The sequence below is a fragment of the Bradyrhizobium vignae genome (assembly GCF_900324035.1).
GTDB lineage: Bacteria > Pseudomonadota > Alphaproteobacteria > Rhizobiales > Xanthobacteraceae > Bradyrhizobium > Bradyrhizobium vignae.
Genome location: NZ_LS398110.1, coordinates 2200749 through 3112670, shown reverse-complemented (window position 1 = coordinate 3112670; position 911922 = coordinate 2200749). Strand labels below are relative to the sequence as shown.

General features: G+C 63.9%; 797 protein-coding genes, 2 tRNA genes, 2 other RNA genes, 27 pseudogenes and 1 riboswitch (2 of these 829 running past the window's edge). Of the genes and pseudogenes, 368 read left to right on the top strand and 460 right to left on the bottom strand.

Annotation, left to right across the window (positions count from 1 at the left end; genetic code table 11):
- Together BRAD3257_RS14935 and BRAD3257_RS14930 are read right to left on the bottom strand one after the other, a co-directional pair.
- On the bottom strand, positions 1-40 hold the start of the coding sequence (locus BRAD3257_RS14935) for a DUF6691 family protein (RefSeq protein ID WP_122402456.1). The gene continues 428 nt to the left of window position 1, outside the view; only the first 40 of its 468 coding nucleotides appear in the window; its start codon is at positions 38-40; its stop codon lies beyond the left edge, outside the window.
- Between the two features lie 5 nt (positions 41-45).
- Positions 46-474, bottom strand: coding sequence for a YeeE/YedE family protein (locus BRAD3257_RS14930; RefSeq protein WP_122402455.1), 429 nt, complete (start codon positions 472-474; stop codon positions 46-48).
- Between the two features lie 189 nt (positions 475-663).
- On the opposite strand from BRAD3257_RS14930, the gene BRAD3257_RS14925 reads away from it, so the two are divergent.
- Positions 664-1833, top strand: a complete 1170-nt coding sequence (locus BRAD3257_RS14925; protein WP_122402454.1) for a GNAT family N-acetyltransferase — start codon at positions 664-666, stop codon at positions 1831-1833.
- A gap of 6 nt (positions 1834-1839) precedes the next feature.
- Here BRAD3257_RS14925 and BRAD3257_RS14920 read toward each other — a convergent pair whose 3' ends face one another.
- Together BRAD3257_RS14920 and BRAD3257_RS14915 are read right to left on the bottom strand one after the other, a co-directional pair.
- Entirely contained in the window at positions 1840-2505 is a 666-nt protein-coding gene (locus BRAD3257_RS14920) for a DsbA family oxidoreductase (RefSeq protein ID WP_122406575.1), read from the bottom strand.
- An 80-nt stretch (positions 2506-2585) separates the two neighbouring features.
- Positions 2586-3407, bottom strand: a complete 822-nt coding sequence (locus BRAD3257_RS14915) for a helix-turn-helix domain-containing protein (protein WP_122402453.1) — start codon at positions 3405-3407, stop codon at positions 2586-2588.
- Between the two features lie 101 nt (positions 3408-3508).
- On the opposite strand from BRAD3257_RS14915, the gene BRAD3257_RS14910 reads away from it, so the two are divergent.
- Positions 3509-3739: a hypothetical protein gene (locus BRAD3257_RS14910; RefSeq protein ID WP_174221571.1), complete on the top strand. Its 231-nt coding sequence runs from the start codon at positions 3509-3511 to the stop codon at positions 3737-3739.
- A 29-nt stretch (positions 3740-3768) separates the two neighbouring features.
- A complete protein-coding gene (locus tag BRAD3257_RS14905) occupies positions 3769-4167 on the top strand; it encodes a hypothetical protein (protein ID WP_122402451.1) in 399 nt (132 codons plus the stop codon).
- Positions 4168-4391: 224 nt separating this feature from the next.
- Here the strand turns inward: BRAD3257_RS14905 and BRAD3257_RS14900 are convergent, their stop codons facing one another.
- Complete coding sequence (locus BRAD3257_RS14900) at positions 4392-4952, bottom strand: SET domain-containing protein (RefSeq protein WP_122406574.1); 561 nt, start codon at positions 4950-4952, stop codon at positions 4392-4394.
- A gap of 164 nt (positions 4953-5116) precedes the next feature.
- Between BRAD3257_RS14900 and BRAD3257_RS14895 the strand changes: the two genes are divergently transcribed.
- Complete coding sequence (locus tag BRAD3257_RS14895; protein ID WP_162500208.1) at positions 5117-5722, top strand: hypothetical protein; 606 nt, start codon at positions 5117-5119, stop codon at positions 5720-5722.
- A 13-nt stretch (positions 5723-5735) separates the two neighbouring features.
- On the opposite strand, the gene BRAD3257_RS14890 is transcribed toward BRAD3257_RS14895, so the two are convergent.
- Positions 5736-6464 (bottom strand): TetR/AcrR family transcriptional regulator, encoded by a 729-nt coding sequence (locus BRAD3257_RS14890; RefSeq protein WP_122402450.1) that lies wholly within the window; start codon positions 6462-6464, stop codon positions 5736-5738.
- Positions 6465-6568: 104 nt separating this feature from the next.
- Here BRAD3257_RS14890 and BRAD3257_RS14885 point away from each other — a divergent pair, with 104 nt between their 5' ends.
- The 6 genes from BRAD3257_RS14885 to BRAD3257_RS14860 all read left to right on the top strand — a co-directional run bounded on the left by BRAD3257_RS14885 (position 6569) and on the right by BRAD3257_RS14860 (position 10901).
- The gene (locus BRAD3257_RS14885) at positions 6569-7966 is read left to right on the top strand and encodes a carotenoid oxygenase family protein (RefSeq protein WP_122402449.1); all 1398 of its coding nucleotides are present in this window, start codon (positions 6569-6571) and stop codon (positions 7964-7966) included.
- A gap of 121 nt (positions 7967-8087) precedes the next feature.
- Positions 8088-8351: a hypothetical protein gene (locus BRAD3257_RS14880; RefSeq protein ID WP_122406572.1), complete on the top strand. Its 264-nt coding sequence runs from the start codon at positions 8088-8090 to the stop codon at positions 8349-8351.
- A 75-nt stretch (positions 8352-8426) separates the two neighbouring features.
- On the top strand, positions 8427-9002 hold the full coding sequence (locus BRAD3257_RS14875; RefSeq protein ID WP_122406571.1) for a hypothetical protein: 576 nt from the start codon (positions 8427-8429) through the stop codon (positions 9000-9002).
- Positions 9003-9014: 12 nt separating this feature from the next.
- Positions 9015-9569 carry an inner membrane-spanning protein YciB gene (locus BRAD3257_RS14870; RefSeq protein WP_122406570.1) on the top strand — a complete coding sequence of 185 codons (555 nt, stop codon included), beginning with the start codon at positions 9015-9017 and terminating at the stop codon, positions 9567-9569.
- Positions 9570-9673: 104 nt separating this feature from the next.
- On the top strand, positions 9674-9970 hold the full coding sequence (locus tag BRAD3257_RS14865) for a hypothetical protein (protein ID WP_122402448.1): 297 nt from the start codon (positions 9674-9676) through the stop codon (positions 9968-9970).
- Between the two features lie 16 nt (positions 9971-9986).
- Complete coding sequence (locus tag BRAD3257_RS14860; protein WP_122406569.1) at positions 9987-10901, top strand: SH3 domain-containing protein; 915 nt, start codon at positions 9987-9989, stop codon at positions 10899-10901.
- Between the two features lie 254 nt (positions 10902-11155).
- On the opposite strand, the gene BRAD3257_RS14855 is transcribed toward BRAD3257_RS14860, so the two are convergent.
- Together BRAD3257_RS14855 and BRAD3257_RS14850 are read right to left on the bottom strand one after the other, a co-directional pair.
- A complete protein-coding gene (locus BRAD3257_RS14855) occupies positions 11156-12811 on the bottom strand; it encodes a fumarate hydratase (RefSeq protein ID WP_122402447.1) in 1656 nt (551 codons plus the stop codon).
- Positions 12812-13232: 421 nt separating this feature from the next.
- Entirely contained in the window at positions 13233-13427 is a 195-nt protein-coding gene (locus BRAD3257_RS14850; RefSeq protein ID WP_244607953.1) for a hypothetical protein, read from the bottom strand.
- Positions 13428-13524: 97 nt separating this feature from the next.
- On the opposite strand from BRAD3257_RS14850, the gene BRAD3257_RS14845 reads away from it, so the two are divergent.
- From BRAD3257_RS14845 to BRAD3257_RS14835, 3 genes are all read left to right on the top strand, one after another.
- Positions 13525-13998, top strand: a complete 474-nt coding sequence (locus tag BRAD3257_RS14845) for a hypothetical protein (protein WP_122402446.1) — start codon at positions 13525-13527, stop codon at positions 13996-13998.
- Positions 13999-14294: 296 nt separating this feature from the next.
- The gene (locus BRAD3257_RS40290; RefSeq protein WP_174221570.1) at positions 14295-14468 is read left to right on the top strand and encodes a hypothetical protein; all 174 of its coding nucleotides are present in this window, start codon (positions 14295-14297) and stop codon (positions 14466-14468) included.
- Positions 14469-14587: 119 nt separating this feature from the next.
- The gene (locus BRAD3257_RS14835) at positions 14588-15262 is read left to right on the top strand and encodes a methyltransferase family protein (protein ID WP_122402444.1); all 675 of its coding nucleotides are present in this window, start codon (positions 14588-14590) and stop codon (positions 15260-15262) included.
- A 28-nt stretch (positions 15263-15290) separates the two neighbouring features.
- On the opposite strand, the gene BRAD3257_RS14830 is transcribed toward BRAD3257_RS14835, so the two are convergent.
- From BRAD3257_RS14830 to flgB, 9 genes are all read right to left on the bottom strand, one after another.
- Positions 15291-15998: a glutathione S-transferase gene (locus tag BRAD3257_RS14830; protein ID WP_122402443.1), complete on the bottom strand. Its 708-nt coding sequence runs from the start codon at positions 15996-15998 to the stop codon at positions 15291-15293.
- Between the two features lie 129 nt (positions 15999-16127).
- Complete coding sequence (locus tag BRAD3257_RS14825) at positions 16128-17129, bottom strand: Tim44 domain-containing protein (protein WP_122402442.1); 1002 nt, start codon at positions 17127-17129, stop codon at positions 16128-16130.
- 332 nt (positions 17130-17461) lie between these two features.
- Positions 17462-20047: a cell cycle histidine kinase CckA gene (gene cckA, locus BRAD3257_RS14820; RefSeq protein WP_122402441.1), complete on the bottom strand. Its 2586-nt coding sequence runs from the start codon at positions 20045-20047 to the stop codon at positions 17462-17464.
- 154 nt (positions 20048-20201) lie between these two features.
- On the bottom strand, positions 20202-21281 hold the full coding sequence (gene flhB / locus BRAD3257_RS14815) for a flagellar biosynthesis protein FlhB (RefSeq protein WP_122402440.1): 1080 nt from the start codon (positions 21279-21281) through the stop codon (positions 20202-20204).
- Between the two features lie 13 nt (positions 21282-21294).
- Positions 21295-22065 (bottom strand): flagellar biosynthetic protein FliR, encoded by a 771-nt coding sequence (fliR, locus tag BRAD3257_RS14810; RefSeq protein WP_122402439.1) that lies wholly within the window; start codon positions 22063-22065, stop codon positions 21295-21297.
- 17 nt (positions 22066-22082) lie between these two features.
- Positions 22083-22346 (bottom strand): flagellar biosynthesis protein FliQ, encoded by a 264-nt coding sequence (gene fliQ / locus BRAD3257_RS14805; RefSeq protein ID WP_060736542.1) that lies wholly within the window; start codon positions 22344-22346, stop codon positions 22083-22085.
- Between the two features lie 168 nt (positions 22347-22514).
- Positions 22515-22823, bottom strand: coding sequence for a flagellar hook-basal body complex protein FliE (gene fliE, locus BRAD3257_RS14800; protein WP_122402438.1), 309 nt, complete (start codon positions 22821-22823; stop codon positions 22515-22517).
- A 17-nt stretch (positions 22824-22840) separates the two neighbouring features.
- The gene (flgC, locus tag BRAD3257_RS14795; RefSeq protein WP_122402437.1) at positions 22841-23266 is read right to left on the bottom strand and encodes a flagellar basal body rod protein FlgC; all 426 of its coding nucleotides are present in this window, start codon (positions 23264-23266) and stop codon (positions 22841-22843) included.
- Between the two features lie 39 nt (positions 23267-23305).
- Positions 23306-23710, bottom strand: coding sequence for a flagellar basal body rod protein FlgB (flgB, locus tag BRAD3257_RS14790; protein WP_122402436.1), 405 nt, complete (start codon positions 23708-23710; stop codon positions 23306-23308).
- A gap of 351 nt (positions 23711-24061) precedes the next feature.
- Between flgB and BRAD3257_RS14785 the strand changes: the two genes are divergently transcribed.
- The 3 genes from BRAD3257_RS14785 to BRAD3257_RS42235 all read left to right on the top strand — a co-directional run bounded on the left by BRAD3257_RS14785 (position 24062) and on the right by BRAD3257_RS42235 (position 26609).
- Positions 24062-25036 (top strand): flagellar biosynthetic protein FliO, encoded by a 975-nt coding sequence (locus BRAD3257_RS14785; protein WP_122402435.1) that lies wholly within the window; start codon positions 24062-24064, stop codon positions 25034-25036.
- Positions 25033-25788 (top strand): flagellar type III secretion system pore protein FliP, encoded by a 756-nt coding sequence (fliP, locus tag BRAD3257_RS14780; protein WP_122402434.1) that lies wholly within the window; start codon positions 25033-25035, stop codon positions 25786-25788. The genes BRAD3257_RS14785 and fliP overlap by 4 nt, the downstream gene beginning before the upstream one ends.
- 170 nt (positions 25789-25958) lie before the next feature.
- A complete protein-coding gene (locus tag BRAD3257_RS42235) occupies positions 25959-26609 on the top strand; it encodes a hypothetical protein (protein ID WP_160118815.1) in 651 nt (216 codons plus the stop codon).
- 21 nt (positions 26610-26630) lie between these two features.
- On the opposite strand, the pseudogene BRAD3257_RS14770 reads toward BRAD3257_RS42235, so the two are convergent.
- The 7 genes and pseudogenes from BRAD3257_RS14770 to fliL all read right to left on the bottom strand — a co-directional run.
- Positions 26631-26864, bottom strand: a pseudogene (locus tag BRAD3257_RS14770) (hypothetical protein); the annotation flags it as partial.
- 81 nt (positions 26865-26945) lie between these two features.
- Positions 26946-30686: a tetratricopeptide repeat protein gene (locus BRAD3257_RS14765; RefSeq protein ID WP_162500574.1), complete on the bottom strand. Its 3741-nt coding sequence runs from the start codon at positions 30684-30686 to the stop codon at positions 26946-26948.
- Between the two features lie 302 nt (positions 30687-30988).
- On the bottom strand, positions 30989-31186 hold the full coding sequence (locus tag BRAD3257_RS14760) for a hypothetical protein (RefSeq protein WP_122402432.1): 198 nt from the start codon (positions 31184-31186) through the stop codon (positions 30989-30991).
- A gap of 602 nt (positions 31187-31788) precedes the next feature.
- The gene (locus BRAD3257_RS14750) at positions 31789-32550 is read right to left on the bottom strand and encodes a MotE family protein (RefSeq protein WP_122402431.1); all 762 of its coding nucleotides are present in this window, start codon (positions 32548-32550) and stop codon (positions 31789-31791) included.
- 9 nt (positions 32551-32559) lie between these two features.
- Positions 32560-33006: a DUF6468 domain-containing protein gene (locus BRAD3257_RS14745; protein WP_122402430.1), complete on the bottom strand. Its 447-nt coding sequence runs from the start codon at positions 33004-33006 to the stop codon at positions 32560-32562.
- Positions 33003-34205, bottom strand: a complete 1203-nt coding sequence (fliM, locus tag BRAD3257_RS14740) for a flagellar motor switch protein FliM (protein ID WP_122402429.1) — start codon at positions 34203-34205, stop codon at positions 33003-33005. The genes BRAD3257_RS14745 and fliM overlap by 4 nt, the downstream gene beginning before the upstream one ends.
- 19 nt (positions 34206-34224) lie before the next feature.
- The gene (fliL, locus tag BRAD3257_RS14735) at positions 34225-34722 is read right to left on the bottom strand and encodes a flagellar basal body-associated protein FliL (RefSeq protein WP_027575958.1); all 498 of its coding nucleotides are present in this window, start codon (positions 34720-34722) and stop codon (positions 34225-34227) included.
- 384 nt (positions 34723-35106) lie between these two features.
- Here fliL and flgF point away from each other — a divergent pair, with 384 nt between their 5' ends.
- The 4 genes from flgF to flgH are packed head-to-tail and all read left to right on the top strand — an operon-like array spanning position 35107 to position 38588.
- The gene (gene flgF / locus BRAD3257_RS14730) at positions 35107-35868 is read left to right on the top strand and encodes a flagellar basal-body rod protein FlgF (protein WP_122402428.1); all 762 of its coding nucleotides are present in this window, start codon (positions 35107-35109) and stop codon (positions 35866-35868) included.
- 16 nt (positions 35869-35884) lie between these two features.
- The gene (gene flgG, locus BRAD3257_RS14725; RefSeq protein ID WP_122402427.1) at positions 35885-36673 is read left to right on the top strand and encodes a flagellar basal-body rod protein FlgG; all 789 of its coding nucleotides are present in this window, start codon (positions 35885-35887) and stop codon (positions 36671-36673) included.
- Positions 36674-36683: 10 nt separating this feature from the next.
- On the top strand, positions 36684-37823 hold the full coding sequence (flgA, locus tag BRAD3257_RS14720; RefSeq protein ID WP_162500206.1) for a flagellar basal body P-ring formation chaperone FlgA: 1140 nt from the start codon (positions 36684-36686) through the stop codon (positions 37821-37823).
- Between the two features lie 3 nt (positions 37824-37826).
- Positions 37827-38588 carry a flagellar basal body L-ring protein FlgH gene (gene flgH, locus BRAD3257_RS14715; protein ID WP_122402426.1) on the top strand — a complete coding sequence of 254 codons (762 nt, stop codon included), beginning with the start codon at positions 37827-37829 and terminating at the stop codon, positions 38586-38588.
- Positions 38589-38856: 268 nt separating this feature from the next.
- Here flgH and BRAD3257_RS14710 read toward each other — a convergent pair whose 3' ends face one another.
- The 3 genes from BRAD3257_RS14710 to BRAD3257_RS14700 all read right to left on the bottom strand — a co-directional run bounded on the left by BRAD3257_RS14710 (position 38857) and on the right by BRAD3257_RS14700 (position 41289).
- Positions 38857-39636, bottom strand: coding sequence for a 2-keto-4-pentenoate hydratase (locus BRAD3257_RS14710; protein WP_122402425.1), 780 nt, complete (start codon positions 39634-39636; stop codon positions 38857-38859).
- 460 nt (positions 39637-40096) lie between these two features.
- Positions 40097-40462 carry an RNA polymerase-binding protein DksA gene (gene dksA / locus BRAD3257_RS14705; protein WP_085966600.1) on the bottom strand — a complete coding sequence of 122 codons (366 nt, stop codon included), beginning with the start codon at positions 40460-40462 and terminating at the stop codon, positions 40097-40099.
- 215 nt (positions 40463-40677) lie between these two features.
- Entirely contained in the window at positions 40678-41289 is a 612-nt protein-coding gene (locus tag BRAD3257_RS14700) for an NAD(P)-dependent oxidoreductase (protein ID WP_122402424.1), read from the bottom strand.
- Between the two features lie 141 nt (positions 41290-41430).
- Here BRAD3257_RS14700 and BRAD3257_RS14695 point away from each other — a divergent pair, with 141 nt between their 5' ends.
- Positions 41431-41802: a winged helix-turn-helix transcriptional regulator gene (locus BRAD3257_RS14695; RefSeq protein ID WP_027552655.1), complete on the top strand. Its 372-nt coding sequence runs from the start codon at positions 41431-41433 to the stop codon at positions 41800-41802.
- Between the two features lie 184 nt (positions 41803-41986).
- Here the strand turns inward: BRAD3257_RS14695 and BRAD3257_RS14690 are convergent, their stop codons facing one another.
- Positions 41987-42400 carry a flagellar assembly protein FliX gene (locus BRAD3257_RS14690; RefSeq protein ID WP_122402423.1) on the bottom strand — a complete coding sequence of 138 codons (414 nt, stop codon included), beginning with the start codon at positions 42398-42400 and terminating at the stop codon, positions 41987-41989.
- A 271-nt stretch (positions 42401-42671) separates the two neighbouring features.
- On the opposite strand from BRAD3257_RS14690, the gene BRAD3257_RS14685 reads away from it, so the two are divergent.
- From BRAD3257_RS14685 to BRAD3257_RS14670, 4 genes are all read left to right on the top strand, one after another.
- Complete coding sequence (locus BRAD3257_RS14685) at positions 42672-43796, top strand: flagellar basal body P-ring protein FlgI (RefSeq protein ID WP_122402422.1); 1125 nt, start codon at positions 42672-42674, stop codon at positions 43794-43796.
- Positions 43796-44167: a flagellar assembly peptidoglycan hydrolase FlgJ gene (gene flgJ / locus BRAD3257_RS14680; protein WP_122402421.1), complete on the top strand. Its 372-nt coding sequence runs from the start codon at positions 43796-43798 to the stop codon at positions 44165-44167. Before BRAD3257_RS14685 ends, flgJ begins: the two co-directional genes overlap by 1 nt.
- 11 nt (positions 44168-44178) lie before the next feature.
- Entirely contained in the window at positions 44179-44676 is a 498-nt protein-coding gene (locus BRAD3257_RS14675; RefSeq protein WP_122402420.1) for a hypothetical protein, read from the top strand.
- 159 nt (positions 44677-44835) lie between these two features.
- Entirely contained in the window at positions 44836-45195 is a 360-nt protein-coding gene (locus tag BRAD3257_RS14670; protein WP_122402419.1) for a hypothetical protein, read from the top strand.
- Positions 45196-45280: 85 nt separating this feature from the next.
- Here BRAD3257_RS14670 and flaF read toward each other — a convergent pair whose 3' ends face one another.
- The 4 genes from flaF to BRAD3257_RS14650 all read right to left on the bottom strand — a co-directional run bounded on the left by flaF (position 45281) and on the right by BRAD3257_RS14650 (position 53250).
- A complete protein-coding gene (gene flaF / locus BRAD3257_RS14665; RefSeq protein WP_122402418.1) occupies positions 45281-45649 on the bottom strand; it encodes a flagellar biosynthesis regulator FlaF in 369 nt (122 codons plus the stop codon).
- A 285-nt stretch (positions 45650-45934) separates the two neighbouring features.
- A complete protein-coding gene (locus tag BRAD3257_RS14660; protein WP_122402417.1) occupies positions 45935-48175 on the bottom strand; it encodes a DUF1522 domain-containing protein in 2241 nt (746 codons plus the stop codon).
- A gap of 219 nt (positions 48176-48394) precedes the next feature.
- Entirely contained in the window at positions 48395-50659 is a 2265-nt protein-coding gene (locus BRAD3257_RS14655) for a DUF1522 domain-containing protein (RefSeq protein ID WP_122402416.1), read from the bottom strand.
- Between the two features lie 320 nt (positions 50660-50979).
- Complete coding sequence (locus BRAD3257_RS14650; protein WP_122402415.1) at positions 50980-53250, bottom strand: DUF1522 domain-containing protein; 2271 nt, start codon at positions 53248-53250, stop codon at positions 50980-50982.
- Positions 53251-53573: 323 nt separating this feature from the next.
- On the opposite strand from BRAD3257_RS14650, the gene flbT reads away from it, so the two are divergent.
- Positions 53574-54014, top strand: a complete 441-nt coding sequence (gene flbT / locus BRAD3257_RS14645; RefSeq protein WP_122402414.1) for a flagellar biosynthesis repressor FlbT — start codon at positions 53574-53576, stop codon at positions 54012-54014.
- Positions 54015-54110: 96 nt separating this feature from the next.
- Here the strand turns inward: flbT and BRAD3257_RS41010 are convergent, their stop codons facing one another.
- The 10 genes and pseudogenes from BRAD3257_RS41010 to BRAD3257_RS14600 all read right to left on the bottom strand — a co-directional run bounded on the left by BRAD3257_RS41010 (position 54111) and on the right by BRAD3257_RS14600 (position 67822).
- Positions 54111-54647 (bottom strand): group II intron maturase-specific domain-containing protein, encoded by a 537-nt coding sequence (locus tag BRAD3257_RS41010; RefSeq protein ID WP_244607952.1) that lies wholly within the window; start codon positions 54645-54647, stop codon positions 54111-54113.
- A gap of 67 nt (positions 54648-54714) precedes the next feature.
- Positions 54715-54828, bottom strand: a pseudogene (locus BRAD3257_RS41935) (hypothetical protein); the annotation flags it as partial.
- 957 nt (positions 54829-55785) lie between these two features.
- On the bottom strand, positions 55786-57285 hold the full coding sequence (locus BRAD3257_RS14635; RefSeq protein WP_122402413.1) for a pyridoxal phosphate-dependent decarboxylase family protein: 1500 nt from the start codon (positions 57283-57285) through the stop codon (positions 55786-55788).
- Positions 57282-58535: an ATP-grasp domain-containing protein gene (locus BRAD3257_RS14630; protein ID WP_122402412.1), complete on the bottom strand. Its 1254-nt coding sequence runs from the start codon at positions 58533-58535 to the stop codon at positions 57282-57284. The genes BRAD3257_RS14635 and BRAD3257_RS14630 overlap by 4 nt, the downstream gene beginning before the upstream one ends.
- Positions 58536-58588: 53 nt before the next feature.
- On the bottom strand, positions 58589-59374 hold the full coding sequence (locus BRAD3257_RS14625; RefSeq protein WP_122402411.1) for a hypothetical protein: 786 nt from the start codon (positions 59372-59374) through the stop codon (positions 58589-58591).
- A gap of 72 nt (positions 59375-59446) precedes the next feature.
- On the bottom strand, positions 59447-61330 hold the full coding sequence (locus tag BRAD3257_RS14620) for a flagellar protein (RefSeq protein WP_122402410.1): 1884 nt from the start codon (positions 61328-61330) through the stop codon (positions 59447-59449).
- Between the two features lie 21 nt (positions 61331-61351).
- Entirely contained in the window at positions 61352-63235 is a 1884-nt protein-coding gene (flgK, locus tag BRAD3257_RS14615; RefSeq protein ID WP_122402409.1) for a flagellar hook-associated protein FlgK, read from the bottom strand.
- Between the two features lie 35 nt (positions 63236-63270).
- On the bottom strand, positions 63271-65523 hold the full coding sequence (locus tag BRAD3257_RS14610; RefSeq protein WP_122402408.1) for a flagellar hook-basal body complex protein: 2253 nt from the start codon (positions 65521-65523) through the stop codon (positions 63271-63273).
- A 228-nt stretch (positions 65524-65751) separates the two neighbouring features.
- Positions 65752-66264: a peptide-methionine (R)-S-oxide reductase MsrB gene (gene msrB / locus BRAD3257_RS14605; protein WP_122402407.1), complete on the bottom strand. Its 513-nt coding sequence runs from the start codon at positions 66262-66264 to the stop codon at positions 65752-65754.
- Between the two features lie 82 nt (positions 66265-66346).
- Positions 66347-67822 carry an NAD(P)/FAD-dependent oxidoreductase gene (locus BRAD3257_RS14600; protein WP_122402406.1) on the bottom strand — a complete coding sequence of 492 codons (1476 nt, stop codon included), beginning with the start codon at positions 67820-67822 and terminating at the stop codon, positions 66347-66349.
- A 224-nt stretch (positions 67823-68046) separates the two neighbouring features.
- Between BRAD3257_RS14600 and BRAD3257_RS14595 the strand changes: the two genes are divergently transcribed.
- From BRAD3257_RS14595 to BRAD3257_RS14585, 3 genes are all read left to right on the top strand, one after another.
- The gene (locus BRAD3257_RS14595; protein WP_122402405.1) at positions 68047-68583 is read left to right on the top strand and encodes a SixA phosphatase family protein; all 537 of its coding nucleotides are present in this window, start codon (positions 68047-68049) and stop codon (positions 68581-68583) included.
- Between the two features lie 55 nt (positions 68584-68638).
- The gene (locus BRAD3257_RS14590; RefSeq protein WP_122402404.1) at positions 68639-69064 is read left to right on the top strand and encodes a universal stress protein; all 426 of its coding nucleotides are present in this window, start codon (positions 68639-68641) and stop codon (positions 69062-69064) included.
- Between the two features lie 621 nt (positions 69065-69685).
- Complete coding sequence (locus BRAD3257_RS14585; protein ID WP_244607951.1) at positions 69686-70690, top strand: IS110 family RNA-guided transposase; 1005 nt, start codon at positions 69686-69688, stop codon at positions 70688-70690.
- 391 nt (positions 70691-71081) lie between these two features.
- Here BRAD3257_RS14585 and BRAD3257_RS14575 read toward each other — a convergent pair whose 3' ends face one another.
- A complete protein-coding gene (locus tag BRAD3257_RS14575; protein ID WP_122402402.1) occupies positions 71082-71318 on the bottom strand; it encodes a DUF1127 domain-containing protein in 237 nt (78 codons plus the stop codon).
- A gap of 186 nt (positions 71319-71504) precedes the next feature.
- Between BRAD3257_RS14575 and BRAD3257_RS14570 the strand changes: the two genes are divergently transcribed.
- Entirely contained in the window at positions 71505-72848 is a 1344-nt protein-coding gene (locus tag BRAD3257_RS14570; RefSeq protein WP_122402401.1) for an aminotransferase-like domain-containing protein, read from the top strand.
- A gap of 8 nt (positions 72849-72856) precedes the next feature.
- Here the strand turns inward: BRAD3257_RS14570 and BRAD3257_RS14565 are convergent, their stop codons facing one another.
- Positions 72857-73447, bottom strand: a complete 591-nt coding sequence (locus BRAD3257_RS14565) for a hypothetical protein (protein WP_407119664.1) — start codon at positions 73445-73447, stop codon at positions 72857-72859.
- Between the two features lie 55 nt (positions 73448-73502).
- Between BRAD3257_RS14565 and BRAD3257_RS14560 the strand changes: the two genes are divergently transcribed.
- A complete protein-coding gene (locus tag BRAD3257_RS14560) occupies positions 73503-73937 on the top strand; it encodes a hypothetical protein (RefSeq protein WP_122406565.1) in 435 nt (144 codons plus the stop codon).
- A 195-nt stretch (positions 73938-74132) separates the two neighbouring features.
- On the opposite strand, the gene BRAD3257_RS14555 is transcribed toward BRAD3257_RS14560, so the two are convergent.
- Positions 74133-76532, bottom strand: a complete 2400-nt coding sequence (locus tag BRAD3257_RS14555; RefSeq protein ID WP_122402400.1) for a bifunctional diguanylate cyclase/phosphodiesterase — start codon at positions 76530-76532, stop codon at positions 74133-74135.
- 271 nt (positions 76533-76803) lie between these two features.
- Between BRAD3257_RS14555 and BRAD3257_RS14550 the strand changes: the two genes are divergently transcribed.
- Positions 76804-78024 carry an MFS transporter gene (locus BRAD3257_RS14550; RefSeq protein WP_122402399.1) on the top strand — a complete coding sequence of 407 codons (1221 nt, stop codon included), beginning with the start codon at positions 76804-76806 and terminating at the stop codon, positions 78022-78024.
- A gap of 57 nt (positions 78025-78081) precedes the next feature.
- On the opposite strand, the gene BRAD3257_RS14545 is transcribed toward BRAD3257_RS14550, so the two are convergent.
- Positions 78082-78588, bottom strand: coding sequence for a YciE/YciF ferroxidase family protein (locus BRAD3257_RS14545; RefSeq protein ID WP_122406564.1), 507 nt, complete (start codon positions 78586-78588; stop codon positions 78082-78084).
- 426 nt (positions 78589-79014) lie between these two features.
- Here BRAD3257_RS14545 and BRAD3257_RS14540 point away from each other — a divergent pair, with 426 nt between their 5' ends.
- Positions 79015-80097 carry a lysylphosphatidylglycerol synthase transmembrane domain-containing protein gene (locus tag BRAD3257_RS14540; protein ID WP_122402398.1) on the top strand — a complete coding sequence of 361 codons (1083 nt, stop codon included), beginning with the start codon at positions 79015-79017 and terminating at the stop codon, positions 80095-80097.
- An 82-nt stretch (positions 80098-80179) separates the two neighbouring features.
- Positions 80180-82129, top strand: coding sequence for an SGNH/GDSL hydrolase family protein (locus tag BRAD3257_RS14535; RefSeq protein WP_122406563.1), 1950 nt, complete (start codon positions 80180-80182; stop codon positions 82127-82129).
- A gap of 46 nt (positions 82130-82175) precedes the next feature.
- On the opposite strand, the gene BRAD3257_RS14530 is transcribed toward BRAD3257_RS14535, so the two are convergent.
- Complete coding sequence (locus BRAD3257_RS14530) at positions 82176-83345, bottom strand: IS481 family transposase (protein ID WP_122402397.1); 1170 nt, start codon at positions 83343-83345, stop codon at positions 82176-82178.
- Between the two features lie 372 nt (positions 83346-83717).
- Between BRAD3257_RS14530 and BRAD3257_RS14525 the strand changes: the two genes are divergently transcribed.
- From BRAD3257_RS14525 to garD, 6 genes are all read left to right on the top strand, one after another.
- Complete coding sequence (locus tag BRAD3257_RS14525; RefSeq protein WP_162500205.1) at positions 83718-85070, top strand: MFS transporter; 1353 nt, start codon at positions 83718-83720, stop codon at positions 85068-85070.
- 122 nt (positions 85071-85192) lie between these two features.
- Positions 85193-86098 (top strand): LysR family transcriptional regulator, encoded by a 906-nt coding sequence (locus BRAD3257_RS14520; RefSeq protein ID WP_122402395.1) that lies wholly within the window; start codon positions 85193-85195, stop codon positions 86096-86098.
- A gap of 124 nt (positions 86099-86222) precedes the next feature.
- On the top strand, positions 86223-87167 hold the full coding sequence (gene kdgD / locus BRAD3257_RS14515; RefSeq protein ID WP_122402394.1) for a 5-dehydro-4-deoxyglucarate dehydratase: 945 nt from the start codon (positions 86223-86225) through the stop codon (positions 87165-87167).
- Between the two features lie 24 nt (positions 87168-87191).
- Entirely contained in the window at positions 87192-88535 is a 1344-nt protein-coding gene (gene gudD / locus BRAD3257_RS14510; RefSeq protein WP_122402393.1) for a glucarate dehydratase, read from the top strand.
- A gap of 18 nt (positions 88536-88553) precedes the next feature.
- Positions 88554-90002 carry an aldehyde dehydrogenase family protein gene (locus BRAD3257_RS14505; protein ID WP_122402392.1) on the top strand — a complete coding sequence of 483 codons (1449 nt, stop codon included), beginning with the start codon at positions 88554-88556 and terminating at the stop codon, positions 90000-90002.
- 95 nt (positions 90003-90097) lie between these two features.
- Positions 90098-91639, top strand: coding sequence for a galactarate dehydratase (gene garD / locus BRAD3257_RS14500; protein ID WP_122402391.1), 1542 nt, complete (start codon positions 90098-90100; stop codon positions 91637-91639).
- Between the two features lie 182 nt (positions 91640-91821).
- On the opposite strand, the gene BRAD3257_RS14490 is transcribed toward garD, so the two are convergent.
- From BRAD3257_RS14490 to BRAD3257_RS14480, 3 genes are all read right to left on the bottom strand, one after another.
- Entirely contained in the window at positions 91822-92175 is a 354-nt protein-coding gene (locus BRAD3257_RS14490; RefSeq protein WP_122406562.1) for a hypothetical protein, read from the bottom strand.
- 297 nt (positions 92176-92472) lie between these two features.
- Positions 92473-93063 (bottom strand): DUF2147 domain-containing protein, encoded by a 591-nt coding sequence (locus BRAD3257_RS14485; protein WP_122402390.1) that lies wholly within the window; start codon positions 93061-93063, stop codon positions 92473-92475.
- A 105-nt stretch (positions 93064-93168) separates the two neighbouring features.
- Positions 93169-94197, bottom strand: a complete 1029-nt coding sequence (locus BRAD3257_RS14480) for an NAD(P)/FAD-dependent oxidoreductase (RefSeq protein WP_122402389.1) — start codon at positions 94195-94197, stop codon at positions 93169-93171.
- Positions 94198-94379: 182 nt separating this feature from the next.
- Between BRAD3257_RS14480 and BRAD3257_RS14475 the strand changes: the two genes are divergently transcribed.
- Positions 94380-94847 (top strand): acyl-CoA thioesterase, encoded by a 468-nt coding sequence (locus tag BRAD3257_RS14475; RefSeq protein ID WP_122402388.1) that lies wholly within the window; start codon positions 94380-94382, stop codon positions 94845-94847.
- A 15-nt stretch (positions 94848-94862) separates the two neighbouring features.
- Here BRAD3257_RS14475 and BRAD3257_RS14470 read toward each other — a convergent pair whose 3' ends face one another.
- Together BRAD3257_RS14470 and BRAD3257_RS14465 are read right to left on the bottom strand one after the other, a co-directional pair.
- Positions 94863-95183 (bottom strand): 2Fe-2S iron-sulfur cluster-binding protein, encoded by a 321-nt coding sequence (locus BRAD3257_RS14470; protein WP_008143731.1) that lies wholly within the window; start codon positions 95181-95183, stop codon positions 94863-94865.
- Between the two features lie 165 nt (positions 95184-95348).
- On the bottom strand, positions 95349-95723 hold the full coding sequence (locus BRAD3257_RS14465; RefSeq protein WP_122402387.1) for an Hpt domain-containing protein: 375 nt from the start codon (positions 95721-95723) through the stop codon (positions 95349-95351).
- 396 nt (positions 95724-96119) lie between these two features.
- On the opposite strand from BRAD3257_RS14465, the gene BRAD3257_RS14460 reads away from it, so the two are divergent.
- The gene (locus BRAD3257_RS14460) at positions 96120-101894 is read left to right on the top strand and encodes an apolipoprotein A-IV repeat region-like domain-containing protein (RefSeq protein WP_122402386.1); all 5775 of its coding nucleotides are present in this window, start codon (positions 96120-96122) and stop codon (positions 101892-101894) included.
- 72 nt (positions 101895-101966) lie between these two features.
- Here the strand turns inward: BRAD3257_RS14460 and BRAD3257_RS14455 are convergent, their stop codons facing one another.
- The 7 genes from BRAD3257_RS14455 to BRAD3257_RS14425 all read right to left on the bottom strand — a co-directional run bounded on the left by BRAD3257_RS14455 (position 101967) and on the right by BRAD3257_RS14425 (position 111018).
- Entirely contained in the window at positions 101967-102620 is a 654-nt protein-coding gene (locus BRAD3257_RS14455; RefSeq protein ID WP_122406561.1) for a response regulator, read from the bottom strand.
- Positions 102617-106162 (bottom strand): hybrid sensor histidine kinase/response regulator, encoded by a 3546-nt coding sequence (locus BRAD3257_RS14450; RefSeq protein ID WP_162500204.1) that lies wholly within the window; start codon positions 106160-106162, stop codon positions 102617-102619. The genes BRAD3257_RS14455 and BRAD3257_RS14450 overlap by 4 nt, the downstream gene beginning before the upstream one ends.
- Before the next feature lie 149 nt (positions 106163-106311).
- A complete protein-coding gene (gene mctP / locus BRAD3257_RS14445) occupies positions 106312-107802 on the bottom strand; it encodes a monocarboxylate uptake permease MctP (protein WP_122402384.1) in 1491 nt (496 codons plus the stop codon).
- A complete protein-coding gene (locus BRAD3257_RS14440; RefSeq protein WP_122406560.1) occupies positions 107792-107968 on the bottom strand; it encodes a DUF3311 domain-containing protein in 177 nt (58 codons plus the stop codon). The genes mctP and BRAD3257_RS14440 overlap by 11 nt, the downstream gene beginning before the upstream one ends.
- A 234-nt stretch (positions 107969-108202) precedes the next feature.
- Positions 108203-109072, bottom strand: coding sequence for an MlaD family protein (locus BRAD3257_RS14435; RefSeq protein ID WP_122402383.1), 870 nt, complete (start codon positions 109070-109072; stop codon positions 108203-108205).
- A 39-nt stretch (positions 109073-109111) separates the two neighbouring features.
- Positions 109112-109882 (bottom strand): ABC transporter ATP-binding protein, encoded by a 771-nt coding sequence (locus BRAD3257_RS14430; RefSeq protein ID WP_162500203.1) that lies wholly within the window; start codon positions 109880-109882, stop codon positions 109112-109114.
- 2 nt (positions 109883-109884) lie between these two features.
- A complete protein-coding gene (locus tag BRAD3257_RS14425; RefSeq protein WP_122402382.1) occupies positions 109885-111018 on the bottom strand; it encodes an MlaE family ABC transporter permease in 1134 nt (377 codons plus the stop codon).
- Between the two features lie 134 nt (positions 111019-111152).
- On the opposite strand from BRAD3257_RS14425, the gene dgcA reads away from it, so the two are divergent.
- Entirely contained in the window at positions 111153-112148 is a 996-nt protein-coding gene (gene dgcA / locus BRAD3257_RS14420) for an N-acetyl-D-Glu racemase DgcA (protein WP_122402381.1), read from the top strand.
- On the opposite strand, the gene BRAD3257_RS14415 is transcribed toward dgcA, so the two are convergent.
- Positions 112118-113314, bottom strand: coding sequence for an MFS transporter (locus tag BRAD3257_RS14415; RefSeq protein ID WP_122402380.1), 1197 nt, complete (start codon positions 113312-113314; stop codon positions 112118-112120). The genes dgcA and BRAD3257_RS14415 overlap by 31 nt on opposite strands.
- Positions 113315-113389: 75 nt before the next feature.
- On the opposite strand from BRAD3257_RS14415, the gene BRAD3257_RS14410 reads away from it, so the two are divergent.
- Positions 113390-114784: a hypothetical protein gene (locus tag BRAD3257_RS14410; protein ID WP_162500202.1), complete on the top strand. Its 1395-nt coding sequence runs from the start codon at positions 113390-113392 to the stop codon at positions 114782-114784.
- A 196-nt stretch (positions 114785-114980) separates the two neighbouring features.
- On the opposite strand, the gene BRAD3257_RS14405 is transcribed toward BRAD3257_RS14410, so the two are convergent.
- A complete protein-coding gene (locus BRAD3257_RS14405; RefSeq protein WP_122402378.1) occupies positions 114981-115340 on the bottom strand; it encodes a hypothetical protein in 360 nt (119 codons plus the stop codon).
- A 293-nt stretch (positions 115341-115633) separates the two neighbouring features.
- Here BRAD3257_RS14405 and BRAD3257_RS14400 point away from each other — a divergent pair, with 293 nt between their 5' ends.
- Positions 115634-117322: a Na/Pi cotransporter family protein gene (locus BRAD3257_RS14400; protein WP_122402377.1), complete on the top strand. Its 1689-nt coding sequence runs from the start codon at positions 115634-115636 to the stop codon at positions 117320-117322.
- Between the two features lie 59 nt (positions 117323-117381).
- On the opposite strand, the gene BRAD3257_RS14395 is transcribed toward BRAD3257_RS14400, so the two are convergent.
- Positions 117382-117822: an RbsD/FucU family protein gene (locus BRAD3257_RS14395; RefSeq protein WP_122402376.1), complete on the bottom strand. Its 441-nt coding sequence runs from the start codon at positions 117820-117822 to the stop codon at positions 117382-117384.
- A gap of 167 nt (positions 117823-117989) precedes the next feature.
- On the opposite strand from BRAD3257_RS14395, the gene BRAD3257_RS14390 reads away from it, so the two are divergent.
- Positions 117990-119792, top strand: a complete 1803-nt coding sequence (locus BRAD3257_RS14390) for a caspase family protein (RefSeq protein WP_162500201.1) — start codon at positions 117990-117992, stop codon at positions 119790-119792.
- A gap of 388 nt (positions 119793-120180) precedes the next feature.
- Here the strand turns inward: BRAD3257_RS14390 and BRAD3257_RS14385 are convergent, their stop codons facing one another.
- From BRAD3257_RS14385 to thiD, 4 genes are all read right to left on the bottom strand, one after another.
- The gene (locus BRAD3257_RS14385; protein ID WP_122402374.1) at positions 120181-121164 is read right to left on the bottom strand and encodes a threonine/serine dehydratase family protein; all 984 of its coding nucleotides are present in this window, start codon (positions 121162-121164) and stop codon (positions 120181-120183) included.
- 158 nt (positions 121165-121322) lie between these two features.
- Positions 121323-122381, bottom strand: a complete 1059-nt coding sequence (locus tag BRAD3257_RS14380) for a glycosyltransferase family 4 protein (protein ID WP_122402373.1) — start codon at positions 122379-122381, stop codon at positions 121323-121325.
- A complete protein-coding gene (locus BRAD3257_RS14375) occupies positions 122381-123193 on the bottom strand; it encodes a UDP-2,3-diacylglucosamine diphosphatase (RefSeq protein ID WP_122402372.1) in 813 nt (270 codons plus the stop codon). Before BRAD3257_RS14375 ends, BRAD3257_RS14380 begins: the two co-directional genes overlap by 1 nt.
- 252 nt (positions 123194-123445) lie before the next feature.
- Positions 123446-124246 (bottom strand): bifunctional hydroxymethylpyrimidine kinase/phosphomethylpyrimidine kinase, encoded by an 801-nt coding sequence (gene thiD, locus BRAD3257_RS14370; RefSeq protein ID WP_122406559.1) that lies wholly within the window; start codon positions 124244-124246, stop codon positions 123446-123448.
- A gap of 341 nt (positions 124247-124587) precedes the next feature.
- Here thiD and BRAD3257_RS14365 point away from each other — a divergent pair, with 341 nt between their 5' ends.
- The 3 genes from BRAD3257_RS14365 (at position 124588) to BRAD3257_RS14360 (ending at position 126996) form a co-directional block, all read left to right on the top strand.
- A complete protein-coding gene (locus BRAD3257_RS14365) occupies positions 124588-126315 on the top strand; it encodes a hybrid sensor histidine kinase/response regulator (RefSeq protein ID WP_244607950.1) in 1728 nt (575 codons plus the stop codon).
- The gene (locus tag BRAD3257_RS41000; RefSeq protein WP_244607949.1) at positions 126294-126530 is read left to right on the top strand and encodes a response regulator; all 237 of its coding nucleotides are present in this window, start codon (positions 126294-126296) and stop codon (positions 126528-126530) included. Before BRAD3257_RS14365 ends, BRAD3257_RS41000 begins: the two co-directional genes overlap by 22 nt.
- A 220-nt stretch (positions 126531-126750) precedes the next feature.
- A complete protein-coding gene (locus tag BRAD3257_RS14360; RefSeq protein ID WP_018642903.1) occupies positions 126751-126996 on the top strand; it encodes an Lrp/AsnC ligand binding domain-containing protein in 246 nt (81 codons plus the stop codon).
- A 319-nt stretch (positions 126997-127315) separates the two neighbouring features.
- Here BRAD3257_RS14360 and BRAD3257_RS14355 read toward each other — a convergent pair whose 3' ends face one another.
- Positions 127316-128242: a c-type cytochrome gene (locus tag BRAD3257_RS14355; RefSeq protein ID WP_122406558.1), complete on the bottom strand. Its 927-nt coding sequence runs from the start codon at positions 128240-128242 to the stop codon at positions 127316-127318.
- A gap of 154 nt (positions 128243-128396) precedes the next feature.
- On the opposite strand from BRAD3257_RS14355, the gene BRAD3257_RS14350 reads away from it, so the two are divergent.
- Entirely contained in the window at positions 128397-128813 is a 417-nt protein-coding gene (locus tag BRAD3257_RS14350; RefSeq protein ID WP_122402371.1) for a CHRD domain-containing protein, read from the top strand.
- A gap of 75 nt (positions 128814-128888) precedes the next feature.
- Here BRAD3257_RS14350 and BRAD3257_RS14345 read toward each other — a convergent pair whose 3' ends face one another.
- From BRAD3257_RS14345 to BRAD3257_RS14305, 9 genes are all read right to left on the bottom strand, one after another.
- On the bottom strand, positions 128889-130172 hold the full coding sequence (locus BRAD3257_RS14345) for a cystathionine gamma-synthase family protein (protein WP_122402370.1): 1284 nt from the start codon (positions 130170-130172) through the stop codon (positions 128889-128891).
- 222 nt (positions 130173-130394) lie between these two features.
- Positions 130395-130841, bottom strand: a complete 447-nt coding sequence (locus tag BRAD3257_RS14340; RefSeq protein ID WP_122402369.1) for a c-type cytochrome — start codon at positions 130839-130841, stop codon at positions 130395-130397.
- Between the two features lie 189 nt (positions 130842-131030).
- Complete coding sequence (locus BRAD3257_RS14335; protein WP_122402368.1) at positions 131031-133340, bottom strand: xanthine dehydrogenase family protein molybdopterin-binding subunit; 2310 nt, start codon at positions 133338-133340, stop codon at positions 131031-131033.
- A gap of 234 nt (positions 133341-133574) precedes the next feature.
- Positions 133575-133850 (bottom strand): hypothetical protein, encoded by a 276-nt coding sequence (locus BRAD3257_RS14330; protein ID WP_122402367.1) that lies wholly within the window; start codon positions 133848-133850, stop codon positions 133575-133577.
- 361 nt (positions 133851-134211) lie between these two features.
- Positions 134212-135738 (bottom strand): murein biosynthesis integral membrane protein MurJ, encoded by a 1527-nt coding sequence (murJ, locus tag BRAD3257_RS14325; protein WP_122402366.1) that lies wholly within the window; start codon positions 135736-135738, stop codon positions 134212-134214.
- 112 nt (positions 135739-135850) lie between these two features.
- Complete coding sequence (locus BRAD3257_RS14320) at positions 135851-137002, bottom strand: DegT/DnrJ/EryC1/StrS family aminotransferase (RefSeq protein WP_162500200.1); 1152 nt, start codon at positions 137000-137002, stop codon at positions 135851-135853.
- A 36-nt stretch (positions 137003-137038) separates the two neighbouring features.
- On the bottom strand, positions 137039-138043 hold the full coding sequence (locus BRAD3257_RS14315; protein ID WP_122402364.1) for a Gfo/Idh/MocA family protein: 1005 nt from the start codon (positions 138041-138043) through the stop codon (positions 137039-137041).
- Between the two features lie 183 nt (positions 138044-138226).
- Positions 138227-139639: a mannose-1-phosphate guanylyltransferase/mannose-6-phosphate isomerase gene (locus BRAD3257_RS14310; protein ID WP_162500199.1), complete on the bottom strand. Its 1413-nt coding sequence runs from the start codon at positions 139637-139639 to the stop codon at positions 138227-138229.
- A gap of 7 nt (positions 139640-139646) precedes the next feature.
- Entirely contained in the window at positions 139647-140636 is a 990-nt protein-coding gene (locus tag BRAD3257_RS14305) for an NAD-dependent epimerase (RefSeq protein ID WP_122402363.1), read from the bottom strand.
- Between the two features lie 206 nt (positions 140637-140842).
- Here BRAD3257_RS14305 and BRAD3257_RS14300 point away from each other — a divergent pair, with 206 nt between their 5' ends.
- Positions 140843-141802, top strand: a complete 960-nt coding sequence (locus tag BRAD3257_RS14300; protein WP_122402362.1) for a lysylphosphatidylglycerol synthase transmembrane domain-containing protein — start codon at positions 140843-140845, stop codon at positions 141800-141802.
- Positions 141799-142818, top strand: a complete 1020-nt coding sequence (locus BRAD3257_RS14295) for an MraY family glycosyltransferase (protein WP_122402361.1) — start codon at positions 141799-141801, stop codon at positions 142816-142818. The genes BRAD3257_RS14300 and BRAD3257_RS14295 overlap by 4 nt, the downstream gene beginning before the upstream one ends.
- On the opposite strand, the gene BRAD3257_RS14290 is transcribed toward BRAD3257_RS14295, so the two are convergent.
- From BRAD3257_RS14290 to rfaD, 5 genes are all read right to left on the bottom strand, one after another.
- Positions 142806-143753 (bottom strand): NAD-dependent epimerase/dehydratase family protein, encoded by a 948-nt coding sequence (locus tag BRAD3257_RS14290; RefSeq protein WP_122402360.1) that lies wholly within the window; start codon positions 143751-143753, stop codon positions 142806-142808. The two genes, BRAD3257_RS14295 and BRAD3257_RS14290, sit on opposite strands and share 13 nt — an antisense overlap.
- Before the next feature lie 49 nt (positions 143754-143802).
- Positions 143803-145713 (bottom strand): SDR family NAD(P)-dependent oxidoreductase, encoded by a 1911-nt coding sequence (locus tag BRAD3257_RS14285; RefSeq protein ID WP_129146168.1) that lies wholly within the window; start codon positions 145711-145713, stop codon positions 143803-143805.
- 84 nt (positions 145714-145797) lie between these two features.
- Positions 145798-147084, bottom strand: a complete 1287-nt coding sequence (locus BRAD3257_RS14280) for an O-antigen ligase family protein (protein WP_122402358.1) — start codon at positions 147082-147084, stop codon at positions 145798-145800.
- The gene (rfaE1, locus tag BRAD3257_RS14275) at positions 147081-148565 is read right to left on the bottom strand and encodes a D-glycero-beta-D-manno-heptose-7-phosphate kinase (RefSeq protein ID WP_122406556.1); all 1485 of its coding nucleotides are present in this window, start codon (positions 148563-148565) and stop codon (positions 147081-147083) included. The genes BRAD3257_RS14280 and rfaE1 overlap by 4 nt, the downstream gene beginning before the upstream one ends.
- A gap of 13 nt (positions 148566-148578) precedes the next feature.
- On the bottom strand, positions 148579-149559 hold the full coding sequence (rfaD, locus tag BRAD3257_RS14270; protein ID WP_122402357.1) for an ADP-glyceromanno-heptose 6-epimerase: 981 nt from the start codon (positions 149557-149559) through the stop codon (positions 148579-148581).
- Positions 149560-149732: 173 nt separating this feature from the next.
- Between rfaD and waaF the strand changes: the two genes are divergently transcribed.
- Entirely contained in the window at positions 149733-150803 is a 1071-nt protein-coding gene (gene waaF / locus BRAD3257_RS14265; protein WP_122402356.1) for a lipopolysaccharide heptosyltransferase II, read from the top strand.
- A gap of 181 nt (positions 150804-150984) precedes the next feature.
- On the opposite strand, the gene BRAD3257_RS14260 is transcribed toward waaF, so the two are convergent.
- Entirely contained in the window at positions 150985-152022 is a 1038-nt protein-coding gene (locus BRAD3257_RS14260; RefSeq protein WP_122402355.1) for a glycosyltransferase family 4 protein, read from the bottom strand.
- A gap of 126 nt (positions 152023-152148) precedes the next feature.
- Here BRAD3257_RS14260 and galE point away from each other — a divergent pair, with 126 nt between their 5' ends.
- The 3 genes from galE (at position 152149) to BRAD3257_RS14245 (ending at position 155822) form a co-directional block, all read left to right on the top strand.
- Positions 152149-153162 carry a UDP-glucose 4-epimerase GalE gene (galE, locus tag BRAD3257_RS14255; protein ID WP_122402354.1) on the top strand — a complete coding sequence of 338 codons (1014 nt, stop codon included), beginning with the start codon at positions 152149-152151 and terminating at the stop codon, positions 153160-153162.
- A 118-nt stretch (positions 153163-153280) separates the two neighbouring features.
- A complete protein-coding gene (locus BRAD3257_RS14250; RefSeq protein ID WP_122402353.1) occupies positions 153281-155083 on the top strand; it encodes an ABC transporter ATP-binding protein in 1803 nt (600 codons plus the stop codon).
- Between the two features lie 37 nt (positions 155084-155120).
- Complete coding sequence (locus tag BRAD3257_RS14245) at positions 155121-155822, top strand: fumarylacetoacetate hydrolase family protein (RefSeq protein ID WP_122402352.1); 702 nt, start codon at positions 155121-155123, stop codon at positions 155820-155822.
- Between the two features lie 63 nt (positions 155823-155885).
- On the opposite strand, the gene BRAD3257_RS14240 is transcribed toward BRAD3257_RS14245, so the two are convergent.
- From BRAD3257_RS14240 to BRAD3257_RS14215, 7 genes are all read right to left on the bottom strand, one after another.
- Positions 155886-157226 (bottom strand): MFS transporter, encoded by a 1341-nt coding sequence (locus BRAD3257_RS14240; RefSeq protein ID WP_122402351.1) that lies wholly within the window; start codon positions 157224-157226, stop codon positions 155886-155888.
- Positions 157227-157391: 165 nt separating this feature from the next.
- Positions 157392-157850, bottom strand: a complete 459-nt coding sequence (locus BRAD3257_RS14235; RefSeq protein ID WP_122402350.1) for a YybH family protein — start codon at positions 157848-157850, stop codon at positions 157392-157394.
- A gap of 10 nt (positions 157851-157860) precedes the next feature.
- Positions 157861-158790 carry an aspartyl/asparaginyl beta-hydroxylase domain-containing protein gene (locus BRAD3257_RS14230; protein ID WP_122402349.1) on the bottom strand — a complete coding sequence of 310 codons (930 nt, stop codon included), beginning with the start codon at positions 158788-158790 and terminating at the stop codon, positions 157861-157863.
- A gap of 131 nt (positions 158791-158921) precedes the next feature.
- Positions 158922-159077 (bottom strand): hypothetical protein, encoded by a 156-nt coding sequence (locus BRAD3257_RS40285; RefSeq protein WP_007612486.1) that lies wholly within the window; start codon positions 159075-159077, stop codon positions 158922-158924.
- Positions 159078-159143: 66 nt separating this feature from the next.
- Positions 159144-159905 (bottom strand): hypothetical protein, encoded by a 762-nt coding sequence (locus BRAD3257_RS14225; protein WP_181956134.1) that lies wholly within the window; start codon positions 159903-159905, stop codon positions 159144-159146.
- Entirely contained in the window at positions 159874-160536 is a 663-nt protein-coding gene (locus BRAD3257_RS14220; RefSeq protein WP_122406555.1) for a nucleotide-binding protein, read from the bottom strand. Before BRAD3257_RS14220 ends, BRAD3257_RS14225 begins: the two co-directional genes overlap by 32 nt.
- A 136-nt stretch (positions 160537-160672) precedes the next feature.
- A complete protein-coding gene (locus tag BRAD3257_RS14215) occupies positions 160673-162133 on the bottom strand; it encodes a flavin-containing monooxygenase (protein ID WP_122402348.1) in 1461 nt (486 codons plus the stop codon).
- Positions 162134-162329: 196 nt separating this feature from the next.
- Here BRAD3257_RS14215 and BRAD3257_RS14210 point away from each other — a divergent pair, with 196 nt between their 5' ends.
- Positions 162330-163499, top strand: coding sequence for an IS481 family transposase (locus BRAD3257_RS14210; RefSeq protein WP_122402347.1), 1170 nt, complete (start codon positions 162330-162332; stop codon positions 163497-163499).
- A gap of 100 nt (positions 163500-163599) precedes the next feature.
- Here BRAD3257_RS14210 and ahcY read toward each other — a convergent pair whose 3' ends face one another.
- The 3 genes from ahcY to BRAD3257_RS14195 all read right to left on the bottom strand — a co-directional run bounded on the left by ahcY (position 163600) and on the right by BRAD3257_RS14195 (position 167756).
- On the bottom strand, positions 163600-165021 hold the full coding sequence (ahcY, locus tag BRAD3257_RS14205) for an adenosylhomocysteinase (protein ID WP_122402346.1): 1422 nt from the start codon (positions 165019-165021) through the stop codon (positions 163600-163602).
- A gap of 122 nt (positions 165022-165143) precedes the next feature.
- Positions 165144-166340 carry a methionine adenosyltransferase gene (metK, locus tag BRAD3257_RS14200; protein WP_122402345.1) on the bottom strand — a complete coding sequence of 399 codons (1197 nt, stop codon included), beginning with the start codon at positions 166338-166340 and terminating at the stop codon, positions 165144-165146.
- Positions 166341-166400: 60 nt separating this feature from the next.
- Positions 166401-167756 carry a hypothetical protein gene (locus BRAD3257_RS14195; protein ID WP_122402344.1) on the bottom strand — a complete coding sequence of 452 codons (1356 nt, stop codon included), beginning with the start codon at positions 167754-167756 and terminating at the stop codon, positions 166401-166403.
- 175 nt (positions 167757-167931) lie between these two features.
- On the opposite strand from BRAD3257_RS14195, the gene BRAD3257_RS14190 reads away from it, so the two are divergent.
- On the top strand, positions 167932-169650 hold the full coding sequence (locus BRAD3257_RS14190; protein ID WP_122402343.1) for a caspase family protein: 1719 nt from the start codon (positions 167932-167934) through the stop codon (positions 169648-169650).
- 166 nt (positions 169651-169816) lie between these two features.
- On the opposite strand, the gene BRAD3257_RS14180 is transcribed toward BRAD3257_RS14190, so the two are convergent.
- The 6 genes from BRAD3257_RS14180 to BRAD3257_RS14150 form a co-directional block, all read right to left on the bottom strand.
- Positions 169817-170935 carry a cobalamin-independent methionine synthase II family protein gene (locus BRAD3257_RS14180; protein ID WP_122402342.1) on the bottom strand — a complete coding sequence of 373 codons (1119 nt, stop codon included), beginning with the start codon at positions 170933-170935 and terminating at the stop codon, positions 169817-169819.
- A 19-nt stretch (positions 170936-170954) separates the two neighbouring features.
- A complete protein-coding gene (locus BRAD3257_RS14175) occupies positions 170955-171671 on the bottom strand; it encodes an ABC transporter ATP-binding protein (protein ID WP_122402341.1) in 717 nt (238 codons plus the stop codon).
- A complete protein-coding gene (locus BRAD3257_RS14170; RefSeq protein WP_122402340.1) occupies positions 171664-172419 on the bottom strand; it encodes an ABC transporter ATP-binding protein in 756 nt (251 codons plus the stop codon). The genes BRAD3257_RS14175 and BRAD3257_RS14170 overlap by 8 nt, the downstream gene beginning before the upstream one ends.
- The gene (locus BRAD3257_RS14165) at positions 172416-173444 is read right to left on the bottom strand and encodes a branched-chain amino acid ABC transporter permease (RefSeq protein ID WP_122402339.1); all 1029 of its coding nucleotides are present in this window, start codon (positions 173442-173444) and stop codon (positions 172416-172418) included. Before BRAD3257_RS14165 ends, BRAD3257_RS14170 begins: the two co-directional genes overlap by 4 nt.
- An 8-nt stretch (positions 173445-173452) precedes the next feature.
- Entirely contained in the window at positions 173453-174322 is an 870-nt protein-coding gene (locus BRAD3257_RS14160; RefSeq protein WP_122402338.1) for a branched-chain amino acid ABC transporter permease, read from the bottom strand.
- A 185-nt stretch (positions 174323-174507) separates the two neighbouring features.
- The gene (locus BRAD3257_RS14150) at positions 174508-175686 is read right to left on the bottom strand and encodes an ABC transporter substrate-binding protein (protein WP_122402337.1); all 1179 of its coding nucleotides are present in this window, start codon (positions 175684-175686) and stop codon (positions 174508-174510) included.
- 560 nt (positions 175687-176246) lie between these two features.
- Between BRAD3257_RS14150 and BRAD3257_RS14145 the strand changes: the two genes are divergently transcribed.
- Positions 176247-176540, top strand: a complete 294-nt coding sequence (locus BRAD3257_RS14145; protein WP_129145983.1) for a hypothetical protein — start codon at positions 176247-176249, stop codon at positions 176538-176540.
- Positions 176541-176652: 112 nt separating this feature from the next.
- Here the strand turns inward: BRAD3257_RS14145 and purU are convergent, their stop codons facing one another.
- Entirely contained in the window at positions 176653-177516 is an 864-nt protein-coding gene (gene purU, locus BRAD3257_RS14140) for a formyltetrahydrofolate deformylase (protein WP_122402335.1), read from the bottom strand.
- A gap of 171 nt (positions 177517-177687) precedes the next feature.
- On the opposite strand from purU, the gene BRAD3257_RS14135 reads away from it, so the two are divergent.
- Positions 177688-178527: a uroporphyrinogen-III synthase gene (locus tag BRAD3257_RS14135; RefSeq protein WP_122402334.1), complete on the top strand. Its 840-nt coding sequence runs from the start codon at positions 177688-177690 to the stop codon at positions 178525-178527.
- 12 nt (positions 178528-178539) lie between these two features.
- Here BRAD3257_RS14135 and BRAD3257_RS14130 read toward each other — a convergent pair whose 3' ends face one another.
- A complete protein-coding gene (locus BRAD3257_RS14130) occupies positions 178540-179220 on the bottom strand; it encodes a redoxin domain-containing protein (protein ID WP_122402333.1) in 681 nt (226 codons plus the stop codon).
- A gap of 21 nt (positions 179221-179241) precedes the next feature.
- Positions 179242-182568 (bottom strand): adenylate/guanylate cyclase domain-containing protein, encoded by a 3327-nt coding sequence (locus tag BRAD3257_RS14125; protein WP_122402332.1) that lies wholly within the window; start codon positions 182566-182568, stop codon positions 179242-179244.
- 292 nt (positions 182569-182860) lie between these two features.
- Here BRAD3257_RS14125 and BRAD3257_RS14115 point away from each other — a divergent pair, with 292 nt between their 5' ends.
- Positions 182861-184123: an MFS transporter gene (locus tag BRAD3257_RS14115; RefSeq protein ID WP_122402331.1), complete on the top strand. Its 1263-nt coding sequence runs from the start codon at positions 182861-182863 to the stop codon at positions 184121-184123.
- Between the two features lie 12 nt (positions 184124-184135).
- Here the strand turns inward: BRAD3257_RS14115 and BRAD3257_RS14110 are convergent, their stop codons facing one another.
- Positions 184136-184810 carry a Crp/Fnr family transcriptional regulator gene (locus tag BRAD3257_RS14110; RefSeq protein WP_122402330.1) on the bottom strand — a complete coding sequence of 225 codons (675 nt, stop codon included), beginning with the start codon at positions 184808-184810 and terminating at the stop codon, positions 184136-184138.
- 314 nt (positions 184811-185124) lie between these two features.
- Between BRAD3257_RS14110 and BRAD3257_RS14105 the strand changes: the two genes are divergently transcribed.
- From BRAD3257_RS14105 to BRAD3257_RS14080, 6 genes are all read left to right on the top strand, one after another.
- Complete coding sequence (locus BRAD3257_RS14105; protein WP_245163316.1) at positions 185125-185967, top strand: ABC transporter ATP-binding protein; 843 nt, start codon at positions 185125-185127, stop codon at positions 185965-185967.
- A complete protein-coding gene (locus tag BRAD3257_RS14100) occupies positions 185964-187895 on the top strand; it encodes a long-chain fatty acid--CoA ligase (protein ID WP_122402329.1) in 1932 nt (643 codons plus the stop codon). The genes BRAD3257_RS14105 and BRAD3257_RS14100 overlap by 4 nt, the downstream gene beginning before the upstream one ends.
- A gap of 223 nt (positions 187896-188118) precedes the next feature.
- Entirely contained in the window at positions 188119-189012 is an 894-nt protein-coding gene (locus BRAD3257_RS14095; RefSeq protein WP_122402328.1) for a branched-chain amino acid ABC transporter permease, read from the top strand.
- Positions 189013-189015: 3 nt separating this feature from the next.
- Entirely contained in the window at positions 189016-190089 is a 1074-nt protein-coding gene (locus BRAD3257_RS14090; protein ID WP_122402327.1) for a branched-chain amino acid ABC transporter permease, read from the top strand.
- Between the two features lie 43 nt (positions 190090-190132).
- A complete protein-coding gene (locus tag BRAD3257_RS14085; RefSeq protein ID WP_122402326.1) occupies positions 190133-191416 on the top strand; it encodes an ABC transporter substrate-binding protein in 1284 nt (427 codons plus the stop codon).
- A 133-nt stretch (positions 191417-191549) separates the two neighbouring features.
- On the top strand, positions 191550-192389 hold the full coding sequence (locus tag BRAD3257_RS14080; protein WP_122402325.1) for an ABC transporter ATP-binding protein: 840 nt from the start codon (positions 191550-191552) through the stop codon (positions 192387-192389).
- A gap of 11 nt (positions 192390-192400) precedes the next feature.
- On the opposite strand, the gene BRAD3257_RS14075 is transcribed toward BRAD3257_RS14080, so the two are convergent.
- The gene (locus BRAD3257_RS14075) at positions 192401-193552 is read right to left on the bottom strand and encodes an AGE family epimerase/isomerase (protein ID WP_122402324.1); all 1152 of its coding nucleotides are present in this window, start codon (positions 193550-193552) and stop codon (positions 192401-192403) included.
- A gap of 86 nt (positions 193553-193638) precedes the next feature.
- On the opposite strand from BRAD3257_RS14075, the gene BRAD3257_RS14070 reads away from it, so the two are divergent.
- Positions 193639-194862, top strand: coding sequence for a phenylacetate--CoA ligase family protein (locus tag BRAD3257_RS14070; RefSeq protein WP_122402323.1), 1224 nt, complete (start codon positions 193639-193641; stop codon positions 194860-194862).
- A gap of 20 nt (positions 194863-194882) precedes the next feature.
- On the opposite strand, the gene BRAD3257_RS14065 is transcribed toward BRAD3257_RS14070, so the two are convergent.
- Both BRAD3257_RS14065 and BRAD3257_RS14060 read right to left on the bottom strand, forming a co-directional pair.
- A protein-coding gene (locus tag BRAD3257_RS14065) for an IS5 family transposase (RefSeq protein WP_407120425.1) occupies positions 194883-195643 on the bottom strand; the annotation gives its coding sequence in 2 pieces (ribosomal slippage) (positions 194883-195307 and positions 195307-195643; 762 coding nt in all).
- A gap of 112 nt (positions 195644-195755) precedes the next feature.
- The gene (locus tag BRAD3257_RS14060) at positions 195756-197105 is read right to left on the bottom strand and encodes an IS701 family transposase (protein WP_122400733.1); all 1350 of its coding nucleotides are present in this window, start codon (positions 197103-197105) and stop codon (positions 195756-195758) included.
- Positions 197106-197334: 229 nt separating this feature from the next.
- Between BRAD3257_RS14060 and BRAD3257_RS40995 the strand changes: the two are divergent.
- The 9 genes and pseudogenes from BRAD3257_RS40995 to BRAD3257_RS14015 form a co-directional block, all read left to right on the top strand.
- A pseudogene (locus BRAD3257_RS40995) lies at positions 197335-197523 on the top strand (transposase); the annotation flags it as partial.
- Positions 197490-198557, top strand: coding sequence for an IS3 family transposase (locus BRAD3257_RS14055; protein ID WP_244607948.1), 1068 nt, complete (start codon positions 197490-197492; stop codon positions 198555-198557). The pseudogene BRAD3257_RS40995 and the gene BRAD3257_RS14055, both read left to right, overlap by 34 nt.
- A pseudogene (locus tag BRAD3257_RS14050) lies at positions 198554-199100 on the top strand (YqaJ viral recombinase family protein); the annotation flags it as partial. The gene BRAD3257_RS14055 and the pseudogene BRAD3257_RS14050, both read left to right, overlap by 4 nt.
- 134 nt (positions 199101-199234) lie before the next feature.
- Positions 199235-200095: a tyrosine-type recombinase/integrase gene (locus BRAD3257_RS14045; protein ID WP_162500198.1), complete on the top strand. Its 861-nt coding sequence runs from the start codon at positions 199235-199237 to the stop codon at positions 200093-200095.
- Positions 200096-200104: 9 nt separating this feature from the next.
- Complete coding sequence (locus tag BRAD3257_RS14040) at positions 200105-201298, top strand: IS91 family transposase (protein ID WP_122402320.1); 1194 nt, start codon at positions 200105-200107, stop codon at positions 201296-201298.
- Positions 201299-201851: 553 nt separating this feature from the next.
- Positions 201852-203384 carry an IS21 family transposase gene (istA, locus tag BRAD3257_RS14030; RefSeq protein ID WP_162500572.1) on the top strand — a complete coding sequence of 511 codons (1533 nt, stop codon included), beginning with the start codon at positions 201852-201854 and terminating at the stop codon, positions 203382-203384.
- Between the two features lie 11 nt (positions 203385-203395).
- Positions 203396-204139, top strand: coding sequence for an IS21-like element helper ATPase IstB (gene istB, locus BRAD3257_RS14025; protein WP_012041725.1), 744 nt, complete (start codon positions 203396-203398; stop codon positions 204137-204139).
- Positions 204140-204391: 252 nt separating this feature from the next.
- A pseudogene (locus tag BRAD3257_RS14020) lies at positions 204392-204685 on the top strand (YqaJ viral recombinase family protein); the annotation flags it as partial.
- Positions 204669-205853: an ERF family protein gene (locus BRAD3257_RS14015; RefSeq protein ID WP_122402317.1), complete on the top strand. Its 1185-nt coding sequence runs from the start codon at positions 204669-204671 to the stop codon at positions 205851-205853. The pseudogene BRAD3257_RS14020 and the gene BRAD3257_RS14015, both read left to right, overlap by 17 nt.
- Before the next feature lie 232 nt (positions 205854-206085).
- Here BRAD3257_RS14015 and fcl (BRAD3257_RS14010) read toward each other — a convergent pair whose 3' ends face one another.
- Positions 206086-207042 (bottom strand): GDP-L-fucose synthase, encoded by a 957-nt coding sequence (gene fcl / locus BRAD3257_RS14010; protein ID WP_122402316.1) that lies wholly within the window; start codon positions 207040-207042, stop codon positions 206086-206088.
- Positions 207023-208093 (bottom strand): GDP-mannose 4,6-dehydratase, encoded by a 1071-nt coding sequence (gene gmd, locus BRAD3257_RS14005; RefSeq protein ID WP_122402315.1) that lies wholly within the window; start codon positions 208091-208093, stop codon positions 207023-207025. The genes fcl (BRAD3257_RS14010) and gmd overlap by 20 nt, the downstream gene beginning before the upstream one ends.
- Positions 208094-208517: 424 nt before the next feature.
- Between gmd and BRAD3257_RS14000 the strand changes: the two genes are divergently transcribed.
- Entirely contained in the window at positions 208518-209054 is a 537-nt protein-coding gene (locus BRAD3257_RS14000) for a D-glycero-alpha-D-manno-heptose-1,7-bisphosphate 7-phosphatase (protein ID WP_122402314.1), read from the top strand.
- Positions 209055-209264: 210 nt separating this feature from the next.
- Here BRAD3257_RS14000 and fcl (BRAD3257_RS13995) read toward each other — a convergent pair whose 3' ends face one another.
- Positions 209265-210215, bottom strand: a complete 951-nt coding sequence (fcl, locus tag BRAD3257_RS13995; RefSeq protein ID WP_122402313.1) for a GDP-L-fucose synthase — start codon at positions 210213-210215, stop codon at positions 209265-209267.
- Between the two features lie 1003 nt (positions 210216-211218).
- Between fcl (BRAD3257_RS13995) and BRAD3257_RS13990 the strand changes: the two genes are divergently transcribed.
- From BRAD3257_RS13990 to BRAD3257_RS13980, 3 genes are all read left to right on the top strand, one after another.
- Positions 211219-212457, top strand: coding sequence for a glycosyltransferase family 4 protein (locus tag BRAD3257_RS13990; protein WP_160118814.1), 1239 nt, complete (start codon positions 211219-211221; stop codon positions 212455-212457).
- A 226-nt stretch (positions 212458-212683) separates the two neighbouring features.
- Positions 212684-213796 (top strand): dTDP-glucose 4,6-dehydratase, encoded by a 1113-nt coding sequence (gene rfbB, locus BRAD3257_RS13985; RefSeq protein WP_122402311.1) that lies wholly within the window; start codon positions 212684-212686, stop codon positions 213794-213796.
- Between the two features lie 97 nt (positions 213797-213893).
- Positions 213894-214697 (top strand): class I SAM-dependent methyltransferase, encoded by an 804-nt coding sequence (locus BRAD3257_RS13980; protein WP_122402310.1) that lies wholly within the window; start codon positions 213894-213896, stop codon positions 214695-214697.
- 26 nt (positions 214698-214723) lie between these two features.
- Here BRAD3257_RS13980 and BRAD3257_RS13975 read toward each other — a convergent pair whose 3' ends face one another.
- From BRAD3257_RS13975 to BRAD3257_RS39290, 9 genes are all read right to left on the bottom strand, one after another.
- Positions 214724-215752 carry a glycosyl transferase gene (locus BRAD3257_RS13975; RefSeq protein ID WP_122402309.1) on the bottom strand — a complete coding sequence of 343 codons (1029 nt, stop codon included), beginning with the start codon at positions 215750-215752 and terminating at the stop codon, positions 214724-214726.
- A 412-nt stretch (positions 215753-216164) separates the two neighbouring features.
- The gene (locus BRAD3257_RS13970) at positions 216165-217292 is read right to left on the bottom strand and encodes a CgeB family protein (RefSeq protein WP_122402308.1); all 1128 of its coding nucleotides are present in this window, start codon (positions 217290-217292) and stop codon (positions 216165-216167) included.
- A gap of 59 nt (positions 217293-217351) precedes the next feature.
- Entirely contained in the window at positions 217352-218350 is a 999-nt protein-coding gene (locus BRAD3257_RS13965) for a class I SAM-dependent methyltransferase (RefSeq protein ID WP_122402307.1), read from the bottom strand.
- 71 nt (positions 218351-218421) lie between these two features.
- A complete protein-coding gene (locus BRAD3257_RS13960) occupies positions 218422-218838 on the bottom strand; it encodes a sugar 3,4-ketoisomerase (RefSeq protein ID WP_122402306.1) in 417 nt (138 codons plus the stop codon).
- A gap of 2 nt (positions 218839-218840) precedes the next feature.
- Positions 218841-220010, bottom strand: coding sequence for a DegT/DnrJ/EryC1/StrS family aminotransferase (locus tag BRAD3257_RS13955; protein ID WP_122402305.1), 1170 nt, complete (start codon positions 220008-220010; stop codon positions 218841-218843).
- Positions 220011-220907 (bottom strand): methyltransferase, TIGR04325 family, encoded by an 897-nt coding sequence (locus BRAD3257_RS13950; protein ID WP_160118813.1) that lies wholly within the window; start codon positions 220905-220907, stop codon positions 220011-220013.
- Positions 220908-220945: 38 nt separating this feature from the next.
- Complete coding sequence (locus tag BRAD3257_RS13945) at positions 220946-221905, bottom strand: hypothetical protein (protein WP_122402303.1); 960 nt, start codon at positions 221903-221905, stop codon at positions 220946-220948.
- Positions 221906-221921: 16 nt separating this feature from the next.
- The gene (gene rfbA, locus BRAD3257_RS13940) at positions 221922-222797 is read right to left on the bottom strand and encodes a glucose-1-phosphate thymidylyltransferase RfbA (protein WP_122402302.1); all 876 of its coding nucleotides are present in this window, start codon (positions 222795-222797) and stop codon (positions 221922-221924) included.
- Positions 222794-223057, bottom strand: coding sequence for a hypothetical protein (locus BRAD3257_RS39290; RefSeq protein ID WP_145987009.1), 264 nt, complete (start codon positions 223055-223057; stop codon positions 222794-222796). The genes rfbA and BRAD3257_RS39290 overlap by 4 nt, the downstream gene beginning before the upstream one ends.
- Here BRAD3257_RS39290 and BRAD3257_RS13935 point away from each other — a divergent pair, their 5' ends adjacent.
- Complete coding sequence (locus BRAD3257_RS13935; protein ID WP_145987008.1) at positions 223058-224134, top strand: CgeB family protein; 1077 nt, start codon at positions 223058-223060, stop codon at positions 224132-224134.
- A 130-nt stretch (positions 224135-224264) separates the two neighbouring features.
- On the opposite strand, the gene BRAD3257_RS13930 is transcribed toward BRAD3257_RS13935, so the two are convergent.
- From BRAD3257_RS13930 to BRAD3257_RS13905, 6 genes are all read right to left on the bottom strand, one after another.
- Positions 224265-225059 carry an ABC transporter permease gene (locus tag BRAD3257_RS13930; protein ID WP_160118812.1) on the bottom strand — a complete coding sequence of 265 codons (795 nt, stop codon included), beginning with the start codon at positions 225057-225059 and terminating at the stop codon, positions 224265-224267.
- Complete coding sequence (locus BRAD3257_RS13925; RefSeq protein ID WP_283809967.1) at positions 225052-226182, bottom strand: ABC transporter ATP-binding protein; 1131 nt, start codon at positions 226180-226182, stop codon at positions 225052-225054. Before BRAD3257_RS13925 ends, BRAD3257_RS13930 begins: the two co-directional genes overlap by 8 nt.
- A 271-nt stretch (positions 226183-226453) precedes the next feature.
- On the bottom strand, positions 226454-227317 hold the full coding sequence (locus BRAD3257_RS13920; protein WP_122402298.1) for an FkbM family methyltransferase: 864 nt from the start codon (positions 227315-227317) through the stop codon (positions 226454-226456).
- Positions 227318-227365: 48 nt separating this feature from the next.
- Entirely contained in the window at positions 227366-228016 is a 651-nt protein-coding gene (locus BRAD3257_RS13915) for a class I SAM-dependent methyltransferase (RefSeq protein ID WP_122402297.1), read from the bottom strand.
- A 278-nt stretch (positions 228017-228294) separates the two neighbouring features.
- Positions 228295-228810 carry a transcription termination/antitermination protein NusG gene (nusG, locus tag BRAD3257_RS13910; protein WP_122402296.1) on the bottom strand — a complete coding sequence of 172 codons (516 nt, stop codon included), beginning with the start codon at positions 228808-228810 and terminating at the stop codon, positions 228295-228297.
- Positions 228807-229409: a winged helix-turn-helix transcriptional regulator gene (locus BRAD3257_RS13905; RefSeq protein ID WP_244607947.1), complete on the bottom strand. Its 603-nt coding sequence runs from the start codon at positions 229407-229409 to the stop codon at positions 228807-228809. Before BRAD3257_RS13905 ends, nusG begins: the two co-directional genes overlap by 4 nt.
- 373 nt (positions 229410-229782) lie before the next feature.
- On the opposite strand from BRAD3257_RS13905, the gene BRAD3257_RS13900 reads away from it, so the two are divergent.
- Entirely contained in the window at positions 229783-231213 is a 1431-nt protein-coding gene (locus tag BRAD3257_RS13900; protein ID WP_145987006.1) for a glycosyltransferase family protein, read from the top strand.
- A gap of 101 nt (positions 231214-231314) precedes the next feature.
- Here BRAD3257_RS13900 and BRAD3257_RS41930 read toward each other — a convergent pair whose 3' ends face one another.
- Together BRAD3257_RS41930 and BRAD3257_RS41925 are read right to left on the bottom strand one after the other, a co-directional pair.
- Positions 231315-233180, bottom strand: a complete 1866-nt coding sequence (locus BRAD3257_RS41930) for a hypothetical protein (protein ID WP_347338427.1) — start codon at positions 233178-233180, stop codon at positions 231315-231317.
- A complete protein-coding gene (locus tag BRAD3257_RS41925; protein WP_347338426.1) occupies positions 233078-234442 on the bottom strand; it encodes a M10 family metallopeptidase in 1365 nt (454 codons plus the stop codon). The genes BRAD3257_RS41930 and BRAD3257_RS41925 overlap by 103 nt, the downstream gene beginning before the upstream one ends.
- Before the next feature lie 202 nt (positions 234443-234644).
- On the opposite strand from BRAD3257_RS41925, the gene BRAD3257_RS13880 reads away from it, so the two are divergent.
- Positions 234645-234947: a hypothetical protein gene (locus BRAD3257_RS13880; protein ID WP_122402293.1), complete on the top strand. Its 303-nt coding sequence runs from the start codon at positions 234645-234647 to the stop codon at positions 234945-234947.
- Between the two features lie 302 nt (positions 234948-235249).
- Here the strand turns inward: BRAD3257_RS13880 and BRAD3257_RS13875 are convergent, their stop codons facing one another.
- Both BRAD3257_RS13875 and BRAD3257_RS13870 read right to left on the bottom strand, forming a co-directional pair.
- Positions 235250-237151 carry a polysaccharide biosynthesis protein gene (locus tag BRAD3257_RS13875; RefSeq protein ID WP_122402292.1) on the bottom strand — a complete coding sequence of 634 codons (1902 nt, stop codon included), beginning with the start codon at positions 237149-237151 and terminating at the stop codon, positions 235250-235252.
- Positions 237152-237583: 432 nt separating this feature from the next.
- A pseudogene (locus tag BRAD3257_RS13870) lies at positions 237584-238193 on the bottom strand (IS5 family transposase).
- Positions 238194-238453: 260 nt separating this feature from the next.
- On the opposite strand from BRAD3257_RS13870, the gene BRAD3257_RS13865 reads away from it, so the two are divergent.
- Complete coding sequence (locus BRAD3257_RS13865; protein ID WP_162500197.1) at positions 238454-239647, top strand: CaiB/BaiF CoA transferase family protein; 1194 nt, start codon at positions 238454-238456, stop codon at positions 239645-239647.
- A 95-nt stretch (positions 239648-239742) separates the two neighbouring features.
- Here the strand turns inward: BRAD3257_RS13865 and BRAD3257_RS13860 are convergent, their stop codons facing one another.
- From BRAD3257_RS13860 to BRAD3257_RS13850, 3 genes are all read right to left on the bottom strand, one after another.
- Positions 239743-241254, bottom strand: coding sequence for a tripartite tricarboxylate transporter permease (locus BRAD3257_RS13860; protein ID WP_122402290.1), 1512 nt, complete (start codon positions 241252-241254; stop codon positions 239743-239745).
- Positions 241255-241267: 13 nt separating this feature from the next.
- Positions 241268-241810 (bottom strand): tripartite tricarboxylate transporter TctB family protein, encoded by a 543-nt coding sequence (locus BRAD3257_RS13855; protein WP_162500196.1) that lies wholly within the window; start codon positions 241808-241810, stop codon positions 241268-241270.
- Between the two features lie 225 nt (positions 241811-242035).
- Positions 242036-243010, bottom strand: a complete 975-nt coding sequence (locus tag BRAD3257_RS13850; protein ID WP_122402288.1) for a tripartite tricarboxylate transporter substrate binding protein — start codon at positions 243008-243010, stop codon at positions 242036-242038.
- Positions 243011-243467: 457 nt separating this feature from the next.
- Here BRAD3257_RS13850 and BRAD3257_RS39705 point away from each other — a divergent pair, with 457 nt between their 5' ends.
- The 3 genes from BRAD3257_RS39705 (at position 243468) to BRAD3257_RS13835 (ending at position 246472) form a co-directional block, all read left to right on the top strand.
- A complete protein-coding gene (locus BRAD3257_RS39705; protein ID WP_160118811.1) occupies positions 243468-243635 on the top strand; it encodes a hypothetical protein in 168 nt (55 codons plus the stop codon).
- Positions 243636-243782: 147 nt separating this feature from the next.
- Positions 243783-244727, top strand: coding sequence for a DUF4357 domain-containing protein (locus BRAD3257_RS13840; RefSeq protein ID WP_122402286.1), 945 nt, complete (start codon positions 243783-243785; stop codon positions 244725-244727).
- 173 nt (positions 244728-244900) lie between these two features.
- Positions 244901-246472, top strand: coding sequence for an AAA family ATPase (locus BRAD3257_RS13835; RefSeq protein WP_244607946.1), 1572 nt, complete (start codon positions 244901-244903; stop codon positions 246470-246472).
- Positions 246473-246693: 221 nt separating this feature from the next.
- Here the strand turns inward: BRAD3257_RS13835 and BRAD3257_RS13830 are convergent, their stop codons facing one another.
- From BRAD3257_RS13830 to BRAD3257_RS13810, 5 genes are all read right to left on the bottom strand, one after another.
- Positions 246694-247845 carry a hypothetical protein gene (locus BRAD3257_RS13830; RefSeq protein ID WP_122402285.1) on the bottom strand — a complete coding sequence of 384 codons (1152 nt, stop codon included), beginning with the start codon at positions 247843-247845 and terminating at the stop codon, positions 246694-246696.
- Positions 247846-248004: 159 nt separating this feature from the next.
- Positions 248005-248646 (bottom strand): hypothetical protein, encoded by a 642-nt coding sequence (locus BRAD3257_RS13825; protein ID WP_122402284.1) that lies wholly within the window; start codon positions 248644-248646, stop codon positions 248005-248007.
- A gap of 498 nt (positions 248647-249144) precedes the next feature.
- Entirely contained in the window at positions 249145-249939 is a 795-nt protein-coding gene (locus BRAD3257_RS13820; RefSeq protein ID WP_122402283.1) for an enoyl-CoA hydratase/isomerase family protein, read from the bottom strand.
- 52 nt (positions 249940-249991) lie between these two features.
- Positions 249992-251191: a pyridoxal-phosphate-dependent aminotransferase family protein gene (locus tag BRAD3257_RS13815; RefSeq protein ID WP_122402282.1), complete on the bottom strand. Its 1200-nt coding sequence runs from the start codon at positions 251189-251191 to the stop codon at positions 249992-249994.
- Between the two features lie 130 nt (positions 251192-251321).
- Positions 251322-252524 (bottom strand): pyridoxal-phosphate-dependent aminotransferase family protein, encoded by a 1203-nt coding sequence (locus BRAD3257_RS13810; protein WP_430648824.1) that lies wholly within the window; start codon positions 252522-252524, stop codon positions 251322-251324.
- Between the two features lie 133 nt (positions 252525-252657).
- On the opposite strand from BRAD3257_RS13810, the gene BRAD3257_RS13805 reads away from it, so the two are divergent.
- The 4 genes and pseudogenes from BRAD3257_RS13805 to BRAD3257_RS13790 all read left to right on the top strand — a co-directional run.
- Entirely contained in the window at positions 252658-253395 is a 738-nt protein-coding gene (locus BRAD3257_RS13805) for a GntR family transcriptional regulator (RefSeq protein WP_162500571.1), read from the top strand.
- Between the two features lie 105 nt (positions 253396-253500).
- Positions 253501-256476 (top strand): FAD-binding and (Fe-S)-binding domain-containing protein, encoded by a 2976-nt coding sequence (locus BRAD3257_RS13800; protein WP_122402279.1) that lies wholly within the window; start codon positions 253501-253503, stop codon positions 256474-256476.
- Entirely contained in the window at positions 256469-256897 is a 429-nt protein-coding gene (locus BRAD3257_RS13795) for a GlcG/HbpS family heme-binding protein (RefSeq protein ID WP_122402278.1), read from the top strand. Before BRAD3257_RS13800 ends, BRAD3257_RS13795 begins: the two co-directional genes overlap by 8 nt.
- Positions 256898-257118: 221 nt before the next feature.
- Positions 257119-257265 (top strand): annotated as a pseudogene (locus tag BRAD3257_RS13790) (helix-turn-helix domain-containing protein); the annotation flags it as partial.
- Positions 257266-257397: 132 nt separating this feature from the next.
- Here BRAD3257_RS13790 and BRAD3257_RS13785 read toward each other — a convergent pair.
- Both BRAD3257_RS13785 and BRAD3257_RS13780 read right to left on the bottom strand, forming a co-directional pair.
- Positions 257398-258180: an enoyl-CoA hydratase/isomerase family protein gene (locus tag BRAD3257_RS13785; protein ID WP_122402277.1), complete on the bottom strand. Its 783-nt coding sequence runs from the start codon at positions 258178-258180 to the stop codon at positions 257398-257400.
- Between the two features lie 130 nt (positions 258181-258310).
- Positions 258311-260398 (bottom strand): molybdopterin oxidoreductase family protein, encoded by a 2088-nt coding sequence (locus tag BRAD3257_RS13780; RefSeq protein WP_122402276.1) that lies wholly within the window; start codon positions 260396-260398, stop codon positions 258311-258313.
- Between the two features lie 232 nt (positions 260399-260630).
- Here BRAD3257_RS13780 and BRAD3257_RS13775 point away from each other — a divergent pair, with 232 nt between their 5' ends.
- From BRAD3257_RS13775 to BRAD3257_RS13760, 4 genes are read left to right on the top strand one after another with little or no spacing between them, the layout of a single operon-like run.
- Positions 260631-261605, top strand: a complete 975-nt coding sequence (locus BRAD3257_RS13775) for a tripartite tricarboxylate transporter substrate binding protein (protein WP_162500195.1) — start codon at positions 260631-260633, stop codon at positions 261603-261605.
- Positions 261606-261618: 13 nt separating this feature from the next.
- Positions 261619-262089 (top strand): (2Fe-2S)-binding protein, encoded by a 471-nt coding sequence (locus BRAD3257_RS13770; protein ID WP_122402274.1) that lies wholly within the window; start codon positions 261619-261621, stop codon positions 262087-262089.
- Positions 262086-264215 (top strand): xanthine dehydrogenase family protein molybdopterin-binding subunit, encoded by a 2130-nt coding sequence (locus BRAD3257_RS13765; protein WP_122402273.1) that lies wholly within the window; start codon positions 262086-262088, stop codon positions 264213-264215. The genes BRAD3257_RS13770 and BRAD3257_RS13765 overlap by 4 nt, the downstream gene beginning before the upstream one ends.
- Entirely contained in the window at positions 264212-264910 is a 699-nt protein-coding gene (locus BRAD3257_RS13760; protein ID WP_122402272.1) for a molybdate ABC transporter substrate-binding protein, read from the top strand. The genes BRAD3257_RS13765 and BRAD3257_RS13760 overlap by 4 nt, the downstream gene beginning before the upstream one ends.
- Before the next feature lie 9 nt (positions 264911-264919).
- Here the strand turns inward: BRAD3257_RS13760 and BRAD3257_RS13755 are convergent, their stop codons facing one another.
- The 4 genes from BRAD3257_RS13755 to BRAD3257_RS13740 all read right to left on the bottom strand — a co-directional run bounded on the left by BRAD3257_RS13755 (position 264920) and on the right by BRAD3257_RS13740 (position 268621).
- A complete protein-coding gene (locus BRAD3257_RS13755; RefSeq protein WP_122402271.1) occupies positions 264920-265726 on the bottom strand; it encodes an SDR family NAD(P)-dependent oxidoreductase in 807 nt (268 codons plus the stop codon).
- A gap of 22 nt (positions 265727-265748) precedes the next feature.
- Positions 265749-267041: a TRAP transporter large permease gene (locus BRAD3257_RS13750; RefSeq protein WP_122402270.1), complete on the bottom strand. Its 1293-nt coding sequence runs from the start codon at positions 267039-267041 to the stop codon at positions 265749-265751.
- Positions 267032-267583 carry a TRAP transporter small permease gene (locus BRAD3257_RS13745; protein WP_122402269.1) on the bottom strand — a complete coding sequence of 184 codons (552 nt, stop codon included), beginning with the start codon at positions 267581-267583 and terminating at the stop codon, positions 267032-267034. Before BRAD3257_RS13745 ends, BRAD3257_RS13750 begins: the two co-directional genes overlap by 10 nt.
- A 66-nt stretch (positions 267584-267649) precedes the next feature.
- The gene (locus BRAD3257_RS13740) at positions 267650-268621 is read right to left on the bottom strand and encodes a TRAP transporter substrate-binding protein (RefSeq protein WP_122402268.1); all 972 of its coding nucleotides are present in this window, start codon (positions 268619-268621) and stop codon (positions 267650-267652) included.
- A gap of 261 nt (positions 268622-268882) precedes the next feature.
- Here BRAD3257_RS13740 and BRAD3257_RS13735 point away from each other — a divergent pair, with 261 nt between their 5' ends.
- Positions 268883-269659: a cyclase family protein gene (locus BRAD3257_RS13735; RefSeq protein ID WP_122406551.1), complete on the top strand. Its 777-nt coding sequence runs from the start codon at positions 268883-268885 to the stop codon at positions 269657-269659.
- A gap of 10 nt (positions 269660-269669) precedes the next feature.
- Here BRAD3257_RS13735 and BRAD3257_RS13730 read toward each other — a convergent pair whose 3' ends face one another.
- Positions 269670-270398 (bottom strand): Crp/Fnr family transcriptional regulator, encoded by a 729-nt coding sequence (locus BRAD3257_RS13730; protein ID WP_122402267.1) that lies wholly within the window; start codon positions 270396-270398, stop codon positions 269670-269672.
- Between the two features lie 525 nt (positions 270399-270923).
- On the opposite strand from BRAD3257_RS13730, the pseudogene BRAD3257_RS13715 reads away from it, so the two are divergent.
- Positions 270924-271148, top strand: a pseudogene (locus BRAD3257_RS13715) (phage holin family protein); the annotation flags it as partial.
- Here BRAD3257_RS13715 and BRAD3257_RS13710 read toward each other — a convergent pair.
- Together BRAD3257_RS13710 and BRAD3257_RS13705 are read right to left on the bottom strand one after the other, a co-directional pair.
- Positions 271137-273830 (bottom strand): bifunctional acetate--CoA ligase family protein/GNAT family N-acetyltransferase, encoded by a 2694-nt coding sequence (locus BRAD3257_RS13710; RefSeq protein ID WP_122402265.1) that lies wholly within the window; start codon positions 273828-273830, stop codon positions 271137-271139. The pseudogene BRAD3257_RS13715 and the gene BRAD3257_RS13710 sit on opposite strands and share 12 nt — an antisense overlap.
- 17 nt (positions 273831-273847) lie before the next feature.
- Positions 273848-274678 (bottom strand): annotated as a pseudogene (locus tag BRAD3257_RS13705) (universal stress protein).
- Between the two features lie 165 nt (positions 274679-274843).
- Here BRAD3257_RS13705 and BRAD3257_RS13700 point away from each other — a divergent pair.
- The 4 genes and pseudogenes from BRAD3257_RS13700 to BRAD3257_RS13685 all read left to right on the top strand — a co-directional run.
- Complete coding sequence (locus tag BRAD3257_RS13700) at positions 274844-275827, top strand: zinc-dependent alcohol dehydrogenase family protein (protein ID WP_122402264.1); 984 nt, start codon at positions 274844-274846, stop codon at positions 275825-275827.
- A 35-nt stretch (positions 275828-275862) separates the two neighbouring features.
- Complete coding sequence (locus tag BRAD3257_RS13695; RefSeq protein ID WP_162500194.1) at positions 275863-277389, top strand: bifunctional aminoglycoside phosphotransferase/ATP-binding protein; 1527 nt, start codon at positions 275863-275865, stop codon at positions 277387-277389.
- A gap of 11 nt (positions 277390-277400) precedes the next feature.
- Positions 277401-278378 carry a CHAD domain-containing protein gene (locus tag BRAD3257_RS13690; RefSeq protein ID WP_122402263.1) on the top strand — a complete coding sequence of 326 codons (978 nt, stop codon included), beginning with the start codon at positions 277401-277403 and terminating at the stop codon, positions 278376-278378.
- A 104-nt stretch (positions 278379-278482) separates the two neighbouring features.
- Positions 278483-278853 (top strand): annotated as a pseudogene (locus BRAD3257_RS13685) (BON domain-containing protein); the annotation flags it as partial.
- A 287-nt stretch (positions 278854-279140) separates the two neighbouring features.
- On the opposite strand, the gene BRAD3257_RS13675 reads toward BRAD3257_RS13685, so the two are convergent.
- From BRAD3257_RS13675 to BRAD3257_RS13665, 3 genes are all read right to left on the bottom strand, one after another.
- Complete coding sequence (locus BRAD3257_RS13675) at positions 279141-279605, bottom strand: RidA family protein (RefSeq protein WP_174221568.1); 465 nt, start codon at positions 279603-279605, stop codon at positions 279141-279143.
- Positions 279606-279620: 15 nt separating this feature from the next.
- A complete protein-coding gene (locus BRAD3257_RS13670) occupies positions 279621-281312 on the bottom strand; it encodes a benzoate-CoA ligase family protein (protein WP_122402260.1) in 1692 nt (563 codons plus the stop codon).
- A 148-nt stretch (positions 281313-281460) separates the two neighbouring features.
- The gene (locus BRAD3257_RS13665; RefSeq protein ID WP_162500193.1) at positions 281461-281979 is read right to left on the bottom strand and encodes a MarR family winged helix-turn-helix transcriptional regulator; all 519 of its coding nucleotides are present in this window, start codon (positions 281977-281979) and stop codon (positions 281461-281463) included.
- 249 nt (positions 281980-282228) lie between these two features.
- Here BRAD3257_RS13665 and BRAD3257_RS13660 point away from each other — a divergent pair, with 249 nt between their 5' ends.
- Entirely contained in the window at positions 282229-283404 is a 1176-nt protein-coding gene (locus BRAD3257_RS13660; RefSeq protein WP_162500569.1) for an ABC transporter substrate-binding protein, read from the top strand.
- A gap of 27 nt (positions 283405-283431) precedes the next feature.
- Entirely contained in the window at positions 283432-283887 is a 456-nt protein-coding gene (locus BRAD3257_RS13655; RefSeq protein ID WP_018643141.1) for a cupin domain-containing protein, read from the top strand.
- A gap of 9 nt (positions 283888-283896) precedes the next feature.
- Here the strand turns inward: BRAD3257_RS13655 and BRAD3257_RS13650 are convergent, their stop codons facing one another.
- The 4 genes from BRAD3257_RS13650 to BRAD3257_RS13635 form a co-directional block, all read right to left on the bottom strand.
- Positions 283897-285147 carry a flavin-dependent oxidoreductase gene (locus BRAD3257_RS13650; protein WP_122402259.1) on the bottom strand — a complete coding sequence of 417 codons (1251 nt, stop codon included), beginning with the start codon at positions 285145-285147 and terminating at the stop codon, positions 283897-283899.
- Positions 285148-285198: 51 nt separating this feature from the next.
- A complete protein-coding gene (locus BRAD3257_RS13645) occupies positions 285199-287550 on the bottom strand; it encodes a bifunctional salicylyl-CoA 5-hydroxylase/oxidoreductase (RefSeq protein ID WP_122402258.1) in 2352 nt (783 codons plus the stop codon).
- A gap of 101 nt (positions 287551-287651) precedes the next feature.
- The gene (locus BRAD3257_RS13640; protein WP_122402257.1) at positions 287652-288488 is read right to left on the bottom strand and encodes an enoyl-CoA hydratase family protein; all 837 of its coding nucleotides are present in this window, start codon (positions 288486-288488) and stop codon (positions 287652-287654) included.
- Between the two features lie 38 nt (positions 288489-288526).
- A complete protein-coding gene (locus tag BRAD3257_RS13635; RefSeq protein ID WP_122402256.1) occupies positions 288527-289288 on the bottom strand; it encodes an SDR family NAD(P)-dependent oxidoreductase in 762 nt (253 codons plus the stop codon).
- 209 nt (positions 289289-289497) lie between these two features.
- On the opposite strand from BRAD3257_RS13635, the gene BRAD3257_RS13630 reads away from it, so the two are divergent.
- Genes BRAD3257_RS13630 through BRAD3257_RS13610 form a run of 5 tightly spaced genes read left to right on the top strand, consistent with a single transcriptional unit; the run spans position 289498 to position 295216 of the window.
- On the top strand, positions 289498-290295 hold the full coding sequence (locus BRAD3257_RS13630) for an alpha/beta fold hydrolase (RefSeq protein WP_244607945.1): 798 nt from the start codon (positions 289498-289500) through the stop codon (positions 290293-290295).
- A gap of 12 nt (positions 290296-290307) precedes the next feature.
- Entirely contained in the window at positions 290308-291597 is a 1290-nt protein-coding gene (locus tag BRAD3257_RS13625) for an acyl-CoA dehydrogenase family protein (RefSeq protein WP_122402254.1), read from the top strand.
- Between the two features lie 2 nt (positions 291598-291599).
- Entirely contained in the window at positions 291600-293135 is a 1536-nt protein-coding gene (locus BRAD3257_RS13620) for a class I adenylate-forming enzyme family protein (protein WP_122402253.1), read from the top strand.
- On the top strand, positions 293132-294220 hold the full coding sequence (locus tag BRAD3257_RS13615; RefSeq protein ID WP_122402252.1) for an NAD/NADP-dependent octopine/nopaline dehydrogenase family protein: 1089 nt from the start codon (positions 293132-293134) through the stop codon (positions 294218-294220). Before BRAD3257_RS13620 ends, BRAD3257_RS13615 begins: the two co-directional genes overlap by 4 nt.
- A 3-nt stretch (positions 294221-294223) precedes the next feature.
- Positions 294224-295216 (top strand): 3-hydroxybutyryl-CoA dehydrogenase, encoded by a 993-nt coding sequence (locus BRAD3257_RS13610; RefSeq protein WP_122402251.1) that lies wholly within the window; start codon positions 294224-294226, stop codon positions 295214-295216.
- Here BRAD3257_RS13610 and BRAD3257_RS13605 read toward each other — a convergent pair.
- From BRAD3257_RS13605 to BRAD3257_RS13580, 6 genes are all read right to left on the bottom strand, one after another.
- The gene (locus BRAD3257_RS13605) at positions 295213-296259 is read right to left on the bottom strand and encodes a 2,5-dihydroxypyridine 5,6-dioxygenase NicX family protein (protein ID WP_122402250.1); all 1047 of its coding nucleotides are present in this window, start codon (positions 296257-296259) and stop codon (positions 295213-295215) included. The genes BRAD3257_RS13610 and BRAD3257_RS13605 overlap by 4 nt on opposite strands.
- Before the next feature lie 28 nt (positions 296260-296287).
- Positions 296288-297055, bottom strand: coding sequence for an ABC transporter permease (locus BRAD3257_RS13600; protein ID WP_122402249.1), 768 nt, complete (start codon positions 297053-297055; stop codon positions 296288-296290).
- Positions 297052-297837, bottom strand: a complete 786-nt coding sequence (locus tag BRAD3257_RS13595; protein ID WP_122402248.1) for an ABC transporter permease — start codon at positions 297835-297837, stop codon at positions 297052-297054. Before BRAD3257_RS13595 ends, BRAD3257_RS13600 begins: the two co-directional genes overlap by 4 nt.
- A complete protein-coding gene (locus BRAD3257_RS13590) occupies positions 297834-298679 on the bottom strand; it encodes an ABC transporter ATP-binding protein (RefSeq protein WP_122406547.1) in 846 nt (281 codons plus the stop codon). The genes BRAD3257_RS13595 and BRAD3257_RS13590 overlap by 4 nt, the downstream gene beginning before the upstream one ends.
- 94 nt (positions 298680-298773) lie before the next feature.
- Positions 298774-300468, bottom strand: coding sequence for a dihydroxy-acid dehydratase (gene ilvD / locus BRAD3257_RS13585; RefSeq protein ID WP_122402247.1), 1695 nt, complete (start codon positions 300466-300468; stop codon positions 298774-298776).
- 74 nt (positions 300469-300542) lie between these two features.
- Entirely contained in the window at positions 300543-301526 is a 984-nt protein-coding gene (locus tag BRAD3257_RS13580; protein ID WP_122402246.1) for an ABC transporter substrate-binding protein, read from the bottom strand.
- A 164-nt stretch (positions 301527-301690) separates the two neighbouring features.
- Here BRAD3257_RS13580 and BRAD3257_RS13575 point away from each other — a divergent pair, with 164 nt between their 5' ends.
- Positions 301691-302608 (top strand): NAD(P)-dependent oxidoreductase, encoded by a 918-nt coding sequence (locus BRAD3257_RS13575; protein WP_162500192.1) that lies wholly within the window; start codon positions 301691-301693, stop codon positions 302606-302608.
- 16 nt (positions 302609-302624) lie between these two features.
- Here the strand turns inward: BRAD3257_RS13575 and BRAD3257_RS13570 are convergent, their stop codons facing one another.
- From BRAD3257_RS13570 to BRAD3257_RS39700, 5 genes and pseudogenes are all read right to left on the bottom strand, one after another.
- A complete protein-coding gene (locus tag BRAD3257_RS13570; RefSeq protein ID WP_122402244.1) occupies positions 302625-303188 on the bottom strand; it encodes a flavin reductase family protein in 564 nt (187 codons plus the stop codon).
- 9 nt (positions 303189-303197) lie between these two features.
- Positions 303198-304403 carry an acyl-CoA dehydrogenase family protein gene (locus BRAD3257_RS13565; protein WP_244607943.1) on the bottom strand — a complete coding sequence of 402 codons (1206 nt, stop codon included), beginning with the start codon at positions 304401-304403 and terminating at the stop codon, positions 303198-303200.
- 149 nt (positions 304404-304552) lie between these two features.
- The gene (locus tag BRAD3257_RS13560; RefSeq protein ID WP_122406546.1) at positions 304553-305821 is read right to left on the bottom strand and encodes a CaiB/BaiF CoA transferase family protein; all 1269 of its coding nucleotides are present in this window, start codon (positions 305819-305821) and stop codon (positions 304553-304555) included.
- Positions 305822-306054: 233 nt separating this feature from the next.
- Positions 306055-306213: pseudogene (locus BRAD3257_RS40980) on the bottom strand (GNAT family N-acetyltransferase); the annotation flags it as partial.
- 225 nt (positions 306214-306438) lie between these two features.
- Entirely contained in the window at positions 306439-306606 is a 168-nt protein-coding gene (locus BRAD3257_RS39700) for a hypothetical protein (protein ID WP_160118810.1), read from the bottom strand.
- 324 nt (positions 306607-306930) lie between these two features.
- On the opposite strand from BRAD3257_RS39700, the gene BRAD3257_RS13550 reads away from it, so the two are divergent.
- The 4 genes from BRAD3257_RS13550 to BRAD3257_RS13530 all read left to right on the top strand — a co-directional run bounded on the left by BRAD3257_RS13550 (position 306931) and on the right by BRAD3257_RS13530 (position 309775).
- Positions 306931-307131, top strand: a complete 201-nt coding sequence (locus BRAD3257_RS13550) for a hypothetical protein (protein ID WP_122402242.1) — start codon at positions 306931-306933, stop codon at positions 307129-307131.
- Positions 307128-307349, top strand: coding sequence for a hypothetical protein (locus tag BRAD3257_RS13545; RefSeq protein WP_122402241.1), 222 nt, complete (start codon positions 307128-307130; stop codon positions 307347-307349). Before BRAD3257_RS13550 ends, BRAD3257_RS13545 begins: the two co-directional genes overlap by 4 nt.
- Before the next feature lie 720 nt (positions 307350-308069).
- Complete coding sequence (locus tag BRAD3257_RS13535; protein WP_122406545.1) at positions 308070-308255, top strand: hypothetical protein; 186 nt, start codon at positions 308070-308072, stop codon at positions 308253-308255.
- A gap of 233 nt (positions 308256-308488) precedes the next feature.
- Positions 308489-309775, top strand: a complete 1287-nt coding sequence (locus BRAD3257_RS13530; protein WP_122402240.1) for an NRAMP family divalent metal transporter — start codon at positions 308489-308491, stop codon at positions 309773-309775.
- 63 nt (positions 309776-309838) lie between these two features.
- Here the strand turns inward: BRAD3257_RS13530 and BRAD3257_RS13525 are convergent, their stop codons facing one another.
- On the bottom strand, positions 309839-310123 hold the full coding sequence (locus tag BRAD3257_RS13525) for a hypothetical protein (protein WP_122402239.1): 285 nt from the start codon (positions 310121-310123) through the stop codon (positions 309839-309841).
- A gap of 179 nt (positions 310124-310302) precedes the next feature.
- Positions 310303-311280 (bottom strand): arginase, encoded by a 978-nt coding sequence (rocF, locus tag BRAD3257_RS13520; RefSeq protein ID WP_122402238.1) that lies wholly within the window; start codon positions 311278-311280, stop codon positions 310303-310305.
- A 257-nt stretch (positions 311281-311537) separates the two neighbouring features.
- On the opposite strand from rocF, the gene BRAD3257_RS13515 reads away from it, so the two are divergent.
- Positions 311538-311798 (top strand): hypothetical protein, encoded by a 261-nt coding sequence (locus tag BRAD3257_RS13515; RefSeq protein WP_174221567.1) that lies wholly within the window; start codon positions 311538-311540, stop codon positions 311796-311798.
- A gap of 16 nt (positions 311799-311814) precedes the next feature.
- Here the strand turns inward: BRAD3257_RS13515 and BRAD3257_RS13510 are convergent.
- Positions 311815-313188 (bottom strand): annotated as a pseudogene (locus BRAD3257_RS13510) (putative bifunctional diguanylate cyclase/phosphodiesterase); the annotation flags it as partial.
- Here BRAD3257_RS13510 and BRAD3257_RS13505 point away from each other — a divergent pair.
- Positions 313119-314642: a ShlB/FhaC/HecB family hemolysin secretion/activation protein gene (locus BRAD3257_RS13505; protein ID WP_244608014.1), complete on the top strand. Its 1524-nt coding sequence runs from the start codon at positions 313119-313121 to the stop codon at positions 314640-314642. The pseudogene BRAD3257_RS13510 and the gene BRAD3257_RS13505 sit on opposite strands and share 70 nt — an antisense overlap.
- Before the next feature lie 148 nt (positions 314643-314790).
- A complete protein-coding gene (locus BRAD3257_RS13500) occupies positions 314791-315621 on the top strand; it encodes an alpha/beta fold hydrolase (RefSeq protein WP_122402236.1) in 831 nt (276 codons plus the stop codon).
- 381 nt (positions 315622-316002) lie between these two features.
- On the opposite strand, the gene BRAD3257_RS13495 is transcribed toward BRAD3257_RS13500, so the two are convergent.
- Both BRAD3257_RS13495 and BRAD3257_RS13490 read right to left on the bottom strand, forming a co-directional pair.
- Positions 316003-316347, bottom strand: coding sequence for a phasin (locus BRAD3257_RS13495; RefSeq protein ID WP_122402235.1), 345 nt, complete (start codon positions 316345-316347; stop codon positions 316003-316005).
- A gap of 141 nt (positions 316348-316488) precedes the next feature.
- Positions 316489-316674 (bottom strand): hypothetical protein, encoded by a 186-nt coding sequence (locus BRAD3257_RS13490; RefSeq protein WP_122402234.1) that lies wholly within the window; start codon positions 316672-316674, stop codon positions 316489-316491.
- Positions 316675-317239: 565 nt separating this feature from the next.
- On the opposite strand from BRAD3257_RS13490, the gene BRAD3257_RS13485 reads away from it, so the two are divergent.
- Complete coding sequence (locus BRAD3257_RS13485) at positions 317240-317596, top strand: hypothetical protein (protein ID WP_100232835.1); 357 nt, start codon at positions 317240-317242, stop codon at positions 317594-317596.
- A 46-nt stretch (positions 317597-317642) separates the two neighbouring features.
- Here BRAD3257_RS13485 and BRAD3257_RS13480 read toward each other — a convergent pair whose 3' ends face one another.
- Positions 317643-318218, bottom strand: coding sequence for a hypothetical protein (locus BRAD3257_RS13480; RefSeq protein WP_122402233.1), 576 nt, complete (start codon positions 318216-318218; stop codon positions 317643-317645).
- Between the two features lie 46 nt (positions 318219-318264).
- Positions 318265-318789, bottom strand: coding sequence for a GcrA family cell cycle regulator (locus BRAD3257_RS13475; RefSeq protein WP_122402232.1), 525 nt, complete (start codon positions 318787-318789; stop codon positions 318265-318267).
- Between the two features lie 166 nt (positions 318790-318955).
- Between BRAD3257_RS13475 and BRAD3257_RS13470 the strand changes: the two genes are divergently transcribed.
- Together BRAD3257_RS13470 and BRAD3257_RS13465 are read left to right on the top strand one after the other, a co-directional pair.
- Positions 318956-319564 carry a S24 family peptidase gene (locus tag BRAD3257_RS13470; protein ID WP_024343287.1) on the top strand — a complete coding sequence of 203 codons (609 nt, stop codon included), beginning with the start codon at positions 318956-318958 and terminating at the stop codon, positions 319562-319564.
- Between the two features lie 112 nt (positions 319565-319676).
- Positions 319677-319952, top strand: coding sequence for a hypothetical protein (locus BRAD3257_RS13465; RefSeq protein WP_122402231.1), 276 nt, complete (start codon positions 319677-319679; stop codon positions 319950-319952).
- 38 nt (positions 319953-319990) lie between these two features.
- On the opposite strand, the gene BRAD3257_RS13460 is transcribed toward BRAD3257_RS13465, so the two are convergent.
- Complete coding sequence (locus BRAD3257_RS13460; RefSeq protein ID WP_122402230.1) at positions 319991-320965, bottom strand: quinone oxidoreductase family protein; 975 nt, start codon at positions 320963-320965, stop codon at positions 319991-319993.
- Positions 320966-321187: 222 nt separating this feature from the next.
- Here BRAD3257_RS13460 and BRAD3257_RS13455 point away from each other — a divergent pair, with 222 nt between their 5' ends.
- The 5 genes from BRAD3257_RS13455 (at position 321188) to BRAD3257_RS13435 (ending at position 325996) form a co-directional block, all read left to right on the top strand.
- Positions 321188-321388 (top strand): hypothetical protein, encoded by a 201-nt coding sequence (locus BRAD3257_RS13455; protein ID WP_122402229.1) that lies wholly within the window; start codon positions 321188-321190, stop codon positions 321386-321388.
- A gap of 145 nt (positions 321389-321533) precedes the next feature.
- Complete coding sequence (locus BRAD3257_RS13450) at positions 321534-322481, top strand: AAA family ATPase (RefSeq protein WP_162500191.1); 948 nt, start codon at positions 321534-321536, stop codon at positions 322479-322481.
- Between the two features lie 5 nt (positions 322482-322486).
- Positions 322487-323836 (top strand): vWA domain-containing protein, encoded by a 1350-nt coding sequence (locus BRAD3257_RS13445; RefSeq protein WP_122402228.1) that lies wholly within the window; start codon positions 322487-322489, stop codon positions 323834-323836.
- Between the two features lie 415 nt (positions 323837-324251).
- Entirely contained in the window at positions 324252-324473 is a 222-nt protein-coding gene (locus BRAD3257_RS13440; RefSeq protein WP_122402227.1) for a hypothetical protein, read from the top strand.
- A gap of 203 nt (positions 324474-324676) precedes the next feature.
- The gene (locus tag BRAD3257_RS13435) at positions 324677-325996 is read left to right on the top strand and encodes a dicarboxylate/amino acid:cation symporter (protein WP_122402226.1); all 1320 of its coding nucleotides are present in this window, start codon (positions 324677-324679) and stop codon (positions 325994-325996) included.
- A 6-nt stretch (positions 325997-326002) separates the two neighbouring features.
- On the opposite strand, the pseudogene BRAD3257_RS13430 reads toward BRAD3257_RS13435, so the two are convergent.
- Positions 326003-327375, bottom strand: a pseudogene (locus BRAD3257_RS13430) (hypothetical protein).
- Positions 327376-327471: 96 nt separating this feature from the next.
- The gene (locus BRAD3257_RS13425) at positions 327472-328746 is read right to left on the bottom strand and encodes an allantoate amidohydrolase (RefSeq protein ID WP_122402225.1); all 1275 of its coding nucleotides are present in this window, start codon (positions 328744-328746) and stop codon (positions 327472-327474) included.
- 391 nt (positions 328747-329137) lie between these two features.
- On the opposite strand from BRAD3257_RS13425, the gene BRAD3257_RS13420 reads away from it, so the two are divergent.
- A complete protein-coding gene (locus tag BRAD3257_RS13420) occupies positions 329138-329623 on the top strand; it encodes a nucleoside deaminase (RefSeq protein ID WP_122406543.1) in 486 nt (161 codons plus the stop codon).
- A gap of 77 nt (positions 329624-329700) precedes the next feature.
- Here the strand turns inward: BRAD3257_RS13420 and BRAD3257_RS13415 are convergent, their stop codons facing one another.
- The gene (locus BRAD3257_RS13415) at positions 329701-330804 is read right to left on the bottom strand and encodes a hypothetical protein (protein WP_122402224.1); all 1104 of its coding nucleotides are present in this window, start codon (positions 330802-330804) and stop codon (positions 329701-329703) included.
- A gap of 564 nt (positions 330805-331368) precedes the next feature.
- Here BRAD3257_RS13415 and BRAD3257_RS13410 point away from each other — a divergent pair.
- The 4 genes from BRAD3257_RS13410 to BRAD3257_RS13395 all read left to right on the top strand — a co-directional run bounded on the left by BRAD3257_RS13410 (position 331369) and on the right by BRAD3257_RS13395 (position 336072).
- Positions 331369-332940, top strand: a complete 1572-nt coding sequence (locus tag BRAD3257_RS13410) for an ABC transporter ATP-binding protein (RefSeq protein WP_122402223.1) — start codon at positions 331369-331371, stop codon at positions 332938-332940.
- The gene (locus BRAD3257_RS13405; protein WP_122402222.1) at positions 332924-334015 is read left to right on the top strand and encodes an ABC transporter permease; all 1092 of its coding nucleotides are present in this window, start codon (positions 332924-332926) and stop codon (positions 334013-334015) included. Before BRAD3257_RS13410 ends, BRAD3257_RS13405 begins: the two co-directional genes overlap by 17 nt.
- Entirely contained in the window at positions 334002-334919 is a 918-nt protein-coding gene (locus BRAD3257_RS13400; RefSeq protein ID WP_122402221.1) for an ABC transporter permease, read from the top strand. The genes BRAD3257_RS13405 and BRAD3257_RS13400 overlap by 14 nt, the downstream gene beginning before the upstream one ends.
- Positions 334920-334995: 76 nt before the next feature.
- Complete coding sequence (locus BRAD3257_RS13395) at positions 334996-336072, top strand: BMP family ABC transporter substrate-binding protein (RefSeq protein WP_162500568.1); 1077 nt, start codon at positions 334996-334998, stop codon at positions 336070-336072.
- Between the two features lie 110 nt (positions 336073-336182).
- Here the strand turns inward: BRAD3257_RS13395 and BRAD3257_RS13390 are convergent, their stop codons facing one another.
- On the bottom strand, positions 336183-337532 hold the full coding sequence (locus tag BRAD3257_RS13390) for an 8-oxoguanine deaminase (protein WP_162500189.1): 1350 nt from the start codon (positions 337530-337532) through the stop codon (positions 336183-336185).
- Between the two features lie 159 nt (positions 337533-337691).
- On the opposite strand from BRAD3257_RS13390, the gene BRAD3257_RS13385 reads away from it, so the two are divergent.
- Positions 337692-338519 (top strand): FAD binding domain-containing protein, encoded by an 828-nt coding sequence (locus tag BRAD3257_RS13385; RefSeq protein WP_122402218.1) that lies wholly within the window; start codon positions 337692-337694, stop codon positions 338517-338519.
- Entirely contained in the window at positions 338516-341233 is a 2718-nt protein-coding gene (locus tag BRAD3257_RS13380) for a molybdopterin-dependent oxidoreductase (RefSeq protein ID WP_122402217.1), read from the top strand. The genes BRAD3257_RS13385 and BRAD3257_RS13380 overlap by 4 nt, the downstream gene beginning before the upstream one ends.
- Here BRAD3257_RS13380 and uraD read toward each other — a convergent pair.
- The 4 genes from uraD to BRAD3257_RS13360 all read right to left on the bottom strand — a co-directional run bounded on the left by uraD (position 341230) and on the right by BRAD3257_RS13360 (position 343847).
- Positions 341230-342117 carry a 2-oxo-4-hydroxy-4-carboxy-5-ureidoimidazoline decarboxylase gene (uraD, locus tag BRAD3257_RS13375; protein WP_162500567.1) on the bottom strand — a complete coding sequence of 296 codons (888 nt, stop codon included), beginning with the start codon at positions 342115-342117 and terminating at the stop codon, positions 341230-341232. The two genes, BRAD3257_RS13380 and uraD, sit on opposite strands and share 4 nt — an antisense overlap.
- A 7-nt stretch (positions 342118-342124) precedes the next feature.
- Positions 342125-343060 (bottom strand): allantoinase PuuE, encoded by a 936-nt coding sequence (gene puuE, locus BRAD3257_RS13370; RefSeq protein ID WP_122402215.1) that lies wholly within the window; start codon positions 343058-343060, stop codon positions 342125-342127.
- Positions 343061-343474, bottom strand: coding sequence for a DUF3830 family protein (locus BRAD3257_RS13365; RefSeq protein WP_014493672.1), 414 nt, complete (start codon positions 343472-343474; stop codon positions 343061-343063).
- 91 nt (positions 343475-343565) lie between these two features.
- Positions 343566-343847, bottom strand: coding sequence for a hypothetical protein (locus BRAD3257_RS13360; protein WP_162500188.1), 282 nt, complete (start codon positions 343845-343847; stop codon positions 343566-343568).
- 220 nt (positions 343848-344067) lie between these two features.
- On the opposite strand from BRAD3257_RS13360, the gene BRAD3257_RS13355 reads away from it, so the two are divergent.
- Entirely contained in the window at positions 344068-344286 is a 219-nt protein-coding gene (locus tag BRAD3257_RS13355; RefSeq protein WP_162500187.1) for a hypothetical protein, read from the top strand.
- 552 nt (positions 344287-344838) lie between these two features.
- On the opposite strand, the gene BRAD3257_RS13350 is transcribed toward BRAD3257_RS13355, so the two are convergent.
- A complete protein-coding gene (locus BRAD3257_RS13350; RefSeq protein WP_122406484.1) occupies positions 344839-345798 on the bottom strand; it encodes an IS110 family RNA-guided transposase in 960 nt (319 codons plus the stop codon).
- 262 nt (positions 345799-346060) lie between these two features.
- Between BRAD3257_RS13350 and BRAD3257_RS13345 the strand changes: the two genes are divergently transcribed.
- Positions 346061-347161, top strand: coding sequence for an IS4 family transposase (locus BRAD3257_RS13345; RefSeq protein ID WP_122402213.1), 1101 nt, complete (start codon positions 346061-346063; stop codon positions 347159-347161).
- 836 nt (positions 347162-347997) lie between these two features.
- Here the strand turns inward: BRAD3257_RS13345 and BRAD3257_RS13335 are convergent.
- Entirely contained in the window at positions 347998-348384 is a 387-nt protein-coding gene (locus BRAD3257_RS13335; RefSeq protein WP_162500186.1) for a hypothetical protein, read from the bottom strand.
- A 290-nt stretch (positions 348385-348674) separates the two neighbouring features.
- On the opposite strand from BRAD3257_RS13335, the gene BRAD3257_RS13330 reads away from it, so the two are divergent.
- Entirely contained in the window at positions 348675-348926 is a 252-nt protein-coding gene (locus BRAD3257_RS13330) for a DUF2798 domain-containing protein (RefSeq protein ID WP_122406541.1), read from the top strand.
- A gap of 9 nt (positions 348927-348935) precedes the next feature.
- Here the strand turns inward: BRAD3257_RS13330 and BRAD3257_RS13325 are convergent, their stop codons facing one another.
- From BRAD3257_RS13325 to BRAD3257_RS13315, 3 genes are all read right to left on the bottom strand, one after another.
- Complete coding sequence (locus BRAD3257_RS13325; protein WP_122402211.1) at positions 348936-350723, bottom strand: chloride channel protein; 1788 nt, start codon at positions 350721-350723, stop codon at positions 348936-348938.
- A 12-nt stretch (positions 350724-350735) separates the two neighbouring features.
- Complete coding sequence (locus tag BRAD3257_RS13320) at positions 350736-351389, bottom strand: L-fuculose-phosphate aldolase (RefSeq protein WP_174221566.1); 654 nt, start codon at positions 351387-351389, stop codon at positions 350736-350738.
- Positions 351390-351553: 164 nt separating this feature from the next.
- Complete coding sequence (locus BRAD3257_RS13315; RefSeq protein ID WP_122402210.1) at positions 351554-352180, bottom strand: MarC family protein; 627 nt, start codon at positions 352178-352180, stop codon at positions 351554-351556.
- Between the two features lie 89 nt (positions 352181-352269).
- Here BRAD3257_RS13315 and BRAD3257_RS13310 point away from each other — a divergent pair, with 89 nt between their 5' ends.
- From BRAD3257_RS13310 to BRAD3257_RS39695, 5 genes are all read left to right on the top strand, one after another.
- A complete protein-coding gene (locus BRAD3257_RS13310; RefSeq protein ID WP_122402209.1) occupies positions 352270-352476 on the top strand; it encodes a hypothetical protein in 207 nt (68 codons plus the stop codon).
- A gap of 110 nt (positions 352477-352586) precedes the next feature.
- Positions 352587-353153, top strand: coding sequence for a YciE/YciF ferroxidase family protein (locus BRAD3257_RS13305; RefSeq protein WP_122402208.1), 567 nt, complete (start codon positions 352587-352589; stop codon positions 353151-353153).
- Positions 353154-353305: 152 nt separating this feature from the next.
- Positions 353306-353689 (top strand): Hsp20/alpha crystallin family protein, encoded by a 384-nt coding sequence (locus BRAD3257_RS13300; protein WP_027574581.1) that lies wholly within the window; start codon positions 353306-353308, stop codon positions 353687-353689.
- A gap of 8 nt (positions 353690-353697) precedes the next feature.
- Positions 353698-356079 carry an endopeptidase La gene (gene lon, locus BRAD3257_RS13295; protein WP_122402207.1) on the top strand — a complete coding sequence of 794 codons (2382 nt, stop codon included), beginning with the start codon at positions 353698-353700 and terminating at the stop codon, positions 356077-356079.
- On the top strand, positions 356076-356240 hold the full coding sequence (locus BRAD3257_RS39695; RefSeq protein ID WP_160118809.1) for a hypothetical protein: 165 nt from the start codon (positions 356076-356078) through the stop codon (positions 356238-356240). The genes lon and BRAD3257_RS39695 overlap by 4 nt, the downstream gene beginning before the upstream one ends.
- A 70-nt stretch (positions 356241-356310) precedes the next feature.
- On the opposite strand, the gene BRAD3257_RS13290 is transcribed toward BRAD3257_RS39695, so the two are convergent.
- The 5 genes from BRAD3257_RS13290 to BRAD3257_RS40280 form a co-directional block, all read right to left on the bottom strand.
- Positions 356311-356613 (bottom strand): HU family DNA-binding protein, encoded by a 303-nt coding sequence (locus tag BRAD3257_RS13290; RefSeq protein ID WP_027574583.1) that lies wholly within the window; start codon positions 356611-356613, stop codon positions 356311-356313.
- A 345-nt stretch (positions 356614-356958) separates the two neighbouring features.
- Positions 356959-358191: an acetyl-CoA C-acetyltransferase gene (locus BRAD3257_RS13285; RefSeq protein WP_122402206.1), complete on the bottom strand. Its 1233-nt coding sequence runs from the start codon at positions 358189-358191 to the stop codon at positions 356959-356961.
- 114 nt (positions 358192-358305) lie between these two features.
- The gene (locus tag BRAD3257_RS13280; protein WP_162500185.1) at positions 358306-359769 is read right to left on the bottom strand and encodes a GH1 family beta-glucosidase; all 1464 of its coding nucleotides are present in this window, start codon (positions 359767-359769) and stop codon (positions 358306-358308) included.
- A gap of 150 nt (positions 359770-359919) precedes the next feature.
- Entirely contained in the window at positions 359920-360327 is a 408-nt protein-coding gene (locus BRAD3257_RS13275) for a hypothetical protein (RefSeq protein WP_122402204.1), read from the bottom strand.
- Between the two features lie 60 nt (positions 360328-360387).
- Positions 360388-360555 carry a hypothetical protein gene (locus BRAD3257_RS40280; protein ID WP_164937028.1) on the bottom strand — a complete coding sequence of 56 codons (168 nt, stop codon included), beginning with the start codon at positions 360553-360555 and terminating at the stop codon, positions 360388-360390.
- Between the two features lie 125 nt (positions 360556-360680).
- On the opposite strand from BRAD3257_RS40280, the gene BRAD3257_RS13265 reads away from it, so the two are divergent.
- Positions 360681-360890 (top strand): SDR family oxidoreductase, encoded by a 210-nt coding sequence (locus BRAD3257_RS13265; RefSeq protein WP_122402202.1) that lies wholly within the window; start codon positions 360681-360683, stop codon positions 360888-360890.
- A 102-nt stretch (positions 360891-360992) separates the two neighbouring features.
- On the opposite strand, the gene BRAD3257_RS13260 is transcribed toward BRAD3257_RS13265, so the two are convergent.
- Both BRAD3257_RS13260 and BRAD3257_RS13255 read right to left on the bottom strand, forming a co-directional pair.
- The gene (locus BRAD3257_RS13260; protein ID WP_122402201.1) at positions 360993-363449 is read right to left on the bottom strand and encodes a TonB-dependent receptor; all 2457 of its coding nucleotides are present in this window, start codon (positions 363447-363449) and stop codon (positions 360993-360995) included.
- A gap of 163 nt (positions 363450-363612) precedes the next feature.
- Positions 363613-364965: a histidine kinase gene (locus BRAD3257_RS13255; RefSeq protein WP_122402200.1), complete on the bottom strand. Its 1353-nt coding sequence runs from the start codon at positions 364963-364965 to the stop codon at positions 363613-363615.
- Positions 364966-365172: 207 nt separating this feature from the next.
- Here BRAD3257_RS13255 and BRAD3257_RS13250 point away from each other — a divergent pair, with 207 nt between their 5' ends.
- A complete protein-coding gene (locus tag BRAD3257_RS13250; RefSeq protein ID WP_122402199.1) occupies positions 365173-365793 on the top strand; it encodes a response regulator in 621 nt (206 codons plus the stop codon).
- A gap of 76 nt (positions 365794-365869) precedes the next feature.
- A complete protein-coding gene (fghA, locus tag BRAD3257_RS13245) occupies positions 365870-366715 on the top strand; it encodes an S-formylglutathione hydrolase (RefSeq protein ID WP_122402198.1) in 846 nt (281 codons plus the stop codon).
- Between the two features lie 42 nt (positions 366716-366757).
- On the opposite strand, the gene BRAD3257_RS13240 is transcribed toward fghA, so the two are convergent.
- Positions 366758-367327 carry a DUF3280 domain-containing protein gene (locus tag BRAD3257_RS13240; RefSeq protein WP_122402197.1) on the bottom strand — a complete coding sequence of 190 codons (570 nt, stop codon included), beginning with the start codon at positions 367325-367327 and terminating at the stop codon, positions 366758-366760.
- 60 nt (positions 367328-367387) lie between these two features.
- Between BRAD3257_RS13240 and BRAD3257_RS13235 the strand changes: the two genes are divergently transcribed.
- The 6 genes from BRAD3257_RS13235 to BRAD3257_RS13210 all read left to right on the top strand — a co-directional run bounded on the left by BRAD3257_RS13235 (position 367388) and on the right by BRAD3257_RS13210 (position 372358).
- A complete protein-coding gene (locus BRAD3257_RS13235; RefSeq protein WP_122402196.1) occupies positions 367388-368569 on the top strand; it encodes an ABC transporter substrate-binding protein in 1182 nt (393 codons plus the stop codon).
- A 166-nt stretch (positions 368570-368735) separates the two neighbouring features.
- Positions 368736-369656 carry a YVTN family beta-propeller repeat protein gene (locus tag BRAD3257_RS13230; protein WP_430648823.1) on the top strand — a complete coding sequence of 307 codons (921 nt, stop codon included), beginning with the start codon at positions 368736-368738 and terminating at the stop codon, positions 369654-369656.
- Positions 369653-370459 carry an ABC transporter ATP-binding protein gene (locus tag BRAD3257_RS13225; RefSeq protein WP_122402195.1) on the top strand — a complete coding sequence of 269 codons (807 nt, stop codon included), beginning with the start codon at positions 369653-369655 and terminating at the stop codon, positions 370457-370459. Before BRAD3257_RS13230 ends, BRAD3257_RS13225 begins: the two co-directional genes overlap by 4 nt.
- Positions 370456-371304, top strand: coding sequence for an ABC transporter permease (locus BRAD3257_RS13220; protein WP_122402194.1), 849 nt, complete (start codon positions 370456-370458; stop codon positions 371302-371304). Before BRAD3257_RS13225 ends, BRAD3257_RS13220 begins: the two co-directional genes overlap by 4 nt.
- Positions 371301-371915 carry a hypothetical protein gene (locus BRAD3257_RS13215; protein WP_122402193.1) on the top strand — a complete coding sequence of 205 codons (615 nt, stop codon included), beginning with the start codon at positions 371301-371303 and terminating at the stop codon, positions 371913-371915. Before BRAD3257_RS13220 ends, BRAD3257_RS13215 begins: the two co-directional genes overlap by 4 nt.
- A gap of 137 nt (positions 371916-372052) precedes the next feature.
- Entirely contained in the window at positions 372053-372358 is a 306-nt protein-coding gene (locus tag BRAD3257_RS13210) for a copper-binding protein (RefSeq protein ID WP_122402192.1), read from the top strand.
- A gap of 55 nt (positions 372359-372413) precedes the next feature.
- On the opposite strand, the gene BRAD3257_RS13205 is transcribed toward BRAD3257_RS13210, so the two are convergent.
- Positions 372414-372971 carry a PQQ-dependent catabolism-associated CXXCW motif protein gene (locus BRAD3257_RS13205; RefSeq protein ID WP_122402191.1) on the bottom strand — a complete coding sequence of 186 codons (558 nt, stop codon included), beginning with the start codon at positions 372969-372971 and terminating at the stop codon, positions 372414-372416.
- A complete protein-coding gene (locus tag BRAD3257_RS13200) occupies positions 372968-373852 on the bottom strand; it encodes a substrate-binding domain-containing protein (protein ID WP_122402190.1) in 885 nt (294 codons plus the stop codon). The genes BRAD3257_RS13205 and BRAD3257_RS13200 overlap by 4 nt, the downstream gene beginning before the upstream one ends.
- A 127-nt stretch (positions 373853-373979) precedes the next feature.
- On the opposite strand from BRAD3257_RS13200, the gene BRAD3257_RS13195 reads away from it, so the two are divergent.
- Positions 373980-374903: a quinoprotein relay system zinc metallohydrolase 2 gene (locus BRAD3257_RS13195; protein WP_122402189.1), complete on the top strand. Its 924-nt coding sequence runs from the start codon at positions 373980-373982 to the stop codon at positions 374901-374903.
- Positions 374904-374953: 50 nt separating this feature from the next.
- The gene (locus tag BRAD3257_RS13190; RefSeq protein WP_162500183.1) at positions 374954-375772 is read left to right on the top strand and encodes a quinoprotein dehydrogenase-associated SoxYZ-like carrier; all 819 of its coding nucleotides are present in this window, start codon (positions 374954-374956) and stop codon (positions 375770-375772) included.
- Positions 375773-376043: 271 nt separating this feature from the next.
- Here BRAD3257_RS13190 and BRAD3257_RS13185 read toward each other — a convergent pair whose 3' ends face one another.
- Complete coding sequence (locus tag BRAD3257_RS13185; protein ID WP_122402187.1) at positions 376044-376403, bottom strand: hypothetical protein; 360 nt, start codon at positions 376401-376403, stop codon at positions 376044-376046.
- A gap of 87 nt (positions 376404-376490) precedes the next feature.
- On the opposite strand from BRAD3257_RS13185, the gene BRAD3257_RS13180 reads away from it, so the two are divergent.
- Genes BRAD3257_RS13180 through BRAD3257_RS13160 form a run of 5 tightly spaced genes read left to right on the top strand, consistent with a single transcriptional unit; the run spans position 376491 to position 380145 of the window.
- Positions 376491-377471: an ABC transporter substrate-binding protein gene (locus BRAD3257_RS13180; RefSeq protein ID WP_162500565.1), complete on the top strand. Its 981-nt coding sequence runs from the start codon at positions 376491-376493 to the stop codon at positions 377469-377471.
- Between the two features lies 1 nt (position 377472).
- On the top strand, positions 377473-378210 hold the full coding sequence (locus tag BRAD3257_RS13175) for an ABC transporter permease (protein ID WP_122402185.1): 738 nt from the start codon (positions 377473-377475) through the stop codon (positions 378208-378210).
- Positions 378200-378928: an ABC transporter ATP-binding protein gene (locus BRAD3257_RS13170; protein WP_122402184.1), complete on the top strand. Its 729-nt coding sequence runs from the start codon at positions 378200-378202 to the stop codon at positions 378926-378928. The genes BRAD3257_RS13175 and BRAD3257_RS13170 overlap by 11 nt, the downstream gene beginning before the upstream one ends.
- 48 nt (positions 378929-378976) lie before the next feature.
- Complete coding sequence (locus tag BRAD3257_RS13165) at positions 378977-379771, top strand: pentapeptide repeat-containing protein (protein ID WP_162500182.1); 795 nt, start codon at positions 378977-378979, stop codon at positions 379769-379771.
- 26 nt (positions 379772-379797) lie between these two features.
- Positions 379798-380145 (top strand): hypothetical protein, encoded by a 348-nt coding sequence (locus BRAD3257_RS13160; protein WP_122406537.1) that lies wholly within the window; start codon positions 379798-379800, stop codon positions 380143-380145.
- A 9-nt stretch (positions 380146-380154) separates the two neighbouring features.
- On the opposite strand, the gene BRAD3257_RS13155 is transcribed toward BRAD3257_RS13160, so the two are convergent.
- Entirely contained in the window at positions 380155-380364 is a 210-nt protein-coding gene (locus BRAD3257_RS13155) for a hypothetical protein (RefSeq protein ID WP_122406536.1), read from the bottom strand.
- Positions 380365-380568: 204 nt separating this feature from the next.
- Here BRAD3257_RS13155 and BRAD3257_RS13150 point away from each other — a divergent pair, with 204 nt between their 5' ends.
- Genes BRAD3257_RS13150 through BRAD3257_RS40045 form a run of 3 tightly spaced genes read left to right on the top strand, consistent with a single transcriptional unit; the run spans position 380569 to position 385002 of the window.
- Positions 380569-381636 carry an efflux RND transporter periplasmic adaptor subunit gene (locus tag BRAD3257_RS13150; RefSeq protein ID WP_244607942.1) on the top strand — a complete coding sequence of 356 codons (1068 nt, stop codon included), beginning with the start codon at positions 380569-380571 and terminating at the stop codon, positions 381634-381636.
- A complete protein-coding gene (locus tag BRAD3257_RS13145) occupies positions 381626-384760 on the top strand; it encodes an efflux RND transporter permease subunit (protein ID WP_122402183.1) in 3135 nt (1044 codons plus the stop codon). The genes BRAD3257_RS13150 and BRAD3257_RS13145 overlap by 11 nt, the downstream gene beginning before the upstream one ends.
- Positions 384757-385002, top strand: a complete 246-nt coding sequence (locus BRAD3257_RS40045) for a hypothetical protein (protein WP_162500033.1) — start codon at positions 384757-384759, stop codon at positions 385000-385002. The genes BRAD3257_RS13145 and BRAD3257_RS40045 overlap by 4 nt, the downstream gene beginning before the upstream one ends.
- Here BRAD3257_RS40045 and pqqA (BRAD3257_RS13140) read toward each other — a convergent pair.
- Together pqqA (BRAD3257_RS13140) and lanM are read right to left on the bottom strand one after the other, a co-directional pair.
- On the bottom strand, positions 384971-385051 hold the full coding sequence (gene pqqA, locus BRAD3257_RS13140) for a pyrroloquinoline quinone precursor peptide PqqA (protein WP_008562446.1): 81 nt from the start codon (positions 385049-385051) through the stop codon (positions 384971-384973). The two genes, BRAD3257_RS40045 and pqqA (BRAD3257_RS13140), sit on opposite strands and share 32 nt — an antisense overlap.
- 510 nt (positions 385052-385561) lie before the next feature.
- Entirely contained in the window at positions 385562-385954 is a 393-nt protein-coding gene (gene lanM / locus BRAD3257_RS13130; RefSeq protein ID WP_122402182.1) for a lanmodulin LanM, read from the bottom strand.
- 341 nt (positions 385955-386295) lie between these two features.
- Between lanM and BRAD3257_RS13125 the strand changes: the two genes are divergently transcribed.
- The 4 genes from BRAD3257_RS13125 to BRAD3257_RS13110 all read left to right on the top strand — a co-directional run bounded on the left by BRAD3257_RS13125 (position 386296) and on the right by BRAD3257_RS13110 (position 389839).
- Complete coding sequence (locus BRAD3257_RS13125) at positions 386296-387960, top strand: methanol/ethanol family PQQ-dependent dehydrogenase (protein ID WP_122402181.1); 1665 nt, start codon at positions 386296-386298, stop codon at positions 387958-387960.
- Positions 387961-387970: 10 nt separating this feature from the next.
- A complete protein-coding gene (locus tag BRAD3257_RS13120; RefSeq protein ID WP_122402180.1) occupies positions 387971-388327 on the top strand; it encodes a c-type cytochrome in 357 nt (118 codons plus the stop codon).
- Positions 388324-389253, top strand: coding sequence for a substrate-binding periplasmic protein (locus BRAD3257_RS13115; RefSeq protein ID WP_122402179.1), 930 nt, complete (start codon positions 388324-388326; stop codon positions 389251-389253). The genes BRAD3257_RS13120 and BRAD3257_RS13115 overlap by 4 nt, the downstream gene beginning before the upstream one ends.
- Positions 389254-389416: 163 nt before the next feature.
- Positions 389417-389839, top strand: coding sequence for a hypothetical protein (locus tag BRAD3257_RS13110; protein ID WP_122402178.1), 423 nt, complete (start codon positions 389417-389419; stop codon positions 389837-389839).
- Between the two features lie 27 nt (positions 389840-389866).
- Here BRAD3257_RS13110 and BRAD3257_RS13105 read toward each other — a convergent pair whose 3' ends face one another.
- Positions 389867-390835, bottom strand: a complete 969-nt coding sequence (locus BRAD3257_RS13105) for a helix-turn-helix domain-containing protein (protein ID WP_122402177.1) — start codon at positions 390833-390835, stop codon at positions 389867-389869.
- A gap of 513 nt (positions 390836-391348) precedes the next feature.
- Here BRAD3257_RS13105 and xoxF5 point away from each other — a divergent pair.
- The 7 genes from xoxF5 to BRAD3257_RS13070 all read left to right on the top strand — a co-directional run bounded on the left by xoxF5 (position 391349) and on the right by BRAD3257_RS13070 (position 399316).
- The gene (gene xoxF5 / locus BRAD3257_RS13100; RefSeq protein ID WP_122402176.1) at positions 391349-393154 is read left to right on the top strand and encodes a lanthanide-dependent methanol dehydrogenase XoxF5; all 1806 of its coding nucleotides are present in this window, start codon (positions 391349-391351) and stop codon (positions 393152-393154) included.
- A 116-nt stretch (positions 393155-393270) separates the two neighbouring features.
- Entirely contained in the window at positions 393271-393762 is a 492-nt protein-coding gene (locus BRAD3257_RS13095) for a c-type cytochrome, methanol metabolism-related (protein WP_122406534.1), read from the top strand.
- Positions 393763-393823: 61 nt separating this feature from the next.
- Positions 393824-394933 (top strand): S-(hydroxymethyl)glutathione dehydrogenase/class III alcohol dehydrogenase, encoded by a 1110-nt coding sequence (locus BRAD3257_RS13090; RefSeq protein WP_122402175.1) that lies wholly within the window; start codon positions 393824-393826, stop codon positions 394931-394933.
- A 33-nt stretch (positions 394934-394966) separates the two neighbouring features.
- Positions 394967-395530 carry an S-(hydroxymethyl)glutathione synthase gene (gene gfa, locus BRAD3257_RS13085; protein WP_122402174.1) on the top strand — a complete coding sequence of 188 codons (564 nt, stop codon included), beginning with the start codon at positions 394967-394969 and terminating at the stop codon, positions 395528-395530.
- Between the two features lie 628 nt (positions 395531-396158).
- Complete coding sequence (locus BRAD3257_RS13080; protein WP_122402173.1) at positions 396159-396611, top strand: (2Fe-2S)-binding protein; 453 nt, start codon at positions 396159-396161, stop codon at positions 396609-396611.
- A 1-nt stretch (position 396612) separates the two neighbouring features.
- Positions 396613-398925, top strand: coding sequence for a xanthine dehydrogenase family protein molybdopterin-binding subunit (locus BRAD3257_RS13075; RefSeq protein ID WP_122402172.1), 2313 nt, complete (start codon positions 396613-396615; stop codon positions 398923-398925).
- 133 nt (positions 398926-399058) lie between these two features.
- Positions 399059-399316, top strand: a complete 258-nt coding sequence (locus BRAD3257_RS13070; protein WP_122402171.1) for a hypothetical protein — start codon at positions 399059-399061, stop codon at positions 399314-399316.
- A 375-nt stretch (positions 399317-399691) separates the two neighbouring features.
- Here BRAD3257_RS13070 and BRAD3257_RS13065 read toward each other — a convergent pair whose 3' ends face one another.
- From BRAD3257_RS13065 to BRAD3257_RS13050, 4 genes are all read right to left on the bottom strand, one after another.
- The gene (locus BRAD3257_RS13065; RefSeq protein ID WP_122402170.1) at positions 399692-401419 is read right to left on the bottom strand and encodes a methanol/ethanol family PQQ-dependent dehydrogenase; all 1728 of its coding nucleotides are present in this window, start codon (positions 401417-401419) and stop codon (positions 399692-399694) included.
- A 115-nt stretch (positions 401420-401534) separates the two neighbouring features.
- The gene (locus tag BRAD3257_RS13060; RefSeq protein WP_122406533.1) at positions 401535-402185 is read right to left on the bottom strand and encodes a QcrA and Rieske domain-containing protein; all 651 of its coding nucleotides are present in this window, start codon (positions 402183-402185) and stop codon (positions 401535-401537) included.
- A gap of 249 nt (positions 402186-402434) precedes the next feature.
- Complete coding sequence (locus BRAD3257_RS13055) at positions 402435-402899, bottom strand: group III truncated hemoglobin (RefSeq protein ID WP_122402169.1); 465 nt, start codon at positions 402897-402899, stop codon at positions 402435-402437.
- A 133-nt stretch (positions 402900-403032) separates the two neighbouring features.
- Entirely contained in the window at positions 403033-403884 is an 852-nt protein-coding gene (locus BRAD3257_RS13050; RefSeq protein ID WP_122402168.1) for a 3-hydroxybutyryl-CoA dehydrogenase, read from the bottom strand.
- Between the two features lie 471 nt (positions 403885-404355).
- Here BRAD3257_RS13050 and BRAD3257_RS13045 point away from each other — a divergent pair, with 471 nt between their 5' ends.
- Positions 404356-405054: an ABC transporter permease gene (locus tag BRAD3257_RS13045; RefSeq protein WP_122402167.1), complete on the top strand. Its 699-nt coding sequence runs from the start codon at positions 404356-404358 to the stop codon at positions 405052-405054.
- On the opposite strand, the gene BRAD3257_RS13040 is transcribed toward BRAD3257_RS13045, so the two are convergent.
- Positions 405028-405837, bottom strand: coding sequence for an ABC transporter substrate-binding protein (locus BRAD3257_RS13040; protein ID WP_122402166.1), 810 nt, complete (start codon positions 405835-405837; stop codon positions 405028-405030). The two genes, BRAD3257_RS13045 and BRAD3257_RS13040, sit on opposite strands and share 27 nt — an antisense overlap.
- Before the next feature lie 300 nt (positions 405838-406137).
- Between BRAD3257_RS13040 and BRAD3257_RS13035 the strand changes: the two genes are divergently transcribed.
- The 5 genes and pseudogenes from BRAD3257_RS13035 to BRAD3257_RS40975 all read left to right on the top strand — a co-directional run.
- Positions 406138-407283, top strand: coding sequence for a hypothetical protein (locus tag BRAD3257_RS13035; protein WP_122402165.1), 1146 nt, complete (start codon positions 406138-406140; stop codon positions 407281-407283).
- 63 nt (positions 407284-407346) lie between these two features.
- A complete protein-coding gene (locus tag BRAD3257_RS13030; RefSeq protein ID WP_122402164.1) occupies positions 407347-407625 on the top strand; it encodes a Plug domain-containing protein in 279 nt (92 codons plus the stop codon).
- Between the two features lie 149 nt (positions 407626-407774).
- Positions 407775-408662 (top strand): BJP family subclass B3 metallo-beta-lactamase, encoded by an 888-nt coding sequence (gene blaBJP / locus BRAD3257_RS13025; protein ID WP_122402163.1) that lies wholly within the window; start codon positions 407775-407777, stop codon positions 408660-408662.
- A gap of 308 nt (positions 408663-408970) precedes the next feature.
- The gene (locus tag BRAD3257_RS13020) at positions 408971-410980 is read left to right on the top strand and encodes a putative bifunctional diguanylate cyclase/phosphodiesterase (protein WP_162500181.1); all 2010 of its coding nucleotides are present in this window, start codon (positions 408971-408973) and stop codon (positions 410978-410980) included.
- 50 nt (positions 410981-411030) lie between these two features.
- A pseudogene (locus BRAD3257_RS40975) lies at positions 411031-411153 on the top strand (TetR/AcrR family transcriptional regulator); the annotation flags it as partial.
- A gap of 5 nt (positions 411154-411158) precedes the next feature.
- Here the strand turns inward: BRAD3257_RS40975 and hutU are convergent.
- Genes hutU through hutI form a run of 3 tightly spaced genes read right to left on the bottom strand, consistent with a single transcriptional unit; the run spans position 411159 to position 415628 of the window.
- A complete protein-coding gene (hutU, locus tag BRAD3257_RS13010) occupies positions 411159-412829 on the bottom strand; it encodes a urocanate hydratase (protein WP_122406532.1) in 1671 nt (556 codons plus the stop codon).
- A gap of 13 nt (positions 412830-412842) precedes the next feature.
- Positions 412843-414417: a histidine ammonia-lyase gene (gene hutH, locus BRAD3257_RS13005; RefSeq protein WP_122402161.1), complete on the bottom strand. Its 1575-nt coding sequence runs from the start codon at positions 414415-414417 to the stop codon at positions 412843-412845.
- Positions 414414-415628, bottom strand: a complete 1215-nt coding sequence (gene hutI, locus BRAD3257_RS13000; protein WP_122406531.1) for an imidazolonepropionase — start codon at positions 415626-415628, stop codon at positions 414414-414416. Before hutI ends, hutH begins: the two co-directional genes overlap by 4 nt.
- Before the next feature lie 85 nt (positions 415629-415713).
- Between hutI and BRAD3257_RS12995 the strand changes: the two genes are divergently transcribed.
- From BRAD3257_RS12995 to BRAD3257_RS12960, 8 genes are all read left to right on the top strand, one after another.
- Positions 415714-417072: a formimidoylglutamate deiminase gene (locus BRAD3257_RS12995; protein WP_122402160.1), complete on the top strand. Its 1359-nt coding sequence runs from the start codon at positions 415714-415716 to the stop codon at positions 417070-417072.
- The gene (hutC, locus tag BRAD3257_RS12990) at positions 417069-417797 is read left to right on the top strand and encodes a histidine utilization transcriptional repressor HutC (protein WP_122402159.1); all 729 of its coding nucleotides are present in this window, start codon (positions 417069-417071) and stop codon (positions 417795-417797) included. Before BRAD3257_RS12995 ends, hutC begins: the two co-directional genes overlap by 4 nt.
- 105 nt (positions 417798-417902) lie before the next feature.
- A complete protein-coding gene (locus BRAD3257_RS12985; protein ID WP_122406530.1) occupies positions 417903-418847 on the top strand; it encodes an ABC transporter substrate-binding protein in 945 nt (314 codons plus the stop codon).
- Positions 418848-418910: 63 nt separating this feature from the next.
- Complete coding sequence (locus BRAD3257_RS12980) at positions 418911-419684, top strand: ABC transporter permease (protein ID WP_122402158.1); 774 nt, start codon at positions 418911-418913, stop codon at positions 419682-419684.
- On the top strand, positions 419681-420466 hold the full coding sequence (locus tag BRAD3257_RS12975; RefSeq protein ID WP_162500180.1) for an ABC transporter ATP-binding protein: 786 nt from the start codon (positions 419681-419683) through the stop codon (positions 420464-420466). The genes BRAD3257_RS12980 and BRAD3257_RS12975 overlap by 4 nt, the downstream gene beginning before the upstream one ends.
- On the top strand, positions 420459-421691 hold the full coding sequence (locus tag BRAD3257_RS12970) for a Zn-dependent hydrolase (protein WP_122402156.1): 1233 nt from the start codon (positions 420459-420461) through the stop codon (positions 421689-421691). The genes BRAD3257_RS12975 and BRAD3257_RS12970 overlap by 8 nt, the downstream gene beginning before the upstream one ends.
- A gap of 750 nt (positions 421692-422441) precedes the next feature.
- Positions 422442-423602, top strand: coding sequence for an MFS transporter (locus BRAD3257_RS12965; protein ID WP_122402155.1), 1161 nt, complete (start codon positions 422442-422444; stop codon positions 423600-423602).
- A 256-nt stretch (positions 423603-423858) separates the two neighbouring features.
- Positions 423859-426702, top strand: a complete 2844-nt coding sequence (locus BRAD3257_RS12960) for an ATP-binding protein (protein WP_122402154.1) — start codon at positions 423859-423861, stop codon at positions 426700-426702.
- Positions 426703-426877: 175 nt separating this feature from the next.
- Here the strand turns inward: BRAD3257_RS12960 and msrA are convergent, their stop codons facing one another.
- From msrA to BRAD3257_RS12940, 4 genes are all read right to left on the bottom strand, one after another.
- The gene (msrA, locus tag BRAD3257_RS12955; RefSeq protein WP_122402153.1) at positions 426878-427393 is read right to left on the bottom strand and encodes a peptide-methionine (S)-S-oxide reductase MsrA; all 516 of its coding nucleotides are present in this window, start codon (positions 427391-427393) and stop codon (positions 426878-426880) included.
- A gap of 137 nt (positions 427394-427530) precedes the next feature.
- Positions 427531-427953, bottom strand: coding sequence for an OsmC family protein (locus tag BRAD3257_RS12950; RefSeq protein ID WP_122402152.1), 423 nt, complete (start codon positions 427951-427953; stop codon positions 427531-427533).
- 126 nt (positions 427954-428079) lie between these two features.
- On the bottom strand, positions 428080-428769 hold the full coding sequence (locus BRAD3257_RS12945; RefSeq protein ID WP_122402151.1) for a VOC family protein: 690 nt from the start codon (positions 428767-428769) through the stop codon (positions 428080-428082).
- Between the two features lie 34 nt (positions 428770-428803).
- Positions 428804-429472 (bottom strand): sensor histidine kinase, encoded by a 669-nt coding sequence (locus tag BRAD3257_RS12940; RefSeq protein ID WP_122406529.1) that lies wholly within the window; start codon positions 429470-429472, stop codon positions 428804-428806.
- Between the two features lie 326 nt (positions 429473-429798).
- Between BRAD3257_RS12940 and BRAD3257_RS12935 the strand changes: the two genes are divergently transcribed.
- The 3 genes from BRAD3257_RS12935 to BRAD3257_RS12925 all read left to right on the top strand — a co-directional run bounded on the left by BRAD3257_RS12935 (position 429799) and on the right by BRAD3257_RS12925 (position 434732).
- Positions 429799-432642, top strand: coding sequence for an ATP-binding protein (locus BRAD3257_RS12935; protein WP_122402150.1), 2844 nt, complete (start codon positions 429799-429801; stop codon positions 432640-432642).
- A 118-nt stretch (positions 432643-432760) separates the two neighbouring features.
- Entirely contained in the window at positions 432761-433468 is a 708-nt protein-coding gene (locus BRAD3257_RS12930) for a hypothetical protein (RefSeq protein WP_122402149.1), read from the top strand.
- Positions 433469-433757: 289 nt separating this feature from the next.
- Complete coding sequence (locus tag BRAD3257_RS12925) at positions 433758-434732, top strand: helix-turn-helix domain-containing protein (protein WP_122402148.1); 975 nt, start codon at positions 433758-433760, stop codon at positions 434730-434732.
- 52 nt (positions 434733-434784) lie between these two features.
- Here the strand turns inward: BRAD3257_RS12925 and BRAD3257_RS12920 are convergent, their stop codons facing one another.
- The 4 genes from BRAD3257_RS12920 to BRAD3257_RS12910 all read right to left on the bottom strand — a co-directional run bounded on the left by BRAD3257_RS12920 (position 434785) and on the right by BRAD3257_RS12910 (position 438741).
- Complete coding sequence (locus BRAD3257_RS12920; RefSeq protein ID WP_122406528.1) at positions 434785-437106, bottom strand: molybdopterin guanine dinucleotide-containing S/N-oxide reductase; 2322 nt, start codon at positions 437104-437106, stop codon at positions 434785-434787.
- A 161-nt stretch (positions 437107-437267) separates the two neighbouring features.
- Positions 437268-437450 carry a hypothetical protein gene (locus tag BRAD3257_RS39285; RefSeq protein WP_145987005.1) on the bottom strand — a complete coding sequence of 61 codons (183 nt, stop codon included), beginning with the start codon at positions 437448-437450 and terminating at the stop codon, positions 437268-437270.
- 126 nt (positions 437451-437576) lie between these two features.
- On the bottom strand, positions 437577-437771 hold the full coding sequence (locus BRAD3257_RS12915; RefSeq protein ID WP_122406527.1) for a hypothetical protein: 195 nt from the start codon (positions 437769-437771) through the stop codon (positions 437577-437579).
- A 112-nt stretch (positions 437772-437883) separates the two neighbouring features.
- Positions 437884-438741, bottom strand: coding sequence for an SDR family oxidoreductase (locus BRAD3257_RS12910; RefSeq protein WP_122406526.1), 858 nt, complete (start codon positions 438739-438741; stop codon positions 437884-437886).
- A gap of 554 nt (positions 438742-439295) precedes the next feature.
- Here BRAD3257_RS12910 and BRAD3257_RS12905 point away from each other — a divergent pair.
- Positions 439296-440087, top strand: coding sequence for a Crp/Fnr family transcriptional regulator (locus BRAD3257_RS12905; RefSeq protein WP_122402147.1), 792 nt, complete (start codon positions 439296-439298; stop codon positions 440085-440087).
- 682 nt (positions 440088-440769) lie between these two features.
- Here BRAD3257_RS12905 and BRAD3257_RS40970 read toward each other — a convergent pair.
- Both BRAD3257_RS40970 and BRAD3257_RS12890 read right to left on the bottom strand, forming a co-directional pair.
- Positions 440770-441111 (bottom strand): annotated as a pseudogene (locus BRAD3257_RS40970) (hypothetical protein); the annotation flags it as partial.
- Between the two features lie 559 nt (positions 441112-441670).
- On the bottom strand, positions 441671-442438 hold the full coding sequence (locus tag BRAD3257_RS12890) for a LuxR C-terminal-related transcriptional regulator (protein ID WP_244607941.1): 768 nt from the start codon (positions 442436-442438) through the stop codon (positions 441671-441673).
- 865 nt (positions 442439-443303) lie between these two features.
- Between BRAD3257_RS12890 and BRAD3257_RS12885 the strand changes: the two genes are divergently transcribed.
- A complete protein-coding gene (locus BRAD3257_RS12885; RefSeq protein ID WP_122402145.1) occupies positions 443304-443648 on the top strand; it encodes an H-NS histone family protein in 345 nt (114 codons plus the stop codon).
- A 59-nt stretch (positions 443649-443707) separates the two neighbouring features.
- Here BRAD3257_RS12885 and BRAD3257_RS12880 read toward each other — a convergent pair whose 3' ends face one another.
- On the bottom strand, positions 443708-443929 hold the full coding sequence (locus tag BRAD3257_RS12880; RefSeq protein ID WP_122406525.1) for a hypothetical protein: 222 nt from the start codon (positions 443927-443929) through the stop codon (positions 443708-443710).
- A 291-nt stretch (positions 443930-444220) separates the two neighbouring features.
- Here BRAD3257_RS12880 and BRAD3257_RS12875 point away from each other — a divergent pair, with 291 nt between their 5' ends.
- The 3 genes from BRAD3257_RS12875 to BRAD3257_RS12865 all read left to right on the top strand — a co-directional run bounded on the left by BRAD3257_RS12875 (position 444221) and on the right by BRAD3257_RS12865 (position 446926).
- Complete coding sequence (locus BRAD3257_RS12875) at positions 444221-444820, top strand: 2OG-Fe(II) oxygenase (RefSeq protein WP_244607940.1); 600 nt, start codon at positions 444221-444223, stop codon at positions 444818-444820.
- A 139-nt stretch (positions 444821-444959) separates the two neighbouring features.
- Complete coding sequence (locus BRAD3257_RS12870) at positions 444960-445928, top strand: hypothetical protein (protein ID WP_122402144.1); 969 nt, start codon at positions 444960-444962, stop codon at positions 445926-445928.
- On the top strand, positions 445856-446926 hold the full coding sequence (locus BRAD3257_RS12865) for a methionyl-tRNA formyltransferase (protein WP_197711543.1): 1071 nt from the start codon (positions 445856-445858) through the stop codon (positions 446924-446926). The genes BRAD3257_RS12870 and BRAD3257_RS12865 overlap by 73 nt, the downstream gene beginning before the upstream one ends.
- Here BRAD3257_RS12865 and BRAD3257_RS42230 read toward each other — a convergent pair.
- From BRAD3257_RS42230 to BRAD3257_RS42225, 4 genes and pseudogenes are all read right to left on the bottom strand, one after another.
- Positions 446917-447069: a hypothetical protein gene (locus BRAD3257_RS42230; protein ID WP_430648831.1), complete on the bottom strand. Its 153-nt coding sequence runs from the start codon at positions 447067-447069 to the stop codon at positions 446917-446919. The two genes, BRAD3257_RS12865 and BRAD3257_RS42230, sit on opposite strands and share 10 nt — an antisense overlap.
- Positions 447070-447733: 664 nt before the next feature.
- Positions 447734-449473 (bottom strand): PQQ-dependent sugar dehydrogenase, encoded by a 1740-nt coding sequence (locus BRAD3257_RS12855; protein ID WP_160118807.1) that lies wholly within the window; start codon positions 449471-449473, stop codon positions 447734-447736.
- A gap of 475 nt (positions 449474-449948) precedes the next feature.
- Entirely contained in the window at positions 449949-450527 is a 579-nt protein-coding gene (locus BRAD3257_RS12850; protein ID WP_430648822.1) for a transglutaminase-like cysteine peptidase, read from the bottom strand.
- A gap of 602 nt (positions 450528-451129) precedes the next feature.
- Positions 451130-451380 (bottom strand): annotated as a pseudogene (locus BRAD3257_RS42225) (beta-barrel domain-containing protein); the annotation flags it as partial.
- 354 nt (positions 451381-451734) lie between these two features.
- Here BRAD3257_RS42225 and BRAD3257_RS12835 point away from each other — a divergent pair.
- The 7 genes and pseudogenes from BRAD3257_RS12835 (at position 451735) to istB (BRAD3257_RS12800) (ending at position 459096) form a co-directional block, all read left to right on the top strand.
- Positions 451735-452832: an NAD-dependent epimerase/dehydratase family protein gene (locus BRAD3257_RS12835; RefSeq protein ID WP_174221565.1), complete on the top strand. Its 1098-nt coding sequence runs from the start codon at positions 451735-451737 to the stop codon at positions 452830-452832.
- Complete coding sequence (locus BRAD3257_RS12830) at positions 452829-454172, top strand: UDP-glucose dehydrogenase family protein (RefSeq protein ID WP_122402139.1); 1344 nt, start codon at positions 452829-452831, stop codon at positions 454170-454172. Before BRAD3257_RS12835 ends, BRAD3257_RS12830 begins: the two co-directional genes overlap by 4 nt.
- A gap of 545 nt (positions 454173-454717) precedes the next feature.
- Positions 454718-455020 (top strand): terminase gpP N-terminus-related DNA-binding protein, encoded by a 303-nt coding sequence (locus BRAD3257_RS42220; RefSeq protein WP_160118806.1) that lies wholly within the window; start codon positions 454718-454720, stop codon positions 455018-455020.
- Complete coding sequence (istA, locus tag BRAD3257_RS12815) at positions 454993-456252, top strand: IS21 family transposase (RefSeq protein WP_122402137.1); 1260 nt, start codon at positions 454993-454995, stop codon at positions 456250-456252. The genes BRAD3257_RS42220 and istA (BRAD3257_RS12815) overlap by 28 nt, the downstream gene beginning before the upstream one ends.
- On the top strand, positions 456249-457112 hold the full coding sequence (gene istB / locus BRAD3257_RS12810; RefSeq protein ID WP_407120139.1) for an IS21-like element helper ATPase IstB: 864 nt from the start codon (positions 456249-456251) through the stop codon (positions 457110-457112). The genes istA (BRAD3257_RS12815) and istB (BRAD3257_RS12810) overlap by 4 nt, the downstream gene beginning before the upstream one ends.
- Positions 457113-457186: 74 nt before the next feature.
- Positions 457187-458299 (top strand): annotated as a pseudogene (istA, locus tag BRAD3257_RS12805) (IS21 family transposase); the annotation flags it as partial.
- Complete coding sequence (istB, locus tag BRAD3257_RS12800) at positions 458299-459096, top strand: IS21-like element helper ATPase IstB (protein ID WP_122402135.1); 798 nt, start codon at positions 458299-458301, stop codon at positions 459094-459096. The pseudogene istA (BRAD3257_RS12805) and the gene istB (BRAD3257_RS12800), both read left to right, overlap by 1 nt.
- A gap of 104 nt (positions 459097-459200) precedes the next feature.
- On the opposite strand, the pseudogene BRAD3257_RS40955 reads toward istB (BRAD3257_RS12800), so the two are convergent.
- Positions 459201-459338, bottom strand: a pseudogene (locus BRAD3257_RS40955) (transposase domain-containing protein); the annotation flags it as partial.
- 35 nt (positions 459339-459373) lie between these two features.
- Positions 459374-459520, bottom strand: a pseudogene (locus BRAD3257_RS40950) (ATP-binding protein); the annotation flags it as partial.
- On the opposite strand from BRAD3257_RS40950, the pseudogene BRAD3257_RS12790 reads away from it, so the two are divergent.
- A pseudogene (locus tag BRAD3257_RS12790) lies at positions 459510-459806 on the top strand (transposase); the annotation flags it as partial. The pseudogenes BRAD3257_RS40950 and BRAD3257_RS12790 overlap by 11 nt on opposite strands.
- 129 nt (positions 459807-459935) lie before the next feature.
- Here BRAD3257_RS12790 and BRAD3257_RS12785 read toward each other — a convergent pair.
- The 6 genes from BRAD3257_RS12785 to BRAD3257_RS12760 all read right to left on the bottom strand — a co-directional run bounded on the left by BRAD3257_RS12785 (position 459936) and on the right by BRAD3257_RS12760 (position 469324).
- A complete protein-coding gene (locus BRAD3257_RS12785; protein WP_160118805.1) occupies positions 459936-460859 on the bottom strand; it encodes an NAD-dependent epimerase/dehydratase family protein in 924 nt (307 codons plus the stop codon).
- 171 nt (positions 460860-461030) lie between these two features.
- Positions 461031-461597 (bottom strand): dTDP-4-dehydrorhamnose 3,5-epimerase, encoded by a 567-nt coding sequence (gene rfbC, locus BRAD3257_RS12780; protein ID WP_122402133.1) that lies wholly within the window; start codon positions 461595-461597, stop codon positions 461031-461033.
- Between the two features lie 127 nt (positions 461598-461724).
- The gene (rfbF, locus tag BRAD3257_RS12775) at positions 461725-462495 is read right to left on the bottom strand and encodes a glucose-1-phosphate cytidylyltransferase (RefSeq protein ID WP_122402132.1); all 771 of its coding nucleotides are present in this window, start codon (positions 462493-462495) and stop codon (positions 461725-461727) included.
- Positions 462496-463378: 883 nt separating this feature from the next.
- Positions 463379-464692, bottom strand: a complete 1314-nt coding sequence (locus BRAD3257_RS12770; RefSeq protein ID WP_122402131.1) for an HlyD family type I secretion periplasmic adaptor subunit — start codon at positions 464690-464692, stop codon at positions 463379-463381.
- Entirely contained in the window at positions 464689-466332 is a 1644-nt protein-coding gene (locus BRAD3257_RS12765; RefSeq protein ID WP_376707311.1) for a type I secretion system permease/ATPase, read from the bottom strand. Before BRAD3257_RS12765 ends, BRAD3257_RS12770 begins: the two co-directional genes overlap by 4 nt.
- A gap of 385 nt (positions 466333-466717) precedes the next feature.
- A complete protein-coding gene (locus tag BRAD3257_RS12760; protein ID WP_145987004.1) occupies positions 466718-469324 on the bottom strand; it encodes an Ig-like domain-containing protein in 2607 nt (868 codons plus the stop codon).
- Between the two features lie 527 nt (positions 469325-469851).
- Between BRAD3257_RS12760 and BRAD3257_RS12755 the strand changes: the two genes are divergently transcribed.
- Both BRAD3257_RS12755 and BRAD3257_RS12750 read left to right on the top strand, forming a co-directional pair.
- The gene (locus BRAD3257_RS12755) at positions 469852-470949 is read left to right on the top strand and encodes a 2OG-Fe(II) oxygenase (RefSeq protein WP_145987003.1); all 1098 of its coding nucleotides are present in this window, start codon (positions 469852-469854) and stop codon (positions 470947-470949) included.
- 170 nt (positions 470950-471119) lie between these two features.
- Positions 471120-471878 (top strand): FkbM family methyltransferase, encoded by a 759-nt coding sequence (locus BRAD3257_RS12750; protein WP_122402127.1) that lies wholly within the window; start codon positions 471120-471122, stop codon positions 471876-471878.
- 113 nt (positions 471879-471991) lie between these two features.
- Here the strand turns inward: BRAD3257_RS12750 and BRAD3257_RS12745 are convergent, their stop codons facing one another.
- From BRAD3257_RS12745 to BRAD3257_RS12730, 4 genes are all read right to left on the bottom strand, one after another.
- On the bottom strand, positions 471992-473113 hold the full coding sequence (locus BRAD3257_RS12745; RefSeq protein WP_122402126.1) for an acyltransferase family protein: 1122 nt from the start codon (positions 473111-473113) through the stop codon (positions 471992-471994).
- 94 nt (positions 473114-473207) lie between these two features.
- Positions 473208-474566, bottom strand: a complete 1359-nt coding sequence (locus BRAD3257_RS12740; protein ID WP_122402125.1) for an O-antigen ligase family protein — start codon at positions 474564-474566, stop codon at positions 473208-473210.
- 55 nt (positions 474567-474621) lie between these two features.
- Complete coding sequence (locus BRAD3257_RS12735) at positions 474622-475653, bottom strand: glycosyltransferase family 2 protein (RefSeq protein ID WP_160118804.1); 1032 nt, start codon at positions 475651-475653, stop codon at positions 474622-474624.
- Positions 475654-476699: 1046 nt separating this feature from the next.
- Positions 476700-477689, bottom strand: coding sequence for a glycosyltransferase family 2 protein (locus tag BRAD3257_RS12730; protein ID WP_122402123.1), 990 nt, complete (start codon positions 477687-477689; stop codon positions 476700-476702).
- A gap of 512 nt (positions 477690-478201) precedes the next feature.
- Here BRAD3257_RS12730 and BRAD3257_RS12725 point away from each other — a divergent pair.
- Entirely contained in the window at positions 478202-479821 is a 1620-nt protein-coding gene (locus BRAD3257_RS12725) for a cadherin repeat domain-containing protein (RefSeq protein ID WP_122402122.1), read from the top strand.
- Between the two features lie 533 nt (positions 479822-480354).
- Here BRAD3257_RS12725 and BRAD3257_RS12720 read toward each other — a convergent pair.
- The 10 genes from BRAD3257_RS12720 to BRAD3257_RS12675 all read right to left on the bottom strand — a co-directional run bounded on the left by BRAD3257_RS12720 (position 480355) and on the right by BRAD3257_RS12675 (position 491281).
- Positions 480355-481401, bottom strand: coding sequence for a glycosyltransferase (locus BRAD3257_RS12720; protein ID WP_122402121.1), 1047 nt, complete (start codon positions 481399-481401; stop codon positions 480355-480357).
- Positions 481402-481474: 73 nt separating this feature from the next.
- Positions 481475-482623 carry a DegT/DnrJ/EryC1/StrS family aminotransferase gene (locus BRAD3257_RS12715; protein ID WP_122402120.1) on the bottom strand — a complete coding sequence of 383 codons (1149 nt, stop codon included), beginning with the start codon at positions 482621-482623 and terminating at the stop codon, positions 481475-481477.
- A complete protein-coding gene (locus tag BRAD3257_RS12710; protein WP_122402119.1) occupies positions 482620-483621 on the bottom strand; it encodes an NAD-dependent epimerase/dehydratase family protein in 1002 nt (333 codons plus the stop codon). The genes BRAD3257_RS12715 and BRAD3257_RS12710 overlap by 4 nt, the downstream gene beginning before the upstream one ends.
- Positions 483618-484796, bottom strand: coding sequence for a DegT/DnrJ/EryC1/StrS family aminotransferase (locus BRAD3257_RS12705; protein ID WP_122402118.1), 1179 nt, complete (start codon positions 484794-484796; stop codon positions 483618-483620). The genes BRAD3257_RS12710 and BRAD3257_RS12705 overlap by 4 nt, the downstream gene beginning before the upstream one ends.
- Positions 484797-484905: 109 nt before the next feature.
- Positions 484906-485418: an acyltransferase gene (locus BRAD3257_RS12700; protein WP_122402117.1), complete on the bottom strand. Its 513-nt coding sequence runs from the start codon at positions 485416-485418 to the stop codon at positions 484906-484908.
- Between the two features lie 31 nt (positions 485419-485449).
- Complete coding sequence (locus tag BRAD3257_RS12695) at positions 485450-486940, bottom strand: oligosaccharide flippase family protein (RefSeq protein ID WP_244607939.1); 1491 nt, start codon at positions 486938-486940, stop codon at positions 485450-485452.
- A 31-nt stretch (positions 486941-486971) separates the two neighbouring features.
- Positions 486972-488033: a Gfo/Idh/MocA family protein gene (locus BRAD3257_RS12690; protein WP_122402115.1), complete on the bottom strand. Its 1062-nt coding sequence runs from the start codon at positions 488031-488033 to the stop codon at positions 486972-486974.
- Between the two features lie 70 nt (positions 488034-488103).
- Positions 488104-489366 (bottom strand): UDP-N-acetyl-D-mannosamine dehydrogenase, encoded by a 1263-nt coding sequence (gene wecC, locus BRAD3257_RS12685; protein ID WP_122402114.1) that lies wholly within the window; start codon positions 489364-489366, stop codon positions 488104-488106.
- Positions 489359-490483: a non-hydrolyzing UDP-N-acetylglucosamine 2-epimerase gene (gene wecB / locus BRAD3257_RS12680; RefSeq protein ID WP_122402113.1), complete on the bottom strand. Its 1125-nt coding sequence runs from the start codon at positions 490481-490483 to the stop codon at positions 489359-489361. Before wecB ends, wecC begins: the two co-directional genes overlap by 8 nt.
- 3 nt (positions 490484-490486) lie before the next feature.
- Entirely contained in the window at positions 490487-491281 is a 795-nt protein-coding gene (locus BRAD3257_RS12675) for a WecB/TagA/CpsF family glycosyltransferase (protein ID WP_122402112.1), read from the bottom strand.
- A gap of 106 nt (positions 491282-491387) precedes the next feature.
- On the opposite strand from BRAD3257_RS12675, the gene BRAD3257_RS12670 reads away from it, so the two are divergent.
- Positions 491388-492350 (top strand): glycosyltransferase family 2 protein, encoded by a 963-nt coding sequence (locus tag BRAD3257_RS12670; RefSeq protein ID WP_122402111.1) that lies wholly within the window; start codon positions 491388-491390, stop codon positions 492348-492350.
- Between the two features lie 7 nt (positions 492351-492357).
- Here the strand turns inward: BRAD3257_RS12670 and BRAD3257_RS12665 are convergent, their stop codons facing one another.
- From BRAD3257_RS12665 to rfbC (BRAD3257_RS12625), 9 genes are all read right to left on the bottom strand, one after another.
- Positions 492358-493533, bottom strand: coding sequence for a hypothetical protein (locus tag BRAD3257_RS12665; RefSeq protein WP_244607938.1), 1176 nt, complete (start codon positions 493531-493533; stop codon positions 492358-492360).
- Positions 493534-493558: 25 nt separating this feature from the next.
- A complete protein-coding gene (locus tag BRAD3257_RS12660; RefSeq protein ID WP_122402110.1) occupies positions 493559-494989 on the bottom strand; it encodes an HlyD family type I secretion periplasmic adaptor subunit in 1431 nt (476 codons plus the stop codon).
- Complete coding sequence (locus BRAD3257_RS12655) at positions 494986-497193, bottom strand: peptidase domain-containing ABC transporter (protein ID WP_122402109.1); 2208 nt, start codon at positions 497191-497193, stop codon at positions 494986-494988. Before BRAD3257_RS12655 ends, BRAD3257_RS12660 begins: the two co-directional genes overlap by 4 nt.
- The gene (locus BRAD3257_RS12650) at positions 497171-497506 is read right to left on the bottom strand and encodes a hypothetical protein (RefSeq protein ID WP_122402108.1); all 336 of its coding nucleotides are present in this window, start codon (positions 497504-497506) and stop codon (positions 497171-497173) included. Before BRAD3257_RS12650 ends, BRAD3257_RS12655 begins: the two co-directional genes overlap by 23 nt.
- A gap of 11 nt (positions 497507-497517) precedes the next feature.
- Positions 497518-502092 carry a DUF4082 domain-containing protein gene (locus tag BRAD3257_RS12645; RefSeq protein WP_122402107.1) on the bottom strand — a complete coding sequence of 1525 codons (4575 nt, stop codon included), beginning with the start codon at positions 502090-502092 and terminating at the stop codon, positions 497518-497520.
- A gap of 83 nt (positions 502093-502175) precedes the next feature.
- Positions 502176-502973, bottom strand: a complete 798-nt coding sequence (locus BRAD3257_RS12640; protein ID WP_122402106.1) for a sugar phosphate nucleotidyltransferase — start codon at positions 502971-502973, stop codon at positions 502176-502178.
- On the bottom strand, positions 502882-503868 hold the full coding sequence (rfbD, locus tag BRAD3257_RS12635) for a dTDP-4-dehydrorhamnose reductase (RefSeq protein WP_122406521.1): 987 nt from the start codon (positions 503866-503868) through the stop codon (positions 502882-502884). Before rfbD ends, BRAD3257_RS12640 begins: the two co-directional genes overlap by 92 nt.
- An 8-nt stretch (positions 503869-503876) precedes the next feature.
- Entirely contained in the window at positions 503877-504935 is a 1059-nt protein-coding gene (gene rfbB, locus BRAD3257_RS12630) for a dTDP-glucose 4,6-dehydratase (protein ID WP_122402105.1), read from the bottom strand.
- 10 nt (positions 504936-504945) lie between these two features.
- Positions 504946-505503, bottom strand: coding sequence for a dTDP-4-dehydrorhamnose 3,5-epimerase (gene rfbC / locus BRAD3257_RS12625; protein WP_122402104.1), 558 nt, complete (start codon positions 505501-505503; stop codon positions 504946-504948).
- 319 nt (positions 505504-505822) lie between these two features.
- Between rfbC (BRAD3257_RS12625) and BRAD3257_RS12620 the strand changes: the two genes are divergently transcribed.
- The 3 genes from BRAD3257_RS12620 to BRAD3257_RS12610 all read left to right on the top strand — a co-directional run bounded on the left by BRAD3257_RS12620 (position 505823) and on the right by BRAD3257_RS12610 (position 511929).
- Positions 505823-508153: an AAA family ATPase gene (locus tag BRAD3257_RS12620; protein WP_122402103.1), complete on the top strand. Its 2331-nt coding sequence runs from the start codon at positions 505823-505825 to the stop codon at positions 508151-508153.
- Positions 508154-508245: 92 nt separating this feature from the next.
- Complete coding sequence (locus tag BRAD3257_RS12615; RefSeq protein WP_122402102.1) at positions 508246-510324, top strand: hypothetical protein; 2079 nt, start codon at positions 508246-508248, stop codon at positions 510322-510324.
- Between the two features lie 138 nt (positions 510325-510462).
- Entirely contained in the window at positions 510463-511929 is a 1467-nt protein-coding gene (locus BRAD3257_RS12610; protein ID WP_122402101.1) for an exopolysaccharide biosynthesis polyprenyl glycosylphosphotransferase, read from the top strand.
- Between the two features lie 55 nt (positions 511930-511984).
- Here the strand turns inward: BRAD3257_RS12610 and BRAD3257_RS12605 are convergent, their stop codons facing one another.
- The gene (locus tag BRAD3257_RS12605) at positions 511985-512353 is read right to left on the bottom strand and encodes an H-NS histone family protein (protein ID WP_122402100.1); all 369 of its coding nucleotides are present in this window, start codon (positions 512351-512353) and stop codon (positions 511985-511987) included.
- 722 nt (positions 512354-513075) lie between these two features.
- Between BRAD3257_RS12605 and BRAD3257_RS12600 the strand changes: the two genes are divergently transcribed.
- Positions 513076-513459 (top strand): H-NS histone family protein, encoded by a 384-nt coding sequence (locus tag BRAD3257_RS12600; RefSeq protein WP_122402099.1) that lies wholly within the window; start codon positions 513076-513078, stop codon positions 513457-513459.
- 130 nt (positions 513460-513589) lie between these two features.
- Here BRAD3257_RS12600 and BRAD3257_RS12595 read toward each other — a convergent pair whose 3' ends face one another.
- The 3 genes from BRAD3257_RS12595 to BRAD3257_RS12585 are packed head-to-tail and all read right to left on the bottom strand — an operon-like array spanning position 513590 to position 516155.
- Entirely contained in the window at positions 513590-514615 is a 1026-nt protein-coding gene (locus BRAD3257_RS12595; RefSeq protein WP_122402098.1) for a nucleotidyltransferase family protein, read from the bottom strand.
- Between the two features lie 37 nt (positions 514616-514652).
- Entirely contained in the window at positions 514653-515858 is a 1206-nt protein-coding gene (locus tag BRAD3257_RS12590; protein ID WP_244607935.1) for a serine/threonine protein kinase, read from the bottom strand.
- A gap of 51 nt (positions 515859-515909) precedes the next feature.
- Positions 515910-516155: a hypothetical protein gene (locus BRAD3257_RS12585; RefSeq protein ID WP_122402097.1), complete on the bottom strand. Its 246-nt coding sequence runs from the start codon at positions 516153-516155 to the stop codon at positions 515910-515912.
- A gap of 693 nt (positions 516156-516848) precedes the next feature.
- On the opposite strand from BRAD3257_RS12585, the gene BRAD3257_RS12580 reads away from it, so the two are divergent.
- Complete coding sequence (locus BRAD3257_RS12580) at positions 516849-517064, top strand: hypothetical protein (protein ID WP_122402096.1); 216 nt, start codon at positions 516849-516851, stop codon at positions 517062-517064.
- 428 nt (positions 517065-517492) lie between these two features.
- Here the strand turns inward: BRAD3257_RS12580 and BRAD3257_RS12575 are convergent, their stop codons facing one another.
- The 16 genes from BRAD3257_RS12575 to BRAD3257_RS12505 all read right to left on the bottom strand — a co-directional run bounded on the left by BRAD3257_RS12575 (position 517493) and on the right by BRAD3257_RS12505 (position 530808).
- Positions 517493-517684: a hypothetical protein gene (locus tag BRAD3257_RS12575; RefSeq protein WP_122402095.1), complete on the bottom strand. Its 192-nt coding sequence runs from the start codon at positions 517682-517684 to the stop codon at positions 517493-517495.
- A 246-nt stretch (positions 517685-517930) separates the two neighbouring features.
- Positions 517931-518031 (bottom strand) — tRNA-Ser (locus BRAD3257_RS39680).
- Positions 518032-518426: 395 nt separating this feature from the next.
- Positions 518427-519182, bottom strand: coding sequence for an amino acid ABC transporter ATP-binding protein (locus BRAD3257_RS12570; RefSeq protein WP_122406519.1), 756 nt, complete (start codon positions 519180-519182; stop codon positions 518427-518429).
- A 17-nt stretch (positions 519183-519199) separates the two neighbouring features.
- Positions 519200-519946, bottom strand: a complete 747-nt coding sequence (locus tag BRAD3257_RS12565) for an SDR family NAD(P)-dependent oxidoreductase (RefSeq protein WP_244607934.1) — start codon at positions 519944-519946, stop codon at positions 519200-519202.
- A 26-nt stretch (positions 519947-519972) separates the two neighbouring features.
- Positions 519973-520971, bottom strand: a complete 999-nt coding sequence (locus tag BRAD3257_RS12560; RefSeq protein ID WP_122402093.1) for an NAD-dependent epimerase/dehydratase family protein — start codon at positions 520969-520971, stop codon at positions 519973-519975.
- A gap of 3 nt (positions 520972-520974) precedes the next feature.
- Entirely contained in the window at positions 520975-521646 is a 672-nt protein-coding gene (locus BRAD3257_RS12555) for an amino acid ABC transporter permease (protein ID WP_122402092.1), read from the bottom strand.
- 9 nt (positions 521647-521655) lie between these two features.
- Positions 521656-522327: an amino acid ABC transporter permease gene (locus tag BRAD3257_RS12550; RefSeq protein ID WP_122402091.1), complete on the bottom strand. Its 672-nt coding sequence runs from the start codon at positions 522325-522327 to the stop codon at positions 521656-521658.
- A gap of 56 nt (positions 522328-522383) precedes the next feature.
- Complete coding sequence (locus tag BRAD3257_RS12545) at positions 522384-523256, bottom strand: substrate-binding periplasmic protein (RefSeq protein ID WP_122402090.1); 873 nt, start codon at positions 523254-523256, stop codon at positions 522384-522386.
- 20 nt (positions 523257-523276) lie between these two features.
- The gene (locus BRAD3257_RS12540; RefSeq protein WP_122402089.1) at positions 523277-524197 is read right to left on the bottom strand and encodes an allantoinase PuuE; all 921 of its coding nucleotides are present in this window, start codon (positions 524195-524197) and stop codon (positions 523277-523279) included.
- A 12-nt stretch (positions 524198-524209) separates the two neighbouring features.
- Complete coding sequence (locus BRAD3257_RS12535; RefSeq protein ID WP_122402088.1) at positions 524210-524716, bottom strand: ureidoglycolate lyase; 507 nt, start codon at positions 524714-524716, stop codon at positions 524210-524212.
- 212 nt (positions 524717-524928) lie between these two features.
- On the bottom strand, positions 524929-525663 hold the full coding sequence (locus BRAD3257_RS12530) for a GntR family transcriptional regulator (protein ID WP_197711542.1): 735 nt from the start codon (positions 525661-525663) through the stop codon (positions 524929-524931).
- 527 nt (positions 525664-526190) lie between these two features.
- Positions 526191-526266: transfer RNA gene (locus tag BRAD3257_RS12525), tRNA-Lys, on the bottom strand.
- A gap of 180 nt (positions 526267-526446) precedes the next feature.
- Positions 526447-527055 (bottom strand): Spy/CpxP family protein refolding chaperone, encoded by a 609-nt coding sequence (locus BRAD3257_RS12520; protein ID WP_174221564.1) that lies wholly within the window; start codon positions 527053-527055, stop codon positions 526447-526449.
- A gap of 196 nt (positions 527056-527251) precedes the next feature.
- On the bottom strand, positions 527252-528256 hold the full coding sequence (locus BRAD3257_RS12515) for a TRAP transporter substrate-binding protein (RefSeq protein WP_122402085.1): 1005 nt from the start codon (positions 528254-528256) through the stop codon (positions 527252-527254).
- Between the two features lie 224 nt (positions 528257-528480).
- The gene (locus BRAD3257_RS12510) at positions 528481-530043 is read right to left on the bottom strand and encodes a 2-isopropylmalate synthase (RefSeq protein ID WP_122402084.1); all 1563 of its coding nucleotides are present in this window, start codon (positions 530041-530043) and stop codon (positions 528481-528483) included.
- Between the two features lie 495 nt (positions 530044-530538).
- On the bottom strand, positions 530539-530808 hold the full coding sequence (locus BRAD3257_RS12505; RefSeq protein ID WP_122402083.1) for a hypothetical protein: 270 nt from the start codon (positions 530806-530808) through the stop codon (positions 530539-530541).
- Positions 530809-531010: 202 nt separating this feature from the next.
- On the opposite strand from BRAD3257_RS12505, the gene BRAD3257_RS12500 reads away from it, so the two are divergent.
- The 10 genes and pseudogenes from BRAD3257_RS12500 (at position 531011) to BRAD3257_RS39275 (ending at position 543628) form a co-directional block, all read left to right on the top strand.
- Positions 531011-533689 (top strand): nSTAND1 domain-containing NTPase, encoded by a 2679-nt coding sequence (locus BRAD3257_RS12500; RefSeq protein WP_122402082.1) that lies wholly within the window; start codon positions 531011-531013, stop codon positions 533687-533689.
- Positions 533690-533843: 154 nt separating this feature from the next.
- Positions 533844-534236 (top strand): annotated as a pseudogene (locus BRAD3257_RS12495) (SMP-30/gluconolactonase/LRE family protein); the annotation flags it as partial.
- Positions 534237-534693: 457 nt separating this feature from the next.
- Complete coding sequence (locus BRAD3257_RS12485; RefSeq protein ID WP_122402081.1) at positions 534694-535938, top strand: ABC transporter substrate-binding protein; 1245 nt, start codon at positions 534694-534696, stop codon at positions 535936-535938.
- Positions 535939-536041: 103 nt separating this feature from the next.
- Positions 536042-536917, top strand: a complete 876-nt coding sequence (locus BRAD3257_RS12480; RefSeq protein WP_122402080.1) for a branched-chain amino acid ABC transporter permease — start codon at positions 536042-536044, stop codon at positions 536915-536917.
- Between the two features lies 1 nt (position 536918).
- Positions 536919-537845, top strand: a complete 927-nt coding sequence (locus BRAD3257_RS12475) for a branched-chain amino acid ABC transporter permease (RefSeq protein WP_122402079.1) — start codon at positions 536919-536921, stop codon at positions 537843-537845.
- Positions 537845-539326: an ATP-binding cassette domain-containing protein gene (locus tag BRAD3257_RS12470; RefSeq protein WP_162500562.1), complete on the top strand. Its 1482-nt coding sequence runs from the start codon at positions 537845-537847 to the stop codon at positions 539324-539326. Before BRAD3257_RS12475 ends, BRAD3257_RS12470 begins: the two co-directional genes overlap by 1 nt.
- A gap of 41 nt (positions 539327-539367) precedes the next feature.
- Positions 539368-540606, top strand: a complete 1239-nt coding sequence (locus tag BRAD3257_RS12465; RefSeq protein WP_122402077.1) for an ABC transporter substrate-binding protein — start codon at positions 539368-539370, stop codon at positions 540604-540606.
- A gap of 187 nt (positions 540607-540793) precedes the next feature.
- The gene (locus tag BRAD3257_RS12460; protein ID WP_122402076.1) at positions 540794-542104 is read left to right on the top strand and encodes an ABC transporter substrate-binding protein; all 1311 of its coding nucleotides are present in this window, start codon (positions 540794-540796) and stop codon (positions 542102-542104) included.
- A gap of 575 nt (positions 542105-542679) precedes the next feature.
- Entirely contained in the window at positions 542680-542856 is a 177-nt protein-coding gene (locus tag BRAD3257_RS12455) for a hypothetical protein (RefSeq protein ID WP_244607932.1), read from the top strand.
- 499 nt (positions 542857-543355) lie between these two features.
- Positions 543356-543628 carry a hypothetical protein gene (locus tag BRAD3257_RS39275; protein ID WP_129143965.1) on the top strand — a complete coding sequence of 91 codons (273 nt, stop codon included), beginning with the start codon at positions 543356-543358 and terminating at the stop codon, positions 543626-543628.
- Positions 543629-543959: 331 nt separating this feature from the next.
- Here the strand turns inward: BRAD3257_RS39275 and BRAD3257_RS12450 are convergent, their stop codons facing one another.
- The 9 genes from BRAD3257_RS12450 to BRAD3257_RS12410 form a co-directional block, all read right to left on the bottom strand.
- The gene (locus BRAD3257_RS12450) at positions 543960-545129 is read right to left on the bottom strand and encodes a Gfo/Idh/MocA family protein (RefSeq protein WP_122402074.1); all 1170 of its coding nucleotides are present in this window, start codon (positions 545127-545129) and stop codon (positions 543960-543962) included.
- Between the two features lie 44 nt (positions 545130-545173).
- Positions 545174-545488: a septal ring lytic transglycosylase RlpA family protein gene (locus BRAD3257_RS12445; protein WP_122402073.1), complete on the bottom strand. Its 315-nt coding sequence runs from the start codon at positions 545486-545488 to the stop codon at positions 545174-545176.
- Between the two features lie 102 nt (positions 545489-545590).
- Positions 545591-546436: a CmcJ/NvfI family oxidoreductase gene (locus tag BRAD3257_RS12440; protein ID WP_122402072.1), complete on the bottom strand. Its 846-nt coding sequence runs from the start codon at positions 546434-546436 to the stop codon at positions 545591-545593.
- A gap of 251 nt (positions 546437-546687) precedes the next feature.
- Positions 546688-547626 carry an ABC transporter substrate-binding protein gene (locus BRAD3257_RS12435; RefSeq protein WP_122402071.1) on the bottom strand — a complete coding sequence of 313 codons (939 nt, stop codon included), beginning with the start codon at positions 547624-547626 and terminating at the stop codon, positions 546688-546690.
- Positions 547623-548723 carry an LLM class flavin-dependent oxidoreductase gene (locus BRAD3257_RS12430; protein WP_122402070.1) on the bottom strand — a complete coding sequence of 367 codons (1101 nt, stop codon included), beginning with the start codon at positions 548721-548723 and terminating at the stop codon, positions 547623-547625. The genes BRAD3257_RS12435 and BRAD3257_RS12430 overlap by 4 nt, the downstream gene beginning before the upstream one ends.
- A gap of 20 nt (positions 548724-548743) precedes the next feature.
- A complete protein-coding gene (locus BRAD3257_RS12425; protein ID WP_122402069.1) occupies positions 548744-549916 on the bottom strand; it encodes an acyl-CoA dehydrogenase family protein in 1173 nt (390 codons plus the stop codon).
- Positions 549910-550707: an ABC transporter ATP-binding protein gene (locus BRAD3257_RS12420; RefSeq protein ID WP_122402068.1), complete on the bottom strand. Its 798-nt coding sequence runs from the start codon at positions 550705-550707 to the stop codon at positions 549910-549912. The genes BRAD3257_RS12425 and BRAD3257_RS12420 overlap by 7 nt, the downstream gene beginning before the upstream one ends.
- A complete protein-coding gene (locus tag BRAD3257_RS12415; RefSeq protein ID WP_122402067.1) occupies positions 550701-551723 on the bottom strand; it encodes an ABC transporter permease in 1023 nt (340 codons plus the stop codon). Before BRAD3257_RS12415 ends, BRAD3257_RS12420 begins: the two co-directional genes overlap by 7 nt.
- Entirely contained in the window at positions 551701-552801 is a 1101-nt protein-coding gene (locus BRAD3257_RS12410) for an ABC transporter substrate-binding protein (protein ID WP_122402066.1), read from the bottom strand. The genes BRAD3257_RS12415 and BRAD3257_RS12410 overlap by 23 nt, the downstream gene beginning before the upstream one ends.
- A gap of 478 nt (positions 552802-553279) precedes the next feature.
- Between BRAD3257_RS12410 and BRAD3257_RS12405 the strand changes: the two genes are divergently transcribed.
- Entirely contained in the window at positions 553280-554260 is a 981-nt protein-coding gene (locus tag BRAD3257_RS12405; protein WP_122406518.1) for an ABC transporter substrate-binding protein, read from the top strand.
- A gap of 225 nt (positions 554261-554485) precedes the next feature.
- Here the strand turns inward: BRAD3257_RS12405 and BRAD3257_RS12400 are convergent, their stop codons facing one another.
- Entirely contained in the window at positions 554486-554908 is a 423-nt protein-coding gene (locus BRAD3257_RS12400) for a hypothetical protein (protein WP_122406517.1), read from the bottom strand.
- A gap of 333 nt (positions 554909-555241) precedes the next feature.
- On the opposite strand from BRAD3257_RS12400, the gene glgC reads away from it, so the two are divergent.
- The 3 genes from glgC to BRAD3257_RS12385 are packed head-to-tail and all read left to right on the top strand — an operon-like array spanning position 555242 to position 558253.
- Positions 555242-556504, top strand: a complete 1263-nt coding sequence (gene glgC / locus BRAD3257_RS12395) for a glucose-1-phosphate adenylyltransferase (RefSeq protein ID WP_122402065.1) — start codon at positions 555242-555244, stop codon at positions 556502-556504.
- Entirely contained in the window at positions 556501-557961 is a 1461-nt protein-coding gene (gene glgA, locus BRAD3257_RS12390) for a glycogen synthase GlgA (RefSeq protein WP_122402064.1), read from the top strand. Before glgC ends, glgA begins: the two co-directional genes overlap by 4 nt.
- Positions 557962-557992: 31 nt before the next feature.
- Complete coding sequence (locus tag BRAD3257_RS12385) at positions 557993-558253, top strand: SemiSWEET transporter (protein ID WP_122402063.1); 261 nt, start codon at positions 557993-557995, stop codon at positions 558251-558253.
- A gap of 37 nt (positions 558254-558290) precedes the next feature.
- On the opposite strand, the gene BRAD3257_RS12380 is transcribed toward BRAD3257_RS12385, so the two are convergent.
- Positions 558291-559088, bottom strand: a complete 798-nt coding sequence (locus tag BRAD3257_RS12380) for a DODA-type extradiol aromatic ring-opening family dioxygenase (protein WP_122406516.1) — start codon at positions 559086-559088, stop codon at positions 558291-558293.
- Positions 559089-559243: 155 nt separating this feature from the next.
- Here BRAD3257_RS12380 and BRAD3257_RS12375 point away from each other — a divergent pair, with 155 nt between their 5' ends.
- Positions 559244-559423, top strand: a complete 180-nt coding sequence (locus BRAD3257_RS12375) for a hypothetical protein (protein ID WP_024339659.1) — start codon at positions 559244-559246, stop codon at positions 559421-559423.
- Between the two features lie 7 nt (positions 559424-559430).
- Here the strand turns inward: BRAD3257_RS12375 and BRAD3257_RS12370 are convergent, their stop codons facing one another.
- Both BRAD3257_RS12370 and BRAD3257_RS12365 read right to left on the bottom strand, forming a co-directional pair.
- A complete protein-coding gene (locus BRAD3257_RS12370; protein ID WP_122402062.1) occupies positions 559431-560900 on the bottom strand; it encodes a carboxylesterase/lipase family protein in 1470 nt (489 codons plus the stop codon).
- 72 nt (positions 560901-560972) lie between these two features.
- Positions 560973-561221 (bottom strand): hypothetical protein, encoded by a 249-nt coding sequence (locus BRAD3257_RS12365; RefSeq protein WP_122402061.1) that lies wholly within the window; start codon positions 561219-561221, stop codon positions 560973-560975.
- 189 nt (positions 561222-561410) lie between these two features.
- Here BRAD3257_RS12365 and BRAD3257_RS12360 point away from each other — a divergent pair, with 189 nt between their 5' ends.
- From BRAD3257_RS12360 to BRAD3257_RS12350, 3 genes are all read left to right on the top strand, one after another.
- Positions 561411-564095 carry a flavin-containing monooxygenase gene (locus BRAD3257_RS12360; RefSeq protein WP_122402060.1) on the top strand — a complete coding sequence of 895 codons (2685 nt, stop codon included), beginning with the start codon at positions 561411-561413 and terminating at the stop codon, positions 564093-564095.
- Positions 564096-564228: 133 nt separating this feature from the next.
- The gene (locus BRAD3257_RS12355; RefSeq protein WP_122406515.1) at positions 564229-564498 is read left to right on the top strand and encodes a hypothetical protein; all 270 of its coding nucleotides are present in this window, start codon (positions 564229-564231) and stop codon (positions 564496-564498) included.
- Positions 564499-564582: 84 nt separating this feature from the next.
- Complete coding sequence (locus tag BRAD3257_RS12350) at positions 564583-564885, top strand: hypothetical protein (RefSeq protein WP_122402059.1); 303 nt, start codon at positions 564583-564585, stop codon at positions 564883-564885.
- Positions 564886-565055: 170 nt separating this feature from the next.
- Here the strand turns inward: BRAD3257_RS12350 and BRAD3257_RS40265 are convergent, their stop codons facing one another.
- The 13 genes from BRAD3257_RS40265 to BRAD3257_RS12290 all read right to left on the bottom strand — a co-directional run bounded on the left by BRAD3257_RS40265 (position 565056) and on the right by BRAD3257_RS12290 (position 579394).
- On the bottom strand, positions 565056-565211 hold the full coding sequence (locus tag BRAD3257_RS40265) for a hypothetical protein (protein ID WP_164934324.1): 156 nt from the start codon (positions 565209-565211) through the stop codon (positions 565056-565058).
- A 100-nt stretch (positions 565212-565311) separates the two neighbouring features.
- Positions 565312-565830 (bottom strand): septal ring lytic transglycosylase RlpA family protein, encoded by a 519-nt coding sequence (locus tag BRAD3257_RS12345; protein ID WP_122402058.1) that lies wholly within the window; start codon positions 565828-565830, stop codon positions 565312-565314.
- Positions 565831-566118: 288 nt separating this feature from the next.
- A complete protein-coding gene (locus BRAD3257_RS12340) occupies positions 566119-567771 on the bottom strand; it encodes an NAD-dependent malic enzyme (RefSeq protein ID WP_122406514.1) in 1653 nt (550 codons plus the stop codon).
- Positions 567772-567927: 156 nt separating this feature from the next.
- Positions 567928-568929, bottom strand: coding sequence for a tripartite tricarboxylate transporter substrate-binding protein (locus BRAD3257_RS12335; protein WP_122402057.1), 1002 nt, complete (start codon positions 568927-568929; stop codon positions 567928-567930).
- Between the two features lie 100 nt (positions 568930-569029).
- On the bottom strand, positions 569030-571360 hold the full coding sequence (locus BRAD3257_RS12330) for a mechanosensitive ion channel family protein (RefSeq protein WP_122406513.1): 2331 nt from the start codon (positions 571358-571360) through the stop codon (positions 569030-569032).
- Between the two features lie 811 nt (positions 571361-572171).
- Positions 572172-573209 carry a patatin-like phospholipase family protein gene (locus BRAD3257_RS12325; protein WP_122402056.1) on the bottom strand — a complete coding sequence of 346 codons (1038 nt, stop codon included), beginning with the start codon at positions 573207-573209 and terminating at the stop codon, positions 572172-572174.
- A complete protein-coding gene (locus BRAD3257_RS12320) occupies positions 573206-574135 on the bottom strand; it encodes a polyphosphate kinase 2 family protein (protein WP_122402055.1) in 930 nt (309 codons plus the stop codon). Before BRAD3257_RS12320 ends, BRAD3257_RS12325 begins: the two co-directional genes overlap by 4 nt.
- Entirely contained in the window at positions 574095-575114 is a 1020-nt protein-coding gene (locus tag BRAD3257_RS12315; protein WP_122402054.1) for a branched-chain amino acid ABC transporter permease, read from the bottom strand. Before BRAD3257_RS12315 ends, BRAD3257_RS12320 begins: the two co-directional genes overlap by 41 nt.
- The gene (locus BRAD3257_RS12310; protein WP_122406512.1) at positions 575111-575992 is read right to left on the bottom strand and encodes a branched-chain amino acid ABC transporter permease; all 882 of its coding nucleotides are present in this window, start codon (positions 575990-575992) and stop codon (positions 575111-575113) included. The genes BRAD3257_RS12315 and BRAD3257_RS12310 overlap by 4 nt, the downstream gene beginning before the upstream one ends.
- A 5-nt stretch (positions 575993-575997) precedes the next feature.
- Positions 575998-576702, bottom strand: a complete 705-nt coding sequence (locus BRAD3257_RS12305; RefSeq protein ID WP_122402053.1) for an ABC transporter ATP-binding protein — start codon at positions 576700-576702, stop codon at positions 575998-576000.
- A 3-nt stretch (positions 576703-576705) separates the two neighbouring features.
- Positions 576706-577473, bottom strand: a complete 768-nt coding sequence (locus tag BRAD3257_RS12300) for an ABC transporter ATP-binding protein (RefSeq protein WP_122402052.1) — start codon at positions 577471-577473, stop codon at positions 576706-576708.
- 161 nt (positions 577474-577634) lie between these two features.
- The gene (locus BRAD3257_RS12295) at positions 577635-578339 is read right to left on the bottom strand and encodes an NUDIX hydrolase (RefSeq protein ID WP_122402051.1); all 705 of its coding nucleotides are present in this window, start codon (positions 578337-578339) and stop codon (positions 577635-577637) included.
- Positions 578340-578368: 29 nt separating this feature from the next.
- The gene (locus tag BRAD3257_RS12290) at positions 578369-579394 is read right to left on the bottom strand and encodes an ABC transporter substrate-binding protein (RefSeq protein WP_162500179.1); all 1026 of its coding nucleotides are present in this window, start codon (positions 579392-579394) and stop codon (positions 578369-578371) included.
- A 138-nt stretch (positions 579395-579532) separates the two neighbouring features.
- Between BRAD3257_RS12290 and BRAD3257_RS12285 the strand changes: the two genes are divergently transcribed.
- Complete coding sequence (locus BRAD3257_RS12285) at positions 579533-579982, top strand: cupin domain-containing protein (protein WP_122402049.1); 450 nt, start codon at positions 579533-579535, stop codon at positions 579980-579982.
- Positions 579983-580184: 202 nt separating this feature from the next.
- Here BRAD3257_RS12285 and BRAD3257_RS12280 read toward each other — a convergent pair whose 3' ends face one another.
- Positions 580185-580973 (bottom strand): ABC transporter permease, encoded by a 789-nt coding sequence (locus tag BRAD3257_RS12280; protein ID WP_122402048.1) that lies wholly within the window; start codon positions 580971-580973, stop codon positions 580185-580187.
- Complete coding sequence (locus tag BRAD3257_RS12275; protein ID WP_122402047.1) at positions 580973-581791, bottom strand: ABC transporter ATP-binding protein; 819 nt, start codon at positions 581789-581791, stop codon at positions 580973-580975. The genes BRAD3257_RS12280 and BRAD3257_RS12275 overlap by 1 nt, the downstream gene beginning before the upstream one ends.
- Positions 581792-581936: 145 nt before the next feature.
- Between BRAD3257_RS12275 and BRAD3257_RS12270 the strand changes: the two genes are divergently transcribed.
- Positions 581937-582719: an ATP-binding cassette domain-containing protein gene (locus BRAD3257_RS12270; protein WP_122402046.1), complete on the top strand. Its 783-nt coding sequence runs from the start codon at positions 581937-581939 to the stop codon at positions 582717-582719.
- Positions 582716-584275: a glycine betaine ABC transporter substrate-binding protein gene (locus BRAD3257_RS12265; protein WP_122402045.1), complete on the top strand. Its 1560-nt coding sequence runs from the start codon at positions 582716-582718 to the stop codon at positions 584273-584275. The genes BRAD3257_RS12270 and BRAD3257_RS12265 overlap by 4 nt, the downstream gene beginning before the upstream one ends.
- A gap of 31 nt (positions 584276-584306) precedes the next feature.
- On the opposite strand, the gene BRAD3257_RS12260 is transcribed toward BRAD3257_RS12265, so the two are convergent.
- The 12 genes from BRAD3257_RS12260 to miaA all read right to left on the bottom strand — a co-directional run bounded on the left by BRAD3257_RS12260 (position 584307) and on the right by miaA (position 597470).
- Entirely contained in the window at positions 584307-585269 is a 963-nt protein-coding gene (locus tag BRAD3257_RS12260; protein WP_122406511.1) for an ABC transporter permease, read from the bottom strand.
- Positions 585259-586245 (bottom strand): ABC transporter ATP-binding protein, encoded by a 987-nt coding sequence (locus BRAD3257_RS12255; protein WP_122402044.1) that lies wholly within the window; start codon positions 586243-586245, stop codon positions 585259-585261. Before BRAD3257_RS12255 ends, BRAD3257_RS12260 begins: the two co-directional genes overlap by 11 nt.
- The gene (locus BRAD3257_RS12250; protein ID WP_122402043.1) at positions 586242-587408 is read right to left on the bottom strand and encodes a COG1470 family protein; all 1167 of its coding nucleotides are present in this window, start codon (positions 587406-587408) and stop codon (positions 586242-586244) included. Before BRAD3257_RS12250 ends, BRAD3257_RS12255 begins: the two co-directional genes overlap by 4 nt.
- Before the next feature lie 270 nt (positions 587409-587678).
- Entirely contained in the window at positions 587679-589391 is a 1713-nt protein-coding gene (locus tag BRAD3257_RS12245; RefSeq protein ID WP_162500178.1) for a sulfatase-like hydrolase/transferase, read from the bottom strand.
- Between the two features lie 276 nt (positions 589392-589667).
- Complete coding sequence (locus BRAD3257_RS39270; protein ID WP_145987002.1) at positions 589668-589850, bottom strand: hypothetical protein; 183 nt, start codon at positions 589848-589850, stop codon at positions 589668-589670.
- A 496-nt stretch (positions 589851-590346) separates the two neighbouring features.
- Entirely contained in the window at positions 590347-591366 is a 1020-nt protein-coding gene (ilvC, locus tag BRAD3257_RS12240; protein ID WP_122402041.1) for a ketol-acid reductoisomerase, read from the bottom strand.
- 133 nt (positions 591367-591499) lie between these two features.
- Positions 591500-592102, bottom strand: a complete 603-nt coding sequence (locus BRAD3257_RS12235) for a LysE family translocator (protein ID WP_162500177.1) — start codon at positions 592100-592102, stop codon at positions 591500-591502.
- A 7-nt stretch (positions 592103-592109) separates the two neighbouring features.
- Positions 592110-592985, bottom strand: coding sequence for an EamA family transporter (locus BRAD3257_RS12230; RefSeq protein WP_122402039.1), 876 nt, complete (start codon positions 592983-592985; stop codon positions 592110-592112).
- Positions 592986-593033: 48 nt separating this feature from the next.
- A complete protein-coding gene (locus BRAD3257_RS12225; RefSeq protein WP_122402038.1) occupies positions 593034-593729 on the bottom strand; it encodes a class I SAM-dependent methyltransferase in 696 nt (231 codons plus the stop codon).
- 3 nt (positions 593730-593732) lie between these two features.
- The gene (gene ilvN, locus BRAD3257_RS12220) at positions 593733-594275 is read right to left on the bottom strand and encodes an acetolactate synthase small subunit (RefSeq protein WP_061879307.1); all 543 of its coding nucleotides are present in this window, start codon (positions 594273-594275) and stop codon (positions 593733-593735) included.
- Between the two features lie 148 nt (positions 594276-594423).
- Positions 594424-596199: an acetolactate synthase 3 large subunit gene (locus BRAD3257_RS12215; RefSeq protein WP_122402037.1), complete on the bottom strand. Its 1776-nt coding sequence runs from the start codon at positions 596197-596199 to the stop codon at positions 594424-594426.
- A gap of 329 nt (positions 596200-596528) precedes the next feature.
- Positions 596529-597470, bottom strand: a complete 942-nt coding sequence (gene miaA, locus BRAD3257_RS12210; RefSeq protein ID WP_122402036.1) for a tRNA (adenosine(37)-N6)-dimethylallyltransferase MiaA — start codon at positions 597468-597470, stop codon at positions 596529-596531.
- A gap of 11 nt (positions 597471-597481) precedes the next feature.
- Between miaA and serB the strand changes: the two genes are divergently transcribed.
- The gene (gene serB / locus BRAD3257_RS12205) at positions 597482-598387 is read left to right on the top strand and encodes a phosphoserine phosphatase SerB (protein WP_122402035.1); all 906 of its coding nucleotides are present in this window, start codon (positions 597482-597484) and stop codon (positions 598385-598387) included.
- A 147-nt stretch (positions 598388-598534) separates the two neighbouring features.
- On the opposite strand, the gene BRAD3257_RS12200 is transcribed toward serB, so the two are convergent.
- From BRAD3257_RS12200 to BRAD3257_RS12150, 11 genes and pseudogenes are all read right to left on the bottom strand, one after another.
- Positions 598535-600052, bottom strand: a complete 1518-nt coding sequence (locus BRAD3257_RS12200) for a Do family serine endopeptidase (protein ID WP_122402034.1) — start codon at positions 600050-600052, stop codon at positions 598535-598537.
- A gap of 145 nt (positions 600053-600197) precedes the next feature.
- A complete protein-coding gene (locus BRAD3257_RS12195; protein ID WP_025038031.1) occupies positions 600198-600404 on the bottom strand; it encodes a DUF2065 domain-containing protein in 207 nt (68 codons plus the stop codon).
- A gap of 71 nt (positions 600405-600475) precedes the next feature.
- Positions 600476-601372, bottom strand: a complete 897-nt coding sequence (gene hflC, locus BRAD3257_RS12190) for a protease modulator HflC (protein ID WP_122402033.1) — start codon at positions 601370-601372, stop codon at positions 600476-600478.
- A complete protein-coding gene (gene hflK, locus BRAD3257_RS12185; RefSeq protein ID WP_122402032.1) occupies positions 601369-602505 on the bottom strand; it encodes an FtsH protease activity modulator HflK in 1137 nt (378 codons plus the stop codon). Before hflK ends, hflC begins: the two co-directional genes overlap by 4 nt.
- Before the next feature lie 153 nt (positions 602506-602658).
- A complete protein-coding gene (locus BRAD3257_RS12180; protein ID WP_122402031.1) occupies positions 602659-603168 on the bottom strand; it encodes a dihydrofolate reductase in 510 nt (169 codons plus the stop codon).
- Complete coding sequence (locus BRAD3257_RS12175) at positions 603168-603653, bottom strand: GNAT family N-acetyltransferase (protein ID WP_122402030.1); 486 nt, start codon at positions 603651-603653, stop codon at positions 603168-603170. Before BRAD3257_RS12175 ends, BRAD3257_RS12180 begins: the two co-directional genes overlap by 1 nt.
- Positions 603654-603658: 5 nt before the next feature.
- A complete protein-coding gene (locus BRAD3257_RS12170) occupies positions 603659-604453 on the bottom strand; it encodes a thymidylate synthase (protein WP_122402029.1) in 795 nt (264 codons plus the stop codon).
- 187 nt (positions 604454-604640) lie between these two features.
- A complete protein-coding gene (locus BRAD3257_RS12165; RefSeq protein ID WP_122402028.1) occupies positions 604641-605618 on the bottom strand; it encodes a tripartite tricarboxylate transporter substrate binding protein BugD in 978 nt (325 codons plus the stop codon).
- A 174-nt stretch (positions 605619-605792) separates the two neighbouring features.
- On the bottom strand, positions 605793-607307 hold the full coding sequence (locus BRAD3257_RS12160) for a tripartite tricarboxylate transporter permease (RefSeq protein ID WP_162500176.1): 1515 nt from the start codon (positions 607305-607307) through the stop codon (positions 605793-605795).
- A 7-nt stretch (positions 607308-607314) separates the two neighbouring features.
- Positions 607315-608076, bottom strand: a complete 762-nt coding sequence (locus BRAD3257_RS12155) for a tripartite tricarboxylate transporter TctB family protein (RefSeq protein ID WP_122402026.1) — start codon at positions 608074-608076, stop codon at positions 607315-607317.
- A 95-nt stretch (positions 608077-608171) separates the two neighbouring features.
- Positions 608172-608650: pseudogene (locus tag BRAD3257_RS12150) on the bottom strand (chromate transporter).
- Between the two features lie 138 nt (positions 608651-608788).
- Between BRAD3257_RS12150 and ssrA the strand changes: the two are divergent.
- The 11 genes from ssrA (at position 608789) to BRAD3257_RS12090 (ending at position 617398) form a co-directional block, all read left to right on the top strand.
- Positions 608789-609156: a transfer-messenger RNA gene (gene ssrA / locus BRAD3257_RS12145) on the top strand.
- Between the two features lie 117 nt (positions 609157-609273).
- Entirely contained in the window at positions 609274-609792 is a 519-nt protein-coding gene (locus BRAD3257_RS12140) for an SspB family protein (RefSeq protein WP_122402025.1), read from the top strand.
- Between the two features lie 89 nt (positions 609793-609881).
- The gene (gene fumC / locus BRAD3257_RS12135; RefSeq protein WP_122402024.1) at positions 609882-611309 is read left to right on the top strand and encodes a class II fumarate hydratase; all 1428 of its coding nucleotides are present in this window, start codon (positions 609882-609884) and stop codon (positions 611307-611309) included.
- Positions 611310-611580: 271 nt separating this feature from the next.
- Positions 611581-611769 carry a DUF4169 family protein gene (locus BRAD3257_RS12130; RefSeq protein WP_122402023.1) on the top strand — a complete coding sequence of 63 codons (189 nt, stop codon included), beginning with the start codon at positions 611581-611583 and terminating at the stop codon, positions 611767-611769.
- Positions 611766-612017: a ribbon-helix-helix domain-containing protein gene (locus BRAD3257_RS12125; protein WP_025038043.1), complete on the top strand. Its 252-nt coding sequence runs from the start codon at positions 611766-611768 to the stop codon at positions 612015-612017. The genes BRAD3257_RS12130 and BRAD3257_RS12125 overlap by 4 nt, the downstream gene beginning before the upstream one ends.
- 117 nt (positions 612018-612134) lie before the next feature.
- Positions 612135-612410 carry a FeoA family protein gene (locus BRAD3257_RS12120; protein WP_122402022.1) on the top strand — a complete coding sequence of 92 codons (276 nt, stop codon included), beginning with the start codon at positions 612135-612137 and terminating at the stop codon, positions 612408-612410.
- A 36-nt stretch (positions 612411-612446) separates the two neighbouring features.
- On the top strand, positions 612447-614318 hold the full coding sequence (gene feoB / locus BRAD3257_RS12115) for a ferrous iron transporter B (protein ID WP_122402021.1): 1872 nt from the start codon (positions 612447-612449) through the stop codon (positions 614316-614318).
- A gap of 908 nt (positions 614319-615226) precedes the next feature.
- Complete coding sequence (locus BRAD3257_RS12105) at positions 615227-615508, top strand: hypothetical protein (protein ID WP_122402019.1); 282 nt, start codon at positions 615227-615229, stop codon at positions 615506-615508.
- A gap of 108 nt (positions 615509-615616) precedes the next feature.
- Positions 615617-616180: a GNAT family N-acetyltransferase gene (locus BRAD3257_RS12100; RefSeq protein WP_122402018.1), complete on the top strand. Its 564-nt coding sequence runs from the start codon at positions 615617-615619 to the stop codon at positions 616178-616180.
- 263 nt (positions 616181-616443) lie between these two features.
- Positions 616444-616677 (top strand): hypothetical protein, encoded by a 234-nt coding sequence (locus BRAD3257_RS12095; RefSeq protein WP_122406510.1) that lies wholly within the window; start codon positions 616444-616446, stop codon positions 616675-616677.
- A gap of 223 nt (positions 616678-616900) precedes the next feature.
- Positions 616901-617398, top strand: a complete 498-nt coding sequence (locus BRAD3257_RS12090) for a GNAT family N-acetyltransferase (RefSeq protein ID WP_122402017.1) — start codon at positions 616901-616903, stop codon at positions 617396-617398.
- Positions 617399-617520: 122 nt separating this feature from the next.
- Here BRAD3257_RS12090 and BRAD3257_RS12085 read toward each other — a convergent pair whose 3' ends face one another.
- From BRAD3257_RS12085 to BRAD3257_RS12070, 4 genes are all read right to left on the bottom strand, one after another.
- Entirely contained in the window at positions 617521-617763 is a 243-nt protein-coding gene (locus tag BRAD3257_RS12085) for a hypothetical protein (RefSeq protein ID WP_122402016.1), read from the bottom strand.
- Between the two features lie 40 nt (positions 617764-617803).
- Entirely contained in the window at positions 617804-618928 is a 1125-nt protein-coding gene (locus tag BRAD3257_RS12080) for a DUF2336 domain-containing protein (RefSeq protein ID WP_122406509.1), read from the bottom strand.
- Between the two features lie 239 nt (positions 618929-619167).
- Positions 619168-622821, bottom strand: a complete 3654-nt coding sequence (locus BRAD3257_RS12075) for an AsmA family protein (protein WP_122402015.1) — start codon at positions 622819-622821, stop codon at positions 619168-619170.
- Positions 622822-622951: 130 nt separating this feature from the next.
- Positions 622952-624181, bottom strand: coding sequence for a cytochrome P450 (locus tag BRAD3257_RS12070; RefSeq protein WP_122402014.1), 1230 nt, complete (start codon positions 624179-624181; stop codon positions 622952-622954).
- Between the two features lie 131 nt (positions 624182-624312).
- Here BRAD3257_RS12070 and BRAD3257_RS12065 point away from each other — a divergent pair, with 131 nt between their 5' ends.
- A complete protein-coding gene (locus tag BRAD3257_RS12065; protein ID WP_122402013.1) occupies positions 624313-624924 on the top strand; it encodes a TetR/AcrR family transcriptional regulator in 612 nt (203 codons plus the stop codon).
- Positions 624925-625258: 334 nt separating this feature from the next.
- Here the strand turns inward: BRAD3257_RS12065 and BRAD3257_RS12055 are convergent, their stop codons facing one another.
- From BRAD3257_RS12055 to BRAD3257_RS12035, 5 genes are all read right to left on the bottom strand, one after another.
- A complete protein-coding gene (locus BRAD3257_RS12055) occupies positions 625259-626188 on the bottom strand; it encodes a helix-turn-helix transcriptional regulator (protein WP_122402012.1) in 930 nt (309 codons plus the stop codon).
- A 383-nt stretch (positions 626189-626571) separates the two neighbouring features.
- The gene (locus tag BRAD3257_RS12050; RefSeq protein WP_122402011.1) at positions 626572-627867 is read right to left on the bottom strand and encodes an MFS transporter; all 1296 of its coding nucleotides are present in this window, start codon (positions 627865-627867) and stop codon (positions 626572-626574) included.
- Between the two features lie 237 nt (positions 627868-628104).
- Entirely contained in the window at positions 628105-629082 is a 978-nt protein-coding gene (locus tag BRAD3257_RS12045) for a hydroxyacid dehydrogenase (protein WP_122402010.1), read from the bottom strand.
- A gap of 12 nt (positions 629083-629094) precedes the next feature.
- Positions 629095-630948 carry a TRAP transporter large permease gene (locus BRAD3257_RS12040; RefSeq protein ID WP_162500561.1) on the bottom strand — a complete coding sequence of 618 codons (1854 nt, stop codon included), beginning with the start codon at positions 630946-630948 and terminating at the stop codon, positions 629095-629097.
- 22 nt (positions 630949-630970) lie between these two features.
- On the bottom strand, positions 630971-632002 hold the full coding sequence (locus BRAD3257_RS12035) for a TRAP transporter substrate-binding protein (protein ID WP_122402009.1): 1032 nt from the start codon (positions 632000-632002) through the stop codon (positions 630971-630973).
- 424 nt (positions 632003-632426) lie between these two features.
- Between BRAD3257_RS12035 and BRAD3257_RS12030 the strand changes: the two genes are divergently transcribed.
- Positions 632427-633902, top strand: coding sequence for a caspase family protein (locus tag BRAD3257_RS12030; protein WP_122406507.1), 1476 nt, complete (start codon positions 632427-632429; stop codon positions 633900-633902).
- Between the two features lie 132 nt (positions 633903-634034).
- On the opposite strand, the gene BRAD3257_RS12025 is transcribed toward BRAD3257_RS12030, so the two are convergent.
- The 3 genes from BRAD3257_RS12025 to BRAD3257_RS12015 form a co-directional block, all read right to left on the bottom strand.
- Positions 634035-634400: a hypothetical protein gene (locus BRAD3257_RS12025; RefSeq protein ID WP_122402008.1), complete on the bottom strand. Its 366-nt coding sequence runs from the start codon at positions 634398-634400 to the stop codon at positions 634035-634037.
- Positions 634401-634432: 32 nt separating this feature from the next.
- Complete coding sequence (locus BRAD3257_RS12020) at positions 634433-635755, bottom strand: Spy/CpxP family protein refolding chaperone (protein ID WP_162500175.1); 1323 nt, start codon at positions 635753-635755, stop codon at positions 634433-634435.
- Positions 635756-635854: 99 nt separating this feature from the next.
- Positions 635855-637279 (bottom strand): FAD-binding oxidoreductase, encoded by a 1425-nt coding sequence (locus BRAD3257_RS12015; RefSeq protein WP_122402006.1) that lies wholly within the window; start codon positions 637277-637279, stop codon positions 635855-635857.
- Positions 637280-637362: 83 nt separating this feature from the next.
- Here BRAD3257_RS12015 and BRAD3257_RS12010 point away from each other — a divergent pair, with 83 nt between their 5' ends.
- Positions 637363-637869 carry a thioesterase family protein gene (locus tag BRAD3257_RS12010; protein WP_122402005.1) on the top strand — a complete coding sequence of 169 codons (507 nt, stop codon included), beginning with the start codon at positions 637363-637365 and terminating at the stop codon, positions 637867-637869.
- A 56-nt stretch (positions 637870-637925) separates the two neighbouring features.
- Here the strand turns inward: BRAD3257_RS12010 and BRAD3257_RS12005 are convergent, their stop codons facing one another.
- A complete protein-coding gene (locus tag BRAD3257_RS12005; protein ID WP_008556598.1) occupies positions 637926-638099 on the bottom strand; it encodes a DUF1328 domain-containing protein in 174 nt (57 codons plus the stop codon).
- 235 nt (positions 638100-638334) lie between these two features.
- Here BRAD3257_RS12005 and BRAD3257_RS12000 point away from each other — a divergent pair, with 235 nt between their 5' ends.
- The 8 genes from BRAD3257_RS12000 to BRAD3257_RS11965 all read left to right on the top strand — a co-directional run bounded on the left by BRAD3257_RS12000 (position 638335) and on the right by BRAD3257_RS11965 (position 646253).
- Positions 638335-640902, top strand: coding sequence for an ATP-dependent helicase (locus BRAD3257_RS12000; protein ID WP_122402004.1), 2568 nt, complete (start codon positions 638335-638337; stop codon positions 640900-640902).
- Between the two features lie 8 nt (positions 640903-640910).
- A complete protein-coding gene (locus tag BRAD3257_RS11995; RefSeq protein ID WP_122402003.1) occupies positions 640911-641198 on the top strand; it encodes a type II toxin-antitoxin system HicB family antitoxin in 288 nt (95 codons plus the stop codon).
- A gap of 88 nt (positions 641199-641286) precedes the next feature.
- Positions 641287-641703 carry a hypothetical protein gene (locus tag BRAD3257_RS11990; RefSeq protein ID WP_122402002.1) on the top strand — a complete coding sequence of 139 codons (417 nt, stop codon included), beginning with the start codon at positions 641287-641289 and terminating at the stop codon, positions 641701-641703.
- On the top strand, positions 641703-642371 hold the full coding sequence (locus tag BRAD3257_RS11985) for an OmpA family protein (RefSeq protein ID WP_122402001.1): 669 nt from the start codon (positions 641703-641705) through the stop codon (positions 642369-642371). Before BRAD3257_RS11990 ends, BRAD3257_RS11985 begins: the two co-directional genes overlap by 1 nt.
- Before the next feature lie 170 nt (positions 642372-642541).
- A complete protein-coding gene (locus BRAD3257_RS11980; RefSeq protein ID WP_162500174.1) occupies positions 642542-643060 on the top strand; it encodes an Mpo1 family 2-hydroxy fatty acid dioxygenase in 519 nt (172 codons plus the stop codon).
- A gap of 28 nt (positions 643061-643088) precedes the next feature.
- Positions 643089-644120 (top strand): NAD-dependent epimerase/dehydratase family protein, encoded by a 1032-nt coding sequence (locus BRAD3257_RS11975; RefSeq protein ID WP_122402000.1) that lies wholly within the window; start codon positions 643089-643091, stop codon positions 644118-644120.
- 27 nt (positions 644121-644147) lie between these two features.
- On the top strand, positions 644148-644774 hold the full coding sequence (locus BRAD3257_RS11970) for a methyltransferase family protein (RefSeq protein WP_028178310.1): 627 nt from the start codon (positions 644148-644150) through the stop codon (positions 644772-644774).
- Positions 644775-644948: 174 nt separating this feature from the next.
- Positions 644949-646253 carry a PQQ-dependent sugar dehydrogenase gene (locus tag BRAD3257_RS11965; protein WP_122401999.1) on the top strand — a complete coding sequence of 435 codons (1305 nt, stop codon included), beginning with the start codon at positions 644949-644951 and terminating at the stop codon, positions 646251-646253.
- 3 nt (positions 646254-646256) lie between these two features.
- Here BRAD3257_RS11965 and BRAD3257_RS11960 read toward each other — a convergent pair whose 3' ends face one another.
- Positions 646257-647081, bottom strand: coding sequence for an aspartate dehydrogenase (locus BRAD3257_RS11960; RefSeq protein ID WP_122401998.1), 825 nt, complete (start codon positions 647079-647081; stop codon positions 646257-646259).
- A 36-nt stretch (positions 647082-647117) separates the two neighbouring features.
- Complete coding sequence (locus BRAD3257_RS11955; RefSeq protein ID WP_122401997.1) at positions 647118-648035, bottom strand: LysR family transcriptional regulator; 918 nt, start codon at positions 648033-648035, stop codon at positions 647118-647120.
- 280 nt (positions 648036-648315) lie between these two features.
- Between BRAD3257_RS11955 and BRAD3257_RS11950 the strand changes: the two genes are divergently transcribed.
- Together BRAD3257_RS11950 and BRAD3257_RS11945 are read left to right on the top strand one after the other, a co-directional pair.
- On the top strand, positions 648316-649614 hold the full coding sequence (locus BRAD3257_RS11950; protein ID WP_122401996.1) for an MFS transporter: 1299 nt from the start codon (positions 648316-648318) through the stop codon (positions 649612-649614).
- Positions 649615-649635: 21 nt separating this feature from the next.
- A complete protein-coding gene (locus BRAD3257_RS11945; protein WP_122401995.1) occupies positions 649636-650709 on the top strand; it encodes a tartrate dehydrogenase in 1074 nt (357 codons plus the stop codon).
- Between the two features lie 43 nt (positions 650710-650752).
- On the opposite strand, the gene BRAD3257_RS11940 is transcribed toward BRAD3257_RS11945, so the two are convergent.
- Together BRAD3257_RS11940 and BRAD3257_RS11935 are read right to left on the bottom strand one after the other, a co-directional pair.
- Positions 650753-651694: a LysM peptidoglycan-binding domain-containing protein gene (locus BRAD3257_RS11940; RefSeq protein WP_122401994.1), complete on the bottom strand. Its 942-nt coding sequence runs from the start codon at positions 651692-651694 to the stop codon at positions 650753-650755.
- A 101-nt stretch (positions 651695-651795) separates the two neighbouring features.
- Positions 651796-652515 (bottom strand): hypothetical protein, encoded by a 720-nt coding sequence (locus tag BRAD3257_RS11935; RefSeq protein ID WP_122401993.1) that lies wholly within the window; start codon positions 652513-652515, stop codon positions 651796-651798.
- A 289-nt stretch (positions 652516-652804) separates the two neighbouring features.
- On the opposite strand from BRAD3257_RS11935, the gene BRAD3257_RS11930 reads away from it, so the two are divergent.
- Together BRAD3257_RS11930 and BRAD3257_RS11925 are read left to right on the top strand one after the other, a co-directional pair.
- Positions 652805-653728: an ABC transporter ATP-binding protein gene (locus BRAD3257_RS11930; RefSeq protein WP_122401992.1), complete on the top strand. Its 924-nt coding sequence runs from the start codon at positions 652805-652807 to the stop codon at positions 653726-653728.
- Entirely contained in the window at positions 653725-654486 is a 762-nt protein-coding gene (locus BRAD3257_RS11925) for an ABC transporter permease (protein ID WP_122401991.1), read from the top strand. Before BRAD3257_RS11930 ends, BRAD3257_RS11925 begins: the two co-directional genes overlap by 4 nt.
- 47 nt (positions 654487-654533) lie before the next feature.
- Here BRAD3257_RS11925 and BRAD3257_RS11920 read toward each other — a convergent pair whose 3' ends face one another.
- Complete coding sequence (locus tag BRAD3257_RS11920; protein WP_122401990.1) at positions 654534-654854, bottom strand: hypothetical protein; 321 nt, start codon at positions 654852-654854, stop codon at positions 654534-654536.
- A 300-nt stretch (positions 654855-655154) separates the two neighbouring features.
- Here BRAD3257_RS11920 and BRAD3257_RS11910 point away from each other — a divergent pair.
- Together BRAD3257_RS11910 and BRAD3257_RS11905 are read left to right on the top strand one after the other, a co-directional pair.
- A pseudogene (locus BRAD3257_RS11910) lies at positions 655155-655927 on the top strand (L,D-transpeptidase).
- 38 nt (positions 655928-655965) lie between these two features.
- Positions 655966-656961: a glycerophosphodiester phosphodiesterase gene (locus BRAD3257_RS11905; RefSeq protein ID WP_122401989.1), complete on the top strand. Its 996-nt coding sequence runs from the start codon at positions 655966-655968 to the stop codon at positions 656959-656961.
- An 83-nt stretch (positions 656962-657044) separates the two neighbouring features.
- Here the strand turns inward: BRAD3257_RS11905 and BRAD3257_RS11900 are convergent, their stop codons facing one another.
- Positions 657045-659324 carry a fused MFS/spermidine synthase gene (locus BRAD3257_RS11900; RefSeq protein WP_122401988.1) on the bottom strand — a complete coding sequence of 760 codons (2280 nt, stop codon included), beginning with the start codon at positions 659322-659324 and terminating at the stop codon, positions 657045-657047.
- A gap of 229 nt (positions 659325-659553) precedes the next feature.
- Between BRAD3257_RS11900 and BRAD3257_RS11895 the strand changes: the two genes are divergently transcribed.
- Together BRAD3257_RS11895 and BRAD3257_RS11890 are read left to right on the top strand one after the other, a co-directional pair.
- Positions 659554-661164 carry a phytoene desaturase family protein gene (locus tag BRAD3257_RS11895; protein WP_122401987.1) on the top strand — a complete coding sequence of 537 codons (1611 nt, stop codon included), beginning with the start codon at positions 659554-659556 and terminating at the stop codon, positions 661162-661164.
- Between the two features lie 172 nt (positions 661165-661336).
- Positions 661337-661522, top strand: a complete 186-nt coding sequence (locus tag BRAD3257_RS11890; protein WP_122401986.1) for a hypothetical protein — start codon at positions 661337-661339, stop codon at positions 661520-661522.
- Between the two features lie 120 nt (positions 661523-661642).
- Here BRAD3257_RS11890 and BRAD3257_RS11885 read toward each other — a convergent pair whose 3' ends face one another.
- Positions 661643-661798, bottom strand: coding sequence for a Flp family type IVb pilin (locus BRAD3257_RS11885; RefSeq protein WP_122406505.1), 156 nt, complete (start codon positions 661796-661798; stop codon positions 661643-661645).
- 163 nt (positions 661799-661961) lie between these two features.
- Between BRAD3257_RS11885 and BRAD3257_RS11880 the strand changes: the two genes are divergently transcribed.
- Positions 661962-662849, top strand: a complete 888-nt coding sequence (locus BRAD3257_RS11880; protein ID WP_122401985.1) for a 50S ribosomal protein L11 methyltransferase — start codon at positions 661962-661964, stop codon at positions 662847-662849.
- Between the two features lie 67 nt (positions 662850-662916).
- Here BRAD3257_RS11880 and BRAD3257_RS11875 read toward each other — a convergent pair whose 3' ends face one another.
- On the bottom strand, positions 662917-663096 hold the full coding sequence (locus BRAD3257_RS11875) for a hypothetical protein (RefSeq protein ID WP_122401984.1): 180 nt from the start codon (positions 663094-663096) through the stop codon (positions 662917-662919).
- A gap of 187 nt (positions 663097-663283) precedes the next feature.
- On the opposite strand from BRAD3257_RS11875, the gene BRAD3257_RS11870 reads away from it, so the two are divergent.
- Positions 663284-665113: an aminopeptidase P family protein gene (locus BRAD3257_RS11870; protein WP_122401983.1), complete on the top strand. Its 1830-nt coding sequence runs from the start codon at positions 663284-663286 to the stop codon at positions 665111-665113.
- Between the two features lie 323 nt (positions 665114-665436).
- Entirely contained in the window at positions 665437-666714 is a 1278-nt protein-coding gene (locus BRAD3257_RS11865; RefSeq protein WP_122401982.1) for a multidrug effflux MFS transporter, read from the top strand.
- Positions 666715-666827: 113 nt separating this feature from the next.
- Here BRAD3257_RS11865 and ligA read toward each other — a convergent pair whose 3' ends face one another.
- The 19 genes from ligA to rsmH form a co-directional block, all read right to left on the bottom strand.
- Positions 666828-668975 (bottom strand): NAD-dependent DNA ligase LigA, encoded by a 2148-nt coding sequence (ligA, locus tag BRAD3257_RS11860; protein ID WP_122401981.1) that lies wholly within the window; start codon positions 668973-668975, stop codon positions 666828-666830.
- Between the two features lie 178 nt (positions 668976-669153).
- Positions 669154-670827 (bottom strand): DNA repair protein RecN, encoded by a 1674-nt coding sequence (recN, locus tag BRAD3257_RS11855; RefSeq protein ID WP_122401980.1) that lies wholly within the window; start codon positions 670825-670827, stop codon positions 669154-669156.
- Between the two features lie 14 nt (positions 670828-670841).
- Positions 670842-671732, bottom strand: a complete 891-nt coding sequence (locus BRAD3257_RS11850; RefSeq protein WP_122401979.1) for an outer membrane protein assembly factor BamD — start codon at positions 671730-671732, stop codon at positions 670842-670844.
- 243 nt (positions 671733-671975) lie between these two features.
- Positions 671976-672938, bottom strand: a complete 963-nt coding sequence (gene lpxC / locus BRAD3257_RS11845) for a UDP-3-O-acyl-N-acetylglucosamine deacetylase (protein WP_122401978.1) — start codon at positions 672936-672938, stop codon at positions 671976-671978.
- A gap of 364 nt (positions 672939-673302) precedes the next feature.
- Positions 673303-675090 carry a cell division protein FtsZ gene (gene ftsZ / locus BRAD3257_RS11840; protein WP_122401977.1) on the bottom strand — a complete coding sequence of 596 codons (1788 nt, stop codon included), beginning with the start codon at positions 675088-675090 and terminating at the stop codon, positions 673303-673305.
- An 87-nt stretch (positions 675091-675177) separates the two neighbouring features.
- A complete protein-coding gene (ftsA, locus tag BRAD3257_RS11835) occupies positions 675178-676500 on the bottom strand; it encodes a cell division protein FtsA (protein ID WP_122401976.1) in 1323 nt (440 codons plus the stop codon).
- Positions 676497-677519, bottom strand: coding sequence for a cell division protein FtsQ/DivIB (locus BRAD3257_RS11830; RefSeq protein ID WP_122401975.1), 1023 nt, complete (start codon positions 677517-677519; stop codon positions 676497-676499). Before BRAD3257_RS11830 ends, ftsA begins: the two co-directional genes overlap by 4 nt.
- A 346-nt stretch (positions 677520-677865) precedes the next feature.
- A complete protein-coding gene (locus tag BRAD3257_RS11825; RefSeq protein ID WP_122401974.1) occupies positions 677866-678852 on the bottom strand; it encodes a D-alanine--D-alanine ligase family protein in 987 nt (328 codons plus the stop codon).
- Positions 678853-678973: 121 nt separating this feature from the next.
- On the bottom strand, positions 678974-679891 hold the full coding sequence (gene murB / locus BRAD3257_RS11820; protein WP_122401973.1) for a UDP-N-acetylmuramate dehydrogenase: 918 nt from the start codon (positions 679889-679891) through the stop codon (positions 678974-678976).
- 4 nt (positions 679892-679895) lie between these two features.
- Entirely contained in the window at positions 679896-681299 is a 1404-nt protein-coding gene (murC, locus tag BRAD3257_RS11815; RefSeq protein WP_122401972.1) for a UDP-N-acetylmuramate--L-alanine ligase, read from the bottom strand.
- 121 nt (positions 681300-681420) lie between these two features.
- Entirely contained in the window at positions 681421-682524 is a 1104-nt protein-coding gene (gene murG, locus BRAD3257_RS11810; protein ID WP_122401971.1) for an undecaprenyldiphospho-muramoylpentapeptide beta-N-acetylglucosaminyltransferase, read from the bottom strand.
- Positions 682525-682622: 98 nt separating this feature from the next.
- Positions 682623-683774, bottom strand: a complete 1152-nt coding sequence (locus tag BRAD3257_RS11805; RefSeq protein ID WP_122401970.1) for an FtsW/RodA/SpoVE family cell cycle protein — start codon at positions 683772-683774, stop codon at positions 682623-682625.
- Positions 683775-684013: 239 nt separating this feature from the next.
- Positions 684014-685411: a UDP-N-acetylmuramoyl-L-alanine--D-glutamate ligase gene (murD, locus tag BRAD3257_RS11800; protein WP_122401969.1), complete on the bottom strand. Its 1398-nt coding sequence runs from the start codon at positions 685409-685411 to the stop codon at positions 684014-684016.
- A gap of 12 nt (positions 685412-685423) precedes the next feature.
- Complete coding sequence (mraY, locus tag BRAD3257_RS11795; RefSeq protein WP_122401968.1) at positions 685424-686527, bottom strand: phospho-N-acetylmuramoyl-pentapeptide-transferase; 1104 nt, start codon at positions 686525-686527, stop codon at positions 685424-685426.
- A gap of 182 nt (positions 686528-686709) precedes the next feature.
- Complete coding sequence (locus BRAD3257_RS11790) at positions 686710-688092, bottom strand: UDP-N-acetylmuramoyl-tripeptide--D-alanyl-D-alanine ligase (protein WP_122401967.1); 1383 nt, start codon at positions 688090-688092, stop codon at positions 686710-686712.
- Positions 688089-689561: a UDP-N-acetylmuramoyl-L-alanyl-D-glutamate--2,6-diaminopimelate ligase gene (locus BRAD3257_RS11785; protein ID WP_122401966.1), complete on the bottom strand. Its 1473-nt coding sequence runs from the start codon at positions 689559-689561 to the stop codon at positions 688089-688091. Before BRAD3257_RS11785 ends, BRAD3257_RS11790 begins: the two co-directional genes overlap by 4 nt.
- Positions 689562-689645: 84 nt before the next feature.
- Positions 689646-691400: a peptidoglycan D,D-transpeptidase FtsI family protein gene (locus BRAD3257_RS11780; RefSeq protein ID WP_122401965.1), complete on the bottom strand. Its 1755-nt coding sequence runs from the start codon at positions 691398-691400 to the stop codon at positions 689646-689648.
- On the bottom strand, positions 691397-691789 hold the full coding sequence (gene ftsL, locus BRAD3257_RS11775) for a cell division protein FtsL (RefSeq protein ID WP_122401964.1): 393 nt from the start codon (positions 691787-691789) through the stop codon (positions 691397-691399). The genes BRAD3257_RS11780 and ftsL overlap by 4 nt, the downstream gene beginning before the upstream one ends.
- Positions 691790-691792: 3 nt before the next feature.
- Positions 691793-692782 carry a 16S rRNA (cytosine(1402)-N(4))-methyltransferase RsmH gene (gene rsmH / locus BRAD3257_RS11770; protein ID WP_162500172.1) on the bottom strand — a complete coding sequence of 330 codons (990 nt, stop codon included), beginning with the start codon at positions 692780-692782 and terminating at the stop codon, positions 691793-691795.
- A 437-nt stretch (positions 692783-693219) separates the two neighbouring features.
- Between rsmH and BRAD3257_RS11765 the strand changes: the two genes are divergently transcribed.
- Positions 693220-694080 (top strand): N-acetylmuramoyl-L-alanine amidase, encoded by an 861-nt coding sequence (locus tag BRAD3257_RS11765; RefSeq protein WP_174221563.1) that lies wholly within the window; start codon positions 693220-693222, stop codon positions 694078-694080.
- A 185-nt stretch (positions 694081-694265) separates the two neighbouring features.
- Here BRAD3257_RS11765 and BRAD3257_RS11760 read toward each other — a convergent pair whose 3' ends face one another.
- Both BRAD3257_RS11760 and BRAD3257_RS11755 read right to left on the bottom strand, forming a co-directional pair.
- Positions 694266-695498, bottom strand: a complete 1233-nt coding sequence (locus BRAD3257_RS11760; RefSeq protein ID WP_122401962.1) for an RNA polymerase sigma factor — start codon at positions 695496-695498, stop codon at positions 694266-694268.
- A gap of 22 nt (positions 695499-695520) precedes the next feature.
- The gene (locus BRAD3257_RS11755) at positions 695521-695874 is read right to left on the bottom strand and encodes a YciI family protein (protein WP_122401961.1); all 354 of its coding nucleotides are present in this window, start codon (positions 695872-695874) and stop codon (positions 695521-695523) included.
- Positions 695875-696024: 150 nt separating this feature from the next.
- Here BRAD3257_RS11755 and rnpB point away from each other — a divergent pair.
- Positions 696025-696505: RNase P RNA component class A (gene rnpB, locus BRAD3257_RS11750), an RNA gene on the top strand.
- A 270-nt stretch (positions 696506-696775) separates the two neighbouring features.
- On the opposite strand, the gene BRAD3257_RS11745 is transcribed toward rnpB, so the two are convergent.
- On the bottom strand, positions 696776-697204 hold the full coding sequence (locus BRAD3257_RS11745) for a DUF983 domain-containing protein (RefSeq protein WP_162500171.1): 429 nt from the start codon (positions 697202-697204) through the stop codon (positions 696776-696778).
- 79 nt (positions 697205-697283) lie between these two features.
- Here BRAD3257_RS11745 and BRAD3257_RS11740 point away from each other — a divergent pair, with 79 nt between their 5' ends.
- Complete coding sequence (locus BRAD3257_RS11740; protein ID WP_162500170.1) at positions 697284-698654, top strand: aminotransferase-like domain-containing protein; 1371 nt, start codon at positions 697284-697286, stop codon at positions 698652-698654.
- A gap of 7 nt (positions 698655-698661) precedes the next feature.
- Here the strand turns inward: BRAD3257_RS11740 and BRAD3257_RS11735 are convergent, their stop codons facing one another.
- The gene (locus BRAD3257_RS11735) at positions 698662-698922 is read right to left on the bottom strand and encodes a hypothetical protein (RefSeq protein ID WP_162500169.1); all 261 of its coding nucleotides are present in this window, start codon (positions 698920-698922) and stop codon (positions 698662-698664) included.
- Between the two features lie 231 nt (positions 698923-699153).
- Here BRAD3257_RS11735 and BRAD3257_RS11730 point away from each other — a divergent pair, with 231 nt between their 5' ends.
- On the top strand, positions 699154-699897 hold the full coding sequence (locus tag BRAD3257_RS11730; protein ID WP_122401957.1) for a sulfite exporter TauE/SafE family protein: 744 nt from the start codon (positions 699154-699156) through the stop codon (positions 699895-699897).
- 50 nt (positions 699898-699947) lie between these two features.
- Here BRAD3257_RS11730 and BRAD3257_RS11725 read toward each other — a convergent pair whose 3' ends face one another.
- From BRAD3257_RS11725 to BRAD3257_RS11710, 4 genes and pseudogenes are all read right to left on the bottom strand, one after another.
- A complete protein-coding gene (locus BRAD3257_RS11725) occupies positions 699948-701354 on the bottom strand; it encodes an MATE family efflux transporter (protein ID WP_122401956.1) in 1407 nt (468 codons plus the stop codon).
- A 66-nt stretch (positions 701355-701420) separates the two neighbouring features.
- On the bottom strand, positions 701421-703220 hold the full coding sequence (locus BRAD3257_RS11720) for an ABC transporter ATP-binding protein (protein ID WP_162500168.1): 1800 nt from the start codon (positions 703218-703220) through the stop codon (positions 701421-701423).
- Between the two features lie 338 nt (positions 703221-703558).
- Positions 703559-705143 (bottom strand): annotated as a pseudogene (locus BRAD3257_RS11715) (DHA2 family efflux MFS transporter permease subunit).
- Positions 705144-705238: 95 nt separating this feature from the next.
- Complete coding sequence (locus BRAD3257_RS11710; protein WP_122401954.1) at positions 705239-706537, bottom strand: HlyD family secretion protein; 1299 nt, start codon at positions 706535-706537, stop codon at positions 705239-705241.
- Positions 706538-706732: 195 nt separating this feature from the next.
- On the opposite strand from BRAD3257_RS11710, the gene BRAD3257_RS11705 reads away from it, so the two are divergent.
- Together BRAD3257_RS11705 and BRAD3257_RS11700 are read left to right on the top strand one after the other, a co-directional pair.
- Complete coding sequence (locus BRAD3257_RS11705) at positions 706733-707368, top strand: TetR/AcrR family transcriptional regulator (protein WP_122401953.1); 636 nt, start codon at positions 706733-706735, stop codon at positions 707366-707368.
- 43 nt (positions 707369-707411) lie between these two features.
- Positions 707412-707747 carry a DUF6665 family protein gene (locus tag BRAD3257_RS11700; RefSeq protein WP_122401952.1) on the top strand — a complete coding sequence of 112 codons (336 nt, stop codon included), beginning with the start codon at positions 707412-707414 and terminating at the stop codon, positions 707745-707747.
- Positions 707748-707825: 78 nt separating this feature from the next.
- On the opposite strand, the gene BRAD3257_RS11695 is transcribed toward BRAD3257_RS11700, so the two are convergent.
- Positions 707826-709028 (bottom strand): extensin-like domain-containing protein, encoded by a 1203-nt coding sequence (locus BRAD3257_RS11695; protein WP_122401951.1) that lies wholly within the window; start codon positions 709026-709028, stop codon positions 707826-707828.
- A 537-nt stretch (positions 709029-709565) separates the two neighbouring features.
- Here BRAD3257_RS11695 and BRAD3257_RS11690 point away from each other — a divergent pair.
- Complete coding sequence (locus BRAD3257_RS11690; protein WP_122401950.1) at positions 709566-710342, top strand: DUF2147 domain-containing protein; 777 nt, start codon at positions 709566-709568, stop codon at positions 710340-710342.
- Here BRAD3257_RS11690 and BRAD3257_RS39675 read toward each other — a convergent pair.
- Positions 710318-710461 (bottom strand): hypothetical protein, encoded by a 144-nt coding sequence (locus BRAD3257_RS39675; protein ID WP_160118802.1) that lies wholly within the window; start codon positions 710459-710461, stop codon positions 710318-710320. The two genes, BRAD3257_RS11690 and BRAD3257_RS39675, sit on opposite strands and share 25 nt — an antisense overlap.
- A gap of 176 nt (positions 710462-710637) precedes the next feature.
- Here BRAD3257_RS39675 and BRAD3257_RS11685 point away from each other — a divergent pair, with 176 nt between their 5' ends.
- Together BRAD3257_RS11685 and BRAD3257_RS11680 are read left to right on the top strand one after the other, a co-directional pair.
- Positions 710638-712098 carry a FecR domain-containing protein gene (locus BRAD3257_RS11685; RefSeq protein WP_244607930.1) on the top strand — a complete coding sequence of 487 codons (1461 nt, stop codon included), beginning with the start codon at positions 710638-710640 and terminating at the stop codon, positions 712096-712098.
- A gap of 201 nt (positions 712099-712299) precedes the next feature.
- Positions 712300-713466 carry an IS110 family RNA-guided transposase gene (locus BRAD3257_RS11680; protein ID WP_122406309.1) on the top strand — a complete coding sequence of 389 codons (1167 nt, stop codon included), beginning with the start codon at positions 712300-712302 and terminating at the stop codon, positions 713464-713466.
- A 593-nt stretch (positions 713467-714059) separates the two neighbouring features.
- Here the strand turns inward: BRAD3257_RS11680 and BRAD3257_RS11675 are convergent.
- Entirely contained in the window at positions 714060-714647 is a 588-nt protein-coding gene (locus BRAD3257_RS11675; protein ID WP_122401948.1) for an NUDIX hydrolase, read from the bottom strand.
- 69 nt (positions 714648-714716) lie between these two features.
- Complete coding sequence (gene asd, locus BRAD3257_RS11670; RefSeq protein ID WP_122401947.1) at positions 714717-715580, bottom strand: archaetidylserine decarboxylase; 864 nt, start codon at positions 715578-715580, stop codon at positions 714717-714719.
- Between the two features lie 35 nt (positions 715581-715615).
- Here asd and BRAD3257_RS11665 point away from each other — a divergent pair, with 35 nt between their 5' ends.
- Entirely contained in the window at positions 715616-717280 is a 1665-nt protein-coding gene (locus tag BRAD3257_RS11665) for an aminotransferase class III-fold pyridoxal phosphate-dependent enzyme (RefSeq protein WP_122401946.1), read from the top strand.
- 328 nt (positions 717281-717608) lie between these two features.
- On the opposite strand, the gene BRAD3257_RS11660 is transcribed toward BRAD3257_RS11665, so the two are convergent.
- From BRAD3257_RS11660 to BRAD3257_RS11650, 3 genes are all read right to left on the bottom strand, one after another.
- Positions 717609-718268, bottom strand: a complete 660-nt coding sequence (locus tag BRAD3257_RS11660; protein ID WP_122401945.1) for a hypothetical protein — start codon at positions 718266-718268, stop codon at positions 717609-717611.
- 132 nt (positions 718269-718400) lie between these two features.
- Positions 718401-719090, bottom strand: a complete 690-nt coding sequence (locus BRAD3257_RS11655) for a class I SAM-dependent methyltransferase (RefSeq protein WP_122401944.1) — start codon at positions 719088-719090, stop codon at positions 718401-718403.
- A 34-nt stretch (positions 719091-719124) separates the two neighbouring features.
- Complete coding sequence (locus tag BRAD3257_RS11650; RefSeq protein WP_122401943.1) at positions 719125-720177, bottom strand: glycosyltransferase family 4 protein; 1053 nt, start codon at positions 720175-720177, stop codon at positions 719125-719127.
- A 273-nt stretch (positions 720178-720450) separates the two neighbouring features.
- On the opposite strand from BRAD3257_RS11650, the gene BRAD3257_RS11645 reads away from it, so the two are divergent.
- Both BRAD3257_RS11645 and BRAD3257_RS11640 read left to right on the top strand, forming a co-directional pair.
- A complete protein-coding gene (locus BRAD3257_RS11645) occupies positions 720451-721167 on the top strand; it encodes a L,D-transpeptidase (protein WP_122401942.1) in 717 nt (238 codons plus the stop codon).
- A 112-nt stretch (positions 721168-721279) separates the two neighbouring features.
- Positions 721280-721699, top strand: coding sequence for a c-type cytochrome (locus BRAD3257_RS11640; RefSeq protein WP_122406503.1), 420 nt, complete (start codon positions 721280-721282; stop codon positions 721697-721699).
- A gap of 136 nt (positions 721700-721835) precedes the next feature.
- On the opposite strand, the gene BRAD3257_RS11635 is transcribed toward BRAD3257_RS11640, so the two are convergent.
- Both BRAD3257_RS11635 and BRAD3257_RS11630 read right to left on the bottom strand, forming a co-directional pair.
- Complete coding sequence (locus BRAD3257_RS11635) at positions 721836-722159, bottom strand: hypothetical protein (protein ID WP_244607929.1); 324 nt, start codon at positions 722157-722159, stop codon at positions 721836-721838.
- On the bottom strand, positions 722152-722946 hold the full coding sequence (locus BRAD3257_RS11630) for a DUF899 domain-containing protein (protein WP_122401941.1): 795 nt from the start codon (positions 722944-722946) through the stop codon (positions 722152-722154). The genes BRAD3257_RS11635 and BRAD3257_RS11630 overlap by 8 nt, the downstream gene beginning before the upstream one ends.
- A 150-nt stretch (positions 722947-723096) precedes the next feature.
- Between BRAD3257_RS11630 and BRAD3257_RS11625 the strand changes: the two genes are divergently transcribed.
- The 8 genes from BRAD3257_RS11625 to BRAD3257_RS11590 all read left to right on the top strand — a co-directional run bounded on the left by BRAD3257_RS11625 (position 723097) and on the right by BRAD3257_RS11590 (position 733189).
- Positions 723097-724317, top strand: a complete 1221-nt coding sequence (locus tag BRAD3257_RS11625) for an HTH domain-containing protein (RefSeq protein WP_122401940.1) — start codon at positions 723097-723099, stop codon at positions 724315-724317.
- A 30-nt stretch (positions 724318-724347) separates the two neighbouring features.
- Positions 724348-724986 (top strand): Vgb family protein, encoded by a 639-nt coding sequence (locus BRAD3257_RS11620; protein WP_162500167.1) that lies wholly within the window; start codon positions 724348-724350, stop codon positions 724984-724986.
- 139 nt (positions 724987-725125) lie between these two features.
- A complete protein-coding gene (locus tag BRAD3257_RS11615) occupies positions 725126-726697 on the top strand; it encodes a DUF4403 family protein (protein ID WP_122401938.1) in 1572 nt (523 codons plus the stop codon).
- Positions 726698-727008: 311 nt separating this feature from the next.
- The gene (locus BRAD3257_RS11610; protein ID WP_122401937.1) at positions 727009-728118 is read left to right on the top strand and encodes an ABC transporter ATP-binding protein; all 1110 of its coding nucleotides are present in this window, start codon (positions 727009-727011) and stop codon (positions 728116-728118) included.
- 65 nt (positions 728119-728183) lie between these two features.
- On the top strand, positions 728184-729233 hold the full coding sequence (locus BRAD3257_RS11605) for an ABC transporter substrate-binding protein (RefSeq protein ID WP_122401936.1): 1050 nt from the start codon (positions 728184-728186) through the stop codon (positions 729231-729233).
- 282 nt (positions 729234-729515) lie between these two features.
- Positions 729516-730766 carry an ABC transporter permease gene (locus BRAD3257_RS11600; protein ID WP_122401935.1) on the top strand — a complete coding sequence of 417 codons (1251 nt, stop codon included), beginning with the start codon at positions 729516-729518 and terminating at the stop codon, positions 730764-730766.
- On the top strand, positions 730763-731590 hold the full coding sequence (locus tag BRAD3257_RS11595; protein WP_162500166.1) for an ABC transporter permease: 828 nt from the start codon (positions 730763-730765) through the stop codon (positions 731588-731590). Before BRAD3257_RS11600 ends, BRAD3257_RS11595 begins: the two co-directional genes overlap by 4 nt.
- A 387-nt stretch (positions 731591-731977) precedes the next feature.
- On the top strand, positions 731978-733189 hold the full coding sequence (locus tag BRAD3257_RS11590) for an ABC transporter substrate-binding protein (RefSeq protein WP_122401934.1): 1212 nt from the start codon (positions 731978-731980) through the stop codon (positions 733187-733189).
- A gap of 110 nt (positions 733190-733299) precedes the next feature.
- Here BRAD3257_RS11590 and BRAD3257_RS11585 read toward each other — a convergent pair whose 3' ends face one another.
- Positions 733300-733821, bottom strand: a complete 522-nt coding sequence (locus tag BRAD3257_RS11585) for a PRC-barrel domain-containing protein (RefSeq protein ID WP_122401933.1) — start codon at positions 733819-733821, stop codon at positions 733300-733302.
- Positions 733822-734279: 458 nt separating this feature from the next.
- A complete protein-coding gene (locus BRAD3257_RS11580) occupies positions 734280-734480 on the bottom strand; it encodes a hypothetical protein (protein WP_122401932.1) in 201 nt (66 codons plus the stop codon).
- 230 nt (positions 734481-734710) lie between these two features.
- Between BRAD3257_RS11580 and BRAD3257_RS11575 the strand changes: the two genes are divergently transcribed.
- The 10 genes and pseudogenes from BRAD3257_RS11575 (at position 734711) to BRAD3257_RS11525 (ending at position 743880) form a co-directional block, all read left to right on the top strand.
- Positions 734711-735244, top strand: a complete 534-nt coding sequence (locus BRAD3257_RS11575; protein WP_122401931.1) for a lytic transglycosylase domain-containing protein — start codon at positions 734711-734713, stop codon at positions 735242-735244.
- Between the two features lie 188 nt (positions 735245-735432).
- Positions 735433-735574, top strand: a riboswitch (TPP riboswitch).
- Positions 735562-736572, top strand: a complete 1011-nt coding sequence (locus BRAD3257_RS11570) for an FAD-dependent oxidoreductase (RefSeq protein WP_122401930.1) — start codon at positions 735562-735564, stop codon at positions 736570-736572. Its footprint overlaps the riboswitch before it by 13 nt.
- Positions 736563-736760, top strand: coding sequence for a sulfur carrier protein ThiS (thiS, locus tag BRAD3257_RS11565; protein WP_122401929.1), 198 nt, complete (start codon positions 736563-736565; stop codon positions 736758-736760). Before BRAD3257_RS11570 ends, thiS begins: the two co-directional genes overlap by 10 nt.
- A 175-nt stretch (positions 736761-736935) precedes the next feature.
- Positions 736936-737718, top strand: coding sequence for a thiazole synthase (locus tag BRAD3257_RS11560; protein ID WP_122401928.1), 783 nt, complete (start codon positions 736936-736938; stop codon positions 737716-737718).
- A complete protein-coding gene (locus BRAD3257_RS11555; RefSeq protein WP_122401927.1) occupies positions 737705-738349 on the top strand; it encodes a thiamine phosphate synthase in 645 nt (214 codons plus the stop codon). The genes BRAD3257_RS11560 and BRAD3257_RS11555 overlap by 14 nt, the downstream gene beginning before the upstream one ends.
- Positions 738350-738514: 165 nt before the next feature.
- Entirely contained in the window at positions 738515-740413 is a 1899-nt protein-coding gene (thiC, locus tag BRAD3257_RS11545) for a phosphomethylpyrimidine synthase ThiC (RefSeq protein WP_122401925.1), read from the top strand.
- A 42-nt stretch (positions 740414-740455) separates the two neighbouring features.
- On the top strand, positions 740456-741517 hold the full coding sequence (locus BRAD3257_RS11540; protein ID WP_122401924.1) for a TIR domain-containing protein: 1062 nt from the start codon (positions 740456-740458) through the stop codon (positions 741515-741517).
- Positions 741518-741575: 58 nt separating this feature from the next.
- Positions 741576-742096: pseudogene (locus BRAD3257_RS11535) on the top strand (mismatch-specific DNA-glycosylase).
- Positions 742097-742319: 223 nt separating this feature from the next.
- Positions 742320-742968, top strand: a pseudogene (locus BRAD3257_RS11530) (glutathione S-transferase family protein).
- Positions 742969-743187: 219 nt separating this feature from the next.
- On the top strand, positions 743188-743880 hold the full coding sequence (locus BRAD3257_RS11525; protein WP_122401923.1) for a glutathione S-transferase family protein: 693 nt from the start codon (positions 743188-743190) through the stop codon (positions 743878-743880).
- Positions 743881-743998: 118 nt separating this feature from the next.
- Here the strand turns inward: BRAD3257_RS11525 and BRAD3257_RS11520 are convergent, their stop codons facing one another.
- On the bottom strand, positions 743999-744433 hold the full coding sequence (locus BRAD3257_RS11520; protein WP_122401922.1) for a hypothetical protein: 435 nt from the start codon (positions 744431-744433) through the stop codon (positions 743999-744001).
- Between the two features lie 471 nt (positions 744434-744904).
- Here BRAD3257_RS11520 and BRAD3257_RS11515 point away from each other — a divergent pair, with 471 nt between their 5' ends.
- From BRAD3257_RS11515 to BRAD3257_RS11505, 3 genes are all read left to right on the top strand, one after another.
- Positions 744905-745288, top strand: a complete 384-nt coding sequence (locus tag BRAD3257_RS11515) for a RidA family protein (protein ID WP_122401921.1) — start codon at positions 744905-744907, stop codon at positions 745286-745288.
- A gap of 143 nt (positions 745289-745431) precedes the next feature.
- Positions 745432-745692, top strand: coding sequence for a hypothetical protein (locus tag BRAD3257_RS11510; protein ID WP_122401920.1), 261 nt, complete (start codon positions 745432-745434; stop codon positions 745690-745692).
- A gap of 199 nt (positions 745693-745891) precedes the next feature.
- Positions 745892-746143: a hypothetical protein gene (locus tag BRAD3257_RS11505; protein ID WP_122401919.1), complete on the top strand. Its 252-nt coding sequence runs from the start codon at positions 745892-745894 to the stop codon at positions 746141-746143.
- A gap of 87 nt (positions 746144-746230) precedes the next feature.
- Here BRAD3257_RS11505 and BRAD3257_RS11500 read toward each other — a convergent pair whose 3' ends face one another.
- On the bottom strand, positions 746231-746716 hold the full coding sequence (locus BRAD3257_RS11500; protein WP_122401918.1) for a J domain-containing protein: 486 nt from the start codon (positions 746714-746716) through the stop codon (positions 746231-746233).
- Positions 746717-746827: 111 nt separating this feature from the next.
- On the opposite strand from BRAD3257_RS11500, the gene BRAD3257_RS11495 reads away from it, so the two are divergent.
- The 3 genes from BRAD3257_RS11495 (at position 746828) to BRAD3257_RS11485 (ending at position 748734) form a co-directional block, all read left to right on the top strand.
- The gene (locus tag BRAD3257_RS11495) at positions 746828-747595 is read left to right on the top strand and encodes an SDR family NAD(P)-dependent oxidoreductase (RefSeq protein ID WP_122401917.1); all 768 of its coding nucleotides are present in this window, start codon (positions 746828-746830) and stop codon (positions 747593-747595) included.
- Between the two features lie 261 nt (positions 747596-747856).
- Entirely contained in the window at positions 747857-748105 is a 249-nt protein-coding gene (locus tag BRAD3257_RS11490) for a helix-turn-helix domain-containing protein (protein WP_027572640.1), read from the top strand.
- Between the two features lie 107 nt (positions 748106-748212).
- Complete coding sequence (locus BRAD3257_RS11485) at positions 748213-748734, top strand: collagen-like domain-containing protein (protein ID WP_122401916.1); 522 nt, start codon at positions 748213-748215, stop codon at positions 748732-748734.
- A 9-nt stretch (positions 748735-748743) separates the two neighbouring features.
- Here BRAD3257_RS11485 and BRAD3257_RS11480 read toward each other — a convergent pair whose 3' ends face one another.
- Together BRAD3257_RS11480 and BRAD3257_RS11475 are read right to left on the bottom strand one after the other, a co-directional pair.
- Entirely contained in the window at positions 748744-748959 is a 216-nt protein-coding gene (locus BRAD3257_RS11480) for a hypothetical protein (RefSeq protein WP_122406501.1), read from the bottom strand.
- A 94-nt stretch (positions 748960-749053) separates the two neighbouring features.
- Positions 749054-749323, bottom strand: a complete 270-nt coding sequence (locus BRAD3257_RS11475; RefSeq protein ID WP_122401915.1) for a DUF2277 domain-containing protein — start codon at positions 749321-749323, stop codon at positions 749054-749056.
- A gap of 126 nt (positions 749324-749449) precedes the next feature.
- Here BRAD3257_RS11475 and BRAD3257_RS11470 point away from each other — a divergent pair, with 126 nt between their 5' ends.
- From BRAD3257_RS11470 to BRAD3257_RS11460, 3 genes are all read left to right on the top strand, one after another.
- A complete protein-coding gene (locus BRAD3257_RS11470) occupies positions 749450-750526 on the top strand; it encodes an alpha/beta fold hydrolase (RefSeq protein ID WP_122406500.1) in 1077 nt (358 codons plus the stop codon).
- 166 nt (positions 750527-750692) lie between these two features.
- Positions 750693-751046: a hypothetical protein gene (locus BRAD3257_RS11465; RefSeq protein WP_122406499.1), complete on the top strand. Its 354-nt coding sequence runs from the start codon at positions 750693-750695 to the stop codon at positions 751044-751046.
- A gap of 70 nt (positions 751047-751116) precedes the next feature.
- Complete coding sequence (locus tag BRAD3257_RS11460) at positions 751117-751719, top strand: MSMEG_1061 family FMN-dependent PPOX-type flavoprotein (RefSeq protein ID WP_122401914.1); 603 nt, start codon at positions 751117-751119, stop codon at positions 751717-751719.
- 217 nt (positions 751720-751936) lie between these two features.
- Here the strand turns inward: BRAD3257_RS11460 and bfr are convergent, their stop codons facing one another.
- The 3 genes from bfr to BRAD3257_RS11445 form a co-directional block, all read right to left on the bottom strand.
- Complete coding sequence (bfr, locus tag BRAD3257_RS11455) at positions 751937-752425, bottom strand: bacterioferritin (protein ID WP_025034463.1); 489 nt, start codon at positions 752423-752425, stop codon at positions 751937-751939.
- A gap of 132 nt (positions 752426-752557) precedes the next feature.
- On the bottom strand, positions 752558-752830 hold the full coding sequence (locus BRAD3257_RS11450) for a (2Fe-2S)-binding protein (protein WP_122401913.1): 273 nt from the start codon (positions 752828-752830) through the stop codon (positions 752558-752560).
- A gap of 162 nt (positions 752831-752992) precedes the next feature.
- A complete protein-coding gene (locus BRAD3257_RS11445; RefSeq protein ID WP_122401912.1) occupies positions 752993-753301 on the bottom strand; it encodes a hypothetical protein in 309 nt (102 codons plus the stop codon).
- A gap of 153 nt (positions 753302-753454) precedes the next feature.
- Here BRAD3257_RS11445 and BRAD3257_RS11440 point away from each other — a divergent pair, with 153 nt between their 5' ends.
- Complete coding sequence (locus tag BRAD3257_RS11440) at positions 753455-753775, top strand: hypothetical protein (protein WP_122406498.1); 321 nt, start codon at positions 753455-753457, stop codon at positions 753773-753775.
- A gap of 210 nt (positions 753776-753985) precedes the next feature.
- The gene (locus BRAD3257_RS11435) at positions 753986-754267 is read left to right on the top strand and encodes a hypothetical protein (RefSeq protein WP_122401911.1); all 282 of its coding nucleotides are present in this window, start codon (positions 753986-753988) and stop codon (positions 754265-754267) included.
- A 74-nt stretch (positions 754268-754341) separates the two neighbouring features.
- Here the strand turns inward: BRAD3257_RS11435 and BRAD3257_RS11430 are convergent, their stop codons facing one another.
- Together BRAD3257_RS11430 and ettA are read right to left on the bottom strand one after the other, a co-directional pair.
- The gene (locus BRAD3257_RS11430; RefSeq protein WP_122401910.1) at positions 754342-755568 is read right to left on the bottom strand and encodes a lytic murein transglycosylase; all 1227 of its coding nucleotides are present in this window, start codon (positions 755566-755568) and stop codon (positions 754342-754344) included.
- A gap of 7 nt (positions 755569-755575) precedes the next feature.
- Entirely contained in the window at positions 755576-757225 is a 1650-nt protein-coding gene (gene ettA, locus BRAD3257_RS11425; RefSeq protein WP_122401909.1) for an energy-dependent translational throttle protein EttA, read from the bottom strand.
- Positions 757226-757459: 234 nt separating this feature from the next.
- On the opposite strand from ettA, the gene BRAD3257_RS11420 reads away from it, so the two are divergent.
- Positions 757460-757675, top strand: coding sequence for a hypothetical protein (locus tag BRAD3257_RS11420; protein ID WP_122401908.1), 216 nt, complete (start codon positions 757460-757462; stop codon positions 757673-757675).
- A 130-nt stretch (positions 757676-757805) separates the two neighbouring features.
- Positions 757806-758768, top strand: coding sequence for a D-2-hydroxyacid dehydrogenase family protein (locus BRAD3257_RS11415; RefSeq protein ID WP_122401907.1), 963 nt, complete (start codon positions 757806-757808; stop codon positions 758766-758768).
- A 49-nt stretch (positions 758769-758817) separates the two neighbouring features.
- On the opposite strand, the gene BRAD3257_RS11410 is transcribed toward BRAD3257_RS11415, so the two are convergent.
- Complete coding sequence (locus BRAD3257_RS11410; RefSeq protein ID WP_122401906.1) at positions 758818-759786, bottom strand: NAD-dependent epimerase/dehydratase family protein; 969 nt, start codon at positions 759784-759786, stop codon at positions 758818-758820.
- A gap of 152 nt (positions 759787-759938) precedes the next feature.
- On the bottom strand, positions 759939-761135 hold the full coding sequence (locus BRAD3257_RS11405; protein ID WP_162500559.1) for a L,D-transpeptidase family protein: 1197 nt from the start codon (positions 761133-761135) through the stop codon (positions 759939-759941).
- 365 nt (positions 761136-761500) lie between these two features.
- Between BRAD3257_RS11405 and BRAD3257_RS11400 the strand changes: the two genes are divergently transcribed.
- Positions 761501-762280: a hypothetical protein gene (locus tag BRAD3257_RS11400; protein WP_162500558.1), complete on the top strand. Its 780-nt coding sequence runs from the start codon at positions 761501-761503 to the stop codon at positions 762278-762280.
- 54 nt (positions 762281-762334) lie between these two features.
- Here BRAD3257_RS11400 and sseA read toward each other — a convergent pair whose 3' ends face one another.
- The 3 genes from sseA to BRAD3257_RS11385 all read right to left on the bottom strand — a co-directional run bounded on the left by sseA (position 762335) and on the right by BRAD3257_RS11385 (position 765074).
- A complete protein-coding gene (sseA, locus tag BRAD3257_RS11395) occupies positions 762335-763189 on the bottom strand; it encodes a 3-mercaptopyruvate sulfurtransferase (protein WP_122401903.1) in 855 nt (284 codons plus the stop codon).
- A gap of 186 nt (positions 763190-763375) precedes the next feature.
- Positions 763376-763789 (bottom strand): rhodanese-like domain-containing protein, encoded by a 414-nt coding sequence (locus tag BRAD3257_RS11390; protein WP_018641027.1) that lies wholly within the window; start codon positions 763787-763789, stop codon positions 763376-763378.
- Between the two features lie 109 nt (positions 763790-763898).
- Positions 763899-765074 carry a vWA domain-containing protein gene (locus tag BRAD3257_RS11385; protein WP_122401902.1) on the bottom strand — a complete coding sequence of 392 codons (1176 nt, stop codon included), beginning with the start codon at positions 765072-765074 and terminating at the stop codon, positions 763899-763901.
- Positions 765075-765248: 174 nt separating this feature from the next.
- Here BRAD3257_RS11385 and BRAD3257_RS11380 point away from each other — a divergent pair, with 174 nt between their 5' ends.
- Both BRAD3257_RS11380 and BRAD3257_RS11375 read left to right on the top strand, forming a co-directional pair.
- Complete coding sequence (locus BRAD3257_RS11380) at positions 765249-765494, top strand: GlsB/YeaQ/YmgE family stress response membrane protein (protein ID WP_122401901.1); 246 nt, start codon at positions 765249-765251, stop codon at positions 765492-765494.
- Between the two features lie 105 nt (positions 765495-765599).
- Positions 765600-766442: an AAA family ATPase gene (locus tag BRAD3257_RS11375; protein ID WP_122401900.1), complete on the top strand. Its 843-nt coding sequence runs from the start codon at positions 765600-765602 to the stop codon at positions 766440-766442.
- Positions 766443-766974: 532 nt separating this feature from the next.
- Here the strand turns inward: BRAD3257_RS11375 and BRAD3257_RS11370 are convergent.
- The gene (locus BRAD3257_RS11370) at positions 766975-767934 is read right to left on the bottom strand and encodes an IS110 family RNA-guided transposase (protein ID WP_122406484.1); all 960 of its coding nucleotides are present in this window, start codon (positions 767932-767934) and stop codon (positions 766975-766977) included.
- A gap of 262 nt (positions 767935-768196) precedes the next feature.
- Between BRAD3257_RS11370 and BRAD3257_RS11365 the strand changes: the two genes are divergently transcribed.
- Positions 768197-769297 (top strand): IS4 family transposase, encoded by a 1101-nt coding sequence (locus BRAD3257_RS11365; RefSeq protein ID WP_122401899.1) that lies wholly within the window; start codon positions 768197-768199, stop codon positions 769295-769297.
- A gap of 837 nt (positions 769298-770134) precedes the next feature.
- Here the strand turns inward: BRAD3257_RS11365 and BRAD3257_RS11355 are convergent.
- The 4 genes from BRAD3257_RS11355 to BRAD3257_RS11340 all read right to left on the bottom strand — a co-directional run bounded on the left by BRAD3257_RS11355 (position 770135) and on the right by BRAD3257_RS11340 (position 774512).
- Complete coding sequence (locus BRAD3257_RS11355) at positions 770135-771781, bottom strand: GMC family oxidoreductase (RefSeq protein ID WP_122401898.1); 1647 nt, start codon at positions 771779-771781, stop codon at positions 770135-770137.
- Between the two features lie 111 nt (positions 771782-771892).
- Positions 771893-772486 (bottom strand): GNAT family N-acetyltransferase, encoded by a 594-nt coding sequence (locus BRAD3257_RS11350; RefSeq protein ID WP_122401897.1) that lies wholly within the window; start codon positions 772484-772486, stop codon positions 771893-771895.
- Positions 772487-772615: 129 nt separating this feature from the next.
- Entirely contained in the window at positions 772616-773542 is a 927-nt protein-coding gene (locus BRAD3257_RS11345; RefSeq protein WP_122401896.1) for an SMP-30/gluconolactonase/LRE family protein, read from the bottom strand.
- A gap of 136 nt (positions 773543-773678) precedes the next feature.
- Complete coding sequence (locus tag BRAD3257_RS11340; RefSeq protein ID WP_162500165.1) at positions 773679-774512, bottom strand: AraC family transcriptional regulator; 834 nt, start codon at positions 774510-774512, stop codon at positions 773679-773681.
- A 172-nt stretch (positions 774513-774684) separates the two neighbouring features.
- On the opposite strand from BRAD3257_RS11340, the gene BRAD3257_RS11335 reads away from it, so the two are divergent.
- Positions 774685-775788, top strand: coding sequence for a mandelate racemase/muconate lactonizing enzyme family protein (locus BRAD3257_RS11335; protein WP_122401895.1), 1104 nt, complete (start codon positions 774685-774687; stop codon positions 775786-775788).
- A 7-nt stretch (positions 775789-775795) separates the two neighbouring features.
- Here the strand turns inward: BRAD3257_RS11335 and BRAD3257_RS11330 are convergent, their stop codons facing one another.
- Positions 775796-776152, bottom strand: coding sequence for a hypothetical protein (locus tag BRAD3257_RS11330; RefSeq protein WP_122401894.1), 357 nt, complete (start codon positions 776150-776152; stop codon positions 775796-775798).
- Between the two features lie 183 nt (positions 776153-776335).
- Here BRAD3257_RS11330 and BRAD3257_RS11325 point away from each other — a divergent pair, with 183 nt between their 5' ends.
- A complete protein-coding gene (locus tag BRAD3257_RS11325; protein ID WP_024339451.1) occupies positions 776336-776560 on the top strand; it encodes a hypothetical protein in 225 nt (74 codons plus the stop codon).
- Positions 776561-776840: 280 nt separating this feature from the next.
- Here the strand turns inward: BRAD3257_RS11325 and BRAD3257_RS11320 are convergent, their stop codons facing one another.
- A complete protein-coding gene (locus BRAD3257_RS11320) occupies positions 776841-777497 on the bottom strand; it encodes a glutathione S-transferase family protein (RefSeq protein ID WP_122401893.1) in 657 nt (218 codons plus the stop codon).
- A 165-nt stretch (positions 777498-777662) separates the two neighbouring features.
- Between BRAD3257_RS11320 and BRAD3257_RS11315 the strand changes: the two genes are divergently transcribed.
- Entirely contained in the window at positions 777663-778886 is a 1224-nt protein-coding gene (locus BRAD3257_RS11315) for a polyhydroxyalkanoate depolymerase (RefSeq protein ID WP_122401892.1), read from the top strand.
- A gap of 49 nt (positions 778887-778935) precedes the next feature.
- On the opposite strand, the gene BRAD3257_RS11310 is transcribed toward BRAD3257_RS11315, so the two are convergent.
- From BRAD3257_RS11310 to BRAD3257_RS11275, 8 genes are all read right to left on the bottom strand, one after another.
- Entirely contained in the window at positions 778936-782259 is a 3324-nt protein-coding gene (locus BRAD3257_RS11310; protein WP_162500164.1) for an adenylate/guanylate cyclase domain-containing protein, read from the bottom strand.
- A 240-nt stretch (positions 782260-782499) separates the two neighbouring features.
- Positions 782500-783441, bottom strand: coding sequence for a hypothetical protein (locus BRAD3257_RS40945; protein ID WP_244607927.1), 942 nt, complete (start codon positions 783439-783441; stop codon positions 782500-782502).
- A gap of 16 nt (positions 783442-783457) precedes the next feature.
- Positions 783458-785239 carry an ABC transporter ATP-binding protein gene (locus BRAD3257_RS11300; protein ID WP_244608012.1) on the bottom strand — a complete coding sequence of 594 codons (1782 nt, stop codon included), beginning with the start codon at positions 785237-785239 and terminating at the stop codon, positions 783458-783460.
- 207 nt (positions 785240-785446) lie between these two features.
- Positions 785447-786373: a 2-hydroxyacid dehydrogenase gene (locus tag BRAD3257_RS11295; RefSeq protein ID WP_122401889.1), complete on the bottom strand. Its 927-nt coding sequence runs from the start codon at positions 786371-786373 to the stop codon at positions 785447-785449.
- An 8-nt stretch (positions 786374-786381) separates the two neighbouring features.
- Positions 786382-787710 (bottom strand): NAD(P)/FAD-dependent oxidoreductase, encoded by a 1329-nt coding sequence (locus BRAD3257_RS11290; RefSeq protein ID WP_122401888.1) that lies wholly within the window; start codon positions 787708-787710, stop codon positions 786382-786384.
- 40 nt (positions 787711-787750) lie between these two features.
- Positions 787751-788626 carry an ABC transporter permease gene (locus BRAD3257_RS11285; RefSeq protein ID WP_122401887.1) on the bottom strand — a complete coding sequence of 292 codons (876 nt, stop codon included), beginning with the start codon at positions 788624-788626 and terminating at the stop codon, positions 787751-787753.
- Between the two features lie 3 nt (positions 788627-788629).
- Positions 788630-789580, bottom strand: a complete 951-nt coding sequence (locus tag BRAD3257_RS11280; RefSeq protein WP_122401886.1) for an ABC transporter permease — start codon at positions 789578-789580, stop codon at positions 788630-788632.
- A gap of 27 nt (positions 789581-789607) precedes the next feature.
- Positions 789608-791299, bottom strand: coding sequence for a peptide ABC transporter substrate-binding protein (locus tag BRAD3257_RS11275; protein ID WP_122401885.1), 1692 nt, complete (start codon positions 791297-791299; stop codon positions 789608-789610).
- Between the two features lie 218 nt (positions 791300-791517).
- Between BRAD3257_RS11275 and BRAD3257_RS11270 the strand changes: the two genes are divergently transcribed.
- The gene (locus BRAD3257_RS11270) at positions 791518-792150 is read left to right on the top strand and encodes a cupin domain-containing protein (protein ID WP_122401884.1); all 633 of its coding nucleotides are present in this window, start codon (positions 791518-791520) and stop codon (positions 792148-792150) included.
- Positions 792151-792274: 124 nt separating this feature from the next.
- Here the strand turns inward: BRAD3257_RS11270 and BRAD3257_RS11265 are convergent, their stop codons facing one another.
- A complete protein-coding gene (locus BRAD3257_RS11265; protein ID WP_122406495.1) occupies positions 792275-793300 on the bottom strand; it encodes an AraC family transcriptional regulator in 1026 nt (341 codons plus the stop codon).
- Between the two features lie 187 nt (positions 793301-793487).
- Here BRAD3257_RS11265 and BRAD3257_RS11260 point away from each other — a divergent pair, with 187 nt between their 5' ends.
- The 3 genes from BRAD3257_RS11260 to BRAD3257_RS11250 all read left to right on the top strand — a co-directional run bounded on the left by BRAD3257_RS11260 (position 793488) and on the right by BRAD3257_RS11250 (position 796670).
- Positions 793488-793937: a cupin domain-containing protein gene (locus tag BRAD3257_RS11260; RefSeq protein ID WP_122401883.1), complete on the top strand. Its 450-nt coding sequence runs from the start codon at positions 793488-793490 to the stop codon at positions 793935-793937.
- A gap of 100 nt (positions 793938-794037) precedes the next feature.
- Positions 794038-795525 (top strand): flavin-containing monooxygenase, encoded by a 1488-nt coding sequence (locus tag BRAD3257_RS11255; protein WP_162500163.1) that lies wholly within the window; start codon positions 794038-794040, stop codon positions 795523-795525.
- Positions 795526-795596: 71 nt separating this feature from the next.
- Positions 795597-796670 (top strand): hypothetical protein, encoded by a 1074-nt coding sequence (locus BRAD3257_RS11250; RefSeq protein ID WP_122401881.1) that lies wholly within the window; start codon positions 795597-795599, stop codon positions 796668-796670.
- Between the two features lie 68 nt (positions 796671-796738).
- Here the strand turns inward: BRAD3257_RS11250 and BRAD3257_RS11245 are convergent, their stop codons facing one another.
- Positions 796739-797257 (bottom strand): GNAT family N-acetyltransferase, encoded by a 519-nt coding sequence (locus BRAD3257_RS11245; RefSeq protein WP_122401880.1) that lies wholly within the window; start codon positions 797255-797257, stop codon positions 796739-796741.
- Positions 797258-797496: 239 nt separating this feature from the next.
- On the opposite strand from BRAD3257_RS11245, the gene BRAD3257_RS11235 reads away from it, so the two are divergent.
- Both BRAD3257_RS11235 and BRAD3257_RS11230 read left to right on the top strand, forming a co-directional pair.
- Entirely contained in the window at positions 797497-798690 is a 1194-nt protein-coding gene (locus tag BRAD3257_RS11235; protein ID WP_122401879.1) for an efflux RND transporter periplasmic adaptor subunit, read from the top strand.
- A gap of 12 nt (positions 798691-798702) precedes the next feature.
- Positions 798703-801852 carry an efflux RND transporter permease subunit gene (locus BRAD3257_RS11230; RefSeq protein WP_122401878.1) on the top strand — a complete coding sequence of 1050 codons (3150 nt, stop codon included), beginning with the start codon at positions 798703-798705 and terminating at the stop codon, positions 801850-801852.
- A 227-nt stretch (positions 801853-802079) separates the two neighbouring features.
- Here BRAD3257_RS11230 and BRAD3257_RS11225 read toward each other — a convergent pair whose 3' ends face one another.
- Complete coding sequence (locus BRAD3257_RS11225) at positions 802080-804335, bottom strand: cation:proton antiporter domain-containing protein (protein ID WP_122401877.1); 2256 nt, start codon at positions 804333-804335, stop codon at positions 802080-802082.
- 541 nt (positions 804336-804876) lie between these two features.
- Entirely contained in the window at positions 804877-806049 is a 1173-nt protein-coding gene (locus BRAD3257_RS11220; RefSeq protein WP_122401876.1) for an MFS transporter, read from the bottom strand.
- Positions 806050-806112: 63 nt separating this feature from the next.
- On the opposite strand from BRAD3257_RS11220, the gene BRAD3257_RS11215 reads away from it, so the two are divergent.
- From BRAD3257_RS11215 to BRAD3257_RS11205, 3 genes are all read left to right on the top strand, one after another.
- Positions 806113-806913: an AraC family transcriptional regulator gene (locus BRAD3257_RS11215; protein WP_162500162.1), complete on the top strand. Its 801-nt coding sequence runs from the start codon at positions 806113-806115 to the stop codon at positions 806911-806913.
- 296 nt (positions 806914-807209) lie between these two features.
- Positions 807210-808562 (top strand): malonyl-CoA decarboxylase, encoded by a 1353-nt coding sequence (locus BRAD3257_RS11210; RefSeq protein ID WP_122401874.1) that lies wholly within the window; start codon positions 807210-807212, stop codon positions 808560-808562.
- 177 nt (positions 808563-808739) lie between these two features.
- Entirely contained in the window at positions 808740-809879 is a 1140-nt protein-coding gene (locus tag BRAD3257_RS11205; RefSeq protein ID WP_122406494.1) for a DUF418 domain-containing protein, read from the top strand.
- A 141-nt stretch (positions 809880-810020) separates the two neighbouring features.
- Here the strand turns inward: BRAD3257_RS11205 and tarD are convergent, their stop codons facing one another.
- The 5 genes from tarD to BRAD3257_RS11180 all read right to left on the bottom strand — a co-directional run bounded on the left by tarD (position 810021) and on the right by BRAD3257_RS11180 (position 813964).
- Positions 810021-811190, bottom strand: coding sequence for a D(-)-tartrate dehydratase (gene tarD, locus BRAD3257_RS11200; protein ID WP_122401873.1), 1170 nt, complete (start codon positions 811188-811190; stop codon positions 810021-810023).
- Positions 811191-811361: 171 nt separating this feature from the next.
- A complete protein-coding gene (locus BRAD3257_RS11195) occupies positions 811362-811604 on the bottom strand; it encodes a DUF3297 family protein (protein WP_035730878.1) in 243 nt (80 codons plus the stop codon).
- An 11-nt stretch (positions 811605-811615) separates the two neighbouring features.
- Complete coding sequence (locus tag BRAD3257_RS11190) at positions 811616-812092, bottom strand: glutathione peroxidase (protein WP_122401871.1); 477 nt, start codon at positions 812090-812092, stop codon at positions 811616-811618.
- A gap of 2 nt (positions 812093-812094) precedes the next feature.
- Positions 812095-813495, bottom strand: coding sequence for an amidase family protein (locus tag BRAD3257_RS11185; protein ID WP_122401870.1), 1401 nt, complete (start codon positions 813493-813495; stop codon positions 812095-812097).
- Positions 813496-813706: 211 nt separating this feature from the next.
- Entirely contained in the window at positions 813707-813964 is a 258-nt protein-coding gene (locus BRAD3257_RS11180) for a DUF6894 family protein (RefSeq protein WP_122401869.1), read from the bottom strand.
- A 262-nt stretch (positions 813965-814226) separates the two neighbouring features.
- On the opposite strand from BRAD3257_RS11180, the gene pqqA (BRAD3257_RS11175) reads away from it, so the two are divergent.
- From pqqA (BRAD3257_RS11175) to BRAD3257_RS11130, 10 genes are all read left to right on the top strand, one after another.
- Entirely contained in the window at positions 814227-814307 is an 81-nt protein-coding gene (gene pqqA, locus BRAD3257_RS11175; protein WP_007595659.1) for a pyrroloquinoline quinone precursor peptide PqqA, read from the top strand.
- Positions 814308-814439: 132 nt separating this feature from the next.
- Positions 814440-815369 (top strand): pyrroloquinoline quinone biosynthesis protein PqqB, encoded by a 930-nt coding sequence (gene pqqB, locus BRAD3257_RS11170; protein ID WP_122401868.1) that lies wholly within the window; start codon positions 814440-814442, stop codon positions 815367-815369.
- Positions 815370-815389: 20 nt separating this feature from the next.
- The gene (pqqC, locus tag BRAD3257_RS11165) at positions 815390-816145 is read left to right on the top strand and encodes a pyrroloquinoline-quinone synthase PqqC (RefSeq protein ID WP_407194429.1); all 756 of its coding nucleotides are present in this window, start codon (positions 815390-815392) and stop codon (positions 816143-816145) included.
- Between the two features lie 12 nt (positions 816146-816157).
- Positions 816158-816469, top strand: a complete 312-nt coding sequence (gene pqqD / locus BRAD3257_RS11160) for a pyrroloquinoline quinone biosynthesis peptide chaperone PqqD (RefSeq protein ID WP_122401866.1) — start codon at positions 816158-816160, stop codon at positions 816467-816469.
- Positions 816466-817659 (top strand): pyrroloquinoline quinone biosynthesis protein PqqE, encoded by a 1194-nt coding sequence (gene pqqE / locus BRAD3257_RS11155; RefSeq protein ID WP_122401865.1) that lies wholly within the window; start codon positions 816466-816468, stop codon positions 817657-817659. Before pqqD ends, pqqE begins: the two co-directional genes overlap by 4 nt.
- Positions 817649-818635, top strand: a complete 987-nt coding sequence (gene pip / locus BRAD3257_RS11150; RefSeq protein ID WP_122401864.1) for a prolyl aminopeptidase — start codon at positions 817649-817651, stop codon at positions 818633-818635. The genes pqqE and pip overlap by 11 nt, the downstream gene beginning before the upstream one ends.
- Before the next feature lie 109 nt (positions 818636-818744).
- Positions 818745-819422, top strand: a complete 678-nt coding sequence (locus BRAD3257_RS11145) for a DUF4286 family protein (protein ID WP_122401863.1) — start codon at positions 818745-818747, stop codon at positions 819420-819422.
- 238 nt (positions 819423-819660) lie between these two features.
- Positions 819661-821460, top strand: coding sequence for an FAD-dependent oxidoreductase (locus tag BRAD3257_RS11140; protein WP_122401862.1), 1800 nt, complete (start codon positions 819661-819663; stop codon positions 821458-821460).
- Positions 821430-823277, top strand: a complete 1848-nt coding sequence (locus tag BRAD3257_RS11135) for a 2-oxoacid:acceptor oxidoreductase subunit alpha (RefSeq protein ID WP_162500161.1) — start codon at positions 821430-821432, stop codon at positions 823275-823277. The genes BRAD3257_RS11140 and BRAD3257_RS11135 overlap by 31 nt, the downstream gene beginning before the upstream one ends.
- A 130-nt stretch (positions 823278-823407) precedes the next feature.
- Positions 823408-824463 (top strand): 2-oxoacid:ferredoxin oxidoreductase subunit beta, encoded by a 1056-nt coding sequence (locus BRAD3257_RS11130; RefSeq protein WP_122401860.1) that lies wholly within the window; start codon positions 823408-823410, stop codon positions 824461-824463.
- On the opposite strand, the gene BRAD3257_RS11125 is transcribed toward BRAD3257_RS11130, so the two are convergent.
- Positions 824464-824928, bottom strand: a complete 465-nt coding sequence (locus tag BRAD3257_RS11125; protein WP_122401859.1) for a DUF4399 domain-containing protein — start codon at positions 824926-824928, stop codon at positions 824464-824466.
- Between the two features lie 16 nt (positions 824929-824944).
- Positions 824945-826474 carry an SUMF1/EgtB/PvdO family nonheme iron enzyme gene (locus tag BRAD3257_RS11120; RefSeq protein ID WP_122401858.1) on the bottom strand — a complete coding sequence of 510 codons (1530 nt, stop codon included), beginning with the start codon at positions 826472-826474 and terminating at the stop codon, positions 824945-824947.
- Positions 826475-826995: 521 nt separating this feature from the next.
- Between BRAD3257_RS11120 and BRAD3257_RS11110 the strand changes: the two genes are divergently transcribed.
- The 6 genes from BRAD3257_RS11110 (at position 826996) to BRAD3257_RS11085 (ending at position 829834) form a co-directional block, all read left to right on the top strand.
- Positions 826996-827619: a hypothetical protein gene (locus BRAD3257_RS11110; RefSeq protein WP_122401856.1), complete on the top strand. Its 624-nt coding sequence runs from the start codon at positions 826996-826998 to the stop codon at positions 827617-827619.
- A gap of 38 nt (positions 827620-827657) precedes the next feature.
- A complete protein-coding gene (locus tag BRAD3257_RS11105; RefSeq protein WP_162500160.1) occupies positions 827658-828128 on the top strand; it encodes a DsrE family protein in 471 nt (156 codons plus the stop codon).
- A gap of 251 nt (positions 828129-828379) precedes the next feature.
- On the top strand, positions 828380-828703 hold the full coding sequence (locus BRAD3257_RS11100; protein ID WP_122401854.1) for an ArsR/SmtB family transcription factor: 324 nt from the start codon (positions 828380-828382) through the stop codon (positions 828701-828703).
- Positions 828700-829128: an SRPBCC family protein gene (locus tag BRAD3257_RS11095; protein WP_122401853.1), complete on the top strand. Its 429-nt coding sequence runs from the start codon at positions 828700-828702 to the stop codon at positions 829126-829128. The genes BRAD3257_RS11100 and BRAD3257_RS11095 overlap by 4 nt, the downstream gene beginning before the upstream one ends.
- Positions 829129-829170: 42 nt before the next feature.
- Complete coding sequence (locus BRAD3257_RS11090) at positions 829171-829374, top strand: hypothetical protein (protein WP_162500159.1); 204 nt, start codon at positions 829171-829173, stop codon at positions 829372-829374.
- Positions 829375-829387: 13 nt separating this feature from the next.
- The gene (locus BRAD3257_RS11085) at positions 829388-829834 is read left to right on the top strand and encodes a DUF1801 domain-containing protein (RefSeq protein ID WP_122406493.1); all 447 of its coding nucleotides are present in this window, start codon (positions 829388-829390) and stop codon (positions 829832-829834) included.
- A 56-nt stretch (positions 829835-829890) separates the two neighbouring features.
- Here the strand turns inward: BRAD3257_RS11085 and BRAD3257_RS11080 are convergent, their stop codons facing one another.
- From BRAD3257_RS11080 to BRAD3257_RS42215, 4 genes are all read right to left on the bottom strand, one after another.
- Entirely contained in the window at positions 829891-831429 is a 1539-nt protein-coding gene (locus tag BRAD3257_RS11080; protein WP_122401851.1) for a SpoVR family protein, read from the bottom strand.
- Positions 831426-832703 carry a YeaH/YhbH family protein gene (locus tag BRAD3257_RS11075; RefSeq protein ID WP_174221632.1) on the bottom strand — a complete coding sequence of 426 codons (1278 nt, stop codon included), beginning with the start codon at positions 832701-832703 and terminating at the stop codon, positions 831426-831428. The genes BRAD3257_RS11080 and BRAD3257_RS11075 overlap by 4 nt, the downstream gene beginning before the upstream one ends.
- Before the next feature lie 30 nt (positions 832704-832733).
- Complete coding sequence (locus BRAD3257_RS11070) at positions 832734-834677, bottom strand: PrkA family serine protein kinase (RefSeq protein ID WP_122401849.1); 1944 nt, start codon at positions 834675-834677, stop codon at positions 832734-832736.
- Between the two features lie 334 nt (positions 834678-835011).
- Positions 835012-835368 carry a hypothetical protein gene (locus tag BRAD3257_RS42215; RefSeq protein WP_430648821.1) on the bottom strand — a complete coding sequence of 119 codons (357 nt, stop codon included), beginning with the start codon at positions 835366-835368 and terminating at the stop codon, positions 835012-835014.
- Between the two features lie 449 nt (positions 835369-835817).
- On the opposite strand from BRAD3257_RS42215, the gene BRAD3257_RS11060 reads away from it, so the two are divergent.
- The 6 genes from BRAD3257_RS11060 to BRAD3257_RS11035 are packed head-to-tail and all read left to right on the top strand — an operon-like array spanning position 835818 to position 843329.
- Positions 835818-838667 (top strand): bifunctional transaldolase/phosoglucose isomerase, encoded by a 2850-nt coding sequence (locus BRAD3257_RS11060; RefSeq protein ID WP_122401848.1) that lies wholly within the window; start codon positions 835818-835820, stop codon positions 838665-838667.
- Positions 838668-838680: 13 nt separating this feature from the next.
- On the top strand, positions 838681-839679 hold the full coding sequence (gnd, locus tag BRAD3257_RS11055) for a phosphogluconate dehydrogenase (NAD(+)-dependent, decarboxylating) (protein ID WP_122406492.1): 999 nt from the start codon (positions 838681-838683) through the stop codon (positions 839677-839679).
- A gap of 28 nt (positions 839680-839707) precedes the next feature.
- Positions 839708-841219 (top strand): glucose-6-phosphate dehydrogenase, encoded by a 1512-nt coding sequence (gene zwf / locus BRAD3257_RS11050; protein ID WP_122401847.1) that lies wholly within the window; start codon positions 839708-839710, stop codon positions 841217-841219.
- Positions 841216-841965 (top strand): 6-phosphogluconolactonase, encoded by a 750-nt coding sequence (gene pgl, locus BRAD3257_RS11045; protein WP_162500158.1) that lies wholly within the window; start codon positions 841216-841218, stop codon positions 841963-841965. Before zwf ends, pgl begins: the two co-directional genes overlap by 4 nt.
- Positions 841952-842497 (top strand): gluconokinase, encoded by a 546-nt coding sequence (locus tag BRAD3257_RS11040; RefSeq protein ID WP_122401845.1) that lies wholly within the window; start codon positions 841952-841954, stop codon positions 842495-842497. Before pgl ends, BRAD3257_RS11040 begins: the two co-directional genes overlap by 14 nt.
- Before the next feature lie 19 nt (positions 842498-842516).
- The gene (locus BRAD3257_RS11035) at positions 842517-843329 is read left to right on the top strand and encodes an HAD family hydrolase (protein WP_122401844.1); all 813 of its coding nucleotides are present in this window, start codon (positions 842517-842519) and stop codon (positions 843327-843329) included.
- Positions 843330-843338: 9 nt separating this feature from the next.
- On the opposite strand, the gene BRAD3257_RS11030 is transcribed toward BRAD3257_RS11035, so the two are convergent.
- Both BRAD3257_RS11030 and malQ read right to left on the bottom strand, forming a co-directional pair.
- Complete coding sequence (locus BRAD3257_RS11030; RefSeq protein ID WP_122401843.1) at positions 843339-845141, bottom strand: glycoside hydrolase family 15 protein; 1803 nt, start codon at positions 845139-845141, stop codon at positions 843339-843341.
- A gap of 28 nt (positions 845142-845169) precedes the next feature.
- Entirely contained in the window at positions 845170-847131 is a 1962-nt protein-coding gene (malQ, locus tag BRAD3257_RS11025; RefSeq protein ID WP_122401842.1) for a 4-alpha-glucanotransferase, read from the bottom strand.
- Positions 847132-847335: 204 nt separating this feature from the next.
- Between malQ and BRAD3257_RS11020 the strand changes: the two genes are divergently transcribed.
- Genes BRAD3257_RS11020 through treY form a run of 6 tightly spaced genes read left to right on the top strand, consistent with a single transcriptional unit; the run spans position 847336 to position 861345 of the window.
- Positions 847336-849282 carry a maltotransferase domain-containing protein gene (locus BRAD3257_RS11020; RefSeq protein WP_122401841.1) on the top strand — a complete coding sequence of 649 codons (1947 nt, stop codon included), beginning with the start codon at positions 847336-847338 and terminating at the stop codon, positions 849280-849282.
- 11 nt (positions 849283-849293) lie between these two features.
- The gene (treS, locus tag BRAD3257_RS11015; protein WP_122401840.1) at positions 849294-852587 is read left to right on the top strand and encodes a maltose alpha-D-glucosyltransferase; all 3294 of its coding nucleotides are present in this window, start codon (positions 849294-849296) and stop codon (positions 852585-852587) included.
- Positions 852580-854727, top strand: coding sequence for a 1,4-alpha-glucan branching protein GlgB (gene glgB, locus BRAD3257_RS11010; protein WP_162500157.1), 2148 nt, complete (start codon positions 852580-852582; stop codon positions 854725-854727). Before treS ends, glgB begins: the two co-directional genes overlap by 8 nt.
- 3 nt (positions 854728-854730) lie before the next feature.
- Positions 854731-856809, top strand: a complete 2079-nt coding sequence (gene glgX / locus BRAD3257_RS11005; RefSeq protein WP_122401838.1) for a glycogen debranching protein GlgX — start codon at positions 854731-854733, stop codon at positions 856807-856809.
- Complete coding sequence (gene treZ / locus BRAD3257_RS11000) at positions 856806-858557, top strand: malto-oligosyltrehalose trehalohydrolase (RefSeq protein ID WP_122401837.1); 1752 nt, start codon at positions 856806-856808, stop codon at positions 858555-858557. Before glgX ends, treZ begins: the two co-directional genes overlap by 4 nt.
- A gap of 1 nt (position 858558) precedes the next feature.
- Positions 858559-861345: a malto-oligosyltrehalose synthase gene (treY, locus tag BRAD3257_RS10995; protein ID WP_122401836.1), complete on the top strand. Its 2787-nt coding sequence runs from the start codon at positions 858559-858561 to the stop codon at positions 861343-861345.
- 2 nt (positions 861346-861347) lie between these two features.
- Here the strand turns inward: treY and BRAD3257_RS10990 are convergent, their stop codons facing one another.
- A complete protein-coding gene (locus BRAD3257_RS10990) occupies positions 861348-861665 on the bottom strand; it encodes a polyhydroxyalkanoic acid system family protein (protein WP_122401835.1) in 318 nt (105 codons plus the stop codon).
- Positions 861666-861846: 181 nt separating this feature from the next.
- Between BRAD3257_RS10990 and BRAD3257_RS10985 the strand changes: the two genes are divergently transcribed.
- Positions 861847-862011, top strand: a complete 165-nt coding sequence (locus tag BRAD3257_RS10985) for a DUF3309 family protein (protein ID WP_084298933.1) — start codon at positions 861847-861849, stop codon at positions 862009-862011.
- A 112-nt stretch (positions 862012-862123) separates the two neighbouring features.
- On the opposite strand, the gene ligD is transcribed toward BRAD3257_RS10985, so the two are convergent.
- A complete protein-coding gene (gene ligD, locus BRAD3257_RS10980; protein WP_122406491.1) occupies positions 862124-864799 on the bottom strand; it encodes a DNA ligase D in 2676 nt (891 codons plus the stop codon).
- 117 nt (positions 864800-864916) lie between these two features.
- Between ligD and ku the strand changes: the two genes are divergently transcribed.
- The gene (gene ku / locus BRAD3257_RS10975) at positions 864917-865801 is read left to right on the top strand and encodes a non-homologous end joining protein Ku (RefSeq protein ID WP_122401834.1); all 885 of its coding nucleotides are present in this window, start codon (positions 864917-864919) and stop codon (positions 865799-865801) included.
- A 172-nt stretch (positions 865802-865973) separates the two neighbouring features.
- Here ku and BRAD3257_RS10965 read toward each other — a convergent pair whose 3' ends face one another.
- The 6 genes from BRAD3257_RS10965 to BRAD3257_RS10940 form a co-directional block, all read right to left on the bottom strand.
- Complete coding sequence (locus BRAD3257_RS10965) at positions 865974-866663, bottom strand: response regulator (RefSeq protein WP_122401832.1); 690 nt, start codon at positions 866661-866663, stop codon at positions 865974-865976.
- Positions 866660-869383: a sensor histidine kinase gene (locus tag BRAD3257_RS10960; protein ID WP_122401831.1), complete on the bottom strand. Its 2724-nt coding sequence runs from the start codon at positions 869381-869383 to the stop codon at positions 866660-866662. The genes BRAD3257_RS10965 and BRAD3257_RS10960 overlap by 4 nt, the downstream gene beginning before the upstream one ends.
- A gap of 40 nt (positions 869384-869423) precedes the next feature.
- On the bottom strand, positions 869424-870029 hold the full coding sequence (locus BRAD3257_RS10955; RefSeq protein WP_122401830.1) for a K(+)-transporting ATPase subunit C: 606 nt from the start codon (positions 870027-870029) through the stop codon (positions 869424-869426).
- Between the two features lie 107 nt (positions 870030-870136).
- A complete protein-coding gene (gene kdpB, locus BRAD3257_RS10950) occupies positions 870137-872254 on the bottom strand; it encodes a potassium-transporting ATPase subunit KdpB (RefSeq protein ID WP_122401829.1) in 2118 nt (705 codons plus the stop codon).
- 24 nt (positions 872255-872278) lie between these two features.
- Positions 872279-873982 (bottom strand): potassium-transporting ATPase subunit KdpA, encoded by a 1704-nt coding sequence (kdpA, locus tag BRAD3257_RS10945; RefSeq protein ID WP_122401828.1) that lies wholly within the window; start codon positions 873980-873982, stop codon positions 872279-872281.
- Positions 873983-874022: 40 nt separating this feature from the next.
- Positions 874023-874112, bottom strand: a complete 90-nt coding sequence (locus tag BRAD3257_RS10940) for a K(+)-transporting ATPase subunit F (RefSeq protein ID WP_091879689.1) — start codon at positions 874110-874112, stop codon at positions 874023-874025.
- Between the two features lie 385 nt (positions 874113-874497).
- Here BRAD3257_RS10940 and BRAD3257_RS10935 point away from each other — a divergent pair, with 385 nt between their 5' ends.
- The 4 genes from BRAD3257_RS10935 (at position 874498) to BRAD3257_RS10920 (ending at position 877510) form a co-directional block, all read left to right on the top strand.
- A complete protein-coding gene (locus BRAD3257_RS10935; RefSeq protein WP_122401827.1) occupies positions 874498-874965 on the top strand; it encodes a hypothetical protein in 468 nt (155 codons plus the stop codon).
- A 6-nt stretch (positions 874966-874971) separates the two neighbouring features.
- Entirely contained in the window at positions 874972-875100 is a 129-nt protein-coding gene (locus BRAD3257_RS41750; RefSeq protein ID WP_283809952.1) for a hypothetical protein, read from the top strand.
- A gap of 166 nt (positions 875101-875266) precedes the next feature.
- Entirely contained in the window at positions 875267-875902 is a 636-nt protein-coding gene (gene upp / locus BRAD3257_RS10925; protein ID WP_122401826.1) for a uracil phosphoribosyltransferase, read from the top strand.
- A 33-nt stretch (positions 875903-875935) separates the two neighbouring features.
- The gene (locus tag BRAD3257_RS10920; protein ID WP_122401825.1) at positions 875936-877510 is read left to right on the top strand and encodes an AMP-binding protein; all 1575 of its coding nucleotides are present in this window, start codon (positions 875936-875938) and stop codon (positions 877508-877510) included.
- A gap of 32 nt (positions 877511-877542) precedes the next feature.
- On the opposite strand, the gene BRAD3257_RS10915 is transcribed toward BRAD3257_RS10920, so the two are convergent.
- Complete coding sequence (locus tag BRAD3257_RS10915; protein WP_092297474.1) at positions 877543-878709, bottom strand: acyl-CoA dehydrogenase family protein; 1167 nt, start codon at positions 878707-878709, stop codon at positions 877543-877545.
- A gap of 180 nt (positions 878710-878889) precedes the next feature.
- Between BRAD3257_RS10915 and BRAD3257_RS10910 the strand changes: the two genes are divergently transcribed.
- Entirely contained in the window at positions 878890-879393 is a 504-nt protein-coding gene (locus tag BRAD3257_RS10910; RefSeq protein WP_347338425.1) for a MaoC family dehydratase, read from the top strand.
- On the top strand, positions 879393-880244 hold the full coding sequence (locus BRAD3257_RS10905; protein ID WP_162500156.1) for an HpcH/HpaI aldolase/citrate lyase family protein: 852 nt from the start codon (positions 879393-879395) through the stop codon (positions 880242-880244). Before BRAD3257_RS10910 ends, BRAD3257_RS10905 begins: the two co-directional genes overlap by 1 nt.
- A gap of 48 nt (positions 880245-880292) precedes the next feature.
- On the opposite strand, the gene BRAD3257_RS10900 is transcribed toward BRAD3257_RS10905, so the two are convergent.
- The gene (locus BRAD3257_RS10900; protein ID WP_162500155.1) at positions 880293-880676 is read right to left on the bottom strand and encodes a hypothetical protein; all 384 of its coding nucleotides are present in this window, start codon (positions 880674-880676) and stop codon (positions 880293-880295) included.
- Between the two features lie 145 nt (positions 880677-880821).
- Positions 880822-881619: a fumarylacetoacetate hydrolase family protein gene (locus BRAD3257_RS10895; RefSeq protein ID WP_122401822.1), complete on the bottom strand. Its 798-nt coding sequence runs from the start codon at positions 881617-881619 to the stop codon at positions 880822-880824.
- Between the two features lie 196 nt (positions 881620-881815).
- On the opposite strand from BRAD3257_RS10895, the gene BRAD3257_RS10890 reads away from it, so the two are divergent.
- Together BRAD3257_RS10890 and BRAD3257_RS40260 are read left to right on the top strand one after the other, a co-directional pair.
- Positions 881816-882037, top strand: a complete 222-nt coding sequence (locus BRAD3257_RS10890) for a hypothetical protein (protein WP_376707291.1) — start codon at positions 881816-881818, stop codon at positions 882035-882037.
- Positions 882034-882210: a hypothetical protein gene (locus BRAD3257_RS40260; RefSeq protein ID WP_164936970.1), complete on the top strand. Its 177-nt coding sequence runs from the start codon at positions 882034-882036 to the stop codon at positions 882208-882210. Before BRAD3257_RS10890 ends, BRAD3257_RS40260 begins: the two co-directional genes overlap by 4 nt.
- 79 nt (positions 882211-882289) lie before the next feature.
- On the opposite strand, the gene BRAD3257_RS10885 is transcribed toward BRAD3257_RS40260, so the two are convergent.
- From BRAD3257_RS10885 to BRAD3257_RS10870, 4 genes are all read right to left on the bottom strand, one after another.
- Positions 882290-883399, bottom strand: coding sequence for a trypsin-like peptidase domain-containing protein (locus BRAD3257_RS10885; protein WP_376707292.1), 1110 nt, complete (start codon positions 883397-883399; stop codon positions 882290-882292).
- A gap of 161 nt (positions 883400-883560) precedes the next feature.
- Positions 883561-883902, bottom strand: coding sequence for a hypothetical protein (locus BRAD3257_RS10880; protein WP_122401821.1), 342 nt, complete (start codon positions 883900-883902; stop codon positions 883561-883563).
- An 89-nt stretch (positions 883903-883991) separates the two neighbouring features.
- Entirely contained in the window at positions 883992-884483 is a 492-nt protein-coding gene (locus tag BRAD3257_RS10875; protein WP_122401820.1) for an Hsp20/alpha crystallin family protein, read from the bottom strand.
- 74 nt (positions 884484-884557) lie between these two features.
- Positions 884558-885019: an Hsp20 family protein gene (locus BRAD3257_RS10870; RefSeq protein WP_122401819.1), complete on the bottom strand. Its 462-nt coding sequence runs from the start codon at positions 885017-885019 to the stop codon at positions 884558-884560.
- 366 nt (positions 885020-885385) lie between these two features.
- Between BRAD3257_RS10870 and BRAD3257_RS10865 the strand changes: the two genes are divergently transcribed.
- Positions 885386-886885 carry a glycosyl hydrolase family 79 N-terminal domain-containing protein gene (locus BRAD3257_RS10865; protein ID WP_244607926.1) on the top strand — a complete coding sequence of 500 codons (1500 nt, stop codon included), beginning with the start codon at positions 885386-885388 and terminating at the stop codon, positions 886883-886885.
- Here the strand turns inward: BRAD3257_RS10865 and BRAD3257_RS10860 are convergent.
- Positions 886874-888175 carry an MFS transporter gene (locus BRAD3257_RS10860; protein WP_122401817.1) on the bottom strand — a complete coding sequence of 434 codons (1302 nt, stop codon included), beginning with the start codon at positions 888173-888175 and terminating at the stop codon, positions 886874-886876. The two genes, BRAD3257_RS10865 and BRAD3257_RS10860, sit on opposite strands and share 12 nt — an antisense overlap.
- A 527-nt stretch (positions 888176-888702) precedes the next feature.
- On the opposite strand from BRAD3257_RS10860, the gene BRAD3257_RS10855 reads away from it, so the two are divergent.
- From BRAD3257_RS10855 to BRAD3257_RS10845, 3 genes are read left to right on the top strand one after another with little or no spacing between them, the layout of a single operon-like run.
- On the top strand, positions 888703-889917 hold the full coding sequence (locus BRAD3257_RS10855; RefSeq protein WP_122401816.1) for an ABC transporter substrate-binding protein: 1215 nt from the start codon (positions 888703-888705) through the stop codon (positions 889915-889917).
- An 8-nt stretch (positions 889918-889925) separates the two neighbouring features.
- Positions 889926-891659, top strand: a complete 1734-nt coding sequence (locus tag BRAD3257_RS10850; protein ID WP_122401815.1) for an FAD-dependent oxidoreductase — start codon at positions 889926-889928, stop codon at positions 891657-891659.
- Positions 891660-891679: 20 nt separating this feature from the next.
- Positions 891680-892474: an IclR family transcriptional regulator gene (locus BRAD3257_RS10845; protein ID WP_122401814.1), complete on the top strand. Its 795-nt coding sequence runs from the start codon at positions 891680-891682 to the stop codon at positions 892472-892474.
- 13 nt (positions 892475-892487) lie between these two features.
- Here the strand turns inward: BRAD3257_RS10845 and BRAD3257_RS10840 are convergent, their stop codons facing one another.
- From BRAD3257_RS10840 to BRAD3257_RS10825, 4 genes and pseudogenes are all read right to left on the bottom strand, one after another.
- Complete coding sequence (locus BRAD3257_RS10840; RefSeq protein ID WP_376707293.1) at positions 892488-893123, bottom strand: SDR family NAD(P)-dependent oxidoreductase; 636 nt, start codon at positions 893121-893123, stop codon at positions 892488-892490.
- A pseudogene (locus BRAD3257_RS40940) lies at positions 893123-893266 on the bottom strand (aspartate/glutamate racemase family protein); the annotation flags it as partial. The gene BRAD3257_RS10840 and the pseudogene BRAD3257_RS40940, both read right to left, overlap by 1 nt.
- A 10-nt stretch (positions 893267-893276) precedes the next feature.
- Positions 893277-894542 (bottom strand): NAD(P)/FAD-dependent oxidoreductase, encoded by a 1266-nt coding sequence (locus BRAD3257_RS10830; protein WP_122401813.1) that lies wholly within the window; start codon positions 894540-894542, stop codon positions 893277-893279.
- Positions 894543-894546: 4 nt separating this feature from the next.
- Positions 894547-896208 (bottom strand): thiamine pyrophosphate-binding protein, encoded by a 1662-nt coding sequence (locus tag BRAD3257_RS10825; protein ID WP_122401812.1) that lies wholly within the window; start codon positions 896206-896208, stop codon positions 894547-894549.
- Positions 896209-896422: 214 nt separating this feature from the next.
- Here BRAD3257_RS10825 and BRAD3257_RS10820 point away from each other — a divergent pair, with 214 nt between their 5' ends.
- Entirely contained in the window at positions 896423-897112 is a 690-nt protein-coding gene (locus BRAD3257_RS10820; protein ID WP_122406487.1) for an aspartate/glutamate racemase family protein, read from the top strand.
- Between the two features lie 16 nt (positions 897113-897128).
- On the opposite strand, the gene BRAD3257_RS10815 is transcribed toward BRAD3257_RS10820, so the two are convergent.
- The 6 genes from BRAD3257_RS10815 to BRAD3257_RS10790 form a co-directional block, all read right to left on the bottom strand.
- The gene (locus BRAD3257_RS10815) at positions 897129-897914 is read right to left on the bottom strand and encodes an ABC transporter permease (RefSeq protein ID WP_122401811.1); all 786 of its coding nucleotides are present in this window, start codon (positions 897912-897914) and stop codon (positions 897129-897131) included.
- Positions 897911-898723 carry an ABC transporter permease gene (locus BRAD3257_RS10810; protein WP_162500555.1) on the bottom strand — a complete coding sequence of 271 codons (813 nt, stop codon included), beginning with the start codon at positions 898721-898723 and terminating at the stop codon, positions 897911-897913. Before BRAD3257_RS10810 ends, BRAD3257_RS10815 begins: the two co-directional genes overlap by 4 nt.
- Before the next feature lie 68 nt (positions 898724-898791).
- On the bottom strand, positions 898792-899838 hold the full coding sequence (locus BRAD3257_RS10805) for an ABC transporter substrate-binding protein (protein ID WP_122401809.1): 1047 nt from the start codon (positions 899836-899838) through the stop codon (positions 898792-898794).
- Between the two features lie 22 nt (positions 899839-899860).
- Entirely contained in the window at positions 899861-901168 is a 1308-nt protein-coding gene (locus BRAD3257_RS10800) for an NAD(P)/FAD-dependent oxidoreductase (protein WP_122401808.1), read from the bottom strand.
- A gap of 14 nt (positions 901169-901182) precedes the next feature.
- Complete coding sequence (locus BRAD3257_RS10795) at positions 901183-901899, bottom strand: HAD family hydrolase (protein ID WP_122401807.1); 717 nt, start codon at positions 901897-901899, stop codon at positions 901183-901185.
- A 36-nt stretch (positions 901900-901935) separates the two neighbouring features.
- Positions 901936-903015 (bottom strand): ABC transporter ATP-binding protein, encoded by a 1080-nt coding sequence (locus BRAD3257_RS10790; protein ID WP_162500154.1) that lies wholly within the window; start codon positions 903013-903015, stop codon positions 901936-901938.
- Between the two features lie 211 nt (positions 903016-903226).
- Here BRAD3257_RS10790 and BRAD3257_RS10785 point away from each other — a divergent pair, with 211 nt between their 5' ends.
- Entirely contained in the window at positions 903227-904165 is a 939-nt protein-coding gene (locus BRAD3257_RS10785) for a LysR family transcriptional regulator (RefSeq protein ID WP_122401805.1), read from the top strand.
- Positions 904166-904301: 136 nt separating this feature from the next.
- On the opposite strand, the gene uxuA is transcribed toward BRAD3257_RS10785, so the two are convergent.
- The 6 genes from uxuA to BRAD3257_RS10755 form a co-directional block, all read right to left on the bottom strand.
- The gene (gene uxuA / locus BRAD3257_RS10780; protein ID WP_122401804.1) at positions 904302-905492 is read right to left on the bottom strand and encodes a mannonate dehydratase; all 1191 of its coding nucleotides are present in this window, start codon (positions 905490-905492) and stop codon (positions 904302-904304) included.
- Positions 905493-905506: 14 nt separating this feature from the next.
- Complete coding sequence (locus BRAD3257_RS10775; protein WP_122401803.1) at positions 905507-906556, bottom strand: L-idonate 5-dehydrogenase; 1050 nt, start codon at positions 906554-906556, stop codon at positions 905507-905509.
- Positions 906553-907959, bottom strand: a complete 1407-nt coding sequence (locus BRAD3257_RS10770; protein WP_122401802.1) for a TRAP transporter large permease — start codon at positions 907957-907959, stop codon at positions 906553-906555. The genes BRAD3257_RS10775 and BRAD3257_RS10770 overlap by 4 nt, the downstream gene beginning before the upstream one ends.
- Positions 907960-907963: 4 nt before the next feature.
- The gene (locus tag BRAD3257_RS10765; RefSeq protein WP_122401801.1) at positions 907964-908542 is read right to left on the bottom strand and encodes a TRAP transporter small permease; all 579 of its coding nucleotides are present in this window, start codon (positions 908540-908542) and stop codon (positions 907964-907966) included.
- Between the two features lie 111 nt (positions 908543-908653).
- Positions 908654-909619 carry a sialic acid TRAP transporter substrate-binding protein SiaP gene (locus tag BRAD3257_RS10760; protein ID WP_376707294.1) on the bottom strand — a complete coding sequence of 322 codons (966 nt, stop codon included), beginning with the start codon at positions 909617-909619 and terminating at the stop codon, positions 908654-908656.
- An 83-nt stretch (positions 909620-909702) separates the two neighbouring features.
- Complete coding sequence (locus tag BRAD3257_RS10755; protein ID WP_122406486.1) at positions 909703-910518, bottom strand: FadR/GntR family transcriptional regulator; 816 nt, start codon at positions 910516-910518, stop codon at positions 909703-909705.
- Positions 910519-910664: 146 nt separating this feature from the next.
- Here BRAD3257_RS10755 and BRAD3257_RS10750 point away from each other — a divergent pair, with 146 nt between their 5' ends.
- A protein-coding gene (locus tag BRAD3257_RS10750) for a mannitol dehydrogenase family protein (RefSeq protein ID WP_174221562.1) crosses the window boundary here: on the top strand, positions 910665-911922 show its 5' portion. The gene runs 227 nt beyond the window's last position; the window shows 1258 of its 1485 coding nt (coding positions 1-1258); it begins with the start codon at positions 910665-910667; the stop codon falls past the right edge of the window.

Here is a 911922-nt window from a genome sequence, read left to right as displayed (position 1 = left end):
CGAAGATCAGCCCGATCGCGAATTGAACGAGGATTACCATCGCGATCAGCTCCAGTGCCGCATCACGAAGACGGTCGCCATGCCGGCCGCCATGAAGGTCATGGTCGCGACCAGCGAGCGTACCGACAGCCGCGACAAGCCGCAAACGCCGTGTCCCGAGGTGCAGCCGCTGCCCCACACCGAACCGAAGCCCGTCAGCAATCCGCCAACGATCAGGACGGCCGGCCCCGCCGCGATGGTCTGCGCCGGCAGGTCTCCGGTGACGAGCCGCACCAGCACGGGCGCGGCGACGAGACCGGCGACGAAGGCGAGGCGTCCGGCGAATTCGCGGTCCTCATAGGGCGGAAACAGTCGAGCCGCGATGCCGCTGACCCCGGCAATCCGCCCCGTAGCCCACATCAGCAGAACGGCGGCGAGGCCGATCATCGCGCCGCCCAGAAGTGAGGCCAGCGGTGTGAAAGGTGTGGCGATCATCTAGATCCTCCGGGTCGAGAAGCGATCCTGCGCATCAATCGTCCAACTGCCGATCTGCCAGCCGGACGCCAACGAGACATTAATATTACCACTCGAATTGAAGCAGCGTCCCAACTGTATTTTCCATTCTTTGCGCTAAGCATGACTAGGCAGCACGGGCTTGGTCCGCGTGCTTGGGGACAACGGGACGTGGTCGACACCGCGCAGCAGGCGACGATCCATCCGGCATCGGCAAGGCACGCCGGAGCCGCGCCCGCGCGCATCCCGCTTGCCGCAGTCGATACCGGCCAATGGCGCGCGCTTGCACAGCGCGCGATCGAGCCCAACGGATATTACCTGCCCGCCTGGGAGCTCGCCGTCAGCGCAACCGCGGGCGGCCGCACGGATGCCTCGGCGCTGCCTGCATTCGACGGATCTTCGACCCGGCTGATCGGCTTGATGCCGGTGATCTCGCTTTGGCGCGCCTGGAAGATTCCCCTGCCCGCGCTGGTGAGCGCGCATCCCTATGGCACGCTGTGCAGCCCGCTGCTCGACCGCGACGCTCCGCTGGAGGCGGCCACGCATCTGTTGCAGCAGGCGCGCGAGGCCGGCGCGCATGCGCTCGTGCTGAACGACGTCGCGCTCGACGGCGCTGCGATGAAGGCGCTCGAGCAGATCCTGAACCGCGACGGCCTGAAGCCGAGAATCCTCAGCTCCTATATCCGTGCCAGCCTCGATGCGACGCAGGATGGCGAAACGCTGTTACGAGACGCGCTCGGCGCCAAGAAGCTCAAGGAGCTGCGCCGCCAGCGCCATCGCCTGGAAGAGCACGGCCCCGTCGCGTTCGAGGTTGCGCGCAGCTCCGGCGAGATCGGACGGGCGCTCGAAAATTTCCTGCAGCTCGAAGCCAGCGGCTGGAAGGGCAAGCGCGGTACCGCGCTGGTCCAGCACGCGGGCGATGCGACCTTCATCCGTCGCGCCGTGCCGGCGCTGGCAGAAACCGCGCAGTGCGAGATCGTCACGCTTCGCGCCGGCACGACGCCGGTCGCCAGCGGCATCGTGCTGCGCCATCAGGACCGCGCCTTCTTCTTCAAGCTCGGCATCGACGAGCGCTTCGCGAAATATTCGCCGGGCGTGCAGCTCACGCTCGACCTCACCCGCCATCTCTGCGCCGATCCCGCCATCGCCAGCGCGGACTCGACGGCAAGCGCCGACCACCCCATGATCAACCCGATCTGGCGCGGACGCTTCGCGATCGGCGACGTGCTGATCCCGCTGCGGCGGCACGATCCGGTGGTGACGCTCATTCATGCGGCGCTGCTCGGCCTAAACGCCGCGCACCAGACCGCGCGACGCGTGGTCCGTCGGCTCCGCAAATAGCCAAAACTACTCCGCCGCCTGCGCGTTGATCTCTTCCGAGACCTGACGGATGGCGCGGGCGAGCAGGTTCGGATCCTGAGCGCCGGAGACGGCGTATTTCTGCGCGAACACGTAAGTCGGCACGCCGGAGATGCCCTTCTCGGCGGCTTCCTGCGCGTCCGCCGAAACGCGTGCGACGTCCTCGTCGGTGGCAAGGCGCTTACGCACATCCTCCGCGTCGAGACCGATATCAGCGGCCGCCTGCACCAGCACGTTGACGTCGGTGAGATCGCCGCCGTCGCGGAAATAGAGCTCCATCAGGCGCTGCTTCATCTCGGGCGCCTTTCCGATCGCGTCCGCCCATAGGATCAGGCGATGGCAGTCGATCGTGTTGGGCTGGCGCGCCACCAGCTCGGGCTTGTAGACGAGGCCCTCCTCGCCCGCGGCCGCAACGACGCGTCCGGCAATGCCCTTATAGGCTTCGACCGAGCCGAACTTCTTCGTGAGATACTCCTCGCGGCTGATGCCTTCGCGCGGCACCCAGGGATTGAGGAAGAACGGACGGAAGTTGAGCTTGACCGGAACGTCGGGCACCAGCGCCAGCGCGCTCTCGATGCGGTGCTTACCGATGTAGCACCAGGGGCACACCACGTCGGAGACGACGTCGATCTGCAGCGGCTTCAGCGTGCTCATGTCAGGCGCCTCCTTGGCGGTAAAGGCTGGCCCAAACATAAGCCGAACCCGTGCCGAGGCAAGGGCGCCGGATGAGGGCGCTACGTCATGGCTGCCGCGATCTGCTTCAGCCGCTCGGCGGTGCGCTCGTCCGCTGGAAAGAACGTCTCCAGCGCCAGCTCCGAGAGCGTGATATCCACGGGCGTGCCGAACACCATGGTGGTGGAGAAGAAACTTAGTATCTCCCCGCCAAGACGCAGCTTGAATGGAATGGCGACATTGTCGCTCGACAGCGGAGCCGAACGCGCCGGGACGGGATAGCTCTTCAAGTCGTTGTAGAGCTTGATCAGCTCCGGGTCGGCCGTGGCCTCGCATTGGCGGTGCAGCCGCTCCAGCAGATGCCCGCACCATTCGGCGAGGTTGACCGTGCGCGGCGCCAACGCCTCGGGATGGAAGGCGAGCCGCAGCACGTTAAAGGGCTGCCCGAGCAGATGCTGCGGGATGCCGTCGAGCAGCGGCGCCACCATGCGGTTGGCGGAGACGAGGTTCCAGTGCCTGTCCACCGCAAGCGCGGGATTGGGCTCATGCGCTTTCAAGACGAGGTCGATCGCCTGACGGGCTGATTTCAAGGCGGGATCCTCCAGCGGTCGCTGCGGGAAGGCCGGCGCGTAACCGGCCGCGACCAGCAGCACGTTGCGTTCGCGCAGGGGCACGTCGAGGCGTTCGGCCAGCCTGAGCACCATGTCGCGCGAGGGCGCGGCCCGGCCGGTCTCGACGAAGCTCAGATGCCGCGCCGAGATCTCGGCTTCGCCCGCGAGATCCAGCTGGCTCATGCGGCGGCGCTGCCGCCATTCGCGCAGGTGATCGCCGATATGGATCGGCTGGCTGCGTTCGGTCCGTGCCGTGGATGCATGTGCGTTCATGACCGAAAACCTAACATGCGGATTTCGGTCCTTCCATTACCCACGAGGTAATCGAAATGGGGCGCCGGCGCGCGCATCCTGGGTCGCAACAGGAGAGACCCATGATCGCGCTGCTGCTCTATCGGACCGTCGCAGACCACGTCTTGCCCTGGGCCATGGCGTTCGCAGCCCGGATGCTGGCGCGCAGCCTCAACATGCCCGAGCCGCTGGTGCATTCGACCGGTGACTATGTCCTCGCGCAGGTCATCGCTTTCGAGCACGGCGTCGGAAAGAGCCTCTGCCCATTCCGCCTCGCCCGCCTGCTCCGCGCATGGTGGCGCGGACGGCACTGAATTCCACCCCAGCCCAAAGGAGACCTACGATGATCGACGCATCCATCTTCCTGCGCCGTGCCCTGCTCGCCGACGCCATCTTCAGCGGCGTTGCCGCTCTCGGCTTCGCCTTCGGCGCGAGCGCGGTCGCAATGCTGTTCAATCTGCCCGAAGCGCTGCTGCGCGAGACCGGCCTGTTCCTGATCGCCTACACCGCCCTGGTGGGCTGGCTCGCCTCGCGGGCCACAGTGGCGAAACCTCTCATCCTGCTGGTCGTGATCGGCAACGGGGCCTGGACGGTCGGCAGCATCGCGCTGCTGCTCTCTGGCGCGGTGTCGCCGAACCTTGCGGGCGCGCTAGTGGTCGTGGCGCAGGCGATCGCGACCGGCGTGTTTGCGGAGCTGCAATTTTTGGGATTGCGGAAGAGCGCGGATGTGGTGGCGGCGTGAGACCCCGCTCGTCCCCTCATCACGCGCTGCCGTCGCCCGGCTCGACCGGGCGACGACAGTATTCCAGAGGCCGTAGTCATACGCGGAGAAGCCGCGGCGTACTGGATGCCCTGGTCCCGTGTCCGCCAAGGCTACGCCGGGCCACAAAGGTGCTCGGCACGCCGGAGCTTTAGCGAAGGCGGCAAGCCGGGGCATGACAGCGGAGCTAGAAGTGCAAGCGCGGGCTACCCCCGCGCGCGGCCGTTGGGCTTGCCGACGGCGTGGCCGTTGAGCTTCTTCTTTTTCGCCGTTTTTGTCGACGCCTTCTTGGTCGCCTTACGCTCGGTGCGAGCCTTCACCTTGGCCCGTTCGGCCCGCGCTTCGGCGCGGAGCTTCTTGCGCTTCTTCTCGCAGGAGTCGCACTTGCAGCCGATCGGCTTCAGATAGGCTTTGAAATAGTCGGTGCCGTAATCGTAGTTGATCTCGTCGCCCGGTTCGATGTTCTTGATGGCGCGGATATAGACCTTGCGCTCGCGTGGGCGGACGTCGGACTCGGCGTTGGGCCGGCAGGAATGATTGATGTAGCGGGCGAGGTTCTTGCGCACGGAGCCGTCGATGGTCCAGCGCCCGTTGAGCTCGAACAGATATTTGTTCTCGATCTCGTCCTGCTCGGGAATCCGCGAGTCCAGGATTGGTCCGAAATAGCGGATGATCCGGGTGCCCTTCTTGATCGGCTTGGTGGCGAAGAGGCCGAGCCCGGTCTTGGAGCGGCCGACGCGATAAGGTTTGTTGGAGGTGACTGGCATGATCAAGGGAATGAGAACGCGAACAAGGCCGGATCGGCTTAAAGCGAAGCCGCTCTTCTAGAACGATTCCGCGCCGCTGTCAGGTATATCCTGTCATTGTTTGAACCTTGCCCACAATCAAGACGTCTGATGGTACCGAGTTCCCGCTGCATCGAAAGCCGCATATGAACCGCATTGTCAGCACCGGCTTGGCTGTCTTGATGACTTGCGTCGGCCTAAACGGCGCCGGCGCCCAATCCGCGGGCAGCACCTACACCTCGACGGCACCAAAAGATTGCCGCCAAATCGGCAAGCCCAGCACGCTCGACGGCAGCACCATGCGGGTGTGTCCGGGCAAGGACGGTCTGACGGTGCTGATTGCCGAGGATGATCTTCGCGAGACCGTGTCGGTCGGCCGCAATCGCAAGCAAGCCGCCGAGGAACCGGCGGCCAAGACCTGGTTCGCGCCGTTCAATTCGTCCGAGACCACCGTCGAATGGCGCGCGGCCGGCGCAAAGCCGTTTGCGATGATCCAGCGTTGGCACATCGCCGACAACGCCGATCCCGATAAGGAGGGAAGACCGAACACCAAGGCCATGCTGGTCGTGACACGGCTACCACCGGGCCCGGTCTGCCACGTCGCCTATGTCGATGCCGCCGCCAATGCTGATGCCAACGAGCTCGCGCGCAAGGCGGCCGACGAACTGGCGCGCAGCTTCACATGCGGCAAGGACGAGGTGATGATCATCGGCACGCGTGGCCGCGCGGTCGAGCTGGCGACCATGCACTAAGCGAGCAGCGGCCCTACGTCGGAAATTTCGCGGCGACCGTCGACTTCAAGATCGCCTCCAGAAGCTGCTCCGCCGTGGTGCCTGCCGGCAGCCGCTGCAAAATATCCTCGAGCCGGCCGTCGAGCAGCAGCATGGTGAAGCCATGCACCATCGACCAGGCCCGCGCGATCGCGGCGCCCTGCTCCAGCGTCAGCGTATCGCCGCTGATCCGCTCCTGCCGCATGGTGGCGATGGCATTCGCAAGCCCGGCGAAAGAGGCTTCGGCCGCCTCGTGCAGCGACGGCCTGGAATAATCGAGGCGCTCGGTGCGGAACATGATGCCGTACATGCCGGGATGGGCCTGCGCGTAGGCGACATAGGCTTTCGGCCGCGCCAGCGCGCGTTCCAGCGGCGTGGTCGCGGTGTCACAGGCCGACGCCATCGCCGCGTTGAATTGGCGGAAGCCGACCGCCGCAAGCTCGCTGAGCAGACCGGTGAGATCGCCGAAATGGTGCGTCGGTGCGGCATGCGAGACGCCCGCCTCGCGTGCCACCGCGCGCAAGGTCAGGCCGGCAAGCCCATCGCGCTCGAGCACGCGTTCGGCGGCCAGGAGCAGCGCTTCGCGCAGGGCGCCGTGATGATACGGCGTCTCGGTTTTCGCGCTCGTCGCGCGGCGTGGCGGATGCGATGCCGCGGTCGAGATCGTTCTTCTGGGGGTACGCGAGCTTCGCGCCGTTTCGCTCTTGGTGTCGGTCTTGGCCATTTGCAAGCTATATGACGCAATATTGACAGTGTAAAGATTTCACTTGACGGACGCCGCGATCGGCTCTATTCGATCTTTACGATGTAAAGATAGGAGGGATCGCCGTGCAGCACGACGCCATCACCGAGCGCCGCAACAATATCGCGCCGATCCCGTTTGAAGCTGACGCACCATTCCTCAAGATCGTCGGCGAATTGCCGCGGGAGCTGAACGGCACGCTCTATCGCAACGGCCCCAATCCGCAGTTCGATTCGCCCGGCGCGCACTGGTTTGTCGGTGACGGCATGCTGCACGCCTTCCATATCGAGAACGGACGTGCGAGCTATCGCAACCGCTGGGTCCGCACGCCGAAATGGCTCGCCGAGCACGACGCCGGCCGCGCGCTGTTCGGCGGCTTCGGCCGCAAGCTGCCGGACGCCCCTGCCAACCTCACGGACGGCGGCGTCGCCAACACCAACATCATCTTCCATGCCGGCAAGCTGCTGGCGCTGGAAGAAGCGCATCTGCCGACCGAGATCGAGCCGGGCACGCTGGCGACGCGCGGCTATCACAACTATCTGGGCCGCGTCGCCGGCAGTTTTACCGCGCATCCGAAGATCGACCCCCTCACCGGTGAGCTCGTGTTCTTCGGCTACAACGCCGCAGGTCCGCTGACGCCCGCTCTCTCCTACGGATCGATCGACGCCTCCGGCAAGGCGACGCGCTTCGAGCGGTTCGAGGCCCCCTATGCCAGCATGGTGCACGACTTCATCGTCACCGCGAACCATGTGCTGTTTCCCATCCTGCCCATCACCGGCAGCATGGAGCGCGCGATGAGCGGACGCCCGCCCTATGCTTGGGAGCCGGACAAGGGTGCCTATGTCGGGGTGATGAAGCGCAGCGGCACGGCCAAGGACATCGTCTGGTTTCGTGCGGAGGCCTGCCACGTGTTCCACGTCATGAATGCGTGGGAGGACGGCGACCGCATCGTCGCTGACGTCATGCAATTCGAGGAGGCGCCGCTGTTTCCGCATCCCGACGGCCGGCCGACAGATCCGGAAAAATCGCGCGCGCGCCACTGCCGCTGGACCTTCGATCTCTCAGGCAATACCGACCGTTTCCAGCAAACATATCTCGACGATCTCACCGGCGAATTCCCGCGTATCGACGATCGTCGCGCCGGGCTGAAGAGCCGTCACGGCTGGTACGCCTGCGCCAATCCGAAGCTGCCGATGTTCGGCGCGCTCTCAGGCATCGTTCATGTCGACGGCAATGGCAGGCGGCTCGGCCACTATCTGCTGCCGGCCGGCGACACCATCTCCGAGCCGGTGTTCGTCGAGCGGTCGAAAGATGCGGCCGAGGGCGATGGCTGGCTGCTCGCGGTGATCTGGCGCGCGCGGGAAAACCGCAGCGACCTCGCCGTGTTCAATGCCACCGACATCGAGGCTGGCCCCGCCGCCTTGGTGCAGCTCGGCCACCGCGTGCCCGACGGCTTCCACGGCAATTGGGTGGGAGCCGGGTAGCTCCCGTCATTCCGTGGCGCGCCAATTGCCGCGAGCCCGGGATTCATTTCGCTACACGCGTTGCTGCCCGATGGATGCTCGCGCTGACGCGCGCGCCGGAATGACGAAAGAGGACTTTTCCATGCACATGCCCTCGATCTTCGCAGACTGCCTTGCCGTCCTCGCCTTGACCGGCGCTGCACTCGCTTTTCAGATGATCCGGTTGCGGCGGAGCCGCCATGTCGTCTTCAACGGCGGCGTCCTGCTCTGCCTTGGCCTCTTGGCCGCCGCCGCGCTGCCACTCCTGTCGCGCCTGCCCTGGGCGGAATTGGCCGACGAAGTGTCCGACCAAGCCGTTGCAGCACTTCATCTTTTGGAAGTTACCTACGTTATTTTGACACTGTAAAGATTTCGCTTGACCCGGCTTCGCCTCTGAATTATTGATCTTTACATCGTAAAGATTGGCATGACTGAGGCGCCCATGACGATTTTCCTGATCCTCGCGCCCTACGGCGCCTTCACTTTCCTGATGCTGGTGACCTCGGCCATGGTCAGCGTGTTCGCGGCCAGCGCGATCTGTCTTGTCACCGTCGCGATCGATGTGGTGCGCGGCCGCTCCGTGAAGATCCTCGCGGTAGGCTCGGCCGTCATGTTCGCCGCGATCGGCCTCTCCCTCGCGCTGTTCGACCCGGCAATCGACACGCTCCGCATCAAGCTGTTGGTCGACATCGGCATCTTCCTGATCTCGCTCGGCTCGATGCTGGTCCGCCATCCCTTCACGCTACAATATGCGCTTGAATCGGTACCGGCCGAGACGGCGGCAATGCCGGGCTTTCTCCGCGCCAATTATATCATCACCGGCGCGTGGACCGCGGCCGCGCTGTTGATGGCGGCCGCCAATCTCGTGCTGCTCTACGTCCCCGGCCTGCCGCTTTGGTCGAGCCTTGCGGTCGCCTTCGCCGCCCGCAACAGTGCGATCTACTTCACAAAGTGGTATCCCGAGTATCGCCAGATCAAGTACGGTACGCCCGCCCGCGCTCTTCCCGACGCCCGCTGAACAGGATCGATGATGAAGGACGTATTCGCCCGCCTCGCCTCCGACTTCCTCTCCGCTATCGTCTTCCTGGCCGTCTACCTCATCACCGACAACGTCATCCTGGCGACGTCGGTGGCGATCGCCGGAGCGATCGCGCAGGTGATCTACGCCCGTGTCAAGGGGCAGCCGCTCAACTACATGACCTATGCGAGCCTCGCGCTCGTCGTCGTGCTGGGCACGGTCACGCTGCTGACCAACGATCCGCGCTTCATGCTGGCAAAACCCTCGATCGCGCATTTCGCGATCGGCCTCATCATGCTCAAGCGCGGCTGGATGCTGCGCTACATGCCGCCGATCGTCGCCAATACAGTTCCGGAATATGTCACGGCTGCAGGCTACGTCTGGGCGGGGCTGATGTTCGTGATCGGCGTCGGCATGATCGTGGTCGCCTCCACGGGCGATCTGAAGCTGTGGGCGTTCTACATCACGGTGGTTGCCGGCGGCGCCAAGATCCTGGCTTTCGCCGTGCAGTATGTGGTGCTGCGGCTCGTCGTCACCAGCCGGCGGCGCGCCGCCGCCCGCGCCTAAATGCCCTATCGCAGGGTTGGGCAGGAACTGCGAGTTGAGCTATAGGCTCGCTCAGGACGGCCGCGGATGGTCGCGGACCGCCGAAATTTGCTCGGGAGACGGGAATGGCCGTAGACGGCAACTGGAATCTGACCATGACGACGCCGATGGGCGAGCGCCAGGCGACGCTGAGCCTGACCGCTGCGGACGGCACGCTCACGGGCACGCAGGGCGCGGAAGGTAATACGGCCGAGATCTTCGACGGCACCGTCTCTGGCAACAACGTCTCCTGGAAGGTCTCGATCACCAACCCGATGCCGCTCACCCTCGAATTCACCGGCACGGTCTCCGGCGACAGCATCAGCGGCGAGATGGGCATCGGTCCGATGGGCAGCTTCCCGTTCACGGGCGCGCGGGCCTAACGCCGCGCGCCCCATGATGCGCCCGCTCCGTCTCATCGCCGCGGCGGTGCTGTCTGTCGCGGCACAAGCCGCGCGCGCCGATGACACCGAACCGGCGTGGCGCGCAAGTGCGCTCGCCATGGTGCCGGCAGGCTATATTGCAGGCACCGCCTACCGAACCGAAGGTTCGACCCGTTATCTCGCCGTCTATCCCGCGACATCGAACGATCCGAAGACACCGGCGAGCGTGTTCGCGGCGCGCCAGGCCCTCGTCGTCACGCTCACACCCGACGCCACACGCGCGGTGTCAGCCGAGATCAAGCCGCGCAACGATCGCGATGACGACGACAGCGATTTCGCAAAGCTGCACGCCGAGCTCGCCGGCAGGCGCACGACGCTCCCTGATGGCACCGAGCCCTGCAGTCTCGGCGCCTGGTCCATCGACAAGGATCCCAACGGCCTCAACGTGCGCGCCGAGCCGTCAGCGACGGCGCGTGTGCTCGGCACTCTGCCGCCGCCCTACCGGCTGAAGCTTGGCGGCGCCGAGAACACTCCCGACGGCGGCTGGCTCACCGAATTCCGCATCATCGGTTTCAAGGGCGGCTGGTTTCTGATCGAAGGCGCGAGGCCCCCGGGCAAGAACTACGAGGACGAGAAGCGATATCCGCGCAGTGCGCCAAAGCCCTATGCCGGGCGCGGCTGGGTCGCGTCGAACAAGGTCGGGGCGAATTACGCCAATGGCTACACGCGCGCGGGCGGGCTGTTCCAGGCGCCTTTCATCGATGCCAAATGGACGCCAGCACAACGCGAACTCGGCGGACCGATTGATGGCGACGGCGGACCGAAACGCATCTTGGCCTGCAGCGGCTTCTGGGGTCTCGTCGAGAGCCACGATGGCGTCCGCGGCTGGTGGCGCGCGCTGTGCTCGAATCAAGTCACGAATTGCAGTTAAAGCGCGATGAGATTTGGATGAATCGTCATCGCGCTTTAGCTTGTTGTTTACGCATGATCTTTCCGGAAAACCGCTTCGCACTTTTCCGGATCATGCTTTAGAACGTCGCAGCTTCCTGCCGTCATGGCCGGGCTTATCCCGGCCATCGACGTCTTCTTCGCCGCACCAGGAACGTGGATGCCCGGGACAAGCCCGGGCATGACGATTGTTAGGGCACGGGCATCATCGTCCGCACATGAGCGCGGATGGAGCAGCTAGCCCAAATTCAACTCTTTGAAGAAGTCGTTGCCCTTGTCGTCGATGATGATGAACGCGGGGAAGTCGACGACTTCGATGCGCCAGATCGCTTCCATGCCGAGCTCGGGATATTCGAGCACCTCGACCTTCTTGATGCAGTGCTCGGCGAGGTTCGCCGCGGCGCCACCGATCGAGCCGAGATAGAAGCCGCCGTATTTCTTGCAGGCCTCGCGCACGGCCGGCGCGCGGTTGCCCTTGGCCACCATCACCATCGAGCCGCCCGCGGCCTGGAACTGGTCGACGAAGGAATCCATGCGGCCCGCGGTGGTCGGACCGAACGCGCCGGAGGCATAGCCCTCGGGCGTCTTGGCGGGACCAGCGTAATAGACCGGATGGTTCTTGAAATAATCCGGCAGCGGCTCGCCCTTCTCCAGCCGCTCGCGCAGCTTGGCATGGGCGCTATCGCGCGCGACGATCATGGTGCCGGTCATCGAGACCCGCGTCTTGATCGGATATTTCGAGAACGTCGCCAGGATGTCCTTCATCGGCTGGTTGAGATCGATCTTGACGACCTCGCCGCCGAGCGACTCTTCGACCTGTGGCAGATATTGCGCCGGGTTGTGCTCGAGCTCCTCGAGATAGACGCCGTCCTTGGTGATCTTGCCGAGCACCTGGCGGTCGGCCGAGCACGACACGCCAAGCCCGATCGGCAGCGAAGCGCCGTGCCTGGGCATGCGGATCACGCGGACGTCATGGCAGAAGTATTTGCCGCCGAACTGCGCGCCGACGCCGAGCGACTGCGTCATCTTGTGGATTTCCTTCTCCATCTCGATGTCGCGGAAGGCGTTGCCATCAGGCGAGCCGTGGGTCGGCAGAGCATCGAGATAGCGGGCGGAGGCGAGCTTCACCGTCTTCATGCAGAGCTCGGCCGAGGTGCCGCCGATCACGATGGCGAGATGATAGGGCGGGCACGCCGCGGTGCCCAGCGTCAGGATCTTTTCCTTGAGGAAAGCGAGCAGCCGGTCCTTGGTCAGCACCGAGGGCGTCGCCTGGAACAGAAAGCTCTTGTTGGCGGAGCCGCCGCCCTTCGCCATGAACATGAACTTGTAGGCGTCGTCGCCCTCGGCGTAGATCTCGCACTGCGCCGGCATGTTGTTGGCGGTGTTCTTCTCCTCATACATCGAAAGCGGCGCGACCTGCGAATAGCGCAGATTGCGGCGCAGATACGCATCGCGCGCGCCTTCGGACAGCGCCGCCTCGTCGTCGCCGTCGGTGATGACGTTGCAGCCCTTCTTGCCCATGATGATCGCGGTGCCGGTGTCCTGGCACATCGGCAGCACGCCGCCGGCGGCGATATTGGCGTTCTTCAAAAAGTCCAGCGCGACGAACTTGTCGTTCGGGCTCGCCTCGCTGTCCTCCAGGATCGAGCGGAGCTGCTTCAGATGGCCGGGCCGCAGATAATGGTTGATGTCGCCAAAGGCCGCCTCCGACAGCGCCCGCAGCGCCTCGCGCGACACCACCAACATGTCCTTGCCGAGGACCTTCTCGACCCTGACTCCCTCGGACGAGATCTTCTTGTAGGGTGTCTCGTCCTTGCCCAGCGGGAACAGCGGGGTGTGCTTGTAGGGCGGAACAGGCTTGGACTGGTCGGGGAAAGCGGTGGGAGCGTTCATGGGGCAAATCTCGGGGTTTTGCGGCCCTGGCGGGCCTCTCAGCATAGAAGCGTTCTAAGCTTTTTTGCCGCAAAGGGAAGCGCCCGGGAAGCCCGCCCGGCTCATGGGGAGCCCTGGATTTCACGATCCCTCGCCACCTGGTCTGACTGATCGACCGCGTAGACGATGATGTAGGGAGCCTCCACAAGCTCCCGCGTCCCTTCAAGCAGACCCGGACGACCTATGTTGGGCAGGCCTGAAGCGGCAAGACACTCGATCCTCGCCCCGATGCTATACGGGCGACTGCAATGGGATTGCCCTGGGAAATCCAGTCAATGATCTCATCGAGTTCACGAGCCGCCGACTCGTGACTGACGACCTTCATTCGCCCAGGTGCTGCTTGAGGTGCTGCTTGAGTTACTGCTTGAGGCGCTCCTTGAACTCATCGAGCGTGAGCCGTCGCGCATTCGGAATCCGACCGACGGCGGCGAACCTCCTCGACCTGCTCGTCGGTTAGCCGATAGACGCTGTGGTCCTGCGACTCCATAAGCATCAGAATCTTCGCTGCGTCCTCCTGGCGTTCGGGCGGCCAGGTCAGAACGCGGTCCAGGATTGCCTTTACCTGCTCCTTGCTCATGTGTTCTTTATGTCACGCACCTGCCAGCAAGGAAGACCCTGCCCTTGCGCTTCGCGTCCGCCGACGCTTGAATGCGCGCCCTAAGGGGCTTTTCATCATGATTTTGAAACTGAACGTCCGCGGCGCGATCCTGGTCGCCGCCGCCATCACCGGTCTTGCGACCCTCTCCTCGCCTGCGCACGCCGATCGCTGTGACGACAGCGCCAAGGAGCTGGCGAACCAGATCGACCGCCTCAAGGTGAATTTCCGCGCCGCCAACATCGTCTATCTTTCGCACCCGGCCGCCAAGGAGCTGTCGGTGGGCTGCCGTGGCGACAAGTATTCGATCGAGCTCTATGCCAAGAGTGATCGCAAGCCGAAGCCGGAGTTCTATGCGCTGGTCGGATCGATGGCGGCGATCGTCTTCACCGTGACCAAGGACGACACCACGACGGGCGCGACGCGCTGCCTGAAGCGGATGGGCCTATTGCGCGGCGACAAGATCAACCTGCGCTATCGGCGACTCAACATGGAATGCACGCGCACCAAGACGGAGGCGTCCATCGCCATCACGCGCGGCAAGGACGAATAGGACACTCGCCTTCTCTTCGGTCACGCGCTCGCGACGCGAGGCATCGCCTCGCCGGCCGCCACACACTCGGTCATTGCGAGCGCAGCGAAGCAATCCAGAATCTTTCCGCCGAGGGACTCTGGATTGCTTCGCTTCGCTCGCAATGACGAGGAGAGAGCCGTTGTCCTCTCCGATCGTATGCTTGCGGAAGCAAAACGGATCCCATGCCCGATCCCTTGCATTTTAACGATTGCCTTGAAGGAAATTTCGCTCCTCGCAGGACACGCTCGATTGTATTCATGTGTGAGGATTTGCGGATGAAGGTTTCCACCGTTGCACCGCCGCCGATCGCGATTGTGGTGCCGAGCTACGACACGACCAAGCAGCAGGACGATCAGACCAAGGTCAAGGACGAGGATCCGACCTTTAAGCCGCAGCCGCCCGCGCCGCTGCCGCCGGGTCAGGGCACGCGGATCGGTCAACTCGCCTGATCAGGCTTGCCAAAGCCGAAGCGCCCGATCCGGTCGATCGGCCGTTGCGCGCGTCTCGGCCGCATCTTTGCCGGATAGCTGGACCAATATCATGCGCGCCCGAGCCTTGGGAGCCGCGCATGATCGCACGTCTCTTGCTGCAGAACACGATCTTCACCATCGCGATGGGCGCGCTGTTGTTCGGGGCCGCCGGCACGATGGATTGGCCTTCGGCGTGGGCGTTCCTCGTTACCTCCGCCCTGCTCGGTCCGCTTTGCGGCTGGTGGCTCTACCGGCTGGATCCGGCATTGCTGGCGGAGCGTCTGCGTCCGGTCATCCAGAGGGATCAGCCTCCGGCCGACAAGGCCTTCATCACCGCGTTCATCGTGGCGATGCTGGCCTGGCTGATCGTGATGGGGCTGGACCGGCGTTCGCTCGCATCCGAGATGCCGCTTGCCTTGCTGATTCTCGGCTTCCTGCTGTTCCTGCTCTGCGCGCTGTTCACCATGTGGGTCTTCCGCGAGAACTCGTTCGCCGCGCCCGTGGTGAAGCTGCAAGCCGACCGCGCGCAGCGCGTGATCTCGACCGGTCCCTACGCCTGTGTCCGCCATCCCATGTACAGCGGCATGGTCCTGTTCTTCGCCGGCCTGCCGCTGCTGCTGGGCTCGTGGTGGGGACTTGCGATGATGCCGCTCTTCATCGCCTTGCTCGCCGTCCGCATCCTGATCGAGGAGCGCACGCTGCGCGAGGGCCTGCCGGGCTACACCGATTATGCGGCGCGGGTGCACTATCGCCTCATCCCCGGCGTCTGGTGAGCGCACCTCATGGTCCGCACGAAAGCGGCTAATGATCCAGCTCGCGATAGCGCCGGAAGATGCCCTGCTCGTTGAAGGGAATGCGGCGCTCGCTTTCGAGATAGGCCTTGATGTTCGGCCGCGCGGCAATGCGGTCGTGCAGACCCACAAGACCTGGGACATCGGATTCGAACGCCTTCATGCGCTTGGGGAAGGCATAGCGCAGTCCATCGACGATCTGGAATAGCGAGAGGTCGACGTAGGTCAGGCGGCGACCGGTGACATAGGTGCCGCCGCCCCCGGCGAGAAGCTGCTCGAAATAGCCGAGATATTTCGGCACGCGCTCGCCCCAGAACTCGGCCGTGCGCTTCTTCGCCGGCGCCTTCTGATCCTCATAATAGAGCGAGGGCCCGAGCGGATGATGGGTGTCGTGGATCTCGACGACGAGATCGGTGATGGTGAGCTGAAGCTGGTGCACCCAGAGCCTGCCGGCTTCCGTCTTCGGCGCAAGCCCATGGCGGGCGCCGAGATAGAGCAGGATGTTGGCGGTCTGCCCGATGACGAGCTTGCCCGCTTTCAAGAACGGCGGCGCGAAAGGCGGCGTGCCCTTCTGCGCATCCATCATCTTCATCATCGCAGCCGTTCCGCGCGGGCCGCGCGCGACGTCGACGTAAGCGGCCCCCGCCTCCTCCAGCGCCAACCGCACATATTCGCCGCGGCCCTGAATCTCAGGCCAGTAGTAGAGCTCGTATTTCATGGAAGTGGTCCGTGAGCGTGGAGCGACGGACCAATCTAGCACGCAGCCGACGCGGGCGAGAGTGGTGGCCTCCAATGAAAAGGGCGCCGTGCCTGAGCACGACGCCCCTCCTTGCTAGATCGCTTGCGATCAGTTGGTTTGCTGGATCGCCGACAATTCCCAGCCGGTGCCCGGCCGGCGGGCGAAGGTCCAGATCTCGGTCGCCTCGCCCGGCTGCTCGCTGCCAGCAACGATCGCGCCGGTGTTGCGGTCGATCGTCTTGTCGGTGAGTGCGAAGCGCAGCGCCACCGTGGCGTAGTCGGTCTCGCTTTCGCGCCAGGCTTCCGCGAGGTCGCCCTGCAACAATTTCACGTTGGTGACCTTGTTGACGACGTTGCGCGCGCGGTTCTGCGCAAGATCCTGCTCGAAATACGAGACCATTTCCGGCGTCGCGAGCGTGTGCAGCTTGGCCACATCCTCGTTCGACCAGGCGGTCTGGATCTCGCCGAGCAGGCGCTCGAACGCCTCGTAATCATCCGGCTTGATCTCGAGCGGGGCGTTGTTGGCGCCGAACCCGAAGCCGCCAAGGCCACCGGCGAGGCCGCTGCGATAGTTCGTCTGCGGTCCGGGCGCTGCGCCGGCGTCAGCATTGGCATAGGCCGCCCGCGGGGCGTGACGACGCTGCCACCAGGACATTGCCAGCCGCACCACGAGCACCACCAGCGCGATCTGGATGATCAGGCCGAGGATCGAGGACAGGCCGCCGAGGCCACCGAACAGGCCGCCGCCGAACAGCATGCCGAGCAGGCCGGCACCGAGGAAGCCGGCCGCAAGGCCGCCCAGGAAGCCGCCGCCGCGGCCGAACAGGCCGCCGCGCGCCGGCGCGGAAGCAGCCGAATTCATGCCCGCACCCGGCTGGGTGTAGGTGCGGTTGAACTGCGAGGTCGAGCCCGGTGCGGTCGTGGTCGACGGCGGTGCCGAATAGGTGCGCGAACCGCGCGAACCCGACGACATGCCGCCACCGACGCGCGCGTCGGCGGACGAGATCGCCAGCGCGGTCGGCAGCGCAAGCGCCAGCACGATGGCGATCATCTTGAAGAGATTGCGGGAGCGTAGCGAGAAAGTCATGTGCGTTTCCCAAATCCCCGGCATGGGGACGTGCGCCTAAGATGGGCAGACTTCCCGAAAAGTGAAGCCGGTTTCGGAACTTATGGCTGCGGCCCTCAGTCGCGGGGATGTGGCAAAAGCCCATATTTCGCGGGGGTTTGGCCGGGGGTGCGAGGGAACGTGGTCGAGGGATACCGGCGGCTATACGGCCGGAATTCCGCTTTTTCCTCGTCATTGGAGGCGTGGCTCTCTCGCCACGTCATTGCGAGGAGCCCTAGCGACGAAGCAAATCCAGACTGCCACCGCGGAACGATTCTGGATTGCTGCGCTGTGCTCGCAATGACTGAGAATGCGGAAGCGGCGCGCCGCCCCTCGCCTCACCCCTGCTTCGTCATCGTCTCCTTCACCGCCGCCACGAGCTGGCTCAGTGTGAAGGGCTTGGGCAGGAAGTCGAACTGCTGGCCTTCGGGCAGGCTCTTCTCGAAGGCGTCTTCGGCATAGCCGGAGACGAAGATGAACTTGATGTCGGGGTTCTTTTCCCGCATCGCCTTCAGCAGCGTCGGGCCGTCCATCTCGGGCATGACGACGTCGGAGACGACGAGATCGATCGCCCCGCTCTGCTCCTCCAGCACCTCCATGGCCTCGACGCCGTTCTCGGCCTCGACCACGGTGTAGCCGCGCGAGCGCAGGCCGCGGGCGTTCAAGGCGCGCAGGCCCTCTTCGTCCTCGACCAGCAGGATGGTGCCTTGCCCGGTGAGATCGGTGCGCGGCTTGGCCTCCGTCGCCGCAGGCGCTGCTTCCTTCGCGGCACCATTGGTCGTGCTGGCCACAGCCGCGGGCTGCTCGACCTGCACCTCCGGTTCGGCGACATGGCGCGGCAGGAAGATGTGGAACGAGGTGCCCTGCCCCGGCTCGGAATCGACGTAGATGAAGCCGCCGGTCTGCTTGACGATGCCGTAGACGGTGGAGAGCCCGAGGCCGGTGCCTTTACCCACTTCCTTCGTCGAGAAGAACGGCTCGAAGATCTTATCGCGGATGTCGGCGGGAATGCCGGTGCCGGTGTCGGCGACCTCGATTCGGACATAGTCCGCAGCCGGCATGCCCTTGTAGGCGAGCTTGCCTGCGTCGTCGGTGGTGACGTTGGCGGTGCGGATGATCAGCTTGCCGCCATCGGGCATGGCGTCGCGCGCGTTCACCGCGAGGTTGACGATCACCTGCTCGAATTGGGAGACGTCGACCTTCACCGGCCAGAGGTCGCGGCCATGGACGAGGTCGAGCTTGACCTTCTCGCCGATCAGCCGGCGCAGCAGCATGGTGAGATCGGAAAGCGCGTCGCCGAGATCGAGCACCTGCGGCCGCAGCGTCTGCCGCCGCGAGAATGCCAGCAGCTGCCGCACCAAGGTCGCGGCCCGCGTCGCGTTCTGCTTGATCTGCATGATGTCCTGGAACGACGGGTCGGTCGGCTTATGCGCGTTCAGCAGGAAGTCGTTCGCCATCATGATGGCGGACAGCACGTTGTTGAAGTCGTGGGCGATGCCGCCGGCGAGCTGGCCGACCGTCTCCATCTTCTGGGACTGGTTGATCTGGTTCTCCAACGCGCGCCGCTCGGTGGTCTCGAGCATGTGCACGATGGCGGCTTCCGCCTCGTTCTCGGCGGCATCCACCGGCGTGACGAAGAACTGGCCCCAGCGCTCCTTGGTCCCCTCCAGCGCCACCTCGACCGGCGCGATGTCGGCCTGGCCTTCCGCGGCCTGGTTGATGGCCGCGATCAAGAGGTGCCGGTCGCGCGAATTGACCGCGCGGAAGATCGACTTCGAGGCGCTGTCCAGCCCCAGCGCCTGACCGAGCTTGGCGTAGCGCGCGTTGGCGCGCACGACGTTGCCGGCGCGGTCGACGGTCGCGATCGCCATCGGCGTATGGTCGAAGAAGCGCATGAAGCGGACTTCGGCGGCGCGGTCGGGATCGCTGCGCTCGTCGCGGGCGCGGCTGATCACGAGCGTGCGCGACGGCCCCGGCGCGCCGTCGGCGCCGAAGGCGAGCTTGTGATAGAGGCGCACCGGCATGGTCTTGCCGGTGCGCATGCGCAGGTCGATGTCGAACACCTCGGTCTTCACCTCGCCCGGCACCGCCACGATCGAGGTCAGCAGTGAGGCGCCGTCGCCGGAGACGATGTCGGTCAACTTCAATCCGCCCGAGCCGATCTCGGCGAGGTCGTAGTCGAGCCAGTTCGCCAGCGTCGCATTGACGTAGGCGAGCTCGCCGGCCGGATTGACCGAGAAGAAGCCGCACGGCGCGTGATCGAGATATTCGATCGCGTGCTGCAGCTCCTGGAACACGTCCTCCTGGCGCTCGCGGTCGCGGGTGATGTCGGCGATCGACCACACCGCATATTTCGCCTCGCGCTTGCCGGTGCCGAGGGGGCGCACGCGCATGCGCAGCCAGCGGCCCTGGCTGCCGTCGTGGCCGGAGATGCGTACCTCTTCCTGCTGGCGCTTGCCCTCGCGGGCGGCCTTGAGCAGGCGGAACACGGCTTCGGAGACGTCGGGGTTGCCGATGAAGACGCGCTCCACGGGCCGCACGTCCTGCGGGCCGCTGGCGCCGGTCAGCGTCAGATAGGCCGCGTTGGAATAGACCACGTGTCCGCGCGCGTCGGTGACGGCGAGCCCGTCAAATGCGTGATCGGAGATGCGGGCGATGATCGGGTCGTCGAGATTACGGTCGGCGAAGCGGATGATGCCGGCGGCAAAGGCGAACAGGTTGAACAGGCCGACCATCGCCAGCACGGCGAGGATGCCGAGGATATAGGGCTGCGCCTGCGCGCGCCCGAGCGTCATCAGCCCGACGGCGACCGCGACGAGGCCTGCGGCCACCAGCAGCACCAACGCGATGCTGCCCGAGCGCGGCGACGGCTCTTGCGTCGCAACGGGCTCGCGTGTGAGGTCATGGTCGGTCTCAGCAGTCATCTCGAGCTGGCGCAGCCTGTCGGCAGAGAATCAACGCGTCACGGGGCGCGTGGGGTCCTCCCTGCCTGAATCGGACCCTGAGGTGCAAGGGCAGCAGGGGCGAAAGGTACGCTGATTCCCAGATTACGGCCATTTCCGGTACTTTTCGGGTCTTTTACCCCCGCCCGCCGCCGAATCCGCGCTTCAGCCGCATGACATAGCCGATGACTTCGGCGACGGCATGATAGTGCTCGGTCGGGATTTCCTGGTCGATGTCGACCGTGGCGTAGAGCGCGCGCGCCAGCGCCACGTTCTCGACGATCGGAATGTCGTGTTCGCGCGCGATCTCCCGGATCTTGAAGGCGAGGTTGTCGACGCCCTTGGCGACGCAGATCGGCGCGGTCATGCCGCGCTCGTAGGACAGCGCCACCGAATAGTGGGTCGGGTTGGTGATGATCACGGACGCCTTGGGAACCGCCGCCATCATGCGCTTCTTGGCGCGCTGCTGCCGCAGCTGCCTGATCTTGCCCTTGATGTGCGGGTCGCCTTCGGACTGCTTGAACTCCTCCTTGATCTCCTGAAGCGACATCTTCTGCCGCTGGAACCAGCTGCGGTACTGGAAGAAATAGTCGGCGATGGCGACGATCGCGAGCGCCGCGACCACCGCGCCGAGCAGATGAATGGTCATGCTGGTGCTGGCGCCGAGCATGGCCGCCGGATCGAGCCTGACCATCGCCTCCATGCGATGCCGCTCCGGCCACAGGATCATGGTCATGACCACGCTGAGGGCGACCAGCTTGCCGATGCCTTTGAGAAAATTGGCGGCCGCCTGCTTGCCGAAGATGCGCTTGAAGCCGGCGCCGGGCGAAATCTTGCTGAATTTGGGTTTGAGGGACTCGGCCGACCACACCAGACGGTGCTGCAGCATGTTGCCGGCAATGGCCGCCAGCACCAGCATCAACAGGGGCACGCCGATCGCGGCAAGGACGGCGAACTCGATCTGCTGGGTCAGCGCGAGCAGGGCCTTCCCGTCGGTCTTGATCATCCAGGAATTGGCGAGCAGGTTGCGCATCGGTGTCAGCAGCCCGCTGCCGACCGAGCCCGAGAAGGTCGAGACGACGAGTGTGCCGCCCGCCATCATGAACCAGGTGTTGATCTCCTGGCTCTTGGCGACGTCGCCGCGTTCGAGCGCATCGTCGAGGCGCTTTTGCGTCGGGTCTTCTGTTTGACTTTCGGGATCGTTGTCGTCCGCCATCGATCGACCCCTGTCACTTGAGCGGCATCATCTGGTGCATGACACCGATGAAATAGTCGAGAAAGGTGCCCATCATCGCGGTGAGCACCACGGCGAGCACCAGGAAGCCTGCGAAGATCGACAGCGGCACGCCGACGAAATAGACCTGCATCTGCGGCATCAGCCGCGCCAGCACACCGAGCCCGATGTTGAAGACGAGGCCGAACACCAGAAACGGTCCCGAGAGCTGCAGGCCGAGGCGAAAGGCGGCCGCGAAGGCGCGCGTTGCCAGCGAGGCGACGTCGCCGCTCGATACGGTCTCGCCCGGCGAGAAGATCGTATAGCTGTCGTTCAGTGCGGCGATCACCAGATGGTGGCTGTCGGTCGCGAACAGCAGCGTCACCCCCAGCATGGTCAGGAAGTTGCCCACCAGCACGCCCTGCTGTCCCTGCGTCGGATCGACCGAAGTGACGAAGCCGAGCCCCATCTGCTGCGCGATCACCGATCCCGCAACCTGGAGCGCCGACAACGTCACGCGCGCGGTCGCCCCCAGCACGATACCGATCGCGATCTCATGCAGCATCAGCACCAGCAGCGGCGCCAGCGACCCCATGTCGACATGATAGGCATTGCGATGCAGCGGCAGGATGATCAGCGTGAGCAGCAGCGCGATCGAGAGCTTGATCCGCGTCGGGATGTTGGTCTCGCCGAGGCCGGGCAGCAGCATCACCATTGCGCCGACCCGGGCGAAGGCGAGCATGAAGGAAGCGGCGAGCGCCGGCAGCAGCGAGACGTCGATGCGCATAGTTCACGCATTGTGCCTCAGCCGCCGATGATTCGCGACGAGATCCGCAGCATGTGGGCGTGGAGCGAGTCGGCCATGAATGGCAGCGCCAACAGCATCGTGGCGAAGATGGCCAGGATCTTCGGCACGTAGATCAGCGTCTGCTCCTGGATCTGCGTCAGCGCCTGGAACAGCGACACGACGACGCCGACCACGAGACCGACCACCATCAGCGGCGAGGACACGATCACGATGGTCCAGATCGCATCGCGTGCGACGTCGAGGGTCTCGGGTCCGGTCATGGTCAGAATTCCTTGTTCAATCTTCATCCCGCCACCACGGCGAGAAACGAACGCTCCCTCCTCGTCATTGCGAGCGAAGCGAAGCAATCCAGACTGCCACCGCGGAAAGATTCTGGATTGCTTCGCTGCGCTCGCGATGACGCCTGGGGCGAGCGCCAGCGCGAAAAATCAGATCGGCATCTTCATGATGTCTTCATAGGCTGCGATCACGCGGTCGCGGACCGAGACCAGCGTGGACACCGCGACGTCGGTGTCTGCGACCGCCGTCACCACGTCCATCACATTGGCCTTGCCGGCTGCCATCGCCACCGTCTGCGCGTCGGATTTGCGGCCGGACTCCATGACGCTGCCGACGGCGTCCTTCAGCAGCGAAGCAAAGGATTGCCCACTCGGCTCGCTGCCCTTGCCGGCGCCGCTGTTCTCCAGCACGCGGGCGAGATTGGCGTAAGCATTGGCGGCGATTGTCGGTGATGCCATGGCTTAAGGTGTCCTGTTCAGCTCTTGAGGATGTCGAGCGTGCGCTGGATCATCCGGCGCGTCGCACTGATGATGTTCAGATTGGCCTCGTAGGACCGCTGCGCGTCGCGCATGTCGGTCATCTCGACCACCGAGTTCACGTTGGGATACTTGACGTTGCCGCCCGCATCCGCCGCAGGGTTGTTCGGCTCGTATTTGACGCGGAAGGCGGACTGGTCGGGCTTGATTCTGCCGAGCGTGACGACCTGCGCGTCGAGCGTGCGGTCGAGCGCGGAGGAGAAGGTCGGAACCTTGCGCCGATAGGGATCGCCGCCGGCGGTCTGCGCCGTCGAATCCGCGTTCGCGATGTTTTCCGAGATCACCCGCATGCGCCCGGCCTGCGCACGCAGGCCGGAGGTCGCGATCGCCATCGAGCGGGCAAAGTCGCTGCTGTCATTCGCCATGATCTGCCTCCGCTAGCTCTGCTGTTCCCGGATCATGCGCTAGCCCTTGCCAATCGCTGTCTTGAGCAGATGCAGGCTCTTCGAATAGAGCGAGGTCGCCGCCGCGTAGTCCATCTGGTTGCTGGCGGCCTTCATCATCTCCTCCTCGAGATTGACGGCGTTTCCCGCAGGGCGCGTCTCGAAGCCGGCATTCTTGTTCTGGTCGAAGCCCGAGGCCGCGCCTGATGGTTTCATGTGCGAGGCGCTGGTGACGGTCAGCGCCAGGGGGCCCATCGAGCCCGTTACGGCGCCGGTCTTGTCGAGCTTCGGCTCGACCAGGTCGCGCGGCCGGAACTTGGGCGTATCGGAGTTGGAGACGTTCTCGGCCAGGACGCGCTGGCGCTCCTGGTGCCACTGCATCTTGGTACGAAGCGCCGACAGCACCGGGAGGTCGTTGATGGACATCGTCGCGGCTCCTTCCGCCCCTTGCGGACCTTGAGGTCCGAAGCTAGGCAGAATTTGCCGCCTGTATGGTTAACAGCTGGTTAAGGACGCTCGTGACGCATGTCCCCAAGCGAGGCACGATCTTGCGGACCCGTGATTCTACGCCCCGAAAAGTGGCATTAACCCAACCGTTTGGCGGCGCATGGACTGGGCAAGAAGTCGTTTTGGATCGGGCGATTCATGGGTTATTAAGAGTTGGGGACGGCAAAACTTGCCGTGGAACGTTAACTAATCGCAGTTTGGGGCATCGTCCGCCGTGGTTGGCGAATCTGACCATCGGCACGAGAAAAGCGCCATTTGTCGGGGACAAGTATGCAAGGCAGCCCTATCACCTTCATCGTCGCGTTCATCGTCGTTCTGGCGTTGATCGGCGTCGCTGCATGGCTGGTTCGTCGATTCGGCAGCAGCCGGCTGGGCGCCAACACACAGCGCGGCCGGATGCCCCGCCTCGCCGTGATCGACGCAGCCGCGGTCGATGGCCGCCGCCGTCTGGTGCTGGTCCGGCGTGACAATGTCGAGCACCTGCTGATGATCGGCGGCCCCACGGACATCGTGGTCGAGCCCAATATCGTTCGCGCCGCGCCCAGCCGCGACCAGCTCCTGCAACGTCCGAGCGCCGCCGAACCGCCGCGCCTCGCCCCCATGCCCGATGCCGGCGGCTGGGCGGATGAAGCACCGCGCCCCGAACTGCTCGATCATCCCGAGCCGCAAATGCCCGAGCCGCCGCCGCGGCCCGCGCGCCCATCCTTCGCCGACGAGGTGCGCCGGCCTGCTCCTGCACTGGCCGAGCGCCGCAGCGAGCCGCCCCTGGGGGGCTTTACGCCCGAGCCGGTCGCGCCACGTCCGGATCGCGAACCACGGCCCGAGCCGCTGCCGCCGCGCATCCCCCGCGGCGAGCCGCCGCTGATGCCGCGCCCGCCGCGCGGGAACGAGCCGACGAAGATGCCGCCCGTGCGCGCCGAGCGCGCCGCTGCACCACCGCCTCCTCCGCCCGTGCCGCAGGCTCCGGCCGTTCCGCCGACGGCACCTGCCGCTACGCCCTCGAGCGCCGAGCAGAACCTCGCCGAGATGGCGCAGCGGTTGGAGGCTGCGCTGCGCCGCCCGGCCGGCGAAACGGTCGCGCCTCCGGTTGCACCGGAACCGCCGCCCGCTCCCCCGCGCGCCGCACGCAACGAGCCGCCGGCGCCGCCGGCCCCGCCTGCAAAGCCGGCCGCGGAAAAGACCAGCTTTGAAAATCTCGAAGACGAGATGGCCTCCCTGCTCGGCCGTCCGAAGCCGTCTTCGTGAAATTGCCGGCCCTCCCGCGTAGAGTTCTTTTCCTTTCTGTCCTGTTCAGCGCGGCCTCGCTCGCGATGCCGGCGCATGCCCAGGACATCAGCATCAATCTTGGCGGCGGCGCTGGCGGCGGCGTCACCGAACGCGCGATCCAGCTGATCGCGCTGCTCACGGTGCTGTCGATCGCGCCGTCGATCCTGATCATGATGACGTCGTTCACGCGCATCGTGGTGGTGCTGTCACTGTTGCGCACCGCGATGGGCACCGCGACTGCGCCGCCGAACTCGGTGATCATTGCGCTGGCGATGTTCCTCACCTTCTTCGTGATGGGACCGGTGCTGCAAAAGTCCTACGACGAGGGCATCCGTCCGCTCGTCGCCAGCCAGATCGGCGTCGAGGATGCGCTCCAGCGCGCCTCCGTCCCCTTGCGCGGCTTCATGCAGAAGAACGTGCGCGAGAAGGACCTCAAGCTGTTTCTGGATCTCTCCGGCGAGGCACCGCCAGCCACGCCCGACGATCTCGCCTTACGCATTCTCGTCCCCGCCTTCATGATCTCCGAGCTGAAGCGCGCCTTCGAGATCGGCTTCCTCTTGTTCCTGCCCTTCCTGATCATCGATCTCGTCGTCGCCTCGGTACTGATGTCGATGGGCATGATGATGCTGCCGCCGGCGACGATCTCGCTGCCTTTCAAGCTGATCTTCTTCGTGCTGGTCGACGGCTGGTCGCTGGTGGCGGGAAGTCTGGTGCAGAGCTACGGGGGGTGAGGCGCAAACCCAGATAGGCCGCGGCTCCTTCTACCCCTAAGTGAAATTGACACCGGCGCACGCCTCGGTAACATCGTGGCGTGGGCGCGGGTTCGCTGGATGGAAATCGAGTTTCCCTTAGAGTTTTTACTATATGTAAGGGTATCCAACGATCCCTTCGAGGAACTGCGATGACCGAATCTGGGAGTGAGGAGCAGGTTTTACAGAGGGAGATCGCACGCTTAGAGTCGGAGGGATACGACGTATTCGTGCATCCCCGCGCTCCACTGGTTCCTGACTTTCTCGGAGACTTCGTTCCCGATGCTGTCGCAACTGGAAACGGAAAGAAAATCGTTCTTGAGGTCGCTAGACCATCGACGCGACAGAGCGAACGTCTGAAAGACGTTGCCGCTCGCTTCGCTCAACAGCGAGAGTGGGAGTTGAAGGTGCTGTTTGTTGCCCCCACATCTTTGGGTACAACGCTTCCGGTGCAGTCGCGTCAGGCAATCGAAGGTGCTCTGAGTGAGATCGAAAGGCTGCGCGACATAGACGCCTTGCGTGCCGCCTTCTTGCTTGCATGGGCAACGTTCGAGGCCGAAGGCAGGGCGTCGGTCGAAGGTCGCTTCGACCGTCCGCAGACGCCTAGCCGCCTCGTCGAAGTTCTAGGTCAAGAGGGGCTATTGACCCCTACCGACGCCGACCAAATGAGGCTGCTCTCAGAAAAGCGCAATCGGCTCATACATGGCGATCTCGGTACCGATATTGGCGCTGAAGATCTGGAAAGGCTCATCGGCATTCTGAGACAGCTTTCCGCTACCGGCACGCCTGAGCACAGCAATTGATGGCCTTAGGACCCGCCCCTGCCCCTTCAAGTCATACTGCTCGCTGAGGTGGTCGCCGATCTGGACCAGCATGGCGACGCTTTCGGGGAAGCCCGGCTTGTCCCATGTCGCCTGATCGGCGGCGGCGCGGAACTTCCAGCTGTCGCCGTGACGGACGATCAAGATGGCGAAGCTGTCCGGGCCATCGACATGGGCCTTCAATTCGGCCCGTGCCATGGCGATGAGTTCGGCTTCGGTCTTGGCAGGCTTGCTCATATCGTCCCTCTCGCGGCATGAAGATGCTTTGGGTTGCCGCCTGACGGGCACCTGTCGAGAGATCCAGAGGTAGCAGGGTTCCTACCGCGTCGTCTTGATCTGCCGCACGACGGGGATCGTGGGCAGCGAGCCGGTGTGGTCGGACTCGTCCTTGGCCTGCGGCGTGCCGGGTCCGCGCGCCGTGGCGTCGGGGAAGCGCTGCTTCATCTCGCGCAGGAAGCCGTCGAGCGTGTCGACGCTGGCGGCGAGCTTGGCGATCTCGGCGAATTCGGCGCTGGAGGCAGCGGCCGGCTTGCTGGCGATATCGAAGGCGAGACGGTCGGCGCTCTCGCTCATCAGCGGCGCGTATTTCTCGCGGAAGCGCGACAGGCCGATCGAGTCGTCGGCGAGCGCGTAGCCGACGGCCGCGCGAATGATATCGCTCTTCTCGACCGCATTGAGCGGCTTGAAATCGCGGAAACGCTCGCCGTAATAGAGCTCGATCTGCTCGGCGGACTCGCGCCAGCGCCGCGCGGCCCAGAAGATGTCGGAGCGGAGGCGCAGCACTTCGCGCCCGGAGACGTTGGAGACGATGTCGAGCGCGAGATCGTGACGGCCGACGTCGCTCTGCGCACGCGCCTCGAGCAGCAGGCGCTGCTGCCGGAGCTCGCCGGAGAGATCGCTGATGCGGCTCGCGCGCAGCGCGGTGATCGCCATGTCAGGCTTGCGATTGGCGAGATAGACCATGGCAAGGCGCGCGGCGACCTGCGCGCGCGCCGCGCCTTCAAGGCGATGATCGACCTGGTACTGCAGCAGCTCTGCGGCCTGGTCGAGCAGATCGATCGAGGCGAGGCGGTCGGCGAGCCGGCGGATCAGCTCGTCGCCGCGACGGCCGATCGGCGTCAATTCGCGGAACTCGTAGAACATCCCGAGCGCCTCGACCGGCGGCAGCTCGTCCCCCTTCGGCCCCAGGAATATCTGCGTGAACAGGTCGGACGCGAGATCCTGCGCCAGGCGCGAGGCTTCGGCGTTCGGCTGGAGCCTGGTCGCAGTGCGCGCCGCCATGAGCGCATCCCGGTAACGCCCGTTCTCGGCATACAACTGCGACAGCATCTGCAGCGTCTTGACCTCGATCGCGTCGCCGCGCCAGGTCATTGACAGCGTCTCGAGCTCGCGCAGCGCCTCTTCCTTGCCGATCTCGTCGCGCTTCTGGCGCAGCGCGACCTCGAGCTGCTTGGCCTCGGCCGCAGCCGGACGGTCGTTCGAGGCGACCGCGAACTTGTAGTCGTCGAGCGCGTCCTTGTCGTGGCCAAGCGCCTCGGCGAGCCGGCCGCGCAGTACGGCGAAGGCCGGAGCAGCCTCAGGCGGGATGCCGACAACCTCGAGCTCGCTGCGGCGCTTGGAGGCGCCGGCATAGTCCTTCACCTCGAGCGATGCACGCATCGCGTCCATCGTCACGATGCGCTGGATGTCGAGCGGCAGGGAGGCGATGGCGAATTCGACGTTCTTGAACTTCTCGCGCGCGTCCGCCCACTTGCCCTGCCGCGCATAGGCGAGCGCCTTCCAGAGCTGGGAATCGTGGCTGTTGCCGATCACGGGATTGGCGAGGTCCTTCAAGCCCTGCGCCGGGCGGCCGATCAGGATGCTCGCGATCGCATGCATGATCAGCGCACCGCTCTCCTCCTTGTTCAGGGGATCGGTCAGCATCACGTCGGTCACGGCCTTCGCTTCGTGATACATGGCACGCGACATGTAGAACTGCGCGAGGTCGAGCCGCGGCAGCGAGCGCAGCGCGGGCTCGACCGCTGCGATCGCCGTCATCAGCTCGCTCTGGCGCGCCATGAAGTTTTCCGACTGGCCCTTGCGCCAGCCTTCAGGGCTGAACACCGGGCGCACCGCGGTCGGCGCCCGCTCGGCCGAGATGTCGACCGGCGACAGCGTCAGCCCGCCCTTCTTGCCGAGGATCACCTTGTCGGAGCCGACCTCGACGCCGACCTCATCGGAGTTCGGCCGGATCGCGATGCCGTGCGCGGATTCCAGCAGCGAGAGATCGACGAGGTCCTGCCGCTTGATGAAGCCGCGTACCGGCCGCTGCGCAGTGACGACATAGAGCGTATCGCCGGCATCGGGATCGGTGAGCTTGTGCAGGAGGCCCGGATTGGCGAAGGGGATCGCGATATTGGCGAGCGCCGGATCGGTGATGTTGCGCGACATCATCAACGGCAGCGGCGTCGCCTGGATCTTGTCGGCGAGCGTCAACATCCAATTGGTCTCCTTGCCGACCTCCTCGCTCGTCAGCGAGTAGACCAGCGGCCGCGTGAGGCGGATGCGCACCGCTTGCCCCTTGTCGAGCGGGATACGGCCGACCTCGCCGATCATGGCGCCGCCCTTGCTGCGGATCGCCTCGACATCGATGGGCTTCGGCGTGTCGAACACCAACCAGACAGTATCGCCGCGGCGGAACGCCGCCGCCGGCGTTGCCACCTGAAGCGGGAACGTCACGCGCAAGCCGTCGCTCTCGCGGCGCGCATCGACGCTGGCGACGACCTGCTGCGCAGCGGCGGGCGTCTCGCTGGGGGGTGCCTTCGGGGATTCCTTGACCGGCTCCTTCGCCGCTTCGTTCACGGCCTGCTTGGGCGCTTCGGCAACCACAGGCTTGGCAGGCGCGGCCGGGGCTGCGGCAGCCGCCGCCGCGGGCGTTGGGACTTCCTTGGGTGTCTCCTTGGGCACTTCCGCAGCGTGCGCAGCCTCAGTCGCGGGCGCCGGCCTCGGCGCTTCGGCGACCGGCATTGCGGCGGGCGCGTCCGGCTTCGCCTCGGGCTTCACGTCAATCTTGGCTTCGCGTGCGATCGTGTCCGATGTGGGCGGCGCGATCTCGCGATGGACATCCTTCGGCTTCTCGGCCGCCGGGTTTTCCGGCACAGGCGCGGGTCCCTGACCGGCAGGCTTCATCTGCGCGATCGCCGCCTCGGGCGTCGCGGCCGACTTGCCCTTCTCGGGTTGGAAGGACACGTCGACGACATAGTTCTTCTCGTCGCGGAACGAATGCACGTCGGAATCGCCGATCAGCGCGATCTCGACATTGGTCTGGTCGATGTCGGCCTTCTGCTTGATCGAGGCGACGTTCGGCGGCGCCGCGACCACCGCGTCCGCCAGGTCGAAATTGAGGTTGGCGTTGAAGACGAGCGTGAGCTTCTGCTCGTTGAGCACGGAGGAGACGCCGACGCCATCGGGCATCTCGAACGCGAAGCGCACGAAGGTCGGCTGCACCGAGGCACGCACACGGATCTGCGGACGTTTCTTGGCCTCGGCGGCGGCGCGCTGGGCGCGTAGCGCGCGCTCGGCCACGCGTGCGCGCTCGGCGAGTTCCTTGACCACGTCCATGGGCAGGCTCGGCGGCGGGCCCTTCCAGCCCTCGGGCAAGAGGTCGACGAAGGTGCGCTCGCCGGCGTTCATGGTGTTGACGGTGACACGCCGCGCCAGCGACAGACGGATGGCGCCGCCATCAGGGTCGCGGCGCGCGGAGTTGACGTAGTCGGGCGCGCCTTCCGGAACCCGATCGACGGGAACGTCGACGGGCCGGTCGAAGCGGATGATGAGGATGGAGCCTGCGGTCGTCACCTCGGAGGGAACGTCCTCGCCGAGCTTGATGACCAGACGGGCAAAGCCGCCGCCGGCGGAAAAGGTCGCCTCGCCCCTGATCGGATCGGCCGCTCGGGCCGGCGCCGCGAGGCCAATCAGGAAACAGGCCGCCAGCAAGGTCGCCCCGCGGACATGTCGCGACAGGCCCCGTGCCAATGCGCGGGCTCGCGACACAAATCCAGCGGCAGCCTCTCGCGCCATTGGCGGCATTTCTTCCAGTTCGGCGGTCATGCCGGCAATGGTGCCGGCGGTGCCGTCGACTGTAGTTCCCGCCAATTAAGGACTTGTTAATGCTATATCTTGATTTGCGCTGCGGGCAGCGCGCCGTGCCGGATCGAGCGGGAGACGATCCGCAAGTTTCGGATTTGAGACGCAGTGGATTAAGGAGTTGTTAGCAGCTGCAAGCGGTGCCGGTCGCGGCTCGTCAATCCCTTTGCGCAGCACGTGCAGCTCTCCGCCATGTGTTGATCTGATCGCGTGACGCCCTCAAGCCGAGTGCGTCTTCAATGTTGCTCCCCCGTGCCTTCGGGCGCCGGGGAACTCGCTTCGTCGAGACAAGATTCATGATCGTTGCCCTCGTCGCCTTCCGGCGGCGCTGCATGCTGGTGGCTTAGCGCGGATGTCCATGCGGACGTCATCGCCGCTATGAGCAGCCGGTTGACGGCCTCGATGACTCGTTCTGCGGCGGACGAGTAGTTCATGGCCTCCTCCTGCGCTGCCGATTGCGAATGGCCGAAAGCGTAGGATGGTGCCGTGAGTGCCACTGTACGCCACTTCACAGTTGCGCGCGTCAACTCATCGCAGTCTCAGAGGATGCCGCCTGCCTCAGCTACATCCGCCACGGGAGTCTGATCTGCCGCCTTGACGAGTTGCCGAGCACGCGCACTCACAACCTTCGGGGCGTTGCGGTTCGCGCGCGACTCTGAATCAGATGTGAACTCGGCGATGCGAATCGCATTGGTTAGCTTCGGGGGTAATCAATGAGCGGAGAAGCCGGTTGCATTGTGTGTAGCAGGGCAAGAGCGGTCATAGCGATCGTTCCCATCGCCAGAGGATATGCCCTGAAAACATATGAATGCTCTTGTTGCCATAGCACCCTGCAGCTCGTGACGCGCATCACAAAGGCGGCGCTGATCAAGCAGCAGCTCGATATCCTCCCTCGGATGGACAAGCAGCTGCGTCCGCCTGTTCGCAAGGTGCAACAGGCCTTCGCGACCTAGGCGCACAAGCCGTTCCGCTGGCCCCGAGGCGAGCGACCACGCGATCACGCGCGGGTCGCAAGGGCGCGCTTCGCCTCGCGGCCTCAATTCGGCTTTTGCGTCGGCTTGCCATCGATCTTGGGAAGATCGCCGGCCGAGGCCGACTGATCGCCGCCGCCATTGGCACGGCGGGCCATCTCGACGGTGAGCCGCTCGGCGGCCTCCGGCGACATCAGCCCCAAGATGTCCGACATCTTTCGCGGCGCGATCGCCGAGGCGATCTCGATCAGCACGCCCATCTCCAGCCGGTCGAACACCCGCGCGGCGTCCTTGGGCTTCATGCCCTCGTACATGGTCACGAGGCCCTTCATACGCTGGACTTCGGCCGCCTTCTGCTCGGCCTGCGTCGCGGAGATGCGGGTTTCCACGGCCTTCATCTCCTCGACCTTGGTCTCGATGCGCTTCTCGGCCGACTTGAGCAGACTTTCGCGAATGTCGATCTCGCGCTGGCGCGCCTCGATCTCCTGCCGCCGCGCCTGCAACCGTTCCAGGATCGCACGCTCCGAGGCCGAGACCTGCGGCTGGCCTTCCTCCACCTTGACCACCATGCCATCGGGCTTGGTCTCGGGCGCGGCGGGCTTGGGCGCCTCCTTTGGCGCGCCATGGGTCGATCCGGTGATATCCGGATCCTCGCGGCCGGTCGGGAAATTCAGATTCTCCTGCGCCCAGGATTTCTTGGTCTGGTTCGGCTTGTAGTCGAAGACATAGCCGCCGTTGATCACGAGGCCCGCCACCTTCAGCGTGGCAAGACCTGCGACGGCAACCAGGACGACCGGAATGATGCGGATATTACGGAAGGACTTCATACCCAGGCTTCATGCGGCAAGGCCGTTGGATCGTCGGCGCTCGGAGAAGGCTTCGGCCGCAGCCGCCACCGCCTTCGCCGACGAGGGTTTTGCTGTAGGCGTGGCGACCGTTTCCGGGTTCGTCACGGGACGCGCGGCAATCGCGATCTTGGACAGGCGCCGCACCACGTTGTCGGCTTCGCCGAGCTGCTTGTAGAGCTGGTCCGACATCTGGGTCGCCGCCGCGAGCTGGCTGCCCAGGTTCTCGTTGACGTCGCGCACGGCGAGCTTCAGCCCGCCGATCGCGCGCTCGGCGATCTCGGTCGCGGTGATGAGCTCGCCGATGACCGCCTTCAGCGAATGCTCGTCCGCCTTCAGCCGCGTCAGCCGCTTGTTGAGCATGACGCAGTAGACGATCGTCAGCATCAGCAGGATAGCCACCAGCGTCTCGATTGCCATTCCCAGGGAGTGGTTCATGGGGCCTCCATCATCTTGTTCTGCTCGTCCACCTTCTCGAACATCGCAAGTGTCGTACTTGGCTTGCGCAAGGGTTTCGTCACACGGATGGCGACGCGGTCGCCGACCCGGCCCATCCGTCCCTCGGTCAGCGTGACGTCGCCGCAGCGCACGGTGACGTTGGCGTCGGCACGCATCTCCAGCGGCAGCGTGTCGCCGACCTTGAGCCGCATCAGCTGCTTGAGCGGAATGTCGGCCTCGTAGAGCACGGCGTCGACGGCGATCTCGGCCTGCACAATCTCGGTGGCGAAATGGCCCTCCCAGACCGGGTCGCGGCCGAATTTTTCGCCCATGAACATCTGGAGCAGGACGCCCCGGATCGGCTCGATGGTCGCGTAAGGCAGCAACAGCTCGATATTGCCGCCCCGGTCTTCCATGTCGATGCGCAGGCGAACCAGGATCGCGGCGTTGGCGGGACGGCTGATCGCGGCGAAACGCGGGTTGGTCTCGAGCCGGTCGATCGTGAAGGTCACCGGCGACAGCGGCCGGAACGCCTGCTCGGCATCGGACAGCACCACCTCGACCAGCCGCTTGACCAGCTCGGTCTCGATCGTGGTGTAGGGCCGGCCCTCGATGCGCAGCAGGCTGGTGCCGCGGCGGCCGCCGAGCAGCACGTCGATCATCGAATAGATCAGGTTGGAATCGACCGTCGCCATGCCGAAGTTCTCCCACTCCTCGGCCTTGAAGACGGTGAGGACGGCGGGCAGCGGGATCGAGTTCATGTAGTCGCCGAAACGCACCGAGGTGATGCGGTCGAGCGAGACTTCGACGTTGTCGGAGGTGAAGTTGCGCAAGGACGTCGTCATCAGCCGCACCAAGCGGTCGAAGACGATTTCGAGCATCGGCAGACGCTCGTAGGAGACCATCGCCGAATCGATGATCGCGCGAATGCCGGAATGGTCGTCGAGATTGACGTCGCCGACGGTGAAGCCGAGGAGATTGTCGATCTCCTCCTGCGACAGCACCCGCTCGCCGGAATTCTTGCCGTTGCCGAGATCGCGACTGCCGTCCTCGACCATGGCCGCCCATTGCAGGGCCATGGTCTCCGACAGCTCGTTCTCGGCGGCAGCCTTTGCCGCCTCGGCGGGATCCTCGGAATCGAGCGAGGCCTCCCACTGGGCGGCGATTGCATCCTGGTCTACTTGGTCGTTGCCCGCCATGATCCCTAGTCCGTCATGCTCACTGGACCACGACTTCCTTGAACAGCACCGCGCTGACCTGGATCGGGGCGACCGCCGCGTTGACGCGCTTGGTCAGCTCCTCCTTGAGGCGGAAGATGCCGGCGGAACCGTTGAGGTCGGAGGGGCGCAGTTCGCGCACATAGGTCTGGAAGATGTCGGTGACGCGCGGCATCGTCGGCTTGATCGCCTCGATCTGCTTCTCTTCCTTCAGCTCCAGCACGATCTTCAGCCGCAGATATTGCACGCGCTCGCCCGGCGCGCCGGCGAGGTTGACCATCATGTCGGGGACGTCGACGAAGGCCGGCGGCTTCGGCGGAGGCGCGGCCTCGGCATGATGCTCGTCATCGCCGTGACGGAAGAAGAAGAACCAGGTCGCGGCACCGCCGCCGAGGACGGCGAGCACGCCGACGACCATGATGATGAGCTTGAGCTTGTTCTTCGGCGGAGCGGCTTCCGCGCCGTCAGCGGCTGCGCCGCCTTCCTCATTCTCTGCCATGGTCGCCGCGCTCGTTCATCTCTCAAAGGGGTCGAAAGAGCGAAGCCTCCTGGCAGACAGTGACGCGATACAAATGCCCCAGCGCAATGCGCTCCTCTGATGCGCAAACGCTACGGTAATAATGGTTAACGGAATCTTTCGATTGGGCCTCAGCTAGGAAAAATCTGCCGGGCAAACATGGCTAACAGAACCTTTCTGCCGCCCTCCCGCGCCCTCGAAAAATCAATAAGTATTTGAAATTATGTCATTTTCTTAGTTGGCACGGCTTTCGCTGAGAGAGGGTCGAGACCTCACGGTTTGGGAGAACCTGACGGTCTCGGTCACGGGGTCCGCCAAGGCGCTTGGGAGAGCGAAATGGCAGATCTCACTCAGGGGAGATTTCCGATGCAGAACGCGCTTCTGATCGGCTTGTCACGGCAGATGACGTTGGAGCGGCAGATGGATGTCATCGCCAACAACGTCGCCAACGCCAACACCAACGGCTTCAAGGCCGACCATTCGCTGTTCGAGGAGTACCTCAACTCGAACGCGCGTGAGGACAATTTCATCGGTTCCGACCGCCGGGTCTCCTATGTGCAGGACCGCGGCACCTTCCGCGACGTCGGCCAGGGGCCGATGGAGCCGACCAACAACCCGCTCGACATGGCAATCGACGGCAACGCGTTTTTCGCGGTGCAGGCTGGCGGCACCGAGCGCTACACCCGCGACGGCAAATTCTCGCTCAACAGCACCGGCCAGCTGGTCACCTCCGACGGCAACCTCGTGCTCGGCACCGGCGGCCCGATCACCTTCCAGCCGACCGACCACGACATCAACATCGCGCCCGATGGCACCATCACGGTGCTCGAGGGCACGGCCAGGACCGACTCGATCCGCGGCAAGATCCGCATGGTCTCGTTCGACGATCCGGCCAAGCTGACCAAGCTCGGCGCCAACCTCTATGACGCCGGCTCGGCGGTCCAGCAGGCCGACACCAAGTCCAACGTGCGCCAGGGCTACATCGAGAAGTCGAACGTGAATTCGGTCGGCGAGATGACCCGCATGGTCGAGGTCATGCGCAGCTACACCGCCATCGCCAGCCTGCTGCAGCAGCAGAGCGACCTCCACAAATCGGCGATCGAGAAGCTCGCCGACGTTCCGGCCTGATTAGGAGAGAACTGACATGCAGGCGCTTCACACCGCAGCGACCGGAATGGCGGCACAGGAACTCAACGTTCAGGTGATCTCCAACAACATCGCCAACCTCCGCACCACCGGCTTCAAGAAGCAGTCCGCGGCGTTCCAGGACCTGATCTACGAGCACGTGCGCCGCGTCGGCGCGCAGGCCTCGGACCAGGGCACCATCCTGCCCGTCGGCGTCGACATCGGCGGCGGCGTCAAGACCGTCGGCACGCCGCGCAGCATGACGCAAGGTACGCTGTCGCAGACCGGCAACGATCTCGACCTCGCGATCTCGGGCGAAGGCTTCTTCAAGATCCTGATGCCAGACGGCACCTTCCAGTATACCCGCGACGGCACCTTCCAGATGGACAATCAGGGCCGTGTCGTCACCGCGCAGGGCAACCCGGTGCAGCCGACCATCACGATCCCGCAGAACGCCTCGGGCCTGACCGTCAACGAGCAAGGCCAGGTCTCGGTCACGCTGCCGGGCTCGTCGACCTCCTCGATCATCGGCACGATCAACGTGACCCGCTTCATCAACAAGGCGGGGCTGCAGCCGGTCGGCAGCAATCAGTTCACCGAGACGCCGTCCTCGGGTCCGCCGCAGGACGGCACCGCCAACACCGAAGGCTACGGCAAGATCACGCAAGGAAGTCTGGAGCAGGCCAATGTCGACGTCGTCTCGGAGATGAGCGACCTGATCGCCGCCCAGCGCGCTTACGAGATGAATGCCAAGGTGATCAGCGCCGCCGACCAGATGATGCAATCGACCACGGCGCTGTTCCGCTGAGGTGATGACGATGATCCGTGCCACCCTCGCCACCATCTCCACCCTTCTCGCGCTGGCATTGCCGGCAGCGGCCGCCGACGATTTCATCGCCGCGCCGACGCTGCGCGCAAGCGTCACCGTGACCTCGGACGTGGTGCGGATCGGCGATCTCATCGACAACGCCGGATCCGCCGCGCTGATCCCGGTCTACCGCTCGCCCGATCTCGGCACCACCGGCACGCTGACGGTCGCCCAAGTGCTGTCGGTGTTGCGGGCAAAACAGGTGATCGGCGTCATGACCGGCGACATCAAGGAGGTCCAGGTCACCCGCCTGGCCCGCACCCTCGCGAGCAAGGATATCGAGACTGCGGTCGCCGCCACGCTCGAGCGCCGTTTCGGCCTCGGAGAAGCCGCCAACATCACGGTCACGTTCGACCGCGGCGTCGCCGACATGCGGCTGGACGCCTCCAACACCGGCGCGCTGCAGCCGGTCGCAACCCGCTACGACGCCCGCAGCGGCCGTTTCGATATCGCCTTCGAGATCGTCAACGACGGCAACCCCGCGCCGACCAAGCTGCGCTTCACCGGCACCGCGATCGAGACGGTGGAAGTGGCCGTGCTGACCCGCGACGTCGACCGCGCCGAGCTTCTGAAATCCTCCGATCTTTCGTTGGAGCGCCGGCCGAAGGCCGAGGTCGCCGGCGAGCCCGCCGTTCGCGACCGCAGCATCGGCATGCAGCTGCGCCGGCCGATGCGGGCAGGCACGCCGATCCGCGTCGCCGACATCGTCAAGCCCGACTTCGTGGTGCGCGATCAGGCCGTCACCATCATCTACCAGGTGCCCGGCCTCTATCTCACCACGCGCGGCAAGGCGATCGAGAGCGGCGCCGAGGGCGACACCGTCAGCGTGCTCAATATGCAGTCCAAGCGCACGCTGACCGGCATCGTCACCGGCCGCGGCCAGGTCACGGTTCAGGGCGCCAGCCAGTCCGCACCGACGGCGCCGGCGGTCGAGCAGACCTCGTCGATCAAGCGTGACGAGGCGCCTGCCCCCGTCGACACCGCAGCCCTCGTCCGGAACCTGATTCAGAGCCCCGCGCCGCCGGCTCAAGTCGCACAAGCCCAGATCCCGCAAGTTCGCCTCTCGCAAGCTCCAGCCAAATCAGAGTAAGTCATGTCCACGTTCAGTTCGGCTTCCCATCTTCGTCGCATCGCGATCTCTGCCCTGCTGCTGGCGACTTGCGCATTGGGCGGCTGCTCCTCGATCGACCGCCTGTCGCAGATCGGCGAGCAGCCGAAGCTGTCGGCAATCGATAATCCGACGACGCAACCCGGCTACAAGCCGGTGCAGATGCCGATGCCGAAGCCGGAAGTCGCCTCCTACAATCCGAACTCGCTGTGGCGCAACGGCAGCCGCGCCTTCTTCAAGGACCAGCGCGCCCGCCAGGTCGGCGACCTCCTGACCGTGACCGTGAACATCACCGACAAGGCTAACATCGAGAACGACACCTCGCGCAGCCGCACCAACAAGGAAGATTCGGGAATCTCCGACTTCATCGGCGCCAAGACCATCACGCAGGCCAACAAGATCCTGCCCGGCCGCATCCTGACCGCCGACTCGACCTCGTCGAGCGAGGGCAAGGGCAGCGTCGACCGCAAGGAAGCCCTGCAGACCAACGTCGCTGCGGTGGTGACCCAGGTGCTGCCGAACGGCAACCTTGTCGTCGAAGGCAAGCAGGAGATCCGCGTCAACTTCGAAATTCGCGAGCTGATCGTCGCCGGCATCGTGCGTCCTGAGGACATCCAGAGCGACAACACCATCGATTCCACCAAGATCGCGCAGGCCCGCATCGCCTATGGCGGCCGCGGCCAGATCACCGACGTGCAGCAGCCGCGCTACGGCCAGCAGGTCATGGACGTGCTGCTGCCCTTCTAAGCCTCTTTAAGAGCTCCCACATCGTGTTCGCGAACCTAGGCGCGAACGTCGGTGTACGACGCGGCCTCCGGTAGCTCCCCTGCCGGAGGCCGCACGTATTTTGCTGCCAGCAACTGTGAACACTCGACTTCGCGGCCAGTTACGTACTCAAGCGCCGCCCCGATCTCCGTCATTGCGAGCGAAGCGAAGCAATCCAGACTATCTCCGCGCAAAAAGACTCTGGATTGCATCGTCGCGAAGGGCGCCTCGCAATGACGGCGGAGAGAGGTCAGTTGAACTCCGCCTCCACCGTCCCCAGCCCATCCAGCTCCATCCGCACCTTGTCGCCGGCCTTCAGCCACAGCGTCTTCACCAGGCTGCCGGTGAGCACGAGCTGTCCCGCGTGCAGCCCCTTGCCCTCGGCGGCGAGATGGTTGGCGAGCCAGGCGAGTGCGTTGTGGGGATGGCCGAGCACGTCGGCGCCGGTGCCATGGCTGACCTCCTCGCCATTGAGGATGGCGCGGCCCTTGACGGCCTTCAGGTCCGGCACCGACGAGCGCGGAACCGAGGGACCCAGCACGCAGCCGGCGGCGAAGAAATCGTCGGCGATCAAGGTCGGCGCGCCCATCGTCTCCCACTGCACGTAGCGGTCGTCGACGATCTCGATCGCGGGGTGGTAGGCCTCGACGGCCTCGCCGACCCATTCGGCCGTGAACGGCGCCTCACCGGCGGCGAGGTCTCGCTGCAGCCGCACCGCGATCTCGCATTCGACGCCGACCCGGACATAATTGGAGGCGGCGAGCTTGGCGCCGCTGTCATGGACGTCCTTCTGGAACACGCCGCCGCCGCAAGGGTGCGGGATGCCGATATACTCCTGCATCACCTGGCTGGTGCAGCCGATCTTGTAGCCGATCAGCGGGCCGACATGCGGCAGCAGGAGATCGTGCAGCGCGCGCTGCACCTGATAGCCCTCCGCTTCATCAACCGGAGGACGCTCCAGCGCCGCGAGCGGCGCACGATTGCGGCGCGCCAACGCGATCGCCTTTGCGGATGCGAGAATCCTGCCCATCGACGCCGCCTCCCACGCTACACAGTCGAAGGCGGCACTTCAGCATCCCCGCTCCGCCCTGACAAGCGCGCCCGGCCCGGGGACAACCGCCTCCTGCCCGCGTTTAAGGAAATATTGAGTGGGTGGAGACTTTATGAAGCCGCGCCACCGGCAGCTCTCGCAACATGCGCGCGAGACGTGATTACGGCGATGCTTGATGCAGCTGGATCAAAGTCTCAACTCCGGAGTCGATCTCGTTGATGCGACTCGCAAAATCGCCCGCACCCGAAGTGAAGGCTGTTTATCATCCGAACTCACGTGAGCTCGGAGCAGCCGGGCCTAGGCCGTTGATCGCGATTCATTTTTGGCGATCGCACCCACGTGCTCACACGCGTGGGAAGCGATAGGCAAACGCCGATCACGGCGCCAAGCGGCGCCTTGCGTCCCAAAAACAAAGAGCCGCAACTCTGCGGCTCGGGCTCTATTCGTCGCGATAAACCTTCTCGCGTTTCTCGTGGCGCTCCTGCGCTTCCACCGAGAGCGTCGCGATGGGCCGGGCCTCGAGCCGCTTCAACGAGATCGGCTCCCCGGTTTCCTCGCAATAGCCGTAGGTGTTGTCCTCGATGCGCTGGAGCGCGGCGTCGATCTTGGCGATCAACTTGCGCTGGCGGTCGCGGGCGCGGAGTTCGATGGCGCGGTCGGTTTCGGACGATGCCCGATCGGCGAGATCGGGGTGGTTCACGTTCTCCTCCTGCAACGCTTGCAGGGTGAGCTTGGACTCTTTGAGGATCTCATCCTTCCAGGCGAGGAGCTTCAAACGGAAGTACTCCTTCTGCCGGTCGTTCATGAAAGGCTCTTTGTCGGTCGGTCGGTAGTTTTTCAACTTTTCCAAGGGCGGCCTATCTTTTTAAGCAACGACTCGCGAACGGAACGAGGTCCGTTGAGCCGGGCCTTATATAGTGGCCTCCGGTGACAGACAATATTTCCCTGATGGTCCCGCGATCGCCCCCAAGCCCTTGCACAGGAAGGTTTATCCTGGAGGGCTTCGGGGGGCCTGCGGGCTCAGTAGCCGACCGTGAAGCGCTGCCTCAGATGCGCCGGCCGCTCGATCTCGTCGGCGAGTGCAATTGCGTAGTCCGCGAAGGTGATCCAGCTTTTCCCGTTCGCATCTGCGAGAAGCTGATCGGTCCCGAGCCGGAACTTGCCGGTCCGCTCCCCCTCGATGAAGAGGGCCGAGGGCGAGATGAAGGTCCAGTTCAGGTCCTTTTCCTGCCGCAGCAGGTCGAGGAAGTCGGAACCCTTTTCGGCCTCCGCCTTGTACTGCGCCGGAAAACCGGGGGTTGTGACCAGCTTCACGCCTGGCGCGACCTCCAGGCTGCCGGCACCGCCGACAACGACATAGCGTCCCACCTTGGACTCCTTCGCCGCACCGATCAGCTTGAGCGCATCGCTGGCCAGGAAGTGCACGGAACTGATGGCGACGTCGTGCCCCGCCCACAGCCGGGCCAGGCCCGCCTGGTCGAGCACGTCACCCTTGGTGGGCGTCACGTTCGGCAGTGCGGCAATCTTCTCCGGGTTCCGGGCGATGGCCGTGACCGTATGGCCGCGGCGGGACAGTTCCTTGGTGATCTCTGACCCGGCCCGACCCGAGGCACCGGCGATTGCGATTTTCATGGAAGGTTCCTTTGCTTGACTTTCGGTAACTAGTGGAAACTAGATATCGTAAAGAATGCTGGTGTTAAGAGAGCACTTTGTGCTTACCTGATTACGCAGGAGTAACCGGCAGGCAACCGCAAGGATTCAGAGGACCCGACGATGAAACCCGATGTCTATGCAGCGAACTGTCCGACGCGCCAGATCCTCGATCGCGTCGGCGACAAATGGGCGGTGCTGATCCTGCTGTTGCTGCGCGAGGAGCCGATGCGCTTCAATCAGTTGCGGCGCACGATCGAGGGCATCTCGCAGAAGATGCTGAGCCAGGTTCTCAAATCGCTTGAACGCGACGGCCTGATCAAGCGCCATGCCATCGCGACCGTGCCTGTGACGGTGGAGTACTCCATCACGCAGCTCGGGCTGACGCTGGCGGCGGCGGTCGATCCCTTACGCGATTGGGCCGAGCAGAATCTGAAAGACGTGCTCGCCGCTCAGCGTCGCTACGACGCGCAGCAGAAGGAGGAAGCGGCGTAAGTGCGCGAAGAACTCCTGAGGGAGTCCCGTCATCCTGAGGCGCGAGTGGCGCGATGCAAAGCATCGCGCCGGGAGATGTACGGCCGAGGTGCCGCGCCGAACACTGATGTCCTCGCGCAAGCGACGGGACCCTCGCCTTCGAGGCCTCCGCTACGCTCCGGCGCCTCAGGGTAACGGATCACTATCAAGCCCGCCCGGCCTTCGCCAGTTCGACCTCGACGCGCAGCTCGATCTCGGACAGCACCGCATCGAGACCGGCATCACCCGAAGACGATTTCAAATTCGCAGCAGCATCGCGCAGGCGCATCACGGTCGAGGCGTCGAGATTGCCGGACAATAGCCCCATCTTCAGATCATCGAGCACGTCGAGCGCGGTCCTGCCCCGGGCAACCGAGCGCTTGCGGCGCTCGACCGGATCCTCCTCGACGCCCTGCAGCGCCAGCAGCGCATCGATGTTGGCGGTTGCCTTCGGTGCCGCAGCGCTCCGCGTCTCCTGCGCCGAGGAGGTATCCGGCAGCACGAAGGTGCCGGAGGCGGTTCGCCTGGCCTGGCTGGCCGGCGTTCCAAGCGTGGTGCCGTTCGGTCCGTAGATGCGCATCGGAGGGAATCCGGGTGATCGATGCGCCACATTCGCCGTTTTATGGTTAACGGCGCGTAAACGGCCCGGCAAAATCTGCCGACAGGCGGCAGTTTCGCTCCTCACGGACAACGCCCACTGGCACCGGTCGAAACAGATTATTCAACCTATTCAATCGGCTAACCCCACTGCCGCGCGTTGGCACAGCGCTCGCAAGGACAGCGTCGGACCAGCTCGTCATGGGAGTGTCGCAGAGGGTCCTTTCGATTTGAGAGGCCTCGGGGAGCAGAGGATGCCAGGCGTTCGTTGGGTGAGGATTGTTGGGATGGCCTGCGCCGCGCTGTCAGCGCTGGTGCTCACGGTCACGTCAGCGGCCGCGACCTCGCGCATCAAGGATCTCGCCAATATCGAGGGCGTGCGGCAGAACCAGCTCATCGGCTATGGCCTCGTCGTCGGCCTCAACGGTACCGGCGACACCCTCAACAACATCCCTTTCACCAAGCAATCGCTGCAAGCGATGCTCGAGCGCATGGGCGTCAACATTCGCGGCGCCACCATCCGCACCGGCAACGTCGCCGCCGTGATGGTGACAGGCAACCTGCCGCCTTTCGCCACCCAGGGCACGCGCATGGACGTCACCGTCTCCGCGCTCGGCGACGCCAAGAATCTCCAGGGCGGCACCCTGCTCGTCACGCCCCTGTTAGGTGCCGACGGCAATGTCTATGCCGTGGCGCAGGGCTCGCTCGCGATCTCCGGTTTCCAGGCCGAGGGCGAGGCCGCCAAGATCGTGCGCGGCGTCCCGACCGTCGGACGCATCGCCAACGGTGCCATCATCGAGCGCGAGATCGAGTTCGCGCTCAATCGGCTGCCGAATGTCCGCCTGGCGCTGCGCAATGCCGACTTCACGACCGCCAAGCGCATCGCAGCCGCAATCAACGACTATCTCGGCGTCAAAACCGCCGAGCCGATCGATCCTTCGACGGTGCAGCTGTCGATCCCGCCGGAGTTCAAGGGCAACGTCGTCGCCTTTCTCACCGAGATCGAGCAGCTCCAGGTCGATCCCGATCTCGCCGCCAAGATCGTCATCGACGAACGGAGCGGCATCATCGTGATGGGCCGCGACGTGCGCGTCGCCACCGTCGCGGTGGCGCAGGGCAACCTCACCGTCACGATCTCCGAGAGCCCGCAGGTCAGCCAGCCCAACCCGCTGTCGCGCGGCCGCACCGTGGTCGCGCCGCGCAGCAGCGTCACCGTCAGCGAAGACGGCAAGAAGTTGGCGCTCGTCAAGGACGGTGTCTCGCTCCAGCAGCTCGTCGACGGCCTCAACGGTCTCGGCATCGGTCCCCGTGACATGATCAGCATCCTCCAGGCCATCAAGGCCGCCGGCGCGATCGAAGCCGACATCGAGGTGATGTGATGCAGACCGGCGCGATCAATACCCCGCACCTCACGACCTACTCCCCGGTCTTCTCCGTCGAGAGCCGCAACGGCCGGCCGGACTTCGAGCTCGCCGCCGCGCTGCAAAAGGTCTCGCCGCAGCAACAGGCCAAGGCGCAGAAGACCGCCACCGATTTCGAGGCGATGTTCCTCAACAGCATGTTCTCGCAGATGACCTCGGGCGTGAAGGGCGAGGGCCCGTTCGGCGACACCCCCGGCACCGGCGTGTGGCGCTCGATGCTGACCGAGCAATACTCGAAGAACTTCGCCAAGGCCGGCGGCGTCGGCGTCGCCACCGAGGTCTACCGCACCCTCATCCTGCAGCAGGCCAAAACGATCCGCACGGCATAAGGTCAAACGAGATGAACCATTTCAACGCCTCACGTCAGCCGATGCCTGCCCAGCGTCCGAACATCGCACCCGGCAGCACCGAGGCGCGCAAGCTCGCCGAAGACCTGATGGACGCAATGAGCGCCCTGCTCGGACTGATCGAGCGCGAGACCGAGCTGGTTCGCGCCGGCCAGGTCCGCGAGGCGATGACGCTGGAGAGCAAGAAGCAGGAGTTGTCGCGCAATTACGTCGGCGCCGTCAGCCAGTTGAAGGCGAACCAGACCCAGCTCGCGAAATCCGCGCCGGAGCTGCTTTCGACGCTGCACCGCCACCACGATGCGTTTCGCGCGATGCTCCAGGTCAATCTCACCGTGCTCGCGACCGCGCATGCGGTCTCCGAAAGCGTCGTGCGCGGCGTCAATGCCGAGATCCAGAAGCGCAACGTGCCGAACACGTATACGGCCGCCGGACGGCGCGCAGCGCCGGGTCCGCGCCACATCACCCCGCTCGCAGTCAGCCGCTCGCTCTGAGCGCGCACGGGAACAAGCGACAATTTTAGGAAAAACCGCGCGGCGATATCGTCGCGCGGTTAGGCACGTTTGCTTACCGGGTCTTCAAACCTGGTGTTCCATGGTTGCGCTATTAGAGGGGTTGGGATTTGACTCAAGCAAGGCAACCAGGAGGCTGCCATGAGTACAGATTTCAGCATCAGGCCGGTGGGGATTCCGGCGCCCACGCAGATTGTACCGACGTCCAATGCGGCGGCGAATGAAGCTGTGCAAACGGATCTTCCGGTGAGCCGGACGGTCGCCGCGGCCGACACGAGCGCGCCGGTACGCAATGCTTTGCCGAACCACGACAACATCTCACGCCAGGTCGTGTTCGATCAGGCGGCCGCCTCCTTCGTCTTCCAAGTCGTCAACGAGAAGACCGACACGGTGGTGAACCAGTTCCCGGACGAGGCGATGCTGCGCCGGCGCGCCTATTTCCATGCCCTGGACATGAAATCCGAGCCTTCGCGCCCGCTCAGCACGGACCGCAGCGCCTGACGATCACTGCTTCGGCATCGTGAGGCCGTGCTCGAGGCCGCTCGCGCAAGCCGCGTGTTCGCCGACCTCCCCCGTCACGTCCCCTTTACGGCCGGCCGGACAACCCGGCAGCGATGTTGCGGTTGATCTCGATCAGCGGACGGAAGTGATCGAACTGCGGGCTCATCTGCAGCGCGGCGGTCTGGCTCAGCACGAATACGCTGATATTGGCGATCTTCTGCCGGATGTCGAGCGGCTGCGGATTGGTATCACGCATCGCCTCGCTCAAGAAGATGGTCCAGAGCTTGCGGTTGAACATCAGGGCCTGCATAGTCTGCTCGCTGAGCGGATTGGCGTTGTTCACCGCGTCCTGGAGCTTGTTGGCGGCCTTGAGCAGGGTCTGCGCCTCGATGTCGCGAGGAGATGCGGTGGTCGTTGCAACACGCGCATAAGCCGAGGCAGCGGAATTCGACATCAATCACCTTGGACGTTACCTAGCGCTTTGGAAGCGCTTAAGGATTTCTTTCCCAACCCTAGGCAGCACCGCTTAAGATTTGCTTACGTGTGTGCTTGGAAGCACTCCGGACAATTACGGGGCGCGGAGCTCTTCGTCGACGCAAACACTAGATGCACGCAAGTAAACTCGCCTGGCGTGATGCGTGTCGATTTCGGCTAATCCAGCCTTAGCGATCTCCCTCAAAAGAACGGCGGAGCGTTAGCCCCGCCGTACATCTCGAGCAGCGAACTTGCGCTCTCGAAATTAGCGGAGCAGCTGCAGCACGCTCTGTTGCGACTGGTTGGCCAGCGACAGCGCGGAGACCGCGATCGACTGCCGAGTCGACAGCGCCTGGCTGTTCGCCGCTTCCTCGTTGGTGTCGGCGAGCGTCAGGTTGGACGAACCCGTTTGCAGCACGTTGATCAGGTTCTTGGAGAAGTCCTGACGCACCTGCACGATCGAGAGATTCGAGCCGAGCGCCGAGCCTTCCGAGCGCAGCGTGCTGGAGGCGGCGTTCAGGCTGGCCAGCACCTTGTTGGTCGCGCCATTGTCGATGAAGTCGACGCCGTTGACGAGGTTGCTGAGGCCAAGACCCGCCGCGTTGAACACCACGCCGTTGATGCTGAGCGTGGAGGAGCCGGTCTCGTTGAACACGAGCTTGAGCGTATCGCCGTTGAGCAGGTTGACGCCGTTGAACGAGGAGTCCTGCGAAGTGGTGTCGATCTGCGCCAGGATGTTGTTGAATTGGTTGACGAGGTTGGAGCGCGCGGTCTGCGCGACGGGATCCTGCACCGGCGGCTGGGCGGTCGTGAAGGCAACCGTGCCGGTGATCGTGCCGCCGACGACGCCGCCCGCGGTCACGGAGCCGAGCGTTGAGGACGCATATTCGTTGACGGTGGTGATCGTGAGCACGCCATTGGCGTCGATCGTCGCCGTCAGGTGGTTGGCCTGGAGCTGGTTGTTGAGCTGATCGAGCGTCTTCACGGTGCCGTTGGTGCCGTCGCCGAAAGTCACGTTCACCGGCTTGCCGCCGTTGAAGGACGTGAAGGTCAACGTCTTGCCCGAGATGCTGCCGGGACCCGGCGCGCGCCCCGCGGTAAAGGCCGTGCCGGTACCGGTCGGGCCGGTCAGGCCGAACGCGGACAGCGCATTACCCGTTCCGGTGATGGAGAGATCGGCCGTGGTGCCGGTGCTGAGCTTGAGAGCGCCGTTGACGACCGAGGACAGCGTTGAGCCGCTCGCGGCGGCCACGGCGCCGCCGCTGACGATGCCGGCTCCCGAGGCCAGGTCGATCGCGTTCAGGGAATCCTGAACGGTTGCGCCCTGGAGATAGACAATGGAGTTGCCATTGTTGTCCGTCACGATATTGCCGATCTTGGTCGACCCCGTCGGCGCGGCAGCAGGGACCGCCGCATTCTTGAATGTGACCGTCTTGCCGTCGACGTTGAGCGTGGAGCCGTCCTGAACCAGCGTGCCTAGCGTCGTCGGGTTCGTGAGGCGGGCCTTGGTCACATTGACGTTGCCGGAGCCAGTCGCGGTCGTCAAACCAAGCGCCTTGAGGAAGTCGGCCTTGCCGGTGATGCTGAGGTCGGCGCCGGTACCCGTGGTGAGGGTGAGCTGACCGCCGGCAATCGAGGCATTCGCACCCGAGGAGTTCGACAGCGTCGCCGTGCCGCCCGTGATCGCCGCGGTCTGCACGCCGCTTGCAAGATCGATCGCGTCCATCACGTCCTGGACGGTTGCGGCCGGGGCGGCGTTCGTTCCGAGGTAAACCGTGGAATTGCCGTTGCCGTCGGTGACGACGTTGTTGTTCTTGCCGGAGCCGGCGGGAACGTTGGCGACAGCCGGCGCAGCCCCGGCCCTGAAGGTGATGGTCTTGCCGTCAACGATCAGCACATCGCCATCGGACGGAGCGCCGTTGGCCGCGATGGTGGTGGCGCTCGGCGTGCCCAGCAATTTGAGATTGGTCGCAAGGCTCGCGGCGTTGCCGGCTCCATCCGGAGCGGCGTTGCCGGTCAGGGATTGCGAGATGCCACCGAGCGTGGTCGCGCCGGTGATTGGGGTGGTACCGCCGGCGGTACCATTGGTGACGACATTGCCGGTCGCCGTTGCATAGGTGTAGCTGGTTGTGCCGCGCAGATCCGCCGGCGTCGCACCGGGGATCGTGGTCGAAATGTTCGATTTAGTCGAGTAGCCGACCGTGGTCTGCAGCGCCTGGTTAGCGATCGACTTGGCGCTGTCGATCAGCTTCTGCAAGGAGGTGATGCCGGTGTTGGCCGCCTGCAGCACCTGCACGCCGTTGTTGATGCCGTCGAGCAGGTTGCTGATGTCGCTCGCCCGGTTGTCCAGGCCCTGCGCGGTGAAGAAGTTGGTCGGATTGTCCAGTGCCGTGTTGACCTTCTTGCCGGTCGACAGTCGGGACTGGGTGGTGGCGAGCAGGTCCGCCGTTGATTGCAGCGACAACAGGTTCTGACGAACTGACGCCGAGAGAACGATGTTGGACATTGGCGGTCTTCCTCTTGAACCGGATACGAATCGGGCTCGCCGATCTGGAAAGCGGGCTTTGATGGAGTCTTAGAGGTTGTCCTTTAAAGTATGGTTAACGGCGACTTAAGGGATAGGGTTAATGCCGGGTTAGCGGCTCCCGTCGCCTTCCCAACCAACAAAAAAGCGGCGGGGCCGAAGCCCCGCCGCTCTGTTTTGTCTTTTGATTTTAGCTACTTGTTAGCGAAGGAGCTGGAGCACGCTCTGCTGCGAGGTATTGGCCAGCGAGAGCGCGGAGACCGCGATCGACTGGCGGGTCGACAGCGCCTGGCTGTTCGCCGCTTCCTCGTTGGTGTCGGCCAGGGTCAGGTTGGACGAGCCGGTCTGCAGCACGTTGATCAGGTTCTTGTTGAAGTCCTGACGAACCTGCACCACCGAGAGGTTCGAACCCAGCGTGGAGGCTTCCGAGCGCAAGGTGCTCGAGGCCGCATTCAGGCTGGTGAGCACGCGGTTGGTCGCGGCGTTGTCGATGAAATCGGTGCCCTGCACCAGCGCGGCGAGACCGAGCCCCTTCGAGTTGAAGGTCACGCCGGTGATGTTCAGGCTCGACTTGCCGGTTTCGTCGAACACCAGCTTGAGCTGGTCGCCGTTGAGCAGGTTCACCCCGTTGAACGACGAGTCGACCGAGGTCGTGTCGATCTGCGACATGATGTTGTTGTACTGCGCAACCAGGTTCGAACGCGTGGCTTGGGCGACCGCATCGACAGTTGGTGTCGTCGCGTTCGTCCAGGTCAAGGCGGTCGTGATCGTGCCGCCGATCACGCCGCCGGCAGCGACCGAGCCAATCGTCGATGACGCGTAGTCGTTGATCACGGAGACCGTGAGCAGGCCGTTAGCGTCGATCGTCGCCGCCAGGTTGTTGGCCTGAAGCTTCGCGTTGAGCTGATCGAGCGTCTTGACAGTGCCGCCGGTGCCGTCGCCGAACGTAACGTTGACCGCCGTACCGCCGTTGAAGGAGGTGAAGGTCAAGGTCTTGCCGGAGATGCTGCCAGGAGCCGCAGCACGGCTTGCCGTGAAGGCGGTGCCGGTGCCTGTCGAGCCCGTGAGGCCGAGCGCGGACAGCGCATTGCCGGAACCGGTGATCGACAGGTCCGAAGTCGCTCCGGTCGAGATCTTCAGCGCGCCGGCGACGATGGAGGAGTTTGTCTGGCCGCTCGCCGTGCTGAGGGTCGCTGCTCCCGACGCGATAGATGCAGTCTGGACGCCTGTGGCGAGATCAACCGCGTTCAGGATGTCAGCGACGGTGCCCTTGTTGAGGTACACGGTCGCGTTGCCGTTGCCGTCGGTGACGACGTTGCCGGTGACGCCCGAGCCGCTCGGCACGTTCGCTGCGGCGGGGGTGCCACCGTTCTTGAATGTGATGGTCTTGCCGTTGACATTCAGCGTAGATCCATCGGTGATCAGCGAGGCTAGGCTGCCAGATCCCGTCGCACGGGCTGCCGTCACCGTCGCGTTGCCGGAACCAGTCGCTGTGGTCAGGCCGAGCGCGCCGAGCAGATCGGCCTTGCCGATGACGCTGAGGTCGGCACCCGTGGAGGTTTCCAGGGTGATCTTGCCGCCCGTGATCGATGAAGCGGTCTGGCTCGTATTGGTGGTGATGGTCGCGGCGCCGGCCGATACCACGGCATTCTTCACGCCGCCGGCGAGGTCGATTGCGGTCAGGACGTCGCCCACCGTGGCGGTCGAGCTGGTTGCGGAGGCGCCCAGATAGATGATCGAGTTGCCATTGCCGTCAGTCGCGATGTTGCCGCTTGTGCCATAACCGGCCGGAGCAGTGGTCGGTACCGCGCCCGCCTTGAACGTCACCGTGTGGCCATTGACGGTGAAGCTGCTGCCGTCCGTGAACTGGGTCGCCGCCGCCGTGCTGAGACCGCCGGTCGCGCCGGTGTCATAGAGCTTGGTCGAAGCCGTGATGGCGGCAGGCGTGCCTTGGTTGTCGTTTACTGCAGTTCCGGTCACCGTGCCGATGGTGCCGCCGAGCGTGGTCGAACTGGTTGCCGCCGTGACGCCGCCCGCCGCACCGGAGAACAGCACGTTGGAGAGCGCGCTGGCGCTGGTGTAGGTGGTGGTGCCGCGCAGGTCGGAAGCCGTCGCGCCGGCGATCGTGGTCGAGACGTTCGACTTGGTGGAGTAGCCGACCGTGGTCTGCAGCGCCTGGTTGGCGATCGACTTCGCGGAGTCCAGCAGCTTCGACAGCGAGGTGATGCCGGTATTGGCGGCCTGGAGCACCTGCACGCCGTTAGCGATGCCATCGAGCAGGTTGTTGATGTCGCTGGCGCGGTTGTCGAGCGATTGTGCCGTGAAGAAGTTGGTGGGATTATCCAGCGCCGTGTTCACCTTCTTGCCGGTCGACAGACGCGACTGGGTGGTGGCGAGGAGGTCGGCGGTGGACTGGAGAGACAACAGGTTCTGACGAACCGACGCAGAGAGAACGATACCGGACATGACTCTTACCCTTCTGGTTTACGCGTCTTCGTTCGATCGCTTCGGATCGAGTGACGCGCAGAGCCTGCGCGGACATGGCTAACAAAGGGTGAAACTCGCTCGCGAACCGTAAGTGGCGGTTCACCATAAGAGGGGCCGAAGCCTTCAAACAGAATAATGATCCGCCTGTAATTTCACAGCTTTTTTGGCGTTTGCTCTTCGTTAACCATAACCAAGAGTTACCTTTCGGTGCCGGCTTTCGCCTCTCGATGACCGCCACAAAAGAAAAACGGCGGGGCTGAAACCCCGCCGCTGCATTTCCTTTGCGATGTCAGCCGCTATTAGCGGAGCAGCTGGAGCACGCTCTGCTGCGACTGGTTGGCCAGCGAGAGCGCGGAGACGGCGATTGACTGGCGGGTCGACAGCGCCTGGCTGTTCGCCGCTTCCTCGTTGGTGTCGGCCAGGGTTAGGTTGGACGAGCCGGTCTGCAGCACGTTGATCAGGTTCTTGTTGAAGTCCTGACGAACCTGCACCACCGAGAGGTTCGAACCCAGCGTGGAGGCTTCCGAACGCAGCGTGCTCGACGCGGTGTTCAGCTTGGCCAGCACCTTGTTGGTTGCTGCGTTGTCGATGAAGTCGGTGCCCTGCGCCAGTGCGGCGAGACCGAGACCCTTCGAGTTGAAGGTCACGCCGGTGATGTTCAGGCTCGACTTGCCGGTCTCGTCGAACACCAGCTTGAGCTGGTCGCCGTTGAGCAGGTTGACGCCGTTGAACGAGGCGTCCAGCGAGGTCGTATCGATCTGCGTCATGATGTTGTTGTACTGGTTGACCAGGTTCGAACGAGTCGCCTGGGCAACAGCATCAGCAACGGGCGCGGTCGCGTTCGACCAGCTCAGGGCCGTGGTGATCGTGCCTCCGATCGTGCCGCCGGCGGTCGCCGAACCGATCGTCGAAGAGGCATAATCGTTGGTGGACGAAACCGTGAGCAGGCCGTTGGCATCGATCGTCGCGGTCAGGTTGTTTGCCTGAAGCGCGGTGTTGAGCTGATCGAGCGTCTTGACAGTGCCGCCGGTGCCGTCGCCGAACGTGACGTTGACCGCCGTGCCGCCGTTGAAGGAGGTGAAGGTCAAGGTCTTGCCGGAGATGCCACCCGACGCGGCCGTACGGCTCGCCGTGAAGGCGGTGCCGGTGCCGGTCGAGCCGGTCAGGCCGAGCGAGGACAGCGCATTGCCGGAGCCGGTGATCGACAGGTCCGAGTTGGCGCCGGTCGAGATCTTCAGCGCGCCCGCGACGATCGAGGACGCGGTCTGCCCCGTCGCCGTGCTGAGGGTGGCCGCGCCCGAAGAGATCGAGGCGGTCTGCACGCCGGTGGCAAGATCGATCGCGTTCAAAACGTCGCCGACGGTGCCCTTGTTGAGATACACGGTCGAGTTGCCGTTGCCGTCAGTGACGACGTTGCCGGTGACGCCCGAGCCGCTCGGGACGTTCGCTGCAGCGGGCGTGCCGCCGTTCTTGAATGTGATGGTCTTGCCATTGACGTTGAGGGTCGAGCCATCGGCGATCAGGGAGCCGAGGCTGCCCGAAGCGGTGACACGGCTCGCGGAAACGGTCGCATTGCCGGAGCCCGTTGCCGAAGTGAGGCCAAGGGCGCCGAGCAGATCGGCCTTGCCGACGACGCTGAGGTCGGCACCCGTCGAAGTCTCGAGGGTGATCTTGCCGCCCGTGATCGACGAAGCGGTCTGGCTCGTGTTGGTGGTGATGGTCGCGGCACCGGCCGAGACCACGGCATTCTTCACGCCGCTGGCAAGATCGATCGCACTGAGGACGTCACCGACCGTGGCAGTCGAGCTGGTTGCGGAGGCACCCAGATAGATGATCGAGTTGCCATTGCCGTCAGCAGCGATGTTGCCGCTGATGCCGTAACCGGCCGGAGCTGCGCTCGCCGCCGGCGCAGCGCCAGCCTTGAAGGTGATCGTGTGACCGTTGACCGTGAAGCTGCTGCCGTCCGTGAACTGCGTGGCAGCCGCCGTGCTGAGACCGCCGGTCGCGCCGGTGTCATAGAGCTTGGTCGAAGCCGTGATGGCGGCAGGCGTGCCCTGGTTGTCGTTCACTGCAGTTCCGGTCACCGTGCCGATGGTGCCGCCGAGCGTGGTCGAACTGGTTGCCGCCGTGACGCCGCCCGCCGCACCGGAGAACAGCACGTTGGAGAGCGCGCTGGCGCTGGTGTAGGTGGTGGTGCCGCGCAGGTCGGAAGCCGTCGCGCCGGCGATCGTGGTCGAGACGTTCGACTTCGTGGAGTAGCCGACCGTGGTCTGCAGCGCCTGGTTGGCGATCGACTTGGCGGAGTCCAGCAGCTTCTGCAGCGAGGTGATGCCGGTGTTGGCGGCCTGGAGCACCTGCACGCCGTTAGCGATGCCATCGAGCAGGTTGTTGATGTCGCTGGCGCGGTTGTCGAGCGATTGTGCGGTGAAGAAGTTGGTGGGGTTATCCAGCGCCGAGTTCACTTTCTTGCCGGTCGACAGACGCGACTGGGTGGTGGCAAGGAGGTCGGCGGTGGACTGGAGAGACAGCAGGTTCTGGCGAACCGAGGCGGAGAGGACGATACCGGACATACTGTTACCTTTCTGGTAGCTACGCGTCCTGTTTGACCGACATTGATCAAACGGCCGGCGGACGGTGCCTCCGAGCCTCTAACAATCCGTGAAATGAAACCGCCGGTTTCTCCGCGTCGAACACGAAACGGCTCTTGGCAAAGTTCCGCCCAGCTCCTTTGCAGAACGACAAGGCGTTGACAACGTTCTGCTTTTCGGCCGCCGCGAGAATGTTTACAGCCCGTTAACCACGTTCAGCAAGGATCGGACCCAAATCAGGGCTGGCAGCCGTTGTTCCGGGGAGCGCGCGCCGCTCGTTACAAGCGGGTTAATGGAGAACAGGCATGGCTCTCAAGGTCGAGCTCAAACCACACGAACGCATCATCGTAGGCAACTGCGTTATCACCAACACCGACCAGCGCGCCCGCCTTCTGATTGACGGCGAGAACGTTCCGATCCTGCGCGAGCGCGATATCCTCACGCCGGAGACCGCCGACACGCCCGCTAAGCTGGTCTATCTGGCGGTTCAGCTCATGTACATCTCGCCGGATCCGCAGACACAGCACGGCACTTATTTCAATCTGGTCCGCGACATCGTCACCGCGGTGCCGAGCTCCTGGCCGATCATCGAGGGCATCAACAACAACATCATGAACGGCGACCTCTACCGCGCCCTCAAGGAGGCCCGCAAGCTGATCGCCTATGAAGAGAAGCTGCGGGAGCAGTACGAAGCCACGCATCCGAGGAGTGAGGTCACGAGCGACGACGTCAGCTCGGCCGCCTGAAGCTTCACACATCCGAATCAGGATAGGGGCGAGCCTCGCGGCTCGACCCCTCCCACACCACCGGACATACGGGTCCGTATCCGGCCGTTCGCTGGATTATGCGGGCGGCTGGGCCACGACGGAAGCCAAGCCGAGTGAACCGAAGAAGCCGTTTGGCAAAGCCTCGGTAAGCGCGGGCTGTTCGCGAGCCGCCAGGGGCCATGTGGGCTGCCAGCGGTTTGTGCCGCCAAGTCCCGGCCGACGCCGCAGCGCCGCAGCTCGGCAAAACGAGCCCGTCCGTGCTTCCATTGCTTCCAGGTCGATGGCGAGCAACCGCCGCGTGATCCATTCGTCAAATGTGCGCAGCACCGACGGGGTCTGGCAGAGGCCGAAGTATCCGCGCCAGCCGATCAAGTAGATGGACAGCTCCTTGATGATCTGGGCGAGGCTCTTGCCGTCCGTGCGCCGCGTCAGTACCCGAACGTTGGCTTTGAAGCGAGCGAGGGCCTGCGGCGCGATGCGCCGTCGTGGCTCTTTCTCGCCCGTAAAGCTGAAGCCCAAGAACTTGCGGATGCGCGGTTTGGCGACCGCGCTCTTCGCCTTGTTGACCTTCAGCTTGAGGCGCTTTCCGAGGAACTTCTCGATGCCGGCCATCACCCTCTCGCCGGCCTTTGCGCACATAGATGTTGCAGTCATCGGCATAGCGCACGAAGCGGTGGCCGCGCTTCTCCAGCTCCCTGTCCAGCACGTCCAACATCAGGTTCGACAACAGCGGCGAGAGCGGGCCACCTTGCGGCGTGTCTTCCTCCGTCGGGCTGACAAGGCCGCCTTCCATCACACCCGCGTTTAGAAAGCTGCGGATGAGCTTCAGAATGCGCTTGTCAGCAACCCGCTCTTGGAGAACATTCCGTCCCAATTCCGCCTGCAGCACCTGCATCACCGCCTGCTGGATGAAGCGGTCGAGCACCGTCGGCAGGCCGAGCGCACGAGTGCCACCCGACGCCTTCGGTATCTCCACCCGCCGCACCGGCTGCGGTTCGTAGGTGCCGTCAAGCAGCTGAGCCAGGATCGCAGGCCAGTGCTCCTTCGGATGGGCCGACAGGTTGTCGACGGTCATGCCATCGATGCCGGCCGCGCCCTTGTTGCGCTTCACTTGCGCCAATGCTTGCTTCAGGTTCTCACGCTCGATCACTGCTTCCAACGACCGGCCTTGCGACCGCCGGGGGTTCGAGGCTAGCTTTCGCCGCACGCGCTTCGGTCTCCTGGGTGGCGGCATTCAGGGCTTCATCCTTCGCTCCGCTCCCAAGTTCAGGTCGATCTGGTCTTTCTGCCGCATGTTGCGCGCGAGATCACCGCTCTAATGATCACTTCCAGCGTTCGGGCCTTCGGCAGCGCGCCGCCGCCTACTATGCCCTCCGCTGACTTCTACGCTGAGGTCAGATCGCCTTGCGGAGATCTCAGTCTCGTTGCCGAGACACAGCGCAGACCTCCCGAGGTAAGACCGATCGCCTTCACAGCGCGTTCGCCGGATTTACCACCCCGGCACTTGATGACTGTGGACTTCGCGATCCCTTGCTCGCTCGTCCGACGGGGTAGGCCTCGTTATCCGGTTCTTGTCCATGGAGCCGCGGTTTTGCTCCACGCTTCCTTCAGACCCCACCTCGCGGCAGCGCCCTCGCGCTTCGCCAATCCGTCGCCGCCATCAGGCTGGATAGAGGACTTCCACCTCCAAGCTGTCGTTCATGCTCGGCACACAACTCTGGGGCGTTTTTGCTTCAGATGGTCCCGGATATCACAACGCGGCGAGCGGCGGCGCCTCGACCTCGATCACGCTCTCGCTGCTGCGCCGCGCCCCGAACTCCAGCACAGCAGCCAGCAGCGCGTCAATATCTCTCTCCTCGGTGCGGTGATTGACGATCGCCGCTCGGATCGCGAACCGGCCGTCCAGCGTCGTGGCCGACGGCGCCGCGATGCCGGACTCCTGGACATCGGCCACGATCTCGCGATTGACAGCGTCATCAGCACGATAGCGGAAGCAGGCGATGTTGAGGTTTACCGGCGCCAGCAATTCGAGCCGCGGTTCGGCCAGTATGCGCGCTTCCAGATATTTCGCCAGCGCACAGCTTCGCGCGATCACCGCTCCCAGCCTGTCGGTGCCGAACGTCTTCAGCGTGAACCACGTCTTCAGTGCACGAAAGCCGCGCGACAGATCGGGGCCGAGATCGCAGGGCCAGACCGCGCCCGCCGCAAGCCCCCTCGCCTCGCGGCGCAGATAGGCCGCCGGCTGCGCAAAGGCCTGCCGATGCTGCTCGCCGTCGCGGACCAGCAGGAAGCCTGCGTCGTAAGGCACCTGCCCCCATTTGTGAAAATCGAGCGCGATGGAATCCGCGAGCTCGATGCCGCCGAGCAGATGCGCAAGCTCGGGGGACAGGATCGCGAGCGCGCCGAAAGCGCCGTCGACGTGAAACCAGATTCCTTCCTCGCGGCACAGCTCAGCAATTGCCCTGAGGTCGTCGATCGCACCGATATCGACCGTACCAGCGGACGCGACCACCAGGAACGGCCTGAAGCCGACCTCGCGATCAACGGCGATCTGCGCACGCAGCGCGGCAACGTCGATGCGATGATCGGCATCGACAGCGATCTTGCGCAGCGCATCGGTGCCGAGCCCGGCAATGTCCATCGCCCTCGATATGCAGCCATGCGCGGCCTGCGACGTGTAGGCCGTGAGCAGCGCACCGTCATTGCCGATGCCGTGCTGCCGCGCCAGCGTGCCGAGCGCAGCCGTGCGCGCCACCAGCACCGCCATCAGATTGGCCATGGACGTGCCCGTGACGAAGATGCCGCTCGCGCTGTCCGGAAAGAGAAACAGGCGGCGCATCCAGTCGACGATCTGGCGCTCGACCTCGATCGGCATGTGGTCGCGCCCGCCGAGATTGGCGTTGAGGCCTGCCGCAAGCATTTCCGCGAGCATGCCGACCGCGGTTCCGCCGCCATGCACCCAGCCCATGAAGCCGGGATGGACGTTGCCGGTCGCATAGGGCGCGACATGCTCGGCGAACTCGCGGTAGACCTCGGCGAGCTCGCTCGCCTCGCGCGGCACGTCGGCCTTGAATGCCGCACGAGCGTCGTCGGGGATCGGACGCCAGACGGGGCGCGATCGAACGTTGGCAATGCCGTCGATGGTCTCGTCCAGCATGCGATGGGCCAGCGCGCGAAATTCGCTCCAATCCTGCGGATCGAGCGAGGTGCTCGTGACGGAGCCTTGCGTGCCCCGGATGATCTCGTTCATGCTGCGCTCTCCTTGCCCGAATTTGCATGCCGCGACAGCATCGTCGTGAACGCGGCAAAGATCTTGCGCATCTGCGGCGGCTTGTAAGGAAACACGACGGGCGAATCCATGTTGTGCACGACGGCGGTGTTGTCGGCCTCGAACACCAGCAACTCGCGCTTTTCGTTCTCGGCGCAATCGACGATGAAATAGTCGAGCCCGACGCGCCGGCTCATCGCTTCGAGCGCGTTTCCATGGCGCAAGGCGAAGGCGTGGTCGAAGTCGCGCATGAAGAGGGCTTCCTCCGCGCGCTTCTCTTCGCTGAACGCCATGTAGGCGTTGAGATACCAGATGTCCCAGCGATCGGCGATCGCCATGTGGCAGGCGTAAGGCTTGCCGTCGACCATGGCGAGACGATACTTGCGATAGAGCCCGTCGGGGCTCACATAGTCGACGAAGCGTGCGACGAAGAAGTCCTGCTCTGTCCGTCCGGCGAGATAGGCCGCGAGCGCCGCCGCATCATCGAGCTTTGCGAGGCCGACGCCGGCGTGCGAGCCGCGCGGCCGCGCGATGATCGGAAAGTGCAGTTCGCCTGCGATGTCCTCGCAGGCGATCTGACCTCGCGAAAGATCCGACAATTGCGCGCGCGTTGCGTGGATGGTCGCGGGAATGTCCAGACCCGGCACACCAGCCAGCAGCCGATACAGCTTGTCGCGATCGAGATTGCCGATCCGATCGGGGCGGTTGAGCAGCGGCCGCGGCCAGTGCGGCGCGGCTTTTTCGATCAGCGCGAGCGCTTCGCGGCATTCCTCCGAATCGGACGCGACCACGATGGCAACGTCGTGCTCGGGCAAGGTTTCCGGCAGGCCGACGCCCTTGACCACATAAAGGGTCAATAGCTCGACGTCGGAGCCTTCGAGCAGGAAATCGATCGGTGTGTTGCCGCCCATGTCGATGTCGGCAGCCAGCGCGAGCAGGCGCAAGCCCGGCTTCGGAGCGGCGCTGGGCGTCCGGAACAATTGATGGAAGGTCAGCACCTCGGACTGGATCGCAAGCCCCCGATCCTTGTCGCCCAGAAGCTGGGTGATCAACGACAGATCTAGCCCTTCGCCCGCGAGCGCCGTCCCTGCCGCGATCCGTGCCACGAGCTGGTTGCGCAACGGATGCAGATCGACGCCCTCGAAGGCCTGGCGCGTCAGCCGCGCAAAGCCGACCCGGTCGGCATAGTTCGCCGCGGTCAGACCGATCGGCGCGGAAGCTGGATGCTGCATCTCACACCTCGAACGCGGAGCTCACCGCGAAGCAGCCGCTCATCCCGGACCGCTCACGCCGCGGCATCGGCCACCGCCGCGGGCGCCGGCGCGAATTGCGAGGCGATGTCGCCGCGGAACACCGACGGCCCGACGTGATCGAGCGAGCTCTGAATGTCGGCCCAGATCTCGCCGCCGATATCGGTCCAGCGCTTGCAGAAGGCGAAATCCTCGGAGAGATACGTGCCGGTCGCCGGATCGATCATGCACTCGAACAGCGCGAACCGGTTCTGGCTCGCGGCAAGCGTGTCATGCGAATGCTCGCGAAAGAATTGCAGGCCGGCGTAGTTGGGATGGCGGCACATCGCCTCCAGCACGTGACGCCGGATCATCAGGAAGCCCGTGCCTGCATAACGCACGCGGGTAAAGCCGTTGACCACGACGATGCGGTCGGGATCCTCGATCTCGAGCACGTAGTCGAGCGAGGCGGCGGGCACGTCGGCCCGACCTGACTGTATTGCACGCGCGGCCTTGTCCCAGTTGACCCGCTTGATCGGATAGCAGCCGGCGACGACGTCAGCGCCGCATTCGATCAGCCGGAACACCTGCTCCGGCTTGAAGCCGATGTCGGCATCGATGAACAGGAAATGCGTTGCCTTGGGGTCGTCCAGGAACATCGCGACCAGGTTGGCCCGCGCCCTCGTGATCAGCGCATCGCCGTCGCGCAAATGTACCTTGAGCTCGAGATTGGACATGCCGTGCACGGCGCGCTGCAGCGCGAAGATCGAGCTCGCATAGATGCTCGACACCTGCCCGCCGAAGCAAGGCGTGGCCACCACCAGCTGCATCTTGTCCGACATCGATCGCTCCGCCCCCTGCAATCCTCACCAAGAGGTAAACAGGCATGGTTAACGACGTCTTAACGTGTCCCCTTACAGGAACTTGACGAGCGAGAGCTGCGCGAGGTTCGAGGTCACCTGGTAGGACGCCTGCAGCGCGTTCTGAAGCGCCAGGATCTCGCTCGCCACCTGGTCGGGCGAAGCCGATTCCGCCTGGTCGATGATGGTCTGCAGCTGCGCCTTGGCCTGGGTCTGGCGCGTGGTCGCGTCCTTCATCGTGTTCTGGGCCATCGCGATGTCGGTCTGGATGTCCTCGATGCGCTGCTGGCCGGGCTGCTGGGTCAGCGCCTGCGTCACCCGCAGGCTCAACGCCGAGACCTGCCCGCCGGAATACTGCCCACCAGGCGTCGTCGAAAACGTCCCGAACACCGCGATCGCCTGCAATTGCCGGCGGATCGCATCCTCGTTCGCCTGGGCGCCATACTGCACCGTGACGGCATCGTCGACCCGCGCCATCGCTGTCGAGCGCGGCGAGCCGGGCCCGTCATTGCCGAGGTACCATTTCACGGTGTTCGCCGAGCCGTTCACCAGCGTGGTCGCCGAGCTCGCAGGCGAGGAGCCGACGCGCAATGGCGGCTGCGTGGCGGTGACGGGCGTCGAGCTGAAACCGAGCGCACTCAGCGCGCCGGTGTTCGACGTCGTGATGTTGAGACTCGCCGCATCGTCGGTGTTGATCGTGATCGAGCCGCCATGGACCGTCGAGGGCTTCGACGTCCCGGTGATCTGGTCGATCCTGCCGAGCAGGGTCTGGATGCTGTCGGTGACGTTGAGCTGGTTGCCGGTCGCGCCCGAGGCCACGAAGGTCAGCGTGGTGCCGTTGACGTTGATGGTGTCGCCGGCGACGAAGCCCGGCGAGATCGAGTCCGAGGGGCTCGTACCGGACAGCGCCGTTGCACCGCTGATCGGTGCCGATGGGACCGCCTGGTTGGTCTTAGGCGTGCCGATCGCGGAGCTGGCGGTGTTGAAGAAATTGTCGCCGGCGGTCATGGCCGACGCAGCCACAAGCGAGGTGTTGGCGAGCTTCTGGATCGCGGTGTTCAGCGCGGTGTTGAGGTTCGCCGCGGTGTTGTTCGGATTGACGGGGGTGCTCGCATCGATCGCGACGCTGCCGACCGGCGTTGGCGTCGCCGAGGACGCGGTCAGATCGATCTGCTCGGTGGTGCCGTCCGGCAGCGTGAACTGGACACTCAGCTTGTCGCCGTTGTTCGGATTGACGCCGTTGAGATCGACCGAGAACGATACCGGCGAGCCGCTCGGGCCTGTCACGGTCGCGCCCGTCAGCGTCGAGGACACCGCCTTGATCTTGAGCCCGAACGGCGAGCCCGCGACGTCCTCGGACACCTGCACCGAGCTCGGCGTCGGTTGCGTCTGCACCAGCCGGCCCATGCCGTTCGCCCCTAAGTCGGCGGCCTGGCGCTCCGCCATCACGGTCTTGAAGCCGGCCTGCGTCGTGGTGCCGTTGATGATGTCGCCGGCATCGGCGACCGGCTGCGTGCTGACCGCCGTTCCCGAGAACAAATAGCGGTTGCCGGACTGCGTGTTCAGCACGCCGACCATCGAGCCGAACTGTGCCGCGGCCGTGTTCTGCGCGACCGTCTGGCCGTTGACGTTGAGGTCCTGCGCCGTGCTCGCCGAGCCGGTCTGCGTGTTGGTGCGGATCGTCGTCAAGGACTGCAGCGCTGTATTGGCGAGGTTTATGCTGACGTTGACGTTGGTAATCGTATCGGTATAGGCGGCGATGTTGGAGAGCTGCGTGCGCCCGGCGATCGCAAAGCCCTCGTTGGTGCCCATGCCGGAATAGTTCTGCGACAGCTTGCCCGTCGAAAGCTGCGTCGACAGGTCGGTGAGCTGCTGATTGATGTTGCGGATCTGCGCGCCGAGAACCGACGAGGAGTAGTTGATGCTGCTGATCGACATCTTTCAGAGCCCTGTTACTTGTTACATTTGAGCCTGGAGCAACGTGTTCATCATGCTCTGCACCACCGACATGACGTGGGCGTTGGCGGCATAGGCATTCTGAAGCTGGATCAGGTTCGACATCTCCGAGTCCAGATTGACTTTGGAGGTCGAGTCGAACTTGGCCTGGAGCGTCGAGACCACGACGCTCTGGCCCTGCTGGAGCTGCGTCGCCTGGGTCGCGGCATTGGCCTGGACGCTCAGGAACTGCTGGAGGAAGTTCGAGACGCTGCCGGTGAAAGGCTGGCTCGCCGAGCCGAGGCCGCTCTGCGGCGAATAAGAGAACACCGCACTGGTGAGCTGCGAATAGAGATAGTCCGAACGCGTGGTGTCGCCCGCGGGCGTCACCGGCGAGGTGTTATAGACCGACAGCCGGGTCGGATCGGAAACCAGCTGGGTGTTCACGGCGATGCGCCCGGCAAGGCCTGTCATCTGCGAACCCGATGCCGTGATCGCGCCGGTGTAGAGCGCCTGGCCGCCATCGGTGAACAGCGGCAGCTGCGGATTGCCCGAGGTCAGCGACGAGATCGTCTTGGTGGTCGAGGCCGAATTGACCTTGGCAAGGCCGGTGTTGTCGTCGGTCACCCGCAGCGTCGTGGCGGTCGCCGGCGATGGCGCGGCGGAGAACGACAGATGCGCGCCTGACAAGGCGGTGTTGAGCGCAGCGGCGATCGCTCCCATGCCGCCGGAGAAGTTGACGCCGATCCGCATCGGGTTGGCGTTCGTCGCGTTCTGGAGCGGCAGCGCGGCCGGGTCGGTCACGTTGACGAGCGTGATCCGGCGCTGGGTGTTGGTCGCGGTGTCGGTGTAGGTGATGTTGACCGTATTGCCCGGCTGCGCGCCGGCAAGATCGAGATCGAATCCAGCCGGCGGACCCGAGACCGTGCTGCCGGCCGCGGTCTTGTCGGACAGCGCGCTCGCCATCGTCGCGGCGAGCTGGTCGACCTGGTTCTGCGCCTGCACCAGCGTCTGGTCGCGCAGCTTCAGGTCGGCGGCGATCTGGCCGGAGGACACCACGTTGTTGGCGACGACGTCGACCTGCGAGCCGTTCGGCAGCTTGATGTTGAACGCGCCGACGCCGGACTTGGCCGGATCGATGTTGTAGAGCGAGGTCGCCGACAATGCGCCCGCGGAGGCGAAGGAGAATTCCGAGGCGAGCCCGGCGCCGACCAGCTGAATGCCGGTCGTGGTGTAGATGTTGGCCTGGTTCGAGTTATCGGTGGTGACGCGGACGTCGACATATTTCGACAAGGCGTTGATGGCCTGGTCACGTTGATCCATCAGCGTCGCGGCCGAGGGGTCGTTGGCCGACAGGCCCTGGAGCTTGGTGTTGATGTCGGCGATCTGCTTCATCGCCGCGTTGGCAGCCTGCGCCGAAGTGGAAAGATCCTGCTCGACATTGGAGCGCAGCGACTGGATGCCCTTGGTCGTGACGTTGAGCTGCTGCGCCAGCGCCTGCGCCGCGCCGAGCGCGACGGTCTGCGCTGACGAAGCGCCCGAGCTGGTCGACAACGCCTGGAGCGCCGTGGTGAATTTGTTCAGCGCGCTTTCGAGCGTGCCGTCGTTGCCGGGTGTGCCGTAGACATTCTGAAGCTGCTTCAGGATGTTGGCCATCTGGTCGGCGTAACCGCTGCCGCCGGTTTCGGTCCGCAGCTGGTTCAGCACATAGCTGTCGAGCTCGCGGCTGACGCCGGTCGTCATCGCCGTCGAGCCGAAATCGCCGGTGGTGACCTCGATCTGGTTCGGGGTCTGGACGACATAACCCGGCGTCTGCGAGTTCGCGACGTTCGAGGAGACGATCGAGAGCGCGGCCTGGTTGGCACGCAGGCCGCTCATCGCACTGGCAAGGGCTGAACTCAAACCCATATCACTGACCCGCCTTTGGTTACGTCACGCGCCGATCAGCGCAACACGTTCAAGAGGTCCTGCACCATCGAATTCGCGGTCGTGATCACCTTGGTGTTGGCCGAATAGGCCTGCTGGGTCACGATCAGCTTGGTGAACTCGTCGGCGATATCGGTGTTGGAGCCTTCCAGCGACGAGCCGCTGATGGTGCCCGAGGCGCCGTCGATGGCAGGTCCCGACTGTTCGGTCGCAGCGTAAGCGCCGCCGTCGAGGGCCTTCAGGTAGTTGGTGCCGTTGAAGTGCGATAGCTGCACCTGCGCGAGATCGAGGTTCTGGCCGTTGGAGAAGGTGCCGACCACAAGGCCGTTGTTGTTGACGGCGACCGAGCGGAGCTGACCGGCGGCGTAGCCGTTCTGGGTGATGGTATTGATGGTCACCGCGCCGCTGGTGCTGGCGTATTGCGTCAGCCCGCCCGAGGAGATGTTGAAGGCGACCGAGCCGAGCGACTGGCCGCTGACGGTGACATTGTTGATGGTGATGCCCGAGCCGCTCGGCGAGGTCAGCGAGCCGTCGGCCGCGAAGGTGAAGGTCTGACCGGTGTTGACCCAGCCGACGGTCGTGCCGGTCGCGTTCGGGTCGGTCTGGTAGAACAGGTTCCAGCTATCGGAATGACCCGCGCCCAGCGAGGCGCTGTCGGTCTTGGCCCAGCGCAATTGCAGGTTCACCGGCGTGCCCGCGGCATTGTAGGCCGTCACCGCGCCGCCGCTGATCGATTCCTTGGTGAAGGTGGCGATGTCGTTGCCGATCACGCCGCCGGTGCCGGCCGTGCCGCCACCGTCGCGATTCTTGGTGATCGTCGAGGTGAAGCCGAGCGCCGAGAAGGCAGCGCTGTTGGAGCTGGACACCGTCAGGTTCGAGACGGTGCCGGTGTTGAGCGTGATCACGCCGCCGCTGCTGACCGACGACCCCGAGGCGCCGGAGAGCGCGTCGATCTTACCGAGCAGGGTCGTGATGTTGTCGGTGACGTTGATCTGGTTCGGGCCCGAAGCGCCCGAGCTCATGAAGGTCAGCGTCTGACCATTGACGGTGATGGTATCGCCGGCGGAGAAGCCGGATGTGAGCACCTGGGCGCCGCCGGCTGTCGCAGTGCCACTCAGCACCGTCGCGCCCGAAATCGCGGGCGAGGACAGCACATTGCCGCCGCGCGTCACGCTGCTGATGCCGAGAGCGGTGGCCGCCGTGCCGCTGCCGATCGCCACGTCGGTGCCGGTGCCGGTCGAGATCTGGATATTGCCACTAACCGAGAGCGAAGCGGTGACGCCGGCGCCGCCGGCAGTCTGGATCGCGTTCAGGATGTTGGCCACCGTGGCCGTGGTGCCTGCGCCGAGACCGATCGTAGTGTTGTTGCCGACGGTCGTCACCGTGGTGCCGCCGTTGAACGTGATGGTGTTGCCGTTGATGGTGAGCGTCTGACCGCTCAATGCGGTCAGAATGCTGGAGGCAAGATGGGTGCCGGCGGTATTGTCAAGCGAGGTGGTTGTCGAGGCCACCGCCGACGAATTGTTCTGGAGTGCAACCGTGCCCGTGCCCGTCGTCGAAGAGTAAGCCGAGCGGACGTTGCCGGTTGCAGCCGCGCCTGACACCGTTGCGTTGGCATAGGGCGCCGGCGGCGTGCCGACCGGCAGCGGGTTGGCCGCGAAATCGGAAGGGTTCAGTCCGCCGGCCGCCAGCAGCGTGCCGCTCGACGCGGTCGTTTTCGCCACGGTGTTCGGCTGGGTCGGCAGGTTCGCCGCGTACTGGATCGAGGTGGTCGCCTGCGCCGGAATGAAGTTGTTCTGGAATTGCAGGACGTTCGCCACGCTGCCGGTCGGATTGCCGGTCTTCGGGTCCACCGTGACGCCCATCAAGTAATAGCCGGCGCCGTTGACCAGGTTGCCGTTGGCATTGAGCTGGAAGTCGCCGCGCCGGGTGTAGTAGGTGACGCCGTTGAACACCGGCTGGTTGTCGACGATGCTGGTCGCTTTCTGGATCGAGAAGAAGCCGTCGCCGGTGATCGCCATGTTGGTGGCGACGGTGGACGAGGAGATCGTGCCTTGCGTGGTGATGGTCGCCTTGGCGTTGGCCGTCACGCCGCCCGCGACCTGCTTGCTCGGCACCGCGGCGTCCGGAATGAGATCGACGAAGCTGGTGCCGATGCCCTTGTAACCGGTGGTGGATGAGTTCGCGATGTTGCCGGAAATGTTCTGCAGCGCGTAGGACTGCGCCTGCAGGCCACCCACCGAGGTGTTCATTGCATCGAAGATACCCATAACTTTGTCTCCAAATCCGGTCTCGGCGGCCGGTCGACCATGGCCGCAGTCGGAAGAGACAGTCGCAAGGGCTATGCCAATGCGGGTATTTTCAGGAAATCAATGACTTAATGAAAAAGCCCCGGCCTGACGACCGGGGCACATTTGCCGGGACCGGCAACAATTGCCGGGAGAAATTGTCGTTCCGGAGCGATGCGAAGCATCGAATCCGGAATGACTCCGGCGAACCTACGTCGCCGACGCCGCAGCCGGGTGGAAGACCAGCCCGAAACCGTCGATGCAGTAGCGCAAGCCCGTCGGCTTCGGACCGTCGTCGAAGACATGGCCGAGATGGCCGCCGCAGCGCCGGCAACGCACCTCGGTGCGCACCATGCCGTAGGTGCGGTCCTCGGTCTTGCCGACATTGCCCTCGATCGGCGCATAGAAGCTCGGCCAGGCCGTGCCGCTCTCGAACTTGGTCTCGGACGAAAACAGCGGCAGGTCGCAGCCGGCGCAGGCGAAGATGCCCTTGCGGTGCTCCTTCAAGAGCGGGCTGGAGCCGGGCCGCTCGGTGCCGTGATTGCGCAGGATCTCATATTGCTGCGGCGTGAGCTGGGCGCGCCATTCGGCTTCCGTCTTCACGATCTCGAACTTTTCCGCGGCCTTCTCGCCAGCCTCGGCGGGGGATGCCCTCAGCCAGCGGAAGGCCGAAAGACCAAACAGGCCGGCGACAGTCGTTAGCAGGATGCGGCGGTCAAACATCTCATTCTCCGTGCGGGAGGAGTCCACGCCCTGAGATACGGGCTTCCGACGACCGACGTTACACGTCCGGGTGGGATTTTTCTCAGGCTTGTTGCGAGACGCCGACTTCGTGCGAGACCGGTTCCGTGCCCTGCTCTGCGTCTTGAGCCGCAGGTTTCGGCGGTGGGACCGGCTGCGGCCGAACGCCGGGCGGGGGACGGCGCGGTCCGGTGCCGGCGGCCCGGTTGGCTTCAGCGAGGCGCGCCTCGCGTTCCCTGTCCTTGATACTGGCACGCTCGCGATAGCGGGCGAGCAAGCCCGCGGCGGCGGACCCCGCCCTGCCCCAGATCCCGACCAGCTGGCCGGCGACGCGCCCTGTGGTGCCGCCGGCCCAGACCAGTTCGAACGGTGAGAACAGCTTCCAGCGGTCATCGCCCCATAAAATGCTGCGCGCGATCATCTGCCCGGCCATGGCGGAGGTGTTCATGCCCTGGCGGCCGAACCCGCTCGCCACCCACAGGCCTTTGCGCAGCTGACCGATCTGCGGCATGCCGTGCACGGTCTGGCCGGTGGCGCCGCCGAACATCTCGGTGATCTCGACATTGCCGAGCTCGGGAAAAATCGTGCGGATCCGCCGCCTGACAGCGCCGGCGAAGCGCTGCGGACGCGCCGCCCAGGTGGTCTCCGGGCTTTCCCACATCAGCCGGTCGCCATCGACGATCCGGAAGTGGTCGACGCCGTCCGAGTCCATCACGGATCCCTTGAACGCGATCATCTCATGCAGGCGCTCGCCGAGCGGCGCAGTGATGCCGGCATAGCGCCAGACCGGCAGCAGCGTTTCCGACAGGCGCTTCAAGGGCGCGCCGAGATGGATGTTGCCGGCGAGCACGATGTGGGTCGCGCGCAGCCGCGCCGAGGGCGTGACGATGCGCTTGCGGATGCCGGAATGATCGATGCTGACCACCGGCGTCTCCTCGAAGATGAGGGCGCCGGCCCGCCGCGCCAGCGCCGCAAGGCCGTGCACATATTTCCGGCCGTCGACCTGGAACGCTCTGGGGTAGTACACGCCGTGGAAGTAGCGATCGGTCTTCAGCGTCTCGCGGACCCGATCGACCTGCCAGCCCTCGACCTCGGTATCGAAATCCTCGTGCAGCATCTGCAACCGGCTGATCAGGCGGTCGCCCGCATCGACGTTGGAGACCTCCAGCACGCCGTCGCTGGGGGCGATCCCCGGCATGTTCTCCTCGGTGGCATTGGCGCGGACGAATTCGGCCCCCTCCTTCGACAGCGCCCACAATTCGCGGGCGTCTTCGAAACCGATGCGCTCGATCAGGTCCGCGAGCGGCAGGGCAAAGCCCGGCATCACGGTGCCGAGCTGGTTGCCGGAGGCGTTCCAGCCGACATGCCGGCCCTCGAGCACTGCGACACTGGCTCCGAGCCGGGCGGCTTCCAGCGCGATGGAAAGCCCGGCAAGCCCCGCCCCGATCACACAAATGTCGGCATCGAGATCGAACGACAGCCGCACGCGGTCGCGAAAGCCGGCTTCTTCCTGGGACACGCTTGTGAAAGTCTCGCTCATGCAGTTTTCTTAGAGCATGATCCGGAAAAGTGTGCAGCGGTTTTCTATGGCGGCAAACCCGGAAATCGGGTTTGCGGCGAGATCAAGCTCAAAACGAAAAATTAAAGCGCGATGAGGGTTTGCCCTGATCTCATCGCGCTTTAAAGGACTGTGCGGGCGCTTGTCACCTTGTCCGCAACAGGCGCCTGTAGATTATCCTGGACGTGTAACGATTCGAGAATGCCATGCGCCGTTTGATGCTGCTGCGTCACGCCAAGACCGAGACCGACGCACCGAGCGGCCGAGACCAGGACCGCCGGCTCGACGACCGCGGCCACAGGGATGCCGCGCAGATGGGCGACTGGATCGCCTGCCATCCACCCTTCCCCGATACCGTGCTGGTCTCGCACGCCGTGCGGGCCAGGCAGACCTGGGACATCGCCTGGGAGGCGATGAAGGACCGCGTCCCGGCGCCGCAGGTCGAAATCTTGCCGGAACTTTATGGCGCCGATCCCGCGCAGATCCTGGACTCCATTCGCATTGCAACCGCCCCGGCCGATCCGAAGCGATTGCTGCTGATCGGGCACAATCCCGGCATGCACGAGATCGCCCTGATGCTGATCGGAGGCGGCGATCCTGATGGCGCCGAGGCGCTCGCCAACAACCTACCCACCGCGGGGCTTGCGATCTTCGACTTTGACGTCAAGGATTGGGAGGACGTGGCCTACCGCCGCGGCAAGCTGGTGCTGTTCGTCAGCCCCAAGCTGCTCCGATCGGCCTGAGACGCGCGGGCGCCGTCTCGACCGGTTGGTCAGCTTGGTTCATAGGGAGGCGCAGATGTTCAAGTCCATCCTCGTGCCCATCGACCTCGCCGATACCGATCTCGCCAAGCCGGCGATCGCGACCGCAGCGACATTGTCGCAGACCTGGAGCAGCACGGTGCGCCTGCTCAACGTATTGCCGATGACGCCGGTGATGCTGGCCGAATACGTGCCGGCCGATTTCGACGAGCAGCAGCGCCAGACCTCGGAAGAAGCCCTCGCCATCGTCGCACGCGAATCCGGCATCGAGCCTTCCCGCATCTCCAGCGTAGTGCGCCAGGGCGGCATCTATCACGAAATCCTGGAGGAAGCCGCACACATGAAGGCCGACCTGATCGTCATGACCTCGCACCGGCCGGCGATGCGCACCTACTTCCTCGGCTCGAATGCCGGACACGTCGTGCGTTACGCCAAATGCTCGGTGCTGGTGGTGCGGCACTGAGCGTCGGCGGGCGCCAGGGCGCGCCGTCATAACTCAGGCGCTTGGTTCGAGTGCTCCAGATGTCCGCTCATTCCCCAGATCCGGAAGTGGCCTGCCGAGACTGCAGCGTGCTTACGCAACGGAAATAGACTCCGCACGCTGGCTCGCCCCGGATTTGGCACTCGTGTGCGTCTGATCCAAGCCAGGCCCCAGATCGTTGCACAGCCCGGATGGAGCGGAGAGTGCAATCCGATGCTTTCGCGAGCGGTGGGTCAACGCGCGCAGTAGCAATCAGCCCCTCATCTCGGAGCAATGTCGTGAAGCAGTTCTGGCGGAAATGGACCTACGAGGCCCCGCTCGCAATCGGCGATGCGCTGTGGGGACAGCTCGTGCCGCGAATTCCGGATGTCGCTTCGCTTCAATCTGCTACGAGGCCTTGTGTTGCCTGACGGGCAAAACGCGCGAGCGGTGGGTCAACGCGTCATTCCACAACCAACCATCCGTTGCTTTCGCCGCAGAAAGCGAGCGCTTGGGCGGCACCTGCGCGAGCCTCCTCGAATACGTCCGTATCAATCGATGCTCGCGCTACCTTAACGCCTATGCGGCCTTCCCTGCGCCCTTGTGTCCCGGAAATCTGTCAGAATGTGCAAACGGGCGGTTGGATCAGAACCGCCCGTTGCTGGAACTGAGCCCGTTGCGCCCAAAGGCGACCAGAGCCTGTGCGAGAGCGAGGGACAGCTCCGGTGTCTTCCTCAACCCGAACAGTTGCAGGGGCTTCTAGCCCGAACCGAGCAAGGAAGGGAGTGGATGATGGCACAAAATGATGTTGTTGTCATGGGTATCGACGTTGCCAAGGACAAGGTGGATGTGTGCATTCGTTCGTTGGGAGCGAGGCAAGTCTTCCCAAGCGCCACCCAGGGCCACCGCAAGCTGGTCGCTTGGCTTCGCAAGCACCAAGTGGGCAAGGCGGTGATGGAAGCGAGTGGCGGCTATGAGCGCGTCTGGGCCAAGGTGCTGCGCGAGGCCGGCATTGAGGTTCGGATCGTCGATCCCAAGCGGGTCCGCAGTTTTGCGCTGTCGGCCGGACGGCTGGCCAAGAACGATACGATCGATGCGGAGATGATCGCCTGGTTCGCCGAGACGTTCAACGATGCACCGAGCCAGACCTACGATGCGGCACGTGAGGAGTTGCAGGCGTTGGTGAAGGCGCGCCTGGATCTGATCGATTCCAGGATACGCCTGGTTGGCCAAACCGAACATGCTGCGCCGGGATTGGCTCAGAAAACGCATGCCCGCATCTTGAAGAGCCTGGCCAGCGAGATTGCCAAGCTCGAGGCTGCCATCCGCGCCCAAATCAAGTCCACGCCGGATTTTGCCGAGCGCGTCGAGATCATCGAGAGCGTGCCGGGTTTTGCCGAGACGAGCGCCGCAAACCTCGTCGCAGGCATGCCGGAGCTTGGCGAGGTGAGCAACCAGATCGCCGCGGCCTTGATCGGCGTTGCTCCCTATGACGATGACAGCGGAAAGCGACGCGGCGAGCGCCACATCAAAGGAGGCCGCCGCTGGGTCCGCAATGCCATCTACATGCCCTGTGTCGGCGCAGCCACGCTGAATAACCCCGTTCTGAAGGCCTCTATCGGCGCCTGATTGCCAAGGGAAAAGAACCGAAGGTTGCCATCATCGCCTGCATGCGCAAGCTGATCGTCATCCTCAACACGATGATCGCACGACGGCAGAAGTGGGATCCCAGCCGCTACGCGCTGAACTGAACGAGCGCATCTCGTCGCGCTCGGTACTCCACCGAGCGCATGCAAAGCCAACAGACCGGTGAGCGGACGGGGGCAAGGCCGTCAGCCGCCGCAGGCGGGGGCGCGCCAGCGCCAGCCTTGAGGCCGGCCGATCGCCGAAGGCATCAAGGCAAAGCTCGGGCGAGATGAGCCGCGAGGATGCATATGCATGTCTGCGGCGACACGCTCGCTGCCATCGCCCGGTTTAACCGGGCGATCCGGTACTCCGAGACAGCAGTGATTGAGCCGACTCACAAATACCGCGACAGCTCGGTCTTGAACTGCCCGTAAACAGCATCCTCGATCTGGCTGCGCGTGATGCCGATGTCGCGCAGGGCGCGGTCGTCGAGCTCGTTCAGCGTCTTGACGGCAGAGCGGCGCTCGAGACGGTTGAACAACGCAGAGACGCTATGGGTGAGCGCAGTGAAAAATCCGCTCATTGAGGATGGGCGTAAACTCCGCCCGGCAGTTTGCGAGATCGTGGTCATTTTTCTTCTCCGGCCTGTTGTCCCGCGCGGCGAAGCAGGTGCCGTTGGCGCGGACGCTGTCAGCGCCTGCACCTCATTTGCCGTCGGATTGCTCTCGCTCCCCTCGGCTCAATCGCGGAACTTGATGGAACTTAAATGCTCCAGTACACTCCTCGGAGCAAGTAAAACATTGCTCTCGGTGCAATAATGTCCAAGTTCGAGTACGTGAAGCTTGCCGATGCCATTGCGGCCGATATCACTAACGGCACGTTAAGACCCGGCGATCGGCTGCCGCCCCAGCGCAATTTTGCCTATGACCGCGGGATCGCGGTCTCGACCGCGAGCCGGGTTTACACCGAATTGCTCCGCCGCGGGCTAGTGGTCGGCGAGGTCGGGCGCGGCACGTTCATCTCCGGCGACGTCAGGCGTGAGGTCGAAACCACGAGCGAGCCGGCCGATGCGCGCATCAATCTCGAGGTCAATTATCCGCTGTTGCCGCAGCAATGGGCGATGATCGCCAAGAGCCTCGCGGGGCTCGAGCGCATCGACGCGCTCGAATCCGCGCTGCGCGTTTCGACCAGCACCGGCACCAAGAGCGCGCGCGTCGCTGCCGCCGCCTATCTCGCGCGCAAGGATTTTGCGCCTCAGGCCGAGCAGATCTTCTTCACCGCCAACGGCAAGCAATCGCTCGCGGCCGCGCTTGCGGCGCTCGTTCCGACCGGTGGCCGCTGCGGTGTCGAAGCGCTGACCTATCCTTACGTCAAGAGCATCGCCGCGCGGCTCGGTGTGACGCTCGTCCCGATTCCGATGGACGAATTCGGCGCGCGTCCCGATGCCATCCAGAAGGCGCATCGCGAGGCGCACCTGTCGGCGCTGTATCTCCAGCCCATCATCCAGAATCCGCTCGGCGTCACCATGAACGCGACGCGGCGCGCCGACATCATGCGCGTCGCCGAGAAGCTCGATCTCACCATCATCGAGGACGCCGTCTACGGCTTCCTCGCCGACGACACACCGCTGGCCGCACTCGGGCCCGACCGCTGCATCGTGATCGACAGCCTGTCCAAGAAGGTCGCGCCGGGCCTTGCGCTCGGCATTCTCGTCGCACCGCCTCACTTGCGCGAAGGTGTGATGAGCGCGGTCCGCACCGGTGGCTGGATCGCCTCCGGCCATGCGCTGGCGGCCGGGCAACGGCTGATGGCCGACGGCACCGTCGCCGAGCTGACGCGTCTGAAACGCATCGATGCGGCGCGGCGCCAGCAGACCGCGGCGAGGCTGCTCGCCGGCTACCAGCTCGCCGCCGATCCGCGGTCCTATCATCTCTGGCTGACGCTGCCGCCGCACTGGCGCTCGCAGACCTTCGTCGCCGCAGCCGCAAGGCGCGGCATCGCGCTGACGCCGTCCTCGACCTTCGCGATCGCGCATGGACATGCACCGAACGCCGTACGGCTTGCGCTTGCTCCGCCCTCACCCGAGCAGCTCGATTCCGGCCTGCGCACCATCGTCTCGCTGCTCGGCACCAAGGAAGAGGATTTTGATTCGACGGAGTAGCGATCGGTCTACGGCAGCAAGGACCGGGGCAATTGATCGAAACTGTAGCTCCGCGGCTGGTTGCGCCGGACGAAGCCACCGATCTGCCAGGCGAACAGCGCGGCAAAGCCGACAATGAACAGCGCGCCCGCGAACTCGCCGATCATCAGGGCGCTGATCAGCAGCCCCGTCATGGCCAGCGTCAGCACCGACAGGAACGCCAGCACCGCCGCATAGGTCGTGCGACCGAGGCCTGCGGTCAATTCCGCGCGGCTGCCCGCTTTCGCCATCCGCGCATGGAGCTCGATGAGAAAATCGCGAAAGCCATTGTCCTGCGGCGCCATCAGGGCCGCGGTCTGCCAGCTCGTCGACAGGATCGCGACGCGGCCGCCGCCGTCGCGGCTGATATCGGCGCGAAAGCGGTGCTGCTGCATCGAGACCGGCCGGAACGACAGCCGGATCGCCGAGATCTCGTCGTAGCGCCACAGGCCGGAGCGTCCGGCGACGTGCCAGGACAGCCCCTGCTCCGTCAGCTCGAATCGATGCGCCGAGCCGATCAGCGAGGCCTTGTAGGCGTAGCTCGTGGCCGAACCAGCTTCAGCTCGCTGCATATCGATCATGATCCCATTCGCGATCGGCTTGCGCGATCGCCCTTGCCCATCCTACAAGCGAGGCATGGCTGAGACGACCTATTTTCCGCGCCACCTGATTCTCGGCGCCGCAATGATCTCCGGCGTGCTGCTGGCGCTCGCGGTGCACATGCTGGGCGCGCGCTACGGTCTCGACCTCGGCGGGCTCTGGCGCTCCGACACGCATGAGTTCATCCCCGCGGGCGCGGCGATCGCCTGGTGGCTGATCGCCACGGTCGGCTTCTCCGGCGGCTATTTCACGGCGAGCCTGATGCAGAGCGCCGTTTCCGGACAGATCCCGCAACGGATGCGGCAATTCCTGATCGCGGTCGGCGTGCTCTTGCTTGCGGGAGCGGGCCAGGCGGCCTCGGCGCCGAGCCCGATCCCGACCGTCTCGGGCGTGCTCGCCGGGCTCGCCGCCCTGTGCCTCGGTGCCGTGATGGCGTTCTGCGGCGCGCATTTCGCGCTGCGCCGCGGCTAACACGATTGCCGCCTAGCTTCACCTCTCCCGTAGGGAGAGGTCGGATCGCATCATAAGATGCGATCCGGGTGAGAGGTTACAGTGGCACTGAACGCTGCGGCCCCTCACCCGGATTGCTCAGGCGCGCAATTGCGCGCCATAGCAATCCGACCTCTCCCCGCTGGGTAGAGGTGAAGCTAGGGCGGCGGACCGCGCTCAAGCCGATGCGCGCAGCCGCGGGCGGTCCAGCATCATCGCCACATCGGACGCCGGCCGCGGCTTGCTGAACAGATAACCCTGCGCCTGGGTGCAGCCTTCGCGCCGGAGCAGCTCGAGCTGCACGTCGTTCTCGACGCCTTCCGCCGTGGTGATGATGCCGAGGCTGCGGCCGAGGCCGGTCACCGCACGGATGATCGCCATGGAATCCTCGCGCGTCGCCAGCTCCGACACGAAGGAGCGGTCGATCTTGATCTTGTCGAACGGGAAGCTGCGCAGATAGCTCAGCGAGGAATAGCCGGTGCCGAAATCGTCGAGCGAGATCCGCACGCCCATGGCGCGCAGCTCGTGCAGGGTCGTCAGCGTTGCCTCGCCGTTCTGGAGCAGCACCGATTCGGTGATCTCGAGCTCGAGACGGCGCGCATCAAGCCCCGAAGCGGTCAGCGCTTCGGTCACGGACGTGATCAGGTGCGGGCTCTTGAACTGCACCGGCGACAAATTGACGGCGACATCGACATCGTCGGGCCAGGTGGCTGCGTCGGTGCAGGCGGAGCGCAACACGAACTCGCCGAGCTGAACGATGAGCCCGGTCTCCTCGGCGAGCGGAATGAAGCTGATGGGTGCGATCAGCCCGCGCTGCGGATGGTGCCAGCGCAACAGCGCCTCGAAAGCAACGACGCGACCGCTGGCGACGTCGCGGATCGGCTGATAATAGACCTGAAACTCGTCGCGTTGCAGCGCCGCGCGCAGATCCATTTCCAACAGGCGCCGGGCTTGCGCGCGCGCATCCATGCCGGTCTCGAAGAAGCGATAGGTGCCGCGGCCGTCCGCCTTGGCGCGATAGAGCGCAAGGTCTGCGTTCTTCAACAGCTCATCCGGATTGCTGCCGTCCTGCGGCGACAGCGAGATGCCGATCGAGACGCCGATCACGATCTGATGGTCGTCTATCTCGTAGGGTGCCGAGATGACCTCGACGAGGCGCCCGGCGAGGGACCTCGCAGCGGTCTCCTCGGAACGTCCGATCTGGACCACCGCGAACTCGTCGCCACCGAGCCGCGCCACGGTGTCGTTCTCGCCGACGGTGGCCTTGAGCCTGCGGCCGACCTCCTTGAGCAGCGCATCGCCGATGGGATGGCCGAGCGAGTCGTTGATGTCCTTGAAGTGATCGAGATCGAGACAAAGCACGGCGAGCTGGTCGCCCGACTTGGTGCGACGCAGGCCCTGCTCGAGCTCCTCGTGGAACAGCACCCGGTTCGGCAGGCTGGTCAGCGCATCGTGGCGGGCCATGTGTGAGATCTTGGCCTGCGCCTCCAGCCATTCGGTGATGTCCTCGAAGGTGGCCACCCAGCCGCCGCCCTGCATCGGCTGGTTGACGACCCGGATCGAACGGCCCGACCGATTGACGATTTCGGTCGTGGTGCGGCCCTCGCGCGCGTCGGCGACGAGACGTGCGAAGAATTCATCGGCATTGCCCTGCCACTCGCCCTTGGCCTGCTCTTCCCGCAGCACGTCGACCAGCAGGCGACCGGTCAATGCAATGTCGGTGCGGCGGAGCATCGCGGCATAGCGCTCGTTGAACAGGATGATCTTGCCGTCCGCATCGAACATGCACAGTCCCTGCGACATGTTCTCCAGCGCGCTGTCCAACACGATCTGCTGGCGGCCCAGCTCGCCCTTGGCGCGGCGGTCGAGCAGCGCTGCTACCAGTGCGATCACGATGATCGCAGCCGCAGCACTCGCGGTGAAAACCGACAGCGATGTCGGCGGGATCGACAGTCCGCTGATCGCCAATGCCGGATCCGGCGTCAATTGCACTGCGCCCATAGCCGTGAAATGATGCGAGACGATGGCGATCGTCAGCAGCACAGTGGCGCCGAGCGCGCCGGACAAGCTTTCGCGTCGTCCAGCGACATGGAGTGCGAATGCACCGAAGACGAGCCCAAGCAGGATCGACGCGGCCACGGTGCCGGTTGCCCAGCTGACGCGCGCAGGGATCTCGAGGGCCATCATGCCGGTATAGTGCATCGCCGCCACGCCGCCTCCGACAATCGCCCCTCCGAGTGCAACGAGGCTGGGTCGCATGGTCGAAACCGCAACACTCAAGCCGACAAATGTGACGGCGATGGCGAAGATCAGCGATAGCAGCGTCACCGGCACGTTATAGGCGCCGACGGCACCCGGGCCGTACGCCAGCATGGCGATGAAATGCGTCGCCCAGATGCCGCAGCCGGCAACGACTGCGTCGAGCGTTAACCATACCAGGCGCCCCGATCCTCGCGTCGCGCGCGCCCGGTGAAACAGGCTGATTGCAGCCGAACTGGCGAGCAGGCAAACCGCGCCGCCAAGCGCGACCAGTCGCCAGTCGTGTTCATCCGTCAGACAGTAAAGCACCTGGTACATGAGCTTTCCCCAAACCTGCCATTACCAGAGCGGGCAAGTGGTGGATTTTGGGTAACGGAGGAGGACTGGCTTGCCGGATGGTGAACAGGCGCTTCCAGAATCAACCGTTCGTTGCGGTCCGAATGTCCTTCGCTGTCGTCTTTTCAACGGGGGATGGGCTCTGCCTGGATAGTCAATCTTCACGCGCGCAGGCCAGCCGCGCCGGCTGCACAGGGAACGGCGCATGATTGCTTCGAGTTGGGTGCCGTGAACCTACATCCAGGGGTCATGCATGGCGACGAAGCACACCTCCGTTCCATCACGCGCCGAGTCGGAGTTCAGCAGGACCGCGACCCTTGCAACCGTCGCCGCCCTGATCGCGGTGCTGTTTGCCGGCAGCACCGTGGTGACGCCCCTCTATGTGATATACGAGCGGCAGTTCGGCTTCGCGCAGGTCACCCTGACGCTGATCTACGCGGCCTATGTGATCGGCAATCTGGCAGCGCTGCTGGTGTTCGGGCGCATCTCCGACCAGATCGGCCGCCGCCGGACGGCCGCAATCGCAACGGCCATCGCCATCATCGGCGCGCTGGTGTTCCTGTTCGCGCACGGCATCGCGGCGCTCTATGTGGGGCGGGTGCTGAGCGGGTTGGCGATCGGGATCGGTGCGGGAACCGGCACGGCGTGGCTTTCGGAGTTGATCGACGAGACGGACAAATCCCGCGCCACCGTCGTCGCGACGTCCGCAAACTTCGCTGGCCTCGGTATCGGTGCGGTGATCGCGGGCCTGCTCGCCGACTACGCACCACATCCGTTGCGGACCCCTTTCATTGCCTATCTTGCGGCTCTCATGATGACGGTCATCCTGATCGCCTTTGCCGGCGAAACCGTTCCCCGGCCTCTCGATGCGCTCAGGCAGGTCTCGCTCCGTCCGCGCGCAGCCGTGCCCACCGCCATTCGCGCGGCGTTCGTCGCACCGGCGGTGACTGGCTTCGGCGCGATGGCTCTGGTGGCGTTCTTTGCCGCGCTGGTGCCGAGTGTGCTCGCCAACGAGCTGCACGAGACCAGCCACGCCATCGCGGGGGCCGTCTTCCTCGAGCTCGCTGCGACGGTTGCCATCGTCATCGCGCTGACGCGGCCGCTGCCGAGCCGGACGGCCATGCTGTGCTCGCTGGGCCTCATGCTCCCGAGCGTGTCATTGATCGTCGCCGCACAGTTCCAAGGCTCGCTCGCCCTGATGATCGCCGCGACCGCGCTATGCGGCGTCGCGGTGGGACTGGGTTATCGCGGCAGCCTGCAGGTGGTGAACCAGATCGCGCCGGAGGATCGTCGCGCGGAAGTGGTCTCGGCCTATTTCATCTGCGGCTTTCTCGGCAACGCCCTGCCGGTGATCGGCATCGGCGTGATCTCGACCCTGGCAAGCCCGCGTGTTGCGAGCCTGGTCTTCGCCGCGATGATCGCGGCCTTTGCCGTGATCGCGCTCGGCTTCGGCCTCAGATATTCGGATCGCTGAATCGAGAACGCCGCGCTGACGGCGCGGCGTTGCCGATATCGTTCCGCTACATTCGCCTCAGCTCGCCGCGCGCAGATTCACCTTGCTCTCCGCAAGCGCCGTCAGCTTCTTGTCGGTCGCCTTCTCTTCCTCGAGCGTCTTGGCCAGCACAGCCGCGCAGTCATTGCGGCCGAGCTGCTTGGCCCAGGCGATCAGGCTGCCGTAGCGGGCGATCTCGTAATGTTCGGCGGCCTGCGCCGCATTGATCAGGGCCGCATCCAGCACCGCCTGGTCCGCAACCTCACCCGCGGTCTCGTCGGCTTCCTCGATGATGCCGTCGATGGCCGGGCAGTCGACCGCCTTCACGGCGACGCCGTGCATCTTGAATACTTCCTCGAGCCGGGTGACGTGCTGATTGGTTTCCTCTAGGTGCGTCAAAAAGCCCTGTTTCAGCTGCGGATCGGTGGCCCTGCTTGCCATCTTCGGCAGCGCCTTGGTGAGCTGCTGCTCGGCATAATAGATGTCCTGGAGCTGATGCACGAACAGATCGTTCATGGTCTTGATGTCCTTTGTGAACAGTCCCATCGTTCCGGTCCTCTCGGTTTTGGGAACACGGAGGCGTCGGCTTGCATGAAAAGCCGCATATTCCGCCATGTTCGATTGCTGATCGAGCCTAACGAGCACGCGGTATCGACGTTCCAAAAAGGCCGATGACCACTTGCGCTGGAACAATGCGGACGGCGCCAAGATTTGAAATCATGCTGGCACACTAAGCGCGCGAGCGGAGCCGGTTTCACGACTCATATGCTTAAGGCGCACCCGATGTGAACCGCGTATGACAAAAGTGGCCGGTCCAACGCAGAACCTAATGTTGTCAAGGGCTGCACAAGCCGCTGTTTTTGCCTTAAATGAGCTGGATCATGCCTAGCGATCGATGCTTGCCTTTGGCCGTGATCGCGCCTGACCGGCCAATGCCTGGCCCGGTCGTCTTTGCCCCCGCCGGGAGGATGAATGCACGGACTGCTGCCCGCGCTGAAGCGCGGCTTCAAAAGATGGATCGGCTGGCGACGGCTCGGAATTGCCGCGAGCGTCTTCATCATCGCCTTCGCGATCACAACGCTGGTGCGGACCCTCAAGGGCATCGATACCGGGGTCATCCTGACCGCATTGACCGAGATTCCGCGCGGCAGTATCGGGCTGGCGGCGATCTGCGTCTTCTTTGCGTTCTGCACGCTGACCTTCTACGACTTTTTTGCGCTGCGAACGATCGGCAAGAAGCACGTGCCCTATCGCATCGCGGCGCTGTCCAGCTTCACGTCCTATTCGATCGGCCACAACATCGGCGCCACCGTCTTCACCGGCGGGGCAATCCGCTTCCGGATCTATTCGGACTACGGGCTGAACGCGATCGACGTCGCGAAGATCTGCTTCCTGTCGGGCCTGACCTTCTGGCTCGGTAACATCTTCGTGCTCTCGATCGGCATGGCCATCCATCCGGATGCCGCCTCCGCGATGGACCAGCTGCCCGCGCCGCTCAACCGCCTGATCGCGCTCGGCGGCCTCGCCTCGATCGGCGCCTATCTGGTCTGGCTCTGCATGGGCGCAAAGCGGCGCGAGCTCGGCCAGAAGGGCTGGAAGGTGGTGCTGCCATCGGCGCCGCTGACATTGGTGCAGATCCTGATCGGCGTGGTCGATCTCGGCTTCTGCGCCACCGCCATGTACCTCTTGATGCCGGCCAGCCCGCCGATCGACTTCATGTCGCTCGCCGTCGTGTTCATTCTGGCGACCCTGATCGGCTTTGCCAGCCACGCGCCCGGCTCGATTGGCGTGTTCGATGCAGCCATGCTGGTGGCGCTGCCGGAATTCGGCCGCGAACAGCTGCTGGCGACGCTGCTGGTGTTCCGTCTTCTCTATTTCGTGATCCCGTTCGCCCTTGCCATCTCCATCATGGGCGCGCGCGAGCTCTGGATGAACGTGGTCAAGCCGTGGCAGGAACGACGGCGGCTGGCGGAGGCCTGCGCGCAGGCCAACCTGCCCAAGCAGGTGACGACCATGGAACGTGAGCGGTCGCTGCGCCAAGTCGCCAAGCGCTAGGTCTCCCCTGAGACAAAGGTTGCAGGCGGGTGAGCAATGCTCTCTTATTTCCGCCTCAACTTTGCCGTTGAAGACGCGGGCCATGTTCCGATCATCGCTTAAAACCCTCTCCGCAGGCGCCCTGCTGCTTGTCGGGTTGCTGACGATTTTGCCGCCCGAGCCCGCTGCCGCACAGGACGATGCCCTGCAAATCACCTGGGAGGTACGTAACCGCTTCCGGCTGTTCCGTGAGGAGCGCGACTTCCTGCTCCATGTCGAAAACGCGCGTAACCGCAGCATCCTTGCCGCCGAGCAGTCACTGGAGCTCCAGAGCGAGGGCCGCGGCTGGGCCCGCAACATGGTCAACCGCCTGTGCATCGACCTCCAGGGCCGGGTCAACCAGCCTTGCACCCGCGACAACGTCAAAGAGAACTACATTACACCGATCGACCATCCGGTGACGGTACGCCTGACCGGCGCGGTGCCGGTCGGCGCCATCTGCACCTGGTCGTTCGATGATGGCGATGGACCGCAAGCCTCGACCTTCGACTGCGCCGAGCCGATCAATTTGCGCGTCCGCTACGGCAAGCCGACGGTCGCGACCGTCGACGTCTCAGCCGGCTCCGATCCGACCCAGCGGGTCCAGACCGAGATTCAGGTCCGCGACATCTTCGTCGCTGGCCTAGGGGATAGCATCGCCTCCGGCGAAGGCAATCCGGATCGGCCGCTGGCACTGGCAGATGAAGGATTTTGCTTCCGCTCCTATCTCGGCACTGCAGGCGCGCAGTATTACCGGCCGAGCCGCCATGGCTTCAAGGGCGGTCGCGCCTGTGAGGCGCCGGATACGCTCGCCAACTGGCAACGTTACAGCGCGCTCTGGTTCAACGCACCTTGCCATCGCTCGCTCTACAGCTATCAGGCGCGTACCGCGCTGGCGCTCGCCGTGCGCTATACCCACATCGCCGTGACCTTCCTGCCGCTCGCCTGCACCGGCGCCAGCATTGGCGACGGGCTGCTCGGCTCACAGCGCGCCCGCGAATGCCCGCCCGGCAAGACCGGTGTCTGCAACACCAGCGTGAACGCGCAGCTCGCCGAGCTGCGCGAAGCGCTCACCGCGGCAAAGAAACGCCAGCCCGACCGCACGCTCGATCTCGTGCTGCTGTCGGTCGGCGCCAACGACGTCTATTTCTCCGGCCTCGTCGCCGACGTCATCGTCGACACTGCGACCGAGCGCACGCTGTTCCGCCGCTCCGGCGTGATGGCCAGCGTCGATGATTCCCGCGATGCGCTGCAGCGCGAGCTGCCGCAGAACTTCGTCAAGTTGCGCGAGGCGCTGAAGCCGCTCGTCGGCGGCGACCTCTCGCATGTGGTCTATGTCTCCTATGCCAATCCTGCGCTCGCCGACGGCGGCGTGCCCTGCCGCGGCGGCCGCGCCGGCTTCGACATCCATCCGTCCTTCAACGCCGACCCGCAGCGCCTCGCCCGCGTCTCCACCTTCGTCGACACGGAATTCCTGCCGCAACTGAAGGGACTCGCTACCTGCACCCGCGGCGCGCTGTGCCGCGATCCCGAATCCGACCGCATGACCTTCGTCGACGGGCACCAGGCCGCGTTCGCCGATCACGGCTTCTGCGCCCATTCCGGCAGCGATCCCGAATTCGACCGCAGCTGCTTTGCCGAGAACGGCCAGAGCTTCAATCCTGATATCGTCAGCGCAGCGAGCCAGCCGATGCTGTGCGGTCGCGGCGCCTCGGAATATCGCGCCTACCTGCCCCGCGCGCGCTGGATCCGCGATGCCAACGACAGCTATTTTGCTGCGATGACCTATCCGCAGGGCCTGCCCGCGGCGAGCCAGCCGACCGACATCCACGACGCGACCTGGGGCGTGCTGTCCGCCGTTTATGGCGGCGCCGTGCATCCGAGCGCCGAAGGCCACGCCGCGATGGCGGATGCGGCACTGCCGGCTGCAAGCGCCGTGCTCGGGCTCGACGCGGTGCCTCCCAACGTGACGCGAGGATTTCTGCCTCAGCTGCTGCCGAGCGCGCAGCAGTAGCACGACGCTCCTTCCACTTACTCGGTGTCATCGCCCGACTTGATGTTCAGCCCGGGGACATGACCGACGGGTGTTCGGGGACATAGCCGACACATTCTCCGCTCGCCAAGTCGATGATAGCGACTTGGTGGGCGGCAAAGAAGATCCCGTATTGCGCATCGTTTGCCGAGGGGCGGATGGCGAGGCGCTCGCCACGGAAGGCCTGTGGCACTTTCCAAAGACGTCCCTTGAAGCTGACATAGGCTTTGGTCGTGGAGACGCGGCGCACGATCTCATGGCTGTCGTATTCGACCTGTGGCAATCGATCGGGCATTGCTCGCTGGCTGGGCCGATATCGACTGGCCGGGACCTGTTGTCCGAGCGCCTCGTGTGGCCGTTCGAAGTTGTAGACTTCCCGCCAGGCGTCGAAGGCACGCTGCGTCTCTGCGAGATCGCGGAACTGTCGCAGTGCGAACACCTCAGCCGCGAGGGTGCGGTGGAATCGTTCATTCTTGCCGCGGCTTTGCGGGTGATATGGGCGGCTGTGGATGACGGCGACGCCAAGCTTGAGCAGCCACACCGAGAACCGTGTCCATCGCTCGCCGGAAGGATCACCCCAGGGCGAACCATTGTCGACGAAGAAAGCCTCCGGGAGCCCGTAGTGGCGAAAGGTCTTCTCCAAGCGGCGGCGCACGGTATCTGTGCGTTGATCGGCACAGGCCTGCAGGCACAGATCATAGCGGGAGTGGTCATCCACCACCGTCAGAGGATGGCACTGGGTATCATTGCCGAGCCGAACCCAGCCTTTGAAGTCCATCTGCCACAACAGATTGGGGGCCGGCATCTCGAAACGCTGGCTTGCCGTCGGGCCGCCGATCGGAGGCTTGATGCGGCCAGACCGACGCAAGATCTGATGAACTGTTGAGACTGCTGGCGAACGCAAGCCATTGCGCTCCAGGCAGTGAGCTATCTTGCGAGCTCCCCATGCCGGATGGGCATCGCGTACCGCGAGAATACGTGCCTCAAGCTCGCAATCGGTCTGTCCCGGGCTCGCATGCGGTCGGCGCGAGCGGTCGTCGACATTCTGATCCGCTTGCCATCGTGCAAGCCATTTGTAGCCCGTGTCGGGATGGATATTGAACCGCCGGCAGAGCTCCCGCCGGTTCGCTCCCTCCTGCATCGCAAGCCGCACGAACTCCCGCCGCTGATCCATCACCGACACCTCTCGCCAGGGCATGGACTTGGCCTCCTTTACTGCCAAATCCCTGCACTATGATGTGTCGGCTATGTCCCCGAACACCCGTCGGTCATGTCCCCGGGCTGAACACTTGATCGGGCGATCTGGTACGCCGTGACAGCAGTGATTCAATCGAGAGGCCGCGGCGTACTGGATTCCCCGCTTTTGCGGGGAATGACAGCGGTATGCGGAGCACGAGCTCGCGCATCATCAAAGCTTGCGCGTTCGCCATCACCACGAACGTCCCCTCACCTGCCGTTCCATCAATCCAAAAACGGCATCGATCGATACTCCCTTGAACTTGGACACCCCGCCGCGCGCACCTCTAGGACTCGGGTCGAGGAAAACATTTCGACTTCGAGGAGGCGCGTGATGAGCGCAGTGGTGTCCGCAGCGGACGTGAGTAGGTCTCGCGTCAGGCTGTTCATCGTGACCATGTTGTTCCTGGTCACCACCGTGAATTATGCCGACCGCGCTACGCTCTCGATCGCGGGTCCCGCGCTCTCGAAAGAGCTGAATCTCGATCCCGTCGCCATGGGCTGGATCTTCTCGGCCTTCGGCTGGTCCTATGTCGTGGCGCAGGTGCCGGGCGGCTGGCTGCTCGACCGCTACGGCTCGCGCCTCGTCTATGCCTTCAGCATCATCATCTGGTCGCTGTTCACGCTGATGCAGGGCTGGGTCGGCTTCCTCAGCGCCGGCGCTGCCATCGTCGTGCTGTTTGCGCTTCGCCTGCTTGTCGGCATTGCGGAGGCGCCTTCCTTCCCGGCGAATGCGCGCATCGTCGCGGCCTGGTTTCCCGGCAATGAACGCGGCACCGCATCCGCCTTCTTCAACTCCGGCCAGTACTTCGCCACTGTGATCTTCGCGCCGCTGATGGGCTGGATCGCGCACACCTACGGCTGGCGCTTCGTGTTCTTCGTGATGGGCGCGCTCGGCATCGTCATGGGCCTCGTCTGGCTCAGGACCATCTATGGCCCGAAGGAGCACCCTTCGATCAACGAGGCTGAGTTCGACTACATCAGGGAAGGTGGCGCGCTGGTCGATCTCGACGCGCCCAAGGATGATCGGCTGCGCGCGCGTGCGCCCGAGGCCGGCTCCGGCTGGGACCACATCCGCCAGCTGCTTTCCAATCGCATGATGCTCGGCGTCTATCTCGGCCAGTACTGCATCAACACGCTGACCTATTTCTTCCTGACCTGGTTTCCGGTCTATCTCGTCAAGGAACGCGGGCTGTCGGTCCTGCAAGCGGGCTTCGTCGCGACGCTACCCGCTCTGTGCGGCTTCATCGGCGGCGTGCTCGGCGGCATCATCTCGGACGCGATCCTGCGCCGGACCGGCTCGCTGACCATGGCGCGCAAGATCCCGATCGTGGGCGGCATGCTGCTGTCGATGTCGATCATCGCCTGCAACTATGTCGAGGGACAGGCGCTGGTGGTCGGCTTCATGGCGCTCGCCTTCTTCGGCAAGGGCATCGGCGCGCTCGGCTGGGCGGTCGTCTCCGACACCTCGCCGAAGGAAGCCGGCGGCATCTCCGGCGGCCTGTTCAATACCTTCGGCAACCTGTCCTCGATCACCACGCCGATCGTGATCGGCTACATCCTGGCCGCGACCGGCTCGTTCAACGGCGCGCTGGTGTTCGTCGGCCTCAACGCGCTAGTGGCCGCCTTCGCCTATCTCGTCATCGTCGGCAAGATCGAGCGGGTGACGCTGAAACGTTCCTCCTGAGGGCTCCCATGGGAGCTTGACCAGGCAACTCAACGGCGGCTTCACGGCCGCCGTCTTTGTTTTGGGGATGATCGATGCTAGAAGTGCCGGCGAAACGCCTTATTCATCTAAGGCATGTATCGATGTTCGACCTCAACCAGCTCCGCTGTTTCGTCACGGTGGCGGAGGAACTGCATTTCGGCCGCGCCGCCGCGCGGCTGAACATGACCCAGCCGCCGCTGTCCCGGCAGATCCAGGTGCTCGAGCACATCATCGACGCGCCGCTCTTGGAGCGTACCAGCCGCTCGGTGCGCCTGACACCTGCGGGACGCAGCTTCCTGCCGGAGGCGCGGCGCATCCTCAAGCTTGCGGAAAGCGCCTCGCAAGTTGCCCGCCGCATCGCGCTCGGCAAGACCGGCTCGCTCAAGATCGGCTTCACCGCGGCCGCCGCCTACGGCTTCCTGCCCGAGCTCGTCGCCGCCTGCCGTGCCAAGCTGCCCGAGGTGGACTTCTCGCTGAAGGAGATGGTGTCGGGCGACCAGTTCGAGGCGCTGACCTCGGGCCAGATCGACGCCGGCCTGCTCAGGCCGCCGATCGCGCGGCCCGAGCTGACCAGCCGCCGCGTCGTCGCCGAGCCCCTGCTCGCCGCGATCCCGAAGAAGCATCCGCTCGCCAACGCCGACGGCATCACCATCAAGGATTTCGACGACCAGCCCTTCGTGATGTATTCGCCCTATGAGAGCCGCTACTTCCACGATCTGCTGGTGGCTCTCTTCACCCGGGCCGACGTGCTGCCGCGCTACGTCCAGCATCTCAGCCAGATCCACTCCATCCTCGCCATGGTGCGCGCCGGCCTCGGCCTTGCCATCGTGCCGGCCGCAGCCGCGAGCCTGAAGATCTCCGACGTGCGGCTGCGCCCGCTGAAGCTGCGCACCCGCGTTCCCGTCGAGCTCTTCATGGTCTGGCGCCGCGACGACGAGAATCCGCTGCTGTCGGCCCTGGTCAAAATCGCCGGCGAATTGTCCTCCGCGGAGCTGACGGAGGATTGATGCTCAATCTGCATCGGTCGATATAGGCTTTGGCTTGGACGCGCATCGAACGGTCTCCTAAACCACGGCGCATGGACGCGCAGGCTTGCGTCCTCCACAACACGCACGAAAGGGAGCAGCGCCCGTGAGCAAGATGACCCCGCAGGAGATGGCCCAGAAGATCGGATCGGGCCTCCTGTCCTTCCCCGTCACGCCGTTCAGGGCGGACTACTCCTTCGACGAGGCGACCTACCGCGCCAACATGGACTGGCTCTGCGGCTACGACGTTGCCGGACTGTTCGCCGCCGGCGGCACCGGTGAGTTCTTCTCGCTGACCCCGACCGAGGTTCCGCAGATCGTGAAGATCGCCGTCGAGGAGACCAAGGGCCGCGTGCCCGTGCTCGCCGGCACCGGCTACGGCACCGCAATCGCCCGCGAGATCGCGATCGGTGCCGAGAAGGCTGGCGCCGACGGCCTGCTGCTGCTGCCGCTTTACCTCACCCATTCCGAGCAGGACGGCCTTGCCGCCCATGTCGAGGCGGTCTGCGCCTCCGTTAAGATCGGCGTCATCGTCTACAACCGTGACAACGCCATCCTCCAGCCCGATACGCTCGCGCGCCTCGCCGAGCGCTGCCCGAACCTCGTCGGCTACAAGGACGGCATCGGCGACATCGAGCTGATGACGCGCGTCTACACCAAGCTCGGCGATCGCCTCACCTATATCGGCGGCCTGCCGACCGCGGAGACTTTCGCGCTGCCCTATCTCGACATGGGCGTGACGACCTATTCCTCGGCCGTGTTCAACTTCGTGCCGGAGTTCGCCACCAATTTCTACGCCGCGGTGCGCAAGCGCGACCATGAGACGATCCACGCCGGCCTGAAGAACTTCATCCTGCCGCTGATCGCGATCCGCAATCGCAAGAAGGGCTATGCAGTCTCGATCATCAAGGCCGGCATGAAGGTGATCGGCCGCGATTCCGGCCCGGTCCGTCCGCCGCTGACCGACCTCACGGAGCAGGAGATCGCCGAACTGACCGCGCTGGTGAAGAAGCTGCCCGCCGCACGATCGTCACAACAGGCTGCAGAATAACAAGACGACAGGGAGGAGCGTGCGATGGCCCGGACTGAGATTTCTGGTGCACCGGTCGTCACATCGATGCAGGTGATCCCGGTTGCGGGCCGCGACAGCATGCTCCTCAACCTCAGCGGCGCGCATGCGCCCTTCTTCACCCGCAACATCGTCATCCTCACCGACAATGCCGGCCACACCGGCGTCGGCGAGGTGCCGGGCGGGCAGAAGATCTGGCAGACACTCCAGGACGCGCGCGATCTCGTGATCGGCAAGACCGTCGGGGCGATGAACAACATCCTCGCCGACGTCCGTACCGCCTTTGCCGACCGCGACGCCGGGGGCCGCGGCAAGCAGACGTTTGACCTGCGGGTGATGATCCACGCGGTCACCGCGATCGAATCCGCGCTACTCGACTTGCTCGGCCAGCATCTCGGGCTGCCGGTCGCCGCGCTACTCGGCGAAGGCCAGCAGCGCACAAGCGTCGAGACGCTCGGCTATCTCTTCTTCGTCGGTGATCGCCGCAAGTCCCGCCTGCCCTATGTGGAAGGCGAGACCGGCGGGGCGGAATGGTTCAACCTCCGCCATCAGGAGGCGATGACGCCGGAGACGGTGGTGCGCCTCGCCGAGGCCACCCACGACCATTACGGCTTTGCCGATTTCAAGCTCAAGGGTGGCGTGCTCCGCGGCGAGCAGGAGATCGAGGCCGTCACTGCCATCGCAAAGCGCTTTCCGAACGCGCGCGTCACGCTCGACCCCAACGGCGCCTGGTCGCTGGATGAGGCGATCAGCCTCTGCAAGGACATGCACGGCATCCTCGCCTATGCCGAGGATCCCTGCGGCGCCGAGGCCGGCTTCTCCGGCCGCGAGATCATGGCCGAGTTCCGCCGCGCCACCGGCCTGCCGACCGCAACCAACATGATCGCCACCGACTGGCGGCAGCTCTCCCACGCGGTGCGCTTAGGGGCGGTGGACATTCCGCTCGCCGATCCCCATTTCTGGACCATGCAAGGCTCGGTGCGCGTCGCCCAGACCTGCCGTGACAACGGCCTGACCTGGGGCTCGCACTCCAACAACCATTTCGACATTTCACTCGCCATGTTCACCCATGTCGGCGCAGCCGCGCCCGGCAAGGTCACCGCGATCGACACCCACTGGATCTGGCAGGACGGCCAGGCCCTGACCAGAGAGCCGCTGCAGATCAAGGGCGGCCAAATTGCGGTCCCGGACAGGCCGGGCCTGGGTATCGAAATCGACAGGGCCGCTATCGACGCCGCGCATGAGCTCTACAAGCAGCATGGACTTGCCGCCCGCGATGACGCTATTGCCATGCAGGACCTGATCCCCGGCTGGACCTTCGACGACAAGCGTCCCTGCCTCGTTCGTTAAAATACTCTGGAGGAAACGATGACTGCGATCCTGAAGAACTTCATCGGCGGCGAATGGGTCGACGGCTCCGGCATCACGAAGAACATCAACCCCTCCAACACCAACGATCTCGTCGGCGAATATGCCAAAGCCGACAAGGCGCAGACCGAGAAGGCGATCGCCGCCGCAAAGGCTGCCTTCCCCGCCTGGTCGCGCTCGACGCCGCAGGAGCGCTATGACGCGCTGAACAAGATCTCCGCCGAGATCCTCGCCCGCAAGGAAGAGCTCGGCCGCCTGCTCGCCCGCGAGGAAGGCAAGACGCTGCCCGAGGGGATCGGCGAGGTCGCCCGCGCCGGCCAGATCTTCGCGTTCTTCGCCGGCGAAGCGCTACGCCTGATCGGCGAGAAGGGCGCCTCGGTCCGTCCCGGCCTCGACGTCGAGCTCACCCGCGAGCCGGTCGGCGTCGTCGGCATGATCACGCCCTGGAATTTCCCGATCGCGATCCCCGCCTGGAAGATCGCGCCGGCGCTGTGCTACGGCAACACGGTCGTGTTCAAGCCGGCCGAGCTGGTGCCGGGCTCCGGACATGCACTCGCCGAAATCATCACCCGTTCCGGCGTTCCCGCCGGCGTGTTCAACCTCGTGGTCGGCTCCGGCTCGGTGGTCGGCCAGACCCTGCTCGAGCACCCCGATGTGGCCGCGATCTCCTTCACCGGGTCGGTGCAGACGGGGCGCAAGATCGCGCAGGCCTGCGTGCTCTCGAACCCGATGAAGAAATTCCAGCTCGAGATGGGCGGCAAGAATCCCCTGGTCGTGCTCGACGACGCCGACCTCAAGACCGCCGTCGAGGTCGCCGTCAACGGCGCCTATTTCTCGACCGGCCAGCGCTGCACCGCCTCCTCGCGCCTGATCGTCACCGAAGGCATCCACGACCGCTTCGTCGCGGCGATGGCCGAGCGGTTGAAGGGGCTGTCGGTGGACGATGCGCTCAAGACCGGCGTGCATATCGGCCCCGTCGTCGACCAGAGCCAGCTCGACCAGGATCTCCGCTACATCAAGATCGGCCAGGACGAGGGCGCCAAGCTCGCCTTCGGCGGCGAGCTGCTCAAGCGCGAGAACCCCGGTCATTACCTGCAGCCGGCGCTGTTCACCGAAGCCAACAACAACATGCGCATCGCGCGTGAGGAAATTTTTGGTCCGGTCGCCGCCGTCATTCGTGCGAAGAACTACGAGGAAGCGCTCGCGATCTCCAACGACACCGAGTTCGGCCTCGCCTCCGGCATCTGCACCACCAGCCTGAAATACGCCTCGCACTACAAGCGCAACAGCGAGTCCGGCATGGTGATGGTCAATCTGCCGACCGCCGGCGTCGACTATCACGTGCCGTTCGGCGGACGGAAGGGCTCGAGCTACGGGGCCCGCGAGCAGGGCTCCTACGCGCGCGAGTTCTACACCACGGTGAAGACGGCCTACACGAATCCGGGTTGACGAGTGATGTCGTGCCGCGGCGCAGGTGTCCACCTCTCCCCTCCGGGGAGAGGTGAACGAAAACACGGTTTCTTCCGTTCTTGAGGCAAGCGAAGATGGACCAGGACGTCGCAGCGAAAGAGCAGCCCCGCTACATCAAGCTCAACGAGCGCGACAACGTCGCGATCGTGGTCAATGATTTCGGGCTTCCCGCCGGTTCGCGCTTTGCATCGGGACTGACGCTGCGCGCCTTCGTGCCGCAAGGGCACAAGACCGCGCTGGTCGATATCGCGGAAGGCGCGCCGATCATCCGTTATGGCGAGATCATCGGCTACGCGCTGTCGCCGATCCTGGCCGGCGAGTGGGTGGACGAGGCCCGCATCCGCATGCCGGAGGCCCCTGCCCTCGACAAGCTGGAAATCTCGACCGCCGTCCCCGCACCGCTGCCGCCGCTCGAAGGCTTCACCTTCGAGGGCTATCGCAATCCGGACGGCTCGGTCGGCACCAAGAACATCCTCGGCATCTCCTCCTCCGTGCAATGCGTCAAGGGCACGATGGAATATGCGGTCAAGCGCATCCGCGCCGAGCTGCTGCCGAAATATCCGAACGTCGATGACGTCGTGCCGTTGACCCATGCCTACGGCTGCGGCGTCGCCATCACCGCGCCCGACGCGGTCGTGCCGATCCGCACCCTGCAGAACCTCGCGCTCAACCCGAATTTCGGCGGCGAGATTTTGGTCGTCGGCCTCGGTTGCGAGAAGCTCGCGCCCGAGCGGCTGGTGCCGGCAGGCATCAACGACGCCATCGTGCGCATGCAGGACGAAGCCTTCGACGGCTTTGGCGCGATCGTCGATGCGATCATGACCCAGGCCGAAGCCCGCCTGAAGGTGCTCAACACGCGCAAGCGCGAGACCTGCCCGGCCTCCGATCTCGTCATCGGCCTGCAATGCGGCGGTAGCGATGCCTTCTCCGGCGTCACCGCGAATCCCGCCGTCGGCTTCGCCGCGGACCTGCTGGTGCGCGCCGGCGCGACCGTGATGTTCTCGGAAGTCACCGAAGTGCGCGACGCCATCCAGCTGCTGACGCGACGCGCCATCAACGAGGATGTCGGCCGCGCGCTGGTGCGTGAGATGGCCTGGTACGATTCCTACCTCGCCCGCGGCGGCGCCGACCGCAGCGCCAACACCACGCCCGGCAACAAGAAGGGCGGCCTTGCCAACATCGTCGAGAAGTCGCTCGGCTCGATCGTGAAGTCCGGCTCCTCCGCCATCGCCGGCGTGCTCTCGCCCGGCGAGAAGGCGACGCAGAAGGGCATGCTGTTCGCAGCAACACCGGCAAGCGACTTCATCTGCGGCACGCTCCAGCTCGCCTCCGGCATGACCCTGCAGGTGTTCACCACCGGTCGCGGCACGCCCTATGGCCTCGCCGCCGCGCCCGTCATCAAGGTCGCGACCCGCAGCGAGCTCGCGCGGCGCTGGAAAGACCTGATCGATTTTGATTCAGGCAGCATCGCCACCGGCGAGAAGACCATCGAGGAATGCGGCTGGGATCTGTTCCGCCTGATCCTCGATGTCGCCTCCGGCCGCGTCAAGCCGTGGTCGGACCGCTGGGGCATCCACAATGATCTCACGCTGTTCAACCCCGCGCCGGTGACGTGAGGGGCTCGAACCACCGACCTCCTGTTCCACAGACAGGCGCTCTTACCCCTTGCGCTTTCCCGCGGCCGCCGCCCCGGTCAAATCTCCGCAGCTTGATCTGCAAGAGCGTTAGGCAGGGTGCATCGGCGCTTCCGCGAAACCGTCCGGAAACATTGGCGCGCAGACCGGAATGACACGCGGGTCTAAGTCATGCTGCCCGGCATGAAGCAGCGCACGCGCGGATGGCCGTCGACATAGTGCTTCCAGACCATGGTGCGGCCGATCTTGTTCGGCACGGTGATCACCGCACCGTCGGGCACCACGACCCATTCGTCGTCGATGCGCACGCGGTAGTGGCCGCGATCGGATTCCCAATCGACGTCGGCGATGACATAGCCGTCGGCGTCGGAGCAGCACTGTCCGTATTCGCTATGCAGACTCTCGAACCAGGGTTTTAATGGCGAGTTGGCGTAGCGGCCGTCATCGCGCGCCAGCGCCGATGTGGCCAATAGCGCGATCAATCCCAGCAGCGTGGCGGCACACGATATTGCTTTCATGGTGTCTCCGCGGTCGAAGTGATCGCCGCGAGGCAAACGCTGCCGTCCGCCCTCCGCGTGGTGCGCGGCAGGCGTGGAGACGGCGACTCGCTCCCCCAGCAGCTTTGCCGGCAGCCATGCAAATCCGGCGCCAGCGCGCATTCCGGGGAACTACTGGAGCGGGTCCGGCGCGTGTTCGCCTTTCGGCGAACGTGGCCGCACGGGCCGTGCAATGACGTTGAGAAGCTGGCACGTCCTGGATTCCCAGCCTAAGCGGGAAGAGGACGCACCGAAGCTACGAGTGCTGAGGCGGCGCGCCTACTGCTTCGCAGGGGCCATCATCGCGCCGCCCTTCTTCGCCGCGGGTGCGGGCGGTTTCGCGGCTGCAGCCTGCGCGGGCAGGTATTTTGCGACGATGGCAGGATCCACCTGGGCAATGTAGGCATCGGGTAGGCGCGTCCAGGTCTCGTCCTTGCCGAGCAGCGCGATGCCGAGATAGCCGCGCAGCGTCAGGGTCTGGCCGTCGGGGCTGACCCGCATATTGGCCTTCCAGATCTGGCCGTCGCGCGGATTGAGCACGTTGCCCCCTTCGTACTTCAATCCTTCGCGCTTCATGTTGCGGACGAAGGAGATGCCGAGCACCGGCGCGTTCTTGCGATCGTCGGTGCACTTGGAGCAGACTTCGTTCGGATTGTCGGTTGGCCGCGGGAAGGTCTTGGCGATCACACCTTCGAACACGCCGTTGTGGTCGATGAAGAGGAACCATCCGACCGTCTTGCCGTCTTCGACCTTCTGCCAGAGGCCCGCCGCCGTGGGCTCGGTGGTCTGTGCCGCACACGGCGTCACCGTCGCGAGCGACAATGCGAGCGCGAGGAAGGAGAGCTGCCGAAAGCTGGAGAAATTCCGCATTAGATCACCTTGTTATTCCACGACCGGAATGGCCGCAGACTACGGCGATTTCGCGAACGGTTCCAGCACCAGAAACATGGGGCATCGCCTCCCCGCTGCGTTCCGTCAGTTGACACCGAGCTTCTTTTGCAGGCTGGAGGACGAGGTCGTGTACTGGAACACGAGCCGCTTCTCCGGATAGACATAACGATGGGCTTTTTGCGACATCAGCGCGCCCTCGTGGAAGCCGCACAGGATCAGCTTGATCTTGCCGGGATACGTGTTGATATCGCCGATGGCGAAGATGCCTGATACGTTGGTTTCGAACGCGGATGTCTCGACCGGCACGAGGTTGTTCTCCAGCGCAATGCCCCAATTCGCGACCGGGCCGAGCTTCATGGTCAGCCCGAAGAACGGCAGCATGGCCTCGCAGGCAATCTCGCTCAAGCTGTTGTCGTTGCCCTTGACGGTCGCGCCGGTGAGCTTGCCGTCAGCGCCGGAGAGCGCGGTGACTTGGCCGAGCCGCAGATCCATCTTGCCGCCAGCGACGAGCGCGCGCATCTGCTCGACGCTGTGGGGCGCGGCGCGAAACTCGTCGCGCCGATGCAGAAGCGTGATGCGCTTGGCCAGCGGATGCAGATTGAGCGTCCAGTCTAGCGCGGAATCGCCGCCGCCGACGATCAGCACGTTCTTGTCGCGGAACGTCTCCATCTTGCGCACGGCATAATGCACCGACGTGCCTTCATAGGCCTCGATGCCCGGCACCGGCGGACGCTTGGGCTGGAATGAGCCGCCGCCGGCCGCGATCACCACCACCTTGCACTCGAACACCTTGCCGGTGTCGGTGGTGCAGCGAAAGGCGGGATCGCCGATCTTCTCCACGGTCTCGACCATCTCGCCGAGATGGAAGGTCGGATGAAACGGCTTGATCTGCTCCATCAGCGCGTCGGTGAGCCCCTGCCCCGAAACCTGCGGAATGCCGGGAATGTCGTAGATCGGTTTTTCCGGATAGAGCTCGGCACACTGGCCGCCGACCTTGTCGAGGATGTCGACGAAATGCGCCTTCATGTCGAGAAGGCCGAGCTCGAAGGCGGCGAACAGACCGCAGGGGCCGGCGCCAATAATCAGCACATCGGTTTTGATCACGTCGCTCATGTCGTCTCTTTATCGATCGTTATCGGTTAGACGGAGCCCTTTGGGCTGAGGTGACCCTGCCTGTCTAGCCAACGGGGATGGAACAGGGAAGGCATAAAAGCGGGATCGCCCCGCAGTCGCGCCCACTTGCCGGGCCAAAATAACTGGGCTGTAACGAGGATGGATATGACGGAGATCAATCGGTGAACGCGCCAGCCCGCCCCGACACGACGCCGCGCCTTGAGGACTATCCCTACCGCCTCAGCGACAACGTCCGCTTCGGCGATCTCGATCCAAACCAGCACGTCAACAACGCGGTCTACGCCACCTATTTCGAGACGGGCCGTGTCACGCTGATGAAGCTTCCCGAATACGGGCTGACCCCGCCGGGCCTCGCCTGGATCATGGTGCGACTCGACATGCATTTTCGTGCCGAGCTGCACTGGCCGAACACGATCGAGCTCGGCCTCGGGGTGGTGAAGCTCGGACGAACGTCGGTGACCTTCGAGCAGGTCGTGTTCTCGCAAGGAAAGTGCATCGCGTCGGCGACGTCGGTCGGCGTCTTGCTCGATGAGGCGACGCGACGCCCCGCGCCGCTGACTGCAGAGGTGATCGAGAAGCTCAGACCCTGGCACAAGCGCGGCATCGAGGTCGCGCCGCCGAGCATCTAGTTTGTTTGGAGACGATCAGGCCTGGCGTTCCGGCGTCGCCACGACGAGACCGTCGAGCTCGTCGGAAACCTTGATCTGGCAAGACAGGCGCGAATTCGGGCGCACGTCGAAACCGAAATCGAGCATGTCCTCCTCCATCGGCGTCGGGCTGCCCACCTTCTCACGCCACGCTTCGTCGACATAGACATGGCAGGTCGCACAGGCGCAGGCGCCGCCGCATTCGGCCTCGATGCCGGGAATGCTGTTGCGGATCGCGGCTTCCATCACGGTTGCGCCGTTCTCGATTTCCACCGTGCGGGTTTCGCCCTTGTGGTCGACAAAGTGAATCTTGGCCATATCTGCTCGTGCTGCCGCGGTGCTGGGAAGGAAGGAGGGTCCGGGCTGTCCTATAACGGGTCGGTCAGCCCGGCGCCATAGCGTTTTGATGCGAAATGAATCCCATCTTGCGGGAAGAAAACGCGTCAAAACAAATGACTAGAGCGCGGCTTTGACCGTATCGGCCTACGGCTTCAGGATCGCCTCGATGGCGGCGCGGACCTCCGTCACCGCCTGTTTCAGCGCGGCGAGGGCATCGGGCCGGCCACGGCCGGTCCTGATCGCGGTCTCCAGGCTGGCTGCGGCATCGGCCACCGCAAAGGCGCCGATTCCTCGCGCCGAACCCTTGAGCTTGTGCGCGAGCGCGCCGGTCTCGGCCGGCATCGCAGCCATCGCCGCCAGCAGGCGGACCGCCTGCTCGGCGAACATCGCCAACACTTCCTGTTCCAGTTCAGTGTCGCCGAGCGTCATCCGGGACAGGTGATCGAGATCCAGCGGGCTATCGATGGGTGCAAGCGGGGGCGACGGCATCCAATCCATCCGTTGCAGTTCAGGCGTCATGGCGCAGGCCCCGGCATCGCGCGGCGGCCGCCGGTCCGGCGGTCAGGTTCCCCTCACCCAAGCATGAAAATGGTTAACGAAATGTTTGGGCTATTTGACGTAGATCTGCCTGTTTATTGACAACAAGTTGCCGCAATCGACCGAGTCCGGTGGAGAATTGCATTTATTGCTAAGGCGTTACGCCACGATCCTGTTAACGATGATTAAGAATGTCTTAATCGCGGGCATTTCATTCGCGACGCTCTGCAAATAGGATGTTGCAGAAATTGGCGGACAAGCCGTCCGGGTGGGGACGGCTCGGGGATCCGCGCAAGCGGCATGATCCGGTCTGTGGGCTTGCGCCGCGCGCAGGGCTCGCGGGGGGACGCGTACACGTAACGAGGGCTCGGACTGAACATGGCGAACACTCCGAAAAAGGTCAAAGACCCCACAGAAGTCGCGCTTTCTGCGATCCAGGAAGCCCTCAACATCAGCGACACGGCTGCGGACACCAGCCGCAACGTCTCCGTGCGCAACGAAGCGGCGCCCCCGGTGCCGCCGCCTGCCCCTCCGATCTTCGATGAGCCGAGCTTCGAGCCGCGCCCGGCCGCCAACGAGGGGGCGACCGTGTTCGACCCGGTCGAGGAGCCGCGCCCCTCGCGCCGCGCCGCCAATGACGACCGCGAGACCATCGGCCAGCTGCTCCAGGCGCTGCAGAAGGGCCGCCCTGCCCGCAGCGTCTACACCTTCGCCACCATCTTCGCCGGCATCTGGCTCGCCGCCTGCGCCGCGCTGACCGTCGGCTTCCTGCCCTCGATCCAGGCCGCCATGGGCCAGAGCGGCGGCGTGCTCGTCATCGCCGGTCTCGTCGCGATGTTCTTCGCGCCGATCATGCTGTTCTACTTCCTGGCGAGCCTCGTCTGGCGCGGCCAGGAAATGCGCATGATCGCGCAGGCGATGGCGCAGGTCGCGATCCGCTTCTCCGAACCGGAAGGCTCGGCCTCCGATTCCATGGTCACCGTCGGCCAGGCCATCCGTCGCGAGGTCGCGGCGATGGGCGACGGCATCGAACGCGCGATTGCGCGCGCCGGCGAGCTCGAGACGCTGGTCGCCAACGAGGTCGCAGCGCTGGAACGCGCCTATTCCGACAACGAGGTGCGCATCCGCGCCCTGCTCCAGGACATCGCGCATCAGCGCGACAATCTGGTCGGCCAGGCCGAGCAGGTCCGCAGCGCCATCTCCGGCGTGCAGATCGACCTGCGCCACGACATCGCGCTGATCTCGGACGCGATCGCCTCCCGTGTCGACGAGGTCGCCAAGTCCATCACCGGCGCGCTCGAAGAGCGCGGTGCCCACATCACCCAGGCGCTGAGCAATGCCGGTGACAACATGATCCTGGCGCTCGGCGAGCGCGGCGGCGACCTGCTCGACCGCCTCGAGGAAGCCAGCAACGAGACCACGCGCGCCGTGCTCGACGCCAGCGAGCGGCTGACCACCAGCCTCAACTTCAAGACCGGCCACGTCCACGACGAGTTCGTCGATCTCGCCGACCGCGTCCATGAGATGCTGAACGAGCGCATCGACCGCATCACCGGCGAATTCGAGCAGCGTTCCGCCGCGATCGTCGACGGCATCTCCGAGCGCACCGAGCAGGTGCACGATTCCCTGAAGAACTCGTCGGACTCGCTGCTGCTCGAGCTCGAGCTGCGTTCCAACGACATCTCCGCCAAGATCGACGACGCCGGCAACCGCCTCGCCGGCCAGATCATGACGAGCGGCGACAAGGCGAGCGAGGCGCTCGACGCCACCGTCAACGCCCTGGTCGCCAAGGTCGTCAGCCAGACCGAGACCGCACACGACTCGCTGTCGCTGCAGATGAGCGCCTTCGACGAGCTGGTGAGGAACCAGGGCACCGAGCTGGTCGAGAAGTTCGCCCGCGACTCCGGCACGCTGGGCGCGCTGATCACGCGCCACATCTCCGAGTTCGACCGCACCGTGAAGACCTTCGGCGGCGAGATCGTCGAGCGCATGGGCCAGCGCACGCAGGACATCGCCGAGACGCTGAGGACCTATGTCGACAATTTCGACACCCGCTTCACGGCGAACGGCGGCCAGATCACGGCGGTGCTCGACCAGCGCCTCGTGCAGTTCGAGACCACGATCGGCGAACGCGTCGCCAACCTCGACACCTCGCTGAACGGCAAGATCGCGAGCCTCGACGGCACGATCGAAGGCCACATCAGGACCTTCGACGAGCAGCTCGTCGGCCGCGTCGCCGCACTCGAACAGTCGTTCGACACCCGCGCGAAGTCCATGACCGAAACCATCGACGGGCGCATCAACACGCTGGCGACATCGCTGACCGACGGTGCCGCGCAGGCGATCCAGTCGATCGACTCCCGCCTCACCCACCTCACGACCTCGCTGACCGATGGCGCATCGCAGACCATCCAGTCGATCGACACCCGGCTGACGCACCTCACGACGACGCTCACCGGCGGCGCGTCGCAGGCGCTCGAATCCATCGACTCCCGCCTCACCTATCTGACCACCGCCGTGACCAACGGCGCCTCGCAGGCCGTGCAGTCGATCGACACGCGCCTCACGCTGCTGACCTCGACGCTCACGGACGGCACCGCGCAGGCGATCGAGGCGGTCGACCGCCGCATTACCGGCGTCACCGAGATCATCGACGGCCGCAGCACGCATCTGACCGACACGGTCACGGCGCGCTTCCAGGACATCCAGCAGGCCATCGAGACCAAGATCGGCTCCGTCGCCAGCGACATCGACGTGCGCGTGGCGCAGTTCGAGGACCTGCTCGGCTCGCGCGTCGAGGCCGTCGCCGGCCGCATCGAGAGCAGCGGACGCCAGGCCAGCGAGGACATGATGTCCCGCGCCGAGATGATCTCGACCGCGATCCGTTCGCATGTCGAGGACGCCGAGCGCTCGCTCACCAACCTCGTCGTCAACACCAGCGAGACCATCCAGACCGGCGCGCGCGCGGCCCAGCAGTCGCTGCTGACGGTCTCCTCCGACGTCAACGCCCAGCTCAAGATGACCTCGGCCGAGGTCGAGCAGGCGCTGACCGCGGTCGGCACCGGTGCGGCGAACTCGATCCTGACCAGTGCCCGCGAAGCCCAGTCGACGCTCGTCGCCGCATCGGGCGAGGCCTCCAACCAGATCAAGGGGCTCGCGGCCGACGTCGAACGCACGCTGTCGGCGGCCGGCTCCGCCACTGCGGCCTCCATCCTGGCCGGCGCCCGCGAGGTGCAGACCACCCTCGTCACGGCGTCCTCGGATGCGGCGAGCCAGGTCAAGGCGCTCACCGCCGACGTGCAGCGTTCGCTGTCGCTGGCCGGCACCACCACGGCGGAATCGATCACTGCCGGCGCCCGCGATGCGCAGAACGCGCTGATCGCGGCCTCGACCGAGACCGCCAACCAGATCAAGGCGCTGTCCTCGGACGTGCAGCGCTCGCTTACGATGGCGGGCACCACCACGGCGGAATCGATCACCGCCGGCGCCCGCGACGCGCAGAACGCGCTGATCGCGGCCTCGACCGAGACCGCCAACCAGATCAAGGCGCTGTCCTCGGACGTGCAGCGCTCGCTTACGATGGCGGGCACCTCGACGGCCGAGACCATCATGAGCGGCGCCCGCGAGGCCCAGAGCACGCTGGTCACGGCGTCCTCGGATGCGGCGAGCCAGGTCAAGTCGCTCGCGGCCGAAGTGCATCGTTCGCTCTCGCAGGTGGGCCAGACGACGGCCGAGACGATCACCACCAGCGCGCGCGACGCCCAGAGCACCCTGCTCGCGGTCTCGGCCGAACAGACCAGCCAGGTCCGTTCGCTCGCGGCCGAGATGCAGCGCGCGCTGGCGACCGCCGGCGGCGCCACCATCGAGGCGCTCACCAGCGGTGTCCGCGAGGCCCAGGGCTCGCTGATCTCCGCCTCGAGCGATGCGGCGAGCCAGATCAAGTCGCTGACGACGGACATCGAGCGCACGCTGACCGCGGTCGGCGCCGACACCGCCTCGACCATCCTCAACAGCGCGCGCGAGGCGCAGATCTCGCTGACCTCGACCTCGGCCGACGCCGCGAGCCAGATCCGCACGATCTCGACCGAGATCGAGCGCACGCTGAGCGCGGCCACCGCCAACGCGACCAACGACATCCAGACCAGCGCGCTCAACGCCCAGAACGCGCTGATCTCCGCCTCCAACGAGGCGAGCTCGCGGGTCAAGACGAGCTCGGCCGACGTCGAGCGCTCGGTGCTCGCCGCCACCTCCAGCTTCGGCCAGGCCATGACCGGCAAGACTGACGAGATCGTCACCTACGTGCAGCAGCAGGCCGACCGCCTGTCGAACATGATCGACGCCAAGCGCGGCGCGCTGGTCGATGCCATCGGCTCGAAGACCAACCAGCTCACCCTCGACATCGACCGCGTCACCTCCGACGCGTTGAAGTCGATCGAGACGCGCGGCAACGCCTTCTCGCAGACCATGATGGGCAACGGCTCGGAAGTCGCCCGCACCATCAACGCGGCGAGCGAGATCGCCACCAGCGCGGTCGGCAAGTCGCTGAAGGACCTCGAGCAGGCCTCGCGTTCGGCGATCGACCAGTCGCGCCAGGTCTCGATCGCGGCCGTCACGGAGATGCAGGAGACCAGCAAGATCCTGCGCACCGACACGGTCGCCCTGTTCGAGCGCCTGCGCGAAGGCAACATCCTGCTGCAGGAGGTGCTGACCGGTGCGCACGACAACCTCAACTCGCTGGAGCGGGCGCTGGTGACGCGCGTCGCCGACTTCGTCTCGGCGATGAACGACGTCACCTCGCGCAACGGCGCCGCGACTCAGAACCTGGAAGAGCAGCTCAACGTCTTCAACAGCAAGACCACGAAGGCGCTCCAGGATCTCGGCGAGCTGTCGACCCAGTTCGACAAGCACGGCAAGGCGCTGGTCGAGGCCGCGCAGGTCGTCGAGCAGAGCAACAAGAACACCACCGCCTCGCTCGCCGAGCGCAAGCAGGCACTGGAATCGCTCGTCACCACGATCGACCTGCGCACGGCCGATCTCGACCAGCGGCTGTCGCGCTTCACCGGCCTCCTCGATGAATCGCTGGCGGCCGCCGAAGAGCGCGCCCGCGACATCGCCCGCGTCGTCGCCGAGACCGCCGGCGCAGGCTCCGCCGCGATCACCCGCCAGTTCGAGGCGGTGCGCGCGGCGTCCGAGGAGGAGCACCGCCAGACCATCGAGGCGATGCACGACATCTACCGCCAGACCACGGACGAGGCGGATGCGATGTTCAAGCAGTCAACCGAGAAGTTCACCAACCTCGTCGGCAGCATGAAGCAGATGGCTCTCGAGATGCACAATGAGCTCGAAGCCACCCGCAACGAGCTGCGCCGCGGCGTGCTCGAGATGCCGCAGGAGGCTGCCGAGAGCACGGCCCAGATGCGCAAGGTGATCGTCGACCAGATCGAGGCGCTCGCCGAGCTCAACCGCATCGTGGCCCAGCATGGCCGCGGGCTCGACGTCACTACGGCGGGCCGCGCCAGCATCCATCGCCAGGAAGAGCCGGTGCTGGCCGCGGCCGTCGGCGGCCGGGCTCCCGAGACCCGCATGCGCGACACCGGCAGCGCCTCGACGCTGCCGCCGCCGGACCTCGGCATGCCGGCCGCGCGCCGCACCGAAGCGCCGCCGGTCGCACCTGGCGGTAGCGACCAGGGCCGCGACGGCTGGCTGTCGGACCTGCTCAACCGCACGGACGCCAATCACGGCGCCCCGACCGGTCGTGAGGCTCTGCGCGGCCGCAATGCCGCCGCGCCGCAGCCGCAGGCACCGCAAGATGGCAGCAATCCGCTGGAATCGCTGTCGCTCGACATCGGCCGGCTGATGGACCGCAACCTCGCCGCCGAGATGTGGGACCGCTATCAGCGCGGCGAGAACAAGGCCTTCACCAAGCGCCTGTACACGCCCGCCGGCCAGAAGGCCTTCGACGAGGTCGCCCGCAAGTACCGCGCCGACCGCAACTTCAAGGACACGGTCGACCGCTACGTCGCCGAGTTCGAGCGCCTGCTCGACGAAGTCGCCCGCGACGGCCGCGGCCCGCAGGAGCTGCGCAGCCACCTGATCTCGGAGACGGGGCTGGTGTACACGCTGCTGGCGCACGCGGCGGGACGATTGGGATAAGCAGCAGAATTCCAAGACAACAGAATGAAGACGGAGGCCTCACGGCCTCCGTCTTGTTTTGCGGGAGGGATCTCAGGTGCCGTTGGGCTGACCGAATGACAGCCGCTCGGCCACGACCGCGGCCTGGGTGCGCGAGCCGACGCCGAGCTTGCGCAGGATCGTCGAGACGTGGCCCTTCACGGTCTGCTCGGCGATGTCGAGTTCGCCCGCGATCTGCTTGTTGAGCTTGCCTTCGACGATCATTGCGAGAATGCGCAGCTGCTGCGCCGACAGCGAAGCCATTCTTGCGGCAAGCTCGACGTCGGCGCTCTGGATCGAGCCGCGCCCGCCGACATTGGGCGGCATCCAGATTTCACCGGCGAGTATTTTCGTGATCGCATCCGCCATCTCGGGCAGGCCGAGCGATTTCGGGATGTAGCCGGATGCGCCGTAGGCAATCGCACGGCGGATCGTGGCGGCGTCCTGCCGTGCCGAGATGATCGCCACCGGCACGGTCGGGAACTGCGCCGACAGGATGAACAGCGCGGCAAACCCTTGAATGCCCGGCATGGTCAGATCCCAGAGGATCAGGTCGATCTCGTCGGACTGGGCGGTCAGGACGCCGATCGCCTCGTCCAGCGACTGGCAGGCGATGATGTCGAGATCCGGCAGCACGCTCGACAAGGCGCTCCGCAACGCCGCCTGCACCAGCGGATGATCGTCGCCGATCAGGATGCGCATCGTCAGGAAGTCTCCAGTTTCGTCTCGAACTGCCGGTTCAGGGCTTCGCTGCCGAGGAAGCGCCGCAGAGCGGCCGGCTTGATCGGCTTCGTCAGGATCTCGCAGCCGCGCGCCCTTGCCTCCTCGCGCACGGCCTCGCTGCGATCGGCTGTGACGATCAGCGCACGGACGTCGCGCCCCGACTTCTGCCTGAGATCGTCGAGAAAGTCCAAGCCGCTGCGACCATCGTCGAGGTGGTAATCGAGCAGCACGAGGTGCGGTGGATGGGCCGCGGCCGCCGCCATCGCTCCATCGGCGTCCGTGGCGACAAGCACATGGTGCCCCCACCCACCGAGCAATGCCGTCAAGCCGTCGAGAATGGCCGCCTCATTGTCGAGGCACAGGATCGTCAGCGTGCGCTCCGCGACCGCGGGCGGCGCATCTGCCACCTTGCGCTGAAGCGGCGTTCCCGCTCCGCGCGCCAGCGGCACCGTGACGGCGAAGCACGAGCCGTGTCCGGGCCGCGATCGGACGTCGACGGGATGGCCCAGGAGCCGCGAGATACGATCCACGATCGCAAGACCGAGACCCAGGCCCTTCTCCGATCCGGGGGTCAGACGCTGGAACTCCTCGAAGATCCGCGTCCGATCCTCCGCCGCGATCCCGACGCCGGTGTCCCAGACCTCGATGCGCAGATCGCCGCCGCGCCGCCGGCAGCCGAGCAGGATGCGTCCCCTGGGCGTGTAGCGGAGCGCGTTCGACAACAGGTTCTGCAAGATGCGACGCAGGAGATGCGGATCGCTGCGCACGGCGACACGACAATCGACGACGTTGAGGACGAGCCCGCGTTCGTGCGCCATCGCGGAGAACTCGACGTTCAACTGCACGAGCAGATCCGCGATCGGAAAATCAAACGCTTCGGCGCGAACGGCGCCGGCATCGTAGGAGGAGATGTCGAGCAGCCTGTCCAGCACGTGCTCGGTCGAGCGCAGCGCCGTGATCGCGCTGCTCGCCAGGTTGCGCTCCTTGTCGACGTCGCCGGATCGCGATGCGGCATGCAGGCTTTCGTCGAGCGCGGACAGGAACAGCCGGGCCGCATTCAGCGGTTGCAGCAGATCGTGGCTGGCCGCCGCCAGGAAGCGGGTCTTGCCGAGATTGGCCTGCTCGGCTTCCGCCTTCGCCAGCTCGAGCGCCTCGGTCCGCTCCCGGACGCGCAGCTCGAGCCCCTCGTTGGCCCGGCGCAGGGCTTCCGCGGCGCGATGACGCTCGGTGACGTCGGTGTAGGTCGATACGTAGCCGCCCTCGGCGACGCGATCATAGACGATCTCGAGCACCGTGCCGTCCGGCCGCTTGCGCTCGTACAGATACGGCCAGCTCTGGGTGGCGACGTCACGATTGACAAGGAGCGCGGCGAATTCGGACGCGGCATATTCGCCGCGCTCGACGTTGAAGGCAATGAGGTCCGCCAGCGGAAGACCGACGCGCACGAAATCCGGCGGCAGGTCCAGGAGCGCGATGAAACGGCCGTTCCAGGCCGTGATGTTGAAATCGGCATCGAAGGCGCAAATGCCCTGCGGCACGCTTTCGAGCGTGCTCTGCAAAAGGTTGCGGTTGAAGCGCAGCGCCTCCGAGGCTTCGTCGAGCATCGCCATCGCCGCCCGCCGCGACAGCGAGTGCCCCTCCAGGGATGCGGCGATCACCACGCGCGCCGATGCAGCACCGATGGCACCGGCAAGCAGATTCTCCGTGAAGCGGATCGAGTCGAGATCGACGAGCCCCGACGGATCGAGGCGCGGCCCGGTGCCGGCGCTACGCGCCGCGAGATAGTTGTCGAAGGCCGCTGCGCCGCGCTGCGCGCCGACAAAACGCAACGCCAGCGCGCGGAGATCGTCGAGCCGGACCACCACGCGGGAGGACAGCGTCGGGATCTTTTCGCGGATGACGCCATCGGCGAATGCGGCCGCCTGGTTGCGCTCGACGGTCGACTGCCGCCCCAACGCCGAGATCATCAGGAAGCAGACGAGATTGGCGCCGAGGCTCCAGAGCGTGGCGTGCGAGATCGGATCGATCCCTTCGAGACCCAGCAATGCGTTCGGCTTGAGCCAGGCGAGCTTCCACGGCCCCTGGCGGACGATCTCCTCGATCGCCGGCCAGAGCGGCGCGGCCGAGGGAAGCAGCAGCGTATAGGCCCAGATGGAAAAGCCGACCGCGATTCCGATCGAGGCACCGGCCTTGTTGGCCCGCGGCCAGAACAGCCCTCCGACGAACGCCGGACCGAATTGCGCGACCGCGACGAACGACAGGAGTCCGATCAAGGTCAGCGGATAGGACTGATTGACCAGGCGGTGCATCAGATAGGCGAGCAGCAGGATGCCAACAATCGAGAGCCGGCGCACCGCCACCAGCACCGAGGTCATCGGCCGGCTCTGCGCACGCAGGCCGAAGACGCGCGAGCGCAACAGCAGCGGCATGATGACGTCGTTGCAGAGCATGGTGCTGAGCGCGACCGACGTCATGATCACCATGCCGGTGGCGGCCGAGAGCCCGCCCAGGAACGCGATCAGGCTGATGGTGCCCGCATCCGCCGCGATCGGCAGCGAGATGACGTAAGTGTCGGGGTCCATCATCGCGCCGAACCTCGCAAGCCCTGCCGCGGCGATCGGCAGGATCAGCAGGCTGAACAGCGCAAGGTAACTCGGGTAGAGCCATGCCGCTGTGCGCGTGTGCGCCGGCGCCTCGTTCTCGACGACGGCGACATGGAAGGCCTGCGGCAGACACAGGAAAGCGATGCCCGAGATGACGATCGTCGCAGGCCACACCGGCTGCGTCGGATCGAAGCTGAGGATCCCCGCCAGTTGCGGCTCCGATTGAAACTGCGACAGCAGGGCGGCGGGACCGCAAGACAGGCCGAACAGCACGAACAGCGCGACGATCAGGAATGCGAGCAGCTTGACGACGCTCTCGAAGGCGATCGCGAGCATCAGGCCGCGATGATGCTCGCTGGCATGGACATGCCGGACGCCGAACACGATCGCGAACAGCGCCATCGACGCGGCGACGCCGAAGGCGGAGTCCTGCCAGAATCGCAGTGCTTCGCCTCCGGCGCGCTCGGGCTGGAGGATCAGATAGTCAAAGCTCTTGCCGACAGCCTTGAGTTGAAGCGCGATATAGGGAAGCACGCCGAGCAGCGATGCCAGCGTCACGAAGGCCGCCAGCGCCTGGCTCTTGCCGTAGCGCGCGGCGATGAAGTCGGCGATCGAGGTGACGTTCTGCGCCTTCGCGATCGCGATCACCTTCGACAGGAGCCGTTGGCCGAACAGCAGCACCAGGGTCGGGCCGATATAGATCGTGGCAAAGTCCAGCCCGCTGGTGGCGGCCCGTCCGACCGATCCGTAGAAGCTCCAGGAGGTGTTGTAGACCGCAAGCGTCAGGCAATAGCTGATCGCGGCCACCCAGGAGTTTGGCGACACCAGCGGTCCACCGGCGCTCCGCCGATCGCCCCACCAGGCCACCAGGAACAACGTGGTCACATAGCCCGCAGCGACCGCAAGAACGAACCACGCCTGCAAGACATCCTCACCCGAGATCGTCTGATCGGCCGGCGATGAGCGGGGCCGGATCGCGGGCGGATACTATAGCGTTTTCAATCGCATGGAAGGCTATTTCGCTCCGAAGAAGCGGCGGCCGGAGGATCGTCGGCCGCCGCTTGAGGGTCACTTCAGGCCGCCTCGCGGGACAGCCGCTCCTGCGGCACGCGCTTGACCGCCAGGTTGACCACGACGGCAACCACGATGTTCAGCGCGAGCGCCAGGACGCCGGTGTAGATCGCGACTTTGCCGGCGCCGAAGTCGATGCTGTGCAGCGGCTTCAGCCCGTCCGACCAGGCGAGCCATGAGCCGCCTGCAAGGCCGACGGCCCAGCCGGCCAGAAGCGCCGTGCTCGAGAACCAGTTCAGATAGAGGCCGAACACCAGCGCCGGCAGCGTCTGGAGGATCCAGAGCCCTCCGAGCAGTTGCAGGTCGAGCGCGAACTGCGTCGGCATCAGGAGAATGGCGAGCAGCGCGCCGACCTTCACCAGCATGGAGGTGATCTTGGCGACCTTCGCCTCGCCCGCCGGCGTCACCTTCGGATCGACCCACACCTTCCAGAAGTTGCGGGTGAACAGGTTGGCGGCGCCGATGCTCATGACCGCCGCCGGCACCAGCGCGCCGATCGCGATCGCCGCGAAGGCAAAGCCCGCGAACCAGCTCGGGAACAGGGTCTTGAACAGCTCAGGCACGACGTCGTTGTTGCTCGCGAGCTTCAACCCGGCCGCATGGCCCATGTAGCCCAGCAGCGCGAGGAGACCGAGCAGCAGCGTGTAGGCCGGCAGCAGCATCGCATTCTTGCGGATGGTGTTGCCGCCCGAGGACGCGAAGATGCCCGTCAGCGTGTGCGGATACATGAAGGCCGCGAGCGCCGAGCCCAGCGCCAGCGACGCATAGGGCACGATCTGCGCCGGCGACAGCAGGATACCGCCCGAGCCCTTTGCGGCAAAAGCCGCATCCGCCGCGGTGAAGATCGCGCCATAGCCGCCGAGCTTGGAGGGCACGATCGCGATCGCAGCGATCACCACGATGTAGATCATGATGTCCTTGACGAAGGCGATCAGCGCCGGCGCGCGCAGCCCGGACGAGTAGGTGTAGAGCGCGAGTACCAGGAAGGCGAGAACGAGCGGCACCTCGCCGTGAAGCCCGAGCGCCTTGATCGCGACCTCCATGCCGATGAGCTGGAGCGCGATATAGGGCATTGTCGCCAGCACGCCCGTCGCCGCAACCGCGAGCTCGAGGCCGCGCGAGCCGTAGGCACCGCGCACCACGTCGCCGGCGGTGACATAGCCGCGCTCCTTGGCGACCTTCCAGAGCACCGGCATCACCGCGAACACGAAGGGATAGACGATGATGGTGTAGGGCAGCGCGAAGAAGCCGTAGGCGCCGACCGCATAGACCAGCGCGGGAACCGCGATCACGGTGTAGGCGGTGTAGAAATCGCCGCCGACCAGGAACCAGGTGATCCAGGTCCCGAACTTGCGGCCGCCCAGGCCCCACTCGTCGAGATGAGCGAGCGTTTCCGGCTTGCGCCAGCGCGAAGCGACGAAACCCATGCCGGTAACGAGAACGAAGAGAGCGATGAATACGGCGAACGCCGCGCTATCGACATCAGTCAGCACGGCGCACGCTCCTGTAGACGATGTAGGTGAGTAGAGAGGTCAGCGGCACCCAGGCGAGCTGATACCAATAGAAGAACGGGAAGCCGAATAGATGGGGCTCCCGGACATTGTAGAACGGCACGATCATCAGGCCGATGAACGGCAACAACAGCAACAGGCGTACCACGCGCTCTCCTCCCCTGTGAGTGAAGTCGACGCGCCTTTTCGTGGACGCGCCTTGAGCGCGGTATAGCTGACAACGAGGGACGGCCCCTCCCCCTACCTTGGCTCGGCCCGACCCCCATACTTTCGTACTGGCGCAGCGGCCCCACATCTGCGCAGCAGCGTTGCAGGCTGCCGCGCGTCCGGGACACGAGACCCACGATGACGAACGCACAGGGTGCGTGAACGCGTCCGCCTGCTACCGCCTGCGCTCGGCCGCCGCCGGCTTCGGCGGTTCGGGCGGCGGGGCGGGTTGCGATGAGTTGCTGGCGCCGAACAGCACGCGGGTCGGGTTGCGGTCGAAATTGTTCACGGCGCGGCTGATGTCGCCGAGGGTGCGGCGGCCGTCGGCCATCAGCGCGCCGGAGCGCTTGTCGAAATCCTCGGCGAGTTCGCGGATCGACTTCACCGCCTGAAACAGCTCGCCGCCATCCTTGCCGCCCGCCAGCGTGTTGAGGCCGAGCATGAGATTGTCGGCCTTGAGCATGACGCCGTCGACCTTGGCCATCACGCCGTCGATCTTCTCGGAGTTGCGGGCGAGCGAGTTGGTGAAGGTCTCCAGATTCTTCAGCGAGTTCTTCACCGTTTCCTGATTGTCGGCGACGATCTTGTTGATGTTCTGCAGCGTGGCGCGGATCGCCTCGGTGACGTCCTGGAGCTTGTTGGGGTCGGCGGTCAGCGTCGGGATGCCGTCCTGGTCGAGCGGCGGCGGTGCCGCGGCCTCGTCGCCGCCCTTGAGCGAGATTGCGGCGACGCCCGTGAGGCCCTGGAATTCGAGGCCGACCAGGGTGTCCTTGCGGATCGGGGCGTTGTTCTCGATCATGGCGAGTGCGACAACCCGCCGCGGGTTGTCCAGCTTCACCGAGACCACCTCGCCCACCCGGATACCGTTGAAGTTGACGCTGCCGCCGTTGCGCAGGCCCGCTGCGGGCCCCTCGAACACGACGCGCAGGGGGCTGCGCTGCTTGGTGGTGTGCAGCGACTGAAACCACAGCACGAAGCCGATCGCCGCGGCGATCACCGCCAGCGTGAACGAGCCGATCAATACGTAATTCGCCCGCGTTTCCATCAGGTGCTCCGGCTACGACCCAGCTCTCAACCCAGCCACTTAACCCATGACCGCGCGGGCGCGCTTGCCATGGAAATATTGCCTCAGCCAGGGATGCTGCGAGGCCTGCATGTCGGCGATCGACCCTGCCGCAATGATCTTACCGTTCCCTAAAACGGCGATGCGGTCACACGCTGTGTAAAGGCTGTCGAGATCGTGGGTTACCATGAAAACCGTCAGTCCCAAAGTGCGCTGGAGGGTCCGGACCAGCTCGTCGAAATCGCCGGCGCCGATCGGGTCGAGGCCCGACGTCGGCTCGTCCAGGAACACGAGATCGGGATCGAGTGACAGCGCGCGGGCGAGCGCCACGCGCTTGATCATGCCGCCGGAGAGCTCGGACGGGAAACGCTCGGCGACTTCGGGCTTGAGCCCGACCATGGTCAGCTTGGCCATGGTGATCTCATCCATCAGCCGCTGCGAGACGCGCAAGTATTCGCGCATCGGAAACTGGATGTTCTGCCGCACCGTCAGCGAGGAGAACAGCGCGCCCTGCTGAAACAGCACGCCCCAGCGCCGCTCCACGTTGCGCCGCTGCGACGTGCTGGAGGAATCGAGGTCGACGCCGAACACTTCGATGCTGCCCGCGACCTTCGGCACCAGACCGATGATGGTCCGCGTCAAAACGGACTTGCCCGCGCCCGAGGGGCCGACAAATCCCAAAATCTCGCCGCGCTTGACGTCGAGGTTGAGCCCGTCGAGCACACGTGTTGCGCCGAACTGGACGGTGATGTCACGGACGCGGATGATGGGGTTTTGAATTTCGCCTGCCATCGTCACATCCCGATCGAGGCGAAGAAGATGGCGAACACGCCGTCCATGACGATGACGAAGAAGATGCCCTTCACGACCGACGCCGTGGTGTGCTGTCCCAGCGATTCCGCGCTGCCCTGCACGGCGAGCCCTTCGACGCAGGCGACGATGCCGATCACGGCGGCCATCACCGGCGCCTTGACGATGCCGACGATGAAATGATCGATCGAGATGGCGTCGCGCAGGCGCAACAGGAAGGCCTCCGGCTGCACGCCACCATAGAGCCAGGCAACCAGACCGCCGCCATAGAGCGCGGCCATCGCGCCGAGGAAGGCAAGGATCGGCAGCGCCAGCACCAGCGCCATCATGCGCGGCAGCACCAGGACCTCGATCGGATCGAAGCCCATGGTACGCAGCGCGTCGATCTCCTCGCGCATCTTCATCGAGCCGAGCTCGGCGGTGTAGGCGCTGCCGGAGCGGCCCGCGACCATGATCGCGACCAGGAGCACGCCGATCTCGCGCAGCACCAACACGCCGAGCATGTCGACGACGAAGATGTCGGCGCCGAAGCGGCGGAAATGGAAGATGCCCTGTTGCGCGATGATGCAGCCGATCAGGAAGGTGATCAGCACGATGATCGGCACCGCGCGCCAGCAGACCTGCTCCATGTGATGCACCGTCGAGGTCAGGCGGAACGAGCGCGGATGGATCAGGACGCGAAAGCCCGCAGCGAGCACCGCGCCGAGCATGTCGACGAGGCCTGCCACCGTGCCGGCGAGGCCGGCCACCGCCCGGCCGATCTGCTCCAGCATGCCGGTGATGGTGATGGGGCTGCGGTCGATCACGGGGGTCGCCCGCACCCGCCGCACCTCGTCGACCAGGCTCGAATAATTGGCGGAGAGCCCGGCGATCTGCGGCTCGACCGCGCCCGTGGTCAGGCTGCGGCGCAGCCGCTCGATCAGCCAGGCTCCGAACGTGTCGAGCTTGGCGATCTCGGACACGTCGATGAAGATGCTTTGCGGACTGCCGCCGAGCTTCTCGGCGTCGGCCACCATCCGTTCCAGGACCGGCGCAAAGCTCGCGGTCCAGGTTCCGGTGGCGCGGAGTGCCAGCGCGTTGCCCTTCGCAATCCGCTCCAGCTTCGGATCGCTACTCAAGACGTCCGCTCCCGTGCCGGGGCGGAGAAAATCAGATGGTTGCGCACGCGCCCTTACCCAGAGAAGGTATCCCCAAGTGGTTAATGTTAGTTGCTAGAGGTAACCAGCAGGTTCAGATTTCGCCAGAGTTCAAAATGACTTCCAGCAAACTTGTGGCTCTGGCGGCGCGAATCGAGCGCTTCCCGATCGCCGGCAGCTTTACCATCAGCCGGGGGGCGAAAACCGAGGCCGTGACGGTCGTCGCGGAGGTCAGCCGCGGCGGCCTGACCGGCCGCGGCGAGTGCGTGCCCTATCCCCGTTACGGCGAGACGCCCGAGGCGACGCTCGCCGCCATCCAGGCCATGCAGGGGGCCGTAGCGGGCGGGCTGACGCGGCAGGCCCTCCAGGCCGCCATGCCGCCCGGTGCGGCCCGCAATGCCCTTGATTGCGCCCTGATCGACCTGGAGGCCAAGGCGGCCGGCCTGCGCGCCTGGAACCTGCTGGATCGCCCCGTGCCGGGCGAGCGCACCACGGCCTACACGATCTCGTTAGGTGCCCCCGAGGCCATGGCCGCCGCGACCGCCAAAGCGGCGCACCGGCCGCTGCTCAAGATCAAGCTCGGCGGCGACGGCGATCCCCAACGCATCGCCGCCGTGCGCAGGGCCGCCCCCGAATCCCAGCTGATCGTCGATGCCAATGAAGCGTGGACCGAAGCCAATCTGGAGCACAACCTCGCCGCCTGCGCCGCCGCCGGCGTCACCCTGGTGGAGCAGCCGCTGCCATCAGGCAAGGACGAGGCGCTGGCGCGGATCAAGCGGCCGCTCGCGGTCTGCGCCGACGAGAGCGTGCATGACCGCTCCTCGCTGGCACCGCTGCGCGAACGCTACGACGCCGTGAACATCAAGCTCGACAAGACCGGCGGTCTCACCGAGGCGCTGGCCATGGCCGATGCCGCGCAGGCGCTCGGCTTCGAGATCATGATCGGCTGCATGGTCGCGACCTCGTTGTCGATGGCCCCCGCCATGCTGGTGACGCCGCAGGCGCGCTTCGTCGATCTCGACGGCCCGCTTCTGCTCGCGCGCGACCGCGACCACGGCCTGCGTTATGACGGCAGCCTGGTCTATCCGCCGGACGCCTCGCTCTGGGGATGAGCCGAGAATCGGTGCCGCGCCGACCAGATCACCAGCGCGCCGGCCGCGGCCATCGCCGCCATGACGTAGTACAGGCCATCGCCGATGCGGGCGTAGATCGCGCCTGACGCGATCGAGGTCGCAGCGCCCAAGAGCCCGTTGCAGGCGGCATAATAGCCCTGCCCCCGCGCGATCTGATGCGGGGGCACGCGCTGCACCAGCAGATTCATGGTGCCGACGATGGTCATGCCGAAGGTGAGGCCGTGGCCGAGCTGCACGATCGCGAGCAGCGCGAGCGGCGGCTCGTTGGCGGTGACGGTCCAGCGCAGCACGGCGGCCAGGCCCCCGATCGCCATCATGGTGGAGGGATGCAGCGAGAAGCGCGGCGACAGCGCGAACACGACGATCTCGGCGATCACGCCCAGTGTCCACAGGCCCGCGATGGTCAGCCCGCTGATGCCATGGAGCTGCCAGTTGATGGCCGAGAAGGTGTAATAGGCGACGTGGCTGCCCTGGATCAGCGCGGCCGAGGCGATGATGGCCCAGAAGCCGGCATCGCGCAGCAGCGCCGTGTTGGCGCGCGCTTCGGCGCTCTTGCGCCTGATGTCGTCGAGCGGCTGAAGCAACAGGCTGGCAAGGATCGCAACGACCGCCCAGGCCACGATGACCCAGATCAGATCGCGCGCCGCGATGACGTCGACGAGATAGCCGCAGGCGAGCGAACCCGCGGCGAAGGCCGCCGAGCCCCACAGCCGCAAGGGCCCGTAGTCGAGCCCATAACGGGCAACGCCGCGCAGCGCATAGGCATCGGTCAGCGGCATCGTCGGCGTCCACAGCACGCAGGTCAGCGCATAGATCAGGAACAGCGCCAGCGGCTGCTGTTGTAGTCCAACCGCTGTGAAGCCGATCGCGGTCGCCAGCACCGACACCATCATGGCGGCGCGAATGGCCCGTCGCTTTTCGGCAAACGCCGTGACCTGCGGCAGCGTGGTGAAGCGCGTGATCGCCGGCAGCGCGTTGATGAGACCGATCCAGGCCGCGTCCACGCCGATCGCCTTCAGCCAGACCGGAAAGAACGGCAGATGCGTGCCCGAAACCGCGAAGACCGCCGAATAGAACAGCGCGAGGCTCACGGCAAATCGCCGCTTCTTCGCTGCCGCGATGGGGATTTGTGATTCGGGCTGCATCAAACCAATTGCGATTCGGTCGATATCGTGGTGATCGTTACAGTAACGCGCACTGATTTGCGCGACGAGATTGTCATGGCCAACGAAGCATTCGCCCTCTCGCCCATGTCTGCCCGCGCGGCCGAGCCGAACGAGCAGGATTACGACGCGATCCGCGAAGCCTTCATGGAGACCGCGCGCGGCCGCTGGTTCCTCGGCGAATATGCCAAGCGCAACCGCAATGCGGACACCCGCATGGTGCTGGACGCGGTCGCGAAAATCGAAGAAACCCTTGCGGCACAGCGGCAACCCGTTGTCGAGGACCGCCTGCCGGAGGCGCTGGTCGAGATCCGCCGCGCCATCCGCGAGGCCGAGACGATCGCAATCGCGGCATTCGATCCCGCCGCGATCGAGGCGAGCCTCGCGCCGATCCCGCGCGGGGTTCGCATCATCAAGGAGATCTCTTGGCGCTGGCGCGAGATCGGCGCCGACGGGCGAATCTGCGACCTCATTGATTCGCAGCTCGCCTCGATCGAGGCCGCCTGCGGACAGATTTCGACCCTCGACCCTCGCGCCGAGCTCAAGGCTGCGTTCGATCTGCTGAGGGAGCGGATCGAGCAGACCGAGGGCGGCGCAGCGTCGCAGGCAGAGCATCCCTCGCCGGCGCCGGTGCAGTCAGCGCCCTCCGCCGTGGCGGAAGCTGCGCCTGCGCAAGCCGCGCCCGCCGCGATGGCGAGCGAAGCTCCCGTGGCCTTTACGGAGGCGCTGCAGGACGTCGCGGCCGCTGGCGAGGCCGAAGCAGCGCTTGAGAAAGCCGGCAGCGCGGAAGCATTCGCAGTGGCCGAGCAGGCCATGGATGCGACCATCGCGCCGGACATCGCTGGAAGCGAGCGAGCGCCGGACGAGGTCGCGGTTGAAGACGTCGCTCTTGAAGGGCCCGCCGCGGTCCTGGAGGTCACGGACGAGTTCTCGCTCGACGCCGCCGCGGAAGCCGAGGACGAAGCCATCCTCGAGGCCATCGCGCTGGAGATGGCGGCGCCCGATCCTCAGTTCGACGAGATCATCGAGCCGGTCGAGATTGCCCCGGTAAAGCCGGAACCAATGCCCTCGGATGTCGCAGCGCCCATTGCCTCCGAGCTTCCGGAGCCGATCGCAACTCAGCGGGTCGTCGCAGCCGTCGCGGAAGAGCCTGCAGCGGACGCACCGATCGCGATGGACTCGCTCGCGCGCCTCACCGACGCCATCGCGGAAGCCGCCGCCGAAGTGATGGAGCAGCAGGCCCCAGCCATGGCGGCGACGGCAACGTTCGCCGCAGGGCCGACCGCGACGCTGCCGATGCCCTCGCCCCTGCCCACGTCTTCGCCCGAGCCCTCGCTCGGCGCCACCATCCTCGCCAGCGGCATCTTGCAAAAGCCCCGCGCGCCGGCCAACGATCCCCTCGCCCCGATCCGCCGCATGACCCAGGCTGAGAAGATCGCGTTCTTCTCGTAAGAGACTACGCTCTCTCCACACCGTCATTGCGAGCGCAGCGAAGCAAATCCAGACTGCCGCCGCGGAAAGATTCTGGATTGCTTCGCTACGCTCGCAATGACGAGCGTGTCAATTCCGTCATCCCCGCGAGAACGGCTTCGCCGTTGCGCGGGGTAACGGTGGTGGATGAGTACTCACGATGACGGCGATCAGCCACTCACCCGCAATTCCACACCGCACCGATCGGCGTGCGCGTCCAGCACGGGCCAAAGCTGCCGCCATTGTAGCGGCCGCCGCCGAAGCCAGGGCGGCCGAAATAGTGCCACTCGCCATCCCAGCGGTAATACTGGGGAACCGGGTCGATGTACCAATGGCGGCGGTCGCTGCGCGCGAGACGCCGCATCGCGTCCTTCTGCTTGTAGAGCGGAATGCTGTTGCTCAGCGGCTGGCGATAGCCCGGCAGGAAGCCGTAGCCCTTCCAGACCGGCTTGGGACGCTTTTGCACGGGCTCAGCGGGCGCGACGGCGGGCAGCAGCGACAGGATGACAGCAACGAAGAGACACACAAGGCGAGACATGGATCGACCATAGACAGGCGGATGCGAGAAGGCCACTCAAATTCGAGTGCGAGGCTTTTCGCCGCCTCGATCAATATCCCGCACACGCAGCCATGCCGGCTTTCGCGGAATCGTTATGCGTTGGCTCGCGGCGATCGGGCGGCTGGACCGATCTGATGACGTCCCCCGGCTGATCGCGCTCATCCGAAACGCGGGAAGCCCGACCATCGTGCTAGAATTGATCCGACCTGTCAGCACTCCGTTGCTGTACTGTCTGCTTCGCTATTCGTGGTGCCCTGTCGGAAGGAGCACACATGTCCACGGCGATCTCGACGCTCGGCGGGGTAGGTCTCTTCCTGCTCGGCATGACCGTGATGACGGAGGGCCTGAAGACACTGGCCGGCTCTGCGCTACGCACGGTGCTCGGCAAGGCTGCGTCGACGCCGCTGGTTGGCTCGTTCTGGGGGGCCTTGGTCACACTGCTGGTGCAGTCCTCCAGCGCAACGACCATGACGACGATCGGTCTCGTCAGCGCCGGCCTCTTGACCTTCCAGCAAGGGTTGAGCCTCGTCTTCGGCGCGAATATCGGCACCACCGGGACCGGCTGGCTGGTCGCGCTGATCGGCGTCCGCGTCTCGCTCACGGCCGCGGCGCTGCCGATGATCTTCGTCGGCGCGCTGACCAAGCTTCTCGGCAGCGGACGAATCTCCGGGGTCGGCGCCGCGCTCGCCGGCTTCGGACTTGTGCTGTTCGGCTTGACGACCCTGCAGCAGGGCATGGGCGGGCTGGCTGAACGATTGCACCCGGCGGATCTGCCCGCAGTCCTCGGCAGTCCCGGGGTGTCATGGTGGTCGGGCCTCTTCGGCGTGCTGGCGCTGGTCGTGATCGGATTGGTCATGACCGCGCTGATGCAATCGTCGACGGCCGCGATCGCGGTGACCCTGTCCGCCTATTTCGCGGGCGCGATCGGGTTGGACCAGGCCTGCGCCCTGATCATCGGCCAGAACATCGGAACAGCGACGAGTTCCGCCCTGGCCGCAATCGGCGCGAGCCCGACCGCGAAGCGGCTGGCCATCGCCTACGTTCTTTTCAAGCTGATTGCCGCACTCATCGCTTTGGTTGCTTTTCCCATAGTAACGCCCATGCTGCTGCGCGCCTCTGACACGATCGACGGCGTCACCCTGCTGGCCGGCTACCACACGGCCTTCAACGTCGTCGGCGTCGCGGTCCTGCTGCCCCTGATCAACCCGTTCACGCGACTGGTCGAACGAATTCTGCCCGAGCGCGGCTCGCCGCTGACGCGATGTCTCGATCCTTCGGCGCTTGGGACCCCGATCGTGGCGGTGGAAGCGGTACGGCGCACGATCGCGCGCGTGCTGTTGACGGTGTGCAGTTCGGTCGAGGCGAAACTTGCCCGCCGCGCTGGATCGATACGCCTGGGGAAGGACGCTGTATCCGTAGAGGAGGCGGCCGATGCCGTGCGCCAGGCACAAATATTCCTGTCGGATGTAGCTGGACCGCCTGAGACCGACGACGAGCAACAGCGTCTGACGAGCACGCTGCACGCCCTCGACCACGCGTCCCGGCTGACGGACCTCGCAAGTGGAGGAAACAATTTCGCTTCGGTGGCAGGCGGACCGGAGGACATCCGCGCCGGAGAGCTATGTGCCGAAATCATGCGAAGCGCGGCTGCGATTGCGCGTGGCGTGGCGGCGCCGCCCCGCGCCGACGGATCGCCGCACTCCGTACCCGCCTCGCGTGCCGGCGACGCCATGGCCGGTCCGCGCGCCGCCCCGCCCGACGAGGCGATCGCCGAGCTCGAGCGTTGTACGACACAGCTCGCCGAAATGCTGCGCGCCCATCGCAGTGCGACGCTCGGTGCGGTGGCCAATGGGACCCTGACCGCCGACGCCGCCCTGCTTCGTGTCGAGGCGGTGCGAAACCTCGAAGCCCTATCGCAGCACGCCTGGCGCTCGGCGGTTCATCTGGTGGGACAGGGCTAGCGCGGAGATATGTTCAAACAGCCTGAAGCGCGATGACCGTTCGCACCACTCATCGCGATTCAGATCACGCCCTTCCTGATCAGGAAGCAGCCATAGCCCCTGCTGTCGCCGACCTGCACCACGCCAAACCCGGCCGCTGCCGCGCGATAGAAATCCGGACGCGAGAGCTTGCCGGGCGTGACCGCGCGCCCGGCGGCGCGCGCGATCTCCGCCAGCACCGCGCGCTGCACCTCGGGCACGCGATCGGGATCGTCCACCGGCATCATCACGCGCACCGGATCCGGATCGAAATCGTCGAGCGGATAGACCGACATGATGGCGCGGACCGCGGTCTCCATGTTCATGCCCGGCAGCTGGATCAGGCGCTGCGACGTCGTGCCATGCGCGATGCGGGTCGCGGGGTGATTGGCGTCGACGAAAACGAGGTCGTCGCCATGGCCCATCGCGGCGAGCAGCCAGAGCAGGTCGGGCGTCAGGATCGGATCGATCGATTTCAGCATGTGACGGACTATCCTCCCCAATCAGTCGGTAACCATAGCAGGTTCCGAGCGTGATTCAGATCACTTAAGGCCACCATGGTGACAGGGATCACGGACCGCAAGCTCGAACGCGGCCAAGCTTCCTCGCGACCAATCTCGCATCGAGATGAGTGCCAGAGGAGCACGCCATGTTCCGCCTAAAGCCTTTCCTGATGACTGCGGGTCTCCTGGGAAGCCTGTTCGGTTTCGCCTGCGGGCCCGTTTCCGCGCAAGTCGCACCGGCCCAGCCGGCTCCCACCGCCCTGCAAGGCCCGGAGCAGCGGGTGGCGCTGGTGATCGGCAATGCGCGTTACCAGAACGCGCCGCAACTTGCGAACCCCGACGATGATGCGCAATCGATGGCGCAGTTCCTGAACTCCGCCGGCTTCGAAGTGGTCGCCGCGACCGATCTGACTCAGAACGACATGATCCGCGTGGTCCAGGACTTTTCCGCGAAGGTCGCCTCACGCGGTCCGAACACGGTGGCGATGATCTATTACGCCGGCCACGGCGTGCAGCTCGCCGGAGAGAACTATCTCGTTCCGGTCGATGCGAAGGTCTCCAGCCCGACCGAGCTCGTCAACAATTCGGTGCGCCTCGTCGACGTGATGTCGACGCTGGAGACGATCCCGAGCCGCATGCGCATCGTCATCCTCGATGCCTGCCGCAACAACCCCTTCCCTCAAGTCAACGACGCCGGCCGCGGCCTTGCCATCGTCGATGCGCCGAACGGTTCGATCGTCGGCTACTCGACCGCGCCGGGCGCCGAAGCGTTGGACGGCACCAATGGTCACAGCCCTTATACGCAGGCGTTCCTGAACATCGCTCGCGAACCCAACGTGCCGATCGAGCAGCTGTTCAAGCGCGTGCGCCTGCAGGTCAATCAGGCCACCAGCGGCGCGCAGATCCCGTGGGAGAGCTCGTCGCTGACGAGCGACTTCACCTTCTTCGGTGACACCGCGGTTGCGGCCAACCGTGCGCCGGTGAATGCACCCGTGGTGCAGATGGCCTCCAACCTGCCGAGCCGCTCGACCCGCCAGGCTTATGACTACGTCGTGTCCGAGGGCCGGCCGGAGTACTATCAGGAGTTCATCCGGATGTATCCGCACGACCCGCTGTGCGACCACATCCGCTGGCTGCTCAATAACCTCCTGATCTCGCAGGCCTGGCACATGGCAGTGCTCGCCAACTCGCCGCTCGGCTACAAGAACTTCTATGACAGCTACGGCAACAGCCCCTATGCGCAGGTCGCGCTGAAGCTCGAGGCCCAGCCGAAGCAGATCCCCCTGATGCAGCCGACCAAGTTCCTGGCGCCGCAGAACATTGCCCCGGTCTTCAAGATGGGCAATCTCGGCCAGCCCAAATACCTGCCGCTGATGCAGGGCAATGGTGGCGCGCAGATCAGTGGCAATCTGCCGGTCGTGCAGAAGCCGGTCGACGGCAACATCATCGGCAAGCTCGGCAATGGCGGCCAGATCGTCAACCTGCCGGCGGGCAACAATCAGCCGAACGGCACGCCATCGCAGACCCCGGGCAAGATCGTCACCCTGCCTGCGCCGACCAACACGACCAACAACACTGGCGGCACCGGCAAGATCGTGACGCTGCCCGTGACCATCAGCACGCCGAACGCAGGCAACGCCAACGGCAACCCGGGCAAGATCGTCAGCATGCCGGTCAATGTCGGCAAGGGCGGCTCGACTGTTGACGTGAAGCCTGTCCAGACGCAGAACAACCCGGTCCGCGTCAACAACGCCAACACCGGCATCGTGAAGCTCAACAGCAATCCGGTGAACAAGGTGCAGGTGCAGAACAACGTGCAGACCAATCGTCCGCAGCTCAACACGATGCCGAACCGCATGGCCAACAGCAGCAACAACTTCCGGCAGTCGATGAACCAGGCGCCGAGCATGAATGACGGCGGCAACCGTCGCGGCGGATTCATGCACTGATTGCGCAAGGCGCGCATGAGAAAGGGGGCAGGGCGGCGACGCTCTGCCCCTTCTTAACGTGGGGAGTAGAAATCAGGTCTGGTCGCCAAGGGCTAAAGCGCGATGAGATTTGGATGAATCGTCATCGCGCTTTAGCTTGTTGTTTACGCATGATCTTTCCGGAAAACCGCTTCGCACTTTTCCGGATCATGCTTTAGCTGCCCACCTCTCTCGTACGGAGAGGTCGGATCGCATCGACAGATGCGATCCAGGTGAGGGGATCTGGTCTCACTGGATGCCGCGGCCCCTCACCCGGATTGCTCAGGCGCGCAATTGCGCGCCATAGCAATCCGACTTCTCCCCGTCGGGGAGAGGTGGACCGAGCTCCCTCGCTACGTTCAGTCAGAAATCAGGCCACCAGCTCGGCGAACAGATCGGCATCGACATTGCCGCCGGAGAGCACGATGACGACGTTCTTCCCAGAGACGTCGAGCCGGCCCGCGAGTAGCGCGGCGAGGCCGACGGCACCGCCCGGCTCGACCACCAGCTTCAGCTCGCGATAGGCGAACGCCACCGCCGCGCCGACTTCCTTGTCCGATGCCGTGACGCCGCGCGCGAGCAGCTTGCTGTTGATCGCAAACGTTATCTCGCCCGGCATCAGGGCCATCAGCGCGTCGCAGATGGTGCGGCCTGCCGGCGGGTGCGGCTCGCGATGGCCGGCGGTCAGCGAAATGCCGTGATCGTCGAATGCCTCGGGCTCGGCCACCACGATCTCGGCTGACGGATAGCGCGCCTTCACCGCCGTGGCGACGCCCGCGATCAGGCCGCCGCCGGAGGCCGGCGCCACCACGATGTCGGGGCTGAGGCCGAGCGTTGCCATGTCTTCCGCAATCTCGCGGCCGGCGGTGCCCTGCCCTGCGATCACGAAGGGATCGTCATAGGGTTTAACAAGTGTTGCGCCGCGTTTCTCGGCGATGCCGCGCGAGATCGCCTCGCGGTCGTCCTTGTCGCGATCGTACAGCACGACCTCGGCGCCGTAGGATTTGGTGCGCTCGCGCTTCGACAACGGCGCATCCGCAGGCATCACGATGGTCGCCTGCATATCGAGAATTTTTGCCGCGGCCGCCACACCCTGGGCGTGGTTGCCGGAGGAGAACGCGACGACGCCGCCGGCACGCTTGTCCTGCGGGATCGAGAACACCTTGTTGAAGGCGCCACGGAACTTGAAGGAGCCGGTCCGCTGGAGCATCTCCGGCTTCAGGAACACCTTTGCGCCAACGCGCTCGTTGAGCACGGGGAAGGACAACAGCGGGGTGCGGATGGCGTAAGGCGCGATCACGCGCGCCGCGGCATCGATGTCGGCAGGGCCGACCGGAAGGGCCTGTTCGGTCATGGCGGAATGTTATCGCGGCCGGTCAGGCCCGGGCAAGACACCTCCGCGAGAGGATTTTCTCCGCAGCGTTTTCGAGCGAAGTGGCTACCGGTTCGCGTGAAGAAAACGCGTCAAAACAAGAATCTAGAGCTATTTCGATCCATCGGATCGAAATAGCTCTAGGCGACCTGGCGCGGCTGTTCCGCGCCGGTCCGGCCGGGCAGCACCGCGTCGACCGCCAGGATGCTGTCGATGAAGACCCGCGCCGAGGCTTCCCAGGTGTAATTGGCGGCAAACGCGACGCAGTCCTGCCGGGAGATGTCGAGTGCGGCGAAGCAGGCATTGCGCAGATCATGATCGAGCGCGCCGACCGGCGCGTCGCCGATCACGTCGCGCGGCCCCTTCACGGGGAAGGCCGCGACCGGCAGGCCGCTCGCCAGCGCTTCCAGCAGGACCAGACCGAAAGTGTCGGTCTTGCTGGGGAACACGAACACGTCGGCGGCCGCATAGATATCCGCCAGTTCCTCGCCATGCTTCTCGCCGAGGAAGATCGCATCGGGATAGGCCTCTTCCAGCGAGGCGCGCGCCGGGCCGTCGCCGACGACCACCTTGGTGCCGGGCAGGTCGAGGTCCAGGAACGCCTCGAGATTCTTCTCCACCGCGACCCGCCCCACCGACAGGAATACGGGCGCCGGCAGGCAGAGATCAATGACGCGGGGATGGAACAGCCTTGTGTCCACGCCGCGCGGCCACAGCACGACGTTGTCGAAACCGCGCCCGGTCAATTCGCGCGCGAGCGCAGGGGTCGCCGCCATCACGGCGCGGCTGGGGCTGTGGAAACGGCGCAGCGCCCGCCAGATCAGCGAACCCGGCACCGGCACGCGGGCGCGGACATATTCGGGAAAGCGGGTGTGGAAACTGGTGGTGAACGGCAGCCTGCGCTGGCGGCAATAGCGGCGGACCATCAGACCGATCGGCCCCTCGGTCGCAATATGGATGCTGTCGGGCCGCGCCTCTTCGATCAGCCGCGCGATCCGCGCCGGACGCGGCATGGCGAGGCGCAAATCGCGATAGCTCGGCATCGCGAAGGTGCGGAATGATTGCGGCGTCAGGAACGAGAATTCGACGCCAACACCTTCAACGCGAAGCGCCTTGGCGGCGTCAGCAAGCTTGGTCAGCGTCCGAACCACACCGTTGACTTGCGGGTGCCAGGCGTCGGTCGCGACCAGGATGCGCATCAGGCCGCCCTTGCCGCGACCTGTGGCACCGGCACCGGCTTCCGCAACTGATCCGCCCAGGTGATGATCTCGAAATGGCCATCATCATGTTCGACGAGGGCCGTGCAGCTCTCGACCCAGTCGCCGCAATTCATGTAGCGGATGCCGGCCTCGTCGCGGATGACGGCGTAGTGGATGTGGCCGCAGATCACGCCATCGGCCTCATGGCGCCGTGCCTCGGCGGCGAGTGCCTGCTCGAACGCGCCGATATAATTGACGGCGTTCTTGACCTTCTGCTTGGCCCATTGCGACAGCGACCAATAGGGCACGCCGAACATGCGCCGGAAGAAGTTGACGAAGCGATTCATCTGGATCGCGAAGTCGTAGGCCTTGTCGCCGAGATGGGCGAGCCAGCGCGCGTTCTGCACCACGAGATCGAAGATGTCGCCGTGGATGACGAGATAACGCTTGCCGTCCACGCCGGTGTGGACGGTGTTCTCGACCACGTCGATGCCGCCGAAATGCGTGCCGTAATAGTTGCGCAGGAACTCGTCGTGATTGCCGGGAATGTAGATGATCTTGGCACCCTTGCGCGCCTTGCGCAGAAGCTTCTGGACGAGGTCGTTGTGCGATTGCGGCCAGTGCCAGCTCGATTTCAGCGCCCAGCCGTCGACGATGTCGCCGACGAGATAGATGGTGTCGGCATCATGATAGCGCAGGAAGTCGAGCAGAAGATCGGCTTGAGAACCGCGGGCTCCGAGATGGACATCGGAGATGAACAGCGTGCGAAAGCGCCGCTCGGGGCTCTCGTCACTCACATCGTAACTTCCCATGCGCCAGCCTGTAACAATGTCCCGTGACAGGGGGATGACCGATTGAACCTTGAGGCACCTCAGATACGAATCAAACTTCGCCTCGCCCTGCCCCGCGAATATCAGTCGCATGCGACAATCAGGCGACATGGCGCCGCAGGCGGTGCCGGCAGCAATCCTGTCCTCCCCTGGAGCCCCGGAGTGGGAGGGTGAACTAGCCCCACGCGAGCCGCGCTAAACCGATGAACGGGCGCGCTTCCGCGGGCCCCAGCGTCAGTAGAACTTGTGGAAATGATGGATCGGCGCGTGGCCGTGCCCGACGCTGAAGCGGTCGGCGGCGCCGATCGCGGCGCTGATCCAGGCCTTGGCGTTGCGCACGGCGTTTTCCAGGCCCTCGCCCTTGGCCAGCCCCGCGGCGATGGCTGAGGACAACGAACAGCCCGTCCCATGGGTGTTCTTGGTGGGGAGGCGCGGCGCGGCGAGCGCGATCGTGGTGTCGGCACCGACCAGATAATCGATGCTCTCCGCGCCCTCCCCATGGCCGCCCTTGACCAGGACGGCGCGGCAGCCGAGCGACAGCAGGCGGCGGCCCTGGCTTTCGATCTCGGCCTCGCTTGCGGCCATCGGCTCGTCGAGCAGGGCCGCGGCTTCCGGCAGGTTCGGCGTGATCACGGTGGCCAGCGGTATCAGCTTGGTGCGCAGGGCGTCGACGGCCTCGGAGGCCAGCAGGCGGTCGCCGGACGTTGCCACCATCACGGGATCGAGCACGACGTGCCGGAACGCCCAGCGCGACAGCGCGGCCGCGATCGCATCTATGCTGGCGGCCTGGGCCACCATGCCGATCTTCACCGCGCCGACTTCGAGATCGGAGAACACCGCGTCCATCTGTGCGGTGACGAACTCGGCCGGCACCGCGTGAATGCCGGTGACGCCGCGCGTGTTCTGCGCCGTCAGCGCCGTGATCACGGAGGCGCCGTAGACGCCGAGCGCGGCGAAGGTCTTCAGGTCCGCCTGGATGCCGGCGCCGCCGCTCGAATCGGAGCCGGCGATGGTGAGTGCGACCGGGGTCGTCATCGCCGGATACATTTGCTTGAGGACGCCGCCATGGCCTCTCCTAGCGCGCCCATGGAACAGCAGCAAGCGTTGCCGATTCGCAAACCCGTCGCGCAGCGCGCGAATCAGTCGGGCAAGGCGCGGCCAGGAGCCCGCAATCATGCGGGCTTGAAAAATGCAACCTTGCCGCTCCCTTGGTATAGTCTCTAACCTTAGCGTGCTTCGCCGGTTGCGTGAGACACAGGTGGTGGAACTGTCCAGCGACACCGACGTTGCAGGCCGCCGCGGCCCGCAAACCACCTGGAACAGAACCTTGGGGTGGAACGATGTGGGCCTTCTTCGAACGTCTCCTCGACTCGTCCATGCTTTCGCCGCACGGCATCTGCCTGTTATGGGAGCCGGAGCTGATCGGGCTTCACGTCGTTTCCGACGCCTGCATCGCCGCCGCTTATTTCTCGATCCCCTTTGCCCTTGCCATCCTCGTCACCAAGCGGCGCGACCTCAAGTTCGGCTGGGTCTATTGGGCGTTTGCGATCTTCATCATGGCCTGCGGCCTGACCCATGTGCTGTCGATCTATACGCTCTGGGTTCCGGTCTACGGCATCGAGGGCCTCGTCAAGGCAGCCACGGCGGTCGCGTCGGTCCTCACCGCCGCTGCGCTCTGGCCGCTATTGCCGAAGATCCTGACGATCCCCTCGCCATTCGAGCTGCGGCAGGTCCAGGCCGCGCTCGAGGAGGAGGAAATCAAGAGCCGGGACGCCACGCTGCTGCTGCAACAGGTCCGGGACGCCCAGCGCGCGATGCGCGAGAGCGTTGCGCGCCTGACCGCGATCGTCGAGACCGCGGTCGACGGCGTCTTCCTGTTCGATGCGCAGGACCGCATCCTGCTGTTCAATCCGGCCTGCGAGCGCATGTTCGGCTACCGTGCCGACGAGGTGATGAACCGCAACGTCGGCATGCTGATGCCCGACGCTGATGCGGCACCCGCCGGCCAGGCGAGGCATTTCGCGACCGGCGGCGAGGCCATCGGCCTGCGCAAGGACGGCTCGACCTTTCCGGTGGACCTGTCGGTGGGCCAGGCGCGACAGGACGGCGAGTTGATCTTCGTCGGCATCGTCCACGACCTGACCGCGCGCAAGCTGACCGAGCAGCAGCTTCAGCAGGCGCAGAAGATGGAGACGGTCGGCCAGCTCTCCGGCGGCATCGCGCACGACTTCAACAACCTCCTGACCGTCATCATCGGCAATGCCGAGCACCTGAGCGAGCAGCTCAAGGAGAGGCCCGATCTCAGGCGCTTTGCCGACGACATCTGCCAGTCGGGCGAACGGGGAGCCGAGCTGACGCAGCGACTGCTCGCCTTCAGCCGCCGCCAGCTGCTCCAACCTCAGACGATCGATTGCCGGAGCCTGCTCGACTCCATGTTCAAGCTGCTCAAGCGCACCTTGCGCGAGGACATCGAGATCAGGACGACCTCCGGGCCCGGCACGATCCTGGCCTTTGCCGACCGCGCCCAGCTCGAATCCGCCGTGCTGAACCTCGCGCTCAACGCGCAGGATGCCATGCCATCGGGAGGACATCTGACGCTGAGCACGGAGTTGGCTGCGATCGACGACGACTATCGAGCCCTTCACCCTGAAGTCGCACCCGGTGCCTACGCGTTGATCTCGGTCACCGACGACGGCGAAGGCATGACGGCTGATGTCACCGCACGCGTCTTCGAGCCGTTCTTCACCACCAAGGAGGTCGGCAAGGGCTCCGGTCTCGGCCTCAGCATGGTCTATGGCTTTGCAAAGCAATCGGGCGGCCACGTCGCGATCTACAGCGAGGCGGGCCTTGGCACCACGGTCAGGATCTACCTGCCGCGCGCCAACGCCGGACAATCACAGCCCGATCTTCCCGACAGCGAGGCCGCGGCGCCGCGAGGCTACGAGACGATCCTGATCGTCGAGGACGATCCGTTCGTCCGCTCCTCCGTCATTCGCAGGGTGGAGGCGCTCGGATATCGCGTCATTGCCGCGGTCAAGGGCAGGATGCCTTGCAGCAGCTGCGGAGCGATCCCAGCATCGACTTGCTGTTCACCGATGTCGTGATGCCCGGCGGCATGAGCGGCTGGGAGCTCGCCGATCAGGCGAGGCGCGTTCGTCCCGGTCTGCCGGTCCTGTTCACCTCGGGCTACGCGCTGGAGACCCTGGTCGAGCAGGGCCGCGCGCAGGCGCAAGCAATCGTGCTGACCAAGCCCTATCGCAAGGCCGAGCTCGCCGAGCGGCTCAGGGATGCGTTGGCAGCAGCAGTGGTCACGTCCTAAAGCCTGATCTGGACCCGGAGGGCCGCGTTAGCGCAAAGTTCGCAGCGGTTCTCCGAAAAGATCATGCTCAAACAACACCGGAAGCGCGATGACGAGCTGGCTCGGTCGCTTCGCGCTTCAGCGCCGCAGCCGAATGCACCCCGGACGCCCGCAAGTTTGCTTGCTAAATCCGGCTGGTTTTGGCCTATTAGCCGCCAGATACGCTTTCGGAGTGCCCGCGATGGTTCCTTTCTTCGTTCAGATCAAATGCAAGCTCGGCCAGTCCTATACGGTGGCCAATGCGCTTGCCGAAGCCGAGATCGCCTCCGAGATCTACTCCACGGCCGGCCAATACGACCTCCTGGTGAAGTTCTACGTCGACAAGGACACCGATATCGGCCATTTCGTGAATGAGAAGGTGCAGGTGCTGCCGGGCATCCAGGACACCCTCACCATCATCACCTTCAAGGCGTTCGGCACGGGCTAAAGCATGATCCGGAAAGTGCGAAGCGGTTTTCCGGAAAGATCATGCGTAAACAACAAGCTAAAGCGCGATGACGATTCATCCAAATCTCATCGCGCTTTAGTCTTCTGCAGCGCTTGCTTGTCGGCCACGCCGCTCCGCAGCAAAGCGGCGCGTGGTTCATTTCGCCCGACGGGAGAGGTCGGAGCGCATCGAAGATGCGATCCGGGTGAGGGCTCCAGGTCTCAGTGGGCGCTACAGCCGCTCACCCGGATTGCTGCGCAATCCGACCTCTCCCCGTCGGGGAGAGGTGAACACGGACCGCCGCGACGACGTTCGTACCTTAGCTGCCCTGCTTGCGTTTCGGTGGCGTCGGCCCATCCACCGGCGGCAGCGATTTGAGGTACTCCGCCATCGCCGCGAGATCTCCGTCAGATAATTGCGAGGTGTTCTTGATCACGCGCGTCATCGCGCCGCCGACACTGTCGCCATCGGGCAATTCACCCGTCTTGAGGAAATAGGCGAGATCCTTCGCACTCCACTCGCCAAGGTGCTTCTGGGTGATGTTCGGGACCCAGCCCTCGCCTTCCGGATTGGGACCGCCGGCAAATTGTTGGCCGGCGATGATGCCGCCCAGCACATTGCGCGGGCTGTGGCATTCGGCACAATGGCCAAAGCTGTTGACGAGATAGGCGCCGCGCTTCCATTCCCGCGACTTGCTGCCATCGGCAATGAAAGGCTTTTCGTCCAGAAACAGGAATTTCCAGATCCCGATATTGCGCCGGATGTTGAAGGGAAGACCGACGTCGTGGTCACGCACCTTGCCCGCAACAGCCGGCAGCGTTTTCAGATAAGCAAAGAGATCGAGCACGTCCTCGCGCCTGGCGTGCTGATAGGAGGTATAGGGAAACGCCGGAAAGTAATGCTGTCCGGCCGGCGAGACCCCGTGCATCACCGCATTGACGAAATCGGCGTCGGTCCATTTGCCGATACCATCGTTCGGATCAGGCGAGATGTTCGGCGCGTAGAACGTTCCGAACGGCGATTTGATCGCGACGCCACCTCCGAGCCTGAGACGATCGGGCTGGTTGGGAACGGCATGGCAGGACGCGCAACCGCCGGCGTTGAACATCACCTCCCCGTTGGCGAGATCGGGCACATGGGCCGGTGAATTGCCCACCGCCGCCACCCCCGGCGCGCTGAGCCACCAATAGATGCCGGAAGCAGCCATCGTGGCGAGCAGCGCCAGCAGAATTGTTCGTTGCAACATGCGCACCATTCACTCGTTGCGGCGAACTTATGACCGATCTCGTCACGGCTCCAGCCACGAAGAATTTAGCCCGCCTTGGCCGGAGACGGGAATAAACTGAAATGCCGGCTGTTGGAAGTTTGCCAGCCCGAACGGGTTCAACAGGGAGAATGCCATGAACAAGACCGTCATCGCCGTGTTCGCGCTCGGTGCCGTCGCTTTTGCCGGGCCGGCCTATGCCGAAAAGCTGAAAGCAACGCTCGACGGCAAGTCCGAGGTGCCCGCAACGACCACCAGCGGCACCGGAACGGCCGATCTGAACTATGATGCCGCCAGCAAGAAGCTGTCTTGGACCGTCACCTATTCCGGCCTCTCCGGCCCCGCCACCGCGGCGCACTTCCATGGGCCTGCCGAAGCCGGCAAGAACGCCGGCGTGGCGGTTGCCATCCCGAATGCCGCCTCGAGCCCGGTCAAGGGCGAAGCGACGCTCACGGACGCGCAGGCCGCCGATCTGCTCGGCGGCAAGTACTACATCAACATCCACACCGCGGCGAACCCGGGCGGCGAGATCCGCGGTCAGGTGACGAAGTAAGCGTCAAGGCTGCTTCGTCATGGAAAGGCCGGGTGCGACGGAGGGCGCGCCCGGCCTTTTCGATTCCGGAGGCGCTCAAGCCGCGTTCAGCGCCTGCGTGAGATCGGCGATCAGGTCCGACGGGTTCTCGATGCCGATCGACAGCCGGATCGTGGAATCGAGGACGCCGATTTTGCGGCGGATGTCGGCTGGAACGCCGGAATGGGTCATGGTTGCGGGCAGGCTCGCGAGCGATTCCGTTCCGCCGAGGCTCACTGCAAGCTTGAGGATCTGCAGCGCGTTGAGGAATCTGACCGCCGCCTCCTTGCCGCCGGCGATGTCGAACGAGAACGTGGATCCGGCACCGAAACACTGCCTCGCAAACGCGCGCCCGGCCGGTGACGCTTCCTCGAGATGACCGAGATAGTGGACCTTGGCGACCTTGGGATGACCGCGCAAGAAGTCCGCCACGAGGCGCGCATTGTCGTTGGCCTTCTCCATGCGCAGGCTCAGCGTCTCGAGCGAACGGTTGATCATCCAGCAGGAATGCGGATCGAGCTGAGTGCCGATCGCGCCCCGCAGCGCCTTGATGCCCTTCATGACAGCCTTCGAGCCGAGCGCGGCCCCCGCGATCAGATCGGAATGACCGCCGACATATTTGGTCAGCGAATACAGCGAGAGGTCCGCACCGTGCTCGATCGGCCGCTGAAACACCGGTCCGAGCAGCGTGTTGTCGCAGGCGATGATCGGTGTGTGTCCCTGCGCCTTTCCGATCGCGTCGGCAACACGGCGGATCATCGCGATGTCGACCAGGCCGTTGGTCGGATTGGCGGGCGTCTCGATCAGGATCATCGAAACCCGTCCCTTGCCCATGGCCTGCTCCGACGCCTGCTTGACTGCCGTCTCGTCGATACCGTCGGCAAAGCCGACGGCGCCGATCGACAGACGCGCAAGCGTGTTCGTCAGCAGGGTTTCCGTCCCGCCATAGAGCGGCTGGGAATGCAGAATGACGTCGCCGGGGCGAACAAAGGCCAGGATCGTGGTTGCGATGGCCGCCATGCCGGATGAGAACAGCGCACAACTTTCGGTGCGCTCGTAGATCGCCAGCCTGTCCTCGACGATTTCGCTGTTGGGATGATTGAAGCGCGAATAGACGAGGCCTGCGCCCATGCCTTCCGGCGGCTCGCGCCGGCCGGCGACGTAATCGAAGAAGTCCTGCCCGTCCTCGGCCGTCCTGAACACGAAGGTGGAGGTCAGGAACACCGGCGGCTTGATGGCGCCTTCCGACAATTGTGGATCATAGCCATAGGTCAGCATCAGCGTTTCCGGATGCAGCATATGGTTGCCGATATGGGTCTTGGACGGGAAGGGTTTTGCCATGGCCTGTCTCGCTGTCTTGATGCAGGTGCTCGCCGCGGTTGGAACCTCCTGATCTCATGAGGCAGTCGGGAAGAGATGCGCCGACTCGCACCAACGCCGCGGCCATCGACTCAAAGATAGCTGTTCGGACCGCGATCCGTCAGACCTTGCGAACGGAAAAAGGCGGTTGCTTGCGCAACCGCCCTTCGATTCCGGTAGTTCGGATGACGACGAGTCTCGCCGTCAGCCGTTCTTCACGCGATAGGTTTCGTGGCAGCCGCCGCATTCCTTGCCGATCGCGGGCAGATTCGCTTTGAGCGAGTCGAGATCCTTGATCTTGCTCTTGGCTTCGCCGACGATCTTGCCGAAGCTCGCGATCTTCGCATCGAAGCCGGCCTTGTCCTCCCAGATCTTCGGCGAGGTCGAGTAGTCACCGTCGAGCTTCACGCCCTTGGCGCTGGCCGGAAACAGGTTCGGCAGCTTCCTGGCGGTATCCTCGAACTGCGCCAGCGCGCTGTTCACCGTCGCCTGGTCGTAGGGCTTCTCGCCCTTGACCATCGCCGACATCGCGCCGGCGTTCTTGCCATTGCCCTTCATCAGGGTCTGGACCTCCTTGATGGAATCCGGGTCCGCCCAAACCGCCCCCATACCGAGCAGCAGCGCGCCCCCGACAACCAACACTCGCTTCATTCGCAAAACCCCTTTTCATGATGAAGGATCGTGCCGACCCTTCGATGGGCCAACACCGCTTGGCAGATTTCATTCCATCCAGGACGCGACGACAGATCGTCGCGCTCTGCATGATTGTTGAGGATGATGTCCCCGCAAACGCGTTCTGCGTCTGCCCCGCAAAACGCGTTCCGCGTTTGCTTGGGGGAATCACAGGCTATGGCGGCGGTGATGCTCGTTGATCGCGATCCACACCCGCTCCGGCGTTGCCGGCATGTCGATATGGTCGATCTTGTATTCGCGCCAGAGCGCGTCGACGATGGCGTTGACGACGGCTGGACAGGAGCCGATCGCGCCGGCCTCGCCGGCCCCCTTCACGCCCATCGGATTGGTCTTGCAGGGGACGTTGTGGGTCTCGAACACGAAGGCCGGCCCGTCCGCCGCGCGCGGCAGCGCGTAGTCCATGTAGGTGGCGGTGATGAGCTGGCCGTCGGCGGCGCCATACACCACCTGCTCCATCAGCGCCTGGCCGATGCCCTGCATGGCGCCGCCATGCACCTGCCCCGCCAGCAGCAGCGGATTGAGCGTCTTGCCGAAATCGTCGACGATCACGTAGTTGACGATTCTGATGATGCCGGTGGCCGGATCGATCTCGACCTCCGCCAGATGTGTGCCGTTGGGATAGGTGCCGTCGGCGCTGGCGAAGGTCGCGCTGCCGTTCAGCTTCGCCGGATCGGCGCCGGGCCGCTTGGCGAGATCGGCGAAGGAGATCGAGCGGTCGGTGCCGGCGATCCGGATCACGCCGTCGGTGATCTCGAGGTCGCCGGCGCTCGCTTCCAGCGCCTGCGCTGCAAGCTCCTTCAGCTTCTTGCCGAGATCGCCCGCAGCGCGCTCCACGCAGACGCCACCGGTGGGAATCGAGGCCGAGCCACCGGTGCCGAGGCCCGTCGCGATCTCATTGGTGTCACCCTGGTGGATATGCACGCGCTCCGGCGGCAGACCGAACTGCTCCGCGACGATCTGCGCATAGGCGGTCTGATGGCCCTGACCGCTCGATTGCGTGCCGATCAGGACGGTGACATCGCCATTGGGATCGAGGCGGACATTGGCCGTCTCCTCACCCATCACGCCGCAGATCTCGACATAGCTTGCGAGCCCAATGCCGCGGATCAGCCCCTGCTTCTTGGCCGCCTTGGCACGCTTGGGAAACTCCTTCCACTCGGCGATCTCCATCGCGCGCTTCAGATGCGCGGCGAAGTCGCCGGAATCATAGACCTTGCCCGTGGCCGTTTTGTACGGCAGCGCCTTGGGCGGGATGAAATTCTTGCGACGGATGGCGTCCGGCGTCATATCGAGTTTTCGCGCGCAGGCATCGACGAGACGCTCGATCACATAGGCCGCCTCGGGCCGCCCGGCGCCACGATAGGCGTCCACCGGAACGCTGTGGGTGAAGATGGTGCGCACTCGGCAATGGAAGGCCTGGATGTCGTAGAGGCCCGGCAGCATGCCGGCGCCGCCATGCGGGATGTAAGGCCCGAAGGTCGAGAGATACGCGCCCATGTCGCCCATCAGGTCGCAATCCATCGCGAGGAATTTACCGTCCTCGGCCAGCGCCATCTTTGCGGTGGTGACGTTGTCGCGGCCCTGCGCATCGCCCATGAAATGCTCGGAGCGATCGGCCGCCCATTTCACCGCCTTCTTCAGTTTTCGCGCGGCCACCGCCATCAAAGCGTATTCCCGGTAGGGAAACAGCTTCGTGCCGAAGCCGCCGCCGACGTCGGGGCAGATCACCCGCATCTTGTCGGTGGGGATGTTGAGCACGTTCTGGCACAGGATGTCGCGCAGGCGATGGCTGCCCTGGCTGCCGACCGTCAGCGTCAGATGGTCGCGCTTGGCGTCGTATTCGCACACCGCCGCGCGCGTCTCCATGAAGCTCGCGACCACGCGCGGATTGACGATCGAGATTTCGGCGACCGCATGTGCCTTGGCAAAGGCAGCTTCCGTCGCCGCCTTATCACCGATCGAGACGTCGAACAGCACGTTGCCTGGCTTGTCCGGCCAGACCTGCGGCGCGCCCTTCTTCACGGCGTTGACGACGCCGGTCACCGCCGGCAGCGGGCTCCATTTGACCTCGATCGCCTCGATCGCATCCCGGGCCTGGTCGATGGTCTCGGCGACCACGAAGGCGATGGCATCGCCGACGTGGCGCACCTCGTCCTTGGCGAGGATCGGGTAAGGCGGGCCGGTGAACGGATCGGTCTCGAGATTGAACAGGCAGGGCAGATTGCCGAGGTCCTTGACGTCGTCGGCAGTCAGGATCAGCGCGACGCCGGGCAGGCCGCGGGCGCGGCTCACGTCGATCGTGTATTTGGCATGCGCATGCGGCGAGCGCAGCACCAGGCAGCGCAGCGCGGCCTGCGGCGCGTAATCGTCGGTATAGCGGCCCTTGCCGCGGATGAGCGCGTCATCCTCCTTGCGCAGCACGCTTTGGCCAACGCCGAACTTGATGGGAGCCGCCATTGTCTTTTCCCGTTCTCATGGTTGTTTTGCGAGCCATATTGCCGTGGAAAAAGTGGCAAGGCAAACGGGTTTAGGCGGGCACACTGGTGGCAGGCCGGGAAAGCACCGCGCGCCAGTCACCATGGCGTCTAGATTGCACCGCGAAGCAGGACCCCCATACTTGAGGAGCCCGCCAAAAGCGGGCCTCTCGAAGGATCAACAACGAAGACGCAGCCCACCGCGCCTCTTGACAAGTTACATGCCACCGCGTCCCCACGGATCCATCGCGCGATCTCTCAGCCTGTCGAGAGCCCTTGCAGACGTGAAGTAGTCGATCTCGGCTCGCGTCAAGCCGAGATCCATCAGCGCCCTGTCACTCAGATCGTGCAAGTTGACTCGTGGGCTCTGGCGCCGCTCCTGAAAGGCGCGCCAGTATCGATCGAGCAGGCTCAAGACGATGGAGAAGTCGAGGCGAAGCCGCGCGGCATCGACCTCCGGCTCGCTTGCGCTGTTCGTCAATTGTGGTGGCATCGGATGCTCCTGCTGTTGAGCCGGCAAGGAGCGTGGCCACGAAAAAGGCCCCGTCCGATGCCGGCGGGGCCTGGTGGAAAAGATGTCGTCGTCGAATTCCTAGCGCACGACTCCTTCCACGGCCCAGCCGAAGCGGGTCATGTGGTTGAAGTTGATTTTGCGCGAGCATTTAGTCATGGGGCGCTGTTAGCACGACAATCGCACAAAATCAAGAGATGTGCGGAGGTCGACTGCATCCTGGAGGCGAGCACCCTGCTCGCCTAAAGCGCGATGAGATTTGGATGAATCGTCATCGCGCTTTAGCTTGTTGTTTACGCAAGATCTTTCCGGAAAACCGCTTCGCACTTTTGCGGATCATGCTTTAGCCGCGCACCAGCGAGACCAGCCAGCTGCGGCCGAACAGAGCGAGCATCGCGAGCGCATAGACGATCGTGCCGCCGACGGCGAGCAGGAGCAGCGTCACTTCGTCCCGGAAGGGCATCGTGCCCAGCCAAGAACCGCTGAAGCGTGCGATCAGCCAGAACGCGGCGGCGAGAATGATTCCGGTCAGCAGGAATTTGCCGAGCGACATCAGACAGGCGCGGTCCAGAACGAGAAAGCCGCGCCGCACGGCGAAGAACAGCACCAGCAAGAGATTGGTCCAGACGCCGACGGCGGTTGCCAGCGCGAGGCCGATCTGGGCCAGCGATCCCATCAAGGCGACCTTCAGCGCGACGTTGACGGCAATGCCCGTAAGCGAGGCGCGGACCGGCGTTGCGGTGTCCTTGCGGGCATAGAAGGTCGCGACCGCACTGCGGATCAGCACGAAGGGGATCAGGCCGATGGCATAGGCCGCGAGCGTGGCGCCGGCGGCCGCGGCATCGGCCTTGGAGAACGCGCCGCGGGCGAACAGCGCGCGCATGATCGCGTCGGGCACGGTGATGAAGGCCGCGACGAACGGCACCGAGAACAGCAACGTGAAATCGAAAGCGCGGCGCTGCGCCTTCATCGCGCCATCATGGTCGTTGGCCGTGATGCGCCGCGACATTTCCGGCAGCAGCACCGTACCGATGGCGATGCCGATGACACCGATCGGCAGCTGATTGAGTCGGTCGGCATAATAGAGCGCCGACAGCGCGCCGGCGGGCAGGAAGGTCGCGATGATGGTGTCGGCGAACAGCGCGACCTGCGTGCCCATCGAGCCCAGCGTCGCAGGTCCCAGCGCTTTGAAAAAGCCGCGCACGTCTTCGTCGAGTTTCAAGGGCGCAAAGCGCGGCAGGCCGCCATGCCGCGCGAGATCGCCGGCGAGCAGGAAATATTGCAGGAAGCCGGAGATCAGGACTCCCCATGCGGCGGCATGGCCCGCGGTTGGAAACCAGACGGCAACCGCCAGCGTCATCATCATCGCGACATTGAGGAAGATCGAGGCCGCCGCGGCGCTGGCAAAGCGCTGCATCACGTTGAGCATGCCGCCATAGAGCGTGACCAACGTGATCAACAGGAGATAGGGAAAGGTGATCCGGGTCAGCTCGATCGCGAGCTTACGCTGCTCAGCATCCTCACTGAAGCCGGGCGCCAAAATGCTCATGGCCTGCGGCATGAACAGCCAGGCGAGAATCAGCAGCACCACCTGCGAGGCCAAGAGCAGCGTGAAGATGCGGTCGGCGAACAAGTGTGCCGCCGCCTCGCCCCTCTCGCCATGGACATGGGCATAGGCCGGCACCCAGGCGGCGTTGAAGGCGCCCTCGGCGAAGATCGCGCGGAAATGATTGGGCAGCCGCATCGCCACGAAGAAGGCGTCGGCCACCGGACCGGCGCCGAGGATCGCCGCGAGCATGATGTCGCGGGCAAATCCCGTCAGCCGCGAGAGCAACGTGTAACCACCGACCGTGAAGATGCGTCCGAGCATGCGGACTCTTCTAGAGGCTTATCGGGCAGCCGATAAGGCTTTGAAGTCCGATGTGATCAAAAAAGACGGCTGTTGAGGCTGATCACCTCTCCCGTGGGGAGAGGTGAAGAAATCAGCCCGCGAGCGCGCCGCCGACGGCGGCGATGATTCGCTCCTGGTCGGCTTCGGTCAAATAGGCGTGCATCGGCAGGCTGATGACGTCCTGCGACAGGCTCTCACAAGCAGGCAGGCCCCCCTCGGCGACCGGGTAGTGCTTGTAGGCGGTCTGCTGATGCATCGACTTGCCGTAGTAGATCGCGGTCGGCACGCCCTGGGTCTTCAGCGCGGCGGCAAAGCCGTCGCGGTCGGTGCCTTTGGGCAGGCGGATCGTGTACTGCGCCCAGACCGAGGTGTTGCCGGGCGCAAGGCGCGGCACGGTGACAACGTTGGACAGGCCGCGCGCATAGCGTTCCGCAACCCGGTTTCGGGCGGCGATCTCGTCGTCGAAGATCTTCAGCTTCTCGATCAGGACAGCGGCCTGCATGGTGTCGAGCCGGCCGGTCAGGCCAAGGCGGACGTTGTCGTATTTGTCGACGCCCTGCCCGTGCACGCGGATGCTGCGCAGCGTGGCCGCGAGCTCGTCGTCATCGGTGAAGATCGCGCCGCCGTCGCCGAAGCAGCCGAGCGGCTTGGCCGGGAAGAAGCTGGTCGCCGTGGCGTGTCCGAGCGTGCCGAGCTTGCGGCCCTTGTAGCTCGCGCCAAAGCCTTGCGCGGCGTCGTCGAGCACGAACAGGCCTTCGGCGCTGGCGATCTCGGCAATGGCGTCGTGATCGGCGGGCTGGCCGAACAGGTCGACCGGAATCACCGCAACCGGCTTGAGGCCGGCTTTCCGGGCGGTCGCGATGCCGCGCTTGAGCGACTCCGGGCTCATGTTGAATGTGGCTTCGTCGACATCGACATAGACAGGTGTCGCGCCGGTCCGCGCCACCGGCGAGGCGGTCGCGATGAAGGTGAAGGACGGACACAGCACGGCATCGCCGGGTCCGACATTCTTGGCCATCATCACCATCAGGATCGCGTCGGTACCGCTGGCGCAGCCGATGACATGCTTGGCGCCTGAGTAGGCCGCGAGCTGCTTCTCGAGCTCGAAAACCTCGGGACCATTGACGAACTGGCAGTGGTCCATCACCCGCTTGACGGCGGCATCGAGCGAGGCGCCGAGCCGGCGACGCTGCGAGGCGACGTCGATGAAGGGAATGGGTTCGGAACGCAGATGCTGGTTCATGACGCCTTCTTGAGTGGTCGACATGGAGAAGAGAGATCAGCCGGCAACGCGGCGCGGAGCCTTGCGGGCGGGCGCCGCGGCGGCGGGGCGCGACGGTGTTTCCAGGCACTGCGTCGCGATCTCGAGGCTGGCGACGCCTTCGTCGCCGGTCACTGCCGGCGTCTCGCCGTTACGCACCGCCTTCAAGAACGCGAGCAGCTCGGCGCGGAGCGGCTCATCATGGCCGACCGGCAGGTGCCGCATCGAGTAGCTGCCATCCGGCTTGAAGCCGAAGCACTCGGTGACCTGGCGCGTGAGCAGATCGCCCATCACGTATTTGTCGCGCGTGGCGACCGTGACGCTGCGCGCCTTGAACGGTGTCAGCCAGTTGGTGTTGATGTGGGCAAGCACGCCGCTCTCGGTGCGGAACTGCAACAGCGCGATGTCCTCGCGCTCGGCGACCGCGCTCGACAATTGCGGCTGCACCTCGACGATGTCGGATTCGGTGAACCAGCGGATCAGGTCGATGTCGTGCACGGCAAGGTCGATGACGACGCCGACATTGGACATCCGCGGCGGGAACGGGCCGACGCGGGTGATCGCGATGGAGAGAATGTCCTCGCCTGCGATCGCCTGCTTGACGGCGGCGACCGCCGGGTTGAAACGCTCGACATGGCCGATCATCAGCGTCACGCCGGCTTTTTGCGCGGCGGCGACGATCTCGCGCCCCTCCTCCACCGTCGACGCGATCGGCTTCTCGACCAGCACGTGGATGTTCTTGGCGATGCAGGCGAGCGCGACCTCGTGATGTAAATGGGTCGGCGCCGCGACGGTGACGGCATCGACGCCCTCGGCGAAGAGCTGGTCGAGCGTCTCGAAGCTTGCGCAATTGGCAAGTTCCGTGGCCCGCGCGCGATGCGCCGGCGAGGGATCGACGACGCCGACGAGGCTGACGCCGGGAAGACCGCTGAGCACGCGCGCATGGTTGCTGCCCATCACACCGGCACCAATGACGCCGACGCGCAAGCCGGCCTTTACCGGTGCAGACCCTTTGGAACTCATCTGAGCAAACCCCGATTCAACCCAAATCCCCGGGCCGCTTCTAGCACGGACGCCACATTTGTGGCGAATGCCGCCCCCGCGGGCCGGGACACGATTTGATTCAAAAAGTTACACGTTCCCCGGGCCTTAAGCCGAAAAAGATACCGCTTCTCGGCCCGGGTCGCGTGATTCGGAGTTTGCTGGTTACGACCTTTGATAGTCGTCTTCAATCCGGATGATGTCGTCTTCCCCGAGATAAGAGCCGGTCTGGACCTCGATCAGTTCCAGCTGGATCTTGCCGGGATTCTCCATCCGGTGGACCGCGCCCATCGGGATGTAGATCGACTCGTTCTCATGCACCGTCTTGACGGTTTCGTCGACGGTGACCTGGGCCGTGCCGCGCACCACGATCCAATGCTCGGCGCGATGGTGATGCTTCTGCAGCGACAGCCGTCCGCCCGGCTTCACCACGATGCGCTTGACCTGGTGGCGCTCGCCATTGTCGACGGACTGATAGCTGCCCCAGGGCCGGTGCACCTTCAGATGCTCCTCGGTCACCTTCGGCGCAACCGCCTTCAGCTTCGCCACCAGACGCTTCAGTCCGTTGGCATCCTTCTGGCGCGAGACCAGAACCGCGTCCGCGGTCGCGACCACGACGAGATCGTCGACGCCTTCGAGCGCGACCAGCGCGGAATCGGTGGTGACGTTGCAGTTGCGGGAATCCTCGAACACGGCGGTGCCGTGCGCCGCATTGCCCAGCGCGTCCTTCTCCGAGAGCTCCCACACCGCGTGCCAGGAGCCGACGTCGGACCAGCCGCACGATACCGGCACCATGGCGGCGCGCGAGGTCTTTTCCATCACCGCATAGTCGATCGAGATCGCCTTCGCCGCGCCGAACGCTTCGGGCTCCAGCGTGACGAAGCCGAGATCGCGGCCGGCATTGTTGACGGCGCCGGTGACGGCCTCGACGCTTGCCGCATCGACCCTGCGATATTCGTCGAGCAGCACAGCGGCCGGGAACATGAAGTTGCCGCTGTTCCAGAGATAGCCGGAATTGACGTAATCGGATGCCTTCACCGCGTCCGGCTTCTCGACGAAGCGCGCCACCGCATGCACCTCGCCGGAGATCGCCTCGCCCGGATTGATGTAGCCGTATTCGGTCGCCGGCCGCTCCGGCTTGACGCCGAAGGTGACGATGCGACCGGCGCTCGCAGCCGTGAGGCCTTCGCGGCACGCCGCGACGAAGGCGGCATTGTCCTGCACCACGTGGTCGGCGGCGAGCGCGAGCACGATCGCTTCACTGGCGCGGTTCTGCGCGAACACCGCGCCGGCGGCGATCGCGGGGCCGGAATCGCGCCGCATCGGCTCGAGGATCACGTCGGCCTCGATGCCGATCTCGGCGAGCTGTTCCAGCACCATGAAGCGGTAGGCCGCATTGGTGATGACAACAGGACGATCGAACAGCGAGGGATCGGACACGCGCAGCAGCGTGTCCTGGAAGGTCGAGCGTGTGCCGAACAGCGGCAGGAATTGCTTGGGCCGCACCTCGCGCGAAGCGGGCCACAGCCGCGTGCCGGCACCGCCGCACATGATCAGGGGGATTATGCGTTTGTCCATCGTGATCTCAAACCTTGAAGTAGTCCCGATACCAGGTGACGAAATTATGGACCCCATGCTCGATCGGCGTTGACGGTGCAAAGCCGGTGTCGCGCATCAAATCCTCGACATCCGCGAACGTTTCCAGCACATCTCCCGGCTGCATCGGCAGCAATTCTTTGATCGCCGTCCGGCCCAGCTCCCGCTCCAGAAGACCGACGACGTGCATCAGTTCCTCCGGATGGTGATTGCCGACATTGTAGAGCTTAAACGGCGCATTTGCGGCAAGCGGATCGTCCGCAGGCACGAGATCGATCAGCTTGGATACGACACGGGTCACGTCATCGATATAGGTGAAGTCCCGGCGCATCTTTCCATGGTTAAAGAGCCGGATGGGCTTGCCGGCCATGATGGCGTTCACGAACAGAAACATGGCCATGTCGGGCCGGCCCCACGGCCCGTAAATGGTAAAGAAGCGCAGCCCCGTGACCGGCAGGCGATAGAGATGGCTGTAGGACTGCGCCATCACCTCGTTCGCCTTCTTCGTCGCTGCATAGAAGCTCACGGGATGATCGGTACGGTCCGCGACCGCAAATGGCAGTTTTGTGTTGGCTCCGTAAACGGAGGATGACGAGGCGTAGACGAGATGACGACAGTCGTTGTTGCGGCAGCCCTCCAGCACGTTGAGAAAGCCCACGAGATTGGAATCGACGTAAGTCTGCGGCTGCTCGATCGAGTAGCGCACACCCGCTTGCGCCGCGAGATGCACGACTTTGGCAAAACGATGTTGCGCAAACAGCGCCGTCATCGTCTCGCGGTCGGCGAGGTCGGCCTCGACGAAGGAGAAGCCGGGTGCGTCCCTGAGCAGCGCAAGGCGCGCTTTTTTCAGCGCCGGATCGTAATAGCTGTTGAGATTGTCGAGCCCGACGACGGCGCGGCCTTCGCCCAGGAGCTGCCGGGCGACATGAAAGCCGATGAAGCCGGCCGCGCCGGTAACCAAAATCGCCTGATCTGTCATCCTGTTCCCTAGGATCCGTGCCGACCCTGTTTAGCCGCCACGTTGACGGGGTCGCAATAGGCTCGCCGCTCCTGACGAGGACTCCTCGTGGCGTCCTTAACGACGGCTATTGCAAGATCGGCGCCAAAACCATACCAAAGCGGCCGAATTCGGCGCCTCGCGTCGGGTTGCCTCAAATCTTCGCAAACCCTGTCCATGCGGGCGAGATGCGCCGAATCCTGTTGTCGACGGCCAAAATCCTGATCTCCGCGGCGCTGCTCTATCTGGCGCTGCGCAAGATCGACCTGTCCGAACTGTTTTCGCGCTTCACCGTGACCAGCCTGTTCTGGATCGGCATCGCGATCGCGGTCACGTTCCTGCAGATCTTCATCGGCGCGCTGCGCTGGCGCGAGGTCAGCGCCGTCTGCAGCGCGCCGCTCGAGCTCGGCCGCGCCATGCGCTACAACGTGATCGGCTCGTTCTTCAACCAGACGCTGCCGTCGGCGATCGGCGGCGACGCGGTCCGGCTGTGGCTGGTCGCGCGCGCCGGCGCCGGCTGGCGTGCGGCGACCTACTCGATCTTCGTCGACCGCGCGATCGGCCTCATCGCGCTCGCGATCGTGATCGTCGCAAGCCTGCCCTGGAGCTACACCCTCATCACCGATCCACACGGGCGCTCCGCGCTGCTGCTCGTCGATCTCCTCGCGCTCGCCGGCGGTGTCGGCTTCCTGATCTTCGGCGCGCTGAAATGGCGCTGGCTGAAGACCTGGTGGGGGACCCATCACATTCACGCCTGTGCCGTGATCGCCAATCGCGTCATCTTCAGCCGTACACGCGGGCCGATCATCGCAATCCTGTCGATCCTCGTCCACGTGCTCGCCGTCGTCATCGCCTGGTGCGTCGTGCAGTCGATTGCGGCCCCGGTTCGCTTCAGCGACGTCTTTCTGCTCGTGCCGCCGGTGATGCTGATCACGATGATGCCGATCTCGATCGCCGGCTGGGGCGTGCGCGAGGCCACGATGGGCCTTGCGTTCGGCTTCGCCGGGCTTGCCGCCAATGAAGGTGTCAACGTCTCGCTGCTGTTCGGCGCCGTGTTCTTCATTGTCGGCGCATTCGGCGGCCTCGTCTGGATCCTCAGCGCGGAGAAAGCCGCGCAAGGATCGGCCCCGATCGGAGTGCCGGAGTGAGCTCGGCCGCCGATGCGCCCACCGGCGCGCTCGTGCTGCTTGCCGTTGCGCTCGCCGCGCTGATCTCGGCGCTCGTCACCTGGACCAGCCGCCCCCTGCTCCAGCGCTACGCGCTGGCCCGGCCGAACGCGCGGTCCTCGCATCGCATCCCGACCCCGCAGGGAGCGGGCATCGCCGTGATCGCCGCGACGCTGATCGTCGCCTCGCTCTGGGGGGCCACGACCAATGTCGCGATCCCGCCGGCGCTCGTCGCCGCGACGGTCGTGATCGCATTGGTCGGCTTCGCCGACGACATCGTATCGCTGCCGGTGCTGGTGCGGCTGGTGCTGCAGGCTGCCTGCGTCGGCGCAGTGGTGTTCACCGCGCCCGAGACCGCGCGCATCGCGCCGGCGCTGCCGCTTCCGCTGGAGCGCGGCCTCATCGTCCTTGCCGGCGTCTGGTTCGTGAACCTCGTCAACTTCATGGACGGGCTCGACCTGATGACGGTGGCGGAAGTCGTGCCGGTCACCGCCGCGCTGCTGCTGCTGGGAATGCTCGGGGATCTCTCATGGCCGGCCGTGCTGATCGCCGCCGCGCTGTGCGGCGCCACGCTCGGCTTTGCGCCGTTCAACCGTCCCGTCGCAAAAGTCTTCCTGGGCGATGTCGGCAGCCTGCCGATCGGCCTCTTGCTCGGCTGGTGCCTGCTGGAGCTCGCGTTTCGCGGACAGACGGCCGCGGCGCTGCTGCTGCCGGCCTATTACCTCGCCGATTCCACCATCACGCTATTTCGACGCATCGCGCGGCGCGAGCCGTTCTGGTCGGCGCACCGCACGCATTTCTACCAGCGCGCCACTGACAATGGCTTCACGGTGCGGCAGGTGATCTGTGAGGTCTTCCTGCTCAACCTCGTCCTGGTAGGGCTCGCCATCCTCACCATCCGTGCCGCCGCGCCGGCGATCACCACGTTCGCAGTCGTTGCCGGCGCGCTCGCGGTCGCATTCGTGCTGCGCCGCTTCTCCCGGCCTCAGCGCTGCTGATCCGGCACCGCCAGGCGCAATCCCTCCTCGAGGGTGACCTGCGGCTGCCAGCCGGTTGCGATCGCCTTCGAGATGTCGAGCTCGAGCGAGCCGATCAGGCCGTCATGCATATCCTGGCGCCCCGTCACGCGGAGAACCGCGCTGAGCAGGCTTGGCGGTATGCCGAACAGCCGGGCGCTCTTGCCGGCAGCTCTCGCCAGGCACCTGACGAATTCAGGCGTCGAGACCTGCTCCCGGTCGGCCAGCAGGAAGATCTCGAACTTGCTCGCGGGGTCGGAATGGCCGAGCCGGTGCAGGATGAACGACGACAGGTTCTGCACGGAAAGAAAGTTGCGGCGATTGCGGATCGCGCCAAACGGCAGCGGCAGCCCCCGCCTGACCGCACGCATCAGCAGCGCAAAATTTCCCTTGGCGCCCGCACCATAGATCAGCGGCGGCCTGATCACCGAGATTCTCATGTCGCTGTCGTGCGCCAGCGCACTCAAGCCCGCTTCGGCCGCCGCCTTGGACGTGGCGTACAGGCCGCGCGGGGTCGGGACATCGCACTCGCGAAACGGCGCACGACCGTCATTGCTGCGGCCATGCACCAGAACGGTGCTGATGAAGATGAAATGGCGCACGCCGGCGACGGCTGCGCAGCGCGCCAGACGCAGTGTGCCCTCGACATTGACGTTGCGGTAGAGCTCGACCGCGCCCTCGTCGTTCTTGTGATGCACGCGCGCGGCGAGATGGATGACGGCGTCAACGCCTTCAAGCGCGGCCTGCCAGTCGGTCTCCGGGCCGACCGACGCGATCACGACCTCTCCGTCCGTGCCTTCCGGGCGGCGCACGGTGCGGCGAATCGACCAGCCCTCGCGTGTCAGCGCGCACACGACATGACGGCCGATGAAGCCACTCGCTCCCGTCACCAGCGCGACCGGCTTTGTCTCGCTCATTGTTGCTCCGACACAAGAGCTTTGCGCAACAATCCGTCGATCGGCACGATCACGCCGCGGTCGACCCGAATTCGGGAACGGCATCCTTCAGGATGGTTCTGATGGTCGTGCGGTCGTCGCGCGCGATCGCCTGCTCCAGCGCCGCGATCCATTTGCGCAGCGTCTGCATCGGCGGTTCGTTCGGCTGCGCGGCCATGATCCCGGCGACGCCGATCTCGCGGGTCGGTTCCTCCGACGCGAACAGGATCTCGTGCAGGCGTTCGCCCGGCCGCATGCCGGTGAACACGATCTCGATGTCGTAGCCGGGCTCGAGACCGGAGAGGCGGATCATGCGCTCGGCGAGATCGACGATCTTCACCGGCTGTCCCATGTTGAGCACGTAGACCGAGACATCCGGCCGCGCCGGTCCGAGCGCGTGCGTCGCCGCCGTGATGACGAGATCGCAAGCCTCGCGGATGGTCATGAAGTAACGGACCATTTCGGGATGGGTGACGGTGACGGGGCCGCCGGCCTCGATCTGGGCCTTGAACTTCGGCACGACCGAGCCGTTCGAGGCCAGCACGTTGCCGAAGCGGACCGAGATGAGCCGCATCGGCGGCTTGACGCCTCCGCTGGCCGCAAGATCGTGGTCGAGCGCCTGGCAATACATCTCGGCGAAGCGCTTGGTCAGACCGAGCATCGATACGGGCTCGATCGCCTTGTCGGTCGAGATCATCACCATCGCTTCCGCGCCGGCGGCAAGCGCCGCATCGGCGACGTTGATGGAGCCGAAGATGTTGGTCTTGACCCCCTCGCTCCAGTCACGCTCGAGGATGGGCACGTGCTTGAGAGCCGCGGCATGGAACACGATGTCCGGCCTGAATTCGGCCATCAGGCGCGTGATGCGCTCGCGGTCGCGGATGTCGGCGATCCGCCCTTCGATGGTGGCGACGGAGGCGCGCGCAGCGAGCGTCTCCGTGACTGCGTAGAGCGCCGGCTCGGAATTCTCCAAGATCAGCAGACGCGCCGCGCCAAAGGCAACGACGCGCTCGCAGATCTCGGATCCGATCGAGCCGCCGCCCCCGGTGACGATCACAGCCTTGCCCTTGATCAGCGCTTCCAGGCGCGCATAGTCGATCTTCTCGCTCGGCCGCAACAGGAGGTCCTCGACGGCAACCGCGGTGAGCCGCGGCACCTCGCCGCTCTCCAGCGAGGGCATGCGGCTCACGATCACACCTAGCTTGCGTGCCCGCATCAGGATCGATTCCGGATGGGCTTCCGGCTCGAACGCCGACGGTGTCATCACGATACGGGCGATCGCCTTGTTGCGCTTGGCAAAATCGGTAATGACGTCTTCGATGTCATCGATGCCGCCCAGCACCGGCACGTTGCGGATGAGTTGGCCCAGATCGGCGCGCGAGGGCGACAATATGCCGACCGGCCAGATCCGCTTGATCGCCCCACTCTCGATCCCGCGCAGCAGCACCTCCGCATCCGCGGTGCGGCCGATCAGCAGCGACGGCGCGGCGCCATCGGTCCGCGCATGACGCCGCACCCGCGTATAGCGGAAATAGCGATACGCCATGCGCAGCGCGCTGAGGAACGAGATCTCCAGGAACCAATAGAGGACGATCGTCACCTTGCCGAGGAAGAAAGCGCCACGGACATTGGGGGCGACGAAGATATAGTCGAGCACGAGCAGGCCGACCGTCAGCACGGTCGCCGCGCGAATGATGTTCAGCGCGTCCGGCAGTGAGATGAAGCGCCATTTCGTCGTGGTCAGGTTCAGGACGAAGAACACGACCACGCTGAAGGCGAGGAAATAGGGCAGGATCTGGAACAGCAGCGGCAAGCGTTCGAAGAACCCTTCGCCGCCCTCGAAGCGCAGATAGAAGGCGGCAAAAAGCGCTGCCGTGGTCGCCAGCAGGTCGTGGAGCGCAATCAGGAAATTGCGCGAGGTGAGATGCGAAAGACGCGTCATCCGCCGACCGATGAAAACCCAGTTAGATGCAACCTGACCGCGCTGATAGCTCATCTGGACAAGACTTGCCAGCCGCGCGACCGCTCAGGAACCGGCTTCCCTCATCTTCGCCTCGACCTGTTGTGCTCGGATCACCATGCCGCCGGCGACGCCGACCCCGATGACGTACATCCAGCCCTCATGGAAGTCGAACAGATGGGAATTGAACAGCGAGGTGAAGACGTTCTGCACCACGACCAGGAGCCCGATCCAGTTGGCAAGCCCGTCGCCGCGAAACAAGCGCAGATGCAATATCCAGATCGCGTAGAGAATGGCGATGCCGATCACGCCCCATTGCACGGCAACGTTCAGCGTCTGATTATGCGGGTTGCCGATCACCTCGGCAGATGCCTGGTACTGACCGGCGGGCGTCGCGACGCGTTCGAACAATCCGCGGGTCGAGCCGGTGCCGTGCCCTTTGATCGGCGCCTCCGCGAAGAAGCCGAGCGACTTGCGCCAGAATTCGAGCCGCAGGCCCGCCGAGGTCGGTTCGCCCTTTTCCATGTAGCGCGTGTAGTCGTCGGAAAACCTCTCGGCGGTATGGCGCAAATACGGCGAGGCCTGCCAGGCGAGAACGGCGCCGACGAGCAACGCGGCGGAGATGAGCGCGATACTGCGCCATCTGAGGTGAAGCAGCGCGAACACGCCGAACATGATCGGAATGGTGACGAGCGCGGTGCGTGAAACCACCACGAACGCCATGTTGATGAAGAAGGTCAGCGCCAGTGCCGTCAGCAGCCCGGCGAACCAGTAGCTCTTCTCGCGCAGCAGCATCACGATCGGATAGGCGAGCGCGACGGCGCAGAGGGCGAATTCCTGGCTCTGGTCGATGTAGTTCTTGACGAAAATGCCGCGCTCCATGGGGTCGGTCTTGAGCGCGAGGTTCGGATAGAAGGCAACCAGCCAGGACATCACCGACAACAGGGCGCAGGACACCAGGAAGGCTACGAAGACCCACTGGCTGCGCGGCGAACGCTCGAAATGATAGAGCAGGACGGGCAGCACGAGCAGCTTGACGGTCGGATTGACCGCATAGAAGCGCGCGCCCCAGGCCGCATCCGACCACAGCGTCCCAACCAGCGCGAGCAGCACCAGCGCGATCGGCGCCGCACAGATCGGACGCTTCAGCGATTGCAGGAAGGCGCCGAAGTCGAGGAACGGCACCACGCAGAGCAGCATCAGCGCGTTGAAGATTCCCGCAAGCGACGTCGACCAGGGCAGCGAGGCCGCGGTCAGGATCGCAAACAGATCGACTGTGTCGCGCCAGGCCGTCGGACTGCGCAGGCGTCGCCGCAACATATGGCCGGGGGTCTCCCGGGCGAGTACCGTCACTTGTCCCCTCCCCGCGCGCGATGAACCAGCGCCGTCGTGCTGAAGCCCTGGAGAATGTCGACCAGCACGACCGTTCCGCCCGCGGCTTCGACCACCTCGTGGCCGACAACCTGCTCGCGGGTGTAGTCGCCGCCCTTCACCAGCACGCCGGGCTTGATCCTGGTGATCAGGTCGATCGGCGTGTCTTCCGCGAAGATGACGACGAGATCGACGGCTTCCAGCGCGGCGAGCACCTCGGCACGCGCGCGCTCGTCCTGCACCGGACGATCGGCGCCCTTCAGCCGCCGCACCGAAGCGTCGCTGTTGAGCCCCACGATCAGCCGATCACAGGCGGCACGCGCCGCCGTCAGCACCTTGACGTGACCGGGATGGAGGATGTCGAAACAGCCATTGGTGAAGCCGACGCGCTGCCCTTGCCTCCTCCATTCGGCGAGCTGCGCATCGAGCGCGGCCGGATCGAGCACGATCTTCTCCTCCGCCGCGAGAGTGGCATGCGGCAGGATCTTTCGTCGCAGCTCGGCCGCGCTCACGCTGGCGGTGCCCTGCTTGCCGACGGCGACGGCGGCGGCGGCATTTGCCACGCGCAGCGCCGTGTCCCAGTCCGCGCCGGCCGCAAGCGACACCGCAAGCGCAGCGGCGACGGTGTCACCTGCGCCGGAGACGTCGCGCACCTTCACCGGGAAAGCCGGAACGTGAACGGCCCCGCCCTGCCGCGGCACCAGCGTCATGCCGTGCTCGCCCTGCGTCACCAGGATCGCGTCGCAATCGGCGAGCCGCATCACATCCTCGCTGGCCTCGACGATGCTCTGCACCGTCTCGGCGCGGCTGCGGGTCGCTTCCGAAAATTCCCTGCGGTTGGGGGTGAGCAGCGTAGCGCCGCGATAGATCGCCCAATTCAGGCTCTTGGGATCGACGATCACGCGCTTACCGAGCTTTCGCGCGGCATCGATGGTGTGGCGGATCACGCGCGCCGTCAGCACGCCCTTGGCGTAATCCGACAGCAGCACGATATCGGCGCGCGCGATCTGCGGCAGGATGGCGTCGATCAATTTCGTTTCGACGTCATCGGACGCAGGCAGCGCCTGCTCCCAATCCGCGCGCAGCATGTGCGTCGAAAAATGCTCGGAGACGAAACGGACTTTGCGCGTGGTCGGCCGCGAGGGGTCGCACACCAGTACGCTTTCGATGCCGGCTTGATCATCGATCGCCGCCTTGAGCCGCTTGCCCGCATCGTCTTCGCCGACGAGGCCGACGAAGATACAGCGCGCGCCGAGCGAAGCGACGTTGCGCGCGACGTTGCCGGCGCCACCGACGTGGATCTCGCTGCGCTGGGCGGCGATCACGGGCGCCGGCGCTTCCGGCGAGATCCGCGACACCTCGCCATAGACGAACTCATCCAGCATGATGTCGCCGATGCACAGCACCGTGCGGCCTGAGATGGCTTGCGCGAGGGCATCGAAATCGAGAATGGGCGTCGGCATGGTCTGAAGGGCCTCAACGAAAGCGATCGGGCCGGTCGAGATAATCCCCGACATAGGCCTTCACCGCGTCCTCGAGCATCGTGAAGCCGCCGTTATAGCCGGCGCGGAGCAGACGATCGACCTCGCTCTGGGTGAAATACTGGTAGCTGTCGCGAATCTGCTCGGGCATGTCGATGTATTCGATGTTGGACCTGGTGCCGAGCGCCGCATAGGCAGCCAGCATGAGGTCCTTGAAGCTGCGCGCCTTGCCGGTGCCGACGTTGAACAGGCCGGACACCGACGGCGTCGCGAGCAGCCACAGGACGACGCGCACCACGTCGTCGACATAGATGAAATCGCGGCGCTGGTCGCCGTCCGCGATGCCCTCGCGATGCGACTTGAACAGCTGCACGACGCGGCCCGCCCTGACGTCGTCGAAGCGCCGCGCCAGCACGCTCATCATCGAGCCCTTGTGATACTCGTTCGGGCCGAACACGTTGAAGAATTTCAGGCCGGCCCATTGCGGCGGCAGCCGATCGCCGCGCGCGACGCGCTCGGCGACGGCGAGATCGAACAGGTGCTTGCTCCAGCCGTAGAGATTCATCGGCCGCAATTTCTTCAACGCCGGCAGCGACGCGTCGTCGTCGAAGCCTGCCGTGCCGTCGCCATAGGTCGCCGCCGAGGACGCGTAGATGAACGGCACCGCGTTCATCGTGCACCAGTCCAGAAGACGCATCGACAGGCGGAAGTTGGTCTCGATGACGAGGTCGCCGTCGATCGCGGTGGTCGCGGAAATCGCCCCGAGATGGATCATGGCCTCCAACTTGCGGCCCTTCAGCCAGCCCTCCAGCTCGGCCGGGGGAACGATATCCACAAGCTGCCGCTTGGCCAGGTTGCGCCACTTGCCCTCGGTGCCGAGCAGGTCGCAGACCACGACGTCGCTGCGACCGGCCTCGTTCAGCGCGGCCACGACATTCGATCCGATAAAACCGGCCCCGCCGGTCACCAGCAACATTCCACCTACCTGCCCGATTTTTCTTAAGGTCCGACCCTGCCGTAGCGCATCATCCGCCAAAGTGTAAGCATTTTGGGCAGCCGCTTTTGCACTCGCGCTCTGCCTGCTTTACGTCCCGCCCCGGAGCGGCTAACCGAACCGCCACATCAGCTCGCCTTCGGACGTGTTAACGAATGAACAGAGATTCGCAACTTAGCGGACATGCAGATCGGGACGATACGCGCCCGATCCTGATCATTCCCTACATGTGGATCGGCGACTTCGTCCGGAATCACACCGTGGTGCGGGTCCTGAAGGAGCGGTGGCCGAACCGGCCGGTCGATCTGCTGACCACATCCCTGTGCGCGCCGCTGATCGATTACATGCCAGGCGTCCGGCAGGGGATCGTCTGGGACCTTCCGCGCAGCCGGCTGGCCGTGGGCCGGCAGTTCGGTCTGGCAAAACTGCTTCGAAAGCGGAACTACGGCACCGCCCTGGTGCTGCCCCGGACCTGGAAGGCGGCTATCGCGCCGGCGCTGGCCGGCATCCCCGAACGAGTCGGCTTCGTCGGCGAGTTCCGCTTCGGGCTGATCAATCGGTGGCGCTGGGGCGAGAAGAAGCTGCCCCGCTTCATCGACAAGAACGCCGCCCTCGCCCAGCCCGACGGCACCCCCTTGCCGGCGGAATGGCCGGTGCCGCAACTGCGCGTCCCGGCTGAAGAGATCGTCCGCTGGCGCCAGGCCAATGGCCTCAGCGCCGGCGCCGCGGTGGCGCTCGCCCCAGGCTCGGTCGGCGTCTCAAAGCGCTGGACCTACTATCCCGAGGCCGCCCGCCTGCTGGTCGAGCGCGGGCTCGAGGTCTGGGTGGTCGGCGGCCCCGCCGAAAAGAGCCTTGCCCAGGAGATCGTCGCCGCGGGCGGCCCCAAGGTGCGGGACCTCACCGGCAACGATCTGCGCAACGGCGTCCTCGCCATGGCGGCGGCGGGCGTTGCGATCTCCAACGATTCCGGCCTGATGCACATCGCCGCCGCGCTCGGCACGCCCACCATGGGCATCTTCGGCCCGACCAGCCCCTACCTCTGGGCCCCGCTGAACGGCCTCGCGGCAACGGTGGTGCAGGACAAGAGCGCGCTCGCCTGCCAGCCCTGCCAGAGCACGATCTGCAAGATGAACGACCACCGCTGCATGCGGGATATCGCAGCGAGCGAGGTGGTGGGGATTGCGCAGAGGGTGCTGGGTGAGGCGGGGGCGAAGGTTACGACCTGAGACGATCGGGGCTCGCGCCGATGATGGCATCCTGCCACTGTTTTGCCCGACGAGTCAAAGCGCCTGTTCGAAAAAACCGCAATCGATCTGACTGTCAGCCAAGTTCTTGATTTTGCTGGCCCCGGCTACTGTGCATGGGGTTGTTTTCGCAGTTTTTGCTTCGCAGCCCCGAGAGCTGTGCTCAGAGCAGCGGCCGATAGACCGCGCCGATGCGCGCCGCCTCGGCATCGAGGCTGAATCGTTCGAGCACCCGCGCGCGCCCGCGCGCGCCCATGGCCGTCGCAGCAGCCACATCGCGCATCAGTGGCTGGAGCGCGGCGACCAGTGCGTCGGCATCTCCCGTCGGGATCAGCACGCCGCTCACCCCATCCTCCACCACGAGCTCGGCCGCGCCGGCGCGTGCGGCGACCAGCGCGCTCCCCGCCGCCATCGCCTCGATCAGCGTCAGGCCGAAGCCTTCGTTGCGTGAGGTGAAGGCGTAGATCGTCAGCCGCTGATACCAGCGCTGCACCGCTTCGATCGGCAATTCGCCGGTGATGACGATGCGCGATTGCAGGCCCGCAGCTTCGATGCGCTTCTTCAGGTCGTTCGCGAAGGCCGTCTGCTCGGGTGTGACCTGCCCGACGATGACGGCGGTGAAATCGGGATAGCGCGGCAGCAAGCGGCACATCGCATCGACGAACACGTCGGTGCCCTTCTGCGCCCGCACGCGGCCGAAGCAGCCGATGGCGTAGCGGCCCGGCAGGCCGCTTTCGGCAAAGGCAGCAGCGCGATCGGCCGGCGGCGCATAGACGTCGGTGTCGACGCCGTGCGGGATCACCGTCGCCTTCACCTTCAGGAACGAGGCCGAGAGATCTGACGTCGCGATGATCGCGTCCATGCGCCGGATCAGCCAGCGCGTGATCCAGCTGTGATGCCGCTGGGCCGCGGAGGTGAACACGAGCCTCAGCGGCCAGCCGAGCGCGCGCAGCACGACACCGGCGATCATCTCGTTGTTGCGGCGTGCATGCCAGATCACGGGTCGCTTGCGGCCCCACAGCTTCAGGAAATCGGCAACGCTCAGCCGCGCGATCCCCTCCGGCGCGTCCGAGCCGAACCATGCGGCGCGAAACAGCCTTGCCAGGCGCGGCGCCACCATCCGGTTGGTCGCGGTGACCCCGGAATAACGCCTGTGCAGATTTGGCACGATCACTTCCAGATCGCCGGGGAAATTCGCCACGTCACACTCCGTTTCGGAAAGTCCCTATACGCAACATTAAGCATAGTGACCAGTTCAGGTCCGCCGATACCCCCTCTTCACCACGCAAGCGCTAGCCTTGCGCGTTGATCGAAGACGGGTGAGATCATGACTGTGCTAGTCACCGGCGGCGCCGGCTACATCGGAAGTCATACGGTCCTGGCGCTGGCGGAAGCCGGCGAGGACGTCGTCGTGATCGACGATCTCTCCACCGGATTCTCCGCTTACTTGCCCGAAGGCGTTCCGCTGTTCATCGGCGATGCCGGTGATGAAAACCTGCTCGAAGGCGTTATCGCCCAGCACGACATCGAGAGCATCATCCATTTCGCAGGCTCGGTTGTCGTGCCGGATTCGATGCGTGATCCGCTCGGCTACTACCGCAACAATTTCACGACCGCGCGCAACCTGCTCAACGTGGCGGTCAAGCGCGGCATTGGCCGCTTCATCTTTTCCTCGACCGCCGCCGTCTACGGCAATCCGGACCAGATGCCGGTGCCCGAGCACGCGCCGACGCGGCCGCTGTCGCCCTACGGCTCGTCGAAGCTGATGACCGAGATCATGCTGCACGACGTCGCCGCCGCCTACGGCATGCAATACGTGACGTTGCGTTACTTCAATGTCGCCGGCGCCGATCCGCAGGCGCGCATCGGCCTTGCCACGGTCGGCGCCACGCACCTGCTCAAGATCGCGGTGGAAGCCGCCACCGGCCAGCGCGCCAAGATCGACGTGTTCGGCACCGACTATCCAACCCCCGACGGCAGCTGCATCCGCGACTTCATCCACGTCACGGACCTGTCGCAGGCCCATCGCTCCGCGCTGGCCTATTTGCGCAACGGCGGCGCCTCGACGACGCTGAATTGCGGCTATGGCCGCGGCTATTCGGTGTTGGAGACCATCGACGCGGTGCGCCGGGTTTCGGGCCGCAGCTTCGCCGTGCAATACGCCCCACGCCGGCCCGGTGACATCATGACCATGGTCGCCGACACCGGCCGCATCCGCAGCCTGCTCGACTGGCGGCCGCAATACGACGACCTCGAGACGATCGCAGCCCATGCGCTGGCCTGGGAGGACAAGCTGTTCCGCGAGCGCCACGGCGAGCTCCGCCACGCCGCCTCGGCCTAGAATCGTCCCAAGCGCAAGCCCTCAATTGGGCTTGAAAAACCCGGCTTGAGCGGGCACAGAGGCCCATCGATCCCTGACGCGCGGGCAGGCTTTGTCCTGCGCGGTCAATGGACACCGGATGGCCCAGTTTCCAAAGAAAATCACCGACGATCCCTACGCGGCAGCGGTCTTGATTCGCCGCCTGATCATGGAACAGGGGATCGCCTACTGGCGGCGCTATCTCGTTGCCTTCGCGCTGATGGCGCTGGCCGCCGGCGCGACCGCATGCGCGACCTATGTGCTCGGCCAGGTCATCAACCAGGCCTATGTAGACAAGAACATCCCGGGCATCGCGATGTTCTCAGGGATCACGGTGCTCCTGCTCTTCATCAAGGGCGTGGCAACCTACGGCCACATGGTGATCCTAACCAAGATCAGCAACGCGATCCTCGCCACCAACCAGCGCCAGCTGTTCGCAAAACTGATGCGCGAAAGCGTCGGCTTCTTCTCCGAGCGGCATTCGTCCGAGTTCCTGGCGCGGCTGACCGCCGGCGCCAAATCGATCACCGACGTGCTGAATATGCTGGTCAATGCCATCGGGCGCGATCTCTTGATGCTGCTCGCCATGATCGGCGTGATGGTGTGGCAGGACCCGCTGATGTCGTTCATCGGGCTTGTCGCGGTGCCGCCGGCGATGCTGGTGCTGCGCAAGCTGGTCAAGCGCATCAAGGGCCTCGCCTTCAACCAGTTCACCGGCACCGCCGACATCATGGAGACGATGCAGGAATCGCTGCAGGGCATCCGCACCGTCAAGGCCTTCACACTTGAAGAGACCATGCAGAAGCGCATCGACGAGAACATCGCGATCGTCGAGCGCAATGCCAACAAAATGGCCCGCGTCGCCAACCGCTCCAACCCGCTGATGGAAATGCTCGGCGGCTTCGCCGTCGCCGGCTGCCTGATGTATGGCGGCTACGCCGTGGTCGCGCTCAACGCCACTCCGGGCGCGTTCTTCTCCTTCATGACCGCCTTCCTGATGGCAACCGAGCCCGCCAAGCGGCTGGCGCGACTCAATATCGACCTTAATAGCCAGTTGGTCGGCGCGCGCATGCTGCTCGAGGTCGTCGACAGCCCCGCGAGCGAGCAGTCCGACGACGACAAGCCGGCGCTGAAGCTCTCCGACGCGCGGATCGAGCTGCGCGACGTCAGCTTCGCCTATCGTTCGGGCGAGACCGTGCTCAACCGCATGAGCTTCATTGCCGAGCCGGGCAAGGTGACTGCGCTGGTCGGCCCCTCCGGCGGCGGCAAGTCGACCGTGCTGGCGCTGCTTTTGCGCTTCTACGAGGTGACGCAGGGCGACATCGTGATCGACGGCCAGTCGATCGCCTCGGTCTCGCGCAAATCGCTGCGCGCGCAGACCGCCTATGTCGGCCAGGACGTCTACCTGTTCCGCGACACCATCCGGAGCAACATCGCCTTCGGCAAGCCGGGCGCCAGCGAGGACGAGATCATCGAGGCGGCAAAGGCGGCCTGCGCGCATGATTTCATCATGGGCTTTCCGCTCGGCTACGACACGCCCGTCGGCGAGCACGGCACGCAGCTCTCCGGCGGCCAGCGCCAGCGCATTGCGGTCGCGCGAGCGCTACTCAAGAACGCGCCGATCATCCTCTTGGACGAAGCCACCGCCGCGCTCGATTCCGAATCCGAGCGGCAGGTGCAGGAGGCGATCGAACATCTCTGCCGGAACCGCACCACCATCGTGATCGCGCACCGCCTGCACACCATCATGCACGCAGACAACATCCTGGTGGTCGAGGGCGGCGAGATCGTCGAGCAGGGCCGCCATGACGAGCTGCTCCGCCGCGGCGGCCGCTACGCCTCGTTCTTCCGGCTGCAACATCGGGACGCCGGCGCACTGGCGCCGATCAGCGCAACCGCATAGAGTTCCTTATCAACCTCAAGAGCCGCGAGACCGCTTCATGAACGCCGCCTCCTACGTCATCCCGCTTCCGCCCCAGGCTTCGCTTCCCGTCGTCGGCGAGAGCGGTCGTTATCCGGTGCGCCGCATCTGGTGCGTCGGCCGCAACTATCTCGAGCACATCCGTGAGATGGGCAATGACGAGCGCGCGCCGCCGTTCTTCTTCGCCAAGCATGCCGACATGCTGGTGCCGGACGGCGCCACCATCCCCTATCCGCCGCTGACCAAGGATTTGCATCACGAGGTCGAGCTGATTGTCGCGATGAAGAGCGGCGGGCTCAACATCCCGGCCGAGAAGGCACTCGATCACGTCTACGGCTACGCCGTCGGCATCGACCTCACCCGCCGCGACCTCCAGATCGCCTCGCGCAAGAAGGAGCGTCCCTGGGAGATCGGCAAGTCGTTCGATTATTCGGCGCCCTGCTCCGCGATTCAGCCGGCCTCCAAGATCGGCCATCCCGCCAAGGGCAAGATCTGGCTGACGGTCAACGGCAAGGAAGCCCAGAAGGGCGATCTCACCGAGCTGATCTGGAACGTGCCCGAGATCATCTGGCAGCTCTCGCAGCAGGTGAAGCTCGCCGCCGGCGACATCATCATGACGGGCACCCCGGCCGGCGTGTCGCAGCTCCAGGTGGGCGACAAGCTCGAATGCGGCGTCGACGGCGTCGGCACGCTGAAGGTCGCGATCGGCCAGCCGGAATAGGCTGAGCTCGAGATCACAGAAAGGCGAAGCCCCGGACGTCGCGCCCGGGGCTTTTTTGCGGCCTCAAGCTCGCCGCTGATGCGCGCCCGCCGCGTTGATGTCCTTCCCGGTGTAATCGGTCATCATCGCGGTCGCGGCCAGCGTCATGACAGCGCAGATCGCGATGTAGATCGCGATCGGGGTCGCCGAGTGGAACGTGCCGAACAGCCATGTTGCGATCAGCGGCGCCGGGCCGCCGGCGATCACGGATGCAAGTTGATAGCCGAGTGAGGAGCCGCTGTAGCGCAAGCGTCCGGTAAAGCTCTCGGCAATCAAGGCGGCCTGCGGGCCGTACTGCATGTCGTGCGGGATCAGCGACAGGATGATCGCGAGGAAGATGATGACTGACGATCCGGTGTTGAGCATCGCGAAATAGATGAAGCCGAAGATGCCCGTCACGGCAGCGCCGATCATATACATGTTCTTGCGGCCGATCTGATCGGAGATATGTCCGCACAACGGGATCGAGACGAACGACAGCACCGAAGCCGAGAGCACCGCAGTCAGCAGGAAGTCGCGCGAAACGTGCAGGGTACCGATGCCGTAGGAGAAGACGAAGGCGGTGAAGATGTAGAACGGCGCCTGCTCCGACATCCGCGCGAAGGCCGAGAGCAGAATCTCCTTCGGATACTCCCGGATCACGGTCAGCATCGGGGTGCGGTCGACCTGTCGTTCGGCCACGAGCTTTGAGAACACAGGCGTTTCGAGAATGCCGAGCCGGATATAGAGGCCGACGCCGACCAGGATGATGCTGAGCGCGAACGGAATGCGCCAGCCCCACGCCAGGAACTGATCGCCCGCCATCTGGCTGAACGCCAGCACGGCGAGGTTGGCGAGGAATAGGCCACAGGGCACGCCGAATTGCGGCCATGAGGCGATCAATCCTCGCGATCGGTCGTTGCGGGCCCATTCCATCGACATCAGCACGGAGCCGCCCCACTCGCCGCCGACGCCGACGCCCTGAATGAATCGCAGCACGGTCAGGATCACGGCACCCCAGATGCCGATGCTCGCATAGGTCGGGACTATGGCCACCGCGGCGGTCGCTAGTCCCATCAAGAGCAGCGTCGCAATCAGCGTGGATTTGCGCCCAATGCGGTCGCCATAATGGCCAAAGATTGCTGCGCCAATGGGTCGCGCGACGAAGCCGACTGCGTAGATCGCGAACGCCTCCAGCGTGCCAACCCAGGGGTCGGACTTTGGAAAGAACAGCTTTGCGAAAACCAGCCCCGTGACGGTGCTGTAGAGGAAGAAATCATACCATTCGATCGCGGTCCCTACCGTGGACGCGATGACCGCGCGACGAAGCTGGCGCTGATGCTCGGATGCAGTAAGTCGGGTGGCATCAAGGTCGAGTGTTGCCATGGGAGCGTTTCCCTCGAACAGCCCCCCGGTTGCGCGTTTTCACCGGTTGTTTGCTGAGGAACAAACGAGCTTGGGTTCCAAGGGTTCCCCGCCGAGCTGGAACGAGAACCTAGAACTTTAGTTGGCCTACAAAGCCGGCCGCGCCCGCTGCCGGGGTGCCTAGCTCTACCAGGCCTTCACCGGCCGATTGGCGTGGCTTGCCTGCGGCACGCCGCGATTGAGCGACATGTGCGAATGCACGCACAGCCATCCATCGCCGTTTCTTGCAAACACCATCGTCGCCCGGCCCGGCCGCGAAAACGCGCTGCCATCAGGGTGATAGCCGGTGCTCGTCCACGGCGCGATCACGGTCGCCATCGCTCCGTCTGGTGATGCCAGAACAGAGGTTTGATCGAGGACGAAACGGAAGTCACTTGTCTTGGGCCAGACGTTGTCCCATTGCGTCGAGACCCATTGATCGAGGCCGGGGATGACATCGTTATGCGTGCCGAAGGCGAGCACATCCGGATGGAAGAGCGGCCTCGCCGAGGCGTAGTCGACCTCGCGGACATAGCCCGCGAAGATTTCCAGCCACTGGCGGAAGAACTGCGTGATCTCCGCGTTAGCAATCGGCAAGGGCGCCATCGCGGACCCTTCACCGCAGCGCCGACAGCACGATCAGCCCGAGGATCAGCGCCGTCAGCGAGTATTTGAGCGTGTAGTAGACGTTGCGGTTCCACTCCTTGACCTTGCGGCTGGCGAGATGGATCTCGTAGAGCTTGCCGAACACCTTATTGAGCACGCCGACATTCTCGCCGTCGACGTTCTGCGTCGCAGACGCCTTGACGATGTGATGGCTGACCCAGCGGTTGATCGCGGTCATGAAGCCGAACTTCATCGGACGCTCGACGTCGCAGAACAGGATGATGCGGTTGACGTCGGTCGCATTCTCCGCGCTGTGGATGAAGGTCTCGTCGAACATGAAGGCCTCGCCGTCGCGCCAGACGCATTCGACACCGTCCACGAGGATGCGGCACTTGTTCGAGTTCGGCGTGACCAGGCCGAGGTGATAGCGCAGCGAGCCCGCGAAGGGATCGCGGTGCGCGCCGAGCTTGCCGCCCGGCGGCAGCATCGCGAACATCGCGCCATGCACGCTGGGGATCGAATTGAGCAGCTCCACCGTCTTCGGGCACAGCGTGCGCGCCGAGGGCAGGAAGTCGTCGTACCATTTCAGGTAAAACCGCTTCCAGCCGCTCTTGAAGAAGGAATAGAAGCCCCAGTCGTTGTTCTTGGCGGCGGCGCGGATGAAGCCCTCGTCGAACAGGCGCACGGCCTCGTCGCGGATGGTCTCCCAGTTCTCACTCAGGGGCTTCAGCTCGGGAAACTGATCGACCGAGATCACCGGCTTGTTGGGCACCGCCGAGCCGGCATACATCAGGACGTTGTAGGGCGCGAGATAGGTCGAATGGTCGCCGAGCTGGCGCGCGAAGCGCAGCCGCTGCTTGCCGCGGAAATGAACGTAGATCGTCGACGCCGCAAGCACATAAAGAATGACAAGTTGCGGCGCAAAAAGCTGTTTCAGCATTTCCCCAATCCCGAGTGACCCAGCCGGGGTGTCGTGTAGCCCGGCCGGGCCGCACCGGCAAGATATCACCGATGGGTTGCAATCACGCGCGAGAGAGCAAGGGGATGGAACTTGGGCCGAAACCGCCCGAATCAGGCCCGTGATAGCGCCTGGAGCCCCTTGAAGGTCAGACGTTTGGGGTCGGTGACGCCGGCGAGGTAGAGACGGCGGATGAAGGCGATGACGGCGTCGCGGTCACAATCGGTCAGCGCGACGACGGCGTCGACCGCGATTCTCTGGGCTTCCATTGGGCTCACCTCGGCCTTGCGAGTAACCCGGCCGGGAGAGGCTAGGACTCATCCGTTAATCCGGCGTTAACCGTCGGGCGGGATGGCTGATTCAGACGGGCGGCCGAATACGCAAGAAACATTCGCGCGTGCGGGACGTACTACTATCCTGATTCCGATGCGGCTATTCGGCGCCGGACGTTCTCCATTGCGTGTCAATGATCTTAGCAGTTCGGCCTGCTGTTGCACCAACTCACACTGCTTTCGCGCATGCGAGCTCGACAACTCGACCCACTGCGAGAGCGTTCTCACGCGGCTCAACTCGCGCGTATACTGCAGGGTAGCGCCTGCATTCACTTTCATCAATTCGAGCACGACAGCGTGACACTCGGCTGCAGCTCCGTCCAGGACGTCGCTTTCCGGGCTGGCAATATCCTTCGTATATTCGAACACATGCACGCCCAGCTTCATTGTCTCGAGGGCCCGCGTCTGCATCTCTTTGGCGATCTCCACGGCAAGAGCGGAGGTGCTGCTGGCATTTTGGAATTGCGTCGAAGCCAACTCCACCTTCGTAGATGCGCAAGTCGCGACGTTGTCGGTTGCCGCCGGAACGGTCGTCTCTGCAGGCACCTTTCGCGCAGGTGTCTTTCGCGCAGGTGTCTTTCGAGCAGGCCGCTTGGCTGCCCGCTCGCTCCGGAGTTCATCGCCTCGTGGGACGGCGACCGGATCGGGCGGTATCTCCAAGAGGCTCTCGTCGATGCTACGGCTCGCCGCCGCAGTCAGGTCCACCAGCGACCGACGTCTGGCGCGTGCGCCATCAGCAGGCTGTCTCGACTGCGCCTTGCCCATGATGATTCGACTCCGTGAAGATGTGCTCCGAAATCCACCGCCACAGCCCAACGATCTCGTCCGAGGCTTTGCCGTCCGGCGCAAACTCCGTGACACCCAAGCCTACCCCGAGCGCGTCCTGGTGATCGTTGCGCTGTCCAATGAAGGGAAGCGCAAGCACGCCCAGCGAGTTGAGCGAAGTGGCAGCTTCACTCAGCCGGCACCCCCGTGTGGGCGTCTGATTGAGGATGAAGGCAAACCGGCGGTTACCCCTGCGAATGGCCAACAGCGTAGGGATGGCAGCTTCGATATCGGCCGGGCTCGGACGCGCCGGAATGAGACAGAAGTCGGCATTGGTGATGGCGCGCAGCGCCAAGGCATTATTCGTGGCGGCCGTGTCGATGATTGCGAGCCCAATCCCTTCGGCCCGTAGCCGAGAAAGCGCCGGCTCGATCTCCGCCGGATCGGCAACGCACTCGACACGGGGAAAGCAATTCTCGCGACGCTGTTTCCATTTCGAAATGGTGCCCTGCGCGTCAGCCTCAATGAGAGCGACGCGCTCTTCGCGTTCCATAGCGGCCACTGCAAGCCCAACGGCCAGCGTACTCTTGCCGCTTCCGCCTTTTTGCGTGACCAGAGCAAGCACGTGCACGTCCCGCGCTCCCATCAATGCCAGCGACGCGGAACTCAGGCGCTGTCGGAAGTAAATTGCATGCGACGCAGCAATACTACTTCAAGTCGCCGTTCGCCTCAAGCGATCGGCGGGTTCCTCCGGCAATATACGGAGATCAGGAATACCTCATCACGCCGTCGTCGATCCGGCCGAAGCGCAAGGAGAGGATGTCGAGCGCGTAATTTTGGTAGAGCCGCCACGGCCGCTTCGAGCCTTGCTTCGGCATCTTGGCGATCGAGCGCTGCACGTAGCCAGAGGTGAAATCGAGCGAGGGCTGCGCGGTGATGGTTGGATCGTCATTGTGCGGCATGCATTGCCGGAAATTGTGCCGGTCCATATAGTTGATGAGCCGGCAGACATATTCGCAGGTGAGATCGCATTTCAGGGTCCAGGACGCATTGGTGTAGCCGAAGGCAGAGGCCATGTTCGGCACGTCGGCATACATCATGCCCTTGTAGGTCAGCGTTTTGGCGAAATCGACGGCGCGGCCATCGACGCTGACCTCGAGGCCGCCGACGACCTGGAGCACCAGCCCGGTCGCCGTCACGATGATGTCGGCGGCAAGCTCGCGGCCGTTCTTCAGGCGGATGCCAGCGCGCGTAAACGTGTCGATCTCATCGGTGACGACGGAGGCGCGCTGCTCGCGGATCGCCTTGAACAGATCGCCGTCCGGCACGAGGCAGAGCCGCTGGTCCCAGGGATTGTAGCGCGGCGTAAAATGGGTGGCGACATCGTAGTCGGGGCCCAGCGCGATTCTCACGCCCTTGAGGATGAGGTCCTTCACCTTGGCAGGTCGGCGCCGGCTGAGCTGGAAGAAGAACATCCCCCACATCACGTTGCGCCAGCGGATCAGATGATAAGCAAGGCGCGTCGGGAGATTGCGTCGCAATTTGTTGGCAACGGGATCCTGGGCCGGACGCGACACCACATAGGTCGGCGAGCGCTGCAGCATGGTGACCTGCGCCGCCTTCTTGGCGAGCTCCGGCACCAGCGTCACCGCTGTGGCGCCCGAGCCGATCACGACGACGCGCTTACCCGCGTAATCGATATCCTCGGTCCATTTCTGCGGATGCACAATGCGGCCGGCGAAATCCGCCACGCCCTTGAACTCCGGCGTATAGCCCGCCTCGTATTTATAATAGCCAGAGCACATGAATAGGAAATTGCAAGTGAAGCGCACGAGCTCGGTCGCGCCCTCGCCCGAGATGCGCTCAGCTTCCACCGTCCAGCGCGCGTCTGGTGTCGACCACGCCGCGCGCTTGACGCGATGAAGATACCGGATGTGCTTGTCGATGCCGTTCTCGACCGCGGTCTCGCGCACATAGTTCAGGATTTGCGGCCCGTCGGCGATCGCCTTCGGGTCGGTCCACGGCTTGAAGGAATAGCCCAGCGTGAACATGTCGCTGTCGGAGCGAATACCGGGATAGCGGAACAGGTCCCAGGTGCCGCCGATGCAGTCCCGTCCCTCCAGGATGACGTAGCTCTTGGCCGGGCATTTGGTCTGTAAATGATAGCCCGCGCCGATGCCGGACAGGCCGGCACCGACGATCAGCATGTCGAAATGTTCTTGAGACATCGTCTCTCCCGCCGTCGTCATGCCCCGGCTTGACCGGGGCATCCAGTATTCCAGAGACGCCGCGACTTATCACGTCTGCCGCAGCGTACTGGATCGCCCGGTCAAGTGTTCAGCCCGGGGACATGACCGACGGGTGTTCGGGGACATAGCCGACACATCATAGTGCAGGGATTTGGCAGTAAAGGAGGCCAAGTCCATGCCCTGGCGAGAGGTGTCGGTGATGGATCAGCGGCGGGAGTTCGTGCGGCTTGCGATGCAGGAGGGAGCGAACCGGCGGGAGCTCTGCCGGCGGTTCAATATCCATCCCGACACGGGCTACAAATGGCTTGCACGATGGCAAGCGGATCAGAATGTCGACGACCGCTCGCGCCGACCGCATGCGAGCCCGGGACAGACCGATTGCGAGCTTGAGGCACGTATTCTCGCGGTACGCGATGCCCATCCGGCATGGGGAGCTCGCAAGATAGCTCACTGCCTGGAGCGCAATGGCTTGCGTTCGCCAGCAGTCTCAACAGTTCATCAGATCTTGCGTCGGTCTGGCCGCATCAAGCCTCCGATCGGCGGCCCGACGGCAAGCCAGCGTTTCGAGATGCCGGCCCCCAATCTGTTGTGGCAGATGGACTTCAAAGGCTGGGTTCGGCTCGGCAATGATACCCAGTGCCATCCTCTGAAGGTGGTGGATGACCACTCCCGCTATGATCTGTGCCTGCAGGCCTGTGCCGATCAACGCACAGATACCGTGCGCCGCCGCTTGGAGAAGACCTTTCGCCACTACGGGCTCCCGGAGGCTTTCTTCGTCGACAATGGTTCGCCCTGGGGTGATCCTTCCGGCGAGCGATGGACACGGTTCTCGGTGTGGCTGCTCAAGCTTGGCGTCGCCGTCATCCACAGCCGCCCATATCACCCGCAAAGCCGCGGCAAGAATGAACGATTCCACCGCACCCTCGCGGCTGAGGTGTTCGCACTGCGACAGTTCCGCGATCTCGCAGAGACGCAGCGTGCCTTCGACGCCTGGCGGGAAGTCTACAACTTCGAACGGCCACACGAGGCGCTCGGACAACAGGTCCCGGCCAGTCGATATCGGCCCAGCCAGCGAGCAATGCCCGATCGATTGCCACAGGTCGAATACGACAGCCATGAGATCGTGCGCCGCGTCTCCACGACCAAAGCCTATGTCAGCTTCAAGGGACGTCTTTGGAAAGTGCCACAGGCCTTCCGTGGCGAGCGCCTCGCCATCCGCCCCTCGGCAAACGATGCGCAATACGGGATCTTCTTTGCCGCCCACCAAGTCGCTATCATCGACTTGGCGAGCGGAGAATGTGTCGGCTATGTCCCCGAACACCCGTCGGTCATGTCCCCGGGCTGAACATCAAGCCGGGCGATGACAGTGGGGGTTGTGGCGGGGCCCTGTCAATCTCGTTGCGAGCAGAAACTCGCAACGTCCGTAGCCTGCCCTTAGCCGAAAATCAGTACCGGTAGTGGTCCGACTTGTACGGACCTTCCACCTTCACGCCGATGTAGTCGGCCTGGTCCTTGCGGAGCTCGGTGAGCTTGACGCCGATCTTGGCGAGGTGCAGGCGGGCGACCTTTTCGTCGAGGGTCTTGGGCAGCACGTAGACCTTCTTCTGATATTTGCCGTCCTTGTTGTTGGCGAACAGCTCGATCTGCGCCAGCGTCTGGTTGGTGAAGGATGCCGACATCACGAAGGACGGATGGCCCATCGCGTTGCCGAGGTTCACGAGACGGCCTTCCGACAGCATGATGATGCGGTGCTTGTCGGGGAACTCGATCTCGTCGACCTGCGGCTTGATGTTGGTCCACTTCAGATTGCGGAGCGCCGCGATCTGGATCTCGTTATCGAAGTGGCCGATGTTGCACACGATGGCGCGATCCTTCATCGCACGCATGTGCTCGATGGTGATGATGTCCTTGTTGCCGGTCGCGGTGACGAAGATGTCGGCGCGGGGCGCGGCGTCTTCCATTGTCACGACCTCATAGCCTTCCATCGCGGCCTGCAGCGCGCAGATCGGATCGACTTCGGAGACCATCACGCGGCAACCCGCCTGGCGCAGCGAGGCCGCCGAGCCCTTACCGACGTCGCCGAAGCCCGCGACCATCGCGACCTTGCCCGACAGCATCACGTCGGTACCGCGACGAATGCCGTCGACCAGCGATTCCCGGCAGCCATAGAGGTTGTCGAACTTCGACTTGGTGACGCTGTCGTTGACGTTGATGGCGGGGAACAGCAGCGTGCCCTTATTGGCCATCTCGTAGAGGCGATGCACACCCGTGGTGGTCTCTTCCGAGACGCCCTTGATGTTCTTGGCGATCTCGCCGAAATAGCCCTTCGGCTTCTCCTTCAGCAGGCGCTTGATCAGCGCGTAGAAGATCTCCTCTTCCTCGGAAGCTGGCTTGTCGAGGAACGCGGTGTCGCCGTTTTCGGCACGGACGCCGGCATGCACCAGCATGGTGGCGTCGCCGCCGTCATCGAGGATCATGTTCGGCGTGCCGCCGCCATGCCAGTCGAACAGCTTCGCGGTGTAGTCCCAGTATTCCGTGAGCGTCTCGCCCTTGACGGCGAAGACGGGAATGCCGGCGGCGGCGATCGCGGCCGCAGCGTGGTCCTGGGTCGAATAGATGTTGCAGGAGACCCAGCGGATGTCGGCGCCGAGGGCTGCGAGCGTCTCGATCAGCACCGCGGTCTGGATCGTCATGTGCAGGGAGCCGGCGATGCGCGCGCCCTTCAGCGGCTGCTTCGGGCCGAACTCCTCGCGGGTGGCCATCAGACCGGGCATTTCGGTCTCGGCGAGCGAGATTTCCTTGCGGCCGAAATCGGCGAGCGAGATGTCCTTGACGATGTAATCGGTGAAGCCGGGCTTCGCGTTCATAGGGGGTTCCTGTTTGTTGGCTCGTCATTCCGGGGCGCTCGTAAAACGAGCGAACCCGGAATCTGGAGGATCAAGATTCCGGGTTCGCCGCCGTGGCGGCGCCCCGGAATGACGCAAGAGAACTAGAGCGCGCGCTTGAGCTGCTCGACGAGATCGGTCTTCTCCCAGGAGAAGCCGCCCTCGTTGTCGGGCGTGCGGCCGAAATGACCGTAGGCTGCGGTGCGCGCGTAGATCGGTCGGTTGAGGTCGAGATGGGTGCGGATGCCGCGGGGCGTCAGATCCATCGCCTTGGCGGCGGCCTTCTCGAGCTGGTCTTCCGACACCTTACCGGTGCCGTGCGTGTCGATGTAGATCGACAGCGGACGTGCCACACCGATGGCGTAAGCGAGCTGGAGCGTGCAGCGGTCGGCAAGACCGGCCGCGACGATGTTCTTGGCGACGTAGCGCGCGGCATAGGCCGCAGAGCGGTCGACCTTGGTCGGATCCTTGCCCGAGAACGCGCCGCCGCCATGCGGGGCCGCGCCGCCATAGGTATCGACGATGATCTTGCGGCCGGTCAGGCCGGAATCGCCATCGGGACCACCGATGTAGAACTTGCCGGTCGGGTTGATGTGCCAGATCGTCTTCGGCGTGATCCAGTCCTTCGGCAGCGCCTCGCGCACATAGGGCTCGACGATGTCGCGCACCTGCTTGGAGGTGAGGTCCTCGATCAGATGCTGGTGCGACACCACGATCTCGCGCACGCCGACCGGCTTGCCGTTCTCGTACTGCACGGTGACCTGGCTCTTGGAATCCGGACCGAGCACCTTCTCCTTGCCGGAGTGTCGGGCTTCGGAGATCAGCCGCAGGATCTTGTGAGCGTAGAAGATCGGCGCAGGCATCAAATCCGGCGTCTCATTGGTGGCGTAACCGAACATGATGCCCTGGTCGCCTGCGCCTTCTTCCTTGACCTCGCCCGGCTGAAGTGCGTCGACGCCCTGGGCGATGTCCGCCGACTGCGGATGCAGCAGGATCTCGATATCGCAGGTCTTCCAGTGGAAGCCCTCCTGCTCGTAGCCAATGTCCTTGATCGCGCCGCGGACGACGCTCTCGATCTGCTCGTTGGTCACCGATTTCGGACCGCGGGTCTCACCGGCGATCACCACCTTATTGGTGGTCGCCAGCGTCTCGCAGGCGGCGCGGATGGCCCAAGGATCGATGCCCGCCTTCGGCCCTTCACGATAGAACAGGTCGACGATCTCATCGGAGATCCGGTCACAGACCTTGTCCGGATGGCCCTCGGACACGGACTCACTGGTGAAGAGATAGGACGCGCGCATCAGTAACCCCTTGTTCCGCCGCTAGCCGGCGGGCTTTTGCGATGTTTACTTTTGATGATGTCAATCACGCCGACGCGAGATGACGTAGGATTCGTCGAGAAACCAGAGCCCATTGTACTTTCGCAGCACGTCCCTGGCGGCATCCAGAGTGCGGCCGTTTTGAGTCATTTCCGTCAACCGGTCGTCCTCAATCTGAGCGACATACACTGCCGCATTCCACGCTGCAAAGGCCGTAGAGGTTCCGATGGTGCCGGTGACCTCGTTGGGCAGCGCTTCCATATCATACCTGAAGATCGAACGGTTATCCGCATACGCATTAAAATTTAAGTCGCGGCCCACCGATCCAAGTTCATACTTAACTGCACGCAGTAGCTCATGGCGGCTGACCGAGAAAGGATTTTCTCCGGGCCAGATCGCCTGGATCATTTCCATACCGGGATCATGGCCGTGGGAGTGGATTCCGATCAGCCTGCCGCCCGGCCGAAGCGCCCGCGCCAGGGGTGCAATGATCCGCTTGGCCCGGAAATTGACCGAGGACAGGGCCCGGTAGGGCTGGGACGCGATGACGAGGTCGAAATTGGCTTCGGCCTGGCCCGGCCGCGGAATGGTCGAATCCAACAGGAATCTATGGTCCTCGCGATAGAGCACGAGGACGACGGGCCGCTCGTAGAGCGGCATAGCCGTGCGTGGGCTGATCGCAGCGCGCCAGTTCTGCTCCAAGAACGGCCTCAGCTCCACGATCTGCTGCTCGAATTCGCCCGACGAAGCGCCGCGCAGCGGCACCTCGTGCCAGACGGTGGCAGCCGCCGCCGCAGGCGATGCCGGGGTGAGCCATGGCGCCTCCGCGTAAAACATGTTGGTGAAGACGAACACCGACGCCGGATGCTCGAAAATGCGGTCCGGCACCTTCTCCAGCGTCAGCCGCAGATCCTCCAGGCTGAGCTCCTTGCCGGCGACATAGAACGGCATGTGTGGAAAACGCTGGTGCGTTGCGCGCAGCACCCGCGCCAGCACCGTGCCGTCGCCGACACCCGCGTCGAACAAACGCAGGGCCGGCGGGCGCGGGTGGATGGATGAAAGCTCCAACGCAACCCGGTCCGCGATCACCCGCTTTTCGCTACAGGTGTGAACGAACAGCAGATATTTCTGACGGTTCTCGAAGAAGCGGAAATTGCCGCGCGGATCGCGCTTTTCCGGCGGCACCTGAAGTCCCCGCGGCGGCGGCACGCCGCCGGCCATCGATGCGGCCATATAGGCCTGGATCCGCTCCAGCGTGTCGATGGTGATGCGCTTTCCTTCGCGCAGGCGATGCACCAGCTTCCCATCGTTCACCGCGCGCCGGCCGAAGGTCGATTCCGCCATGTCAGCCTTGCGGCAGAACTCGGTGATCTGGCTCAGGATTTCGTCGTTCTTCATAAGTGGGAAGCGGTGGGCAGCTGGGTTGGGTCCCACCTCTTAGCAAATTCTGCCCACTCAGGGAATAGCGGATCGAGGCGCCGCGTTTCCCTGGGCGCGCCAGGGCGGGCGGAGCGGTGAACCCCTACGCCCTCTTGGGCAACAAACAAGCGCTTCTCCTCACGGGACCATCGCCATGCGCCGTCTGCTCGTCGCACTCTGCCTGCTCACCGTCGCGCCGGGAGCCCTGCCCGCCTTCGGGCAGGCGCGTAGTCAGCTCGGACCGCTCTGCACTACCGAGACCACGCCGGCGGACCAGATGGTCGACGCCTGCACCAAGATCATCGCGCTGAAGGTCTTCAAGGGTGAACAACTCGCCACCGTCTATTTCTGGCGTGCGGTGGGCTGGAATAAGAAGGGCGACTACGCAAAGGTCATCGCTGATACCACGGAAGCGATCCGGCTCAAGCCGAGCCAGGCTGTCTACAACCTCAGGGGATCTGCCTATTTCGACAAGGGCGACTACGACATCGCGATCGCCGATTTCGACGACGCGCTGAAGCTCGGCCCGCCCAGCGGCATCATCTTCCACAATCGCGGCAACGCCTGGCGGGGCAAGCGCGATTACACCAAGGCGATCGCCGACTACGACATGGCGATCAAGTCAGATCCGAGATCGGCGTTCTCGTTCCAGAACCGAGGCATCTCGAAGGAAGCCCTCGGCGATCTCGACGGTGCACTCGCCGACGTCAACCAGGCGATCCGGCTTGATCCCTCGCTGCCGCAGCCGCTGATCACCCGTACCTCGATCTGGCGGGCCAAGGGCGATTTCGATCGCGCCATCGCCGACGGCAGCGAAGCGATCCAGCTCGCCAAGGAGAAGCCGCCGGTCAACATCATGACGCCGCCGAACAGCGTGCTGATATCGGGCTACACCCATCGCGCGCTGGCCTATGAGGCCAAAGGCGACTACGCACGCGCGCGCGACGACTGCAAGGCGACGCTGGCTATCGTTGCGTCCGATGCCGGCAGCAAGGCTAGCCAGGCAACAGCAAAGGTTCGGCTGGCGCTGGTGACGGACGCCGCCGCGCCGATCCCGCGCGATACCCCCTCCCCTGCAACGCAGCCGGCGGCATCCCCTACCCCGCTGCAGACCGGCTCAGCACCGATTCCGTCGCCAGCTCCGGCCGTCCGCGGTGCACGCATGGCGCTGATCATCGGCAACGGCGCCTATGCGCACGTCAAGGCGCTGCCCAATCCGCCCAACGATGCGCGTGCGGTCGCGAAGAGCCTGCGCGACATCGGCTTCAGCGTGTCCGAGGGCGTCGATCTCGATCGCGCCGCGATGCAGAAGATGACGCGCGACTTTCTGCGCGAGGCGGCGCGGGCGCAGGTGGCGGTGGTCTACTATGCCGGCCATGGCGTGCAGGTCGACGGCCGCAACTATCTCATTCCCGTCGACGTCGCGCTCAAGCCGGGCGCGAACATGACGGAGGCGATGATCGACATGGACACGATCATGGCCGGCCTCGACGACCAGGTCCGCACCAACATTCTGATCTTCGATGCCTGCCGCAACAACCCGATGGCGCAGCAGGTCGCAGCTGCCGGAAATACTCGCGGCATCGAGGGCGCCTCGGGCCTCGCCGCGCCAACGAGTCTCGGCACCGGTGCGACTTTAGGGGCCGGCACGCTGATCGCATTCGCGACCGCGCCGGGCCAGGTCGCGCTCGACGGCGAAGGCGCCAACTCGCCGTTCTCCGCCGCCCTCTCGCGTCATATCGGCACCCCCGGGCTGGAGGTGCAGCAGATGCTGACGCGGGTGCGGGCCGAGGTGGTCTCGACCACGAAGAACAAGCAGGTGCCGTGGTCGAATTCGTCGTTGCTGGGCGAGGTCTATCTGGCGGAGAAGTGAGATGGCCTCGTGCCCAGACGCAGCGCAGCGCTTCTTCAGCGGTGCGCTGCCGAGCCGAGGCCCATCTCTCCGCCACTCGGCTCGTTGCGTTCTGGATCACGGCTCTGCGCAGCAACGCAAGAGCGTTGCAGCGCGTCCGGGACACAAGCGAGGTCGGCGGCGGGGCCTAGTTACCCCACACTTCCTTGGCGATTTCCACCGCCAAGCTCAGCTTGGCCCACTGCTCCTCCTCGGAGAGGATGTTGCCCTCCTCGGTCGAGGCGAAGCCGCATTGCGGGGACAATGCGAGCTGCTCCAAGGGAGCGAACTTGGCGGCTTCTTGCAGGCGGCGCTTGATGTCGTCCTTCTTCTCGAGCTCGCCGAACTTCGAAGTGATGACGCCGACCACGACGACCTTGTTGCCCTTGGGCAGGAAGCGCAGCGGTTCGAAACCGCCGGCTCGGTCGCTGTCGTACTCCAGGAAGTAGCCGTCGTAATTGGTGCCGGCGAGCAGGGTCTCGGCCACCGGCTCGTAGCCGCCCGAGGAGATCCAGGTCGAGCGGAAATTGCCGCGGCAGACGTGCGTCGTCACCACCATGTCGGCGGGCTTCTCCGCCAGGGCGTAGTTGATGATGCGGGCATAGATCTGCTGCAGGCCGTCCGGATTGTCGCCGCGCTCGCGCGCCTTCTGCAATTCATCCTGCGAGCAGAGATAGGCCCAGACGGTGTCGTCGAACTGTAGATAGCGACAGCCGGCGTCGTAGAACGCCTTCACCGCTTTGCGGTAGGTCCTACCGAGATCTTCGTAGAAGGCATCGAGGTCGGGATAGACGTCCTTCGAGATCGACTTCCGGCCGCCGCGGAAGTGCAGCACGGCCGGTGACGGGATCGTCATCTTGGCGGTGACGTGGGCCTGGTCGGCGACCTTCTTCAGGAAGCGGAAGTGATCCAGCATCGGGTGGTCATCGGGGAAGTCGAGCTTGCCTATGACGCGGACCGCATCGTGACGGGTCTGCACGCCCGTGAACTGGATGCCGGTGTCGGGGTGGAATAGCTCGCAGCCGGTGAGCTTGGCCAGGAAGTCGAAATGCCACCAGGAGCGGCGGAATTCGCCGTCCGTCGCGAGCTTGAGCCCAATCGAGGCCTGCTTGTGCACGACCTTCTCGATCTCCAAGTCCTCGATCTTGCGCAGATCGTCAGCCGAGATCTCGCCCTTCTCCAGTTTTGCACGGGCTTCCTTGATCTTGGCGGGGCGCAAAAGGCTGCCGACCTCGTCGGCACGGAAGGGGGCTTTGGTTTGCTGCATGTATTACTCCCTGCAAATTTTAGTGTGCCGCCGCCCCTGCCACTCCGAGATGGCGCTCCAGGACCGAGGGGTCCGCCTTCAGCGCAGCGCTCGGAGCGTCGTGGACGATCGTTCCGCGCTCCAATATCACAACGCGGTCCGCGAGCCCCAGAATCTTTTGGGCATTCTGCTCGACGATGATCGAGCAGATGCCTCCTGCCCGGGTGATGGTCCCGATCGCCTTCAGAAGCTCATCGACGATGATGGGGGCGAGGCCTTCGGTGGGCTCGTCCAGCAGCAGGACCTTCGGGTTGAGGGTGAGCGCGCGGCCGATCGCCAGCATTTGTTGCTCGCCGCCGGAGAGCTGGTTGCCAAAGTTGCTCCGCCGCTCCTTCAGCCGCGGAAACATCTCGTAGACCTTCTCCACCGTCCAGGGACCGGGTTGCGCCACCGCGGTCATGTTCTCTTCCACCGTGAGCGAGCGGAAGATGTTGCGCTCCTGCGGCACCCAACCGATGCCGGCGCGCGCCCGCTGGTCGGGCCGCATGGCCGTGAGGTCGGTGCCGGCGAGCGTGATGCTGCCTGCGAAGCGGCGGGTGACGCCGACGATGGAGTTGATCAGCGTGGTCTTGCCGGTGCCGTTGCGCCCGAGCAGCGCGAGCACTTGCCCCTGCGCGAGGCGGAGCGTCATCTTCGGCAGCACCACGGCCTCGCCGTAGCCGGCGCGAAGTGAATCGATCGCGAGCAGGTCAGACATTGACAGCCTCCTCGCCGAGATAGACGGCCTTCACTTGCGGATCGCGCGCGACCTGCTCGGGAGGGCCTTCGGTCAGCAGCGCGCCCGAGACCAGCACCGAGATGCGATCGGCGAAGGAGAACACGAGGTCCATGTCGTGCTCGATCAAGAGCACGGTGACCTCGCGCGGCAGCGCGCCGACGACGGCGAGAATGTCGTGGCGCTCGCTCTCGGGCACGCCGGCGGCGGGCTCGTCGAGCAGCAGCACGCGTGGCTTGGCAGCAATGGCGACGGCAATCTCGAGCAGGCGCTGCTTGCCGTAAGGAAGCGTCACGGTCTGCTCGTTCATGACGTCGAGCAGATGGAAGCGCGTGAGCAACTCGGCGATCTCGCCGTTGACGTCGCCGCGCGTCCCCATCCGCCGCCACCAGTCGCCGCCATGGCCGAGGCGCTCTGAGACCGCAAGACCAATGGTCTCGAGCGCGGTCAGGTCGGGATAGAGCTGGTTGATCTGGAAGGTGCGCGACAGGCCGCGCAGCACGCGCTTGTGCACGGGCAAATCGGTGATGTCCTGGCCTTCGAGCAGGATGCGGCCCGAGTTCGGCTTCAGCACACCGGTGAGTTGGTTGATCACGGTAGTCTTGCCGGCGCCGTTGGGGCCGATCAACGCATGGCGGGCGCCCTGCTCGACCTTCAGGGAGAGATCGCGGGTGACACGCAGGCCGCCGAACTGCTTTTCGAGATTCCGGGTTTCGAGCGCGATGGTCATGTGTCGCTCTCCGGGACGGCGACGACGGCTTTACGTCCCGCAACCTGCCTGATGATCAGGTTCGGCACATAGAGCACCCAGCGATGCAGGCGCTGGCGACCGACCAGCACGATCACGACCAGCACGAGGCCTATCCAGAACTGCCAGTATTGCGGGGTGATCGTCGAGAACAATTCCTGCAGCATGCGGAACACCACCGCACCGATCAGCCCGCCATAGAGATAGCCGGTGCCGCCAATGACGAGCACCAGCATCAGGTCTGCGGAACGCTCGAAGGCAAACACGTCGAGCGAGGCGATCGCGGTGGTCTGGGTGAACAGCGCCCCCGCAATGCCGGCATAGAACGCCGCCAGCGTGTAGATCGCGATCAGGCGGCGGTTGACGGGGATGCCGATGGCCGCGGCACGCAACGGATTGTTCTTGATCGCGCGCAGCGACAGGCCGAACGGGGAATGGACGACACGACGGGCGAGCAGGAACAGCACGAACAGCACAGCCAGCGAATAGAAGAAGCCGGCCTTGCCGAACATGTCGAACGGGATCTGGCCGAAAATCGGCTGCATCTCGATGCCCTGCAGGCCATCGGTGCCGCCGGTGACATTGGAGAAGCGTTCGGCGAGCGCCTCCAGCAGCAGCGCAATGCCGAGCGTCACCATCAGACGTGTCAGGTCGACGCCGCGGATTACCAGGAAGCTGGTGCCGAAACCGAGCACCATCGCGGCAAGGCCCGCGACGACGAGCGCGAGCACGGGCTCGTTGATGATCCCGTGCAGCGCAAGCAGTCCCGCGGCATAGGCGCCGACGCCGAAGAAGGCGGCATGGCCGAGCGAGACAATGCCGGCATAGCCGAGGATCAGATCGAGCGACATCGCAAACAGCGCCAGGCGCAGGATGTCGGTCATGATCAGATAGCGCGACGGAAACAGAAAGCCACAGGCCAGCACGATGAGCCAGAAGGCGACTTCGCCGTAGTGCCAGCGCGCCTGGCGCTGGGCGTGGTACCCGACGTCGGAAGCAGCGGTCATCGGCGAACTCAACGGGCGGCCGTGCGGCCGAACAGGCCGTTCGGGCGCCAGATCAGAATCACGATCATCATGGTGTAGATCACGAAGGGTCCCATCTTCGGCACGTAATATTTGCCGGCGACGTCGCCGATGCCGAGCAGCAGCGACGCCAGGAACGGGCCTGTTATCGAGGAGGAGCCGCCGACGGTTACCACGATCAGGAAGTAGATCATGAACTTCAGCGGGAAATATGGGTCGAGGCCGAGGATTTCGGCGCTCAACGCGCCGCCGAGGCCGGCAAGCCCGCAACCAAACGCAAAGGTGAAGGCGAACACTTGCGGCACGTTGATGCCGAGACCGCTGGCGGCGCGGGGATCGTCGACCGCGGCGCGCAGACGGCTGCCGAAGCGGGTCTTGGCCAGCACCATCTGCAGGCCGATGGTGAGCAGGCCGCAGATCACGATGATCATCAGCCGGTAGCGGCCGATGCCGATGCCGAACACGTCGAACTGGCCCTGGAGTGCGGCGGGTAAATTGATGAAGACGCGCGAGGAGCCCTGGATGTAGTCGACCGCCGCCACCGACATGAAGGTCAGGCCGATGGTGAACAGCACCTGGTCGAGATGGCTGCGGGTATAGAGATGCCGGTAGAGCGAGCGCTCCAGTACGATGCCGATCGCGGCGGCCGAGACGAAGGCGAGCGGCAGCGCGGCGAAGAACGGCCAGCCCATCCGGTTGACCAGCACCATGCAGACATAGCCGCCGGCCATCGCGAAGGCGCCGTGGGCAAGATTGACGAAGTTCATCAGGCCGAGCGTGACCGCGAGCCCGCAGGCGAGCACGAACAACAGCATGCCATAGGCAACGCCATCGAACAGGTTGGTGAGGATTGCGGTCATCGATGACAAGTCGTTGTCGAGAAAATATTACGCCAAGCGGAGTAGGCTACTGTGCCTCTCCCGCTTGCGGGAGAGGGCTGGGGAGAGGGCATCTGCGCAACGGGACAATCCCCGTATTGAGAGAACCCTCACCCGGCGCTGCGCGCCGACCTCTCCCGCAAGCGGGAGAGGTTTAGAAGAGCGCGTCACTTCTTGGTCTTGCCGAGATCCTTGACGGCCTCGAAGGTCGCGAACTCGACATTGTAGAGCTCGCCGTCGACCTTCTCGACCTTGCGAATGTAGATGTTCTGCACGATGTCGCGGGTCTCGGGGTCGATCGAGATCGGGCCGCGCGGGCTCTCCCATTTCTGGCCCTTCATCGCCTCGATCAGCTTGTCGCCGTTGGTGTCGCCACCCGTCTTCTTCAGCGCCTCATAGATCAGGTGGATGCCGTCATAGCCGCTCACGGCCATGAAGCCCGGACGATTGCCGAAGGCCTTCTTGTAGGCCGCGACGAAATCCTTGTTCATCTGCGAGGGATGCGCCGCGGAATAGAGGTGCGCGGTGACCGTGCCGAGCACGGCATCACCCATGTTGTTGAGCAAATCGTCATCAGTGACGTCGCCGGGTCCGATCACCTTGATGCCGGCCTTATCGAGGCCGCGCTCGGCATATTGCTTCATGAAGTTGCCGCCCTGGCCCGCGGGTACGAACACGAAGATCGCGTCGGGCTTGGCATCCTTCATGCGCTGGAGGAACGGCGCGAAGTCGGGATTTTGCAAGGGCACCTTGACCTCTTCGACCACCTCGCCGCCGCCGGCGGTGAAATGCTGCTTGAAGAAATTCAGCGCGTCATTGCCGGGCGCATAGTCCGAGGTCAGCGTCGCCACCTTCTTGATGCCGTTCTTCACGGCCCAGTCGCCGATGATGGTCGAGGACTGCGCCAGCGTGAAGCTGGTGCGCACGATGTAGGGGGAGCGCTCCGTGATGATGGAGGTGCCGGCCGCCATTACGACTTCCGGGATCTTGGCCTGCGTCGCCAGCGGCGCGGCGGCAAGGGCTGCCGGCGTCACGCCGAAGCCGGCGATGAAGTTGACCTTGTCGTTGACGATCAACTCCTGCGCGGCGGTCTTGGTCTTGTCAGGAATCGCGGCATCGTCCTTGAGGATGATCTCGACCTTCTTGCCGGCGACGGTGTCGCCCTTCTGCTGCATGTAGAGCTTGATCGCGTTCTCGATCTGCTTGCCGGTCGAGGCCTGGCCGCCAGTCATTGGCAGGATCAGGCCGACCTTGATGCTGTCCTCGGCCTTGGCGGAGGCGACGGCCGCAAGGGCGGCGATGACGGCCGCTGCTGCGGCTCGTGGAAAAATCTTGCGTTCGAACATCGGATGTCCCTCCCCTTCATTCCTGACCTGTTGTGCGCCGGACCGCGTGCCCGGTCCTTGCCGCGCTTGACTCACGGATAAGCCATGCCGCGCGGCCACATGGCGTCCTCTGCAACCCCGTTGTCAATCGGACGTTGGGCGACCATTCGGCGCAAGCCGCGTGATCCGCCTCAACGACGGCAGGAGATTTGTACATTTGTACAAATAACATGGTCCTGTCAACGAAGAAGCCCTTGTCGGGTGATGCTCCATTTTACGAAGGCCCGCGCGACTCGTTGATGGAAGATTCCGCCTCTCATTTGCAGAATCCGGACATCTCACGTGTTTCGCGGCGAGACATCCGGCGGCTCTCACCGAATGAGCACGAGTGAATACGTGATGTATACCGTATCAGCTAGACTGAACGCTTCAAGGCCCGCAATATGCTCACCATAATACCTTTTTGTATACAGAGGCGCCAATCTTGGAATAAACCAATTTTACATATTGAAAGTTATAGTTCGCCGCTGACGCCCATCCGGCGCCCCCCTTATTCGCGCCCGATCGGCACGACCTAGAAGATGTCCATGCGTTCCTGTTCGCTTTCGATCGCTGCTGCAGTCGCCCTGCTCGCGTCCAACCTTGCAGGCTGCGGCACGGTCAACGAGAAGCTCTCGGCCGGCATGGGCGACTACGTCCCGCAATGGGCCGGCGGCCTGCCGGCCGATGCGCCGCCGCGACCGGGCACACCGCAATACGATGCCTACATGAAGGAACGCGAACGCAAGCGGCTGATGCCGGCGGCCGATCGCGAGAAAGAAGAGCAGGCCCAGAAGGGGGCGACGGGGACGACGTCGGCTGGCGCGGTGCGCTGATGGATACCTGTCATTCCGGGGCGCCTCACAGGCGAACCCGGCACCTCGAGGTTCTCTGGTGCGCAATTGCGCACCATCGTTCGCGCTTCGCGCGTCCCGGAACGACAGTACCCTAATCCACGAACACCACCGTCTTGCGGCCGTTGAGAATGACGCGATCATCGAGATGATAGCGGATGGCCCGTGCCAGGACGCGGCGCTCGATGTCGCGGCCCTTGCGGACCAGATCTTCCGGCATGTCGCGATGGCTGATGCGCTCGACGTCCTGGTCGATGATCGGGCCCTCGTCGAGGTCGCGCGTGACGTAATGCGCGGTGGCGCCAATCAGCTTCACCCCGCGCTCATGCGCCTGGTGATAGGGTTTTGCGCCTTTGAAGCCAGGCAGGAACGAGTGGTGAATGTTGATGCAGCGCCCCGACAGCTTTGCCGAGAGATCGTCCGACAGGATCTGCATGTAGCGGGCGAGCACCACCAGATCGGTCTTCGTCTCGCCGACGAGATCCATGATCTGCGCCTCCTGCTCGCGCTTGGTCTCCTTGGTGACAGGCAGGTGGTGGAAGGGGATACCGCCGAAATCGAGCCCGGCATAGACCTCGCGCGGATGGTTGGAGACGATCGCGGTCGGTATCATCGGCAATTCGCCGGTGCGCCAGCGATAGAGGATGTCGACCAGACAGTGGTCGGATTTCGACACCAGCAGCATCACCTTGCGATGCGCAGCCCGGTCGCGCATCTGCCACTCCATGCCGAAACGCTCGGCGATCGCGGCAAAGCCGGTCTGGAGCGCCGACAATTCCACGGCAAGATCGGCCGCCGTGAACACCACCCGCATGAAGAACTTCTCGGTCTCGACGTCGTCAAACTGCTGGGCGTCGAGGATGTTCTGTCCGTTGTGGGCAAGGAACGTCGACACCGCGGAGACGATGCCGGGGCGATCCGGACAGGACAGGGTCAGGACATATTGATGATCGGGCATATTGATGAACAGGCTTGGCTCTTGATGAAGCTTTGTGCAACGGAACTATCCGCGATTTGCGCCCTGCTCTAGCACCGCCCCCGCCCTTGCGCCAATCCCAAGACTTGCCTCGACACGAAGCGCGGAGTCAGGATGAACGGACGATTGCGATTGTCTGACCGGAGCATACCCATGGCCGACCGCTTGAACGGCTACCGCATCTTGATCCTGGAAACGCGGGAGGAGGCGCAGTTTTCGAAGCTTCTGCTCGAGCAAGGCGCCGAGGTCGTGCAGTGCCCGATGTTCACCATCCGTGATGCGACGGACCCGGCTCCGGTCGAGGCTTGGATTCGCCGTGCCATCGACAAGCCGTTTGACGATCTCGTGCTGATGACGGGCGAAGGCCTGCGTCGCATCATGAAGCTTGCCCGCGCCCGCGAGCTCGACGCCGCCCTTGTCGCGGCGCTCGCCAGAGCGCGCAAATTCACCCGGGGCCCGAAGCCGGGCAAGGCGCTGCGCGAGATCGGTCTCGAAGCGCAGCAGACCACTGAGAAGCCGACCACGGAGGGCGTGATCGAGATGCTGGCCAAGCTCGACCTGAAGGGGCATCGCCTCGGCCTCCAGCTTTATCCGGACAAGGACCACAGCGCCTTGACCGGTGCGCTTGCGGCGCAAGGCGCCGAGGTCGATACCGTGCTGCCCTACGTCTACGATTCCAAGGCCGCTGATGCCAACATCGTCGCCGCCATCGACGACATGGCGGAGGGGCGAATCGATTCGCTCGCGCTGACCAATCTCGGCCAGGTCCGCCGCCTGATCGAGGCCGCAAAAGCACATGGCAGCGAAGCGAAACTGCGTGCAGGTCTCGAACGGACGTTGATCGCCTCGGTGGGGCCGGCGGTCTCCGGTGAGCTCGCCGCGCACGGTCTGCGCACCGACGTCTCGCCGGCAGATGAAGCGTATTTCATGCGTCCGCTGATCTCGGCGATGGCTGCGGCACTCGCCGAGAAACGACCGAGCGCGGCGGGTTAATCGCCAAGATGCCTAGCCAGCCACCTGCGAGGCGGCCGACAGCAACTCCTGCGGGCTCGGCGCTCCGAACATGCGCTGGCCGCCGTTCGGAACCTCGGTGAACGTCCAGCGCACGATCCCTTCCCGGTCGAGCAGGAACTGGCCAAACAGCTGCCCCGTGCCGGTTGCCGCCATGCGCTGGTCGGCTTCGGTCATCTCGTAACCGTCCTTCTTGTTGAGGTACTCCGCGGCTGCCGGCCGGTTCATCGGGCTGGGCAATTCGCCGGGCATGTCCACTTGCATGCTCATGACCACGTCCATGCCGACCTTGCGTGGCCACTCGGTTTCGTTCTCCGTGAATTCGAGATTGGGCAGGCCAAATGCGCGGTGCGAGACCCGATCAGGGTCGGACGCGGCCAGCAGATTGGGCAATGGATGATAGCGGAAATAGAGCCGCGCCCGGTCGATCGGTGTGTTGACGACCGTGAGACTTTCGATCCCCTTCCCGCGCAGCACGCCATCAAGCTGCGCTTGCGCCGCGATATGGCGCCGGCAGAATGGGCAGTGCAGGCCGCGAAACAGGCCGACGAGTATCGGGCTATGCCCGCGATAATCCTCGAGCGCGATCTTTCCTTCGCGTGTGATGGCCTCCAGGACGATGTTCGGTGCGCGATCACCCGGCTGAAGTGGTCCACCAACATGACTTTCGGACATGGTTGAACTCCCTCACATTGGCTAGTCAAGGAACGGCAGTACGATCAGCCCTGCGGGATCGAGCCCGTGCCGGGCGCAGACATCGTGGGCAAGCGCGAAATATCGCTCCGCCTCGGGCATGTCGCCTCGATCAAGGTTCAGCGTCGCAAGACCATCATAGCATGGAAACAGCTGCTGCGGCTCGCCGGTCTCGCTCGCCACCTCGATGGCCTCGTTGTAGCAGCGCGCGGCCATGTCGGGGCGGAAATGGCACTGATGGATTTGCCCGAGCACGATCAGGGGTACCGGGAGATGCTCGCGCTGATCGAGCGCGCGGTCGATCTCGATCGCCTTTTCGGCAGCCGGCACCCCCTCCTCGGTACATCTGTCCGTGAAGGTGCAACAGGCAACGGCAAGATTGGCAAGAAGGCGCGCCTGGAAGCCGAGATCGCCGATACGATTGGCGACATCGAGGCCACGTCGGCAAACCGCCATGGCTTGCGCCGGGTCGATGATCGTGTAGAGCACGCCAAGATTGGTGTAGCCGCGGCACGCCACGTTGAGGAGGCCAGCGGCCTCGGCGGCCGCGACACTTTGCTCCACCTCTTTCACCGCCTCCTGGTGTCGCCCAAGCCGCGCCAGCGCAACTCCCTTGGTGTTGAGCGCCTCCGCAATAGCGCCCGCCGCCTCGAACCCGGCTTGCTCGTCCGCATCGGTCGGCACCGATTGCGCGTAGCCGAGCGCGTCGTCCGCCCACCGCGCGGCGCCGACGTGATCGCCCACACGGAACGCAAGACGGCCGCGCTCTTGCTGGAGATGAGCCCACTCCAGGAGGTGTGCCCACTCGATCGGCGCGTCGGTCCCGCCAAGCCGTTCAGCGGCCTCGGCATAATGCATCTCTGCCTTGACGCGCTTGCCGGCGTCCCACAACAATCGACCGAGCTTGCGAAGAATGCGCGCCTCGCCGATGCGGTCCCCTGCCGTGCGGTGTTCCTCCAGCGCACTCTGATAGTGCTCCTCTGCGGTGCTTCGGCGGCCAGTCACGCAACAGAGGTCCGCGACGCGCTCGTATAGGATCAGGCGTTCCGGCTCCTGTTCGCCGGAGGTCGACAGCACGGCGAGGGATTGCTGATAGAAACGGAGGGCATCGTCGTTGGCATAGCTCGCACGTGCGCGATCGCCGGCCGCGCGTAAATAGCGCGCGCCTCTCGACTTGCTCGCGCTCAGACTGAAGTGATGTCCGAGCAATATGAGATCTTCGAGCTGCTCGGGTTCTTTGCCATAGAGCCGCTCCAGCGCGGCACCAATCCGTCCATGGAGTTCGACCCGACGCTGCAAAAGCAGATTTTGATAGATCACGTCCTGAAGCATGGTCTGGGTGAAGCGATAGGTCCGCAGCGACATCGAGTTCGAGCCCGCGACCTCCTCGATGATCTCGGCGTCGCACAGAAGTTCGAGCGCTGCCTCGACCCTTGCCGGCTCGTTTGCCGCCGCACCTAAAACAGACGCATCAAAGCGCGGACCGATCACCGCAGCCTCCTGGGCCACCTGGCGCACCTGATGCGGCAAGCGGTCGAGGCGCGCCAGCAACAACGCCTGTATGCTTGCTGGGATATCGGCGGCGGCTTCATCCGATTTCAACCGCCACTGCGTGCCATCACGCTCCAGGGCCCCGCCTTCGATGAGGCCGCGGATGATCTCCTCAAGGAAAAGCGGATTGCCGCCTGCGCGATCGAGGATTCGGGTGAACAAACGTCCCGGCGGTTCCCGCCAGCCATGACTGAAATACGCCGAAAGCAGCCTTCGTCCGTCAGCATCGTCAAGCGGAGACAGCCGAATGGTCGTGTGACTGATCCTGCTCGAACCGAACTGATCCACCTGCACCGGCCGATGTGTAAACAGCAGCATCAGCCGTGTCCGCTCCAGCCGGTCCATCAGGAACCGCAACGCTTCAAGCGACACCGCGTCGGCCCAATGCAGATCCTCGACGATGATCAGAAGTGGCGACAAGGCGAGGCGGCGTTCGAAGATGGTACGGATCGCGAAAAAGATCTGCCGCCGGAGCTGTTCCGGTTCGACATGCCTGAGCACAGCGTTGGGATCGCCAAGGCCAAGAACGTGCAAGTAGAGAGGCATCAGGCGATCGGCCTCCTCGGCCGCGAGGCCAAGCTCCAATAGCGCTTCTGCAACCTTCGTCTCTGCCTCTGCGGCGCCGGCCTTCTTTGCGATGCCATAGGCGCTACGCAGCACGGCGGCGAGTGCTCCGTAGGATTGTTCGCCGAGCGGCGAGCAAACCGCCTGTCGGATCGCTACGCCTGCGAAGCGATCCTCATCGCGGATACGGGCGACGAATTCGTTCACCAGCCGCGTTTTCCCGATGCCCGCTTCGCCAACCAGCCGTACCAGTTGAGCCGCACCGCCGCAGGCGCGATCAAGGCTGCCGATCACGCGCGCAAGCTCGGCGTCGCGCCCGATCAGTGGTGCATCGAGCCCCAGCGTGTCGAGGCCACGTGCCGTGCGGGGCGTATCGAGCGGTCCCTTTAGACGATGGACCAGCACGCCGCCCATCTTGCCCTTGAGCGAGATCTCGCCGAGCGAGTCATAGGAGAACGCATGTCGCGTCAGACGGTGGGTCAACGGCCCGACCAGCACCTCGTCCGGAGACGCCATCGACTGCAATCGCTGCGCCGTATTCACGGTATCGCCGGTCACCGAATAGGATTTGGCAACGCCCACGCCTAACCCACCCGCGACGACATGGCCGGTGTTGATGCCGACATGGAGCTGCAACGGTGAACCGGCGTAGGCCCTCGCGCGCTCGCTGAGGCGCGCTGTTCGGCTGATCATGTCGAGGGCAGCGCGGACCGCCCGCTCGGGGTCGTCCTCGTGCGCAGCCGGCGCACCAAACAGCGCGAGCATCGCATCGCCGATGAACTTGTCCACGAAGCCGCCGAAGCTCTGCACCGCGGCCGTCAGCTCCTCGAACAACTGGTTCTGAAGCGTCTGCATGACCTCTGGGTCGAGCCGCTCGCTCATCGCAGTGAAGCCGCTGAGGTCGGCAAACAGCACGGTGATGGTGCGGCGGTTTGCTTCGCTATCGACATTGTCCGACGGCGGTCGAAATTCGCCTTGAGCCGCCTGCAGGAGCGGTGGCGAAGACGATCTGAGTGTCGCCGGGCTCGTCTGCGCCGATGCCTGTCCGCCGTCATTGCTGGACCCGCTGACGAGGGAGCCGCATTTCGGGCAGTAGACAAAATCCGGTGCGCATGGAAAGCCGCAGCCGGGGCACGCGTTCGGCTGCTTCATGCCGCACTTCGGGCAGAAGGCAAAGCCGCTCTGAACCTCGAAACCACAACCCGAGCAGTTCATGGCTCAAGACCTCGCGGAAGCCGCGATGGCGCAATCTGCTGGCCCTACCAAATGGGTCCCAGGATGCAGACCAGCATGGGCTTTGCGCGCCGGAAGAGCAAGCGGCGGCAACCTACATCTCAGTATGGGCGGCGAAGCAATGCTGCGGGCGCTCTGGCGCACCGCACGTCGTCGGCAAAGCATGGTGGCATGCGGTAGCGTCAATTGACAGGGCGATCGCCGGGGCTACCCTCCCAAACAGAAGAACAAATGAATAAGGGCAGGGAATCGCCGTGAAACCCGTCGTCGCATCTTGAGCACATCCGCAGGACCTTCCGCGCTCGCGCCATTTCGCATCCGCAACTATCGCTTCCAGTGGCCGTCCGACCTGCTCACCTCCTGGGCCTTCGAGGTCGAGACGCTGGTGCTCGGCTGGTACATCATCGTAGAGACCGGCTCGGTGCTGCTGCTCACCGTGCTCGCTTCACTCCAGTTCGTCGGAACACTGGTCGCGCCCGTGTTCGGCATGATCGGCGATCGCATGGGTCATCGCGATCTCCTGGTCGTGATGCGTCTCGCCTATACGGCACTCTCTTCGACCATCATGGTCCTGGCGCTGAGCGGTCATTTGTCCCCGCTCAGCGTCATGGTGATCGTCGCGATCATGGGCCTGATTCGTCCCTCCGATCTCGGCGTCCGGGGCGCGCTGCTGGCCGAGATCATGCCGCCCGAGCAACTGGTGGGCGCCATCAGCGTTGCGCGCACAACCCAGGACAGCGCCCGCATCGCCGGAGCACTGACGGGCGCCGGGCTGTTCGCGCTTCTTGGCATTGGCCTCGTGTATGTGGCGATCGCCGGTCTCTACCTCGCGGCTGCGCTTCTGATGCTCTGCCTGACACGGCCGAAAAGGCCTGTCACCACGAGCGATCTCCCGGCGGACAGTGACGCCGTTTCGAGATTGCTGGGCGATCTGAAGGAAGGCATCGTCTATGCCTGGAATGGCCCGGGAATGCGCGCGGCGCTGTGCGTCGCGTTCCTGGCCAATCTTACCGCATTTCCCTTCACGGGCGGATTGTTGCCCTACATCGCGCGGGAGATCTTTCATACCGACCAGACCGGCCTTGGTTATCTCTCGGCGAGTTTCGCCGTTGGCTCTCTGATCGGCTCCATCACGCTAAGCCTGGTCAGTGGCGTGCGCATTGCCCGGCTTCTGATTGGCGCGACGCTGGCCTGGTACGCCATGCTGCTGGTGTTCGTCGAGATCAGGGCCTTACCGGTGGCCATGGCCTGCCTCGTTCTCGCCGGCATCGCCCAGAGCATGTCGATGATCTCGGCTGCCGTGATCCTGATGCGCACCGCGAGCGCACATCTGCGCGGCCGCGTCATGGGGGTGCGCATGATGGTGATCTACGGCTTGCCGATCGGGCTGCTCGCAGCCGGCAGCCTGATCGACATCATCGGCTATTCCGCGACGGGGTCGCTCTATGCGGTCGCAGGGTTCGTCGCGATGATGGCGATCGCGGTGCGCTGGCGCGCCGACCTCTGGCCAGTACATGCCCCCGCCAATGCGCGGTGACGAATATCCGCACTAATCCCCGTACCCGCGCAGCCGCTCGATATCGAGGATGGTGACACCGCCATATTCCAGCCGCAGCAGCCCCTCCTTCTCCAGTCGGTTCAGCGCGCGGTTCGCATTCTGGCGGGACATGCCGGAGAGTGCGCCGATCTCCTCCTGGGTGATCTCCAGGTGCGCGGTCGATTCCGGATAGAGGATCGGATTGAACAGCGAAGCGATGCTGCGGGCGAGGCGCGCGGTGGCATCGAGCGTGCGGTTGACCTCGAGCATACCGATGAACTGGCCGAGCCGCTCGTTGAGCTGGCGCACCAGGAAGCGGTTGAAGCCGACGCTGTTCTCGAACAGCCACATGAAGGCGCTGCGTTCCATCAGTGCGACGCGGCTGTCGCGCAGCGCGACAACGTCATAACGGCGCGGCTCGTTCTTGAGCACGCTGCCCTCGCCGAACCAGGCCCCCGCCGTCAGCCCCGCAAGGCTGGTCTCCTTGCCGTCGCGCGAGACCCCGCCCATACGGGCAAGGCCGCTCACCATGCCGGCCCAATAGGCAAAAATATCGCCGCGCATGAACACGCTCTCGCCGGTGCCGTAGGACCGCTCCGTGATTCCGGCACGCGCGACCTCGATCTCCGCTTGTGTGAGCTCCCGCGACCAGGCGGCGACGCGCTTCAGATGATCTTCTGAAATCATGATCTCGCGGCCAGCCGCACCGTTTCGTCACTCCGCCTTCTGTTGCAGTGCAACATGATGGTTTCGACCGCCATTCGACCAAAGATGAAAGCCGCTGCCGCCCGAAAACTTTGTCGCAGAATTGTCAGCCGGGAGACATTTCAAAATAGCGCTTTCCCCTATTGAGGACCACCTCGGGCGATGCGGCTTTTGATCCCAAACGGGGAACGAGAGCGGTGCGGCTCCGGTCGAGACCATCTGTTGCATGGCCTCGCCGCGACCGCCGTACTAGGATCGCCCGACAGAACGGACGAAGAGCGCCGCTAAAATGCGCCATGACCGGGAGGGATTCGTTGGTGGCTACCAGTCTCGAAGTGCGCGGCGTGTCCTTGCGATTCGGCGGCGTCAGAGCGCTGACCGATGTCGGCTTCGCCATCAGGGAAGGCGAGCTGTTCTCGATCATCGGTCCCAACGGCGCCGGCAAGACCTCGATCGTGAACTGTATTTCCGGCCGCTACAAGCCGACCGAAGGCCAGCTGTTCTATCAGGGCCGCGACATCACCGGTTTGACGCCGAATGCACGCGCTTCGCTCGGCATCGGCCGCACCTTCCAGAACCTGGCGCTGTTCCACCATATGAGCGTGCTCGACAACATCATGGTCGGCCGCCATCACCTCTTGAAGAACAACTTTCTCACGGGCTCGCTGTACTGGCTCACCGGCGCGCGCAGGGAGGAGCTCGAGCACCGTCGCAAGGTCGAGGAGATCATCGACTTCCTCGATCTGCAGTCGGTGCGGAAGGCGACTGCGGGCACCCTCTCCTACGGCCTGCGCAAGCGCGTCGAGCTCGCCCGCGCCATGGCGCTGGAGCCGCACCTCATTCTTCTCGACGAGCCCATGGCCGGCATGAACTTCGAGGAGAAGGAGGACATGGCCCGCTACATCGTCGACCTCAACGAGGAGTTCGGGATGACGGTGGTGATGATCGAGCACGACATGGGCGTGGTGATGGACATCTCCCATCGCGTCATGGTGCTTGATTTCGGCAAGAAGATCGCCGAGGGCGATCCGGCGACCGTGCTCGCCGATCCGCACGTCAAGCGCGCCTATCTCGGCGAAGAGGACGAGGTGCTGATCGATCCCGACGATGCTCCTCAGGCGCAGGAGAGCGCGGCATGATGGATTATGCGGGCCGCGTCGCGCAGGCCGACACCTACCCGAAGATGCTCCGGCTCAATGCCAGGGAGCACGGCAACGACATCGCACTGCGCGAGAAGGATCTCGGGCTGTGGCGCATCTTCACCTGGAACGACTACCAGGCACGGGTGCGCGATTTCGCGCTTGGCCTGGTCGAGCTCGGCCTTGGTCGCGGTGACGTCATCGGCATCATCGGCGACAACCGGCCGGACTGGGTCGCGGCGGAAGTCGCAACGCATGCGATCGGCGGCCTCAGCCTCGGGCTCTACCGCGACGTGCTGGATGAAGAGGCCTCCTATCTGCTGAATTATGGTGAAGCACAGCTGGTCTTCGCCGAGGACGAGGAGCAGGTCGACAAGCTGCTCACCCTCGCCGAGCGCGTCCCGAAGCTGAAGCACATCATCTATTCCGATCCGCGCGGGATGCGGAAATACGACGATCCCAGGCTGATGTCGGCCGAGAAATTTGCTGAGCTCGGCCGGGCCCGTGCAGCGCGCGAACCGGAGCTTTACGACAGGCTGGTCGATGCCACCAAGGGAGAGGACGTCGCGATCCTCTGCACGACCTCGGGCACCACCTCGCATCCCAAACTTGCGATGCTCGCAGCCGGCCGCGTGCTCGGCCATTGCGCGACCTATCTCGCCTTCGATCCGAAGGGACCGGATGACGAATACGTCTCGGTGCTGCCGCTGCCCTGGATCATGGAGCAGGTCTACGTGCTCGGCAAAGGCCTCTTGTGCCGGATGAAGATCAACTTCGTCGAAGAGCCGGACACGATGATGAACGATCTGCGCGAGATCGCGCCGACCTTCGTGCTGTTCGCACCCCGCGTCTGGGAATCCATTGCCGCCGACGTCCGCGCCAAGGTGATGGATGCAACGCCCTTCAAGCAGCGGCTGTTCGATGTCGGCATGAAGAGCGGGCTCGCCGCACTCGAACAGGGCAAGCGCTCCGGCTTTGCCGACGCGATCCTGTTCCGCGCGCTGCGCGATCGCCTCGGCTTTACCCGCCTGCGGTCGGCCGCGACCGGCGGTGCGGCGCTCGGCCCCGATACGTTCAAGTTCTTCCAGGCCATGGGCGTGCCGCTGCGCACGCTCTACGGCCAGACCGAGCTCTTGGGCGCCTACACGCTGCACCCCGAGGGCAAGGTCGACCCTGACACCACTGGCGTGCCGATGGCCGACAGCGTCGAAATCCGCATCGACAATGCCGACGTCCACGGCGTCGGTGAGATCGTGGTGCGCCATCCCAACATGTTCCTCGGCTATTACAAGAATCCCGAGGCCAGCGTCGCCGACATCAAGGACGGCTGGATGTGCTCGGGCGATGCCGGCTATTTCAACGGCGACGGGCAGCTCGTTGTGATCGACCGCATCAAGGACCTCGCCGAGACCTCGCGCGGCGAGCGCTTCTCCCCGCAGTTCATCGAGAACAAGCTGAAGTTCTCGCCGTATATCGCGGAAGCCGTGGTGCTGGGCGCCGGCCGCGACGCGCTCGCGGCGATGATCTGCATCCGCTATTCCATCATCTCGAAATGGGCGGAGAAGAACCGCCTCTCCTTCACCACCTACAGCGACCTCGCCTCGCGGCCCGAAGTCTATGCGCTGCTGCAGAAGGAGGTCGAGACCGTCAACGCCACGCTGCCGCCGGCCCAGCGCATCTCGCGCTTCCTTCTGCTCTACAAGGAGCTCGATGCCGACGATGGCGAGCTTACCCGCACGAGAAAGGTCCGCCGCGGCGTCATCAACGAGAAGTACGAAGGCATCATCGACGCGATCTACCGCGGCGTTTCCGACATCCCCGTCGATACCGTGATCCGCTTCCAGGACGGCACCACGCAGCGCGTGCGAACGACGCTGCGCGTCGTGGATCTGGGCGGACAGAGGCACATGGCGGAGGCTGCGGAGTGAACTTCGTTTCAATCACGAGCGTGATTCGGATTGCTGTGCCCTCTCCCCTTGTGGGAGAGGGCGTCTCCGCCGGGAGCCGCGGCCTCACTCGGGTGAGGGGTGCTCTCTCCACGCCTCCCCGGCCGAGACACCCCCTCACCCGTCTTCGCTTCGCGAAGCCACCCTCTCCCGCGAGGGGAGAGGGTACACCGTCATCGCTTTTGCATTTTGCGCGGGCCGCGACATGAACACCGCCTTTCTCATCCAGCTTCTGGTCAACGGCCTCGTGGTCGGTACGCTCTATGGCGTGGTCGCGATGTCGTTCGTGCTGATCTACAAAGCGACTCAGGTCGTCAATTTCGCGCAAGGCGAGCTGCTACTGGTCGGCGCCTGGGTGTGCTGGGCATTGCTCGCCAAATACCAGGTGCCATTCTGGATCGGCATGCCGATCACGCTGGTGTTCATGTTCGTGTTCGGCATCGCGATCCAGGTCCTGATTCTGCGGCCGATGATCGGCGAGCCCATCATCTCCGTGATCATGGTGACGATCGGCCTGTCCACCGTGCTCCAGGCGACGCTGAAGTGGATGTTCGGAGTTAACCCGCAACCGTTCCCGCGCGTATTCGAGAGCCAGTCGGTCAGCCTGTTCGGTCTCCAGATCCAGACCGTCTATGTCATGAGTCTTGTGGTGTCCGTCGCCATGATGATCGGCATGGCCTGGTTCTTCCGCGCCTCGAAATACGGCCTCGCCATGCGCGCCACCGCGTTCAACCAACAGGTCGCGCAGTCGCTCGGCATCTCCGTGAAGAGCGTGTTCGCGATGGCTTGGGCGATCTCGGCGACGGTGTCGGCCGTCGCCGGAGTCGTCGTTGCGGTCGTGAACGGCGTGTCCTCGGGCCTTGCCGCGTACGGCATCAAGGTATTTCCGGCGGCGATCCTCGGCGGGCTCGATTCCGTCGGCGGCGCCGTACTCGGCGGCATCATCATCGGACTGCTCGAGAATGTCGCCCAATATATCGACAGCCAGTACCTGCACTGGGGCAATCTCTACGAGATCGCGCCGTTTTACGTCCTTATCATAGTGCTGATGATCAAGCCTTACGGCCTGTTCGGCACCCACGACATCGAGCGGATCTGACCCATGGCCGGCCCTGCCCTCATCCCTGCTGGTGATTTCCGCACCTCCTATGCGGCGGACACCACGATCTTCCCGACCACGACCAGCCGCAACTTCGCCATCGCCGGCGTTCTGCTGCTCTGCCTCGCGCCGCAATTCTTCAGCGGCTACTGGCTGAGCATTTTGATCCAGATCGGCATCTTCTCGATCGCGGCGCTCGGTCTCAACATCCTGGTCGGCTTCACCGGCCAGATTTCGATCGGGCACGCCGCTTTCTTTCTGCTCGGCGCCTTCACCTCGGCCTACATCTCCAACAACGCCCCGATCCCGGTATTCTTCGCGATCCCCCTTGCCGGCGTCATCACCGCGCTGGTCGGGCTGATCTTCGGTATCCCCGCGGCGCGGCTGAAAGGTCTTTACCTGGTCATCGCGACCCTTGCCGCACAATACATCCTCCTCGACTTCTTCTCCCGCGCCGAATGGTTTTCCGGCGGATCGGTGCCGGCGAGCGCCGAACCGTTTTCGATCTTCGGCTACACGCTGCGGGGTGACAGACAGTATTTCTACGTCGTGCTGGCCTATGTGCTCGCGAGCTACATCCTCGTCACCAACCTGATGCGCACGCGCGACGGCCGCGCGCTGGTGGCCATACGCGACCATTATCTCTCAGCCGAGATCATGGGCATCAATCTCACCAAGTACCGCACGCTGTCGTTTGGCCTCGCCGCCTTCTTCGCCGGCATCGCCGGCGCGCTCTACGCGCACTATCAGCTCGTGGTCTCCCAGGAGGGTTTCGGCATCGAGCGCTCGATCCTGTTCCTGGCCATGATCATCATCGGCGGCACCGGTTCGATCATGGGCACGCTGATGGGCACCGCCTTCGTGGTGCTGCTGCCGGAGTCGATGGAATTCCTCAGCCTGTATTTGAAGGGTGGCGCGATCGACAAAGCGCTGTCGCTGAACAACAACATCACATTCCTGCGCGAGATCGCGATCGGGGTGATCATCATCGCGTTCCTGATGTTCGAGCCCGACGGCCTCGCGCATCGCTGGCGGCAGATCAAGGCGTACTGGAAACTCTACCCGTTCTCGCATTGAGCGCGGGCAACGCAGTTAAACAATAAACAGGAGGAACCGACCCATGACGATGAAGACCTTTTTGAGCACCGCATCGCTCGCGCTGGCGATCGCCGCATTCTCGGCAAGCGCACAGGCGCAGATCGCGATCGGGCATCTCGCCGATTATTCCGGCGGCACCTCTGACGTCGGCACGCCGTATGGACAGGCCGTCGCCGACACCTTCGCCTGGGTCAACAAGAACGGCGGCATCGGCGGCAAGCAGGTCAGCCTCGACACCAACGATTACGGCTACCAGGTGCCCCGCGCGATCGCGCTCTACAAGAAGTGGTCGGCACCGGACAGCAAGGTTGCGGCGATCATGGGCTGGGGGACCGCCGACACCGAGGCGCTGACCGGCTTCCTCGCCCAGGACAAGATCCCCGACATGTCCGGCTCCTATGCCGCCGCCCTCACCGATCCCGAAGGTGTCAGCGGCAAGGCCAAGCCTGCTCCCTACAATTTTTTCTACGGCCCCAGCTATTCGGACGCGCTGCGCGCGATGTTGATGTGGGCAGCCGAGGACTGGAAGGCCAAAGGCAAGCCCGGCAAGCCCAAATTCGTGCACATGGGAGCCAACCATCCCTATCCGAACGCACCGAAGGCCGCCGGTGAAGCCATGGCGCAGGAGCTCGGGTTCGAGGTGCTGCCGCCGCTGGTGTTTGCGCTCGCGCCCGGTGACTACAGTGCGCAGTGCCTGAGCCTGAAGTCCTCGGGCGCCAACTACGCCTATCTCGGCAACACCGCCGCCTCCAACATCTCGGTGATGAAGGCCTGCAAGACCGCCGGCGTCGATATCCAATTCCTCGGCAATGTCTGGGGTATGGACGAGAACGCCGCCAAGACCGCCGGCGATGCCGCCAATGGTGTGATCTTCCCGCTGCGCACCGCGGTGAGCTGGGGCGGCGATGCGGCCGGCATGAAGACGGTGATGGAGATCTCGAAGATGTCCGACCCCACCGGCAAAGTCTATCGTCCCGTGCACTACGTCGCGGCCGTCTGCTCGGCGCTGTACATGAAGGAGGCGATCGACTGGGCCGCCAAGAATGGTGGCGCCAACGGCGAGAACGTCGCCAAAGGCTTCTACCAGAAGAAGGATTGGGTGCCGGCCGGAATGGAAGGCGTCTGCAATCCCTCGACCTGGACCGACAAGGACCACCGCGGCACGCTGAAGGTCGATCTCTATCGCACCAAGGTCTCCGGCGCGACCGACGGCGACCTCAACGACCTCATGGCCAAGGGGACGATCAAGCTCGAGAAGGTCAAGACCGTCGAGCTGCCGCGCAAGCCGGAATTGCTGGGGTGGTGAGGCCCTAGTGCGTCCGTCGTTCCGAGACGATGCGAAGCATCGGACCCGGAACCTCGAGATTCCGGGTTCGGTCCTGCGGACCGCCCCGGAATGACGGGCTAGAGCCGTGACGACACCGAGAGAGTATTCAAGCATGACTGAAACGGCTCCCATCGAGCGTCCCTCCCCCAGCATCGTGCCCGCACCGCCCCTCCTCGCCGTGCGCAACATCGAGGTCGTCTATGACGACGTCATCCTGGTGCTGCGCGGCCTCAGCCTCGACGTGCCCAAGGGCGCGATCGTGGCGCTGCTGGGGGCCAACGGCGCCGGCAAGTCGACGACGCTGAAGGCAATCTCGGGGCTGCTCAAGACCGAAGACGGCGAGGTGACGCGCGGCGAGATCCTGTTCGAAGGCGAGCGGATCAACGGCATCGACCCCGACAAGATCGTCCGCCGCGGCATCTTCCAGGTGATGGAGGGCCGGCGCATCGTCGCCGACATGACGTCGCTGGAGAACCTCAAGCTCGGCGCCTTCACCCGCAGGGACCGCGAGATCGATGCCGATCTCGAGATGGTCTTCAATTACTTCCCGCGCCTGAAGGAGCGCACTGGCCTTGCCGGCTATCTCTCCGGCGGTGAGCAGCAGATGCTCGCGATCGGCCGCGCCCTGATGGCGCGCCCGAAGATGATTTTGATGGACGAGCCTTCGATGGGCCTGTCGCCGCTGCTGGTCAAGGAAGTGTTCTCGATCATCCAGAAGATCAACCGCGATCTCGGCGTCACCATCCTCTTGGTCGAGCAGAACGCACGCGCTGCGCTCTCGGTGGCAAGCCACGGCTACATCATGGAACAGGGCAAGGTCGTGCTCGATGGCAGCGCCGACGAATTGCGCGACAACGAGGATGTCAAGGAATTCTACCTCGGCGGCGCCGGCGACCAGCGAAAGAGCTTCAAGAATCTCAAGAGCTTCAAGCGGCGCAAGCGGTGGCTGTGATCCGCAAGAGCCTAGCCCAGCACCTGCTCCGCTTCCGTGACTGCGCAGAGAACATGATAGAACGAAGAGGCAGGAATGGTGTCGATCAGCGATTTGCCGTCGCGATCGAACTGGTCGTACCAGCCGCCCTTCACGGGATGGCTGAGATAATGCCGTTCGAGCCGCACCAGCGCCGCGCGCGCCTCATCCGCCGCCCCCGCCTCGCCGGACTCGGCTTGCGCGATCCACGCCTTCGCGATCTCGGTCTGCGGCCACAGCCGGCGCGTGCTGCGGCGGATGTTGCCGCTCGCATCGCCCTCGTCGATCAGGCAGCCCGTCGCCCCGTCGCAATAGCGCAGCGCGGTCGCCAGCAGCTCCGCACGCCGCTGCCCGGTCGGACAACCCGTCATGCGCTCAAATCCCTTCAGCAGCCAGACCCATTCCGCCTGGTGGCCCGGCTCGACGCTGACCGGCTCGATCTTCGACCAGTCCTCCTCGAAATACTCCGACAACACGTGCTTCTGCTTGTCGTAGAGATTGGCCAGGAACAGTGCGAAGAATTCTCCGGCACGGTTCTGGAACGACAGATCGTGGGTCGCCTCGAAGCACGCGATCATCGCCTCGAACAGATGCATGTGCGGGTTCTGCCGGCGCGGCAGCGAGACCGGAAGGCCTTCGTGAACGCCACCATGCGGCGAGCGCAGATGGCCGTCGAGGAAGGCGAGCAGCGCATCGATCTCGGCGCGGACCTGTGCATCCTGGTCGAGCGCATAGACGCTGGCGAGCGCAAACAGGATGAATGCGTGGTCATAGGCATCGCGCCGGGCATCCAGCACCGATCCTTCCGGCGTCAGCCGGTGCACATAGCCGGGCCGGCCATCGGGCGATTTCGCTCTGCCCAGCAGATGCTCCAGCCCTTTCAGCGCGATGGTGCGCCCGTCAGGATACCAGCCCATCTGTGCCGCCTTGGCGTAGCACCAGATCTGGCGGGCCTGCACAAACACGCGCCGGGGCGCGGCCGCATCCGCTGCGCCATCGCGGTGCAGCCGGTCGATGAAGCCGCCCGCGGCGTGATCCCAGCCGATCGTCGACCACAGCGGCAGCGCCTCGTCGATCATGCGGCGCTTCAGGCGCGCGACGACGTTCGACGCCTCGTCCGCCGCAATGATTCCTTCGTCCGCCATCGGGTCCCCTTCAAGCCTCGCCAATGGCGGTCTGATAGCCATGCCGGTGGCGGCGCGCAACGGATGCCAACACGGAAAAAATAGCCATGACCGCCCATTACGACGCGCGCGAGACGCGTGAGCAAGCCGCGCGCGAGGCCGACCTGTTCGCCCGCCTCCCGGAAGTGCTGCGAGCCGCCATGGCCGCCCCGGCCTATGCCGAGCGGCTCAAAGGGTTCGATCCCGCCGCCGTGACCTCCAGGGCGGCTCTGGCAGGCCTGCCGCTGTTGCGCAAGTCGGAACTGCCCGCCATGCACAAGGCGTCTGCGCCCTTCGGAGGCTTCGTCGCGGGAGCTCCCGGCTCGTTCGCGCGCCTCTTCACCTCCCCCGGCCCGATCTTCGAGCCGGAAGGGCGGCAGGCCGATCCCTGGCGCGGCGCGAGGGCGCTGTTCGCGGCCGGGTTCCGTCCCGATGACATCGTCCTCAATACCTTCAGCTACCATCTCACCCCCGGGGGGTTCATCTTCGATGCGTCGGCGCGCGCGCTCGGCTGCGCGGTGATCCCGGCTGGCCCGGGCAATACGGAACAACAATTCGAGCTGATCGAGGCCTACCGGCCGGTCGGCTATAGCGGCACGCCGGACTTCCTGAAGATCCTGCTCGACGCCGCAGCCGCGGCCAACCGCGATGTCTCCTCAATCAAGCGCGCGCTGGTGTCGGGCGCGGCGTTTCCGCCCTCGCTGCAGGCCGAGATCAAGGCGCGCGGCGTGGACGCCTACCAGGCCTTCGGCACCGCCGATCTCGGCCTCATCGCGTTCGAGACCGAGGCGCGCCAAGGCATGGTCGTCAACGAGGACCTGATCCTGGAGATCGTCAAGCCCGGCACCGGCGATCCCGTCGCCGACAGCGACGTCGGCGAGATCGTGGTGACCTCGCTCGATCCGCATCACCCCTGGATCCGCCTCGCGCTCGGCGACCTCACAGCGGCGCTGCCGGGCCGGAGCCCGTGCGGCCGCACCAATCTGCGCATCAAGGGCTGGATGGGCCGCGCCGATCAGACCACCAAGGTCAAGGGCATGTTCGTCCGCCCCGAGCAGATCGCCGACATCGGCAGGCGCCATCCCGCCCTTGGCCGCCTGCGCCTCGTTGTCACGCGGGAGCGCGAGACCGATGCGATGACGCTGAGGGTGGAAACGGCGGCGGCGAGCGACGCACTGCGCGACGAGATCGCGGCCACCTTGCGCGCGGTCACGAAGCTCGGCGGCACCGTCGAGCTTGTGGGGCCCGGCTCGCTGCCGAACGACGGCAAGGTGATCGCGGACGAGCGTTAAGACAGCATTAGGGTCCGGACTCAATTGATCCACCAAGTAACGGCGGCGACCAAGAGGATGGCCGAGAGGAAGTTGTCGGCTCGCTTGTCGTAGCGGGTCGCAATCCGCCTGAAGTCCTTGAGGCGGCAAAACATGCGTTCGATGAGATTGCGTCCTTTGTAGGCCTTCACGTCGTACCGGTGCGGATGCTTGCGAGTTGGGTTGGGCGGAATTACTGCCTTTGTTCCGCGCTCGGCCAACCACTCACGCAGGCTATTGGCGTCATAGGCCCTGTCAGCAAGCAATCGTCGAGCAGGTGAGACGGCAGGCAGCAGATCGCGCGCCGCCGTGAGGTCATGGCAGTTGCCAGGCGTGATCACGAAGGCGATCGGACGTCCATAATCCTCGGTCAGCGCGTGGATTTTGGTGGTGCGTCCGCCTCGCGAGCGGCCGACCGCCTGCTGGAAGTCCCCCCTTTTGCGCCCGCCGCCGAGCGGTGGGCTTTGATGTGGGTCGCGTCGATGGACATTGTCCCGACCCGGCCGGTTGAGCCAGTCAAGGCGTAGAAAATATTGCCCCACACGCCTTGGCGGCTCCAGCGATTGAAGCGGTTATAGATGGTCGTGTAGGGGCCGTAATCTGCCGGGCAGTCTCGCCAGCGTGCGCCCGATCGCAGCATGTGGAGGATCCCGCTGATCACGCGTCGGTCATCCACGCGATGGGCGCCGCGCCGCCCACGTGGCAACAGCGGTTCAATCCGCTTCCACTCCGCCTCACTCAGCCAATATAGCTTTTGCCCCATCAAGCCCCCCTTCGACTCGGAGGTCTTGAATCACAACTCCGCCTCAGCGGGAATCCCTATTGAGTACAGACCCTAGCACTACTTTGGCAGATTGTGTTTTCGCCGCTGTTTTTCACGGATTTGCCTTCGGCAATATGGGCAATGCTGAGACGGCGGCCGAAGGATGAGATCGACGATGGCGTGACGTACGGCTGGCATGGTTGGCTGAGGCGGAGGCCCGTAGATTCTTTTTTTTCCGCCCCGCGTGTGCGAGGCGACGATGTTGCAGGAAGGCGTAGGCAATCATTGTCATCAGGGCGTGGCGATGAAGACCTTGCCATGATCGCCCTTCGAAGTGATCAAGTCCAAGTTCCTCCTTCAACTGCTGATGCGCCTGCTCACAAATCCACCGTGCCTTGATGGTGGCGGCCAGCGTGCGCAGATCCGTCGCCGCCGGAAGATTGGCCAGATAGTATTTCTTCTCCCCGGACGCACGTTGCTCGCCAATGAGCCAGGCTTCGTCGCCCGGGAGATGCTGCTGACCTTTATCCCATATCCGCTGCGGAGGGCCGTCGGCGGTCCGGACACGGACCGCAGCAAATTGGGCTTTAAGCCGACCTTTCGTCCCGCTACGCCAACTCACGGTTTTCCATTTGGCGCCGGCCAGCATTTGCTCGGCCGCAATTGATAAGATATCGGGCACGTGGTGCTTTCGTGGTTTGCCGCGGGCTTTGGTAATCGGCCAAATGAGCTTCACATCGACCGGATACACTTTCAGGTGCCGCGGGATTCCGACAGCCCAGACCAGCCCGCGCTCTGTTAGCCCTTGTCGAAACGGTGCGCTGAGGCCGTATCCTGCATCCGCCAGCACATATCCAAAGCGCACGTTGGCTGCTATCGCGCGGTCAATCTCGGCCAAAGCAATCTCCGGCTTGGACCGTGGCGTTCGATGTTCGACTGGCACGCGAGCGCGCTTCAAACGAGATTCGTCGCTTGTCCAACTGTCAGGCAGAAAGAGACGTAACGCGACCATCACGGGTACTTCGCCGCGCGCAAGCGTCAAAGACACCAGTGTTTGGCAATTTGCCGTTTTACCGAGAGCCGAGGCGTATTGAGCCGCAACACCGACCGAGCGCTCACCCTTCTTGGGAAGTGAGGTGTCATCAATAACCAGCACCGCATCCCTGCCGCCGACAAGTCGGTCCGCCTGGTTGAGCAACTCTGTCTCCAGCGGCGTCGCGTCCCAGACACCGTCCGCAATGAAATGGTGCAACTGGTCGTAGGTGCTGGTGGCAAGGCGTTCCGCCATCGGCTGAACGCTCTTACGATCGCCGGGACCGATCAATCCCGCAACATACAGAGGACACATCCGCTGCCGGGTCTTATGACCCAGTCGGTCCAAGAACGGCATCAGCCAGCGTTCGAGTTCGTCTTCCCATCCCGGCATGGTCAGCCCTCCAAGAGCCGACCACCCATGAATCATTGAAAAATTGATTCGGGAATCCTATAAAACGCGCCAAAATCAACAATCTGCCAAAGTAGTGCTAGTTCGCCTGTCGTCATGCCAAGTTCTCACCCACCCCACTGTTTCGGACTACGTGAGCATCCTCACAGGCATCCTGATCCTCATCAAATTGGGTTCGTTCTGGCAGATCCTCCTCTAGACGAGCTCTAGTACCCCGTCCTGACCTGCCCCTGCGTATTTCCTCCAGATGGAGTTAGAGTCCGGCCCGAAGAAGGACGGACAGATGAAGCGAGCACGGTTCACGGAAGAGCAGATTATCGCAGTGTTGAAGGAGCATGAGGCTGGGGCAAAGACGGCCGACCTGGCTCGCAAGCACGGGGTCTCGGAAGCAACGATCTACAATTGGAAGGCCAAATTCGGCGGCATGGACGTTTCAGAGGCGAAGCGGCTGAGGGCGCTGGAGGACGAGAACGCGAAGCTGAAGAAGCTTCTAGCCGAGCAGATGCTCGACGCCGCCGCCCTTCGCGAGCTTCTTTCAAAAAAATGGTAGGGCCCGCCGCCAAGCGCGCTGCGGTCGCGCATCTGCAGGCCGTCATGAGCCTGTCGGAGCGGCGGGCCTGTTCGATTGTCGGAGCGGATCGGAAGATGATCCGCTATCGCTCCAGCCGTCCTCCGGACGCGACTCTCCGTGGCCGGCTGCGTGACCTTGCCAACGAGCGGCGGCGTTTCGGCTACCGCCGGCTGTTCGTGCTGCTGCGGCGGGAGGGTGAGCCATCGGGGATCAACCGGATCTACCGGCTTTATCGGGAAGAAGGGCTCACCGTCCGCAAGCGGCGGGCTCGCCGCAAGGCCGTGGGGACCCGTGCCCCGATCCTAGTCGAGGCGATGCCCAACGCGCGCTGGTCGCTGGATTTCGTCCACGACCAATTCGCCAACGGTCGGCGCTTCCGCATCCTCAACATCGTCGACGACGTCACCAAGGAATGTCTGGGCGCCATGCCGGATACGTCGATCTCAGGACGACGCGTCGCTCGCGAACTGACGGCCGTCGTCCAACGACGCGGCAAGCCAGGAATGATCGTGTCCGACCACGGCACCGAGTTCACCTGCAATGCCATGCTCGCCTGGTGCAGGGACGCAGCTATCGACTGGCACTTCATTGCACCGGGAAAGCCGATGCAGAACGGCTTGGTCGAGAGTTTCAACGGCCGGATGCGTGACGAGCTGCTCAACGAGACTCTCTTCTTCGATCTCGACCATGCCCGCGCCAAGACCGCCAATTGGGTTGCCGACTACAATCTTCAGCGGCCTCACTCGTCGCTGAAATACATGACCCCCGCGGCTTATGCCGCCCACCTCACCGCAACGGACGATCGGCTACGCAACCCCGACCAGCTCCGCCGATCGTCCGTTGCTCCAACCGCGCCACTTGGCGTACAAAGCTCCGAGACTCTAACCGCTGCCGGATGAAAATTCAGTGGCAGGTCAACCCTATAGTAGATCGCCGCTCATTCGTTTGGGGATCAGACGCTCGGGTCATCATGGGAGATGATGAGGAGAAGCTGATCCAACTCTGGCGGGAGAAGCGGGGGCGAGGCTGAGCCAAAGGATCTGAGCCAAGACCTTATCGTCCAGCTCGGCAGCATCACCGAGGACCTCAACCGAACCTGGTACGAGCGCAACAGCGGTTACACGGTCGAAGAAGTTCAGCGAAGGGTCCGACATCCGATCCACAAATGGATGGGGGCAACACTCGATGGCCGAGTTCAACGGACTGGGGCGGTGTTCGAAGCCAAGTTCATGTTACCTTGGAATTTTTCCGATGAAGCCGCCGCCGACAAGCAGATGGCACAGCTGCAGCACAACATGTGGGTTGTCGCTGCGCGCTCGGCCGTGCTGTCGATCATTACCGGGGGCGGAAAATGGGTTGAGATCAAGGTTCACGCCGACCCACTTTATCAACACCTGCTCCTGACGGCCGAAAAAAAATTCTGGCGCTGCGTGCAAACGGGTGCGGATTCCGATCGATGTCGCCCAGGATTGAACGAACCCGCTACGCGGGAGTGGGGGCAAGCCTGCTGAACTGAGGTGTCCTGTCTGAGAGGATGTTGGTCTTCGCACCACCCCTCTCAAGACAGGAGACCCAGATGGCTACGATGAGCCCTCTTCGGCAGCGCATGATCGAGGACATGACGGTCCGCAATCTGTCGCCGTCGACTCAACAATCCTATATCTATGCGATCGCAAAGTTTAGCCGCCATTTTGGCTACGCCCCGGACCGGTTGAGTTTCGAGCAGGTCCGCGCCTACCAACTGCATCTCATCGGTCAAAAGCGTTCGTGGTCCCACATCAATCAGGTGGCCTGCGCGCTGCGGTTCTTCTACGGCGTCACACTCGGGCAGACGGAGGCATTCGAGCGGATCATCGGTGGCCAGAAGCCCGACAAGCTCCCGCTCGTGCTTAGTGCCGAAGAGATCGAGCGCTTCCTGGACGCGGTTACAGGGGTGCGCAATCGCGTCGTGCTGGCGACGGCTTATGCGGCTGGCTTACGGGTTAGTGAAGTCGTCCGCCTGAAGGTGAGCTCGATCGACAGCAAGCGAATGTTGATCCACATCGAGAACGGCAAGGGCGGCAGGGATCGTTACGCGATGCTTTCTCCGCGACTGCTGGAGATTCTACGTACGTACTGGATGCGAGCCCGGCCGGGACTGTGGCTATTTCCAGGCCAAGACCCAAGTGAACATGTCAGCGTCCGCTGCGTCCAGGCGGCCTGCCGCGCCGCCCGCCGCCGCGCTCGGCTTGCCAAGCCGATTACTGTCCATACGCTCCGGCACTCGTTTGCGACCCATCTCCTGGAAAGCGGGATCGACATTCGCATCATTCAAGTTCTGCTCGGACATGCCGACCTGGGATCGACCGCGCGCTACGCTCAGGTTGCGACCAATCTGCTCGCCCGCACGACCAGCCCATTCGATGGACTCTCCGTTAGGGTGATCCCACCCAACTGAGCTGCGCATATGCGCCCCGTGCTCGAGGTGGCGGACATCCTCCGCCGCCACGGCGGCGCGTTCCGTGCCGCGCAGGGGCCTCGGCTGTCCTCCGATCAGCGCCGTGTGATGGCGGCCATCGAGGCGTGTCGCACAGCGACGCTCGGCGGCCACGTCGAGCGGTGCGACGACTGCGGCCTGGTCCGCGTCGCCTATAACAGCTGTCGCGATCGGCACTGTCCAAAGTGCCAAGCGCTCGCGCGCGCCCAATGGCTCGCCGAGCGCCAGGCCGACCTGCTGCCGGTCCCCTATTTCCATGTCGTCTTCACCGTGCCGGCGCCGGTGGCCGCCATCGCGCTGCAGAACAAGACGGTGGTCTACGACATCCTGCTCAAGGCAGCAGCCGAGACGATCCGTCTCATCAGCGCCGACCCGAAGCATCTCGGTGCCGAGACCGGGATGATCGCCATTCTCCATACCTGGGGCCAGACCCTAACGCATCATCCGCATGCCCATTGCCTCGTGCCAGGCGGCGGGATCGCCCCTGATGGAAGCTGGGTTCATTGTCGCCCCGGCTTCTTCCTTCCCGTTCGCGTCCTGTCACGATTGTATCGTCGGCTGTTCCTGGAGCGCCTGCAGGCGGCGTTCAATGGCACCAAGCTCCAGTTCTTCGGCCATCTCGCGCACCTCGTCGAGCCAGCGGCATTCGCCCGCCATCTAAACGCCCTCCGCAAAGTCGAGTGGGTCGTCTACGCCAAGCGTCCCTTCGGCGGACCAGAACAGGTTCTGGCCTATCTCGGGCGCTACACCCATCGCGTTGCGATCGCCAACGGCCGGCTCCTTACCTTTGACGAGGGCCACGTCCGCTTCCGGTGGAAGGATTATCGCGCTGGCAACAAATCCAAAGTGATGACGCTCGACACTGAGGAGTTCCTTCGTCGCTTTCTGCTCCACATATTGCCGAAGGGGTTTCGCCGCATCCGTCATTTTGGTTTCCTGGCGAACGCCTGCCGCGCCGCCAAACTCGCGCGCATCCGAGCGGCGCTTGAGGCGCCGCAGCCACCTCCGCCTGCCGAAGCTGTCAACTATCGTGAGCGCTGCGCCATCCTCCTTGGTCACCGCCTCGACTTATGCCCCATCTGCGGAGGCCGCATGGTCGAGATTGGGCCTGTGCCGCGTGCGCCAGCGCAGCGACGCGCAGCACCTCGCTGCGACACATCATGACCGACGACCTCGATTTGTTCGCTCCCACTGCACATGCTGCCCTGCCGACGTTCTCCGTCGGAACGATCAAGCACGCTCACAACGCCCGGCGAACGGGCGATAGTCAGCCGCCTGGGCTTGACGCGCCGTTCGACGCTATCGACGGCGGCATCCTTTGCTGCCAACATCAGCGACAATCTGCGGCCACAATCGCTCGCGGGCCCGACATCGGGTCAATCGCGCCTACCGGCGCCTAGATCGAGCCCCCATAGGTCCGCGCTCACAAGACGCGGCTTCGTTCAATCCAGCTTCAAATAGGTCCCGCGCTGGACTTGCGGCGAGATCTGCGACGCGGGACCTATTTGAACCCTCCAGTAATCCGAGATGATCTCGCCCACCATTCCGATTTGAAGTCGCCCACCCGTTCCGAGATGATGTCGCCCACCATTCCGGGATGATGTCGCCCGGGTATCGCAAGAGCGAACCCGGGGTGACGAGACCTCTTCTGGCTCCCATAGGGTCAACCTTTCGGCTTTGCGAAGGGGGACCCTGGATGCCGACGGAGAGGCTTGCGATGCGCCGTGTGCGCGATGTGATCAGGATGAAGGCGGCTGGGCTGCCGAGCCGCGAGATTGCTCGGCGGTTGGGCGCGGCGCCCTCGACGGTGCGACTGACCATCCGGCGGTTCGAGGCCGCAGGCCTGAGCTGGCCGTTGCCCGACGAACTCACGGACGCGGCCCTGGAGGCCCGCCTGTTCGCCAAGACCGGCAACGGTAACCGGCAGGGTCATCGCCGCATCGCCGAGCCCGACTGGGCGGCGGTGCACCGCGAGCTCAAGCGCAAGCACGTGACGCTGTCGATCCTGTGGGAGGAGTACATCGGCGCCGAGCCCGGCGGATACCGGTACTCGCGCTTCTGCGAGCTTTACCGCGCCTGGGAGGGGCGCCTGTCGGTGACGATGCGCCAGGCGCACGCGGCCGGCGACAAGCTGTTCGTCGACTACGCGGGCGACGGCGTGCCGGTGGTGGTCGACCGCCTCACCGGCGAGCGGAGGACGGCGCAGATCTTCGTCGCCGTGCTCGGCGCCTCGAGCTTCACCTACGCGCAGGCGACGTGGACGCAGGGGCTTGCCGACTGGATCAGCGCCCATGTTGGCGCCTTCGCGGCGATCAGCGGCGTCCCGGCGCTCTTGGTGCCTGACAACACCAAAGTCGCAGTCATCAAGGCGAGCCTCTACGACCCGCAGATCAATCGCACCTATGCGGAGATGGCCTCGCATTACGGCACGGCCGTCTTGCCGGCGCGACCTCGCAAGCCGCGCGACAAGGCCAAGGTCGAGCAGGCCGTCCTCATCATCGAGCGCTGGCTGCTCGGCCGCCTGCGCCACCGCGTCTTCTACAGCCTCGCCGAGGTCAACGCAGCGATCGGCGAGTTGCTCACCAGGCTCAACGAGGAGCGGCCGATCCGGCGGCTCGGCGTGACGCGCCGCCGGCTGCTCGAGGAGATCGACCGGCCGGCGCTCAAGCCGTTGCCGGCGAGCCCCTACGTGCTCGCCGAGTGGCGGATCCGCCGCGTCAGCCTCGACTACCACGTCGAGGTGGAGAAGCATTATTACAGCGTTCCGCATCGCTTCGCGCGTGCCGAGGTCGAGGTGCGGTTCACCGCCCGCACCGTCGAGATCTTCCACAAGGGCGAGCGGATTGCCGCGCATCAGCGCATGAGTGGCAATCACAAGCACACCACCGTGCCGGAGCACATGGCCTCCAGCCATCGGCGCTACGCCGGCTGGACTATCGGGCGTATCCGTCAGGACGCCGCCGCGATCGGGCCGGCAACCAGCGCATTGTGCGACCTCATTCTCGACGAGCGCTCGCACCCCGAACAAGGCTTCCGCGCCTGCCTCGGCATCCTCAGGCTCGCCGCCTCCTATGGGCGCGAACGGCTGGACGCGGCGGCTGCGCGGGCGATCGACATCGGCGCGCGCACCTATGGCTCGGTCAAGTCGATCCTCGCCAACAATCTCGATCGGCGTCCCGCTCACCAGCGCTCCGCGGACGATGCGCCGATCCTGCATGCCAACATCCGCGGACCGCGCTACTACAATTAGGAGACCGTCCCTTGCTCACCCATCCGACCCTCGACCGCCTCAACGCCCTCGGCCTCCACGGCATGGCTAAGGCCTTCGCCGACATCGAAGCCGCCGGTGAGGCTGGCAGCCTCGGTCACGCCGAATGGCTTGCTCTGCTGCTCGAACGTGAAGCCTCGCTGCGGCACGACAAACGGCTCGCCACTCGCCTGCGCTACGCCAAGCTGCGCCAGCAGGCATGCGTCGAGGACATCGACTACCGCACCCCGCGCGGTCTCGACCGCCCGCTGTTCGCCAAGCTTGTGGAGGGCCGTTGGATCGACGACCACGTCAATCTCCTGATCTGCGGCCCGGCAGGCGTCGGCAAGAGTTGGCTCGCCTCGGCGCTCGGCCACAAAGCCTGTCGCGACAATCGCTCCGTGCTCTATCAGCGCGTCCCGCGCCTGTTCGACGATCTGGCGCTCGCCCGCGGCGACGGTCGTCACCCACGCCTGTTGCGCGGCCTTGGCCGTGTCGATCTGCTGATCCTCGATGATTGGGGCCTCGAGCCGCTCGATGCCGGCGCCCGTCACGACCTCCTGGAAATCCTCGAAGATCGCTACGGTCATCGCTCCACCATCGTCACCAGCCAGCTCCCCGTGGACCAGTGGCATCTGCTCATTGGAGATCCCACCTATGCCGACGCCGTGCTCGATCGTCTCGTCCACAATGCCCATCGGCTCGACCTCACCGGTGAGAGCCTGCGCCGAACCCGGCAATCCGCCCGAAAGACCTGAGCGCTGTGGACATGCCGCTGCGCTTGGACAACGCAATCGCGTTGCCCACATGCCCACAGCAACCGCAGAAGAAGAAAAAAGGTTGAAGTCGCGATTCCAGATTGACCGCGCGGCTTGACCGATGCCAGAGAACCAGCCGGCCAGAACGCCTCGCCGCTGGGCGAGATCAAATCGGAAAGGTGGGCGACATCGTCTCGGAATCCACGGGCGACTTCATATCGGTACGCCTGGGCGACTTCGTCGGAATCCGCACAAACGGGCGAGCCGCCGGCTCTGTTCGGGATCGAGACGCCACGTCCGCGGCTCGAAACTATTAAGATCGTCGATATGGCGGCATCTAACTCCTGGGCTGGGCTGGCCGCGACCTACCTCCGCACCCGAGAAGCCCACGGAGACCACGAGCTCGCCAAAACCGAATTGAAGAAGCTCGTCCCCGAGGATGCAAAGGAAGCCGTTGGCCACGGCATCAAGGCCAAGCGCTCGAAATCAGGTGCGATCAGTTTCGAAGCTCTGCAGGTGGAGGTTGCTCATGCATCAGTCCAGTGAGCGCGTCGGCGCCATCGCTGCCGCCTTGGCTAAGGCCCAGGCTGCCCTGACCAACCCAGAGAAAACGCTCAGCGCCACGATCCGCTCGCCTTTTCCACGAGAGGAACACCGGACCTATCGCTATGCCTCCCTTGCCAGCGGTCTGGACATCGTCCGGAAAACGCTAAGTCAGCATGAGATCGCCATCATCCAGACCACCCGTATCGAGCAGATTACCGGGCAGATCCACCTGACCACCCTTCTCGCCCATGCCTCTGGGGAATGGATTTCCTCCGATTGGCCGGTCTGCGGAGCCAAGGATGTCGATGCCCCACACCGGATGGGAGCGGCGTTGACCTATGCCCGTCGCTACGCCCTGTTTGCCCTAGTCGGCATTGCCGGGGAGGACGATCTGGATGCCCCGGACGCCATCACGGGGTCTCCTGCGGCAGCGGAGCCACAAACGAGCCCCGGATCGAAAGGAAAGCCTTCCAAGAGCGTTTTGAACCGGCCGCCTGTCTTGTCGGCCCACCGATCCGCAGAGCTGTTGGAGCGGCTCCTTGGCCAGCTTGCCTCCCAAGGAGGCGGCGATGGCCTCCTGGCCTGGGCCAAGGCCACCCTACACCTCAAGAACACCCTCCAGGAGGCGGATGCCCGAAGGCTCGAGGTCGCCTACCAGAAGAGGTTCGAGAAAGCTAGCCTTCCCGGCACCGATCTAGCAGCGGAAGAGCTGGCGTCCCCTTTAGACCACCGATCAGACGATCAACATCGTGCAGCAAGAATCGGCGCGACCGGTGGGAGCGACGACCTGCCGGCCCAACAGCCACAGGTCAATCTGGCCTTCCCAAAGGAGCCGCCGCGGAAGCGAAGCAAAGCGCATCTCGCATTCGTCCGCGAACAGCCCTGTCTTGTCTGTAAGCAGACACCCTACGATGCCCATCACGTGAAATTCGCCCAACCGCGAGCGCTCGGTCGCAAGGTGAGCGACGAGTTCACCATTCCGTTGTGTCGCAAGCACCATCAAGAGCTGCATCAGCACGGCAGCGAAAAGGCTTGGTGGTCGGACATGAAAATCTCACCGCTGCCAATTGCGAGAGACCTGTGGTTGGCAAGTTCAGCTCACGGTACCATGTCTATCCCAGCCCAGGCCTCTCCTCTGAGCTTAGGCACAGAGGACGCCGCACCATGAGTGGTCCTTTTATACCGCTAACAACCTGCCGGCGATACCTATGCCAGACGAATGCGAGAGCCTGTCCCCCGCTGATTTTGCCAAGCGAAGCGCCCGAACGATACCGCGCTACGACATTCCCGGCCGCGCGGCGGTCCTGGTCAAGCTTTTCGGGCTCACCAACAGCGAAGGCTGCTACCGCGCCATTCCTCCAAGTTGAAAGAAAGTAGTCAAAAGGGCGAGAGCGAACCGGTTAGTCTTGCGGCATCTCTTGGCTCAATAAATATGCATCGTACGCGCGCCGAATTCCATCTCCGAGCGAGGTCTTCGCGTGCCAGCCGAGCTTTGCAAGACGGCTGACATCGAGCAATTTGCGCGGTGTGCCGTCGGGGCGTGACGTGTCGAAGGTGATCCCGCCGCGATAGCCGACCGTTTCGGCAACAACGCGAGCGAATTCGGCGATCGTGATGTCTTCGCCGGTGCCCATATTGACGAGCTCCGCACTCGAATAGGTCTTCATCAGGTGCACGCACGCGTCCGCCATGTCGTCGACATAGAGAAATTCGCGCCGCGGCGTGCCGGTGCCCCACACGACGACACTCTTTGCGCCCGAGACCTTCGCCTCGTGAAAGCGACGGATCAGGGCCGCGACAACGTGGCTGTACTCTGGGTGATAGTTGTCGCCCGGACCATAAAGATTGGTCGGCATCACGCTGATGAAGTCGCTTCCATACTGGCTGCGATAAGCCTCCGCCATCTTGATGCCGGCGATCTTGGCAATGGCATAGGGCTCGTTGGTCGGCTCGAGCGGACCCGTCAGCACCGAATCTTCGCGCAGCGGCTGTGGCGCAAGCTTCGGATAGATGCAGGAGGAGCCGAGAAACATCAGCTTCTCCGTACCATTGATGTGCGCGGCGTGGATGATGTTCGCGGCGATCGCTATATTATCGTAGATGAACTCGGCCCGCAGCGTGTCATTGGCGACGATGCCGCCGACCTTGGCGGCGGCGAGAAACACGACCTGCGGCCGCGCCTTGGCAAACCAATCAAACACCTGGGCCTGATTGCGCAGGTCGACCTCGTCCCGCCCGACCGTGACCAGCCGAACGCCCTCGCCCGCGAGCCTGCGCACCAGCGCGCTGCCGACCATGCCGCGATGGCCGGCGACATAGACGGTCTTGCCCCTCAGCTCAAACGGAGTGCTTGCCATTGGCAATCTCTCGCCTGGCCTCGTTGAGATCGCTGGACACCATCTCCTGCACGAGCTGCGCAAAGGTCCGCTTCGGTTTCCAGCCAAGCGCCTTTCGGGCCTTGTTGGAATCGCCGACCAGGAGATCGACCTCCGTCGGGCGGAAATAGGTCGGATCGATCCGGACCACGATCTTGCCGCTCTTCCTGTCGACGCCGGTCTCCTCGACGCCCTTGCCGCGCCATTCGATGCTGCGGCCGACTTCCGCAAAAGCAAGCTCGACCATCTCGCGGACCGAGCGGGTCTCGCCGGTTGCAAGCACGAAATCGCCGGGCTTGTCTGCCTGCAGAATCATGTGCATGCCCTCGACATAGTCCTTTGCATGACCCCAGTCGCGCTTGGCCTCGAGGTTGCCGAGATAGAGTGTGTCCTCGAGACCGACCTCGATACGGGCGACGGCGCGAGTGATCTTGCGGGTAACGAAGGTCTCGCCGCGGATCGGGCTCTCATGGTTGAACAGGATGCCGTTCGAGGCGAACATGCCGTAGGCCTCGCGGTAGTTCACCGTGATCCAGTAGCCGTAGAGCTTTGCGACGCCGTAGGGCGAGCGCGGGTAGAAGGGGGTGCTCTCCCTCTGCGGGACCTCCTGCACCAGACCGTAGAGCTCGGAGGTGGAGGCCTGATAGAACCGCGTCTCCTTCTCCATGCCGAGGATACGGATCGCCTCCAGAAGCCGCAGCACGCCGATGGCGTCGGCGTTGGCCGTATATTCCGGGCTCTCGAAACTGACGCCGACATGGCTTTGTGCGGCGAGATTATAGATCTCGGTCGGCCTGATCTGCTGCACCAGCCGGATCAGATTCGTCGAGTCGGTCATGTCCCCATAGTGCATCAGGAAGGGCACATCGCCGAGATGCGGATCCTTGTACAGATGATCCACGCGCGCGGTGTTGAACGAGGATGACCGCCGCTTGATGCCATGCACGGTATAGCCGAGCGACAGCAGATATTGGGCGAGATAGGCGCCGTCCTGTCCGGTGACGCCGGTAATCAGAGCAGTGCGCAGACTCATGGTAAGCCTTATCATATTGGAGACGTTCCGCGACATCCAACTAAGAGACGAGTTGGCGCCGATGCCTCGTCTTTCGCATATCAAGTGCCGCAGTCAACCCTTGACGGCTAACTCAGCCTGGCGGTGATGCCGGGCGCGTCGAAAGAACTGCTAATCGTGGGCTGCCGCCCGACGCCCACGTAGTCGCCTCGCGTCGTTACTCATTCAAATGCCTCTCAACGCGAGTTGCCCAAAGAAACCCGATTTGATAAGCATCATCAACTGGGAAAAATGCCACGTTTAGTGGAAGTTGCGACCTGCCTAACATACTGCAGTGTTGACAGAAGCGCAGACGTTCCATTGTGCCCGCTTCGATTGAGGGCACTCGCTGAACTGCGCCGCGTCCCTGTCAACTCAACGGCTTGCACGCTTGAATGAGGCCTGAGTGAACAACAAAAAGCCACTAGAGCATCCGCGACGTCCGGCCGTTTTTTTTGATCGTGATGGGGTTCTAAATGTAGATACCGAATATGCATTTGAGATCGGCAAATTTGTGTGGATCAACGGCGCGATCGAAGCGGTTAAAGCAGTCAACGACGCGGGTTATTTTGCGTTCATCATAACCAACCAATCGGGAGTCGCCAGGGGACTCTTTGAGGAGAAAGATGTACATCTTCTGCACCAGTGGATGGCGAGCCAACTGGCTGAACATGGGGCTCACATTGATGCGTTCGAGTACTGCCCCTTTCACCCGGACGGAGCAGTTGAACGTTATCGCTTCGCGAGTAATCGTCGAAAACCAAAGCCTGGCATGATTCTCGATCTTTTGAACAGATTTCCCGTAGATGCTTCCAAGAGCTTCGTCGTGGGCGACAAGCCATCCGATGTCGAAGCCGCGCGCGCAGCGGGCTTGCCAGGCTATCTCTTTCAGGGCGGAAATCTCCGTAATTTCCTCGTTCCGCTCCTTGGGCAATCCAAGTAAATCGAAGCAGTGGCCTTTTGAGTCTACTTCCAGCCTTTCTACGGGTCGAACACGATACAGTTGAAGTGCTGCGCTCTGCTTTACGGAGAAATGTTCCTACCGCTGAGGCGCCAAACGTCTGCAGTCGATGCTCCGGATCTCAGCGGGAAACCACATTTTGCAAGCAGACTGCGCCCCCGAGAAGAAGTTTTTGGACGATCGTTGTTCATCTCACTGCGCAGGGGGGCTCAACAGATATGCCTCATAGGCCCGCTTGAGGCCATCGTCCAGCGAGGTCGTCGCGCACCAGCCGAGCCTTGCGAGACGGCTGACGTCCAGCAGCTTGCGCGGCGTGCCGTCGGGGCGCGAGGTGTCGAACGTGATCTCGCCGCGATAGCCGATGACATCGGCGACCACGCGGGCGAAGTCGGCGATGGTGATGTCCTCGCCGGTGCCGATATTGATCAGCTCCGCGCCGGAATAAGTCTTCATCAGGTGCACGCAGGCGTCCGCCATATCGTCGGCATGGAGGAATTCGCGCCGCGGCGTGCCGGTGCCCCAGACCACGACGGTCTTGGCGCCGGCGACCTTCGCCTCGTGAAAGCGCCGGATCAGCGCGGCGACGACGTGGCTGTATTCGGGGTGATAATTGTCGCCGGGGCCGTAGAGATTGGTCGGCATCACGCTGATGAAGTCGGATCCGTACTGGCTGCGATAGGCCTCCGCCATCTTGATGCCGGCGATCTTGGCAATGGCATAGGGCTCGTTGGTCGGCTCGAGCGGACCCGTCAGCATCGAGTCCTCGCGCAGCGGCTGGGCCGCGAGCTTCGGATAGATGCAGGAGGAGCCGAGGAACATCAGCTTCTCGGCGCCGTTCAGATGCGCGGCGTGGATCACGTTGGCCGCGATCGCTATGTTGTCGTAGATGAATTCGGCGCGCAGCGTGTCGTTGGCGACGATGCCGCCGACCTTGGCGGCGGCGAGGAACACCACCTGCGGCCGCACCTTCGCGAACCAGTCGAACACGGCGGCCTGGTTGCAGAGATCGACCTCGCGCCGGTCCACCGTGACGAGCTTGACGTCCTCGCGCGCGAGCCGGCGCAGCAGCGCGCTGCCGACCATGCCGCGATGGCCGGCGACGTAGACGCTCTTGCCCTTTAGCTCAAACGCTGCGTTTGCCATGTGCGACATCCCGTTTGGCCTCCGCGAGATTGCTCGCCATCATATCTTCGAACTCGGCTTCAGCTTCCAGCCGGGCTTGTAGCGGGCCTTGCGGCGTCGCTAACCACCAACTCGACCTCGGTGGAGCGGAAGTATGTCGGATCGATCCGAGCCACGGTATTGCCACTCTTGGACTCGTCGCCGCATTGCCACATCATTTCGATTCAGGCGCCGTCTTGGCCGGCCACGCCGGTGGTCTGAGCAATCCGTTCGTTCATGCCAACCCCTGCTGCCGGTCAACTGACCAGAATACGCCCAGGCAGTCAAACTCCTCTATATTCAAGGGCTCCATTGAAAATCAAGGACCAGAGCGGACGCTTCTGGATCTTGCCGCCTCGCGCCTCGAATGCCTCCGACCGCATCGGTTGCAGGAAAAGCTCGTTCGCTATTATCGCACCAGGACCTGCCCGCAACGGAAACCCGCTCCTGGGATGATCACTGACCTGGCCGTCCAATACGTTGACTTGAGCAGCAGATTCCCTATGGGCGATAAGAATAGCGACCTCGAGGCTCACAGTGCCGGGATCGCCGGCTACCGGTTCGAGGAGGAGACCTTTGCGCCTTCGTCAAATCTCTTCTGAGTAAACGTCCCGACTAAACGCGTTCTCGGAGCAGAGTCAAACTCAAGGCTCCGGACAACGATACGCGTCCTTTTTGCCACTTCCGGCGAGCGGGGCTTGCCACCGGATGCAATCTGAATCCCCTTGCTTAGTTGACGGCTCTATGCAGGTGACCAGAGAGGCATTCAGAGCAGGTAGTTTTTGCCGAGGCCTTGCTGTATCCGGCGCGATAGCCCATTCAGTAGAAGACTTCCAACCATCGTGTTCGAAGGGCAAGACACGCATCGCAAGCTCTGTTCATGTCGCCGATACTCGAAAATTGCTGCAAAAAGCCTTTCAAAAGCAATAACATGGAGGCCTTGCTACGACGGCCGACTGTGAATGTCCGCCTCAGAGTTCCGCAAATGAGACGCGCCGGGAAAATTTTGGTCGCAACCCAACACTATCCACCGGACGCCAGCACAACTGGCGTCTATGTTGGCGCGATTGCCGAAGCCCTCGCGGCCGACCTGGACGTTGTCGTTCTCTCCGGCTCACCAAACTCCGCTCGGGAGGTCCAGGGCCATACAACCAATCTGACGGTTGTCGAGCTCCGAAACCCGTCGCCACCGAAGAGAGCGCTGGTCCTGAGAGCGGCAGCCGTCTCGTTCTTTGCGCTCAGAATGTTTCTGTCCGTGCTTTGGCGGACGAGAGCAAATGATCTCGTCTTCTGCGTGAGCACACCATTCACGTTGCCGTATGCGGCCGTGCTCGCCGCCAGGCTCCGCGGTGCGGCATCTGCCTTGCTCGTCTACGATCTGTATCCCGAAGCACTTGTTGCAGCGAGAATGGTCGCTCGCACCTCGGCCACGGCGCGCATCCTTCGCCTTCTGAACGCCCATCTGTTTCGCGCGCTGAACGCCATCATCACCATCGGACGGGACGTGAAGCCGCTTCTGACCGCCTATGATCGCGTCTCGCCGGACAAGATCCACTTCATCGCGAATTGGGCACTGCTGCCGATCGGCTATCGCGAGATGAAACCGGACAATCCCTTCCGCCCCGGTTGCAACGCCAAACTCGTCGTTGGGCTCTCGGGAAACCTGGGATTTACCCACGATCCGGACACGGTCTTCCAGGCCGCCCGCCTGCTGAAGGACGATGACCGAATCCACTTCCTTCTGTCAGGCTGGGGAGCCGGCTGGAGCGGTCTGCAAGACCGCCAGAAGGCCGAAGGATTGTCTAATGTCACGCTGATCGAACCGGTCGCGGAGCATCGGCTTGCCGAATTCCTCGCTGCCGCCGATCTCTGGATCATTCCCTATCGCGCTGGCATGTTAGGCGTCTCCGTCCCCAGCAGGCTCTACAATCTGCTGGCTGTTGGCCGCCCGATCATCGCAATCGCCGAACCGGGATCGGAAGCCGCCCTGATCGTCGAAGGCGAGGATATCGGCTGGGTCGTCCCGCCCGAACGTCCCCAGGATCTGGCAAGCGCGATTCTTTCCGCCGCGGCCGATCCAGCCGCAACAGCGAGGATGGGTCGCAAGGCTGCGGTCAGCGCCGAGACGTACACTGCCCGGCGGGCACTCAGCTCCTACCGTAAGGTCGTTTCAGCCGCTCACGCGCAGCACCGGCGAGCGCGCTCGCCCCAGGGAACGGCATGATCAAGTTGGCACGTACGACAGACCGGATGCGCGGCACAGACGCGCTGCGATGGCGTCGGAGCATCGGCCTGGCCGGCTCGCGGGCATCAAAAACACGTGGTAGATCATTGGGTTTTGCCATATAGAGTGCGCCGGGCGCCGTTCGCCGCTGTCGTCCCTGGCGACCACTCCAATTCATGAATTTCACGGACCAGCGATACCAGGTCGGGAACAAGACGGGCTTTGCATGGCTAACATTTTGATCACCGGGGGCGCCGGATTCATCGGGCAGAATCTGGTTCACACCTGGCGCAAGATGCGCCCGGACGACCGGCTCACCGTCATCGATGCCATGACTTACGCCGCCAACATCACCAGCCTCGAGCCTCTGATCGAGAGCCGCCAGATCAACTTCGTCAAGGGCTCGATCAACGATGGGGCATTGCTGCGCGAGCTCTTCGATCAACACCAGTTCACCCGCGTCGCACATCTGGCCGCGGAGTCTCACGTGGACCGTTCGATCGAGGATCCCGAGGCGTTTCTCACGACGAATGTGCTCGGCACGTTCACCCTGCTCAAGGCGTCGCTCGATTTCTGGCGCACGAAGAAGCTTCTCGACCAGTCGCGCTTCCTCCATGTCTCGACCGACGAGGTCTATGGCTCATTGGGCGCGGACGATGCGGCCTTCTGCGAAACCACGCCGTACCGGCCGAATTCGCCATACGCGGCCAGCAAGGCCGCAAGCGATCACCTGGTCCGCTCGTTCGAGGTCACCTACGGGCTGCCGGCACTGATCACGAATTGCTCGAACAACTACGGACCCTATCAGCATCCCGAAAAGCTCATCCCGCTGATGATCATCCACGCATTGGAGGGCAAGGCACTTCCAATCTACGGCGATGGCTCGAACATCCGCGACTGGCTGCACGTTTCCGATCACTGCGAGGCGCTCATCGCCGTGATCGAACGCGGACGCGTCGGCGAAACCTACAATGTCGGCGGCGGCAACGAGCAGAACAATCGCAACGTCGTGGGCTTGATCTGCGAGACGATCGATCGCGCCTTTGCCAGTGACACCAAACTCAAAGAGCGCTTCCCGGCCTGCCCGGCGGCGAGCGATCGATCCTGCCGATCGCTGATCACGTTCGTGACCGACCGGCCTGGGCATGACCATCGTTACGCGATCAATGCCGCCAAACTCGCCGACGAGCTTGGTAAACGCTGCAGCGTCGATTTTGCCGCCGGCCTGGAGCAGACGATCCGCTGGTACATCGAGAATGAGGCATGGTGGCGCGCCGTGATCAGCGGCAGCTATCGGACCTGGATCGAGAAGAACTACGGATATCGATCTGCGGTCTAGGCACGATGCGTATTCTGCTGCTCCATACCGACTATCAGCGTTACCGGCTCCGCACCGCTGAGCTCCTGCCCCTGTTCGAAGCCATCGAGCCACGGCCTTGAAACTGCCCCGCACCATCCGGCAAATCGGCAAGCGCGTGGTCAAATCGTCGCCGTTCCTGCGACGCAACATCATGACCTCGAGCGATTATCGCGTGCTGAGCGGCCGCGACGAAGCCAGGCAACTGATGCGGTCATCCAGTGGCTGGCTCACCATCCGCACCGTCGCCCGCCAGGAACGCGCCTATCGGGGCTTGATTGCCGACATGAAGCGCGGCCGGCCACGGATTGACTTCGAGGTTGCGGCCAAGGCCATCGCCGCCACCGGAATCGAGCGTCCGCGAGTCATCGAGATCGGCTGCGGGACCGGCAGCTACTCAGAAGTCCTGGCAACGCTGCTCTCCGGCGCGATCGACTATCGCGGCATGGACTATTCGGAAGCCATGATCGCCCGCGCCAGGATGCATCATCCCGGCCGCCAATTTGACGTCGGAGATGCGACGAGATTGCCCTATGGCGACCGATCGTTTGAAATCGCCTTCAATGGCGTCGCCCTGATGCACATCATCGATTACGAAGCAGCGATCCGCGAAGCAGCCCGGGTCGCGGAACGCCACTGCATTCTTCATGGCGTCCCGGTGTTTCACGACCACACGACAACCTTCCTCACCAAGCTCGCCTATGGGGCGCCGGTCGTGGAGGTCATCTTCGACAAGCGGGAATTACTTTCAATCTGCAACGAAGCAGGTTTGCTGCTGGAGGCGGAATGGCCCGGAATTCCCTACGACGTGCATGAGGTGACTGGCCATCACTCGGTGAGCGAAACCTATCTTTTCGCGATCAACCGGCATTTGCGCCAGTAATCTCCGGTACGAGGGCCTCGTACCGCTCAGTAGGCCTTGCCTCGCAAGACGAGAAACGCGCGCCCTGTCACGATATCGAGCATCTGGAAGCTGCGGTTACGCGCCTTCCTGGCCATGTTCTCGAGGCGGGGCCAGAACGCGTCGACATCGGCGCGCGCGAGCGGCTTGGCATCTGATACGTCGATGCTCGGGTTAATTCCCTGCTCGATCTTCAGTATCTCATCCACATAGGGCTTGTAGATGTGCTTCCGCACGACGCCCGTGAATGGCGCCGCGTAGTTGCGGTGATTGTTGAAGATAAAGCAGCCGAATCCCCTCTTCACGCCCTGGAAATGGAAAAAGATCAATGGCTGAGCGTCATTGATCAGTATCTCTGGAGCGCGAAAGCCGATCTGGTAGTTGGTCAGATTCCACGGCGCGAGGTTTGCCCCGGGATTTTCGATCGCCTTCACCCGCGAGAATCGCCTGGCGAGCTCCTGCAGGTATCCCTGGTCCGCAAACCGCTCGCCATCGACATAGTCACAGCACCACTCGATGCACTTCGCCCGCCACCATCGAAGCGGGGCGAGACCGTCGGGATCGGTCCGGGCTCCGACCCATCCCACGTTGTAAATTCCGAACCGCTTCAGTCGCTCGAGCGCAGGCGGATAACGATGAGGAATGATGGCAAAGGCTGCGCCGCCCAGTTCTTCATAAATGAGCTCGGGCGAACCAAAGAAAAACAGATCGCTATCGAGATAGGTCACCCACTCCGCCCCGGCCTCCTCTTGCGCCACGTAGAGCAGCCAGGCCGGGCAGAGCGTGAAGTAGTATTCGACGAGGCTGCGGATTGCTCTGGTCGCGGCCACATCGGGATCAGCAGTCTCGAAGTCAGAGAGCTGTACGGGGATCAAGTCCGGCAATGCCTGGTCGCGCAGTAACTGATAGGCGACCTGGTCCAGACAGAGGACCCAGAGCCTGGAGCCAGGAGCATGCCTTCGAAGAGAGTGATAGAGGGCTAGTCCGCGCGACAGATAATTGCGGTCGAAGCAGGTGCAGTAAACGCGCTCCATCATTGCTCCACGCCTGCGGCAATCTTGACTGGCCATGATCCGACGCTTCTAGCGCGGAATGGTGCCAGCAAGTGCATCACGGGTTTTCTCCTTCCAAAAAGGAAGGGAAATGCCCACCACTGCCGCCGACCAGAGGGCACGCTCAGGGAAAAAGTGCAAGGCCCCGGAGCCCGGGACCGCCGCGCTGATGACCATTTCGAGGCCATATCCGACCAAGGTCGTCGCGCAGATGATGGCGGCCAGGACCGCCAGGTGTGCGACCGGGCGATCCAGCGTTCGACCGATGGCATTGGTGGACGGCCAACCCAGCAGGGATCTGCCCGAGTTGTCTGGCCAGCATGGCCACGCACGGCAATCCCACAGCCTGCAAGCTGAAGCATTGCTCCAACAACTCGCGAATCTCCGATCCCCGAGCTCATGTCACCAGGCGCCGCTCGAGGATAAGCATCAATTCCTTCATGCGTTCGCGATAGGTATGCTCCCTCAACGTACGAGCCTGCCCGGCCGCCGCAATCTTGGCGCAGCGCTCGGTATCGCGCAGGAGAGAGGAGACTTTCTCAATGGCATCGTCGGGACCGGAATAGGTCTCGACCTCCTCCCCCGACGCAAACAGATCGTTTAGATTGTCCTTCCGTTCAGTCAGCAACAGAGCTCCCATGCCTGTCGCTTCATACAAACGCATGTTGTTGGCGAAGTTCTCTGCGGCGCCGATGTGCCGGTTGAGCGTCACCCTGCTGCGCGCCAGAATCCGGTACATGTCGAGGCCCCAGACCTCGCCCTCGTATCGCTCACGGATCGGCGAATGACGTGGCACGCCGTCGATGCCGTAACCATAAATCCTTATCGGCGTTTCGCGGCAAAGCCGTTCCAGAAGCGGAATCGCGGATCCATGGCTCCGGCCGAGAGCGCCGACGAAAGAGAGCTCGATATCTCTCGGGATTCCGTCGAAGCTGGCCGACATTCGGTGGTCGAAACCCAGCCGAAAATATTCCGAATCGACTCGCTTCGCCTTGATACGATCTACGAAGTGCGGAAACGAAGTCAGAACGAGATCGTATCCGCTGACGAAGCTGTCCGGTGGCAAGGTATGGGCGATCTGCCCGACCACCAGCTTGACGTGCTTGCGGATCTTGCCGAGAAACCAGTTCGGAAACAGAGACAGGTCGTGGCAATACAGCACATCCGGCTGCAACGAGCGCACCTGCTCAAACACCGTGCTGAGAAGACCGGGCAGCGCGGCCACAACGTGGCCCAGGATCGGAAGACGGTAGAACCGATGCGGCGCCGCGTAATTCAATAGCGTGGCACTCCGGCCATTTTCCCTCAACCAGGCGGCCTGAAGCGGAACGCAATTCGCGATCAGGTCAAAGGTTTCGCAGCCGAGGTCATTGAGGTGCTTCGTGTAGAAGTCCGACGTTCCGAAGCGGGCCTCGATCAACGAGCGCTGCTGTAGAGCATAACTCTCGCTCGCAAGCTGAGGATTGCGCGCGTAGTGCTCCCCAAGAAAGCGCCTGTAGTAGGTATCGACGAAAACGATGCGCATGGCTCTTCCGGTCGATCCCGGTCCTATTCGTACGCCTTGCCGCGGGCGCTCCGACGCAATCAGCTTTTGCGCAGCACGACCAGGAGGCTATCCCCCAAACCAAGCGCATCGGCCAGACGGTTGACAGGACCGACCAGTCCGTGTGCCAGACCGGTGGCACGGCTGGCCAACCGGTTCTTCCAGCGCATCGCAAGCGATGCCTTCTCGGAAACCGATGGCCCCGAACCGGTCCATGCCGTCGAGGCCTGCCCTTCCGCGGCTTCATCGCCATAAGCGCGGAGTTGCAGGAGGGTCCACAGGTTCGGAGTGATCGACTTGATATTCTCGACCTCGTAGCCGGCCTTTTCGGCAATGAGGGAAAAGGAGCGGCTGTTGTAGTGATGCAGGTGGTAGGGGATGTGCCAGTTGATCCACTTGCGTCCCGACACCCGCCTGTTCAGCGATCCCGTATTCGGAAACGCCAGGACGACCTTTCCGCCCGGATTCAGCCTCTCGCGCACGAGCTTGAGCAGCGCCGGCGGGTCCGGAACGTGCTCAATCACCTGATTGAGGACGATCAGGTCGAACGACAGGCCTGGAAACGGATTGTCGTGAATGCTGCCAATGTGCACGTTCAGGCTGAAATGATCGGCGATTGCCCGAACGTTGGGGTCGGCTTCAACACCCCAGGATTCGCCGCCCAGATTGCGCACCTCGAGCAGCGACACGCAGGAGCCGCAGCCGATGTCCAGCACCTTCTGCCCGGGCTTGACCAGATAGTGCCCCTGATTGTCCGTGCCCTCACGATGGCGCTTTTCCGCCGCGCCTTCCCGCAACACCAGATCGGCCTCGTTGCGAAGCGCAGTGAAATCCACCTCCCTCCGCGGATAGTAGCGGCTGTACAGATCGGGGAGATCCTGCTCGGTAAGCTGGGGCGAAGTCACCATCTGGCCACATGCGTCACACTTCAGGATGGAAAATGTGCCTGGCGATCCGTAGCGATCATCCCAGATCGCGTCGATGTAGGGCGTACAACCCGATCCACAGGCGATACATCGAACGGATTCCTGCTTCGACATGTCTCCCCGTGCCTCTCAGGCGCAATTGATGGCGGTTGTGGAATGTAGGTGACGCATTCGATCGATCCCTGTCAATCAGTCTTCAGAGCGTTCTTGTCATGGATGTAGTCGTCCGCCTCATAGGGTCGATCACAGACGACCAGCAGCAGCGAGCCTGGCTCGACGAACTCCTCGGTCGCGAAGATACCCGGAACCAGATTGATGAAATCACCGGCTCCGAGCACAAAGCGTTCGTTCTCAGTCCCGTCGAAGGCATCGACCGCGACCCTGCCGTGAAGACAGACGACAAACTGGCTGCATGCCTTGTGCGCATGCCCTCCGCGTACCTTTCCCGCCGGAACATCCGAGATCCAGAAGATACGCACCGGCACGAAAGGCGCGTGCCCGACGAGGTCGACCACGCCCAGCCTGCCGCGATCATCACCAAATAGCTTGGCGCTTCCACGCGTAACCCTGCTCAAGGCATTGGCTGTCCGGCCGCTCGACATGACTAGTTTCCAAAGAATCTGCGCACGGCTTCAGCGACCCGGTCCACTTCGCCGCCCGACATCGTAGCGAAGATTGGAAGACTCAGGATCTGCTTCTGCAGTCTGTCCGTCACATCCAACGTCCCTTCGATGCGGCCGCCGGCGGTAAGCCCGGGCTGCCGATGCGCCGGGAATGGATAGTGGATGCCCGTCATCACACCTGATTTTGCCAGATGTTCCTTCAGGGCGTCGCGGCGGTCCGATTTGACGACGAACAAATGGTAAGCGTGATAGGCGCCCTTGTGCTCGACGGGCAATGCGATCGGCAAACCGGCCAGGCGTTCGTTGTAGGCGCGCGCGATCTCGCGGCGCGCCCGAACGTCCTCATCGAGCCCCTTGAGCCGCACATTCAGGAAGCCGGCCTGCAGCTCATCGAGCCGCGAGCAGCGTCCACCGGGAATTTCCGCGAACTGCGGCTCCCGCCAGCCATAGGTCCGCAATTGACGGACGAGGCTTACTCCGTCGGTAGAGCCTGCAACCGCGCCTGCGTCTCCGATCGCGCCGAGATTCTTGGTCGGGTAAAACGAGAAGCAGCCAAACCGGCCGAAGGAGCCGACCGGCCTGTCCATCAGGCGTGCGCCTTGCGCCTGGGCGCAATCCTCGATGAGCGAAATCCCGTGATCCGCAGCCAATCGGACCAATTCCTCGATCCGGGCCGGATGACCATAGAGGTGAACCGCAAGGATTGCCTTGGTGCGCGGACCGATCGCGGCCGCAACGCGGTTCACGTCGATGCAGGCCGTATCGAACTCGACATCGACGAAGACGGGCGTGGCAGACAGCGCGTTGATCGCGGCCACGCTCGGACCGGCCGTATGCGATGGAACGATGACCTCGTCTCCGCGGGCGATGCCGGCAGCCTGCATCGCGAAGATCAAGGCGTCCGTGCCGCTGCCAACGCCGGTGGCCGCCTCCGTCCCGATCGCGCGCGCGAGCGCCTTCTCCAGTGCATCAAGCTCGGGGCCACCAATGTAGCTGCCCGACGCGATGACACGACGCGTCACTTCGATCAGATCGGCCTCATATCGCGCCACATCACGATGGGGGCTGGCCAAGGGAACGACGGTGGCTTGCATGTCTGGGCCGATTGTTGAAGGATGATGATTCATTTTGATCGCGCTCGGGATCTGCAACTAATCGTCTGCCCGCTTGAAGAGAAAGCCGCGGTAGGAGCATTGCTCGGGCGCGTTCGCGACCTGCGGGCGCTCGTCGTTGAGAAACTCCCGATCGAGCCGATAGCCGCGCGACTGCATGAACTTGACGAACTTGTCGCGATTCAGGAACCACCCAGTGTATTCGGTATCGTAACCGTATCTCTGGGGCCGCTGCACCACGACGAAATCGTCCGACACGTCCACGAACGGCATGCGGCAAACCATGATCCAGCGGCTGCCCGTGTCTGCAATCCTGCCAAGGAGGCCATAGACATCCCGGACATATTGCAGGGAACTGCTCGCGTAGACGAGATCATATGACGCCTTCAAGGCGCCATCGATATCGGCGGTAAAAACGGCATCCGGAACGCAGGTCCGGCCTGCCTCGATCAGCGGCGACAGGTCCATGATCGTATAGCTGACCGCCGTCTCCGGGAACAGCTCCTTTGCCAGCACGGCATAGTGGCCGACGCCGCCGCCCCAATCGAGCACCCGCACGGGCGTTCCCGGACGGGCGGAGATCACCCGGCCAAGAACGTAGCCGAACGTCATGATGATGTTGTGCGGGCTGATGTTGGCGGGCGCACCGGGCTTTGCTTCGTGAGCCACACCCAGCGCGCGCGGCGCGCTGACCGAGGCCCGGAAATCCGGCCATTTCTCGACCTGCGTCGCCACGATCGACGAATGCAGCCAGCCGTTGCTCGCCATCCAGTCCGCCTCCGGCACGGCCTCCCATTCGGGCGCGGAGCCCTGCACCGCGTCCTTGATGTCCTGCACGATACCGCCGTCGCCATCGTGACGGTTGCGGATCGCGCGCAGAAGATCCGTCACGATGGGCGGCAGCAGTAGAACGGCAATGCGCTTAAGGCTGGGCATGTGCGGGCTGATCATTTCCAAGCGCTGATTGTGTCACCTCAAATCGCAGAAATCAGATTTCTGCGGAGCAGCGCTCGAACCGCCTCTCTCACAGGATGCTGCAGATCGCTCTCGGCCGTAAAGCCTAATCGCCCCGCCCTCTTCAAGACTCCGCGAATCTTCCGCGCGTAGCGCGAAAACAACAGACGCTGCGACTCTCTGGAAAAGTCGTAGCCCCAGGCCGGGATGGCCGCAACGTGCGAGAAGGCGCCGACCGATACCATGCGGAACGAATGGTAGTGAAAGAAGACGACCGGCACTCCGCTCACGGTCGGTCGGCTCGCGGTGCCCTCGACCTTGTAGGCGAGCAAGTTCCACGGCGCGACGCCGCCGCCGATGTTCTTGAGGATACGCAGCCCGGGATAAAGGCCCGGCCACTCGTTGAGATAGCCCTGATCGCCGCAGTAGCCGTTTTCCGGCTCCAGCACACACTTGTCGAGGACTTGCTGACGCCACCTGTTGACACAGGCCCTCGCCTCGTCCCCCACGAGGAAGGCGACGAAGCCGACATTGAACCGCCCGGAGCTACTCTCGTAATGCCGCCGGTCTTCCGAGTAGCGGTGCTCGTGAATCAGTATCGTTCCCGACGACCCGAGCTCATCCAGCAGCAATTGCGGTGACGAGAAGAAATAGAGATCCGCATCGAGATAGGCGACGATTTCCCCGTCGGCGTGTGCCTCCACCATGTGGCGCATCAATGCCGGCGCGCAGGTCCAGCAAAACTCCCGATGAGGCCGGGTCGTCTTCACCTGGACCAATTCAGCATCGCCGAGATCCTCGACGGTCACGACCTTCCAGTTCGGCCGCCCCATCCTGGCGACCATCGATGGGACCTCATCGTCCATCGCCAGGACCGTGACGGTCTTGTCGCCCGCGAACTGCGCCTCGAGGCTCTCGAGCATCACCAGTCCGCGCGCCGCATATCGCGCGTCAAACAGCGTGCAGAAATGAACAGTCATCGAAGTTGCGCCACCCTCAAACAATCAACGGCAATTCGCGCACATAGGCGCCGTACTCGCTGGCGCTGAATTGCTCGGCGCTGGCCATGAGCTCTGCCCGCCCGATCCACCCCTTTCGGTAGGCGATCTCCTCAAGGCAGGCGATGCGCAACCCCTGGCGTCTCTGCAGCGTTGCAACGAAGTTCGTTGCCTCGAGCATCGAGGCACAGGTTCCCGTATCCAGCCACGCAAAGCCGCGCCCGAGCTGCTCGACATACAATTCTCCGAGTTCGAGATAGCGCCGGTTCAGGTCGGTTATCTCGAGTTCCCCACGCGCCGACGGTACCACCGTCTTGGCGAGTTGAGGTGCGCGCTCGTCGTAGAAGTATAGACCGACGACCGCCGAATTCGATTTGGGGTTTTCCGGCTTTTCATCGATGTGGGTCGCCCGGCCATTCTCGTCGAACGTGACCACGCCGAACTCGCGCGGGTTCTGGACGGGATAGCTGAACACGGTGGCGCCGCCCTGCCGGATCGAGGCGTGCGCAAGGGAATCCGAGAAACCTTGGCCGTAAAATACATTGTCGCCGAGCACGAGAGCACTCGGGGCCCCGTCCAGGAAGCGTTCTCCGATCAGGAAGGCCTCGGCAAGGCCCCTCGGCTTATCCTGGACCGCATATTCGATCCGAATACCCAGCCGCGAACCATCGCCGAGCAGCTGGCGGAACGAGGGAACATCTCGTGGAGTCGAGATCAGCAGGATCACCCTGATATCGGCGAGCAGCAGCGTCGACAGCGAGTAATAGATCATCGGCTTGTCGTAGATCGGCAGCAGTTGTTTGCTGACGACCGACGTCATCGGAAACAGGCGCGACCCGGTGCCCCCCGCCAGTACTATTCCACGACGCTTCATTCGCCTTCCTTTTCCGGTTTGCGCCCGCCGCCGATCGACCGCCCCGCGATCCCACGTCCCGTGTACTGCCTTGCCACAATCAAATTGGCAATGATATCTGCAGGATATTTGCCCCCTTCTGTGCCGGACTTTATATAGCGTGATGGAGCCCGAGGGGAAATACGTTGAGAATCCTGATCATCAATACGGACTATCCCGCATTCCTGAAGCAGCACTACGGCATCCAGCCCGACCTTGCCGTCGCCTCGTTCGATCGCCAAATGGAGGCGCGTAATGCCAGTCTTTTTGGCGTTTTTGACGCCTACTCGCGTGGTTTCAGGGCCCGCGGACACGACGCATGGGAAGTCCACGCCAATAATGGCCTGCTGCAGCGTCAATACATGGTCGAGCACGGGCGCACTCCGCCACGCGCCTTCGCGCTTCCTGGAAGGCTTGGGAATATCGTCCGACGCGTGTCGCGAAGGCTGCGTCCCGTCCCGGCGACGACACGCGACACGCTCAGGAGCCCGTTCGACATAACGCCCTGGCGCCTGGAGCAAATATTGATCGCGCAAGTCAGGGACTATAAGCCGGACGTCATCCTCAATCAGTCCGTAAGCGAGGTCGGCTCCGATCTTCTGGAGCAAATCAAGCCATATGCCAAGCTGATCGTCGGCCAGATCGCCTCGCCTCTGCCCGACGACGAGGACTATCGTGCCTACGACCTGATGATTTCCTCCCTGCCGAACTTTGTGGCCTACTATCGCAAGCGCGGGCTCGCCGCAGAACTTAACCGCCTCGCATTCGACCGCAGGGTGCTGGATCACGTTTCGATACGCGAGCGCGATTGCGACGTATCCTTCGTCGGCAGTCTTTCGCCGGCCCACCCGGCTCGGGCGCGATTGATCGAATGGTTGAGCGGGCAAACGGATCTCGACATCTGGGGAAACGGAATCGATCAGTTTCCAGCCGAATCGCCGATCCACCGGCACTACCACGGTGAGGCCTGGGGTACAGACATGTTCGCCGCCCTGGGACGCTCCAAGATCACGGTCAACAACCACATCGGGATTGCCGAAAACTACGCAAACAACATGCGCCTCTACGAGGCGACTGGAATGGGCTGCCTGCTGCTCAACGATCTCAAGTCGAACATTGCCGAGATCTTCGAACCCGGCCGGGAAATCGTCTGCTACGGCAGTCCCGAGGAGTGCCTCGATCTGATCCGCTACTACAACCGGAACACGGCCGAACGGGACCGGATCGCCGAGGCCGGCCAGCGCCGTACGCTCACCGAACATTCATATCTCAATCGCGCCAAAGAGCTGGTCGCCATGTTCCAGCGCTACATGAGCTGATCGCGTCATTTGCGCGCGATGGCAACAATCTCCTCCGCGATCACCCGCACCGCCTCTTGCCCGGGCCGCGCGAACAAGCTCTTTGTGACGTTAAGGCCGGCAAGAGCTCCCTTGCTGGTCTCGCCCAAATTCAAAGTACGTCGCCGAAGGTCTTGGAAAGTCGACTGAACAATCGCGACCCAACGTACAAGAGCACGGCGACCACGCACCAATAATACAAGGTAAACTGCCAGAACGGCACGCCGAAATCTGCCGCGATAATCGACTTCCGATAGCCATTTATGGGGTAGAAGAAAGGATTTGCATACATCACGAAAGCGATCGGCTTCGGAAATCCGCTCGGCTCCCAGAAGATCGGGCTGATCCAAAACCCCGCCTGCAGCAGGATGGAAACGACACCGCGAACATCTTTCCAGAATACGCCCAACGAAGAAATCACCCATGCCGTGCCGAGCAACAGAGCGTACATTGCGACAAAGAAATAGATCAGAGAAAGTGTTTGCAGGTGAAGGCCCAACCCGGAATGCACAACCAGAAAGGTCATCACGACAGCTAACAGAATGAAATGAACGACAGCGGCCGAGGAAATCTTGATCAGCGCGACCAGTCGCAAGTCGAAATGGTGATGCCGCAGCAGGAAGCTGTATTCCCGAACCATGGAGACGGAGGAACTGATGGAGGAACTAGCGAATGTCCAAAAAACGATTTGCGGCAACACCCAGGCGACATAGGAAACACCGGGCCGCTCACCGCCCCTGATAGCAAACTGGAAAAAACATAGCGTCAACGCGATGTAGGCGAGAGGCTCAATCAGCACCCAAAACGCGCCCAGAACCGATCCATGGTGAGCGGAGAGCAAATCGCGCTTGACGAGCTGCAGCAGGATTTTCCTGTGCAGGTACGCGTCACGAAAGAACTCAAACATTGTTGTCGACTTCGAACTTTGCGCAGGGGATGACCACATATCCTCCCTGCCGGTCGGTGGCAGGCGATTTCGGATGATGTATTTCGATTGTTGAATCGTAGTCGTACTTTTCGACCAGCGAGCCTGATCGGTCCGAACATCCGAACGAAATCGAGTAGTCGCCGTCCGCCAGCGGCGGCACATCGAACACAAATCTCGCCGTCATGGTCTGACCACCCGAGCCTGCTACCGGTTTTCCGTCAAAAAACTCGGAATTCAAATGTACGGCGATATTGCCGCTCCGATCATGCAGCGTGAACGCGAACGAGCCGATCTCCACCGGCTCAAGGAAACAGAGCTCGATCTCTAGGCCCACCTGTTCACCGGGCTGTAAACTGGCCATCGCTCTTTGGTTAAGAGGATCGACGTATCGGTAACCGCAAAATGCAACTTTTCCAACCGAGACCGTTCGCCTACTCTTGTTCGGTATAATCCAGTCCGGACGAAGGCCGCCCTCGCTTGATCCAGCGGTGACTTGATCGCTTTCCACGGACGCGGCTTGATCGTGGCTCAGCAAACTCACAACACCGTACAACATAAAATTGCGAAACTCTTCCGCAACCATCGTCGCCGACCCGGACGATATGACTTTTCCCTCATTGAGCCAAACTGCATGATCGCAAAAATTCTTCACAGCGCCAATGTCATGCGTCACCAGCACAACGGTCTTCCCGCGCTCCTTGAACTCCCGCATTTTTGCCAGGCATTTCTGGGAGAAATTCATGTCTCCGACTGCCAGCACCTCGTCGGCAATGAGGATGTCAGGATCTCCGGCTATTGCAGTTGCAAACGCTAACCGCGAGTACATTCCTGATGAGTAGGTCTTGACGGGATAGTTGATAAAGTCGCCCAGCTCAGAAAAGTCTCTCACGAAGTCGACGATCTGCTTGTAGTCGTCGGTGAGATTTTGAAGTAGGCGCGAGTACTTGATATTTTCCAGCCCCGTCAGTTCAGGATCGAAGCCGAGACCTAGCTGCAGCAGCGCGACCCGACCATGACACCTTGCCGAACCTTTCGTGGCTTGGAGCTGTCCGGCGATGATCTTCAGCAACGTGGATTTCCCGGAGCCATTCTTGCCCACAATCCCCAGAATTCGCCAGCCTTCACATTGAGTGAGACCTCGGAGAGGGCGGAGAACTCCTTGAAACTGGCGCGCCAGCCCAACGCATCGCGGAATCGATCAATGGCGGTTGAATAGATCCTGTAATCCTTCGTGACCCTATCGACGCGGATCGAGGGTGAACTGCTGTGCATGGAACTCGTGTGATGTCGGTTGAGTTGTTGAAGTTCAGAAGTCAGAAAATGAACCTGTGACGACAGTTTGAGGCTAACGATCGTTCCGCTTGAGTTTGAGGCTAACGATCGTTCCGCTTGAAGATAGCGCTGTTGAAAGCTTTCGCGACAAGCCGATAGCCCCGATCCTTCAAGATGCTCGTCGTCGGATGCCGCATGCTCTCCTCCACGTCCGTCGACAGCTGCTCCATTACGATAACTTCCGGCCGGTAGCGCGACCAATCGTTCGATTCAAGAACCTCCTCCTCGCAACCCTCGACATCGAGACTCAAAATGTCGATCGTTACGTCGCGCGGCTTATACTCGTCGAGGATACTTGAAAGGCTGCGCGGACGCACCGTGGAGGCGCCGACCGCCCAGTAGTGGGACGACGGAAGCACGCGCGATTCGAGAACCACCTGTGATCCGGTATTCAACGCAGGCTCATTGTAGCATGTGAAAGTCTTCTCCGAAGCGGGATTGCCGACAAAGCATTCAATATTGATATCTTCGGACCGCATTTGTTCGAAAGCGCGCATCGAACCCGGTGTGGCGTCTATATTGATGCCACGCCAGCCTGCGTTATAGAGCAAGAAGGTGTTAGAAAAACGATACGGATGGTAGGCCCCAACATCCACGAAAAAGCCCTTGCTTCGGCCTTCGAACATGCGTGCCAGGATCAGGTCCTCGCCCTCTTGGGAGAACGTCAGAGCTCGTTCCTGGATGTAGACGGGTTCGGTTCTTGCGAGCACCCGCACCACTTTCGGGCGACCTCGCTCAACGACAGCTTCCACCATGTCGTCGCTAAGCTCGACCTTGCAATCGATCAGCTTACGCAGCTGAAGCGCGGCTCGCTCTGCTCTACGTTGCCTCCTCGAGGCTGCCTGACGTTCAATCCAACTGCTGACTTTACCCAGCAACACAACGATAAACTCCGTGATCAGCAACCTTGCAGGTTGCTGCGTGTTTGAGACGAGAGAAAAGGCGCGAGGATTTCACCACCACTGGTCAACCGCATCGGGCCGAAGCACAAGTCCTCCGATGGGATCGGGGGAACTCAAACTATGCCCCCGGCTCACTGTCTTGAAGAACAGTGAAGTGGTCCATGTATAGTCATTAACTGGTCCAAACCCGCTAAAGCTGACCTCGAGGAATCCCATCTCACGAATTCTTGCACCTGTTTGGTGGTACCAATCCGAATTGTCCAGAATAAGCATGCCACCCTCGTTCAGGTATTCAGTGCATACTTCGGCACAGGTTTCACGGAAGACGCCGTCGATAACGATTGCATCAAATCGGGTACCGGCTTCACGGATCGCATTTGCATAGGCGTCTCTATCACTGCGGTACCAAATCGTCGCGCCTGGTAGTGACCGGCGTTTCATTTCCGTAAACCACTCTTCGTTGTGTTCAACGGAAGTGACGATGGCCCCTCTCCTACACCAGTAGCTTGTCGATTCTCCCGCACCATACTCGAAGACACGCCAGCCGCTGCAATCAAAACGCTTCAGGTATTCGATCGTGGGATAGGTAAACCAAGGCAGCGAATGTCCAAGATCGTCGGTTGGTCGACCAGAATCGAAGGTTCGCAGCTGCCCATAGCCGTGCCCCAAAATATCCATGTTGGTCGCCAGCTTGCTGTGCATGGGCGGAGCCACGACGGGCGTACACGGCGCAGATTGCACGGATGCACTACGCCTCAGTACGGTTTCGGAAAATCGCCTCAATCGGCGCAGCACACGTTGCACAATCATAGCAAAAGCAGTCTTGTTGCCTCGGACCGTCAGATCTTGCTCAGCTGCAGGGTACTGGCCGAGGAGGCTTTCACTGACATTCCAGCAAAAGAAACCTAACGGCTCACGGCACGCTACCGCACTCCGGGTGAATCGCTTCCCCAGAGCAAAGGCATTCGCGACGGCCGGTGCTATGCCGCCTCGACAGTATCAGCGTCAAGCACGACCCTGACCTTGCGGCCAAGCATGTCGAGCAGGATCGCCACTCGTTGACCGTCGGTCACGCCTTGGAACAGCCCCAGACAGGCCGCGAACACGCCGTCGAGCACCCGAACCTTGTCGCCGGATCTGAACTGGAACGTTCGTTCCAGCTGGATCAGCCCTCGATCGTCTTCGCCGGACTGCAGCGAGGCGATAACGCCGGGCGGCACTTCCGCCGGCTGCTCGCCATTGCAGACCAGCCGCGCCACACCGACGGTCGACTGAATCGATCGCCAGCGCTGAACCGCCAGGTCGATTGCGACAAATAGGTAGCCGGGAAAGAGCGGCGCCGCGACCGTCTCGACACGCCGGGCGTGCCGCCTGCACTTGAGATAGCGCGGAATGTAAATGTTGAAGCCCTGGCGCTGCAGGTGAGCCGCGGCCGTATTCTCTGAATGCGGCCGGGTCTGCACGACGTACCATTGCTTGGGGGCGAGATCGCTCATCCGGCATGCTCCGAGGGCCGCGCCTGGTCGGCGAGCCCGAGCAACGGCGGGACAAAAATGCGTTCGGAGCCGTAGCGCGCGCGAACTTCGCACCAGACTTCGCTGGCGTCCTGGAGCGCCGTGACGACAACCGCATCGAAGCCAACCGTCACGTCATCGAAAGAGCCGAAGACCGGAACCCCGACGGACTTGGACTTGGTGCAGGACTTGTCGACGACAGCGACGATTCCCACACCGCTCTCGAGCGCACAGATCGTCGCGATCTCGGCGAGATCGGAAGCCCCGGCCAGCACCAGGCGGGAGAAGCCTCGGCTGACCGCCAGCGCAAACAATTCGCTGTATTCCGATCTGGCACGCCGGAAAAATGCGAACGAATGAGAGAAATAGTCGACCGTCAGGCGCGCCTTCTCGGCAAAGCCTTGCGGCGTCAGGTAATAGGCATAACGCCGCGCCGGCGCCTGAGCGACCTTCATCAGCCCCTTCTTGACGCAGCGCTTCAGGTAGGCGTTGACAAGCCCGAGCGCGACGCCGAGTTCGGATGCAAGCCGGCGCTGGGTCTGAGCCCCGTCCCGCTCCACGGACTCCAGCAGGCCAAGCATGATCCGCGCCTCCTGCATCCCGTGGTGCTCGTCACCGCCAACCATGGTCCCAACCGAATAATTCCGCCCGTTCAAGCCATGAACAACTAGACTGTTCAGGCCATGAACGTCAAACCAAAATCGCAAAGAGGCAATTATTCAAAATATTTCAATACCATAGAACCAGCGCGTTAGGATAGCGAACCGCTTGTCCACTGCAGCGCGTTGGAAGTGTCAAGTCCTTGTGATAGTGCCGGTCGATGCGCAGAGACCACAATGGTTGAGGCCCAGTGCGAAATGGACGTCAGACTGAGGCTGCTCATATTCGAGTTTACTTCCGTTGCGAGATCGCAGCAGGTTGCGACCGTCGCTCTCCAACCTTTTTGAGTGGGCTATGAAATCTATACTTCTCGTCAATCCAATTTCCGGGCGCGGACACCTGGACGCATATGCGCGCCTCTATTCAAGGGCGCTCGTCGAGCTCGGAAACCGAGTGATTCTACTGGCCGAAACCGACGGAGGCGCTGCGGACTATCTTGCGCGCACGAGTTCGGAGGCGGCATCCTCCTTTTCATTTGTTTCGTTTGACCAGGCACGTTCATCTGTTTCGTTTGACCAGGCACAGACACCCGTCGCGGCGCAGTGCTCGGCGCGCAGCCAAATGAACGCCTTGCGGCGCGCTCAGCTTGTCTGGCAAGAGGAGGGCGCTATCGGCATCTTGAGGCGCGGCATCAGCGTTCCAATGCGAACCATGCGGCCCAAGCTCGGGCGAGTTAAACGCGCGCTGGTGCGCCGTTTCTTGCGAACCAAATTTGCCAGTGGTTTGAATGTGCCGACTCTTGTCGATTTTAGCCGAATTCAATTCTATCCCTTACTCGATTGCATCGACAAACTGATTTCGACTCTTAGAGAGCCGCGTCCAGACCTGGTGCTTTTTCTCTATCTCGACTTGATGGTCGAGCATGCGCAGAACACTATGGTACTGGATCGCCCCGGAGCCCTGCCGTGGATCGGAATTCTTTTTCACCCTCGCTTGGCGCGGAGTCCCCATGCGTCCGCAGAAGGCTATTTCAGAACGGCGAATGTGCGGGGTGGTATTTTCCTGGTGCCTTCTGCGATCCCCGCATATGCGAAGATAATGCAGCACTTACATTTCGCGCTCGTCCCCGATGTGGCTGATCTCGAATTGCCGGCCGAACTGCCGGAGCTTGCCAGGGACATACGCAAGCAAGCAGGTAGCCGTAAGATAATTCTGCAGATTGGCTCCATTACTGCGCATAAGGGCATTCAAACGCTGCTTGACGTTATCGTTGCCGCCGACCCGAACCGGTTCTTCTTTGTTTTGATCGGCGAGGTACATTGGGAAACTTTTGGTGAGCACCAGGACCGGATTCGGACGTTCTACGCACGGCAGCCTCACAACGTTTACATCTCGCAAGGATACGTCCGGAGCGAGGCTGACTACAACGCCGTCATCGCTGCAAGCGATATCATCTACGCCGTCTATCAAGATTTCAGTAGTTCTTCCAACGCATTGGCAAAGGCGGCGGGTCTCTACCGTCCTATCTTGGTCTCCGAGAGCTCCTTGATGGGTGATCGCGTTCGCCGCTTCAATATCGGAGCTGTTGCGCCAGAAGGCGACGCACAAGCGATCCTCGAAAGAATTGACTGGCTTTCTAAGCAGCCAAAGGAAGGCTTCAGCTTCGAGTCTTACAACGAAGCGCAATCGCTTGATGCGCTCAAGCGAAGCTTGGCCGACGCCCTCCCCTCATGGCTTGTAGATTCTACGAATGGGCGCACCAAATCCGAAGTCGCGACCGGATAAGTGTTCGGCCCTTATCGCGGCCATCTACACATTGCGCCGAACTGCGCAAGGTGCGGCCTGCGGCCTTCTGGTGGAGTCAATGAAGTGACTATGGAAAGAACTCACACGAAAAAGAAATGACCATCATTTAAGTGATCTGCACCCGCAGGCAGGCCGCTTTGCTGCTGATGTGCCGAAGATCCGAGGACCCCATCCCCGTTCAGGTCCTGCTGGAAGCTCGTCTCCAGCGCCTGCAGGGCGGGATCGGCTCCAGTCACGAAGCCGTTCACGAGAGCGGTGTTCGAGAGGTAGCGTCCCGTGCTGTCGGTCGTCCACACCGAGTACTGATCCGCGCCGGCGAGCTTCCAGGCAACCTCATATCCACTGCTCGTCTGCTCCGCGCCAATCGGCGTCCAACCGCCAAACTGTCCCTGCACATAATCCGTACCGTAAATCTTCAGCGAGGGTCCCACCCCATTGCTGTCATAGAGGTAGAAGTGGTCCGCAATCTCTGTGAGACGGGTTGATCCGTTCGCCTCCACCACGGTGGGGACAAGCCCGACATGTCCGTCCCCATTCAGGTCCTGCTGGAAGCTCGTCTCCAGCGCCTGCAGGGCGGGATCGGCTCCAGACACGAAGCCGTTCACGAGAGCCGTGTTCGACAGGTAGCGTCCCGTGCTGTCGGTCGTCCACACCGAGTACTGATCCGCGCCGGCGAGCTTCCAGGCAACCTCATATCCACTGCTCGTCTGCTCCGCGCCGATCGGCGTCCAACCGCCAAACTCTCCCTGCACATAATCCGTACCGTAAATCTTCAGCGAGGGTCCCACCCCATTGCTGTCATAGAGGTAGAAGTGGTCCGCAATCTCTGTGAGACGGGTTGATCCGTTCGGCTCCACCACGGTGGGGACAAGCCCGACATGTCCGTCCCCGTTCAGGTCCTGCTGGAAGCTCGTCTCCAGCGACTGCAGGGCGGGATCGGCTCCAGTCACGAACCCGTTCACGAGAGCCGTGTTCGACAGGTAGCGTCCCGTGCTGTCGGTCGTCCACACCGAGTACTGATCCGCGCCGGCGAGCTTCCAGGCGACCTCATATCCGCTGCTCGTCTGCTCCGCGCCGATCGGCGTCCAACCGCCAAACTCTCCCTGCACATAATCCGTACCGTAAATCTTCAGCGAGGGTCCCACCCCATTGCTGTCATAGAGGTAGAAGTGGTCCGCAATCTCTGTGAGACGGGTTGATCCGTTCGCCTCCACCACGGTGGGGACAAGCCCGACATGTCCGTCCCCGTTCAGGTCCTGCTGGAAGCTCGTCTCCAGCGCCTGCAGGGCGGGATCGGCTCCAGACACGAAGCCGTTCACGAGAGCCGTGTTCGACAGGTAGCGTCCCGTGCTGTCGGTCGTCCACACCGAGTACTGATCCGCGCCGGCGAGCTTCCAGGCAACCTCATATCCACTGCTCGTCTGCTCCGCGCCGATCGGCGTCCAACCGCCAAACTCTCCCTGCACATAATCCGTACCGTAAATCTTCAGCGAGGGTCCCACCCCATTGCTGTCATAGAGGTAGAAGTGGTCCGCAATCTCTGTGAGACGGGTTGATCCGTTCGCCTCCACCACGGTGGGGACAAGCCCGACATGTCCGTCCCCATTCAGGTCCTGCTGGAAGCTCGTCTCCAGCGCCTGCAGGGCAGGGTCGGCTCCAAACACGAAGCCGTTCACGAGAGCCGTGTTCGACAGGTAGTGCCCCGTGCTGTCGGTCGTCCATACTGAATACTGATCCGCGCCCGTAATCTTCCAAGCGACCTCGTAGCCGGACGCAGTCGCCTCGACTCCGATTGGCACCGTACTTCCGAATTGGCCAACAGCGACCGGAGAACCAATGTACTTCAGCTCTGGGCCTGTCCCTCCCGAAACCGGGTTGAGATAGTAGTTGCCCCCATATTGAACCAAACTCGTCGACCCCAGCGACTCGATCGTGATCGGCGCCACAAATGCCGAACTCGCAACCGTGATGTCAGCAAACCCGAAATATTCCACCCCCTCACGGTATCGGTGCCGTCAGGCGAGCCGGAACGTTGGTCGGCAATGGTGAAGGTCTGCGTCGCCGAATTGTAGGAAATGGCGTAATTTGCTTCGCTGCCCGAATAGACTGCCGTATCGGTGCCGGCTCCGCCGATGATGGTGTCGTTGCCGCCGCCGCCGGTGATCGTATCGTTGCCCGAGCCGCCGGTCAGCGTGTTGGCGATAGCGTTGCCGACGATCGTGTCGTTGCCGGAGCCGCCGATGGCGTTATCGATGTAGGAACGCGCGTCATTGTTGTAGAGGTAGGCGTTGTAGACGTTACCTGCCGCATAGTGGCCGTTGCCGAGGTAGGCCAGTTGCGTGGAGGAAAATGCCGACGATGCGCCGGGATTGAGGTTGATGCTCAGGTTCGTCGTATAGTTCGACAGATCGTAGGTGTCGACGCCGCCGCCGTCCCAGACCGTCTCGTAGATGCGGTTGGCCGAACCGCCGGCGCCGCCATTGTCCGCCGGCTGGCCGACGCCGTTGATGAACTCCTGACCGGTGGTCGGGCTCCACGTGTAGACGGTGTTGCTGCTCTGCGTGGTGTAGTCCGCGCCGTACATTGTTTGCAGCGCAAGGATATCGTTGGCCATGTAGGTCTGCGGATATCCGTAGGCTTCATTGGTGTAGCCGGTCAGCGGACCGCCGACATAGCTGCGATAGCTCATGACGGTGTATTCGCTGTCGTCATGCGCGGTCGGCACCGCGACGTTGGCAACACCGCCCGTCTCCTGGCTGTGCTTGAGGCCGAAAGCGTGGCCGAGCTCGTGCAGCGCCGTCGTGAAATAGTAGTTGCCGAGCCGCGCCTGCGTGTAGTCGTACTGGGTACCGAACCAGACATCGCCGCTGGCGGCATAGTTGCCGAGGTAGTAGGCGTATGAGGTCGGATTGGCCGCCGGCGACTGCGCGATCATGATGTCGGCGCCGTTGGTCCCCGCATACCGGATGTCGGCGTTGGTGTAGCTGAGGATCAGCCCGATTGCGTAGTTGATCGCCGCCTGCATCTGGCTGGGCGCGGAAGCAAAGCCCGAGGTGGTCGGTTCGCTGTCGCCGCCGCTGTAGGGGTTGGCATAGTCGCTGCGCGAGTCGGGAAAGCTGTAGGTGATCGTGCCGGACCATTTGTAGCCCGACAGCATGCCGTCGATGTCGGCATTGTTGGTCGCACTAACGGTGACAGCATTGGCCAAGGGAACCTCCGGAGCAGCACGGCGCGCGCGATTCGGTGCGCAGGCGGATGATTCTAGCTACAGAGTGATACCTTTGGTTTAAGTTTGGCAACACCACCCAGCTCCCTTCAATAGGACCGTGTTAGCCATCAAATCCCGTAGTCATACGGGCTCCGACCGAGGCTGGCGGTTCCTGCTTCGGCAGTAATCTGCAAGGGAACTCATGAGATTACGCCCATTCGCGGCCGGTCTGTTCGTTGCCCTGGCGGTGCTGGCTGCGCCATGCCATCTGCCCTTCGGAGGACTGCCCGCCATGGCCGGGAAAGCCAATGCGAACGACAGCGGCAGGGCGCCGCGCGCGTCCTCGGTTCCACCTGCCCGGGACCCTTCCGCCGCCATTGCCGAGGAATATGAGCTCGCCCGCCGCAAGGGCACGCCGGAGGCGTTCGAGCTCTTCATCGCCCGTCACGGCGACGATCCCCTCGCCGACAAGGCGCGCGCCGAGCTGAGACGGTTGTCACGCTAGCTCGTTGGTCCCGACGCACACATCAGAAGCCGGGCGGGGCCGCGGCAGTGGCCGGGGAGACCAGAATTTGTGCGGCAACAAGCTCGGCGCGTCGGAGCACGTAACCCCATTCCCCACTATGCGACCGTGCCAGCCTGCCCCAAGAGATGCGCTGAACCCTTAGATCGGAAAGCGCACGGTGAAACGAGATCTATTTCAGACAGCTCAACGAGATCACCCGAACATGCAGCCCGAGCTATGCGCTTGACCAAATGCTGGCTCAGCTCAAGCGTCTCGGCGTCCGTCTTACAGAGAGATCGCCCCTACGCCGCATCCGATCCGCATTCGGGGATCGCTTCATGCAACACTGCGAGAATGGCATTCCGATCGACCTTCGCGGTTGCTCGGTCGAGCATATCCAACCACCGTTTCATCTGTAAAATGGAAGGCTGGTTGGGCTTCGCTGCCATCACCCCTTGAATTCCAATATCGAAAGGCGGCTCTTCGCGAGCAAACAGCTTTTCATTCAGTCGTTCGCCTGGCCTCATTCCACTGAACGAAATCTCAATGTCTCGGCCGGGCTCGAGGCCTGACAGCCTTATCATGCGTTCAGCCAAATCGACTATTTTGACCGGCTGTCCCATGTTGAGCACGTAGACGGAGGCCTCATGGCCGCCAGACTCCACGGCGTGTGATGCAGCCGTGATGACCAAGTCACACGCTTCCCGAATGGTCATGAAATAGCGAAGCATATCCGGATGTGTAACTGTCACCGGCCCTCCCGCCTCGATCTGGGCCTTAAATTTTGGAACGACTGATCCTTTGGATGCTAATACATTCCCGAAGCGCACTGATATGAGCCGTGTGGTTTGCGGTCCTGAACACCGAATGTCGTGATCAAGGGCCTGACAGTACATCTCAGCAAATCTCTTTGTGAGACCTAGCATCGAAACGGGTTCAATCGCTTTGTCGGTGGAGATCAACACCATGGCTTCGACTCCCGAAGCCACCGCTGCATCCGCAACATTGATCGACCCAACTACGTTGGTCTTTACGCCTTCGCTCCAATCGCGCTCGAGGATTGGAACGTGCTTCAGTGCGGCAGCGTGAAAAACGATGTCGGGCTTAAACTCGTGCAATAGCTGGAGAACGCGATTTCGATCCCGCACATCAGCTATTCTGCCCTCTATTTTGGCGTGGAAGCTGCGCGCTGACAGCGTTTCCATCACGCCGTACAGTGCGGGCTCAGAATTATCGATCACGAGAACGCGACTTGCTCCGTGTAGAATGACACGCTCGCATATCTCAGAACCGATCGATCCGGCTCCGCCCGTGACTACAATCGACTTTCCTTTGACCAATTGCTCGATCCGGCCGTGGTCAATTGTCTGGGTAGCTCGGAGCAGCAGATCCTCAATTGCGATCGGCCTTAACTGAGGTACCTCATCCCCGTCCAAAGATGGCAAACGGCTTACGACCAGCCCAAGCTTCCGAGCCTGAACCAGAATTTTCTCGGGATGTGCATCGGTCTCGAATGCCGAAGGGCCCATCACGAGCCGAGCAATGGACCACTTGCGGTCTGCAAAGTCCCGAACCACTTCCTGCAGATCGTCTAATCCGCCCAACACCGGGATATTGCGAACCAACTGCCCCCAATCGGCACGCGATGGAGACAATAGGCCAACCGGCCAAATAGCCTTCACCGAGCCATTTTCGATCGCGCGAAGAAGAATTTCGAGGTCGGCGGCTCTACCAACCATCAACGTTGGAGTGGCACTTCGTTCCCGGGCATGATGTAACGTACGCGTATAGCGGAAGTAGCGATATGCAAACCGAGAAGCGCTGAGCAGAAATACCTGAAGGAACCAGTATAGGATAATCGTCAACTTACCTAAGAAGAACGTTCCGTAGAGGTTGGGCGCCAAGAAGACGTAATCCAACGCGACGAGTGCGACGGTGAGAACCGAGGCCGCGCGAAGAACGTTGAGGCCGTCGGGCAATGAAAAGAAACGCCACTTCGTCGTCGTCAGATTGAACACGTAACAAACAATTACGCTTAGAGCGACAAACAGCGGCAGAATTCGAGCTAACAAGGGCAAGCGCTCGAGCAGGGCATCTCCTTCAAATCGTAGATAGAAACTTGCAAGCACCGCCATCGCCGTGGCAAGCGCATCGTGCGCCGCGATAAGGAAGTTGCGCGAAGTGAGGCTTGACAAAGGTGTCATTTAAATACGCTCTCGAGAATGTGGACAGCACACTCAAGTCCATTTTGGTTTTAACCTCAAGGATTCGGCTGTACTACTGTCAAGACCCGCCGATAATTCTTCGATCTCGTTCCGTATAGGGACGGGCGCCCCAGCGGTTTGAAGTGGCTGGCCTCGATCACGGACCCTTCGTCGGTCTCCGAACGGTCAGAGGGTCCATGTGCGAATCCGATCCGCGCAGTCAAGCCCTTAGCCGCACTTTCAGAAGTAGCCCCCAACGGCGGCAAACTTTCCTAGATTGACGTTGTAGACTTACCTCACACATGTTATCGGTATTTTCATACCTCAATCGAGTATCGCTCGTTCGTAGTGCTACGCCCTCACGGCTCCCCTACCGGCGGGGCCCGATCAATGCGCCCTTGATCAGCGGTCGACGGTTCTCCGAACCCAGCCCTAGGCGGTGTGGACACTTATCGCATCGGGCGGTTTTTTTTCGAAACGAGTGGCGACGCGGCGGAATTGCTTGAGTTTTGAGAAGCAACATTCCACGAGATGGCGCTGGGCATAGAGATGTTTGTCGAGCGGATATTTGAGTGCGCGTGACGGGTTGTTGGGATGACCGCGAGCGCCTTTTTAGCGGCGATGTCTTGGCGCAAATGATCGGCGTCATAAGCTGTATCGGCCATGACGACCTCGGCGGGCAGTCCCTCGATCAATGCGGCGGCTTGTGGTGCATCGCCCTTCTGGCCTGCGGTGAGCGTGAACCGTACAGGACATCCCAAGCCGCGAACGGCCATATGTATCTTCGTGCTCAGGCCGCCGCGCGAGCGGCCAAGCGCCTGATCTTCAGACCCCCTTTTTTAGCCCCGGCGGCGTGCTGACGCGCCCGGACGATGGGGAAGATCGCGCCAGGGTGAGCCCGTACGCACGATCCAAGCACACCTTCCACGAACATCCGATTTTCGCGCCCGGTCGAGCCCTTCTGGTCAGGTCGACCTATGATCAGCGGCGCCATCCGCTCCCAAGCCGCATCGCTCAACACCAGCCGATCCATCACACCCAAGGCCGCCTCCCAAAAAGAAGCCTTGAATCTGATTTTGCTCTCAAAAGGGAATCGTTAGAGTCCACACAGCCTAGTGTACGATTACATCTGCCATATTAAGAATGCATCGGGTTGAGCAGCCGCGGCCTGAAGCCGCCTAACATCGACGCCACCTAAATCAAGCCCGAGAATTGGCGAACGTCGCTCGCCTTTGACAACCTTTGCGGCCTCTTCATTCGGGCACTATGGTAGGCGCGCGATCTGTCCCGGAGCCCATCAGTATGCCTTTTCCCCACGCCTCAGAAGCCCTGTCGCGCTTCACCGTGCTTGATCTGACCCGCGTCCGGTCCGGGCCCACCTGCGTGCGGCAACTTGCGGACTGGGGCGCCAACGTCATCAAGATCGACGCGCTCACCGAGGACGCAGGCGGCGAGCAGCCGGGCGGCCCGCGGCACGGCTCGGACTTTCAGAATCTGCACCGCAACAAGCGCGCCATCACTCTCAATTTGAAGGACCCTCGCGGTCTCGAGGTCTTCAAGCGACTGGCGGCCAAGGCCGACGTCGTGGTCGAGAATTTCCGCCCCGACGTGAAGAAGAAGCTCGGCATCGACTATGAAGCCCTGCGCCAGATCAACCCGCGCATCGTCTATGGCAGCATCTCCGGCTTCGGCCAGGACGGCCCCTACCACAAGCGGCCGGGGTTCGATCAGATCGCGCAAGGCATGGGCGGGCTGATGTCGATCACCGGCGCGCCGGGCGGCGGCCCGATGCGGGTCGGCATTCCCGTCGCCGACCTCACGGCGGGGCTGTTCTGCGCGATCGGCATCCTCACTGCGCTGCTTGAGCGCGATGCCTCCGGCGAAGGTCAGTGGGTCCAGACCTCGCTGTTGCAGGCGCAGATTTTCATGCTCGACTTCCAAGCTGCGCGCTGGCTGATGGAAAAGGAAGTAGCGAAGCAGGCGGGCAACAATCACCCGACCAGCATTCCGACCGGCGTGTTCAAGACCTCAGACGGCTACATCAACATCGCCACCACGGGCGGGCGGATCTGGGAGCGCTGTGCGCAGGCGATCGGCGCGCCTGAGCTCGTGACCAATCCGGATTATGCGACGGCGCCGGCCCGCTCGAAGAACCGCGATGCGCTCAACGCCGAGATCGAGAGGCACACCGTGACGAAATCGACCGAGACCTGGGTCAGGGAGCTCAACGAGGCCGGCGTGCCCTGCGGGCCGATCTACGCCATCGACCAGATGTTCGAGGACGCGCAAGTCAGGCATCTCGGCATCGCGCAGGACGTGCCGAATGCCGAGAACCGTCACATCCGCTTGGTCGGCCAGCCCGTAACGCTGTCGCGCACGCCGAGCAAGATGGTGGCGCGGCCGCCGGAATTCGGCGAGCAGACCGAGGAGGTGCTCGCCGAATTCGGCTTTCCCGCCGACGAGATCGCGGCGCTGAAAAAGGCCAGGGTCGTATGACCTCAACTTATGGATAACATTGAGTAAACGACGCAAGATGCTGATCTATCAGTATATTCTTGCAGGAGCCAAGAAATCATCCGAGCCGTTTCTGATCACGCTCTAGCCGGGCGCAGCAACTGTCCAACCCGGCTGACCAAGCGGTCGATCAGCGGCCAGAACAGGAGAATGATCGCCAGCGTCGTGATCGAGCCGACGAGTCCGTTCGACCAGAACACTTTCAGATCGCCACCGGCGCCGATCATCGACAGGCGGAACGCATCCTCGGCGCGATTGCCGAGCACCAGCGCCAGCGTGAATGGTGCGAGCGGAATGCCGATCTTCTTGAAGACATAGCCGACAACGCCGAAGCCGAGCATCAGCCAGATGTCGAACATCGCGTTCTGGATCGCGTAGGCGCCGATCGCGCAGGACACCACGATCATCGGCGCGACCGCGGCGAACGGCACGCGCAGGATCGAGGCGAAGATCGGCACCGTCGTCAGCACCAGCACGAGGCCGAGGACGTTGCCGAGATACATCGAGGCGATCAGGCCCCAGACGAAGTCCTTGTGCTCGACGAACAGCAGCGGACCCGGATTGAGCCCCCACACCATCAGGCCGCCAAGCAGGATCGCGGCAGTACCCGAGCCGGGAATGCCGAGCGCCAGCATCGGCAGCAGCGCCGAGGTGCCGGAGGCATGCGCCGCCGTCTCCGGCGCGAACACGCCCTCGATGCGGCCCTTGCCGAAACTATCGGGCTCCTTGGCGAAGCGTTTTGCCAGATTGTAGCCCATGAAGGACGCCGCGATCGCGCCTCCGGGGGTGATGCCGAGCCAGCAGCCGATGAAGGAGGAGCGCAGCAGCGTCACCCAGTATTTCGGCAGGTCCTTCCAGACGCCGAGCACGACGCGCAGCGAGATGCCCGCCGCATGTCCCCGCAACGCCAGCCGCTCCTCCATCGTCAGCAGGATCTCGCTGATGCCGAACAGGCCGATGACGGCGACCAGGAAGTTGATGCCGCGGAGCAACTCCGGCGAGCCGAAGGTCATGCGCAGATTACCGGACACCGTATCCATGCCGATGCCGGCGAGCAGCAGGCCCAGCGACATCGAGATGACGGTCTTGTGCTTGGCCTCGCGCCCGAGACCAACGAAGGAGCAGAAGGTCAAGAGATACACGGCGAAGAACTCGGGCGGGCCGAACTTCAGCGCGAAGGACGAGATCATCGGTGCGAGGAAGGTGATCAGGAGGACCGCGACCAGCGAGCCGATGAAGGAGGACGTGAACGCAGCCGTCAGCGCCTCCGCCGCCCTGCCCTGCTGGGCCATCGGATAGCCGTCGAAGGTGGTTGCGACCGACCAGGCTTCGCCGGGGATGTTGAACAGGATCGAGGTGATGGCGCCGCCGAACAGCGCGCCCCAATAGATGCAAGACAGCATCACGATCGCCGAGGTCGGATCCATCGTGAAGGTGAGCGGCAACAGGATCGCGACGCCATTGGGACCGCCGAGCCCCGGCAGCACGCCGACGAAGATGCCGAGCACGAGCCCGACCATCATCAGGACGAGCGTCTTCCAGGTGAGCAGGACGGCGAAGCCGTGAAGCAGGAGACCGAGAGCTTCCATCGCGTGGGCCCGCCTAGCGGCCGAGGGCCGCTTCGAGCGGTCCCTTCGGCATGATGACGTCGAAGGCGATATCGAAGGTGACGAACATGATCGCCGTGAACACGAAAGCTGTGAGCAGCGACTTCCACAGCGCGATCTTTCCGACGAGCCGCATGAAGCCCGCGATCAGGAGGAAGCTCGCGACATAGAGGCCGAGGAACTGCGTCACGACGCAGAACAGCAGCGTCGGCACGAACACCGCCATGACGCGGCGGGCCTGCGCGTGCGTGACGAAGGTCTCGCGCGAGGAGCGCCGGGCGAGGAACGCCGAGATCAGGCCGTAGAGGCTGCCGGCGCCGAGGATGACCGAGAGATAGAACGGGAAATAACCGGGCTCGGGCCCAGTCGCATCCCAGGACGCGCCGGTGCGCCAATTGTCGTAGCCGAGCGTGATGGCGAGCGCGAGCAGCAGGAGACAGACGACGATCTCGATCGTGCCGGAGGCGACGATGGAGGGCGAGTCGTCTTCGGGCGCGGTTGGATCGTCGACGACGATTTCGATATCGGTTTGGGACATGGGCGAACAACAAACGCTGCGGCTGATCCCTCTCCCGCTTGCAAGGGAGAGGTTAGAGTGAGGCGGAGTCTCCACGAGGACGGTGAAAGCTGGACTCGCGGAGAGTCCCCCTCACCCGGATTGCATCTTCGATGCAACATAGCCGAAGCTCCGCTTCGGCGTCCCCTTGAGAATGGCCGCCTAGGCCACCTATGCCCCGCAAGCGGGGAGAGGTGAAGAAGACAACTACTTCGCGACGAAACCGGCTTCCGTCATCAGCGACTTGTTCAGCGCATCGTCCTCCTCGAGGAACTGCACCATATCCTTGCCGGTGAGGAAGATCGGCTTCAGCGCCTGCTTCTCCATGTAGTCCTTGTATTCGGCAGTCTGCGTCACCTTGTGGAACAGATCGACATAGAACGCCTGCTGCTCGGCCGTGACCTTGCCGGGCAGGAACATCGCGCGCAGCATCAGATACTGCACGTCGACGCCCTCCTCCTTGCAGGTCGGGATGTCGGCCCAGGACTGGGTGTCCGTCACCTTCGTCGTGTAGGAGATGCGCTCCTTGTCGAACACGCAGAGCGGACGCACCTGGCCGGCGCGCCAGACCTCGAGATTTTCGGACGGGTTGTTGACGTTGGCTTCGGTGTGGTTGCCGACCAGCTGGGTCGCGGCTTCGCCACCCGACTTGTATGGCAAATAGGAGAATTTCGCGCCGGTCTTCTGCTCCAGGAATACGGTGAGCACGTGATCCTCGCGCTTGGAGCCGGTGCCGCCCATCTTGAATGGCGAACTCGCCGCCTTCGCGGCCGCGACGAATTCCTTCACCGTCTTGGGACCTGCGCGGTTGTCCCAGAGCACGAACTGGTCGAGCGCGACCACAGAGACCGGCGTCAGCTCACGCCAGTTGAACGGGATCTTCGCCGACAGCGGCAGCATGTAGATCAGGGAATAGGCGATCAGCACCTTGTTCGGATCGCCCTCGCTGGATTTCATGTACATCAGCGCTTCCGCGCCCGAGGCGCCGCCCTTGAGCGAGACGACCATCGGCTGCTTCATCAGATTGTTCTTCTGGATCGCGGCCTGCATCATCCGCGCCATCTGATCGGAGGCGCCACCGGCGCCCGCGGCGACCACGATCTCGACCGGCTTCGTCGGCTCCCAGCCGGCGAAGGCGGGAGCAGCTGCCAACAGCGCTCCTGCGCTGCAAGCGACCATCATCAGTTTTCGCACGCGTCTCTTCCCTGTGGTTCTATCGCCGACAAGATCATCATGTCTCTGCCTCGACAAGTAATGGCATGTTCAGGCAGTTGCGCAATGTGACTTTGGGCGGAACCCGCTGTTGAGGCAACGAGTCGCGGTTCACCCGCAGATGCGACCACGCGCCCAGAGTGGGTCCATGGACAAAGTTCTCTCGCAAGAACGAAACGATGGCTCGAGACAAACGATCTTCAACCATAGCTCCTTTCCCTCACGTAGACTCTCGACAACGGAGAACCGCGTTCAAGCGAACCAGCGCTGTTAACCATCCCGCTAAAAATTTATGCCATGCAGCTGGCTTTTCTCAGATCCGCGTTCTACATTTGTCCTGCCGCCGCAATAAACGCGAAGGCGGCCGCCGCCGATGTTGGAGCACCGGACGACGGCCTGACCACAACAGACTTCGATGGAGTCCATCATGGCTGATGGCCATTATACCGCCGATTCGGCGATCGTTTTCGCTTTCAAGCTTGCTGTTCCCGGCCGCAAGGGCCGCCAGGGCGGCCCCGAGGAGCAGGTTGTCGCGGCGCTCGCGCGCTGCAAGTCGGCGAACGAGGCAATGCTCTTGGCTTCGCCCCTGAACTAGCACCCGCCCTACTCACCCCAGACCCGCGATCCGCACGCCGGCGACGCCCCGTCGCGGCATGGCCGCACGGCGCTGCTCGTTCGAGCCGAGCCCAGTGCCGTGCTGCCCCGTTCGGACAGGATCTTCATAAGCCCCAGGAGTTCTTCAATGTCGTTGTTCAAGAGCAAGGCCGTGCTGGCCCGCAGCACCACCCACATCTACCGGCCCTGTGGCGGCATTGCCGACGTGCGCGAGGTCACCGACCGCGCCGCCCATGTCCGGGTTCTCGATTTTCCGTCGACACTGATTTCGGACATCATCGCAAGCGAGCTTGCCTGCCCCGCCTTCTACGCCATGGTCGGCTCGGGGCGCATCTATCTCGGGGAGACCAACAATGTCGGCCGCCGGTTGGGAGAACATGCCGCCGATCCTCAGAAGGCGTTCGTGCAGCGGGTCTTCGTTGTCCGGGGCGCCGAAGGGTTCCGCTTCACCAAGGACACGGCCGTCTATCTGCAGTACACGCTGACGCAGGCCGCCAAGGCGGGCAGGGCATTGCAGGTGATGGCGGGTTGCCCGCCCCGCTTGCCCGAACTCGACCCGCTCGACGTTCCGCTTCTCGAGCGCATCCTGGAGGATAGCAAGCGCCTTCTGTTCGACGCCGGCCTCGCCGCTTTCGAACCCTCACCGTTCACTGGCGCGCACGAGCAGATCGCCGAGATTCCCGCATCCGAAACCGTCGAGGCGGACGAGACCGGCCCGATGGAAATCGGTGTCGACCTGCCGCGCGGCGGCAGCGAGTTCGAGCTTCGCTACGACGACACGCTGTGGGCGCACGGCTATCCCGCCGGCGACCGCTTCGTGGTGGCGGCCGGTTCGGACATTCGCATCACCACGAATCCGAGCGCGAGCGCAGTCAACCGCGCCCGCCGCGCGGCATTGTTCGACGCCGGCGTCTTGAGCCCGATCCCCGGAGCCTCCGATCGCATGCGCCTGACCGTCGACGTCGCCCTCCCCTCGATGGCGATCGCCGCCGCCGTGGCGTGCGGTGCCCATGTCGATTCTTCGAAGTGGCGGGCGATCGACCCCAATCAGCGCCCCTTGATGCATCTCTAGTACGAAGGTCGACGTCGCACGCTCCCGAGAGCGTGCGGCGGGGGCCTCAGCGCTTCTGGCGGCACCGCACCGCCGATCGAGCCCGAGGCGCCGGGCGTTGCCTTCCGCCCCTGGCGAGGCCTTCACAACAAACATCGGGCGGCCGATCGCCGGCCGGTTGCAGCGATGCATTCATGGACAAGATGATGACCGACGATACGGACGAGATAACGTTCACCGCTTTCGATCTGGATCTCATCGAAGGGGCGGCGGAGGATTCAGCCTCGAGCGACGACGAACTCGCCAAGCTGCCGCGGATTCTCCGATATGGGCTGCTCGCCTCGCGTGGCGTCAATTCGGTCTATCAGCGACTTGCAGCCGACATCGAGGAAAGCTGTCCCGGCTTGCCGTTGGCCGCCGCATGGCTGGACATGCCCAATGCCGACACCGGTAGCAGGCTCGCCGCGGAGCTCGACCACCGCTCCGTCGTCGAGGACAAGAGTGAGCTGCGGGGTCTTGCCGATTGCATCCGGCTGACCTCGCTGATGCTGCCCCGCGACAAGGCTCTCATCGAGGACCATCGACGTGTTGCAAGAGCCTTGCTCGCCGCGCTGCGCAAGCTCGACCACGACAGCCCTCTTCGTCTCGCCGCCGAAGCAGAGGCGGTGACCTATGGCTGGGCAGCCTTGCCGGTCTGTGCGAACGACGTCACCAGAACCTTCCAGACTCCGGCCGCGACCGCCGCGGCGGCTCTGGGCGCGCAGATGGCAAAGTATCGGATTGAGGACGTCACGGCGAAACTCATGGCACACGCCGCCAGGGAACGAGTGGAACGAACCAAGTCCGATCGCGCCGTGGCTCCCGAGAAGGACGCGCGAGCCGACGACGCGCCGGCGCCGAACGGCCAGGTTGTGGTCGCCCAAATAGATTCGGCAGAGGTCTCGCGCCATAAGCTGAAGGACATCATGGCGCCGCTGAGTAAGGTCATCAATATCGCCTTGCCCCTCGTCGCCATGCCTCCTCTCTCCGAAGTACGTCGAGCACTGCTGGCCGAGTTTCCGTATGCGGCCCTCGTCGTCGACTTTGTCCTTGCCGATCTCGTCGGTCGGCCAACGGTGAGACTAAATCCATTGCTGTTGAGCGGCGAACCGGGGTCCGGGAAGACGCGGTTTGCGGAGCGCATGTTTCATCATCTCGGCGTATCCTGTTGGCGCACCGACGCAACGGCAGCCGACGGCTCGGCCTTCGGTGGCACCGACCGACGCTGGTCGACCGCCCAGGTCTGCCATCCCATGTTGGCGATCGCGCGTGCAGGCCACGGCAACCCCGGAATTCTCATCGACGAAATCGACAAGGCCGCGATTGGCCGCGACTATGGCCGGCTGTTCGATCGCCTGCTGGCGTTCCTGGAGTCGGAGACCGCGCGTCAATACCCTGATCCCGCATTGCAGACCACGCTGGACCTACGCCATGTTTCTTACGTCGCCACCGCCAATCACACCCACACGCTGCCGTCCCCGTTGCGCGACCGATTTCGGCAGATCGAATTTCCGAAGCCCGCCGCAGAGGACCTCGAGGCCTTGCTGCCTGCCGTGATCGCCGACATCTTGCGTGATCGTGGTCTCGACCGTCGCTGGATGATTCCGTTCACGACGGCGGAGAAGCAGGCTATTGCCCGCCACTGGCATGGCGGCTCGGTCCGCCGCTTGCGCCGGGTCGTGGAGGTCGTGATGCGCGAGCATGACGCTTGGGCCGCCCGCAACTGAGCGATGTTGTTCGATCGCGAGACGGTCCTGCCGATGCACATTATTTGTGGCGCAGGTTGCGCTCGCGTGCGTCTCGCGCCGACAGCGGCCCAGCATCGGTAGCGCCCGAGCGATCTTGGCTCCCGCACTGGACACGAGTGTTCTCGCCAGCCCAGCCCTGACTGCCCGGAAACTGCGCATCACCGGGTTGGTCTCGTCCAAAGATCGGGAGCTTAAGACCGTCAGCGATCCGGCTTGGGTTTCGGGCGGCGACGATGGGGGAGCTGCCTCGCGCGGTCGATGCTGCCGGTGCGGGGCTCTCGGGCGGCTTCGATCCTCACGTAGCCGACCAGTTTCCGGCCATGCTGCTGGTGGCCGTAGTGAGACTGGGTCTTGTCGGTACCGTGCCCCGCGGCAATAGCGACCTCCCTGCCCGCCCCGTAAGTTGCCTTCAGGTCGGCGACAACTTGGTTCCTTACGACGTAGGGCGTGATGGACACCGCGACATCGCGAAAAACACGCTCGCCAAGCCTGACAAGCGCTTTGCGGAAGGCGTCGGTTGAGGCGATCGTCACGACCTGGCACCCGCCTGCGCACAAATCGGCAAGGCACTGCGCTGGCCCTCCGATAATGGTCCAGTCCACGGTGATGGTGGTGCGGCCGGTGCCATATCGGCCACGGTGGCTCTTGGCCGGTGTATATTCGATCGAGAGCTCATTTTCTTTCATGGAAAGGCGAACGCCCAGCCGATGCACGTCGTTGCGCAGCCCTTCAGTCAATTCTTCGGGTCTGATCGCAGCGATCAGGCAAACCGCAAGCGCCGCTTGATATGGCCAGCCCTTGGAAACGCCATCCCACAGCTCTCTCGTCCAGTCGCCCCCTCTCTTGTGCAGGACTGCCAAGACGTTCTTCTTTCCGCCCTGGGCACCCTCAGATTCTTCCTTCTTTCCGCCCTGGTCACCCTCAGATTCTTCGCATTCTTCCGTCTGTTCAGCCTCAATCGGCTTCCAGCGGGAAGGCCCGTTCTCGAAGGGCAGAACGCCGGGCTCGCAAGGGGGGTCGAGCGCCAACGATTTCTCCACCGGGATCAACACCCGATGAAGCCGACGCGCATATTCCAGAGCGAGATCTGCATCGCCCCGCTCCGCGGCGTCGTAGCAGCCCCAGAAGAGGTTGATTAAAGTAATCCTTGCCGCAGTATGAAATGCAGCACGGGAAAAATAATAGGTGTGGCGGCTACTGCGCGGCCTCAACGGATCGAGATTGCCCGTTGCCAGCATGCGCTCGAACTCCCCGAGATAGGCATCGAGCGTATTCGGGCTGACTTCGCGCTTGGGAATGCGGTCGCAACATGCCCGCGTACGCTCCAACAGTTTCCGGACGTTTACGTTCATTGCTGGACTAGCCTCCTTATTGTCGGACGCCTAGCGTCCAGAAAAGTGCTTGGTGTAGGATGGTCGTGATGCAGTTCGAGCCGTTGGCGACAGATCGCGTCCGACTACATGGAGGTCGGGTCTCGCGTATGCGGGTCCGAGGCTCGCGCGGGAGCAGGGCTATCCGAAAATAGTCCCGGAAACCTGGCGCGGAACGATCGGCGCCTCGGTCGCGCCGCCGAGCAATCCACATTTCTTTCCGAGTTCGCCGATCGCCGAAGAGTTGGCCCCCGCCAGAAAACCGACGAACGACGCGAGCTGAGCGGAAGACAGAGCGGTGACCAGCATGACCGCGAGCCGATCCAGCTCTTCCGGAGAAACGCCGGCGCGGCGGCTACGGCTAGAGCTACCCTTCGTCTCGTTGATGCGCTCCACGACGATTGCGAAGGTCGGGATATCTCCCGCGGCGATCTCTGCCAAGATAGCCTCGACCAACTCGGGGGCAACGCCCTTGGCGCCGAGCTTATAAGCAATACGGGAGGGTACTTTCGAAACGGCCTCGGGCCCGTAGCAGTCAGACAGCCTCGCCACGTTCATGTAGTTCTGCAGCGTGCGAAGGCTTTCGGTGTAAGCTTCTTTGCAGTAGGTGAGAAACTCACCCTTCTGCAGCTTGGATTTCACCTCGATGAGTGCTTTGCCGGCATCGATGCCACAGTCGATCGAGGATCGGATAGACGCTCGAATTTGCATCGTCAGACGCCGAACTTCCTCGCGATGCTCGGCCGGGATCTTCGTGTAGTCGTAAGTATCGACGTCCCTCATGCGGTCCTCTCAGGCTGAAACCCAGTGGACCCCCCGTAGGACTGCCGCCCTACCCCGCGAGTAGATTAGATCCCTTCGGAATTCCGTCAAGGCAATTTGATCAACTCAAATAAAAAATCTTAAAAAGCGAAATTGTTTCGCTTTCGGAAACATATAAAGACCAAAAGCACTACTTTAGTGCTTTGCTATCAGCTACTCGTCGGCACCAAGCCAATCATCATGACGAGAGCTTTTAACGAGATTGGTCCGTTAATCTCTATCCACTGATGCATCTATCAGGATTAGAGATGTGTCGTGCGCCCAACAGACCAATGGCAACTTGTTTGGCACGAGGACCGAGTGCACACACGTGCTTCGCGTGGCTCCATAGAGCACAGGCTGCCTGCCGTGCCCGAAAATACCGACGCATCGAAAATTTCGCTCTCGTCGCGCGAATTGGATGCCAAAAAACGAAACTGTTTCGCTTTCTCGATCGGGATGCTTTTGAGCGGGAGTTCGCTACCTGCCCTTCCAGTTCGGGGCGCGCTTGTTGAGGAAAGCGTCCATGCCCTCGCGGAAATCCTCGCTCATATAGGCTTTCAGGATCAGGTCCTCGCCCTCTTCGCGCGACAGCGTGCGGCGGATGCGACGCACCGCCTCCTTGGTTGCTTCCAGCGTCAGCGGCGCATGGCTGGCGACGAGCTTTGCGGTCTCGTCGGCACGGCGCTGCAGCGTCTCGACGTCGGGCACGACCTCGTTGAGCAGGCCGAGGGCCAGCGCCTCCTGCGCCTCGACGAGGCGCGCCTTGAAGATCAGATCCTTGGTGCGGGCAGGCCCGACCAGCGCGACGACGCGGCTGATGTTGGACATCGACAGGCAATTGCCGAGCGTGCGCGCGATCGGAAAGCCCATCCGCGTCGTCTCGGTGCCGATGCGGAGATCGCAGCAGGCCGCGATGCCGGCACCGCCGCCGGTGCAGGCCCCGGCGATGGCCGCGATCACCGGCACGCGGCACTGCTCCAGCGTGCCGAGCACGCGGTCGATGCGGGCCTCGTAGTCGAGCGCGTCCTGCGCGGTCTTGAAGGCGCGAAATTGCGAGATGTCGGTGCCGGAGGCGAACGCCTTGTCGCCGGCGCCGGTCAGGATCAGTGCCTTGATCGAACGGTCGGCGTTGATCTCCTGGCAGATCTCCGCCATGCGGTCATACATGGCGAAGGTCATGGCGTTGCGCGCTTGCGGGCGGTTGAAGGTGATCCGCGCGATGCCGTCCTGGACGGAGTAGAGCAGGTCTTCGTTGGCAGTCGGTGCGTTCATCGCGCGCTCACTTTCGTTACTTCAGTTCGGTCGCCCTTAAGCGCCCGGATCCCTAAGCGACTTGGGCCTTGGTCATCGGCACCACGTCGCGTCCCTTCAGGACGTCCATGGCCGCCAGCACGCCGCCGCTCCGATGCGGGATCTTTGCAAGGTCGAGACCCATCTCGACACCAGCGAGGGTGCCCATCAGCATCAGATCGTTGAAATGGCCGATATGGCCGATGCGGAACACCTTGCCCTTGACCTTGTTCAGGCCGGTGCCGAGCGACATGTCGAAGTTTTCCAGCACCACCTTGCGGAAGGCGTCGGCGTCGTGACCCTCGGGCACGCGCACGCCGGTCAGCGCCGGCGAATGCGCGGCCGGATCGGCGCATTGCGTCTCCAGGCCCCAGACCTTGACGGCGGCGCGAGTCGCTGCACTGTGGCGCTTGTGTCGGGCCCAGACATTCTCCAGCCCCTCCTCCTCGAGCATCTTCACGGCTTCGCGCAGGCCGTAGAGCAGATTGGTCGCGGGCGTGTAGGGGAAGGTGCCGAGCTTGTTGAAGCTGATGACCTCCTGCCAGTCCCAATAGGAGCGCATGCCCGGATTGGCCTTGGCAACGGCGAGCGCCTTTTCCGAGATGGCGTTGAAGCCAAGCCCCGGCGGCAGCATCAGGCCCTTCTGGGAGCCCGCGACCGAGACGTCGATGCCCCAGGCATCGTGCTCATATTCCATCGAGCCGAGGCCGGAGATGGTGTCGACCATCAGCAGCGCCGGATGTTTTGTGCGGTCGAGTATCTTGCGCACCTCCAGCGGCGGCGTCACGCAGCCGGTCGAGGTCTCGTTGTGGACGACGCAGACCGCCTTGATGGCGTGCTGCTTGTCCGCGGCAAGGCGCTTCTCGATCTCGGCGAGATCGGCGCCATGGCGCCAGTCGCTCGGGATGAAGTCGACGTCGAGCTTGAACTTGTCGGCGATGCCGCGCCAGAGCACGGCGAACTGGCCGGTCTCGCACATCAAGACCTTGTCGCCGGGCGCGAACACATTGACCATCGCCGCTTCCCACGCACCGGTGCCGGACGAGGGGAAGATGATCACGGGCTGCTTGGTGCGGAACACCCGCTGCATCGCAGCGAGGACGGCAAAACCGAGCTCGGCGAACTCCGGACCGCGATGGTCCAGCGTCGGCGTGTCCATCGCCCGCAGCACCCGATCGGGCACGTTGGTCGGTCCTGGAATCTGTAAGAAATGCCTTCCAGTATGCACGGTCATCGGCGTCCTTCCCGGTCTAGCCTTGGTTTGGTGGGCGCCGAATAGCACCATTTGACCGGCTTGTCCCCTCCTCCAAAAGAGGACGTCCGTGGATCGTGGGCCGGCCCGTCTACTCCCACCGCGACCACCCTTACGTGCCGGCGATCTTCAGATGCGGCGAGGCGTTGCCTTGGGGACGCTGCTCCAAGAGCTTCATCGCGACATCGACACCGCCGGAGCGATGTGGCACGCCGGCGACCGACAGACCCATCTCGACGCCGGTGAGCGCGCCGAGCAACGTCAGCGCGTTGCATTCGCCGAGATGCCCTATGCGGAAGACTTTTCCGGCGACCTTCGAAAGCCCAGAGCCGAGCGACATGTTGTAATTGTCGAGCACCACTTTCCGGAACTGGTCGGCATCATGGCCGGGCGGCATCAGCACCGCGGTCAGCACCGGCGAGAATTCCGACGGCTCCTGGCAGAGCACTTCGAGCCCCCAATGATGGACGGCGGCGCGCGTCGCGGCGGCAAGCCGCTGATGCCTGGCGAATACGTTGTCGAGCCCTTCCTCGAGCAGCATCGCGATCGCCTCGCGCAGGCCGTAGAGCAGATTGGTCGCCGGCGTATAGGGGAAGAAGCCTTTTGCGTTCGGCTTGAGCATCTCCTCCCAGTCGAAATAGGAGCGCGGCATCCTGTTGGTCTTGGACGCGGCCAGCGCCTTATCCGAGATCGCGTTGAAGCCGAGGCCGGGCGGCAGCATAAAACCCTTCTGCGAGCAGCTGACGCTGACGTCGACCTTCCACTCGTCGTGGCGATAGTCGACCGAGCCGAGCGAGGAGATGGTGTCGACCATCAGCAGTGCGGGATGGCCCGTGCGGTCGATTGCGGCGCGGATCTCGGCGATGCGGCTGGTCGCGCCGGTCGAGGTTTCGTTGTGCACGACCATGACGGCCTTGATCGCGTGCGCGGTATCCCCAGCGAGCTTCGCCTCGATCACCGCCGGATCGGCGCCGCGGCGCCAGTCGCCCGGGATGAAATCGACCTCGATGCCGAAACGGCCGGCCATCTGCCGCCACATCGTGGCGAAATGGCCGGTCTCGACCATCAGCACTTTGTCGCCCGGCGACAGGGTGTTGACGATCGCGGCCTCCCAGGCGCCGGTCCCCGACGAGGGGAAGATCACCACGGGTCCCTTGGTCTGGAAGATCTTCTGGCTGCCTTCGAGCACGGTGCGGCCAAGCTCGCCGAACTCCGCGCTGCGGTGATCAATGACAGGCATATCCATGGCGCGCAGGATGCGCTCGGGGACCGGGCTCGGGCCGGGAATCTGCAGGAAATGGCGTCCCTGATGCATGAAGACCTCCTCGTCGGCGGTAATGGACCGGCTTCTTGCATCATTTTGCATTCATTTTTTGTCTATTCAATCGAAATTTGGTATTCGATTGTGGACGTCGACGCGACCAAACGGGCAAACTACTGTGCTGCAAATGAAATCCACGATTCCGGACACCGGAGCTCCGATCACCCCGCCCGACGCGAATGGCGGCGACCGCCAGGAGGCGTCGCTTCACGGCGAGATCCTGCTGCGGCTGCGCGACTATGTGGTCGAGGGCAACATCCCCGCGGGCGGGCGCGTTCCCGAGCGGCAGCTCTGCGAGATGCTCGGCATCTCCCGCACGCCCTTGCGCGAGGCCTTGAAGGTACTCGCCGCCGAGGGGCTGATCGAGCTGCTACCCAACCGCGGCGCGCGGGTGCGCCAACTCAGCCGGCGCGACCTGGAGGAGCTGTTCGATGTCATGGCGGGACTGGAAAGCCTGGCCGGGCGCCTCGCCTGCGAGACCATCACCGATGCCGAGATCACCGCGATCGAGCAGCTGCATTACGAAATGTACGGCCACTACCTGCACCGCGACATGCACGGCTATTTCCAGGCCAACCAGCGCATTCACGAAAGCATCGTCGCGGCCGCCCGTAACGAGACGCTGAAGACCGCCTACGCCAATTTTGCCGGCCGCATTCGCCGCGTCCGCTACTCCGCCAATTTCGCCCGGAAGCGGCAGCGTTGGGCGGAGGCGATGCGCGAGCACGAGGCCATCCTCGATGCACTGCGCCGCCGCGCCGGCAGCGAGCTCAGCGACATCTTGTTCCAGCACCTGCGCAACAAGCGGATGGCGGCGATCGAGCACCTGACCGAGCCCCAAGAGGGCGCACAGGCATCGCCCTAAGAACCCGATCAGCTTGCTCATTTTGAATTCATAATGTAACCGGCAAACGCAAGAGTGAATAATCCGCTGGGCGGAACGCCCCTGTGGATCACCTCGGGATCAGGGATGACCAACGCCTCCTCGCTCGAACGACGCCTGCGCGCGGAAATGACCGGCGACGTCCTGTTCGACCGCTTCAGCCGTGGCCGCTACGCCACCGACGCCTCGTGCTACCAGATCATGCCGGCCGGCGTGGTGGTGCCCCGGACCATGGACGAGGCCTTGCTGTCGCTGGCGATTGCCCGCGACGAGGGGGTGAAGGTGACCCCGCGCGGCGGCGGCACCTCGCAATGCGGCCAGACGGTCAATGACGGTTTGGTGGTCGATCTCTCCAAGCACCTGAACCGGATCCTGTCGCTCGATGTCGAGGGCCGAACCTGCGTCGTCGAGCCCGGCATCGTGCTCGACGACCTCAACCGTCAGCTCAAAAAGCACGGCCTGTGGTTTCCCGTGGACGTTTCCACGGCCTCGCGCGCCACCATCGGCGGCATGGCCGGCAACAATTCCTGCGGCGGCCGCAGCTTGCGCTACGGCACCATGCGCGACAACACCCTCTCGATGGAGGCATCGCTCGCTGATGGCACGCTGAGCCGCTTCGGCGAGGTGTCGCGCGATCTCTCCGACGTTGATGCGCCCGACAGCACCCGCGCCCTATTCCGCGACATGCTCGATCTCGGCACGCGCGAGGCCGAGGAGATCGCGGCACGCTTCCCGAAAGTGCAGCGCCGGGTCGGCGGGTACAATCTCGATGCGCTGGTGCCCCGCAATGCGCCGAACAACATGGCGCACCTCCTGGTCGGCTCGGAAGGTACCCTCGCCTTCACCACCAAGGTCGAGCTGAAGCTGTGGCCCGTGATCCGCAACAAGGCGCTCGGCGTCTGTCACTTCGGCAGTTTTTACGAGGCGATGGATGCGGCCCAGCACCTCGTCAAGCTCAAGCCGATCGCGGTCGAGCTGGTCGACCGCACCATGATCGCGCTCGGCCGCGACATCGCGATGTTCAAGCCGATCATCTCCGCGGCGATCAAGGGCGATCCGGATGCGGTATTGGTGGTCGAATTCGCGGAAGAGGACCAGGCGGACAATCTCTTGCGCCTCAAGCAGCTCACCGAGCTGATGGGCGATCTCGGCTTCGGCTGGAACAACGACACGCGCAAATGGGGCGGCGTGGTCGAGATCACCGAGCCGGCGTTGCAGAGCGGCATTGCCGATTTCCGCGCCGCCGGCCTCAACGTCATGATGTCGATGAAGCAGGAGGGCAAGCCGGTCTCCTTCGTCGAGGACTGCGCCGTGCCGCTGTCGCATCTCGCCGATTACACCGCACGGCTGAACGAAGTGTTCGCCAGGCACGGCACCAGCGGCACCATGTATGCGCACGCCTCCGAGGGCTGCCTGCATGTGCGCCCGGTGCTGAATTTGAAGCTGGAGAAGGACGTCAAGGCGATGCGGGCCATCGCCGAAGAGGCCTTCGCGCTGGTGCGCGAGTACAAAGGCTCGCATTCGGGCGAGCATGGCGACGGCCTGGTGCGCTCCGAATTCCACGAGACCATGTTCGGCGAGCGTCTCGTTGCCGACTTCAGGGAGGTGAAGCGGCGCTTCGATCCCAAGGGCGTCCTCAACCCCGGCAAGATCGTCGATGCGCCCAAGATGGACGACCGCTCGCTGTTCCGCTTCAAGCCCGACTATCGCGTCGGCGAGCTGAAGACGAAGCTCGACTGGTCGGCCTATCCCGGCGCCGGCGGCGGCTTCCAGGGCGCGGTCGAGATGTGCAACAACAACGGCGCCTGCCGCAAGCTGGAGGGCGGCGTGATGTGTCCCTCCTACCGCGCGACGCGCAACGAAAAGGACGTCACGCGAGGACGTGCAAACACGCTGCGTCTCGCGATCTCCGGCCAGCTTGGCCCCGATGCGCTCGCGTCCGACGAGATGATGGAGACTTTAAAACTCTGCGTCTCCTGCAAGGCCTGTCGCCACGAATGCCCCACCGGCGTCGACATGGCCAAGATGAAGATCGAGGTGCTCGCGGCGCGGGCCGCCAGCCACGGCCTGACGCTGCGCGACCGCCTGGTCGGCTACCTCCCGCGCTATGCCAGCCTTGCTTCGCGCTTCGCGCCGCTGGCGAATTTGCGCAACCGCAGCCCGCTGCTGCGAAAGCTGTTTGAGCGCTTTGCCGACATCAGCGCGCGGCGGGCGCTACCCGCGTTCCGTAGCGACGTGTTCGTGCCGCCGGCCGAAAGCGTCGGGCCGGAAAGCGGCCGCGAGGTCGTGCTGTTCGCCGACACCTTTAATCGCATCTATGAGCGCGAGAACCTGGACGCCGCGCTGCGCGTGCTCACGGCTGGCGGCTATCGCATTCACATGCCGAAGCCTGCAAACGGCAGCCGCCCTTTGTGCTGCGGTCGCACGTTCCTCTCGGCAGGTCTCGTCGACGAAGCCAAAGCCGAGCTCGACCGGCTGGTGTCGGTCTTCGCGCCCTTCGCCGCGCGCGGCGTGCCGATCGTGGGCCTGGAGCCGAGCTGCCTCCTGACGCTGCGCGACGAGCTCGCATCGCTGCGCAAGGACAACGACGCCAAGGCCGTCGGCGCCCACGCGCTGACCTTCGAGGAGTTCCTGGTGCGCGACGCCGAGGCCGGACGGCTGCAATTGCCGCTCGGGACCGTCGCGGACAAGGCCGTGGTGCACGGCCATTGCCACCAAAAATCCTTCGGCGCGTTCAAGCCGGTCGAGCAGGTGCTGCGGCTCGTCCCCGGCCTTGAGGTCGAGACCATCGAATCGAGCTGTTGCGGCATGGCCGGCGCCTTCGGCTACGGCGCAGACACCTACGATGCCTCGATCGAGATGGCCGAGCTGTCGCTGCTGCCGGCCGTACGGCGTGCGGATCAGAATACGCTGGTCGTCGCCGACGGCACCTCCTGCCGCCATCAGATCCGCGACGGCACGCAGCGCGAGGCCCTTCACGTCGCGCGCGTGCTGGCGATGAGCCTCGATCGCGCCGAAACCGATTCCACTTCTCCAGCTGCAAAGGAAACCAGCCATGGCTGACCTCACGCTCGACACCGCCCGCAAGATCCTCGACGCCGCTTTCGCAAAATCCGCCGAGCTGAAGCTCAAGCCGCTGGTCGTCACCATTCTCGACGCGCGCGGCGTGCTCAAGCTCGCCGCCGCGCAGGACGGCACGAGCCTGATGCGCGCCGAGATCGCCCACGGCAAGGCCTATGGCGCGCTCGCCATGGGCATGGGCTCGCGGGCGCTATTCCAGCGCGCGCAGGAGCAGGCCTATTTCATCGACGCCGTGAACACGATTGCGAAGGGCGCACTGGTGCCTGTTCCCGGCGGCGTGCTCATCATGGACGGCACGACGCTGATTGGCGCGGTCGGCGTCTCCGGCGACACCTCCGACAATGACGAGGCCTGCGCGGTGGCGGGCATCCGGGCGGCGGGGTTGAAGGCGAACGCGGGGTAGCGGTCTGCATCCAGGCTACAAGATCGTTCGCTGCCCGCAGCGGAAAGGTCTCTGGATTTGCTTCGCTCCGCTCGCCATGACGAGCTGGTGGCACGCTCTCACTACACTTTCGTTGTCATCGCCCGGTCTGATGTTCAGCCCGGGGACATGACCGACGGGTGTTCGGGGACATAGCCGACACATCATAGTGCAGGGATTTGGCAGTAAAGGAGGCCAAGTCCATGCCCTGGCGAGAGGTGTCGGTGTTGGATCAGCGGCGGGAGTTCGTGCGGCTTGCGATGCAGGAGGGAGCGAACCGGCGGGAGCTCTGCCGGCGGTTCAATATCCATCCCGACACGGGCTACAAATGGCTTGCACGATGGCAAGCGGATCACCGTCTGCCGCTTTCGCTAAAGCTTCGGCGCCCCTGGACCTTCACCCCGGCGAAGCCTTGGCGCAGCCGGGTCACGGGCATGACAGTCACGGTGTACGTGCGTGCGTCGTTCCTTCGCGCCCCATCCTCACCTCCCCGTCCAGACCGGCTTGCGCTTCTCGCTGAACGCCTTCAGCCCCTCCTTCGCGTCCTCGGTCATTGCCAGCAGCGCGATCTGGCTTTCGGTGTAGGCGATGCTCTCATCGAACGACATCGCGGCGATGGCGCGCATGGCGTATTTGCCGCGGCGGATCGCGGTCGGGGATTTGTCGACGATGCGGCTGATCAGCCAGTCGACCTTGGCGTCGAGCTCGGCGGCGGGCACGACGTAGTTGAGCAGGCCCGCAGCTTGCGCGGCCTTCGCATCGAACGGCTCGCCGGTCAGCGCCCATTCGTTGACGAGACGAGGCGGCGCGATCCTCTGCAACAGGCTCAGCACCTGCATCGGAAACACGCCGACCTTCACCTCGGGCAGGCCGAAGACGACGTGATCGGCGGCAACCGCCATGTCGGTCATGCAGAGCAGGCCCATGCCGCCGGCCATGCAGACGCCACTGAGGCGCGCGATCGCCGGCTTGGTCGCGTTCTGGGACAGGCGCAGCAGGTCGGCATAGTCGACATTCGGCTTGGAATGATCCATCGCGAACGCCGCGCCGGAGTTCTGCAGATCCGCGCCCGCGCAGAACGCCTTGTCTCCCGCGCCCGTCAGCACAATGACGCGGACGTCCTTGTCCTCATGCGCGTCGCGATAGCCGCGTGTGATGCCGGCGATGACGTCGCCGTTCAGCGCGTTGCGTTTCTCCGGCCGGTTGATGGTGATCCAGAGCGCCTGCCCGCGCTTTTCGATGATGACGGCAGTGGTGTCGGTCATGGCACGCTCGCTTCATTGGCTCCGTTTTACCGCCATTTGCGGCAGCTCGAGCGAGAGGTGCAAGCGCAAACTGCGGGGCCGCGCCGCTTTAGCGCCTCGACACAAATTGCGCGGCGATCCCCATGCGCACTCAGGCGACCGCTTTCCTGATCCAGACCTTGTTGTCGTGGAACGCGGCCCCCCCGATTGGAGCGATCGTGTCCGCGCCCGTCAGCATGTTGATGCCGCGGCCGCCGATATGGCCCTTGTTCGGGTGAACGGATTCGGCAATCAGCACGCCGCGCCGCACGCCTTCGAACAGGGTTGCGACCAGTGTGGTCTCGCCGCGGCTGTTGCCGAGCGTCACCGCATCGCCATCGGCGATGCCGAGCGTGGCTGCATCCAGGGGATGGACCATCACGCTGGCCCTGCCCTCGCGCGCCTGCGACGACGGCGTCTCGTTGAAAGTCGTGTTGAGGAAGCTGCGCGAGGGGCTGGTCGCGAGGCGGAACGGGTGGTCCTGGTCGGTATGCTCGATCACGGCCCAATGGTCCGGCAGCGAGGGCATCTTGTCGAAATCGCCCATCGTCTGGCCGAACGGCGGGTGCGCCCAATCCGCCCTGAAGTGGAACTTCCCGTCGGCGTGGGCGAAGCCGTCGAGATAATGCGAGGTGCGGAAGTCCGGCTGCAGGTCGCGCCAGATGTCGGCTTCGAGGCCGGCGATGTCGCCGTGATTGCTCAGCTTCAGCGTCGCGTCGATCAGTTCACGCGGCGTCATCTCGAAGCCCGGATGCTTGGCGCCGAGCCGCGGCGCCAGTGCCTGCAGCAGCTCGTGGTTGGAGCGGCATTCGCCGGGCGGATCGATCAGCTTCGGCCCGACCGAGATGTGCTGGTGACCGCCGCCGTAATAGAGATCGTCATGCTCCATGAACATGGTCGCCGGCAGTACGATGTCGGCCATCTCGGCGGTCTCGGTCATGAACTGCTCGTGCACCGCGACGAACAGATCCTCGCGCGCAAAGCCCTGCCGCACCAGCGACTGCTCCGGCGCCACCGTCATCGGGTTGGTGTTCTGGATCAGCAGCGCCTTGACCGGGCCCTTGCCCTGCAGAGCTTCGGCATCGCCGGTGAGGATGCGGCCGATCTGCGACTGGTCGAGCGCACGCGTCGACTTGTCGATGGCGTCGTGGCCTTCGATGATGGATTCGTTGAAATGCCACAGCGCGTAATTGTTGAAGAAGGCGCCGCCGCCTTCATATTGCCAGGCGCCCGTCACCGCGGGAATGCAGAGCGCCGCATGCATCTGCGTCGCGCCGTTGCGCGAGCGGGTGAAGCCGTAGCCGAGGCGGAGGAAGGTCCGCTTGGTCTCGCCGACCGCCTTGGCAAAGGCCTCGATCTCCGCGACGGGCACGCCGCAGATGGCGGACGCCCATTCCGGCGTGCGCGTCTTCAGATGCGCCTCGAGCTCGGCAGGGCAGTCCGTGTATTTATCCATGTAGGCGCGGTCGGCATAGCCGTCGCGGAACAGGACATGCATCACGCCGCAGGCGAAGGCGCCGTCGGTGCCGGGGCGCAGGATGATCTTGATGTCGGCCTGCTTCATGGTCTCGTTGTCGTAGATGTCGACCGCCGCGATCTTGGCGCCGCGCTCCTTGCGGGCACGGGAGGCGTGCGTCATCACGTTGACCTGGGTGTTGACGGGGTTGGTGCCCCAGATCACGACGAGGTCGGACAGCGCCATCTCGCGGGGGTCGACGCCGGCGATCTTGCCGGTGCCGATCGCAAAGCCGATGCGCGCGACGTTGGAGCAGATCGTCTGATAGAAGCGCGAATACTTCTTGACGTGCGTCAGACGGTTGAGCCCGTCGCGCATCACGAGGCCCATCGTGCCGGCGTAGTAGTAGGGCCAGACCGATTCCGCCCCGAACTCGCGCTCGGCCTGATTGAAGCGCTGCGCGATCTCGTCGAGCGCCTCGTCCCACGAGATGCGCGCGAACTGACCGGAGCCCTTCGGCCCAATGCGGCGCATCGGGAATGTCAGCCGCTCGGGGTGATGGATGCGCTCGGCATAGCGGGCGACCTTGGCGCAGACGACGCCGGCCGTATAGGTCTGTTTTTTCGAACCGCGGACGCGGCCGATGCTGCGGCCCTCGACCACCTCGACATCGAGGGCGCAGGCCGAGGGGCAGTCGTGCGGACAGGTCGAATGGCGGATCTCGATCTTGGCGTGCTGGTTCATGTCCAGTTCGTAACACCAAATTACCAGCCGGCCGAGCGCATTTATCCGGCAAGGCCCATGCGATTTGCTCAAACCGCGCATGCTGCAGGTTCCTGCTGCGGCCGCGAAATGCGGACCGCCACACCGACAGCCGCCCGGTATTCCCGGCCCAATCACTGCCGTGAGGCGTCGACAGTCCGCATTCCCTGCCGCTACAGTACCGGCCAACAAGAACGATATCAGGGAGGTGGGCATGACAGCCCGAAGCTTCATGCTGGCGCTGGCCGCCGGCCTGCTCGCAGCATTCTCCGCACCCCCCTCTTCCGGGCAGGATTATCCCAACCGCGCAGTCCGGATCGTGGTGCCCTTTGGCGCCGGCGGGCCGGCGGACGTCGCGGCCCGGCTGATCGGCAACGTGCTCCAGGAGAGCTTTGGCCAGCCCTTCGTGATCGAGAACCGCACCGGGGCAGGTGGCGTCATCGGCACCGTGGAAGCTGCGAAATCGCCGGCCGACGGCTACACGTTGCTGATGATGTCCAACACGCAGACCGCGAATGAATCGCTGCTGACGCCGGACAAGCGCAAATACGAGCTGATGCGCGACCTCGCGCCGATCGCGCCGGTGAACTATTCCGATCTCGTCATCGTGGTGAACCCGCAGGTCCCGGCGAAGACGTTGCCAGAGTTCATCGCGCTCGCCAAGGCGCAGCCGGGCAAGCTGAACTACGCCTCTTCCGGCCAGGGCACGCCCTATCACATGGCCGGCGAACTGTTCAAAGCGATGGCGGGCATCCATATCGTCCACGTGCCCTATCGCAACAGCGGCGAGGCGCGCAGCGGCGTGATCGGCGGACAGGTGCAGATGATGATCGACGCGGTGCCGGCAATGGCCCCGAATGTCGCCGAAAACCAGGTCCGCGCGCTCGCCACCACGGGCAAGCAGCGTTCCGCGGTGCTTCCGAACGTGCCGACCGCGATCGAAGCCGGGGTGCCTGGTTACGAGGCCACGATCTGGCTCGGCCTGATGGCGCCCGCGGGCACACCCAAGGCCGTCATCGACAAGCTCAATGCGGCGGTGAACGCAATGGTGAAGCGGCCCGACATCGTCAAGCTCTGGACCGAACAGGGCGCCATGCCCATGTCGATGACGCCGCAGGAATTCGACAAATTCCTGCGCGGCGACATTGAAAAATGGGCCGATGTCGTCAAGAAGTTCGACAGGTCCTGAGGCCGCACTGCTCATGCCCTCTCTTCAATTCCGCCTCAATGGCGCAGCGATCGCCCTGGACGTCGATCCGGACCAGACGCTGCTCGACGTGCTGCGCAGCCGGCTCGGCGTCACCGGTCCGCATTTCGGCTGCGGAGCCGGTGAGTGCGGCGCTTGTCATGTTATGGTCGACGACCGCGCGATGACCTCCTGCGACATGCCGATGTGGTCGGTCGAGAACAAGGACGTCGTCACGGTGGAAGGCCTCGGCACAATGCAGCAGCCGCATCCGCTGCAACGCGCCTTCATCGCCGAGCAGGCGATGCAATGCGGCTATTGCGTCTCGGGAATCCTGATCAGCGCAGCCGCGCTGCTGAAACGGAATCCGTCGCCGACGGAGGCCGAGGTGAGAGAGGCGCTCGACCGCAATCTGTGCCGCTGCGGATCGCATAATCGCATGGTCCGTGCCGTGCTGCGCGCAGCCTCTGAGATGGCGGAGCCATGACCTCCCCTGCCCCGAAACTGCCGGTCAGTCTCGTGGCCAATCCCAGGCTGTCATCTTGGGTGCAGTTCACCGATGGTGGCCGCGTGGCGATCTCGCCCGGCAAGGTCGAGATCGGCCAGGGCATTGTCACGGCGCTGGCCCAGATCGCGGCGGACGAGCTCGACGTCGATCTCGGCCGCATTGACATGATCCGCGCCTCGACGGCGATGAGCCCGAACGAAGGTGTCACCTCGGGCAGCCTGTCAATCCAGCAATCCGGCCGTGCGCTGCGCCATGCCTGCGCCGAGGTGCGGCAACGTTTCCTCGCGGCCGCATCGGAACGTCTCGGTGTCGATGCAGCGTTGCTCGATATCGATGACGGCACGATCTCGGGTCCCGGCAATGTCAGGACCAGCTATTGGGAGCTCGCTGGCGAGGTCTCGCTCGACCGCGACGCCACCGCGGGCGCACCAGCGAAGAGCGCTGCGGGGCGCGCCCTCGCCGGACATTCGGTCCCGCGGGTCGACATTCCCGACAAGGTGTTCGCACGACCACGATTCATCCACGATTGCCCGCTGCCTGGCCTGCTCCACGGGCGCGTGCTGCGGCCGGATGTCTCGCGCGCCAAATTGATTGCTCTCGACAAAGTCGCGACGGGTGCGGTCCCCGGCCTCGTCGCGGTCGTCCGCGACGGCAGCTTTGCAGGCGTGGTTGCCGACAGCGAGGCCGCCGCGGAAGCCGCTCTGAAGATCTTGCGCAAGGGCGCGACATGGTCGACCGGCGAACCGCTGCCCGATGAAGACGATCTCGCGGGCTTCCTGAAAAGCCAGCCGGTCCAGACCACCGTCATCGACGCCAGGACGGCGACCTCTCCGAAGCAAGCCATGCGGACCTTGCGCCGGCAATACACCCGCCCCTACATCGCGCATGCCTCGATCGCGCCCTCCTGCGCCATGGCGCGATGGCAGGGTGATCGGGTCCACGTCTGGACGCACAGCCAGGGCATCTATCTGCTGCGCGCTGATCTCGCGATCGTGCTCAAGCTGCCCGCAGAAAGCATCATCGTCGAGCACATGGAGGGCGCCGGCTGCTACGGTCACAACGCGGCCGACGACGTCGCGCTCGATGCCGTGCTGCTGGCGAAAGCGGCCAGCGGCCGTCCGGTGCGGGTACAGTGGTCGCGCCATGACGAGATGAGCCATGCGCCGTTTGGTGCGGCGATGGCCATCGAGATCGAGGCTGACCTCGATGCGGACAATGAGATCGTCGGCTGGCGCCATGCGATCTGGAGCAACGGCCATGCGGCGCGGCCCGGACGCGCGGAGCAGCCGGCGTTGCTCGCGGCTAGCGAGATCGAGAACCCTTATCCGCGCATGATCTCTTCCAATCCACCGGCTGCGAATGGCGGCGGCGGTGATCGCAACTCCGTACCTCTCTATGATGATTTTCCAGCCTGGACGATCACGAGCCATCGGCTGCTGACGATGCCCGTGCGCACCTCCGCGCTGCGGACCCTCGGCGCGCAAGGCAACGTATTCGCCATCGAGTCCCTGATCGACGAGATCGCGGCGCTGCGGGGCGAGGACCCGATCGCATTCCGCTTGCGCCACCTGCGCGACGAACGGGCGAAGGATGTGATCCGCGTCGCAGCGCGACGCGCGCAGTGGAAGCCGCAGAAGCGATCCGGCATCGGCTACGGCGTCGGCTTTGCCCGCTACAAGAACACGGGAGCCTATTGCGCCGCGATTGCGGAGATTGAAGGCGCGGAGGACATCCGCGTGAAGCGGCTGACGCTTGCGGTCGATGTCGGCGAGGCCATCAATCCCGATGGCGTCGTCAATCAGATCGAGGGCGGCGCCATCCAGGCCACGAGCTGGGTGCTGAAGGAGCGCGTCCGCTTCGACCGGACGCGCATCACCTCGGTCTCCTGGACCGACTATCCGATCCTGAGGTTCAGCGAGGTGCCGGGGGTGGATGTCGAGATCATCCAACGGCCCGAGATCGAGCCGGTCGGCGCCGGTGAAGCCGCGCACGGCCCGGTGACGGCAGCGATCGCCAATGCGGTCTACGATTGCCTCGGCGTACGCGTGCGCGACCTGCCGATTACGCGCGACCGGATCATTGCAGCTGCGGAGCTTGCATCGTGACCACCGTGAACATTTTGAGCGGGGGTGCCGCGCAAGGCCTGGTGCGCGGCCTCACTGAGACCTTCAAGGCGCAGACCGGCCTCAGTATCGACGGCGAGTTCGGCGCAGTCGGCATCATGGCCGACAAGCTGCGCGCCGGTACGGCGGCCGATCTCGTGATCCTGACGCAGGCGCTCCTCGCAAAACTGGCCGAGGAGACGCTCGTCATTCCCTCCTCGATCGCGAATGTCGGCCGGGTCGAGACCGCACTCGCGGTCCGCAGCCGCGATCCCCGGGTGGAGGTGAAGACCGAAGCCGATTTGCGCGAGATGCTGCGTTCCGCCGACGCCATCTACGTCCCGGACACGAAGGCGTCCACGGCGGGACAGCACATCGGAAAGCTGCTGGATCAGCTCGGCATCGCCTATGAGGTTGCTTCGCGCCTGAAGATATTTCCGAACGGCGCGACGGCGATGCGCGAGCTTGCGGCCTCCACTGCGCAAAGGCCGATCGGCTGTACTCAGGCCACCGAGATTATTGCCACCGACGGCATCGCATTGTCGGGATCACTGCCGCCGGGCTGCGAACTCGTGACGATGTACACGGCCGGCGTCACCGCGCGGGCCGCACATCCAAAGGAGGCCGCTGCGCTGGTGGCACTATTGACCGGCGCAGACCGGAGGGAACTGCGCCGGCGCGTGGGCTTTGCCGACTAAACGGCCGGCCTATTTGTGCAGCTGTGTGAGCCCGGTCGGCGGACCGTCGACCGCGGTCCAGCCGCCGTCAACGAACAGCGTGCTGCCGCTGACATAGCTCGCGGCGTCCGAGGCCAGATAGGCCACGGCAGTCGCGACTTCGTCGGCGCTGCTCCAGCGATTGAACACGGTGTGGCCGGCGTAGAGATTGTAAATGTCGGGCCGCTGCTTGAATGGGCCGGTCAGCGCGGTCTCGGCGATGCTGGGCGCGATCGCGTTGACGCGCACGCCGGCATGGCCGACCTCGGAGGCAAAGCCCTTCACCAAGAGGCCTATCGCTGCCTTGGTCGAGCCGTAGACGCCGAGGCCGGGCTCGATGGTGACCGCGCGCACCGAGGAGCAGGCGATGATGCTGCCGCCGTTCTGCTCCACCATGATGCGGCCGAAAGCCTGGAAGAACCACACCGTGCCCTTGACGTTGAGATTGAGGACGCGATCGAGATCCTCCTCGGTGTAGTCGAGGATGGTCTTGCGGATGTTGAGCCCCGGCGTCGTCACGGCAATGTCGAGCCGCGGAAACTTCTGCATGACGGTTTTGGCTAGCGCATTGACATCAGCAGCGCTTGCGGCGTCGCAACTAGCTGCCTCCGCCCAGCCGCCCTTGTCGCGAAGGCCGGCGGCAGTTGCCTCCGCCGCATCAAACGCGCGATCGGCGCAGACGACGCGGGCGCCGAGATCCGCAAGCGCCTCGGCCGATGACTTGCCGATGCCGGAAGCGGCGCCAAGCACGACCGCGGTCTTGCCGGTGAGATCGAAGAGCTTGCGATAGTCCGTCACTGATAGCTTCTCCCTGGTGCTGCTAACCCTTGTAGCCCATCAAAAGACGCGGCAGCCACAGCGAGAATGCAGGAACGTAGGTCACGAACATCAGCGCTGCGATCAGCGCTGCATAGAACGGCAGGATGGTCCGCATCACCGCCCCCACCGAGATGCCGCCAATGGCGCAGCCCACGAATTGCGTCGTTCCGACCGGCGGAGTGTTGAGCCCGAGGGCGCAGTTGATCAGCATCAGCATGCCGAACTGCACCGGATCCATGCCCGCCTTCATCGCGATCGGCAGGAAGATCGGGGTGCAGATCAGGATGGTGGCCGCCATGTCCATGAACGTGCCGAGCACGAACAGGATGATGTTGATGAGCAGGAAGATCATCCAGGGTTGCGTCGACACCTTGCTCATCAAATCGCCGGCGAAGTCGGCCACCTCGTAGAGCCCCATCAGGTATTGGAACATGGTGGAGACGCCGATCAGGAGCAGCACCACACCCGTCGTCTTCACCGCCTTGGCCGCGGCCCGCAGGAAGTTCTGCAAAGTCATGGTGCGGTAGATCAAGAAGGTCAGCAGGATCGTGTAGGTGACCGCAACGGCGGCGGATTCGGTGGCCGTGAAGACGCCGGACAGGATGCCGGCGAGGATGATGCCGACGATCAGCAGGCCCGGCAGCGCGGCCGCGAACGAACGGAAAACCTCGGCCCAGCCCGGGAACTTGCCGGCGGGATAGCCGCGCTTCACCGCGACCGCATAGGCGGCGACCAGCATGCACACCATCAGCACCAGCGCCGGCAAAAGGCCCGCGGCGATCAGCGCGCCGATCGAGACCTTGCCGCCGGCGGCCAGCGCATAGATGATCATGTTGTGGCTGGTCGGCATCAAGGCTCCGACCAGCGAGGCGTGGGTGGTGACGTTGACGGCGTAGTCGGTGTCGAACCCTTCCTTCTTCATCATCGGGATCATCACCGCGCCCATCGCCGACACGTCGGCTACGGGCGAGCCCGAGACCCCGCCGAACAGCGTGCAGGCAACCACGTTCGACATGCCGAGGCCACCGCGGATGTGCCCGACGAGGTTCTTGGCGAGCTTCACGATCTTGTCGGCGACGCCGCCATGCAGCATCAGCTCGCCGCTGAAGACGAAGAACGGAATGGCGAGGAACGAGAAGATGTTCATCCCCGACATCATCTGCTGGAAGATGACGGCGACCGGCAGGCCTTCGTAGAGGATGGTGCAGATCGCCGACAGGCCGATCGCGAAGGCGACGGGTACGCCGAGGACGAGAAAGCCGAAGAAGGTGGCGCCGAGGATGATCAGTTCCATGAGGGGACGACCTCTTCGCCGCGCAGGAGCGCAATGATGTGCTCAATTGAAAACGAAACGATCAGGATGCCGGAGGCGATCAGCGGCACGTATCGGATCACCTCGGGCAGGCCGAGATTGGGGATCTTCACGGTGCCGACCGATGCCCCGAGGATCCAGCCGTTATAGGCCATCGCAATCCCGAACACGGCCACCAGGACGTGGATCACGATCTCGATCTTCTCGCGCACATGATGCGGAAGCATGACCAGCAGACTGTCCATGCCGATGTGTCCGGCATCGCGCACGCCGACGGCGGCGCCGATCAGCGTGACATACAGAATGAGGACCAGGGCAAGATTCTCGGTCCAGGTCGGGCTGGAATTGAGCACGTAGCGTCCGAACACCTGGTAGAAGACGATGGTGACGATGACGACCAGTCCGGCCACCGACAGATACATGCCCACGCGCGCGATGGGTGCATTGATCCGCGAGAGCAGGCCGGTGGACGGCCGTCCCGTGACCGCCTCCTGCTCGTGATCTGCGACGTGTGGGTCTGTCATCCCGCGCCTCTCTCGCGAGGGTCCGGTGTCACCTTGCAGCGACGCCGGACCCGATCCGCCGTGCTTCTACTTCGTGTCCTGGATGCGCTTGACGAGGCTCTGCAGCTTCTCGTCGCCGGCGAACTTCTGGTACACAGGCTTCATCGCATCGACGAACTCCTGCTTGTTGGCGATGGTGACGACCTGAACGCCGGCTGCCTCGACGGTCTTGCGCGAGGCCTGCTCACGCTCGTCCCAGAGCTTGCGCATGACGGGGACCGATTCCTTGGCTGCCTTGCGGATCATGGCCTGATCGTCCTTGCTCAGTGTGTCCCAGACCTTCTTCGACATGACCAGGACTTCGGGCGCGAGCGAGTGCTCGGTGACGTTGTAGAACTTAGCGGCCTCGAAGTGACGCGAGGATTCGTAGGACGGCCAGTTGTTCTCGGCAGCGTCCACGAGGCCGGTCTTGAGCGCGGTATAGACCTCGCCATACGGCATCGGAGTCGGATTGGCCCCGAGGCTCTGGATCATGCCGACCCACAGGTCGGACTGCTGCACGCGGATCTTCAGGCCTTTGAGGTCGGCGAGCGACTTGACCGGTGCCTTGACGGTGTAGACCGAGCGCGCGCCGCTGTCGTAGTAGGCAAGGCCGACCAGGCCCGCAGGCTCCATCGCGGCCAGGATCTCATCGCCGATCGGCCCGTCGAGGACGGTGCGCATGTGCTGCGTATCCCGGAAGATGAAAGGCAGGCAGAGGGCGATGGTTTCGGGCACGAAGTTGTTGAGCGGCGATGAGTTGATGCGCATCATGTCGAGCGCGCCGATCTTGAGCTGCTCGATCGTGTCCTTCTCTGAGCCCAAGGCCCCATTGGGAAACACCTTCACGCCGAGCTTGCCGCCGCTCGCGGCTGCGAGCTGCTTGCCCATGAACTTGACGGCCTCGACGGTCGGATAGTCGGCAGGGTGCACGTCGGCGGAGCGGAAATCGCGTGCGGTCGCCAGGGACGCTGAAACCGCCAGTGCAACGGCTGTGATGATACCGGTTAGCGTCTTCATCTGGGCTTTCCTCCTGGTTGATTGGATTGATTATATCGTTGTCGGGGCGGCTGCTGGCCGCCTTGGGTCGCTCCACTTCAGGTGTGAAGTCAAGCACCAAGTCGTCCCTAGGGCGGCCGGCATTCTCTGTCCAAGCCAAATCCGGCATCGATCAATGCAAGAGTTGCATCGATCGGTCTGGGGCAAGTCATGGTGAATTGACGCTACCAAGATGGCCCCTCAAGATGTCGGAAACTTCCGGATCTACTTGAGGGAATGCCCATGCCGCGGAAGCTGATCGATATCTCGGTGCCGCTCACAAACGACGTGACCGCCGATCCGCCCGGCAATCACCCGACGATTCAGTATATCGATCACCAGCAGGGCCTGCCGCGCATGCTGCAGTTCTTCGACGGCCTCAAGGCGGAAGACCTTCCGGACGGCCAGGGCTGGGCGGTCGAGCAGGTCTCGCTCTCCACCCACAACGGCACTCATCTCGATGCGCCCTGGCACTTCCATCCGACCATGAACCGCGGCGAGCGGTCGTGGACCATCGACGAGGTGCCGCTGGAATGGTGCTTTCAGCCCGGCGTGAAGCTCGACTTTCGGCATCTGCCCGACGGCTACGTGGCGAGTGCCGAGGATGTCGAGAAGGAGCTGAAGCGCATCGGACACCGGCTGTCGCCGCTGGAGATCGTCGTCGTCAATACCAGCGCCGGCGCAAAATTCGGCAAGGCCGACTACGTCAATTCCGGCTGCGGCATGGGCTATGAAGCCACCATGTACCTGCTCGAACGCGGCGTGCGGCTGACCGGTACCGACGGCTGGAGCTGGGATGCGCCGTTCGTCTACACCGCCAAGAAATATGCGGAAACAAAAGATGCCGGCCTGATCTGGGAGGGCCATAAGGCGGGACGGCATATCGGCTATTGCCATCTCGAGAAGCTGCACAATCTCGACCTGCTGCCTTCGACCGGATTCACGATCTCGTGCTTCCCGGTGAAGATCGAGCGCGCCTCCGCAGGCTGGACCCGCGCGGTCGCCATCATCGACAACTAGGCCAGAAGCGTCACTCGCCGTCGAGGCCGCTCTCGGCGAGCTCGCGCAGTGCGTCGGTATCCAACACGACGATGGCGCCGTGCTCGAGGCGGACCCAGTGACGGCCGGCCCAGGCGCGCAATTGCTTGTTGATGCTCTCGCGCGTCATCCCGACCATCTCGCTGATCTCCTGCTGCGTGATGGCGAGCGTGCCGCTGCCGGAATCGAGCTTGCGCTCTTCGGTGAGGCCCAGCAACGCACTCGCGAGCCGGCCCGGCAGATTTTGGAGGATCACCTGCTCGACCTGCTGACTGGTCCAGCGCAGACGCGCACACAGCAGCTCGATGAATTTCATCGCCAGCGCCGGCTGGCTCTTCACGAAAGGCAGGAAGTCCCGACGATCGATGACGTAGAGCTCGCAATTGGTGTTGGCGGTCGCGTCCGCCGACCTGGGAGCGCCGTCGAGCACTGCGATCTCGCCGAAAATTTCGCCCGGGCCGATCAGATTGAGGATAGCGTTCCGTCCATCGGGCGACGAAGAGGAAATCTTGACTGTGCCGGCGATCACCGCGAACAGACTGTTGCCGGGATCGCCCTTGGCGGCGATCGTTGCGCCGCGCTTGACCGTGGTGTGCTTGGCGTAGCGGCAGAGCTGATCGAGCGCGTCCGGCTCCAGATCCGCGAAGATCGGGTGCTTGCGCAGGACCGATAGTTTGTTGCCCGCCGACTGTCGCGGGTCGCCGGTCTTGTCCTGAGGCACGCCGCGTTGCTCCTAAGACTACGAGGCACTGGGTTCCTGCGTAGTCAACGTTATCAGGCTTTTCAACCGGAAAGCACGCGCGCGATTTGAGGCAAATGCCACGAAATGGCCGTGGTAAAGTCGCAAGGATGCATCCGAAGGATGTGTCGATACATCACCGTCGATGCAGAGTTGCAAGCAGCGCAAGCCGATATTGCGTTGAGGCGCTGCCGAACGCCCGCGCCCGCTTGCGCATCGGTCGTCGGCGCGCCGGACGCGGACGATGAGCTTCCGCGCTTGGACCCGGGATGAGCCGGCCGGTGCTGGTTTGCCGGTCTGCCCAAGCCAGAACTGCGGCAAATGCGAAGATCGCGACGACGACAATGGTCACCAGCAACGCATCAGCGGGCATCATGCTCCTCCCGGATTCGGCTCGCGTCGAGGCCATGGCCGCGGCCTGACCTTGAGCGCGACCTGCCGCTCACGCCAGCCGAGTAGAAAGGTCGCAACCTTCTCGTCGGCCGCGCCTCGGCCGAGCAGGACCCCGGCCGCGCACCGTCAGGGCGTGATATCGAGCTCGCCAACGAAATTCACGGCGCCTCCGTCGAAGCCCTCCAGCTCGAGGCCCGTGCGCTGCTGGCCCGGGTGTCCGGCGCAGTGCATCATCCGCTCAGCACGATCGTGCCGGCGCTGGTGCCGCTGATCGCGATCATCATCAAGAATTTGCGGACGACGGCCAAGACGCCCGCCGATGCGAGTTCAGAGCTTTAGCCTGACGTCGCAAATATCAGGCTCGGCCGGATCCGGCTTGACCTCGAAGCCGAGCTGCCGGCACATGTCGAGCATCACGGTGTTCTCCTGGAGCACGTCGCCCGATATGAACTTCAACCCTTCCGCCCGCGCGTAGTCGATGATCAGCTGCATGAGGGTCCAGCCGAGTCCCCTGCCTTTGAGATCGGACCGCAGCAGAATCGCGTATTCGCCGCTCTCGTAGATCGAGTCCGAATGGAGCCGGACGACGCCGACCATTTCGCCGGTGGCCTCGTCGAATGCGATGAAGGCCATCGCACGTGCATAGTCGAGCTGGGTCAGGCGCGCGATGAACTCGTGGGTGAACTCCTTCATCGGTGCGAAGAAGCGCAGGCGAAGGTCGTGCGGCGTGACGTGACGCAGGAATTCGTGGATGGTCGGCTCGTCCTCAGGGCGCATCGGCCGCACGAAGATGCGCCAGTCGTCCTTGAGCTTGAGGCGCCGCTCCCATTGCGACGGATAGGCGCGAACGGCGAAATTGGCCGGGCCGGAGCCGGCGAACTTCCGCTGCGGCGGCCCGACCGCGACGCGGGCATCCACCGCGGTCACGCCGGTTTCGTCCGCCAGCAGCGGATTGATGTCGAATTCGCGGATCTCGGGAATGTCGGCGGCCATCTGCGCCAGCTTGACCAGCACCATGGCCACGGCATCCTGCTTGACCGCCGGCACATCGCGGTAGGCCTTCAGCAACCGCGACACGCGCGTGCGGTCGATCAAATCGCGAGCCAGTTGCAGATCGAGCGGCGGCAGCGCAAGTGCCTTGTCGTTGATGATCTCCACCGCCGTCCCGCCGCGGCCGAAGACGACCACCGTACCGAAGGTCGGATCGTCGGCGAGACCCAGGATCAGCTCGCGGGCCTTTGCCTTGACGACCATCGCCTGGACGATGACGCCGCCGAGGCGGGCTTCCGGACGCAGCTTCTTCGCCCGCGCGAGAATGCCGGTGGCAGCGCCTCGCACGGCTTCGGGAGTGGTCAGGTTGAGCACGACGCCGCCGACATCGGATTTGTGGATGATGTCGCGCGACATGATCTTCAGCACGACGGTGCCGCCCTGTGCGAAGATATGCTTCGCATAGGCCACCGCCTGCTCGACATCGGTTGCCGCATAGGTCGGCACCATCGCGATGTCGTAAGCTTCGAGCAGGTGCTTGATCTCGACAGGCTCGAGCCATTCACGACCGTCCGCGATCGCGGCGGCGACGATCTCTCTCGCCCCCTGGGTGTTCGGAACGAACGTATCGGGCATCGCGGGAGGCACCTGGCTCAGCTCCTCCACCACTTCGCGGTGCCGGACTAGATGCATGAACCCGCGCACGGCATCGTCCTCGGTGGGATAGTTCGGCACACCGGCGCCGGAGAGTGCCTGAATGATGTGCTGATCGGCCCCAACCCAGGCCGCCAATACGGGCTTCGCCCACCGGCGGTGCTGCTCGCGATACTTGCCGACGAGCTCAGTCACGGTCGTCGCGATCTCGGCGGCCGAGGCGATCGCGGTTTGCACGTTGAGGACGAGGACTGCGTCATTGTCGCGATCGGCCAGCAGTTCCTCCAGCGCCGCCGCGTAGCGCGAGGCATCGGCGTCGCCCACGATGTCGACGGGATTTGCACCGGACCAGGTCGGCGGCAGCGCCGCATCGAGCTTCTTGCGCGCGTCGGCCGAGATGGTTGCCGGAACTCCGCCGAGCTCGACCAATCGATCGACGGCGAGGACGCCGATGCCGCCACCGTTGGTCAGGATGGCGAGACGCTTGCCCGTCGGGGATTCGACACGGCCCAGTGTCTCGGCACAATCGAACAGCTCACGCAGATCAGACACCCGCAGCACGCCCGCGCGGCGGAACGCCGCGTCGTAGACGGCGTCGGCACCGGCAAGCGCGCCGGTATGCGTGGCAGCGGCCTTCGCACCCTGCGCCATGCGGCCAGACTTCACCACGACGACAGGCTTCACGCGCGCGGCGGCGCGCGCAGCCGACATGAACTTGCGCGCGTCCTTGATGGCCTCGATGTAGAGCAGGATCGCGCGGGTCTTGTGATCCATCGCGAAATGGTCGAGCAGATCGGCAATGTCGACGTCGATCTGATCGCCGATCGAGACGATACCGGAGAAGCCGACGCCGCGCTGCGCGGCCCAATCCACCATGCCGGCGGCAATCGCGCCCGATTGCGAAATCAGCGCGAGGTTGCCCGTTCCCGGCATGTGCGCGGCGAAACTGGCGTTCAGGCTGACGCCGGGCATCATGATGCCGAGGCAGTTCGGCCCGATCAGCCGCATGCCGTGCTTGCGGGCAGCAGTGCTTGTAGCCTCGTGCAGCGATCCCGGCCCCTGGCCGAGCCCGGCCGAGACGATCAGCGCACCCGCAGACCCGCGACGCCCGGCTTGGTCGATAATGTCTGGAATCTCGCTCGCGGGCGCGGTGATGACCACGAGTTCGGGCACGAAGTTCAACCTGTCCAGGCTCTTCACCGCCGCGACGCCGGCGATCTCGGCATGGCGCAGATTGACGAGGCCAAACTGCCCCTTGAATTCGGCCTTGCGAATGTTCTCCAGGACGGCACGTCCCACCGACGCCGGACGGGCGCTCGCCCCGACCAGCGCAACCGAGCGCGGCGACAGCAGGTTGTTCAGACGATAAATTGACATGGAAGCAAATACGCCGGTCACCGGCGGTTCCGATGGTTGACGATCAGGCCGGAAGCAGGCGCCTGGTGTGAAATCATAGCCCAGCACGGTGGCTGGCCAATGACGGTCTTTGTCACACCACCCCATACGATCTCGTTCAGGCGCGAATGATGATAGGCGCCCATCACGATCGCATCGATACCATGGGAATTCGCCCAGCTTGCCAACACCTTGCCGGACACCGTGTTCCCTCAAATGACCGACGAGAGCCGCTCCGGGTTGCATGATCGCGTCAGTCTTGTCCTCCGCCACAGTCAGCACGCGAACCGAGGCGGCAGCCCGAACGACGGGCAACGCGTCGCCGACTGCACGCGCGGAGTGATCCCAGGCAATCATGACGTTTTCGAATTCGGGCCGAAGTTCGTCCGCGAGATGTTCGGGACAGAGCAGAAGAGGTCGACCCGATTCGAACAAGGAGGCCTCGACCATGCCTCCGTTCGGCTGTCGTGCGGTTTTACCGGAACCAGCGTGAGGTCGCTGAAGCGGGCATGCTCGGCCAGGATCGCCCCGATCTGATCCGCAGGCACCTTACCCGATCGGCTTTGGGCGCGCATGTTGGCCCGAGAAGCTGCGTTGCTGAAGGCGTTCAGGAGCTGTTGCATGTCGCCGGCCCCAGGACTGGCCTGCACGAAATCGCGATCGTAAGGCAGCATCACCTTCGGCCGCTCGAAAACATCTTCTTGCTCGAGCACGAGCGCGGTGATCCTGGCGCCGAGATCCGCTGCGACAGCCACGCATTTCTCGATCGCAACCAGGGCTGGCCCGCGCGGCTGGCCGACAAGGGACAGCAAGACGTCCTTGATGGGCACCTCAGCCACCACAATAGGCCGGCTGACGTCGAGACGCTTGATCCTCGTCAAGGTAGGGGAAACTCCGTCCGGTCGCCCGGGAACAGGCGTTGACCGACGTCAAGGACTGGCCGCTGGGTCATTCTATGAATACTTCAATCGGAGCGGTTCGCCCCGGAGAGACTCATGCGTGCGATGGTGTTGTCGACCCCACGAGCACGGCTCCAGATGGAGGAGCGGCCTGACCCGATGCCGGGCAAGGGTCAGATCCGGGTGAAGATCAGCGCCTGCGGCGTATGCCGGACCGATCTTCATCTCGTCGATGCCGAGTTGCCCGATATTCGCTATCCGATCGTGCCTGGCCACGAGATCGTCGGCCGGGTCGATCTCGTAGGCCAAAATGTGACAACACATGCGCCTGGCGACCGGGTCGGCATTCCCTGGCTCGGCTTCACCTGCGGAAAGTGTCGCTTCTGTCGGGAAGGTATGGAAAACCTCTGCGACGCCCCGCTGTTCACCGGCTACACGCGCGACGGCGGTTACGCAACCCACACCATCGCCGACGCACGCTACGCTTTTCCGCTCGGTGAGACCGGGAGCGACGTGGAGATTGCGCCTCTGCTGTGCGCAGGCCTGATCGGCTGGCGCTCGCTGGTCCTCGCCGGCCCCGCCGACAGGCTCGGCCTCTACGGTTTTGGGGCGGCCGGCCACATCATCGCGCAAGTCGCGGTTTGGCAGGGACGATCCGTCCATGCATTCACGCGACGCGGCGACGCCGCTGCGCAAGACCTTGCGCGCCGTCTCGGCGCGGTCTGGGCCGGGTCATCCGACCAAATGCCGGACGAGCCGCTCGATGCCGCGATCATTTACGCACCGGCCGGCGAGCTTGTCCCGGCAGCGTTGCGCGCCGTCCGCAAAGGCGGTCGCGTCGTATGTGCCGGCATCCACATGACCGACATTCCAAGTTTTCCGTATGACCTGCTCTGGCAGGAACGGCAGCTGGTCTCGGTCGCCAATCTGACCCGGCGAGATGGCCTCGATTTTCTAAAGATCGCTCCGCAAGCCGGCGTGCGCACCGAGACGACGGCGTTTCCGCTCGATCAGGCCAACGAGGTTTTGAGCATGCTGCGGAACGGCCAGATCCTCGGCGCGGCCGTGCTGACGCCCTGATGGTGCTTCGGATGTCCGCTTCGCTGAAAGATGAAATGACGGCCCAGGAGCGCGTCTTCCAGATGCTGACCGAACATCCTGGCGTGACGCGGATCGACACGCATGCAGCCTCGGTGTTCCTGGACGCAAGGCGCGCGCTGAAGATCAAGCGCGCCGTCCGGTTTCCGTTCCTCGACTATTCGACACTCGAGAAGCGCAAGGCGGCCTGCGAGGAGGAGATCAGGATCAACCGGCCGCTGGCGCCGCAGATTTACCACCGCGTCGTGGCAATCACAGAAGAGCCGGATGGAACGGTGAAGGTCGACGGCGCCGGCCGGCCGATCGAATATGCGGTCGACATGTCGCGCTTTGACGAAGGCAGGACGCTCGATCATCTGGCCAAGGCCGGCCCGCTGGACACAAAGCTCGCCTCTGCGGCTGCCGACGCAATCGCCGCGTCACACGCGGCGGCGACGCGCGCCAATGGAAATGCATGGGTCTTCTCCATCCCTGCCCTGATCGACGGCAACAGCAACGGTTTGCGGGCCGGAGGACATTTCAGCGCGGAAGACATCGAAAAGCTCGGAAAAGCCTCGCACGCGGCATTTCTACGCATTCGTCCCCTGCTCGCAGAGCGCGGCCGCCGGGGCTTCGTGCGCCGCTGTCATGGCGATCTGCATCTCGCAAACATCGTCCTGATCGATGATCGGCCCGTGCTGTTCGATGCGATCGAGTTCGATGCGCAGATGGCAACGGTCGACGTGCTCTACGATCTCGCATTCACGCTGATGGACCTGTTGCAGCACCTTCAGCCAAGCGCGGCGAACATGATCCTGAACCGCTATCTCGCCATCACGCCGGCCGACAATCTCGACGCGCTCTCGGCCCTGCCGCTGTTCATGTCGATCCGGGCGGCGATCCGCGCCCAGGTTGCCCTGGCACGGCAAAAGCGACCGCATTCCGATGCCCCCGGTATTGTTGACCAGGCACGGCGCTATTTTGAACTCGCCCAGATGCTGATCCATCCTCCTGCTCCGCGTCTGATTGCGGTCGGCGGGCTGTCCGGCACCGGAAAGACGGTCCTGGCGCACGCGCTCGCGCCGGTCGTCGCGCCGCAGCCGGGAGCCGTCGTGCTGCGCAGCGATCTCGTCCGCAAGCAAATGTTCGGGGTCGCGGATACGCACCGCCTGCCGCCATCCGCCTATTCGCCGGAGGTTACGGCCCGCGTCTACGACACGCTGGCTCAGCACGCCCGGCGGGTGCTGGCGCAGGGCCATTCGGCGATCATCGACGGCGTATTCGCACGCGAGGACGAACGCGATGCGGTCACCACGCTCGCGCGCGAGCGCAACGTGTCGCTGCACGGTCTGTTCCTGGTCGCAGACCTCGCGACCCGGCAAGCGCGGATCGGAAGCCGCCGGGGAGACGCATCGGATGCCACGCAAGAGGTTGCCGCGCTGCAAGAGCACTATAATATCGGCCATGTCGACTGGGCGACCATCAATGCATCCGGGACACAAGAGCAGACGCTCCAGAACTGCCGCGACGCGATCGCTGCGGGGCAAATAGGGCAATCGGATTGATGCGGGCAAGGATGTCGCGATCCATCACAAGCTCGACGGCAACCGCGCATGCCAAGCCGGCGGCGCGGCGCAACGCCCTGCCCGCCCGCCTCAGCCCCGGCATGGCCTGCGATACGGCGTTCCGGATCATCGCCCGCCGTCACCTCGACGCCGTGCTCGCTCAGCACGACGGCACTTGCCGCGGCGATCCCGACGCGCTGCACCAGATCCGCATCGCACTGACGCATCTGCGAACTGCCATCCGCTTCTTCTCGCCGATGGTCGACGATGCCCGGCGGCCGAATGTCTGGGCCGAACTGAAATGGCTGAACGGCCAGCTCGGCATGGTGCGGGATCTCGACGTGGCCATCGAGCGGGTCGTCGCCGAGAGCGGTGACGAGCTTGCCGTGATCGCCGAGCTTCAGCACTGGGACGAGAAACGGGCCGAGAGCCACCGGCTGCTGGCGCGCGCGCTGCAATCCGCGCGTTACCGCCGCCTGGTCGAGCAGACCTCGATGTGGATCGATAGCGGCCCCTGGTCGACCCGGCGCAGCAAGGAAGCCATTCGATTGCGCCGCCGCACGCTCGCCGACCACGCGAGGGAACGGCTGACGGAGTGGGAGACGACGCTGCTCAAGAAGGCCCGGAAACTGAAGAGGCTCGATGTCGCGAGACGTCACCAGTTGCGGCTCCTCAACAAGCGGCTGACCTATTCGGTCGAGTCGCTTGCGGATCTGTTCGCCGATGGAGCGGCGGCGGCGAAGCAGAAGTCCATGCTCAAGCAATTGCGCAAGGCGCAACGGTCGCTCGGACAGCTGAACGACGATGTACGGGGACAGGCGCTCGCGTCATCGTTGAACGGCGCCGTCCTTGATGCCGGCCATCGCTTCCTCAATCGCAAGCGGGAAAAGGAGCTGTTGCGAACGGCGTCAGTGGCCTACCGGAAACTGGACAAGGCCAAGCGCTTCCGCTCCTCGGACCTCGCGCCGAGCTCCGAGCCGGAGGTCTAAGGCGCGACGAGATTGGGATGATCATCATCGTCCAGCTTATTGTTTGAGCATGATCTTCTCGGAAAACCGCCTCACACTTTTCAGATAATGGTCTTCCGACCCGGCATGATCAGGCCGATCATGTCGAGCGCGGCCATGACGCCCAGCCTCCGACCATCACGGAAGATACGGCGCTCGCGGAGATCGTCGATCTCATGGAGCGAAACAACGGGACGACGATCACATTCGCAGCCGCATCATCGACACCATGGAGAGGAACGACTGGTGTCCATTCGGGCTGAACGTCATCATACGCGACGGTATCGTTCATCCCAGCGGCGTCATCACCGCGGAGCGCGCACGGCAGGCCGCGATCGTCGCAGCGGAGAACGTCGAGGGCGTCACGAAGGTGCACGACCATCTGTGTTGGATCGACACCATGTCGGGCGTCTATCTGAACTCGCCCGAGGACGACGAGCTCGCCAAGGCGAGCTAATGCGAAATGGCCTTAGGATGAATCGATTGTGGCGGCTCGTTCACCTCTCCCGCTTGCGGGAGAGGCGTAGGCCGCCTCTGGCGGCCGTCATCTCAAACACGCCGAGGCAAAGCCTCGGCTATGGCGAAGCACCGGGTGAGGGCTTTCTCCTCTTAAGGATTGTCCCATTGCGGAAGCGCCCTCTCCCCAATCCTCTCCCGCAAGCTGGAGGGATCGCACCTCCGTCGTTGCGCAATCATACCTCATTTCATCGCGGCTTAACCAAGGCGAGCCGATCGCGGCCAAGCTCAGCGCGGAATGACGGCGGTGGCTTCGATCTCGACGCGCGCCGCCTTCTCCACGAGGCGAACGACCTGAACCAGCGCCATCGCAGGATAGTGCGCTCCGAAGACGTCGCGGTAGACCCTGCCCAGCTCCTTCAGATTGGCCAGGTACTCGTCCATGTCGACGACGTACCAGGTCAAACGCACGAGGTGCTCGGGGCGGGCACCGGCCTCGGCCAGGATCGCGGCGATGTTGCCGAGGGTCTGACGCACCTGCGCGACGAAGCCGTCGGCGAGACGCTCTTCGGCGTCCCAGCCGATCACCCCGCCGGTCACGACGATGCGCCCCTCGGCAGCCATGCCGTTGGCATACCCCTTCGGCACCGGCCAGCCTGATGGCTGGAGGATCTGCGCCTTGATGCGCGTCCCGTCCTCGGCTGCTGTCGGCAGCACCGCGAGTTGCGAGCCCTTCGGCGTCGTCACAGACAATTCTCTATCCTTCTCTCATTCCGCAGCGACGCCTGAGGACGTCACTGCGGCCTGCGCCAGCTGCCGCAGCGCAAAGCGTTTCAACTTTCCGGTCTCGGTCTTCGGCAATTGCGTCACAAATTCGATGGCGCGCGGATATTTATACGGCGCGATCTCGCGTTTGACATGCTCCTGCAACTCGGCCACGAGCTGAGCGTCAGGCGTCACGCCCGGTGCGGCAACGACATAGGCCTTCACGATCATGCCGCGCGCCTCGTCGGGGGCGCCGATCACACCGCACTCGGCGACCGCCGGATGCGTGAGCAGCGCCGCTTCGACATCGGTCCCTGCGATGTTGTAGCCGGCCGACACGATCATGTCGTCGGAGCGCGACTGGTACCAGAAATAACCATCGCCATCCATCAGATAGGTGTCGCCGGTGATGTTCCAACCGTTCTGGACGTATTTCCGCTGCCGCTCGTCGGCGAGATACCGGCAGCCGGTCGGCCCGCGCACGGCGAGGCGGCCCATCGTCCCGGGCGGCACGTCGCGGCCCTCGTCATCGACGATCTTGGCCTCATAGCCCGGCACGGGCTTTCCGGTGGCGCCGGGGCGGATCTCGTCCTCAGTCGCACTGATGAAGATGTGCAGCAGTTCGGTCGAACCGATGCCGTCCATCAGCTTGATGCCGGTGGCCTTCAGCCACGCTTCGAATGTCGGCTTGGGCAGCGTTTCGCCGGCAGAGACGCATTTGCGAAGCGAGGAGATGTCGCGGCCTGCGAGCTTGCCGAGCATGGCCCGGTATGCGGTCGGCGCCGTGAAGCAGACCGTGGTCTTGTACTGCTCGATCGCATTCAGAATGTCGTCCGGCGTGGTCTTCTCCAGCACCACGAAGGAGGCGCCGATATGCATCGGGAACAGCACGCCGCCGAAACCGAAGGTGAACGCGAGCGGCGCCGAGCCGATGAAGCGATCCTTCTGCTCGGCCCGCAAGATGTTGCGCGCATAGCCATCGCAGACCGCGAGCATGTCGCGGTGGAAATGCATGGTGCCCTTGGGATCGCCTGTGGTGCCCGAGGTGAAGGCGATCAGGCAGATGTCATCGGCTGCGGTATCGAGAGCCCTGAACTCGGGGCTCGCATCCGCAATCAGCGCTTCGAGCGAATCGGAGGCGTCATTGCCCCAATAGACGACGCGCTCGAGACCGGGCGCTGCGGCCTTCGCCTTCTCCATCTCCTCGGAGAGTTTTCCGTCGCACAGCGCCAGCGTGATCGCCGCTTTCTGGATCGGATAGGACAGCTCCTTGGCGCGGAGCAGCGGCATCGTCGCTACGACGATGCCGCCGGCCTTGATCACCGCGAGATAGGTCGCGACCATCATGGGGTTATTGGCAGAGCGCAACAGCACACGGCCGCCGGGGACGAGACCAAGCTTGCCGACCAGCACGTTCGCGATGCGGTTCACCAGCGCCTGCAGCTCGCGATAGGTGTAGCTGACGCCGGGGCTGATGACGCAAGGTGCATCGCCCTGGCCCTGCTCGACCCAGCGATCGAGGAAATAGCTGACGCAGTTCAGTCGCGGGGGATAGCGCAGCTCCGGCCGCGAGAAAATGAATTCGGGCCAGAGCTCGCGCGGCGGCAGATGCTGCTGCGCGAACGTATCGACATGGGCCGTCGCGGCATTGCCGTCACACGGACCCGACACTTGAATCTTGGCGGCGTTGGCCATCGCACGCTCCTTTCAGCATGGATTGCACCCGGCAGCACGATCGGGAAAACATTTTAGGCTTAAAACAATTTGGCGCAATAGCGGATTTTGGGCATGCCGTGCTTTTTCCTGCGGCAAAGGGGATCGGCGGTCTGCTCGGCCGGCCGGTTTATGGCCGGCGCCGGGCGGCGGATTTCTGCGCCGAAGCCTTGGTCTTGGCCAAGAGGCGCATCAATTCGCGCACATCCTTCGGGGAGAGGTCAGCGAAGAGATCGGCGATCCAGGTCTCGTGTTCCGCAGCCATCCTGCGAAACTCGGCACGCCCGAGCTTTGTGAGACGGATCACCTGGACGCGGCGGTCCGTCTCCGAGGTGCGCCGGTCGAGATGGCCTGATTCCACCAGACGCTCGACGAGACCGGTGACGTTCCCGTTGGAGACCATCATGCGCTTGGAGACGTCGGACAGCGTCATGCCGTCAGGCGCCTTGTCGAGCTGTGCCATCAGGTCGAAACGCGGCAGCGTGACGTCGAACCGCTGCCGCAGCCGGCCGCGCACCTCGCCCTCGATCAGCGTCGTGCAGGTCAAGAGCCGCAGCCACAGCCGAAGCTCTTCGGCGTGGTCCTCCGGTGTTTCGACGGCCTTGGTCTCGGAATCGAGCATGTTGCTGCAGTCACTCACGGCCGGCATTTGGCGCCGGCACGGATTCCCCAACGTTTTGAGCTTCAAATAAATCGGCGCCGGCTGCAAGTCCAAAGCTGCAATAATCGACCGCACGTCAATTTCTTTAGGCTTCAAATAATTGGCGCGCCGCTTGCATGCGCAGCTGCCCGCGGGATAGCCGCCTCGAGCTCGGCTTGCCGCGGCGGCCGTCATCGGCATAAGCTTGGATCGAAGTACGTGGCTTGCAGCGCAAGCCAATCGACGCGAGGGAAGATGATGAAGACGCAAATGACCTTAGCCGCAGCCGCAATGCTGCTCGGCACCGTGGTGACCCCTGCCCTCGCCCAGGAAAAAATCAAGCTGGGTGTGATCGTGACCCTGTCGGGACCTGCCGCCGCGCTGGGCCAACAGGTTCGCGACGGCTTCACGCTCGCAGTGAAGGATCTCGGCAGCAAGATGGGCGGCCGCGACGTCGAGGTCGTCGTCGTCGACGATGAGCTGAAGCCGGATGCAGCGGTGACGAAGGTCAAGGGCCTTCTCGAGCGCGAGAAGGTCGACTTCGTGGTCGGCCCGATCTTCTCCAACATCCTTCAGGCGATCCACCGGCCCATCACAGAATCGAAAACCTTCCTGATCAGTCCCAATGCCGGGCCGTCGACCTTCGCCGGCAAGGACTGCAACCCGTTCTTCTATGTGACGTCGTATCAGAACGATCAGGTGCACGAGATCCTCGGCAAGGTCGCGCAGGATCGCGGCTATAAGCGCATGTACCTGATGGTCCCGAACTATCAGGCCGGCAAGGACTCGGTCGCGGGGTTCAAGCTCGACTATAAGGGCGAGATCGTCGAGGAATCCTACATGCCGCTGAATACGCTGGATTTCCAGCCGGAGCTGTCCAAGATCTCGTCGCAGAAGCCTGATGCTCTCTTCACGTTCATGCCCGGCGGCCTCGGCGTCAATCTCGTCAAGCAATACCGGCAGGCCGGGCTCGCCGATACCATTCCGGTGCTCTCGGCGTTCACGGTGGATGAATCGACCCTGCCGGCGCAGCAGGACGCGGCCGTCGGCATGTTCGGCGGCGCGAACTGGGCGCCCAATCTCGACAATCCCCAGAACAAGAAGTTCGTTGCCGCCTACGAGGCCGCCTACAACAGCGTTCCCGGCACCTACGCCTTCCAGGCTTACGATGCCGCGATGCTGATCGACAGCGCCGTCAGGGCCGTGAAGGGCAACCTCTCCAACAAGGACGCGGTCGCCGCCGCTTTGAAGAAGGCCGACTTTACCTCGCTGCGCGGTGCCTTCAAGTTCAACACCAACGGTTATCCGATCCAGGATTTCTACCTGACCAAGGTGGCCAAGCGTCCGGATGGCAAGTTCCAGACCGAGATCGTGCAGAAGGTCTTTGAGAATTACGGCGATCGCTATGCCAAGGATTGCAAGGCGGCGAACTGAGCCGAAGCGTGTTACGGGAGGACTGCAATGAAGAGTGAAATCACCGGCATCACCCGCGCCAATGAGGGCATCCAGGGCATTTCCTGGAACATCCTCGGCCAGACCTACGTGCCGAAGAGCTACGCCGAGAACAGTTTCTCCTGGCATGCGACGCTGCCGCCGGGCACCTTCGTGCCGCCGCACATTCACCCCGACCAGGATGAATATCTCTACATGCTGGAGGGCAAGCTCGATTTCGTGCTCGGCAATTCGGAAGCGCAGGCAACGGCAGGCGACCTGATCCGCCTCGGCATGGGCGTGCCGCACGGCATCTTCAACAAGTCGGAGCAGACCGCAAAGGTGCTGTTCTGGGTCTCCCCGAGCCGCAAGCTGTTCGACCTGTTCTGGGGCCTTCACAACATGAAGGAGCAAAAGCCCGAGGACGTGGTGGCGATGGCCGCCGAGTTCAACATCCACTTCCTACCGCCGCCGCCCGGCGGCTAGCAGCCTGTCTTAAGCGCGCACGGCCGCAAGTCCCGGCACCGCGGCGAAACCGGCCTTCGTGGCATAGCCCCGCACGATCGCCTCGCGCTGGGAATAGCTCAGCACATTGTCGACATTGTCGAAGCCGTCGGGCGCGAGCTGCTCGACGGCGTCGATGACGCCCTCGGGGCCGCCGCGCCGATTGGAGCGGACGATCTCGGCCGTCATCGGCAGGCGCTTCTTCTCGTACTCCAGCAGCGCCTGGCGCGGGTGTTCGGCGCGTACCAGCGCATCCGCAAGGCAGCGCGCGTCAAGGATCGCCTGCGAGGCGCCGTTTGATCCGACCGGATACATCGGATGCGCGGCATCGCCGAGCAGCGTGACTCTGCCCGACGACCAATAGGGCAAGGGATCGCGGTCGCAGGTTGGATACTCGTAGAATTCGGGCGTTGCCGAGATCAGGCTCTTCACGTCAATGTAGGGAACCGAGAAGCGCGCGACATGCGGCATCAGCTCCTCGCGGCGGCCCGGGCGCGACCAGTCCTCCTTGCGCGGTGGCGGGGCATTACCCTCGCCGATCTTCACCAGCACCGCCCAATTGGTCAGCCGGCTTGCCGGGCTCGATCCTTCCGCGATCGGGTAGATCACCACCTTGGCATTGAGCCCCCCGGCCACGATCATCGACTTGCCGGTGAGGAACAGCGGCCAGTCGCGGGCGCCGCGCCACAGCATCAGCCCATTCCAGCACGGCGGGCCCTCGTTGGGGAACAGCGTCTCGCGGACGCGCGAATGGATGCCGTCGGCGCCTATCAGGATATCGCCACGCGCGGTGTGGACGTGCGCGCCGGCGCGATCGAAGAAGTAGGCCGTGACGCCGCCCTCGTCCTGCGTGAAAGCACCAAGCCGGCAGCCGGTGTGAATTGCGTTCGCGCCGAGCCGCTCCTCGACCGCGCGATGGATGACGCCCTGAAGCCGGCCGCGGTGGATCGAGAATTGCGGCACGTCGTGACCGGCGTCGATGCCGCGGGCTTCGCGCCAGACCTCCTGGCCATGGCGGTTGAGATAATAGAGCTGATCGGTGCGGATCGCGACGTCGTCGAGCTTCTGCAACAGTCCGAGCCCGGCCAGTTCCCGCATGGCATGCGGCAGCGTGTTGATGCCGACGCCGAGTTCGCGAATGGTGTCGGCCTGCTCGTAGATCTCGCAATCCAGGCCGCGCGAGCGCAACATCAATGCCGTGGTGAGGCCACCGATACCGCCGCCGACGATAATCGCCTTCATCGCCCTAACTCCACTCGAAACACAGGCAATGGGTTAACGTCGCACGGGCGGTCACTCCGCCGCAAGCGGCTTTGTCGCCTCCGCCTTGAGCTCGGCCCGGGTCTTGGGCTTAGCCTTAATTCTCAGCTCCTCGAGGTCCTGCCGGTCGCGCACGCTGTTGCGGAAGATCTGATCTTTGCCGGGCAGATATTGCGGGGGGCAGAAAGCGTCGTTTGCCCCATACCAGGCCGCCGCCTTCATGGTGAAGAAGGGGTCGACCAGGTGCGGACGGCCGAGTGCGACGAGATCCGCCCGGCCGGCGGCCAAGATCGTGTTGGCTTGGTCAGCCGTGGTGATGTTACCGACGCACATGGTGGCCACGCGCGCCTCGTTGCGGACCTGGTCCGAAAAGGGCGTCTGGAACATGCGCCCGTAGACGGGCTGCGCATCACGCACGGTCTGACCGGTCGAGACGTCGACGAGATCGACACCCGCCTCGGCGAAAGCGCGCGCTACGGCGACGGCGTCGTCGCCGGTGATGCCACCGTCCGCCCAGTCGGTTGCGGAGATGCGCACCGACATCGGTTTGTGCAAGGGCCACACCGCGCGCAGCGCCTCGAAGACCTCGAGCGGGAAGCGCAGCCGATTTTCGAGCGCGCCGCCATACTCGTCCGTACGGGTGTTCGTGAGAGGGGAGATGAAGCTCGCGAGCAGATAGCCGTGGGCGCAGTGCAATTCGAGCATATCGAAGCCGCAGCGCTCGCCGCGCTCGGCCGCCGCGACGAAAGCGTCTCTCACCGCTTTCATGCCGGCGCGATCGAGCTCACGCGGCACCTGGCTGTCGGGAAAATAAGGTAGCGGTGAGGCCGAGAAAACTTCCCAGCCGCCCTGCTCCAAGGGACGGTCCATGCCGTCCCACATCAACCTGGTTGCGCCCTTGCGGCCGGCGTGGCCCAGTTGCAGGCAGATTTTCGCGGCCGAATTGGCGTGGACGAAATCCACGATGCGCCGCCACGCGGCCTCCTGCTCGTCGTTCCACAGGCCTGCGCAGCCGGGGGTGATCCTGGCGTCGCGGCTGACACAGGTCATCTCGGTGAAGATCAGCCCGGCACCGCCGATCGCGCGCGAGCCGTAATGCACGAGGTGGAAGTCGGTCGGCACACCCTCCCGCGCCGAATACATGCACATCGGCGACATCACCGCGCGATTGGCGAGCCTCATCTCCCGCAAGCGGAACGGCTGGAACAGCGGCACCATCGGCCGATCGGTGTCGACATCGAAGCCGCTGCTGCGCACCTGCCTGGCAAACGACTTGTCGACCTCCGCCACGAAATCCGGCGCGCGGAGCTTCAGATTGTCATATGTGATCGCCTTCGAGCGCGTCATGACGCCGAAGGCGAACTGCACCGGGTCGAAATTCCAGAAGCGGTCGACGTGCTCGAACCAGACCAGCGAGACGTCGGCGGCATGCTGCGTCTTCTCGACCTCCTCGCGGCGGCCGTTCTCGTAGATCTGCAGCGCCGCCTCGATGCTGGGCGCACTCTCCATGGCTTCGGCCAGCGCAATCGCATCCTCCATCGCAAGCTTCGTGCCCGAGCCGATCGAGAAATGCGCGCTGGCCTTGGCGTCGCCGAGCAGGACCATGTTGTCCTTGACCCAGCGCTTGCTGCGGATCATGGGGAAGTTGCGCCACATCGAGCGGTTCGTCAGCAGCTTGTGCCCATTGAGGAACCAGCCGAAGATGTCTGCCATCCGCGCGGCGGACTGAGCCTCGTCCAGCCCTGTCAGCCCCGCCCGCTCGAACGTTTCAGGATCGGTCTCGAAGATCCAGGTCGAATGCCCAGCCTCATACTGATAGGCATGGGCAATGAACGGGCCCCACTCGGTTTCCTGGAAGATGAAGGTGAAGGCATCGAGCGGCCTGGTCGATCCCATCCAGGCGAACTTGTTGGAGCGGACGTCGACCTCCGGCTGGAAATGATCGACGTATTTCTCGCGGAAACGGCTGTTGATGCCGTCGGCGATGAGGATGAGATCGGCATCGGCGAAGCGGGATTCATCGCCGATGTCCACCTCGAACTGCAGCGCGACGCCAAGCTCTCGCGCACGCTCCTGAAGGATCAAAAGCAGCTTGCGTCGCGAGCAGCCGCAAAAGCCGTTGCCGCCGACCCGGTGCACCGTGCCGCGGAAATGCACGGCGATGTCGTCCCAATAGGCGAATTCCTGGGTGATGCGGCGGTAGCTCGGAAGATCGTGCTTCTCGAAATTATCGAGCGTCGCATCCGAGAACACCACGCCGAAGCCGAAGGTGTCGTCGGCGCGGTTGCGCTCATACACGGCGACGTCGGCGCTTGGCCGCTGCTTCTTCAGCAGGATTGCCGCGTAAAGACCCGCAGGTCCGCCACCGATGATCGCGACTTTCATGGGAGCCTCGCCAATTCGACCGGCCATGAAAACTATTTTAAGCCTAAAATAATTTCGTGCAAGCCCCATTCCTGGCTTGGCTCAGGATAATAGCGGCCGGCTCAGTCGCCCCTGAAGACCGGCCTGACCTTGTTGGCGAACGCCTCGAAAGCACGCTCGAAATCCGCCGTAGTCATGCACAGCGCCTGGGCAACGGCCTCCGCTTCGATCGCCTCCTCGACCGACATCGCCCATTCCATGGCGAGCATCCGCTTGGTCATGGTGTTGGCAAAGGTCGGCCCTTCGGCGATCTGTTTCGCCAGAATTTGCGCCTGGGGCAGCACCTGCTCCGGCGTGACGATGCGGCTGAAGAAGCCCCAGCGCTCGCCCTCTTCCGCAGTCATGAACCGGCCGGTGTAGAGCAGTTCGGAGGCGCGGGACTGCCCGATGATGCGCGGCAGGATCGCACAAGCACCCATGTCGCAGCCGGCCAGCCCCACCTTGTTGAACAGGAACGCCACCTTCGCCCCGCTTGCCGCAAGGCGCATGTCCGATGCCATGGCGATGATCGCCCCGGCCCCGGCGCAGATGCCCTCGACCGCGGCCACGATCGGCTGCGGGCAGGCCCGCATCGCCTTGACGAGGTCGCCGGTCATCCGCGTGAAGGCGGTCAGCCCCTTGGTGTCCATCTTCACGAGCGGACCAATGATCTCGAACACGTCGCCGCCGGACGAGAAATTGCCGCCGGCACCGGTGACGACGATGGATTTGACCGCGTCGTCGAAAGCGCAGGCACGGAAGAAATCGGTCAATTCCCGGTAGCTTTCGAACGTCAGGGGATTCTTTCGTTCGGGGCGGTTGAGCGTGACCGTGGCAACGCCGTCGACCACGGCCAGCAGGAAGTGCTGCGGCGAATAGTCTGCAAGCGGCACGGTGACGGGATTGGCGGGTCTGCTCATGCGATCTCCTTGGCTTCCTTGGTCGGGCCTTGCGCAGCTTAGATTTCACCACCGGCAACCGCGATCGCCTGTCCGGTGATCGCGCCGGCGCCCTCGCCGCACAGCCAGAGAACCGCGTCAGCGACCTCCTGAGGCGTGATCAGGCGCCCTTGCGGATTGTGTTTCGCAAGCTCTGCGACGGCCTGCTCGCGGCTACGCCCCGTCTTCTTCATGATATTCTCGATGCTGCCGGCAACGAGATCGGTGTCGGTGAAGCCGGGACATACCGCATTCACGGTGACGTTGCTTCCAGCCATCTCGAGGGCAAGGGACCGCACGAACCCGACCACGGCGTGCTTAGCGGCAGCGTATGCGCTGACATAGGCGTAGCCTTTGAGCCCGGCCGTGGACGCAACCGCGACAATGCGGCCATAGGGACGATCTTTCATGCCCGGCAGCACAGCCTGGACGGCGTGGACCACGCCCATGAAATTGACATCCATCATGCGCGCAAAAAGGGCGGTATCCGATTTCGCAAACGGCGCCGATTCAGCGCTGCCCGCATTGGCAATGAGAATGTCGATCGGCTTGCGCGCACTTGCCGCGGCAATGGCGCCTTTCAGTGACGTTTCGTTCGAGACATCAGCGACAGCCGCAAAGTGCGCGGCACCTGCATTGACCGCCTCTTCGAGAACCGCCGCATTTCGGCCAAGCACGGTCACGGTCGCGCCAGCGCCGACCAGAGAAGCAGCTATCGCACGGCCGATGCCGCGACCGCCTCCGGTCACCAGCGCATGCGGCGAATGCGGCAATCCGGACATGCGCTGGCTCCCTGGGCTGCTGATCGTTCCCCGATATATTTTAACCTTCAAGTTTTTGCAACGAAAGCGCCGATCGACATCGCGAACGCCCGCATGGCGCCCGGCCCGAAAATTGCTTTAAGTGTAAAATTATCGCTTCCCATCGCCGGCAAGCCTGTTAGCATCGAAGGGCCCAGCAAAAAGGATGTCGCGTGTCGCAGCCTGTGCCAATGATAACAAAGGACGGACGCTTCGCCTATGAGGCCGCGGGCGATCCGGGCGCGATACCTCTGATCTTCCTGCATGGCATCGGCGGCGCGGCGCGGGCCTGGCGGCGGCAGCTTGCCAACTTCGGCGACCGTTTCCGCGCGATCGCATGGGATATGCCGGGTTATGGCGGATCGGCGCCGCTCGCCAGCGTCAGCATCGCTGCCCTGGCGGAAGCACTCCAGCAGTTCATCGAGCAACTCGGCGTCAGCGGGCCTGTTCTGATCGGCCATTCCATCGGCGGCATGATCGTCCAAAGGTGGCTGGTGCAGTTTCCCAAACTGGCACGCGCGGTCGTGCTGGCGCAGACCAGCCCGGCCTTCGGCAAGGCCGACGGCGACTGGCAGAAATCATTCGTCGCGGCGCGGCTCGGGCCGCTCGAGCGCGGGGAGACGATGAAGTCGCTGGCCCCGTCGCTGGTGAAGGAACTCGTCGGCGACGATCCGGATCCGAACGGGATGGAGCTTGCCCGCGAATGCATGGGGAGCGTGCCTGAGGCCAGCTATCGCGCCATGATGCTGGCTCTCATCGGCTTCGATCAGCGCAGCACGCTTGGGAATATCTCCGTTCCCACCCTGCTGCTGTCCGGCTCAAAGGACAACAACGCGCCTGCGCCGATGATGGCAAAGACGGCGACCTTTATTCCGGGAGCTGAATATGTCGAGCTCGCCGGCGTGGGCCATCTCGCCAATCTCGAACGCCCCGGTGCCTTTGACGGCGCTCTCGCCCGGTTTCTGAACTCTCTCGCGACCAAAGCCTAAGGTAACTGCGCGATGACCATGCAAGTCAGCAAGACGATCGGCACGACCAACAAGGTTGCGCTGGATGCGCCGATCTTCGATCCTGTCGCGTTCCGCTTGAGCGACGAGCAGGCCGGCATCGTCACGCGCGCCCGCGAGATCGGCCAGAGCGTGTTCGCTACGCGCGCGGCGGCCTACGATCGCGAGGCGATCTTCCCGACTGAGAATTATCGCGACCTGCATCGCGTCGGCCTGCTCGGCATTGCCGTCCCCAAGAAGCACGGCGGCCTCGGCGCGAACTATCAGACCTATGCCTTGGCGGCCGCCGAGATCGGCCGCTATTGCGGTGCGACCGCGCTGACATGGAACATGCACGTCTGTTCGACGCTATGGTCGGGTCCCCTTGCCGACGATCTCGACATGGACAAAGAGACGCGCGCCGAGCACGAACGGCGGCGCGCAGTCCACTACAAGCGCATCGTCGAGGATGGCGCAATCTATTCGCAGCCCTTCTCCGAAGGAGGCGCGGCGGCTGCCGGTGGGGTCGCATTCGGCACGGAAGCAAGGCCGGTCGAAGGCGGCTGGATCATCAACGGCAAGAAGATCTTTGCGTCGCTCTCGGGTCATGCCGATTATTACGGCGTGCTCTGCACCGAGATTGAGGAAGGCGAGAAGGCTTCGCGCCGCAACACGCTTTACCTTGCGATTCCCGCCAAGTCGGAAGGTGTTTCCGTCGTCGGCGATTGGGATCCGCTAGGCATGCGCGGCACGGTCTCACGGACGCTTCTGTTCAAGGACGTGTTCGTGCCGGATGATTCCGCGCTGATGCCCCGTGGCGTCTATTTCCAGGCCGCGATGCGCTGGCCGCACATGTTCCTGACGCTGTCGCCGACCTATATGGGTCTCGCACAAGCCGCCTATGACTTCACCGTACGTTACTTGCGCGGCGAGGTTCCGGGCATGCCGCCGGTCAAACGGCGGATGTACCCGACCAAGCAGATCGCGGTCGCGCAGATGCAGATCAAGCTGGAGCAGATCAAGACAATCTGGTTTCAGGCAGTGACCGAAGCACGCGCCAATCCGACCAAGGAGCAGGTTCTGCGCGCCTATGCCGCGCAATATTCGGTGATGGAGGGCGCCAATGAGCTCGCCGCGCTAGCGATCCGCACCTGCGGCGGTCAGGCCATGCTTCGCTCGCTGCCGCTGGAGCGGATCTATCGCGACAGCCGCTGCGGCTCGCTGATGCTGCCCTGGACCGCCGAGCTCTGCCTCGACCGAATCGGGCGCGAAGCGCTGTACGAGGCCGGCGAAACGGACGACTGACGGTGGACCTCTGTAGCCTGATCGACCGCAATGCGGCGTTCGCGCCAGACAAGACAGCCATTGCCTTCGAAGGCGAGCAGCTGAGCTACGCGGCATTCGCCTCGCGCATCGAACGGACCGCGACGGCGTTGAAGCAACAGCTCGGCGTCGGCCGCGGCGACCGGGTCGCGATTTTGAGCCTGAACCGGCCGGATTATCTGGTCCTGCTCTACGCGTGCGCGCGGCTCGGCGCGATCCTACTGCCGCTAAACTGGCGGCTGGCCGTTGCCGAGCAGCTATTCATTCTCGGCGATGCCGGCGCCAAGGTCCTGGTGCTCGAGCAGGCATTTTCCGGAGTGCTTGCCGAGCTTGGGCAGACTGCGCCGGAGACATCCGTGGTCGGTCTCGACTTCCCGCCACCTCGCGGTGTGACATTTGAAGCTCTGCTGGCTCGCAGCCAGGGCAGCGGCCGCACCCCTCACACCGACCTCTCCTGCCCGCTCCTCATCGTCTACACCTCAGGAACGACGGGGCGGCCGAAAGGCGCAGTGCTGCGCCAGGAGGCGCTGTTCTGGAATGGCGTCATGAGCCAGCACATGCACAACATGACATCCGACGACCACGTGCTGACTGTGCTGCCGTTCTTCCACGTCGGCGGCCTCAACATCCAGACCACGCCGGCGCTGCAGCTGGGCGCGACGGTCACGGTCCATGCGCGCTTCGCGCCGGATGCCGCGCTTGCGGCCATCCAACAGGAACGGCCGACACTCACGGTGATGGTGCCTGCGATCCTGCAGGCGGTGAGCGAGCATCCTGCCTGGCCGACCACTGATCTTTCGTCACTCAAGGCCATCGCGACCGGCTCGACCATCGTGCCTCCTCACCTGATCGAGCGTTTCGTCGCGCGCGATGTCCCGGTACTTCAGGTCTATGGCTCGACGGAAACCTGCCCGATCGCCGTCTACACGCGGCTTGGCGGCGACCTTTCGCGCGCGGGATCGACCGGCCTTGCCGGCTTGTGCTGCGAAGCCAAGGTGATCGATCAGGCCGGCAACGAAGTCCTTACGGGCACGCCGGGCGAGATCGCGGTGCGCGGGCCCAACGTGTTCTTTGAATATTGGGGCAACGAGGCCGCAACGCGCGACGCGTTGCACGACGGCTGGTACCGCACCGGTGATATCGGCCTGTGCGATGCCGACGGCTATTTCTGGGTCCGTGACCGCAAGAAGAACATGATCATATCAGGCGGGGAAAACGTCTACCCGGCCGAGGTCGAGCGCGTTTTGCTCGAACATCCTGATGTCAGCGAATGCGCCGTGATCGGCCGGCCCGACCCGCGCTGGGACGAGGTGCCGATCGCCTATGTCATTGCGAGATCCGGCTGCCGGCTCGAAGCGGACGAATTGAGGGCGCATCTTCAGGCACAACTCGCGCGCTACAAGGTGCCGCGCGAGATCGTCTTCGTCACCGATCTGCCGCGGACGGCACTGGGCAAGGTCCAGCATTTCGTACTGAAGCAGCTTGATGCGCAGTCCCGCGCGCAAGGAGAAGCATCTTGAAGATCGCAGTTCTAGGTGGGGGAAACGGCTCTTTCGCGGCCGCGGGCGATTTTGCTCTGTCGGGGCATGAGGTGCGGCTTTGGCGCCGCGATGCCGGTCAAGTCGCAGCACACCGCGCCGCCGGCTCGCGCATCCTGGTCAAGGATCATAACGGCCGTCACGACCTGAAGCTCGCGCTGGTCACGACCGAGATCGCCGAAGCCGTCGACGGAACGGAGTTGATCCTGTGCCCTGCCCCGGCCTTCGCGCAGCCGGATATTGCCCGTCTGCTTGCCCCGCATCTGCGGGACGGTCAGGTCGTATTTCTGCCGCCGGCGACGTTCGGCTCGATGATCTTCGCCCAAGCGGCACGGGATGTCGGCAACCACGCCAGGGTGAGCTTTGCCGAAACCGGCACGCTGCCCTGGCTGACCCGCAAGCACGGAACGTTCGAGGTCGCGATCACCATCCGCGCCAAGCGCCTGCCCGTCGGTGTGTTCCCGCTTGATCAGGCGCCGCATGCACTCGAAATCATCGGACGCGCTTTCCCGGGCGTGATCGAACCGTGCGGAGATGCGCTATCCGGCGCGCTGATGAACGCAGGCCCGATCATTCATCCGCCGTTGATCGTGATGAACGCAGGCCCGATCGAGCATTTCGAACGCTGGGACATTCACAAGGAAGGCACACAAGCCGCGATTCGCCGGGTCACCGACGCGCTCGACGCCGAACGCATCGCGGTGCGCGAGGCGCTCGGCTACGGCGCGCCGCATTTCCCGCTCGCCCATCACTACGCGAAGGAAGGCGAGATCTGGATGTATGGCCGCGGTTCGCATGATCGTCTGACCGATTCCGGCGACTGGCGAGAGCGGATAGTGCTGACCGAACATCGCTACATGCGCGAGGATCTGCGGCTCGGGCTGTCGCTGCTGGTCTCCGTCGCTGGCCTTTCTGGCGTAGCCACGCCGTTGGCCAAGGCATTTCTGTCGATTGGCGGCGCTGTCTGTGGCGAAGATTTTGCGCGAAGTGGCCGGACGCTCGAAACACTGGGTCTTGGCGATCTCAGCAAGGCCGAACTGCAGACGCTGCTTCGCAACGGATTCTGATCGATGACCAATCGCGTCAATATCGCCTGTCTCGGCGCCGGCCGCATGGGACGCGGCATCGCCGTCGCGTTCGCCTATGCGGGACATGCGGTCACGATGGTCGACGTCAAGGCGCGCTCCGCGGCGGAGTTCGCCAAGCTGGAAGCGGATGCGCTTGGCGAGGTCAGGACGACCTTTGCCAGCCTGGCGAAGCTGGGGCTCTTGACCGAGGCAGATGTAGATCCCCTTGTCGCACGGGTCTCAGTGATCGCGGCCGGCCAAAGCGAGGAAGCACTATCCGACGCCGGGATGGTCTTCGAGGGCGTTCCTGAGGTCGTCGAGCTCAAGCGCGAGGTGCTCGGGGCGGCTTCAAAGCAGGTCGGTCCGGATACAGTCATCGCGTCGACAACCTCGACCATCCTCGTCGATGATCTATCCGGCGCGATCGTTAACCCTCGCCGCTTCCTGAACGTGCACTGGCTTAACCCGGCCTATCTGATCCCGCTGGTCGAGATCTCGCCCGGCAGAGCCACTGATCCCATCGTCGTCGACGAGGTCAAGGCGCTGCTCGAAGGCATCGGCAAGGTCCCGGTGGTCTGTGCAGCGACGCCCGGCTTCATCGTTCCACGGATCCAGGCGCTGGCGATGAACGAGGCCGCTCGCATGGTCGAGGAAGGGGTCGCCAGCGCCGAGGAGATCGACAAGGCGATCCGTTACGGTTTCGGCTTCCGCTACGCCGTGCTCGGCCTGCTCGAATTCATCGATTGGGGCGGCGGCGACATCCTATACTACGCAAGCAGATATCTGGAAGGCGCGCTCGGCAGCGAGCGTTATCGGGCACCGGATGTCATTTCACGCAACATGCATGAAGGCCGGATCGGCCTGCGCACCGGTGCAGGCTTTCTCGATTATTCCGGGCTCGACGTCGACGTCTATCGCGCGAAGCGGCTCCAGGCCATGGTCGATCTCCTCCGACACTTCGGACTAGCGCGCCCCCCGGTGCTCGACCGCAACTAGCCAAAGACGTCCTGGAGCACGCCCTCCCGGACCACCGTAACGCCATCGAGCTCGATGGTCGTGCCCATTATCGGCAGATCGAAATGCCCCGCCGTGTAACGGCCGGCGAATTCATTGGCGCCGGTTGAGAACAGGAAATTGCCGGAGACGGCCCGAATCTCGGTGCCGTTGGTGTCGCGCTGATCATACATCGACAGCGCCTCGTAGCGCGCGCCGGAGTTCATGCCGAAGCCGACATGCGAGACCGCATAGGCTTCGCGATCTCCCCAGGCAGCGAGATAGGCGCGCATCATCGCGGCATCCGTGCCCTCGCCTTCCAGCTCGACGACATAATCGTCCTTCAACGTCATCTTCACGGGCGATGTCAGGTAGCGCTTGAAGGTGAGATTGATGTCACCAGGCGCCATCACCAGAGTGCCGTTGATGGTCCCGCTCTTGGGGAAGCTGACGACGATACCGCCGGGCCAATGTGCCAGCGTGCCGGGCTTGTCGGTCCAGCCCCACACACCAACCGTCGAAGCGCCGACCATGTCGACATCGAGCGCGGTGCCGGCCTTCGAGGTCACCCGCATCCGCTTGGTCCCCCGCAGCATCTTCGCCGCCGCGCGAACGCGCTTCTCAAGCGCGGAATCCGGCACCATGCGCTCCAGCGCTTCGGGATGCTCGTTGGAGATCACCAGGATCCGCGCGCCGGCCTTGAGGATCTCGGGCGTTTCCCCCGCATGCATCAGGCCTTCGATGGTGCAATCCACCACAAACCCGGCCTGCTGAAGCGCCGTGATGACTGGCCGGAGCTTTTGCATTGCCTCGCTCGCGCCGGTGGAGCGCACCGGAACGACATGACGGTTACGCGGTGTCGGCATCACCAAGTGAAACGGCCGCGCGCCCATGCGCAGCAGGGCCAGCTCCGCAAGATGCACGTTCAACGCACGCGACTGGGTTTCCGAGAGGATCGCCGCGGTATCGCCGGCCTTGACGGCGCATCGCTCAAAGATCTCGCAGAATGCGTCAATCCATTTTGCTTCGATGCGATCAGCCAGCATGGTTCTCTCCCGGTCTTCTATTTGTTCGTTACGCTTCGGGAAAACCCCGAAGCAGGTACGATCGCACGGCGCCCAGCAGGCCATTCAGGATCAAACCTAGCAGCGATATCGTGATAAGCGGGACGAACATGTCCACTGCCTGGAAGGTGCGGGCCGCCGTCACGAGCGCGTGGCCTAGTCCATCCGTCGATGTGATCATCTCGGCCAGAAACACCACGATACAGGAAATGACAAGGCCGATCCGGCACCCAGTCAGGATCGATGGCATCGCCGCAGGCAGCACCACCTTGAAGAGGATTTCATAGCGTGGTGTTCCCGCTGCCATAGCCGACCAGATCAGCTTCTGCTCGACGGTCGATGCACCATAATAGGTCGACAGCAGAATGGGAAAGAGCGCGTCTGCGGCCACCAATGTGACCTTCGATCCGTGACCGAACCCGAGCAAAAGCAGGAGCGCCGGATAGAGCGCGACCTTGGGCAACGGCGCCAAGACGCGGACGATCGGACGAACCACGGCGTTGATCGCCGGATTGGCGGCGGCGGCGATGCCGATACTGACCCCGAGCACGACCGCAATCGCAAACCCGGCAAACAGGCGAATCAGCGTTGCTGCGATTTCCTGCTGGAACGTCAACGTCACGAGCTGCTGAAGCAGCCGGCTGAAGACGAAGCCCGGCGGCGGCAGCAAGACCGCGGGCGCAAGGCCGAATGACACCAGGCCCTGCCACAGGGCGAGGATCAGCGCGATCGGCGCAACGCCGAGAAGGACGTTTGGGGAGAGAAGGCGCGACATCATGAGAAGCTCAGCGGCATGTCGAACTGCGGCTCGGACCAACGCACGAGTCTGGCACGAACACTTTCGAAAATCGCGTCGAGGCAAATTCCCATTGTCCCCACGATGATGATCATCGCAAAGACGGTGTCGTATTGGCCCATGTCGAGCGCATTGAACAGGATGTTGCCGGCGCCCGACTGACGGGCGATCATCTCGCTGGTGATCATCGTGATCAGCGCCAGCACCAATCCCGTGCGGCATCCGGTCAGGATTTCCGGCAGCGCCGCGGGCAGCACGATCCGCACCAGGCGTTTCGCAGACGAAAGCCCCATCGCGGCACCCGACCACAGCATCTTCTCCTCGACCGCCTTGGCACCCTCGAAACTGTGATAGATCACGGGAAGGCTGACGCCCAGAAAGATCACCAGTGTCTTCGTGGCGTCGCCAACGCCCAGCCAGAGCATGATAATCGGCATCAAGGCGGCCTTCGGCACCGGATAAATCACCATCAGGAGCGGATTGAAGAAGGCCGCGATGCCCCGGCTGCGTCCCATCAACAGACCCAGCGGAATCGAAACCAGCACCGCCACACCGAAACCCATCGCCATGCGGCGAAGCGAAGCCAGGATGTTGGTCAAGGATTCCCTGTCGCCGAGAATGTCGGGAATTGCCCGGATCGCCTCGATCGCCGTGGGGAAGCTGTCGTTCTTCAGCGCAAGCGAGGCGACCTGCCACACTGCCAGCAATCCGACGCAGGCCAGCACCGGAGCAGCCCGCCTGGTCAAGACAGCCGACGATATCATGAGAAAGGCCCGGCTTCGTCGCTCTCATCGAACATGCGCTCGATATCGACGACGTACTTCTGGTAGCGCGGATCCAGCAGCAGCTCGTTGCGGCGGCGCGGTCGCGGCAGATCGATGTCGATGACTTGTCGGATTCGGCCGGGCGATTTCGACATCATGACGACCTTGTCCGAGAGGAAGACGGCCTCGTCGACCGAATGCGTGACGAACAGCACCGTCTTGCGGTCGCGCTCCCAGATGTTCAGAAGATCGTTCTGCAGGCGCGTCCGTGTGTGCGCGTCGAGCGCACCGAACGGCTCGTCCATCAGCAGCACTTCGGGCTGGTAGGCGAGTGTGCGCGCCAGTGCCACGCGTTGCTTCATGCCACCCGACAATTCCTTGGGATAGAAATTCTCGAAGCCCTTGAGGCCGACCATCTCGATCAAGGCCCGGCTCTGCGCCTCGGCCTCGGCGGTGCGCACACCTTGCTGACGCGGGCCATACATCACATTGCCCAGCACGGTTTTCCAGGGAAACAGGGCAAACTCCTGGAACACCGGTCCGCGATCCGGACCCGGCCCGGTGATCGTGTGTCCCCTGATTTTCGCCATGCCGCTGGTCGGGCGGACAAAACCGCCGACGATATAGAGCAGTGTCGACTTGCCGCAGCCGGACGGACCTAGGATAGAGACGAAGGCTCCCTCCTCGATCGTCAGCGAGATGTCCGATAGCGCCAAATGATCCTTGCGCGCCGAGGTTTGAAAGACCTGGGAGACACGATCGATCTCGATGATTGCAGAAGCCGGCTCTTGTGAGTTCACCGGTCTCATCCATTCGCTCGATCTTGCAGGCACTACCGTCATCCTGTCTTTCGCCTCACGCGCACGAACATTCAGCGGCACGACCTTAGCAAGAAGCCTGCCAGACGGGTCGTCGTTTTCGCACCCGTCCAGTGCGTCATTCGAACCACGGCCATTCTGCCGGGCCTTCATGCGTCACGGCTCCGCCCGGCGCCTGTCCAACCAGTCGCGCATACTTTGCAAGCGCACCCGCACGGTGACGCGGCGGACGCGGCTTCCAATCGCGGCGCCGCGCGGTGAGTTCCTGCTCATCGAGCAGGAGATCCATCCGCCGGTTTGCGGCATCAATCCGGATCCTGTCACCGTCGCGAACAAGCGCCAGCGGACCGCCAACAAATGCCTCGGGGGCCACGTAGCCGATGCACATGCCGCGGGTCGCGCCGGAGAACCGGCCATCGGTGATCAGCGCCACCTTTTCGCCCATACCCTGCCCGTAGATCAGTGCGGTGACGCCGAGCATTTCGCGCATGCCGGGTCCGCCGACCGGGCCTTCGTTGCGGATCACGAGGACCTCGCCGGCCTTGTAGCTGCGCTCACGCACCGCTACGCCACAAGCTTCTTCATCCTCGAAAACATGCGCCACGCCTTCGAAGAACTGGCTCTTCAGGCCCGCGACCTTGATCACCGCGCCATCGGGGCAGAGATTTCCCTTCAGCACCACCACACCGCCGTCAGGCATAATCGGCGCACGAACAGACTGGACAACCTCTCCGTCCGGTGCGTTAGCCGCGCCATATTCTTCAGCAAGCGTGCGACCGGTAACGGACAGGCAGCTGCCATCGATATGGCCGCTCTGGATCAGCTCGCGGATCACAACCGCCGCGCCACCGATGTCATAGACATCCTTTGCCGTGTACTTGCCCCCGGGGCGCAGATTCCCGATTAGCGGCGTCCTGGCAAAGACTTCACCCACGTCATCGATTGTGAATGCGATGCCCGCCTCGTTCGCAATCGCCGGAAGGTGCAGCGCGGCGTTGGTCGAGCCGCCCGTCGCGGCAACGATCGCCGCTCCGTTTTCCAGGGATTTCCGCGTCACGATATCGCGCGGCAACGGTCCGCCACGCGCGAGCATCTCCATGATCAGCCGCCCGGCGTGCTGCGAGATCTGCGCACGCTCCGCATAGACACCAGGCACCATGGAGACGTTGGGAATAGTCAACCCCATCGCCTCGGAGACCATGCCCATGGTGTTCGCGGTGAATTGGCCGGCGCACGCGCCGATGGTCGGCAAGCAAGCACGCTCGATCCGCTCAAGCGTAGCGCCGTCGATGTCGCCAGTCATGAAGCTGCCGACAGCCTCATAGGAGTCGAGCACCGTCAGCGTACGCCCATCCACGCGGCCCGGCAGCGAGCTGCCGCCATAGATGAAGATAGACGGCACGTTGCAGCGAACCATGCCCATCATCACGCCGGGAAGGGTCTTGTCGCATCCGCCGTATCCGATCAGCGCATCGTAGGCCAGCCCCTGGACGACGGCTTCGATCGAATCGGCGATCAGCTCCCGAGAGAACAGGGAGAACTTCATTCCCTCGTGGTTCATGCTGATGCCGTCGGAAACCGAGACGGTCGAGAACTCGCGCGGCGTGCCGCCGGCTTCCTCGATTCCAGTTTTGGCCGCAGCCACCTGGAAGTCGTGGGTCATGTTGCAGGGCGTCTGCTCGCCCTTCATGCTGACAATGCCCACCATCGGCTTGGCAATCGCGGCGTCGTCGAGCCCCATGGCGCGCATGAATGCACGATGCGGGGCTCGGTCGAGCCCGTCTGTTGTAACCCGTGATCGCAACTTCTTCATATTTGCATCTTCTTCATGCAGCGTCCCGGATGATCCGGCACGCCACGATCTTACGCGCGATAATTCGCCCGCCTCTATTGCAGCGGAGCGACGATCGTCTGATGCTTGAACTGTGCGACATCTAGCTTCGGCAGCATTCCTGTCTCTGCATAGATATCCAGCATCTTCTGGATCGCGGGGAAGTTTGGTGCTGCGCCCGGATCGCGACCGAAATCGTTGTCCTTGAGCAGATAGGTCTCGAGCACCGGAACGGGCGCCTTGAGCACTTCGGACACCACCTTCAAGGTTTCCTCGCGGTTGGCCAGCGCCTTCTTCATGCCTGACGTGATGTCACGGACATAGGCTTTGACCAGCTCCGGATTCTTGTCGACGAAGTCAGCACGGCAGGCTTCCAGGATGTGTACGATGTTCGGCATGGCCTGGGACAACGAAAACAGCTTCCTGGTGCCGCCCTTCGCCTCCGCGCGCGCGGCAAACGGCTGGTTCATGTTGACCGCATCTACGCGGCCTTGACGCAGCGCGTCCTCGGAGACGGCAAAGCCGACCTCGACCAGCTTGATGTCCTTGGCCGGATCGACGCCATTCTGTTTCAAGAGCAGATTGAACGGCCCTTGCGTGCCGCCACCGATCACGGAAATGCCCACCGTCTTGCCCTTGAGATCCGCGATTGTCTTGATGGGCGAGTCATCCTTGACGGCCCAGTAGACCGAGAAACCGCCGGGCTTCTCGAAAACGTGCTGCGCCACGATATAGGCCTTGAGATTGCCGCCGACCACGCCGTTGGCGAGCGACAGCGGCGCCTGGGTCGCACAGTCCAACGCACCGGCCGCCAATGCCTGCGTCATCGGCGCGGTGCCCTGGAATTGGGTCCATTCGATATTGTAGGTCTTACCGATGCTGGGAAATTCGGCCGGCCTGCGCATCATCCAATATTTGGATTCCTCGGCCGGAATCGTCCAGCCGACGCGGATCGTCTGCTGCGCCCATGACTGGCTTGCCCCCGCGCTCGCGGCCGCTGCCGCCCCCAAAGCCAGGATCCACCTCGAAACGGTTCGCATCGTGCCACTCCGCTACTCTGGCGCCGTCCGGCGCCCGCCAACCCGACCGCCTCAAATGTTTCATGGTTCAAACAATGAGGCAAGCCATGCGAGCAAGCGCTTTTGCCGTTCGATGTGCAATGTATGGTAAAGCGGCGTCGCATTGCGACAGAAGGAGGCAACCTATGGCTGATGAGAACAAGGCAAACCCGCAAGGCACCGAGAAGCTCGGCTATCTCGGCCTTGGACTCATGGGAACGCCGATGGCCCGACGCCTGCTCGAGGCCGGCTATCAAGTCGCTGTCTGGAACCGCTCGGAGGGCAAGGTGGCGCCGCTCGCCAAGGCCGGTGCCCAGCGCGCGGTCACGCCTCGTCATCTCTTGGTGAACTCGGATATCGTCTTCATGTGCGTGACGGATGCGGCCGCGGTCGAGGAGGTGATCTTCGGACCCGAAGGTCTGGCATCGGCGCCTGGTTCTGGCAAGCTTGTCGTCGACTTCTCGTCGATTCATCCAGACGCGGCGCGCGATCTTGCAACGCGACTAAAAGACGCCAACGGTGCGGGCTGGATCGACGCGCCGGTATCCGGGGGCACGAAGGGCGCCGACGAAGGCACGCTCGCCATCATGGCGGGCGGAGAAGCTGACGACGTCGAGAGGGTGCGGCCCTATGTTCTGGCCATGGCACGCAGGTTCACTCACATGGGGCCGGTCGGCGCCGGCCAGACCACAAAGCTTTGCAACCAGGTGATCGTCGGATGCGCGATGGCCGTGCTCGCGGAAGCAACGCGCTTGGCCGCGAACGCCGGAATCGATGCCAATCGATTGCCCGAAGCGCTCGCCGGCGGCTTTGCAGATTCAATCCCGCTCCAGCTGTTCGTGCCACGGATGGTGCAGGGCATTCACACCCCGCCGCTCGGCCACATCGCCACGATGCTCAAAGACCTCGATACGGTTGCCGATGTCGCACAGGCGACGTCGACGCCGGTGCCGATGGCTTCGCTTGCCGGACAGCTCTTCAGGCTAGCGAAGGCCGCGCGAGGTGCGGACGCGGACGCGTTGGAGATCTACAAGCTTTCAGCGGCAGAGCGCCACGCTGTCTAGGGCGACCTGAAGAGCGTTAAGGCGCCTTCTTGCGCTCATCGTCGGCCATGAAGCGACCGAACGCCCCTCTCGCGAAGAGCAGCGGCTCCGTCGCATTGTAGGTATAGGCTTCGACCGCGCCGAGAAAGATCACGTGGTCGCCGCCATAGTAGCGATTCACGGAGCGGCATTGAAAGTTGGCGACGCTCTCGGCGAGCACCGGCGCGTTGCCGAGGCCAGGTGTCCAGCCGACGCCGGTGAACTTGTCATCCGACGATTTAGCGAATTTGTTCGCAAGTTCTTGTTGCGAAGCGCCAAGAACGTTGACGCTGAAATGGCTGGCGTTCTGGAAGATGATCAGGCTCGAGGAATAGACGACGAGGCTCCACAGAACGAGCGGAGGATTCAGCGAGACCGAGGCGAACGAATTGCACGTCAGTCCGTAGGGCTTGCCGTCGGGCGCTGCCGCCGTGATGATGGTCACGCCCGTTGCGTAGGTTCCGAGCGCGTTGCGAAAGTCGCGAGGATCGATCTGGGAGCTGTCGCTAGCGAACTCGTTAGCGGGATCGGGAGCACGGGGCTGCTTCGGCAGATCATTCATCGGCCGACCTCACAGCGTGAGATTCTCGGACGGCAGGCCCAGCGCCACCCGTCCATAATTGGTCCCCGCCGCATCGAAATTGAACGCGAGATGCGAGTTGATCGCGTGTGCATCACGGAACTGCCGCTGCAACACGCCGGTCGTGAACAGACCCCGCGCGCCGCTCGCGGCAAACAGCATCGAGACCGCGTCCGTGCACAAGTTCACTGAAAAAGATCCGTCGCGCCGATATCTGGTCTTGGTCGCCATGTCAGGGATATGGCCGCACCGTGCGTCCTCCATGGCCTGGAGACACGCCGACCGCATGATCAGGCGTGCGGCATCGATCTTGGCCGAGGCTTCCGCGATCTTGATCTGGGTGCTCTGAAAATCGCTCAGCTTGGCCCGGTTGTAGGTCGAAATGCGATGGCGTGCGATCTCCGTGTAATCGTCGAGACACGCCTGCGCATTGCCGAGCGCAACGCCGGAGAGGACGTAAGGAAATAGCGAGAACACGGGGAGCGCATACAGCGGATTCGGGTTGACCTTGCTTCCGGGTGTCGGGCCTCCGGCAAGGTCCCCGACGGCGACCGACATATGGTCAGCCACGAAGGCGTCCCTGACCTCCACGTCGCAAGATCCCGTCCCGCGCAGTCCGGCCACGTTCCAAGTGTCCAGCACCTTGTAATCGCCTTTCGGCACCAGAAAAATTCGATACTCGATGCCGTCCGCCTCGTCGTCGGAGTAGACCACGCTTGCAAGCATATTCCATTCGCAGGAGGCAACGCCCGAGGAGAATGGCCAGCTACCGTGCAGCCGGTATCCGCCCTCGACCCGCGTGGCGCGTCCGGCGGGAAAAATGAATGAGGATGCGATCAGAGCGTCCGGATCGCGGCCCCAGACCAGATCCTGCGCCTTCTGCTCGAACATGCCGAGCATCCAGTGATGGCTCGCCAGATTGGCGAGATTCCAGGCTACCGACGCATCCGCCTGCCCGAGCAGCTCGGCGCAATCGACGAGAGCGACATAGTCGAGCTCGGCCCCGCCAATCCGGGCTGGTTGGAGCATTCGGAACAGGCCAGCGTCATGAAGATCGATCTCGGTTTCCGAGGGGAGCTGCCGCAGCTCCTCCGTCCGCGCCGCCCGCTCGCGTAATCGCGGCACGAGACCGCGGGCCTTCGCGATCATTGCCGCATAGGCGCCTTCGCCGGCTTCCGGCGCGGCGGACCGTCCCATGCTCGGCTTTCGATCCGGCGCCATTCGTGTCCCTCAATTTCACGTATTTATGCGGCCGCCCCTTCGCCAAATCAAGCCAATGCAGCCGGCATTGCAAAGCATCGATCCGCGCGCTGCACGTGCCTGGTGCCATGGGACCGTCCTTGGGCTCACGTCGGCGTCGAGGGCCTGCCGGAACCAAACACACCTTTCTGGGTAAACTCCGTGATCCGACGTTCGTCGTAACCGAGGATGTTGCGCAAGACGTCCTCGGTATGCTCGCCCAACAGGGGCGCCGCAACGGGATCGATCGCGGCGGTTAGGCTCATGGTAATGGGCGGCTCGATGTTGGGCACCCATTCCGCTGTAGGGTGCGGAATCCGGTTCAGGCGATGGCGCTCGCGAGCCTCGGGCGCATTGAAACCCTCCTCGACCGTCCGGAGATAGCCGACCGGGATATTCGTCAGCTTCATCTTCGCCATCCAGTTCTCCAGAGTATCGCTGGCAAAGACCTCTGCAATGGCTGCCCGCAAGAGCTCCTTGTTCTCCGAACGAGCTTTGCGCGTGGCAAACCGCGGATCGGAGATGAGATCGGGCCGATTCAGGACCTCGACCACGAGCCGGCGGTAGAGCCGGTCGTTGGCGCATGCCATGTAGAGCGGCCCGTCAGAGGCCTCGTAGACGCCGACGGTGGGAGAGCCGCTCGGCGAATTGCCGAACCGGCCGGGATTTTCGCCATTGATGAGATAGGCCATGCCATAGAAGCCGGTCATCGCCATCGCGATATCGAACAGGGCGACTTCGACATGTTGGCCGCGGCCGAGCCGGTCGCGCGCCAGCAACGCCAACAGGATTGCATTGCAGGCAGACATGCCTGTCGCCATGTCCACGATGGGCGGACCGGTACGAACCGCTGGGCCGTCGGCAAATCCGTTGAGTGACATGAAGCCGCTTTCCGCCTGCGTGATGGGATCGAAGCCCGGACGCGAGGCAAACGGTCCGGTACGTCCGTAGGCGGAGATCGAGCAATAGACCAGCCGAGGATTGAGTGGCGCGACCGACTCATAGTCGAGCCCGAACTTCTTCATGACCCCACTCGAAAAATTCTCCACCACCACATCTGCTTTGCGGATGAGATGCAGCGCGATCTCTCGAGCCTCCGGCACGGCAAGGTCGAGCGCAATGCCGCGCTTGTTGCGGTTCAGGCTGAGATAGGCGGCGCTTTCGCCGCCAATCTCGGCGTGCTCATAAGCACGCGTGTCGTCGCCGCCGTCGGGATTCTCGATCTTTATGACGTGCGCGCCATAATCGGCGAGCGTCTGGGTGCAGGCCGGCCCGGCGACCACGCGCGTGAAATCGACGACCAGCAGACCATCGAGCGCACTCGGCCCTCCCGTCCCTCGCGACGAACGTACCGGCAGATGAGGCTTGGTGGGCATCGACAGCGCTCTCCCTTGCATCGGCTCATGGCCGCCGAATTTCCTGCAAGAGCAAACTTAAAGCCTGACGCTGCCAACTTCGCAAGTGTTTCACCCGCATTGCCTATAAACGCAAAAGAAGCCCGGCAGCCGTCGGGCTGCCGGGCTTCTCGCCATCCTGCGCATACAGGCTACGCCACAACTCTGATGAACCATACACACCGCGTTCCGCGTCGCGGGAAACGCTCCAGCGCTCACCGTAGCCACTTTCTCCAGTAAAGTGTATGCGACCAGGCCCAAAGTACCTCGGGCTCAAAGAGCCGATAACCTGACTGGATGAAGTTATTGGCAGACACGGGATTGTCTGTCGTATCCGAAACGACACTGTCCCATTCCCCTCTCGTCGAGCGGGCGCAAGATGGCTCTGGCCTCATGCCAATGCAGCTGTCGAGGCGAAGACGCGCGGGCTGAGCCTCGCCACCGGAGGCGCCCCGGCGATCGAGCCGGCACTGTCGCCGTATCGCGAGCGCGGCTTCAGCAATAGCGAGGCGTTCGCCGATGGGCCGAGCGCCTTCAAACAGTTTGCTGGACGTTGTGCTTCAATCCGCCCCAATGCAAGAAATCTGCACCGCATCCTGTCACGCGAAGTCGTCGTCCGCTTCTTGCTTCGAAGGCGCGTCCTGCGTCTTGCGTCCAAGAAACGTATCGGGTGGCGGTTGCTTCAACAACTCGCGGCATTCGCGCACGATCTGCCGCATGTATTCGGCCTGCTCATGTTCGACAGGCAATGGCCGATAGACCCGCATCTGGTGCTCCCTTCGCTTTTGCAGGCGGGAGCGCGCTCGGTCTCTCAGCCACCGACGCCCACGGACGAAAGCCTTGGCCGGTGATGTCCTACAAACTAGCTGGAGTCGCTTCGGTTCAAAAATGAACTTTGGTGTCACGCGCGCAAGATGAGTAAGTGGCGCAAACGACTGAACTTGCACCTGAAAATTTAATACGCGCAACATATCAAATGATGTGACTCCGCTTTGCCAGGAGCATAAGGTTAAGCCATCAAGGCTTGAGGCATCGATCGGCGATGAGAACGCCAGTTGCGCTCCCGCCCTACTCCAACGAGGAGCCGCGCCATGCTGAAGCGGCGTCGTTTCAAACAGACCACGACACTGAACGAAAGACTCGCGGACGAGGCCGCTCGCTGCCGCGAGGAAGCGCGCACACTGGCACCGGGCCGCCGCCGTGAGATGCTGCTGCGTCAGGCGCGGCAGGACGAGACGGCCATGCAGATCGAGGCCTGGCTCCGCTCGCCCGGCCTGAGGGCGCCGACATGACGCAGCAATATCGCGCTTATCTCGTCGGCGAGAACGGCGTCTTCCGCTCCGCCGAAGCCTTTGAAGCCTCGTCCGATTCCTCTGCCTTGGCTTTTGCGAAGCAGTTCACGCGGCTGGGCAAGGTCGAGGTCTGGCAACTCGGCCGGAAGATCGCCGTGCTGGAGTCCGAGCAGTCTCGGCTACTCGAGCCAACCCGCCCGACACTGACGCGTCAATGATCGCGTGCGTGCGATCGCAACACCCCCTCACTCCTCCGCAAGCTTGCGCTCGATCTCGGCGAACGAGCGCTGCACGCCGACTGCGACATCGTGCTGGTCGAGTGCGTCGCGCTGGAGCACGCGCAGGCCGTGCCCACGGGCGCTGGCCGGCGCCGTGCCGTGTTCAAAAACTGGTCGATGACGCCCTTGGCGGAGCGGATGGCCTTGGGATCGCCCCTGGCGATCAGGAGCCGCAACAGGCTCTGACATTCGGCCAAACCGGGCATGGCCTCTCTCACCTTTGCTGCGATCTCGGCTTCGGCCGCTTGACCGGCTGGGTATGGATACCGAACAGCGCCAGCAACAGCGCGACTTCTTCCTTCGAACCGATCTGGATCATGATTGTCTCTCCTGTTCGCTCCGTTGGTCGGGGCTTGGCCCGGCGGAGTTCAGGACGATCCGGTTTCAGCAATGTTTCAGGCGTGTTTCGTCGGGGCGATCTGCGGCGACAGGCCTCACAAAGCCACACGACAAAAGCCCCGCGATGCGGGGCCTTCTTTCATCCCGAACGCCAGCCATCGTCGCGACGCCGGCGCTCGCCTATGGTCTCATTCTGCCAGTGTTTGTCCGACGGGGCAAACTTTATCTCAAATGCAGCAAAGCGGATTCGGCGAAACGAAATCTCTCCGCGTCATGCTGGGACATGTCGTCTGGAACGGCGGCAAGCCGGAGAGATCTTCAATGTACTACGTCGCTGCTGCATTGCTGGTGCTGTCGGGACTATTCTATTCCGCGAGCCATCATGAGCTCGGCCAATTCGGAGCAGACGCGTGCAGTTATGGCGGCACCTTCTGCGACAATCCGGTGGTCCTTTTCACCGGCGCGGCGCTGGCCGCCGCCTGGGGCATGCTCGTCAGCGTCAAGTAGGACGCTGGGCGCAGCACCACTTCCATGCGGCATCCGCCACCGCCACCGGGCGCGAAGCCTGGCGAACGGGCGTGACGTCCTGAATTGCTCGATGATGGCAATCTACCCCTGTTTTGCCCGACGGAGCAAGCAGACTTAGCATTATCAGAAATGCGCGGCTCGCGTGGCCGGGAACTTTCATTCCCTCGTCGGCATTTGCTATGAAGATACAACCCTGACTGAGGCCCCCTTCCATGAGCGACAGCGACGCGGCCCCCACAAAATCCGCGCCGACGCTGCTGCAACGATTGGGGCCCGGCCTCGTCACCGGAGCTGCCGACGACGATCCGTCGGGCATCGCCACCTATTCGCAGGCCGGCGCGCAATTCGGCTACGGTCTGCTGTGGACCGTATTTCTGACCACGCCATTCATGATCGCGATCCAGCTCGTCAGCGCGCAGATCGGACGCGTCACCGGCAAGGGGCTGGCCGCCAACGTCGTGAAGGTCGCACCGCGCTGGGCGGTTCTGGCGCTGGTCGCCATGCTCGTTGCCGCGAACACGTTCAACATCGCCGCCGACATCGCCGCGATGGCCGAGGCCCTCTCACTCGTCATCGGCGGCCTGAACCACGAGCACGCGCTGATCTTCGCGGCCGGCTCGACCCTGCTCCAGGTGTTCCTGCCGTACCGACGCTATTCGCCCGTATTGAAATTCCTCACCTTGGCGCTGTTCGCCTATGTCGCGACCGCCTTCACCGTCAGGATTCCCTGGAGCACGGCGCTGCTCGCCGCGGTGTGGCCGAAGGCCAATGTCAGCGGCGATTATTTTCTGATGGTGGTCGCCGTGCTCGGCACCACCATCAGCCCCTATCTGTTTTTCTGGCAGGCCTCGCAGGAGGTCGAGGAGATGAACCAGGGCAGGCGTGACAAGCCGCTTCGCCAACTCAAGCACGGCGGCCGCCCGGAGCTCGCTCGCATCAGGGCCGACACCATCTCCGGCATGCTGCTCTCCAACAGCATCGCCTTCTTCATCATTCTCACCACGGCGTCGGTCCTGCACGCCAACGGTGTCACCAACATCAGTTCGGCCACGGAAGCGGCTGAAGCGTTGCGGCCGCTCGCCGGGGATTTCACCTTTGCCCTGTTTGCGACCGGCATCATCGGCACCGGCTTGCTCGCCATCCCCGTCCTGGCGGGCTCGGCCGCTTACGGCGTCGCAGAGATCTTCGGCTGGCGTGCCACGCTGGAGGCGAAGCCGGACGAAGCGGCCGGCTTCTACACCATCATCGCCGCGGCAACCCTCATCGGCTTCGGCCTCGGCTTCACCGGGATCGACTCGATCCATATGCTGGTGTGGAGCGCGGTGCTCAACGGCATTGTCGCCGTCCCCATCATGGCGATGATGATGCTGATCGTCTCCAGCCGCGCGATCATGGGCCGCTTCAGGGCCCCCTCATGGCTGATCGCGCTGGGCTGGCTCGCCACCGCGCTGATGGCGCTGGCCGTCCTCGCTTTGCTGGGTTCGTCGTTGACTGGATGACGCGACTGCGCACGATTGCCGCGCGCATTCGCCGAAGACGAGCGGTCGCAGCAGCCGAGAGCGCTACGGCGTCACGGGATTGACGGTGGGGGACGTCTTGGGTCCCGGCCGCACTGGCTCGATCGGCGACTTCGGTTTGGTCGGTAGCACCGTGGCGCCAGCGGCCCGTGCCGCGTCTCCCGTGGTCGCATACATTGCAACATGGGCCGGCTGCGTCTTGGCGCGGCTCCAGGGTCCGTGGTCGACGATCAGCATTGCAGCAATCGTCACACCCGCGACGATCAGCGCGATCACGCCGGGATGGCGGAGGGCGGCGGAGATGGAGCTTGCGAAACGGGCAATTGTCATCGAAGGATCCGCTATCTTCTCTATCGCAGGTTAATGCGATAGCGCCCCATCAGGTTCCCGTTTCCATCAAGCAAGTTCCGAGCCAACAGCGCCTTTCCTATTGCTTTGCCGAAACCAAATTCCGCGCCGTGAACACGTTTCCGACTGCTGCGCTTTCAGCACACACGCCGTCCGCCGCTTTACTCGCCCGGCGCGATTGCGTTGCTGGGTGTCGGCCGGTCGGTGATCTGCTGACCGAATAGGCTGCCGATCAGCTCAACTGCAGTACGCGCGGTCCGACCACGTTCGTCCAGGAAGGGATTTAGCTCGACGATGTCGACCGATCCTACGACGCCGGAATCGTGCAACAGCTCCATGATCAGGTGCGCCTCGCGATAGGTGGCCCCACCCGGCACTGTGGTGCCGACGCCCGGCGCCACGCAAGGGTCGAGGAAATCAACGTCGAAGCTGACATGCAGCACGCCATTGCCCGCCTTGACCCGCTCGATGACGCGGCGGATCAGGACGGCGACGCCGAATTCGTCGATCTGGCGCATGTCGACGATCCTGATCCGGCGCGAGCGCATCAACTCCTTCTCGAGCTTGTCGATCGAACGGGCTCCGAACAGGTCCAGCTTGTCCGGATTGATCGAAGCGCGCGGATCGTCACCCAGCAGGCCGTCGAGGCCGGGCTCGCCACACAAGAACGCGGCTGACATGCCGTGCATGTTTGCCGTGATCGTCGTCTCCGGCGTGTTGTAATCGGCGTGGGCATCGAGCCAGAGCACGAAGAGCTCGCGTCCACGTTCCTGCCAATGACGCGCCATCGCATTGACCGATCCCATCGACAGCGTGTGATCGCCGCCGAGGAAGATCGGCAGCGCGCCGGTTGTCGCGATCTCATAACCTTTGCGGCTCAGCACGCGCGTCCAGCGCTGGATCTCGCGGTAGTGATTGGCTTTTTCGGGCGGGCTGTCGGTGAGGTCCGGGACTCCGGCGACGGAAAGATCACCATGATCGCGGACCTCGAAATCCAGGCTTTCTAGCAGTGTCGCAAGGCCGGCGGTGCGCAGTGCGGCAGGACCCATCAAGGTGCCGCGCTGCGAGGCCCCCATGTCGATGGGAGCGCCGAGCAAGGCGATGCGCCGGGCTCGATCCGCCATGGTTCGATCGGTCACGGCTGTCTCCTGACATCAGCAAGGTTGACCTAGCCTAACAGAGATTCGCACCCGTCGTTTCCCGGGGAAGGTCCGCCCGAACAAATCATCCGGAACAAAATCCCGCGCGCTGAATTGCCCATCCAAGGCCGGCACCCGCCGTCAATCACGGCGCCTGTCGCGGATAGCCAAAGGTCATCAGACCCGCTGTTCAAAACGAGCGCTCGCGCGGATAGCCAAAGGTGTCGGCCCGCATGTCAGGCCTGGAGGTCGCGCCCGTGAGCACGGAGATACCGCAACCCACTTCCCAACCCGGTGTGGCCGAGCGTGCCATCGATGCAGCGACGGACGTCTCCCGCACGATCGGCGAGGTCGCGGGAGGCCTGCGCGCAGCTGTCGACCGCCTGACCTCTACGATCGAGGAAGCGCGAAAGCCTGGCGGAACTCTCGCGACAGTCGCGGCGATCACGCGCGAAGCACCGCTGACCAGCCTGTTCGTCGCATTCCTCTTTGGCGTCGCAATAGCGCGCCGGCGGTAGCAGCAAACCACCCTGCTCAGGCCGCGCTGACAGCCTCGGGCTCCGCGGCCAGGAACTGCTTTTCGAATGCCGCGGCAGGCATCGGACGGCCAAAGAAATATCCCTGCCCTTCCCCGCATCCCATGCTGACCAGGAGGTCGGCAGTTGCTTTGTTCTCGATGCCTTCAGCCACGACCGTCAGACCGAGCTGCTTGCTGAGGCCGATCGTCGAGCTGACGATGGCAGCATCGTCGGAATTCGCGAGAAGCCCAAATACGAACGATCGGTCGATCTTGAGCCCGTCGAGCGGAAACTTCTTGAGATAACTCAGGCTCGCATAACCGGTACCGAAATCATCGAACAGGATTCGGACGCCGAGCTCCTGAATCCGCTTGAACATGGCGAGCACACGGCGTTCGTCATGGAGCAGGATGTTTTCGGTGACTTCGATTTCGAGAAGCGATGGCGTCAGCCCCGTCGCGTCGAGCAGGGCCGCGACCGAATGCGCGAGATCGCCGGATTGAAGCTGCGAGGGCGCGAGGTCGAGCGCGACGCGCACGTTGTTGCCGGACAATTCCCAGGCTCGCGCTGGCGGCAGGCGGTTTCCATCACCCAGTTCGCGATCCGCTCCGACAGGGCCGACGTGTTGACCACCGGCATGAACTCTCCGGGCGAGACGTAGCCGCGCACCGGATGTCGCCAGCGAATGAGCGCTTCGGCTCCGACCAGACTGCCGTCGATCAGACGAACCTGCGGCTGGTAGAATAGTTCGAACTCGCCGCGGTCGGCGGCAAGTGCCAGCTCCCGTTCCAGCGTCAGCCGGTTTTCGAGCTCCTGCCTGATCACGCTTTCGAAGATCACATGGCTGCCGCGCCGGGTCCTCTTCGCGCGGCTCAGCGCCAGATGGCCATTGCTCAGGAGATCATCGGCCTTTTGCCCACCTTCCGGATAGACGGCAACGCCAACGCTGATCCTGACGCGGTGCTGTCGCGCGCCCGTTGCGAGTGGCGCTTCAAACGCGTGCGCGATCCGCTCGGCAAACGCTGCGATCGGCTCGCCGACTTTCGCGCAATCGATCGCGATGGCAAATTCTTCCCCGCCGAGCCGGGCCACGATCGCCTTACCACGGACTTCGCTCTGGAGACGCTCGGCAACCGCGCGCAGCACGAGGTCGCCGGCCGAGTGTCCGAGCATGTTGTTGATCTCTTGGAAGCCGTCGAGCCCGAGCACGAGCAGGGCGATGCCGGAAGAGCGCCGCTCTGCCGCACGGATCAGATCGGTGAGGCCAGCTTGCAGCATGCTCCGGTTGGCAAGCCCGGTCAGCGTCGTGTTCGGCCAAGTATCGAATACGCTCAACTTCACGTTTGCGGACCGAAATATCGCGCAGGATCGCTCCGTATCTCCCCCGATCGCATCGCAGCGGTCTATCAGCCTTATCTCGCCAAGAAGGTTTCGCAGGCGGACCTCGCCGCGATCGCCGGCACGATCAGCGACCTCTACCGCGAAGCCGGATTCCACTTGAGCCGGGCCATCGTGCCGCCGCAGGACATTGCCGACGGCCACGTCCGCATCCAGGTCATCGAAGGCGCAATCGTGCAGGCCGAGCTGAAAGGCGACGGCGCCGAGCAGTTCGGCGTAAGGCCGATGCTCGGCCCGGTTCTGGCCGAACAACCGTCGCGGCTGGCAACACTCGAACGCCAGCTCTTCCTGATCAGCGGCAAGCCGGGCGTCCGGATCACCGACACCGCGCTGGAAGAGATCGGCGGTACGACCGGCCGCTTCCGCCTGACCGTCTATCTGAAGCCCTGGCACGTCTTCTCCTCGTTCGGCCTGGACAATCTCGGATCGTCGTCGGTCGGTCCCTGGCAAACCTACGCCACCGGCGCGTTCAACTCCTATCTCGCGCCCGGCGACGCGCTGGCGGTCAACCTGTCGACCATTGCCAACGATCCCCGCGAGCTCGGCTTCGTACGCCTGTCCTATGACGCGCTCGTCGGCGTCGACGGTGTCCGCCTCGGTGCTTCCGTCCTGTACAGCGCGGTCCGGCCGGGTGACGCACGCCGCCTCGACAGCGACATCACCACCACCGAAGCTTTCGAGGTGCGAGCAAGCGCCGTGCCCTTCATGTCGCAATCCTCCGGGCTGACGCTTACCGTCGCCGGGACCTTCAGCAACGTGTCCGAGCATGACATCTACGGCCCCTGGTACAACGACCACATCAGGACCGTCAGCCTGACCGCCGACTACCGGCTCCAGGATCGCTTCGGCGGCACCAATCTCGCGACGCTGACCTACCGCCACGGCCTCGACATCTTTGGCGCATCGCATTTCGACGATGATCTGTTATCGCGCGACGGCGCCTCGTCGAACTTCTCGGTGCTGAACTTCTGGTTCACGCGCTACCAGACGCTCAACGACGCCTGGTCGCTCAAGCTCTCGGCTGCGAGCCAGACGGCATCACGGCCATTAGTCACCTCGCAGCAATTTTATCTTGGCGGCGCGGCCTTCGGCCGAGGCTATGGCGCAGCCGAGATCAGCGGTGACAACGGCCTTGCCGGCTCGGCCGAACTGCGCTTCGATCAGAAGCTCAATTTCCGCTATTGGGCGGGCTATCAGCTCTACGTCTTCGGCGACGCAGGCGCAGTCTGGAATGACGGTTATCGCCTGAGCGATGGGCTGTCGCTGACATCGGCCGGAGCCGGCGTGCGGTTCTTCCTGCCATACGATCTCCAGGCCGATCTCGGCGTGGCGGTCCCCTTGAGCTACCGGGCGCCGGACAACGAGCGCCGTAGCCCGCGCTTCCTTTTCACGCTCTCGAGCGCGTTCCGGCTCTGCCCCGATCGCAGCAAGGCCGGCTGCCTTTAACCCTTGTCTGGTGCGATGGCACCCGGGCGGCGCTTTCGGGGCGCCGCTCACAGACTTGCCTAAATTTAATCCCGTAACCCGCTCACGATCGCTCGATCCGGGAGTTCCCAATGACCACGTTCAGTCAAAATTGATTGAGAACGAAGCGATGAAGAGGGTGTTTGCGATCCTGGCGTTTCTCTGCGTCCTCGGCGTCGGGGAATATCTTGTCGTGAGCCGGTTCGCGATCCGCCATGAGACCTTGACCCTGTTCGACGCCTCGCGCCAGCGTCCGATCGCGGTCGAGATCGCCGTGCGGCGCGACTACGAGACCAAGGCCAATCTGGGCCTCTGGAAGCTTCCGCTCGCCATCATCAGCAACGGGAACACTGTCAAGGCTACCGAATATTCCTTCCTTGCCAACGTGCTCGCCGCGCGAGGCTATCTGGTTGCCAGCATCCAGCAGGACTTGCCGAGCGATCCGCCATTGATGACCCATGTCGGTCAGCCCTATGTCGGCCGGCGCGAAGTCTACATCCGTTGCGAAGCAAACATCCTCTTCGTGCTGGGCGAACTGAAGAGACGGCAGGAGAACGTCGAATACGACCACATCACGCTGGTCGGCCATTCCAACGGCGGCGATGTCTCCATGTATGTCGCCCATCAGCACCCCGAGTTGGTGTCGAAGGTGATCACGCTCGACAATCTGCGGGTGCCTTTCGTGCTCAGCGATCATCTGAAGATTCTCTCGTTCCGCTCGAAGGATCCTCATTTCTTGACCGACCCCGGCGTCCTGCCGACGCCGGAACAGGCCAAGGCGCGCGGCATCGACATCGTCCACACCGGCGCACAACATACCGAGATGAGCGACCGCGGTCCTGATGCGGTCAAGGAGAAGATTCAGGCGACGCTCGACCATTTCCTGCGCGACAGTGCCAGCAGCGCGCTGGCCCCCGCCGATACGGGAAGCCCGATGATCATGAATCCGGGCGACTATTAGCCGGGAGCGCTTTGCGGCAGATCAAGGCGGCTAGCGAGCCGGCAAGGTAGAAGTGCGGTGCAGCGTCGGAGAGACACGTGTCGCACTATACCGAAAGTCTCGATGCGAAAAGCCTTGATACGAAATGTCTCGGCCGGCCCGCGGGTGCAGCGGTTTTGCGAAAAATCATGCTCAAACAATAGCCTGACGATTCATCCCGAACGATCACGACCTGCCACAAATGCAAATCCCTGCCGGAGGACCGGCAGGGATCAGCAGAAAGGATGACGGACGGCGAATGAAATCATCCGGTGGCCCGTCATGGACCTGCGCAAGTATCGAAGCGCGGATCTCCATGCCACACAAGATCAATTTGCGGGCACGTTGTACACACGCCGAGAATCAGGACGACTTGCCTTTGCCTGATTGCATGAGACTGCCAGTCATCTGGCGCATGTGATCTCCGGCGCTGGTGAACTGACTGCGCAGGAAATCGGACTGGATTTGCATCGCTTCCTGGAGATCGGTGGCATGCACCAGCTTGCGGGCATGCTCGAAGGCCGACTTCATGTTCTGCTCTGTGAAAGCCAGCGCCTGCTTCGACACCTCAGTCCCCGCGCCGGGAACGGTCGACATCGATTTGGTGGCGGCTTCAAAAAACATGCCGAATGCCTTTTCCGCCTGGTCGATCGTCTTTTCGGCCAAATCGCGCAGTTCGGCCGGAACCTCGAGCTTTGGTTCAATCATGGTCGCACTCCTCCCTTTTCCCAACTGAATACCACACTTGCCGGACCGCCTTCCAGCGGCCAGCCTCGGGGGAACGACGCCGGCGAGCCAGGTTCTGCCAAGAAAAGAGGGGAGACGAATGGACCCGGCACGCGGCCGGATTCAGCACAAGGGGTGCTCGGGAAGAGCTTCTTCGGTGGCGAGATCTTCGACCAGCTTGATCACTTCGAAACGCTGCCGAGGCGCGAGCTTCAGGAATGCGCGGAGCAGACGCAGACTTTCGACAGTGCTGCTTGTAGGCACACCGAGCTTGAGATGCAGCTCAGCCGCGAAATCGAGGTTTTTCATCTCGCACCTATGACAAGCATCGGCCTTCGTGATCCACTCGAGAACCGAACGCCGCAACAGAACCTATCCCGACGAACTCTCGGCCGGGACGCCCGCCGGATTGGCACGCTGAACGACATTCAAACGGCGGCCCAACCAGTTGGTTGTAACTATGCCAAGCAACAACCTATCCGGCAAGCTCAATCGTGGGTATTGCGATGCTTCGTCTGCATCACGCCACGGTGATTCCGGATATCAGGAATACCGACCGCCGTCACCCACCTGCGTCAACAAGTGGCAACAATCACGCACACAACCCCTGATCGCCGGCAATCCGGCGCATACCCGTTATCGTTGAGTCCAATCGCCGCGGTTGCATCGCCAGCACGAAAGTCGATTTTGCAGCCGGTCTCCGGTCTCGGTCCTGGCGCTGCTGCTCGCGGCAGGATCCATCCGTCTGGATTCCGCCGTGAACCGTTGTCCGCGAGCGAGCGACCAAGCCGTTGCGGCACGGCCACGCAGATACGGGCGCCATGGCTGAAGACTCTTTGATTTGGGCGCGCGTCAGCACCAAGAGGACGACGGCATGCTTTCTCGCTGCGATCTCATCAAGGGCGCCGCGGTCGCGCTTCTCACCCTTTCGATACAAGGCGCATGGGCCCAGGAGACCAAGATGAACCTGTTCAAGATCGTCACCATCAAGGACGAAATCGTCGTCGGATTGTCAGCGGAGGAGCTTCAGGCGCTCGGCGGCAATGATGCGAGCGCCGTTGCACACGCGCTGGCACAGAAGGGCGATCTCACCGTCTGGCAATACAACGTGCATCGTGGGCCGAACGGCGAATTACAGCAAGCGCCGACTGCAAAGATCGGGCTTCTGGCCAACGCCTCGCTCCGCGTCGAGCCTTACACCACACCCTACCAGATTGTCCCTCATCCCTAAGCAACGGGCTGCGACGCCGGCGGCCAAGGCCGCCGGCGTCGCGCAATCATCTACGCCGGTCCGCACGCGGCGTTCCCGTCTCCGTCGCGAAGCCGTAGACCAGCGCCAGCCGATCCAGGCATTCGCGAAAACGCCGCGCAAAATAATCGTTCCAGCGCTGCGTGCGGACGGCGCGACGTTGCCCGATCTGATCCATGGTCAGACCAAGCACCAGCACGTCGTGCACCAGCGCGGCGCCATCGGTGCCGAGCTCGCGCTCGACCCGGTTCAGCCGCAGCACCGCCTGTCGCTGGCTCTCGGTGACCGGCTCGCGCGTGCCGGCACCATCGACATATTCGCGCGTCGTATCCACCGCTTGGGGGCCGCGCTCCGCCCGCTCCCAATCGTTCTGGAAGGCGCGCCCGCCGCGGTATTGCGCCTCGTCGATCTGGTGGTGCGCGTGCAGCCGGCCGAGCGGATCGCTACGGATCGAGCGGATGGCCAGGATCTTCTCACCTGAATCGAGCGCGAGCGGATTGTCCACCTCGACCTCCGCCACCTCGGCGTTGAACGGCACCTCCCGCGACCGCCGGTCGTAGATCTGCGCCAGTTTGTAAGATTTGTTGCGTCGGGCACGAGCCACTCGGATTCTCCTTGCAAGTCTGACGATTGAACGGACGGCTGCACCTTCAGGCGACCGAAACCAACTTCAGCACGACGGGGCCTGCGACACGGGCAGACCCAGCCTCGGAACGGCGGGTCAGGCGGGCATGCGGCGTGCAATAGCTGGAGCTCGGCTGGCGGGGGTGGCCGCAGAAGGTGATTTCCTCTCCGTCCTTGTCGCCGCCATAGGGATAGCGGCAGTCGGTCGGCTCGAGCTCGACCAGTTGGATCAGGCGCGGCTGGACGCCGACGCAACGCAACTTGACCCGCGCCGCAGGCTTCATCGCCGACTTCGGCGGCAGATTCAGGTTCGGCAACGCCGCCCGGCGCGGCGAAAGCAAGCTGGGTTCATCCGGCACGATCGACGGGCTCGTCATCCATTGCGGCACGACGAGCCCGAGCCGCTTGGCGCGGCCGACCACCGCGCTGCGCGTGTAAGCCGTTCCAAACCTTGCGTTAATCTGTCTTCCGATCTCTGCATAAGACATGCCTTTGAGAAAATAGTCGCGAAGCGCGTCGGAGTGCTCCGACGGCCAATGGCCCGGTTCCATGCTGCTGTCCTGTGATGCGCCTCCCACCAACGAACGACCGGGAGGCGAAGCACACATTCCGTTATTCCGAATAGGGTGTCAAGCAATAATTCTGATATTCATAATTGCATCAATTCCGAATTTCGGATTATAAGAGGCGAGACGGTGCGCAATCGAGGGAATCACCATGTTGGACGTAGCAATGATCGAGCGGGGCCTGGAGAAGACGGGCAAGAGCAAGGGCGGCCTCGCGGCGGCTATGGGCGTGCGCCCCGGCGCGGTGTCGGAGATCCTCGGCGGCGAGCGCCTGGTGAAGGCCTCGGAGATCATTCCGATCATGGAATATCTCGAGCTCAATCTCGCGCCGATCATGGGCCGCGTCGGAGCCGGCGCGGTGATCGAGCCGGACTATGAACAGGTTCCGCCGGAAGGTCTCGGCGACGTCACGCTGCCCTTCCCCATCATGGAAGAGACGATCGCATTCGAGATCGTGGGCGATTCGATGCTGCCCAAGTACGAAAGCGGCGACGTGATCGTGGTCTACAAGGACCAGCGCCATCCGCTGTCGAGCTTCTACGGCGAAGAGGCGGTGGTCCGGCTCAAGACCGGCGAGCGCTATCTGAAGACCATCGAGCGGGGAAAATCACCCTCTGTCGTCAATCTCACGAGCTTCAACGCCAAGCCGATCGTCGGCGTCAAGCTCGACTGGGTCGGGGAGATCTGCCTGTCCATGCCCAAGGGGCAGCTTGAGCGGCTGCGCGCGAAATCGGCGCGCCCCCGCAAGAAGGGCAAGTAAGGGAGCGCACGGCCTGCGATTTCTTTAATACCGAAATCCGCGGTTGACAACATTCCGATTTTCAGAAATACTTGCCGCGTTCCCGACCACGGGGCGCGGCAGGATCGTTTTCATGCAATATTTCGTCGTGATGATCGATTATGGGCGGCGGGGCCGCGAGGCGGTGGTCGATCCCGAAATCACAAGGCGCGAGGTCGTCTCCCGGATCGCCTCGGGCGAATACCAGAACATCTCGTTCATCCACGAAATCGTCGAGAATGCGGTCGAGGATGTGACCGAGGCCATCCTGAGTGAGGCTGCCTTGCCCCAAATCCCGCCCGAAGACGTCGACCTCCAGGCAATCCGCCTTGATCACACCCGCGATCTGCACAAGCACGATCGGACGTGACGCAAGCTGGGCAGCTCGCGTCACGGCCCGACCGAGCATCAGACCAGGAGAACGGTCGATCCCGTGGTCTTGCGCGCCGCAAGATCGGCATGGGCCTTGGCGGCCTCCTTCAGCGGATAGGTCTGGTGCACCTCGATCTTGACCGCGCCGGACTTGACGACGTCGAACAGTTCGTTCGCCATCGCAACCAGATTTTCGCGCTTGGCGGCGTAGGTGAACAACGTCGGACGCGTAACATAGAGCGAGCCCTTCTGGGCGAGCAGGCCGAGATTGAGCGGCTCCACCGCGCCGGAGGACTGGCCGAACAGTGCGGCGACACCGAGCGGGGCGAGGCAGTCCAGCGACTTCAGGAACGTGTCCTTGCCGACGGAGTCGTAAACCACCGGCACTTTCTTGCCACCGGTGATCTCGTCGACCCGCTTCACGAAATCTTCCCGGGTATAGATGATCACATGGTCGCAGCCATGCGCCTTGGCGAGCTTCGCCTTCTCGTCGTTGCTGACCGTGCCGATCACGGTCGCGCCGAGATGCTTGGCCCACTGGCTCAAGATCAGGCCTACACCGCCAGCCGCGGCATGAAGCAGGATGGTATCGCCCGCCTTCACCCGATAAGTCTGTCGGATCAGATATTGCGTGGTGAGCCCCTTGAGCATCATCGCCGCCGCGGTCTTGTCATCGACGCCGTCGGGCAGCTTCAGCAGACGATCGGCGGGAATCAGCCGGGCCTCCGAATAGGCCCCGAGCGGCGAGGCGCCATAAGCGACGCGATCGCCCGGCTTCAGATCAGTGACGCCGGGCCCGACCTCCTCGACGACGCCGGCCGCCTCGCTGCCGAGCCCGCTCGGCAGTTGCGCTGGATAGAGGCCGGAACGGTTATAGATGTCGACGAAATTGAGGCCGACAGCGGTGTGGCGGATGCGCGCTTCGCCGGGTCCAGGCTTGCCGACGCTGACCTCCTCCCAGACCAGGACTTCCGGACCGCCGGTTTTGTGAAAGCGAATGGCATGCGTCATGGGCGTGCTCCCTTATCGTTGAGGTGAAAGTCCGAACACCGGATCGGCCTGTCAAATAGGCATTTGGTCCGCCCGTTACAGTACAGAGCCGTAACAAGAATGTCACAGCGAACGACAAACGGTCGTCGTTCCGTCTCTGTTCGAAAGAGTTGATGAGGGCTCCAGAGCAACCGGAAGTATTTTTTGCGCGGGGTTGATGGTCGCCTGCGAGGGAGAGCCGAGATGCCAGCTTATGTTCAGCATCATCTGGATATCGAGATCGCGCCTGTGATTTGCCCCACCTGCATGGGGTTCCTGCCGATGTATGTGCGCGAGGTCGAGCCGCATTGGAGTCTTGCCAAGATCGACTTCGTCTATGAATGCGCCGACTGCGGAGCCGAGCTTAGACAGACGATCCGCAAGCCGGAGCCGCTGCGGCACTGATCGCGACCGGCGCCCCGCTCGACTATTTGCGCGAAGCGGAAAAAGCGCCGTTCGCGCGGGTCTGAGGTCTCCCAAACGAGGCTTGTTCTTTGCCGGGAACGCAGGCAGAACAAGCCTCAACCAAGACCTTTGGGAGCGCCCATTCGTGGCAGATCAGAAGGCCTCGACCTCGATCGAGGCAGTGGAGAGCGGCCTCGCCGCGCAAGGTTATATCGCGAGCCGGCAAATCGCGACCGCCGTCTATTTGTCGCAGCAAATCGAGAAGCCGATCCTGGTCGAGGGCCCCGCGGGCGTCGGCAAGACCGAGCTTGCCAAGGCCATCGCCGCTTGGCGCGGCATGAAGATGATCCGCCTGCAATGCTACGAGGGCCTCGACGAGGCCAAGGCGCTCTATGAGTGGAAATACGCCAAGCAGCTTCTCTACACGCAGATCCTCAAGGACAAGCTCGGCGAAGTGCTCGGCGGCGCGCAGACGCTGCACGCCGCGCTCGACCAGCTCCATGATTTCGGCGACGTGTTCTTCTCCAAGGAGTTCGTCGAGCCCCGCCCCCTGCTCCAGGCGCTGGAGCAGCCGGGTGGCTGCGTGCTCTTGATCGACGAGATCGACAAGTCGGATGCGGAATTCGAATCGCTGCTGCTGGAGATCTTGTCCGACTTCCAAGTCACGATCCCCGAACTCGGAACCGTCTCGGCCATTACGCCGCCGACCGTGATCCTCACCTCCAATAGCGAGCGCGACCTCGGCGACGCCCTGAAGCGGCGCTGCCTGCATCTGCATATCGGCTTCCCCGAGCAGCGGCTGGAGGAGCGCATCGTCGAAAGCCGCGTGCCCGGCATTTCGCAGACGCTGCGCCGGCAGATGGTCGGCTTCATCCACGAGATCCGCTCGCTCGATTTGAAGAAGCTGCCCTCGGTCAGCGAGACCATCGACTGGGCGCGCGTACTTGTGTTGCTCCAGGCCGCCGAGCTCGACACCGAGATCGTCAAGGACACGCTCAACGTGCTTCTGAAATACGAAGCCGACATCGAGGCCGCAGCGCCGCAGGTGACGACCTTCATTGCCAAGGCGGCGCGGTCCAACGTCTTCGGTTGACGCCGATGCGCGAGAATCTCCATCGTTTCTTTCGGGCGGCGCGCGGCGTCGGCGTTCACGTCTCGCCTGCCGAAAGCGTCGATGCGATGCGCGCTGTCGCGCAGGTCGGCATCTCCGACCGCGCCGTCCTGCGCGACGCGCTGCTCCTGACACTTGCCAAGTCGCGGGACGAGAAGCTCGCGCTCGGCGACTGCTTTGATCTCTTCTTCAGTCAGCCGGAGCCGCGGCAAGACCAGCCCGAAGCCGACAATAACGACACTCCGCAGGACGCGGATCGGACGCCTTCCTCCGGCGCTCCCGAAGGTTTGGGCCCGCTCGCGCAGATGCTGCTATCGCAGGACCGCAATACGATCGCGGCCGCCATCGCCAGCGCCTCCGGGGCGGCCTCCCTTTCCGACATCCGCTACTCCACCCAGCGCGGCATCTTTTCCAGCCGCATCCTCGACGCCATGGGCCTCCAGCGCCTGCGCGACGATCTGGAGGAGCTGACCGCAACCAACCCGGCACTGGCCGAACGTCTACGCGCCGCGCTCGACGCCTTACGCGAAGCCGTGCGCGATACGGTCTCTCAGGGGCTTGCACTCTATGCCCGCGAGGAGGCCGAAAACCTCCGCAACGAGATCCTGCGCAATGCTCCGCTTGCCCGCATCGAGCGGCGCCAAGTCGCCGAGATGCGTGCTCTCATCCGCCAGATCGCGCGCCGGCTGCGCGAGCGCTATTCCAAGCCGCGCAAGCGCCAGCGCCGCGGCCATCTCGACGTTCGGCGCACGCTCCGCCGCAACGCGGCCTGGGGCAGCGTGCCGTTCCTCACGGCATGGAAGCGCAAGCATCGCGACCGGCCGAAGATCGTAGCCCTGTGCGACGTCTCGGGCTCCGTTGCGCAAGTATCCGATTTCTTTCTGCTGCTGATCCACTCTCTGCACGAGGTGGTCGACGATGTCCGCTCCTTCGCCTTCTCCTCGCACCTGATCGAGGTCAGCGAGATCCTGGAATCGAAGTCGCCGGAGGAGGCGATGTCCGAGATCATGTCCAAGGTCGGTTTCGGCTCGTCGGACTATGGCTCTTCGCTGGTCGATTTCGAGAAGGGGTTCATGAGTTCGCTGACGCCGCAGACCACGGTGATCGTGCTCGGCGATGCCCGCAGCAACAATCTCGACCCGCGCGCCGACATTTTGCGCCGGATCGCCGACCGCTCGAAGCGACTGGTCTGGCTCAATCCCGAGGGTCGGCTCGCCTGGGGCTTTGGCGATTCCGAGATGCCGCGCTACGCGACCTTCTGCAGCGTCGTGCGCCAATGCGCCACGGCGCAACAGCTTGAGCGCGCCGTGTCCGATATCGTGGCGACTTATCAGTGAGCAACAATGGCCGCCAGCGTCAGGCGGCGTTCGGCTCGGCCTGCGCGAGATTGCACTCCCGAAAGTGACGGGCGACTTCGTCGAGTGCGCGCTGCTCCCACTCCTGAGCCTGTGCGAGCCAGAATACTATCGATCATCATTTCTGTGCATATTGCGACGCGGAATGGGACACCGACCCTTCCTGTGCACTGCGATAGCTCGCACCGCAACATCAAGTACAGATCATCAATTAGTGATCGAGAATCGCAACGATGTTCGTGCGCCAACGATCTTAACGCTTGTGGCGCAACGAAGTGCGGCAATTTGTGAAGAGACATTCTAAACGACGCACCGAATTCTCGACTCATTGTCGTCGCATGGTTTTCATGCGGAGCCGCTAACAGGGGCGCGCGACTGGACTATCGCTTGAGGCAAAATGAGCAACGACGTTGACTTCGATCTTTCGCCGGACCAATGGGAAGCTCTGCGCACACTTCGCAATTCGACATCGAGCGGTCGCCTCTCGAAGGCTTACATGATCGAAAGTCTCGTCAAGCTCGGCCTCGTCGTCATCGATGACGGCGTGCCGGTGATGACCCCCGCGGGACGCAGGGTGCTCGTGCGCGGATCATGCCGGCTGCTGGATCTCGTGGCATGACACGGGCGCACGACGACTGACCGCGGGCCCTGCGGCTCCTCGGCGGCCACACGATGAGTCCCCGCCCCGCGGTGCACCGGTGAAGAGGTGCCGCGCGGCGTCCCCGATATCACGCCTGCGATACTTCCGGGATCTTCGCGACAATCTGGCACGGTTGTTGCTTTTTTTGACGCTCAAGAGGCGTCAGACCGGGGTAGTGCACCATGTCGACCATCACTGCGGCACCCGCCGCCGAGCCGAAGCCGCTCTATACCTCGCTCTTCGTCCAGGTCCTCGCCGCTCTGGCGCTTGGCGTGATCCTGGGGATGGCGGTTCCGGACTTCGCCGTCGGGCTCAAGATCCTCAGCGACGCCTTCCTGAAGCTGATCTCGATGATCGTGGCGCCGATCGTGTTCTGCGTCGTCGTGCACGGCATTGCCGGCGCGGGTGATCTCAAGAAGGTCGGTCGGGTCGGCGTCAAGGCGCTGGTCTATTTCGAGGTCATGACGACGGTGGCACTCGTCGTCGGCCTGCTGCTCGCCTACATCTTCGGCCCCGGCCACGGCATGAACATCGATCCCTCGACCCTCGATGCCAAGGCGCTCAACACCTATGCCGACAATGCCCACAAGCTGTCCGGCGGCGGCATCGGCGCCTTCCTGATGAACGTGATCCCGACCACCTCCTTCGATGCACTTTCGCGTAACGACGTGCTCCAGGTGCTGTTCTTCGCGGTGCTGTTCGGCGTCGGCCTAGCGCTGGTCGGCGGCGAGAAGGGCGCGCTCATCACCTCCGTCATCGACGCGGCCTCCACCGTGCTGTTCCGCGTCATGGGTCTGATCGTGCGCGTCGCCCCGCTCGGCGTGCTCGGCGCGGTCGCCTACACCGTCGGCAAATACGGCGTCGGCTCGCTGAAGCAGCTCGTGTCTCTGGTACTGCTGTTCTACGTCTCGGTCGGCATCTTCGTGCTCGGCGTGCTGGGTGGGGTGATGGCGCTCGCAGGCATCAACATCCTCAAATTCCTCGCTTACCTGCGCGAGGAGCTGACCATCGTGCTCGCCACCGCCTCGTCGGATGCGGTGCTGCCCCAGATCATGAAGAAGCTGGAGCGCATGGGCGTGAAGGACTCCGTCGTCGGTCTGGTCATTCCGACCGGCTATTCCTTCAACCTCGACGCCTTCTCGATCTATCTCACACTTGCGGTCGTCTTCATCGCGCAGGCCACCAACACGCCGTTGTCCTTCGGTGATCTCCTGCTGGTGCTCGGCGTTTCGCTCATCACCTCGAAGGGTGCGCATGGCGTGCCGGGCTCGGCCATCGTGATCCTGGCCGCCACATTGAACGCGGTGCCGAGCATCCCCGCGATCGGCCTTGTGCTGGTGCTGTCGGTCGACTGGTTCATCGGCATGGCCCGTGCGCTCGGCAATCTCGTCGGCAATTGCGTGGCCACGGTCGTGGTCGCGGCCTGGGAAGGCGACCTCGACCGCGCCAAGGCGGCCAAGGTGCTCGAAGGCGGCGAGCTTGTGGACGTCACGGCGGGGTAAGGTCGATCAGTCATTCCACTGGAGGAGCGGCGTTCCATACGCCCTCCTCCAGACAGACAGAAAGCGCGGAAACCAGGAGTGGGCCACCGCGCCCTTGTAGGCCCAGGTTCGATACTTCAGACCGTGTTCCGAGATCAGCTCCTGATAGCCGCCGTGGACTTCGGTGGCAATGCGAATGTCCTTCAATATACCTTGCGCGCAGGCCCGGTAGGTATCGCCCCCCGAGGCCTCATCGAAGTCCAGCATACGATCTGCAAACTCGACATTGAACGTAGGCCAGGACGAACGTCCCTGATAGGCCGGTGCCGCGATCTTGTGGATGATCTTGTTGCGCGGATTATCCGCCGACACCAGGAAGTGGAACGTGCTGGGGATGCGAAAGCGCGGTTCGGCGATGATGAGATCCGCCGTCGCCGCGAACAGCGCGCGCTCGGTGGCATCGTTCATATTCCAGAAGCCGCGATGCACGCTGACGAAATCCAGCGCAACCGACGATACCGGTGAGCTCGCCGGACCATCCAGGGAATGCCTGATATGACCATCCTTGCCGAATAGGCGGAGCAGGTCGTTCTTGTACTGCGCGAGGTCGCGCCCGAGCAGCCGCTTCAGCTCGTTCTCGTTGACGATCCCGAGCTCCACGCCCCACACGAAGGTCGTGTAGACCGAAGCATTGGTCACGAAGCGCCTGCGTTCGGCGCGGGTGTCTGTTGCAGCGGAGCGAGGTGCGTGGACATCGCAAAGCAAATATCCGGTGCCGTCATCATTGAACGGTTCGAGCTCGCCTGCGAGCTCGAGGATCGCCCGCTTCAGGTCATCGCCATATTCGGCCAGCAACAGGCGGCCTGCATGTGCGCATTGCGACATCGCCAGATAGGACGACGTCCTCTCCTCGGCAGAGATCATCTGCTGGAGGCCGGCGAGAATGCCGAGCAGCGTATCCGAGGGCCGCGAGAAATAGTTCACGCCGAGATACCGGCCGCGGCCCGCCGGCACGAGGGTCGTGGTGACGACGTTGGCGCGGGCCGCCTCCAGCAGCAGGCGCACGCTCTTCTCGAGCAGACGTACCCGCCGCACCGCGTCCTGCGAGTCCATGATCGTGTTGGGATCGAGCACGTCAGGATAGAACCAGGCGAAGTCGCGGGATAATAGGCGGAGGCGTGCGGCGCGCCCGTGACGAGGAAGGCCTCGCTCACCGAGAACGCGCTGTCCATCGAATACCGATAGAGGTCCTCGATGGCCGACAATGAATGATGCGACTTTCTCAGGAACCGATCACCGAGGAAATTGACCGCCTGAAGCGCGTTGGCGACAAAAGTCGCAGCCATGCCCTGGTAAAACCGGTTTGCGCGATGTGACGGCGGAGGAATGTCGCTGTTCATGTGCATTGGTGTCTCGCGATGCCGGCGATGGCCGGTCACCATGCCAAGCATGATCGATTCGTGTCTCGCCCCGATGACGAACGGCGGTCCGGCTGTTCAGCTCGCTCCGGCGCGGCTGTCCCGCGTCTGAAAATTCTCAATCACTCTGAGCAACACCCGGGCGCCGGCGTCGGCATCGGCGAGTTCGACATGCTCGTCCGGGTGATGGCTGATGCCGCCGCGGCAGCGGACGAAGATCATGCCGACATCGGCAATTTCGATCATCGCCATGCCGTCGTGCCCAGCCCCGCTCGGCAGCTCGAATACGGAAAAGCCTTCGGCTTCGATCGCCTGCGCGATCTGCTCCTTGAGCCACGGCGCGCAAGGCGCGGTGCGGTTCTCATGGGTGACGTCCAGCTGAAGGGCCAGCTGCCGGCGCTTGGCGATCGCCTCGATCTGGCGGACGACGTCGGCCACCGCGCGCTTGCGGTGCATGTCGGTCGGCGCGCGCATATCGATGGTAAAGGATACTTCGCCCGGAATGACGTTGGTCGCACCGGGCCTCGCCTGGACGTAACCGACGGTGCCGACCAGGCCGCCCTCGTCGGTTCGGCAAAACTGCTCGATCGCACCGATGCATTCGGCCGCGCCGGCGAGCGCATCACGGCGCAGCCCCATCGGCACGGTGCCGGCATGACCGGCCATCCCGGTCAGCCGGGCGGCAAGGCGCGTGGCACCGGCAATCGCGGTGACGACGCCCACGGGCAGGTTCTGCGCTTCCAGCACCGGCCCCTGCTCGATGTGCAATTCGAGATAGGCAAGCAGTTCGCGGCGCGCCCGCGCGGCCGCGCCGATATGGTCGGGATCGAGGCCGAACTGCACGAGCGCGTCGCGCATCGACACGCCGGCGCTGTCGCGCGTATTCAGGACGCTCTCGTCAAAAGTGCCGGCCACCGCACGGCTGCCGAGCAAGGTCGACGCGAACCGCACCCCCTCCTCGTCGGCAAAGCCGATCACCTCGATCGCAAACGGCAGGCGCTTGCCGCGACGGTTGAGATCGGCGACGCAGGAGATCGCGGTGATCACACCCAGCGGTCCATCCCATTTGCCGGCATCTCGCACGGTGTCGTAATGCGAGCCGAGCATCAGGCACGGCGCGCCCGGCCGGTCGCCTTCGTAGCGGCCACAGACATTGCCGATGGCGTCGAGACGGGCGCTCATGCCGGCTTCGCGCATCCAGCCAAGGATGAGGTCCGCCGCCTCGCGCAGCTCTTTGGTGAGATAGATGCGGGTGAGATTGTCACCTGTTTCCGAGATCGCCGCCAGATCGTTGATTCGGCGCACGATGGTTTCGCCGAGCGATGCATCTTGAACGGCGTTAACGGCCCCCATCTCGACAAATTTCCTCTTCTCTGGGCCGCGGGAGTTGCTGTCTCGGCGCCAAACGGTACGAGTTCGGTGCCGGCCAAATCACGCACCGGCGCCGGCCTCAACACGCGCGTGATTAGCATGAATGCGAATATGCGCCAGACTGCCTCGTCCCGGTCGTGCACGAGGGCGGGCCAACGCCTGTATCGGTATCCGGCACTTTTCCATATCAGGATCTTGATGGCCCGCATAATCAATACTTTTCAAGCGGTTATCCGAAAACTGCGCTCGCCAACAACCGTCCGACCGGCTGCTGGTGATGTTCCACGGCAAATTATGTATGAAGCACGGATCAGCGAAGCCGACCTTCATCCAGGTCGGCCGGCGCGCGGCCGGTACTGATCGTGGAGCAGCGATGGACGGCATGTCCGAACGTGACGAACACTTCCTACGCCTGTCCTTCGCGGTCGCCCGCCGCTCGCTCACCCATGGCAACCATCCCTTCGGCTGCATCGTCGTCGCGGCCGAGGGCAAGGTGCTCATCGAGAGCGAGAACGGCTACATGCCGGATCATGACGGCACCGCGCATGCCGAACGGCTCGCGGCCACCCAGGCCTGTCGTACCCTCAGTCGCGAGGTACTGGCGAAAGCCACGCTTTATTCGTCAGCCGAACCCTGCGCGATGTGTGCGGCCGCGATCTACTGGGCCGGCATCGGCCGCGTCGTTTATGGCCTCAGCGAGGATCGCCTGCGCGGCATCACCGGCAACCATCCGGAGAATCCGACCCTCGACCTGCCGTGTCGCGAGGTCTTTGCCAGCGGGCAGCGGCCGACGGAGGTCGTCGGCCCGCTGCTCGAAAAAGAGGCCGAAGCGCTGCACGACGGCGTTTGGACGAAGTAGCAGCTCATTCAAAAGGAGGTGACGCCGCGGAGGTTTGGCGCGGCGCCATCGTCTTTCACCTGCAGAGCGTCAGGCGGTCAGAACTTCACGGTGATACCCGAGTAGAGCGAGGACTCGGTGCAGGAGCCCGTGCTCACCGTCCGACCACCGACGGCCGTGGTACAGCCGACCGCGAGGTTGTGATCGAGACCGAACTTGTTCTGCCAGTAGCGGTAGGCCACCCAGACGTCCACGAAATGGGAGTACTTGTCACCCCAGGCCGCCTTCGAAGCATCGAAGGTCAGACGGATGGGCTCGGAGTTCAACTCAACCGCCGTGTTGTAGACGCCATTCGCCGGGCTGTAGGGAAGCGGCTGGGTGTCGGTGCCCTTCTTGCCGTACCAGCCGGCGCGGCCGCTGATCGAGAAATACTGCATGTTCGGCGGCAGGAAGCCGAGGTCCATGTAGTAATTGACCTCGACAGCCCAGGTTGGCTTGAACGACGTGTTGCCGTCGGCAAGACACGTGACGCCGGGAACGCCTGGACCGAACAGGCCACACTGGCTGAAGGAATTGTGGTTGGCGAACTCCCAATAGACCAGCGGCGCGACGTTGATGTAGCCCTTGTAAGGCAGATCGAATGCAAACTGCAGACCGCCGACGACGTCGCGCTTGGCAGCGCCGAAATACCGGTTCTCGGTATTGGCATCCATGCCGACCTCGAAGGAGATGTTGTGCAGCGGCCCCGCGGTGAAGGCTTTGGTGTCGAAGAGCTCGTTCCAGCCGAAGGTCGAGCGGAACAGGCCATAGATTTCGGTCGCACCGGCGCAGGACGCCGGCGCACCGAAGATCGTGCCGGCGTTGGTGCATGGCCCGGCCGGATCATTGTGATCCGACTTGAACATGGAGATGGTGAAGAAGTTCGTGCCGTAGGCCCAGAGGTCGAAGTGAGTGAAGGAATAGACCTGCTTGGTGGTCTTGCTGTCGATCGACCCGTCTGGCCGGAATGACCACGCGCCGGGCTGCGACGCATTGAAGATGTATGAGAATGTGACGCGATTATCGATCACCAGGAAGAACGGAAGGTCCGAAGCCTTCTTGGCCGCCTTGACCGGCAGATCCGCCCCCTGAGCTAGGCCGCCGGTGGCCAGCGTAGCGAGCGACAGCGCCGCTGCTGCCACTGCCGTGTAACGAAACGACATCCTGAATACCCCCTCGTTTGACAGGCAAAAATGCACGCCCCCTGTGGGTGCGACACTTGCGCCGATCTCCCAGGGTGAGAAGCCTCAACTTTTCACATGGCGTGCCGCTTGTTTCGGCAGGACGCGACGAACCATGGTCGAGATTGCAGTGGCCACGCACGCAGGGAGCAGCGGAGAAGGACCACTGTTGCCGAACATACCCTGATTGTTTTTATTCGGATTTTCTGGATCGCGCCCAATGCGATGCCAGGTCCGAGCAGCCGTCGCAACCGCTGCGCTTCGAGCGGTGAACGGACCGACGCATCATTGCTCAACATGGCGTCAGGTCTGCACAGCGGGTTCCGATTTGGCTTGGACCGTCACAAATTTGCAACAGGCGCCGCTCGCAGGCGCTGTCGCTCCCGGAGTCCAAGTACCGTTTGCTGGTCGCCCAGAATCGAAGATGACCGCTGGGCCGATCGCCTGCCGAAGCGTTGAGCAAGGGATGATGCTTTTTCACATCTTACGTCGCGGTTCAAACTGGCCCACTATCGAGGCACTTCACCCATGCAAGCGCATCAGCGAATGTTAGATTCGACGCCCAACGGCCAGCATTCCGGCGATTCCCCGCTCCTGAGGACGATCGGACTCACCAAGCGTTATGGTGATTTCCTCGCCAACGATTCCATCGACATCGATATCTGGCCGAGGGAAATCCACGCCCTGCTCGGCGAGAACGGCGCCGGCAAGTCGACGCTGGTCAAGTCGATCTACGGGCTGATCCAGCCCAGCGCCGGCGAGATTCGCTGGCAGGGCCAACGGATCGTGCTGTCCGGTCCGTCCGAAGCACGCAGCCGTGGCATCGGCATGGTGTTCCAGCATTTCTCGCTGTTCGACAATCTCACGGTCGCCGAGAACGTCGCGCTCGGCCTCGACGGCAAGGAATCCTTCAAGGACATGTCGGCCCGGCTGGAGCAGGTATCGAAGACTTACGGTCTACCGCTCGATCCCAAACGAGAGGTCTGGCAACTCTCAGTCGGTGAGCGCCAGCGCATCGAGATCGTCCGCGCTTTGATGCAGGATCCCAAATTCCTGATCCTGGACGAGCCCACCGCGGTGCTGACCCCGCAGGAGGCCGACCAGCTTTTCATCGTGCTGGAGCGGCTCAAGGCCGAAGGCCGTGCTATCCTCTACATCAGCCACAAACTGGAGGAGGTCAAGCGGCTCTGCGACACCGCGACGATCTTGCGCGGCGGCAGGAAAGTCGAGACCTGCAATCCCAGGCTCGAGACCGCTGCCTCGCTTGCGCGGATGATGGTCGGCGGGGAGATCAAGGAAGTGAAGGCCGTATCCGGCCGCAAGACCACTGTGCCGCGGCTCGTCGTCAACGACCTCTCGCTTGCCCCCAGCGAAGCGCATGGCGTGCGGCTCGAGCATATTTCGTTCGAGCTCAAGGGCGGCGAGATCCTCGGCATCGCGGGCATCGCAGGCAACGGCCAGGAGGAATTGTTCGCCGCGCTCTCCGGCGAGCGCCTCGCGAAGGATCCCGGAACGGTGGTGATCGAAGGCATTGCCGCCGGTCATCTCTCGATCACCCAGCGGCGCAAGCTGGGCGCGGCTTTCGTTCCCGAGGAGCGGCTCGGGCACGGCACCGCACCGCGGATGAGACTGTCGGAGAACGCGTTGCTGACTGGACACGCTGCCAGCGGCATGGTCCACCACGGGTTCATCGACACCGCGGCCACGCTGAAGACAGTTGACCGCGCGACGGAAACCTTCGACGTCCGCAAGGCCAAGCGCGATCCGGAAGCGGCAAGCCTCTCCGGCGGCAACTTGCAGAAGTTCATCGTGGGGCGCGAGATCCTGCGCAATCCGGCGGTGCTGGTTGTGAGCCAGCCGACCTGGGGCGTCGACGCTGGCGCTGCCGCGGTAATCCGCCAGGCGCTGCTCGATCTCGCGAGCGCCGGCGCCGCCGTGCTGGTGACCAGTCAGGATCTCGACGAGCTTGCCGAGATCGCCGACAGCATCGCCGTGATGTTCCATGGCCGGCTCTCGGCCCCGCTCGCGACAAGCGAAGCGACCCGCGAAAAGCTCGGTCTGCTCATGGGTGGCAGCAGCCTGGAACCGAAGGAGGCCGCGCATGCAATTGGTGCTTGAGAAGCGCGCCGAGCGGTCGAACACGATCGCGCTGGTCTCGCCCCTGATTGCGATCGGCCTGACGATCGTCACCATGACCATCCTGTTCGCGATCCTCGGCAAGAATCCGCTGCTTGCGCTCCACGCCTACTTCATCGCGCCCCTGACCGACGGCTATTCGCTCCAGGAGATCGCGGTGAAGGCAACGCCGCTGGTGATGATCGCGATCGGGCTGTCGCTCTGCTATCTCGCCAATGCCTGGAACATCGGCGCCGAAGGGCAATTCCTGATCGGTGCAGTGGCCGGAAGCTGGATCGCGGTGAAGACGCAAGGCACCGACGCCGGCGCTTGGTTGTTGCCGGCGATGCTCGTGCTCGCGGCTGCAGCGGGCGCGCTCTATGCGCTGATCCCGGCGATCTGCAAGGTCAAGTTCGGCGCCAGCGAAATCCTGACCAGCCTGATGCTGGTCTATGTCGCCGACCTCTTCCTCGACTATCTCGTGCGCGGTCCCTGGCGCGATCCGCACGGCTTCAACTTCCCGACCACGGCCGAGTTCGATCCAGTGGCGACAGTGCCGCTGCTGATCGACGGCGGGCGGCTCCATCTCGGCTCGATCATCGCCCTGCTCGTCGTCGCCGCAGCGGCGATCCTGCTCGGGCGCACCATCAAGGGCTTTGAGATCCGCGTGGTCGGCGCCGCGCCGCGTGCCGCACGGTTCGGCGGCTTCAATGCCAACCAGCTGATCATCCTGACCTTCGCGGTCTCCGGCGCGCTGGCGGGCCTCGCCGGAATCATCGAGGTCGCAGGCCCGGTCGGGCACCTCCAGCCCGGCATTTCGCCGGGCTACGGCTTTACCGCGATCATCGTCGCCTTCCTCGGCCGGCTGAACCCGCTTGGAATATTAATTGCAGGCCTTTTCCTCGCATTGACCTTTATCGGCGGCGAGCAGGCTCAGATCGCGATGAAGATTCCGTTGGACGTCACCAAGGTCTTTCAGGGCATTCTGCTGTTCTACGTGCTCGCCTGCGACTCCCTGATCCTGTACCGCTTCAAGCTGGTCTTCCCAAGCCGAGAGGTGACCCGTGGAGCTGGTTGAGGCCATCATCCTCGCGGTGCTCGCCGCGTCGACGCCGCTGCTGATTGCGGCGACCGGCGAGCTCGTGACCGAGCGTTCCGGCGTGCTCAATCTCGGCGTCGAGGGCATGATGATCGTGGGCGCCGCCTGCGGCTTTGCCGGCGCGTGGCTCACCGGATCGATTCTCGTCGGCGCGCTACTCGGCATCGTTGCGGGCACGCTGATGTCGCTCGTCTTCGCGCTGATGGCGCTCGGGCTCGCCGTCAACCAGGTCGCGACCGGTCTCGCACTGACCATCCTCGGCATCGGCCTCTCAGGCCTGATCGGCGCCGGCTTCGTCGGCGAGCGCATCACGCCGGCCGTGCACCTCCATATTCCCGGCCTGACCGACATTCCGATGATCGGCCGTGTGCTGTTCGGCGAGGACGGCTTCGTCTATTTCTCGGTCGCACTGATCGTCGGCGTCTGGTGGTTCCTGTACCGCACGCGGGCGGGATTGATCCTACGCGCCTGCGGGGACAATCACGTCTCCGCGCATGCACTCGGCTATCCCGTGCTGCGCATCCGCACCTTCGCCGTGATGTTCGGCGGCGCCTGCGCGGGTCTTGCCGGGGCCTATCTGCCGCTCGCCTATACGCCGTTCTTTATCCCCGGCATGACCGCGGGCCGCGGCTGGATCGCGCTGGCGCTTGTCGTGTTCTCGTCCTGGCGGCCGGGCCGGCTCGTGGTCGGCGCCTATCTCTTCGGTGCTGTGACGATCCTGCAATTGCATGCGCAGGGCTGGGGCGTCGGCATTCCCTCGCAATTCATGTCGGCGCTGCCTTACCTCGCGACCGTCATCGTCCTGGTCTTGCTCTCCCGTGCGCGCACCGGCGGCTCGACCGCGCCGGCCGCGCTCGGCACGGTGTTCGTTCCCGATCGCTGAATTTCGTTTCCGCGGCGTGCGCGATGGGGCGCGCGCGTTGCGGATCGTGGCTTTCCCCTGATGTTGGAGATTGATGATGAGGAAATCACTTCTTGCATTGGCTGTCGGGCTCTTGCTTGCCGGTAGTGTCGGTGCAGCCTCCGCCGCGGACAAGCTGAAGGTCGGTTTCATCTATTTGGGCCCGATCGGAGATCTCGGCTGGACTTATCAGCACGACCTCGCGCGTCAGGCGCTGGTGAAGGAATTGGGCGACAAGATCGAGACCACTTACCTCGAGAACGTGCCCGAAGGTCCCGACGCCGAGCGCTCGATCGAACAGCTCGTCCGCGCCGGCAACAAGCTGATCTTCACCACGTCGTTCGGCTACATGGATCCGACGCTGAAGGTCGCCAAGAAATATCCGAACGTGCATTTCGAGCACGCCACCGGCTACAAGCGCAATCCGAACATGTCGACCTATTCGGCCAAATGGTATCAGGGCCGCTACATCCAGGGCCTGATCGCGGCCAAGATGTCGAAATCGGGCGTGCTCGGCTATATCGGCTCGTTCCCGATTCCCGAGGTCGTCTCCGGCATCAACGCCACGATGCTTGCGGCGCAGACCATCAACCCGAACATCAAGGTCAAGATCATCTGGGCCAATACCTGGTTCGACCCGGGCAAGGAGGCCGACGCCGCCAAGGCGCTGATCGACCAGGGCGCCGACGTCATCATGCAACACACGGATTCGCCAGCGGCGATGCAGATTGCGAGCGAACGCGGCAAACTCGCCTTCGGCCAGGATTCCGAGATGATCAAGTTCGGGCCCAAGACCCAGCTCACCTCGATCCTCGATACCTGGGCCCCCTACTACATCGAGCGCGTCAAGGCCGAGCTCGCCGGCACCTGGAAGTCCGAGGACACCTGGGGCGGCCTCGACAGCCACATGTTCGCGATGGCGCCTTATACCAACATGCCTGACGATGTGAAAAAGATGGCCGAGGATGCCCAGGCCGCGATCACCGCGGGCAAGCTGCATCCGTTCAAATGCCCGATCGTTGGGCAGGACGGCAAGCCGGTCGAGTGCAAGGGCGGCGATCACCTCGATGACGGCCAGATCCTCGGCATGAACTTCTACGTGAAAGGCATCGACGACAAGCTGCCGGGCAAGTAGCACGCTTCTTGCATCGCCTAAATCACCTGCTCCTCCCGGAGGAGGTTCGGAGGGGGTGGCCAGAAGCACCCGGCACTTGTGGCTGCCCCCTCTTTCTATCTGGCCCCCGATTATCCCCCCTGCATGGCCCGCGCCGCGGAACTATGGCGGCGGATGAGGTCTGCGACCTCGAGACCCGGGATCGCGCCATCGATCACCGCCCATTTTCCAGCCACCATCACCCGATCGGCGCGATGCGCCCCGCACAGCACCAGGGCGGCCAGGGGATCGCCGTGGCCGGAGAAGCGCAGTTCATCGAGCTTGAACAGCGCGAGGTCCGCCGCCTTGCCGATCGCGATCTCGCCGAGCTCCGGACGGCCGACGCAGGCTGCCGAGCCCTTGGTCGCCCAGCGCAGCGCATCGCTGTGGCTGACCCTCGTCACGCCATAGCGCGCCCGTTGCAGCAGGAACGCGGCCCGCACCTCCTGCATCAGGTTGGAACCGTCGTTGGAGGCCGAGCCGTCGACACCAATGCCGATCCCAACGCCGGCCTCTTCCATATCGCATACCGGGCAACAACCGGACGCCAGCAGCTGGTTGCTGCACGCGCAATGGCTGACGGTCGTGCCGGCCTTGCCGAGCCGTCTCATCTCGTCCGGATTGAAGAAGATTCCGTGGGCGAGCCAGGTGCGCGCGTTGAGCCAGCCGCATTGCTCGAGATAGTCCAGCGGGCGGCAGCCATACATCTGCTCGCAGAACCTGTTCTCGTCCTCGGTTTCGGCGAGATGGGTATGCAGGCGCACGTCGAGCTTGTCGGCGAGATCGGCGGTGGCCCGCATCAGCGACGTCGTCACCGAGAAAGGTGAGCACGGCGCGAGCGCGATCTGCACCATCGCGTCCGCGCCGCGCTGGTGGTGCTTGGCGACCGCGCGGGCACTGTCGGCAAGGATGGTTTCCTCGTCCTGCACGACGCTGTCGGGCGGCAGGCCGCCATCGCGCTGCGACAGGTTCATCGAGCCGCGCGTGAGCAACACCCTTAGCCCGAGGCGCTTCGCCACCGCCACCTCGATATCGACGGCGTCTTCGAGTCCGGCCGGGAATACATAGTGGTGATCGGTCGTGGTGGTGCAGCCGGAGAGCAGCAGCTCGGACATTGCCACGGTGACGCCGAGCTCGAGCGCTTCCGGCGTCAGCCTCGCCCACACCGGATAGAGCGCCTGAAGCCAGGGGAACAGCTCGCGGCCCATCGCGGCCGGCAGCGCCCGCGTCAGCGTCTGATAGAAATGATGATGGGTGTTGATCAGGCCCGGCAGCACCACGTGTTCGCCCGCGTCGAACACCGCGACGTCAGCGGTTGCGGGCACACCGCCGGCCGGCACCAGCTCGACGATCCGGCCGTCCTTCACCACGATGCCGCGCTCGGCACGGTCGGCGAGGATGGCCAGGGGATCCCTGATCCATGTCGGCCTTGTGTCACTCATGATCCTGCTTCTCCTCACACCCGCTGACGGCAGGCCTGCAAGGCGGAGGACGACCGCGTCCCTGCTCCGACTTGTTGTTGCCACTTGTTGTTGCCACTTGGCTCCCGTCTTGCAACACTTTCTCTTGACCATTCACCCGGCGGGAGGGTTGGCGCAGCCATGGACTTGAATACCATCACAGCGGTCGCCCATCCGCAAACGCGCTCGCAGCTGCCCGTTTGGACGGCAGGTGATGCTTGGCTCGCAGGCGGCACTTGGCTCTTCTCGGAGCCGCAAACGCATTTGACACGACTGATCGATCTCACCGATCTGAAATGGCCGGCGCTGACACTCACCGAGAGCCACCTCAGCATCGCCGCCACTTGCACCGTCGCGGAGCTTGATGGACTCGCCTGCCCGTCCGATTGGCTCGCGGCACCGCTGATCAACCAGTGCTGTCGGGCCTTTCTTGCTTCGTTCAAGATTTGGAAGACGGCAACGGTCGGCGGCAATCTCTGCATGTCGCTGCCGGCCGGACCGATGATCTCGCTCACATCAGCGCTCGACGGAGTCTGCACCATCTGGAAGGCCAGCGGCGGAGAGCAGAGGCTTTCCGTGGTCGATTTCGTCACAGGCAACCAGCGCAACCGTCTCACGCCGGGCGACCTGCTCCGGCAGATCGATGTCCCGATTGTCGCACTGAAGCGCCGCACCGCCTTTCGCCAAATTTCGCTGGCGCCCGTCGGCCGTTCGGCAGCACTGCTGATCGGAAGTCTCGAAGCCGATGACACGCTGACGCTCACAGTCACCGCGGCGACGGTGCGGCCGATCCAGCTTCTCTTTCGCAAAGCCCCGGATGCGAGCGCACTTCGCACCGCGCTCATGCAGCAGATCACGGATGACCTGTACCATACGGACATCCATGGCAAGCCGCTCTGGCGCAAGCATATGACGCTGCGGTTAGCCGAGGAAATTCGCAGCGAACTCCTGGGAGCGACGCGGCCATGAGCTTCGAGGTCAACGGCAAGGCGTTCTATCAGGAGCCACGCGCCGGGCAATGCCTGCGCACGTTCCTGCGCGAGCTCGGGCATTTCGGCGTGAAGAAGGGCTGCGATGCCGGTGATTGCGGCGCCTGCACCGTGCTGCTCGACGGCGAGCCGGTACACAGCTGCCTGATCCCGGCGTTCCGCGCCGAGGGACGCACCGTAACCACGGTCGAGGGGCTCGGCGGCGACCATCCGATGCAGCAAGCCTTCCTCGACGCGCAGGGTTTTCAATGCGGCTTCTGCACCGCCGGCATGATCCTGACCTGCGCCTCGCTGAACCAGGCGCAGCGCACCGATCTCGGCAGCGCGTTGAAGGGCAATATCTGCCGCTGCACCGGTTATCGTTCGATCGAGGACGCGATCCTCGGCAACACCAATGTCGAGGCGATCGTCGAGACCGGCGCCGCCTTCGGCCGCAGCCTGCCGGCGCCCGCGGGTCCCGATATCGTGCGCGGCAAGGCACGCTATACCTTCGATACCGCAATCGAAGGCCTGTTGCACATCAAGCTGCTGCGCTCGCCTCATGCTCACGCCAGGATCGTCGCGATCGACAAATCGGACGCGCTTCGCTTTCCCGGCGTGCACGCCGTGCTGACGCATGAGGATGCACCGCCTGTCCTGATCTCGACTGCGCGGCACGAGAGGGACTGGATGGATCCCGAGGACACCCGCGTTCTCGATGACGTCGTCCGCTTCATCGGCCAGAAGCTCGCCGCCGTCGTCGCCGAGACCGAAGCCGCCGCCGAGGAGGCGTGCCGGCGGATCAAGGTGGAATACGAGATCCTGCCCGCGCTGATCGATCCCGAGCAGGCGATGAAACCGGATGCGCCCGTTCTTCATCCTGACCGCACCACCGCGAACCGGATCGCCGATCCCCAGCGTAACCTCGCGGCGGAGACGCATGGCGAGTTCGGCGATGTAGCCGCAGCACTCGCCGCTTCCGCCGTCACCTATGAGGCGACCTTCCACAGTCACCGCGTGCAGCACGCCGCACTGGAGACTCACGGCGGGCTCGCTTGGCTCGACGATGCGGGCGTGCTCAATGTCCGCACCTCGACGCAGGTGCCGTTCCTGACCCGGCGCGCGCTGTCGGACATCTTCCAGCTTCCCAGGGACAAGGTCCGCGTGTTCTGCGAACGCGTCGGCGGCGGCTTCGGCGGCAAGCAGGAGATGTTCGTCGAGGACATCCTGGCGCTTGCTGCGCTCAAGACAGGGCTTCCTGTGAAGCTGGAACTCACCCGCGAGGAGCAGTTCATCGCGACCTCGACGCGACATCCGATGCGGATGCACATCAAGGCCGGCGCCGATGCCGGCGGCAAGCTCACCGCGCTCCAGCTCGACGTGCTCTCCAACACCGGCGCCTACGGCAATCATGCCGGCCCCGTGATGTTCCACGCGCTGTCCGAGTCCATCGCCGTTTACAATTGCCCGAACAAGCGGGTCGACGGCTATGCCGTCTACACGAACACGGTGCCGGCGGGTGCGTTTCGCGGCTATGGCCTGCCGCAGGCCCTCATCGCGGTCGAGGCCGCGATCGACGAGCTGGCGAAGCAGCTCGGCATCAGCCCCTACGAGATGCGCCGGCGCAATATCATCAAGCCCGGCGATCCCATGCTGTCGCCGCCGCCGTCCGAATATCACGACGTGCTCTATGGCTCCTATGGACTCGACCAGTGCCTCGACCTCGTCGAGCGCGCGATGCAGGCCAGTGGCCCGCAGCCGGAGCTGTCGCCGGAATGGCTGGTTGGTGACGGCATTGCGCTGACCATGATCGATACGGTGCCACCGGCCGGCCATTTCGCCGATGCCACGATCGCGCTGCGCGATGACGGCGGCTTCGATCTCACCGTCGGCACCGCCGAGTTCGGCAACGGCACCAGCACCGTGCATCGGCAGATCGCGGCGACGACGCTTGCGACCACTGTCGACCGCATCCGCCTGCGCCAGTCCGACACGGCGCACGGCGGCCACGACACTGGCGCCTATGGCAGCGCCGGCACCTTCGTCGCGGGCAAGGCGACGCATGCCGCAGCCGCGCAGCTTGCGACCGAGCTGAGGGCGGCCGCCGCCGGCGCGTGGCTGTGCGACGTGGACACCTGCGTGCTCGATGCCGACGCCGTCGTCAGCGGCGTACGCCGCATGTCCTTTACGGAACTGGCCAAGCTCGCCCGCGAATGCGGCCAACCCTTCGCAGGCACCGGCAGCTCGAACGGCACGCCGCGTTCGGTCGGTTTCAACGTGCAGGGCTTTCGCGTCGCGGTGAACAAGGGCACCGGTGAGCTCAGGATTCTCAGGAGCGTGCACGCCGCGGACGCGGGCGTCGTCGCCAATCCCATGCAGTGCCGTGGCCAGGTCGAAGGCGGCGTGGCGCAGGCGCTCGGCGCTGCGCTCTACGAAGAGATGGTGATCGACGCCACGGGGCGCGTCATCAACCCGAAATTCCGAGATTATCACCTGCCCTCCTTCGCCGACGTTCCGCGCACGGAGGTGTTCTTCGCCGAAACGTCCGACACGATCGGACCGCTGGGCGCAAAGTCGATGAGCGAGAGTCCGTACAATCCGGTTGCCGCTGCGCTCGGCAACGCCATTGCCGATGCCACCGGCATCCGCTTCACCGCGCCGCCCTTCAAGCCGGATCGGCTGTTTCCGGCGCTGCTCGACAAGTTTGGTGGCTAACTGCCGCGATAGGTCGAATAACTCCAGGGCGTGACCAGCAGCGGCACGTGGTAATGGCTTTCCGGCTCGCTGATCGCAAAGCGCAGCGGGATCTCGCCGAGGAACGGCGGGTCCGACAGCGGCACGTTGCGCTCGGCGTAATAACTGGCGATGCGGAATCTGAGCTCGTAGCGGCCAATCGGCAGCGGACGACCGCCGATCAGTGGCTGGTCGGTGCGGCCGTCCGCGTTCGTGACGGTCCGCGCGATGATGCGGCTCTCGCCGAGGCTCGCGAGCTCCACGAGCTCAATCGGGATTCCCGGCGCGGGCTTGCCAATGTGATTGTCCAGCACATGAGTCGAGAGCCGGCCGTGCACCTTCAGCCGATCGTCGGCAATGACGAGCTGATCCAGCCGCAGCGCCGAGATGCGGCCGATCTCCTCGATCGCACGCCTTATCTCGGTCTTGATGATGTTGGGCTGCCGCGTCTCGAAGTCGCGCAGCACGGAATCCTTGGTGTGACGGCGCACGCAGACGATATAGGGGATGCCGAATTTTTCGCGATAGGCGTTGTTGGCACGTTCGAACGCGGCGTATTCGGCTTCCGACAGCCGGTCGAGTCCGGCGCTGTTCTGCTCGTCGGTCGATTCCGCCGTGAGGCCGGCGGCGCGCTGGGTCTTGTTGGCGAGATCGGGATGCGCCCGGATCAGCGCCAGCTGAACGTCAGGCTCTGCACCCTGGATCGCCGCAATCAGCGCGGCGTGCAACTGGTTGATTCCGGCGAACGGCCGCTTTGCCGCAAGCTGCTCGGCGATCCATGGCGAATATTCGACGACATTGGCGAGCGCCGCGACGAATTCGGCCCGGCTTGCAGCGTTGAGATCGGCGAGCGGGATCTGCGACATCATCCTCTCACCCGATCTCGAATGCGTCGGCGGCAAGATGGGCGTGCTTGTCGTGCCAGTGCTGCGCGATCTGCAACCGCGTCGGCACCCAGACGCGCTCGTGCTTGCCGATATGATCGAGGAAGCGCATCAGCCCGGCCGCGCGGCCGGGCCGGCCGGCGAGGCGGCAGTGCAGGCCGACCGACATCATCTTCGGCGCGGTCTGCCCTTCCGCGTAGAGCACGTCGAAGGCGTCCTTCAGATAGGTGAAGAACTGCTCGCCTTCGGCAAACCCTTGCGGATTGATGAAGCGCATGTCGTTGGCATCGAGCGTATAGGGAATCATGAGCTGCTTGCCGTTCGCGCCCCTGACCCAATAGGGCAGATCGTCGGCATAGGAGTCGCACAGATAGAGGAAGCCGCCTTCCTCCATCAGCAGGCGGTTGGTGTTGATCGAGGAGCGCCCGGTGTACCAACCGAGCGGCCGCGATCCTGTCACCTCGGTGTGGACGCGAATGGACTCCGCGATCTCGGCGCGCTCCTGCGCCTCGGTCATGTCCTTGTGCTCGATCCATTTCAGGCTGTGGCTCGCGATGTCCCAGCCCGACTCCTTCATCGCCGCGACGATCTCGGGATTGCGCTTGAGCGCAGTGGCGACGCCGAACACCGTGGTCGGCCACTTCCGCTCGTTGAACATCCGCCACAACCGCCAGAAGCCGGCGCGCGAGCCATACTCGAACATGGATTCGATATTGGCATGGCGCTGACCCGGCCAGGGCTGCGCACCGAGCACGTCGGACAGGAACGCTTCCGAGGCGCGGTCGCCGTGCAGGATGTTGTTCTCGCCGCCCTCCTCGAAATTGACGACGAACTGCACCGCGATCCGCGCCTCACCTGGCCATTGCGGGTGCGGCGGATTGCGGCCGTAGCCGCGGAGATCGCGCGGGTAGCGAGGCTCACTCACTCAGACTTCCTCGAAGCGGATCGGCAGCGCGCCTTTCCACAGCACGCTCTTGCCGAGTGTCGCCAGATTCTCCAGGCCCGAGGTCAGCGTGATGAAATGGTTGCCGGCGAGCTGGCCCATCTTGCTCGCGAAATGCACGCCGCCATAGGCCAGCAGGATCTCGGTCTCGCTGATGCCGCCCGGATAGAGGATGATCTGGCCTGGCGCGGGATAGCTGGTGTGGTTCTCGTAGCCGACGCCGAAATCGAGGTCGCCGAGCGGCATCCACACGCCCTCGCCGCTCCAGCGCACATGGATGATGTGGCTTTCGAACGGCAGCGCCTTGCGGAAGGCGGCCACTGTCTTGGGTGCCAGCTGCTCCTCGAAACGGGCATCGAAGGTGAAATCGCCGGCGCGGATAACGAGTTTGCTCATCTCATCTCTCTGGATCGGGGGCTAGAGGCCCCGCGGGGAACCTTCAGCAAAAAGCACTCCATCGGGCTTCGCGCAAGGGGCGGAGTCGCAATCACCTGCGATCGTAGGACCAGCCGAAAATGCCGCTACGCCGCACCTCCGGCTCCGGCTCGGCGGCTGCCGCAGGCGGCGTCTCCTTCAGTTCCGCCTGCGGCGGGGGTGCGGGCGGCGCCGGCAGGTTCTCGCATTTCATGGAATAGACCAGCTTGCCGTCCGCGGTCCGCCCGATCGGCGCGCAGGGATCGGGATGCGCCGCAGCGGTCTTCGGTGTCATCTTGACTTGCGCGGCTGCGGGCGAAGCGATCAGCAGCAGGACCAGCAGATATCTCGACATCGTTGTCGCCTGGGAACTCAGTTGCCCCATTGAACCGGATTGCGGCGGGCAAGTCCATCGGGGGCCAAGGGCAGGCTGCCGAATATTTAGCCGGGACCAAAAAATTTGCTCGCTCCATCGTGATGGCGCCGCCGCTGATATCGAGAAGGCCCATCGCCATGTCAGCCTGGACGACGACGACATCTCTCACAGCCGGAGCGTCGTCACGGGAGAGACAACGATGCAAAAGACTTTCGCCTTTCTCGGCGCCATGCTGATTGCCGCCGCCACCGTCCAGACCGCCGCCGCAAGCGACCGCCACCACGCCCGCAAGGCGCAACGCGCTCCCATCACGCAGTCGGTCCGCGACTCCAATGCCGCGCTCTGGCCGTCGCAGCCAACGGCGCCCGATTGGTCGCGCTATGCCAACGGCGCGATGTCGGCGCCGGCGGGACGGTGATTTGCCGATGCGTTGCATGTCGGCTTTTGCTCGTGTGTCCCGGACCAGCCGCAACCCGTGAAGCGTTGCGGCGCAGAGCCGGGACCCAGGGCAACACGGCACGGGCGCGGCGACATGGGCCCCGGCTCTGCAGCGCACCGCTGAAGGAGCGCTGCGCTGCGTCCGGGGCACGCGAGAGGCGTGTGGTACACGCTCTCTCCTCCTCGTCATCGCGAGGAGCCCTTGCGACCAAGCAATCCTGAATCCCGCCGCGGAAAGATTCTGGATTGCTTCGCTGCGCTCGCAATGACGGAGTGTGAGGTGACAGCGTGTGCGTGGCTGCAGACATGCCTTCGCGTCCTCGCGGCGCAACTCGCCCGAGCTTTGCTTCGTCGCTTCTCCCTCTGAAAGCCAAGAGCAACTGTGGCGAAGTAGCCCGGCGATCGGCCGGCCTCAAGGCTGGCGCTGGCGCGCCCCGCCTGCGGCGGCTGACGGCCTTGACCCCGTCCGCTCACCGGTCTGTTGGCTTTGCATGCGCTCGGCCGAGGTCCGAGCGCGAGATAGGCGCGCTCGTCAGGCCACCCTGTATTTCTTCGGATCCCACGTCTCGCCGCGCGCGATCATGGTGTTGAGGATGATGATCAGCTTGCGCATGCAGGCGACGATCGCGACCTTTGGCGGCTTGCCCTTGGCAATCAGCCGTTCGTAGAAGGCCTTGAACACCGGATTGTTCAGCGTTGCGGCACCGACACAGGGCATGTAGAGGGCATTTCGCACCCAGCGGCGGCCACCCTTGATGCAGCGTTCACCTCGACGTTTGCCGCTATCGTCGTCATAAGGAGCAACGCCCATCAACGCGGCGGCAACTTCGTCGCTCACCTGCCCCAGCTCCGGTAGTCCTCCAAGCAGCGCCATTGCGGTCCCCTCAGCAAAGCCTGGTACGCTCTGGATGATCTCGGCACGTTTGGCAAAGTCCGGCGTTGTCTTGATCGTCGCCGCGATCGCGGTCTCGAGCGCGGCGATTTCGTCAGCCAGCTTCTTAAGAAGACGCGCGCGAGCCTTCTGAACAAGGGCCGGCGCCTCATGCTCCTTCTGCATTTCCAGGCGAGCCCTGACGTCAAGCAGGCCTTGGCGTCCCTTCACCAGTGCCTTCATCTCCTCGTGAGCGGGATTGTCGACTTGGCTGGGAGCCTCGCCGAATGTCTCGGCGAACCAGGAGATCATCTCCGCGTCGATCTTGTCATTTTTCGCAAGGCGTCCCGCCGATTCCGCAAAGTGGCGAACCCGTTTGGGATCGACGATCCGTACTTCCAGCCCTGCTTGGCGCAACGCCTTGGCCCATACCCGCTCGTAGCCGCCGCTTGCCTCCATCACTGCCTTGCCGACCTGATGCTTGCGAAGCCATGCAATCAAGCTCCGTCGCCCCGCCGCGGTTGTTGGGCAAGTCTTCCGCTCCGTTACGGTCCGAATGCACGCATCAATCTTGTCTTTAGCGACATCGATGCCGACGACAACCAGATCGTCTTGTGTCATCATCCACTCCCTTCCTTGCCTGGTACGGGCTCGCAGCCCTTGCAACTGTTCGGGTTCAGGAAGACACCGGAGCTGTCCCTTGCTCTTTAGCAGGCTCTGTCGCCTTTGGGCGCAACGGGCTCAGTTCCGGCAACGGGCGGTTCTGATCCAACCGCCCGTTGCCACATTCTGGCAGATTTCGGGGACACAAGGGCGCAGGGAAGACCGCATAGGCGTTAAGTTTGTTCTTGAGTGTTGGAATCACACGTGATTCCAAGGCGGGATGGCAGACGAATCGCTTCTGAACGAGGACTGGACGAGAGTGGTTACGCAGCTCGGCGGGGCTGCGCAGCTTGAAATAAGTGCGCGCCAGACGAAGGCTTTCGTGCGGCGGCGCCAAATTCCAGATGCGGTGGCGTTACTTCGGCTGATGCTGGCCTATTGTCTGGGTGAAAGAGGGTTGAGATCGACAGCCGCGTGGGCCGCTTCTGTTGGCCTTGCCGACCTCAGCAGCGTGGCGTTGTTCTATCGCCTGCGTCAATGTGGCGATTGGTTTGCAGTGCTGGTGGAGGGCTTGCTCGCTGCGGCAGCCCCGAAAGCGAGCCGAGGCCGCCTGATCCGCATTATCGATGCGACGACAGTGCCTCAGGCAGGACCGGCTGCGCGCAGGAACAGTGAGCTTTGGCGCGTTCATAGTGCATTCGATCTGCCATATGAGCGCTTTGGTCACTTCGAGCTGACAGATCAGCAAGAAGGCGAAACGTTTGACCGGATACCGGTGGTCAAGAACGAGATCCGCATTGCTGACCGCGCTTATCTACAACCTGACCGCATCGCCGCTGTGCGCGACGCCGGGGCAGACGTTTTGATCCGAGCGGGCTGGAAGAACGCACGTTGGCTTGATGCCAAAGGCCTTCCGTTCGATCTGATGGCCCAATTGCGTGCGGCGAAGGCGCACGGACTGATCGATCGGAGGATTTGGATCAAACGCAAGGACGGTGCGCCTCTGGCTATGCGTCTGGTCGCAGTCAAGAAGCCCGCCGGTGCAGTCGCGGCTTCGCGCCGTAAAGCCCGGCGCGACGCACAAGACGAAAACCGCGTCATCTCCAAAGAAACTCTGGAAGCCGCGGATTGGGTCATTCTGGTCACGTCGCTCGCGCGGGACGAGTTCTCCACCAAGGATGTACTCGCGCTCTATCGACTGCGATGGCGCATCGAACTTGGCTTCAAGCGACTGAAGAGTCTGATTGGTCTCAAGACGCCACCTGGAACCGATCCGCGCTCCGCCAAGCCCTACTTGCTGGCACACCTCTTGATCATCCTGCTGCTCGAGCCGCTTGCCCGCGACTTCGAGGACTCTCCCCGCTGGACGCAGGCGGCCTGACGGCACCTGGCGCTTGGCGTGTTTTGCAACAACTCGTTGCATCCTTGCTACAAGCGATCATTCCACAACCAACCATCCGTTGCTTTCGCCGCAGAAAGCGAGCGCTTGGGCGGCACCTGCGCGAGCCTCCTCGAAAACGTCCGTATCAATCGATGCTCGCGCTACCTTAACGCCTATGGGGAAGACCGGGTGCTGACCTCGCACCCGCGGTCTGCTGCGCGAAAGGATCGCGCAAAGGAGACCGCACAGCAGCATACAGGTGGTGCCAATCACTCGGCCTTCCCTGCGCGATGGTCGGACGGCTTATGCCGCGTTCTCCTGGGAGCCGAATTCCTTCTGGCCTCCCTCGCGCTCGCGGAATTCACCGGCAGCCGCGCCGGTTGACGCGACTGCCGCATTCGCAAGCGCTTGACCGTAGCAACGACGGCCAGGACCACACGGTTTTGCCGTGCGCACGGTTCGCCATTTCGCCGCAGGGTCCGATGGCGTTGTGCACGTTGCCATCGAAGTATGACGAGACGAACCTGACAGCGCCGTTCGTCCGCACGATGCCTTAGGGCTCACGGAGAGCAATCCGCCCTGCCCCTGGCTGTTCGCGCCCGACGCTGCTGCGTCCACCGCAAGCCCGGCTCGCGACAATGACGACCCCATGATCGCCCCTCGAGAATGAGCCGGGATGCGCGACAAATACGACAAATCCGAATTTCGGTAAAGTGGAATATTTTCGCGCCCGTGGGTTGACAGAGAAGCGAAACAGGCCCGCGCATCAAAAAAGGGCGGCACAAGGCACCGCCCTTTTCGCGCGATCCAAGCTGGCCAGCATTGAAAACGACCGTTCAATATGGCCCGTAATGGTAGCCGGGATCGTAGTAGGGACTACCGTAGTAGGGACGCGGACCATAACCATAATAATAGCGGTTCTCGTAGTAGTCGCGGCGCCGCTGCTCAGCGATCACTCCGCCGATGATACCCGCGGCGGCGCCCATAAAGGCAAGGCCTGCCGCACTCGGTCCGCGTCGATAATAGTGGCGACGTCGGGCGCTGAAATCGGTGGCGCCGGCGGAGGCCTGACCTGCCGCAGCAGCCTTGGCGGACACGGCCGGGGCCGCATCTGGGGATGCTGCTGCTGAAGGCGCCACCGAAGCGGCGAGCAGCGCCAGAGTCGCGAACGCGGCCAGGACCGTGCTGCGGCGCGCCGCGGAAATCATCGGTGCATCACTCATCTCGATCTTCCTCTGCTTTCGCCCAAACACATCCGTAAGCAAACAGTCCGCAACGCGCAGATCACTGAAATGGTTTCATGAACGCGGCGATCTGCCACGCCTTGAACCATTGTAAACCGAATGATCAGATCCAGCTTGCATCATCCAACCTGAGCGGATAATGAACAGCCGCGCCGTTTTCGGCTGCCGTAAGCGTTTCACGTGAACCAACGCATCAACCGACGCCGTCGGGATCGATGCCATTTGCAGGGTTCAACGTGACTGACGCGTCCTTTTCCAAGAGAGACCAGATGATTGCGGTTCGCAAACTGCCGGCGCGCTATGCGCCGATCGTAATGCCATTCGTGCTATCCATCCTCATGACGGCGGTGGTGTCGATCATCTCGACTCTGCGAAGCCTCGGCGCAACGCCGGCGTTCCTCGCGGCCTGGCCGGGCGCCTGGGCGCTGTCATGGCTGGTCGCCTTTCCGACGCTGCTATTGGTCCTGCCACTGGTCCGCCGGATCGTGGCCTGGCTCGTTGCAGCCCCACCCGGCCGATAGGGGGAGCGCTTACGACAGCGCCCCGAGCACGCCCCTCGTCGCCTTGTCGATCTCCTCGACATAGCGGCGGCGGGCGAAGGTCTCGGTGAGGAAGCCGACCACCTTGCGGCTGTCGGTGGAATCGACCACCGCCAGCATCTCGGCCTCGGCCTCGTCGAACACGGCCATCGCCGACTTCACGTTCATTTCCGGGATCAGCACGATGTCGACCAGGCGGGCGAGCTCGATCACCTGGATATCGTCGGCGATGGCGTCGAGATCGCTGGAGAACAGGTCGGGCAGCATGACGAGGCCGACATATTCGTCAGCATTGTTGACGATGACGATCCCGGGCCGCGAGCCCAGCGCGAATTCGGCTCGCGTCGCTGCGATCGTCGTGGTCGACGGCACCTTGCCGACATCGGAGCGCATCAAGCGCTCGACCGTGAGATTGCGCAGCCAGCCGACGTCGTTGGCGCTGCGGATGGTCTCGCCGCGCAGATGCAGGCGCCAGGTCGAGAACGAATGGCCGAACATGAAGCGCACGCAGATGGAGGTGACGATGCAGCCGGCCAGCACCACGGCGGTGACGTCGACATTTCGGGTCATCTCGAGCACGAGGAACGACATCGTAAGCGGGCCGCCGACGATGGCGACCCCGAGCGTCGCCATGCCCGTCAGCATCGCGACGAGCGGATCGATCGCGAAGTTCGGGCTGATGAGCAGCAGCACCGCGGCAAAGAACTTTCCGATCAGGCTGCCGACGAACAGCGAGGCGAAGAACAGGCCGCCGCGGAAGCCCGAGGCGAGCGAGATCAGGCAGGCCGTCACCTTCAAGCCGATGATCAGCGCGATCAGACCGATCGCCATGTCGTGAAACAGATCGAGCACCATGGCGCCGTGGCCGGCTGCCAGCACCTGCGGCGTGACGATCCCAAAGCCGCCGACGATGAGGCCGCCGATCACCGGACGCAGCCATACTGGCATCCAGGCGAACAGGCGCTCGAACGTCGGCGAGGAGCGCATCACGGCGATACCGACGCCGCTGGTGACGAGGGCAAGCCCGATCAGAGCCAGGTACTGCTCGACGCCGACGGCGCTGACCTTGGGTATCTCCAGCGAGTAAGGCGCGCCGCCTAGCCATTGCGCGGTCAGGGCACCCGCGAGCGAGGCCGCCAGGATCGGCGCGGCGCTGCCGACCGAATAGACGCCGACGATGAGCTCGCAGGCGTAGAAGGCGCCGGTGATCGGCGCACCGAACGCCGCCGCGATCGCCGCCGCGGCGCCGCAACCGACCATCAGGCGCAGATCGTTGCGGCGCAGGTTGAAGAACTTGCCGAGCAGCGAGGCGATACCCGAGCCGATCTGGGTATAGCCGGCCTCCAGGCCAACCGAGGCGCCGCACCCGTTGGAAATCAGGGTCTGGCTCGACACCACCACGCTGTCCCGCATCGAGAGATTGCCGCCGCGCAGCGCGTTGGCCTCGATCGGGTCGACCGCGTTCGAGATCTTCATGCGCCGCCGCGACCATTCCATGATGCCGAGCGCCAGCCCTCCGAGCGCGGGCGCGATCAGCGCTGCCCAAGGACTGACATACGCGTTCGAGGACAGGCGGACGTCGATGGGAATGCCGTAGATCACGACGTGCGCGATCTGGGCGATTTCGGCCATCAGCGTCACGATCGCGCCCGCGAGCGTGCCGATCACCAGCGCGAACGGGATCAGGTAGAACTCGTTGCTGCGCAACAGGGCGCGTATCCGAACCATGGTGCGGTTCGTCCCCTTGCGATCGACGAGATGTCTGATCCGCACGAACACCTTCTGCCCGCCCTACCCTTCCGACAGGCCGTAACCGGCCATGCGCTGGCGGACCCGTTCGATCTCGTCGCTCGGAAGCAGCGGCGGTTGTCCGATCTGAAGGCAACCGTGATACTGCCGTGCCAGCGTCTCGACCTCGACGGCGAGCCACATCGCCTTGTCCAGCGTCTTGCCGATCGCGATCATGCCGTGATGGTCGAGCAGGCAGGCAAGCCGGCCCTCCAGCGCCCGCACCGCATGATCGGACAGCTCGACCGTTCCGAACGTCGCATAGGGCGCGCAGCGGATGCTGTCGCCGCCGGCAGCCGCGATCATGTAGTGCACCGGCGGAATCTCCATGCCCATGATCGCCAGGATGGTGCAATAGGTCGGATGGGCGTGCACGACGGCATTGACGTCAGGCCGCGACTTCAGGATGTCGCGATGGAAGCGCCATTCGCTCGACGGCTTCTGATCGGGCGCGTGTGCGCCGTCCATCGCCATGAAGACGATCTGGTCCGGGGTCATGGTCTCGTAGGGCACGCTGGTGGGCGTGACCAGGAGCCCATCCACATGCCGGACGCTGATATTCCCTGATGTGCCCTGGTTGATGCCGAGCGCATTCATGCGGCGGCAGGCGTCGATGATGGCTTGCCTCTTGTCGAGTTCGTCCGCAGTCATCGACATCTCGGTTTCTTCTCGGTTTCTTGGCGATGGACGTTAGATGGAAGTACGTCAAAGCCGTGCGGCAGTGCAAGCGAAAGCGACCGGATCGCGCCCCGCCTCGTCGACGGATTCCCCGCTTCCCGAAACAGACCGCAAAATCAACAGATTAGCAGATTGCCGCAGCCTTACGACAGGCTCGCCCGGACCGCCGCGATCCCGTTGATGACGAACTGCACCGAATAGGCGGCGAGCAGCATGCCGAGCACGCGCGAGAGCACGGCATTTCCAGTGCGCCCGAGCGTGCGCGCGATCAGGCCCGCTGAGACGAAGCACAGCATGCAAAGCAGGCAAACCGCGAGCACCACCGCGATGATGATCGCGAGCTTCGCCCCGTAGCCGGCATCGCCCGACAGCAGCAGCGTGGTCGCGATCGCGCCGGGGCCGGCCATCATCGGAATGGCCAAGGGAAATACCGCGACGTCCGAGGCATGCTCCGCGGTCGCCTTGTCGGCTTCGCGGGCCTCGCGATGCGGACGATCGCCGAAGATCATCTGATAGGAGACGCCGAACAGCAGCAGCCCGCCGGCGATCTGGAAAGCTGGAATGCCGATCCCGAGTTGGCGCAACAGCCAGTTGCCGACCAGCGCGATCACCACCAGGATCGAGGTGGCGATCATCGGCGCGCGCAGCGCGATCGTTCGCTTGACCGGGTCGGGCATGCTCCCGGTCGCAGCGAGGAAGGCCGGTGCAAGACCGACCGGATCGACCACCAGGAGCAGCGTCACGAAGGCTGACAGGGCGAAGTCGAGCATGCGTCGGCGAGGCCCCCCGGGCGCTGGAACGATGGCTGCCGGGCAGACTTAGCCCAGCAAAGCCGCTTTGGAAATCACTGGAGACGACAATGAGCGACAGTGGAATCGGAATGCTCCTCGGCCACCTCTCGGCCAACCTGCTCTGGCTCTGGTTCATCGGCGCGTTCGTGCTCGGCGGGGTTCTCGTTTACGGGGTGATGAAGGCCGGCCACCTGCGCCGCAGCGAGCGGGCGCGCCTCGACCGCGCGACGGACGAGCGTCAGCGCCAGGAAGACCCCTACAAACGCCCGACCTGAGCGAGCCGCGAGCGCCGGTTGCAGTTTGGAACTTTCGTTCTCCAACGGGTTTTATCGCCCGAGGATTGAGGAAGGCGAGGCCTTCCCGCATCGCCTCACGAGGAGGACGTATGGCTAAACGAGCGAAGAAACGCACAAGCAAGAAGACCGCAGCGCGCCGGCCGCGCCGGCCGCCGAAGATGCTCAGCGATCTGTTTCTGGCGACGCTGAAGGACATCTATTTCGCCGAGAACAAGATCATCAAGACCTTGCCCAAAATGGCGAAGGCAGCGCAGTCGAAAGAGCTGGTGGCCGCCTTCGACAAGCATCTGCGCGAGACCCAGGGGCAGGTCAAGCGGCTGGATCAGATCTTCAAGATGCTGGACAAGCCTGCACGCGGCAAGCCCTGCGAGGCCATCAACGGCATTGCCGACGAGGGCGCCGAGATCATGAAGGAGTTCAAGGGAGCGCCGGCGCTCGATGCGGGACTGCTCGCGGCCGCCCAGGCGGTCGAGCATTACGAGATCTCCCGCTACGGCACGCTGCGCACCTGGGCCGAGGAGCTCGGCATGCAGGACGCAGCAAGACTGCTCCAGGAGACGCTGGACGAGGAAGAGGCGACCGATCGCACCCTGACGGAGCTCGCCACCTCCGTGATCAATCTTGAAGCGGAAGAAGAGTACCGCGCTGCGGCCTGACCCGCGCCCCTGGCAATGACGGAACGTCGCGGCCCATGCCGCGGCGTTCGCTTGTTTTGATCGCACGGCGGCGCATGGCACACCGGCGCCGCCGCACTGGATTTCCCGGGAACCAGCCCCATATGCAGGCTTTCCCACCCCGAGCCCGCATCATGCAACCCAAAAATCCTCTCGACTGGATGCTCTCCGAAGCCCTGGACTCGCTGACCCGCGCCGATCGGCTGCGTCAGCAGTTCGGCCGCCAGGAAGCCTGCTGGGAGCCGCCGATCGACGTGCTCGAGACCGAGCGTGAGCTCCTGATCCTGGTCGCGCTTCCCGGCGTCAATCCGGACAATGTCGAGACCGTCATCCATGACGGCGTTCTCATCATCTCCGGTCAGCGCACCCTCCCGCCGGAGCTTCGCAACGCCCGCATCCACCGGCTCGAGCTGCCGCAGGGCCGCTTCGAGCGGCGCATCGCGCTGCCCCTTGGCCGCTACGCCATCAGCCGCTTCGTGATGGACGGCTGCGTCGCACTGCGCCTCGCCAAATCCTGAGGTCGATCATGGCCACCGAACAGATGAACAACGAACAGACCAGTAACGACGTGAAGATCCCCGACGACGCGCTGATCATCGTCCCCGTGCGCGAGATGGTGCTGTTCCCCGGCGCCATCGCGCCGATCACGATCGGCCGGGCGAAGTCCATCGCCGCCGCGCAGCAGGCGCTGCGCGAACAGCGGCCGATCGGCATTGTCCTGCAACGCAGCCCCGAGACCAATGCCCCCGGGGCGGACGACCTCTATCGGGTCGCGACCATCGCCAACATCGTGCGGTACATCACCGCGCCCGACGGTACCCATCACATCGTCTGCCAGGGCGTGCAGCGCGCGCGCATCCTCGACTTCCTGCCGGGGACGCCGTTCCCGGCCGCGCGTTTCCAGCAGATCCCCGAGCCGACCACGACCTCGCCCGAGATCGAGGCGCGCGCGCTGAACCTGCAGCGCCAGGCCATCGAGGCGATCGAGCTGTTGCCGCAGGCGCCGCCCGAGCTGGCGGCGATGTTCCAAGGCACCAGCGCGCCCGGCGCGCTGGCGGATCTCGCAACCTCGTTCATGGACATCAAGCCGCAGGACAAGCAGGAGGTGCTGGAGACCATCGACCTCGCTCTGCGCGTCGAGAAGGTCTCGAAGCACCTGGCCGAGCGGCTCGAAGTGCTGCGCATCAGCAAGGAGATCGGCCAGCAGACCCGCGCCAGCTTCGACGAGCGGCAGCGCGAGGCGATCCTGCGCGAGCAGATGGCGACCATCCAGCGCCAGCTCGGCGAAGGCGACGGCAAAGCGGCCGAGGTCACCGAGCTGACGGCTGCGATCGCCAAGGCCAAGATGCCGCCGGAGGCGGAGGCGCATGCCAAGAAGGAGCTGCGCCGCTACGAGCGCATGCCGGAAGCCGCCGGCGAAGCCGGCATGGTCCGCACCTATCTGGACTGGCTGATCGAATTGCCCTGGGCGCTGCCCGAGGAGAAGCCGATCGACATCAAGGAGGCGCGCGCCATCCTGGATGCCGACCATTTTGGCCTGGAGAAGATCAAGAGCCGGATCATCGAATATCTGGCGGTGCGCAAGCTCGCCCCGCAGGGCAAGGCCCCGATCCTGTGCTTCGTCGGCCCGCCCGGCGTCGGCAAGACCTCGCTCGGCCAGTCCATCGCCCGCGCGATGGGGCGCCCGTTCGTGCGCGTCAGCCTCGGCGGCGTGCATGATGAGGCCGAGATCCGCGGCCACCGGCGCACCTATATCGGCGCGCTGCCCGGCAACATCATCCAGGGCATCAAGAAGGCGGGTGCCCGGAACTGCGTCATGATGCTGGACGAGATCGACAAGATGGGCCGTGGCGTGCAGGGCGATCCCTCTGCCGCCATGCTGGAGGTGCTCGACCCCGAGCAGAACGGGACGTTCCGGGACAATTACCTCGGCGTGCCCTTCGACCTGTCGCGCGTGGTGTTCATCGCGACCGCGAACATGCTGGACCAGATCCCGGGTCCGCTCTTGGACCGCATGGAGCTGATCAGCCTCGCAGGCTACACCGAGGACGAGAAGCTGGAGATCGCGCGGCGCTATCTGGTGCGGCGGCAGCTCGAGGCCAATGGCCTGACCGCCGAGCAGGCCGAGATCGAGCCGGAGGCCCTGAAGCTGATCGTCAAGGGCTACACCCGCGAGGCCGGCGTGCGTAACCTCGAGCGCGAGATCGGCAAGGTGTTCCGCCATGCCGCGGTGCAGGTCGCCGAAGGCACTGCCACGAAGGTCGTGGTGACGCCGAAGGACATCGCCACCGTCCTCGGTCAGCCGCGCTTCGAAGGCGAGATCGCACTGCGCACCAGCGTTCCCGGGGTCGCCACCGGCCTTGCCTGGACGCCGGTCGGCGGCGACATCCTGTTCATCGAGGCAACGCGCGTGCCCGGCAAGGGCGGTCTGATCCTGACCGGTCAGCTCGGCGACGTCATGCGCGAGAGCGTGCAGGCTGCGATGACGCTGGTGAAGAGCAAAGCCACGCAGCTCGGCATCGATCCGCAAGCGTTCGAGAAGAGCGACATCCACGTTCACGTCCCCGCGGGCGCGACCCCGAAGGACGGGCCGAGCGCGGGCGTCGCGATGTTCACGGCGCTGACCTCCCTGCTCACCAATCGCACGGTGCGCAGCGACACCGCCATGACCGGCGAGATCTCGCTGCGCGGCCTGGTGCTGCCCGTCGGCGGCATCAAGGAGAAGGTGGTGGCTGCGGCGGCTGCCGGCTTGAAGCGGGTGATGCTGCCGGCGCGCAACAAGCGGGACTATGACGACATCCCGAAGAGCGCGCGGGACGAGCTCGAATTCATCTGGCTGGAGCGCGTCGACGAGGCGATCGCCGCGGCGCTCGAGCCGGCTGAAGCCACGGTCGAAGCGGCGGAGTGAAGGCGATGAAGAAACTGCTGGAGAAAGCGAAGAGATCGCGGAGGACGCAGCGGCTGCGCCAGTTGCTCGATCGCGCGATCGACCGGGTTCGCGACACGCTCGCGGCGCCTGAGCCGCGGCTTCAGCCGGTCCCGGTCCGCGTGAAGCGCCGCAAGGGTTGAGCCCTCCGTCTCAGGCCCTCGCGGCTGCCCCAAACAAAAGGCTCCCTCCTTCGAGGGAGCCTTTGCGTTGTCAGGACACGGCGTCCTTTGCGGCCTTGACCGGGCGGGCGCGGACGATCTTCCGGGCCGGCTTGGCCTTGAACATCATCTCTTCACCCGTGAACGGGTTGGTGCCCTTGCGCGCCTTGGTCGCGGGCTTCTTGATGACCACGAACTTGGCGAAGCCCGGCACCAGGAACAGGCCGTTCTTCTTGAGCTCCTTGTGGCCGACGTCGGTCAGCGTCTCCATGACGTTCTTGACGTCACGCTTGGAAAGCTCGGTGGCGGTCGCAATCTTCTCGATCAACTGCGATTTGGACATTTGGGTTGGCATCGTGTCTCCTCTGATTCGTTGCCGGTTGCATATTAGACCAACCGTTGAAGGCCTATAGCCTTCTGCACAGTTTTGTCGCGAAATTACGGGCTTTTCTGGCCTGCTGTGACAAAAAACCCTGCTTTTTAGCTACTTCCGGAGCGGAGGAAGCCTCCGGCAGCGGTTTTTGCCTTGTTTCAAAGGCCCGCACGACGTCTTGCTAGAACTGATTCGCCGCTTTCGACAAGCGACGACCGGCCTCTTTGTGAAAGGGGGAGCGTGTTTCACCCTGAAAAATAAGGGTCGGATCGCTTGTCGCCGCTCCTCCTCCCCGTAAAAACGGGGAGAAAGTGAGGGGGCGATTAGCTAGACGCGCTCGATGATGATGGCCGGCGTCATGCCGCCGGCGGCGCACATGGTGACGAGACCACGCTTCAGGTCGCGCCGTTCGAGTTCGTCGAGCACGGTGCCGATCAGGATCGAGCCGGTGGCGCCGATGGGATGGCCGAGCGCGATCGAGCCGCCATTGACGTTGACCCTGGCGCGGTCGAGCTTGAGGTCGCGGATATATTTTTCCGCCACCACCGCGAAGGCCTCGTTGATCTCGAACAGGTCGATGTCGTCGATGCTGAGGCCCGCCTTGGCCAGCACCTTGCGCGTTGCCGGGACCGGCGCGTTCAGCATCAAGGTCGGCGAATCCCCCATGTTGGCCATCGCGACCACGCGAGCGCGCGGCTTCAGGCCATGCGCCCTGGCGTAAGCGGGCGAGGCCAGCAGGATCGCGGCGGCGCCGTCGACGACGCCGGACGAGTTGCCGGCGTGATGCACGAAGTCGATCTTCAGGTCGGGGTATTTCTGCAGGATCAGGCCGCGATAAGTCGTGCCCTTGTCGTCGAGCGCGTAGTCGGCGATGGCCGGAAACGCCGGCTTCAGGCTGCTGAGGCCTTCCATCGTGGTTTGCGGCCGCGGATACTCCTCGTGATCGAGCGCCAGGCTGCCGTCCTCGCGGTGAACCGGCACGAGGCTCTTCTTGAAGTGGCCGTTCGCGATCGCATGCGCCGCGCGCTTCTGGCTCTCCAGCCCGAGCGCGTCGACGTCCTGCCGGGTGATGCCTTCCAGCGTCGCGATCGCGTCGGCGCAGACGCCCTGATGCGACTGCGGATGCTTGGCCCGCAGGCGCAGATTGCCGCCGTCCATCATCATCGGACCGCCGCCGCGGCGTCCCTCCATCGACATCATCTCGCAGCCGCCGGCGATGACGAGGTCTTCGGCGCCCGCCATGATCGAGCTTGCGGCCATGTTGACGCTGGTGATGCCGCTGCCGCAGAAGCGGTCGAGCGTCACCGCGCTGGCGCGCACGTCGTAGCCGGCATCGAGCGCCGACATGCGGCCGAGATCGCCGCTTTGCGTTGCGACCTGCGCGCTGCAGCCCCAGACGATGTCGTCGACATCGGCGGTGTCGATCCCGGTGCGATCGGCGAGCGCGCGCAGCACGGTTGCCCCGAGCTGCTGCGGATGAATGCCCGAGAGGGCTCCCTTGCCGGCCTTGCCGATGCCCCGCGGGGTCCGGCAGGCATCGATGATCAGTGCGTCAGGCATGGGCGTCGTCCTCTTGTTATGAGCGTTGCGGGCGGTTTTGAATCAGGGGGGACAGGCGAGTCAATGCGCAGCGCCTCCTTTGCCTCTCCCCGCAAGAGGGAGGGGCGACGGCAATCATACCCCCGCCGCGTTGTTCGCGATCACGTTGCGGTAGAAGCTGGCGCTGAGCTTTGGCGTGCGGACCTGGGTGTCGAAATTGACGTGGTACAGCCCAAAACGCTTGTTGAGGCCATACACCCACTCGAAATTGTCCATCAGGCTCCAGAGAAAATAGCCGCGCACCGGCACGCCCTCACTTGTGGCACGCTGGAGCTGGGCGAGATAGTTGCGCAAATACATGATGCGGTCGGTGTCGTAGATCCTGCCGTCGGGTCTCACCATGTCGTCGCCGGATGCTCCGTTCTCGCTGATATAGATCGCATCCGTCTTCCAGATCTTTGCCGCCAGCTTCGGCACCCAGTAGATCGTCTCGGGCCCGACACGCAGCCAGTCCGAATTCATGTGCGGGAACGATTTCGGGATCGGCAGCGGCATGAAGCCCGCGCCCTGGTCGGAGGCCACCACATAGTTCTGCGGCGCGTAGATGTTGAGGCCGAGGAAATCGACCGGCGAGGAAATGATCTTGAGCTCCGCATCGGTGAATTTCGGCGCGTTGGGCCCGGCATATTTCAGGAAGGCGTCGGTATAGCCGCCGGTCATGATGACGTTGAGATAGCCGGCATTCATCTCGCGCAGCGCGATCTCCGCGGCGCGAACGTTTTCCGGCGTGTCGATCGCGGGCGCGCAGGCGTCGATGTTCTCGGCCGGCCCCACCCTGGTGCCGCGGCCGCCATGGGCGCGCACCGCCTGCACCGCGAACCCATGCGCCAGCGCGCTGTTGTGCCTGATCTGGTTGACCTCGGCCTGCGGCAGCGTCAGGCCCGGCGCGTCGATGCCGATGCCGTAGCCGAAATAGACGAAGCGGCCGCTCTCGTTCAACGTGAACACGTTTTTGACGCGGTCGGTCAGATGCTCGGCGACATAGGCCGCATAGTCACCGAAGATCTTGCAGGTCTCCGTCGAACGCCAACCGCCGAAGCGATCCTCAAGCGATTGCGGCAGGTCCCAATGATAGAGCGTCAGCCACGGCTCGATGCCGTTCTTCAGGAGTTCGTCGACGAGACGATTGTAGAAGTCGAGCCCCTTCGGGTTGGGCTTGCCGTCGCCGTCCGGAAACACCCGCGGCCAGGCCACCGAGAAGCGATAGGCCCTGCAGCCGAGCTCCTTGATGAGCGCGATGTCCTCCTTGTAGCGGTGATAGTGCTCATTGGCGCGGTCGCCGGTGGTGCCGTCCTCGATCTTGCCGGGAATGCGCACGAACTTGTCCCAGATCGAGGCCCCTCGCCCGTCCTCGTTGACCGCGCCCTCCACCTGATAGGACGAGGTCGCGGTGCCCCAGACAAAGCCCGCCGGAAAGCCGCCTCCATTGCGCGGCGGGGCTGCCGGCTTGGCTTCGGCAGCCTCGAGCGCACCAGCCATCGCAGCTGCGGACAACCCCGCGATTTTCGCAAGCTGGCGACGCGAGACCTTGTCCGACATTGATGCTGCCTCCGAAACGATCGTTGCGGCGGCACAATGGCGGGTCGCGGACCATTTGAGAAGCAGCCTTTGGGGATGCCGCATGCAGAATTGCGGGACCCGAGGGCGCGACATATGCGAGCGGCCCCCAGGGGAGTGCCGGCCTCGAGCTCAGCGCGAGCGCTTCGGCAATTTCGGCAGCTTGCCGGGATTGAACGCTGGCACCGGCTCGGTTCGCTCACGTGCCGGCGGCTGCTGTTCCGTCAGAATGAGCGTGCCATGGAGGATCATTCCCGGCACCTGTAGTGCCGTCGCGGTGTAGCTCGCGATCTTGCCGGGGCAGTACCCTTCGATGTCGAGCGTGAGCTCATCTTCAACGCCGAAGACCGTTGCCCGCCCATCGGTATGACGCTTCGTCGATACGGTCGCCGTGAAGCGGTCGCCATCGACCTTGCAGACGCCGTGATAGGTCATCAGGCTGTCGCGGCCCCAAATCTGGCCGTCTGCGACATGGACGATCCCGGTACCCTGGTCGAGCGGCGTCTTGTACCACGCCGCGTAGGTGCCGTCCTTCAGCATGGGAGCAGTCTCCCCTGGTATTGCGACGCCGATAATTGCCATCTTAGCGCCAAGAAACGGTTAATGACCCGCCCCGTGCCAATCCGCTCTTTCCTTGCGCAGCTCGGCCTCGAGCTCCTCGATGATGCTGTGAAGCAGATGCGCGGCAAGCGGGTCGGTCACTTCGCGTTCCAAATGCCGGTAACGCGCGATCAGGAATTCCTGCTCTCTCAACTGGCGTTCTGTCATCAGACGGCCCTCCGACACATCGACGCGGAGAGGACCGAGCAGTTTCGTTAAACTTTTCAGATCATTTGCTATGGTTTCTGATGGGTTAAGAGGGCCGCGCGCGCTTCGCTCGCGGGGCCGGGACGATGGCTCATCATCCCTCGTTGACCGGGATGATGGGGCTGTCCACCGAGCAGGCTGAAGCCGTCAAGCAGGAGGAGCGCGGAAAAATCCCGCTCGCCCGACGCGGCGATCCCGACGAGATCGCGGATTGGATCGTGCAGTTCGCGAGCCCCGCCTCTCGATGGGTAACGGGACAGGTTCTCGCAGTGGATGGCGGCCTCGGACTGATCTAGAGCGCGACGAGATCCAGATGAATCATCGTCCGCTTCAACTCGCTGTTTGAGCATGATCTCATGCTCAGCTTCCGTGCGAAGTGTTGACGCTTTCGAGCCGGTCTAGAACGTCACCCGCATCCCCGCATAGAACGCGCGCGGCCTTGCCGGACTCAGCGAGCGCGGATCGGCGAAGTCATTGCCGCCGTTGGTGAAGTTGGGCAAGGCCTCGCGATCGAAGAACCGTCCGTAGGTCGCGTAGCGCTTGTCGAAGATGTTGTCGACGCGGCCGTAGAGTTGGATGTTCTTCGTCACCTGATAGGAGGTGTGGAGATTGAACACCGTATAGGACGGTAGCTTCGCGAACTGGTTGGACTCGTCGCCGACGAGATATTGGCTGGAGACGAACAGCGCGTTGCCGCCGACCTTCCAGACGTCGGTCACGGCGTAGTCGATGCCGATCTTGACGCGGTGGCGGGGGATGGCCGGAAGCTGATTGCCGGGCGAGACGTGGATGTGACCGTTGGCGTCAGCAAACGGGCTGTCGGAGCCGATGGTCAGCGCGTCGAGAAAACGTGCGTCGAGGAAGGCGTAGCTCGCCTGGAACTGGAGCGTCGGCGACTTGATGCTGATCTCGGCTTCGAGCCCCTGCCGCCGCGTCCGGCCCACATTGGCGAAATAGCCAAATCCAGTCCGGTCCGGAACAGGGACGGCAGCGATGTCGTCGTAATTGGTGGCGCGGAAGCCGCCGACCTTCCAGCCGAGGGTGCCGATGTTCAGCTCCTTGGTGCCGCGCAGGCCCGCCTCCACGGTCTTGGATACGACCTGTTTCAGTGGTGGATCGGAGACGAGAAACGCTGCGATGAGGCAAGGACGGACCGGATCGGAGCACCCGAGCTCCAGCGGCGTCGGCACGCGATTGGCCTCGGAATAGCCGGCATAGGCGGTCAGCTCCGGCGTGATCTTGTAGGTGCCGCCGATGACCGGATTGAAGCGGGTGAAGGTGTGATCACCGTTGAGATCGGTGCCGAGCTGATCCTCGAGCGTGATGCGCGCTACGTTGAAGCGGCCGCCGCCGGTGATGGCGAAAGCATCCGTGACGTTGAACGTATCCATCGCATAGAGGCCGTTATACTGGTTGATGGTCCGCAGCGAGACAGGGCCGGCAACCTCTGGCGTGCCGGTCGCTCCTAGGAACACGCCGCTGCCGCTGACGACGTAATTTTCTCCGATCGAGCCGATTTCGGCGGTCGCGCCGTAGCGCGTGACGCTGGCATCATAGCTCGCGCCCATCACGAAGCGGTTGTCGTGCCCGAACAGTTGATCGGTGTTGGTGGCCTGCCCCGACACGCCGAAGCTGGTCGACCGTATCGAGCTGCGGTCGATCTCGCCGAGGATCGTTCCCGGCGCAAAGGGATTGGCGAGCTGCACGCCGTTCGTGCCGTTCGCGGGCGTGGTATCATTGCCGAAGCAGAGCAGCGTTGGATCCGCACCGCATTCCTGCACGTCGGTCGGATTGCCGTCGACCAGCTTCTGCTCGTATCTGCGCAGATGCGCAGTGCCTTCCAGCGTCCAGGTCGGCGTCGCATCGACCTTTCCGGTGAAATTGAGATAACCGACGCGGTTGCTCGTGGTCTGCGGCGTCGTGTAGGTCGCGCCCCAATATTTGTCGAGAAGCTCGGCCGGTACGGTAGCGCTGGCACCGAAATCGTTCTTGGCCACGCCCATATTGGCGTGGAATTCGCTGTCGCCGGCCTTGTAGGCGACATCGCCGTAGAAGCGCCGCACCGTCGATTGGGAAAAATTGCGGAAGCCGTCGTCGCGCAGTCCTTCGAGCGCGGCATAGACGCCGTAGTTCTTGTCGACCTGCTTGCCCCATTGCGCCGAGCCCTGGATGCGGCCGAACGAGCCGCCCATCACGTCGAGCTCCGCGCCCTGATAGGTGAAGCCGTCCTTCATTTGCAGGTTGAGGGCGCCGCCGAGCGCGTTGAGGCCGAAGGCCGGGTTGTTGGTCACCAGCGTCACCGACCTGATCGCGGCGGTGGGGATCAGGTCCCAATTGACGGCGTCCGAGAAGGCTTCGTTGATGCGGACGCCGTTCTGGTACACGGCAAGGCCCTGCGGCGTGCCCGTCACGGGCGAGGCGACGAAACCGCGGAATTCGACATTCGGCTGGAACGGATTGCCGGTGACTTCGCTGATGTTGACGCCGGCGATGTTGTCGCGCAGGGCGTCTGTGACGTTCAGCGAACCGGTACGCTTGATCTGGTTGGCATCGACCGCGTTGATCGCCGATGCGACCTTGTCGACATCGAGACCCCTGCCCGTACCCGGCGAGGTCGGATAGACGTAGATGCGTGTCCTCGGGCTGGCGGACGACGGCGCCCCGACGCGCGCGACCGGTCGCGGCGCCGCGGTACGCCTCGCTGGCGAAGGAGGCGGCGCAGTGACCTCGACCGGCGGCAGGTTCTGGACATTGGTCTCTTCATCCTGCGCGGCCTCGGCGGGACCGGCGAGAACCAGCCCGGTCGAAACCGAAGCGACCAACAAACGACGCTTGAACCGAAGACGCTCGCCCATCCTGCCTTCCCAACCCGTCACCGCCGGCCGATTTGATTTTCCCCGTTTGGTCGAGAGGAGTGTAATCGGGGGCCGTTCGCGCACCAGCTATAAAAGGTCGGGCAATATCCGCACCCGTTTTCCCGACCAAATCGGGAATTTTTCCCGATCGCTTCGGGCGCGGTCAGGGGGATGCCGTCGGAATCAGCGCCTCGACGGTCAGGCCCCCGTCACCGGAGACGACGTTGAGCGTGCCGCCCAGCGCCAGGATCCGCTCGCGCATCCCGACGAGGCCGAAGCCGAGCTTCTGGCCCGGCTCCATGCCGCGGCCATTGTCGCTGACCCGCACCCGGGCGCAGCCGCGGCCATCGTCCGATGCCTGCGCCACCGGCTCGATGACGACATTGACCGAGGTCGCGCCGGCGTGGCGGAATACATTGGTGAGCGCCTCCTGCACGATGCGATAGATGGTGAGATCGGCGGTCTCACCGGTTGCGCCCAGCGCCGGCGAGATCACGGTCTCGATCGCGACGTCGGGGTGCGACTCCCGCCACAGCCGCGACAGCGATTCCAGCGCCTGGCGCAGGCCGAGCTCGGCAAGGCCCACGGGCCGAAGGCGCTCCAGCACGCGGCGATTGAACTGCTGGAGTGCATTGATCTGCTCCAGCATGGCGCTGCCATGTTTTCGCACGGCATCCGCACTCGGCGCGCGTCCGTCCGCCTGCTTCGCCAGCGCGCTCGCATGTGCGCGCAGCGAGAACAAGTAAGGCCCGAACTCGTCATGGAGCTCGCGTGCGATCTCCTTGCGCTCGATGTCCTGAAGCGACACCGCACGCTCGGCAAGGCGCCGCTTGTCCTCGACCGCCTCGTGAAGCGTCGCGGCAAGGTGGTTGAGCTTGGTGCAGATCGCGCCGAGTTCCGGCGCGCCGCCCGGCGCGACACGGGCCTCGTAATGTCCGCCTTCGAGCTTCCCCATTGCCTCCGCCAGCGACTGCAGCGGTGCCAGCGCCCGGCCGACCACTGTCATCATCAGGAAAAACAGCGCGAGCGCGATCACCGAGCCAACCTCGAGCTGGGTCACGATGCCGTCCCAGATCTCCGCGATCTCGTCATCGGGATGCGCGGTGATCACGAGCGAGCCGGGCTTGCCATGGATCGAGACGGGCACGCTGACCGCGGCCTGCTCGGGATGAACCAGGCTGACGAACCAGGCCGGCGGACCGCGCGTGTCGGCATCGGGCCGCGGCGGCGTCAGCGGGTTCCCGCCGGAATCGTGAAGCGCGATGCTGACATGGCGCAGGCGGCTGAGATCGCGCGCGATCTGGTTCAGCTTCGCATCGGGGTCGGGCGCCTCGTTCAGGTCCGCCACGATCATCTCGATGAACTCGCGCGCAAGGCGGATCACGCTCTGGTCCTCGGCCTGCACGCGGGGACCTGCTTCCGCGACCTGGCGGCCGATATTGACGGCGAGCCCCAGCGCCAGCAGCAGCGCCAGCAAGAGGTTGATGCGTCCGCGCAAGGATAGATTTTGCCACATTGGTATCGCCTGTGCCTCGCGAAGAATGCCCGCGCCTGTCCGATGACGTTGACAGAGACGAAGCGCCCGATATCTAATCGGAAGCGTACAGCAATCCCGGCCGGGTTGCATGAGGCCACATGAGACACGCGCGTCTCACCTGGTAATCTCATGCGGCGCAGAACAGGCCATCCTATCAGGGGAACGGGCTGTCGCGAGGAACGCCCTATGCGCATTCTGATCGTCGACGATCATCCCATCGTCGCCTCCGGCTGCCGTGCCGTGTTGGCCGACGAGGGCGGGATCGAGATCTTGGAGGCCGCCGACGCCGAAGACGGCGAGAGCGTCTTCATCGTCGAACGCCCCGACCTCTGCATCATCGACATCAATCTGCCGACCGTCTCCGGCTTCGAGCTCGCGCGCCGCATCCTCGAGCGCGCGCCCGAGGCCCGCATCATCATGTTCAGCATGAACGACGACCCCGCCTTCGCCGCGCGCGCGATCGATTGCGGCGCAAAGGGGTATGTCTCCAAGACCGGCGATCCCGACGATCTCGTCGAGGCGATCCGCGCCGTCGGGGGCGGCGGGACTTACCTTCCGACCGCGATCGCGCGCAGCATCGCCTTTGCCGGACCCGCGCTGGCGCAAAGCCCGCTGTCGAAGCTGAACGCGCGCGAGATGGAGATCTTGCGGTTGCTGAGTGCCGGAAAGAGCCTGTCGGAGATCGCCTGGCTGGTGCAGTCGTCCTACAAGACGGTGGCCAATACCTCGTCCATCATGCGCCAGAAGCTCGGGGTGAAGACTTCGGTCGAGCTGGTGCGGCTGGCGATCGACAGCGGCGTCGCCTGACGACACGAGCCGCCGCGAATTCGGTCACGCAAGAGTTGCAATCTTGATGTGGTGAGATGCCACGGAGTTTTCAGGCATGACGATCCAGACTGTCTCGACCAATAAATCCTATGGCGGCGTACAGGGCGTGTATCGCCACGCGAGCCAGGCGACCGGAACCGACATGGTGTTCTCGGTCTATATTCCGCCGCATGCCGATGGCGCCAAGTTGCCCGTGGTCTGGTATCTCTCCGGGCTCACCTGCACGCATGCCAACGTCACCGAGAAGGGCGAATTCCGCAAAGCCTGCGCCGAGCTCGGCCTGATCTTCGTCGCGCCCGACACCTCACCGCGCGGGCCCGACGTGCCGGGCGATGCCAACAACGCCTATGATTTTGGTCTCGGCGCCGGCTTCTATGTCGACGCCACGCAGGAGCCTTTCGCGCGTAACTATCGCATGTGGAGCTACGTGACGGACGAACTGCCAAAGCTGGTGGCGGAGAATTTTCCGGTCGATGCCAAGCGGCAATCGGTGATGGGGCACTCGATGGGCGGCCACGGCGCGCTGACCGTGGCACTGCGCAACCCGCATCGCTACCGCGCGGCCAGCGCGTTCGCGCCGATCGTGGCGCCCTCGCTCGTGCCGTGGGGCATCAAGGCGCTGACCGGCTATCTCGGGCCGAACAAGGACGCCTGGCGCAATCACGACACCGTGGCGCTGGTCGAGGACGGCGCGAAATTCTCCGGCTTCCTGGTCGACGTCGGCGAGGCCGACAATTTCCTGAAGGAACAGCTCAAGCCGGAGCTGCTCGAAGCCGCCTGCGCAAAGGCGGGCATCCCGCTGACGCTGCGGCGGCAGGCCGGCTACGACCACAGCTATTATTTCATCTCGACCTTCATGAGCGATCACCTGCACTGGCACGCGGCAAGATTGACGGCGTGATTCTCTTCTTCCTCGCCCCGCTTGCGGGGAGAGGCGAAGACCTCACGGCTTGCCGTAGTTCGGCGCCAGCAAGCGGTTGCGGATGAGATAGCTCATCGTGCGTGACCAGGATTCATCGGTGTTGCCGCGCATGTCGGCGCTGGCGGCCGTGATCATGTTGCCGGTCTTCACGTCGCGCAAATAGACGTTGAGATTGATGATCAGGTTCGAGACTTTTTGCACGAGGCCGGTGATTTCCAAATCGGCGCCGAGCTGCCCGGCGAGCTTGAGGTCGCAGCCGCCGCAGGCCTGCAAGTTCGCGTGACGGGCGGCATCCCGTACCGGGGCGATGTCGAGTACCTGGAACCGGCCCGAATCTGCCAATTCCTTGCGCAGCTGCTCGCTGATGCGCTCGAGGCGCCCCTGCTCGGGCTTGGAGCCGTAGAACTCGCCGGGCAGGCTGGTGTCGATCAGCTCGAAATCGAACACCGCGAGTTTCGGCGGATCGGCGAGCGCGGCCGAGCCCATCCACAACAGAGCGGCGAGACATATCAATGCTCGCATGATCTTGATTCCCGGCCTCGCGCGCGCGGAGACGAAATGCGGGGTTGCATGCCCTGACAAATTGGTCATGCTTGAAGCAGAGACAATTCTTCACCGGCGGTCAAGCCGGGGAGATCGTCTGGAGGAAACATGATCCGATGGTTGGCCGGCCTGATCGGCTTTGGTCTTGCCGCGACGAGCGCGCTCGCGGCCGAGCCCGTCACGATCGGCGTCGGCTATCTCGGCGTCGCCGCTGCCCGATCGACGCTGTCGCTGGTCGAGCAGCCCGCGGAGAATGACGGCGTCGCCGGCGCGCGCCTCGCCATCGAGGACAACAACACCACCGGAAAATTCACAGGTCAGCGGTTTACGCTGGAGGAGCGCCGCATCAAGGAAGGTGAGGACGCGGTACAGGCAGCGACCGCACTTGCCGAGAAAAACGGCTTCATCATCGCCGATCTGCCGGCCGATGCGCTGCTGAAGGTCTCGGATGCCCTGCGCGAGCGCGGCACGCTGCTGTTCAACGTCGGCGCGATCGACGAACGGCTGCGCGAGACCGATTGCCGCGCCAACGTCATCCATACCGCCCCGACCCGCGCAATGCTGGCGGATGCGCTCGGCCAATACCTGGTGTGGAAGAAGTGGTCGCGCTGGCTGCTGGTGGTCGGCTCCCATGACGAGGACAAGCTGTTCGCCGACGCGCTGAGGCGCACCGCGACGCGGTTCGGCGCCAAGATCGTGCAGGAGCGCACGTTCGAAGATAAGGGCGGCGCTCGCCGCACCGACTCGGGCGTCACGCTGATCCAGCGCCAGATGCCGGTGTTCACGCAGCAGGCGCCGGCCTATGACGTGCTGGTCGTCGCCGACGAGAGCGAGGTATTCGGTGCGTACCTGCCCTATCGCACCTGGGATCCGCGCCCGGTCGCGGGCTCGGCCGGCCTGGTGCCGCGCAGCTGGGACGCATCTCAGGACCAGTGGGGCGCGATCCAGATGCAGAACCGCTTCATCAAGCTGAACTCGCGGCGCATGACCGCGCTCGACATGCAGGCCTGGACCGCGGTGCGCATGATCGGCGAAGCCACCTCGCGCACCAATTCCGGCGACGTGAAGAAGGTGGCCGACTTCGTCAAGGGCCCGGATTTCTCCGTCGCGGCCTTCAAGGGCACGCGGCTGACGCTGCGCGACTGGAATCTGCAGCTGCGCCAGCCCATCCTGCTGGTGGACGGCCGCATGGTCGTGTCGGTGTCGCCGCAGGAAGGGTTCTTGCATCAGGTCTCCGAGCTCGACACGCTCGGCTACGATCGTCCGGAGAGCAAATGCAAGTTGAAGTGAGCGATTTGAGATGAGTTCGAGCTGGCACCGCGACGACGCTGCGCCCCCTCCCCCGCCTGCGGTGAAACAAGCCCGCGAGCAGTTTCAACGCATCGAAGAGCACGGTCCCTTGCATACGCAGATATTGCGCCTATCACTGTTCGCTGCACTGGCACTGGCATTGGCCGTGGCACCTGCACATGCGTTCATCGCCTATGTGTCGAACGAGAAGAGCAACACAGTGTCGGTGATCGATACCGACAGCTGGACCGTGACCAAGACCATCAAGGTCGGCCAGCGTCCGCGCGGCATCGAGTTCACGCGTGACGGCAAGTTCGTGATGGTGGCGGTCGGCGACGACGACACCATCCAGCTGATCGACGCCAAGACGCAAAGCGTGGTCGACGGTCTGCCCTCCGGGCCCGACCCCGAATTGTTCGCGCAAGATGCCGCCGGCAAGATCCTCTATGTCGCCAACGAGAACGACAACACGGTCACCGTGATCGACCTCGAGAAGCGCGCGCGCCTCGGCGACATCCAGGTCGGCGTCGAACCCGAGGGCATGACCATCAGCCCGGACGGCAAGACGCTGATCAACACGTCCGAAACCACCAACATGGCGCATTTCATCGATACCAGCTCGCGCCAGATCGTCGCCAACGTGCTGGTCGATGCGCGGCCGCGCTTTGCCGAGTTCAAGCACGACAGCTCGGAGCTCTGGGTGTCCTCGGAGATCGGCGGCACCGTCTCTATCATCGACCCCAGGAAGCACGAGGTGATCGGCAAGGTCACGTTCGAGATTCCGGGCCTGCGGAAAGAAGCGATCCAGCCGGTCGGCATCGGCATGACCAAGGACGACAAGACCGCTTTCATCGCGCTCGGCCCTGCCAACCGCATCGCCGTGGTCGACGTCGCGACGCGCAAGGTGACGAAATATCTCCTGGTCGGGCAGCGGGTCTGGCACATGGCGTTCACGCCCGATGAGAAATATCTGCTCACCACCAACGGCGTATCGAACGACGTGTCCGTGATCGACGTCGCCGCGCAAAAGGTGATCAAGACCATTCAGGTGGGCGAACTGCCCTGGGGGATCACGATCGCGCCATGACCAGCCCTGTCCCCATCACTGAGCCACGCGAGGCGCCAGGATCGCATCCGGCCACCGTGCCTGCACTGTCGATCGACGGCATCAGCCATTCTTACGGCCCGCGGCGCGCGTTGATGGAGGTGTCTTTCAATGTGCAGCCCGCAAGCTTCACCGCGCTGCTCGGGCTCAACGGTGCCGGCAAGAGCACGCTGTTCTCGCTGATCACGCGCCTGTTCGGCATCCAGTCCGGCCGTGTTTCCATCTTCGGCCATGACATCAGCAAGAGCCCCGGCGAGGCGCTGCGGCTGCTCGGGGTCGTGTTCCAGCCGCGCACGCTCGATCTCGATCTGTCGCTGACGCAGAACCTGCTCTATCACGCCGCGCTGCACGGCATCAGCCGCCGCGAGGCCGCCGCGCGCAGTGCCGAGCTGCTTGGCCGCATCGGCCTTTCCGAGCGCGCAGGCAGCAAGGTGCGCGACCTCTCGGGCGGGCAGATGCGGCGGCTGGAGATCGCCCGCGCGCTATTGCACCGGCCGCGGCTGCTGTTGCTCGACGAGCCGACCGTCGGCCTCGACGTCAAGGCGCGCGCCGACATCATCAGCCATGTCCGCCAGCTCGTGACCGAGCAAGGCATCGGCGTGCTCTGGGCCACGCATCTGTTCGACGAGATCCTGCCCGGTGACGATCTCGTGGTGCTGCACCAGGGCAAGGTGCTGGCACAGGGGCCGATGAGCCGCGTCATCGCAGAGGCCGGCGCGCAGGACGTCAACACCGCCTTCATGCGTCTGACCGGCACGCAAACGATGCCGGGAGGTGGCGCATGAGCAGCATCACCATGCGCGAGACGCCGCGCGGCTTCTCTGGCGCCGAGTACCTGACCTGCCTCATCGGCATCGTCTGGCGCGAGGGATTGCGCTTCCTGCATCAGCGCGAGCGCTTCGTCTCGGCGCTGGTGCGACCACTGGTGTGGCTGTTCATCTTCGCCGCCGGCTTCCGCCAGGTGCTAGGCATCTCCATCATCCCGCCCTACGAGACCTACATCCTCTACGAGGTCTATATCGCGCCCGGGCTGATGGCGATGATCCAGCTCTTCAACGGCATGCAGTCCTCGCTGTCGATGGTCTATGACCGCGAGATGGGCAATATGCGCACGCTGCTGGTGAGCCCGCTGCCGCGCGGGTTCCTCTTGTTCTGCAAGCTGCTTGCGGGGACCGCGGTGTCACTGCTCCAGGTCTACGCGTTCCTCTTCATCGCCTGGTTCTGGGACATCACCCCGCCGCCATCGGGCTATCTCACCGTGCTGCCGGCGCTGATCCTGTCGGGGTTGATGCTGGGCTCGCTCGGCATGCTGATCTCCTCCGGCATCAAGCAGCTGGAAAACTTCGCCGGCGTGATGAACTTCGTGATCTTCCCGATGTTCTTCGCTTCCTCCGCGCTCTACCCGCTCTGGCGGGTGCAGGAGGGCAGCCCCTATCTCTACTATGTCTGCGAGGCCAATCCGTTCACCCATGCGGTCGAGCTGATCCGCTTCGCACTTTATGGCCAGATCAACTGGATCTCGCTGGCGGTAGTCGCAATCTGCACAATCGTCTTCATGATCGGCGCGATTTTGGCCTATGATCCCTCGCGCGGGCTGGCGCGACGCGGGCCTGCGGGAGGCGAAGGATGAAGGTTCGGGTTCTGGCGGCGGCTGTTCTGGCGTTCGCTGTTGCGAGCGCGGCGGCGCGCGCGGCCGACCCGCGCTACCCCGACTGGCCGTGCACACAGGCAAAAGTGCCGGAGATCTCGCTCGCGGCGGTCTGGGCCGGACCGCCGCTCGGCGACGCCGAGACCAAGTGGAAAGACGACGCCAAGATCAGCGCGCTGGTGGCAAAACTGTCGGCGCGCAAGACGCCCCTGGAGGAAGCCGAGAAATCGGTGAAGGAATTTCTGGCGGCTTCCGGCAGCGACAAGGCGACGAATGCAAAGCTCCTGTTCGCCGGCCTGTTCGACACGCTCAACGCCCAGCGCTCGCAGGTCATGAGCGGGCTCGAACGCGTCAGCCGCAAGCAACGCGATGCCGCCGACAAGATCCGCGAGGAGACGCTCGAGCTCCAAGCGCTCCAGGGCGCCACGCCACGCGACGACGCCAAGGTCGAGGCGCTCAGCAACGAGCTGATCTGGAAGACCCGAATTTTCGAGGACCGCCACAAAGTGGTGCGCTTCGTCTGCGAAGTTCCAACCGCGATCGACCAGCGGCTGTTCGCGCTCGGACGCGTGATCCAGCAGGAAATGGAATAGCGTCGGTCGCGCCGATGGCCCGCGGCGGGTTCCCGCGATCGCCACGGGATCGTTAGCTCCTTTGCGGCGCTATCTGCCGGAACCAAATCGATCCAGGATAGCTTGTCGAAATGAACTCCAGACGTCGGGAGGTCTCGATGGGAATAAAAATATTCGTCTTCGCGGGCGCTGCAGCCCTCAGCATGCTCGCAACCAGCGCCCTTGCTGACGATATGACCGGGATGATCACGCGGATCGATCGGCTCAACGGCACGATCTCGATCCAGCAGACACAGAAAGGCACGGTCGGCGCCAGCGCAGGCAGCGCCGGCGCGCTCCAGGAGTACAAAGCGAAGGATGCCGCGATGCTGGACGCCGTCCATGCCGGCGACAGCGTGACGTATTCGGCGACCGAGACCAACGGCACAGGCACGCTGACCAAGCTGCAGAAGCAGAAGCCGTAGCACTGTCTCTGCCTCTCCCGCTTGCAGGGACAGGCAGAGAACCTACGCCCAATCGTTACTGGTCCGGGCGGGGCTCCGGGTGCGCTTCCTCGGTCGGAAGTTTTGCCCGCTCCCAGCCGTCGGTGCCATCAGGATACCAGGCGACATTGGAATAGCCGGACGCCAATGCACGCTTGGCGGCGTTCCAGGACATCCAGCAGTCGGCCAGACAATAGATCACCAGCAGCGCGGCCTTGTCGCCGCGGGAGGCGCGCGCGAGGCCACGCTGGAGATAATCGTCCATGGCGGATGGCAGCGTGCCGTAGCCGGTGTCGGGCAGCCAGATGCTGCCCGGAATGTTCCTGCGCGGCGCGTCGCGCCACACCGTGCCGGCAGGAAGGTTCTTCGGTTTCGGCGGGCGCGGCATCACGTTGACGAAGGCGCCGCTGTTCGCGCGCCAGATCGTCTCCGCCTCCTCCGTCGTGAGCACGCGCGCGCCAGCGAGCGTCGCCGGCACCGGCGCGCGATAATTGTCGGTGCGATAGCCCTCGGGCTCGAACGGCTCCTGCTGCTGCCCAAATGCCGGCGCTGCCAGGATGGCGGCAGCCAGCGCAGCGGCAACAGGCCATCTCACGGCGTCTTCTTGGCCGTCTCCGCGCCGAGCGGCCGATCACTCTCATCCAGCAGCGGCACGCCGAAATCGAGCAGGATCTTGTTGATCTCGCCCTGGTTCTCCTGGATCAGCTTGTTCAATTGCCGCTTCCAGTTCTGGTCGGCAGGGCGCACGCCCATGCCGATGCGATAGACCAGCTTCGGGCCGGTGGTTTCTTTCACCAGCGGCGTGACGTGAAGCGAAGAACCGGCCTTCTTCGCATAGTAGCCGGCCATCGGTCCCCACAATACGCCGGCATCGATCTTTCCGGCGACGAGGTCATCGATCATCGCCTGCGCCGAATTGTCGAAGCGCGTGTCGATCATCAACGGATAGGGCTTGGCGTCGCCCATCAGGCCGGCCAACGCCATGTTGGTCGCCGGCGGCGTGCCGGCGACGATGCCGATGTGCCTGCCCTTCAGGCGCGCGTCCTCCAGCGTGTCGACGTCCTCGAGCCCGCTGCCGACCTTCGCGACCAGCGCATAGGTCGTGCGGTAATAGGGATTGGTGCCCTGCACGAGATCGTCACCTTGCGGGAAGCCCATGATGACGTCGCAGCGATGGGCGCCCAGCGTCATCCGCACGAAACCGGTGGCCTGCGGAAAGAAGACGTAGTCGAGCTTCTTCTGCAGCTTGTCCGCCAGGAATTCGGCGAGCTTGTTCTCGAACCCCTCGCCCTTCTCGTTGGAGAACGGCAGGTTGCGCGGATCGGCGCAAACCCGCAGCACCTTGGGATCGACCAGCTCGAACGAGAGGTCGCCGGTTTCGTTGGTCTGCGCGCTGGCGACACCGCCGAACGCACAGGATGCAACCACGACCCACAGCGAAAACATCCAGCGACGATGTCGTCCGGCCTGCGTCATCGCGCTTCCTCCTCGTTTTGGTTGAATGTTATCCATGCAACGCATGACGCGCCATGTGTGCCATGTTTGTGCCGGCCTCGCTTTGTTGCAGTGCACTGAGACAAACCCTTTGAACTGAGGCGGAAAAGTGTCTCGCATCGCTCTCGTGATCGCAGCCTTGTTCCTGGGACTCGCGACGCTAGCACGCGCTGGGGCGGCCGAATTGCCTGTGAGCGAAGTCGCACCTGGAATCTTCGTACACTCCGGGACCATCGCCCTGATGAACCGCGAGAACGAGGGCGACATTGCCAATGTCGGCTTCATCGTGGGCGATGAGGCCGTAGCCGTGATCGACACCGGCGGCAGCCGTCGCGAAGGCGAGACGCTGCTGGCCGCCGTGCGGGCCCATACATCCAAGCCGATCCGCTATGTCATCAACACTCACGGTCATCCCGACCATGTCTTCGGCAATGCCGCCTTTGTTGCGGACGGAACCAGCTTCGTCGGCCACGGCAGGCTGCCGCAGGCACTGGCGACGCGCGGGCCGTTCTATCTCGATAATTTCCGCCGCATCATGGGCAGCGAGCTGATCGATCCCGTCAAGCTCATCGCCCCGACCCTGCTGGTTTCGGACACGACGATCCTGGATCTGGGAGCGCGGCGCCTGGCGTTGCGCGCCTGGCCGGCCGGACACAGCGACACCGACCTGACCGCGTACGACGAGACGACCAAGACCCTGTTTGCGGGCGACCTGGTCTTTCTCCGCCACATTCCGGTCATGGATGGGAGCATCCGCGGGTGGCTCGACACATTGAACCGGCTCGAGGCGATCCCGGCGCTGCGGGTCGTTCCCGGTCATGGCCCGGTGAGCGGCTGGCCTGCCGCACTGACCGATGAGCGGCGTTACCTGTCAACGCTGCTGTCCGACGTCCGCACGCTGAACAAGAACGGCGAGCCGATCCGCGCCGCCGCGGACAAGGCGGCCGCGTCGGAACGGCCGCATTGGCAGCTGTTCGACGACTACAACGCCCGCAACGCAACTGCAGCATTCTCGGAAATTGAATGGGAGTAGCTGGCGCGCTAGGCTGCAGCGAACGAAGTATCGTCCGCAGGACCATGACCATGACGGGATGCACACGCCGCCTGACGCTCACCGGTCTCCTGCTCGGCCTCGCTTTCGCGACGCCCGCGCAGGCCGAAGAGGCCTACGATCCCTGGCCGGGCCTGGTGCAGGACATCTTCAGCAACCGTCCGATGAACGACGGCAGCGGCGTCATCGGCATCGAGATGCCCTATCGCGCCGAGGATGCCGCGATCGTGCCGGTCACCTTGCGCAGCAAGCTGTCGCCTGGCGACAGCAGGCGTATACGTTCGATCGCACTGGTGATCGATCGCAATCCCGCGCCTATGGCCGCGAAGTTCGAGCTCGGGCCCGACGCCAATGTCATGGAGATCTCGACACGCGTGCGCGTCAACAATTACACCGACGTGCATGCGGTGGCCGAGCTCAGCGACGGCCAGCTCTATGTCTCGAAAGTCTATGTGAAAGCCTCCGGCGGCTGCTCGGCGCCAGCGGCAAAGAATGTCGAGGAAGCCAGGAATCGGCTCGGCCAGATGCGCTACCGGCAGTTCGCACGCGAGGAGGCGCCGGCGAGCGGCGTGCGCGAGGCGCAGATCATGATCGGCCATCCCAACAATTCCGGGCTGCAGATGGACCAGGTCACGCAGCTCTATATCCCGGCCTTCTTCATCAACCAGATCAAGCTGACGCAGGACGACAGCCCGGTGCTGTCGATGGAAGGCGGCATCTCGATCTCGGAAGATCCCAACCTGCGCTTCACCTATGTCTCCAACGGCGCCAAGCATTTCCGCGCCGAGGCAAAGGACACCGATGGGCACGTGTTTCGGAATGAATGGGACGTGGAGAAGCCCGGGACTTAGCGCGCGGCTTGCGCTGTCCTTCCCTCTCCCCTCGCGCTAAAGCGCAATGAGATTTGGATGAATCGTCATCGCGCTTTAGCTTGTTGTTTAGGCATGATCTTTCCGGAAAACCGCTTCGCACTTTTCCGGATCATGCTTTAGCGGCGAGACGGGTGAGGGGTATGTCTCCACAGCTGAGCGCGCGGTGAGAACCCCTCATCCGGCGCTTCGCGCCACCTTCTCCCGCAAGGGGCCGCAAGGGAGAAGGGATGGCACCGCCTACGCGCGATAATCAAAAGCACCTCACCTCGGCTTCCGCCTGCGCGCGGCGCAAATCATTCACCGCCGCGTTCGCCTGCTCCGAGGTGCGGAACTGGACCCCGAGATTGCCGCGTACTTGCGACATGCTGAGCGCGGTCTCTGCGGTAACATAGCGCTCGTAGGGCACGATCGAGGCAACCACGTCGATCGAGCAGGAACATTGTTCGATGGACTGTCGGCTCTCGCCATTGGCTTTCATGCAGCCATAGACATATTCCGCGCGCGCCGCGGTCGGATAGTCATTGGCCTCCTCGGCCCGCGCCACGCATGCGGAAGCGGCCAGTACCGCCAATGCGGCGACAATCCGTCCTAGCTGCCCGGCCAGTTTCATGCGCGTCCTCCCGCTGGTTGCGACCAAAGCTATGCTATGCCTATTGTCCTGAAAAGCACTCGGTCAGAGGAAGCGGCTCACAAGGTGATGAGAGTTTGGGGACGAATATTGGCGTTCGCGGTGCCGCTGGCGCTGACGCTAGCCGTGCCGGCCCGCGCTGCGGATACCATCCGCTTGGCGGTGCAGAAGACCGGAACATTCTCCTGGGAACTGGCCGCGATCCGCAGCGCCGGCCTCGACAAGGAGGCCGGCCTGTCGCTGCAGGTCACCGAGCTCGCGAGCACCGAGGCCGGCAAGATCGCGATGCGCGCCGGCAGCGCCGACATCATCCTGTCCGACTGGCTGTGGGTGTCGCGCGAGCGTGCGCTCGGAGCCAAGCTCACCTTCTATCCCTATTCCAGCGCGCTCGGCGCGGTGATGGTGCCGGCTTCTTCGCCGATCAAGACGCTCGCGGATCTGAAGGGCCGCAAGTTCGCGGTCGCCGGCGGGGCGATCGACAAGAGCTGGCTGCTGCTCCAGGCGCGAATGAAGCAGGACGGCATCGACCTGAAATCGGAAGCAACCATTGTCTACGGCGCGCCGCCCCTGATCGCTGCCAAGGCGCTCGATGGCGAGATGGATGCGAGCCTCAACTTCTGGAACTTCTGCGCCCAGCTCGAAGCCAAGGGTTTTAGACGCCTCACCGGGATCGAGGACATTTTGCCGACGCTGGGCGCCAAGGGCGCCGTTGCCGCGGTCGGCTATGTCTTCGACGAGAACTGGGCCGCGAGCCATCGCGACGCCGTGGCGCGCTTCATCGCGATGGCCCGCAAAGCCAAGGAGCTGCTGGCGACTTCGGATGCAGCCTGGGACAAGGTCGGGCCGCTCACCGGCGCTACCGACCCCACCGTGCTCAAGACCTACCGCGATCGCTATCGCGACGGCATTCCGCGCCGGAGCATCGACGACGAGGAGAACGATGCACGCGTGCTCTACCGCGTGCTGGCCGAGATCGGCGGCCGCGACCTCGTCGGCCCCGCAGCCGAGCTCGACCCCGGCACCTTCTATCACGCAGGCCCCGGAGATTGAGGTGCTGCGTCTTCTCTCGTTCGCCCTGTTCCTCGCAATCTGGTGGATCGCCGCGTTGTTCGTCGGGGGCGCAAAGCTGCCCTCCCCGCCGGCCGTGCTCCAGGTCATGATCGCGGAGGCCTCATCCGGCGCGCTGTTCCTGCATCTCGGCGCCACGCTGGCACGCGTCGCGCTCGCCTTCGTGCTGGCGATGTCGCTCGGCAGCGCGATGGGCTACCTGATGGGCCGGGTCAAGCTCGCCGATCGGCTCGGCGATCCCTGGCTGATCCTGCTGCTCAATCTGCCTGCATTGGTCGTGATCGTGCTGGCCTATATCTGGGCGGGCCTCTCCGAGGCTGCCGCAATTGCAGCGATCGCCATCAACAAGCTGCCGACCGCCATCGTCACCTTGCGCGAGGGCACCCGCGCGCTCGACCGCTCGCTCGACGAGATGGCGAGCGTGTTCGCGATGCCGCGCTGGCGCGCCTTCCGCCACGTCGTGCTGCCGCAGCTCGCGCCCTATATCGCAGCCTCCGCGCGCTCCGGGCTGTCGCTGGTGTGGAAGATCGTGCTGGTCGCCGAGCTGCTCGGACGGCCGAACGGCGTCGGCTTCGAGATCGGCGTCGCCTTCCAGCTGTTCGACACGCCGCGGCTGCTGGCCTATTCGCTGACCTTCGCCGCCGTCGTGCTCGTCATCGAAACCTTGCTGGTGCAGCCGTTCGAAGCCCGCGCAAACAGGTGGCGGCCCCGTGCGGCTTGAGGTCGAGATATCAGGCAAGACCTTCAGGAGTGCCGCGGGCGGAACGCACGAGGTGCTGGCGCCGGTCAAGTTCGCGCTTCGGTCCGGCGAGGTCGGCGTGCTGATCGGCCCATCCGGCTGCGGCAAGAGCACCATGCTGCGCATCATCCTGGGATTGGACCACGACTTTGCAGGCCGCATCGCGCGGCCGCCGGAGGCGCGGATCGGCATGGTGTTCCAGGAGCCGCGACTGCTGCCGTGGCGCTCGGTCGAGCAGAATGTGCGGCTGGCTGCCCCCGACATCGCTGATGCCAGGCTCGCCGAGCTGTTCAAAATCCTCGAGCTGGAAGCGCACCGCGACCACTATCCCGGTGAGCTCTCGCTGGGTTTGGCCCGGCGCGTGGCGCTCGCCCGCGCCTTTGCCGTCGAGCCGGATATCCTGGTGCTCGACGAACCGCTGGCATCGCTCGATGACGCTCTCGCCGGACGCCTGCGCGATGAGATTGCAACGCTCGTCGCGAGCCGTCCGGTGATGACGCTTTTGGTGACACACAGCCTGGACGATGCGGTGCGGCTGGGCGATCGGCTGTTCTTCCTGTCGCCCCGGCCAGCGCGAATCGTGGCCGAGGTGCCTATCGGTATCCCGCGCGACACACGCGGCGAGGCCGAGATTGCGGCGATCAAGACCAGCCTCGCCCAACGAATTCAAGGCGACCGCACTGAGCGAGATGTCTCGTAGCCGGTCGCCTGGCGAACGTGGTAGACTGGGCCGGCGGCGGAGATGGTGATGACGCGGACGGTCGCCTTCGCGACGCTTGGTCTTGCACTCGTGGCGATGACCGCGAGCGCGCAGGACATGATCCGTGGCGTCGACCTCACCTCGCCCGCGATGGTCTCGGCCGAAATGACGAGGCCAGACGTCGAGGCCGTGCTGGCCGAAGCCAGCGCTGCGCGGCCTGCCGATTTCACCGGCAAACGCCTGTCGGGCCTCGATCTCTCGGGCCTGGACCTGTCCAACGCGGTTTTCCGCGCCGCGCGGCTCAACAGGGCGATACTCCGGGACGCCAAGCTCGACGGTGCAATCCTCGATCAGGCGTGGCTGCTGGATGCAGATCTTACCGGCGCAAGCCTGAAGTCCGCCCATCTGTTCGCGTCGCAAATGGCTCGCGCACGTCTCGACGGGGCGAACCTGTCGGGAGCGCGCATCGCTGCCGATCTCACCGGCGCAAGCATGATTGGCGCCTCGATCGCGGACGCGAAGCTTGGCGCCGATATGCGCAACCAGTCGATGGGGCTGATGCGCGCGGTGCTGAGATCCGCCAATCTGGAACGGCTGAACGCGCGCAACGCCGATTTGTCGCGCGTCGACCTCGAATTCGCGACCCTCAGGGGTGCCGACCTGAGCGGGGCATCACTGAAAAACGCCGAACTCGGCGGCGCCGATCTGACCGGCGCCATCGTCATCGATGCCGATTTCGACGGCGCCGATCTCGTCTCGGCGAAGCTGATCGCTCCGAACGGCCTTGACCGCGCCAAGAATTTCGACAAGGCAAGGAACCGCGAGCGCCTGATCAGGGAATGACGGCCCGCCATTGGGAGGACTGGCTGATGCGTTGGATTCTGGCTTTGATCGCGTTGTTGACGCTTGCCGGCGAAGCCGCCGCGCAGGCCAAGGGCAAAGGAATCCGGCTCTGGAATCTGACGACTGAGACGATCTCCGGCTTCCAACTCGCTCCCGCCGGCAGGACCGATTGGGGTCCGAACCAATGCTTGAACGACAAGGACAAGGAGGTCGACCACGACGAGCGGCTGCGCATCATCGGCGTCGAGCCGGGCCATTACGATGCCAAAGTAAGCTATCCCAACGGCCGGCAGTGCATCGTCCGCGGCATCGAGATCAGGGCCGACGCGGTGTTCTCAATCGCCGATAAGGATTTGAAGGATTGCACCAAGTAGCGCCGCCGCTCATGCCTTGTCATGCGTGTGCGGATATTCGCAGCGCCACCGCACCGCCTGCCATTTCGGATGCTCGCCGACCCACTGCGCGATATAAGGCGGCGCGGCCATCACGCATTGGCGGGGCGACCCGAAATAGTTGAACACCAGATGCTGCTCCTCGCAAGTCGCAGGCGAGAGCACCGCACACACAGTCACCACCAGGTCAATCGGGTTCATGCCGGGATCCTCAGGGATCATGAAGAAATTACCATAGAACCTACGGCTGAGGCAGCTGGAAGTTTCAAACGGGCGTGAGCCATGCGGGAATGGTCACTCGCGCCCACACGCTTCGACCGTCACCGAAGTGACGGACGTGCAACCGGCGCCTTGCCGCCCGCCAATTTCGTCAATAAGCTGGTTCCTGAAACTGCTAACAGGCTGATGGCTCTTACGGAAACCTCCCGGCGCGGCGTCGCGCCCGCAGTCTGCGTGCTGATGCTCATCGCCAGCACCTGGGCTGTCACGGGTTACGCCCGGCGAGCTGCCGCGGCGGAGATGCAGCCGGACAAATCGAATTCGGGCCGCACTGAGCCTTCCCGCACCGCAGAAAGCGACCAGCCGGTGGTCAAGCTGACGCCGAGCCAGCAGGCACAGGTCGGGCTCGAAACCGCGGCGCTGGAGGCAGCTCCACATCCCGAGAAATTCCGCGCCTATGGCGCCGTGCTCGATATCTCCCGCATCACTGAGCTCACAAACAGCTACGCCAATGCGCAAGCCCAACTCCAGACGGCGCAGGCGAAGCTCGAAGTCGCCAAGAGCGCATACGACCGGATCAAGAATCTCGTCGACTCCGCCGCCCTCCCGAAGAAGGAAGCCGAGACCGCAGAGGGAACGTTGCGGATCGACAAGGCGGCGCTGACCGCGGCGGAATCGCAGCTCAGGACTCTCGTCGCAACGGCCCGGCAGGAATGGGGCCCGGTCATCGGCCGCGGAATCGTCGAGCGCTCGCCTGCCGTTGTCAGGCTGATCGAACGCGACCAGTTTCTGGTTCAGGTGACGCTGCCGCCCGGCGTGACCGTCGACGGCAGTCCGGCCACGGCACTGGCGCAGGCGCCGACGCGGAATGCAAATATCGATCTCCACTACATCTCTCCGGCAACGCGCACCGACCCGCGTATTCAGGGATTGAGCTTCTTCTTCTCCGTGCCGGGCGATAGCGGCTTGCTGCCCGGCATGAACACCACGGTCTATGTGCCTTCGGGCAACACCTACGAGGGCGTGTTCATCGAGGACACCGCGATCGTGCGGTGGCAGGGTCGATCATGGGTCTACCTGCGTGTAGGTCCCGACAGCTTCCGACGGCATCCGATCAGCATGGATCAGCCGGTCTCCGATGACGACTACGTCGTCCGGGACATCCCATCCGGGTCCGAAATCGTCATGCGGGGCGCGCAGGTCCTGTTGTCCGAGGAGGCCAAGAGCGAGCTTCGGGGTCGCGATGACGACTGATGACACCGGCTCCGGCAGGTCAGGGCCGCAAGCCGCCGTCGTCGCATTCGCCATCCGCTTCCGCGGCATCGTGCTCGCGCTTTCGTTTGCCCTCCTGGGCTATGGCCTGTTCGCCCTTGGTGAAGCCAAATACGGCGTCTTCCCTGAATTCGCACCGCCGCAGGTGACGATCCAGACCGAAGCCCCCGGCCTCAGCCCGGAGCATGTCGAGATCCTGGTCACGCAACCGATCGAAACGTCGATCAACGGCCTGGCCGGCGTCGAGAGCCTGCGCTCGTCATCGATTCAAGGCCTCTCGGTCGTGACCGTCGTCTTCCAGCCGCGCAGCGATATCTATCGGGCGCGCCAATTGGTGACCGAACGTCTAACCGTCGCGGCCGCGCGGCTGCCGCAGGGAGTTCAGCCGCCGTCGATGACACCATTGACCCCGCTGGCCGGCACCGTGCTGGTGATTGGCCTCACGTCCGACCAGCGTTCGCTGATGGATTTGCGCACCATTGCCGACTGGACCGTGGCAAGACGGCTTCTGGCGGTGCAAGGCGTGGCCCAAGTCTCGACTTACGGCAAAGACGTCAGGTCTCTCCAAGTGCAGGTCCGCCCGGACGATCTGATCCGCTTCCGGGTCGGTCTGAATGACGTGCTGGCTGCCGCGCGCAAGGCCACCGGCGTTCGCGGCGCCGGCTTCATCGATACCGCCAATCAGCGCATCACGCTGCAAACCCAGGGACAGTCGTTGACGCCCGACCAGCTGGCCCGCACCGTGCTTCTGCACGAAGGCGGCGCCAGCGTGGTTCTCGGCGACGTCGCCACCGTCGTGACCGCTCCCGAGCCGCCGATCGGCGCCGCTCTCATCGACGGCGTGCCTGGCATCATGCTCATGGTCAGCCAGCAATATGGCGCGAATACGCGAGAGGTCACCGCACGCGCGGAAGCTGCACTGCAGGAGCTGCGGCCTGGCCTCGAAGCCGACGGCGTCAGGCTCCATGCGGACATATTTCGTCCGGCCGATTTCATCGATGCGGCGACCGAGAGCGTCCTCAACGCCCTGTTGATCGGCGGAGCACTCGTGGTCGTCGTTCTCTTTCTATTTCTGTTCGACTGGCGCACCTCGATCATCAGTTGCACGGCAATCCCCCTGTCGTTGATAGCTGCAGTGCTCGCACTGCAATGGATGGGCGAAACTCTCAACACGATGACGCTGGGCGGCCTCGCAATCGCGATCGGCGAAGTCGTCGATGACGCCGTGATCGGCGTCGAGAACGTCGTACGCCGGTTACGCGAAAATCGCCGAACGACGGCGCCGAAAGCCGAAGCCCGCGTGGTGCTGGACGCTTTCCTCGAGGTGCGCACCGCAGTTGCCTATGCGACGTTTGCGGTCCTGCTGGTGTTCTTTCCGATCCTGGCGCTTTCCGGCATTGCCGGCCGTCTGTTCGGCCCCCTCGGCATCGCCTACGTCTTCGCGGTGATCGCATCGCTCGCGGTCGCTCTGACGGTGACACCGGCGCTCTCCATGCTGCTCCTCGTCGGCAGAAGCGGCGAACGGCGCCTGCATGAACCCCCGGCAGTGCGCTGGTCGCGCCGCTATTACCAGGCCTTGCTGCGCCGTATCGGCCGCTTCCCGAAGCTGGTGATGACGGCAACCGCGGCCGTCACGATCGCGGGAGCGGCGATGCTGCCCTTCTTCGGCGGAACCTTCCTGCCGGATCTGCGGGAAGGTCATCTGATCCTGCACGTCTCCGCGATCCCAGGCACCTCGCTCGACGAATCTCTTCGCATCGGCAAATTGATGACCGATACGCTCCGGCACATCCAGGGCATTCGCAGGGTGGCGCAGCACGTAGGCCGGGCCGAGGCCGGCATCGACACGGTTGGTCCGCATTCCAGCGAGTTCGAGGTCGATCTGGAGCCCGGGCTCTCCGGTCAGGCACAATCCGAAGCAGAAGCGCGCATCAGGGCGGCCTTCGCCGACTTTCCCGGGGTTTCCTTCTCGAGCAAGACCTACCTGACCGAGCGCGTGGAGGAAACCGTCTCCGGATTCTCCGCAGCGGTGGTCATCAACATCTACGGGCCTGATCTCGACTCACTTGATCGCGCTGCACGCGACGTCGCACGAGAACTCGACGAAGTCGGGGGTGCCGCCGACGTGCAGCGACGCACGCCTCCGGGCATGCCGCAGGTCAATGTGACGCTTCGGCCGACCGATCTGCAACGCTGGGGACTCGATGCGGTCGAAGTGCTCGAGCTGGTGCGTACCGCCTATCAGGGCGACATCGTCGGCCAGGGATATGAAGGCAATGCCGTCTTCAATATCATCGTCATCCTCGATGCACCCGCCCGCGCGCGGCTCACCCAGATCGGCGACCTGCCGGTGCGCACACCGAGCGGCGCCTACATTCTGCTCAAGCAGATCGCAGACGTCTATGAAACGTCGGGCCGCTATCAGATCCAGCACCAGAATGCGCAGCGCGTACAGACAGTAACGGCGAACGTCAGTGGACGCGATCTCGAATCCTTCGTGGCCGCCGCCAAACGTAAGCTTGCCCGCGAAGTCAAACTCCCGCCCGGCGCCCGCATTGAATTTGCCGGAGCGGCCGAGGCTCAAGCCCGGTCGCGGCGCGATCTCATCGTCAATTCTTTACTGGCAGGGACGGGCATCGTCGTTCTGCTCTCGATGGTCACCGGCCATTGGCGAAATCTGTTGCTGGTGATGATCAATCTACCGTTTGCATTGGTCGGTGGCGTGCTCGCACTCGCGTTGACGGGCGGCCTGCTTTCGCTCGGGTCGATGGTCGGCTTCGTCACGCTGTTCGGAATCACCTTGCGGAACTCGATCCTCATGATTTCCCACTACGAACATCTCGTCCTGATCGATGGTCGTGTATGGGGACCTGAAACCGCGATCGAGGGGGCGGCGGATCGTCTTGTCCCGATCCTGATGACGTCTCTCGTCACCGGCTTGGGATTGCTGCCGCTCGCCATAGGCGCAGGGGAACCAGGTCGTGAAATCGAAGGCCCGATGGCGATCGTCATCCTTGGCGGCCTCATGACCTCTATGGCACTTAGTCTGCTGGTCCTGCCTACCCTTGCGCTTCGCTACGCACGTTTCAAGGTTCGTGCTGGATGAACGCCGATCCGCGTTACGGTCTCGACCACATCGTCAGGAAAGCGGCAGCAACGCTGGGCAGGATGCCGCACTGGCGGTTGAGGCTTTCGAGCGCGCTCATCGACCGCAATCGCGGCACGACGTTACGAAGCCAGATGAACTGCTTTGACGCCAAGACACTGCCACGGCTGCGACGGCGTTCGCCATCGAAGCCGCGGCAGATCGTCGGTCTTATTTGCGCGAAGCGCAGGCGTACATGTTGATTTCCATGCCGACCGGCACTTCCACGATCTTCGGAGCTTTCCAAGCCATTCGGGTCTCCCGAGGTATTGAGCGCGACATCGCGCGGCGCAAAACCTAGGGCTGCGTCAGGTGCAGTTCAAGCCTCGATTCGACTGTCGAGCGCGTCTGTGTCGATTCTTCGTGGCTGCATTTCTCTCTCGGACAAAGCCAGTTCCCTCTTGGTCAAAAGCGACCCGCGAGACATCACCTTGTGCAACGCACCGCACGCCGAATCGACAATGGCGCGGTCAGCAGCCCTTGTCGGCCATTTCCGCGTTCGGCTTGGCGCCTTCGGCACGCTGAGCCGCCGTCGGCTCACCCTGCATTTCACGATTCATCGTGCTGGTCGGCGGATGCTGATTGGTATCAGTCGCTGAACTGGGCGAGTGCGACTGCGCGGAGCCCACGGTGACCGGACCAGAACCAGCATCCTTGTCGGTGCTGGCGCTGCCGGTGTTACAGAGAAGCCCGATGTTCCCGAGCGTCAGACCGGAACGATCGCGAATGTTGCGCTCGTCATGTCCGTTCCGATTGCAGCGCTCACCGCAGCAATCGCAACAGCGCGCGGCCGGCGCGCGAGTTCAGCTCCTTCGCATCCAGCGTTCCGTCCTTGTCGGGATTCGCTGCGTTGAAGCGCTGCTCGACCACGGACAGATATTCGTCGAGCGTAAGGGTCCCGTCGCGGTCGGGATCGGCGGCAGCGAGTTCTTTCGCCGTCAACCGTCCACGCAATTCGCGCGCATCGAGCGTGCCGTCATGATCGCGATCGAGCTTTGCGAACAATGCGGCGGCCGCCTTCTTCACCTCGGCAAGATCGAGCGTGCCGTCATTGTCGGTGTCGAGCAACTTGACCGCATTGCCCGAGGCCGACCACGCCGGACCGGCTGACAATGCAATCGTAAGCGCAAGGGCAATTGAACGACGCGAAATCATCAAAACCTCCCTGACGAAGAGTCCCGGATCGATGGGGACAGAAGCGACATAAATCCACAAGCGGACCCCGGTTCAAGTCCCGAAACGCAACTTGCGCGCGTCACCGCCCGGGAGCCCGGCCGAGGGTCCGGCGATCGGGCACCCGAGACTGCTTCATACCGCGGAATTCTCTCAGCGTGTCCGCACAAGTGGGAGTTGCTCGCGTAAGGTTTCCCTGAGGTGACCGGACCAGCCTCCAGCGATATCGGCACGACACTTGCGACTTTCGTATTGACGCGTTTTGCTTTCCGACGGAGTGTTGCTGCCGCAGCGTCAAAAGGCGCGCAAATTGGGAGGAACGGATGAAACGCTTTGCGATGGCCGCAGGCCTCGTCATGCTTGCGTCAACCTGTGCAAATGCACAAACCAGCGAGCAGCTGGTCAAGGGGGCGACCGACACGTCGAACGTTCTCAATTACGGAATGGGCTACAATCTCCAGCGCTTCTCGACGTTGAACCAGATCAACAAGGACACCGTCAAGAACCTCGTCCCGGTCTGGAACTACTCCTTTAACGACGATCGCAGCGAGGAATCGCAACCGCTGGTGTACCAGGGCGTGATCTACGTGACCTCGCACAACGCGACCATGGCGGTCGACGCCAAAACCGGCAAGCAGATCTGGAAGACCAAGGTCGAGTATCCCGCCGAGACCCCGCGCATCGTCTGCTGCGGCATCATCAATCGCGGCGCGGCGCTCTACGACGGCAAGGTGTTCCGCACCACGCTCGACGCCCACGTGATCGCGCTCGACGCCAAGAATGGCAAGGAGCTGTGGCGGCAGAAGGCGGCCGACATCAAGGAAGGCTATTCGATGACGGTCGCCCCGCTGGTTGCCGACGGCGTCGTCATCACCGGAATCTCCGGCGCCGAATTCGGCACAAGGGGCTTCATCGACGGCTGGGATCCGGCGACGGGCAAGCACCTCTGGCGCACCTACTCGATCCCCTCGCCGGACGAACCCGGCGGCGACACCTGGAAGGGCGATACCTGGAAGCTCGGCGGCGGCTCGACCTGGATCACGGGTTCTTATGACCCGGAGCTGAACACGGTGTATTGGGGCATCGGCAATCCCGGCCCGTTCAATTCGTCGGTGCGCCCCGGTGACAATCTCTACACCTGCTCCGTGCTGGCGATGGATCCCAAGACCGGCAAGATCAAGTGGCACTATCAGTTCTCGCCGAACAATCCATTCGACTATGACTCGGTGGCCGAGATGGTGCTCGCCGACATGAACGTCGAAGGCAAGCCGACCAAGGTGCTGATGGACGCCAACCGCAACGGCTTCTTCTACGTGCTCGATCGCACCAACGGCAAGCTGCTCGCGGCCAATCCTTACGTGAAGGTCAATTGGGCGACCGGGATCGACATGAAGACCGGACGTCCGATCGAGACCGACGTTTCCAAGGACGCGCGCGAGGGCAAGAAGGTCACGGTCTATCCGTCCATCCTCGGGGGTAAGAATTGGGAGCCGATGTCGTTCAACCCGCAGACCGGCCTCGCCTATGCCAACACGCTCAACTTCGGCGGCAAATACAAGGCGGAGCCCGTCACCTTCAAGCAGGGCGAATGGTATCTCGGCATGGATCTGACCGATCCCTGGGAGTTCGGAGACGGACCGCGCGGTCACCTCAAGGCTATCGACCCCCTGACCGGCAAGTCGAAGTGGGAAGCGCCGAGCGATATTCCGCGCTTCTCGGGCGTGCTGTCGACGGCCGGAGGCGTGGTGTTCTCAGGTCAGCTGACCGGCGAGTTCGAGGCCTTCGATGCCGACACTGGCAAGAAGCTCTGGCAGTTCCAGACCGGGTCCGGCATCGAGGGACAGCCGGTGACCTGGCAGCAGGACGGCATGCAATATGTTGCGGTGACGAGCGGCTATGGCGGCGTCTACTCGTTGTTCTCCGGCGACGAGCGGCTTGCCAAAGTGCCGCCCGGCGGCTCGCTGTGGGTCTTTGCGGTCAAGCAGTAGCCACGGCACGATGCTGAGAGAAGTATCACACAGGACGGTGGCGAGCCTCGCCACCGCCGCGATGCTGACGGTCGCGCTTGCGGCGACCGTTCGCGCCGCGGATGACTCAACCGGCAATCCACTGCAGGCGCAGATCGACCACGGCAAGTCGACCTATGCCGAGAAATGCTCACACTGCCACGGTCCCAACCTGATGAACTCCGGCACCATCACGCCGGACCTGCGCGTCTTCCCGGACGACAAGACGCGCTTCGTCACCACGGTCAAGAACGGCAAGAACAACAAGATGCCGCCCTGGGGCGACATCCTCAGCGACGACCAGATCGGGGATCTCTGGGCCTTCATCTCCAGCCGGAGAAAGCCATGAGGGGCCGGCGCCTTGCCTGGAGCGTTGCGGCCGTTCTTTCCATGATGGCGTCGGTCGCTCCTGCGGCCGACGATGCTCTGAAGATCTGTCTCGACGAGGACCGGCCGCCGCTCTCGGTGCATCACCGCGGCAAGCCGGATGCCGGCTTCGACCTGCTGCTGGGCAAGGCGGTTGCGGAGCGGCTCGGACGACCGCTGGCGATCCAGTGGTTCGAGAGCAAACTGGACGAGGATTCGAGCCCGCAGCTCGAAGCCAACGCGCTGCTCTCGGATGGGCGCTGCTCGCTCGTCGGCGGCTACGCGCTGACGCAGGATTCGCTCGTCGTGCCCGGGATGAAGACAGCGCGCTTGCCGGATTTCGCCGGCGCCACACGCGACGATCGGCGCCGCCGCGTCCCGCTGGGCGTGCTCGCGCCGAGCCAGCCTTACATCTATTCGCCGATGACGGTGGTGCTCGGACCGAAGGCCCGCGGCCGCAAGATCGGCGACATCGGCGATCTCGCCGGCCTTCGTCTCGTCATCGAAAGCGGATCGCTTGGCGACGCCATCCTGATGACCTTCGACAAGGGACGCCTGATCGACAACATCACCCATCTCGTCCCCGGTCGCGACGATCTCCTCGGCGCGCTCCAGCGCGGCGACCATGATGCGACGCTGATCGATCTTGCCCGCTTCGATGCCCATCGCGCCGCGCACCCCGACACGGCGGTCACGGCGTCCGGGTACTACTACCCGATCGGAGCCAATCGCGGCTATGTCGGGCTCGCCAGCGAAGGCGCACTGATCGAGGCCGTCAACAAGGCGCTGACGGAGCTTGCAGCCGAGGGCAAGATCGCCGAATTCGGCAAGCAGGCCGGCCTCACCTATCTGCCACCGCGCGAGCCCGCGATCCTCGGCGATGTCTGGACCAGGATCATTCAGCGGTGATTGCCTGTCATTCCGGGGCGCCCGCATGGCGACCCCGGAAATCATTCGCCGCAGCGCATGTAGCCAATGACGCGCACCGGCCCGCAGTCCAACCAAAGCCTAGCGCCGGTCGCGGATTTTCCCCTATGATTGCGCGCCTCTGCGGACAAGAAGGGCCGATCGCATGACACCGGATGCAGTCGCCGTCGCCGTTCTGATCATCCTGCTTTTTCCGATGGGCTATTTCACGCTGGCATCGCCCGCCTTCCTGCTGGTGAGGCTCGATATCCAGCCCGTCGCCCAGCTGCTGCGCGGAATGTTCAACGCTCATTTCCTGGTGATGCGCGTCGCCGCTGTCATCGGAACGATGGCTCTCCTCCTCAACGGTCGCCTGCTTGCCGGGCTCGGCGTCGGGACTATCGCAGCCCTGGCGATCTGGGGACGTCGCTGGTTCATGCAAAGGGTCGATGACCAGCTCAGCGCGACGGAGGCCGGCGATGCCGACGCCCCACGTCGGTTGCGCCGGCTGCATTGGAGCGGAATGCTGGTGAACGCGATGCTGCTCGTCGCTCTCCTGGCCGGCATTCCCTATGTTGCGACGACGTAAGCGCGCCGGGAATTCTCAGGCGTGCGCCTAATGCTCGCCCGAGCTGGCCGCGCCCTGCTGCGCCTTGTGGATCGAGGACGGCACCACGCCGAAATATTTTCGGAACACCCGGCTGAAATGCGATGAGCTGGAGAAGCCCCAGGAGAAGGCGACGTCGGTGATGGTCTTGCCGGCATGGGCCTCGAGCTCCTGGCGGCAGTTCTGCAACCGCGCCTGCCAGATGTAGTCGCTCACCGTGGTGCCGCGCTCCGAGAACAGCATGTGCAGATAGCGCTTGGAGCAGCCGAGCTCGGCCGAGATCTGGTCGATGCACAGGTCAGGATCGCGCAAGTGCTCGCGGATGAAGAACTGCGCGCGCACATACGTGGCTTCGGGTCCGACACGATCGAACATCGTGTCGGCTTCGCGCAGCGGCAGCAGCAACAGATCGATCAGCGAATCGGCGACGCCGACAGCGCTGTTCGCCGAGAGCTTCGCGGCCTCGTCAAAGGTGGCATGGACGAAATCGTGGGCGATCCGTCCGGTGCCCGTCTTCGCCGTCAGCTTATAGGCAGGCATCCGCTGCGACGGGAATCCGCGGTCGCGCAGCAGCGCTTTCGGCACGATCACCACGTCGTGACGGGTAAAGGCGGGGCTGATGATCGAATGCGGGCAGGAGACGTCGTAGGCGATGATGTCGCCGGGATTGATTTCGATGTGGCGGCCTTCCTGCTCGAAATAGGACACGCCGTAGGTCTGGAAGTGGATTTTTATGTACGGGTGCTCGTTGCCCTTGGCCCGCGCAAGCGTGTGCGCGATGCGATGCTGGCTGACCTCGATCTGGCAGAGCTTCAGACGCGAGACCGTGGTGTAATCGATGCGACCTTCGAGCGAGGACGCCTCCAGTGGATCGACGTCGAAATAACCGCACAGGCTCGTCAGCCCGTCGATCCAGCTCTGGATCTGCCGCTTCGGCGTCATTCCCATCGTCGAGAGCGTGTGAATGGTGTCGGACATTAATCCAGCCACTGATTTGATCCGGAGATTCGGCGCGAATCGCAACCAGCGCTGCCGGAGCCCTCAGCCATGATTGCGTGACGTTTACCTCGAATTTGAGCGGTCTCTTGCAACGAGCATCATCGTTCCATTGCCACTCCTGAAACTTAATCCTCCGCCTTAGTTGCAGCGCCGTCAAGGGGAACCTGCGCGCAGACGGGGTCTCAAAGGCGCACCGAAGCCGCTGAATTCGCTACTGCAAAATCAAAATCTTCGCCTCCGTGCGCTGTCGAGCAAAACGGCTTCCCTCTTGGGCAAGTTTCCCTATGACGAAGTCGTTAGTGATTGCGGCAGGAACAACAAGAACGGGCCGCTCCCGCACGTGGACCCGTGGCTCTCATCAGGAGGAGGAAACAGCACAGCATCGTTTCTGGTCCCAATCGTGACCGCCCTGCACGAGCAGACGCCGGACGAGAAGCCCGGCGATTCAGCAATGCTTCGGAAACAATAAACGAGACCAACGGAGGAATGACTATGCGCAAGGTGCTACTGGCGACCTATCTCGGCTCTGCGGCGGCTCTCGCCGTCGGCAGCGCTTCAGCCAATGACGAGCTGATAAAGATGTCGCAGAACCCGAAGGACTGGGTGATGCCGGCAGGTGACTATGCCAACACCCGCTATTCCAAGCTGAACCAGATCAACGCTCAGAACGTCGGCAAGCTCCAGGTCGCGTGGACGTTCTCGACGGGCGTGCTGCGCGGCCATGAAGGCGGCCCGCTGATCATCGGCAACGTCATGTACGTCCACACGCCGTTCCCGAACAAGGTCTACGCTATTGACCTTTCCAACGAGAACAAGATCATCTGGAAGTACGAACCGAAGCAGGATCCGAACGTCATTCCGGTGATGTGCTGCGACACGGTCAACCGCGGCCTCTCCTACGGCGACGGCAAGATCATCCTGCATCAGGCCGACACCAACCTCGTCGCGCTCGACGCCAAGACCGGCCAGGTGGCCTGGTCGGTGACCAACGGCAATCCGGCGAAGGGCGAGACCGGCACATCGGCTCCGCTGGTCGTGAAGGACAAGGTCCTGGTCGGCATCTCCGGCGGTGAGTTCGGCGTGCAGTGCCACGTCACCGCATACGACCTCAAGAGCGGCAAGCAGGTCTGGCGCGCCTATTCCGAAGGTCCGGATGACCAGATCAAGTTCGATCCGGCCAAGACGATGTCGCTCGGCAAGCCGGTCGGAGCCGACTCCAGCTTGAAGACCTGGCAGGGCGATCAGTGGAAGATCGGCGGCGGCTGCACCTGGGGCTGGATGTCCTTCGATCCCGCTCTGAACACGGTGTACTACGGATCGGGCAACCCCTCGACCTGGAATCCGAAGCAGCGTCCGGGTGACAACAAATGGTCGATGACCATCTTCGCGCGCGACGCGGACACCGGCACGGCCAAGTGGGTCTACCAGATGACGCCGCACGACGAGTGGGACTATGACGGCGTCAACGAAATGATCCTCACGGATCAGCAGATCAACGGCCAGCCGCGCAAGCTGCTGACTCATTTCGACCGCAACGGCCTCGCCTACACCATGGACCGCGAGAACGGTGAACTGCTGGTCGCCGAGAAATACGATCCGAAGGTGAATTGGACCTCCGGCGTCGACATGAACAAGAGCTCTCCGACCTATGGCCGCCCGAAGGTGCTCGACGCAGCTTCGACGGACAAGGCGGGCGAGGACGTCAACGTGAAGGGCATCTGCCCGGCCGCGCTCGGCACCAAGGACGAGCAGCCGGCAGCCTACTCGCCGGATACGCAGTTGTTCTACGTTCCGACCAACCACGTCTGCATGGACTACGAACCGTTCAAGGTGAGCTACACCGCGGGCCAACCCTATGTGGGCGCGACGCTCTCGATGTATCCGCCGCAGGGTGAAAGCCACATGGGCAACTTCATCGCCTGGGACGGCAAGACCGGCAAGATCGTCTGGTCGAACAAGGAGCAGTTCTCGGTCTGGTCGGGTGCGCTCGCAACGGCCGGCGGCGTGGTATTCTACGGCACGCTCGAAGGCTACCTGAAGGCGGTCGATGCCAAGTCCGGCAAGGAGCTCTACAAGTTCAAGACTCCCTCCGGCATCATCGGCAACGTCACCACCTATGAGAACAATGGCAAGCAGTACGTTGCCGTGCTCTCCGGCGTGGGCGGCTGGGCCGGCATCGGTCTGGCGGCAGGTCTGACCGATCCGACCGCAGGTCTCGGCGCCGTCGGCGGCTACGCGGCCCTCAGCAACTACACGGCGCTCGGCGGCACGCTGACCGTGTTCTCGTTGCCGAACTAGGCCTCGCTCAGCATCGCTCCGGCGCGTGGAATCACCTCCACGCGCCGGGTCGTCTCCACCGAACGCCTTCGAGGAAAACTCTCTTGCGTAAAATCTGCTCTGTCGTTGCTGTGATGATGATCTTCGTTGCGTCCGGAGGCGTAGCGGTCGCGGAGGGTCCGGGCGACCCGACCGCGGTGAAGAAGGAAGATGACGGGAAGTGGCTCGATAAGGAGGGAAATCCCACCTACAAGATTTCGGCCGACGGCACCGTGGACTGGTTCACCTATTCCGGATACCGCCGCTATCACTCGGACTGCCATGTCTGTCATGGCCCCGACGGCATGGGCTCGACCTATGCCCCGGCGCTGAAGGATTCGCTGAAGACGATGAGCTATGGCGACTTCCTCGGCGTCGTCGCCTCCGGCCGCAAGAACATCTCGACGGCCTCCGAGAACGTGATGCCGGCCTTCGGCGATAATCCGAACGTCGCATGCTACATGGACGATCTCTACGTCTATCTGCGCGCCCGCTCCACCGAAGCATGGGGCCGGCAGCGTCCCTCCAAGAAGGAGGAGAAAACGGAGGCCTACACCAAGGCGGAAGACGCCTGCATGGGCAAGAAATGAACGCTACGAGGACTGCCGAGACTACCTCTTGGCGCCCTGCGAGAATCTGAGGAGTTCTAAGATGAAGACACGTGCCGCCGTTGCTTTCGAAGCCAAGAAGCCGCTCGAGATCGTCGAGGTCGATCTGGAAGGCCCGAAGGCCGGCGAAGTCCTGGTCGAGATCAAGGCGACGGGCATCTGCCATACCGACGCCTACACGCTCGACGGCTTCGACAGCGAGGGAATCTTTCCGTCGATCCTGGGACATGAGGGAGCGGGCATCATCCGCGAGATCGGCCCGGGCGTGACCTCGGTTAAGCCGGGCGATCACGTCATCCCGCTTTACACGCCCGAATGCCGGCAGTGCAAAAGCTGCCTCAGCCAGAAGACCAATCTCTGCACCGCGATCCGCGCGACGCAGGGCAAGGGCGTGATGCCTGACGGCACCAGCCGCTTCTCCTACAAGGGCAAGCCGATCTACCACTACATGGGCTGCTCGACCTTCTCGAACTTCACCGTGCTGCCCGAGATCGCGGTTGCCAAGATCCGCGAGGACGCACCGTTCGACAAGAGCTGCTACATCGGCTGTGGTGTCACCACCGGGGTCGGTGCCGTGGTCAACACCGCCAAGGTCACGCCGGGCTCCAACGTGGTCGTGTTCGGCCTCGGTGGCATCGGCCTTAACGTCATTCAGGGCGCGAAGATGGCCGGCGCCGACAAGATCATCGGTGTCGACATCAACGACTCCAAGGAGGAATGGGGCCGCAGGTTCGGCATGACCGACTTCGTCAACCCGAAGAAGATCACCGGCGAAATCGTTCAGCACCTCGTCGGCCTAACCGATGGCGGTGCCGACTACACCTTCGACTGCACCGGCAACACCACCGTGATGCGCCAGGCGCTGGAAGCCTGCCATCGCGGCTGGGGCACTTCGATCATCATCGGCGTCGCCGAAGCGGGCAAGGAGATCGCCACCCGCCCGTTCCAGCTCGTCACCGGGCGCAACTGGCGCGGCACGGCCTTCGGCGGCGCGCGCGGGCGCACCGACGTGCCGAAGATCGTCGACTGGTACATGAACGGAAAGATCCAGATCGATCCGATGATCACCCACGTGCTCAAGCTCGAAGAGATCAACAAGGGTTTTGACCTCATGCATGAGGGCAAATCCATTCGTTCAGTCGTCGTGTACTAGCTCGAAAGCCATCACACCAAGGAGGATCGACCCATGACTGTTGCACTCCATCCCTCGATTGACAACGGCATCAAACAAGGCACCGGCAGCTTTGCCGGCGGCACGCTGGTCTGCAAATGCAACGACCATCCGGTCAAGGTCGGCATCAAAGGCGACGTCGCGCACAATCACGCCTGTGGCTGCACCAAATGCTGGAAACCGCAGGGCGCGATCTTCTCCGTCGTCGCCGTGGTCCCGCGCCAGAACGTCACCGTGCTCGAGAACGGCGATAAGCTCCAGATCGTCGATCCCTCCGCGGTGATCCAGCGCTACGCCTGCAAGGCCTGCGGCACGCACATGTACGGCCGGATCGAGAACAAGAACCATCCGTTCTATGGCCTCGATTTCATCCATCCCGAATTGTTCCAGGAGCAGGGCTCGCAGGCGCCGCAATTCGCCGCCTTCGTCTCCTCGGTGATCGAATCGGGCGTGAAGCCCGAGCAGATGGCCGGCATCCGCTCGCGGCTCAAGGAGATCGGCCTCGAGCCTTATGACTGCCTGTCGCCGGCGCTGATGGACGCGATCGCGACGCATGTCGCGAAAGCCAAAGCCGCCTAGGCAGCCTGCTTGAGCTGGCTGGGCCGCCGAGCCCTTGGCCAGACCTTCTGCGGCTCGCTGGCGCCTATTGCCACCCGCGAGCCGCACGGGTCCCCGGTCCGGGACCACCGCGGCGATGCCGCCGTTTCTGCACCACGCATATGTGAGGGCCATCAGCTCCTCAGTCCTGGTCTCTGAATGACTGCGCAGGGCCGTCTGCTTCCGGCTTGAAGTTCGCGGTGCTTGCGTTCTCCCTCCCTCGACTGAGGCATCCTGCTTCGTCCGCAGTCTTCCTGGCGGACGAAGCCTTTTTCGCGCCGGTTTCGTAAGCACGCGGCATGAAGCCGCGCCCAGCTTTTGACAAACCATCGATGCAATCTTTTCCCGGTGAGAACACTCGGCTGTGAACGCCGGGCCGGAGCGGTCTCTGCTACGATCGCGCCGTCACGATGCCGCGCGAACTACAATCAATTAAGAACAAAACGGGAGGTATCGAGCATATCCAGACATCGCCATTGGTGTTCCTGCCACGTTTCGGGATTTGCCCGCGCGGGATGACGGCAGGATGTGGCGAGACGATGCAAGAACCGTCGCCGACCGGCGACGAGGACTTTGAATTTGGCATGCTTATGAAGAGCGAGGGACGATCATGATCAAGGTAAAGATCAACGGCCAGGAACAGAGCTGGGACGGCGACCCGGATCTCCCGCTACTCTGGTTCCTGCGTGACGAGGCCGGGCTGACCGGCACCAAATACGGCTGCGGCCAGGCCCTGTGCGGTGCCTGCACCGTCATCGTCGACAAGGAAGCGGTTCGCGCCTGCGTCACGTCGGTCAACGACGTTGCCGGACGCGAGGTCACCACGATCGAGGGATTGCACGCCAACGGCGATCATCCGGTGCAGAAAGCTTGGCGCCAGGTCAACGTGCCCCAATGCGGCTTCTGCCAGACCGGCCAGATCATGCAGGCCGCAGCCCTCTTGATGGACAACCCAAAACCCTCGCATGACCAGATCCGCGAGGCGATGTCCGGCAACATCTGCCGCTGCGGCTGCTACCAGCGCATCGAGAACGCCGTCCATCTCGCATCGACGGGAGTGTGACATGAATTTCATCGACAATCCCCGCAAGCTTCGCGGATTCGAAAAGCATATCGGGATCCAGAAGGTCTCGCGCCGCAGCATCCTGAAGGGGCTCGGCGTCACCGGCGGCTTCGTGCTCGCCGCCCCCGTGATGTCGCGCCAAGCGCTCGCCTATGAAACCGGTGCCGGCAAGATGCCTCACGGCGTCGTGGTCGATCCGCGCGTGTTCGTTTCGGTCGGCCAGGACGGCATCGTCACCATCATCGCGCACCGTTCGGAAATGGGCACCGGCGTGCGCACCAGCCTGCCGCTGATCGTCGCCGAGGAGATGGAAGCCGACTGGTCCAGGGTCAAGGTGCAGCAGGCCCATGGCGACGAGGTCAGGTTCGGCAACCAGGACACCGATGGCTCACGCAGCACGCGGCACTATTTGATCCCGATGCGCCAGATCGGCGCCTCCGCCCGCACCATGCTGGAGCAGGCCGCTGCAAAGCGCTGGGGCGTGCCGGCGACCGAGGTCAAAGCCGTCAATCACGAGGTCGTTCACAGCGCCAGCGGACGCAAGCTCGGCTTCGGCGAGCTCGCCGCCGATGCCGCCAAGGAATCGGTGCCGAGCATTGAAAGCCTCAAGCTGAAGGATCCCAAGGACTTCCGTTATCTCGGCAAGGGACAGGTCGGCATCGTCGATCTTCACGACATCACCACGGGCAAGGCGCGTTATGGCGCGGACGTTCGCTTGCCTGGCATGAAATATGCCGTGATCGCGCGCCCGCCGGTGACGGGCGGCAAGCTGGTCTCGTTCGATCCGGACGCGGCGCTGAAGGTCCCCGGCGTCGAGAAGGTGATGCAGGTGCGCGGCTGGCCATGGCCGTCGAAGTTCCAGCCGCTCGGCGGCGTTGCCGTGATCGCGCGCAACACCGGCGCGGCGATCAAGGGACGCGACGCGCTGAAGCTGGTCTGGGACGACGGTCCGAACGGCAAATACGACTCGGTCGCCTACCGCAAGGAGCTCGAAGAGGCCTCGCGCAAGCCCGGACTCGTGCTGCGCCAGGAGGGCGATGCGGAGGCCGCCCTCAAGAGCGCCGACAAAGTGATCGTCGGCGAGTACTACATCCCGCATCTCGCCCATGTCGCCATGGAGCCGCCGGTGGCGGTTGCCGACGTCAAGGGCGACAAGGCGGAGATCTGGGCGCCGGTGCAGAGCCCGGGCGGCACGCGCGAGGACGTCGCCAAGACGCTCGGCATTCCCGAGGACAACGTCACCGTCAATGTGACGCTGCTCGGCGGTGGGTTCGGCCGCAAGTCCAAATGCGATTTTGCGCTCGAAGCCGCGCTCTTGTCGAAGGAGCTCGGTGCGCCGGTGAAGGTGCAGTGGACGCGGGAGGACGACATCCACAACGGCTTCCTGCACACCGTCTCGGTCGAGCGGATCGAAGCCGGTCTCGACAAGAACGGCAAGGTGATCGCCTGGCGCCACCGCAGCGTGGCTCCCAGCATCGCCTCGACCTTTGCCGCCGGCACGGTGCATCAGGCACCGTTCGAGATCGGCATGGGTCTCGTCGATATGCCCTTCGAGATCGCCAACATCTCCTGCGAGAATCCGGAAGCAGCCGCACATACCCGCATCGGCTGGTTCCGCTCGGTCTCGAACATCCCGCGTGCCTTCGCCGTGCAGTCGATGGTCGCCGAGATCGCGCAAGCCACCGGCCGCGACCAGAAGGACATGCTGCTCGAGCTGATCGGCTCGCCGCGCATCGTCAAGCCCAACGTGAAGGACCTGTGGAACTACGGCGAACCCCAGGACAGCTACCCGATCGACACCGCGCGCCTGCGCAAGGTGGTCGAACTGGTCGCCGAAAAGGGCGAATGGGGCCGTCAGGTGCCGAAGGGCCACGGCCTCGGCATCGCCGTGCACCGCAGCTTCGTCAGCTACATCGCAACCATCATCGAGGTTGCCGTCGACGACAAGGGCAAGCTGACGGTGCCTCGGGTCGACACCGCGATCGACTGCGGCACCTATGTCAACCCCGAGCGCATCGCTTCGCAGATCGAGGGCGCGGCGATCATGGGGCTCAGTCTCGCCAAGTACGGCGAGATCACGTTCAAGGACGGCAAGGTGCAGCAGAAGAATTTTGACGACTTCCAGGTCATCCGAATGGACGAGTCCCCACTGGTGACCAACGTCTACATCGTGCCGCCCGGACCCGACACGCCGCCGAGCGGCGTCGGCGAGCCCGGTGTTCCCCCGTTCGCACCGGCCCTGATCAATGCGATCTTCGCCGCGACGGGAAAACGCATCCGGTCGCTTCCGATCGGCAAGCAATTGGAGGCATAGGCATGATCCGGAAAAGTGGACACCGGTTTTCCGGATAGATCATGCCCAACCAAGGGAGCGCGATAGATGTCTATCGCGCTTCGGAACACAAGCGGCCTCGCGCCGTTTGCATCGATCTGACAGGAGCAGATCGATGACCAACATCTCCAAGGCGCTCGCAGTCTCGCTGTCGAGCGCCTTTCTTTTGATCACCACTGGTGCGTTTGCCCAGACCAACACGACGCCGCCGACGACCGCCACGCGGCCGACAGCGCCCGATCAGAACTCGCTTCCCAACGCCAATGCCCCGCCCGCTTCGACCACCCAGACCACGGGGCAGCACAATCCGGACCCGAAGGTTCGCGAAATGAACCAGAAAGAGAAGGGCAAGGTGGAGCGCGAGGGGAAGTAGGCTTTGCAGGCAGCGCCCTTCAGCGCCGTTATGGCCACGGTCCACATCCTCGCCGGTGCCAATTGATGTACCCTCTCCCCCTGTGGGCCTCCCTGTGGGAGAGGGCCGCGAGGCTGGGTGCCACGATCTCGCTTGGGTGAGGGGTTTGCCTCCGCAACAACGGGTCGCACTCGTTACTCGCGGAGAAAACCCCTCAACCGGCGCTTCGCGCCACCTTCTCGCACATCCGCCTTCGCCAGGGCTTCGGCGGACATGAGGGGAGAAGGAAGACAGCGCGCCACAGCAAAAATGCGGCGGACGTTGCCGTCCGCCGCATTCGCCACCCCCCGGCTGCTCCGCTTCTTTCGATCCGCCCGCGGAGCTATTTCTGCGGAGCTATTTCTTCAGTGCGAAGACCCAGATGACGCCGCCCTGCGGCACATTGGCTTCGATGCCGATATTGTTGGTCACGAGCGCATCCTGGATGCGCTGCGCATCCACGCCCCATCCCGACTGGATCGCGATGTACTGCGTGCCGTCGATCTCGTAGGACACCGGCATGCCCATGATGCCGGAGTTCGTCTTCTGCTCCCACAGCAGCTCGCCGGTCTTGGCGTTGAAGGCGCGGAAGTTGCGGTCGTTGGTTCCGCCGGCGAAGACGAGATCGCCCGCAGTCGCCGTTACCGAGCCAAACAGCTGCGATTTCGGGAAGTTGTGCTGCCACACCTTCTTGCCGGTGGCGGGATCCCAGGCCTGAAGCTCACCGAAATGATCCGCGCCAGGCTTCGCCTTGAGGCCGATGTCCTCCGGCTTGGTGCCGAGCCAGAGCTCGCCAGGCTTCAGCGCGACCTTCTCGCCGGTGAAGCCGCCGCAGAAATTCTCGTTGGCGGGTACGTAGACGAGACCGGTTTTCTGGCTGTAAGCCGCTGACGGCCAGTCCTTGCCGCCCCAAAGCGAGGGGCAGAACTCCACGCGTTTACCGAGGACCGGCTTGTGCGCGGGATCGACGATCGGCTTGCCGGTCTCGGGTTCGATGCCCTTCCAGACGTCGGTGGAGACGAACGGCCAGCCGGCGACGTAGTTGATCTTGGTCGGTGTCCGCTCGAGCACCCAGAAAATCGCGTCGCGTCCCGGATGGACCAGACTCTTGATGTTGCGGCCATCGCGCTGCAGGTCGATCAGCATTGGCGCTTCGACCTCGTCCCAGTCCCAGGAATCGTTCTGGTGATACTGGTGATGGGTCTTGATCTTGCCGGTGTTGGGATCGAGCGCGAGCACCGATGATGTGTAGAGATTGTCGCCGGGATGCGAGTCGCCGGGCCAGGGCGCGGCGTTGCCGACGCCCCAATAGATCGTCTTGGTCTCCTTGTCGTAATTGCCGGTCATCCAGGCCGAGCCGCCGCCGTTCTTCCAGTCGTCGCCCTGCCAGGTGTCATGGCCGGGCTCGCCTTCGCCCGGAATGGTGAAGGTGCGCCACAGCTCCTTGCCATCCTTGGCATCGTAGGCGGCGACATAGCCGCGCACGCCGAACTCGCCGCCGGAGCCGCCGACGATGACCTTGCCGTCGACGATGAGCGGCATCAGGGTCATGTACTGGCCCTTCTTGTAGTCCTGCACCTTGGTGTCCCACACCACCTTGCCGGTCTTGGCATCCAGTGCGACGACGTGATCATCCGTCGTGGCAAGGTAGAGCTTGTCCTCCCAGAGGCCGACGCCGCGGCTGGTCGGATGCAGCTGGAACAGATCATCGGGGAGCTGCCGCTTGTAGCGCCAATATTCGTCGCCGGTCTTGGCGTTCAACGCGATCACCTGCCCCATCGGGGTCGCCACGAACATCACGCCGTTGTTGACGATCGGCGGCGCCTCGTGGCCTTCGATGACGCCTGTGGCAAAGGTCCAGACCGGTGTGAGGTTTTTCACGTTGGAGGTGTTGATCTGGTCGAGCGGGCTATAGCCGTGCCCGTCATAGGTGCGCCGGTAGAGCATCCAATTGCTTGGCTCCGGATTTTCCAGCCGCTGCGCGGTGACCGGAGAATAATTCTCGATCGGGCCCGACACGGCGGCCGTCGAGGCGAGGCAGGTGAAGGCGACGAAGCCGGACAGGTACCATTGCTTCCTGGTCATGGACGTTCCCCTTTTTCATCCGTTTGAATTCTTGTGAATTCTTGTCGTTCGTCCCGTCGTCCGCCCATCGGCGGAGGCGGCCTCTCGTGACGCGGGCAATGGCCCGTACCATCCATCATCCTGGCTGCGCGGCACCTACCTTTCCGATGAAGTTGCCGGCGACGCTCAGCGAACCGTCAGCGAGCGCCAACGGCAGCGCTGCAAGCCGTCGCGGCGCCGGCCCGAACACGACCTGCGCGCCCGCGCGGGGATCGTATTCGGAGTTGTGGCACATGCACTTGAGCACCTCCTTGTCACCGACATCGCTCTTCACCCAGGCGGTGACGGGGCAGCCCGCATGCGAGCAGATCGCGGAATAGGCGATGATGCCGTCGACGGCCCGCGCGCGGGTCTTCTCGTCGAGCTCGGCGGGATCGAGCTTGATGATCAGGATCTCGTTGAGCCGTGAGGCACTGCGCACCACCGCTGTGTTGGGATCCTTCGGCCAGGCATGAACCGGCGGTCCGCCCGCCGTCAGATCGGCCGCAGTGATGAGTTTCCCTTCCTTGTCGCCTTCGGAAAAGACGAGCAGATCGCCTTTCTGCGGCCGCTCGTCGGAGCCGGGCGGATCATCTGCACGCACGTGGGTGGAACAGCCGAGACATGCGGTGGTCGCCAGCGCACCCAGCAGCAGGATTCGTCGCGTCTGCCTCGTGCCTGCGTCAACGTCGGGTTCCGCAGGACCCTCGGAGAACGAGGAATTGGGATCGAACGATGCACAAACCATACGCGCTAGCAGGCGCTGGAACTCTGCCGAAAAGAAGGCGAAGAATTGGCGCCGCAATGCATCAATGTGGCTTTGCTCGCGTGGATTGAACGAGAACGACCGCAAAGCGAGCGCGTTTTCGCGAATTCCATATCGGAATGCGCGGACGGCATGATGATTTTGCAGATCAGCCCGACGATGTAGGAATTGGTGCAACGCGCCAATCACCGGCGACGCGAGCCGCGCGTTTTTCAGCAGGCATTCTGTATGTCACGACCTGAGCACGTGACGCGGCGAAGCGATGCGGCCCGCAACAGTTGCCGATGCCATTTCAAAACTGTCGGCGATACGACGCGCCTTGTCGATGAACAGCGCAGCCGCCGCCGGCGGACAGACTTCGCGCGCGGTCTGTTCGAACAGGTCGAGCCAGCGGTCGAAATGGCCGCCAGCCAGGCTCAGCGGCAGGTGCGTCCGCATCGGCGAGCCGTAATAGCTACCGCTCATCAGCACGACCGACGACCAGAAATCCCGGAGCTTGGCGAGATGCTCGTCCCAGTTCTGGACGATCGCAAAAACCGGACCAAGCAGCGCGTCCTCGCGTACGCGCCCGTAGAAGCGCGTGACCAGTTCCCCGATCATCTCCTCGGTGATCCCGGTGCGCTCGATCGCGTCCTGGGTCAGCAGGTTCCGCCGCGCAGCCGCCGCCTCGCGCTCGGCCTTCAATCGATCCGACATGTCCTCTCTTGTCCGTCTGTTGTTCCCGCGAGCCGTCCATTCGTTGTCGGGCCGATTGCACGCGGCGTCTTTGTCGCAGCGCAAATTGCGGTATGTGGCGGCGGACGCAGAGTGCCCGCCGCCAATGCCTTCATCAGGCGCTATAGATGTAGAAGCCCTGCCCGGTCTTGCGGCCGAGATGGCCGGCATCGACCATCTCTTTCAGCAGCGGCGCTGGCCGATATTTAGGATCGTTGAAGCCCTTGTAAAAGACCTCCATCACCGAGAGCATGGTGTCGAGCCCGACGAGATCGGCAAGCGCCAGCGGCCCGATCGGATGGTTGCAGCCGAGCTTCATGCCGGCATCGATCTCTTCCGCCGTCGCGATCCCCTCCTGGAGCGCGAAGATCGCTTCGTTGATCATCGGGCAGAGGATACGGTTGACGGCAAAGCCCGGGCTGTTCTTCGCCGTGATCGCCACCTTGCCGACGCGCTTGGCGAAATCCAGCGCCTGGGCGTGGGTGTCGTCGGAGGTCTGCAAGCCGCGGATCAGTTCCAGCAACGCCATCACCGGCACCGGGTTGAAGAAGTGCATGCCGATGAAGCGGTCGGGACGATCGGTTGCCGCTGCGAGCTTGGTGATCGAAATCGACGAGGTGTTGGTCGCGATCAGCGTACGCGGCGACAGCGTGGCACAGAGATCCTTCAGGATCTTGACCTTGAGCTCCTCGTTCTCGGTGGCAGCCTCGATGACGAGGTCACAATCCGACAGCTTCGCGCGATCGGTCGTGCCGGTGATGCGCTTCAGCGTCGCCTCGCGATCGGCCGCCGACATCTTCTCTTTCTTGACCAGGCGGTCGAGGCTGCCGCCGACGGTCGAAAGCCCACGGTTCACGGCCGCATCGGAAATGTCGACCATCACGACTGAGAGTCCGGCCGCGGCGCAAACCTGCGCGATGCCGTTTCCCATGGTCCCTGCCCCGATGATGCCAACGGTTTGGATCATTGCGTCACATCCTTCATCTTTGCGGGCGAGCCAGTAGCAGCCGGCCCCATTGTTCCTGCATCAGGGTCTAGCACCGTCACCGGGCGGGTGCGACCTGATCCTGTCCCTTCCTAAGTGCATCCACGGGCGGAATAAAGCGGTCCACGGCCGCACCGCGCCAGGATTTGGGCTCCTCCCTGCCCGAAATGGCCGGATCTTGTGCCCTGCGGCCCCTGCACAGCTGGATGAAGGCCCGGCGTCGGGCGCCCGATCCATATGGACCAAAGCTCACCTGAGCACCCCGAATTGTGACCCCTTGATTGTGGCGGCCGCAGCGGCCAGAACCGGTGCAGTTGCCATCCGAGGATGTGCATGGGGGGACCCGGCTCGCCATCGACGCCGGCCGAAGCTGTCAGGGGGGCTGCCAAGGATGAAGGAGTGCGCGACAGACGTGGTCACCGGCATCGAGCCGGCGCAACAGCGTCAGGCCGGATGAACGATTTCGCGCGATCCGTCGGTGCCGCCTTCACGCTAATCGGCGAAGCCGACGCCGAGCTGCTGGGCATCGTCGCATTGTCCGTACGGGTCAGCCTGAGCGCCAGCATCATCGCGCTCCTGATCGGCGCGCCGTTCGGGGCCCTGCTTGCGATCACTCGTTTCCGGGGGCGTCAGGTCATCGTCATTCTGACCAATGCGCTGCTCGGCCTTCCGCCCGTCGTGGTCGGGCTTGCTCTCTATCTGCTGCTGTCGCGGTCCGGCCTGCTCGGAGCTGCGGGCTTGTTGTTCACGCCGGCCGCCATGGTGATTGCGCAGACGCTGCTGGCCACGCCGATCGTGGTGGCGCTGGTGCACCGGCCGGCAAGCCTGCTGTGGGCGGAATACGGCGACCTGGCGCGGATCGATGGGCTGTCGGCGCTGCGCAGCATGGCCCTCCTGTTCGCGCTCGGCCGGACCTCGTTGCTGACGGCCTTTCTCGCGGCGTTCGGGCGCGCCATTGCGGAAGTCGGTGCCATCATCATCGTCGGAGGCAACATCCGCGGCTTCACCCGCACGATGACGACAGCGATCGCGCTGGAAACCAGCAAAGGCGATCTGCCGCTGGCGCTCGGGCTCGGACTGATCCTGCTCGCCCTGAGCGTCGCGGTGTCGACCGTCGCCTTCGTGTTAGTGGGACGCGTTGGGGAAAAATAGCTGCTCGCCGCCGACCTTGTATCCGGCTATCGCTTCCTGCCCCTTCGACGAGATCAGCCAATCGATGAAGGCCTGCCCGTCCTTCGCCTTCACATTCGGATGCTTTTCAGGATTCACCAGCATGACGCCGTACTGGTTGAAGAGCCGCTTGTCACCCTCGGTCAGGATGGCGAGTTCGCCACGGTTCTTGAACGACAGCCAGGTGCCGCGGTCCGACAGGAGATAGGCGTTCGACGATGAGGCCATGTTCAGCGCCGGGCCCATGCCCTGACCAATCTCCCGGTACCAATTGTCTTTGCCGGCACTGAAGTCGACACCCGCCTCTTTCCATAATCGCAGCTCGGCCGCGTGCGTGCCGGACTTGTCGCCGCGCGAGATGAACGGCGCCTTGGCCGCGGCGATCTTGCGCAGCGCATCGGTGACGTCCTTGCTGCCGGCGATCTTCGCGGGGTCGCTCTTCGGGCCGACGATGACGAAGTCGTTGTACATCACGTCGAAGCGCTTCACGCCCTGCCCTTCGGACATGAACTTGTCTTCGGCCGCCCGGTCGTGGACGAACACGACGTCTGCGTCCCCGCGCCGCCCGATGTCCAGTGCCTGACCAGTGCCCACGGCGACGACCTTCACGCTGATGCCCTCAGCCTTCGCAAACAGCGGCAGCAAATGGCCAAACAGCCCAGACTGTTCCGTCGAGGTGGTCGAGGCCACGGTGATGGTGCGGTCCTGTGCGAATGCGATGGTGGACCAGAGCAGAACCGCTCCGATCGTGACAAGCTTCCTCATGCGCCGTCCTTGACCCGACAATGACGGTCCTGAATAGCCGCTGGCGATGACGGCGGGAAGCCCACCTTAGGTCGCAACGACAATTGATGCGCGCGCGTGTGGAGGAAGCGCGAACTCCAATTCGCTAAGCGGGATGAAATTCGCCACGCACAGTGGACGCGTGGATGTTCTGCAATTGGTCCTCCCTACATTGACACGGATGTGACGGCCGGGGCAGGTTTTCACATTGCTCGCGAATCAGCGATAGCCTCACGCCGAGTACCTCTTGGACAACTCCCAGTGCTTTCGAGACTGATATCGTTGCTGCGCCGCATCCCTGCGGTGAACTGGGCGTTTACCCGACTTCGGCCCTCGCCGCACAGCGGCAACATTGAGGCCACGCCGATCGCCACAGATGCTTCGCCCGCCGTCGTCGAAGACGTCGCGGCCACTGCTCAAGCGGCAATCGCCGAGATCGGCACCGACCTGGTACATGGCGACGCTGACCTCGCCACCCAGGCTCCGCTCGCGGAGAACAACGCGGCTGTGTCTGGCATCGCGGAGAATCCGTCCGACGATATCTGCATCAGCGAGGACTCATCTCCGGAAAGCGTAACGGAAATCGAGGCACCCGCGGCGGCACCCGTCGCCGAGGAGGTGTTGGTTTCATCGGCCGATGCGGAGAACGAGCCAGTTGCTGGTTCTGATCTCGCCAGCATTGGCGAAGCATCGCCCGCTGGCACGCCCGCAGAAGTCGATTCCGTCGTCGCAGAAGAGGTTGTGGTTTCATCATCAGACGTCGCGACCGCTTTGACTGATGCTTCGGATGCCATCGTCGAGGCTGCTCCCTCGCCCGAGGTTTCCGCCGGGATCGAAATGGTCGCCGTCGAAGCAATCCCGGTCCTCCTCGGCGAGGCCGATAGCGTTCCGGCTAATGTCTCTGAAACCCCTTCCGACAGCGGCGGCCCAGCGCCCCTCGTCGAGATCGCGCCGGCCCCCGCAAACGATCTTCCGCTCGCCACAGCCATTGCGACGGCAGCGGACGAGCCATCCAGCGACGTCACCGACATCGAACCGACTCCGGCTCTCGCGTGTCCTTCTCCAGAGATCCGCAGCGCACCGAAAGTTCGCGCGAGAGCCGCGGAGCCCGCCGATCGCACCGCGTTGATCCGGCAGCGCTGGGCGGAGAGCGGAATCAGGATGTGGAATCCGCGGCTTCACGGCACCGGCGAGGCCGCGCTGAACATCCAGGGGAGCGTCGGGCTGCTGCCGCCGGCGCCCGGCGAGACAATGCCGCGCTACGACAAGCTGGAATTCAAGATGCTCGGCGGACAGATCGTCTGTGAGGGCGTCATCGTCGAGGCGCCCGTACAGGCGAGCCATCGCAGTTTCACGCGGCTCGCCGAGCCGCGGACCGTCGAGCGGATCCGCGAACCGGCGCGGGAGCGCCGGGCCGTTCCCGCCTGATCCTTTCTTCTGCGACCACAGTCACGATGTGCTAGGCTGATGTCCCGATATGGGAGGTCGCATATGCGCGCAAGGCCGTTGCTTCTAGTCGTGATCGCCTTTGCGATCTCACAGCCGGCACTCGCCGCGGGCAAACGGCCACGTCCTGCAGCCACGGCTGCTCCCGCCGCCGATCCGGCAGCGCCCTACAAGGCCGATCGACTCTCTTCCTCACGCGGAGAGGCGATCCTGAACACGCCCGGCCAGACCACCGTGCTGACGCGACAGGTCCTCGACGACATGAACGCGACGAGCCTGAGAGGCGCGATGCGCTCGACCGCCGGGGTGACGATCGGACGCTAGGCGTTGTGCACGCCTTTCGGCCGAAATGCCGCCATTCCGACCCGGAGTCTCCGACATGAAACAGTTGCCCCGGAAGCCGGCCGCAACGTAACCTCGGCGCCGGTCGAGCCCCGGCAACCGCCCGATCAAAAAACTGTGGGAGGCAAATCATGAGAAGACTCGCGGCCGCGCTTTGCGCGCTGGCTCTGTTCGCAACGGGCGCGCAAGCGCAGACCATCAAGGATTTCCTCGGAGCGGTGATGCAGAAATGGACGGCGCCGTTCGAGCCGTTCCAGCTCATCGGCAACATCTACTATGTCGGGACCGAAGGCATTGCCGTCTACGTCATCAGGACATCGCAGGGCCTGATCCTAATGGACACGGCGATGCCGCAGTCGACCGGCATGATCAAGGACAATATCGCAAAGCTCGGCTTCAAGGTCGCCGACATCAAGGTAATCCTCAACACGCATGCGCATCTCGACCACACCGGTGGCTTCGCCGAGATCAAGAAGGAGACCGGCGCGCAGCTCGTGGCCGGCGAGCGCGACAAGCCGCTGCTCGAAGGCGGCTACTATCCCGGCGACGAGAAGAACGAGGCTCTCGCCTTCCCGCCGGTGAAGGTCGATCGTGTCGTGAAGGAAGGCGACAAGATCACGCTCGGCGACACCACGCTGACGGCGCATGCGACGCCCGGCCACTCGCCGGGTTGCACGAGCTGGCAGATGACCGCCAAGGACGGCAAGGAAGACCGCGAGGTGCTGTTCTTCTGCAGCGGCACGGTTGCGCTGAACCGGCTGGTCGGCCGGCCGACCTATCCCGGCATCGTCGACGATTACCGCGCGAGCTTCGCCAAGGCCAAGGCGATGAAGATCGACGTGCTGCTCGGGCCGCATCCGGAGGTCTATGGCATGCAGGCCAAGCGCGCGCAGATGAAGGAGGGCGCGCCGAACCCGTTCGTCAGACCGGGAGAGCTTGCAACCTACGTCACCGGCCTGTCGGAAGACTTCGACAAGCAGCTCGCCAAGCAGACCGCAGCGCTCCAGCCTGCGAAATAGCCCTCATCTGGCGTCTGCATCGATGGTGCTCCTCACCTCTCGCCGACGGTGAGGGGGACCGAGCCCACCGGCTGCCACGATGGTTGGCAGGCCTTAGCTGCGGGTGAATACGGGCGACTTGTGTCTGAGACACAGGCCCCTTGCCGGCGGACATCCTTAACGAGACCTCACCAATGCACGCGACCGGAACCTCCTGAGGTAGCGTGCAACCGGTGCTGGCCTTCCGCGCACGCCCCGGTCTAACGCGCCCTTTACCCGGACCGTGCAAGATCGCCCGCGTTTTCAGGGACTCCGGGGTTCGTATTTCAATGCCTATTGCCGATTTGAAGTCTCACCTTGCCGCCGCGATGCGGTTGTTTCGCGTTCCCGCCGACAATCCGGATCTGGCACGCGCGCAGTTCGACGCGTTCTCCAAGCTGATCCCGCTGCTCTATTTCATCCTCATCAGCAACACGATCGCAGTCGCCTACACCTATCTGAACGTGGCGCCGGACTGGTTGACGATGATTGTGCCGAGCGTGCTGACAGTACTCGCAGGCTTGCGGACCTTCTGGTGGCTACGCCAGCGTCACCTCGTGCGCAGCGATGCCGACATCCTGCGCAATCTGCGCGCCACCAACTGGCTGACCCTGCCGATCGGCGCCGGCTTCACCGCCTGGTCCTTCGCGCTCTATGCCTACGGCGATCCCTTCGCCAAGAGCCAAGTCGCCTTCTACATGGCGGTCACCGTGATCGGCTGCAGCTTCTCGTTGATGCATTTGCGCTCGGCCGCGTTGATCGTGACGCTGATCGTCGACGTGCCCTATGTGCTGTTCTTCTTCGCCACAGGCGAGCCGACGCTGAAGGCGATCGCGGTCAACAATCTCCTGGTTTCCGGCGCGATGGTGACGGTGCTGTTCATCTACTATCGCGATTTCGCCGATCTCGTCGCCAGCCGCAAGTCGCTGCTCGCGCAACAGGGGGCGACGCAGGCGCTCTCGGACGAGAACTTCCGCCTCGCCAATCTGGATTCCCTCACTGAACTGCCGAACCGCCGCCGCTTCTTCGCCGAGCTCTCGAGCGCCTTCAACGATGCCGAACGCAGAAACGTTCGCGTCGCGGTCGGCATCATCGATCTCGACGGCTTCAAGCCGATCAACGACAATTACGGCCACTCGGTCGGCGATCGCGTCCTGATCGAGGCGGGCCGGCGTATCCGCGAGGTCTGCGAAGGCTTCGGCCCGCAGCGGGTCGAATTCGCCCGCCTCGGCGGCGACGAGTTCGGCCTCGTGGTGTGCGGCGACCCCGACGATGCGGATCTGCTCCGGCTCGGCCAGCGCATTGGCGAGCAGGTCAAGCTTCCCTACCAGCTCGACACCGGCCATACCGGGCCGTCGTGCTCGATCGGATTCGCATCGTTTCCGGACTCCGCGACGACGCCGGAAGCGCTCTACGAGTGCGCCGACTATTCGCTCTATCATGCCAAGCGCCATCTGCGCGGCCGCACCGTGATCTTCTCGAGCGAGCTCGAGGCCGAGATCCGCAGTCGCGGGGTCATCGAGAATTTGCTGCGCACCGCCGATTTCAGCACCGAGATGGGCCTGGTCTTCCAGCCGATCGTCGACGCCATGAGCGAGCACACCGCCGGCTTCGAGGTCCTGGCGCGCTGGCGCAGCGCCCGCCTTGGCCTGGTTTCGCCGGCCGATTTCATTCCGGCCGCCGAGCGCATCGGGCTGATCCGGCCGCTGACCCGGGCGCTGCTGGTGCGCGCACTCGCCATCGCCAAGACATGGCCCGATCACATCCGCCTCTCGTTCAACCTTTCTGCGCACGACGTTTGCGCGGCGGAGGGTATTTTGCCGCTGATCTCCATCATCGAGAAGAGCGGGCTAGCGCCACACCGGATCGACTTCGAGATTACCGAGACCGCCGTCACCTTCGACTTCGTGCGCGCGCAACAGTCGATCGCGACGCTGAAGGCGATGGGTTGCGGCATTTCGCTGGACGATTTCGGCACCGGCTATTCGTCGCTGAGCCACGTCCACCGCCTGCCGCTGGACAAGATCAAGATCGACCGCAGCTTCGTTTCCGACATCAACGAGAATCCCGTCAGCCACAAGATCATCAAATCGCTCACGGGCCTCTGCGACGACATGGAGATCGCCTGTGTCGTCGAGGGCGTCGAGACCCGCGCCCAGCTCGACAGCCTGCGCCGCCTGGGATGCGACTTCATCCAGGGTTACTATTTCGCCAAGCCCATGCCGGGCGATGCGATTGGAGACTATCTGGTGAAGGAACAGCTGCGCCTCGAAGGTACTAAGGCCAAGGTCATTGCGTAAAGTCAGACCGCGCAGTAGCTCACAGCCTTCATAGCGCAAGAAGCCGGCAGATCCGCAAGTTCATCTACGCGACGCCGATTCCGCCCGATCTCGGCGCCATCGTCCGCGACGCCGTCCAGACTTTCATGGACGGTGCCGAGACGACGATGCCAAGGCTGCTGCAAAGCGACTGACGGCGCTACTTCGACAGGCTCGGCAGATCGAGCCCCTTGTCGCGGGCGCAGTCGATCGCGATCGCATAGCCAGCATCGGCGTGGCGCATGACGCCGCTCGCAGGATCATTCCACAGCACGCGCTCGATGCGCTTCGCCGCCTCCGGCGTGCCGTCGGCGACGATGACCATGCCGGCGTGCTGCGAATAGCCGATGCCGACGCCACCGCCATGATGCAGCGACACCCACGTCGCGCCGCTGGCGCAATTGAGCAGCGCATTGAGCAGCGGCCAATCGGACACCGCATCCGATCCATCCTTCATCGCCTCGGTCTCGCGGTTGGGGCTCGCCACCGAGCCGCTGTCGAGATGATCGCGGCCGATCACGATCGGCGCCTTCAATTCACCACGCGCCACCATCTCGTTGAAGGCAAGGCCGAGGCGATGACGATCGCCAAGGCCAACCCAGCAGATCCGCGCCGGCAGGCCCTGGAATTTGATGCGCGCCTTCGCCATGTCGAGCCAATTGTGCAGATGCTCGTCATCAGGCATCAGCTCTTTCACCTTGGCGTCAGTCTTGAAAATGTCCTCGGGATCGCCCGACAGCGCGGCCCAGCGGAACGGCCCGACGCCCCGGCAGAACAAGGGACGAATATAAGCGGGAACGAAGCCGGGGAAATCGAACGCGTTCTTCAGGCCCATGTCCTGCGCCATCTGGCGAATGTTGTTGCCGTAGTCGAGTGTCGGAATGCCCTGCGCATGGAAATCCAGCATGGCCTGGACGTGCTCGACCATCGACGTCTTCGAAGCGCGCTCGACCGCCTTCGGATCGGCGGCGCGCCTGGCCTCCCATTCCGCGAGCGTCCAGCCCTTCGGCAAGTAGCCGTTGATCGGATCATGCGCGCTGGTCTGGTCGGTGACGATGTCGGGCTTGACGCCGCGACGCACCAGCTCCGGGAAAATCTCTGCGGCATTGCCGAGCAGGCCCACCGAGACCGCCTTCTTCGTCTTCGCGGCCTCCGTCATGACCGCGAGCGCTTCGTCGAGCGTTGCAGCTTGGCGATCGAGATAGCCGGTACGCAGGCGCATCTCGATGCGGCTCGGCTGGCATTCGACCGCGAGCATCGACGCACCGGCCATGGTCGCCGCCAGCGGCTGCGCCCCGCCCATGCCGCCGAGGCCAGCGGTGAGAATCCATTTTCCGGCAAGGCTGCCGCCGTAGTGACGACGGCCGACCTCGACGAAGGTTTCATACGTGCCCTGCACGATGCCCTGGCTGCCGATATAGATCCAGGAGCCCGCCGTCATCTGGCCGTACATCATCAGGCCCTGACGATCGAGCTCGTTGAAATGATCGAGCGTCGCCCAGTGCGGCACGATGTTCGAGTTTGCGATCAGGACGCGCGGAGCATCGGCATGGGTGCGGAAGACGCCGACCGGCTTACCGGACTGCACCAGCAGCGTCTGGTCGCCTTCGAGCTTGCGCAAGGCCGCAACGATCCGGTCAAAGCTCTCCCAGTCACGCGCGGCGCGGCCGATGCCGCCGTAGACGACGAGCTCGCTCGGGCGCTCGGCCACTTCAGGGTCGAGGTTGTTCATGAGCATGCGCAGCGGCGCTTCCGTCAACCAGCTCTTGGCGCTGATGTCGCTGCCGCGGGGCGCGCGGATGGTGCGGTCGTTGTCCAGTCGGCGGTTCATGCGGAAGACCTCTTCAGTCAAGTCTCGTTTCATCAAGTCTTGGAAACGGATCGGTTGGAAGCGCCGTGAGCGCGATGGTCGGCAGCGCATCGGCTTCGATCAGCGCGGCGGCCTTGGCGAGATCGCCCGCCATGTAGCGGTCGGCGCCAAGCGCGGGCACCTGCTCGCGCAGCTCGGAAATGACGGCGGCCAGCGGCGCGCTGGTCGCATGCGGCGCGCGCAGCGTGATGCCTTGCGCGGCGACCAGAAGCTCGATGCCGAGAATTGCGGCGAGATTGTCGGCCATATCGGACAGGCGCCGCGCCGCATGTGCGGCCATCGACACATGATCCTCCTGGTTGGCACTGGTCGGCGTCGAATCGATCGAGCAGGCGAGCGCGCGCTGCTTGTTCTCGGCATAGAGCGCGGCCGCCGTCACCTCGGCGATCATGAAGCCGGAGTTGATGCCGGGATCGGGGGTGAGGAACGGCGGCAGGCCGAAATTCAGCGCGGGATCCACCAGCGTCGCGATGCGTCTCTCGCTGATCGCGCCGATCTCCGACAGCGCCAACGCGATGGTGTCGGCGGCGAAGGCGACCGGCTCAGCATGGAAATTGCCACCGGAGACGATCTCGCCGGTCTCGGCCAGCACCAGCGGATTGTCTGTGACGGCATTGGCTTCGACGATCAACGTATGCGCGGCCTGCGTGATCAGGTCGAGCGCTGCGCCCGCGACCTGTGGCTGGCAGCGCAGGCAATAAGGATCCTGCACGCGCTCGTCGCCTTCGAGGTGAGAGAGGCGGATGTCGCTGCCGTCGAGCAAGGCCATGAGTGTTTCAGCCGCCGCGATCTGCCCGGCATGGCCACGCAGCGCCTGGATTTCGGGACGGAACGGCGCCGTCGAGGCCATCGCCGCATCCACCGACAATGCGCCGGTCACGAGCGCGGCACGGGCGAGGCGAAATGCACGCAGCACGCCTGATATGGCATAGGCGGTCGAGAATTGCGTGCCGTTGATCAGAGCAAGACCTTCCTTGGGCCCGAGGGTCAGCGGCGCGAGACCGGCGGCCTTGAGGGCCTCGGCGCCCGACACCGTTTTTCCGTCAACGATCGCCTGTCCTTCGCCGATCATCACGGCCGTCATATGTGCAAGCGGTGCAAGGTCGCCGGAGGCGCCTACAGAGCCCTGCTGTGGCACCAGCGGATAGACATTCCGCGCCAGCATGTCCTGCAGCTGCTCGATCACCTCGCGGCGCACGCCGGAGGCGCCACGCCCGAGCGAGATGATCTTCAGCGCCATCATCAAGCGGATGATCGGCTCGGGCGTCGCCGGGCCGACCCCGCAGCAATGCGAGACGATGAGATTGCGCTGGAGCAGCACGGTCTGGTCCGGCGGGATGCGCTTCGATGCGAGCTTTCCGAAGCCGGTGTTGATGCCGTAGACGGGGACATCCGCGCGCGCCGCCCTTGCGACGATCTCCGCCGCTGCCTCGATGCGCGGCCAGAATGAGGGATCGAGCACGACGGGCGCACCGTCGAGCACGCGCGCGAGATCATCGAGACTCACCGCCCCCGGCTTGACGACGATCGAGGTGTCCTGCTCCATCATTGCCCCCTCCAAACCCGGCGGTGCAGCGGATTGAAGCCGATGCGGTAGACCAGCTCGGCCGGGCGCTCGATGTCCCAGATCGCAAGCTCGCACCACTTGCCGGCCTCTAACGTGCCGGCCTCGTCGAGCACACCGAGCGCCCGCGCACCTTCGCGGGTGACGCCGGCGAGGCACTCGGCCACATTCATCCGGAACAGTGTCGCGCCCATGTTCATGGCGAGCAGCAGCGAGGTCAGCGGCGAGCTGCCGGGATTGCAGTCGGTCGCCAGCGCCATGGGAACACCATACTTGCGGAACGCCTCGACCGGCGGCTTCTGCGTCTCGCGGATGAAGTAGAACGCACCGGGCAGCAGCACCGCCACCGTACCGGACTTCGCCATTGCGGCAGCGCCGGCTTCGTCGGTGTGCTCCAAATGATCGGCCGACAGTGCGGCGTATTTTGCGGCAAGCGCGGCGCCGCCGAGGTTCGACAGCTGGTCGGCATGGAGCTTCACGGGCAGCCCAAGCCCTCTCGCGGACTCGAACACAAGTGCGGTCTGCTCGGCCGAGAACGCGATCCCTTCCATGAAGGCATCGACGGCATCGGCAAGGCCGGCCTTGGCGACCGCGGGCAGCATCTCCTTGCAGACGAGATCGATGTAGCGATCCTTGTCGCCATCGGCCTCCACCGGCAGCGCATGCGCGCCGAGAAAGGATGTTCGGATCGCAACGGGCCGCTGGCGACCGAGAATTCGCGCGGCGGAGAGTTGCCGCATCTCGGTTTCAACATTGAGGCCATAGCCGGACTTGATCTCGACGGTGGTCACGCCCTCGCCGATCAGCGCATCGAGCCGCGGCAGCGCACTTGCGACGAGCCCGGCTTCGCTCGCCTTGCGCGTCGCCGCCACCGTCGAGACGATGCCGCCGCCGGCGCGCGCGATCTCTTCGTAGCTTGCGCCCTTCAGACGCAGCTCGAATTCATGCGCACGGTTGCCGCCGTAGACCAGATGGGTGTGGCAGTCGACGAGCCCGGGCGTGATCCAGCGCCCCTCGCAATCGATCCGCTCGATCGCATCCGCATCAACAGGAAAATCCGCCTGAGCACCCGCGTAGACAATACGGCCGCCGCGCGCGGCGATCACACCATGCTCGATCTCCCCGAGATCGGGACGGTCGGCCCGCATCGTCGCGAGGCGGGCATTGTGCCAGATCCGGTCGAAGCGCTCTGCCATGAGGATATCCATTCGCCGTCGGATGCTTGACTTATATGTCTAGACATATAATCGTAAGCCGGTTCTGTCCAGCCGGCGTGTAATCATGACCCGACTGCATTTCGCTTCCGCGCTCCTGCCTTCGGGCTGGGCCAATGACGTGCAGGTGGTCGTCGCCGCCGGCGCGATCGCAGCGGTGACGCCGGGCGTGGCGCCGGCCGCCGGCGACGAGCGCCACGCGATCGCGCTTCCTGGACTGGCGAGCCTGCACAGCCACGCGTTCCAGCGCGGCATGGCGGGGCTTGCCGAATTGCGCGGCGATTCCACCGACACGTTCTGGACTTGGCGCGAGACGATGTATCGCTTTGCGCTGGCAATGACCCCCGACGACGTCGCGGCGGTCGCGACGCTGCTCTATGTGGAGATGCTCGAGCAAGGTTTTACCCGCGTCGGCGAATTCCATTATCTGCACCACGACCCGGATGGCTCGCCCTATACTGATCTCGCCGAGATGGCCGCGCGGATCGCGCAAGCTGCCGAGGCCTCCGGCATTGCGCTCACGCTGCTGCCGAGTTTTTATGCGCATAGCTCTTTTGGGGGCGCGGCGCCGCATGCCGGGCAGCGCCGCTTCATCTGCTCGGTCGATCAGTTCGCTGAATTGATGACGGCCTCGCGCAAGTCCATAGCAAATCTGCCGGACGCCAACATCGGCATCGCCCCGCACAGTTTGCGCGCAGTGACGCCGGACGAACTTCGCGCGATCATGCCGCTTGCTGACGGCGGGCCGGTGCACATTCACGCCGCCGAGCAGGTGAAGGAAGTCGAGGACTGCCTGGCCTGGTCGGGAAGACGCCCGGTGCAATGGCTGCTGGAGCACGCGCCCGTCGATCGGCGCTGGTGCCTCATTCACGCGACGCACACGACAGACGCGGAGATCGCTGCATTCGCAGGGACCGGCGCTGTCGCGGGTCTCTGCCCCATCACCGAGGCGAGCCTCGGTGATGGTATCTTTCCAGCGCGTGAATTCCTCGATGCCGGCGGCACATTCGGCGTAGGCACCGATTCCAACGTGCTCGTCGGAATCGCGGATGAACTGCGACAGCTCGAATACGGCCAGCGCCTGAAGCATCGCCAACGCAATGTCCTCTCCGGCGGCGCAGGCCGCTCGACGGGACGCACGCTGTTCGACCACGCGCTCGCGGGTGGCGCACGAGCGCTTGCACAGCCGATAGTCGGCCTCGCGCCCGGCGCGCGTGCCGACATCGTCACGCTGGACAGCGCCCATCCGTCGCTGGCCGGACGCAGCGGCGACGCCGCTATCGACGGCTGGATCTTTGCCGCAGACAACGGCGCAATCGATTGCGTCTGGGCCGGCGGCCATAAGGTGGTCGAAGGTGGTGGTCATAAGCTGCGCCGGGTTGCCCGCGAGCGCTTCAACACGGTGGTACGGAGGCTCGTCGGATGAGCCTCGCCACCGATGCTGCGGACCAGCCGACGCTCTACAAACGCATCCGCGCCGACATCGAGAAGCGCATCCTGACCGGCGAGTGGCCGCCCGGGCATCGCATTCCGTTCGAGCACGAACTGGTCGCGCGCTACGGCTGCTCGCGCATGACCGTGAACAAGGCGCTGTCGGAGCTCGCGCAGGCCGACCTGATCGAACGGCGGCGGCGCGCCGGCTCGTTCGTGCGCCGGCCGCAACATCAGTCGGCGGTGCTCAAGATCGCCGACATCCGCGCCGAGATCACCGCGCTCGGCCGCACTTACGGCTATGAGCTGATCCATCGCAAGCTGCGCACTGCGACCACCGCCGACCGTGACCGTCTCGGCGTCAAGAAAGCCGGCAAGGTGGTTGCCATCACCTGCCGGCACAGCGCCGACAACGTACCGTTCGCCGTGGAGGACAGGCTGATCGACCTGTCGTCCGTGCCGAATGCCGCCACGGCGGATTTCTCGCGCGAGCCGCCCGGCTCGTGGCTGCTTCACCATGTCCCATGGACAGAGGCCGAGCACACGATCAGCGCCATCGTTGCGGACGAGCGCACAGCGAAGACGCTCGACATCGCCGTCGGCGCGCCCTGCCTCGTGATCGACCGCTACACCTGGCGCAGCGCAAGGACCATCACCGCCGTGCGCCTGCTTTATCCCGGTGACTCTCACCGCCTTGTCGCCCGATTCAAAGGAGGCTGAGAGGATATGTCGGCACAAATCGTGCAACGCTTCGGGCAACGGTCCATGCGGGACCACAATGATCATCAGGACGTCAATCCATCGATCGGCAAGAGGACGACAATCATGCGTAGTTCGACAATATTTGCGACAATCATTGCTCTTGCGGCCGCCACTCCGGCGCTCGCCGACGACGTCAAGGTCGGCGTCGGCATCTCCGGATGGACCGGCTTCGCGCCGCTGACGCTGGCGAAGGAGGCGGGCATCTTCAAGAAGAACGGTCTCGACGTCACCATCAAGAAGATTCCGCAGAAGGACCGCCACCTCGCGATTGCTTCCGGCGACATTCAGTGCGCGGCGACCACGGTCGAGACCTGGATTTCCTGGAACGCCAATGGCGTCGCCACCAAGCAGATCTTCCAGCTCGACAAGAGCTATGGCGCCGACGGCATGGCCGTGCGCAACGACGTCGCCGCGATCAAGGACCTGAAGGGCAAGACGGTCGCCGCCTCCGCGCCCGGCACCTCTCCCTATTTCGCGCTGGCCTGGATGCTGAAGAAGAACGGTCTCACCACGAAGGACGTGACCGTGGTGAACCTCGAGCCGGCTGCGGCCGCGCAGGCCTTCGTCTCCGGCCAGAACGATGCCGCCATGACCTATGAGCCGTATCTGTCGACCGTGCGCGCCGCACCGGATAAGGGCAAGATCATCGCGACCACCCTGGACTACCCGATCGTGATGGACACGTTCGGCTGCACGCCGAAATTCCTGACGGAGAATCCCAAGGCCGCCAAGGCCCTCGCCGACAGCTATTTCGAGGCGCTCGACATGATCGGCAAGGACCAGGCCAAGGCTTACGAGATCATGGGCGCCGACGTGAAGCAGACCGGGGAGCAGTTCGGCAACTCGGCAAAGTACCTGCGCTGGCAGGATAAGGCCGCCAACCAGAAATTCTTCGCCGGCGACTTCCTGACCTTCAACAAGGAGGCCGCCGAGCTCCTGCTCGAGATCGGCATCATCAAGTCCGCGCCGAAGGTCGAAGACCTCTACGACGCCAGCTTCATCAAGTAAGATTTCCGCAAACTGCCGGTTCCGCCGAGAGGCGGAGCCGGCACACCATTCGGATACGGTTTGATGCGTCCTCTGGATCCCGTGACATCGAGGCAGCGCGCGGCCTATGGCCTTGCGTTCTTCGTGCTGTTCGTTGCCCTCTGGTCCTGGGCGACGTTCGGCGGCCATGTGTCGAAGACCTTTCTCGCCAACCCGCTGACCATGGTGCAGGAAGGTTTTGAGCTGCTGACGAAGCAGGGCTTCGTGCTCGATATCGGCATGACGATCTGGCGCGTCGTCGGCGGCTTTGTGCTCGCGGCGATCATCGCGGTGCCACTCGGCGTGCTGATGGGCGCCTACAAGCCGGTGGAAGCATTCCTCGAGCCATTCGTGTCTTTTGCGCGCTATTTGCCCGCGTCCGCCTTCATTCCGCTCCTGATCCTGTGGGCCGGCATCGGGGAGTTGCAAAAGCTGCTCGTCATCTTCATCGGCTCGGTATTCCAGGTCATCCTGATGGTCGCGGTGACCGTTGGTGCCACACGACGCGATCTGGTCGAGGCCGCCTACACGCTGGGCGCCAGCGACCGCGGCATCATCCGCCGCGTGCTGCTGCCCTCCTCGGCGCCGGAGATCGCAGAGATCCTGCGGCTGGTGCTGGGCTGGGCGTGGACCTACGTCATCGTCGCCGAACTGATCGGCTCGTCCTCGGGCATCGGTCATATGATCACCGACAGCCAGGCGCTGCTCAACACCGGCCAGATCATCTTCGGCATCATCGTGATCGGTTTGATCGGACTGATCTCGGATTTCCTGTTCAAGGCGTTCAACGCCTGGCTGTTTCCGTGGAAGCTCGCATGACGACGCTCAGGATCGAACAGGTTTCGCGCACCTTCCCCGCGCGCCACGGCAACGCGCCGACCAGGGCGCTGGAGCCGACCGACCTCACCATCGGCAACAACGACTTCGTCACCATCCTCGGTCCCTCCGGCTGCGGCAAGTCCACGCTGCTGCGCATCGTTGCGGGCCTCGATCGCCCGACCAGCGGCCGCGTCACGCTCGACGGGCGCGAGGTGACCGGGCCCGGCGCCGATCGCGGCATGGTGTTCCAATCCTACACGCTATTCCCCTGGTTGACGGTGCGCGAGAACATCGCCTTTGGCCTGCGGGAGCGCGGCGTGGCCGAGGCGGCGCGAAACAAGATCGCCGATGCCTTCATCCGCCAGGTCGGATTGTCGGGCTTCGAGAACCACTGGCCGAAGCAGCTCTCCGGCGGCATGCAGCAGCGCACGGCGATTGCGCGTGCGCTCGCCAATGATCCGAAGATCCTGCTGCTGGACGAGCCGTTCGGCGCGCTCGACAACCAGACCCGCGCCTTGATGCAGGAAATGCTGCTCGGCATTTGGGAGCGCGACCAGAAGACCGTGCTGTTCGTGACCCACGATATCGAGGAAGCCATCTTCCTCGGCAGCCGCGTCATCGTCATGAGCGCACGCCCTGGCCGCATCAAAGCCGAAATCAATGTGGACCTGCCGCATCCGCGCTCCTACAAGATCAAGACCACGCCGGAATTCGTCCAGCTGAAGGAACGGCTGGTCGAGGAGATCCGCACCGAGGCGCTGAAGGTTGCCGAACATGCCTGACACTCAGCTCCGCGCCGACGGCAATCGCGTCCTTGCCGATCTCAATGCGCTGCGCGCCATCGGCGCCCATAAGACCGGCGTGCACAAGCCGACCTTCTCCGAGCCGCACAAACAGTCGCTCGACTGGCTGATGCGCAAGCTGCCCGAGGCGGGTCTCTCCGCCACAATCGATGGCATCGGCAACGTGTTCGGCACCAGCGCGAAGCCCGGGCCGAAGCTGCTGGCGGGATCGCATCTGGAAAGCCAGAACTACGCCGGCTGGCTCGATGGCCCGCTCGGCGTCGTCTACGCGCTCGAAGCCGCGCGGGTTCTCAATGCCGATCCTTCCGTGAAAGGCGCGGTCGAAGTCGCGGCCTGGTGCGACGAGGAGGGACATTTCGGTCATTTCCTTGGCTCGCGCTCCTATGTCGGGCAGGTGACCGAGGCCGACATCGATGCCGCACGCGACCGCACCAGCGGCCGCACCATGCGCGATGCACTCGCCGAAATGGGCCTCGCCGGGCGCCCGCGCCTCACCGCCGAGCCGGGGCGCCACGTCGGATATCTGGAAGCGCATATCGAGCAGGGCGACACGCTCGAAAGCAGCCGCCTCGCGATCGGCGTCGTGACCTCCATCGTCGGCATCTGGCAGTACCAGATCAATTTTACCGGCGAGCAGAACCACGCCGGCACCACGCGCATGGCGGTACGGAAGGATGCCGGCCTTGCGCTGGCGAAGTTCTGCGTCGCCATCGACGAGCGCTTTCCGGCTGCCTGCGGCCCGCGCACGGTCTGGACCACCGGGCGCATCACACTCGATCCGGGCGCGCCGAGCATCATCCCCGGTGGCGCAGAGATGCTGTTCCAGATCCGCGACGACGATCCGGCCGTGATCGCGCGGCTGGAGCAATTGTTGCGGGCCATGGCGGAGGAGGTCAGCGCCAAAGGCCCCTGCACCGTCACCGTCACGAAGCTGCGCACCGGCGCACCCGCGAGGATGAGCGCGGGCTTTCAGGATGCGATCGAAGCCGCGAGCAAAGCCTTCGCCGGCGGCCGCTCGATCCGCATGCCCAGCGGCGCCGGGCACGATGCGCAGATGCTGGCGACCGTCATGCCCGCAGGCATGCTGTTCGTGCCCTCGATCGGCGGCATCAGCCATCACTGGACCGAGAACACGGCGGATGCCGATATCGTCACCGGCGCAGAGGTGTTCGTCGACGCTTGCCGCCGCATCCTCGGAGGTTAGCGCTGGATGCGGCTGCCGACCCGTGGCGGTCGATCGCACGCGGCACAAGCGCATCCGTGTCCCGGACAGGCTGCAACGCGCGAAGTGTTGCGGCGCAGAGCCGGGACCCAGGGCGGCACGGCGCGACGATATGGGCCCCGGCTTGATCGTAGCAACGACGGCCAGGACCACACGGTTTTGCTGTACGCGCGGTTCGCTTGTTCGCCACAGGGTCCGATGGCGTTGTGCACGTTGCCATCGAAGTATGACGAGACGAACCTGACAGCGCCGTTCGTCCGCACGATGCCTTGGGGCTCACGGAGAGCAATCCGCCCTGCCCCTGGCTGTTCGCGCCCGACGCTGCTGCGTCCACCGCAAGCCCGGCTCGCGACAATGACGACCTCATGATCGCCCATCGAGAATGAGCCGGGATGCGCGATACATACGACAAATCCGAATTTCGGTAATGTGGAATATTTTCGCGCCGGTGGGTTGACAGCCGGGCGACACACCCCGGTCCCGTAGCGCGGGTCAGCGACTTGACCGCCGTAGCTCGAAGAGCGAGAGGCGGAAGCAACATCCGGGATCTTTGCTGGTGCCGTCCCGGGTCTCGCTACGCTCACCCGCGCTACGGGAGCTTGCTGCAATCGCGACGAGCTGCCCGCGCCTGAGGCGATCTGCGACAATATGAGCGCGCTGCCGACATAAAGTCGCGGCAATCCGAGGGTTCATCGGCCGCACCCGCCCCTCCCCTGCTTCCCCGGAGTACTCATGTCTTCTGCCGACCGGCCGGCGACCCGCCTTGCGACCCGGCTTGCCTTCCTCGTTGCGGGCTTCGGCCTCGCGTGCTGGGCGCCGCTGGTGCCGTTCGCGAAAGCGCGGCTCGCCGTCGACGACGGAGTCCTCGGGCTGCTCCTGCTCAGCCTCGGGATCGGCTCGGTCGTCGCGATGCTGCTGACCGGCGTTCTCAGCGCGCGCTATGGCAGCAGGCCGATCATCATCGCAGGCGGGCTCGGTCTCACGCTGGTCCTGCCGCTGCTCGCGATCGCAAGCTCGCCCCTATCGCTGGCGCTGGCGCTCCTTGCGTTCGGCGCCGCGCTCGGCTCGATCGACGTCGCCATGAACATTCACGCCGTGGAAGTGGAGCGCGCCGCGGCACGCCCGCTGATGTCCGGCTTCCACGCCCTGTTCAGCATCGGCGGCTTCGCCGGATCCGCGCTGATGACGGCGCTGCTCTCGTTGCAGCTCGGTGCCCTCGCCTGCACGCTGATTTGCTCCATGCTGATGCTGATCGCGATGCTCGTGACCTGGCCGCGCCTGCTTCGCTCGGTGCAGGTGCAGGAGGGTCCACTGTTCGTGCTACCGCACGGATCGGTGCTGCTGCTTGCACTGCTAGGCGCCATCACCTTCCTGGTCGAAGGCGCAATGCTCGATTGGGGCGCGCTGCTCGTGATCGGCGCCGGTCTCGTCACCGAGGCGCAAGGCGGAGCCGGCTACATCGTATTCTCGATCGCGATGACGATAGGCCGGCTCGGCGGCGACGCGATCGTTGCGCGTATCGGGGATCGCGCGACATTGCTCTGGGGCAGCCTGATAGCGATCGCGGGTTTCGTGGTCCTGCTCACAGCGCCCATTGCAGCGATCGCCATCGGCGGATTCCTGCTGATCGGGCTCGGCGCGTCAAATCTCGTGCCGGTGCTGTTTCGGCGGGCGGCACGGCAAACGGTGATGCCCACCGGGCTTGCGGTCGCGGCGATCACGACCGCGGGCTACGCAGGGGTCCTGATCGGCCCTGCCGGCGTAGGCTTCGTCGCACATCTTGGCGGATTGCCGATGGCGTTTTGGCTGCTGGCCGCATTGATGGGTCTCGTCACACTGTCGGCGTGGATCGTCACGGCGAAGCAGCGCCAGATATCGCACGTCGATGCGTGAGCAGCCTTGCGGCGAATTTACGGACGGAAGGGCGAGGAGGCGCAATGGTCCCATGCGGGCGCGCGAGTGGAGGCCACCGTCCTGGCATGCCGACCCAAACCCTTCTTTCACAGGCACTATTTTGGCAGGCCGAAGCAAGCCCAATCCATCTGCGCCGGTCTGTCTGCCATGCGGCTTTCGGCCAGTTTACTGGACGCGTCGTTCTGCTAGACCACAACGACATACCTTTTGACTCCCGTCGAGGGGGCAATGGCACGTGCCAGCTCAAAGTAATCACGACTCGCAGATTTCATTCGGGCCATTTCGGCTGTTTCCAAAGTCCCGGCTCCTGGAGAAGGAGGGGGCGCCGCTTCATATCGGCGGCCGCGCGCTCGATATTCTGATCTTGCTTGCCGAGCGCCCCGGTGAGGTCATCGACAAGAGGGAGCTGGTCAAGCGTATCTGGGCCGACGTGAATGTCGACGAGGGCAGTCTACGCTTCCACGTCGCAGCGCTGCGCAAGGCGCTCGGCGATACCGGCAAATCGGCTCGTTATGTCCTCAATGTGCCCGGCCGCGGCTATTGCTTTGTCGCGCCGTTCGCTCAAGCGGCTCCGCCGGTCCCCTCAACCTCAGTCGAAATCGTCACGCCTCGCTCGCTGCCTGCTCAGCTCGCAAAGATGATCGGACGAGAGGAGGTCATCGAGAAGATTTCGACCGGATTGACGCTGCATCGCTTCATGACGGTGGTCGGCCCGGGCGGCATCGGCAAGACGGCCGTCGCCGTCACGGTCGGGCATCGCCGCTCCGCGGATTTCGGCGGGCGCATCTTCTTCGTCGACTTCGGTCCGCTGCGGGATGCCGGTCACGTCACGACCACCATCGCCTCGGTCCTCGGACTGACCGTCAGCGCGGAGGATCCGACGCCGGCCATTCTGACATTTCTGAGGAGCGGACCGGCCCTGCTGATCTTCGACAGCTGCGAGCATGTGCTGGACGCGCTGGCTCCGCTCGTCGAGCGCATCGTTCGCGAAGCGCCGCAGCTTCGCGTTCTCGCGACCAGCCGCGAGTCGTTCCGCAGCGAGGGCGAGCGGATCTTTCGGCTGTTTCCGCTGGATTGTCCGCCGGAGCGCGAGGGCCTCGATGTCGCCGAGGTCCTCGCCTACCCCGCAGCTCAGCTGTTCGTCGAGCGCATCGCGCAGAGCTCGGGTCCGTTCCAGCTCAGCGCTGAAGAAGCGCCGCTGGTCGCGAGCATCTGCCGGCGCCTCGACGGCATTGCGCTGGCGATCGAGCTCGCGGCGGGCCGTGTCAATGCATACGGCATCGCCGGCACGGCCTCCCTGCTCGACAGCCGCTTTTCGCTGCAATGGCGGGGGCGGCGCACGGCCGTGCCGCGGCACCAGACGCTCGCCGCGGCTCTGGACTGGAGCTACGACCTCCTGCCTCCGGCGGAAAGCGCCACCTTGCGGCGACTGTCGGTGTTCGCAGGTCCATTCGCGCCGGAGGCGGCCGCCGCGGTCGCATCCGGCGAGGGTCTCAGCACCTCGGAGACGTTGGAGGCGATCGACAGCCTGGTCACCAAATCGCTGATCTCGCCATCCGGTTCGCGGACGCTGCGCTATCGCCTGCTCGACACCACGCGCACCTACGCGCTCGGGAAGCTGAACGCGCTCGGTGAACTCAGGCAGTTCGCGCGGCGTCATGCCGAGCATTTTCGAGATTTCTTCGAGCAGGCGGACGCCGATACATCGACACCGCTGCCCGAATGGCTGAGCATCTATGCGGGCGAGCTGGACAACGTGCGCGCGGCGCTGGATTGGGCCTTCGGACCCGACGGCGATACAAGGCTCGGCATCGCGCTGACGGCGGCCGCGGTCACGCTGTGGGTGCGCCTCTCGTTGTTCGCCGAATGCCGCGAACGCACCAGAACGGCGCTTGCAGCGCTCGGAGACACCGAAGGCGACGATCGCATCCGCATGCAGCTGCTGTCGGCGCTCGGCTGGTCACTGATGTATGGCGAGGGCCGCGCGCGCGAGGCGCGCCCGATCCTGGAGACGACGCTCGAGCTTGCCGACAGGCTCGACGACAAGGATTTCCGGCTGCGCGCGCTGTGGGGCCTGTGCATCGACCAGTTCAACAACGGGCAATTCGGCAAGGCCCGCGCATTCGCCGATCGTTTTGCGAGCGCGGCGGCGAACTCCCCTGATAAGACCGACCTCATGCTGGGCGACCGGCTGATGGCCGTCGCGCTGCACTATCTCGGCAACCAGAACGACGCCCGGCGGCGCATCGACCGGGTCAACGCATCGCTGCACGTGCTGGTGGGGAGGCCGAAGATCTTCCCGCTCGATCTCAGGATCTCCACGCAATATTTCCGCGCGCGCATCCTGTGGCTGCAGGGTCTCGCCGACCAGGCCCAGGCGCTGGCGGCAAGAAACATCGAGGAGGGCCGGGCCAACGGCCACGCCCTGACCTTCTGCAGCGTGCTGGGGCAGGCTGCCTGCCCGATCGCCTTCTGGGCCGGCGATCTCGACACCGCGGAACGCCACGGCAGCGAGCTGCTCGAGCACACCGAGCGGCACGCGATCCGACTGTGGGGACTGTGGGCACGCGCCTTCAATGCGGCGGTCATCGCCAGGCGCGGCGACGTCGCGACCGGCCTGCCGCTGCTGCGCGAAGAACTCAATCGTGCCGGCGATGCGCGCTACCTGCCGCGCTTTCTTCCGCTCCTCGGCGAGCTTGCGGCCTGCTTTGGCGAGGCCGACCAGGTCGACCGCGGCCTCGACGTGATCGAGGACGTCCTGACCCGCTGCCACGATCGCCAGGAGCTCTGGTATCTGCCGGAGCTGACCCGCATCAAGGGAGAGTTGATACTCAGGAGCGCGCGGCATTGCGAGGACGCCGAGGCATGCTTTCGCGAGGCCATGGAGATTGCCGGCCAGCAGGGCGCGCGCTTCTGGGAGTTGCGCTGCGCGATCAGCCTCGCGCGGCTCAAGATGGGGGCCGGCCAGAACACGGACGCTCTGACCGTTCTGGAGAATGTCTCGGGGTCGTTCAGGGAGGGCGCAGAGATCGCGGATATGCGCACTGCACACGAACTGATGGCGCAACTGCGCACCTGACGCCGCGCGCAGACCGCGCGATCTGGAGCGGGATGAGTTTGGTTGAATGAGTGCGCGCTCGGGGCTCGGTTCACCTCTCCCATGGGGAGAGGTCTGAGCGCGTCGAAGACGCGATCCGGGTGAGCCCCTCGGGGAGTGAGCCACGCACAGCCCGGCGAATCAATTTCATCATGCTCTACCCGCCCACCGCTGCCGCGCGCCGCGGCAGCTTCCAGCCGGGCCGGATGAAGTGGCAGGTGTAGCCGTCGGGATAGCGCTCGAGATAATCCTGATGCTCGGGCTCGGCTTCCCAGAACTCGCCCGCAGGCGCGACCTCGGTGACCACCTTGCCCGGCCACAGGCCGGACGCCTCGACGTCGGCGATGGTGTCTTCGGCAATCCGTTTCTGCTCCTCGCTCGTGTAGAAGATCGCCGAACGGTAGCTCGTGCCGATATCATTGCCTTGGCGATTGAGCGTGGTCGGGTCGTGGATCTGGAAGAAGAACTCCAGCATGGTCCGGAAGCTGGTCTTCGCCGGATTGAAGATGATCTCGATCGCTTCGGCATGGCCTTCGTGATTGCGGTAGGTGGCGTTCTTGACGTGCCCACCGGTGTAGCCGACGCGGGTGGCGATCACGCCTGGCTGCTTGCGGATGAGATCCTGCATGCCCCAGAAGCAGCCTCCGGCCAAAACTGCGCGTTCTGTCGTCATCTGTCCGCTCCCAATGATCGTTCTGCCCATTCTGCAGCCATCGCATCATATAGGCTTTCGGCTGCCCGGCCGAAAGCCACGCATTGCACGTGCGTCCATCCGGTTCCTGGGAGCGGATGGACCCAAAGCGATCACCTCTAAACCAGCTTGGCATCGAGTGTGATCGCGGCGTTGAGTACCTTCGAAACCGGACAGTTCTTCTCGGCCTCGCCGGCGAAGCGGGCGAAGCCGGCGTCGTCGAGATTCGGCACTTTCGCCCGCAGGGTCAGCGCGGATTTGCTGATCTTGAATCCCTTGCCTTCGGGCTCGAGCGTGACGGCTGCTTCCGTCGAGAGCTCATCCGGCGTGAATCCTGCCATCTGAAGGCCGAAGGCCAACGCCATGGTGAAGCAGCCGGCGTGCGCCGCCGCGATCAACTCCTCGGGATTGGTCCCCTTCTCGTTCTCGAAGCGCGTCTTGAACGAATAGGGCGTCTGCGCGAGCACGCCGGATTCGCTCGAGAGATGACCGGTCCCATCGCGACCGGTGCCTTTCCAGACTGCCGTTGCCTTGCGGATCATCTCAATTCTCCTTTTGAATTCAGCACCGGCCCACCGTACCGGTGGAAGGCGGCATCGGCGTGACCGCCTGTCGCCGGCGCGCGACGACCATATCGTCGCGCGGCGTGGGCCAGGGATGCAGCTGCGTCAAGTTGGCAGCTCCTGGCCGGCCTGCTCGCGGACGATATAGTCGGCGTACCAATCCGGCCAGTTCTCGTCGTGTCCGCCGGTCCGCGTCTCGTGCTCGCCATGCGCGATCGCGGCACGGCGCAGCGCCGCCGCCAGATCGGTCGCCGACGCGAATGTCGCGCCGTCGCCGGCGATGCGCCCGGGCAGCCGGGTCGTGACCTCCTGGAACAGCCAACCATTGCCGTCGGGGTCGCTGAACGATGCGAATGAGCTGTAGCTGCCGCGTTTCGGGTCGATACCGCCGGCCCGAACGCTGCCGAACAGATACGGCTCGTCGGGGCCGGCATGAAGGTCGCCGGCACCGTGGAATGGCGCGCTGACCTCGATGCCGCGGTCTAGCAGGTCCTGCCGGGCCGCTTCCAGATCGGAGACGATCAGGTACAGGCCTCGCGCCGAGCCGGGCGCTGCGGCGGTCACGTTCCTGCCGAAGATCACCGAGCAGGCCGAGCCGGGCGGCGTGAACTGGATCACGCGCCAGTCGTCGCCCGAGGCGAAATCGGCGTCCAGCCGCCAGCCGAGGCGCGCGTAGAACGCCTTGGCACGATCGACGTCGGATACGGGGATCACGACAACCTCGAGCTTCATATCGATGCTGCGCGATGCCGAGGGCCCTATTCCGGTTTCGCGTTCGGTTTCGATTGTCGTCATGGCGAACTCCCGTGGTGTGAGTTGAGGCTGTCCTTCATGCAATGGCCGGCATCACGATGGTCACGCGCGTGCCGCCCTGGCCCACCTCGCCGTGCAACCGCGCATCGATGCTGCGTGCGATCCCTTCGAGGATACGGCTGCCGGTGCCCTGAAGCGGACCGGTTGCACCAACGCCGTTGTCCGCGACCGTGCAGATCCAGGCGCCGTCGTGGCTCGTCAATTCGATGCGGATCAGCGCACCGCTCTTGTTGGGGAAGGCGTGCTTTGCCGCGTTCGTGACCAGCTCCGTCAGCATCAGCGCGAGGCGATGACATTGCGCAGCCGGCAGCCTGCCGCTCTCGATCGCGGCTTCACAGCGAATCCCTGCCGGCTCCAGCACCGCTTCGGAGAGGGCCCCGCATAGATTTTCGAAGAACGGCTCCACGGCGACCGCCGATGGATCGTGGCTGTCCGACAGGAGCTGATAGAGCCTGCCGAAGGCGACGATGCGCCGCTCGAGCCGGTCCACCGCCAGCGACATGTCCCGTGTAGCCGCGCACGTGAAGTCGCGGCGGACCGACGCACCCAGCATCGTCAGCGTGTTCTTCATGCGGTGGTGGGACTCCCGCAGCACGAGCTCCCAATCATGCGACTGATCATCGAGACTGGCAACGAACTGAAGTCGAGCCACATGGTCGTTCGGCCGAGCGCCGATACCGGACATCATAGCCTCCCCGTTGGAATAGATTGAACTCGAAGGCCATACTGGATGCGGCGCGCGCGTTTTGCCCGTTAGACGTTGCGAGATTCTGTTATGATCGGCAGCATCCGCAATCTCGCGGCGGACGACCCGCGCCTCGACGGTCAGGCACGCTGACGGATTGTCGCGGTCGCCTGTAGACCGCTCGCGTTTAAACCAAATTTGCGGCGGGCTTGCCGGCGCGCGCGGGCGTCGCCACGCGATTTCGCCACTTTCGGCCAGTTTACTGAAGGTCTTGATCTGGTAAATCAAACTGCAGACTTCAGCTCGTTCACTGGAATCATTGGCCCGTGCCGGACACTAGCGAGCAGGATTCGGTCATTGCCTTCGGGCCGTTCCGCTTGTTCGCGAGATCGCGACTGCTCGAGAAGGACGGCGCCCCGCTTCACCTCGGCGGCCGTGCGCTCGACATCCTGATTTTTCTCGCCGAGCGCGCCGGGGAGGTCGTTGACAAGCGGGAGCTGATCAAGCGCATCTGGGCCGACGTGAACGTCGACGAAGGCAGCCTGCGCTTCCACATCACGGCGCTGCGCAAGGCTTTGGGCGATGCCGGCGAAGGCTCCCGCTACGTCGTCAACGTCCCGGGACGCGGCTATTGTTTCGCGGCTCCGCTGCTCCGGCCTGCCGCATCGGAGAGCCGGACCAGCCCGCCCGCCGCTTCGCCACCCTCCCTGCCTTTGCCCCTCGCGAAGATGATCGGCCGGGACGGTGCGGTCGAGAGGATTTCCACTGAACTTGCCGAACATCGCTTCGTCACGATCGTTGGCCCCGGCGGGATCGGAAAGACGTCGGTCGCGCTCGCCGTCGCGCAGGGCGAGCTCGCGGCGTTCGACGGCCAGGTGTGTTTCGTCGATTTCGGCGCGCTGACCGATGCCCGGCTCGTCCCCGGAACGATTGCAGCCGCGCTGGGCCAGACCGTCAATTCCGAGGACCCGATACCAGGCCTGCTGACGGTCCTGCGCAGCCGGCGCATGCTGCTGGTGTTCGACAGCTGCGAGCACATGCTCGACGAACTCGCTCCTCTGGCCGAGCGCCTCGTCCGCGAGGCGCCGCAACTGCATATTTTGGCCACCAGCCGCGAATCCTTTCGCGCCGAAGGTGAGCGCGTCCATCGGCTGTTTCCGCTGGACTGCCCACCGGAGCGCGAAGGCCTCGGCATCGCCGACATCCTTGCCTATCCGGCAAGCCGGCTCTTCGTTGAACGCATTGCCGAAACTTTGAGCGAATTCGAGCTTCGCGAAGAGGATGCCCCGCTCGTCGCCGAGATCTGCCGGCGGCTGGATGGCATTGCGCTCGCGATCGAACTCGCGGCCGGACGCGTCAACGCCTATGGCATTGCCGGGACCGCCTCGCTGCTGGACAGCCGCTTCTCGCTGCTGTGGCGGGGGCGGCGCACCGCGATTCCGCGGCACCAGACCTTGAGCGCGGCGCTGGCCTGGAGTTACGACCTGCTGCCGCCGGCCGAAAGCGCGACGCTGCGCGGCTTGTCGGTGTTCGTCGGGCCATTCACGCTGGAGGCCGCGTTGGCCGTCGCGTCCAGCCAGGGAATCAGCGCGCCCGAAGCGGTCGAGGCGATCTCGAACCTGCTCTCCAAATCCCTGATTGCGACCTCGCCGGCGGAGCGGCGGCTGCGCTATCGCCTGCTCGATACCACCCGCGCTTTCGTTGCGGACAAGCTCGTCGAGAACGGGGAAGCGGACCGCGTCGCGCGCGCCCACGCCGAATATTTCCGCGACTTCCTGCACGACATCGCGCTCAAATCCACGGGCATGCAAGGCGCTGGCGGCTTCCTTCCCTATGCCGACCATTTGCCGAATGTCAGGGCCGCGCTGACCTTCAGCTTTTCGGAGCGCGGCGATCGGACTGTCGGCGTGGACCTGGCAGCCTCGGCGGCGCAGTTCTTCCTGGAATTGACCTTGCTGATGGAATGCTGCCGCTGGACCCAGCAAGCGCTGGCGTCACTCGATACGAGCGCCGTGGACAGCCGGAAGGAGATGACCTTGCAGGCCGCGCTCGGCGTCTCCTTGATGTTCACGCAGGGCAATACCGAAGCGGTCCGGTCGGCGTTCACGCGCGGTCTCCAGCTGGCCCGGGAACTCGAGGACCTGCACTGGCAGCTCTGGCTGCTGCGCGGATTGCACATCTATCTGACCAGGGTCGGAGATTTTCACGGGGCGCTCGGGACCGGCGAACAGGGCGAGAGCGTCGCGCGAAAGCTGAACGATCCCGCCGCCACGCTGAACGTCGAATGGATGCTTGGCGTCGCGCATCATTTGATCGGCAACCAGGACAAGGCGGTTCGGTTCTGCGAGAGCGCGATGGTGCACAATCCCGACTCGCAACGGTTGAACATCGGCCATCTCGGGTATGACGACCGCATCGTCGCGCTGGTGGCGCTGGCGCGGGGACTCTGGCTCACCGGCCGGCCCGAGCGGGCGATCGAGGCGGCGAAATACACGGTTCGCGAGGCTGAGCTGCTCGAACAGCCGCTCACCCTCGGCATCTCCCTGATCTGGACGATCCACGTGTTTCTCTGGGTCGGCGACTGGGACAATGCCGAACTTCTGATCGAGCGGCTGATCGATCATTCGGCGCGGCACTTCCTCGGCCCCTATCACGCGGTCGGCATCGGCCAGAAGGGCGAGCTCCTGCTGCGCCGTGGTGACGTTGCCGGGGGCATCGAGCACCTTCGCCGCAGTCGGGCCACGTTATACGCGACACGGCATCGGATCATGACGACCGTATTTGCGACGGCGCTCGCGGAGGGTCTCGTTTCCCAGAATCAGCCCGATGAGGCCTTGCAGACCATCAACGAGGCGATTGCCGAGATTCCCGGTCACGGGGAGTCCTTTGACATGCCGGAGATGCTGAGGGTCAAGGGCGACATCCTCGTATGGGCAGGCCATCTCGCGGAGGCCGAGAACGTCCTGCGGCAATCGCTCGATCTGTCGCAGCGACAAAGCGCGGTCGGCTGGGAGCTCCGCGGCGCGATCAGCCTTGGCCGCATCTGGCGCCAGGCCGGAAAAGCCGGCGACGCACGCGACCTGCTCGCTCCACTCGTCGCGCGCTACCAAGAGGGGCTCCAGACGCGCGATCTGATTGCTGCAAGGGAGCTGCTGGGTACCCTGAATTGACAGCATCTTCAACGGGATGCCGCCTAGGTGCCCGCTCGCAACTCCTAACAACTTCTAACACGCCAAGCCGCATACGCCCCGCCATGGTGGCGGCACTTCATGGTGGACGTGGCGGAATATGGCGCTTCTTGACGATGTAATCGATGCCAGCGGCGGCTTGGCCCGCTGGAACAGCTTGGACCGGTTTACGCTCCACCTGTCCGTCGGCGGATCGCTGTTCTCCAGCGCCGGACACGCCCGGGAATTCAAGGACGTGACCGCGGAAGGCTCGACCCGCACGCAGTCGCTCCGTTTCACCGGCATCACCGGAGGCGAACATTCCGGCTCCTTTCAACCCGACGCGATCACGATCGAGGGCCTGGACGGCGAAGTCCTGCGGACCTGGCGCAACCCGAGCCTCGCGTTCCCCGAGATCGGCTTGCCCGCGCTTGCGGACGAACTCCACCTCGTCTTCTTCTGCGGCGTCGCGATCTGGAACTATCTGACCAACCCATTCCTGCTCGCCCATCCCGATGTCGTGGTGGAGGAGCTGCCGCCCTGGCGTGAGGGCGCCGAAACGTGGCGGCGGCTGCGGGCGCAATTCCCCTCGGACCTGATCACACTCGCACCCGAACAGATCTTCTATTTCGACGAGAGCGCCCTGCAACGGCGGACGGACCACGATCTCTTCGGGATCAAGGTCGCACACCACTCCTGGGCTCATGACAGCTTCGGCGGCATCGTTGTGCCGACACTTCGACGCGCGCAAACGCTGCAGCCTGACGGAAGCGTGATCGCCAAGCCCGTCTTGATGGATGTCGAGATCTTCGACGCCGTCTTCGAGTAGGGACGAAGACCCGCGAAAACGGCAGCCACGGCCCCTCAACGCCTAGCAATACTACCGAACCAGCAGACGGCCTCGCTGCACACTCGCGCGCAACGAACGACGCTTGCTCGAATCAGAGCGTCTGCGACGAGTTGCCGCACCCGATGCACGCGCACAAAATCTAACAGATCCTAATCACCACTAACGGGCGTCCTGGCCAGCTCACGTCTATCCTTTCAGCATGGAGAGCATTCGGTTTGCGCGTTTGCCGGTCGCTGCAAACGGCAGCGAATCCCGGAGAGGACCAACGATGTCGAGCAACTTGCACGCGGCGCACGCCTGGATTGATTTTCCGGTTACGGCGCGGAATCATGAGATTCGCGCAACTCAGGCGATTCCCCGGGAGAGCCAATGGCGTCGGATCGACCGCACGCCGGAGCAGGCGAGTGAGGGCATCACGATCTCGCGATGGGATGATCCGCGGAGCACCTCGTCGCACGAGACGACCACGCCGGAGGATCGCTATTTCGTCGGCATTGCCCTGAAGACCACGCGCGCGAAGCTGACACGGAACGGCCGGATCATCTTCGAAGGCACCATGCCCGCGGGGTCGCTGTATGTCACCGCGCCGTCGCAGCCTCTCGGCGCACAATTCCAGTCGCCGTCCGCCTTCCTTCACGTCCACATCTCCACGGATCATCTTCCGGCGCATGCCGACGGACTGAATGACCTCGTGCTGTTGCGCGATCCGCTCGCTGCGGAGCTCGCCAAGGCGCTGATCGAACATGGTGACGCCGCGGACCTGCAGTTCACGCGCTGCATCGGCCAGACCCTGGCGATGCATCTCACCCGGATCGAGCTGCCGCGCGTCAAGGTCAATGCTTTGCCGAAATGGCGGCTGCGGCGCGTCGAGCAGTATATCGCCGAACATTTCGACCGCTGCATCAGCCTCTCCGAGCTCGCTAATGTCGCCGGCCTGTCCAGGATGCACTTTGCTGCACAATTCCGCGCTGCGACCGGCTACCGTCCGCGCGAATATCTCCTCACGCAGCGGGTCGAGCATGCGAAGGCGCTGCTCGCGACCACCGAGCGGCCATTGGCGGAGATCGCGCTTGTCGTCGGCTTCAGCACGCAGGCGCATTTTTCCACCGTCTTCAAGCGCATCAGCGGTCAATCTCCGGCGCGCTGGCGCCTCGCCAACGCCGGCGAACGGCTCGAGGCCGAAGCGCGGCCGAAGCGGCGCGCGCTTCCGGAGCGCGATTGGATCGCCAGCGCAGCCGCGTAGCTGTGGGGCGAGCGCCGCCCCACACGCTCGATCCGGGCTGCGGTGAAAAGCCCTACACCGGATCGAACGCGCGGATCGGCGGCAGATTGCCGGTGAACTTCTCCACCTCGACCGTCGTCAACTGGCCGGTGCAGCCCTGCGCCAGGGATGAGGTGCCGACGTCGCGGGTAAGCACGTTCGGATTGCCGTGAACGCAGAGCGGCGCCTCCTCTTCGGGATCCATCGGATCGTACCAGGCGCCGGTCGGAAGCTGCACCACGCCCGGCGCGATGCCGTCGGTGACGTGGACCGCCGCCAGGCACGCGCCGCGCTCGTTGAAAAGGCGAATGATGTCACCGTCCTTGATGCCACGCGCGTTCGCATCAGCCGGATTCATGCGCGCGACTTCGCGGCCGCGATGCTTCGAGCTAAGCGAATGTCCGCCGAAATCGAGCTGGCTGTGCAGGCGCGTCACCGGCTGGTTGGCGACGAGGAAGCACGGGGCCCCCGGCCTGGGCATGTCGGTCTTCTCCAGCCAGACCGGATGACCGGGACAATCCGCATCGCCGTGAGCCGCGATCTTGGCCGAGAAGATCTCGATCCGCCCGCTCGGCGTCGGCAGGGCGTGATTGACGGGATCCTCGCGGAAGCGTCGCAGCCGGCCGCCATCGTCCGCCTGTTGCGGCACGACCAGGCTGCCGCGCGCCCAGAACTCGTCGAAGCTCGGCGCCTCGAGGCCACGCTTGGCGAGCGAGGCGCGGGTCGGCTCGTAGAGATGCTTCAGCCACTCTCGCGACGTGCGCCCTTCAGTGAACGGTTCGCGCGCTCCGAGCCGTTCGGCGAGATCGGCGAAGATGTCGTAATCGTCACGCGCGAGCCCGAATGGCTCGGCAATCTGGTGCATCGCGACCATCAGGGGATCGTTGGTGGAATAGCCGATGTCCTCCCGCTCCAGCGTCATCGTGGAGGGCAGCACGATGTCGGCGTGACGGGCAGTAGCCGTCCAGGCGAGCTCGTGCACGACCAGCGTGTCAACTTGCGCGAATGCCTTGCGCAGGCGGTTGATGTCCTGGTGGTGATGGAAGGGATTGCCGCCCGCCCAGTAGACCAGACGAATGTCGGGATAGGTACGCGTCTCGCCGTTATAGCGATACGTGCTGCCGGGCTTGAGCAGCATGTCGGCGATGCGCGCCACCGGGATGAAATCGGCAACACCGTTGCGGCCTTGGCCCAGCGTCGGGCCCGGCACGTCATTGACACGGCGTCCGTAATAGCCGATCGCCCCCAACGAATAGGCGTAGCCGCCGCCGGGAAGACCGATCTGGCCGAGCGCCGCCGCGAGCACCATGCCCATCCACACCGGCTGCTCGCCATGCTCGGCGCGCTGAAGCGAATGGGAGACGGTGATGAGCGCGCGCTTTCCGGCAAGGCGCCGCGCCAGCTTGCGGATCACATCCGCCCCGACGCCGCAGATTGCGGCGGCCCATTCGGCGTGCTTGGTTTGCCCGTCGCTCTCGCCGGTGAGATAGCGCAGGAAGACCGGCCAGCCCTCGGTGTAGCGGTCGAGGAAGGCCTGGTCGTGCAGGCCTTCGCTGACCAGCGTATGGACGATGCCAAGCATCAACGCAGTATCGGTGCCGGGGACGCAGGTCATCCATTCGGCGCCCGCCTCGACCGGCAGATCATCGCGCAGCGGGCTGACCAGGATGAACTCGCAGCCGCGCCGGTGCGCGGCTGCCATTGCGCCACGCTCGACATGCTTGCTGATCGAGCCGCCGGCCACCATGGAGTTCTTCAGCGCCATGCCGCCGAACGCCAGCACGATCTCGCTCTCAGCCGCGATCTGCTCCCAAGTGACGTTGCGCTTGGTGATGTCTTCGTAGCCTGCCAGAATCTGTGGCAGCAGCACCGAGGAAGCGCCCGAGGAATAGGTGTTGACCGAGCGCACATAGCCGCCCATCGCGATGTTGAGGAAGCGGTGCAGCTGGCTCTGGGCGTGATGGAAGCGGCCGGCACTCGACCAGCCATAGGAGCCGCCGAACACAGCACCCGGCCCGCGCGTGTCACGGATGCGGGTCAGCTCGTCACCAAGAAGATCGAGCGCCTTCTCCCAGCTGACGGAGACGAACTCGTCGCGGCCGCGGCGATCATCGGGGCCCGGCCCGCGCTCGAGCCAGCCGCGGCGAACCGCCGGCTGGGCGATGCGCGCCTGGTGGCGGAGCGCGCCGGGAAAATTGTCGATGATGCCGTTCGGATCGGGATCACCCGCATAGGCCCTGACCTCGAGCCCAGCCGCGCCCTGACGCGCGGAGAACACGCCCCAATGCGAGGTGTGCGGCCTGAAGCCGTCCGACAGGTCGAGGCCGGGGTCGGGAAAGCCAATCGTATCGTCCATCATCTGATCCTTGTTCCGCTCCGGCCTGCAAATCGGGGTGTAATATACCGATCCGCTCCGGACGTCGTCGAGATCAGCGTTGACGGAAACGCTTGCCTGCCCCACGCAAAGCCAGCCTCAGGGCCACCGGACATCAAGCGTCGCAAGGACCTGCACCTCAATCATCCGCGTGCGCAGCAATCGACCAGCAGCTCCCAGATCCGCTGCGCCTCTTCCCTCTTGTTGGTCTCCGGCACCTTCTCCGCGCTTGACTGATCACACGCAGCGATGGTGGGTGTTTCGCGAGGCACGATCCACCGCTCCGAGATCGGGTCGTACCATTCTCCGATATTCATCTCAGTCACGTCAGTCGGCTCACAAATTTGATCACGATTGGGCGATGCGCGTACTGCAGCCTCATTGGGCCGTTCGGCAGCGCCGGCAGACGATTCACCAATCAGGAGCTCGCGCGATCGTTCCCGCCGGCTGCGTCATCCCGGTCGAGCCGGATGCAGCGTGCGCGGATGCCGCTCGTGCAGCAACCGCGCGAGCTCCTCACGCTCCGTCGCGCGTCCTTTCATGGCGGTCTCGAACAGCGCTTCCTGAATGTCGCGAGGCATGTCGCCCCATACCTCCATCGCGGCACGTCCGAGCAGACCCGCAAGATGATCCACTCCATTGCTCATTCGGCTCTCCTGATCTGCATGGGAATGGAACAGCCGCGGCCGCACCGCGTTCCACGCCATCGCGACGCCACCACCACGGTCCTCATCTCGGCGGCTGATAAGGAACACCCGATCACATGAACGGTTTGCCACCGGTGACGGGCAGCGTTGCCCCCGAGGTGTAGCTCGAAAGCGGATCGGCCAGCATGACATAGGCCGTCGCCAGCTCGGCCGGCTGGCCGGCGCGCTGCATCGGCACCTGCTTGCCGAAGTTCTTGACGGATTCCTCCGGCATGGTCGACGGGATCAGCGGCGTCCAGATCGGACCGGGGGCAACTGCGTTGACCCGAATGCCCTTGCCGGCCAACATCTGGGCGAGCCCACCCGTAAAATTCTGAATGGCTCCCTTGGTCGTGGCGTACGCCAGCAGGATCGGGTTCGGCATGTCGGAGTTCACCGAGGCCGTGTTGATGATCGCAGCTCCCGGCCGCATGTGGGGCACGGCGGCCTTGGTCAGATAGAACATGGCGTGGATGTTGGTCTCGAACGTCCGCTGCCACTCTTGGTCGCTGATTTCGGCGATGTCCTTGAACGTGGCCTGATGGGCCGCGTTGTTGACGAGGATGTCGATGCCGCCGAGCACCTCGACGGTGCGACGCACGATGGCGCGGCAGTGCTCGGGATTGGCGATATCGCCGGGGATCAGGACGGCCTTGCGTCCCTCCCGCTCCACCAGCGCCTTGACCTCGGCCGCATCCTCGTCCTCGTTCAAATAGGAGATGGCGATATCAGCCCCTTCACGCGCATAGGCGATCGCCACTGCACGGCCGATGCCGCTGTCGCCGCCCGTGATGATCGCCTTCTTTCCCGCCAGACGCCCGGCGCCTTTGTAGCTCTCCTCGCCATGATCCGGCCGAGGCTGCATTGCCCGCGTCGAGCCGGGCATCGGCTGCCGCTGCGCAGGATAAGGTGGCTTCGGATAGTCGATCATGGAAAACCTCCCGGCATTTGCTGCGCTAACGGAGCGCCGCCGAAAGTGTTCCTTACGACGCGTCTGCACGCCTTTGGCGCTCAGGAAATCCTGCTGCTCCAGCGCGTTCAGGACATCCGGGTCCTTCTCCCAGCCGAAACGGCAATTCCCCATGGCGAGCTTGCGAAGGCCCGCCTGATCCCAACGGGCGGAGATGTGAGAGGCACCCCGCCGAAACGCATCAGAGCGCGTGTGCAGTCCGCACCTTGCGCTTCAGTAATCGCGACCGAAGAGCTTGTCCGGAGAGCGGTCCCTGGACGCTCTTCAGCCCTCGCGCAGCCTGCTCGCGACAACGTTGATGCGATCGGTCGCCATGCCCGCGGCGGTCCTGCCGCGCGCCAGCGGGAGCCGGAGGCCGCCGCAGCGTGGGGTTGTCGCGGCCCGGCATGCTCACCCATTGATCACGGGAACCATATCTGGGGTGGCCAGTTGGCTTGCTGTTGAGCTGTGATTCTGCAGAGCAGCTCGACACCGGCATGCGTTCGAGTGCCGGGCATCCGTCGGGGGCCAATCCCATGATGGACCACGCGACCAGAGTTGGTAATCGATTGTTAGCAGCGTTGCCGCCAGCAGATTTTGCTTTGCTTGCACCTCATCTGCGGAAAGTCGTGATCGAACGCGATTCCGTGCTCGTCCGATCGGGCGATCGGATCGAGCATCTTCTCTTCCCCCTCACCGGCGCGATCGCCAGTATCATGGAGCTGCCGAACGGACAGACGGTCGCCACGGCGATCATCGGCCGTGAGGGGGCTGTGGGTCTGACGTCAGCGCTTGGCACATCCCGCTCGCCGTCGACGGCGGTCGTTCGCATATCCGGGGCCGCGCTGCAGATCTCGCCCGCGCGATTCCTGGCAGCCCAACATCGCAGCACCCAAATCGCATCCATGGTGCAGGTCTTCACGAGATCGTTGTTGATGCAACTTCAGCACGTGGCGGCCTGCAATGCACTACATTCCGTCGAAGCCCGCCTAGCATGCTGGCTGCTTCACATTCATGATCGAGCAAATGGCAGCGATCTCCTCCCGCTGACCCAGGAAACATTGTCGGAATTGCTCGGCGTCCGCCGCACCACCGTCACTCACGTCGTGAGCACAATGCGCGCATCACGAGCGCTGAAATCCAATCGACGCGGCCAGCTTGAGATTGATCGGCCGCGGCTCGAGGCCGTGGCATGCGAGTGCTACAAGGTCATGAGCCGCAGAATCGATCGGATCGTCTCGCACGGCGCGGTCGGGCTCGTTCATGGGGCTCCTCCGCGGAGCGCCTCCCGCTCGGCTGGCAGCCGAATAGCCGGGACAGGCTCGTAGAGCAGGTTCGCTTTCGCGAACTCGTCATCCATTCGTGTTGGGATGCTCGTTACGACAGCCCCGACTTATGGCAAGCAAGCAGCACGGGCATGAGCTCTGCCGGTGCGAAGCTGGAACGGCCGCTCGCAGGTCCGAACTCGGCTTTGGCGACTGCCCGCCTTGCGCAGCTTGCGTTGACGACTCTCTTCTCGACCTACCCGCTCTCTGAGCTTCTCAAGCTCCACGAGCAGGGTGACCAGCGCGTCGAGACGTTCTTGAAGCACAGCCGCAGGATTCTCCGCTCGAACGCGGGTATTCATGACGCGCCTCCTGATCGAGGTCTTCGGGAGAAAGTCGCCTACTCTCGAGAGACGGGAAAACTATGCAATCCTCGGACGATCGCACTAACATTTGGCATGTTGCGTCCACAAAAGCGTTGCGGCGGTGCATCAAGGGGGCGCTCGGCTGACATTCAGGTGTCGAGCGAATGGTCTTGCCAAGCGGTACCGCGGCCCACAGACTGCGCATGGATCGAGGAAGGCTCCTATCGGCTGGTTTCGGTTGCGCTCGAAATCCGAGTGCTAGCTCCGGGGCAATCGGCCTTGCGCTTCTCCTCATTCTCTTCGTCCGCGCAATCGAGCCCACCATCTGCGCTTGGAATTCCAGCGCCGCCGCCGGTTGCGAAAGGCCCTTTGGCACTGCCTCCGCCACCAGCAGACCCGCCGCTACCGCCGGAGCCGCCGCCGGATGCTCCTCCGGGGCGAGATGATCCTGCGGAGAGACTGCCAGGTGCTCCCCCACCCCCCGATGACCCGCCGCTGGAGCTCCCCGGCCCGGCCGCGGACGACCGATCGTTGTCGAAGAACGACCGACCTCTGTCGTCCTGCTTCACGCCGTGCAGGCCGCCAGAACCTGCAATGGCCGTTGAGGTCAGGGAAGTGGATAGAAGCAGGGTCATCACTGGGGGGGTCACAGCCGCAAATCTTCCGCAGGTTCTCAAGAAAGCCCGCCGATCGTCGTCTTCGTTGCCGTGCCGGGTCACGATGCGCTCTCCTCGATTTAAAATTTTATTTACAGTATTATATATTAAATGTCCATTCAACCAAAAATTTTCTCTGCCGCCCTGGGGTTGCTTAACGTGCACCGCCGGCAGAACGCCGGCATTTTCCCTGCTCGCGCCTCGACTTCCTGGCACCCTCGTGCCGCTCGCGCGCTGTTTCGAGTTGCGCTCTCGATTTAATTATGGTTAATTTTCATTTAACGGGGTCGAGTGCAAAATCAGCTATAATGGATTGTTGCGATGCCACTACAATTCCATCGGTCCGTCCGGGACATGGAGATCTGGAGCGCGACCAGCGAGGGGTTCTCGTTCGTGATCAGTTTCGAAAGCCCCACAGGTCCAGGCTTTCACGGACGCTCCGGCTATCTGGCGAGTTGGCGTCCGCTCCACAAAAACCAGGCCGCAATCAAGATTGGCGGCTCGCCCTTTCGCACGTTAGCCGAGGCTGAAGGGGCCTGCCGCGACATGGCTGAGCATCTGGCGCCACAATAGCCCCGCATACGCTCCGAAACGCATACGCTCCGAAAGACGCCAGACGTTCTCATCATTTCGCGCTGGTCGGATCCTGATGCAACAGATCAGGGGAATCCAGCCCATGTGGCGCGGCATGCAGCTCGTTTCGCGAAATGGCCAACGCCGCGAGAACCGTACGATTGCTGATGTCGAGCTTCTGGAAGATATGATGCAGGTGGACCTTGATCGTACCATCGGCAAGATTCAACCGACGCCCAATCTCCTTGTTCGATAGCCCCTCCGACACGAGCCGCATGATCTGCCGCTCCCGGTCCGTCAGTTGTGTCAGGGGCTTCTCATCGGCGCGGGGCTCCTCGTTGGCCTGCCCGTTGCTCGGCGAGGCCGCAGCTTGGCCCTGGGCGGCCTTCCGCAGGGTTGCGACCAGCATCTCGGCATCCGAATCCTTCGAGAGGACGACGCAGGCGCCGTCCAGAGCCAGCCTCTGCAACTCACCATCGGCCGCGATACCGGCGAAGAAGACCACCGCGGGAGCTGGCCCTGCAGCCTTTGCAACGGCGAGAATCTGCTGCCAGCCGGCATCGGGCAGGGCAGCATCGACTAGCGCGACGTCCGGCACTAGAAATCGGATTGCCTCAATGCAGCTTGCAGCATCGCTGCAAGACGCAGCGATCGCAAAATCACGCTGCGTCGCAAGAACGCTCCTGATCCCTTGCAAGACGATCGGGTGTCGATCCGCGATGACAATTCTGATGCGGCGCATGCTACCCCTGCCTATTGCTGACAACCCCTCGTGCAGCCGTTTAATCCAGCAATCTCCTTCAAACGCGAGGATGACCACTCCGCTCGGCCCCGACTCGCACCGTCTCAAGTGTCGGACCGCCGGGCAGCGTTCGATGGCTGCGCCACGCTAACTTGAGCAGCAAATATGCGCAGCACCGTAAGAATGCGGTGCTCCACAGGAATTCAAGACGGCAGAACCTCGACGGAAACAGCGTCTTTTTCGGCAACGCCTGATAGATTCGATCGGCACATTCTCTCGGAGAATGTGAGCGACGGCACGGCTTGGCCGCCTTGGTTATTATGGTCAACATCCAATTAACTTCGTTGGTGCGGTTATTACGAAGGATATATTGGGACATTCACGATTCAAATCTAACATTCGACGAAGTTTCGGCGAAGGCGAGGCCATTCGACAGCCTCGCCTTTGAAAGGGAGGGAAAAGTAATACTATTCACCAACTGAAACTGCGTAACCAAGCACGGAAATGGCTGCATCTGATCGCAGCCCGTGTAGCACCGATGACGACCGATCACCCAAGTTGGAGCTGCATCTTCGTCAATTCAGCAACTTCAATGAGCGGTTACGGGGAGCATCGTGGGCAATGAGTAGGTGGTCCCATGTATTCTTCAGCTGTTTTGCGTCAAACTCATCAGGCTCTTATCGTTCAATTCACCGAATTGCAGAACCTACGTAATCGCGTGTCGAAGGCCGAGCAGCGATTGCTTGCGCCGATGCGACGAGCCCACGGGCGGAGGGCGCGTGGGAAGCGACCGCTCGCTCGGAGGCACGGACCCAGCCGATAACTCAAACCGCCACGTGGCACGCTGGCGCAGCCGTGCGAGCGGATCGCGCTTGCCGGACCCTGGTTTGACCTGATAATCCCCCCTCCTGTTTGGGTTTCGGAGGTAGTTGGGACGGCTTCCATGGGGAATGAGGATTGGGCATCTATGACCACAGCCGAGCTGTGGCGACTCTACGATGAGGTCACGGCTGTTCTTGGTCGCAGGATGACCGCGGAAAAAGCCAAGCTCGAAGAGCGGCTTCGCAGGATTGAGGGGACCGCCGCTCCGACCCAGAACGAGGAACGTCCTCGCCGCCCCTACCCCCCAGTGCTGCCGAAATACCAGAACCCGAAGAATCCATCCGAAACTTGGTCCGGTCGCGGTAAGCAACCCCGATGGCTGAAAGCTCAGCTTCGAGCCGGCAAGAAGCTGAACGACCTCCTGATCGATCGCTCGTCTGGACAAAGGCGCCGCCGGACCGGCTGAGCCCCGGCCCCGCTGCGGCGGCCTATATAGCCGCGCGGCCGCTCGTTGGACCGCCGAACTTAGCGATCGCGGTCCTCTTTCCCGTTGGGACTGCCGTCACCGCCGCCATTGCCGAAGCCGTTGTTGCCATGCACAATGCGACCGGCTGAACCGGCGATCGCGGCCGAAGTCAGGGAGGTCGAGAGCAACAGCGTCACAGTCGGAGGGGTAACGGCGGCAAACCTGCCGCAGTTCTTCAGGAATTCGCGACGATCGTCGCCTTCTGCGTCGAGATGGGTCATCGGCTCGTCCTGCTCCAATCCAGCCCATCTTCAGGATAGACCACTATTATTGCACCTCAAGTTAAATATGTTAGTCGAACGATTTAATTTTTGCCCTTGGCGATCACGATTTGCATGGCTCCTGGCACTGCAGTCGGCCGACATTCCCGCCGCACCGAGCCTCAGCGCCAGCGAGCTTCCCGCATTATTTATTTTGACATTTAATATCCGCTAAACAATAATAGATTTAATTTAGGAGGCCGACGGGCCTGAGATCGTAGCTCCAAGCACTGCAAACCGGAGTCTGCGGGATTGCATGTTGATTTCCAGCTTCACTCGTTGAGCGGCCTCTTTGCCCGAGCCGGTTCCCTGCGCGACGAATACGCCAGCGCAAAACCTTGGCCGCACATCGTCATCAATGATGCGTTTCCCGAAAAGCTATTGGACATGGTCGCGGCCGAGTGCACGGCCCTCCCCGAGGCCCACCTGATCACCACGAATACCGACCGCTTGGTGAAGCAGGAGATTTCAGATGGATTGGGGCCAGCCACCCAGCACCTGCTGAGCCTGATGGGCAGTGCTCGCTTCCGAGAGTTCGTATCGGCAATCACCGGCGTTCGTGAACTTCTCTCCGATCCGACGCACAAATTTGCGGGAGTGCATCGAACGCCCGCAGGAGGCTTTGCGAAGATTCATCGTGATTTCGAGGTCCACTCCACGACGACGCGCCGCGTCGCCGCGTCCGGTGAACGCCGCGTGCGGTATTGGGCCGCGCGACCCGGCGAGGATCAATGGATCGAGCGAATGAGCTGGCAGGATCACTTGCGCGCGCTCATACCTGACCCGCTCTACAACGTGCTCCGCGCAGCACGTGATCGGATATCCGGAGCGCACCGGTCGAAAACTTCATGAAGTCGGCGTCTTCCAGCGGCAACAGCGGGATCGATCAATGACCGGGAGCGGAGCGACGGTCGCGCAATTGCGATCTGACGATGCGGACGCGAAAGCTCTTCGCAGGCCGGGCTTCTCGCCCGTTCGACTGCGAACGCTGATGAAGCTCGCGCTCGCGGACACAGGACTGGATATGTCCGGAATGACTGTGCTGACCGAAGCCGCGACCGGCGCCTATGCCGTGACCCCGGTCCTCGCTGCAATGGCCGGAGCCAAGCACGTCTACGCGTTCACGAAACCCGGCCGCCATGGGACCGTGTCCGACGCCAAGCGGGAGACTTTGGAGCTCGCAGCTCCACTTGGAGTCGCTGATCGCATCGAGATTCTGGAGAAGATGAATCCTGAAGTGCTTCACAGCGTCGACATCATAACCAACAGTGGCCACCTTCGTCCTCTCACAGCCGAGCTGATCGCCCAGCTGCGCGATGACGCCGTGATCGGCTTGATGTTCGAGGCTTGGGAATTTCGTCGAGAGGACCTGGATATCGAAGCGTGCGCGCGACGCAAGATCCCGGTAGTCGGCGTCAACGAGCGGCACCCCGCTGTCGATGTCTTCTCATTCCTTGGCCCGCTCGCCGTGAAGCAGTTGCACGACTGTGGCCTGGCGGTCCTCGGCAACAGAATCGGCCTGCTCTGCGACAATGACTTCCTTGCCCCGTTGCACAACGGGCTGGCAAGCCTGGGGGCGCACGTCAAGACGTTCAACAGCGTTGCGGCGGTCCATCCCGGCGCATGGGACGCCTTCGTCGTCGCCTTGCAGCCCGCGAAAACGCCGCGCGTCGGCCAGGCCGAGGCTGCGCATCTGGCCGCATGCGCCCCCGCCGGCGCCGTTGTAGTCCAGTTCTGGGGCGACATCGATCGAGCGGTGCTGGCCGCCAATGGTCTTGCGGTCTGGCCCACGCAATCTGTCGGGCAGGGCCATATGGGCATTCTGCTGTCGGAGATTGGTCCCGAGCCGATCGTACGATTGCAGACTGGCGGCTTGCGCGCGGCCGAATGGGTTCGCCGCGGCGGTGTCGTTACACCGGATGGATTCGCCCAGCTCGTACCATGGCAGGGGGCGACATGACGGAGCGGCTGCAGCCCGACGTCGTGCTCCTCGCGGACGGACCGACCGGCTTCACGGCGCTTCGCTCATTGGCGGCGCGGTGCCGCGTGGTGCAGATCTTCCGGAAACCGGACCAGCCCGATGCGGGCGCGCTGAGATCATTTGCGAACAACCGCGGCATCCCGATCGCGGAGCTGCAGGAACTGGCCCAACTTCAGAACGTGATCGCGGACACACGCCCGGCCGCCGTCGTGATTTCTTCATTCGATCGGATCATCCCGCCGCACATTCTTGCATTGTGCCGCTTCGTCAATGTCCACTATTCGCTTCTGCCGCATTATCGCGGTCGCGCCAACGTCAACTGGGCAATCATCAATGGCGAGACGACTGCCGGCATCAGCATTCATCTCGTGATCCCCGAGCTCGACGGCGGCAATCTGCTGTTTCAGCAAGCGATCCCGATCGGCGCGAACGACACGGTCACCGCACTCTACGAACGCCTCAACGCGATCCAGGAACGCGAGCTCGGCGAGGTCGTGGTTCGAGCGATCACCGGCTATCAAGGCGCCTCTCAAGACACCGACTGTGCATCCTATGGCTGTACCCGTGTTCCGGAAGATGGAGAGATCGACTGGCGGCAGCCTACCGATACCATCGATCGGCTGATCCGCGGCTTGACACCGCCATTTCCCGGTGCCTTCACTCATCTTGACGGACGGCAGCTCATCGTCGTCAACGCCTCGCCGCGGCTTGATGCTCCCTGCTATATCGGCCGTGTACCGGGCCGGATCGTTGGGCGGTCACCTTCCGAAGGTTGGGTGGATGTGCTGACCGGCAACGGCGTCCTGCGCATGTTCAGCGTCCTTCCTCCAAACTCCGAGCAGCCGTGTGCTGCCGCCTCCGTCATTGGGTCGACGCGAGCGACCCTCGGGCTGTCGCGCCTCGACCTTCTCCGCCGGATCGTCGCGCTTGAAGACAGGCTCGCTTCGCTCGAGCAGCTCAAATGCGCTCACGAGTAAGCGCAACCGTTCTGGCCAGGGGCGGCTCGGGGCTCTAGCGCCGGTGCATCACACCCTTCTCGCCCAACCGCGGCCCACAGCCCGTCACGACCCGGGCTCTGCACGCGCACCCAGCGATAGGGCGTCCGCGACCAGGGCTTGATCTGTGGCGTGAGATTGTCGAGGGGAGATCGCCGCTCCTGGTGCGCACGAGAAGCACCAGATGATGTTCACCGGAACTGACGACGACTTCGCTCGTCGGGAGCCGTCCCACCCGCGCGAGTTTTCAGCGCTTGAAAGAACGGGAATGGAAACAGATCGAGGTTGGTCAATCGCTTGCGTGTGGCGGAGCTCAACCTGGCGGCTCGGGCGTGTCGTCTGCCGGGAATTGATCGCCCCGATGAGACCAGAGGAACGGCCGACCATCTCGCGCAGAAGGTCGGCATCAGGGGCCTTTCTCCACGAGCGCACGAAGGTTCATCTTCTCGTCGGTCATCGGTGGTTCCTCGAATCAGATTGGTGTCAGCCACTCAACCCTACCGGTGAATTCCCGGTGACCACCGCAAAAGCCGTCTGCCCGCTACGGCGCTATTTGAGGGCGCGCGTGCGGGCGGCTTTGCTCTATCCGGACACGACCGGTCGCCCGGTGCCTGCCTTGCCGAGTGGCCTCAATTTTCCCGAGTTCTCGTTCGCTATCCCCTAAGCGGTCTGCCGGGCACTCAGCGTCAAAGATCTTGTCCTTGAGACCCGCAGTTCGAGGTGACCGCCGTGCAAATGGGACACAGAAGTCAAAGTCGCGGCGCGAAAAAGGTACTTTGCTTTATGCCTTCAAAGTGTCCGCAGATACGCAAGGATCGCTTGGAGCTTTGTCGTGCTGGCCTCACCCGCGAAATCCATCGTCGTCCCAGGACAGAAATTGCCTGGCGCTTTGAGAAACTCCGCCAGGCGTTCTTCGGTCCATGTGCCTCCCACCCCGCGCAAGCTTGACGAATAATCCGGATAGCTCTCGACCGACGCGACTCGACGACCCACGATGCCGAGCAGGTCCGGTCCGATCCGATTTCCACTGATCAACTTCGACTGATGGCAGCTACTGCACTCTTCGGCAAAAAGGGCCTCGCCCGTTGAACTTTCTCTCGGACGCAGCGAGATCAACAGTTGATCATCCGTCCATAGCAACAGGCTGCCATCATGACCCTCGATGATATCGCGAATGGCGCTCCCGATCGGGATAGCCTCGAGGTATTTGACTTGACCGTCCCGAACGCGCGCACGAAACAGCGTCGCCGCCTTGAGTGTGGCGATCAGGAGATCACCTTGCCACTGCGAAAACGCTCCGCGCTCCGCCCCGACTAGATTCGAAACTGCGATCGAGGGGACCCAAGCGAACACTGGAGCTTCATAGCCCTTCTGCTCCGCTTCAGGTTTGTTCAGCGGCCACGAGAACGAACCATAGTCTGTTCCATAGGTCGCGTATGGCCAGCCGTAGTTTGCGCCCCGGACCAGCCGATTGAGTTCGTCGCCGCCCTGCGGGCCATGCTCGGTCGACCATATTGTCCCAAACGGATCAACATAGAGCCCCTGCGGATTCCTGTGACCGGCCGTAAAGATTGTAGCGTAGCCATCACTGATATTGATCGCAATTGTTTTACCGTACGACGCGGACGGATCCTGCGCATAGGCATGAACTGAAGCAAGCCCGTCGAAGCCAAAATCACCGACAGTCAACAGCAGCGTATCTGCGCCCAGGAGGACCATCCGGCCGCCTCCAAAATAACCGACAAACGGAATGCCGCGGCGGCGGTGCTCGCCGCGGACCGGAAGACAGGGTGTGGTTTCATACAGAGTTTTCCATTCGGAGGAAGCTTCGCCGCGAAGAATCGCGGCGCGGTCAGACTCCAGCACGGAGACTCGTTCGGTCCAACATTCCTCAGTGGCATGCCAGTAAGGATGCGAGACGAAGATGCGCGCAACGGCTCCGACCTCCTGAACCAGCAAGCCATACGTTCTGAACCACTCGGCATTGAGAATTTCGTGTCCGGCCTGCCTCCTTTGGCCTTCCTGCGGCGCATTTGCGTGAAAGCGATCCGCCCACGGACGCCCGGCAGCCGCGGAAAACTCCTCACCGTTGATGGGCACCCGGTACGGCAGTGTTGAGACGGTCACGTGGTCCACGGCTTCCCAGGAGAAGACATGGAGATGACCATCTCCGCTCACCACAAGATAACGATCGCCGATGCGGGCCAGCGCACCGCCGCGCACCGCAGATTTTGGAAATGCGTTCGAATAAGTGTGAACGTCTAGGCTGTAGAACTCAGTCTTGATCAAGGTGTTGGTGTGCAGCGCGGCCTCGGGCGCAACGCGCAATGCGAACGAACCCGCGGCGGCCGCTGCGAGGAGCCCGCCGAGCGCCAAAGCTTGGTGCAGCGCCCCAGATCCTATGAAGTACGGGGCGGGGACGAGCACCAAGGCAGACATGAAAATGCCGAGCGTGATGGCGCGGGAATAATCCGTTTTGGTGAGGACAAACCCCAGGAAGACCACACCAAAAATCGCCGTTGTGGCCACGATGGTCCTGCCCAATCGCACGCCCGGGGATGAGGGCGGGATCAAAAGAGTATATGCGGCGCTTAGGACGAAAGACGCTATAAGACAGCCAAATGGAAGCGACTGGGCGGCGGGAAGCCGCCAGGAACTCAATATTGGAAATAGGAAAAGCAACGCGACAGAGGTCGCATACCACAAGAACAGATAACCCCATGACGGACGCTGGTGCTGGCCAGAATTCGCTCTAGCTCCCGTTTGATCGAGAAGCTTGAAGCGTCTCACCACACCTTTGCGCGAAGACGGAACAATCCTCGTCCTTCGAAACTCCTCAGTTTCCATTCGAATACGCCCCGGAAGTCCATTCTCTGTTCTCACGTTCCTAGTTATTAGTTGTATACCACATTAAATTCTCGATATTTGCTTTATGACTGGATTAATGCAGGCAAGAGGTTATTATGCACCACGCCTTGTGCAGACCGTGCCGGCGCCCACGCGCTCACGTCCCTTCCTGCCCAACCGCCGCCCAAAGCCCATCGCGGCCCGGTCTTTGCACGCGAACCCAGCGATAAGGCGTCCGCGACCACTGCTTGATCTCTGGCGTGAGATTGTCGAGGACGAGATCGCCGCTCCTGGTGCGCACGAGAAGCACCAGATGATGTTCACTGGAACTGACGGCGACTTCGCTCAACAGGAGGACGCGCGCCGGCCAGCCGCGCCGAAGCAGCGCGTGGCGCTTGCTCACCGCATAATCGTTGCAGTCGCCACGTGCGGGGTTGATGGTCCACGCCTCGCCCGCGAGACCGAGCTCGTTGCGAACCGGTTCTATCGCCAGATTGACGGTACGATTGATCTCCCGCAGGTCCTCCCATCGCCTCTCGGTCAACCGGACCGGCCCGCCGCGGAAGGAGCGTCGCGGGCGACATTCGGCCTGATAGCGCAGGCAAAACATCGTGTAAGTGAGGGGCGGAAGAGCGGGGCGCCCCAGCTCGATGTGCGCCAGGTCCGCTCGGGGCGCCCTTGGCATGACCAGCAACGCCGCACGCGCCCACTGAACGCCCCCGATCACGATCGCCATGGCTGCCGCAATGATCGGGCCCGAGGTTCGCTGCATTGCCGATCCCCCTCCGTACGCCAAACCATGTCGAGTCCAGCCGGCGCGCGCCTGGCCGCGCCGGCAATTTAATATATTATTTATATTTGATTTTATTTAAATAGCAATAAATATTAAATAGGCAAAGCGAGGTTGACGCCGGCGTCTGCAAGGAGGGTGGGAATGAACAGAAGGGATGGAGCGAGATGGCCTCGATCGGCGGCCGTTTGTCCGCGGTAGAAGGCGTCGAAGCAGGCCGCGCTCTGCACCGCGGCGGCCAATTATTGGCCACCATACAATTTTATAGCTGGTTTCAGTATTTTCCGGAGCCAAACCGTCGGACTTATTTCACATGCCGGTCGAGCTACTCGTCATTCTGGGAGCTGAAGCTTCACTACTCGGCTTCGTGGCCGCAATGAGCCTGCATGCCAGGCGAATGGACGTGTTGAGCGGACGATCGCTCGAGCACCCCCACGTGTTCCCCAGAGAAAACAGGCATCCAGCAGCCGGCCGCAACACCGACGCCCAGGGAAAGGGCGCCGGCCCCGAAGACATGCAGTCGAGCGCTGCCGCCATCTTGCACCAACTCAGCGCTCCTTGAACGTCCGCCCCGCTCGATCCTGCAGCGGCTTGAGCAGGTATGAAAGCGCGGTCCGACCTGCCGTCTTGATGAAGACCTCGACCGGCATGCCGGGCACGAGCTTGGCCGAGCCGGGCTTCGCCAGCTAACCGGCTTCAGCAGGACGCGGCCCGTATCGTAGCTCGTGCCGCCACGTTGATCCTGTGTGATGTCTGCCGAGACCATGCTGACCTCGCCGTCGATTTCGGGCGTGGTCTGGATATCAATCCGGTAGAGCGGATCGACCGCGCTCGGAGAGCTTGGAGAGCTTCGAGCGTGTCTCGATCAGATCCTTCGACTTCCGTCGGAATGGCGATTTACCAACTGACTTCTCCGAAGAGCCCACAACAACGCGACTTGGATGAACGGCGGATCTCTCTTTCCCGGAGCAACCTCGTTAACTGCTTCAATAAAGATCCACGAGCGTGCCTCTCAGCACTTTTGGCCCGTGATCGCTGACTTAAGATTTTCCCCACCGCCGATTTTGGGCTAGCATGGACACTCAACGCGATCGCAATATCCCGAAGAGATGTACGCGACCGGCGAAGCCCACTGACTGCATAAGGGATCGCTATGAATCCGATTTTAAAAGAAGATCTGCACTACATACTGAGCAAGCTTTCACCGTCGAACAAAAGTTCCTTCAAAGATGGCACGATACTCATCACCGGCTGCGCGGGCTTCTTGGGTTTCTGTTTCATGCAGTTCTTCTCCGAGCACGCCTCGGCATTGGGAATTCGTAAGATCATCGGGCTTGATACGTTTCTTCTTACAAAACCGAAGTTGATTTCGGACATCGCGAGCAGACATCCGGGTTTGGTCGACGTTCACCAGTTCGATATTTCAAAAGACGACATTTCAAGCATCGATGGAAGCGCCCAGGCGACTCATGTGATTCATGGCGCGTCCATTGCTTCCCCGATTTTTTATCGAAAGTTTCCGATCGTAACCCTGGATGCGAATATTTGGGGTTTAAGACGGTTACTGGATTTTCATACGTCAAAGAAAATCAAAGGTCTTTTGTTTTTCTCGAGTAGCGAAATCTACGGCGATCCCGATGCGACCAACATTCCGACGGACGAGGAATACCGTGGCAACGTTTCCTGCATTGGCCCACGCGCCTGCTATGACGAATCCAAGAGGTTTGGCGAGACCATGTGCTACCTGTTTTCCAAGGAGCGTGGAATTCCGATCACAATCGCAAGACCATTCAACAATTACGGGCCGGGAATGAGAATCGATGATCGGCGCGTTCCCGCCGACTTCGCAAAGTGCGTCATCGAAAACAGGGACATCGAAATTCTGTCCTCTGGTTCACCTACGCGCACGTTCTGCTATGTGGCTGATGCGATTGCGGGCTATTTGAAGTGTCTCACCTACGGCGAATTCGACTACTTCAATATCGGCATTGAAAAGCCCGAGATTTCTGTTCGAGAACTTGCATCGATTTATCAAGAAGTCGGCTCCCGCTTCTCCGGCTACAACGGAAAGATCGTTCTTCGTCAATCCTCCGACAAGGAATATTTGACCAATAATCCGAATAGACGCTGCCCCATTATCAACAAGGCAAGAACGAAACTCGGGTACAATCCCGAGATCGACGTAAAAACCGGAGTTCAGAGGTTCGTTCAGTATCTCCTGCATGAGAAGGAGAAGGGGGCGCTCGCGTGAAGTTGTCTGTAATCGGAACCGGCTATGTCGGGCTTGTGAGCGGCGTTTGTCTTGCGTCCAAAGGACACGACGTCGTTTGTGTTGATGTAAACGAAGAAAAAGTCCGTTTGATCAATGACAAGATTCCGCCAATTCATGAGGAAGGCCTTCCAGAACTTCTTCGCAGCGTCCTGGACGAACGAAAATTCCGCGCCACCTCCAATTTGAATGAGGCCTTGGATTTTTGCGAGGCCGTGATCATCGCCGTCGGAACTCCGACCGTCGACGGAAAAATCGACCTCACCTATCTCGTTCAAGCAGCCCGTCAAATCGGCGCGTATCTGAAGTCGACGAACAAGTTTCTAAGCGTAATCGTCAAAAGCACAGTACTTCCGACCACAACGGATGTCGTCGTTCGCCAAGCGATTACGGACGCGTGTGGCGGAAATATTTCGCAATTTGGACTTGGAATGAATCCCGAATTTTTGCGTGAGGGAAACGCCATCTCCGACTTCAATTTCCCTGATCGCATTGTACTTGGGTTCGAAGACTCCAAAACTCGTGAGGTCCTCTCGAAGATTTACGAGCCTTGGCACGTCGACAAGGTGTATGTCAACACCCGGACAGCGGAGATGATCAAGTACGCGAACAACTGTTTGCTCGCGCTCCAAATTTCAGCCGCGAATGAATTGGCGAATCTGGCGGCCACACTCGGCGGCATCGATTTTATGGACGTCTTTAGAGGCGTTACTCTCGACAAACGATGGAATCCGGTTCGAACCGATGGATATCGTACAGAACCCGAAATTTTGACTTATTTGGTGCCTGGGCCCGGCTTTGGCGGCAGCTGTTTCCCGAAGGACGTTCAGGCGATCCGCACACAGGGACAAGACAATGGTCTTCCAATGGAAATATTGGAGGGTGTCTTGAGTGTGAATGAGAAACAGCCCGAACAAGTGACAAAAATCCTTGAGGCTCATTTTGGAAATCTAAAGGGCAAAAACATCTTGCTGCTGGGACTTGCGTTCAAGCCAGAAACCGACGACGTTCGTGAATCGGCCTCCATTCGAATTTCGGAAGGGCTGCTCGCGCAGAATACCAATCTTGTAGCGCACGATCCTATCGCAACGGAAAACTTCATTAAGTTCTCAGGCGTTCAAACCTCCGCAATCCGATTCATCCATGATTGGAGAGCGGAAGTTGCGAACGCGGACGCAATTGTCGTGGCTACTAGGTGGGAGGAATACAAAGCTCTTCCCGGCCTCAAGGTTGCTGGCAAAGTCGTGTTCGATACGCGACGGCTCCTTTCCCCAAGAGATTTCCCAAACTCCACTTACTTTTCGATTGGCCGAAGAGTTTAGACTTTTATAGTCGCGACAATTTGCTCCATCGTAGGCGCGGCAGCCATCTCTCGGTCGTGGTCGAGTAGCTCGGCCATTCGGCTTTGCCCTCACAGATCCGGGCAGGCGGCTTTCCCGCACCCGGCTATTCCCGAGAGTAACCCGCGTCATATCCGCGCCCGCGCCCATGTGCGAGTGATGCGTGGAGTTGGCAGGCGGAAGCGTACCGTCAGGGTCTCGAACTTCAGCCAGCCCACGCGCCGACTTTTCTGGCTACGCCGTCTCAGACAGCGCAGCCAGGTCCGACGCACTTGCCGGTAGAAGCCGTTGAGCGCTGGATAGTTGTGCGGCCTGCCATAGTAGCCGTAGTGCCCGCGCAGCACGGTACGCATCCGGCGAAGGCCCCCGGTACGCCGCTTTCTGGCGGAAGGGGTGTCGGGCGACATGGGAAATTGCCCCCCTGACGACACGAGGAATTGACCCCCTCGCGACACGATCAAAACGGGGGTTTTATGCAGCGACTCAGTTCAGGTCCTCTGCGGTTCAAAGATCCGCGGAGGGAGGCCATGCTGGAGCCGGACGAGGTTTCGGCGATACTCCGGCTCAACGAGCTGGGGTGGGGTAGCAAACGGATTGCCCGGGAGCTCGGGATCAGCCGCAACACGGTGAAGGAGTACATCGCGGCCGGCGGCTGGTGTGAGTGGCGGAGTAATTCTCCCCACTTATGGCATTTGAAAATTCCCCAGTTTTCGCGACGGCCGACCGGCCAGGGCATGCCCTGGCCGGTCGGCCGTCGCGTCGAATCGCCGACGTTCCTCCTGCAGGCGGAAGGGAGGGCGCGGTGCTCAAACTTGGGGAACTTGTCATGATCCTGGATTTGCATCGCCAAGGTCTGTCGGTCAGCGCTATCGCCCGGCAACTTGGTGTCGATCGAAAGACAGTCAGGGCCTACATCGCCAAAGGATTGGAGCCGCCGGTCTACAAAAAGCGAGCGGTGCGGCCCGGAATTGTCGACCACTTCGAAGCTTATTTGCGTGAGCGGCTGGCTGCCTATCCTGCGCTCACCGCCGTGCGGCTGTGGCGTGAGCTCAAGGAACGCGGCTTCGTCGGCGGCTACAGCATCGTACGCGATCGCGTGCGCGAGCTGCGGCCTGCCCAGCCGGCAGCCTTCGAAGTGCGTTTTGAAACTCCAGCAGGTGAGCAGGCGCAAGTCGACTTCGCCAGGTTCGAGGTCCAGTTTGTCGATGAGCCAGGAGTCAAGCGCATCGTCTGGCTGTTCTCGATGGTGCTCGGCTACTCACGACTGATCTGGGCGCGGTTCGTTGTCCATCAGGACCTGCAAACAGTGCTTCGCTGCCATATCGCCGCTCTGGAAGCGATCGGCGGCGCTCCGCGCGAGATCCTCTACGACCGCATGAAGACCGCTGTCCTTGGCCAGGACGCCGAGGGGCTCGTGGTCTACAACCGCGCGCTGGTCGATCTCGCTCGCCATTATGGCTTCCAGCCGCGCGCTTGCCGGCCTTATCGGCCCAAGACAAAAGGCAAGGTCGAGCGGCCATTCCGCTACATCCGCGAGGACTTCTTCCTCGGCGGGGTCTTCCGCAATCTGGACGACCTCAACGGCCAGCTCCGCCATTGGCTGGATACCGTCGCCAATCCGCGGGTGCATGCCACGACCCATCGGGTCGTCAATGAGGCCTTCGCCGAGGAAAAGGCGGCACTGCAAGCCTTGCCGAGCGCGCCCTACCGGGCGGTGTTGCATCTGGAGCGACGGGCCTCGCACGAAGGCATGGTGAGCGTCGGCGGCAATCTGTACAGCGTGCCTGATACGACGCGGCGGCGGGTCTTCGACGTCCACGTCCTCGCCGACGAAATCCGCATCTTCGAGGGCAGCGTGCTGGTGGCAAGTCATGCCCCGCTCGAAGGTCGGGGCCAGAAGCGGCTCGATCCGGCACATCGCAAGCTCGCCAGCTTCGGCCGACGCCGTCCAGGCAGTGCAGAACCCGTCACCCTCACGCGCGCCGGTGACCACGCCGTTCGTCGCTCGCTTGACTTCTACGCGGCCGTCGGCCGCCGCCTGGCAGCCCAGGAGATCGTATGATGAGTGCTTCCTCCGTCATCGAGCGCGTCAAGACCAACCTGGTCAGTCTGAAGATGCCGCGCGCCCTGGAAATCCTCGATGTCACCCTGCGCGGCCTCGAACGCGGCGAAATTAGCGCCCTCGACGCCATCGATGCCTTGCTCACCGAAGAACTCACGATGCGCGAGAACCGTCGCATCAAAATGGCGGTTCAAATGGCCAAGTTGTCGGCCATAAAGACGCTCGCCGGCTTCGACTTCGCCTTCCAACCGTCGCTCGACAAAAACCGCGTCCTGGCGCTCGCCGGATTGCAGTTCATTAATCGGGCCGAGGCGGTCCATCTCATCGGGCCACCAGGAACCGGCAAGACCCATTTGAGCCTCGCTCTCGGCGTGGAGGCCGTTAAGGCAGGGCGCAGCGTCTACTTCAGCTCCCTCGCCGATATCGTCGCCTCGCTCGCCAAGGCCGAACGTGACGGCGCTCTGCGCGAGCGGATCCGCTACTACTGCCGGTTCGCGCTGCTCATCGTCGATGAAATCGGCTACCTCCCGGTCACTCCCGGTGGCGGCAACTTGTTCTTCCAGCTCGTCAACGCCCGATATGAAAAAGGCGCTATGATCCTAACCTCGAACCGCGGCTTCGCCGAGTGGGGAGAGATCTTCGGCGATTCCGTCGTCGCTACCGCGCTGCTCGATCGCCTGCTTCACCACGCCGTCGTCATCCAAATCGAGGGCTCGAGCTATCGCCTACGCGAACATGCTGATCTCGTCCCCGAGACGATCCGACACAAAACGCAGGCAACCGCGAACCCCATTCCCCCGACCCTGAAACGGCGGGGCCGGCCACCAAAAGACGGAGGTGCTGATCACGTCGACGGCTGATCGCCATCCCGCCAACTGGGGAATTTTGCGGCGCCACTTCTGAGGAGATTCCGTGCGCCGTTGACAGCTGGACACCTTATCGGCAACCGCAGCGCAAAAAGGCACTTGAGGGCCAGGAGAGCTGGCTCAAGGAGCGTCTGCGGCAGCACCGCGGCAATGCTGACGTGATCCGCCAGGAGTTGGCAGCCGAGAAAGGCATCGTTGTCTGCCTGCGCACAGTTGAGCGGGCGGTACAGCGCTATCGCCAGGAGCTTGCGGCGGAAGCGCGCGCGACGGTGCGGTTCGAGACAGCGCCTGGCAAGCAACTGCAAATCGATTTTGGTGAACGGCTGGTTGAGATCGGCGGCGCCAAGGTTCGCGTCTACCTGTTCGTCGCCACGTTGGGCTACTCGCGCCGGCATCATGTCAGAGCCTTCCGCAACGAACGGCAAGAGAACTGGTTCGACGGCCTGGAAAGCGCGTTCATGAAGTTCGGCGGCGTGCCCGAAGAAGTGCTGTTCGACAATGCCCGTGCCTTGGTCGTAGAGCATGACGCCATCACGCGCACAGTGGTCTTCAACGACAAGCTGAGCGCATTTGCCAAGCACTGGGGCTTCCGGCCCCGTGCCTGCGCGCCATACCGAGCCCGGACCAAGGGCAAGACCGAGAACGGCGTTGGTTACGTAAAACGAAACGCGATCGCGGGCCGCGCCTTCCCGAGCTGGGACGCCCTTGAGGCGCATCTTGAGGCTTGGACGCGGGAGGTCGCCGACCTGCGCCAGCATGGCACGACCGGCGAGCCTCCGATCGAGCGGTTCAGGCGGGCGGAAGCGCAGGCACTCAAGCCCATCGTTGGGAGGCCGCCCTTCCAGGCTGCACGTGAAGTGATCCGCCGTGTGCAGGCCGACTGTGCCGTCGAGATCGATGGCAACGCCTACTCGGTGCCCTGGCGGCTAATCGGCGAGATGGTGCGAGTGATGATCGCCGACGGGCTGGTGCGCATCCACCATGGGATCCATGAGGTGGCCGTCCATCCGATTTGTGCCGGTCGTCGCCGCCGCGTCGTCGACCCCGAGCATTTTGCGGGCCTGACTGGCTTTAGATCGAACCGAGCTGCCGCGCTCGCAGGATCGTCCGTTGCGCCGCACTCGCCGGCGCTGCTGCGGCCGCTCGGCGAGTATGAGGCAATCGTCGGAGGGGGCTTCTGATGCGCGCCGCTGTCCCCGATCGCCTGAGCGATATGCTGACCCGCCTGAAGCTGACCGCCGTCCGCGACCAGTTGGATGGGCTATTGGACGAGGCCGGCCGACAAGAGCTGAGCCTGCGCGAGACCCTGGTGCTACTGTGCGAGCGCGAGATCGCCCGCAAGGACGAGCGGCGCATCGAGATGACCCTCAAACTCGCTCGCTTCCCGTTCGTTCGCGATCTCTCCGGCTTCGACTTCTCGGCCCAGCCGTCCCTAGACCCCAAGCAGGTACGTGAGCTTGCCGGTGCGCGCTGGATTGCCAATGGCGAGAACGTGCTGCTGCTTGGGCCGCCTGGCGTTGGCAAGACGCACCTGGCGGTCGCGCTGGGGCGTGAAGCGATCCTGGCTGGGCATTCCGTGCAGTTCGTCGCAGCCACGACGGTCGTTGCGCGACTCGCCAAAGGACACAGCGAAGGCAGGCTTGACGAGCGGCTCGCGCAATTTGCCAAGCCAAAGCTCCTGATCATCGACGAACTCGGCTATCTGCCCTTTGAGCCCAATGCCGCACATCTCTTCTTCCAGCTCGTCAGCCGCCGTTACGAGAGAGGCGCGATCCTGCTCACCAGCAACCGCAGCGTCGGCGAGTGGGGCTCAGTCTTCGGCGACCCTGTGGTCGCCACCGCGATCCTTGATCGCCTGTTACACCACAGTCACGTGATCACAATCCGCGGCGACAGCTACCGCTTGAAAGAAAAGCGTCGTAGCGGGCTTTTGCAGAAGGCCGCCGCGCCAGAAGCTAAATCGGAGAAAAAGCCGTGAAGCAAGCCGCTCGCTCGCTACGGCGCTATGGGGGCGCGCTCCGCGAGCGGCTTGCCACATCCACCAAAACAACAAGGGGGTCACTTCTTCACGTCGCTACGGGGTTAAATCCGGACGTCGCTTGACAGAAGGGGATCGCGCTTAAGCGCGTGAGCGACGCTTTGAGGCTGCCAATTCCAAGGCAGCAGTTCGTCGATGCGATTGGCAGAGTGATCCGGTAGGCGCGCCAGCACGTCGGCGATCGGGGCGGCTTATGGCGAGAAGAGCCAGGAGCGGCAGCCGGCTGGCGGAGTCGATAGCTCGATCCCTCGATTTGGATAACAACGGCGTGGTCAAGCAGGCGATCAAGCAATGCTGTAGCGACGACGAAGACCTCGCCCCATTCAGCAAAGCCGCGGTTCGAAGTGAGTATCGCCGCCTTCCTCGACGAGGCCGAGACCGACGTGCTCGCTTACATGAGCTTCCCGGCCGCGCATCGCGCCAAGCTGCACTCGACCAATCCGCTCGAACGGGTCAATGGCGAAATCAAACGCCACACCGAAGTGGTCGGCATCTTCCCCAATGAAGACGCCATCGTCCGCCTCGTCGGTGCGATCCTGCTCGAGCAGAACGACGAGTGGGCGGTTCAGCGCGGCCGCTACATGACATTGGAGACGATCGCCCCGTTGGGTGATGATCCCGCCGTCAGCTTCCCGGCTATCGCCAGCTGACCGATCCGGCCCATACCGGCGAACGTGGTGACCCGCACTCAGCTACACCACGCCACGGGACACGATCCATCTCTCAACTTACCGCTTCGTTCGCCTGTTTCATGACGGTGGATGACGAAAACTGAAACTTCACCTCAGCTTCTCACGATAATACTCGAAGCATTCGTCCCAGGCTTTCGATTCCTCCCACCCGCCGACATACTCGACCGCGGAATCTGAGTTGTACCTTCGCATAGGTTCGCTAAAGTCCGATTGGCGATCGAGAATGACTTGAAGGTCTCTTCCCGCACGCTTCGAAAACTCCTTCGCGTATTTTTGCGCGAACTCACCCTGCTTACATACGTAACCGCTGGGATTCAGTTTCGTGAGAATTCGACCTTGCGAAGGAAGTGACTCGACAAATTTGCGATAACAACGAGAAAGCAGCGAGACGTGCGCATTGTCGCGCAAATACTCCGGAACCTTTACGTGCGGAGTCTGGGCACTCGCCCATGTTTTGACGAGATAGTGCGTAAAGCGTTCTTCTTCGTAAGGACCGAAAGGATTGGCAATCACGAATTTGCCTAGCTTCAACTTTCTTTGCTCACAAAAATACCGAAAGATCTCGTAAGTCATGGTCTTCGAAAGTCCGTAAGGATTGAAAGCTCCGGGATCTCCCAAACCTTCATTGGCTTCGAAGACAGAGCCGGTCAGAACAACGCCCTGACCACCGCCTCTTTGGAAAACATCCAATACACGGCTTAGATTGTTGGTGTTGCTTGCGGTTGCCGCCATGTGATCGAAATCGAGACTACGATAATCCTTCATTTCCGCTGCATGATGGCACATGAGCTCAAACTTGCCGGATTCTAAAATTTCCAAAAAGCTCTTCGAACCAAATGAGACATGCGGCTCCATCGAAGTCACTTTTTTGAGTGCCTTAAAGCGCTCCGCACGAACGCCTTCGTAGGATTCGCTCCGCACGGTCGCCACGACTTGGTGACCCGCCCCAGCAAGTTCTCGCGCGAACCATAAACCAGTAAATGATGTGGCACCGGTCAAAAGAATTTTCACAACGATTCCTCATCCCGCAGCCCGGGGAGTAACGTCGGGCCATTTCGCATCTTTCTCAGACATGTGTGCCGGTGGAAACGGCCACTTACGCGCCATTTCGGGGGAACCACCACATTGTGACCGAAGGCGGCGAGACTGCGGCCAAACCACTTCCTCCAATAAGAAGACTCTTCACCTTAGACCCCGAAGCAGCTCGACCCCGTGAAAATCGGGATTGAACTCGGGCCAGTTACGATCCTTTTCGGAGACTTCCAGAGGGACGCGAGGCCAGCTCACGTCGAAGCGTTGGTCATTGAAACGTACCCCGCGCTCTGCTTCGGGAGTGTAGAAGGCGTTGACGAGGTAGAACGCTTCCGTGTCGTCGGTCAACGTAAGGAACCCATGCGCAAAGCCGCGCGGAACATACATCATTAACCGGTTCTCGGCTGATAATTCCGCCCCAAACCACTGAGTATAGGTCGGGGAATCCGGGCGCAGGTCAATTATAACGTCATACAGCGCGCCACGGATGCAACGCACAACTTTGATTTCGGCCGCCGGCGGCAATTGGTAGTGCATACCGCGCAACGTGCCGGCCTTAGCAGTAAGAGAGTTGTTGATTTGGACGACGGGAGTGGGGATCCCGGCTGTTTCGAATTCCCGTTGGCAGTATAAGCGCCCGAAAAAGCCCCTATCATCGCCTCGCTTTTCCAGTTCGATTGTATATGCGCCATGAAGCGGCGTCTGATGAAATTTCATCGGCAAGTCCTTGGATCACGGCCAATGCAGGTCGCTCGAACGTTGGCCCGTGTCGCGAAGACGGCGAAGGAGCGTTGGGCCGGCGTAGTCGCGGCACCGGTGATGAGGATCCGCTTCGAACGTCCGTTTACCATTTTTTCCAGGGAGCTTTGTTGCTCAACCAGAGGTCTTCCAAATATCGCTTGTCGCGCAACGTATCCATTGGATGCCAGAACCCATCGTGAAAGAAAACGCTCATCTGGCCATCCTTTGCCAAATTAATCATGGGTTCTCTTTCCCAGATCGTTGCATCTCCCTCGACGTAATTTCCGATCTTGGGCGATAGAACAAAAAAACCGCCATTGATCCAACCGCCGTCGCCGCGCGGCTTTTCCTGAAAGCCGGTTACTCGGGTCCCAACGTAGTTGATTGCACCAAAGCGTCCGGGAGGCTGGGTCGCCGTCACGGTTGCAAGTCGTCCTTCGCGACGATGGAATGCGATACTCTCGGTGATGTTGATGTCCGACACACCATCGCCATAGGTGACGCAAAACGCCTCGTCTTGTCCGAGATAGGGCAGAATTCTCTTGATGCGGCCCCCGATCATCGTCTCCTCACCGGTGTCGATCAAGGTGACTTTCCAGGGCTCGGAGTGGTTTTCCAGAACTTCCATCTTGTGTTCCCGCATGTCGAAGGTAACGTTCGACTGATGCAGGAAGTAGTTGGAGAAATATTCCTTGATCACATACCCCTTATAACCAAGACAAATAATGAAATCATTGATGCCGTGGCTGCTGTAGATCTTCATGATGTGCCACAGGATCGGCTTGCCGCCGATCTCGATCATGGGCTTGGGTCGGATGTCAGTCTCTTCCGCAAAACGCGTTCCCAGACCGCCAGCCAATAGTACTGCCTTCATCGGTCGCCCTTGAGACACTGATTGTGTTCACGAAAATCGCCGCCTGTTGCGCCGCAGCGATAATCTCACCAGCATTTAAATACGATAATTAAATAAGATCAAGATTAATTCCGCGCGCGAGATATTTAATTTCTCTTTCGCGACAAGCGGGCATGAGTTTCGCGCCGCTAACACCACTCACCACCGTGACGAAGAGCCAAAAGAGGGTCCGTTTTCCGCACATGTAGCTTTCGCGAGGAAACAGTCCTCCGCTCATCCCCATCGCCCGAACCATTTCGCCAACCGACCGGGGTCGGAGACGTCGGGCACATAGGCTTCCTGCACCCGCATTCTCGGCCATGCGGCGGGGCGCCAGGAAGCCTGGAAATGAATTATTGCGCAGTTTGCGGACTCGACGGTGCGATCATCTCCGCGCAATAGATCGGCATCTGGGGCCCAATCCACGAGCGCACGAAGGTTCAACATCTCGTCAATAGTCGGCGGTTCCTCGAATCAGGTTGGTCTCGTAACCGGAACCTTACCGGCCAATCGTCGATGACCGACCACCGCAGGGCGTGCGCCCACGACGGTACTTGAGGGCGCGTGTGCGGACGGCTTTGCCTTACCGAACTACACCATCGCTGCGGACGCGACCAAAGGCTTATAGCGTTCGTCGCATGTTCACAGTCACGATGTCCGTGCGGGAAGGCAATTTTTCGTTCGGCCCCCACAACGGTGAAACGGCCATAAATCTCTTCAGCTCGCCTGCCCCGCCGAACTGGGGTTCGAGGGCCCGCCCCCACGTCGCGCCGGACAAAGCTCGCCGACGCGCGACACGCGCTCGACCTATGAGCGCACGCTTTTTCGTACCCTCCGCCCCCCTGCTGCTGGCCGATCTGCAGGATCAGCGCTCCTTGAACGCCCGCCCCGCCTGATCCTGCAGCGGCTTGAGCAGGTATGAAAGCGCGGTCCGACCTGCCGTCTTGATGAAGACCTCGACCGGCATGCCGGGCACGAGCTTGGCCGAGCCGAGCTTCGCCAGTTCGTCCGGCTTCAGCAGGACGCGGCCCGTATAGTAGCTCGTGCCCGCACGCTGATCCTGCGTGATGTCTGCCGAGACCATGCTGACCTCGCCGTCGATTTCGGGCGTGGTCTTCTGGTTGAACGCCGCGAAGCGCATCGTCGCGGTCTGCCCCACATAGACCTGGTCGATATCCTTCGGCGCGATCTTGACCTCGACCGCAAGCGAGTCCGCGTCGGGCACGATCAACATGATTTGCTCGCCGGGCGAGATAACACCCCCGACGGTGTGGACGCTGAGCTCGTGGACGCGGCCGGATTGTGGCGCCCTGATATCGACGCGATTCAACTGGTCGACCGCTGCAGTCTTGCGCTCGCCCAGCTCGGAGAGTTTCGAGCGCGTCTCGATCAGGTCCTTGCCGACCTCCGTGCGCAGATCCTGGTCGATCTGGATGATCTGGAGCCCGATTTCGGAGATCTTGCCCTTCGACTGAGCAATCATTCCTGCGAGCTGGCTCCGCTCCCCTTCGATGCGGGCGGAGTCGCGCTCGAGGGAATTGAGCCGCGTGATCGGCACCAGATTTTTCTGCCAGAGGCTGCGCACGCCCTCCAGCTCCTGGCGGATGAATTCGACTTCCTTCTGCTTGGCTTCGGTCTGCCCCAGATATCCCTTGATCTCGTTTTCCAGCTGCGCGCTTTTCTCCTGGAGCTGCGCTTTTTGGCCGCTCCTTGCCTGACGGCGAAGGTCGAACAGCTTCCGCTCCGCAGTGATCGCACGGCTCGCCTCGGAGTTGCTCTCCTTGGCCCGGTCGAGCAGCGCCTTGGGAAACACGACCTGCTCGGCACCATCGCGCTCGGCCTCGAGACGAGCCTGCCGTGCCAGCAGCTCATCGATGCTGTTGGTGACGATCGTCGCATTCGCGAGCGTCTGCGTCTGGTCGAGGCGGATCAAGACGTCGCCTGCATTGACGCGATCGCCCTGGCGCACACGCAACTCGCCCACGATTCCGCCAGTGGCGTGCTGGACCTTCTTGACGCTCGAATCCACGACGACCACGCCCTGAGCGATCACCGCGCCCGACAATTGGCTCGTTGTCGCCCAACCGCCGATCCCAAAAGTCACCAGACCGAACATGATCATGCCCACGATCATGTAACGCTGGATGGATTGCATCGCCGGCGCCACCTGGCTGTTCATCGGCTGCCTCCTTGAGCTTCCGCGACCACCTTGAGCGGCACGGGATTTCGCAACACCTTCTTGAGCACCTCCTCTCGCTTGCCGAAGGACTGAACCCTGCCGTCCCCGAGGCACAAGACGTGATCGACGGCTTCGAGCGCCTTCGGACGATGGGCGACGATGACGACGATCCCGCCGCGGCGACGCACGTTCAGGATCGCCTCTGTCAGCGCCTCCTCGCCCTCGGCATCGAGATTGGAGGAGGGCTCATCGAGCACGACCAAGAACGGTTTGCCGTAGAAGGCACGTGCGAGCCCGATGCGCTGCCGCTGCCCCGCCGACAGTGCCAATCCTCCCTCGCCAATTTTCGTGCTGTAGCCATCCGGAAGCGAGAGAATGAGATCGTGCGCGCCCGCGGCATGCGCGGCCTCCAGAACGGCGGCGGCCGTCGCCTGCGGATCGAACCGCGCGATGTTCATCGCAATGCTGCCGTCGAACAATTCGACATCCTGAGGCAGGTAGCCGATATGCTTGCCGAGGGCGTCGGAAGACCAATGCTCGAGCGCGGCATTGTCCAGCCGTATCCGGCCTCGAATGCACGGCCATACTCCCACCAGCGCTCGTGCCAGCGTCGATTTTCCGGATCCGCTCGGCCCAATGATTCCGACCGCCTGGCCGCTCCGGAGTTGGAACGAGACTTCGTTGATGGTGGGCCTCTCCGAGTTTGGAGCGCCAATATAGACATGCTCGACCGTGAGCGTTTCAACAGGAGGAGGCAACGCCAGCCGCTCCTCCTCGCCGGGCAGCAGCTTCAGCAAAGCATCAAGCCGTTGTCCCGATTGCCGCGCAGCGACGAACCCTTTCCAGTTCGCAATCGCCATTTCGACGGGCGCCAAGGCCCGCGCGGTGAGGATCGATCCGGCAATGATGATGCCGGCCGTGGATTCCTGATTGATCACGAGGACTGCGCCAACGGCAAGAACCAGCGATTGCAGGATCGCTCGGAAGATCTTGGAGGCGCCCCCGAGCCCGTTTGCGACATCGCTGGCCCGCTCGTGCGCCGCCAGATACTTCGCGTTGACATCCCGCCACCGCAACGCCGCCTGCTGCCGCATGCCCATGGCCTGCAGCACCTCGGCATTTCGTCGGCCCTCGATCGCGAGGGCCGTTCGCGAGACTGCGAGGCGCGAGGACGCCTTGGCCGGTCCCCGCGTCCGGGTTTCCGTCAGGATCGTAATGCCGACAAGCACCAGCGCGCCGGCCAGCGCGGTGACGCCGATCCAAAAGTGAAAGAGAAAGCAAACGCCGAGATAGATCGGCATCCAGGGCAGATCGAAGAGCGCAGTCGGCCCGCCGCTCGACAGGAAGCTGCGGACCTGATCGAGATCCCGCACCGGCTGCAAGCCGTCGCCATCGGCCCTCGTCTTCAAAGGCAGACGAACAAGCGCGTCGAATATGCGAATGCCGAGCCTTTCATCGAAATACCGGCCGACCCGCGCGCTGATCCTGCTCCTGACGAGGTCGAGCCCACCCTGGAACAGGTAAAGAACCGTAGCCAGAACCATCAGGGCGACCAAAGTCGGTATGCTGCGTCCGGGCAGCACGCGATCATAGACTTGCAGCATGAAGAACGAGCCGGTGAGCATGAGGAGATTGCTCATCCCGCTGAAGGTCGCGAGCGCCCAGAATATCCTGCGGCACGACTGCAGGAATGCCGAAATCTCCGACTGCGGCTCCTCATAATTCTTCGCCGGCCGGAAGCGGTCGACGAATATCCGTTGCCGAAGGACTTCAACCAGGCGCCTTGCCCAGCCGACGAGTCGCGACGTCGACCGCTCGGCATCGTCCGTCAGCCGGCGCCCGGCCGACCAAAGTCCCGACAAATGCATAATTGGGATTCGATAAAGATTCGCGGGCGGGGAGATCATCCCCCGCCGTCCAGCGTCAGTCATGTGCCTGCCCTTTAGTCATGCCTTTGTCGGGGGATCCCCCAAGAGATCCCCCGAGGCCGTTGTTGAGTACCAGCTAGTGTGGCCGAGTCGTCCTCTACGCGAAGTGGAAGTCGTGGCTGTTCAGCTTGTCGAGCTGGGTGTTCTTCAGCGTGAGGGTGTCGCTCCCCGCCGCGATAACGACGTCGTGGCCTGACTGGGCCGCGTGGGAGAGAACGCTCGCAAAACTGTCGAACACGCTCTTGCTGAACTCGATCGTGTCGTGAGCAGGTCCGCTGACAGCGAAGTCCTTGATGACGTCCTGGCCGAAGTTCGACGCAAACTGGAACGTATCCGCTCCCGCTTTGCCGACCATGACATCATTGCCGCTGGTGCCGGTCAGCGTGTCGCTGTGGCCCGAGCCGATGACCGCCTGGCCAGAGCTGGTCCCGACCACGTGGCCCGTGGTGTCGACCTGCTCCGCGGTAAAGGCGTGGCTCTTGCCCGACAGATCGGACGTCTGGAAGCTCCACTTGCCGTCGGCTCCCGTGGTGGCCGAACCGACCGAGATCGTGCCGTCAAACAGCTTGATCTCGCTGTTGGGATCGGCCGTGCCCTTGATGGTTGCGGTGTGATCCCAGTGCTGACGCACATTGGTCACTTCGACGGTCGAGGCGTCCTTGCCGCCGCTGTGCGAGCCGATCGGCGGATCGATCGGCTGCGACAAGGCGCTGGTGTTGCCGGCGGCGTCGGTGGCCGTCGCAGTGAAGGTGTGTGACCCGTGCTTGAGATTCGGGGTCGTCACGCTGAAGCTGCCATCGGTTGCAGCCGTCGTGGTGCCAAGCAGGCTCGTGCCCTCATAGAGCTTGACCAGGCTGCCGGCTTCCGCCGTACCGGATACCGTTGCGCGATTATGCGTCGTCGGATCGCTCAACAGAATCGGAGCATCGGGAGCCGCGGCATCCACCGTGACATCCAGTGCTGCCGATGCCTTGCTGGTGACGCCGGAGGCCGTGTCGGTCGCAGTGAAGCTGTGCTTGCCGTCAGCCAGCGCGGCAGTCGTGTAGTGCCACGCGCCGTTTGCGTCCGCCGTGACCGAACCGAGCTGGGTGGTGCCGTCGAACACTTTGACCGTGCTGTTGGCAACCGCAGTCCCGTCCAGGGTCAACGTCTTGTCGCTGGTGATGTGATCACCGGCGACACCGCTGTCCGTCGAGAAAGAGGCGATCTGCGGTGCGGCCGGCGCAGTGGTGCCCGTGCCCGATGTGCCGGAGCCGGACGTGCCTGAACCGGACGTGCCCGAGCCGGACGTGCCCGAACCGGACGTGCCCGAACCGGACGTGCCCGAGCCCGACGTGCCCGAACCGGACGTACCCGAACCGGACGTACCCGAACCGGATGAGCCGGACGATCCAATGACAGGATCAAAAGGCGCTGACGCGGCGCTTACGTTGCCCGCAACGTCAGTCGCCGTGGCCGTGAGGGCGTGTGTGCCGGCCGCCAGACCAGCCGTCGTCACCGTCCAGGCCCCGCTAGCGTTCGACGTAGCGGTACCGACTTGAGTCGTGCCGTCGAACACCTTGATCGTGCTGTTGGCTTCGGCGGTCCCGGACGCCACAACCTGATTGGCGCTGTTGACGGTATCACTGACGATCGTCGGCGCAGCCGGCGCTTTGGTATCGACGGTCACCGTCAGTGCAGCCGATGCGGTGCTAGTCTGGCCGGACGCGTTGGTCGCGGTGGCTGTGAGCGTGTGCTTCGCATCGGTCAGGATCGAAGTGATGTAGTCCCAGCTGCCGGTCGAAGTCGCGGTCGCCGTACCGATCTGTGTCGAGCCGTCGTAGATCTTGACGGTGCTACCGGCAGCAGCAGTGCCCTTGAGGTCGAGCGTATTGTCGTTCGTGATGCCATCTCCAGCCACCCCGCTGTCGGTCGAGAACGAGGCGATCACGGGAGCAGCAGGCGCAGTCGTTGGCGGGGTCGTAGTTCCACTGCTGCTGGTATTCCCGGCAGTGTTCAACGTCGCCGCCAGCGTTGCGCCGTCATTGACGTTGCCGGTGTAAGTCGGCGACGTCTGATTGAAGTCGGTGATTCCGAAGCCCCCAGACCCCATGTGATTGTTGGTGAACGAAACACCCGTAATGGCGCCCCCGCCAAACTGACCGTCGTCATAGACCGTATAACCGCCCCCGACGAGAAGATTATTATTGACCGAAACGTTGGATACCGGTCCATAATAATTGTCGACCATGATCGCGGAGGTCTGGTTGTGCCCATTGATGATCGTATTGTGCTCGATCGTAATGTTGGAGAGGCCACCGTCGATCTGGATGCCATCATAGTGAGGCGATCCGGACGCGAGGAGGTCGTGAATATAATTGCCCTGGATCAGGGTCGGCGCGGTGCCGGCCTTGTCAACCGAGATTCCATTTTCGACGTTGTAGATGTTGTTGTTCAGGAAATTTCCGCTGCCTGCAATGCCACTCGAACCGTCGTTACCGGTCCCCACTCCGTTGATCGTACAATTCTGAACCGTAACGCCAGTTGCGTCTTGCGCGATTTTAACTTGAACGTAATTGGCTGCTGTTACTTGGCAGTTTACCAAAGTTACGTTCGACGCGTTGATGTACACGGTCCCCTGGATATCCAGACCACTAACAACCGTACCTGGCGTGTTGATGACGAGATCGCCATTATGAGGCGTGAGAGTTACGCCTGAAGACACCCCCGTGCTCGTTGCGTCAGGCCAGATAGTAGTCGTGCTCGTAGTTGCCAAAGTCGCTTCTCCTCTCGGCAATGCGCCAATTCCGTTCAATGCTGTCCCCAGAGCGGAATCAGCATCCAATGGACAGTGATTTCGAAAAACCTGCTCGCGGCGGCTTTTTTTTGGCGACACGAGGACTCGTCCAAGGTCATTTTCTTGCAAAACAAGCTTGCGTTGAGATCGGCGTGAAATTCTTAGGCGGGCACTCCCATTAACTACGAGATCAGCTTATTTAATTTGGCGCGGCCTTCTAAGGGCTATCCTACCCAAACCAACTTCATGAATCTCAAAGCTTCTCCGACTGCAAATAATACAGCCCGATTATTGATCGTTCTTTTTACAGATGGACGATAAGCAGCCTGTAGATTCAGTCCGGTTTCTGCGCAATTTGCCAATCGAGGCGCAGAGGCCGCGCCAATGACACAATCATCTAGTCGACGTCGTTCGAAATTCTAAGGCAACTGGATACGAACTCGAGACCTTTGAAAATGACCGCAATGCCATCTCCTGCCGCCGGCGAACCGGCGCCCTGGTTTCCGGCAACGACAGTAAGCGAGCCGTCCGAAACGGTCGCGTTCGATGAACTGGCCGGCCGCTATATCGTCTTATTCTTCCTCGCCTCAGCCGCTCGGCCCGACGTCGCTGAGATACTCGCTGCGCTAAAGCGCCGCGAAGACCTGTTCGACGGTCAGCGTGCCCTTCTCGTAGGTATTACCAACGATCCAGATGATTTCGAAAAACAGCGCCTGCAGAACGATGCCGGACAATTGTTTCTCCACGATTCGACCGGCCTTGCGGCGACACGTTATGGTTTGGCGGATCCGGCATGCGTAACATCCGACACAATCAGCCCCGTAGCCTTCATATTGAGTCCGGCCTTGCAGATCATCGACATCGTCCACTTGACGGAAACTACGCGATTTCTTGACAGCGTAACATCTTTGGTGGCCGACCTTCTGGCCCAGCCACCAGTTGCGCAGAATGCGCCTGTACTGATCGTCCCCCGGATCTTCGACCGCGATTTCTGTGAGCGACTGATCCAGCTTTACGAAGCAGCGGGAGGACGCGAAATCGGCTCGATTGAGAATAGAGAAACGATTATTGAACGCTTTGATCCACAATTCCGGAAACGACTCGACTACTACGTCTCTGACGAGAGTGCGTTGCGGCGAGCCAAAGAACTGTTACAGCGCCGTTTGTTGCCGATGGTCTACCGCGCCTTCCAATTCCCCACCACGCGTATCGAGCGCTACCTCGTAGGCTGCTATGACGCGGCGACTGGCGGCTATTTTCGCGCGCATCGCGACAACACCGCACCCGTCGTCGCCCACCGCCGCTTCGCCGTGACGATAACTCTGAACGAGGACTACGAGGGTGGTTGTCTTAGCTTTCCCGAGTATGGCCCTCAGGTCTACAAGGCCAAGCCCGGAGATGCGATCGTGTTTTCCTGCTCGCTGCTGCACGAGGTGACCCCAGTGACTGGGGGGAGCCGGTACGCCTTTCTCTCCTTCCTGTACGACGAGCAGTCTCAGAAGCTGCGCGATGCTTACAGCAAGAAACAGGCCGACTCTCAAGCCCGCCTCTAACGCGGGATGAGTGACGTCTAGTCGACTTCGGATTCCCAGATCAGTTGCCTCGGGTTCACCATGCTGGCTTGGGACGGAGGCTTTGCCGCCGGACTATTTAATACTGTACGCAATTCAAATAATTTACTAGTAACTGCAGCCAGATCATTCGTTCGCTGGAAGCAGAGCGCATGAAATTAAAGGCAATGGCACGATTTTGCTACGCGCACGTTCCGGGCCTTGCCGCGGTCAGATTCGCGGTAAAGGACGCGATGGCGCCCTACCTCACGAAGCCGGAATACCAGGGGGCATGCCGGCTGGCGATCGAAAGCGGCCTGATCGTCGACATTGGCGCCAACCGTGGGCAGAGCATCGCCGCATTTAGAAGGCTGGCGCCCAAATCGCAAATAGTCGCATTCGAGCCAGAACCGAGCTCAGCGCAGCGGCTTTCGGTCCGCTATGAAGCAAACCCCAACGTGAAGATCTACAATTGCGCGCTCGGTGCGGAGCACGGGACAATGACACTCTTTGTGCCCTGCTATGGCAGATGGAACTGCGACGGCATGGCCGCAACCGATCACGCGGCAGCGACTGATTGGCTCCGTGACAAAGGGAGGATGTATCACTTCAATGAAGCCAAGCTGACGGTGACCAAGCACCTCATCGAGTGCGCTACGCTCGACTCCTATGGGACGGCCCCGCGCTTGATCAAACTGCACGCTCAAGGCGCCGAACCTGCAATTTTGCGCGGTTCAAAGCGGACCATTGAGCAGCATAGGCCGGCACTAATGTGCGCCTTTCCTTCGCGGGAAGTAAATGATCTCCTCACGGCCTGGGGCTACCGGCCGTACATCTATTCGAGACGGCGCTTCATCCCCGGAGTCGCGCAGCCGCACGTCACATTTACTTGGTACTTGAGAGAGGCCCACCTAACCCAGCTCGCTGTCTAGGAGTGCCACCCGCCTACTGAGCAGTCGAACCCGCCCCCTCCATGCCGGAAACTCGACGACGGCGTCAATCTAGCCAGGGGCCGTGCTGCGCAGCACCACTGGTTAGCTCCATCTCAGGCACCGCTCTCGACTTGCATCCTGGGACGACCTAACCTAGCGCGCAAGTATACGCGCGACCTCAGCGCGGGCTCCTCAACGAGGTGCCACGAGGCGACACTCAGCCCAGCCACAATCGGCGCGGCCACGCAGAACAGACCAAAAGGCGAAATGCCCGGAAGAACACTGGCGACTGCTTGCTGAATGGGAAATGCGTAGACGTAGGTCCCATAGGAATAGTCTCCAACTTGATTATAGCTGTGCAAAAACGGAAATGCGTTGAACCCGATCAAGAAGACGACGTAGCTCAAGAAAACCAAAAATGCCGATTGAAACAGAGCCGTCTGACTCAACACAAGGACGGGCACACCCAACATCAAGCAATATGTCCAGCGGAGCGTAATCAGTTTTCGGTAATGGAAAAAGATCATCCCAGCCACAAAGGCTGGGACCAAATCCTGAAAATTTCTAAGGGCCGAGGACCTACCAGAAAGCCCGTAATGGAAATCCAGCAAGCTCAGGGCCAGATAGCCGGCCGCGATGGCGACAAAGCAAAACGAGGCCCGTCGTGTCGAGTCCCGAATGTACGCAGCGACCGTTGCCGCTCCAGCATAGCAAACGACCTCGTAAAAAAGCGTCCACAGAGATCCATTCACTGCGACTGGAAATGGATTAGCCAAGAATACGCCGGGCAACCCGTCCTGAAGCCATTTCAAGCTAAGGCTTCGCGGAAGATAGAAAAACGTCGAGCTCTCGCTGAAGTACGCCTCGATCGGCAATTGCGTCGTAATCGGGCCGATTACCGCAATCGTAACCAGCGAAACCACTATAAGCGCGGGATATAAGCGCAGTACCCTCGCCGCAACAAAATCAGTCAACCCCGCGGACCGCGCGAAGCTCTGCGAAACGAAGAAACCAGAGATTATAAAAAAGATCAGAACCGCCAGATGCCCCAAGGTTATTCCGAGCAGATTGCTCAATGGCTCAACGGCGGCCGGACCATATGCAATCGGATAACAGTGAGATACGAGGACAGCCGCGGCTGCCGCGACCCGCAGCAGATTGAAGTTGTTTTTCCTGCCTTGATGGGCTGCCACCGCCAGCGAGTTTGAATGCCTTATCCGCTCCGCGCGCTCCAAATTCTCCTCCCAGCTTCATCTTTCAGCATTGCCACCGAGAGCACGGACCTTGCACGCCTCTGATCTGCTGGCGCTGGCGATCGGCCCGTCAAGATCATGCCGTCATGCGCGACCGCGCAACCGCGCTTTCAGCGAGGCTCGCCCGTATTCCAGCAAAAACGCCAAGCAGCACCCAGCATATACCCCACATGTGCACCATGAATCCCTCAAGCACGGAAATGACAGTGAGAAACCCGAGCGCCACTGACAGGCGTTTTTCACTGGGCGATAGGACTTGGCACCTGTCGATCGGGCCCAACCAGAACGCGCCAACAATTGTTAGAAACACGAAAAGGCTGCCAGGAATTCCAAAATTCATGGCAAGCTCAAGCCACATCGTATCCACGCTGGAACCTACTAGGACGCCGCCCGCTTGCCAGTTCCAGTCGTCGAGCAGACCAATACCGAACAAAGGCGACCCCGCCACGAGAGGCGTAGCGGCTTCCCATATAGCTTCCCGATACCAGCCCGTCATCGGAGTGACGCCAGCAAAGCGCAAAATCGTCGCGATTGGTTTCCCGGAAAAAAGGAATATGAAGGTGACGCCGCAGGCGACGATCGTTCCTAGAATCTTCCATCTGCTCGTCAGTCTTGGCGTCGCACCATAAAGCACAGCCAGGGCCATCACTAGAACGAAGCTCACCATTGCACCCTGGGAACGCGAAAAAAACGCGCCAATAAACGCGACAACGGCAACCGCCCATCCGAGCAATCGCCGCGGGAACGTGCAAAGCGCAAGAGCGCCGAACCATGCGCATGCCAAGCCGAACAGAATCGAATGCTCCATCGGACCCATGGCACGAATCGACCCGTCTCGATACAGCGTCTCGGCTTGTGATAAGATCGCGACCTCGTAGGCTTCTTTTCTATAACCGGTAATTCCCTTAATCCATTCGTACGTAAACAGCTTCCCGGTTAAGGGATCGAGAAGCGCGATGAGCACGACGACAACCATCAATTTGCAAGCGAACTCCACTATTCGTACGGAACTGTCAAGAGAGCCCAAAAACGAGCGAAACACGAAGTATGCCCCGACGAAGTCCAGCGCCAGCGCACCGCCTCCCTTCAGGCCATTTGCTGGCCCGCTCGTGATCATCGCTGCGATCACCATCCAGATCCCGGCGATCACCACAAGGATGTCCGAGGGAACGCAGGCGTAGGCAGCCGTCCCGATGCGTCGGCACAACCGAATAACGGCAGCCACTGAGAAACAGATGAGCAACAATCTAACAGCCGTGAGGCGGAAATCTCCGATAAAGAACGAAAGTCCTTCCGGCAGGAAAAGCGCCGCCATCAACAGCTTAAGCACCGCCTCATCGCCGAGCGACCTTACCGCGCCGCGGTTAGCCCGCAACCGAATGGGCTGCGGGTAGCCAGTCGAGACATGACTGTATGCTGCCGGTTGAGTGCTCATTGAGTGCGGCACCTCGCGCGCCAGCTCTCAGTCATAGGTGTTCGGACTGAAGGCACTAGCAATTGCGTATCCGTTCGCTTGACGCGACAGGAACTGTTGTCAGGCCCCGTCGCAAGAATTCGATGAGTCCCAATGGCGTCAGCGCATACACGAGTGCCTTATGGTAATGTGAATCGAGCGGATGCAGGCGGGCGCACTCTAGTCCCGTTCTCAGGCTGGCAAGGCGTCTCCCGGCGCGGCGCTGATCCAGCACGCTTTTCATGAAGTGGGCTGCTATATTGTTGTCCAACACGCTGTTTTTTGAGCGCCTCGGACCATCGATTCCCTCTGGAAACACCTGATCGTAGTTCAGGCCTCGCCGACTGCACGCTCGTCTTAGCGCCTCGGCAACGTAGCGCTCGCGCTGGAACGGATCGCGTCTTGTCACCGATGTTGACAGAATGCGATATCCATACAGACACTCACCCAGCACGACCATCGGATATCGCTCTCCCAATCTCAAAATGTAATCTAGTGCCTCGACGAACGGCATGGTCGGGTCGTAGCGCAAGTCACCCACCAACGACATTCGAAACATCCCGGTCGGGTCGTGAGCTGGCATGCGAAACGCGTCGATGTCGCGCCTGCAGTCCAGCTCGCTCTTCGCGGATGATGTTGGAGCCATATGTGTGCCGTTGATAATGAGCTCGTTCCCGGAGAAGACTGCGGCAAGCTCCGGCCTGTTGACCAAAGCGCGCACGAGCCTTTCGATCCGATGCGGATGGCTTATGTCGTCGCCGTCCTGAATGGCATAAAATTCCCCGCGCGTGTCGTTCAACGCGCGATTCAGGGCCACCGGCCGCGTGGCATTTTCCTGATGGTAAACACGGACCCGCGCGTCGCTCAGCAGGTCCCGGATCGACGCAAAGCAAGCATCCGTGCTTCCGTCGTCAATCATCACGACTTCAAGATTTCTGTAGGTCTGCGTCAGGATGCTCTGGAGCGCGGGTCGCAGATAGTCCCCTGCGTTATACACGCACATTATGACGGTCACTAATGGATCTGTTTCAATATTTCGAGACACAATGCCGGACTGTTCTCGCTTCATCATGCGCTCCCGTACGATCACACGCCGTTTCTTATCCAATAGTAGACAATGGCCTCGTCGCGCATCCGTCTCGCTACCGAAGCTCCCATTGATCTCGGGCTCCACAGACGAGGCCGGCCCTGCCGTTGCCATCGTTGCAGTCCGCGCCACTGAGACAAGCCGAAAACGTGCATGCGGCAAATTCCATCAGCTGCTCGATCGGACGTGCCGGTCCGCAAGCGCAAAGCATTTGCGATCTCAAGGGAGTTGTCAGATGAGGCCTCATCAATCACCAGGAGCAATATTGGGCTTTCAAATCCAGAAGCGGTGTCACGGGTTCCTCCCAGATCGGCGCCGACTGCATCTCGACCATTTAACATTAAATATTATACCGGATTTAACTAAAATCACAAAGCCAAATAAATGTAACGGTTATCCTACCTCGTCAGTTAAACTGGCGCGCTGATAAATGGGTTCCCTGCGCCGAAACTTGCCGCCTCGGCGACGTACTCTGCCTTGGCGCGGCGGCAGCACAGATCCCGGTGCGGTTGGCTATCTCCAGCACAACGCCGTCAACCGACGCCTGCAGCACGATCAGCTCCCGGCGAAACACCGCCTCCCTGATATCTTCCGCAACGCTGTTGCGCTTGGTGAGTTTTTCGACCAGCTCCTGATGGGGCCTACGGTCTCCGCGAACACCTTTTGATCTGCGCGAGCCTTATCCACACGATGGGCGCTGTCCGCAATGTTGCCCCGAACGCGCCCCAGATTGCTCTCGACCTCGAGGCGCATCACGGGATAGCTGCAAATTCAGCTGCGAGCCGACTCGCTTGTCCATCAACGTGCTGCGCGATCGATTTCATTGTCTCGAACCGCTGAACCAGCACCGGCTCTTCATCTTGAGCCGCGTCGAGATTGGCCCGCACGGACGCGATCTGCCAATCGCAGCTCTACTATCTAGGCCTCAAAGGCTGTCGTTCGCTGCAGGAGGTCCTTGTGTTGCAGGACTTCGTCTGCATTCGCCGGATCGCTGACGACAAAATCCGACCCGTCCAGTTCGGCCTGGTTCAGCCAAACTGCCCGGCAGTCTTGGAATCTTCCCCGGACGCGGCATTGACGGCGGCCTCTGTCCAGCCATTTGCCCATCGCCAGCGGTTCGCCCAGACCTCATACCATTCGCGGGCACGCGCGCGGTATTCCTCATCCCGCAATAGCGCCGCCGCGGTCGCATACCCCAGCAGTCGTGTTAAGGTCATCAGCGAATACAATCGCCTTCCTATCAGTCGAGAAAGGGGCGACCAATGCCGGTCCATCAGTGTCACGCGACCGGCCAGCAGGTGAATTCGGAGCTCGCTTTTCCGAGGGTATGAAGCCCCACCATAATGTATGATTGTTGCGGTTGGAGTTATTTTCGGCTGCGCGCCAAAGTTTCGCGCCCGAATGCATAAATCGGCCTCTTCCGCATACATGAAGAACACCGGGTCGAACCCGCCGAGCTCCTCCCACAGAGCTCGGTCAATCAGGAAGAAACAACCTGATACGATGTCGACCGACCGGACCGAATCCCGCTTCCAATCTGGATAGGCTTCGGGATTGAACACCACGCTGCGCTTGAACAGGTTCAATCCGACAGCCCAGCAGAACACGCTCCATAACGTCGCAGACCTCCAGCATGATGCCGGATTCAAAGATCCGTCGGCGAAGACAGTGCGCCCGCCCCAGATGCGACACTCGGGAGTCGTGTCGGCAAATTCGTTGAGGCGATCGATCGCATGATCCAGGACCACAGTATCCGGGTTAATGAGCAACAGCCGGCGCCCCTGCGCAGATTTCACCGCGAGATTATTGGCCCTGCCGAAGCCAACATCCTGCCCGGACGTAATCAGCTTGACCGTCGGAAATCGTTCCCTGATCGCCGCAGCAGAACCGTCACTGGATCCACTGTCAAACACGATCAATTCATATTGAACCCTAGTAGTTTGCTCCAAAATCGAACGGATACATTCAATCGTCATCTCGCGCGTGTTGTGTGTTACGACGATGATACTAAGGTTCATTGCAAGCCTCCGAAGAACACATAGGCCTTCTCAACCAAGGTAAGCATCTACTCTCGCTTCGCGGTCCGTTGTTGTCGCGAGGAGCTAATTCAGTTGCTGTCCTTCGAAGGATGGCCAGTCTCCCTTTGAACTCGCGAATTCCCGATTCCTCCGGTTACACGCGAGCAAGATGAGCTCGGCGCCCCAGCCGGGCATTCATATTGTTCAATTAAAGATATTTATATTAAATACATTAAGCGGCGGCTTCGGTCAAAATAAATATTCGCCTTCATCCAACTCGCGAGATCGATATATGCTAGAGCGTTAATTTCCCTTGAAGCGAGCCATTGGCCATTAACTCACCCTTCAAACTAATACACAAATTCATTCTCAATAAGCCTTAAATTGACGGGAGCGATTGAGTTGCCCAGCGTACATCCCCGACCGGATGGGCACCCGGGCCGGCGCGACACTCACGGAAGCCAAGCCGCTTTCATTCGCGTTTTATTGCGCCTGCACAAGCGGGGAAATTGATGAGCCATTTGTTCAACATAACGAACGTTTTGGATCGCCGGAAATTCGTCGAAAGATGCGTAAAGCGGCTGGCGTTAATGCTCCTCATTTCGACCTCGATGAGTCCTAAAGCAATCGCGATTTTTGGTGGCGTGCGGAGCCGGACCGGAGCGCCCGGTGTTCCGAACCTATCGTTAAACCTCCAAATTCCGACCGCAGCCGGAGCAATAGTTGGGACGTTTGCTCACCTCGGTGGCACCCGGACAACGTGCTCGATCGTTTCCGATGACAGTGGCGGCTGTTTTGGCACAAATGAGAATGGCGTGATCACCGTGACGTCGTCCGGTGCTTTGCTACTCGCGGAGCGGACCTACAATGTCACGATGCGCGTTCGAAACAGTTATGGCTATGACGATCTACAGATCAGCATCATCGTCTCTTCCGCCTCCGCTGGAGTTCCGGTTGTAACTTCCCAAAGCTTCACTTTTGGTGTGCCAGGCGAAGCCAACCAGACGATCGGCATGGTAGGCGCAACCAACGATCCGAACTCGTTCTCGATCGTGTCTGGCAATTCGTCCGGGCTCTTTGCGATCGATTCAGCAGGCAGACTGACCGCAAATGCGAACATGAACAGGATTAGCGCGCTCTCCACCGGCTTACGGCCGCAGAACTATAGCCTCATAGTCAGGGCGACAAACGAGGCTGGCTATGGTGAAGGGACCGTGACCGTCAATTGTCAGCAGCTGCCTTGGCCTGATGTGAGCAATCGCCCCTCAATGATCGGAGACACTCTGACATGGACAGGTCCGGCGAACGGCGGCCCCTCATGCTGGAACGACGTGCAGACCTCACATGCGCTGAGCGTGTCAAACATCACGCAATCCTCCGCCGACGATCAGGTGATCGAATATCTCGACATCACCGGAGACTTCCGCTTTTCACATAGAAACGTCACGCTGCGCCGCTGCCGCGTTCGCGGCGTGATATGGTCAACCACGAACGTCGGACCGACCGGTGATGGCGGTACCAGACCGACGAATGAGGTGATCGAAGATTGCGACCTAATCGCTATCGATGGAGGGCCTTACGGCTTTGTTACCAATTTAACCGTCCGGCGCTGCTGTTTCCACGACAGTGAGAACGAGATCACCAAGTTCTTCAACAATGTTCTGATCAAGGACTGCATATTTACACGGCCAGACGGTTCAGATTGTGATGAGATTGAAATCTACGCTCAAGGCGGCTTGCTTCCTACCAACTATGTACTGATCTGCCACAATACATTTACAGGGCCTAGCATTCGCGGCAGGGGTACGTTCAACGCGGCCGTAAATCTAACAAACTGGGGCAGTGTTAAGGGCGGCACCATCGGGCCCGATGTATACGTCGACAACAACCGATTCTGGAGCCTGCGAGATCAAAATCACATCATCTGCGATGACGGACAACAAGGTTCCGGGTACGTCGATTATCATGCCACAAACAATGGATTTTATCCGGTGGGCACGGTGCCGAGGCGGAACTACCAGAGACGTTACCGCACAACGATCCTCACCAACAGCGGCAACTTCTGGATGGCAACACCGACGTCAGTGTCTGGGAGCCCGACGAGAGGTATGGACGGCCCCGGTTCGATTTGACTGACTATCTGCCGGCCGGCCCCCTAAAACGTCGCAAGACTCGCAAGGATTTTAATTTTGGCTGATTTCACTCGGCAAGGCGGCCTCCGCCGGACTTCACTGGAGAGATACTAAGGAAGATCCCTTCCCGCTCGTGGTTCTGGGAGCCACCAGCTGGCGATCATCTGCTTTGATCACGCCGGGGCGCGGCGGAATTTCTGCAGCCCGATACGACTTTTGTTGTTCCACCTTGACGTCGGAGAATTGTCGGCCAAGCGGCTGGACCTGCTTGCCTCACGTGAGCTGTGCCGACGAGTGGGAGGTGCTGCCAGGGAGAAGGTCATTACCTTCCATGACCTGAGCGCCGGGGACGCCAAATGCGAGCATAATCGAACAAATGCTGCTGGCAGGATCGACCGACTTTTCCGAGAATGCCGCTCGGCCTTGGTCTCGGGGGCATAAATCGAAGCCAGGCGTCTGAAAAGAGCCCACCTCTCTCATGAATTCCGGATTTCATGCGATGGGCGGCGTCTGCCGTTTCGAATTTCAGGATCCTACGTTGCTTCCTCCCCCGAGCCGCCCCCTCGCTTACGCTGCGAACCGCTCAAGGCTCCTCGCCGCCGCCCCAGCATATGAGAAACTCCCACTCGTACTGCAGACAACGCCCGCTGACGTCCTTCAGCGCTGGGCAATTTGAACAGCTGCCAAACTGGAGGTAAGTACCGCAACCTGCGGTCTATCCTCATCGCCTCTTGGATAAGCCGCACTCCATCCTTAGGGCGCCCCTGTCGGAGCAACGTAATCCCGCAACGGAATACGTGGTCGGCCAACGCACCACGGGCTACGCCGCTCAACCGATGCGAGCTGCTAAGACGATGCTCGTATTCTTCGAAGAAACTATCGAAGGCAAGTTGACGCTGGCTATAATCGGACATCGCCTCCGCAAAGTACGCGTTAGACATTGCATTGGGATGTTTACGATAGATTGCCTGCACCGCTTTGATGCGAGCAACCGAGCCGTTTGCCGCAAAGCGAAGCCACATCTCCATGTCACCCGCGTGGGGCAACAATGCTCGATAGCCGCCGATCGCTTTTTGTACGCTTGTCCGCGCTATAGCCGTCGGCGTGGGGACGACATTTGTGCCTGTTGTGCATATTTCCTTCAAGAGATCGTGGCGGCTCCAGGTGTAGCGCTGCGTCGGCTCTATACGAGGGATGGGAAGCTCATCATGCCAGCTGACGCATTCGCCATAGGTGAGCACAACGTCCGGATTTTTTGCCAAGACTTCGATCGCTCGTTCAAGCGCTCCAGGCACAAGCATATCGTCTGCAGACAACAGCAGGAAATAGTCGCTGTCCGCCCGCTCAATGCCCTCATTATAGGTTGCTATATGTCCTAAGTTGCGTCCGTGCGTCACGACTTCAACGCGCCAATCAAGGGCAGACAGACGCTTTGCTACCTCAAGCGAATCATCCGATGACGCGTCGTCTATAACGAGAACCCGCACATCCTTGATCGACTGATCAAGGACGCTGCGAACACAGTCCACAAGGTAACGACCGTAATTATAACACGGTACAACGACGTCCACCTTAGCCATGTCCCGCCTTCACGTCCTCTTCAGAAGCGCCGCGGCGCCGGAGCCACTCAGTTCCCACGCGCAACATCGGCGTCTAGTTGTATCCATGCGCCAGCTCCGCCCTAATGGCATTCGCCACACAAAGTTGGTCTTCTTCCTTCATCTGCGCGTAGATTGGCAGCAGAATCGAACGAGCCTGCGCCGCTTCAGATTGGCGCAGGCTATGGCGGTGGTTAGCGTTCGCGTAAGGCGGTTCGCGGTGCGAACACATGATACCGCGCCGCGTCGCGATGCCCTTATTAAGCAAGTTTTGCATGACGGTGCGCTGGTCGAGGCGATCCGGAAGACCCACGCAATAGCTCTGCCAATTGGACCTCGCCCACTCTGACTCTGCCGGCAGACGCAGACCCGCGAAACTTCCAAGTAGCTCGGCGTATTTGGCAGCGACCGCGCGGCGTCGCGCCACTAGTTCCGGGAGGCGCTCGAGCTGTTTGCGCCCGACTGCGGCTTGTATGTCGGTCATCCGGTAATTGTACCCGACGACGAGATAGTCCTCGAATATTACTCGGGAGGAGCCATGCCGCACTGTGTCGGGGATGCTCATGCCATGCTGGCGCAGCAGCCGGAACCTGCGGTCAAGCTCTGGATCCGCGGTGGTCAGCATCCCGCCCTCGCCAGTCGTGATCACTTTGCGGGGATGAAAGGAAAAGCAGGCGATATGCCCATGCGGTTTGCCGATCGGCTCCCATTCCCCGCTCATCCGGATCTGCGATCCGGCGGCGCAGGCCGCATCCTCGATCACAGCGATCCCGTGGTGGCGCGCCACGGCCATGAGCGCTGCCATATCACAGGGCATGCCCATCTGATGGACCGCGATGATCGCGCGCGTGTGCCCGGTGATGGCTTCGGCCAGCCGAGCGCAATCCAGATTGTAGGTCTCCGGGTCGATATCGACAAAAACCGGAGTGGCGCCCTGATATCGGATCGCATTCGCAGTCGCGATAAAGGAGTGGCTGACCGTGATCACCTCGTCCCCGGCGCCGATATCCAATGCGGCCAAGGCGAGCTGCAGGGCCGCCGTGCAATTCGCAACGGCACAGGCGTGCGGTGCTCCGACAAGTGCAGCGAACTCGCGCTCGAACGCGGCCACCTGTGGGCCTTGCGACACCCAGCCCGACAGCACGACTTCGCGTGCAGCGTCGGCTTCTTCCTCCGCAAGCAGCGGCGCCGCGATCGGGATCACGATGCCGCCGCCTGCCGCTTACCGCCGGACGCGAGATCGCGTTCCGATCGCCACCATTTCACGAGGTCGGCGAGCCCCTGCTCGAGCGAAACCGTGGTGCGGAATCCCAGCAGGCGCTCGGCCTTGCCCGTCGATGCCAGCCGTCGCGGCACCGGATTGACCGAGCGCTCAGGTGCGAATTCGGGTGTCAGGCCGCGGCGCCCCATCACCGACGCAAGTACCGTCGCCAATTCCGTCAGGCTGGTCTCGGTGCCGCTTCCGACGTTGAAGACCTCGTCAGTAATCTTTGCCCGGGCCGCGAGGATGTTGGCGCGCGCGACGTCCCGGACGTGAACGAAATCCATGGTCTGACGACCGTCGCCAAAGATGACGGGAGGTAATCCGGCCTCGAGCCGCTCCATCCAGCGGATCAAGACCTCGGTGTACCGTCCGTGTATATCCATCCGGCTGCCATAGACGTTGAAATACCGGAATGCCACGTAATCAAGGCCGCACACGTCGTTGAAGGCGCGCAGCAGGCCCTCATTGAATGCCTTGGCCGCTCCGTAGAGAGTCCGATTGTTGTAAGGGTTCTGCCGCTCGGTTGTCGGAAACTCCTCGGCCATGCCATAGACGGATGCCGAGGATGCTGCGATGATCTTCTCAATGTCGTGCTTGATGCACAGCTCCAGGAGGTCATAGGTGGCGTCTACCATGACCTCCTTGGCCAGGCGCGGCTCTGCCGCGCAATGCGTGATGCGGAGTGCAGCCTGGTGAAAAACGATGTCGGCAGCCTTCACCAGGGCTTCCATCAGCTTGCGATCGCGTATGTCGCCGTGAACCAATCTCACCGGGCCGCGTCCGAGCGCGCGCCGGAGATTCTCCGGTCGGCCTCGTACCATGTTGTCGAGGGCGACGATCTCGATACAACCCTCATCGCAGAGCAGATCAACGATGTGGGAGCCGATGAACCCCGCCCCGCCAGTGACCAGAACGCGTTTTCCCTTGAGCTCGATCAAGACGCCCTCCTGTTGCAGGACCTCGTTATGAAGCTTTGTGAATGCGGCGTTCGTTCGCTGACGGCCTCGCTGGGTCGCAATGCTCCGGCGTTCCTCAAAGTGGAGACAACTGCGGTCGCCTGGTCCGGCCGCAACTCGGGATAAATGGGAAGCGAGAGAACGTCGTTGGCAAGCTGCTCGGTTACCGGCAGATCACCGGCCCGATAACCGAGTTCTGCATAGGCCTTCTGCAGATGCACCGGAATGGGATAGTGAATCCCTGCACCGATGCCGGCGTCCCGCAATATCGTTAGCGCATCATCGCGCCGCTGCAATCTGACCGCATAGACATGATACACGTGGCGGGAGTGCCTGGGCGGCTGCGGACGCGCGAATGGGAGCTCAGACAGCAGTTCGTCGTATCGTTCTGCGAGCGATCGGCGAGCCTCGGTCCAGCGCTCGATGTAGTCCAGCTTGACATTCAATGTCGCGCTCTGGATCTCATCCATGCGATAGTTGTATCCGGCAATGACGTGGTCGTATTTCGCCTCCTGCCCCCAGTCCCGCAGCAGTGACACCCGGCGTGCGAATTCAGGCCGATCAGTGACGACCGCCCCACCCTCGCCGAACGCCCCCAGATTCTTGCCCGGATAAAAGCTGAAGCACCCCAGATCCCCGATCGAGCCTGCACGGCGTCCCCGATACTCCGCGCCGTGCGCCTGCGCGGCGTCTTCAATGACCACCAGACCATGACGCCGCGCGATCGACATGATGGGATCCATCTCGGCCATCAAGCCGTGGAGGTGGACCGGCAGGATGGCTTTGGTTCGCGGTGTTATCGCAGCCTCGATCAGACCGGGATCCATCGTCCACGTGACCGGGTCAACGTCGACGAACACCGGCTTGGCGCCGCTGTAGAGAATGGCCGCGGTTGTCGCCACGAATGTCATGGACACCGTGATGACCTCGTCACCGGGTCCAATACCCGCCGCCAGCAGAGCAAGATGGAGCGCCGACGTCCCACTATTCACCGCAAGGCAATGCGAAGTCCGGCAATATTCGGCAAAGCGTCCCTCGAAGGCCCTCACCTCCGGCCCGAGCACGAAGTGCCCGCTGCTGACGACCCTGGCCACCGCGGCGTCGACTTCCGGCTTGATTTGACGGTATTGGGCTTTCAGATCCAGGAAGGGTATCAAGATTCAACACCTTGGATTGGCTGACTATATATTAAAAATTAACTCGCATTATAATATTAAATCAAGCATCATTTTCAACAAAATAAATCGCGATTAATTTGGTCCCCGGCTAGGAGGCCTCGCTGATGAAGGCACTGGCGGCGGTGGCCATATTTTCGACTGCGGACATGATCCGGGCCGGCACTCCCGCGACGGTAGCGCCCATGGGAACGTCCTTCGTCACCACCGAGCCCGCGCCAACGAACGCCCCCGCACCGACTGTCACACCACATAAAATGGTGGCATTGGAGCCGATGGAGGCCCCCCTACCGACGTGGGTGCGCTGCAAGGTCCAGTCCGACGTTTGCTGAGGACGACCATCCGCGGTTGTTGCCCTCGGATGCTTGTCATTCGTAAACATCACGCCATGACCGACAAACACCTCGTCCTCGATCGTGACGCCCTCGCAGATGAAGCTGTGCGAGGATATCTTGCAGCGCGCACCTATCTTCGCCCCCGCCTGGATCTCGACGAACGTTCCGATCCTGCTCTCGTCACCAACGGTGCAGCCGTACAGATTGACCAGTTCCGGGTGAGGAATACGGACATCGCGACCTAGTTCGACGTCTTCTTTGATAGGCATGTCCGAACTCCGAATGATGTGGCCGAAGCCGCTATGGCGCCGTCCGCGAAGGCCACAGCCCCGGCGCCATTCTCGCGAGGCCGGCTGCTGCGTAGTGGAACTGCTGCAAGAGCGGGTGCCCGGTCACCGCCAGTCCCAGCCACCAACAAAGCGCAGCGACGGAGAAGGCTGATGCCAAGCCAGCAAGCGGCGAAAGTCCTTGCGCGGCCGTCAGCGCCGCACAGATCGACGCGCCTGCAATCACGAGTGCCGTTACAGCTCCGCTTCTGAGCAGGGTGCGTACAAATTCACCGGGCCGAATGTCGAGATGTCGCCCAAGAAAATGGAACGCCACTGCGGCTTGAAATGGCAATGTGACAAGAGCGGTTGCTGCAACGGCGTGCACGCCCAGAAACGATGCACCGAAGACGACCAGAAGCGAGGGGGGCAGCGAAATCAAGGACGAGATCAGCGCATCCTGCACCCTTCCGACCGCAATAAACACCGGATAAGTCAGGCAGGCGGCGAAAAGGGCAAGATTGCCGACACAGAGCAGTTGCACGAGCGGGACGATCTCCAGCCACGTCGGACCGAGCCAGATCAGAATGATTGGCCGGGCCATGATTGCCATGAAGGCCAAGAACGGCCACTGCACCGCGGAGAGCAACTGAATGGCCTCCAGATAGACGGCCTTGAGATCGCCGCCTGCTTTGCTTCGCGCAACAACCGCAGGCATGACGACCGGACTTATGACTTGTGTCACCAGCTTATCGAATATCTGCGTCGATGCGGTTGCGCGGCTGTAGAGACCGACGGCCGTGAAGTCGAGCACCCTCGCCAGGAAGAGCTGCGGCGCCAGGCAATAGAACACGTTCACAACGCTAACCGCGCCCGAGTAGAGGCCGAAGCCGATGATCTCCCGGAAATCGACCAGGGACGGGCGCATCGCGCCAAACTCTCTCCGCCATATCAGCAGCATCACGGCCAGCACCGCATTGCCGGCCACCGCTCCCCAAAGTGGGGCCATGTAGCTGAAGTGGGCCAACGCGAGAGCGATCGAAACACCGGCGATAGTCGCACCCGCCGCGAGGTTACAGATTGCGAGCGTTCCAAACTGCATCTCACGACGGAACAATGCGGCTATGGTTCCGGAGAACGGCAGCAACAGAAAATTCAGAGCGGAGATCTCGATGCCCTGACGCAAGCCGTCCAGCTCGAAGAGACGCGCGATGGGCTGCGCAAACACGAACAGCATGAAAGCGGTGGCCGCCGATATCACGAGGTTAACCGTGAACGTGGTCTGCACGCTTGCCCGCGACAACTCGCGCTTCTGAATGAGATAGCTTGCACCTGCAAACTCCTGGAAGCAGGCGGCAATTATGGATGTGATGGCGTTCACGACGGCATAGATGCCGAATTCTTCAGGGGACAGCAGACGGGCGAGCACGGCGGTCGCGACAAAGACCAGCATGAGGCCGATGTAACGATCGAGCGCGGAGAACAGGATCGAGCGCTGCACGGACCTCATTGCATCGTCTGCCATGGCGATTAGGTCAGCTAGGCCGCCGCGCGCGTCATGCGATCGCTCTCGCGCGCTGCCGGGTTCCGTAAGACTCTCGCAGCAATACCGGCGCCCCCTGTTTTGCGATCGAGCACGATGCCGCTTCCAAGACTTCGATCACGCGGAGTCCGGAGGCGCCGCTGGAAATCGGCTGGCGGCCGGTGGATACGCAATCGACAAAATGCTCCACCTCCGTCTGTAGCGCCTCCGTCGGCGAGATGTGCGGTGCCCACATGTCGCCGGCGCGATATCCAATCCGAAATTGATGCGCATCCTCGGGAGGCGCATCGAGCGTAATTCCCTTGTCATAGACCTTGATCTTTTCGGTCGGCTCGAGATCGTCGTAGACGATCATCTTCTTGCTGCCACCGATGAAGGTCTGGCGCACCTTGACGGGCGAGAGCCAATTGACGCTGACGTGGGCCACGCACGCGTCGGCAAAGAACAGCGTGATGTGCGCCATGTTCTCCGGCGATCCGACGACGTGGCACGACCCCGTTGCCGAGACGGCGATCGGCGCCCGATCGAGGATATGGTGGATGATCGAGATGTCGTGCACCGCCAAGTCCCAGATCACATTGACGTCCTTTTGAAACAGCCCGAGACTCGCGCGCGTGCTGTCGTAGTAGTAGATGTCTCCGAGCTCCCGGCTCAGCAGGAGCTCCCGGATCTTCTGGACCGCCGGCGTGTAGAGGAAAGTATGATCGACCATGAGCGTCAATCCGCGCCGGTCGGCTTCCTCGATCAAGCGGGTCACGAGCTCAGCGCTCGGCGCAAGCGGCTTTTCGACCAGAACATGCTTTCCGGCTCTCAACGCCGCAATTGCCAGCTCGTAATGCGTATGCACCGGCGTAGCGATGGCGATTGCATCGATACGGGAGTCCTTGAGCAGATCTTCGTAGCGGCTGGTCGTTTCCACCGCGGGGTAAAGCTGCTTTATCGCGTCGAGCCTTCCTGGGTTCAGGTCGCTCACGCTGACGACGCGCGTGGCAGGATTGACCGAGAAATTGCGAACGAGATTGGGGCCCCAATAGCCGTAGCCCACGACGCCGATTCCCAGTTGACTGTCTCGCATGCTAACCTCGATGCATCCAGAGAGTACGCTTCCAATCATCCCGTTGCAGACGATCACATCACGCCGGGCATCAGGTCCGCGCCGGCATGTCCTGCCATATGCCCCGCGTATCGATGACGTCGAGATGCCGACGCTCCGAGAGGGGCACCATCTTGAACTCGTCGTGATCGACGAGGAGAACCGCGATTTCGCAACTGCGCAGAGCCTCCTCGATGTTCACGAAAGCGACACGGTGATCGGCCAGCTGGGGCGGCAGGCGCCGAAGGTTCGGCTCAACGACCTTGACTCGTTCTCCGTACTTTGCCGCGAGATGCGTGGCTATTTCCATGGCGGGACTTTCGCGCAAATCGTCGACATTGGCCTTGAACGTCAATCCACAGCAGGCGATGTTTGCATAGGGATGATCGTCGATCAGCGCCTCTGTGCGTTCGATGATCTGCCGCGTTTTGGCGTTGTTGACTTCTCGGCTGGTTCGCATCACCCGAGCCAGGTCCGGTGCGGAGTCGATGATGAACCAGGGATCGACCGCAATGCAGTGCCCGCCTACTCCCGGTCCTGGCCGCAATACGTTTACGCGAGGGTGGCGGTTGGCGATGTCGATCACTTCCCAGACATTGATGTCGAACCTGTCGCAAATCAGCGAGAGTTCGTTCGCAAATGCTATGTTGGTATCGCGGAAGGCGTTTTCCGTCAGCTTGACCAACTCGGCCGTGCGTGCCGTAGTGCCGACGCAGGCCCCGCGGACGAACATCTTGTAGAAGCGCTGAGCACGGCGCGTGCAGGTTGGCGTAATGCCCCCGATGCATCTGTCGTTGTTGATGAGCTCGGTCAGGATCCGGCCAGGTAACACGCGTTCCGGGCAGTAGGCGACGTAGATCGCCCCGTCTTCCTTGCCGTTGACGCCGATGTGCAGATCTGGCCGGCGTTCAACGATCCGCTTCGCGATCGCCTCGGTCGTTCCGATCGGCGACGTCGATTCGAGGATGACGAGATTGCCCGGTGCGAGGATATTGACGACTTGGTCGACTGCGGCATTCACGCTTGATAAGTCTGGACGGTTGTCGCGATCGATCGGCGTCGGCACTGCGATGATGAAGACGTCGGCCGCCTGCGGCTTGGTGGATGTCGTCAGGGCGCCGCTCGACACGACCTTGGAAACGAGGCCATCGAGATCGGGCTCAGCGATGTGAATCCTTCCCGATGCAACCGTATCGACGATACGCTCGTTGGTGTCGATACCGACCACCTGCAATCCGCGGCTCGCAATCAGGGCCGCGGTCGGCAGCCCGATATAGCCAAGCCCAACGACATTGATCTTCTGGAATTCAGGCATTGAGAAGAACCTTCACGATACGCTCGCTCGCGTGCCCGTCACCGAACGGATTATGCGAACGGGCCATGGCAGCATAAGTCTCGTCGTCGTCGAGCAGGCGAAATGTCTCCGCAACGATCCTGTCGTAGTTCGCACCGACGAGACGCGCCGTCCCGGCTTCCACCCCCTCGGGGCGCTCGGTCGTGTCGCGCATCACGAGGACCGGTTTTCCGAACGTGGGGGCCTCCTCCTGGACGCCGCCTGAATCCGTCAGGACCAGATGCGACAACGAGAGCAGGCTGACGAAATCCGTGTATTCCTGCGGGGAAATGAGGACGACCCTCGGGTGATCCGACAATCGGGACGCAAACAAGTCGCGCACATTCGGATTCGGATGCACGGGAAGCACCACCGCAACGTCTTCCCTGCGCAGGATCGTTTCCAACGCGTTCACGATATTGATTACGCCGCCGCCGAAATTCTCCCGGCGATGGCAGGTCACCAGGATGATGCGCCGGTTGCCGTGACGCTTCTTGATACCATCCCAGCGGCCCGCGAGCCCGGGATCGGATTCGACCATGGCTTTCGCCAGGATGAGAGCGTCCACCACCGTGTTTCCGGTGACGTGGATGCGGTCGTCCGAGACGTTTTCAGAGCGCAGCGCGCGCGCCGCGCGCTCCGTCGGGGCAAAATGCTGATCTGCGATCGAGCCGACGATCTTGCGGTTCACCTCCTCGGGCCAAGGCGAAAAGATGTCGCCACTGCGCAGTCCGGCCTCGATGTGAGAGACCGGTATCCGGTGATAATAGGACGCGAGTGCGCCGGCCATGGCGGTCGCCGTGTCGCCTTGGACGATCACCCTGGTAGGCTTCACTTTCTCGAGCAGCTCACCGACCTCTCCGAGCAGCCGCGCGGTTAGATGGTCCAGCGTCTGATTGGCCGTCATGACGTTCAGGTCGAAATCCGGGACCACTTTGGCGAGCTTGAGGACCTGATCAAGCAGCTGTCGATGCTGTGCCGTCGCACAGATCGTCAGGGAAATGTCCTTGCGATTCTCGGCCTTGAGCCGGTTGATGACCGGGAAGAGCTTGATTGCTTCGGGCCGGGTCCCCAAGAGGATGAAAAAATGCTTGGGCACGTCTCACCCTCCGATCCGACTCGGGCCCGGCGGCACGGGGCCCGGCGCTCCCGGCGTGTGCTGAATCGCCTGCTTGATGAGCGCTTGCACCAGGATGCCCGCAAACAGCGTGTTCGTCGTGGCGTATCGCCACCACATTCGCCCGGGCTCTTGATAGATGCGGTACAGCCACTCGAGGCCCAGCCTCTGAATCTGTGTGGGCGCGCGTCGAACGGTGCCCGCAAGAATGTCGAACGCGCCACCCACGCCCATGATGAAAGGGACGCCGAGATCGTCGCGGTGGGCGGCCAGAAAGCGCTCCTTGCGCGGCGTCGGCATGCCGATGAAGAGACAATCGGCCCCGCTCGAGCGGATATCCCGAACGACGTCACTCTCCTGCTCGGGTTTGAAGTAGCCGTCATGCCAACCCGCGAAGACAAGTGAGGGATGTCTCACGCGCGCGCGTTGCATTGCCTCGTGCAGTACGGCCTGGGTGGCTCCCAGGAAATACGGCTTGAAGCCTTCCCGCGCGCACACCGCGAGTAATTCGGCCAGGAGATCGACACCGGTGACTCGCGACGTCGCCGGAAGCCCCACCGCTCGCGCGCCCCAGAGGATCCCCATGCCGTCTATGCTGACAATATCGCTGTCGGCGACGTCGGCCGCGAGCACAGGATCGGACCGCATCTTGACGAACTTGGCAACGTTCAGCGCCACATGCTGCAGCCGTCGGCGGCTGCGCATGGCGCCGCGCGCCAGCTCCACGGTTTCCGCCATTGTCAGCAGGTCGATGGGGCACGCCAGGAACGATGCACGCATTTGAATCGACCTCCAAAATGCAATTTTGTTTAAGTTGCATTTAAGATTATAATAACGATAATAAATGGCAAATATTTAATTGCAAGGATTAAATGCGAGCTGCCAAATGAGCGCGAAACTGGGCGTTACCGCCGGCGGACCCGCTGTGCACCAAAGGAAAATTAAATATGGCGCTGATAAATTGATTTCGGTGATCATTCCCCACCTCAACCAGGCGGAGGCTCTGGAAGCCTGCTTGCGGAGCCTGGATGCACAGACCCTGTCCCGCGACTTGTTCGAGGTCATCGTGGTGGACAACGGCTCGGCAATGCCCCCGATGGAGATCGTTGCCGGCCATCCCGACGTGAGGTTGACGTACGAATCGCGTCCCGGTCCCGGTCCGGCGCGAAACAAGGGCGCGGCTGTCGCAAAGGGAGAGATACTTGCCTTCGTCGACGCCGACTGCAGAGCGCATCCAGATTGGCTCAACAGCGTATTGCAGGCGTCGCGCTCGTCGCCGGCTGACACGGTCTTAGGGGGCGACGTTCGCATCTGGCAGGCGGAAAATGCGAGTCTTAGCGCCATTGCGGCTTATGAGAGCGTCTTCGCCTATCGATTCAAACTCTACATCGAACGCCACGGCTATTCCGGAACGGGCAATATGGCGGTGTTTCGTCGCGACTTCGATCGCGTCGGTCCATTCGCCGGCATCGACGTGGCGGAAGACATGGAGTGGGGGCAGCGCGCACTACGCGCCGGACTGCAATTTCGGTATATCCCCGAAATGATCACCTTCCATCCGGCCCGAAGCTCCCTAAAGGAGTTGTATGCAAAGTGGGACCGGCAAATCGCGCATTATCGCAATATGGCGCAAGGTAAGCCCGTGTGGCGGTTGCGTTGGATTGCGCGAGCTTTGCTCGTTCTCGCCTCGCCGGCGCCAGACGCTGTGACGGTACTAACCAGTGACCGCCTTCACGGTAGCGGCGCCCGTCTCAAGGCTATCGCCGTCCTGTGTGCCGTCCGCGCCCATCGTGCCATGACAATGCTTTCGCACCTGCGCCGTCGCCGTGCAGTGGCTTGGAACCGCTAAACCAGACTCAAGTGTCGCGGAACGCCGAGTTGTCGGTCAGGTCCCGCAAGTCGGTACGGCGGCCGAATGACCATAGTATCCAGCCAAGTTCGTAGCTGCGACACTCGAGCCGGACTCCAATGCCGGCCGGATCGATCAGCACCTCTCCGTTTCCGAGCCAGGCGTTCTTGAGCGCGCGCAACATCCGCGGAGCCCTGCTCTTCAGCTCATGCTTGCGAACCTGCGAACGGAGCGTCAGGCTGAGCTCCGGCACCAGCATGGTCCGGCCCAGTTGGTTGTGACCCAGCACCCAGTTGAATCCCTTGACCAGGGCATCCCGCGCTCCTCGTCGTCCGAAACGCTCGGCCCATTCCAGCAGCGCCGGGGCCATTCCATACTGATGGACTGAATAGACTTCGTAGAAATCGAGGACACGGCCACTCTTCGCATCGAAGAACCACGGCCATTCACCCTGGGGTCCCTGAAGCGCGATCAGATTGCGCACACAGGTGTCGGCCATGACGAGCGCGGACACGTCTCCGGTGAATTCGCCGTACTGATAGCAGGCGATTGAAAGGTAGGTCTGCGTCGCAAATGACGCAAAGCGGCGACGGAAGCCGGACGGCGCATCGAAAAACAATCCGGATTCGCTATGGAAACGCTCCTTCAGGAAACGGTAGAGCGGGCTCGCGAAGCACGTCCACTCCCCCTCGCCTGCCCTGGCTTGAGCGACGACTCCCGTCAGCAGCATGCCCAGGTCCTGGGCCCGAAACGCGGGCCATTGCGACTGATCCGAGAGAATCGCTTTCAGCTCGGACCTCACCCGCTCCGGAATGGGAAGGCGGAGCTCGGCGGCGGCCCACAAGGCCATGCCGAACGCATATTTCCGCACGGGAAGCGCGGTGAGACTCATGGCATTTCGATGGAAGATCTCCGGGAGATCAATGTCAGCCGGAAGTTCCGCGACCCGTGACATCCCGAGCAAGACATTGAGGGTATAGAACACGTCGCTATGCGCTATCGACTCGTTTGGCGAAGCCCGCCCGTCGAGGTGATAGATATGCGACCAACGGCGCTCACGAGGCAACCAGCAGCGTTCCAGCCCTCTGAGCGCATAGTTCACCAGAGGCGAGTTTGGCGACAACCCCTTCGCTGGAGCCGGCATTATGAGCTTCACACCAGAATTCGAGCTGATCATCATCATCGACAGTGCACCATGGTAATCCCCGTCAGTATTCCCGGATGCTTTCATCGAGACCACGGAGTAGTGGATAGAGGAAATATGAAATCACCGTGCGCTTTCCGACCTTCATCTCAGCCGTGACCGCCATACCGGGAATGAGCTGAAGATGTTCCGGCGGCAGCCGAAGGTGCGTGTCCCGCAAATCGACCAGCACGCGGTAATAGGGACTGGACGCGCGACGCGCACCTTCGACCTTCGGGTCTGGCGAGAACGAGTCCTGGCTAATGACCCGGACCTCACCAGTCGCCGTGCCATATTTCTGGAACGGAAACGCCTCGAACTTGATCCGTACCGACTGCCCAACCGCGACCTGCCCGATGTCCTTGCCCTCGACGTTCACCTCGGCTTGGAGCGTCTCGTCGCGCGGGACCAGCACGAACAGTGTTTCGGCTTCGCGAAGCACCGAGCCCACCGTTCGGTTCGCGACTTCAAGTACAACCGCATCTGCCGGTGCGTGGAGCACGATCAGCTTCCGGCGAAGCTCTGCTTTCTTGAGCTCCTCCGCGGCGCTGTTACGCTTGGGCAACGCCTCCACGAGCTCCTGATAAGCTGCGCGCCGGAACTCGGCAGCGAAGACTTGCTGGTCTGCACGGGCCTTATCCAGACGATGCGTGTTATCGACAATGCTGCCGCGAACACGCGCCAGGTTGCTTTCCACTTCCAGGCGCGCATCTCGGGAAAGCAGGAAGTTCAGCTTTGAACCGACCTCCTTGGCCATCAGCGCGCTTCGCATGGCTTCAATGGAGCGCATGTTGTCTAGTCGCTGGCTCAGGACAAGTTGCTCATCCTGCGCCGTCTTCAGATTGGCCTCAGCCGACGCAATCTGCGCGTCATAGTTCTGGATCTGGACATCGTATGCCGCCTTTCTCTGCAGAAATACCTTGCGCTGCAGCGCCTGCTCGGCATTTGCGGGATCCTCGGCGACATACTCGACGCCATCCAACTCCGCTCGAAGGCGATCGGTGGAGGCATCGAAGGCCGCCACTCGGTTCTGCAATTGATCGAGATCGGCTTGCGAAAATGTCGGATCGAGCGTCGCAAGCAGGTCGCCGCGATTGACGGTGTCACCCGCTCTAACGCGAATGTCTCGGATGACCGACGTCTCCAGCGGCTGTACGACAAGATTCGGATGTGTGGTGATCAGCTTTCCCTGCGCGGTTACGATCATGTCGACTTGCGAGACCGATGCCCAGATAACGGCGGCCGCTATCAGCGCGACAACACAATAAAGCGTCATGCGTGCCAGGCGCGGTGGGTTTCGCTGTTCGATCTCCGCTGCATCGGGTTGGAATTCCCTGACAACAGGCGGCGGAGTTGGTCCACGCCTTAGCAGCTCTCGCCGCCGCCGGTCGCCTCGCTTCGGAGAGACTGGCCGGTCGCTACTTAGCTGGGCGCGCGGTTTCTCTGTCCTGATCATGCGATCTGCTTCGTCTGCTGGTTCCAAAGATGCCTATAGATCGTGCATTTCGATAGCAACCGGTCGTGACGATCCACATCGACGATCTTGCCGCGGTCGATCACCAGGATTTGGCTCGCGTCCGACAGCATCGACAGCCGGTGCGATACGATGATGACTGTTCGTCCATCGGCAATGCGGCGCAGATTGCGCCGAATGATTGTTTCACTTTCGGAATCGAGCGCGCTGGTCGCCTCGTCGAAGATCAATATGCGCGGATTGACGATCAACGCGCGGGCAATCGCGAGCCGTTGCTTCTGCCCGCCAGAGAGATTCGACGCTTCTTCCTCCAGAAGGGTATCGAAACCACGAGGCAACCGTTCGATAAATTCATCGGCGCCTGCAAGCTGCGCGGCCCTCACGATCTCGGCGAAAGTTGCGTCGCGCTTCACGCAGGCAATGTTCTCGCGCACCGTGCCTCGGAACAGGAAATTGTCCTGCAGTACGAGACCAAGATTCCGACGCAAATGGGTCAGATCGAGTTCGCGTGAATCATAGCCATCTATCCGCAGCAATCCTTGCTGCACCGGATACATTCCGGCAATGAGCCGCGTCAGCGTCGTCTTGCCAGAGCCGCTCCGGCCAACGATTCCGATGATCGATCCGGCCGTGATCGAGAACGACACGTCATCAAGTGCCGGCCTTCCTTCTCCATAGCGGAAGGTGACATTTTCGAATTCGATCCCGCCGAGGAAGTGCGGCCGCAGCCCTTCGCGATTCCCGTCGCGTTCCAGCTGCTGGTTCATCACCTCGCCGAGCATCTTAACGGCAAGGAGCACTTCCTGATATTCGTGGACCATCGTCACCATCTGGACCAATGGTCCCGAAACGCGACCGGCCAGCATGTTGAAAGCAACGAGCGCGCCGATCGTCATTTCGCCGCTGAAGACGTCCAACGCACCAAGAGCGATGATGCCGAGTGTCATCATCTTCTCAAGGAAGCCCGTCAACGACTGGGCCCCCGCGGAGATTTTTTCGACGCCAAATCGCATCGAAACCGACTGAGCACAGCAATCGTCCCACGCCCTACTCTGTCGCGGTTCCATGGCCAACGATTTCACGGTTCGCATACCATGCACACTCTCGACCAGCAGGGCCTGTTTTGCGCCCTCGGCCTGATACAGATCATAGAGACGTCGGCGGAACGGCCCCGTTAAGATCGCGACGACGCCTCCAATTACGATCGTGAAGGCGAGCACCAGCCCTGTCAGCTTAACGCTGTAGAGCGCCAGCACCGGAACGAACACGAACAGCGATAGAGCGTCCAAGGTCGTCAGGAATAGCCGACCGGTGAGGAATTCGCGGATCCGCGCAGCCTGCTGCATATGTTTCACCAGAACGCCGGCGGATATGTGCTCGAAGAAAGTGACGGGCAGACCGAGGAGGTGTCCGAACGTCTTGGTAGCGACCCGGATGTCGACCTTGTTGGTCGCATAAAGCAGCAGGTATCGCCGCAAAAAGCCGAATATCGCGTCAAAGGCCAGGGCTACGGTCGCGCCGGCCGCGAGCACGTAGAGCGTCGTGAAGCTCTCGTGCACAAGAACCTTGTCGATCACCAATTGAAAGAAGATGGGAAGCGCGAGACCCAGCGCATAGAGCAAGATGGCAGCAATCGCGACGTCCGCGAACAGCCGCCATTGACGGAGCAGTTCGGGTAAAAACCATCTCAGCCCGAACACGCTTCGGCGCTCTGATGACGGACGCTCGCGCTTGATCAGAATGACATCGCCACTCCACCGTGCGCAAAGCCGGTCCTTGTCAACGATCAGCGGCTCGTCCTTGCGCTCTGCAAGTGGATCCCAGATCGTGGCCGCCTCAAGATCATCAACTCGCGGCGCACCCAAGACGACAATCCAATTGCCGTTCGAGAGCCGGGCGAGTGCCGGATATGCCTCGCCCAGGCGGCTTAGCGCTCCCCAATCGAGGTGCGCCGTTTGCGCACGAAGCCCGGCCTCGCGCGCCATTCGTAGCAACCTGTCGGTCGAAAGCGTGGAGCCGTCGACTGCATAGACGTGCCGAAGGCGTTCCGCAGGCAAGTCGATGCCGTGATGGGCGGCGACCTTTGCCAAACTTTCAAGCGCGGTCCAAGACGCAGACGGCGCGCCTTCGTCGGAGGTCGTCGGGGCGGATTCGCGATCGATTTCAGCGGAAGTTGGTTGAGACATTAGGAGGCCGTGCTGCATTTGGCGCGGGTCGATCGCGCTCCAGTGACGAAACGACGTGCGAAGGTTCGGTGGTCGAGCCTGATCGGGCGCGCCGGATCGCGCCGGCATCGACCAGGCCCTGAAGCGCGTTCTGCATCACCTCAACGGAGTTCGCGAAGGCTTCCACCGAGAAGATCAGCCGCTGACGAAAGACTTTCTTGGGAGCGTTGTTGTCGTCGCGCTCGGTGGGTGACAGGCTCACCAAGTCTACGCGCACGATCGAACCACCGACCGTGATTTCGTCCACTCCATCCGTATAGATTTCGGCATGCATCCTACTATTCCTTATGCTGCTAACTGGGGCTGAAACACCACGTCGGCATAGTAGTTGCTGGCGCTGAAGCTGCTGGTCGGGAAGAGCCCGGCACTGTTGGTGCCGCCATAGGCGTAGACGCCGTTGCCGCCGCTGGACGCCGATGAGGGCGCCGTCAGCGGGCCGCTCGTGAGCGAGTTGGTGAAGAAATTATTGGTCACGACGTAGGCTCCGCTCGTGTGGTACGAGGCGACATAGGTCGTGTTGGCGGCGATCGAGACCGGCGTCGCCAGCGTCACGGTCTGCCAGCCCGTCGCCGTGGTGTTGCTGAAGGTTGCGCTGGCGAGCTTGGTGCCGGTCGAGCTCCACAGATCGAGGAGGTCGGAGCCGGTGTCGCCGGGGCTGCGGTAGAACTTCAGCGCGGTGATCTGGCCGGCCGTCGAGGACGTGAACTTCACACCGACCTCGAGCGGCGTGCCGTCATTCAAATTGGTCTGCGCCGGGGTGCTAGATGCGGCGAACAGGCTCACCGGCGCCGTCGTCGTCACGGCGATGTTGAACGTCTCGCTAGCGGAGAAGCCGCCTGGATCGGTGGCTGACGTTTTCACGCTGATCGTGCCGACGTTCGAAGAGGTTGGCGTGCCGCTGAAGGTGCGGGTCGATGCGTTGAAGGTCAGCCATGCAGGAAGCGCCGAGCCATTGGCGAGTGTCGCCGCGTAGGCGAGCGGGTCGCCGTCGGAATCGGTGAAGGTGTTGGCAGGCAGCGTCAGCGAAAAGGCCGAGCCGACGGTCGCGTTCTGATCGGGCGTCTGGTTTGTAAGCACCGGCGCCGTGTCGGTGCCGCCGGAACTGTTAAACACCACGTCGGCCCAATAGTTCGAGGCGCTGAAGGTGCTGGTTGGGAAGATGCCGGCGCTGCTGGTGCCGCCGTAGGAATAGACACCATTGCCGCCGGACGAGGCGGACGACGGCGCCGTCAGGGGACCGCTCGTCACAGCGCTGGTGAAGAAGTTGCTGGTCACGACATAGGCTCCGCTCGTGTGGTACGAGGCGACATAGGTCGTGTTGGCGGCGATCGAGACCGGCGTCGCCAGCGTCACGGTCTGCCAGCCCGTCGCCGTGGTGTTGCTGAAGGTTGCGCTGGCGAGCTTGGTGCCGGTCGAGCTCCACAGATCGAGGAGGTCGGAGCCGGTGTCGCCGGGGCTGCGGTAGAACTTCAGCGCGGTGATCTGGCCGGCCGTCGAGGACGTGAACTTCACACCGACCTCGAGCGGCGTGCCGTCATTCAAATTGGTCTGCGCCGGGGTGCTAGATGCGGCGAACAGGCTCACCGCCGCCGTCGTCGTCACGGCGATGTTGAACGTCTCGCTAGCGGAGAAGCCGCCTGGATCGGTGGCTGACGTTTTCACGCTGATCGTGCCGACGTTCGAAGAGGTTGGCGTGCCGCTGAAGGTGCGGGTCGATGCGTTGAAGGTCAGCCATGCAGGAAGCGCCGAGCCATTGGCGAGTGTCGCCGCGTAGGCGAGCGGGTCGCCGTCGGAATCGGTGAAGGTGTTGGCAGGCAGCGTCAGAGAAAAGGCCGAGCCGACGACCGCGTTCTGATCGGGCGTCTGGTTTGTAAGCACCGGCGCCGTGTCGGTGCCGCTTGAAGTGCTAAGCACCACGTCGGCCCAATAGTTTTCGGCGTTGAAGGTGCTGGTCGGGAAGATGCCGGCGCTGCTGGTGCCGCCGTAGGAATAGACACCATTGCCGCCGGACGAGGCGGACGACGGCGCCGTCAGGGGACCGCTCGTCACAGCGCTGGTGAAGAAGTTGCTGGTCACGACATAGGTTCCGCTCGTGTGATACGAGGCGACATAGGTCGTGTTGGCGGCGATCGAGACCGGCGTCGGCAGCGTCACGGTCTGCCAGCCCGTCGCCGCGGTGTTGCTGAAGGTTGCGCTGGCGAGCTTGGTGCCGGTCGAGCTCCACAGATCGAGGAGGTCGGAGCCGGTGTCGCCGGGGCTGCGGTAGAACTTCAGCGCGGTGATCTGGCCGGCCGTCGAGGAAGTGAACTTGACGCCGACCTCGATCGCCCTGCCGTCATTCACATCGGTCTGCGCCGGAGTGTTGGAGGCCGTGAAGAGGCTTCCCCCGCCACCAACGTTGATGCTGACTGTGGCGGGGCTCGTCTGCAGATTGACGCTATCGTCGGTCGCCCGCGCCTCAATGAGATGCGTACCGGCGCCTGACGCTACCCATGTGTAGCTCCAGCTCGTGGTTCCGTTCGCCGGGTGCCAAGTCGTGCCGCCATCAGTTGAAACCTCGATGCCCGCCACCCGTCCCCCAACGTCCGATGCGGTGCCATTGATCGTTACGCTCTGGCCCTGACTGAAGCTCGTCCCGCCCGTCGGGGAGCTGATAACGGCGGTCGGCGCAGTGTGATCAGTTGAGGCCTGGGCGAGTACAAGGCTCGCCTGCAACGTCTGCGGTGTCACCCCCATATCGGCGAACAAGTTGACCATGGACTGCTGCACGGCCGGGCTGACAGGCTCTGTGAGTCCGCTGTAGGGCGCGTACTGATTCGATAGTCCCCACGACCACATCACGGTTCCGGCGCCAAACACCAGCGCGCCGCTCGTCGGATTGCGGTAAAGCGTCAGGCTGTGCGTGGCCGTCCCGGGCCCCGTCGTCAACCCGTTATCCAGCAGCAACGTGTTGACGTTTCTTGTCGTCGACGACATATCGATCAAACCGGCTGGTCGGAAGCCATTGTCGAGATCGCTGTCCCACTCGTAGCCGAGCAGCCCGGTTAGGGTGCCGCCATTGCCGCTGGCAATACTGGTGTTTCTCCAGAAGCGGAGCTGCGACATGCTGGCAGGGACAGAGATGTTGTCGAGCGTACCAAGATCGTCGACCGTGAAGATTGTGCCGGAAAGCGAGTTCTCCGGAGTTCCGGGTCCATAGACCGGATCACGGAATAGACCCGCTCCACCGCCGGCGGTGCCGTTCGGGTCGAGTTGTGTCCCGCTCCAAATGTCCTTGTATTCCACAACCGTCCGGTTGGGAGTCTGGCTGGAGTCGTAGCTCGGCGCGAGTGCAATATCCCAATAGATTTGATTGCCGCTGAGGAATCCGAGGTTGACCCCCGCGCCTGCCGCAGCCTTGACATTGGCGAATTGCGATTGCGACCAATATTCGTCGTGGCCGACATCAATGTAGACCTTGGTATTACGCAGCAACGGGGCATTGCTCGCGGCATCGATACCGGAAATGTAGTTGAGATCGTAACCGTTCTGCTCCAACCAATAGATCGCGGCGTATTCTTCGCCGAATAGGAAGTCCTGCGGCCCGGCGAACTGAGCGGTAGAGTTCATCGCGATCGGACGATTATAGCTGACGGCATAGGCACGATCGCTGCGACCGTTGGGGCCCGCATACAGATTATATCCACCCCAAGGATTGTATGCTTCCCAAGTCGTATCGCTGGTCTGAAATAGAATGTCCGAGGTGGTACTGTCGTTGCGAACGATGAACGGAATCATGTTCTGGTAGCCACCCGTATCTGACGTCAGCTTCGCGAAGTAGACTCCCGATACTGCTGTGCTCGGGATCGTCCACGAATCCGTTACGGACCAGTTTCCGGCGTCGACGGTTCTGGTCGCAGTATTGAAGATCGCGCTCGGCTGATTGTCCGTTCCAGTGTGATGCATACTGTTGATCAGGCGTGCGCCGTTGCCGCCATAGTAGCCAAGCCGGTAGATATCGAGGGTATAGCCGTTCACGCTCGAGGCGGTTTGAATCTTGAACGAGACGGTCTGTCCAGCGTTGGTGCTGATCTGCGTCGCGAAGCCTTCAATCTGCGAGTCGCCCTTGCTGGCGATCGAACCGTGGATCGCCCATGTGCTCTGCGGCGTTCCTGCTAGCTGATTCTCCGTGACGATCTTGTTGCTGGCGTCGCTGAACGTCGCTGTCGCAGTCTGTCCGCCGGAAGTCGCGGTGAGCTGCAGTGTCGCACCGGTGGCGCGGCCGTCGGCGGGCACCTGCCATTGCGCGACGACGGTGCCGTTGACGCGGCCATCCAGGTCGCCGGTGCCGCCGTCTCCGATCGTGAATGGTGTATAAACATCGGCAAGGCCGTTTGCGCCCGGCGCGCTCAATAGGTCGGCAATCTGGAATGTGACCGACGCTCCGGCCCGTATGCCGCTTGCAGTGAACGTTGCGCTACCGCCAGGCGCGTAATCGGCGTGGTCGGTTGTGACTGATAGCGAGCCAGTTGGGAGAGAATTGGCGGTAGGTTCGTGATGTGCCCAGAACGCCGGCGCCGCCTCAGCGGCGAAAGGCGGGAACGAAACCCGCCTGTCCAATGTCGCGGACGTCGACAACAGATCCGCCAATCTCGAGTGAGACGCCGCCTGGCCTGCAGCACTGGACAGGAGTTCTGGCCCGCTGACCGGCTCCACACGAGGCGGACTCCAAAGCCCTTCCCATGTCTGCGGGCCGTAGCCGACGGTTGCATTCCAGAATGCTACACGTTGCGAGACGACATCCTGTCCGCCGGGATCGTTCTCTTCCAGGAAAAGAGGCCTTGCTCCTCGACCAAGCACGCTTCCCCTTTGGTACAGCATGGCCTACCTCCGAAATTAACATAAGAAAATATATTGAATTAAAAAAATACTCTCGCGTCAATTCAATCCATATAAATTTAATGTTAATTTAAACAGGACGTTGACTTTGGCCCAGGAACAGGCGCGGAAGCCGCCTGAAGGCGACCTCCGAGGCACGCGACTTTCACGCCCTGTCGTTTTTCAAGCGGTTGCACGAACATTCCTGCATCAATGGGCGATGCGACCGTGCCGGTATCCAGCCAGGTGTATCCCCACCCCATGCGCTCGACGTGGAGAGCGTTGGCTGAAAGGGAACGCGTTTGCAGATCGGTGATCCCGAGTTCTCCGAGTCGCGACGGCTCCACGCGATGGGCATACCGCACCACGCGATTATCAAAGAAACAGAGGCCGGTGATTGCCCAATTCGATGCCGGCTTGGCGGGCTTCTCCTCGATCCTTACCGGGTGATCCGCCTCGCCAAATGTAACGACACCATATCGTTCCGGATCACGGACGTGATACGCGAAGATTGTGGCGCCTTCCTCACGCGCCGCCGCCCGGGCAAGGAGCTCGCTCAGGCGGTCGCCGAAGAAGATGTTGTCGCCAAGCACCACGGCCACGCGATCGCTTCCGGTGAAATCGGCGCCGACTATGAACGCCTCCGCGAGCCTCTGGGATGCGCTTGTTCCGCATAGCTGAGGCGAATGCCCCATTGGCTTCCATCTCCGATCCACAGGCGTCGGGATGACCAGGATCTCGCGGATGCCCGCCAGCATTTGCGTCGACAAGAGATAATAGATCATCGGCTTGTCATAGATTGGTAGCAGCTGCTTGCTGATCACGCGTGTGATCGGGTAAAGCCGCGTTCCGCTGCCGCCAGCCAGGACAATTCCCTTCAGCATCGGTGTCTCCTCCGACGAGTTGGTCGAGACAGGTTTCGAGAGAGTGGCGCCAGGCCGGCAATCGAATTCCAAACACGCGTTCTGCTTTGGACGAGTCCAGGCGCGAGTTTACGGGCCTGCGAGCAGCGCGCGGATACTGCTCTGTCGTGATCGCTTCCAACGCCGGCGGCCGTACCCCGCGACGGGACAAACCGTCGAAGATTGCCTCGGCGAAGCCGTGCCAGCTCGTTGCTCCCTGGCCGGCCACGTGAAAGATTCCGGCTGCGATACGGCGGTCATCGGTGAACGACCGCTCTGCAATCTTCAGGAGCGCTGCGGCCAGATCCGCCGCTGACGTCGGGCTTCCGTGTTGGTCGCAAACGACCCTTACGACCGGACGCGTTTCGGCCAGCCGCAACATTGTCCGAACGAAGTTGCCGCCTGTGGAGCTGTAGATCCAAGATGACCTGACGACGGTCGCGAGGGGATGCGCCGCCAACACGGCCGCCTCGCCGGCCAGCTTTGATGCGCCGTATGCGTTCAGCGGCGCCGGCACATCGGTTTCGTCGTAAGCCTCGCATTTGGCGCCATCAAAGACATAATCGGTCGACACATGTACAAATGGAATGTTTCTCTGCCATGCGACATCCGCCAACGCGGCCGCACCATCGCGATTGATGCTGAAGGCTTTTCCGACTTCGGACTCCGCCTGATCCACGGCCGTATAGGCCGCGGCATTGATGATCATGCAGGGGGCGATCGAGGCGACCGTCCTGTCGATTCCGTCCCGGATCTCGAGATCGAGCTGCTCACGTCCGAGGGCCACCGCAGTCAGACCGCGAAGCGCAGCGAGATCACGAAGGCAATTGCCCAATTGGCCATTTCGACCAACAATCAGAATCGGTTGTTCGATCATCGGCAACCTCAGTGTTGGGTGGCTGGGAAACCAAGACGCGAGCCGTCGTAGACCATATTGCGAGCCCGTGCCCACCAGGTGCCGCTGGCCAGATACCATTCGACCGTGTCGGCGAGACCTTGCTCGAAGCTTCGGGTCGGCCGCCATCCCAGCTCGCTGCGAGCTTTGGACGCATCGATCGCGTAACGTGCATCGTGTCCCGGACGGTCCCGCACAAACGAGATCAGCGATCGCCTCGCTGCCGGCCCTGGACGCAAGCGATCGAGCACGTCACAAATCCGGGTGACGACCTCCAGGTTCGAGCGCTCGCTGTCGCCGCCGAAATTGTACTTCTCTCCGGCCCTGCCTTCGAATAGCGGCCTGATCAGGCCTGCTGCATGGTCCTCGACATGAAGCCAATCGCGCACGTTGCTGCCGTCGCCATAGACAGGCAACGACTTGTACTCGATCGCGTTGAGAATCGTCAGCGGAATGAGCTTTTCCGGGAATTGAAACGGTCCGTAATTGTTCGAACAGTTCGACACGATCACCGGCAAGCCATAGGTCCTGTACCAGGCGAGCGCGAGGTGGTCCGAGGCGGCTTTGCTCGCCGAATAGGGTGAACTCGGCCGATAAGGGGTGTCTTCCCGGAAGCAGTCGGCCGGCCCTAACGAACCGTAGACCTCGCCCGTCGACACGTGAATGAACCTGAACTGTCTCTGCCTCTGGCTTGAAAGCCCGTCGTAATATCGCCTGGCTGCTTCCAGCACAGTATAGGTGCCGACGATATTGGTGCTGATGAACGCCGCCGACCCGGTAATCGACCGATCGACATGGCTCTCCGCTGCCAAGTGAATGACTGCGCTCGGCTCCCATTTGTAGAACAGACGAGTGATCGCCTCCTGATCGCAGATGTCGTGCTGCTCAAATCGATAACGGCTGGTACCGTCGACGGATGTCAGCGATGCCAAATTGGCAGCACAGGTCAACCGGTCGACATTGACGACCGAGGCCCCCGCTTCCAGGACCAATTGGCGACAGACCGCAGACCCGATAAATCCTGCTCCACCCGTCACCAGGACACGCATGACACGTCCTCTATTCAAGTACTGAAGCAAGCTGGCCGAAAGTGGGAAGCGCTCGATCCTTCGGCGAAAGTTGTGCCTCTGAGGCCTTCACCGGCCACTCGATCGCTAAGTCGGGATCCGCCCAATAAACGCCGCCATCGTGGTCCGGCGAGTAGACTTCATCGACCTTGTAAAAGACCGTGGTTTGAGGCTCGAGCGTGCAGAAGCCGTGAGCGAACCCTTTTGGAACGAGCAGCTGCTCGTCGCTCTCGCTGTCCAGTCTAACCGAGACGTGCTTGTCCAATGTCGGGAACAAGCGCCGAAGATCGACCACAACGTCGAGAAAGGCTCCCCTTAACACCCGGACCAGCTTGGCCTGGGCGAACGGAGGCCGCTGGAAGTGAAAACCGCGAACCGTCCCAACCCGCTCCGAGGAGGACTGGTTGCCCTGGACGAAGTTGTGGGCAATTCCCTTTCCGGCAAAAGCGGAGCGGCGAAATGTCTCGCAATAATAGCCACGGGTATCGGAAAAACGATCTGTTCGGACCATTTTTACGTCCGGAGTGGCCAGACTTCGCACTTCCAGCATCGCGGCACGCTCCAGTACGTCAGCCGTCGATCCATGCAGACGAGCCGGCCCTGTCTTCCGGACATCCTCGAAACCGAGCGGACGGCCCCATCAGTTCAGCCATCAGTCCGGTTAGGGGAAGGCGTCCGGTTTAATCGACCGCCCCAGCCATCGGTCAGCCGCCAGGAGATATTAATTGCGCCCCTTTAATATCCGCGATTCATTTAATTGGCAATCCACAGTTTATGGGATATATTATTTAAATGCCGCCACTCAATTTAACCGGCGTCGGCACCACTTACCCCCGCGACCTCATTGTTGGCCCGAGAGACCTAATTTGATGCTTCAGACCAATCCGCTCCAGACCGACAGAACACGCCTCCCATTGATGCAGACGCCGCCCGACCGCATGGACGGGGCGGGCATCGGCGAGTTGATCAAACTGGCCCTCGTGTTCGCGCGGCGCCAATATCTGGTGATCATCGTCACCGCAGCACTCGTCACTGCGACCAGCCTCATATACCTGCGGCTGGTGCCGCCAACGTATACGGCGCAGGTTCAGGTCCTGCTCGGGAATCCAAGGGCGCAATTTATCGAGAAGCAATCTCTTCTGTCTGAACCCCTCGTCGACGTCGCGAAAATCGAGACACAGTTGCAGATCATTAAATCGAGGGCAACCGCTGTGGCTGTGATCAGCCAGTTGAAGCTCGCTGACCATCCCGATTTTAAGGAATACGGCCCGTCACTGTCTTCGCTGTGGCGCTGGATCCGAAGATGGGGATCAAAACTACCGGAACATTCGCAATCTGCCACATCAGACGAGCCGTCAGAAACGACAATTGCAAACTTTCTGGATCGCCTATCTGCAAGCCGCGTTGGCTACAGCCACGTCATTGAGGTCAACTTCAGCTCAAGCGATCCGGTGCTAGCGGCGGAGATCGCGAATGCAATTGCCAAAGCCTACATCAATGATCAGCTCGAGGCGAAGTTCGAAGCCACTCGAACTGCAACAAGCTGGCTCCGGGAACGGTTGCGAACTCTCGGTGAGGAGGCGCTGACCGCCGAACGTGCAGTTGAGGCTTACAAATCTCAAAACAACATCGTTTCGTCCGGTGGAAAGCCGATCGATGAGCAGCAGATCACGGAGCTCAATACCCGGTTGGCCGCCGCCCGCGCGCAGAGTTCCGAGGCCGCGGCCAAACTAGCTCGCTATGAAAGCCTCCTGAGCTCCGATCCAGCAACACCGTCCTCGATCGGCAATCTCGACGCCGTCGGGGCCGACGCGACGAACAGTCCAATCATTACGGCTCTGCGCCAGCAGTATCTCGAACTCACTAGGCGTGAAGCCGAACTGTCGGCCCGTGTCGGTCGCGACCACCTGGCAGTCGTCAACATCCGGAACAGGATGCGTGAGTTTCGCACCTCGATTTTCGATGAGGTCAGGCGACTTTCCGAAATCAGTCGAAGCGACTTCGAGCTTGCCAAACAGCGGCAGCAAGAAATCGAAAAACGTCTGTCTGTGGCCATTGCGCAATCGCGTCTCACTAACTCGGCGGAGCTCACGATAAGAGATTTGGAGAGTCGGGCGAAAAGCCTGCGCGGGCTCTACGAGACGTTTCTGCAACATTACATGGGCTCGGCTCAGCAGGAGACCTTTCCCATTTCGGAGACGCGGATAATCTTCCCTGCTTCTGCAGCCCAAACCAAGAGCAAGCCGAAGATAAAGGTGGTCCTCGGCATCGGCCTTCTAGGTGGGCTCGCGCTGGGAATACTCCTGGCGTTCGTCAGAGACGTAATGGACCGCGTTTTCCGCACGTCGTCCCAGCTCGAGGCCGCGCTGGAATTGCCGTGCCTGTCTCTCGTGCCAGTGCTAAGTCTGCCCAAACAGCAGAGGCTGACGGCCCGGCTTCAACAGACCCAAGAAGACCTGAATCAACGAATACTGCCGGCTGTTCCAGACATTCATCGCGCAGTCGTCGGCATGCCGCTGTCTCGGTATACTGAGGCAATTCGCTCGATCAAGCTCGCGATCGACCACAGCCCTGCGAAGACCTCCAACCAGGTGATCGGCATCACATCAGCCCTGCCAAATGAGGGCAAGACCACGATTGCCGCTTCAGTGGCGCAACTTATCGTACACAGCGGGAAGAAGGTGATCATTGTCGACTGCGATCTCCGGAATCCGTCGCTCTCGGCCCGTCTCGTCCCCAAGGCCGTGGATGGCATCATTGAAGTCATGAACGGTGATCGCTCACTCGAGGAGGTGCTATGGCGGGATCCGAGGACGGCTCTCGCCGTTCTTCCGGCCGTTCAGCGCGGGCCCGTGCTTCATTCAAGCGAGCTTCTGTCCGACGGCTCGATATGCAAGCTCTTCGAGAGCCTGCGGCAAAGCTATGACTATGTCATTGTCGATCTTCCACCGCTGAGTCCGCTTGTCGACGTACGGGTCACAGCTCCTCTGGTCGATTGCTACGTTCTCGTCGTCGAGTGGGGTCGCACGAAGATCGACGTCGTACAGCATGCACTGCACACCGCCCCGACGATCTCGGACTCGCTGATCGGCGCAGTGCTGAACAAGACTGACATCAAGGCGATGGCGCGATACGACACCTACCGAAGCGATTATTACGATGACAGTCACTATGTCCGCTATGGTCTCTCGAGCTCCTGAGCGCCTGTCGCCGTGCATCATCGCGACTTGTGCGCTGAAGAGCCTACCGATCTGAACATTCGGAGAAACGCCAAGCCCGAGAGGTGCGTCGTATGCTCGTCAGGTTCCTGATGGCGGCACTCCTGGTGTCCGTCGCCGTGGCTTTTGCAATGCCCGAGATCCCGCAAGCGCGAGCGCTATGCTCCGCTGTTCTCGCGATCGCTGTGCTGGCAACCGCAGTTTTCACCTCATCTTCCTCAATCGCGCGCCTGTCACGACGGTTACGCCCCCTTCTCCCCGTCGTTCTCGTTGTACCGGCGATCTACATGACCCTCCAGCTCGCTCCAATTCCTGTCCACGGCCTCGGCAATCCGATATGGGAAACCGCATCGGCCGCATTGAATGTCCCCCTTGCCGGACGGCTCACGGTGGACATAGGCGCAACCATGCAGGCATTCCTGCATTACGGTACTACTGTCGCCCTCGCGCTCATCGCGACCGTCGTCGCGCTGGACAAAGAGCGTGCGTGGCAACTCCTCGCCATGTTGGTTTCGGTCACGGCGATCGTCAGTGCGAACTTGCTCGTGGGGCAGGCGGTCGGATCGGACGGTCTCTCGCCCGGCGATGCTCCGGTGCTGGCCGTAACCGGCGCAGTACCGGCAGTGCTGGGTCTGGTGCTGTCTGCAGCGATGCTGGTCCGTGCCTTCGAGGAGCGCCGCCGGGCCAAGCAGTTCTCGTTTCGGCTGGCGACCACCCTGTCGTTCGCGCTCCTGGCAGCGCTTCTCTGCCTGTCGGCGATCCTTGCCAGGGGAGACGGGACGAGAACTGCCATAGCTGCACTGCTCGGAGTGGGAATCGTTCTCGCCGCGTTCGCGATCCAAAACTGGTTCTATGGGGTCTGGGGAATGGCGAGCGTGCTCGCCACGGCTGCAATTCTCTTTTTGGCGGCGTTCACCCTGCTGCCGGTTAGGCAGAATACCGATCTCACGATCGCCCTATCAGCGCACAACCTGGCGGCGACTGAACGGATGTTGCAAGATGCCGGCCAGGCGGGGTCCGGCGCAGGAACGTACGCAGCACTGCTGCCGATCCATCGCGATATCGGCGCGCCGTTGTCGCGAGAGCGCCCGACGGCTGCCGCTGCCATCGCAATCGAAATGGGCCGCCCATTTCTCTATGGCCTGTTGATGCTTGCGGTACTTGGCGCCGCGGCTTTGCTCAGATGTTCCCTGCGGCGAAGGCGTGACTACGTCTACGCGGCCATCGGGTCCGGTGCTGCGGCTGCGCTGGCCCTGCTGGCCTTGGTCGAGGACGGTATTCTCCAGTTCGGCGCATCGCTGTTGGCTGCCGCGATGTTCGGACTGGCGGTTGCTCAAAGCCAAAGCGATACAGCGACTGCGGCCTTGCCGTCGCAATCGACGCGGCTCGTAAGTGAGCCGGATAATCCCCGTCCGACATGTGCGCCAACACGCACATACGGGATTGCCAATGCATCGATGCGTATTGGATTGGGCTTCATCGCAGTGGTTCTGATCGCGCAAACAGTCAGGCTGCTCGCCCAGCCGTCGTATCCGGGCCGTTTGCCGGTTGAAGCGGCACGCGAAGCCCTTCTAAGGGCGCTTCCGAGCTCGCCCCGCGGCGACGGCGATTTGCGTCCGGGGAGGCTGGCTCCTGCGCCGCAGCCCACCGCCAATGAAGCGGCAGCGTCACGGCCGGAGATCGGAGGCGGTCCGGCCGCGCCGATGGTATTGGCACGGGCACTGCAGTATTCGCCGCTACGAGGCGATCTTTGGCTCATGCTCGCGGCGCTCTCGAGGGAGCAGAGATCGGCCGACTATGACGTCGCGGCCTTGCTGAAGCTGTCGTACTACACAGCACCAAACGATTTGGCCTTACTTCCGCTACGGCTGACTGTCGCTCTCGGCGAGGTCTCGGTCGCAAGCGAGCCTGAACTGCGTGAACTGGTGCAGCGTGACGTCAGGATTGCCCTGACCAAACAAGCCAGTCTCCGCCCCGCTCTGATTGCCGCCTATCAATCGGCGTCGGCAGACGGGAAGGGCCTGGTGGACAATCTGATTTCGGAGTGGGATTCAGCCGCTCTTCAGAGCATGCGCAAGGAAATTCGGGCTCCTTCGCCCGGAACGGAACTCCCTCCGCCCAACAGACCACCCGGCCGCGGGACAGCGCGGTAACTTCCGACGTATTCCGCTCGCTGGACAGGCGACCGAGCATATGCGGCAGGGAGATACCGATATTTAAATAACGTTATTTTCGCTTGAAACATTCAATAAATTAATAATAGATTAAATACTAATCCCGAGTGCCTCGCCATGAACTTCGTGAACCGACACCTCCCCGATCAGAATGATGCGGCTCGTGTCAGTCTCGAGCCGTCGGCATCCCGGCATAAATGGCCCCTGCGTTATGACCGGATCGAACACGTTGCGCTCTGTGCCGATATCGCGACGATTCTGTTTGCCAGCATCGTCTCCACGCTTCTGTACCGGCTCCAGAACGGGCAGACCGGGGGAGACCACGGCAACGCATTTGGCTTGGCACTGGTGAGCGCAGCTTGTCTGGCGTCTGTGCTGAAGGCTCAAGGCCTCTATCGCCCGATTGAGCTCCTCGTGCTCAAGAACCAGGTTCGTGCCGTCTGCGTGACCTGGGCGTCACTGTTGCTCTTGATTTGGGCTGCGTACGGCTTTGCAATTCGCCCGGGCGCATCTCAGGAAGCAGGCCCACTCTTTGCCATCGTCGGCCTGGCGTTACTTGTGGCCGAGCGATGGGGGATCAGGTCGCTGCTGATAAGGGGTCTGAGCGAAAGAAAATTCGCTAGCACCAATATCGTTCTAATCAGCGACCAACCGCTTTCGAAGAACGCCGGGCTGCCGGAGGCCCTGGCTATGCACGGATATTGCGTCAAGGGACGATTCAGCCTGCCGCCGATCGGCTTCGGGCCTGCCGGTCGAAAGCGGCTCACTTCTCGCGTGATCGACTATATTCGCAACGCTCCGCTCGACCAGGTGGTGGTCGAGGCCAGTCCCGAGCGATGGCCCGAGCTCCGGGCGCTGGTCGCCGATCTCCGGGTATTGCCGTTCCCGATCGTGTTCGTGCCCGTCGGCACGACATCCGAACTGCTTCGACATCCGACTCGGAGCCTTGGAAGCGCCGTTTGCGTTGAATTACAGCGCGGTCCCCTAAGCTCCCTCGAATGCGCGGCCAAGCGGATCATTGATGTTGTCGGCGCGGGGCTCGCGCTGGCGATATCTGCACCGCTGCTTGTGCTGGCTGCAGTCGCAATCAAGCTGGATTCTCCCGGCCCCGTATTCTTCCGACAGCAGCGCTGTGGCTTCAACGGCCGGACATTCTTGATCCGCAAATTCCGGACCATGCATGTGCTCGAGGACGGCAACCTGATCGCTCAGGCCACTCCTCTCGACCGACGCGTCACCCGCGTGGGCAAATGGCTGCGTCGGACGAGCTTCGATGAACTGCCGCAACTGCTCAATGTTCTCGACGGCAGTATGTCACTGGTGGGCCCGCGTCCCCACGCCCTGGCGCACGACGGACAGTTTGACAAGCTCGTGCGAAACTACGCCTTTCGCCGCAAGGTCAGGCCGGGGCTGACGGGATGGGCCCAGGTCCACGGCTGCCGCGGCGCAACGCCCACCGCGCCCATGATTGAGGCACGTGTACAGTACGATCTCTGGTACATCGACAATTGGAGTCTTCAGCTGGATCTCGCAATCCTGTTGCGAACCCCCATGGAAGTATTGCGGGGGCGCAACGCCTACTAGCCTCGATCTCCGCGCGAAGCGCCGAGCTGCGCCAGTCCGCAGGCGCAGCTCGTTCTCACGCCCGTTGCCGAAGCTTCGGAGCCGCTTCTCCGATACGAAACTCCTCGATCCGACGGCCGGATTTCATCGCGGCCACCAACCAACGTGGGCGCTTGCCACGTCCCGACCAGGTTTCGGAAGTCTGCGGGTTACGATATTTCGGCAGTACGCGCGGATATTTGCGCCTCGGTTTGCCGCTCGGAGAGACGCCCGGCCCGTTTGCTTCGGCTAACACGGCCATCCCGCCGCCGAGAACCGCCAGACGCTTCTCCAGTTCCTGCTTTTCCGCCTTGATCCGATCCGACAAAATGCCGCTAATTTCTTCATGAAGCGACCATAGATCATCGATGGACATCGCTTCTAGTTCGAGCTTCTTGGTCGACATGCTAGCATCCTGTAGTTGCGCCCATTTAATATTGTCCCGGCCGAGTAATCAAGAACCCGACTGGGTCAGTCCCCAAAAAAATATGTGGAACCGAACAGCAGTTCGGTGCTCCACATAACTGCGTCGCCGGTTCCAATCAAGACTGAAAAAGGATTATCCCGCTCAATTTAATAGCGGCCAAAGTAACAACACGCGTCCTACGGGCACCGAGGCCCCTTTTCAAACGAAGCACGGCTCATTGAACGAGGCGTGATAGCCGTCTGCCGCGCCGCGCCCCCGGCGAGCATGACCGGCGCGCAAGACCGCCTTTCTTCGCTGATAATCCCCGCGAAATGCGGCCGTCAGCCCGCTGCAACCGCGAGCTTATGACTGCGATGTCCCTCAGAGCGAGCCGTCGCAGCTGGATTTGCAGCTTCAAAGCCTGGATGTCGGTCGATGCCGCCGAGGGAGCGACAAACCGACTGATCGCCGCCTGAAGACGCACCAGCGGGCAGTCGATAATGTCCGATGTTTCTTTTCGAGCCTGCAGCAAGGTTTTCTCGCCTTCGGTAAATCGATGAAAATAATCCTCGCAATATATATTAAATAATATATTATTTATTTATTATCGCGTCAATTTGAAAGACCAGCCTTGGTCCCGTCTGTTATTCGCCGCTCGAAAAGCCATATTCGGGGTGAGAGACAAGCAGGGAGGGCGTCGGTCCAACGGTGACGAGAATGCTATGCACAGGCAGGATCTCGAAGCCATGGATTTTGAAGAACTATGGCTCCTCCACGAGGAGCTAACAAAGATTCTTGCTGAAAAGATCACGGCCGAAAAGCGGGAGCTGGAAAAGCGCCTCGCGCAACTCAATCAACCGGATCAATTCGGTGGGCCGGAGGGCGGGGCGACGGGGACGGGCCCGAGCCAGCCGCCCCGGCGCAAATACCCGAAGGTCGTGCCGAAATACTTCAACCCCCTCAAACCGACCGAGACCTGGTCTGGGCGCGGCAAGCAGCCACGCTGGCTGGTCGCCGCGCTCCAATCAGGACACACCCTGGAGGAGTTCAGGATTCGCGAGAACGGCGAAGCGTCCAACCGGAATGCCGGCGGTCACGAGCATTGATGGCCCCCGCTGCAAATGCCGGCAGGCGCGAGATCGTTCGGCTCGACGGATCGGGAGCTACCAGCTGGCTCCGCACGCGGCGGATTGAAGACGTCGGCCCGGGGACGCGCCGACCGAAAGCGCTTGTGGTTTAGACCTTCCCTGCGCGCACCGCCACGGCCGCCTTCAACAGGAACTGCACGGTGCCCGCTCTCGGCAAGGACCATGGTCCACGCGGACGCGCGGCAGCTTGCTGGGCGCCACTTGCCGCTTTTCGGTAGTTTCCGAGATCCAGCACCATCATTGCGAGGAAGGGCAGGCGCGTGGCCGGAAAGCGTGCTTGCATCAACTGTCGCATGAACTGCAGCCGGGGAATCAGTCGGGAGCGCAGCGCTCGCGGAATCTCGACGCCAAGCAGCTCAGCAAGAGCGAGCAGCTGGGTTTCGACCGCGTTCCTCATCAATTCGCCCGGGACAAGTGAGGTAAGCTCCATCCAATCGAGGCCCCCGGCGGAATTGTTTAGATCGCGTAATTCGATCAGGTGCCGCAGGTCGAGGTCGCCGAGCCAGTAACCATAGTCTTGAAATTGGTCATGGATGATCAGCATGAGCGCCCGGTAGGCGGGCGTAGGGACATACACGCGTCCCCGTCCCAGCGCCGCTGGGACGCAATGGTTCAGCGCATGCCCGAAGCTCCGGTAGAGGTACGCGGGACCTGGAGCTGCCTGCTGCAGGTCGATGGTCCCGACGTCCTGCAACCGATTCAACTCGACGTGCCATCTCTGGCTTTCGGGCGGGGTTTGATACTCGATATGGTAGCCAATTGCAGAGAGAGCGGCGATTGCCGTTGCGGCTTCGTCCGGCATGACCATAATATCCAGATCGGACATCAGCCGAACGCCTCGCCGCTCTTCGGGCGCGGTCGCCAGTGTCGATGCCCCCTTGAGCATGATCGGCGTAATTCCCAGGCCGTTCATCGCGACGACGGCCTCTTCCAGTTGAGCGAGCAACCGATCGTTGCGCAGCACGTTGCGGCGGTGGATATGGCGAATATATGTGCAGACGTCCTGAGGCAGCACCGACGCGAACTTGTCGACAAAGTCGATGAGCGCCGGCGTCGTCAGGGTCTGATTTGCGAGCCCGATGACGGACGTCCACTCTACATCGGCGGGCGGCATGCCTCGCAAGCAATTGCAGAGGCTCGTGAGCGCGCCGCTATGTCTTGCCATTGCACCCATTGCACAATTCCATGAGCAAGCGCCGAGCCTCCGCGGCCTCGCAGTAGGTGAGTTGAAGTGATCGCGCGCCCGCAACAATCCGCTTTAGAGCGAAAAAACCGGTCTGCGACAGTCTTCCGTCAGCAGCAAATGCGTTCTCGATGAGCCGCTTCATCGAATCCAACTGATCTATCGCAGTCAGTTCGGCCGGACCGCCCGCGACCCGGTTCAAGAAGATGATCCAGCCTGCGGAAACGCATTGGTCCTGCGCATCCGCAATGGGTAGGTACCGCACCCGAACGCCGTCGGAGCGACAATGCGTCGCGTCGTACCGGTCGCCATGTAGTCGCGAGAGCAAGCCCCACGATCCTTCCTTGAGGGTGATCGCAAACGGGATTCCGCAGATCGTTCCGTCAGCGCCGACCAGCGCAACGTCATCGCCGGCGTAGCGAAATCCGGCGTCCACCAGCTGCAGTGTGAGGGTCGACTTTCCGGCTCCCGGTTGACCGCACAACAGCAGGCCCATGCCGTCTTTCACGAGAGAAGCGGCATGAAGGGAGAAGACCCAACGATTGCTTCGAATAAGCCGCTCGGTGACGTGAGCTTTGATTGTAGGAGCCAGTGCTTCGACGTCACATCTGGAGATGCTGGAATCCTCTGCGCGCAAGAGCACCTGCTCGTCCAGCATCATTGCCTCGATCGCGATGTCGCCGTCCCCACCCTGGTCCGACACACAAAATGGCGAAAGCAGCCGCCTCAAGAGGTCCCGATTTGCCGCTCGGACGCTTATTCGGTGCCGGCCTAGATTAGCCGAGAAGGCGAAATCGGTCGGCATTCGCCAATCGACTTCGAGCAACGCTCGATCGATCCAGACATTTACGACCTGTCGCGTGAACCGGCGTGCCGTGTGCTCGTCAATGCCGAGCTCCGAAAGCCCCTGATAGACGTCTTGCAGAGAGGCGCCTTGCGCCAACTTACACCAAATGAATGCCCCTACCCGGTCGAATTCAAAGATCTTCTGCCCTGCCTCGCTGAACAGCATTGATCGACCGTCGAGCAGCGCAAACACTGCATCCGGGGCCGGTCTCAACACCATCTCTGCCGACGATCTTTCCAGCACGGCTTCAACCAATTTGAACAAATCTGCCTCGCCCTGCACCGGCGAGGCGGCGAGAGCGTCCGGGATGCGCTGTTTTGGCGGCACCCGACAAACGGACGGCCGTCGCCTGCGCTTTCGAAATGACAATCCAGTCGGTCATGCCGCGAGCTGACCGTCCTTGCCCCTTTCTTGCGGAGAAATCTTCAACACCTGCTCTCCAAGAAGGCTCGCTTTCGCGATCAACCGATGAGCGTCCAAGAGGTACCGATAAGCTTCGCGATCGGCACTCCGCTCTCTCAGAATGCGCTCCTTCTCGCCAATGCTTACCAACTCCGCGCGCATCTGAGCCAATTGCGGTGTCTCCGAGGTGAGGTCGGGCCCGTTAAGAATTAATTCCCACATCGTCTCCTCCAGCCGAAGAAACTTGGACCAGTTTAGCTTACGTGATCGGCAGCAATTAACAACGAGATTTATATATTTAGCTTACAATCAAAATTTGTTTCATATTTGAACCTCGCGCGACCATTCAATACCGCGCACAAAGGGCACCACGCACAGAACCGCCGTCGAGGATAGGGCTGCTGAAGCCTACGGGAGAGGCACTGATGGTTTCAGCATGCATCGCGCCGCGTAAAAAAATAAATCTGCCGAGAGTCGCAAATCAGACCGACAGAGCAAATTTTAATTTGCACATTAAATGCAAACGGAGAATATTAACGAATTACGCAGTGGGGAGTGAAACGAGTGATGCGATTGGCCGATCCGTCCGTCGAGAGGAAGAAAATGGTTTCGTCGCGAGCGGACCATTCCGCACGAAGTCTCAGGCATTTCCACACGACAATTGTCAGGGGCCTTCCAGAAGCTTTCGGTTGAGATCGCAGCACCATTCAGCGTTGCCGCACGAAGCCGGCGGCATCCCAAGAAATCGCCAAGCAGGAATCCGGTCGGTTGGAGAAGCGTCGTCACGAGCAAGCTGCCCTTTGCTCGAACAACGACCCCAGGTGCGATGCCCCCCCAAGTCACCCGCACCGACGAGAGCGCGCTCCAGCCGACCGGCCCTTTTACTCGACAAATACGTGTTTCAGGGAGGCTCGTATGGGCATGGTCATGGTCAAGTGTCCGCAAACCGGTCGCGCGATTCCCACCGGCATCAAATCCGATCGTGAGACTTTCCTGCGGAGCATCGTGTTCTTCGGCAATACTCGTTGTCCGATCTGTCAGGCCAATCACAACTGGTTCGCCCGCGAGGCCTGGGTCGAAGAGCCAATTGTCCGGACGGCGGAGATTCTTGGAGCGGCTCCCTCGTGCTGAGCCAAATGACGAGTCTGTTTCAGAGAGGCGCCCAAATTCTCATTTTCCGATGCACGCATCTTGCTGCGACGCAGCAGGATAATGCGCGAAATTATTTCCGCGTATCGTCGTAAAGCGAACGGACGGCCCGAGCACCCATCGCTTAGACCTCATTGGCACGTCATCACAAATCCGAGCTTCCCGTCACGGATTCGACAAGGGCCTGTTTGGGGGTGTTTGTAGTGAGTAGTGGGGTTTGCAGCCTGGCAGTTCTGCGTCATACAACAATCGAGCTCGTTAGCCTGCTCGCTCAATTGCAGCGGCTCCGGGAGAAAGTTCGAAGGGCGGAAGCGCGGCGCGCCCGAGAAAGACGACGATCAGCGTCGGCGTCGCGCGCGCGAAGGCTCCGAGCGACGAGCTATCGCACGCGAGTGCGCCCGTGACAGCGATCACCTGCGAGCGTCATATTCGCCGTTGAGGGCGTCGGGATCGGCGATGTATTCGCGATACTCCTCAAAATTTTCGTCGAGCCGAATGGAGCGGCTGATGCCTGGCTGGTCCACCATCATGCTATTGATGGAGCCTTGGAGATCGGCAAGCCCATCGTCCTCTTTTAGATAGAGCTCGATAAGGCCTCCCACAGTGGCGCTCGTGACGAGAGGTTTCGAGAATCATATCGCCCGCTTCCTTGCGGTGGCGCGCAAGGATTCGATTGCGGCGAGCCGGCACCTCGGCGGCCCGAGAGTACCGATAGCGCGCGAAATCTAATCCTTGAGCCCGTTCCCAGATTGACCAGAGTTTCCGGGGAGCCATTGCGTGACCCAAAGTGGCCGACGAACCGCAGGTCGCCAGAGGGACGTTGCAAGCTATTGAATTATCAGAAAATTTGGTGGGCGCACCAGGGCTCGAACCTGGGACCCGCTGATTAAGAGTCAGCCGCGGGGTGAGTACAATCAATGACTTATTGGTCGCACCACTGGGCTTATCCGGCCGAAGATGGGCATTCGTCGCACGATCATGGGCCTCGTTGCACTACCCATTGTCCGCGTGGTCAGGACATTGTCCCCGGAGAAACTTGGCATCTAGTTCGGGCTGCGCACTACTCGCGCTATCCAAGCGGAGACAGGACCAAAACACCTCGCGTCGCGAGGACGACCGTATTGAGAGGCGTCACGCAATTGTCTGTCGGGGTTTCGAGACGGTGGAGCGCTTCCGCCTTTCCCCACATCCGCCAGACCTGCATCCAATCTTTCGCATGACGCTTAGCGGAACTTAGCTCTTCGCCCTTAGTGGCATACGCAGAGCCACGAAGCTTGAGTCGAAGGAAGAAGCTGTTTCCATGGCAGGACAGCAGCAGCCATCGCGCTTCTTCCCGCCTTGTGGCTAGTGCATAATCTGCTTCAGGAATGCGCGCGTGCGCTGGTGCTTGGGATTCGAGAAGAACTCCTGAGGCAATCCCTCTTCGACAATGAGGCCGGCGTCCATGAACACCACCCGGTCCGCAACGGTCCGGGCAAATCCCATCTCGTGCGTCACGCATACCATGGTCATTCCCTCACGCGCGAGCGAAACCATGACGTCGAGCACCTCTTGGACCATCTCCGGATCCAGCGCTGACGTCGGTTCGTCGAACAGCATGATCTTCGGCTTCATGCAACGTGCTCGCGCAATCGCGACGCGCTGCTGCTGTCCGCCGGACAGCTGGCTCGGATATTTGTCCGCATGCTCGGCGATCCGCACCCGCGCCAAAAGCTCCCGCGCCGTCGCTTCGGCTTCCGGCTTGGGGATCTTGCGGATCTTGACCGGCGCAATCATCAGGTTCTGCAGCACAGTCAGATGCGGAAACAGGTTGAACTGCTGAAACACCATCCCGACATCGCGGCGGACCAGGTCAACGTTCTTGGTGGAGTGGTCAAGCTCCACCCCATTCACGATAATCCTTCCGTCCCGATGCTCCTCCAGCCGATTGATGCAGCGGATCATGGTCGACTTGCCGGAGCCGGAGGGACCACACACCACCACGCGCTCGCCCCGTGCCACGGAAAAATCGATCCCCTTCAACACCTGGGTCGCGCCGTACCATTTGCTGACACCCCGCAGATCGATTACGGGGGCTGCGGTTTCAGTATCGGGGGTCATCGATGTCTCCGTGCCTGTCATGCGGCCATCCAGCCGCCGTCGACGAGAATGTTCTCTCCGGTAATGAAGGTGGCTTCGTCGGAAGCCAGAAACAGCGCCGTGTTTGCCACGTCGTCGGGCACGCCCAGGCGCGGCATCGGCGTCCGGCTGCTGGAATAGTCCATCCAGCGCGGCTCCGCCGCACGCCCTGGCTTGCCGGTCACGATTTTCCCAGGCGCAACGGCATTGCAGACAATATGATGCTTCGCATAGTCCGCCGCGATCTGCCGGGTGATGTAGACCACGCCGGACTTCGAAGTGCCGTAGGCGATATCCTCCGGGCAGGCGATCATGCCGTGCTGGGACGAGATATTGACGATCCGTCCGCGTACGCCGTTGTGTGCGTCCTGCCTCAGCATCGTCGCAACCGCTGCCTTGCTCATCAGGAAGACGCCGGTGAGATTAACCGCAAATGCCCGGTTCCACTCCGCGAGGCTGGTCTCGAGCAATGGCTTACCGATGCCGATGGCCGCATTGTTCACCAGACCGTCGAGCCGGCCAAACTTCTCCACAGCGAGCGCAATCGCCTGCTCTGTATCGGTTTCGGAGGAGACGTCGGTGCGAATGAACTCCGCCTCGTAGCCGTCCGCCCGCACCCGATCGATAGTCGGCACGCCGCCCTCGCGAACATCGGTGGTGACATCGGCGAGAACCAGCCGCGCGCCTTCGGCCGCAAACCGGCACGCGATGGCACGCCCAATTCCGGACGAGGCGCCGGTGATCACGATGGACTTGCCGAGTAACCGCCCCGTCATGACGTGCCTCCCGATGATGCAGCGCAATCGAGACCCATCCAGGACAGATAATCCGCAGCCGCAGCGTCCACGGGATAGGTAGGGTTGAACCCGGTGTCGCGCGCGAGACGCGCAATGCTCATCGGCGCGCGATCAACAGGCAGATTGTAGATGATGCCGGCAGCCTCGCCCGGTTCGGCGCAGCGCCAACGGAAATCCGGAAAGCGGCTTGCCAGCGCGCGGCACCAGTCCTGCAGGTCTGACAGGCAACCGCCACCGACGTGATAGACTGCGTGGCGCAGGGCCTCATTCATGGCGACTGCCGCGATACCGGCGGCGGCATCTCGCGAATAGATCCAGTCGGCACGCATCGCGCGCGGCAGCACCGCCTCGCGACCAGATTTGAGTGCCTGCAGGACCTGGTGATGCGGGCTGAGCGCATCGCGCACCTCGGTCGACCATTCCCAGGGACCATAGACGGGGCCGAGCCGGACGATCCGCGTGTCACGGCCGTGGAGATGAGCGATCCTGATCGCCGCCTGTTCCGCCGCAAGCTTGCTGATGCCGTAGAGCGCGGCGGGCGCCGGATGACTGATCTCCTCCTCAAAACAGCCTGAGGCGGCGGGCGCAGAGAACCCGTAGACGGCAACAGAACTCACCACAACGATGCGTCGAATTCCGCCATGCGCGATCGAGCGCTCCATCAGGTTGACGGTACCGCCGATATTGATCTCGACGATCCGCCGAGCGTCCTTGCGTTCGCGCTGCTCGTTCGGTGTCACCGCAGCCGCGTGAACCACCCGGTCGATCGGCGCGGCGGCGAGCGCCGCGTCGAGATCGGTTTGGTCCGTAACATCGCCGCTGACATAGACCGCGCCCGCAAGCTCGGGCCGCGCCAGCCACAGCGGCGGAGCCGCCGGCAGGTCGAACAGCACGACGCGCTGGCCTGCCGCCAGCAAACGTTCCGCCAGCGCAAGTCCGATGAATCCTGCACCACCCGTGATCAGCGTGGCCATGACTTAGCGTGCCACCAGGGCCTGCCGCTCCAGACGCGCGACCCAACGCGCGATCGGATACAGCAGGACGAAGAAGATCACCGCAGCCGCCATCAGCGGCGTCGGATTGTAGGTCTGCTCCTGAGCGACACGCGCCGAACGCAGAAGCTCAGGCAGTGCGACCAACGCACCGATCGAGGTGGTCTTGACCAGCTCCAATGAATTGCTGGCCAGCGGCGCCAGCACGTTGCGTACGGCCTGCGGCAGGACGATGTAGAGCACGACATGCAGCGGTTTGAAGCCCAGCGCGCGCGCCGCCTCGTACTGGCCGCGAGGAACGGATTCAATGCCCGCGCGAAATATCTCGCCATAGTAGCCGGAATTGTTGAGCACGATCGCGAGAACGGCCGCAGCAAATCCGCCCAGGGTCAACCCGAGGAACGGCAGGCCGTAGAATACCAGAATCAGCAGCACGACCACGGGAAACGCCCGGAAGACATCGATATGGACCAGCAGGGCAACGTTCAGCCAGCGATGATGGAAACTGTAGGCCACAGCGATGGACAGGCCGAGCAGGAGGCCGAGCGGCAGAGCCACCAGCGCCAGCGTGACGGTGTAAAGCAGGCCCTGCAGCAGCAGCGGATAGACCCGCATCAGCGCGTCGAAATCGGCAAAATTGTCCAGCAGCGCTTGCATGGTCGTCTCTCATCGTCCCTGCGCTGATCGCCGCTCGATCCAGCGGCTGGCAATCACGAGCGGCAGAAAGAACAGCACGTAGAAGGCTGCGGCGAGCGTCAGCGGCGACGGATTCGCGACCATCGCAGTTACGCTCTGCGCCTGCCCCAGCGTCTCCGGCAACGAAACCGCGGTGCCCAGTGCAGTACCCTTGCTGATCGAGATCGCCCGGTTGGTCAGAAGCGGCACCGACAGCCGAAAGGCTTGGGGCAGGATGATCTCCAGCAACGTGCGCACCCGCCCGAATCCGAGAGCGCTCGCGGCATCCCACTGTCCACGAGGGACCGCCATGATGGCCGACCAGAATATCTCGGTGCTGAACGCCGATAGCACCATCGCCAGCGACAGCACCGTGGTCACGAACGGCGAGAGAGTGAGCCCCACATAGGGCAGGCCGAAATAGATGAACACGATGATGACGAGTTGCGGCAGCGTCCGCAGAACGTCCACGTAAACGACGATCAACGCATTCAACAGCCGCAAATTGGCACAACGCAGCAGCGCCAGCAGCAGCCCCGTCGCGATGCCGAACAGGATAATCAGCAGCGCGACGGCGACCGTCACGCGAAAGCCCGCCAGCACGTTCGGAAACGCGAGTGCGATGACCTTCGGATTAAAATAGTACTCGAGAATGCGGTCCATCGGCTGTCACTATCGTGGCGGCCGGACCGCTCTTGCGATCCGGCTGTGGTGCCCCGCTACTTCTTGCAGGCCGGAACATGGGCGGCCGGCTCGAAGCCCTTGAAGCCGGGAGGCCCGTAGCCGAAATACACCGTCTCGATTGCCGAGCCGGCATCTGGAGTGGCCCCGTACCACTTCTCGTGCAGCTTGCGCAGCCGCCCATCGAGTTTCATGCATTCGATCACGTCCTCGACCTTGTTGCGATACTCGGTGTCCTCCAGGCGGAACGCATAAGCGAAGTTGCGCCCGTTGAAGTCCTTGTAGCCAACCTTGATCGCCTTGTTCTGACTGGCGGCATACACAGTGGTGGGGATTTCGTTCAGCGCAGTGAACGCGCGCCGGGTCAGCACGGCCTGCACGCTATCCGGAAAGGTGTCGTAACGCTGCACCTCGAATCCGTATTTCTCGGCATTCGCCGTTGCCCAGGTGTCCGAGATGGTGCCGCGGTTCACCGCCACCGCCTTGCCCTTCAGGTCGTCAAAGCCCTTCATCTCGTCGGCGGCGCGAACCAGAAAGCCGTTTCCGGTGGTGAATAGCGGCTCGGTATAGAGCATCCGCTCGGAGCGCTCGGCTGTCAGGTTCAGCGGGTTGACCAGGAATTCGACCCGCTTGGCAAACAATGCCGCAAATAGCCCGGAGAAGTTGATATCCACGATCTCGACCTTCGGACGGCCGAGTTCCTTGCCGATCTCGTTGATCAGATCCACGCCGAAGCCTTCAGGACCGCTCGTGCCTCGCACCATCCATGGCGCGACACCGAAATCGGACGCGACGACCAGCGGCTTGTCGGAGGGGTGATCCGCCTCCTGGGCATGAGCCTGAATCCCGCCCCCGACCTGGGCGCCGGCCATGATCAGCGCGATTGCAAGAAGCTTCGATCGGAGCATCATCGGTCGGGTCCTTCCATGGGTCAAGACTTTCGGGATTGTGCGGGATGGGTGGCAATCCAATGCCGGGCAATGTCGACGCGTCGGCACACCCACACCGCGTCATGCGTGGCAACGTAGTCAAGAAAACGCGCGAAGCCCGCAGCCCGGCCCGGATGACCGACGATCCGGGTGTGCAGGCCCACCGACATCATCTTCGGCGCGGTCGCGCCTTCAGCATGGAGCATGTCGAAGGCATCCTTCAGGTAGACGAAGAAATCGTCAGCGGTCGTCATCGCGCCACGGATGAACTTGGCATCGTTGTTGACCAGACCATAGGGGACAACCAGGTGCGGCTTGCCGAGGACCGTCGTCCAGTACGGCAACTCGTCATTGTAGGCGTCGGAATCATAGAGGAAGCCTCCTTCCTCGACCACCAGTCGGCGTGTATTCACGCCGGCGCCGTAGCGGCAATACCAGCCGAGAGGCCGCTCGCCCGTCGTCCGCGTAAGGCTCGCAACGGTCTTTCTGATCCGCTCGCGCTCCTCATCCTCGCCGAGACGTTGATGCCGCTCCCAGCGCCAGCCGTGGGCGCACACATCGTATCCAAACTCGCGGATGGCCGCTGCCGCTTCTGGATTGCGCTCCAGCGCAAGGGCGCACCCCATGATGGTGGCCGTCATGCCGCGCTCGGAGAGTAACCGGATCAGCCGCCAGAAACCGACGCGACTGCCATACTCGAACATCGATTCCGCAGCGAGATCGCGCCCTTCAAAGCCTCCGCCGCCGCCCTCCGTCAGCGCCGCTTCAGTGACGCCGTCACCATCGGCGAACGAAGCCTCCGATCCTTCTTCGTAGTTGACGCAGATGTTGAGCGCAATGCGAGCGCCGCCGGGCCATCTCGGATCCGGCGGGTTGCGTCCATAGCCGATAAAATCGCGATTCTGGTCGGCTTGCGCGGTCATGACCGTTACCTTCTACGAAGTTGCCGGCGGCATAATGAGGGTCACGGTGGCATCGAGACCGAAGAAAACGTCATCGTTCTGCCGGCCCGTCACCCCCATCGCCACTGCGAATTCCATGGGCGCGTCAAGCACGGTCATCGGATGATGCCACACATTGCGCGCGTAGGTGACGATCTGGTCGGGACCGGCGATGAATCCGCGCAGAGTCGGCAGATCAGGGTCTCCGTCCGATGTCGCAGCGCAGACGACGGCGAGATAGCGCGCGGAACCGAGCGGCACGAAGGTCTGGGCCGAATAGGGGTGCCGCTCCAGCGTGGTCGCCCGCAACGGGAGCTCTCCGAGTGCGGCCGCGCCGCTAATCCAGAGCGAGAATGATTGCGCCTCGTCCGCACAGTTCAGCATGGTCGGAAGGTAACGCCGCCGCTCACCGATCGGGCGCGAGACCACGTCGCCGAAGGGGGCGAAGCCTTCGGCGGACAGCGGCTCGAGCGAAACTGTGTACGAAGGAGAAGCGATCATTAAGGCTCCAGCCCAGGAAACGATGCAAATAGCACCGCGCGAAGTTCATTATACCAGTGGGATACCATTGGAGCTCGGAGGTACCACCTTGTCAAGGGCGCGAGCCGTGACCTATGCCCACATGAGCAGCAATCGGAAGTGAAAATTCAGGCAGAATGCGGCGCGCCCCGAACAGGCCTGGTGCCGTTCGGGAAACCTTTCAGTGACGGCGATCAGCCGTGGCTCTCGGGTAAAAATATCCCGAATGTTTCCAGCATGCCCTGACGGACATTGGTGAGATGCTGGATCATCGCGTGGCGCGCCACCGCTGCGTCTCGCTTGATGATGGCATCAACAATCGCGAGGTGTTCACGACACGCGGGCAACAGCCGTTCGGGACGCCGCTCCACATTGCACATCCTGATCTTGCGGCGGGTCTCTCCGATGAGGGTGGCAAGAGAGCGGTTGCCGCAATGATTGGCGATCTGGTCGTGAATCTCGTCATCCAGCGTCCAGTGCTTGGTCTTGGTGATCACGGCTGTCGACAGGATCTTCTCCAGGCTGGCCTTGATCGGCTGCAGGACATCGAGGCTGATGCGGGTTGCAGCCAGCGAGGCCGCCTCGCTTTCGAGAATGAGCCGTAGATGAATTAATTCGAGCAACTCGGCGATACCGATATTGCGCACGATGACCAAGCCATTCGAAAGCTGTTCCAACCTGCCCTCGCCCAGCAGACGGCTGATTCCGGCACGTAGCGGAGTACGCGACACCTTGAGGCGCAGCGCAAGCCGGCGCTCCTCGATGACCTCGCCCGGTCCAAGTTGCCGCGATTCAATCAGATCCAGGAGCTTTCGATAGGTCGCCTCGGTGACGCTGCCGTTCGGCCGAGGGCGCTTCGGTGCCTCTACTGCCGTTGCGCGCGAAGAGGTTGTCGCGGATAAGCGTTTGCGCGCAGTCGATTTGGTCACGTTCGATCCTCGGGCCGCCGTTCGCCAGTAGCAGTTGATAATCGTGCTACCGCGGCTTGTCGAGATACCTCGCCGATAAGCCGAGTGTATCCGATTGGGATACCGCTGGTCGGCCGATTTCGCCATCGGCCGAGTCGACGCCTGGGAGCGCCGCCACGATCAAGTGCACAAAATCGGAGAAGATCGTAATTTGGCGTGGGGAATCGTGGCCCGTGGTAGCGAGGGAGCGAATCGCACGCCCGCCCCGAACCATCCGGTTCTGGTGTTGCAGCAAGCGATACCCTGCTGCGACGGCCAGAACAGATCGTCCGTTTTGCTCACCGAAATATCCAATTCTACGACGAGCACGTAGTCGCCCTGCCCGATCGGATCTGTCCGCTGTATCGAATGGGGTAAAGATACGGAAGCAAGGGGAAGCTCGCGCAGCAATCTGGCCGTACGGCGTCCGACCACAAAAGACGTCCCACGGGACGCGCTTTGTTCTAGCGCCGGAAATGAAAAAGCCCTGCATCAACAGGGCCTTGGAATGGTGGGCGCACCAGGGCTCGAACCTGGGACCCGCTGATTAAGAGTCAGCTGCTCTACCAACTGAGCTATGCGCCCGAAAGGCGGTCAATGCCTTGCGAGGCCGGTCGTTTAGCAAAGCGATCCGGGGATGGCAAGCGATCGGGCGCAAGTTTTCCAAGGGGTTCAACAAGGCTTCGTCCGCAGCTCCGGAAATGCGAAAAGCCGCTGGATTCCAGCGGCTTCGCCAGGGGTAACGGACACAGAAACCGGCCCCGCTCAGAGCCGGCCCTCGCGGTCCCGCCCCTCGCCGCCGCCGCGGTCGAACCGGTCACGATGGAAGTGCTCCATGCCCCTTTCCATCATCCGGTCCATGCCCCGTTCCATGAAGTGCCGGGGCGGGCCATCCTCCCCGCCGCCGAATGGGCCGCGGTGACGGGTCAGCACGGCGAGGCGCCGTTTCTGGCCCTCGTCCAGGCTCTTGTAGAGCGGATCGGCGGCATCGGCGATCTTCTTCAGGGCGGCGGAACTGGCGCCCATGTCCTCGGCGCGCTGGCGCAGACGGGCAATCGGATCGTCCGGCCTGTCGGTATCCCTCGACGTGTCACCTGGGCCGGCATTCATCCGCGCATTGGCGCGATCGATCCGCAGTTTGGCGAAGTCGCGCACCGCGGCCTCGACCGGCGGCCACAGCTTCTCCTGGTCGGCGTTGAGCCTCAAGCCGGCATGGACGGCGGCAATCCGCGCATCGACGAAGGCGGCGCGGTCCTCGGGGTTCATGCGCATGTGGCGGACGTGCTCCATCCACGGGCGATGATATTGGGCATAGACCGCGCCCGAGCCGGCAATGCTGAGCACGGCGATGGCGGCGATGGTGAACTTCTTCATCCGGACCTCCTCTGGAAGGATGCCCGCGAGGATGAGCGCGAGGAGGCTCACGCGCAACTTACAACTTGGACAGGGAGCGCGTTTCTAGGCAGATGCAACGGCCGTGAATGTCCGTTCAGATGCCAACTGAAATGATTTGCAACACAACGGGCTTCCGAGCGGTGCGCGGAAGCCCTTCGTTGATCGTCTGTTCAGGTCAGTTCGTCGTGCTCTTGGCTTCCTTCAGGAACTCGTCGATCAGCCCCTGGCCGACGCGGCCCGCGGCATCCTTATAGACCGGCTCCATCGCCTTGCGCATCGCTTCGTCCTGATCGGCGGTGAGCTTGATGATCTCGCTCTTGCCGCTCTTCTTGATCTCGGCCAGCGCGCCGTCGTTCTCCTTCTGCGACTGCGCGTTGTTGAAGTCGGTTGCTTCCTTCATCGCCTTGGACAGCTGGTCGCGGATGTCGGCCGGCAGATCGTCCCAGAACTTCTTGTTCACGATCACGACGTAGCCGATGTAGCCGTGATTGGTCTCGGTGATGTACTTCTGCACCTCGTGCATCTTCTGGGTATAGATGTTCGACCAGGTGTTTTCCTGGCCGTCGACCACGCCGGTCTGGAGCGCCTGATAGACTTCCGAGAACGCCATCACCTGCGGCAGAGAGCCGAGCGCCTTGAACTGGGCCTGCAGCACACGCGAGGACTGGATGCGGAATTTGACGCCCTGGTAGTCGGCCGGCGTGATCAGCTTCTTGTTGGCGCTCATCTGCTTGAAGCCGTTGTCCCAATAGGCGAGGCCGGTGATGCCCTTGGGTTCGAGCAGCTTGAGCAGCTTTGCTCCGAGCGGCCCTTCCGTCACCTTCCGCAGCGTCTTCAGGTCGGGCAGGATGTAGGGCAGATCGAACACCTCGAACTCGCGGATGCCGAGCGGCCCGAACTTGGAGTTGGACGGTGCCAGCATCTGCACACTGCCGAGCTGCAGCGCCTCGAGCTCTTCCTTGTCCTTGTAGAGCGTCGAGTTCGGGTAGACCTCGACCTTGACCTTGCCGCCGGTGTATTTCTCGGCGAGCTCCTTGAATTTCTCCGCGCCCTTGCCCTTCGGCGTGTCGGTGGCGACGACATGACTGAATTTGATGATGATCGGCGATTGCGCCAGTGCCGGCCCGGTCAAACCGAGGGCCAGGACCGCGATGGACGCGGCGATCGCGAAGGTGCGCATAGTCTCTCCCTGTTGTTTTTTGGGCCGCCCGGCGCGTAGGCGGCCAATCCTTGCTCCGGCTGCATCAATAGCGGCTGGGAGATGGAGCCGCTATTGGCCCTTAGCAGGGCAGCTATTCGCCACCACAATCGGCGTCATTCCGGGATGGTCCGAAGGACCAGACCCGGAATCTCGAGATTCCGGGTTCGCCTTCGAGGCGCCCCGGAATGACACGCTGACGCGCCTCAGCTCGCCGCGGCCGTCGTCACCGTATCGCGCTGGCGCTTCATGACGATCTTGTTGAGCGCGCCGAGATAGGCCTTGGCCGAGGCCACCAGCGTATCCGGATCCGCCGCGCGCGCCGTCATCGAGCGACCGTCCTGCGACAGCCGCACCGAGACTTCCGCCTGGGCGTCGGTGCCTTCGGTGACGGCGTGGACCTGGTACAGCTCGAGCTTGGCCTCGTGCGGCACCAGGCGCTTGATGCAGTTGAACACCGCGTCCACCGGACCGTTGCCCTCGGCTTCCTCGATCCTGATCTGGCCATCGACGTCGAGCTTCATGGTGGCGCGCTGCGGACCATGGGTGCCCGCGATCACCGTCAGCGAGGTCAGCTTGATGCGGTCGTGCGATGCCGCCATCTCCTCGTCCACCAGCGCCTCGATGTCCTCGTCGTAAATGTCCTTCTTGCGGTCGGCGAGCGCCTTCATCCTGTTGAACGCGTCTTCCAGCTGGTTCGGACCGAGCTTGTAGCCCATCTCCTCCAGCTTGTGCACGAAGGCATGGCGGCCGGAATGCTTGCCGAGCACCAGCGAGGACTGCTTCAGGCCGACCATCTCGGGGCGCATGATCTCGTAGGTGGAAGCGTCCTTCAGCACGCCGTCCTGATGGATGCCGCTCTCATGCGCGAAGGCATTCCGGCCCACGATGGCCTTGTTGTACTGGACCGGAAACGAGGTCGCCGCCGACACCAGCTTCGAGGCGCGGGTGAGCTGGGTGGTGTCGATCTTGTTCCAGTAGGGGAATTTGTCGTTACGGACGTTGATCGCCATCACGATCTCTTCGAGCGCAGCGTTGCCGGCGCGCTCGCCGATGCCGTTGATGGTGCACTCGACCTGGCGCGCACCGCCGACGATGCCGGCCAGCGAGTTCGCCACCGCCATGCCGAGGTCGTTATGGCAGTGCACGGAGAACACGGCCTTGTCCGAATTCGGCACGCGCTCGATCAGCGTCTTCATGAAGTGGGTGTATTCCTCCGGCACCGTGTAGCCGACGGTGTCGGGGATGTTCACCGTGGTGGCGCCGGCCTTGATCACGGCCTCGACGATGCGGCACAAAAAGTCCATCTCGCTGCGGGTGCCGTCCTCGGCGGACCATTCGACGTCGTCGATCTGGTTGCGGGCGCGCGCGACCATGGCGACCGAGGTCTCGATCACCTGCTCCGGGGTCTTGTTCAGCTTCACCCGCATATGCAACGGTGAGGTCGCGATCACGGTGTGGACGCGGCCGCGTTTTGCAAATTTCACCGCCTCGGCGCAGCGGTCGATATCGGCCGGATGCGCGCGCGACAGGCCGGCGATCACCGAATTCTTGGAGCGGCGGGCGATTTCGCTGACCGCCTGGAAGTCGCCTTCGGAGGTGATCGGAAAGCCGGCCTCGATGACGTCGACGCCCATATCGTCCAGCAATTCGGCAACTTCGAGCTTCTCCTCGAAGGTCATGGTGGCACCGGGGCACTGCTCGCCGTCGCGCAGCGTGGTGTCGAAAATGATGACGCGGTCCTTCTCGGACTTGTTCTGGGTGGCCATTCCTAAATTCCTTTTGAGCGTTTGCACCGTTCAGACCGGTTTGGTCCCTTGGCGCTTGAGGTGTCCGGTGATCTCGACCAACCCCTGAGCGCCCAGGCGCGTGGCGCCCAGCCGGCCCTCAGGGGCAAGTAAGAAGAAGGCCGCCAATAAGGAGGGTGGGCAGCGAGGCGGCCGGGATCGTGGCGGCGGCCAGAGCCACCTCCCCCGAAATCCCATCGATTTGGCCGCGAATCAGCATTGCCGGACCCTTTTGAGCCACAAATCCTCGGCCAAAACCGTTGACGGTTGGTTGCCAGGGGGCTCAGTGCGTTCCGTTTCTAGACGAGAAATGGCTGCAACTGCAACGCCAAAAGATGGTCAGCATACGTGACCTAATGGGTCGATGATAGCCGCACGGAGGGCGTCGCCCGCATGGGAGCGAAGCGCGATGCGGGAGCATTGTCCTGGATTTTGCTTGCCGCTCCATCCAGGCTGCCAGATTTGCGAGGGAGACGCCTATCCCGTGCCGGTGCGGCGGGCGCGGGCCCTGCTTTCCCAGCGGTTCAGCATCTGACCGAGCTCGCCGGTGACCGCGGGTGCAGCCGTCCTGGCGTTCGTGATCTCGTTGGTGTTGGCCGGTGCGTTGGCTGAGAGCCAATCGGGCTCCGTGTACTCGCGCCAGCGGCGCGCCTCCGCCCGCCTTTTCCGGGAGACGTGATCCCGCGTGAAATAGCCCGCCGCAAATGCGATCGCGAGAAGGATGACCAAGACGACAACCTGCACAATGAGCTCCGGCTTTATCCCCGTTCAGCGCCCTCCAACCCCAACGCATTCGAAGGTGACGAAATTGCGACCCACGATCGCGCAGCGGTTTTGATTCCGCCCCTCGCAACCGACACCGGACCAGACTAACCTTCCGCTGCGGCCGGGCATGCGCGGGTGACCTGGAAAAGTCCTCCGCGGAACGAGGACCGTAAGGCTGGGATGAATGGGCAATATCTTCATCAGTCACTCGAGCAGCGATGTTGACCGGGCCAGGGAGGTTTTGGACTGGCTGACAGCGAATGGCTGGGACGATGTCTTTCTCGATCTTGACCCAGAACGTGGCATCGGGGCTGGCCAGCGTTGGAAAGATGCGCTTCAGAAGGCTGCGCAGAGGTGCGAGGTGGTGCTTGCGCTCATCTCCAACGAATGGCTTGCCTCGCGTTGGTGCCGGGCGGAGATCGACACCGCCCGTCTGATGGGTAAGAAGATCATCATCGCTCTGATCGGGGCCGACAAGTCGGACGTGCCGCTCGACCTCACCGACGAGCAATGGGTCGATCTCAATGCTGGTGCTCATGAATACAAGCGCCTGGCGCTAGGGCTAAAGCTTGCTGGGCTCGATCCATCGACTTTCGAGCTTCAGCCCGGACGCCGCCCTTATCCCGGGTTTGCGTATTTTGATGAGCAGGATGCGGCGATCTTCTTCGGGCGCGATGGGCAGATCGTGCGCGCGCTCGACAGAATGCGTGTCATTGCGCGGGTCGGTGTCGATCGCATGCTCGTGATTCTCGGAGCATCGGGATCAGGAAAGTCGTCGTTTCTGCGTGCTGGACTTCTGCCGCGCCTCAATCGAGACGACCGGACCTGGTTGCCGCTTCCTACGATCCGACCGGAGCGTGCCGCAATCTCGGGCGATTTCGGACTTGCACAGGCCCTCCTGAGCAAGATCAGCGAGGAACGATTTGCCGGAGAATTCCGCAAGCGCGGCCTGCCGCGCAGCCGCGCCGCTATTCAGGAATTCATCGAGACGGACGAAGCCGGTCTTCTCAAGCTTTTTGACGCATTGCGGGACATCGCGCATCAACCTGATTTGTATGGCACGAACGCGTCGCCACCGACCATCATTCTCGCCATTGATCAAGGTGAGGAGCTGTTTGGAGAGGATGGCCGCGCGGAAGCCAAGCGCTTCATCGATATCCTGACCCGAACGCTGACGTCCGATTCCGCTCATGCCTTAGCGCTGGTCGCCATGCGCTCGGACGCACTTCCCCGCCTGCAGGCGGAGGCGAAGTTCGCCGAGTTTCCGAAGGACACTTTTCCTCTGGAAGCCATGTTGGAGAGCTCATACCGCGCGGTGATCGAAGGGCCGGCAAGGCTGCTCGAGCCAAAGCCCCTCAAGCTTGATCCGAGGCTGACCGATGAATTGCTGAGGGACGTGTCCGGCCAGGATGCGCTGCCGCTTCTCGCTTTCACGCTTGCGCACCTTTACGAAAATTACAGCGCCGACAACGAACTCAATCTGGTCGATTACGAAAGGCTCGGCCACCTCAGGGGCGTCATAGCAACGGTTGTGAAGGGAGCCTTTGCCGACGGAGTCGCAAGGGGTGAACTACCGACGGACGAGAACGATCAATTGATGCTGTGGCGGGAGGCCTTCATACCTCATCTGGTGCAGGTCAACGACGCGGGGCAGTTCGTCCGACGCGTGGCCAAACGAGACGATCTTCCGCCCAGGACGTTGCCCCTCATCGATCGGTTTGCAGAACGCCGCTTGCTGATCAGGGATCGACGGACGGATGCGGGAGCCGAGGTCGAAGTGATCGAGGTCGCACACGAAGCGCTCCTGCGACAGCCGCCGCTCAGTAAATTGCTGGCAGAAGACCGGGAGTTCATGATTTGGCGGCAGCGGCTGGGTCGCATGTTCGAACTATTCACAGCCAATGAGAGGGGCCTGTTGGTCGGCCGCGAACTTCAGCGGGCCCGGGAATGGCTGCAAGCGCGTCCAGACGCAAATTTGCCGGCACCAGAGCGAGCATTCATTGCCGACAGTATCACCGAGTCCGAAAAACAATTGGCTGCGCAGGCAGAGCGAGAACGGAGAGATCAGGAAGACCAGCTCGAGAAGGCGCAGGCACGCACGCGACTGCGCCGCCAAGGCATCGCATTGGCGGTGGCAGCGCTTCTCGTGCTCGTCGTCGGCGGAGGCTGGATGTATGCCTATGTCCAACAACGCGAAGCCAATGCACAGCGAACCCTCGCGGAAAATGCCAGGGCTGACGCGGAGAGGCAAAGGGCACTTGCGGACCAACAAAGGATCATCGCGGAGCGCCTCGCGGCACAAAATGCCGTGCTGCTCGAAATGCTTCAGCTCTTCGTGACCAGCTCAATTCCGCCAGAAATGGAGGCTCAGGTCGAAAGCGCAACTAAAACGCTATTGGCTGGGCGCAAGCGATATGAAGATGTCGGCAATAAGCTGAACGTGCCTTGGTATTTTATAGGCATCTTGCATGGTGTTGAGAGTAGTTTCGACTTCGGAAGACACCTGCACAACGGAGATCCACTGACTGCGAGAACGGTACATGTGCCCGTAGGCCGCCCGCGCAGCGGCAATCCACCTTTTTCATGGGAGGAAAGTGCGACTGACTATCTTGAGCTGGGCGGATTCACGAAGTCGACCAGTTGGGGGCTGGGCGAAATGCTGTACCAGTTGGAAAAAAGCAACGGCCTCGGCTACCGCAAACATAAAATCAATTCACCATTTCTCTGGGCGTGCACGAATCACTACACCAAGGGAAAGTTCGTGGGCGATCACGTTTTCGATCCTGAAGCGGCCGTCAAGTACTGCGGCGCCGCGCCCATTCTCAAGAAACTGGTCGAACAGGGGCTGGTGAAGTTCGACTGATCTGTCCGTTCGTGATCGAAGCAAGCGTAGTATGGGCTCGCGCCACGGCTCCCGGATGGTGGACCACGCGTCCGGCGACAATTGAGAAGTATGGCGCTGCGACACGCATTGTACCGCGCGAAGAATTGGCTCGCCGCCCTCGCAACTGGCCGCAAAGCTCTACATTGCCTCTACCGGCAAAGGGCCGGGCGACACCGGTCCAGGCGGCAAGGGCGAGATCTTCGTGTTCGACGTCGGCAGCGACAACAAGCTCTCCGATCTCAAGAAGTTCAGCGATTGCGTGATCGACGGCGTGAAGTGCGGACCGGATGGCCTGCGCTGCGACGTCAACGGCAATGTCTGGGCCTCCAGCAATGCCGGCCGCGCGGTCGGCTACAATGGCGTGACGGTGTGGTCGCCGGAAGGCAAGCTGCTCGGCCGCATCCGCCTGCCGGAAGTGTGCGGCAACATCACCTTCGGTGGACCCAAGCGCAACCGCCTGTTCGTGGCCGCGAGCCAGTCACTGTATGCGGTGTTTGCGGCGACGCAGGGCGCAGGTCCGGGCTGAGCGATGCAAGCTCCAGTGCGACGAGGCGCCGGCGTTCCTCGCCGGTGCCAAATTGATTTGATGGTCCTTCGGCGTCTGCGCATTTCGAGGAACAAGCCGTGCGCATCGTGATCTGAGGCGGCGTGATCGGCGCTTGCACCGCTGAGCTCCTGGGCCGCCACGACATCGATGTCGTTGTCGTCGAGCGGACCGAGGTCGCCGCCGCCTCCGGCTTCGTTGCTTCCGATGGCGATCCGCCTCGGAATGCACTACCTGATGCTCACGCATGCCCCTCGACGAAATCTGCATGCCTGGGTGCGATGAGTGTCCCGCAGGTATCCTGCCCGCAATTACGCAGCGCTAGACTTTAGTCCTCTCCCACGATCCTGAACGCAGTTTCACTTGCCGAGAAGGTCTCGGCCGGTATAGTCGCGGCCCAATGGCTCACAAGAGGCCTGTTCAAGGGAGAGAACAACATATGAAAAAACCACTCTCTATTGCATTGCGAATACCGCTCGCTGCGGCCGCGGTCGGTGCGCTGATCACGGTGTCAGGCGCAGCGCTTGCAGCGGATCCGATCCGAATCGGCGTGATCGCGGAAGCGCAGGCGATCGCGGGCGCATCGATCCCGCAGGCGGCGCAACTTGCAGCGGACGAGATCAACGCACGCGGCGGCGTCGACGGCCGCAAGATCGAGATCGTCTCTTACGACAACCACTCCTCTTCGGCAGACTCGGTGCGCGCGTTCCAGCGCGCGGTGAACGAGGACAAGGTCAACGCGGTCATCGCGAGCTATATCAGCGAGGTGGTCCTGGCGCTGGAGCCCTGGGCCTCACGGCTGAAGACGCCGTTCGTCACACCGGGCGCGGCGTCCAACGAGATCAGCAAGAGCGTCCATGCCGACTACGAGAAGAACAAATATACCTTCCACGGCTACCTGACCTCCGCGGCGCTGGCGCTGTCGGTCTGCGACGCCGCCAAGGATCTGCTCGTGGACAAGATGCACATGAAGTCGGCTGTCATCATGAGCGAAGATGCCGCGTGGACCAAGCCGCTCGACGTCGGTTACGAGGAATGCCTGCCCAAGATCGGGCTGAAGGTGCTCGATCACATTCGCTTCTCACCTGACACCACCGACTTCACGCCGATCTTCAACAAGATCGAGGGCGCCAGGCCCGACGTGATCATCACCGGCATCTCGCACGTGGGCGTGCAGCCGACGGTGCAGTGGAAGAACCAGCAGGTGCCGATCCCGATGTTCGGCATCTCCTCGCAGGCGACCAACGAGACTTTCGGCAAGGACACCAACCAGGCCGCGGAAGGCGTGCTCTACCAGGGCGTCTCCGGTCCCGGCGTGGCGGTGACACCGAAGTCGGTGCCGTTCGCGGAGAACTTCAGGAAGAAGTTCGGCAACTTTCCGTCCTATGCCGGCTACACCGCCTATGACGAGGTCTACTACATCGCAGACGCAGTGAAGCGCGCCGGCTCGACCGACGCCGACAAGCTGGTCACCGCGCTGGAGAAGACCGACTGGGAAGGCACGATCGGCCGGGTCCAGTTCTACGGCAAGGACGATCCGTTCACCCACTCGCTCAAGTACGGCAAGGGCCTGATCACCGGCCTGATGCTCCAGTGGCAGGACGGCAAGCAGGTTGCGGTCTGGCCCAAGGAGGTCGCCAAAGCCGACGTCAAGTTTCCGAGCTTCATCAAGCTCGGCAACTAGGCAGGGACATGCTCCCGGGATCACCTCCCGGGAGCTTCCATTTGCGACCCTCGCAGCACCTTCCCTCAAAGCGGCAGTTTGACTGCCACGCGGCCAATCATCAATGCGAGTTTTCCAGATTCTGATAGATGGCTTTGCCATCAGCGCTCTCTACGCTCTCGGCGCCACCGGCTTCACGCTGATCTTCGGCGTCTCCGGCGTCCTCAACCTCTCCCATGGCGCCATCATGGTGGCGGCAGCGGTGGCGGCCTGGGCTGCCGCGAGCATCCTCGGCGTCGGCACCTATGCCGGCGCGCTGATCGGGGTGGGCGTTGCGCTCCTGACCGCCTTTGCTACTTACTTTGCGGTGGTGAAACCGATCCAGGATTCCCGGCGCATCCCGAACGAGGAAAAGGAGATCTTCGTCCTCACCGGCACGCTGCTGTGGGGCATCATGATCCAGGAGCTGATCGCCTACTTCTTCACCAATAACGCCAAAACCGTGCTGCCGATCGTCGAGGGCGTGGTCGAGATTCTCGGCGTCCGCACGCCGACGAACGAGATCTTCACCGCGATCGTATGCTGCCTCGTCATCGCGCTGTTGTGGCTCCTGGTGAACCGTACCCGGATCGGCAAGGCGGTGCTGGCGGCCTCGATGAACCCTCGCGGCGTCACCCTGCTCGGGTTCGAGCTCACCAACATCTACATCGTGGTGTGGGCGATCTACGGCACCCTCGCCGGCATCGCCGGCGTGCTGCTCGGGATGTTCTTGGGCGTCAGCTCCTACAGCGTCGGACCGCTGACGGCGAGCGCGTTCTCGATCGTCGTGCTCGGCGGCCTCGGCAGCGTCTCCGGCTCACTGATCGCGGCCTTCGTGGTCGGCTATCTCGAAACCTTCACGGCCTATCTGCTCTCGCCGGCCTACCGCACCATTCCGGCTCTGCTGCTGCTCGTCATCGTGATGTACATCCGGCCCCAGGGCCTGCTGGGGAGGCGCTGAGATGCCCACTTTCTTCACCTCGCGCCTGTTCTTCGTCTCGCTGGCGCTCGTCATCCTCGGTGCAACGCTGCCGCTCTACGTCTCCGGCTATGTGCTCGGACTTCTCACCGTCGCCTTCTATTTCGGTGTGTTCGCGATGGCCTGGGACCTCCTGTTCGGCTTCGCCGGCGAAGTCAATTTCGGGCCGACCTTCCTGATCGGCGTCGGCGCCTACACCGCCGGCATTCTCAACAACCAGTTCGGCTGGTCGGTCTATCTCTGCATCGTGCTGGGCGCCCTCGCCTCCGTCATCGCCGGCCTCGTGCTGGCACTCCCGGCGCTCAGAGTGCGCGGACCGTATTTCGGCCTGACCACGCTGGTCGCAGTGCTGATGCTGCAGAACTTCATCGTGGTGTTCGCCGATCTCACCGGCGGCGAGATCGGGCTCACCATCCCCGATGTCATCAGCATCAATGCCGGCGCCAACTATTGGATCGCGCTCGGCTTCATGACGATCTCGGCAGCAATCCTCTATGGCCTGTCGCAATCGCCTGTTGGACTCGTGCTGCAAGCCAGCGGCCAGGACCCGGTGCAGGCCGGCGCGCTCGGCTTCAACATCGTCAAGCACAAGCTCTTCGCCTTCGTCGTCAGCGCCTTCTTCTCCGGTCTGTCAGGCGCGCTGCTCGTGTTCTACTTCGGCACGGCCTCGGTCGGCACCGTCGTCGACGTCGCTGTCGGCGTCAACGTGATCGTCTCGGCCGTGCTCGGTGGGCGGCGCACCGTGCTTGGCGCGGCGCTGGGCGCGATCTTCCTGATCGTCGCCGGCGAATTCCTAAGACCGACAGGCGAGCTTGCGACTTTCATCGTCTCGGCGGTTGCCCTCCTCGTCGTGCTTTTCTTCCCCGGCGGCTTCCTCGGAGCGGCCCTCTCGCGTGAGGCACGTTCGTGATGGATATGAGACTATCAAACAGGGCCGTGCTCGAGGTCCGCGGCCTGACCAAGCGCTTCGGCGGCCTGACCGCCGTGAAGAATCTCGGCTTCGAGGTCAACGCCGGCGAGATCTTCGGCCTGATCGGGCCGAACGGCTCGGGCAAATCGACCGCGATGAAGAGCGTGATGGGCATCGAGCGTCCGACCGCGGGCGAAGTGATCTTCGAGGGCGAGAACGTCGCCGGTCTGCCCGCGCACAAGATCGCGCGCAAAGGCTTCGGCATGGTGTTTCAGCATTCGCGGCCGCTGAACCGGCAAACCGTGCTGGAGAACATCATGGTAGCGCTGCTGCCGGACAGCCTCTTCATGCTGTTTCCCGACAAGGCGCTGGTCGAGCACGCCAAGTGGATCGCGGACCGCGTCGGACTCGGCGCAGTCATGAACCGTCGCCCGCCGACACTGCCCTTCGCCGATCTGCGCCGACTCGAGCTTGCCAAGGCGATCGCCCGCGACCCCAAGGTGGTGCTGGTCGATGAGCCATTCGCCGGTCTGACGCGCGCCGAGGTCGACGTCTTCTCCGACCTGATCCGCAGCTTTCGCGACGAGGGCCGCGCGGTGATGCTGGTCGATCACAACGTCAAGAGCGTCGCCGCCCTCGTCGATCGTGTGCTCGCGATGTATCTCGGTGAGGAGATCGTCACCGGCAAGGCCGACGATGTGATGCGCAACGAAACCGTGCGGCGGGTCTATCTCGGCGGCGCCATCGAGACCCATGCGCGGCCGGAGACCAGCTTCAAGGACAAGGTCCCGCTGCTCCAGGTCGAGAATGTCAGCGTTTTCTATGGCAAGGCGCAGGCGCTGGAGAACGTCTCGATCCACGTCCACGAGGGCGAGTTCGTGTCGATCGTCGGTCTCAACGGTGCCGGCAAGACGACGCTGTTCAACACCATCTCCGGCTTCTTGCCCTATAGCGGCGAGATCCTGCGCGGCGGCGAAAAGCTGCGCGGCACGAGCCCGGCGAAAATCGCGCGCAGCGGTCTCGTGCAATGCCCGGAATCGCGCGAGCTGTTCGGCGAGATGACGGTGCGGGAGAATCTCGACCTCGGCGGCCAGCATCTGTCAGACGACAAGCGCGCCGCGCAGCTCGCATGGCTGTTCGAGCTGTTCCCGATCCTGAAAGAGCGTCAAGGCCAGCTCGCGCAGACCCTGTCGGGCGGCGAGCAGCAGATGCTGGCGATCGGCCGCGCGCTGATGATGCAGCCGCAGATCCTGATCCTGGACGAACCGACGCTCGGCCTTGCCCCCGTCATCCTCGAACAATTGTCCAGGGCACTCGAAAAGCTGCGTCAGACCACCTCTATCACCGTGCTGCTCGGCGAGCAGAACGTGACGTTCGCTCTTCCGCATGCCGACCGTGTCTATGTGCTCGAACATGCGCGGATCGTCTGGGAGGGCGATCCCGGCCGTTTCGCCAGCGAAGCCGGCGCCGATTTTCTGTAAGTCCACGAGCATCGACAAGAAGCATAGAAAGGGAAACGACCATGCGACCATCGACGATCTTGAACCGCAGCCTGCTCGCCTCGGCGCTGGCGTTGTGCCTCGCTGCTCCCGCTTACGCGCAGTCGAACGATCCGATCAAGATCGGCGTCATCGCCGAGGTGCAGGCGATCGCGGGTGCGGCGACTCCCGGCGGCGCACAGATCGCCGCCGACGAGATCAACGCCAAGGGTGGCGTGCTCGGCCGCAAGGTCGAGATCGTCACCTACGACAACAAGAGCTCGTCGGCGGACTCGGTGCGCGCCTTCCAGCGCGCGGTGAGCGAGGACAAGGTGTCAGCAGTGATCGCAAGCTACATCAGCGAGGTCGTGCTGGCGCTCGAGCCCTGGGCGGCGCGGCTGAAGATGCCGCTGATCACACCGGGCGCCGCGTCGAACGAGATCACGAAGGCGATCCACAACGATTACGAGAAGAACAAGTACACCTTTCACGGCTATCTGACCTCGGCGGCGCAGGCCCAGCTCGTCTGCGACGCGGCCAAGGATCTCTTGGTCGACAAGCTCAAGTTCAAGACCGTCGCGATCATGAGCGAGGACGCGGCCTGGACCAAACCGCTCGACGTCGGCTACGAGGCCTGCCTGCCGAAGGCCGGTCTCAACGTGGTCGAGCACGTCCGCTTCTCCCCTGACACCACCGACTTCACGCCGATCTTCAACAACATCGAGAGCAAGAAGCCGGACGTGATCGTCACCGGGATTTCCCATGTCGGCGTGCAACCGACGGTGCAGTGGAAGAACCAGCAGGTGCCGATCCCGATGTTCGGCATCAGCGCGCAGGCCCTGAGCCCGACCTTCTGGAAGGACACCAATGGCGCGGCCGACGGCGTGCCGTCGCTGGCGGTCGCGACACCCGAGGTCGCCGTGACCTCCAAGACGAAGCCGTTCGCGGCGGCTTTCAAAGCCAAGTTCGGCACCCCACCGGCCTATACCGGCTACACCGCCTATGACGAGGTCTACATCATCACCGACGCGATCAAGCGGGCCGGGTCGACCGACCCCGACAAGATGGTCGCCGAGCTCGAGAAAACCGATTACGAAGGCACGATCGGCAAGATCCAGTTCTACGGCAAGAACGACGAGTTCACCCACGGCATCAAATCGGGCCCCGGCTTCGTGACGGGCCTGGTCTTCCAGTGGCAGGACGGCAAGCAGGTCGTGGTCTGGCCCGACAAGATCGCCGAAGGCAAGATGAAGTTTCCGAACTTCGTGAAGCTGTCGCAGTAATTGGCTCACGGCCGCATCAGGCCCATCGCTCCGACGGGAGCGGTGGGCTTTTCGCTGTCTTTCGCAGGTGCGTTGTGCCGCCGCCGGCGCCTATCGACCTTGGGCGCTGTTGACTTTCAATCGTCGCGCTCCCCATACTTCGCAAAAAACAACAACCAATCATAAGACGGTTTTGAGGGAGGATAGGATGCCGACTTCACGCAGGCAGCTGCTGAAGACATCGGCGGCTGCCGCCGCCGCACTCAGCCTCGATTGGACCAGGGCCCAGGCGCAAGCCGAGACCTTGCGCATCGGCCTGATCTACGACCTCACTGGCCCGTTCGCCGCCGGCGGCTCGGTCGCCTCGTCAATCGGCGCGCAGATCGCGATCGATCTCGTCAACGAGAAGGGCGGTATCGGCGGCAAGACCAAGGTTGTTCCGGTCGCCGCGGATTCCCAGAGCAAGCCCGACGTTGCGATCAACGAGGCCGAACGTCTGATCAACCAGGAGAAGATCGACATTCTCAACGGCGTCTATGCGAGCTCGCATGCGGTGCCACTCGCGGCCAAGGTCGAGCAGCAGAAGAAGATCCTCTGGATCACGACCGCGGTCTCGACCGCCGTGTTCAAGGACAAGAACCTGCAATACGTGTTTCGCGCGCAGATCCATTCGGATCAGTACGGGCAGGCGTTTGCAGGCTTCATCACCGAACATGCGAAAGCCAAGCTCGGCATGGACCCGAAGGAGGTCAAGGTCGCGTTGATCCACGAGGACGGCCCCTATGGCGTCGGCGTTGCCTCTGCCGATGAGGCCTATGCCAAGCAGGCCGGCATCCAGGTCGTGCTGCGCGAGGGCTATTCGGCCTCGGCGCCGGACCTGTCGGTGCTCGTCACCAAGATCAAGCGTGCCAAGGCCGACGTGATCTCGCATGCCGGCTACAACCCTGACATCACCTTGTTCCTGCGTCAGGCGCGCGAGAGCGGATTGCGCTTCAAGATGCTGTTCGGGGCCGGCGCCGGCTACAGCCAGCTCGACAAGCTGCGCGCCACCTTCGGCGCCGACATCGACAATTTCTGCAACATCGATCCGGTGCCGGCGCAGCTGCTCGATCCTGCCAAGCTCGCGCCCGGCATGGGCGATCTGATCAACGCGATGGTGACGCGCTACAAGGCCAAGACCGGCGCCACCGACGTGCCGCCGCACTGCTCGATGGGCTTCAACCAGACCTGGGTGCTGCTCAACAACGTGCTGCCGGTCGCCAAGGAGAAGTATGGCAGCTTCGACCCCGAAGCCATTCGCAAGGCGGCGCTCGACGTCGACATTCCCGCCGGCGGCACGATCCAGGGCTATGGCGTGAAATTCTTCCCGCCGGGCACCCCGCTCTCCGGCCAGAACGAACGCTCGACACCGGTGGTGATGCAGAACGCCGGGGAGCACATCTCGGTGGTGTGGCCGACCAACATCAGAACGCAGGACCCGGTGTTCCCGCTTCCGAAAGGCTCGACCTACGGGGCGTAGCCGCCGCGCTGACCGTGCACCTCTCCCCTTGTTGGGGTCTTGTTGTGGGAGAGGGGGCCCGCCGCGCGAGCGGCGCGCCGGGTGAGGGATCTGTCTCCGCGGGTGAACCTCTCACATGTGAAATTCGGAGAAAGTGGCCCCCTCATCCGGCGCCGTAGCCGAAGCTTCGCTTCGGCATTCTTAAGAACGGCGGAAGGCCGCCTTGCCACCTTCTCCCCACAAAAGGAGAAGGATCCGCAGCCGTGCACGCGGCCAACCAATCGGTGCCGCAACGAACCCCCGCCGCGCTGGAGACGTTGCAGCCGATGGTGCTTGCATCCAGTGGTAGTTATTTTCGCGCTGTGGTTGGATATTCGATCGCGCGGCCACGCCCTGAAGTTGTGGGACGAAGTTTTACTGAAACACGAGCCTGCTATAATAGCCTTTAGGTAATTGACCCTGCTCCTTTTACCCTGCTCCTTTTTTCGCATGTCGCAAGGCTGGCGCAGCCGGCGAACGGGCACGCATCCAGCGGCGACCCTTATTGGGAATACGCATAATAGTGATAGTCAACGATGGGGGTGACGATGCCCGCCATGTTCGAGCTGCTCTATCGCGAATATTGCCGCGCCCGCCTTACAGAAATGCGGAAACAGCTTCTGCTCACGAGCAATCGTCCTGAGCTTTTAAAAGCGGATTGCGATGCTGCTGATCAGAGTAGCTTTGGCACGGCGGACACACAGCACGAAGTCCGGCACGGCGCACAGAGTTGAAGCGCGCCACGAAACAGGAGGCCTCCCCTCGCCGCAACAGCAATCAAGAAAGATCGTCCCCCAGGAAGCAACATTGAATGCGCCGAATTCCATACTGCGTCGATTGCTTGAGTTTCGTGCCGGACCATTTTTGACTTAATGACTGTCGGAGCTTGGCAGGCGGCCTGGAGCGCGACGGCATCAAGCTCGGTGATCGCATTGCCACCATCGCCTGGAACACTTGGCGCCATTTCGAAGAAAGGTCACGGCGGTAGCGCGCGGCTAATCAATCTGTGCCGCAATGACGTAAGCACCACACACCGCGCTGACGGTGCACCAGCCTTGTGGGAGAGGGTGTCTCGCCGCACGGCGGCGAGATGGGTGAGGACTTCTCTCGGCGAGCAAAGCTCTCGACGTTCGAACGATGCCAAGATGCGAGCTAGTTCACAATGAACCGGGTGACAGAAGCAGTCGCCTTGCTTTGGCAGCAACTACGTTGCCTATATCTGAGAGGTGTATCATGAAGACGGCACTTCTTGTTGCAGCTATTTTGGCTGTTGGTATTGTATCAGCTAATGCTGGTAGTGATCAGCGTCATCGTTCATCACTCCATAACAGACACCATACTGGATCAGCTATGATGGCTGTTGGCGTTCCAACAGGCGGTGGTGTTGACCAACGATCTGCCTCGACACTTTATAGGCAGAATCTGCGCGACTCAGGCTACAATGCTAGAGAGAACTTCGATAAAGATGGTCATATGTGCGTGTCCTGCAATTATCAGGGCAATTGACGAAGCTAGTGTGAGGACTGAAAGCGCGATCACAATGGATCGACCAGCCTGAGAAGAAGAATCGAGGGCGGGCGTCCAGATAGAGACCTCGCACGCTTTCAAATACGAGCTTCGCCGAAAAATAGCCCAAGGGATTCCCAAGTGGATTTCCTCAAGTGGATTTCCTAAAGCGCGATGAGATTTGGATGAATCGTCATCGCGCTTTAGCTTCTTGTTTACGCATGATCTTTCCGGAAAACCGCTTCGCACTTTTCCGGATCATGCTTTAGGCTTTCTTTGTTTGCGCGCTCACTGCTCAGCCATGCGCGCGGCCAGCTCAGCGGCCTCATCACTAAAACACCACCCTTCGCCCCTCCTCCGCCGCCCAGTACCCCGCGTAGTTCACCTTGATCGTCTCGTACGCGAGCGCCAGGTTCGACAGCGGCTGTCGTCCGGTCGCGACGCATTCCATGAAGTCCTGGATCTCCTGCAAGTATCCGCGCGTCCATTCCTCCTCGAGGCAGACATATTGCCAGCCGGTCTTGCGGTCGACTTTCTCCGTGATGTAGACGCTGGCGAGCTTTTCCTCGGAGGTCTGATAGCTCATCAGATGCGTGTTCGGGGTGATGTTGGCGAACAGCGAGCCCCCGCTTGTGTAGGTCTCGATCAGGTTGCGCACGCCGCCCATGATCATGTCGCCTGAGAACACGGTGGCCTTGGTGCCGTCGGAGAAGGTGGCGGTGAGCGTGCCCCAGTCCTCGACATCGACGGGATTGGCCTTGATGTAAGAGCGTTCCTCGGGCTTCAGCTCGGCGGTGACGTTGCCGACGTCGCAAGTGACGCTGGCGACGCGGATGGTCTCGCCGCGCGCCTTGGCTTCCACCTGCTTCAGATACAGCACGGCCGAAAGCGGATGGCAGCCCATGCGGATCAGCGAGCCGCCGCCGGTCATCGCCCATTGCGCGGCATGTGCCGCGTGCGAGCCGGAATGGCTCTCCTCGCCTTTCATGAACAGGATCTTGTCCTTGGTCGCCTTGAGGATCTCGGCGATCTTGGTCACCGCAGGCGCGTATATCCAGTCCTCGGCATACATGAAGAGCTTGTCCGTGCGCTCGATCGCAGCACGCGTCCGGTTCATCTCTTCGATCACGCGCTCATACATCAGCGCCTTCGGCACGTGCTTGCCGATCGGCTGCGTGTCGCCCTCGCGGCCGAAATAGCCGGCGAACGGTTTTTCGCAGATCACATGCTTGCCGGCCTGCATGGCGGCGACGATCATCTCGGCATGAAGATTGGGCGGGGTGCAGATGTCGACGACATCGAGATCGCGGTCGGCGATCAGCTCGGCGAAGCTGCGGTAAACACGCGGGATGTCGTGATGCCGGGCGAACGCGACGACCTTGTCGCCGCGCGCAGCCACGGCCGCGACCTCGACATCCACGCCATAGACGCGCCGAAACGCATACATGTGCAGCTCCGACACGAAGCCGCAGCCGACGAGTCCCACCCTGATCCTGGCCATGGCGCCCCCCTTGCTTCGGGCGGCACTATAGCGTGCCTCGAGGTCTAATCCACCGAGACGCGCACCACGCCTGCGCTCATCATGCCGAGCGCGCGGGCGGCCGGCACCGAGAGATCGACGATGCGGCCGCGGATGAAGGGGCCGCGATCATTGACGCGGCACTGGATCGTGCGTCCGCTGTAGGACACCCTGAGCACACTGCCGAACGGGCGCGTGCGGTGGGCGCAGGTCAGCTCGCCGCCTTTGCCGGCTTTTGCGTATCCATAATAGGAGGCAAGGCCGCTTTCGGCTTTTGCAACGGACATCAAGGCAAGAGATAAAGTCACGAGACCAAGCAATAGAGTCGTCTGCGCGTGCACGGCACCGCTCCCGGGTTGGCCTGCCCGGCGCTGCAAACGTCGCTTGTTCCCTCAGGTTCCGGGAACCCTGCCGGGAATGCCCGGCAGGGCCATCACACTTTGTTACTGCTTGTGGAATACCAGCGTTCGGACCTCGATGCTTTCGCGCGGCGCCGCATCGGCCGGCGTGGTCGGATCGACGAATGCGGTATGCGGCCCGAAGCGGGTGCGACCATCCGTTGCGGAATCGTAGCACTTCAGCAGCAGCGCCTCGTCCGGCGTCATCTCGGGAAAATAGAACCAGCGGTGGTTCGGATTGTACTTCACCGAATAGATCTCGCCGCGGCGGTTGGGATAGATCAGGTCGGAGGCGACGAGATCGTCGGCCGCCACCGTGGTGCCGTCGGCCATGGCGAGCGGTGAATCGCGCAAGGGGCCCCGGATCGGCCGCCAGAGATTGATCACCTGCACACGTCCCTTCAGCAGCTCCTCGGCCTCGTCGGGCAGATGCTCGCGCACGCGATTGGCCCCGGAGACCGCGGTTTGATCGACATGAACGCGCGTCGCCGGCTGACGCGACCCGCCGCCCCGGATGTCCGGGGCGCCCTCGACGCGCTTGCGCACGGTGTGGTCGAAGATGAAGACGCGATCGGCCTTCAGGGTCGCACGCAGGAAGGCTTCGACGGCCGGATAGTACACCGTCCTCACCTCCTCGTCGTCGTAGAAATCCTTCACCTGGGTCGGATGACGCACCAGCGCAAAGCCCTCGCGATCAAGCGAGAAGTTCTGCGCGATCAGCCGCGCGTCGAAGATCGGGACCTGATGCGGCTCCGGCAGCGACGTGCTCTTCGGCTCGCCCGGCGGCGGATCGAAGGCATAGGTGCGCGGCTTGGCTGATGTCGGCGCGAGATAGTTGAGTTCGGCAGTGACGAAGGGAAGCGATTCGATTCTTGTTTCTTGCAGGCCCATGGCCGGTCTCCCGATGTGGTCGTCGAATTGATCTTTGCGGGAGTGCACCGTGCCGCAAGAGGTGCGATGCAAATAGCAAGGAGGGTGTTGTCAGCAGTGAGGAGTGAAGAATGAAAACGTCGAGAAATGCGAGTGTTATGGAAACGCCATTCTCGTCTCACAGATGCTTGAGCGGTTCGTGAGGTCTCGTGCCCCGGACGCGGCGCAGCAGCGCTTCACGCTGCAGCGCGTCCGGGACACGAGAGTGTGTACTACAACCCCGCCTTCGCAATCGCGTCCGCAAACGAGCGGTCGACGATCTCGGTTGCATCCAGCTTCTGCTTGATCAGGCCCCAGCGGAAATAGAGCTCGATCGTGCTCTGCTCGTCCGCGACCACGCCATCATCGATCGGCGCGATGCGAATCTTTGCGCGCGACAGCCAGTTCTGCGGCACGGCGGTCGGGATGTTCATCAGCCTGCCCCAGGTCGCGGCGTAGCTGTCGATATTGTTCAGCGACCACGCCCGCGCCGCGGTGAGGCGCCTGACGAAATCGGTCAGCTCGGCGCGTTTGTCGCGGATGGCCTCGGGCCGCGCCACCTGGAAGCTGAGGCCCGGTGTCAGGCCTTCGGAGGAGATGATGCGGCGCGATTTGAACAGTACCTCCTCCTGGCTGACATAGGGCTCCCAGGTCGACCACGCATCGACTGAGCCTTGCATGTAGGCGATCTTGGCGTCGGACGGCGCCAGGAAGGCGATCTGCACGTCGCTCGCACTCCAGCCGTTCTTCTCGAGCGCGGCGAGGATCAACTGATGGCCGATCGACCCGCGGCCGGTGGCGATCTTCTTGCCACGGAGGTCGGCAAAGGTCTTGATCGGCGAGTTCTCCGGCACGAGGATGGCGAGACCCTCGCGCGTCTGCCGGATCGCGGCGATCGCCTTCACCGGGGCGCCCGACGCGGCGGCGAAGGTGAAGGGCGCATCACCCACGAGCCCGGTCTCGATCGCGCCCGCGCTCAGCGCCTCCAGCAGTGGGGCTGCCGCTGGAAACTCCTTCCACTCGATCTTGTAGGGGACGTCCTTGAGCACGCCGGCCGCTTCCATCACGGCCTGCGAATTGCCCTTCTGATCGCCGACGCGCAGAGTGGTTTGCGCTGCCGCCAGTTCGAACCAACCGAGCAGCAGCGCGCCGGCCAGCATGAGGCGGATCATTCTGCCGCCTCGCCGCGAACGGCCTGTCGCTTGGCGATCAGCTCGCGCGTCAGCGGGATCAGCTCGCGGCCGTATTCGATCGCATCGATCAGCGGATCGAAGCCACGGATCAGGAAATGGCTGATGCCGAGGTCGTAGTAATCGCCGAAGACCTCCGCCACCTGCGCGGGCGTTCCGACCAGCGCGGTGGTGTTGCTGTTGGCACCGGTGAGCTTTGCGATCTCGGTCCAGAGCCGCTTGTCGATCCGGCTGCCCTGGTCGGCGAGCGCGAGCAGACGCCGCGCGCCTGATGTGGCGTGGCCGTCGGCCGGCTTGCGATAACCGGTCTTGTCCTGCAGCGCGGTGGCGCGCGCCAGAATTTCCTCCGCCTTTTCCCAAGCCTGCTTTTCGGTCGGGGCGATGATCGGCCGCACCGACAGGCTGAAGCGCGGCGTCGGCCGCTCGTGCCTCACCGCCGCGTTATGGACACGCGAAGTGACATCGCGCACCTGCGCATAGGACTCGCCCCACAGTGCAAAGGTGTCGGCGTGCTTGCCGGCGACGTCGATCGCCGCGTCGGAGGCGCCGCCGAAATAGACGCGAATGCCTTCGGGACGATACGGCTTCACCTGCGAGAAGGCGTTCTCGACCTGGTAATACTTGCCCTTGTAGGTGAACGGCTTGTCGCTTGTCCATTCCAGCTTGAGCACATCGAGAAACTCGGAGGTACGGGCATAGCGTTCGTCCTTGTCGTCGATCGTATTGCCGTCCTGCCGGAGCTCGGTGGCATTGCCGCCGGTGATGACGTGGAGCGCAACGCGGCCGCGGGACAACTGGTCAAGCACCGCGAACTGCCGCGCCAGCAATGTCGGCGCGGTGAAGCCGGGCCGCTGGGCGATCAGCACGTTGAGGCGGTCGGTATGGTTGAGCACGTGCTGCGCGACCTGGAGCGCATCCGGCGATGTCGAATGGAACGCCAGCAGCGCACGATCGAAGCCGGCATTCTCATGCGCCTTCGCCACCGTCTCGATGTGGGTGGGATTGAGGACCGGACCTTCGCGGACGATGGTCTCGGACGAATTGTTGTTGCTGATGAAGCCGATGAACTCGATCGACATGTCGTCTCCCTGTTGCTGTCCTAAAGGCCCAGTGCGGTGCGGCCGAGGCCGATGCGGGTGGAATCGTCCTGCGGCGTGTGCACGCGCCCGCACAGCACGTCGCGATAGTGCCGCTCCAGCGGATTGCTACGGGACAGGCCGTGATTGCCGGTCAGTGACAGTGCGTCCTCGACCACGGCGACGGCATTGTTGGTCACGGTCAGCTTGATCGCGTTGGATTCGCCGGGCGACAGTTGGACCCCATCATCGAAGTCGCGGGCGAACGTCTCGATCAGCCGCGCATTGACCGCGAGCCGCGCCTCGATGGCGCCGAGGATCTCCTGCGCGCGGGCCAAGGTCGCGAGCGGCGCGCCGAGGCTGGCGGGCACGCGCTGTTTCAGAAAGGAGATCAGCCAGTCGCGCGCCGCGCGGGCAACGCCGTCATAGATCGCGGCGACGAAAACGGTGTGGATGGTCGCCTGTGTGGCGTCGGGCGCACGCCAGTCCGCCGGCTTGCGCAGGTCGACTTCGGCATCCAGCGGAATCACGACGTCTTCGAAGATGACATCGTGGCTGCCGCTGGCGCGCAGGCCATGATGGTCCCAGGTCTCGACGATGCGGGTGCCCGGCAGGCCTGCCGGCACCAGGAACTGGCCGACGCGCGGCTCGGCCTCGTCGGTCCGCGCCCAGACCAGGTACCATTTCAGGATTGGCGAGCCGGTCGAATAGATCTTGTGGCCGGAGAGGCGCCAGCCGGTTTCGGTGCGGCGCGCGATCGTCGCCGGCAGGCCGCCGCGCGCCGGCGAGCCGAGCTCGGGCTCGACGCGCAGCGCGTTGACGAGCGCAAGACCTTCGACGCTCTCGCGCGCGAGCTTGCGCGACAGCCGCGCCGGCCAGGTCTGGCTGTGCGCCATGACGAGATGATTGATGTAGTGCATCGACAGCACCAGCGCGGTCGACGGATCCGCCTTGCCGAAGATGCCGATGACGCGCGCGGCGTACCGCGCGCCCGCTCCGCCGCCGCCATGGGCCGACGGCACCGTCAGCGACAACAGGCCCGCCTCGAACAGTTCACGGAAATTCTCGAACGGAAAGCTGCCGGTGCGGTCGTGCTCGGCCGCACGCGCCGCAAAGCCGGCCGCAAGCGTCTCGGCACGGGCGATGTAGTCGGATTCGCTGTGGGCCGTACGACCCTTGGCTATGGAGGTTACCATGTGGCGTCGAGCCCCAACAGGCCAAGGATCTGACGACGCAGGTCAGCCAGATACGGATCTCCACGATGGCGCGGATACGGACGATCGACGCGGATGTCGGCCTTCACGTGCGCCGGCCGCTCGCTGAAGACGATCACCCGGTTGGCGAGCACCAGCGCCTCCTCGGCATCATGCGTCACCAGCAGCGTGGTAAACGCCTTGCGCTGCCAGAGCGAGACCAGCTCGGCCTGCATGGTGATGCGGGTCAGCGAGTCGAGTTTACCCAACGGCTCGTCGAGGATCAGGATCTTGGGATCGTTGACCAGCGCCCGCGCCAGCGCGACGCGCTGCGCCATGCCGCCGGAGAGCTGGTGCGGATAGGCATTGCGGAACGACGAGAGCCCGACGAGATCGAGCGCGTCGTCCACGCGCTGCCGCTGGCTCTTGAGAATGCTCTGGGCCTCGAGGCCCAGGGCGACGTTGTCCCAGACCGACCGCCAGGGAAAAAGGGTCGGATCCTGGAACACGACCACGCGCGAAGGATGCGGATGTTTGATGCGCTCCTCGTCCTCCCGCAGCCTTCCTGCCTTGGGCTTGTCGAGGCCGGCAACGAGCCGCAGCAAGGTCGACTTGCCGCAGCCGGACGGACCGAGAAGCGCGACGAACTCGCCGGGCTCGACCGAGATGCTGACGTCGCTCAGCACCGGCAGCTCGATGCCGTCGATGTCGAAGGCGTGGCTGACCTGCTCGATGTCGAGCGCAGCGCCGGCGGCCGGATGCGTCACGGCTTCGGCAAGAGCGGTGGCTACCATTTGACGGTCCCCTTCTGCCAGACCAAGAGGCGATCGCGGATCGAAAACAGCAGCGTGATTGCGCCGGAGCAGAGCAAGGACATCACGATCAGCGCCGCATACATGTTGGCGTAGGCAGCCCAGCCCTGCGCCCATTGCAAGTACCAACCGAGCCCCGCCTTGACGCCGATCATTTCGGCGACGACGAGCACGGCGAATGACGAGCCTAGTCCCATGAACAGGCCGACGAAGACGTGCGGCAGCGCCGCGGGGATCGCGACCTTCAGCACCAGGAAGGATGGCTTGGCGCCCAGCGTGCGCGCGACGTCGTAATAGGCGTTGCTGACGCTCGCGACGCCCGACCAGGTCAGCACGGTCACCGGAAAGCCCGTCGCCAGCGCGATCAGGAAGGTCGAAGCGCTCCAGCTCGACGGGAACGTGAAGAAGGCAATCGGCAGCCAGGCGGTCGCCGGCAGCGGACCGATGAAGCGCAGCACCGGATGCACCCAATAGCCGACCGCGCGCGACCAGCCGATCGACACGCCAGTCAAGAAGCCGACCGTGGCGCCGATCAGATAACCGCCGAGCTGGAGCTTGACCGACGCGAACACGCTGTCGAGCAGCTTCGGCAGATCGTCGGTGTAGACCTCGATGATCGCCTGCGGCGGTGGAAAGAACGGCAGCGGCAGCCACGCGAGCTTTGCGGTCGCGACTTCCCACAGCGTCAGGAAAGCACCGAGGGCGACGAGCCATGGCGCCCGCTTGCGCAAAGCCTTTCCGGCCGAGCCGAGATAATCAGCGCCGACGGTTCCGAACAGCGCCACGGCCGCGATGACGAAGGCGGCGATGCCGAGCGAGTGCGTGCGCGACCAGTCGCCGACATCTTCCCACCACAGGCAGGACAGGCCGAACGCGCTCCAGGTGATGCTGGCGAGAACGCCGACGCCGGACTCCCGGATCCAGGTCGCGAGCAGCGGCGCGCGCGAGGTGCGCGGCGCGCCGGAGGCAAGACCGTCAGACAGCGAATACGTCGACATAGATGCGCTCCGCGAATTTGGCGGTGTCGGTGCTCGGCTTGAACACCTGCACGCTCTTGAGATCGTCGGCATAGGCCTTGAGCTCGCGCTTGAGCACGTCGCCGACGGGATGATGGTGATGGGTGTGGTAGCGCACCATGCCCTCGATGTCGGCGAGCGTCGCCGCCTTTGGCGCATAAGGCTGGAACGATTTTGCCGCGAGTGCCGCATTCTGCGAGCTGAACATCGCGGCATCGAGCAACGCCTGCGTGATGGCACGCGCGACCTGCGGCTCCTCGCGCACCAGGCTGCCGCGCAGGCCAAGGATGCAGCAGCTCTTCTCGCGGTATTCGCCATCGAGATTGGACGCGACTTCCTTGTACTGGGTGTCCTTGAGCCAGAGATAGGCGAGCGGGTCCGAGGACAGAAACGCCTGCACCTCGCCCTTCTCCACGGCGACGTTGAGCAGATTGCCTGGATAGGCACGCCAGTCGACGTCCTTGACCGGATCGATGCCGAGCTTGGCGAGCTGGATCGAGAAGAAGTTCTTGTCAGGACCGGCGAGATCGCCGACTGCGACGATCTTGCCCTTGAGATCGGCAAGCTTGCTGACCCCGGAGTCGGCGCGCGACAGCACGCGCATGCAGCCGCCATGGGTGCCGGCAGCGATCTTGACGTCAAAGCCCTGCTCCAGCGGCTTCAGCCAGCGCAGCGCCATGCCGAGGCCGGCATCGCTCTTGCCCGTCGCGATCGCCTCGAGCAACTGGTCGGTCGAGCCGGAATAATTGACGAGCTCAACGTCGAGATTGTGCTTCTGGAAGAAGCCGTGCTCGATGGCAACGGGCACCGGCGCGAGGCACACTGCTCCCGCGTTCCACGATAGTTTCAGCTTGCGCGGCGCGCCGGCGAGAGCGGGCACATCAGAAGCCGTGCGGCATAGCGGAAACTCCGAGAAATCGACGCCGGGCGCGATGGCGCGCGGTGCAAAAGCCTGTGCACCGAGCGCACCGAGTGGCGCCGCGAAGGCGGCGGCAAGCCCTGCCCGAAGCAGATGGCGCCGGTCGAGCGTCGATCCGCTGCGCTTGTTGTCGTTGTTCATCGGCCCCTGGCTCCTGCGCTGGCACGGCTCCGCCGCTTGCGCAACGGTTCGCGTTGCGCATGTTCCGTGCGGAGCTGCGTTGAGAGAAAGTTTTCCCGCCGGCGCTTTTTGCGCCGCGTTGATGCGATGCGCAAATCATGCGGCGCGGCCGCCACATCGTCAATGAAATGGAATTTCGAATGTGACGCGAAGCGAAGTCATTCTCTCCATCGGCGCGTGCGGGAACGATGAAAGGATTTTCGCTGCCGCATCGTCATGCAAAGCGCACCGCGATTCCCTCGCTTGCTTCATCCGTACGCATCTTTCCGCTGCGCAACTCGCGCGTTCTCGAAAGCCTCGCTTCGTTGAAACGTCCTTGCCGATCGCGCATGCAATACGGTTGGCCATTTCATTGACTGCGTATCTCGCGCTCATAGACTTGATCGTCTCGCTGCATCGTCCGCTCACGCCTCGTGAGCGACGCAACAAGACGGATCCAATGAGCATCAACGCCCACGACCATTCCATCACCCGCCGGCTCGCGGCCTCGCTGCTGGCCGCCGCCATCACATTGTCGACCGCTGCCGCATCGCTCGCGGCCGACACCGTCGTCCTGCGCGTCGGCGACCAGAAAGGCGGCAACCGCTCACTGCTGGAGATCTCCGGCTATGCGAAGGACCTGCCCTACAGGATCGAGTGGTCGGAATTTCCCGCGGCGGCGCCGATCCTCGAAGCGCTCAATGCCGGCGCGCTCGACGTCGGCTACACCGGCGACCTCTCCTTCCTCTCGGTCTATGCGACGGGCGCGCCGATCAAGGCGATCGGCGGCACGCGATCGGACGCGAGGACGCAGGCCATCCTGGTGCGTCAGGATTCACAGATCAAATCGGCTGCAGACCTCAAGGGCAAACGGCTCGCCGGCACGCGCGGCGGCTGGGGCCAGTTCCTGATCGACGCCACGCTGGAGAAGACAGGGATCAAGCTGGAGGACGCGACCTTCGCGCCGCTCGGCCCGGTCGATGCCAAGATCGCCCTGCTAGCGGGCTCGGTCGACGCTTGGGCTGTGTGGGAGCCCTACGTCTCGTTCGCGACGCTGAAGGACAAGGCCCGCGTGATCGCCCACGGCGAAGGCCTGACACCGACCATCACCTTCATCGTCGCCTCCGACAGTGCCATCGCCACCAAGCGCGTGGCGGTGCAGGACCTGGTGCACCGGCTGAACAAGGCGCGACTGTGGTCGCTGGATCACCTCGGTGAATACGCGAAGAACACGGCCGAGCTGACCAAGCTGCCGGAAGACGTGTTGCTGTCGGCCTACACGGCACAGCGCACCAGCCCGATCGTGATCGACGAGAACGTGGTGAAGGAAATCCAGGCCGCCTCGGATCGCTCGACACGCTACGGCATCCTGCCGAAGAAGCTCGACGTGAGCCAAGCCGTCGACCGCAGCTTCACGGCTGCAGCCGCGGGATCGAATTAGGCGGAGGCGGCGGGATGCGCGCGCTTCGCCTCAAGCCCGGCCCACTGCATCTCGCCGCGATCGTGCTCATGCATGTTGCATGCATGAGCCTGATCGTATGGCTTTCGTTCTAAAGCGCGATGAAATGAGGCGTGATCGCGACACCAACGAAGGCGGGCTCCCTCTCCCGCTTGCGGGAGAGGTGAAGGATCCGCGGCCATCCATTCCGCTTTAGCCGCGCAGTGCTCACCAATATCTGTAGTAGCGACGGTGGTAGACGCGGTACGGCCGGTAATAGCCATAGCTGTAATACGGACGATAGGGTCGATAATATCGCGGATAATAGGTCGGCCCGTAGCCATAACCGTAGTAGGCCGGGGCATAGCCATAACCGTAGCCCGGATATCCATAGCCGTAATATGGACCGCCATAGTAGCCGTAAGGGCTGCCGGCCGCGATGGCGCTGCCAATGATCGCGCCGGCCGCGAGACCACCAAGACCCCAGCCCCATCCGCCGCCACGCCAATGCACCTGCGCGACGTCGTCGCCGGCTGCAGCCTTCATCGTCGCGACGTTGGTCGGCATCGGGGCCGCCGTGGCCTGGGCGGTTTGGCCCACCACGACTACGCCGGCCAGCGAACAGGCAATTGCCGTCTTCCAGATCCTCATCGTCTTGCTCCCTGTCTGACCTTTCGCTTGGAAAAGGATCGCAGCGCCATGATCGGTCATCCTTGCGCCAAGTCAAAGCGTGGAATTTGCGTGCACCGCACAAGACGCACACTTCCGTTCGATTTACCCGTGTCCGGCGAGGATCGACGACTTCGCCGCCTGTGACACCCGGATGACGGCGCCTGAGGCCCGATCACCCGGCAAAGCATTAAGCTTCCCGTGCATTCGCAACCAACAACCACCTTCACGATTTACTATTCGTGCCATTACTATCGGTTCCATGTGCGCGGCCGGGAGGCTTTTCGCGAGCGCCAGAGCTGTGGGGAGGATGACATGAGTGCCGCGAGACCCGAGCCGCTTGCCCGCCAAGCTCTGGCGTTCGTCCTGGCCGGAGGACGCGGCAGCCGGCTGCTGGAGCTGACCGACCGGCGTGCCAAGCCGGCGGTCTATTTCGGCGGCAAATCCCGCATCATCGATTTCGCGCTGTCGAATGCGGTGAACTCGGGCATCCGCCGTATCGCGGTCGCAACCCAATACAAGGCGCACAGCCTGATCCGGCATCTTCAGATGGGCTGGAACTTCTTCCGCCCCGAACGCAATGAGAGTTTTGACATCCTGCCCGCCAGCCAGCGCGTCTCCGAGACCATGTGGTATGTCGGCACGGCGGACGCGGTGTACCAGAACATCGACATCATCGAATCCCACGCCTGTCGCTTCATCGTGGTGCTGGCCGGCGACCACATCTATAAAATGGACTACGAGGTGATGCTGCGCCAGCACGTCGAGAGTGGCGCCGACGTCACCGTCGGCTGCCTCGAGATGCCGCGGACGGAATCCTCAGGCTTCGGCATCATGCATATCGACGAGAACGGCTGGATCCAGTCGTTCCTGGAGAAGCCGAAAGATCCGCCGCCGATGCCCGGCAAGCCGGACGTCTCGCTCGCCAGCATGGGCATCTACGTCTTCGACGCGAAATTCCTGTTCGACCAGCTCAAGCGCGACGCCGAGGACCCGAACTCCAATCACGATTTCGGCAAGGACATCATCCCCTACATCGTCAAGAACGGCCGCGCGATGGCGCACCAGTACTCGACCTCCTGCGTCCGCTCGGGGAGCGATCTCCGCGCCTATTGGCGCGACGTCGGCACCGTCGACGCCTACTGGGCCGCCAATGTCGACCTCACCGACGTCGTGCCGGAGCTCGACCTGTTCGACCGCGCCTGGCCGATCTGGTCCTATGCCGAAATCACGCCGCCGGCGAAATTCGTTCATGACGAGGAGAGCCGGCGCGGTCAGGCGGTGAGCTCGCTGGTCTCCGGCGGCTGCATCATCTCCGGCGCCTCGCTACGACGATCGTTGCTGTTCACCGGCGTGCGCGTCAACTCCTACGCCAATGTCGAGAATGCCGTGATCATGCCTTACGTGAATGTCGGTCGCGGTGCTCGCTTGAGGAACGTCGTGATCGACCGCGGCGTCGAGATCCCGGAGGGACTCGTCGTCGGCGAGGATCCCGAGTTCGACGGAAAGCGCTTCCGCACCACCGAGCAGGGCATCTCGCTGATCACCCAGCCGATGATCGACAGGCTCAATACATGATGCCTGTTCGCGTCCTCGCGGTCGCCTCTGAAGTCTATCCCCTCGTCAAGACCGGCGGCCTTGCGGATGTCGCCGGTGCGCTGCCGGCTGCGCTGAAGACGCATGGCATCGAGATGCGCACCTTGATGCCCGGCTATCCCGACGTGATGCGCCTTGTGTCAGGCGCAGATGAACTCCGGCGCTGGCCGGATTATTTCGGCGGCCCCGGGCGGCTGCTGGCGGGCTCCCATGACGGGCTCGATCTGTTCGTGCTCGACGTGCCGCATCTCTACGCGCGGCCGGGCAACCCCTATGTCACTGCCGAGGGCATCGACTGGCCGGACAACGGCGTGCGCTTTGCCGCGCTGTCGCGCGTGGCCGCGGATATCGGCCACGGCCTCGTGCCGGCCTTCGTGCCCGACATCGTGCACGCCCACGACTGGCAGGCGGGGCTCGCGCCGGCCTATCTGCACTACGACAATCGTCCGCGGCCCGGCACCGTGATGACCATTCACAACATGGCCTATCAGGGCAAGTTCGCTCCCGAGTTGATCGGATCAATCGGCCTGCCTTGGGACTCGTTCAACGTTCAGGCGCTGGAATATTTCGGCGGCATCAGCTTTTTGAAGGCCGGCCTGCGATTCGCCGATCGTATCACCACGGTGTCGCCGACCTACGCGAAGGAGATCCAGAGCGACGAGGGCGGCATGGGGCTCGGCGGTCTGCTTCGAGAACGTTCGGGCGTGCTGAGCGGCATTCTCAATGGCATCGACATATCGGTATGGAATCCGCAGGAGGATCCGCACATCGCCTACCGCTTCGGCGCCGAGGACCTGACGTTCCGGGCGGCGAACAAGGCGGTGCTGCAGCAGCAGTTCAACCTCGATTCCTCGGACGAGGCGCCATTGCTGGGCGTCATCAGCCGGCTGTCGTGGCAGAAGGGGCTCGATCTCCTGCTCGAGGCCATTCCGACCATCCTGCGCGAAGGCATGCAGCTCGCACTGCTCGGCAGCGGCGATCGCGATCTGCAGGACGGCTACCAGGCTGTGGCCCGCGCCAATCCCGGCCGGATCGGCGTCGTGATCGGCTATGACGAGATTCTGGCGCATCTGATTCAGGCGGGCTCGGACGCGCTGATCGTGCCTTCGCGCTTCGAGCCGTGCGGTCTGACCCAGCTCTGCGCACTGCGCTATGGCGCCGTGCCGATCGTCTCGCGCGTCGGCGGCCTCGAAGACACCATCGTCGACATCGGCGAGGCCGACACATCCGACCGCGATGCCACGGGATTCAAGTTCGGCCCCGTGACGGCGGATGCCCTCGCCGGCACGCTGCGCAAGGCTAACACCGTCTTCCATGACAAGCTGACCTGGCGCCGGCTGCAACGCAGCGGCCTTGCGACCGACGTCTCCTGGCGCAACCGCGCCGGCGATTATGCCGCGCTCTATCGCGGTCTGATGGAATCGCGCCTGAAGGCATGACCATCATCGAATCCATGCTATAGAACCCGGCATGGAACCCCTCGTGATCAAGCTCATCGGCTTTGCCGCCGCCACCTGCACCACCGCGGCCTACGCGCCGCAGGCCATCAAGGTGTGGAAGACCCGCTCGACCGGCGACATCTCGCTCGACATGTTCCTGGTCATGGTGCTGGGCCTGGCGCTCTGGCTGCTCTACGGCCTGCTCTCCGGCGATGCGCCGCTGGTCGCCGCCAACGCCATCACCATGCTGCTCGCCGGCGGCATCCTGGTGATGAAGCTAAGATATGGATGAGGACTGATACCCTCGCCCCTTGTGGGAGAAGGAAGAGTCACCCGCCAAACACATACGATGCCATCGCCACATTGGCGACCTCGTCGACGAAGACGCGGCGTCCGACGTCGCTGCCCGCGGCACCTGCCGCCACCATCAGCGGCAGCAGATGGTCCTCCCGCGGATGCGCCAGACGTGCGCTGGGAGCGTTCTCCCAGTCGACCAGCATCGCGTTGCGGCGCGCGGCATCCGGGTTGCTGATCGCCTCGTTCAGATAGGCCTCGAAATCATACGAGACCGGCCTGGACTCCGGCCGGTTGAAGCCGCGCATGTTGTGATAGGTCAGCCCGCTGCCGATGATCAGAATGCCTTGGTCGCGCAAGGGCGCGATCGCCTTCCCCACCTCGACGTGCTCGGCCGCGTCATAGCTCGACTTCAGCGACAGCAGCACGATCGGCATGTCGGCGTTCGGATACATCAGGCCGAGCGGCACGAACGTGCCGTGATCGAACCCCTGATTGGGATCTTCGCGGCAATCGAAGCCCGCGTGCTTGAGCAGCGCCTTCACTTGCGCGGCGAGCTCGGGCTTGCCCGGCGCAGGATATTTGAGGTGGTAGGTATGCTCGGGGAAACCGTAATAGTCGTAGACCATCGGCGGATGCGGCGATGTGGACACGGTGAAGGCATCGGCCTCCCAATGTCCGGTGATGACGAGCACGGCCTTCGGCTTCTCCGGGAGAAGCTGCGGCAGACGGCCGAACGCCTCGGCGGTCCTGACATATTGCACCCGCCGGTCCTCCATGAAGGGCCAGGGGCCACCGCCATGCGACAGGAAGAGGGTCGGAAATCGCGTCATGGGGCTCGTCTCGTTGACAACAGGCGCGTGCGAGCTGTCCGCACGATCTGCGGTGAGCATAGGCAAAGCAGCATGGTTAGCAAGTCGTTAACGATTTGCCGCCCAGAATCCCGACATGGCCGAAGCAGTCGGCCTGAAGACAAGTGAGACGTGAGATGAGGAAGTTTGCGCTGGGGGACGTCGTCAACAGTGACAAGGGCCGCCGCGGTGTCGTGCGGGCCGCCTTCAAGTCCAGGGACGGCCAGCAGTTCTATGCCGTCGAGAAGGACGGCGCGATCGATTATCTGGAGGAAGACCGGCTGAGCCCGGCGCCCCGCGTCGAGCTGGCGGCTTAGATCCAGCTCATTTCCTGCCATCACCTGCGAGCCGATCGAGACGCTCCGCGAACGGATCGTCTCCGCTCGCGATGCCATCGTTCGTGATCAGCAGCAGGCGATCGCCGCTCGCGCCGTCCCAGCGCGGCAGGTCGGGACCATTGGGATCGCCGCTCCTGGCGAAATTGATCCAGTAGGCGCGGATGCGGCTTGCGACCGCGCGATCACGTCGCGACAAGATGCCTGCACCGGGCACGCCTTCCGCACCGAAGATGAACTGCAACTCCCGTCCGTGGCCGGCTTCCGGATTCGCGCGCCGCGCCTCCGGCACATAGGCGAAACGGTAGCGAAAGGTCGGCGCGCCGCTTGCCGCGTGCAGCCGGGCCAGCAGTCGCACCGGCTCCGAGAAGACATTGTCGGTGTAGAACCTCGCCGCGAGATCCGAGGGCCTGACGAGATCGGGATAGAGCCGGCGCAGTTCACTGCTGGCAATGCCGGACGATGCAAGCTCCTCCTTGATATCGGACTCATTGTCAAAACCCGCCTCGTCTTCATTCGAGCCGATGATCAGAGCAATGCGGCTTTGATGTCCGGCCGCAAAGCCTGTGGCAAGGTCCTCGGTCACCAGACGTCCATCCATCATCGGCGCGAAGCTGCGCGGCGCTTTCCCGAGCAGATGCTTTTCGGCGGCAAGCAGGCGCCGCGGCTCGGTTGCGCGCAAATCTGTCTTCGGCCCGAGCGCGGCCACGAACTGCCGGCCCACGGCCTCCGCCTCTTGCACTGAGCGGAGGCGCGCGCGGCCGGGCACCGATTGCAGGATGGCCTTCTGGAAGAGATCGCGCGCTTGCGCAGACAGCATCAGCAGCGCGATCGACGTCGCGCCTGCATCGCTGCCAAACAAAGTGACGTTATCAGGATCGCCGCCGAAGGCCGCGATATTGTCGCGCACCCAATGCAGCGCGGCGATCTGGTCCATCAGGCCGTAATTTCCGGAGCCGTCATCCGACAGCGCGGGGTGCCTGAGCCAGCCGAGTGCGCCGAGGCGATAATTCACGGTGACCACGATGAGGCCCGCCTGCGCCAGCTTGGCGCCGTCGAACAGCGGATCGTTCGCGGTGCCCGTGACGAAGCCGCCGCCATGGACGAACACCATCACCGGCAAAGGGCCGTCGACCCCGAAGGGACGGAACACGTTCAGCGTCAGGCAATCCTCGCTCGCCTCAGGCAGCGACGGTTGTAGGCACGGCGCGCCGTACTCGTAGGCGGTGCGCATCTCCGAACTTTCGGTCGTCGGCTGAGGCGCTTGCCAGCGCAGCGCGCCGACCGGCGGCGCCGCGTAAGCCAGTCCCTTGAACGACGCCACCTCGCCTTCCACGGCCCCGAGCATCTGCCCCTCACGCGTCAACGCGAATGGAAATTGTCCGACCGGCTGAGCCGCGGCCGACCGTGCGCAACACAGGACTGCGGAAGCCGCAACAAGTGCAAGCAAGGACCGCATCTTCGCAAGATCTCGATGAGGGGCCCGGCAGGTTATGTCCAGAGCCGTCAGCGAAGCAAGCCTCGCCCGCGCCTATCTGCCCTTGCCCTTTAGCTCCGCCAGCGCGCGGCGCGCGATGATGCCGAGCTCGCCGAGCGTGGAATGGCCGGACTGCGCCGCCTCGATCAGGCGCTCGGCGATGAACCTGCGGCTGTCGTGATCGCCGCCATGCGGCAGTTGCCGGCACGTCTCCTCGAGGACGACGTCCATGTTCGCTTTGGTGCGCTCACTCAACTCAATCATGACGCCCAGCCGGTACGCGTGGCTTGTAAGCGCAAGCATACACGCAAGGATGCGGTCTGATTACCCCGTGCTATCACGGCCATTGTGCATCGCGGTGCGTGTGGTGCCGCAACATTCGCGCGTCACGATGCCGCCGCAAACGACCACCCTAGGATTGCACTTGCTGTAATGACAAGCTGAACCTGCGGCGATAGCCTGCCGGCAAACAAAACACACGGGAGGAATGCCATGTCTGACGCGATGGTTGCCACACGTGCCTCCTACGAGCGCGGAACCGCTCAGCAGGTCGATGTCGCCGTGGTCGGCGCCGGATTTGCCGGCCTCTATCTTCTCCATCGCCTGCGCAAGGCAGGGTTCTCGGCGGTCGGCCTCGAAGAGGCCGGTGATGTCGGCGGCACCTGGTACTGGAACCGCTATCCGGGCGCGCGCTGCGACATCCAGACGATCGACTACAGCTACACCTTCGATCCGGAGCTCGAGGCTGCGTGGACATGGTCTGAGAAATACGCGACCCAACCCGAGATCCTGCGCTACCTCGGCTTCGTCGCCGACCGCTATGACCTCAGGCGCGACATTCGCTTCAAGACCAGGGTCACCGAAGCCAGATGGGACGAAGCGTCCGAGCGCTGGCTCATCACCACCGATAGTGGCGCACCGGTCTCCTGCCGTCACTACATCATGGCCACCGGTTGCCTCTCCGCGCCCAAGCCGCCGGAGATCGACGGCGTCAAGGACTTCAAGGGCGAGGTCTATTTCACCGGACGCTGGCCGCATGACGGCGTCAATCTCGCGGGAAAGCGCGTCGCCGTGATTGGGACGGGCTCGTCCGCGATCCAGTCGATCCCGCTGATCGCCGAGCAAGCCGCACATCTGACCGTGTTCCAGCGCACGCCGAATTTCGCGCTGCCCGCGCATAACGGCCCGCCGCCGTCGGACCGTATGAGCCTCCTGCAAAGCGACCGCGCCACCTATCGCGCACAGGCGCGCCAGTCGATGGCCGGGGTGCCCTATCCGCAACAGACCGTCGTGAGCTGGCAATTGAGCGATGCCGAGCGTCGCGAGCGGTTCGAACGTGCCTGGGCCGCCGGCGATCTCGTCCACATCCTGACGCAGCTCTGGGCCGACCAGGCCGTGGACGTCGACGGCAACAAGATCGTCCAGGACCTGATCCGCGAGAAGATCCGCGCCGCCGTCAAGGATCCCGAGACCGCCGCGGCACTCACGCCGCATGATCATCCCTTCGGCGCCAAGCGTCCCTGCCTCGACACCAATTACTACGCCACCTACAACCGGCCGAACGTCACGCTGGTCAATCTGCGCCAGGAGCCGATCAAGGCGATCACCGCGAGCGGCATCTCCACCAACGGCCGCAGCTTCGACCTCGACGTCATCGTGTTCGCGACCGGCTTCGATGCCATGACCGGCGCGATCCGCGCCGTGCATCCGATCACCGGGCGCGGCGGCAAGTCGCTCTCCGACGTCTGGGCGCAGGGGCCGCAGACCTATCTCGGCCTCACGGTTGCCGGCTTCCCGAACTTCTTCATGATCACGGGCCCCGGCAGCCCGTCGGTGCTGTCGAACATGGCGGTGTCGATCGAGCAGCATGTCGACTGGGTGGTCGATCGGCTTGCCGCGTTACGCGACGCCGGCTTCACCACGATCGAGCCGACCGAGACGGCGCAGGCCGGCTGGGGCCGGCACATGGCCGACTGCTCGATGCTGACGCTGCACCGGCTCGCCAACACCTGGTACACGGGCGCCAACGTGCCCGGCAAGGTGCAGGGGCTGATGCCCTATACCGGCGGCGTCGGCCCCTATCGCAGCATCTGCGACGAGGTCGTCAGTCGCGGCATGCTCGGCTTCAGGCTCACCGGCCCTGATGGCGCCGCGCAATGCAACGATGGGGAGGTGGTGCGCCTGCAGCCCGACGTGCGGCTGGTGCTGAACCTGCTCGCAACCCTCAACCTGCCGCCGATCGAGTCGATGGGCGCAGAAGGCGCGCGCGCCTTCGTGAACGAGTTCAACAAGGGCCGTCCCGCCGGACGACCCATCGGCGAGATCGTCGACGGCACCCTGCCCGGTGCCGACGGTCCGCTGCCGTACCGTGTCTACAAGCCCGCAACGGCAGGACCGCATCCGGTCGTGGTCTATTTCCACGGCGGCGGCTGGGTGCTCGGCGACGAGCAGTCGGACGAGCCGTTCTGCCGCGACATGGTACGCAGGACCGGCATGATGTTCGTCAGCGTCGGCTATCGCCACGCGCCGGAGCATCGTTTCCCGACGGCTGCCGAAGACGGGTATGCGGCAACCCGCTGGATCGCCGAGCACGCTGCCGAGCTCGGCGGCAGACCGGGCCCGGTGCTGGTGGCAGGCTGGAGCGCCGGCGGCAACATCGCTGCCGTCACCTGCCAGCTGGCGCGCGATCGCGGCGGCCCCGACATCGCCGGCCAGCTTCTGGTCTGCCCCGTCACCGACTGCAGCTTCGATCGCCCGTCCTACAACGACAACGCGACCGGCTACTTCCTGACGCGCTCGCTGATGTACTGGTTCTGGGACCTCTACTGCTCGCCGATGGACCGCACCGACCCGCGGGTCTCGCCATTGCGCGGCAAGGTCGAAAACTTGCCACCGGCCTTCGTCGTCACCTGCGAGTTCGATCCGTTGCGGGACGAGGGCGTCGCCTATGCCGAGGCGATGGCCGCAGCCGGCGTCCCGGTCGAGCAGCTGAGGGCGCGCGGCCATTTCCACTCGTCCTTCACCATGGTCGACGTGGTGATCACGGGCGTGTCGGGCCGGGTGCAGATGGCCGGGGCCTTGCGCCGCTTCGCCGGGCTGCCGCCGGAGATCAGCCGCGGCGAGAGCAACCAGGAGCACGACAGCCCGGGACGCAGGATCGCGGCCGCCGCAAGCTGAGGAGCGCCGGGCGGCCGGGAACCTTTTCCTGGCTGTCGCGTTGGGTGGTCGTGGCTTTGAGATGCAGCGATAGGTGTGTAGGCCCCAGCACGTGGATGTGTGTGCTGGGGCCGTCCTTTGCGTGAGGCAGGCGATGGGGGACGTCCGGGATTCAAAGGTCGATTTCGGCGCGCTCGCGGTGCTGCATAAATGGCCATCGCTTGCAAACCAGCGACGGCCGGACCGGGAGCCTTACCAGGTCCTCGAAGGCACGCTCGACGATTGCATTTCGGCGTTCATGCAGAAACCGGTGACGACCAGGCATCTCTACGAGATACGCACGGGGGCGCAGCCGCCGCTGGTCACGGAGATACTCTCACCCGAACACGTGATCGAGCTGTCGCGCTTGAGAGAATTTCTCTGACGGCCTTCACAAGCACGCGAGCAGGAACCTTCTTCCGGTTTTTCCCGTTGTCAGAGATCGGAAGCAAAGACGTGAGCACCTCACATGCTTGAAGCTGGCGTATCTTCCGTCGTGCCCTACGGCGCAGACCAGACCCTCTTCGTGGTGATCGACCGCCGCGACGAGGCGACCGAAATCCCTATCGAGCGTAGCGATCTTGAAGCCACCATCGGTGAACTCGTTGCCGGCTGCTTCAACGATCCCGTCAAGGTGATCTCGTTCAACACGCTCGAGCATTGGATGAAGGACATCTCGACCGATGTCGTCGGCGAGATAAAGGCGCGCTGCGACATGTACGGCATAGAGCTACCCGATTACCTCAGCGACTTCGTCGAGAGCCACAGCTGAGCGGGCATTGTCTCAATTGCGCAGACAGGGAAGCAAACCCGGATGGGCTTGCCGCATGGTTCGTCAGAGCTAAAGCATGATCCGGAAAAGTGCGAAGCGGTTTTCCGGAAAGATCATGCGTAAACAACAAGCTAAAGCGCGATGACGATTGATCCAAATCTCATCGCGCTTTAGGCGCGGCGATGCTTGCCGGCGATGACCTCGATCTCGCGACGGCGTTCGCCGGCAAAGGTCAGGAGCTTCTCGATCGTCAGCGTATCCGTGATCCGTTTGGCGAGCCGCTCGGCGCGCGCGGCCTGATCTTCGAGATACTGGATCGTGTTCAAGCGCCGCCTCCCCCCAAAGCCCGGATGTGGGCAGCCATGATGCTTGAAAAGCCGCTAACAGCCGGTTAAGCGCACCCCATCGGTCTCGACGAGTCGCGCTTTATTGCACGACCTCGAGCCTGACATTGGTGATGCCCTTGTCGACCATGCCGAGCGCCTCCGCCGCGGAAGGCGAGATGTCGACCACGCGCCCGCGAACGAAGGGCCCACGATCGTTGACCCTGACGGTGACGACGCGGCCGGAGGAGGTATCGGTGACGCGCAGCTTGGTGCCGAACGGCAGCGTGGGATGCGCCGCGGTCAACTCGTTCTTGTCGAACTTCTCGCCGCTCGCGGTCTCCGTATCCGAATAGAAGCTGGCGACGCCGTGCGATGCCGTCTGCTTCGCGTCGCCGCCGACAGCGCGCGCCCGGCTGGTCGGATGCGGATGCAGCGCCGCCAGCCTATGCGGGCGCTCCACCACAGCCTGCCGGCCGGGAGCGGCCAGATCGGCCTTCTGGCGACCGACCGGCGACTGCGCGCAAGCGGCGAGCGAGGCGGCGCCGGCGACGGCAAGCAGCAGCCGGCATGGGGTTGCGAGGGAAATCCGGGCAGTTTCGGCACGTGCAATGCGAGACATGGTACGCCCCTCCGAACAGCCCGGATTTTCGGTGGGCAATGAGGGCAGAACCTTGTCGGAACAAAAGCGGCCCTGGGGCCGCGTCCGTTTCGCGCCAGCTGTGACGATTCCACCACAGTGACCTGTTCTGAATCGGGACAGACGGCCCCTAAGGCGCAATGAAATGAGGCTTGATCGCGCAACGACGGAAGTGCGGCCCCTCTCCCACTTCCCAGGCGGGAGAGGTGAACGAGCCAGCGCCTGACCGGATTTTGGTTCTGGCGTCGATCAACCCGTCGGCCCGATGGCTCAGTAATGCGGCTCGTACATCTGGGATTGGACCAGGGCCTTCACGTCGTTGGGTGCAGGTCCGTCGGCGAGCCCACGTTGGTAGGCAACGTCCGCAACGGCCGCCGCGATGCGGACCGAGACCTCGCGGATGCGCGGCAGTGCCGGATAGAGACTGCCTTGCGCGAGATCCTCCTTGCCGACGCAGTCGGCGAGCGTGTGGGCCGCCGCCATGAACATCTCGTCGGTCACCAGCTTCGATCCGCTGGCGATGACGCCGAGCCCGACGCCGGGGAAGATGTAGGAGTTGTTGCCCTGGCGCGGCACGAAGCTGCGGCCGTTGAGCGTCACTGGATCATACGGACTGCCGCAGGCGAACAGCGCGCGGCCCTCGGTGTAGCGATAGGCGTCCTCCGCCGAGCATTCCGCCTTCGAGGTCGGGTTGGAGAGCGCGAATACGATCGGCTTCTCGTTGAGCTCGGCCATGGTCTTGAGCACTTCGGGCGTGAAGGCGCCGCCGACCGCGGCGACGCCGATGATCGCCGTGGGCTTCAGCGTCTTGATCGCGGTGAGGAAATCGGCGATCGGCGCCTGGCCGGTGTGGGCATAGCGGAGCTTGTGGCCAGAGAGGCCTTCGCGACCACCGACGACGAGACCGCGGGAATCAACCAGCCAGTTGCGCCGGAGCGCATCCGCCTCGGAAGCGCCCTCCGCCATCATGGCGGAGACCACGAGATCGGCGATGCCGGTCGCCGCCTCGCCCGCGCCGAGGAACAGGATGCGCTGATCCCTGAGCTTGCCGCCGGAGACGCGCAGGGCCGAGAACAGGCCGGCGAGCGCCACGGCCGCCGTGCCCTGGATGTCGTCGTTGAAGACGCAGGCTTCATCCCGGTACTTGTGCAGCAGCTTGAACGCCGAATGGTTGGCGAAATCCTCGAACTGGATCAGCACGCCCGGGAACGTTTTTCGCGCGGCCTGCATGAACTCGTCGACGAAGCTGTCATAGGCCTCGCCCGTGAGCCGCCGCTCGCGCAGGCCGATATAATAGGGATCGTTCAAGAGCTCTTCGTTATTGGTGCCGACATCGAGCACGATCGGCAGGCACAGTTCCGGATGCACGCCGGCGCAGGCCGAATAGAGCGACAGTTTTCCGACCGGAATGCCCATGCCGTTGGCGCCGAGATCGCCGAGACCAAGAATGCGCTCGCCGTCGGTGACGACGATCAGCTTGGCAGGGTAAGGCCAGTTCTTCAGAATCTCCGCGATCTGGCCGCAATCGCGCGAGGAGATGAACATGCCGCGCGGCCGCTGGAAGATCAGGCCGTATTTCTGGCAGGCGAGCCCGACGGTCGGCGTGTAGATGATCGGCTGGATCTCGTCGATATTGTCGACGACGACGCGGAAGAACAGCGCCTCGTTGCGGTCATGCAGCGCGTTCAGCGCGACGTATTTTTCGAGGTCCGTCGGTAGCGTGCGTAGATTGGTGAGCACGCGCTGCGCCTGTGTCTCCATCGTCAACACGCATGGCGGCAAGAGGCCTCGCAGGCCCAGTGCCTCGCGCTCCGCTTCAGTGAAAGCAGTGCCCTTGTTGAGCAAGGGATCGCGCAGCAGCGTCATGCCTTGCTGCGAATTGGACGACGTCGATTGGGCAACGACCCGGGCAGGTCTATTCACGAATTCCCCCAAGGAGCTTCACATTGAACCGCACACATTGTCGGCCAGCGCGCCATCCAGATCAAGGACGGAGAGACTCGGGCACCGATTGTGATCTCGCACCGCAGCGAGATTTTCGCGAACGCCTGGCAGGCGCGCGAGAAAAAGTTAACGGCGCTATTCCGGCGTGATATCGGCCGCCTTCACCATCGGCCACCATTTTGCGGTCTCGGCCTTCTGGAAAGCGGCGAGTGCTGCGGGGCTCTGCTGCTCCGGTGGCGGAATCTCCTGCCCCAGCTCGGCAAAGCGCTGCTTGACGGACGCATCGGCCAGCACGGCGATGATGGCCGCGTTTAGATTCGTGACAATGTCCTTCGGTGTGTTCTTTGGTGCCCAGATGCCGTGCCAGTAGGAAATGTAGAGACCGGGCAGACCCGCCTCGTCGACGGTCGGCACGTCGGGCGCAGACGCAAGCCTTGTCGGCGACGTCACCGCGAACGCCTTGATCGCACCGCTCTTGACGTGCGGCAGCGAGTTCGACGCCTGGTCGAACATGAGGTCGATCTGCCCGGCCACGAGATCGATCATGGCGGGCCCTGCGCCGCGATACGGCACGAACTGGAAGTCGGTGCCGGTCTTGTCCTTGAAGAAGACACCGGCGACGTGCGCGCCCGTGCCGGCCCCGGCCGTGCCGGCGGTGGCCTTGCCGGGGTTGGCCTTCAGCCACGCGATCAGCTCTTTCAGACTGTTTGCCTCCAGCGACTTGCGACCGACGATGAGCTGCGTCCCCATCGCGATCATTGCCACCGGCTCGAAATCGGCGACCACGTCATAAGGCAGCTTGAGGATCGCACCGTTCAGCACATGGGTACCCCAATGGCCGATCGTGATCGTGGTACCGTCAGGTGTCGCGCGCGCGACGCGGGCGCCGGCGATGCTGCCGGAAGCACCCGCCACGTTCTCGACAACCACTGTCGTGTGCAGTTCGCCCGCGATGCGCTCGGACAGGATCCGCGCCAGCGTATCGGTCGGGCCACCCGCCGCAAAGGGCACGACGAGGGTGACCGGGCGCGACGGAGACAATTGGGCGCCCGCCGACCCGGCGAAGGCAGCAAATCCGACCAATACGCAAACGACCATCACATGGCCGCGCAATCCGGCCCAGAGTCCTCGGTTCATCCCGCCCACCCTTCTTTCTTCGCCCGCATGTTGTTCGCGGGCTGGGGCCAGAGTGAACGCGGCCGGATCGATAGAGGCAAGCCGGAAATTTTGGGATTGCTTATGCGGTCACTCGCCGCGGCGTCGGAGTGGCGGCGCTATCGGCCGGTGGCGCGATGTGCATCAGGATAGTCTGGGTGGCGGATGCGACCTCGATGCCGTTCTGCTGGAAGCGCAGCTTCATGCGCCGGTTGAACTCGCGCTGGACCGGCCAGCGCCCGGCCTCGGTGCAGCGGATCTGGCCGACGATCGACACCATCGCGCCGTCCACCTTGTCGACGCCCCACAGCTCGAGGTCGCCGCGGATCAATGCGCGGAATTCCGGTTCGCGGCGCATCTCGTCGACGATGTCCTTGAGGATCTGGCCGGCGCGGTCGGTGTCTTCCTTGTAGGCGACGTTGACGCTGACCGAGGCGTTGCCGGCGCCGCGGCTCGCATTGGTGATGGTCGTGACCGCGCTGAACGGCACGATGTGCACGGCGCCGTCGCCGGCGCGTAGGCGAATGGTGCGGATCGAGACGTTCTCCACCACGCCCGCGAGCCCTGACAAGCTGACATTGTCGCCGACCTGGACCGTGTTCTCCAGCAGCAGGAACAGGCCGGTGATGAGGTCCTGCACCAGCTTCTGCGAGCCGAAGCCGATCGCGATGCCGACAATGCCGGCGCCCGCGAGCAGCGGCGCGACATTGACGCCGATCTCGCTCAGCGCCGTGAGGCCGACGACGGTTGCGATCAGGCAGAGCAGCGCGGTGCGGAGCATCGGCTGGAAGGTGCGCAGGCGCGCCGCACGGGCATAATGCCCATCGCGTGACAGTGCATTGATCTGGCGGTCCAGCAACGCATTGCTGATTTCCCAGATGGCCGCAGCGATAAACACGGCGATGCCGATCGTCACCACGGCGGAGATCAGCCGGCCGCCGATCTGGCCGCCATAGAACCAGACGATGGCGTCCACACCCCAGACTTCGAGCACCGCCACGAAGCCGATGAAGGCGATCACGCTGGATACGATCCGGCGCAACAGCGGTAGATAGCGGTTGGCGCGGATCTCGAGGACGGGAAAGCGCTGGAGGATTTCCGGCTTGATGCGGAAACCACGGTCGATCAGGCTCAGCGTCACCATGATGGCCACACGCGTGACCAGCGCCACCGCGATGGTGCCCACGAAATATTGCAGCAGCAGCGAATAACCGTTGCGGATGTTCAGCGCCCAGACGGCCCACAGCGCCAGATCAAGTGCGATGGCAAGATAATGCCAGCCGCCGGCGATACGGTTACGCAAACGGGCTGCAATCCCCTGCCGCTCGGCCGGCGCGCGGATGGCGTCGGCGACCTGGCGGCGGCATTGCAGGATGATGACGACGATGAAGAGATGCACGACCAGCATCACCATGCGCAGCAGTGCGGCGTAGCCGGCGCGGTGCAGGCCGAGCAATAGCGCCACATTGGCAAAGGCGATGCCGGTGACGCCGACACCGACGATGCGGCGCGCCCAGATCTCGATATAGGCCGCAGTCTCGGCCCGCAGCGGAAACAGGCCGAACGGCCCCGCCAGCGCCCGGACCACGCAGATGAGCCCGCGCGAAAACGCATAGGCGTTGACGACCGCGAGGATCACGAGGCGAACGGTCGTGGGCTCGCCGATCACCGTCCCGAGCAGCGCCGTGGCGACACCAACGAAGAGCACCACCGGCAGCAGTTCGAGCACAAGGCGCCCCAGCACGAAGGGCAGCCGTGACAGGACCTGCCAGACCCGCGCAAGACTGTGGCGGCGCTTGTTCAACTCGGGTGCGGGAGTGACATCGGCCACCGATGACGGCGGGTCGGCTACGGGCAGCACCTGTGCCGGCAGGTGCGCGGTTTGTGGCACGCGTCCTTCCAGGAACGCGACCGGACGGCGGATCAGGCGAAAGATCACCCACTCGGCAGCGAGGGCGCACCCGAGCACCAGCGCCAGCTTCCAGGCGATCTCGATCAGGAGGTGATAGGCCGCGGGATCGTTCGCGGTCCGCATGATCCAGTAATAGAACGCCGGAAAGTGCGTGAGCGTCCGCGCCATGCCGGCGATCTCGCTCGAGATCTCGCCGATCTCCTCCGACACCGTGAGCAAGAGCTGCGCACCGAGGCCGTCGGCCGAGAGCGGGATCGGCGATTTTTGCTCCGGCGCTGCCTGCTGCGGACCGGACGCGTTGGCGATCACGCGGAGCGTATCGATCATCTGCGCGCGCTTCTTGTCGTCTTGAAGGGTTTCCAGCGCGCGTTTCGCCTCGTCAGGCGAGAGTGTGGCGGCGCTGTTTGCCGCGGGCGGAGGCGGCTCGGCGCGGGCACCGGAGAGAGATGGAATCGTGAGGAAGAGAGCGGCGAGGAGCGCCGCGGCCAGCTTATGCGACACGAGGATTCCCTGAAAAAAAATGAATGCACCGGCGGCGTCGGGACCGTGACCGCCGAAGCACATGCGTCATGTCGGATTGCCGTTATTCGCCCCGGCCCTGTGTCGGAAGTTGGCCTTTGAGGCGACATTCTCTTGGCATTTGCCGCAATGCAGGATCGGGAGCCGCGGCATCACCGACGTGCTGTGATGCGCCAAAGACCTCTTGCGCCAATGCGGAGCGACGGCGGGGAGAATGGGAACAGCGGGATGTCAGAGAAGCTCGTTGCGACAGCCCGTCACGGCCATCCGACACGATCGATGTGATGTAATGCAAATTACAGCGCCGGGAAGGTAGGGGCCTTGCCTCACTGATGCGGCCCGCTAAACCTTGACCCGGCGTGCCGTTCGCGGTTTTCGCCGCTATGCGATAGTCCGAACGAGCTCCATCGCACTCAGCGGCTGGATTTGCGGAGGTGGCGTCATAGACCTCCCCTTGCTCATGAGGTGGACGTTGCGCGTCGCTTGTTTGCGACCGCTACGATGCTCGTCCTAGGACACAAAACTGTCAAGCAAGATCAACGATCTAGAGATCACATTTGAAGGCGCGAGTTCCCTGGAAGCAGCCCGCCGATGCAAAGCGCTTGCGCGCGGGTCGCAGCTGTCGAGGGGCAGCGGGCATGTTGACATCATGCCCCTGTTTTGCCCGACGAGTCAAATGAGTTTCGTAAAATCCGCAGCAACGATGGCGGAGCTGTAAGCGGTTGATTCCGCTACGCTCGGCTACTGTGCATGGGGTTGTTTTCGCGTTTTTGTGCGTGGCCGGCTCAGCCGGCTAGAGAAACATGTCTGCCAGGTCGACGGTCGAGGACTTTCCGATCTGGTCGAAGTTTCGCGCCAGCCAGCTTCGCGCCGCCTCGCGGCCCTCATCGCGCAGGCGGCACAACAGGCTCCATTCGGGGTGGAACTGCGTGGCCGTGCCGAGCTGCGACATCAACTGATCGTTGCCGATCCAATGCATGTACATGCGGCTATGCTTGTCGCTGTCGAGCTCGCCGTCGTCGATCAGCCGCGTGGCGAAGGCGACCGCGCGCATCTCGCGCATCAAGGACGAATTGAAGCTGATCTCGTTGATGCGGTGGAGGACATCGGCCGCACTGGTCGGCAGCTCGTCGCGCCTGATCGCCGTGACTTGCACGATGATGACGTCGTGACTGCCCTTGCGGTAGATCAGCGGATAGATCGCGGGATTGCCGAGATAGCCGCCGTCCCAATAATGCTCGCCGTCGACCTCGACGGCCTGGAAATAGGGCGGCAGGCAGGCCGAGGCGAGCACGGTTTCCGCCGTGAGAAGCGGGCTCTGGAACACCTTGATCTTGCCGGTGCGGACGTTGGTGGCGTTGAGAAACAGCTGCGGCGCCTCGGGCGAGGAATTGAGCCGGTCGAAATCGACCACGCGCTGCAGCAGCGCGCGGAGCGGATTGAAATGAAAGGGGTTGAGCAGGTTCGGCGGCAGGGTGTGCGTCAGCGTGTGGATGACGGCGTGCACCGGATGATATTCCGGCGGCAGCTTCAGGGCCTGGATCCACTGGTTCAGCGGCGACATCAAATCGTACGCCATGTCCATGCGCGACACCTCGTACCAGAATGCGTGCAGGTTCTCCCGCGCACCCTCTGCGCCTCCGTTCGCCATGCCGGAGGCCATCGCCACCGCATTCATGGCACCGGCACTGGTGGCGCTGACCGCCTCGATCGCGAGCCTGCCGTCCTCGAGCACCTGGTCGAGCACGCCCCAGACGAAGGCGCCGTGCGCGCCGCCCCCCTGGAGCGCGAAGTTGACGGTCTTGCGATCGGCGATCTCCTTGGCTGTCACTTTGCCTGCTTCTTGCCTCCCGTCCCCTCTTTCTCCAGTGCCTTGCGCACCTGCTCGAACTCCTCCAGCGAGGCCTTGTCGGCGCGGGGGAAGCGCAGGTCCAGCTTTTCGAGCGCTGCATTGATCACCGAGCCGATCACGACGCGGGCGAACCATTTGTGATCGGCGGGCACGACGTACCACGGCGCATGAGGCGTTGCCGTGTGGCGGACGATGTCCTGGTAGACCGCCTGGTAGCGCGGCCACAGCGCGCGCTCCTTGATGTCGTCCATGGAGAACTTCCACTGCTTGGCCGGCTCCTCCAACCGGTCGAGGAAGCGCTGGCGCTGCTCCTCCTTGGAGACGTTGAGGAAGAACTTCAGCACCACGGTTCCGTTGCGGCAGAGATAGCGTTCGAAGGCGGAGATGTCCTCGAACCGCTCCTTCCATATGTGCTTGGTGACGAGCTTTGGCGGCAGCTTCTCCTTGGCGAGGATTTCCGGATGCACGCGCGTCACCAGGCATTCTTCGTAATGCGAGCGGTTGAAGATGCCGATATGGCCGCGCTCCGGCAGCGCGACCACGTGGCGCCAGAGGAAGTCGTGGTCGAGCTCCTTACTGCTTGGCGCCTTGAAGGCCGTGACTTCGCAGCCCTGCGGATTGATGCCCTCGAAGATCGCCTTGATCGCACTGTCCTTGCCGCCGGCGTCCATCGCCTGGAGCACGATCAGCACGGACCAGCGGTCCTGGGCGTAGAGCTTCTCCTGAAACCCGACGAGGCGCTTCTTGTTGGCGTCGAGAAGCGCCTGCGCTTTCTCCTTGTCGAGGTCGCCCTTCTCGTCGGTCTTATAGTCCTTGAGATGAAACTTGCCCGAGCCATCGTAACGGAATGGCGTGATGTAGCGGTCAAGCTCCTGGGCGAGCGATCTGGACGGCTTCTTGCTCATGAGCGCGGGGCACCTTGCGTTGCGGCTTCAGTCGGTCGAGGACGCTACCAAGGATGCCCTTGGGAAGGAATATGATGAAAACCACGAGCAGCACGCCGTAGACGAGGTTGTCCCAGCCGACCGCCTTGGTGCCGAAGCCGATCCGCAAGCTCTCGGCCAGCAAAATGGTGATGATGGCGCCAAAGGTCGGGCCGAGCGAAACGAACAGGCCGCCCACGATGGCCGCGAACACCATCTGCAGCGAAACCGCGATGCCGCTGACGGTGTCGGGTGTGATGAACATCTGATACTGGCAGTAGATCGCGCCGGCAAGTGCCGTCATCAGCGCGCTGAGCAGCGTGATCTTCAGCTTCTCGGCGGTGACGTTGACGCCGGCCGCAGCCGCGGCGTCCTCGTCCTCCGAGATCGCCTCCAGCGCATAGCGCGCCATGCTGCGGTCGACCCAGTGCCAGACCACGATACCGAACAGCCAGACCGCAAGCGCGATCAGATACCAGGTGGTTTTGTCGTCGAACTGCAGCGCCAGGAGCTTGTTGCCGGACGCGCGGTTCGGGGTATAGCCGAGCGAGCCGCCGGTGTAGTCGCGCGTCGCGGTGATGACCTGGAGCACGATGCCCGACAGCGCCAGCGTCACCAGCACGAAATAATGCCCGGTGATGCGGAAGCGGAAGCAGGGATAGCCGACGATCAGCGCCAGCGCACCGGCCGCGATCATGCTGACGGGAATGCCGATCCAGGGCGACAGGCCCAGGTGATTCCACAAGAGCGCGGTGACGTAAGCACCGATGCCCATGAAGCCGCCATGCCCGAGCGAGACCAGTCCGAACCGCCCCATCATCGACCAGGAGGTATAGGCGAACGACCAGATCAGGATCAGCACGAGAATGTGCAGATGATAGGGATCGCGATAGACGAAAGGCAGCGCGACCAGCACCGCCAGCCCCACGCCCCATGCTGCAAGCCGCCCCTGCCCCTTCATCGCCGCCTCGCCAGCAGGCCCGCGGGCCGGATGAACATCATGACGATGAAGAAGGCGAAGGCGAGCACATAGCCCCATTCGAGGTCGGAGAACAGGCCGCCAAGCGAGATGATCTCCGCGAACAGGAAGGAGGCGATGAAGCCGCCGATGAAATTGCCGAGGCCCCCGAGCACACAGATCAGGAAGGTGATCGGCCCGAAGGAGAGGCCGACGAACGGATGCACGTCATATTGCAGCACCAGGAGGCAGGCCGCGAGCCCGGCCAGCGCACCGCCGAGCGCGGACGTGATGAGATAGATCCGCTTCGTATCGACGCCCATCAGCGCCATGATCTGACGGTCCTGCGCGATGGCGCGGATCGCGGTGCCGGTGAAGGTGCGCGTCATGAACAGATAGACCGCGACCATGCCGACCAGTGCCGCCAGGAAGGACAAAAGCCGCGCGTAGCTGAAATTCATGTCGCCGAAGGCGAGCACCGGCAGGCGGATGCCGAGATTGCGGAAGTCGATGCCGAAGGCGACAGTGGCAAAGCTCTGCAGCACGAACAGCACGCCGCCGGTCGCGAGCAGCTGATTGATCGGCGGCGCGGTCAGCAGCGGCGCGATCACGAGGTAATGCAAGAGGGCGCCGAGCGCCGCCACCAGCAGGATGGTGAATGGCGCAGCGATGAAATAGCTGACGCCGTAATACTGCACCATGAAATACATGGCGTACATGCCGATCATCACGAGCTCGGCGTAACAGATCCAGGTCACGTCGATGACGCCGAAGATCAGGTTGAGGCCGAGCGCGAGCAGCGCCAGCACGCCGCCGAGCAGAATGCCGTTGATGACGGCCTCCAGCAGATAGATGTCGAAAATGTCCAGGAACGCCTGCATGCCCATCACACCCCGAGATAAGCTTCCTTGACCGTGTCGCTTGCCAGCATCTCGGACGAGGTGCCGGAGGCGCGGATCGTGCCCGCTTCGATCAGGTAGGCACGGTCGACCACTTTCAGGACCTGCTGCACGTTCTGCTCGACGATCAGCACCGTCAGCCCGCTGGCGCGAATCCGCTTCACCAGCTCGAACACCTGCTGCACCACGACCGGCGCGAGCCCCGCCGAGGGTTCGTCGAGCAGCAGCAGCTTCGGGCTGGACATCAGGGCGCGGCCGATCGCGCACATCTGCTGCTCGCCGCCGGACATGGTGCCGGCCATCTGATGCCGCCGCTCCTTCAGGCGCGGGAACAGGTCGAACACGACGTCCAGCCGTTCGGCATAGTGTCCGCGCGCCTCCTTCATGAACGCGCCCATCTTGAGATTGTCGTCGACCGTGAGCTGCGGAAACAGCCGCCGGTTCTCCGGCACATGCGCAATGCCGAGGCTGACGATCTTGTGCGCCGGCGTCGCCACGACATCGACGCCTTCCATCTTGATCGATCCGCGCGAGGGACGGATCAGGCCGGAAATGACGCGCATCAAGGTGGTCTTGCCGGCGCCGTTGGGGCCGATGACGCCGACGGCCTCGCCGGCCTTGACGTCGAGATTGACGTCGAACAGCGCCTGGAACGTGCCATAGCCGGCATTGACGCCGCGGAGCTCCAGCATGGGCTAACCTCCCGCCCGGCGGCGCGCTTCGGCGGCCGCGGCCTGCGTGGTCTCTGCATCGGTGCCGAGATAGACTTCGATGACGCGCGGATCGCCGGCGACCGCGCTCGGCAGGCCTTCCGAGATCTTCTCGCCGTGATCGAGCACCATGACGCGATCGACGACGCGCATCAGCACGCCCATGATGTGCTCGACCCAGATGATGGTGATGCCGACCTCGTCGCGGATATTGCGCAGCATGTCGGCCGCCTGGTCCATCTCGGCCTCGTCGAGACCGCCGAGGCTCTCGTCGGCGAGCAGCAGCTTCGGCGAAGTGGCAAGGGCCTTCGCCAGCTCGAGCTTCTTCAGGCCGGCCGCCCCCAGGCCGTCGACGCTGGCGTGGCGATCGGTCGGCAGGCCCACCATCGCCAGCGACCGCTCGGCTGCCTCCTCGGCCTTGATGCGACTGTGGCGGCCCTGGCCGTAGAATCCGGCGAGCGCGACGTTCTCGAAGATGGTCAGGCGGCGGAAGGGTCGCGGAATCTGGAAGGTGCGGCCGATGCCGCGGTTGATGATCCGGTGCGGCGCAAGGCCTGCGATCTCGTGCCCGGCAAACAGGATCGATCCGGAGGTCGGCGCCAGCGTGCCGGAGAGCATGTTGAAGATCGTGCTCTTGCCCGAGCCGTTGGGCCCGATCAGGCCGAGGATCTCGCCCTGGTCGACCCTGAACGAGACGTTGTTCACGGCGGTGAAGCCGCCGAACCGCTTCACCAATCCGTTCACCTCCAGCACCGCCGTTCTCCGCCGCTACTGGTTGCTGTCGGTGGTGCCCTTCGGCAGTGGCAGCACGGCCTCGCGCATCAAAACCTCCCGGACGATTGTGCGTTGCATTCTTGTCGTTCTTGTTTTCGCCCATCACACGGGCTGCGCGAAGCGATGTCAAGCCTCGCGCGTCAGCGAGAGGCGAACTGCTGCGCAATAAAGGCCGTGACAAATCGCGGCATGGTCGGCGTAAGATCGCTCATCCCGCGCACGAGATGAATGGCCGACAACTCGGGCTCGGCCTCGCGCGCGAGATTGGCTTCGATCCGGGCGCGGGCTTCATCGCCCGGCATGTCCAGATTGAGGACCTGAATCATCGCAATCGCACGACCGGAGACGACGCAATGCCAGTCGGCTTCCGGCGCGTAATCGTCGGCGGTGAGCCCGGTCTCCTCCGCGATCTCGCGGACCACGCTGCCGGGAAGGTCGAGGGCGCCGTCCCTGATGTCGTCAAGGTCGGGCGTGCCCGAAGGGAAATAGATGCGGCCCGCATTGGCCGTGTGCTGCGCCATCTCCCCCATCACGAAGGCGCCATCGGAGGTGCGCAGCGCGCCCATGCCGAAACCGTTGAATACGGCAGGATCAGGAAAACCCCAGTCGCGCCAGGCGAGGAAGCTGGCGAAATCGGTTTCGAAATAGGTCGCAGCGAGATGGCCGTCCGTGAACGCGGCATCGCGCCCGAGCAGGACGCGACCGTTCCAGATCTTCGGCCGCTCGCGCTGCTTCTCGGCAAAATGCGCCGCGATCTCGGCGCGGCGCTCCTCGGCGAACGGCCACACGATCGGCCGCACGGCAAGATCAAGCGTCGTGACGCGATGAATGACAAGTGACGTCATGACGCCTGGTTACTACGCCTTCGCGTCAGCTATTTGGCGGTCCCCGTCGTCTTCTTGGCCTGGTCGACGAATTTGTTGGTGAAGGTCTTGCTGACGTCGATCTTGGCGTTCGCGACCTCGGGCGAACCGACGCTGAACACGGCGAGCACGGCATCGGCGCCCTTGGGGTCCATCTTGCCGGTTTCGGAGTACATCGGGATCGTGTTCTTCAGCGCGGCAAGATAGAGATCCTTGTTCTTGCCGACCGTCTCCTCCGGCATCTTCGCCATGATCTCCTCGGGCGAATGCGAATGAATCCAGGCGAGCGTGGCGAGGATCGCATTGGTGAGCGCCTGCGTTTCCTTCTCGTGGCCGTTGACCCAGGCTGCCGTCGAGTAAAGCGCGCCGCCCGGATATTCGCCGCCGAACGTCTCGAGTGTATCCTTCTGGGTGCGGGTATCCGAGAGGATGCGCAGATCCTTGTGGCTGCCCTGAAGCACGGTCACCGAAGGATCGAGCATCACGGCAGCATCGATCTGCCCCTGCTCCATGGCGGCGACCGCGGTGGCGCCGAGGCCGACGCCGATCACGGCGGCGCTGGTGGGATCAAGCCCGTTTTTCTTGAGCATGTATTTGAGGAAGAAGTCGGTGGAGGAGCCGGGCGCACTCACACCCACCTTCTTGCCGGCAAGGTCCTTGACCGACTTGATGTCATTGGTGCGCGAGGGCGCGACGACCAGCACGAGGCCGGGATAGCGGTCATAGACCACGAAGGACTGCAGCTCCTGCTTCTTGGCCGCGAGATTGACGCAATGGTCGAAATAGCCGGAGACGACGTCGGCACTGCCGCCGAGCACGGCTTTCAGCGCATCCGAGCCGCCCTTGAGGTCGACCAGCTCGACATTGAGGCCGGCCTTCTCATATTCGCCAAGTTGCTTGGCCAGCACTGTCGGCAGATAGCACAGGCAGGAGCCGCCGCCGACCGCGATGGTGACCTTGCTTTGCGCCGCGGCAAATCCGGTGGTGAGCGTCAGCGCAAGCAGCGCGCCGGCGAGCCTGGCAATCGTGTTCTTCATTGGTTTCCTCCGTTCGGCCGGCGGCACCATAGAGCAGCGGGGCGGGATTGAGAAGCACTGCCGAAGTGGGCTGGCCATCGGTCTTTCGGCGCAATAGCATGCGCAGACAATAACAATTCCTAATGGGGAGGATCGTCCATGAATCGCCTTGCAGCCAGCCTGTCGATCGCCACCGCCTTTGCCGCCGGATGCGGCGCAACTTACCTGCTCGGGCCGGCACTCGCCGCCGAGAGCATCACCGCGCAGATCATTCATACCGGCGAGATGGAAGGCGACGCGCTAGGCCCCGCCAACAAGGTTGGCTACCGCTCGAAGACGTTCATGACCGCCGACGGCGCCACTGTGTCAATCCAGGTCGGCAATGTGCCCAAGCACCTGCATCCCAACACCAACGAGATCCTGTACATCCTGGACGGGACCGGGACGATCTGGCTCGGCGACAAGGAGGTCACGGTGAAGCCAGGCGATCTCGTCATCATTCCGAAGGGCACGCCGCATGGCGGCACCAAGCCGATCAGCGGCCAGGTCAAGGCCATCGCGATCAAGACGCCGCCGCAGGCCCCCGACGACGTCAAACTGCTGGATTGATGGCTGTGCGCTCCCTCCCCCGCTTGCCAAGCGGGAAAGGGTTGGGGAGAGGGTGTCCTCGCGATGAGAGAATCCCCCGGAGGAGAAAACCCTCACCCGGCGCTACGCCATAGCCGAGGCTTTGCCTCGGTTTTGAGATGACGGCCGCCAGAGGCGGCCTACGCCTCTCCCGCAAGCAAGCGGGAGAGGTGAACTTGGGCCCCTACCCCCGCCCGTCCGACGCCATCGGCCGCCACACCAGCAGCCGCCGCTCCACCAGCGTCACGCCGAAGTCGATCAGGATGACGAAGGCCGACAGCACGAACATGCCGGCGAACACACCGGCAACGTCGAACACGCCTTCGGCCTGCTGAATGAGATAACCGAGGCCCGCCGCCGATCCCAGATATTCCCCGACGACCGCGCCGACCACGGCGAAACCGACCGAGGTGTGCAGCGAGGAGAACATCCACGACAGGGCCGAAGGCCAATAGACGTGCTGCATCAACTGCCGCTCGCTCATGCCGAGCATTCGGCCGTTGTCGAGCACGGTGCGGCTGACCTCCTTGACGCCCTGATAGACGTTGAAGAACACGATGAAGAACACCAGCGTGACGCCTAGCGCGACCTTCGACCAGATGCCGAGGCCGAGCCACAGCGCGAAGATCGGTGCCAGCACGACGCGCGGCAGCGCATTGACCATCTTGACGTAGGGGTCGAACACCGCGGCGACCAGCGGTTGGCGCGCGAACCAGAAGCCGACCAGCACGCCGCCGAGCGATCCGATCACGAAAGCCAGGATCGATTCCGCCAGTGTAATGCCGAGATGCTTCCAGATGACGCCGGAGGCGAACCATTTCACGATCTGGCTGAACACGTCGAAAGGGTTGGAGAAGAAGAACGGCGGCAGCAGGATCTTGCCGAACACGGGGATGGTCGACAGCACCTGCCACAGCACGATGCAGACGACCGCGACCAGGACCTGCAGCGCAAACAGCGTCGGGCGCGACATCAGACCGCCTCCACTGCCTGAGTGGATTGCACGTATCCCTTCATCACCTCGTCCTTCAGCACGCTCCAGATCTCGCGATGGAGCGCATGGAACTCCTTGTCGAGGCGCACCTCGAAGATGTCGCGCGGGCGCGGCAAGCTGACGCGCCAGTCGCCGATGATGCGCGAGGACGGCCCCGCGGACATGATCACCACGCGGTCGGCGAGCGCGATCGCCTCTTCCAGATCGTGCGTCACGAACAGCACGGCCTTGCGGTCGGCATTCCAGAGATCAAGCAGCAGATTGCCCATGACCTGGCGCGTCTGCGCGTCCAGCGGCCCGAACGGCTCGTCCATGAGGAGGATTTTCGGATCGCGGATCAGCACCTGCGCTAGCGCCACGCGCTTACGCTGGCCGCCGGAGAGCATGTGCGGATAGCGGCTGGCAAACGCGCCGAGACCGACGGAGGTCAGCCATTTCTGCGCCCGCGGCAGCGCCTCTGCGCGCGCCGTGCCCTTGATCTCGAGCCCGATCGCGACATTGTCGAGCGCGGTCTTCCAGGGGAACAGCGCGTCGGCCTGGAACAGGTAGCCGGCATCCTGGTTCAGTCCCGTCAGCTGCCGGTCGAATATCCTGACGCTGCCCGCCGCCGGCTTGAGCAGGCCGGCCGCGACATTGAGCAGCGTCGATTTCCCACAGCCGGTCGGGCCGACGATGGCGACGAACTCGCCCTGCGCGACCGCGAGATGCGCCTTCTCCACCGCCGTATAGACCCGGCCGTCCCCCAGCCGGAACGCGACCTTGGCATCTTCCAGCGCCACTGCCGTGGGCGTCGTCATGTGCTTCCTCCGAACTCAGGCCGATGCCTTAGCCGCTCGCGCGGCCAAGTTCAATCAAGGCGCCAAGCGTGCTACGCATGGGGACTTGCCGTGCTCTTACCCTCCCCTGGAGGGGCAGGGTAAGAGAAAAGCGAGCCCATCCGCGATGCCTTCCAAGCTGGCGATCAGCTACCAAGAGGTCACCAAGAGATTCGGCTTCCTCGCAGCCGTCGACGATGTGTCGCTCGACATTGCCGAGGGCGAGTTTCTGGCCATCGTGGGCGGGTCCGGCTCAGGCAAGACCACGCTGCTGCGGCTCACCAACCGGCTGATCGAGGCCGATGGCGGCACGGTCATGGTTGAGGGGGAAGACGTGCGGAGCGTCGATCCGGTCGCGCTGCGGCGCCGGATCGGCTACGTCTTCCAGAGCGGCGGGCTGTTTCCTCACTTAAGCGTCGCCGACAATATCGGGATCACGCCAAAGCTGCTGGGCGAGCCGGCAGTGGCGATCGCGGGGCGCATCGACGAACTGCTGGAGCTCGTGCAGCTCGACGGCGCATCGCATCGCGACCGTCTGCCAGAGGCACTCTCCGGCGGCCAGCGCCAGCGTGTCGGCGTGGCGCGGGCGCTCGCCGCAAAGCCCCGCATCGTGCTGATGGACGAGCCGTTTGGCGCACTCGATCCCCTCACCCGCGATGCGCTAGGCGAGGACTATCGCGCGCTACACCGCAAGCTCGGCCTGACCACCGTGATGATCACGCATGACATGACCGAGGCGATCCTGCTCGCCGACCGCATCGCAGTGATGCGCGGCGGACGATTGCTCGCCCAGGGTACGCCCGCGGAGCTCTCGAGCAGCAGCGACGATTACGTGCTGGAGCTGTTGAGCACGCCGCGGCGCCAGGTCGGGCGGCTGAATGCGCTGCTGCCGCAGAGCGGTGCGGCATGAGCCTCTTCACCGATCCGCGTTGGGGCGAGGCGCTGGGGCATCTGCCCGATTATCTCGGCAACCATGTGCGGGTAAGCCTCGCCGCGCTCGCACTTGGCCTCGCCGTCAGCCTGCCGTTGGCGATCCTGACCCGCAACCGTCCGGCGCCGCGCGGCATCCTGCTCGCGTTCGCCAGCATCGTGCAGACGGTACCGGGGCTGGCGCTGCTTGCGCTGTTCTATCCGCTGCTGCTGCTGGCTGCTTCCGTCGCGCTGGCCTGGTTCGGCGTTTCCTTCTCCGCGTTCGGCTTCCTGCCGGCGATGCTGGCGCTGGCGCTCTATTCGATGCTGCCGGTCCTGCGCAACGGCATCACCGGCCTCAACGGCATCGATCCCGCGCTGATCGAAGCCGCAAAGGGTGTCGGCATGACGGCACGGCAATCGCTGCTCATCGTCGAGCTGCCGTTGGCGCTGCCGGTGATGATGGCGGGCATCCGCACCGCCGCTGTGTGGGTGATCGGCACAGCCACGCTGTCCACGCCGATCGGGCAGACCAGCCTCGGCAATTACATCTTTGCCGGGCTCCAGACCCAGAACTGGGTGTTCGTGCTGTTCGGCTGCCTGGCCTCGGCGCTGCTCGCGCTCGCCGTCGATCAGTTGCTTGGCCTGATCGAGAACGGCTTGCGCCACCGCAGCCGCTTGCGCAGCGGTCTCGGCGCGATCGGAATCGCGGCGCTGGTCGCCGCAACGCTGGTGCCGACCATGGGACCCCCGTCGTCAGGCTATGTGGTCGGCGCAAAAACCTTCGCCGAGCAATATGTGCTGTCGGCGCTGATGAGGGACCGCCTCCAGGCGGCGGGCCTCTCGGCCATCGCGCGGTCGGGCCTCGGCTCGAGCGTGATCTTCCAGGCGCTGAAGGCGGGGGACATCGATCTCTATGTCGACTATTCCGGCACGCTCTGGGCCAACCAGCTCCACCGCACCGACATCAAGCCGCGCGCCGAGCTGGTCGCCGAGCTGAAGACGGCGCTCGCGAAGGACAACATCACGCTGCTCGGCGAGCTCGGCTTCGAGAACGCCTATGCGCTGGTGATGCCGAGACGGCGCGCCGAGGCGCTCGGCATCCGCACCATTGCCGACCTCAGCGGACATGCCTCGACGCTGTCGATTGCCGGCGACTACGAATTCTTTTCCCGCCCCGAATGGGCGGCGCTGCAAAAGGCCTATGGACTCCCGTTCCGCGCCCAGCGCCAGATGCAGCCGGATTTCATGTATGCGGCCGTCGCCAGCGGCGAGATCGACGTCATCGCCGGCTACACCAGCGACGGTTTGATCGCGAAATACGACCTCGTCACGCTCGACGATCCCCGCCACGCGATTCCGCCCTACGACGCGATCCTGCTGCTGGCGCCGAAACGCGCCGGCGACGAACGGCTCAAGGCTGCGCTGCAGCCGCTGCTCGGCAAGATCGACATCGCCATCATGCGCGAGGCGAACTTGCGCGCCAGCGGCAATGATGCGAACTCCTCGCCCGATGCGGTCGCCCGATGGCTGTGGGAGCAGATCGCGCGACGCTAGGGCAGAATTCGTCTAGCTGACCGCGATCGGTTCACGCCCGCACCTCCTGGCGCTGGAACAGCACGTAGCCGAAAGCGAACAGCACGATGGTGCCCGCGATCAGGCCGACCGTTTGCGGCCAGGCGATCATGACGCTCTCGCCGAATGGGAGCGGTGATCCCATGACGGCGCCGCGAAGTTGGTCGAGGAACACCGGGCCGAGCGTGCGCGTGGTCGGCGAGAGCACGGCGAGCATCGCCTCTCCGAACAGGTCGTTGGGCGACAGCCGCAGCAGCTCCTGCGTCCAGATCGCGGTGGCCGGATCATTGAGCCCGAGCAGCGCGTAGCGCGGATCGGCCGGAGCGATTGCCTGCGCGAGCGCCGGGGCCAGCATCGGCCAGAGCACGGCCAGGAACAGCCAGATGCCAAGCGAAACCAGCGCCGCAGTCGCCGGCGAGCGGAACACGATCGATAACAGCATGGCCAGCGAGAGCCAGACACCGGCATAGAAGATCGCCACGACCAGGAACACCAGCGAGCGTGCGATCTCCTCGCCGCCGGGCGGCACCCCGAGAAAGATCAGGCCGAGACCGATCACCAGCAACCACAAGGCAGCGAGGCTGATGCCGATGGTGGCGAGGGCTGCGAGGAATTTTCCCATCAGCAGCGCATCGCGATAGATCGGCTGCGCCAGGATGCGCGACAACGTCCGGCGGTTGTGCTCGCTGTTGATGGCATCGAAGCCGAGCCCGATCGCCATCAGCGGGATGAGGAATCCGAGGATGGCGACGAAGGACGGCAGGGGCGCCTTGTCGATGGTGAAGAGGCGGAGCAGCAGGAACGGATCTTCGGCCGTGTTCTGCCTGAGGCTGCTGATCGCCCCGTAGAGCGCGGCGAGCGCCGTGAAGACGATCAGGAGCTCCAGCATCAGCATGCGGATGCTGGAGAGATGATCGGCGAGCTCCTTGACGAAGACGGTGGACAGCCCGCGGAACGGTGAACCCTCACGCCGCATGGCGAACATCTCCCCTGGGCCTGATCTGGAAATGGCGCGCGTAGATCGCCTCGAGACTTGGCTCGTCGATCGACAATCTGCGCAAGTCACCACCGACCGTGACCACGGCGCGTGCCGCGTCCGGCCGCACGTCGCGCTCGGCAGTCATGCGGAAGCGATCGACGCCCAGGGTGTCGACCTGGGTCACACCGGGGATCATTGCGAGCCGCCGGGCTATACCGAGTCCGTCGGCCTCGACTTCCACGACGAAGCCGGCACCGAGCACCTTGACTGCGAGCTCCGGCACCGCACCCATCAACACGATGCGTCCGCCCTGGAACAGCGCGACCCGGTCGCAGATGCGTTGCACCTGGTCGAGCATGTGGGACGACAGCAGCACCGTGATGCCCTCGGCCTTCAATTCTCCGATCAATCCCAGGAACTCCTGCGTCGCCTGCGGGTCGAGGCCCGACGTCGGTTCGTCCAGGATGGCGATCTCGGCCCGCTTCACGATGATCTCGGCCAGACCCAGCCGCTGCCGCATGCCACGCGAGAAGGTCGCGACCCGCTTTGAGCCGACTTCCGCGAGGCCCACCCGCGCCAGCGCCGCCTCGATCCGCCGCGCGCGCTCAGCGCGCGCCAGTCCCATCAGCTTCGCCGTATAGGCAAGGTTTTCCGCGGCGGTGAGATGATCGTAGAAGCCGACCGCATCGGGCAGATAGCCGACGCGCTGCTTGACCTTCAGCGGCTCGCGGGCTGGATTGAAGCCGAGCACGCTGACCTCGCCCGATGATATCTCGGTTAGTCCCAGCATCATCAGGATGGTCGTGGTCTTGCCCGCGCCGTTCGGGCCGAGCAGGCCGAACACCTCGCCGCGCGCGATGTCGAAGTCGATGCCGTCGACGACGGCCGTAGCGCCGTAGCGCCGCGTCAGTCCGCGCGCGGCGATGACGGGATCCGGTGCCGTCCCTCGGCTGTCCTTTGATTGATTCCTCATCGCCGTCCGAACCTCGCGACTGCACCCAGCATCAGCAGAAGCGCGACACCGATGACGCCGGCACCTGCCATGCCCCATACGGTCGAAGTGCCGACGGTGATGCGGAACTGGCCGGAGGCGTTCTCGCCGCGCGATGTGGCGCGGATCGTGGCTTGGTAATCACCGGCCAGCGACTTGTCGCTGGGCGTGATCAACGCCTGCACTTCGCCGTCCTTGCCCGGCACGAGCCGCTCGATGGTCGCCGGCTCGAATGTCACCTTCCATCCACTCGGCGCCGTTCCGGCCAGCGTGATATTCTCCGCCGGAGCAGTGCCGGAATTGGTCACGACGATCGGGATCGAGCTCTGCTTGCCGGCGACCGCACGCGCACTCAACAGACCGTCGCGGCCCGAGATCTGGAGCTGCGGCTGGCCGATGATGTCGAGCGCAAGCTCGGTGGAGGCAGAGGCATCCTCCGCCTTCACGGTCACCTTGACCGGGAAGTGACCGGCGTCGATCGTCGTGGGCGGGCGCACCTTCAGCTTGATGTCTTTGGACTGACCCGCATCGATCGGAATCGACGAGAGCTCCTGCGTGCCGTAAGCCTCGGTGAACGATGTCTCGAAATTGACGGGAGCCTCTGCTGCAAAACTGGCGATGAGATTGCGGCCGGAATCATTCTTGATCGAGAGCGTATAATCGAAATTGGATTTCGGGCTGCCGCGCAGCGACGGCAGGCTGGACTTCACGCTGAGCTTGGCCGGCAGCTCCTTGGCGAGCGAGACCGCAACCGGGAGTTCGGCCGTTGTGCCCTGCCCTTCGGCCTTGACCGTGAGCGTATGCGGGGCGAGATCGTTGCCTGCGGGCACGTCGAGCCTGAGCTGCAGCGCGACGTTGCCGTCGGGGGCCGGCATCGCGGCGCCGACCGGCTGACCGCCGCCGAGTAGCGTCGCGGTCCAGCCGCTCGGCACGCCCGCCACCGAAAGCTGGTAGCGCTGCGGCGCGAGACCATAGTTCTGCAGACGCAGGGAGATGTTGGTCGTGGTCCCCGGCCGTACCGTGACCGCCGGATAGTCGGTCATGAGATAGAGCCCCTTGATGTCGTGCGCAGCTTCGGCCGCATGGGCAGCCGGACTCAGCAGCACGAGGGCAAATGCAAGACGCGCAGCATCAAGCGCTCGCATGGACGACACTCCTGCAAGGAAGGATGGATCAGGGATGGGTTTCGCACCGCCGGAAAGACCATTTGGCGGCGTGTCGGATGATGGAAGCAATCGTGACGAAGTTTTGGAAGCGAAGCGCCCTGCCAGTTACAAGTCTGTGATTGCAGGCATTTTTGCCTCAGACTTTAGTTCGAAGTCGGCGTGCAGGCGCGAGAGATGACGATGTCGCAGTGCAACGGATCGCCGCCCGGCCGGACACGGGGCGGCGATGATGCTAAGGACATCGTGCCGCTAAAGCCCTCTGATCATCCCGGCGTCGATCAGCAGCCGGTTGAGCCGCCGCGCCTCGGCGCCATCCTTGCAGCCGTAGAAGATGCCCTTGCAGCGGAGCATGATCTCCTTCTGCTCGGCGAAGGACGGATCGAGCGGGATGCCGGCAGCTTCCTGGATCACCAGCGGCAGATAGGGGCCGTCGATCGTGTCCATCACGGCCGCGCTTCTGACCGGCTCGAAGTTGACGGCGTCGATGGCGTAATAGGTCGCGTAGAGGCGCGGATCGTAGACATCGAGCTTCTTGCCGATCGCCCCCTCATCGAGCCCGGGCTCGAGCAGGTGCGGCGCAAACTCGGGCTGGTGATCGCCATAGCGCACGATCAGGAAGGGCTCACCCGGAAAGCTCTTCTTCAGGCCCGCGACGAATGCCTTGTATTGCTCGGCGCTCATGGCCTGACGACGCAGATATTCGTCGATGGACGGCGCATTGCCCGGCGCGCGCCAGTTCGGCAGCAGGTCGGGACGGAAACGGGTCTCCCAGGGAAAATGATTGGCACCGAGATAGATGAAGGTGAACAGCGGCTTGTTCGGCGGCTGCTGCCCCATCAGCTGAAGCGCCTTGTCGTAGAAGAAGCTGTCGGGCTCCACATCCTTGGCGCCGAGATCCTTGGAGTCGAGGAAACGCTCGATGCCGGTCGTCATCTGGAAGCTACGCGCGCCCATGAAGCCGCCATGGGCGGGATAGAGCGACAGCGTATCGTAGCCGCAACGGCGTAGCGCCAGCGGCAGGCCGCGCTCGACCCGGTTCGAGGCGATGCGCGTCACGAAATAGGCGAAGCGGCCGAACGAGCGCGAGGAGAGCCCCGCGAGCACATTGTATTCGGTGAACCAGCTCGGCCCGCCATTGCTCTCGGCGAGGAACGTGCGCTGCCTGCCGTCCCAGGATTTGAAATGGCCGCCATAGCCCTGGGGCACCTTGACGCCCTGCGCGGCGCGGATGTCGAAGCTCGACTCATCATGGATCATGATGATGTTCGGCCGCCGGCCGGCGGGATGGCAGGAATCGACCAGCGGCATGTTGAGCCGCTCGTCGGTCGAGGCAGCCGATTCCATGAAGCCGTACTGCGCGAAGTCGGAGACGGCGGTGACGGCGGAGCGGAAGAATTTCGAGAGATAGCCGTCATCGTAGTAGCCGCGCCAGGCCTCCTCCGGGTGAGAGAGCGAATAGGCGACCAGGGCGGCAAGACAGGCAAGCTTGCAAGCGAGTGCCGGCAGGCGGCGGATGCGGAACGGGTCGAGCCACCACAGCGCATACATCAGCGGCAGCGTGACGAGACCGGCTGATATCACCGACCAGCGCAAATTCGGGAAGATCGTGAACAGGAACGCGACGGTGTCGCGATCGATCATCATCAGGTCGATGAAGTTGGCCGTCATCTGCACGACGTCGTGCTTGAGCCGCGACAGCAGCACCAGCACCACAACCAGGGTCAGCGACAGCGCCCCCGACAGCGCCGGCCGGCGCAGGAGGGTGATCCAGAAGAAGTTGAGGATGCCCCAGGCCAGCGCGAAGGACAGGCGCGAGCCGAAATCCGTCTCGGTCTCGTACATCAGCGCGAGCGCCGCCAGATGCGGCGCGGCAACGGCGAGCAGCCGCCAGATGCCGAGCGCGGCGACGCTCGCCAGCACGGTGGTCGCGGCAGAAGGACCTGGATTGGGCGCGGACGCCATCGACGACACGCAACTCTGGTCCGGCGCAGTGATGCCAAGCCGTCTGGCCGGCCTGAAAACGGCCAGGGCGTCCGGGGCAGCCGGCTGCACCGTTTCATAAAACTGTAGTGGAACTGTCGCGGACAGGCAACGTGCGGCGCGATCCGACCTTCGCTTAATGTTAGCGGCCGGCGAACGAAAGCCGTAGACCAAGGCCCGGCGGAGATGGCCTTGCGCACGCTCGCGATGGGCCGCCGCCCGCGCGGGCAAACCGTCGCGGCGGGCTGAACGGCCGCCTTACTGCGCCAGCAGCCCGAGCCGCGTGGCGATGATGCGCCCGATCAGAAACTTCGCGACGGCCCAGCCGATGCCCTGTGGACGCACCGGTGATGACGACAGATCGCATGGTCCCCGCCCTCCAGTTCCGGCGATCATGTCGGAGAAAGGTGCCAGGACGCAATCGTGGTTCGCGATACGCATGATGAGACTATAGATGAAGAGCCGAATGCTTGCCTCTGAAGAGGCAGACGTTTTGGCGCTGCAGTGGCAGCGACGAGAGTCCCAGAACCGACGCGAGATCAAGAAAGTGGTTTAAGCGTCAGTTCTTCGCGTTCAGGCTGTACTTCAGCTCGCGAAGAATTTGAATGAAGCAGCAATACTTGGCGCGGGAAATGAAAGAGCGAACGCTCTTTGTGACTTTGCCAACACTAATTGCGAAGGCTTAAGATTTGGTTCGACGTGCGAGGCTCGTGTTTTCGCTCGTGTCCCGGACAAGCGCAGCGAAGCAGAGCGCAGAGCCGGGACCCGGAAGCCGCAATGGGCCCGGCTCGGCAGCGCACCACTTGCGTGATGCGCTGCGTCCGGGGAACGGTGACTTAAAGCGCGATGAGATCTGGATGAATCGTCATCGCGCTTTAGCTTGTTGTTCACGCATGATCTTTCCGGAAAACCGCTTCGCACTTTTCCGGATCATGCTTTAGTTCTTGCTCTTGTCGACCAGCGCGCCCTTCTTGATCCAGGGCATCATGTCGCGCAGCTTTGCGCCGACTTCCTCGATCGGGTGCGCGGCGAGCTTGGCGCGGGTCGCCTTGAACGAGGTCTGGTTGACCTTGTTCTCGAGCATCCAGTCGCGCGAGAATTTGCCGGACTGGATGTCGTTGAGAACCCGCTTCATCTCCTTCTTGGTCTCTTCGGTGATGATGCGCGGACCGGTGACATACTCGCCGTACTCGGCGGTGTTGGAGATCGAGTAGTTCATGTTGGCGATGCCGCCTTCATAGATCAGGTCGACGATCAGCTTCACTTCGTGCAGGCACTCGAAATAGGCCATCTCCGGAGCGTAGCCGGCTTCGACCAGGGTCTCGTAGCCACCCTTGATCAGCTCGACCAGGCCGCCGCAGAGCACGACCTGCTCGCCGAACAGGTCGGTCTCGCACTCTTCCTTGAAGGTGGTCTCGATGATGCCGGCACGGCCGCCGCCGATCGCGGAGGCGTAGGACAGGCCGAGGTCATGGGCGTTGCCCGAGACGTCCTTGGCAATCGCGATCAGGCAGGGTACGCCGCCGCCGCGCTGATACTCCGAGCGCACGGTGTGGCCGGGGCCCTTCGGCGCGATCATCAGCACGTCGAGGTCGGCGCGAGGATCGAGCAGGTTGAAGTGGACGTTGAGGCCGTGCGCGAACACGAGGGCAGCGCCCTTCTTCATGTTGTCGTGCAGGTGCTCGCGATAGATGTCGCCCTGAAGCTCGTCCGGGGTCAGCATCATCACGAGGTCGGCCCATTTGGCAGCTTCCGCAACTTCCAGCACCTTAAAGCCGGCCGCTTCCGCCTTCTTGGCCGAGGCTGAGCCCTTGCGCAGCGCAATGGCGACTTCCTTGACGCCGGAATCCTTCAGGTTGAGCGCATGGGCGTGGCCCTGGCTGCCATAGCCGACGATGGCGACCTTCTTGCCCTTGATCAGGTTCAGGTCGGCGTCGCGATCGTAATAAACACGCATAGTCGTTTCCTCGTTCAGGGCCAAAAATCGGCCAATGGTCAGTGTCCGAAGGGTGAAATTTGCGGATTTCGGGGGCTGTCTAGAGCATTTTCAGCCCCGAGGGAAACCCGTTTCTGCATGGAAATCCGCGACATCATGCATCCATGAAAACGGGGTAGAGGGAAGCGAGCAGCAGGATCGCCATCAGGATATTGAAGGCGCGGACCAGCCGCTCAGAGGTCAGGATCGGCCGCAACGCGGTGCCGAACAACGCCCAGACCACGGTCGAGACCGTGCCGACGACGAGGCTGATTACGGTCTGGATAGCGATATTGAGCGGGAATTGGGCGATCGCAGCATAGGCGGTGATGGTACCGATCACGATCACCCAGCCCTTGGCATTGATCCACTGGAACATGGCCGCGCCCCAGAAGGTCATCGGGCCACGGGCCTTCTCCTCGCCCGACTTGGCCGGACCGGACATCGCGATCACGGCGGCCAGGTAGATCAGGTAAGCGGCGCCGGCATATTTCAGGACGGTCTGGAGGATCGGATAGGCCAGGAACACGGTGCCGAGCCCGAGACCGACGGTCGCGACCATGAAGGCAAAGCCGATGACGATACCGACGATGTGCGGAATGGTGCGGCGGAAGCCATAGGTTAGACCGGAGGACAGCAGCATGATGTTGTTCGGCCCGGGCGTGAAGTACATCACCACCATGAAGGCCAGGAACGCATAGAATAGCGAGAAGGCCATGTTCACCTCACGCGGTCTTCGGCAGGACTTGCGGGCGCTTCGCCAGCACCATCACGGCGATACCACCGATCACGGTCAGCATGCCGGCGAGCCGCAACGGTCCGAACCGCTCGCCGAATACGATGCTGGAGGCAGCCGAGCCGACGAACGGCACCAGCAGCGCGAACGGCACCACTTGCGCGGCCGGATAGTCGCGCAGCAGGCGGCCCCACAGCCAATAGGCGATGCAGGTGGAGATACCGCCGAGCATCAGCATGCAGAGAACCGATGTCAGCGATATGTGCGTCAGCGAGGTCCAGGTCGGCGCCGGCCCGTTGGCGATCAGTGCCAGCACGAACAGCGGCACCGCCGAAGCGAGGCACAGCCACGCGAACAGATCGAACATCGGCACGCCGCGCGCGCCGCGCAGCAGGAGATTGCCGACGGCAAAGCTGAGCGGCGATATCATCAGCACCGCGAAGGCCGCGACGCTGAAATCATAGCCGACTGTGCCGCAGATCATCAGCAGGCCCGCCGCTGCAATGACGATGCCCAGCGTCTGCACCGGCGCCGGCCGCTCGCCGAACGCGAGCGCTGCGAAGCCGATCGTGAACAGCGCCTGGCTCTGCACGACGACGCTGGTCAGTCCTACCGGCACGCCGTGAGCGATGCCGTAGGCCTGAGACAGGAACTGGCCGAGGAACAGCGTGAAGCTGATCGCGATCAGCCGCGACCAGGCGACCTTCGGCTTGGGAATGAACAGGCACGGCACCGCGGCGATCGTAAAGCGCAATGCCGTCATCAGCTCCGGCGAAAGCTCGTCGAGCGCGATCCGGCTCGCCACGAACGCAAACCCCCAGATGATCGCCACCATGGCGGCGATGAGGATGTCGGCCGGCTTCATTGTTGTTTCCGGTTCTGCTTGTCGTGCAGCCCTGTCTATTGTTCTGGTCTAGCCTTGCTCGCCGGCTTTCGGTTTCCGCAGCAGATACGTGCCATGCATGGGGGCGTGGTAGTCGGCCGAGACCAGCACGAAGCCGACGTCGGTCAGCATCCGCTCCATCACCCAGCCGAAGGTGGAATATTCGTCGCGCATATGCGTCACCACGCTCTCCCGCGCGAAATCGTGATTCTTGATCTGGAAATCGGCCCATTGCTCGACGTCGCGTTCGACCGCGTCGGGCATCGCGGTATAGACGATGTCGCGCAGATAGAAGCTCGCACCCGGCTTCAGGGCGCGATAGATCCGCGACATCGCCACCGCCTTCCAGAAATCGGGCAGATGGTGCAGCGTGAATTCGCTGACGATCAGGTCGTAGGACTCCGGACGGTAGGCGAAGCTGAGCAGGCCTGCGGACTGGGTGCGAACCGGCGCCTTGCGGTCGCGCGCGTAGATCTCAGCGAGCGCCAGCATCGCGGGCGATATGTCGATGGCGTCGACCTCGGCGCCCATCAGCGCGGCTTCGGTCGCCAGCACGCCGTTGCCGCAGCCGATATCGGCGATGCGCCAGCTGCGCTGGACCCCGAGCATTTTCAGCGCGGCGCGCGCCCGCAGATCGGCATCGTCATGATTGTCGTAGATCGAGGCCACAGCGGGCTCGATCCCCATCCGATTCCGCTCGTTATAGTACCAGTCGCGCGCCAGCATGGTTCACATCCCTTCAGGCCCGCGGCCGATCGCGGCAACACCGGTGCGCGACACTTCGACGAGGCCGAGCGGGCGCATCAAGTCGATAAACTGGTTGATCTTGTCCGTATTGCCTGTGATCTCGAACACAAAGCTCTCGGTGGTGGCGTCGATCACCCGGGCGCGGAACGCGTCCGCCAGCCTGAGCGCCTCGACCCGATGTTCGCCCTGGCCGCGCACCTTCACCATCGCCAGCTCGCGCTCGATCGAGCGCTTGGTCAGGGTCATGTCGACGACGCGGTACACCGGGATCATGCGGTCGAGCTGGTGCTTGATCTGCTCGATCACCATCGGCGTGCCCGTGGTGACGATGGTGATGCGCGACAGATGCTTCTGAGCCTCGGTCTCCGAGACCGTGAGGCTCTCGATGTTGTAGCCGCGGCCCGAGAACAGGCCGATGACGCGCGCGAGCACGCCCGGCTCGTTCTGCACGAGCACAGCGAGCGTATGTGTCTCGTTGGGATCGTGACGGTCCTCGATGAAATAGGCGGATGCGGGCTGGTTCATTGTCGTCCCCTCTATTCTTCGTCGTCATGTCCCGTGAAGGCGAAGGGGCATCCAGTAACTACCAGCGTCGAGGCCCCCAAATCTGTCGCGGCGTGCTGGATCGCCCGGTCAAGCCGGGCGATGACAGCGGAGTTTATGACCATCGCGCTCACACCAGCGCCTTGCCGCCGGCGAACGCCTTGGCCGTGGCCTCGTCATTTGCCTGCTCCGGCAGCAGCATCTCGTTATGCGCCTTGCCCGAGGGGATCATCGGGAAGCAGTTTTCGAGCGCGGCGACGCGGCAGTCGAACAGCACCGGACGCTTGACCGAGATCATCTCCTTGATGGCGCCATCGAGATCGGCCGGCTTGTGCACCTGGAGGCCGACGGCGCCATAGGCTTCCGCGAGCTTGACGAAGTCGGGCAGCGCTTCGGAGTAGGAATGCGACAGGCGGTTGCCATGCAGCAGCTGCTGCCACTGGCGCACCATCCCCATGTACTGGTTGTTGAGGATGAAGATCTTGATCGGCAGCTCATACTGAACCGCCGTCGACATCTCCTGCATGGTCATCTGCACCGAGGCGTCGCCCGCAATGTCGATGACGAGGCTGTCCGGATGCGCGACCTGCACGCCGACCGCAGCCGGCAGGCCGTAGCCCATGGTGCCGAGACCGCCCGAGGTCATCCAGCGATGCGGCTCCTCGAAGCCGTAGAACTGCGCCGCCCACATCTGATGCTGGCCGACCTCGGTCGTGATGTAGGTATCCTTGCCGCGCGTCTGTTCGAACAGGCTCTGGATCGCGTGCTGCGGCAGGATGACGTCGTTGCTCTTCTTGTAATAGAGCGAGTTGCGGGCGCGCCATTGCGCGATCTGCTGCCACCACGACTTGATGTCGGGCTTCTTCGCCTCGGCCTTGAACACCTGGAGGATGTCGCCGAGGATATTGCCGCAATCGCCGATTATCGGCACGTCGACCCGGATGTTCTTGTTGATCGAGGACGGGTCGATGTCGATGTGGATCTTCTTCGAGCCGGGCGAGAACGCATCGACACGGCCGGTGATGCGGTCGTCGAAGCGCGCGCCGACGCACAGCATGACGTCGCAATCATGCATGGTCATGTTGGCTTCGTAAGTGCCGTGCATGCCGAGCATGCCGAGCCAGTTATTGCCCGATGCCGGATAGGCGCCCAGACCCATCAGCGTCGAAGTGATCGGAAAACCGGTGACCTCGACCAGCTCGCGCAAGAGCTTGGTCGCCTCGGGGCCGGAATTGATCACGCCACCGCCGCTGTAGATCACAGGACGCTTGGCACTGGCCAGCAGCGCCACGGCTTTGCGGATCTGCGTCGCATCGCCCTTCAGGCGCGGCGCGTAAGAGCGGTGCACATCGGACTTGCGCGGCGGGTGATAGGTGCCGGTCGCGAACTGCACGTCCTTGGGAACGTCGACCAGAACCGGGCCCGGACGGCCGGAGGTTGCGACATAGAAGGCCTCATGCAGCACCTTGGCGAGATCATTGACGTCGCGCACCAGCCAGTTGTGCTTGGTGCAGGGCCGCGTGATGCCGACGGTGTCGCATTCCTGGAACGCGTCGTTGCCGATCAGATGCGTCGGCACCTGGCCGGAGATGCAGACCAGCGGGATCGAGTCCATCAGCGCGTCGGTGAGCGGCGTCACCATGTTGGTGGCGCCGGGACCGGAGGTCACCAGCGCAACGCCGGGCTTGCCGGTGGAACGCGCATAGCCCTCGGCGGCATGGCCCGCGCCCTGCTCGTGCCGGACCAGGATGTGCTGGATGTGGCTCTGCTGAAAGATCTCGTCATAGATAGGAAGCACCGCGCCGCCGGGATAACCGAAAATGTCGGTCACGCCGTGATCGATGAGCGCACGGACGATCATTGCGGCGCCGGTCATCTGGTTCGGATCGTGGCTCTTGTCGCTCATTGGCTTGCTCCGGATGCGCTGTTGCCAGCGGCTTCATTCGTGTCGGGTTCGGGAAATAAAAAAGGCCCCGAAGAGGGCCCACGCACACCGCCTGTCTTGTGGATGGCAGCTAGCCACCCCCGGCGGTGTGCCTGGGTACGACGGCGATAAGGAGTTTGGTAATAATGTTACGCATGGCAGGCGCTCGGCTTCCCAAAGGTTGCGCGAAACATAGCGGCCAAACCCTGGATGTCAAGGCAATGCGGCCGTTCCTGCGCGATTTGTGGAGTGTAGCGGTGTTCCCGGAGTTCGGCGAGAGGTAAATTCGGGAACCCGGGCACAAACGCGTGTCAGCGAGGGTCCTCAGTCGCGCTCACCATCGTCGCCAGCCACCCCCTCGCCTCATTCGGCCTCACCCACTCGAATTCCGGCAATTGGTGCCGGAACCAGGTGAACTGGCGCTTGGCATAATGGCGGGTATCGGCCCGGCCGATCCCAGCGGCCTCCTCCAGGCTCAGCCCGCCGCGCAGATGCCGGATCAAGGCCGGCACTCCATGGGCCTTCATCGCCGGCAGCAGCGGATCGAGGTGTCGGGCGGCGAGCCGCTCGACTTCCCTGAGCGCACCGGCACCCAGCATCGCATCGAAGCGGGCATCGATGCGGGCATACAGCTCGTCGCGTTCGGGGGCGAGAAACACCGCGCGAAAACTGTCTTTCGGCAGCAGCGGTGGCTGCCCCTCCTGCTGCCAGTCGAGCAGCGAACGCCCGGTTGCCTCGATCACCTCAAGCGCGCGCGCAATCCGGGTGCGGTCGCGCAGGTTCAACCGCTCGGCCGCGGGCGGATCGCGGCGCGCGAGTTCCGCGTGCAGCGCCTCGACGCCGTTCCGTTCCAACCGCGCGCGTACATCGTCGCGCACCTCGGCAGGGATCGGCGGCACCACGGAGAGACCGGCCGTCAACGCCTTGAAATAGAGCCCGGTGCCGCCGATGAAGATCGGCAGACGCCCCTGAGCCCTTGCTCCATCGAGCGCCTTCGCCGCGTCGCTTACCCAGGCACCAGCCGAGAAGTTCACGGCGGCATCGACATGGCCATAAAGGCGATGCGGCACGAGCGCCTCATCCGCCGCTGTCGGCCGCGCCGTGATGATGCGCAGGTCGCGGTAGACCTGCATGGAATCGGCATTGATGACGACGCCATCGGTCGCGAGCGCAAGCTCGAGCGCCAGCGCCGACTTGCCGCTGGCGGTCGGGCCTGCGATAAGCACGGCCTTGCCTGAATGCCCCTCGCTCACGAAAACCTCAAATGTCCCTCGTTGCCACGCTGATCTGCAACCCTGACAATCCCGCGCTCGACTCGACCATCGTCGACGGCGCCCGCGCCGTGCTGCCTCAGGCAGCTCCCGCGCACTGGCTGTTCGACGGGGTTGCGGTCGACATTCCCTTCGGCGTCGACAGTAACCTCGAAGGCGACCGTCACGCCATCGAGCAGCGGTTGCGCGAGCTCCGCGGCGACCTGCCCATCGACATCGTCGTGCAGCCAGGCGGCTTCCGGCGCAAGAAGCTTTTTCTCGCCGACATGGATTCCACCATGATCGGCCAGGAGTGTATCGACGAGCTCGCCGATTTCGTCGGGGTGAAGGCGCATGTCGCAGGCATCACCGAGCGTGCGATGCGCGGCGAGATCGAGTTCGAGCCAGCGCTGCGCGAGCGCGTCGCGCTGCTCAAGGACCTGCCGGCCAGCGCGGTCGACGAGGTGCTGGCCAAGCGCATCACGCTGACGCCGGGTGGCAGGACACTGGTCGCGACCATGCGCGCCCATGGCGCCTACACCTGCCTCGTCTCGGGCGGTTTCACGCTATTCACGACCGCGATCGCCGCCAAGCTCGGCTTTCAGGAGAACCGCGCCAACGAGCTCGTCGTGCGCGACGGCAAGTTCACCGGCGAGGTGAAGGAGCCGATCCTCGGCCGCGCCGCAAAGCTTGCGACGCTGGTGGACCTGATGGAGTCGTTCGATCTCGACGACATCGACTCGGTCGTGGTCGGCGACGGTGCCAATGATCTCGGGATGATCCAGGCGGCGGGGCTCGGCGTCGCCTATCACGCCAAGCCTGCGGTGGCCGCTGCCGCGGGCGCGCGGATCGATCATGGCGATCTCACCGCGCTGCTCTATGCGCAGGGGTATCGGCGCGACGAGTTCGTGGAGGGGTAGCCTCGCCGTCGTCAGCCCTTGCTGCTGGCTCAGCAGCCGTAGGATGGGCAAAGGCGCGCTTGCGCCGTGCCCACCACTCTTGCCGCGATGGTGGAAAGATGGTGGGCACGCTTTGCTTTGCCCACCCTGTACGAGACCGTACTGCGACTACTGCACGCTCAGCGCGACAAACCGCAGCTCGCCGTCGGCGTTGGAGACCAGCAGCAGCACCGATTTCTTGCCGTCCTTCTTGAGCTGATCGACCCGCTTCTGAATGTCGGCCCCGCTCGACACTGCCTCCTGCGCCACCTCGACGATGACATCGCCGGCGGACAGGCGCTTCTCGGCCGCGTCCGAATTGGCGTCGACGCTGGTGACGACCACGCCTTTGACGCTGTCCTTGATCTTGTAGCGCGTGCGCAGATCCTTGTTCAGCGTTGCGAGATCAAGGCCGAGCGCCTTCTGCGTCACGGGCTTCTCCGGCGCCGGCTCGTCGGTCTTCACCGCAGCCTGCACCTTTTCGGGATCCTGGAGGCGGCCCAGCGTGACCTTCTTGGTCTCTTCCTGACCTTTGCGGATGATGACGACATCGACCTCCTTGCCGACCGCGGTGTCCGCGACGACGCGGGACAGGTCCTTCGGGTCCTTGACGTCCTTGCCGTCGAACTTGACGACCACATCGCCGGGCTCGATGCCGGCGGGCTTGGCCGGGCCCTTATCGTCGACGCCGGCGACCAGCGCACCGCGCGCCGGCTTGATGTTGAGACTCTCGGCGATCTCGTCGGTGACGCTCTGGATGCGCACGCCAAGCCAGCCACGGCGCAGCTCGCCGAACTGGCGGAGCTGGTCGACGACGCCCACCACCGTCTTCGACGGCACGGCGAAGCCGATGCCGATGGAACCGCCGGAGGGGGAAATGATCAGCGTGTTGACGCCAATGACGTCGCCGTCGAGGTTGAACAGCGGGCCGCCGGAATTGCCGCGGTTGATGGAGGCGTCGGTCTGTATGTAGCTGTCATATGGCCCTGAGGAGATGTCGCGGTTCTTGGCCGAGACGATGCCGGCGGTCACCGTGCCCCCGAGGCTGAAGGGATTGCCGATCGCGATCACCCAGTCGCCGAGGCGCAGCTTGTCGGAGTCGCCGAACTTCACCGCGACCAGCGGCTTCGGCGGCTTGATCTTGAGCACGGCGAGATCGGTCTTCTTGTCGACCCCGACCAGCTCGGCCTTGATCTTGGTGCCGTCGTTGAGGATGACGTGGATCTCATCGGCGTCCGCAATGACGTGGTTGTTGGTGACGACGACGCCCGATGCGTCGATGATGAAGCCGCTTCCGAGCGAGTTGGTTTTGCGCGGCGGGTTGTTGTCACCGCCCTTGCTGCCACCACCGGGGCCCCGACGGTTCTTGAAGAAGTCGTCGAAGAACTCCTCGAACGGCGAGCCGGGCGGCAATTGCGGCATGGTGTTGCTGCCGCCGCCCTTGGCGTCGACCGTCTGCGAGGTCGAGATGTTGACGACCGCGTCGATCACCTTCTCGGCGACGTCGGCGATGCCATCCGGTCCGCGCGCATGGGCTGGCGTGCCGAACGCGCTGAAAGCACCGACGGCGAGCGCGGCCAGCCCAATTCGCACACCAAGTCGCACGCGACGGCGCGAGTGGGACGGGGCAGTGATGGCAGCGGTCATTGTGATCTCCAGACAAAGGGACTCGGCGCCAGACTGCGCTCGAACGGGGGCACGGCGCAAGCGCGGAACTTATTAACGGGCTTCAAGAGCCCGATAATAGGGCGAAAACCAGTCCGGCGCCTTCACTTTGGCGTTGGCTCGATAGCTAAATTGGGCGCCGCATAACCCAGATCAGGACGAGGCCGGCCACGGCCGAGCCGATCCCGACCGCCCGCAGGATGTTGTCCGGCGTGGCGATGGCGCTCTTCATGGCTTTGCGCATCCAGTTGGGACTGGCCGCGAACATCAAGCCTTCCAGCACGAACAGGATGCCTAGGCCGATGAGGAAGTCGGCGAACGCAATGGACCTCATCGGAATGGAACCTCCCGTTATGCTGTTCTTGTCTGGACAAAGCGCGGCGAGATCCGCCGCCCTTGTCTAGCTTACGGCTTGGCCGGCGTCTCGGTTGCCGTCTTGCCGGACGGGTGACCGAAGTACCGGAAGAAATCCGATTCCGGCCGCAGCAGGAAGCGGGTGTCGCTCGCACGCAGCCCGTTCTCGTAGGCCGTCATCGACCGGTAAAAGGCGAAGAAGTCGGCGTCCTTGCCGTAGGCTTCCGCAAACAGGCGGTTGCGCTCGGCATCGCCCGCGCCGCGGGTCTGCTCGGCCTGCGAATTGGCTTCCGCGATGATGACTGTCGCCTCACGGTCGGCCTTGGACTTGATCTCCTGAGCCTTCTGTCCACCCTGTGCACGGAACTCGGCCGCCTCGCGCTCGCGCTCGGTCTTCATGCGCTGGTAGACCGCCTGGCTGTTCTGCTCCGGCAGGTCGGCGCGGCGGATCCGGACGTCGACCACCTGAATGCCATAGCCGTCGGCCTCGTGGTCGAGCTGGTCGCGGATGCGCAGCATCAGCTTCTCGCGGTCGTCGCGAACCACGTTGATGAAGGTGACCTCGCCGAGCACGCGGCGCAGCGCCGCGTTGAGGAGCGTGGTGAGCTGGATGTTGGCGGCCTGGATCGAGCCGACGCTCTGATAGAAGCGCAGCGCGTCCTTGATGCGATAGCGCGCGAAGGCGTCGACCACGAGCCGCTTCTGGTCGGACGCGATCGCTTCCTGCGACGGGTTCTCGAGGTCGAGGATCCGCTTGTCGATGTTGATCACCGAATTCCACGGTGCCTTGAAATGCAGGCCGGGAGCGGTGACGACGTCGACGGGCCTGCCGAACTGGAGCACGATGGTCTGCTCGGTCTGCTGCACCGTGAACAGTGACATGTAGGCCACGATCAGGACCAGGAGCAGCCCGAGCAGCGTGGCGAAACCTGTAACCGGAGACCTCATCGGCTGCCTCCGCTCGACTGCGGACCGGTCATAGGTGTCCGCTTGGGCGCCAGTTCGGGAAGCGGCAGATAGGGCACGACGCCTTGGCCTGAGGGGCCGCCGTCATAGACGAGCTTGTCGGCGCCGCCGAGCACGCGCTCCATCGTCTCCAGATAAATCCGTTGTCGAGTCACGTCGGGCGCCTTCTTGTATTCGTCGTAAATCTTCAGGAAGCGGGCGCTCTGGCCCTTGGCCTCGGCAACCGCCTGCTCCTTGTAGCCTTCGGCATCCTGCAGGATCTTGGCCGCGCGTCCGCGCGCCTGCGGCACCACTTGGTTGGCGTAGGTCTGCGCTTCGTTCTGCAACTGCTCCTGATTGGCGCGCGCCGCCTGCACGTCGCGGAAGGCATCGATCACTTGGGCGGGCGGATCGACCTTCTGCATCTGCACCTGGGTGATCTGAATGCCCGCTCCGTAGCTGTCCAGGGTTCTCTGGATCAGTTCCTGCACCCCCTGCTCGGTGACGTTGCGTGCTCCGGTCAGGATCGGCTGGATCTGCGAGCGGCCGATCACCTCGCGCATCGCGCTCTCGGCGACCGCTTTCACGGTGCCTTCGGGATTCTGGATGTTGAAGAGGAAGTCGCCGACGCCGTCCGGCTTGATGCGCCAGAGCACCGTGAAGTCGACGTCGACGATGTTTTCGTCGCCTGTCAGCATCAGGCTCTCTTCCGGGACGTCACGTATGGAGCGGCCGCGACGCGCCGGATCTTCGATCAGCGTCATACCGATGGAGATGGTGTTGACGCGGAGCGCCTTGGGCAGCAGCACTGTCTCGATCGGATAAGGCAGATGATAGTTCAGGCCGGGCTGCACGGTGCGGACATGCTTGCCGAAGCGCAGCACGACGCCGAGTTCTTCGGACTGCACGCGGAAGAAGCCCGACAGCAGCCAGAATGCGACGATCAGCAGGATGATCAGCGTGATACCGATGCCGGAGAAATAACCACCCGGCATGATCTGCTGGAGGCGGTCCTGGCCGCGCCGCAGAAGATCCTCCAGATCCGGCGGTCTCGGCCCGACCGGTTGCGGACCTGAGCCCCATGGTCCCTTTGGACCCGAGCCCCATGGGCCACCGCCCTGATTCTTCCACGGCATTCGACGCTCTCCTCGGCAGGGTGGAATTGCCCCCGCCCGCTTTGTCCGGTCCGGCTTTATAGGGGACAGGCAGGTCCCTTACAACGCGGCCTGGGCCGTCCTCCGAGCTATGCTTGGGCACGAAAAAGTCAATGTAAACATTGACGAATGCGGTTAATGGCGGGGGCGCCGACGATATGTCACATAGGAGAAGTCAGCGCTGTCGTCGGGGCCGGCAGGATGGCGGATGCGCTCAATCTCGTCCCAATCAGCCTTGTCGATGTCGAAATGCGTGTCGCCTTCCGGCCGCGCATGCACTTCGGTGATTTCGAGGCGATCGGCGCGATCGAGCCATTGCCGGTAGATCTCGGCGCCGCCGATCACCGCGATCTCAGTGACCGAACGCCGCAGGGCATCGCCGAGCGCAACCGCAGCCGCAGCCGCTCCCGACGTCGTGACAATGGCGCCACTGGCGCGATAGGCCGCATCGCGCGTGATCACGATGTTGGTGCGGCCCGGCAGCGGCCGGCGCAGGGATTCGAAAGTCTTGCGGCCCATGATCACCGGCTTGCCGATCGTGAGCGCCTTGAAGCGGGCCATGTCGGATTTCAATCGCCACGGAATGGCGTTGCCCGCGCCGATGACGCCGTTCTCCGCGATGGCGACGACAAAGACGATCTCCATCAGGGCGCGCTCCCGGCAAGCCGCGTCAGCGCATCCCCGGTGACGCGGCACAGCGTCCAGTCGTCCATCATGACCGCACCGAGCGATTTGTAGAACGCGATCGACGGTGCGTTCCAGTCCAGCACCGCCCATTGCAGGCGCGACCAGCCGTTCTCGACGCACTCCCTCGCGAGATAGACCAGCAGCGCCTTGCCGAGCCCCCTGCCCCGATGCGACGGCCGCACGTAAAGATCTTCGAGATAGATGCCGTGGCGGCCGCTGAAGGTGGAGAAATTTGCAAACCACACCGCGAAGCCGACCGGCTCGCCGTTCCACTCGGCGATCGCGCAATAGAGCTGCGGCCTCTCGCCGAACAGCGCCTCCGCGATGTCAGCCTCGGTCGCCTCGACCTCGTGCGAAAGCTTTTCGTACTCGGCGAGCTCGCGGATGAAAGCAAGAACGAGCCCGGCTTCGCCGGCGCGCGCGCGGCGGATGTTGACCGACATCTGCGCTAGACCGCGACGTCCGCCTTGATATGCGGATGCGGGTCGTAGCCGACGAGCTCGAAATCCTCGTAGCGGAACGAGAAGATGTCCTTCACATCGGGGTTGATCCGCATCACCGGCAGCGCGCGCGGCGCACGGGTGAGCTGAAGCCGCGCCTGCTCCAGATGGTTGGAGTAGAGGTGGGTGTCGCCGAGCGAGTGCACGAAGTCGCCCGGCTTCAGGCCGGTGACCTGCGCGACCATCATGGTGAGCAGCGCGTAGGAGGCGATATTGAAGGGCACGCCGAGGAAGACGTCGGCCGAGCGCTGATAGAGCTGGCACGACAGCTTGCCGTTCGCGACATAGAACTGGAACAGCAGGTGACACGGCGGCAGCGCCATCTTCTCGACGTCGGCCGGATTCCAGGCGGTGACGATCAGCCGGCGGGAATCTGGAGTGCGCTTGATCATATCGATGACATTGGCGATCTGGTCGATGCTGCGCCCGTCGGCCGTGGGCCAGGAGCGCCATTGATGACCGTACACCGGACCGAGATCACCATTGGCATCCGCCCATTCGTCCCAGATGGTGACGCCGTTGTCGCGCAGATACTTGATGTTGGTGTCGCCCTTCAGGAACCAGAGCAACTCGTGCACGATCGCCTTCAGCGGCAGCCGCTTGGTGGTCAGCATGGGGAAGCCGGCGGACAGATTGAAGCGCATCTGGTGGCCGAACACCGAGAGCGTGCCGGTGCCCGTTCGGTCGGTCTTCTCTGCGCCGTCTGAAAGAATCCGCTCGAGCAGGTCCTGATACTGGTGCATGTGCCAAAAACCTCAAGAAGACGGCAGCCTTTGGGGAGGCGGCGAACTTAACGGCCACCCCGGTGCTGCGACAGCGGCGATTCGCTACTCCCATCGATTATACCCCGGAAAAATGAGTGTTCCCGGCACAAACGACAAGGACGGAACTGACGTCCCGCCCTTCTGCCTATCAGCTTGATTGCGTTGCCTAAGTCGCCGGCTTGAGCACCGGGGTCCACTTCGCGATCTCGTTCTTGACCAGGGTGGCCAGCGCTTCCGGCGTCCGTTCGGCGGGACCCGGGATGACGCTGCCGAGTTCGAGCAGGCGCTTGCGCACGGTCTCGTCATCGAGCGCCTTGGCGGCCGCTGCGTTCAGACTCGCCACGATCGCAGGCGAGGTTCCCTTCGGGGCGAACATCGCATTCCAAGCCTGGGCCTGGAACTTCGGCAAGCCCGCTTCCACCGTCGTCGGCACGTTCGGCAGCGACGGATTGCGCTCCGGTGTTGCGATCGCATAGGCTTTGATGGTGCCGGCATTGATCTGCGGCACCGCGTTGACGATCTGGTCGCACATGTAGTCGACCTGGCCCGCCACCAGCGCATTCATCGCAGGGCCCGTACCGTTGAAGGGCACGCCGACCGGCTTGATGTCGAGGATCGAGTGCAGAAGCTCGCATGAGACGTGCGAGACCGATCCGACACCGGCATGCGCGGCATTCAACTTCTCTGTGTTCGCCTTCACATAGGTAACGAACTCGTTCAGATCCTTCGGCGGAAAGTCCCTGCGTGCGAGGATCAGGATCGGTGTGCCCGCGAGCAGCGCGATCGGCTCGAAATCCTTCTCGGGATGATAGGCGAGCTTCGGATAGAGCGGCACCGATGCCGCATGGGTGCCCATGTGGCCGGTGATCAGCGTATAGCCATCATTGGCCGCGCGCGCAGCGCGCATCGTCGCGGTGGTGCCGCCGGCACCGACGACGTTCTCGATGATGATGCTTTGTCCCAGCGTCTGCGCCATGTGCGCGGTGATGATGCGCGCGACGACATCGGTCGGGCCACCGGCCGCAAACGGCACGATCGTGGTGATGCTGCGCGTCGGATAGGTCTGCGCCTTAGCCGGTGCAACAAGGCCCAACGAGGCGAGCGCTACGGCACATGCGCCCGTGAGCGCGCGAATGAAGGTCATGGTATCGGTCCCTTGAACACAAACAAAGATGCCGGCCCAAAGGCCGGCATTTTCATTTCACGAAGCCGTCACACAAGTCGATTCGACTTCCGAATGCGGCGCGTCGACGCAGGCGAGCACGGCTTTCATATGAGCATGATGTTTCCGGAACTTCGCGCTTTTCCGGATCATGTTTTAGTTCTCGGATTCGGTGAACACCTCGTCGCGCTTCGATCGCAACGCAGGCAGCACCGTAAGGACGAGAAGGCCCGCCGCGACCGCCAGCAGCACCGCCGACAACGGACGCATCACGAACACGCTCCAGTCGCCGCGCGAGATCAGCAGCGCACGGCGGAGGTTCTCCTCCATCAGCGGTCCCAGCACCATGCCGAGCAGCAGCGGGGCAGGCTCGAAATCGTGTTTGATCAGCCAGTAGCCGACGAGACCGAACACGCCGGCAAGGATGACGTCGACCGGCGCGTTGTTCACCGAATAGATGCCGATCGCGCAGAAGATCACGATCGAGGGGAACATCAGCCGGTACGGCACGCGCAGGAGGCGGACCCAGATTCCCACCAGCGGCAGGTTGATGATGATCAGCATCAGATTGCCGATCCACATCGAGGCGATCATGCCCCAGACGAGGTCGGGTTGCTTCTGCATCACCTGCGGGCCCGGCACGATGCCGTGGATGGTCATCGCGCCCACCATCAGCGCCATCACCGCGTTCGGCGGGATGCCGAGCGTGAGCAGCGGGATGAAGGAGGTCTGCGCGGCGGCGTTGTTGGCGCTCTCCGGCCCCGCGACGCCCTCGATCGCGCCGCGGCCGAACCGCGACGGGTTCCTGGCGAGTTTCTTCTCGAGCGTATAGGACCCGAATGATGCAATCGTCGCACCGCCGCCGGGCAGGATGCCGAGGATCGAGCCGAGCACGGTGCCGCGCAGGATCGCGGGAGTCGAATCGACCAGATCCTTTCTGGTCGGCATCAGACCGGTGATCTTCTGCTGCACGAGATCGCGGCTCATCTCGGCGCCAGCGTCGAGATTGCGGATGATCTCGGCAAAGCCGAATACGCCCATCGCGACCGTCGCAAAGCCGAGGCCGTCGGCGAGTTCCGGAATGTTGAAGGCCATGCGGGAGGCGCCGGTCTCGATATCCGAGCCGACCATCGACAGCAAAAGGCCGAACACGATCATCGCGATCGCCTTGAGCACCGAGCCCTTGGCCAACACGACCGCAAAGATCAGGCCGAGCACCATCAGCGAGAAATACTCCGCCGGACCGAACGCCAGCGCGAGCTTGGTCAAGGGCGCGCCGAGCACGGCGATGAGCACGGTCGCGACGCAGCCGGCGAAGAACGAGCCGATCGCGGCGATCGCCAGCGCCGGGCCGGCGCGGCCCTGCCTGGCCATCTGGTGGCCGTCGATGGCAGTGACAACCGACGTCGCCTCACCGGGTATGTTGACCAGGATCGACGTGGTCGAGCCACCATATTGCGCGCCGTAATAGATGCCGGCGAGCATGATCAGCGCGCCGACCGGCGGCAGGCCGAAGGTGATCGGCAGCAGCATCGCGACGGTGGCGATGGTGCCGATGCCCGGGAGCACGCCGACCAGCGTGCCGACCAGCGCACCGATCAGGCACATCAACAGGTTGATCGGAGAGAAGGCGACGACAAAACCGTGAGCGAGGTTGGCAAAAAGCTCCATCACAGCCTCACTGAGCCAGGAAACGCGGGAACATCGGCATCGGCAGCCCGAGCACGTATGGAAACAGGATTGCGCACCCCAGCGTCAGGCAGGCGCCGACGATGGCCGCTTCAAGCCAGCGCGTCTCCTGCGAGCCCGCCGCCGCGATCATGAAGCTGATAAAGCCCGTGACCACGAGGCCGAGCGGCCGGATTGCCAGCGCGAAGAACAGGATCCCGGCCATCACGAACAGCGGCCCGCGCCAGGAATAATGGGCCATTGGCGGCCCATCGGTCAGAAGACCGGTCAAGGCGATTCCGGCCGATAACGCGACCAGGAGTCCGCCGAACATGCGTGGCGCCGTACCCGCCCCGAAAGAGAAGCCCCGCATGCCCTGCAGGTCGCTCCCTGCCCACAGCGCGAACAGCGCAACCGCCATGAGGACGACGCCTCCGACGTAATCCTGAGCCGACCGGACCGTCATGAAAAACGTGAGGATCGCCACCACGAACAGCGGGTAGGAATAGATCAGCGCGAGCAGCACATCGGACGATACCTTCTTGGTGTCACCGCTGGCCGCTCCAATCAAGGCTCCAGGCGCGCCGGCAAGCAACGCCGTGGCGTGGCTGATCACCACAGCGGTCGGGCCGCGGCCGGTGCCCCAGCCGAAGATCGTCCCGATCGACCAGATCAATTCGAATATCTGCGGCGCAATCGCCAGCAGACATAAGCCGAGCGCCACCTTGGTATTTCGGGTGGCCGTCGCTGAGTGGCCCATCGTGTCGGCCATGCTTGTCTCCTCCGCGACCCTTAAGTCACGAGCACTGTTGTTCTAAATCGGCTGGAACTGGATACCCCGCCCGGATCACTGCCTAGCGATTTTCATCACACAATGCCAGCAAAACCCAACACGCCTCCATCCGGAGCCAGAGTGGATTGATGCGCGAAATGGACGCAACCACCGCAACAATCGCGGTCAGAAGCAATGCAGCAATTGAGCGATCGGTCGACTGGGCCAGGATCAAGGCGCTCGCTGCCATCAGAGCTATCGAGAGCGGAACCAGTGCAGCCTGGATCAGGGCGGGCCAGCGCGATTGGCTGGGGCGGTTCAGGAGCCGGCTGACATAACAGGCAAGCAGCGCCGTCGGCAGGCACATCGCCAGCGTTGCGGCCAGCGCGCCGGGGATGCCTGCGACGGCATAGCCGATTAACGTCACGATAAGCACGTTTGGACCTGGCGAGAGCTGCGCGATCGCATACGCGTCAGTGAACTGCTTGTCGGTCATCCAGTGATTCACCTCGACCGCGATGCGGTGCATCTCGGGCACCGCCGCCGCGGCTCCGCCGACGGCGAACAGCGACATCGTGGCGAAGGCCAGGAACAGGGCGACCAGGCCGGCCGGTGCGGCGGCGAGATCCGGCTCTTCGACGGCCGGTGCTGAATCCGAGGCCAGGACGGTCCGGAACCTATCCAAAGGGAACCAGAGGTTCGTCCTTCCAAGCCTCTGTTTTTTGTGACCTTTGCCCCCTATATTGGGGGTGCCGGTTCGCCGGCTATGGAAATAAACGGTCGTCGTAATAAACCATTCGGACCCGGGGGCGGTACCCGGCGCCTCCACCAAAGCCCAGTATCGGGCGTGTTCTGAAGCTGAGCTTTGGCGGGGGCGAAATAGGATCGACGAGGGCGTAAAGGGCGTACTTTTTCCCGGTATTGTTCCGCCGTTATCGGGCTACTGCAATAGTTGCCAACGACAACTTTGCTCCGGTTGCTCAGGCTGCGTAACGCAGTTTGAAAGACCACTCTAAAGTCCTAGTGGGTTAAGCTCCGCTAGGCGGGGTTCGGAGGCACCTGGCAACAGAAGCCTCCACTTTACTCTTTTGATTTCTTCCCCGGCGGGGACTCCTGCTCATCCGTCAGGCGCGGTACTATTGCGGCTTGGCGAGTCGGGCCGGCAGGGTCCGGCTTCGGGGATGCAACAGGACCACCATGGCGACCGATCATATCCGATACGATGTGCTGGCCCGCGACGCGCTGCGCGGCGTGCTGCGGAAGGTGCTGACCGATGCCGCGGCCCATGGCCTGCCGGGCGAGCACCATTTCTTCATCACCTTCGTATCGAAGGCCGAAGGCGTGAAGTTGTCGCCGCGGCTGCTCGCGCAATATCCGGACGAGATGACGATCATCCTCCAGCACCAGTTCTGGGACCTGACCGTGCTCGAGGACCGTTTCGAGGTCGGCTTGTCCTTCGGCGGCATTCCGGAGCGGCTGGTGGTGCCGTTCAGTGCCATCAAGAGCTTCCTCGATCCATCCGTGAAGTTCGGCCTCCAGTTCGACACCTCGGACGTCGCCGAGGTCGCACCCGAGAATTTGCCGGCAGCGCCTGCGCCATCGGCCGTGTCGGTCCCGGCACCTGCCACAGAAAAAGCAGAAGCTGCCGATGAACCGCCCCCGCCGAGCCAGGGCGGCGCCGAAGTCGTGCGGCTCGATCGTTTCCGCAAGAAATGATCTAGGTTGGGCCCGCGCCGGTCGCACACGGTCAAACTGCCTATATAGAGAAGCACACGAAAAGACCGTGCGGCATTTCGCGCGGCAGAATGGATGTGCTCATGGCCAAAACGACCCGCGCTTCACGCCCCGCAACCCGCACCGAGACCGACAGCTTCGGTCCCATCGAGGTGCCCGCCGATCGTTATTGGGGGGCGCAGACCGAGCGTTCGCGCCAGAACTTTCGCATCGGCACCGATCGCATGCCGATCTCGCTGGTACATGCGCTCGGCATCGTCAAACTGGCCGCCGCGCAGTCCAATCTCGAGCTCGGCCTGCTCGACCAGCGCCGCGCCAATGCCATCATCCGCGCCGCGCGCGAGGTGATCGAGGGCAAGCTCGACGATCATTTCCCGCTTGTGGTGTGGCAGACCGGCTCGGGCACGCAGAGCAACATGAATCTCAACGAGGTGATCGCCAACCGCGCCAATGAGCTGCTCGGCGGCGACCTCGGCGCCAAGAAGCCGGTGCACCCCAACGACCACGTCAACATGAGCCAGTCGTCGAACGACTCCTTCCCGACCGCGATGCACATCGCGGCCGCAAGCCGCATCAATGCCGATCTCGTCCCCGCCCTCGGCGAGCTGCTGCGCGCGCTGCGCAAGAAGGAGAAGGAGTTTTCGAAGATCGTGAAGATCGGCCGCACCCATACGCAGGATGCGACGCCCCTGACGCTCGGCCAGGAATTTTCCGGCTATGCCGCGCAAGTCGAAAGCGGCATCGCCCGGCTCAAGGTCGCGGTGAAGGACCTCTATCCGCTGGCGCAGGGCGGCACTGCCGTCGGCACCGGCCTCAACTCGAAGCCGCGCTTTGCAAAACTGTTCGCAAAGCACGTTGCCGGGATCACGAAGCTCCCCTTCACAAGCGCCGCCAACAAATTCGAGGCACTGGCCTCGAACGACGCCTATGTGCTGGCGCACGGCGCCATCAATTCGGTCGCGACCGGCCTGTTCAAGATCGCCAACGACATCCGCCTGCTCGGCTCTGGCCCGCGTTCGGGCCTCGGCGAATTGATCTTGCCGGAGAACGAGCCGGGCTCCTCGATCATGCCGGGCAAGGTCAATCCGACGCAGTGCGAGGCGATGACCATGGTGTGCTGCCAGGTATTCGGCAATCACACCGCCATCACCGTCGCCGGCAGCCAGGGCCATTTCGAGCTCAACGTCTACAAGCCCGTGCTGGCCTACAACATGCTGCACTCGATCCGCCTGCTGGCCGATGCCGCGCGCTCCTTCACCGAGCATTGCATCAGCGGCATCCGCGCCGACGAAAAGCGCATCAAAGAGCTCATGGAGCGCTCACTGATGCTGGTGACGGCGCTGGCCCCGAAGATCGGCTACGACAACGCCGCCAAGGTGGCCAAGACCGCGCATGCCAACGGCACCACGCTGAAGGAGGAGGCGCTGCGGCTCGGCTTCGTCTCGGCGGAGGAGTTCGACCGCCTGGTGCGCCCGGAGAAGATGACCAGCCCGGGATAGATTCCGATAGTCCTCCGTAATGATACGGACGCTCGGCGCTCAAAAATATGCGGTTTTGCGGGCGGGATTTGATTACCGTCAATGTCGCGGCGGGGCGGCGTGCTACGCAGCCCTTCCGCCCCTCGACCGGGCGAAATTTATCGTTTGGTGGCCCGAGGGGCCGATTGACGAGGACGAGCGAATGGCGATCAACTCTCGTGGGGCGCAACGCGGCACCCTGTTTCTGAATGTTTCATCCTGCCTGAAGAGGAGCGGATGATGGAGACGCGGCATGGGGAACGTCATCAACCTGAATCGTTTCAGGAAGCGCGCCGAGCGGGAAGCCTCGGCGAAACAGGCGGACGCCAACCGGGCGAAATTCGGGCGCACGAAGGCGGAACGGTCGGCGGAGGAGAAGCGGGGGGACCAGGCCAAGCAGCATCTGGACCAGCACCGGATCGATCGCGAGGAGCAGCCATGAAGTCGCCGGTCGTGAAACGGTCGATCGTCGTCGCCGGTCACAAGACCAGCGTCAGCCTGGAAGAGGCGTTCTGGAACGGCATGAAGGAAATCTCCGGCCTGCGCAACATGACGTTGTCCGAGCTGGTCGGCGAGATCGACAACAACCGCCAGCAGGGCAATCTGTCGTCGGCGATCCGTCTCTTCGTCCTGGATTACTTCAAGAGCCGCGCCATGGCCGCCCAGCCGGACAAGGTCCCGGCGCAATAGCCCGTCAGGGGGCGCCCTCGACGGCGCCCCGGCCTCTGCAGTTTAAAATCACTCTAAGATGCAGCTTCGGCGGGCGCGCGCGCTTGACCTCAATGCCCTGCGTTGAAAATACAGGGCATGACCGACACCACCGACACGCGTTCGCATATGCCGCTGGGCCTGGCCCAGCGTGGCTATACCGGCGTCATCCAGCACCTTGCCGCCAAGCAGGCGGGCTCGGCGCTCTCGGATGTCGAGCTCGAGAGCCGCCTGATCGAACTCGGCTTCGTCGAGGGCGCCCGGGTCGAGATCTTGCATGAGGGGCTGGTCGGGGGCGACCCGATCGCCGTGCGGGTCGACAGCATCACCATCGCGGTCCGCCGTCGCGAAGCCATGGCCATCATCGTCGCTTAGATAGCGACGGGACGCCTCATCCCGGGCCCTTGATACATGGAATTACCCCTGCTGCATCTCGCCCTGGTGGGCACGCCAAACAGCGGCAAGACCTCGCTGTTCAACGCCCTGACCGGCAGCCGGCAGAAGGTCGCGAATTATCCCGGCGTCACCGTCGAGCGCAAGGAAGGCTTCTTCGTCACCCCCTTGGGACGCCAGGTCTCGGTGGTCGACCTGCCCGGCACCTACTCGCTGCGCGGCCGCAGCCCGGACGAGGAGATCACCCGCGACTTCGTGCTCGGCAAGGCCACCGGCGAGACGGTGCCCGATCTCGTGCTGTGCGTCGCCGATTCCACCAATCTGCGCCTGACCATCCGCCTGCTGCTCGAGCTCAAGCGCACCGGACGGCCGATGATCCTCGTGCTCAACATGTTCGACATCGCGAGCCGCCGCGGCATCACTGTCGACGTCGAGCGGCTCGCCAAGGAGCTCGGCGTGCCCGTGGTCACCTCGATCGCGGTGCGCAGGGGCGGCACGGCCGACCTGCTCGCGCTGACCGACGAGATCTCGGCCAAGCTTGCCGCCGAGCCACAGGAGAACAGCTGGCGCGCGCTCAGCGTCAGCGAATTGCGCGCCACCCAGCGCGAGGCCGACCGCATCATCGCCGACTGCGTCAGCCTGCCTGCTAGCCCCGACACCTGGACCGCGCGGATCGACGCCGTGGTGCTGCATCCGGTCGCCGGCCTCATCGTGCTCGCGCTGATCCTGTTCGTGATGTTCCAGGCGGTGTTCGCCTGGGCGAAGCCGCTGATGGAGCTGCTGCAGTCCGGCTTCGATGTACTCGGCGAGTTCGTCCACGCCACCCTCCCCGACGGTCTGTTGCAGAGCTTCCTTCAGAACGGCGTGATAGCGGGCGTCGGCAGCGTCATCGTGTTCCTGCCGCAGATCATCATCATCTTCCTGTTCATCCTGCTCCTGGAAGATTTCGGCTACATGGCGCGCGCCGCGTTCCTGATGGACCGCATCATGGGCGGCGCCGGCCTGCACGGCCGCGCCTTCATTCCGCTCTTGTCGAGCTTTGCCTGCGCCATTCCCGGCATCATGGCGACGCGCGTGATCGACAACAAGCGCGACCGGCTGACCACGATCCTGATCGCGCCGCTGATGACCTGCTCGGCGCGCATTCCGGTCTACACGCTGATCATCTCCGCCTTCATTCCGGCCAGGGACGTCTGGGGCTTCATCAACCTCCAGGGACTCGTGATGTTCGGCCTTTATGCGGCCGGCATCACCAGCGCGCTCGTCGTCTCGTTCCTGATCAAGTTTTTCATGCTGCGCGACTTTGCGCCGGCACCGTTCATGCTGGAGCTGCCGGACTACAAAATGCCGCGGCTGAAATCGATCGCGATCGGCATCTACACCCGCGCCAAGATGTTCCTGGTGCGCGCCGGCACCACGATCTTCTCGATGATGGTGCTGATCTGGTTCCTGGCCTCGTTCCCGCAGCCGCCGGCAGGCAGCACCGAGCCCGCCATCGATTTCAGCCTGGCGGCGATGATCGGCAAGGCGCTCGCGCCGCTGCTCGCGCCGGTCGGCTTCAACTGGCAGATCGCGGTTGCGCTGATCCCCGGCATGGCGGCCCGCGAGGTCGCGGTCGCAGCCCTCGGCACCGTCTATGCGATCGAAGGCGGCAAGGAGGCGGCCGAGCAGATCGGCCAGGTGCTGGCGACCAAATGGTCGCTCGCAACCGCCCTGTCGATGCTGGCCTGGTACATCTTCGCCCCGCAATGCGCCTCCACGCTCGCCGTGATCCGGCGCGAAACCGGAAGCTGGGGATGGATGGGCGTGACCTTCACCTACATGCTGGTGCTGGCCTATGCCGCGAGCCTCGTGACGTACAACGTCGCCGTCGCGCTGGGGGCGGGCTAGCCCCCTCCCAAAACAAAAACTGCGAAAACAACCCCATGCACAGTAGACGGGGATTGTGAAATCAAGGGCTTACGCCTGTGCAAGGAACCATCCGGCCGTCGCCCGGATGGCGCGCCGCAAAACCCGGCATTTCCTCGCATAACGCATCGCTGGACCCCCTCCGCGCTCACATGACTTGATCCCGACGTACCTGTTGCTCCGTCGGGCGAAACACGGGCACCATGGCATGGTCGAACAATGACCTACGCCGTGCTGGAGATTTCTTCGCGCGCTTGATTTGAATCAAGCCGACTCTCGCAGCAAATCCAAGGATGACGCAAGGTCGTCGCAAGCTGGGCCCATTGTGGGGGCACGGAGCGACCGAGATGCCGTTGCTGGCGTGCTTCTGGAAGATCGGCGCAGCATTGCTCGCGCTCCTCTTCGGGGCGGACTTTTGTGTGCCCAAGGCGCCGTCACCGAGAGGACGGCCGTGGAGCGGCCGGCCATACGCATTCACTCGGACCGAAAATGGCCCGAGCGCGTGATCCTCGACACGACCTTGCCGGTGGTCGCTGCGAAGACATCCGTGCCTTCGATCACTGAGCCTGCACCCCGCGCCCCTGCGGAGCTGCCGGTCGTTCGAGCGGAGACAACCGCGGTTGCCAATGCACTTGCGATGGTGCGCGCGGACTCGCCGCCGCGCGAAGCCATCCAGCACAAGCGGCCGACTTGTCGCTGCGGTGCGGGCGCGACCGCCACGCTTGATGCAGATCAAATCGAACGGCTCGTCGAATTTGGGGTGAGGACGGCAATCGACGTCGCGGGGCGATACTCGCGATCCCGTCGGAACTGCGACCTTTGATTTTAGTCAATGGCGGAGGTCATCGGCCTGTCAGGCTAGCTCGTCGTCCTGCAAAGGGAGAGAGTACATGGCTGGACATGCCAAGCTGATCGGATTGTTCGTCACCGCCGCGCTGTTCACGGCAGCGCCCCTGTCGCTCCGCTACTCGCCGGCGGATGCACTCGCCGTATCCGTCGATACCGCCGAAGCCCGCGTCGGGCGTCCCCTGACGCCGATGAGCGTTGCAGGCGTCAACCGCAGGGTCCATCGGCGGGCGTATTACGGCGCGGCAGCGGCGGGAGCTGCGGCCTATGGGGCCTATGGCTATCGCCGGGCTTGCGGATATTACCCCTATCCGCCCTGCTATTGAGACGCGCGCGAGCGCATCAACAATCGATCCAATCAACCGGAGGCAACTTGAGCCGCCTCCGGTCTCGATACTTGGGCCGGTTGACCCGTCGGGAAAAATACTGGCAGGATGGCATCGTCGGCCTTCAAGCAGTCGGGATCGCAGCCAACCCAATCGCCATCAGAATTCATGGATCGCTTCAGCACGGAATGGCTGATCGCCGAGCGACTCCACGCAGATCATCTCCCGGACCTCGTCGTACGCATCTCGATGCCGAGGTGTCGCGTTATCTCGGCGGAGTGCGCTCGGCGGTGGCGGCGAAGACCTCTCGACGTCAACATGGCCCATTGGGACCAGCACGGCTTTGGCCTGTGGGCGCTCCGAACGAAAGACGGCGCGTTCGCCGGGCGATCGGGCATCAGGCACATCCTCGTGGATGACGTGGACGAGATCGAGATCGCCTATACGTTCAAGCGCGAATTCTGGGTGGCCGGACTTGCAAGCCAGATCGCGTCCGCGCTGACCGACATCGGGCTGGCGCAACTCGAGCTGCCATCCCTCGTCGGCCTCGTCTTCGTCGGCCATGTCGCATCCCGCCGCGTGTTGGAGAAGGCGAACTATGTTCTCGACGATTCATCACAGCGAGGACGTCGTGATCTATCGCATCAAACGCTGAGAACGCAGCAACCTTAGCATCGTAGGATGGCGACACAGTTGAAGGCCGACCGCTCTCACACATTCTGCCCCATATGCGACAGCCCGTTCAATGTCTCGTGTCATTGGGGACCAATTGGAACAGCGGGACTCGCCTAGCGCAGTTCCATCGGGCCTGCTTCGATGAAGTTCTTGAACGCAACCCACCTGAACAGCCATTCAAGAAAGTTTCCTGCCCGTTCCTGCAACAGACGATGGTGGCGATCGTTGACTCGCGACGGACGCAAACCAAGGAGGAACAGATGAAGAAGCTGACTTACGCTCTCGCAGCGCTAGCGACGCTTGCAATCGGTACCCCCACCATCGCCAACGCGGGCGGCTTCGGCGTCTATGTCGGCGGCGACAGGGACTATTATGACGGCCCCCGCGCGCGCGTATACGAGCATGACCGCGGCTGGCATCGTGGCTGGTACTATCACGACCGCGACTACGACCGCGGCGTCGTGATCCGTCGTTATCATCATTGGGACGATTAGTGCGAGCCACACGATCGAACAAGGGGCCCCGCTTCAGCGGGGCCTTTTTGTGTTTTCCTCTTTGTGTTTTGCGTCGGACGCAACGGCTTGGTTGGTCGGCCCGTTACCCCATCTACGGACTACGCCCGTTGACCCGTCGGGCAAAACAGGGGCATGATGCCATGATCAGCCCGCAGCGATAGCGGCATGAACGACCCGCCAACGGAAGCGGCGATCTGTCTCCATGAACCATTTCAGGACCGACCGACTCACCGCCGAGAGGCTGAACGAAAGTCACCTTGCCGATCTCGTCGCGCTCCATCTGGATCCCGAGGTGTCACGCTATCTCGGCGGCGTGCGTTCGGCGGAGACAACGAAGGCCTATCTCGCCACCAACATGGCCCATTGGGACCGGCACGGCTTCGGACTCTGGACACTGCAAACGAAAGATGGAGCCTTCGCCGGACGAGCGGGCCTCCGGCACATCCTCGTGGACGACATCGACGAGATCGAGATTCTCTACGCGTTCAAGCGCGAGTTCTGGGGCCGGGGATTTGCCAGCGAAACGGCGACCGCGCTGACGGACATCGGGCTGTCCCACCTGAAGCTGCCGTCCCTCATCGGCATCGTCAATGTCGCCAACGCTGCATCCCGCCGCGTGCTGGAAAGATCAAACTATCTCCTCGAGCGGAGCACGAACCGCAAAGGCGAGGACGTCGTGATCTATCGAAAGCGGCGATGAGCGAGACAACCGTCGGTCGTTGCGAGCGCGGCGAAGCAATCCAGACTGTCCCAGGCAAGGATTCTGGATTTGCTTCGTTTCACTCGCAATGACGGTCTTGGTGCGGTCGCGAGGGACGAGCCCTACCTGAAATACCCCAGCACCAGATCGACGTCCGAGCTGCGCGCTGCCGTGCCGTTCAGCTCGGCGTCGATGACGCGCCGGCAGGCGTCCACCGCGGCGTGGTCGCCGAGGTCGTTGGCGGCTTCGAGCACGAGCCAGGCGGCATCCACCGAGGCCTTGTCCGGAGCTGCGCCGCCGAGATCGGCCGTGACGGCATTGCCGAGATTCTTCTTGCGAACGGCGGTGCCGAATTGAGGCAACATTGCAGATACTCCCCTCTCGATTCCCGCTGAATGAACCCGCTCAGTGTATTTGCACCTCGGGCTGACGGCCCGTCGCGGTTTCGGCACCCGCGCCGGTCTTGCGCGACTGGTAGAACTTCAGGATGCTGCGCGAGGTCTCGATCTTGAGCCGGCCGAACTCACGCTCGTTGTCCTGGAGGTCGCGCGCCGTGATCAGGTGATCCTTGGCGCCGAGGAACAGGAGCGACATCGTCGTGTCCCAGGAGAAGTCGAGCGCCTTGCACAAAACCAGGATCATCTCGCGGTTGCGGTCCATCAGCGCGCGCTCGATCACGTCCACAGGCAGTGACGAGAGCAGCGACAGGCCGATCTGCACCTCGTCGAAACGGTGCTGACGCGCATAGTTCGAGATGGAGTCCTGATTGAGGTTGCCCTGCCGGTACTGGGTCGTGACCACGCGCTTGGCGACGAAATAGCTGCGCGAGGAAGGGCCGAACTTGGACTGGAGATCGCCGGTGACCCCGGTCACCGAGCTCTGGATCTGCGCCATCATCTCGGGCCGCTCGGTCTCGAGGCGGCGGCGGACGTCTTCCGACGCCTTCGCGATCAGCTGCTGGAAGATGTGGCGCGGCACGTCCTTGCGCAGGCCGAGCTGTTCGGCAAGGATCGAATCGCCCTCGGCGCGGCGGACCATGTGCAGCAGGCCAGATCCGGAGAAACGCGCCCCCTCGTTCTTGGCAACCGACGTCACGACCTCCTGGTTGCCGCGCTTGACCAGCACGTCGGTCACGGCCTCGCCGAGCGACTGGCGCTGGGAAATCGCGAGCAGATGCGCCTGGCCCTTGGTCATGGCGCTCTCGACCAGCATCTTCTCGTCGATACGCGTGGAGTCGCGCAGCACGGGGCCTGCGACCTCGATCTCGTCGTCGAGGGCGAGCTTTTCGATGACGTTGAGCGGGGCGTGATCGCACGCCGACATGACTTCGGAGAGCTGCGCGCGCGCAGCAACCTCGATCTCGTCGGCGAGCCGGCCGATGACCTCGCCGAACATGCTGATCTCATCGTCGCTGTAGCGGCCGGTGATCAGAATATCGGTCGCATGCCACAACGCCTTCGCCCTGCTTTCGTCGGTGCCGCGCGCGATCGCGTCGTCCAGATCCTGTAGAAGCGATTTCGCCCCGTTCATCTCGATCACCCCAGTTCTTGGTAGCCCTTTGGCACGCCGTCCCGCCGCTCGCGGCGAGACGCCAAATTCCTCTGGGAACCGACGCTAGAGATGAAACGCGAGAATTCAGTAAAATCGGCAAATCAGTTTTGCCGACGAAAATTCCTTCAAATGCGAGGGAATGGGTTAACCGGCGGGCAAGGTGCTTCACCTCTCCCGTAGCGAGAGGTGAATCGAGCCCAGCCGCCAACGCTGTCGCCTCACGGATTCTGCGGCGTCAGCACCAGCGGCGGCTTTGGCCTGGGCTTGGGAGGTGGCGGGCCGGGGGCAGGCTTCACGTCGATCGGCGGCGGCAGCGGCGCGGCCTGCTGGCTTGCGAGCGGCGGGCTCGTGACTGGAGGGCTTGTGAGTTGAGGGCTTGTGAGTTGATGGCTTGGCGCGGCGGGAGCGGCCTGCGGCGCCTTCGGCGTCGGCGCGGCCTTCGGCTTGGGCGGCGCGCGGCGCGGATCGCGGCCGGGCAGCGGCACATCCAGCAGCGGGGGCTCCGGATCGGGCGAGACCAGCGTCGGCAGCGCGGCGGTGGCCGGCGGCGGCTCGCCGCGCTCGATGGCATCGAGCCGCCGCGTCTCCCGATCGATCGTGCGCACCGCAAGCCATGACGACAGCGGCGCGAGGTCGATGGTGCGGCTCAGCTTGTCGGGAGGCCCTGCCGCGAACAGCTGGATCTCGGGCGGTGCGCCGGAGAGGCCGGTCATGATCGGCGTCAGGCTGGCGCGAATGTCGGCCTGGTCGGCGGGAATGTCGTAGCCGCCGGAGACGATGGCGCGGGCGTTCTTCGCTTCCAGCGGCGTCGCGCCGACGCGCAGGCGGCCGTCGCGGATCGTGAACGGAATCTGCGCCGAGGGCACCGCAATGGGACCCGCCGACAGCGCGGGCTCGACCAGCTGCCGCAGCCGGTTGTCGTCACTGACCTGGCCGCCGTCGCTGGCGCGGATGGCGATCTCGAAGGCACGGGGATTGAGGCCGGTGATCTCGGCGGACTCGAGCGTCACCGTGCCGTTGCCGGCGAGCGCACCGGTCAAGGCCGCGACGCTGCGGCCCTGGCTGGTCAGCGCCATCTGCACCGAGGCGCGCCCCTTGGGCAGCGCGAGGTCGCGATAGCGCAGCGCCGCCGCGTCGACATTGCTGAGCTCGATGCGCGCGTTCAGCGCAAGACCAGCCGCGCCATTGCGCGCGTCAAGGCTCGCGGACATCTCGCCGCCGCCGAGGCCGCCCTTGAGCGCATCGAGCGCGAGCGACTGGCTATCGCTCCGGATCACGCCGCCGAAGGGGCGCAGCTCGATGCCGCCGGGCAACGTTGCGCGCAACGCCTGGAAGGCGATGCGGCCGCGCCAGCCGCTGACGAGTCCTGCACTGAGCGGCTCGCCGGACTCATGTCCGGCCGCGCCGATGGCGATTCCGAGCGCCGGCGCCAGATCGAGCGAGTCGAGACCGACCTCGCCGTCGACGTTCTTGTCCTGATCGAGCGTCACCGCGAAACGCCCGCGCAGATGCGCGCCAGCCGCGCTGCCGTCGAGATCGTTGAAGGTGAGGCGGTTACCGGAGAGCGTGAGGCGCGAGGACAGGCTGACGCCCTGCATCGACTTGTCGGTCGTGCCGGTCCCGAACAGCGGCGCGAGGTTGACGTTGCGCACGCGCAAATTCACGCTGCCTTTGGGCTCCGACAGGTCGACGCTGCCCTGCGCGTCCGCATCAAGCCCGCCGCCGCTGAGCTTTGCGTTCAATTGCATTGGACGGTGCCAGGCGCCGCTCAGCCGGCCTTCGAATTGCGAAGCGCCCTCGCCCGCGGCCGCCATGCGATCGAGCCCGAGCAGCGCCAACAGCACGCCGGCCTGCGGCGCAGAAACTTTCGAGTCCAGCGTGAAGTCGCTGTTGCGCAGGCGGTCGAGGTCGAGGCCGCCGATGGCGGCGGCCGGTGTCTGCGCCACCAGCGTCGCCGTGGCCTTCAGCTGCGGTGCGTCGAGCTCGAGCGCGACGCGGGCATTGCTGCGATCCGTATGCTCGGCGTTCTTGTCGAGGCTGAGATCGAGCTTGATGCGGGTCGCGCCAGGCAATGACGGGAGGGCATCGAAGCGCGCGCGCACCGCGGGCGCGAACGGCTCGATCAGCGCGGTGAGCTCACGCAGCGAATTGGCCGAGGATTTCAGCGCGAGCTTGCCGGTGGCGTTGGTGCGGTCGAAGCTGCCGCTCGCCTCGGTGGTCACGCCGCCGGGCTGGCCGAAGCGCAACTGCTCCAGCGACAGCGATGCTGGGCTGTAAGCGAGCTTGGCTGCGAACGGCCGCAGCTCCTGGCCGGCGGAGACGGCGCGGCCGATATCGAGCGAGAGCTTTGCCTCCTCCGGCCATTCGCCCAGCGGGCCGGCGAGCGCACGCACGAAGCTCGCGGCGGCATCGAGATCGAGCCGGTCGGCCCTGAGCGCCGCATCGATCCCCGAGCCCTTGCTCGCGCCTGTCTGCACGAACGCGATGCGGCCTTCCACCGCCCCGCCGTCGATGTCGGCCTTCAGCCTGTCTATGGCGAAATGATTGGCGGCGATGGTCACGTCGCCGGCGAGGCGCAGCGGCCGCGTGCTGCGGCGGTTGATCTCGCTGCGGCCCTGCAGCCAGGCCACCAGCGTGTCGGGGTCTGAGGACTCGACGCTGAGCCGGCCGCTGAAACTGTCGGCGCCGGGAGCTGCGCCGTTGAGCGAGAGCTGCGTCATGCCGGGCGCGCGCAGCTCGAGCCGCCGGAAGGTCCAGGACCTGCCGTCGGTCGCAAGCTCGGTCGCGATGTTCTGGAGCGGACGGCCACCGAGCATGATCTGATCGGCATTGAACTCGATCTGCGCCGGGATCGGCACCTGCGGGATCGCCGCGAGCCCAGCGCGTAGCGCCGCCACGACGCGCTGCGGATCGGCATCGTCCTTGGCGGTCAGCCTGTCGGCATCGACCTGCCGCGCCGACAGCACCGCGCGCAGCAGCGGCGAGGCGCCAAACCTGAGATCGCCGACGCCGCCGAGCTTCAGCGCAGTGTCCTCCGTGCCGAAGCTCGCGTCGATCTGATCGAATTTCGCGCCGGCCGGATCGGCCTTGAGCCTGGTCGCGAGCTTCCAGGGCGTCGGCCCCACCTCGCCCGCCTTCTTGGTCGCGGGCACCGCGAGCGTCAGCGCGCCGTCGAATTTCGGCTGGCGGTTGTCGAAGGCGAGCACGCCTTCGAGATCGGCGAGGATGGCGCGCTCGCCGGGATCGATGTTGAGGTGGAGACGGGTCGCGCTGCCGTCGGCGCTGGGGCCGGAGGAGACGCGGAACGGGTAGCGCACTCCACGAGTCGTGAAACTGCCGTCGCCCCGCACCGAGCCTGCGAGCGAGCGCACGTCGCCGGAGAAGGCGATGTCGTTCAATTCCAGCGTCGAGCGGCTGGCGGCATCATGCAAGGCGATGCGGCCGCTGAGGTTCAGCCGCTCGATGGCGAGGGACGCCAGATTGAAGGTGCCGCTCGCGGTGGACGGCAAATCGACCCGCCCGCGCGCATCGAGGCCAACATCGACCGCCATGCCGCCCACGGAAAGCTCGGTGGCACGCCATTCGCCGCGCATCAGGGAGCCCAGGCTGAACTCGACGTCGAGCTTGTCGGCGCGCAGGCGGCCGAGATCGTTGTTGCCGCCGAAGGTGACGGCGCGCAGCCGCAGCGTCGGCGTCGGCAACAGCCGCGCGTCGAGCTCACCCCCCACCCGCACCGGCACGCCGATGATCTTGCCAGCCTCCGCCTCGAACTGGGGCCTGAACTGGTTCCAGTCGATGTAGTAAGGCCCGATCAACGCTGCCAGCAGCGCAATGATGAAGGCAATCGCCAATCCGAGCAGCGTCGTCTGCACGGGTCTCCCCTCGGCCAAACCGGCCCGGGCCGAACCTGAGGGCCTCAGGAGCGCCGGAACAGCCCCTTATATAAGGGGAAGTGTGGCGAAGTCACAGCGACTGTTGCACGCGGAGGTTAACGCGCGGCCCTCACCAGCTCGCCGGCAGGCGCTTCAGCCCGCGCAGCACGAAGGTCGGCCGCCATTCCGGGTTTTCGACGTCATCGATGCGCAAGTCCGGAAGCCGCCGGAGCAGCGTGGCGATGGCGATCTCGGCCTCGATGCGCGCCAGCTGGGCACCCAGGCAGAAATGGATGCCGCCGCCGAACGACAGCGGCTTGACGTTCGTCCGCGTGACATCCAGCCGGTCGGGCCGATCAGGGTAGACCGCGGGATCGCGGTTGGCCGAGCCGAGCAGGCACAGCACGGTCTCGCCCTTGGGAATCTTCACGCCGCCGAGATCGTCGATGTCCTCCAGCGTGACGCGCCCGGTCATCTGCACCGAGGAATCGTAGCGCAGGAATTCCTCGATCGCACCTTCGATCAGCTCCGGCCGCGCCTTGAGCAGCGCAAGCTGATCCGGATTGCGGTGGAGCGCGAGCAGGCCGTTGCCGATCAGGTTGACCGTGGTCTCATGGCCGGCGCCGAACAGGAGGATGATGTTGGCGGTCAGCTCCTCGTTGGTGAGCTTGTGGCCGTCCTCCTCGGCCTGCACCAGCTGGGTGATGAGATCGTCGCCGGGACTGCGGCGGCGCAGCTCGAACAGCTGCTGGAAATACATCTGGGCCATCAGGTTGCCGGCGTTGCCTTGGCTGATTTCCTCCGGAGACAGGGGCACAGGGTCGAGCAGCCGCCCGCCGTCGCGCGAGCTCTTGTAGAACACCTCGCGATGTTCCTCGGGGATGCCGAGCATGTCGCAGATGATGGTGACAGGCAGGCGGAAGGCGAAATCCTCGATCAGGTCCATGTGGCCGCGATCAATCACGGCATCGATGGCCTGGTCGACGATCTCCTGGATCCGCCGCCGCATGTCTTCGACGCGGCGGGCGGTGAAGGCCTTGACCACGAGGCCGCGCAGGCGGGTGTGGTCCGGCGGATCGGCTTGCAGCATCCAGTAGCTCATGCTGCGAAACACCGGCTCCTTCATGATCTCAGGACCGTAGCGGCGCGTGGTGCGCTCGACGAAATCCTTGCCGAAGCGCTTGTCGCGCAACACGAGACTCACTTCGGCGTGGCGGCTGGCGACGAACTGGCCGAACGGCGTCACATGGATCGGATCGATCGTGCGCAGCCGTTCATAGTGCGGATAAGGATCGCGGATGAAATCCGGCGCGAGCGGGTTGAACAGCGGTCCGCCGGCGGGTTGCACGTGCTCGTTCATGGTGACCTCAGATCGGTTGCCGCATGACACGAATACGCAAGGCTGCCCTCAATCGCCCGGCGTAACCATCCCTGAAATTATCAACTCGATACATTGTTGTATCGAGTTGCAGTCTGCCCTAATCTGCGCCGATGTCAAGGGTGAGAACCAGACCGACCAGGGACGACACGCGCGACAAGCTGTTCGAAGCGGCCGCCCGCGTGTTTGAAGAAGACGGCATCGGCGGCGCCAGCATCGAGGCGATCGCGGCGGCGGCGGGCTTTACCCGCGGCGCGTTCTATTCGAACTTCAAGAGCAAGGACGAACTGATCATCGCCATGCTCGAGGACCACGTCGAGCAGTCGATCCGGCGCAACCTGGACATCCTCGCGCAGCACGACAATCTCGACGACTTCATCGCGGCGCTGAAGGCGATGGATCGCAGCCGACAGGATCCACTCGGCCGCTCGCCCCTCCTCCACATGGAGATGATCCTGTTCGTCGCGCGCGCCGAGAAGCGCCGGCCCGAACTGGCCAAACGCCTGCGGGCGCGACGCAAGCTGGTCGCCGACATCGTCGAGGCGACATTGAAGAGCAACGCGCGCAACGACAATCTGAATCCGCCCTGGATCGCCTCCGTCGTGCTCGCGCTGGAGGATGGCTTTCGCCTGCACCGGCTGATCGATCCGGAGACGACGCCGGCCGACAGTTTTCTGCGCGCCATCACGGATCTCAGGCGCAGGACGGGGCTGGCTTCCGCCTAGCAGGCGGGCTGCGGGATTTGTCGCAGGATCGGACAAGGCATGCTCGCTTTGGGAAAGACGCTTCGATCCGCGCCGCGCCACAAACAAGACCCCATCGTTCGAAGCCAGGGTTCCGTCCTGCCAGAGTTCCCGAGCGGCGCAGCCACGCCGACATCCCTTGTCGAGGCCCAGCGGCGATCGTGATAACAGGCGCTGAATCAAACGAGGCGTGCGACGCGGCTCTGTTCAATCCAGCCAACCTTGCCGAAGGCATCGGCCATCCGCCGGACGAGATGTTTGCGGCGCGGCGCGCTGCCTACGCCATCTCCCGGACCGGGCGCCGCTGAGCGGAAGCTCAGGTTTCGCTGTCCAGCGCGCCCTGCGCCTCACGGCGCCACATTCCCGGGCTGATGCCGACCACCGAGGAAAACACGCGCGTGAAGTGGCTTTGATTGGCGAACCCGGCCGATATCGCAATCTCCGCCAGCGACAGCTCGCGCACCCTCATCAATTGCTTGGCCGTGTCCACGCGCTGACGCAGCAGCCATTGGTGCGGCGGCAGGCCGGTGGAGACGCGAAATGCGCGGGAAAAATGACTGACGGAGAGATCGAACTCGGCTGCGATCTTCTCCAGCGAGAGCTTGCCGCGGAGATCGGACTCCAGCCTTTCACAAGCTCGCTTCACCTGCCAGGCGGCAAGGCCGCCGCGCGCCGGCTCGGCGGCGCGCCGCAAACCGCCATAGGTCGTCGCGACATGTGCGGTGAGCGCAAGCATCATGTGGTCGATGAAGAGCTGGTTGGCCTCTTCAGGCTGCCGCAACGCCGCCAGGAACGATGCGCCGAGATGGCGGACCGTCACATCGTCATGGCCGACGCCGGGCCGATAGGCGAGCTCACCGATGCGCCGTGCGCCGGCTTGCCTCGCCGTGTCGTCCAACGCCGACCGGGGCAGATGGAAGAACAGGGAATGGAAAGGCTTGTCGATCACGTAGCGCGGATCACGTTTCAGATCGTACAGATAGGTGGCGCCTGCGCGGATATCGCTCTTGACCACGCATCGGCCGCGCTCCCAGCACTCGCAATCGGCGAAATCGCGGAATTTGAGGCTGACGAGATAGGCGTCCTCCGCGGGCATCGACTCGGAAAGACGCGTCATGGGATGATCATCGCGGGTTTCGGTGACGGCGAGCTCGGCGCTGCGCAGCGAACGCGTGACCAGCGTCGGCGGCGCATCCTTCAAATGCAAAAATCGTTCGAGCTTCTGCGCGAAGGCGCCCTGTGCCATGGGATGCATCTCTTATCTGAGGAGATTGGGGAGCGCAGCGCCACCGCCAAATCAGATTCAAATATCCGACATCGGCAAACGACGGTCCAGACCTGCGCGTTGGAACCGTAGCCGTGTGACTGCTGCCGCATCCCTTGTCACAAGGCGTTTTCACAAGAGATTTCAACGGATCTCGCGGGATCTCCGTTCAATGCTTCGACAGCTCGTCGTCTGTCGATCGTGCGTTTGTGAAAGCGCGTCGGCGTCTACGTGGACCGAATGCCGGCCAGCGGTGAATTTCCCCGACGCCCGAGCGTGAGCATCGAGCGCCGGGTTCGCCGTGAGCGTGGACTTCTTGCTGGTGCTATGCCGATGACTTCATTGCATCTTGATGCGCACGCAACCTATTCGGATCCTGCTTCGAGCTCGTGCAGCCGGCCGGCCACGGCCCGCACCTTGCGCGGCGCGGCCTGCCAGATCGCGAACGCCGACAATCCGCTCACGACCATTGCGACGGCGAAAGCCAGCGTGTAGTCACCGGCGCGATCATAGAGGAAGCCCGTCACCCACGGTCCGGCCGCACCACCCGCCAGCGCCGCCAGCATGATCGTGCCGAAGATGCTGCCCTGGTGCCTGCCCTGGAAAATCTCGAACACCACCGCGCCCATGATCGAGGTGAGGCCGTAGCCGAGCGCGCCTTGCGTGAACACCATGAGATAAACCAGCCAGAACGAAGATTGATACTTCAGCGCGATCAGCGCAGCGAAGCAGACGACAAAGCCTGCGCAGCTGATCGCCCAGACCCATTCCCGGCCAATGCGATCGGAGACATGCCCCAGCGCGATCTGGCCGGGAATGCCGAGCAGGCTGACGATGCCGAGTGCCCACACCGCAACGCTGGGACTGAAGCCGATGTCGAGCAGGAATTTGGTCTGGTGCACCTGCACCGCGTACCAGATGTAAAGGCCGCAGAAATAGCCGAGCGCGATCCACCAGAAACGCGCGGTCGTGACGGCGCGTTGCAGCGTCCATTCGGTGCCGGCCCAGACCGGATCGACGATGTTGGAGACGGATTTCGTCGCGCCTGCGGCCGGCGCGGCATCGCCGTCCGGCTGAAGGCCGATGTCCTCGGGGCGCTTGCGCAGCAGCAGATTGATCGGCGCCAGCGCGATCAGGACGAGCAGTCCCATCGCCGTGCAGGCGGTGCGCCAGCCGGTCTGTTCGATCATGTGCTGCACCCACGGCAGCAGCGTCACCGAGCCGATGCCGACGCCGGCGAAAGCGATACCGATGGCGAAGCCGCGCTTGCGGATGAACCAGTTCGGCAGAAACAGCGACTGGCCGGAATAACCGAGACAGACGCTGCCGGCGCCGACCATGACGCCGATGGTCACATAGAGATGCCACGGCTGGCTGGTCAGCGGTGCGAGCAGCAGCCCGCCGCCCATCAGCACGACGCCGAGCTCCATCACCGCGCGCGGACCAGCGCGATCCATCAGGCGGCCGATCAGCGGGCTGACCACGCCCGACACCACGAAGCCGAAGGAGAAGGCGCCCGCGGTGACGCCGCGCTCCCAGCCGAATTCGGAGATGATCGGCGGAAAGAACAATGAAAAGGCGGTGCGCGCGTTGACGCCGATGGCCATGGTGACGAAGGTCACGGCGACCACGACCCAGCCGTAGAAGAACGGAAGCCGCATGGTGTGCTTATTTCATCCCTAGACGGTACTCTCGGACCATCTTGGGATATTGCGGTCAAGCGCTTTTCGCGCATGCCCGCTGCGCGACGTGACGTCAAAGTTTGGGCGCCAAAGCTTGCACAACGTCATGGCCGGGCCTGACCCGGCCATCCACGCCTTGCCCCAGCACAGAGAACGTTGGCGTCAATTTGTCGCCAATCCAGTTCAGAAGGACGGGACGTTCAAGGCGGTGGCAGCTCAGGGCCGGCGCGTCCAGCGCTCGGCGTTGACGGCGCCTTGCGGCACCTCGCCCCGCACGATCGCTTCCACCTGCCGCACGGTTTCGAGCGACTGGTATTCGATGGCCTGCGGCGTCAGTCCGCCGACATGCGGGGTGGCGATGACGTTGGGAAGCCTCGCCAGCTCGGGTGTCGGCATCTGGTCGGGAGCGCGGCCGACATCCATCGCCGCGCCGGCGATGCGGTTTTCGCGCAGAGCGCGGGCCAGCGCCGCTTCGTCGACGAGATTGCCACGGGAGAGATTGATGAAGACGGCATGCTTCTGCATGCGTGCCAGCGCCGCTTCGCCGATCAGGTTCTCGGTCTGCTCGTTGGCGATAGCGAGGCAGACGACATAGTCCGATGCGGCGAGCAGCTCGTCGAGGCCGACTTGCCGGATTGCGCTGTCGCGGACGGCCGCAAAGGGATCGGAGACCAGCACCTCCATGCGCAGCACCTTTGCGATCTCGGCGAGATAGCGCCCGATACTGCCATAGCCGATGATGCCGATCCGGCTGCCGGCGAGCTGGCGGCCCATCCGCGCCTCGGGCTTTCGCCCGGCCCGATAGTCCGCCGTGGCCCGCGACACGCCGCGGGAGAGGTCGACCATGAAGCCGAGCGCGAGCTCGGCCACCGCTTGCACGAAGCCGGGACCGGCGCGGGTCACGAGCACGCCAGCTTGTGAAGCCGCGTCCACGTCGACGTTGCGGATGTCGACGGCGCAGCGGACGAACGCGCGTAGGCGCGGCAGTTGCGCAAAGATCTCGCCGCGTCCTTCCGTCATGCGATCGGCGACGATGATGTCGACGTCTTTGGCGGCGCGCACGAGGCCGGTTGCGTCCAGCGGATCATCGCCCTCGTGCAGGACCACCTCGGCGGCCGCGCGCAGGCCGTTCAGGCTACGATCGCCGTAATAATTGCGCCGCATCTCCGGGGTGTGCGCGAGCAGGACCTTCACGACAAAACTCCTTCAGTAGCCGAATGCCCGCGGCAGCGCGGTCGAGAGCCATGGCACGAAGGCGATGACGAGCAGGCAGAGGAACAGCAGGCCGAGATAGCCCATGATCGGCTTCACCGTCTGCTCGATCGACACGTTGCCGATCAGGCAGGCGCCGTAGAGGCCGAGCCCGAGAGGAGGCGCGAACAGGCCGATGCCCATGGCGATGACGAGAACGACACCGAAATGCAGGGGATCGACGCCGAGCTGCACGGCGACCGGCAGCAGCAGCGGCCCGAAGATGATCAGCGCGGCCGCGCCCTCCAGCACCGACCCCATCACGATCAGCACGGCGATCGCGAGCAGGATGAACAGCCAGACGCCCGAGGTCTTCGACAATCCCAGCATGAAATCGCCGACCGCGTGCGGCACCTGCTGCAAGGTCAGCGTGAACGCGAGCGACTGCGCGGCAGCGACGATGAACAGCACGAGACCCGCGCGCGTCGCCGCCTGGACGAAGCTATGCGCGGCCGATTTGAAGCCGAGCTCGCGGAACACGGCGCTGCCGACGACCAGCGCATAGGCCACGGCGAAGGCCGATATCTCGGTCGCGGTGGCGAAGCCGGTCTTGAAGCCGAAGAAGATCATGAAGATCAGGCCGAACGCGGCGATCGCACCGCTCCAGAGCCCGGACACCGGCGCCTGTGGCGCAACGTCCTCGGCCTCCGCCGGCCGCTTGCCGAACATGATGGACACCGCGATCAGGACCAGCGCCATCAGCGCCGCCGGCAGCAGCCCGGCCATGAACAGGCCGCCGATCGACAGGTTCGCCACGAAGCCGAGAATGATCAGGTTGATGCAGGGCGGGATGGTCTCCGCCATCACCGCGGAGGCCGCCAGCAGCGCCACCGCGCCGCCGGGGTTCTGCCTGGAACGGCGCGCCGCCGGGATCAGCACCGAGCCGACCGCGGCGACATCCGCCATCTTGGAGCCTGATATTCCCGAGAACAGCACCATCGAGGCCACCATCACGACGTTGAGGCCGCCGCGCATACGCCCTACCGCGCGCTGCAGCAGCTCGATCAGCCGCAACGACATGCCGTTGGCTTCCATGAGATAGCCGACGAGGATGAAGAAGGGAATCGCGAGCAGCACGAAATTGTCGATGCCGCGCGCCATCTGCTGGGCGAAGATGACGCCGGGCAGCGCGCCCTCGACCCAGATGAAGATCAGCGCGGCGAGCGCCAGCGCGAAGCCGATCGGCAAACCGCCGAACAGGGTTGCAAAGAAGCCGATCAGCATCAATGTGCCCGCCGACGGCACCGAGGCTGGCGACAGATAGTCCCAGGCGAGATAGAGGCCGGTCACGACGATGATCGCAGCCAGGCCCCTGAAAATGTCTGGGAACGGCCGCGCGCAGAGATGATCGATTGCGAACACCGTCATGAACAGCGCGCCGATGCCCATCGGATAAAAGGTCAGCTCCAGCGGCAGGCCGGAACCGGTGGTCTGGCCGGCGGTGAGCGAACCCAGCTTGATGGCGTTATAGGCGACGTAGCCGGAGATCAGCACGATCAGCAGCGCGCTGGCGGCATCGACCAGCGTCTGCAGCCGCAGCGGCAAGAGATCACGGAAGAAGGAGACGCCGACATTCTCGCCGCGCGCGAGTGCGCTCGCCGCACCGAAGAAGGCCGAGCCGACCATCAATCCGCGCGCGACGTCGTCGGACCATTCGACCGGTGCGTTGAAGAAGAAGCGCAGCAGCACGGAGGCGCACACCACGACGAGATCGGCGGCCAGCAGGACGGCCGCGATCGCATCGCTGACGCGAAGCAGCAGGGTGATGCTTCCGTGGCGGCCGTCCGAGACGGGCACGGCGGCCGACATTGCCACGTCGGATTTGGTCATCTCAGGCTTGCGTCGCGCGGATGATGTCGATGACGGCCTTGGACTCCGGCCGCGCCTTGATGAAGTTCTCGGTCTGCGGTGCGACGCGCTTCTTGAAGGCCTCGCGGTCGCATTCGGCCGCCGTCACGCCTCTCTCGGCCAAGGCCGCGAGCGCCTCCTTCTCGACTGCGAGTCCATGGGCACGGGTGTCTGCTGCGGCCTTCTTTGCAGCATCGAGAAAGCCCTCGCGCAGCTTCGGATCCATGCGGTTGTAGGTCATGTCGCTGAAGTAGATCGCGAGCGGCGAGAAATTGTGCTGCGTCAGCGCGTAGAATTTCGCGGTCTCGAAGAACTTGCTGGCGAGGATCGTCGGCGGATCGTGCTCCAGGCCATCCAGTACGCCGGCCTGCAACGCCGTGTAGATTTCGCCGAACGCCAGCGGCGTGGCGGCCGCGCCCATCAGGCGCAGACATTCGGTGATGACGGGATTTGGCAGGGTGCGGATCTTGAGCCCGGCGAGATCCTCCGGCGTCTTCACCGCCTTCTTCGCCAGCACGCTGCGCGAGCCGAAATTATACGCCCAGGCGATGATGCGGATGTTGCCGCCCCTAAGCAGCGCGTCCTCGATCGGCTTGGCGGCGCCGGCGTCGAACGCCTTGGTCTGCTGCGGGAAGCTCGAGAACAGGAAGCCGAGATCGAAGGTGCCGACCAGCGGCACCAGATTGGCCGAGATCGACGAGCCCGACACCATGAGGTCGATGACACCGAGCTTCACCGAATTGATGACGTCGATCTCCTGGCCGAGTTGGTTGTCGGGAAAAAAGGCGACCTCGACTTGCTCGCCCAGCCCGTTCGCCTTCAGGTTTTTGACGAGATTGTCATAGTAGACGCGGCCGTTGGCATATTTGGGATCGTTCGGCAGCGACGAGGAGCATTTCAGCTTCAGGGTCGCAGCTTGGGCGCGCCCGATGATGGCGGGAGAGAGCACGAGGCCGGCGGTGACCGCCGCCGATGACTTGATGAACGCGCGACGGTTCACGGGCACGATGGTCATGGTGCGGTCTCTCCCCGATTCTTTTTGTTCGCTGCGGTCGTTGCCGCAGGCTGTTGCGGGACTGTATGGTCAAAGCGACGGCACAGGCAAGCGTGGCGGCTAGCCGTCGCGGAGCAGTGCGTGGTGATCATCGGCAGTGCGGCCACACGGTGAAACGAGGGGATTTTTCCGGAAATCATCGCTGAGGATCGGCTTGCCGGCCGATGTCCGAGCAGGACGCCGTCGCGCACGTTGGGTATCGATCCAATTGGAGCATGGATCGATGCGCAATTCACATGGATTGCCCCGAAACGATGCTGCGCCTTCGGCAGACTCCCTGCCCCATTTTGCCGCGGCCCCTGCGTGATCCAGCGCACAGACGGCTTCATGGCGCAGACCTACAAAAAGTGACATCATCGTGCGCATTGCCGATGGAGGTGACATCATGCGCCATCCAGTCCTTTGCAATTTGTTCCTTGCCTCCGGTCTTCTCGCACTCGCCCAATTGATGACGCCAACGGAGGCCGCCGCGGAAGCGCGGCTTGCACTGGTGATCGGCCAATCCGCCTATCGCACCGTGCCGGAACTGCCCAACGCCGCCAATGACTCCAAGGCGATGACGGAACTGCTTGGCAGTGCCGGCTTCACCGTCACCACGGCCGCCAACCTGGCGCAGACCGAGATGCGCGCGGCGATCTCGGACTTCGCAGGCAAGGTCGGCGCCAGCGGCGCCGACACCGTCGCGCTGGTGTTCTATGCCGGCCACGCGCTGCAGATCGACGGCGAGAACTATCTGGTGCCCGTCGACCTCGACCCCAAGCGCGAGGCCGACATTCCGCTCCAGGGCGTGCGGCTGAACGATCTGCTCAACACGCTCGGCGCACTGCCGACGCGGGCGCGCATCTTCATGCTCGATGCCTGCCGCAACAACCCGTTCCCCGCACTCAGCGGCGCCGGCCACGGCCTTGCGATCGTCGACACCAAGGCCGGCGCGCCCGGCTCCTTCATCTCCTATTCGACCTCGCCCGGCGCCGAGGCCGAGGACGGCAACGGCATCGACAGCCCCTACACCACTGCTGCGTTGAGCATCGCCAAGCAGCCCAATCTGCCGATCGAGGAAGTCTTCAAGCGCATCCGCGTCGCCGTGGCGCAATCGACCGACGGCCGGCAGATCCCCTGGGAGAGCTCGTCACTGACCACCGACTTCAAGTTCTTCGGCGACAGCAGCGGCAGTCAGCCTGCTATTCCCGGCGCATCCGCGATGGCGTTCACCAGCGGCACGCGCAGCGTCGCGGACTGGCGCAAGGATTTGCAGGGCAAGGATGCCAAGGCCGCCTATGAGCTCGTGATCGCGGATGACACCGTCGAAGCGTATCAGGCCTATATCGAGCTCTACGCGCAGGCTTCCTACACGCCGCGCCTGCGCACGGTGCTGGAGCGCCGGCGCCAGATGCTGGCCTGGGAGCGCGCGGTCGCCATCAACACCCGCGCCTCGTTCGAGGCTTACCTCGCGAACTGGGACAACAGCGATCTCGCGGCAACCGCGCGCCGGCTGCTGCTGCGCGTGCAGAACCGCAACTATGCCTTGCCGGTTGCCGCCGCGGCGACGCCTGTCGCGGTCGCGATGGCTCCGACCTGTCCGTGCTCGGCGCCCACGACACCGGCGACGCCGGTCAACCCGGCGGTCGCGCCCGTCATCAAGAAGCGCGTCGACGACACGCCGCCGAAGCGCAAGGTGGTCGAGACGCCACCCAAGCGACGACCGCCGTCCGACCAGGTGGTCTACGAGCGCGCGCCGCCGCCGGATCGCGGTCCGCCGCCCGAGGCTGTCATGCAAGGCATCGGCATCGGTGTTGGTATCGGCCTCGGCATGGGAATGGGCGGCCGCGGCGGAGACTATCACGATCGCGGCCGGTACTGAGGGTACCACCCGCGCGGACCTTGCCGTCGATGGCCGGCGACGAACTCTCGTAGCCCCGGACGCAGCGCAGCAACGCCACGCGTTGCAGCGCGTCCGGGACACGGATCCCAAAGTATTCGTGGCCCTGCACTTTCACTGCACCAATGTCGGATGATCCCGCGCTAACGCCTCCCGGATCCAGGCCGCCTGGATTGCACGTGAGAGGATCTGTGCGGTCTTGATGTCCTCAGCCTTCATGCAGAGGTCGACGATGCGGCGGACCGCATCGTCGCGCATCAGATCGTCGGCGATCTTCATCGCGATTTCCATCGCGACACGGGCCGCCCGTTCGTAGCGCTCGCGCTTGCCGGTCTGCGCGGAACCTGCGACAGCTTCGGCGCTCGCCCCCGCCGCCTGGCAGATGTTGCGAATTCGCGCGACCGCGTCGATGTCGCCGACAGGTCCCTCGACCGGCTCATCCCAGATGTCGGCCGGCTGCCGCGTTGCGAACCACTTCATTGTCCCACCCTTGATTTGATTGCTCGCGACGTTCAGGACATGCGACGCGACCCGATCGCCTCGAACTGCGCCTTCTGCTCGTCGCTCAGCGTGGCATAGAAATCGTCGAGCGCCGCGCGCACCGACTTGATCCCGTCCAGCATGACATCGAGGCGCTTGCGGATCGCGGCCATGCGGGCGGGCGGTGTCATCACATCATTGGGCTCGCAGGCCGCCTTGAGCGATGCGCTGACTTTGGCGCTGGTGTCCTGGAGCACCTGGAGCGCCGCGCGCTGAGTATCGTTGGGCCGAACTCTTTCCTCGATCGTGGCGCCGGGCCAATCGAACGCGGCGGACACGCTGCAATTCTGTACCGGCGATCCGCTCGCATTGTTCGATGCCGTGGCACGACGCTGATCCTCGGCCAGCGCGTTGAAACGTGCCTTCTGCTCGTCGTTAAGCGAACCATAGAACGTCTCGAGCGCGGGCTGGACCAGATCGACCCCCTTCTCCATCGCCTCGACACGCTGCTGCATCGCCGCGAGCCGGCCCGGCGCAGTCGCTGCGGCCTGGGTCGGACAGGACGCACGGATCAGCGCTGCCGCGTCGATCGAGGCGTTGCCGAGCGCATCGAGAGCGGCGCCCTGCGCATCCGTCGGCTGCACCGCGGCTGCAATCTGATCGATCGGCACACCGACGATGGCACGGCGATCGCTGCCGCAGAGCTGATCGAGCGGCGCGCTGCGCGCCCGCCGTCGTCCCTGCGGCTGCTGCGGCAGATAGGCCGACAGGCGATCATAACCGTAGGGGCCGAAAATGCCGGCATAGATGTCCGGATAGCCGTAGCCCCAGAAGCCGAGCCCGTCGCCCCAGATCGTGTAATCGTAGAGGTCGTTATAGGCGAACGGCCAGAACAGCGGTCCGACCCAGCCATAGCCGCCGCCCGCATGCTGCCACCATCCACTGCTCGCGCCGCTCCAGCCAGCGAGCGCGGCTGCCGCTGCGATCTGTGCGCGGGCCGCCGGATTGCTGATCAGCCGCCCGTTCCGGAATGCGCTGGCGTTCAGGGCCTTGCGGAAGTTCGCCGGCCGTATGGCGGCATTTCGGATCTGACCGAAATTCGGGCCGCCACGCCGGGCGCCGGTTGTGAACCGCATTCCACGATAATGCCCGCCGCCGTGCGCGTGCCCGCCGGCATGCCCACGGAAATGGCCGCCGCCGTGATGCCCACCGCCGTGCCCGCCGCCATGCCCACCGCCATGTCCGCCGCCATGGCCGCCGCCATGTCCGCCACCATGTCCGCCCTTGGCCAGCGCCGCACCCGCCAGCATGCAGGCAAAGGCCACCGCGGCAATTCGAATGACCGGTCGCACCATCGCACCCTCCCGCGCACAGCCTGCCATTGAGGCATCGGAACTTGGCGGGAATTGGAACCGGGAAGAATGCCTAAAGTTCCCGGGTCGTGCGGCGCGGTGCTACGCCTCCGGCACGATCTTGCCGGGGTTGAAGATGTTGAGCGGATCAAGCGCCTTCTTCAGCGCCCGCATCGCATCGAGCGCCTCGGGGCCGAGCTCGGCCTTGAGATATTTCTGCTTGCCCTGGCCAATGCCGTGCTCGCCGGTGCAGGTGCCGTCCATCGCCTGCGCGCGTTCGACCAGGCGATGCATGAACTCCTCGCCGCGCGCCATCTCGGCGGCATCGTTGGTGTCGCAAACCAGCGAACAGTGGAAATTGCCGTCACCGACATGGCCGACGATCGGCGACAGCAAATTGAGGCGCTTGAGATCCTCCTCGGTCTCGCTGACACAATCGGCGAGCCGCGAGATCGGCACGCAGACGTCGGTCGCAACCACGCCGATGCTGTCGCCGGGCCGCAGCGCCTTCACTGACCAGTATGCGTCGTGCCGCGCCTGCCACAGTTTTGTGCGGTCCTCCGGCTTGGTGGTCCAGGAGAAATCGCCGCCGCCGCATTCCTTCGCGATCTCGCCGAACGCCTTGGACTGCTCGGCGACCTCGATCTCGCTACCGTGGAATTCCAGCAGCAGCAGCGGCGTCTCGGGCAGCGTCAGCTTCGAGTACGCGTTGCAGGCCTTCACCTGTGCGGCATTGAGCAGCTCGATGCGCGCCACGGGAATGCCGGTCTGGATCGCCAGGATCACCGCCTGACAGGCGCCGTGCACGGTCTCGAACGACACCGCGCCGGCCGCGATGGTCTCGGGGATACCGCGCAGGCGAATGGTGAGTTCCGAGATGATGCCGAGCGTGCCCTCGGCGCCGACGAACAGATGGGTCAGATCGTAGCCGGCGGAAGACTTCTTCGCGCGCGTGCCTGTGGTGATGATCTCGCCATCGCCGCGTACCACCTTCAGTGCCAGCACGCTGTCGCGCATGGTGCCGTAGCGCACCGCATTGGTGCCGGAGGCGCGGGTCGAGGCCATGCCGCCGAGCGAAGCATCCGCGCCGGGATCGATCGGGAAGAACAGGCCCTGGTCGCGCAGATGCTCGTTCAGCGCCTTGCGAGTGACGCCGGGCTGGATCACGCAGTCGAGGTCCTCGGCATGCACCGCGAGCACCTTGTTCATGTCGCGCAGGTCGATCGAGATGCCGCCGGCGGGCGCGTTGACCTGGCCTTCGAGCGAGGTGCCGGTGCCGAAGGGAATGACGGGCACGCGATGTTTCGCGCAGATCCGCACCACATCCTGGATGTCGGCAGTTTCCTGCGCCATCACCACGCCATCCGGCGGCTGGTTAGGGATCCATGTGGTGGTATGGCCGTGCTGCTCGCGCACGGCCTGCGAGGTGATGAGGCGGTTGCCGAAACGTGCGGCAAGCTGCTCCAGCGCGCTTGCGAGGGCTTTCGGCTCCGGCCGCGGCGGATTATTGGTGATGGTCGTACCCACGGAATTCCTCCCGACAGAAGAACCGTGGCAAAGGACATAAAACCGGTCAAGTCAAGCGACCGGACGCATAGCTGGAAGGAACAATGCCGGAGACCGCCGCCTCAGCACCCAAAGCCGAGCCGTTTCGCACCTCGATCATGCAGATCGAGCCGCAGTGGATCGACTATAACGGCCATCTCAACATGGCCTACTACAATGTGATGTTCGACCGCGCGATCGACCAGCTCTGGCTCGAGCTCGGGATCGGGCCGACTTACATGAAGGAGCGAGGCGGCTCGACCTTCACCGCCGAATGCCACGTCCGGTACTTGCGCGAGATCCACCTCGGCGATCCCGTGCAGATTTTCGTCTGGCTGCTGGAGGCCGACGACAAGCGGCTGCACACATTCGAGGAGATGCGGCACGCAACCGAAGGCTGGTTGTCGGCAACATCCGAGAACATGTCGCTGCACATGGACATGACCGCGCGACGTGTTGCGCCATTTCCGTCCGATATCCGCGAGCGCATCGCTGCGGTCACAAAGGCCCACAGCGCCGTGCCGCGGCCTGAGGGCATCGGCCGAAGCGTGGCGATGCCGTCGAAGCGGTGACACCTAGCCCGCGTCGTAGTTCACCTCTCCCCGACGGGGAGAGGTGAAGATAGCCGCTATATCCTGTTGCGGCCGCGGGCGAGGCCGACCACGGCCGAGACCAGGAACAGGACAACTGCGATGAAGAAAATGATCTTGGCGATCTCGATCGAAGCGCCGGCGATGCCGCCAAAGCCCAGGATGCCGGCGATCAGTGCGATAACCAGGAACGTCACAACCCAGCCAAGCATGGTCAAACCCTCGTCTTGATGTCGTCTGCGTCGACGCGGCTCGCCGCGCCACCTGCCTGACAATCTCGACGCCGGAACGATAGTTCCGGCCCAGGCGGGAGCGAAATTCGCGCCCCGTGCTGGAACAAATCGGCCTGCCACGCACGTGGAAAACCCTTCCTGGCGCCCCCATATAGGCACCAATCCCTGTTAAGAAGGCTCCCTTCCGTCACCCCGCGGTGCCATCGTGGGGCCAATGATTCGCATGACCGAGCCGAGCAAGATCACAGGCGTACCCGACCACCAGCCCGCAGCCGGCGGCATCGCCGCGCGTGCGCGCGCCTCGGTGGGCCCGAAATACCTTTCCGGGCTCAATCCGGAGCAGCGCGAGGCGGTGGAGACGCTGGACGGCCCGGTCCTGGTGCTGGCCGGCGCCGGCACCGGCAAGACGCGCGTCTTGACCACGCGCATCGCCCATATCCTGAGCCAGGGCCGCGCCCGCCCTTCCGAGATCCTGTCGGTGACCTTCACCAACAAGGCCGCGCGCGAGATGAAGCACCGGCTCGGCCAGATGCTCGGCCACGCCGTCGAGGGCATGCCGTGGCTCGGCACCTTCCACTCCATCGGCGGCCGCATCCTCCGCACCCATGCCGAGCTGGCGCAGCTCAAGTCGAACTTCACCGTGCTCGATGTCGACGACCAGGTCCGGCTGCTCAAGCAGCTGCTCCAGGCCGAGAACATCGACGAAAAACGCTGGCCCGCGCGGATGCTGGCCGGCCTGATCGACGGCTGGAAGAACCGCGGCCTGATGCCGTCGCAGGTGCCCGCGGGCGAGGCCGCAATGTTCGCCAACGGCAAAGGCGGCAAGCTCTATGCGAGCTACCAGGAGCGGCTGAAGATTTTGAACGCGGCCGATTTCGGCGATCTCCTGCTGGAGAACATCCGTATCTTCCGCGAGCACCCCGACATTCTCAGGCAGTACCAGCAGCGCTTCAAATTCATCCTGGTCGACGAGTACCAGGACACCAACGTCGCGCAATATTTGTGGCTGCGTCTGCTGTCGCAGGCGCCGGCGGCGCGGCCTTCGCAACATGCCGTCATTCCGGGGCAGGCCGAAGGCCCGAACGCGGAATCTGGAGATGAGTCATCAGTTCGAGATTCCGGGTCTGCGCCTTCGGCGCATCCCGGAATGACGGTGGCTGCCGCGCCCCACACCAAGAACATCTGCTGCGTCGGTGACGACGACCAGTCGATCTATGGCTGGCGCGGTGCCGAGGTCGACAACATCCTGCGCTTCGAGCACGATTTCCCCGGCGCCAAGGTCATTCGCCTCGAGCGCAATTACCGCTCGACCGGCCACATCCTCGCCGCCGCCTCGCATCTGATCGCGCACAACGAAGGCCGGCTCGGCAAGACGCTGCGCACTGAGGACCAGGACGGCGAGAAGGTCACGGTCACGGGCTCCTGGGATTCGGAAGAGGAAGCGCGCGGCATTGGCGAGGAGATCGAGCAGCTGCAGCGCCAGGGCGAGAAGCTCAACGAGATCGCGATCCTGGTGCGCGCCTCTTACCAGATGCGCGAGTTCGAAGACCGTTTCGTCACGCTCGGCCTGCCCTACCGCGTCATCGGCGGCCCCCGCTTCTACGAGCGCGCCGAGATCCGCGACGCGCTGGCCTATTTGCGCGTCATCAATTCGCCGGCCGACGATCTCGCCTTCGAGCGCATCGTCAACACGCCCAAGCGGGGCTTGGGCGATGCCACCGTGCAGATGCTGCACGACCACGCCCGCAAGCGCCGCATCCCCTTGTTCGAGGCGGCGCGCGCGGTGGTCGAGACCGACGAGCTGAAGCCGAAGGCGCGCGGCTCGCTTCGCGATCTCATCAGCCAGTTAGACCGCTGGCGCGCCCAGCGCGAGGTCACCGCGCATACCGACCTCGCCCAGATCGTGCTCGACGAGAGCGGCTATACCGAGATGTGGCAGAAGGACCGTTCGGCGGACGCCGCGGGCCGGCTGGAGAACCTGAAAGAGCTCGTGCGCTCGATGGAGGAGTTCGAGAACCTGCAAGGATTCCTGGAGCACATCTCCCTGGTGATGGACCGCGAGGGCGGCGCCGAGGACGATGCCGTGTCGCTGATGACGCTGCATTCGGCCAAGGGGCTCGAATTCGACAACGTGTTCCTGCCGGGCTGGGAGGAAGGGCTATTCCCGAGCCAGCGCACGCTGGACGAACAGGGCCGCGCCGGCCTGGAAGAAGAGCGCCGGCTCGGCCATGTCGGTCTGACCCGGGCGCGCCGCCGCGCAAAGATCTACTTTGCGACCAACCGCCGAATCCATGGCACCTGGTCGACCACGATTCCATCGCGCTTCCTCGATGAATTGCCCGCGGCCAATGTCGAGATCACGGAATCCAAGGGCGGCTCGGCCTGGGGCGGCACCGGCGGCTACGGCGCCTCGCGCTTCGACGACATGGAGGCGTTCGGCTCCAGCTACACGACGCCGGGCTGGCAGCGCGCGCAGGCCAACCGCAACCGCGGCGGCGGACGCGGCGGCTTCGAGGAAGAAGCTGCGACGTTCTCATCCTCCTCATCGGCCGGCCCCGATTTCGGCAGCTTCTCCTCGCGCCGCCGCGGGCCCCTGACGATCGAGGGCGAGCTGGTGGCCAAGTCGACCGGCACCACCTCGGAATTCTCGTTGTCCGATCGCGTCTTCCACCAGAAATTCGGCTACGGCCGTGTCACCAAGATCGACGGCAACAAGCTCACCATCGCCTTCGACAAGGCCGGCGAGAAGAAGGTCGTGGACAGCTTTGTGCAAAGGGCGTGAGGCCCGATATGGCTCAGTACGTCGCCATCATCGAGGAAGCAGATCCGGACGCCGTCAGCCTGTGGTTTCCGGACCTGCCCGGCTGCATGTCCGGCGGCGACGATGTCGACGAGGCCCTCGAGAATGCGCCCGAGGCGCTCGCGCTCTATGCGCAGGACCTGATCGAGGACGGCCGCCAGCTTCCTTCGCCGCGGACGCTGGCTGAGCTCGAGGCCGATCCGGAATTGGCCGACGACCTCAGAAACCACACGGCCGTCCTGATCGAATGGCCTCCCGTGAACGAGACCACGGAGTGAGGACTGTTCGCCGCACCTGTCGAACTCTCGACAGTTCTCGCCCGAACGCCCCTTGACCACCGCGAACTTCCCCGTATCAGATAAACCCATGGTCCGGGGCTCCATCACATTGATCGTGCTTGCATTGGTTATGCCGTCGCTTGCGGCGGCGGAGACCATGAGCTTTGGCGATTCGATCGGGAAGCTGGCGACAAGCTGCGGCGCGGAAATCGTCGCCAATTGCCGCGGCGTCAACCCGGATTCGACCCGGCTGAAGGAGTGCCTGTCGCGCAACCGCGACGTACTCTCCCCGCAATGCGCGAGCGACTATCTCGGCGTCTTCGACGCCATCCAGAAGCGCATCGCCGCGCGCGTCACGGTGGCCAATGCCTGCCAGCGCGAGATCGTCAAGGTCTGCGGCGGCTCGACCAAGGAGACCAGCAAGTCGATCCCCTGCCTGGTCTCGACGCCCAAGGGCATCAGCAACAACTGCCTCAAGGCCGTCGACGACGCGGGGTATCGTTGATGCGCGCGAACAGGCTCTTCATTGCCGAAACGATTGTTGCGCTGGGGCTCGCTTTGTTTGCGGGCACCGCCGGCGCACAAACGGAGGCGCCGACCCGCGACGACATCGTCGGCAAGCTGAACCATTTCGAAGAAGCCGCCGAGGTCGATCTGCCCGCGCTGAAGCAGCAGGTGATGGAGCGCGCCAAGACCAGGATCAAGAACGATCCGGGACCGGTGAACCGGCCGCTGATCGCGCCTGATCTCGCCAAGCTGCCGGCCTTCAATGCGCAGATCCAGTTCGACGCCGATACGCCGATCATCCAGCCGGCGTCCTACCGGACCGTCGGCCGCATCGCGGACGCGCTGGTTCACTCCTCGCTGCTGCCCTACACCTTCCTGATCGTCGGCCACGTCGAATCCAATTCAAAGACGCGCGAGGCCAATGCGATCCTGAGCCAGCGCCGGGCCGATGCGATCCGCGACGTCCTGGTGAACACGTTCAAGATCTCGACCAAGCGGCTGCATCCGATCGGTCTCGGTGAGGAGCAATTTCTCGACCGGGCCAAGCCGACATCGGCCGTCAACGGCCAGTTGCAGATCCTGACCTATGCCAAGCTGCCCGAGGAGGCGCCGCGTCCGGCTGCGGCTCCTGCGCCTGCGGCGAAAAAACCCGCCAAGAAGCGCTGAGCGAACGCGATCTCGCAGCTGAGGAACCCCTTGAAGTGCTGACCATTTTGCAGCCTGTCCCCGGCGCGCGAATGCGGTTTCACGCGACAAAAGCGCCGGTTTGTGCACCGCCCGGTCCAGTGCTATAGCCAATGTTCGCCCTTCCCGACCCTGTGCTGCATGAGACCGAAATGGGTGGCTTTTTCCAGCGCCAACTTGCCGTGTATGTCGAGTACCATCGTGATCCCCGGAATACGGCGATGCATGTGGTCGGCATTCTGCTGCTGTTCACCGGCGCCGTACTGCCGCTGACGCTGGTCAAGCTTCCGCTGCTCGGGTTCAACGTCAGCCTGGCTGTGATCCTGGCCTTGCCGGTATTGATCTATTGGCTGCTGCTCGACGCGGCGCTCGGGCTCGGTATTCTGGCCGTCTCCGTCGTGCTGTTTTCGGTTGCGGCGACCATTGCGGCGCAAGTCAGCACCGCGTCGATGTGGGCGATTTTCGCCACGCTGGTGGTGCTCGGCCTCGCCGCGCAGGCCATCGGCCACAAGGTTTTCGAAGGCCGTGAGGCCTCGTTATTCACTTTTCCCTCGCATCTTTTGCTGGGGCCGATGTTCGTGATGGCAAAATTATTCATTGCATTGGGCTTCCGTCGCGACCTTGCCGCGATTCTGGCGCCTCTTCCGGCCAATTCCCTTTCAACCCGATAACTCCAAAAGCGAAACAGCAACCTCCTGCATGGCTCTCGTCCTGGTTACCGGTGGCAGTGGCTTCATCGGACATCACCTCGTAGAAGCGCTCCGCGCCCGTGGGCAGCGGGTCCGTGTTCTCGATGTCCGTGCGCCGACCGCGGCGAACGCGGACGTTGAACACGTCCACGGCTCGGTGCTGGACGGCGCCGCGGTCGACGCTGCGATCGCCGGTGTCGATCAGGTCTATCACCTCGCCGGCCTGCCCGGCATGTGGGTCGCCAACAAGCAGGACTTTCACGACGTGAATTGCCGCGGCACCGAAATCGTGCTCGCGGCGGCAATGAAGCGGGGCGTGTCGCGCTTCCTGCACTGCTCGACCGAATCGATCCTGTTTCCATATTCCGACCTCAAAGGTGTTCCCGCCGAAGAAGCGCTGCAGCCGGCCGACGCGATGCCCGGCGCCTATACGCGATCGAAATCGCTCGCCGAGCACCATGCCGCCAAGGCGGCGGCCGCAGGCTTCCCGCTCGTGATCGGCACGCCGACCATGCCGATCGGCGCCGCGGACCACAATCTGACGCCGCCGACCGCGATGCTCTGGTACTTCCTGCAGAAGAAGGTGCAGCCGCATCTCAACTTCCTGGTCAATCTCGTCGACGTCCGCGACGTCGCCATGGGCCTCGTTCTGACCATGGAACGCGGGCGCCTCGGCCACCGCTACATCCTCGGCGGGGACTGCGTCCCGCTCGGCAACATCCTGCGCATGATGTCGGCGATGAGCGGCCGCCGGCATTTTCCGCTCGTCGTGCCCGGAAAGATCGCCGAGCTCTCCGCCATCATGCTCGAATACATCGCCGATCATGTCACCCGCCGGCCGCCCAACGGCACCGCCGAGGGCGTGCGCATCGCGCTCGCCGCGAGCGACCTCTCGATCGGCAAGGCGCGCACCGAGCTCGGCTATTCGCCGCGCCCGATCGAGCCGGTCCTGCGCGAAACCATCACCCATCTCCTCGCCCGCAACGGCCAGCAGCCCTCCGGCGCCATCGAGCATCCCGCGCTCTCCTCGCGCGCGAGCTGAGCCGCCGCCCAAACGCAAAGAACATTCATGTCCTTCGATTTCAGCAAACTTCTCTCTGTCGCCTGGGGCGGTTGGACCACGACCTGGCCGACGCAACTGCTCGCCTTGATCTGGCTCGCCTGGCTCGCGAGCTGGGTCGGCGCCTCGTTCTGGCAAGGGCGCACGCAGAAGCAGGTGATGACTCTGGAGTCCGGCCGCTATCGCATTCCGATCCTGGTCGGCGGCATCCTGTTCACGCCGTGGACCGCCGAGGTGCTGAACGAAAAGCCGCTCTGGGTGTTCAGCAATACGGCCGTTTACATCACGGCGCTGATCGTGCTCGCCGGCATCTCCTTCACCTGGTGGGGGCGGCTGCATCTCGGCAAGTTCTGGTCGAACACCATCACTCACAAGGAAGACCACCGCGTCATCGACACCGGCCCGTACGGCATCGTCCGTCATCCGATCTACACCGGCCTGATCGCCGGCATGCTGGCCACCGGCATCGCGGTCGGCACGGTGACCGCGATCCTCGGCGCCATCCTGATCTCGCTCGGCATGTGGCAGAAGGGCCGAATGGAAGAGGTGTTCCTGTCGAAGGAGCTCGGCGAAGACGCCTACGGCGCCTATTGCCGCCGCGTCCCGATGATCATTCCGTTCCTGTCGCCGCGGTGAAGGCGTAGCAAGTCGCGCCACTTTCGTGTTCCCGGACGCGCTGCAACGCGTAGCGTTCGTCCCATGCAAATTCGATCGGCCGCCATTCCACGGGAATAGGCCTCGCCGGCATGTCGCACAGGTTGACGTGTGCCCCGTCAGCCAGTTGGATGCGCGCGCAAACAGGGGCTTCTCATGACGTTCTCCAGCATCTTCGCGCAGTTCGTCGCGTTCATCGGCGGCATCGCGCTGCAATGGCGAAAACTGTCGGGCACCGAGCCCGCGCCGGCGTGGGGAGAGCGGCCGGCCATTCCCGAGGCGAAGCCGCAAGGCGCGATCCCGACGCTGAAGATGCCGACCGCGCGCGGCTGGCGCGAGGGCCAGAAGCCGACCGTCGCGTCCGGGCTCAAGGTCAATGCGTTCGCGAGCGGCCTCGACCATCCGCGCTGGATCGAGGTGCTGCCCAATGGCGACGTGCTGATCGCGGAGGCGACGCAGATCGCAGGTCCCCCGCGCACAGTATTTCACTATGCGATGCAGGCGACGATGCGGCGCGCCGCGGCGCTCGGTGTCTCCGCCAATCGCATCACGCTGCTGCGCGACAAGGACGGCGATGGCGTCGCCGAAGTTCGCGGCGCCTTCATGGAGAACCTCAACCAGCCGTTCGGGATGGCGCTGGTCGGCGACACCTTCTATGTCGGCAACACCGATGGCGTGATGGCGTTTCCTTACCTCGCCAATGCCGATCGCATCACCGCGCCCGGCAAGCGGCTCACCACGTTCAAGCCAGGCGGACACTGGACGCGCAGCCTGCTCGCCAGCCCCGACGGCAGGAAGCTCTATGCCGGCGTCGGCTCGCTCAGCAACATCGCCGAAATGGGCATGGAGGTCGAGGAAGGCCGCGCCGCGGTCTATGAGCTCGATCTCGTCGCCGGCACGCATCGCATTTTTGCGGCCGGCCTGCGCAATCCGGTCGGCCTTGCCTGGGAGCCGACGACGGGCGTGCTCTGGACCGTCGTCAACGAACGCGACGGCCTCGGCGACGAGACGCCGCCGGACTATCTCACCTCGGTGCGCGAGGGCGGATTCTATGGCTGGCCCTATTGCTACTGGGGCAAGACCGTCGACGACCGCGTGCCGCAGGATCCGGCGATGGTCGCCAGGGCAATTCAACCGGACTACGCGCTCGGCGGCCACACCGCCTCGCTCGGCCTGTGCTGGATGCCCGCAGGCACCCTGCCCGGCTTCCCCGACGGCATGGTGATCGGCCAGCACGGCTCGTGGAATCGCAGCAAGCTGTCCGGCTACAAGCTGGTGTTCATTCCGTTCGAGAACGGCAAGCCGTCCGGCCCCTCGCGCGACATCCTGTCGGGCTTCCTGTCCCCGGACGAGAAGGAATCCTACGGCCGCCCGGTCGGGGTCGTGATCGGCCCCGACAAGAAGTCGCTGCTGATGGCCGACGACGTCGGCAACGTGATCTGGCGCGTGACGGGGGCGTAAGAGCTACGTCCCCACGCACAACGTGGCACGCTGCTTGCGGAGCAGCGCGATCACAGAGAGTGCGGTGATCAGTCCGGTCTTGGGATTCTCGGACGGGATGTTCTCGATGCCCATCGAGAACCGCGCCGAATCCGCCTCGACCTCGATGCGATGAACGTTGCGCGTCACGGTCGGGTCGGCCCAAACCTGGATCCGGGTGCGATCGGGCCCGATCCCCGCCAGCGACAGCGCAACGGCGACATTGACGTTCGCCGGAAAGCCCTTCGCCGCTTCGCGCGCGCTGCCCTCGAACAGCTTGAGCGGCTCGCGCAGATTATCGATGTCGATGTTGTTCTGGACGATGAAGGGGGCGCCCTTCAGCCCGTCGATCGGCTTGCGCGTGACCATCTTCACCGAATGGATGGTGCCGATGGCGGCGGCGTTGACGGCGTCGAGGCCTATCAGCGCGCCGGTCGGCACGAGAATGCGGCCGCCATTGGCGCGGGCGAGATCGACCAGATCGAAATTGTCGAGCAGGCCGCCGACGCTGACGACGACCGCCGACTTGCCCCGCTTCACCGCGGGCTCGACGATGGAGCGCAGATGCTGGCTCGGAGCGCATTCGACCACGATGTCGGCGGCTTCGCCGAGTTGGTCGATCGGCAGGATTTGTGGCGAACGGCGCAGGCCGTTCATGAAGGCCTGATGCCTTGCGGGGTCGCGCACTGCGACGGCCGACAGCGCGAGCCCTTCGATGCCTTGGTCGAGCGCCGTCGCGATCTTGGTGCCGATCGAGCCCAGCCCTGCAATGGCCACCCGCAATCCATTCGACGCATTCTGTTCATTCATCGCATCCACCTTCTCTCCAGCTTAGGTCATAGCCGCTCACGCCTCTCGCGCATAGCTGCGCAGATGCACCTCGAGTACCGCCAGCATGGCGTCACGGGCCGGATCGCGCGAGGCGCGCAGCCACGCGGCGGCGAGTGGCAGGCGGCCGACGGGGCCGCTCTGCTTCGGCCGAAGCGGCACGAAGCGCACGCCCGAGACCGCCATCCGCGCGGTCCAGCGCGGCACGATCGCGACGCCGAGCTTCGTTGCCACGAGGTTGATGATGGTCTGCTTCTCGTCGGCGACCTGCACGATGCGCGGCGTCAGGCCGGCCTGCTCGAACAGTTTGATGGTGAGGTCGTGGCTGTGCGGCCGCGAGCGGCGGTCCGGCACCAGCAGCGCCTCTTCGGCGATGTCGGCCAGTGTGATCGATTTTCGTCCGGCCAGCGCATGCCGCTGCGGGAACGCCACGATGGCGCTCTCCTGCAGCAGGTCGCGGAATTCAAGCCGCTTGTCCCGCCGGTCAGGCGGACGGACGAAGGCGAGATCGAGCGCGCCGGTCAGAATCTTCGGCAGCAGCCGGACGGTCTTGTCTTCGAGCAGCTGCACCGCAATCTCGGGATGCCTGACACGGAAATCGCGCAAGAGCGGCGGCAGCAATCCCGCCGCCGCGCTGTCGATGGCACCGACCCGCAACCGCCGCGCGGCCCCCGCGCGCGAGCGGTTGCGCAAGTTGCTCTCGACCGCCTCGACCTTGGTGAGGATGGCGCGGGCATCGCGCAGCAGCGTCGCGCCGTCCTCGGTGAGCGACACCGCGCGCGTGGTCCGCGCAAACAGCCGCGTCCCCAGATCCTCCTCCAGCAGCCGGATCTGCCGGCCGAGCGCGGAGGGCAGCATCTGGAGCTGCTGCGCCGCGCGGCCGAAATGCAATTGCTCGGCCGCCGCCACGAAGCATCGGAGTTGGTGCAATTCCATCTGCCGTCCTCATCGTCATGCCCGGGCTGGTCCCGCCTGCGCGGCCGAAGCCGCTTCGGCGAGGCGAAGGCCCGGGCATCCACGTTCTCCTGCCGCGGCGCAAGGCGTGGATGGCCGGGTCAAGCCCGGCCATGACGTCGTGGCGGCCTTTCGAGGATTATATCATTTTTTTGTATAAACCAGCGCCAATTGAGTATGCCTCTTCCGCCCGCCTAGGCTCATTGCCGGCGTGGACCTCTCACGGTCCGCCACACGACAACAAGGCAACCGGGAGGCCAGGGTGGCAAGCGAGATTCAGACGCGCGTGCTGCGCAAGATCACCTTGCGCATCGTTCCCTTCATCATGCTGCTGTACTTCGTCGCCTTCATCGACCGCGTCAATATCGGCTTTGCCTCGCTGACGATGAACAGGGACGTCGGCCTGTCGCCCACGGTCTACGGCTTTGGCGCCGGCATCTTCTTCTGGGGCTATTTCCTGTTCGAGGTGCCCTCCAACATCATCCTGCACAGGATCGGCGCGCGGATCTGGATCGCGCGGGTGATGATCACCTGGGGCCTGGTCTCGGCCGCGATGGCGTTCGTGCAGGGGCCGACCAGCTTCTACATCCTGCGCTTCCTGCTCGGCGTCGCCGAGGCCGGCTTCTTTCCCGGCATCATCCTCTATCTCTCCTACTGGTTCCCGGCACGGCAACGCGCGGCGGTGACGGCGCTGTTCATGGCGGCCGCGCCGCTCTCGACCGTGCTGGGCTCACCGATCTCCGGCGCGCTGCTGGAGATGGACGGGCTGCTAGGCATCAAGGGCTGGCAATGGTTGTTCGTGCTGGAGGCGCTGCCGGCCGTGCTGCTCGGCTTCGTCGTGCTCGGCTTCCTCACCGATCGCCCGGAGAAAGCGAAATGGCTCAGTGATCCCGAGCGGCGCTGGCTGGTCGAGACCATGAACGTGGAAACCACCAGCAAGGCTGCCAGCGCCAGCCACAGCATCTGGCGCGGCCTTGCCGATCCGCGCGTACTGGCACTGTCGCTGATCTATTTCGGTACCTCGGCCGGCCTCTACACGCTCGGCGTCTGGGCGCCGCAGATCATCAAGCAGTTCGGCCTGTCCTCGCTCCAGGTCGGCTTCCTCAATGCGCTGCCGGCAACCGCCGCGGTCATCGCTATGATCCTGTGGGCGCGGCATTCGGACCGTACCGGCGAGCGCACCTGGCACGTCGTCTGGGCCTGCCTGATCGCCGCTTTGGGCCTCGCCTATGCCGGCCTCGCGGCTGGCGTGATCGCGGTGCTGGTCGCGCTGACGCTCGTGAACATCGGCATCTCCTCGGCAAAACCGCCGCTGTGGAGCATGCCGACGCTGTTCCTGTCCGGCCCTGCGGCTGCAGCGGGCATCGCCACCATCAACTCGATCGGCAATCTCGGCGGCTTCGCTGGTCTCGCCATGATCGGCTGGATCAAGGACCAGACCGGCAGCTTCGTCGGCGGGCTCTATTTCGTCGCCGGCCTGCTCGTTCTCTCGGCGGTCCTGACCCTGCTATTGTCGCGCGCGAAAACCGCGCCCATCGAACCCGTCCCGCAATCTCGCTGACTTCTCAAACGGAGCCTTCCCATGCGTACCCATTCGATCGCAGCCATTCCCGCCGACGGCATCGGCCCCGAGGTCATCTCGGCCGGAATCCGCGTGCTGGAGGCTCTCGCAAAACGCAGCGGCGACCTCGCCTTCGACGTGAAAACGTTCGACTGGGGCTCGGACTATTATAAGAAGCACGGCGTGATGATGCCGGCCGACGGCCTCAGCGAATTGAAGAAGTTCGACGCGATCTATTTCGGCGCGGTCGGCGCACCTGACGTGCCCGACCACATCACGCTGTGGGGGCTGCGCCTGCCGATCTGCCAGGGCTTTGACCAATACGCCAATGTGCGGCCGACCAAGATTTTGCCGGGCGTCGCCTCACCGCTGCGCAATGTCGGCGTCGGCGATCTCGACTGGGTGATCGTGCGCGAGAATTCGGAGGGCGAATATGCCGGCATGGGCGGCCGCGCCCACAAGGGCCTGCCGGAAGAGGTCGGCACCGAGGTTGCCGTGTTCACACGCGTCGGCGTCACGCGAATCATGCGCTATGCATTCCAGCTCGCGCAGTCGCGTCCACGCAAGCTACTGACCGTCGTGACCAAGTCGAATGCGCAGCGCCACGGCATGGTGATGTGGGACGAGATTGCCGCGGAAGTCGCGACCGAATTCCCCGACGTCACCTGGGACAAGATGCTGGTCGACGCCATGACGGTGCGCATGACGCTGCAGCCGAAGAGCCTCGACACCATCGTCGCGACCAACCTCCATGCCGACATCCTCTCGGATCTTGCCGGTGCGCTGGCGGGAAGCCTCGGCGTCGCGCCGACCGGCAACATCGATCCGCAGCGGCGCTTTCCCTCGATGTTCGAGCCGATTCACGGCTCCGCCTTCGACATCACCGGCAAGGGCATCGCCAATCCGGTCGCGACGTTCTGGACCGGTGTGCAGATGCTCGAGCATCTCGGTGAGAAGGATGCGGCGAGCCGGTTGATGGCGGCCGTCGAGCGCGTCTGCGCGGCCGGCGTGCTGACGCCGGATGTCGGCGGCAAGGCGACCACGAAGGAAGTGACGGACGCCGTGATCGACGCGATCCAGGGGTCGAATGTGTAGCTCTCTTCCACTCCCCGCACGCGGGGAGAGGCGAAGAATGTCCCTATCTCCGCCCCGCCGGAGCCGGCGGCGGCACCGCCATCGCGGCGGCCGGCTCGGGCGGTGTCAGATGGCGGGGGACGATGATGGTCTGGCCCGGGGTGAGCTGCGCGTTCTCGGGCAGCGAATTGCTCTGCGCGAGCGTCCACAGCGGCACGCGGTTGGCTGCAGCGATGCTCTCCATGGTGTCGCCGCGGCGCACCGGCACCCGCACGCCGCTGTCCCACAATTCGACCAGCGTATCCGCGGGCACGAGATAGCGCAGCGGCACGGCATCGGCCTGGGTCTGCGGCGGAATGCGCGGGAGCTGCGTCACCATCTCGACGATCTGGCGGTGGATGTCGTCGGACTTCTCGATGTTGATGTGGCTGACGCGCGCGTTTTCCTTGAGGTCATAGCTGGCATAGTGGCCGCGAAAGCCGGGCACGGCCACGACGTCGCCGCCGCCGAGCACGCTGTCGGACAGGAAGATGTTGATGAAGCGCTCGACGTTGAGCGGCACGTCGCCGGTCGCATGCGCGGGATCGATGGCGATGACGAGGCTGATCGGGATGTTCTCCTTGGCCGCCATCTCCGAGATGACGATCGAGCACAGCCCGCCCATGGAGTGGCCGATCAGCACGATCGGCGCCGCCTTCTCCTTGTAGCCGGCGACGACGCGGTTGCCGATCAGCCGGCACAGGGTGAATTCATAGACGTCGGCCGAGAAGCCGGCCTGCGTCAGCTTCTCGCTGAGCCGATCCATGCCGGTCGAGAAGATCGGGCCCATGGCGCCGCGAAACAGGTAGATTTTCGGCGGCGGCAAAGGCTCGAACGGCGGAGGCGGCGGCGCGGCGGGGACGGCCACGGCGGTCTTGGACTTGGCCGGAGAAGCAGCGGCCATGCCGCCGCTCAAGGCAAGCAGCACGACTGCTGCCAGCGCGACTAGTCGCCTTGAATCAGCCATCAGTCGAGAAGTCCCACCACCGGAGACGATTGCCTCCCCTGCGGTACTTCATGACCGCAAAATTGGCGGATTTTGCGGCGCCGAAGTCTTGTCGTGCGAGACTAGTTCCTCGCCGGCGCAGCGGCCGCCGCCGACCGGGCCTGCCGCGGGGCGCCGGGTTCGGCGACGGGAGCAGCCGGGGCGCGCGAGCGCATGATCGCGGCGTCGATCTCGGCGATGACGCGGCGCTGGATCGCCTCGTTCTTGTCGATCGAGATATGGCCAACGCCGGTGCCGCGGACGTCGACATTGTCGAGCTTGCCGCGGAAACCCGCTGCAGCCCGCACCGGCTCGCCCGGACCGTCGCCGATATAGATGTTGATGTAGCGCTCGGCGCCGCTCGAGAGCTTGGTCTTGAAGACGGAATCGAGGCCGATCGCGAGCTTCACGGGCACGCCGAGCTGGTTGAGCTTGGCGATCATGTCCGGCAGCGCGGTCGCACCCGAGGAATGGCCGACCAGGATAATCGTCTTGAGCCGGCCGGCCTTGTAGGCAGCTGCCGCTTCATCGGCGAGCGAGGACCAGGAAACGAAGTTGGCGACGGTCACCGGGATGCCCTGCGCCTGAAGCCGCGCGCCGATCGTGTCGAGCCCGAGCGAGAAGATGTTGAGCACGCCACGGAGCAGGTAGACATGCGTGGTCGCCACCGCGGCCTGGCTCGGCGCGGCCTTGGCGGTGGTCGGGCTGATGGCAACAGCTGACAGCAGGAGCAGGCCTACCGCCCAAACACGGAGGGCGGACAACTGGCTGGCGCCGACGGTGTGACGGCCGTTCGGTCTCATCGGTGTTTTCCTTGGAGAGGATACGCTTTGCGATAGGCCGGAATCGTAGCCATGGCCTGCTCGCAGACGCAACAAAGAGCCGCGTGAGCGACAATCTTAGCGGCAGCCCGTGGCGGTTGCGCAACACTTGCCCGAAACCCGCCACTCAACGGCCCGTTTTGAGACCATTTTTCTCCGGCCAATTGCGACGCGGCAAGGACATTCCTATCTCAGGGCTCCGCTGACCGGCCCTTCCCGGCAGGTTCCAGCCTCCCCTCCCCAGCCTTTGCTTCTTAGCCTTGCGGCCATCATGTCCTCCATCATCTCCGTCGCCAATCTGTCGAAGACCTACGGGTCCGGCTTCAAGGCGCTCAAGAACGTCAATCTCGATATCAAGCGCGGCGAAATCTTCGCGCTGCTTGGCCCGAACGGCGCGGGCAAGACCACGCTGATCTCCATCATCTGCGGCATCGCCAATCCCAGCGAAGGCAAGGTTCTGGTCGGCGGCGAGGACATCCAGGCCTCCTACCGCAAGGCGCGCTCGCTGATCGGCCTCGTGCCGCAGGAATTGCACACCGACGCTTTCGAAAGCGTGTGGGCGACCGTGAGCTTCTCCCGCGGCCTGTTCGGTAAGCCGAAGAACCCCGCGCATATCGAGAAGGTGCTGAAAGACCTCTCGCTGTGGGACAAGAAGGACAACAAGATCATCACGCTGTCCGGCGGCATGAAGCGCCGCGTGATGATCGCCAAAGCACTGTCGCACGAACCGCAAATCCTGTTCCTGGACGAGCCGACCGCCGGCGTCGACGTCGAGCTGCGCAAGGGCATGTGGGAGGTGGTGCGCGGCCTGCAGCAATCCGGGGTCACCATCATCCTCACCACGCACTACATCGAGGAAGCCGAGGAGATGGCCGATCGCATCGGCGTCATCAACAAGGGCGAAATCGTACTGGTCGAGGACAAGACGACCTTGATGCAGAAGCTCGGCAAGAAGCGGCTGACGCTGCACCTGCAGAACAAGATCTCGTCGCTGCCGGAGAGCCTCGCACACTACGAGCTCGACCTCTGCGATTCCGGCGCGACGCTGGTCTACGACTACGACACCAAGGGCGAGCGCACCGGCATCACCAGCCTGCTCAGCGACTTGCGCAACGCCGGCATCCGCTTCAACGATCTCGACACGACGCAGTCGTCGCTCGAGGACATCTTCGTCGACCTCGTGAGGACGTCATGAATCACCGCGCCATCCGCGCCATCTATCTGTTCGAAATGGCGCGCACCTGGCGCACGCTGCTGCAAAGCATCGTCTCGCCTGTGGTCTCCACCTCGCTCTATTTCGTGGTGTTCGGCGCCGCGATCGGCTCGCGCATCAGCCAGGTCGAGGGCGTCAGCTACGGCACCTTCATCGTGCCGGGCCTGATCATGCTCTCGGTGCTGACGCAGAGCATCGCCAACGCCTCGTTCGGCATCTACTTCCCGAAATTCACCGGCACGATCTACGAGATCCTGTCGGCACCGATCTCCTATTTCGAGATCGTGCTCGGCTATGTCGGCGCGGCCGCGACCAAGTCGATCATCTTGGGCCTGATCATCCTGGCGACGGCCGGGCTGTTCGTGCCGCTGCACATCCATCATCCGGTCTGGATGCTGACCTTCCTGGTGCTGACGGCGGTGACGTTCAGCCTGTTCGGTTTCATCATCGGCATCTGGGCCGACGGATTCGAGAAGCTGCAGATGATCCCGATGCTGGTGGTGACGCCGCTGACCTTCCTCGGCGGAAGCTTCTATTCCATCGACATGCTGCCGACGGGCTGGCGCACGGTCGCGCTGCTCAATCCGGTCGTCTATCTGGTCTCGGGCTTCCGGTGGAGCTTCTACGAGATCGCCGACGTCAGCGTCTCCGTCAGCGTCGGCATGACGCTGGCGTTCCTGGTGATCTGCCTGATCGTGATCTGGTGGATTTTCCGCACGGGGTATCGGCTGAAGAATTGACCCGCGTAGCCCGGATAGAGCTCCGCGTAATCCGGGCTACGAGGTCGTCACCGGTAACAGTGGAAGCGATGGTAGCCGTCATAATAGCCACGGCAGTGGCGATAGTGACGGTGCGGAATGCCGAACACGCCCTCCACCGCACCCACGGCGCCGCCGACACCGGCGCCGACGGCGCCACCCACCACGCCCCCCACGGGACCGGCAATCCGGTTGCCCTCATAGGATCCTTCCTGGGCACCGCGCACGATGCCCTGCGCGTGACCGGCTTGCGGCAAGCACGATAGCGCGAGAAGGGCGGCAGCTGCGAACAGCATGCGGACGGGGAAGCCGGCCGGCAGGACGGCGGCGTTGACACGGGCTTTGTTCATCTTCAGTCCAATGGCAAAAGCGGCGGCGAAAGCCGCCAATCGGCAGGTCATTGTCAACGCACCGGGCGGCCAAATGGTTGCGCCTTTGTGACGAATTGTCGGCGATGTGAACGCATGTCCGCTCTCGAAAATGTCAGCATCGCAGCTGGCGGCGCGGCACAAAGCGGCCTTGCTTACGTCGGACATCACGTTAACGATGGCGGGCAGGCCGCTGGAACGAAAGCCGGATTGCAGGCATATTGCACGCCGGGGACGGAGAGCCGCGGCGCTAGCGTGAACAGGCCGGAGGCCAAGAGTCAGATGCGTTCATTTTTTATCGCTTTCACTTCCCTGATGCTTTTGAGCGCGGGCACCGCGCAGGCCAAGGTCGAGATCACCATCGACAAGGACAATCAGCAGATGACCGTCGCCGTGGACGGCGTGGCGCGCTATCACTGGCCGGTATCGACCGGCATCCCCTCGCGCGAAACGCCGAACGGTGCCTTCCGCGCCTTCCGCATGGAGGAGGATCATTTCTCCAGGGAATTCGACGACGCGCCGATGCCGCATTCGATCTTCTTCACCAAGGTCGGGCACGCCATCCACGGCACGGATTCGGTCAGCCGTCTCGGCACGCCCGCCTCCCATGGCTGCGTGCGGCTGTCGCGGCAGAACGCCTCGACGCTCTATGCCCTGGTGCAGCAGCAGGGCGTGCTCAACACCACGGTGACGCTGACCGGCTCGGCGCAGGTGGCGCTGGCGCGCAATCCGCGCGGCCGGAATGCCGTGGCCCGCGCACCGCAACCGGCCGAAGAGCAATACGCGACCACGGGCGATCCCGTGAACCTGGCGCCGCCGGCGCAGCCCGCGCGCCGCTACATGCCGCAGGACGACAACTACATCTATCCGGCCGACGGCAGCGACACCGGCGCCCGCTATCCCGCGCCGCGCTCGGCAAGCCGCCCGCTTTATGACGCGCAGTCTATCAGCAGCAGCCGCAGCCATATTACAATCAAGGCTACGGCCAGCAGGGCTACTATCAGCCGCAGCCGCGGCAATATTATCAGCCGCGCGGCTATTACTATCAGAACTGACGCGACTGCCATCAACCGCCCTCGCCGGCCGAGGCACCATGCCGTCACGTGCCACGATCATTCCGACTGTGCTCTGGATTCTGATAGCGGGACCGGCCATGGGAGCTGATGTGGCCTTCGACCTCGAGGCGCATCGCGGCGGGCGGGCGCTGTTGCCGGAAAACACCCTGCCCGCCTTCGCCAACGCGCTGTCGATGGGCGTCGACACGCTGGAGCTCGACGTCGGCGTCACTGCCGACGGCGAAATCGTCATCTCGCATGAGCGCGGGCTCAATCCGGATCTCGCACGCAGCTCCGATGGAGCCTACATCAGTCCGCCCGGCACGCCTTTCGTAAGACTGCGGCTCGACGAGGTCAGGACCTATGACGTCGGCCAGATCCGGCCGGACAGCGCCTATGCGAAACAATTCCCCGACCAGCGTGCGGTGCCGGGAACGCGCATTCCCACCCTGCGCGAGCTGTTCTTGCTGGTGCGCAAGTCCGGCAACACGCAGGTCCGCTTCAACATCGAGACCAAGATCGATCCGAACCATCCGGACGAAGCGCCAGATCCGGCGGCCTTCGTCGCAAAGCTGCTCGGGGTGATCGAGACCGAAGGATTTTCCGATCGCGTGATGGTCCAGTCGTTCGACTGGAGGACCCTGCAGCTCGTCCAGCGGCAGGCGCCCACGATTCCAACCGTGTACCTGACGCTCCAGCGCGGCACGGGCCAGACGGTGGCGCTCGACAAGGCGACGAACTGGACGGCCGGCTTCAATCCGGCCGATCACGGCGGCTCGCTGCCACGGACGATCAAGGCTGCGGGCGGCGCGATCTGGTCGCCCTATTTCGGCGATGTGACCGCCGCGCTCGTCTCGGAAGCTCACGCGCTCGGGCTGCGCGTCGTGGTCTGGACGGTGAACAAGCGAGACGACATGGCGCGCATGATCGAGCTCGGCGTCGATGGGATCATCTCGGACAGGCCGGACCTGCTGCGGCAGGTTGCCGGCGAGAGGGGAATCCCATTGCCGGCGGGGACGCCGGTGGCGCCTTAGAACCGGTCTCGTGTCCCGGGCGCGGCGCGGCATGAAATGACGCGACGAAGAGCGGGGGCACGAGATCACTCGAGCCGCGAGCTCTACTCCCCATCCCTTAAACGCCGATACAGCGCGCCCAGGATGTTCGAATAGTCGTCGGTCCAGACCCGCACCCTGTCATCGGCTTCGGTCTGCTCCCATTGCTTGGAGGACGCGAGCCTGCCGATGTCGGCCTCCTCCCGGGCGGAGATGACGACGTCGGTCGAGAAGATGTAGTCGGAATCGCGGCCCGAATCCTCGTTGAAGACCCAGCTCTTGAGATCGTTGGCGTCGGCAATGCCGACCACGACGGTCTCGAGATCCAGATGCCGGTTGGAGACGTGCATCACCACGGCGCCGTGCGGCGCGAGCTTGTCCTTGTAGATCTTCATCGCCTCTTCGGTCGCAAGATGGATCGGAATCGCATCGGACGAATAGGCATCGACGATGATGAGATCATAGGCGCCATCGGGCTCCTTGGCGAAGGTGAGGCGCGCATCGCCGATCACGGGCTTCATGTCCGGCATGCAGCTCGATATGTAGCGGAAATTCCTGGGGTCACGCGCGGCGTCGACCATGGACTGGTCGATCTCGAAGAAAGTCCAGCTCTCCCCTCGCTCGGCAGCGCAGGCGAGCGTGCCCGAGCCAACCCCGATCGCGGCGACCTTGAGCGGCGCGCCCTTGCGCTCGCGGATCGCGCTGACGGCCTGACCGATGCCACCGTCCCGATGATAGTAGGTGATCGGCTCGGGCCGGCCGATGACCGGCGTGCCGTCATCGTTGCGAAAGCGCTCGGCGCCATGAATGGTGGTGCCGTGCATGAGCACGTGGAAATAGCCGCCCGGCGTCACCACGATCTTGTGCACGCCGAAGAAGCTGCGCACCGTCGTGACGCGGCCCTCGTCTGCGGGATAAACCCGGATCAACGCCAGCGCGAGCGCGACGGTGGCAAAGATCTTCCAGCGACCGGCATTGAGGATCAGCGCGAGCAGCGCGGCGAGCACGCCGACGGCGCCGGCGACCCAGACGCGATGATCCCCGAACCAGGTCGAGAGGTCGCCCGTGGTGTACGACGGCGCGACGAGCGCTACCGCGAGCGCGGCGAGCGCCAACCAGTACCATCTCACAATGCCCGCCAGCCGCTCGGTCGCAGGCGGACGGCACAGCGCGGCGAGCGCGATCAGGATCGGATATTCGGCGATCCATGTGAACGTGAAAGGCGCAACGAGCCCAGCGAACAGGCCGCCGACCATGCCGCCGAACGACAGCGCCACATAAAACCCGGTGAGATATCTGGCCGCCGGCCGCGTCCGCGCCAATTCGCCGTGACAGGCCATGGCAATGACGAAGAAGCACAATTGATGTCCGCCGAGCGTCAGCAGCAGGTTCTGCTCTCCGCCAAAGGCCAGCAGGACGACGACGCCTGCGATCGCGACCGGCTGGAGCATCAGCATCCATTTGTGCGGCAATAACGGCCGCGACTGGAACACCACGACCCAGGTCAAAAGGTACAGCGAGAGCGGCAGCACCCACAGCAGCGGCGCCGCCGCGACGTCGGTCGAAATGTGCGCGGTGACGGCGATGAGCAGGCCCGACGGCACTGCGGCGAGGAATATCCAGCGCAGCCGCGTCAAGAGGCCGGGCGCGGGCGCATTCACGTCCTCCGCCAGCGCGTTGGCCACCGCCAACTTGGGCGAACGCAGCAACAGCGCGCCGCAGGCGCCGATGAGAAGGATCAACAGGCCATAGCCGCCGGTCCAGAACCGGTTCTGCATCTGCAGCGTGAACATCGGCTCCAGCACGAACGGATAGGACAGCAGCGCGAGGAAGCTACCGATGTTCGATGAGGCATAGAGGAAATAGGGATCGTGGGCCGCGGGATGGCCGGTGCGGACGAACCAGGCCTGCAGCAGCGGATTGTTGGCCGCGAGCGCGAAGAACGGCAGCCCGATCGAGACCGCGAACAGGCCGAGCAGCCAGAACGCATAGCCCGAAGCGGGCGGCTCGCCATAGGCGGAGGCGATGCCGAGCGGCAGCGTGGCGAAGGCCGCGATCAGCAGCACCAGATGCACCGCCACCGGAACGATGCGGTTCCTCACCTGCATCAGCAGATGTGCATAGGCGTAGCCGGCGAGCAACAGCGACTGGAAGAACACCATGGCCACCGACCACACCGCAGGCGAGCCGCCGAGCCGCGGCAGCACCATCTTCGTGAACAGCGGCTGCACCGAGAACAGCAGCAGCGCGCTGACGAAGATCGCGGCGGTGTAGACCGCCAGCAGCAGCCGGTTGCGCGAAGGAGACGACTGCTCCGTGGCCGCGGGTTGCACGATCGAATCCATGGGAGCTCCGGCTCAAAACCCGGCGGGCGCCGGACGCGCGCAATGGAGCACAAGGCGCCTGAACGGGCAACAAAGGGTGTCGTGATGTTGCAGCGGGAAATGCTTGATGTAGAGATGTCGTTCCGGGGCGCCTCGAAGAGGCGAACACGGAACCTCGAGATTCTCCGGTGCGGAGCCCGCAACATAGTTCGATGCTGCGCATCGCCCCGGAAATGACGCCAAGGAAATCATGACCGAAACCGACGTCATCATCATCGGCGCTGGCCATAACGGCCTCACCTGTGCGGCCTATCTCGCGATGGCAGGCCTGCGGGTGCGCGTGGTCGAGCGTCGCAAGGTGGTCGGCGGCGCAGCGGTCACGGAGGAGTTTCACCCCGGTTTTCGCAATTCGGTCGCGGCTTATACCGTGAGCCTGCTCAATCCGCGGGTGATCCGCGATTTGAATCTTGCGGAACAAGGCCTGCGCATCGTCGAACGGCGCGCGCAGAATTTTCTGCCGGCGCCGGATGCCAGCCATCTCCTCACCGGCGAGGGGCGGACGAAAGCCTCGGTGGCGCGGCTCAGCGCGCATGATGCGGAGGCTCTCGACGGCTTCGCGCGCGAGCTGGAAGACATCGCCGACGTGCTCAGGCAATTCGTGTTGCGCGCGCCGCCGAACCTGCTCGAGGGCTTCGGCACGAATGCGATCCGCGAGGCCGTGAACGCGCTGCAGAGCGCCAATATCCTGCGCGGCCTCACGCTGGAACAGAGCCGCAGCCTGCTCGATCTGTTCACCCGTTCGGCCGGCGAAATGCTGGACGAACGTTTCGAACATGATCTGGTCAAGGCGCTGTTCGGCTTCGATGCCATCGTCGGCAACTATGCCAGCCCCTACGCCGCCGGCTCGGCCTATGTGATGCTGCATCACGCCTTCGGCGAGGTGAACGGCAAGAAGGGTGTCTGGGGCCACGCCATCGGCGGCATGGGCGCGATCACGCAGGCGATGGCGCGCGCGGCACGCGAGCGCGGCGTCGTGATCGAAACGGATGCCGGCGTCCGTGAGATCATCGTCGAACGCGACCGCGCCGTCGGCGTCGCGCTGGAGAACGGCGCTAGCATCCGCGCGAAATATATCGCGGCCAACGTCAATCCGAAGCTGCTCTACACGCGACTGATCGCGGCCGACGCTCTCCCTGCGGATTTCCTCGCTCGCATCCGGCACTGGAAGAACGGCTCCGGCACCTTCCGCATGAACGTGGCGCTGGACCGCCTGCCCTCCTTCACGGCGCTGCCGGGCGAAGGCGATCATCTCTCTTCCGGCATCATCCTGGCGCCGACCCTCGACTACATGGACCGCGCCTATCTCGATGCGCGGGCGCAGGGCTGGAGCCGTGAGCCCGTCGTCGAGATGCTGATCCCCTCAACGCTCGACGACACGCTGGCGCCCGCCGGCAAACACGTCGCGAGCCTGTTCTGTCAGCATGTCGCACCAACGCTCCCCGGTGGGAAGTCGTGGGACGACCATCGTGAAGAGGTCGCCGATCTCATGATCGCGACGGTGGATCAATACGCGCCGGGTTTTGCGGCGAGCGTGCTCGGCCGTCAGATCCTGTCACCGCTCGATCTCGAGCGGCAATTCGGTCTGCTGGGAGGCGACATCTTCCACGGCGCGCTGACGCTGAACCAGCTGTTCTCGGCGCGGCCGATGCTGGGCCACGCCGACTATCGCGGGCCGTTGAGGGGCCTCTACCATTGCGGCTCCGGCGCCCACCCCGGCGGTGGCGTCACCGGCGCCCCCGGGCACAACGCCGCCCAGGTGATCCTGCGGGATCACCGGTCCCTGTTCGGAAGCCGTGGATAGGACTGCGGATTAGTTGTGGACAGGCTGTCGAAAGGTCTGTGGCGAAACTGGACGGCTTCTCAGGACAAGCCCGGAACAGGCTGTGGAAAAGACGCGGGACAAGTAAGGTATAAGGCAGGGGATGGCCTCGGAATGAAGAGCGGAGAGGCTGTGGACGTCGGGTAGCGCTCGCATGATCGACGAGAAGAGAAACGCAGAAGATTTCCGCTGGAGCGAGCAAATTGCCGCCTCGATCGTGGATGAATCGCTGGTCGCGAAACTGATTGCGGAAGATCAGGCCGAATGGGCGCGCCAAATAGTCGCCCAAGACATTCACATCCAACTGGTCTCTGGCTTTAGGCCGCCCAATTCGAACTGAGGCATTGCCGGGCATTCCTGCGAGCCCAAACGGCCTCGCCCACCATGGGAATCCCCTGGCGGGCGGTGATCAGAGCAGCCTTGGAAGAAAATAGCTCCCGCTCTGAAATGCCGGCGGAAATTACTTCAAGGAGGTGTTAATCGAAGTGAACTTGTCGTTCATGGTGGTGCCCAGGCCGTTCACCACGGTGATGATCGCCAGGGCGATACCCGCGGCGATCAAGCCGTATTCGATCGCGGTTGCACCGGACTCGTCCGACCAGAACTTCTGAATCATGCGCTTCAAGACTCGCTCCCGTTTCAATCCCAAGCTGTGTCGGGTTTCTTCAACATCCGGAAATGTACGGGAGACAAGCTAGGGGCGGATTAACCGGCGAACCGCAATTTGTCCGGAAAATTGGCAGCAAAAGTTGCAAAAATTGAGCTCAACGGAACCCTGAATGCAGCCTTCCCCCACCCATCGCGCCAGCTTTTCGATCGGCAGTGAGGCCGACGCCAGACGCGTCGTCGACGTGCTCACCGAGGTGTTTTTCGATGGCGATGCGGCGGTCGCCGCCTTCGAGCGGCCGGACGGACAATGGGACGTCACGCTCCACTTCGCTGAGGCGCCGGATCAGGCATGGCTGCGCGAACTCGTTGCAACGTCCGCAGGAAATGAGATCGCCGCGACGCTCGCCTTCGACACGATCGAGGCCAAGGACTGGGTCAAGGCCAGCCTGGAGGATCTCGTCCCGGTCCCGGCCGGGCGCTTCGTCGTGCACGGCAGCCATGACCGTGACCGTGTGGCGCCGAACAAGCTCGCCATCGAGATCGAGGCGGCGCTCGCCTTCGGCACCGGCCATCATGGCACCACGCGCGGCTGTTTACTTCTGCTTGACCATGTCCTGAAGAGTTCCCGGCCGCGCAACGTGCTCGACCTCGGCACCGGGACCGGCGTGCTGGCGATCGCAGCCGCGAAGGCGCTGCATCGCGCAGTGCTGGCCTCCGACATCGATCCGCCCTCGGTGCGGGTGGCGGCTGAGAACGCCTCGCTGAATGAAGTTGGCAATCATGTGCGGGTGATCCGCGCCACGGGCTTTGCCGCGCCGGATTTTGCGCGCGCGGGTCCGTTCGACCTGGTGCTCGCCAACATCCTAGCCAATCCGCTGCGGCAATTGGCGAGCCCGATGGCGCGGCACCTCGCGCCTGGCGCCCGCGTCATCCTCTCCGGCCTGCTGACGCATCAGGCCCCGGCCGTAATCGCCGCCTACCGCGCGCGCGGCCTGGTGCCACTGCGGCATCTGAGGATCGAGGGATGGAGCAGCCTGTTGCTGCGGAAGCTGGGGTAAAACGCCTCCGCGGCGCCGGTGCGCTCCCGTGCCCCGCTTGCGGGGAAAGGTAACGAGCGACGCCGCGCTACTCCGCCGGCTTCTCGTCGCGGCGTATCGCGCGATCGTCCTGCAAAGTGCGCCGCGCGCGCCGCTCGGCGAAACGGTCGATCATCTGGCTGATGAGGCCGCGCGGCTTCTTCGGTACCGCCGCAGTCGGGGCCCGGCGCACCGGCGGCGAAATCTTCTCAAACGTGAACGCTGGCATCGTGTGTCCCCTCGCCGTTGAGATGAACCACCTGCTCGAATTTCCCTGTTATTCGGACGAAGCGCAACTGCCGCATCCTTTGCTCCACTCAATTCGAATGGAACTATTTCAAGCACAGTCCATGCCAGATGCGCCGCAAATGCGTCTACATTGCGGACCGATGCCCATGATCCTAAAGTGATCCACCATGTTCGAAGCACACTTCCAGACATTCGAGGAGCCGGAGGCCGGCGTCGCATTGACGGCACGGCTGGCTGCACTTCGCGAAGAACTCGCCCGTCGCAAGCTGACCGGCTTCGTCGTTCCGCGCGCCGACCAGCAGCAGAACGAATATGTGCCGCCATCGGAAGAGCGGCTGGCCTGGCTGACCGGCTTTACGGGCTCGGCGGGCCTGGCGGTGGTGCTGACGCAGGAAGCCGCGGTGTTCGTCGACGGCCGCTACACGCTTCAGGCCGCCAAGCAGGTCGACGCCAAGGCCTGGGCCGTGGAATCGCTGGTCGACCCACCGCCGGAGAGCTGGGTGTCGGCGCATCTGAAAGCCGGTGACCGCCTTGGATTTGATCCGTGGCTGCACACTTTTTCAGCAGCGGAACGCCTGTCCGCAGCCTGCGCCAAGGCCGGCGCCGAGCTGGTGGCCGTCGACAGCAATCCGATCGACGTGATCTGGCAGGACCGGCCGCGGCCGCCGCTCGCCCCCGTCGCCGTGCACAGCCTCCAACATGCCGGTGTCACTGAAGCGGAAAAGCTGACGCAGATCAGGGCCGAGATCGCCAAGCTCGGCACCGATGCGCTGGTGCTGTCGGACAGTCATGCGGTGGCCTGGACCTTCAACATCCGCGGCGCCGACGTCGCCCATACGCCGCTGCCGTTGTCGTACGCGCTGGTGCCGAAGGACGGCCGCCCCACCATCTTCATCGACCACCGCAAGCTCTCCAACCTCACACGCGACCATCTCGAGCAAGCCGCCGACGTGCGCGAACCGGACGCCATGGCGCCGACGCTGATGGCGCTGGCCAAAAGCGGCGCGGCGATCGCGCTGGACAACGCCACCGCGGCCGACGCACTCAGCCGCCTGATCGCGGGCGCCGGCGGCAAGCCGGTGCGTGGCAACGATCCGGTTGCACTGCTCAAAGCGGTCAAGAACGCGACCGAGATCAATGGCACCAAGACGGCCCATGTGCGCGACGCCGCAGCGCTGGCGCGCTTCCTCGCATGGATCGATCGCGAGGCGCCGAGCGGCAAGCTCACCGAGATCGACGCGGTCGAGGCGCTGGAAACCTTCCGCCGCGACACCGGCGCGCTCAAGGACGTGTCGTTCCCGACCATCTCCGGCACCGGTCCGAACGGCGCCATCGTGCACTACCGCGTCACCCGCAAGAGCAACCGGCGGATCGCACCCGGCGATCTCCTGCTGATCGATTCCGGCGCGCAATATGAGGACGGCACCACCGACGTCACGCGCACCATGGCGGTGGGCGAGCCGACGGACGAGATGCGCGACCGCTTCACCCGCGTGTTGCGCGGCCATATCGCGATCGCGCGCGCCGTCTTTCCGGACGGCACCACGGGCGCGCAACTCGACACGCTGGCGCGACAATATCTCTGGTCCGTGGGCCTTGATTTCGAGCACGGCACCGGCCACGGCGTCGGCAGCTATCTCTCGGTGCACGAAGGGCCCGCGCGAATTTCGAAGCTCGGCACCACGCCGCTGAAGCGCGGCATGATCCTCTCCAACGAGCCCGGCTACTACAAGACCGACGGCTTCGGCATCCGCATCGAGAACCTGGAGCTGGTGGTCGCGGCCGACATCAAGGGCGCCGAAAAGCCGATGAACGCGTTCGAGACGCTGACCTTGGCGCCGATCGACCGCCGGCTGGTCGACGTGGCGATGCTGAGCAAGGACGAACTCGACTGGCTCAATGCCTACCATGCGCGCGTGAAGGCCGAGGTGCGGCCGGCGCTGGACGATGCGACGAGGGCCTGGCTCGATCAGGCGACGGCGGAGTTGAAGGCGTAGTGCGCATGGCGCTACCTGATTTGCGCAACGCTGCTTCCTCACCACAGGTGTCATGCCCCGCCTTGTGCGCAGTTGCGCACTGGGGCGGGGCATCCAGTATTCCAGAGACAGCAAACGCACGCGGAGAAGCCGCGGCGTACTGGATTCCCCGCTTTCGCGGCGAATGACATCGCATTTGCGGCGCAAGCAACGCGCCCAATCGGTCGCCATCGCGCTAATACTATAACCGTCCCAAAATCCGTATAGCCGCATTCCGAAACGCCGATATCCGTCTTGTGTAACGACGCTACAGTCCGATTCGGATTTCGACGAGACGGACACTTATGCACGGCATGATCAGCGGGCCGCCGGAAGCGGCCACGAAGACCATCGCGACCTCGCGCGCGGTGCTGCTGCTGCTGGTCGTCATGACCGGGATCGCGCCGATCTCGCTCTACATGCTGGTTCCGGCGCTGCCGGTGCTGGCGACGAATTTCGGCAGCGACATCTCGATCGCGCAGATGACGGTCTCGCTCTACATGGTCGGCATCGCGCTGTCGCAGCTGATCATGGGTCCGCTGTCGGACCGGTTCGGACGGCGTCCGGTGCTGCTCGGAGGACTGGCGCTGATGGTGGCGGCCAGCATCGGCTGCATCCTCGCGCAAAACCTGCCGCAGCTGATCGCAGCACGCTTCTTCCAGGCGCTGGGCGGCGCCGCCGGTATGGTGGTGAGCCGCGCCATCATCCGCGACATCTATGAGCGCGATCGCGTCGCCTCGATGATCAGCCTCGTGGTCGCGGCGCTGATGATCGGACAGATGGTCTCGCCGCTCACCGGCGGCCTGATCGAGACCGCGTTCGGCTGGCGCGCGATCTTCTACGCCATCACGATCGGTGCGATTATTGTCGCCGTCGGGATTGGGGTGGCGCTGCCCGAGACGCGCCGCACCCGCGGCGTCGGCAGCAGCTTTCGCCGCGACGTCGGCATGCTGATCACGAACCGCGCCTTCGTCGGTTACGTGATGTGCCAGGTGCTGGCCTCGCAGATCATTTTCACCTTCGCCGGCGGCGGGCCCTACATCGTGGTGACGCAGATGGGACGGAGCAGCGCCGAATACGGCGCGTGGTTCGCCACGACGGGTTTTGCGTATCTCGTCGGCAACCTGCTCTGCGTGCGATTTGCGCCCAGGCACTCGCTGGAAAGGCTCATTTGGCTCGGGCTTGGCCTGCAGCTTTGCGGCAGCCTCCTGAACCTGCTCTGGAGCGTGACTGGCTGGAACGAGGCCCCAAGCTGGCTTTTCGGCACGCAGATAATCGTGATGGTCGGCAATGCCTTCGTGATGGCGAATTCCGCAGCCGGAGCGATCAGCATCCGCCCCGAAGCGGCGGGCACCGCCTCAGGCGCGATGGGCTTCCTGCAGCAGGGCATTGGCGCGCTGATGTCGCAATTCGGCGCCTATCTCGGCGGCCACTCCGCAACGACGCTGCCCCTCACCTCCGCGGTCCTCGCGATCTCGCTGCTCTGTGCGTGCACAATGATCTTCGTCGTGCCGCGCCGCGAGGTCGTGGTGAGTGAGGAATTGATCGAGCAGGCGGAGGAGGAAGAGACGGGGATGATGTGACGAGCGGCCGCCGCCCTCTTCCGTCATTGCGAGCGCAGCGAAGCAAATCCAGACTGTCGTCGCGGAAGGATTCTGGATTGCTTCGCTGCGCTCGCAATGAGGAAAGAAAACCTTCACTCCCCGATCAGCTTCAGCCACTCGTCCTCGGTCAGCACCTTGACGCCGTGCTTGTTGGCTTCGGCGAGCTTCGAGCCCGCGCCGGGGCCGGCGACCACCAGATCGGTCTTCTTCGAAACCGAGCCCGACACCTTGGCCCCTAACCGCTCAGCTGTCGCTTTGGCTTCATCCCGCGTCATCTTCTCCAGCGAGCCTGTGAACACCACGGTCTTGCCGGCGACGGCCGAGTTGCTCTTCGGCTTCTCGGCGTCGACGATCTCGACCTCACTGGTCAGCCGTTCGACGATGCCGCGGTTGTGGCTCTCGCCGAAATAATCGGCGATGCTCTTGATCACGGTGTCACCGATCTGATCGAGCGCGTCCATGTCCGCAATCGCCTCCTCGTCGCCGCGAGCGACCTTGAGGCAAGCGTCGTGGAAGGCGTCCCACGAGCCGTAGCCGCGCGCCAGCGCCAGCGCCGTGGTCTCGCCGACATGGCGCATGCCGAGCGCATAGATGAAGCGCTCCAGCGCGATTTTTCGCCGGTTCTCGATGGCGCCGAACAGGTTGCGCACCGAGGTCGCGCCGTAGCCCTCGACCTCCTCGAGCTTGAGCTTCGCGTTGCGCTGCTCCAGCGTGAAGATGTCGGCGGGCTCCTTCACCCATCCCTCGTCGAAGAAATACTGGAGCTGCTTCTCGCCAAGGCCGTCGATGTCGAAGGCCCGCCGCGACACGAACAGCTTGAGGTGCTCGATCTTCTGGTAGGGACAGGCGAACTCGCCGGTGCAGCGGGCGCGCGAGCCCTCCTCGCCCGTCGCGGTCTCCTCGCGCACGACGTCGGTGTGCAGCGGACACGGGCACTTCTTCGGGAAGTGGAACTCCTTTGCGGTCTTCGGCCGCTTGTCGAGGACGACGTCGACCACCTGCGGGATGACGTCGCCGGCGCGCTGGATCACGACGGTGTCGCCGATCCTGATGTCGCGCCCCTCGCGCAGCACCTCGCCCTTGTTGCCGATGCCCTTGATGTAGTCCTCGTTGTGCAGCGTGACGTTCTGCACGATCACGCCGCCGACGCCGACCGGCTCGAGCTTGCCGACCGGCGTGAACGAGCCGGTGCGGCCGACCTGGATCTCGATGTCGCGCAGCACCGTCATGGCACGCTCCGCCGGGAATTTGTGCGCGATGCCCCAGCGCGGCGTGCGCGAGACGAAGCCGAGCCGCTCCTGCCAGTCGATGCGGTCGACCTTGTAGACGACGCCGTCGATGTCGTAGTCGAGCCGTGCGCGCTGCTCCTCGATCGCATGATGAAACGCGAGCAGCTCCTCGACGGAGTGACAGAGCTTGGTCAGTGGATTGGTCTTGAAGCCGCAGCGCTCGAACCAGCCGATCATGCCGCTCTGCGTATCCTCCGGCATCGCACTCATCTGCCCCCAGGCATAGGCGAAGAAGCCGAGGGGACGGGAGGCGGTGATGGTCGCGTCCTTCTGCCGGAGCGAGCCGGCGGCCGAATTGCGCGGATTGGCGAAGATGGTGCCGCCTTCCGCCTTCTGCCGCTCGTTGAGCGCGAGGAACGCCTTCTTGGTCATGTAGACCTCGCCGCGTACCTCGCAGATATCGGGGACGTTGCGGCTCTTCAGCTTCTGCGGAACGTCTTCGAGCGTGCGGATGTTGGCGGTGACGTCCTCGCCGACCGCGCCGTCGCCGCGCGTCGCGGCGGTGACGAGCTCGCCGCCCTCGTAGCGCAGCGACATCGAGAGACCATCGATCTTCGGCTCGGCGGAGAAATCGACCTTGTCGTCGTCGAGCTTCAGGAACCGGACGATGCGCCCAACGAAATCACGCACGTCCTCTTCCGCAAAGGCATTGTCGAGCGACAGCATGGGCAGGGAATGCCGGACTTTCTTGAAGCGGCCTGACGGCGCGGCGCCGACCTTCTGCGAGGGCGAATCCGCGGTGACGAATTCGGGGAAGCGCTTCTCGATGGCATTGAGGCGCTGACGCAGCGCGTCATATTCGGCGTCGGTGACGCTGGGCGCGTCCTCCTGATAGTATCGCTCGTTGTGCCCCTCGATCTCGAGCGACAGCCGCATATGCTCGACCTTGGCCTGCGCCTTGGTGAGGTCGGCGAGGTCGCGAAGCGGTTTCGATTTTGCTGCTCTGGCCATGGTGCTTGGATACGACGGAGCGGGCGGGAGGGTAAAGGCTTGTGGAAATCTCGTGCCCCGGATGCAGCGCAGCGCCTCTTCAGCGATGCGCTGCTGAGCCGGGGCCCATGCGGCGGGAGCTCTGGGTCCCGGCTCTGCGGAGCAGCGCTACGCGCTGCGCCGCGTCCGGGAAACGACTCTAAGCCGTCGCCGCCTTCAGCAATCGTTCCGCCGCTGCCCTCGCCTCGGCGGTGATCTCGGCACCGGCGAGCATGCGGGCGATTTCCTCGCGGCGGTGGTCGGCGGCGAGCGCATTGACGCGGGTGGCGACGCGCTTGCCCTTGTCGAGGGCGTCCTTGGAGATCAGGAGGTGCTGGTCGGCGCGGGCGGCGACCTGTGGGGCGTGGGTCACGGCCATGACCTGGACCTTACCGGCGAGCCGCGCCAGGCGCCCGCCGATGGCGTCCGCGACCGCACCGCCGACGCCGGTATCGATCTCGTCGAACACCAGGGTCGGCGCCGAACCGCGGTCGGACAGCACGACCTTGAGCGCCAACAGGAAGCGCGACAGCTCGCCGCCGGAGGCGACCTTCATCAGCGGACCCGGCTTGGTGCCCGGGTTGGTCTGCACCCAGAACTCGACGCGATCGAAACCTTGCGGCCCCGGTGCGGCTTCGTCCGTCTCGACCTGGGTTATGAATTTTGCGCGTTCGAGCTTGAGCGGCGCGAGCTCGGCATTGACGGCCTTGTTGAGCTTCTCCGCCGATTTCTGCCGCGCCAGCGACAGCTTCCTGGCGGCGGCCGCATAACGGCTATCTGCCTCGATCGCCGCCTGCTCCAGCTTCTTCAGGCGCGAGGCGCCGGCGTCGATCAGAACGACGTCCGCGGCATATTTGGCGGCCAGCGCGGCGAGCCCGTCGACCGGCGTCGAATATTTGCGCGAGGCGGCGCGGAGCGCGAACAGCCGCTCCTCGATGCGCTCGAGCTCGGCTGGATCGAAATCGGTTGCGGCCAGCGCTGCCTGGAGATGCTGGTCGGCTTCCTCCAGCGCGTTGATCGCCGCGTCGATCGCCTTCACCGCGGGCTCGACCAGCGCCGGCGAGTTGACGCCGCGGCGCTCCAGCCGGCGCACCGCCGCCGACAGGGCGGCGACCGGCGAATGATTGCCGCCGACCGCTTCCTGCGCCTCGCGCAGGTCAGAGGCGATCTTCTCGCCCTGCATCATGGTGGTGCGGCGCGAGGCCAGCGCGGTCTCCTCGCCCTCCTTGGGCGCAAGCTGCTTCAGCTCGTCGGAGGCGTGGCGCAGATAATCGGCCTCGCGTGCGGCACGCTCCATGGCAGCGCGATGCTCCTCCAGCGCGGTGTTGGCGCTGCGGCGCTCGTCCCAGAGCGCTTCAACCGCCGCGACGTCCTTTTCGAGGCCGGCAAAGGCGTCGAGCAGGCGGCGGTGGGTGGCGGCATCGACCAGCGCGCGCTCGTCGTGCTGACCGTGGATCTCGACCAGGGCGGTGCCGACCGCCTTCAGCGTCTGCACGCTGATCGACTGATCGTTGATGAAGGCGCGGGTGCGGCCGTCGGCAAGCTGCACGCGGCGCAAGATCATCTCGCCGGTATCGTCGAGGCCGTTCTCGGCCAGAATCTTGGCCGCCGGGTGATTTTTCGGGACATCGAACACGGCGGTGACCTGCCCCTGCTCCGCACCGTGGCGCACGAGGCCGGCATCGCCGCGGCCGCCGAGCGCCAGCGCAAAAGCATCGAGCAGGATGGATTTGCCTGCACCGGTCTCGCCGGTCAAAACCGCGAGGCCGGAGGCGAATTCGATATCGAGCCGTTCGATCAGGACGATGTCACGGATCGACAGACGCGCCAGCATGGAACCCCAATTTCCTAGCCGAGACCCATTTTCTTGAAGGTCTTGCTGATCCAGGACCCCTGATTCTCGCTCGGCTCGAGACCGCCGGATTTTACAAGATTATAGGCGTCCTTGTACCAGCGGCTGTCAGGAAAATTGTGACCAAGCACGGCCGCCGCGGTCTGTGCCTCGCCGACGATGCCGATCGCCATATAGGCTTCGGTCAACCGGTACAGCGCCTCCTCGACATGGCGGGTGGTCTGGTACTGCGTGACGACGGCCTTGTAGCGGTTGATCGCGGCCGTGTAGTCGCGCTTCTGGGCGTAGTAGCGGCCGACATTCATCTCCTTGCCGGCGAGTTGGTCGCGCGCACCCTCGATCTTGGCCTTGGCCGAAGTCGCATATTCCGAGTTCGGATATTTGCGCACCACCTCTTCCAGCGCGGCGATCGCCTTTTCGGTACGGGACTGGTCGCGGCTGATATCCGGAATCTGGTCGTAATGGGAGGCGGCGATCAGGTATTGCGCATAGGCCGCGTCCGGACTGCCGGGATGCAGCGTGACATAGCGCGTGGCGGCACCGATGCAGCCGTCATAGTCGCCGCCCTGGTAGGACGCATAGGCCGACATCAGCAGCGATTTACGGGCCCAGTCGGAATAAGGATGCTGGCGGTCGACCTCCTCGAACTTCTTGTTCGCCGCCTTCATGTCCTTCTTCTCGTTCATGAGGTACAGGCCCTCATTGTAGATCTTGTCAGCGGGCTCCTCGACGAAGGTGTCGTCCTTGGCGGTGAATTTGTCCCAGAGCGAGCCGGTGCCGCAGCCGGCGAGCGGCAGCGCGAGCATGATGAAAGTGACGGCCTGAAGCAGCCCACGGGCTCGCGACGAGACCGAGAAATATCCGCGCGTCATACGCTGTGCCGACATGAGTTTAAGACCTGACGCCCTGTGATGCGGTGTCCGCCAGCCCACGACCCCCGTCATGGGCGCGAAATGTGCCGTGGTGCCTGCCATGCGACCACGCCGATGTATCCGAAAAACGATCGTAACGAACCGGATAGGCAGGCATTTCGCCCGGATTAAGGCGAACCTGCCCCAATGCTAGCCGATCATGCTTACCAGGAGTTTCCCAGGGAAGCCGCCAGCCATACGCGGGAGCGACAGGTCGCTTCAGGACACATCCGGTCCGAATGCCGCGGCGATCCGGCCACCGACGATGCCGCGACCGACTTCGCCGACGGGACGCGTGGTGCGACGCGCAGCCTCGCCCTCGACCACCCGCCAGGCGGTCCGGTCGGCGAGCAGCGCGGTCAGGACTGCGTGGTTGAGCTTGTGGCCGCCACGCACCGAGCGATAGGCACCAAGCAGCGGCAGCCCGGCCAGCGAGAGGTCGCCGATCACATCCAGCACCTTGTGACGGGCGCATTCATCGGCGTAGCGCAAGCCCTCGGTATTGAGCAGCCGCTCGTCATCGAACACGACGGTGTTATCGAAGGAGGCGCCGAGGGCATAGCCGGCGCTCCAGAGCCGCGCGACATCGCCCATCAGGCCGAAAGTCCGGGCCCTCCCGACTTCGCGGCGGAAGCCTTCCGGATTGAGGTCGAAGGCGTAAGCCTGCTGGCCGATGACGGGATTGGTGAAGTCGATCTCGACCTCGACGCGGAAACCGCTGGCGTGGGGCCTGATCTCGCCGAAGGAGTCGCCGATCTTGACCGAGATCGGCTTCAAAACCTGAATGAAGCGGCGCTGCGCGGGCTGGGTGACGATGCCGGCCTGGTCGATTGCCGCAATGAAGGCCGCAGCGCTGCCGTCCATGATCGGTACTTCGGGACCGTCGATCTCGATGGTGGCGTTGTCGACGCCCATGCCCCGCAGCGCTGCGAGCACGTGCTCGGCAGTGGACACCAGCGGGCCATCGTGGTCCCCGAGAACAGTGGCAAAGTCGGTCGCGATCACCTGCTCGGCGGTCGCCTGAACTTCGCGGTCACTTCCGTCAAGGCCGGTGCGGACAAAAATGAAACCCGCGTCCACGGGCGCAGGCCCAAGCGTGAGAGTGACGGGAAGACCGGAATGAACGCCCACGCCTGCCACAGAGGCTTGCGCACGAAGCGTTGTTTGCCGGCTAAACTTCATCAGGAATCCGCCCCACTACGACCCACTGCGACTTATACGAGACCCGCTTGGCCGGCGAGTGCCGACAGTTGCGAATCTCCGTATCCCCAAGTCACGGCGAACCATAGTTGCTGCCTCAAACAGCGCCAACTCACGCTTTTTTACCGATTGTTACCCCAAACCTGCCGTATTCGCGCCAAGGCTTAACCAAATTGCACCGAGGTTTGAGGCCGCCGGCGGCGGGTTGACTGAACCACCAAATGCGTAATTAATCATTTAAAATCAGTCGCTTGGAAGCATCATCCGGGCATGTACGGGGCAAAAGGAAAGGTCCCGGCGAACCTCTCGCCGGGACCTCTTTTCGTCTGCCTTATTGTAACAATCCTCAGGTCGCCTGCCGGCGCAGGAAGGCCGGGATATCAAGATGGTCGTCACCCTGTGGCGCCGGCGCAACAGGCGCGGGGCGGCCATGCATGTCCAGACCCTGCGGCGCGGGACGGCGGGCGTACTCTGATACCGGCTCATTGGATGCGATTTGCTGCGCCACGGTCTTCTGCTGCCGGCGCTCGGGCAGTGGCGGCATAGCGGGACCGGCGGTGCGGGCCGCGACCGGCGGCTCACTTTCCTCGTCGCGACGGCCAAGCCCGACATTGGCGAGGCGCTGCAGCAGCGACAGGCGGGTCTTCTGCGGGGCCTCCTCTTCGACCTCGCCGCGGGCCTGACGAATCTCGGCCTGTGCCGGAATCGGCAGTTCCTCGATGCGCGGCATCCGCGGCGCGCGCACCGGACGCTCCGCCTGCGGCGGGATGAAGGTTTCGGGCGTCATCGGCTCCTGCATTGCGACCGGGGCCATGTCCGGCTCCGGGAACAGGGTCGGCTTCTGCGCGATCGGTCGCACCGTGACATCGCCATAGGTCTGCGGCGCGGGCGCCTGCGGGGCTTCAGCCACGGCAGCGGCGATGGCGGCGAGCGCAGCACGCTCGACGTTCGGACGGGGCGCGGCAGCAGCCGGAGCCGGCGCGCCGGCCGGGGTCTGGGCTTCCAGCTTCTGGGCGCGTTCGGCCAGACGCTGGTTATCGGCACGGAGCCGCGCGGTGAGGTCGGCGAGACGGCTCTCGGCAGCGGCGGCCGGCGCCGCGGCCTGCTGCACCTGCGGGGCCGGGTTTGCGACGGGAGCGGAGGTCGCCTGGCTGTTGCGGGCGATCGCGGCCTGCTCGATGCCGGTTGCGACCACCGAGACGCGGATCAGGCCGTCGAGCGCCTCGTCGAAGGTCGCGCCGACGATGATGTTGGCGTCCTGGTCGACTTCCTCGCGGATGCGGGTCGCGGCCTCGTCGACCTCGAACAGCGTGAGGTCCTTGCCGCCGGTGATGGAGATGAGGAGGCCCTTGGCGCCCTTCATCGAGCTGTCATCGATCAGCGGGTTGGCGATCGCGGCTTCAGCGGCGGTCAACGCACGCTTGTCGCCGGAGGCTTCGCCGGTGCCCATCATCGCCTTGCCCATCTCGCGCATGACGGCGCGGACATCGGCGAAGTCGAGGTTGATGAGGCCTTCCTTGACCATGAGGTCGGTGATGCAGGCGACGCCCGAGTAGAGCACCTGGTCGGCCATCGCGAAGGCGTCGGCGAAGGTGGTCTTCTCGTTGGCGACCCGGAACAGGTTCTGGTTCGGGATGATCAGGAGCGTGTCCACGACCTTGTGCAGCTCGGCGATGCCGGCTTCGGCCGTGCGCATGCGGCGACCGCCCTCGAAGTGGAACGGCTTGGTCACGACACCGACGGTGAGGATGCCCATGTCGCGCGCGGTCTTGGCGATGACGGGTGCAGCGCCGGTGCCGGTGCCGCCGCCCATGCCGGCGGTGACGAACACCATGTTGGCGCCGGAGAGATGGTCGCGCAGCTCGTCGATCACCTCTTCCGCCGCCGCGGCGCCGACGTTCGGCTGCGAACCGGCGCCGAGGCCTTGCGTGACCGCCGTGCCCATCTGCACGATGCGCTGCGCCTTCGACATCGTCAGCGCCTGCGCGTCGGTATTGGCGACCACGAAGTCGACACCCTGCAGCCCCGCCGTGATCATGTTGTTGACGGCGTTGCCACCGGCACCGCCGACGCCGAACACGGTGATCCGGGGCTTCAGTTCGTGAATATCAGGAACATTGATGCTGATGGTCATGGTTGCCTCTCGATCACGCGCGCGTGGGTTCGCCCCGGCCGGCGGCCGCGGGAGTTGGTGAAAATCGAAGATTGCGGAAAGCAGTCATCAGAAGCCCTCGCGTAGCCATCGTCCGACCTTTCCGAGATATCCGCCGGTCCCTGTCTTGACCTGCTGCCGCGTATGCCGCGGTTCGACATGTTCGAGGTGAACATATTGCGGGTAGACGAGAAGTCCGGTCGGCACCGCGAACGCGGCGTTCTTCGCCTCAACGGGCAGCCGGCCGAAACCAAGCGGACGGCCGACCCGCACGGGCCGGCCGAGAATCCGGGTGCCGAGCTCGACGAGACCGGTCAGCTGCGAGGCACCGCCCGAGAGCACGACGCGGCCGTTTGGCTCTGAGGCGAAGGGCGAATCCTTCAGCTTGTCCCGAACCATTTCGAAGACTTCCTCGGCACGGTGCTTGACGATATTCGCGATGGTGGCGCGAGAAACGATCTGCGGCAGATCCTGCTCGTCACCGGCTGTCGGCACAGACATCAGCTCACGCGAGTCCGATCCGCCGGTGATGACGGTCCCGTATAAGGTCTTGATTCGCTCGGCATCGGCAATGGTGGCCGAGAGTCCGCGCGCAAGATCCATCGTGATGTGTTGCCCGCCAACCGCAAAACCCGCCGCATGCACGAAGCGGCCGCCTGAATAAACGGCAATCGTGGTGGTGCCCGCGCCCATCTCGACGACGGCGGCGCCGAGATCGGCCTCGTCGTCGGTCAGCACCGACAGACCGGCGACATAGGGGCTCGCCGCCATGGCTTCGACATTGATGTGGCAGCGTTCCACCGCCAGCATCAGGTTCCGCGCCACGGTGGCGTCGCAGGTGACGACGTTCATGTCGACGCCGAACTGGTGCGCGACCATGCCGCGGGGATCGCGGATGCCCTTGACGCCGTCGAGCGTGTAGCCCACCGGCAGCGCGTGCAGCACGGTGCGACCTTCGCCGGTGGCATGGCGCATGCCGGTGGAGGTGACGCGGCTGACATCGGCCGGCGTCACGGCGCCGCCACGGATGTCGGCGGCGGCTTCGACCAGCTGGCCGGCGGGCCGGCCGCCGGAGACCGACAGCAGCACCGACTCGACCCGTACCTTGGCCATCTTCTCGGCAAGCCCGACGGCGTGACGCACCGCCTGCTCGCATTCGCCGAGATCGATCACCGCGCCGGCCTTCATGCCGCGCGCCTGGATCTGGCTGTATCCGATCAATTCCACCGCATGGGTGCGGCCGCGCAACGCATCGCTCGGCGGCGACGGCTTCAGCCGTGCGATCATGCAGGCGATCTTGCTGGTGCCGATGTCGAGGCAGGCGACGAGGCCGCCGCGCTTGTGCGGCATCGGGCGCGTCTTCGGCGTCTGGGTGCGATCGAGACCGGTCATGCGGAATCCCCGGCCTTCTTTTTCTTCTTGTCCTTGAACTGCTCCTCGCGCGCCTTGGCGGCGTCCTCGGACAGCTGCACCACCAGCCGATCGGGCAGGCGCATGTCGACGGCGACGATATCGCGGGAGAACAGCCTGTCTTCCTTGTCGAGCTTCGAAAGCATCGCAAGCGCATTGCCGACGTCCTGCTCGGGCAGGCGGATGTCGAGGCCGTCCTTGAGCCTCAGGTTCCAGCGTCGCTCGCCGACGAAGATCGCGGCTTTGGTGATCGATTTGACCTGCGGATAGCGCGCCAGGAGCGCCAGGAAATCGCGGGCCTGCGTCTCGGCGCCCTTGCCGACCACGAGCGGCAGCGTCAGGAAGCGCCGCGAGACGTAGGGTTCGAGCACGGCGCCGTCGTCGGCGATGACCGAGAGGCGGCCGGCCTCCTGCCACAGCGCGAACGCCTTGCGCTCGGTGAGCTCGATCATGAGCTGGCCCGGATAGAGCTTCAGCACGGTCGCATCCGCGATCCAGGGATTGGCCTTCAGCTTGTCGCGTACCGCATCGGCATCGAGGAACAGCAGCGAGGAGCGGCCGCTGACGCCGCCGATCGCGAGAATCTCGTCCTGGGTCAGCTGCTTGCGGCCGTTGATCACGACGGAGGTGATGCGGAAGCCGGCGGAATTGGCCAGCGCGTTGCGGGCATCGCTGACCGCAGTGATGAAATCCTGGAGATGGCCGCCCTTGACGATGCCAAAGCCGCAGCTTCCGATCAGGAGCAGCACGGTCATGGTGAGGCCGACCCGGCGCGGCAGATAGCGCTCGACCAGTGCAACCACGCGCGGCGGCGGCTCACGCTCGACGGCGGCCTTGGCTCTGGTTTTGGCCTTGTCCTTGGCGGCAGCGCGCGCCTCTGCGTGCTTGTCCTGCACCCACTCGCGCAAAAGCACGACCGCTCCGATAGCGGCCGCCTTCAGGTCAGCTTGGGGCCTCAGCGATCTGAAAACCGATCGGGAGAGGCTTCCTGCTCCATCCATTGCACGAGCTCGTCAACAGTTTGCCCGCGACATCGCGCGGATCCTGGCGAACATGACGTCTCGGTGCCGGGCCGGGTGCTGGTCTTCAGCAGAAGAAGCCTCTCCCCTTCAATGCGTTCGCTGGAGGTGACATCACCCGCGACAGCTCACGCGCCGGCAGCCAAAGCGCCATATGCGCCGCCAGCGTTAACCTTCGGACGTCCTGGTAAACAAAAGGTAAAATTCGTTAACGATTTGCGCATTTTGCCCCGCGATATCCGGCCTTTGTGCCGCGATATCCGGCATTTTACCGGTTTTGGCCGCTAAACCCGGCCGTTTCGCCAATCCGGCCGTTAACCAGTCCTAATTATTTCCGTACGCCGCGCCCGGCGAGCTCGACCAGCCCGTGCAGGAAATCGACGAACGCGATACCTTCCGCCTTCAGCGCCTTGGGATAGAGCGAGGACTTTGTCAGCCCGGGGAGCGTGTTGGTCTCGAGATAGACGAGGCCCTTGTCCGAGACGATGAAGTCCGAGCGCGAGTAGCCGGTGCAGGACATCGCGCGATGGGCCAGCATCGCCTGCTCCTTGAGCGCGGCGGTGATCTCCGGTGCGAAGCGGCCGGGGCATATCTCCTGGGTCGACTTCAGCAGATATTTCGCCGCGTAGTCGAAATTGCCCTCGCCCGGAATGATCTCGATCGGCGGCAGCGAGATGATCGAGCCGTCGGTGCGCTCCAGCACACCGCAGGTCGCTTCCACGCCGGCGATATAGGGCTCGATCACGTATTCCTCGTGCTTTGCCGCGTTACGGACGGCGACGAGATCCTGCTTGGCGTTGACGAAGATCAGGCCATAGCTCGACCCATCCCGGGCCGGCTTTGCGATCAACCGGCCGTATTCGGCAAAGGCCTCCTCGATGTCATCAAGCGCAACGTTCGCAGGCGGCGTCACGCCGCCGAGCGCGGCGAAGCGCTTAGCGGCGATCTTGTCGAAGGCAAGATGCGACGACGCCGAGCCCGAGCCGGTGAAGGGCACGCCGCGCGCCTCGCACATCACCTGCAATTCGCCGTTCTCGGCACGCCCGCCATGCAGGCCAAGCACCAGCACGCGGCCTTCGGCCTTGGCCTGGTCGAGCGCCCGGTCCAGCGGAATGCCTGATGTGCCCGGCTTGAACTCGTCCTCGAACGGACGGGCGTGTTCGAGCAGTTGCTTCGACTGCACCACATGCACCTTGTCCTCGACGTCCCACCACCACAGGTCGGCCTCCGGCAATGCCTGATGCAGCGCCTGGGCCGAGGCGACCGAGACAAGACGCTCGCGGTTGGAGCCGCCGAAGAGGATGGTGATGCGCATTCGTGTCCTCATATTGGTCATTCCGGGGCGCGCGAGGCGCGAACTGTGGTGCGCAATTGCCCACCTGAGAAGCTCGAGATTCCGGGTTCGATGCCAACGCATCGCCCCGGAATGACGGAAATCATGAAACCCCGATCCGCTTGATTTCCCAGTGTAGCTCAATTCCGGAATTCGCCTTCACGCGCTCGCGCACGGTCTCGCCGAGTGTCTCGATATCGCGCGCGGTGGCATCGCCCGTGTTGATCAGGAAGTTGCAGTGCATCTCCGAGACCTGCGCGCCGCCGACACGCAAGCCGCGGCAGCCGGCGGCATCCACCAGCTTCCAGGCGGAGTGGCCCGGCGGGTTCTTGAAGGTCGAGCCGCCGGTCTTCTCGCGAATCGGCTGCGCGGTCTCGCGATGGCTCTGCACCTCGGCCATGCGCGCGCGGATTGCCTCCGCAGCCCTGATCTCACCGCGAAACCGGGCGGAGGTGAAGATGATGGAAGGATCGACGCCGCTGTTGCGGTAGACGAACTTCATGTCGGCGTTGGAGAAGACATGCTTCGTGCCGTCGCGCGCGACACCCCTCGCCTCGATCAGCACATCCTTGGTCTCGCCGCCATTGGCGCCGGCATTCATGCGCAGCGCGCCTCCGATGGTCCCGGGAATGCCGAAAAAGAATTCGAGTCCGCCGATATTGGCGGAAGCCGCCACTTCCGCCACGCGCTTGTCGAGCGCAGCCGTGCCTGCGGTGACGATGTCGCCACTCGCGGTCGCCTCGCCGAAGGCGCGCGGCGCGAGACGGATCACCACGCCGGCAATGCCGCCGTCGCGCACGATCAGGTTGGAGCCGACGCCGATGACATAGACGGGAATGTCGGAGGCAAGATGCGCGAGGAAATAAGCGAGATCGTCCTCATCCGCCGGCGTGAACAGCACCTGCGCCGGACCGCCGACGCGAAACCAGGTGAGTTCGGCCAGCGACTGGTTCGCCAGCAGCCGGCCGCGCAGCTCCGGCATTGCGGCTTTGAGCGAGGGTGTGATGTCGGGGAAGCTCACCGCCCTACCCCAATGCCTTCAATTCGCCGGGCAACGCATACGCCCATTGCGTGATGTTGCCGGCCCCAAGGCAGACGACGAGATCGCCGGACTTCGCCAATCCCCTGATGATGCCGGCGAGCTCCGTTGCTGCCGGCAGCGGGATCACCTCGCGATGGCCGTGCGCGCGCAGGCCAACGACGAAATGGTCACGGTCGATGCCGTTGATCGGCGCCTCGCCGGCGGCATAGACGTCGGCGACGACAACGGCATCGGCATCGTTGAAGCAGGTGCAGAATTCCTCGAACAGCGATTGCAGGCGGGTGTAGCGATGCGGCTGCACCACGGCGATGATCTTGCCGTTGGTGGATTCGCGCGCAGCTTTCAGCACGGCAGCGATCTCGACGGGGTGGTGGCCATAGTCGTCGATCACGGTGACGCCGTTCCACTCTCCGGTCCTGGTGAAGCGGCGCTTGACGCCGCCGAAGCCGGCGATCGCCTTGCGGATCGCCTCGTCGGAGACGCCGAGCTCGCGCGCGACCGCGATCGCGGCCGTCGCATTGGAGGCGTTGTGACGGCCCGGCATCGGCAGCATGAGATCGGCGATCTCGTGCACGCTGCCCGTCTTGCGATCGCGGAACGCGACCTTGAATTTCGATCCGCCGCCCATCGGCGTCAGGTCGACCAGCCGCGCATCGGCCTGCGGATTCTCGCCATAAGTGATGATGCGGCGATCCTCGATCTTGCCGACGAGGCTCTGCACCACGGGATGATCGATGCACATCACGGCAAAGCCGTAGAATGGCAGGTTCTCGACGAAATGACGGAAGGCGTCCTGCACGGCCTCGAAGGTCTTGAAGTGGTCGAGATGCTCAGGGTCGACATTGGTGACGATCGCGACATCGGTCGGCAGCTTCAGGAAGGTGCCGTCGCTCTCATCGGCCTCCACCACCATCCAATCGCCGGCCCCCAGCCGCGCGTTGGAGCCGTAGGCGTTGATGATGCCGCCATTGATCACGGTGGGATCGAGCCCGCCGGCATCGAGCAGTGTTGCGACCATCGTCGTCGTCGTGGTCTTGCCGTGCGTGCCGGCGATGGCGACGCAACTCTTCAGGCGCATCAGCTCGGCCAGCATTTCGGCGCGGCGCACCACGGGAATGCGTTTCTCGCGCGCCGCCATCAGTTCCGGATTGTCGCGCTTGATCGCGGAGGACACGACCACGACCTCGGCACCGTCGATATTCTCGGCCTTATGACCGACCGAGACTTTCGCACCCTTCTTGCGCAGACGGTCGAGATTGTAATTGTCGGCGGCGTCGGAGCCCTGCACGGCATAGCCGAGATTGACCAGCACCTCGGCGATGCCGCTCATCCCGATCCCGCCGATCCCGACGAAGTGGATGGGTCCGATCTCGCGCGGCAGTCTCATGCTCAGTTCCCTGACCTTGCCGCCGGAACGGCGGCATCTGCGGAGGTCACGGCCAAATCAGCCGCGCGCCCTTCCCACTGGATGCCCCGCTTTGGAACGCGAAGACAAGGGCTTTTTCGCGTCAGATTCCCGCGACCTTGACCACCAGATCGGCCAGCCGCTCGGCGGCATCGAGCCGCCCTGCCCCCTTCGCGGCGGCGGCCATGGCGGCAAGGCGCGCGGGTTCGGCAGCGAAGGCGGAGATCTCGGCGGCGAGACGATCCGAGGTGAACTCGGTCTGCGGGATCCGGACGGCACCGTCGACCTTGGCCAGCACGCCGGCATTGGCGAACTGATCCTGGTCGATCGAGCCGGGCAGCGGCACCAGGATCGACGGCCGGCCGATCGCCGCGAGCTCGGCGACGGTGCCCGCGCCGGAGCGCGACACGACCAGATGATTGGAGGCGAGTCGCGCCGGCAAATCGGTGAAGAACGGCGCGAGCTCCACCTTGATCCTGAGCTTGTCATAGACCGCGCGCACGCGGGCCATATCCTCTTCGCGCACCTGCTGGGTGAGGGCGAGGCGGCTCCATAGCGCAGGCTCGAGCCGCTCGATCGCGCCCGGCACGATATCGGCCATGATGCGGGCACCCTGGCTGCCGCCGACGACGAGCACGCGCAGCGGCCCGTTCACCTCGGGCGCGGCATATTTCACCGCAGCCGCCGCGAGGATCGCCGGGCGCATCGGCGTGCCGACGGTCGTGGTCTTGCCTGCCAGCGCCGGATCGCGATCGAGCACGCCGGGCAAGGACGTCGCGATCGCGCGCACGCGGCTCGACAGGAACCGGTTGGCGCGGCCGAGTACCGCGTTGGCATCATGGATGATGCTGGGAACGCCGGCGAATTTCGCCGCGACCAGCGGCGGCAGCGTCGGATAGCCGCCAAAGCCGACGACGGCAGCCGGCTTCAATCGCTTGATCAGGCCAAAGGCGGAGAGCGTGCCGACGGCGAGCGTGAGGCCGGCATAGGCGAGCTGGAATGGATTGCGGCCGCGCGCAGTCTCGCTTCTGACGACGTCGATCATGTCCTTGCTGAACAGCCCGCTATAGCGCAGCGCGCGCTCGTCGGTGACGAGGCGAACGCGAAAGCCGCGCCGGATCAGCTCGACGCCAAGCGCCTCGGCCGGGAACAGATGGCCGCCAGTGCCGCCCGCGGCGAGGAGAATCAAGGGGGAAGATGTGTCCATAAGCGCCCTTTTACAGGGTCCCTCACGTCATTGCGAGCGAAGCGAAGCAATCCAGACTACCTCCGTTGCTTCGTCGCTTCGCTCCTCGCAATGACGGCTTACGCGTAACTGCGCATCGCTTCGGCGTGGCCGCTCGCCTCGACTTCGGTGCGCGGGCGCAGCCGCGTCAGCGCCAGCATCATGCCGACGCCATAGGCGAGCGAGACGATCGAGGAGCCGCCATAGGAGATGAACGGCAGCGTCATGCCCTTGGCGGGGACGAGCTGCAGGTTCACCGACATGTTGATCGCCGCCTGCACGCCGAACAGGATCGCCAGCCCAGAGGCCGCGAAGCGCGAGAACATGTCCTCATTGGCGTAGGCGCGCGACAGCGTGCGGATGACGACGAAGGCGAACAGCGCCAGCATCGCAAGGCACAGGATGATGCCGAACTCTTCGGCGGCGACCGCGAACACGAAGTCGGTATGGCTGTCCGGCAGGCTGCGTTTTGCAATTCCCTCGCCTGGTCCGAGGCCGAACCAGCCGCCGTTGTAGAAAGCCTCCATGGCGGTATCGACCTGGAAGGTGTCGCCCGACGCCGGGTTCATGAAGCGCTTGATACGGCCGGCGACATGCGGGACGAACAGATAGGCGCTGAACAGGCCCGCGGCGGCGGCGCCGGCAAGACCGAACACCCAGATCATGCGCATGCCCGCGATGAAGAACAGCGAGCCCCACACCATCAGGATCAGCATGGTCTGGCCGAAATCCGGCTCCATCACCAGCAGCGACACCAGCATCAAGAGCAGAACCAGCGCCATCGACGTCGCCGGCATCTCCGGCCGCCTGGTCGATTCCGCAAACAGCCATGCCGCGATGACGACGAACGATGGTTTTGCGATTTCCGAGGCCTGGATGTTGACGCCGAGCAGTGTGATCCAGCGCCGCGAGCCTTTCACTTCGGGACCGATGGCGAGCGTCACCGCGATCAGGACGATGCTCATCGCAAAGATGATCAGCGCGCTGCGCCGGATCGATCGCGGCGACAGGAAGGACACGCCGAGCAGCACCAGGCAGGACGGCAGGAGGAACAGCACGTGCCGGCTGAAAAAATGGAAGGGATCAAGCCCGATGCGGGTCGCCACTGGCGGACTCGCCGCCAGCGACAGGATGACGCCGGTCAGCATCAGCACCAGAATCGCCCCGAGCAGCGGCTTGTCGACGGTCCACCACCACTCGGAAAAGGGGGTGCGTTCTTCACGGGAGAGCATGGGCGGCCGCTTTCAGACAGAGGTCCGTCCATTGGTCGCCGAGGTTGGTTACCGCAGGGTTAAGGAAATCCGGATGTGTGGAGATGATCTCCGCCGCCGCCACACAACTAACTGTCATGCCCCGGCTCGACCGGGGCATCCAGTACGCCGCGGCCTCTCGGCTCAAGCGCCGCCTCTGGGATACTGGGTCGCCCGGTCACGCCGGGCGACGACAACGGAGATTGTGGAGAGGGGATGCCTCAGACCACCGGCTTCACACCCGGCAGCGCCTGCACCAGTTCGCGGAACTTGGTGCCGCGGATCTCGAAATTGCGGTACTGGTCGAAGGATGCGCAGGCTGGCGAGAGCAGCACGACTGCGTCGGTGAGGCCCGACGCTTCCGCGTCGCGCGCGGCGTGCTCGACCGCGACATCGAGGGTTTGGCTGATCTCGTGCGGCACTTGTCCCAGCGTGCCCGAAAACTCCTGCGCGGCCTCGCCGATCAGATAGGCTTTTCGGATGCGCGGGAAGAAGCCGGTCAGGCTGGTGATGCCGCCGGCCTTCGGCTTGCCGCCGGCGATCCAGAAGATGTCGGCGAAGGACGACAGCGCATGCGCGGTGGCATCCGCGTTGGTGCCCTTGGAATCGTTGACGAACAGAACATTGCCGCGTCGGCCGACCTGCTCCATGCGGTGCGCAAGGCCCGGAAAGCTGCGCAGGCCATTCTGCAGCACGTCCAGGCTGATGCCCATCGCGAGCGCGGCCGCCGCCGCGCAGGCCGCATTCTGTGCGTTGTGCAGGCCGCGCAGCGAGCCGATACCGCCGAGCGCGGCGACTTCGCTGCGGGCGCCGCCCGACGCGCGCACGATGTTGCCGTGCTCGACGTAAAGGCCTGACGCGAGCGGATTCTTGACCGAGATCCGCACCACGTTCTTGCCGGCGCGATCGAGCCGGTCGGCGACATCGCGGCAATAGCCGTCGTCGACACCGACGATCGCGGTGCCGCCTTCTTGCACGGCCGCGACGAGGCGCTCCTTCACCGCGGCGTAGTGCGCGAGCGTGCCGTGACGGTCGATATGGTCCTCGCTGACGTTGAGCAAAATGCCGACGGAGGGATCGAGCGAGGGCGTGAGGTCGATCTGATAGGACGACATCTCGATGACGTGGACGCGGCCCATGCGTGGCGGCTCCAGCGACAGGATCGCGGTGCCGATATTGCCGCCCATCTGGGTATCGTATCCCGCGACCTTGGTCAGATGCGCGATCAACGCCGTCGTGGTCGATTTGCCGTTGGTGCCGGTGATGGCAACGAACGGCGCGTTCGGCGCATGCCGGCGCCGTTCGCGGCAGAACAGTTCGATATCGCCGATCACCTCGACGCCGGCTTCGCGCGCCTTCAGCACGCTCCAGTGCGGCACCGGATGGGTCAGCGGCACGCCGGGCGCGAGCACGAGCGCTGCAAACTTCGCCCAGGAGACGTTGCGCAGGTCCGCAGTGATGAAGCCGGCCTGCGCGGCCTTGGCGACATTCTCGGCATTATCGTCGGCGGCGACCACCTCGGCGCCGCCGGCCTTCAGCGCGTGGCACGAGGCGAGCCCCGAGCCGCCGAGGCCGAACACCGCGATCGTCTTGCCGGCGAAGGATGTGACCGGGATCATCGCGGGGGACCGTCAGCGCAGCTTCAGCGTCGAGAGACCGGCGAGCGCCAGCATCACCGAGATGATCCAGAAGCGGATCACGATCTGCGGCTCGGTCCAGCCGAGCTGCTCGAAATGATGATGGATCGGCGCCATCCGGAAGATGCGCTTTCCGGTGAGCTTGAACGACACCACCTGCACGATGACGGAGACCGCCTCCAGCACGAACAGGCCGCCGATCACAGCAAGCACGATCTCGTGCTTCACCGCGACCGCGATGGCACCGAGCATTCCGCCGAGCGCGAGCGAGCCGGTGTCGCCCATGAAGATCGAGGCCGGCGGCGCGTTGAACCAGAGGAAGCCGAGGCCCGCCCCTAGCAGCGCGCCGCAGAGCACGGCGAGTTCGCCGGTGCCCGCGACATATTTGATCTGGAGATATTCGGCGAACACGGCGTTGCCGGCGAGATAAGCGATCATCGCAAAGCTCGCGGTCGCAATCATCACCGGCACGATGGCGAGGCCGTCGAGACCGTCGGTGAGGTTCACCGCGTTGCCGGAGCCGACGATGACGAAGGCGCCGAAGATGACGAAGAACCAGCCGAAATGCAGCACCGTGTCCTTCAGGAAGGGAATCGTCAGCGCAGTCGATGCGGGATCGCGGTTCAGCCGCACCAGCGCATAGCAGGCGACCAGCGCGATCGCCGCCTCGATCAGCAGGCGAAGCTTGCTGCCGAACCCGGTCGTGGTCTGCTTGGTGACCTTGAGGTAATCGTCGTAGAAGCCGACGAAGCCGAAGCCGAGCGTCACTGCGAGCACGATCCAGACATAGGGGTTGAGCGGATTGGCCCACAGCACCGTGCCGACCGTGAGCCCGGACAGGATCATCAGCCCGCCCATGGTGGGCGTGCCCTTCTTGGCGAGATGCGATTGCGGACCGTCGGTGCGGATCGGCTGGCCCTTGCCCTGGCGGATGCGCAAATGATCGATGATCCAGGGTCCGAACAGGAACACGAACAGCGCGCCGGTGACGACGGCGCCGCCGGTGCGGAAGGTGATGTAGCGGAAGACGTTCAGGACCGTGCGGATTGCACCGAAGCCCGGAAATGTATTGGAGAGCTCGATCAGCCAGTAAAACATTCAGACGGTCCTATGGCGCCTTCGCACGCGCAGCCTTGGCCTGGTTCTCGGCCTTCATTTTGGCCTCAACGTGCCTCACGCGCATTCGCTGGTCTTCATCATCGGGTCGGACGCGACCTCAGGGGAAACGGACGGCTTCGTGCCGCAAAAGAGGGATTCGGGAACAGCGCCTTCCAAGCAGTTTACGCCTTTGCCTGCAAGGCGGCCACCAGCCCCGGCACAAACTTGTTGACCCAGAACATCTTCTTGCTGCCCTTGACAACCACGACGTCGCCTGCCTTCAGCAGGCGCGCAACCTCGCTCGGCTTCAGCGTGGCGGGATCGTCGTGCCAGCCGAGGCCCTTGCCCGGTGGCAGCACGTCGTAGAGGTGACGCATCAGCGGGCCGACGCAGTAGACCGCGTCGATGCCTTCGAGATGCCTGGCGAGGCCGGTGTGATAGCTCGGTGCGTCCTCGCCCAGCTCGAGCATGTCGCCGAGCACCGCGATGCGGCGACCGCCGCTGATGTTGCGCGCCTCAAGGCTTTGCAGCGCAGCCGCCACGCTGGCCGGATTGCCGTTGAAGCTGTCGTCGATCACGGTGATGTCGCCGATTGCCTGCTCGACGCCGCGGCCGGTCATGATGCCGACGCGGTCGAGCTTGATCGCGAGCGTCGCGACGTCGAGATGCGCAGCATGAATCGAGGCCAGCGCAGCCAGCGCATTGTGCACCCGGTGCGGCGCGCCGGGGGTGAGGCTGAAGGCGATCTCCTTCTTGCCGATCGCGGCCACGACCTGCCACCTCTCGCCGTGAGGCGCATGCGCGACCTCGTGCACCTCGGTGTGCTCGCCTCCGAAGCGCACGACCCTGCCTTTCCACTCGGGCGCCTTGATCCCGGCGGGCAGCACCAGCACGCCATCTTCGGGCAGGCCGAGCGCGATCGACACCTTTTCGCGCCGGATAGCGTCGAGCGAGCCGAGCTTCTCCAGATGCACCGGCTGGACGTTGACGACGAGCGCGACGGTCGGCCGCGTCAATTCGCTGAGCCGCGCGATCTCGCCTTGCTGGTTCATGCCCATCTCGACGACCCAGAGGCTGGCGTCCGGCTTGGCATTGCACAGCGTCAGCGGCACGCCCCAGAAATTGTTGAAGCTCGAGGGGCTGGCATAGGCGTTCGGATAAGCCGCCAGAAACTCCTTGGTGCTGGTCTTGCCGGCGCTGCCGGTGAGCCCGATCACCGGCCCGTGGAAGCGGGCGCGGGCAGCGCGCGCGAGGCCCCAGAGGCCGTCGATCAGCGTATCCTTCACGACGATCTGGGGGATGCGGATGCCCGCGATCTCGTGCGGCACGATCATCGCGACCGCGCCTGCGGCTTCCGCCTTGTCCGCGAACTCCCAGCCGTCGCGCGCGCTGGCGAAGGCCGAGATGAAGCCGCCGCTCGGCGTGCCGCTGAGCGCGACGAACAGGCTGCCCGGCTTCACCAGTCGGCTGTCCTGGGTGACGAAATCGATCGGCGTATCCGGGAAAGATCCGGCGGCGCCCAGCGCACGCGCGACCTCGGCAACCGTCCATATCGGCGCGCTCATGCAATCCTCGACGCTAGTGCGGCGGCAACCGCCTCGTGATCACTGAAGGGCAGCACCTCTCCACCGACGATCTGCCCGGTCTCGTGGCCCTTGCCGGCGATGAGCAGTGCATCGCCGTCTTCCAGCTCCTCGATCGCGGCGCGGATCGCGGCAGCGCGGTCGCCGATCTCGCGTGCGCCCTTCGCAGCGGCGAGGATCGCGGCGCGGATGGCATCCGGCTTCTCGCTGCGCGGATTGTCGTCGGTGATGATGACGCCGTCGGCATTCTCCGCCGCGATCGCGCCCATGATCGGACGCTTGCCGGCATCGCGGTCGCCGCCGGCACCGAACACGACGACCAGCCTGCGCTTGGCATAGGGCCGCAGCGCCTGCAGCGCTTTCGCCAGCGCGTCGGGCTTGTGCGCATAGTCGACGAAGATCGGCGCGCCGTTGCGCTCGCCGACGCGCTCGAGCCGGCCCTTGGCGCCTTCGAGATGTTCGAGGCTTGCGAACACGTTTGCAGCGTCGCTGCCGGTGCCGATGGCAAGGCCGGCCGACACCAGCGCGTTCTCGATCTGGAATTCGCCGACCAGCGGCAGCCGGATCGCGTAGCCCCTGCCGCGATGTTCGACCGTGAGCTTCTGCGCAAAGCCTTCGACCACGGCCTCGGTGAGGCGGATGCCCTCGCCTGCGCCATCACCGTTGCGGCCCACCGCCATGATGCGCAGGCCGCGCGCCTTCGCCGCATCGATCGCTTCCGCCGAGCAATCATGATCGGCCGAGATCACGGCGGCGCCGCCCGGCGGAATCAGCTCGCGGAACAGGCGAAGCTTTGCCGCGAGATAATGCGCGACCGTCGGATGGTAATCCATATGGTCGCGCGAGAGATTGGTGAATCCGCCGGCCGAGATATGCACGCCATCGAGGCGGTACTGGTCGAGCCCGTGCGAGGACGCCTCGAAGGCGAGATGCGTGACGCCTTCGCGCGCGATCTCGTCCAACTGCCGGTGCAGCGCGATCGGATCCGGCGTCGTCAGCGAGCCGTAGACCGTGCGCTTCGGCGAAACGAGACCAATGGTGCCGATGCTGGCGGAGGCATGTCCGAGCCGCTCCCAGATCTGACGCGTGAAGGCGGCAACCGAGGTCTTGCCGCTGGTTCCGGTCACCGCCGCAATCGTTGCAGGCTGCGCGGGGAAGAATCTTGCGGCGGCGAGCGCCAGCGCGCGGCGCGGATTGGTGGCGGCGATGAACGGCACCTTGCATGCTGCCGGCGCATGATCGCCGACGATTGCGATCGCGCCCGCAGCAACCGCAGCATCGATGAAGCGAGCGCCATCGGTCTTGCTGCCCGCGAGCGCGAAGAACAGATCGCCCGGCTTGACCACGCGGCTGTCGAGCGCAACGCCGCTCACGTCGAGCGCCGCAACGGCGGGCTCGATCGCGGCATCATTGCCCGGAACGTCTTGACCTAAGAGGTCGCGCAGCTTCATGGTCTTCCAGTCGACATGCCCGGCCGGAAAGCCGAATCCTTGGGAAAATCCCGACTCAGCACCGGCGACGGCCCACCCGGTTGATTACTGGGTTGTCCTGGATGCTGCAAGAATAAGGCGCTCGGACGGCGGCAGGTCAAACCGCGGCTCGACGCCCAGAAGCGGCGCGATCCGCTCGATCACCTTGCCGCCGGTCGGCACCGCGTTCCAGCCGGAGGTGATGAAACCCTTCGTCTCGGGAATCGCCTGCGGCTCGTCCAGCATCACCAGGATCTGATATTTCGGATCGTCGCAGGGCATGATGGCGGTGAACGAGTTGAGCACGCGCTTCTTGGCGTAGCGGCCGTTGATGACCTTTTCCGACGTTCCGGTCTTGCCGCCGACATAGTAGCCCTTGATGTCGGCGGTCTTGGCGGTGCCGATTTCGGCGTTGAGCCGCATCAGGAACCGCATCTTGTCGCTGGTCTCCGGCTTGATGACGCGCTTGGCCATCGCCATGGCTTCGGATTCGCTTCGTTTCATGAATGTCGGCGGAATCAGGTAGCCGCCGTTCACCAGCGCGTTGATACCCATCACCGCTTGCAGCGGCGCCACGGAGAGGCCCTGGCCGAACGCGGCAGTCACCGTGTTCAGCTCGCTCCAGCGCCGCGGGATCAGCGGCGCCGCGCTCTCCGGCAATTCGGTGCGCAGCCGCGTCAACTGCCCCATCTTGGCGAGGAAGGCCTTGTGCGCCTCGACGCCCTGGCCGAGTGCGATCCGTGCGGCACCGATGTTGGACGAGTAGGTGAACACTTCCTTGGTGTTGATGAAACGTCCGAGCGGATGGCTGTCGTGGATCGTGAACTTGCCGTAGTGCAGGTTTCCGCGCGCATCCCACATCGAGTTCAAGTTGATCTTGCCGGAATCGAGCGCCATCGCCAGCGTGAACGCCTTGAAGGTCGAGCCCATCTCGTAGACGCCGGTGGTCAGGCGGTTGATGCGGTCGGGGTCGTGCGCTTCCTTCGGATTGTTGGGATCGAAGTCCGGCAGCGAGACCATCGCCACGATCTCGCCGGTCTTGACGTTGGAGACGATGCCGGAGGCGGCCTTGGCGTGGAACTTGTCCTTGGCCTTCAACAGCTCGTCGCGCAGCGCATGCTCGACGCGCAGGTCGACCGAGAGCTCGATCGGCTTCTGCAGCCGGTCGGTGGCAAAGCCGGCGCGGTGGAGATCGGCCAGCCCCTGGTTGTCGAGCCACTTCTCGAGGCCAGCGATGCCCTGGTTGTCGATGTTGACGAGACCGATGAGATGGGCGACCTCGTTGCCGGTGGGATAGACGCGCTTGTTCTCGCGCAGGAAGCCGATGCCGGGAATTCCGAGTTTGTGGACGGCCTGCTGCTGCGCCGGCGTGACCTCGCGCTTGAGCCAGACGAAACCCTTGCGCGTCCTGAGGCGCTCGCGCACCTCGACCTCGTCGAGGTCGGGAATGGTCGCGGTCAAGAGCTCGATCGCCTCGTCCTTGTCGATGATGCGGCGCGGCTCGCCGAACAGGCTCGCCGCCTTGACGTCGGTCGCAAGGATTGCGCCGTTGCGGTCGACGATGTCGGGCCGTGCGGTCGCAACCACCTCCTGCGCCGCAGCGCGGCGCGCGCTGTGGGCGTCGGCGCCGATCGCGAACATCACGAGCCGGCCGCCGATCAAAGCGTAGACCGAGGCGAAGGCGAGCATTGCGAGGCCCACGCGCGCGCGCGCCTTCGCGGCGCGATCGACATTGCGCCCGTAGAGCAGGCTTCGGATCAGCCGCTGCCGCCAAGGCTCGGCCGACTTTTCGGTTGGTCTTGCAGGCGTTGCCGGGCTCATTGCTTGTCCTCGGGCTGAGGCACGGAACCCGTCACCGTGTCAGGGTCGCTCGCGGCTTCGATGGTCTTGAGCATGGCCCCGATCGGATCGGGCTCGCCCGGCCTGAACATCCGCGGCGGACGCTCCGGCAGGTTCTTCAGCGAATCATATTGCGTGCCGTTGATCGGCTTCAGCGACAGATGCCGGTCGGACAGGCCTTGCAGGCGCAAGGGCGCATCGAGCTTGGCCCATTCTGCGCGCAGCGAGGCGATCGCATCGCGCTGTTCGCGGATCTCCGCATGCAGCCGCAGCACCTTCTCGGTGCGCGCCGTCGAGTCCATCTTGATCCGGTAGACATGGGCGGCTGCGAAGATCAGCGCACCGATGACGAGGAGGTGGATGATGCGCATGCGCTAGCCGCCCCTCATCACGTCCGAGAGCTTTGGCCAGGACGATGCCTCGTCGGTCTCGTGCGCCGGCGCCGAGGTGCGCTCGGCGGCGCGCAGCTTTGCCGAGCGCGCGCGCGGATTATGCGCGACTTCGTCCTCGCCGGCGACGACCGGCCGCCGCGTCAGCAGCTGGAAGCTCGGCGCACTTTGCGCGACTTCCGGCAGATGCCGCGAACCGCCGCCCGTCTTGGAACGCTCGGAGAGGAAATTCTTGACGATACGGTCTTCCAGCGAATGGAACGAGACGACGATGAGGCGGCCGCCGGGCTTGAGCACGCGCTCGGCCGCAGCGAGCGCGCTCTGGAGTTCCTCGAGCTCTTCGTTGACGAAGATGCGCAGCGCCTGGAACGTCCGCGTCGCCGGGTGAATGTCCCCGGGCTTCGATCGCACCACCCTGCCGACGAGATCGGCGAGCGCGCGCGTGGTGGTGAACGGCGTTTCCTGCCGGTCCGCCACGATGGCGCGGGCGATGCGGCGGGAATGCCGCTCCTCGCCGAAGAGATAGATGATGTCGGCAAGATCGCCTTCGGAGGCGCGCGCGACGACGTCGGCCGCGGTCGGGCCTGTCTGCCCCATCCGCATGTCGAGCGGACCGTCGAGGCGGAAGGAGAAGCCGCGGCCGGCCTGGTCGAGCTGCATCGAGGACACGCCGACGTCCATCACGACGCCGTCGATCGCCTCGAGGCCTTGCGCGGCGCAGACCTCGGCAAGGTTGGAGAAGCGGTCCTCGACCAGCGTCAGCCGGCCCGCGGAGCGTTCGACCAGCTCGGCACCGCCGGCAATCGCGGTGCGGTCGCGATCAATGGCGATCAGTCGGGTTCCCGGCACCTCCAGGATCGCGCGGCTATAGCCGCCGGCACCGAAAGTGGCGTCGACATAGACGCCGCCCTCGCGCGGAGCGAGATGCGCGATGGCCTCACGGCCAAGAACAGGGATATGCGGCGCCGAGCTCATGCGCGACGCCTGCCGACCATCCAGCCTGACCAAGCGAGATCGGGGTCGAACAAGCCCATAACGCCTCGAATCATTGCGCGTCGCGGCGGTTCCACGACAAAGCCCCCGTCCTGCATGGTAACCGAGCCCGGTCGTCCCGGGCCACCAACCCAGTGTTCCCAGTGGAATTTGTCGGGCAGCCATGGGATTTCGAGCCAAAATACGCTTTGGCCGCCTCCGGACGCGGGTCGGCTCTTCATCTCTCAGTAACGGCCCTTAGCGTTAAGAAAGCGTTGCTCGGCCCGTGACAAGTGGAAAAGGTGACGTGGGGGTGATGCTTCATCCACACACATCGCCAAAATGCATCCGTTAACCGCGTCGCGTGATTGCGCACGGTGCAGGGTAAAGGAATAGTAAAGAGAAGGGCTTGCCCCACTCTCCGTCCGTTTGAGCTGCTCATGCCCTCCGGTTCGTCCACGCCGTCTGGATCCGATTCGAAGCGACAACGTGTTCTCCCGGTTCCCAAGACCGTGGCGGGCCTGCGGACGTTCGAGCCCGATTCCTCGATCGTGTCCGACATCATCCCCTCGCCCAATTATGGCGAGCGCAACAAGGGACGGCAGCCGGACATGATCGTGCTGCACTACACCGGCATGCCCGATGTCGAGGGCGCGCTGGCGCGGCTCTGCACGGCCGGCACCGAGGTCTCGGCGCATTATGTCGTGCTGGAGGACGGCCGCATCGTGCAATGCGTGCCCGAGACCAAGCGCGCCTGGCACGCGGGCGTCTCTTCCTGGGCCGGCGAGGACGATATCAACTCCTGCTCGATCGGCATCGAGATCATCAATCGCGGCCATGACTGGGGCTATCCGGAGTATCCGCTGCGCCAGATCGCCGCCGTGATCGCGCTGTGCCGCGGTATCATGCTCCGCCGCAAGGTGCCGGCGCACCGGGTGCTCGGCCATTCCGACGTCGCGCCCGCCCGCAAGAAGGACCCCGGCGAAAAATTTCCGTGGCATTCGCTGGCTAATTCCGGCGTCGGTCACTGGGTAACACCCGCGCCGATCGTTCGGGGCGAGAAGCTGATGCTCGGCACCATCAGCGACGCGGTACTGAGCATGCAGCAGGCACTCGCACGGTACGGCTATGGCGTGCCCCTGAACGGCAAATACGACGCCGCGACCATGGAGGTCGTCACCGCCTTCCAGCGCCATTTCCGTCCGGCCCGGCTCGACGGTGTCGCGGATCATTCGACGCTCTCGACATTGCAGGCGCTGCTGGCGAGCTTGCCGTCGGACGCGACGACGGTTGCGAAGTGAGGGCGACAGCTACATCCTCCGTCGTTGCGAGGAGCTCGCGACAAAATTGCGAAGCAATTTTGCGCTGATGCGACGAAGCAATCCAGACTGTTTCCCCCGAGGCAGTCTGGATTGCTTCGCGGAGCCTGTCATCGGGCCGCGCTTCGCGCGGACCCGTTGGCTCGCATGATGACGTTGATACAGCCCTACCCCATCTCCCTCACCCTTCGCGCATAGAGCCGCCGCAACGGCTCGAGTTGCGTTGCCTCGGTCGCCGCACGATACGCCTCGCGCGCCTCCTCCGTCCTGCCGAGCCGCCGCAACAAATCCGCGCGCACCGCGGGCAACAGCTCATAGCCGCGAAGCCCGCCGCGCGCGGTGATGGCATCGACGAGATCGAGCGCTCGTGCCGGCCCATCGACCATCGACACCGCCGCCGCATGGTTCAACTCGATCACCGGCGAAGGACTGATGCGCAGCAGCACCTGGTAGAGCCCCGCAATCTGCGGCCAATCGGTCTCCTCGAAGCTCGGCGCACGCGCATGCAGCGCGGCGATCGCGGCCTGCACCGCATAGGGCTGCGGCCGGCCCGGCACGCGCAGCGCGTCCTCCACCAGCCGCAGGCCCTCATCGATCTGCGCGCGGTCCCACAGCGCGCGGTCCTGCTCTTCGAGCAGCACGATGTCGCCGGCCGGCGTCTCGCGCCCGGCGCGGCGCGCGTCGTGCAGCAGCATCAACGCCAGCAGGCCCTTGATCCCGGCGCGATCGGGCAGCAAGCGGTCCAGCAGGCGACCAAGCCTGATGGCCTCGACGGCGAGATCGGGCCGCATCAGGTCCGTGCCCTCGGTCGCGACATAGCCCTCGGTGAAGACGAGATAGATCACGGCCAGCACGCCATCGAGCCGCGGCGCCAGCGCCTCGCGCTCCGGCACCTCGTAGGGGATGCCGGCAAGCCTGATCTTCTGCTTGGCGCGGACGAGCCGCTGCGCCATCGCCTCCTCGCTGACGAGAAAGGCGCGCGCCACCTGCGCCGTCGACAGCCCACAGACCGTACGCAGCGTCAGCGCGACCTGCACCTCGGGCGCGAAGGCGGGATGGCAGCAGGTGAAGATCAGCCGCAGCATGTCGTCATCGAGCGTTGCCGGCGGCTCGTCGGGGCCCAGCGCGTTGAGCTCGAGCTCATGCACCAGCGCCTGCTGCTTGCCGCGGAAGACCACCTGGCGGCGGATGCGGTCGATCACCTTGTGCTTGGCGACGTTGACCAGCCAGGCGCGCGGATTGTCAGGGGCCTCACACCCCGCCCAGCGTTCCAGGGCAACGGCGAAAGCATCCTGGAGTGCGTCCTCGGCGAGATCGAAATCGCCGACGAGGCGGATCAGCGTGGCCAGCGCCCGCCCCGCCTCGTCACGGAATATCCTGTCGATCTCGCCAGGGGTCATGCGGCGACGCGCGGCTCGGCCGTCACTTGTCGTAGACCCAGATCGGCCGCACCTCGATCGAGCCGATGCGCGCGCTGGGAATCCGCGCCGCGATCTCGATCGCCGCGTTGAGATCCTTCGCCTCGACCAGGTAGTAACCGCCGAGCTGCTCGCGTGTTTCCGCGAACGGACCATCGGTCGTCAGCGTCTTGCCCTCGCGCACACGCACGGTCGTTGCAGTCGTGGTCGGCTGCAGGCGGTCGCCGGCCTTGAAGTTGCCGCTCTGGATGATGGATTGCGTGAAGGCCTGGTATTCGGCCAGCATCTTCTGGCTGGTCGCCGCGTCGTTCTTCGCGTACTCGACCTCGTTCTGATAGATCATCAGCAGATATTGCATGGCTTCACTCCTGTTGTTCGGCTCACTCGCCGACATCCAGTCGAACGGGGTACGGTCCAAACGACATCTTCAGGATAAATTATTTCGGGCGGATCGTACGTCGCGATATCGGCTTGACGGAACCGTCACAAATGCCCATGCGTAGTCCCGTCAGTCGGCCGGACGGCCGCTCCGGCAGGTGCCGAAAGGCCGCCGGGGAGGAAAGTCCGGGCTCCCTTGACATGCGGTGCCGGATAACGTCCGGCGGGGGTGACCCCAGGGAAAGTGCCACAGAGAACGAACCGCCCGCCGTCGCCCCTTCGGGGCTATGGCGCGACAAGCCCGCAAGGCTCGCCGCGCCGAAGCTGCGCAAGCAGCGTAGGCGGGTAAGGGTGAAAAGGTGCGGTAAGAGCGCACCGCGGTTCCGGCAACGGAGCCGGCATGGCAAACCCCACCGGGAGCAAAACCGAATAGGGACGGCATAGCGGGCTGTTCGCGAAAGCGATAACGCCGCGGGGCGATGTCAGGCCCGCCGTCCGGGTAGGTTGCTCGAGGCCATGTGCAAACATGGTTCCAGAGGAATGGCCGTCGCGTATCGTTCGCGCAAGCGGGCGGTGCCCTACAGAACCCGGCTTACAGGCCGGCTGATACTCTGAAGCGTTTTCGAGCGAAGTGGTTTTCCGGTTCGCGTGAAGAAAACGCGTCCTGCTGAGGAAGCAACGAGGGGTTCGATGCTAGCGCATCGGACCCCTCACCATTTGGACCACCATCGTGATTCCGGGGCGTGCGCAGCACGAATCCGGAATCCATCGGGCCGCAGTGTTGGTGAAATGAATGGATTCCGGGCTCTCGCTGCGCGAGCCCCGGAACGACGACAAGAGTTACACCACGATCTCGCAACACCGCCATCGGCGCGCTCGATTCAGGCGGCGCGCGTGTCCACCTTCACCGGCACCGGCGCAAGCCCGCCCGTCTCCCGCCGCAGCTTGCTCGCCTCGAAGCCGTGCATGCCAAGCTGCCATTGCAGCCCGACGATGCAGCCCTTGGTTGGTTGCAGCAGCGCGAGCGAAGCGAACAGCGTCACGGGCAGCCACACCGCAAGCTGCAGCCACTCGGGCGGCGCGTAAGCGGTCTCGATCGCAAGAATTGCCGGCACCACGAGATGGCCGACCACGACCATCACGAGATAGGCGGGAAAGTCGTCGGCGCGCTGGTGAAACAGCTCCTCGCCACAATGATCGCAAGCCTCGGTCACTTTCAGGAAACGGCCGAACATATGCCCCTCCCCGCAATTGGGACATTTGCCGCTGAAACCGCGCCACATCGCCTTTGCCAGAGAGACCGTCGCCATGACCACACCTCTTCCTTTTCGACGATCCATACAATAATATCATGCATCCATACATTCAAAGCTTATAGGCCTAAATTGCATGGGCTGGATCCCTACAATCTCGGAGCTCTCGGGGCCGCGCTACCAGCGCATCGTCGAGGCCATGGAGGCCGATATCGCCGCCGGGAGGTTGGTGCGCGGCCAGCAATTGCCGACGCAGCGGGCGCTGGCAAAAGCACTCGGCATCGACCTCACCACCGTGACGCGCGCCTACACTGAAGCCCGGCGCCGCGGCATCATGGAAGCCCGCGTCGGACAGGGCTCGTTTGTGTCGGAGACCAGCGCGCGGCGCGCGGTCGACCTGCCGCATCCGGTCGCGATCGACCTCTCGATGAACGTGCCGCCGCATCCGCTCGAGGCGCAGCTCGACGAGCGCATCGTCGCCGGAATGGAAGCCATCCGCACGCAATCGGGCCTGACGGCGTATCTCAATTATCAGCCGCCCGGCGGCAGCGCGCATGAGCGCGAGATCGCCGCGCGCTGGATGCGCGCACGCGCTCCGCATGCGCAGGCCGAAAGGCTCGTGATCTTTCCGGGCGCACAGACGATCCTCTTCAACCTGCTCGCTCATCTTGCGCGGCCCGGCGAAACCGTGCTGACCGAAGCCCTCACCTTCCCCGGCATCAAGGCCGCCGCAGCACAGCTCGGCGTCAAGCTCGTCGGCGTCCCGATGGACGAGGACGGCATCCTGCCCGATGCGCTGGTAAAGGCGTGCCGCGCGCACCGGCCAAAGGCCGTTTATCTCATTCCGACGCTGCACAATCCGACCACCGCAACGCTTTCGGCTGAGCGGCGCAGCGCTGTCGCAAAGATCGTTCGCGATGCCGGCACGATCCTGATCGAGGACGACGCCTACGGGCTGCTTGATCGCTCGGCGTCGCCGATCGCGAACCTCATTCCGGAGCGGACTTATCTCGCAACCACGCTGTCAAAATGCATTGCGCCGGCGCTACGCGTTGCCTATCTGGTGACGCCCGATGCCGACGCGCAGCTTCAGATGCGCGGCCACTTGCAGGCCACCGTCCAGATGCCGGCGCCACTGATGGTCGCTCTGGTGACGCACTGGATCGAGGCCGGTATCGCCGACCGCATCATCACGGCCATCCGCAACGAGGCAGTCGGGCGCCAACAGATTGCGCAACGCGCCCTAAAGGGTTTTCAGTTCCTGGCCAAGCCTGCCGCTCATCATCTCTGGCTGCGGCTGCCGGAGGGCCGGCGCGATGTCGCGGCACATCTGCTGCGCAATGGACTCGCGATCGTGGGAGGCGATGCCTTCACCGTGGATGGAGCACCGCCGCATGCGGCGCGTGTCTCGCTGGGGGCGGCACGCAACAGGGCGGAATTGACGCAAGCGCTGCGCATCCTGATCGGCGCGCTACACGAGCCCGCCGACACCAGACAGATCGTCTAGACTCTTCTTATCGATGATGACGACGGTGGCGTGGGCGAACGACTGGCGCAACGGCTGCAGGATAGGCCGCATAGGCCTCGCTCGGGGCCAACGCCTCGCCGCGGGCTGCGCGCCCCGCGGGCGTGAGCTGGCCGCCATTGAGCACATCGCGGTCGGGATGTGCGGCCTGATAGGCTGCAGGCTCGGAAAACTGCGCCTGCGCCAATGTCGGCGTCAGGCCGGCGACCGATAACAGCGCGGCCGCAACGGCAATGTTCATGCGGGTCATGATCATGCTCCATCATCTCATCAGGGACGGTGCGGCGTGACGCCCGGCAGGCCCCAAGATTAAAGTGCGAGCATCATGTAGGCGCGTCTTCCGCGAATGCCCGCCCTCCGGCATCACGCTTGCGTGCGGTTTTGAAATTGACCTTCCCGGCCGCATCTGTGCTATGCGCCAGATGACGTTCAAAAGCAGCGATCGAAGTTCGGCATCGCCGCTAACGACAGGAAATGACAGGTGGAAACGTCCACTTACGCGCTGCTGCTGTTCGGCGCGCTAGCCGGCGGCTTCGTCTCGGGACTGGCCGGATTCGGCACGGCGCTGATGGCGCTCGGCATCTGGCTCTACGTCCTGCCGCCCACGCTCGCGGTCCCGCTGGTGCTGATCTGCTCGGTGATCGCGCAGACCTCGACGCTGCCCTCGATGTGGAAGAGTTTTGATCTCTCGCTGGTCTGGCCGTTCCTGATCGGCGGCCTGATCGGCGTGCCGCTCGGGACCATGATGGTCGCGTCGGCCGATCCAAAAGTGTTCAAGCTGAGCGTCGGCGTGCTGATCCTGATCTTCTCGAGCGCGCTGTACCTCAACAAGAGGCCGCTCGCCTTCAAGGCCGGCGGCCGGATTGCCGACGGCGCGATCGGCTTTGCCGGCGGCATTCTCGGCGGCCTCGCCGGACTCTCGGGGCCGCTGCCGATCCTGTGGGCCAACATCCGCGGCTGGAACAAGCACGAGCGGCGCGGCATCTTCCAGCTCTTCAACTTCACGGTGCTCGCCACCGCGCTGGTGCTGCAGACGGCATCGGGCCTCGTCGCCTTCAAGGTGGTCTGGCTCGCGGCTGTCGCCTTTCCCGGCACGCTGATCGGCGCATGGGCGGGCGCGCGCGTCTATCACGCGCTGAACGACAAGCATTTCGGCGATGTCGTGCTCGGCCTCTTGTTCCTGTCGGGCCTCACCCTGGTCTGGAATAGCGTTGGCGCGCACTGACGTGTGCGCCAACGAAGATGCGTCCTTGTCGCGACACGACCAGGCTGTCGCTATGCCGGCGCGCGCGCAGGAGGCGCTTCAGGCTCAGTCTCCACCTCCTCCGGAACCTCGGCGTGCCGCAGCGGAGCCAGGCGCTTGCCGAATTCGCGGTACAGCAACCACACGCTCAACGCAGCCTGAACCGTCGTTGTCACAATCGACAAATACCAGACGTGCTCCATCCGAAAGCCCGGCCACGTCGAGAGCCAGATCGACGGCAGGGAATAGGTGAGGACCCGCATTGCCGAGCTCACCAGCACGGGCTTGGTGTTGCCGAGTCCCTGGAACATGCTGGAGGTGGTGAAGATCAGCCCCTGCGCCACCATGTTGAACGAGACGATGCGCAGGAAGAGCGACGCAACCGCCAACGTTTCCCGATCACTCGAGAAGCCGGCAAGCAACAGACCCGGCGCGAGTTGCGCGAGGGCCAGGAACACGATCATCACGGCGGTCGCGACAAGCGCCGCCTTGACAAAGGTCTCCCGCACGCGCGCGCCGTTGCCGGCGCCGAAGTTCTGGCCGGCGATGGGCCCCGCAGCCAGCGCAATGGCGAGCGCCGGCATCTGGATCAGGCCGAGGAGACGCGTGCCGATACCAAATCCGGCCTGCGCCGCCGGGCCGAAAACGCTCAGTACATAATAGCCCACGGCCATGATGATGAAGACCATCACGAACTCACCGCCGGCAGGCAGGCCAACATTGAGGATTCTCTTCCACTGCCAAAGCTGAGGCCGCCATTGCGCAGGATGAAAGGCGACGTAGCGCTCCAGCTTCAGGAAATACGCGAGCAGCATCAGCACGCCGATACAGACGGCGATCGAGCTTGCGAGGCCAGCTCCAGCGACACCGAGCGGATGCCCGGTGCCCCAGCCCGAGATCAGGACCGGCGCCAGCGCGATGTTGATGCCCACCGCGAGCGCCTGCACCAGCATGCTCGGCCGCACGATGCCGGTCGCCCGCAATGCGGACGCCATCACTTGCGTCGCGAATTGCAGCGCCAGCGCCGGCATGAACCAGAGCAGATAGAGGGTGCCCGCTTCGATCGTTGCGTCGTCGGCCGCGACCGCGCGCATATAGGGACGCGACAGCGCGAAACCCGCAACCAGCGTCAGCAGCCCGAACAGCACCGACAGGACGACCGATTGGTTGAACACCAGATTGGCATCGTCACGGTCCTTGCGGCCAACGGCATGCGCCATCAACGCAACCGTGCCGACGCCGAGCACCTGCATCAAGGCGTTGACGAGAAAGCCGGCGTTGCCGGCCGCGGCGACGCCCGCGATCGCGGCCTCGCCGAGGCTCGAGACGAAGTAGAGGTCGACGAGCTGGCAGATCATGATCGTGATCATGCCGACCACGATCGGTGGCGCCATGTGCAGGATGTGGCTCACGATGGAGCCGCGCGTCAGGTCTTTCATGTCAATCCATCCCTGCCCTGATCCTTCGCGGCTTGCGGACGTTCTCCTCCGTCCGCAGGCCGCGCCTCATTCCGCTGCTGCGATCTGCCCGAGCTCCACCACCTGGCGCTCGAACAGGCCGCGATAAATGCCCGCCGGCTTGGCCGCGAGCAGAGCATGCGTGCCTTGCTCGACGATCTCGCCGCGGTCGAACACCAGGATGCGATCGAGGCTCCTCACCGTCGACAGCCGGTGCGCGATCACGATCGACGTGCGGCCCTTCATCAGCCGCTCCATCGCCTCCTGGATCAGCGCCTCCGATTCCGAATCGAGGCTCGAGGTCGCCTCGTCCAGGATCAGCACCGGCGCATCCGCCAGGAACGCCCGCGCCAGCGCCACGCGCTGCCGCTCGCCGCCCGACAGTTTGACGCCGCGCTCGCCGACCAGCGTGCCGTAACCCTTCGGCAGACGCAGGATGAAGTCGTGCGCATTCGCGAGCCGCGCCGCCTGCTCGATCGCATCAAAGCTGGCGCCGGGCCGGCCATAGGCGATGTTCTCGGCGAGCGAGCGGTGAAACAGGATCGGCTCCTGCTGCACGATCGCAATCTGGCTGCGCAGCGATTGCTGCGTGGCGAGCGCGATGTCCTGCCCGTCGATCAGCACGCGACCGCCGGTGACGTCGTAGAGCCGTTGCACCAGCTTGACGAAGGTCGACTTGCCGGAGCCGGAGCGGCCGACGAGACCGACGCGTTCGCCGGCGCGGATCCTGACCGACAAGCCGTCGTATAGCGGCGCGCGATGGCCGCCATAATGGAAGGTGACGTCGTCGAACACGATCTCGCCGCCCTCGATCGCGATCGGCCGCGCATAGACCGCATCCGCAATCCCGATCGGCTCGTCATGGATCGCCACCAATTCCTCCATGTCGTTGACCGAGCGCTGCAGGTTGTTGATGTGCATGCCGACGTCACGCAGATAGGCGTGGATGACGTAGTAGCTCGTCAGCACGTAGGTGACGTCGCCCGGCGAGGCATATCCCGAGATCCACAGCAGCACGGAGCCGCCGATCACCGAGGCACGCAAGGCCAGCAGCAGCGAGAGCTGCGCCATGGCGGTGTAGTTGTAGCGAAACCAGGTCCGCCGCACGCGCACGCGCCAGCGTTTGATGACGCGGGCGAGCCGCGCGTCTTCGCGCAGCTCCGCGCCGAAGGATTTCACCACCGCGTTGCAGGTCAGCGCATCCGCCAAGGTGCCTCCGACCTTGGTGTCCCAGGCATTGGAGACGCGCGCGGCCGGCGCGATGTAGCGGGTCGAGAACAGCACCGTCATGGTGACATAGGCCAGCGCGCCGAGCGCAATCACCGCGCCGAGCGAGGCCCAGTGCACGCCGAGCAGGATCATCGACCCGATCAGAACGACAAACGAGGGCAAGAGCGCCAACAGAAGTGTGTCGTTGAGCAGGTCGAGCGCCCACATGCCGCGGGTGATCTTGCGTACCGTGGAGCCGGCAAAAGAGTTCGCATGCCAGTCGGTCGAGAAGCGCTGCACGCGCGTGAACGCGTCCTGCGCGACGTCCGACATGATCTTGAGCGTGAACGGCACGATCGCCTGGAGCCCTGCGAGCCGCAGCACCATCGAGGCCGCGCCGAGCGCCACGATGGCGCCGAACGCGACCAATGCCGCGTGGCGCGCATCGGGATCGGACGGACCGCGGGTCAGCGCATCGATCAGGTGTCCGGAGAACACCGGCATGAACAAATCGGCGACGGTCGCGCCGAGCAGGCCGCCGGCCACGACGAGGCCGCGCCCCGGCTGCTTCAGCCAGTGCCGGAACACGAAGGGCAGCACGACGCGAATCGCCGCGGGCTTTTTTGACAGAGCGGTCATGGCATCATCCGGCCGCTTTCGCGCGGGCCGGCTCCATCGAATGGACGCAAGTCGGCCCGAAGGCCGCAACGGCGTCATGTAGAACTGATTTTGACTTGGGAAGCGAAGCGATCGGGACGCTTGGCCAAAACCTTGGCCCAATCGAAGCTGGCGGAAGAGGCCTCTAACGGGCCGCGTACATACCGAGCCAGGAGATCATCGAGCGCGGGCGTACGATCTGCGATTGCGACGAAATCATGCAAATCCCTCCCGGTTCGATTGAATGAGGTGCGCTTTATAGATGTGTCGCTCGTGAATTGCAACGGGGCTCGCGCGAGATCACGCACGAGTGTTGCAAATTAGTGCGCATCGCCGCCGGCGCCGAACGGCGAAGCCGGCTTGTTCAGCAGCGCGACCAGCAGGCTGAGACCGAGATAGAACAGCGTCAGCATGAGGAAGGCGTCGCCAAAACTCATCACCACGGCCTGGCGATGCACGAGTTGGGAGAGCTGCTTCATCGCCATCAGCGTGGAATCGCCGAGACCCTGGAACTTCTGCATGAACATGGTCAGGGTTTCGGTCGCAGTGGCGTTGCCCCAGGTCACGCGCTCCTGCAGGCGGGTGATGTGCAGGTCGGTGCGGTCGTTGAGCACGGTGTTGATGACGGCAAGACCGACCGCGCCGCCGAGATTGCGCATCAGATTGAACAGGCCGCTCGCATTCTTCACTCGGTCAGGCGCCAGCGTGCCGAGCGCGATGTTGTTGGTCGGCACCATCGCGAACATCATGCCGATGCCGCGCAGGATCTGCGGCACCAACAGCTCGTAGAAATCGTAATCGCGGGTGATCCAGGTCATCTGGTAGGAGCCGATCGCGAACACGATGAGGCCGAACGCGATCATGTAGCGCATGTCGAGCTTGGCCATGAGCCGCCCGACCAGCGGGGCGACCAGGAACATGGTGATGCCGGAGACGAACATGGTCTCGCCGATCATCAGCGCGCTGTAGCCGCGCACTTCGGCGAGATAGCGCGGATAGATGTAGGTCAAGCCGTAGAGGCCGATGCCAATGCAGAATTGCAGCGTGCACCCGACGGCGAAATTGCGATTGGAGAAGGTGCGCAGATTGACGATCGGCTCGGCCGCCGTGAACACGCGCCAGAAGAAGGCGATCGCCGAGATCGCGCAGATCCAGGCGCAGATCGCGACCGAGGTGTCCTGCATCCATTCATATTGCGGTCCCTCCTCCAGCACATATTCCAGCGTGCCGAGGAAGCCGGCCATGAACAGCAGGCCCCACCAGTCGAAGCGGTCGAGCAGCTCGAAATGCGGCTCGTCGAAATCGACCAGCGCCAGCACGCCGAGGGTGATGCCGATCCCGGGCACGACGTTGATGAAGAACAGCCAGTTCCACGACATCAGGTCGGTGATGTAGCCGCCGACCGTCGGCCCGACCGTCGGAGCCAGCGTCGCGACGAGGCCGATGATGGGACCGACGATGTGGAACTTCGTGCGCGGGAACACGGTGTAGGCCGAGGCGAACACCGTCGGGATCATGCCGGCGCCGAGAAAACCCTGCAGCGCGCGCCAGAGGATCATCTCCTCGATCGTCGTTGCGAAGCCGCAGAGCAGGCTCGAGAAGGTGAAGCCGGCCGCCGAGATCGCGAACAACAGCCGCGTGCCGAAGGCGCGCGACAAAAATCCCGACAGCGGGATCGCGATCACCTCGGCGATCAGATAGGCGGTCTGAACCCAGGAGACCTCGCTGGAGCTCGCCGACAATCCGGCCTGGATTTCGCTGAGCGACGCCGAGACGATCTGGATGTCCAGGATGGACATGAACATCCCGAACACCATTGATGAACGCAAACAGCCGCTTCGGCGCGATGCGCTCCGAAGCGGAAGCTGCCATCATGGCAGGCGAAGCGGTGGTGGCGGTGGCCATTCTCTCACTCGGCTCGGGCGAGGCGGCACGATCCACCTCTCCCTTCGGGGGAGGTGGAAGACGAAGCGGCGCTCGTCTCGAACATCATAGCGCCCCTACTGCGGATGAATCGCGGTGGGATCGTCGAGATCGACCTCGCTGTCGGCGTCGGCGGCGCCCTTGTTGGTGTCGACGGTCGCGTAGACCGACATGCCGGCGCGGAGCAGGTTCTGCTTCGCCACCGACTTCGGCACGCGGATGCGCACCGGCACGCGCTGCACGATCTTGGTGAAATTGCCGGTCGCGTTGTCCGGCGGCAGCAGCGTGAACACCGAGCCCGCGCCCGCCGCGATGCTGTCGACCACGCCGGAGAACTTGCGCATGCCGTAGGCGTCGACCTTGATCGTCACCGGCTGGCCGGGACGGATGCGCTTGAGCTGCGTCTCCTTGAAGTTCGCGTCGATGTAGACCTCGTCCAGCGGCACGACGTTGCCGAGGCGCTGGCCGACCGCGACGAAGTCGCCGGTGTTGACCAGGCGGTTCGAGAACGTGCCGTTGACCGGCGCGCGCACCGCGGTGAAGCCGAGGTCGCGCTCGGCCTTGGCCAGCGTGGTCTTGAGCTCGGCAAGCTGAGCCTGTGCTTCGGCCTGCTGCGCCTTGGCGACGTCCACATTGCTGACCGCGACGTCGTAGGCAGCCTGCGCGGCCTTGACCGCGGCGGCGCCCTGATCGCGTCCGGCTTCCGAGCTCTCGAAGGTGGCGCGCGAGGCGAAGCCCTTGCTGCTCAGCGCCTGCTGGCGCTCATAATCGAGGTCGGCGCGCTTGAGGCCCGCTTCGGCGGAGACGAGCTGCGCCTTGGCCTGCGCGACCTGGCTGTCGAGCGCGGCGACCTGGCGGCCGATGCGATCGATGGTGGCCTGCTGGGTCGCGATCTTGGTCGCGGCGGCTTCGACCGCGATCTTGTAGTCGCCGTCGTCGATGCGGAAGACGATGTCGCCGGCACGCACCGCCGTGTTGTCGCCGGCGAGGATCGAGGAGATATGGCCGGCAACGCGCGCGCCGAGCATGGTGTTGTTGGCGCGGACATAGGCGTCGTCGGTGGAGATGTAGAAGCGGCCGACCAGAGTGTAGTAGCCTGCATAGCCTGCAACAGCGAGTGCGAGGACGAGGCCGACGCCCATCAGGACGAATTTGCGCTTGCCGGACCTGGGCGCAGCGGCAGCGGGTGCGGCCGGCTTGTCGATCACGGGCTTCTCTGGCGCCTCGCGGGTCGGACGCTTCGTTTCCTCGGCTACATGAGCGCGCAACTGCTCGGCAGGGGGTGCCGATGTCTCGGACGCAGCATCACCGCCGGCCCGGTCCTCCGCCGCTTCCTGGCGAAGGACGCGAGCAGCCTGGTCTCTCGATACGGCCATAAAGGCCTCCCCAATAAGCGCGACCGAGGGCGGCCGCTGCGCAGCCGGTTTCCTCTCGCCGATCCCAGATATCATTGACCGAACGGTTCGGTCAATATACAATAATGTTCCCGGCCAAGACTGTACCGCCGCGAATCCTTTATTCGGGTTTCATGGCCCTGAGCCGGCCCAAAAACCTTTCGAGACGCTGAACCAATGGTTGTAACTGCCAGCGAACATCTGCACGTCATCCAGGAGGACGACGGCTCCAAGCGCCGCCAGATTCTCGACGGTGCCCGCAAGGTGTTCATGGATCTTGGTTTCGACGGCGCCAGCATGGGCGAGATCGCGCGCGCCGCGCAGGTCTCCAAGGGCACGCTCTACGTCTACTTCGCCGACAAATCCGCGCTGTTCGAAGCCATCCTCGAGCAGGAAGCGCTCCAGCACGGCCAGGTCGTGTTCAATTTCGATCCCGCGCGCGATGCCGAGACCACGCTGAAGGAGTTCGGTCGGGCCTATATCCATCTGCTCTGCCGGCCCGGCGGCGGATCGGCGATCCGCACCGTGATGGCGATCGCCGAGCGCATGCCCGATGTCGGCCGCCGCTATTATGCGCGCGTGCTGGACAAGAGCATCAATCGCCTCTCCGACTATCTCAAAGCCCAGGTCGCCTCCGGCGATCTCGAGATCGACGATTGCAATCTCGCCGCCTCGCAATTCATGGAGCTGTGCAAAGCCTCGCTCTTCCTGCCCTTCGTGTTCCAGGCCGCACCCGCGCCGTCGGAAGAGCGCATGACCACGGTGGTCGACAGCGCAACACGGATGTTCCTGGCGGCATACAAGACGACGTAGCTGCGCGTTGCACCTGCGGGCCGGGCAGCACTATATTGCGGCCATGTCTCGTGATCTTCGCCCGCCGGTCGATATCCTCCACTACGAGATCGTCCAGGAACAGGCCTCGGCACTTGGACGGATGGGCCGCGCACTCGAACAGGCGCTGGCGCGCTTGCGTGAGTTCGACGCTGCCCACGCAGCCTCGGAGGTGCCGACCTCGATGCAACCGGCCAGGCGCAAGCTGGTGATGGAAGCCGGCTACGCGCTTTGGATGTTCGTGGTGCAACGTGAGGCGTCCGGCTTGCGCGACAGCCGCCATATCATGCGCACCTACAACGTTCCGGGCGAGGTGCAGCTATGCATGGGGGTGGCGCCGTCGAAGCCGGCGAGATCGTAGCCCGCATGGGGCGAAGCGGAATGCGGGGACTTTCCCGGATTGCGCGCAGCGTCATCCGGGCGACAGGCAAGAGCGCCGCTAATCGTCGGCGTACTCGTCTTCTTCCCGCTTGCGTGTCGCGCTCTTGCGTGCACCGAGCGAGCCGGTCACTGACGGTTCGCGCGCATTCGCATAGGGACTGCGCGATTGCGCGCGCGCGGCGACCTCTTCGCCGGAGACGGCGGCGGGCTGGCAGATCAGGCGGCGGCTGGCGCGACGCATCAGATCGACGTGGATGTGATCGTAGTGATAGACGTTCGAGCCCGGCGCGAGCACGGTGGTGAAATGCGCGCACGCACCCGACTGCACATCGCGCAAGAATCCCTGCTCTTCCGGCATGCCGCGCCAGCCGTCCTTCACGGTGATGCGGCGGCCGTCGGCCAGCACGAAGGCGGAGATGTCCAGTGCATTGCCGAAGGCGTGTTCGGAAATATGAGCATGGGGATTGCCGTTCATGCCGCGGCAGGAATAGGCGGAGATCTGCTTGATCTCGGCGACGCGGACGCCGAACCAGCGCATCGCCGAAGGCTGCACCGTGTCGGCGAGCCAGCGGTCGAGCTCGGATACGATCGGACAGGCGAGCGTCGCGGTCGGCTTGATCGCGACAGGACCGACGGCCGTGACGGAATTGCCCTGCGCCGGACCAAGACGCGGCAGCGGCTGCTGCGCAGGCGCCTGCGAGTAAGGCGCAGGACGAGCCGGATAGCTCGGTGCATTCATGTAGCGCGCTGCGCCCGCGGCATCGGTGCCCTCGGGGGGCAGATCGATCTCGTCCTCCTGCGGCGCTACGCCCGGTGCGTTCAGCGACATCGGCCCGGTCGAGGCGCCATAGCCCGCGGGCTGGTGTACCGCGCTCTCGGGATAGGTCGAGCGTTGCGGATAGGACGATGCCGGATAATTCTGGCCCTGCGGATAGTTCGACTGCGGCTGCACCGGCCAGCGCGGCTGGTTGCCGATGTTGCCGGGCGGGCGCAACGTCTCGTCGGTAAAGCCATAGGTGCTCGAGGCCTCGCCGATCGCGGCAACCTTCAGCGGATACTCGGCGCCGCACATGCCGGGCCCCGAGATCGGATCGATGCGGACGATGTCGGCGCTCTCCTTGACCGCGCCCGATTTCAGGCACGCCGCTTCCGCCTCGGCCCGCCATGGCTCACGTTCGGCCTGGAAGAAGCCGCGACCGCAACCCGCTAGCGAAACAAGGACGATGGAGCCGACGAGATACAAACGAACTCCGCGCGTCATGCACGCACGTTCGATGAATTTACTTAAGGACTCTTCAACGTGTTGACTTCAGCCTTCCTTAACCATGACGGCCTGCGCTGGCTCGAACGCTGCCGCCGATGAGCGACAGCGAGCCTGACTTTTTCGAGAAGGAACTTTCTGTTAACCATAAGGCTGCGCGCCAAGCGGCGCGCATGGAGGGAGCGACATGACGTTCGCCGGGAGACTGAGCGTTATCACCGCCTACCTCGCCATGGCCTTCGTCGGCGCCATCGTGCTCGGCATGATTTAGAGGCTCAGCACACGGTATCTCTCTTCCCTTCTCCCCTTGTGGAGAAGGTGGCGCGCGAAGCGCGACGGATGAGGGGTTCTATCCTCGCGCGCCGGCCTCGTGGAGACAGGAACGGTCGGCTGCGCGGGCTTCCAGCGAGAGCCCCGGCCAGGCGCCGTTGTGACGTCCATCACAGAACGCCTGACCACCTCGGCGTAGGGTCGAGCCACGCTTCAACCGCCAGCGACTTCAGTCCATCTCGGGACCGCGCAATTTCGGAGATTGTCATGAACAAGCTCACCATCGCCGCTGCCGCGCTCTTCCTCGTTTCGACCGCCGCCGCGCATGCCGGCAACTCGATCTCGTTTCAGATCGAGGGCCAGCACATCCGCATCGAGACGCCGCGCAACTGCGCCTCACTGAATTGCGTGACCATCATTGCGCCGGGCCTGTCGGACAAGCCGATCAAGCTGGACAGCATCAACCTCAAGGGCCTTGGCGGCTCCAAGGACGATGACGTCGACACAACGCCGGCTCCCGCGACCACAACGGCGCAGCCCGCGCCGGCTCCGGCGCCGCAGCAGCCGGTGCCGCAGTCGCCAGTGCAGGCGACCGCGCCCACCGCGTCGGCCGTCACCACGCCTGCAGCTTCCGCCCCGTCCGCCAGCTTCGACAACACGCAGCCCGCACCTGTTGCGGCTCCTGCTCCCGTTGCCGCGCCCGCGGCCGTCGCTGCTGCTCCCGTGCCGGCTCCGGTTGCCGCCGCGCCCGTCGCGGTACCGAATTCGCCGATCGGCGTGTGGGCGACCGAAGAGAACAAAGGTAATGTCCGCGTCGAACAATGTGGCCCCAATCTCTGCGGCTATGCCGAGAAGACCAACGAGCGCATCCTGATCAACATGAAGCCCGAGGGCTCGAAGTGGAGCGGCCGCATTCGCGATCCGAACTCCGGCCGCAACTACGACTCGACGATCTCGATGAAGAGCCCGAATGCGATGCGCGTGCAGGGCTGCGCCTTCGGCGGCATGTTCTGCGGCGGTCAGACCTGGAAGCGCGTGAGCTGATGCGCGGAGCGCGTGGTCCCTGAGAGATTCGCGATCTTCGTCATGCCGGGCTTGTCCCGGGCATCCACGTTCTTGGTGTCGCCAAACAAGGCGTGGATGGCCGGGACAAGCCCGGCCATGACGTTGTCGAGAGAGCCAACCCACGCCGGAGCCGCGCACCGCTCGAACGCTCGTCCCTTCCCGTGCGACAGACGTTCATCCGCCATTCAGATGCGCCCGGCTGAAATCCGCGGCTCTCGCCTCGCCTTCTCTCCGGGACCTCCTCGTGACTTCATTGGTAGCTTGGCGCTGCTCCATGTTCGCGCTCGCCCTGCTGGCCTTGCCGCTGGCAGGCACAGGTGTGGCGTTCGCGTCCGATGCCATCGAGCTTGCGCAGGCACAGCCACAAGTGCAGCCGACGCCCGCGCCTTCACCGACGCCATCAGCCTCGCTGACACCGTCCCCGGACGCACAGCCCGCCGCCGTCGAGCCGATCGGCAACGTCGCGACGGTGACGGGGATCGCGACCGTGATCCGCGACAGGAATTCCTATCCGCTGCGGGTGCGCGACGATATCTATCTCAACGACGTCGTGCAGACCTCGTCGAACTCCTCACTCGGCATCACCTTCAACGATGCGACGACGTTCAACCTTTCGGCCAGCGCGAAGATCACCATCGACAATTACGTCTATGAAGATAGCGGCAAGCAGAATTCGGCGATCTTCGACGTCGGTAAGGGCACGGTGGCCTTCGTCGCAGCGGCCGTGGCGAAGACCGGCGACATGAAGATCACGACGCCGACGGCAACGCTCGGCATCCGCGGCACAACGGGGGTTATCGATGTTCCCGAAAGTGCGGCGGCGAACAGGGCGAGCAACGTCAACATCAAACTCTATCCTGACGCCGACGGCCGGGTCGGCCACATCGATGTCGACGACCGCAGCAGCGGGGCGCGGCTCGGCGCGCTGACGCAGGCCGCGAGCGGCTTTGCGATCCGGCCTGGCGCGAGCGGCACCGGCGGCGTCATGCGCTTTACCGCGGTACCGATCACGATTCCCGCGCAGCAGATCGCGCGCGACCGTAGCTTCGTCAGCCAGGTACATCTCGCCCAGACCGCGGGCCGGCAAATCGTCATCGAGCAGCGCGACTTCCGCCGCGCCAATCCGGCCGCGATCAGCCGCATTCCGCGGCCGGTGCAACCGCCGCAGCAGCAACAATTGCGGCCGACGACGGCGCCGGGCCAGCAACCGCAGCGGCCGAACGGACAGCCCGGTCAGAACAATCGTCCAGGTCAGCAACAGCCGGGCACGCCGGGCCGGCAAGGAACGCAGCAAGGCGCGCAACCGCCGCAGCGACAGGGACAAGGACAACAAGGTGGCGCGGTGCAGCCGGGTACGCCGCGTACCGGCCAAGGGCCGCAACAAGGGCAGCAGCAAGGGCAGCAGCAAGGGCCGCGGCAACAGGGCGCTGGTCGCCCGATGGGCGCGCCTCGCGCCGGACAAGGCGCTCAGCAAGGCATCCAGCCGGGCGGCACGCCGCGAGCCCAGCCGCAGCGCAGTGGACAAGCTCCGGTGCAGCCCGGAGTCATCGCGCCGCCACAGCCGGGGCTCACCCCGCAGCCGCAAATGCCGCGCACAGGATTGCAGCCAGGCCAGCCGCCGGCGATCCAACAGCCGGGCATGCAGCGTTCCGGCGGAGTCCAGCAACGCCTGCCGGGCGCTCAACGCCCCGCCGCGCCGCGCAAGCCGGCTCCCAAAGAGAAGGAGCGGCGGTGACATTTCACTTTCGCCCGTCGCGCCCGCATGTGCATCTTCGGCCCGGCGGTGGCCTCTGAGCAAAGAGTGCGAGAGAGGCGCACTCCGCCATCTCCACGTCATTGCGAGGAGCGAAACGACGAAGATTCCATGGGGAGTGGATAGCGACCAGGTCTGAGGCCAGACTGAGGGTTGCTGAATCCATTCAACCTGGAGACGACGATGTTGCTCGATCATCCTTCCGACGGACTGGCCGCTATCCGCACGCAGTTTGGCGCAATTTTTGTGTCATTGGAACTGAGCCGTTCGACATGGCTGGTCACTTCGCTGTCGCCCTGCAAGGGCGAGAAGATGTCCAAACGCAGCATGAAGGCCGGCGACCTTTCGGAACTGTTGAAGCTGTTTGCGGAGCTGAAGCGCAAGGCGCAGGCGCGAACGGGTGAGAGCTATCCGCTCATCGCGATCCAGGAGGCGGGGCTGGACGGGTTCTGGCTTCACCGCGCCCTGCAGCAGGAAGGCATCGAGAGCCACGTAGTCGATCCGGCCTCGATTGCGACGCCGCGCCGGCGCCGGCGGGCCAAGACGGACCGGCTGGATGGCGAGACGCTGTTGCGGACGCTGCTGGCCTACAAGCGCGGCGAGGTACGGGTCTGCGCCATGGTCGTTGCGCCCTCTCCGGCAGAGGAGGACCGCCGTAGGCTGTGCCGCGAGCGAGAGACCTTGATCGCGGAGCGGATCGAGCATGTGAACCGGATCAAGGGTCTTCTGTTCGCGCAAGGGATCTTCGACTACGCGCCGCTGCGGCGAGACCGGCGGAAGCGGCTGGAGGCCTTGCGGACGGGCGACGGGCGCGCCTTGCTGGCGCATCTGAAGGCGCAGATCAGCCGCGAACTCGACCGGCTCGAACTGCTGCTCGACCAGATCACGGCGGTGGAGCGCGAGCAGGATGCGTTGCTGGCCGCGAGCAAGGCGGCGGGGGAGAAGACCGTATCGAACCCGGTGGCAATGCTGCTCGAACTGAAGAGCCTGGGCCCGAACTTCACGGCCGTTCTCTGGTCGGAGGCCTTTTACCGGCAGTTCGCCAACCGCCGCCAGATTGCATCCTATGCCGGCCTTGCAGCCACGCCATGGCGCAGTGGCGGCATCGAGCGCGAGCAAGGCGTGTCGAAGGCTGGCAATCCGCGCCTGAGAACCACGATGATCCAGCTCGCCTGGCTCTGGGTACGCCACCAGCCTCAATCGGCTTTGACCCAGTGGTTCAAGGTGCACAGCCAACGCGGCCGCAAGCGCGCGATCGTGGCGCTCGCGCGCAAGCTGCTCGTGGCCCTCTGGAAGTACGTGACCGCGGGCGTGGTGATCGAGGGAGCCGAGATAAAGGCCGCCGCCTGACACCACGCTCCTCAGCCTCAAAGCCAATCCGCCGAGATTGATCAGCCTCGGCCGATCCGGGTGGACGAACCGATGGATTGCATGGCTTCAAACGCCGTAACGAAGAATGGTCTCGTCCTCTCGAGCCTGCCCGCCGCAAGCGGAATGTTGGTGCAGCCGCCGCCGCGCGGCGACCGAATGTGAGTTTGATCTGGCAAGCAAACCAGATTGCAAAAACCGGCTCGACCCTTGGATCGCCTGACGAAAAGGAGTTATCCGCCCGCTGCCCCGACTGCCAAAGCCTGATGGCGTGCTCGCTCGAGTCAAGGCCAAGTCGCTTCGCGACGGCCCTACGGGCCGACCTTGACTCGATCTGCGCGCGCCATCCTACGTGCTCCACGGTCGGGACGAAGAGCTGGCCTGCAATCGAACAAAGAGCTGAACAAACCGCCTTGACACACCAAATCCCCATGTGAGCAATCCAGAATCTTTTCGCGGAGAGATTCTGGATTGCTTCGCGGCGCTCGCAATGACGATGTGGAGGAAGTTGACGCTCACCTGATCGCATCAACCTGCGGATGCCGTCTCACCTGCGAGCAGCGCGGCTCGAGACTTCACGCTTCGCCGCGCAACCAGGCCTTCACCTTCTGCAACAGGCCGTGCCGCAGTTCATCCACGGACGCAGCTTCCGCCGGTGTCAGCGTTTGCAGGGCTGACTCGATATCGTCGGTGGCCAATGGCGATACCGGCTCGGAATCCTGCTTCGACTCCGGCGCGGACAGAGGCGCCAACCCCGCCGCCGCGAGCGCGATCGGGCCAACTTCGTTGAGGAACGCACGCTCATATTCGCGCGAAAGGCGGGCGATCGCATCGTCCAGCGTCAGCCAGTCGACCGCCTTGATGTCGTTCATCAGCTTGCGGACCGGCGCTCCGTCAGCCTGCATCCGCCAGAAATGCACGATCTTGGAGCGCCCGCCGGACTGATAAGCGAGCGTGCCCAGAAATTCGTGCACGGCAACGTCGTGGCCGGTCTCCTCCAGCACCTCACGGTGCGCGGCTTGCTTCGGCGTCTCGCCGTCATCGAGCTTGCCCTTGGGCAGGACCCATTCGTTGCGCTTGCGCTGGCGCACGACCGCGATCCGTGGCGCAGGTCCACGCCGCAGCACAATTCCACCCGCTGCCATCACCGGCGCCCGCGCCATCGCTCAAATCCGTGTCGATCGAATCGTCCCCGAACGACGATATAGGCAGCGGGGACGGCGGATTGAAGGCTACTTTTTTCTGAGCAGCGCTTGACCGGCGCGAATGCGCGTACCCTCGGCAATGCCATCGCAGAAGATGAAATCGCCGGGCGCCAGGATGATGATGGTCGAGCCGTGCTCGAACCAGCCGAGTTCCTCCCCCTTCGCCACATTGACGTCGCAGGGGAAATTGACCGGGCCGCGGGTCTGCGCGTTCAGCACCATGTCGAGGAAGTGCAGGCGGATGCTCGCGACCAGGATCGCCGCAACGGGCACCAGTGTCACCGCTTCGCCGGTCGCTAGGTGCGTCCGGATCACCGCCCGCTCGTTCTTGCAGAAGAGACGCTCGACGCGCTTGAGCGCGATCGGGTTGACGTTCCAGACATCGCCATGAATCAGCGTGACGCGTTCGATATGGGCGTCATAGGGCGCGTGGAAGCGGTGATACATGCTCGAGGTCAGCCGCAGCGTGACGAAGGAGCCGTTGCGGTGCTGATCGACCAGCGCGGAATCGCCGAGGAGATCGAGTAGCGAATAGGGCGCGCCCTTGACCTGGAACAGCTCGGTGTCCGCGATCTTGCCGTGAGCGCCGACAATGCCGTCCGAAGGGCTGGCAACAATCGAGGGGTCCGGATCGAACGGCCGCAGGCCCGGCTTCAGCTCGCGGGTGAAGCAGTCGTGCAGGCTCTTGAAGTGGGTCTTGCGCGCCTCCGACAGGTCGAGGTCGGAGAACAGCTTCCACAGCGCGATCGAGAAGTCCCGCACGAAGGGATTCTCGATCTTGGAGAACCAGCCCATGAAACGGGTCAGCGCCGCGCGGGGGATGCGGTTGGTCAACAGGAAGTTGAGGTCTTCCTGCTGGGTGAAAGAGGCGATGAGGGCTTTGACTGTCATGAATCTGTCAGCTCGCAGGTTTAGCGCTTGTTGTCATGGAAACGACACTCCCGATTCTCTCGATGTCCGTGGCCGCCGCAGCCTCCGCTGCCGCCGTCCTCCCGAAGATCAAGGCGCGGGTCGAACTGTCCCGCGCCAAGCACCGCTCGCTCGCCGGGCACTCCAAAATGTCGCGGCGGATGGCGCGGCTGCTCCCATTCTACGAGTTCGAGGGTGACAGGTACTTCGGATGCGACGGCGCGCCCGCGAACATCGTGGCCCAGCGCAAGGACGCCTTCTTCCGCCTCGCCAGGCTTTACGCCGAGCGCTACCCGAAGGGCCGCGCCCTGACGAAGGAGGCGGCGGAGGCGATCTCCGACCTGAACTTCACCGAGAGCTACCGTGTGCCATTCCAGTTCTCGCGTCTCGTGCGCGAGCACCTGGGCACCTCGACCTTCATGGAATCCTCGCGCGGCGTCACCGTCACCGATGTCGACGGTAACACTTCCTACGACCTCACCGGATCCTACGGCGTCAACATCTTCGGCAACGACTTCTACAAGGAGTGCATCGAGGGCGCCGAGAAGCGCGCGCATGCGCTGGGTCCCGTGCTCGGCCCCTACCACCCGGTCATCCTCGAGAACGTGAGCCGGCTCCGCCATATCTCCGGCCTCGACGAAGTCTCGTTCCACATGTCCGGCACCGAGGCCGTGATGCAGGCGGTGCGGCTGGCGCGTTATCACACCAAGCGCACGCATCTGGTCCGCTTCGCCGGCGCCTATCACGGCTGGTGGGGCGACGTGCAGCCCGGCGTCGGCAACCCCATTCCTGCGCACGAGACCTACACCCTCGCCGAGATGTCGGAGAGGACGCTGCATGTGCTGAAGACGCGCAAAGACATCGCCTGCGTGCTGGTCAATCCGCTGCAGGGCCTGCATCCCAACGTCAACGCGCCCGGCGATTCCTCGCTGGTCGATTCCTCCCGCGGCGGCGACTTTGATCGCGCGGCCTATACAGAATGGCTGAAGAAGCTGCGCGAGGTCTGCGACCAACGCGGCATCGTCTTGATCTTCGACGAGGTCTTCGTGGGCTTCCGTCTCGCCGCCGGCGGTGCCCAGGAATATTTTGGCGTCAAGGCCGACATGGTGACCTACGGCAAGAGCCTTGCCGGCGGCCTGCCGGTCGGCGTCGTCTGCGGCAAGCGCGAATTGATGCGCCGCTTCCGCGATGATCGCCCAGCCGACATCTGCTTCGCCCGCGGCACCTTCAACTCGCACCCCTACGTCATGACGGCGATGGACGAGTTCTTGAGCCGGCTCGCCAGCCCCAACTTCCGCGCCGTCTATGACGGGCTGGAAGAGACCTGGAATGGCCGTGTCCAAAAGCTCAACCAAATGATGACCGATGCCGACCTGCCGGTGCGCTTCGCCAACTTCTCCTCGATCTGGACGGTGAAATACACCACCCCGTCCCGCTACAACTGGATGCTGCAATATTACCTGCGCGCCGAGGGCCTGGCGCTGAGCTGGGTCGGCACCGGAAGGCTGATCTTCAGCCTCAACTACACCGATGCCGACTTCACCGAGGTCGCCGAACGCTTCGTCCGCGCCGCGCGGAAGATGAAGGCCGACGGCTTCTGGTGGCACGATGGCGCCCTTACCAACAAGCAGATCAAGCGGCAGATCCTGAAAGAGATGCTGGCCAAGCGGTTCGGGCGCTGAGGCTTTATCGCGCGGGCTTGCTCCGCCTCTCCCGCTTGCGGGAGAGGCCGCCGCGCTCGCAGAGCGCGGCGGGTGAGGGTTCTCGCCACACGGGGACGCCGTCAGCAATCCCCGACAATCCCGACGCGGAGACACCCCCACCCCAGCCCTCCCCGCAAGCGGGAGAGGGAGCCTACTTTCAATGCCGCTGCATTGTGTGCACCATGTGCGATTGCCCCACCGCGCGCGGAGAGAGGCGAAGATGCAGCCCCCAAGACGTGGATGCCCGGCACGAGGCCGGGCATGACGTAACCAGCAGACATAGGAGTGCGTTGTGTCCGCCGCGCGCTCAGGCGTGCTGCTCTTCGAGCGTGGGCTCGCCGATCAGGCCGAGGGTGTGCTCGGGGTTGAGATGCAGGCCGGGGTCCATGAGCTCGCCGCGCATCAGGGCCAGCGGCGCCTTGCGATAGAGCATCAGGTCGTGGAACGGATCGGTCAGGATCTTGGTCATCCAGACGAGACCGGTCTCGACGTCGCGGATGAAGAACAGGTGCACGGTGCGGAACAGCAGGCCGCCGCCGCCGACCACGAGCCAGATCTTGGCGACCTGACGCATGAAGTCGGTCGCGCTTTGCCACGGCGTGAACAGGCCGAACAGGGTGGGATCGGCAACCAGCACCAGCGGCGAGAGCGCCCAGATCGCCATCAGCACCACCTTGCGCTGCAGGTTGTAGCCGACCTTGATCTCTTCCTTGTACTCGTGCGTCGCCTGGTTGATGTGGTCGTAAGTGTGCGGCTCGAAGAAGAAGTGACCGGCCTGGCGCGAGGTCATCGAGACCAGCCAACCGACCAGCGCGGAGACCACGGGATCGATGAACAGCCAGACATAGGCGAAGAGGAAGCTCAGCGCGCTGACGAAATGCAGGCTCTGATTGATGCGGCTGTGGTGATAGTAGCGATGGTCGTCCCAGCGCTGGATCCGCAGCTGCTCGAGATAGTTCCTGATCATGCTCTCCCCCAAAATGCTTTCGGGTCCGGGATTACAGGGATTCGATGTAGGCCGTGTGACATCATCATTTCGTCATGTGACGATGTGCAGCGGCGCGATGACGCACGCGACGCGTGAGCTCACGCCGCCTTCTCAAGCCGCCTTGGCGACGTCGACCTTGCGGAAGCGCACCAGCGAGAAATGGCCGAGCGGCGGAATCAAACGGCGCTCGGCGAGCTCCATGCCATGCGCGCCGGCGAGCCATTTCGCGTAACGCGACCAGGCGAACTCCGCCGTGCGGAAGCCGAGCGGACGCACCACCGGCTGCAGCTTCTGCTCGATGAAGCGGCGCATGCCGGTGTCGGCGCTGACGCGGGTGAGGATGATCAGCTCGCCGCCGGGACGCAGCACGCGGGCGAATTCGTCGAGCGCCTTCTCCGGGTTCGGCACGGCGGTGACGACGTATTGCGCCATCACGACGTCGAAGGAATTGTCGGGGAATTCGAGCTTCTCGGCGTCCATCACCGCGAGGCCCTCGACGTTCTTCAGCTTCTGCTCTTTCACGCGCCGCCGCGCCTTGTCGAGCATCGCTTCCGAGATGTCGGTGCCGAAGATGCGCAGGTTCGGCGCGTAGAGCGGCAGCGAGATGCCGGTGCCGACGCCGACCTCGAGCACGCGGCCGCCGATCTTGTTGGTTGCCGCGATCGCGGCCTGTCGACCCTTGGCGAACACGCCGCCGAACACGAGATCGTAGACCGGCGCCCAGCGGTCATAGGCCTGCTCGACCGTGCCGCGGGTGAGGTCGAGCTGCTGGGTGCCGTCAAGGTTCATGATCTTGGCCATCGATGAGGTTCTCGCTGTGGGTTCGAATTGACGATCAGCTGCGCACCGGCCGCCGCGCCATGCGAGGCGAGGCGCGCAGGACACGGCTGGGCTGAAGTGAGGTGAGATTGCCGACGAACTGGCGCGCGCTGTTCTCCCAGGAGCGCTCCAGCGCGAAATTGCGGCAGGTCTCGCGCGACATGGTGAGTGCGCGCAGGCACGCGATGCGCAGATCGTGGTCGATCGCGCCGATCGGGTGATCGGCGATGACGTCCTTCGGACCCGTGACCGGAAAGGCCGCAACCGGCGTGCCGCAGGCGAGCGCCTCGAGCTGCACCACGCCGAAGGTATCGGTCAGGCTCGGAAACACGAAGACGTCCGCCGCGGCGAGATGCGCGGTGAGATCCGCCCCCTTCTTCTCGCCGAGGAAAACCGCGTCCGGATACTTCTTTTCGAGCGCAGCCTTCTGCGGACCGTCGCCGACGACGACCTTGGTGCCGGGCAGGTCGAGTGAGAGGAACGCTTCGAGGTTCTTCTCCACGGCCACGCGCCCCATGGTCATGAAGATCGGGCGCGGCAGATCGAGGCTCGCGGGAGCGTCGGGATGGAACAGCTCGGTGTCGACGCCGCGCGTCCAGAAGCCGAGCCGCTTGAAGCCGCGCTCGGACAGCTCCTGCCGCAGCGAGGGTGTCGCCACCATGGTCATGGCGGCGGCATCGTGGAAATGGCGCAGCACGGCATAGCCGACCGCGGCCGGAATGCCGGTCCGCACCGAGACATATTCCGGAAAGCGCGTGGTGTAGGAGGTGGTGAAGGCGAGCCGGTTGCGGCGGCAATAGGCCCGCGCGGCCCAGCCGATCGGGCCCTCGGTCGCGATGTGCAGCGCCTCGGGCGTCGCCCTCTCGATCCGCCGTGCGATCTCCTTCCCGCTCGGCAGCGCAATGCGCAGGCCCGGATAGGTCGGCAGCGGCCAGGACGGAAAGCCGTCGGGGGTGAGGAAGTCGATCTCGACATCGAGGGCCTTGGCCGCATTCGCCAGCGAGGTCAGGGTGCGGACCACACCGTTGACCTGCGGATGCCAAGCGTCGGTCGCGATTAATACCCGCATGGGAAAGTCCCGAGAGTTTGATGATTCTCAGGTACCGACCATCAACGAAGGATATTTCAGGCGTGTGACGTCACAGAAGTGTCGGCCCACTGTTTTGTTCGTTAATGGCCTCGCGGAGCCACGAAACTGTCATGAAACAATCCTTGCCGCCATGAAACCGTTTTCGGTTTTCCGCGCAAATGTCCCGAAACGTTTTGCAGTTAATGATCCACGCAACGGAGCACCGAAACGGTGCCGCGGTGAGCAGAACACCGAGCAAACAGGGGCGATCACATGTTCAATCTGGACACGTTCAAGACGTTTTCGCGCGCCGTTGCATTCGGCGCAGTCGCGGTCTCCGCAATCGCATTCGCTGGTGCAGCCAAGGCCGCGCCGGTGCAGCTCTTCCCCTTCTTCCAGCCGCTGCCGCCAATGGCCGCGCCGCAGCCGATCCAGCCTTATCAGCCCTATCAGGCAGCGCCTTACCAGGCCGCGCCGTCCGAGGATCAGGACACCGTCGAGATGCCGGCCCGCTTCCGCCGCCAGACGGTTTCCTACGCGACGCGCGAGGCGCCGGGCACGATCATCATCGATACGCCCAACACCTATCTCTATTACGTGCTCGGTAACGGCCAGGCGCTGCGCTACGGCATCGGTGTCGGCCGCGACGGCTTCACCTGGTCCGGCATCCAGTCGGTGAGCAAGAAGGCCGAGTGGCCCGATTGGACCCCGCCGCCGGAGATGATCGCCCGCCAGCCCTATCTGCCGCGCCACATGGCCGGCGGCCCCGGCAATCCGCTCGGCGCGCGCGCCATGTATCTCGGCAGCACCATCTACCGCATCCACGGCACCAACGCGCCCGAGACCATCGGCAAGCACGTCTCCTCCGGCTGCATCCGCATGACCAACGACGACGTCACCGACCTCTATTCCCGCGTCAACGTGGGCACCAAGGTGATCGTGCTGCCGATGACCGAGCGGCGCGCGGATCTCGGCACCGCGACGCGCTAAAGCGACCGGACATTGTGACGCAAACGGCCCCGGAACCCACCGGGGCCGTTTTCGTTTGCCCTCGAGATCCCGACGCGCGCTCGCTGCGGTGCGGTCTCCGACGGAGGCGCAGATGCAATCACGCCAGCAACCATCGTCAGGCACGCGGCTGCGCTCGATTGCAGGCGCGGGCGCATTGACGCTGCTCCTGTCGGCACCCTCCTCGCTGGCGCAGCAGCCGGCGAGCGATGACAGCGGCCAGCAGGCCTTCAACAATTCTTGCCGCACCTGCCACTCCGTGAAGGAAGGCGACAACCGCCTCGGTCCCAACCTCAACAAGATCGTCGGACGCAAGGCCGGCTCGCTGCCGAACTACAATTACTCCTCGTCGATGAAGGAAGCCGGATTCGTCTGGGATCAGGACAAGCTGACCCGCTTCATGGTCAAGCCGGACGAGGTCGTCTCCGGCAACAAGATGCAGCCCTATGGCGGCATCTCGGTGGATGAAGCGGGCAAGATCGTTGCGTATCTGCAGGCGGCGGGAGCGCAATAGCGGCGCAGGCGCCGCGTGTTGGGGCTTGCATCGAAAATCGCGGCGCATCCTTCGAGACGCCCGCCGGCGGCGGACCCTCAGGATGAGGGTTGAGTGTGCGGCTGCATTTTCGCCGCCGGGCCGCGGCCAGTCAGCCTCATCCTGAGGAGCGCGCCCTTGCGCGCCTCTCGAAGGACGAGGCGTTCACACCGGCGGAAGTCGACCGGTTCGAGATCAACCTCAGCCACGCCGCCGAATGAAACGCGCTCATCAAGAGATACATCGGCACCATCCCGCCGAGCAGCGATCCCTGCCCGGCGCCGCACAGCATGTTTGCCGCTCCGTCGCCGAGCACGGCCGTCAGCAGCGCCATGACCGCGAAGGTTGGCGTGGCCGCAAGGCCAAGCCATCTGGCGAGGTGGCGCGCGGCCACCATGCCATCGCGACGGGCGGGCGCGGTTGGGCTCAGCGGACTAGTCACGACCTTCCGCGGCCTCCTTGCGAAACGCCTTCTCGCCGGCGTCCGAGATCTCGACCCACTTCTGATCGGGCGCCGCTCCCTCCGTGTAGCTGTCGTGCCAGTTCCACCATTTGTAGGTCGGGGTCTGCGGATAGCCCGGAGGCGAGTCCTCCCACACCTCCTGGCGGCCGAGCGGGGTGATGTCGAGATAGTTCCAGGTGCCGCCCATCTGCTCGTCGCCGCGGCTCTTGACGAAATAGGTGCGGAAGATGCGCGTTCCGTCGCGGTAGAACACGTTGGTGCCGTGCCATTCGCCGACGCCGAAATCGGCGTCGAAACTGTCGGTGATGGTGACCCATGGCATGATCCAGCCCATCCGCTTCTTCAGCCTGATGATGTCGGCCTGCGGCGCGCGCGAGGCGAACACGAGCGTGGTGTCGCGTGCGTTGAGGTGGGCGACATGGGCGACCTGGTCCGCGACCATGGAGCAGCCACGGCAGGCGTGATCGGGCCAGCCGAACACGCCTGGCTCGAAGAAGGCGCGGTAGACGATCAGCTGCCGCCGGCCCTGGAACAGGTCGAGCAGACTGAGCTTGCCGCCGGGGCCCTCGAACGCATAGGTTTTGCTGACTTCCATCCACGGCATGCGCCGGCGCTCGGCGGCCAGGGCGTCGCGGGCACGGGTATGCGCCTTTTCCTTCACGAGCAGTTGCTGGCGGGCGGCCTCCCAATCCTGCGGCGACACCACCGGTGGGGTCTGCATGGCGGTCTGTCCGTTCGTCCCTGCTTTGTCTGCTGAAGTCATCATGGTTCTCCAAACTCCTTGCCTGACGTCTCGTCCGGGCGACCTTCCCGCGTCTCGCGGAACCGATCGTCCCTCGCCGCACATTGTCGGCCGTCAGCGATGTCTGGCACCAAGCGGCTGGGCGGTGGGAGTAACAAGTGTGGCGGGATTGACATGGAGTCGCTGATCACCGCCGCCGCGCGCGCGCTCGAAGCCGGCGATCCGCTCGGTGCCCTGAACCGCGTTGCGCTGCGCAACGATGCGCCGTCGCTGGCGTTGCGCGGCATCGCGATGGCACAGCTCGGCGAGCTCGCCAAAGCCAAGTCGCTGCTGCGCACTGCCGCGCGCGCCTTCGGTCCGCGCGAGGCCGTGGCACGCGCGAGGTGCATCGTCGCCGAAGCCGAGATCGCGCTGGTCTCGCGCGATCTGAGCTGGCCCGTGAAGACGCTCGCGGCGGCGCGCGCGACGCTCGAAAACCACGGCGATCTCGTCAATGCCGCCCATGCAGGCCATGTCGAGGCGCGTCGCTTGCTTCTGGTCGGGCGCCTTGATGAGGCCGAGCGCACGCTGGCCGAAGTCCGCCCTGCGCCGCTCCCGCCTGCCTCCCAGGTCGTCCGCGAGCTCGTGGTCGCCGGCATCGCAATCAGGCGGCTGAGGACGAAAGAGGCACGCGCGGCCCTCAGCCGCGCGGCTCACGCGGCGCGCCTTGCGAGAATCCCGGCGCTCGTGGCCGAGGTCGAGAGCGCGAACATCATACTCGACACGCCGGCAGCGCGCCTGATCGCGCGCGGCAGCGAACACCCGTTGTTGCTTGGAGAAATCGAACGACTGGCGACCTCGACGGCGCTCGTCGTGGACACCTTCCATCATGTGGTGCGCAGGCAAGGCGTCGTGGTGTCGCTGGGAACGCGCCCCGTGCTGTTCGCGCTCGCTCGTCTGCTGGCGCAGGCATGGCCGGCGGATGTCTCGCGAGAGACGTTGATATCAGGCGCGTTTCAAGCCAAGCACGCGGACGAGTCGCACCGCGCGCGATTGCGCGTCGAGATCGGACGGCTCCGCACCCAGCTCAGGCCTTTGGCCGATGTCAGCGCGACCAAGCAGGGCTTTGTGCTGGCGCCGCGGAAGATTCGCGACGTCCTCGTGCTGGCGCGGCCCAATGAGGAGAAGCACGCCGCTGTCCTCGCTTTTCTCGCCGACGGCGAGCCGTGGTCGAGCTCGGCGCTCGCACTTGCGCTTGGGATCAGTCCGCGCACCGTGCAGCGCGCCCTCGAGGAGCTGGCGCGCTCGGGCAAGGTGCAGTCCTTCGGACACGGACGCGCGCGCCGCTGGATGACGCCTCCCGTTCCGGGTTTCCCGACAGGCTTGTTACTCCCCACGCCGCTCCTGAAGACATAAGGTGTGCACCAGTTCACAGGTATCGAGCACATGAAACGTTCAGCCGCCGAGATCGTCACGGAGTATGGACCGTTTCCGGGTGTCGAGGCCGTGCACGGCGTGACCTATGACGGCAAGCGTGTCTGGTTCGCATCCGGCGACAAGTTGAACGCTGTCGATCCGGCCAGTGGCAAAATCGTGCGCTCCATCGACGTCGCGGCGCATGCGGGAACGGCGTTCGACGGCCGGCACCTGTTCCAGATCGCCGAAGATCGCATCCAGAAGATCGATGCGGCCTCGGGCAAGGTGCTCGGCACCATCCCGGCGCCCGGCGGCGGCGGCGATTCCGGCCTGGCCTGGGCCGAAGGGTCGCTTTGGGTCGGACAATATCGTGAGCGCAAGATCCATCAGGTCGATCCCGAAACGGGAAAGGTTCTCCGCACCATAGAGAGCAAGCGCTTCGTCACCGGCGTGACCTGGGTCGACGGCGAGCTCTGGCATGGCACCTGGGAGGGCGAGGAGAGCGATTTGCGGCGGATCGACCCTGAAACGGGCAAAGTGATCGAGCAACTCGACCTGCCCGCCGGGGCAATCGTGTCAGGGTTGGAATCAGATGGCGGCGATCGCTTCTTCTGCGGCGGCGGTGGTAGCGGCAACGTGAGAGCGGTCCGCCGTCCTCGGCGCAGCTAGCCCCGTCGTGATGACTTGAAGCGGGCGACGGCGCGTTCGCAGCCGTTAACCTGTTCGCCCCAATTCCACCCAACCGGTGCGCTCTAGCGCCCTCCTCGCCCGCCCTGTAAAATCTCCGCCGGGGCGGCTTGGGGGATCGATGCGACTCACGTTGAATTTGAAGACCATCCTGATCGGCGTCGCAGTGCTCGCGGGATCGTTCTTCATCAGCCTGAAGGTGATGGACGTCCTGTCGCCGCGCGCGACGAATTCGGCGCCGCCGGTCGTCGCGCAGCTGCCGCCGCTGCCGCCCGCCTCGAAGAGCTCCATCGTCGTCGCGCCGGTCGCCATCGCGATATCTGCGATCCGCGAGCAGGCCGAGAAGGCCGCGCCGCGCAATTTCGCCGGTAAGGCCGACAACCCGATCTCGCAGATCCTGGAGAACGCCGATATCGGCTGGTCCGCCGCGCGCGGGCCGATGGCAGCGAGCGGCGACAAGGACGTGCTGACGATCTCGACCCCGCTCACCGGAAAGCTCAACGTGACGGGCTCGCTGTCGTCGAAAGCCACAGGCGCGCTTGGCGACGCACTCGGCAGCGTACTCGGCGGTGACGCAGCGAAGCGGATCGGCGCGGTCAACATCAAGAACCTGAACGCCAGCGCCGAGATCAAGGGCAACGTCGTCGTCACCTCGCGCCCGAAGCTCGCCGCTGCCTGGCATCTCGAGCCCAATCTCGGAGCCCAGGTCAATCTCGGCGACACCAACCTCAACGTCGCCGGCGCGAAGGTCAACGTGCCGGCGCAGGTGAAGCCGCTGATCGACAAGAATGTCGGCGAGCAGATCAACGCCGTCTCCGAGCGCATCCGCAACGATCCATCGCTGCGCGAGAACGCGAAGACGCAATGGGTCAAGGCCTGCCGCTCGATCCCGCTGCAAGGCTCGGGTTCATCGGCCGCGCTGCCGCCGCTCTGGCTCGAGATGAAGCCGGTGCGGGCGATCGCGGCGCAGCCGCGCGTCGATGCGCAGGCCGTGACGCTGCTGCTCGGCCTCGAGGCCGAGACGCGCGTCACCTCGACGCAGACCAAGCCGGAGTGTCCGTTCCCCGACAAGATCTCGATCGTGCCGCCGACCGGCACCGGCGTGAACATCGGCGTACCGATCGACGTGCCCTTCACCGAGATCAACAAGCTGATCGCAGCGCAGATGGTCGGCCACACCTATCCCGAGGACGGCTCCGGCCCGGTCGACGTCACCGTCAAGAGCGCCAACGTCATCCCCTCGGGTGACCGGCTGCTGATCTCGCTCTTGGTGCGCGCCAAGGAGAAGAAGAGCTGGTTCGGCTTCGGTGCCGAGGCGACGGTGCACATCTGGGGCCGGCCGGTGCTCGACCAGGCGCGGCAGACGCTGCGCCTCGCCGACATCCAGCTCGCGGTGGAGTCCGAGGCCGCCTTCGGCCTTCTGGGCGCCGCCGCGCGCGCGGTGGTGCCGCAGATGCAGCAGGCGCTGCTCCAGAAGGCGACCCTCGATCTGAAGCCGATCGCCGCCAACGCGCGCGAGAAGATCGCGGCCGCCATCGCCGACTACCAGAAGAGCGAGGACGGCCTCAAGGTCGAGGCCAGGATTGAAAGCCTCACTCTCGCCGACATCGCGTTCGATTCCAAGACCCTGCGCGTGGTCGCGGAAGCCGGCGGCTCGCTGAATGTGTATGTGACGAAGCTGCCCGGAATGTAGCGCGCCCCCACTCACCGCGAGGCTATCGCACCATCCTACGAGACGCCCGCTTTAGGCGGGCTCCTCAGGATGAGGACGGAGTGCGCGGCTGCAGTCTCAACGAGCCCTGCCGCCGATTTGCCTCATCCCGAGGAGGCGCGTAAGCGCCGTCTCGAAGGACGAGGCGTGCGCGCAGGCCTCCGCGACGAGTCGCATGCGATGCCTTGCCCACTCACCAGGCCTCGCACGCCTCTTCGTCGCTTGCGCCGCTGGCATTCTCGCTGGAGGATGCTAATCTCGCACGGCACGGTAGGGGACAACGCGAGGACAACATGGAAGCCGGCATGGTCACACCCGCGCCGGCGCTGGTGCGCTTTTCCGGCATTCAGAAGACCTATGATGGCGAGCATCTCGTGGTGAAGAACCTCGATCTCGACATCAGGAAGGGCGAGTTCATCACCCTGCTCGGCCCGTCGGGCTCGGGCAAGACCACCACGCTGATGATGCTGGCCGGCTTCGAGGTGCCGACCCATGGCGAGATCTACCTCGCGGACCGCCCGATCAAGAACGTGCCGCCGCACAAGCGCGACATCGGCATGGTGTTCCAGAACTACGCCCTGTTTCCGCACCTGACCATCGCGGAGAACATCGCCTTTCCACTATCCGTTCGCAACACGAGCAAGGCGGACGTGCAGGAGCGCGTCAGCGCGGCGCTGCGCATGATCAAGATGGAAAGCCTGGCGCAGCGGCGGCCCGGGCAGTTGTCCGGCGGCCAGCAACAGCGCGTGGCGCTGGCCCGCGCGCTGGTCTTCAATCCGCAGCTCGTGCTGATGGACGAGCCGCTCGGCGCCCTGGACAAGCGCCTGCGGGAGCAGATGCAGCTGGAGATCAAGCAGCTGCACGAGACGATGGGCATCACCATCGTCTACGTCACCCACGATCAGAGTGAAGCGCTCACGATGTCGGATCGGATCGCCGTGTTCAACGACGGCATCGTGCAGCAGATCGACAGGCCCGACGCGCTGTATGAGCATCCGGTGAACAGCTTCGTCGCTCACTTCATCGGCGAGAACAATGTGCTGGCCGGCACCGTCGAGACGATCGACAAGGAGTTTTGCCGGGTTGTGCTGGCCGGAGGCGGCGCCGTGACCGCGCGGGCTGTCAACATCTCAGGCGCGGGTGCGTCGACCTCGCTGTCAGTGCGGCCGGAGCGGATCGCCATCGTCCCGGACGGCAGCACCAGCGACGGGGTCAATCGCCTGCCGGCAAAAGTCCAGAACACGATCTATCTCGGCGACCACGCGCTGGCCGTACTCGAGGTCGCCGGCAACGGCGAGTTCATGGTCAAGCTTCAACCGGGAGCGCATCACAGCCTCACACAAGGGGAAAGCGTCTTCATCACCTTCCGCCCCGAGGATTGCCTGGCTCTCGACCCCGTCTGATCCAACGCAAAGCGGACATGAAACAATCAATCTCGACGCAACTCACACAAGAAGGAACGAAGACCATGCTGAATCGCAAGATCGCTCTGGGGTTCGCCGCGGCACTGAGCGCCAGTGCTGCGCTGGCGACAGTTGCGCAAGCGCGCGACCTCACCGTCGTATCGTGGGGCGGTGCGTATCAGGATGCTCAGAAGAAAGTCTATTTCGAGCCGTTCAAGAAGGTAACAGGCGTTGCGATGAACGACGAGGCCTGGGACGGCGGCGTCGGCGTATTGCGCGCCAAGGTGCAGGGTGGTGCCGCCACCTGGGACGTCGTCCAGGTCGAAAGCGACGAGCTCGCAGTCGGCTGCGAGGAAGGCCTGTTCGAGAAGCTGGACTATTCCAAGATCGGCGGCGAGGCCGCCTACATCCCGCCGGCGGTCAATCCTTGCGGCGTCGGCGCCATCCTCTACGATTTCGTTCTCGGCTACGACAAGGACAAGCTGAAGGAGGCACCCCAAGGCTGGGCCGACTTCTTCGATACCAAGAAGATTCCCGGCAAGCGCGCCTTGCGCCAGGGCCCGAAGACCACGCTGGAGATCGCCCTCATGGCCGACGGCGTCGCACCAATGGACGTCTACAAGGTGCTGGCGACCGACGAAGGCGTCGATCGCGCCTTCAAGAAGCTGGATACCATCAAGGGCGACATCGTGTGGTGGAAGGCCGGCGCCCAGCCGCCGCAATTGCTCGCCTCCGGGGAGGTGGCGATGACCTCGGTCTATAATGGCCGCATCGACACCGCGAACAAGAACGAGAAGAAGAACTTCGGCATGGTGTGGGACGGCGCGCTGTTCACCCTCGACAGCTGGGTGATCCTGAAGGGCAGCCCGAACAAGGACGCGGCCTACAAATTCCTGGACTTCGTCGGCAAGGCGGAGAACCAGTCCAAGCTCTCGGAGAACATCGCCTATGGAACTTCGAACAAGGATGCCGCCGGCCGGCTCGCGCCCGCCGTCCTGAAGGACCTGCCGACAGCGCCTGACAACATCAAGAACGCGGTCGAGATCAACGTTGGCTTCTGGCTCGAGAACATCGACCGCCTGACCGAGCGCTTCAACAAATGGGCAGCGAAGTAGGTCCCGACAGCACCGGCGTGCGGCGCAGGCGGAGGGAAAAACGTGGCGGATAGCTCGCCCGCGGTGCATCCTTCGAGACGCCCGCCTATGGCGGGCCCTCAGGATGAGGTCTGAGTCTGTGGCAGCGACTTTACAGACACCGATGTCGAGGAGGCTCGTCCTGAGGAGGCCGCGAAGCGGTCGTTTCGAAGGACGAGGCGCGCGCTCAGACCGGCCCGAAATGCCATATGCGATTGCCCGCCCGGAAATGGCGGGGGACGTCCGGTCAAAGAGGTTCGCGCCATGACAGCGGCGTCCCTGACCGAGACCGAAGTGCCGCTCAAGCGCCAGTTGAGGCGAGCGGAGCGGGCACGCCAAGTCAAGGCATTGGCGCTGGTCCTGCCGCTTCTTGTCTTCCTGCTCTTCACCTTCGCAGGCCCCATCGCCGGCATGCTCTGGCGCGCGGTCGATGACCGCGAGGTGCGCCAGGTTCTGCCGCAAACCATAGCTGTTCTCGCGGACTGGAACGGCAAGGACCTCCCCAACGAAAAGGCCTATGCCGCGCTGGCAAGCGACATCATGGCGGCGCGTGGTGCCGGCAGCATCGCCATCGCGGCCAAGCGGCTGAACTACGCACTCAACGGCTTCCGCACGATCCTGACCAGCACGGCGCGCAATCTGAAGGCAGCTCCGGAGCCGGGCACGGCCAAGGAGACGTTGGGCAAGATCAACCCGGCCTGGCGCGAACGCGCCACCTGGGCGACGATCAAGGACGCCGGTGGTCCCATCACCGGATTCTACCTTCTCGCCGCGCTCGACCTGACGCGGAACGCGGACGGCGCGATCGTCGCAGCCCCGAAGGATCAGGCCATCTACCGCGAGGTTTTCGCCCGCACCTTCCTCATCAGCCTCGGTGTCACGGCACTCTGCCTGATCCTCGGCTTCCCGGTCGCCTACTTGCTGGCGACGCTGCCGCCGGTCCGGTCGAACCTCTTGATGATCTTCGTCCTGCTGCCGTTCTGGACGTCTCTGCTGGTCCGCACCTGCGCCTGGATCGTGCTGTTGCAGAGCAAGGGAATCGTGAACGACAGCCTGCACTGGCTTGGCATCATCGACGAACCGTTGCGCCTGATCTACAATCGCTTCGGCGTCTGCGTGGCCATGACCCACGTTCTCCTGCCGTTCATGATCCTGCCGCTGTACAGCAGCATGAAGGCGATCTCGCCTGCATACATGCGTGCCGCCGCCTCGCTCGGCGCGCCTCCCCTCACCGCCTTTCTGCGGATTTACCTGCCTCAGACCTTGCCCGGCATCGGCGCGGGAAGTCTGCTCGTCTTCATCCTCGCGCTCGGCTATTACATCACGCCGGCCCTGGTCGGCGGCGCCGCAGACCAGATGATCAGCTACTTCATCGCACTCTACACCACCGAGACGGCCAATTGGGGCCTTGCTTCGGCATTGGGGGCGGTGCTGCTCTTGGCCACCGTTCTGCTCGCTCTCGTCTACGGCAAGCTGGTGCAGGGACAGCAGGTCACGGGAGGCATGAAGAATTGAGCGACAATTCCTCCCTCCGCACGCCCAGCCAGCGCATCGCGTGGACCGCGACCATCGTCGTCTCGACGCTGGTGTTCATCTTCCTGATCGCGCCCATCCTTGCGATCATGCCGCTGTCCTTCAGCTCGGGCTCGTACCTGACCTATCCGTTACCGGGCCTGTCCTTGCGTTGGTACGACGACTTCATCACTTCGCCGCGCTGGATGCATTCGTTGAAGAACAGCATGATCATCGGCGTCGCCTCGACGGCGCTGTCGATGGTGCTTGGCACGCTGGCCGCGCTGGGGCTGGCGCAGTGGAAGAGCCGGTTCAAGCCGCTCGTACTGGCTTTCGTGCTGTCGCCGGTGGTCGTGCCCGGGGTCATCACCGCGGTGGGCCTGTATTTCTTCTTCGCGCCGATCGGACTGACCGGCAGTTATCTCGGCCTGATCCTGGCCCACACCGCGCTGGCGACGCCGTTCGTGGTGATCACGGTCGGCGCGACGCTGCAAAGCTTCGACACCAATCTGTCCCGCGCCGCCGCCTCGCTCGGTGCTTCGCCAATCTACGCGTTCCGCCGCGTGATCCTGCCGCTGATCCTGCCTGGCCTCGCTTCAGGCGCGCTGTTCGCCTTCGCGACCAGCTTCGACGAGGTGGTGATCGTGCTGTTCATGGCAGGTCCCGAGCAGCGCACCCTGCCGCGCGAGATGTTCAGCGGCATCCGCGAGAACATCAGCCCGACCATCACGGCAGCGGCGGTGATCTTGACGACGGTCTCGGTCATCCTCCTCGCCACCCTGGAAGGCTTGCGCCGGCGTAACGAACGGCTCAAGGGCGGCGGCTGAAAGGCGGCGCTCCTCCTTCTCCCCGCGCGCGGAATGGCAATCACATATGGCATTCTGCGCAACCTAAGCGCGCGCCTACTCCTTGACGACCGCTCCGCGGTCTCCTCAGGGCTGAGGCTAAGCGGCATCGGTGCTTGTTGAAACGACTGCCGCACACTTGGTCCTCATCCTCAGGGCCCGCCAACGGCGGGCGTCTCGAAGGATGCCACAGGGGACTCTCTCCCATATGCGGTTATCCTGCCGCAGGCGCGGAGAGGCGAAGGGAACACCCCGCCCCTTCTGATTTTGCATTCCGCTATGACGCGCGCCGCTTAGCTGCCGCGACCGATTGCCGCTACAACCGTGCCCGCAACAACGCCCGAACAACAACATACAGGGAGAAACACGATGCAAAAGCTATTCGCCGCCGTCGCGGCCGGCCTCGCGCTCGCCGCGACTTCCGGCGCCGCGCACGCCCAGATCTCCGACGACGTCGTCAAGATCGGCGTGCTCACGGACATGTCGAGCCTCTATGCGGACGCGACCGGCAAGGGCTCGCTCGCCGCGGTCGAAATGGCGGTCGCCGATTACGGCGCCAAGGTCGCGGGCAAACCGGTGCAGGTGGTCGCTGCCGATCACCAGAACAAGCCCGACGTCGGCGTCAACATTGCCCGCAACTGGTACGACAACGACAAGGTCGACGCGATCTTCGACGTGCCGACGTCATCGGTAGCGCTGCCGGTCTCGGCGCTGACGCGCGAGAAGAACAGGATCCACATCAATTCCGGCGGTGGCTCGTCCGACATCACCGGCACCGCCTGCTCACCCAATACCGTGCACTGGACCTACGACACCTATGCGCTGTCGAACGTCGCCGGCAAGGCAATGGTCAAGCGCGGCGAGGACACCTGGTTCTTCGTCACCGCCGACTACGCCTTCGGCATGGCGCTGGAGCGCGACGCCGCCAACGTGGTCAAGGAGAGTGGCGGCAAGGTGCTCGGCGACGTCCGCCATCCGCTCAACTCGTCGGACTTCTCCTCATTCCTGCTGCAGGCCCAGGCCTCCAAGGCCAAGGTCGTCGCGCTGGCGAATGCCGGCGGCGATACCACCAATGCCCTAAAGCAGGCTTCCGAATTCGGTCTGACCCAGGGCGGCCAGAAGATGATCGCGCTCTTGCAGGAGATCACCGACACGCATTCGCTCGGCATCAAGTCGACGCAAGGCCTGATCGTCACCGACGCCTTCTACTGGGACATGAACGAGGAGACGCGCGCGTTCTCGAAGCGCTTCAACGAGAAGGTCGGGCACATGCCGACCATGATCCAGGCCGGCCTTTATTCGGCAACGATGCACTATTTGAAGGCGATCGACGCGATCAAGACTGACGCGGCGCCGAAGGTGATGGAGCAAATGCGCGCGACTCCGGTCAACGACTTCTTTGCGAAGAACGGCAAGATCCGCATCGACGGCCGCATGGTCCACGAGATGTATTTGTTCGAGGTCAAGAAGCCCGAGGAATCCAAGGGCGAGTGGGACCTCTACAAGCTGATCGCCACCGTGCCCGGCGACGAGGCCTTCCGCCCGCTCGACAAGGGCGGCTGCCCGCTGGTGACGCATTAGCCTCCGCAACTTCCGTCATGCTTCGTCGCAAGAACTCCTCGCAATGACGAAGACACGACAGCGCGCCCGGTGGAAACCAGGCGCGCTTCGTTCAGCCGACTAGAAGTCCATTACTCCGAGTACTTGAACTCGGGCATGTTCTTCAGTTCGTCCTTGCTCGCATTGAACACGGCGTGGTCGGGGTACCACTTCGACGCGGACGTCGTGGTCGTCGCGGTCTTGTCGGTTCCGGTCGCTGCGCCGGTCGTCGTGGTCGAGGCCGGCCGGCCGGGCGGGTTGGTGGCGGCCGTGCCGGTGTAGGCGACGGGCTCGTTGACGAACTTCAGTTTCTCGTAAGGCACCGCAACGAGGTGCTCGCCCATGCCGAGGAAGCCGCCGACGCCGATCACGGCCATCTTGACGTTACCGCTCTTGTCCATCAAGAGGTCGTTGATCGAGCCGATGTTCTCGTTGGCCTCGTTATAGACCTTCACGCCCGACATTTTCGACACGCGCCACTGGTCGGACGCGCTCGTCGTCGTGGCGGTGGCCGCCGGTGCCGCCTTGTCGGTGGTCGCGGTCGGCGCTTGCGCGAACGCAGCGGTCGCCAGCAGTGCTGTGCCGGCAAGGCCGGCAACGATCGATTTCATCATGTTGTCCTCTCCTTCAACGAAAACCTTGTGTGGAGAGAACAGCGCTGATCACGCGCAGTTCCGTGCGCACCGCAATTTCGTTGCGCAATGCGCGAGCGGAGAATTCACGAGACTTGTTCCTGCGTCACTCAGGAACATTTTGCGACGCACGGTTCCCCGCCGATTGATCATGCGCCCTGGGTGAAGCCTGACCGCTGCGAGGACCGCGCCGACCTGGCGTCGCCCGGGTCAGCTGCTGCAGCCGCAGCGGCGACTGGTGGCTGCCGGCGGAGGCCGCCGCAATCGAGGTCATGATGGCTCCGTGGTTCTTGTTGCGGGAGTTTCGTGGCGAACGGCGCCATGCGTAGCAAATCGGGTGAGGGGTGCAGATCCCACGAGAGAACGCACCCCCCACCCGGCGCTACGCGCCGACCTCTCCCCATGGAAGAGGTGAAGAGATCGCGATGTGTGGCAAAGCCTCAGGCGGCGAGCGGCGGATGCTCGATCGCGTGCTCATCGAAGATCGCGACCGCCTCGAAGCGGTAGCCGCAGGCCTGGCACTTCCAGAGATAGGAAACGCGCCCCTCGCCCGGCTCGATCCAGTCCGGGAACGGGATCGGTGTGCCACATTGTGCACAAGGGTTCTGCCTGGGAATGTCGTCGATGTCTGCTGGGGTCATGGACGTCCTCCCGAGTGCTGGTTTGGATCAGCGATTTTGGGCGAATGCGCCAATGGACAGACCCGCTGTCGCGTAAGGGCGCGCCGCCAGCTCCAAGCTTAACCCAGGTTTAAGTCGTAAAAGCGACGAGCCGGCGAAAATCGCCGCTGGTGACGTTTCGCCACATCATCGCCGTGTTCCCACGGCCTAACGCGCGAGGGTGCAGGTCCGTTCTGCCGAGGAATATTTCGATGAAAATTTTGCGTATTGCCGTGCTTGCGGCGGCAGGGCTGATGATGCCGCAGGCTGCATTCGCCGGCGAAGCCGAATACGCCGAGATGGTTGCAGCCCATGCCCGCGCCAACGGCGTGCCGGAGGCGCTGGTGCATCGTGTCATCATGCGCGAAAGCCGCTATCAGCCGCACCTCGTCGGCCGTGGCGGCACCATCGGGCTGATGCAGATCAAGCTCGCGACCGCCCGCGGCGTCGGCTACACCGGCGATGCCGCCGGCCTGCGCGATCCCAACACCAACCTCACTTATGCGGTCAAGTACCTCGCCGGCGCCTATCGCGCCGCCAACGGCGACCACGCCCGAGCCGTGCGTTATTTCGCGGGCGGCTATTACTACGCTGCAAAGCGCCAGCGCCAGGAGGCGATGCAGGTCGCCAATGCGGGCGAGACCTTGCTCGAGCCGAACGGCAATCCGCAGCCGATGTTCGGCACGCCGCCGCATCGCAAGCTGGCACAGGGCGTCCGTAACGCGCGGGCGCAGGCGCCGAAGTAACTTCCGTGTCCCGGACGCGCTGCAACGTGTAGCGTTGCTGCGCAGAGCCGGGACCCAGCATCTCCACGAAGATGGGCCCCCGCTCAGCAGCGCACCACGCCGCAAAAGGCGCGTGCGTCCGGGGCACGGCTGCAGTGCAGTTCCGTGCCAACACGCGTTGACCACTCCGCCCCACTGGCATACATTGACGCCGTTCCGAGGGGTGCTCCGAGGAGGAGCTGAGATACCGCTAAATGGGCAATTCGGCCAACACCGGCTGCTCAAGACCGCGGTGACCCTTTGAACCTGATCCGGGTCATGCCGGCGAAGGGACAGGGATGTACCAGACCACCAAGCGGCCGGATTCACCGGTATCCATCATCGGCGCAGGCATTGCGGGCGCCTGGCACGCCCTGCTGTTCGCACAGGCCGGTCACGCCGTCACCTTGCACGAGCGCGGTGACGAGGCGATGACGGACTCGACCAGCCATTGGGCCGGCGGCATGCTCGCGCCCTATTGCGAGGCCGAGGTCGCAGAACCCATCATCAGCCGATTGGGGCTTCGCTCCCTGGACATCTGGCGGCGCGAGCTGCCCGACACGCCTTTCAACGGCTCGCTCGTGGTCGCCCATCCGCGCGAGCGCAACGATTTCGAGCGCTTTGCGCGCATGACCGAGGATCACCGCCGGCTCGATGCCGCGGGCCTTGCCGAGCTCGAGCCGTCGCTGGAGGGCCGCTTCCGCGACGCGCTGTTCTTCCCCGCCGAGGGCCATGTCGAGCCGCGGCGCGTGCTGCCGAAGCTGCACGAGCGCATCCGCGCCGCCGGCGGCACCATCAAGTTTTGCAGCGACGTCAGCGCAAACGACCTCGACGGCATCGTGATCGACTGCCGCGGGATCAGTGCGCGCGACGAGCAGAGCGAGCTTCGCGGCGTCAAGGGCGAGATGATCCTGATCGAGACCCGTGAGGTGCAGCTGGCGCGCCCGGTGCGGCTGATCCATCCGCGCTGGCCGCTCTACGTGATCCCGCGCGAGAACGGCCTGTTCATGCTGGGCGCGACCTCGATCGAGGCGGAGGACACCGGCGTCAGCGTGCGCTCGGCGCTGGAGCTTTTGGGCGCGGCCTATACGGTGCATCCGGCCTTCGGCGAGGCGCGCATCGTCGAATTCGGCTCAGGGCTTCGGCCTGCTTTTCCCGACAACCTGCCGCGCATCGGCATTCGCGACAGCAGGATCAGCGTCAACGGGCTCTACCGCCACGGCTTCCTGCTCGCGCCGGTCCTCGCCGAGCTGACGCTCGCCTATGTCCATCGCGGCCAGATCGACAACGAGGTGATGCAGTGCTTGTGATCGTCAACGGCGAGCAGCGCGAGGTGAGCGCGGCCAGCGTCGGCGCGTTGCTCACCGAGCTCGACTACGAAGGCACCCATTTCGCCATCGCACTCAACTACGACGTCGTGCCGAAAAGCCGCTGGGCCGAGACCGCGCTGAAGGCCGGCGACGAGATCGAGATCATCACGCCGCGGCAGGGAGGGTGAGGATGGTGGCTGTCCATTCGTCGCCCCGGCGCGCACCAAACACTCCGCTGTCATCGCCCGGCTTGACCGCGCGATCCAGTACGCCGCGGCTTCTCCGCATTGCGGCACGGCCTCGGGAATACTGGACCCCCGCTTTCGCGGGGATGACACCGTCATTCAAGGAGACACCTTCAACATGGTGACCTTCTACGGCAAGACCTTCCCTTCCCGCCTCCTGATCGGCAGCGCGCTCTATCCCTCGCCGGCGATCATGCAAAGCGCGATCCGCGCCTCCGGCGCCAACATCGTCACGGTGTCGCTGCGGCGCGAATCCGCCGGCGGCAAGACCGGCGATGCGTTCTGGAAGCTGATCCGCGAGCTCGACGTCACCGTGCTGCCGAACACCGCCGGCTGCCGCACCGTGCGCGAGGCGGTGACGACGGCCAAGCTCGCCCGCGAGCTGTTCGGCACCAGCTGGATCAAGCTGGAGGTCATCGCCGACAACGACACCCTGCAGCCCGATGTCGTCGGCCTGGTCGAAGCAGCAGGCCTCCTGATCAAGGACGGTTTTGAAGTCTTCCCCTATTGCACCGAAGACCTCTCGGTCGCCAATCGCCTGGTCGACGCCGGCTGCAAGGTGGTGATGCCCTGGGCCGCGCCGATCGGCAGCGCGAAAGGCATCACCAACCGCGATGCGCTGAAGCTGTTGCGCGAGCGGCTGCCCGACATCACGCTGGTGGTCGACGCCGGCTTAGGGGCGCCTAGTCACGCCGCGCAGGCGCTCGAGCTCGGCTATGACGCAGTGCTGCTCAACACCGCCATCGCCAAGGCCGCCGATCCCGTCGCGATGGCGAATGCCTTCCGCCTCGGCTGCGATGCCGGCCGCACCGCCTATGAGGCCGGGCTGATGAACGCCCGCGACTTCGCCTCCCCCTCCACCCCCGTCGTTGGGACCCCGTTCTGGCATGCCGTATCCTGATCGCCACGCGTATCCTGATCGCCACGCGTATCCTGATCGCTTTTATCCCGTCGTCGACAGCCTCAAATGGGTCGAGCGCCTGACCAAGCTCGGCGTCGGCACCATCCAGCTGCGCGCCAAGGAGCTGAACGACGCCGACGCGCTGCAGATCGTCACCGACGCGCTGGCGATCACCGAGGGCACGCAAGCCAAGCTGGTGGTGAACGACTACTGGCGCGCCGCGATCGTCGCCGGCGCGAAGTACTTGCATCTTGGCCAGGAGGACCTCGCCGAGGCCGACCTCAAGGCCATCCGCGAGGCGGGCCTCAATCTCGGCATCTCCACCCATGACGACGAGGAGCTTGCGACCGCGCTCGCGGCAAAACCCGACTACGTCGCGCTCGGCCCGATCTTCTTCACCACGTTGAAGTCGATGCGTTTCGAGCCGCAGGGCATTCCCAAGATCACGGAATGGAAAAAGCGCATCGGCACCATCCCGCTGGTCGCGATCGGCGGCATCAAGTTCGAGCACGCCGCGGAGATCTTTGCGGCGGGGGCGGATTCCATCGCCGTCGTCAGCGACGTCACCCAGAATGCCGACCCCGATGCGCGCGTGCGGCAGTGGCTCGGCCTGTCAAAGGAGGCGGCATGACCGAAACTCTCTCCGCTCGTCATTGCGAGCGAAGCGAAGCAATCCAGAATCCCTCCGCGGAGACAGTCTGGATTGCTTCGTCGCAAGAGCTCCTCGCAATGACGGAGCAAGAATTCACCGCCGTCGCTCAAACGCACGCACACCAGAATTAAACCGGAGGATCCCATGAACATCCGCTCCAACCCCGAGAAGACCGTCCCCGCCGTTACTACCGGCCCGCTGCCCTCCTCGCGCAAGATCTTCGCGACACCGGACGCCGCGCCCGATCTGCGCGTGCCCTTGCGCGAGATCATCCTCTCCGAAGGCGCCGGCGAGCCCAACCTGCCGGTGTACGACACCTCGGGCCCCTACACCGATCCTGATGTCACCATCGACGTCAACGCCGGCCTGCCCCGCAACCGCAAGCAATGGGTGCTGGAGCGCGGCGGCGTCGAGGAATATGAGGGCCGCCAGATCAAGCCGGAGGACAATGGCAGCGTCTCCACCGACAAGGCCGCCCGCGCCTTCTCGGCCTATCACAAGCCGCTGCGCGGCCTCGACGGCCACAAGGTGACCCAGCTCGAATTCGCCCGCGCCGGCATCATCACCAAGGAGATGATCTACGTCGCCGAGCGTGAGAACCTCGGCCGCAAGGCCCAGCTCGAACGCGCGGAAGCGGCGCTTGCCGACGGCGAAAGCTTCGGCGCATCGGTGCCCGCCTTCATCACTCCGGAGTTCGTGCGCTCGGAGATCGCGCGCGGCCGCGCCATCATCCCCTCCAACATCAACCACAGCGAGCTCGAGCCGATGATCATCGGCCGCAACTTCCTGACCAAGATCAATGCCAATATCGGCAACTCGGCGGTGACCTCGTCGGTCGAGGAAGAGGTCGAGAAGATGGTGTGGGCGATCCGCTGGGGTGCCGACACCGTGATGGACCTCTCGACGGGGCGCAACATCCACACCACGCGTGAGTGGATCCTGCGCAACTCGCCGGTGCCGATCGGCACCGTGCCGATCTACCAGGCGTTGGAGAAGTGCAACGGCGATCCGGTCAAGCTCACCTGGGAGCTCTACAAGGACACCCTGATCGAGCAGTGCGAGCAGGGCGTCGACTATTTCACCATCCACGCCGGCGTGCGCCTGCAATACATCCACCTCACCGCCAATCGCGTCACCGGCATCGTCAGCCGCGGCGGCTCGATCATGGCGAAGTGGTGCCTGGCGCATCACAAGGAAAGCTTCCTCTACACGCATTTCGACGAGATCTGCGACCTCATGCGCAAGTATGACGTCTCGTTCTCGCTCGGCGACGGCCTCCGCCCGGGCTCGATTGCCGACGCCAACGACCGCGCGCAGTTCGCGGAGCTGGAGACGCTCGGCGAGCTCACCAAGATCGCGTGGGACAAGGGCTGCCAGGTCATGATCGAGGGCCCCGGCCACGTGCCGATGCACAAGATCAAGATCAACATGGACAAGCAGCTCAAGGAGTGCGGCGAGGCGCCGTTCTACACGCTCGGGCCGCTGACCACCGACATCGCGCCGGGCTATGACCACATCACCTCGGGCATCGGTGCCGCCATGATCGGCTGGTTCGGCTGCGCCATGCTCTGCTACGTCACGCCGAAGGAGCATCTCGGCCTGCCCGATCGCAACGACGTCAAGACCGGCGTCATCACCTACAAGATCGCCGCCCACGCCGCCGACCTCGCCAAGGGCCACCCCGCAGCCCAACTGCGCGACGACGCCCTCTCCCGCGCGCGGTTCGAATTCCGCTGGACCGACCAGTTCAACCTCGGCCTCGACCCGGACACCGCAAAGAGCTTCCACGACGAAACCCTGCCGAAGGAAGCCCACAAGGTCGCCCATTTCTGCTCGATGTGCGGCCCAAAGTTCTGCTCGATGAAGATCACGCAGGACGTGCGGGACTATGCGGCGACGCTGAATGATCCGAACAGCGTGGGCATGTCGATGGCCGGCACGGCCGAAGACGGCATGGCCATAATGAGCGCGAAGTTCAAGGAGATGGGGAGCAACGTTTATCTGGATGCGGAGAAGGTGAAGGAGAGCAATCGGGTGCTGTGATCTCTACTCGTAGTTTGCCATCCTCAGATGTGAGCCTCATCAATGATCTTCATCAGCTATGCATCTGAGGATGAGCCAATCGCATCCAAGCTCTATCAGCTTCTGAAATCGAAGAAGCTTAATGTTTGGATGGACAAAAAGGAGCTCAAGCCCGGACAGGAGTGGGAAACACAGATTTGGCGAGCGGCCACGAGCGCCGATTTCTTTTGTCTCTTGCTTTCACCGCGCTCCGTGAACAAGAGAGGTTTTATTCGCAAAGAGGTGCGCTTTGCGCTGGATAAGTGGAAGGAAAAGCTCCCTGAAGATATTTACTTGATCCCGTGCCGCATCGAGCGCGCTGAACCGCCCTTCGAATTAAAACACCTACAATATACCGACCTCAACACAGATTCGGATTACACAAGCCTTGTCGACCTCCTGACGGAACTGGAGAACAAGCTAGCGCAACGCGAACTGCCGCAATCGGCTGACCAGTATGTAGGGAGGTCCACCAGCTGGCAGACAAGCAGCGTGGACGTGGAATTGGAATTCCCGGAATTTACGTCAACAGACCTCGTTAGACTTAACGCGGCTGTCGATCAGATGGTTTCAAAACTCAAGGATGAGGCTGCCGAATTCAATAGTGATCCCATCGGCGACAACGTTAAGAGCTCCTATCAAAGCAGCTTCAGCGTATTTGCATCCGCACCAAATGTTGTAAGCGTTCTCTTTCTTGTAAGTTGGTACGGGTCTGGGGCGGCGCACCCAAATCACGGATATCGTGCGATTAATTACAACAGGATGAAGGGACGTACATTTTCATTGAAGGACGCGTTCTCAAATCCGGACGAAGCTCTCCAGATAGTATCTCAAGCTTGCCGCCATGATTTGTTGAAGCAATGGAGTCTTCGGGGAGTCCTACCTGACGAAAACTCCGAGCAATGGGTGGGAGAAGGCGCCGGCCCCAACTGGGACAACTTCGAGAACTGCATCTTCCACGACGGATTACTTCGCATCTATTTCGATCCGTACAGTGTTGGACCTTATGCGTGGGGAGCCAGAATTGTGTCTATCGATCTCCCCGATCTGCAGGATCTGCTAGCAGCGGATTTTGTTACAGGTTGACCTTACAGCGGACCCCGGATGAGCAAAGCAACATCCCGAAAACGGTAGCCGAGCCCGGATGCCGCCATACTTGATACTCCGTGACCACCTTCACCGCCTCCCCGACCTCCTCCGCCCCAACCTCCGCCTCGTCTTCGTCGGCACCGCCGCCTCGACGCGCTCGGCGGAGCTCGGGCACTACTACGCCCACCCCGGCAACCGCTTCTGGCGCGCGATCCATGAGGCCGGGATCACGCCGCGGCGCTATCAGCCAAGCGAGTTCGCGTCGCTGATCGAGCTCGGGATCGGCTTCACCGATCTCTGCAAGACCGACGCCGGGATGGATCACCAGATCGCGGCGGAGACGATCGACGTATCAAGTTTCAGGGCGAAGATGGACAAGTACCGGCCGCGGACGATTGCGTTCACGAGCAAGAAGGCGGCGAGCTTGTTTTACGGCAGGCCGTCAGCTGCGATTGCGCTGGGGCGGCAGGCGTCGGATGGGAGTTGGCCGGAGATTTTTGTGCTGCCTTCGCCGTCCGGTCGGGGAGTTGGACACTGGAGCCGTGGCGCGAGCTGGCGGCATGGATCGCTGCGTAGGGTGGGTTAGACGTTGCGGATGCGCGAAGCGCAGTCCGCTCGTCGTAACCCACCGCTTCTGGTCGCCACGGACACACAAGTGGTGGGTTACGCCTTGCACCGCTCCGTGTTGAAGGACCGCGCTCGTGAGCGGCTAACCCACCCTACAAAGACGGGACAGGATGTCGGAATCCAGCCCCGTCGTTCGTCCTCTGTACCAAGCGCGACCCATATGGAGCCCCCCATGCCTCCCACCATCACCGCTTTCGAAAATTCCCCCGACCGCGGCAAGGGCCACGCGCGCGACATGCGGGTGCGCTGGGCGCTGGAAGAGGTCGGCCAACCTTACGACGTTCGCCTCCTCTCCTTCCGCAATGAAGCAGCCGGCGCATCTTGCTCTGCATCCGTTCGGGCAGATCCCGACTTTTGAGGACGGCGATCTCACGCTGTTCGAGTCCGGCGCGATCGTGCTCCATATCGCCGAACACCATGACGGTTTGCTGCCGAAGGATGCCAACGCGCGCGCTCGCGCGATCGCGTGGATGTTCGCCGCGCTTGCCACGGTGGAGCCGCCGATCGTCGAGCTCACCATGGCCATGCTGTTCGAGCGCGACAAGGGCTGGTACGCCGAGCGCCTGCCGATGTTGCACGACCGCGTCCGTGTCCGGCTCGGCGAATTGTCCCGCCACATCAGTGAGGCCGATTGGCTCGACGGCGCCTTCAGCGCCGGCGATCTCATGATGGTGACCGTGTTGCGGCGATTGAACACGTCGGGCCTGCTCGACGAATTCCCTGATATCGCCGCCTATGTCGCCCGCGGCGAGGCGCGGCCGGCGTTCAGGCGGGCCTTCGAGGCGCAGCTGGCGGTGTTCAACGCGGCGTCGCGTCCGTGATTCGTAGGGTGGGTTAGACGCGCGGCTGCGCGAAAGCGCAGGCCGTGCGGCGCAACCCACCACTTCCGTCGCCGCGCTTCCTGAATTGGTGGGTTACGCCTTGCGCCTTCGCGTGTTCAATCACCGCACTCGTGAGCGGCTAACCCACCCTACAAACGCCGCACCCATTGCGTCCATCGCGGCGCCCCTGCATTCTAGGCCCGCCAGAGGAGCCCGCCCATGCTGACCCTCTACTCCTACCCAGACCTCTTCGGTGTCGCCGACAACAACGGCTACGGCCTCAAGGTTTACGCCTTCCTCAAGCTTGCGGGCGTGCCGTTCGTGCATGAGCACGTGTTCGATGCCTCCGCTGCGCCGCGCGGGCAGCTGCCTTACGTCGTTGACGACGGTGAGACCATCGGCGACAGCGAGACCATCATCGCGCATGCGACCGCGAAATATCGCCTGACGATCGATGCCGGCCTGTCGCAGGCCGCATGCCGCACCAATCATTTCGTGACGCGCATGCTGGACGATCTCTACTGGGTGATGTCCTATTCGCGCTGGAAGGACGAGCGCTTCTATCCGGCGTTCCGCGACGCCTTCATCGCGCAGCATCCGCAGATCGATGCTGCCGGCTTCGAGAAGGCCAAGGCCTACAACGCGCAGCGCTATCAGTTCCAGGGCATCGGCCGCTACGCGCCCGAGCAGGCCTATGCGCGGGGGCTCGCCGACTTGCAGGTGCTGGCGGAGATCGTCCCAGTGCAAGGCTTCGTGCACGGCGCGGCGCCGACGAGCGTTGATGCCGGCATCTACGGCTTCATCGCCAACATCTATTTCTTCCCGATCCCGACGCCGCTGAAGGCCTTCGTCGATGCGCGTGAGAATCTCGTTCGGCATTGCGATCGGATTCATGCGATGGTGAGTGCGTAGTCCACGCTCTCGTAGGGTGGGCAAAGCGGAGCGTGCCCACCAACTTCGTCACCGCGAACACAGGAGAGGAATGGTGGGCACGGCGCTTGCGCGCCTTTGCCACCCTAGACACCGTCTTTTACCGCATCGTGATCGCAAGCCCGCTGAGATCCGCATTCGCCATCAGCCCGACCTGCGTGCCCGTCAGCTCCAGCACCGCGCCCTTCTGGTTGGTCAACACGATGGCGCGGGCGCCGGAGCCGACCGCGAGGCCCGCGCCGGCGGCGCCGTAGACGCCGGCGACGTCGGAGGGGCGGTTGATGTTGGAGACGCGGCCGCGCAGCACGGTCTTGGATCCCCCGAACACGAGGCCGTAGTCGAGGCCGCCGGTGGAAAGCCCGTAGGTGCGGCCGCGGAAGTTGAGCACGCCCGAGCCGCCAGACCCGCCGATGATCCAGCCCGCCTTGTAGATCGTCAGCGTCACGAAGCCGCTGTCGGCCTGCGCCGCGGTCGAGAGGCCGGCCAGGGCGGCAATGGCGAGGCATGCGGCGCGAAAGGTGGATGCGAGCTTCATGGGGTCTCCGGGGGCTGTTCTTCAAGGGGGAATCGAATCAGACGCAGCGAATCTATCCGATCGATCGCGGCGGCAACATGATGGGGTGCGGCTGCGCGCCCCGCATAGCCTCGTTCTCCGTCATTGCGAGCGCAGCGAAGCAAATCCAGAATGTTCGCCGCGGAGCCAGCCTGGATTGCTTCGTCGCAAGAGCTCCTCGCAATGACGGGGTCAATGGCCCGTCCTCTCACCACGGGAGGGCCGCGCGGGGGAGAAGCGAAGCACTGCGCAGCACGCCAACCGCCACGATGCCATCTTGCTCCTGTTTTGCCCGACGGAGCAAGTTGATATTTCGCTGTTTCCGAATTTTAAAAATCCTAATGATCTCCGCACGATCGCTACTGTGCATGGGGTTGTTTTCGTACTTTTTGTTTGGAGCGCGCCGCTCCTGCCGTTACGCTCATGGGTCTTAGCCCTTCCTGAGGTGAGCCCATGCCGATCCAGCATTTCGCGCCCCCGCCGCACGTCAAGGCGCCGCCGCTGTCGTTTGCGACGCGCGTCGGCGACCTCCTGTTCGTCTCCGGCATTCCCGGCTTCGATGCCAATGGCGCGCTGCCCGACGGTTTCGAGGCGCAGTTCGCCAACGTCGTGGTCAACATCAAGCGTGTGCTGGGCGAGGCCGGCGCCGGCACGCACGATCTCGTCAAGGTCAACGTGCTGCTGACCCGCGCCTCGGATGTCGCCGCCATGAACGCGCTCTATGCCGGCGCCTTCGGCCCGCCGCCCTACCCGGCGCGGACAACGTGCGTGGTGCACGCGCTGCCCGATCCGAAGATGCTGATCGAGATCGAGGCAGTCGCGTCACTGGCGCGGTGAGCGTGTTGCTTGTCGGGCACGCGGCCAAACCAAATGCTTGGGGAGCAGCTGACATGTCCGTGAACGGCGGCTCCCCGGCTTGCAAAGGACCTGCTTTTACCGCACGAATTTTCAGATCCCACTTCCCCACAAGGAGATACTTCATGCGTCGCGTTTTCGCGCTCTGTGCCGTTGCCGGCATTGCTAGTTCCGTGTTCGCCGTGCCCGCATCCGCGAAGGTCGGCTATTACGTGATCCGTTGGGACAACACCGGCATCTGCCAGGTCTGGAACGAGGACCTGCAGTACAAGCCGTTCCAGATTGGGGTGTCGACCTACAAGGTCGTCAGCAAGCCGCTCCCGACCTTCCAGCAGGCCTCCGACCTCCAGATCCAGATGCGCACCGAGCGCCGCTGCACGCTCTGAACTCAGGCAGGAGATCGCATTTCAAGGGCGGGTCGCGCGAGCGATCCGCCCTCGTCTTTTCCTGCCCGCCTTGTTTGAACCCGATCAGCGCGAGCCGCTACTCACATCTTGTCCGGGGCGCATCCCCCAAAGGCGTCCCGCATCCTCCTCCCGTCATTGTCGGGAGGCGCATCACATCATTCATTTTGAGGAGCTGATCATGCGTCGTCTTTCCATGCTGTGCGCTGCCGCCGGTCTTGCCGTCACTGCGTTCGTCGCTGCGAGCCCTGCCGAAGCCAGCTATCATCTGATCCGCTGGCACGACACCGGCTTCTGCCAGATCTGGGACGAGAGCATCCCGACCACGCCGTGGCCGGCCGGCTATCACCGCGCCAGCGTGACCGTGCCGACCTTCATCGACGCGCTCGCGGTGAAGGATTCCGCGCTGAAGAACGGCCACTGCAGCTGGTAACCATTCGATCGGCGGACGAAGAGCCGGGCAAGGACTCGCATCCTCGCCCGGTTTTTTTGTGTTGCGCAAGCGGGAGCTGACGCGCGCTCACGCGTCCTTGTGCGCGCCGGGATGAATCAGGATGTCGCGCGCGTCGGCGAGGTCGATGAAGGCGTCCGCGCTGCCGCCCTGGTCGGGATGCAGGCCCTTGGCGGCGCGGCGATAGGCCCGGTTGATTTCCTCGCAGGTGAGCTGCACGGCGAGCGGCAGGCCGAGCATCTTGCGGGCGCGATCCTCGCTGGACAGCTGTTTCGGCATGGCGTTGCGGCGGCCGAAGCGCGGGACACTCAGATCGTGCACGACATCGAGCACCACACCGAGACGGCGCTGGGCCGCCAGCATCACGCCGTGCTCGTGATTGTCCACGGCCTGGCGCAGCACCGGAAGCGCCTGCTCGGCGGCCTGGCGCAGCGTGAGGTCGCTGCTCATCCGCGCGATCTCCGCCAGCAGCCGGCCGGCCTCGGCCCAATCGGGCGAGTGCGCCGACCGAAGGCGTTCCAGAGCGAGTTTCCAGGAGTCGAGCCGTTCCATCATGCGCGCAACGTGTAGCAATGAAGATCAGTATGCCAAGGCCGCCGTTTCCGACCCCTTAATTTCGAGTTAGCTTTTCGTGAAACTTCGAAAAGAAATCGGGAGGAATATGTCATGGCCTTGCTCGCAAACCACATCGCCGTCGTCACGGGTGCCGGCTCCGGCATCGGCCGGGCGATCGCCGCCGGATATGCGCGCGAGGGCGCCGAGGTCGTGCTGCTCGACGTCAACGCCGAGACGGTGGCAGACGCCGCGCAGGAGATCCGAACATCGGGCGGCAAGGCCGAAAGCTTTGCGCTCGACGTGACCCGGCGCGAGGATTGCTTCGCGCTGGCGAAGCAGGTCGAAGGCAAGGTCGGGCAGGTGTCGATCCTCGTCAACAATGCCGGCATCACCCGCCGCAACGCCTTCACCGCGGAGACCGAGACGGTGGCGAAGGACTGGAACGACATCATCTCGCTCAACCTCAACGGCGTCTTCAACATGACGCAGGCGTTCCTCGCCCCCTTGCGCGCCAGCAAGGGCCGCATCGTCAATATCGGCTCGATCCAGTCCTTCGTGCATCTGCGCACGCCGAGCTCGGCGGCCTACACCACCTCGAAACACGGCGTGCTCGGCTTCACCAAGGCGCTCGCGGTCGAGCTCGGCAAGGAGGGCGTGCGCGTCAACGCGATCGGGCCGGGCTTCATCGAGACCAACATCAACGCCAATGTGCGCGCGACCAATCCGGCGCTGGTGCAGGCCTTCGTCGACCACACCCCGCTGGCGCGCACCGGCAAGGCGGAGGACATCGTGGGACCTGCGATCTTCCTCGCCTCGGATATGTCGGCCTATGTCACCGGAACGATCGTGATGGTGGACGGCGGGTATCGCACGGTGTGAGGCACGACTCACCCATCCGCATCTGCTGTGATGCCCGTTTGCGCGGGCATCACACGCGTGATCGGCACGAGATAGGTCCGCATCGCGATGCATCTCCCACCAATCGCGGCGGCTTCGCGGCATTCCTGAGGTCAATTGGTGCGATCGTCCCCGGTTAACCCTTCATTAACCAAACCCGACCACCGTGGATCTACGGCTTGGGGGTCGTTGGTTCTCGATCCGCTTCCAACGATGGAAGCGGGCGTTGGTCGGGAGGTGTTGATGACCACTGTTCACGTCGCTGCGTCCGAGCCGGACGCACAGTTCCTTGCTCCAAACCAGATCGTTCCGCTTCTGATCGGCGCCACCGTCGACGAGGTCGAACGTGAGCTCGTGCTCCAGACGCTGGCGCGCTGCGACGGCAACCGCACGCGCGCCTCGCGCGTGCTCGGCCTGTCGGTGCGCACGCTGCGCAACAAGATCAGGCTCTATGCCGCCTCCGGCATCGACGTGCCAGCCTATCAAGACTAGCACGTGCGACGGCGTGCCGATTGATGTTGACCGATCTCACGCGCGCAGAATTGCTGCTGTCGTCAAACGCCGCTAAGTAGCTTGCTTCGGGTGCAGGGAGCAGTGGCGTGGCAGACGATCAGGGACGACGGCAGGGACCTCCGGGCCCGCGCGGGCGGCAAGGCGAGCCGGGACGGCCTGGACCGCAGGGTCATCCGGGCCGGCGCGGCCCCGACGGGACGCGCGGCAAGCCGGGGCCGCAGGGCAAGCCGGGACCGATCGGCAAGGCCGGCCCGCCTGGCAAGCCCGGTCCGCAAGGCAAGCAGGGCGAAGCCGGCCCACGCGGAGCCGCCGGACCACAGGGACCTCTCGGACCGCAGGGGCCGGCGGGGCCGCAAGGCGCGCGCGGCGAGCCGGGTCCGCCCGGCCAATTGCCATCGATCGAGCAAGTGCTGCCGTGGCTCGACCAGCTCTTCGACGCCTGGGACGAACGCCGCCGCCAGCGCGAACGCGAAGCCGCCGAGCGCGATGCGCTCGAGGCCGCCGTCCAGGAAACCGGCGAGGCAATCGTCGATGACGAGAGCGATGACGGCGAAGATCACAAGAAGACGAAGAAGAAGAAAAAGAAGAAGCGCGCTCCCAAGGGCTAGCGGGCGAGGCTATTTCGACCGGTTCTCAGGCCGCGGCAGCATGCCCATGCGCTCGAACTGCCAGCGCATGGCGCGATACCAGAGATAGCCCACCGCCGCGCCGCACAGGCCGAGGATGATCACGTGTGCGCTCGAGAACGAGCCGCTCCACCACATCATCCACGCGGTCCATAGCATCGTGAAGACGATGGCACCTGCTTTCAAAGGAAGAAGGGGGCGGCTCATGGTCGTGCTCCGGGCGATCAAAACCCCGGCCGCCAGCATCGCAAGTTGACGCAGCAGATACCGTGAGCCAGATCACGGAACGCGTTGCTGGCGCTCACGAGCCGAAGCGCAGCCGCGAGCGCTCCTTCGCCTTTTCCGCCTCAACCTCGCGGTCGCGCGCCGGCGCATGCGTATGCAGCGACGTCAGGAGTTTTCGTGCGGCCTCAGAGACCTCGGCCACCGCACGCTCGAACGCCACCTCGTTCACCTGCGACGGCTTGTTGAACCCCGACAGCTTTCGCACGAACTGCAGCGCGCTGGCATGGATCTCATCCTCCGTCGCGGGCGGCTCGAAGTTGAATAGTGTCTTGATGTTGCGGCACATGCAGGATCTCCCGGTGTCAGCCTGAAAGACGATCGGCCGAGCCGAAATCCTACATCCCTCCCCAGACTTCTGCTAAATTCCACCGCAACGCGGCCGCCGACCATGAGCCGCATGGGGGAAATGAACATGAGAGCTTGTCGCGCGGCGCTGTCTGCCATCCTGCTGTCCCTTTCGACGCTGGCTATCTCCACACCGGTCTTGTCCGCCGATTACCCGCCCCCAAAGCAGGGAGACTGGATCGCCAGGGATTTCAAGTTCCACACCGGCGAGATCATGCCGGAACTGAAGCTGCACTACACCACTGTCGGCGAGCCCTCAGGCCAACCGGTGCTGGTGCTGCACGGAACAGGCGGCTCGGGTGCGGGCATGCTGACTCCCTCCTTTGCCGGCGAGCTGTTCGGCGCGGGGCAGCCGCTCGACGCTTCCAAATATTACATCATCATTCCCGACAATGTCGGCCACGGCAAATCGTCGAAGCCGTCCGACGGACTGAAGACGAGCTTCCCGAAATACAACTACGACGACATGGTCGAGGCGCAATATCGCCTGGTGACGGAAGGCCTCGGCATCAAGCATTTGCGGCTCGTGATCGGCAATTCGATGGGCGGCATGCACACCTGGCTGTGGGGCGAGAAATATCCGGACGCGATGGACGCACTGATCCCGATGGCCTCGCAGCCGACCGAGATGGCGTCGCGCAACTGGATGCTGCGGCGGATCATGCTCGACACCATCCGCAACGATCCCGACTACAATGGCGGCAATTACACCAGCCAGCCGCGCATGATGAAATACGCCATCACGGCGTACGGCATCGCGAGCATCGGCGGGACGCTCGCCTATCAATCGCAGGCGCCGACCGCGGCCAAGGCCGACAAGATGGTCGACGAGCGTCTTGCAGCGCCGATCACGGCGGATGCCAACGACTTCGTCTATCAGTGGGAGTCCTCGCACGACTACAATGCCTCAGAGAAGCTGGAGGCAATCGAAGCGTCGCTGCTGCTGATCAATTCCGCCGACGACGAACGCAACCCGCCGGAGACCGGAATCACGGATGCCGCCATGAAGCGGGTCAAGAACGGGCGCCTGTACCTGATCCCGGCGAGCACCGAGACGCGCGGCCACGGCACCACGAGCAACGCCAAATTCTACGCCGAGCATGTCAGGCAATTGCTGCAATCCGCGCCGCAGCGCGCGATGTAGGGATCACCAAGAACACGCCCATATCGCAATGCATCATATGCGGCGCTCCGCCGCCGCATATTATTTGAGCATGCAATGCGCTGACAGCTCGGGCTTAATCGTCTTAACAGTCGAATCGGCGCGCGGACGAATCATGCGCGAATGGCAAGACGCGACGAGGAGGATCATGCACAGGCTGGCACTGTGCATTTGGCTGGCTGCAATGACGGCGCTGACGAGCGCCGCGTTCGCATTCGACAACGGGCAATATGATCACGTTCCGCCGGATATCCGCGCCTGGTTCAAGAGCGTGATCGCGCCGAATGGCGTGCCCTGCTGCGACATCTCCGACGGCCATCGCACCGACTACGACGTGCGCGGCGGCGCCTATTGGGTACCGATCGATGGACAATGGATCGAGGTGCCTGAGCGCGCCATCATTCGCGATCGCGGCAACCCGGTCGGGCAGGCCGTGGTGTGGTACGTCCATCACCGCGGTGCCGTCATTATCAGCTGCTTCGTGCCGGCGGACGCAGTTTAGCGCGTTTGATCTCGTTGGCTGAACGCGCCTGATCGGATAGCTTCGGCCAAACTGAAGCGGAGGCACGCCGTTGAACGATCTGAGCGCCGAAGACCTCGCCACCATCTATGCCAAGCCGAGCCCGCGCGTGATCGCGAAGGCACGGCCCGCGATCGATGCGCATGCGAAGAAATTCATCGAGATGTCGCCGTTCTGCGTGCTCGCGACATCGGGAGCGGACGGGAGCGTCGACGCTTCGCCGCGCGGCGGCGGCATCGGCTTCGTCCGCGTCGCCGGCCCCAACCAGCTGCTGATGCCCGACCGCTCCGGCAACAACCGCATCGACAGTTTCCGCAACGTGGTCGAAGGCTCGGGCTTCGTGCACCTCTTGTTCTTCGTGCCGGGCATCGACGAGACGCTGCGCGTCGGCGGACGCGGCACGCTGTCGGCTGACCCGGAACTGCTCGCCTCGATGGTGGAATTCGGCAAGCCTCCGCGCGCGGTGTTGAATGTCGCGGTCAGCGAGGTCTATTTCCATTGCGGCAAGGCGCTGATGCGCTCGAAGCTGTGGTCGTCGGAGAAGGTGCAGCGCTCGGTGATGCCGAGCATCGTCACCGTCATTCACGATCAGACCGGCCTCGGCGAACCGGCGAGCCAGGAGACCGTTGAAGAAATCTACAAGACGCAGCTGTAGCTAAGGCATGATCCGGAAAAGTGCGAAGCGGTTTTCCGGAAAGATCATGCGTAAACACAAGCTAAAGCGCGATGACGATTCATCCAAATCTCATCGCGCTTTAGAAGTCCGTCATTCCCGGGCTTGTCCCGGGCATCCACGTCTTCGTCGTGCGGCAATACCTGGATGGCCGGGTCAAGGCCCCGGCCATGACGAATGGAGGGAGCCGGGCCGGAGCTTAATGCCCGTCGCCCTCGAGCCCGCCGACGTGCTTCTGGGTGTAGAGCTCGAGGCCGATGCGACCGATCAGATCGAGCTGGGTTTCGAGGAAGTCGATGTGGTGCTCCTCGTCGCTCATCAGCTTCTCGAACAGGTCGCGCGTGACGTAGTCCTTGACGCTGTGGCAGTAGGTCGCCGCTTCTTGATAGAGCGCCCGGGCGCTCATCTCGGCGGCGAGGTCGCACTCGATGATCTCCTTGACATTCTGGCCGATGCGCAGGGGATCGAGCACCTGCATGTTCGGAAAGCCGTCGAAGAACAGGATACGCTCAGTGAGCTTGTCGGCGTGCTCCATCTCCTCGATGGACTCCTTGCGCCAGACCTTGGCCATGTCGAGCAGGCCCCAATTGTCGAGGAAGCGGTAGTGCAGCCAGTACTGATTGATCGCAGTCAACTCGTGACGCAGCGCCTTGTTGAGATAGTCGATGACCTTTGCGTCGCCCTGCATGGTTCACTCCAGCTTTCGCAGTCCAAATCGGCCCTAACCGAATTTAGAACGCTTCTAAATGACTTCGCGGACGAGAGCAACCAGCCACGCGGACGCAGCCGGGGGAAAGCTCAGCCGGTGTTGTGGAAGTTTTTAGCAGGCTGCGAGGGCGAACTGCGCGGGTTCGGCCGTCTCGTCATTGGCAGGCACGGTGTGGCTATGAGGACAGCCGGCGCAACAGGACTGGGCGCAGGGGCCGAGGGCTTCGTCGATGATCGTCTTGATGGTCCGGGCACAGCGACCGCATTCGGCACTACAGCCGAGGCATCCGTAGACCTGCTTGGCATGGCGCACGGCGTCCTCGGACTCGGCGACGGCGGCGCGGATATCATCATCGCTCAGCACGTTACAGGAACAAACGATCATGGAAGCGGAAGGTCCTTCGGTGATGCGCCATCATCGATATTTAACAGGCTGGCCGGATGCAAAAGGAAAAACTGGTATTTGAAGCTATTCCAAACTGGCCCGGTCGACAGCCTAGAACGGCTCTAAAACGAGCTGTTGCGCTGGATCAAGATTGCGGGGGTTCTAATCGCCACCTCCGCCTCCTCCACCATCGCCGCCACCTCCGCAATCCCCGCCGCTGCTGCCGCCATCGCTGCTGGAACAACTGCCGCCGTCAGTCGCGCTCCCCAAGTTGTCGCTGGAGAACCAGCTTCCCAGCGAGAAGCCGTCACTCGTCCCGGAATAACTGTCGCTGCCGCTGCTCCCTCCATCGCTACCGGCCGCTGCGCGGGAGCGCCGTCCGCGATTCTGGAGGTGGATGAACCAGCCGTAGCCGATCGCGAAGACGATTCCGGCAGCAATCAATGCATTGACCATCGCGTTGCCCATCATCGTCTCCTTGGCGGAGTTGCGTCCATGTCAATTGGTCGTCGCCGGCGAAGGCGCCGTTCATTGATCATTCAAGCGAATTGTGGAACTCTGCTCCCAATTGTGGAACTCTGCTCCCAAAGAGTTCCCGCGTGATTGTGCGAAAAGGTCAAGCCGATGAAGAAGTCGCTCCTGGCAGTTGCCGCCGTCGCCACCCTGGCGCTGACGGCCGGAACACCCGCCCATGCCCAGCGCGGCGTCGCCGCGGGCGTGGCCGCCGGGATCATCGGCGGCGCGATTGTCGGTGGCGCGCTTGCCTCTCCGTATTACTACGGACCCGGCTATGGCTATTATGAACCAGGCTACTACCCGTCGCGCTACTACGCACCGGGCCCGGGCTATGTTGCCGACGACTATTACGGCGGCTGCGTCTGGCAGAAGCAGCGCTTCTGGGACGGCTATGCCTGGCGCGTCCGCCGTGTCAGAGTCTGTGGCTAAGTCGCCAGGACCGGCTCACCACGGATGGGCCGTTCATCTCGGAGCCCGAAAAAGACCGCTTTTTCTCGTCACAGCTCCGTGTGCGTTTACCGTGGATTGACCATTTGCGCGCTTGCTAGCCCAACGGCCAATTCCATCAGAGTGTGCGTGAACCTTTGAAACCCGGGCACCTCTAACAAGGGGAGCCCATCTCCCAGGAGAGCCCTGAGCATGAAGAAGACTTTAGTTGCCGCCCTCACGGTTGCGACGGTCGCCGGTTCGCTGGTGACCGCCACCCCGCCTGCCAAAGCCGGTGACGTCGGTGCCGGCATCGCGGCTGGCCTGATCGGCGGCGCGATCGTCGGCGGCGCCATTGCGTCGAGCCGTCCCGCCTATGGCGGCCCCGTCTATGTCGCCGAGCCCGGCCCGCCGCCCCCGCCCTGCTACTGGCGTCGTGAGCGGTATTGGGACGGTTACGGCTGGGTCGTCCGCCCGGTCCGCGTTTGCTACTGATCTGATCGTTACGCGCGCGCCGCGATCGAAGCCCGGCCGAGCATCTCGGCCGGGCTTTTTCTTTTGCTGCTCTGCTATCGCGCAGCCTGGATCGAGCGCAGCACCTCTTCGCTGGGCCAGCAATCGACCTTCAAACCCGCCGACTTCTGATAGGCGCCGAGCGCTGCGCGTGTCTGCATGCCGGCCTTGCCGTCGATCTTGTCCCTGTAGAGCCCGATACGCGTCAGCCCGCGCTGCATGGTCTCGACATCCTTGGTGCGCAACTGCTTGGAGGCCGACCAGGGCGTTGCAAACGGCAGCGGGCTCATCATGCGGTCGCTGAGATGGCCGACGAACAGCACGTAGAGATCGGAGAAATTGTATTCCTTGATGACGAAGTAGTTCTTCGTGGTCAGGAACGACGGGCCGTAGATGCCCTCCGGCTGGAGCAGCGAGGCTGGCTGAGCCTGCTCGGCCGCGCTGAGCTTTTGCCCACGCACCGGCACAAAACCTTCGCGCAGCCACTGGCCGATCGGCTTCGTCACCTCCGGCACGCCAACCGTGCAATCGACGTTCGCCGGCGCCTGCACCTCATAGGCCCAGCGCAAGCCGCTTTGCCAGCCCTTGTTGACGAGTTGCTGCGCGGCCGAGGCCAGCGCATCCGGCACGGAGTGCCAGATATCGATACGGCCGTCGCCGTCGAAGTCGACGCCATGCTTGTAGTATTCCGAGGGCAGGAACTGCGTCAGCCCGGTGGCACCGGCCCAGGACGAACGCATGTCCTTGCGCGTCACCACGCCTTCTCCCAGGATCTTCAGCGCGAGGACGAATTCGTTGCGATACTGGTCCTTGCGGCGGCCGACATAAGCCTGCGTCGCCAGCACGCGGACGAGATCGTAGGGCAGCGTGTAGCGGCCATAATCGGTCTCACGGCCCCAGATCGCGAGCATGACGGTGGCAGGCACGCCGGAGCTTCTCTCGATCCCGGTCAGTGCCGTGCCATATTTCTGCAGCAGTCGCTGTCCCTCGCCGGCCAGCCGCGCGATCGAAGCTTCCTTGACGTAGTCGGCCGGGACCTGCACGAACTCGGCCTGCGAGGGCGCGCCGGTCGCGGGCCGTCCGGGCAGGATCAGATCGGGCAGCTTGTAGTCGGGCTCGAGCCCGCGCGTCTCACGCTCGAATGTCGCGCGCGAGACGCCGGCCGCCTGCGCCTCCGGCCAGAGCGAATCAACGAACTGCGTGAAGGCCGCGTCGGCAGCGTGGGCGGACGACCAGCCGCAGGTGACGACGATCGCGGCCGCGATGAGCGCCCGCCGCATCATGCCGGGATCACCGCGTCAGCTTTTTGTACTTCACGCGATGCGGGATGATGCTGTCCTGGCCGAGCCGGCGCATCTTGTCCTTCTCGTAGTCCTGGAAGTTGCCCTCGAACCATTCGACATGGCTGTCGCCTTCGAAGGCCAGGATGTGGGTCGCGATGCGGTCGAGGAACCAGCGATCGTGGCTGATGATGACGGCGCAGCCGGCGAAGTCCTCCAGTGCCTCCTCGAGCGCGCGCAGCGTGTCGACGTCGAGATCGTTCGTCGGCTCGTCGAGCAGCAGTACGTTGGCACCGGACTTCAGCATCTTGGCGAGATGCACGCGGTTGCGTTCACCGCCGGAGAGCGCGCCGACCTTCTTCTGCTGGTCCGCGCCCTTGAAGTTGAACGCCGAGCAATAGCCGCGCGAGTTCACTTCCTTCTTGCCGAGCAGGATCAGCTCGTTGCCGCCGGAAATTTCTTCCCACACGGTCTTCTTGCCGTCGAGTGCGTCGCGCGACTGGTCGACATAGCCGAGATGCACGGTCTCACCGATCGTGATTGTGCCGGAGTCCGGCTGCTCCTGGCCGGTGATCATCCTGAACAGCGTGGTCTTACCGGCACCGTTGGCACCGATCACGCCGACGATGCCGCCCGGCGGCAGCTTGAACGTGAGATTGTCGATCAGGAGACGATCGCCAAAACCTTTGCTGAGCCCTTCGAAGTCCACCACGTTGGTGCCGAGCCGCTCGGCGACCGGGATGATGATCTGCGCGGTCTGGGTCTGCTTCTCGCTCGCCTTCTTGAGCAGCTCCTCATAGCGCTGATAACGCGCCTTCGACTTGGCCTGGCGCGCCTTCGGCGAGGACGCCACCCATTCCTGCTCGCGGGCCAGCGTCTTCTGGTGCGCAGCGTCCTCGCGGCCCTCCTGTTCAAGCCGCTTCTGCTTCTGCACCAGCCAGGAGGAGTAGTTGCCCTCATAGGGGATGCCGCGACCGCGGTCGAGCTCGAGGATCCAGCCCGTGACGTTGTCGAGGAAGTAGCGATCGTGGGTGACGATCAGGATCGCACCGGGATAGTTGCGCAGGTGCCGTTCCAGCCACGATACGGATTCCGCGTCGAGATGGTTGGTCGGCTCGTCCAGCAGCAGGAGCTCGGGCTGGTCGAGCAAGAGGCGGCACAGCGCGACGCGGCGGCGCTCACCGCCGGAGAGTTTGGTCACGTCGGCGTCGTCGGGTGGACAGCGCAGCGCGTCCATGGCCTGGTCGACCTTGCTGTCGAGATCCCACAGGCCCTGCGCCTCGATCTCGTCCTGAAGCTTGGTCATCTCCTCGGCGGTCTCGTCCGAATAGTTGACGGCGAGCTCGTTATAGCGGTCGAGGATCGCCTTCTGCTTGGCGACACCCTGCATGACATTCTCGCGCACGGTCAGCTTGGGATCGAGCTGCGGCTCCTGCTCGAGATAGCCGACGCGGGCACCCTCGGCGACCCAGGCCTCGCCGGTGTATTCCTTGTCGAGGCCAGCCATGATCTTGAGCAGGGTCGACTTACCCGACCCGTTGACGCCGAGCACGCCGATCTTGGCGTCCGGATAGAAGCTCAGGTGAATATTGTCGAGCACCTTCCGGGTCGGGTAGCTCTTGGTCAGGCCCTGCATGAAATAGATGAACTGGCGCGCCATCGGTCCCGTGAAACCTTCGATTTGAGGAAATTTGCTTGCCGCCGATGTAACGATCCCGCCCCCAAAGGGCAACGTTTTCCGTCCGTTCACCACGGATGAATACGGGACGGACACCATCCGGCCACCGATCCGGACAATTGAAACCATTTTTTAATAAAGCAGGCCAAAGCTCGGTTTCGCGCGGAAACAGCGCCACCCGCTCAGAACGAACGGGCAGCACAGCGAGGCCGCATCATGGCTCTGATCGAGACCAACTCTCTTCCTGTTCCGGCGGCAGCCGGGCACGTCTCCGGGTTCGCCTCGGAGATCAAGGCCTTCTGGAAGCGTTTCGTCACCACCGCCTTCAACCCGTATCGGCCCGAGCTGCACTACATGCGCGGCCCCGGCCCGGCCTGGCGCGCCAAGCACGGCATGGATGCGCCGTTCCGCCTGAAGCCCCGCGACCGTTGATCCCCTCTTTCCTGTCGGACTTTTGAAGACCTCGGCGGCTTGCGCGCCGTCCTCATTACGCGCAACCATGGTCCGGTTCCGACGAAGGCGCCCCGCTCGCGCCGTCACCTCTCGCCATGGATGAACGCTGATGACGCGGCTGCGCTGTGCAATTCTCGACGACTATTTCAACCTCGCTCTCGATGTCGCCGACTGGCCGAAACTATCCGACCGCCTTGACGTCACCGTGTTCAGCCACCCCTTCGCCTCCGAGCAGGCGGCAGCCAGCGCACTGGCCGATTTCGAGATCGTCTGCGCGATGCGCGAGCGCACCGCGTTTCCCAAGAGCCTGTTTGAGAGCCTGCCGAAGCTGAAGCTGCTGCTGACCTCAGGCATGCGCAACGCTTCCATCGATATGGAGGCTGCGAAAACGCGCAATGTGGCCGTGGGCGGCACCCAATATTCCCGCGATCCGACCGCGCCGCTCGCCATGGGCCTGATCCTGGAGCTGACCCGCGGCATCGGCCGCGAGAATGCACGCATGCATGCCGGCGAGCCCTGGCAGAGCTTTGCCGGCGTCGAGATCGAGGGGATGACGCTCGGCATCGTCGGGCTCGGCAAGCTCGGCAGCAAGATGGCTGGGATCGCGAAGGCGTTCGGCATGAACGTGATCGCCTGGAGCCCGAATCTCACGCCCGAGAAGTGCAGGGAAGTCGGCGTCGGCTACGCTACCAAGGAGGAGCTGTTCGCCAAGGCCGACATCGTCACCATCCACGTGGTGCTGAGCGAGCGTTCGCGTGGCCTCGTCAGCCGCGCCGATCTCGCGCGGATGAAGCCGACGGCCTTCCTCGTCAACACCGCGCGTGGGCCGATCGTGGACGAGCAAGCGCTGCTCGAGGCGCTGCAGCAGCGCCAGATCGCGGGCGCCGGCTTGGACGTGTTCTCGATCGAACCGCTGCCGGCCGGCCATCCCTTTCGCAAGCTCGACAATCTCGTGCTGACGCCGCATCTCGGCTACGCCACCACCGATGGATTGCGCATCCATTACGGCCAGATGGTCGAGGCGATCGACGCCTGGACCAGGGGCAGCGAGCTGCCGCGGCGGCTTGCCTGAAACGCGATGAGGCCGGGGATCAACCGTCATCGCTCCCTCACATAGAAGCTCAAGCCGCCGTGCGATGGACCGCGGAATGCCTCGCAGCGTCGACGAAGCCGTCTCGCCAGGAGGGATGGGCCGGCAGCCAACCGAGCTCGCGCTTGGCCTTGGCATTGGAGGCCCCGCGCACCTCGGTCATCATCGCAACCATGTGTTCGCCCGCAAGCAGTCGCCCGAGCCACGCCGGAACGTGAAGCGGGGGTTTGGCGTCAAGGAACTCGGCGAGCGCCGGCAGCCAATCCCTGACCAGTGCCGGATGGTCGTCGACGATGTTGTAGATGTTGCCAGCGCGTCCGCGCTCGACCGCAGCCACGGTCGCTGACGCAGCGTCTTCGGTGTGAATGAACGACCAATGTCCGCCGCCATCGCCGATAACCGGCACTCGCCGCCGGCGAAGCTGATCTTGCATCGCCGGCGACAGCGTGCCGGTTTCCGGGCCATAGAAGAATCCGTAGCGCAACACGATGCCTTCGGGTGCAGACGATGCCGTAACGGTTCGCTCCAGATACCGGATCGCCTCGAGTGTACGCCGCAATTCTTCCGGAGGATTCGGCTCAAGTTCGTCCGCTTCCGTCTTGATCGCTCCGCCATCGCGGCTGAAGGTCCAGCCACAGAAGCTCTGTGCAATGAAGCGCTTGGCACCGGCCTCTCGCGCGGCCGCGAGCAGAATGTCGATTCCGCGGGTCCGCAACTCGTTGGTCCGCGCGAACGCGCGATCGAAATGCCGCAGATCCGTGGCGGCGGCTAGATCGGTCATCTGATGGATGACCACATCAGGCCTTGCCGCGATTACGGCCGCGCGCATGTCCGCCGCGTCGAGGCCGTCGGCAATGACGGGTTCGGCGCCGAAATTCTCGAGCATGCCCGTTTTCGCCGCGCTCCGCGTCGAAGCGACGACCGAGTGGCCGCTGGCAAGAAGGAGAGGGACGAGCTGACGGCCCACGGCGCCAGTGGCGCCCGCAACAAAGATTCGCATCCTGTGCTCCTCGCATTCGCTGCAATCAGCCGGGACGTAGTCGGGCCGGGCGTGGATTCAAGCGAGCGGAGGCGCGAACGAGCATGCGTCAAATGAGTGCGGCGCGTGGCCAAAGCACACGCGCCGCCGATTGGTCGGTTCTGCGAGCCGGTTCAGCGCACCGTCACCGGCGCGGGGAGCGGCGGCACCACCGTCGGCTGGGTGCCGGGCACCGGACCGGCCTGAGCGGCCATCGGAGCCGGACCGGCGGCACCGGGGGTCGGCGCAGCGGAGGCAGTCGCCGTTCCCGGCGACGGGCCGCCCGGCAGCACCACTACGCGGGTGCCGACCTTGACGCGGTCGAACAGGTCCGAGACGTCCTCGTTCAGCATGCCGATGCAGCCGGAGGACACGAATTTGCCGATCGTCGAAGGCTGGTTGGTGCCGTGGATGCGATAGACGGTCGAGCCGAGATACATCGCGCGGGCGCCAAGCGGATTGCCGGGGCCGCCGGCCATGAAGCGCGGCAGGTAGGGCTGACGCTCAATCATCTCGGTCGGCGGATGCCAATCCGGCCACTCGGCCTTGCGGGTGATCTTCTGCACGCCAGTCCAGGTGAAGCCGTCGCGCCCGACGCGGACGCCGTAGCGGACCGCGCGGCCGTTGCCGAGCACGTAATAGAGGTAGGTGTTGGGCGTATCGACCACGATGGTGCCGGCCGGCTCCTTGGTCTGGAACGCAACTTCCTGGCGGCGCAGATTCGGGGGCAGCTGCGCCGGCGCAGCATCCGGCTGCTCCTCGGGTGGCAGCGAGGCAACCGTCATCGGCCGGCCGGCGGCGCCAACAGGCGGCTGGCCGGACTGCACCGCTCCGGTCGCGGCCGGACCACCGACTGCCTCCGGCGGACGCAGGCCATCGTTGGCCGGCGCCTGGGCCGGACGGTCGGCGTAGATCACCGGCGGCGGACCGGCGGGCCGGCCATAGCGGGGATCATCGGGCGACATCACGGGGCCCTGGGGCGGCGCCGCCGAATAGACCGGCGGAGCGCCAGCCGGACGGCCATAACGCGGATCATCCGGCGACATCACCGGCCCCTGCGGCGGGGCGGCCGAATAGACCGGAGGCGCGCCGGCCGGGCGGCCGTAGCGCGGATCGTCAGCCGGACCGGGCGGCGGCAGCGAAGCCTGCGGCATCGCCTCGTCGTCTTCGTCCAGCGCGTCGAAATTCGGCATGCGGTCGCCGGGCCGATATTCGGCCGGGGCACCATAACCTGGCGCCTGCTGGACCGGATAGCTCTGAGCCTGAGCGAGCGAGGTCCCCGCCGCAGCGACTGTCGCGGCAGCGCATATCGTCAGAAAGTGTTTGATCATCATCGCTCTTGTATAGTCCCCAAGCCCGATCGGACCGTTAACGGCCAGATGACGGAAGATAGCGGCACATTCAAGACATATCAGGCTTATTTGCGCCGGATTGGCCGATTTGTGATCCGCAAGACTACCGTTGCCCCGTTGCATCACGGGGCTGAAATCGTGTCGCGGCATCAATTGCCGCGATGTTCGGCCGCGATTTTAACAGAACGATGCCGAAGCGTTGCGATATGGTCGAATCAGCCTGATTCGCCACTTTTTGAGCTCGGATCCGCGTGGCGAACGCGGCAAGCAGTACCGTCACCGCGTTCAGATGGCTCTTTGGCCCCGGCCACCTCGCCGCCGGGGCGGAAATTCGCAATCGCTCGATGCTTCCCGGCTTTCGCTTCCTGTTTGCCGCGATCCTGCTGTCAACCTCCATCCTGGTGTTCGGCCTAGGGGCCGCCGCGCTGCTGCGGGCGACCCATCAGCAGTATGTCAGCAACCCCTCCTGGCGGAACGGCCCGCAGGAGCAGGTGTTTGCGCAGAGCCCCGAACCGGCCCAGCCGGTGCTCGCGGTATTGCGGGCCGAGCCGGAGGTGCCCGCCGAGACCACGCTATCGCTGCGTGACCAGGTGCCGACCATTGGATTGCCGGCGAGCGAGCCCGAACAGGTGGCCGCGCTGGCCACCGAGACCGCCGTTCAGCCGCAGGCCACCGCGCCTCTGGCTGAAGTCCCGGCTGTCGAACCAGCCGAGCCCGAAGCGACGGTAGAGGCTGCACCGCCAACGACCACCGACACGCTCACCCCGGCCGACACCACGGCGTCGATCGCAGCGGCCCAGCCCGCCGCAACGAACAGCGAGCCGGCGCCGCCCGAGCCCACTGCCGCCCTCGCCTCCCCGGCGGTTGATACCGCCTCCGCGAAGCTGGCCGTGCTGAACGATCCGGCGACGACGGCGGTGAAGGCTGCGCCGGCGAAGGCCAAAGCCGAGAGCAAGAAGCCGGACAGCAGCGCATCGGACAGCAAGGCGGCCAAGCGCAAGGCGAAGGCGAAGAAGCGGCACCGCGTGGTGCGCCGCCCACCGCCTCAGCAGGTGCAGCAGCAGCTCGATCCATTCGGTCAGCCGCAGGCGTTCACTGCGACGGCGACGGCGCGCACGCGCTGATCTTCACCTCTCCCCGCAAGAACGGGGCGAGGGAGCGCACTGTCATCGTGGCGACTACGCCGGCCCGGTCGCGATCGGCGGGCCGCCGGCCTGACCCCATTCCGACCAGGAGCCGTCATAGAGCGCGGTGTCGGTGATCCCCAGGCGATAGAGGGCGAGCGTGAGCACGCCCGCGGACACACCGGAGCCGCAGCTCGTCACGATGGGCGCGTCGAGCTTGACGCCGGCATTCGTGAAGGCGGCGCGGAGATCGTCGAGCGGCTTCATCTCACCGGTCGCGGCATCGAACAGCAGATTGTAGGGCACGTTGCGGGCGCCGGGGATGTGGCCGGAGCGGATGCCCGGCCGCGGCTCCGGCGCGCGCCCCTCGAAACGGTCGGCGGCGCGCGCGTCGATCACCTGCTCCTTGCTGCTTTCGAGATTGGCGATGAGCTGCTGCATGCTGCGCACGCGTTTTGAATCATAACTCGCCTTGAACGTCGTAGGCTTGGGCTTCACCTCGCCGCTCTCGACCGGACGCCCTTCGGCGCGCCACTTCTTCAGGCCGCCATTGAGGATGCGCACATTGCCGTGGCCGAAGGCCAGGAACATCCACCACGCGCGGGGCGCTGCAACCCAGCCGCCGGCATCGTAGAGCACGACCGTGTCGCTGTTTCCGATGCCGAGATTGCCGACGTCGCGGCCGAACTGCTCGGCGCTCGGATACATGTGCGGCAGCGGGTTGGAATGATCCGACACCGCATCGACGTCGAAGAACACCGCGCCCGGCAGATGCGCGGCGAGATAGTCGTCCTTCGGCAGCGGCAGCACGCCCGGCAGCTTGAAGCTGGCATCGAGAATCTTGATGTTGGCATCGCCCATGTGGGCGGCGAGCCATTCGGTGGAGACGAGGGGGTCGGTGGCGGTCATATGATGTCTTTCTTGTCGTTCCGAAGTTGAGGCAATGCGCATCGAACTCCGCTGTCATCGCCCGGCTTGACCGGGCGATCCAGTATTCCAGAGGCGGTTGTGATTGAGCCGAGAGGCCGCGGCGTACTCGATTCCCCGCTTTCGCGGCGAATGACAGCGGAGAATGGCGCAACAGCGCAGCACTTCTCACCCCTTCTTCTTCGGCTCCCATTGCTCGGTCGGGCCACCTGCGTCACGCCAGGCGGCGTAGCCGCCGGCGATGTGGGCGACGGGCTTCAACCCCATATCCTGCGCGGTCTTGGCCGCGAGCGCGGAGCGCAGGCCGCCAGCGCAGTGGAAGACGAACTTCTTGTCCTCCTGGAAGATCGGCTTGGCGTAGGGGCTCTGCGGGTCAATCCAGAATTCGAGCATACCGCGGGTGCAGGCGAAGGCGCCGGGGATGCGGCCGTCGCGTTCGATCTCGCGGGGGTCGCGGATGTCGACGATGACGACATCGCCGTTCTTGGAGATCTCGATGGCGTCCTTGGCGGTCAGCGTCTCGATCTCGGCATTGGCCTCGTCGATCAGCGCCTTGATGCCGCGGGTAATGGTCTGGGGCATGGGGTCTTCCCTTCTTCTTCCGTCGTTCCGGGGCGATCGCGAAGCGAGCGAACCCGGAACCTCGAGATTCCGGAATTCGCGCTGCACGCGCCCCGGAATGACAGCAGCGCTAATGCGTCAATTCCTTCATCGCACTTTCCAGGCCTTCGATCGTGATCGGGTACATGCGGCCCGCGAAGATGCGTTTGATGATGGTGGTGGATTCCGAATAGTCCCAGTGCTTCTGCTGCACCGGGTTCAGCCACACCGCGTGCGGATAGGTGCGGATGATGCGGTCGAGCCAGACCGAGCCCGGCTCCTCGTTGACGTGCTCGACCGAGCCGCCCGGCACCATGATCTCGTAAGGCGACATCGAGGCGTCGCCGACGAACACGACCTTGTAGTCGTGCGGGTATTTGTGCAGCACATCCCAGGTCGGCGTGCGGTCGGTGAAGCGGCGCTTGTTCTGCTTCCACACGCCTTCATAGAGGCAGTTGTGGAAGTAGAAATACTCCATGTGCTTGAACTCGCTCTTGGCCGCCGAAAACAGCTCCTCGACCTGCTCGATATGTGCGTCCATGGAGCCGCCGATGTCGAAGAACACCAAGAGCTTCACCGCATTGCGGCGCTCGGGGCGCATGTGCACGTCGAGATAGCCGTGATTGGCGGTCTCGCGAATGGTGGTGTCGAGATCGAGCTCGTCGGGCGCGCCGGTGCGCGCGAATTTGCGCAGGCGCCGCAGCGCCACCTTGATGTTGCGGATGCCGAGCTCGACATTGCCGTCGAGATCCTTGAACTCGCGCCTGTCCCACACCTTCACGGCGCGGTTGTTGCGGTTCTTCTCCTGGCCGATGCGGACGCCCTCGGGGTTGTAGCCGTAGGCCCCAAAGGGTGAAGTGCCGGCGGTGCCGATCCACTTCGAGCCGCCCTGGTGGCGGCCCTTCTGCTCCTCGAGGCGCTTTTTCAGCGTCTCCATGAGCTTGTCCCAGCCCATGGCCTCGATCTGCTTCTTCTCTTCCTCGGTGAGGTATTTCTCGGCGAGCTTCTTCAGCCATTCCTCGGGGATCTCGGCCTTCTCCATGGCGTCGAGCAGGCTTTCCAGCCCCTTGAAAACGGTGCCGAAGACGCGGTCGAACTTGTCGAGATTTCGCTCGTCCTTCACGAGCGAAGCGCGCGACAGATAGTAGAAATTCTCGACCGTGTAGTCCGCGAGGTCAGCGTCGAGCGCCTCCATCAGCGTGAGGTATTCGCGCAGCGTTACGGGGACCTGCGCATCGCGCAGAGAGGTGAAGAATTGCAGGAACATGGGTGACAGATTGCCCGTCGGGTGGCTGGCGTCAAGGGGCGGCGCTTCACCTCTCCCATAGGGGCCCATAGGGAGAGACGAAGCAGGATCACGACCGCGGTGATTCAGCGTGGACCCAAGGGCTTTTTGCTCTAGAATTGCCGGCCTCAAGGGGTTGTTTTGGGGACGTTTGCAATGGGAATTGTCGCGGCGCTGATCATCGGCGCGATCGCAGGCTGGCTCGCGGGCAAGATTGTCCACGGGGCGGGATTTGGGCTGATCGGCAACATCGTCATCGGCATCATCGGCGCGCTGGTCGCGAGCTGGGTGCTGCCGCAGCTGCATATCGCGCTCGCCACCGGCACGGTTGGCGCCATCGTGGACGCCACGATCGGCGCGGTGATTGTGCTGGTGATCCTTTCGCTGATAAGACGGGTCTGAAAGCCTGACCGAACCAGGAACGGCCGCGCTACGCGGCCGTTCCCATGTCGCGACCGGGGCGATGAAAGTGGCGATGCCTCGAACGACGACCAACAAGGACGCGCGATGAAATTTACCGGCACCAAGGACTATGTTGCGACCGACGATCTCAAGGTCGCCGTCAATGCCTCGATCGTGCTCGAGCGCCCGCTCCTGGTGAAGGGCGAGCCCGGCACCGGCAAGACGGTGCTGGCGGAGGAAGTGGCGAAGGCGCTGAACGCCCCGCTGCTGACCTGGCACATCAAGTCCACCACCAAGGCGCAGCAGGGCCTGTACGAGTACGACGCGGTGTCGCGTCTGCGCGACAGCCAGCTCGGCGATGCCCGCGTCTCCGACATCAGGAACTACATCAAGCGCGGCAAGCTGTGGGAAGCCTTCACCAGCGAGCAGCGCCCGGTGCTCTTGATCGACGAGATCGACAAGGCCGACATCGAATTCCCGAACGACCTCCTGCTCGAGCTCGACCGCATGGAATTCCATGTCTACGAGACCGGCGAGACGATCAAGGCCAAGCAGCGCCCGATCATGATGATCACCTCCAACAACGAGAAGGAGCTGCCGGACGCCTTCCTGCGCCGCTGCTTCTTCCACTACATCAAGTTCCCCGATGCCGACACGATGCATCGCATCGTCGATGTCCACTTCCCCGGCATCAAGAAGCGCCTCGTTGAAGAGGCGCTGCGCATCTTCTTCGAGGTGCGCGAGGTGCCCGGCCTGAAGAAGAAGCCGTCGACCTCGGAGCTGCTCGACTGGCTCAAGCTGCTGCTCAACGAGGACATGAGCGTCGAGCAGCTGCGGGAGCGGGATCCGAGGAAGCTGATCCCGCCGCTGCATGGCGCGCTGCTCAAGAACGAGCAGGACGTGCATTTGTTCGAGCGGCTGGCGTTTTTGAGCCGACGGGAAGTCTGAGCTCGTTGCAGCTCCCGTCATCCTGAGGTGCGAGGCATGGGACGCAAAACGTCCCATGGGGAGCCTCGAAGGATGAACGGCCGAGATGCAGCCGGGCCGTCGCCCTTCGCGGGCCGCTGAAGAAGCGGCCACCTCAGGGTGATGGTGAGAGATTTGTGCACGCTGCCTCACATCGTCATTGCGAGCGCAGCGAAGCAATCCAGAATCCCTCCACCGCAGCAGTCTGGATTGATTCGTCGCAGGAGCTCGTCGCAATGACGAAGACGCATGGCGTCGCTCTCTGACTCACGTTTTGACCAGCAGACACAGCTTCGCAGCCTCGCGGCTCATCTCGCCCGAGCTTTGCTTCATTCCATCGCCTCTTCCGAAGAAAGAGCAACTGTGGCGAAGTAGCCCGGCGATCGGCCGGCCTCAAGGCTGGCGCTGGCGCGCCCCCGCCTGCGGCGGCTGACGGCCTTGACCCCGTCCGCTCACCGGTCTGTTGGCTTTGCATGCGCTCGGCCGAGGTCCGAGCGCGAGATAGGCGCGCTCGTCAGGCCACCCTGTATTTCTTCGGATCCCACGTCTCGCCGCGCGCGATCATGGTGTTGAGGATGATGATCAGCTTGCGCATGCAGGCGACGATCGCGACCTTTGGCGGCTTGCCCTTGGCAATCAGCCGTTCGTAGAAGGCCTTGAACACCGGATTGTTCAGCGTTGCGGCACCGACACAGGGCATGTAGAGGGCATTTCGCACCCAGCGGCGGCCACCCTTGATGCAGCGTTCACCTCGACGTTTGCCGCTATCATCGTCATAAGGAGCAACGCCCATCAACGCGGCGGCAACTTCGTCGCTCACCTGCCCCAGCTCCGGTAGTCCTCCAAGCAGCGCCATTGCGGTCCCCTCAGCAAAGCCTGGTACGCTCTGGATGATCTCGGCGCGTTTGGCAAAGTCCGGCGTTGTCTTGATCGTCGCCGCGATCGCGGTCTCGAGCGCGGCGATTTCGTCAGCCAGCTTCTTAAGAAGACGCGCGCGAGCCTTCTGAACAAGGGCCGGCGCCTCATGCTCCTTCTGCATTTCCAGGCGAGCCCTGACGTCAAGCAGGCCTTGGCGTCCCTTCACCAGTGCCTTCATCTCCTCGTGAGCGGGATTGTCGACTTGGCTGGGAGCCTCGCCGAATGTCTCGGCGAACCAGGAGATCATCTCCGCGTCGATCTTGTCATTTTTCGCAAGGCGTCCCGCCGATTCCGCAAAGTGGCGAACCCGTTTGGGATCGACGATCCGTACTTCCAGCCCTGCTTGGCGCAACGCCTTGGCCCATACCCGCTCGTAGCCGCCGCTTGCCTCCATCACTGCCTTGCCGACCTGATGCTTGCGAAGCCATGCAATCAAGCTCCGTCGCCCCGCCGCGGTTGTTGGGCAAGTCTTCCGCTCCGTTACGGTCCGAATGCACGCATCAATCTTGTCTTTAGCGACATCGATGCCGACGACAACCAGATCGTCTTGTGTCATCATCCACTCCCTTCCTTGCCTGGTACGGGCTCGCAGCCCTTGCAACTGTTCGGGTTCAGGAAGACACCGGAGCTGTCCCTTGCTCTTTAGCAGGCTCTGTCGCCTTTGGGCGCAACGGGCTCAGTTCCGGCAACGGGCGGTTCTGATCCAACCGCCCGTTGCCACATTCTGGCAGATTTCGGGGACACAAGGGCGCAGGGAAGGCCGCATAGGCGTTAAGTTTGTTCTTGAGTGTTGGAATCACACGTGATTCCAAGGCGGGATGGCAGACGAATCGCTTCTGAACGAGGACTGGACGAGAGTGGTTACGCAGCTCGGCGGGGCTGCGCAGCTTGAAATAAGTGCGCGCCAGACGAAGGCTTTCGTGCGGCGGCGCCAAATTCCAGATGCGGTGTCGTTACTTCGGCTGATGCTGGCCTATTGTCTGGGTGAAAGAGGGTTGAGATCGACAGCCGCGTGGGCCGCTTCTGTTGGCCTTGCCGACCTCAGCAGCGTGGCGTTGTTCTATCGCCTGCGTCAATGTGGCGATTGGTTTGCAGTGCTGGTGGAGGGCTTGCTCGCTGCGGCAGCCCCGAAAGCGAGCCGAGGCCGCCTGATCCGCATTATCGATGCGACGACAGTGCCTCAGGCAGGACCGGCTGCGCGCAGGAACAGTGAGCTTTGGCGCGTTCATAGTGCATTCGATCTGCCATATGAGCGCTTTGGTCACTTCGAGCTGACAGATCAGCAAGAAGGCGAAACGTTTGACCGGATACCGGTGGTCAAGAACGAGATCCGCATTGCTGACCGCGCTTATCTACAACCTGACCGCATCGCCGCTGTGCGCGACGCCGGGGCAGACGTTTTGATCCGAGCGGGCTGGAAGAACGCACGTTGGCTTGATGCCAAAGGCCTTCCGTTCGATCTGATGGCCCAATTGCGTGCGGCGAAGGCGCACGGACTGATCGATCGGAGGATTTGGATCAAACGCAAGGACGGTGCGCCTCTGGCTATGCGTCTGGTCGCAGTCAAGAAGCCCGCCGGTGCAGTCGCGGCTTCGCGCCGTAAAGCCCGGCGCGACGCACAAGACGAAAACCGCGTCATCTCCAAAGAAACTCTGGAAGCCGCGGATTGGGTCATTCTGGTCACGTCGCTCGCGCGGGACGAGTTCTCCACCAAGGATGTACTCGCGCTCTATCGACTGCGATGGCGCATCGAACTTGGCTTCAAGCGACTGAAGAGTCTGATTGGTCTCAAGACGCCACCTGGAACCGATCCGCGCTCCGCCAAGCCCTACTTGCTGGCACACCTCTTGATCATCCTGCTGCTCGAGCCGCTTGCCCGCGACTTCGAGGACTCTCCCCGCTGGACGCAGGCCGCCTGACGGCACCTGGCGCTTGGCGTGTTTTGCAACAACTCGTTGCATCCTTGCTACAAGCGATCATTCCACAACCAACCATCCGTTGCTTTCGCCGCAGAAAGCGAGCGCTTGGGCGGCACCTGCGCGAGCCTCCTCGAAAACGTCCGTATCAATCGATGCTCGCGCTACCTTAACGCCTATGGGGAAGGCCGGGTGCTGACCTCGCACCCGCGGTCTGCTGCGCAAAAGGCACACGCAGAAAACCGCACAGCAGCATACAGGTGGTGCCGAACACACGGCCTTCCCTGCGCGATGGTCGGACGGCTTATGCCGCGCTCTCCTGGGAGCCGAATTCGTTCTGGCCTCCCTCACTCCCGCGAAAGTCACCGGCCATCGCGCCGGTTGACGCGACTGCCGCATCCGCAAGAGCTTGACCGTAGCAACGACGGCCAGGACCACACAGTTTTGCCGTACGCACACAGCGCCGCTCGTCCGCACGAAGCCTCGGGCTCACGGAGAGCAATCCGCCCTGCCCTTGACATCTCGCGCACGACGCTGCCGCGTCCACCGCAACCCGGCCCGCGCTTCGAACGACTCGCGAACCGCCCCTCTTTCCGTGAGCCGGGCTGTTTCGGCTTATGCCGCATTTCCGAATTTCGGTAAAGAAGAATATTTTCGCGCGCAGGGGTTGACGGGCGGCAAGGTGTTTTGCCCGACGAGACAGTCACAGGTCGCTACACCTCGTCGCCCGGATGGAGCGAAAGCGTAATCCGGACAAAACGTCGGACCCGGGGCCAACGCCCCCGGATTGCGCTTGCGCTCCATCCGGCTACGGACCTCCATATCGGCAGAAGTGGCGCCTCATGCCACCGCAGCGTCCGGAATCCTCGCGGCTTCCATTGGCTGCTTGCCGCGGATCAGGTCGGAGGCGCGGTCGGCGATCATCATGGTGGAGGCGTTGAGGTTTGCCGAGATCATGCGCGGCATCACCGAGGCGTCGATGACGCGCAGGCCCTCCAGGCCGTGGACGCGGAGGTGGTCGTCAACCACGGCCCAGGTTGAGTCCGCCGGGCCCATGCGGCAGGTGCAGCCGGGGTGGAAGGTGGTGGTGCCGCGCTGGGTGGCGGCGGCCAGGAATTCGTCGTCGGTGTTGACGTTGGGGCCGGGGAAATCCTCGTAGGCGTAGTAGGGCGACAGCGGGGCACTCTTCAAAAGCTTGCGCGCGAGCTTCATGCCGCCGACGATGACGCGGCGGTCGAGCTCGGCGTCGAGATAATTGGTCTGGATGATCGGCGGCGCGAACGGATCAGCCGAGCGAATGCGGACATAGCCGCGGCTCTCGGGGCGTTGCTGCCAGGACGCCACGGTCATGCCGGGCTCGTCCTCGAGCTGGCCCTGCACGCCTTCCTTGTAGGAAGCCGGCGTGAAGGTGAGCTGAAGGTCGGAGCTCTCCGCGCTCTCGCCGGAGTGCCAGAAGCAATAGACCATGGTCGGCGACAGCGACAGCAGCCCGCGCCGCGCGGTGGCCCATTTCATCGCCTCGATCCACAGCGAAAAGCCGCGGCGAAGCTCGTTGATGGTCTTGATGTTCTTGACGCGCGCGACCGTGCGCGGGGCGTAATGGTCCTGAAGGCCTTCGCCAACGGGGAGCGCGTGACGCACCGCGATGCCGTGCTGCTGCAACAGATCGGGCGAACCGACGCCGGAGAGCTGCAGGAGTTGCGGCGAATTATAGGTGCCGCCGGAGAGAATGACTTCCTTGTTGGCGCGCACTTCGACCGGCTGGCCGCCGCGGCCGCCCTTCATGTAGCGCACACCGACCGCGCGCTTGCCTTCGAAAATGATCTCGGTCGCGTGCGCATGCGTATGCACGTGCACGTTCGGCCGCTTCATCGCGGGCTTGAGGAATGCGGTGGCGCCGGAGACGCGCAGGCCGTTGTTGATGGTGCGCTGGCAGTAGGAGACACCCTCCTGGGTCTTGCCGTTATAATCGGGGTTGCGGGGGATGCCGAGCGAGACCGCGCCTTCCATGAAGGCTTCGCAGAGCGGATCGCGCCAGTTCATGGTGGTGACGATGAGATTGCCGTCGCGGCCGCGATAGGTGTCCTCGCCCTCGCCGACCCGCCTCTCCAATCGCCGGAAGTACGGCAGCACGTCGGCATAGCCCCAGCCGCGGTTGCCCATCTGCGCCCAGGTGTCGAAATCCATGCGCTGGCCGCGGTTGTAGATGTGGCCGTTGATCGAGGACGAGCCGCCGAGCGTCTTGCCGCGCGGCGCATAGATGCTGCGCCCGCCGGTCCAGGGCCCCGGCTCCTGCTGGTAGGCCCAATTGATGCTCTTCATGTGGAAGGTCTTGATGAAACCAGCCGGCAGATGGATGTACGGGTGCCAGTCGGAAGGGCCCGCCTCGAGCACGCAGACGGTCGTATTGGGATCCTCGCTGAGCCGGCTGGTGAGCACGCAACCGGCGGAACCCGCGCCGACGATCACATAATCAAATCTGTCCATTCGGCTACTCCCAGCATGTCGTGAATTCGAGTGAACTGCAGCTGCGGGTTTCCGACACCTCTCCCCATGGGAGAGGTGATCGAGAGCGCGGCCGATGCGGTGCACATCTGTCTAGCGCGGCTTGTCGTTGAGTTGGAATTCCAAATGCGCCTGTACCGTCGGCCATTCGGCGGCGGTGATGCTGTAAACAACCGTATCGCGCAGCGTGCCGTTCGGCGCGATCTGGTGGCTGCGCAGAATGCCGTCCTGCTTGGCGCCCAGGCGCTCGATGGCGCGGCGACTCTGGTGGTTGAAGAAATGCGTACGGAACTCGACCGCTATGCAGTTCAGCGTCTCGAAGGCATGGCGCAGCAGCAACAGCTTACACTGCGTGTTGAGCGGACCGCGCTGAGCGCTCTTGCCATACCAGGTCGAGCCGATCTCGACGCGGCGGTTGGTGGCATCGATGTTCATGTAGGTGGTCATGCCGACGATCCTGCCGCCGGCATCGAACACCGTGAACGGCAGCATCGACCCTGCGGCCTGCAAGCCGAGGCGGCGGTCGATCTCCTTGCCCATGTTCTCGGGCAGCGGGATCGCCGTGTACCAGAGTTTTGACAGCTCGCCGTCCTTGACCGCCTCGACCAGACCCTCGCGATGCTGATGCGACAGCGGCTCGAGACGGGCGTGCTGTCCGCGCAGGGTGATGGGATCGGGCCAGGGCATTTGAGTTACTCTCCGTTGTCATTGCGAGGAGTGAAGGCGAGGAGTGAAGCGACGAAGCAAATCCAGACTGTCACCGTGGACGCATTCCGGTTGCTTCGCTTCGCTCGCAATGACGGTCACTAGCACCGTTTACTTGTTTAGGAAATTGAGCGGCAAACCGCCGCGCGGCCAGTCCATGGCGATCAGTTCGCCCTTACCCGACAGCGTGATGTAGGCGGTCCTCAGCTCGGGGCCGCCGAAGGCGATGTTGGTGGTGACGCGGTCGCCGGTCGGAACCTGCTCGACCAAGGTGCCGTCGGGCGCGATCACGGAGATGCAGCCGGAGACGAGGGTGGCGACGCAGACATTGCCGTTCGCCTCCACTGCGAGCGAGTCGAACATCTGGTAGCCGCCGAGGCCGCAGATCGGCTTGCCGCGCTCGCCGCGATAGATCGCATCGCGCGGCTTGAGCGTGCCCGGCGCCGAGAGCTCATAGGCCCAAAGCCGGCCGGTCGGCGTCTCCGCGATGTAGACCGTGTTCTCGTCCGGCGACAGCCCGATGCCGTTGGCCGGCAGCACGCCATGCACGACTTCCACGATCTCGGTCATGCCGGGCTTGAGGTAATACATGCCGCCGACATCCATCTCGCGGGCGCGGCGCTTGCCGAGATCGGAGAACCAGAGGCCGCCCTGCCTGTCGAACACCAGGTCGTTCGGCCCCCGCAGATCGTGCGCGCCGCATTTGGTGACGACGGTCTCGACCTTGCCGGATTGCAGATCGACGCGCTGGATCGAGCCGCCGAGATAATCGTCCGGCTGCGGACCCGGCATGATCATGTTGCGGGTCGGAATCCAGGAGAAGCCGCCATTGTTGCAGATGTAGATCTTCCCGTCGGGGCCGAGGGCGGCGCCATTCGGGCCACCGGGCACCTTGGCGACGATCTCCTTGCGGCCGTCGGGATAAACGCGCGTCAGGCGCTGGCCGCGGATCTCCACCAGCACCACCGAGCCGTCCGGCATCACGACCGGCCCTTCGGGAAATTCGAGGTCGGTGGCGAGAACGCGGACGTCAGGCATTTTGGGACCCTCCCGGCTGCTTGTTATGGCTTGCACGGGATGTCCAGCACGGGCCCCGCAGGCAAGATTTGCCTGCGGTTATGGCAAAGTCGCCAAGGCTTGCCAAGCAAGCGGGACGGTATGCCAGCGTTGCGCGCTACTCCTTCACCGGCACCCATATCTCGAAGCCGCCATTGCCGGTGGCGGGGTCGAATTTCTCGTCATAGCGCTCGAAGTTCGGCGCGTCCGCGGCTTTGAAACCCGACGCCGGCAACCACTGATTCCAGATCGTATTCACTGTGCGCCGGATCGAGGCGACGTGGTCCTGGTGGGAGAACACCGCGTAGCGCTGCTCGGGGATGCGGATGCGGGCGAAGCGGCGCGGCAGGTCGGAGAAGTCGGCGACCTCGACGCCGGCGATGTAGTCGAAATTGCCGGCATCATCGGCGTTGCAGCAAACGCCGTAGGCGACGTTCCCGACGCGGGCGGGGATGTCGGCGACCTCCTGGTGGAAACGTTGCCACAGACCGGGGATCACGGCGCCGTTGTCGCAGGAGATGCGCTCGGCGGGACCGGCGATGAGAAAGGCCTTGGCGGTCTCGAAACGCGGTGGGGCGAGAGTATCTAGCATCGTGGAATCCATGAGGATCGGCTCCTGAAGATTGAGGTGGCTGACGCACGTTGCCGCCCTGACCGCTTCGGGCGTGGTGCCGAACTGGTCGCGGAACGCGCGGGTGAAAGCTTCGTGGGAGCCGTAATCCGCCTCCAGCGCCAGCGACAGGATGTCGGGCGTGCCCTTTGCCAGACTGCGCGCCGCTTGCGTCAGCCGCCGCGCCCGCACGTAGCGCATCACCGGAAGACCGACCGCTGCGGCGAACGCACGCACAAGGTGGAACCGCGACACGCCGGCGATCTCCGCGATCTCGTCGAGCGTCATCGGCTCGGCCAGATGGCTCTCGATATACCAGAGCGCGCGCTGGGCTGGATTCATGGCGGTTCGGGCCCTCGTTCGAAGCGCGGCCATGATGCGCCTGTCTCGACCGCTCCGCTTGATCGGCATTGCTGTGCTTCGCCTAAGGATAGTCCGGCAATCGCCACTGGCAACGCCCTGCCGTTCGTGGCTACATTCGTCGAAACCGCTCACCAGAAAGAGGAACCGGATCATGGAAATCACCGATGTGCGGGCGCACCATATCCGCGTTCCCTATGAGGCCGGTGTCGCGAGCTTTCGCCAGGGCGCTTCCGCCATCACGGCGCTCGACATGGTCCTCGTCGAGGTCACGACCGATTCCGGGCTGACCGGCTGGGGCGATGCCTTCGCCTATGTCTGCCCGCGCACGACGCGCAGCGCCGTCGAGGAGATGATCGCGCCGCAGGGCCGCGGGCTGAAGGTGCCCGATGCCGCCGGCATTCCCGCGGTGATGGAACAGATCCAGCGCAATCTGCATCTGTTCGGCCGCTACGGCATCACCATGTTCGCGATATCAGGGCTCGATATCGCATTGTGGGACCTGGCCGCGAAGGTCAAAGGCGTGCCGGTGCATCGCCTGCTGGGCGAGATCAGGCGCACGGCCATTCCGGCTTACGCGAGCCTGCTGCGGATCGGCTCGCCCGACAACATCGCCGCCGAATGCAGGAAGGCGCTCGCGCTCGGCTATGGCGCGATCAAGCTGCACGAAACCACGCAGCCGGCGGTATTCGCCGCACGCGAGGCGATCGGGCCGACCGTTCCGCTGATGGTGGACATGAACTGCCCGCTCACGGCCGAGCAGGCGATCGCATTCGCGGCGACGTGCCGGGACGCGCAACCGATGTTTCTGGAGGAGCCGGTCTGGCCGCCTGAGGATTTCACCGCGCTCGCCGACGTGCGCCGCAAGGGTGGAATCGGCGTCGCTGCCGGCGAGAATGCCTGCACTGAATATCAATTCCGCCAGATGATGGAGGCCGGCGCGGTGAGCCACGCCCAGCCGTCGGTGATCAAGGTCGGCGGCATCACGGAATTTTTGAAGGTCGCGGCGCTGGCCGATCGGTCCGGCGTCAAGATCGTTCCGCACTCTCCTTATTTTGGCCCGGGCCTCCTGGCGACGCTGCATCTGCTCGCGACCCGCGACGACGGGCCGGTCGAGATGTTCTATTTGAAGCGCGAGGCCTGCCTCTGGAACGGCCGCGCCGATGTCGATGCCACCGGCCATGTCGCGGTGCCCTCAGGCCCCGGGCTCGGTTACGAGCCGGATCGTGGCGTGATGGAGCGATATCGCGTCGCGTGAACGGCGGTTATTTCGCCGCGTCCTTGGGCGGCGGCGCGTCCTGCTTCTTTTTCAGATCCTCGGCCGTCTTCGCCTGCGCAGCCTGCAGGTCGCCGAGCGTCTTCTGCAAGCCGGCGAGGCTGGTCTTCAGCGCGTCGATCTGGCGGTTGGCCGCATCCAGCTTCTGCTGGTGGTCGAGATTGAGCTTGGTGATGGTCTTCTGCAGGAAATCAACATTGCTCTGCAGACAGCTGGTGCGCCGCTCCATCGTCTTCTCGACGGTGCAGATCTCGATGCCGGGCACGTCCTGCGCGTGCACCGGCAGAGGCGCCAGCGCTGCGAGCAGCAACATCGCGAAACGAATGCCAGCGTTTCGAAGCAGCATGAAAGTTCCTCGGCCAGTCGATCACGGCAATGTGCGCTGTTTGCGCACAGCCGCGTGAAGCTACCACACTCGCACCGCATTCTCGCGTTGAGCTTGGCTCGTTGCCCCGGGACGGGGAGCAGTGAACCGCACGCGGAAGAAGTGGGCGCTCTTCCCGCGCTTTGATTAGGGGAGATTTTTGGAATGGCAACGCGCGATAGACGTTTGGCGGAGTTCGATGGCGCCGGAGAACCACCGCCGGGCCTGCCACTCGAAGTGCTGTGCGAGGATCACAGCGGAACGTATCAACTGCCGTTCGCCTGCCGCTATGTCGAGGGACGCTGGCAGAATCACGAAGCCGGCATCGCGGTCGAAGCAACCGTGATCGGCTGGCGCCTGCCACGCGTGAAGCAGCGCGGTGCCGCCTGAAGGCGGTCTCTGTTTCAAAATGCGACGGGGCCGTGCTTCGCTTTAACCTTCGGAACGCGGCCCGAACGAATCACGTCCGAATCAGCTGAAAGGCCGTGTACGCACCTGTTCACGGCTAGATGTCGATGCAGCTTTAGGGACGTGTACAATATCTCGGCAGCGCGACGGATGGGCCGGGCCTGGCACCGGCGCCAAAGGTTAATCGTGGCAAAGGCATCGCCGTGAGGCCGCCGCGGCAGGGGCCCCGCCGCCGAAACAGGCAGGGCTGCGCAATACCTGCCTAATATTCGACCTCGAGTTCCTCGATCTCGGCTGGCTCCTCCCTCGCCGCCGCGATCCATTCCTGCATCTCGGGCATGGCCATGATGGTTTCGGCATAGGCCTTCAGCGGCGGCGCCAGCTTGACGTCATAGGTCATGAAGCGCGTCACCACCGGGGCATACATCGCATCCGCCATGGTGCGCTGCGCGCCGAACAGGAAGGGCCCGCCCGATTTCTCCAGGCAGTCGCGCCAGATGAACCAGACGCGGTCGATGTCGGCCTGCGCCCGCGACCAGATCTTGAAGCCGGGAAAGTGCCCCTTCAGGTTGACCGGCAACGAGGCGCGCAGCGTGGTGAAGCCGGAATGGATTTCGCCTGAGATCGAGCGGCAATGCGCGCGCTGGATGCGGTCGGCCGGCAACAGGCCGGCGTCCGGCATCACCTCGTTGAGATATTCGGCAATCGCCAGCGTATCCCAGACCACGGCGCCCTCGTGTCGCAGGCACGGCACCAGGATCGACGACGAGAGCAGCAGGATTTCGGCGCGCGCCGACGGATCGTCGGGCGCGGTGACGATCTCCTCGAAATCGAGCCCAGAGAATTTCGTCAGCAGCCAGCCACGCAGCGACCAGGACGAGTAGTTCTTGCTGCTGATGGTCAGTGTCGCCTTCGCCATAGAGCCCTTCCCTCACGCCTGGGGCAACGCACCGCCAGGCGTGCGGGCCCGTGACCGGTGCTTCCCGCCCAGAGAGCAGCAAGCGACGTGCCAATTTTCCGGGCGGTCCGGCTCCCGTGTGGCTTCGATATTGCATCACGACGGGGGACAGGTGGGCATTTCGGTATGATGTCGATGTACTATCAGGCGTTTCAGAACCACATGGACCTGACGGCGCCGTGGCGCGCGGGGGCTTCGTCCGCGCTCAAACTCCTCAATCTGGTGCCGCAGGGCCTGTCGGACCAGGTCGTCGGCCGGCTCTCGGCCGCGCTGGAGCTGATCTCGCGCTCCACCCTGACCTATGACCGACCGGCCTACGGCATCGACAGCGTCATGGTGGGCAATCGCGAAATCGCCGTCACCGAGGAGATCTCCTACGCGACGCCGTTCGGCTCGCTGCTGCACTTCAAGAAGGATGGCGCCCCCGACCAGCCGCGCATGCTGCTGGTGGCGCCGATGTCCGGACACTTCGCCACGCTGCTGCGCGGCACCGTTAAGACGCTGCTCCAGGACCACGACGTCTACATCACCGACTGGCACAATCCGCGCGACATTCCGCGCAGCGAAGGCCGATTCGGGCTCGACGACTACACCGAGCACCTGATCGATTTCCTCGGACAACTCGGCCCGCGGCCGCACATGGTGGCGATCTGCCAGCCGTCGGTGTCGGCGCTCGCGGCCGCCGCGATCATGTGCGAGGACAACCATCCCTCGCGCCCGGCGACGCTGACGCTGATGGCGGGCCCGATCGATACGCGGATCCAGCCGACCAGGGTCAACGAGTTCGCCAAGAGCAAGCCGATCGAGTGGTTCGAGCGCAACCTCATCAACTACGTGCCGATGCAGTGCCGCGGCGCCTTGCGCAAGGTCTATCCCGGCTTCGTGCAGCTGACCGCCTTCGTATCGATGAATCTCGAGCGCCATATCAAGCAGCATCTCGATCTCGCCAACCACATCGCCAAGGGCGAGAAGGAGAAGGCCGCGACGATCAAGACGTTCTACGACGAGTATTTCGCCGTAATGGATCTTCCGGCGGAATTCTACATAGAGACCGTGCGCGACGTATTCCAGGAGCATCTCCTGCCGCAGGGCAAGCTGATGCATCGCGGACGGCCGGTGAACACCAAAGCCGTCAGCCGCATGGGCCTGATGACGGTCGAGGGCGAGAAGGACGACATCTGCTCGATCGGCCAGACCCTCGCAGCACAAGACCTCTGCACCGGCGTGCGCGCCTATCGCCGCGTCCACCACATGCAGGCCGGCGTCGGCCATTACGGCGTGTTCTCGGGCAAGCGCTGGAACAACGAGATCTACCCGCTGCTGCGGGATTTCGTGCACGTCAATTCGTGACCGTCAAGCCTGGCCCCCAAGGCGCCAGCACGAGTTGACGGGACATGCCTCAATGCTCTTGCTTGAGCAGCTCCTTCGCCTGTTCGACTTCGGGAAGATTTCCCTCGGCATCGAATTCGGCGAGCGTGGGAGCGAGCACTTCGAATGCCGCGCCCGCTCGACCGTGCATCTTGTGCAGGCGCGCAAGTCCAAGTGTACTGCGCAATTCGAAGGTCTTCGTCTGTTGGTGTCGGGCGATCTCCAACGCTCGCTTGAGGGCGTCCTCGGCACCGTTCGAAGGATCATGGCGCGACAGGAGTTCTCCCCGCACGCGGTGCAGCTCGGCATCAAGCCAATGCTGGCCGGATTGTCCCGTCGAGGCGATCAACTCGTTCAAGAGTTCGAGCCCGGTGTCGACCTGGCCCACCTCTGCTTCCGCCATGGCGACATGCATTCCCCAAAACGGTTCGCAGAGGTAGCAGTCGTTCTCGTGCAGCAAGGTCCAGCCGTGACGCATGTCCGCCAGACCGGCGATTCGGTCGCCGGCACGCCACTTGGCGAGGCCATTCAGGTAGGTGCCGGCGGCCACGTACAGCGGCATCGTATGGTCGCGCGCGAGACCGAGCGCCAGGATCGTCTCTGTCTGCTGCAACATGCCCCCGCATAGTCCATCGAACACGGCGCGATGAACAAGCGCGTTGGCCTGGGAAAGCGCCCGCTTTTCTCCTGAAGCACTCACCGCGTCGGCGGCGAGCCTGCGCGCGCGAGCGACTGCGCCAAGCGGCCAGAGCACTAGGGCGAGAAACCTCATGATCACGAACGGAAGATCCAGCGCCGAAGCCCTGAATGTCGCGGGATCCGGTTCGGCCCCATAGATCGCCAGCGCCCGCTCAAGATGCGTTCGCGCGTTCAAATAGTCGCCTCCGAACCAGCAGGTGACGCCACTCGTCCAATGGGCAACGACGGCGGCCACCGGCGAGTCTGGCCGTCGGTCGGCAACGCTCCAGATGGCATCCGCCAGCTCCCGCATCGGAGCGAGTTCCCCGTGTGTCAGGCAAGCATTGAAGAGACCCGAATGGACGGGCGCAAGTTCAACGGGATCATCGATATCGGCCGCAAACTGTCGCGCGCGCGTCCATGCCGCTACCGTTTCGGGAGCGTTGTGCCCGAGGCCGCCCCGTAATGCGCGGCCATATGCGATTTGAAGATGAAGCCGGCCCATCATCCGGCCGGGATCATCGGGCAACTGATCGGCGGCGGCGATCGCCTTGCCGAGATGTGCGATCGCCTCGGAATAGGCCGAGCGTTTGAGCGCCTGCTGGCCCGCCTTGCGCCACCATTCGAGAGCGATCTCGTTCAGTCCCGCCTCGGTGAAGTGGTACGCCAGAACTTCCGGCTCAGTCTCGGCAACGACTGGAAACTTGTCGCGCAGGACATCGCCGATGCGCTTGTGAAGCACCTGCCGTTTGCTCCTGAGCAGGCCCCCATAGGCTGCCTCCTGAACGAGAGCGTGCCTGAAGCTGTAATTTGCTTCAGGCGGAGTGCCGCGACGGACCAGCAGTTCGGCCTCTTCCAGTTGTCCCAGCGCATTGCTCAGCGTCAGATCGTCGCGTCCCGTCACATATCTCAGCAGAGCGTATGAAAAGTCGCGGCCGATGGCGGCGCCGATCTGTGCGACCTCCTTGACTGGAGCCAGCCGGTCGAGCCGCGCCATCAGCGAGTCCTGCAGCGTCGCTGGAATGGCGAGCGGCGGGAGCGGACTGTCGAGGCGATAGCGTCCGGACTCTTCGACGAGCAATCCGGACTCCAGCACCATCTTGGTCAGTTCCTCGACGAACAATGGAATGCCGTCCGTCCTGTCGATGATTTGCTCCATCATCTCGCGCGGCAGCTGGCGGCCGACCGCCACCTGCTCGACCAGCGCGCGCGTGTCCTGTCGGTCGAGCCGATCGAGCCGCAACAGACTGACGTTGGCAAGGCCCGACCAAGAGGGCTCGAACTCCGGCCGGGAGGTCATGAGCACGAGGATTGGCAGCCCCCTGATCCGGTCGACTCCGAGATCGAACAGTTCAAGCGTGGTGGCATCGGCCCAATGCATATCCTCGCAAACAATCAGCAGCGGCTGCTCTCGCGCCAAGCCCTCGAGCTGGTCGAGAAGCGCGGCAAATGTCTGTCGCCGCTGCTGCGCCGGGCTCAATCCGAGCGACGGATAACGGTCGCCGGTGGGAATAGAAAGGAGAGCCGCGATGAGCGGTGTCGCTTGAACGACCTGCTGTGTTCCGAGCGCCAGCATAGCCTCGAGTTTATCGAGCTTTTGCCCGGGCGTGTCATGCGGGCGGATGCCGGCGGCGCGCTCGAGCTGCGCGACAAAGGGATGAAGCGCACTGTTGGTGTGGTAAGGCGAGCACTGATACCGCACGCGGCGGTGCACCCCCAGCGAGGGGCTTTCGGAGAGCGTTGCGACAATACGCGACTTGCCGATGCCCGCTTCACCAGAAATCAATACGATCCGGCCCTGACCCTTCCATGCCTCTTGCTGCCGCGAGAGGATGAATTCGATCTCGTTCCTGCGGCCGACAAACCCGATCGAGCGCGCCGGGCGGACCGCTTCGAAACGGCTCTCCGATGCGGTCGCTCCCTCGACCGCCCAGACCGCGATGGGTTCGGCTATTCCCTTGACCTCGCGGCGGCCCAGATTGCGAAAAGTGAAGAGATCTCCCAGCAGCCTGCGCGTGGACGAGGCAACGACGACCGCCCCCGGCTCCGCAAGGCTCTGGAGCCGGGCGGCGAGGTTTGGTGTATCGCCGATCGTTCCGTGCTCCTCTGACGCCTCTCCGCTGATGAGGTCGCCAACCACCACAAGCCCTGTCGCGATTGCGATTCGCAGTTCGACCCGTTCGCCATCGGCTGTATTGAGTTGCCCAACCGCAGAGATCGCCTCGAGACCCGCCCGCACCGCCCGTTCCGCATCATCCTCGTGAGCGCGGGGATAGCCGAAATAGACGAGTATTCCGTCACCGACGAACCGGGCTATCCTGCCATCATAGGCCGCAACAACGCTCGCGCAGGCCGCGCGGTAGGCCCGGATCACTTCCCACATATCCTCGGGATCGAGGCGCGCCGAAAGCGCAGTCGAGCCGACCAGATCGCAGAACATGACGGTGAGGTGACGGCGCTCGGCGTCCTGGGGATGAACCGGCGATGCGATCGACGCGGCTGGATCGAGGTCGGCGATCGCACGCAACATTTTGCGGCGATGGCCGAGCAGGACTCCGAGCTTATCGAAGTCCTCGTCCATCAGTTCGGGAAGGACGCCTATGTCGATCCCATTTTGCGCAAAGCGCTCTGCGTATTGCGCTAGCCCCAGCTTTTCGAGCCACTCCGCAATCTGCATTGGCTCCACCGATCGTGTGGTTGGCAATTAGCAGAATTTTGGATCACGGCGCGGGGGACAATATACCAACGCCACCATGATGGCACGTCTTGTTTGTTCGCGACAGCTTAGGTTACCGATACCGCTTTCAAGCAACGGCACCACTCGATGCGAACGGCCTTGCCGTTACACATCGTTGCAATACTGCGGCTTGTGCTCACCTACGGTACCAGGCGGGCTTTTTCCGTCACCGCAGTTCCTTCATTGCTCGCTGATCGGCGCTTCATGGCTGCGAGCCATCGTGCCCGCCGCAACTTGAAGCGAAGAACCAACCACCCAACAGCCGGCAACAAAGCCTATCAGGCCGTTAGGCAGGTTTTGGTCAAGGACAAGGATGCTGACGGACATGGTTGCGGCGATCGCCGCGCTGAACGTTCCGGCCGCACTCATGATCTCGACCGGCTCGGAACCGTTCCATTCTTCCGAGATGCTCGACGTCGGCCTCCTTGCAACATTGCCGGACAAATCAATTCCGACGTAATAGCCGAGAGCCCCATAGAGCATCGTTATCAGCACGATCCAGCCGCTTTCAAACAGTCCACCTTTCTGACGTAACAGGGTCGCACCAACATACAGGCCGCAAGAGCCCCCAACGGCTGCCAGTCCGATCCTTTCAAGAAGATGAGCCGTTTTGATCAGACTGGAACGGGCGATCCGGAGATTGCTGACGCGCCTGGTCAAAGAGAAGGCGCTGGAAATTGCGCTGCTTATCTTCATAGGGAGCTCCTTCTGAGCTAGTAGCAGCCTACCGGCCGACCCCGAACAGAAGCTGCGTGAGTTGCGCGATGCCCTTCCATTCCAATTTCTGAAAAGATGCTGAGTGATGGGATTGGCCTGCTCGTGAGCAAAACGGAGCCAATCCAAAGCTGCGAGCATGCGGCTGCGCAGGCATTGCATCTCACCCGAGTTTGGCAAATGTGCGGGTGCGGCAATTTCTTGCGGGAATGGTAGTTCAGAAACCGAGCGATCGAGTATGAAGCGGTTCACACACTGCTCTTCGCTGTCGCTCCATTCGGTCACATTTTCCGGAGGACGCGTCTGCACCGTCGCGCTAACCGGACCGCGAACACGCTGGATCTGCAACGCGCGGCTGGTCAGGAGCTGCCCAGGTCTTGCCGATGATCGAAGATCCGCGCTTGGCATCGTGAAGTTCGCAGTGTCAGCCCGACCACTCCTCGCCCCAGACCTGGACGACGTGGCCGGGCGACACTTCTCGATATTGACGCACTGGCGGCTGATAATCCGGCGCGCGCACCGGGCTTCTGATCTCGTCGTTGGATGCTTCGCGGCGCATACCGCGGCGCAACGGGTCGGGCACCGGCACGGCGGCCATCAGCCTCCTGGTATAGGGATGCTGGGGATTGCCGAACACCGAAGCGCGCGGGCCGATTTCGACGATCTCGCCGAGATACATCACGGCGACGCGGTGGCTCATGCGCTCGACCACGGCGATGTCGTGGGAGATGAAGAGGTAGGCAAGGCCCATGCTGGCCTGGAGGTCGAGCATCAAATTGACGACCTGCGCCTTGACCGAGACGTCGAGCGCCGAGACGGCTTCGTCCGCGACGATCAGCTTCGGTCCGAGCGCGAGTGCGCGCGCGATGCAGATGCGCTGGCGCTGGCCGCCGGAGAATTCGTGCGGGAAGCGCGCGGCCATGTCGGCGACGAGGCCGACGCGGACGAGGAGGTCGGCGACCTTGTCGCGCGCCTGCGACGCCGAGGCGAGTCCGTTGGCGAGCAATGGTGCTGCGATCGCCGTTCCCACCGACATGCGCGGATTGAGGCTCGCGAACGGATCCTGAAACACGATCTGCATGTTCTTGCGGAAATCGCGTAGAGCTCGGCCGTTCATGGCCAGTACATCCTGGCCATCGATCAGGACCGTTCCGCTGTCCGGCTCCGTCAGCTTCAGAATGGATCGGCCCGTGGTCGACTTGCCGCAACCGGATTCGCCGACCAGCGCCAGCGTCTCGCCGGCGCGCAGGGTGAAGGAGACGTTCTCGACCGCATGGACGCGGCCCGAGACCTTGCCGAACAGGCCCGAGCGGATCGGAAAGCGCGTGGTGAGGCCTGAGACTTCGAGCAGCGGCCGCTCGGCGGTCGAGACCGTGTCTGGCGTCTCCGCCGGCTCGTCCGAAGTCCCCGTCACCTTGTCGACGATCGGAAACCGCATCGGCCGCGCTCGCCCGTCCATCGAGCCGAGGCGCGGCACGGCGGCGAGCAGTGCCCTTGTGTAGGGATGCGAGGGCGCGGCGAAGATGCGCGAGGTGGCATCGAGCTCGACCGCCTGCCCGCCATACATGACCACGGTGCGATCCGCGATTTCGGCGACCACGCCCATGTCGTGGGTGATGAAGAGGATCGACATCGCCTCCTCGCGCTGGAGCTCCTTCAACAGCTCGAGGATCTGGGCCTGAATGGTGACGTCGAGCGCGGTCGTCGGCTCGTCCGCGATCAAGAGCTTCGGCTTGCAGGCCAGCGCCATCGCGATCATCACGCGCTGGCGCATGCCGCCGGAGAAGCGATGCGGATGCTCGTGGAAGCGCGATGTCGCCGCCGGGATGCGGACGCGATCGAGCAGACGGATGGTTTCGGCCTCCGCCGCCGCGCGCGACAGGCCGCGATGCTGGATCAGCGCCTCCGCTATCTGGAAGCCGATGGTGAGCACCGGGTTGAGGCTCGTCATCGGCTCCTGGAAGATCATGGCGATGTCATTGCCGCGGATGCCTTTCATGCTCGCTTCGGGCAGCCCGAGCAAATCGCGCCCCGCAAGCATGACGCGGCCCTCGACGCGGCCGACCTCCTGCGGAATCAGCCGCATGATCGAGAGCGCGGTGACGCTCTTGCCCGAGCCCGACTCGCCGACGATCGCGACGGTCTCGCGCGGCGCGATATCGAACGAGACGTCGCGGACGACAGGGATCCATCTCCGGTCGAGCATGAAGGAGGTGGTGAGGCCGGCGACCGAGAGCACGGGGGCTTCGGCAACGACGGGTTTGGTCGCGGCGCCGCTCACAGATGGACCTCGGAGCCTGCCGCGGAGAAAGTGCGCTCCCTCCCCCGCTTGCGGAGGGTTGGGGAGAGGGTGTCTCCGCAAGCGGGAGAGGTGAACTGCGCTCGTGGCTGCACCGATGCTCGCATCATCACCTCAATAACCGCGCGTGCGATCGACACGCCCCGGCAGCTCCTCGCCGCGGCGGTGACGGGCGATGACGTCGAGCACGAAATCGACGGCCGTATCGGGCGTCGTCATGCTGGCATTGTGCGGGGTCAGCAGGATACGCGGATGGCTCCAGAACGGATGTCCTGCAGCCAGCGGCTCGGGATCGGTGACGTCGAGCACCGCGCCTGACAGCGCGCCGCTGTCGAGGGCCGCAAGGAAGTCGGACTCGACGAGATGCGGGCCACGCCCGACATTGACGAGCCCTGCCCCGCGCGGCAGGCACGCGAACAGATCGGCATTGAGAATGCCGCGCGTCTGATCCGTCAGCGGCAGCAGGCAGACGAGAATGTCGACCTGCGCCAGAAAGTCCGGCAAGGCGTCGGCGCCCGCGTAGCAGGTGACGCCCTCGATCTGGCGCGGCGAGCGATTCCACCCCGATAGCGGAAAGCCGAACGCCTTGAGACGTCCGAGCACGGCCTGACCGAGCTGGCCGAGCCCCATCACGCCGACATGCCGGCGCTTGGCCGGCGTGATCCGGATTTCGCGCCAGACCTGCTGCTTCTGCTGATTGATGAAGTGCAGAAGGTCGCGATGCAGCGCGAGCACGGCCATGGTGACGTATTCGACCATGGTCTCGGCGATGCCGGGCTCCAGCATGCGGACCAGCGGAATGTGCGCTGGGACTTTCGAGGTGTCGAACTGATCGACGCCTGCACCAACCGAGAAGACCAGCTCGAGATTGGGAAAGGTCGTCGCGATGTCATCCGGCGGCACCCATGCCACGAGATGGCGGACGTCGGCGGGATTGCCGATGTCGGGCCAGAGCCGGAACGGGATGTCGGGCGCGCGCTCGGCGAACAAGCGCGCCCACTCGGCGCCGCGCACCATGTTGGCCTTGTAGAGAACCGTCATACCGGCCCTCAGAACGGGCTGACCGGCGCGAGCCGCCGACCGTCGATCATGCGCTTGTGGCTGTAGGCGGCGGGATCGACCAGCGGCGTCGAACCCGTCACGATGTCGGCGGCGAGCTTGCCGGCCGCGGGGCCGATGCCAAAACCGTGGCCGGAGAAGCCGGTCGCGAGGAAGAAACCGGGCAGCGCATCGACCGGCGAGATCACCGGAATCGTATCCGGCGTGCAGTCGATCGTGCCGCCCCAGGCTTCCGCGATCTCGATGTCCTTCAATTCCGGATTCGACTTGATCAGCGCTGCGAGCGCCGAATTGACCAGCGACATGTCAGGCGCGGGATCACGCACGCGCTCGGCCTCGAACGGCGACGGCTTGTCGAAGCTCCAGCCCGTGCCGCGCATGAGCTGGTCGAAGAACGACTTGCCGAACGACAGTTTCAGGCCGTTCTTGCGATGCTGATAGGTCGGCCAGAAGGTGCGCGCGTAGCGGAACAGGTCCGGCGACAGCTCCACCGTGCCGCGGTTGCGCAGCGCCAGCGTGAAGCCGCCGTCGAGGCGGCGGCGGATGCAGTAGAAATCGGTGCCGAGCGCGCCGGAGGTGATCTCCGGTCCCGGCGTGGTCCGGCACGCGGTGGCGTTGACGAGACCGATCGGCAGCTCGATACCGTGGCGGCGGCAGAACAACGAGGACCACGCGCCGCCCGCCAGCAGCACCGCTTGCGTGCGGATGGTGCCCTTCTCGGTGACGACCGCGCTGACCTTCCCGCCTCGCGTCTCCAGGCCGCGCGCGGCGCAGCCCTGATGGATGGTGACGCCGTGTTTTCGCGCGGCGGTGGCGAGCGCGGGCACGGCCATCGATGGCTCTGCGCGGCCATCGCTGGGCGTGTGCAGGCCGCCGACCCATTGGTCCGCATTCCCAGGCATGCGCTCGGCAACCTCCGCCGGAGTCAGCACGGTGGAGTGGACCTGCTGCTCGCGCGCGACCGCTGCCCAGCGCTCCCAGCTTGCGAGTTCATCCTTGCTCTTGGTGAGGAAGAGGACGCCGGTGCGGCGGAAGCCGGCATCGACGCCGGCATCGTTCTGCATGTCCTCCCAAAGCCGCAGCGCCTCGCGGGCGAGCGGAATCTCCTCGCGCGCGCGGCCCTGCTGGCGGCACCAGCCCCAATTGCGGCTGGACTGCTCGCCGCCGACATGGCCCTTTTCGACCAGCGCGACAGAATGGCCCTTCTTGGCCAGATGATAGGCCGCGGAAACGCCGATGACGCCGCCGCCGATGACGACGACATCCACCTGCGTCGGCAGGCGTTCGTCGCTATTTATACGGTTGAGCGGCGGGGACATGGGGCACTCCTGGAGGTCAGTTCGATCGAGATCTTGCTCGTCATGGGATGTTCATTCGCGGATCCAGCGCATCGCGGAGGCCATCACCGAGAAAGTTGAAGCTGGTCACGGCGAGCGTGATGGCGACGCCCGGCGCGATCGCTAGCCAGGGCGCGCTGGTGAGATAGATCTGCGCGTTGTTGAGCATGTTGCCCCAGCTCGCCGCCGGCGGCTGGATGCCGTAGCCGAGATAGCTGACATAGGATTCGAGCAGGATCGCCTTGGCGACGTTGAGCGTCGCAGCGACCACGATCGGTGCGATCGCATTGGGCACCAGCTCGCGGAACATGATCCGTAAGTTCGACGAACCGAAGGCGAGCGCGGCCACCGCAAACTCACGCTCGCGCAACGACCGCACCTGGGCTTCGACGACGCGGGCAACCGCCATCCAGGCGGTGGCCGCAATCAGCACGGTGGTGGTGACGAGGCCCGGCTCGGTGAGCGCCGCCAGCGCAAGCAGCAGGAAGATCGTCGGAAAGCACAAGACGGCATCGACCAGCCGCATCAGCACCGCGCCGACCACGCCGCCATAGAATCCGGCGAAGGCGCCGACCACGATGCCGACCGCCATCGCGATCACCATCGCGACGATGCCGATCGAGAGCGAGACACGCCCGCCCATCATCAGCCGCGCCAGCACGTCGCGGCCGAGCTCGTCGGTGCCGAGGATGTGCGCGCCGGAAAGCGGCGGCGCGAACCGTTTCATGATGTCGATATAGGTGTCATCGAACGGCAGCAGATACGGACCGAAGGCCGAGCCGAGCACGAGCACCAGGATGATCACGGCGCCCGCGAGCGCCAGCCGGTGCCGGCGGAAGCGCCGCCATGCGGCCTGGCCGGGCGCCAGCTGGGCGGTGGAGAGGACTGCGGTCGCCATCGCCTAGCCCACCCGAATGCGCGGATCGACCACGGCGTAGAGGATGTCGGCGAGCAGCGAGCCGATCAGCACCATCGTCGCCGAGAACATCAGGATGCCCATCACCACGGGATAGTCGCGATAGCCGATGGAATCGAGGAATAGCCGGCCCATGCCGGGCCAGGTGAACACGGTCTCGGCGACCAGCGCGCCGCCGAGCAGCGTCGGCAACTGAAGGCCCGCCACCGTGATCATCGGCAGCAGCGCGTTGCGCAAGGCATGCACGGTGAGGATGCGCCATTCCGGCATGCCCTTGGCGCGCGCAGTGCGGATGTAGTCCTGGTTGATGACCTCGAGCATCGAGGAGCGCATGAAGCGGCCCCACATCGCGGTCTCGACCAGCGCCAGCACCATGGCCGGCGCGATCAGATGATGCAGCAGGTCGAGAAAGGAGCCGTCGCCAACGGTCTCGCGGTTGCCGGACGGCAACCAGCCGAGCTTCACCGAGAAGACGTAGATGGTGACGAGGCCGAACCAGAAGGTCGGAATCGACAGCGCGATCATGGCGCCGACGGTGGCGAGCGCATCGAACAGCGAATAGCGGCGCAGCGCGCCGAGGATGCCGATCCAGCAGCCGAGCAGCACCGCGATGATCGTCGCCGTCGCCATCAGCTCCAGCGTGGCGCCGAGATGCGAGGAGATCACCGACAGCACCGCCTCGCCGTCACGGTAGGAGCGGCCCCAATCGCCTTTGAGCATGCGGCCGAACCAGTCGAGATACTGGATCGGGAGCGGCCGATCCAGCCCGAGCTGCCTGGTGACGCGATCGAGATCCTCCTGCGTCATCTGCGCGGAGGCCGCGAATTGCGACAGCGGACCGCCGGGCGCCATATGCAGGACGGCAAAGCCGATTCCCGAGACGATCACCAGCAGCATGATCGCCTGCGCCAGGCGATTGACGACGTAACGGGCCATCTCAGGCGATCCGGCGTGGCCAGGACATCAGGCCCAATACCATTCGCGGATATTCCAGCAGTTGATCGAGGTGTTGATGTTGGGACGGAAGCCCTGCAGGCCCTCCTTGACGCCCTCGGCAATGAACCCCTGAAACAGCGGCAGGATGGCGAGATCGTTACGGATCAGCTTCTGCAGCTCGCCATAGGTCGCCTTGCGCTGTGACAGATCGAACTGCTTGGCGCCTTCGGCGAGCAGCCGATCGGCCTCCGCGCTCCGGTACTGATAGGTGTTGTAGCCGCGCCCGCCTTTGGCGGGAATGGAGCCCGAGCCGAAGCGCGGCGTCACGTCGGGGTCGCTGCCCAACATGAAATTCACGCCCACGATCACCGAGTTGAACTTCGACTGCTGCCAGAAGTCGCCCCAGATCACGGCCGCCGGCATGTTGTTGACGCGCATCGCAGCGCCGATCGCACGCCAGTCCTGGATCAGAAGCTGCTGGGTTTGCTCGCGCACCGCGTTGCCTGACGTCGTGGAGTTGGCGAATTCGAGCTTGACGCCGCCCTTCTCGCGAATGCCACCCGCGCCGCGCACCCATCCGGCGGCATCGAGCAGCGCGTTGGCCTTGGCCGGATCGTATTTATGCTGCGGCAGTCCCTGCTGGAACGACCAGGCCTGCTGCGGCACGAAGCTCTCGGTCTGCTTGGGCAATCCGTAATTGAGCGCATCGATGATCGCTTGCTTGTTGATGGCGAGATAGAGCGCCTCGCGCACCGCGCGATCAGCGAAGGGACCGAACTCCAGATTGGGCGCGATATGCTCCACCGAGGAGGTCGAGGAGACGACGATATTGCGCCCCTTCAGCGTCTTCGCCTCCTGCACGAAGTTCGGCAAGATGCCTTGCAGGCCGGTGTAGTCGACCTGGCCGGTGCGGAACTGGGTGTAGAGCACGGTGAGGTCGGGGATGTACTTGAAGACCACGCGTTCGACGTAAGGCCCCTTGCCGTGATAGCCGATGTGGGCGTTGAGCAGGATGTGGTCCCCGGGCACGCGTTCGCCCCAGCGGAACGGCCCGGTGCCGATAGGCGCATTGTGGAACGGCGAGGCGTTCGGATCGGACACCTTCTCCAGGATGTGTTTTGGCACGATGAAGGTCAGCGATCCCAGGATCGACATGTAGGGCGAATAGGGCGCTTCCATGCGCCAATGGATCTCGTCGGGCGCGACGACCTTGATGTCCTTGACGAGGCTGTGGCCGACGCGACTGCGGGCGCGGAAATTGGGGTCGTTGATCAATTCGAGCGAGAACTTCACGTCCTCGGCCGTGAAAGGCGTGCCGTCGTGCCATTTCACGTCATTGCGCAGCTTGATCTTCCAGGTCAGGCCATCGGCCGATAGACCGCCATTCTCGAGGGTCGGGACTTCGCGCGCGAGATCTGGAACGAAATTGCCGGCGGGATCGATGTACCAGAGCAGCGAGAACACCTGCCACCAGATGCCCTGGTCGACCTCGATGCCCGGCATCAAGGGATGAAAGACGGTCGGCTCCTGCGACAGCGCCGCGATCACCTGGCCGCGCGGCTTGTCCGGCGGATTGGTGGGACGTTCGGTCTGGGCGAAGGCGTTGCCTGAAAGCGTCCATCCCGCTGCGGCGCCCGCGCCGAGCTGGACGAATTGACGGCGATTCGGAATGCCGAGATGCAGTGCCCCAACGCCACGCTTGCCAGTGTCGTGTGCCATCACCCACTCTCCGTTTCCGCACGCGGCACCGTCTCCCGCGCCCCGAGACCCCGGCAAAGGGACAGGAGTGGGCTTTAGTGCTTCTAAATTTTTCGATCAAAATTTCATCATGACTAAATACAGCTGTCAATCACATTGCTAGTATGCGCAATCTTTTCACTCTGACTAAAGTCACGGCAGCCGATGCCCGAGGCTGAGGTGATGCATGGGAGAGCGACATGGATGGTCGCGGCGACACGAACGGCACCAAGGACGCTCCGGCGATCGAAGCTGACGATGCGGTCGACCAGCGCCTGGGTGAAACGGTGCGGCTGCTGCGTCAGCGCGCCGGCCTCTCGATCCAGGACGTCGCCAACAAGACCGGCCTGTCCACCGGCATGATCAGCCAGCTCGAGCGCGCGCGCGCCATGCCGTCGGTCCGTACGCTGCGCCTGCTCAGCATCGCGCTCGACGTTCCCATCTCCTACTTCTTCGAAAGCAGCGATCCCTCCGACGGGCAACGCTACATCGTGCGCAAGAACAGCCGGCGGCTGCTGCGGCTCACCGCCAGCGGCGTCGTCAAGGAAGCGCTGACCCCTGCAGGGAAAGGCCAGCTCGAGCTCTACGAGCTCACGCTCAATCCCGGAGCCTCGTCCGGCACCGACTTCCTGCAGCACACCGGTGAGAAGGCGGGCTACATCCTCTCAGGCAGCCTGCGGCTGTGGCTCGACAACCAGGCTCACCTGCTGGAAGCCGGCGACAGCTTTCGCTTCCCGAGCATCGTGCCGCACATGTTCGACAACCCGACGCAGCAGGTGGCGCGCGCGATCTGGGTGACGACGCTGCTCCAGACCGATTCGCCGTCGGGTTGAGGCGGCACGGAAGCAGAGTTGGATGAGTTTTGGTTGAGTTGACGCGCCCAGAACTCGGAACACCTCTCCTGTAGGGCTCCTGTAGGAGAGGCAAACCGCGAACAGCTGCCCGAGTTCACTTCATCTAGCTCATCCGACGCCGCAGCGTGGCCGACGGTGTCTCGCCGAATTTATCGCGGTAGGCGCCGGCCATGCGGCCGAGATGGGTGAAGCCGAGATCGAAGGCGATCTCGGTGATGCAGGCATCGGGTGCGGCCTGCGCGAGGCGCGCGTGCAGGCCAGCAAGGCGCATGTCGAGCAGCATCTGCGAGATCGACACGCCGAAGTGACGGCGGAAGCCGAGCTGAAGCGCGCGAATGCCGATGCCGGACACGCAGGCGAGCTGCGCGAGATCGAGCGGCTCGCCGGCATTGTCCGCCAGATGGTCGCGCGCGGCGCGGAGCGCGCGCGGCAAGCGCTCGGCCTGTCCTGAGAACGTTCGAATCGCGTCCGACAGGCCATGCCTCTGCCCGTTGAGAAGATGATCGAGCAGCGCTTCGCGCCAATCGGCCATCGCGACCGGCGACAGCCTGCCGGAGGGACCGACACGCTCGGCGAGCGTCATCAACTCGGCAAGACTGGTCTGCAGGGCCCGTCCGGAGGGCGCGTCGAGTTCGATCACGGGATCGAATTCGACCGTGCCGACCGTCCTGCCCGCCAGCGCCGCGGCTCGCTGCTCGACCATGCGGCGCTCGAGCAGCAGGATCGCTTGGGCGCAGTCGGTCCAGATCATCCGCGTCGGGATCGTCGGCGACAGCAGTGACGCCGTCCGGTCCGGCGCGGAATCGAGTTCACAGCCGCCGGCACGAATGCGGGCGGCGCCAGCCAGCGGGACCTGCACCAGGAAGAAGCGCTCGAGGCAGCCGGGATCGATACTGACCGATCCGCCATAGGCGACATAGTTGATGGAGAAGCCGGCGAAATCAGCGCAATTGTGCCGGGCGGAGAAGCCGGCCGCCCGCGCCTCTCCCGGCTCGAGATCGTGCGGGCAGAAGATGCGCCCGATCTGCTCGGCGGCTTCGTCGACATTGTCGGTGGTGACGCGCGCGAAGGCCGCAAGCCGCTCGGCTGCAGGCGCCCTTGCGTTCATTTCCAGCACGGCTGCGGACATCATCGACCACGCTTCGCGTCACGGAATTGCTTTAAGCCTATAATAGTTCCGCGGATGCGAAAAGAGCGGCTCCTGCAAAATCCTCGTGCTGCATGGCAATGGCGGCGTTCGGATTCGTTTAGCGGATAGACAGGCGCCTATCGCTGGCGAAAGCTCCGTCCCCGCCGGAATCCATGAGGAGCAAGCCATGACTGCACTCGAAAAGGGCATTACCGCTAACGGCACGGGCTATGGCGGCAAGAGCTGGAACATCCTTGGCCAGGTCTATTTCCCCAAAGCCGTGACCGACTCCACCTTCGCGTTCGAGACCAACAGCGATCCCGGCCAGTTCGTGCCGGTGCACATCCATCCGACCCAGGACGAGTTCATCCTGGTGCAGGAAGGCACGCTCGACCTCAAGCTGGATGGCCAATGGATCAAGGCCCATGCCGGCGACCTCGTGCGCATGCCGCGCGGCATTCCGCACGGCTATTTCAACAAGTCCGACAAGCCGTGCCGCGCGCTGTTCTGGGTCTCACCGATGCAGAAGCTGGAGGCGCTGTTCAACCAGCTGCACAATCTGACCGACCCTGCCGAAGTGGTACGTATCTCGGCGCTGCATGAGGTCGATTTCCTGCCGCCCGAGGCCAACGACTAGGCTCCCTCGTCCACTGTCATCTGCTTGCAGGCCTACCGGCCGCGCCTTGCGGCCGAACGTGGCCGCTTGCCCGGAAAACACATCGATAGCGAGCAATCCCATGGTCAGCCCCAAACATGTCTGCGTGATCGGCGCCGGCGTCTCCGGCCTTGCCGCCGCCAAGGCGTTCTCCGGCCGCGGCCACCGCGTCACCATCGTCGAGCGCAGCTCGGATCTCGGCGGCGTCTGGGAGCCGGCGCGCTCCTATCCTGAGGTGCAGACGCAGAGCCCGAAGGAACTCTATCGCTATACCGACCGCGCCATGCCGGATGCCTATCCGGAATGGCCGACCGGGCCGCAGGTCCATGCCTATCTCGCCGACTACGCCAGGAGTTTTGGCCTCGACCGCATGCTGCGCCTCGACACCGAAGTTGCCGGCATGGCGCGTCGCGTGGACGGCAGACCGGGCTGGACGCTGACCCTGACGAGCAAAGACGGCACGACGAACGAAGACTTCGATTTCGTCGCCGTCTGCACCGGCCAATTCAATGAGCCGCGCGAGCTGCATTGCCCCGGCGAGGACGGTTTTCTGGCGCAGGGCGGCCAGATCCGGCACTCGTCGAAATACGGCGATCCAGTACTTGCAAAGGGACGCCGCGTCGTCGTGCTCGGCGGCTCGAAGTCCGCGACCGACATCGCCGTGAACGCGGTGAAGTCAGGCGCGCGCGAGGTCACGATCGTGATGCGCGAGCCGGTCTGGCGCATCCCTTACTTCATCGGCGGACTCGTGAACTTCAAGCGCATCCTCTACATCCGCGCGCAAGAGGAGATGTTTCTGGGCTGGGGCGCGAGCGCGATGGCGAGACTTGCACATCGCATAGCCGCGCCGCTGGTCTGGGCGAACTGGCGTGGGCTGGAGAGCCTGCTCAAGGCGCAGCTCAAGCTCGGCCGCTGCAAGATGGTCCCGAAGGAGCGGATCGAGGACGGCGTCAACTGCTCGGTGCCGATCGCAACGCCGGGCTTTTATCCGATGGTCGCCGACGGCCGCATCAAGGCGGTGTTCGGCACGTTCGACCGTTATGAAGGCGACAGCATCGTGATGAGCGGCGGCGAGCGCATCAAGGCCGACCTCGCGGTGCTCGCGATCGGCTACAAGCTCGGCGTGCCGTTCCTGCCCGAGGCCTACCGGCAGAAACTGGTCGATGCCGACGGCCAGTACCGGCTCTATCGTCTGATCGCCAACCCCGATCTGCCGGAGCTCGGCTTCGTCGGCTTCAACTCGTCGTTCTGCACCGTGCTCTGCGCTGATCTCGCCGCCAACTGGCTGGTGCGCTACGCCGACGGCCAGCTCGCCAACCAGCCGTCGACCAAGCAGATGCGCGACAACATCGAGATGATGCTGCACTTCAAGCGCGTCGAGCGGCCGGCGGCAGGCGTCTATGGCGGGCTCTGCGTCGCGCCCTATCACTACCGTCATTTCGACGAGCTGATGGCCGACATCGGTGCGAAGAACTGGAAGCGCGGCGGGTTCGTCGGGCGCTTCTCGCCGCCGGACGCGGATATCTACGCGAAGTTCCTGGCGACCGCGCCGGACTACCGGGCGGCGTGAGAGGAAGAATTGCGGCAGCTCGCGTCTGATGCTTACGATCTCCCTGGCCATCGAATCGACGGGAACCAACCATGGGATCGAGACGACTTGCCGCCGCGGTCTTTGCGGCCGCTGCCTTCTTCGTCGCGGCGCCCGTCGTTGCACAGAAAGGCGCGCCAACGCCAAGGCAATCCGAGGCGCTCGCCACCTACGAGCGGGCGCTCGCCGATTTCAAATCCATCCTCGCCGAGCGACGACGCCAGATCGAGGCGAAGGAGCCGCTGCCCAATCTGCCGGGACAGGCGCTCTATCTCGCGCGCGTCGCGGTGATCAGCAGCTACAAGGACCTGACGGACGCCATGCCGGCGCGGATCGGGAGGCCCAACAAGTTCGAGATTCCTCCGGCCTATTTCGACGCCGACATCGAGCCATTGATCGACGAATATTCGAAGCTGTTCGACATCATGGAGGCGCCGCCTGCCAGCGCGCAGAATTCGCCAACGCCGTTCAAGGACGTCGTCGATCTCGCGGTCGCCATTGCGCGCGCCAAGGGGCTTGCGCCTGAGCATGCGGAGGCCGCGGGGCGCATCAGCCTCGGGCTGTTCTTCGCCGAGACCAACGGCAAGCAGAATGTCCGCAATGCGCGCTCGAACACCTACATGGGCAGCTTCCAGACCGGCCCCTCCGAAGACCGCAACGGCCGCCGGAAATGGGAGGCCGTCAAGGGCGACATCGCCGCGATCGATCCGGCGCTGAGCGCGCGCGACGACAAGGAGGAGGCACGCGCCCGCGGCACAGATCACCGCTTCAACCACTGGACCAACGTGCGGGACGGGCTGATGAACGCGCATGCCGACCTGTTCCGTGAGATCCCGCAAATCGTGAAGACGCTGCCTGATCCGATCGACCAGATGAAGCTGTTCGAACTGATCCAGATCGTTCCCACGCCGACGCGGGCTGCGCTCAAATCGGGCGATCTCCTGAACTACAGGGTGTCCAGCCCCATGATCATGAAGCACCTGCGCAACAACAGCATTTTTGCTTTCGGACAGACCGACCGGGCGCGCACCTCGGCGAGCTACCGCGAGATGCTCGCTGCGATGTGGCTGTTCAACCGGAAGTTCGAGCGCGCGATGGCGAAGTATGAGGAGATCAAGAGGCGGTAGACGATCACGAAGCTATCACCAGGGACAATCGCATGCGCATCCTCCTCTCGGCAGAGCCAGTTTTCACCTCAGAGCCGCTTGATGAAATGGTAGCGGCGAATGCCGCCGCCTAGCGTCTTGTTGGTGGCGGCATCGGCGATCTCTTCGCCCGCGTTCTCGTATCCGGCGTTACGATACAGCGCCAGCGCATCCTGCTGAAGCTCGGACGTACTCAGCTGCAATTGTAACCGCTTCCGGCGGCGGCATTCCTGCTCCGCAAACGCCAGCATGTTCCGCGCAATTCCCCGGCGTCGCGCGCCGGGAGCGACGTACATGCGCCGCAGCTCCATCGCCTCCCCGCCAACGCTCTCCAGCCCAAACATGCCAACAATTTCGTCGTCGTCGACAGCGACCCAAAAACCGCCGTCCCGGCTCGAATAGTAATCGGCGATTCGATCTATCTCCTCCACGAGCGAGCGAGTGATGTATTTTTCGAACGCCTCCGCCAAATGCGCGGGTGCCAACAGACGATTTACCCGGATGAACAGCTCGCGCACAGGAACCGCATCGAGCGGCGCGAAGGCGCGAATCTGAATTTCAGTTGTCATGCAGCCGCTGCCGCTACTCCGTCCGGATCGGCGAATCCTTCCGGCGCATCAATCACACCGCCTTCCCCAATTCTGGTCGATCATGCGCTCAGTGAAAAGCGATTTGTTATGATGAACCTGCCAAGGGCACGCCGCCGTTTGCAGTGCAAGGCCGGAGACTGCCATGGCAATGGTGTTCCGCGGCCGGGCATTTGTTGGTAGCCTGCCGCACCGACAGACAGCAATCCGGGAGCCACCGAATGACGCGCGCGAATCTCGCATCTCCCGCACGAACTAGGCAAGCGCGGAAACATGTCGGGCGGGCCTTGGCAACGGCAACCGCGGTCATCGCGCTCGCCGGCTGCGAGGACAAGAACACCTTCGTGGCGCCACCGCCGCCCAAGGTGGACGTCGCGACGCCGGTGCAGCGCGCAGTGACGCGCTACGTCGAGGCGACCGGCAACACCGCGCCGATCAAGAGCGTCGATCTGGTCGCGCGCGTACAGGGCTTCCTGCAATCGATCGACTACCAGGACGGCACCTTCGTCAAGCAGGGCACCCAGCTGTTCACAATCGAGCCGGAGACCTACAAGCTCAAGCTCGAGCAGGCACAGGCAGCCGAGGCCGGCGCGCAGGCCACGCTGAAGCAGGCAGAGGCCGATTTCAAGCGGCAGACCGAGTTGGTGCAGCGCCAGGCGGTCTCGCAGTCCACCCTCGACACCTCGACCTCGAACCGCGAAAACGCGCAGGCCAGTCTCCAACAGGCGCAGGTCAATACCAGGCTCGCCGAGGTCAATTACGGCTACACCAAGGTGACGGCGCCGTTCGACGGCATCGTCAGCGCGCACCTGGTCTCGATCGGCGAGCTCGTCGGCGTCTCCTCCCCGACCCAGCTCGCGACCATCGTCGCGCTGGACCCGATCTGGGTGAACTTCACCGTCAACGAGCAGGACGTCCTTCGCATCCGCGCCGAAGCGGCCCGCCGCGGGCTGACGGTCGCCGATCTCAGACAGTTGCCGGTCCAGGTGGGCCTCCAGACCGAGACCGGATACCCGCATGAAGGCCACCTCGACTACGTCTCGCCGACCCTCAATACATCGACCGGCACGCTCGCCGTGCGCGGCGTCATACCCAACGACAAGCGGGTGCTGCTGCCCGGCTATTTCGTCCGCGTCCGCGTACCCTTCACCCAGGAGAAGGAAGCCCTGCTCGTCCCCGACACCGCGCTCGGCAGCGACCAGGGCGGCCGCTATCTCCTCGTCGTCAACAACGACAATGTCGTCGAGCAGCGCAAGGTGCAGATCGGGCCGACCGACAACGGCCTGCGCGTGATTGAAAGCGGCCTCAAGCCGGACGACCGCGTCGTGATCGCGGGACTGCTGCGGGTGATCCCGGGGCAGAAGATCGACCCGCAGGTGACGAAGATCGACCAGTCCCAGGCGTCCACCAAGTAGGAGCCGCCAGCCATGATCTCAAAATTCTTCATCGAGCGGCCGGTCCTCTCGAACGTCATCGCACTCCTGATGATCCTGATCGGCGGCGTCGCCCTGTTCAACCTTGCGATCGCGCAATACCCCGACGTGGTGCCGCCGACGGTGCAGGTCACCACGCGCTATCCCGGCGCCAGCGCCAAGACCGTGATCGACACCGTGGCGCTGCCGATCGAGCAGCAGGTCAACGGCGTCGAGGACATGCTGTACATGCAGTCCTACAGCGGCTCGGACGGCACCTACACGCTGACCGTGACCTTCAAGATCGGCACCGACCTCAACTTCGCACAGGTGCTGGTGCAGAACCGTGTCTCCAGTGCGCTGGCGCAGCTGCCGCAGGCGGTGCAGAACCAGGGCGTCACCGTCCAGAAGAAATCGACCGCTATCCTGCTGTTCGTGACGCTGACCTCGCCCGAGGCGAAGTATGACAGCCTCTATTTGAGCAACTACGCCACCATCAACATCCGCGACGAGCTCTCCCGCCTGCCCGGCGTCGGCAACGTCACGGTGTTCGGCGCCGGCCAGTATTCGATGCGGGTGTGGCTCGACCCGAGCAAACTGCAGGCCCGGGGCCTGGTACCGCAGGACGTCATCAACGCGATCCAGCAGCAGAGCCAGCAGGTCTCCGCCGGCCAGGTCGGCGCACCGCCGACGCCGCCGGGCCAGGCGTTCCAGTACACGCTCAACGTCAACGGACGGCTCGACGACACCACCCAGTTCGAGAACATCATCGTCAAGACAGGGACCAGCGGCGACGTCACGCGGGTGCGCGACGTCGGCTGGGTCGAGCTTGGCGCGCAGACCTACAGCCAGATCTTCTCGCTCAACAAGCAGCCCGCCACCGGCATCGGCGTGTTCCAGTCGCCCGGCGCCAACGCGCTCCAGGTCGAGCAGGCCGTCGAGAAGAAGATGGCCGAGCTCGCCAAGCGCTTCCCCGAAGGCATCAAATACGACACGCCGTTCGACACCACCAAGTTCGTGCAAGCCTCGGTGCACGAGGTCTACATGACGCTGATCGAGGCCGGCCTTCTGGTGCTGGTCGTGATCCTCGTGTTCCTGCAGGACTGGCGCGCGATGCTGGTGCCGGCGACGACCGTGCCCGTCACCATCATCGGCGCCTTCGCCGCGATGGCGGCGCTCGGCTTCACCATCAACATGTCGACGCTGTTCGCGATCGTGCTCGCGATCGGCATCGTGGTCGACGACGCCATCGTGGTGGTGGAAGGCGCGGCGCACAACATCGAGCAGGGCATGAACGGCCACGACGCCGCGATCAGGGCGATGGACCAGCTGTTCGCGCCGATCGTCGGCATCACCCTGGTGCTGATCTCGGTGTTCCTGCCGGCCTCGTTCCTTGCCGGCCTCACCGGGCGCATCTACTCGCAATTCGCGCTGGTGATCGCGGCGACCGCGCTGCTCTCCGCGATCAACGCGGCGACCTTGAAGCCGACGCAGTGTGCGCTATGGCTGCGGCCGGCGGTGCCGCCGGAGCAGCGCAATTTCTTCTATCGGGGCTTCAACGCCGTCTATGACCGTGTCGAGCGCGGCTACACCAGGCTGATCACGTTCCTGGTGAAGAACGCCACCATCTCGGTCGCGTTCGCGCTGCTGGTCATCGGAGCCAGCGGCTACGGCCTGTCGCGGGTGCCGACGGGCTTCCTGCCGATCGAGGACCAGGGCTATCTGATCGCCGCGATCCAGCTGCCCGACGGCGCAGCGTTGGAGCGGACCCAGAACGTGCTCGACAGGGCCAGCGAGATCATCAAGGATACGCCCGGCGTCCAGCAGGTCATCACCATCGCCGGCATCTCCGCGCTCGACAACAGCGCCAGCCTCGCCAATGCCGGCGTCGCCTACATCATCCTGAAGGATTGGGACGCGCGCAAAGGACCCGGCGAGGATTTGCGCTCGCTGGTCTTTGGGCTGAACGACAAGCTCGCAACCATCATGGAGGCGCGCACCATTGTGCTGCCGCCGCCGCCGATCCAGGGCATCGGCAACGCCGCCGGTTTCTCGATGCAGGTCGAGCTGCGCGACGGCAACAGCGATTTCGCCAAGCTGCAGGCCATCACCGGTGCGATGGTCAGCAACGCGCAGAGCCAGAGCGCGCTGCAGCGCGTGCAGACCTCGTTCCGCTCGTCGGTGCCGCAGTTCAACGTCGAGATCGACCGCATCAAGACCCAGACGCTGCACGTCACGACGGACCAGGTGTTCTCGGCACTATCGACCTATCTCGGCTCGTCCTACGTCAACCAGTTCAACAAGTTCGGCCGCGTCTTCCAGGTCTACACCCAGGCCGATCCGGCCTTCCGCGTCACCGAGCGCGACATCGCCAACATGCAGGTGCGCAACTCCAACGGCGACATGATCCCGATCGGCACCGTCGCCAAGATCACGCCGGCCACCGGTCCGTCGCTGATCAGCCTCTACAACCTCTATCCGTCCTCGACGGTGATCGGCCTGCCGGCGCAGGGCTATTCATCGGGCCAATCGCTGAAGCTGATGGAGGAGATCGCGGACAAGACGCTGCCGCCCGGCACCGGCTATGAATGGACCGCGATGTCATATCAGGAGAAGGCGGTCTCGAACCAGATCTACTGGGTGTTCGGCCTCGCCATGCTGCTGGTCTATCTCGTGCTCGCCGGCCAGTATGAGAGCTGGTACGCGCCGATCTCGGTGATCCTCGCGGTGCCGCTGTCGCTGCTCGGGCCGATGCTGATCCTCTCCGGGCTCAAGATCGACAACAACCTCTATTGCCAGATCGGATTGATCCTGCTCATCGCGCTGTCGGCCAAGAACGCGATCCTGATCGTCGAGGTGGGCCTCGAGCTGCACGGCCGCGACGGCAAGCCGATCCTGGAGTCCGCGATCGAAGCCGCGCGTGCCCGTTTCCGCCCGATCCTGATGACCTCCTTCGCCTTCATCCTCGGCGTCGTGCCGCTGGTGCTCGCGACCGGCGCCGGCGCCAGCGCGCGCAAGTCGATCGGCATCACCGTGTTCTCGGGCATGCTGGCCTCGACCTGCCTTGCGGTGCTGTTCGTGCCGGCCTTCTTCGTGGTGGTGCAGCGGTTTGAGAACTGGCGCGCCTCGAAGAAGGCGCCGAAGGCGGTGGCGGTGAAGACTTAAGGCGCCGAGGCATCCACATCGTCATTGCGGGCGCAGCGAACCAATCCAGAATCTTTCCGCGGTGACAGTCTGGATTTGCTTCGCTGCGCTCGCAATGACGGAGGAGAGGGATCGGCGCTAAGGGGAGTGTCTCAATGAGGAGACAGCCCTCTCCCCAAACCTCTCCCGCAAGCGCAAGAGGGAGCGCACCTCCTGCGCAGGTGCAGCCGGACTGAACTCGACGTAGCCTAAGCCTTCTCCGGCGGCGCCTGCCGCGCCTCGCCGCTCGACACCAGCAGCACCGAGACCTTCGATTGCCTGAGCACCGCGTCGGCGACGCCGCCGAAGGAAAGGTGATCGGCCTGGATGCGGTCGACACCCATGACGACGAGGTCGACGTCGGTGGTATCGATCTCGCGCAGGATCGCGGCCTCCGGCGCCCGGTTCAGCCGCAGCGTGGTGGTGATGTCGACGTCGTATCGGGCCGCGAGATCGCTGGTGTCCTTGAGGATGCCCATCTCCTGGCTCAGCCCGCGCGAAGTGCCGCGCTGTGCGCCCTTGTCGCGCGTCGTCGTCACATAGATCACCCGGAGCGAGCCTGAGCCCGCCAGCGCCACCGCGATCTCCGCACCGCGCTTGGAAACGGCGCTGCCGGAAACGGGAACGAGGATGTTGAGCGCATCGGGCATTGGCTGCTTCAGATGCTTGCCTTTGGCGGCCACGATGGCGAGCGGTCCGTCGAACGTTGCGGCGATATCCTCGATCTTGCGATCGAAACGGTCCTTGGCGGCGGCCACCTTGGCGACGCCGACGACCAGGAGGTCGAAGCCCTTGCGCGCTTCGTCGGCAATGGTCTCGCCGAGCTCCGCGCGCCCGGTGCGGGTGACGACGTCGATGCTGCCGGCATTGCCATCGCCGTTGGCGGAGACGGTTTCGGCGGCCTTCTTGACCACGGCTTCGTGACTCTCATGGCGGCCCTTCTCCTGCTCCTCGGCGTGCTTGCCGATATGCAGCACCGTGATCGGGAGGCCGCGCATGCCGGCGATCAGGCCGGCGACGTGGGCGGCGAAGGTAGCGTTGGGGCTCTCGTCCACTGCCAGCAGGGGACGCTCGAGATTGGCGATGAAGCCGCGCTTCTCGAATTCTTCCCGCTCGAGCCGCTCCTTCTCCTCCTCGTTCATCGGCAGCCTGGCCAGCGCCGCGCGCAGCATCGGCGGCATCGCCATCGTCGTCACGATTGCCATGGTCACGATCATCGTGAACAGGTTCTGACTGAGCACGCCGATGGAGAGGCCGATGGTTGCGATGATCACCTCGGTCGAGCCGCGCGCATTCATGCCGCTGGCGAGCGCCAGCGACTCCCTGGCATTCAGCCCTCCCAAGGTGCCGCCGACGAAGGCACCGCCGAACTTGCCGACGCTGGCGATCACGACCAGGAGTCCGGTGAGCATCAGGAGGCTGGGATCGCGCAGCACCGAGAGGTCGGCGCTGAGCCCCGCCAGGCCGAAGAACACCGGCATGAAGAAGCTCGAGATCAGGCCGCGCAGGCGCTCGTCGATCTGCCGCGTCAGGATCGGGGACTCGCCGACGAGAATGCCGGCCACGAAGGCCCCGAGCACGGTGTGGACGCCGATCAGGTGCGTGATCAGCGCCATGACGCCCATCAGCACCAGGATCACCGTGATGACAGGCGCGGCGCTGACCAGGTTGTCGTTGGCCCAGCGGATCAGCTGGAACACCAGGCGGCGGCCGATCGTGAAGCTGATGGCGAGGAAGGCGAGCGTCCCCAGCACGGCTTTGGCCACCGAGGCGATGTCGAGCGTGCCGTGCGAGGCCAGGCTGAAGATGACGGCGATGATGATCCAGCCGATGGTGTCATCGATGACGGCGGTCGCGACGATGATCTGCCCGACATTGCGGCGCATGAAATTCATCTCGCGCACCACCACGGCGACGATCTTCACGGAGGAGATCGACAGCGCCGTGCCCATGAACAACGACGCCACCAGGCGCTCCTGCGGATTGGGCAGCAGTGCATCCGGCAGGAACTCGCCGAGTGCGAAGCCGCAGGCGAAGGGCACCAGGATGCCGGCAATCGAGATCGCGATCGCGGCCTTGCCGACCTTCCGGACCAGCTTGAGATCGGTCTCCATGCCGGTCAGCAAGAGCAGCAGCAGAATGCCCACTTGCGCGATGCCGTCGATCATCGCCTTCTGCTCGGGCGTCTTGGGGAAGATCGCGGCTTGCGCCTCCGGCCAGATCCAGCCGAACAGCGACGGCCCCAGGATGATGCCGGCGAGCAGTTCGCCCATCACCGAGGGCTGGCCGATCCGCTGCATGATCTCGCCGAGGCCGCGGCCGAGCGCCATCAGCAGCGCGATCTGCAGGATCAGGAGCGACTCGGAGGGTCCGGCCGATTTGCCGCGTTCGGCGGCGACTGCAATGGTGGTGAGGATAAGCGCCGCGGGGACAAGGCCGACCGTTCGGAGCAGGCGCCATGGCATGCAGGTATCTTTCCCCCTTGATCTATCCCGGGCGTCGGGGCCACAGGGGATAGAACCCGCGGAAGGCAGAGCGGGTTCCGCCGCGCGGCGGGTTCAGGGGGCGAAAACAAAAAGTGCGAAAACAACCCCATGCACAGTAGAGATGGGGTTGAAAACCTCACGAAATTTCGGACTTGCCGAAACGACTTGCTCCGTCGGGCAAAACACTGGCAGAATGGGATAATGGGCAGGCAGCGGGGGAAGTACCGCCGCAGGTCCCGCCGCCCGCCACATTCCCCGTCATTGCGGGCGCAGCGAAGCAAATCCAGACTGTCTCCACGGAGGGACTCTGGATTTGCTTCGCTGCGCTCGCAATGACGACGAAGCGAGAGCTGCCCGCCTCACTTCCCTCTCGTGCCCCCGGGCGCAGCGCAGCGTCTCTTCGACGGTGCGCTGCTGAGCCGGGGCCCATGCCGCCGAGACACTCGCCTGTAATTTTCTGGGTCCCGGCTCTGCGCAGCAACGCTAACGCGTTACAGCTTGTCCGGGACACGAGAGCCTCTCACGCCGGCTGCGGCGTCCTGATCTCGCGCGGCAGAATCAGCGCGGCGGCGATCGCGAGCAGGCAGAGGGCGGCGAAGGCGTGCAGCATGGTGACGAAGCCGCCCTGCTCGTAGAGCCAGGCGACCAGGCCGACGGAGGCGCCGGCCGCGGTGAAGCCGACGAAATAGCGCACGGCATAGGCGCGCGAGCGCCACTCCTCGGTGGTGTACTTGCCGACCATGGCATCGTTCACCGTGACCTGGCCGAACGCGCCCATGACGATGCCGATCGAGACCACGATCAGCGGCAGATTGTTCAGGCTCGCGGCCAGATACAGGAACGGCGCCAGCATGAAGGACAGCGGCAGCGCCACCGTCTTCAGCGAGTAGCGGTCGAGCAGCCGGCCGATCGTATATTGCGTCATCGCGCCGAACACGTAGACGCAGGCGGCGATGACCCCGAGCAGCGCCGGGCTTTTGGTGAGATCAGCGAGCCGCTCGGCGAACAGCTTTGGCAGCGCGACTGTGACGGCGTTGAAGGTCGTGGAGATCGCGATCACCACGATCAGCAGCGACAGCACCACGCGCCACATGTCCTGTTTTGCCACCCGCGCCTGGGCCGCCGCCTGCTTCGAGCCCTTGCGGTCCTCGTGCACGACGCTCATCGCGAAGCCGATGCCGATCAGGATCGTGACCACGCCGGGAACGATGAACGCAAAGCGCCAGCCGAGATACTGGCCGATCACGCCGGTGACCAGGGCCGACGAGGCGACGCCGAGATTGCCCCAGACGCCGTTGATGCCCATCTCGCGGCCGAGCCGGTCGGCATAGGACACGATCATGGCAGTGCCGACGGGATGATAGATCGAGGCGAAGATGCCGATGGCGAGCAGCGCGGCGCCGAGCTGCACGGGAGTCTGCACGAAGCCGACCGCGATCATGGAGGCGCCGATGCCGATGAAGAAGATCAGCATCATGTGACGGCGGCTCCAGCGATCCCCGAGCCAGCCGGTGAGCAGCGAGCCCGCCCCGAAGGCAACGAATCCCGGCGTCGCGTAAGGCAGGAGTTCCGAATAGGCCATGCCGAGCGCCGGGCCCATGATGATGACGGCGGCGGCGAAGATCAGCATCGAATAATGGTCGATGAAATGGCCTGCATTGACGAAACTGATGACCCGGCTGGGGCTGTTCATTTCCCGAATCCTCTCCTGCTCCGAAAATGAGGTATATGTCTTGCGAATGACGGGATGCTGCCAATGACTGTCTTGGAAACGCCAATCCTCCGCGAGGTCCGGAGCAACCACCGCTCGCCCGCGGGCGTGCACCTGGTCGCCCGCGATTATCCCAAGGGGATGCGGATCGAGCCGCACCTGCACCGCGAGGCGCAGCTGATCTATGCGACCAGGGGCACCATGCAGGTGACGACGCCCGGGGGACGCTGGCTGGTGCCGCCGGACCGGGCGGTCTGGGTGCCGGCCGGGCTCGAGCACGCCATCGACCTGCTCGCCGACATCGAGATGCGCACGCTGTATTTCGACCTGTCCTGGCTGAAGCGCCAGCAGCGCTATGACGGCCTGACCAGGGAATTCGTGGTGCGGGTGTCACCGCTGCTCAATCAGGCGATCCTCGCGTTGTTCGATGCAGGCAACACCGAGGAGCGCACCGAACTGCTGGTGCGCCTGGTGATGCTGGAATTGCACCAGGCCGAGGATTCCACGACGTTCGTGCCGCTGCCGCGCGAAGTGCGCTGCCGCCGCGCCGCGATGATCGTGCTCGACGACCCCACCGGCCTGCACGACATCGACACCTTGGCGCGCGCGGTCGGAACCTCCGTGCGGACGCTGTCGCGGCTGTTCTCGACCGAGACGCAGCTCAGCTTCAAGAGCTGGTGCCAGCGCGCTCGGATTGCGGCTGCGATCCAGCGGCTGTCGACGGATGCAAATGTCTCGGTGAAACAGCTCGCCACGCAGCTTGGCTATGCGAGCGTGCCGGCGTTCTCGGCGGCGTTCCGCCAGGTGACGGGGCGGACGCCGACGGAGTTTGCGGGGAAGGGGTAGCCCCAATCTCGTCATTGCGAGCGCCTTGCGTAACTCTCTCCCCCGTCATTGCGCGGATGCGACGACGCAATCCGGAATCCCTCCTCGGAGGCAGTCTGAATTGCTTCGCTGCGCTTGCGATGACGGCGGGTGAGATGGCCGCCGCGTTCTCCAAATCCCGCTGGTCTGAACATGCCGTCATTCGCCAAACGCACACTCCAACTAAAGATGCCGCATCCCCCTCCTTGATTGTGATCGGCTTCTGCCCAAATCCCATGTAAGCTTCCGCAACGCACAAACCTGAATCGAAAGCCCAGATGGCCAACGCCTTCTTCTCCGACCTGCTCGCCACCATCTCCGAGCGCGGCCGCACGCTGCTTCGCCGCGGCGACGCCTCGGACACCAAACGAGATGCCGATGGACTGCTCGAGCTTTGCGGCGCGCTGCTGTCCGGCCGGGGCGAAGCCTCCGGCACCGCCATGGCGCGCGAGGTGCTCGATCTCTATCAGGAGCTGGATGCGGCGGGACGCCGCGCCTTTTTCGAAGGATTGGTGCGCTTTTTCGGCCCCGACCGGGAACGACTTTCCAAGGCGATCGAACAATGGCGCGCCAAGCCGAGCGACGAGGATGCCAGTGCCCTGCACTTCGCCTCCGAGCCGCGGCGGCAGGAACTGATCCGCCGCCTCAACCGCGCGCCGGGTGGCACCGGCGATCTCGTCAAGATGCGCGCCGATCTGCTCGGCATGATGAACGGGCACACCGATCTCGCCGCGCTCGACCGCGACGTCTCGCATCTTCTCTCTTCGTGGTTCAACAGGGGGTTTCTCGTGCTGCGCAGGATCGACTGGTCGACCCCGGCCAACATCCTCGAAAAGATCATCCGTTACGAAGCCGTGCATGAGATCTCCGACTGGGACGATCTGCGCCGCCGTATCGACCCGGTCGACCGCCGCTGCTACGCCTTCTTCCATCCCGCAATGGTGGACGAGCCCCTGATCTTCGTCGAGGTGGCGCTGACAGAGACGATCCCGGGCGCGATCGCGCCGCTGCTCGCGGTCGACCGCCAGCACCTTCCCATCGAGAAGGCGCGCACCGCCGTGTTCTATTCCATCTCCAACACCCAGCGCGGCCTGGGCGGCATCTCCTTCGGCAGCTTCCTGATCAAGCAGGTGGTGGAGGAGCTGCGCCGCGAATTGCCGAAGCTCGACACCTTCGTGACGCTGTCGCCGGTGCCCGGCTTCATGGCCTGGGTGAAGCAGGACAAGGAGCTGCCGCTGGCGGACGAGGACCGCGAGGCGCTGAAGCGTCTCGATGATCCCAAATGGTTCGAAAGCCCCGAGACGGCGGCACTGCTTCGCGGCGTGCTGGAGCCGCTCGCCGCCTACTATTTCCTGAGGGCGCGCACGCCGAAGGGCCGGCTGATCGATTCCGTCGCCCGCTTCCATCTCGGCAACGGTGCCCGGCTCGAGCGCATCAACTGGATGGGCGACCTCTCGCCCAAGGGCGTGCGGGAGTCCGCCGGCGTGATGGTCAACTACCTCTACCGCCTCGACGACATCGAGAAGAACCACGAGGCCTATGCGAATGACGGCGAGGTGGTGGCGTCCAGTGCGGTGAAGAAGCTGCTGAAGGGCGAGGGACGAAGGTTGCTGGACATGCGGCTGTCGTAAAGAGGCCGCGTCACGGCGTCGTTGCGAGCACAGCGAAGCAAATCCAGACTGCCTTCGCGGACAGACTCTGGATTGCTTCGCTTCGCTCGCAATGACAAAGAACGTGGCGGCACCTCGCCTGCACCGAGCCTGGCCGGGCGCAGCTGCGGCAGCAAGGCCGAATTAGCCGAGACTTGCATGACGGCATATAGCCCGGCAGCTCCGACGCCGTCCGTAGAGCGGATCGATGCCATCGACGTGCTCAGGGGCATCGCCCTGTTCGGCGTCATGGCGATCAATCTCGTGATGGAATTTCGCATTTCGATCTTCGAGCAGTTTCTCGGCCCCAAGACACTCGCTTCGCCCATCGACCAGACCATCGAAACGATCCTGACACAGGCTATCGAGCTCAAGGCATTCGCGCTGTTTTCGCTGCTGTTCGGCGCAGGTCTTGCCATTCAATTCGACCGGCTCGCCGCCAGCAAACGTCGCACCGTTTTGCTCCTGCGCCGGCTTGCCGTGCTGCTGGTGTTCGGCATTATCCACCTTTGCCTGATCTGGAATGGCGATATCCTCGCCGAATATGCGCTAGCCGGATTCATCGTGCTACCATTGCTGTTTGGCCCGCGCTGGCTGCTCGCTTTCGCCGCAGTGACATCTCTGGGGCTGTATCTGGCGATGCAGGCTTTTCCGCCGGCTGGATTGTTTCCCAGCCGGACTATGATCTGGCGCGATGCCATGGACGCCAATCGCATCTATGCGACGGGCGGCTTTCTCGATGTGCTGGCGTTTCGGCTGCGCGAAATTCCCCTGATCGCTTCGCTCCACGCATTCGTCTTTCTGCGTACGATCGGGCTATTTCTTCTGGGAATACTGGCCTGGCGGAGCGGCATCGTGCAAAACACCCGCGCCCTGTTCGTCATCGGGCTTCCCGCGCTCGCTCTCGGCGCGGGCCTGCTTTATCGCGGCATCGAGCCGCTCGGCGCCACCCTGTTGGCGCTGGGCTATGGCGCCGCCATCCTCGGCATCGCCCATTTCGATCGCGGCAAGAAGCTGCTCGGCTGGGCCGCGCCGCTGGGACGGATGGCCTTCACCAACTACATAGCGGAGTCCCTCATCTTCGGTTGGATCTTTTACGGCTACGGCCTCGGCCTGTTCGGCCGGCTTGGCGTCGCCGAGGCTCTCGCCATCGGCATTGCCGTCTACGCCGCACAGGCGCTGTTCAGCGTCTGGTGGCTGCGTCGCTATCGCTACGGCCCGCTCGAATGGCTGTGGCGGTCGTTGATGTATGGGGCGCGACAGCCGATGGCGGCGGTGGAGGCGGGGAAAGAGCGATGAAGCCGCCGCAGGCGGAGACATACGAGAACGTCACGGCTCTCTCCGCCGTCATTGCGAGCGCAGCGAAGCATCCAGACTTGCCTCCGCGGTAAGATTCTGGATCGCTTCGCTCGGAATGACGTGTGTGTCGCCACAGTCGGGCTACTCCGCCAGCGCCTTCATTTCCTTGTAGAGATCGGACTTGCCTTCGAAGCCGATGCCTGCAAGCTCGGGCATGGTGATGTGGCCGTTCTCGACGCGGACGCCGTCCGGGAAGCCGCCGTAGGGCTGAAACAGGTCGGGGTAGCTTTCGTTGCCGCCTAAGCCGAGGCCGGCGGCGATGTTGAGTGACATCTGGTGGCCGCCGTGCGGTATGCAGCGGCTGGGGGACCAGCCGTAGGTCTTCAGCACCTCGAGCGTGCGCTGGTATTCGCACAGGCCGTAGGACAGCGCGCAGTCGAATTGCAGCCAGTCGCGATCGGGGCGCATGCCGCCGTAGCGGATCAGGTTGCGGGCGTCCTGGTGGCTGAACAAGTTTTCGCCTGTCGCCATGGGAGCCGGATAGAATTCGGCGAGCGCCGCCTGCAGCGCGTAGTCGAGGGGATCGCCGGCCTCCTCGTACCAGAACAGGGGATAGTCGCGCAGCATTCTTGCGTAGGCGATTCCCGTTTCCAGATCGAAGCGGCCGTTGGCGTCGACGGCGAGTTGCGCGTCGTTGCCGATCTCCTTCAGCACCGCCTCGATACGCGTACGATCCTCGTCGATCGGCGCGCCGCCGATCTTCATCTTGACGACGTTGTAGCCGCGATCGAGATAGCCGCGCATCTCGCCGCGCAGCATCGAAAGATCCTTGCCGGGATAATAGTAGCCGCCGGCGGCGTAGACGAAGACGCGCGGATTGGCGGTGACGCCGTGGCGTTCGGCGAGCAGGCGGAACAGCGGCTTGCCGGCGATCTTCGCCGTCGCATCCCACACCGCCATGTCGATGGTGCCGACCGCGACCGAGCGCTCGCCATGACCGCCGGGCTTCTCGTTGGTCATCATCGCGCCCCAGACCTTGTCGGGGTCGAGATTGTCGCCGGCGCTATTGAGCAGCGACTTCGGATCGGCCTCGAGAATGCGCGAGGCAAAGCGCTCGCGGATCAGGCCACCCTGCCCGTAGCGGCCGTTGGAGTTGAAGCCGTAGCCGACGACGCGCTTGCCGTCACGAACGACGTCGGTGACGACGGCAACTAAGCTCGTCGTCATCTTGGTGAAGTCGATATAGGCGTTGCGGATCGGGGACGAGATCGGTTTTGTGATCTCGCGGACGTCGGTGATGCGGACGGACATGGGGTTGGCCTTTGGTGGTTGTTGTCGTCATTGCGAGCGAAGCGAAGCAATCCGGATTGTCACCGCGGAAAGATCCTGGATTGCTTGGTCGCATCCGCGCAAAATTGCTGCGCAATTTTGTCGCGAGCTCCTCGCAATGACGAGGAGAGAGCGGCGCGCGCTCAGTTCAAACTATTTCTTATCCCTGAAATACGGCTCCACCGGGCCGTGCACCTTGATGGTCAGCGGGTTGCCGTAGCGGTCCTTGGCGTTCCCTGCGGTGACGCGGACCCAGCCTTCGCTGATGCAATACTCCTCGACATTGGTCTTCTCGATGCCCTTGAAGCGGATGCCGACGTCGCGCGCCAGGATGTCCGCGTTGTAGTACGGGCTGTTCGGGTCGACCGACAGGCGGTCGGGAAATTCGTCGCTCATGCTTGTCTCGCTCACAACAGTGTTTCGATTTGCTGCCGCAATCCTTCAGGCCGTGCGGTCGGCGCGTAGCGCGCGACCACGCGGCCCTCACGGTCCACCAGGAATTTGGTGAAATTCCATTTGATGGAGGCGCCCAACAGGCCGGATTGCTGACGTTTCAGGTACTCGTACAGAGGATGCGCCTTCGGCCCGTTGACGTCGATCTTCTCGAACAGCGGGAAGGTGACGTCGTAATGGGTCGAGCAGAACTCCTGGATCTCGCTCGCCTGCCCCGGCTCCTGCGCGCCGAACTGGTTGCAGGGAAAGCCGAGCACCGAGAAACCGCGCGGGGAGAGGTCGCGATAGAGATCCTCGAGGCCGCGATATTGCGGCGTGAAGCCGCATTTGCTCGCGGTGTTGACGATCAAGAGCACCTGCCCCTCGAACCGGCGCATCTGCACCTCCTCGCCGGCAAGCGAGTTGGCCTTGAAGTCGTAGATGGTGCTCATCGCTAGCCCACGGGATCGATCGGCGACGGCGGCACGCCGCCGGCCTCGATCGCTTCACCTGCCAGCAGACAGAGATCCTCGCGATAGCGGCCGGAAACGATGTGCACACCGACCGGGGCCTTGCCGACGAGTCCGGTGGAGACGACGAGGCCCGGCAAGCCCATGAAGGGAATGGCGATCTGCGGCAGCTGCGCTTCCCAGACGCGCTTGAAGGATTCGTCGTCCTTGCGGTCGAGATGATCCGGGAACGGCAACTCGCCTGAGACCGGCGTCAGCAGCACCGAGTATCTTTCGAAGAACAGCATCCATTCGCGCGTCAGCGTGGCTCTTCGGGTCAGCGCCTTGGCGTAATTGGCCTGGTCCATCGGCGTGACCCTTGCGAGGTTGCCGCGCAGACAGGCCAGCGCGCCGGGATCGCCCTCGCGCTCGGCCATTTCCAGCTGCGCCTCATAACCGTCGCCGAGCCAGAGTTTTATTTGCCACTCGACCGCCTCGCGCATTGGCGGCGTGTCCGCGATGATGTCGACGGTCCAGCCGGCGCGTTCGAGGCGCTTGCCGGCATCGCTCACCGCCGCTTTCACCTCCGGCGTGGTGGCAAGGCCGCCCGGATTGAGGCAGAGCGCGGCGCGCTTTTCCCGTGTCGGGCCTTGCAGCGGCACCGGCACGAACCAGGGGTCGCGGACGTCACGGGCCGACATTGCTTCGAGCGAGATGCGCAAATCGTTGACCGTGCGCGCCAGCGGGCCTGACACCGCCATGATCTGCGGCCCGATCGGGCGCTCCGGCAGTGCCGGGTTGAAGGCGGGGATGCGGCCGAGCGTCGGGCGCAATCCGTGCACACCGCAGGCATAGGCGGGATAGCGGATCGAGCCGGCGATGTCGGTGCCATGGGCGATGTGGCCGATGCCGGCCGCGACCGCCGAGCCGGCGCCGCCGGAGGAGCCGCCCGGGGTCAGCGAAGCGTCGCGGGGGTTCTTGGTGTCGCCATGGATCAGATTGGTGGTGAACCAGCGGTAGGAGAAGGCCGGACAATTGGTGCGGCCGAGCAGGACGGCGCCGGCTTTGCGGAAATTGGCGACCACCGGATTGTCCTCGCGCGCGATCAGGTCGCGCTGGAGCTTCAGGCCGTTGGTGGTGGCAAAGCCTTCCTGGTCGACATTGGCCTTGATGGTGACGGGCACGCCGGCGAGCACACCGGGGTCCTCGCCCCGCGCGATGGCCGCATCGACGGCATCGGCCTGCTTGAGCACGTCCTCCGGCCGGTGGTCGATCACGGCATTGAGCTGGGGATTGACGGCATCGAGCCGCGCGAGGCCAGCCCGCGCGGCCTCCCTGGCAGAGACTTTCTTGGACTTGACGAGGGTGGCGAGGTCGGCGGCCGACAGGCGCCAGAGGTCTTGCATGGTTTGGCTCCGTATGACCGGCGTCTTTTAGCGCCGGCAACGCGGCAAAGCCATGCGGATTTCGCGGGGGTGAAGGGCAGGTTTGGCGCTGGCTGATGCCTCATTCTGCATTGCTTCGCAGAGCCTGTCATCGGGCCGCGCTTCGCGCGGACCCGTTGGCTCGCAATCACGGTGGAGAGAGCGGCGGGCCCTTACCCGACCGCGCGTCCGGCTAATGCTTCGTCGCCGACTGGTCCGGCATATCCAGCAGGGCCTCGGTGAAGGGAAACTCCAGCACGATCTCGCCGTCGGTATCGGTCACCTCGATCACCGCGTCCAGCAAGGCCCGTTGGGTGCCTTCCGACTTCACGACCTCAAGGATCATCTGGCGCGCGACCTCCCAGGCGCGATCGGGGTTACGCAGGTCCTCGCCGTCGGGATCCACGATCAATTCGTCGCCGATACGGGTGTTGAAGAAATATCTGGGCATGCCTGATCCAATGGGGTCGCCTGGAGCCGAACAGAAGCCGTTGCATACTCACAACTCGTTTATCCCGACAGGGATCACGACCTATCGGCGATTTTGCGGACGGCATTCGTTCATCTTTACGGCCGCAATGCGCTCACTTTGCAGTGCAACAATTCCGCTGGCTACTACCTAGGTCGGGAAAATTTCACTGGCGAACTTTTCCGCCAGCATTAGTTTAACGGGCGGGCGGATACGTCCCGAATTCGCAACATGGAGAGCCGAAATGGCCTGGAAAGCCCCGAAGATCGTCGAAGTGCCCTGCGGCATGGAAATCAACATGTATGTGAGCGCCACCCGCAAGTAAGCGGTTGGTGAGATCGCGTTCTGCGCAGGTGGATCTTTCGGCCCGACTTCTTTCGGTCACGATGATGTCCGGAAGACAGCTTTTGTGTCGGCCTGAGATCCACCTCGCGAATTTGCCTCCAGGAGACGGATCATGCTTCGCGTCGTCGTCCTGGGCGCCGGGGCCGGCGGCGGAGTTCCGCAATGGAATTGCGGCTGCGAGGGTTGCCGAGCGGCCCGCAGCGACGGCCACGAGCTTCAAAGGACCCAAGCCTCGGTCGCCTTCAGCGGTGACGGCGAGCACTGGTTTCTGATCAACGCCTCTCCCGACCTGCGGCAGCAGTTGAATGCCACGCCGCAGCTGCACCCCAAGGCGGGCGCACTGCGTCACACGCCGATTGTGGGCGTGATTTTGACCAACGGCGAAGTCGATGCCGTAGCCGGCCTGCTGTCGATGCGCGAGGGCTCGCCCTTTACGGTGTATGCGCACGAGAAGGTGCTGGCGATCCTTGCCAGCAACAGCATCTTCAATGTGCTGAATGAGAAGAACGTGCGGCGCCAGCCGATCGGTGTCAGTGAGCCGTTCGAGCTCCGGCTGCCGGATGGGGCGCGCTCCGGCCTGGAGGTGCTACCCTTCGCAGTGCCGGGCAAGTCGGCCTGGTATCTCGAAGGCAAGGTGCATCCGGGCGGCGGGAGCGGCGACGGCGACACTCTGGGCCTGAAGATCACCGACAAGGCCACGGGCAAGTTCTTCTACTTCATTGCGGCCTGCGCCGAGGTGACCGACGCGCTGAAGGCCGAGATCGACGGCGCGGCGCTGGTGTTCTTCGACGGCACGGTCTGGCGCGACGACGAGATGATCAGGGCCGGCCTCGGCCACAAGACCGGCAAGAGCATGGGACATGTCGCCATGTCCGGCGACGACGGCGCCATCGCACGGCTGGCCGACCTCAATATCGACAGGAAGCTGTTTCTGCATATCAATAACTCGAATCCGGCGCTGCTGCCCGACTCGCCCGAGCGCAAGATCACTGAGGAGGCGGGCTGGCAGATACCCGCGGATGGAACGGAGATCGTGCTGTGAATGCCGCATCATTGACTGGAATGACCGCGCTCTCGATCGGCAAGGACATCAAGCTCAACTCTGCCGAGGAGCTCGAGGCGACGCTGCGCCATATCGGGGCGACGCGCTATCACAGCCTGCATCCGTTCCACAAGCTCTTGCATGGCGGCAAGCTCAACAAGGGCCAGGTGCAGGCCTGGGCGCTCAACCGCTACTATTACCAGAGCACCATCCCGATGAAGGACGCGGTGGTGATCTCGCGCTTCCGCGACCGCGCCACGCGCGTGGAATGGCGCCACCGCATCGAAGACCATGACGGCGATGTCGGCAGCGAGGGTGGAATCGAACGCTGGCTCAAGCTGACCGAAGGGCTTGGCCTCGACACCGCTTACGTCGAATCCACCGAAGGCATCTTGCCGGCGACGCGGTTCGCGGTCGAAGCCTACGTCCACTACTGCCGCGAAAAAAGCCCGCTGGAGGCGATCGCCTCCTCGCTCACCGAGCTGTTCGCACCGAACCTGCATGAAGAGCGCATCTCCGGCATGCTGGAGCATTACGACTTCGTCAATCCTGATATCATGAGCTATTTCAAGCGCCGCCTGACCCAGGCACCGCGCGATGCCAATTTCGCGCTTCATTATGTCAAGACGCACGCCACGACGCCGGAGCAGCGCGCGCAGGTCTGCAACGCGCTGATCTTCAAGACCAACGTGCTGTGGGTGCAGCTCGATGCGCTCCAGCATGCCTATGTCGAGGGCCACATTCCGCCGGGCGCCTTCGTGCCCAAAGCGAGCTGAAGAGGAGGATCGATGGCTGGGCCGCGAAACATCAGCGTCAGCGAGGCAAGCCGCCCCGTGCTGCCGCGGCATGCCAAGCTGAAGTTTGACGAGATCCGCAAGGTCTGGGTGATCCTGGCGCCGGAACGGGTGCTGGCGCCGGACGAGATCGCGGTCGAGGTGCTGCAGCTCTGCAACGGCGAGCGCAGCGTCGGCGACGTCGCAGATCAGTTGGCCGCGAAATATGCCGCGCCGCGCGAGGCGATCCTCACCGATGTCATCGCCATGCTGCAGGATCTCGCCGACAAGGGCTTTCTCACCGAAGCCCGGGAGAAGACGTCATGAGCGATGTGCTGGGCAACATCCCGCCAGAGACCAGCGACAGCCTCGCGGTGCTGGAGAAGCAGCGCTCGACGGCGGAGACTTTTGGCATCCCGCTCGCGGTATTGCTCGAGATCACCCATCGCTGCCCGCTGCAATGCCCCTATTGCTCCAACCCGGTCGAGCTCGACCGCTCCGGCAAGGAGCTGACCACCGAGGAATGGAAGAAGGTGTTGAGCGAGCTCGCCGAGATTGGCGTGCTGCAGGTGCATTTCTCCGGCGGCGAGCCGACGGCGCGCAAGGACCTGGTCGAGCTGGTCAAGCATGCGAGCGACGCCGGCCTCTACACCAATCTGATCACCTCGGCCGTGCTGCTGACGCGCGAACGCCTGAGCGATCTGGCGGATGCCGGGCTCTGCCATGTGCAGATCTCGTTCCAGGGTGTCGAGGAAGGCCTCGCCGATCGCGTCGCCGGTTACAAGAACGCTCATCGCAAGAAGCTCGAAGTGGCGAAATGGACGCGCGAGCTCGATCTGCCGCTCACCGTGAACGCGGTGATGCACCGGCAGAACCTGCACCATCTCCCTGATATCATCCAGATGGCCCTCGATCTCGACGCCGACCGGCTCGAGGTCGCCAACGTGCAATATTACGGCTGGGCGCTGAAGAACCGCGCTGCCTTGATGCCGACTGTGGCGCAGCTGGACGAATGCACCCGCCTGGTCGAGGAGGCGCGCGAGCGGCTGAAGGGCCGGCTGACCATCGACTACGTCGTGCCCGATTATTACGCGCTACGGCCGAAGAAATGCATGGGCGGCTGGGGCCGGCAGTTCTTCAACATCTCGCCCGCCGGCAAGGTGCTGCCCTGCCACGCCGCCGAGAGCATCACCGGGCTCGAGTTCGAATCGGTGCGTTCCAACCATTCGATCGCCTGGATCTGGCAGAACTCGGAGGCCTTCAACCGCTATCGCGGCACCGGCTGGATGAAGGAGCCGTGCAAGTCTTGCGAATTCCGCGAGATCGATTTCGGCGGCTGCCGCTGCCAGGCCTTTGCGCTGACGGGCGATGCCGCCAACACCGACCCGGCCTGCGCGCTGTCGCCGTTGCACGAGACCATCTTCAAGCAGGCCGAGCGCGAGGCCGAGGGCGAGACCAACCGCTTCCTGTATCGCAATTTCGCCGGCGGCACGCTGGAATCCGAGAATGACGCCTGACGCCGACGCAGCCAGCTCGATCAGGCGCGCCGATCCTTTTGCGCCGCTGACCGCGGACATGCTCGACGTCGGCGACGGCCATGAGCTCTATGTCGAGAGCATCGGGCGCGCGGACGGAATCCCTGCGGTCTATCTGCATGGCGGGCCCGGCAGCGGCTGCCAGCCCGACCATCGCCGGCTGTTCGATCCCGATCGCTTCTGCGCCGTGCTGTTCGACCAGCGCGGCTGCGGCCGCAGCCGTCCCAAGGGATCGCGCGCGCACAACACCACCGCGCACCTGATCTCGGACATGGAGAAGATCCGCGAAAAGTTCGGATTCGAGCGCTGGATCGTGGTCGGCGGCTCCTGGGGTGCGACGCTGGCACTGGCTTATGCCGAAGCGCACCCCGAGCGCGTGTCGGGCATCGCGCTGCGCGCGACGTTTCTCGGCACGCGGGCCGAGGTCGAGACGGCCTTCACCTCGCGCCTGTCGCAATTCCATCCCGCGCTGTACGAGGATTTCCTCAGCGCGCTGCCTCGGGAAGAACGCGACCGGCCGGTGGAGGCCTATTGGCGCCGCATCCTCGATGCCGATCCGGCCGTGCACGGCCCGGCGGCGAAGGCCTGGCACGACACCGAGCGCACGCTCTCGGAGCACAAGCCCGCAAAGACACGGCTGGACCTGGCCTCGCTGAACGTGTGGCGGACGCTACCGGCGACGCCGTTCATGGAGGCGCATTATTTCGTCAACGACAGCTTCATGAGCGAAAACCAGCTGCTGCGAAACGCGGGCCGGCTCGAAGGCATTCCCGGCATTATCGTGCAGGGGCGCTATGATCTGTTGTGTCCTCCCGCGACGTCCCAGGCCCTTGCGAAAGTCTGGTCCGGTTCCGAGCTTCGCATCGTGGAAGAGGCCGGACATTCGCTTTATGATGGCGGCGTGAGGGATGCCGTCATGAAGTCGATCGCCGACCTTGCTTCGAAGATTCCGCGATAAGGATCTAGCCCCTCATCCTGAGGAGCGCGCCCTTCGCGCGCGTCTCGAAGGATGAAGGCCGAGAGACGCGCTCCTCACCATGAGGGGCTAGCATGGAAGGACAAGAACAATGCCGCTCGCCGGAAAAGGCATGCTGCTGACGTCGATGAATATCGACGCCGCCGATGAGATCGATTTCAACCGCTGGTACGATCGCGAGCATCTGGAAGAGCGTGTCGCGATCGACGGATTCCTCGAAGCGCGGCGCTATGTCGCGCATGCCGCCAATCCCAAATATCTGTGCCTGTACTCGACCGCGAGGCTCGACGTGCTCGACAGTCCCGCCTACAAGGCGCGGCTCGCGAACCCGACCGACTGGTCGCGGCAGACCATGGCGCGCTTCAAGGACATGCTCCGGGTCGTCGCACGCATCACGATCAGCAAGGGCACCGGACGCGGCGCTGCGCTCGGCGTTGTACGGCTGCGGCCGACGCCCGACAATGCAGCGTCCTGGCGTGATGCACTGCAAGAGAGACTGACGCCGGACGAGCGCGACGGCATCATCTCGATGCATCTGCTCGAAAGCGAACCGGAATTGTCGGGTGCAACGGCGGCAATACCGGCGGCGCGCAACGAGGGCGCGCGCGACTGGTTCGTGCTGATCGACGGCACGCATGTCGGCGCGGTCTCCGCCGTCATCGCCGAGCGCTTCACCGGTCCGGCTGCGGCGCCCTTCCCGCTTCCGATCTCCGTCGGCACTTATTGCCTGATGTGGGACCTCGCGAAGAGCGATATCGCACGCAGCTGAACCCGCATCCCCATCGCAGCATGTTGCACCGCACGCACATTGCGTGCGGCCACTGATGCTGTGCGCGCTTGGCTCCCATGAAAGAGCGGAAGCGCGCAAATTTGCCGTTGTACTTCGGAGTGGTTCTAATAAGCTAACCTAATGACGTCATTCAGAAACCAGATCGACGCGCGTTAAGCGTTCGCCAAGCTCAAGAAGAGGCCGCCGGGTCCTTTGAGCCTGGGCGGACAGGGTAGGAATGAAACCGACCGATATCGCGGCCCCCGACTACTTTCACAAAGTGGTCGATTGCCAGTGGGCCTGTCCTGCGCACACCCCGGTTCCCGAATACATCCGACTGATCGCACAAGGCCGCTACAGCGATGCCTACATGATCAATTGGAAATCGAACGTGTTTCCCGGAATTCTGGGACGCACCTGCGATCGTCCCTGCGAGCCGGCGTGCCGCCGCGGACGCGTCGAGGAGAATCCGGTGGCGATCTGCCGCCTCAAGCGCGTCGCCGCCGACTTCAAGGACGACATCAGGCAGCGCCTGCCGAAGCCCGTGCCGACGAACGGCAAGCGTGTCGCGCTCGTTGGCGGCGGCCCTGCCTCGCTGACGGTGGCGCGCGATCTCGCGCCGCTCGGCTATCACTGCACCGTGTTCGATGCCGATCCGGAAGCCGGCGGCATGATGCGGACGCAGATCCCGAAATTCCGCCTGCCCAACTCCGTGATCGACGAGGAGACCGGCTACATCCTGGGTCTCGGCGTCGACTTCAAGGGCGGCCACCGCATCGACAGCATGAGGTCGCTGCTTGCAGAGAAGTACGACGCGATCTTCGTCGGCTCCGGCGCGCCGCGCGGCCGCGAGCTCGACATTCCCGGCCGGAAAGAGGCAGCAAGCAACATTCATATCGGCATCGAATGGCTGGCTTCGGTCTCGTTCGGCCATGTCGACAAGATCGGCAAGCGCGTGATCGTGCTCGGCGGCGGCAACACCGCAATGGATTGCTGCCGCACCGCGCGCCGTCTCGGCGGCGAGGACGTCAAGGTGATCGTGCGCTCCGGCTTCGAGGAGATGAAGGCCTCGCCCTGGGAAAAGGAGGATGCGATCCATGAGGACATTCCGATCCTCAATTTCCTGGTCCCCGTCGCCTTCGTGCACGAGAACGGCAAGCTCACCGGCGTCACGTTCCAGAAGGTGAAGGCCGAGTACGACGCCAAGGGCCGCCGCAACCTCGTTCCCTCGGGCGAGCCGGACCAGACCTTCGCATGCGACGATGTGCTGGTCGCGGTCGGCCAGGAGAACGCCTTCCCTTGGATCGAGCAGGATTGCGGCATCGAGTTCGACAAATGGCACATGCCGAAGGTCGATCCCAAGACCTTTGCATCGACCAATCCGAAAGTGTTCTTCGGCGGCGATGCCGCGTTCGGTCCGAAGAACATCATCTGGGCGGTCGCGCACGGCCATGACGCCGCGCTGTCGATCCACAAGATGCTGTCAGGCGAGGACATCAGTGAGCGTCCGCTGCCGGAGGTGCAAATCTCTTCACAGAAGATGGGCATCCACGAATGGAGCTATGACAACGACATCTCGATCGACAAACGCTTCAAGGTGCCGCATCGCGACAAGGTCGTCGCGCTGAAGGACATCCGCGCCGAGGTCGAGCTCGGCTATGACGTCAAGCTCGCGCTCGGCGAGGCCCATCGCTGCCTGAACTGCGACGTACAGACCGTGTTCTCGACCTCGCTCTGCATCGAGTGCGACGCTTGTGCCGATATCTGCCCGATGGATTGCATCACCTTCACGGGTAACGGCGAGGAAAGCGATTTGCGCCAGCGCCTGAAGGCGCCCTCACTGCATCCGGATCAGGACCTCTACGTATCCAGCGACCTCAAGACCGGGCGCGTGATGGTGAAGGACGAGGATGTCTGCCTGCATTGCGGGCTTTGCGCCGAGCGTTGTCCCACCGGAGCCTGGGACATGCAGAAGTATTTCATCGAGATGACTCACGCAGGTTCGACATGCCCGACAAAAAGCCGATCAGCAGCGTAAACGACTTCGTCGTCCGCTTCGCCAACGTCAACGGCTCGGGGTCGGCCAGCGCCAACGAGATGTTCGCGCGCGCGATCCTGCGCCATGGCGTCCCCGTGAGCCCGCGCAACATCTTCCCCTCCAACATCCAGGGCCTGCCGACCTGGTACGAGGTACGGGTGACGGAGGCCGGACATCTCGGCGCCCGCGGCGGCGTCGACATGATGGTGGCGATGAACCCGCAGACCTGGGACAAGGACGTCGCCGGCATCGAGCCCGGCGGTTACCTATTCTACGATTCCACCAAGCCGATGCCGTCGACCAAGTTCCGCGACGACATCACCGTGATCGGCGTGCCACTCACCGCCATCACCAACTCGACCTATACCGATCCGCGCCAGCGCCAGCTGTTCAAGAACATCATCTATTTGGGCGCGCTCAGTGCGCTGCTCGACATGGACCCGAAGCTGATCGAGCAGCTGATCGGCGAGCAGTACAAGGGCAAGGAGAAGCTGCTCTCCTCCAACGTCCATGCGCTGCATCTCGGCCGCGACTGGGCGCTGCAGAATTTGAAATGTCCGATCGGGCTGCGGGTAAAGAAGTCCGACAAGGTCGGCGACCGCATCTTCATCGAGGGCAACAGCGCCGCCGCGCTCGGCGCCGTCTATGGCGGCGCCACGGTGTGCGCGTGGTATCCGATCACGCCGTCCTCGTCGGTGGCGGAGGCCTTCACCGCCCATTGCAAGAAGTACCGGCACGATCCGGAAACCGGCAAGGCGAAATACGCGATCGTGCAGGGCGAGGACGAGCTGGCCTCGATCGGCATCGTCATCGGCGCCTCCTGGAACGGCGCCCGCGCCTTCACCGCGACCTCAGGCCCCGGCATCTCGCTGATGACGGAGTTCATCGGCCTCTCCTACTTCGCCGAGATTCCGGCGGTGATCATGAATATCCAGCGTGCCGGCCCCTCCACGGGCATGCCGACGCGCACCCAGCAATGCGACATCATCGCCTGCGCCTATGCTTCCCATGGCGACACCAAGCATGTGCTGCTGTTCCCGGAAGATCCGGCGGAAGCGTTCGAGTTCGCGGCCGCCGCTTTCGATCTCGCCGACCGGCTGCAGACCACCATCTTCCTGATGCTCGACCTCGACATCGGCATGAACCACCGGCTCTGCCGCCCACTGAAGTGGGACGATGCCAGGCAATATGACCGCGGCAAGATCATGACCGCGGAGATGCTGGAGGAGGGCCGCGACTTCGGCCGCTATCTCGACGTCGACGGTGACGGCATTCCCTACCGCACCTATCCCGGCACGCACCCGACCAAGGGCTCCTATTTCACGCGCGGCACCTCGCGTGATCGCTATGCGCGCTATTCCGAGGAAGGCACGGTCTACGCCGACAACATGCAGCGCCTGGTGCGCAAGTTCGAGACCGCGCAGGACCTGGTGCCGCGGCCGCTGCAGGCCAATGCGGAACGGCCGACGAAATACGGCGTGATCTATTTCGGCTCGACCTCGCCGGCGATGGATGAGGCGATCGGACTTTTGGAGGCGCGCGGGCATCAGCTGGACCGCCTGCGCATCCGCGCCTTCCCGTTCCATTCGAGCGTGGCGAGCTTCCTCGCCGAGCACGACTTCGTCTACGTGGTCGAGCAGAACCGCGACAGCCAGCTGCGGCAGCTGATCGTCAACGAGAACGGCATCGATCCCGTCCGGCTCGTGCCGATCGTGCATTACGACGGCACGCCGATCACCGCCCGCTTCATCGCGAAAGCCATTGGCGACCACCAGGATCACCTCAAGGTGACCCCGCTCCGCAAGGCTGTGTCATGAACAACACCTTGCGCTCTCGTCCGTCATGCCCGGGCTTGAGCCGGGCATCCACGCCTTTCTTTCTCCTGGCCAAGAGGTGGATGGCCGGGACAAACCCGGCCATGACGCCGCGGAAATTTCAGGTGCTCGCATGACCTATATCGCCAAGCCGAAATTCCATCATCCCGGCCTGAAGAAAAATGAGCTCGGCTACACGCATCGCGACTACGAGGGCAAGATCTCGACGCTGTGCGCGGGCTGCGGCCACGACTCGATCACGGCCTCGATCATCGAGGCCTGTTATGAGCTCTCGATCGAGCCGCACCGGGTGGCGAAGATCTCCGGCATCGGCTGCTCGTCGAAGACGCCGGACTATTTCCTCGGCAATTCGCACGGCTTCAACTCCGTGCACGGCCGCATGCCCAGCGTGCTGACCGGCGCCAACCTCGCCAACCGCGATTTGATCTATCTCGGCGTCTCCGGCGACGGCGATTCCGCCTCGATCGGCTTCGGCCAGTTCGCGCATTCGATCCGGCGCGGCGTCAACATGACCTATATCGTCGAGAACAACGGCGTGTACGGCCTGACCAAGGGCCAGTTCTCGGCCACCGCCGACCGCGGCTCCAAGAGCAAGAAGGGCGTCACCAACACCGACAACGCCATCGACCTCGTCGCGATCGCGCTGCAGCTGGGCGCAACCTTCGTCGCGCGCTCATTCTCCGGCGACAAGGCCCAGCTGGTGCCGCTGATCGCGGCCGCGATCCGCCACAAGGGCGCATCCTTCATCGACGTCATCAGCCCCTGCATCGCATTCAACAACCACGCCGGCTCGACCAAGAGTTTTGACTACGTCCGCGAGCACAACGATGCCGTGAACCGGCTCGACGTGCTGGTCAGCCGCGATCCGATCGCCGTCGATTACGCACCGGGCACGGTGCAGGTGGTCGAGCAGCACGACGGCAGCAAGGTCGCGCTGCGCAAGATCGACGCCGACTACGATCCGCATGACCGGTTGGGAGCCCAGACCTTCCTCGCGAGGCACGCCGCCAAGGGGCAGATCGTCACCGGCCTGCTCTATGTCGACCCGGACGCGGAAGATCTGCACGAGCATCTCAACACGGTCGAGACCCCGCTCAACACGCTGGAAGCGGACACGCTCTGCCCAGGCTCGGCGGTTCTGGACAAGATCAACGCCAGCCTGCGGTGATCAACGGCGCCGCACCGAACCGGGCTGCCTGACTCGTACGGTGATCTTGTCAGACACGACGGGCGGATCGAAGGGATAGTGCTTCGCATCGCCCAGCACCAGTTGCAGCGTGTGCGTGCCGGGCGGAAGCTCGAGAAGCGTTTCGGTTTGCCCTGCTCCGAAATGCAGATGGGACTTGTCCTGCGGGATCGGTTCCTTGGTATCGATGGGGTCGTTGACGTCGACCAGCAAATGGTGATGACCGGCGTTCTGGTAGTCATCGCCGGCATGCGTCACGCCCATATTGCGCAGACCGAACCGGACCCAGAAGCCACCACGGACCTTCTGGCCGTCCTGCGGGGTGATGAAATAGAGCTTGGCGTCCTTGGGAGCGGTCTTGCCCTGAGAGTAAGCAGCGCTTGTCAGCAGAACGATGGGCAGCAATGCGAGCGCCGCTGCCAGCGCGGCGCAGCGAATGATTTTCATCAAACCTACTCCAGACCTAAGGACTGAGCGCGACACGGAATCCATGCGTCGGGTAACGAACATTGGTATCATAGCCATCGCGGTTGGACGGCCGCACATATCTCGAATCGTTCTTCCAGGAGCCCGAGCGCAGGACGTGCGATGAGCAGTCGCCGCCGGTCCATGCCGAGCCGTCGACGGGCGCGCCCTGGTAATTCTTGTGCCAGCAATCCTCGACCCATTGGTCGACGCCGCCGCCCATGTCGTAGAGGCCGAATGGATTGGGCTTGAATCTGCCTACCTTCGCCGGCTGCTCGGCCGCGAGGTCGCCGCAATCCTTGCATCCGGCCATGCCCGGCTGGAGCTTGTCGCCCCACCAATACTTCGTTTGCGTACCGCCGCGGGCTGCGTATTCCCATTCGGCCTCGCTCGGGAGCCGGTACTGCTTTTTCGTCGCCTGCGACAGAAAGGCGGCATATTGCTGCGCGTCAGTCCAGCTCACATTGCTGACCGGCGCATCGTCCTTGCCGGTGGCCGTGAAGGAGCACGCCTTCGCAGCCGCACATTCGTTCCACTCCTGCACGGTCACCGGATATTTTCCGATCGAGAACGGCTTGATCGTGACCTGGTGCACGGGACGCTCGGTCGGATCGTCGTTGCTCCCCATCGCGAAACTGCCGCCGCGAATGGCGATCATTTCGGGCTCGCGCAGCGGTGTCGAGGACGGGCTCGGCGCCGGTGCGGGCGATGAAGGCGCCGACGCCAATGACGGAGATGGTTGCGGCGCCTGCGTCGCGGCTTCGCGCGGCAGAGCTTGCGGGACGGGGGATGGCGCCGGAGAGACGGCGGGCGCTGCGACCTGCTGGCCGACCCTGCCTTGCGGCTGTGCCAGCAAATACCAGAGTGCGCCGGCGGCAATGACGAGCAGCGTGACGGCCAGGAAAAAGATCAGCGCGTTCTCGCGCCGGCTTCTTGTCCTGCCGACGGCATCTGCATCCGGCAGCACGCGATAGACGCGCACGGGATCGGTGATGTTCTTGACCTTGCGGTCGCCGAGCGACTCATAGCCGCACACGATCTTGTGCTTGATCTGCTCGTAGATCGCGCCGGAGATGTAGACCTGCCCCGGCTCCGCGATGCCCTCGATACGCGTGGCGATGTTGACGCCGTCACCATAGATGTCGTCCGGCTCCACGATGACGTCGCCGAGATTGACGCCAATCCGATATTCGAGCCGCGAATGCTTGGGAACCGAAGCGTTGCGAGCGACGAGATTTTGCTGGATGACGATGCTGCATCGAACGGCCTCCACGGGACTGTCGAAAATGGCGATGAAGCCGTCGCCGGTCGTCTTCACCAGGCTTCCATGGTGTTCGATGATGCTGGGCTGGATGAGATCTCGCTCGATCCGCTTGACGCGAGCATGCGTGCCTTCCTCGTCGGCCTGCATCAATCGGCTGTAGGAGGCGATGTCGCCGACGATGATCGCGGCGAGACGACGAGGCATTGCGCCGTGCGGCGGCGGCTCATCCTGATTTCCGGATCTGAAGTTGCGAATTTCGCCCATGCGGGGGGACTCCACACACGACAAGAGGCGGTCCCACTCTACGACTGCCAAGAGCAATCGCCTGTGAAGGCTATCACATCGCCGAATGGGAACAATGTCGAAGGCTGCGCTACATCGAGTTCCCTAGGGGCGAAGGGCCCACCTCGATTGAACCTTTGCGGCCTTACGCTCGACTAAGGCGGTGCATGGAACCGCGCTGCCCGCTCCGCTCTGCGCGCGTGTGCGAGCTGAACGCGCCACGCATGCGGCCACCGCCTCGGCTGCGCCCTGGACGCGAAATTGCCGGGCCGATAGGTCGCGGACGGATCTCCAGGCCATGGTGTCATCGGCGATCGCCGTGTTGCGAATGCCGACCCGAGTGATGAACACGACCGGCGCCCTGGAGAAGAGCAGCATCCAGAGCGTGCGCAAGGCGTGCGCCAGAAGCGCTTGAACGCGCCGCTCGCCGCCTGCGACTAACCGCCAGTCGGCTCCCGCCTGCTCGTTGCGGATTGACGACGGTTCACACGCTGGGTGCGATCATGAAGCTTGCTCTTTTCCTGCCGCTCGTCCTTGCCGCCTTCGTCGGCGTCGCCCGCGCCGACGAGGCCGACAAGGTCCGGGAGACCACAAAGGCCGAAGCCGACGCCTTCAATGCGCGGCTCTATGCGGGGACACCCGCCGACAAGTCCTACGCCTGCTTCGTCCGCCGCTACGATGCCGAACACCTGGCGCGGCATCCCAAGCAGAAGGTGGCATCCATGAAGCTGCTGATCTCGGCGGAAACCGACAAGGAGGACAAGCAGCTGCACAATTCCTTCCGCTTGGGCTTCCGCTATCGGCACCGCTCCGGCGATTTCGACTCCAGCGGCTCGTGCGGCAGCCATGCCGTCCTTCTCAGCCAGGGGGACGAGGTCCGCATGGGCTGCGGCGTCGACTGCGAAGGCGGCGGCATCGAAGTGGCGCTGTCCAAGGACAACAAGTCCGCGATCATCCGCCTCGAGCAGATCAGGGTCTGGCAGAACAACAAGCCGGACGACGAGGCCGAGCGATCGCTGGTCGCCGGCGCCGACGACAAGATTTTCCGCCTCGACCGCACCTATACCAGCGAATGCGCTTCGCTGGTGACCGATCGCAAGGAGCTCGCCGCACTGCGCCACAAATGATATCTGTCGCCGGGCTCGGTCAGCCGAAGGAGATCGCCATGAACCGGCGGAACATGTTGTGGAGCGCCGTCTCGACCTTGGGCGCGGCGCTTGGCGCGGCACTTGGCGCCGCACTTGGCGCCTCCAGTGCGAAAGCCGCGACCGAAGCGGGCGCGAGCAAGCTGAAGGTCGTCTATCATCTCAGCGATGCCGAGAAGGTCAATTTCGTGCTCGGCAATATCCAGAACCACATCGACGGCGTCGGCGGGCCCGAGCATGTGGCGATCGCGCTGGTGATCCATGGCCCGGCGCTGAGGGCGTTTCACTCGGCGCAGGCCAACCCCGAGGTCAGCAAACGCGTCGGCGATTTCTCCAAAGACGGCGTCGAGCTTGCCGCCTGCGGCAACACGATGAAGGCGCAGAACGTTACGCTCAACGAGCTGCTGCCGGGCTTCGTCAGCGCCGAGAAGGGCGGCGTAGTGCGGTTGGCCGAGCTGCAGTCGCAGGGGTATCTGTATTTGCGGCCGTAGCGTTGTGGATGGCGTCACCTCATCCACCGTCATTGCGAGCCAACGGGTCCGCGCGAAGCGCGGCCCGATGACAGGCTCCGCGAAGCAATCCAGAATCCCTGCGCCGAGACAATCTGGATGCTTCGTCGCAAGGGCTCCTCGCAATGTCAGCGGAGTACGTGGCGCCCTCTCGCCTCATCACCACCCCGCTTGACTAACCCATAACTCCACGGTTATAGATAAACCTATAACTTCCCGGTTATGGATCTCGCATGTCCGCCGCGCACGATCTCCTGTTCAGGATGCTTGCCGACCCGACCCGGCGGGCGATCTTCGAGCGGCTGTGCCGCGAGGGCGAGCAGACCGTCGGGGCGCTGACCGCGCGATCCGGTGTGTCCCAGCCGGCGGTCTCGAAACATCTCGGCGCGCTCAAGCAGGCTGGGCTGGTGCGCGATCGCCATGAAGGACGACAGACGCACTACAGCGCGCAGCCCGGCGCGCTCAACCCGCTGGTCGACTGGACTAGCCAGATGACCGGCTTCTGGCAGAGGCGGCTCGACGCCCTCGACGATCTCCTGAAGAGGATGGACCAATGAACGATCCTGCCGAGACACGCTCCGTCGTCCTCGAGCGCGAATTTGCCGCCCCAGTGGAGCGGCTGTGGCGCGCACTGACGCAGCCGCATCTGATCGAGGAATGGCTGATGAAGAACGACTTCAAGCCCGTCGTCGGTCATCGCTTCAACCTGCGCGGCGAATGGGGCGGCGTGCTGGACTGCGAGGTGCTCACCGTCGAGCCGCAGAAGACGCTGGCCTACACCTGGAATTTCTCGCATGAGGACGCCGCCTTCGATCTCAAGAGCGTGGTGACCTTCACGCTGACACCGACGGGCGCGGGCACGCGCCTGCGCGTCGAGCAGGCGGGCTTCCGCCCGACGCAGAAGCAGGCCTTTGGCGGCGCGCATGCCGGCTGGAAGCAGTTTTTGGCCAAGCTGGACGAAGTACTGGCGCGGGCAGGCTAGCTCCGCCGGCGTCCATTTCGATCAATCTCGGAGGAGGTCTCAATGAGCACCCAAATGTGGATTCGGCAGATTCATCGCTGGCTGTCGATGGCGTTCACGCTCGCGGTCATCGCCAACATCGTGGCGATGACCATGCAGCTCCAGGCCGTGTGGATCGGCGTCCTGGCGCTCGTGCCGCTCATCCCCCTGCTCGCGACCGGACTCTATCTGTTCGCGTTGCCCCATGTCAGCCGCGGCAACGCGTGAACGAGGCGGGATGATGCGGAAGGCCATGACACCGAAAAAGGTACGCGTGAAAGAAGCGAATGAACCTTCGCCCTCGAAACTGATCGACGGCAGGATCAAGGAGCTCGGCGACTGGCGCGGCGAGATGCTCGCGCGGATCCGCGGTCTGATCAAGCAGGCGGACCCCGACGTCGTCGAGGCGTGGAAATGGCGCGGCGTTCCCGTTTGGGAGCACGACGGCATCATCTGCACCGGCGAAACCTACAAGAACGTGGTGAAGCTGACCTTCGCGAAGGGCGCGGCGCTGGAGGATCCCGCGGGCCTGTTCAACTCCAGTCTCGAGGGCAATGTGCGGCGCGCGATCGATATTCGCGAGGGCGTAGAGATCGACGAGAAGGCATTGAAGACGCTGATCCGCGCGGCGGTGCAGCTGAATGCGTCGAAGGCAAAGAAGAAGCCGGCGAAGAAGCGATCGGTCTAAAGCATGATCCGGAAAAGTGCGAAGCGGTTTTCCGGATCATGCTTTGGCCGCTCGCCTCAGGCCACCGCCGCCGGGATCGGGCGCGGGCTCACGACATATTCGCGCAGGACCTTGTCTTTGGCATCGACCTCGATCAGCGCGACGTCGTAGGTCCAGAGGTCGGCGAGATGCTGGAGCACCCGCTTGGCATCGGTCTCGTTGAGCTGCGAGCCCTTGATGACGTGGTGATGCAGGATCAGGCGGCGGTCGCCGGAGAGATCGACGTCGACCACCTCGATGTTGGCATCGATGAAGCCGACGTCGTGCTGCCGCGCCAGCTCGCGGCGCACGCGGCGGAAACCGCGCTCGTCATGGATGGCATCGACGCGGATGCCGGCGCGCTCCTCGGGATCGTCGTGCAGATGGAACATGCGGAAGTGCCGCATCAATCTGGGGCTCAGGAACTGGCCGATGAAGCTCTCGTCGCGGTAGTTGGCCCAGACGTCGCGCAGCACGCCCATGACGTCGCCCTTGCCGGCGATGTCCGGGAACCATTCGCGGTCCTCATCCTCCGGCTTGGTGACGATGCGCTCGATGTCCTGCATCACGGCAAAGCCGAGCGCGTAAGGGTTGAAGCCGGAGAAGCGGGGGTCGTCGAATTCGGGCTGGAACACGACGTTGGTGTGCGATCCCAGGAATTCGAGGAAGTTGCCGTCGCTGATGCGACCCTGCTCATGCAGCTTGGTCATGATGCGATAGTGGACGTAGGTCGCCGTCCCCTCGTTCATCACCTTGGTCTGGCTCTGCGGATAGAAATATTGCGCGATGTGGCGGACGATGCGGAGCAGCTCGCGCTGCCAGGGCGCCAGCCGCGGCGCGCTCTTCTCCAGGAAATAGAGCAAATTCTCCTGCGGCAGGCCGAGCAGCTTGCGGCGGCGCTCGATGCTGAGCGCGGACCGGCTCTTGGTCGCGCCCTTCGGGACCGTGCGCCAGAGATCGTTGAAGACCTCCTCCTCGTGCTGGCGGCGGCGCCCTGCCCGCTTCTCCTCGGCGCGCAGATCGAGCTTCTTCTTGCCGGGATAGCGGTCGATGCCGTGCGACATCAGCGCATGCGCGGCATCGAGCGTGCGCTCGACCTCGATGCGGCCGTAGCGATCCTCGCATTGCATGACGTAGTTCTTGGCGAAGTCGAGATAGTCCAGGATGCCGTCGGCATCGGTCCACTGCTTGAACAGATAATTGTTCTTGAAGAAGTGGTTGTGGCCGAAGGCGGCGTGTGCGATCACCAGCGTCTGCATCGTCGCCGTGTTTTCCTCCATCAGATAGGAGATGCAGGGCGAGGAGTTGATCACGATCTCATAGGCGAGCCCCATCAGGCCCTTGCGGTAGGACGCCTCGTGGAACGCAAAGTGCTTGCCGAACGACCAGTGCTTGTAGAACAGGGGCATGCCGACCGACGAATAGGCGTCCAGCATCTGCTCGGCCGTGATGACCTCGATCTGGTTCGGATAGACGTCGAGCCCGAGATCCTTCAACGCCACCTGCTCGCAGGCATCGGTGATGCGCTGCAAGGTGTGAAAATCCCAATCGGCGCCTTCGAACAAACGTTCCGTCATGGAGCGGTCTTCTCCTGGGCAGTTTCGCGGCGCTGGAACAGATCGTGGAACACCGGAAAGATCTCGCTGCGCTCCGAGACCTTGCGCATCGAGAGCGGCGCGCCGCTGTTGCGCAGGCGCTCATAGAGGGCCCAGAGCGAGGAGTCGGAGAGATCGAAGGCGCTGCCGCCGGATTCACCGACCTCGAGATAGGCAAAGAACTGGCAGACCGGCAGGATCTTGTCGGTCAGCAGCAGCCCCGTGAGCTCGCCGTCGGAATAGGAATTGTCGCCATCGGAGGCCTGCGCGGCGTAGATGTTCCAGTCCGACGGGTTGAAGCGCTCGCGCACGATCTCGTGCATCGCCTGCAGCGCGCTCGAGACCAGCGTGCCGCCCGAGGCCGGACCGTAGAAGAAGGTCTGCTCGTCCACCTCCTCGGCGCGGTCGGTGTGGCGGATGAAGACGATCTCGACGTGCTTGTAGCGCCGCTTCAGGAACACGTAGAGCAGCATGTAGAAGCGCTTTGCCAGGTCCTTCATGTGCTCGGACATCGAGCCGGAAACGTCCATCAGGCAGAACATCACGGCCTGCGCGACGGGCTTCGGCACCGTCTCGAAGCGCCGGTAGCGGATGTCGAGCGGGTCGATGAAGGGGATGCGCTTGGACTTCGCCTTCAGCTTTTCGAGCTCGGCGACCAGCTCCGCCCGTTCGTCCTCGTCGGTGCAGGCAGCGATCGCCGCCTCCAGTTCCTCGATCTCCTCCTTACGGGGACGCCGGAGCGCGATGCGGCGCGCCAGCGCGAGCTTCACCGTCCGGCTCACCGAGATGTTGGCGGGCGAGCCCGACGTGGTGTAGCCGGCGCGCTGGATGCCTTCGCTCTCGGTCTGCGCGATCTTGCGCTTGGCGAGATCCGGCAGCTCGAGGTCGTCGAGGAAAAGATCGACGAACTCGTCACGGCTCAGCACGAAGCGGAAGGCGTCCTCGCTGTCGCCTTCGCCGGGGCCGGAATCCTTGGCGCTGCCCTGGCCCTGGCGCTGGAGATAGTCGCCCTCCACGAACTTCTTGTTTCCGGGCAGCACCATGTCGCGCGTTCCGCCTTCACGGCGGAAACGCGGCTCGTGCATGCCGTCGAGCGGGATCGTGACCTCACCCCCCTCCAGGACGTCCTTGATGTCGCGTTCCTGCGAGGTCTTCTTGACGGCGCCCTGCACCAGGGATTTGGCCCGACGCAAGAACCGCTGGCGGTTCTCAAGACTCTTGCCGCCTGGATTCAGGCGCCTGTCGATGATGTGAATGGGCACTTTACCATCCGCCTCCCATCCGCCTCAGCCGGCCTGCTTCACGCGCATGTACCATTCGACGAGCCGGCGAACCTGGCGCTCGGTGTAGCCGCGCTCCACCATGCGTGCGACGAACTCGCCGTGCTTCTTCTCCGTCTCGCCGTCCTTCTTCGACCCGAAGGAGATGACGGGAAGCAGGTCCTCGACCTGGGAGAATATCCGCTTTTCGATCACATCGCGAATCTTCTCATAGGAGGTCCAGGTCGGATTCTTGCCGCCGTTCTGGGCCCGCGACCGTAACGAGAATTTGACGACCTCGTTGCGGAAGTCCTTGGGGTTGGCGATACCCGCCGGCTTCTCGATCTTGGTCAGCTCCTGGTTCAAAAGCTCGCGATCAAGCAGCTGGCCGGTGTCGGGATCCTTGAAGTCCTGGTCCTCGATCCAGGCGTCGGCATAGTCGACGTAGCGGTCGAACAGGTTCTGGCCATAATCCGAGTAGGATTCCAGATAGGCCTTCTGGATCTCGTTGCCGATGAACTCGGCGTAGCGCGGCGCCAGCTCCGCCTTGATGAATTCGAGATAGCGTTTCTCGGTTTCCTCCGGAAGCTGCTCGCGGCGGATCGCCTGTTCCAGCGCGTACATCAGGTGCACGGCGTCGGCGGCGACCTCCTGCGGATCGTGATTGAAGGTCGCGGCCAGGACCTTGAAGGCGAAACGGGTGGAGGCACCGTCCATGCCCTCGTCGACGCCGGCGGCATCGCGATATTCCTGCACGCTGCGCGCCTTCGGATCGGATTCCTTCAGGCTCTCGCCGTCGTAGACCCGCATCTTGGCGAACAAGGTGGAGTTCTCGTGCTTGCGCAGGCGCGACATCACCGAGAACCGCGCCAGCGTCTCCAGTGTCGAAGGCGCGCAAGGAGCCGAGGCGAGCTCGGAGCCCTGGATCAGCTTCTCGTAGATCTTCTGCTCTTCGGTGACCCTGAGGCAGTAGGGCACCTTGATCACGCAGATGCGGTCGATGAAGGCTTCATTGTTCTTGTTGGCCTTGAAGCTCGCCCACTCGGCTTCGTTCGAGTGCGCCAGGATGATCCCGGTGAACGGGATCGCGCCGATGTTCTCGGTGCCGATATAGTTGCCTTCCTGCGTCGCGGTCAGCAACGGATGCAGCATCTTGATCGGCGCCTTGAACATCTCGACGAATTCGAGGATGCCCTGATTGGCGCGGTTGAGGCCGCCGGAATAGCTGTAGGCGTCGGGATCGTTCTGGGCGTAGGTCTCGAGCTTGCGGATATCAACCTTGCCGACCAGCGAGGAGATGTCCTGGTTGTTCTCGTCGCCGGGCTCGGTCTTGGCGACCGCGATCTGGCGCAGCCGCGACGGCTGGATCTTGGCGACGCGGAATTGCGAGATGTCGCCGCCGAAGGCTTCGAGCCGCTTGTAGCACCACGGGCTCATCAGGCCGGTGAGACGGCGGCGCGGAATGCCGTACTTCTCCTCCAGCATCGGACCGAGCTGATCGGGATCGAACAGGCTGAGCGGGCTCTCGAACACGGGCGAGAGTTCGTCGCCGGCCTTGAGCACATAGATGGGGTTCACTTCCATCAGCGACTTGAGCCGCTCGGCGAGCGAAGACTTGCCGCCACCGACCGGGCCGAGCAGATAAAGAATCTGCTTGCGCTCTTCGAGGCCCTGCGCCGCGTGGCGGAAGAAGCCGACGATGCGCTCGATGGTTTCTTCCATGCCGTAGAAGCCGGCGAAGGCCGGATAGGTGCGGATCGTGCGGTTCAAAAAAATACGGCCAAGGCGTGGGTCCTTGGCCGTGTCGATCGTCTGGGGCTCACCGATCGCCGCTAGCAGTCGCTCGGCCGCGTTCGCGTATTTCATGGGATCGCTTCGACACGATTCCAGATATTCCGCCATCGACATGTCGTGCTGGCTTCTCGCCTCGAACGACCGAGCGAAAGCGTTGAATAGAGAATCGTTGTACATGATCCCTCTCCGCGTGAGTTCCGCTACAAGCTGAAACGAAAGCAGTTACCGGACCGTTCCTCAGGCCGTTTCGAATCAGCGTGAGCACATGACGATCATTGGACACCCGGGTGCCGATACGACGCAACGCACAACGTAGGCACTCTATGAGTTACGAACAGGCACATGCCTGTATTTTGTGCGAATCTCTGTCTATATTGGCTCATTTCCAGAAAATGTCACTTGGTCGCAACATCCGGGCGTTCCCGGGGATGTGCTGATCCGGCAATGCAACATAGCGATCCGGGAGCGGCGATCTTATGACACTTGTACGGCGAAGCTTTGGGCGCCGCGGTCATCTTCCTGCTGCAATGCGGCGCGCGCTGCTGGCAGCGTGGCGGTCGCGGCGGGCGCGCAGCAATGTATCAAAATCGGTCGCCAGGCCGTCCGCGCGGATGCGACCATCCCGCGCGCAACGGGCCAGAGTCGGGATGGCGCACAGCTGGCGCCGCAATGCCGGCGACGGCGTCAGCACGATCGCTTTGTGGCCGCGGCGTTCGTCAGCCGAAATCTCCGCGATCGACTCCCACAGCAGAAATTCATTCCCGATGCGGAGATCGCGGATGCCGTAGGGTGTGACGACCACCACCACCGCTCCTCGCTCGGCCACAAGCATCCAGATCAGCCAGTTGGTCACCAGGCTGAACACCACGACGCCGGCATAGCCGACTGCGTGTCATAATCGCCAAGACCGCATCGCCAAAGACCGCATCGCCAAGACCGCCCATAGGTCGAAGGCAAGGCTTGCACTGAGCGGGGTCATGGCAAAGCCCCGGCAACCAGCAGCCGCAGCTGTGTCACGCATTGATTTCGAGATCGCGGGATGCATCGATGCTCGCCGTCGACGCAACCGGTTGCTGGCTGTCGGCAACCGCCGAACCTCCATCATGGACGTGCATGCAGCCGCATCCTCCGGCCAACGATGTCTACTCAACACAGACACTACCCGCCTGGATCGCCATGATCGCGACGGAGTTACATTGGAGAGTATGACTCCCATACCCTTAATTGGTTCCCTCCCGGGAGCATGTAAGCTAGAGGATAGCGCGTCAGGACCGGCGCGAAAACCCTCGTCCGCAGGCTTGGAGAGAAGTAAGCATCATGAATCCCGTCAAAGAGCTGGAAAAGCACGGACAAGCGGTCTGGCTGGACTTCCTGGCCCGTGGCTTCGTCGCCAAGGGCGACCTGAAGCGGCTGATCGACACCGATGGCGTCAAGGGCGTCACCTCCAATCCGTCGATCTTCGAGAAGGCGATCGGCAGCTCCGACGAATATGACGCCTCGATCGGCAAGGCACTGAAGCGCGGCGACCGGACCGTGGCCGACCTGTTCGAGACCGTCGCGGTCGAGGACATCCAGAACGCCGCCGACGTGCTGCGGCCGGTCTATGACCGCCTCAATGGCGGCGATGGCTATGTCAGCCTGGAGGTCTCGCCCTATCTCGCAATGGACACCGCCGGCACAGTCGCCGAGGCGCGGCGGCTCTGGAAGGACGTCGGCCGCAAGAACCTGATGGTGAAGGTGCCGGCGACGCCGGAGGGCCTCCCTGCGATCGAACAGCTGATCAGCGAAGGCATCAGCATCAACATCACGCTGCTTTTCTCGAAGGCGGTCTATCTCCAGGTGGCCGAAGCCTACATCGCCGGCCTCGAGAAATACGTCGCCGGCGGCGGCGATCCGTCGCATGTCGCGAGCGTGGCGAGCTTCTTCGTCAGCCGGATCGACACCATGGTCGACAAGCAGCTCGACGAGAAGATCGCCCGCGCCAATGATCCATCGGAGAAGGAGCGGCTTGCCGCGCTGAAGGGCAAGGTCGCGATCGCCAACGCCAAGCTCGCCTACCAGGATTACAAGCGCCTGTTCGCAGGTCCGCGCTGGGAGAAGCTCGCCGCCAAGGGCGCCAAGCCGCAGCGCATGCTGTGGGCCTCCACCGGCACCAAGAACAAGGACTACAGCGACGTCCTCTATGTCGAGGAGCTGATCGGCCCCGACACCATCAACACCATGCCGCCGGCGACGCTGGACGCGTTCCGCGACCACGGCAAGCCGCGCGATAGCCTGGAAGAGAATATCGATGACGCCAGGCGCGTGCTGGAGGAGCTGGAGCGTTCCGGCATCTCGCTCGATGCGATCACCGAGGAGCTGGTCAAGGATGGCGTCAAGCTGTTCGCCGATTCAGCCGACAAGCTCTACGGCGCCGTCGCCCACAAGCGTACCACCGTGCTCGGGCCCGCGCTCGACCGCCAACAGCTCTCGCTCGGCGACGGGCTTGGCAAGGCCGTGGTCAAGAGCACCGAGGAATGGCGAGCCTCGGCAAAAATCCGCAGGCTGTGGCAGCGCGACAAGTCGATCTGGACCGGCACCGACGAAGACAAATGGCTGGGCTGGCTCGACAGCCCGGCCAAGGCCGACATTGCCGACTACGAGGACTATGCAGGCCGCGTGAAGGGCCAGAGTTTTTCCGACGCCGTCGTGCTCGGCATGGGCGGATCGAGCCTGGGCCCCGAAGTGTTGGCCGAGACCTTTGGCAAGAAGCCCGGTTTCCCGAAGCTGCATGTGCTCGACTCCACCGACCCGGCGCAGGTGCGGGCGATGGAGGCGAAGATCGACATCGCCAACACGGTCTTCATCGTCTCCAGCAAGTCCGGCGGAACCACCGAGCCGAACGCGATGAAGGACTATTTCCATCAGCAGGTCGCCAAGGCGGTCGGAACCCAGGTGAAGACCGGCCATCGCTTCATCGCGGTGACCGATCCCGGCTCGTCGCTGGAGAAGGCGGCAAAGAAGTTGAACTATGCCCGCATCTTCCACGGCGAGCCCTCGATCGGCGGACGCTATTCGGTGCTCTCGCCCTTCGGTCTGGTGCCGGCGGCGACCGCGGGCATCGACGTCAAGACCTTCGTCGAGCATGCGCTCGCGATGGCCCGCTCCTGCGGACCGGACGTGCCCCCATCCGAGAACCCGGGCGTGCAGCTCGGCCTTGCCATGGGCCTCGCCGGACTCGAAGGCCGCGACAAGGTGACGATCCTGGCATCGAAGAAGATCGCCGATTTCGGCGCCTGGGCCGAGCAGCTCATCGCGGAATCGACGGGCAAGGAAGGCAAGGGCCTGATCCCGATCGAGGGCGAGCCGCTGGGCGATCCCTCGGTCTACGGCAATGATCGCTTCTTCATCGACATCCGCATCGAGGGCGAAGCGGACGCTGCCCACGACTCCAAGCTCGCCGCGATCGAAGCGGCCGGCCATCCCGTGGTGCGCATCGTCATGAAGTCGATCGAGCATCTCGGCCAGGAGTTCTTCCGCTTCGAGATGGCGACGGCGGTTGCAGGCTCGATCCTCGGCATCAACCCGTTCGACCAGCCGGACGTGGAAGCGGCCAAGATCAAAACCCGTGAGCTCACTGCCGCATTCGAGAAGACCGGCGCGTTGCCGGAAGAGCAGCCGGTGGTTAGCACGGATGAGGCCGATCTCTACACCGACGAGGCCAACGCCGCGGCGCTGCGCGCGGCCGGCGCCAACGGCGATCTCAGCTCCTGGCTGAAGGCGCATCTCTCCCGCTCGAACCATGGCGACTATGTCGCCCTGCTCGGCTACATCGCGCGTGACAAGGCGACGATCGAGGCGCTGCAGGCCATGCGGTTAGAGGTGCGCGAGAAGCGGCACGTCGCGACCTGCGCCGAGTTCGGACCGCGCTTCCTGCACTCGACGGGACAGGCTTACAAGGGCGGACCCGACAGCGGCGTGTTCCTCCAGATCACGGCCGACGATGCCAAGGATCTGCCGGTGCCGGGCCAGAAAGCCAGCTTTGGCGTCATCAAGGCGGCGCAGGCGCGGGGCGACTTCGACGTGCTCACCGAGCGTGGTCGGCGTGCGCTGCGCGTGCATCTGAAGGGCGGGCTCAAGAAGGGTCTCGCGGCCCTCAACACGGCGCTGAACGAGGCGCTGAACTAAGGGAATGATGCAGATGCAACTCGGCATGATCGGCCTCGGCCGAATGGGCGGCAACATCGTTCGCCGCCTGATGCGCCACGGACATTCGACCGTGGTCTACGACAAGGACGCCAAGGCCGTCGCCGGCCTTATCGCAGACGGCGCGGTCGGCTCGGCGACGCTGGAAGAGTTCGTCGCGAAGCTGGAGCGGCCACGCACGGCCTGGGTGATGCTGCCGGCCGGGCGCATCACCGAGACCACGATCGAGACGATCGCCGGCGTAATGCAGGCGGGCGACGTCATCATCGACGGCGGCAACACCTTCTGGCAGGACGACGTCCGCCGCGGCAAGGCGCTGAAGGAGCGCGGCATCCATTATGTCGACGTCGGCACCTCCGGCGGCGTCTGGGGCCTCGACCGCGGCTATTGCATGATGATCGGCGGCGAGAAGCAGGTGGTCGACCGGCTCGATCCGATCTTCGCTGCGCTCGCGCCCGGCGCCGGCGACATTCCGCGAACGCCCGGCCGCGAGGGCCGCGATCCCCGGATCGAGCAGGGCTACATCCATGCCGGTCCGGTGGGCGCCGGCCATTTCGTCAAGATGATCCACAACGGCATCGAATACGGCCTGATGCAGGCCTATGCCGAGGGTTTCGACATTCTCAAGAATGCCAACATTGAGGCTTTGCCGGCAGATCACCGCTACGATTTCGATCTCGCCGATATCGCCGAAGTGTGGCGGCGCGGCAGCGTGATCCCGTCCTGGCTGCTCGACCTCACCTCGACCGCACTCGCCGACAGCCCGCTTCTGTCGGAATATTCCGGCTTCGTCGAGGATTCCGGCGAAGGACGCTGGACCGTGAATGCGGCGATCGACGAGGCGGTGCCGGCCGAAGTCTTGACCGCGGCGCTCTACACGCGTTTCCGTTCCCGCAAGGAACACACCTTCGCCGAAAAAATTCTCTCTGCAATGCGCGCCGGTTTCGGCGGCCACAAGGAGCCGAGGCAACCGGACGCTTCGAAACCAAAGTAGCAAGTAACGAAACGAAGGCCGACAATTCGTGACAAAAGACCCGCAAGCCAAGCGCAAGCCGGAAAATTGCGCCTTCGTCATCTTTGGTGTCACCGGCGACCTTACCCATCGCCTGGTGATGCCATCGCTCTACAATCTGGCCGCCGAGCACCTGTTACCGGAAAAATTCTGTGTCGTCGGGGTGGCCCGCAGGGGCCAGTCGGATGACGAGCTGCGCGACAGCCTGCTGAAGGGCCTGCGGCAATTCGCGACGCGGCCCGTGGACGATGACATCGCCAAGAAGCTGCTGGAATGCCTGACCTTCGTCGAGGCCGACGCGAAGGATCCGCCCTCCTTCGATCGCCTGCGCGAGCATCTGGATTCGCTGGAATGCGCGCACGAGACCGGCGGCAACAGGCTGTTCTATCTGGCCACCCCGCCCGCCGCCTTCGCGCCGACCACGCGCGAGCTCGGCCGCACCGGCATGATGAAGGAGAACGGCGCGTGGCGGCGGCTGGTGGTCGAAAAACCGTTCGGCACCGACCTCGCCTCGGCACGTGCGCTGAACGCCGAGCTGCTGAAGATCATGGAGGAGCACCAGATCTACCGGATCGACCACTATCTCGGCAAGGAGACGGTGCAGAACATTCTGGTGCTGCGCTTTGCCAACGGCATGTTCGAGCCGATCTGGAATCGCAACCACATCGACCACATCCAGATCACCGTCGAGGAGAAGCTCGGCGTCGGCCATCGCGGCGGCTTCTATGACGCGACCGGCGCATTGCGCGACATGGTACCCAACCATCTGTTCCAGCTGATGTCGCTGGTCGCCATGGAGCCGCCGAGCCGTTTCGACGCCCATTCGGTCCGCTCCGAGAAGGCCGAGGTGCTCACTGCGATCCAGCGGCCGAGCCTGGAGGAAGCGCTGAAGAGCTCGGTGCGCGCGCAATATCTCGCAGGCCGCATCGGCGACGAGGAGATCCCGGACTATCGCAAGACCGCGGACGTCAAGCCCGGCAGTACCACCGAGACCTATGTCGCGCTGAAGCTGATGATCGACAATTGGCGCTGGGCCGGCGTGCCGTTCTATTTGCGCACCGGCAAGGCGCTGGCGCACAAGCGCACGGAGGTGGCGATCAAGTTCAAGCAGGCGCCGCTGTCGATGTTCTCGGGCACGGCGGTCGATCGCCTGTCGCAGAACTTCCTCACCATCGGCATCGCGCCGACCGAAACCATCGAGCTTCAGTTCAACGCCAAGGTCCCGGGTCCGAGCGTCACCATCGACGGCGTCGAGATGAAGTTTCGCTACGGCGACTATTTCCGCGCCGATCCCTCGACCGGCTACGAGACGCTGATCCACGACTGCATGATCGGCGACAACATCCTGTTCCAGCGCGCCGACGGCGTCGAGGCCGGCTGGCAGGCGGTGCAGCCGTTCCTGGACGCCTGGAAACAGGCCGGCACCAACGGCATCGAGACCTATGAAGCCGGCAGCGACGGCCCGAAATGCGCCGACGAGTTGCTGCGGCGCGACGGGCGAAGCTGGCGGAAATACTCGTGACTGCGGCCGGCCAGCCGAAGCTGATCGTCGAAGCCGACGCCGAAGCGCTTGCCCGCACCGCGGCCGAACGTCTGATGGCGCGGATCGCGGCCAATCCCGGACGGAGCGCCATCTGCCTCACCGGCGGCTCCAGCCCGAAGAAGCTCTATCAATTGCTCGGCAGCGAGGCGTGGCGCGGAAGGATTCCATGGGACCGCGTGCACTGGTTCATCGGCGACGAACGGTTCGTGCCTGAAAGCGATCCTCTCAACAACATGGCGGTCGCGCGGACGACATTTCTCGATTCCAATGCGCCTCCTGGTCACGTCCATCCGATTCCGACCACGGCCGAGAACCCCGATGCCAGTGCCGCAGCCTACGCGCGCGAGCTGCAGGCCTTCTACGGCGCAGACCGGCTCGATCCGGCGCGGCCGCTGTTCGACGTGGTCTTGATGGGTGCAGGCCCGGACGGCCACACCGCATCGCTGTTTCCCGGTTATGCCGAGATCGAGGAGACCCGACGCTGGGTCGTCGGTGTCGCCAAAGCCAATGTCGCGCCGTTCGTGCCGCGAGTCTCGCTCACCCTGCCCGTTCTGGCTTCCTGCCGCGAGATGCTGTTCGAGATTGCCGGGCACGACAAGCGGCCGATCTTGACGCGCCTCCTCAATGGCGAGAATCTGCCGGCCTTACGCGCGCGCTCGAATGGTGAGACCGTCTGGCTGGTCGATAGGGCCGCGCTTCCGGAGGAAATTCGTGGGCGGCGCTGAAGCACCTTGTGCATTGATCGTGATGGGCGTGTCGGGTTCGGGCAAGAGCACGGTTGCAAAAGCACTCGGCGGGCGACTCGGCTGGCGTTTCGAGGACGGCGACAGCTTCCATCCCGCCAGCAATGTCGAGAAAATGCGGGCCGGCCATCCGCTCACCGACGAAGACCGCTGGCCCTGGCTCAACGCGATCGCCGACGAGATCGCGCTTGTCTGCGGACGCGGCGAGCACGTCATCATTGCCTGCTCGGCGCTGAAGCACGCCTATCGCGAGGTGCTGCTGCGTGGTCGCGACGACGTCCGATTCGTGTTCCTGAAGGGCACAAAGGAGCTGATCGCCGAGCGGCTTGCGCGCCGCAAGGGCCATTTCATGCCGCCCGAGCTGCTGACGAGCCAGTTCAATACGCTGGAGCCGCCGGAGCCGGGCGAGCACGTGGTCACGGTCTCGATCGATGAGACCGTCGAGGCGATCGTGGACGGCATCGTGCGGCAGCTGAAGCTGGGCGGCGCGAAAACGCTGAGGCAAGAAACCTGATGAATTCCAAGGTCCTGCCATGACCCCCATCTCACTCGTGGTCTCCGACGTCGACGGCACGCTGCTGACCAAGGACAAGACGCTGACCGAGCGCGCGCGGAGCGCAGTGGAGCGGCTGCACCGGGCCGGCATCGGCTTCACCATCACCTCCAGCCGCCCCGCGATCGGCATGCGCTTCCTGATCAAACCGCTGGCGCTGTGGCTGCCGGTCGGTCCCTTCAACGGCTCCTCGATCATCGATCCCGAGATGAGGCCGGTCGAGCAGCACCTGATTCCCGCGAGCGCGGCCGAGCGGTCCTTGCAGATCCTCCGCGACTACGGCGCCGACATCTGGCTGTTCACCACCGACAAATGGCTGATCGACAACCCCCGCGGCAGCTACGTCGCCCACGAGCAGCACACGATCCGCGCCGACCCCACCATCGTGTCCGATTTCTCGCCGTACCTATCGAGCGCCTGCAAGATCGTCGGCGCCAGTGCCGATGCGGCGAGGCTCGCGGCTTGCGAGAAAGCGATGCAGGAGGCGCTCGGCCGCGAAGCCACCGCGGTGCGCTCGCAGACCTATTATCTCGACATCACCCCGCCCGGATTCAACAAGGGCACCTTCGTCGAGGCCATGGCCAAGCGCGTCGGCATCTCGACCGATGCCGTTGCCACCATCGGCGACATGCAGAACGACCTCGCGATGTTCCGCGTCAGCGGCGTCTCGATCGCCATGGGCAATGCCGCCGACAACGTCAAGGACGAGGCGACGCACGTCACTGCGAGCAATGAGCAGGACGGTTTTGCCGAGGCGATGGAGATGATCTTGAAGCGGAATGGGGTTGGGTAGCCGCAGCGGTCACTTCTTCGACCGCTGCATCGCCGGCTTCTCGCTCTTCCGTCTTGCCGCCGAGAGGTTATGCGCGGTGTTGATCAGGGCGATGTGGGTCAGCGCCTGCGGGAAATTGCCGGTCTGCCGGCGGGCCACGGAGTCGTATTCCTCCGCCAGCAGCCCGACATCGTTCGCAATGCCCACGACGCGATCGAACAAGGCTTGCGCCTTGTCGAGATCGCCCGACAGCACATAGGCATCGGCGAGCCACAGGCTGCAGGCCAGGAACGCGCCTTCGAGCGGTGGCTGCCCCGCTGGCAGCTCGCGTGGATCGTGCCGTAGCACGAAGCCGTCGCGCATCAGGCATTTTTCGACGGAAGCAATGGTGCCGCGGATGCGCGGATCCGATGGCGGCAGGAAGCCGACGGCCGGCAGCAGCAGCACGCTGGCATCGAGCAGTTTCGAGCCGTAGGATTCGACGAAGGCGTTTTCCTCTGCGTCGAAGCCGTTGTTGCAGACGTCGCGATGGATCGCCTCACGCAGAGTGCGCCAATGCAGCAGCGGCGCCTTGAAGCCGAAGGTCTCGGCACTCTTGATGCCGCGGTCGAAGGCGACCCAGGTCATGACCTTGGAGAAGACATAATGCTTGGGCTGTCCGCGCCGCTCCCAGATACCGTGGTCGGGCCGGTCCCAGACCTCGGCCAGATGATTGAGCACGGCGCATTCCAGCGCCCAGGTCTGCTCGTCGAGCTTGAGCTTGGCCATGCGCGACTGGTGGAAGGCATCGATCAGCTCGCCATAGACGTCGAGCTGGAGCTGCGCATGCGCGGCGTTGCCGACGCGCACGGGCTGCGCGCCCTCGTAGCCGCCGAGCCAGCCCGCCTCCCATTCCAGCAGCCGCCGCTGGCCCCAGATGCCGTACATGATCTGCATGTTCGCCGGCGATCCGGCGGCGGCGCGCAGCAGCCAACTGTGCCAGGCCGAGGCTTCCTCGGTGTAGCCCGAGTTCATCAGCGCCAGCAACGTGAACGTGGCGTCGCGCAGCCAGCAGAAGCGGTAGTCCCAATTCCTGCTTCCGCCGAGCCTTTCCGGCAAGGAGGTGGTGGGGGCCGCGACGATGCCGCCGGTCGGAGCAAAGGTCAGCGCCTTCAGCGTGATCAGCGAGCGCAAGACGAGGTCCTGATAGCCGCCGTCGCGGGCACAATGGCCGCACCAGTCCTGCCAGAATTTCTCGGTCTCCTGGAAGGCGAGCTCCGGATCGATCGATGCCGGCGGCTCGAGATGCGAGGGGCCGTAGGTCAGGACGAACGGGACGGTCTCGCCCGCCCCGACGTCGAACTCGGCAACTGTCGTCAGGTCCTCGCCGCGGGTCTCGACGGGTGTTCGCAGCACCGTCATGTCCTGGCCGCAGATCGCGAGCAGCGCATGATCCATTCGCCGCACCCAGGGAATGTCGGCGCCGAAGCCGAAGCGGATGACGAGCTCCATCCGCATCTTCACGGTGCCGCTGACGCCTCGGACCAGCCGCACGATGTCCGAGGCCTTGCCGCGCGGCGGCATGAAGTCGATCAGCGCGACGGTACCGCTACTCGTCTCAAAACACGTTTCGAGGATGAGGGTATTGCCGAGATAGCGCCGCGAGATGCGGGTCGCGTGCTCACTCGGCGCGATCAGCCAGCGCCCGTTCTTGTGCGTGCCGAGGATGGCGGCAAAGCAGGCATCGGAATCGAAGGCAGGCCAGCACAGCCAGTCGATCGAGCCGTTGCGCCCGACCAGCGCCGCGGTCTCGCAATCGCCGATCAGCGCATAGTCCTCGATCCTCTGAGCCAATGTGGTGCGAGCCTGGGAATCCCGACTGTCAACTCCCGCCGGGCAAGGAACGTTCCCGCGTCGCGGCCTTCAAAGCCGCGAGATCGATCTTGGACGCGATCTTGTCGAGCGCAACAGGAAGGCGCTGGCGCCAGTTCGGATGCTCGTCGATCGTGCCGGGAATGTTGGGCTGGTCGATCACACCGAGCAGGTCCTCCATCGACACCGCGAGCAGGCGCGAGGGCGTGCGCGACAGGAAGGCGAGCACCGAATAGAGGTCGTTGGCGCCGATGCCGTTCTGGCGCAGGATCTCGTCGAGCCTGCCGAGCGCATCCCAGCGCGCCTGGTCGTTCTCGCCGGGATCGAGCCCGAGCGAGCGCTTCATCTTGAGGTCGCTGAAGGAGCGCCAGCCGGCATAGGTGCACAGGTCATGCGTGTTCAGCGTCACAAGCGCGTTGGGCCGGTAGTGGTCGACGTTGCGAAAATGGCCGGCATCGTCGCGCTCGAACATCATGACGAGGTAGGACCAGATGCCGAAATCCTGCATCATCTCGCGGAAACCTTCAGGCACGGTGCCGAGGTCCTCGCCGATCACGATGCATTTGTGGGCCGCGCTCTCGCACGCGACGGCCGCCAGCAGCGCCTCGAACGGCATCTGCACATAGGCACCGTTATCGGGCTTGAAGCCGCGCGGCACCAGATAAAGCCGCTTCAGACCCAGCACGTGATCGAGCCTGATGGCGCCGGCATGGCGCATCGACGCTGCGAGCATGTCGGCGAACGGAACGAAGGACTTCGCCTCGAGCCCACCGGCGTTGAAACCGGCGAGACCCCAGTCCTGGCCGATGGTGTTGAGCACGTCGGGCGGCGCGCCGACGGCGAGATGGCGGGAAATCGCCTTCTGCTCGTTCCAGGCATCGAAGCCGTTGGACTGCACGCCGACGGCGACGTCGAGATAGAGCCCGACCCGCATGCCGAGCTGGCTGGCGAGCTCCTTGGCGGCATGCAATTGGCTGTCGGCCGTCCATTGCACGAATTCGACGAACTCGATCTCGCGCTTGCCCGGGCCATTGCGCAGCTCGGTGCATTTGTCCTGGTCCGGCTGTTGCCATTCGGATGGCCACTCCCACCAGGGTGCGTTGAAGCGATGCCGCAGCACCTCGAAGCAGGCAAAGCGGGACAACAGCGGCGCGCGAGCGGCGCGGAAGCCGTCAAACGCCTTGCGGCGCGCCTGGCTCGCGCTCGTCACGAAGCTGTCAAAGGCGGCGCGCAGACCCAGCCATTTCAACGCCGCCATGTCGGCATAAGGGACGCGATCACCTTCGCGCAGACGGGCCGCCGTCGCGGCCGCGTCGGGCACGAGGTCTGCCGAGAATTCGGGAATCGCCTCGACGTCGATGTAGAGCGGGTTGAGGAAGAGCCGGCTGTTCGGCGAATAGGGGCTGCAATCGGCGGGGTGGTCGTCGAACAGGACGTGCAGCGGATTGAGGCCGACGCCGTCGGCCCCGAGCTGCTTGGCAAGCCGGACCAGCCCGGCGAGATCGGTGAAGTCGCCGATGCCCCAGTTGCGGTCCGAACGGACGCTGTAGAGCTGCACGGCAAGCAGCCAGCCGCGATCGAAATCGCCGCCGAAGGCGCGCTCCGGCGCCACGATCATCGGTACCTCTTCGGTCACGCCCGCGGCATCCGTCAGCGTCAGGCGGTGATAGCCGAGTGGCAGGCCGGCGGGCCAGGCGATCACGGGCTCGCGCGTCTCGCCCTGGGCGATCACATTGCCGTTGCCGAGGATTTTCCATTGCAGCGGCGGCGTGCCGATGGAAGCCAATTCCGTGCGCGGATGTCCCAGCGCACGCACCACGACCGGCCCGCTGGCGAAGCTGTAAACCCGCTTCTCCGGCAGCGCCTCGAGGATGGATTTGAGAGCCTCGGGCGCGGTGACCCGCAGCTTGCCGAGAGCGTCGATGAATTCGGACTGAACGCCCTTGATCCGGGCTTGAGCTAAAAGATCCATTCGGCACGCAGCTTGCAGGCCATTGTTTGGCCAGGGGCATCGATTTTAACGAGGTCGCGGAAGAGGTTAGTCAGGGGTAACTCGCACACTGCGCTTGCCGTTCCCGGGGGAACCAATGACACATAAGCGGCTTTCTATAATGGTACCAAGCGTGGGTTCCCGACAAGGGAAACGGGCTCCTGCTTTCTTGTCAATGGCATCACCGTGAACAAGACAATTCAAACTGTCGAAAGTGCCGCAGCCGGCAGCGCTTTCCTGATCGAGGACGTCTATCCCTCGATCGACGGCGGCCGCTTCGCCGTGAAGCGGATCGCCGGCGAACCGGTCGAGGTCTGGGCCGACATCTACCGCGACGGCGAGGCCGTGATCGCCGCCGCGCTGATCTGGCGAGGAGAGCAGGACCGCGAATGGCGGAGCGAGCCGATGACCCATCACGGCAATGACCGCTGGTGCGGCGCGTTCACGCCCGTTGAGCCCGGCCAATATGTCTACGCGATCGAAGCCTGGACCGACGAGTTCGCCACCTGGTCGCACGCGGTCGCGCGCAAGCGGCGTACCGGGGCCGATGTCAGCCTCGATGCCATCGAGGGCGCCGGCCTTTTGACCAAGGCGCATGGCGCGCGGCAGGACGCGGCAGCGGTCATCATCAGGCAATGCGAGGACTATCTGAGGAACGGCGACGTCGCCTCACTGCTCGCAGCCGAGCTCGGCACAGCGATGGCCGAGAGCCAGTCGCGCCCCGACCTCACGCGCTCACCACTCTTCCCGCTGAGCATAGACCGCGACAAGGCGCGCTTTAGCGCCTGGTATCAGATGATGCCGCGCAGCCAGAGCGCATTGCCGGGCCGGCATGGCACGCTGCGCGACTGCATCGCGCGCGTGCCCGACATCGCTGCCATGGGCTTTGACGTGCTCTACTTCACGCCGATCCACCCGATCGGTCACACAAGCCGCAAGGGCCGCAACGACGCGCCGGTGGCACATGAGGGCGATCCGGGCTCGCCCTATGCGATCGGCTCGGCCGAGGGCGGCCACGATGCGCTGCATCCCGAGCTCGGCACGATCGAGGATTTTCGCGCGCTCGTCGCCACATGCCTCGAGTACGGGCTCGAGCTCGCGCTGGACTTCGCGGTGCAGTGCTCGCCGGACCATCCCTGGATGACACAGCATCCGGAATGGTTCAAATGGCGGCCGGACCGCTCGGTGCGGACGGCCGACGGCCCTTATTCCGACATCGTCATTCCCGATTTCGCCTCGGTGGATCGCACCGGCCTGTGGAATGCGTTTCGCGACGCCATGCTGTTCTGGATCGACCATGGCGTCACCATCTTCGCCATCGACAATCACGACACCGCGCCGCTTCCATTCTGGGAGTGGCTGATCCACGACATCCGCCGCCGGCATCCGGAGGTGATCCTGTTCTCCAAGACCTATGCACGGCCGAAGCTGATGAAGGGCCTGGCCAAGCTCGGCTTTGCGCAGTCGTTCACCTATTTCCCCTGGCGCACGGAAAGGTGGGAGCTGGAGCAATATCTCGGCGAGCTGACGCGCTATCCCGAGCGCGATTTCTATCGTCCGAACCTGTTCGTCAACACGGCCGACCTGCTGCCTTATCATCTCCAGAGCGGAGAGGCCTGGGCATTCAAGTCGCGCATCGCACTGGCGGCGACGCTCTCGGGCAATTACGGCATCTTTGGCGGATTCGAGCTCCTCGAGCATGAGGCCATTCCCGGCCGCGAAGAATATCTGGATTCCGAGAAATATCGGATCAAGCCGCGCGACTGGGACAAGCCCGGCAACATCAAGCCCTACATCGCCGCGCTCAATCGCATCCGCACCGAGAACGCGGCGCTCCGGCAGACGGTCAATCTGCGCTTCCTCGGCGTCGAGGATGGCGAAACCATTGCCTTCGTGAAGCAGACGGCCGAGCCGGACAATGCCGTCATTGTCGTGATCGCGCTGTCGCGCCACGTGCGCGAATTCTGGCTGCCGCTCGGCGACGTCACCATTGACGCCGGCGGGCAGCGACACCATGTGACGACACTCGAAAACCTCGTCACCGGCGAGCGGTCCTACATCGAATGGGGCGGAATCAGATTGCGTATCGATCCAGAGCGCGATCCGGCGCTTCTATTTCGCGGCCTGGCGTAAGGGTTCACGCCATGAATGTCCTGTCTTCCGTCGATGCCAAAAAAGCCGAGGCTGCCGAGGTCGTGGATGAGCTCTGGTACAAGGATGCCATCATCTATCAGCTCCACGTCAAGGCTTTTGCCGACAGCAACAATGACGGCATCGGCGACTTCGCCGGACTGACCGAGAAGCTGCCTTACCTCCAGGAGCTCGGCGTCACCGCGCTGTGGCTGCTGCCGTTCTATCCCTCGCCCGGCCGCGACGACGGCTACGACATCGCCGACTACGGGTCGGTCAATCCCGATTTCGGGACGATGAAGGATTTCAAGCGCTTCATCCAGGAGGCGCAGAAGCGCGGCCTGCGCGTCATCACCGAGCTCGTCGTCAACCACACTTCGGACCAGCACAAGTGGTTCAAGCGCGCGCGGCGCAGCCATCCAGGCTCCAGCGCGCGCAACTGGTACGTCTGGAGCGACACCGACCAGAAATACCAGGGCACGCGCATCATCTTCACCGACACGGAGAAGTCGAACTGGACCTGGGATCCCGAGGCCGGCGCGTTCTACTGGCACCGTTTCTTCTCGCACCAGCCGGACCTCAATTTCGACAATCCGCGCGTGGTCAGCGCCATCATCCAGGTGATGAAGCGCTGGCTCGATGCCGGCGTCGACGGATTCCGCCTCGATGCCATTCCCTATCTCTGCGAGCGCGAGGGCACCTCGAACGAGAACCTCCCCGAGACGCATGCGATCATCAAGCGCCTGCGCCAGGAGCTCGATGCGTATTCCAAAGGCAAGCTGCTGCTGGCCGAGGCCAATCAATGGCCGGAGGACGTGCAGGAATATTTCGGCCGTGGCGACGAGTGCCACATGGCCTATCACTTCCCGCTGATGCCGCGCATCTACATGGCGATCGCACAGGAGGACCGCTTCCCGATCACCGACATCCTGCGCCAGACGCCGGACATCCCGGCGAGCTGCCAATGGGCGCTGTTCCTGCGCAACCACGACGAACTGACGCTGGAGATGGTCACCGACGTCGAGCGCGACTATCTCTGGACCACCTACGCCAACGATCCCCGCGCGCGCATCAATGTCGGCATTCGCCGGCGCCTTGCGCCGCTGATGGACAACGACCGCCGCAAGATCGAGCTGATGAACTCGCTGCTGCTGTCGTTCCCCGGCACGCCGATCATCTATTACGGCGACGAGATCGGGATGGGCGACAACATCTATCTCGGCGACCGCAACGGCGTGCGCACGCCGATGCAATGGAGCCCGGACCGCAACGGCGGTTTCTCGCGCTGCGATCCGGCCCGCCTCTACGCGCCGCTGATCATGGACCCGGTCTATGGCTACGAGTCGGTGAACGTGGAGGCACAGTCGCGCAGCCTGTCGTCGCTGCTCAGCGCCACCAAGCGGCTGATCTCGGTGCGCAAGTCGACGCTCGCCTTCGGCCGCGGCACCATGACCTTCATCCGCCCGGCCAACCGCGCCGTGCTGGCCTATGTCCGGCAGTATCGCGACGAGGTGATCCTCTGCGTCGCCAATCTCTCCCGTGCCGCGCAAGCGACCGAGCTCGACCTGTCGCCGTGGAAGGACCGCATCCCGCAGGAGATGCTCGGCCGCACCCGCTTTCCCGCGATCGGCGAACTGCCTTACATGATCACGCTGGGGCCCTATGGCTTCTACTGGTTCCAGCTCCTGGAGCGCGACAAGTCCGAGCCGGTGACGCCGAGCGCGGTGCCGGAGTTCGAGACGCTGGTGGTCCCGGTGAACTCGAACTGGGTGTCGCTTGCCCGCGAGCGCGGCGTGTTCGAGCGCGACGTGCTGCCGGGATTTCTGTCACGGACGCGTTGGTTCCCCGAGCACAATCCCAAGCAGATCAAGACCGCGTTGACCTCTGCGGTGCCGTTCTGCGACATTGGCGACAACCGCCCCTGGATCGCGTTCTTCGAGACCAGGCAGGGGGACGCGACCACACGCTACGTACTGCCGCTACAGATCGAGTGGGTGCGCTTCGACCGCGAGCGCTTCAACCCGAAAGCGCTGGCCGCCGTGCGCCAGGGCGCGCGCGAAGGCACGCTGCTCGATGTCGCGACCGAGCAGATCTTCATCGGCCTGTTCCTGCGCAATCTGTCGCAGAATCTCGTGGTGGAAGAGAACAATCTGCGGCTGGAGTTCAAGGCCACCAGCCGCTTCGCCGATTACACGATCAAGGAGCCCGGGCGCATCCGTGCGATCGAGCAGTCGAACAGCACCGCGCTGGTCGACAACCAGTACGTCGCCAAGATCTATCGCCGGCTCGAAAGCGGCATCAGCCCCGAGATCGAGATCGGCCACTATCTCACCGAGGTCGCGCGCTTCGCCAACACACCGGCGCTGCTCGGCAGCGTCGAGCTGGTCGACGGCGACCAGCGCAGCGCGCTCGGCGTGCTGCATGCCTATGTCGAGAACCAGGGCGACGGCTGGACGGTGACCACGGGCTATCTCGATCGTTATATCGACGAGCAGCGCGTGGCGCCGGCCGATAAGATGCCACGCGAAACCCAGGAGCAGGCGCCGTATCTGCATTTCATCGCGCAGATCGGCCGGCGGCTCGCCGAGCTACATGTCGCCCTCGCCGCGGCAAGACCGGACGAGCTCGCTCCGGAGCCGATCGATTCCGCATGCATCGCGCGCCTCGTATCCGACCTCAAGGCTCGCGCCGAGCAGGTTTTCGAACGGCTGGCCGACAGCCGCCACGGCCTGCCGGAGGCGCACCGGCCGCTGATCGATCGGCTTACGGAGACGCGTGCGGGCCTGTCCGACCGGCTGAATGCGCTATTGCCTTCCGGGACCCGTGGGTTGAACATCCGTCATCATGGCGACTTCCGCCTCGGGCAAACTCTGATCGTGAAGGACGACATCTTCATCATCGATTTCGACGGCGATCCGCGCGTGCCACTGGTCGACAAGCGGCGCAAGGCTCCGGCCGCCCGCGACGTCGCGGGCCTGATCCACTCGATCGACGTTTCGGTTAACGCGGCCCTCAGTCGCGCGCTCACGGGCGCCTCCGACGAGCAGGGCCGGCTCGTCGCCGCGCTCGACGAATGGCGCGAACGCGCCACCGCGACCTTCCTATCCGCCTACCGCGAAGCCATGACCGACCGGAGGCTGTGGCCGGAAGATCGGCCATCAACGCGAGGCCTGTTAAGGTTTTTCCTGCTTGATCAAGCGTTCGACGAAGTAGAGCACGAGCTGTCCCACCGGCCTGAGGGGCTCCATGCGCCGCTGACCGAACTGCTTCGCATTCTGTCCAGTGCCGAGAGCGAAGCCCATGCCTAAATTGCCTGCCGAGGCCTATGCGATCATCGAGGGCCGCCACTCCGATCCCTTCCACTATCTCGGGCTGCATCCCGAGGGCGGCAAAAGCGTGGTGCGCGCGTTTGTGCCCGAGGCCACCAATGTCGAGGCGGTCGGCGAGCATGGCGAGGTCGCTCCGCTCGACCGCGTGCACGATTCCGGTCTGTTCATCGGCGCCCTGCCCAATGGCTCGAAGCACTACCAGCTGCGCGCGACCTTCGGCAACGACGTCGTCGAGTTCGAGGATGCCTACCGCTTTCCGCCGATCCTGACCGATTTCGATCTCTACCTGCTCGGCGAAGGCACCCATCAGCGCCTCTACGACAAGCTCGGCGCGCATCCGATGCGGCTCGAGGGCGTGGACGGCATCGGCTTCGTGGTGCTGGCGCCAAATGCGCGGCGCGTATCCGTGGTCGGCGACTTCAACTTCTGGGACGGGCGGCGTCACCCGATGCGGGTGCGCGGCAGCGGTTACTGGGAATTGTTCATTCCGCATGCGAAGGCCGGCGATCACTACAAATTCGAGATCATCGGCCCGCACGGCCACCTGCTGCCGCTGAAATCCGATCCGCTGGCATTTGCCAGCGAGCTGCGGCCGAAGACGGCTTCGATCGTGTTCGACGAGGCGCGTCTGCCGCGGCCGCGCCCGGCGCCCGACGGCATCAATGCCCTGTCGGCGCCGATGTCGATCTACGAGGTCCATCTCGGCTCGTGGCGGCGCAAGGGCAACAATGAATGGCTGACCTATCGCGAGCTGGCCGAGCAGCTGCCGGCCTACGCCCGCGACATGGGATTCACCCATCTCGAATTCCTGCCCGTCAGCGAGCATCCGTTCGACGGCTCCTGGGGCTACCAGCCGACCGGCCTCTATGCGCCGACCAGCCGCTTCGGCACACCCGATGACTTTGCGACACTGGTCGATGCCTGCCACCGCGAGGGCATCGGCGTGCTGCTCGACTGGGTGCCCGGCCATTTCCCGGATGATCCGCACGGGCTCGGCCATTTCGACGGCACCTCGCTCTACGAGCACGCCAACCCGCTCCAGGGTCGCCACCTCGACTGGGGCACGCTGATCTACAATTACGGCCGCACCGAAGTGACGAACTTCCTGGTGTCGAATGCACTGTTCTGGCTGGAGCGTTACGCGATCGACGGCCTGCGCGTCGACGCGGTGGCCTCCATGCTGTATCTCGACTACAGCCGGCCGCCCGGCGCGTGGGTTCCGAACCAGTATGGCGGACGGGAGAACATCGAGGCGATCAACTTCCTGCGCCGTTTCAACACGGAAGTGTTCGCCCGCTTCCCGCAGGCGACCACGGCGGCTGAGGAGTCCACTGCCTGGCCTCAGGTCTCACGCCCGGTCGAATTCGGCGGGCTCGGCTTCGGCTACAAGTGGAACATGGGCTGGATGCACGACACGCTGAGCTACATCAGCAAGGATCCGATCTACCGCAAGCACCACCACGGCGAGATCCTGTTCGGCCTGCACTACGCGTTCTCGGAGAACTTCATCCTGCCGCTGTCGCATGACGAGGTCGTGCACGGCAAACGTTCGATCCTCGGCCGCATGCCCGGCGACGAGTGGCAGCGCTTCGCCAATTTGCGCGCCTATTACAGCTTCATGTTCGGACATCCCGGCAAGAAGCTGCTGTTCATGGGCGCGGAAATCGCGCAGAGCAGCGAATGGAATCACGATCAATCGCTCGACTGGCACCTGCTCGAATACAAGTACCATTCCGGCATCCAGGCGCTGATCCGCGACCTCAACCGGCTCTACCGGGCCGTGCCGGCGCTGCACCAGATGGATTGCGACCAGGCCGGCTTCGAATGGCTGATCACCGACGATGCCAACCGCAACGTGTTCGCCTGGCTGCGCAAGGGCTTTGACGAGCAGGCGCGATGCCTGGTGGTCGTCAATTTCTCTCCCAATGTCTATCGCAACTATCGCGTTCGCGTGCCTTTGGCCGGCAAGTGGAAAGAGGTGTTCAACTCCGACTCCGCCCATTACGGCGGCAGCAATGTCGGGAACATCGGCGAGGTTCAGACCGTTGACGGCAAGACGCCCGAGCTCCGCCTCACCATTCCGCCGCTCGCCGCGATCTTCCTCGTTCCGGAAAGCTGATCGATGCGCCTGACCGCCGGATCGCCCGCACGGCTCGGCGCAAGCTGGGACGGACGCGGCACCAATTTCGCGCTGTTCTCCGCCAACGCGCAGAGGGTCGAGCTCTGCCTGTTCGACGCGCAAGGCCGCCGCGAGCTCGAGCGTATCGAGCTGCCTGAGAAGACCGAGGATGTCTGGCACGGCTATCTCAATGACGTCTCGCCCGGCCAGCTCTACGGCTATCGCGTGCACGGGCCCTACGAGCCCGAGCACGGCCATCGCTTCAACGCCAACAAGCTGCTGCTCGACCCCTATGCCAAGCGGCTTGCCGGGCGGCTGGTCTGGAGCGATGCCCATTTTGCCTATCGCACCGGCTCACCGCGCGAAGACCTGTCCTTCGACCGGCGCGACAATGCGCGCGGCATGCCGAAGGCCGTCGTGGTCGACGAGACCTTCAACTGGGGCCGCCGCGAGATCCGTCCCAACATCTCCTGGGAAGACACCATCATCTACGAGGCCCACGTCAAGGGCCTCACTCAGAAGCGCGACGACGTGCCGCCGAACTTGCGCGGCACCTATGGCGGCCTGTCCTCGCCGGCGATGATCGAGCACCTGAAGAAGCTCGGAGTCACCACGGTCGAGCTGTTGCCGATCCACAGCTTCGTCGACGACCGCATCCTCGTGGAAAAGAAGCTCGCCAATTACTGGGGCTACAACACGCTGTCCTTCTTCGCGCCCGAGCCGCGCTACGCTCAGGACAACGCGCTCGATTCCTTCCGCACCACGGTGGCGCGGCTGCACGATGCCGGAATCGAAGTGATGCTCGACGTCGTCTACAACCACACCGCCGAGGGCAACCACCTCGGCCCGACGCTGTGCTATCGCGGCATCGACAACGCCTCCTATTACTGGCTGAACCGCGAGAACCCGCGCTACTACGACGATTTCACCGGCTGCGGCTCGTCGGTGAACCTCACCCACCCCCGCGTGCTGCAGATGGTGATGGATTCCCTGCGCTACTGGGTCGAGGTCTGCCATGTCGATGGCTTCCGTTTCGACCTCGCCACCACGCTGGCGCGGGGACCGCACGGCTTTGATCGCGGCAGCTCGTTCTTGACCGCGGTCCGGCAGGACCCGGTGCTGGCGGCCGTCAAGCTCGTCGCGGAGCCCTGGGACCTCGGGCTCGGCGGCTACCAGGTCGGCGCCTTCCCATCGCAATGGTCGGAATGGAACGATCGCTATCGCAGCGCCATGCGCCGCTACTGGAGCGGCGAAGGCAGCCTGATCGGCGACATTTCCAGCCGTATGACCGCGTCGTCCGACCTGTTCAACCATGACGGACGCCGGCCGCGCGCCAGCATCAATCACATCACCGTCCACGATGGCTTCACCCTCGCCGACCTCTTCAGCTACAACGAGAAGCACAACGAGGCCAATGGCGAGGACAATCGCGACGGCTCCAACGACAATCACAGCAACAATTGTGGTGTCGAGGGGCCGACCGATGATCCCAACATCATCAGCCTGCGCCGGCAGCTGCGCAAGAACGTGCTGGCCTGCCTGATGCTGGCGCAGGGCGTTCCGTTGATCCTCGCCGGCGACGAGGTCGGCAACTCGCAATCCGGCAACAACAACGCCTATTGCCAGGACAACGAAGTCGGCTGGGTCGGCTGGGACAATCTCGGCAAGGAGGGCGACGACATGGTCGATTTCGTCGCCCATCTCGCCGACATCCGCCGCCGGTTCTCGCAGCTGCGCAGCCATCGCTGGCTTGATGGCCGGCCCAAGGACGGCGCCTCCTACGGTGCGTTGTGGCTGACGCCCGCCGGCGACGAGATGACGGAGAGCGACTGGAAATTTCCGGAAGGCAGATTCCTCTCCTATGTGATGGGCCCGATGGAACCGGGCGGGGCTGCGATCTTTATCGTCCTGAACGCCGCCCCCGAAGAGATCGCATTCAAATTGCCCAGAATGGCCGAATATAAGAGCTGGCAGCAGATCCTGAACACGACCGATGCCAAGCTGAATACGATCGACTTCCTGCCCGGGAGCGACAGCAAGGCGCCGCCGCGCTCCGTGCTCGCCTTTGCGGGGGCACCATGAGGGCATCCTTCGGGGCGAGGCCGACGAAGGACGGCGTGTCGTTCCGGCTATGGGCCCCCGCCGCGCGCCGTGTCGACCTCTTGCTCGACCGCAGGCACGCGATGCAGCGCCGGCACGATGGCTGGTACGTCGCCGACATTGCCGGTCTCACCGCCGGCAGCCCCTACAAGTTCAGGATCGACGACGAGATCGACGTGCCGGATCCTGCTTCGGCTTTCCAGCCCAAGGACGTGTTCGGCCCGAGCGAGGTGATCGATCACGACGCCTTCGTATGGCGCGCGCGCGAATGGCGGGGCCGTCCGTGGGAAGAGACGGTGCTGATCGAGACCCATGTCGGCACCTTCACGGCCGAAGGCACCTACCGCGCCATGATCGACAAGCTCGATCATCTCACGGCAACCGGCATCACCGCGCTGGAATTGATGCCGCTGGCAGATTTCGCAGGACGCCGCGGCTGGGGCTATGATGGCGTGCTGTGGTATGCGCCCGACAGCGCCTATGGCCGGCCCGAAGACCTGAAGACGCTGATCGACGAGGCCCATCTGCGCGGGCTGATGGTGTTCCTCGACGTGGTCTACAATCATTTCGGCCCGGAGGGGAATTATCTCGGCCGCTATGCGCCGATCTTCTTCACCGATGCGCACACGCCATGGGGCAGCGCGATCGACTACCGCCTGCCGCAGGTGCGCGCGTTTGCCGTCGAGAACGCGCTGTCCTGGCTCTGCGACTACCGCTTCGACGGCCTCAGGCTCGACGCCGCCAACCACATCATGGCTGTCCCGGGCGAGCAGTCCATGCTGCAGGACCTCAGCGTTGCCGCCGGCGAGCTCGCCAAGGCCACGGGACGCCACATCCACCTCGTGCTGGAGAACGGCGACAATCGCGCCAGCCTGCTCGATGCTGCGCAGGACCCGCCGAACGGCAAATATCGTGGCCAGTGGAACGACGATTATCATCACGTCTGGCACGTGATGCTGACCGGCGAGCATGCCGGCTATTATGGCGATTACCAGACGCCGCGCATGGATCTTGCGCGCGCGCTCGCCTCCGGCTTCGTCTATCAGGGCGAGATCTCGGAATTCTGGGGCAAGAAGCCGCGCGGCGAGCCGAGCGGCAAGCTGCCGCCGGCGACCTTCGTCAACTTCCTGCAGAACCACGATCAGATCGGTAATCGTCCGCTTGGCGAGCGGCTGGAAAGCCTGGCATCGCCAAAACAGATCGAGGCCGCGCTCGCGGTTACCCTGCTCACCCCGATGGTGCCGATGCTGTTTCAGGGCGAGGAATGGGGCTCGACGGTCCCCTTCCCGTTTTTCTGCGACTTCCAAGGTGGACTCGCCGATGCGGTGCGCAAGGGGCGCAAGCAGGAATATGCCTGGGCGTACGAAAAATACGGCGACGAAGTGCCCGACCCACTCGATCCCGCAACGCTGCAATCGGCCGTGCTCGATTGGGCCGGCCGCACGCCGCAGCAGGACGAGCGCCTTGCGCTGGTGAAGGACCTGCTCGCGCTCCGTCACAAGGAGATCGTGCCGCGGCTGAAGGGCGCGAGCTTCGGTGACGCCGAGGCGGCCGACAACGGCCTGCTCACCGCGCATTGGCGGATGGGCGACGGCACGACGTTGCGCCTCGTCGCCAATCTCTCGGATCACGAGATCACCTCCACCGTCAGTGCGGGCGCGCCGATCTGGGGCGGCGCGGCCGGCGATCGGATTCCGCCCTGGTCGGTGGTCTGGCGTCTCGGAGGTTGACATGCCTCCTGCCATTCCGCTCGCGACCTACCGGCTCCAGCTCACGGCGGATTTCGACTTCGACAAGGCTGCCGCGGTCGTACCTTACCTGAAAGCGTTGGGGATCACGCATCTCTACGCCTCGCCGGTGATGAAGGCGCGAAAGGGCTCGAGCCATGGCTACGACACGGTCGACCACAGCCAGCTCAATCCGGAGCTGGGCGGCGAGGCCGGTTTTGCGCGGCTGAGCGAGGCGCTTCAGCAGCACGATCTCGGCCTCATCATCGACTTCGTGCCCAACCATGTCGGCGTGCACTTCTCCGACAATCCCTGGTGGCTCGACGTGCTGGAATGGGGCCAGGCCTCGCCGCACGCGGCCTCCTTCGATATCGACTGGGATCAATTGGCCTACCGCGCCCGCGGCGGCGTGCTGCTGCCGATCCTCGGCACGTCCTACGGCGAGGCGCTGGAGCGCGGCGACATCGAGCTGCGCTACGATCCGGACGAGGGAAGTCTCTCCGCCTGGTATTTCGAGCACCGCCTACCCATCGCGCCGGAGCGCTACGGCGAGATACTGCGCGTGATCGTCAAGGAGGCGGACGCCGCCGAGACGGAGCCCGGCAAGTGCCTGCTCGCGCTCGCGGCGCGCTACACCGGTCTGCGCCGCCCCAATCGCAAGGAAGCTCCCGCCTTCAAGACCGAGCTCAAGGAGATCGCAGGCGCCCCCGACATCATCAGTCGCGGCCTTGCCGCCTATCGCGCCGGCAAGGACCGCCCGGCACAGACGCTGACGCTGCATCATCTCCTGGAGCGCCAGCACTACAAGCTCGGGCACTGGCGGCTTGCCTCCAGCGACATCAATTATCGCCGCTTCTTCGACGTCAACGGCCTCGCCGGCCTGCGCGTCGAGGACGCGAGCACATTTGCCGCCACGCATCGGCTGGTGAAGCAACTCATCGCCGAGGGCAAACTACAGGGAATCCGGCTCGATCACATCGACGGCCTGCGTGACCCCGCACAATACTGCCAGCGGCTGCGCCGGCTGGTGCGCGACGCCCAGGGCAACACAAAGCCGTTCTATACGGTGATCGAGAAGATCCTGTGCGAGCACGAGCGCCTGCCGCATTTCGCCGGCGTCCAGGGCACCACCGGCTACGAGTGGATGAACGTCATTACCCATGTGCTGGTCGATCCCAAAGGCCTGGAAGCGCTCGACGAGACCTGGCGGCAGATCAGCAACCGCCCGCCGCGGCTTGCGCCTTACGTCAAGGAGGCGAAGCGGCGGGTGCTCGAGACCTTGCTTACCAGCGAGTTCACCGTGCTGACGCGTCTGCTCGCGCGCATCGCCAACGGGCATTATTCGACACGCGACTTCTCAGCCGACAGTCTGCGGCAGGCGCTCGAACTTTATGTGCTGCATTTCCCGGTCTATCGCACCTACCTGACGCACAGCGGCCCCACCGCGCACGACCGCAAGCTGATCGAGGACACCATCGCGCGCGCCCGCCGGGAGTGGTTTGCCGCCGACGAAGGCATTTTCGACTTCCTGCGGGACGCGCTGACCATGGACTTGCTCAAGCCCGGCCGTCCTCCGCACAGCACGCCGCGCGTGCGCCGGTTCGCGCTGAAGGTGCAGCAGTTCACCGGGCCGATGATGGCGAAGTCGCTGGAGGACACGGCGTTCTATCAATTCCACCGGCTGCTTGCGCTGAACGAGGTCGGCGGCGATCCCGCGAGCACCGGCCTCACCATTCCCGCCTTCCACCAGGCCATGCAGGCCCGCGCCAGGGAATGGCCGCAAGGCATGACCGCGACGGCCACCCACGATACCAAGCGCGGCGAGGATGCCCGCATGCGTATCGCGGCGCTGAGCGAGGTTCCCGGCGAATGGACCAGCGCGGTGGCGCGATGGAAGGTGTTGAACGCGCCGCATCTCACACTCCACGGCAATTTCCGCGCCCCGTCGGCGACGTTCGAATACATGCTCTACCAGACCCTGCTCGGCACCTGGCCGCTGCAAGAGTCGATCGATGCCGCCTTCGTCGAGCGCATCCAGGCCTATGCGCTCAAGGCTGCGCGCGAAGGCAAGGAGGAGACGAGCTGGCTCAATCCGCATGAAGCCTACGAGAACGGCATACGCGACTTCATCGAGAAGATCCTCGACCCCGCTCAATCCGCCGAATTCCTGGAGGCGTTGCAAACCCTGGCTCGCCGCGTCGCGCTGCTCGGCACGTTGAACTCGCTGAGCCAGCTCACGCTCAAGGCGACGCTGCCGGGCGTGCCGGACTTCTATCAAGGCAGCGAATTCTGGGACCTGTCGCTGGTCGATCCCGACAACCGCCGCCCCGTCGACTTCGCCGCGCGCCGCGCGGCGCTGACGTCATTGGAAGCGCCGGACTGGAACGGCCTGATCAAGAGCTGGCCGGACGGCCGGCTCAAGCTGGCCTGGACGCGGCATCTGGTCAAGCTGCGCAACGAGCTTGCCGACGTGTTCGCGCAAGGCGACTACCAGCCGCTGGAAGTACAGGGCGCACATGCCGACCATGTCATCGCCTTCGCGCGTCGCCACGGCCGCACGGCTGCGATTGTCGTGGTCGGGCGTCAGTTCGCGCCGTTCACCCAAGCAGGCCGGGAATGGCCCGCACTGGAGGGGCTTGACGCGACGATCGACATCACAGGCTATACCGTGCCCGGCCTTGCGGGGAACGACCTGCCGCTCGCCCAGGCTTTCCGCGACTTTCCCGCCTCGGCCATCGCGGCCCGAACCGCGAACGCCATCAGGCCCTCGCGGCAGCGCGTGCACGCCTGAAGTTACTTTCCCCCGTCTTTGGTCAACAGCAATTGGCCGCGCTTCCTGATCGTCGCCTGCGCCATCTCGGCAAAGCGCTGCAACAGCCAGGGCAGCACCACCTCGACCCGGACCTGATCGTCGGCCACGTCGATCTGACCGGTCGCGACCTGCCCCAGCGCACGGATGCGGAAGTTCATGCTGTCTCCGCTCCAGCGTTCCTCCTCCACCTGCATCACGGGAATGCTTGCTGCGGCGCGGCCAAGCCCTGCCTTGAGCCGGCGCACCGCCTCCTCGCGGCCGAGACGATGCGGAATTGAGACGACAAGCGGCGCTGACATGGTCCTGACCCCTTCTGACTGATCCCCACCTACTCATGGCCGACGGAAGGGCAAAGGTTCCATGCGAGCTGGGGCCGGCGCCCACGTTGCGGAGCCGGAACTTTAAAACATACGGCAAGTTGCTCCCACACGACGGGACAGGTGCAAACGACCCTTTCATCAAAGGGCTGAGGAGATTCGTATGTCAATCGGCACGATCATTCTGATCATTCTGGTCATCGCCCTGCTGGGCGGATTCAGCGGCATCGGCGGCGGGCCGTTCTACGGCACCGGCTATTACGGCGGCGGCGGCCTTGGGCTCGTCATCATCATCCTGCTGATCCTACTGCTGATGGGGCGGATCTAGTTAGGGCGGTCATTCCGGGGCGCGCGCACGCGCGAACCCGGAACCTCGCGTCACAAATCTCTGGATTCCGGGTCTGCGCTTCGCGCAGCCCGGAATGACGTTTGGAAAGCACCTACCTCGCCTTCGCCGCCAGCTTCTTCATCGCCGCTTTGATCGACGCGGCGGCATCGTCATAACCCTCCCATGCTTTCGATCTCGGCAACAGGCCCGGCACGGTGCGCAGCGTATACTTCTTCGGATCGAGATCGCTCTTCACCTGCGCCCAAGTCAGCGGCATCGATACCGTGGCGCCGACGCGCGCCCGCGGCGACAGCGGGGCAACCGCGGTCGACATGCGGTCGTTGCGGAGATAATCCAGGAAGATCTTTCGCTTGCGCAGCTTCTTCGACATGTTGAGCAGATAGCGTTCGGGATCGTCATTGGCCATCCACTGGCAGACGCCTTGTGCAAATGCCTTGGCTTCCTTCCAGCTCACCTTCTCGCGCGCGCCGTGGAGCAGCGGCACCACCACGTGGAGGCCCTTGCCGCCCGTGGTCTTGCAGAAGCTGTCCATGCCGACATCACCCAGCCGCTGCCGCATCTCCTTGGCCGCTTCGACGACCTCGGCGAAGTCCACGTCGGGCGCGGGATCGAGATCGAACACCAGCCGGCCCGGCGTGTCGTAGGCATAAGGCGCGCAGTTCCAGGGATGCAACTCGACGCCGCCGATCTGCGCCACGGCGGCAAGCCCCTCGACCCGATCGATCTCGAGATAGGGCTTGCGGTCGCCGGAGACCCGCGCGAGCTCCAGAAGGTTCGACTGCCCCTGCATGGCGTGGCGCTGGAAGAAGCATTCGCCCTTGATACCGTCGGGGGCGCGGATCAGCGAACAAGGCCGGCCCTTGAGGTGCACGATCATCCATTCGCCGACGGCTTCGAGATAGCGGGCAAGGTCCAGCTTGGTGACGGGCTCACCATTGCCGTCATCAGGCCAGAGCTCCTTGTCCGGTTTGGAGATGACGACACCCATGACCTCGGCATTTTGAGCGGCCTGCTTCGATTGTCCGCCCGCCTTCGTGCGCGCCGGCTTCCTGGCCGAGGGTTCGGCGAGCTCGGTATCGACCGGCGCCTCGGCCTCGACCTCCTCGGCCGGCTTGTCCTGCCGCAATCCCTTGAATGCCGCCTGGCGAATATTGCCGTCGGCGGTGAAGCCGGCAAACTCGATCTCGGCGACGAGCTCCGGCTTCAGCCAGTGCACGTCGCGGGTCTTCTTCGGTGCGTTCTTGCCGCCGAAGGGGTTTTGCTTGGTCTCCATGGCCTTCAGAAGAGGCATGATGCGCTTGAGCTTGTCCGCGCCAAAGCCGGTGCCGACCATGCCGACGAAGGCGAGATGATCGCCACGCTGCACGCCGGCCATCAGCGAGCGGAATTTACCGCTGGTGGTCTTGTAGCCGCCGATCACCACCTCGTGGCCGGCCCGGCATTTCGACTTGACCCAGCTCTCGGTGCGGCCGGACCGATACGGGGCATCCAGCTTCTTCGACACCACGCCTTCGAGCTCGAGCTTGCAGGCCGATTTGAGCACGGCATCACCGCCGCTCTCGAAATGCTCGACATAGCGGATCTGGCTCGATTTCCGCTTGCGCTGGCCCAGCAGCTCCTTCAGCCGGGCCTTGCGTTCGCCGAGCGGCAGACGACGGTAATCCTCGTGCTCCGCGAAAAGCAGGTCGAAGGCAAAGAAGATCAGCTCGTCGGTCTTGCCATCGGACAGCGCAGCTTGCAGCGAGGAGAAGTTCGGCGCGCCGGTATGGTCGAGTGCGACGATCTCTCCGTCGATCATCACGTCCGGCAGCGCTGCCGCTTCCTTGGCAATGGAGGCGAACTTGCCGGTCCAGTCGAGACCCTTGCGCGTCTTCAGCGTCGCCTCGCCGTCCTCGACCCGGAGCTGCACCCGGTAGCCGTCGAACTTGATCTCGTGGCACCAGCCCTCGCCGGGCGGCGGCCGCTCGACCAGCGTACAGAGCTGGGGCGCAACGAAGTCCGGCATCTCCGAGGCCTTCTTGGCGTTCGTCGCGGTCGTGGCGCTCTTCTTCCCCGCTTTGCCGGCTTTCAACGCCGTTCGCGGCGCCGGCTTCACCGTACGCCCTTTCGTCTCCTCGGCACGGTTGGACTGCCAGACTGCATCGGCCTTGCCCTTGGGACCCTTGGCCAGCATGAACGGCTTCGGCGCGCGGCCCTTGCCTTCGGCGATCTGCTCCATCGCGCGGCCGGAGGCGACGGACTTGTCCTGCTCCAGAATGTCGTTGTCCGCGCCTTCGCGGACATATTCGTCACGATGCTTGATCAGCAGCCAGTTGGTCCGCTTCTCGCCGCCGCGCTTGCGCATGCGCACCAGGACCCAGCTGCCATGCAGCTTGTCGCCGTGGAGCGTGAACTTGAGATCACCCTTCTTGAAGCCGGCTTCCGGATCTTCCGATTCCCAATAGCCTCGATCCCACAGCATCACGGTGCCGCCGCCATATTGGCCTTCGGGTATCGTGCCTTCGAAATCACCATAGTCGAGCGGGTGGTCCTCGACCTCGACCGCGAGGCGCTTGTCGTGCGGATCGAGCGAGGGCCCTTTCGTCACCGCCCAGGACTTGAACACGCCGTCGAGTTCGAGCCGGAGATCGTAATGCAGGCGCGTCGCGTCGTGCTTCTGGATCACGAACCGCCGCTGTTTCGAGGGGGCCACTGCGGTCCTGCCCGATGGTTCGGGCGTCTTCTCGAAGTCACGCTTCTGTCGGTAAGTGGAGAGTTTTTGCAGCACGACCGGTCCCGCTTCTCTTTCGGCGTTCAAGCCTATCACGGTCAAAGTCCCGTCCGGAACCAAAACCCTGTGCGACGGTTGGGGTTCCAAAACGCCTTGAAAACGCTGGAGAATGGAATGGCCCCGCGCGCCTATTGGAAGGGAACGTTGAAGCTCTCGCTGGTGAGCTGCCCGGTGGTGCTCTATCCGGCGGCAACCGCCGCGGAGAAGACGCGGTTTCATCTCATCAACCGCGAGACCGGGAACCGGCTCAAGCAGCAGATGATCGATTCCGAGACCGGCGACGTCGTCGAGAGCGATCAGAAGGGGCGCGGTTACGAGCTGAGCAAGGGCAAATATGTCGAGATCGAGCCGGAGGAGCTCGAGGCAGTCCAGATCGAAAGCAACCACACCATCGACATCGAAAGCTTTGTGCCGCGCGAGGAAATCGACAAGCGCTATCTCAACCATCCCTATTACATCGCGCCCGACGGCAAGGCCGCCGTCGACGCCTTCGCGGTGATCCGCGACGCCATGAAGGATGAGGACCGCGTGGCGCTGGCCAAGATCGTTCTCACCAATCGCGAGCACGTCATGGCGATCGAGCCGCTCGGCAAGGGCCTGCTCGGCACCACGCTGCGATTCCCTTACGAGCTGCGCGACGAGGACCAGTTCTTCGACGACATCAAGAGCCCGAAGATCACCAAGGACATGGTCGAGCTCGCCGGCCACATCCTGCAGACCAAGGCGGCACATTTCGATCCCAGCAAATTCAAGGACGAATACGAGGACGCGCTGAAGGCACTGGTGAAGCGCAAGGCCAGCGGCAAGAAGATCGAACTGCCGGAGCCCGAGGAGCGACCGAGCAACGTCATCAGCCTGATGGACGCGCTGAAGCAGAGCCTGAAGGGGCGCGGCGGCAAGAAGACGGCGGCGAAGTCACATGCGCGGCGTGCGACGGGACGGCACCGAGCCGCGAAGAAGACGCACCGGACAGCTGCGAGGCACAGGAAGGCGGGTTGACCTTGCACCGTCATTGCGGAAACAGGCTTGCGCCACAACCTCTGTCGTCATGCCCGGCTCGACCCGGGCATCCACGCCTGTCCTCACACGCCGATAGACGTGGATGGCCGGGTCAAGCCCGGCCATGACGAGTGCGCCTCAAGCCAGCACACCATGCCGCCAAGTCGAACGCTCAATCCCCCGCCTTCAGCCGGTACCCGATGCCCGTTTCCGTGAGCACATATTGCGGCCGTTCGGGATCGGCTTCGATCTTCTGGCGGAGCTGGCGGACATAGACGCGCAAGTACTGCGCGTCGGTCAATTCGTCCCAGAGCTCCCTCAGCAGGAAGCGGTGGGTGAGCACCTTGCCGGCATGCTGCACCAGCACGCGCAACAGGTCATATTCCTTCGGCGAGAGCTTCACGTCACGGTCCCCGACCTTGACGATGCGGCGGACGAGATCGACGGAGAGATCGCCGGTGCGGAACAAAGGGCGCTCGCCCTTGATCTGAAGCTGGTGGCGCAAAGCGGCGCGCAGGCGCGCCAGGAGCTCCTCCATGCCGAACGGCTTGGTCAGATAATCGTCGGCACCGAGATCGAGCGCCTGGACCTTGCCGGCTTCGTCACCGCGGCTGGACAGCACCACGATCGGCACGCCTTCGTTGCGGGTGCGGATGGTGCGGAGCAGCTCGTGCCCCTGAACGTCGGGCAGGCCCAGATCGAGAATGATCAGCGCCGGCTCTTCGCCGAGCTTTTCCAGCGCGGTCTTGCCGTTCGACGCTTCCAGGATTTCGTAGCCTTGCGTCGTCAGCCCCATCCGCAGCAATTTGCGGATCGGCGGCTCGTCGTCGATGACCAGGACCTTGATCGGAGCAGCGCTCATGCGGCGGTATCCAATGCGTGACTCTCTGCCGGAACGGGCAGGCGGATGGTGAGGACCGCGCCGCTGCGCTCGCTGCGATTGGCAGCGGAGATCGTGCCGCGCATCGCCTCGACGAAGCCGCGGGAGATGGCGAGCCCGAGCCCCGTCCCCGGGCGGACGTGATCGCCCTTCTGCACGCGATAGAACTTGTCGAACACGCTCTCGAGCTCGTCAGGGGGAATGCCGGCGCCCTCATCGGCGATCTCGAGCACGACGTGACTGCTGTCGCGCCGGCCCCGGATCGAGATCGTGGTCCCGGATGGCGCGTATTTGGCGGCATTGTCGAGCAGATTGAACAGCACCTGCTCGAACAGCACGGCATCGAGCTGGAGCATCGGCAGATCGGCGGCCAGCACCAGCTCGACCTTGTGGCCGCCAAGGATCTTGCTGGCGCGCCGGAGCGCGCTGCCCACGATTTCGTCGAGATCGTGCAGCGCCGTGTTGGGCACGATGGCGCCGGATTCGAGCTTGGTCATGTCGAGCAGATTGGCAATGAAGCGGTTGAGCCGCTCGGATTCGTCGATGACGGTCGCGAGCAGGTCGCGCTTTTCGGTGTCGGAGAGAGCGCCGGCAAGATCGCGCATGGTCGAGGCTGCGCCGAGCACGGAGGCGAGCGGCGTTTTCAGATCATGCGAGATCGAGGTCAACAGCGCCGACCGCAGGCGCTCGGATTCGACGGTGCGCTTGACGCGGTCCATGTCCTCGACCAGCAGCACGCGCTCGATCGCGAGCGCGCCTTGGTCGACCAGCGCATCGAGCAGCCGGCGCTGGTCCGGCGTCAGCAGCGGGCCGGTGCGGTCGTTGTCGATGCCGATCACACCGATCGGACGCCGGCCGGTGCGCATCGGCAGAAACAGTCGTTTTGCGCCGGGCAAGGTGTCCGAGCCGCGGCCGGCGGCGCGATCGTTGCTCCAGGCCCAGTTGGCCGCAGCGAGGTCGGCCTGATCGAGCTCATCCTCCGGCGGATAGCCCGATTTCACCGTGAGCAGACCCTCGTCGGGCAACAGCAGAACGACGCGCACCTTCAGCATCAGCGCGATCTGGTAGGCGGTCGCCCACAAGACGTCGTCGAGCGTGGCGGTGCCGGCGAGCTTGCGGCTGAAGGCATACAGCTGCTCGGTCATCCTGATCCGGCCAATCGCCGCATCGGCCTGCGTACGCACGCGCGCTGCGACATTGGAGACGAGCATCGCCACCACCATGAACAGCACGAAGGCGGCGACGTTGGTCGGATCCGTGATCGTGAACGTGTAGATCGGCGGAATGAAGAAGAAATTGTAGCACAGTGAAGCCGCCACCGTCGCCAGCAGCGACGGCCATAAGCCATAGCGCACGGCAACCGCGACGACCGAGGTCAGCAGCACGAGGTCGACGTTCTCGAGCCCGAACCGGGGCTGGATCAGCTCGGCGGCGCCGAGGCCGATCAGCACGATCCCGAGCGCCTTCAGATAGGGCAGCGGATCGAACGGCTCCGAGCGCGCAGCGGTCTGCACCGCGGTCTTGGGCGCGGCCTCGCCGGGCAGCTCGTCACCGGCGATGACGTGGACGGTGATGTTGCCGGCGCGGCGCACCAGGTCGTGCACGACGGAGCCGCGCGTCATCTCGAACCAGCGCGAGCGCGTCGATTTGCCGATCACGATCTGGGTGACGTTGTTGCCTTGCGCGAAATTGACGACGTCGTCGGCGATGCGGCGGCCGACGGCGGGAATGGTCAGCGCCTCTCCGCCGAGCGATTCCGCAAGCCGCAACGTATCGGCCAGCCGATCCCGCTCCTCGTCGGACAATTGCAGGGATCGCCGCGTCTCGATCGAGATCGCGGTGAACGGCGCATGCAGCCGATCGGCCAGCCGCTTGGTGTAGCGCACGAGGCCGGCCGCGCGCGGATCCTCGCTGACCCAGACGAGAATGCGCTCACCCGCGGCCCAGGGACCGGGAATCGCATTCGCCTGCATGTGGTTGAGGAGCTGCTCGTCGACCCGCTCGGCGGTGCGCCGCAGTGCGAGTTCGCGGAGCGCCGTGAGATTGCCCGGCGAGAAATAATGCTCCAGTGCCCGCTCGGCCTGCTTGGGCACATAGACCTTGCCCTCCTTCAGCCGCTGGATCAGATCGTCGGGCGTGAGGTCGATCAGCTCGATCGCGTCGGCGCGGTCGAACACCGAATCCGGCACGGTCTCGCGCACCCTGACATGGGTGATCTGCGCAACGACGTCGTTCAGGCTCTCGATATGCTGGATGTTGACGGCGGTGTAGACGTCGATGCCGTGCGAGAGCAGCTCCTCGACGTCGAGATAGCGCTTAGGATGGCGGCTGCCGGCCGCGTTGGTGTGGGCGAGCTCGTCGACCAGCGCAATCTGCGGCCGCCGCGCGATCACCGCATCGAGATCCATCTCCTCGACAACCTGGCCGCGGTAGTCCAGCCTCTTGCGCGGGACCACTTCGAGATCGCGCACCAGCGCCTCGGTCTCGGCGCGGCCATGGGTCTCGACGAAGCCGACCACGACGTCGATGCCGGCCTTGCGCTTGGCATGGGCGCTTTGCAGCATCTCATAGGTCTTGCCGACGCCGGGCGCGGCGCCGACGAAGATCTTCAGCCTGCCGCTCGCGCTCTCCTCCCGACGCGCAGCTTCCAGCAGCGCCTCGGGAGAGGGACGTTGTTCGGGATCGCGGCGCTCTCGGACCATGCTATCAATATAATCATCTGCGCACCGCGAGCCTAGACCGCTACTTGGCTGCAGCGCGATCCAGCGCGAGGTTCAGCGCCAGTACGTTAACGCGAGGTTCGCCCATCAGGCCTAGCAAGCGGCCCTGAACGTTGGCCGCCACGATCTGCTTCACAGCGTCCTGCGGCATATTCCGGGCCTTGGCAACGCGCGGCACCTGGAATTCCGCTGCTTCCGGCGAGATGTCAGGGTCGAGACCGCTGGCGGAGGTGGTGACCAGGTCGACCGGCACCTGCGCATTCGGATTCTCGGTCTTGAGCTTGTCCACATCCTCCTTCAGCCGGTCGGCCAGCGCCTTGCTGGTCGGGCCGAGGTTGGAGCCGCCCGAATTGGCGGCGTTGTAAGGCGCCGCAACCGTCTTGGTCGAATCATTCGGGTCCGGCGCCAGCGTTGCCGAAGGGCGGCCGTGGAAGTACTTGTCGTCCTTGAACTCCTGCCCGATCAGGCCAGAGCCGATCACCTTGCCGTCCTTCTCGATCAGGCTGCCTTGCGCCTGCGCGGGGAAGAGCGTACCGGCGATGGCCGTCATTGCGAGCGGATAGGCGAGGCCCGTGATGGCGGTGAGCACCAGCAAGAGCACGATGGCCGGGCGGATTTCTCTGAGCATGTGCTTCTCCTATTTCTTTCGTCATTGCGAGCGAAGCGAAGCAATCCAGCGTCCTTCCACTGAGGCAGTCTGGATAGTTTCGTCGCTTCGCTCCTCGCAATGACGCGTTAGGCCAAATGCAAGGCGACGACGACGAGGTCGATCGCCTTGATACCGATGAAGGGCACGACGATGCCGCCAAGCCCGTAGATCAAGAGGTTACGCCGGAGCAGCGCACCGGCACCGACCGCGCGATAGGCAACGCCTTTCAGCGCCAGCGGGATCAGCGCAATGATGACGAGCGCATTGAAGATGATCGCCGACAGGATGGCGCTCTGCGGGCTCGACAGGTTCATGACGTTGATCACGCCAAGCTGGGGATAGAACGCCAGGAACATCGCCGGGATGATCGCAAAATATTTTGCGACGTCGTTGGCGATCGAGAACGTCGTCAGCGCGCCGCGCGTCATCAAGAGCTGCTTGCCGATCTCGACCACCTCGATCAGCTTGGTCGGGTTGGAGTCGAGATCGACCATGTTGCCGGCTTCGCGCGCGGCCTGGGTGCCGGTGTTCATGGCGACACCGACATCGGCCTGGGCGAGCGCCGGGGCGTCGTTGGTGCCGTCGCCGCACATCGCAACCAGCTTGCCCTTGGCCTGCTCGTCGCGGATCAGCTTGAGCTTGTCCTCGGGCGTTGCCTGCGCCAGGAAATCGTCGACGCCGGCTTCTGCGGCGATGGCAGCAGCCGTCATCGGATTGTCGCCGGTGATCATGATGGTGCGGATGCCCATGCGGCGCAGCTCGGCGAAGCGCTCGCGAATGCCGCCCTTGACGATATCCTTGAGCTGAACGATTCCGAGCAGCTTGCCGTCCTTGGCGACAGCCAGCGGCGTGCCGCCCGATTTGGCGACTTCGTCGGCAATGGCGCTGATCTCGCGGCCGGCCTCGGACAAAGCCGCGGGCTGCAAGGCCCGTGCCGCGTTGCCCGAGGCGATCGCGATCGGCGCGCCGCCGCCGATATAGTTGAGGATGGCATCGACCGCACCCTTGCGCACCGACGAGCCGCCGGCGTTGACGCCGCTCATGCGGGTCTGCGCCGTGAACGGAACGAAGGTCGCTCCCAGCTCGGCCATGTCGCGGCCACGGATCCCGTACTTCTCCTTGGCGAGCACGACGATGGAGCGGCCTTCCGGCGTCTCGTCCGCGAGCGAGGCGAGCTGGGCGGCATCGGCCAACTCCTGCTCGGTGACACCGCGCACGGGACGAAAGGCGGTCGCCTGCCGATTGCCGAGCGTGATGGTGCCGGTCTTGTCGAGCAGCAGCGTGTCGACATCACCGGCAGCTTCGACCGCGCGGCCGGACATGGCGAGCACGTTGAAGCGCACCAGGCGGTCCATGCCGGCGATGCCGATCGCCGACAACAGCGCGCCGATCGTGGTCGGGATCAGCGTCACGAACAGCGCGACCAGCACGATCACGGAGATCGAGCCGCCGGCATAGGCCGCGTAGCTCGGAATGGTCACGGTGGCGAACACGAAGATGCTGGTGAGGCCGGCGAGCAGGATGTTGAGCGCGATCTCGTTCGGCGTCTTCTGCCGCTCGGCGCCCTCGACCAGCTTGATCATGCGGTCGATGAAGGTCGAGCCCTGCGCGGCGGTGATGCGGACGCGGATCCAGTCCGACAGCACCTGCGTGCCGCCGGTCACGGCCGAGCGGTCACCGCCGGATTCGCGGATCACGGGCGCGGACTCGCCGGTGATGGCGGCCTCGTTGACGGAGGCGACGCCCTCGATCACTTCACCGTCCGATGGGATCGTGTCGCCCGCCTCGACCAGCACGAGATCGCCGACCTTCAGGCTCGTGCCTGATACGAGCTTGTAGTCGCGGCCCGCGCCGCTCAGGAGCTTGGCCTGGCTCTCGGTGCGGCTCTTGCGCAGCGTCTCGGCCTGCGCCTTGCCCCGGCCCTCGGCCACCGCTTCGGCAAGGTTTGCGAACAGCACGGTGAACCACAGCCAGAGGATGATCTGGAAGGTGAAGGCGAGATTTTCCCCGCCGATGACGAGGTCGCGGACGAAGATCACGGTGGTGAGCGCGGCCACGATCTCGACCACGAACATCACGGGGTTCTTGATCATGGACCGCGGATCGAGCTTGGTGAAGGCTGCACCGAGGGCGGGCACCACGATCCTGGGATCCAGCATCGCCGAGACCGGCATGCGCTTGTTGGGTTTATGGACGGGTTCCATGGAGGTCACTCCGAAAGAGCTGGATCAGAAGACGTTGCCGGCGTTCATCGCGAGGTGCTCGACAATGGGGCCGAGCGCGAGCGCCGGGAAGAAGGTCAGGCCGCCCATGATCAGGATGACGCCGACGACGAGGCCGACGAACAGGCCGCCGGTAGTCGGAAAGGTCCCCATCGACGGCGGAATGGATTTTTTCTCCGCCAGCGATCCCGCGATCGCCATCGCCGGCACGATCATGAAGAAGCGGCCGACGAACATGGCAACGCCGCCGGTCAGATTGTAGAACGGCGTATTACCGGTGAGGCCCGCAAAGGCGGAGCCGTTATTGGCGGTCTGGGAGGTATAGGCATAGAGCACTTCGGCGAAACCGTGTGGGCCGGCATTGGCCATCGATGCCACGGCCGACGGCAGCACCACGGCGACGGCGGTCCAGCCGAGAATCATCAGGGGCAGGACGAGAATGGCGAGCATCGCCATCTTGACCTCACGCGCCTCGATCTTCTTGCCGACATATTCCGGCGTGCGGCCGACCATCAGGCCTGCGACGAAGATCGCGAGGATGACGAACAGCAGCATGCCGTACATACCGGCGCCGACGCCGCCGACGATGATTTCGCCGAGCTCCATGTTGATCAGCGGGATCATGCCGCCGAGCGCGGTGAAACTGTCGTGCATGGCGTTCACCGCGCCGCACGAAGCGGCGGTGGTGATGACCGCGAACAGCGCGGACGCAACGATGCCGAAGCGGATTTCCTTGCCCTCCATGTTGCCCCCGGTCAGGCCCAGCGCCTGGAGCGTCGAGGTGCCCTGAGCCTCCGCCCAGTAGGCGACGGCGACGCCCGCGACGAACAGCACGCCCATTACGGCGAGGATCGCCCAGCCCTGGCGCTGGTTGCCGACCATGCGGCCGAACACGTTGGTCAGCGCCGCACCGAGCACGAAGGTCGACAGCATCTGCACGAAATTCGACAGCGCGGTCGGATTTTCGAACGGGTGCGCGGCATTGGCGTTGAAGAAGCCGCCGCCATTGGTCCCCAGCATCTTGATCGCGACCTGCGAGGCGACCGGACCGACCGCAATGGTCTGCTTGGTGCCTTCGAGCGTGGTCGCTTCGACGTAGTTGCCCAGCGTCTGCGGCATGCCCTGCCAGACCAGGAACAGCGCGAACACGACGCAGATCGGCAGCAGGATGTAGAGCGTGCAGCGGGTCACATCGACCCAGAAATTGCCGACGGTGCGCATGGATGCGCGGGCAAAGCCGCGGATCAGCGCCACCGCGAGCACGATGCCGGTCGCCGCCGACAGGAAATTCTGGTGCGTGAGGCCGACCATCTGGGTCAGATAGGAGAGCGTGCTCTCGCCGGCGTAGTTCTGCCAGTTGGTGTTGGTGATGAAGGAGATCGCGGTGTTGAAGGACAGATCCTCGGCAACCGCGGACTGCCCGGCCGGATTGAACGGCAGCACGGCCTGGAGCCGCATGAGGCCGTAGATGATGAGGAAGCCGCCGACATGGAACAGCAGCATGGCGACCGTGTAGGTCAGCCAGTGCTGCTCGCGCTTCTCGTCGACGCCGGAGATCCGGTAGATGCCGGCCTCGATCGGGCGCAGCACCGGCGACAGGAACGTCCGCTCGCCGCTGAAGACGCGCGTCATGTACCAGCCGAGCGGCTTGGTCAGCGCGACGATGATGGCACAATAGAGAATGATCTGGAGCCAACCGATCACGGTCATGGAGAGAGCCTTTGTGGAATCGCGTTAGAGCGGCGCCCGCTCAGAACCGTTCGGGCCGCAGCAGCGCGTAGGTGAGATACATCAGGAGGCCGAACGAGACGGCGCCGGCGAGCGCATAATCGAAGATCATGGTCCGCTCCCTCAAAGCCGTTCGCAGGCGTAGGTATAGCCGACCGCGAGCGCGAAGAAGACAAAGCCCAGCGCCAGCATCAGAATGTCCATCATGGAGATGATCCTCGTCTGTCCCTATGTCCGGCAATTATTCTCGGCCTGCCGGCGGCACGACGCTGACGTGCCACCGCGGACATAGGTTTTCGAGACGGAGGCCGCGGCGAAGTTATAGGAATCTCATAAAGGCCGGCGAGCCGGCTTGCCGTGGTCGGTCGGGCAAGTGCATCCGCGCCTTTATGAAATCCTTATATCTTCCGCCCCTTTCTCACCTCGTTTTCAAATGCCGTTCCAGCCATCTTGGACACGCCGGCCGACTGACCGACGCAGATGTCCACGAGGCCCAAGTGACCGCCGCTCTCGAACGCCGTGATCTGCTCTTGCTGGGTGAACGCATTCGCGCCGCGAGCGCAGCGACTCGGCCGTTGATGATCGAGATCATCGATAGGGCGTGCCGACGCTTCCCCTCGCTCAGGCAAAGCGCAGGCACCGCGCGCGTCATGAGCCTGATCGACGTCGAGGCTTGGGCCGATGCCGCGCTCGCATTGATGGAGCTCGAGCTGCCGCTTTGGCAGGTCCGCCGTATCGCCTATGACGATGGGGAGTGGCATTGCGCCCTGTCGCGCCAACGCGAACTGCCGGACTGGCTGGACTCCGCGGTCGAGGGCCGCCATGCCGACCTTGCGCTCTCTCTGATGTCGGCCTTTGCCGAGGTGCAGGTGCTGACCGCGGAGGCAGCCCGGCCGAGCGTTCCCTCTGTTCGTCCGGCCCGCGATCCGCTCTACGAGCCGATCGGCTGCGACAATGTCGGTTAAACGCGCATGCAGACCGGCACGCGAAATCTGGAGCGGGTGGTCACCGTTATCGTCTTGACGATGACGCTGAGCATGATCTGGGGCGCCGTGCTGACGCTCGTGATCGCACTGGCAGCACGCGGCCTGGGCGTTTAGGGTCGCGCCGCCGCGCGCGGCAACGGCACGCGAGCTGACCATGGCGGCCTTTGAAGCGAGCAACCGCGCGCGCAGCGCAGTCGCAATGCCGGGTTGAGGCAAGCTGTCCCGCGGAAAAGGCCTGCCCGATCTGGCGCAATTTCACGGAACCGTGTAGATCGGTTTCATGAGCACAAGCAGCGTCAACGTCGTCGCCCACCCCCTGGTCCAGCACAAGCTCTCCCTGATGCGGGAGAAGGATCGCTCGACCAAGAGCTTTCGCGAGATCCTGAACGAGATCGGGATGCTGCTCTGCTACGAGGTGACGCGTGACCTGCCGCTGGAGCTGGTCGAGATAGAGACGCCGATCGCGCCAATGCAGGCGCCGAAGATCGCCGGCAAGAAGCTCACGCTGGCGCCGATCCTGCGCGCCGGCGTCGGCTTCCTCGACGGCATGCTCGCCTTGATGCCTTCGGCGCGCATCGCCCATATCGGGCTCTACCGCGACCCCGAGACGTTGCAGGCCGTGGAATATTACTTCAAGGCGCCGCAGGACCTGTCCGACCGCACCGTGATCCTGATGGACCCGATGCTGGCGACCGGCAATTCGGCCTGCGCCGGCGCCTCACTGCTCAAGGCCCGCGGCGCCCGCGACATCCGCTTCGTCTGCCTTCTGGCCGCGCCCGAGGGCATCGCCCAGTTCCAGAGCGAGCATCCCGACGTGCCGATCTGGACCGCCGCAATCGACGAGCGGCTCAACGACCACGGCTACATCGTGCCGGGCCTGGGCGATGCCGGCGACCGGATGTTCGGCACCAAGTAGACAGGTTTGCGCGGGCGCGTTACTCCAGTCGGCATGAGCGCCGACGCTTTTTCGCTGCAATCGCTGATCCGGATCGAGACCGCCGCCGATCCTGCCTTCGTATTCGACGGCACACTCTTCTCCCGCGTGGAATTCTCGGCAAAGGTCGAGCAGACCGCCGCCTGGCTCGCCGCGCAGGGCATCGGCAAGGGCGACGTCGTCGCGGTCTGGCTGGTCAACCGGGTCGAATGGCTCGCACTGCTGTTCGCCGCCGCACGGCTCGGCGCGGTCGTCGCCGCCGTCAACACGCGCTACCGCAGCGCGGAAGTCGCGCATCTGCTCCGCGTGTCCGGTGCGAAGCTCATGGTGGTCGAGGCCGCATTCCGCTCGATCGATTTTGCCGCCATCCTCGCAGGCATCACCAAAGACGAGGTGCCGGCGCTGCAAAGGCTCGCGGTGGTTGGCGCGGATGCGATCCCGGCACACTGGCCCTGCGTGCGGTTCGATGCGTTTGAGAAACCCTATCCACCGGCTCCGCCGGCCCAGGACGACGTCGACCTGCCCGCGCTGCTCTACACGACGTCAGGCACCACCAAGGGCCCGAAGCTGGTCGCGCATTCGCAGCGGACGCTGGCCACGCACGCCGCCTCCGTCGCCCGCGCGCTCCAACTCGATCACCGGCGTCATTCGCTGCTGGCGATGCTGCCGTTCTGCGGCACGTTCGGCATGACGAGCCTGCTCGGCTTCATCGCAGCCGGCGCGACCATCCATGTGCTCGACGCCTTCGAAGCCGCGCCGGCCCTCAAGATTCTCAGCGCCTGCAGGATCACGCATTCCTTCGGCTCCGACGAGATGTTCCGGCGCATTCTCGCCCTCACCGATGCGCCGCGCCCATTTCCGTATCTCGAAGTCTGTGGCTTCGCCGCGTTCCAGCCCGGCTGGCGCGAGCTGGCAGTCGAAGCAGAGGCGCGCGGCATGAAGCTGTTCGGCCTCTACGGCTCGAGCGAGGTGCAGGCGCTGTTCTCGATCGGCCGCACCGGTGATGCCTTCGCCGACCGCATCGAGGGCGGCGGCTGGCCGATGTCGCCTGACGCGAAAGTCCGCGTACGCGATGTCGAGACCGGCGAGCTTGCACCCCAAGGCGTGTCCGGCGAGATCGAGATCAGCGCGCCGTCACGCTTCCTCGGCTACTTCAACAATCCCGCGGCAACGCATGAAGCGATCACCGCCGACGGGTTCTTCCGAACCGGGGACATCGGCCGGCTGCGCGGCGACGGCTCCTTTGTCTACGAGACGCGCGCCGGCGATGCGATGCGGCTCGGCGGCTTCCTGGTCGCGCCCGGCGAAATCGAGGACGAGCTCAAATCCTGCACCGGCGTCGCCGACGCCCAGGTCGTCGCGGTCGATCTCAGGGGTCGGGCACGCTGCGTCGCCTTCGTGATCCCGGCTGGAGATCCACCGCGACAGGAGGCGCTGACCGCTCATCTGCGCGAACGGCTCGCCGGCTACAAGGTGCCGGCCCGGATCTATGTCGTGGACGCCTTCCCCGTCACCGACAGCGCCAACGGCGTCAAGATCCAACGCGCCAGGCTTCGTTCCATGGCGATGGAACGCATCGCCGCCGAATAAGCCGGCCTGTTTGGTTGCGCCGCGAGACTCGTTCAGTAGGACTTCGCGAGCCCCAGCACCTTTTCCGCGATGAAGCTGAGTGCGAGCTGCGGGCTGACCGGCGCGATGCGCGGGATCAGCACCTCGCGCAAATAACGCTCGACGTGGAATTCCTTGGCGTAGCCGAAGCCGCCATGGGTCATCACCGCCTGCTCGCAAGCCGAGAAGCCCGCCTCGCCCGCCAGATACTTCGCCGCATTGGCCGCAGCGCCGCACGGCATGCCCTTGTCGTATTGCCAAGCCGCCGACATCACCATCAGCCAGGCCGCTTCGAGCTCGACCCAGTTCACCGCGAGCGGATGCTGGATGCCCTGGTTCTTGCCGATCGGGCGGTTGAACACGGTGCGCGTCTTGGCGTACTCCGTCGCGCGCGACAGCGCGAGCTTACCGAGACCCACGGCTTCGGCCGCAATCAGGATGCGCTCGGGGTTCATCCCTTCGAGAATGTACTGGAAGCCTTTGCCTTCCTCGCCGATCCGATCCTCCATCGGGATTTCAAAGTCCTCGAAGAACAGCTCGTTGGAATCGACGATCTTGCGGCCCATCTTCTCGATTTCGTGGACCTTGATCCTGTTGCGGTCGAAATCGGTATAGAACAGGCTGAGGCCGTGGGTGGGCGAGCGCACCTCCTCCAGCGGGGTGGTGCGCGCCAGCAGCAGGATCTTGTGCGCGACCTGTGCGGTCGAGATCCACACTTTCTGGCCGTTGACGATGTAGCGGTCGTTCTTGGCGACCGCGCGGGTCTTGAGCTGCGTGGTGTTGAGTCCCGTGTTGGGCTCGGTGACGGCGAAGCACGCCTTCTCGCGGCCTTCGACCATCGGCGGCAGCATGCGCCTGCGCTGCTCCTCGGTGCCGAACACGACCACCGGATTGAGCCCGAATACGTTGATATGCACGGCCGAGGCACCGGACATGCCGGCGCCGGACTCCGCGATGGTACGCATCATGATCGCGGCTTCCGTGATGCCGAGCCCGGAGCCGCCGTATTCCTCCGGCACGCAGATGCCGAGCCAGCCGGCGTCCGCCAGCGCCTTGTGGAAGTCGTGCGGGAAGCCGCCGTCGTGATCCTTCTTCAGCCAGTAGGCATCGGGAAAGCCCTCGCAGATCTTGGCGATCGCGTCGCGAATGGCTTCCTGCTGATCGGTGAGCGCGAAATCCATGTTCTTGATCTCCTCCTTGGGAGCCGCGACCCCGCCATCTCCCTTGCCTTCGCGTTCCCCACACCAAGGCCACGACCGATTGCTGTGCCTCGGTCGCGCCTTTGCTCGCGTTCTTAGCTCGAAAAACTGGGCACAGATACGTGAATTTATCCGTAGACTGTGTGTACCATGCATAGGGTCATGCGGCGCGACGGTGCGAGCGCGCCGTTATTTCGCAGGGAGGAAACCGCGATGGCCGGACTTTATTTCGAAGACTTTTCCGTAGGCCAGGAGTTCAGGCACCCGCTGACCCGGACCGTTACGGAGATGGACAACACCATGTTCAGTCTGCTGACGCTCAATCCGCAACCGCTGCACATCGACGCCCATTTCGCCGAGAAGACCGAGTTCGGCCAGCGCATTTTCAACAGCCTTTACACCCTCGGCATCATGATCGGCATGACGGTCTATGATACGACCCTCGGGACCACCGTCGCCAATCTCGGCATGACCGACGTCACCTTTCCAAAGCCGGTCTTCCATGGCGACACCTTGCGGGCGACGACGAAGGTGCTCTCGGTGCGAGAATCCAAATCGCGGCCCACGGCCGGGATCGTCGAGTTCGAGCACCACGCCCTGAACCAGAACGACGAGATCGTCGGAAAATGCCGCCGCATGGCGATGATGCACAAGAGGCCGGTCTGATGCGTTCGATGCTGTTCGTGCCGGGCGATTCCCCGCGCAAGTTCGAGAAGGCGAGCGAAGGCAAGGCCGACGCGTTGATCATCGATCTCGAGGACTCCGTCGTCACAGAGAAAAAGGCGGAGGCGCGCGAGTTGACAGTTGCGATGCTGAAGAGCCGTCCCGGCCCACACCAGCTCTACGTCCGCGTCAATGCGCTGGATACCGGCATGACGCTGGCCGACCTCGCGGCGGTGATGCCGGGCAGGCCCGACGGCATCGTGCTGCCGAAATCGCAAGGCGGCGACGACGTGCGGCAGGTCGCGACCTGGCTCGAAGCGCTCGAGGCGGCAGCCGGCATCGAGGTCGGCGCGACCCGCATCGTTTGCGTGGCGACGGAAACGGCCAGTTCGATCTTCGGGCTCGGCAGCTACAAGGGCTGCTCCCCTCGCCTTGCCGGGCTGATGTGGGGCGCTGAGGATCTCTCCGCCTCGCTTGGTGCCACCGAGAAAGCGAGCGGCGGCGTGTTCCACAGCCCCTATCGCCTCGCGCGCGATCTATGCCTGATGGCCGCGGCCGCGGCCGAGGTCGCGGCCATCGACACGGTCTACACCGATATCGACAACCTCACTGGCCTCGAGCAGGAAACGCGCGCCGCGCGGCGCGATGGTTTTTCGGCAAAGGCGCTGATTCACCCTAAGCATGTCGACATCGTCAACGTGGCCTTCGAGCCGACGGACGCCGAACGCACATGGGCGGAGAAGGTCATCGCGGCGTTCGCGAGCAATCCCGATTCCGGCACGCTGCGGCTCGACGGCCAGATGATCGACAAGCCGCACCTTCGCGCCGCCAAGAAGATCCTCGGCCAGTCCTAGATCGGGACGAAGCCTCGCCAGACAGGCGAGGGCTTGAAGCTGCCGGCCTCAATCGAATCCCTGAACGGGCGGCGTCGAGGTCTGCGCCGGGACGGCAGGTGCGGCTTGAACCGGCGGGGCCGGATTGCCGGCAGCGCGCATCTGGCCGTTGGCTGCCATCGCCTCGCGCGTGCGCGACGGACCCCCGGTCGCGGCGGCGCGGCGCGGCGGCTGCCGGTGCCTTGCCGAGTGCGAACCTCTCGTGCCCCAGGAGCGGGCGATCGAAGGTCCGGCCGTGTAGCCGATCAAGGCTCCGGCGACCGCACCGACGGGGCCCAGCACGACCGCGCCCGATACCGCGCCCAGCGCCGCATCGCCCGCACGCTCCTGCGCAACCGCGCTCGCGGGCACGCAGGCCAGCATCGCGATAGCAGTGATCAGAGCTTTGTTCATCGGAGCGCCTCCCTCACGGGAATTCACTCGTTCTCAAATATGGCCGCACGAGGTTCACTTGCCGGCCAAAAAAGGCAATCGACCCGCGGAACTCGGCGATTCCTGAGCCTTCCGCCGCCAACTGGTGGTTGCGGCGGCATGGCAACTACACGATCTTGATCGACATGTCAGGCAGGCCCTCGAGCTTGCAGAGCAGCACGTCGCCCTTCACGACGGGGCCGACATTCTCGGGCGTGCCGGAATAGATGATGTCGCCGGCCTTCAGCTCGAACGCTTCCGACAGCTTCGCGATCTGCTCGGCCACGCTCCAGATCATCTTGCTGAGATCCGAGTTCTGCCGCACCGTACCATTGACGGCCAGCGAGATCGCGCCCTTCTCGAAATGACCGGTCTTGCTCGCCGGGTGAATCGGGCCAAGCACCGCGGCGTGGTCAAAGCTCTTGCCGATTTCCCAAGGCTTCTTCTCCGCGGCCATGCCGTTCTGGAGATCGCGCCGGGTCATGTCGAGGCCCAGGGCATAACCATAGACGTGGTCGAGCGCCTTATCGACCGGGATATTGGTGCCGCCGGACTTCAGCGCGGCGACCAGCTCGACCTCGTGATGATAATTCTTGGTCAGCGACGGATAGGGATGTTCGGCGACCTCACCGATCGCGACGTTCTGGATCGCGTCCGTCGGCTTCTGGAAGAAGAACGGCGGCTCGCGGTTCGGATCCGAGCCGCGCTCGATCGCATGTGCCGCATAGTTGCGCCCGATGCAGTAGATGCGGCGGACCTGAAACACCTGGCTCTCGCCGACGATCGGGATCGTGACCATCGGCACCGGGAAGATCGGCTTCGGTCCGGCCTGCGCCGCGGCCGGTGCGATCTCGGCCAGCGAAGCTGCGGTGGCCGCCGCCGCGGTTGCAATCAGGTCGCGTCGCGTCGGTGAGATCCTTCTCATGTCAGGTGCTTCCTTCCTTGTCCTTGGGCAGCGTCAAGCGCTCCGATCCGGCTGATAGTCGATCTTCAGCCTGCCAGCAACAAGGACTGGCACGGGCTTCGAGCATCTTGACACCGTTCACCCGCCGCATATTTTTTCGCCGAGAAGTTTCTCACCCTCGAAATCAAAGGACTTAACGCGACCGTCTGGAGAGACGATGATGCTCGATGAGAATCTGGCCCGCATTCGTGCGCACCGCAACAACATCCACCGCTACCGGCGCCTGCTGAAGACCAGGCTGTCGGAGCTGGAGCGCCATTTCATCGAGAGGCGCCTCGCAGAAGAGCAATCGGCGCTCGATGCCCTGACCGCAGCGATCTTTCCTGTCAGCTTCCGCGCCCCGGGAGCGCCGGCCAATGCGACGGGGATGGCGCAATGAACAGTCAGCGAGACCTGCTCATTCGAGGCAGCGAGAAGGTCATTGGCCATTACGAGCTGCTTCTTGCCAGCGCGAAGAGCGAGCATGAGCGCGAGCTCTATCGCCAGCGCATCGAACGCGAGCGGCGGCTTATCCGGGACCTGCAAGACGGGCTGGATCACCGCGCGGCCTGAGCTGGGAGATCATACGCCTGCGACCATTGCAGGGGAAAGCAAACCGCGCTTCCGTTCGCGGATTGCCGCTGCATCCGGTTCAGCGAACGAGGCGGTTGGGGCCCGCGAGCGCACTGCTCGGTTCGGCCGCTGGCGCCACCCTCACCGTGGCGGTGAGCGGCGTACCGTCGCGCAGCAGAGTGAGCTTCACATCCTCGCCGACGCGCGCAAGGCCGATCGTGTTGCGGAGCTGGGCGGCGGTGCGTATCGGGCGGTCGTCGGCGCCGGTGACGATATCTCCCTTGCGCAAGCCGGCCCTCTCTGCCGGCGAATCCGCGGCGATCTCGGCGACTACGGCGCCTTGATTCAGTCCCTTGTTGACTGACGGATGCAGGTCCTTCAGCGAAACGCCGATGCGGCCGCGCTCGACGCGCCCCTTGGCGATGATCTGCTCCATCACCTTGCGCGCCATGTTGACCGGAATGGCAAAGCCGATGCCGACATTGCCGCCCGCGGGTGAGATGATCGCCGAGTTGATGCCGACGAGTTCGCCGCGCAAGCTGACCAGCGCTCCGCCGGAATTGCCGGGATTGATAGCTGCATCGGTCTGGATGAAATCCTCATAGCCCTGCTTGCCGAGGCCGGTGCGCCCCAGCGCGCTGACGAGCCCCGATGTCACGGTCTGGCCGAGGCCGAAGGGATTGCCGATCGCAAGGACGAAATCACCGACCTCGAGCCCGTCGCTATCCCCGAAGGGAAGCGCCTTGAGCCCGGCCGGACTCTGGACCTGGAGCACCGCGACATCCGTGGGCGGATCACGGCCGATGACCTTGGCGGAAAACTGCCGGCCGTCCTTGGTCGTGATCTGAACCGCGGAGGTGCCTTCGACCACGTGATTGTTGGTCAGCACATAGCCGCGCTGGGCATCGACGATCACGCCGGAGCCGGTCGCATTGACCTCCTTCTCGATTTGCCGGGGAACGTCGAAGAACTCGCGGAAGAGCGGATCGCGATAGAGCGGGTTGTCCTCGCGCACGCGCCCGTGCACGGAAATGTTGACCACGGCGGGCGTGACCTGACGCACCAGCGGCGCCAGGGTCGGCACCGAGCCGCCGGTCTTCATATCCGGAATCTGGCCGGCGGCAGGCCGCGACGCTGTGAGCGTCAGCACCAGCAAGGCCAGGAAAAGCAGACGCACAGCATTCATCATCTTCACCTGCCGCTTGGTATTGTGTGGATATTCGAGACCTTGGTGGCTTCAGCCTTCGTCGCGTGGTGCGACGATCCAGCCCTGCAGAGCCAGAAGCGGAACGACCCAGGCTGCCGAGGATTGGCCGAGCAGCACGAGTCCGAGAACGGCGGGCGTAAACATCATGCGGCCTGCCTCTCCGCGGCGGCCCATGGCCGCCGCAGCCGCATCGGCACGCCGCCGCCGCGCGGTGGGTCGTCGTTGTCGTTGTCACCGTCACCGTCGAGCTTGCGCAGGGCGGCCAGAATGTCGGCGAGCCGGACCGTGTGGCTCATGCCGGGAATCTCGCGCAAGGCCGGACAGGATTCAACCGCGTACATGTCGGATGCCCAGGACGACAGGATGATGCGCTTCTCAGGCGTGGAGAGCTCCTCGGCATTCAGGACTTCGGCAGGCGAGTTGTAATGGGCCGCAGGGTGAAACAGCGGATTGAGAGTGCCGATATTGGTATTCACGTTGGTCATTGGCGGTGCCTCCCTCAAACTCCTTTCCATAGGGGACGGGGTTGTTGACTGCGGGACGGCGGGGCCAATCGCCGCCGCCCCGCTTGACACTAATGCGTATTGATCGCGATGCGCTTGACGCCTTCGCGCGCCTTCTCCGATTTCGGCAGCGACACGGTCAGGACGCCGTCCTTGAACGACGCCTCGGCCTTGTCCTCCTCGACGCCCTCCAGCGGGATCTGCCGCTCGAAGGCGCCGTAATAGCGCTCGGTGAAGTACCTGCCTTCGCCGTTGCGCTCCGCCTTCCTCTCGCCGCGGACTGTCAGGACGCCATTGGCGATCTCGACCTGGACGTCCTTCTCAGTCAGGCCGGGAAGCTCGGCCGAGATCGTCATCGTCTTGTCGGTCTCGCTGAGCTCGAGCTTCGGCCAGCCGAAGCGACCTTCCATCAGCGGCGACAGGCCGGTCCCGCCGAAGCCACGGAAGACGTCGTCGAACAGACGGTTCATCTCGCGGTGAAGCGTCAGGAACGGATCGAAATTGTCGCGCGCCGGCGCGAGCTCCTGGTTTCTCGACCAGGGAATGAGATCACGAAAAGCCATGGTTCTCTCCTTCATGCATCGGGAGCGCGGCCCGCGCATCCGCGCGCCGCGTCCGCCGTGGACCGATCGAGCGCTCAGGCTGCTTTCTTCTGCTCGATCTGCGATGCCGCAGGAGCGCCGCCCGCGATCGGAATCCGGCGCGGCTTCATCGCTTCCGGTACCTCGCGGACGAGGTCGATGATCAGGAGCCCGTCCTGGAACGAGGCCTGCTTGACCTGGACGTAATCGGCGAGATTGAACACACGCCGGAACGGACGCGCGGCGATGCCCTGGTACAGGTATTCGCGCGCAGCGGTCTCGGGCTTCTTGCCCTCGATGGTGAGCGCGTTCTGCTCGGCCGTCACGGTGATATCGCTGGCGCCGAAGCCTGCCACCGCAAGGCTGATCCGGTAGTGGTCTTCGCCGGAGCGCTCGATGTTGTAGGGGGGATAGTTGTCCTCGGTCGCCTGGCGCAGCGTGCTGTCGACGAGGTCGGCCAGGTGATCGAAGCCGATGGTGGAGCGCCACAGGGGCGCGAAGTCGAAACTGGTCCTCATAACCAAGTCCTCCAAAGAGCAAGATGGATACGAAGGAGCGCAAGGCGGGGATTCAGACGGGTCCGAAAAGACCAGCCCGGCGCCCGTGCCGGACCCGATTTTGGCATCCGGCACACCGCTCTCGCGGCGAAAAACGACTTAGAAAACCGGACATCGGTTTCAAGAGGGGGCCGGAAGATTTTTTTGTGCCCACCCTGGTCAATGGCGCCGGGGGGCCATCCCTTTCCGCCGCGGCGGCCGGCTCCCGAGGCGCCGGCGGCGGGCGCTCGGCGTCGATGATGCAGTAAAATTCAGATAAGTAAAATACAGGTAAATTGTCGATCTGGATAAAGGCCAGGGTTGCCTCTCATGCATCTGGACCGGCGCATGACGACGATCGCGCTGCTCGCGACCGTAACGATGTGCGCGGCGCACGCCGGCGCCGTTGCCATCTCGCCCTCCAATCTGAATGCGATCGGAACGATCGACGAGCGCTTTCAATCCTACAACATCGAGATGGTGGAGGTGACCGGCGGACGGTTCTGGCGGCCTTATCCGCCGATGGGACGTGCTTTCGATGGGCGGGATCGTTACAGCGGGCGACCGCCGATCGATCTCGCCAATGCGCGACTGCGCCTGCTCGCCGCGGCGTTGTCGCCGGCTTATCTGCGCGTGAGCGGCACTTGGGCCAATGCAACGTTCTTTGCCGAGGCGCCGGGAAAGCCGCCGCCGGGATATGGCTCGGTGCTCAGCCGCGCGCAGTGGCGCGGCGTCGTGGAGTTCGCGCGCGCTGTCGATGCGGAGATCGTCACGTCCTTTGCGATCAGTCCCGGCAGCCGCGATGCCAATGGCGTATGGAAGCCGGACCAGGCGCAGCAGCTGATCGACACCACGCGCGCACAGGGTGGCCGCATCGCCGCGGCCGAATTCATGAACGAGCCGACGCTCGCAGCGAGGGGCGGCGCACCGGCGGGCTATGACGCGACTGCCTATGGCCGCGACTTCAAGATCTTCCGCGACTGGATGCGGCGCGCCGCGCCTGAGACGCTGATCCTCGGTCCCGGCTCGGTCGGCGATGCACCGTCGCCATCCGGGTCGGGCATCACCACACGCGACCTGCTTGCCGCATCCGGTTCCGGCGTCGATCGTTTCTCCTATCACCATTACAACACGATCTCGCCGCGCTGCGGCAGGCATGATGATCCGGCGCAGGCCCTCTCGGAGGACTGGCTGGCGCGCACGGATGCGACGCTCGGCACTTATCAGGCCCTGCGCGACGCATTCGAGCCGGGCAAGCCGATCTGGCTGACCGAGACGGCCGATGCGGCCTGCGGCGGCAACCGATGGGATCGGACCTTTCTCGACACCTTCCGCTATGTCGACCAGCTCGGACGCCTGGCGAGGGCCGGCGTCCAGGTGGTGATGCACAACACGCTGGCCGCCAGCGATTACGGCCTGCTCGACGAAACGACGTTCCGGCCGCGGCCGAGCTACTGGGCCGCGCTGCTCTGGCGCCGGCTGATGGGAACGATTGTGCTCGACGCAGGAAAGGCTGCTCCGCGCGGTCTCCATCTCTATGCGCAGTGCCACCCGGCCGTGGCAGGTGCGGTGTCGCTGCTCGCAATCAACACCTCGCGTCGCATGTCACACGCGCTGACGCTTTCGGATTCCGCCGAACGGTACACGCTGCATGCGGCGCGGTTGCAGGGCACGGCTGTGCAGTTGAACGGCAAGAGGCTCGCGCTGACGACGGATGGCCAGCTGCCCCGGCTCGATGCACGCGCAACGCCGCCGGGAGCAGTCAAGTTTGCGCCGGCGACCATCACCTTCCTGGTGTTTCCGAACGCTGCAAATCCCGCTTGCTCGTCCGGGCGCTCAGGATCTTAGCGAATCCCGCGCCGTCTCCGGCGCCATCAGCGTCGCGACGATCGTGACGATCGACAGCGCGACGATGTAGACCGATACCGCCCAGTACGAGCCGGCCCATGCCAACAGCGCAGCCGCGATCAGCGGCGAGAAGCCGCCGCTCAGCGCCGCCGCGACGTTGGCGCCGAGCGAGGCCCCGCTGTAGCGCACCTGGGTGCGGAACAGCTCCGGCATGAACGCGGCCTTCGGCCCGAACAGCAGCGCATGGGTGAGAGTCATCGTGACGACGAGCGCGAGCGTGATCAGCGCCGGCTCCTTGCTGTCGAGGAACCAGAACAGCGGAAAGGCCAGCGCGACCGAGAAGACGCCGCCGGCGAGATACAGCGCCTTGCGTCCGAAGATGTCGGACAGCCAACCCGCGAGCGGCAAGGTCGCGAACTCGACGATCGCGGCATAGACCACGGCATCCAGGATCACCTGCCGTGGCAGACCGAGCTTCGTCGTCGCGTAGACCACCGTGAACACGGTGAGGAGATAAGCGAGCCCGACCTCCGACACCGTGATGCCGATGGCGAGCAGAAAGCTGCGCCAGTCGCGGCGCAGCACCTCGAGGGCCGGCTGCGCCAGCACCTCCTTGCGTTCGACGATCTCCTTGAAGTGAGGCGTCTCCGCGAGCTTGAGCCGCACGATGAAGCCGACGCCGACCAAGAGGATGCTGACCAGGAACGGCACGCGCCAGCCCCAGCCGAGGAAGTCCGCCTCGGGCAGCTTCGTCATCAAGGCGAAGATGCCGGTGGAGGCAGCGACGCCGACGGGAAAGCCGACCTGCACCAGGCTGCCGTAGAAGCCGCGGCGATTGCCGGCGTGCTCGATCACCATCACGACCGCTCCGCTCCACTCGCCCCCGAGCCCGATGCCCTGAACGAAACGAAGGATCACGAGCAGGATCGGCGCCCAGACCCCGATCTGACCGTAGGTCGGCAGGCAGCCGATCAGGAAGGTGCCGAGTCCCATCGCGATCATGGTCGCAACCAGCATGGTCTTGCGGCCGAGCCGGTCGCCGTAATGCCCGATGATCGCGCCGCCGATCGGCCGCGCGACGAAGCCGACCGCGTAGGTCGAGAACGCCGCCAGCGTGCCGACGAAGGGATCGAAGCTCGGGAAGAAGAGCTTGTTGAAGACCAGCGCGGCCGCCGTGCCGTAGATCAGGAAATCGTACCATTCGATGGCGGTGCCGAGCGCGCTCGCCCAGACCACATGCGCCGTCGTCGATCTCTCCGCCGCCGCGGAGACCCCCGTTGCCGTCGTCATGGCCTGCCCCAAAAGGTTCCACACGGCATAATGGCCAATCGTAGGTAGGGTTGCAACCTGCCCGCGCATTTGACTGCTCTCGCCCAGACGCTGCGCAGCACTGAAGGCGCGATGACGCGCGTCTTCGACGCACTATGGTGATGCGCTGTAGAGCCGGGGCCTGCGCTTCCTCAAGCAGCCCCGCGCGGCATGGGTCCGGGCTCTGCGCAGCAGCGCAAGAGCGCCGCGGCGCGTCCGGGACACGAGAGCGTTCGGAGCAACTGCTCGTCCAGCCGTCATTGCAAGGAGCCCTTGCGACGAAGCAATCCAGAATCCCTCAACGGAAAGACTCTGGATTTGCTTCGCTGCGCTCGCAATGACGGTGGTGAGGCAAGTGTGCATCCCCTGCCTCACGATCGTCGTCGTGGCGTTCGCCAGTGCGGAACTGCCACTTTTTATTCGTCATTGACAAATTCATTCGCCTATATCTAATTAACCCCCAGAACGACCAGCCGCGCCAAGCGGCCCAAAAGAGCGAGGAAACGACGATGAGAGGGTTTTTGGCCTGTGCTGTGCTCGCGGCCATGACTTCGACTGCCATGACCAATGTTGCGATCGCGCAAGTCTCCGACGACGCGGTGCGGATCGGCGTGCTGACGGATCTGTCGAGCTGGGGCCGCGACAATAGCGGGCCGGGCTCGGTCGAGGCGGCCAAGATGGCCGTGGAGGAATTCGGGCCAACCGTGCTCGGCAAGCCGATCGAGATCATCAGTGCCGACCATCAGATGAAGACCGACGTCGGCGTCCAGATCGTGCGCGGCTGGTTCGACAACGGCAAGGTCGACGCCGTCGTCGACATCCCTAATTCCGGCATCGCCATCGCCGTGCACAACATGGTGCGCGAGCGCAATAAGATCGCCCTGCTCTCCGGTCCCGGCGCGAGCTCGCTGACAGACGAGCTGTGCAGTCCCAACACAGTGCATTTCACCTACGACACCTATGCGCTGTCGAAGGTGACGGCTTCGGCCGTCATCAAGGAAGGCGGCAAGTCCTGGTACTTCATCACGGCAGACTATGCCTTCGGCCAGCAGCTCGAGAAGGATGCCACGCGCTTCATCAACGAGATGGGCGGCAAAGTGCTCGGTGGCGTCAAGCACCCGACCAACACGGCGGACTTCTCCTCCTTCGCGCTGCAGGCGCAGAGCTCGAAATCCGACGTGGTCGCTTTCGCCAATGCCGGCCAGGACACCGACAACGCCATCAAGCAGTCCGGCGAGTTCGGCCTGGTCCAGGGCGGCCAGAAGCTCGTCGGCCTCTTGATGTTCGACACCGACGTGCACGCGATCGGGCTGAAGGCCGCGCAGGGCACCTACATGACCACGGCATCGTATTGGAACATGGACGAGGCCACCCGCGCCTGGTCGAAGAAGTTCTACGAGCGCACCAAGGTGATGCCGACCATGATCCAGACCGGAGTCTACGGCTCCGTGCTGCATTACCTGAAAGGCATCAAGGCCGCAGGCACCGATGATCCGGCCAAGGTGATGGCCAAGATGCGCGAACTGCCGATCGAGGATATCTTCGTTCACGGCGGCAAATTGCGCGAGGACGGCCGCGTCATCCGCGACATGTATCTCGCCAAGGTAAAGAAGCCCGAGCAGTCCAAGGAGCCGTGGGATTATCTGGATATCGTCAAGACCGTGAAGGGCGAAGACGCCTTCCGCCCGGTCTCCGAATCCAAATGTCCGCTCCTGAAGAAGTGAGGTGAGCGATGACCGGCAACGAGCATAGCGCCATTGAGACTTACGAGTGCGACGTGCTCGTGGCCGGATCGGGTTGCTCCGGCATGTCGGCCGCGATCACCGCGCGCTATCGCGGGCTCGATGTGCTGATCGTCGAGAAGGAGCCGCGCTTCGGCGGCACCACCGCGCGTTCCGGCGGCTGGCTCTGGATTCCCGGCACCTCGCTGGCGAGGGCCTATGGCATCGAGGAGACGCCGGAGCAGGCCCGCACATACTTACGCCACGAGGCCGGCAACAATTACGATGCGGCACGCGTCGATGCATTTTTATCGGCCGGCCCCGAGGCGGTCGAGTTCTTCACCACCAAGACGGCGCTGCGTTTCGACATGCCGCTGGTGTTTCCCGATTATCACGCCGAAGCGCCCGGCGGCGCGCAGGGCGGCCGCTCCATGGTGACGCGTCCATTCGACGGCCGCGAGCTCGGCGACCTCATCAAGACCCTCGGCACGCCGCTGCCCGAGCTCACCGTGTTCGGCATGATGCTGGGCTCCGGCAAGGAGATCATCCACTTCATGCGCGTGACGAAGTCGCTGACCTCGGCCGTTTATGTCGCCAAGCGGCTGTCGCGGCATTTCATGGACGTGCTGCGCCACGGCCGCGGCATGACGCTGACCAATGGCAATGCGCTCGCAGGCCGCCTCGCGAAATCCGCGCTCGATCTGAAGATTCCGATGTGGCTGTCCTCACCGGTGCGCGAGCTGACGGTCGAGAACGGCGCCGTGACTGGCGCGATCGTTTCGCGCGAGGGACGCGAGGTGCGCGTTCGTGCAAGGCAAGGCGTCGTGCTCGCCTGCGGCGGTTTCCCGCACGACGTGGCACGCCGCAGAAAAATGTTTCCGCACGCGCCGACCGGCAATGAGCACTATTCGCCCGGGCCCGCGGGCAATACCGGCGATGGCCTGCGCCTTGCGGAAAGCGCCGGTGGGCGCATCGAGGATCGCCTGCCGAACGCGGCAGCCTGGGTGCCGGTCTCGCTGACTACGCGCAAGGATGGCTCGAAGGGCGTGATGCCGCATTTCATCGACCGCGCCAAGCCCGGCGTGATCGCGGTGATGCGCGACGGCAAGCGTTTTGCCAATGAAGGCAATTCCTATCACGACTTCGTCCAGGCCATGGTCAAGGCGGCCAAACCCGGCGAGGAGATCGCCGCCTTCCTGGTCTGCGACCACAAGACGCTGCGGAAGTATGGCCTCGGCTGCGTGCCGCCTTTCCCGATGCCGCTGGGTCATCATTTGAATACCGGCTACCTCATGCGCGCCGACACGCTGGAGGCGCTCGCGGCGAAAGCCGGCATCGATGCGAAGGCGTTCGCCGAAACCGTCAGGCAGTTCAATGCGACGGCGCCGCTGGGACACGACACCGCCTTCGGCAAGGGTTCGAAAGCCTATAACCGTTACCAGGGCGACGCGCTGCACGGGCCCAACCCTTGCGTCGCGCCGATCGAGAACGGCCCGTTCTACGCCATCAAGATGGTGATCGGCGATCTCGGCACCTATGCCGGCATCGTCACCGACGAGAACGCGCGGGCGTTGGATGCCGAAGGCCGCGTCATTCCCGGCCTCTATGCCGCCGGCAACGACATGGCAAGCATCATGGGCGGCAATTATCCCGGGGCCGGCATCACCCTTGGGCCGGCGCTGACCTTCGGCTACATTGCCGGCCGTCATCTTGCCGACAGCGCCGCCAAGCGCAACGCGGCGTGAGCGAAAACGCCGGGAGGCACATGAACAGAGAGAGCCGCGGCATCCAGTCGATCGAGGTCGGCGGAGAATTGCTTCGCGCGCTCGCAAGAAGCGGCGAGCCGATGATGCTGCGCGATCTCGCGCGCGAGGCCGGCATGACGCCGGCCAAGGCGCATCCCTATCTCGCCAGTTTTTCGCGTATCGGCCTGATCGAGCAGGACGAGACCACCGGCCGCTACGAGATCGGCGCGCTGGCGCTGGAGCTCGGCCTGATCAGCCTGCGCCGGCTCTCCGGCGTCCGCATCGCACGTCCCAAGATCGCGGGCCTCGCGAGCCAGATCGGCCACGCAGTCTCGCTCGCGGTCTGGGGCACGCACGGCCCGACCGTGGTTCAGCTCGAGGAGCCGGCCCAGCCGGTGCACATCGTGATGCGCGTCGGCTCCGTGATGGCGCTGCTGGAGACTGCGACCGGCCGCGCCTTCGCGGCGTTCCTGCCGGAGAAGACGATCAATGCCGCGCTCGAAAGCGGTCTCGACCGTCACGGCGTCGGCTACAATCCAAAGCGCGCCGTGAAAGGCGCGAAGGTTGCCGAGATGCTCGCTGAGGTCCGCACGCACGGGCTCGCCCGCGCGCTCGGCGATCCCCTGCCCGGCGTCAACGCATTCTCGGCGCCGGTGTTCGACCATTCCGGCCACGTCGCGCTGGTCATCACCGCGATGGGGCCGGAAGGAACGTTCGACGCGCGCTGGGACAGCCCGATCGCAAATGCGCTGCGCGATTGCGCCGGCGGCATCTCGAAGCGGCTCGGCCACGGCATGACGGTCGCGGCGGAGTGAGAGGCAGTGAGCCCTACTTCTCCTTCACAGGCACCGTGTAGTTCAAAACCAGCCGGCCGCCATCCGGATAGATCGTCTGTCCGGTGATGTAGGACGCATCGTCGCTGGCAAGGAACGCCACCACGGAGGCCACCTCGCTCGGCTCGCCGCCACGGCCCGCCGGCGTACGCGACATCACGGTCTTGCGGGCCTCCTCGGAAGTGTAGATGGACGACGCCACCATGTCGGTCAGGATCGTGCCCGGCCCGACCGCGATGACGCGGATGTTGTGCGGGGCCAGTGCAACGGCCGCGACGGAGGTGAGCTGCTTCATGCCGCCCTTGGAGATGGCATAGGTCGCAAGCGTCGGGATCGCCAGCAGCGCATTCACCGAGGACATGTTGATGATGACCCCGCCGCCACCTTGCGCAATCATCTGCTTCGCCGCGGCCTGCACGCCGAAGAACGCGCCTTTCAAATTGATGCCGATGATCTCGTCGAAATCCTGCTCGGTGATATCGAGAATGTCCTGGTTGCGGGCGACGCCGGCGTTGTTGACCATGATGTCGAGCCGGCCGAACTCCCGGACCGCGGTGGCGACCGCGCGATCGACGTCCGCGCGCCGCGCGACGTGGCACGGCAGGGCATACAGCTCCTCGGGCTTGCCCAGGGAAACGGCCAGGTCGTGCCGTTGCCCATGTCACCGGGAATGCGGGGAAAGCGTGCTTCCAGCATCAGGATTCCGAGCGGCGCGCCGTACACGGCCTTGCCGCCGCGGGCGATGCGGGCGGACGAATTGACTGAACTGGTCATGCTGCGGACCTCAGAGAAAACGTCCGGGTGCGAAGGGGCCGAGCGGAATCTCCGGCGTCTTGCCGCTGACAAGCTGGGCGACGAGCCGGCCGGTACGGGCCGAGCCGACCAGGCCGACATGCCCGTGGCCGAAAGCATAGACGATGTCGCGGGAGGCGCGCGCATAGCCGATGCAGGGACGTCCGTCCGGCATGCTGGGGCGATGGCCGAACCAGGTCTTGATGCGCGAAGCTGGGATGTCCTTCGGCAACTTCGGGAACATCCCGAGAAGGTGGTTGCGCAAGATTTCGGCCCGCTTCCAGTTCGGTGCGGCCTCGAGGCCGGCGATCTCGACCGTGCCGGCGGCGCGCAGGCCCTTGTTGGTCCAATTCACCACCATCTTGGCGTCGGATGCCATCATCGAGCTGCGCGGACCTACTTCCGGATTCTCAATCATGACGTGATAGCCGCGCTCAGTCTCGAGCGGGAGGGAATCGCCGACCGACGCGGTGAGTTGCCTCGAGCGGGCACCAGCCGCGACCACCGCGGCATCGCAAGGAATCTCGCCGGTCTCGGTGAGAACAGCCACGAGCTTGTGGCCGTTTAGCTTCAGCCCGGTCGCCTTGGCCCGCACGTGCTTCGCGCCACCGGCGATCGCATGATTGGCGAGGGCGGCGACATAAGCCCCGGGATCGCGGCAGCGGCCGGCCTCCTCCACCACCACGCCAAAAGTGTAGCGCGGATGCAGGTCCGGCTCGCGCTGGCGCATCTCGTCGGCATTGAGCTCCAGCCATTCGACTCCGACCTTCTTGCGCAGGCGCCAGCCGAGATCGTCGTCGAAATTGCCGCGCGAGGTGAAGACATGCATCACGCCGTTGCGCTCGATCAGTTCGGGCACGCCGGCTTCTTCCGCGAGCTTGCGGTGCAGCAGCGGCGCGTCCTTGAGGAGGGCGCGCAGCGCGAACGCCGTCGTCTCGACCCGCGCCTCGGTCCAGCCGGACAGCAGGTACTTGACCAGCCAGGGCAGCGCCTTCGGCAAATACGACCAGCGGATCGCGAGCGGGCCGAGCGGGTCCATCAGATAACCCGGCACCTTCTTCCAGACGCCTGGCTCCGCCGGCGGAATCACCGAATGCGAGGACAGCCAGCCGGCATTGCCATAGCTCGCCGCCTGTTCGCCGCCAGGCTCGCCGGGATCGATCAGCGTGACGCGATGGCCCTCGCGCAACGCCTCGATGGCGCTGATCACGCCGACCGCGCCGGCTCCGATGATCGCAACGTGGCGACCGGCCGCCATCGCCTTAAGCCTTCACCGCCGGCGTGAAATCCTTGCCGACCGAGATCGCGCGCGGATCGATGATGCAATGGAGGATCGACGGCTTGCCCGAAGCCAGCGCGCGCTCGAACGCCGGTGCGAACTCTTCGGTGCGCTCGACGCGCTCGCCATGGCCGCCGAACGCCTTGGCGTACATCGCAAAGTCGGGGTTCTTGAGCTGGGTGCCGACGACGCGGCCGGGATAGTCGCGCTCCTGGTGCATACGAATGGTGCCGTATTGCGAATTGTCGACGATGATGACGATCAGCGGCGCATCGTATTGCACGGCGGTGGCGAATTCCTGACCGTTCATCAGGAAGCAGCCGTCGCCGGCAAAGGCGACGACGACACGGTCCGGATATTGCCGCTTGGCGAGCACGCCCGCGGGCACGCCGTAACCCATCGAGCCCGAGGTCGGCGCGAGCTGGGCGGCAAAGCTATGGAAACGGTGATGGCGATGGATCCAGCCGGCGTAATTGCCGGCGCCGTTGCAAACGATCGCATCCTTCGGCAAGCGGTCGCGCAGCCAGGTCATCACCTGGCCGTACTGGAACTTGCCGGGCAGCTCGCGCGCCTTCTCGGTCCAGGCGAGATAATCGGCATGCGCCTTGGCCGCCTCGCCCTTCCAGGCCACGGTTCCAGCCGGCTTCAGCGTCTCGACGGCGGCGGCGAAGGCGGCGGGCGTCGCCTGGATCGCCAGCGCCGGCTGATAGACGCGGCCGAGTTCTTCCGAGCCTGGATGCACGTGGATCAGCTTCTGCAGCGGAGTGGGAATGTCGAGCAGCGTATAGGAGGAGGAGGGCATCTCCGACATGCGGCCACCGATCAGCAGGATGACGTCGGCACCCTCGATGCGCGCCTTCAGGCCCGGGCTCGGTCCGATGCCGAGGTCGCCGGCATAGTGCGAATGGTCGGCATCGATCAGCGAGGCCCGGCGGAACGAGGTCGCAACCGGCAGGTCGAACCGCTCCGCGAATCGCGCGATGCTCTTCGCCGCGTCATCGGTCCAGCGCGAGCCGCCGAGAATGACGAGCGGCGCCTTGGCTCCCGCGAGCATGGAGCCGAGCTTTTCGATATCGGCCGGCGCGGGCCAGCTCACCGCGGGCTCGATGCGCATGGCGTCGGCAACAGCCGCGGTCTCGGTCAGCATGTTCTCCGGCAGCGCGATCACCACGGGACCGGGGCGGCCCTGCATGGCGACGCGGAACGCGCGCGCGACCAGCTCCGGAATGCGGTCGGGGCGATCGATCTCGATCGCCCATTTCGCCATCGAGCCGAACACCGCTTTGTAGTCGAGCTCCTGGAACGCCTCGCGCTCGCGCATGCCGGTATCGACCTGGCCGACGAACAGGATCATCGGCGTCGAATCCTGCATCGCGATGTGGACACCGTGGCTGGCATTGGTCGCGCCGGGACCGCGGGTGACGAAGCAGATTCCGGGGCGCCCCGTGAGCTTGCCATAGGCCTCCGCCATCATCGCAGCGCCGCCTTCGGCGCGGCAGATCACGACGTCGATCGGGCTGTCATGCAGCGCATCGAGGGCCGCGAGATAGCTCTCGCCCGGCACGCAGGTGACGCGCTCGACGCCTTGGGCGACGAGCTGATCGATCAGGATCTGCCCCCCGGTGCGGGTGTTGCGAATGGTCATATCGGCTCCCTCGAGGCTCTGGCGATGCGCCCTTATTCGGGGAACTGGCCTAGGACAGGCCGAGAGAGTGCGCAAGGTCGAAAGGCTTCTCGCAGCCTGCGCAGGCGTCATGCCCGTCCTTACCGTTTGCACTACAGGCCCTGCCGCGGCCATGATGGCGAGCCTCGGCATCTTCGTCTACGATCGGCCGACCCAAATCGTCTGGAGCAGCGGAATGCAAACCATCGGCCTGATCGGAGGCATGAGCTGGGAGAGCACCGCGCTTTATTACAAGCTCATCAACGAGCGCGTCCGCGACCGCATGGGCAAGCTGCATTCGGCTCCGCTGCTGATCTATTCCTACGATTTCGAGGAGATCAAGCAGATGCAGTATGGCGGCCGCTGGCAGGAGGCGGCGGCCAGTCTGGCGGAAGTCGCGCGGCGCCTCGAAAGCGTCGGCGCGCGGGCGATCGTGTTGTGCACGAACACGATGCATAAACTGGCGCCCGAGATCATGTCGAGCGTGACCGTGCCGTTCATCCACATCGGCGACGCGACGGCGCAGCGGATCCGGGCCAGGGGATATCGGCGGGTTGGGCTGCTCGGCACCAGGTTCACGATGGAGGAAGACTTCTACATCGACCGATTGCGCGCGCACGATCTCGACGTTCTGATTCCTCCCGCGGACGAGCGCGCCGAGGTGAACCGCATCATCTACGACGAGCTGTGCCTCGGCAACGTCGCTGCGCCGTCGCGCCGCCGCTACCGCGAGGTGATGGCGGCCCTCGTCGCCCGTGGCGCAGAGTGCATCATCCTCGGCTGCACAGAGATCACCATGCTGGTCGGTGCGGACGACACGTCAGTCGAGACGTTCGACACCACCGCCATTCACGCAGAGACGGCAGCCGATTTCGCAATCGGCTGATCTGATCTCGTCGATTTCATCCGCTCCGCTTCTGTCGCGCGCTCGCAAGGAGGACCAGCATGAAGGATGCGGCCGTCATCAGCGTCGAGATCGCGGCGATGGTCGGGTCGATCTCGTCCCGGAGCGCGGTGAACATGCGCTTGGTCAGCGGCTGGAACTGGCCGCCGGAGATGAACAGCGCGACGATGGTCTCGTCCATTGCCGAGATGAAGGCGAAGATGCCGCCGGCGATCACGCTCGACTTGATCTGCGGCAGCGTCACCGCGAAGAAGCTGCGCAGACGGTTCATGCCGAGACTGCGCGCCACCATCTCCTGCGCGGGGTCGAAGCTCTGCAGGCCCGCGAGCACCGAGATGACGACATAGGGCAATCCCAGCATCACGTTGGCGAGCACGAGGCCGGACATGGTCGCGACCAGGCCTACCTTGGCGTAGACGAAGAAGATGCCGACCGCGGTGATGATGATCGGTACCACCAGCGGCAGCAGCAGCGCCATGTGGATGATGCGCATGATGCGCAGCTTCGACTGGCTGATGGCATAGGCAGCGGCCACGCCGAGCGGGGTCGCGATCACGACCGTCAGCAGCGCGACCGTCAGCGTCACCCGCGTCGCCTGCATCCAGGCGGAGTTGGCGAAATACTGCTGGTACCAGCGCAGCGAGAACGACGGCGGCGGGAAGGTCAGGAAGCGCGCGCTGGAGAACGAGATCGGCGCGATGATCAGGACGGGCAGGATCAGATACACCAGCACCAGCGCGCTGATCGCGTAGAGGGCAATCCGGGTGGGGGAAGCGCGCATCATTTCTGCCCCAACACACGATCGAGCGAGATGAAGCGGCTGACGGCGAAGAAGATCAGGAGCACGCTCAGGAGCAGCACCACCGCGACCGCGCTGGCAGCCCCGAACTGGTTGTAGAGCTCGACATTGCGGCTCACCAGCATCGACACCATCACGGTGCGGCCGCCGCCGAGCAACTCCGGCGTGATGTAGAAACCGAGGCAGAGCACGAACACCATGGTGCAGCCGGCGAGCACGCCCGGCAGCGACAGCGGCAGGAACACGCGGAAAAATGTCAGCGACGGGCTCGCACCCAGGCTGGCGCCGGCCTGCATGAGATCGCCGGGGATCTTCTGCATGGTGGCATAGAGCGGCAGCACCATGAACGGCAGCAGGATGTGCACGGTCGCAACCACCGTGCCGAACGTGTTGTGGACCAATGCGAGCGGCTCGGAGATGACGTCCAGATAGCGCAGGAACTGGTTGATCACGCCGGTGCGCTGCAGCAGCGCCAGCCAGGCATAGGCCCGAACCAGCACGCTGGTCCAGAACGGCAGCACGACCAGCGACAGGATCAGAATGCTCCAGCCTTTCGGCACCGAGTTGGCGAGATAGGCCACGGGATAGCCGAGCAGCAGCGCGATTCCAGTGACCGCGAGGCTGATCTCGAAGGTCAGTGCAAAGCTGCGCCAATAGACGTCTTCGGTGAAGACGCGGCGATAATTCTCCAGGGTAAAGCCGTCATGATAGACCGACTGCCACGCCAGCCAGCCGACCGGCAGCACGATCAGGGCCAGGATCACCAGCAGCGCCGGCGACACCAATGCCAGCATCAGGCCGTGCTCACGGCGCTGATGCTTTTGGGAGGGATCTGGCAGGGATGTCGTCAACGCTGCCTCGCTCACTTCTGCATGAACGACGCCCACCGCTTCTCGGCCGCTTCGCCCGCGGGCGAGGACCACCAGGCGTAGGACATCAGCGCCTGCTTGGCCGCATTCGCCGGCTCGCTCGGCAGCTGCGCGGCGCGCTCGGGCTTGATCACGCCGGTCTCGAACGCCTTCGGGTTACCGGGGCCGTAGTCGATGTGGAGCGGCAGGTTGGCCTGGTGCACGGGATCGACGGCCTCGTTGAGGAATTTCACCGCTGTTTCCAGATTCGGCGCGCCCTTGAGGATGCAGAGCGAAGTGCTCTGCAGGATGCCTTGATTGTAGGTGAACGCGACCTTCGCGCCTTCCTTGGCGACCGCGCTGACGCGGCCGTTCCAGGCCATCTCCATGTCGACCTCACCATCGTTGAGAAGCTGCGCCGATTGCGCGCCCGAGGTCCACCACACGGTGATGTGCGGCTTGATTTCTTCCAGCTTCTTGAAGGCGCGGTCGACGTCGAGCGGATAGAGCTTGTCGGGCGCGACGCCATCCGCCATCAGCGCCGCCTCGAGCGTGGCGATCGGATGGTTGCGCAGCGCGCGGCGGCCGGGGAATTTCTTCACGTCCCAGAAATCGGCCCAGCTGTTCGGCGCATCTTTCGGGAACGTCTTCTGGCTGTAGGCCAGCACGCTGGAATAGAATTCGTAGGAGACCGAATACGGGCTGCGATACGCCTCAGGCATCGCCGCCGCATTGGGCATCTTCGAGAAATCCAACTTTTCGATCAGCCCCTGCTCGCCGCCGCGCAGGCAATAGCCAGTCGGCGTGTCCACGACATCCCAGATCGGCTTGCCGCTGCCGACTTGGGTCTTGATCGCGGGCCAGGCGTCGGGAATGGAATCCTGGTTGATGGTGATGCCGAGCTTCTTGGCGGAGGGGTCGAGGATCGCCACCGTCTGCGCCTGCTGATAGGCCCCGCCCTGCGAGACGAAGGTGATCTGCTCGGCGGCATCCGCCGCGGTGGTCAGTCCGATGGCGCCCAGCAGCGCGCAGCCCAATCCAATAGTCCGCTTCATGATCATCCTCGCCTCCTCCAAACAGATCTCACTGACCAATCGCGTCGAGAAACTGGTACCAGCCGGCGACCATGCGCACAGCGGGTTCGCGCAGCGGATAGAACGGAATTGCTCTCATGCGCCTGATATCGAGCAGGCCGACCTCTGGCGTCTCGCCGCGCACGAAGGCGGCGAGATAGCGGCCCATCAGGCTCGACATCGCAACCCCGGCGCCGTTGTAGCCGATCGAGACCAGCGTGCGGTCGTCGAGCCGGCCGATATGTGGCACCGAGTCAAGCGTCATCGCGACCAGGCCCGACCATTTGTATTCGAGCGGGATATCGGCGAGATCGGGGAAGATGCCGACCATCGCCTTGCGCAAGGCGTCGAACGCCGCTTGCGAATCCTGCTTGCCGAAGGCGCCGCGGCCGCCGAAGACGACGCGGTTGTCGACCATGCGGAACCAGCGCATCATGCGCTTGGTCTCGGTGTAGGTTCGCCCTGTCGGCATCAGCTTGCCGGCGAGATTGCGCGGCAGCCTGTCGGTCGCGATGATGGCGCTGCGGAACGGGATCAGCGTGCGCTGCATCTGCGCGGTGGCATCGGTCAGATCCGAATAGCTGTTAGTGGCGATGATCGCCTGCTTCGCCCGCACCGCGCCTCTCGGCGTCTCGGCGACGATGCCGCCATTCTCCCGCCGGAGTTTGACCACCGGCGACTCCTGGTAGATGGGAACGCCGCGGCGCGCGACACCATCGGCAAGGCCGCGCAAATAGTTCAGCGGATGAATACCGCCCGAGCCGGGATTGAGCACGCCGCCGACAAAGACGTCCGAGCCGGTCTCGTCGCGCACGGAGCGCTTGTCGAGGATGCGGACCTCCGCATCGCCCATCTCTCGCCTCATCCAGTCGGCTTCATCGATCGCGGCCTTCAGCGTCGTCTCGTTATGTGCCGCCTTGACCTGGCCGGTGCGCGTCAGCTGAGCGCTGGTGATGCCGAACTCGGAGACGAGCTCTTCGACCATGTCGGTCGATTCATGCGCGATCTCGTACATGCGCCGTGCCATGGCGCGGCCGTGCACCGCATCGATCTCGCGGAACGAGAGGCGGAATTTTGCCGTGATCACACCGCCATTGCGGCCGCTCGCGCCCCAGCCGGGGCGGTTGGCCTCCAACACGACCGGGGCAAGCCCGCTTCTGGCGATGTGGTGCGCGGCGGAGAGGCCGGTGTAGCCCGCGCCGATGATCACCACGTCCGCCTGTTGCTCGCCCGACAGGACCTGGAACTCGCGCGCCGGCTCGGCCGTCGCTTCCCACAGCGAGTTGGCCGATGGCAGCGCGCTCCAGTCCCGTGTCATGCCGCCGCTCCTCGTTATGCCGCAGGACCGATCGCGGCGTCGGCGAGCGCCTTCAGCGTCGGATAATGGAAGTCCGGTTTGGTCAGCGTCTCCACCGCCGGCGTGCCGCCGAAGCCGGCGATGCCCTGGCGGCGCTCGATCCAGCACACCTTGTAGCCGAGCTTCCGAGCGATACCGATGTCGTGGTACTGGCTCTGCGCGACGTGCAGGATGTCCGACTGCTTGTAGCCGAAGGCGGACTGGCGACCCTTGTTGTAGGCGAAGAATTCCGGGTTCGGCTTGGCTACGCCGGTGTCGTCGGCGCAGACCGTGTCGTCGAAGGGATTGCCGAGCGCATGCGCGTAGCAGGAGAGCGCAACCCGGTCGGCATTGGTCATCGCCACCAGCCGGAATTTGGTACGCAGGCGCCTGAGCGCCTCGACCGAGTCCGGGAACGGCCCCCAGCGCAACACGGCGAGCTGGAACATGTCGCAGGACGCATCGTCGGCCGGCAGCCCGAGCTCCTTGGCGAGATAGCGGTAGACGTGGAACATCACCTCGCTCGAGCGCTCGTAATGCTTGTCACGACCGCGCTTGTAGGATTCGAAGATCTGGTCGTCGCTGAGCTCGGCCGGCGTTTTGCCCGAAATCCTGCGCACCGCGGACAGCACGCCGGTCTCGAAGTCGATCAAGGTGCCGACGACGTCGAAGGTGAGAACCTTGAAATTGCTGAACGCGGCTTGGGTCGACATGTTCGTTTCTTCTCTCGGGTTGGATGAGGCTTGAGTTCAGTCCACCTTGGGGACGACGATGGTGTCCTCGGGGTGAAGGGTCACGGTGAGGCTGCCGCCGAGCGGCGGGATGCGGCTGTAGGCCTGGTGATAGCTCGGCTGGCGCAGGCTGAGCGCGATGCCGCCTTCGAGCGCCAGGAAAATGCGCAGGCTCTCGCCCTGGTAGACGATGTCGGTAACCGTGCCCGTCAACCGATTGCAGGCGGCATCCTGCGCGCCATCGTCGATCAGAAGCTTTTCGCTGTGCACGGCGAGCATCAGGGCGTCGCCATCGGGAATGGCGCGGGCGCTGCGCAGCAGCGCATTGCCGAGCGCAACGCTGCTGGGATCGGCGCGGCGGACCGGCAGCAGCGTGGCTTCGCCGATGAAACTCGCAACGAAGGAATTTGCGGGATGGTCGTGCAGCCGCTCGGGCTGGTCGATCTGGATCAGCCGGCCGTCCTTCATCACCGCGACGCGGTCGCTCATGGTCAGCGCCTCACGCTGGTCATGGGTGACATAGATGATGGTGGCGCCGATACGCTTGTGCAGCGCGCGCAGCTCGATCTGCATGGATTCGCGGAGCTGCTTGTCGAGCGCGGAGAGCGGCTCGTCCATCAGGATCAGGCGCGGCTCGAAGATCATGGCGCGGGCCAGCGCCACGCGCTGGCGCTGGCCGCCGGAGAGTTGCGCGATGCCGCGCGCCTCATAGCCGGCGAGGCCGACCATGGCGAGCGCCGCTCGCACTTTGTCAGGCCAGTTCGCTTTGGGCAGGCGCCGGGCGCGCAGGGGAAACGCGACGTTCTCGCCGACGCTCATATGCGGGAACAGCGCGTAGTTCTGGAACACCACGCCGATGTCGCGCTTGTGTGGCGCCACGTATGTGACGTCGCGGCCGCCAAACAGGATCGTGCCCGACGAGGGCAGGATGAAGCCGCCCAAAATGCCGAGCAGCGTGGTCTTGCCGGAGCCGGAGGGGCCGAGCAGAGAGACGAATTCACCGGCGCCGACATCAAGGGAGACGTCATCGAGAGCGCGAACGGCGCCATAGGCCTTGCTGGCGGACCTGATCTCGACGCTTTCCGCTCGTTTGTCCAACGATCGACCTCGCCATGTCCCGTGCTGGCGTGCCTCACTGCGCGCCATAAGCCTGCTTTATAGACAAGGATTTCGGGCACTCACGGACGAAGCGTGCAGCGCACCAAATCTTCTTCCGCAAGCCCCTGTCTGTAGGCTGTCATGCCAATGACACCAGACTTGGCAAAATCCGGCAATTGCCAAATTCTCACCGGCCTCATAACATGGCGTTATGCCCGAGCTGCGCCGCATGCTGCCGTCCAGCAACGCCCTGTTCGTCTTCGACGCAGCGGCGCGCAATGGCAGCTTCACGGCTGCGGCCGCCGAATTGAACGTCACGCAGCCGGCGGTGAGCCGTATGCTCGGCCAGTTCGAGGAGCATCTCGGCGTCCGCCTGTTCGACCGCAGAGGGGGACGCGCGGTGCTCACCGAGGAAGGCGAGCGGCTCTATCGCCGCGTGCTCGAAGGGTTTCGCAGCATCGAGAGCGGGCTCCTCGATATCGAGCAGCGCCGCAAGGGTACCGAGACCGTGACGCTGTCGGTCTCCTCCGCCTTCACCACGCATTGGCTGATGCCGCGCATCGACAAGCTCCAGAAGCAGTTTCCGCGAGTCGATCTGCGCTTCCAGCTGATCTCCGGCGCGCTGCGCGGACCGGTGGAAAATGTCGATCTCGGCATGCGCTTTCGCGACCGCGACGAGCCGTCGTCGGGCGGCACATTGGTGATGAAGGAAGTGATGCTGCCGATGTGCAGCCCCGGCTATCTCGGCGAGACCGATCCCACCGAAGGCAACACCATCATCCGCCTTGCCGAAACGCCGGGCGACTGGGCCGCCGATTACGCCTCGCTCCTCACCGGGCGCCGTGGGGCGGCCAAGGCGCTGAGCTTCACCGATTATGCCGTCGTGGTGCAAGCCGCGCTGCTCGGCCAGGGCATCGCACTCGGCTGGCTGACCGTTGCCTCGCACTGGCTTCTCACCGGCGCGCTTGTGCCGGCCTCCGACACGCTCACCACCACGGGCCGCGTATGCGAATTCCTGCCGCCGCGCAACCGGCCGATGCGCCCCATCGCCGCCGAGATCCGCGACTGGATCATCGCGCAGATGAAAAACGAGATCGCCGCGATCGACCGGCTCTATCCGAAGCTCGGCGCGATGGACGCCTGTTACTAAGCAGGCGGTGTTGGGGGAAGCCCCCTCTCTCCACGTCATCGCGAGCGCAGCGAAGCTGCTTCGCGGAGCCTGTCATCGGGCCGCGCTTCGCGCGGACCCGTTGGCTCGCAATGACGATGTGGATAGAGCTTTGGCTCTACCGATGCTCGATCGCCCTGATTGCACCGCGCAACTCCGCGAGGCCGCGCAGGCGGCCGATGGCGGTGTAGCCGGGATTGGTGCGCTTGGTGGCGGCGAGATCGTCGAGCATGCGGTGGCCATGATCGGGCCTGAACACAATTTTCGTGTCGGGCGAACGCCGCGCGTTCTCCTTGAGCAGCGCCTTGAGCACCGCGACCATGTCGACGTCACCGTCGAGATGATCGGACTCGTAGAACGACAGGCCATCAGCCTCGCGCTTGGTGGCGCGCAGATGGGCGAACGCAATGCGAGGGCCGAACCGCTCCGCCATCTCAGGCAGGTTGTTCTCCGCACGCACGCCGAGCGAGCCCGTGCACAGGCAGATGCCGTTCGCCTTCGACGGCACGGCGTCGAACAGCGCCTGGTAGTCCTCAGCGCTGGAGGCAACGCGCGGCAGGCCGAACAACGGCCGCGGCGGATCGTCCGGATGCAGCGTCAGGGAGACGCCGAGCTGCTCGGCGACCGGTGCGACGCGCGCGAGGAACTCGACGAGATGCTGCCGCAGTATCTCAGGCGTGATGTCGCGATAGGCCTCCAGGCGGTCGCGGAATTGCGGGATCGTCATCGGCTCGGTGGTCGAGCCGGGCAGCGCGCTGGCGATGACCATGATGAGGTAGTCGATATCGGCCTGGCTCATCTTCTCGAACAGCGCCTTCGCGCGCGCCTGCTGCTCGAGCGAATAGTCCTGCGCGGCGGCCGGGCGCTTCAGGATGTGCAGCTCGAACGCTGCAAAGCGGTCCTGGTCGAAGCGCATGGCGCGGGCGCCGTTCGGCAGCTCCCATTCGAGATCGGTGCGGCACCAGTCGACCACTGGCATGAAATTGTAGCAGATGATCCTGATGCCGGAGGCCGCGACCGCCTCCAAGCTTGCGATCCAAGCCTCGATCGACTTGGTTGCCTTGCCGCCGAGCCGCTTGACGTCGTCGGGGATCGGAATCGATTCCACCACCGACCAGGTCAGCTGCGAGCGGCCGGGTTGGCCGTTCTCGATGAAATTCTTCCGCTCCTCGACCGCCTTGCGCGTCCAGGCCTCCCCAATCGGCACCTGATGCAGTGCCGAGACGATATGGCTCGCGCCGGCCTGCCTGACGTCGTCGAGCGAGACCGGGTCATCCGGCCCGTACCAGCGCCAACCCTCCAGCATCATACCCACTCTCCCAATCAGTTCGCGGTCAGCACGACCTTGACGCTCTGCGAGCGATCGAGCGCGAGCTTGAGCGCGTCGGGTGCGGTCGAGAGCGGCCGCTCGGCGGTGACCAGCGACAGCACGTCGACGCTGCCGGCGGCAATCAGTTCCACCGCGGTCATGAACTCGAAGCCGAACCGGAACGAACCGCGCAGGTCGATCTCCTTCGCCATCACCGCATTCGACGGCGTCGGAATCTGGCCGCCGGGCAAATTGCCGATCTGCACCACGACGCCGCCGCGCCTGACGATACCGATCGCGCTCGCAAGGCCTGCAGCCGTGCCGGAGACTTCGAAAGCGACGTCATAGGGACGCGACGCGGCTTGTGCTTTCAAGCCTTCCTCGCCTGCAGAGACGTTCTCGACGTGCGAGGCGCCGAGCTTGGTCGCGAACGCCAGTGGTGCCGGCGCGATGTCGGCCACCGTGATGTCGGCCATGCCGGCACGGTGTGCGGCGAGCATGGTCAGAAGCCCGATCGGGCCGGCGCCGAAGATGATGCCTCGCTTGCCCTCGATCTTGCCGGCACGCGCAACCGCGTGCAGGCAGACCGCGAGCGGCTCGGCCAGCGCGGCGGCCTGGTAGGACACGTGATCGGGGATCTTCACACACTGTGCGGGGATCGCGTCGAAATAGCTGGCGAAGCCGCCCTGCATGTGCGGCGTCTTCGAGGCCGAGCCCATGAAGTAGATGTTCTCGCAGAGGTTCGGCCGGCCTTCACGGCAGGCGACGCAATGCCCGCACCAGCGCGACGGGTTCACGGCGACGCGGTCGCCAACCTTCAGGTTCGCAGCAGTGCCGGATATCTCCACGATCTCGCCCGAGATCTCGTGGCCGAGCACCAGCGGCGACCTCACCACGAAATCGCCGGTCCGGCCATGGCGGAAGTAGTGCATGTCCGAGCCGCAGATGCCGCCGGCGCCAAAGCGGATGCGCACCATGCCGTCGGCGAGCTTGTCGAGCGGATGCTCGATCATGCGCAGGTCTTCGGGGCCGAACAGCGTTGCGGCGAGAGCGGTCGAGGTCATTTGGAGAGTCCCATGTATTTAGGCAGCCAGAGGGTCAGGTCGGGAATGTAGGTGATCGCGATCAGCGCCAGCATCAGCGGCACCAGCCATGGCAGGATCGCCACCGTCGTGCGCTCGACCGAGAGCTTTGCCACGCGGGCGAGCACGAACAGCACCATGCCGAGCGGCGGATGCAACAGGCCGATCATCAGGTTCAGCGTCATGATCAGGCCGAAATGAATGGGGTCGATGCCGAGCTTGAGCACGATCGGCAGCAGGATCGGCACCAAAATGGTGATCGCCGCCGTGGTGTCGATGAAGCAGCCGACGAACAGGATCAGCACGTTGGCGAGTGCCAAAAACACCCATTTGTTGTGGGTGATGTTGAGCATCCAGTCCGACAGCATCTGCGCCGCCTGCGACACCGTCAGCAGCCAGGCGAAGATCGAGGCTGCGGTCACGATGAACAGCACCGAGGCCGTGGTCTCGATGGTGTCGAAGGTCGCCTTGGCGACCGTCCGGAACGTCATGGTCCGGTAGCGCACGAGGCCGAGGAACAGCGACCAGATCACCGCGGCGACGGCGGCTTCGGTCGGCGTGAACCAGCCGAGCGTCATGCCGCCGATCAGGATCACCGGCGCCATCAGCGCCATCACTGCCGAGAAATCGAAGTACCAGTCGATCACGAGCAGCGTGCCGAGGCCGATCACGACCGCCATGTTGACCGAGAGGCCGGCGAGTACCATCAGCCAGATCGCCATCGGGAACGACAGCACGATGACGATCTCGAGACCGGCCGAGCCGAGTTGCGGCCAGGAGAACGGCGTGTCGCTACCCCATTTGTTCTTGTGCGCGAAGTAGGTGACGGTGGCCATCATGAACAGGGTCAGGACAACGCCGGGAATGACGCCGCCTAAAAACAGCGCGCCGATCGAGACGTTCGCCATCATGCCGTAGATCACGAAGGGCAGCGACGGCGGGATGATCGGCCCGAGCGTCGCGGAGGCTGCGGTGACGCCGACCGAGAATTCGGTGGAGTAGCCGTGGTCCTTCATCGCTTTGATCTCGATGGTGCCGAGACCCGCGGCATCCGCGATCGCGGTGCCGGACATGCCGGAGAAGATCACCGAGCCGATGATGTTGACGTGGCCGAGCCCGCCGCGCATCCACCCCACAAGCGCGACGGCGAATTTGTAGATGCGCCCGGTCACGCCGGCGATGTTCATGAGATTGCCGGCCAGGATGAAGAACGGCACCGCGAGCAGCGGAAAGCTCTCGACACCGGCGATCATGCGCTGCGCCAGCGTGACGTCGGGCGTCACGCCGCTGACCAGGATGTAGAGCAGCGACGACGCGGCCATGGCGATCGCCACGGGAACGCCGAGCAGCATCAGGATGAGAAAGCCTCCGAGCAGCAGCAGCATGATATTATATCTCCGATCCGTCGTAGGCACCGGGACGTTCGAGGACCGAGTAGCCCTGCCGCCAGTTTTGCGCCGCCACCTGCACGGAGCGTGCGAACATCAGCACGAAGCCGAGCAGCACGGCGTAGTAGACGTAGTTCTTCGCGAAATTGATCGTGGTCATCTGCTCGTCGCCGATGATCTGGATGTAGACCCAAACCAGCTTGATGGCGTAGCCGAAGAACGCGATCCGGATCAGGTCGATCACCGTCGACAGCGCACGTCCCACGAGTCGCGGCAGATAGCGATAGACCAGGTCGACCTGGATGTGCCGCGACAGCCGCACGCACATCGAGGCGCCGATGAAGACCACCCCGATCAGGCAATAGGTCGCGATCTCCTCGGTCCAGGCATAGCTGTCGTTGAGCACGTAGCGGCTGAAGAACTGCAGGAAGACGGCAAGCGCCATCACCCAGAAGATCGCCAGCGCCACCCAGTCCTCGAAAGCGTAGATGCCGAGATCGACCTTCGGCGTCGCCTCTTCCTCGAAGGTGTGGGCGATCTCGTCCGCGGTGATCTGCCGGTGTAGTTCGGCGGTCGACATGGGGTTACCTCTCTCCAAATCGTCGTTCCGGGGCGACGCGTTAGCGCCGAACCCGGAACTTCGAGATCCCGGGTTCGGTCCTACGGACCGCCCCGGATGACGACTACGTCGTCATTTCACTTCCTGGATCCGCTCCCAGTCGGCCTTGCGGTAGCCGAAGGTCTCGAACGGGACGTTCTTCAGCACGGTGTCGCGGAATTCGTTCTTGTCGACCTCGGTCACCGTCAGGCCCTTGTCCTTGAAGAAAGCGACCAGCTTGGCTTCGTTCTGCTTGATCTCACCGGTGGCCTTGGCTGCCGCCTCCTGCGCGACGTCGGTGAAGATCTTCTTGTCCTCATCGGAGAGCTTCTTCCATAGCCCGCCGGCGATCACGGTGTTGAGGTGATCGACGATGTGGCCGGTGAGCACGATGTGCTTCTGCACTTCGTAGAACTTCTTGGCCTCGATCGTGGTCAGCGGGTTCTCCTGCGCCTCGACGGTGCCGTTCTGCAGCGCGAGATAGACCTCGGCAAACGCGATCGGCGCGGTGTTGGCGCCGCAGGCGCGCGGCATCGCCAGGTAGGCCGGCACGTCGGGCACGCGCATCTTCAGGCCTTTCATGTCGGCGCAGGTCTTGATCGGCTTGTTCGACGAGGTCTGGCGCACGCCGTAATAGGTCACCGCGACGATGTGATGGCCGCTCTTGTCCTCATAGCCCTTGGCGAGCTCCTTGAAGATGTCGCTCTTGGTGTAGGCGAGCAGATGATCGGCGTCGCGGAAGGTGTAGGGATAATAGGTCACGCCGATCGGCGCAAAGCTCTTGGCCGCGAAGCTCGAGCCGGAGACGATGATGTCGACCGAGCCGAGCGACAGGCCCTGGTTGATGTCGGCCTCCTTGCCGAGCTGCGAGGCCGGATAGACCTCGATCTGGTAGCGACCGTTGGTGCGCTTATTGATCTCCTGCGCGGCCCAGACCGATGCGGTGTGGAACGGCTCCGAGGTCTCGTAGACATGGGCCCATTTCAGCTTGGTCTGCGCCATGCTGACACTAGTCGCGGCCAGCAGGGTGGCGGCGGAGATCGCCGCGGCAATCGTCATCTTCTTCAACATCGATTTTTCCTCCATCGTTCAAGTCTGCTTCTTGTTCGCCCCCAGCCGAAGCGGATGCGGGCCGCCCAATCTCATCGCCGCCGCGCACCGCCGCTCGCGGCTGGCTTCTTCTTCGGCGCATGTTTCGGTTTCGACGGTCTTGCCGCCGATCGCACCGCGCGGCCTTGCCCTGAAGTCGTCCCCGCCGCGGTCTCGGCACCGAAATTCTGCGCAAAGCGTTGCTGGGATCGCGCCAGATGCGCGCGCATGGCTTCGCGCGCGGCATCGGGATCATGCGCGGCGATCGCGTCGCGCACGGCGCGATGCTCGTCGAGCGCCGTGCGCCACGTACCCGGGCTCTCGAAATAATGCGCGAGCTTCGCGAAATATGGATTGAGACGCTGGTCGAACAGCTCGCCGACGACGCGCACCAGAACGGCATTGCCGAGACTTCCGGCGATCGCGATATGGAACGCGCGGTCGTGCACCATCGAGGCTTCGCCGGGATGTTCGACATTCTCCATCGCGACGAGGGACGCATTGATGCGGGCGAGATCGTCTTTGGTCGCGACGCGCGCGGCCTGCTCGGCGATGGCGCTTTCCAGGAATTCGCGGGCGCGCAAGAGCTCGAACGGCCCCTCGATGACGGCGGCGGGAGCAGGCGCGGCCACGGCGGCAGGCTCGATCACATAGATGCCGGACCCGACACGGATACGGAGGCGGCCCTCGACCTCGAGCGCGATCAAGGCTTCGCGCACCGTCGGCCTGGACACCTTGAGCTGCTCGGCGAGCTCGCGCTCGGTCGGCAAGCGGCTGCCGACCGCGTACTCGCCGCTGTCGATCAGACTTCGCAATTGATCGGCGACCTGGCGATAGAGCCGTCTCGCCTCCACAGCTTCCAGCGGCACGCTGGTCCTCCCGAAAGGGTCCGCGCGAGGCACCCGTCGCCCCCGCGGCCCGCCAATTTTGGAAAATTGGTCTTACCAATTGACCGGAGCATTGACCTGGTACGGGCGCCATGTCAAGCAGCGGCCAAACACAGGGAGAGACGACCATGCGCCAGACTTCGATGCGTCTTGGCCGCGCCAACCTCGACCGGCTGCCGCCAGCCATCCGCCGCCCGGCCTATGATCGTTCGCGCGTCACGCCTGGCATCGTGCATCTCGGCCTCGGGGCGTTTCATCGCGCGCACCAAGCGGTTGTCATCGATGACTGCCTTGCCGCCGGAGCCACGTCCTGGGGTATCGTCGGCGCCAGCCTGCGCAGTCCGGACACGCGCGACGCCCTCGCCCCGCAGGATCATCTCTACACAATTGCCGTGCGCGCCGCCGAAGGCACCGAGCACCGCGTCATCGGCGCCCTGCTCGACAGCGTCGTCGCGCGCGAGAAGCCGGCCGCGCTGGTGGAGCGGATGGCCAATCCCGCTACGCGCATCGCGTCGCTGACGGTCACCGAGAAGGGCTATTGCCACACGCCGCAGACCGGCGACCTCGACGAGCGGCATCCCGACATCGTGCACGATCTCAACAATTTCGATGCGCCGCGCTCGGCGCCCGGATTCATCGTCGCCGCGCTGGCACGCCGGCGGGCGCTAGGCGCCATGCCGTTCACCGTGCTGTGCTGCGATAACCTCGCCGCCAACGGCCATACGGTGCGGCGGATCGTGACGCAGTTCGCTGCGCTGCGCTCAAAGGATCTCGGCAAGTGGATCGCGGATGCGGTCGCCTTCCCCTCGACCATGGTCGACCGCATCGTGCCGGAGACGACGGATCGCGACCGCGATGCGGTCGAATCGGCGCTCGGCATGCGCGACGCCTGGCCGGTCATGACCGAACCCTTCACACAATGGGTGGTCGAGGACCGCTTCACGGCGGGCCGGCCGGACCTTGCCGCAGCGGGCGTCGAGCTCGTCACTGATGTCAAGCCGTTCGAGTTGATGAAGCTGCGGCTGCTCAACGCCAGCCATTCCGCGCTCGCCTATCTCGGCTATCTCTCGGGCTACGAAACCATCGCCGATACCATGCAGGATCCGCATTTTGCGCGCCTTGCCGCGCAGGTGATGGAAGAAGCCGCGGTGACGCTGACGATGCCCGCGGGCACCGACCTCGCCGCCTATCGCGCCTCGCTACTCAAGCGCTTCGCCAATCCGGCGCTGCATCACCGCACCTGGCAGATCGCAATGGACGGCTCGCAAAAGCTGCCACAACGGCTGCTCGGCGCGATGCAGGATCGCCTTGCGAGGGGCCTGCCGATCGCAACGCATGCGCTCGCGGTGGCCGGCTGGATGCGCTACGTCACCGGCCTCGACGAGC

Excerpts from the sequence above, each read along its gene's own strand:
- BRAD3257_RS13080 (WP_122402173.1), top strand. The coding sequence starts at position 396,159 with ATGATCAAGGTAAAGATCAACGGCCAGGAACAGAGCTGGGACGGCGAC.
- BRAD3257_RS14900 (WP_122406574.1), bottom strand. The coding sequence starts at position 4,952 with ATGCCAGTCACCTCCAACAAACCTTATCGCGTCGGCCGCTCCAAGACC.
- BRAD3257_RS12595 (WP_122402098.1), bottom strand. The coding sequence starts at position 514,615 with ATGCCGCCCGCCGATGTAGAGTGGACGTCCGTCATCGGGCTCGCAAAT.
- BRAD3257_RS14895 (WP_162500208.1), top strand. The coding sequence starts at position 5,117 with ATGAACCGCATTGTCAGCACCGGCTTGGCTGTCTTGATGACTTGCGTC.
- BRAD3257_RS10865 (WP_244607926.1), top strand. The coding sequence starts at position 885,386 with ATGACGACGATCGCGCTGCTCGCGACCGTAACGATGTGCGCGGCGCAC.
- garD (WP_122402391.1), top strand. The coding sequence starts at position 90,098 with ATGGACCAGGACGTCGCAGCGAAAGAGCAGCCCCGCTACATCAAGCTC.
- BRAD3257_RS11995 (WP_122402003.1), top strand. The coding sequence starts at position 640,911 with ATGGCTCAGTACGTCGCCATCATCGAGGAAGCAGATCCGGACGCCGTC.
- BRAD3257_RS12170 (WP_122402029.1), bottom strand. The coding sequence starts at position 604,453 with ATGCACCAGTATCAGGACCTGCTCGAGCGGATTCTTTCAGACGGCGCA.
- BRAD3257_RS12580 (WP_122402096.1), top strand. The coding sequence starts at position 516,849 with ATGGGCATGGTCATGGTCAAGTGTCCGCAAACCGGTCGCGCGATTCCC.
- BRAD3257_RS13445 (WP_122402228.1), top strand. The coding sequence starts at position 322,487 with ATGCGCGAGAATCTCCATCGTTTCTTTCGGGCGGCGCGCGGCGTCGGC.
- asd (WP_122401947.1), bottom strand. The coding sequence starts at position 715,580 with ATGACAGTCAAAGCCCTCATCGCCTCTTTCACCCAGCAGGAAGACCTC.
- BRAD3257_RS13425 (WP_122402225.1), bottom strand. The coding sequence starts at position 328,746 with ATGGGGGCCGTTAACGCCGTTCAAGATGCATCGCTCGGCGAAACCATC.
- BRAD3257_RS13475 (WP_122402232.1), bottom strand. The coding sequence starts at position 318,789 with ATGGAACCGGGCCATTGGCCGTCGGAGCACTCCGACGCGCTTCGCGAC.
- BRAD3257_RS13190 (WP_162500183.1), top strand. The coding sequence starts at position 374,954 with ATGACGGGATGCACACGCCGCCTGACGCTCACCGGTCTCCTGCTCGGC.
- BRAD3257_RS12450 (WP_122402074.1), bottom strand. The coding sequence starts at position 545,129 with ATGGCCAGGATCAGGGTGGGACTCGTCGGCTGCGGCTTCGTGTCGGAG.
- fliM (WP_122402429.1), bottom strand. The coding sequence starts at position 34,205 with ATGGCGGGCAACGACCAAGTAGACCAGGATGCAATCGCCGCCCAGTGG.
- BRAD3257_RS12770 (WP_122402131.1), bottom strand. The coding sequence starts at position 464,692 with ATGAACAGCCAGGTGGCGCCGGCGATGCAATCCATCCAGCGTTACATG.
- BRAD3257_RS12510 (WP_122402084.1), bottom strand. The coding sequence starts at position 530,043 with ATGGCCACCCAGAACAAGTCCGAGAAGGACCGCGTCATCATTTTCGAC.
- BRAD3257_RS12140 (WP_122402025.1), top strand. The coding sequence starts at position 609,274 with ATGGCGACCGATCATATCCGATACGATGTGCTGGCCCGCGACGCGCTG.
- BRAD3257_RS13070 (WP_122402171.1), top strand. The coding sequence starts at position 399,059 with ATGACCAACATCTCCAAGGCGCTCGCAGTCTCGCTGTCGAGCGCCTTT.
- BRAD3257_RS12010 (WP_122402005.1), top strand. The coding sequence starts at position 637,363 with ATGCCGGAGACCGCCGCCTCAGCACCCAAAGCCGAGCCGTTTCGCACC.
- BRAD3257_RS12465 (WP_122402077.1), top strand. The coding sequence starts at position 539,368 with ATGCGACCATCGACGATCTTGAACCGCAGCCTGCTCGCCTCGGCGCTG.
- BRAD3257_RS14070 (WP_122402323.1), top strand. The coding sequence starts at position 193,639 with ATGACCGCCCATTACGACGCGCGCGAGACGCGTGAGCAAGCCGCGCGC.
- BRAD3257_RS12125 (WP_025038043.1), top strand. The coding sequence starts at position 611,766 with ATGAAGTCGCCGGTCGTGAAACGGTCGATCGTCGTCGCCGGTCACAAG.
- BRAD3257_RS13855 (WP_162500196.1), bottom strand. The coding sequence starts at position 241,810 with ATGTCCCAAACCGATATCGAAATCGTCGTCGACGATCCAACCGCGCCC.
- BRAD3257_RS10900 (WP_162500155.1), bottom strand. The coding sequence starts at position 880,676 with ATGAACAAAGCTCTGATCACTGCTATCGCGATGCTGGCCTGCGTGCCC.
- BRAD3257_RS14655 (WP_122402416.1), bottom strand. The coding sequence starts at position 50,659 with ATGTCCGGTATCGTTCTCTCTGCGTCGGTTCGTCAGAACCTGTTGTCT.
- glgX (WP_122401838.1), top strand. The coding sequence starts at position 854,731 with ATGCGCCTGACCGCCGGATCGCCCGCACGGCTCGGCGCAAGCTGGGAC.
- BRAD3257_RS14650 (WP_122402415.1), bottom strand. The coding sequence starts at position 53,250 with ATGTCCGGTATCGTCCTCTCCGCCTCGGTTCGCCAGAACCTGCTGTCT.
- BRAD3257_RS14385 (WP_122402374.1), bottom strand. The coding sequence starts at position 121,164 with ATGACCGAACAGGCCCTTCCGGTCGGCCCTGCCGACATCGATGCCGCG.
- BRAD3257_RS13840 (WP_122402286.1), top strand. The coding sequence starts at position 243,783 with ATGTCGTTGTTCAAGAGCAAGGCCGTGCTGGCCCGCAGCACCACCCAC.
- msrB (WP_122402407.1), bottom strand. The coding sequence starts at position 66,264 with ATGTTTGACCGCCGCATCCTGCTAACGACTGTCGCCGGCCTGTTTGGT.
- BRAD3257_RS13645 (WP_122402258.1), bottom strand. The coding sequence starts at position 287,550 with ATGAAAGTCGCGATCATCGGTGGCGGACCTGCGGGTCTTTACGCGGCA.
- BRAD3257_RS12945 (WP_122402151.1), bottom strand. The coding sequence starts at position 428,769 with ATGACGACAATCGAAACCGAACGCGAAACCGGAATAGGGCCCTCGGCA.
- BRAD3257_RS14195 (WP_122402344.1), bottom strand. The coding sequence starts at position 167,756 with ATGAAGAACGACGAAATCCTGAGCCAGATCACCGAGTTCTGCCGCAAG.
- BRAD3257_RS14875 (WP_122406571.1), top strand. The coding sequence starts at position 8,427 with ATGACGATTTTCCTGATCCTCGCGCCCTACGGCGCCTTCACTTTCCTG.
- BRAD3257_RS13410 (WP_122402223.1), top strand. The coding sequence starts at position 331,369 with ATGTTAGATTCGACGCCCAACGGCCAGCATTCCGGCGATTCCCCGCTC.
- BRAD3257_RS12605 (WP_122402100.1), bottom strand. The coding sequence starts at position 512,353 with ATGTCGACCAAGAAGCTCGAACTAGAAGCGATGTCCATCGATGATCTA.
- BRAD3257_RS11920 (WP_122401990.1), bottom strand. The coding sequence starts at position 654,854 with ATGAACAAAGCCCGTGTCAACGCCGCCGTCCTGCCGGCCGGCTTCCCC.
- BRAD3257_RS13785 (WP_122402277.1), bottom strand. The coding sequence starts at position 258,180 with ATGACCGACACCACTGCCGTCATCATCGAAAAGCGCGGGCAGGCGCTC.
- glgA (WP_122402064.1), top strand. The coding sequence starts at position 556,501 with ATGATGCCTGTTCGCGTCCTCGCGGTCGCCTCTGAAGTCTATCCCCTC.
- BRAD3257_RS13930 (WP_160118812.1), bottom strand. The coding sequence starts at position 225,059 with ATGTTTGAGTTCTTTCGTGACGCGTACCTGCACAGGAAAATCCTGCTG.
- BRAD3257_RS14710 (WP_122402425.1), bottom strand. The coding sequence starts at position 39,636 with ATGGGCAGGATTCTCGCATCCGCAAAGGCGATCGCGTTGGCGCGCCGC.
- BRAD3257_RS12885 (WP_122402145.1), top strand. The coding sequence starts at position 443,304 with ATGGGGAATGAGGATTGGGCATCTATGACCACAGCCGAGCTGTGGCGA.
- BRAD3257_RS12535 (WP_122402088.1), bottom strand. The coding sequence starts at position 524,716 with ATGATCGCTTCTCCTTCGTACACAGTTTCGCTCGAGCCGCTGTCCGCC.
- BRAD3257_RS13420 (WP_122406543.1), top strand. The coding sequence starts at position 329,138 with ATGGACGGCATGTCCGAACGTGACGAACACTTCCTACGCCTGTCCTTC.
- BRAD3257_RS13590 (WP_122406547.1), bottom strand. The coding sequence starts at position 298,679 with ATGACGGTAGTGCCTGCAAGATCGAGCGAATGGATGAGACCGGTGAAC.
- BRAD3257_RS12040 (WP_162500561.1), bottom strand. The coding sequence starts at position 630,948 with ATGTCGGCCGCCGTGCCCGTCTCGGACGGCCGCCACGGAAGCATCACC.
- flgK (WP_122402409.1), bottom strand. The coding sequence starts at position 63,235 with ATGGGTTTGAGTTCAGCCCTTGCCAGTGCGATGAGCGGCCTGCGTGCC.
- BRAD3257_RS13105 (WP_122402177.1), bottom strand. The coding sequence starts at position 390,835 with ATGTCCGACACCATTCACACGCTCTCGACGATGGGAATGACGCCGAAG.
- BRAD3257_RS14300 (WP_122402362.1), top strand. The coding sequence starts at position 140,843 with ATGCGCCGAATCCTGTTGTCGACGGCCAAAATCCTGATCTCCGCGGCG.
- BRAD3257_RS13150 (WP_244607942.1), top strand. The coding sequence starts at position 380,569 with ATGGCTCTTACGGAAACCTCCCGGCGCGGCGTCGCGCCCGCAGTCTGC.
- BRAD3257_RS14460 (WP_122402386.1), top strand. The coding sequence starts at position 96,120 with ATGGCGAACACTCCGAAAAAGGTCAAAGACCCCACAGAAGTCGCGCTT.
- BRAD3257_RS12920 (WP_122406528.1), bottom strand. The coding sequence starts at position 437,106 with ATGGACGATACGATTGGCTTTCCCGACCCCGGCCTCGACCTGTCGGAC.
- BRAD3257_RS11865 (WP_122401982.1), top strand. The coding sequence starts at position 665,437 with ATGCACGGCATGATCAGCGGGCCGCCGGAAGCGGCCACGAAGACCATC.
- BRAD3257_RS14245 (WP_122402352.1), top strand. The coding sequence starts at position 155,121 with ATGAACGCCGCCTCCTACGTCATCCCGCTTCCGCCCCAGGCTTCGCTT.
- BRAD3257_RS13315 (WP_122402210.1), bottom strand. The coding sequence starts at position 352,180 with ATGCTCGACTTCGCCCTGTCAGCCTTCGTGACGCTGCTCCTGGTGGTC.
- fghA (WP_122402198.1), top strand. The coding sequence starts at position 365,870 with ATGACGATCCAGACTGTCTCGACCAATAAATCCTATGGCGGCGTACAG.
- BRAD3257_RS11295 (WP_122401889.1), bottom strand. The coding sequence starts at position 786,373 with ATGACGGTTCTCTACAAGGCCAACATGGTGCGCGGCGCCGAGTGGGCG.
- BRAD3257_RS42235 (WP_160118815.1), top strand. The coding sequence starts at position 25,959 with ATGACCGAATCTGGGAGTGAGGAGCAGGTTTTACAGAGGGAGATCGCA.
- BRAD3257_RS11390 (WP_018641027.1), bottom strand. The coding sequence starts at position 763,789 with ATGCCCCAGACCATTACCCGCGGCATCAAGGCGCTGATCGACGAGGCC.
- BRAD3257_RS39705 (WP_160118811.1), top strand. The coding sequence starts at position 243,468 with ATGGCTGATGGCCATTATACCGCCGATTCGGCGATCGTTTTCGCTTTC.
- BRAD3257_RS11975 (WP_122402000.1), top strand. The coding sequence starts at position 643,089 with ATGGCTCTCGTCCTGGTTACCGGTGGCAGTGGCTTCATCGGACATCAC.
- BRAD3257_RS10800 (WP_122401808.1), bottom strand. The coding sequence starts at position 901,168 with ATGACACGGGACTGGAGCGCGCTGCCATCGGCCAACTCGCTGTGGGAA.
- BRAD3257_RS12650 (WP_122402108.1), bottom strand. The coding sequence starts at position 497,506 with ATGCATGCCGAAATCTATACGGATGGAGTGGACGAAATCACGGTCGGT.
- BRAD3257_RS10760 (WP_376707294.1), bottom strand. The coding sequence starts at position 909,619 with ATGACGATTGCCGCGGCGATCTCCGCCGCCACCCTGCTGGCCGCGACT.
- BRAD3257_RS14585 (WP_244607951.1), top strand. The coding sequence starts at position 69,686 with ATGTGCAAACGGGCGGTTGGATCAGAACCGCCCGTTGCTGGAACTGAG.
- BRAD3257_RS12215 (WP_122402037.1), bottom strand. The coding sequence starts at position 596,199 with ATGAGCGACAAGAGCCACGATCCGAACCAGATGACCGGCGCCGCAATG.
- BRAD3257_RS11825 (WP_122401974.1), bottom strand. The coding sequence starts at position 678,852 with ATGCGCATCACCATCCTCTTCGGCGGCTCCAACCGCGAGCGTCTTGTC.
- BRAD3257_RS11740 (WP_162500170.1), top strand. The coding sequence starts at position 697,284 with ATGGGCTGGATCCCTACAATCTCGGAGCTCTCGGGGCCGCGCTACCAG.
- BRAD3257_RS11035 (WP_122401844.1), top strand. The coding sequence starts at position 842,517 with ATGACCCCCATCTCACTCGTGGTCTCCGACGTCGACGGCACGCTGCTG.
- BRAD3257_RS14285 (WP_129146168.1), bottom strand. The coding sequence starts at position 145,713 with ATGACGCGTCTTTCGCATCTCACCTCGCGCAATTTCCTGATTGCGCTC.
- BRAD3257_RS13950 (WP_160118813.1), bottom strand. The coding sequence starts at position 220,907 with ATGCCCAGCCTTAAGCGCATTGCCGTTCTACTGCTGCCGCCCATCGTG.
- flgA (WP_162500206.1), top strand. The coding sequence starts at position 36,684 with ATGATCCGTGCCACCCTCGCCACCATCTCCACCCTTCTCGCGCTGGCA.
- BRAD3257_RS41010 (WP_244607952.1), bottom strand. The coding sequence starts at position 54,647 with ATGGCCGGCATCGAGAAGTTCCTCGGAAAGCGCCTCAAGCTGAAGGTC.
- BRAD3257_RS12610 (WP_122402101.1), top strand. The coding sequence starts at position 510,463 with ATGAACTTCGTGAACCGACACCTCCCCGATCAGAATGATGCGGCTCGT.
- BRAD3257_RS14135 (WP_122402334.1), top strand. The coding sequence starts at position 177,688 with ATGGCCGACCGCTTGAACGGCTACCGCATCTTGATCCTGGAAACGCGG.
- BRAD3257_RS13090 (WP_122402175.1), top strand. The coding sequence starts at position 393,824 with ATGAAGACACGTGCCGCCGTTGCTTTCGAAGCCAAGAAGCCGCTCGAG.
- BRAD3257_RS13320 (WP_174221566.1), bottom strand. The coding sequence starts at position 351,389 with ATGTCGATGACTGCGGACGAACTCGACAAGAGGCAAGCCATCATCGAC.
- BRAD3257_RS14560 (WP_122406565.1), top strand. The coding sequence starts at position 73,503 with ATGGCTGAGACGACCTATTTTCCGCGCCACCTGATTCTCGGCGCCGCA.
- recN (WP_122401980.1), bottom strand. The coding sequence starts at position 670,827 with ATGCTGGCGCGTCTGTCGATCCGTGACATCGTCCTGATCGAACGGCTC.
- BRAD3257_RS13165 (WP_162500182.1), top strand. The coding sequence starts at position 378,977 with ATGACGCGGACGGTCGCCTTCGCGACGCTTGGTCTTGCACTCGTGGCG.
- BRAD3257_RS12980 (WP_122402158.1), top strand. The coding sequence starts at position 418,911 with ATGCGTCCTCTGGATCCCGTGACATCGAGGCAGCGCGCGGCCTATGGC.
- BRAD3257_RS14415 (WP_122402380.1), bottom strand. The coding sequence starts at position 113,314 with ATGCAGCCCGAATCACAAATCCCCATCGCGGCAGCGAAGAAGCGGCGA.
- BRAD3257_RS12020 (WP_162500175.1), bottom strand. The coding sequence starts at position 635,755 with ATGGTGCGACCGGTCATTCGAATTGCCGCGGTGGCCTTTGCCTGCATG.
- BRAD3257_RS12285 (WP_122402049.1), top strand. The coding sequence starts at position 579,533 with ATGAATCGCCTTGCAGCCAGCCTGTCGATCGCCACCGCCTTTGCCGCC.
- BRAD3257_RS13350 (WP_122406484.1), bottom strand. The coding sequence starts at position 345,798 with ATGACACAAGACGATCTGGTTGTCGTCGGCATCGATGTCGCTAAAGAC.
- BRAD3257_RS40285 (WP_007612486.1), bottom strand. The coding sequence starts at position 159,077 with ATGGAAGCCCAGAGAATCGCGGTCGACGCCGTCGTCGCGCTGACCGAT.
- BRAD3257_RS13285 (WP_122402206.1), bottom strand. The coding sequence starts at position 358,191 with ATGCCTGACGCACTGATCATCGATGCCTGCCGGACCCCGCGGGGCATC.
- BRAD3257_RS12245 (WP_162500178.1), bottom strand. The coding sequence starts at position 589,391 with ATGGCGTCCGCGCCCAATCCAGGTCCTTCTGCCGCGACCACCGTGCTG.
- BRAD3257_RS11985 (WP_122402001.1), top strand. The coding sequence starts at position 641,703 with ATGCGCGCGAACAGGCTCTTCATTGCCGAAACGATTGTTGCGCTGGGG.
- BRAD3257_RS11110 (WP_122401856.1), top strand. The coding sequence starts at position 826,996 with ATGAAGCTTGCTCTTTTCCTGCCGCTCGTCCTTGCCGCCTTCGTCGGC.
- BRAD3257_RS12550 (WP_122402091.1), bottom strand. The coding sequence starts at position 522,327 with ATGGACCGCATTCTCGAGTACTATTTTAATCCGAAGGTCATCGCACTC.
- BRAD3257_RS12880 (WP_122406525.1), bottom strand. The coding sequence starts at position 443,929 with ATGACCCATCTCGACGCAGAAGGCGACGATCGTCGCGAATTCCTGAAG.
- BRAD3257_RS13465 (WP_122402231.1), top strand. The coding sequence starts at position 319,677 with ATGCAATATTTCGTCGTGATGATCGATTATGGGCGGCGGGGCCGCGAG.
- BRAD3257_RS14695 (WP_027552655.1), top strand. The coding sequence starts at position 41,431 with ATGAAACCCGATGTCTATGCAGCGAACTGTCCGACGCGCCAGATCCTC.
- hutC (WP_122402159.1), top strand. The coding sequence starts at position 417,069 with ATGAGCCTCGCCACCGATGCTGCGGACCAGCCGACGCTCTACAAACGC.
- BRAD3257_RS14860 (WP_122406569.1), top strand. The coding sequence starts at position 9,987 with ATGCGCCCGCTCCGTCTCATCGCCGCGGCGGTGCTGTCTGTCGCGGCA.
- BRAD3257_RS12290 (WP_162500179.1), bottom strand. The coding sequence starts at position 579,394 with ATGAAGAACACGATTGCCAGGCTCGCCGGCGCGCTGCTTGCGCTGACG.
- BRAD3257_RS12675 (WP_122402112.1), bottom strand. The coding sequence starts at position 491,281 with ATGCGTGCATCGTTCCTGGCGTGCCCCATCGACCTGCTGACAATGGCG.
- BRAD3257_RS11720 (WP_162500168.1), bottom strand. The coding sequence starts at position 703,220 with ATGACCGCTCTGTCAAAAAAGCCCGCGGCGATTCGCGTCGTGCTGCCC.
- BRAD3257_RS11470 (WP_122406500.1), top strand. The coding sequence starts at position 749,450 with ATGAGAGCTTGTCGCGCGGCGCTGTCTGCCATCCTGCTGTCCCTTTCG.
- BRAD3257_RS13825 (WP_122402284.1), bottom strand. The coding sequence starts at position 248,646 with ATGAGGGACGTCGATACTTACGACTACACGAAGATCCCGGCCGAGCAT.
- BRAD3257_RS14465 (WP_122402387.1), bottom strand. The coding sequence starts at position 95,723 with ATGACGCCTGAACTGCAACGGATGGATTGGATGCCGTCGCCCCCGCTT.
- BRAD3257_RS12305 (WP_122402053.1), bottom strand. The coding sequence starts at position 576,702 with ATGCTGGAGCTCCGCGGCGTCAATGCCGGCTATGGCACGTTCCAGGCG.
- BRAD3257_RS12050 (WP_122402011.1), bottom strand. The coding sequence starts at position 627,867 with ATGCGGCTTCCGTTCTTCTACGGCTGGGTCGTGGTCGCCGTGACCTTC.
- BRAD3257_RS13300 (WP_027574581.1), top strand. The coding sequence starts at position 353,306 with ATGCAACCCAAAAATCCTCTCGACTGGATGCTCTCCGAAGCCCTGGAC.
- BRAD3257_RS11935 (WP_122401993.1), bottom strand. The coding sequence starts at position 652,515 with ATGAGACCGAACGGCCGTCACACCGTCGGCGCCAGCCAGTTGTCCGCC.
- BRAD3257_RS12995 (WP_122402160.1), top strand. The coding sequence starts at position 415,714 with ATGACCCGACTGCATTTCGCTTCCGCGCTCCTGCCTTCGGGCTGGGCC.
- rfaE1 (WP_122406556.1), bottom strand. The coding sequence starts at position 148,565 with ATGCCGACGCCCATTCTCGATTTCGATGCCCTCGCGCAAGCCATCTCA.
- BRAD3257_RS11185 (WP_122401870.1), bottom strand. The coding sequence starts at position 813,495 with ATGCAAGACCTCTGGCGCCTGTCGGCCGCCGACCTCGCCACCCTCGTC.
- BRAD3257_RS11225 (WP_122401877.1), bottom strand. The coding sequence starts at position 804,335 with ATGCCATGGCGCCTGCTCCGAACGGTCGGCCTTGTCCCCGCGGCGCTT.
- BRAD3257_RS11575 (WP_122401931.1), top strand. The coding sequence starts at position 734,711 with ATGAAAATTTTGCGTATTGCCGTGCTTGCGGCGGCAGGGCTGATGATG.
- BRAD3257_RS13125 (WP_122402181.1), top strand. The coding sequence starts at position 386,296 with ATGAAACGCTTTGCGATGGCCGCAGGCCTCGTCATGCTTGCGTCAACC.
- BRAD3257_RS40945 (WP_244607927.1), bottom strand. The coding sequence starts at position 783,441 with ATGCCAAGCGCGGATCTTCGATCATCGGCAAGACCTGGGCAGCTCCTG.
- BRAD3257_RS13260 (WP_122402201.1), bottom strand. The coding sequence starts at position 363,449 with ATGGGCGAGCGTCTTCGGTTCAAGCGTCGTTTGTTGGTCGCTTCGGTT.
- BRAD3257_RS13820 (WP_122402283.1), bottom strand. The coding sequence starts at position 249,939 with ATGAACGCACCGACTGCCAACGAAGACCTGCTCTACTCCGTCCAGGAC.
- BRAD3257_RS13650 (WP_122402259.1), bottom strand. The coding sequence starts at position 285,147 with ATGAAGGCGATTATCGTCGGCGGCGGTATCGGTGGCCTCACCACGGCA.
- BRAD3257_RS11525 (WP_122401923.1), top strand. The coding sequence starts at position 743,188 with ATGCTGACCCTCTACTCCTACCCAGACCTCTTCGGTGTCGCCGACAAC.
- BRAD3257_RS11415 (WP_122401907.1), top strand. The coding sequence starts at position 757,806 with ATGACGCGGCTGCGCTGTGCAATTCTCGACGACTATTTCAACCTCGCT.
- BRAD3257_RS11675 (WP_122401948.1), bottom strand. The coding sequence starts at position 714,647 with ATGGCGCGGGCGCCGGTGATGGCAGCGGGTGGAATTGTGCTGCGGCGT.
- BRAD3257_RS13435 (WP_122402226.1), top strand. The coding sequence starts at position 324,677 with ATGTCGACCATCACTGCGGCACCCGCCGCCGAGCCGAAGCCGCTCTAT.
- serB (WP_122402035.1), top strand. The coding sequence starts at position 597,482 with ATGTCCCTCGTTGCCACGCTGATCTGCAACCCTGACAATCCCGCGCTC.
- BRAD3257_RS13805 (WP_162500571.1), top strand. The coding sequence starts at position 252,658 with ATGAAATCCACGATTCCGGACACCGGAGCTCCGATCACCCCGCCCGAC.
- BRAD3257_RS11660 (WP_122401945.1), bottom strand. The coding sequence starts at position 718,268 with ATGATCAGGAACTATCTCGAGCAGCTGCGGATCCAGCGCTGGGACGAC.
- BRAD3257_RS13975 (WP_122402309.1), bottom strand. The coding sequence starts at position 215,752 with ATGATGGAGCGCGTTTACTGCACCTGCTTCGACCGCAATTATCTGTCG.
- BRAD3257_RS14060 (WP_122400733.1), bottom strand. The coding sequence starts at position 197,105 with ATGATTCATGGGTGGTCGGCTCTTGGAGGGCTGACCATGCCGGGATGG.
- BRAD3257_RS13945 (WP_122402303.1), bottom strand. The coding sequence starts at position 221,905 with ATGACTGTTCATTTCTGCACGCTGTTTGACGCGCGATATGCGGCGCGC.
- BRAD3257_RS10955 (WP_122401830.1), bottom strand. The coding sequence starts at position 870,029 with ATGCTCAGAGAAATCCGCCCGGCCATCGTGCTCTTGCTGGTGCTCACC.
- BRAD3257_RS13700 (WP_122402264.1), top strand. The coding sequence starts at position 274,844 with ATGCGTGCGATGGTGTTGTCGACCCCACGAGCACGGCTCCAGATGGAG.
- BRAD3257_RS11500 (WP_122401918.1), bottom strand. The coding sequence starts at position 746,716 with ATGATGGAACGGCTCGACTCCTGGAAACTCGCTCTGGAACGCCTTCGG.
- BRAD3257_RS14700 (WP_122402424.1), bottom strand. The coding sequence starts at position 41,289 with ATGAAAATCGCAATCGCCGGTGCCTCGGGTCGGGCCGGGTCAGAGATC.
- BRAD3257_RS13120 (WP_122402180.1), top strand. The coding sequence starts at position 387,971 with ATGCTGAGAGAAGTATCACACAGGACGGTGGCGAGCCTCGCCACCGCC.
- BRAD3257_RS12105 (WP_122402019.1), top strand. The coding sequence starts at position 615,227 with ATGGCTGGACATGCCAAGCTGATCGGATTGTTCGTCACCGCCGCGCTG.
- gmd (WP_122402315.1), bottom strand. The coding sequence starts at position 208,093 with ATGAGTCTGCGCACTGCTCTGATTACCGGCGTCACCGGACAGGACGGC.
- flbT (WP_122402414.1), top strand. The coding sequence starts at position 53,574 with ATGGCTCTCAAGGTCGAGCTCAAACCACACGAACGCATCATCGTAGGC.
- BRAD3257_RS13560 (WP_122406546.1), bottom strand. The coding sequence starts at position 305,821 with ATGCCCACCAAGCCTCATCTGCCGGTACGTTCGTCGCGAGGGACGGGA.
- BRAD3257_RS11475 (WP_122401915.1), bottom strand. The coding sequence starts at position 749,323 with ATGTGCCGCAACATCAAGACACTATTCAACTTCGAGCCGCCCGCGACG.
- BRAD3257_RS11410 (WP_122401906.1), bottom strand. The coding sequence starts at position 759,786 with ATGCGAATCTTTGTTGCGGGCGCCACTGGCGCCGTGGGCCGTCAGCTC.
- BRAD3257_RS11570 (WP_122401930.1), top strand. The coding sequence starts at position 735,562 with ATGTACCAGACCACCAAGCGGCCGGATTCACCGGTATCCATCATCGGC.
- BRAD3257_RS11960 (WP_122401998.1), bottom strand. The coding sequence starts at position 647,081 with ATGAATGAACAGAATGCGTCGAATGGATTGCGGGTGGCCATTGCAGGG.
- BRAD3257_RS13330 (WP_122406541.1), top strand. The coding sequence starts at position 348,675 with ATGATTGCGGTTCGCAAACTGCCGGCGCGCTATGCGCCGATCGTAATG.
- BRAD3257_RS11645 (WP_122401942.1), top strand. The coding sequence starts at position 720,451 with ATGTTCAATCTGGACACGTTCAAGACGTTTTCGCGCGCCGTTGCATTC.
- lpxC (WP_122401978.1), bottom strand. The coding sequence starts at position 672,938 with ATGAAGTTTAGCCGGCAAACAACGCTTCGTGCGCAAGCCTCTGTGGCA.
- BRAD3257_RS13110 (WP_122402178.1), top strand. The coding sequence starts at position 389,417 with ATGACACCGGATGCAGTCGCCGTCGCCGTTCTGATCATCCTGCTTTTT.
- pqqE (WP_122401865.1), top strand. The coding sequence starts at position 816,466 with ATGAGCGATGTGCTGGGCAACATCCCGCCAGAGACCAGCGACAGCCTC.
- BRAD3257_RS14470 (WP_008143731.1), bottom strand. The coding sequence starts at position 95,183 with ATGGCCAAGATTCACTTTGTCGACCACAAGGGCGAAACCCGCACGGTG.
- BRAD3257_RS13050 (WP_122402168.1), bottom strand. The coding sequence starts at position 403,884 with ATGATCCAAACCGTTGGCATCATCGGGGCAGGGACCATGGGAAACGGC.
- BRAD3257_RS10845 (WP_122401814.1), top strand. The coding sequence starts at position 891,680 with ATGAACAGAGAGAGCCGCGGCATCCAGTCGATCGAGGTCGGCGGAGAA.
- BRAD3257_RS14630 (WP_122402412.1), bottom strand. The coding sequence starts at position 58,535 with ATGCAGCATCCAGCTTCCGCGCCGATCGGTCTGACCGCGGCGAACTAT.
- BRAD3257_RS11450 (WP_122401913.1), bottom strand. The coding sequence starts at position 752,830 with ATGATCGTTTGTTCCTGTAACGTGCTGAGCGATGATGATATCCGCGCC.
- mraY (WP_122401968.1), bottom strand. The coding sequence starts at position 686,527 with ATGTTTTACTGGCTGATCGAGCTCTCCAATACATTTCCGGGCTTCGGT.
- pqqA (WP_008562446.1), bottom strand. The coding sequence starts at position 385,051 with ATGGCTTGGAAAGCTCCGAAGATCGTGGAAGTGCCGGTCGGCATGGAA.
- BRAD3257_RS14625 (WP_122402411.1), bottom strand. The coding sequence starts at position 59,374 with ATGTCGGACAAGATGCAGCTGGTGGTGGCCACGCCTTGCTTCGGCGGG.
- BRAD3257_RS13875 (WP_122402292.1), bottom strand. The coding sequence starts at position 237,151 with ATGACACCTTTGTCAAGCCTCACTTCGCGCAACTTCCTTATCGCGGCG.
- BRAD3257_RS12750 (WP_122402127.1), top strand. The coding sequence starts at position 471,120 with ATGAAATTAAAGGCAATGGCACGATTTTGCTACGCGCACGTTCCGGGC.
- BRAD3257_RS13960 (WP_122402306.1), bottom strand. The coding sequence starts at position 218,838 with ATGTCGAGCGGCCGGACAGCCAATGCCTTGAGCAGGGTTACGCGTGGA.
- malQ (WP_122401842.1), bottom strand. The coding sequence starts at position 847,131 with ATGGATCTTTTAGCTCAAGCCCGGATCAAGGGCGTTCAGTCCGAATTC.
- BRAD3257_RS12865 (WP_197711543.1), top strand. The coding sequence starts at position 445,856 with ATGGGTTCGCCGCGGCGGTGTCGTTACACCGGATGGATTCGCCCAGCT.
- BRAD3257_RS13455 (WP_122402229.1), top strand. The coding sequence starts at position 321,188 with ATGCCAGCTTATGTTCAGCATCATCTGGATATCGAGATCGCGCCTGTG.
- BRAD3257_RS13580 (WP_122402246.1), bottom strand. The coding sequence starts at position 301,526 with ATGCGAACCGTTTCGAGGTGGATCCTGGCTTTGGGGGCGGCAGCGGCC.
- BRAD3257_RS13160 (WP_122406537.1), top strand. The coding sequence starts at position 379,798 with ATGCGTTGGATTCTGGCTTTGATCGCGTTGTTGACGCTTGCCGGCGAA.
- BRAD3257_RS13610 (WP_122402251.1), top strand. The coding sequence starts at position 294,224 with ATGACCAATCGCGTCAATATCGCCTGTCTCGGCGCCGGCCGCATGGGA.
- hutH (WP_122402161.1), bottom strand. The coding sequence starts at position 414,417 with ATGATGGAGCAGGACACCTCGATCGTCGTCAAGCCGGGGGCGGTGAGT.
- BRAD3257_RS10880 (WP_122401821.1), bottom strand. The coding sequence starts at position 883,902 with ATGACCAACGTGAATACCAATATCGGCACTCTCAATCCGCTGTTTCAC.
- BRAD3257_RS12175 (WP_122402030.1), bottom strand. The coding sequence starts at position 603,653 with ATGTCGGTCAACATCCGCCGCGCGCGCGCCGGCGAAGCCGGGCTCGTT.
- BRAD3257_RS13550 (WP_122402242.1), top strand. The coding sequence starts at position 306,931 with ATGCTGAAGCGGCGTCGTTTCAAACAGACCACGACACTGAACGAAAGA.
- flgC (WP_122402437.1), bottom strand. The coding sequence starts at position 23,266 with ATGGCGAATGACAGCAGCGACTTTGCCCGCTCGATGGCGATCGCGACC.
- waaF (WP_122402356.1), top strand. The coding sequence starts at position 149,733 with ATGAACAGAGATTCGCAACTTAGCGGACATGCAGATCGGGACGATACG.
- hflC (WP_122402033.1), bottom strand. The coding sequence starts at position 601,372 with ATGAGGTCTCCGGTTACAGGTTTCGCCACGCTGCTCGGGCTGCTCCTG.
- BRAD3257_RS40290 (WP_174221570.1), top strand. The coding sequence starts at position 14,295 with ATGAAGGTTTCCACCGTTGCACCGCCGCCGATCGCGATTGTGGTGCCG.
- BRAD3257_RS12365 (WP_122402061.1), bottom strand. The coding sequence starts at position 561,221 with ATGCTTGCGCTTACAAGCCACGCGTACCGGCTGGGCGTCATGATTGAG.
- BRAD3257_RS11870 (WP_122401983.1), top strand. The coding sequence starts at position 663,284 with ATGTTCGAAGCACACTTCCAGACATTCGAGGAGCCGGAGGCCGGCGTC.
- BRAD3257_RS12405 (WP_122406518.1), top strand. The coding sequence starts at position 553,280 with ATGAGCATCAACGCCCACGACCATTCCATCACCCGCCGGCTCGCGGCC.
- xoxF5 (WP_122402176.1), top strand. The coding sequence starts at position 391,349 with ATGCGCAAGGTGCTACTGGCGACCTATCTCGGCTCTGCGGCGGCTCTC.
- rfbB (WP_122402105.1), bottom strand. The coding sequence starts at position 504,935 with ATGCGTGTCCTGGTGACGGGTGGAGCAGGATTTATCGGGTCTGCGGTC.
- bfr (WP_025034463.1), bottom strand. The coding sequence starts at position 752,425 with ATGCAGGGCGACGCAAAGGTCATCGACTATCTCAACAAGGCGCTGCGT.
- BRAD3257_RS11235 (WP_122401879.1), top strand. The coding sequence starts at position 797,497 with ATGACGCGCGCGAATCTCGCATCTCCCGCACGAACTAGGCAAGCGCGG.
- BRAD3257_RS12415 (WP_122402067.1), bottom strand. The coding sequence starts at position 551,723 with ATGTCGACGTATTCGCTGTCTGACGGTCTTGCCTCCGGCGCGCCGCGC.
- BRAD3257_RS13360 (WP_162500188.1), bottom strand. The coding sequence starts at position 343,847 with ATGTCGAGATATCTGCTGGTCCTGCTGCTGATCGCTTCGCCCGCAGCC.
- BRAD3257_RS14555 (WP_122402400.1), bottom strand. The coding sequence starts at position 76,532 with ATGTACCAGGTGCTTTACTGTCTGACGGATGAACACGACTGGCGACTG.
- BRAD3257_RS11350 (WP_122401897.1), bottom strand. The coding sequence starts at position 772,486 with ATGCCCTGGCCCGATCCCATCACCCTGCGCGGACAGCACGCCCGTCTC.
- BRAD3257_RS11980 (WP_162500174.1), top strand. The coding sequence starts at position 642,542 with ATGGGTGGCTTTTTCCAGCGCCAACTTGCCGTGTATGTCGAGTACCAT.
- BRAD3257_RS13180 (WP_162500565.1), top strand. The coding sequence starts at position 376,491 with ATGAGAGTTTGGGGACGAATATTGGCGTTCGCGGTGCCGCTGGCGCTG.
- BRAD3257_RS11320 (WP_122401893.1), bottom strand. The coding sequence starts at position 777,497 with ATGGCGAAGGCGACACTGACCATCAGCAGCAAGAACTACTCGTCCTGG.
- kdpA (WP_122401828.1), bottom strand. The coding sequence starts at position 873,982 with ATGACCGTGATCGGTTGGCTCCAGATCATTCTCTATTGTGCCATCATC.
- ahcY (WP_122402346.1), bottom strand. The coding sequence starts at position 165,021 with ATGAACGCGAAGCCCGGCTTCACCGATTACATCGTCAAGGACATCTCG.
- BRAD3257_RS14405 (WP_122402378.1), bottom strand. The coding sequence starts at position 115,340 with ATGTCTCGCCTTGTGTGTCTCTTCGTTGCTGTCATCCTGTCGCTGCTG.
- BRAD3257_RS12615 (WP_122402102.1), top strand. The coding sequence starts at position 508,246 with ATGCTCGTCAGGTTCCTGATGGCGGCACTCCTGGTGTCCGTCGCCGTG.
- BRAD3257_RS12870 (WP_122402144.1), top strand. The coding sequence starts at position 444,960 with ATGAAGCTCGCGCTCGCGGACACAGGACTGGATATGTCCGGAATGACT.
- BRAD3257_RS12985 (WP_122406530.1), top strand. The coding sequence starts at position 417,903 with ATGCGTAGTTCGACAATATTTGCGACAATCATTGCTCTTGCGGCCGCC.
- BRAD3257_RS13240 (WP_122402197.1), bottom strand. The coding sequence starts at position 367,327 with ATGACCAATTTGTCAGGGCATGCAACCCCGCATTTCGTCTCCGCGCGC.
- BRAD3257_RS13380 (WP_122402217.1), top strand. The coding sequence starts at position 338,516 with ATGAGCTTCGAGGTCAACGGCAAGGCGTTCTATCAGGAGCCACGCGCC.
- BRAD3257_RS11335 (WP_122401895.1), top strand. The coding sequence starts at position 774,685 with ATGGAAATCACCGATGTGCGGGCGCACCATATCCGCGTTCCCTATGAG.
- BRAD3257_RS12155 (WP_122402026.1), bottom strand. The coding sequence starts at position 608,076 with ATGGCCGACACGATGGGCCACTCAGCGACGGCCACCCGAAATACCAAG.
- BRAD3257_RS14595 (WP_122402405.1), top strand. The coding sequence starts at position 68,047 with ATGCGCCGTTTGATGCTGCTGCGTCACGCCAAGACCGAGACCGACGCA.
- BRAD3257_RS13900 (WP_145987006.1), top strand. The coding sequence starts at position 229,783 with ATGAAATCTATACTTCTCGTCAATCCAATTTCCGGGCGCGGACACCTG.
- BRAD3257_RS12515 (WP_122402085.1), bottom strand. The coding sequence starts at position 528,256 with ATGCGCACCTTCGCGATCGCCGCGTCCATCGCGGTCCTGGCCCTCGGT.
- BRAD3257_RS12725 (WP_122402122.1), top strand. The coding sequence starts at position 478,202 with ATGAGCCATTTGTTCAACATAACGAACGTTTTGGATCGCCGGAAATTC.
- BRAD3257_RS14870 (WP_122406570.1), top strand. The coding sequence starts at position 9,015 with ATGAAGGACGTATTCGCCCGCCTCGCCTCCGACTTCCTCTCCGCTATC.
- BRAD3257_RS11690 (WP_122401950.1), top strand. The coding sequence starts at position 709,566 with ATGAACAAGCTCACCATCGCCGCTGCCGCGCTCTTCCTCGTTTCGACC.
- BRAD3257_RS14180 (WP_122402342.1), bottom strand. The coding sequence starts at position 170,935 with ATGCAGCAAACCAAAGCCCCCTTCCGTGCCGACGAGGTCGGCAGCCTT.
- BRAD3257_RS11315 (WP_122401892.1), top strand. The coding sequence starts at position 777,663 with ATGATGTCGATGTACTATCAGGCGTTTCAGAACCACATGGACCTGACG.
- BRAD3257_RS13640 (WP_122402257.1), bottom strand. The coding sequence starts at position 288,488 with ATGAGCAGACCCGCCAATCCCGTCACCGTGCCGCTTGCAGACTATTCG.
- BRAD3257_RS13490 (WP_122402234.1), bottom strand. The coding sequence starts at position 316,674 with ATGAAAAACCTCGATTTCGCGGCTGAGCTGCATCTCAAGCTCGGTGTG.
- BRAD3257_RS12345 (WP_122402058.1), bottom strand. The coding sequence starts at position 565,830 with ATGTCTCGCATTGCACGTGCCGAAACTGCCCGGATTTCCCTCGCAACC.
- BRAD3257_RS11735 (WP_162500169.1), bottom strand. The coding sequence starts at position 698,922 with ATGACCCGCATGAACATTGCCGTTGCGGCCGCGCTGTTATCGGTCGCC.
- BRAD3257_RS13710 (WP_122402265.1), bottom strand. The coding sequence starts at position 273,830 with ATGTCAATTTATCGTCTGAACAACCTGCTGTCGCCGCGCTCGGTTGCG.
- BRAD3257_RS11940 (WP_122401994.1), bottom strand. The coding sequence starts at position 651,694 with ATGGCTGATTCAAGGCGACTAGTCGCGCTGGCAGCAGTCGTGCTGCTT.
- BRAD3257_RS13545 (WP_122402241.1), top strand. The coding sequence starts at position 307,128 with ATGACGCAGCAATATCGCGCTTATCTCGTCGGCGAGAACGGCGTCTTC.
- BRAD3257_RS14170 (WP_122402340.1), bottom strand. The coding sequence starts at position 172,419 with ATGACCATCGCGCTCGAAACCCGGAATCTCGAAAAGCAGTTCGGCGGC.
- ku (WP_122401834.1), top strand. The coding sequence starts at position 864,917 with ATGGCCCCGCGCGCCTATTGGAAGGGAACGTTGAAGCTCTCGCTGGTG.
- BRAD3257_RS13850 (WP_122402288.1), bottom strand. The coding sequence starts at position 243,010 with ATGATGGTCGCTTGCAGCGCAGGAGCGCTGTTGGCAGCTGCTCCCGCC.
- BRAD3257_RS14085 (WP_122402326.1), top strand. The coding sequence starts at position 190,133 with ATGACGATGAAGACCTTTTTGAGCACCGCATCGCTCGCGCTGGCGATC.
- BRAD3257_RS11510 (WP_122401920.1), top strand. The coding sequence starts at position 745,432 with ATGCGTCGCGTTTTCGCGCTCTGTGCCGTTGCCGGCATTGCTAGTTCC.
- BRAD3257_RS14345 (WP_122402370.1), bottom strand. The coding sequence starts at position 130,172 with ATGGCAAAACCCTTCCCGTCCAAGACCCATATCGGCAACCATATGCTG.
- BRAD3257_RS12700 (WP_122402117.1), bottom strand. The coding sequence starts at position 485,418 with ATGCCTATCAAAGAAGACGTCGAACTAGGTCGCGATGTCCGTATTCCT.
- BRAD3257_RS11895 (WP_122401987.1), top strand. The coding sequence starts at position 659,554 with ATGACCGAAACCGACGTCATCATCATCGGCGCTGGCCATAACGGCCTC.
- BRAD3257_RS13965 (WP_122402307.1), bottom strand. The coding sequence starts at position 218,350 with ATGTCGAAGCAGGAATCCGTTCGATGTATCGCCTGTGGATCGGGTTGT.
- fcl (WP_122402316.1), bottom strand. The coding sequence starts at position 207,042 with ATGGCAAGCACTCCGTTTGAGCTGAGGGGCAAGACCGTCTATGTCGCC.
- BRAD3257_RS14105 (WP_245163316.1), top strand. The coding sequence starts at position 185,125 with ATGACCGGGAGGGATTCGTTGGTGGCTACCAGTCTCGAAGTGCGCGGC.
- BRAD3257_RS13835 (WP_244607946.1), top strand. The coding sequence starts at position 244,901 with ATGGACAAGATGATGACCGACGATACGGACGAGATAACGTTCACCGCT.
- BRAD3257_RS13390 (WP_162500189.1), bottom strand. The coding sequence starts at position 337,532 with ATGAGTGACACAAGGCCGACATGGATCAGGGATCCCCTGGCCATCCTC.
- BRAD3257_RS11060 (WP_122401848.1), top strand. The coding sequence starts at position 835,818 with ATGAATCCCGTCAAAGAGCTGGAAAAGCACGGACAAGCGGTCTGGCTG.
- BRAD3257_RS12765 (WP_376707311.1), bottom strand. The coding sequence starts at position 466,332 with ATGAGCAATCTCCTCATGCTCACCGGCTCGTTCTTCATGCTGCAAGTC.
- BRAD3257_RS13915 (WP_122402297.1), bottom strand. The coding sequence starts at position 228,016 with ATGCACAGCAAGCTGGCGACCAACATGGATATTTTGGGGCACGGCTAT.
- BRAD3257_RS12280 (WP_122402048.1), bottom strand. The coding sequence starts at position 580,973 with ATGTCGCGCCCGACGCTGTTTGCGCTGCAGGTCCTGGTCGCGGTCGTC.
- BRAD3257_RS12555 (WP_122402092.1), bottom strand. The coding sequence starts at position 521,646 with ATGCAAGCGCTGCTGGACAATTTTGCCGATTTCGACGCGCTGATGCGG.
- BRAD3257_RS11405 (WP_162500559.1), bottom strand. The coding sequence starts at position 761,135 with ATGATCAAACACTTTCTGACGATATGCGCTGCCGCGACAGTCGCTGCG.
- BRAD3257_RS12915 (WP_122406527.1), bottom strand. The coding sequence starts at position 437,771 with ATGAGCAATGGAGTGGATCATCTTGCGGGTCTGCTCGGACGTGCCGCG.
- BRAD3257_RS13800 (WP_122402279.1), top strand. The coding sequence starts at position 253,501 with ATGACCAACGCCTCCTCGCTCGAACGACGCCTGCGCGCGGAAATGACC.
- BRAD3257_RS12230 (WP_122402039.1), bottom strand. The coding sequence starts at position 592,985 with ATGAAGCCGGCCGACATCCTCATCGCCGCCATGGTGGCGATCATCTGG.
- BRAD3257_RS12385 (WP_122402063.1), top strand. The coding sequence starts at position 557,993 with ATGGAACCCCTCGTGATCAAGCTCATCGGCTTTGCCGCCGCCACCTGC.
- BRAD3257_RS12925 (WP_122402148.1), top strand. The coding sequence starts at position 433,758 with ATGTCGAGCAACTTGCACGCGGCGCACGCCTGGATTGATTTTCCGGTT.
- BRAD3257_RS11710 (WP_122401954.1), bottom strand. The coding sequence starts at position 706,537 with ATGGCCGTATCGAGAGACCAGGCTGCTCGCGTCCTTCGCCAGGAAGCG.
- murG (WP_122401971.1), bottom strand. The coding sequence starts at position 682,524 with ATGGACACATCTTCCCCCTTGATTCTCCTCGCCGCGGGCGGCACTGGC.
- BRAD3257_RS11230 (WP_122401878.1), top strand. The coding sequence starts at position 798,703 with ATGATCTCAAAATTCTTCATCGAGCGGCCGGTCCTCTCGAACGTCATC.
- BRAD3257_RS13365 (WP_014493672.1), bottom strand. The coding sequence starts at position 343,474 with ATGAGCAAACTCGTTATCCGCGCCGGCGATTTCACCTTCGATGCCCGT.
- BRAD3257_RS13535 (WP_122406545.1), top strand. The coding sequence starts at position 308,070 with ATGTACTACGTCGCTGCTGCATTGCTGGTGCTGTCGGGACTATTCTAT.
- BRAD3257_RS12600 (WP_122402099.1), top strand. The coding sequence starts at position 513,076 with ATGCACAGGCAGGATCTCGAAGCCATGGATTTTGAAGAACTATGGCTC.
- BRAD3257_RS11310 (WP_162500164.1), bottom strand. The coding sequence starts at position 782,259 with ATGCAGATTGCGGAGTGGCTCGAAAAGCTGGGGCTAGCGCAATACGCA.
- BRAD3257_RS11095 (WP_122401853.1), top strand. The coding sequence starts at position 828,700 with ATGAACGATCCTGCCGAGACACGCTCCGTCGTCCTCGAGCGCGAATTT.
- BRAD3257_RS11125 (WP_122401859.1), bottom strand. The coding sequence starts at position 824,928 with ATGAAAATCATTCGCTGCGCCGCGCTGGCAGCGGCGCTCGCATTGCTG.
- BRAD3257_RS14380 (WP_122402373.1), bottom strand. The coding sequence starts at position 122,381 with ATGCGCATCCTGGTCGCGACCGACGCCTGGCACCCGCAAGTCAACGGT.
- BRAD3257_RS12735 (WP_160118804.1), bottom strand. The coding sequence starts at position 475,653 with ATGAAGCGAGAACAGTCCGGCATTGTGTCTCGAAATATTGAAACAGAT.
- BRAD3257_RS14505 (WP_122402392.1), top strand. The coding sequence starts at position 88,554 with ATGACTGCGATCCTGAAGAACTTCATCGGCGGCGAATGGGTCGACGGC.
- BRAD3257_RS13565 (WP_244607943.1), bottom strand. The coding sequence starts at position 304,403 with ATGGGACGGTCCGCCGCGCCGGAAGCCGGCGAAGGCGCCTATGCGGCA.
- BRAD3257_RS11430 (WP_122401910.1), bottom strand. The coding sequence starts at position 755,568 with ATGATGCGGCGGGCGCTCATCGCGGCCGCGATCGTCGTCACCTGCGGC.
- BRAD3257_RS13765 (WP_122402273.1), top strand. The coding sequence starts at position 262,086 with ATGACCTCCCCTGCCCCGAAACTGCCGGTCAGTCTCGTGGCCAATCCC.
- BRAD3257_RS13860 (WP_122402290.1), bottom strand. The coding sequence starts at position 241,254 with ATGGAAGCTCTCGGTCTCCTGCTTCACGGCTTCGCCGTCCTGCTCACC.
- BRAD3257_RS11755 (WP_122401961.1), bottom strand. The coding sequence starts at position 695,874 with ATGCAATATCTGCTGATGATCTATCAGAACGAGGTCGAGTACGCGAAG.
- BRAD3257_RS14670 (WP_122402419.1), top strand. The coding sequence starts at position 44,836 with ATGAGTACAGATTTCAGCATCAGGCCGGTGGGGATTCCGGCGCCCACG.
- BRAD3257_RS12850 (WP_430648822.1), bottom strand. The coding sequence starts at position 450,527 with ATGGCGATCGTGATCGGGGGCGTTCAGTGGGCGCGTGCGGCGTTGCTG.
- BRAD3257_RS11300 (WP_244608012.1), bottom strand. The coding sequence starts at position 785,239 with ATGCTCGACCGGAGATGGATCCCTGTCGTCCGCGACGTCTCGTTCGAT.
- lon (WP_122402207.1), top strand. The coding sequence starts at position 353,698 with ATGGCCACCGAACAGATGAACAACGAACAGACCAGTAACGACGTGAAG.
- rfbA (WP_122402302.1), bottom strand. The coding sequence starts at position 222,797 with ATGAAGCGTCGTGGAATAGTACTGGCGGGGGGCACCGGGTCGCGCCTG.
- BRAD3257_RS13405 (WP_122402222.1), top strand. The coding sequence starts at position 332,924 with ATGCAATTGGTGCTTGAGAAGCGCGCCGAGCGGTCGAACACGATCGCG.
- BRAD3257_RS14365 (WP_244607950.1), top strand. The coding sequence starts at position 124,588 with ATGCTTTCGCCGCACGGCATCTGCCTGTTATGGGAGCCGGAGCTGATC.
- BRAD3257_RS12250 (WP_122402043.1), bottom strand. The coding sequence starts at position 587,408 with ATGCGAGCGCTTGATGCTGCGCGTCTTGCATTTGCCCTCGTGCTGCTG.
- BRAD3257_RS12055 (WP_122402012.1), bottom strand. The coding sequence starts at position 626,188 with ATGGCACAGGGCGCCTTCGCGCAGAAGCTCGAACGATTTTTGCATTTG.
- BRAD3257_RS14910 (WP_174221571.1), top strand. The coding sequence starts at position 3,509 with ATGATCGCGCTGCTGCTCTATCGGACCGTCGCAGACCACGTCTTGCCC.
- dgcA (WP_122402381.1), top strand. The coding sequence starts at position 111,153 with ATGACTTCCAGCAAACTTGTGGCTCTGGCGGCGCGAATCGAGCGCTTC.
- BRAD3257_RS13740 (WP_122402268.1), bottom strand. The coding sequence starts at position 268,621 with ATGAAGACGCTAACCGGTATCATCACAGCCGTTGCACTGGCGGTTTCA.
- BRAD3257_RS10905 (WP_162500156.1), top strand. The coding sequence starts at position 879,393 with ATGCGTTCGATGCTGTTCGTGCCGGGCGATTCCCCGCGCAAGTTCGAG.
- BRAD3257_RS12475 (WP_122402079.1), top strand. The coding sequence starts at position 536,919 with ATGCCCACTTTCTTCACCTCGCGCCTGTTCTTCGTCTCGCTGGCGCTC.
- BRAD3257_RS12225 (WP_122402038.1), bottom strand. The coding sequence starts at position 593,729 with ATGCTGGCGCGCGACTGGTACTATAACGAGCGGAATCGGATGGGGATC.
- BRAD3257_RS11610 (WP_122401937.1), top strand. The coding sequence starts at position 727,009 with ATGGAAGCCGGCATGGTCACACCCGCGCCGGCGCTGGTGCGCTTTTCC.
- BRAD3257_RS11135 (WP_162500161.1), top strand. The coding sequence starts at position 821,430 with ATGCCCGACAAAAAGCCGATCAGCAGCGTAAACGACTTCGTCGTCCGC.
- BRAD3257_RS11130 (WP_122401860.1), top strand. The coding sequence starts at position 823,408 with ATGACCTATATCGCCAAGCCGAAATTCCATCATCCCGGCCTGAAGAAA.
- BRAD3257_RS12030 (WP_122406507.1), top strand. The coding sequence starts at position 632,427 with ATGCGCCATCCAGTCCTTTGCAATTTGTTCCTTGCCTCCGGTCTTCTC.
- BRAD3257_RS12730 (WP_122402123.1), bottom strand. The coding sequence starts at position 477,689 with ATGAACCTTAGTATCATCGTCGTAACACACAACACGCGCGAGATGACG.
- BRAD3257_RS12255 (WP_122402044.1), bottom strand. The coding sequence starts at position 586,245 with ATGAGGAATCAATCAAAGGACAGCCGAGGGACGGCACCGGATCCCGTC.
- BRAD3257_RS11290 (WP_122401888.1), bottom strand. The coding sequence starts at position 787,710 with ATGTCCCCGCCGCTCAACCGTATAAATAGCGACGAACGCCTGCCGACG.
- BRAD3257_RS12130 (WP_122402023.1), top strand. The coding sequence starts at position 611,581 with ATGGGGAACGTCATCAACCTGAATCGTTTCAGGAAGCGCGCCGAGCGG.
- BRAD3257_RS14355 (WP_122406558.1), bottom strand. The coding sequence starts at position 128,242 with ATGTTGCAACGAACAATTCTGCTGGCGCTGCTCGCCACGATGGCTGCT.
- BRAD3257_RS12520 (WP_174221564.1), bottom strand. The coding sequence starts at position 527,055 with ATGAAGAAGTTCACCATCGCCGCCATCGCCGTGCTCAGCATTGCCGGC.
- BRAD3257_RS13065 (WP_122402170.1), bottom strand. The coding sequence starts at position 401,419 with ATGACCAGGAAGCAATGGTACCTGTCCGGCTTCGTCGCCTTCACCTGC.
- BRAD3257_RS13290 (WP_027574583.1), bottom strand. The coding sequence starts at position 356,613 with ATGCCAACCCAAATGTCCAAATCGCAGTTGATCGAGAAGATTGCGACC.
- hflK (WP_122402032.1), bottom strand. The coding sequence starts at position 602,505 with ATGCCGTGGAAGAATCAGGGCGGTGGCCCATGGGGCTCGGGTCCAAAG.
- BRAD3257_RS14675 (WP_122402420.1), top strand. The coding sequence starts at position 44,179 with ATGAACCATTTCAACGCCTCACGTCAGCCGATGCCTGCCCAGCGTCCG.
- BRAD3257_RS11325 (WP_024339451.1), top strand. The coding sequence starts at position 776,336 with ATGGCAACGCGCGATAGACGTTTGGCGGAGTTCGATGGCGCCGGAGAA.
- BRAD3257_RS12000 (WP_122402004.1), top strand. The coding sequence starts at position 638,335 with ATGATTCGCATGACCGAGCCGAGCAAGATCACAGGCGTACCCGACCAC.
- BRAD3257_RS13570 (WP_122402244.1), bottom strand. The coding sequence starts at position 303,188 with ATGAATGATCTGCCGAAGCAGCCCCGTGCTCCCGATCCCGCTAACGAG.
- BRAD3257_RS11665 (WP_122401946.1), top strand. The coding sequence starts at position 715,616 with ATGGAAACGACACTCCCGATTCTCTCGATGTCCGTGGCCGCCGCAGCC.
- BRAD3257_RS13415 (WP_122402224.1), bottom strand. The coding sequence starts at position 330,804 with ATGTCGTTTCGTTACACGGCAGTGGCAGCAGCGGCGCTGTCGCTCGCT.
- BRAD3257_RS12410 (WP_122402066.1), bottom strand. The coding sequence starts at position 552,801 with ATGAACAACGACAACAAGCGCAGCGGATCGACGCTCGACCGGCGCCAT.
- BRAD3257_RS12270 (WP_122402046.1), top strand. The coding sequence starts at position 581,937 with ATGCCTTCCAAGCTGGCGATCAGCTACCAAGAGGTCACCAAGAGATTC.
- fliQ (WP_060736542.1), bottom strand. The coding sequence starts at position 22,346 with ATGACCGGACCCGAGACCCTCGACGTCGCACGCGATGCGATCTGGACC.
- BRAD3257_RS11270 (WP_122401884.1), top strand. The coding sequence starts at position 791,518 with ATGGATGGTCGCGGCGACACGAACGGCACCAAGGACGCTCCGGCGATC.
- BRAD3257_RS11705 (WP_122401953.1), top strand. The coding sequence starts at position 706,733 with ATGGTTGTAACTGCCAGCGAACATCTGCACGTCATCCAGGAGGACGAC.
- flgG (WP_122402427.1), top strand. The coding sequence starts at position 35,885 with ATGCAGGCGCTTCACACCGCAGCGACCGGAATGGCGGCACAGGAACTC.
- wecC (WP_122402114.1), bottom strand. The coding sequence starts at position 489,366 with ATGCCTGAATTCCAGAAGATCAATGTCGTTGGGCTTGGCTATATCGGG.
- BRAD3257_RS12435 (WP_122402071.1), bottom strand. The coding sequence starts at position 547,626 with ATGATCCGCCTCATGCTGGCCGGCGCGCTGCTGCTCGGTTGGTTCGAA.
- BRAD3257_RS11805 (WP_122401970.1), bottom strand. The coding sequence starts at position 683,774 with ATGCTCTCCCGTGAAGAACGCACCCCCTTTTCCGAGTGGTGGTGGACC.
- BRAD3257_RS13600 (WP_122402249.1), bottom strand. The coding sequence starts at position 297,055 with ATGATGTCGCGCCTTCTCTCCCCAAACGTCCTTCTCGGCGTTGCGCCG.
- BRAD3257_RS14080 (WP_122402325.1), top strand. The coding sequence starts at position 191,550 with ATGACTGAAACGGCTCCCATCGAGCGTCCCTCCCCCAGCATCGTGCCC.
- treZ (WP_122401837.1), top strand. The coding sequence starts at position 856,806 with ATGAGGGCATCCTTCGGGGCGAGGCCGACGAAGGACGGCGTGTCGTTC.
- BRAD3257_RS13335 (WP_162500186.1), bottom strand. The coding sequence starts at position 348,384 with ATGAGTGATGCACCGATGATTTCCGCGGCGCGCCGCAGCACGGTCCTG.
- BRAD3257_RS13775 (WP_162500195.1), top strand. The coding sequence starts at position 260,631 with ATGACAGCCCGAAGCTTCATGCTGGCGCTGGCCGCCGGCCTGCTCGCA.
- BRAD3257_RS11280 (WP_122401886.1), bottom strand. The coding sequence starts at position 789,580 with ATGGCCCGTTACGTCGTCAATCGCCTGGCGCAGGCGATCATGCTGCTG.
- BRAD3257_RS13815 (WP_122402282.1), bottom strand. The coding sequence starts at position 251,191 with ATGACCGTGCATACTGGAAGGCATTTCTTACAGATTCCAGGACCGACC.
- BRAD3257_RS11955 (WP_122401997.1), bottom strand. The coding sequence starts at position 648,035 with ATGGAATTGCACCAACTCCGATGCTTCGTGGCGGCGGCCGAGCAATTG.
- BRAD3257_RS14850 (WP_244607953.1), bottom strand. The coding sequence starts at position 13,427 with ATGAGCAAGGAGCAGGTAAAGGCAATCCTGGACCGCGTTCTGACCTGG.
- BRAD3257_RS11790 (WP_122401967.1), bottom strand. The coding sequence starts at position 688,092 with ATGAGCGCGCCGATATGGACGGTTGCCGAGGTCGCGCGTGCGCTGGGC.
- BRAD3257_RS14090 (WP_122402327.1), top strand. The coding sequence starts at position 189,016 with ATGGCCGGCCCTGCCCTCATCCCTGCTGGTGATTTCCGCACCTCCTAT.
- BRAD3257_RS10805 (WP_122401809.1), bottom strand. The coding sequence starts at position 899,838 with ATGATCATGAAGCGGACTATTGGATTGGGCTGCGCGCTGCTGGGCGCC.
- BRAD3257_RS14540 (WP_122402398.1), top strand. The coding sequence starts at position 79,015 with ATGCACGGACTGCTGCCCGCGCTGAAGCGCGGCTTCAAAAGATGGATC.
- BRAD3257_RS14565 (WP_407119664.1), bottom strand. The coding sequence starts at position 73,447 with ATGATCGATATGCAGCGAGCTGAAGCTGGTTCGGCCACGAGCTACGCC.
- BRAD3257_RS12005 (WP_008556598.1), bottom strand. The coding sequence starts at position 638,099 with ATGCTTGGCTGGGTTGTGACGTTCCTGGTTATCGCACTGATCGCCGGC.
- BRAD3257_RS13795 (WP_122402278.1), top strand. The coding sequence starts at position 256,469 with ATGGCTGACCTCACGCTCGACACCGCCCGCAAGATCCTCGACGCCGCT.
- BRAD3257_RS13525 (WP_122402239.1), bottom strand. The coding sequence starts at position 310,123 with ATGACAATTGCCCGTTTCGCAAGCTCCATCTCCGCCGCCCTCCGCCAT.
- BRAD3257_RS13440 (WP_122402227.1), top strand. The coding sequence starts at position 324,252 with ATGAGCAACGACGTTGACTTCGATCTTTCGCCGGACCAATGGGAAGCT.
- istA (WP_162500572.1), top strand. The coding sequence starts at position 201,852 with ATGCGCCGTGTGCGCGATGTGATCAGGATGAAGGCGGCTGGGCTGCCG.
- BRAD3257_RS13045 (WP_122402167.1), top strand. The coding sequence starts at position 404,356 with ATGAACGATTTCGCGCGATCCGTCGGTGCCGCCTTCACGCTAATCGGC.
- pqqD (WP_122401866.1), top strand. The coding sequence starts at position 816,158 with ATGGCTGGGCCGCGAAACATCAGCGTCAGCGAGGCAAGCCGCCCCGTG.
- BRAD3257_RS12670 (WP_122402111.1), top strand. The coding sequence starts at position 491,388 with ATGAGCGCGAAACTGGGCGTTACCGCCGGCGGACCCGCTGTGCACCAA.
- BRAD3257_RS14760 (WP_122402432.1), bottom strand. The coding sequence starts at position 31,186 with ATGAACTACTCGTCCGCCGCAGAACGAGTCATCGAGGCCGTCAACCGG.
- BRAD3257_RS14865 (WP_122402448.1), top strand. The coding sequence starts at position 9,674 with ATGGCCGTAGACGGCAACTGGAATCTGACCATGACGACGCCGATGGGC.
- BRAD3257_RS12460 (WP_122402076.1), top strand. The coding sequence starts at position 540,794 with ATGCCGACTTCACGCAGGCAGCTGCTGAAGACATCGGCGGCTGCCGCC.
- BRAD3257_RS11490 (WP_027572640.1), top strand. The coding sequence starts at position 747,857 with ATGACCACTGTTCACGTCGCTGCGTCCGAGCCGGACGCACAGTTCCTT.
- BRAD3257_RS11695 (WP_122401951.1), bottom strand. The coding sequence starts at position 709,028 with ATGACGCGCGGAGTTCGTTTGTATCTCGTCGGCTCCATCGTCCTTGTT.
- BRAD3257_RS10855 (WP_122401816.1), top strand. The coding sequence starts at position 888,703 with ATGAGAGGGTTTTTGGCCTGTGCTGTGCTCGCGGCCATGACTTCGACT.
- BRAD3257_RS12360 (WP_122402060.1), top strand. The coding sequence starts at position 561,411 with ATGTCTGACGCGATGGTTGCCACACGTGCCTCCTACGAGCGCGGAACC.
- BRAD3257_RS13305 (WP_122402208.1), top strand. The coding sequence starts at position 352,587 with ATGGCTAAACGAGCGAAGAAACGCACAAGCAAGAAGACCGCAGCGCGC.
- BRAD3257_RS11880 (WP_122401985.1), top strand. The coding sequence starts at position 661,962 with ATGCAGCCTTCCCCCACCCATCGCGCCAGCTTTTCGATCGGCAGTGAG.
- BRAD3257_RS13280 (WP_162500185.1), bottom strand. The coding sequence starts at position 359,769 with ATGTCGGACAAGGTCTCGCGTCGCCAGCTTGCGAAAATCGCGGGGTTG.
- BRAD3257_RS13670 (WP_122402260.1), bottom strand. The coding sequence starts at position 281,312 with ATGGCCAACGCCGCCAAGATTCAAGTGTCGGGTCCGTGTGACGGCAAT.
- BRAD3257_RS12380 (WP_122406516.1), bottom strand. The coding sequence starts at position 559,088 with ATGACGCGATTTCCGACCCTCTTCCTGTCGCATGGCGGTGGCCCCTGG.
- BRAD3257_RS11385 (WP_122401902.1), bottom strand. The coding sequence starts at position 765,074 with ATGTTCCTGCAATTCTTCACCTCTCTGCGCGATGCGCAGGTCCCCGTA.
- BRAD3257_RS12975 (WP_162500180.1), top strand. The coding sequence starts at position 419,681 with ATGACGACGCTCAGGATCGAACAGGTTTCGCGCACCTTCCCCGCGCGC.
- BRAD3257_RS11260 (WP_122401883.1), top strand. The coding sequence starts at position 793,488 with ATGACTGCACTCGAAAAGGGCATTACCGCTAACGGCACGGGCTATGGC.
- BRAD3257_RS12335 (WP_122402057.1), bottom strand. The coding sequence starts at position 568,929 with ATGAACCGAGGACTCTGGGCCGGATTGCGCGGCCATGTGATGGTCGTT.
- BRAD3257_RS11560 (WP_122401928.1), top strand. The coding sequence starts at position 736,936 with ATGGTGACCTTCTACGGCAAGACCTTCCCTTCCCGCCTCCTGATCGGC.
- BRAD3257_RS14015 (WP_122402317.1), top strand. The coding sequence starts at position 204,669 with ATGCATCAGTCCAGTGAGCGCGTCGGCGCCATCGCTGCCGCCTTGGCT.
- BRAD3257_RS11215 (WP_162500162.1), top strand. The coding sequence starts at position 806,113 with ATGACTGTCTTGGAAACGCCAATCCTCCGCGAGGTCCGGAGCAACCAC.
- treS (WP_122401840.1), top strand. The coding sequence starts at position 849,294 with ATGAATGTCCTGTCTTCCGTCGATGCCAAAAAAGCCGAGGCTGCCGAG.
- BRAD3257_RS14525 (WP_162500205.1), top strand. The coding sequence starts at position 83,718 with ATGAGCGCAGTGGTGTCCGCAGCGGACGTGAGTAGGTCTCGCGTCAGG.
- BRAD3257_RS11885 (WP_122406505.1), bottom strand. The coding sequence starts at position 661,798 with ATGATTCAGAAGTTCTGGTCGGACGAGTCCGGTGCAACCGCGATCGAA.
- BRAD3257_RS12645 (WP_122402107.1), bottom strand. The coding sequence starts at position 502,092 with ATGCTGTACCAAAGGGGAAGCGTGCTTGGTCGAGGAGCAAGGCCTCTT.
- BRAD3257_RS11850 (WP_122401979.1), bottom strand. The coding sequence starts at position 671,732 with ATGTCGGCACAGCGTATGACGCGCGGATATTTCTCGGTCTCGTCGCGA.
- BRAD3257_RS10795 (WP_122401807.1), bottom strand. The coding sequence starts at position 901,899 with ATGTCGACCCAAGCCGCGTTCAGCAATTTCAAGGTTCTCACCTTCGAC.
- BRAD3257_RS13970 (WP_122402308.1), bottom strand. The coding sequence starts at position 217,292 with ATGCGCATCGTTTTCGTCGATACCTACTACAGGCGCTTTCTTGGGGAG.
- nusG (WP_122402296.1), bottom strand. The coding sequence starts at position 228,810 with ATGAGCGATCTCGCCCCCAAGCAATGGTACGTCGTGCAGACCCGGCCG.
- BRAD3257_RS10965 (WP_122401832.1), bottom strand. The coding sequence starts at position 866,663 with ATGAGCGCTGCTCCGATCAAGGTCCTGGTCATCGACGACGAGCCGCCG.
- dksA (WP_085966600.1), bottom strand. The coding sequence starts at position 40,462 with ATGAACGACCGGCAGAAGGAGTACTTCCGTTTGAAGCTCCTCGCCTGG.
- BRAD3257_RS11080 (WP_122401851.1), bottom strand. The coding sequence starts at position 831,429 with ATGACGGAACGTTTGTTCGAAGGCGCCGATTGGGATTTTCACACCTTG.
- BRAD3257_RS14930 (WP_122402455.1), bottom strand. The coding sequence starts at position 474 with ATGATCGCCACACCTTTCACACCGCTGGCCTCACTTCTGGGCGGCGCG.
- BRAD3257_RS13115 (WP_122402179.1), top strand. The coding sequence starts at position 388,324 with ATGAGGGGCCGGCGCCTTGCCTGGAGCGTTGCGGCCGTTCTTTCCATG.
- BRAD3257_RS12560 (WP_122402093.1), bottom strand. The coding sequence starts at position 520,971 with ATGGCCACGCTGATCACGGGTGGTGCAGGATTCATCGGACTTGCGCTG.
- fumC (WP_122402024.1), top strand. The coding sequence starts at position 609,882 with ATGGATGTGCTCATGGCCAAAACGACCCGCGCTTCACGCCCCGCAACC.
- BRAD3257_RS14485 (WP_122402390.1), bottom strand. The coding sequence starts at position 93,063 with ATGCGGAATTTCTCCAGCTTTCGGCAGCTCTCCTTCCTCGCGCTCGCA.
- BRAD3257_RS12265 (WP_122402045.1), top strand. The coding sequence starts at position 582,716 with ATGAGCCTCTTCACCGATCCGCGTTGGGGCGAGGCGCTGGGGCATCTG.
- BRAD3257_RS11830 (WP_122401975.1), bottom strand. The coding sequence starts at position 677,519 with ATGGATGGAGCAGGAAGCCTCTCCCGATCGGTTTTCAGATCGCTGAGG.
- BRAD3257_RS12165 (WP_122402028.1), bottom strand. The coding sequence starts at position 605,618 with ATGACCTTCATTCGCGCGCTCACGGGCGCATGTGCCGTAGCGCTCGCC.
- BRAD3257_RS12420 (WP_122402068.1), bottom strand. The coding sequence starts at position 550,707 with ATGGTAGCCACCGCTCTTGCCGAAGCCGTGACGCATCCGGCCGCCGGC.
- BRAD3257_RS14375 (WP_122402372.1), bottom strand. The coding sequence starts at position 123,193 with ATGGGAAGTTACGATGTGAGTGACGAGAGCCCCGAGCGGCGCTTTCGC.
- flgJ (WP_122402421.1), top strand. The coding sequence starts at position 43,796 with ATGCAGACCGGCGCGATCAATACCCCGCACCTCACGACCTACTCCCCG.
- BRAD3257_RS12090 (WP_122402017.1), top strand. The coding sequence starts at position 616,901 with ATGAACCATTTCAGGACCGACCGACTCACCGCCGAGAGGCTGAACGAA.
- purU (WP_122402335.1), bottom strand. The coding sequence starts at position 177,516 with ATGCCCGATCATCAATATGTCCTGACCCTGTCCTGTCCGGATCGCCCC.
- BRAD3257_RS10765 (WP_122401801.1), bottom strand. The coding sequence starts at position 908,542 with ATGTCGACCGCCGAACTACACCGGCAGATCACCGCGGACGAGATCGCC.
- BRAD3257_RS12425 (WP_122402069.1), bottom strand. The coding sequence starts at position 549,916 with ATGGTAACCTCCATAGCCAAGGGTCGTACGGCCCACAGCGAATCCGAC.
- BRAD3257_RS10915 (WP_092297474.1), bottom strand. The coding sequence starts at position 878,709 with ATGGATTTCGCGCTCACCGATCAGCAGGAAGCCATTCGCGACGCGATC.
- BRAD3257_RS11515 (WP_122401921.1), top strand. The coding sequence starts at position 744,905 with ATGCCGATCCAGCATTTCGCGCCCCCGCCGCACGTCAAGGCGCCGCCG.
- BRAD3257_RS11195 (WP_035730878.1), bottom strand. The coding sequence starts at position 811,604 with ATGAGCGACGAATTTCCCGACCGCCTGTCGGTCGACCCGAACAGCCCG.
- istB (WP_407120139.1), top strand. The coding sequence starts at position 456,249 with ATGATGAGTGCTTCCTCCGTCATCGAGCGCGTCAAGACCAACCTGGTC.
- BRAD3257_RS11945 (WP_122401995.1), top strand. The coding sequence starts at position 649,636 with ATGCGTACCCATTCGATCGCAGCCATTCCCGCCGACGGCATCGGCCCC.
- BRAD3257_RS14095 (WP_122402328.1), top strand. The coding sequence starts at position 188,119 with ATGAACACCGCCTTTCTCATCCAGCTTCTGGTCAACGGCCTCGTGGTC.
- BRAD3257_RS10940 (WP_091879689.1), bottom strand. The coding sequence starts at position 874,112 with ATGATCTTCGATTATGCGCTCGCCGGCGCCGTCTCGTTCGGCCTCCTG.
- rfbF (WP_122402132.1), bottom strand. The coding sequence starts at position 462,495 with ATGAAGGCAGTACTATTGGCTGGCGGTCTGGGAACGCGTTTTGCGGAA.
- BRAD3257_RS12310 (WP_122406512.1), bottom strand. The coding sequence starts at position 575,992 with ATGCAGGCGTTCCTGGACATTTTCGACATCTATCTGCTGGAGGCCGTC.
- BRAD3257_RS12540 (WP_122402089.1), bottom strand. The coding sequence starts at position 524,197 with ATGACCGCGCAAGCCGACCAGAATCGCGATTTTATCGGCTATGGACGC.
- BRAD3257_RS11650 (WP_122401943.1), bottom strand. The coding sequence starts at position 720,177 with ATGCGGGTATTAATCGCGACCGACGCTTGGCATCCGCAGGTCAACGGT.
- BRAD3257_RS11370 (WP_122406484.1), bottom strand. The coding sequence starts at position 767,934 with ATGACACAAGACGATCTGGTTGTCGTCGGCATCGATGTCGCTAAAGAC.
- BRAD3257_RS10785 (WP_122401805.1), top strand. The coding sequence starts at position 903,227 with ATGCCCGAGCTGCGCCGCATGCTGCCGTCCAGCAACGCCCTGTTCGTC.
- BRAD3257_RS11780 (WP_122401965.1), bottom strand. The coding sequence starts at position 691,400 with ATGAGCCCGGCAACGCCTGCAAGACCAACCGAAAAGTCGGCCGAGCCT.
- rfbC (WP_122402133.1), bottom strand. The coding sequence starts at position 461,597 with ATGAAATTTCATCAGACGCCGCTTCATGGCGCATATACAATCGAACTG.
- BRAD3257_RS13690 (WP_122402263.1), top strand. The coding sequence starts at position 277,401 with ATGTCGCGATCCATCACAAGCTCGACGGCAACCGCGCATGCCAAGCCG.
- BRAD3257_RS12720 (WP_122402121.1), bottom strand. The coding sequence starts at position 481,401 with ATGGCTAAGGTGGACGTCGTTGTACCGTGTTATAATTACGGTCGTTAC.
- BRAD3257_RS13460 (WP_122402230.1), bottom strand. The coding sequence starts at position 320,965 with ATGACGCATGCCATTCGCTTTCACAAAACCGGCGGTCCGGAAGTCCTG.
- BRAD3257_RS14575 (WP_122402402.1), bottom strand. The coding sequence starts at position 71,318 with ATGACCACGATCTCGCAAACTGCCGGGCGGAGTTTACGCCCATCCTCA.
- feoB (WP_122402021.1), top strand. The coding sequence starts at position 612,447 with ATGGAATTACCCCTGCTGCATCTCGCCCTGGTGGGCACGCCAAACAGC.
- BRAD3257_RS10850 (WP_122401815.1), top strand. The coding sequence starts at position 889,926 with ATGACCGGCAACGAGCATAGCGCCATTGAGACTTACGAGTGCGACGTG.
- BRAD3257_RS11620 (WP_162500167.1), top strand. The coding sequence starts at position 724,348 with ATGAAACGTTCAGCCGCCGAGATCGTCACGGAGTATGGACCGTTTCCG.
- BRAD3257_RS10775 (WP_122401803.1), bottom strand. The coding sequence starts at position 906,556 with ATGACCTCGACCGCTCTCGCCGCAACGCTGTTCGGCCCCGAAGACCTG.
- BRAD3257_RS11265 (WP_122406495.1), bottom strand. The coding sequence starts at position 793,300 with ATGTCCGCAGCCGTGCTGGAAATGAACGCAAGGGCGCCTGCAGCCGAG.
- BRAD3257_RS14435 (WP_122402383.1), bottom strand. The coding sequence starts at position 109,072 with ATGGAAACGCGGGCGAATTACGTATTGATCGGCTCGTTCACGCTGGCG.
- BRAD3257_RS14390 (WP_162500201.1), top strand. The coding sequence starts at position 117,990 with ATGTTCCGCCTAAAGCCTTTCCTGATGACTGCGGGTCTCCTGGGAAGC.
- pqqA (WP_007595659.1), top strand. The coding sequence starts at position 814,227 with ATGGCCTGGAAAGCCCCGAAGATCGTCGAAGTGCCCTGCGGCATGGAA.
- BRAD3257_RS13575 (WP_162500192.1), top strand. The coding sequence starts at position 301,691 with ATGGCTGATGAGAACAAGGCAAACCCGCAAGGCACCGAGAAGCTCGGC.
- BRAD3257_RS12350 (WP_122402059.1), top strand. The coding sequence starts at position 564,583 with ATGCTTGAAGCTGGCGTATCTTCCGTCGTGCCCTACGGCGCAGACCAG.
- cckA (WP_122402441.1), bottom strand. The coding sequence starts at position 20,047 with ATGACTGCTGAGACCGACCATGACCTCACACGCGAGCCCGTTGCGACG.
- BRAD3257_RS40045 (WP_162500033.1), top strand. The coding sequence starts at position 384,757 with ATGAACGCCGATCCGCGTTACGGTCTCGACCACATCGTCAGGAAAGCG.
- BRAD3257_RS12100 (WP_122402018.1), top strand. The coding sequence starts at position 615,617 with ATGGCATCGTCGGCCTTCAAGCAGTCGGGATCGCAGCCAACCCAATCG.
- flhB (WP_122402440.1), bottom strand. The coding sequence starts at position 21,281 with ATGGCGGACGACAACGATCCCGAAAGTCAAACAGAAGACCCGACGCAA.
- BRAD3257_RS13235 (WP_122402196.1), top strand. The coding sequence starts at position 367,388 with ATGATCCGATGGTTGGCCGGCCTGATCGGCTTTGGTCTTGCCGCGACG.
- BRAD3257_RS11700 (WP_122401952.1), top strand. The coding sequence starts at position 707,412 with ATGTCTCGTGATCTTCGCCCGCCGGTCGATATCCTCCACTACGAGATC.
- rfbB (WP_122402311.1), top strand. The coding sequence starts at position 212,684 with ATGGCTAACATTTTGATCACCGGGGGCGCCGGATTCATCGGGCAGAAT.
- rfbD (WP_122406521.1), bottom strand. The coding sequence starts at position 503,868 with ATGATCGAACAACCGATTCTGATTGTTGGTCGAAATGGCCAATTGGGC.
- glgB (WP_162500157.1), top strand. The coding sequence starts at position 852,580 with ATGCCTAAATTGCCTGCCGAGGCCTATGCGATCATCGAGGGCCGCCAC.
- rfaD (WP_122402357.1), bottom strand. The coding sequence starts at position 149,559 with ATGTTGCTGGTGACCGGCGGGGCCGGTTTTATCGGATCGAATGTCGTG.
- BRAD3257_RS42220 (WP_160118806.1), top strand. The coding sequence starts at position 454,718 with ATGCTGGAGCCGGACGAGGTTTCGGCGATACTCCGGCTCAACGAGCTG.
- BRAD3257_RS12480 (WP_122402080.1), top strand. The coding sequence starts at position 536,042 with ATGCGAGTTTTCCAGATTCTGATAGATGGCTTTGCCATCAGCGCTCTC.
- BRAD3257_RS12585 (WP_122402097.1), bottom strand. The coding sequence starts at position 516,155 with ATGTGGGAATTAATTCTTAACGGGCCCGACCTCACCTCGGAGACACCG.
- BRAD3257_RS14160 (WP_122402338.1), bottom strand. The coding sequence starts at position 174,322 with ATGACCGCAATCCTCACCAACCTGTTCGATGGCGTTGCCTATGGCATG.
- BRAD3257_RS12455 (WP_244607932.1), top strand. The coding sequence starts at position 542,680 with ATGTTCGAGCTGCTCTATCGCGAATATTGCCGCGCCCGCCTTACAGAA.
- BRAD3257_RS14125 (WP_122402332.1), bottom strand. The coding sequence starts at position 182,568 with ATGAACTGCTCGGGTTGTGGTTTCGAGGTTCAGAGCGGCTTTGCCTTC.
- BRAD3257_RS12500 (WP_122402082.1), top strand. The coding sequence starts at position 531,011 with ATGGGCAATATCTTCATCAGTCACTCGAGCAGCGATGTTGACCGGGCC.
- BRAD3257_RS10920 (WP_122401825.1), top strand. The coding sequence starts at position 875,936 with ATGAGCGCCGACGCTTTTTCGCTGCAATCGCTGATCCGGATCGAGACC.
- BRAD3257_RS14240 (WP_122402351.1), bottom strand. The coding sequence starts at position 157,226 with ATGGCAACACTCGACCTTGATGCCACCCGACTTACTGCATCCGAGCAT.
- BRAD3257_RS11090 (WP_162500159.1), top strand. The coding sequence starts at position 829,171 with ATGAGCACCCAAATGTGGATTCGGCAGATTCATCGCTGGCTGTCGATG.
- flgH (WP_122402426.1), top strand. The coding sequence starts at position 37,827 with ATGTCCACGTTCAGTTCGGCTTCCCATCTTCGTCGCATCGCGATCTCT.
- BRAD3257_RS11180 (WP_122401869.1), bottom strand. The coding sequence starts at position 813,964 with ATGCCCAGATATTTCTTCAACACCCGTATCGGCGACGAATTGATCGTG.
- BRAD3257_RS13040 (WP_122402166.1), bottom strand. The coding sequence starts at position 405,837 with ATGAGGAAGCTTGTCACGATCGGAGCGGTTCTGCTCTGGTCCACCATC.
- BRAD3257_RS14040 (WP_122402320.1), top strand. The coding sequence starts at position 200,105 with ATGCGCCCCGTGCTCGAGGTGGCGGACATCCTCCGCCGCCACGGCGGC.
- BRAD3257_RS13155 (WP_122406536.1), bottom strand. The coding sequence starts at position 380,364 with ATGAACCCGATTGACCTGGTGGTGACTGTGTGTGCGGTGCTCTCGCCT.
- BRAD3257_RS14290 (WP_122402360.1), bottom strand. The coding sequence starts at position 143,753 with ATGAGCGAGACAAAGCCGGTCGCGCTGGTGACGGGAGCGAGTGGCTTC.
- thiC (WP_122401925.1), top strand. The coding sequence starts at position 738,515 with ATGAACATCCGCTCCAACCCCGAGAAGACCGTCCCCGCCGTTACTACC.
- BRAD3257_RS11765 (WP_174221563.1), top strand. The coding sequence starts at position 693,220 with ATGCCCTCCGGTTCGTCCACGCCGTCTGGATCCGATTCGAAGCGACAA.
- BRAD3257_RS14825 (WP_122402442.1), bottom strand. The coding sequence starts at position 17,129 with ATGCCGGGGATTTGGGAAACGCACATGACTTTCTCGCTACGCTCCCGC.
- BRAD3257_RS11250 (WP_122401881.1), top strand. The coding sequence starts at position 795,597 with ATGGGATCGAGACGACTTGCCGCCGCGGTCTTTGCGGCCGCTGCCTTC.
- fliR (WP_122402439.1), bottom strand. The coding sequence starts at position 22,065 with ATGCGCATCGACGTCTCGCTGCTGCCGGCGCTCGCCGCTTCCTTCATG.
- BRAD3257_RS12545 (WP_122402090.1), bottom strand. The coding sequence starts at position 523,256 with ATGATGCTCCGATCGAAGCTTCTTGCAATCGCGCTGATCATGGCCGGC.
- BRAD3257_RS39270 (WP_145987002.1), bottom strand. The coding sequence starts at position 589,850 with ATGCGTATCGCGAACCACGATTGCGTCCTGGCACCTTTCTCCGACATG.
- BRAD3257_RS14315 (WP_122402364.1), bottom strand. The coding sequence starts at position 138,043 with ATGAGTTCCAAAGGGTCTGCACCGGTAAAGGCCGGCTTGCGCGTCGGC.
- BRAD3257_RS13495 (WP_122402235.1), bottom strand. The coding sequence starts at position 316,347 with ATGATTGAACCAAAGCTCGAGGTTCCGGCCGAACTGCGCGATTTGGCC.
- BRAD3257_RS11440 (WP_122406498.1), top strand. The coding sequence starts at position 753,455 with ATGAAGAAGTCGCTCCTGGCAGTTGCCGCCGTCGCCACCCTGGCGCTG.
- BRAD3257_RS11275 (WP_122401885.1), bottom strand. The coding sequence starts at position 791,299 with ATGGCACACGACACTGGCAAGCGTGGCGTTGGGGCACTGCATCTCGGC.
- BRAD3257_RS11070 (WP_122401849.1), bottom strand. The coding sequence starts at position 834,677 with ATGTACAACGATTCTCTATTCAACGCTTTCGCTCGGTCGTTCGAGGCG.
- BRAD3257_RS14235 (WP_122402350.1), bottom strand. The coding sequence starts at position 157,850 with ATGGCGCCCTTGCCGATTGCTAACGCGGAGATCACGCAGTTCTTCCGC.
- BRAD3257_RS14210 (WP_122402347.1), top strand. The coding sequence starts at position 162,330 with ATGCCCTGGCGAGAGGTGTCGGTGATGGATCAGCGGCGGGAGTTCGTG.
- ilvD (WP_122402247.1), bottom strand. The coding sequence starts at position 300,468 with ATGAAGAAGTTGCGATCACGGGTTACAACAGACGGGCTCGACCGAGCC.
- msrA (WP_122402153.1), bottom strand. The coding sequence starts at position 427,393 with ATGACGACAGAACGCGCAGTTTTGGCCGGAGGCTGCTTCTGGGGCATG.
- kdpB (WP_122401829.1), bottom strand. The coding sequence starts at position 872,254 with ATGGAACCCGTCCATAAACCCAACAAGCGCATGCCGGTCTCGGCGATG.
- uxuA (WP_122401804.1), bottom strand. The coding sequence starts at position 905,492 with ATGATGCTGGAGGGTTGGCGCTGGTACGGGCCGGATGACCCGGTCTCG.
- BRAD3257_RS12025 (WP_122402008.1), bottom strand. The coding sequence starts at position 634,400 with ATGAAGTGGTTCGCAACGCGGCAGCCGGCCGACATCTGGGATGAGCCG.
- BRAD3257_RS11580 (WP_122401932.1), bottom strand. The coding sequence starts at position 734,480 with ATGACCCCAGCAGACATCGACGACATTCCCAGGCAGAACCCTTGTGCA.
- BRAD3257_RS14350 (WP_122402371.1), top strand. The coding sequence starts at position 128,397 with ATGAACAAGACCGTCATCGCCGTGTTCGCGCTCGGTGCCGTCGCTTTT.
- BRAD3257_RS14545 (WP_122406564.1), bottom strand. The coding sequence starts at position 78,588 with ATGGGACTGTTCACAAAGGACATCAAGACCATGAACGATCTGTTCGTG.
- BRAD3257_RS11965 (WP_122401999.1), top strand. The coding sequence starts at position 644,949 with ATGACGTTCTCCAGCATCTTCGCGCAGTTCGTCGCGTTCATCGGCGGC.
- BRAD3257_RS14905 (WP_122402451.1), top strand. The coding sequence starts at position 3,769 with ATGATCGACGCATCCATCTTCCTGCGCCGTGCCCTGCTCGCCGACGCC.
- BRAD3257_RS14915 (WP_122402453.1), bottom strand. The coding sequence starts at position 3,407 with ATGAACGCACATGCATCCACGGCACGGACCGAACGCAGCCAGCCGATC.
- BRAD3257_RS11890 (WP_122401986.1), top strand. The coding sequence starts at position 661,337 with ATGATCGACGAGAAGAGAAACGCAGAAGATTTCCGCTGGAGCGAGCAA.
- BRAD3257_RS11900 (WP_122401988.1), bottom strand. The coding sequence starts at position 659,324 with ATGGATTCGATCGTGCAACCCGCGGCCACGGAGCAGTCGTCTCCTTCG.
- BRAD3257_RS13905 (WP_244607947.1), bottom strand. The coding sequence starts at position 229,409 with ATGCTTGGCCTGCTGGAGTCCGTGGAGCGGGACGGGGCTCAGACCCAG.
- BRAD3257_RS14215 (WP_122402348.1), bottom strand. The coding sequence starts at position 162,133 with ATGTCTCAAGAACATTTCGACATGCTGATCGTCGGTGCCGGCCTGTCC.
- BRAD3257_RS14880 (WP_122406572.1), top strand. The coding sequence starts at position 8,088 with ATGCACATGCCCTCGATCTTCGCAGACTGCCTTGCCGTCCTCGCCTTG.
- BRAD3257_RS11600 (WP_122401935.1), top strand. The coding sequence starts at position 729,516 with ATGACAGCGGCGTCCCTGACCGAGACCGAAGTGCCGCTCAAGCGCCAG.
- ilvC (WP_122402041.1), bottom strand. The coding sequence starts at position 591,366 with ATGCGTGTTTATTACGATCGCGACGCCGACCTGAACCTGATCAAGGGC.
- BRAD3257_RS14250 (WP_122402353.1), top strand. The coding sequence starts at position 153,281 with ATGGCCCAGTTTCCAAAGAAAATCACCGACGATCCCTACGCGGCAGCG.
- BRAD3257_RS13750 (WP_122402270.1), bottom strand. The coding sequence starts at position 267,041 with ATGGAACTGATCATCCTCGGCGCCACCTTCTTCGGCTTTCTCGTCCTC.
- BRAD3257_RS13990 (WP_160118814.1), top strand. The coding sequence starts at position 211,219 with ATGAGACGCGCCGGGAAAATTTTGGTCGCAACCCAACACTATCCACCG.
- BRAD3257_RS13625 (WP_122402254.1), top strand. The coding sequence starts at position 290,308 with ATGACCATGCAAGTCAGCAAGACGATCGGCACGACCAACAAGGTTGCG.
- BRAD3257_RS12905 (WP_122402147.1), top strand. The coding sequence starts at position 439,296 with ATGATGGACCACGCGACCAGAGTTGGTAATCGATTGTTAGCAGCGTTG.
- BRAD3257_RS11760 (WP_122401962.1), bottom strand. The coding sequence starts at position 695,498 with ATGACCCCTGGCGAGATCGACAGGATATTCCGTGACGAGGCGGGGCGG.
- BRAD3257_RS10810 (WP_162500555.1), bottom strand. The coding sequence starts at position 898,723 with ATGCTGGCATTGGTGTCGCCGGCGCTGCTGGTGATCCTGGCCCTGATC.
- metK (WP_122402345.1), bottom strand. The coding sequence starts at position 166,340 with ATGCGCGCGTCCTATCTCTTCACCAGTGAGTCCGTGTCCGAGGGCCAT.
- BRAD3257_RS13220 (WP_122402194.1), top strand. The coding sequence starts at position 370,456 with ATGAGCAGCATCACCATGCGCGAGACGCCGCGCGGCTTCTCTGGCGCC.
- hutI (WP_122406531.1), bottom strand. The coding sequence starts at position 415,628 with ATGGCAGAGCGCTTCGACCGGATCTGGCACAATGCCCGCCTCGCGACG.
- BRAD3257_RS11615 (WP_122401938.1), top strand. The coding sequence starts at position 725,126 with ATGCGACTCACGTTGAATTTGAAGACCATCCTGATCGGCGTCGCAGTG.
- BRAD3257_RS40260 (WP_164936970.1), top strand. The coding sequence starts at position 882,034 with ATGAACAGTCAGCGAGACCTGCTCATTCGAGGCAGCGAGAAGGTCATT.
- BRAD3257_RS10910 (WP_347338425.1), top strand. The coding sequence starts at position 878,890 with ATGCGGCGCGACGGTGCGAGCGCGCCGTTATTTCGCAGGGAGGAAACC.
- ettA (WP_122401909.1), bottom strand. The coding sequence starts at position 757,225 with ATGGCGCGCCAGTTCATCTATTTCATGCAGGGCCTGACCAAGAGCTAC.
- glgC (WP_122402065.1), top strand. The coding sequence starts at position 555,242 with ATGAGTGCCGCGAGACCCGAGCCGCTTGCCCGCCAAGCTCTGGCGTTC.
- BRAD3257_RS10820 (WP_122406487.1), top strand. The coding sequence starts at position 896,423 with ATGCAAACCATCGGCCTGATCGGAGGCATGAGCTGGGAGAGCACCGCG.
- BRAD3257_RS14395 (WP_122402376.1), bottom strand. The coding sequence starts at position 117,822 with ATGCTGAAATCGATCGATCCGATCCTGACGCCCGACCTGCTCTGGCTG.
- BRAD3257_RS11445 (WP_122401912.1), bottom strand. The coding sequence starts at position 753,301 with ATGATGGGCAACGCGATGGTCAATGCATTGATTGCTGCCGGAATCGTC.
- BRAD3257_RS11085 (WP_122406493.1), top strand. The coding sequence starts at position 829,388 with ATGCGGAAGGCCATGACACCGAAAAAGGTACGCGTGAAAGAAGCGAAT.
- BRAD3257_RS11495 (WP_122401917.1), top strand. The coding sequence starts at position 746,828 with ATGGCCTTGCTCGCAAACCACATCGCCGTCGTCACGGGTGCCGGCTCC.
- BRAD3257_RS14550 (WP_122402399.1), top strand. The coding sequence starts at position 76,804 with ATGGCGACGAAGCACACCTCCGTTCCATCACGCGCCGAGTCGGAGTTC.
- BRAD3257_RS13810 (WP_430648824.1), bottom strand. The coding sequence starts at position 252,524 with ATGCATCAGGGACGCCATTTCCTGCAGATTCCCGGCCCGAGCCCGGTC.
- BRAD3257_RS13395 (WP_162500568.1), top strand. The coding sequence starts at position 334,996 with ATGAGGAAATCACTTCTTGCATTGGCTGTCGGGCTCTTGCTTGCCGGT.
- BRAD3257_RS14535 (WP_122406563.1), top strand. The coding sequence starts at position 80,180 with ATGTTCCGATCATCGCTTAAAACCCTCTCCGCAGGCGCCCTGCTGCTT.
- BRAD3257_RS13655 (WP_018643141.1), top strand. The coding sequence starts at position 283,432 with ATGAAGAGTGAAATCACCGGCATCACCCGCGCCAATGAGGGCATCCAG.
- BRAD3257_RS11375 (WP_122401900.1), top strand. The coding sequence starts at position 765,600 with ATGAAATTTACCGGCACCAAGGACTATGTTGCGACCGACGATCTCAAG.
- BRAD3257_RS14130 (WP_122402333.1), bottom strand. The coding sequence starts at position 179,220 with ATGTCCGAAAGTCATGTTGGTGGACCACTTCAGCCGGGTGATCGCGCA.
- BRAD3257_RS12295 (WP_122402051.1), bottom strand. The coding sequence starts at position 578,339 with ATGACGTCACTTGTCATTCATCGCGTCACGACGCTTGATCTTGCCGTG.
- murD (WP_122401969.1), bottom strand. The coding sequence starts at position 685,411 with ATGATCCCGGTCACATCCTTCGCCGGCAAGACGATCGCGGTGTTCGGC.
- BRAD3257_RS11205 (WP_122406494.1), top strand. The coding sequence starts at position 808,740 with ATGACGGCATATAGCCCGGCAGCTCCGACGCCGTCCGTAGAGCGGATC.
- BRAD3257_RS12430 (WP_122402070.1), bottom strand. The coding sequence starts at position 548,723 with ATGTCGATCGAGTTCATCGGCTTCATCAGCAACAACAATTCGTCCGAG.
- BRAD3257_RS12195 (WP_025038031.1), bottom strand. The coding sequence starts at position 600,404 with ATGAGGTCCATTGCGTTCGCCGACTTCCTCATCGGCCTAGGCATCCTG.
- BRAD3257_RS13030 (WP_122402164.1), top strand. The coding sequence starts at position 407,347 with ATGCGCGCAAGGCCGTTGCTTCTAGTCGTGATCGCCTTTGCGATCTCA.
- BRAD3257_RS11605 (WP_122401936.1), top strand. The coding sequence starts at position 728,184 with ATGCTGAATCGCAAGATCGCTCTGGGGTTCGCCGCGGCACTGAGCGCC.
- ftsZ (WP_122401977.1), bottom strand. The coding sequence starts at position 675,090 with ATGACCATCAGCATCAATGTTCCTGATATTCACGAACTGAAGCCCCGG.
- BRAD3257_RS11905 (WP_122401989.1), top strand. The coding sequence starts at position 655,966 with ATGCCGTCACGTGCCACGATCATTCCGACTGTGCTCTGGATTCTGATA.
- BRAD3257_RS13385 (WP_122402218.1), top strand. The coding sequence starts at position 337,692 with ATGGACTTGAATACCATCACAGCGGTCGCCCATCCGCAAACGCGCTCG.
- BRAD3257_RS11380 (WP_122401901.1), top strand. The coding sequence starts at position 765,249 with ATGGGAATTGTCGCGGCGCTGATCATCGGCGCGATCGCAGGCTGGCTC.
- BRAD3257_RS12570 (WP_122406519.1), bottom strand. The coding sequence starts at position 519,182 with ATGACCCCCGATACTGAAACCGCAGCCCCCGTAATCGATCTGCGGGGT.
- BRAD3257_RS10870 (WP_122401819.1), bottom strand. The coding sequence starts at position 885,019 with ATGAGGACCAGTTTCGACTTCGCGCCCCTGTGGCGCTCCACCATCGGC.
- BRAD3257_RS14600 (WP_122402406.1), bottom strand. The coding sequence starts at position 67,822 with ATGAGCGAGACTTTCACAAGCGTGTCCCAGGAAGAAGCCGGCTTTCGC.
- BRAD3257_RS11555 (WP_122401927.1), top strand. The coding sequence starts at position 737,705 with ATGCCGTATCCTGATCGCCACGCGTATCCTGATCGCCACGCGTATCCT.
- BRAD3257_RS14830 (WP_122402443.1), bottom strand. The coding sequence starts at position 15,998 with ATGAAATACGAGCTCTACTACTGGCCTGAGATTCAGGGCCGCGGCGAA.
- BRAD3257_RS12695 (WP_244607939.1), bottom strand. The coding sequence starts at position 486,940 with ATGGCAGACGATGCAATGAGGTCCGTGCAGCGCTCGATCCTGTTCTCC.
- murJ (WP_122402366.1), bottom strand. The coding sequence starts at position 135,738 with ATGCTCGGACGCATCTTCACGGTCGGTGGTTACACGTTGCTCTCGCGG.
- BRAD3257_RS11540 (WP_122401924.1), top strand. The coding sequence starts at position 740,456 with ATGATCTTCATCAGCTATGCATCTGAGGATGAGCCAATCGCATCCAAG.
- BRAD3257_RS11330 (WP_122401894.1), bottom strand. The coding sequence starts at position 776,152 with ATGCTGCTTCGAAACGCTGGCATTCGTTTCGCGATGTTGCTGCTCGCA.
- BRAD3257_RS14305 (WP_122402363.1), bottom strand. The coding sequence starts at position 140,636 with ATGACAGATCAGGCGATTTTGGTTACCGGCGCGGCCGGCTTCATCGGC.
- BRAD3257_RS12315 (WP_122402054.1), bottom strand. The coding sequence starts at position 575,114 with ATGAAGGGGCAGGGGCGGCTTGCAGCATGGGGCGTGGGGCTGGCGGTG.
- BRAD3257_RS13605 (WP_122402250.1), bottom strand. The coding sequence starts at position 296,259 with ATGCTGGCTGATCGCATCGAAGCAAAATGGATTGACGCATTCTGCGAG.
- rsmH (WP_162500172.1), bottom strand. The coding sequence starts at position 692,782 with ATGAGCTCGGCGCCGCATATCCCTGTTCTTGGCCGTGAGGCCATCGCG.
- BRAD3257_RS13185 (WP_122402187.1), bottom strand. The coding sequence starts at position 376,403 with ATGAAACTGGCCGGGCAGCTAGGACGGATTGTCGCCGCATTGGCGGTA.
- BRAD3257_RS13830 (WP_122402285.1), bottom strand. The coding sequence starts at position 247,845 with ATGAACGTAAACGTCCGGAAACTGTTGGAGCGTACGCGGGCATGTTGC.
- BRAD3257_RS12085 (WP_122402016.1), bottom strand. The coding sequence starts at position 617,763 with ATGTTGCCTCAATTCGGCACCGCCGTTCGCAAGAAGAATCTCGGCAAT.
- BRAD3257_RS13255 (WP_122402200.1), bottom strand. The coding sequence starts at position 364,965 with ATGTGGCAAAATCTATCCTTGCGCGGACGCATCAACCTCTTGCTGGCG.
- BRAD3257_RS12275 (WP_122402047.1), bottom strand. The coding sequence starts at position 581,791 with ATGACGACGCCCACGGCAGTGGCGCTGGAAGATGCCAAGGTCGCGTTC.
- BRAD3257_RS12655 (WP_122402109.1), bottom strand. The coding sequence starts at position 497,193 with ATGTCTCAACCAACTTCCGCTGAAATCGATCGCGAATCCGCCCCGACG.
- BRAD3257_RS11220 (WP_122401876.1), bottom strand. The coding sequence starts at position 806,049 with ATGAACAGCCCCAGCCGGGTCATCAGTTTCGTCAATGCAGGCCATTTC.
- BRAD3257_RS11625 (WP_122401940.1), top strand. The coding sequence starts at position 723,097 with ATGGAGTCGCTGATCACCGCCGCCGCGCGCGCGCTCGAAGCCGGCGAT.
- ftsA (WP_122401976.1), bottom strand. The coding sequence starts at position 676,500 with ATGACCGGTCTCGATCGCACCCAGACGCCGAAGACGCGCCCGATGCCG.
- BRAD3257_RS14075 (WP_122402324.1), bottom strand. The coding sequence starts at position 193,552 with ATGGCGGACGAAGGAATCATTGCGGCGGACGAGGCGTCGAACGTCGTC.
- BRAD3257_RS11585 (WP_122401933.1), bottom strand. The coding sequence starts at position 733,821 with ATGATGAAATCGATCGTTGCCGGCCTTGCCGGCACAGCACTGCTGGCG.
- BRAD3257_RS10825 (WP_122401812.1), bottom strand. The coding sequence starts at position 896,208 with ATGACCATTCGCAACACCCGCACCGGGGGGCAGATCCTGATCGATCAG.
- BRAD3257_RS14100 (WP_122402329.1), top strand. The coding sequence starts at position 185,964 with ATGATGGATTATGCGGGCCGCGTCGCGCAGGCCGACACCTACCCGAAG.
- BRAD3257_RS14845 (WP_122402446.1), top strand. The coding sequence starts at position 13,525 with ATGATTTTGAAACTGAACGTCCGCGGCGCGATCCTGGTCGCCGCCGCC.
- BRAD3257_RS13200 (WP_122402190.1), bottom strand. The coding sequence starts at position 373,852 with ATGACGCAGGCCGGACGACATCGTCGCTGGATGTTTTCGCTGTGGGTC.
- BRAD3257_RS12370 (WP_122402062.1), bottom strand. The coding sequence starts at position 560,900 with ATGCGGTCCTTGCTTGCACTTGTTGCGGCTTCCGCAGTCCTGTGTTGC.
- BRAD3257_RS11685 (WP_244607930.1), top strand. The coding sequence starts at position 710,638 with ATGTTCGCGCTCGCCCTGCTGGCCTTGCCGCTGGCAGGCACAGGTGTG.
- BRAD3257_RS14150 (WP_122402337.1), bottom strand. The coding sequence starts at position 175,686 with ATGTTCGAACGCAAGATTTTTCCACGAGCCGCAGCAGCGGCCGTCATC.
- BRAD3257_RS13595 (WP_122402248.1), bottom strand. The coding sequence starts at position 297,837 with ATGATATCGTCGGCTGTCTTGACCAGGCGGGCTGCTCCGGTGCTGGCC.
- BRAD3257_RS12940 (WP_122406529.1), bottom strand. The coding sequence starts at position 429,472 with ATGTCCGGTATCGGCGCTCGGCCGAACGACCATGTGGCTCGACTTCAG.
- BRAD3257_RS13250 (WP_122402199.1), top strand. The coding sequence starts at position 365,173 with ATGCGCATTCTGATCGTCGACGATCATCCCATCGTCGCCTCCGGCTGC.
- BRAD3257_RS10890 (WP_376707291.1), top strand. The coding sequence starts at position 881,816 with ATGATGCTCGATGAGAATCTGGCCCGCATTCGTGCGCACCGCAACAAC.
- BRAD3257_RS14590 (WP_122402404.1), top strand. The coding sequence starts at position 68,639 with ATGTTCAAGTCCATCCTCGTGCCCATCGACCTCGCCGATACCGATCTC.
- BRAD3257_RS13530 (WP_122402240.1), top strand. The coding sequence starts at position 308,489 with ATGAGCGACAGCGACGCGGCCCCCACAAAATCCGCGCCGACGCTGCTG.
- gnd (WP_122406492.1), top strand. The coding sequence starts at position 838,681 with ATGCAACTCGGCATGATCGGCCTCGGCCGAATGGGCGGCAACATCGTT.
- BRAD3257_RS10815 (WP_122401811.1), bottom strand. The coding sequence starts at position 897,914 with ATGATGCGCGCTTCCCCCACCCGGATTGCCCTCTACGCGATCAGCGCG.
- BRAD3257_RS14190 (WP_122402343.1), top strand. The coding sequence starts at position 167,932 with ATGCGCCGTCTGCTCGTCGCACTCTGCCTGCTCACCGTCGCGCCGGGA.
- BRAD3257_RS10960 (WP_122401831.1), bottom strand. The coding sequence starts at position 869,383 with ATGGTCCGAGAGCGCCGCGATCCCGAACAACGTCCCTCTCCCGAGGCG.
- BRAD3257_RS11465 (WP_122406499.1), top strand. The coding sequence starts at position 750,693 with ATGCACAGGCTGGCACTGTGCATTTGGCTGGCTGCAATGACGGCGCTG.
- BRAD3257_RS12065 (WP_122402013.1), top strand. The coding sequence starts at position 624,313 with ATGTCAAGGGTGAGAACCAGACCGACCAGGGACGACACGCGCGACAAG.
- BRAD3257_RS14410 (WP_162500202.1), top strand. The coding sequence starts at position 113,390 with ATGGCCAACGAAGCATTCGCCCTCTCGCCCATGTCTGCCCGCGCGGCC.
- BRAD3257_RS14530 (WP_122402397.1), bottom strand. The coding sequence starts at position 83,345 with ATGCCCTGGCGAGAGGTGTCGGTGATGGATCAGCGGCGGGAGTTCGTG.
- rfbC (WP_122402104.1), bottom strand. The coding sequence starts at position 505,503 with ATGCTGGAAGTGCGAAGTCTGGCCACTCCGGACGTAAAAATGGTCCGA.
- BRAD3257_RS13265 (WP_122402202.1), top strand. The coding sequence starts at position 360,681 with ATGGCTCATCATCCCTCGTTGACCGGGATGATGGGGCTGTCCACCGAG.
- BRAD3257_RS11255 (WP_162500163.1), top strand. The coding sequence starts at position 794,038 with ATGGTCAGCCCCAAACATGTCTGCGTGATCGGCGCCGGCGTCTCCGGC.
- BRAD3257_RS12930 (WP_122402149.1), top strand. The coding sequence starts at position 432,761 with ATGGCGCTTCTTGACGATGTAATCGATGCCAGCGGCGGCTTGGCCCGC.
- BRAD3257_RS12080 (WP_122406509.1), bottom strand. The coding sequence starts at position 618,928 with ATGAACGGGGCGAAATCGCTTCTACAGGATCTGGACGACGCGATCGCG.
- BRAD3257_RS13880 (WP_122402293.1), top strand. The coding sequence starts at position 234,645 with ATGAGATTACGCCCATTCGCGGCCGGTCTGTTCGTTGCCCTGGCGGTG.
- BRAD3257_RS14320 (WP_162500200.1), bottom strand. The coding sequence starts at position 137,002 with ATGAACCAGCATCTGCGTTCCGAACCCATTCCCTTCATCGACGTCGCC.
- BRAD3257_RS14490 (WP_122406562.1), bottom strand. The coding sequence starts at position 92,175 with ATGAAAGCAATATCGTGTGCCGCCACGCTGCTGGGATTGATCGCGCTA.
- BRAD3257_RS14110 (WP_122402330.1), bottom strand. The coding sequence starts at position 184,810 with ATGATTTCAGAAGATCATCTGAAGCGCGTCGCCGCCTGGTCGCGGGAG.
- BRAD3257_RS11875 (WP_122401984.1), bottom strand. The coding sequence starts at position 663,096 with ATGCCAGCGTTCACGTTTGAGAAGATTTCGCCGCCGGTGCGCCGGGCC.
- blaBJP (WP_122402163.1), top strand. The coding sequence starts at position 407,775 with ATGAGAAGACTCGCGGCCGCGCTTTGCGCGCTGGCTCTGTTCGCAACG.
- BRAD3257_RS12910 (WP_122406526.1), bottom strand. The coding sequence starts at position 438,741 with ATGATCGACTATCCGAAGCCACCTTATCCTGCGCAGCGGCAGCCGATG.
- flaF (WP_122402418.1), bottom strand. The coding sequence starts at position 45,649 with ATGTCGAATTCCGCTGCCTCGGCTTATGCGCGTGTTGCAACGACCACC.
- BRAD3257_RS13275 (WP_122402204.1), bottom strand. The coding sequence starts at position 360,327 with ATGCTGAAGGACGGCACCTACGCGGCGTGGTACAAGACGCCGCTCGAC.
- BRAD3257_RS11105 (WP_162500160.1), top strand. The coding sequence starts at position 827,658 with ATGAACCGGCGGAACATGTTGTGGAGCGCCGTCTCGACCTTGGGCGCG.
- BRAD3257_RS14855 (WP_122402447.1), bottom strand. The coding sequence starts at position 12,811 with ATGAACGCTCCCACCGCTTTCCCCGACCAGTCCAAGCCTGTTCCGCCC.
- BRAD3257_RS13500 (WP_122402236.1), top strand. The coding sequence starts at position 314,791 with ATGAAGAGGGTGTTTGCGATCCTGGCGTTTCTCTGCGTCCTCGGCGTC.
- BRAD3257_RS14520 (WP_122402395.1), top strand. The coding sequence starts at position 85,193 with ATGTTCGACCTCAACCAGCTCCGCTGTTTCGTCACGGTGGCGGAGGAA.
- BRAD3257_RS12665 (WP_244607938.1), bottom strand. The coding sequence starts at position 493,533 with ATGATGATGATCAGCTCGAATTCTGGTGTGAAGCTCATAATGCCGGCT.
- BRAD3257_RS12660 (WP_122402110.1), bottom strand. The coding sequence starts at position 494,989 with ATGATCAGGACAGAGAAACCGCGCGCCCAGCTAAGTAGCGACCGGCCA.
- BRAD3257_RS13865 (WP_162500197.1), top strand. The coding sequence starts at position 238,454 with ATGCCTTTTCCCCACGCCTCAGAAGCCCTGTCGCGCTTCACCGTGCTT.
- BRAD3257_RS14165 (WP_122402339.1), bottom strand. The coding sequence starts at position 173,444 with ATGACCGCTGCTTCCGACGTCGGGTACCACGCCCAGCGCCAGGCGCGC.
- BRAD3257_RS11345 (WP_122401896.1), bottom strand. The coding sequence starts at position 773,542 with ATGCCTGACGTCCGCGTTCTCGCCACCGACCTCGAATTTCCCGAAGGG.
- BRAD3257_RS14340 (WP_122402369.1), bottom strand. The coding sequence starts at position 130,841 with ATGAAGCGAGTGTTGGTTGTCGGGGGCGCGCTGCTGCTCGGTATGGGG.
- BRAD3257_RS13345 (WP_122402213.1), top strand. The coding sequence starts at position 346,061 with ATGGCAGACGAATCGCTTCTGAACGAGGACTGGACGAGAGTGGTTACG.
- upp (WP_122401826.1), top strand. The coding sequence starts at position 875,267 with ATGAGCACAAGCAGCGTCAACGTCGTCGCCCACCCCCTGGTCCAGCAC.
- BRAD3257_RS14230 (WP_122402349.1), bottom strand. The coding sequence starts at position 158,790 with ATGCTGAAACAGCTTTTTGCGCCGCAACTTGTCATTCTTTATGTGCTT.
- BRAD3257_RS14745 (WP_122402430.1), bottom strand. The coding sequence starts at position 33,006 with ATGAACCACTCCCTGGGAATGGCAATCGAGACGCTGGTGGCTATCCTG.
- BRAD3257_RS14660 (WP_122402417.1), bottom strand. The coding sequence starts at position 48,175 with ATGTCCAACATCGTTCTCTCGGCGTCAGTTCGTCAGAACCTGTTGTCG.
- BRAD3257_RS10990 (WP_122401835.1), bottom strand. The coding sequence starts at position 861,665 with ATGTCAGCGCCGCTTGTCGTCTCAATTCCGCATCGTCTCGGCCGCGAG.
- BRAD3257_RS12970 (WP_122402156.1), top strand. The coding sequence starts at position 420,459 with ATGCCTGACACTCAGCTCCGCGCCGACGGCAATCGCGTCCTTGCCGAT.
- BRAD3257_RS12375 (WP_024339659.1), top strand. The coding sequence starts at position 559,244 with ATGAGGAAGTTTGCGCTGGGGGACGTCGTCAACAGTGACAAGGGCCGC.
- BRAD3257_RS12095 (WP_122406510.1), top strand. The coding sequence starts at position 616,444 with ATGAAGAAGCTGACTTACGCTCTCGCAGCGCTAGCGACGCTTGCAATC.
- BRAD3257_RS39675 (WP_160118802.1), bottom strand. The coding sequence starts at position 710,461 with ATGGCCGGGCTTGTCCCGGCCATCCACGCCTTGTTTGGCGACACCAAG.
- BRAD3257_RS10875 (WP_122401820.1), bottom strand. The coding sequence starts at position 884,483 with ATGGCTTTTCGTGATCTCATTCCCTGGTCGAGAAACCAGGAGCTCGCG.
- BRAD3257_RS10770 (WP_122401802.1), bottom strand. The coding sequence starts at position 907,959 with ATGCTGCTGCTGCTCGGAGGCTTTCTCATCCTGATGCTGCTCGGCGTT.
- BRAD3257_RS11355 (WP_122401898.1), bottom strand. The coding sequence starts at position 771,781 with ATGGACAGATTTGATTATGTGATCGTCGGCGCGGGTTCCGCCGGTTGC.
- BRAD3257_RS14225 (WP_181956134.1), bottom strand. The coding sequence starts at position 159,905 with ATGGGCAAGGCGCAGTCGAGACAGCCTGCTGATGGCGCACGCGCCAGA.
- BRAD3257_RS12035 (WP_122402009.1), bottom strand. The coding sequence starts at position 632,002 with ATGACCATCGTGCCCGTGAACCGTCGCGCGTTCATCAAGTCATCGGCG.
- BRAD3257_RS12070 (WP_122402014.1), bottom strand. The coding sequence starts at position 624,181 with ATGAACGAGCACGTGCAACCCGCCGGCGGACCGCTGTTCAACCCGCTC.
- BRAD3257_RS11120 (WP_122401858.1), bottom strand. The coding sequence starts at position 826,474 with ATGGGCGAAATTCGCAACTTCAGATCCGGAAATCAGGATGAGCCGCCG.
- BRAD3257_RS13210 (WP_122402192.1), top strand. The coding sequence starts at position 372,053 with ATGGGAATAAAAATATTCGTCTTCGCGGGCGCTGCAGCCCTCAGCATG.
- BRAD3257_RS11785 (WP_122401966.1), bottom strand. The coding sequence starts at position 689,561 with ATGAAGCTGCGCGACCTCTTAGGTCAAGACGTTCCGGGCAATGATGCC.
- treY (WP_122401836.1), top strand. The coding sequence starts at position 858,559 with ATGCCTCCTGCCATTCCGCTCGCGACCTACCGGCTCCAGCTCACGGCG.
- BRAD3257_RS13075 (WP_122402172.1), top strand. The coding sequence starts at position 396,613 with ATGAATTTCATCGACAATCCCCGCAAGCTTCGCGGATTCGAAAAGCAT.
- istB (WP_122402135.1), top strand. The coding sequence starts at position 458,299 with ATGCGCGCCGCTGTCCCCGATCGCCTGAGCGATATGCTGACCCGCCTG.
- hutU (WP_122406532.1), bottom strand. The coding sequence starts at position 412,829 with ATGAACCGCCGACTGGACAACGACCGCACCATCCGCGCGCCCCGCGGC.
- BRAD3257_RS11285 (WP_122401887.1), bottom strand. The coding sequence starts at position 788,626 with ATGGCGACCGCAGTCCTCTCCACCGCCCAGCTGGCGCCCGGCCAGGCC.
- BRAD3257_RS13310 (WP_122402209.1), top strand. The coding sequence starts at position 352,270 with ATGAGCGACAGTGGAATCGGAATGCTCCTCGGCCACCTCTCGGCCAAC.
- gfa (WP_122402174.1), top strand. The coding sequence starts at position 394,967 with ATGACTGTTGCACTCCATCCCTCGATTGACAACGGCATCAAACAAGGC.
- BRAD3257_RS12320 (WP_122402055.1), bottom strand. The coding sequence starts at position 574,135 with ATGAGCAAGAAGCCGTCCAGATCGCTCGCCCAGGAGCTTGACCGCTAC.
- BRAD3257_RS11145 (WP_122401863.1), top strand. The coding sequence starts at position 818,745 with ATGCCGCTCGCCGGAAAAGGCATGCTGCTGACGTCGATGAATATCGAC.
- uraD (WP_162500567.1), bottom strand. The coding sequence starts at position 342,117 with ATGTCGCAGATCCCGCTCGCCGATCTCAACGCTGCAAGCCGGGCCGAA.
- BRAD3257_RS13695 (WP_162500194.1), top strand. The coding sequence starts at position 275,863 with ATGACGGCCCAGGAGCGCGTCTTCCAGATGCTGACCGAACATCCTGGC.
- BRAD3257_RS13780 (WP_122402276.1), bottom strand. The coding sequence starts at position 260,398 with ATGAACCAGCACGCCAAGATCGAGATCCGCCATTCGACCTGTCCGCAC.
- BRAD3257_RS11745 (WP_162500171.1), bottom strand. The coding sequence starts at position 697,204 with ATGGCGACGGTCTCTCTGGCAAAGGCGATGTGGCGCGGTTTCAGCGGC.
- BRAD3257_RS13145 (WP_122402183.1), top strand. The coding sequence starts at position 381,626 with ATGACGACTGATGACACCGGCTCCGGCAGGTCAGGGCCGCAAGCCGCC.
- pip (WP_122401864.1), top strand. The coding sequence starts at position 817,649 with ATGACGCCTGACGCCGACGCAGCCAGCTCGATCAGGCGCGCCGATCCT.
- BRAD3257_RS12835 (WP_174221565.1), top strand. The coding sequence starts at position 451,735 with ATGAATCCGATTTTAAAAGAAGATCTGCACTACATACTGAGCAAGCTT.
- BRAD3257_RS10860 (WP_122401817.1), bottom strand. The coding sequence starts at position 888,175 with ATGACGACGGCAACGGGGGTCTCCGCGGCGGCGGAGAGATCGACGACG.
- BRAD3257_RS14890 (WP_122402450.1), bottom strand. The coding sequence starts at position 6,464 with ATGGCCAAGACCGACACCAAGAGCGAAACGGCGCGAAGCTCGCGTACC.
- ftsL (WP_122401964.1), bottom strand. The coding sequence starts at position 691,789 with ATGCGCATCATCCACCTCCTCGTCATCGGTGCGCTGATCTTCGCAGCC.
- gudD (WP_122402393.1), top strand. The coding sequence starts at position 87,192 with ATGGCCCGGACTGAGATTTCTGGTGCACCGGTCGTCACATCGATGCAG.
- BRAD3257_RS10985 (WP_084298933.1), top strand. The coding sequence starts at position 861,847 with ATGTCAATCGGCACGATCATTCTGATCATTCTGGTCATCGCCCTGCTG.
- BRAD3257_RS11630 (WP_122401941.1), bottom strand. The coding sequence starts at position 722,946 with ATGATGACTTCAGCAGACAAAGCAGGGACGAACGGACAGACCGCCATG.
- BRAD3257_RS12120 (WP_122402022.1), top strand. The coding sequence starts at position 612,135 with ATGACCGACACCACCGACACGCGTTCGCATATGCCGCTGGGCCTGGCC.
- BRAD3257_RS14335 (WP_122402368.1), bottom strand. The coding sequence starts at position 133,340 with ATGGCGGCTCCCATCAAGTTCGGCGTTGGCCAAAGCGTGCTGCGCAAG.
- BRAD3257_RS13635 (WP_122402256.1), bottom strand. The coding sequence starts at position 289,288 with ATGTCCGGATTGCCGCATTCGCCGCATGCGCTGGTGACCGGAGGCGGT.
- pqqC (WP_407194429.1), top strand. The coding sequence starts at position 815,390 with ATGACCGCGCTCTCGATCGGCAAGGACATCAAGCTCAACTCTGCCGAG.
- fliE (WP_122402438.1), bottom strand. The coding sequence starts at position 22,823 with ATGGCATCACCGACAATCGCCGCCAATGCTTACGCCAATCTCGCCCGC.
- BRAD3257_RS41750 (WP_283809952.1), top strand. The coding sequence starts at position 874,972 with ATGCAGACCGGCACGCGAAATCTGGAGCGGGTGGTCACCGTTATCGTC.
- BRAD3257_RS14920 (WP_122406575.1), bottom strand. The coding sequence starts at position 2,505 with ATGAGCACGCTGAAGCCGCTGCAGATCGACGTCGTCTCCGACGTGGTG.
- BRAD3257_RS11680 (WP_122406309.1), top strand. The coding sequence starts at position 712,300 with ATGTTGCTCGATCATCCTTCCGACGGACTGGCCGCTATCCGCACGCAG.
- BRAD3257_RS14480 (WP_122402389.1), bottom strand. The coding sequence starts at position 94,197 with ATGAGCGACGTGATCAAAACCGATGTGCTGATTATTGGCGCCGGCCCC.
- BRAD3257_RS11930 (WP_122401992.1), top strand. The coding sequence starts at position 652,805 with ATGTCCTCCATCATCTCCGTCGCCAATCTGTCGAAGACCTACGGGTCC.
- BRAD3257_RS10895 (WP_122401822.1), bottom strand. The coding sequence starts at position 881,619 with ATGAGAAGGATCTCACCGACGCGACGCGACCTGATTGCAACCGCGGCG.
- BRAD3257_RS14835 (WP_122402444.1), top strand. The coding sequence starts at position 14,588 with ATGATCGCACGTCTCTTGCTGCAGAACACGATCTTCACCATCGCGATG.
- BRAD3257_RS11245 (WP_122401880.1), bottom strand. The coding sequence starts at position 797,257 with ATGACAACTGAAATTCAGATTCGCGCCTTCGCGCCGCTCGATGCGGTT.
- BRAD3257_RS13215 (WP_122402193.1), top strand. The coding sequence starts at position 371,301 with ATGAAGGTTCGGGTTCTGGCGGCGGCTGTTCTGGCGTTCGCTGTTGCG.
- thiD (WP_122406559.1), bottom strand. The coding sequence starts at position 124,246 with ATGACGACCCCGGTCGCACTCACCATCGCCGGCTCCGATTCGAGCGGC.
- BRAD3257_RS12440 (WP_122402072.1), bottom strand. The coding sequence starts at position 546,436 with ATGGGCCTGCAAGAAACAAGAATCGAATCGCTTCCCTTCGTCACTGCC.
- BRAD3257_RS12200 (WP_122402034.1), bottom strand. The coding sequence starts at position 600,052 with ATGACCGCTGCCATCACTGCCCCGTCCCACTCGCGCCGTCGCGTGCGA.
- BRAD3257_RS13665 (WP_162500193.1), bottom strand. The coding sequence starts at position 281,979 with ATGCCGGCCGTGAGTGACTGCAGCAACATGCTCGATTCCGAGACCAAG.
- BRAD3257_RS11505 (WP_122401919.1), top strand. The coding sequence starts at position 745,892 with ATGCGTCGTCTTTCCATGCTGTGCGCTGCCGCCGGTCTTGCCGTCACT.
- BRAD3257_RS13225 (WP_122402195.1), top strand. The coding sequence starts at position 369,653 with ATGACCAGCCCTGTCCCCATCACTGAGCCACGCGAGGCGCCAGGATCG.
- BRAD3257_RS10885 (WP_376707292.1), bottom strand. The coding sequence starts at position 883,399 with ATGATGAATGCTGTGCGTCTGCTTTTCCTGGCCTTGCTGGTGCTGACG.
- BRAD3257_RS12470 (WP_162500562.1), top strand. The coding sequence starts at position 537,845 with ATGGATATGAGACTATCAAACAGGGCCGTGCTCGAGGTCCGCGGCCTG.
- BRAD3257_RS11420 (WP_122401908.1), top strand. The coding sequence starts at position 757,460 with ATGGCTCTGATCGAGACCAACTCTCTTCCTGTTCCGGCGGCAGCCGGG.
- BRAD3257_RS10830 (WP_122401813.1), bottom strand. The coding sequence starts at position 894,542 with ATGGCGGCCGGTCGCCACGTTGCGATCATCGGAGCCGGCGCGGTCGGC.
- BRAD3257_RS13735 (WP_122406551.1), top strand. The coding sequence starts at position 268,883 with ATGCCGCGGAAGCTGATCGATATCTCGGTGCCGCTCACAAACGACGTG.
- BRAD3257_RS11970 (WP_028178310.1), top strand. The coding sequence starts at position 644,148 with ATGTCCTTCGATTTCAGCAAACTTCTCTCTGTCGCCTGGGGCGGTTGG.
- BRAD3257_RS13660 (WP_162500569.1), top strand. The coding sequence starts at position 282,229 with ATGAAGACGCAAATGACCTTAGCCGCAGCCGCAATGCTGCTCGGCACC.
- BRAD3257_RS40280 (WP_164937028.1), bottom strand. The coding sequence starts at position 360,555 with ATGACAGAACGCCAGTTGAGAGAGCAGGAATTCCTGATCGCGCGTTAC.
- BRAD3257_RS14175 (WP_122402341.1), bottom strand. The coding sequence starts at position 171,671 with ATGTCTGACCTGCTCGCGATCGATTCACTTCGCGCCGGCTACGGCGAG.
- BRAD3257_RS12950 (WP_122402152.1), bottom strand. The coding sequence starts at position 427,953 with ATGATCCGCAAGGCAACGGCAGTCTGGAAAGGCACCGGTCGCGATGGG.
- BRAD3257_RS13935 (WP_145987008.1), top strand. The coding sequence starts at position 223,058 with ATGGAGGCGCGTAATGCCAGTCTTTTTGGCGTTTTTGACGCCTACTCG.
- BRAD3257_RS11640 (WP_122406503.1), top strand. The coding sequence starts at position 721,280 with ATGCAATCACGCCAGCAACCATCGTCAGGCACGCGGCTGCGCTCGATT.
- BRAD3257_RS14400 (WP_122402377.1), top strand. The coding sequence starts at position 115,634 with ATGTCCACGGCGATCTCGACGCTCGGCGGGGTAGGTCTCTTCCTGCTC.
- BRAD3257_RS11365 (WP_122401899.1), top strand. The coding sequence starts at position 768,197 with ATGGCAGACGAATCGCTTCTGAACGAGGACTGGACGAGAGTGGTTACG.
- BRAD3257_RS39275 (WP_129143965.1), top strand. The coding sequence starts at position 543,356 with ATGAAGACGGCACTTCTTGTTGCAGCTATTTTGGCTGTTGGTATTGTA.
- BRAD3257_RS11435 (WP_122401911.1), top strand. The coding sequence starts at position 753,986 with ATGAAGAAGACTTTAGTTGCCGCCCTCACGGTTGCGACGGTCGCCGGT.
- BRAD3257_RS14045 (WP_162500198.1), top strand. The coding sequence starts at position 199,235 with ATGGCTACGATGAGCCCTCTTCGGCAGCGCATGATCGAGGACATGACG.
- BRAD3257_RS14145 (WP_129145983.1), top strand. The coding sequence starts at position 176,247 with ATGTCCATGCGTTCCTGTTCGCTTTCGATCGCTGCTGCAGTCGCCCTG.
- BRAD3257_RS14330 (WP_122402367.1), bottom strand. The coding sequence starts at position 133,850 with ATGCCACCACAATTGACGAACAGCGCAAGCGAGCCGGAGGTCGATGCC.
- BRAD3257_RS14310 (WP_162500199.1), bottom strand. The coding sequence starts at position 139,639 with ATGGACAAACGCATAATCCCCCTGATCATGTGCGGCGGTGCCGGCACG.
- ilvN (WP_061879307.1), bottom strand. The coding sequence starts at position 594,275 with ATGAACCAGCCCGCATCCGCCTATTTCATCGAGGACCGTCACGATCCC.
- BRAD3257_RS11655 (WP_122401944.1), bottom strand. The coding sequence starts at position 719,090 with ATGGCCAAGATCATGAACCTTGACGGCACCCAGCAGCTCGACCTCACC.
- BRAD3257_RS11925 (WP_122401991.1), top strand. The coding sequence starts at position 653,725 with ATGAATCACCGCGCCATCCGCGCCATCTATCTGTTCGAAATGGCGCGC.
- BRAD3257_RS13470 (WP_024343287.1), top strand. The coding sequence starts at position 318,956 with ATGTTGGACGTAGCAATGATCGAGCGGGGCCTGGAGAAGACGGGCAAG.
- BRAD3257_RS14430 (WP_162500203.1), bottom strand. The coding sequence starts at position 109,882 with ATGGCAGGCGAAATTCAAAACCCCATCATCCGCGTCCGTGACATCACC.
- BRAD3257_RS11590 (WP_122401934.1), top strand. The coding sequence starts at position 731,978 with ATGCAAAAGCTATTCGCCGCCGTCGCGGCCGGCCTCGCGCTCGCCGCG.
- BRAD3257_RS12965 (WP_122402155.1), top strand. The coding sequence starts at position 422,442 with ATGTCTTCTGCCGACCGGCCGGCGACCCGCCTTGCGACCCGGCTTGCC.
- BRAD3257_RS14635 (WP_122402413.1), bottom strand. The coding sequence starts at position 57,285 with ATGAACGAGATCATCCGGGGCACGCAAGGCTCCGTCACGAGCACCTCG.
- BRAD3257_RS11140 (WP_122401862.1), top strand. The coding sequence starts at position 819,661 with ATGAAACCGACCGATATCGCGGCCCCCGACTACTTTCACAAAGTGGTC.
- BRAD3257_RS12640 (WP_122402106.1), bottom strand. The coding sequence starts at position 502,973 with ATGCTGAAGGGAATTGTCCTGGCTGGCGGCAGCGGAACGCGGCTTTAC.
- BRAD3257_RS14785 (WP_122402435.1), top strand. The coding sequence starts at position 24,062 with ATGCAAGGCAGCCCTATCACCTTCATCGTCGCGTTCATCGTCGTTCTG.
- BRAD3257_RS12235 (WP_162500177.1), bottom strand. The coding sequence starts at position 592,102 with ATGGCCTTCTCGCTATTCTATGCGTTCCTGGCCTTCATGGTGGTGATG.
- BRAD3257_RS12690 (WP_122402115.1), bottom strand. The coding sequence starts at position 488,033 with ATGCGAGACAGTCAACTGGGAATCGGCGTCGTGGGCTACGGCTATTGG.
- BRAD3257_RS12160 (WP_162500176.1), bottom strand. The coding sequence starts at position 607,307 with ATGGAGCTTTTTGCCAACCTCGCTCACGGTTTTGTCGTCGCCTTCTCT.
- pqqB (WP_122401868.1), top strand. The coding sequence starts at position 814,440 with ATGCTTCGCGTCGTCGTCCTGGGCGCCGGGGCCGGCGGCGGAGTTCCG.
- BRAD3257_RS11990 (WP_122402002.1), top strand. The coding sequence starts at position 641,287 with ATGGTCCGGGGCTCCATCACATTGATCGTGCTTGCATTGGTTATGCCG.
- BRAD3257_RS11520 (WP_122401922.1), bottom strand. The coding sequence starts at position 744,433 with ATGAAGCTCGCATCCACCTTTCGCGCCGCATGCCTCGCCATTGCCGCC.
- BRAD3257_RS13770 (WP_122402274.1), top strand. The coding sequence starts at position 261,619 with ATGCCCTCTCTTCAATTCCGCCTCAATGGCGCAGCGATCGCCCTGGAC.
- BRAD3257_RS11400 (WP_162500558.1), top strand. The coding sequence starts at position 761,501 with ATGCTTCCCGGCTTTCGCTTCCTGTTTGCCGCGATCCTGCTGTCAACC.
- BRAD3257_RS13020 (WP_162500181.1), top strand. The coding sequence starts at position 408,971 with ATGCCTATTGCCGATTTGAAGTCTCACCTTGCCGCCGCGATGCGGTTG.
- BRAD3257_RS12355 (WP_122406515.1), top strand. The coding sequence starts at position 564,229 with ATGGGGGACGTCCGGGATTCAAAGGTCGATTTCGGCGCGCTCGCGGTG.
- sseA (WP_122401903.1), bottom strand. The coding sequence starts at position 763,189 with ATGACCGCCACCGACCCCCTCGTCTCCACCGAATGGCTCGCCGCCCAC.
- BRAD3257_RS11100 (WP_122401854.1), top strand. The coding sequence starts at position 828,380 with ATGTCCGCCGCGCACGATCTCCTGTTCAGGATGCTTGCCGACCCGACC.
- BRAD3257_RS13630 (WP_244607945.1), top strand. The coding sequence starts at position 289,498 with ATGATAACAAAGGACGGACGCTTCGCCTATGAGGCCGCGGGCGATCCG.
- BRAD3257_RS12400 (WP_122406517.1), bottom strand. The coding sequence starts at position 554,908 with ATGAGGATCTGGAAGACGGCAATTGCCTGTTCGCTGGCCGGCGTAGTC.
- BRAD3257_RS12740 (WP_122402125.1), bottom strand. The coding sequence starts at position 474,566 with ATGAGCACTCAACCGGCAGCATACAGTCATGTCTCGACTGGCTACCCG.
- BRAD3257_RS12260 (WP_122406511.1), bottom strand. The coding sequence starts at position 585,269 with ATGCGGCGTGAGGGTTCACCGTTCCGCGGGCTGTCCACCGTCTTCGTC.
- BRAD3257_RS11210 (WP_122401874.1), top strand. The coding sequence starts at position 807,210 with ATGGCCAACGCCTTCTTCTCCGACCTGCTCGCCACCATCTCCGAGCGC.
- BRAD3257_RS14620 (WP_122402410.1), bottom strand. The coding sequence starts at position 61,330 with ATGTCGATCAGCAGCATCAACTACTCCTCGTCGGTTCTCGGCGCGCAG.
- BRAD3257_RS14690 (WP_122402423.1), bottom strand. The coding sequence starts at position 42,400 with ATGCGCATCTACGGACCGAACGGCACCACGCTTGGAACGCCGGCCAGC.
- BRAD3257_RS12755 (WP_145987003.1), top strand. The coding sequence starts at position 469,852 with ATGACCGCAATGCCATCTCCTGCCGCCGGCGAACCGGCGCCCTGGTTT.
- BRAD3257_RS13485 (WP_100232835.1), top strand. The coding sequence starts at position 317,240 with ATGCTTTCTCGCTGCGATCTCATCAAGGGCGCCGCGGTCGCGCTTCTC.
- BRAD3257_RS14685 (WP_122402422.1), top strand. The coding sequence starts at position 42,672 with ATGCCAGGCGTTCGTTGGGTGAGGATTGTTGGGATGGCCTGCGCCGCG.
- BRAD3257_RS39700 (WP_160118810.1), bottom strand. The coding sequence starts at position 306,606 with ATGCGGGTCTATCGGCCATTGCCTGTCGAACATGAGCAGGCCGAATAC.
- BRAD3257_RS12620 (WP_122402103.1), top strand. The coding sequence starts at position 505,823 with ATGCTTCAGACCAATCCGCTCCAGACCGACAGAACACGCCTCCCATTG.
- BRAD3257_RS11480 (WP_122406501.1), bottom strand. The coding sequence starts at position 748,959 with ATGAGCCGCCCCCTTCTTCCTTTGAAAGCAGGTGCCATCGTCTTCACG.
- BRAD3257_RS13745 (WP_122402269.1), bottom strand. The coding sequence starts at position 267,583 with ATGACAGACCCACACGTCGCAGATCACGAGCAGGAGGCGGTCACGGGA.
- fcl (WP_122402313.1), bottom strand. The coding sequence starts at position 210,215 with ATGGCAAACGCAGCGTTTGAGCTAAAGGGCAAGAGCGTCTACGTCGCC.
- BRAD3257_RS11190 (WP_122401871.1), bottom strand. The coding sequence starts at position 812,092 with ATGAGCACCATCTACGACTTCAAGGCCAACTCGCTTGCCGGCGAGGAG.
- BRAD3257_RS12485 (WP_122402081.1), top strand. The coding sequence starts at position 534,694 with ATGAAAAAACCACTCTCTATTGCATTGCGAATACCGCTCGCTGCGGCC.
- fliL (WP_027575958.1), bottom strand. The coding sequence starts at position 34,722 with ATGGCAGAGAATGAGGAAGGCGGCGCAGCCGCTGACGGCGCGGAAGCC.
- BRAD3257_RS14765 (WP_162500574.1), bottom strand. The coding sequence starts at position 30,686 with ATGGCGCGAGAGGCTGCCGCTGGATTTGTGTCGCGAGCCCGCGCATTG.
- murC (WP_122401972.1), bottom strand. The coding sequence starts at position 681,299 with ATGAGACTGCCGCGCGAGATCGGACCCATCCACTTCGTCGGGATCGGC.
- lanM (WP_122402182.1), bottom strand. The coding sequence starts at position 385,954 with ATGATTTCGCGTCGTTCAATTGCCCTTGCGCTTACGATTGCATTGTCA.
- BRAD3257_RS14570 (WP_122402401.1), top strand. The coding sequence starts at position 71,505 with ATGTCCAAGTTCGAGTACGTGAAGCTTGCCGATGCCATTGCGGCCGAT.
- tarD (WP_122401873.1), bottom strand. The coding sequence starts at position 811,190 with ATGTCCGTCCGCATCACCGACGTCCGCGAGATCACAAAACCGATCTCG.
- BRAD3257_RS13355 (WP_162500187.1), top strand. The coding sequence starts at position 344,068 with ATGCAAAAGACTTTCGCCTTTCTCGGCGCCATGCTGATTGCCGCCGCC.
- galE (WP_122402354.1), top strand. The coding sequence starts at position 152,149 with ATGACTGTGCTAGTCACCGGCGGCGCCGGCTACATCGGAAGTCATACG.
- flgB (WP_122402436.1), bottom strand. The coding sequence starts at position 23,710 with ATGTCCATCAACGACCTCCCGGTGCTGTCGGCGCTTCGTACCAAGATG.
- BRAD3257_RS13095 (WP_122406534.1), top strand. The coding sequence starts at position 393,271 with ATGATCTTCGTTGCGTCCGGAGGCGTAGCGGTCGCGGAGGGTCCGGGC.
- BRAD3257_RS14750 (WP_122402431.1), bottom strand. The coding sequence starts at position 32,550 with ATGAAGTCCTTCCGTAATATCCGCATCATTCCGGTCGTCCTGGTTGCC.
- BRAD3257_RS14610 (WP_122402408.1), bottom strand. The coding sequence starts at position 65,523 with ATGGGTATCTTCGATGCAATGAACACCTCGGTGGGTGGCCTGCAGGCG.
- BRAD3257_RS11340 (WP_162500165.1), bottom strand. The coding sequence starts at position 774,512 with ATGAATCCAGCCCAGCGCGCGCTCTGGTATATCGAGAGCCATCTGGCC.
- BRAD3257_RS12180 (WP_122402031.1), bottom strand. The coding sequence starts at position 603,168 with ATGGAGATCGTCTTTGTCGTCGCCATCGCGGAGAACGGCGTCATCGGC.
- BRAD3257_RS11725 (WP_122401956.1), bottom strand. The coding sequence starts at position 701,354 with ATGAAAGACCTGACGCGCGGCTCCATCGTGAGCCACATCCTGCACATG.
- BRAD3257_RS13060 (WP_122406533.1), bottom strand. The coding sequence starts at position 402,185 with ATGGTTTGTGCATCGTTCGATCCCAATTCCTCGTTCTCCGAGGGTCCT.
- flgF (WP_122402428.1), top strand. The coding sequence starts at position 35,107 with ATGCAGAACGCGCTTCTGATCGGCTTGTCACGGCAGATGACGTTGGAG.
- ligA (WP_122401981.1), bottom strand. The coding sequence starts at position 668,975 with ATGGCCAGAGCAGCAAAATCGAAACCGCTTCGCGACCTCGCCGACCTC.
- BRAD3257_RS13055 (WP_122402169.1), bottom strand. The coding sequence starts at position 402,899 with ATGTCGGATCGATTGAAGGCCGAGCGCGAGGCGGCGGCTGCGCGGCGG.
- BRAD3257_RS14360 (WP_018642903.1), top strand. The coding sequence starts at position 126,751 with ATGGTTCCTTTCTTCGTTCAGATCAAATGCAAGCTCGGCCAGTCCTAT.